Here is an 811,690-nt window from a genome sequence, read left to right on the forward strand (position 1 = left end):
GTAAATGTTTATTTCTAGGTTGTTAGTGGCGAGCGTGATGTCGCTCTTTCTCTCGCTTAACGCATATGGGGGCGAAGCTATCTCGGGTTGCCCGCCGGCAAATACTAAGAAAAATGTGTTTGATGCGTCGATGTTGGAAGGGAATTCGAGAATTTCCATCGAAAACGGCACGGCCGAATATCCCCTCGTTCTTGATTTCTATCGCCCCTTAAAGGGTGGATGTAAAAAAATTGAATTCGCTCGATATTCGATTGAAGGGGGGGTGCCGACAGTTGAGTCGATATTTTTTATGGTTCTTCATGGTCGCGTTAATGTGTTCTCCATTGTTGCGTGGGATATAAACAATCGCGGCGATGGTACTTATGGGCGACTCTATCAGGTGTACGCCTATTTCTTTAATGACGATGGAATGCTAGTTGAAAATAGGCGCATCTCTGAAGACCGCTCAATGACCGGAATCGAGGGATATGTCCAAAGCACGGAGTCGAAATTCAGATATAGAACGGCTTCTGATGTTAAGAAATACTGGCGAAGTAGACTGGGCAAACCTGTCAAACAATGACTAGAGAGAAGTATAGATCAATTGGGTCGTCGATGCATCGCAGATTTATGCGAATTCGTTAATATTCATTGAGAATGGCACGGGACAATCTGCTTGCGTGCGACCCACCGAATGCAGGTAACAGAAGCGCTTATTCGAAACTACTTGTCCAATTACGAGGGAATGGAGACACCGAAAACGCCGCCAAACTGAAGAAGATCCTGAGTGGTGACCGGAGTGGCACATCTATCCACGTAGCGCCAGTTGAGTCGGGCGCCTGGGCCGTTCATGCAGTGATTTCCAAGAAGGCATATCTCTATGGAAAACCTGCTAAATCATCAGTTACCAGATCCTACCTTGTGCAAGGTGATTCAGTATTGGTGAATAAATCTAGCTTGTCGCAGGGGTTTATGGCGTTAAGGTATCGTCAGAAGAACGGAAATATTATCGAGAGATGGATTCGTTGTGAAGATGTGAATGCGTGCTCCACAGGTAATTGAATCGTCGATTTTTAATTTCTTATCTAGGTATTCAAGGTGAAAAATCTCGCATATGAAGGTGACACAACGAGCCACGGCGGCACGATTCTGACCGGCTCCGATCGTATCAAGGTGAAGGGTCGGCGGGCCGCCCGTATCGGCGACAAGGTTTCATGCCCAATCCACGGCGACAACGAAATCGTCGAAGGCAGCGGCCGAATGAAGGATGGCACCACGCCGCTGTCGCGCGACGGCGATCACACGCGGTGTGGGGCGGAACTCATTGCCTCGTCCAGCGGAGCCCGGGTTCGGTAAGCGATGCCTGTCGATTTCAATCGCGTGCCGCCACGGGGCGAGGTCCCGCCTCCACCTCAGATCTCTATGATTGTCTGGACGATCCTGCTGGCGCTCGTATTGGGCGCGGGAACTGGTCTGACGATCATGCTTTGGCCTGCGGGTCTTCCGACCAACACGCTATGGTTCTGGTTTTGCATCGCAGGTTATCCCCTTCTTGCTTGGGCTTTTTTGCTCTTCGCCTGGCTAGGCTACGGTTACGTCCGTCGCAATCAGGCGATTGCGACGAACCGCGTCAGCGATGAGGCAGAACACGCACGACATGCATTAGCGAGCAGACCATTGGCGATACTGGGTCATGCGTGGTGTTTTGCCGTGGATGATTCGGAGAACTCGCTCAAGGGCATTCTGAACGGCACTGAACTTTCGACACGGCCAAGTGGTGCAGTCGCGGATAGTGAAGTCCATGCACGTTGGCTCGATATCCCCGATCAGCCTTTTCACCCCGGCAACGAAGTTGCGGAACATGCCCGCCATCATGCTGTATGTACGTGGCTGATTGAACGTCTGCTCGACGCTCTCTTGCCGCAACTCAGCGCTCTTCCGCAGCGAACGAAGCTCCAGGTCGAGCTTCATCATCAATCCAGGTTGAAATCCGAGGCGGTCGAAAAGCGCATACGGGATTCGATTGCTGAACGGGTGCCTTCTCTAAAGATCGACCTGAAGCAGGGTGAGCATGCGTCCTCGCTTTTTAGAGTGGATGCGTGGCTTGATAAGCGGGACGTCAATACGGTTTACCTGCTCATCGCCGTCGAACTTCGCGACGCCATTAGTGCTGTCCTGTCAGGAGGTGTAGCAGAGGCGGGCGTGGCCCTGCTCGTGGGGCAATCGCGACTTGCGTCACAGGTAAATTCCTTCGGGCTGTGGCTGCATCGTCCTGCCAAAGACTCGTTCGATGCTGCCACCCGGACGCTCGGACTCGCTGCCCGTTGGGGGCACGCTTCGCGGGACCGTTTGGGCACGGTGTGGACACACGGCCTGACCGATGACAGCGTAGGTGCGGTTCGGCGAGCCGCAACTTTTTCGGACGAGATGCGCTGGAACGTACTTGAGACGTTAGTGGGCGATTGTTCGGGCGCGGGACCCTGGCTGGCCGTCGCCCTTGCCGCGGAAAGTGCCGGTACGACGGGTGATACGCAAATGGTGCTGTGCGGTGAAGGTCAGGATCTGATCGCCCTCGTTTGCAGAAAACAGACATGAACGACGACAAGAACGACAACAAGACACGACCGGCAGGCCTCTTCATTGGTATTGCTGCCGTCATCGTGTTCCTCGCGCTCGGTATTGCGGTATGGGTGGAGGGCCCTCGTTACGGGTGGTCTCGCGACACCCGGATCATCGTCGAGCTTTTGCTGTGTGTGGCCATGCTGGTGGTGGTCCTGCTGGTCAAGTACTTAGAAGGAGTACTGCTGTGGATCGCGTCGTTGACAGCTTCCCGTTGGTTTGCCCGATACGACGCCGCCCGGCACGCAGCGTCTGTAGACCACGACGATCAAGACCCACTACCGGAACAAACCGACCGTGCTGCTGCGCTCCGCAATGCTCTACAGGATCGCCACGGCCGGCGCTGGCGCTATAGCGAACGATGGGTGCTGATCGCCGGCGATGAACCGCTCGTGAAGCGTCTGGCGCCGGGTCTGGTCGACACCGGCTTTGCGATCACCGGCGATACGGTCCTGCTGTACGCGAAGCAAACGAGCAGTATGCTCGATGCCGGCTGGCTCGACCAGATTCGCCGCTTGCGCCGTCGTCGTCCGGTCGACGCGATTGTCGCGATAACGCGTAACCGCGGTTCGTCCAATGCGCCGTTCGACACCGACAATCTGTCGCAGCGGCTCGCGCGCCACGCGCGCGCGTTGCGCTGGGCCGCGCCGGTCTATCTGCTCAATGTGACGGATTTCGGCCGTGACACGTCGAGTCCCGATGAGGCGATCGGTTTCACCTGGTCCAACGCGCGCGTCAGCAGGGAAGCAATCGACGCGTCGTTGCAGAACCTCACCGACTACCTGGCCGATTCCGGTGTCGTGCGCGTGACGAAGGATGCAGGCGACCGTTATCCCGCGGAACTGTCCCAACACATTTCGAACTTTCGCAACGTGTTGTCGGGTCTGGTGCTGCAAACCTCGCGGTCGCGTACATGGCGGCACGCAGTCCACGGCCTCCTGTTCGCGCCGCTGTTCACGGAACGGGAACTGGCGCCGCAAGTACCCGCCGACGCGAATGATGGCGGGCAACCGGCCGACCCGTCACACCGCACGATCTGGCATACCGTCGCCGAGCACAGCCGAAAGATTCACGGCCGCCGCGTCGGCTTTTCACTGTCGATCGCGGCAGCCTGGATAACGGCCGCCCTGATCGGCTGCGGGTTCGTCGGCACGATGCTGTCCGGCTTCGCCAACCGTGCAACGATCGGAAGCGTAACGGATACGGTTGCGAAGCTCACCGGGCCCCTAAACCCGACACAGTCGCTGCAAACGCTCACCGACCTCGACCGTCAAATCGACACGCTCGAAATCCATCAGCGTGCCGGTGCGCCTTTGACCGCTCGTTTCGCGTTGAACCGCGACCACGCACTACTCGACGCCCTTTGGCCTTACTACGCCGATGCCGCGAACCGGATTCTCGTCGGCCCGATCCGCCAGAAGCTCGAAGCGAGGCTGCATCAGCTCGCGTCCCTGTCCGACGCCGAAATCGCCAGCGGTGGCGACGCCCAGGTCCAGGCCGCGTACGATACGCTCAAGACCTACATGATGCTCGCCAAATCCGAGCGGGCGGCAGCCACATTCCTGATACCGCAGCTCGTCGCGGCTTCCGCACCTGAACGCCCGGCCGATTCGCCGCTGTCGAAGGGCAAGTGGGAAGACCTGCGTCAGCAAGCGATCGCATTCTTCGCGAAACACGTTGGGCATGGTGCCGCGTCCAGTCACACTGCATTGGCGATTGTCCCCGACGGAAGCCTGATCGCATCTACCCGTCAGACGATCATCGGCGTGCGCGGCATCCAGAACTCCGGCGACGCGATCTACCAGCAGATCATCGACGAAGCGACGCCGAAATATCCGCCGCTGTCACTCGCGACGTTGCTCGGTGACACAGCGTCGCAATCCTCTTCCGGCGGTGCGACGAGCCGCGGCCTGTTCGGCACGACCGCCACCATACCGGGCGTATTCACGCGTGCGGCGTGGGAAGAGCGCATCTCGAAGGCAATCGACGAAGCCGGCGAGCAACGCGATGTGGCGAGCGACTGGGTACTCTCCGACACCAAGGTTGCCCATTCATCTCCGTCGACATTGAAGACCGAACTGCGTCAGCGCTATTTCGACGATTACGCGCGTGCATGGGCGCTATTCCTCAACAGTCTGCATTGGCAACCCGCACCGACGCTATCAGCCACGGCCGACCAACTCACGCTACTGGGCGACCCGCAACGCTCGCCGCTCGTCGCGTTGATGAATGCGATCGTGTATCAGGCGGGAACGGGAGCCAACGCCCAGTCGCTGTCCGACACGCTGATCAGCAAGGCGCAGCAACTGGTCGGCGCGGACGAGAAGGATCCGTCCAAGCAGGCCAAGCCTCAACTGGCGCCGCTTGCCGCCGCATTCGCCCCAATCCTGCGCCTGACCGGCAGCGACCTCGCGTCGGGAATACCGACGAACGGCAACGCGGCCACCACGCAAATGGCAGCGACCGGCGACCTGAGCCTGGCCCGCTATCTGGAGCGGATCACGGCGATGCGCCTGAAGACATCGCAGATCGTCTCCAGCCCGGATCCGGACGCGATCGCACGTCTGGCCGCGCAAGCCGTGCTGCAAGGCAAGACGTCCGATATCGCCGACAGCCGCGATTACGCGAGTCGTGTCGCCGCGAGCCTCGGTGAACAGTGGTCCGGGTTTGGCGCATTGTTCCGCGCGCCGTTCGATCAGTCGTGGCAGGTCATCGTGCAGCCGGCCGCATCGAGCCTGAACGAGATGTGGCGCACCGCGATCGTGGCCGACTGGAACAAGACCTTCGGCGGCCGCTATCCGTTCGCGGATTCCGACAACGATGCATCGCTACCCGAGATGGCGCGCTTCATGCGTCCGGACAGCGGCGTGATCGCGCAGTTCGTGACGTCGCAACTGGCCGGTGTCGTCGAAAGGCAGGGGGACCGGTGGGTCGCCGCGCAGGGAGCCGATTCAGGCGCATTGACGATCGATCCGGCCTTCCTGAGCGGTCTGAACAAGCTCACGCGCACGTCGACGGTCCTGTTTCCGTCGGGCGACGCGCGCGTGCGCTATGAACTGCGGGCCGAGCCGACGCCGGGCGTCACCGACATGAGATTCGTGCTGTCCGGGCGCGAACTGCATTACTTCAACCAGAAGCAGGAGTGGACGCCGTTCGAATGGCCTGGACAGTCGCTCGAGAACCTGTCGCATATCGAATGGCAAACGGAGCAGGGCGGCTTGCGTACCGCGCTCGATTCGCAGGGGCGTTTCGGCCTCGTTCGATTGCTGGAGCGCGCGAAGGTCACCCAGCAGGACAACGCCCGCTATCTGCTGACCTGGACGCCCGACACGAGCCAGGGCATTCCGCTCAAGGTGCAATTGCGCAGCGAAGCCGGAGGCGGCCCACTCGACGTTCTTCAGTTGCGGAATTTCACGTTGCCGATCCGTGTTTTCGTGACGGGATCTCGGAGCGCAGGGCCTCGCGTATCGACGATCGGGCTGCCGCCGTTGCCGGCGTCGGCGATCGCGGCCGCGAAGCATGCGGCTGTGCCGTTGCCGCCGGGGCTTCCGGGCGGGAGCCGCTTGCCGGACGACTCCATGCGAGCCTCGACGGAGCCGGCCTCGGGTCAACGCACTGCGCTCGGCCTTGCTCGGGCGAAAGTGCGAACCGCCGAGCCCGGCCCGGCGAAACAGACGAGCACGCCCAAGGCTGCGATTTCGCCGTTGGCGACCACGTCGGGGCGCTCCGATTCCTTCCCCCGTCCGTTTGGGCACGCCCTCGGGCTGTCGAGTGACGTATTCGTTTTTTGAGACCTACCATGACGCTTGCCAATTTTGTGAAGACACTCGTCGGTGGTCCCCGCATCGATTCACTCCGCAAGGCACGGACGGATACCTGGGCCGCATGGGTCGCGCCGATACCGGGCGATTCCGCATGCGGGCGCGACCCCGGCTACGAAGACGCGTTCTTCGAACTGAAGGATGAAGCCGGCAAGCTGTCGGGAATCGATGACGGCCTGATCGTCCGCATGTGCGAACACCTGCTCAAGGAGACTGGCAAGGATTTGCGCGTCGCCGGCTACTACGCGTTCGCACGCCTGCGGCAGGACGGCCCGGCCGGGTTCGCCGACGGGCTCGAACTGGCTGCCGCGCTCGTCGACCGGTTTGGCGAAGCTCTTTTGCCTGCCCGTCACGAAGCGAAGAAGGCAGCGCTCGAAATGCTCGCGACTGCGCGCGTGATCGAGACGCTGGATAGTCGGGGTGACTTTGCGCCGGTCGATCTCGAACGCGCGTTGGCCGCGCTCGATGTGCTCGTCACGCATACGGCGGCGTGGCCCGATGCGGCTCGCCCGAATCTGCAGTCACTCGTTTCCCGCTTCGAGAAAAAGGAAGGGCCGGCACGCAGTGTCGATGCCGGCGTCGCGATGCCGCCCGTGACGGCCGCGGGAAAGACTTCAGCCGGATCGATCGCGTCTACGCGCGATCTGCTCGATCAGGCGCGGGCGATGTCGGCATGGCTCAGGGATCAGGAAAACGGCTATTTGCCGTCGGTGCGCCTTGTGCGAAGCATTCGTTGGGACACGCTGCACGACGTGCCGCCGTCGGATGCTGCGTCGCATACGCGTCTGGCGCCACCACGCGCCGAGTTGCGTCAGCAAATGAAGCGCCTCGTGCTGCAGAAGCACTGGCACGAGTTGCTGGAGCGCGTCGAGGGTGCGTTCATGGAAGGCGTGAATCACCTGTGGCTCGACCTGCAGTATTTCCAGCACGTTGGGCTCGACCACGTCGGCACACCGTACAGCGCATGGCGTGAATTGCTGCGCACCGACTTCGCGCTGTTTCTCGAACGACTGCCCGGCATCGAACGCCTGGCATTCAGCGACGGCACACCGTTCGCCGATGACACGACGCTCGAATGGATCGCCCGGCATGCTGTCGTGCGCGATCTGGAAGCGGGCGAGACGGTTGCGCCGCTGCCCGTTTCCGCGGATAGCGCGGGCGATGCGGAGGGCGACTGGCCGGAGATCGAAACCCAGGCGCGCGAACTCGCTGCCCGTGACGGCATCGAAACGGCCTTTGCGTGGCTCGAAGCGCTGCCCGGCATGAAAACCGATCGACATCGCTATTTGCAGCGGCTCGTGATGGCCCGCCTGGCCGACCATGCCGGCCGTCACGATGCGGCGCTCGCACTCCTTGCAGAACTCGACGGAACGTCCCGTTCGCTGCCGTTGATGCGCTGGGAGCCGGCGCTGACGTTCGAGGTCAAGCAGCAACTGATCAAAGCACTGAAAGCGATGAGCAGCCGCAAGGACGCCGACAAGCCGGCGTTCGCACGCCGCATCGGCGAGCTGCAGGCGGAACTCACGGTACTCGATCCCGCCCGCGCGTTGACCCTTTCGTAACGGATTCCCATGGACAACAACGATCCCATCCTGCGCTACTACGAAGCGGAAATGCGCTATCTGCGCGAATCCGGCAAGGAATTCGCGAAGGCGCATCCCGATCGCGCGCGCCTGCTCAACCTCGACCGCGTCGGCGATCGCGACCCGTATGTCGAACGCCTGTTCGAAGGCTTTGCGTTTCTGACGGGCCGGCTCCAGCAAAAACTCGACGACGAACTGCCCGAACTGACCGAAGGGCTCGTCAGCTTGTTGTGGCCGCACTATCTGCGGATGATTCCTTCGCTGTCGATCGTCGAGCTGACGCCGTTCGCGGAGAAGCTGCAGAAAACGGTAGTGGTCCCGGCCGGCGTGCCGGTGCGTTCCGCGCCGATCAGCGTGCCGTCCGCGGGCCGCGCGGAGGGCGCGGCACCGATGAGCGTGCGATGTCTGTACCGCACCACACAGGATGTTGCGCTGCAGCCGGTGTCGCTCACGCATGCCGGCCCGGCCGTGCGACACGACGGCCGATCGGTGATCCGCTTCGGCTTCGCGTTGCAAGCGTCGGCGCTGCGCAAGGAGACGGATCTGTCGCGGCTGCGGCTGCATTTGAACGCCGATTTGCCGACTGCATTCGCGATGCATCTTGCGCTGACGCGTCAGGCCGACGCGATTCACTGGCGCGTTCCGGAAATACGCGATGGCGAATCCGTGCCGCTACCGGGCGTCACGATCGAGCCGGCGGGATTTTCCACGGAAGAACGGCTGTGGCCCAAAGCCGATGCGGCATTCTCCGGATATCAGTTGCTGCTCGAATACTTCACGTTTCGCGAGAAATTCCTGTTCGTCGATCTGTGCGGACTCGACATCACGAAGCTGCCTGAAAAATCGACCCGCTTCGAACTGGAGATCGTTCTGAAGGATGCCTATCCGTCGGATCAGCGATTCAGCGTGGACAACGTGCGATTGTTCTGTTCACCGGTGATCAACCTGTTCGAACTGGATGCCGAGCCGATCGAGATCGACCATCACGAAACTGAGTATCGCGTCGTGCCGGCCGGTCATCAGGGCGAGCATGTCGAAACGTATTCGGTCGATGCGATCGCGACGTTCGATCACGATACGGCCGAGCGATACGAATACGTGCCGTTCACGACGTTTCGGCATCGCGGCGGCATGCTGCGGCATGAGGCGCCGGAGCGCTATTTCCATACACGCGTGCGTTCCGGCGTGTCGGGGCTGCACGAAATGTGGGTGATTCTCGGCGGGCATGCGTGGGAAACGATGGATACGCTGCCGGAGGAAAGCCTGTCGCTGCGCGTGACTGGCACGAACGGGCTGCTGCCGCGCAAGGGGCTGCGGGAGGCAAGTCTAGACGAGCTGGCGGCCAGCACGCCGAACGTCGCGAGCGTGCGCAATCTCGTGTCGCCGACGTTGCCGCTCCATCCGCCGACCGAAGATCGTTTCCAGTGGCGTGTGCTGTCGCATCTCGCCCCCAACTTCCTGTCGATGATGAACGCGGAGGTGTTGCGTGGCGCTTTGGCGCTGTACGACTGGACGAACGACGAACTGAACCGGCGGCGGCTCGCCGGCATCCTGCATGTGTCGCAGGAAATGATCGAGGAGGTGTCGGGCGGCGCGGTCGAGCGCGGCGTGCTGATCGAGGTCACGCTCGATGCGCATGCGTTCTCGGGCGAAGGCGACGTGATGCTGTTCGGCGAGTTGCTGCACCGGTTCTTCGGCGCCTACGCGGAGATCAATCTGTTCACGAAGCTGGCGATCGTCAGCCTGCCATCGCGGTCGCGGACGGAGTGGCCGCGCAGCAAGGCGGGGCGGGCACCGCTATGAGTGCATCGATTGATCGGATGAGCGCTGCAGCCGCTGAATCGAAGGGCCCGTCGGCCGTGGTTGCGAGGCTGTTCGAGCGGGCGCCGAAGATGACTTTCATGCAGTTCTGTCGTCTTTTGGAGGCGTGTGCGCCTGAACGTCCCGGATTCGGCACACGCGACACGCCGGAGCACGAGCCGGTGCGGTTCCGGCCGCGTCCTCGGTTGGGCTTTCCCGCAGGCGAGATGGCGGCGGTCGAATTCGACGATGAGCATCCCGATGCACCGCCGACCGTACGCACGACCTTCATGGGGCTTTACGGCGTCGATGCAGCGATGCCGTCGCATACGATCGACGAGATCGCGTTGCGCGAAGAGGGGCATGAGGCGGTCGAGGCCTTTCTCGATCCATTCAATCACCGCATCGCGACGTTGCTGTATCGCGCATGGAAGAAGTATCGATATCCTGAGCGTTTTCGGGCCGGTGGTGTGGATGATTATTCGCAGAGCCTGTTGTGTCTGCTGGGGTTCGGATGGGGCGACAAGCCTTTGCGGGCAGGCCTGCCGGATTCGCGGATGCTCGCGTTGTCGGGGCTGCTGATTCAGCGCACGCGGACGTCCGAAGGGCTGGCCGGCGTGGTGGCGCTCGCCGCGCCGGGGGCGGAGGTTCGCGTCGACGAGTTCTGGGCGGTGACGACGAGTACCGGTCGGCCGAAGCCGTTGACGTCGACGAAGCCGGCTGCGGGCGGGCTGCCGGACGGCAAGCGCAATGGGCTCGGTGGCGGTTACGTGCTCGGCAGGCGTCTCACGTATCGCAGCCGGGCAGTGCGCGTGACGTTGCGGCCAGCCGATGCGCGGCAGGCTCAGGATCTGCTGCCGGGAGCATGGCTGCATCGAGAGGTGATGGCATTCATCCAGCTGTATGTCGGCATCAAGGCCGATGTGTATTTGCGGATGGAGGTGTCGTCACGGTTCGTTCCGCATCCGTCCGTCGGGATCGAGCGTGCCGGCCCGGCGCCGCGTCTTGGCTGGACGACGGTGTTGCCGTCTGCCGACGAACGGCTGATCGATATTGCGCTGGGTGCCTACGAGGCATTGCCCGCGCCGCAACCCAACCCGCATCTCGTGCCGCGCACGATCTGATTCCGGAGTCTTCATGTTCTATCGAATGAGTGCGGCTACGGCTGCCGCCGTATTGCTTCTGTCGGGCTGTGGTGCATGGCAGTCGGTATCGGATGCGTCGTCGAATGCCTATCGCGCAGTGTTTTTCAAGCAGGTGAAGGTGCTTGACGTCGATCTGACTGCACGCGCGGCGCTGAATCCGGACGACGCAGGACGACCGACGTCGGTGGCCGTGCGCGTCTACCAGCTGAAGGATCGCAAGATGTTCGATGCGGCGTCGTATGACGACCTGTTGAAGAACGATCGCACGGTGCTTGCCCAGGATCTGCAAGCGGATATGTCGGCTACCGTGAGCCCCGGGGCTTCTTCGAGCTTGTCTCAACCGATGCAACGGGAGACGAAGTATGTGGCGATCGTCGCGCTGTACCGTGTTCCCGGCGCCGCTGACGATTGGAAACGCGTCGTCGAGAAAAAGAAGCTTGATCCGGGTAAGCCTCTACGTGTCGGCTTGGGCTCGGACGGATTGCGGATGACGGGGGATTTGCCGAAATGAAAATCATGCAATCCATTCGGCGCGGGGATAAGCCATTCGCGTTAGCCAGGCAACTAAGTCTCGCAATTTTTCTTGGAGTTGTCGGGTCCGTTCACGTGGCGGCTCGAGATGTATCGTCTCCATCGATCGTGCCGCTCGCTGGAAAGCCAGACGGTTTTGTTCCCAAAGGCTGGAAGCTGGAATTTCAGACGAAGGGCGACCTGAACGGCGATGGCCGCGACGATCTTGTGCTGGTCTTACGTGACAATGATCCTGCGAACGTGATATCGCATGACGGCATGTGCGAGAACCCGTTCGACGCGAATCCGCGCATTCTTGTCGTTGCCTTTGCGCAGCCGGATGGCCGGTACGCTGTCGCGTTGCGAAACGATACGCTCATACCGGTCCGGGAATCTCCCTGTCTCGCGGATGCTCTGGAAGAGGGGAACGTGATTGTCGACCGGCGCGCGTTGCGGGTCACGCTGAGTCGCTTTGCCAGTGCTGGGAGTTGGGAAATGGGATCCACCACCTATACATTCCGGTGGCAGGACCGGAATTTCATGCTGATCGGTTACGACAACTTCTCGGTGATGCGCAATACGGGCGCCGTGCGAAACCTCAGCGTGAACTACTCGACAGGCAAGGCCAAGATATCGATCGGAAATGTGTCCGACGATCGCGAGCGGACACGATGGGTAAAGCTGCATACGCAGCGTCGCTGGACGCTGGACCAGGTTGGTGACGGCTTCGAGTTTTCCCGGTCGCTGCCGAGCGTCGAATAGTCGTAAATGCAGGCGTGAATGGCGTCACCACGACGCCATGTTTCGTGGTCCATGCGCCGGATAACCGGTGCATGGACCATAAAGGCATTACCGATCGTCTTCCCGCACCGAAGATGGATGCCGGCACAGCGCCCGCACTTCCATCTCCATATACGGAAACAACGGCAGCTGACTTAGCACGTCATGCAGTTGCTGCACGCTTTCGACATCGAAAATGCTGACGTTCGCATACTGCCCCGCGATCCGCCACAGATGCCGCCAGACTCCTTCGTTCATCAACCGCTGGCACATCGCCTTCTCTTCGGCCTTCAGCGTGGCCGCCTTGACCGGATCCATGTCCGCCGGCAGACGGACGGTCATTTCCACATGAAACAGCATTCTGTACTCCTTGCGTTATCGATGCGTCGAACCGGACGGCCGCTCAGGCTTGCGCCCGCGCCCGCTCGACTTCACTCGCCGGCACGTCCTGCTTGTCCTTGAGCAGCGAAAAATCGAAGTCGATCAGCGCGAACTGCCCGTCGACGCCATACGGCTTGCCTTCCGCGCCCTCTGCCTGCTTGATCTTCGGGATCAGCCCTTCGCGGGTCGCGAATGCGAAGTCGTCCCAGATGTGCGGATCGCCTTCGATGTTGATCTGCGTCGTCAGCTTACGATATCCGTCCGCGGAAACGAAGAAGTGGATGTGCGCCGGACGATGGCCGTGGCGACCGAGCAGGTCGAGCAGCTGCTCGGTCTTGCTGCCCGGCGGGACGCTGTAGCCGACCGGCAGCACGCTGCGGAAGCTGTAGCGGCCATCGGCATCGGTGCGGATCGAGCGGCGCAGATTGAACGCGGGCTGCGATTGATCGAAGTACGAGTAGTTGCCGAGGTGGTTCGCGTGCCACACCTCGACGAGCGCGTTCGCGATCGGCGCGCCGTCCTGACCGAGCACCCGGCCGCGCATGATCAGCGTCTGGCCCGGATCGGTGCCGTCGTCGAGGCGCGCATGGCCGACCGATTCCGGTGCGCCCGCGACATACAGCGGCCCCTCGATCGTGCGCGGCGTGCCGCCCTGGAAGCCGGCCTTCTCCTCGGCCTCGTCCATCCGCACGTCGAGGAAGCGCTCGAGGCCGAGGCCCGCGGCGATCAGCCCGAATTCACGGCCGGCTTCGTTCAGGTAGTTGAGCGCGGTCCAGAACTCGCTCGGCTGCACGTCGAAGTCCTCGATCGTGTAGCAGATGTCCTTCACGATCCGGTTGACGATCGCGCGCACGCGCGGGTTGCCGGGCTTTTCCGCGGCGTCGTCGAAGGTCTTCAGCAGGGCGTCGATGGCTTGTTTGTTCATCTGTGTCTCCGGTTTCGGTTGTCGTGTGGGGTGGGATCAGCGGGCGTCGCGTCGCATCCGTTCGATGCGAGCCCAGTCGAAGGTGATGCCGAGGCCGGGCGTCGCCGGCAGGTGTAGCTTGAAATCCTGGTAACGCAGCGGCTCGACGAGAATCTCCTCGGTGAGCAGCAGCGGGCCGAACAGCTCGGTGCCCCATTTCAGCGAGCCGAACGTGCTGAACAACTGCGCGGACGCCATCGTGCCGGCCGCGCCCTCGAGCATCGTGCCGCCGTACAGGTCGATGCCGGCCGCCGACGCGATCGATGCGACGCTCGCCGCGCCGAGCAGGCCGCCCGATTGCGCGATCTTCACCGCGAACACGTCGGCCGCGCGGTCCTGCGCGAGCGCGAACGCATCGACGGGGCCGTGCAGCGCTTCGTCGGCCATGATCGGAATTTGCGCGAGCTGCGTGAGGCGTTTCAGCCCCGCGCGATTGCTCGCGGCGATGGGTTGCTCGACGAGGCTCACGCCGGCGTCCGCGAGTCGCGCGCCAGCCCGGATCGCGTCGGTTTCGCTCCAGGCCTGGTTCACGTCGACGCGGACGTCGCCGCGCTCGCCGAGCGCGCGCTTGATCGCGATCACGTGCGCAACGTCGTCGTCGACCGCGTTCGACCCGATCTTCAGCTTGAACGCGCGATGGCGGCGCGCGTCGAGCATCGCCTCGGCTTCCGCGATGTCGCGCTGCGTGTCGCCGCTCGCGAGCGTCCATGCGACGTCGACCGCGTCGGTCGTGCGGCCGCCGAACAGTTCCGACAGCGGCACGCCGAGGCGGCGCGCCTGCGCGTCGAACAGCGCGGTTTCGATCGCGCACTTCGCGAACCGGTTGCCCTGGAACAGCTTGCGCGCACGCGCCATCGCGGCGCCCGGGCGCGTTGCGTCCATGCCTTGCAGCAGCGGCGCGAAGTAGGTGTCGATGTTGACCTTGATGCTCTCGGGGCTCTCCTCGCCATACGCGAGACCGCCGATCGTGGTCGCCTCGCCGACGCCTTCGATACCGTCCGTGCATCGAACGCGGACCAGCACGAGGGTCTGGCAATTCATCGTCGCGACCGACAGTTTGTGGGGCCTGATCGTCGGCACGTCGACGAGCAGCGTGTCAATGCGTTCGATGGTGGCGGCAGTTGCTATCATGCGATTCCTCCTGTTGGTGCACATGGTAGGAATTCCCGCCCGGCGTCGTCCAACACTCTTTCCGACTACTTCCATACCTTTGAGGCATGAAATGGAATTGCGTCAGCTCCGGTACTTCATCGCGGTCGCGGAAGAAATGAACATCACGCGGGCGGCGGAGCGGCTGCACATGACGCAGCCGCCGCTGAGCCGCCAGCTTCAGGCGGTCGAGGACGAGCTCGGGTTGCCGCTGTTCGAGCGCGGGGCGCGGCCGCTGAAACTGACCGACGCGGGACGCGTGTTCTACGCGCAGGCGAAGCGCGTCGTCGAGCAGGCCGACGAGCTCGGCCCGCTGACGCGGCGGCTCGCGCAGTTGTCGGAGCGGATCGTGATCGGCTTCGTGCCGTCGACGCTCTATGGCGCGCTGCCGGACGTGATCCGGGCGTTTCGCGAGGCGCAGCCGGCCGTCGAGCTGTCGCTGATCGAAATGTTCACGCTCGAACAGCTCGGCGCGCTGAAGGGCGGGCGGATCGACGTCGGGTTCGGCCGGCTGCGCTTCGACGACGACCAGCTCGTGCGCGAGGCGCTGATCGAGGAAAAGCTGATCGCGGCGCTGCCGGTCGGGCATCCGCTCGCGGACCCGGAACGGCCGCTGACGCTGGCGGATATCGCGAACGAGACGCTGATCGTCTATCCGAGCACGCCGCGGCCGAGCTTCGCGGATCAGCAGCTGTCCGCGCTGCGCGACGGCGCGCTGGTGCCGGCGGCCGTTCACGAGGTGCGCGAGCTGCAGACGGCGCTCGGGCTTGTCGCCGCGCAGGTGGGTGTGTCGCTGGTGCCGGAAAGCGTGGAGGGCGTGCGCGTGAGGGGCGTCGTCTACCGGCGGCTGCCGGAACCCACGGCGACGTCGCCGATCATCATGAGCCGGCGGCTGCACGGCGAAAGTGCCGCGACGAGCGCGTTCTGTGCGATCGCGAGGGAGATGATTGTGCCGGTGGGGTAAGGGCGGTGCTGTTTCACGCGCCGATTGCAACTAACGGTCGGTTTTGGCGCGCGCGGTCGAAGGTGGAGATGGCGTCGCGATGCGATGTGGTTCGCCGGTGACGCAGGCGGGCAGCGCGCCGACCAGCCGATCCAGCCAGCCGACCGAGCCGACCCAGCCGACCCAGCCGACCCAGCCGACCCAGCAACCCAACCCAGTCGGCAGCCGGCAACGCAGCGCACCCCTACCGCTTGCCGTCGAGCGTCTCCGACGGCGATTCGCCGAACTTCTCCCGATACGCGATCGCAAACCGCCCGAGGTGCGTGAACCCGCAATCGAGCGCGATATCGGCGATCCGTCGCTCGGACATCGACCCGCGCAGCAATTCCCGCGCATGGTCGAGCCGCGTCGCGCGCAGGTACTGCATCGGGCTCATCCCGCGGAACTGGAGGAAGGCGTCGCGCAGCGTCCGTTCCGGCACGTTGGCGGCCTGGACGATATCCGCGAGCTGCAGCGGCTGCGCATAGTGCGCGTTCACGAACTCCTGCGCGCGCCGCACGAAACCCGGCGCCGGGTCGCGGTGCGACGCGCGCAGCACGGACGGTGGGTGGCCTTCGATCAGCAGGTCGATCAGCAGGTGCTCGAGCTGCGACGCCACGCGCGGATTGGCGTTCGCGCGTTCGAGCAGTTCGGGCGAGCGGGCGACGAGCATCAGCTGCTGGCGCCACGCGGCAAGCGCGGCGTCGCTGATGTGCAGCACGGGGTCGAGCGTCGCGCGCGGGTCGCCGGTGAGCGAGCCGACGGTCGCCGCGTCGATGCGCAGCACGAACTGCTCGCAGTCGGCGGACAGCACCGCATCGAAGCGCTCGCCGGGCGCGCACAGCACGCCGGTCTGCCCGTCGACGCCGAGCTGGCGTCCCATCGCGTGGACTTCCGCCTGCCCGGACAGGCAGAACATCAGCAGGTAATAGCCGTCGACGGCGTCGACCTGCACGCGCATCGCGTCGCCGAATGCGATGGTGCCGATCCCGAGCCCGCCGAGCCGCACGAAATCCATGTGCGACGCGCCTTGCACGCGGCCGCTCGGCAGCAGTGCGTGCGGCTGCATCACGCGCGAGATCCGCTCGCGCGTCTCGTCGAGATCGCGGGATTCGAACAGCCGGTGCGCGCGCAGCGCATACGGCTCGAACGACGTTGGGGACATGGGCATCGGCCTTGGTGTGGACGCGCGCTTCGATCCGACGAATGGGTCGCGATCGGGCGCGGGTCGCGTGTGTCGCCATGCTAGCGCAGAAATCCGCCGAAAGTGGATATTGCGCCGCCGCAATCGCACTTTCCGGATAGACGGCGAATATTAGCTTTTCAAAAATGGGCTCCATGCAATCAACGAACCGGAACCACAAGGAGTCCGACATGGAGCAGACAGAATCGCCCGTCGTGTTCGCCGCGCGTGACGACGCGTCCGATGTGCGTTTTCCGCACGACGACGGCTCGCGCGTGCCCTACAAGGTATTCAGCTCGCGCGCGGTCTACGATCGCGAGCAGGAACGCATCTTCCGCGGGCCGACGTGGAACTTCGTCGCGCTGGAAGCGGAAATCCCGAAGGCCGGCGACTTCAAGAGCACGTTCGTCGGCGACACGCCGGTCGTCGTCACGCGCACCGAGGACGGCTCGCTGTCCGCGTGGGTGAACCGCTGCGCGCACCGCGGCGCGCAGGTCTGCCGCAAGTCGCGCGGCAACGCGAGCTCGCACACGTGCGTGTACCACCAGTGGAGCTTCGACAACGAGGGCAACCTGCTCGGGGTGCCGTTCCGGCGCGGCCAGAAGGGGATGACCGGGATGCCGGCCGACTTCGACCCGAAGCAGCACGGGCTGCGCAAGCTGCGCGTCGACAGCTATCGCGGGCTCGTGTTCGCCACCTTCAGCGATGAAGTGATGCCGCTGCCGGATTATCTCGGCGAGCAGATGCGGCCATGGATCGACCGGATATTCCACAAGCCGATCGAGTATCTCGGTTGCACGAGACAGTATTCGAAGTCGAACTGGAAGCTGTACATGGAGAACGTGAAGGACCCGTATCACGCGAGCATGCTGCACCTGTTCCATACGACCTTCAACATCTTCCGCGTCGGGATGAAGGCGCGCTCGATTCCGGATGCGAATCACGGGCTGCACAGCATCATCACGGTGACGAAGACGGGCGACGACACGTCGGCCGCGTACAAGCAGCAGAACATCCGCTCGTTCGACGAGGGCTTCCATCTGGAAGACGAGTCGATCCTCGATCTCGTGTCCGAATACGACGAGGACTGCACGAACCATATCCAGCCGATCTTCCCGCAGCTCGTGATCCAGCAGATCCACAACACGCTGGTCGCGCGCCAGATCCTGCCGAAGGGGCCGGACAACTTCGAGCTGATCTTTCACTTCTTCGGCTACGCGGACGACACGCCCGAGCTGCGCGCGCTGCGCATCAAGCAGGCGAACCTGGTCGGGCCGGCCGGTTACATCTCGATGGAGGACACCGAGGCGACCGAGCTCGTGCAGCGCGGCACGGTGCGCGACGCCGATGCGACGTCGGTGATCGAGATGTCGCGCGGCAATCCGGACCAGCAGGACACGGTGATCACCGAAAGCCTGATCCGCAAGTTCTGGGTCGGCTACCAGAAGCTGATGGGCTATCGAAGCGGGAGCGCGGAATGATGGAAAACCTGACGGAAGACATGAAGACGTGGTTCGAGATTTACATGCTCCAGAACCGCTACATCGGCCACCTCGACAACGACCGGCTCGAACACTGGCCGGAAATGTTCACCGAGGATTGCACGTACGAGATCGTGCCGAAGGAGAACGCGGATCTCGGGCTGCCGGTCGGGATCGTCCACTGCACGAACCAGCGGATGCTGCGCGATCGCGTGGTGTCGCTGCGGCACGCGAACATCTATGAAGAGCACACGTATCGGCACATGACGTCGGGCCTCACGATCGTCGCCGAGCGCGACGGTGAGATCGACACCGAGAGCAACTACGTGGTCGTGCAGACGCGCAGCAACGGCGAATCGAACGTGTACCAGGCCGGCAAGTACTACGACACGGTCGTGCGCACGCCCGACGGGCTGCGCTACAAGACCAAGCGCGTGATCTACGACACGTCGCGCGTGCAGACGCTGCTCGCGACCCCGATCTGACAGCCAAGGAAACGACATGACCGAAGCAACGCTCGCCGAATGGCATCCGCTGGGCGCATTCGACGAATTCTCCGAAGACGAACCGGCGGCGCGCGTCGCCGGCCAGAAGCCGATCGCGGTGTTCCGGATCGGCGACGAACTGTTCGCGATGCACGACCTCTGTTCCCATGGTCACGCGCGCCTGTCCGAAGGCTATGTGGAGGACGGCTGCGTCGAGTGCCCGCTGCACCAGGGGCTCATCGACATTCGCACGGGTGCGCCGAAATGCGCGCCGATCACCGAGTCGGTGCGGACCTATCCGATCCGGATCGTCGACGGGCAGGTGGAAGTCAATGTCGACTGACCCGTTCGTGATCGTCGGCGCCGGCCACGCGGCGCGGCGCACGGCCGAGGTGCTGCGCGCGCGCGATGCCGATGCGCGCATCGTGATGATCGGCGCGGAGCGCGAGCTGCCGTACGACCGGCCCGCGCTGTCGAAGGACGCGCTGCTGAGCGACGGCGGCGAACAGCGCGCGTTCATCCGCGATGCCGCGTGGTACGACGCGCAGCGCGTCGAGCTGCGGCTCGGCACGCGTGTCGATGGGATCGAACGCGATGCGCGGCGTGTGCGGCTCGACGACGGCGCGACGTTGCCGTACGCACGGCTCGTGCTTGCGACGGGTTCGCGGGTGCGTGCGTTCGGCGGCCCGGTCGACGAAGGCGTCGTTGCGCATTACGTGCGCACCGTTGCCGACGCGCGTGCGTTGCGCGCGCAGCTCGCGCCTGGGCGTCGCGTGGCGGTGCTCGGCGGCGGTTTCATCGGCCTGGAAGTGGCGGCCGCGGCGCGCCAGCGCGGCTGCGACGTGACGGTGATCGACCCGGCGCCGCGCTTGCTGCAGCGTGCGTTGCCGGAAGTCGTCGGCGCATATGCGCGGCAACTGCATGACGCGCACGGCGTGAACTTTCAGATGGCGACGCTGCCGCGCGCGATTCGCCGCGCGGCGGGCGGCGGTGCGATCGTCGAGACCGATCGCGGCGACGTGCCGGCCGATATCGTCGTGGTCGGGATCGGCGTCGTGCCGAACGTCGAGCTCGCGCAGGCGGCCGGCCTCGAGATCGACAACGGGATCCGCGTCGATGCGGGCTGCCGCACGGCCGATCACGCGATCTTCGCGGCGGGCGAGGTGACGATGCACTTCAATCCGCTGCTCGGGCGTCACGTGCGGATCGAGTCGTGGCAGGTCGCGGAAAACCAGCCGGCCGTCGCGGCCGCGAACCTGCTCGGCGCGGACGAAACCTATGCCGAGCTGCCGTGGCTGTGGTCCGATCAGTATGACTGCAACCTGCAGATGCTCGGCCTGTTCGGCAGCGAACGCACGACCGTCGTGCGCGGCGATCCGGCGAGCGGGCCGTTCACGGTGTTTGGGCTGGGCGACGATGGCAGGATCGTCGCGGTGGCCGCGGCGAACCTCGGGCGCGACATCGGCGCGTCGCGCCGGCTGATCGCGGCAGGGGCTGTGCCCGACCCGGTGAAGCTCGCCGACCCGGCGGTGAACCTGAAGACGTTCCTTTGACGCAGCGCGCGAACGCGGCCCGCGCGGCCGGGTTCGCGTCGGTGCCCGGCGTCCGTCGGCGGGCAGCCGGAAAGTCGATCGAAGGAATGCCTTCCGGGCAACCGTCCCGGCGCGCGCGATGCGCGCGGGTTTGTCGTGGGCCGGCGATCGGTGCATATTAACGGCATTGCCGTTTCACCGGTCGCCCATGACGCCAGACAAAGCCCTCGAACTGAAGCGCAGCAAGCGCCGCGCGCTATGGCTGCTGCTCGCCGCCGTCGCGGTGTTCGTCACGACGATCCTGTTGCCGCGCGGCCCGTGGGTCGACGGTATCAAGGCAGTGGCCGAGGCCGCGATGGTCGGCGCGCTGGCCGACTGGTTCGCGGTCGTCGCGCTGTTCCGGCGCGTGCCGATCCCGTTCGTGTCGCGCCACACCGAGATCATTCCGAAGAACAAGGACAAGATCGCCGACAACCTCGCGGTGTTCGTGCGCGAGAAATTCCTCGGCCCCGACGCGCTCGCCGCGCAGATTCGCCAGCACGATCCCGCCAGCAAGCTCGGCGCATGGCTCGGCGAGCCGGCGAACACCGACGCGCTCGGCGGCTACGTGACGAAGCTGATGAGCTTCGCACTCGACATGACCGACGATGCGCGGATCCAGTCGTTCGTCCGCGATGCGTTCCGCGCGGTGATCGACCGGATCGACCTGTCGCAATCGGCCGGCGTGATTCTCGACACGCTGACGAAGGACGGCCGGCACCAGGCGCTGCTCGACGACGCGATCGAACAGGTGGTCGACGTGCTCGACAAGGAGGAGAACCGCGAGGTGATCGCGGGCTTCATCGTCGAATGGCTGAAGACGCAATATCCGAAGGTCGAGAAGATCATGCCGACGCAGTGGTTCGGCGAGAACGGCGCGCGCATGCTGGCGAGCGCGGTGAGCCGCGTGCTCGAGGGCGTGGCGGCCGATCCCGAACACGAGCTGCGGCAGCGCTTCGACCGCACGGTCGTGCGGCTGACCGAGCGGCTGAAGCATGATCCCATGTTCATCGCGAAGGGCGACGAGATCAAGCGCTACATCCGCGACGGCGACGCGTTCAACGACTATGCGCGCGATCTGTGGGACCAGTTGCGCGCGTGGCTGAAGGCCGATCTCGCGCGCCCGGATTCGTCGCTGCATCGGCAGGCCGCGACGCTGGGCGGCTGGCTCGGCGCGCGCCTCGCGGAAAGCCCGGCGTTGCGCGCGTCGATGAACGAGCATATCGAGAAGGCCGTGCACGAGATCGCACCGGATTTCGCGGATTTCCTGATGCGTCACATCCGCGATACGGTTCGCAACTGGGATGCGCGCGAAATGTCGCGGCAGATCGAGCTGAATATCGGCAAGGACCTGCAGTACATCCGCATCAACGGCACGCTGGTCGGCGGGCTCATTGGGCTCGGGCTATACGTGGTGTCGCTGGTGCCGCATTGGGCCGGCGGATGGTTGCATTGACGTGGCCATCGCGGCCATCGTGTACATTGCGCGCCTTCGCGCGCCGGCGACTCACGCGTGCGCCTTCGCGCCGTGCAGTTGCAGGCCGAGCGCCTTGATCACTTTCAGGATCGTGCCGAAGCTCGGATTGCCGTCGTGCGACAGCGCCTTGTACAGCCCTTCGCGCGACAGGCCCGCGTCGCGCGCGACCTGCGACATGCCGCGTGCGCGGGCGATCACGCCGAGCGCATGCGCGATGAAGGCCGGGTCGTCGCCGGCTTCCTGCAGACAGGCCTCGAAGTAGTCGGCCATGTCGTCGTCGGTTTTCAGGTGTTCGGCCGAATCCCACGGCCGCGTCTTGATCTTGTCCATCGATCACTCCAGGTCGAGCCGCGCGAGCATCGCGTGCGCGGCGCGGATGTCCGCCTGTTGCGTCGACTTGTCGCCGCCGCAGAGCAGGATCACCCATATCGTTTCGCGCCTGACGTAGTAGACGCGATAGCCGGGCCCGTGATCGATACGCATTTCGACGACGGGGGAGCCGGCGGATTTCCAGTCGCCCGGATTGCCCATCGACAGACGGTCGATGCGCGCCTGGATGCGGCGCTTCGCGACGCGATCCTGCAGGCCGGCAAACCACGCGTCGAAGACGTCGGTGGTCCGGATACTGAATGTTGGTGCACTGTATGGCATGAATCGCAGCATGTCAACCATGGTTCACAGGTTCGATGAGTGGAATTCGGTTGCCTCCACAGTAGGGCCGCGCGCGCCGTTTGACGTCGAATTGGCCATCAGGCCGATCCGTCCGCGGGGCAGGCCTCGGCCATTCGGTCGAAGTCGGGATTGCGCGAATCCGTCTACAATCAAAAACGTCCTTGTCGACCGCGCGTGCTTGCCGCGCGCGTGCCGTGTCGTGGTTTGTGTCCAGTAGGTAAAGCGTCCGCGTGCCGTAGGCCGGCGCGCGTTCTGAACGTCGCGCGCCCGTAAGCCGGGCAGGCGGCATAACCGAGAGTCCCCATGAAAGCATCGGATCTGTTCGTGAAGGCGCTGGAAGCCGAAGGCGTCGAGTATGTATTCGGCATTCCCGGCGAGGAAAACCTCGATCTGCTCGAATCGCTGCGGCGCTCGAAGATCAAGCTCGTGCTGACCCGGCACGAGCAGGCGGCCGGTTTCATGGCCGCCACCTACGGCCGCCTGACGGGCCGCACCGGCGTGTGTCTCGCGACGCTCGGGCCGGGTGCGACCAACTTCGTGACGGCCGCGGCGTATGCGCAGCTCGGCGGCATGCCGATGCTGATGATCACCGGGCAGAAGCCGATCAAGTCCAGCAAGCAGGGCCACTTCCAGATCGTCGACGTCGTCGACATGATGCAGCCGCTGACGAAGTTCACGCGGCAGATCGTGTCGATCGGCAACATTCCGTCGGCGGTGCGCGAGGCGTTTCGCCGCGCGGAAGAGGAGCGTCCGGGCGCCGCGCACCTCGAACTGCCGGAGGACATCGCGCACGAGGAGGGCGACGGAAAGCCGATTCCGCGCAGCTACAGCCGGCGGCCGATCGCCGAGGAGAAGGCGGTCGCGCACGCGATCGACGCGATCCAGGCCGCGCGCCATCCGCTGTTGATGATCGGCGCGGGCGGCAACCGCAAGACGACCTGCAAGATGCTGCTCGAATTCGTCGACAAGACGGGCATCCCGTTCTTCACCACGCAGATGGGCAAGGGCGTGATCGACGAAACGCATCCGCTGTGGCTCGGCAACGCGACGCTGTCGGACGGCGACTTCGTGCATCGCGCGATCGAGCATGCGGACTGCATCATCAACGTCGGCCACGACGTAATCGAGAAGCCGCCGTTCTTCATGCGCGCGGACGACAAGACGGTGATCCACGTGAACTTCCTCGGCGCGCAGGTCGATCCCGTCTATTTCCCGCAGATCGAGGTGGTCGGCGACATCGCGAACGCGGTATGGCAGATGAAGGAAGCGGTCACGCGCCAGCCGCACTGGGATTTCGAGCGCTTCACGATGATCAAGGAGCATTTCGACGCGCACCTGCAGAAGGGCCAGCACGACCCGCGCTTCCCGATGTATCCGGTGCGGATCGTGAACGACCTGTACAACGCGTTGCCGGTGGACGGCATCGTCTGCCTCGACAACGGGATGTACAAGATCTGGTTCGCGCGCTACTGGCGTGCGCACGAACCGAACTCGTTGCTGCTCGACAACGCGCTCGCGTCGATGGGCGCGGGCCTGCCGTCGGCGATCGCGACGAAGATCGTGCATCCGCAGCGCAAGGTGATCGCCGTGTGCGGCGACGGCGGCTTCATGATGAATTCGCAGGAACTCGAAACGGCCGTGCGGCTGAAGCTCGACCTCGTCGTGATGATCCTGCGCGACGATGCGTTCGGGATGATCCGCTGGAAGCAGGAGAACATGAATTTCCCCGATTTCGCGATGACGCTGAAAAATCCCGATTTCGTGTCGTATGCGCAGAGCTATGGCGCGCATGGGCATCGCGTCGAAGCGGCCGACGATCTCGAGCCGCTGCTGCGCGACTGCTTCGCGACGCCGGGCGTGCACGTGATCGACGTGCCGATCGACTATTCGGACAACGAGCGCGTGCTCAACCGCGAAATCAAGCGCCTGTCGGCGCAACTCTGAATCCGCAGTTCACCGGAAGGAGCGTTCCATGTTGAAGGATACCTATCCGTATTACCTGGCCAACGAAGCCGTCTACGCGAACACCGATCTCGACGTGACCGACAAGTTCAGCGGCAAGGTCGCGACGCGCGTCGCGCTCGCCGACGCGAAGGCGATCGATGCGGCCATCGGCGCGGCGGTCGATGCCGCGAAGCCGATGCGCGAGTTGCCGGCCTACAAGCGGCAGGCGGTGCTCGATCACTGCGTCGCGCGCTTTCGCGAGCGTTTCGACGAGCTGGCCGAGGCGCTGTGCATCGAGGCCGGCAAGCCGATCAACGATTCGAAGGGCGAAGTGACGCGGCTGATCGATACGTTCCGCGTCGCGTCGGAGGAGTCGGTGCGCATCGACGGCGAAGTGATCAACCTCGAGATCTCGGCGCGTGCGCAAGGCTACACGGGCTATACGCGGCGCGTGCCGATCGGCCCGTGCTCGTTCATCTCGCCGTTCAACTTCCCGCTGAACCTCGCCGCGCACAAGGTCGCCCCCGCGTTGGCGGCCGGCTGCCCGTTCGTGCTGAAGCCCGCGAGCCGCACGCCGATCGGCGCGCTGATCATCGGCGAGGTGCTCGCGGAAACCGACCTGCCGAAGGGCGCGTTCTCGGTGCTGCCTGCGCATCGCGACGGCGCGGATCTGTTCACGACCGACGAGCGCTTCAAGCTGCTGTCGTTCACGGGCTCGCCGGCCGTCGGCTGGGCGCTGAAGGAGAAGGCCGGCAAGAAGAAAGTCGTGCTCGAACTCGGCGGCAACGCGGCGGCGATCGTCGATTCGGACCAGCACGACCAGCTCGACTACGTGGTCGAGCGTCTCGCGTTCGGCGCGTATTACCAGTCGGGCCAGAGCTGTATCGGCGTGCAGCGCATCCTCGTGCATACCGATCTGTACGACGCGCTGCGGGACAAGCTGATCGCGAAGACGCGCTCGCTGAAGATGGGCGATCCGAAGGATCCGTCGACGTTCGTCGGCCCGATGATCTCCGAATCCGAATCGCGCCGGCTGTCCGGCTGGATGGATGCGGCCGTCGCGGCGGGCGCGAAGATCGTCGCGGGCGGCAAGGTCGACGGCGCGATGTTCGAGGCGACGCTGCTGGAAAACGTCGGCCGCGAGCAGGACCTGTACCGCAAGGAGGCGTTCGGCCCGGTCGCGATCCTCGAGAAGTTCGACCGCTTCGACGATGCGCTGGCGAGCGTGAACGACAGCGACTTCGGGCTGCAGGCCGGCGTGTTCACCGATTCGCTCGCGCATGCGCAGCGCGCGTGGGACGAGCTGGAGGTGGGCGGCGTCGTGATCAACGACGTGCCGTCGTTCCGGGTCGACAACATGCCGTATGGCGGCGTGAAGGACTCGGGTCTCGGCCGAGAAGGGATCCGCTACGCGATCGAGGACATGACCGAGCCGCGGCTGATGGTCGTGCGGCGCCGCTAGCGCGATCGCAGGCGGCAAGGCGGCACGCGGGCTGGCGATCGCGGGATCGCGCCGGCCCGCGTGCCGTTTTTCATTTCGGCACCCGCGGACGGGCGCGGCGATTCCCCGCCGTGTGGTATCGACGCGGCACCGCGCGCGGCGCCAGCCGAACGCGCTCGACTCCCGGCATCGCGTCGTGATGTAATCGCGCGAAATGGCCAACCAGGGTACGACACCGGTTGGCGTGCGCATTCATTCTCCACAAGGTCGATTCATGTCCCCCGTCTCGGCATTCAAGCTGGTTCTGTTGTCGTTTCTCGCGATCGTCGCGCTCGAATGCATCGCCAAGCGGTTGCGGCTGCCGCCCGCGGCCGCGCTGCTGATCGGCGGCATCGGCATCGCGTTCATTCCCGGTCTGCCGCCGATCAATCTCGATCCGGAACTCGTGCTGCTCGTGTTCCTGCCGCCGCTGCTGATGGACGGCGCGTATTTCTCCGTATGGGAGGAGTTCAAGCGCAACGTCGGCGGCATCCTGATGCTCGCGATCGGCGCGGTGGTGTTCACGACGTTCGCGGTCGGCTTGGCCGTGCACTGGGTCGTGCCGTCGCTGCCGTGGGCCGCGTGCTTCGCGCTCGGCGCGATCGTGTCGCCGCCCGACGCGGTGGCCGCGAAGGCGGTGCTCGAACGCGTCGCGCTGCCGCGCCGGCTGATGGTGTTGCTCGAAGGGGAAAGCCTGTTGAACGATGCGGCCGGCCTGGTGCTGTTCCGCTTCGCGGTCGCTGCGGCGCTGACGGGCGCGTTCAGTTTCGAGCACGCGGTCGTGCGCTTCGCGGAGCTCGGGCTCGGCGGCGTCGTGGTCGGCTACCTGGTCGGCAAGCTCGTCGTGTGGTTCCTGAAGCTGCTCGACGACGACTATCTGGTGATTACCGTCGCGGTGATCGCCGGCTGGATCGCATACATCGCGGGCGAGATGGTCGAGGTGTCGGGCGTGATCGCGACCGTGACGGCCGGCATGATCGTCGGCTGGCATCAGCACGAGGTGTTTTCGGCCGCCGTGCGCACGCGCGGCACAGCGTTCTGGCAGGTCATCGTGTTCCTGCTCGAGGCGATGGTGTTCGTGCTGATCGGGCTGTCGCTGCGCGGCGCGATCCACCGGCTCGGCGGTTTCGAGCAGGTGCTCGCCACGATGGTGCCGCCGGTGCTCGCGGTGCTGGCGGCGGTGGTCGTGTCGCGCTTCGTGTGGATCTATGCGGTCGAGGCGCTGAAGCTGCCGGTGCGCGGGATCGTCGGGCGCGGTTTCGCACCCGACTGGAAGGCCGCGACGATCATGAGCTGGGCCGGGATGCGCGGGGTCGTGACGCTGGCGATCGCGCTGTCGTTGCCGGAGGCGATGCCGGGCCGCGACGTGATCCTGGTCGCGTCGTTCGCGGTGATCCTCGTCACCGTGCTGCTGCAGGGCACGACCATCGGGCCGCTGATCCGGCTGCTGCGCCTGCCTCTGCACGAAGCGCGCGCCGCGCATCACCTGACCGAGCCGATGGCGTGGGCGCACATCGAGGCGGCGCAGCTCGCGGCGATCCAGCCGCTGGTGCGCGACGAGCGCGGCAACGTGATTCACCCGCGCCTGCTGGAGCAATACACGTATCGCGCGCAACTGACCGAGCGGGCGAAGAACGAGCCGGCGTATCCGGCGGAGGTGCGCACCGCGCACTACGACGTCGTGCTGGCCGCGATCAAGGCCGGACGTGCGGAATTGTTGCGCCTGCATCGTTCGGGGCGCATCCACGACGAGATGCTGCACATGCTCGAGCGGGATCTCGATCTGCAGGAAGTGTCCGCGCAGCACGCGCGCGGGTAGGCTGCCGCACGGCGCACGGCGCACGGCGCACGGCGCACGGCGCACGGCCGCACGCCACACGCCACACGCCACACGCCGTCGGCGTCGGCGTGGGCGTCGCGGTTGCGATTGCGGTTGCCGGCTCCGGCTCCGGCTCCGGCTCCGGCTCCGGCTCCGGCTCCGGCTCCGGCTCCGGCCGGCCGGGCATTCGCGTCGCGGCCGATCCGGTCGCGGCGCGCGACTTTCCCCCCTCCATCTCCCCCGATTCCATCGCACAGGAATCCGGCCCCAATACCTCCGACACGCGAGCCTTGCAGCGCATGCAAGCCTCGTGGCACCGGCTTCGCAAACGTTATCGTCTTTCGCGTCCGGAAATGATCTGATTTAACTGAATCCCTCTCTTTCACCATATTTGGCAAAACTAAACCGGAAGGAGATAGATGCTGTGTTCTAATTTCATTTAGAATCAGCCGGTTATCTTTATTGAGAGAAAGCACGCGGAGGTAATACGACCGTCGTCGGGGGAAAATCGGCGCTCGGATCCCCGTGAGGCAATGCCGACAGGCCAGGTCGGCAACAACAGGCGGATTTCTCAACCGCTAAATTAAGATGGCGTCCAAGTCGGATAAACAACTCCTATGAAAGAATCAATTGGAGATTTGGCGTTTGAAACGGTATTTATGAAAGAATCGAGCGGTGAAAATGCGCCGGATTGTCTCGAGTCGGGGCTATCGGTTCTGCTCGTCGACGATCAGCCGTTCGTGGGCGAGGTGATCCGCCGCGCGCTGCGCAGCGAGCACGATATCGACCTGCATGTGTGCACCGACGCACACCGGGCGATGGCGGTCGCGCGCGACGTGAAGCCGACGGTTATCCTGCAGGACCTCGTGATGCCGGAAATCGACGGCCTCGACCTCGTTCGCGCGTGGCGCGCGGACGCCGACACCGCACGCGTGCCGATCATCGTGCTGTCGGCGAAAGAGGAGCCGATCGTCAAGCGCGAGGCGTTCATCGCCGGCGCGAACGACTATCTCGTGAAGCTCCCGGACGCGATGGAGCTGACGGCGCGCATCCGCTATCACTCGAATTCGTACCTGATGTCGCGGCAGCGCGACGAAGCGCTGGATTTCCTGTCGCACGACATGCGCTCGCCGCAGACGTCGATTCTCGCGCTGCTCGAGGTTTATCGCAGCGAGCACGGCGACATGCCGGCGATCATGGAGCGCATTGCCGGCCATGCACGGCGCGCGCTGGCGCTTGCCGACGGCTTCATCCACTTGACCCGCGCGCAGTCGGAACGCCGCGCGCACGAGGTGCTGAGTCTGAACGAGATCGTGCTCGACGCCGTCGATCAGCTGTGGGAGAGGGCGGCCGGCTTCGGCAGCCGCGTCGTGGCCCACGTGCCCGACACCGAGTGCGTGACGATGGGCGACCGCATGATGCTCACGCGCGCGGTCGCGAACCTGATCGACAACGCGCTGAAATACGGTCCGGCCGGCACGGACGTGCATTGCACGCTGGGCGACGACGACGGCGCGTGGCTGATCGGCGTCGAGGACGCCGGCAGCGGCATCGCGCCCGAGCAGCGCACGGCCGCGACCGAGTCGTTCGTGCGGCTCGAATCCGTGCATGGCGCGGCGCGCAGCGGCTTCGGCCTCGGGCTCGCGTTCGTGCGCGCGACGGCCGCGCGGCATCGCGGCCAGATCCTGATGCGCAATACGGCGCGCGGCTTCATGGTCGCGCTCCGGCTGCCGGCGCAAGCGGACCGGTGATTTCGCGGCGCGGCCCCCCGGTGCCGTGCCGCCCGCAGACGATGCGCTCGTGGCGCGCCGTGCGGCGTGCAGGCGGGCGCGGTTTTTTTCAACGCTGATTTTAGAAAGCCCATAACGAACATGGCCACCGTGACGCCCCGCGCGACCAATGAAAGTCTGCATCCGACGATCGGCGCTGGCCGGCTGACGCTCGGCAACCGCATCCTGCTCAGCTTCGGCGTGCTGTTCGTGCTGATGCTGGTGACCGCCGGCGTGTCCTACGAGCGTCTGCATGCGATCAACACCGAAGCCGTCAGCATCGAACGCGATTCGCTGCCCGGCGTCTATCTCGCGGCGTCGCTGCGCGGCTCGGTCAACGAATCGTTCGCGATGCTGCAGCAGGCGACGTTCGTCGATACCGATCCCGAACTCGTGCAGCGCGATTTCGCGAAGATCTCCGAGGCGCTCAAGGAAGTCGAGTCGTTGTCGGTCGACTACCAGAACACGACGTTCCGCGATGACGACCGGCAGCGTTTCTCGACGTTCCGCGGTTCCTACGATCGCTACGTGCCGCTGCTCAACGATGCGATCCAGAAGAGCCGCGTGTCGCGCGAGGAAGCCGTCGCAGCCTACGCGCGGACGCTGCCCGCATGGACCGAAGTCGTGCGCAACGCGAATATCCTGGTGCAGGAGAACCGCAAGTTCGCCGACACTTCCGCGAAGCTGATTCGCCAGTCCGTGCAGGACACCGAGGTCGTGCTCGCGCTGGCGCTGGGCCTCGTGCTGCTGTCCGCGCTCGCGCTCGGCTACGGGCTGTTCCGCGCGGTCACCGTGCCGATGGCGCGGCTCGTGGAAGTGCACGACGTGATGCGCACCGGCAACCTGACGCGCCGCCTCGATCTGCGCCGTCATGATGAGTTCGGCACGCTGGAAACGGGCTTCAACCGGATGGCCGACGAACTGACCGAGCTCGTCGCGCGCGCGCAGCAGTCGTCGCTGCAGGTGACGACGTCGGTGGCCGAAATCGCGGCGACGTCGCGCGAGCAGCAGGCGACCGCCAACGAAACCGCGGCGACGACGACCGAGATCGGCGCGACGTCGCGCGAGATCTTCGCGACCTCGCGCGACCTGCTGCGCACGATGAACGAGGTGGCCGGCGTGGCCGAGCAGTCGGCGACGCTCGCGGGCGCGAGCCAGAGCGGCCTCACGCGGATGGGCGAGACGATGCGCAGCGTGATGGACGCGGCCGGTTCGGTGAACGCGAAGCTCGCGATCCTCAACGAGAAGGCGCTGAACATCAACCAGGTCGTCGCGACGATCACCAAGGTGGCCGACCAGACCAACCTGCTGTCGCTGAACGCGGCGATCGAGGCCGAGAAGGCCGGCGAGTACGGCCGCGGCTTCGCGGTCGTCGCGACCGAGATCCGCCGCCTCGCCGATCAGACGGCGGTCGCGACCTACGACATCGAGCAGACGGTGAAGGAGATCCAGTCGGCCGTGTCGGCGGGCGTGATGGGGATGGACAAGTTCTCCGAGGAAGTGCGCCGCGGGATGCTCGACGTGCAGCAGGTCGGCGGGCAGCTGTCGCAGATCATCGCCGAGGTGCAGACGCTTTCGCCGCGGTTCCAGATGGTCAACGAAGGGATGCAGACGCAGGCGAACGGCGCGGAGCAGATCACGCAGGCGCTGTCGCAGCTGTCGGAAGCCGCACAGCAGACGGCCGAATCGCTGCGCCAGTCGTCGCAGGCGATCGATGACCTGACGCTGGTCGCGAACCAGTTGCGCACCAGCGTGTCGCGCTTCAAGGTCGACGCGTGACGCGCGCCGAGTCGCACGGCGGCGCGCATGCGCTGTTCCTGATGTTCGAGCTCGACGGCGAGCGCTATGCGCTCGACGCGGCCGACATCGACGAAGTGTTGCCGCTCGCGACCACCAAGGTCGTGCCCGGCGCGCCCGACTGGATCGCCGGGCTGCTGATGCGCGGCGGTCAGCCGGTGCCCGTGATCGACGTGCCGATGCTGGCGCTCGGGCGGCGCGCGCATGCGCTGCGTTCGACGCGGCTGGTGATGGTGCGCTACCGCGTCGAGCCGCTCGACCGCGAGCGCGTGATCGGCCTGATCGTCGAGCGCGCGACGCAGACGCTGCGAATCGATCGCACGGCATTCCGCGCCAGCGGCGTGTCGACCGCGCGCACGCGCTGGCTCGGGCACGTCGCGAACACGCCTGACGGAATCGTGCAGCAGGTGTCGGTATCCGATCTGATCGACGACGTTGCGCGCCTGTATCTGTTCGACGGCCTGCCGGGCCACGGAGGGGAGTCCGCATGAAAGAATCCGATTCGCGATTTCGCGGCTGGCTGCTGCGCGAGACCGGCATCGACCCCGATTCGCTCGGCAACGATTTCCTGAGCCGCGCGCTGACCGAGCGCGTGCACGCGCTGCAGAGCGACGGCGAGCGGCTGCCGTCGGCGGCGCGGCCGGCCGTCACGCCGGAGGCGCTCGACGCTTACTGGCAGCAGCTCAACGCGTCGGCCGACGAACGGCGCGCGCTGATCGAGCTGTTCGTCGTGCCGGAGACGTGGTTCTTCCGCGATCGCGAGGCGTTCGCGACGCTCGCGCGGCTTGCACTCGAGCGGCTTGCCGCGACGCCCGGGCGTGTGATCCGCGTGCTGAGCGCGCCGTGCTCGACCGGCGAGGAGCCGTATTCGGCGGCGATGGCACTGCTCGACGCCGGGCTCGATCCGGCCAGCTTCATGATCGATGCGCTCGACCTGAGCGCGCGCGCGATCGAACACGCGCGGCTCGGCTGCTACGGGCGCAATGCGTTTCGCGGCACGGCCACCGAGTTCCGCGCGCGCTACTTCACGCCGGCCGCCGACGGCTGGCTGCTCGACGAGCGCGTGCGTGCGCGCGTCCAGTTTCGCCAGGCAAACCTGATCGAACCGGGCGTCGATACGGGCATTCGCTACGATTTCGTGTTCTGCCGCAACGTGCTGATCTACTTCGACCGCGACGCGCAGGACCGCGTGATCGGTTCGCTCGAAAGCTGGCTCGCCGACGACGGGATGCTGTTCGTCGGTCCCGCCGAAACGGGCGTCGCGATGCGGCACGGGATGCGTTCGGCGCGCGTGCCGCTGGCGTTCGCGTTTCATCGCGATCATGGCGGTGCGGCGGTGGGGGCGGTGGCGGACGCGAGCGCGGCGCGGTATGCGGCACCGAGGCCCGCGCCCGCGCCCGCGGTTGCGCCGTACCGGCGTGCCGAGCGCTTGACGGTGGCGCCGCCCGCCGCGGCGCGCCCGCTGCTGGCCGTCGTGCCGCCGACGTGGAGTGGTAACGCGGCGTCGCCCGCCGGGCTCGCGCCGGCCGAGCGCCCGACGGCGTTCGAGCGGCTGGCCGACCTGCGCGCCGGCTCGCTGACCGTCGCAGCCACCGCAGGCCACGCAGGTCACGCAGCCCACGCAGGCCATGCAGCCCACGCAGGCCATGCAGGCCATGCAGGCCATGCAGGCCATGCGGCCAGCGCGACCAACGCGGCCAACGCGGCCAACGCAACCACCGCAGCCCGCGCAGCCCACGCGACCAACGCAGCCACCGCAGCCACCGCACCCAACGCAGCCAATGCACCCAACGCAGCCCCGCCACCACCACCCGCCGACGCCGCCACCCCAACGCTCGAGGAAGCGCAGGCGCTGGCCAACGCGGGTGCGTTCGACGAGGCTGAGCGCGTGCTCGCGCGATTCTCCGCGCACGCCGGGCCGCACGCGGACGCGTTCTACCTGAACGGGCTGATCGCGGATGCGTGCGGGCGTGTCGCGGAAGCGGGCGACTTCTACCGGAAGGCGCTATATCTGCGGCCGACGCACCACGAAGCGCTGACGCATCTGGCGACCTTGCTCGACGTCGGCGGCGATGGCGCCGGCGCGCAATGGCTGCTCGAGCGTGCGCGACGCGCGGCAGGGTGATGAGAATACGGGTTGGGAGCCGACATCGGGATGACCGAGGAAAGAATGAACCGCGACGCCGTTGCCACTGACGACACGACGATCGGCGTCGACGATTGCTGGAACCGGATCGGCACGCGCGGCGACCGCTCGTGCGAGCGGCTGGCCGACTGCCTGCGCTGCCTGAACTGCCCGGTGTACGCGTATCACGCGGCGAAACTGCTTGAGCGCCCGCTCGGCGCGGCCGAGATGGCCGACGCCACGCGGCGGATCAGCGCGTTCGACGCGACCGGCGCGCACGGCGGCGACGATACGCGCCAGGCGGCGCTGGCGTTTCGCGTTGCCGACGAGTGGCTCGCGCTGCCGATCGGCGTGCTGCGTGAGATCGCCGGCACGCGCCGGATCCATTCGCTGCCGTATCGCCGTCATTCGGCCGTGCGCGGCGTGGTCAACATTCGCGGCACGCTGCGCATCGCGATCTCGATCGGCGCGCTGCTCGGCCTCGAGGCGGGCAACGGCGGGAGCGGCGGCAGCAGCGGCGACGACGGCCGCTTCACACGACTGCTGGTCGCCGCGCACCAGGGCGAGCCCGTGGTGTTTCCGGTCGACGAAGTCGAGGGCGTGCTGCGCTTCGGCGCCTCCGAATGGGTGCCCGTGCCGGCGACGGTCGGGCGCGCGAGCGCCGGCCTGTCGCGCGGCGTGCTGTCGTGGCGCGGCAAGTCGGTGGGCCTGCTCGACGACGATCGGCTGTTCGACGCCGTCACACGGAGCATGCGATGAGCGGCGATGACGATCTGAGCCACCTGTCGCTGCTCGAGCTGTATCGCGAGGAGACGCGCACGCAAACCCAGGCGCTGTCCGAACGCCTGCTCGCGCTCGAATCGGGCGAGCCCGATTCCGTCGCGCTCGAGGCGTGCATGCGCGCCGCGCACTCGCTGAAGGGCGCCGCGCGCATCGTCGGCGTGCCGCTCGGCGTCGAGATCGCGGGGCGGATGGAAGAATGCTTCGTCGCCGCGCAGGCCGGCACCATCGCACTGACGGCCACGCATGTCGACGTGCTGCTCGCCGGCGTCGACCTGCTGGTGCGCGTCGCCGATCCGCAGGCGCCGCCCGTATCGTCGGCGGAGATCGACGCGTTCGCGCTGGCGCTCACGGGCGCCGACGGCACGCACGCGATGCCGGCGCCGGCCTTCGCGCCGCCGCCGGCGCCGCCGTCCAGCGTGCCGTTTCGCGATCACGACAGCGCCGCGAACGAGCCCGTCGGAGCCGGTGCCGCGGTGCCGCCGCTCGCACTATCGGCGGCGGTGCCCGATCCGGTCCCGGCGGGACGTGCGGCCGGCGCGGGCGCGATGCGCCGCGTGCGGGCCGATACGCTGAACCGGCTGCTGAGCCTGTCCGGCGAGTCGCTCGTCGAATCGCGCTGGCTCAAGCCGTTCGCGGAATCGATGCTGCGCGTGAAGCGCGCGCAGCGCGATGCGGCCCGCTCGCTCGATCTGTTGTACGAACGGTTCGCCGACGAACTCGATGCGGGCGTGCTCGCGTCGGTCAACGAAGTGCGGCACATGCTCAACGACGTGCAGCGTTCGCTCGCCGAGCGCATGGAAGAATTCGACCGCTTCGAGCGCCGCAGCACGCACATCGCCGAGCAGCTGTACGACGAGGCGCTTCAATGCCGGATGCGCCCGTTCGGCGACGCGACGCGCGCGTATCCGCGCATCGTCCGCGATCTCGCGCGCTCGCTCGGCAAGCAGGTGCGCTTCTCGATCGTCGGCGAAGGCACGCAGGTCGACCGCGACATCCTCGACCTGCTCGACGCGCCGCTCGGCCACCTGCTGCGCAACGCGATCGATCACGGCGTCGACTCGCCCGACGCGCGCCGCGCGCGCGGCAAGCCGGCCGAGGCGAGCGTGACGCTCGAAGCGCGCCACAGCGCCGGCTCGCTGCTCGTCAGCGTGATCGACGACGGGCCGGGCGTCGACATGGACGCGCTGCGCGCGGCGGTCGTGCGCCAGCGCCTGACCGACGACGAGACGGCCGCCCGGCTGTCCGATCCGGAATTGCTCGAATTCCTGCTGCTGCCGGGCTTCTCGATGCGCGATGCGGTGACCGACGTGTCGGGGCGCGGCGTCGGCCTCGATGCGGTGCAGGAGATGGTGCGCGGCGTGCGCGGCGCGGTGCGCATCTTCAACGAGCCCGGCGCGGGCATGCGCTTCGTGCTGCAGCTGCCGCTCACGCTGTCGGTGATCCGAAGTCTGCTGGTCGAGGTCGGCGGCGAGCCGTACGCGTTCCCGCTCGCGCACGTGCGCCGCACGCTCGAACTCTCGCACGACGACATCGACGTGCTCGAAGGACAGCCGCATTTTCCGTTCGACGGCCGGCGTGCGGGGCTCGTCGGCGCGCATCAACTGCTCGATGCGGGTGAGCCCGCCGTCGCGCGCACGAGCACGGCGGTCGTGGTCGTCGGCGGCGAGCCCGAGCTGTACGGCGTCGCCGTCGACCGCTTCCTCGGCGAACGGATGCTCGTCGTGCAGCCGCTCGACAGCCGCCTGCAGAAGATCCAGAACATCGCGGCCGGTGCATTGCTCGAGAACGGCGACCCGGTGCTGATCGTCGATGTCGAGGACCTGATCCGCTCCGTCGACAAGCTCGTGCGCGGCGGCCAGCTCGCGAAACTCACGCGCGATCCCCAGTTCGCGCGAGCCGACCGGCGCCGCCGTGTGCTCGTCGTCGACGATTCGCTGACGGTGCGCGAGCTCGAACGCAAGCTGCTGGAAAAGCGCGGCTACGACGTGACCGTCGCGGTCGACGGGATGGACGGCTGGAACGCGGTGCGCAGCGATGCGTTCGACCTGGTCGTCACCGACGTCGACATGCCGCGCATGGACGGGATCGAGCTCGTCACGCTGATCAGGAGCGATCCGGCGCTCAAGCGGGTGCCCGTGATGATCGTGTCGTACAAGGATCGCGACGAGGATCGCCGGCGCGGGCTCGATGCCGGCGCCGACTACTATCTCGCGAAGAGCAGTTTCCACGACGAGGCGCTGCTCGATGCGGTGCACGACCTGATCGGCGGGGCACGCGGATGAACATCGGCATCGTCAACGATCTGCCGCTTGCCGTCGAGGCGTTGCGCCGCGTGATCGCGCGGCGCAGCGATCACCGCGTGCTGTGGGTGGCAACCGACGGCGACGAGGCGGTGGATTTCTGCGTCGCGCATCCGCCCGACCTCGTGCTGATGGACCTCGTGATGCCGAAGCTCGACGGCGTGGCCGCGACGCGGCAGATCATGGCGCGTGCGCCGTGCGCGATCCTGATCGTGACCGCGAGCGTCAGCGCGAACACGTCGTCGGTCTACGAGGCGATGGGCGCCGGCGCGCTCGACGCGGTCGACACACCGACGCTCGCGCTCGGCCTGCCGTCGGATGCCGCGCCGCAGCCGCTGCTTGCGAAGATCGACCAGATCGGCCGGCTGCTCGAAAGCCGGACCGCGACGCTCGTGCCGCCCGTGCCGGCGCCCGCGCGCGGCCAGCCGACGCTGATCGCGATCGGCGCGTCGGCGGGTGGCCCGACCGCGCTCACCGCGCTGCTGCGCGCGCTGCCGGCCGATTTTCCGGCCGCGCTCGTGATCGTGCAGCACGTCGACCAGGCGTTCGCGCTCGGCATGGCGGAGTGGCTCGACGGCTATACGCGGCTGCCCGTGCGCGTCGCGCGGCCGGGCAGCGTGCCGCAGGCGGGCGAGGTGCTGCTCGCGGCGTCCAACGACCACCTGTGCCTGTCGCCGCGCGGCGTGCTTGGCTATACGCGGCATCCAGCCGAGACGCCGTACCGGCCGTCGATCGACGTGTTCTTCAACAGCGTCGCCGACGGCTGGCAGGGCGATGCGCTCGGCGTGCTGCTGACCGGGATGGGGCGCGACGGCGCGCTTGGGCTGAAGGCGATGCGCGCGAAGGGCTGCTACACGATCGCGCAGGACGAGGCGACGAGCGCCGTCTACGGGATGCCGAAGGCGGCCGCGGCGATCGGCGCGGCGTCCGCGATCCTGCCGCTCGACCGGATCGCGCCGCAGCTGATCTCGCGCGTGACGCGCGTGCCGCTCGACTGACGGTGGGCGGCGGCCCGGCCGGGCCGCATTGCGTGCGATGTGCGGCGTCGCGTACAATCGCCGCCAGCGGAGATGGCATGCCTCCCTGCGGTCGATCCCGGCGCCTCGCGTGCGGTTCGGCCCTCAACCGCCGGTTCGCCCGGCTGATGATGCCTGCGTGTTCCTGGGTCGTCAGGAGGTCGCAGGCCGTCCATGCGGTATTCTGCCGCCCAGGTTTTGATGTCCTGTCGAATCTGGAAATCATGTTTTTCTCGACTTCTGCCGATTTTTTCGCGACCGTGCGCTACGTGTGCCGCTGGCTCGCGCTCTCGGCCTTGCTCGGCGCGCTGGCCGGCACGGCTTCCGCGTTGTTCCTGCTTGCGCTCGACTGGGCGACCGGCACGCGCGTCGCGCATCCGTGGCTGTTGTGGGGGCTGCCGGCCGCCGGCTTCGCGACCGGCTGGGTCTACCACCGGTTCGGCCAGTCGGTCGCGCGCGGCAACAACCTGCTGATCGACGAGATTCACGACCCGAAGGCGCTCGTGCCGAAGCGGATGGCGCCGCTCGTGCTCGTCGCGACCGTCGTCACGCACCTGTTCGGCGGCTCGGCCGGCCGCGAGGGGACGGCCGTGCAGATGGGCGGCGCGCTCGCCGATCGCATCACGCACCTGTTCCGGCTCGATCGCGAGCATCGGCGCGTGCTGCTGATGGGCGGCATCGCGGCCGGGTTCTCGTCGGTGTTCGGTACGCCGCTCGCGGGCGCCGTGTTCGGGCTCGAGGTGCTCGCGATCGGCCGCGTCCGGTACGACGCGCTGCTGACCTGCGTCGCGTCCGCGATCGTCGCGGACGTCGTGTGCCGCGCGTGGGGCGTGCATCACACCGTCTATGCGATTCCGTTCGTGCCGGCTGTCTCGGCGACGGGGCTGGCCGCGACGGTCGTCGCGGGTGTCGCGTTCGGCGTCGTCGGCCGGCTGTTCGCGTTCGCCACGCATGCGCTGACCGCGTGGTTCCGGCGCGTCGTCCGCCATGCGCCGCTGCAGCCGGTGCTCGGCGGCGCGATCGTGGCCGTGGCGGCCACCGCGCTGAACGTGCCGCAGTATCTCGGTCTCGGGATTCCGACGATCGAGGCCGCGTTTCACGGGCCGCTGCCGGCTTACGATTTCGCGGGCAAGTTCGCGTTCACCGTCGTCACGCTCGCGTCGGGATTCAAGGGCGGCGAAGTGACGCCGCTGTTCTACATCGGCGCGACGCTCGGCAACGCGCTCGGGCAGGTGCTTGCGCTACCGGTGCCGGTGCTCGCGGGGCTCGGCTTCGTCGCGGTGTTCGCGGGGGCGGCCAACACGCCGATCGCGTCGACGATCATGGCGATCGAACTGTTCGGCGCGGATGTCGGCGTGTATGCGATCGTGGCCTGCGTGGTCGCCTATCTGTTTTCCGGGCACGCGGGGATTTATCGCGCGCAGCGGGTGGCGGTGGGGAAGGGCGCGCAGGTGGAGGCGGAGTGATGCGGGCGCGGAAGGCAGATTGGTCGCGGCTCCTGCGGGAGCGCGATGCATGTCCCGGCCTTATCTGAATGCGAATGAAGTCCACGAGATGCGCAAGATCCGCGATCGGTTCCCCGCGTTCATGCGCCTGAACTGCAAGCGGTTTGCGAGCGACGGCCCACCCGAACAGGTGGCGGCCGACATCGAACGCTTTATCGTGGCGTCGATGCCATCGGGTGGACACGGTCCGTATCCGGGCGTGGTCGATCGCCCGACGCGCCCATGCGGTATCTGCGGCCCAAGAAGCGAGGAGAACGACATTCAATGACGCTGGAAGACTTTCTGATCGAAGCGCGGCGCCTCGCCAGGCCATCCCGTCAATACCGCTTCGCGGACGACGGCGAACCCGTCACCGGCTACTGGCACGGGGTCGACGCCGGCGCGTTGTGCATCTCCATCGAGCGTGACGGCATGTGGCTGAACGTGCATCTCGACGCAAGCGGTGCATCAGGCCACGTGGAAACTACTACGCAACCTGTCCGTTCAGACCGCCCGCTGTGCCGATCCGACGCGATGTCGCTGCCGCCGGTCGATGCGGTGTTCCGCTTCGGCTCCGCCGCGATCGGCGCCTACCTCGACGCGCATGGCTGGCAGCGCGACTGGGGATTCAACGACAACTTCAAGGGCACGGCCGCGCACGACTATGCGCGCGAGTGGATCGCGCAATGCCCGCTCTACACGGGCGGCGTGGTGGCCGTCGCGGGCGGGTGGAACATGCCGTGGCCCGACGACGGGGACGAGCCAGTCGATCTCGAACTCGTCCTCTGGACGTTCGAGGAGTCGGAACCGTGGATCGAGGTGTTTTTCGACGGCAGCCGGTACTCGGTGATCCAGCGGATCACCTAGCACGCGGGTAATCACACGTTACTGCTTCGGCAGGCGCGCGACATTGCGCGCCAGCAGTTCCTCGATGTCGATGCCTTTTTCCGCCAGCAGCGCGGTGACGACGCCGTTCAATTCGCCGAGCGTTTCCTTGACCGACTCGCGGATCGTATCCACGACGACCTGGGTGCTGCGTTCGATCTCGATATTGACCTTGGCGTCGACGCCCTTCGCATCGAAGGTGGTCGCGCGGCGCGTTTCGGGAATCAGCCAGACTTCGAACCAGCCTTCGTCGCGATTGACGTCCGACACGGTCAGGCTGCAGCCGTTGATCGCGATATAGCCCTTCGCGAAGACATAGCGTTTGAAATCGGCCGGCACGCCGATGCGGATCATCCGATTGTGTTCGGAGGACGCGATGTGCAGGATGGTCCCCATGAAGTCGACGTGACCGGACAGCGGATGTCCGCCGATTTCCGCGCCGTCCTTCGCGGCCCGCTCCACGTTGACGCGGGCGCCGGTCGTCAGGTCGGCCAGCGTGGTGATTCGCAGGCTCGGCAACATCACGTCGAAGTCGATCAGCACCGGCGAGTGGATGGTCGTGACCGTCAGGCAGACGCCGTCGACCGACACGCTCGCGCCGATCTCGATATCGTCGGTGAAGCGCTCGGGGAATTCGATGCTGAACGTTCTCAGTTCGCCGTGATCCTTGATGGCGCCGATGGTCGCCACGCCCTGAACAATGCCTGTAAACATGATCGATCCCTTGTCGCAAATTGGCTGGCCGACATGATAAGTGATCCCGGCGGCGAGCACGCCGCGGCGCACGGTTCGGCGCCGGCGGGCACGGGCGGTGGACGTAAAAAAGGCCGTGCGCGCGGCACGGCCTCGATCCGGATCTGCGTCGACCCGATCCGGCGGCGATGACCGCGCCGCCGGGCCGGGCCGTGTTGCGTCGCGACGCGACGCGCTTGCGTCACACCTTCGCCGGCTCCCCTAGCGGCCCGGCATCGCGATCCGCGAGGCGCCGCGGCGAATCGGCGAGCCCTTTCGCCAGCTCCAGCGCCTGCCGCTCGAACAACCGGCGATACGTGCCGCCGTCGATGCGGATCAGCGCGTCGTGGCTGCCTTCCTCGATCACCTTGCCGCGATCGAGCACGAGCAGGCGGTCGAGCGAGCGCACCGTCGACAGCCGGTGCGCGACCACGAGCGTCGTGCGGCCGACCATCAGCCGCTCCATCGCCTGCTGGATCAGCAGCTCGCTTTCGCTGTCGAGGCTCGACGTCGCTTCGTCGAGGATCAGGATCGGCGCATCCGCGAGGAACGCACGCGCGATTGCGACACGCTGGCGTTCGCCGCCCGACAGCTTGATCCCGCGCTCGCCGACGAGCGTGTCATAGCCGTCCGGCAGCGCGACGATGAAGTCGTGCGCGCTGGCCAGACGCGCGGCGCGCTCGATCTCCGCGCGGCTCGCGTCGGGGCGTGCATACGCGATGTTCTCCGCAAGCGTGCGGTGGAACAGCACGGGCTCCTGCTGGACGATCGCGATCTGGCTGCGCAGCGAATCCTGCCGCACCTGCGCGATGTCCTGGCCGTCGATCGTGATGCGGCCGCCCGACACGTCGTACAGGCGCTGGATCAGCTTGATGAACGTCGTCTTGCCCGACCCGGAATGACCGACGAGGCCCACGCGCTCGCCGGGCGCGATGCGCATCGAGAAGTCGTCGTACAGCGGGACCGGATGATTGCCGTAGCGGAACGTCACGTGCTCGAAGCGGATCTCGCCTTGCCCGATCCGGATGGCCTGCGCGCCGGGACGATCGTCGATGCCGAGCGGCTGGCGCTCGAGCGCGACGAGCTCTTCCATGTCGTTGACCGAGCGCTGCAGGTTGCGGATATGCATGCCGACGTCGCGCAGGTAGCCCTGCAGCATGAAGAACATCGTCAGCGAGAACGCGATGTCGCCGACGCTCGCTTCGTCGTTCGCCCACAGCCGCAGCGCGACGCCGATCATCGCCGCCTGCATCGCGACGAGCATCGCCCCCTGCAGCCCGCCGTTGAGCGTGCCGCGCACCCACGTGCGGCGCGTGCGCTGACGCCACTTGCCGATCACGCGCGCGAGCCGCGCTTCCTCGCGCGTTTCCGCGCCGAACGCCTTGACGACCGCGTTGCAGCTCACCGCGTCCGCGAGTGCGCCGCCCATGCGCGTGTCCCACATGTTGCCGAGCCGCGCGGCCGGCGCGACAATGCCGAGCGACACGGCGACCGTCACCGAGATGTACAGCAGCGAACCCGCGCCGACGACGAACCCCATCACCGGCCAGTGCGTGCCGAGCAGCACGGTGGCGCCGACCAGCATCGTGACGGACGGCAGCAGCGCGATCAGCACCGTGTCGTTCAGCAGGTCGAGCGCCCAGATCCCGCGCGTGATCTTGCGCACGGTCGAGCCCGCGAAACTGTTCGCGTGCCAGTCGGTCGAGAAGCGCTGCACGCGATGGAACGATGCGGCGGCGATCTCGCTCATCATCTTCAGCGTGAGCGTGATGATGTTCAGGTAGACGCCTTGCCGCAGCAGCGTCGCGGCGATGCCGAGCGCGGCCAGCGTGCCGAACGCGACGAGGGCCGAATGCCATGCGGCGGCGCGCTCGGTCAGGCCGGTCGACAGCGCATCGACGAGGCGCCCGGCGAACAGCGGCGTGAGCACGTCGGCGAGCGCACCGAGCAGCGCCAGTGTCGTGATCGTCGCGATGCGTACCGGCTGCTTGCGCCAGTAGCGGAAAGTGAAGCCGAAGACGGCCTGGAATGCCTGGCCGCCCAGATGGGTGGTTTTTCTGGTCATATATCGTTGCCCGGCGCATCGCGCGACGGGACTTTCCGGTTCGGAGAACGTCGAAAACGCAACAGCCGGGCCGCGCGAACGACGCGGGCGGAGTGAAACGGGCTGTCGGGAAAGTGCGCGGGCCGGCGGGTCAGCGGAGAACCCGGGAGCCGGCGCGGACGACGGGCTGGATTAGCCGCGTCGCGAGACCACGTTCGGGAAGGCTGCTGGCATTCGGAACATCTGCACCTCCCTGAAGTGAATGATTGAAAGGGCGTCGAAAAGACGTGTAGGGAGTTTATCAGCAGTGCGGGACTCGCCGCAACGTCTGACGAATGCGGCGTTGCAGCGTCGATACGATCGGCCGGTCAGCATATTCGGCGTTTCGGCCCTTTTCCCCGCGTTCCGCGGGGCGGTCCCGCACCGCAAAAAGGTCGGCGTGCCGCATCGATTACACTTTGCGGTTGCGCGCCGGCCGCAGCGGCCCCGCGGATTCATCCCGAACCATTCCTGAGGAAACGATGAGCGACGTTCAGCAAGGCATCCTGGCTCCGATCGACACGGCGGCCCGGTACCTCACTTTCACGATTTCGGACAACGCCAATGTGGCAGCGGCGCTGAGGGCGTTGCGCGAGCTCGTCGACGGGCGCGGCACGGTCGCCGGCTTCGGGCATGCGCTGGCCGCGCACCTCGGGCGCCCGGTTCCGGGCCTGACCGAATACCCGGCATTCGCGGTGAACGACCGCACGCTGCCGATCACGCCGGCCGACGTGTGGGTCTGGCTGCGCGGCGACGATCGCGGCGATCTCGTGCTGCGCACGCGGGCGATCGAGCGGGCGCTGGCGCCGGCATTCGCGCTGCAGGACGCGGTCGACGGGTTCCGCTATTCGAACGATCGCGACCTGTCGGGTTACGAGGACGGCACCGAGAACCCGACCGGCGACGACGCGCTCGCCGCGGCGATCGTCACCGGGCAGGGCGCTGGGCTCGACGGCTCGAGCTTCGTCGCGGTTCAGCAATGGCTGCACGACTTCGACCAGATGGAGCGCATCGCGTCGGGCGACATGGATCACATCATCGGGCGCCGCCGCTCGGACAACGAGGAACTCGACGACGCACCCGAGTTCGCGCACGTGAAGCGCACCGCGCAGGAGAGCTTCGAGCCGGAGGCGTTCATGCTGCGCCGTTCGTCGCCGTGGTCCGATGCGCGTCGCGCCGGGCTCTATTTCGTCGCGTTCGGTTGTTCGTTCCGCGCGTTCGACGTGCAGATGCGCCGGATGAGCGGCGCCGACGACGGCATCGTCGACGGCCTGTTCCGCTTCACGCGGCCGCTGACGGGCGCGTATTTCTGGTGCCCGCCGGTGAAGGACGGCAAGCTGGACTTGTCCGCGCTCGGACTGTAAGCGCCGGACGATATCCGCAAACGGGCGGGCCGCGCATCGTGCGCGGCCCGCCCGTTTTGTTTGTGATGCGTCGATCGCGTGCGGCGCTGCGGTGCGAATTCCGTCCGCCCCCGCTCGCCCGGCACCGCGCGCGTCAGTTCAGCGTCGTTTCGATGCGCGTGCCGCGCTTGATGAACAGCGTCACCGGCGTCTTCTCGCAGATTTCCGCGAGACGCTGGCGCTGCGCGTCGTCGAGCGGACCCTCGAGCGTGACGGTGCGGCGCACGTATTGCTGGCCTTCGCGATCGGCATGCAGTTCGGTGTGCACGTCGATGCGCACGGCCGGCCACGTCTTGCGCTGCATGTACATGCGCAGCGTGGCGGCCGTGCATTGCGCGAGGCCGGCGAGCACGAACTCGAACGGCGCCGGCCCGAGGCCCTGGCCGCCTTCGCGCGGCGCTTCGTCGCCGGTCAGCGCATGCGTGCCGGCCTGCAGCTGGACGACGTAGTCGGGCGCGTCGGCGGCGAGGGTGGCGGCAGCGTGGATGAGCGGCATGGCAAGTCTCCGGTAAGCGGGAAAGAGGGGGCCGCGACGATGTGCGGCGTACGAGCCGTTAGCATACCGTCCCGGCGAAAACCGCGGGCGCTGCGTGCTTCGACGGCGCTCGACGGAATCAGCCGGCGACGCCGGCAGTCCTGCGCACGAGCGTGGCGACGCGTTCGCGCACCCACTGATGCGCGCGGTCGGTCTCGCGCGATTCGTGCCAGTACGCGAGCAGCGGAAACGGTTTGAGCCGCAGCGGCAGCGGCTGCACGGCGACCGGCAGCAACGCGGCCATGCGCAGCGCATACGAGCGCGGTAGCGTCAGCAGCAGGTCGCCCGCCGCCGCGATCTGGCACGCGGCGAAATAATGCTGGCACACGAGCTGGATGTGCCGGAAGCGCCCGTCGTTGCCGAGCAGCACATCGAGCGATTGCGGTTCGCCGAGCGGCGACACCGCGATATGCCGCGCGGCGAAATAGTCGGCGCGTCGCAGCGGGCCGCTCGTCAGCGGATGATCGTGCCGCATCGCGACGACCAGCGAATCGTCGAGCAGGTGTTCGGTCGCGATGCGCGGGCCGGTTTGCACGCGTCGATCGACGGCGAGATCGAGATTGCCCGACGCGAGTTCGCGTTCGATGTCGTGCACCGCGACGCGGCGGCTCACGAATCGCAGGCCGGGCGCTTCGTCGGCGAACGCGGCGACGATCTGCGGCAGCGCGATCGATTCGAGCACGTCGCGAATGCCGACCGCGATGCTCAGGTCGAGGGTCGCCGGGTCGAATGCCGACGGGTCGCGCGCGGTGCGCTGCAGTCCGGCGAGGTGAAGCTGCACGTCCGCGATGATCGCGCGCGTGCGCTCGGTCGGCACGACGCGGTTGCCCTGGCGGACGAACAGCGGGTCGTCGAAATGCGCGCGCAGCCGGTTGAGCGCATGCGTGACGGCCGGCTGCGTCAGGTGCAGCGCGCGGGCGGCCGCGCCGATGCCGCCGTTCACGTAGACGGCGTCGAGCACGCGGAACAGGTTCAGGTCGAGACGATGATCGGCGGGCACGGACGAAGTCGGCGTGGTGGACGTTGAGCGATTCTAATTGACACGCGGACAACGGAACGCACGTGGCGTGCGCGCGTTCGTTCGTACCCGGCGTTGCCGCGAATGTCGCGACGATCGGCAGCGCAGCGCATGCGCCTTTCATGCGTATTTCCACGTGGCCATACCAGCGCTCGGCAACAGCCTGTAGTAATCCGCCATCATGCTGTCGCGGTCGGCCATTTCGCGCCAAATAGAGGACCCCTTCGGCTAAGATGCCGTCGCTTCATATTTTGAGATAGCCGTCCTGTCGCACGTGTCCAAACCAAATATAAGCCTGACAGTTCGACGGTAATACAAGAAGTCGAAACAGTCCGGGGGCTTGGTCAGTGGAAGCAGCAGATCAGAGATGGGTCGTTGTCTATTTGAGTACGGGATTTTCTTTGGCCCAGGCCGCGCGTCTCGGCGAGGCCTTCAACCTGGCGAATCGCCTGCATGCGCTCAGTGCGGATTACCAGTTGAAGTACGTATCCGAAAGCGGGGGATTGCTGCAATCGTCGTCCGGCGTGCAGATCGCCGCCGATGCGCTCGGTGACGAGCACGGACATCGTGCGCGCGCGTTCTTTCATCTTCACGGTGATCGCGCGTCGGTCAACTGGAGCGATGCGTTGCGCCGCCGCCTGACCGACATTCATCGGCATGCGCGCTGGATCGTCGATGCGATGGACCTGTCGACGCTCGCGGCGTCGCAGCGGCAGACGGACGCCGGACAATCGCGAACGGATCGCACCCGCGGCGCGGCGGTCACGATCGAACCGCAGGGCGGCGAGGCCGACGTGTTCGCGGCCGTGCTCGACATGTTCCGCGCCGATCTCGGCGACAGCGCCGCGCAGGAGATCGCCAGCAACCTGATGCGGCCGGTCGAACAACGCTATACGCAGTCGATGTGGGCGTTTCGCGAGCTGAGCGCGAGCCCGTCGATCCGGATGTCGGCGCAGCGGTTGCGCGCGCAGAGCGCGAACCGCATTTCGATCGCGGAAGTCGCGCGGACGGCCGCCATGAGCGAGCGCAATTTCCTGCGGCGCTTCAAGAAGGAAATCGGCGTGACGCCGACCGAATTCGTGCAGCACGTGCGGCTCGAGCGCGCGTGCCACATGCTGATTCACACGACGCTGCCGGCCGACAAGGTCGCGCGGCGCACGGGCTTCGGCAGCGGCGAGCGTCTGGCGAAGCTGTTTCGCCAGCGTCTGCTCATGTCGCCGACCGAATTTCGCATCGCCGAGCGCGAGCGGATCCTGACGAACGGCGCCGGGGCGGCCGATCCGCAGCCCGACCCGCAGTCCGATCCGCGGCCCGCGAAAACCGACGGCGAGCGGGCGAATCGGGGCGGGCGCGCCGAGCCACGCGGGAAAACGGAGCGGAAGACCGTAAAATCACCGTGTCGCGATCACGATCCCCGGTTTCCATGCCCTTGCTCCCCACCACCGCCACCGCCCCCTTCTGCCCGTCGGAAGTAAAGGGCAGCATCACGATCGACGCCGGCGCGTCGCGCTGGATGAAGCTCAAGCGCTTCTTCGGCCCGGGCCTGCTGGTCGCGATCGGCTATATGGATCCCGGCAACTGGGCCACCGACATCCAGGCCGGCTCGCAATTCGGCTATTCGCTGCTGTGGGTCGTCGCGTTCTCGAGCGTCGCCGCGATCTTCCTGCAGATGCTCGCCGCGCGGCTGGGCCTCGTCGCGGGCAAGGATCTCGCGCAGGCCAGCTACGATCGTTACGGCCCCTTCGGCCGCGTCGTGCAGTGGGTGACCGCCGAGGTGTCGATCATCGCGTGCGACATCGCCGAAGTGCTCGGCTGCGCGCTCGCATTCAAGCTGCTGCTCGGCGTGCCGCTCGCGTGGGGGATCGTGCTGACCGCGCTCGACACGGTGATCGTGCTCGGGCTGCAGGGCAAGGGCGTCCGGCAGATCGAGGCGATCGTGCTCGGGCTGATCGCGACGATGGCGTTCTGCTTCGTCGCGCAGGTCGCGATCACGCCGCCCGACTGGCATGCGGTCGCGAAGGGGCTCGTGCCGGGCAACCCCGGCCACGACAGCAAGGACGCGATCGTGCTCGCGCTCGGCATCGTCGGCGCGACGATCATGCCGCACAACCTGTATCTGCATTCGTCGGTCGTACAGACGCGCCATGTCGTCGGCGGCGCGCGCGGCCTGATTCGCGACACGCTCGCGCTGGTGCGGATCGACACCTGCGTGTCGCTGTTCGTCGCGATGCTCGTCAATGCGGCGATCCTGATCGTCGCGGGCGCGGCGTTCCATGCGACCGGCCAGCACGACGTCACCGACATCGAACAGGCGTACCGGCTGATCACGCCGATCGCGGGCGGCGCGGCCGCGCTGCTGTTCGGCATCGCGCTGCTCGCGTCCGGCCAGAGCTCGACGCTGACCGGCACGATCGCCGGCCAGGTGATCATGGACGGCTTCCTGCACACGAAAATCCCGTGCTACCAGCGCCGGCTGATCACGCGCGGGCTCGCGCTGGTGCCCGCGCTGATCGGCGTGCTGTGGCTGGGCGAAGGGTCGGTCGGGCAACTGCTCGTGTGGAGCCAGGTGCTGCTGAGCCTGCAACTGCCGTTCGCGATGTGGCCGCTGATCCAGTCGGTCAGCGATCGCAAAACGATGGGCGAGCATGCGATCGGCCGCAAGATGCAGTTCGCCGCATGGGCGCTGTTCGTCGTCATCACCGGCACCAACCTGCTGCTGATTTCGGGTGTCGCCGGCTGATACAGGCTGTCACAGGCTGAAACAGGCGCGGCGCGCGCTTGCGTTAAACTGCCCCCTTTCGCTAGCGGTTCGATGTGTGTTATGTGGAGTGAAATCAGCAACCTCGGCGACGCCGCGCTGACCCTGCCGGTCGCGCTGACGTGCGCGGTCTGGCTCGCGCTGTCCAACTGGCGGCTCGCGGTGCGCTGGATCGTGCTGCTCGCGGCCGGCATGAGCCTGGTCGGGGCGACCAAGATTCTCTATGCGGGCTGCGGGGTCGAGATCCCGCAGTTCGATTTCCGCGTGATCAGCGGCCATACGATGCTGTCGACGTCCGTGTGGACCGTCGCGCTGTCGATGCTGTGGCAGGCGTTTCGTCCGGGCAAGGCGCCGGGCGTGGCGGCCGGTCTGGCCGTCGGCGCGGTGACGGCCGTCGCGCGCGTGTTCGACCATTCGCACACGATTCCCGAAGTCGTCGTCGGCTGGCTGCTCGGCGCGCTGGTCGCGTTCGTGTTTCTGCGCGCGTACGCCCACGCGTACAAGCGCTCGTCCTCGCCGCGCATCGCGGCCGTCTGCCTGCTGCTCGTGTCCGGCATCGCGTACGGCAATCGCGCACCGTTCCAGCAGATGATCGACACGCATTCCCCGCAAGTCTGCGCGTTCATGCGCGCGTCCGGCGACGGGTTCTGACGGCGGCTGGTTCCGGGGCTCGATGCCTCGGTGCCGGATGCGGTCGTGGCCGCGGCGCTGCCCGCGCGTTATTTCTTGTTTCATTCGTTCCCTGTCATCGGCAAACGCCCGCGTGGGGCCTTCGTCGCATCGGTATTCTCGGTAATCGGCCGCGCTGCGCCGGCGCCTGCGTGTCGCAACGGGCGCGGCCGCGGTTGCGAAGGCCATCAGCCATATCTATGACCGGGCATTACGAATATTCATTTCATCGATCGGCGGCAATCGCGTACGCTGGCGTTCGTTCGATCGGGGCCTGCAGCGGCGGCCTGCCCGATGGGTTCGGCGCGGTGCGGCCGGCTCGCTATACTCGCGCAAACCGCGCGGCCGTCGGTCGGCGCACGGCAACCGCCGTCGCGGCACCGGTCCGCCACGACGATTCACGATAGGAGCAGGTCCCATGACAGTCGTTTCCTCGCGCCTCGCAGGCAAGTGCGCGTACATCACGGGCGCCGCCGGCGGCCTCGGACGCGCGATCGCGCGCCGGATGGTCGAGCAGGGCGCGCGCGTGTTCCTGACCGACATCGCCGACGCGGCCGTGCTCGACGCCTTCGCGCACGAACTCAATGCGGGGCACGCGGTGCCTGTCGCGTTCGCGGCCACGCAGGACGTGCGCGACGAGGGACACTGGCAGGCGCTGCTCGCGCAGGCGAACGAAGCGATGGGCGGCTTGTCGGTGCTCGTCAACAATGCGGGCGTCGGATCGATCGGCACGCCTGCGCAGATCGAGATCGACGAGTGGCGGCGCGTGATGGCGATCAACGTCGAGAGCATCGTGCTCGGCTGCAAGCATGCGCTGCCGTACCTCGGCGCGAGCCGGCCGGCGTCGATCATCAACATCTCGTCGGTGGCCGCGTTCAAGGTCGAGCCGGAATTCACCACGTACAACGCGTCGAAGGCCGCGGTCGCATCGCTGACGAAGTCGGTCGCGATCGATTGCGCGCGCCGCGAGCTCGACGTGCGCTGCAACTCGATTCACCCGGCGTTCATTCGCACGGGGATCGTCGAGCCGCTGTTCCAGTCGCTCGGCGAACGCGATGCGACGCGCAAGCTCGCGCGCGGCATTCCGCTGCGCCGGCTCGGCGATCCGGATGACGTCGCGCATGCGGCCGTCTATCTGGCGTCGGACGAAAGCCGCTTCGTGACGGCCGCCGAACTCGTGATCGACGGCGGCATGTGCGCGGTCTGACGTGCAATCGATAACACCAACCGGAGGAGAACATCGTGTCGACACCCGTGAACCGCCAGCTGCTGCTGAAAACGCGCCCGGAAGGGCGGGTCGGCCGCGAACACTTTTCGCTCGTCGAAACCCCCGTGCCGGCGCTCGCCGACGGCGAAGTGCTCGTGCGCGTGCTGTACCTGTCGATGGATCCGACCAACCGCGTATGGATGAGCGACGTGCCGCAATACCTGCCGCCTGTCGCGATCGGCGAAGTGATGCGCGCACTCGGCATCGGGCGCGTGGTCGCGTCGCGCCACGCCGGTTTCGCGGAAGGCGACCTCGTGCAGGGGCTCGTGGGCTGGCAGGACTATGCGGTCATCGCGGCCGACCAGGCCGCGCAGCTCGTGAAGCTGCCCGCGCAGTCGGGCCTGCCGCTGCCGACGCTGCTCGGCGCGTGCGGGATGAGCGGCCTGACCGCGTACTACGGGCTGACCGACATCGCGCCGGTGCAGCCCGGCGAGACGCTCGTCGTGTCGGCGGCGGCCGGGTCGGTCGGCTCGATCGCCGGCCAGATCGGCAAGATCCACGGCGCGCGGGTGGTCGGCATCGCGGGCGGCGCGGACAAGTGCCGCTACCTGACCGAGACGCTCGGCTTCGACGCGGCCGTCGACTACAAGGCCGACGATTTCCGTGAGCAGCTGAAGGCGGCGACGCCGGACGGCGTGCACGTGAACTTCGAGAACGTTGGCGGCGAAGTGATGCGCGCGGTGTTGTCGCGGATGGTGATCGGCGGGCGCGTCGCGCTGTGCGGCGTGATCTCGAACTACAACAGCGGCCGCGCGGCGGACGACGTCGGCGTGCTGATCTCGAAGCGCATCACGATGCGCGGCTTCCTGATTCTCGACTACCGCAAGAGCCGCGAAGCGGTGCAGACGCTCGCCGGCTGGCTGCGCGACGGCCGTCTGAAGGCCGAGGAAACCGTGGCCGACGGGCTCGAAAACGCCCCCGACGTGCTCAATCGCCTGTTCGACGGCGACCATCGCGGCAAGCTCGTGCTGCGCGTCGATCCCGACGCGTGAACCGGCGGACATTGTTTTAGGACTTGTCCCATAGATCGTTTCGGTTGCTCTCCTTACAGTAATCGCCAGCAAACGGCGGCGTGACATGCGCGTCACGCCGCCGTTTTCATTGGCGCGGCGAGACGGGAGGGAAACATGCGAACGAAGGCAACGCACGCGGCATCGGCGGTGATGCGCGATCGAACGATGCGGCGCAGGTGCGACAGGCTGCGGATCGTCGCAGTGGGGATCGGCATCGCGTGCGCGATGTCGGGTGCCGGCGCGGCCGGGCACGCGCATGCGGATGGCATCGTGCGATTCACCGGTGCGCTCGTCGATCTGTACGACGTGACATTCGACGCGCCGTCGATCGAAGCGGCGGACACCGCGACGGCGGTGACGCTCCGTTTCGATGCGCAAGGCCGGCGCCTGCCGGGTGCGCACGTGGCGCTCGTGAGGCCGGACGGCGAGCCGCTGGTGCAGTCGGCGGGAGCGGAGATTCGCGCGACCTGGCGCGATGCACGCGACGATCGAAGCGTGCCGCTCGTATCGGGGCGAGCTCATCGCATTGGCCCGCATGGCGGCGTGATGACGGTGGCCGGGCCGGAAATGCAAACGGGCGCCGTGGCGCCCGTCGTGATCAGGATTCGTCATCCGTGACGCGCGGAGTCATTCTCCCTGTTCGGAGCGCGCGTAGATGTCCCAGCTTGCCATGAACAGCGCGGCGACGAGCGGCCCGATCACGAAGCCGTTGATCCCGAACAGCGCCATCCCGCCGAGCGTCGAGACCAGCACGACCCAGTCGGGCATCTTCGTGTCCTTGCCGACGAGGATCGGGCGCAGCAGGTTGTCGACGAGGCCGATCACGCCGACGCAGAACGCGACGAGGATCACGCATTTCCAGATCGCGCCGATCGCGAGGAAGTAGAGCGCGGCGGGTATCCACACGAGGCTCGCGCCGATCGCCGGCAGCAGCGACAGGAACGCCATCAGCGCGCCCCACAGCACGACGCCCTCGATTCCGAGGATCCAGAAGATCAGGCCGCCGAGCGCGCCCTGCACGAGCGCGACCGCGATATTGCCTTTCACGGTTGCGCGCACAACGGTTGTGAACTTCGCGAGCAGCAGGTTCTTGTGCTCTTCGTCGAGCGGTATCGAGCGGCGTACGCGGCGGCCGATCTCGCCGCCGTCGCGCAGCAGGAAGAACAGCATGTACAGCATCACGCCGAAGCTGACGACGAACTGGAACGTGTTCTGGCCGATGCTGAGCGCCTGGGTGGCCGCGAACTGGCTGATCTGCGCGGCGCCGTCGGTCAGCTTCTTCTGGATGCCGGGGATGTTGGACAGCCCGTATTTCTGCAGCAGGTTCTGGATCGACGTCGGCAGCGCGTGAATGATGTCGTGGAAGTACCGCGAATAATTCGGCTGCGCGTCCTTCAGTTCCTGGTACACGTACGCGATTTCCTGTACGAGCGTCGCCGTGACGAACACGAGCGGCAGGATCACGATCAGGATGATCAGCGACATCGACACGAGCGCCGCGAGATTGCGCCGCTTGCCGAAACGCGCGGCGAGCCAGCGCTGCACCGGCTGGAACAGGATCGCGAGAATGGTGCCCCAGAAGACGGCGCCGGAGAACGGCGCGAGTATCCAGCACAGTCCGACGGTGACCGCGAACAGCAGGAAATAGAAGAATTTTTGGTGATCGTGTCCGCTATCCATGGATGGTTCGCGCATTGATGCCTGGTTTGATTGAATCTCGTCGCTTCGGGCGCGATCGGCTCGCGAACGTCACGGGTTCGCGGCGAAGCACGCTGCGGGCGGCCCGACCGGCAGTATGCCCGCAAAGGTGTCGCCATCATAGCCGCTGCGCGCGGCGCACGCGAAAACGCCGCGGGCGAAGCCGCGGCGTTGGCGGGAAGGGGCGCGGCAGCGCCGCGCCGGATCGTCAGATGTGGAGCCGGGTGATCTTGGTGCCGTTCACGGACAGGTCGCCCATCAGGCCGGCGTTGGTCAGCACCAGTACCTGGACCGGTGCGGTGGCCGTGTTGGAATCGACCGCGCCGTTCGCGCCGACCTTCACGACCGCGACGGACGCGTCGGCACCGGCCGACCAGCCTTCGGACTTGCGGAACGAGTCGAGCGCATCCTGCGTCATGAACAGGAACACGATCGCCTTCGATTGCGCGCCGGCCTGCAGGCCGACCGACAGCGACGACGTGTTGTAGTAGCCGACGGTGTTGCCGCCGACGCGCAGTGCGCCGTTGCCGGACTGGCCGCCGACGATCAGGCCGGCCTGCAGCACGTTCGGGAACACGAGCACGCCGCGCGACTTCGCGACGAGTTCACGCGAGCCCGGCACCGTCGAATAGAGGCGCGACAGCGTTGCATTCACGCTCGCGTCGATCGACTGGCGTTTCGACGCGCTGGCTGCCGCGTTGTCGGGTTTGTCGGACGTCATGGTGCAACCGGCAAGGGCGAGACTGCCGACCATGACGGCGGTGGCGGCTTTCAGGGCGAGGGATTTCTGCATGGCGATTCTCCTTCGTTGTCGGGTTGAGGACGGACGGTCCGGGTGCGTGCAGCGGGGCGGCCGGCCCCGTTCAACGGCGGGAAGAAAGGAGCAGGCCGGCGACGAACGCGAGGCCCGCGACGACGCCCGCGGTCTGCCACGGGTTGTCATGCACGGCTTGCGACACGCGTTCGGCGGATTCGCGCAGCCGGGCGGCCGCGGTGCCCGACGCGTAGTCGAGCGTGCTGCGCGCTTCGTCGAGCCGCGCCTGCACCCGCTTGCGCAACGCGGCGATATCGCCGTCGCCATCGTTCTTCAGCAGGTCTTCCAGTTCGTCGACCAGCCCGCGCAGATCGTCGGTCACATCCGCATGCAGGTCGTGGGCAGCCGAGCGCGTCGTGCGTCCGACACGCCGGCCGGTGCGACGGATTTCGGACAGGCCGCGATCCAGCTTGTGTTCGATCGAGTCGGTGAGCGCCATGGTGTTTATCCTCCTTCGATTTGATTTACAGGCCAATTTGAAGATAAGACGAATCCCAGCAACCTGTGTGATTCAAATCAGCCAATTGAGTTTCGAGACAAATTTTCAATTCGTCGGCAAGATCCCTTGGAAGCCCCGCGAGTGGGGCCGGACAGCGGTTGAAAAAATTTCGAGATCGAGCGAAGCGACATAAAGAAAACCATTGCCGGGCGTGAAAAGCCCGGTAAATATGGCGTCGCCCGGCCTGTCAGGTAAATAGTGCCGTTGCATGCGTTCTGTTGATGCAATTGCACTACTCGCCATGCTTTGGTGGAGCAGGGTTTGTGCCCGCGCTGCTTCAGGTGGCGCCTTCCTCCAGCGCAAGGTCGATGACGACGGGATCGTGATCCGACGAACGGTATGCATCGGGCGCGTAATAGGCGGCCTGTTGCGCCGGGGTTTTGTAATCGGGCACGGCTTGCAGTGCAATCGGTTCATCGGCGTTGATGTGCCACGTGTGCACGGCTTTCACGCGGGCGGCGAGCGGCGGCGTCGCGAGTGCGTGGTCAAGGTTGCCGGCTTCGCCGCGGAATACATACGTGTAGCCGGCATTGCCGACGAAGCGGGCGACGAGGTTGGCGTAGCCGTGCGATTCGAGCGCGCGCAGCGGGTCTTCCTTCGCGTAGCTGTTCAGATCGCCGATCAGCAGCACGCCGTCGGCCGCGGCGCCGGTCGGCGACGTGGCAAGCCACGCGGCGACGCGTTCGGCCACGCGCGTGCGCGTTGCATTCCAGCAGCCCTGGCCGTCCGACTGGTCGAGATCCGGGCCGGTGGCGTGCGGGCAGTTTTTCGACTTCAGGTGGTTGACCGCGACCGTGAACGCGCGGGTGCCGCCCATGCGGCGGAACGTCTGCGCGAGCGGCGGGCGATTCCGACCGTCGAGCGCGACGGTCGCGGCGCGCCCGACGGGCTCGATCGACCGGCTGTCATACAGCAGCGCGACCGCGATCGCATCGCGGCCGAGCCGTGCGGTGCCGGGGTCGACCGCGCGCCAGCCGCCGCCGAGCCGGGCCGCGAGCCGCTGCACGGCGCTCGCCGGGCCGTGCCCGTTGTTCGCGATTTCCATCAGGCCGATCACGTCGGCGCGCAGCGCACGCAGCGCGGCCACGAGCTTCGCTTCCTGCCGCGCGAAGGCGGCGGGCGTTTTCGCGCCGCGGCCGGACGGATCGCCGAAGCCGCTGCCCGCGCCGTCGCCGTTGAAGTAGTTGAATACGTTGAACGACGCGACCCGCACGTCGGCTTGCGGATGCCGTGCCGGCGCGTCGGCCCGCGGATTCGACGCGGCCTCGAAGGCGGGCGGCGAGGCCGAAATGGGCTGCAATCGCCACGTGCCGTAGCGCAGTTCGAGCACACCTTCGATGCCGCGCACCGTGTAGCCCGCGCGCAGCGTGTTGGCGGCGCTGAGCGCAGGCGGCGGATAGCGGGCGGTTGCAGGGTTCACGCGGCTCGAACCGTCGTCGAGCACGATGCGGTTGCGTGCATTGGCCGCCGCGTGCGCAGCGGCTTCGGCCGGCGGCACCACGTGAGTCGGCATGTACAGGCGGCCGTGGCTGAGCACGATGCTGCCGTAGCGGCCGAGTTCGTAAGTATCGCTGACCGTCAGCGTTTGCGGAAAGCGCACGCGCATGCCTTCATGCGCGGCGAATACGGCGTCACTATCGACCGGCAGCATCAGCGCGGCCGGCGTGACGCTCTGCCCGCGCGCGCAGACGGCCACGCGGCCTGACAGCGCGAGTTGCGTCCGACCGTATTTCTGCTCGATCCTGCCGGTGACGTGCACGCGCTCGCCCGGCTGCACATGCGCATGCGGCGCATATACAAACAGGCCTTCCGGCACGCCCGGCCGGTGTCGCCGCTGCGCGTCCGCCTGCTGGACGAAGAATCCGCCGAAGCCATCGGGGCCGCCGAACGCCGCGGTGACGACTGCTTCGATCGACGTGGTGTGCCCGGCCAGCGGCGAGCGGCCCGCGGGATGCCGGATGTCGGCGATCGCGGTGGTGGTGCCGCCGCAGCCCGTGCTCACCGGCAGCGCGGCGGTGGCGGGCGGAACGGACAGGACGAGAAACGCGGCAAGCGCGAGCGATGACGGCAGGAGTGACATGGCGTGGCACACAGGAAGAAAATTCGAAGGTTCGGGACGCATCTTGACGGCAAAATCGCGTGCCGCGATCGAATTGGCCATCAGGCCAGTGCCGAATGGCCAACGATGACGGCAAGGCCGGCCGGGGCTGTTACGCTTCGCACCTGACGTGTCATTCCGGCCTGCGATCCGCACGCTTCCGCGCACGGCCCCCAACAGGAGATTTCCATGTCCTACATGCTGTTGATTGTCGAACCGACCGGCCAGCGCGCCGAACGCACGCTCGAAGACGGGCAGGCGCTTTACGCGCGGATGGTCGATTTCGCCGAGACGCTGAAAGCGCGCGGCGTGCTGCGCGGCGTCGAATCGCTGGAGCGCTCGGAACGCGCGACGCGCGTCGAGGTGCGCGACGGCGAGACGCGCCTCGTCGACGGCCCGTTCGCCGAGGCGAAGGAAATGGTCGGCGGCTTCTTCATCGTCGACGTCGACACGCGCGACGAAGCGATCGAGATCGCGCGCCAGTGCCCGGCGGCACAATGGTGCACGGTCGAAGTGCGCAAGGTCGGCCCGTGCTTCCTGTGACTGTAACGGCCGTGCCTTGGTGTTTACCCGCGCTCGTCGCGCGGCACGTCGATCCGGCAGCCTGTCGCCCGTCGTCCGGATAAGGCGCCGATGAACGGACGCCGCTTTCCACCGACGACAAGGAGTGAACGATGCGATTCATGATCATGATCCGGGCGAACGCCGTCAGCGAATCCGACGCATTGCCGGACAACCGGCTGGTCGAGGCGATGACGGTCTATCACGAGGAACTGGCGAAGGCCGGCGTGCTGCTCGATGCAAACGGCCTGCGGCCGAGCGCGCGCGGCTGGCGCGTGCGGTACACCGGCGGCAAGGGCACGGTGATCGACGGCCCGTTCGCGGAGACGAAGGAACTGATTGCCGGCTATACGCTGATCCAGGTGCGCTCGCGCGACGAGGCGCTCGAATGGACGCGCCGGTTCCCCGCGCCGTTCGGCGCGGAAATGGACTGCGAGATCGAGGTGCGTCCGCTGTTTGAGCTCGACGACCTGACGCCCAGCGACGCGGTCGAGCGGTTTCGCGAACTCCAGGTCGGACGCGGCCAGGCCGTCTGAATCCATCGTCGCCGGGAGCGAGCTTCATGCACAAGACGATCTTCATCAACCTGCCGGTGGCCGACCTGCCGCGCGCGACGGCGTTCTACGTCGCGCTCGGCTTCGAGGTCGTGCCGGCCTACACGACCGAGCAGGGCGCCTGCATCCGGATCAGCGACGCGATCTTCGTGATGCTGCTGGTACGGCCGTTCTTCCAGACCTTCACCGGCAAGACCATCGTCGAGCCGGCGACGCACGTGCAGGTACTGCCGTGCCTGTCGTGCGACAGCCGCGCCGAGGTCGACGCGGTCGTCGCGAAGGCGCGGGCGGCCGGCGGCGCCGTGCCGCGCCAGGCGCAGGCGTACCCGGGCATGTACAGCCACGATTTCGCCGATCCGGACGGCCACGAATGGGGGCTGGTATTCGTGGGGCAGGCCGCGGCCGGGCAGGAGCCGGCGTCGTGACGCGCGAGGCGACCCATCGTGCGATCGAGGCCGTCTGGCGAATCGAGGCGCCGAAGATCATTGCCCGCGCCGCACGCGTGGTGCGCGACGTCGGCGTGGCCGAGGAACTCGCGCAGGACACGCTCGTCGCGGCGCTCGAGCACTGGCCCGTCGACGGCGTGCCCGACAACCCGGCCGCGTGGCTGATGACGGCCGTGAAGCGGCGGGCGCTCGACCGGGTCCGGCAGGAGTCGCTGCATGCGGCGAAGCGCGATCAGCTCGGGCATGAAATGGACGCGCTCGAATCGCACGTCGTGCCCGACATCGCGGAGGCGCTCGCCGACGCGAGCGACGACGACATCGGCGACGATCTGCTGCGGCTGATCTTCACGTCGTGCCACCCGGTGCTGTCGACCGATGCGCGCGTCGCGCTCACGCTACGGCTGCTCGGCGGGCTGACCACGAGCGAGATCGCACGCGCGTTCCTGGCGCCCGAGCCGACGATCGCGCAGCGCATCGTGCGTGCGAAGCGCACGCTAGCGGCGGCGCACGTGCCGTTCGAGGTGCCGTCCGCCGCCGCGCGGCCCGCACGGCTCGCGTCGGTGCTCGAAGTGATCTACCTCGTGTTCAACGAAGGCCACGCGGCGACCGCCGGCGACGACTGGACGCGTCCGGCGTTGTGCGACGAGGCGCTGCGTCTCGGCCGCGTGCTGGCCGGGCTCGTGCCGGACGAAAGCGAAGTGCTCGGGCTCGTCGCGCTGATGGAGCTGCAGGCGTCGCGCATGCATGCACGCACCGATGCGCAGGGGCGGCCGGTACTGCTGCTCGACCAGGACCGCAGCCGCTGGGATCCGCTGCTGATCCGGCGCGGCCTCGCGGCGCTCGAGCGGGCGACGAAGCTCGGCGGCGTGCGCGGCCCGTATGCGCTGCAGGCCGCGCTGGCGGCGTGCCATGCACGCGCGCGGCACGCGTCGGAGACGGACTGGGCGCAGATCGTCGCGCTGTACGACGCGCTCGCCGAAGTCGCGCCGTCGCCGGTCGTCGAGCTGAACCGCGCGGTGGCGGTGGGGATGGCGTTCGGGCCGGCCGCGGCGCTGGAAATCGTCGACGTGCTGCGCGACGATCCGGCGCTTGCGCGCTATCACTGGCTGCCGAGCGTGCGTGGCGATCTGCTCGCGAAACTCGGCCGCACGGACGAGGCGAAGGTCGAGTTCCGCCGCGCGGCGGAATTGACCCGGAACGAGCGCGAAAGGGAATTGCTGCTCAAGCGGGCGACGGACGCGTGACGCACGGCAAGCGCTGCCGGAGCGAGGGACCGAAACCGTCCCCAATTCCGTCGGCGCACTATCGCCCGGATTGAAAAAGCCTATTGGGGGATGCGATCGCCAGCGCCTAGATTAAAAGGCACGATGCGTGCGTCACACGCACGCATCGTGCCCTACATACATCATCGGCCCGGCTTTCGCACGCGGCTGCGCCGACTCGAACGGAGGCGCAAATGGCTCAACTCAAGGGCAGCAAAACCGAAGAGAACCTGAAGGCCGCATTCGCGGGCGAATCGCAAGCGAACCGGCGCTATCTGTATTTCGCTTCGAAGGCTGACGTCGAAGGCCAGAACGACATCGCCGCGCTGTTCCGCTCGACCGCCGAAGGCGAAACCGGCCATGCGCACGGCCACCTCGAATATCTCGAAGCAGTCGGCGATCCCGCGACGGGTTTGCCGTTCGGCTCGTCGCGGCTGAACCTCGAATCGGCGATCGCCGGCGAGACGCACGAATACACCGACATGTATCCGGGCATGGCGAAGGCGGCACGCGAAGAAGGCTTCGACGAAATCGCGAACTGGTTCGAGACGCTCGCGAAGGCCGAACGCAGCCACGCGAACCGCTATACGAAGGCGCTGGACGCACTCGTCGACTGACGCGGCCCCTGCAAGGCCGCACGGCCCGGTCGGAAAATTTCGCCGGCCGGCGGCTGTGCGTCGATCGCTGCCCGCACCGCGCGGGCGGCGCGTTCGCGCGCATGCGCGCCACGCTGGAGCGCCCCATGCCCCACAAGGAAGGTAGCCTCGAAGCCCCGACCCGGCATCCGCTCGACTGGCAGTCCGAAGCATTCTATGACCAGGCCGCGATCGATGCGGAAATGACGCGCGTGTTCGACATCTGCGCCGGGTGCCGGCGCTGCGTGTCGCTGTGCGGCGCATTCCCCACGCTGTTCGATCTCGTCGACGACACGCCGACGGGCACCATCGACGAAGTGCCGAAGGCGGCGTTCGGCAAGGTCGTCGACCAGTGCTACCTGTGCGATCTCTGCTACATGACGAAATGTCCGTACGTGCCGCCGCACGCGTGGAACGTCGACTTCCCGCACCTGATGCTGCGCGGCAAGGCCGCGCGCTATCAGCGCGGCGAAGCGCCGCTGCGCGACAAGGTGCTGTCGAACACCGACGCGCTCGGCCATTTCGCGGGCATTCCGATCGTCACGCAGGCGGTGAACGCGGTGAACCGCACGCCGCCCGCGCGGCACGCGCTCGAAGCCGTGCTCGGCGTCGATCGCGACGCATGGCTGCCGGAGTTCGCGCCGCGCAAGTTCCGGCGCACCGCGAAGCGCTCGGACGGCCCGCCGGTGCGCGACGGCGAGCGCACGCCCGGCAAGGTCGCGATCTACGCGACGTGCTACGTAAACTTCAACGAGCCGGGCATTGGTCACGACCTGCTCGCGATCCTCGCGCACAACGAGATCCCGTACGAGCTCGTCACGCGCGAAGCCTGCTGCGGCATGCCGCTGCTCGAGCAGGGCAATCTCGCGGGCGTGGCCGCGAAGAAGGCCGTGAACATGCCGGTGCTGGAGCGCTATGCGCGCGACGGCTACGCGCTGATCGGCGCGATCCCGAGCTGCGTGCTGATGTACAAGAGCGAACTGCCGCTGATGTTCCCCGACGACGAAGCCGTGCGCGCAGTGGCCGACGCATTCTGGGATCCGTTCGAATACGTGATCGCGCGGCATCGCGACGGTTTGCTGAAGACCGATTTCAAGCAGGGCCTCGGCACCGTGTCGTATCACGTGCCGTGCCACGCGCGCGTGCAGAACATCGGCCGCAAGACGGCCGACACGCTATCGCTCGTGCCCGATACGCGCGTGAACGTGGTCGAGCGCTGTTCGGGGCACGCGGGCACGTTCGGCGTGAAGAAGGGCTTCCATGCGGACGCGATGCGGATCGGCGCGCCCGTATTCAAGGCAATGGCCGAGCCGCAGCCGGACTTCGTGTCGTCGGACTGCGCGCTCGCCGGCCATCACATCGTGCAGGGCATCGACGAGAAGGGGCTGCCGGCTGCGCCGCTCGCGCATCCGCTGACGCTGCTGCGCCGTGCGTACGGCATCTGAGGCGGCCGCGCGGCGAACCCATCGACTCCCATCCAAGGACATCCCATGACGCTGACCCGCGACTCGCTGCTCACGCTCGAAGCGTACGCGAAGATCCGCAAGGCCGAACACGCGCGGCTCGTCGCGTACAAGCGCCGCCGCGCGGTGGCGCTCGGCAACCATCTGCGCTTGCTGTTCGAGGACGAGACCACGATCCGCTACCAGATCCAGGAGATGCTGCACATCGAGAAAATCTTCGACGAGGCGGGCATCGAAGGCGAACTGGAAGCCTATCTGCCGCTCGTGCCCGACGGCACCAACCTGAAGGCGACGCTGCAGATCGAATACGAGCACGAGGCCGAACGCCGAGCGGCGCTCGCGCGGCTGATCGGCGTCGAGGATCGCGTGTATCTGCAGGTCGACGGGCATCCCGCCGTGTACGCGGTCGCCGACGAGGATCTCGATCGCGACAACGCGGAGAAGACCTCGGCCGTACATTTCGTGCGCTTCGAATTGAGCGCGCCGATGCGCGCGGCGCTCAAGGACGGCGCGACGCTGTCGATCGGCTGCGACCACCCGGCCTATACGATGCCGCCGCAACCATTGGACGCGGATGTGACCGCGTCGCTGGCCGGCGATCTGCGCTGATCTACGGTCGGTCGCGTCGTTTCGACGCTTCCACCCGCTCTATCGCGCGACCGACTGCCCTTCAGTCCGAGGATGTAACAAGCCTGTCCGCGCTTGCATGCCGGGAAACAATGTGCATTGCACGTCAGGTCGCTTTCATTACTCGCAGGTAAACAATAAAAAGATTGTGCACGGAGATAATTCGGTTCAGCGGTATTTGAACGATTTACCGATCCGTGAATATCTTGTTACGAAATTTTCCCTGATTTACCGATTTTAGGCGGCAATCTCCGCGATTGTTACGGCGCAGGGTCGGAACAGCCAGGAAGCGCCGCCGGCCGCGCGTCGGCCGCACCCCGCAGAGCCCCGCCAGACGGGGCTTCCCAGCCTCACGCATAAAGATCGCGTAAAAAAATTCAAGCGTAAATGGTTTGCGCATCCATGGCAGGTTGTTTCAGTACGTAACATTAAGTCATTGTCATATTGAGAGAAACCCTGAGGATGGTATGCTTCGTGCACAAAAATTCCCACATTGGAGTGAGACCGTGATTTGTGCGCCATTGCCGGGAATGGCGGCACCGTGAACGTGCGGTGTCGCGCCGGCATGCACAACATTCGGATAACCATAATGTGCAACCGGGCCGCCCCGTCACGCGATGCGTGACGACGGCGCCGACAATCGCAGCCCGGCCTGGCTGCGTGGAGAGATCTACTATGTTCTTCGATGAGCTTAACGATGAAGAGTGGGTTCGTCTTTCAACGCTGATCGCCGATGAACCCATCCGGCTGAACCGTCGAGGCCGCCCACGTGCAGAACCGCGCGTTGTCGCCAACGCGGTCCTGTGGATCCTGACGACCGGTGAAGCATGGTCGAAATTGCCCGGGCGCTATCCGTCCGGGCCGACGTGCCGTCGCCGCTACGAAGAGTGGCTCGCGAACGGCACGCTGTTGCAGATGATCGACGTGCTGACTCAATTCAGCGGGCGTACGTTCGCGTATGTGCCGCCGCCGCCCGTGCCCGCGGCGCCCGCGTGCCGTGCCGAGCCGGTGCCCGACAACGATCGTCTGCGCGGCGTGTTCTGGCAGAACCCCGAGTCGTGGCAATTGCCGGTCGCGCAGGCAAACGTTTGGGATGGCGAGGGCGCGACGGTGGCCGCGAGGCAGAGCACCGGTGCGGACCAATCGTCCGGCGCGTCGTTCGCTGTGCCCGGCGCGCAGCCTGCCGGGCTGCGCCGCGGGCGGGCGGGCGCGACGAGCTTCGCCGCGGCCGAGCCGCAGGTCGACGAGTATCGCGGCTATACGATCTATGGCAGCGCGCAGCCGGTGCAGAACCTGATGTACCGCGCGTGGGCCGAGATCATGCAGGACGACCGGCGCGTCGAGCGCTCGGGCCTGATCGGCCCGCGCTTCACCGACGCGGAAGCCGCGGAGCAGTACGCGCTCGACTGGGCGCGCCAATGGATCGATCGCCATGGTGCGAGCGACGAGCCGGTGCGCGTGCCGCAAAGCGAAGTGCTGGCCGGCCTGTCCGCGCTGGCGCGCGCGGAGTCGGACATCAAGCGCTTCATCGCCGAGCGTCGCGCGGGTGTGCTGTCCGAGGGCCGCAACGATCCGGTGCAGTCGGAGCGCCGCGAGTATGCGTATCGGGTAGGTTGATCGTCGTCCGAACGAAAACGCGCGGGTCGTCGTGTGTCACGGCGCCCGCGCATTTTTTTGTCTCCTCCATCCGCGTGATGCGGGGCGCACCGTCGACACGGCGCACCCCGCATCCGCTGCGTCACTGGCGTCCGTAGGTATCGTCGTAGCGGACGATGTCGTCCTCGCCGAGATACGCGCCCGACTGCACTTCGATCAGCTCGAGCGGCATCTTGCCCGGGTTCTCGAGACGGTGCGACACGCCGAGCGGGATGTACGTCGATTCGTTCTCGGACAGCAGGAAGGTTTCCTCGCCGCGCGTGATGCGCGCGGTGCCGCGCACGACGATCCAGTGTTCGGCGCGGTGGTGGTGCATCTGCAGCGACAGTCGCGCGCCCGGCTTCACGACGATGCGCTTCACCTGGAAGCGCTCGCCCATGTCGACCGAGTCGTAATGGCCCCACGGGCGGTGGACCTTGCGGTGATCGGTCGCTTCCGCGCCGCGTGCGGCCTTGATGCGCCCGACGATTTTCTTCACGTCCTGCACGCGGGACTTGTCGGCGACGAGCACGGCGTCGGGCGTTTCGACGACGACCAGATTCTGCGTGCCGACGCACGCGACGAGCCGGCTTTCCGAATGCGCGAAGGTCGACGTGGCGTCTTCGAACAGCACGTGGCCGCGGCCGACGTTCTCGGCATCGTCCTTCGGCAGGATCTGCCAGATCGCGTCCCACGAGCCGACGTCCGACCAGCCCGCGTCGAGCGGCACGACGACGCTTTCGCACAGCTGCGGCAGGTTCGCGAGCGGCTCCATCACCGCATAGTCGATCGAGTTCGACGGCGAAGCGGCAAATGCGTCGCGATCGACGCGGAAGAAGTCGCCGTCTTCCTTGCCGTTGGCGACGGCCTGCTCGCAGGCCGCGTAGATCTCGGGTTCGAGCTGGCGGATCGCGTTCAGCCACACCGATGCGCGCACGATGAAGATGCCGCTGTTCCACCAGTATTCGCCGGACGCGACGTACTGCTGCGCAAGCTCGAGATGCGGCTTCTCGACGAAGCGGTCGAGACGGCGCACGTCGAGGTCGCCGGTGGCGGCGTCGCCGAGCGGCGCGCCGACGCGGATATAGCCGTAGCCCGTTTCGGCGCGGCCCGGCACGATGCCCATCGTCGCGATCTTGCCTTGCGCCGCGCAGTGCACGCCGGCCGCGACCGCCGCATGAAAGCGCGGCTGGTCGGCCACCGCGTGGTCGGCCGGCATCACGGTCATCACGGCATCGCTGCCGCCGGCGACGATGCGCAGCGCGGCGAGCGTCAGCGCGGGCGCGGTGTCGCGGCCGAGCGGCTCGAGCATGATCGAAGCACGCTTGCCGGTCAGGCGCAGTTGTTCGGCGGTCGTGAAACGGTGATCCTCGCCGCATACGATCAGCACGTCGTCGTTCAGCGGATGACCGGTCGAGAGGCCGTCGAGCCTCAGCGCGGTGGATTGCAGCAGCGAATGATCGCCGAGCAGGCCGATCAGCTGCTTCGGATAGTGTTCGCGCGACATCGGCCACAGACGCGTGCCCGAACCGCCGGCGAGAATCACCGGCTGCACCGCGACGCGCGTACCGGCGTCGGTTGCGGCGGAAGAAGATGGGCGCGTATCGGCTACCACGGCCGGAGCATTCATGATGACACTCTCCTCGATTGAAGTCAGTGCCTGTTTGTAGCATGAAGTAAATCGACAATAAAACCGCGCGCCTTGCACGATATTCGTCGCGCACGTTCGTCGCGCGCATATCCGGGAAAATTTTCCGCGATGACATCCGGCGCAAATAAAAAATAAAAAATAATTCCGCGAATCGCGCGCGCATGCCTTGCCGCAAAGGCTCGGCGAGAACCGTAAAGTTTTCAAAAAATGCCCCGATTCGGGCTGGATTCGGGAAAACCTGCCGATTTAATTCAAGAATATCGCGGCAAGAATTTCCGATTATTTTTCGAAATACTTGTGCGCTTGAGGATGAATTTTCTTACCGCTTCAATAGCGTCATGCAACGTTTGAATCGAATGTGCGGCACGGGCTGCACGAGGAGCTGTTCGGCAAACGCCTGTTCAAAGAGGAAGCGAACATGTTGAGCGTGCTGGCGAGAGTCATCGATATCGCGATGGTCGTGGTGGGGGCGTTGATCGCCGCCGCGCTGCACGGCGGCAGCATCTGGCTCAACGATCTGCAACGCACGACGGTGTTGTTCGACTGCCTGCTGGTCGTCGTGTTCTTTCCGGCGATGGGCATCTATCAGTCGTGGCGCGGCAAGCGTCTCGTCGGGCTGGTGGGGCGTGTCGCGTTCGCGTGGCTCGTGGTCGAGCTCGCGGGCATCCTGATGAGCTTCAGCTTTCACCAGTCGGGCGATCTGTCGCGGCTGTGGCTCGGCTACTGGGCGCTCGTGACGATGGCGCTGCTGGCCGGCTCGAAGGCCTGCGTGCACGTCGTGCTGCGACAACTGCGGCGGGGTGGCTACAACCTGAAGGCGGTCGCGATCGTCGGCGGTACGCCGGCCGCGCGGCGGCTGATCGCGCAGATGCGGGCGCGCCCGGAAGCGGGCTTCAACCCGGTGTGCGTCTACGACGAAAGCGAAGTGCCGGGCGAAGTCGCGCTCGACGACGTGCGCATCGAGCGGCAGTTCGAATCGCTGGTGTGGCTGGTGCGCAGCCGCGCGATCAGCGAGCTGTGGCTCACGCTGCCGATCACGGAGGAGCGGCGGATTCACCAGATCGTGACGGTGTTCCGCCACGACTTCGTGAATATCCGCTTCATTCCGGACGTGCGCACGCTGTCGTTCTTCAACCAGGAAGTGGTCGAGGTGCTCGGCGTGCCGGCGATCAACCTCGCGGCGTCGCCGATCACCGACGTGCGGATCCTGCCGAAGTTCGTGTTCGACCGGCTGTTCGCGCTGGCGGCGCTCACGGCGCTGGCGCCGCTGATGCTGCTGATCGCATGCCTGATCAAGCTGACGTCGCGCGGGCCGGTGTTCTTCCGCCAGAAACGCAAGGGCATCGACGGGCACGAGTTCGAGATCTACAAGTTTCGCTCGATGAAGGTGCATCAGGAAGTCGCGGGGCAGGTCACGCAGGCGACCAAGAACGATACGCGCGTGACGCCGGTCGGCCGCTTCCTGCGCCGCACGAGCCTCGATGAACTGCCGCAGTTCATCAACGTGCTGAAGGGCGAGATGTCGGTGGTCGGCCCGCGGCCCCATGCGCTCGCGCACGACGACATCTACAAGGATCTGGTGAAGGGCTACATGTTCCGCTACCGGATCAAGCCGGGCATCACCGGCTGGGCGCAGATCAACGGCTTTCGCGGCGAGACCGATCAGATCGAGAAGATGATGGGGCGCGTGAAGCTCGATCTGTACTACATGCAGAACTGGTCGTTCTGGCTCGACATCAAGATCGTCGTGCTGACGCTCTGGAAAGGCTTCACCGGCAGCAACGCTTATTGACGCACGCCCGCTCAGGCGTTTCGGTTTTACGAATTTCGAATCATTGGTCACGAGGTCCGACACATCTATGAAAATCACCATCATCGGCACCGGCTATGTCGGTCTTGTCACGGGCTCCTGTCTCGCCGAGATCGGCCACGACGTCTTTTGCCTGGATGTCGATCCGCGCAAGATCGATATCCTGAACAACGGCGGGATGCCGATTCACGAACCGGGCCTGCTGGACATCATCGCGCGCAACCGCGCGGCGGGCCGCCTGCGCTTCTCGACCGACATCGCGGCGAGCGTCGCGCACGGCGAGATCCAGTTCATCGCGGTCGGCACGCCGCCCGACGAGGACGGCTCGGCCGACCTGCAATACGTGCTCGAGGCCGCGCGCAACATCGGCCGTCACATGACGGGTTTCAAGGTGATCGTCGACAAGTCGACGGTGCCGGTCGGCACCGCGCAGCGCGTGCGTGCGGTGGTCGACGAGGCGCTCGGCGCCCGCGGGCTCGCGGGCAGCGTCGCGCACCGGTTCTCGGTCGTATCGAATCCGGAATTCCTGAAGGAAGGCGCGGCAGTCGAGGACTTCATGCGCCCGGACCGCATCATCATCGGCGTCGACGACGACGAGACGGGCACGGTGGCGCGCGAGAAGATGAAGAAGCTATATGCGCCGTTCAACCGCAACCACGAGCGCACGATCTACATGGACGTGCGTTCGGCGGAATTCGCGAAGTATGCGGCGAATGCGATGCTCGCGACGCGCATCTCGTTCATGAACGAGATGTCGAATCTCGCCGACAAGGTCGGCGCCGACATCGAAGCCGTGCGCCGCGGGATCGGCTCCGATCCGCGCATCGGCTATCACTTCCTGTACGCGGGCGTCGGTTACGGTGGCTCGTGCTTCCCGAAGGACGTGCAGGCGCTGATCCGCACCGCGGGCGAAAACGGCCAGCCGCTGCGCATCCTGGAGGCTGTCGAAGCCGCCAACTCCGCGCAGAAGGATGTGCTGATCGGCAAGATCGAACAGCGCTTCGGCGCGGACCTGACCGGCCGCGAATTCGCGGTCTGGGGCCTCGCGTTCAAGCCGAACACCGACGACATGCGCGAGGCGCCGAGCCGCGAGCTGATCGCCGAGCTGCTGTCGCGCGGTGCGCGCATCGCCGCATACGATCCGGTCGCGATCGACGAAGCGCGCCGTGTGTTCGCGCTCGATCTTGGCGAGCTCCCGACGCGCTTGCGCGCCTCCGCTTCGTCGACACCCAGGCGCAGGCCGCGATCGCCGCCGATGCGCTCGTGATCGTCACCGAGTGGAAGGAATTCAGGAGCCCGGATTTCATCGCGCCTGAAGGCCGCAGCTGAAGGCGCCGGTGATCTTCGACGGCCGCAACCTGTACGAGCCGGAAGCGATGGCCGAACTCGGCATCGACTACCATGCGATCGGCCGCCCGGGCTCGCGTCAGGCCGTCGCCGCCCGCGTGGCGGGCGCCGCGCGCGCGAACGCGTAACCCGCGCGTCACCGTTCCCCGTTACCCGATTCGAGACGCCATGTTCCGCAACATCCTGATCGTCTGTCACGCGAACGTCTGCCGCAGCCCGGCAGCCGAAATGCTGTTCAAGTCGCACACCGCGTCGCGCGGCGGCCCGCGCGCGACGTTCCACTCCGCGGGCGTGCGCGCGAACGACGGCGACGGCATCGATCCGGTGATGCGGCAACTGCTCGCCGAGCGCGGCGTCGATGCGACGACGCACCGGTCGCGTCGGCTGTCGCGCCGGCTCGTGCGCGACGCCGACCTGATTCTCGTCAGCGAGCGCGGGCAGATCGCGGCCGTCGAATCGGTCGATCCGTTCGCGCGCGGCAAGGTTCACCTGCTTGGCAAGTGGGAGGACGCCGAGATCGCGGATCCGCATGGCGGCCCCGAGGCCGACTATCGCGAGAGCTACTCATTGATCGAACGTCTGGTTCAAGGATGGCTGCAAAAACTATGCTGAAACGTCCCATGCGCCCGCTGGCGCTCGCCGTCGCGATGACGACATTCCTGTCGGCCTGCGCGACCGCGCCCGGCAACTATCTCGATTCGTCGAACCTGAAGGACGAAGGCCGCCAAGGGCAGGCCGAAACCTATCCGGTTCATTACATCGACGCGAAGCTGGTGATGGATCAGCTGCAGAAGCAGCAGGTCGAGCACCCGCTGCCGCCGGGCCGTTACACCGATCCGTCGCAATACGTCTACCGCGTCGGCCCGCAGGACATCCTCGGCGTCACGGTGTGGGATCACCCCGAGCTGACGACGCCGCAGGGCCAGTCGTTCTCGAGCGGCGGCAACACGACGCAGTCGGTCGCGGGCGCGCTCCAGCAGCCGTATACGACCGCGCTGCCGGGTCAGGCCGATCCGTACGGCCAGACCGTGTCCGCCGACGGCTCGATCTTCTTCCCGTTCGTCGGTCGCATTCACGTGGCGGGCAAGACGGTCGCGCAGATCCGCGAGCAGATGTCGTCCACCCTCGCGCGCTATGTGAAGAATCCGCAGCTCGACGTGCGCGTGCTGTCGTTCCGCAGCCAGAAGATACAGGTGACGGGCGAGGTGAAGCAGCCGGGCCCGCTCGCGGTGAGCGACGTGCCGCTGACGCTGGTCGACGCGATCTCGCGCTCGGGCGGCTCGACCAACGAGGCCGACCTGCAGCGCGTGCGCCTGACGCGCGACGGCAAGCTCTACACGCTCGACGCGAACGGCGTGCTCGATCGCGGCGAAGTGAAGCAGAACGTGATGCTGCAGCCGGGCGACATCGTCAACGTGCCGGACCGCAGCGACAGCCGCGTGTTCATCATGGGCGAGGTCAAGACGCCGGTCACGGTGCCGATGCTCAAGGGCAGGCTGACCATCGCCGACGCGCTCACCGCCGGCGGCGGCATCCTCGACACCGATGCGAACCCGCGCAAGATCTACGTGATGCGCGGGATGCGTGACAACCCGACGAAGCCGGAAGTGTATCGCCTCGACATGACGCAGCCGGATGCGCTGATGCTGTCGAGCCGCTTCCCGCTCCAGCCGCTCGACGTCGTCTACGTCAGCACGGCCGGCTCGGTGCAGTTCAACCGTGTGCTGCAGCAGGTGTTGCCGACGATCCAGACGATCTTCTACATGCGGCAGATCACGCGCTGATAGCCCGCCGGGGCGGCACCTGCCCCCCGGCACCACTCAAGCGGGAACGAATGGTGAACACGCAAGCAAAACACACCTACGCGGGTCCGGCCGCGAAAACCGAGGAAGAGGACGTCGTCCTCGGCCAGTTGCTCCAGGTGATCATGGACGACATCTGGCTGCTGCTCGGCATCGCGGTGACCGTCATCGCGCTCGCCGGCCTGTACTGCTTCGTCGCGAAGCCGGTCTATCAGGCCGACGTGCACGTGCGCGTCGAGGGCAACGACAATACGTCGCAGGCGCTCACGCAGACGCAGACGGGTGCATCGATCAACAGCGGCCCGCAGCAGGCGCCGACCGATGCGGAAATCGAGATCATCAAGAGCCGCGGCGTCGTCGCGCCGGTCGTCGAGGAGTTCAAGCTGAACTTCTCGGTCACGCCGAAGACGATGCCGGGGATCGGCAGCCTGGCCGCGCGCATCGCGACGCCGGGCGAGCCGTCGCGCGCGTGGTTCGGCCTGCGGTCTTACGCGTGGGGCGGTGAAGTCGCCGATATCGACTCGATCAACGTCGTGCCCGAGCTCGAAGGCAAGAAGATGACGTTGACGGCCGGCCCGAACGGCACCTACACGGTGGTCGACCAGAACGGCCGCCGCCTGCTGTCGGGCCGGGTCGGCGAATCGGAGCAGGGCGGCGGCGTCACGCTGCTCGTGCAGAAGCTCGTCGCGCGTCCGGGCACGCAGTTCACGGTGGTCCGCTACAACGATCTCGACGCGATCACCGGCTTCCAGTCGGGCATCCAGGTGAGCGAGCAGGGCAAGCAGACGGGCGTCGTGCAGATCTCGCTCGAAGGCAAGAATCCGGACCAGACGGCCGCGATCGCGAACGCGCTCGCGCGGTCGTACCTGAACCAGCACGTGATCGCGAAGCAGGCCGAAGCGACCAAGATGCTCGACTTCCTGAAGGGCGAGGAACCGCGCCTGAAGGCCGATCTCGAGCGTGCGGAAGCCGCGCTGACGCAGTATCAGCGCACGTCAGGCTCGATCAACGCGAGCGACGAGGCGAAGGTCTACCTGCAGGGCAGCGTGCAGTACGAGCAGCAGATCGCCGCGCAGCGCCTGCAGCTCGCGTCGCTCGCGCAGCGCTTCACCGACTCGCACCCGATGGTGATCGCCGCGAAGCAGCAGCTCGCGGAGCTGCAGGGCGAGAAGGACAAGTTCAGCAACCGCTTCCGCAGCCTGCCGGCGACCGAAGTGAAGGCCGTCCAGCTCCAGCGCGACGCGAAGGTCGCCGAGGACATCTACGTGCTGCTGCTGAACCGCGTGCAGGAACTGTCGGTGCAGAAGGCCGGCACGGGCGGCAACATCCACCTGATCGACTCGGCGTTGCGCCCGGGCGCCCCGATCAAGCCGAAGAAGGTGCTGATCCTGTCGGCCGCGGTGTTCCTGGGCCTGATCCTCGGCACCGGCGTCGTGTTCCTGCGCCGCAACCTGTTCCAGGGCATCGAGGATCCGGACCGCGTCGAGCGCACGTTCAACCTGCCGCTGTACGGGCTGGTGCCGCAAAGCGCCGAGCAGGTGAAGCTCGACGCGATGGCCGAGAAGGGCGGCGGCCGTGCGCGGCCGATCCTCGCGAGCCTGCGCCCGAAGGACCTGAGCGTCGAAAGCATGCGCAGCCTGCGCACCGCGATGCAGTTCGCGATGATGGACGCGAAGAACCGCGTGATCGTGCTGACCGGCCCGACGCCGGGTATCGGCAAGAGCTTCCTGACGGTCAACCTCGCGGTGCTGCTCGCGCATTCGGGCAAGCGCGTGCTGCTGATCGACGCCGACATGCGCCGCGGGATGCTCGACCGCTACTTCGGCCTCACCGCGCAGCCCGGCCTGTCCGAGCTGCTGAGCGATCAGTCGGCGCTCGAGGACGCGATCCGCGAGACGCCGGTGCAGGGCCTGTCGTTCATCTCGGCCGGCACGCGCCCGCCGAACCCGTCGGAGCTGCTGATGTCGACGCGTCTGCCGCAATACCTCGAAGGGCTCGGCAAGCGCTACGACATCGTGCTGATCGACTCGCCGCCGGTGCTCGCGGTGACCGACGCGACCATCATCGGCCGCATGGCCGGCGCGACCTTCCTGGTGCTGCGCTCGGGCATGCACACCGAAGGCGAGATCGCCGACGCGATCAAGCGCCTGCGCACCGCGGGCGTCGATCTGGAAGGCGGGATCTTCAACGGCGTGCCGCCGAAGGCGCGCGGCTACGGCCGCGGCTATGCGGCCGTCCACGAATACCTGAGCGCCTGACGCATTGCACGAAACCGGGCCGGCGCGCACCGCACCGGCCCGGCCGACTGGAGAACCCTCGATGAAAATTTCCGTGCTCGTTCCGACCTTTCGGCGTCCCGCCGACCTCGCGCGCTGCCTGCTGGCGCTGCAGCGCCAGCAGCGGCTGCCCGACGAGGTGATCGTCGTCGCGCGCCCGGAGGACGATGCCACGCACGAGCGCCTTGCCGATCCGTCGGTCGGCGGCGCGTTGGCGCTGCGCATCGTGCCGGTCGACGTGCCGGGGCAGGTCGCCGCGCTGAACAAGGGGCTCGACTCGGCGAACGGCGACATCGTCGCGATCACCGACGACGATGCGGCGCCGCGCGCCGACTGGCTCGCGCGCATCGAAGCCGTGTTCCTGGCCGATCCGCGCGTCGGTGCGGTCGGCGGCCGCGACTGGGTGCACGAGAAAGGCCGCGTGCTCGACGAGTCGCGCGAGCTCGTCGGCCAGCTTACGCTGTCCGGCAAGATCATCGGCAACCATCACCTGGGCGTCGGCGGCGCGCGCGAAGTCGACATGCTGAAAGGCGCGAACATGAGTTACCGCCGCGCCGCGATCGAACGGCTGCGCTTCGACACGCGGCTGCGCGGCGCTGGTGCGCAGGTGCACAACGACATGGCATTCAGCATGCACGTGCAGCGCGAAGGCTGGAAGCTCGTCTACGACCCGGCGATCGCGGTCGATCATTTTCCGGCCGAGCGTTTCGACGACGACCGGCGCGATGCCGCGTCGCTGAATGCGATCAGCAATGGCGCGTACAACCTGCACCTGATCCTGCGCGAGCATCTGCCGCCGCTGCGGCGCGAGCTCGCGTGGTGGTGGTGGACCTTGATCGGCACGCGCGTCTATCCGGGCTTCGCGCACGTGCTGCTGTCGCTGCATACCGCGCAGCGCGAGCGCGTGCGCGAGCACTGGCGCGCGGTGCGCCGCGGCGCACGCGATGCGCGCCGCGCCAACCTTGCCCCCCACCGCGCGGCGATGCCGCCGGTGACGTCTTGAACGGGCCGCGCACGACGCATGGCCACCCCCGGAGGGCTTGATATGGTACGACCCGCTCATTTCCCTGAAGCCTGCCTGTCGGGGCATCCCACGGCACGGCGGAGGCTGACATGACTGCAACGAAGGTTCACGTCCACCTGTTTTACGGCGCCGATCCGCGTACCTACCGCAAAGGCGAGGACATCGGCTGCCTGTACGGCTATCACCACGCCGAATCCGACGAATTCCGCTTGACCTATTCGCAGGACCGGCGCGAGAACCGCGTCGCGAGCCTCGCGCGCCGTGCGCTGAAGGCGGCGCTCGGCTTCGACGTCGTGCACGCGTGGCGCAATCGCGCCGCGCTGCTGGACACCGACGTGATCTGGACGCACACCGAGCAGGAGCATCTCGCCGCGGCGCTGGTCCTGAAGCTCGCCGGCGCGCGGGGCAAGCGCCCGCTGCTGCTCGCGCAGAGCGTGTGGCTGTTCGACAAGTGGAACACGTTCGGCGGCGCGCGCCGCTGGCTGTATCGCAAGCTGCTCGCCCGTGCCGACGCGCTGACCACACTCGCTCGCGACAACGCCGAGCTGTGCCGCCGCTATCTCGGGCGCGACGCGGAGTTCGTCTACTACGGGCTGAACACGCAGGATTTCCCGCCGGTCGAGCCGCAGCAGTGGCAGCCGAACCGGCCGCTGCGGATCGCCGCGATCGGCAACGACCGCGACCGCGACTGGCGCACCTTCCTCGCCGCGTTCGGCGGCGACGAGCGCTACGACGTGCGGCTCGCGACGCGCCGCCGCGTGCCGCGCGAGTGGCATGCGCCGAACGTGAAGATCGGCTCGGCATCGGGCCTCGCGAAGCAGCACGAACTGTACGCATGGGCCGACGTGATCGTCGTGCCGCTGCGGCCGAACTTCCACGCGTCGGGCATCACCGTGATGCTCGAGGCGGCGGCGGTCGGCAAGCCGATGATCGTGTCCGACGTCGGCGGGCTCAGCGACTACTTCCCGCACGACACGGCCGCCTACGTGCCGGCGTTCGATGCGCAGGCGATGCGCCAGGCCGCCGACCGCTTCGTGGCCGATCCGCTCGCCGCGCTCGACTGCGCGCGCGCCGCGGCCGCGTGCCTGCGCGAGCGCGACCTGACCACGCAGGCGTTCGCCGAGCAGCACGTGCGGATCACGCGCGACATGCTGCGCCGGCGTCGCACGCCGGCGGCCGCCGGCCTCGCGATGCCGCTCGCGGATTCGCATCCGTCGTCGCGGTGAGAGCGGATCGATGAGCACGATCGCCGCCGAACGCGAACCGTCGCGCAAGCGCAGCTGGCTGCCCGAGCGCAAGCACTGGGTCGGGCAGGCCGGGCTGTGGACGTTTACCGCCGCACTGATCGCCATTCACCAGGGCAAGGTGTTGACGCTCGCGTTTCCGGTGCTGGCCATCGCGGTCGGCATCTGGCTGTATTTCAAGAGCCCCGCGCGCTACGTCGGCTTCATGTGGTGGGTGTGGTTCCTGAGCCCCGAAGTGCGGCGTCTGGCCGACTGGTCGAAGGGCGCGTTCACGCCGACCAGCCTGATCCAGGTCGCGCCGCTCGCGGTGACGATGATCGCCGCGTTCGGACTGATCAGGCATTACCGCGTGCTCGCGCAGCGGCGCGGGATTCCCGTGCTGCTGATGCTGTTCGGGCTGGCGTACGCGTATCTGGTCGGCATCGTGTCGAGCGGCGTGATGGCCGCGACCTACGACCTCGCGAACTGGGTGTACCCGGTGCTGATCGGCTTTCACATCATGGTGAACTCGCGCGACTATCCCGAGTACCGCGACGTGCTGTTGTCCACGTTCATGTGGGGCGCGGCCGTGATGGGCGTGTACGGGGTCGTGCAGTACTTCGTGATGCCGCAGTGGGACGTGCTGTGGATGATCGGGTCGAACATGGGTTCGCAGGGCGAGCCGGTGCCGTACGGCGTCCGCGTATTCAGCACGATGAACTCGTCGGGGCCGTTCGCGTTCGCGATCATGGGCGCGCTGGTGTTCGTGTTCGCGGCGCCGCAGAAGGTCCGCTGGTTCGCGGGCGCCGCAGGCTTCGTGTCGTTCGCGCTGTGTCTCGTGCGCTCGACCTGGGGCGGCTGGGTGATCGCGCTCGCGATCCAGCTCCTGCAGTCGAGCAACCGCGTGCGGATGCGGATCCTGATCAGCGGCGTCGTGCTGGTCGGGCTGTGCGTGCCGCTCCTGACCGTCGGGCCCGTGGCCGACCGGCTCGGCGCGCGTCTGCAGTCGATCACGAACCTGAAGGACGACCGCAGCTACGACGACCGCAACAAGTTCTACGCGACCTTCGCGCAGACGGCGTTCACCGACGTGGCCGGCGAAGGGATGGGCGCGACCGGCGCGTCGACCAAGCTGTCGAGCGACAGCGGCGAGCTCGGCAAGTACGGCAGCTTCGACAGCGGCGTGATGAACGTGCCGTTCGTGCTCGGCTGGCCCGGCACGCTGCTGTACCTGGCGGGCGTCGTGATGCTGCTCGGCCGCACGCTGCGCGCGGCGTTCAAGCTGCGCAAGGACAAGTTCGTCGGCGCATGCCTGAGCCTGTGCCTGTCGGTGTTCGCGATGCTCGTGTTCACGAACTCGCTGATCGGCACGGGCGGCCTGCTGCTGTTCACGGCCATTTTTTCAATACTATCCGCGGCGCACTGGCAGAAGGCGCAGCGCCTGCTGGCCGCCGCGCAATCACGGGGAGGCGACCATTGAGAATCGCGATCGTCACGCACGTCGTGCGACATAACGACGGCCAGGGCCGCGTCAATTACGAAATCGCGCGCGCGGCGCTGGCGGAAAACTACGAGGTCACGCTGGTCGCGTCGCATGTCGCGCCCGAGCTGCTGGCCGACCCGCGCGTGCGCTGGGTGCCGGTGAAGGTCGGTCGGTTCTGGCCGTCGAATCTCGTCAAGCAGCAGGTGTTCGCGCTGAAGAGCGCGTGGTGGCTGCGCGCGCATCGCGCCGAGTACGACGTGCTGCACGTGAACGGCTTCATCTCGTGGATCCGCGCCGACGTGAATACCGCGCACTTCGTGCACGGCGGCTGGTTCAAGAGCCCGTACTACCCGTTCGGGCTGACGAAGGGCATGTGGTCGGCCTACCAGTACGTCTATACACGCGTGAACACCGCGCTGGAGCGCTGGGCATACCGGCGTTCGCGCGCGATCACGGCCGTGTCGCAGAAGGTGGCCGACGAGATTGCCGGGCTCGGCATCGACAGCCGCAAGATCAGCGTGATCTACAACGGCGTCGACGGCAGTGCCTTCGCGGGCGCGCAGCCCGATCGCGCGGCGTTCAAGCTGCCGGACGACGCGTTCCTGCTGCTGTTCGTCGGCGATCTTCGCACGCCGCGCAAGAACCTCGGCACCGTGCTGAAGGCGCTGACGAAGCTGCCGGCCAACGTCCATCTCGCGGTGGCCGGCTATCTGCCGGGCAGCCCGTATCCGGACGAGGCGCGCGCGCTCGGCATCGATTCGCGCGTGCACTTCCTCGGCCTTGTGAAGAACATGCCGACGCTGATGAGCTCGGTCGACGCGTACGTGTTTCCGTCGCGCTACGAGGCGATGAGCCTGTCGCTGCTGGAGGCGATGGCGGCCGGGCTGCCGGTCGTCACCGCACGAACGGCGGGCGGCGCGGAAATCATCACGCGCGAGTGCGGGATCGTGCTCGAGGATCCGGACGATCCGGCGGCGCTCGCGCAGGCGATCGGTTCGCTCGCGGCGTCGCGCGACACCTGCCGCGCGATGGGCGACGCGGCCCGCGAATTGATGACCCGTTTCGGCTGGGCCCATATGGGCGCCCAGTACGTCGCGCTCTACCGGCGCATCGGCCAACCCACGCAGCCGTCCGCCTTCGAGCGGGTCGAGCATGCGGTGACGCAGGAGCAATCGTGATGTCCCAATCTTCCCGGCCGATCAAATCGTTGCAGATCGGCATGCACTGGTTCCCCGAACGTGCGGGCGGCCTCGACCGGATGTACTACTCGCTCGTCGGCGCGCTGCCCGGTGCGGGCGTCGAGGTGCGCGGGCTCGTCGCCGGCTCGCCGAAGGTCGCCGACGACACGGGCGGTGCGATCCAGGGCTTCGGGCCCGCGTCGCAGCCGCTCGCGCGCCGGATGCTCGCCGCGCGCCGCGCGTTGCGCGACGAGATTCGCACTGAGCGGCCGGACGTGATTTCGTCGCACTTCGCGCTGTACACGTTCCCGGGCCTCGACGTGACGCGCGGGATTCCGCAGGTGTCGCACTTCCAGGGGCCGTGGGCCGACGAAAGCCAGGTCGAGGGCGCCGCGTCGCTCGGGCAGCGCGCGAAGCGCTATCTCGAACAAGCCGTCTACACGCGCTCGTCGCGGCTGATCGTGCTGTCGCAGGCATTCGGCCAGATCCTGACGAACCGTTACGGGATCGAACCGTCGCGCGTGCGCGTGATTCCCGGCTGTGTCGATACCGCGCAGTTCGACACGCCGCTCACGCCCAGCGAGGCGCGGCACAAGCTGCAACTGCCGCAGGACCGGCCGATCGTGCTGGCCGTGCGCCGGCTCGTGCGGCGCATGGGGCTGGAGGATCTGATCGATGCGATCGGCGTCGTCAAGCAACGGCACCCGGACGTGCTGCTGCTGATCGCCGGCAAGGGCAAGATCGGCGAGGAATTGCAGCAGCGCATCGATGCGGCGGGGCTGCAGGACAACGTGAAGCTGCTCGGCTTCGTGCCCGACAACCATCTCGCGGCGCTGTACCGCGCGGCAACGGTCAGCGTCGTGCCGACGGTCGCGCTCGAGGGCTTCGGGCTGATCACCGTCGAATCGCTCGCGTCTGGCACGCCGGTGCTGGTTACGCCGGTCGGCGGGTTGCCCGAGGCGGTCGCCGGGCTGTCCGACGACCTCGTGCTGCCGTCGACCGGCGCGGATGCGATCGCGGAAGGGCTCGGCGCGGCGCTGTCGGGCGCGATCAAGCTGCCGGACGAAGCCGCGTGCAAGCGCTATGCACGTGAGCACTTCGATAACGCGGTGATCGCGCGGCGGGTCGCGGGTGTGTATGAGGAGGCGATTCGGGCGGCGGGGTAAGTGAACGCGGTGCGCCGCCGGCGGATGGCGGGCGGCGCATGCGTAGGCGGACGGGTCGCGAGTCGATCGCCCAAGCCGGACCCAAGCCGGACCCAAGCCGGCTCGCCCGAATCGGGCGAGCCGGCTTTTTGTCGTTTGCTACCGCAGTCGCCGTGATCCGCACGCCGTTTTCGACAGGCGTCATGCACGCCTGCGCGTCACGGCCCAAACGGCGAACGCGACGATGCTTACCGCCGCGCCGAGCCCACAAACTCCGATCCATCCGGCGTGCGCATACATCATCGTCGACGCAATCGCGCCGAGCCCGCTGCCGACCGAATAGAACAGCATGTAGCAGCCGACGAGGCGGGCATGCGCGTCGGGCCGCGCGCCGAGGATCATGCTCTGGTTCACGACGTGGACGGCCTGCCCGCCGACGTCGAGCAGCACGATGCCGACGACCAGCAGCGCGATCGACGTGCCGCCGAACGCGAGCGGCAGCCACGAGAGCGCGAGCAGCGCCAGCGCGACGCCGGTCGCCGCTTCGCCGAGCCCGCGGTCCGCGAGCCGGCCCGCGCGCGCGGCGGCCGCCGCCCCCAGTGCGCCGACGAGCCCGAACGCGCCGATCTGCGTATGCGACATCGCATGCGGCGGCGCGCTCAACGGCAGGACGAGCGCGCTCCAGAAGATGCTGAACGCCGCGAACATCAGCAGCGCGATCGCCCCGCGCACGCGCAGTACGCGCTCGGTGCGCAGCAGCGTGACCATCGACCCGAGCAGCGCCGCATAGCCGATGCGTTCGCGCGGCGCATCGCTATCGGGCAACAGCCGCGCCAGCGCGACGAGCATCGCGATCGCGAGCGCGCCCGACACCAGATAAACGGCACGCCAGCCGGCGATATCCGTGACGACACCCGCGAGCGAGCGCGCGGCCAGCAGGCCGATCACGACGCCGCCCTGTGCCGCGCCCACCACGCGGCCGCGCTCGCCGGCACCCGCAAGCGCGGCCGAGCACGTGATCAGCCCTTGCGTCATCGCGGTGCCGAGCAACCCGACCGCGACCATGCCCGCGAGCAACGCGATGCGCGTCGACGATGCGGCCACGCCGATGCACGCCGCCGTCAGCAGCAGGAGCTGAACGGTGATCAGGCGCTTGCGGTTCAGCAGGTCGCCGAGCGGCACGACGAACAGCAGCGCGAGCGCGCAGCCGAGTTGCGTCGCGGTGATCACGCCGCCGACCGCCGCCTGCGATACGCCGAAGTCGCGGGCGATCGAATCGAGCAGCGGTTGCGCGTAGTACACATTCGCGACGCTCGCGGCGCAGCAGACGGCCAGCAGCGCGACGCGCGCCGTGGACACGCGTGTGCCATCGGCCGGGCGAGCGGCACGCGATGCCGCGTTCGACGCGACGGTTCCTGAACGACAAGACGATTCCATCGGTTGCCTCACTCAAGTAGTTGCAATTTGAAACTAGTGTGAGTGTAGGAAAAGTAGTTTTAAAATGCAACTTCATGAGGCGGCGGGCGACGGGCCCGCGCACGAATGGCCGGCGCCGGGCGGGCGGCCGGCGCGACAGCGGAGAGCAATATGGCCAGGCAGAAAAGTCTTGCGGATTCGCCGTGCCCGGTGGCGCGGGCGACCGATATCGTCGGCGATCGCTGGGCGTTGCTGATCGTGCGCGACGCGTTCGACGGCGTGCGCCGGTTCGGCGATTTCCGCGCGAGCCTCGGCGTCGCGAGCAACATCCTGTCGGACCGGCTGAGGATGCTGGTGGAGGCCGGCGTGTTCGAGGTCGTGCCCGCGTCGGACGGCAGCGCGTATCAGGAATACGCGTTGACGAAGAAGGGCGAGGGGCTGTTTCCGGTGATCGTGATGCTGCGGCAGTGGGGCGAGGCGAACCTGTTCGCGCGCGGCGAGCCGCATTCGGTGCTGGTCGAGCGCAAGACGGGCCGCGCGATCCGCAAGCTCGCGCTGCGGCATGACGACGGCCGGCCGCTGAAGGCGGCGGAGACGGTCGTGCGGAAGGTGGGTGACGAGGAGGGCGCGACGCGGGGGTGAAGGCCAGTCGTGCCGTTCAATCGACGGATGACGCTGCCCGACGCGCAGCCGATGCACCGCGATGCGCATCCGGCCTGATCAGCGTCGCGAGCAACCCCGCTGCGACGCGCAGCGCCGCCCGACGCGAGCAGCAGCCCCAGCGGCGCCGACGCATCGATGAAATGCAGCGATCCGTAGCCGAACGCGGCGGCGGTTCGTGTGGCCGCGATCATCGGCATCGTCGGCGAGCCGCGCACAGCGCTGGAACGCATTGCGCTCGAATACCGCGTGATAGTCGGCCCAGCCCGCGATCCCGGAGAAGTACGCGTCGTGCGGCCGAGGTTTCAGGAAGGCATGATGCGTCGATACGGTCGCCGACTGCGATCCAATGCGATCGATTTGCGCGCGGAAAAGGGGCGGCTTGCCACACCAGGCGACTGCATTACGGCAGGCAGGAACCGTCCGGCGAAATCGCTCAGTGACGTTCGCCGCGCCAGCGCCCCGGCGCGACGCCGAAGCGCTTCGTGAACGCGTGCGTGAAGGTGCTCTGGTCGGCGAAGCCGACCATGCCGGCGATGTCGACGAGCGGATGGCGACCGTCGGCGAGCAGCACGATCGCGGCGTCGAGCCGCAGCCGCTGCAGGTAACGATGCGGGGTTTCGCCGAACGCGTCGACGAACAATTGATGAAACCGGCGCATGCCGTAGCCGCAGTGCGCGGCGAGATCGGCGATGCGCAGCGGCTCCGCGAGCCGGGCGCGCAGCCAGCGGTCGATGCGCGCGAAATCGAGGCCCGTCGCGGGTGCGACGAGGCTGGTGTCGCCGAGCAGCGCGTCGCACAGACGCGCGGCGGCCTGCCACTGGAAGCGATGCGCGTGTCGCGTGTCGCCGGCGGGCCCGTCGAGTTGCGCGGCGGCCGCCGCGACCTGCGCGACGAGCGACGTCAGCGCCGGGTCGATCGATACCGCACGCGCGCTGTCGAACAGCCGCTGCGGCACCGCGAGCGACGCGGCGGGCAGGTCGAGCACGAGCTGGCGATTGTCGCCGAGGCCCGCGTAATCGTGGCGCGCGCCGGCCGGAATCAGCCAGGCCGCGTGCCGGTCGATGCGCTGGCCGACGCCGTCCACTGCCATCACCATCTCGCCGTCGACGCCGAGCACGACCTGGTGAAAGTCGTGCACGTCGGACGCTTCGCACGTGTCGTAACGGCGCAGCGCGATGGCGGGTGACGGGATGCGTTCCATCGGAGAGAGTCGGCCGGCGTCTTCGTCAGACGGCGAGCAGTTCGACTTCGAACACGAGCGTCGCGTTCGGCGGAATCACGCCGCCTGCGCCGCGCGGGCCGTACGCGAGTTGCGGCGGGATCGTCAGGCGACGCACGCCGCCGACCTTCATGCCCTGCACGCCTTCGTCCCAGCCCTTGATGACCATGCCGCCGCCGAGCACGAACGCGAACGGGTCGTTGCGATCCTTGCTCGAGTCGAATTTCTGACCGTCGGTCAGCCAGCCCGTGTAATGGACGCTGACGGTCTGGCCGGCTTGCGCTTCCGCGCCGGTGCCTTCGGTCAACTCTTCGATTTTGAGGCCCGATGCGGTCGTGGTGACAGACATGACTTCTCCTGAAAGGGGTTGGGTAAAACCGCTATTGTAGGCGAGCGCGCAGCGGGCCGCCCTGCGTGGCGAAGGCCAATCCGCGTGTCGATCGCGGGTCGCTGGCGAGGCGGCCACGCATCTGGCGGGAAACGCGAATGGAACGCGCGTTTGAATTTTTCGCGAACCGGATCGACGCGGTTGCGCCGCGCGAACGGCGCGCGCGTATGAATCGTTGCGACGCGGCAAGCCGGCGTCGCGTTGAACACCACCGACCCTTCACGCGAGACGCCCGTCGCACGGCGCTTTCAAGCCGATTACGGTCCGCGCATTGAGCGCCCGCCTGTCGATCGCACGCCGCTGTGAGCGTTCGAATCGCGGCACGCGCGAACGCCTTCCAAACGTCGTTTTTCCAGCACTGCCGAGCGCGTCCTGTTTGGAAGCGCGCATCTACCGCGCGGCTTGCGCGTGGCGCCGCCCCGAGCCTATCTTTACAGTTATCGATGGCAAGATCTCGGCGTTGCGCGATGCGCCGCCCGGGCCCGCGCCGGCAAGGCCGCGACAGTTGCCGGGCCGCCCGAAAACAAGGAGAACGACGACATGAAGTCAGCCGCTTCCGCCGCCGCAGCCGAGGTGATGCCGGTGCGCCGCGACCTGCGCTTCGACCTGCCGGTCGAACGCGCGAAGGACTGGCACGGGCTCGGCCCGCACGTGACGCACTTCTTCAATGCGCTGTCGCTGCTGTTTCCGGCCGGTGAACGCTTTTTCATGGATTCGGTGCGCAACTATCGCGACCGGATCGACGATCCCGTGCTGAAGCGCCAGGTGCTCGGTTTCATCGGCCAGGAGGCGATGCATACGCGCGAACACGTCGAATACAACGAACTGATGCAGGCGAACCGGCTGCCCGCGCGCAAGCTCGACAAGCGCGTATGGACGGTGCTCGGCTTCGCGAAGCGCGTGCTGCCGCATTCGGTGCAGCTCGCGCATACGGTGGCGGCGGAGCACTACACGGCGATGCTCGCGGACTGGCTCCTGCGCGACCCGACGCGTCTCGCCGGCTCGGTCGAGGGCTACCGGCAGATGTGGGTATGGCATGCGCTGGAGGAAACCGAGCACAAGGCCGTGTCCTACGACGTGTGGAACGCCGTGATGAAGCCGGGCCTGCGTCGCTACCTGGTCCGCGTCGGCGTGTACCTGCTGACGACGCTGACGTTCTGGCCGACCGTGTTCCTGATCCACGTGACGCTGTTGTCGCGCGATCGCGGCATCCGGCATCGCGTGCGCGGCATGCTGCGCATGATCGCGTTCCTGTACGGGCCGCGCCGCGGGCTGTTTCCTCGCATCGCGGGGGAGTGGCTGAGCTTTTTGCGGCCCGGCTTCCATCCGTGGGACCACGACAACCGTCATCACCTTTCCCGTGTCGACGGGCTCGTCGCCGCATACGGCGAACACGATGACGCGGCGGCCGGCCGTGGTCGCTCTCATGCCCACGCGCCCGCACCGCTCGCATCGGGGCGCTAATCCGCCCGCCGCGCGATGCGGCGCGTGTTGCGTTCGTGCATCAACCCCGTTTAATTGACGATTGACCGTCATCAACCGGAAACGATTGCGCACGCGTTCGCCGGGACGGCCGACCAGCCACGCCGGCGCATGCGGCCGATTCGATTCCGCCTGCCCGGCATCGCATGCCGCCCGGTGCGCCAGCACCGGCGCGGTTCCCCGCGTTCGTGATCTCCGCGGCTTTCTTCCGGGTTCACCCCGCCACCGGGAAAACACCCATCTAGCCGCGCGTCCGCGGCATCGATATACCGTTCATGAAAGGATTCGTTCGGCGCACGATTATCGCCCGGGGGGATTTTATTCGTACGGAAATACGGCCAATATGTCGGTTCGATCGAGGTCCTTCGTACGCGCGGCGAGCCGGCGCACGATACCAACGCCAAGCGGGGAATAACGATGGTTGCAAGGTCACCCGACGCAAACGGGACGGCGGCGCCCGAGATGCCGCTCGTATCCGTTACCGCCCCCGAGGCCGGACGCAAGCTGTTCGTTATCATGCGTTCGCCGGATGAGCCGTTGCTGGCGCAACTGCGCGGGCTCGGCTGGGATATCTCGATCGCCAAGACAGCCGGCGCCGCGCAGAACATGACGTCCGGCGTAAACGTCGCCGCCGGGCTCATCGATTTTTCCGGATTCACGTCGCGCGACTATCCCGCGCTGAAGGCGTGCCTGAGTCAGGCGGCGATCGGCTGGATTTCCGTCGCGCAGGCCGGTGTCACGATCAGCCCTGCCGTGCGCGAACTGATCCGCAGCTACTGTTTCGATTACGTGACGCTGCCGTTGCCGCACGAATGGATTTCGCACGTGCTCGGCCATGCACGCGGGATGGCCGCGCTCGATCGCGTCGACGGCGCTGCCTACGCGGCGTCGATCGGCGAGCACGGAATGATCGGCAACTGCGAAGCGATGCAACAGCTGTTCAGCACGATTCGCAAGGTCGCGAAAACCGACGCGAGCGTGTTCATCTCCGGCGAGTCGGGCACCGGCAAGGAGCTGACGGCGCTCGCGATCCACGAGCGCTCGGCACGCGGCAAGGGCCCGTTCGTCGCGATCAACTGCGGCGCGATTCCGCATCACCTGCTGCAGTCGGAGCTGTTCGGCTACGAGCGCGGCGCATTCACCGGGGCGAACCAGCGGCGCGCGGGCCGGATCGAATCCGCGAACGGCGGCACGCTGTTTCTCGACGAAATCGGCGACATGCCGGTCGAAAGCCAGGCGAGCCTGCTGCGCTTCCTGCAGGAAGGGAAGATCGAGCGGCTCGGCGGCCAGGAATCGATTCCGGTCGATGTGCGGATCATCTCGGCGACGCACGTGGATCTCGACGGCGCGGTCGAAGCCGCACGCTTTCGCGCGGACCTCTATCACCGGCTCTGCGTGCTGCGCATTCACGAGCCGCCGCTGCGCGCGCGCGGCAAGGACATCGACATCCTCGCGCATTACGTGCTGCAGAAATACAAGGCCGACAGCGGCCGCAAGATCAGCGGCTTCACGTCGGCCGCGCTCGACGCGATGCGCCGCTACGAGTGGCCCGGCAACGTGCGCGAGCTGATCAACCGGGTGCGCCGCGCGATCGTGATGGCGGAAAGCCGGCTGCTGACGCCGAACGATCTCGGGCTCGAGACGCCGGGCGAAACGGAGCCCGTCACGCTCGAACAGGCGCGTTCGCTCGCCGAGCGCACCGCGATCGAGAACGCGCTGCTGCGCAACGATCACCGCATCAACAAGGCCGCCGCCGAACTCGGCATCTCGCGCGTGACGCTCTACCGGATGATGATCGAGCACGGGCTCAACGACCACGACAACAACGGCGACAACGGCGGCAAGGACGGTTCGCCGCCCGGCGACGCCGACCATCAACGCGTCGGCTGAGCGGCGGCAGGGAAGCGTTCGCGGCCGGCCCGTGCGCACGGCCGGCGGCATGTAAAGAGCGTGAAACGTTTCCTGTCGGCAGCCACCCGAATAACCCGGCAAACGCGGCCGGCGGCGTGCCGCCCGCGCCGGCAAAACTTTCCTGATCGTCCGCGCGCCTTGTCCGGCAAGGCATTGCCGCAGCGCACCCGCGGCCGCCCGCGCGCGACATGTTTCAGTTTCGTAACTTCCTGCATCTCTCGCCCGATCCGGCCGCGAGCTTGTCCGACGAAAGCCTTGTGCGGCCGGCTTCATCCGAAGCTGGCCCGCTCCTTGCGCTGATCGAGGTGCGAGAGTCGACGACGTGGCGTCCGGCCGGTTCGGCAGCGAACTCAAGAGCCGACAAGGACGCAGCCCACGGGGATGACCGGCGGGACGGGCAGCCAGCACTGCCCGGGTCCGACCGGCAGGGCCGTCGTCGTCGGATCGTCGGGGCACCGGCGAAGTCCGGTTGCCGGCACAAGCAACGGCACGAATACGGGGTAGAAAAATGATGAACGATCGCCAAACCACGCGGCCGGCCAGCCGCGAACGCAATGACTCGACCCATCGCCGGGCCTCCGCGCATCTTGCCGCCGGCCGGCATGCGTCGACAGGCCATCTCTGCGCGCCCGGTGCAAGGCGGATCCGGCTGATACCCGGTCATCCGCGCCGGGCCGGTACTTTTTCGCTGGCCAACCGGATCCGCCAGGGTATGTGCACCCGCGCGCCGGTTCGGCTGCGCCCGCTCTTCGCGTATTGACGTCGCACGCGGGCCATCGCCCGCGGACGTCAGCGGTTTGCAATCCGAATGAAGCGCGGGATCAGACGGTGCGGTATCAGGCGGTACCGCGCGGTCGATGAAACCGGCGCGACGGCAAACGTCAGGGAGGCGTTGCCGTCCGGCGCTTGGGGGAGGGGCGGTCCGGCCGCGCGCGACGGGCATCACACCCGTCGCGCGCGACGCCGCTTCAGCCGCCGTAGATATCGAAGTCGAAGTACTTCGACGCGAGCCGCTTGTAGGTGCCGTCCTTGACCATGTCGAGGATCGCGCGGTCGATCTTCGCCTTCAGGTCGGTGTCTTCCTTGCGCAGCCCGATGCCGGCGCCGATGCCGAGCACCTTCTCGTCGATGAGTTCGGGCCCGACGAACTGGTAGCCCGCGCCGCGCGGCGACTTCAGGAACCCGATCGCGGCCTGCACCTCGTCCTGCAGCGCGGCGTCGAGGCGGCCCGACGTGAGGTCCGCATACACGCCGTCCTGGTTCTGGTACGACACGACGTTCGCGCCTTGCTTCGCCCAGTACGCCTTCGCATACGCTTCCTGCGTCGTGCCCTGCTCGACGCCGATCGACTTGCCCTTCAGCGATTCGGCCGTCGGCAGCAGCGATGAACCCTTCTTCACGACGAGCCGCGTCGGCTGGTTGTAGATCTTCGTCGTGAAGCCGATCTGTTCCGCGCGCTGCGACGTGATCGACATCGACGACAGCACCGCGTCGAACTTCTTCGCCTTCAGCGCCGGGATCATGCCGTCGAAATCGTTCTCCAGCCACACGCACTTCGCCTTCAGCCGCGCGCAGATTTCGTTGCCGAGATCGATGTCGAAGCCGACGAGCTTGCCGTCGGGCGCCTTCGATTCGAACGGCGCGTAGCTGGCGTCGGTGCCGAAGCGCAGCGTGGTCCAGTCCTTCGCGACGGCGGGACCCGCCGATACCGCGAGCAGGGCGATCGAAACGGCGGCAATCAGTCTCTTCATGATGGTTCCTTGGCGTGGTCTATCCGGTTCTCGGCGACTCGGTTGCTGTAGACACGCACCGCATGGCGATGCGCTGTCCGCACGGCCATTAACGCAGAAAATAAAATATTCGTCCAGAATGGACAAAAAATATCGTCTTGTCGAAGGAAATGCCGATGTCGGGGGGCGACCCTTGCAAAAATACCGAAATGGACTAATCTTGTTAGTGAATTCATTTCGAGACTAACGCTCATGACACAGCCCGCCTTCGATCCGTATTCCGCCCCGCGGCAGGCTTCGGTCGCGCAGATGTCGGCGGCCGGCCTGCGTGCGTTCTTCAACATCGCGCGCGACTGGGAGCTGACGATCGACGAACAGATCGTGCTGCTCGGGTCGCCCGGCCGTTCGACGTTCTTCAAGTGGAAGGCAGCGCCGGAATCGGCCCGCCTGCCGCGCGACACGCTCGAGCGGCTATCGCTGCTGCTCGGCATCTACAAGGCGCTGCAGATCCTGTTGCCGCAGCCGGCTGCCGCCGATACCTGGGTCAAGCGGCCCAACGACGCCGCGCCGTTCGGCGGCAAGCGCGCGCTCGACCGGATGCTCGCCGGCAACGTCGGCGATCTGGTCGCCGTCCGGCAATATCTCGACGCGATGCGAGGTGGCTGGGCGTGACGATGCCGATCGAAGCGCAATCCTGGCCCACGACCGTCGTCGACTGGACGCCTGCCTATCGCGTGATTCCCACCCGTTTCCCCGCCATCAACCTGTTCGACCGCGTCGCGTCCGCGGAGGATTTCGATGCGCTCTATGCGCTCGAATCGCTGACCAACGACCGCATCCGCAACGAAGTCGGCACGCTCGAACTCGTGCCGCCGGCCGAGCGTCGCTACGGCCAGGGCTGGGGGCCGATCATGGCCGCGTTCACCCACCTGAATCCGCAGGGCAGCCGCTTTTCCGACGGCAGCTACGGCGTGTTCTACTGCGGGCGGTCGCGCGATACGGCGATCGCCGAAACGCGCTATCACAGCGGGCTGTTCATGTCCGCGACGAAGGAGCCGCCGATGCGCCAGCAGATGCGGCTCTACACGGTGTACGCGCACGGCGAAGTCGCCGACGTGCGCACATGGCCGCAGCGCAGCCCGGCGCTGCTCGATCCGCTCGATTACAGCGCAGGGCAGGCGCTCGGCCGCGCGGTGCGCCATGCGGGTGGCGCGGGAATCGTCTATCCGTCGGTGCGCGACGCAGGCGGCGAATGTCTCGCGGCGTTTCGCACGACGCTGCTGCGCGACTGTCATCACGCTGCGTATCTCGAATACAACTGGAACGGTTCCGCGATCGATGCGGTGTTCGAATTGAACCAGGTGGGCTAGCGGGGGAGGCTCGCGCGCGCAAACGCGTGCGCGTGCTTCCGCCAAGCCGCTGCCGGCCTACGGCAGCGGCAACTCGCCCGCGTGACGGGCGCGCGCGTCGGCCTGGGTGAGCGACCACATGTCGCCCGTGCGCGGTTCGACGATCGTCAGTCGTCCGGACGGCGCGAAAGCGCCGGTATCGATGAACCATTGCGCGCCGATGCGCTGCGGCGCGCGCACGGGCGTATGACCGGTGCAGGTCAATGACAGGCCGGCCTGCAGGGCCGGGTCGGCGAGCCCCTGGACCAGGTCGCGCCCCCACATCAGCCGCTCGCGCACGTCGTGCGAATAGCTGCCGGTGTCGAGTTCGGCGTCCGGACCGAAGAATTCCGCATGCAGCACGTTGAAGCGCGCGGCGCCGTCGCCGACCACGCGCACGAGCGGCAGCGCGTCGACGCGTGCCGCATGCGCGTGCAGCCGCTCCGGCGGGAGATCGGCGCCCCAGTCGCCGCCGATCCCGCGCCATGCATCGGGCGGCAGCTTGCCGCGCGACACGAGGCTCAGCACTTCTTCGTGATTGCCGCGCACGACGTGGCACCACGGGCGGTCGAGCAGCGTGAGCGTGGTTTCGGACGCGGGGCCGCGATCGACGAGATCGCCGACCGAGAACAGCCGGTCGCAAGCCGGATCGAAGCCGATGTCGTGCAGCAGCGCGCGCAGCACATCCACGCAGCCATGCAGATCGCCGACGACGAAGTCGCGGCCGGCCGCGTTCGCGGGATGGTGGCAGAGGGCGGGTGTCATCCCGATATCTTAGGCGCTCGCGGCCATCGCAACGACATGCCGGAATGGCGATAATCGGGGCGCTACCCGCCGGCGACGCGCAGCGGCCCTTCGCGCGCCGGCGGGACCTTTCCATTCGCTTTCGGAATCACACGATGACGCTTTATCCGCAGGTATTACGCAACCGGCCGCGCATGGTCGCCGCCTTCGTCGCGGGCGTGGCGTGCGCGGTGCTGCTGCCGCTCCAGTTGCGGCCGACCGCGCGCGTGCTGATCGGCTGGGATTGCACGGTCTGGCTGTATCTCGTGCTGATGTGGGTGCGCATGGTCACCGCGCATCATCACAAGGTGCGCGAAGTCGCGATCCGCGAGGACGAGAACGCGACGACCGTGCTGACCGTCATCTGCCTCGCGACGGTCGCGAGCGTCGCCGCGATTGCGATCGAGCTCGCGACCGCAAAGAGCGTCGGCTTTCGCGCGGGGCTTGGCCATTACGCGATCACGGCCGCGACGCTGTTCGGCGCGTGGTTCCTGATTCCGACGATCTTCACGCTGCACTACGCGCGGCTCTATTACGGCTCGCCGACCGGCGATCGCTGGCTGCGCTTTCCCGACCGCAATCCCGAGCCCGACTACTGGGATTTCCTGTATTTCTCGTTCACGATCGCGGTCGCGTCGCAGACGGCCGACGTGTCGCTCGCGAACCGCTCCGCGCGCCGCGCGGTGCTCGCGCAGTCGATCCTGTCGTTCTACTTCAACATGGCCGTGCTCGGGCTGTCGATCAACGTCGCGGCGGGGCTGCTGAGCTGACGCGGGTTATTTCAGGAGTTCGTACGGACCGCCGCGCTCGAGCGCGCGGCGGTAAGCGGGCCGCGCGTGGATGGTTTCGAGAAAGCGTGCGATCGCCGGATACCTGCCGCCGTCGCCGCGCGCCATCGCGGCTTCGAGCGGGAAGCTCATCTGGATGTCGGCCGCGCTGAAGCTGCCGCCGACGAACCAGCCCGTGCGCGTCAGCGCGCCGTCGATATGATCGAGATGCAGCGCGATCTGCGGATCGACGAAGCCCGCTTGCAGCGTCGCGGCGATCTTGCGCGCGATCGGCCGCGCGAAGAACGGCATCGGCGCATGCGCGATCCGCAACGCGACGAGCTTCAGCAGCAGCGGCGGCATCGCCGACCCTTCCGCGTAGTGCAGCCAGTACGTGTAGTCGTGCCGCTCGGGCGTGCCGCTCGACGGCGCGAGGCGGCCGTTGCCGTGGCGTTCGACCAGGTACTCGATGATCGCGCCCGATTCGGCGATCGTGCGGCCGTCGTCGGTGACGACGGGCGACTTGCCGAGCGGATGGATCGCGCGCAGCGCGGGCGGCGCGAGCATCGTTTTCGGATCGCGCGCGTAGCGCACGATCTCGTACGGCACATCCAGTTCTTCGAGCAGCCAGAGCACGCGCTGCGAACGCGAGTTGTTCAGGTGATGGACGGTCAGCATGTCGAGGCCGGAAGAGGGGCGGGAACGACATCATACCGAGCGCGGGTGACGCCCGGCACGTCGGGCTGCCGCGCGATGGTCCAGTGCGTCGAGCGGCGCGCGTCACCCGTCGTTGCGCCTCGTCACGCGGCGCGGCGCAACGCGATCCACGCGCCCCAGAACAGGCTCGAGAAAAAGCGCAGCGGCGCATCGAAACCCGCATCGTCCAGCAGTTCGAACACGGCTTCCTCGGAAGCCGGCGGATCGGCGCCCTGCAGGATTTTCGCCAGCTGCGCACGCACCGCGTCGGGCGTCGCGCCCTTCATGCGCCAGCGCTGCTGCCACGCATCGAGCAGCCGCGGGTGGTCCGCGTAGCGGCGATGATTGCCCGCGATCACGAGCGGCGCGCCGGGCTTCACGCGGCGCGCGATGGCGTCCAGCAGCGCGGCCTTCGCCGTGTCGCCGGGCACGTGATGCAGCACGCCGATCAGCGTCGCGCCGTCGAACGCCGGCGCGTCGGGCAGCGCATCGATGCCGGCCTCGATGAAGTGCGTGCGGCCGGCGAAACCCGCCGCTTCGACGTTGGCGCGCGCGAGCGCGAGCATCGGCGCGGACGGATCGACGGCCGTGAACCGCCAGCCCGGTTCGAGCGCGGCGGGCACGCAGATTTCCTGCCCCGTGCCGCCTGCACCTACCACGAGGATCCGCGCATCGGCTGCGCGGATCGACGACGCAAGCATGCACGCGGCGAGTTCGTGGCATGCGTCGTAGCCGGCGAGTGCGATGCGGGACTGTTCGGCGTATTCGTGCGCGCGTGCCGGATCGAACTTCGCGGCGCTGGCGGGGAGTGACATGGCGGATGCCTCGGGTTCTTGCGCGGACGGGGTGTCCACGCGCATCGCACCGAGCGTAAGCGGCGGTCGGCGGCGCAACAAGGCGAGCGGCCATTCCGGTATGCGGACTACCCGACTCGGTGCGCGTCGCACGCAAACGTTGTCGGGGTCGATTCGCATTTAAAAATGTGAGGAATCAATACGTTTCAGAACTGAAACAGGTGCATACTTTTCTTCCCCCCTGCCTGGCCGTCGCATGCCGGGCCCGCTGCGCCGCGCGGTTCGCGCGGCCATGCTGCTCGGCACGCATGAGGAGCGCATGATGTCAGATTGTTCGCACGATCCGTATGCGCAGCACTACATTCACTGCCTGCCGTTCGGCGCGCAGCCCTGCGGTGCGCTCGGCAAGTCGCCGCGCACGCATTTCCGCGTGTGGGCGCCGGCCAGCATGCACGTTCAGCTCGAACTCGATACCGGTAATGGCACGACGCTCGTCCCGATGACGGCCGCCGGTCGGAACTGGTTCGAAGCGTTCGTCGAATGCGGTGCGGGCGCGCGTTACCGTTATCGGCTCGACGATGTCGTGTCGATTCCCGATCCCGCGTCGCGTTCGCAGCCCGACGGGCTCAACGGCCCGAGCGAGGTCATCGATCCGCGCGCGTTCACGTGGCGCAACACGTTCTGGCGCGGACGTCCGTGGGAAGACATCGCGCTGTATGCGATTCGTCCGCACGCGGTGGGCGGCTTCGACGGCGTGCGCCGCCGGCTGCCGCAGCTCGCGCGTCTCGGCGTGACGGCGCTGGAGTTGCTCGCGTCGCCGCACGACAGCCTGCCGTTCGCGCCGCTCGCGGCCGAGGGCGGCCCGGATGCATTGAAGGCGTTGATCGACGACGCGCACGGCTACGGTCTCGCGGTGCTGCTGGAGCTCGATTACGCGCGCTTCGGCAGCGGCACCGACGCGCTGCGCCATTACGCGGTGCCGTTCTTCCATACGCGCGACGATCCGCTGCAGGCGCCGCCGCTCGCGCTCGATCATCCGGAAGTCTGCGACTTCTTCTGCGACAACGCGATGTACTGGATCGACGAATACCGTTGCGACGGGCTGCGGCTGCGCGAGGCCGACCGGATCGGCACGTCGTGGCTGCGCGAGATCGCCGACCGCGTGCGCGCGGCCGTGCCGGCCGACCGGCTGATCCACCTCGTGCTAGGCAGCGAGCGTCATCCGGTACATCTGGCCGATACCCATTTCGATGCCCAGTGGAACGGTTGCGGCGAACGCGCGCTGCATCGGTTGACGGACCGCGGCGCGACCGCTCACGAAGGGATTTCGGCACACCAGTCGATCCATACGCTGGCTCGTGCATTGACTGCGGCCGGCGCGGCGTTCCAGCCGGCTGCCACTGGCGACGGCCCCTGCGCCGAAGGGCTGGCGCTGACGTCGCTGGTGCTGTCCGACGGCGTATGGCGCGAGAGCGAGCATGGCGAGCTCGAGACGCCGGGGCTCGCCGCGCTCGCGCTGTCGCTGCTGACGCCGCAGATCCCGCTGATCTTCGACGAAACCGCGCGCGATGCCGATCGAGCGCATTTCGTGCAGTCGGCGCTCGCCGTGCGCGCGAAGCTGATTGCGCCGCGGCTGGCCGATTGCCGGCCGCGGGAAGCGCACACGTTGAAGGCGGGCGGTGACGGCGATGCCGATGCGCTAGTGGCGTCGTGGCAGCTTGCCGATGACGAGACGCTGACCATCGCACTGAACCTGTCGCCCGACGCGCTGCCGTTCGATGCGCCAAGAGGGCAGATCGTGTTCGAGACGCCGGCGCGCGCGCGCGACCGGATCGACGAGGGGGATTTGCCGCCGTATTCGCTCGTTGCGTGGCTGACGGGGGACGTCAACCACTACGCGCTCACGCACGACGTGCGCCGGCTCGACGACAGCACATGGCGCGGCATGCGTGCCGATCTGAACTGAACGCTTAAGGCGCGTAACGCGTGTAACGCGCGGAAGGCCGGGCGCTGGCGCGCCCGGCCGCACTCCACTCACCAGAAACTTCGAATGCCCGCGACGCCATACGCGCCGTGGCGGCGCGCGTCGTCGAGATGCGCGCGCGTCATGCCGCCGAGCGCATAGACCGGCATGACGGCCTGCGCGGCCAATGCCGCGAAGCGCGTCCAGCCGAGCGTCGGCGCGCCGGGATGGCTGAGTGTCGGCAACACGGGTGACAGCGTGACGAAATCCACGCCTGCGCGCGCGGCCAGCACGAGATCATCGGCCGCATGGCACGCGGCCGACACGCGGCGCGCGGCCGGCAACGGCCGCTGCGCGACGGCGCGCAGCGCGGCGCTGTCGAGGTGCCAGCCCGCGCCGTCGAGCTGCATCACGCCGGCCGCGTCGATTGGCCCGTTGAGCATCAGTTGCGCGCCGGCCGCGGTGCAGCGCGCGAGCGCATCGGCGGCCAGCCGCGCGAACGCGGCCGCGTCGAACGACTTCACGCGCAACTGCACGAGTGTCTCGCCGCGCGCGAGCACGGCCGATAGCCGCTCGAGGAACGCCTGGCAATCGGCGGCCGACGCGGACGCCGGCTCCGGCGTGATCACGCAGCAGCGCGCCAGCGTCGCGCTCATCGCGTGCAGCGAGGGCGCGGAGGGCGAGCGGCGGCCGTCATTCGTCGGCCTCCTTCGCGGTCTTCGGATAGACGCGCACCAGCACGATGCGCGGGCCGTTCATCTTCTTCACGACGACGTCGAAGCGATCGAACGACACGCGCTGCCCTTCGGTCGGCAAATCGCTCAACGCCTGGATCACGAGGCCACCGACCGATTCCGCGCGGCCTTCGTCGATGTCGATGCCGAGCGCCTGCTCGAGCGACACGACGGGCAGGCTGCCCTTGCCCATCAGCGTGCCGTCGTCGAGGCGGGTCCAGTCGGCGTCGCCTTGGCGGAATTCGTCGTGGATCTGGCCGACCAGCGCGCCGAGCAGGTTGTCGAGCGTCAGGAAACCGATCGGCTTTTCGCCCTTATTGCCGACCAGCGCGAAGTGCGGCGCGCCCTTGCGGAAGCGGCGGAACAGCTCCAGCGCCGGCGTGTCGGGCTTCACGTACTGCACCGGGCGCACGTAGTCGGAGAGATCCTCCAGCGCCGCGCCCGCATGACGCGCGAGCAGCAGGTCCTTCAGGTGGATCAGCCCGCTGACCTGTTCGCGCGACGTATTCTCGAACAGCGGATAGCGGCTGAAGCGGTGCCGCGCGACGATTTCCATGTTGTCGGGCAGCGGCAGGTCGCGGCGCAGGCCGATCATTTCGTGCGCCGGCCGCATCAGATCCGACACCGTCATCGACGAGAAATCGAGCGAATGCGCGAGCGTGTTCCACTCGTCGTTGGTGTACGTGCCGCGCGCGGGCTGCGCCGTGTTGCCCGCGGCGCTGCGGCGGCCGCGCAGGATCAGCTTCAGTTCGTCGGTCGAGTAGTGCGCATCGCCGCCGTGGTCGGCCGACAGCCCCGCGAGCCTCAGCACCGCGTTCGCGCTGCTGTTGAGCACCCAGATCGCCGGATACATCGCCCAGTAGAACGCATAGAGCGGCAGCGCGACCCACAGGCCGACCTTCTCCGACTGGCGGATCGCCATCGATTTCGGCGCAAGCTCGCCGACCACGATGTGCAGGAATGAGATCAGCGAGAACGCGAACACGAGCGAGATCAGGTGCACGATGCGTTCGGACTCTACGCCGATCAGGTCGAGCAGCGGGCCGATCAGTTCCGCGAACGCCGGCTCGCCGACCCAGCCGAGGCCGAGCGATGCGAGCGTGATGCCGAGCTGGCACGCGGACAGATACGCGTCGAGTCGACCGTGCACGACGGCGAGGATGCGCCCGCGCAGGCCGTGCTTGCGGGCAAGCGTCTTGACGCGCGTCGCGCGCAGTTTGACGAGGCCGAATTCGGCTGCGACGAAAAACCCGTTCAGGGCCACCAGGAACAACGCGCCGATGAGCGCGAAGATCTGTAACAAAGAATCGCTCCAGTCATGACAGGCCCAACAGTATAGGGCCGGAAAGGAAGTTGTAATGTATCGGACGGCCGAATGGCTTAGCCCGCCGCCTCGCACGGAACCGCGAGCGACAGCGTGACGACGGCGCCGTCGGCGAACGCGGCGTGCGTGAAGGTGCCGCCGTGCGCGAGCGCGACACGCTGGCACAGCGCGAGCACCCACGCGACGCGCTTCGCGTCGCGCGAGCGCAGCATCTCGCGACGTGCGAACGCGTCGAACGCGTGCGGCAGCGCCGGATCGGCGAGCGCGGCGGCGCTCACGCCGCAGGTGACATGCGCGACGCACTGCGCGCCGTCGCGCGTGCACGCGAACGTCACGCGGTTGCCGGCGGCACTGGCTTCGACGGCCGTCGTCAGCATCGTCCAGAGCGCCTGTGCGAGGCGTTCGCGATCGGCGCTCAGTGACGGCTCGCCGTCGGGCAGCGTCGCATCGATGCTCACCTGCCGGGCGTCGGCGAGCGCGAAGCGCACCAGCGCGAGCGTGTCGTCGAGCAGCGGGCGCAGCGCGAACGGCTGCGCGGCGATCGCCAGCGTGCGCGTTTCCGCGCGCGGCGCGTCGAGCACGTCATCGATCAGCGCAACCTGCTGATCGATCCCGGTGCGGATGCCCGCGAGCGCGCGCTGCAGGCTCGGGTCGGCGCTCGCGAGCTGGCGCTCGAGCACGTACGCCCAGCTGTGCATTGCATTCAGCGGGCTGCGCAGGTCGTGCGACGCGGTGGAAAGCGCCTGGTCGCGCAGGAACAGCGCGGCCTCGGCGGCATAGTGCGCTGCGCGTTCGCGCAGCAGGTCGGCGGCAGGGTCGACGGGAATGGACGTCACGGAGCTGGTTTGTTGGATGCGGTTGGCATGAAAAACACGCGAATCGTCATTATAGGGATCGCGCGTGTCACGCCGGCAGCGCGTCCTCGTCCTTTTTCCGGGCGTCGCCGTTCGGCAGCAACTGGCAGGCGAGCAGGCCGGCCAGCATCAGCGCGCAGCCGACCAGCGCGCGCAGCGTCAGCGTCTCGCCGAGCGCGGCCCAGCCGGCGATCGCCGCGAACACGCCTTCCATGCTGAAGATCACGGCCGCGTGCGCGGGCGCCGCGTCGCGCTGCGCGACGACCTGCAGCGTATAGCCGACGCCCACCGACAGCAGCCCGCCGTACAGCAGCGTCGGCAGCGCGCTGCGCAGCATCGCGACGCTGACCGGCTCGATCACGAGGCCGGCCGCGAGACACAGCGTGCCGCACGTGACGAACTGCAGGAAGGCGAGCACGAGCGGATCGTGCCGTTTCGCGAAATGGCCGACGGCCATCACGTGCGCGGCGATGATGACCGCGCCCGCGAGCTGGAACCAGTCGCCGTAGAGCACCGAGAAATGCTCGTCGATGCTGAGGAAATACAGGCCGATCGCCGCGAGCAGCGCGCCGAACCACGTGCCGGCGCCGATCCGGTGGCGCACGAACACGCCGATCAGCGGCACGATCACGACGTACAGCGAGCTGATGAAGCCCGCGTTCGCGATGCGCGTGTACTGCAGGCCGAACTGCTGCAGCGAGATCGACACGGCGAGCAGCGCGCCGAGCGCGAGCCCCGGCACCAGCAGCGCCGGTTCGCGGCGAATCGCCGCCAGTTGCGCGCGCGACGCCGTGTTGAACGTCAGCAGCGGAATCAGCACCAGGCCGCCGAGCAGAAAGCGCAGCCCCGTGAACAGGAACGGCCCGATCACGTCGAGGCTCAGCCGTTGCGCGACGAAGGCCGAGCCCCAGATCGCGGCGGCGCCGAGCATCAGCAGGTTGGCGCGGAGGTGCTTGCGGGCTTCGGGCTTCATCGAATTCTTCAGAGGATTGCGGGCGGCGAAGCGCGTAGTTTACGCCGAGATTGCAAGACTGTCGGCAAACCTCCGCAAGGCGGCGGCCGCGCGGGTGTCGCGCACGCGCGAATACAACACGACCTGCGAGTGCGGCAGCGGCGGCAAGCCGAATTTCGCGCCGACGTCGACCAGCGTGCGCGGCGCGACGCGCCGGGCCAGCGGGCAGACCGCGAGCCCGGCCGCGGCGGCGGCCGCGACCGCCGCGACGCCGCCGCCCGTGAAGCGCTCACGCCACGGCCGCCCCGCGTGCTCCAGCGCGCGCAGCGCGGCGGCTCGCACGCCGCACGGCCCGGCCAGCACCGCGAGCGGCAGCGGCTCGCCCGCACGCGGCGCCCAGTCGGGCGCGGCGAGCCAGGCGAGCGGTTCGGTAAACAGCAGCGTGCCATCGTCGCGCGGCGGGTCCTCGCCCGGCTCGTGCCGCACGATCGCCGCGTCGAGCCGGCGTTCGTCGTATTGCGCGAGCAGGTTCGACGACGTCCCCAGATGCATTTCCAGCGACAGCCCGGGATCCTGCCGATGCAGGCTCGTCAGCACGGCCGGCAGGTCGGGCACCGCGACGTGCTCGCTGACGCCCAGCGACAGCCGGTGCACGCCGGCCGAAATCGCGCCGAGCGCGTGGTCGTGCGCGTCGAGCAGCGCGCGGGCGGCCGGCAGGAAGTTTTCGCCGTCCGCCGCCAGCTTGACGACGCGCGGCGTGCGCGCGAGCAGCGGCTTGCCGAGGTGGGCTTCGAGCCGCTTCAGCTTCAGGCTGACGGCCGACTGCGTGGTGCCGAGCGCGTCGGCGGCGCGCGTGAAGCTCGCGAGATCGGCGACCAGCACGAACGCGCGCACCGCATCGAGGTCGAGGACTTTCATTTCAGATGTAAATGAATGAAATATGGATAGATGACTGTTCATTATAGTTCTGCGCGCCTAACCTGACGTTGCGTTCCCGATTTTCAATATCACCGAAAGGAGCAGGACCATGCCATTCACCCGAATCGCAGTGCGCGAAGGCAAACCGGCCGCCTACCGCGCGGCGCTCGTCGACGGCGTGCATCGCGCGCTGATGCACACGTTCAACGTGCCCGAGGACGACATCTTCATGGTCGTGACCGAGCACTCGGCCGAGAACTTCGTGTTCGGCCGCCACTACTTCGACATCGAACGCAGCGACGATCTCGTGATGATCCAGATCACCGCGAACAACACGCGCACGCTCGAGCAGAAACGGGCGCTGTACCGGACCATCACCGAGAACCTCGCGCGGCAGCCCGGCGTGCGGCAGCAGGACGTGTTCATCAGTCTCGTGGAAGTGCTGAAGGAGGACTGGTCGTTCGGCAACGGCATCGCGCAATACGCCGTTTGATGCGCGACAGGGCGACAGGGCCGGATCGTCGCCCGCGCGTTTTCGCGCCGTGTACTATGGAAGCCGATTCGCGGACGACGCCGGCACGCAGGATGAACCGGCGCTTCTTCATGTGCGGGAGCCTCCATGTCGCGTGTGCTGGAAATCGTGTTGTGCCTGTCGCTGGATGCCTGGCAAGTCAAGTCGGGAAGCCGGGCCCGTGGCGAGCCGCGCGACTTCGGCGCCGAACTCGTCCGTGCGTGGCGCATCTGTCCGCAGGTGCGGATGCGGCGCGGCCACGAGCGCGTGACGATCGAGCCGTGCCAGGTCGAGGAGGCCGAGCCGAACCCCGGCGAGTGCTGGTGGACGTGGATCGAGTCGAACGCGCAGGGGCGGCGTGTCGTCGCGTCCCGCACGAAGGCATTTGCGCCCGGCGTCATGGCGCGCGAGCGGTTCGACGCCGAGCATGCCGGCATTGCCGTTGCCACGCCGCCGTCCGCGCCGGCGCCGCGCACTGATGCGGAATCGGCGTCGGCCACCGGCGCGGATACGACACCCGGCCCCGTTGACGAAGCGGCCGTCGCCGCGTCGTCCGGGCCGGCGCCGTTGCGGCTCGTCGCCGAGCGGCGGCGCGGGCGATGGGCGGACGACAGCGGCGTGGTGGTCGAGATGACGCTCGACGACGTCATGCTGCACGGGGGCGCCGAGCTGCCGCGCCGCCATGTCGAGCTGCGCCTGGCGGCGCCCGACTGGGAAACCGTCCCCGCCCGCACGGCCGCGCTGCACGCGTTGTTCGCCGCCGCGCGCGAGCTCAGCGGCGCATGGCCCGCGTTCATGCAGCTGACCAGCGTGATCGATCGCGCGTGCGCGGGCGAGCCGGGCGTCACCGGGCCGGTCAAGGCGAAACTCGTCGATCTGACCGGCATCCGCACGCAGCGAACCGCGCTGTTCGCGCTGTCCGGCGACATCGCCGCGCAATGGCTCGGCAACGAGGGCGGCGTGCTCGATCGCGACGATCCCGAATTCGTGCACCAGATGCGCGTCGCGCTGCGCCGGCTGCGCACGCTGATGCGCTTCTTTCCGCGCTTCGCGGACGATCAGTGGCAGGAAACCTTCGGTGTCGACCTGCGCTGGCTCGCGTCGCTCCTCGGCACGGTGCGCGACTGGGACGTGTTTTCGACCGAAAGCGTGCCCGCGCTGATCGCGGCCGATGGCGGCAGCGCCGACTGGAACGGCACGCTCGACGCCGCGCGTGCGCAGGCGACGGCGGCGCGCATCGAACTGCGCCAGGCGCTGCATTCGGCACGCTATGCGCGGCTGACGCTCGGCTGGCTCGAATGGCTGAGCACGCTCGCGCTGCCGCCGGCCGCCGGCGACGACGACGCGCCGTCGCTGCGGCGACACGCGACCAAGCGCGTGCGGCGGCTGTTCGGCCATCTGTATGCATCGCCGTCGCTCACGTCGCTCGATACGGCCGCGCGGCACCAGGTGCGGATCGACGCGAAGCGGCTGCGCTATGCGCTCGAATTCTTCGCGTCGCTCGCGTCGCGCCGCACGCGCAACGAAACGGTCAAGACGCTCGCGCGCGTGCAGAGCGTGCTCGGCGAAGCGAACGACACGATGGTCGCGCAGCATCATCTCGAGCAACTGGCGGCGCCCGCGTACCAGCTCGGTTTCGTGCGCGGCTACGGTGCCGCGCTCGAGCAGCGCGCGGCGCGCGACGCCGAGGCGCTGCTCGCGAGCCTGCGTCCGCCGAGACTCGACGGCAAGCCGCGTTGAGCGGCGCGCGCTCCCTATAATGGCCCCCCGTTTTCTGCAGACCCACCCATGAGCGACACGTCGCCTCCTTCCTCCTCCGCCGGACCGCTCGGACTCGGCGGCGAACTATGGCTGCGCGCCGGCCCGCAGACGCTCGGCGGCGCGACCCGCATCGCGCTGCTCGCGGCGATCGGCGACACCGGTTCGATCACGCGCGCGGCGAAGGCCGTCGGCCTCAGCTACAAGGCCGCGTGGGATGCGATCGATACGATGAACAACCTGGCCGGTGAGCCGCTCGTCACGCGTTCGACGGGCGGCAAGGGCGGCGGGGGCACGACGCTGACGCCGCGCGCGACGTCGCTGATCGCCGCGTTTCGCACGATCGAGCGCGAGCATCGCCGCTTCATCGACGCCGCAAGCGCGGCGGTGTCCGGCTTCGACGTCGACTGGGCACTGATCGGCCGGATCGGCATGAAGACGAGCGCGCGCAACCAGCTGTTCGGCAAGGTCGAGACGATGGTGCGCGGCACGGTGAACGACGAAGTGACGCTCGTGCTGCCCGGCGGGCAGGTGATCGTCGCGGTGCTCACGCACGAAAGCGCCGGCGCGCTCGGCCTCGAGCCGGGCGCGGATGCGTGCGCGCTCGTGAAGGCGTCGTGGGTCGTGCTGGCGGTCGCCGATGAAGCCGAAGCCACGTTGAAGGTGTCCGCGCGCAACCAGTTGCACGGGACGGTCGAAACCGTCGCGGCGGGCGCGGTGAACAGCGAGGTGACGCTGGCGCTCGACGGCGGCGGGACGCTGACGGCCGTCATCACGAACGACAGCGTCGGAGCGTTGCAACTCGACGTCGGCCGGCGCGCGATCGCGCTGTTCAAGGCATCGAGCGTGATTCTCGCGGTGACGGGCTGATCGCGCGCGCGGTTTTCGCCTTCGACGACCGTGGGTGGACGACGCGAAACCGGCGCCGCCCGACGTGCACGACGCGCCGATCGGCTTCGATCCCGTCGCCAGCTTGTTCCAGCTGATGCCGCCGTGCGGCTTCCCTCAGGCTCCCGCGTGGCCGCCCGGGCCACGGCCGTCGTGCGCGCCGACGACGCGCGTCGGCCACTCGGCGTGCGGCGTTGCGGCCAGCACGCGCCCTTCGCTCAATTGCACGACCTGGTCGCCGAACGCGGCGACGTCGTCGGGATCGTGCGAGATGAGCACCATCGGGATATCGAGGCGCGCCTGTAGTTCGGCGAGCTCGTGGCGCATGCGCTGGCGCATCGCGCCGTCGATCGCCGCGAATGGCTCGTCGAGCAGCAGCACGTGCGGCTGCGCGACTAGCGCGCGGGCCAGCGCGACGCGCTGCTTCTGTCCGCCCGACAACTGCGACGGAAACTGGCCGGCGAGCGCGTCGAGCTCGAACGCCTGCAGCCAGTACGCGACTTCGGGCGGCACCGTCTTCGCGCGCGGGTTGCGCAGGCCGGGCGTGAGCCCGAACGCGATGTTCTGGCGTACGTTCAGGTGCGGGAACAGCGCATAGTCCTGGAACAGATACGCGACGCGGCGCGCGCGGGTCGGCACGTCGATGCCGCGCGCGGAATCGAACAGCGGTTCGCCGTTCAGCGTGATCGTGCCTTCGTCGGGCGACAGCAGGCCGGCGATCGCCTGCAGCGTCATGCTCTTGCCCGCGCCGGACGGCCCGAACAGCACGACGCGCTGCGTGGTGGCCGCGAACGACACGTCGAGCGTAAAGCGGCGCTCGGCGCTCGCGTAGGTCTTGCGAATGTCGACGGCGACGCTCATGCGGGCCTCCGTCGTGCCGCGCCGCCCGCGCCGCCAACCGCGCGTGCAACGGGCACGCGTGTCGCCGCGAAGCGGTAACGATGCGATCGGCGCGTCATGTCGGCTGGCTCCGCCCGGCGCGCGACGGCACGAGCCAGCCGGTCGCGAGCAGCACGAGCACGCAGGTGATCGACGTCACCAGCACGAGGAAGTTGGCCGTGCTGTCGTCGCCGGCCTGCACCGCCGCATAGATCGCGACCGACAGCGTCTGAGTTCGGCCGGGCAGGTTGCCGGCGATCATCAGCGTCGCGCCGAATTCGCCGAGTGCGCGCGCGAAGGCGAGCAGCGCGCCGGCCAGGATGCCGCGCGTGGCGAGCGGCAGCGTCACGCGGAAGAACACCGCGGCTTCGCCGAGCCCGAGCGTGCGGGCCGCGCGTTCGAGGTGCGGATCGACGCTTTCGAACGCGGTGCGCGCCGATTTCAGGATCAGCGGAAACGCGACGACCATCGACGCGATCACCGCGCCCTGCCACGTGAAGACGAGTTCGATGCCGAGCTTGTCGAGCCACGCACCGAACATGCCGCGCCGGCCGAGCAGCACGAGCAGGTAATAGCCGAGCACCGTCGGCGGCAGGACGAGGGGCAGCGTCAGCAGCGAATCGACCACGTCGCGCATCGGCGAGCGCCAGCGCGCGAGCACGAAGGCGGCGGCGACGCCGAGCACGACGTCGAGCGCGGTCGCCCAGCCGGCGACCTTCAGCGACAACAGCAGCGGTACCCACGCGTCCTGCATCATGCCGTGCTCACTTGCCCGCGGGCTTGAAGCCGAACGTCGACAGCACGGCCTGGCCCTGCGGCGACGCGACGAAATCGATGAACGACTGCGCCTGCGCGGCATGGCGGCTGTCCTTGACCACCGCGATCGGATAGGTGATGGCCGTCTGCGTCGGCACGGTCAGCGCGATCTTCACGCGGCCCGGCATGATCGCCGCGTCGGTGCCGAACACGAAGCCCGCGTCGACTTCGCCGCGCGCGACGTAATCGAGGCTCTGGCGCACGTTCGCGGCCAGCACGCCCTTGGCGCTGACGGCGTCCCACACCCCTGCCGCGCGCAGCGCGCCTTCGGTATAGCGGCCGACCGGCACCGATGCCGGATCGCCGTACGCGATACGCCTCACGCCGGGCACCGTCAGGTCGTTCAGCGACGTCGGCGCGGCCGCACGGCTGTCCGCCGGCACGATCAGCACGAGCGAATTCGCCGCGAAATCGCGGCGCGTGCCGGGCACGATGACCTTTTCGGTGACGGCGCGATCCATCGCCTTCTGGTCGGCCGAAGCGAACACATCCGCCGGCGCGCCCTTGGCGATCTGCTGCATCAGCACGTCCGACGCGCCGAAGTTGAACAGCACCTTCGTGTCCGGGTGCTGCTTGTGGTACGCATCGCCGACTGCCTTGAATGCGTTCGTCAGGCTCGCGGCCGCCGACACGACCAGCTCGTCGGCAGCGGAAGCCGGCGCGCTGAACGCGACGCCCGCGGCAAGCGTGGCGAGCGGCAACAGGCGCAGCAGGGTGCGGCGAAGCGGGCGGACGGTTGAGCGCATGGTCGGGTCGTTCGAATGGTTGAAAACCGTAATCGTAATATAGGGGAGGTTATAACGCTCGACATACCGTTCATGCGCCGGGACGCATGGAACCTTCAGACGTGAAACGCGGCGGGAGTGGCGTGCGCGCGGCCCGTCACGCGTGCAGCGACGGCAGCGACAGCCCCGTGCGGTGCAGCGATGACGGCTGCGATGCCGGCCGGTAGTTCGGATTGGCTTTCCAGCGGGCGCGGACGAACGGCCGCTCGTGCCCCGACAGCTCCAGCGCGACCTTGGTGACCCACTGGTGCGACGGCACCGTGATGCCATGCAGCGCGATCGTGACGAGCGCGAGGCTCGCGACGACCGCCGGCACCGACCAGCGGTGCGGCACCGCCTGCCACGAGCCGGCGATGAACACCAGTGCGGCGATCGCGCCGATGATGCAGCCGGTGATCGATTCGGACGGCGAATGCGCGGCGAGCGCGACGCGCGACACGCCGACCGCGACGCCGGCCGCGAGCCCGAGCGCGATGCCGGCGATCCGCACCGGCGCGCGCGTGCGGATCAGCGCGAGGAACATCGCGACGGGATAGACCGACGTGGACAGCATCGCGTGGCCGCTGAATCCGGTGAAGTCCCACGCGCGGATCCCGATGCCCCAGCCGAGGAACGCGATCTTGGTGAGCGCGACAACCCCGATCGCGGCCGCGAGCACGCCGAGCCACGCGGCGGCGCGCTGCCACGAGTAGCCGAGCGCGAGCCATACGGCGATCGTGATCGCGAGCGGCAAGGTCAGGCCAGCGCCACCGAACGCGGTGATCGTGATCCACAGGTGAGACGGCAGGTCGAACATCGGGAAGGAACGGACAGAGGCGGGACAAATGCTTAAATCAACGCGCGAGCCGGGCGGAACGACTACAACGGATACAAGCGGTTAAACCCCAGTATAGCGCCGCGGCCGGTCGAGGCCCGTTTTTTGCGCCGCCGGGAACTATCCGCGCGCAGGAAAAATCCCAGAAACAATGTTATGGTGCATTGCACAAAGTCGAACGATGCACCGAGTATCGTGACCCTATTTTTCCTGACTGCGAGCCCGATTGATGACCAAAAGTCTGACGAAGGTATGGCTGGGCGGCGTGAAACGCATGCTGTCCCCGGCCGCCAAACGTGGGGCGCGCGATGCACAGCGGATCGCGCGCGATACGCTCGAGGCCGCGGCGTCGAGCGCCGCCACCGATCTGTCCCCGCCGCGCGAGTCGCGCGTGCGGCCGCGCGCGGCTGCTTGGGCGGCAGGCGAGTGGACGCGTGGCGAGCATCCAATGGCGCCTGCACTCGGCCGCCTCGTCCAGCAGCTCGCATACGGGCTTTATGTCCCGCCCGGGCGTCGGCGCGGTGCGATGCCGCTCGTCGTGATGCTGCACGGTTGCCAGCAATCAGTCGACGAGTTTGCGCAGGGCACGCGGATGAACCTGCTGGCCGACAAGCACGGCTTCGCGGTGCTGTATCCGGAGCAGTCGCAACGTGCGCACGCGCACGGCTGCTGGCACTGGTATGAGGATACCGATCGCGCGGGTCGTGGCGAAGCGGATACGGTCGCGTCGCTGATTGATGCGCTGGTCGACGAGCACGGTTTCGACGCATCGCGCGTCTACGTCGCGGGGTTGTCGGCCGGCGCGGGGCTGGCGGCGCTGCTCGCACTGCACCATCCGGATCACTTCGCGGCGGTCGCGCTGCACTCGGGGCCGGCGCTCGGCGAGGCGAATTCCGGCATCAGTGCGATGGACGTGATGCGGCGCGGACTGCGGGAGAACCCGGCGGCCGTGCTCGACGCGCTGATCGACGCCAGTGCGTATCCGGGCATGCCCGCGCTGATCGTGCAGGGTGACGCCGACCACGTCGTCGCGCCGAAGAATGCGGACCAGCTCACGGTGCAGTTCATGCGCCTGAACGGCCTCGCGGACAGCCGGGGCGCGCTGCGCGGCGGCGAGCGCGTGGAGACGCGCGAGGCGGGCGCGCACATCACCGACGTGCGCCGCGACGGGGAGCCGGTCGTGCGGCTTTGCCACGTCAAGGGGCTCGATCACGCGTGGGCTGGCGGCGACGAAGCCGTACCGTTTCATGCGGCGGTCGGCCCCGACGCGAGCGCGATGATCTGGTCCTTTTTCGAACGGAATCGTCGGACTGTGGCGACCGAACGACGCACCGTCTGATCGATGCTAGCCAATGACTAGGGTTTTCCCTATAATTCGGGAAAACCCTAGTCAAAGAACCCTTGGATTGCGAGATCGATCATGTACCTGCTGAGCCACCTCTTCCTGATGCTGACCAAGAACGCTGAAAAGGCCGCAAAAGAGCGCGCCGACGCGTACCTGTCCGAAGCCACCGACATCTATGACCTCGAATTCCGCATGCGCAAGATCGATCGCGAAGCGGCGATGAACCGTCCGTTCTCGTTCGGCTCGCGTTAAGTAGCGCAGCGCGGGCCGGCTCGTCAGCCGGTCCGGCGAATCACGCAAAAGGGCTGTGCGGCAAGTAGCCGCACACGCCCTTTTTGCATTCGGCGCCGCGTGTCGCGTTAGACCACCGTCAGGCGCACCGGCACGTTGTTGCGGGTCGCGTTCGAGTACGGGCACACGTGGTGCGCCTTGTCGACCAGCGCCTGCGCGTCGGCCTTGTCGAGCCCCGGCAGCGATACACGCAATTCGATGTCAAGCCCGAAGCCGCCCGCGTCGTTCGGGCCGATGCCCACTTCCGCGGTGACTTGCGTGTCAGCCGGCAGCGTCTGCTTGTTCTGGCCGGCGACGAATTTCATCGCGCTCAGGAAACAGGCCGAGTAACCTGCGGCAAACAGCTGCTCCGGGTTCGTGCCTTCCGCACCCGTGCCGCCGAGTTCACGCGGCGCGGCCAGCTTCACTTCCAGCTTGTTGTCGGCGGAAACCGCGCGGCCGTCGCGGCCGCCCGTGCTCGTGGCGCTGGTCTTGTACAGAATGTTCATCGTGCAGCTCCTGTCGGAAAAGGGGGAAAGCGGTCCGGTCGAACTGGGATGTCGCCGGCCACGAGATAAATATAGAACACAAATGATTTGTGTGCAAATGAAATTTTGAAGAAAAGGCTGACGCATCGGCCGGCTCGCGACCGGTCGGCTCGTCAGCCTTCGTTGGCGGCCGCCAGCGCGTTGCGCAGCTGCTGGAGATCCGCGCGCAGCCTGACCAGAAACTCGGGGGTTTGCTGCATCGCGCAAAAGAGATCGCCGGGCACCGAGCGCGCCTTGACCTTCAGCGCGCGGCCTTCCGCGGTCACGCGCACGTTCACGACGCGCTCATCCGTCGCGCTGCGCACGCGCTCGACGTAGCCGAGCGCCTCGAGCCGCTTCAGCAGTGGCGTGACGGTGGCCGGGTCGAGGTCGAGGCGGGCGGCGATGTCCTTCACCGCGATGTCGTCGCGTTCCCACAGCACGAGCATGGCCAGATATTGGGGATAGGTGAGCGACAGCTTGTCGAGCAACGGCTTGTACGCCTTCGTCATCGCATGCGAAGTCGAGTAGAGCGCGAAGCAGAGTTGCTCGTCGAGCGTCTGGGGCAGGGGGGGGAGGCGGTCCATGATTCGGGCGGCGCGGCGAACGCGCTAACGATTTGTACGCAAATTATTTTGCGCGCAAAAGATTCGATTGAACAGGGGCAGCGTTGGCAGAGCGGGCGGCAGCCGGAACCCGCGAAACTGGGGGCGGGCTGGCCGGGAAGGGATGGGCGGCCGGCGGCGTGCGCCGGCCGAACTGGCGTCAGCGGCCGGTCGTCGGCGTCGGGGCGCCCGGTTCCTGCACGCCGAAGCAGCCGCGATAGGTCGCGTAGAACGAGCAGTACATCATCGTGACGATGATGATCGTCACCGGCATCATGATCGTCAGCACATAGGCACCGGCGCCGAGCGCCTGCAGCAGCAGCGACAGGCCGAACGACGAGCCGAGCGCGACGCCGAACCACAGCAGCCCGTATACGACGAATGCGCCGCGATTGCGCCAGCAGCTGACGACGCTGAAGAACAGCGCCTTGGCGGGCGGGATGTCGTGCCACGCGGTGAGCACCGGCGCGAACCAGAACAGCATCGCGACGGGCGCGTAGAGCAGCGTCGCGAGCAGCAGCGCGCCGACCGTGCCCTGCGCGGCAAGCGCTTCCGGCGTCGGACTCGTGTCGTTCGTCGCGCCCAGCATCATGTGGAGCAGCCCGCCGCCGTCCACGATGGACGACGCCGCGAACACCGCCACCATCAGCGCGACATAGACGAGGCCGAGGACGAGCAGCCGCTGCGTCGTCGCGGTGCCGTACGAGCGGAAGCCGTCGATGAGGATCGTCGGCATCACCGGCTTGCCGGCGACCGTGTCGCGGCACGCGGCCATGAAGCCGACGGCGATGCCGGGGATGAACAGCAGCGGCAGCGCCGCGCCGATCACCGGCACCATCGACACCAGCGTGATGGCCAGCAGGTACGTGAAAAACAGCGTGATGAACGCGAGGGGGTTCCGGCGGAACAGCCAGATGCCTTGGCGGAACCAGACATAGCCCGCTTTCGCGGGTACTTCGATCAGTTGCATGCGGTATGGGTCTCGGGAAGCGCGGGCGTGTGGGCGATACGCTCACGCAGGATGCGTTCGAAATGACCGGGGTCGTGCGGTTTGAGCATTTCGGCCGCGCGCGGCAGGTAGAAGTCGTACAGGCGCGACACCCAGAAGCGGTACGCGCCCGCGCGCAGCATGTCGCTCCAGTGGCGGCGCTCCGCGGCCGTGAACGGCCGGACCGTTTGGTATGCCCGCAGCAGCGCGTCCGCGCGCGCGACGTCGAGCACGCCCGTCGCGAGGTCGACGCACCAGTCGTTGACGGTCACCGCGACGTCGAACAGCCATTTGTCGCAGCCCGCGAAATAGAAATCGAAGAAGCCGCCGAGCCGTACGTCATGACCGGTGCCGGGCGCCGCGTGCGCGAACAGCACGTTGTCGCGGAACAGGTCGCAGTGGCACGGGCCGCTCGGCAGCGCCGCATAGTCGTCGGACGCGAAAAACGCGGCCTGGTGCGCGAGTTCGCCCTCGAGCAGCGTGCGTTGCGCGTCGGACACGAACGGAACGATCGCCGGGACGTTTTCCTGCCACCACGGCAGGCTGCGCAGGTTCGGCTGGTAGCGCGCATAGTCGCGCCCCGCGAGGTGCAGGCGCGCGAGCATCTGCCCGACCTCGATGCAGTGTTCGATCCCCGGCGCGAGTTCGGCGGCGCCGTCGAGCTTCGTGACGATCGCGGCCGGCTTGCCGTGCAGCAGGCCGAACAGCGCGCCGTCGTCGCGCGGGATCGGATCCGGCACCGGCACGCCGTGGCTCGCCAGATGGCGCATCAGGTCGAGGTAGAACGGCAGCTGTTCGGCCGTCAGCTTTTCGAAGATCGTCAGGACGTACTCGCCGCGCGTCGTCGTCAGGAAGAAGTTGCTGTTTTCGATACCGGACGGAATGCCGCGGAACGCCAGCACGTCGCCCAGTTCGTAGTGGCGCATCCATTGCGCGAGATCGGAGTCGGAAACAGCGGTGAAAACGGCCATGCGAGATGCGTCAGGTCAGTTGTCGGCACGCGCGTGGCGTGCGGCGCGACAGGAGGTGAAGGGAGCGCCGGTGCGCCGCGTGGCGACCGACGCGGCGCGGCGGGAAATCAGTAGCGCAGGTTCACCGACGGCAGGCGCGTGATCGGGACGCCGGCGTCGTGCGGCTTCGGCGACGTGTCGGGCGTCGAGCTCATCTGGTAGCGCGTGCCGAAGTTCGACTTCACGTTGATCTCGACCGGCTTGCCGCGATCGCGATACTCGGTGACCTCGGTGCCGTTCCTGCTCTTTTCATGGAAGCTCGGCGTGCGGCGAATGTCGGCGAAGTCGACTTTCGACGTGACTTCGGCGCCGGGCCGGTTGATCTTGCGGAGATCGGGCAGGCCGGCGGCTTCGTTGGCCTCGGCCCGCGCCTGCGCGTCGGCGTCCGGCGTGCTGCCTGCGGCGTAAGCGGTGCCGACGGCGGCAAACATGCCAGCAAATGCGGCAGCAGCGGCGACGAGAATGAGCGGCTTCATGATGAGTCTCCAGTGAACCCACCGATTTTAGCAAATACTGGGCGCGGCCCGGCCCTCATGTGCAAGCGACTTGCAAGCAGGCGGCCATGAGTATGACCGGGTTCCGTGGTAATGTCGTTCGATCAGATGAGGTATCGAAAATGAAGAACGATTTGAGCCGCCGGCACCGGATGCTAATGCCCGAGAGCCCGCCTGTCGAAGCATTCGACGATTCCGTCGCCGCCGTCGCGCGGCTGTCGGCCATCTACGACACCAATACGGGCTTCCTGCGCGACGCGTTCGCGCGTTATCGCCGCCACGAACCGATCACCGAGCACGTGCGCGCGTGCTACCCGTTCGTGCGGATTCGTACCGAGGTCAACACCCACGTCGATTCCCGCCGCTCGTACGGCTTCGTCGCAGGCCCGGGCGTGTTCGAGACGACGGTCACGCGTCCCGACCTGTTCGCGAATTACTATCGCGAGCAGCTGCGCCTGTTGGCGAAGAACCACCATGTGAAGATCGAGATCGGCGTGTCGTCGCAGCCGATCCCGGTTCACTTCGCGTTCCCCGAAGGCATCCATCTCGAAGGCGAACTCGACCGCGACCGCCTGCTCGCGATGCGTGACATCTTCGATACGCCCGACCTGTCGTACCTCGACGACCGCATCGTCAACGGCACGTTCGAGCCGCAGCACGGCGAGCCGCATCCGCTCGCGCTGTTCACCGCCGCGCGCGTCGATTTCTCGCTGCACCGGCTGCGCCACTACACGGCCACGTCGCCCACGCACTTCCAGAACTACGTGCTGTACACGAACTATCAGTTCTACATCGACGAATTCGTGAAGCTCGGTCGCATGATGATGACGGAGAGCGACGATCCCGAAGTGCGCGAGTACCGCAGCCAGTACAGCGCGTTCGTCGAGCCGGGCGATGTCGTCACGTACAACGCGAACCTCGGCAGCGAGCCCGTGGAGGGCGTCGCGCCGCCGCGGCTGCCGCAGATGCCCGCGTATCACCTGAAGCGCGCGGACGGCAGCGGGATCACGATGGTCAACATCGGCGTCGGTCCGTCGAACGCGAAGACGATCACCGATCACATCGCGGTGCTGCGTCCGCATGCGTGGGTGATGCTCGGCCATTGCGCGGGCCTGCGCAATACGCAGCGCCTCGGCGACTACGTGCTCGCCCACGGTTACGTGCGCGAGGATCACGTGCTGGATGCCGACCTGCCGCTGTGGGTGCCGATCCCGGCGCTCGCCGAAGTGCAGCTCGCGCTCGAGCGCGGGGTGGCCGAGGTCACCCGGCTCGAAGGCGCCGAACTGAAGCGCGTGATGCGCACGGGGACGGTCGCGAGCGTCGACAACCGCAACTGGGAGTTGCGCGATCACCGCGAGCCCGTGCAGCGGCTGTCGCAGAGCCGCGCGATTGCGCTCGACATGGAAAGCGCGACGATCGCCGCGAACGGTTTCCGCTTCCGTGTGCCGTACGGCACGTTGCTGTGCGTATCGGACAAGCCGCTGCACGGCGAGCTGAAGCTGCCGGGCATGGCCGACACGTTCTATCGCGGGCAGGTCGACCAGCATCTGCAGATCGGTGTGAAGGCGATGGAGATCCTGCGCACGAACGGGCTCGACAAGCTGCATAGCCGCAAGCTGCGGAGTTTTGCGGAAGTGGCGTTTCAATAACGCCGCACGCCGCCGCGCCCCAACGACAAAGGCCACACGCGAACCTTCGTTCGCGTGTGGCCTTGTTCGTTGCGCTTCAGTGCGGGCGTACCGGCCCGATGTTCAGTTGCTCAGCACTCGCCTTTCTTCGCGTGTCCCGGCGGGCAGTGATAGCCGCCGCGGCCTTCGTGACCACGATGGCGCTGGTGATCTTCCCACTCGCGGCGTTCCCAGTAGCGACGGCCGTCCCAGTAGCGGTCGCCGTGCCAGCCGACGATCACCACGGGCGCAGGCGCGACGACGACCGGTGCGGGCGTGCCGATGTTGACGTCGACGTTGACGGCGTGGGCGAGGCCGGACAGTGAAAGACCGAGGCCGGCGAAGGCGAGGGCAATCAGCGAGCGTTGCATGTTGTTTTCCGTGATGTCGTTGTAAAAGGCCGGCGCGACGCGATGGACGCGAGGGGGGATCGCGCCCACCGGGGGGACGCCACGCCGACGAGATGCAGTGTGCGGGCATCGCGCGAAAAAGGCGAGGCGTGTTTGTTACGGTGGATTCCGGCCGTCGGCCCGACCCGGATCGAGGGCCGGCCGCACGATTTGACAATGACGGGTCGCAGGCGCGGAACGGGGCATTCGCGTTGCGCGGCACAGGCTGCCCTGATTTGACATTCGGCGGTGCGTGAGCGCGCAGCGGGATTAACGCGGCGTTACAAAATGACACGCGGCAGGTGGCGAAATCGCCATGCCTGCCGCGCGGGGTGCGGATGCGCGATGCCGGCCGTGAGGCCGGCGATCGACATCGATCGAATTACAGATAGAACATGCGGTCTTCTTCAGGCCGCGGCGGCTGGCCGTCGCCGTCCGAGCCTTCTTCCTCGCCGCTGTCCTCGTAGAACGCGAGCACGGCGTCGAGCACCTGGTCGGGATCGTCGATCACCTGCATCAGATTCATGTCTTCCGAATTGATGAGGCCCATCGGAATCAGCTGGTCGCGGAACCATTGCAGCAGCCCCTGCCAGAACGCGCTGCCGACGAGAATGATCGGCACGAGGCGCGACTTCTTCGTCTGGATCAGCGTGAGCACTTCGGACAGTTCGTCGAGCGTGCCGAAGCCGCCCGGCATCACGATCACCGCGTCGGAGTTCTTCACGAACGTGACCTTGCGCGTGAAGAAATGACGGAAGCGCAGCGAGATGTCCTGGAAGTGGTTGCCCGCCTGCTCGTGCGGCAGCTCGATGTTCAGGCCGACCGACGGCGCCTTGCCGGCGTGTGCGCCTTTGTTCGCCGCTTCCATGATGCCGGGGCCGCCGCCGGAGATGACCGCGAAGCCGGCGTCGGACAGCTTGCGCGCGATCTGCACCGCGAGCTTGTAGTGCGGCGTGTCGGGCTTGAGACGGGCAGAACCGTAGATGCTGACAGCCGGGCGGATCTCCGACAGGTACTCGGTCGCCTCGATAAACTCTGCCATAATCGTGAACATCTGCCACGATGCGCGCGCCTTCTTGGCCGTCGCGCGTTCTTGATCTGCGAGCGAACGCAGACTCGGAATCACTTTTCTCTTGTTCATAATGCCTGAAGAACGAAATCTGGAAGGTAAGACCCTGCTATTGGTTGACGGTTCGAGCTATCTGTATCGGGCTTACCATGCGATGCCTGATCTGCGTGGCCCTGGCGGGGAGCCGACCGGAGCGCTCTACGGAATCATCAACATGCTGCGCCGTATGCGCAAGGAAGTCAGTGCAGAGTATAGCGCTTGCGTGTTCGATGCAAAGGGCAAGACGTTCCGCGACGACCTTTATGCCGACTATAAGGCAAACCGTCCGTCGATGCCGCCCGACCTCGCATTGCAGGTCGAGCCGATCCACGGCGCGGTGCGCGCGCTCGGCTGGCCGCTGCTGATGGTCGAGGGCGTCGAGGCCGACGACGTGATCGGCACGCTCGCGCGCGAAGCCGAGCGGCACGGGATGAACGTGATCGTGTCGACCGGCGACAAGGATCTCGCGCAACTCGTGTCCGATCGCGTCACGCTCGTCAACACGATGACCAACGAGACGCTCGACCGCGACGGTGTGATCGCGAAGTTCGGCGTGCCGCCCGAGCGGATCATCGACTACCTCGCGCTGATCGGCGATACCGTCGACAACGTGCCGGGCGTCGAGAAGTGCGGGCCGAAGACGGCCGTGAAATGGCTGTCGCAATACGACAGCCTCGACGGCGTGATCGAACACGCGGGCGAGATCAAGGGCGTGGTCGGCGACAACCTGCGCCGCGCGCTCGACTTCCTGCCGCTCGGCCGCACGCTCGTGACCGTCGAGACGGCCTGCGATCTCGCGCCGCATCTCGAATCGATCGAGGCGTCGCTGAAGACGGACGGCGAAGCACGCGATCTGCTGCGCGACATCTTCGCGCGCTACGGCTTCAAGACGTGGCTGCGCGAAGTCGAGAGCGCGCCCGCCGAAGGCGGCGGCGCCGATGCGCCGGAGGGCGACCCTGCGCCGGTGATCGCGGCGGACATCGTCCGCGAATACGACACGATCCAGACCTGGGCGCAATTCGACGCGTGGTTCGCGAAGATCGATGCGGCCGCACTCACCGCGTTCGACACCGAAACCACCGCGCTCGACCCGATGACCGCCCGCCTCGTCGGCCTGTCGTTCTCGATCGAGCCCGGCAAGGCCGCGTATCTTCCGGTCGCGCATCGCGGCCCCGACATGCCCGAGCAACTGCCGATCGACGACGTGCTCGCGCGCCTGAAGCCGTGGCTCGAATCGGCCGATCGCAAGAAGGTCGGCCAGCACCTGAAGTACGACGCGCAGGTGCTCGCGAACTACGGCATCGCGCTGAACGGCATCGAGCACGACACGCTGCTCGAATCGTACGTGCTCGAATCGCACCGCACGCACGACATGGACAGCCTCGCGCTGCGTCATCTGGGCGTCAAGACGATCAAGTACGAGGACGTGGCCGGCAAGGGCGCGAAGCAGATCGGTTTCGACGAAGTGGCGCTCGAGCAGGCCGCCGCGTACGCGGCCGAAGATGCGGACATCACGCTGCAGCTTCACCAGGCGCTGTATCCGCAGGTCGCGCGTGAAGCGGGCCTCGAGCGCGTGTATCGCGACATCGAGATGCCGGTATCGCTCGTGCTGCGCAAGATGGAGCGCACCGGCGTGCTGATCGACGACGCGCTTCTGCAGGCGCAAAGCACCGAGATCGCGACGCGCCTCATCGAGCTCGAAGGGCAGGCGTACGAACTGGCCGGCGGCGAGTTCAATCTCGGCTCGCCGAAGCAGATCGGCCAGATCTTCTTCGAGAAGCTGCAGTTGCCGGTCGTGAAGAAAACGCCGAGCGGCGCACCGTCGACCGACGAAGAAGTGTTGCAGAAGCTGGCCGAGGATTATCCGCTGCCGAAGCTGCTGCTCGAGCATCGCGGGCTGTCGAAGCTGAAGTCGACCTACACCGACAAGCTGCCGCGCATGGTGAATCCGGCAACGGGCCGCGTGCACACGAACTATGCGCAGGCCGTCGCGGTCACGGGCCGGCTCGCATCGAACGATCCCAATCTTCAGAACATTCCGGTGCGCACGGCCGAAGGCCGGCGGATCCGCGAAGCGTTCATCGCATCGCCCGGCCACCGGATCGTGTCGGCCGACTATTCGCAGATCGAACTGCGGATCATGGCGCACATCTCCGGCGACGCGTCGCTGTTGCGCGCGTTCGCGCAAGGCGAGGACATCCACCGCGCAACTGCTGCCGAAGTGTTCGGCGTGACGCCGCTGGAGGTCAACTCCGACCAGCGCCGGATCGCGAAGGTCATCAACTTCGGGCTCATCTACGGGATGAGCGCGTTCGGCCTCGCGTCGAACCTCGGCATCACGCGCGATGCGGCGAAGCTCTATATCGACCGCTACTTCACGCGCTACCCGGGCGTTGCGCAGTACATGGAAGACACGCGCACGGCAGCGAAGGACAAGGGCTACGTCGAAACCGTTTTCGGTCGTCGCCTGTGGCTGCCGGAGATCAACGGCGGCAACGGCCCGCGCCGTCAGGCCGCCGAGCGCGCGGCCATCAATGCACCGATGCAGGGCACGGCGGCCGACCTGATCAAGCTGTCGATGATCGCGGTGGACGACTGGCTCACGCGCGACCGGCTCGCGTCGCGAATGATCATGCAGGTGCACGATGAACTGGTGCTCGAGGTGCCCGACGACGAACTGTCGCTCGTGCGCGAGAAACTGCCGGAAATGATGTGCGGTGTGGCGAAGCTGAAGGTGCCGCTGGTCGCCGAAGTGGGCGCCGGCGCGAACTGGGAAGAGGCACACTGACGCACCCCCGTGCGATTCCCGCTTCCCGCGGCATATTGTTGCAGGGATGCTGAATATCGAGATGGTTTGCTTGTGGTCAACGCGCAAGCTCCCGGACAATGCAAGTGAGTCAGATCATTGTCGCGGGGGCGGCGCGGCCCGCGTTCCGGAATCGGCGCATCGAAGTGTTTCGAACTGCACATCGATGATGTCCGAACCGGTTAATCCAACGGGCGGCGCGAATGGATGCGTGCGCATCGTCCGGCGGCAGCAGTTTCGAATCGCAAAGGGGGAATCAGATGCATCGGATCATCATCGTAGGCGGAGGCGCGGGCGGCCTGGAACTGGCGACGCGGCTCGGCGACCGTTACGGCGCGCGCGCCAATCGTCCCGCGCGCGCGCTCGTCACGCTCGTCGACCGCAATCCGACCCACATCTGGAAGCCGTTGCTGCACGAAGTCGCGGCCGGCAGCATGGACCCGTTCACGCAGGAACTCGAATATGCGGCGCAGGCGCGCTGGCACGGCTTCGAGTTTCAGCAGGGCGAACTCACCGCGCTCGACCGCACGGCGAAGCGCATCACGCTGTCGCCCGTCAACGACAGCGACGGCGAGGAACTGCTGCCCGCGCGCGATCTGGAATACGACACGCTGGTGATCGCGATCGGCAGCACGACGCACTTCTTCGGCGTGCAGGGCGCGGCCCAGAACGCGATCGCGCTCGATACGGTCGGTGAGGCCGAGCGCTTCCGCAAGCGCTTGATCGCCGCGTGCATGCGCGCCGAGCACCAGGCGCCGGCGCAGCCCGCGCCGGGCGCTGCGGCCGAGCCGCGCATCCAGGTCGTGATCGTCGGCGGCGGCGCGACGGGCGTCGAGTTGTCCGCCGAGCTGCGCAATACCGCGCAGGTGCTGTCGGTGTACGGGCTGCACAAGCTCGACCCGCGACACGACGTCGGCATCGTGCTGATCGAATCGGGGCCGCGAATTCTCCCGGCGTTGCAGGAGCGCGTGTCGACCGCGACGGCCGAACTGCTCGAAAAGCTCGGCGTGCGACTGATGCTGTCCGAGCGCGTGACGGAAGTCGCGCCCGGCGTCGTGCACACCGCGAGCGGCAAGGCGGTGCGTGCGGATCTCACGGTCTGGGCGGCCGGCATCAAGGCGCCGTCCGTGCTGTCGAATCTCGATGGCCTGCAGGTCAACAAGCTCGGCCAGCTCGACGTGCGCCGCACGCTGCAGACCTTCACCGACGACAACGTCTTCGCGCTCGGCGACTGCGCGGCATGCGCATGGCCCGGCAACGAACGCAACGTGCCGCCGCGCGCGCAGGCCGCGCATCAGCAGGCGAGCTTCCTGCTGAAGGCGATCGGATGCCGGCTCGACGGGCGTCCGCTGCCCGAGTTCACGTATCGCGATTTCGGTTCGCTCGTGTCGCTCGGCCACTTCAGTGCGGTCGGCAACCTGATGGGCGGGTTGATCGGCGGCAACATGCTGATCGAAGGGCTGTTCGCGCGGTTCATGTACATGTCGCTGTACCGGCTGCATATCGCGGCGCTGCACGGCTACCCGCGCATGATGCTCGATACGGTCGCGCACTGGCTGCGCCGCACGACACTGCCGCGCGTCAAGCTGCACTGACAGCGGTTCGTGCACCGGGCGGGCAGGGAATGCGCATCGAGCGCGTTTCCTGCCCGTTGTCTTTTTCGGGCGCAGAATGACTGCCCATGCGCTGCACGTCTTTTCGTTTCAATCCGAAAGCATTCGATAGCGCAACGGTGCTCGTTGCGTGCATTCCGCACATGGAACGGAGGGCCGGCCGGCGGCCATCGACACCGCGGTCGATATCACGGGATCGCACCGTCGTAATCGAGTCTTACACATCTGACAGTTGACGCGACAACGGATTATTGGGCATCTTGTGCGGGTTTCCGCTTGCGGCGGTGTGCCAACCGCCGCGACATCCGCGCCGTCCGCCTGCGCGATGCCCCGTCAGGTCGGATCCGTGGCCGTGACGGCGGCGCCCCATTCGAGGAGTGCATTCATGTTGAAACCCGAAGTCGACAGCCTGGTTCCCCACGTTCCGTTCTCGCGCCGCAAGTTCATGCAGGCCGCGCTGGGCGGCACCTTCGCGGCGGCCGTGCTGCCCGTGTCGGCGCAGACCATCACGACCGACAGCGCCGGGCTGGACGTCGACACCATCGAGATCCGCTCGGGCGACGCGAGCATCCCCGCGTATCGCGCGCAGCCGGTCGACAAGACGAACCTGCCGGTCGTCATCGTGATCCACGAGATCTTCGCCGTGCACGAGCATATCGCCGACGTCTGCCGTCGCTTCGCGAAACTCGGCTATCTCGCGATCGCGCCGGACCTGTTCGCGCGCCAGGGCAATGCGTCGAAGTACCCGACGATCCAGGCGCTCGTCGACAACATCGTCAGCAAGGTGCCGGACCGCCAGGTCACCGAGGATCTCGATGCGACCGTCGCGTGGGCCGGCAAGAACGGCGGCGACCTGTCGCGTCTCGGCGTGACGGGGTTCTGCTGGGGCGGTCGTCAGGCGTGGCTGTATGCGGAGCACAATCCGCACGTGCGCGCGGCCGTGGCGTGGTACGGGTTCGTCGAGGGCAAGACCGACGAGATGACGCCGTTCAATCCGATCGATCATGCGGCGTTGCTGAAGGTGCCGGTGCTCGGGCTGTACGGCGAGAAGGACACGAACATCACGCAGGCGTCGCTGGCCGACATGCGCAAGGCAATCCAGACCAGCGACTCGAAGCTCGCGCGCCAATCCGAAATCGTCGTATATCCGGATGCCGGTCACGCATTCTTCGCCGATTACCGGCCGAGTTACGTGAAGGGCGATGCCGAGGACGGCTGGAAGCGCGCGATCGAGTGGTTCCACAAATACGGCGTGATGTAAACGACACGCGGCGGCACATGCCGCCGCGTCATCTTGCGCAGTGCCGGTGTGTTACGGCGTCGGGCCGGTCGCGATCGGCCGCGACGGATCGGCGCTCCATTCGCTCCACGAGCCCGGATACAGCGATGCGCCATGCAGCCCGGCGATTTCGAGCGCGAGCGCGTTGTGGCATGCGGTCACGCCGGAGCCGCATTGCAGGATCACGCTGTTCGGTTCGGTGCCGGCCAGCAGCGTGGTGAATGTCTCGCGCAGTTCGTGGCCGGTCTTGAAGCGGCCGTCGGCGTTCAGGTTGTCCTTGAAGAACCGGTTGCGTGCGCCGGGGATATGGCCGCCGACACGATCGATCGTTTCGTTTTCACCGCGATAGCGGTCGGGCGCGCGCGCATCGATCACGACGCGCTGGGCCGACGTCACGTTCGCGAGCACGGCTGCCGCGTCGACCGTCGATTCAAGCGGCGCTGCCGCCCGGAAGTCGCCGGCGGGCGGGTGCGGCACGTCGGTCGTCAACGGCTGGCCGGCCGCTTCCCATGCCTGCAGGCCGCCGTCGAGCACCGCGATCGAGTCGTGCCCGAGCCAGCGCAGCAGCCACCACAGGCGCGCCGCATAGGCGCCGCCGTGTGCGTCATACGCGACCACCTGCTGGCCCTGCTTGACGCCGCGGCTGGCCATCAGCGTCGCGAATGCGTCGCGGGTCGGCAGCGGATGGCGGCCGTTGGTGCCGGTCTTGCGGCCGGACAGGTCGCGGTCCAGATGAAGATACTGCGCGCCCGGGATGTGCCCGGCCGCATAGGCGGCTTCGCCCGCGGCCGGATCGGCGAGATCGAAGCGGCAGTCGAATACGGCGACGCTGCCCGGCGCCGCGGCCAGACGTTCGGCGAGATTGGCTGCGGAGATGAGCGTGGTGTAGTGGGTGTGTGGCATGACGGCTCCCTGGAGTGCGAACTGGCCTGATACTCCAAGTCTAAACAAAAAAAGACGGGCCGAAACCCGTCTTTTCATATGCCGAATGCGATGCGGCGCGGAGCGCGCCGCGCGCGCTCAGAGATCGCCGAGGTGGCGGCGCAGGAACTCGTGGAAGTGCTGCATGCCGTCTTCCATCGGGCTCTGGTACGGGCCGACCTGCGATTCGCCGCGTGCCATCAGTGCACGGCGGCCGGCGTCCATCCGCATCGCGATTTCGTCGTCCTCGACGGCCGTCTCCATGTAGGCGGCGCGCTCGGCCTCGACGAACTCGCGCTCGAACAGCGCGATTTCCTCGGGGTAGTAGAACTCGACGATGTTGGTCGTCTTCTGCGGGCCGCGCGGAATCAGCCACGACACGACCAGCACGTGCGGATACCACTCGATCATCAGGCCCGGGTAATAGACCATCCAGATCGCGCCGAATTCCGGCGGCACGCCGTTGCGGAACTTGAGCACCTGCTCGTGCCACTTCTGGTAGGTCGCGCTGCCCGGTTTCGCGAGGGCGTTGTGCACGCCGACCGTCTGCACGCTGTACCAGTCGCCGAACTCCCACTTGAGATCGTCGCACGACACGAAACTGCCGAGGCCCGGGTGGAACGGGGCGACGTGGTAATCCTCGAGGTAGACCTCGATGAACGTCTTCCAGTTGTAATCGCACTCGTGCACTTCGACGTGATCGAACTGATATTCGGAGAAGTCGAAGTGATGCTTCGTGCCGAGGTTCGCGAGATCGCGCGCGACGTTGCGGCCTTCGGCCTCGAACAGCAGCCCCTGCCAGTTCTGCAGCGGGCTCTTGCCGAGATTCAGGCAGGGCTTGTCGGGGAAGTGCGGGGCGCCGAGCAGCTCGCCTTCCAGGTCGTACGTCCAGCGGTGCAGCGGGCACACGATGTTCTGCGCATGGCCACGCCCGTTGAGCATGATCGCCTGGCGGTGGCGGCACACGTTCGACAGCAGTTCGATCTGGTTCGTCTGGTTGCGGACCAGCACGCGGCCTTCCTGCTCGGACGGCAGCGCGAAATAATCCCCCGCCTCGGGCACCATCAACTCGTGCCCGACGTAACGAGGTCCTTTCTTGAAGAGGGTTTCGATCTCGCGCTCGAGTAGCGCCTCATCGAAATATGCAGTGACTGGAAGCTGGCTGTGAGCCGACTTCAACTGAAGCGCGTCGCTCAGATTGGACATTCCCACTCCCGGTGTTAGCGTGAAAGCAGTGAACAACCCAACCATCGAAAAATCGATTTAGGGAAACGGGCAATTATACCCGGTTCGCCCCGCAAGGCTAGGATTAAGTGCCTGATTTGTGTCAATTTTTTGTCGGGAGACACTCGGAAGGCGCACACTGTGCGTCGAAGATGGGGCCGGAATTGTGCCGGGCCCGCCAAGTCGGGAGATCGGAGAATTCTCTTTTGCCGTAGAATGTCCGACTTGTTTTGAAATTTGACACCCTCGTCCATGGCGAAAACCGCATCCCCAGGCGCCACGCCGCCCGACAATGGCACCGAACCGTTGCCGGACAATTACGAAATGGCGCTCGCGGAACTCGAGACGCTGGTTGCCCGGATGGAAGGCGGCGCGTTGAGCCTCGAGGATTCGCTCGCCGCGTATCGCCGCGGCGCGAACCTCGTTGCGTTTTGCCAACAGCAGCTCGAGAAAGTGGAGCAACAGGTTCGCGTGCTGGACGGCGCGACGCTGAAGCCGCTTTCGTCCGGAACGGCCGCCACGGACGGCGAAGACGACGATCTATGACATTCGAACAATGGATGCGGTCCGTGCTTGACCGTGTCGAGGACGCACTCGGCCACTATTTGCCGGCCGAAAACGTGGTGCCCACGCAACTCCACGAAGCGATGCGCTACGCGGTCCTCGGCGGCGGCAAGCGCGTTCGCCCGCTGCTGTGCCATGCAGCAGGCGAACTGACCGGTGCGACGGAAGCGGCGCGCAACGCGGCGGCGGCGGCGCTGGAGATGATCCACGTCTATTCGCTCGTGCACGACGACATGCCGTGCATGGACGACGACGCGCTGCGTCGCGGCAAGCCGACCGTGCACGTGCAGTACGACGAGCCGACGGCGTTGCTGGTCGGCGACGCGCTGCAGTCGCAGGCATTCGTCGCGCTGACCGACGTCGATGCGCTGTCGCCCGTGCAGCAGGCCGCGCTCGTGCGCGAGCTGGCGCTGGCGAGCGGCTCGATCGGCATGGCCGGCGGGCAGGCGATCGACCTGGCGAGCGTCGGCCTGAAGCTGACGCGCGAGCAGCTCGAGACGATGCACCGGATGAAGACGGGTGCGCTGCTGCGCGCGGCCGTGCGGATGGGCGCGCTGGCCGGCGAGATGCCGTCGGCGGAAACGCTGGCCGCGCTCGACGTCTACGCAGCGGCCGTGGGCCTGGCCTTTCAGGTCGTCGACGACATTCTCGACGTCACGACCGATTCGGCGACGCTCGGCAAGACGGCCGGCAAGGATGCGGCAAACGACAAGCCGACCTACGTATCGATCCTCGGCCTCGACGCATCGCGCGAGCTCGCAGCCCAGCTGCGCGCGGAAGCACACGATGCGTTGAAACCGTTCGGCGCACGCGCACAGCGTCTCGCCGAACTTGCCGACCTGGTGGTGAACCGGGTCAGCTGACGCGAAGCCCGCCGCTGCGCACACGCTTACGGTGCGTGCAATAGAATGCGGGCGCGTTTGATTTCCTACAATGGAACGACGATGTACGACTTGCTGAAAACCATCGACGACCCGGCGGATCTGCGCCGCCTCGATCGTCGCCAACTCCAACCGCTCGCGGATGAACTGCGCGCGTTCGTGCTCGACAGCGTGTCGAAGACGGGCGGCCATTTGTCGTCCAACCTCGGGACGGTCGAGCTGACGATCGCGTTGCACTACGTGTTCAACACGCCGAACGACCGGATCGTCTGGGACGTGGGCCACCAGACCTACCCGCACAAGATCCTGACGGGTCGCCGCGACCAGATGCATTCGCTGCGCCAGTACGACGGCATCTCGGGTTTCCCGCGCCGCAGCGAGTCCGAATACGACACGTTCGGCACCGCGCATTCGAGCACGTCGATCTCGGCGGCGCTCGGGATGGCGATCGGCAGCCAGCTGAACGGCGACGACCGCTTCTCGATCGCGGTGATCGGCGACGGCGCGATGACGGCCGGCATGGCGTTCGAGGCGATGAACAACGCGGGCGTGTCGGAGGATGCGAAACTGCTCGTGATCCTCAACGACAACGACATGTCGATTTCGCCGCCGGTGGGCGCGCTGAACCGCCATCTCGCGCGCCTGATGTCGGGCCGCTTCTACGCGGCCGCGCGTGCCGGCGTCGAGCGCGTGCTGAGCGTGGCGCCGCCGGTGCTCGAACTCGCGCGCAAGCTCGAGGAGCACGCGAAGGGCATGGTCGTGCCGGCGACGCTGTTCGAAGAATTCGGCTTCAACTACATCGGCCCGATCGACGGTCACGATCTCGATTCGCTGATCCCGACGCTGCAGAACATTCGCGAGCTGCGCGGCCCGCAATTCCTGCACGTGGTGACGAAGAAAGGCCAGGGCTACAAGCTCGCCGAAGCGGATCCCGTGCTCTATCACGGCCCCGGCAAGTTCAACCCGGCCGAAGGCATCAAGCCGTCGCCCACGCCCGCGAAGAAGACGTACACGCAGGTGTTCGGCGAATGGCTGTGCGATGAAGCCGAGCGCGATTCGCGCGTCGTCGGCATCACGCCCGCGATGCGCGAAGGCTCGGGCATGGTCGAGTTCGAGAAGCGCTTCAAGGATCGCTACTACGACGTCGGTATCGCCGAGCAGCACGCGGTGACGTTCGCGGGCGGCCTCGCGACCGAAGGGCTGAAGCCCGTCGTCGCGATCTACTCGACGTTCCTGCAGCGTGCGTACGACCAGCTGATCCACGACGTCGCGCTGCAGAACCTGCCGGTCGTGTTCGCGATCGACCGCGCGGGCCTCGTCGGCGCCGACGGTGCAACGCACGCGGGCGCGTACGATCTCGCGTTCATGCGCTGCATCCCGAACATGACGATCATGGCCGCGTCCGACGAGAACGAGTGCCGCCAGATGCTGCATACGGCGCTTCAGCAGCCGAACCCGACCGCGGTGCGTTATCCGCGCGGCGCGGGCACGGGCGTGGCGACGGTGAAGGAATTCACCGAGATCCCGCTCGGCAAGGGCGAAGTGCGTCGCCGTACGTCGCAGCCGGAAGGCAAGCGCGTCGCGATTCTCGCGTTCGGCACGATGGTCGCGCCGTCGCTCGCGGCGGGTGACGAGCTCGACGCCACGGTCGCGAACATGCGCTTCGTGAAGCCGGTCGATGCGGCGCTCGTGCGTGAACTCGCCGAGACGCACGACTACCTCGTCACGGTCGAGGAAGGTTGCGTGATGGGCGGTGCGGGCTCGGCCTGCGTCGAAGCCCTGATGGAGAGTGGGGTTATCCGACCCGTAATACAATTGGGCCTCCCTGACCAGTTCATCGATCACGGTGACCCCGCGAAGCTGCTGGCGCAATGCGGCCTCGACGGCGCGGGCATCGCGAAATCGATTCGCGAACGCTTCCTGAGCCCGGCGGCCGACGTCGCCGATCAGGCGAAGCGCGTCGCGTAAGCTGGCGCCGCCTGCGGGCGGCGTCGGTGCGACTGGCGCAACCGGTCTACATTGATGCGGAAAACATGGGCCTGCGGGCCCATGTTGCTTTTCCGGCTGCCGCGTGACGCGGCGTGCGCGTCGTCGAACGCGCGGCTAACAAGGATTGAACAAGATGAACCAGATGAATCCCGCCTTCGTGATGCCCGACGTGCAGAGCACGGTGGATACCCGCCAGATTCCGATTCAGCGCGTGGGCGTGAAGGCGGTCCGGCATCCGTTGACGGTGCGCACGGAGAGCGGCGACGTGCAGCCGACCGTCGGCGTCTGGAACCTCGACGTGCATCTGCCTGCCGATCAGAAGGGCACGCACATGTCGCGCTTCGTCGCGCTGCTCGAAGACAGCCGCGAGCCGCTGACGGTCGAGCGCTTCCGCGCGATGCTCGCGTCGATGCTCGTCAGGCTGGAAGCCGAGGCCGGCCGCATCGAGGTCACGTTCCCGTACTTCGTGAACAAGACGGCGCCGGTGTCGGGCGTACAGAGCCTGCTCGACTATGAAGTGACGCTCGCGGGCGAAAGCCGCAACGGCGAGACGCGCCTGTTCCTGAAGGTGCTCGTGCCGGTGACGAGCCTGTGCCCGTGCTCGAAGAAGATCTCGCAGTACGGTGCGCACAACCAGCGCTCGCACGTGACGATCGATGCCGAACTCGCGGCCGATCTGCCGGTCGAGGCGCTGATCCGCATTGCGGAAGAAGAGGCGTCGTGCGAGCTGTGGGGCTTGCTGAAGCGTCCGGACGAGAAGTTCGTCACGGAGCGTGCGTACGAAAACCCGAAGTTCGTCGAGGATCTGGTGCGCGACGTCGCGCAGCGTCTCGATGCGGACGAGCGCGTGGTTGCGTACGTGCTCGAAGCCGAGAACTTCGAGTCGATCCACAATCACAGCGCGTATGCGCTGATCGAGCGCGACAAGCGACACGCCGCGTAACGCTGCGTCGTTTTGCCGCTGCAATGAAAAATGGCCGCTCATCGAGCGGCCATTTTGTTTGCCGGCGTGTGCCGGCGCGCAGGGTATCGGGTGGCGCGAATCAGCGTGCGAGCGACGCGAGATCCCAGCGCGGCTTCACCGTGAACGCGTAGTCGGCATTCGCCTGCTCGGGCCAGCGGCCGAGCCGCAATGCGCCGGCGAGCGCGATCATCGCGCCGTTGTCGGTGCAGAGCGCGAGATCGGGATAGTGCACGTCGAAGCCGCGCTTGGCCGCTGCGGCCGACAGCGCCGCGCGCAGCTGGCGATTCGCGCCGACGCCGCCCGCGACCACCAGGCGCTTGAGTTTCGTCTGCTTGAGCGCGGCGAGCGACTTCGCGACGAGCACGTCGACGGCTGCATCGACGAAGCCGCGCGCGAGGTCGGCCTTCGCGCACTCGAGCGCTTCGCCGTCCAGCTTCGCCGCCTCGAATTTCTTCATCTGCGTGAGCACGGCCGTCTTCAGGCCGCTGAAGCTGAAGTCGAGATCGCCCGAATGCAGCATCGGACGCGGCAGCACGACCGCACCCGGCGTGCCCGTTTCCGCGAGTTTCGACACTTCCGGGCCGCCCGGATAGCCGAGGCCGATCAGCTTCGCCGTCTTGTCGAACGCTTCGCCGGCCGCGTCGTCGAGCGTCTCGCCGAGCGTCTCGTACACGCCGACGTCGGTCACGCGCATCAGTTGCGTATGACCGCCCGACACCAGCAGCGCGATGAACGGGAACGGCGGCGGCTCGTCGACGAGCAGCGGCGACAACAGATGGCCTTCGAGGTGATGAATGCCGACGGTCGGCTTGTTCCAGGCGAGCGCGAGCGCATTCGCGATGCTCGCGCCGACCAGCAGCGCGCCGGCGAGGCCGGGGCCTTGCGTGAACGCGATCGCGTCGATGTCGTCGCGGTGCGTGCCGCTTTGCGCCATCACTTCCTCGAGCAGGGGCAGCGCGCGGCGGATGTGATCGCGCGACGCGAGCTCCGGCACGACGCCACCGTATTCGCGGTGCATCGCAATCTGCGAATGAAGCGCGTGCGCGAGCAGGCCGCGCTGCGTGTCGTAGAGCGCGAGGCCGGTTTCATCGCAGGAGCTTTCGATGCCGAGGACGAGCATGGGTAAGGGCGGGGGCGCGCGTTGTCGAGCGCGCCGCAGGTAGGTCGACGTAACCAGAAATTATAGCAGGCGGGAGCCGGTCGCCGCCGCGGGCGGCCCGAGCCGGAGGCCGGGCAGGTACAATCCGCGCCATGGAAACTTATGACATCGCCGTGATCGGCGCGGGCGCCGCCGGGATGATGAGCGCCGCGGTCGCCGGGCAACTCGGCCGCCGCGTGGTGCTGATCGACCACGCGCCGCGGCTCGCCGAGAAAATCCGCATCTCGGGCGGCGGCCGCTGCAACTTCACGAATCTCTACGCAGGCCCCGACAACTACCTGTCGTCGAATCCGCATTTCGCGCGCTCGGCGCTCGCCCGTTACACGCCGCGCGACTTCCTCGGGCTGCTCAAGCGCCATCACGTCACCTGGCACGAAAAGCACAAGGGGCAACTCTTCTGCGACCACGGCAGCGACGCGATCATCGACATGCTGAAGCACGAATGCGACGCGGGCGGCATCGCCTGGCGCCGCCCGGTGGTCGTCGACGCGGTGCGCCACGCGGCCGACGGCTTCACGCTCGACACGCAGCAGGCAGGGCCGATCCGCGCACGCGCGCTGATCGTCGCGACGGGCGGCCTGTCGATCCCGAAGATCGGCGCGACCGATTTCGGCTACCGGGTCGCGAAGCAGTTCGGCCACAAGCTCATCGATACGCGGCCCGCGCTCGTGCCGCTCACGTTCGCGCAGCACGACTGGGAGCCGTTCGCGGCGCTGTCCGGCGTGTCGCTCGAAGTGCGCGTATCGACCGGTGACAAGAAACGCGGCGGCGAATTCGTCGAGGATCTACTGCTGACCCATCGCGGCCTGTCGGGCCCCGGCATCCTGCAGATCTCCAGTTACTGGCAGTCCGGCGACCCGATCCGCATCGACCTGCTGCCGCAGCGCGACGCGGTGGCCGACCTGCTCGACGCGAAGCGCACGTCGAAGCGACAGATCGGCTCGCTGCTCGCGGACTGGGTGCCGTCGCGCCTCGCGCACGTCTGGCTCGACACGCATCGCGTCGCGGCCGACGCGCGGCTCGCGGATCTGCCCGACAAGACGCTGCGCCAGATCGGCGACGCGCTGTCCGGCTGGACGCTGACGCCGAACGGCACCGAGGGCTACAAGAAGGCCGAGGTGACGAAGGGCGGCGTCGATACGCGCGAACTGTCGTCGGCCACCATGATGAGTGCGCGGGTGCCGGGGCTGTTCTTCATCGGCGAGGCGGTGGACGTGACGGGCTGGCTCGGCGGCTACAACTTCCAGTGGGCGTGGGCGTCCGGCACGGCGGCCGGGCAGGCGGCGGCGGAGTTTGCGCACGGCGTCTGAAAGGGCCGCGCAGGCCCGTCGTTGATGGGACCCGGCCCTTAGGCCTTTGTGCGACGCTCTGCTATACTCGTCAATCTTCCCTGCAAACCTTTATTCGTGTCGGATCATGACGATCATTCGCGTTAAAGAAAACGAGCCGTTCGAAGTCGCCATGCGTCGCTTCAAGCGCACGATCGAGAAGAACGGTCTGCTGACCGAGCTTCGTGCGCGGGAATTCTTCGAAAAACCGACCGCCGAGCGCAAGCGCAAGAAGGCTGCAGCAGTGAAGCGTCATTACAAGCGGATTCGCAGCCAGACGCTGCCGAAGAAGCTGTACTGAACGATTGAGCGCCGCGCGGTTCACTGAGCGGCGCACCGGCGACCTCCGTGCGATCGGTGTCGATCAGGGGGCTGCGAGTCGCCGATGCCGGATTCGAGCAACCCGCTTGAGACATAGTCCCAAGCGGGTTTTTGTGTTGACGTCCATTCACGGGCGTCGAAGTCACGTTTCCATCCCGGGTGCAAGATGAGTTTGAAAGAGCAGATCAGCGAAGACATGAAGGCCGCGATGCGCGCGAAGGAAAGCGAGCGTCTGGCGACGGTTCGCCTGCTGCTGGCCGCGATCAAGCAGCGCGAGATCGACGATCAGGTGACCCTCGACGACGCGGGCATCACCGCCGTGATCGACAAGATGATCAAGCAGCGCAAGGACTCGATCAGCCAGTTCCAGGCCGCCGGCCGCGACGATCTCGTCGCGAAGGAGCAGGCCGAACTGACCGTGCTGGGCGCCTACATGCCCGCGCAACTGTCGGACGCGGAAGTGGCCGCCGAAGTCCAGGCCGCGGTCGCGGCAACGGGCGCAGCCGGCCCGCAGGACATGGGCAAGGTGATGGGCGTGCTGAAGGGCAAGCTCGCCGGCCGTGCCGACATGACCGCTGTCTCCGCGCAGGTCAAGGCCGCGCTGTCGAAGTAAAACCCGCTTCCTGGCGCGGCGTGCGCCGGGGCATCGTATTGTCCTTTTTTCGCTCGATCCCACGGTGATTCCGCATTCGTTCCTGCAGGATTTACTGAACCGCGTCGATATCGTCGACGTGGTGGGCCGGTACGTGCAGCTCAAGAAGGGCGGCGCCAACTTCATGGGGCTGTGCCCGTTCCATAACGAGAAGAGCCCGTCGTTTACCGTCAGCCCGACCAAGCAGTTCTATCACTGCTTCGGCTGCGGCGCGCACGGCACGGCGATCGGCTTCCTGATGGAGCACGCGGGGCTGACGTTCCCGGAAGCCGTGCAGGAACTCGCGCAATCGGTCGGGCTGACCGTGCCGCACGAGCCATCGATGCGCGGCGGCGGTGGGGGCGGCGGCGACTATCCGGCACCCGTGTCGAAATCGGTCGCGACGGCGCTGTCCGACGTGATGTCCGTTGCGTGCGACTACTATCGCAAGCAATTGCGCGGCGCGACCGTCGCTATCCAGTACCTGAAGAACCGGGGTCTGACCGGCGAGATCGCCGCGCGCTTCGGCCTCGGCTATGCGCCGGACGGCTGGCAGAACCTCGAAACCGCGTTCCCCGACTATCGCGACGAGTCGCTCGTCGAATCGGGGCTCGTGATCGTCAGCGAAAAAACCGACGCGCAAGGCGTCGCGCGACGCTACGACCGGTTCCGCGAGCGGATCATGTTCCCGATCCGCAACGTGAAGGGGCAGGTGATCGGGTTCGGCGGCCGCGTGCTCGGCAGCGGCGAGCCGAAGTACCTGAATTCGCCCGAAACACCGCTGTTCAACAAGGGCAGCGAGCTGTACGGGTTGTTCGAGGCGCGCCTCGCGATCCGCGAGCGCAAGTACGTGCTGGTCGTCGAGGGCTACATGGACGTCGTCGCGCTCGCGCAGCTCGGCTTCCCGAACGCGGTCGCGACGCTCGGCACGGCGTGTACGCCGATCCACGTGCAGAAGCTGCTGCGCCAGACCGATACGGTCATTTTCAGCTTCGACGGCGACTCGGCCGGCCGGCGTGCGGCGCGCCGCGCGCTCGAGGCGTGCCTGCCGCATGCGGCGGACAACCGGACGATCCGATTCCTTTTCCTGCCGTCCGAACATGATCCGGACAGCTACGTACGCGAATTCGGCGCGGAAGCGTTCTCCGAGCAGGTCGAACGCGCGATGCCGCTGTCGCAATTTCTGTTGAACGAAGCAATCGCCGGCAAGGCGCTCGATCAACCGGAAGGTCGCGCGAAGGCGCTGTTCGACGCGAAGCCGCTGCTGCAGGCGCTGCCTGCTAATGCGTTGCGCGCGCAAATCATGCACATGTTCGCCGACCGTCTCGATATCCCGTTCGAGGAAGTCGCGGCGCTGTCGGATGTCGATGCACGCATTGCCGCGCCGGCGCGCCACGCGCCCCCGCGCAGCGAGCGGCGACGCGTGACGGACAGCGAAAAGCGGGCGTTGCGTACGCTCGTGATGCATCCGCGGATCGCGTCGCAGCTCGACGACGAGCAACTTGCGACCCTGCGCGCGCTGCCGCGCATCGGCGAGCTGTTCGCCGAAGTCGTCGAGCATGCGCGTGCGCTGGGCGACGGCGCGGAGTTCCGGCTGCTGTCTGACGTGCTGCGCACCTCCTCGAACGGGGCGACTTACGAGGAAATCTTCCGCGAAATTCTGGACTATGATGAAAACGTCCGCGACTTGCTGTTACAGAATCCGGAAGACGAGACGGTGCCCGAGCGGCAGCGCGAACAGGAGCGGATCGCGGGCGAGGAGCTGCAGGCCGCGGTGCTCAAGATGCGTTACGACGCATGCTGCGACCGGCTCGATCGGCTGGCGCGGCAATCCACCTTCACACCCGAGGAACTGGCCGAATTGACGGAATTGAACCAGCAGCGAACCGACATGAAGCGTCGGCTCGGGCTGTAGGCGGCCGGGGCGCCAGGAGAGGGCTCCCCAGCGTGCTATAATATAAGGTTTCCAGCGGTTTGTTTTCCAAGCAGAGGCGAGAATCGCGATGGCAAAGACGACAGGCGGAAAGAAAGCAACGGGCAAGGGCTCGACGGAGCCGACCACGAAGGTCACTGCGGCCAAGTCTGCTTCTTCCACCAGGACAACGTCTTCGGCCACGTCAGCCCCTGCGGGAAAGAAAACCGCGGCCGGCACTGCTCAGGCTGCGCCGGCGTCGGCAGCCAGAACACGGGCTGCCGCCAGACCCGACTCCGGGCCGGCCAAGCCGGCGGCGAAGCGGGCAAGTGCGAAAAGCGCAAGGGACACGACTGCCGCCGCGGACGAAACGGCAGTACGTACTACTCATGCACCCACGGTTCAACCGGCTGTCGTCCAGCAGCCGCGAGTCGATATAGCCGGTACGGCGAACTCCATGACCAAAAAGCTGAACGAAGTATCCGTCGATGACGACGCAAATCAGAGCGACGAGCAGCCCGCACCCGCGGCTGCTCCGGGCAAATCCAAGGTGCGCGATCGTCGCGCCAAGGAAAAGGCGCTGCTGAAGGAAGCGTTCGCGACGAGCACGCCCGGCACGGCCGAGGAGCTCGAAGAGCGCCGCGTGAAGCTGCGCGCGCTGATCAAGCTCGGCAAGGAGCGCGGCTTCCTCACGTATGCCGAAATCAACGACCACCTGCCGGACAACTTCACCGAGACAGAAGCCCTCGAAGGGATCATCGGCACGTTCAACGACATGGGCGTGGCCGTATACGAGCAGGCACCGGACGCGGAAACGCTGCTCCTGAACGACAACGCGCCGGCCGCGTCGTCGGACGATGAAGTCGAGGAAGAAGCGGAAGTCGCGCTGTCGACCGTCGATTCGGAATTCGGTCGCACGACCGATCCGGTCCGGATGTACATGCGCGAGATGGGCACGGTCGAGCTGCTCACGCGCGAAGGCGAAATCGAGATCGCGAAGCGGATCGAGGACGGCCTGCGCCACATGGTGATGGCAATTTCCGCGTGCCCGACGACGATCGCCGACATCCTCGCGATGGCCGAGCGCGTCGCGAACGAAGAGATCCGCGTCGACGAACTCGTCGATGGCCTGCTCGATCCGAATGCTTCGGACTCCGCCGATACGGACGGTTTCTCCGCGAAGGAAGCCGAAGCGATCGAGAACGAGGACGAGGAAGCCGAAGAGGAAGAGGAAGAAGAGGAAGAGGAGGAGGACGACGGTGCCGCACAGGCGTCGGCCAACGCCGCCCAGCTCGAAGCCCTCAAGCGTGCATCGCTCGAAAAGTTCTCGCAGATCAGCGAGTGGTTCGACAAGATGCGCCGCGCGTTCGAGAAGGAAGGCTACAAGTCGAAGGCCTACCTGAAGGCGCAGGAAACGATCCAGACCGAGTTGATGACGATCCGCTTCACCGCGCGTACCGTCGAGCGTCTGTGCGACACGTTGCGTGCGCAAGTGGATGAAGTGCGTCAGGTCGAACGTCAGATCCTGCACATCGTCGTCGACAAGTGCGGCATGCCGCGTTCGGAATTCATCGCGCGCTTCCCGGGCAGCGAGACGGATCTCGACTGGGCCGAGAAGATCACGGCCGAAGGCCATTCGTACAGCGCGGTCCTGGCGCGCAACATCCCGGCGATCCGCGAACAGCAGCAGCGCCTGCTCGACCTGCAGGCGCGCGTCGTGCTGCCGCTGAAGGACCTGAAGGAAACCAACCGCCAGATGGCGGCCGGCGAACTGAAGGCGCGTCAGGCGAAGCGTGAAATGACCGAGGCGAACCTGCGTCTCGTGATCTCGATCGCGAAGAAGTACACGAACCGCGGCCTGCAGTTCCTCGACCTGATCCAGGAAGGCAACATCGGCCTGATGAAGGCGGTGGACAAGTTCGAATACCGTCGTGGCTACAAGTTCTCGACCTATGCGACGTGGTGGATCCGTCAGGCCATCACGCGTTCGATCGCGGACCAGGCGCGCACGATCCGTATTCCGGTTCACATGATCGAGACGATCAACAAGATGAACCGCATCTCGCGGCAGATCCTGCAGGAAACCGGTCTCGAGCCGGATCCGGCAACGCTTGCCGAGAAGATGGAGATGCCGGAAGACAAGATCCGCAAGATCATGAAGATCGCGAAGGAGCCGATCTCGATGGAAACGCCGATCGGTGACGACGACGATTCCCATCTCGGCGACTTCATCGAGGACAACAACACGGTCGCGCCGGCGGATGCCGCGCTGCATGCAAGCATGCGCGACGTCGTGAAGGACGTGCTCGATTCGCTGACGCCGCGTGAGGCGAAGGTGCTGCGGATGCGCTTCGGTATCGAGATGAGCACCGATCACACGCTCGAGGAAGTCGGCAAGCAGTTCGACGTCACGCGTGAGCGGATCCGTCAGATCGAGGCCAAGGCGCTGCGCAAGCTGCGTCACCCGAGCCGTTCCGACAAGCTGAAGTCGTTCCTCGAAGGGAACTGATTTCCAGCGTCTCACTTGCGAACGCCGCCGGTATCCATGTGATGCCGGTGGCGTTTGTCTCCTCTGTCGTCTTTGTTGTTACAATGCCGGCCCGGCTTCGTTGCCGGAGCGACAGGTAGCACGCCTTGCTTCTCATCTGGGCCCCTAGCTCATGCTTGGTTAGAGCAGCGAACTCATAATTCGTTGGTGCCGGGTTCGACTCCCGGGGGGCCCACCAGATTCTCTTCCAGATCATCCCGGGAAGTTGTGCCGTTAAGCATGAGTCGGCCACTCCACCCATCACATTCTGACGAACGGCGACGCCATACCGCCGATCCATGCCGTCCCCATCGGCGCCACATTAGCGTACGGATTTAGCGGCAACCTGCTTATCAAGCGCGTCGTGCGCATGCGTCGCGCTATCGGCGTCCACGCGGTCAGCCAAGACTTGTCCGAGTTGGCGCAGTTGGCTATCCGTGAGGCCGACATTCATGCTGATGCGCATGTGCGCTTGTAATTGCGGCTCCACCCCGGGCATGGCAGCCAACATTGCGACGGTCGCGATTTCGCGACTCTGCCAATCGAGATTGTCGCGTTCGAAGATGTCGCCGAACAGGTGAGTCTTAAGGTATTCGTCGATCGCCGGCGCGAAGTCGAACAGTGGCCCCTTGACCGCGCCACCCGCTAGCTTGGTCTGGTTGGCGGTGCCTGCGGAAAGTAGCGCGGCCCCGGTCGGGATCGGACGACTGGGTGCGTGACCAGGTGCATCCTCGACACCACGCTGCCTGCGCGTCTCAAGCACCTGCATCAGCTCTCCAAGCGCGTTGAGGCTGCGCGGGAAGCCGGCGTACGCGTAGAGCTGCACCAGGACCTCCCGCACGTCGGTGACGGTCAAGCCGGCGTCCAGCCCTTGATTCAACGCGTCATTCAGCTTGGCAAGATCGCCTTTGGCGGCGAATGCCGCGATCGGGACGATGGCCTGCTGGCGAGTCGACAGTGTTTCCGATGCTATCGATGTGCTTGTCACTTGTTGAGACTCCTGGGTAGTGGGAGCTGCGTGGCACACTGCAACCAGCAATCCCAAAGACATAATCAACGCAACGGCCCCATGGCGCTGAATGATCGACTTACCGGGCGTTGTATTGCTCATCCGTCACTTTCTCCATCCACTCGACGTTCTTGCCATCCACCGTGCCTGTGACAGCCAGGTGCGTCATCGCGTTAGCGGGAGCCGCGCCGTGCCAGTGTTTGACACCTGGCGGGCACCACACGACATCACCGGGATGGAGCTCGCGGATGGGTTTTCCCCATTCCTGCGTATATCCGACGCCGGACACGACGACGAAGTACTGCCCCTTCGGATGGGTGTGCCAAGCCGAGCGCGCACCCGGCTCGAACGTCACCAAACCGCCCGATGCGTTGATGTCTCCGCTGGCAGCCCAAACCGGATCAATCCGTACCTTGCCGGTGAAGTAAGCCGCGGGACCCGCTATCGAGGGCTGGCTGCCCGCGTGCATGACCTGTTGAGTTGCTGCCGATGCCGGCGCCGTTTGTGGCTCGGCAGCATCGGTTGCGGCAACATGGCATGCTGCGACGTAAAGGATCGCTTTCAGGAGCGACGAGACTTTCATCTATTCAACCCCTTCGTTCAGCGTGCGGTGTAGCCGCCATCGACCGGCAGTGCAACGCCAACCACGAAGGTGGAGCCGGGACTACATAGCCACAGAACGGCGTCGGCGATCTCCTGCGCCGTGCCGAGTCGGCCAATCGGTACATCCTTCATCATTTCATTCATGACCGCCGCTTCCCCCTTCAGCATATCGGCGACCATTGGCGTTTCCACGATGCCGGGGCAGATAGCATTGATTCGGATTCCTTGAGATGCGTATTCGAGACCCGCGCTCTTGGTCAGTCCCAGCAGCCCGTGCTTTGAGCAGACACAACACTGTCGGCGTCATTGGGCACGACCGGTAAAGCTCATCAAGGCCCAACTTGGCCGCCGGCCGAGTAACACGGGATCAGTGAACTGTATTGCTTACGAGACTAGTTCGGTAGATCGTGGAATCGGCATACTCATGTGAATCTCTTTCATCAATGTTGAAAGAGAACCTCAGCGACCTGCAGGCGTTCGTCGTCTCGCCCGTGAGCGCAGGTTCGCGAGGGTTGCGGGTCAACTCGGTCCGTCGTGCTCAGCACTGAGCCGCGCCATGCTCGGTTGTTCGATTGGGCGCTCAAGTGGACAAGGACATGAAAGGCAGCTGGCGCCAGAGAGAATCAGAATGGCGCCAGCGGGTCGGTTTCAGGCGGGCATCGGCTCGCGGCCGAAGGCTTCGAGTTCGCGCGCCAGTGACTGCGCGGCCAGTTCAACCAGTGCGCGGCCTTTTTCGCGCGTGGCCAGACCGGGATCGGAACCGATGCGTCCGTCAGGGAAGCGGGCGCGGAAGTCGAGGGCGTCGCGGATCGGGCCGGTGTTGGCGATCGGCGGCGCGTAGTCGGCCGACTTGATCGAATCGGGGAAGGCCCACTGGGTAATCGCAATCTCGGACGGGGTGGCATGCGCGCCGTGCCCCGTCGGGAACTGCTCCCGCGCCAGTTCGCCCACGCCTTCAAGATCCCACCAGTTGCAAAGCTTCAGCGCGAAGCCCGCACGGCGACGCGCAAAGCTGGCTTCGGCATAAAGTTCGGAGAACGCAGCATCGATCGATGAGACGTTGCCGCCGTGACCATTGAGGAACAGGATTTTCTCGAAACCGTGTGCCGCCAGCGAGCGGGTCCAGTCGCCGATCGCGGCAATGAATGTGGACGGGCGCAGCGAGATGGTGCCGGGAAAGCCGAGGTGATGCTGTGCCATGCCGATATTGAACGTGGGGCCCACGAGGATATCGGCGGATTTTTCGGCTTCACGCGCGATGATCTCAGGACACAGCCAGTCCGTGCCAAGCAGTCCGGTGGGGCCGTGCTGTTCGTTGGAGCCGATCGGCACGACGATCGTGCGGCTGCGCGTGAGGAACTGCTCGATTTCGGACCAGGTGGAAAGATGTAGAAGCATGACGACTCCTTGTTACGACTTTGCGGGTAGCTTGTTGGCGAGAATGATCAGTGCAGCGATGATCGGCAGCGTGGCCAGGATCAGCATGCCGAGGTGCAGGTTGCCGGTGGCCGTCTTCGCCCATCCGATGATGGCCGGGCCCCAGAAGCCGCCCGAAAGCCCGATCGTGTTGATCAGCGCGATGCCGCCTGCTGCCCCGGGCCCCTTGATGTATTCGGAGGGCATCGCCCAGAACACCGTGTAGGTCATCCACAGTGCGCAGGTGCCGAGCGTGAGCAGCACCAGCGATGCGGCGAGATTGCCGTCGACGAGGGTGGACGCGGCCAGCAGCAGGCCCCCGATGGTTGCGGGCACCGCGCTATGGAAACGGCGTTCGCCCGCCCGGTCGGACCGGCGCCCCATGTAGTACATGCCGAACGCCGCCGCAATATAGGGCAGGGCCGAGTACCAGCCGAGTTGTACGGTGTCGTTCACGCCCTGGGCCTTGATGAGGGTCGGCAGCCAGAAGCTGATCGCATAGATGGCGGCGATGATGCAGAAGTACGCGAAGGCCAGCACATAGACCCGGACGTCACGCGCCACCGCCAGGAAAGAGTGATTGTGCCCCGCCGCGGATCCGATCTCGCTCGCGAGCAGGCGCTTTTCGTCCTCGGTCAGCCACGCCGCATCGGCCGGCCGGTTCGGCACGAAGAACAGGGCGAGCACGCCAAGCAGGATACAGGGCAGGCCCTCGACCAGGAACATCCATTGCCAGCCGGCCAGTCCGCCGGCGCCCGACAGCGCTGTGATCAGCCACGCCGATACCGGCCCGCCGACAATGCCGCCGAGCGGGCCGGCAAGGAACACGACGGCGATTGCGCGCGCCATGCGCTGCGGGCCATACCAGCACGAGAGGTAGTAGATCATGCCCGGCGCAAAGCCCGCTTCGAAGATGCCGAGCACGAAGCGCATCGCGTAGAACATCGGCACGTTACGCACGAACAGCATGCAGGCCGAGGTAATGCCCCACAGCACCAGGATGCGGCTGAAGGTCTTGCGCGCGCCGATGCGCGGCAACATCAGGTTACTGGGTATCTCGAACAGGACGTAGCCGATGAAGAAGATTCCGGCGCCCACGCCGTACGCGGCATCGGAGAAGCCGAGGTCGCTTTGCATCTGGAGCTTCGCAAAGCCGATGTTGACGCGGTCGAGGTAGGCGAACAGGTAGCAGCTCAGCAGGAACGGCAGTAGCCGCCAGTTGATCTTGCTGTAGAGGTTCGAGGTGTCGCCTACCGCACTTTCGCTCGGGATTGCCAGCATGCCAGTCTCCAATGTCGTACGTGGTACCGCCCTGATGCATCGGATAGTGGCAGCGCGACGTGCAATCACCAACAGCAACCATGTCCACACTTCGTTGCCTACTGGGCAACGCATCTGGTATGGTGGGCGTCTGGCGATAGTGGCGGTAATCATCGGACGGATGGTTCGACATGCGTGAAATCAATCAGCAGCGGCTGCGCTACTTCCGCGCAGTGCTCGAGCAAGGGACCATCCGCGGCGCCGCCGAGAGCCTGAACACGTCGCCGTCGGTGATTACCCGGCAGATCCGGCTGCTCGAGGACGAACTGGGCGCGACGCTGTTCGAGCGGCAAGCGCGTGGCGTGAGGCCCACCGAAGCCGCCGCGCACCTGCTCGAGTTCTGGCGCGGCTACCGCTCGCATCAGGAGCGGCTCGAGGATCAGCTCCACGCGCTCAAGGGCCTGAAGCAGGGGCAGGTTCAACTGGTCCTGAGCGAAGGGTATGTGGATGCGCTGGTCAACGAGGTGCTGGCGCCGTTCTGTGCGCAGTACCCGTTGCTCGACATCGGCATGGAGATTCTCGGAGTCGATCAGGTGCTCGAAGCCGTGGCGGAAAGCCGCGCGCACCTCGGGCTTGCGTTCAACCCGCCGCCGCACCCGCGTATCGAGTATCTGGCGAGTTCGTCGCAGGCGGTCGGGCTGCTGGTGCGGTCCGACCATCCGCTGGCATTGCGCGGCGGCCCGGCCAGCGTCGAGGACATGTTGTCGTGGCCGCTGGCCATGATGCCGGCATCGTTCGGTGTCGGGCATGCGGCCAAGATGCTCGAATTCGCCGAGAACATTACGATACGGCCGAAGCTGGTCACCAATTCGCTCACGGCGCTCAAGCAGTTCGTCGCCTACGAAAACTACATGACGCTGATCGGCGGCGAATTCGCGGCGTATCGGGAGATCGCTGCCGGCACGCTCACGGTGGTGCCGATCGATCATCCGCTCTTCAAGGGCACCCAGGCGCGGTTGCTCGCGAAGGCAGGGCGGCCGTTACCGGCGGCCGCGCTCAAGCTCCTTGAACATATCCTGCGGGACATGCCGATGTTCGCGCGGGGCGGCGAGTAGAAGAACAAGCGGACAGGTCGTCGCTCGGTCGGTTCGGGTCTCGACAGGTGAACGACCGGTCTTGTCCACCGCTGCAAGCCGCTCGCCGGATTGAAGCAGGATGGTTGCAGATGCGCTGTCCTGTCTGGCAGCGTCATTTTTTACCCCCTTCATTTTTCAGCTTGACTCTGGGTATGCTTGCGTTAGATATTTATCCGATTGGATAAATATCTAACGATGGAGGAGAACGGATTTGAGCGAATCTGATCGATCGACCGCTGCTGGGCGCACGTGTTGCGCTCCTCGGCGCGCGAATTCATGCGAAGGTGTCGCGGCCTCGTCGTCCGAACCCGATCGGCTCGTGCATCCCGCATCGGCGAATGCGCGTCTCCCTGCAGAGAACATCATCGAGTTCGACGGCGGACCCAGCTGGGTGGGCACCGATGCGCCGGTCATCAAGGCGGATGGCGAGGGGCCGCGTCGAAAGGTGCATCTGAAGCCGTTTGGTATCGAACGGTACGCAGTGACGAACGACCGATTCGCCGAGTTCGTGGCGGCGACCGGCTATCGCACGGATGCCGAGCGATTCGGATGGAGCTACGTGTTCGACGCCTTTCTCGAGCCCGATTGCGTCGCCGAGGCGCCGGCAAACGTACCCTGGTGGCGGTCGGTGCCGGGGGCGTACTGGGCGGCCCCCGAAGGGCCGCTTTCGTCGCTCGACGGGCGCGGCATGCATCCCGTCATCCATATTTCCTGGAACGACGCGGCCGCGTTTGCACGGTGGTGCGGCGGGCGATTGCCGACCGAGGCCGAATGGGAGCACGCGGCGCGTGGCGGTGCCGATGCCCGACGTTTTCCGTGGGGAGACGAGGAGCCGGTGGAAGACGCGCTCTGCTGCAACATCTGGCAAGGCCGCTTTCCCGATCGCTACAGCGGAGGCGACAGAGCCTTCGGAACGGTGCGGGTCGATGCGTTTGCCGCGAATCCGGCGGGCCTCTACAACTGTAGCGGCAATGTCTGGGAGTGGTGTGTCGATCCGTTTCGCGTCAGATCGTTGTCGAGCGCCGGCAAGGCGAGAGATCGGCAGGCGGTCTCGGATCGGGAGTACACGCTGAAAGGCGGCTCATACCTGTGTCATCGAAGCTATTGCTATCGCTATCGGATCGCGGCCCGAACCGGGCGGCCAAAGGATACCTCCGCCGGGCATACGGGATTTCGCGTGGCTTATGATCTGACGCGGAAGTAAGGCCGGGCCCGACGATTTTCCGTCGGGCTCGACGGCGGGTGGTCAGCGAAAGACGAACGCCAGCACGGCTTCGCAATGGGCTTCCACGGCCTTCTCCCGCAGCGCGTTGATGCCGTGCGCGTATTTGATTTCAGCGGTCAGCAGATACGGGATTTGCGCGATCGCGGTGATCATGTACAGGAGCGTAATGGGATCGATCTTTTCGAGCCCCTTCGTCTGTGCGCTCACATGCTCGATCAGTGGAATGGTGAGGTTGTGGCGTGGCCGAATGAACGTCTGTGCCATCCACTTCAATCGTTCGGAATCGCGATTGGCTTCCTGCATCATCAGGCGCGCGTGCTCCGGATACTTCGCGCAATACCGGACGTAGTTCCGGATGTACTCCTTCACGACATCGAGTGAGATGCGTCCCACATCCGATCCCGGTGGCTTCGCCTCTGCCATGAAGCGGTCGAAGAGGAAGGTCACGCTTTCCCGCCACAGATTGTCCTTGCTGCCGAAGTAGTAACGAATCATCGCGTGATTGACGCCGGCCACGTCGGCGATATCGCGCACGCTCACCGCATCGAAGCCGCGAGTCGAAAACTGCTCGAGTGCAATGGCCAGAATTTCTGCTCGCGTCTGCTCGCTTCGTTCCTGCTGAGCCTGTCTGACAATCTGCATCGCAACGTTTCCTGAGTCGAGTCATCCGGATTGTGCCTTTCGTTCGAAGGGTTCGCAACGCCGTCCCGTGTCCGCATGAATGGCGGCGCGTGTCGTCGGCCTCGCTCGGCGATGCATGCGACCGATGTCGGGGAAAGTCCCAGTGTCCCGGAGACGCATTGCGCTTGACGAGGGGGCGGGCGTATCTATAAATTATCCAAGTGGATAGTTATTCAATGAAACGAGTTCTCATGACGCCTGTCGACCGTGATGCCGGTATCGAATTTTCGAATGCGGTGCTTCAATCCTCCTTGTCCTCGCCGATGGCGGCGCTTGCCGACCCTGACGAACGCGCGCGGGAAGTCGAAGCCCGCATGACGGACGACGAGCGGTTTTCGATGCTGTACAGCCTGATGGTGCGCATTTTCGGCACGAACGCGCGCGAATCGCGCGTGCCGGCGCACGTCCCCGACATCGCGGGATACGTTCAAGGCGTGCCGCGACTCGGCATTCCGCCGCTGCTGCTCGCCGATACCAGTCTGGGCTTGCGGGCGACCCATGACGTGAACGAGACGGCCACCGCGCTGCCCGCGGGTCTGGCGCTCGGGGCGACGTTCGATCCGATGCTGGCCACCGCGGCGGGTACGCTGATCGGCAAGGAAATGCGCGAGCGCGGCTTCAACGTCGCACTCGGCTGCGGCATCAATCTCGTGCGCGAGGTGCGCAACGGCAGGAATTTCGAATACCTGTCGGAAGACCCGCTCCTGTCGGGAAAGCTTGGTGCAGGCATGGTGTCCGGTACGCAGGCCGAAGGCGTCATCGCGTTGGTGAAACACGTCTCGCTCAACGCGAGCGAAACGAACAAGTTCTTTCTGGATGCGATCATCGACCCGGCCGCCCATCGGGAAAGCGATCTTCTCGCGTTCCAGATCGCGATCGAGACCGGTCGGCCCGGCGCGTTGATGGGTGCATACAATCTGGTCAACGGCGAATATGCGTGCGGTAACAAACATCTCATTCAGGACACCATAAAGGATGCGATGGGGTTCGAGGGATGGGTGATGTCCGACTGGCGCGCGGTCAATAGCTGGGATTACGCGCTCAAGGGCCTGGACCAGCATTCCGGTGCGCAGCTCGACGAATGCGAGTGGTTCAACGAACCATTGCGCCGGGCCTTCGACGAAGGTCGCATTCCCCGGAAACGGATCAGCGAGATGGTGCAACGCATGTTGCGTTCGTACTTTGCGGTGGGCATCGACCGGCCGTCCGCCGCGGAGCCGGTCGATGCGGACGCACATAACGACGTTGCGCTGGAGATTGCCCGTAAAGGCATCGTCTTGTTGCAGAACCGCGATGCGATGTTGCCGCTGGCCCGGACTGTGCGGCGGATCGCGCTGATCGGCGGCTTCGCGCAGGTTGGCGTCCTGTCAGGATCCGGTTCGAGCCAGGTTCGGCCGCGCGGCGGCTATACGGCGGAGATTCCGTTCAGAAGTCACCCGTTGCTCGGCGCGACGTCGATGTGTTTTTTCGGCCCATCGCCACTCGCGCAACTGCGTGCGCGCCTGCCGGGAGCGACGATCGGTTTCGACAGCGGCGCGCATATTGCCGATGCGGTGGCGCTGGCTGAAAAAGCCGAAGTCGTGATCGTGAACGCGATTCGACACGAGGGAGAGCGCTTCGATTGCCCCGACATGACGTTGCCGTATGGTCAGGATGACCTGATCGAAGCGGTGGCGCGCGTCAATCCGAATGTCGTCGTCGTACTGCAGACCGGCAACCCGATCGCGATGCCGTGGCGCGACAAGGTGCGGAGCATCGTCCAGGCGTGGTTCCCGGGGCAAGCCGGCGCGCAAGCCATTGCCGAAGTGTTGACCGGCGAGGTCAATCCTTCGGGGCGTCTGCCCGTCACGTTCCCCGTCAGCGTCGATCAAACACCGCATCCGCGGTTGCCCGGGGCCGATGTGGAACTCGGCACGCCGATTCAGGTGCGTTATCACGAGGGCGCCGAAGTCGGATATCGCTGGTTCGCGCAGCGAGGCGACACGCCGATGTTCGCGTTCGGTCACGGGATGAGCTATACGGACTTTGCGTACAGCGATTTTGCGGTGAGCGGCGGCGACACGGTAACGGCGAGCTTTACCGTCACCAATACCGGCCCGCGAGACGGGGACGACGTTCCGCAGCTCTATCTCACGCATGCGGCCGAAGCGACGCGCATGCGTCTGCTCGGTTTCGAGCGCGTGTGGTTGCGTGCGGGCGCGTCGGTGCGGGTGAGCATGGTTGCTGATCCGCGCTTGCTCGGTTGTTTCGACGCGACAGCGGGGCGGTGGCGCATCGTCGAAGGCGACTATCGGATCGTGCTCGCGCGCTCGGCTGCCCATCACGTCGTCGATGCGACGGTTCGGCTCGAGCATCGCGAATTCGGCAGGTAAGCAACCGGCGCATCGGCTGCGCTGTTTCGGTACGGCGTGCTCGCGTACCGCGCATGGCCGATGGGCGGGGAATTTTCGCATCAGCAATTTACAGGTCGAATGATTCAGGGTGGTTTTTTGCCCAATCGGCTGCAATGGAGACACTATGGACGAACTCGTGCTTGCGGCGCCCGGCAGGCGCTCCCGCGGACATCTCGGCATTACCCTGACGCTAGCCTTTATCGGCGTCTGGCTTGCATTGATACCGTATCCGATGATGATCCTGCCGATGCTGGCCGAGCGCATCGCGCCGTTGGACAAGGCGAACGTGCTTGCGCAGGCGATCGGCGTGGGCGCGATCGTCGGATCGATTGCGCAACCGATCTTCGGGGTGCTGAGCGATCACACGCGGGCCCGCTGGGGCATGCGCAAACCGTGGATCTTCGGCGGTGCGGTGGCCGGTCTGGGCGCCATGGCGATCCTGGCAACGGCTGGATCGCCGGCTCAGCTTGCGCTGGGGTGGGCACTGATGGCGCTGTCGTTCAATGCGACCTTGAGCGGGCTCAACGCGATTCTCCCGGATCAGGTGCCGCCCGCCCGGCTCGGATTCTTTTCCTCGATCGTCGGATTCACGCCGCCGATCGGCATTCTGCTGGGCGTGTGGATCGTGCGGCAACTGGCGCCCGATCTCGTGTCCGTCGCGATGTTGCAAGGTGCGATCGCGTTTACCGCCATCACGTGTTTTGTCGTGTTTGCGAATGACCGGAGACTCGAGGAAGGTCATTTCAAGCGGCTGCAATGGAAGCGGCTGGCTGCATGTTTCTGGACGAATCCGATCAAGCACCCCGATTTCGCCATCGCGTGGCTATCGCGTGCGTTGGTGCTGTTCGGCGTGAGCTGCCTGCAACACTATCTGATGTTCTATCTGCGCGACCGGATCGGCCTGTCGCAACAGGAAACGCCGCACGCGATGTTCATGTGCCTGCTGGTCGCCACGGCGGCGATGACGGTCAGCGCGTTGCTGTTCGGGCGACTGTCGGACCGCCTGCAACGCCGGAAGGTATTCGTCTTCGTGGCAGGGGTGGGGATGGCATTCGGTCTGCTGGCGTTGCTGGCCTGTACCACACTCGCGCAGCTGCTGGGCGTGATCGTGTGGATCGGTCTGGCACAGGGCGCGTATCTTGCCGTCGATCTGGCGTTGGTGACCGAAGTGCTGCCCGATCCCGATACCGCGGCCAAGGACATGGGCGTGTTCCACCTCGCAAACGTGCTGCCGCAATTCGTGCTGTCGCTTTTCGTGACATGGCTGACATTGCCCGGCGGTGCGATCCGTTACGACACGTTGTTCGTGACGGCGAGTTGCGCGACGGCGCTCGGTGCGCTCGTCATCATCTTCATCAAAGCGGTTCGTTGACATCGAACGTCTCTTTACCATCGGATTTGAAATGACCAAGCAGCCCAATTTCATCGTCATCGTCGCGGATCAGCTACGTGCCGATTGCGTGCATGCCGTGCATCCATCAACCCAGGTCCGGACACCGAATCTGGACCGGCTCGCAGCCGACGGCGTGGCCTTTACGCAAGCGTTCGGACAGCACAGCGTGTGTTCCCCGTCGCGCGTATCGTTCCTGTCGGGCCGCTATCCGCATGTTGGCGGTCATCGGACGCTCGGCCACTTGCTCGGCCCGCATGAACCCAATTTCCTGCGCGTCTTCAAGGAAAGCGGCTACCACGTCGCGATGGCGGGTGGCCGTGGCGACTCGTTTGCCGCCGGTGCGACCGAGTTGTCGATGCATGAGCACGGCTTCCTGCCCGAGGAAACGCGGCGCAGCGCCGGCGAATTTCTGCGGAGCAAGACGCAGGGCGACCCGAGCGATCCGATGGTCCGTGCGTTCTATCGCGGGCAGCGCTCGCAGGATCAGGCGAACGTCGAATATGACGAAGTAGTGGTCAAGACAGCGGAGCACTGGCTCAAGTCTCCGCCGCGGGAACCCTGGGTGCTGTATGTCCCGCTCTTTGCCCCGCATCCTCCGTTCGAGGCGGAAGAGCCATGGTTCTCGATGTACGACCGCGAGACGGTGCCCGAACGTGTCGCCGGAAGCGGGCGCATGCCGGCCTACGTCGACGCGCTCACGAAGGCGCACGGCTGGGATCACATGACCGACGCGCAGTGGCGGGAATTGCGCGCCGTGTATTACGGGATGGTGTCGAGGCTCGATCATCACGTCGGGCGGATCGTGGATGCGGCCCGGCAGGCGACAGAGCCAGAGCGGCTGATCACCACCTTCTTCTCGGATCACGGCGAATATCTCGGCGATTTCGGTCTCGCCGAAAAGTGGCCATCCGGTGTGCACGAATGCCTGCTGAGAAACCCGCTGATCGTGTCGGGCGTGTCGGCGCCCGGTGTGGCCGGCACCGTTTCCGACGCGCTGGTGGAAATGATCGACGTGTTCCCCACGTTGCTGGATCTGGCGGGTCTCGAGGCCACGCATGCGCACTACGGGCGCAGCTTCGTGCAGTGCCTTCGCGACACCGGGGTGCCGCATCGCGAGAAGGTGTTCAGCGAAGGAGGATTTCTCGTCAAGGAAGCCGATTATTTCGAGAATGCCGGCTTCCCGTACGACATCAAGGGCACGCAGCAAAGGGAGCATCCCGAGTCGGTCGGAAAAGTGGCGGTCGTTCGCACGCTTGAATGGACTTACGTGTGGCGATTGTACGAAGGGCCGGAACTGTATCGACGGACGACCGATCCGAACGAGACGACGAATCTGGCCGGTATGCCGGAATACGCCGAGATCGAGGCCGATCTGCTCGCGTCCTTGTTGCGCTGGCAGGTTGAGACAGCGGATGTGCTGCCGGCCGGGAAAGGCGCCCGATTCCCGGTCGTCGATTTGCCGCGTCCCGGCGAGTGGCGCGAACAGCAGGAACGTTGACGGCGCTCAGGTCGCGGGGTTGTCGAAGCCGATAGCTCGGCGACCTGATTTCCAGGTCGGGCGGTGGCATTTGCCAGGCAGTTTTCCGAATGAATTTTCATGACAAATAATTAATATAACTAATTATTAAATGGAGGAGACAGTGCGGAAAGAAGCTGTAGCGGTGATCGCCATGGTGATCTCGGGATATACGTATGCGCAGTCGAGCGTGACGCTGTTCGGAACGGTGGGGGGAGGCGTGCGTTGGACCGACGGGGTACAAGGTGGGCATCAGATAGGGTTCGACAGCAATTCCATTTCGGGCAACTCGTTCGGCATCCGCGGGGTGGAAGACCTGGGCGCGGGATGGCGTGCGATCTTCATGTTGCAGAGTGGCTTCATTACTGGCACGGGCGGCACGAAAACGTCGAGTACTTTTTTCTCTCAGCGCTCCTATGTCGGACTGGAGGGGGGATTCGGCCGGCTGATGCTGGGGCGTCAACTCAACGCAGCGGAAGACATTGGGGTTCAGCTCGACCCGAACGAGGCCAACGGGCCTTCGCTGGCCACCGTGCCCGGCATTCTGTGGGGCGGGAATTTCTTCACGCTGGACGCGCGCTTCAACAATACGATCAAGTATGTCGGGCGTAGCGGCGGATTCACGTTGCGGGCGAGCTATTCGCCGGGCGGGGTGGCCGGCAATACGCGGGCCGGGACCAACTTCGCCATCGGCACCAGCTATCAGTTTCGGACGCTGCTGCTGGCCGCCGCGTATCAGAAGACCTACAACGCCAGCGCCTCGCAACATGCGGAGACGGCGATGGGCGGGGCAACGTGGCAGCTCGGGCCGACCCGGATGTATTTGAGCTACAGCGCACTGAAGGTTTCCGCGGCGACCGCGGCCGGCGCGGAACGGCGCGATCACATTCCGTCGGTAGGGCTCGTCTATCGGGTAACGCCCACGCTGCAGTTCACCGGTGCGACCTATTACGACATCGCCAGCAACCTGAAAAATGTCGCGGGCGCCGACGGCCGAAAAATGACGACGTATGCGATGGTCGAATATTTTCTGTCGAAGCGCTCCGAACTCTATGTTGAATTCGACCGAAACGGGTTTTCCGGTGCTTACAAGAAAGATCCCACGAACGTGTCGGCATTGAATCTTCGTCCGGACGGGCGCGCGGTGACCGGTGTTTCGATCGGGATGATCACGCAATTCTAGATACACATTCGATGGCAAGTTCGTGCTCGAACACGAAGCACGATCGGCGCATCGATTCGACGGGGAGGATGTATGCATGTTCGAGTGATGGTGTGCCGGGCCGCTGTGGCAACGGCACTGACGGTGCTGGCCGCGAGCGCGGCGGCTCAGGAGCGGCAGGCGGAACCGGCGCTTTCTTCAATGCCCGCGGCGGCGCCCACCAAGGCGCAGAAGGCGGCGGATCGCCAATTGAGGAAGCGCGTTGCGCGTGCGCTCGGGCGAGCGAAGCGACTCGATGCGAGTCGCTTGCTGATCTTCGTGCGCGGCGATGTCGTGACGCTTTCCGGCGATGTAGCGGATTCGGAACAGAGCGCGTTGGCTACCGCTACCGCGCAGCGCGTGCCGGGCGTCGGCGAGGTGCGTAACCAGCTTCGTATCCGTACACGAAACTGACGAGCATTAATTCTGGAGTGAAATGAGCGAATCATGAAAGCAATTCTTGTGATGTACGACAGCCTCAATCGGCACATGCTCCCGCCTTATGGCAACGAGTGGGTCAAGGCGCCGAATTTCCAGCGGCTTGCCGGGTGGAGTGCGACGTTCGACAACTGCTATATCGGCAGCATGGCGTGCATCCCCGCCCGCAGGGAATTGCATACGGGGCGCTACAACTTCCTGCATCGAAGCTGGGGGCCGCTCGAGCCGTTCGACGATTCGATGCCGAACATGCTTCGACGCGAGGGCATCCATACGCATCTGGCCAGCGATCATCCGCACTATTGGGAAGATGGCGGCGCGACTTATCACACGCGGTACAGCAGTTGGGAGTTCTTTCGCGGGCAGGAGGGCGACCCGTGGAAGGGGCAAATCCGGCAGCCGCCGATTCCGGCGCGGCTCAAGGGGGCGCTGAACGAGAAGGCCGCGCGCCAAGACTTCGTCAACCGCCAGTACTACCCGACCGAAGATCTCCATCCACAAACGCTGACGTTCGACGCGGGCGAGGCGTTCATCCGGGAAAATCACGATGCGGATTCGTGGTTGCTTCAGATCGAGACGTTCGATCCGCATGAACCATTCGCCAGTTATCCGAAGTATCGCGATCTCTATCCCCAAACGAACACGGACGCGCATTTCGACTGGCCGCCATACGGTCCGGTATCCGGAAACGAAACCGACGACGACATTCGGCACGCGCGATTCGAATATGCCGCGCTTGTATCCATGTGCGATCACTCGTTGGGGCGGATTCTCGATCTGATGGATGAACTGAATCTGTGGCAGGACACGATGCTCATCGTGTGCACGGATCATGGCTACATGCTCGGAGAGCACGGTTGGTGGGCCAAGACGGCGCAACCCTGGTTCGACGAGCTCGCGCATACGCCGCTTTTCATCTGGGACCCGCGTTCCCGCCGTGCGGGCGTTCGGCGCCAGTCGCTCGTGCAGATGATCGACATCGCGCCGACGCTGCTCGATTTCTTCGGCGTGCAAGCAACGCCGCGCATGCAGGGCGTGGCGCTCGCGAAAACCATCGACGAGGATCTGCCGGTTCGGGAGGCGGCGCTGTTCGGCATGCACGGCGAACACGTCAACGTGACGGACGGCCGTTACGTATATATGCGGTCAGGGCCGGACCCGGACCGCAACGCGCCACTGTATGAATATACGTTGATGCCCACGCACATGCGCGAGATGTTCAGCGTCGACGAACTGCAGGATATCGAGTTGGCACCGCCGTTTCCGTTTTCACAGGGCGTGAGCATGATGAAGATCGCGAGCCGGCCCATTGGATATTCGTATCGTGCCGGAACGCTGCTGTTCGACTTGCAGACGGATCCCGGACAGGCGCAACCGTTGTACGACGCCGCCGTGGAGCAGCGCATGGCGACACTCGCCCGGGATCTGATGCGTGCCAGCGACGCACCGGCCGAGCAGTATGAACGTTTGGGTTTGCCGGCCGCGGGCCCGATCGACCACGACCAACTGCTTGCCCGTGCCCACGCGGATCGATCGGAGGCGCTACGTCTGCATCTGGCCGCGCGTGCGCAAGCGATGCGCGCTGAAGTGGAGGGCCGGCGCGTTCGCGCCGAAGCATCGCCGGACCATTGAGCTGTATGTATAGGCGTTGCCGTCCGCAAGAAAGTGCGGCGGCAGCGCGCAACGCACGGTCGCCTGTCGCGGCCCGGCGTGGAATGCGAAAAACCCGCGAGGGCTTCACGGCCTTCGCGGGTTTTGTCTTTTCGCGGGGCAGCGCCAGGCTCCGCCGACAGGCGCGGAACCTCGCGCGTCATCCGGCCATCAGCGCGCGAAATCCGACGTGCTCTGGATGAACGTGTTCAGCTTCGAGATGTTCACGCTGCCGAAGCCCGTCGTCGCGTCCCAGCCGGCCTTTGCGTTGTAGCCGTACGTCCCGCTGCCGTTGTTGCCGGACGTCACGTCGTGGAGCACGGCCGCGTTGCTCGGAAAGTACTTGTAGATGCTCGACGCCGGGAAGCCGAGCGCGTTGTTGTTCGCCGATTGCAGCCGCGCCCAGATGCCGGTGAAGATCGGCGCGGCGAGGCTCGTGCCGCCTTCGTTGTTCAGGTAGCCCGAGCCCCACAGCGTGTCGGACGTCTGGCCGTTCACCACCAGGATCGCGCCGGTGCGCAGGTCGGCGTCGAAGCCGACGTCCGGCAGCGCGCGCTTGGTCGACCCGGTGACGCTCGACGATTGCCACGACGGCGCGGCTTCATACTTGCTGTAGCCGCCGCCCGTCGACCACACGGTGCCCTGCTGCCAGCTCGGATCGTTCCACACGATTTCGCTGTTGTACGCGTTGGTCGACGTATTGGTGAACAGCGTCGTGCCGCCCACCGCGATCACGTAAGGCGACGTCGCGGGTTCGCTCACCGTGTAGGTCGAGCGCGATGGCTTGCCGCTCGCGCATTCGTATGCGCCGTGGTCGCCGGCCGACACCGAAAAGGTCTGCCCCTGCGCGACGGCCTGCTTGAAGATGGTGTCGTCGGTCGCCTGGGAGCCGGTGCTGTACGCGGACGATTCGCACACGCCGAGCGACACGTTGATGACCTTCGCGACGTTGTCGCTCACCGCCTTGTTGTACGCGGCGGTGATCGCCGTGAGCGTCATCGACGGCGCCACGTAGAATACAACCTGTTTCACGCTGCCGCCGGCAGTGCCGACGATCGACTGGCTGTCGAGGTTCCATTCGACGGTGCCGGATGTATCGGTGTACGAACTGCCTGACGGCCCTGTGTGGACGACACTGCTGCTGATCGTGCCGAGGCCGTTGTTCGCGGCGAACGTGTTGAGGTCGCTGACCGTCTGCGACAGGTCGCCTTCGGAAATGATGCCGACCGTGGTCTGCGAGGCCGTCGGCGTACCGTCGCCGCCATAAAGCGACGAGAACTCGGTCGGGTTGTGCGGCACCGCGGATGCGCCGGCGGGAATCGTCAGGTTGCTGGTGTTGCCTTGCGGCTTGCTGCCCGCGCCGGTATGCATGAGCTCGACGTTCTGCAGGCCGAGCACGGCGCCGACGATCCCGCCGATCGCATTCGGCACCTGCGCGGCGTCGGTGTTCGCGTAGACGCTGCGGCCGTTGTGCGTGAAGCGCTTGAGCGTCGTGCGGAAGGCCGACTTGATCGTTGCCGCGGTGCCGGATGCGGACACGAGCAGGCGGTTCGGCGCGACCACGACGTTGACGAAGCCGGCCTTGCGCAGGTGCGCGACGACGGAGGCGACTTGCTGGTCGGTCGGCGCGTACTGCGCGGCGAACTGCGCCGGCGTGAGGAACTGCTTGTAGTGCGGCGAGCCGGGCGTATGCAGGTCGCGCAGGTATTGATCGAGTTGTGCTTCGTTGCGCAGGTTCAGCCCGAGCACGATGTCCACCGATTCGCCGGGCGCCATCTCGATGGCAGACGCGGCAGCGGCGGCGGTGCTGGCCGCCGGTGCGCCGGCGGTACTGCTGCTTTCACCTTGCTGGACGAGCGGCAGGAATCCCTTGGTGCGCGTTTCCGTCCAGCCGGCGGCCGGTGCGGCATGGACGGCCGTCATGCCGAACGAAGCGGCTGCCGCGGCGGCGAACGCGAGCTTGACGATGCGGATGTGCTTTTGTTTCTTGTCTGCAACCTGATTCATTTTGAATTACCCCTCCGGTTGAACATCGAACGGCATGAACAACAACAGTCGACGGCGGCGCGGATCATGTACCGCCGATATCCGCCGCGCTCGCGCGGATGGCGCGAACGCGACGGGGCCTTTCGCCCGATCCGGAAAGGCGGTGACCTCCGGGAGCGAAATGCTGGAATGCCAGGTAGTGGTGGCGCTGCGCCGCGTTGCGGGTCGGCCGCGCGAGCAGGCTTGATGCAGGCGGGATCGCTAGAGCAACAGTTTCGGTATCCTGCTCATTCGGTTCGGTCCTTCGGCCCGCTGCCGGACGGCAGCTGCCCAATGAAATGCATCGGGATGTTGCATGCGCCGACGGATGAGAGGCGATCGGCGGCGAGAACTTTGGTGCAGCGGAAGCGAAATGCGTCGAGCGGAATCGATTGCGTGGTTTGCAATGTGTCAGATTGCTTGCATCGGACGGTATCAAGAACGAAAGTTCGGTGTCAAACTTTTTCTGATTATATGAAACAAAATTAAATGAATTAAGCTGAAATGCTTTTGAAAAGATCGGGGGTGTTTTGTAATTTTCGAAACCCGATTTGGTTGTAATCGCAACTTCATCGGGCGGATCATTCTCGGTTCGAATCGTAATGGGCGAACCGTTGTGGAAGAAACATTCGAATCGTCGGTGCCGGCGCCATCAACGAACTTTGCCGGGCGAGCGCCCGGCGCATGTCACCCCGCGTTCGTCTGCCACCCGAGCCCGAGGCTCTTCTGCAGCGATACGTAATCCTTGACGAGTTCGGCCTTTCCAGCGATCACGTTCTGCTGCGCGGCGAGCGCCTCGCGCTGCGTGTCGAGCAGATCGATGATCGACGCGACGCCCGCGCGATACCGCTGGTCCATCAACGTGGCCGAATGCGTGGCCGACGTCTGCACCTTGGCGAGCGCGATCACATGTTCGCGCTGGTGTCCGTAGCGCTGCAGCGCCGTGTTCGCGTCCTGCAATGCGCCGAGCACGGCTTTCCGGTAATTCGCCTCCGCTTCGTCGCGCGACGCTTCGGCCGCCCGTACCGCGCCGCGCGTGCGGCCGAAGTCGAGAATGTTCCATTGCAGATACGGCGCGCCGACCCACGTGAAGTTCTGCTTGCGAAACAAATGGCCGGGGTCCGTCGCGCTGAAGCCGAGATCGCCGAGCAGCGTCACCTTCGGGAAATAGTCGGCGATGTGTTCGCCGATCTGCGCATTGCTCGACGCGAGCCGACGCTCGGCCGCGCGGATGTCGGGGCGCTGCTTGAGCAGCGCGGCCGGATCGCCGACCGGCACGCTGCCGGGCAGCGTCGGCAGCGTGCTCGATGCCGACAGCGCGGCATCGAGCGCGCCGGGCGCGCGTCCGGTCAGGATCGCGAGCCGGTCGAGCGACTCCGTCACCTGCGCATCGAGCGGGATCAACGACGCGCGCGTGTTTTCGACCTGCGTCGTCAGGCGTTCGATGTCCACATCGGCCGCGACGCCGCGCGCGCGGCGCTGCTGCGTGAGTTCGAGCATGTGCTGTTGCAGTTCGGCCGTGCGCCGCGACAGCGCGAGCCGTTGCTGCTGGTCGCGCAGGTCGACGTACGCGGTCGCCACTTCGGCCGCGATCGACACCTGCGTGTCGGCGAGGTCGGCGTCCACGGCTTCCGCCTGCGCGGACGCGGCTTCGACCGCGCGGCGCGTGCCGCCGAACAGATCGATTTCCCAGGTCGCATCGAAGCCGGCCGAATAGAGTTGCAGCGGGCCCGAGCCGGCCAGCGACGGCGATGAACCGCCCGACTGGTTCGAGTTGCCGGACGGCAGCAGCGAGCCGAGCGCGCTGACGTCCGGTTCGCGCGCGCGGATCGCGGCGACGGTGGCCGACGATTTCGGCAGCTGCGCGGCGCGCTGTTGCGACAGCTGCGCGCGCGACGCGCGCAACCGGGCCTGCGCGGCTTGCAGATCGGGGTTGTGCGCGAGCGCGGCGGCGATCAGGTCGTCGAGCTGGCGATCGCCGAGCGCATGCCACCACGCGCTCGGCGCGGGTGCGGTGGGGGCGACGCCGGTGGCGGGCGCACGCACGAAGGTCGGCGCGTCGGGTGCCGCGGGTGCGCCGCGGTAGTCGGGGCCGACGGTACAGCCGGCGAGCAGGCAAGCGGCTGCGCACAGCGTGAGCGCAGGGCGGCGGGGCAGGGAGAAGGGCTTCATCGTGTAAGACGGTTCAATGGCCGGACGACATCGGCTGCGGACCGCGCGGCGTCTTCAGCAGCAGCGCGAGCGGCACGCACGCGAGCAGCGCGAGACCCAGCAGGTAGAAGGTTTCGGAATAGGTCATCACGATGGCCTGGATCTGGATCTGCTGCGCGAGCTGACCGAGCGCACGCAGATGCGAATACGCGAGGTCGCCGGTGTGCGCGAACCAGTTCGCCGCGTACGCCGACAACCGTTCCTGCCCGATCAGCGAATTGGCGCTGACCGATTCGCGCAGCGCGGCCGCATGGAAGGTCGTGCGCCGGTCGATCACGGTGCCGATGATCGCGAGCCCGATCGAGCCGCCGAGGTTGCGCGCCATGTTGTAGAGCCCGGCTGCGTCGCCCGAGTCCTCGCGCGCGACGGCGGCCATCGACGCCTGGTTCAGCGGCATCATCGCGAGCATCTGCGCGACGCCGCGAATCAGCTGCGACCATACGAAATCATGGCCGACGCTCTGCGCGGTCAGGCCGATGTCGAGCATGCAGCTCAGGCAGAACAGCAGCAGCCCCGAGATCACGAGAACGCGGAAGTCGACCTTGCCGAGCAGGCGCGGCAGGATCGGCATCACGAGAAACGCGGGCAGGCCCGACAGCAGCATGATCGCGCCCGCCTGCTCGGCGTTGTAGCCCGCGACGATCGCGAGGAACTGCGGCAGCAGGTACGACACGCCGTACAGCCCGGCGCCCACCGCGGACACGATCACGATCACGCTCGCATAGCGCGGATTGCGCATCAGCGACAGGCGCATGATCGGCCGCTGCGCGAACCGCTGCGACAACGCGATCAGGATCATGCCGGCGAGCGACACACAGCTCAGCGTGACGATCATCTGCGACTCGAACCAGCGTTCGCGCTGGCCTTCCTCGAGCACGACGGTCAGCGAGCTCAGCCCGATCGCGAGGCCCGCGATCCCGAGCCAGTCCGCGTTGAAGAACGTGTTCCATTGCGGACGGTCGGAAGGCAGCCCGAACACCAGCAGCGCCATCAGCAGCAGGCACACCGGCAGATTCAGGAAGAAGCACCAGCTCCAGCTGACGTTCTCCGCGAGCCAGCCGCCGAGCACGGGACCGAACAGCGGGCCGAGCAGCACGATCAGCCCGAACAGCGTCATCCCCACCGGCAGCTGCGACAGCGGCAGCCGCGTGCGGATGATGGTTTGCGCGGTGGGGATCAGCGCGCCGCCCGTGAAGCCCTGGCCGATGCGCCCGGCGATCATCATCGCGAGTGAATTCGACCAGCCGCACATCATCGAGAACGCGATGAACAGCGCGGCATTCGTCAGCAGGAAGTTGCGCAGCCCGAACACGCGCGTGAGCCACGCGGCGAGCGGGATCATCACGATTTCCGACATCAGGTAGCCGGTCGAAATCCACGTGCCCTCGGTGCCGGTCGCGCCGATTTCGCCCTGGATCTGCGGCAGCGCGGAGTTGGTGATCGAGATGTCGAGCGTCGCCATCAGCGCGCCGAGCGCGCCGGCGGCGACCGCGATCCAGTCGGTGACGCTCGCGCGGCCTTCGTGCGGCGGCGCGGGCGGGGTGGCGGCGGTATCAGCCATGGCGGTTCTCGTTGCCGTCCGCGCGCGTGTCGACGTCGACGGTCACGGACAGCCCCGGCACCAGCATGCGTGGCGCGTGCGCGTTCGCGGCGAGGCGGATGCGCACCGGCACGCGCTGCACGATCTTCGTGAAGTTGCCGGTCGCGTTCTCGGGCGGCAGCAGCGCGAATTGCGCGCCGGTGCCCGGTGCGAAGCTGTCGACGGTACCGCTGAGCGTGTCGTCCGGCAGCGCGTCGACGTGCAGCTCGACAGGCTGGCCGATGCGCATCCGGCCGATCTGCGTTTCCTTGAAGTTCGCGACGAGATAGATCGCATCCACCGGCACGACGGTCAGCAGGCGCGTGCCGGGCTGCACGTACTGGCCGACGCGCACCGTGCGGTCGCCGACGCGGCCGTCGAGCGTGCTGCGCACGATCGTGTTGTCGAGGTCGAGCCGTGCCTGCGCGGCGCTGGCCTGCGCGGCTTCGAGCTGCGCGCGCGCCTGCTGCAACTGCGCGGTGAACGACGCGATCTGCGTGCGGGCGGCGGCGATCGACGCAGTGTTCGCGGCGAGCGTCGCGGCGGCCTGGTCGCGCGTGCTCTTCAGGTCGGCCACGCGCTCGTGCGTCTCGGCGCCGGTCGCCGCGAGCGGCGCGTAGCGTGCGTATTCGTCGCTCGCGTGCCGTGCGTTGATCTGCGCCACCTTCGCCTGTGCTTCGGCCTGCTCGAGGTTCGCGCGCTGCTGGCTGATGTCGGCTTCCGCGCGCGCGATGTCGGCGCGGCGCGCGTCGGCGGTCGCGGTCGACTGCGCGAGCGCCACCTGGTACTGGCGGACGTCGAGCCGCACGAGCGGGTCGCCGGCCTTGACCACCTGGTTGTCGCGCACGTAGACGTCGGTCACGTAACCGGCGACCTTCGGCGCGGCCGTCATGTTGTCGGCCTGCAGATAGGCGTCGTCGGTGCTTTCGATGAAGCGGCTGACCGTCCACCAGCGGCCCAGCGACACGGCGGCGCCGATGGCCGCGACCACGGCGACGGCGATCAGGATGTGCCGCCGCCTCGAACCGACGTTGCGTGGCGATGCGGTTCCCTGACGATTTTCTTTCAGTGACGGGGGTTGCGACGTCGACATGAGGTCATCCAATTTATTCCAGGCGGACGAATTATTCCAGTCGGTAAAAATCTGTCAAGTAGAATGTGGTTCGATCGAGTGACGAGGAAGGCATGAACGAAGCGAAGAAGCTGCGCCGTACGTCGACGGGCGGCTACGCGCGCGGCGACGAGACGCGTCGGCGAATCATCGATGCGGCGATCGAGCTGTTCGGCGAACACGGATTCGCGGGTGCATCGACGCGCGACATCGCCGCGAAGGCCGGCGTGAACGCGCCGGCGCTCCAGTACTACTTCGAAAACAAGGAAGGCGTGTACCGCGCGTGCGTCGAGGCGATTGCCGAGATCGGCTGGAGCGTGCTCGGGCCGGCGGTCGAGCATGCGCGTGCGGCGCTCGACGCGGAGGCGGACGTCGACGCGCTGATCGACGCGTTCATCGTCATCCTGCGCACGCTGGCCGATCGGATCTTCACGGTGCCGAAGACGCTGGGGCAACGGATGTTCTTCGCGCGCGAGCAAGTCGGGCAGGAGCCGGCAGGCGCGACCGACATTCTGATGAAGCGCGTACGCAAACCGCTGAACGACGTGAGCGCCGAACTGGTCGGCCGGATCTCGGGGCGGCCGGCCGACGATCCCGTCACGCGGTTGCGCACGATGAGCCTGTTCGGGCAGTTGACGGTGTTCCACCTCGTGCAGCGCTCGGCACTGCAGTTGCTCGACTGGGACGGGTTCGACGGTGAAGGCGGCGCGCTACTGATGGCGACGATCGCCGACCAGACGCGCGTGCTGCTCGAACACTGGCATGCGCAGCGCGGTGCCATTGTCGACGAAGCGCCGGTCGGCTTACGGCGCGGCGCGGGCGTGAAACGCGCGGCGAAGCCTGCTGCATCGACCGCCGCCGCGAAGCGCGTGCCGCGCGCGAAGAAGCCGGCGGCACGCTGAGCGGCACGCGCGATCAGTTCGGCTTGCGCTCCGGCGGCGGCGCGGGATGCGTGTCGGCGGCAGGCATGTCGGCGGCATCGCCATCGTATGCGGGGCCCACGGGTCGCGAACCTTCGTCATACGCGACGAGGCTGCGCTGCGGATTCGCGATCCGGATCCCGCGTTCGCGGAACATCACCGCGATCCGCCGGTTGAACTCGCGCTGCACGCCCCAGCGTGCCGAGTCCTTGCACTGGATCTGTCCTGCCAGCGCGATCATCGCGCCGTCGACCTGATCGATGCCCCAGTAGCTGAAATCCGACAGGATGCCGTCCTTGTAGTTCGGGTCGTCGCGCAATGCGGCGCCGATCTCTTTCAGCGTCGCGATCGCGAGATCGATGTCCTGCCCGTAGGCGATGCTGACCTTGACGGCCGCGTTGCCGAGCCCGCGGTTCGTGTTGTTGACGGTCGTCACCGAGCTGAACGGAATCGTGTACAGCGATCCGTCGCCCGCGCGCAGCCGCACGGTGCGGATCGACAGGTATTCGACCGTGCCCGACACGCCGGCGAGCGTGACCCAGTCGCCCACCTGCATCGCGTTCTCCATCAGCAGGAAGATCCCGGTGATGAAATCCTGCACGAGCTTCTGCGAGCCGAAGCCGAGCGCGACGCCGAAGATGCTGGCGCCCGCGAGCAGCGGGCCGATGTTCACGCCGATTTCGCTGAGGCCCGTCAGCACGACGACAAGCGCGATCAGGATGAACAGCAGCGAACGAAGCATCGGCAGCAGCGTGCGCAACCGCGCCGCGCGCACGAGATTGCCTTCGCGCGTCCATAGCTGCAGGCGCCGCTCGATCGCGATGTTCGCGGCTTCCCATACGAGCAGCGCGACGACGGCCGCGATCGCGATCGTGATCAGCGCCGACGCGAGCCGATGGCCGATCGTGCCGGTCCCGAACGCATGGAAGATCGGCACGCCCCAGGTCTGCAGCAGCAGCACGACGGTCACGACGGCGATCACCGCCGACACGATCTGGCGCATCAGCGGGTAGTAGCGGTACGCGTGCAGGTGGACGAGCGTGCGATCGTCGTCGCGGCGCTGGAACAGCCGCGCGAGCGCGCCGAACACGACGATCGACACGATCCGCATGCCGACCATCACGGCGATCGAGCGGCCGCCGAGCGTGATCAACACGCGGTAGCCGTTGTGAACATCGAGCGCCCACACGAACCACAACGCCATCACGACGAACACCGCCACGGGCGCCCACGCGTCGGCGAGCGCGTTGCCGATCACCGCGAAGGCCGGCCGCTCGTCGCCGGCCGCGCGAATGCGCGCGGCGACCGGCTGGCGGCACCGCAGGATCAGCGCCGAGATCATCAGGTGGCCGACGAGCGCGACGGCTTTCAGCAGCGCGACGTGACCGGCGTCGCTGAGGCCGAAGCTTCCGGCGAGCTCGACCGCGGCGGTGCAGGCGCCGAGGACGATCGCGATCCGTGCGATCGAGCGCTGCGCGAACGCGGCCCAGGCATCGCTGATGTGCAGCAGCCGCAGCTGCGGCGCATCGGGCTGGAAGAACAGCCGGCTGACGATCGTCACGAGGCGGCAGATCACGTAGATGTCGATCAGCGATTCGAGTGCGATTTCGGTCGGCGTGCCGGCGTCGTCGAGCAACGACATCGTCAGGCTCGCGACGCCGACGAACACCAGCAGCGGCACGACCCGCAGCGCCAGGCTGATCAGCGCGCGCGGCATCCGGCGCAGCAGCGTGGTGTTGCGCCGCGCATGACCGCGGCCTTGCGACGACGTATCGGGCCTGCCGGTGCCGTCCGCCCTGGCGGCGGCGTCGATCGTGGAGGCCGGCGCCGTGTGGTCGTCCGGGGCGGGCGGCTCGGACCCGGCGGGCTCGGCTGGCTCGCCTTCGGCCAGACGCGACGATTCGGCGCGGCGCGCGCTCAGGGCGGCCAGCGCGCGCCGCAGCAGCCGCCTCGCGAACCATTCGATGACGAACGCCGGCACGAGCACGGCAAGAATGATCCCGATCGCGCGCGTGAGGTCCGCCCGTGCGTCGGCGCGGACCAGCCGCTCGTGCCACCAGTTGCCCACCGAGCCGACATCGAGCAGCGAGCTCAGCGATTCGCGCAGCGCGCCGCCGATTTGGGCGGCCCAGCGCGACCCCTGCCGGACGACCAGCGACGCGAGCCCGTTCGTCGTCAGCGCGGCGGGGGCGGCGGCGGCCGAGGCCGCGCTGGCCGGCGCCGCGCCGCTCGCCGGCAGCGCGGGCGTGCTCAGCACGCCGACGGCCGCGATCGCGCGCAATGTGGTTTCGACCTGTTCGCGTTCGCGCGGGTTTTGCAGGACGGAGAGGGCCTGCTGCGCCTGTTGCGGCGTCAGCGCCGGCACGGCGCCGGAGGCGGCCGATGCGGCGGTATGGGCGGGAGCGGCCGCGTGGGCGGCCGAGACGACGGCGGCAAGCAGCCAGCCGAGCAGGAAATGTCGCATGAGTAGGCGTGCGGGCGTGCATCGAAGCGTGGCCCGCCGGTCTGGACGATGGACGGAAGTTAACATGATCGCGAGCGCCGCCGAATAGTTCCGTCGATGAATATTCGATTCGGGCATACCGCATCGGGCATGCTGGATGCGGATTCCTGACGAATCAGCGTTCCTCATCGTGAAAGACCGGCAGCACGTGCTCGGCGACTTCCTCGATAACCTCGCGCACTGGCCGGTCCGAGCCGGGATTCAGCGTGACATGGTGCGTGCCGGCCGCGCGCATGTCCCGGAGAATGCCGATCAGCGCGTTGCGTCCGGTTGCGTAACCGAGTGACAGCGCGGTGGCCGGCGCATCGCGATTCGCATCGAGATCGAGCCGCATCGACACGCCGAACGCGCGAAAGGCTGGTTGTGCAAGCCGCTCGACCGCTGCGCGCCACATCGAATGGCGCGCCCGCTGCGTGTCCGGATCGCGGTGGTAGGTCATCCAGCCGATCGCGTTCCGTGCGATCCAGTCGACGCTTTGTCCGCCGGAGCCGACCGCGAGCATCGGCACCGCGTCGTCGCCGCGCGGCAGCAGCGTGAACTCGGGTGCGTCGGGCGGCGTTTCGTCGGGCACCACGCGGGACGGCACGGCGAGCGCGGCCGCGACGATGTCCCAATGCCGGCGATACCGGTCGCGCCGCGTTTGCGCGTCGACGCCGAACGCCGCATATTCGGGCGGCCGGTCGCCGGAGCCGAGGCCGAGGATGAAGCGTCCGCCGGACAGCGTCGCGACCGACAGCGCGCCCTTCGCGACATGCAGCGGATGACGCAGCGGCAGCACGATCGCGCCGCTCGCCAGCACGATCCGGCGCGTGCGCGCCGCGAGCGCGCCGAGCAGCACCCACGGATCGAGATGCCCGACCGGGTCGGGATAGTCGGCGCTGTTCAGCGGCACGTCGCGAATCCACAGCGCGCGAAAACCGAGCGAATCGGCGAGCGCCGCGAGTTCGAGCTGCTCGTTGAAATCCGCGACGGTGTGGCCGCTGCGCAGCAGCGGCAACGTCAGGCCGATCGACAGCCGCTCGGCCGAGAAGACGCGATGCGCGACGTCGGCGCGGTCGAAGGCGGGCAGGGACATGTGCATTCCTTGTAGACGGGGCGAAGCGCTCGCGCGCCGTACGGTGTCCGAATGCTAACGTGTTCGCGATGTTCGCGACGCGTCGATCTGCAGCGTCGTGCCCTGCGGCGCGAGACCGAGGCGCTCCGCCACGTGCCGCGACGCCGGGTCCGGTGCCGGCGACGAACCGCCGCGCGATGAACGCGGCCAGCGTCGGGCGATTGTAAGCAGATCGTCGGCGTCATGCAGGCGCAAGCGTACGGCCGGCGCACGCATCCCCACTCCTGCAACTTCGCCGTCGCTCTCCCGGGCCGTTTCCCGTCGTTTCACTTTCGAAACATTCACGCATTGCCATTGCCGTGCGATTTGCATCGGGGTCGTTTCATCGGCCTGCGCAGCCTTGCGCAGCGAAGCATGGTGCGCTCCTTGCATATCTGTATGTGCCGTGAGCGCGATCGCGGGCGCAGCAGGGGCCGGGCGATCGCTTCAGTGGGTCGGACGTACAGAAGACGGGGACAACAGAATGAAAACAGACCGAATCGCAACGCGCCGTGTTGCAAACATGAATCGCCGACCTGCCCGTGACTTCGCGTCGCCGTTGATTGCGGCGACGTGAGCGCGCGGCCTTCCATTCCATCCGAACCCACCGGATTCGTTCTGAACGACGACGTGCACGCGTGACGCGCGAGGCCGACGATTGCCGGTCGGTCGTCGGGGATGAACCGCCGGTGCATGCAGATGGCGACCATGACTTCCGGATCATCATGCCGACGCGCGAAACGCGGGCGCACCGCGCCCGACGCTTGCGCATGTGTTTCGCATGCGGTCCAGCGCGGCGATCCGCGCACCAAACAGGAAATAGAAGGTGTAGTTCCGGGGAAAGGTCCGCCGGCCGTGCCGCGGCGGATCCGATGACATTGTGCTGTCAGTTGATCCACTACCCCGATGGATCAATTGTTGAAGCGCCCGTCACCATGTGGTCGATGGGCGTCTTTTTTTGCGCGCCGGTCTCGCGCGCGGACCGCCGGCCCGATCGCGCGGCGTTCTGTATCATGTGCTGGCGCGCTGGCCGCCCGTGCGGTGCACGACCTGCCGCCGCGCCCGAACACGCGCCGCCAACATGAACGACACCACCTTGCACGACCCCTCATCCGCCAGCGTCGATCCGGCTGCGCTCGATGCGCTGCACACGTTCGTCGAGCGCCATCCGCGGCTGCTCGTGCTGACCGGTGCGGGCATCAGCACGGATTCCGGCATTCCCGGCTATCGCGACCACAACGGTCAATGGATGCGCTCCCCGCCGATCCAGCTGCACGAATTCCTCGGTTCCGACGCGGCGCGCCGACGCTACTGGGCGCGCAGCATGATCGGCTGGCCGGTGGTCGGGCGCGCGCAGCCGAACCGCTCGCACGTCGCGCTCGCGCGGCTCGGCGGCGCGGGCCGGATCGAGCGCCTCGTCACACAGAACGTCGACGGCTTGCACCAGCGCGCGGGCAGCGGCGACGTGATCGAACTGCATGGCGGCATCAACCATGTCACGTGCCTCGAATGCGGCGCGCATCACGCGCGCGCGACGATCCAGACCCTGCTCGAAACGGACAACCCGGAACTGCTGGGCGCGCAGGCGGAGCCTGCCGCCGACGGCGACGCGCACCTCGAATGGGCCGCGCTCGACACGTTCCGCATTCCGGCCTGCCCGGCCTGCGGCGGGCTGCTGAAGCCGGCGGTGGTGTTCTTCGGCGAGAACGTGCCGCGCGAGCGCGTCGCGCTGGCGTCGCAGGCGCTCGATGCGGCCGATGCGCTGCTCGTCGTCGGCTCGTCGCTGATGGTGTATTCCGGCTATCGGTTCTGCGTATGGGCGCAGGCGCGGAACAAGCCCGTCGCCGCGCTGAACCTCGGCCGCACGCGCGCCGATCCGATGCTGACGCTGAAGGTCGAGGCGCGATGCGCGCCCGCGCTCGACGCGCTGAACGCGCGGCTCGGCGTGTGCGGCGGTGCACCGGAGCACGCATCGTGACCGGGTCGACGTCTTCGCCCGATCCGTCCGCCCGGCTGTCGGCGCCGGCCGCCGAGCGCAATCGCGGGCCGATCCTCGACGTGCTGCGCCGCGTGCTGCCGGCGAGCGGCAGTGTGCTCGAGATCGCGAGCGGCACCGGGCAGCATGCGGTCCATTTTGCGCAGGCGCTGCCGGGGTTGCGCTGGCAGCCGAGCGATCCCGACGCGCAAGCGCGCCGCTCGATCGCCGCGTGGGTCGCGCATGCGGGCCTCGCGAACCTGGCCGAGCCGCTGGCGTTCGACGTGCGCGATGCGTCGTGGCCGGTCGCGGCGCTCGACGCGATCGTCTGCATCAACATGATTCATATCTCGCCGTGGGCGTGCACCGACGCGCTGTTCGACGGCGCGTCGCGCGCGCTGCGCCCCGGCGGCGTGCTGTTCCTGTACGGCCCGTATCGCCGCGAAGGCCGGCACACGGCGCTGTCCAACGAAGCCTTCGACCAGCAGCTGCGCAGCCGCGACCCGTCGTGGGGCGTGCGCGATCTCGAGGCGGTCGTGGCGCTCGGCCTCGATCGCGGGCTCGACTGCATCGAGGTCGTCGAGATGCCGGCGAACAACCTGAGTGTCGTGTTCCGCCGGCTGCCGCACGCGGAGCAATGACACGCCGGCGCGCATCGCGGCCGGGTTTCCACTATCCTTTCGCCTGTGCGCGCGGCCCGGTTCGGGTCGCGCCCCGTTTTTTCCGGAGAATTGAATAATGGGCAAACAAGCCATCGGTGTGATCGGACTCGCGGTGATGGGCCGCAATCTCGCACTCAATATCGAGAGCCGCGGTCATGCGGTGTCGGTGTACAACCGCAGCCGCGCGAAAACCGACGAACTGATCGCCGAATTCCCCGGTCGCAATCTGGTACCGACCTATACGCTCGAGGAGTTCGTCGCGTCGCTCGAAACGCCGCGCCGGATCCTGATGATGGTGAAGGCCGGCGAAGCGACCGATGCAACGATCGCCTCGCTCAAGCCGCTGCTCGAGAAGGGCGACGTGCTGATCGACGGCGGCAATACGCATTTCACCGACACGATCCGCCGCAACCAGGAACTCGCGCAATCGGGCCTGCACTTCATCGGCACTGGCGTGTCGGGCGGCGAAGAGGGCGCGCTGCGCGGCCCGTCGATCATGCCTGGCGGCCAGCGCGACGCATACGACCTGGTCGAGCCGATCCTCAAGCAGATCGCCGCGAAGGCGCCGTCGGACGGCGAGCCGTGCGTCGCGTACATGGGCCCGGACGGTGCGGGCCACTACGTGAAGATGGTCCACAACGGGATCGAATACGGCGACATGCAGCTGATCGCCGAGAGCTATGCGGTGCTGAAGGACGTCGCGGGCCTGACCAACGACGAACTCGGCGCGGTGTACACCGAGTGGAACCAGGGCGAGCTCGACAGCTACCTGATCGAGATCACGTCGAAGATCTTCGGCAAGAAGGACGACGCAACCGGCAAGCACCTCGTCGACGTGATCCTCGATCGCGCCGCGCAGAAGGGCACCGGCAAGTGGACGAGCCAGAACGCGCTGGATCTGGGCGTGCCGCTGCCGCTCATCACCGAGTCGGTGTTCGCACGCGTGCTGTCGTCGCTGAAGACGGAGCGTGTCGCGGCCAGCAAGATCCTGTCGGGCCCGGCCGCGGCACCGTTCGACGGCGATCGTGCGGCGTTCATCGAAGCGGTGCGCCGCGCGCTGTACCTGAGCAAGGTGATCTCGTACGCGCAGGGCTTCGCGCAGCTGCGCACGGCGTCCGAAGAGTACGGCTGGAGCCTCGACCTCGGGACGATCGCGAAGATCTTCCGCGCGGGCTGCATCATCCGCGCGCGTTTCCTGCAGAAGATCACGGACGCGTACGCGAAGGATCCGGCGCTCGCGAACCTGCTGCTCGACCCGTACTTCAAGGACATCGCCGCGAACTACCAGGCTTCGCTGCGCGACGTCGTGGTGGCCGCGGTGAAGGCCGGCGTGCCGGTGCCGGCGTTCGCGTCGGCGGTCGCGTACTTCGACAGCTACCGCTCCGAGCGGCTGCCGGCGAACCTTGTGCAGGCGCAGCGAGACTTCTTCGGCGCGCACACGTTCGAGCGCACCGACAAGCCGGGCAGCTTCCACGCGAACTGGTCGTAACCGGCTGCGAGGACGGTATTGTTGCGAAATTCTATTCTTTGAGTAGGGTTTTTCGTTCCCGGATCCCGGAATTGTTGGCTCCGCGGAAACAGTGTTTTCGTTCTTTCATGGTTTTCCCTAGGTGATCTCCGGACTAAACTTTGATCAATCGCTGCAGACATGGTGTGTGCGGCGAAGCAAAAAATACCGGAGGTAATCATGAAATCGCTGATCGCAACGTTCGCTGCAGCTGCTGTCCTCGCCGTTCCCGCCGTGTCGTTTGCCCAACAGAACGCGCCCGTCACCCGTGCGCAGGTCAAGGCCGAGCTGGCCGAGCTGCAACAGGCCGGCTACAAGCTGGGCAGCGACCGTACCGACTACCCGGCAGGCATCCAGGCAGCTGAAGCCCGTCTGAGCCCGCAACAAAACGTCGCCGCTGCCGATACGAGCGGCTACGGCGCGCAATCGGCCGCCCAGCAAGAGTCGGGCGCTCCGGCAGCCGCCAAGACCGGCTGGCAAGTGAAGCGCGTGTCGGATGGCGCACCGGTCTACAAGGGTCGTTAATCGCCTTCGATCGCCGGCCGCGTGCGCGGCCTGAGCTGATACCGAGCAGTACACGCAGCCCGTCGTTCCGCATCACGGAACGACGGGCTGTTTTCATTGGCGTCCGCCGCGTCAGTGCAGCGGCCGCGGACCGCGGCCGATGTCCCGGAACAGCGCCTCGGCCGGTTCGAGCGCTTGCAGCCACGCTTCGTCGTAGCCGCTCAGCGTGTCGAGCGCCTCGCGCAGCCGCTCGATCGCGAGCACCGGCAGCTCGACGCTGTGCCGGGTCGCGCCGCTCAGGTGCGCGACGCTCGCCAGCTGGACGAGGGCGTCCGCGGCTTCGGCGACGTCCGTCGCGAACACCAGGTGCCGGTTGAGCAATTCGACGAGGCCGCTGGAACCGGCGAAATCCTCGGCGTTGAGCTGCACGGACAGAAACGTCGCATTGTTCATGTTGATCTCCTCTTTATTGGCGGATCGTGCGGTGCATCTCGGAGTATAGGAGGTGGCCGGCAACGGGGCATTGGTCGGCCGGCCGCCCCGGTCCAGCCGGCAGGAACCCGCCCGGACGCCCGCGCGGCGCGGCTTGCGGGCCGTCGGCGCGTGGCCGGGGCGATGCAAGATTGTTGCCGGGTCGTGCGCCTGTCGCGGTCCCGACCGCGACAAATGGTATCTTTCACGATCGGGACGACGTGCAAATGGCGCGAAAAGGGGGCCGGTGAGCCCCGTCGCGTCGGCGTCCCGCTGTGGAAACTGACGGCCGCGACAGCGGTCGGATACTGGTTGGTCCGGCCGTGCGGCCGGACATCGTGCGTCGCGTGCCGGAGGGCGGTGGGCGGCGCATCGACGCAAATCCGGGAGGACCCTTGAGAGAAACGATTCCGATCCACGAGGCGCTCGCGCGCTGGTTGCCGCAGGCGGCGCTCATCGTCGCGGCCGCCGCGCTGACGGGCTGTACGATGACGCCGTGGACCGACAGCTGGCAGCCGGTGCGGCCGTCGACGCCCATGTCGGCCGCCACGCCGGGCGTGATCGCCGGCTATTACCGCGTGAATCCGGGCGACACGCTCGCCGGCATCGCCGCCGCCTACGGGCAGCGCGTGCAGGACCTGGCCAGCTGGAACCGCATGTCGCCCAATGACGCCGTGTCGCCCGGCCAGGTGCTGCGCGTCGCGCCGCCGCCTGCCGCGACGTCGCTCGGGCAGCCGTCCACCGCGGCGCAACCGGGCTCGCTGGCATGGCCGGCGACGGGAAGCGTCGCCGCGCCGTTCTCGGCCGGCAGGACGCGCGGCATCACGATCGCCGCGTCGGGCCCCGACCATTCGGTGCGGGCCGCGGCAAACGGGCGGGTGGTCTACGCCGGCTCCGGCGTGAAGGCGTACGGCCCGCTCGTGATCCTGAAGCACGACAACGGGCTCATCACGGCCTACGGGCACAACGGCAGGCTGCTCGTCAACGAAGGCGACGCGGTGCGCGTGGGCCAGCCGATCGCCGAGATGGGCACCGACGCGAGCGGCCGCTCGACGTTCGAGTTCGAGGTCCGGCAGAACGGCAAGGTCGTCGATCCGATGAACTTCCTGCCGCGCAACGGCGGCTGACGCGCCGCATCACGACGTGTGCGCCTAGCGGCGCACACGTTCCCGCCTTCATCCTTCCTTAAGCTCCGTGGCGTCAGACTGTCTCGCATGATTGCCGAGCCAGCGAATGCCCACCGCGAGCCCCGTCGCGCCGAGCGCGATCAGCGAACACTGGATCGCGACCGGCAGATAGCCGTGCGGCCGGGGATCGACGAACGGATACGGATACCAGTTCTCCACCGAGCCGCGCACGAGCGTATAGCCGAGATAGACGATCGGAAAGGCGAGCCATGCGAGCGCGCTGCGCCGCGGGATCGGCGAGCGCGGCTCCACGTACAGCCAGTCGCACAGCACCACGAGCGGCACGATCCGGTGCAGGACCCAGTTGTTCAGGGCTGGTGTGACGTGCAGCAGCGCGTCGAGCCGGGCGAGCAGCAGCTCGTAGACGATCGCGGTGATCAGCATGTAGAGCACGGCGGCGCCGCGCATCGATTCATAGCGGGGCGAGCCCGGGCGCGTGACGCGCGACAGCCCCGCGATCAGCATGACCGCCGCATACAGGCTGCTCAGTTGGGTGAAGTAGCTGAGGTAGTTGCCGAGATGAAAGGTCGGCATGGCCCAGTAGTCGGCGACGCTGTGCAGCGTGGTCGACACCGCGAGCAACGCGGCGATCAGCCGGTAGGCCGCAACGAAGAACGCTTTGCTCATGATGCCCGCGCAACGTCGCACGAAAGCTTCATCGTGCCACAGCCATCGGCGCGCGCGATGCGGATTTTCCATATGACGGCGCGGTGACGCGTGGCTGCGCGAATTCTTCGGATATTTGATCGGGCCGGGCAACAGCGGCCGCACGCGGGGCTACAATCGGTGCAGCCGCCGGGTACCGCCCGGCGCTGCATCTGCCTGCCCCACATACAAACGAGAAACACGAGACCAAGCATGAGAAACATCCTCGCGAAACAGACGCGCTACAGCTCGCCTGCGATCTTCTTTCACTGGATCATCTTCCTGCTGGTGGCGCTGGCCTACCTCGCCATCGAGATTCGCGGACCGAAAGGCAGCGACAGTCGCGCGTTCTGGATGAACGTGCACTTGCTCGCGGGTACGTCGGTGCTCGTGCTCTCGGTGCTGCGCGTGTTGTGGCGCGTGGTCAGCCGCGTGCCGGAGCCCATCGTGCAGGCGCCGCTGCTCAAGTGGCTGTCGAAGCTCGCGCATGTCGCGCTGTACGTATTCATCATCGCCCAGCCGCTGCTCGGCATCATGATGATCAACCTGGGCGGCAAGCCCGTGTCGCTCGACTGGATCGGCGTGTCGTTCACGCTGTTCGGCCCGGACAAGGCGCTGCGGCCGACGATCAAGGAGGTGCACGAACTGCTCGGCAATGCGTTCTACTTCGTGATCGGGCTGCATGCGCTGGCCGCGCTTTATCACCATTTCGTGCGGCGCGACGACGTGCTGCGACGCATGGCGCCGTGATCGCCGCGCGCTGAAGCCGCGCGGCAGCCGGGGGCGCATGGTTGTGTTGACAACCATGCGCCCCCGGTTCGTTTACCGCGATGCGCGGCTGGCCTTCGCGGCGAACCTTCGGTAACATCTCGGCTGTTTTTACATTCCGCTTACGCGTCGCCGCGCATGCTGCATCGACATCGTCATCTGACCGCCTGGCTCGGCGTGTTCGCGATCTGGCTCGCGATCGCGGCGCCGCTGGTGTCGCAGTGGCGACTCGCACGGGTGGCAACCCCCGACGCGATTGTCTGCGGTAGCGAGCATGGCGCGCACCGCGCGCCCGATGCAGGCCACGCGCACGATCCCGCGCGCCATCTCGATGCGTGCGGCTATTGCGGCTTCTTCGCGCACAGTCCCGCGATCGGCGGCGCGGCCGCCGTATCGTTCGCTTTCGTCCCCACCGAGGTCGTTTCCGCCGTCGCGCCGCATGCCGTCGCGCCGCGCGCCACACCCTATCCGCGCGCGTATCCACGCGCACCGCCCGAGCGCGCCTGACGCGCTGCTTTCCGTTCCATTCATCGCCGACATCCGTGCGGTCCGTCGAGGCCGCGTGGAGGGCGTCACTCGGGCTTTCGATCATGACCATTCCTTCCTTGCGCACGCCGAGGGCGTCGCGCCATTGCCGCGCGCGATGCGTGCCGCGCATGCTGAAACTCACCATTCCCGCGCTGGCCGTCGGCGCGATGAGCGCGGCGGCCGCCGCTGAAGCCGCGCGCGCGGCCGGTGCGCCGACGGACGACGCGGCCGTGCTGCTGCCGCCCGTCGAAGTCGTCGCGTCGCCGCTGACGACACCGCTCGTCATCGTCACGGATCCGAAGACGCCGCGCCAGCCGCTGCCGGCCAGCGACGGCGCCGACTACCTGAAGACGATCCCCGGCTTCACGTCGATCCGCAGCGGCGGGACGAACGGCGACCCCGTGCTGCGCGGGATGTTCGGTTCGCGGCTGAACATTCTGGCGAACGGGATGCCGACGCTCGGTGCGTGTCCGAACCGGATGGATGCGCCGACCTCGTATATCGCGCCGGAAAGCTATGACAAGGTCACGGTCGTGAAGGGGCCGCAGACCGTGCTGTACGGCCCCGGCGCATCGGCCGGCACCGTGCTGTTCGAACGCGTGACGCCGCGTTTCGAGCGCCCCGGCATGCGCTTCGACAGCAGCGTGGTCGGCGGCTCGTTCGGCCGCAACGATCAGAACGTCGACGTGACGGCCGGCACGCCGGACGTCTATGGCCGCGTGAGCGCGAACCACGCGCACGCGCAGGATTACAAGGACGGCAACGGCAACACCGTGCCGTCGCAATGGGACAAATGGAACGCGGATGCGGCGCTCGGCTGGACACCCGACGATCACACGCGCGTCGAGCTGACGGCCGGCACCGGTGACGGTTATGCGCGCTATGCGGGGCGCGGGATGGACGGCGCGCATTTCCGCCGCGAGACGTTCGGCCTGTCGTTCGACAAGCGGCATCTCGGCGACGCGCTCGACCGCATCGAGGCGCGCGTGTACTACAACGAAGCCGACCATGTGATGGACAACACCACGCTGCGGCAGCCCGACCCGACCAGCAGCATGCCGATGCGGATGGCATCCGAAGTGCGGCGCCGCACGCTCGGCGCGCGGGCGGCGGCGACGTTTCGTTTCGGCGACGACTTCAAGCTCGTCACCGGCGTCGACGCGCAGTCGAACCGGCTCGACGCGCGCTCGGCGATGGGGCGGCAGAACTACGGCGACCAGCCGTGGGATGCGCAGGCGACGATGTGGAATGCGGGCGCGTTCGGCGAGCTGACGTGGTATGCGAGCGGTGCGGCGCGCGTGATCGGCGGCGCGCGGGTCGACTACGCGAGCGCCCGCGACAAGCGTGCGACGACGAGCGGGATGATGGCGAGCAAGCCGAATCCCACCTTCGACGACGATCGCGCGCGCGTGCTGCCGAGCGGCTTCGTGCGCTACGAGCGCGATCTCGCGTCGCTGCCGGTCACGTGGTACGCGGGAGTCGGTCACGCGGAACGCTATCCGGACTACTGGGAGCTGTTCTCCGCGAAGCGCGGGCCGGCCGGTTCGGTCAACGCGTTCTCGGCGGTGCAGCCGGAGAAGACCACGCAGCTCGACATCGGCGCGCAGTACAAGGGCGAGCGGGTCGATGCGTGGGTGTCGGCCTACGCAGGCTATGTGCAGGACTACATCCTGTTCGATTACGCGGCCGGGATGATGGGGCCGACCACGCAGGCGACCAACGTCAACGCGCAGATCTTCGGTGGCGAAGCCGGTGTGTCGTGGCGGCCAGTCGCACCGCTGCGCATCGAGACGTCGCTTGCGTATGCATGGGGGCGCAACGCGACGAGCGGCGATCCGTTGCCGCAGATGCCGCCGCTCGAGGCGCGCGTCGGGCTCGAATACTCGCGCGGCGCATGGTCGGCCGGCGGCTTGTGGCGGATCGTTGCGCCGCAGCATCGCTATGCGTTGAACGAGGGCAACGTGGTCGGCAAGGACTTCGGTCCGAGCGCCGGGTTCGGCGTGCTGTCGCTGCACGCGCAGTACAACGTCAGCAAGAAGGTGCAGATTTCGGTCGGCGTCGACAACCTGCTGGACAAGGCGTATGCGGAACACCTGAACCTCGCCGGCAACGCGGGCTTCGGCTATCCGGCGAACGCGCCGGTGATGGAGCCGGGGCGTACGGCATGGGTGCGCGTGAGCGCGAAGCTCTGACGCACGACGCGTGTGCGATGCAGCATGCGCGCGCATCGACGCGACCCCGCCCGAACGGGCGGGGCGCGTCAACCGATTAGAGAACCGTATCTAGTCAGGGCGCAAACGTTGGCGACTCGTGATTCACTCCCGCATTCGACGCACACGATGGCCGCGACTGTCGGCAACGTGCCGTGCGCGTCGATCCGATCTCATTCGCACCGGCAGCACAATAATCAGGAGAACAAGCATGGCTAGATCGATGCGTTCCAGGGTGGTGGCAGGAGCAGTGGCATGCGCGATGAGCGTCGCGCCGTTCGCGGGGACGACCGCGCTGATGACGCTCGCGACGACGCATGCGGCGATGGCGGCGACCGCGCCGTCGGACGACTACGCGACGACGCGTTATCCGATCATTCTCGTGCACGGGCTCACCGGCACCGACAAGTACGCGGGCGTGCTCGACTACTGGTATGGCATTCAGGAGGACCTGCAACAGCACGGCGCGACCGTCTACGTCGCGAACCTGTCCGGATTCCAGAGCGACGACGGCCCGAATGGACGCGGCGAACAGTTGCTCGCTTACGTGAAGACGGTGCTCGCCGCGACTGGTGCGACGAAGGTCAACCTGGTCGGTCACAGCCAGGGCGGCCTCACGTCGCGCTATGTGGCGGCCGTCGCGCCCGAGCTCGTTGCGTCGGTGACGACGATCGGCACGCCGCATCGCGGCTCCGAGTTCGCCGACTTCGTGCAGGGCGTGCTCGCTTACGATCCGACCGGGCTGTCTTCGTCGGTGATCGCCGCGTTCGTCAATGTGTTCGGGATCCTGACGAGCAGCAACAACAACACGAACCAGGACGCGCTCGCCGCGCTGAAGACGCTGACGACCGCCCAGGCCGCCACGTACAACCAGAACTATCCGAGCGCGGGCCTCGGCGCGCCGGGCAGTTGCCAGACGGGTGCGCCGACGGAGAGCGTCGGCGGCAATACGCACCTGCTGTATTCGTGGGCCGGCACGGCGATCCAGCCGACCGTTTCCGCGTTGGGCGTCACGGGCGCGGCCGACACCAGCACGATTCCGCTGGTCGATCCGGCGAACGCGCTCGACCTGTCGACGCTTGCGTTGCTCGGCACGGGCACGGTGATGATCAATCGCGCGTCGGGCCAGAACGACGGGCTCGTGTCGAAGTGCAGCGCGTTGTACGGGAAGGTGCTGAGCACGAACTACAAGTGGAACCATGTCGACGAGATCAACCAGTTGCTCGGCGTGCGCGGTGCGTATGCGGAAGATCCGGTCGCGGTGATCCGCACGCATGCGAACCGGTTGAAGCTCGCGGGCGTGTGATCGATGACGGCACGTGAAGGACGCGCGCCGCTGGCGTGGCGCGTGGTGGTTTACGGTGCGGTCGGGATGGCGGCGATCGCCGGCGTCGCGATCTGGAGCGGCGCGGCGTCGCATCGCGGTGCCGACATGGCGCACCTGTCGGCCGATGCGGCGGCGCGCGACGGCGGCAGCGCCGCACCGCCGCCGCCCGCACTGCCGGCAAGCGCGGGCCTGCCGTCGCCGCTTGCCGGTTCCAGCGCGCCGCGGCTGCCGCTCGATGCCGGCGGCCATCTCGCGAGGTCGCGCGCGGTTCGCGATTTCTTCGACTATTGCCTGAGCGCGCGGAGCGACCTGAGCACGACCGCGCTCGATGCGCTCGTCGTGCGCGAAATCGCCGCGCAGCTCGACGGCACGATCGCGCAGCCCGAGGCGCTCGACGTCTGGCATCGATATCGCGCGTATCTCGACGCGCTCGCGAAGCTGCCGGACGCCGGCGCGGTCGACAAGTCGGATCTCAGTGCGCTGCAGCTCGCGCTCGACCAGCGCGTGTCGATCGCGTACCGGACGCTCGGCGACTGGAGCCAGCCGTTCTTCGGCACCGAGCAGTGGCGGCAGCGCTATGATCTCGCCCGGCTGAAGATTGCGCAGGACCGCACGCTGACGGAGGCGCAGAAGGCGGAGCGGCTCGCGGCGCTCGCGCAGCAGATGCCGGCCGACGAACGCGCGGCACGGCAGAAGGCGGACCGGCAGCAGGCAGCGATCGACCAGATCGCGCAATTGCAGAAGAGCGGGGCGACGCCCGACGCGATGCGCGCGCAACTGACGCAGACGCTCGGGCCCGACGCCGCCGCACGCGTCGCGCAGATGCAGCAGGACGACGCGTCGTGGCAGAGCCGCTACGCCGACTATGCGGCGCAGCGCGCGCAGATCGAAGCGGCCGGGCTGTCGCCGCAGGATCGCGACGCGCAGATCGCCGCGCTAAGACAGCGCATGTTCTCGAAGCCCGGCGAAGCAGTGCGAGCGGCGTCGCTCGACCGCGGCGCGGCTGCCGCGCGATGACGAACGATAACGCGTGATCGCGCGCGATGGCGCACGCCATCACGCCGCGCGCGTGAAGTGCCGCGGCAGGTGCTGTTCGATGGTTGCCGCGAGCGTGTCGAACGCGGGGCCGATGCCTTCGTGCGCGACGCATGCATAGCCGAGCAGCAGGCCGCGGCGTGCGGTGTCCAGCCGACTGTAGTAGCTGGTCAGCGGGCGCACGATCACGCCCGCATCGAACGCGCTTTGCGTGACCGCGCGATCGTCGCATGCGTCGGGCAGGCCGAGCACCAGATGCAGGCCGGCTTCGTCGCCCATCACCGGCAGCGCGTCGCCGAAACGCGCATGGATCGCATCGATCAGCAATTGCCGGCGCTCGCCGTACAGCGTGCGCATTCGTCTGACATGCGAAGTGAGGTGCCCGTCCATGATGAACTCGGCGAGCACGGCCTGCTGCATCAGCTGGCCCTCGCGATACAGCTCCGACAGCCCGGTGCGGAACGTGTCGACCAGATGCTCGGGCACGACCATGTAGCCCATCCGCAGGCCCGGGAACAGCATCTTGCCGAGGCTGCCGACGTAGATCACGCGGCCGCCGTCGTCGAGCCCCTGCAGCGACGCGAGCGGGCGGCTGCCGTAGCGGAATTCGCTGTCGTAGTCGTCCTCGATGATCCAGCAGCGGTGCCGGCGCGCGTATTCGAGCAGCATCCGGCGCCGCGCGAGGCTCATCACCATCCCGAGCGGATACTGGTGCGACGGCGTGACGAGCACGAGCCGCGGCGGCTGCTGCATGTCGGCCGCGCTCGGATCGATGCCTTCCTGGTCGACCGGCACCGGCGTGAGCGTGAGGCCGGTCGCCTGCAGCACGCTGCGCACGCCCCAGTAGCACGGTTCCTCGACCCACGCGCGATCGCCGATGTCGGACAGCAGCCGCACCGCAAGGTCGATCGACTGGTGGATGCCGGTCGTGATGATCACCTGATCCGGCGAGCATTTGACCGAGCGCGCGACGCGCAGATAGTCGGCGAGCGCGCGTCGCAGCGGCCGGTAGCCGCCGCCCGGCGCATAGGTCAGCAGCTCGGGATTCGCTTCCTTCCACAGTCGCGCCTGCAGGCGGCTCCAGGTGCGGCTCGGGAATTCCGATACGTCCGGCACGCCCGGCATGAACGCGCCCCATTGACGTCGCGACACGCCCGCGTGCTCGATCAGCTGCCGGCCGCGCATCGACAGGCCGCCGTGCGCGTCCGGCAACGGCGCTTCGTCGGCGGCTGACGGCGGCGGCGCGGCGCCCGGCGCGTGGATCACGGCGGCGTCCGGCCGCGTGTCGGCCACGTAGGTGCCGCTGCCGGTCGTCGTCAGCACGTAGCCTTCGGCGGTGAGCTGGTCGTACACGTGCAGCACGGTATTGCGCGCGATCGACAGGTCGGCCGCGAGCGTGCGCGAACTCGGCAGTTTTGTGCCCGGCCCCAATTCCCCGGTCAGGATGGCCTGCTGCATCAGCTGCAGCAACTGCCGGTACATCGGTTCGGGCGAGCTGCGGTCGATCCGGCCCGAGAGCCAGTCAGCGACGATGACGGTGTCCAAAGTGGTCCCACGCGGAATATTGAAATGGTTCCCTATTGTAGGACCGTGCGCGCCGTATAGTGAATCTCATCTCATAATCAATTGTCGCGCAGCAAGGGGACAGCCACGATGAAGTCCGATGATGTGATCGTCAGCTTTCGCGGCGTGCGGAAGACCTACGACGGGGAGACGCTGGTCGTCAAATCGCTCGACCTCGACATCCACCGAGGGGAATTCCTGACGCTGCTCGGGCCGTCCGGCTCGGGCAAGACCACCTGCCTGATGATGCTGGCGGGCTTCGAGTTTCCGACGGGCGGTGAAATCTGGCTCGACGGCGAACTGCTGAATACCGTGCCGCCGCACAAGCGCAACATCGGCATGGTGTTCCAGAACTACGCGCTGTTCCCCCATCTGACGGTCGAGCAGAACGTCGCGTATCCGCTGACGGTGCGCAAGCTGTCGGCCGCCGAGCGCGCGGAGCGCGTCGCGCATGCGCTGAAGATGGTGCAGATGGAACGCTTCGCGAAGCGCTATCCGGCGCAGTTGTCGGGCGGCCAGCAGCAGCGCATCGCGCTCGCGCGGGCCCTCGTGTTCGAGCCGAAGCTGGTGCTGATGGACGAGCCGCTCGGCGCGCTCGACAAGCAGTTGCGCGAACACATGCAGTACGAACTGAAGGCGCTGCACGAGAAGCTCGGCGTGACCTTCGTCTACGTGACGCACGACCAGGGCGAGGCGCTGACGATGTCCGATCGCGTCGCCGTGTTCGACAAGGGCATCGTGCAGCAGCTCGATACCGTCGATTGCCTGTACGAATCGCCGTGCAACGAATTCGTCGCGAACTTCATCGGCGACAGCAACCGGCTGCGCGGCACCATCGCGCGCGTCGACGGCGAGTTCTGCGAATTCCGGCTCGACGACGGCACGCAGCTCGTCGGGCGCCGCATCGGCGATGCGGCCGAAGGCGCGCCGGCCGTCGCGTGCATCCGCCCCGAACGCATGAGCCTTGCGGCCAACGGTCACGCGAATGGCGCCCCCGCCAATCGCGTGACCGGCGAGGCGCGCAGTCTCATCTATTTCGGCGATCACGTGCGCATGCGCTGCGCGCTGCCGGGCCAGGAGGAATGCTTCGTGAAGGTGCCGCTCGGCACGGATGCGCTCCACGCGTTCGCGCCCGGCGCACCGGTCGCACTCGCCTTCGCGCCCGAGCACCTGCGCGTGTTCGCGTGACACCGGGTTTCACCGTTTTTCCGTAGCACGTCGTCAACAACAAAGCCCATTTCCACCACGAGAGGAGAGGAACCATCATGAACGGAGCAAGCTCAACCGCACGTCGCACCGCGCTCGCACTGGCACTGGCTGTCGTCGGCGCATCGGCCACGGCGGCCGAACTCACGGTCGTCAACTTCGGCGGCGCGAACGGCGACGCGCAGAAAGCCGCATTCAACCAGCCGTTCGAGAAGGCGACCGGCAACAAGGTCACGGCCGTCGAGTACAACGGCGAGCAGGCGAAAGTGAAGGCGATGGTCGAGGCGAAGCACGTCAACTGGGACGTGGTCGAAGTCGAATCGGGCGACCTGAACCGCGGCTGCGACGAAGGGCTGTACGAGAAGCTCGACTGGTCGAAGATCGCGAAGAAGTCCGACCTGATTCCGGAAGCGCCGCAGGTGTGCGGCGTCGGCTTCTTCGTGTGGTCGACCGCGCTGTCCTATAACGCGGACAAGCTGAAGTCCGCGCCGACCGGCTGGGCCGATTTCTGGAACGTGAAGAAATTCCCCGGGAAGCGCGGGATGCGCAAGGGCGCGCGCTACAACCTCGAGTTCGCGCTGATGGCTGACGGCGTCGCGACGAAGGACGTGTACAAGGTGCTCGGCACGAAGGCCGGCCAGGACCGCGCGTTCAAGAAGCTCGACGAGCTGAAGCCGTACATCCAGTGGTGGGAAGCCGGCGCGCAGCCGCCGCAGTTCCTGGTGGCCGGCGACGTCGTGATGTCGACCGCGTACAACGGCCGTATCGATGCCGCGCAGAAGGAAGGCAAGAACCTGAAGGTCGTGTGGAACGGCAGCATCTACGACCTCGATTACTGGGCGATTCCGAAGGGCTCGCCGAACAAGGCGCTGGCCGAGAAGTACATCGCGTACACGCTCACGCCGAAGCCGCAGCAAGCGTATGCGCAGCACATCGCGTACGGCCCGACGAACGTCGCGGCGATCAAGTCGCTCGACGCGAAGACGCTCGCGAACCTGCCGAACTCGCCGGCCAACGGCAAGAACGCGGTGCTGGAGGACATCGGCTTCTGGACCGACCACAGCGACGAGCTCGAGCAGCGCTTCAGCGCGTGGGCCACGAAGTAAGCGTCTTCAGGCTGTCCTGATGCAACCTGCCGCGCGACGCGCCGAACGCGTCGCGCGGCATTCCGCCGGATCGAGCCCGGCCGGAGAGAACCGTTGAACACGATGACGATCGCTCCTTCCTCGCCGTCGACAGCCGCGCTCAAGCGCGAACTGAAGGCCGCCGAGGCCCGCAAGCGCACGATGGCGCTGCTGCTGGTCGCGCCGCTCGCGATCTTCCTGCTGCTCATCTTCGTCGTGCCGATCGGCACGCTGCTCACGCGCGCGGTGCAGAACCCCGAGATCGCGACCGCGTTGCCGAAGACAGTCGCCGCGCTGTCGGGCTGGGACCGCAAGGCGCCGCCGGCCGACGCCGCGTACGTCGCGCTCGCGGCCGACATGACGAAGGTCGCCGACAGCGAGGCGATGGGCGCGCTCGCGCGGCGCCTGAACACCGAGATTCCCGGCTACCGCTCGCTCGTCGCGAAGACGGCGCGTGCGATGCCGCTGAAGGGCGACAACGATGCCGTCACGGCGCTGACGCCCGCGCAAACGCGCGCGAAACTGCTCGACCTCGATGCGCGCTGGGGCGATGCCGCGTACTGGCAGGCGATTGCGAAGAACGGCAGCCAGGTGTCGCCGTTCTACCTGCTCGCCGCGCTCGACCACAAGGAGGACGGCTTCGGCCGGATCGTGCAGGCCGATCCCGACCAGTCGATCTATCTGTCGATCTTCGGCCGCACGTTCGTGATCGGCGTCGCGGTCACGCTGTTCGCGCTGCTGCTCGGCTATCCGCTCGCATACTGGATCTCGACGCTGTCGGATCGGCGCGCGAACCTCGTGATGATCCTGGTGCTGATCCCGTTCTGGACGTCGGTGCTGGTGCGCGTGGCCGCGTGGATCGTGCTGCTGCAAAGCGAGGGGCTGATCAACACAGCGCTGATCGGCAGCGGGCTGATCTCGCATCCGCTGGCGCTGCTGTTCAATCGCGTCGGCGTGTACATCTCAATGACGCATATCCTGCTGCCGTTCATGATCCTGCCGCTCTACAGCGTGATGAAGTCGATCCCGCCGACCTACCAGCGCGCGGCCGTGTCGCTCGGCAGCCATCCGTTCGCGGCGTTCTGGCGCGTGTACGTGCCGCAGACCTATCCGGGCGTCGGCGCGGGCGCGCTGCTCGTGTTCATCCTCGCGATCGGCTACTACATCACGCCCGCGCTGCTCGGCGGGCCGAACGACCAGATGGTCAGCTACTACGTCGCGTACTTCACGAACGTGACGATCAACTGGGGCATGGCGTGCGCGCTGGGCGGGCTGCTGCTCGCGGCGACGCTGGTGCTGTATGCGGTGTACGGGCGCTTCACGCGCTCGAACGTGAGCCTCGGCTGAGCGCCGGGCACAGGGAAACAGGAAGGGGATGTCGACCATGAAACTCGCCAGGCCGCTGTTCGCGCCGCACATGTCGTTCGTCGAACGCGCGTGGTATGTCGCGCTGCGCGTACTCGTCGTGCTGACGCTGCTGTACCTGATCCTGCCGGTGCTCGCGATCGTGCCGCTGTCGTTCTCGTCGAGCACGTTCCTCGTCTATCCGATCCCCGGCTTCTCGACGCGCTGGTACGAGAACCTGATCGCGTCCGACGAGTGGCGCATGGCCGCGAAGAACAGCTTCATCGTCGCGCCGTCGGCGACCGTCGTCGCGACCGTGCTCGGCACGCTCGCCGCGATCGGCCTCACGAAGGCGGACTTCCGCGGCAAGGGGCTGCTGATGGCCGTGCTGCTGTCGCCGATGATCGTGCCGGTCGTCGTGGTGGGTGTCGGCATGTACCTGTTCTTCGCGCCGCTCGGGCTCGCGAATACCTACACGGGGCTGATCGCCGCGCACGCGGCGCTCGGCGTGCCGTTCGTCGTGACGACGGTCGCCGCGACCCTGCAGGGCTTCAACCAGAACCTGGTGCGCGCGAGCCTGTCGCTCGGCGCGAATCCCGTCACGACGTTCTTTCGCGTGACGCTGCCGGTGATCGCGCCGGGCGTGATGTCGGGCGCGCTGTTCGCATTCGCGACGTCGTTCGACGAAGTCGTCGTCACGTTGTTCCTCGCGGGCGCGGACCAGACGACGCTGCCGCGCCAGATGTTCACCGGCATTCGCGAGAACATCAGCCCGACGATCGCCGCGCTCGCGACGATCCTCATCATCTTCTCGACGAGCCTGCTGCTCGCGCTCGAATGGCTGCGCGGACGCAACGCGCGACGTGCGGTGTCGTAACGCGATCGTTGTGCCCTCAACGATGCCGCGCACCCGGCGCGGCATCCCGAAGCTTTCGTTTCGCTGACTGACGGCGCGCTTGCCTGCAGGTTCGATGCGGCTCTGTAACAATACGGGTCGCGACGGTACGTGAACCGGTTTCACCGCATGGCATGCGCCGCCGCGCCGCTCAATTCCGCGACGCCGCGCGTCGCTCGTCAGCCGAGCCTCATCTTGTCCGAATTCGCTTCCCCCGCCGGCGCCCGGGAGCCGGCCGTCAACTGGCGCGCGATGTCCGCCGTGCTGCTGGCCGTCGCGCTCGCGACGCTCGACACCGCGATCGCGAACACCGCGCTGCCCGCGATCGCCGCCGACCTGCATGCGTCGCCGGCCGCATCGGTGTGGATCATCAATGCCTACCAGCTCGCGATGGTCGCGACGCTGCTGCCGTTCGCGTCGCTCGGCGACATCGTCGGTCACAAGCGCGTGTATGTCGCGGGCCTCGCGGTGTTCACGCTCGCGTCGCTCGGCTGCTCGCTCGCGTCGACGCTGCCGCAGCTGACGGCGGCGCGGATCGTGCAGGGCTTCGGCGCGAGCGCGATCATGAGCGTGAACGTCGCGCTGATCCGCAACCTGTTTCCCGCGCACCGGCTCGGGCGCGGCGTCGGCTTCAATGCGCTCGTCGTCGGCGTGTCGTTCGCGGTGGGGCCGACGATCGCGTCGTTGATCCTGTCGGTGGCCGCCTGGCCGTGGCTGTTCGCGGTGAACGTGCCGCTCGGCGTGCTCGCGCTTGCCGTCGCGATTCCGTCGCTGCCGCAGTCGGCCCGCGGCAAGCATGTGTTCGATCCGCTCGCCGCGCTGTTCAACGTGATCACGTTCGCGTCGCTGATCTTCGCGCTCGGCGAATTCGCGCAGCGCGGGCCGCTGTCCGTCGTGTTCGCGGCGGCCGCGGTCGCGCTCACGTTCGGCTGGCTGCTGATCCGCCGCCAGGCCGGGCACCCGGCGCCGATGCTGCCGGTCGACCTGTTCCGCCGGCCGGTGTTCACGCTGTCCGCGCTGACGGCCGTGTGCGCGTTTGCCGCGCAGGGGCTTGCGTTCGTATCGCTGCCGTTCTACTTCGAAACCGTCCTGCATCGCAGCGCGGTGGAGACCGGCTTCCTGATGACCCCGTGGTCGGCGGTTGTCGCGCTCGCCGCGCCGATCGCGGGCCGGCTGTCCGACCGTTATCCGCCCGGGTTGCTCGGCGCGATCGGACTCGCGCTGCTGAGCGCGGGGATGGTGGCGCTCGCCGCGCTGCCGAGCGCGCCGAACGTCGTCGACATCGGCTGGCGGATGATGCTGTGCGGCGCGGGCTTCGGCTTCTTCCAGTCGCCGAACCTGAAGGCGCTGATGTCGAGCGCGCCGCCCGAGCGCAGCGGCGGCGCGAGCGGGATCATCGCGACCGCGCGGCTGATCGGGCAGGCGACCGGCGCGGCGCTCGTCGCGCTGTCGTTCGGCATCGCCGGACGCCACGGGCCGACGCTCGCGCTGATGCTCGGTGCGGGCTTTGCCGGCGCCGCGAGCGTCGCGAGCGGGTTGCGGCTCTTCGCGCCGTCGCATCGCGCCGGCGCGCCGGTGCCGGTGAAGGAGCGGGCGACGGAGTAGCACACCGAAGCCTGGAAATCCTTCGGCCGGCGCGCGCCGAACCTCCGTCGCGCGCCGGCCTTCGCGTCACACTCAGAAGCCGCCCGTCTGGATCAGCTTGTTGAGGTTCGCGATGTTCAGGCTGCCGAAGCCGGTCGTCAGATCCCTGCCGCTGCCTGCGCTGTAGCCATACCCTTGATAGCCGTTGTTGCCCGATACGACGTCATAGCGCACGAGCGACGGGTTCGACGGAATGTCCGCATAGAAGTTGCCGGCCGGGAAGCCCAGGCCCGTGCCGTTTGCCGCGAGCAGACGCGCCCAGAAGCCGGTGAAGATCGGCGCGGAAAGGCTCGTGCCGCCGATCTGCTGCAACTGGCCGTAGTTGTAGATATACGCGCCCGTGCCTTGCGCGGCGTCGAACGATACATCGGGCAACTGACGGTTGCTGCCCGACTGCCACGACGGCGCCGGCAGGATCGAGCTGACGCCGCCGCCCGTGGCCCACAGCTTGCCGTTGCCGTCGAGCCCCTCGTTCCACACCGTCTCGTTCGAGAATGCGCCCGAAGACGTCGTGTACAGCGTCGTGCCGCCGATCGCGAGCACGTGCGGCGACGCGGCCGGCCACGACACCGTGTAGTTCCCGCCGTCCGGATAGCCGCGGTTGTTGCACTCGTACACGCCTTCGTCGCCCGACGACACCGAGAACGTCTGTCCTTGCGCGGCGGCCGTCGTGAAGATCTGCTCTTCGGCGTCGAGCGTGCCGTCCGCGTTCGCGTCGGTCTCGCACCAGCCGAGCGACACGTTGATCACCTTCGCGGTGTTGTCCGACACCGCGCGATTGAATGCCTGCGTGAGCCCCGTGTTGCCGGCGGCGTTCAGGTCCGCCATGTAGAACACGAGCTTGCCGACCTGGCCGCCGGCCGAGCCGACGATCGACTGACTGTCGAGATCCCATTCGCCCTGGCCGTCCTGGTCGTCGCTGTAGCTGCCGCTCGTGCCGGTGCCGTTGGTCTTGACGGTCTGGGTCGTGACCGTGCCGTAACCGTTGCTCGACGTGAATTGCCTGAGGTCCTGCAGCGTCTGCGACACGCCGCCGATCGTGATGATGCCGACGGTCACGCCGGCCGCGGTCGGCACGCCGGTCGCGTTGTAGAGGCCCGGGAATTCCTTCGGATAGTGGCCGGTGGCCGTGCCGGCCGCGAGCGCCTGCGGCTTCGTGACGTTGCCGATGCGCAGCATCGGCCGTGCGCGTGCGACGTTCTGCAGCCCGAGTACCGAGCCGACGACGTCGCCGAGCGCATGCGGCACCTGCGCGGTCGACGCGTTCGCGAAGCCGGAGCGGCCCGCGTACTCGAAATGCACGAGCGACGTGTTGAACGCGGTCTTCACCGTGCCGGCCGTGCCGCGCGCCGACACCAGCAGCCGGTTCGGCGCGACTTCGATGTTCACGAAGCCGCTCTTGCGCAGATAGTCGACGACCGATTTGACCTGCGCTTCGGTCGGCGCGTAGCCGGCGAGGAACTGTTCGTGCGTGAGGTACTGGCGATAGTGCGCGTTGCCGGGCCGGTTCACGTCGTGCGCGAGTTGCTTGAGCTGCGCGGCGTTGCGCAGCTTCAGGCTGACGACGATGTCCGTCGTCTCGCCGGCCGCGAGTTCGAGCGACGGCGCCGCGCTGCGCGCCATCAGCTGCGGGCCGGTCAGAAAGGCTTTCGTATGGGTATCGACCCAATCCGTCGCCGCATGGGCCGCGGCGGCGGCGAACACGAGCGGTACCGCGCACGCAAGGTGGCGGGGCGACGGAAGGGGCAGCGCAAACCAGGTGTTCCTTTTCATCGGGAGTCCTTTTGAGGAGAGACGACGTTGCTGGAACCCCCGGCCCTTGTGGGGCCGCGAGCGGTCACGAGCGTAGGGCGTCGGTGCTGTTCAGGTAGCTGCCAGTTTCCATAGCTGTCAGATCTGACATCGGCTTGCTCGTGGGGCTGCGCCATGTCGTTCGTGCAGGCGGCCGCAGCCCCGATGAAGGGAACCGGTTCGCGGCGCGCCCGCGCGACGGTCGACGACGTTTGAACGCACGCGTCGTTCGTTGCCGTGCCGGAATGCGCGCGATTGCGGAGCGCAGCGCCGCGCGAGCGTATTGGCCGCGATCAGACCTGCTCGTGTCGTGTGTCGCACTATGTGGTCAAGTGCTGCCGCGGCACTCACGCGACGACGTCCGGATGCGCGGATGCACGAAAACGGGGCCGGTCGATCGCGCGCCTTTCCCGAACTGTGGAACAGCGCGTTGCCGAGTCTTGCAGCGTGCTTTCGGTTCGCGGGCCGGGTGAGCCGATTAGAGGAAGGGCTCGAATTCATGCGGCGACGCGCGCTCGAGGTTCCTCGCGCGCCGGTGCGTCGCCGTTCGGCCGGCTGCCCGCAGACGCACACCCGAAAGGATCCAACGACGCTCCCCGCGAAATTCCTCCTTGACGCGCACCATTGCGCGGCTATCCTTCAATCCATAACCATCGAGTTATTGATTGAAACATGCAAAACACTCACGACCTGCTGTTCAGGACGCTTGCCGATCCGACGCGCCGTGCGCTCTTCGAGCGGCTGTGCGAGGAGGGCGAGCTGACGGTGGCCGCGCTGACGGCCCATGCAGGCGTGTCGCAGCCGGCGGTATCGAAGCATCTGGGTGTACTGAAGCAGGCCGGGCTCGTCAGCGACCGTCACGCGGGCCGGCAGACGCACTACAGCGCGCAGCCGCAGGCGCTGACTCCGTTGATCGACTGGACCAGCCAGATGGCAGGCTTCTGGCAGAACCGGTTCGACGCTCTTGAAGATCTGCTCAACAGGATGGATCAATGAACCAGCCCACTTCCGAAACACGCACCGTCGTCGTCGAACGGGAACTGTCGCATTCGCCGGAGAAGATCTGGCGCGCGCTCACGCAGCCGCACCTGATCGAGGCGTGGCTGATGAAGAGCGATTTCGAGCCCGTCGCGGGTCGCACGTTCAGCTTTCACGCGGACTGGGGTTCGGTCGACTGCACGTTGCTGACGATCGAACCGGAGCGTGTGCTGTCCTACACGTGGGCCGCGTATGGCCTGGAAAGCGTCGTCACATGGACGCTCACGCCGACGCCGGGCGGCACGCTGTTGCGCATGGAGCAGGCCGGCTTCCGCGCCGATCAGGAACAGGCATACCGCGGTGCGCAGCAAGGGTGGGTGCGGTTCTTCGACTCGCTCGAACAGGTGGTTGCGCGTGCCGATGAAGACGAGGAGGGCCGGGCATGAGCGCATCCGACCCGGGCCTGCCGCCGTCGGCCCGCATCGACGCACTGATCGCGGGCATCGCCGACTGGCGCGGCAAGACGTTCGCCGAGGTGCGCGAGACGATCCTCGCCGTCGACGACGGCATCGTCGAGGAATGGAAATGGATGGGCAGCCCCGTGTGGGAATGCGACGGGATGATCGCGGTCGCGAACGCGCACAAGGGCAAGGTGAAGCTGACCTTCATGCACGGCGCGCACCTGCCCGATCCCGACGGGCTGTTCAATGGGGGCCTCGACGGCAATGCGCGCCGCTCGATCGATTGGCTCGAAGGCGACAAGCTCGACAAGCGGGGGCTGAAGCGCCTCGTTCGCGCGGCGATCGACTACAACCGCGCGCACCTGAAGAAGAACGCGCGCACCGGCGCCGGCGCGAAGGCGCGAGCCGACAAGGCCGCCTGACGCACCGGCACGCCGGGCGCACGGCCCGGCCGCCGCCTTCCCGCCGCCGATCGGCAGGCGAAAAAAAGCCCGACACGAGGTCGGGCATTCAAATCGGCCGCAACCGCCGCGAGGCGGCTGCGGCACCTGCAAAAGCAGGACGCTTACGCTGCCAGCAGCGAGCGCAGCACGAACGGCAGGATACCGCCGTGCTTGTAGTAGTCGACTTCGATCGGCGTATCGATGCGCAGCAGCACCGGCACGCGCTGCGTTTCGCCGTTCTTGCGGTGAATCACGAGCGTGACGTCCTGCTGCGGCTTGAAGTCGTCGCCGAGGCCTTCGATGTCGTAGGTCTCTTCGCCGGTGATGCCGAGCGACTGGACGCTGTCCGCACCCTTGAACTGCAGCGGCAGCACGCCCATGCCGACCAGGTTCGAGCGGTGGATGCGCTCGAAGCTGCGTGCGATCACGGCCTTCACGCCGAGCAGTTGCGTGCCCTTCGCGGCCCAGTCGCGCGACGAGCCCGTGCCGTACTCCTCGCCCGCGAACACGACGGTCGGCGTATCGGCGTCGACGTAGCGCATCGCGGCGTCGTAGATCGACAGCTGGTCGCCGCTCGGCTGGTGGATCGTCAGGCCGCCTTCGACGCGCGAGCCGTCTGCCTTCACCGGGATCATCAGGTTCTTGATCCGGACGTTCGCGAACGTGCCGCGCATCATCACGTCGTGGTTGCCGCGGCGGGAGCCGTAGCTGTTGAAGTCGGCCTTCTGCACGCCGTTCTCCTTCAGCCACTTGCCTGCCGGCGAGTCTTCCTTGATCGAGCCTGCCGGGCTGATGTGGTCGGTCGTGACCGAGTCACCGAAGATGCCCAGCGCGCGCGCGCCCTTGACCGTCGGGATCGAATCGGCCGGCTCCATCGAGAAGTCGTTGCCGAAGAACGGCGGCTCCGCGATGTAGGTCGACTTCGGCCAGTCGTAGACCTGGCCCGTTTCGCCCTCGATCTTGCTCCACAGGTCGCCCTTCTTGGTCAGCTTCGAGTAGTTGTCCTCGAACTTCTTCGGGTCGAGCGCGAACTTGAGCAGCGCGTGGATTTCCTCGCTCGTCGGCCAGATGTCGCCGAGATAGATGTCGTAACCGTCCTTGCCCTTGCCGACCGGCTCGGTCATCAGGTCGCGCGTGATGTTGCCGGCGATCGCGTAGGCGACGACGAGCGGCGGCGACGCGAGGAAGTTCGCGCGGATGTTCGGGTGGATACGCGCTTCGAAGTTACGGTTGCCCGACAGCACGGCTGCCGCGACGATGTCGTTCTTCGTGATCGCTTCGTTCAGCTCCGGCGTCAGGTCGCCCGCGTTGCCGATACAGGTCGTGCAGCCGTAAGCGGCGACTTCGAAGCCGAGCTTCGACAGGTAGGGCAGCAGGCCCGTCTTCGTCAGGTACTCGGTGACGATGCGCGATCCCGGCGCGAGCGAGGTCTTGATCTTCGGATCGACCGTGAGGCCGGCCTCGACCGCCTTCTTCGCGAGCAGGCCGGCAGCCAGCAGCACGCTCGGGTTCGACGTGTTCGTACACGACGTGATCGCGGCGATCAGCACGTCGCCGTTCTTCACGTCGACGCCGTTGCTCGTCGTGTATTGCGTGTTGAGTTCTTCCGCCTTCTTCGCGAAGCCGTTTTCCGCGACCGGCTTCGAGAACAGCTCGGTGAACGTCGACTTGACGTTGCCGATCTCGATGCGGTCCTGCGGGCGCTTCGGGCCTGCCAGCGACGGGGCGACCGTCGCCAGGTCGAGCGTCACCGTCTTCGTGTAGTCGATGTCGCCGGCCTGCGGAATGCCGAACAGGTTCTGTGCCTTGAAGTAGTTCTCGAACGCGGCGATTTCCGCCTTCGTGCGGCCCGTGCCTTCGAAGTAGTCGATGGTCTTTTCGTCGACCGGGAAGAAGCCCATCGTCGCGCCGTATTCCGGCGCCATGTTGCCGATCGTTGCGCGGTCCGGCAGCGACAGCGACTTCGTGCCTTCGCCGAAGAACTCGACGAACTTGCCGACGACCTTTTCCTTGCGCAGCATTTCGGTGATCGTCAGCACCAGGTCGGTGGCCGTCACGCCTTCGCGCAGCTTGCCCTTCAGCTCGACGCCGACGACGTCCGGCGTCAGGAAGTACACCGGCTGGCCGAGCATGCCGGCTTCGGCCTCGATGCCGCCCACGCCCCAGCCGACCACGCCGATGCCGTTGATCATCGTCGTGTGGCTGTCCGTGCCGACGAGGGTGTCCGGGTAGTACACGGTGTCGCCGCCGTTCGCCTTCTTGTGGACGCCGCGCGCGAGATATTCGAGGTTCACCTGGTGGACGATGCCGACGCCCGGCGGCACGACCTTGAACGTGTCGAACGCCTGCATGCCCCACTTCATGAACTGGTAGCGTTCGTTGTTGCGCTGGAATTCCAGCTTCATGTTCAGGTCGAGCGCGTCCTTCTGGCGGAAGTAGTCGATCTGGACCGAGTGGTCGACGACGAGATCGACCGGGACCAGCGGCTCGATCTTCTTCGGGTTCTTGCCCGAACGCTCGGCGACGCCGCGCATGGCCGCGATGTCGGCGAGCAGCGGCACGCCCGTGAAGTCCTGCAGCACGACGCGCGACACCACGAACGGAATCTCGTCGACGCGCTTCGCGGTCGGCTTCCAGTTCGCCAGCTGCTCGATGTGTTCCTCGGTGATCTTCTTGCCGTCGTAATTGCGCAGCACGGACTCGAGCACGATACGGATCGACACCGGCAGGCGCTCGATCTTCGTCTTCAGTTCCTTGCCGAGCTGCGGCAGCGAGTAGAACTTGCCTTTGCCGGAACCGCTGTCGAATTCCTTGAGGGTCTTGTGGAGATTGTGGGCCATGGTGATTTTCCTGGGTTTAAGGCTAGGAAACAAAGAGTCCTGTATCTGACGGCTATATCACATACAAGTCGACGTATTCATCGACCGGCATTGCTTCGAGCTTTGCCTGGTCCAGCGACACGTCGAGAATCGCTTGTTGCTGCTTGGCCGGAAAGCGGCGGGCGAGGTTGGTCCTGAACTTCTCGACCAGCAGCGGGATGCCCTCCGTGCGGCGGCGCCGGTGGCCGAGCGGGTATTCGATCGCCACTTCGGCAAGCTTCGACCCGTCCGCGAATTCGATCGTCAGCGCATTCGCGATCGATCGCCTGGCCGGGTCATGGTAATCCTTCGTGAACTGCGGATCCTCGGCGCACACGGTTTTCGCGCGCAGCGCGTCGATGCGCGGATCGGCGGCGACCGCGTCTTCGTAATCGGCCGCGGTCAGCCGGCCGAACAGCAGCGGCACGGCGACCATGTACTGGATGCAATGATCGCGATCGGCCGGATTGGCGAGCGGGCCCTGCTTGTCGATGATGCGCAGCGCGGCCGCGTGCGTGCGGATCGTGATCCGGCTGATGTCGTCGGTCGTGCGGCCCGTCGCGGCGAGCTGGGCGTGCAACTGCAGCGCGGCCTCGGCGGCCGTCTGCGCGTGGAATTCCGCCGGGAACGCGATCTTGAACAGCACGTTCTCCATCACGTACGTGCCGTACGGGCGCTGGAAGCGGAACGGCTGCCCGTCGAACAGCACGTCGTAGAAGCCCCAGGTCTTTGCGGTGAGCGCCGACGGGTAGCCCATTTCACCCGTTTTCGCGATCAGCGCGAGGCGCACCGCGCGGGACGTCGCGTCGCCTGCCGCCCATGACTTGCGCGAACCGGTGTTCGGCGCGTGGCGGTAGGTGCGCAGCGATTGGCCATCGACGAACGCGTTGGACACCGCGTTGATCAGCTCATCGCGCGTGAGCCCGAGCAGGCGGCCGACGACGGCCGTCGACGCGACCTTCACGAGCAGTACGTGGTCGAGCCCGACCGCGTTGAACGAATTTTCGAGTGCAAGGCAGCCCTGGATCTCATGGGCCTGGATCATCGCGACGAGCACGTCGCGCATCGCGAGCGGCTTCCTGCCGGCCGCGACGGCCGTGCGAGACAGCCAGTCGGCCGTCGCCAGGATCCCGCCGAGATTGTCTGACGGATGACCCCATTCGGCGGCGAGCCAGGTGTCGTTGAAGTCCAGCCAGCGGATCATCGCGCCGATGTCGAACGCGGCCTGGACGGGATCGAGCTGGAAGGACGTGCCGGGCACCTTCGCGCCGTTCGGCACGATCGTGCCGGGCACGACGGGGCCGAGCAGCTTGGTGCAGGCGGGATAGGACAGCGCCTCGAGTCCGCATCCGAGCGTGTCGATCAGGCAATGACGTGCCGTCTCCAGCGCGAGCGCGCTGTCGATGCCGGTGTTCAGCACGTAGTCGACGATATCGACGAGTACCGTATCCGGAGCAGGGCGGACGTTGGAGACCGGGGCGGACATCGAGGGGCCGGGAGCGGAAAAACGCGCGCGCTTAGTTCGTTGCCGGCTTCAGCTCGTTCGACTGCGTCGGTGCCGCGTTGCCTTGCGCCATTTCCGGCGTCACGCATTCGTCCGCGAGGCGCTCGCCGCCGTTTGCGTCGGAGAACAGCATCGCCTTGCTCGGGATCACGACCAGCTTGAGGCCGGCTGCCGGATCGTAGAACGTGTCGGCGCCCGTCGTCGTGGCTTCGCGCGGCAGCTTGTAGTTCTTCTTCGCCCAGTGAACCGTGACGAGCTGGTCGCGCTTCATGTCGCCGGCGAGGTCGAACGACAGACCTTCCTTACAGGACCACTTGACCGCGCCTTCCGGCACCGTATCGACCTTGGCAGCCGCGCGCGCCTGCGCCTTCTTGCTGCGCGGGATGATGCGCTTGGCCGGCGCCGGGCGCTTGGCCGTCTTCTTCGCGGTCGTCGCCGTACCCTGGGCGAACGCGCTCGGAGCCGACACCAGCATCGTGGCGGACAACGCGCCGATGGCGGTAGCGATCAGGAGTTTCTTCATGGAGTCAGAACCTTTCGATTATCAGTTGACAAGGGCCGGCAATCGAAACTGCCGGCCGGTTTGAAACTGCACGCGCCCCGGAAGCGCGCAGCGGCCGCTATTTTCACCTATTTGGCCGCGCAAATTTCAGGTTTTCGGGCTCCGTTACGTTTTTTGTCGTTTCGCAAACCTGTGTCGGGTTCACGCCCCGGCGATTCGACGAAATTCGTGTGTCGGCGCGCGCTCACCGCGCGTCTCCGGCGGCCGGGCCGAACAGCGGCGCGGCCTCGGCCGGCACCGGCTGGCCGGTCGCCCGCGCGCGGCGCAGCACCGACCAGTAATAGCGGTAGCTCGCGCGGTCATGCAGCGTATCGCCGTGGCGCGTCGGGCCCCAGTCGGCGGCCTGCGCGGCCAGCAGGATCTCGGCGGCCAGCGCGACTTCATCGGTGCGCGGCGCGAATGCGTCGACGATCGGGCGGATCTGCGCGGGGTGGATGCTCCACATCCGCGTGAACGCGAACTCGTCGCGCGCGCGGAGGGCGTCGCCGGCGACGACCGCCATGTCGCGCACCTCGGTTGTCACATTGTGTGACGGTGTTTTGCCGTGCGCGTGGCAGGCCGCGGCGATTTCCAGCTTCGCGCGGCGCACGAGCGGGTGGTCGAACTGGCCGGGCGAGCGCATCGCCGCATCGGGAATCGCGCCGTGATGGGCAGACACGAAGTCCATCAGCCCGAAGCTCAGCGTGCCGACGAGCGGCAGCGCGGCGAGGGCGGCCGCCTGCGCGAGCGCACCGTGCGTCTCGACCAGCACGTCGACGGGAATCGGCTGCGCGAGGCCGAGCTCGCGGCGCGTGCCTTCGATGAACGCGACCATCTCGGCCGCGTCGGCGGCGCTCGCGATCTTCGGCAGCGTGACGTAGGCCGGAGCGCGCGCGGCGCGCAGCACGATGCGCACGTCGTCGCGCCAGTGGGGATGGGAAAAGTCGTGGATGCGGACGCCGACCCGCCCGAAGCGGTTCTCGGCGCTGCCGAGGAGCTCCGCGACGAGCTGCGCGTGCGCGGCTTCCTGGCCGACGGCCGCGCCGTCCTCGCAGTCGAGCGTGATGTCGAACACGGGGCCGAGTTCGGCCTGGAGCGCGAGCGACTTGCGCATCAGCTTCTCGCTGCCCGCGTAGTGATCGCAGCAGGGCAGGATCGCGGGCGGCGACGCCCCGTCGTACAGCACTTGTGCAGGAGTGAGCGCGGACATCTCTTCTACGTCAAGGAAGCGGGCAACGTGGAGAAAATCGGATTCGGGCACGTTCTGGGCCGGCGCGCGGCGCGTGAGCGGCAAAACGTGCGCGGATCGGATCGGGCGGCGGGGCCGGCTGCCGGCCCGCCGCCCGTGCCGTGACCGGCCCGCCCGGAGGCGGCCCGGCCATCATGCAGCCTGCTTAGTTCTTCAGCAGGTGGGCGACGCCGTCGCGCTCTTCGAGCAGCTCGGCCAGCGTGCCGTCCATCTTCTCGCGCGAGAACGCGTCGATTTCCAGGCCTTCGACGCGCTTGTACTCGCCGTTTTCGCACACGACCGGCACGCCGTAGATGATGTCTTCGGGGATGCCGTACGAGCCGTCCGACGGGATGCCCATCGTGACCCACTTGCCGTTCGTGCCGAGGACCCAGTCACGCACGTGGTCGATCGCCGCGTTGGCTGCCGACGCTGCCGACGACAGGCCGCGCGCTTCGATGATCGCCGCGCCGCGCTTGCCGACGGTCGGGATGAACGTGTCGCGGTTCCACACGTCGTCGTTGATCAGCTTCAGCAGCGACTCGCCTTCGGCGGTCGCGAAGCGGAAGTCGGGGTACATCGTCGGCGAGTGGTTGCCCCACACGGCGAGCTTCTCGATCGATGCGACCGGCTTGCCCGACTTCGCGGCGAGCTGCGACAGCGCGCGGTTGTGGTCGAGGCGCAGCATGGCCGTGAAGTTCTTCTTCGGCAGATCCGGCGCCGACTTCATGGCGATGTACGCGTTGGTGTTCGCCGGGTTGCCGACGACCAGCACCTTCACGTCGCGGCTCGCGACTTCGTTCAGCGCGGCGCCCTGGACCGTGAAGATCTCGGCGTTCGCCGACAGCAGGTCCTTGCGCTCCATGCCCTTCGAGCGCGGACGTGCGCCGACCAGCAGAGCGACGTCTGCATCCTTGAATGCAACCTTCGGATCGTCGGTGATCACGACGCCCGCGAGCAGCGGGAACGCGCAATCGTCGAGCTCCATCACGACGCCTTTGACGGCGGCTTGGGCTTGCGGGAGGTCGAGCAGTTGCAGGATGACCGGCTGGTCCTTGCCGAGCAGGTCGCCGTTCGCGATGCGGAACAGCAGGGAGTATGCGATTTGACCTGCGGCGCCGGTGACGGCAACGCGCTTTGCGGGCTTAGCCATTGAAAATCTCCAGGACGGGTGAAGCGGTGGACGCTAGGCAAAACGCCATTCTATGCGCGTTACGCGTAGCGTTGCATTGAAGCAGGGCGGAGGACTCGCGAATGGCACACGCGGTGAACCTGGAGACGGCCGTGGCACGTAGCCGGGGACGCATTTTGCACCCGCGAACCCTTGCTCGCCCCGGAGTGTAGGAGCCGGCTGGCCCAAAGTCAAACGGTATCATATGTCTTATATAAGACAGATGTTTTGCGGAATTTGAGTGGACGAAAAAGCGCGGTTTGTGATGAAATGCGCGCCATGACATCGAACCAGGCGAACAACGCGAATCCAACCGGCGCAGGCGGCCCAGGGCAGCCGGGCGCGGGTGATTCCGCGCCGGCGCCTGCCGCTTCGCCGTCCCCGACCTTCAGCCCGTTATACCAGCAGATCAAGTCATTGATCACGCAGAGTCTCGAATCCGGTGAATGGAAGCCGGGCGAGATCATCCCGAGCGAAGTGGAGCTCGCGGCCCGCTACAAGGTGAGCCAAGGCACCGTTCGCAAGGCGATCGACGAACTGGCCGCCGAAAACCTCGTGGTCCGGCGGCAGGGCAAGGGGACGTTTGTTGCGACGCACAACGAGGATCGCGCGCAGTTCCGCTTCCTGCGGCTGCTGGCCGACGACGGTGCCGAGCATCCGCACGTGAGCCGGCTGCTCGAGTGCCGGCGCCTGCGCGCGCCGGCCGAGATCGCGCGGCAGCTCGACCTGAAGCCGGCCGACCCGGTCGTGCAGGTGCGGCGCCTGCTGGAGTTCGATAGCGAAGTGACGGTGCTCGACGAGATCTGGCTGCCGGGCACGATGTTCCGCGGGCTCACGTTCGAGCGGTTGAGCGAGTACAAGGGGCCGCTCTATGCGATGTTCGAGACGGAGTTCGGCACGCGGATGATCCGCGCGACGGAGAAGATCCGCGCGGTCGCGGCGGAGCCGGCGGTGGCCGACTTGCTGCACGTGCCGGCGGGTTTTCCGTTGCTGTCGGTCGAGCGCGTGTCCTACACGTACGGTGACCGGCCGGTGGAAGTGCGGCGCGGCTGGTATGTCACAACCGGGTACTACTATCAGAATGACTTGAGTTGACGGTGTTCGGCTCGGGCCGGGTGCATTCGCGTTCCACACGCGCGCGAAGCACGTTTTGGGCCGCCTTTGTTCGTGTTCGCGCAACTATCCAGAGCAGACTTTCGCTGCAGCGCGATATAAAAAGGCGCTAAAATCGCGGATTAGTGTGACAACATAGTAGGGGTCTAGCATGACTGACGCAGTAAGAAAGCCGAGGCCGGAATACCGGAACATCGGAATCGGCGACATCACGTTGAAATACCGCATGCCTCTGGCTGCGATATTGTCGATTCTCCACCGAGTCAGCGGCGCGCTGCTGTTCCTGTTCCTGCCGTTCCTGCTGTTCCTCTTCGACCAGAGCCTCACCTCCGAGCTCAGCTTCGAAGTCTTCAAGGCTTTCCTCTCCAACATCGTCGTCAAGCTGATCGTCCTCGCGCTGTCGTGGGCGTTCCTCCACCATTTCTGCGCCGGCATTCGCCACCTGCTGATGGACGTCAACCACGACGCCGTCTCGAAGGAAGGCGGCAAGCGGACGGCAGTCGTCGTCTTTGTCGTCTCGATCGCGCTGACGATCGCCATGGCACTCAAACTGTTCGGAGCATTCTAAGAAAATGGCAGCCAATAACCGAATCGGCTCGAAGCGCCTCGTCGTCGGCGCTCACTACGGCCTGCGCGACTGGCTCGCGCAGCGCGTCACCGCCACGATCATGGCAGTCTACACGGTCATTCTGCTCGCGCTGTTCTTCGGCGCGCATGACTTCTCGTACGAAGGCTGGGCGTCGATTTTCTCCGCGCAATGGATGAAGCTCGCGACCTTCGTGACGCTGCTTTCCCTCTTCTACCACGCATGGGTCGGCGTGCGCGACATCTGGATGGACTACGTGAAGCCCGTCGGTGTGCGCCTGCTGCTGCAATCGCTGACCATCGTCTGGCTGCTCGCATGTGCGGGCTACGCCGCGCAGATTCTCTGGAGAGTGTAAAGAATGGCTGCAATCAAAACTTCCCTGCCGCGCCGCAAGTTCGACGTGGTGATCGTCGGCGCGGGCGGCTCGGGCTTGCGCGCAGCGCTGCAACTGTCGCGCGCGGGCCTGTCGGTCGGCGTGCTGTCGAAGGTGTTCCCGACCCGTTCGCACACGGTGGCCGCGCAGGGCGGCATCGGCGCGTCGCTCGGCAACATGAGCGAAGACAACTGGCACTTCCACTTCTACGACACGATCAAGGGTTCCGACTGGCTCGGCGACCAGGACGCGATCGAGTTCATGTGCCGCGAAGCACCGAACGTCGTGTACGAACTGGAACACTTCGGCATGCCGTTCGACCGTAACGCGGACGGCACGATTTACCAGCGTCCGTTCGGCGGCCACACCGCGAACTACGGCGAGAAGCCGGTCCAGCGCGCTTGCGCGGCCGCCGACCGTACCGGTCACGCGCTGCTGCACACGCTGTACCAGCAGAACGTCGAAGCGAAGACGCAGTTCTTCGTCGAATGGATGGCGCTCGACCTGATCCGCGATGCGGACGGCGACGTGCTCGGCGTGACGGCCCTCGAGATGGAGACGGGCGACGTCTACATCATGGAAGGCAAGACGACGCTGTTCGCGACGGGCGGCGCAGGCCGGATCTTCGCGGCATCGACCAATGCGTTCATCAACACCGGCGACGGCCTCGGCATGGCTGCGCGTTCGGGCATCGCGCTGCAGGACATGGAGTTCTGGCAGTTCCACCCGACCGGCGTGGCCGGCGCGGGCGTGCTGATCACCGAAGGCGTGCGCGGCGAAGGCGGTATCCTGCGCAACGCGAACGGCGAGCGCTTCATGGAACGCTACGCACCGACGCTGAAGGATCTGGCGCCGCGTGACTTCGTGTCGCGTTCGATGGACCAGGAAATCAAGGAAGGCCGCGGCGTCGGTCCGAACAAGGACCACGTGCTGCTCGACCTGTCGCACATCGGCGCCGAGACGATCATGAAGCGTCTGCCGTCGATCCGCGAAATCGCGCTGAAGTTCGCGAACGTCGACGCGATCAAGGAACCGATCCCGGTCGTCCCGACGATCCACTACCAGATGGGCGGCATCCCGACCAACATCCACGGTCAGGTCGTCGGCACGTCGCGCGATCACAAGGAACCGGTCAACGGCTTCTACGCAGTGGGCGAATGCTCGTGCGTGTCCGTGCACGGCGCGAACCGCCTCGGCACGAACTCGCTGCTGGACCTCGTGGTGTTCGGCCGTGCGGCCGGCAACCACATCGTCGAGCACGTGAAGAACCAGAAGGAACACAAGCCGCTGCCGGCCGATGCAGGCGAGTTCTCGCTGGCGCGTCTGAACAAGCTCGACAAGTCGTCGTCGGGCGAATACACGCAGGACGTCGCGAACGACATCCGCGCGACGATGCAGAAGCATGCAGGCGTGTTCCGCACGTCGGCGCTGCTGAAGGAAGGCGTCGAGCAGATGGCCGGCCTCGCGGCACGCGTGGAAAGCATCCATCTGAAGGACAAGTCGAAAGTGTTCAACACCGCGCGCGTCGAAGCGCTCGAGCTGGAGAACCTGATCGAAGTGGCGCGTGCGACGATGGTGTCGGCGGAAGCGCGCAAGGAAAGCCGTGGCGCACACGCCCACAGCGACTACGAACACCGCGACGACGACAACTGGCTGCGCCACACGCTGTGGTACAGCGAAGGCGATCGCCTCGACTACAAGCCGGTTCAAATGAAGCCGCTGACGGTCGAATCCGTGCCGCCGAAGCCGCGCACGTTCTAAGCCGAGTCAAAGGAATCCGAAATGGCAAAACGCATTTTTGAAGTCTACCGCTACGATCCGGACAAGGACGCGGCGCCGCGCATGCAGACGTACGAGCTCGAGATCCAGCATGAGCGCATGCTGCTCGACGCACTGGTCAAGCTGAAGGCAGTGGACGAGACGCTGTCGTTCCGCCGCTCGTGCCGTGAAGGCGTGTGCGGCTCGGACGCGATGAACATCAACGGCAAGAACGGTCTCGCGTGCCTGACGAACCTGAACGACCTGCCGCAGAAGATCGTGCTGCGCCCGCTGCCGGGCCTGCCCGTCGTGCGCGACCTGATCGTCGACATGACGCACTTCTTCAACCAGTATCACTCGATCAAGCCGTACCTGATCAACGACGCGCCGCCGCCGGAGAAGGAACGCCTCCAGTCGCCGGAAGAGCGCGACGAGCTCGACGGCGTGTACGAGTGCATTCTGTGCGCGAGCTGCTCGACGTCGTGCCCGAGCTTCTGGTGGAACCCGGACAAGTTCGTCGGCCCGGCCGGCCTGCTGCAGGCTTACCGCTTCATCGCGGATAGTCGCGACACGGCCACCGGCGAGCGTCTCGACAACCTGGAAGACCCGTACCGTCTGTTCCGTTGCCACACGATCATGAACTGCGTCGACGTTTGCCCGAAGGGCCTGAACCCGACGAAGGCGATCGGCAAGATCAAGGAACTGATGGTTCGCCGCGCGGTTTGACATGATGACCCCCAAGCTCACTTTGTCCGCCGCCCCCCGAGGGGGCGTCGACACCCTTGAGGCGGCCCTGCGGGTGTCTTTGCGATGAGCGACGATTCGCATCAATCCGACCCGCACCGTCGCGCGCGCCTTCGCTGGCGCGCGCGGCGGGGTCTGCTGGAAAACGACATCATCTTCGAGCGTTTCTTCAGCAGATACGAGCATGACCTCACCGATGCAGACGTAGGCGCGTTGTCGCGCCTGCTCGATCTGAGCGACAACGACCTGATGGACTTGCTCCTCGCGCGCAAGGAACCAGAGGGCGACCTAGACAGCCCGGAAATTCACAGGCTGTTGGAGATGCTGCGCAACGTGTAACGCCAAGGTGTCACGCGTTGTGCCCGTTATCGAATCCCGTTTCTTTATTTCGATTGAGGATGTGCCATGACTCCGTCTGATGTTAAAGCCACGCTATCGTTCAGCGACAACTCGCCGAGCGTCGAAATGCCGATCTACAAGGGGACGATGGGCCCGGACGTAATCGACATCCGCAAGCTGTACGGCCAGACCGGCAAGTTCACTTACGACCCGGGCTTCATGTCGACGGCAGCTTGTAATTCGGCGATCACGTACATCGACGGCGACAAGGGCGAACTGCTGTACCGCGGCTACCCGATCGACAACCTCGCGCAGAACGCTGACTTCCTTGAGACCTGCTACCTGCTGCTGAAGGGCGAGCTGCCGAACGCCGCGCAAAAGAAGGAATTCGTCGACACCGTCACGAAGCACACGATGGTGCACGAGCAGATGCACTTCTTCTTCCGTGGCTTCCGTCGCGACGCGCACCCGATGGCGGTGCTGGTGGCGGCCGTCGGCGCGCTGTCGGCGTTCTATCACGACTCGCTCGACATCAACGATCCGCGTCACCGTGAAGTATCGGCGATCCGCATGATCGCGAAGCTGCCGACGCTCGTCGCGATGGCGTACAAGTTCAGCATCGGCCAGCCGTTCGTTTATCCGAAGAACGAACTGTCGTACAGCGCGAACTTCATGCACATGATGTTCTCGAACCCGTGCGAAGAGTACAAGGTCAACGACGTGCTCGTGCGCGCACTCGACCGTATCCTGATCCTGCACGCCGATCACGAACAGAACGCATCGACGTCGACGGTCCGCCTGGCCGGCTCGTCGGGCGCGAACCCGTTCGCGTGTATCGCTGCCGGTATCGCATGTCTGTGGGGCCCGGCGCACGGTGGTGCGAACGAAGCCGCGCTGAACATGCTCGAGCAGATCGGTTCGCCGGACAACATCCCCGAATTCATCAAGCAGGTGAAGGACAAGAATTCGGGCGTGAAGCTGATGGGCTTCGGCCACCGCGTGTACAAGAACTACGACCCGCGTGCGAAGCTGATGCGCGAAACGTGCTACGAAGTGCTGAACGAACTGGGCCTGCACGACGACCCGCTGTTCAAGCTCGCGATGCAGCTCGAGAAGATCGCGCTGGAAGACGAATACTTCGTGTCGCGCAAGCTGTACCCGAACGTCGACTTCTACTCGGGCATCGTTCAGCGCGCGCTGGGCATCCCGACGTCGATGTTCACGTGTATCTTCGCGATGGCACGTACGGTCGGCTGGATCGCACAGTGGAACGAAATGATTGCGGATCCGGAGCAGAAGATCGGCCGTCCGCGTCAGCTGTTCATCGGCGACGCGCCGCGCGAAGCGAAGCCGATCAACGCACGTTAAGTCGTGCGCGGCGCGAACGGCCGTCAGGCCGCTCGCGTCCGGCAAACGCAACGCCCCGCACCCCGGTGGGTCATCCCACCGGGGTGTTTTCATTTGCGCGGCCGGCGTTGGCCATGGTCCGGCCCGGTCCCGCGTTCCAGCGACGGCGGCCGCGTGTCGAGCGGCGGCGTGTCGGCATCGGGCGCGTGGCCGTGCTGCGCGAAGAACTGCCGGTACGCGCCGGGTGTCATCCCGCGCGCGGCGAGGAACTGGCGGTTGAAGTTCGCGGCATTCGGAATGCCGCAGCGCGCGGCCACCGTCGCGATCGGCCAGTCGGTGCCGACCAGGTGGCGGCACGCATGTGCGAGCCGCAGCCGCTGCACGTAGCGGCCGACGCTTTCGCCGAGGTGCCGCACGAACAGCCGCTGCAGCGTGCGCTCGGACATGTGTGCGACGGCGGCGAGCGCGTCGATGCGCAGCGGCTCGTGGAAGTGCCGGTCGATCGCATCGAGCACGCGATCGAGGCGCTCGGCTTCGGGCACGGCCGAGTCGGTCGATGACGTTGCCGTGTCGGCCCGGCCGTAGGCCTGCGCGGTGGCGAGCGGCTCGCCGCCGGCTTCCGCAAGGTCGGCCAGCGTGTCGAGCGCGGCCGCGAGGCGCACGCGCGGGGAAGGGTCGAGCAGCCGCGGCAGTCGCTCGCGCATCGCGCGGGCCGTCGCGGCGTCGAACGCGAGGCCGGGCGCCGCGCGCCGCAGCAGCGAGCGCAGCGGCGCGTACTCGGGACAGCAGTCGGCCACGCGCCGCGCCCAGTCGCCGTCGAACCAGACGACGAGCGCGACTTCCGGCGCGTCGCGATCGATGCGCGCGTTCGACGACCACGTATGCGGCAGGTTGGGCGGCACGAGCACCAGGTCGTCGTCCGTGTAGCGGGCGACGTGATCGCCGACGAAGCGTCGGCCGCGGCTGTTCAGTGTCAGCGTCAGTTCGTACTCGGGATGACGATGCCATTCGAACGGAATGCGCGCGAGCTGGCGGTGGTACACGCGGATCGAACAGCCGGGGGCGAACGCCACATGCTCGTACTGCGGCTTCAACGCGACCTCCGGTCGAGCGCGGCACCGCGCCGTGGCATGATCGTGATCGATCTTCACGACGGAGCGATGCCATGTTTTCACATGTTTGCGTGGGCGTGCGCGATACCGCGCGCGCTTACGACTTTTACGCGCCGCTGTTCGCGGAACTCGGCCTGCGTCTGAAATTCAGCGAACCGGACGGCTGGTCGGGCTGGATGCCGGCCGACGTCGACCGGCCGCTGTTCTTCTTCGGCCGGCCGCTCGACGGCCGCGCGCCGGAACCGGGCAATGGCCACACGATCGCGTTCGACGCGCAAACGCGGGCGCAGGTCGATCGCTGCCATGCGCTTGCGCTGCAGCACGGCGGCACCTGCGAAGGGCCGCCGGGCCTGCGGCCGCACTATCACCGCGACTACTACGGCGCGTATTTCCGCGATCCGGACGGCAACAAGCTGTGCGTGGTCTGCCATCGTCCCGAGTAGCGCGCCGGTTGTCAGGATTGTATCGATTGTTGGCCGGATAGTGTCGATCGCAGCCGTGCGTCGGCCGTACGCTGAGCACTCGTACGACACCATTCCACGAGGAGACAGCGATGCACCTGACGATCGACGATTTGCCGGCCGCGATCCGCGCGGCGAAAAGGGCGCTGCGCGCCGACCTGCCCGGTTACGCGGCCACGTTCCGCGAACTGGAGGGCGATATCGCGCGGCAGGTCGACGCGATCCGCCGTGCGCACGCGCACGGCCATGACGTGATTCCGGTGCTGCGGTTCGCGGATATCGCGAACGGCACCGTCGATCCGCAGGCGATCGCCGCGATCCGCACGCACGGTGCGGCGGTGATTCGCGGCGTGTTCGACGCGGCGCAGGCGCGTGACTGGAATGACGAGATCGGCGCGTACCTGGAGGCGAACCGCTTCGCCGAGCGGCTGGAGGCGCGTGCCGAGGATCGCTACTTCGGCAACCTCGCGTCGGGCAAGCCGCAAATCTACGGCGTCTACTGGTCGAAGCCCCAGGTGGCCGCGCGCCAGTCGCCGGCGCTCACGCAGGCACGCGTGTTCATGAACCGCCTGTGGCGGCATGCGGACGGCCAGCGCATGCATGTCGATCCCGACCGGGTGCCGGCCTACGCGGACCGGATCCGCCGCCGGCCGCCGGGCTCCACGTCGCTCGGGCTGTCGCCGCATGTCGACGGCGGCTCGGTCGAACGGTGGCTCGGCGCGAATTTCCGGCAGGTCTATCGCCACGTACTGCGCGGCCAGTGGCGCGATTACGATCCGTTCGACGCCGCGTTTCGTCCCGATGTCGAGGAGATTCCGTCGCCGGCCGTATGCTCGATGTTCCGCACGTTCCAGGGCTGGACCGCGCTGACGCCGCAGGGGCCCGGCGACGGCACGCTGCAGCTGATTCCGGTGGCGAACGCGATGGCGTACGTCGTGCTGCGCGCGCTGCAGGACGACGTCGCAGACGACGACCTGTGCGGCGCGCGTCCGGGTCGCGCGCTGTCGATCCTGCCCGAATGGCATGCGTTGCTGCTCGACGCGCTGGTGCCGATTCCGCACATGGAGCCGGGCGATGCCGTGTTCTGGCACGGCGACGTCGTGCACGCGGTTGAGGATGCGCATCGCGGCAGCGGCGACAGCAACGTGATGTACATCGCGGCCGCGCCCGGCTGCGCGAAGAACGACGCGTACCTGCAGCGCCAGCGGCTCGCGTTCCTGCGTGGCGACAGCCCGCCGGATTTCCCGGCCGATCATTTCGAGGTCGAATTCGACGGCCGGGGCGGCGAGGGCGACCTTACGGCGCTTGGCCGTGCGCAAATGGGGTTCGAGCCGGTCGCTGCATGACGGATGCGGCGGACGCAGTGGACGCGACGCTCCGGCACGCGGCATCAGTCGATCGCGCCGCTTGCGCCGGCCGTCTGCCGAATCCGCTGCGTTCCGCGTTCAATTCGACGCGATCGGCTGCGGGCGTGCCCGAAATCGACGCGAATTGCGCAAATTGGCTTCCGATAATGGTCCGGACACAACGCAGCCGCCCCGTGCACCGCACGGGGGCAGCGTGACCATGGAGGAGTCGATGCAATTCACGCAAGCGATCGTTCGCCGTCCCGCGCCGTCCTGTGGCGCGGGTCTTACCACCGCCACGCTCGGCGCACCCGACTACGACAAGACGCTCACGCAGTTCCACGCTTACTGCGACGCACTGCGCGGGCTCGGCGTCGCGCTGACCGAGCTGCCGCCGCTCGACGCATTCCCCGATGCGCATTTCGTCGAGGACGTCGCCGTCGTGACGCCCGAATTCGCGGTGATCACGCGCCCCGGCGCGCCTGCGCGGCGCGGCGAGACGGTGCACATCGAAGCCGCGCTCGGCGCGCATCGCGACCTGCTGCCGATGCAGCAAGGCCGTCTCGACGGCGGCGACGTGATGCTGGTCGGCACGCGCTTCTACATCGGCCTCACGGGCCGCACCGACGCCGAAGGCATCGCCGCGTTCGAAGCGCTGGTGTCGCGCTACGGCTATTCGGTCGTCGCGGTGCCGGTCGGCGCGGGCCTGCACCTGAAGTCGGTCGTCAACGCGCTCGGCGACGACACGCTGCTCGTGACCGAGGCACTGGCCGTGCATCCGGCGTTCGCCGACTATCGCCGGATCGCGATCTCGGTCGCCGACGAATACGCGGGCAATACGCTGCGCGTGAACGGCACGCTGATCACGCCGGCCGGCTATCCGCGCGTGCACGACGCGATCGGCTCGCTCGGGCTGCCGCTGCACGTGATCGACACAAGCGAGTTCCGCAAGATGGATGGCGGCCTGACCTGCCTGTCGCTGCGGTTCTAGCCGATTGGCGCACGGCCGCATCGGCCGGATAATGTGGCCCCCGCGCGGAAACGGAGGAGACGCTCCGCGCACCAGCCACGACCCGACCGGAGCGAACGCGGATGACCGACAAGAAGATGCAGCTCGACAAGATCGATCTCCGGATCCTCGACATCCTGCGTACCGACGGACGGATTTCGTACCGCAAGCTGTCGGAGCTCGTGAACCTCACGCCACGTCCGTGCCAGGCGCGCGTGGAGCGGCTCGAGGCGCTCGGCGTGATCGAAGGCTACCGCGCGGTGATCAAGGCGCCGCGCGCGACCAAGCCGATCGTCGTGATCGCGCAAATCGTGCTCGCCGATCACGGGCGTTCGCAGGCGCCGTTCGAGGACGAAATGCGGACCAATCCGGCCGTGCTCGACTGCTGGCTCGTCAGCGGCACGTTCGATTTTCTCGTGCGGCTCGCGTGCGAGGATCTCGACGAATACCGGCGGATCGCGAACGCGTGGCTGGAAAGCCCGCGGTTCCGGATCGAGAAGATCGTGACGACCGCCGAGCTGCAGGCGATCAAGCGCAGCATCGTCTGACGCGGCAGTGCGCGTCGGGGCCGCCGGCATCGGACGAGCGGCCCGACGGGCAGCACCGTTTTTCGAAGCGAATAACCGGGCCGATCGATTGGTATTCCGAATCAATTCGAGCGGCCCGATTCCAACCAGGGTGAATGCTATGGATGCTTTGCAAGCGGCAGCGCAGACGGCCGCGCCGTCCGGGACGGCGCTCAAGCGCCGGCTGCAGGGCCGCCACATCGCGATGATCGCGATCGGCGGCTCGATCGGCACGGGGCTGTTCGTCGCGTCGGGCGCGTCGGTCGCGCAGGCGGGGCCGGGCGGCGCGATCGCCGCGTATGTCGCGATCGGTCTGATGGTCTATTTCGTCGTCACGGGGCTCGGCGAGATGGCCGCGCTGATGCCGGTGTCGGGCTCGTTCGCGATCTACGGCGAGAAATACGTCGACGAAGGCTTCGGCGTCGCGCTCGGCTGGACCTATTGGTACAGCTGGGCCGTGACGATCGCGATCGAGCTGGTCGCCGCGCAGATCGTGATGCGCTACTGGTTTCCCGCGATACCGGGCGTATGGTGGGGCGCCGGGTTCCTGGTGCTGATCTTCCTGCTGAACACGCTGTCCGTGCGCGGCTTTGGCGAATCGGAATACTGGTTCTCGCTGATCAAGGTCGTCACCGTGATCGCGTTCATCGCGGCCGGGTTGCTGATCGCGGCCGGGCTGCTCGGCAACGGGCAGCCGGTCGGCTGGCGCAACTTCAGGACCGGCGACGCGCCGTTCGTCGGCGGCGTGCACGCGATGATGAGCGTCGCGCTGATCGCGGGCTTCTCGTTTCTCGGCACCGAGCTGGTCGGCATCACGGCCGGCGAATCGGAAAACCCGCGCAAGACGATCCCGCGCGCGGTGAAGCAGATCTTCTGGCGGATCATGCTGTTCTACGTGTTCGCGATCTTCGTGATCGGCCTGCTGGTGCCGTACACCGATCCGAACCTGCTGAAGAGCGACGTGACCGATATCGGCGTGAGCCCGTTCACGCTCGTGTTCAGCCACGCGGGCTTTCCGCTCGCGGCCGGCGCGATGAACCTCGTGATCCTGACGGCCGTGCTGTCTGCCGGCAATTCCGGCACGTATGCGGCCACGCGAATGCTGTACAACCTCGCGGCGGAGGGCCGTGCGCCCGCGATGTTCGCGACGCTGTCGCCGGGCGGCGTGCCGCGCAACGCGCTGTACGCGACGATGGCGGTGGGCGGGCTGTGCTTTCTCACGTCGCTGACCAACAACCAGAGCATCTATCTGTGGCTGCTCAATACGGTCGGCATCACCGGCTTCATCGCGTGGCTCGGCATCGCGGTCTGCCATTACCGGTTCCGCAAGGGCTTCGTGAAGCAGGGCTACCGGCTCGATCAACTGCCGTACCGCGCGAAGTGGTTCCCGTTCGGGCCGCTGTTCGCGATCGCGATCTGCATCGTGATCTCGCTCGGGCAGGATTACCAGGCATTCTTCGCGGCCCGCATCGACTGGCTGGAAGTGCTGTCGATCTATGTGTGGATCCCGCTGTTCGTCGCGATCTGGTGGGCGTATCGCCGCGTGCGCAAGAGCCGGCTCGTGCGGTACGAGGAGATGGATATCGGGCCGTGGCTCACGCGCTCGGTCGAGGCAGTCGACGCGGCGCTGATGCAGCACGGGCAGTCGCGCTGAGTGGCGGGCGTGCGCCGCAGTTGCGCGAGCATGGCGCACGCCCCGACCTCGCGATCGCGCTCGACGAATGGCGCGAGACACGGACCGACGGTGAAGGGCGGCGCACGGTGCGGCGTTCGCTGGCCCTGTTCCGGCGTGAAGCGGATGGCCTGACCGTGTGGCGACAGCGTCCCGAGACGCCGGCCCGCGCGTGCATCGACGCTACTTGTCGAGCTCCGGATAGTGCCGGAAGATCCCCATGTCGTTGAACGGGATGCGGCGCTCGGACTCGAGATAACGCACGATCGGCGGATGCTGCGCGACGCGATCGTGCAGGCCGACGAGTCCCTCGACCTTGCGCTCCGCGCGCTTCATCGCCTTCGGAAACGCGTAGCGCAGGCCTTCGATCAGCTGGAATATCGACAGATCCGCGTAACTGAGCGCGCTGCCGGCGAGATAGCCGCCCTTGTGCGGATTCTGCGCGAGCACGCGATCGAAGTAGCCGAGGTATTTCGGCAGCCGGTGCTCGAGGAAGTCGGCCGCGCGCTCGGCGGCCTCGGCCTTCTGGTCCTCGTAGTACAGGCCGCTGCCGATCGGGTGATGCGTGTCGTGGATCTCGGTGACGAAATCGGCGACGGTCAGCTGGAGCTGATGCACCCACAGTCGCCCGGCTTCGTCATCGGGCGCGAGCCCGAGCCGCGCGCCGAGAAACAGCAGGATGTTCGCGACCTGCCCGACGACCACGTCGCCGGCCTTCAGGAACGGCGGCGCGAACGGCACGCATTCGTCCTTCGTGCTGTCCATCATGCGCATCATTGCAGACACGCCCATGCCGCGCCCCGATTCGCGCGCGACGTCGACATAGTCGGCTTCGGCCGCCTCGAGCGCGAGCCGCACGTATTCGCCACGGCCCTGGATTTCGGGCCAGTAATAGAGTTCATATCGCATGCATTGCTCCTGTCCGGTCGATGCGGCGGGGGTGCGCGCATCGTGGTGGCGGGGAGGGCGGCCGTGCGCCGCCCGTTGCGAATAGACAGTCTAGGAGATCGAGCGGGAAGTGATGCGCGAGTCGCCTCACGCGCCGCGCTCGCCGCTTTCGCCGCCTTCCGGGCCATGGAAGAACACCCAGGTCGAGAAGTCGTCGGAGAAGCCGGCGAAGCGGTGCGCCGCGAACGCGGGCACGAACAGCACGTCGCCGGCCGCGACGCCGCATTCGCGTCCGTCGAGGACGAATCGCGACGTGCCCGCGGCAATCACGTAGACCTCGTCGCGCGTATGCGGCGTTTGCAGGTCCTCGCCGCGCGGCCGGTACAACTCGATGTCGAGCGTGCCGTGGCGAAACAGTGTCGTGAACAGCGTGCCTTCAGCGTCGAGGCGGGCGAGCGAGTCATGGATGCCGAGCTTCATCGTCGTGGGCTCCGGGTCCGGATCGTGGTCGTGGGGACGTTCAGACGTGCGTCGTCCCATCGTATGCCGGAATCCGGCCCGGGGTGAACGCCGTTTGCCGGGTAATGCCGATACAGGTATTGGCACTACCAGCCAAACCACTGTTTTTAATGGGTTTTTTCGCGTCTCGCCTGCGCCGCGGCGCATTCTGCGTGGCATAATCGACCGCATCCGCAAGGCTTGTAGTCACAACGACCCCGCATACCCATGGCACAGACTCTCTACGACAAACTGTGGAATACCCACGTCGTCCACACCGAGGACGACGGCACGGCATTGCTCTATATCGACCGTCAGCTGCTGCACGAAGTCACGAGCCCGCAGGCATTCGAAGGGCTGAACGTCGCGCATCGCCCGGTGTGGCGCATCAGCGCGAACCTGGCCGTGTCGGATCACAACGTCCCGACCACGGATCGCAGCCACGGCATCGCCGATCCGGTCTCGAAGCTGCAGGTCGACACGCTCGACGCGAACTGCGACGCGTTCGGCATCACGCAGTTCAAGATGAACGACGTACGCCAGGGCATCGTGCACATCATCGGGCCGGAGCAGGGCGCGACGCTGCCGGGCATGACGATCGTCTGCGGCGATTCGCACACGTCGACGCACGGCGCGTTCGGCGCGCTCGCGCACGGCATCGGCACGTCGGAAGTCGAGCACGTGCTCGCGACGCAAACGCTGCTGCAGAAAAAGAGCAAGAACATGCTCGTGAAGGTCGAGGGCGCACTGCCGCGCGGCTGTACCGCGAAGGACATCGTGCTCGCGATCATCGGCAGGATCGGCACGGCCGGTGGCACGGGCTACGCGATCGAATTCGGCGGCTCGACGATCCGCGCGCTGACGATGGAAGGCCGGATGACCGTCTGCAACATGGCGATCGAAGCCGGCGCGCGCGCGGGCATGGTCGCCGTCGACGACACGACGATCGACTACCTGAAGGGTCGTCCGTTCGTGCCGACCGGCGCGGAATGGGACCAGGCCGTCGAGTACTGGCGCGAATTCAAGTCCGACGAAGGCGCGCAGTTCGACCGCGTCGTCGAGCTGAACGCGGCCGAGATCGTCCCGCAGGTCACGTGGGGCACGTCGCCGGAAATGGTCACGTCGATCGACGGTCGCGTGCCCGATCCCGAGCGCGAGAAGGATCCGGTCAAGCGCGACGCGATGGAACGCGCGCTGGCCTACATGGCGCTCGAGCCGAACACGCCGATGGAGTCGATCAAGGTCGACAAGATCTTCATCGGTTCGTGCACGAACGCGCGCATCGAGGACATCCGCGCGGCCGCGTATGTCGTGAAGAAGCTGAACCGTCGCATTGCATCGAACGTGCGGCTCGCGATGGTCGTGCCGGGCTCGGGTCTCGTGAAGGCGCAGGCCGAGCGCGAAGGGCTCGACAAGGTGTTCACCGATGCGGGCTTCGAATGGCGCGAGCCGGGCTGCTCGATGTGCCTCGCGATGAATGCCGACCGGCTCGATCCGGGCGAGCGCTGCGCATCGACGTCGAACCGCAACTTCGAAGGCCGGCAGGGCGCGGGCGGTCGCACGCACCTCGTGAGCCCCGCGATGGCGGCGGCGGCGGCGATCGAAGGCCACTTCGTCGACATTCGCCAGCTGGGGTAACGCGTGACGGCATCGAAGCTCATCGCGCGGCTCGTTGCCGCGCTGGCGTTCGCGGGGCTGGGCTTCGGCCTTGCGGGCTGCAATACCGTCCGAGGCTTCGGCCAGGACGTCAATGCCGCCGGCAACGCGCTGCAGCGCGCCGCGGACTGACGCCCGCCAGGAATTTGTCGATGTGCGCCGGCTGACTGCCGGCCCTTCAACCGGATAGACGGATCATGGAAAAATTCACAGTGCATACCGGCGTCGTGGCGCCGCTCGATCGCGAGAACGTCGACACCGACGCGATCATCCCGAAGCAGTTCCTGAAGTCGATCAAGCGCACGGGCTTCGGTCCGAACGCGTTCGACGAATGGCGTTACCTCGACCACGGCGAGCCGGGCCAGGACAACTCGAAGCGCCCGCTGAACCCGGACTTCGTGCTGAACCAGCCGCGCTACCAGGGCGCATCGGTGCTGCTCGCACGCAAGAACTTCGGCTGCGGCAGCTCGCGCGAGCACGCACCGTGGGCGCTGCAGCAGTACGGCTTCCGCGCGATCATCGCGCCGAGCTTCGCCGACATCTTCTTCAACAACTGCTACAAGAACGGGCTGCTGCCGATCGTGCTGACCGAGCAGCAGGTCGATCACCTGTTCAACGACACGTATGCGTTCAACGGCTATCAGCTGACGGTCGACCTCGACGCCCAGGTCGTGCGCACGGGCGACGGCCGCGAGTATCCGTTCGAGATCGCCGCGTTCCGCAAGTACTGCCTGCTGAACGGCTTCGACGACATCGGCCTCACGCTGCGTCACGCGGACAAGATCCGCCAGTTCGAAGCCGAGCGGCTCGCGAAGCAGCCGTGGCTCAACAACAAGCTGGTCGGCTGAGATTGCCTCCGGGCGGGCGCGCATGACGCGCGCTCGCCGACCTGCCACCCACACCTACCCAGTCAGGAATAACGCATGAAGATTGCAGTGCTGCCCGGCGACGGCATCGGTCCGGAAATCGTCAACGAAGCCGTCAAGGTGCTGAACGCCCTCGACGAACAGTTCGAACTCGAGCAGGCGCCGGTCGGCGGCGCGGGCTACGAGGCGAGCGGTCATCCGCTGCCGGACGCGACGCTGAAACTCGCGAAGGAAGCGGACGCAATCCTGTTCGGCGCGGTCGGCGACTGGAAGTACGACTCGCTCGAGCGCGCGCTGCGCCCCGAGCAGGCGATCCTCGGGCTGCGCAAGCACCTCGAGCTGTTCGCGAACTTCCGCCCGGCGATCTGCTATCCGCAGCTCGTCGATGCGTCGCCGCTGAAGCCGGAACTGGTCGCGGGCCTCGACATCCTGATCGTGCGCGAACTGAACGGCGACATCTACTTCGGCCAGCCGCGCGGCGTGCGCGCAGCGCCGGACGGCCCGTTCGCCGGCGCGCGCGAAGGCTTCGACACGATGCGCTACTCGGAGCCGGAAGTGCGCCGCATCGCGCACGTCGCGTTCCAGGCCGCGCAAAAGCGCGCGAAGAAGCTGCTGTCGGTCGACAAGTCGAACGTGCTCGAAACGTCGCAGTTCTGGCGCGACGTCATGATCGACGTGTCGAAGGAATACGCGGACGTCGAGCTGTCGCACATGTACGTCGACAACGCGGCGATGCAGCTCGCGAAGGCGCCGAAGCAGTTCGACGTGATCGTGACCGGCAACATGTTCGGCGACATCCTGTCGGATGAAGCGTCGATGCTGACGGGCTCGATCGGCATGCTGCCGTCGGCGTCGCTCGACAAGAACAACAAGGGTCTGTACGAGCCGTCGCACGGTTCGGCGCCGGACATCGCGGGCAAGGGCATCGCGAACCCGCTGGCGACGATCCTGTCGGCCGCGATGATGCTGCGCTACTCGCTGAATCGCGCCGAGCAGGCCGATCGCATCGAGCGCGCGGTGAAAACGGTGCTCGAACAAGGCTATCGCACGGGCGACATCGCGACGCCGGGCTGCAAGCAGGTCGGCACGGCGGCGATGGGCGATGCGCTTGTCGCCGCGCTGTAACGCGCAGGGTGATGACGTACGGCAATTAATGTAGAAAGGGTGCGAACGGGCCGCGAAATCGGCCGGTTCGCGCGGGGTTGGCCGTTGTGCGGCCAACCGGCTTTGTGTAGACTCGAACGATGGCGCTGATTTCCCTGATCTCCCCGGTCCTGAAACTCCACGGCAACACTGCCCGTGTGGGTACGCGCGCCATCGTCATCACGAAAACCATTACCACGAAAACGATCATTAAACGCTGATCGTCCGTCGTGCCCGCCTGTTTCCCCGCGCGGTCACGCCGGGGGCGGAAATGGCGGGGAAGCTCCATTCAAAGGGTTAGTCATGAACGTAGGTCTCGTAGGTTGGCGCGGCATGGTCGGCAGCGTGCTGATGCAACGCATGCAGGAAGAAGGTGATTTCGACCTGATCGAACCGGTGTTTTTCAGCACCAGCAATACGGGCGGCAAGGCGCCGTCGTTCGCGAAAAACGAGACTACGCTCAAGGACGCGACCAACGTCGACGAGCTGAAGAAGTGCGACGTGATCATCACGTGCCAAGGCGGCGACTACACGAACGACGTGTTCCCGAAGCTGCGCGCGGCCGGCTGGAACGGCTACTGGATCGACGCGGCGTCGTCGCTGCGGATGAAGGACGACGCGGTCATCATCCTCGATCCGGTCAACCTCGACGTGATCAAGGACGCGCTCGTCAAGGGCACGAAGAACTTCGTCGGCGGCAACTGCACGGTCAGCCTGATGCTGATGGCGCTGGGTGGCCTGTTCCGCGAGAACCTGGTCGACTGGATGACGGCGATGACCTACCAGGCCGCATCGGGCGCGGGCGCGCAGAACATGCGCGAACTGCTGTCGCAGATGGGCGCGCTGCACGGCGCGGTGCAGGAACAGCTCGCTGATCCGGCTTCCGCGATTCTCGACATCGATCGCCGCGTGCTCGCGACGATGAACAGCGATGCGATGCCGACGAGCCACTTCGGCGTGCCGCTCGCTGGTTCGCTGATTCCGTGGATCGACAAGGATCTCGGCAACGGGATGTCGAAGGAAGAGTGGAAGGGCGGCGCGGAAACCAACAAGATCCTCGGCAAGCCGGCGATGGGCGAGCCGGGCTCGATTCCGGTCGACGGGCTGTGCGTGCGGATCGGCGCGATGCGCTGCCACTCGCAGGCGCTGACGATCAAGCTGAAGAAGGATGTCCCGCTCGACGAAATCAACGGCATCCTCGCGTCGGCGAACGACTGGGTGAAGGTCGTGCCGAACGAGCGTGAAGCGTCGATGCGCGACCTGTCGCCGGCGAAGATCACCGGCACGCTGACGGTGCCGGTCGGCCGCCTGCGCAAGCTCGCGATGGGCGGCGAATACCTGTCGGCGTTCACGGTCGGCGATCAGCTGCTGTGGGGCGCGGCCGAGCCGCTGCGCCGCATGCTGCGTATCCTGCTCGACAAGTAAGGATTCGCGCGTGAAGCAAAGACGCCTGCCAGCCCCTTGCGGGGCGGCAGGCGTTTTTCATTGGTCGGCGCCGGGCATGGGCGGCCGCATTCGTCGGCGACGAATTCGGCCGGAACCCGATCGTGTGAAGTAAACTATGCGGTTACGACGCGCAGAGTCGCCGAAAGCGTCGCGTTCTGCGCGACGCTTTTGCATTTCTGCGGCGACTTTATTGACGCTTCCCTACGCGAATCCGAGCCGCGCCCGCGCGCGGCGATTGAGCCTACGATGTCCCGAATTTCCTTGTTTCCGCGTCAGTCCCGTCTGTCGCGCGCCGTGCGTGGCGCGCTGGCGATCCTGGCGCTCGGCACGGCCGTGTCGGCCTGGGCGGCCGACACCGGCGAGTTGGCGGCGTCCGCCACCGGCGGCCCCGCGCCGCTGAACGTGACGGTCCAGCCGGGCCAGTCGTTGAACGACCTCGCAAAAGCGGCCACGCAGTCGCACGACCCGGCCGTGCTCGCGCGCGCCGGCCGTGCGCTGTTCGACGCCAATCCGCAGGCGTTCATGAAGCGCGACCCGAGCCGCCTGAAAGTCGGCGCGACGCTGACGGTGCCGGCGCTCGACGCGACCGGCGCGGCGCTCGTGCCGGCCGGTGCGTCGAGTGCGTCCGGTGCATCGGCGGTGTCGGCGCCAGCGGCGGCGGCGGTAGCCGCGTCAGGCACGGCTGCGGCCGCAGTCGCGCAGCATGGCGCGTCCGCGCCGCACCCTGGGTCGGCCGTGCAAAGCGTGCCGGCCGCATCGGCCGCGCATGCGGCGCCGGCCAGCAGTGCAAGCGTCGCGGTGGCGGCAGGGGCGTCGGCGCCGATCGGCGCATCCGCCGCGCATGGCGCGTCGACGGTCGAACCCGTTCAGCCGGCAGCGCCTGCGGCTGGCGCAAGCGGGCCGCACGTGTGGAGCGGCGCGATCCAGTCCGCACCGTCGTCCGCGAGCGACGCCGCTGCGCAGGTCGCACCGGGCGGCGCGGCTCAAGGCATGCACGAACCGTCCGCGGCGGCACCCGTCGCGGGCGCGTCGCAGCCACGGCCGTCGAGCCTTCAGCAACTGCTCGCGCTGAAGAACCGCGTGCTGATGGAGCTGCAGAAGCACGGGATCGGCAAGCCGGCCGACACAAACAACGTTGCACCGGCGCGCGCGCCGGCTCCGGCACCCGCTGCGCCGCGCCCCGCCGCGAATGACGCAGGTGCATCCGCTGCCGCGCCTGCATCGGCCGCGAGCGAAGCGGCGTCCGATGTGGTCGCCAGCGCGGCGCAGCCGGCATCGGCACCCGTGCAGCCGGCCGTGCCGGTCACGCCCGCCGCGCCCGCGCGCGGTGCGGCACAGATCGACTGGCGTCCGACAGCAATGGCCGGTGGGGCCGTGCTCGTTCTCGCGGCCTGGTTCGCGTGGCGCAAGCGCCGGAAAGCGCGGCCTGCCGATGCGATCGCCCCGGAATCCGGCGGAGCGGCTGCCGTCGATGCCGGCGCATCATCGTCGCCCGTCGAACCCTTGCCGCCGATCCTTCCCGAGACGCCGCTCGCACGCGACGCCGCGGCCGATGTGAACCTCATCGCGGCTACCGCGGCAGCGGCGGGGGCCGTCGACACGCATGAAGCCGAGGTCGCGTCGCCGCCGGAAACCGCGAAGCCGCACGACGATCAACCGGAAGCACCGTCCGCGCACGCCGCGCTCGAGCGCGACGCAGCGCCGGCCTCGCACGACGTGAAGCCCGTCGCGGAAACGGCCGCGGACGAGCCGCTGCAAACGCCTGCGGCGCCGTCGACGAACGACGCGCAGCACGCGGCGCTGATGCAGAACGCGATCAGCGCGCTCAACAGTCTCGACATGCCGTTGCCGCCGCGTCAGACGGACGAGCCGGCCGCACGGGAAGGGCAAGCCGAAAGCGAGCAAATCGCAACTAACGGTCAATCCGCGTCGCACCCGCCGGTTGGCGCGACCGATCTGTCACCGGAACACCCGGCCGACCAGGACGACGAGTTCGATTGGGATCCGGATGCGGCAAGGCCCGCACCTCACGCGGGCGGCGCATCCGCGCCGTCGTCGCTGCCGCCGCTCGGCGGCGCGCAGTTCGGCGCGTTGAAACTGGATTTCGATCTCGACCTGCCATCCGCGCCGGGCGCCGCGTTGCCTGCGCTGACGCCGGAAGAGCTCGCGCGCATCGCGCGCAACAAGCTGGATCTCGCGTCGGAGTACGTCGAACTGGGTGACCTGTCCGGCGCGCGCACGCTGCTGCAGGAGGTAATCGACGCGAACGACGCCGCGACGCGCGACGATGCACGTGCGCTGCTCGCGAAACTGGCGGACGAGGCGTAATGCGGATCGCGCTGGGAGTCCAGTACGACGGCGCGGCGTTCTGCGGCTGGCAGGCGCAGCCGCACGGCAAGACCGTGCAGGACGCGCTCGAGCGCGCGCTCGGCGAATTCGCGTGCGTGCCGTTGCATACGACGGTCGCGGGGCGCACCGACACGGGCGTGCACGGGCTCGGGCAGGTCGTGCACTTCGACACGGACCTCGACCGCACGGATTTCTCGTGGGTGCGCGGCACCAACGCGTTCCTGCCGTCGACCGTTTCCGTGCAATGGGCGAAACCGATGCCGGACACGTTCCATGCGCGTTTCGCGGCGTTCGAACGCACCTATTACTACGTGCTGTACGTGCATCCCGTGCGCTCGCCGATGCTGGCCGGCCGTGCGGGATGGATCCACACGCCGCTCGACGACGACGCGATGCGCGCCGCCGCCGCGCACCTGATCGGCGAGCATGACTTCTCGTCGTTCCGGTCGTCGGAATGCCAGTCGAAGACGCCGGTCAAACACCTGTATCAGATCGACGTGCGGCGCTCGGGCCACTTCATTCATTTCCGGTTCCGCGCGAACGCGTTCCTGCACCACATGGTGCGCAACCTGATGGGCTGCCTCGTCGCGGTCGGGCGCGGCCGCTATCCGGCCGACTGGCTCGCGGACGTGCTGGCCGGGCGCGACCGCAAGCTCGCCGCGCCCACGTTCATGGCCGACGGGCTGTATCTTGCCCATGTCGGCTACCCGGCGGAATTCGCCGTCCCGCCCGCGCAACTCGGCAGCGTGCCGTGGAGCAGCGTCTGGGCCGATCTGGACCTACCATCATGACGGATCACGCCGTGCCTTCTCCGACCTCCGCCGCGACCGGCCTCGCGCCGCGCACGCGCATCAAGCTGTGCGGCCTGTCGCGCCCCGAGGACGTGCTGCACGCCGCGGCACTCGGCGCCGACGCGATCGGCCTGGTGTTCTACCCGAAGAGCCCGCGCGCGGTATCGATCGCGCAGGCGGCCGAACTGGCGCGCCTCGCGCCGCCGTTCGTGTCGGTGGTCGGGCTGTTCGTGAACGCGACCGAAGCCGAGATCGACGCAGTGGTGCGCGACGTGCCGCTCACGGTGCTGCAATTCCACGGCGACGAGACGCCCGAGCAGTGCGACGCGCTCGGCCGCGCGGCCCGCCTGCCGTGGTTGCGCGCGGTGCGCGTCGGCCCCTCGACTCAGCCGTCCGATTTGGTAGAATCGGCACTTCATTATTCGAAAGCGCGCGGCCTCCTGTTCGACACCCTGGTGCCGGACTACGGCGGTAGCGGCAAGGTCTTCGATTGGTCTCTTATTCCCGCAGAGCTCGCGCATCGGGCCGTTTTGAGTGGTGGCTTGAGCGCGCAAAACGTCGGTGATGCGATCCGCCAGTTGCGCCCGTTTGCTGTCGATGTCTCGAGTGGCATCGAAGTGGAGGGCGCGAAGGGCGTGAAGGATCACGCCCGGATGGCGGCGTTCGTACGCGCGGTGCGCGAAGCGGACGCCCGGTGATGCAAGAAGGTGCGTCCCCCGAACGCGGGGCGCGCCGACCAATCGAGAGTGACACCATGTACAACCTTCCTGATGATCACGGCCATTTCGGCCCGTATGGCGGCGTGTTCGTCGCCGAGACGCTGATTCACGCGCTGGACGAACTGCGCGCCGCGTATGACAAATTCCGGAACGACCCCGATTTCGTCGCCGAATACGAGCGCGAACTGAAGCACTTCGTCGGCCGTCCGTCGCCGATCTATCACGCGCAGCGCTGGAGCGAGACGCTCGGCGGCGCGCAGATCTACCTGAAGCGCGAGGACCTGAACCACACCGGCGCGCACAAGATCAACAACGTGATCGGCCAGGCGCTGCTCGCGAAGCGCATGGGCAAGAAGCGCGTGATCGCCGAGACGGGCGCCGGCCAGCACGGCGTCGCGACGGCGACCATCTGCGCGCGCTTCGGGATGGAGTGCATCGTCTACATGGGCGCCGAGGACGTGCGCCGCCAGGCCGCGAACGTCTACCGGATGAAGCTGCTCGGCGCGACGGTCGTGCCGGTCGAATCGGGTTCGCGCACGCTGAAGGACGCGCTGAACGAGGCGATGCGCGACTGGGTCACGAACATCGAAAGCACGTTCTACATTATCGGCACGGTCGCGGGCCCGCACCCGTATCCGGCGATGGTGCGCGACTTCCAGCGCGTGATCGGCGACGAGTGCAAGGTGCAGATGCCGGAACTCGCCGGCCGGCAGCCGGACGCGGTGATTGCATGCGTCGGCGGCGGCTCGAACGCGATGGGCATCTTCTATCCGTATATCGACGACACGTCGGTGCAGCTGATCGGCGTCGAAGCGGCCGGCGACGGCCTCGACACCGGCCGTCACGCGGCGTCGCTGATCGCCGGCAGCCCCGGCGTGCTGCACGGCAACCGCACGTACCTGCTGCAGGACGACGACGGCCAGATCATCGAGACGCATTCGGTGTCGGCCGGCCTCGACTATCCGGGTGTCGGCCCCGAGCACGCATGGCTGAAGGACAGCGGCCGCGCGCAATACGTGCCGATCACCGACGAAGAGGCGCTGAAGGCGTTCCACGACTGCTGCCGGATCGAGGGGATCATCCCCGCGCTCGAGTCGAGCCACGCGATCGCGTATGGCGTGAAGCTCGCGCCGACGTTGCCGAAGGACAAGATCCTGCTCGTCAACCTGTCGGGCCGCGGCGACAAGGACATGCACACGGTCGCCGAGCGATCGGGCATCGCGCTCTGACCGACCGATGCGTGACCTGATCGAAGAACCGGGCGGCGGCGCCGCGAGCGAAGCGGAGGTGGGGCAGCCCGCCGTCGCCGTGCCGTGCGCACTGCCGTCCGGGATCGAACTGCACAACCGCGATTTCATGACCGAAGCCGCGCGCCTGCCGGATGCGTCGATCGACCTGATCGTCGCCGATCCGCCGTACGGGCTCGGCAAGGACTACGGCAACGACTCGGACAAGCGTTCGGGCGACGACTTTCTCGCGTGGACGCGCGGGTGGCTCGAGCTCGCGATTCCGAAGCTCAAGCCGAGCGGGTCGATGTACATCTTCTGCACGTGGCAGTACGCGCCGGAAATCTTCAGCTTCCTGAAGACGCAACTCACGATGGTCAACGAGATCATCTGGGACCGGCGCGTGCCGAGCATGGGCGGCACGACGCGCCGTTTCACGTCGGTGCACGACAACATCGGCTTTTTCGCGGTTTCCAAAGCGTATTACTTCGATCTCGATCCGGTCCGCATCCCGTACGACGCCGACACGAAGAAGGCCCGCTCGCGCAAGCTGTTCGAAGGCAGCAAGTGGCTGGAGATGGGCTACAACCCGAAGGACGTCTGGTCGGTCTCGCGCCTGCATCGGCAGCACGCGGAGCGCGTCGATCATCCGACCCAGAAGCCGCTGGAAATCATCGAGCGGATGGTGCTCGCAAGCTGCCCGCCGGGCGGCCGCGTGCTCGATCCGTTCATGGGCAGCGGCACGACCGCGGTGGCCTGCGCACGGCAGGGGCGCGACTTCGTCGGCTACGAGATCAACGAAAGTTATTGCGCGATCGCGCACGAGCGCGTGAACGCGCTCGCCGTGCAGGCGTGCGCGTGAGTCGCGCCGCCGCAATGCCGATCGCAACTAGGAAAATTGCCATGTCCACCCGTATCCAGCAGACCTTCGCCGCACTCGCCGAACAAGGCCGCAAGGGCCTGATCCCGTTCATCACGGCCGGCGACCCCGATCCCGCAAAGACGGTCGAGTTCATGCACGCGCTCGCCGAAGGCGGCGCCGACGTGATCGAGCTCGGCGTGCCGTTCTCGGACCCGATGGCCGACGGCCCGGTGATCCAGCGCTCGTCGGAGCGCGCGCTCGCGCGCGGCGTCACGCTCAAGAGCGTGCTCGCCGACGTGAAGCGCTTCCGCGACACCAACCAGACGACCCCCGTCGTGCTGATGGGCTATGCGAATCCGATCGAGCGGATGGGCGTCGACACGTTCGCGACCGAAGCGCAGGCAGCCGGCGTCGACGGCGTGCTCGTGGTCGACTATCCGCCCGAGGAAGCCGGCGTGTTCGCCGAGAAAATGCGTGCCGCGCAGATCGATCCGATCTTCCTGCTCGCCCCGACGTCGACCGACGAGCGCATCGCCGACGTGGGCAAGATCGCGAGCGGCTACGTGTATTACGTGTCGCTCAAGGGCGTGACCGGCGCTGGAAATCTGGATGTTTCGAGCATTGCGGGTAAAATCCCGGCCATCAAGTCGCGCGTGCCGGTTCCGGTTGGCGTCGGCTTCGGCATCCGCGACGCCGAAACGGCGCGCGCGGTGGCCGAAGTGTCGGACGCCGTCGTGATCGGCAGCCGCCTGGTGCAGCTGCTCGAGAGCGCCGCGCCGGAAGGCGCCGCCGCCGCGCTGAAGACATTCATCGCCGAGCTGCGCGCCGCCCTGGACGGCGCCGGCAAGACGGCGCGATAAACACAACACAGGAGGCGGGAACGGGCCGGTCGGCCCGCCCCGCCACGGAACAGGAAACCATACACGATGAGCTGGCTCGACAAACTGTTGCCGCCGAAGATCAAGCAGACCGACCCGAAAAGCCGCAAGGGCATTCCGGAAGGCCTGTGGGTCAAATGCCCGTCCTGCGAGGCCGTGCTGTACCGCAACGACGTGGACGCGAACCTGCATGTGTGCCCGAAGTGCGATCACCACATGCGTATCGGCGCGCGCGAGCGCCTCGACGGGCTGCTCGATCCGGAAGGCCGCTATGAAATCGGCCAGGAAATCGTGCCGGTCGACTCGCTGAAGTTCAAGGACAGCCGCAAGTACCCCGATCGTCTGAAGGAAGCGATGGACGAGACCGGCGAGACCGACGCGATGGTCGTGATGGGCGGGGCGATCCACACGCTGCCCGTGGTCGCGGCCTGTTTCGAGTTCTCGTTCATGGGCGGCTCGATGGGTTCGGTCGTCGGCGAGCGCTTCGCGCGCGGCGCGCAGAACGCGCTGGAACAGCACGTGCCGTTCATCTGCTTCACGGCGTCGGGCGGCGCACGGATGCAGGAAAGCCTGCTGTCGCTGATGCAGATGGCGAAGACCACCGCGATGCTGACCAAGCTGGCCGAAGCCAAGCTGCCGTTCATCTCGGTGCTGACCGACCCGACGATGGGCGGCGTGTCGGCGAGCTTCGCGTTCCTCGGCGACGTCGTGATCGCGGAGCCGAAGGCGCTGATCGGCTTCGCCGGCCCGCGCGTGATCGAGCAGACGGTTCGCGAGAAGCTGCCGGAAGGCTTCCAGCGCGCGGAATTCCTGCTGACGACGGGCGCGATCGACATGATCGTCGACCGCCGCAAGATGCGCGACGAGATCGCGCAGCTGCTCGCGCTGCTGCAGCGACAGCCGGCCGACGCGCTGGCCTGATCGGCGCGGCGTTGTGACCTGCGCGCGTCGCCCGGCTGAACCGCCGGGCGGCGCGTTTCGTTTTTTGGCGTAGTGGCGGTACCGATTCAGATTTGATCCGATGAGCACTTTTCCCACTCTCGACGCGTGGCTTTCGCATCTCGAACGCGCGCACCCGGTCGGCATCGACATGGGCCTCACCCGCATCGGGCAGGTCAAGGCGGCGCTGCAGCTCGAATTCGCGTGCCCCGTGATCACGGTCGGCGGCACGAACGGCAAGGGCTCGACCTGCGCGTTCCTCGAGGCGATCCTCGTTCACGCGGGCTACAAGGTCGGTTGCCACACGTCGCCGCACCTGCTCGAATTCGCCGAGCGCGCGCGCGTGAACGGCCAGCAGGTCAGCGATGCCGACCTGCTGCCGCACTTCGAAGCCGTCGAAGCGGCGCGCACGTCGCTGCCCGAGCCGGTGTCGCTCACGTACTTCGAATTCACGACGCTCGCGATCCTGCACCTGTTCGCGTCGCGCGGGCTCGACGTCGTGATCCTCGAAGTCGGCCTCGGCGGCCGGCTCGACGCGGTCAACATCATCGATACCGACTGCGCGATCGTCACGAGCATCGACATCGACCATACCGAATACCTCGGCGACACGCGCGAGAAGATCGCGTTCGAGAAGGCCGGTATCTTCCGCGCGGGCAAGCCGGCGATCTGCGGCGATCCCGCCGTGCCGAACACGCTGATCGACCATGCCGCGGCGATCGGCGCGGACCTGTGGCTGGTCGGTCGCGATTTTCGCTATGAAGCGCAGGCGGGCGCGGAGCGCCAGCAATGGAGCTACCTCGGCCGCGACAAGCGCTATCCGGCGCTCGCGTACCCGGCGCTGCGCGGCGCGAATCAGCTGATCAATGCGTCGGCCGCGCTGGCCGCGCTCGAGGCGCTGCGCCCGGTGCTGCCGGTGTCCGCGCAGGACATCCGGCTCGGGCTCGCGAACGTCGAGCTGCCGGGGCGCTTCCAGGTGCTGCCCGGCAAGCCGGCGATCGTGCTGGACGTCGCGCACAACCCGCATGCGGCGGCCGTGCTCGAGCAGAACCTCGGCAACATGGGCTTCTTCCCGTACACGTACGCGGTGTTCGGCGCGATGCACGACAAGGACATCGACGGCGTGCTGCGGCACCTGGCGGGGGAGGTCGACCACTGGTGCGTGACCGACCTGCCGCTGCCGCGCGCGGCGAGCGCGGAGCAGCTCGAAGCCGCGCTGCGCAAGGCCGGCGTGGAAGACGGGCCCGATTCGAGCGTCACGCGGTTCGCGTCGCCGGCGGAAGCATTTCGAGATGCACTAAAAAGAGCATCCGAGAATGATAGAATCGTGGTTTTCGGCAGTTTCCATACGGTGGCCGGTGTGATGGCCTACCGGAAATCGCAGCAACACTGACTGTCGGGCAGTTTCGGACTCAGCCATTCATGGGAATTTTCTCGTTCGGCAAGAAAGACGACGACGCGCCCACCCGGCGCGGCGGTCGTACCGGGGCCTCCCGGAACGTGCGCACGGAGCGCACTGAACGCGTCGAGCGACGCACGCGCCGCACCGAGCGTCCGGAATCGGACGCACTGCTTCTCGATCCGACCCTTCCTGAAAAGCAACGCGCCCGCCGGCGTCTCGTCGGCGCGATCGCGCTCGTCGTCGGCGCGGTGATCGTGCTGCCGATGGTGCTCGATTCGCACCCGAAGCCGGTGACGGACGACATCGCGATCGATATTCCGAACCGGCCTGCGCATCAGGCGGTCGCGCCGCGTGACGACGATGTGGCCGACGTGCAGGCGGGCGTCGCGCACGACGAGCCGCCGGCTTCCGATGTCGCGGTGGCGGCCGCGCCCGCACCGGCGCCGAAGGATACGGCCAAGCCGGCCGCGAAACCCGATGCCACGACCTCGACGACCTCGACGACCACGGCGAGCGTGACGCCGCCGAAGCCCGCTGCGAAGCCGGCCGCCCCCGCGGCGAAGCCGGTCGCGCCGAAGCCGGCGCCGGCACCCGCGACGGTCGCGAACGCCGACGCCGCGACCGACAGCGGCGACGTGTCGTCGCCGGCATCGCCGGCCGGTGCGCGCTTCGCGGTGCAGCTCGGTTCGTTCAAGGACGACACGACGGCCCGTTCGTGGGCCACCAAGTTGAAATCGGCGGGTGTGCCCGCATATGTCGAGCATCGCAAGCAGGCGGACGGCAGCACGGCTACACTGCTGCGTGCCGGCCCGTTTGCGGATCGCGCGGCGGCGTCAGCCGCGATCGCGAAGGTGCGCGAAGCCGGACTGACGCAGTAACGTGCGATGCTGACGGCTTTCGACTACGCTGTATTGGCGGTAATCGCGTTGTCTGCGCTGCGTGGCGCATGGCGCGGTTTCGTCTCGGAGATTTTCGGGTTGATCGGCTGGATCGTGGCGGTCGTGATCGCCGCACGCTATGTCGGGCTGGTGGTGCCGTATATTCCGGCGAACTGGCCGGGCGGCGCGCTCACCCAGTGGGTGCTCGCGTTCGCGCTGATCGTGATCGGCGTCGTGTTCGTCGCGGGTGTCGCGAACGCGCTGTTGTCGCGGATCGCGCAGGCGACGGGCCTCGGTGGAGTCGATCGCTCGCTGGGCATGATGTTCGGGCTCGTCCGCGGCTGCGTGCTGGTGGTGCTGCTGGTCGCGGCGGCCGGGCTGACCGAATTGCCCAAACAGGATTTCTGGCGCAATGCGCTCTTGCGTCCTTTCGCCGAACAGGGCGTGCACGAGCTGAAGCAGCTCCTGCCCGACGGCATGGCCCAGTACGTGCGCGTGTGACGCCGCGGCCGGGCAGGACGGAACCGATTTTGTCATCTTGAAGGACATGCCATGTGCGGCATCGTAGGTGTTATCTCCCAATCCCCCGTCAATCAGCTGATCTATGACAGCCTGCTGCTGCTGCAGCATCGCGGTCAGGACGCAGCGGGCATCGCGACGGCGGACGGCAGCAATTTCCACATGTACAAGGCGAACGGCATGGTGCGCGACGTGTTCCGCACGCGTAACATGCGCAGCCTGCCCGGCACCTTCGGCATCGGCCAGGTCCGCTATCCGACGGCCGGCTCGGCGTCGAGCGAAGCCGAGGCGCAGCCGTTCTACGTGAACGCGCCGTTCGGGATCATCCTCGCGCACAACGGCAACCTGACGAACTGGGAACAGCTGAAGGACGAGATGTTCCGGATCGATCGCCGGCACATCAACACCAATTCCGACAGCGAAGTGCTGCTCAACGTGTTCGCGCACGAGCTGCAACTGTCGACCACCGGCCTCGAGCTCGATCCGGCCGCCGTGTTCAAGGCGGTCGCGGGCGTGCATCGCCGCCTGGAGGGCTCGTACGCGATCGTGTCGCTGATCGCCGGCTACGGCCTGCTCGCGTTCCGCGATCCGTTCGGCATCCGCCCGCTGTGCCTCGGCAAGCTCGAAACCGAACACGGCACCGAATGGATGGTCGCGTCGGAGTCGGTGGCGGTCGAAGGCATCGGTTTCGAATTCGTGCGCGACGTGCAGCCGGGCGAAGCGATCTTCATCGACAAGGCCGGCAATTTCCACAGCCAGCAATGCGCGGAGCAGCCGACGCTGAATCCGTGCATGTTCGAGTACGTGTATCTCGCCCGTCCGGATTCGTGCCTCGACGGCGTGCCCGTCTACAACGTGCGCCTGCGCATGGGCGACTACCTCGCCGAGAAGATCAAGCGCGAGCTGCCGAACGTGCCGATCGACGTCGTGATGCCGATTCCCGATTCGTCGCGTCCGGCTGCGATGCAGGTCGCCGCGAAGCTCGGCGTCGAGTATCGCGAAGGCTTCTTCAAGAACCGCTACGTCGGCCGCACCTTCATCATGCCGGGTCAAGCCGTGCGCAAGAAGTCGGTGCGCCAGAAGCTCAATGCGATGAGCATCGAGTTCAAGGACAAGAACGTGCTGATCGTCGACGACTCGATCGTGCGCGGCACGACCTCGCACGAGATCGTGCAGATGGCGCGCGATGCGGGCGCGAAGTCGGTGATCTTCGCGTCGGCGGCGCCGCCGGTGAAGTTCCCGAACGTGTACGGCATCGACATGCCGACGCGCGGCGAGCTGGTTGCACACGGCCGCACCGACGAAGAAGTCGCGAAGATCATCGGCGCCGACCACCTGATCTACCAGGACGTCGACGACCTGCGCCGCGCGGTGCGCGACATCAACCCGAAGCTCGAACGCTTCGAGGCGTCGTGCTTCGACGGCAACTACATCACCGGCGCCGTGACGCCCGAGTACCTCGATGCGATCGAGCGTGCACGCCTCGCACCGGCGTCGCAGGCTGATCGCGACACGGCCGGCGACACCGCGCGTTCGCAGATGAACCTGCAACTGTCGGTCGAGTGATGCCGGCGCACGCTTCCGACGAAGCGTGCTAGGATGTGGCCTTGCGTCGATTTGATTCAGCTTGCGGACGCGGGGCGACTTCCCAAAACAGCTAAAGCGAAGGCCGGCGAAAGCCGGCCCGAGTCGATCGCTGTCGTACCGCACCGAAGCCCGCTGATGCCGACGCATAGCGGGCTTTTTGTTTTGGCCTGGTTTTTGGCTGGGTTCGCGCCCGATGCATGATCCGCGGCGCGCCCTTCGAATACGGAAAACGGAACATGGACGACTCCCTCAACTTCGACACGCTCGCCGTGCGCGCGGGCACGCTGCGTAGCAGCGACTTCAACGAGCACTCGGAAGCGCTGTTCCTCACGTCGAGCTTCTGCTTCAAGAGCGCGGCCGAGGCCGCCGAGCGCTTCGCGAATTCGGAAGACTATTTCACCTATTCGCGCTTCACGAACCCGACCGTCACCATGTTCCAGGATCGTCTCGCCGCGCTCGAAGGCGGCGAGGCCTGCATCGCGACGGCGTCGGGCATGGCCGCGATCATGTCGGTCGTGATGTCCGCGCTGCAGGCGGGCGACCATCTCGTCAGCTCGCGCAGCCTGTTCGGCTCGACGCTCGGGATGTTCTCGCAGATCTTCAGCAAGTTCGGCATCACGACGACCTTCGTCGACCCGACCGATCTGAACGCATGGCAGGAAGCAGTGCGGCCCGAAACGAAGATGTTCTTCCTCGAAACGCCGTCGAACCCGCTGACCGAACTCGCCGATATCGAGGCGATCGGCAAGATCGCGAAGGCGGCGAACGCGCTGTTCGTCGTCGACAACTGTTTCTGCAGCCCGGTGCTGCAGCAGCCGCTGAAGCTCGGCGCGGACGTCGTGATGCACTCGGCGACGAAGTTCCTCGACGGGCAGGGCCGCGTGCTCGGCGGCGCGCTGGTCGGCTCGAAGGCATTCATCATGGGCAAGGTGTTCCCGTTCGTGCGCAGCGCAGGCCCGACTTTGTCGGCGTTCAACGCGTGGGTGCTGCTGAAGGGGATGGAGACGCTGTCGCTGCGCGTCGAGAAGCAGTCGGCGAACGCGCTGGAAATCGCGCGCTGGCTCGATTCGCATCCGGCCGTCGCGCGCGTGTTCTATCCGGGGCTCGAATCGCATCCGCAGCATGAACTCGCGAAGCGCCAACAGAAGGCGGGCGGCGCGATCGTATCGTTCGAGCTGAAGGGCGACACGCCGGAGCAGCAGCGCGCGAACGCGTGGCGCGTGATCGACAGCACGAAGCTGATCTCGATCACCGGCAACCTCGGCGACACGCGCACGACGATCACGCATCCGGCGACGACGACGCACGCGCGCATCACGCCGGAAGCGCGTGCGGCCGCGGGCATCACCGAAGGGCTGATCCGCCTCGCGGTCGGCCTGGAGGATGCGGGCGACCTGCGCCGCGATCTCACGCGCGGCCTCGAGGGCTGAGCGCGGCGGCAGGTTTTTTCACGGCCGACATGACAACGGGCCGCTCGACAGAGCGGCCCGTTGTCTTTTGGGCGGCGACGCGCGCGTTGCCGGAATCAGCCGGCCTGCGCGGGCTGCCCCGGCACGTCGCGCATCGCTTCCATCATCCAGCGCAGCGTGTCGTCGAGCGGCGTCACGGGCAGTTCGCCCACCGCGCGCCGCAGCTTGTCGCGCGACCCGCTCAGGCTCTTGACTTCGTTGTGCCGCACGAAACGCGGATCGATCGTCACGTCGATCACGTAGCCGGCGATCCGCGCCAGCATCGCCAGCACTTCCTTCAGCGAATACGCGCGCTCCGAGCAGACGTTGAACGTCTCGCCGGCCGGTGCCGCCTCGAGCAGCTTCAGGTAGGCGGCCGTCACGTCGCGCACGTCGGAGAAATCGCGGCTCACGTCGAGATTGCCGAGCGAGATGCGCGGGGCGTTGCGCGCATAGTGCGACACGAGCTTCGGCAGCAGATAGGCATCGTCCTGACCGACGCCGGTGTAGTTGAACGGCCGCGCGATCACGATCGGCAGCCGGTCGGCCCACAGCTTCGCCGTGTATTCCATCGCGAGCTTGCTGACCGCGTAGTCGTTCGCGGGCGCGGGCGGGGTCGCTTCGTCGAGCACGCCGGCCGTCGAATTGCCGTAAATGTTCGCGCTGCTGGCGAGCAGGACCGCCGACGGACGGTGGTCGAGGCCCGCGAGCGCGGCCAGCAGGTTGCGCGTGCCGACGATGTTGACCGCGTAGGTTTGCGACGGCTCGTCCTGCGCGACATGCGCGCGCGCGGCGAGATGCACGACCGCATCGGGCCGCGCATCGGCCGCCGCCGCGCGCATCGCGTCCGCGTCGAGCAGGTCGACCGGCAGCAGCGTGCAGTTCGCGAACGCCGGATCGTCCGGCCGCGCCGCGCCGGGCGCCACGGTTCCCCACACGTCGTAGCCGGCGGCTTCGAGCCGCTGCGCCATGTAACGGCCGGTGAAGCCCGTCAGGCCCGTGACGAACGCACGGCGCGACGGGCCTCCGGCTTCAGTACGTGTCATGGTGACGATTCCGCGTCAGATCGGCTTCGACCATCATCTGGCAGAGCTGCTCGAGCGTCGTCTCCGGCGCCCAGCCCAGCTTGCTTTTTGCCTTGTCGGCGCAGCCGATCAGCAGATCGACTTCGGCGGGGCGGTAGAACTTCGGGTTCACTTCGACAAGCACGTTGCCGTTCGACGTGTCGATGCCGCGTTCCTGCTCGCCCTTGCCGGTCCATTCGAGCTGGTAACCGGCGGCCGCGAACGCCATCCGCACGAAGTCGCGCACGGTCTCGGTGCGGTTGGTCGCCAGAACGTAGGTGTCGGGTTCGTCGACCTGCAGCATCCGCCACATCCCTTCGACATACTCGAGCGCGAAGCCCCAGTCGCGCTTCGCGTCGAGGTTGCCGAGCTCGAGCTTGGTCGCCTTGCCGAGCCGGATCTTCGCGACGGTGTCGGTGATCTTGCGCGTGACGAACTCGCGGCCTCGCAGCGGCGATTCGTGGTTGAACAGGATGCCGCTGCAGCCGAACAGATCGTAGGACTCGCGGTAGTTCACGGTCATCCAGTGCGCGTACAGCTTCGCGACGCCGTACGGGCTGCGCGGGTAGAACGCGGTCGTTTCCGTCTGCGGGATCGCCTGCACCTTGCCGAACATCTCGGACGTCGACGCCTGGTAGAAGCGCGTCTTCGGGCTCACCACGCGGATCGCCTCGAGCAGGTTCAGCGGGCCGATGCCCGTGACTTCGGCGGTCGTCGCCGGCTGGTCGAACGACACGCCGACGAAGCTCTGCGCGGCCAGGTTGTACAGCTCGTCGGGTTGCGTGCGTTCGAGCAATCGCAGGCTCGAGCCGGCATCGGTCAGGTCGTGCTCGACGAGCGACAGGTTCGGGTGCGTGTCGACGCCGAGTTCGGCGATGCGCCAGAAGTTCACCGAGCTGGTGCGGCGGTAGGTGCCCGTGACCTCGTAGCCCTTGTCGAGCAGCAGCTTGGTCAGATAGGCGCCGTCCTGCCCCGTGATCCCCGTGATGATGGCCTTCTTGCGGTTTTGGCTCATGGCAATGTCCTGGTCGAAACGATGGAATGAGAAAGTCAGGCGGTCGTGCGCGCGGCGGCGGGCAGCGTGTTGCGCGCCGGGCCGCGTGTCAGGCGCCGTTCGAAGCCGTACCAGCTGAGCGTGGCGTAGGCGAGCGTGATCGCGAGGGCGAGCGCGGCCGTGACGAAGCGGTTCAGGTGCAGCGGCCAGAGCGCATACAGCACGCTCAGGTGAATCAGGTAGACGGTGTAGCTGACGGTGCCGACGTACACGAGCAGCGGGTTCGTCAGCACGCGTTGCACGAGGCCGCGTCCGCGCAGCGCGATCACGACGATCGACGTGCACAGCAGCAGCGAGATGCTGTAGAGCGCGGCATTCGAGATCGGCGTGTTCGCCGCGCGAAAACGCGGGAACGACAGGTGCAGCCAGCCGAGGATCGCGAGCGACACGAGCGCGCCGACGATCGCGAGCGGATAGAACGGGTCCAGCGCGCGCCGGTCGCGGCGCAGCACGATCGCGAGCAGCGCGCCCGCGGCGAGCAGGTCCATCCGGAACGGCGTCAGGTAGTAGATCGGCCAGAACGAATCGAACCACGGCGTCGCGATCGCGCGCAGCACGGGCGCCGCGACGATCAGCGCGGCGGCGATCCACAGCAGCGCGCGCTCCGAACACCACAGCACGACGAACGGCCAGAAGATGTAGAACTGCTCCTCGACGGCGAGCGACCACAGCACGTTCAGGCTGTCGTGCCCGATGCTGCCGAGCGACAGCCCGATGTTGGTCGAGAAGAACGCGAACCACGGCCAGTGCGGCAGCCAGCTCGCGCCGAACAGCAGCGTCGACACGACGAGCAGCAGCACGTACGGCGGCAGGATCCGGCGCACGCGGCGCGCGTAGAAGTGGCTGAAGTACGACTGCCCGCGCGCCTTGCGATCGAGCAGGATGCCCGTGATCAGCAGGCCGCTCAGCACGAAGAACAGGTCGACGCCCATCCAGAGCGGCGCCTTCAGCGCGTGTTGCAGGAACACGGCGCCGACGGCGATCGCGCGCAGCCCGTCGAGCTGCACGATGCGGCCGTGTTGCGGCGGGGCGAGGTCGGCGGTGCGCGAGATGCCCGTCATCGCGCCGCTCCTTCGCGACGCGCGGCCGGTGCCGTGGCGCGTCGTGCATCCGATGCGTGAACGTAATCCATGCGTTTGAATGAAATATTGAATCGAAATCGATTCTAGGGAAAAGAAATCGGCAAAAAAACGCATGTCATTTATCCGGCCGAAAACCTTCGAATACCGGTCGTTTCAATCGCGGCATGAAAGGTTTGCAGTCCGGGCGCTCCGACGGGCGGGCCGGGGCGGCATTTTCTACGGATCGGCGCGTGAAAGGCGGTCGTTATTTCCGCTTTGCGGCCGCTATATCCCGTTGTTCCGGTGCGATATTTCACGCGGAAACATCCCCAAATATTTCCAAATTTCTTGTGATTATTTTTGCTTGTAACCTGCATCGCGACGTTTGAAACCCATTTAGTGACAGGGCATCCGGGCACGCAGTCCGCCGTGGTGCCCCGTTGCTGTTGCATCGAGTCTGGAGAGCGCATTGCGACGTCTGATTCTGGTTGGCATGACGGTATGCGCGGCGCTGTCCGTGAGCGCCGCCCCGGCTGAAACCGTGTTGCCCGCGACCACGTCGTGGATCGGCAACACGTTCGGCTATGGCGACGGCAGCTGGACGCAGATCGACATTCGCGCGATCGCGGTGACGCCCGACGGCAAGGTGTATACGAACGCGCCGTGGGACGAGAGCGGCGCCGAGGCGAGCGTCTACCAGGACGGCAAGATGCTCGGCTTCGCCGGCGGCACGCACGGCTGGGGCAACCTCGGCGGCAACGCGGTCGCGGTGAACGGCAAGTACGCGTACGTCGCGATCGGCGTCGGCAACGAGCGCGGCCATCTGCAGTCGCCCGGCATCTGGCCGGACAAGGGCAAGCAGTGGTTCGGCATTTCGCGGCGCACGATCGGCGACATGAAGCAGCCGGCGCCGTTTCGCGCGGCGCCGCAGGTCGCGCCGGGCGGGCGTGCCGATGCCGGCCGCGCGCGGATGGCCGCGAGCTTCATGGTGATGAACGAGGTGGCGGCGCCCGCACGCTCGGAGGTGGGCGAGGCGAAGGCTGAAGTGGGCGGCCTCGCGGCGGACGACAAGACGCTGTTCGCGACGAACCCGTCGCATGACGAAGTCGACGTGTTCGACGCCGAGACGATGCAGAAGAAGGGCACGTGGAGCGCGCACGAGCCGGGCCGCATCGCGCTGGCCGGCGACGGCACGCTGTGGCTGCTCACCGACACCATCAGCGGGCCCGCGCGCCTCGTGCACGTGCGCGCGGACGGCCGCAAGCTCGACGACGCGCCCGCGCTGTCCGAAGGCACCGAAGCGGTGGACGTGGCGGTCGATGCGAAAGGACGCGTGCTGGTGGCGGACAACGGTGCGCGCCAGCAGGTGCTGATCTTCTCGAAAGGCGGCAAGGGCTATGCGCCGTCCGGCACGCTCGGCGAGCGCGGCGGGATCTTCGCTGGGCCGGTGCCGGGACGCCCGGGGCCGCAGCGCTTCAACGGGCTGACGGGCGTGGGCGTCGATCGCGCGGGCAACGTGTACGTGTCGATGAACGGCATCGGGCCGCGTCACGACACGATCGGCGCGGGGCTCGGTGCGGTGCTCGAGAGCTACACGCCGGAGGGCAAGCTGCGCTGGCAGGTGCAGGGGCTGCTGTTCGTCGACGGCGCGTGGATCGATCCCGCCCGGCCGAACAGTGTGTATACGGGCAACAAGCGCTTCGAGCTCGACCTGTCGAAGCCGCCGGGCCAGGACTGGAAATACGCCGGATTCCTGTCGAACCGCTTCAAGTATCCGGACGATCCCGTGTTCCACACGGACCAGTATCCGGGCATGCCGTTCGCGCGGCGCGTGGACGGCCGCACGTTCCTGTACCTGACCGACATGTACGCCGACCACCTGAAGATCTACCGCTTCGACGCGAAGCGCGACGGCGAGGTCGCGATTCCGTCGGGGCTGATCGCGGGCCGCGCGCGGCCGGTCGACAAGGTGCCGAACAAGCCGCCCGGCGGCGACTGGCTGTGGCGCGACGCGAACGGCAACGGCCGGCTCGACGCCGACGAATTCACGATCAACACGACCGGCAAGGCGAAGGCGGGCGGCTGGGGCTGGTGGGTCGACACGAAGGGCGACATCTGGCGCACGAGCGACGTGCGCGGGATCCATCGCTTCAGCTACGGCGGCGTCGACAAGGCCGGCAACCCGATCTACTCGTACGACAAGGTCACGACCTATCCGATGCCGCAGCCGTTCACGCAGCTGCGCCGTTCGATCTACGACGCGCAGACGGACACGCTGTACGTGACGGGCTACACGGCCGACGCCCCGCCGCAGCCGGGCATCAACAAGGAAGTCGGCCGCGTGCTGGTGCGCTTCGACAAGTGGTCGACCGGCTCGCCGGTCGTGCGCTACACGGTCGCGCTGCCGTGGCAGCTCGATGCGAAGCCGATCCTCGACCTTATCGGGATCACCGTCGAGGGCCGCTACATCTTCACGGTGGAGCCGGTCGGCAAGATCCACGTGTATGACAAGGAAACCGGCAAGGAAGTCGGCGTGATGAGCCCGGGCGCCGAAGTCGGCAAGGCGTCGGGCTGGGTCGACGTGCCGTTCGGCATCAGCGCGTTCCGGCGCGAGAACGGCGAATACCTGGTGTTCGTCGAGGAAGACGCGCGCGGCAAGGTGCTGATGTATCGCTGGAAACCGTGACGCGACGCACCGTCGTCGTCGCCGTCACACAAGGTAGAAGCATGGACAAAGGCATACTCAAGAACGTTTCGATCAACTTCATCGGGCTGATCCTGCCGACCTTCGTGTCGCTGGTGACGGTGCCCGCCTATATCCACGCGCTGGGTGTCGAACGCTACGGCGTCGTCAGCCTCGTGTGGACGCTGATCGGCTATTTCGGGATCCTCGATCTCGGGATGAGCATGGCCGCGCAGAACCACATCTCGAAGGCGCTCGCGAGCGGCAACGCGGACGAAAGCGCGCGGGTCTTCTGGAGCGCGTTCTGGCTGAACCTCGGCACCGGCATCGTGGGCGGCCTGCTGATCTATTTCGGCGCGTTCGTCTACACCGCGTATTTCACGAAGGTGTCGGCGGCGATGCAGCACGAGGTGTATCTCGCGCTGCCGTGGCTCGCGCTCGCGATTCCGCTCGCGAACGTGTCGTGGGTGTTCGCCGGCGCGATCAACGGCGCCGAACGGTTCGGCGTGTTCAACACGAACCAGACGATCGGCACGTTCCTGTTCCAGCTGCTGCCGCTCGGCGCCGCATGGTGGATCGCGCCGAACCTGCAGACGGTGCTGGCGGCCGCGGTCGTCGCGCGGCTCGTCGCGGCGGTGATGCTCGGTCACGCGAGCATCAAGGTGCTCGGGATCCGGCGCATCGACCCGCCGCAATGGGGCACCGCGAAAGGGCTGTTCAACTTCGGCGGCTGGATGCTGATCGCGAGCACGACGAGCATGATCGCCGACACGCTCGATCGCGTGATGCTCGGCGCCGGCATGGGCGCGAAGTTCGTCACCTACTACACGGTGCCGCAGAACCTCGTCACGCGCTTGAACATGCTGCCGAACGCGCTGGTGCGCACGCTGTTCCCGCGCCTGTCGGCGGTCGGCCGCGATCACGCCGACACGCTCGCGCGCCAGTCGCTCGAATTCCTGAACGGCGTGTTCACGCCGGTCGGCATCGTCGCGATCTTCGCGCTCGCGCCGTTCCTCACGCTGTGGGTCGGCGCCGATCTCGCCGCGCATTCCGCGCCGGTCGGCCGCGTGCTGGTGATCAGCGTATGGCTGGTCGGCCAGGCGAGCGTCACGCGGATCCTGATCCAGTCGCAGGTCAACCCGGCCCGCGCGGCGTTCGCCGGGCTCGTCGAGATGCCGTTCTTCGTCGGCGGCCTGTGGTTCGGCATTCATCACTTCGGGCTGATCGGCGCGGCGGTGGTCGTTGCCGCCCGCGCGCTGGTCGACTACGGCGTGCTGCTTTACCTGTCGGCAATCCGGATGCGCGCGATCTTGCTCGACATGCTCGCGCATCTCGCCTTCCTGCTCGCGAGCCTGTTTCTCGCGCAAGCGTGGTCCGGGCTCGGCGAGTCGATCGGCCTGTGCGCGGTCGTGCTGCTGCTGAACCTTGCGTGGTCGCTCACGATGACGCCGGGGCTGCGCGCACTCGTGCGCGACCTGTTCGTCCGTCTCAATGCGAGGAAAACCATATGAATCGCGATCTGGCGGAACACGCCATCCTGAACGTGGCCGCGGCGGACGCCGCCGTGGCCGAAGCCGGCGGCGCCACCGCGCTGCGCCGGACCGAAACGGCCGCGCCGGCGGGCGCACGCGATGCGTCGCGTCCGGTGCGCGTGGCGATCGTCCACGACTGGCTCGTCACGTACGCGGGCGCCGAGCGCGTGCTCGAACAGATCGTCGCGTGCTTTCCCGACGCGGACCTGTTCAGCCTCGTCGATTTTCTCGACGATCGCGCGTTCGTGCGCGGCAAGCCGGTGACGACCTCGTTCATCCAGAAACTGCCGTTCGCGCGCACCAAGTACCGCAGCTACCTGCCGCTGATGCCGCTCGCAATCGAGCAGCTCGACGTGTCGGACTACGACCTCGTGATCTCCAGCAGCCATGCGGTCGCGAAGGGTGTGCTGACCGGGCCGGACCAGATGCACATCAGCTACGTGCATTCGCCGATCCGCTATGCGTGGGATCTGCAGCACCAGTATCTGGAACAGTCGAACCTCACGCACGGGCCGAAATCGCTGCTCGCGCGGATGATCCTGCATTACATCCGCAACTGGGACACGCGCACCGCGAACGCGGTGGACGGGTTCGTCGCGAACTCGGCGTTCATCGCGCGACGCATCCGCAAGGTGTATCACCGCGACGCGGCGGTGATCTTCCCGCCGGTCGACGTCGATGGCTTTTCGCTGAACGAGGTGAAGGACGATTTCTACCTGACCGCGTCGCGAATGGTGCCGTACAAGAAGATCGACCTGATCGTCGAGGCCTTCTCGCGCACGCCGGAGCGCAAGCTCGTCGTGATCGGCGACGGCCCGGAGATGCAGAAGATCCGCGCGAAGGCCGGCCCGAACGTCGAGATCATGGGCTACCAGCCGTTCGCGGTGCTGCACGACCGGATGCGCCGCGCGAAGGCGTTCGTGTTCGCGGCCGAGGAGGATTTCGGGATTTCGGTAGTCGAGGCGCAGGCGTGCGGCACGCCCGTGATCGCGTACGGCAAGGGCGGTGCGCTCGAAACCGTGCTCGAGCCGCGCTCGCACGCGAACCCGACCGGCCTGTTCTTCGACGAGCAGACGCCGCACGCGATCGTCGCGGCGGTCGACGATTTCGAGCGCGCGCCGCAGCGTTTCACGCCGCACGCGTGCCGCGCGAATGCGGAGCGCTTCTCCGCCGACACGTTCCGCCGGCGTTTTCTCGATTATGTGGAGGCCGCGCTGCCCGGCGCGACCGCGCAGCGCGGCAGCGCCGCGCCGATGCCGGCCGCGCACGGCCCGGCGACGCTGGTGCTGGACCAGAGCGGCGTGCTCGGCGGCGCGGAGCTGTCGCTGCTGGAGATCATGAAACACATGCGCGCGAACGCCGACGTGCTGCTGTTCGATGACGGCCCGTTCCGTGCGGCGCTCGACGAGATCGGCGCGCGCGTCGACGTGCTCGACCAGGGTGCGCTCGCCGGCGTGCGCAAGCAGGGTGGCGTGTCGGTCGGCGCGTTGAAGCGGCTCGCTGGCCTGGTGCGCGACGTCGCGCGGCGCGCCCGCCGCGCCGAGGTGATCTACGCGAACACGCAACGCGCGATGGTGGTCGCGGCGCTGGCCGGGCGGCTCGCGCGCAAGCCGGTGGTATGGCACCTGCGCGACATCGTCAGCGGCGACCATTTCGGCAGCAAGCAGCTGATGGCGATCAAGTACTGCGCGCGGTTCGGCGTCACACGCGTGATCGCGAACTCGGACGCGTCCGCGCAGGCGTTTCGCGCGCTGACGGGCTTCACGCCGCAGCACGTCGACGTCGTGTTCAACGGCATTTCGGCCGAACCGTTCGACGCGCTGGACAATGCCAGCCAGGCCGCGCTGCGCGCGCGCTTCGGGCTGCCCGAGCACGCATGGCTGGTCGGCTCGTTCAGCCGCCTCGCGCACTGGAAGGGGCAGCATCTGCTGCTGGAGGCCGCGGCACGCCATCCCGACATGCACGTGGTGCTGGTCGGCGCGCCGCTGTTCGGCGAGGACGAATACGCGGCGCAACTGCACGAGATCGTCGCGCGTCACGGGATGGGCGACCGCGTCCACTTCCTCGGGTTCCAGCGCGACGTGGCCGCGTGCATGAAGGCGGTCGACGTGGTCGCGCATACGTCGATCACGCCCGAGCCGTTCGGGCGCGTGATCGTCGAGGGGATGCTCGCGCGGCGGCCGGTGGTCGCGGCCCGCGCGGGCGGGGTCGTCGAGATCATCGAGGACGAGGAAAACGGGCTGCTCTGCGAGCCGGGCAACGCGGCCGCGCTGGCCGATGCGCTGGGCCGGCTGAAGCACGACGCCGCGCTGCGCGAGCGGCTCGTCGCGAGCGGGCGGGCGACCGCGGTGCGCCGGTTCGGCACCGAAACTTATGTGGAGCGGGTCGAGAAGATTCTCGCGGATACGGCGAAGGCCGCGAAGGCGAAGAAGCGGTAGGCGCGGTGCGCTCCGACGCGCGATGCGTCGGGAAACGAGCCCTCATGCGGTGTCGTGCTGCATGGGGGCTTTGCTTTTGGGGCGCGTGTCGCTCGGTTGGGCGATGGGGGTCTCGATGGGCCGATGCGGCGTTCGCGCACGGATCACCCGAACGCGGCTGTCGCCCGCGCCGTGATCGCTTGACGGAACGCCCTGAGCGGCGCCGTACGGTCATGGCGCGTAGCTGGTGAGGGGTTGGCGACGCGACGGCAGTGCGGCCGCCCTGACGGCCGTCTGGCTCGATTGGGATGCTCGCGTACCGGGTCCCTGCCGCGACCCGGCGCGCGAATGGATGTCGGCGCCCGTCCCGCCTATGAAAAACCCCCGCGCAGCCTGAGGCCGGGCGGGGGCGGTGAGCGCCGGAACGGCGCCGCTCAGGCAGCCCGTTCCGGGGCCGGCGCCACGACGCGAGCGCTGCGCGTCGGCTTCAGGCTCGCCGACCACATCATCGCCGGGCGTTCGAACAGCCGGTAGAACACGTAGGCGACCGGAATCGCGGCGGCCATGAACGCGAACGACGGCCAGATCGACAGTTGCAGTTCGGAATGGAACAGCACCGAGCCGAGGCAGACGAACAGCGGCAGGTGGATGAGGTACAGCGAATAGCTGAAGTCGCCGAACCAGCCGAGCACGCGCAGCAGCGGCGTCGGGCGCGGCGGGCACGCGAGCGCGCGGTACAGGAAGCACGCGAAGCCGGCCGCCCACAGCTGGAATGCGCCGTACTGGCCGATATGGAACGCGCCGCAGCCCGCCGCCAGCAGTACGGCAGCTGCCAGGTACCACGCGCGCGACGGCACCGCGGCCGGCCCGTGTGCCGGCTGTGCGCGCACGTCGGCGATCCACGCGCCGATCGTCCAGGACAGCCAGTACGACGTGAAGAACTGCAGGTCGTGCCGTTCGAGCAACCATGCCGACGCGACGTTGACGAGCGCGACGGTTGCCACGATGGCCGGCATCCCGATGCGCCGGCGCAGCGCGAACAGCAGCGGGTAGATCGCATAGAACTGCACTTCGAGCGACAGCGTCCACAGTGCGCCGTTCGACCCGTACGTGTAGCCGGCGACGCCCTGCAGCGAGAACAGGTTCACGAGGAACGCGGTGAGGCCGACGTCGCGGATCTTGTGGCTGACGGGCGCGATCTGCAGGCTGACCGCATCCATCGCGAGCGTGAACAGCAGCGCGGCGAGCAGCACCGGGTAGATCCGCGCGAAGCGGCGCGCCCAGAAGTTCGGGGCGTCGAGCCGGTACGCGGGATTGGCTGCGAGCTTGAGCGCCGCGTTGCGGTGGATGCAATAGCCGCTGATCACGAAGAAGATCGGCACGCCGGCGGATCCCCACGCGAACGGGAAGGTCAGGTAGCCGACGATCACGCTCGGGTCGAGCGCATGACCGTAAGCGCGATGGAAGCTCTGCATGCCGACCCAGACGACCTGGCGGCAATGGAAATAGGCGACGAGCAACGCCGCGAACCCGCGCATCGCGTCGATCACGTGTTCCTTGTGGTCGGCGACGGGCGGCGCGGTCAAAGGCGATCCGCTGGAAGCTTGCATGCGATTCGAGTCCTTGCGACGGATGAAGGGGATGGTCCAATCGTAATGCGCAAGAATTCGATCGAATCAATAAAAAAATCCCGCCGTGAAATAATGGTATTTCAGATAGTGGTTTTAGCCGGCTCTGAAAGCGGTTTGGCAGCCGCTACAATTATTTGCGGATTTTTTTCTGATAGTTTGAAGCTCCAGTTGATTGAAGCAAGGAGCGGCAAGATGGACATGCATTGGATCGCTAGCGCGGCTGTACTGCTGGTCATGGCCGTGCTGTCGGCGTACCGCGAGGCGCTGCAGAACGAGCCGATTCGCCCCGGTCTCGAGCGGGGCGGCGTCCCGTTTATCGAGGAATTCGATTCGTAAGAATTTGTATCCGGAAAATCGGTAATTTGTTTCTGCTTCGGCAATCGGGTCGGCAATATCGACCGAATCAGCGGATTATCTATTATTCCGGAAACATGGGCAATCGTTCCATATCGAAAATGAGCGGAGTGGAATTGGCCGTACCGTCGATTCTCGATATGCCGTTCGGAAAACAATCGCGCCGGGTCGCAGGGCGACGCGGCGCAGTCAACGCAATCAGGATGCGAACATGTTGAAAGTCACCAGGGCCGTGTTTCCCGTTGCCGGTCTCGGCACGCGGTTCCTCCCGGCAACGAAGGCGAGCCCGAAGGAAATGCTGCCCGTCGTCGACAAGCCGCTGATCCAGTACGCGGTCGAGGAAGCGATCAACGCCGGTATTACCGAGATGATCTTCGTGACGGGGCGCAGCAAGCGCGCGATCGAGGATCACTTCGACAAGTCCTACGAGATCGAGGCCGAACTCGAGGCGCGCGGCAAGGAAAAGCTGCTCGAGCTCGTGCGCGGCATCAAGCCGAGCCACGTGAACTGCTTCTACGTGCGCCAGCCGGAAGCGCTCGGTCTTGGCCATGCGGTGCTGTGCGCGGAAAAGCTCGTGCACGGCGAGCCGTTCGCGGTGATCCTCGCGGACGACCTGCTGCACGGCGAACAGCCGGTGCTCAAGCAGCTCGTCGACGTGTTCGACCACTATCACAGCTCGGTGATCGGGGTCGAGACGATCCCGCGCGAGGACAGCCGCTCGTACGGCGTCGTCGAGGGCCGCGAGTGGGAAGAGGACATCATCAAGCTGTCGGGCATCATCGAGAAGCCGGCGCCGGAAGACGCGCCGTCGAACCTCGGCGTGGTCGGCCGCTACGTATTCATGCCGACGATCTTCGACCATCTGCGCAAGCTCAAGCCGGGCGCCGGCGGCGAACTGCAACTGACCGACGCCGTCCAGTCGCTGCTCGCGAACGAACAGGTGCTCGCGTATCGTTACTTCGGCACGCGTTTCGATTGCGGCAGCAAGATCGGTTATCTCAAGGCGACTGTCGAGCTCGCGCTCCAGCATCCGGAAGTGAGCCGCGAATTCGAGGCGTACCTGCGTACCTGCCTGCCCGCGCTGGCTGCTGTCGCATAAGCAGCCACGCTGCTCCGCTGTTTCAGGTGGTGGTTGTTCCGTTGGCCCCGGCTGCCTTGTGCGCCGGGGCTTTTTTGCGTGTGGGCGAAGCGCGAGGGGCGCGCGGTGCGGAGTAGTCGGCGCGGTTGAAGGCGAGATCGAACCGGGGCGTGCGTGGCGATTCCGGTGTGCCGTAACGCGCGAGCCGGTTTTCGCGTGCGCGGTGCGCGGTGCGCAGTGCGTTGGCTGCCGGACGCAGTGGCGATGAAACCGGCGCTGACGTGCCGCTTGCGCGCTGCTTCAGGGACGAAGATTGCGTGGGGCGATAGCCGTCGTTGATGCTGGGTCGGTGATGTCGACGAAGCGCCACGTTAGCGCAGCGGCGCTTTCATCCGCCGACGAAATGCGTGTTCCCGACGGACGAACGGGGCCGCCGGCCGCACCGTTTCGGTGCCCGGCGTCGCGGGCCCCAAGCATGTTTTTCCGCTTGCGTCGCGCGCGGACGACTGTTCCGCTCAGCGCGGCGACGTGCTCGGCCGCGCGACGAAGTAGCGGGCCAGCATCGCGGCGATCGGCTTCTTGAAGTCGAGCAGACGCCTTTCCAGATAGCGCCACGACAGATGGGCAAGCAGCACCGCGAGCGCGAACTGCAGCAGTTCGGGCAGCGCCTCCCGGACGATGCCGGGCATCGGCACGTGTGCGAACAGCGCGGGCATCTCGCCGAAACGTGTCGGAATCAGGTTGTGGAACAGGTAGAAGCCGTAGCTGATCGTGCCGAGATAGACGAGCGGCGCCCGGTCGAGCAGCGCCACCGCCGGATGGTCGGGCTCGGTGACGATCCACAGCATCAGCGCGCCGAGCGACACGGACAGCCCGAGATCCACGAGCCCCGAGACGATGTCCGGCAGCGCCGTGAACGCGGGCAGCGTGAGGAAGAACACGACGCCGACGGCCGCGAGCCAGCCGGGCGGAATGCGGCGGACGACGGTCGGGCCGCGATCGGCGAGCGCCATCGCGCCGACGCCGCCCAGCGCGATCAGCGCGAAATTCCACGGGGAAAACGCGTAGATCAGCACCGGCGACGCGTCGAACGCGTACAGCGCGAGATGCGCGAGCGCGCATAGCGCGACGGCCGCGACGCCGAGCGCGACGTGGCGCGCGGCCGGCACCGCGAGCAGCGTGAGCGGCGCGATCAGATAGAACTGCTGTTCGACCGCGAGGCTCCAGAAGTGCGACGTGGAGCCCGGCCAGCCGTCCTTGACGACGCCGATCCAGTAGTTCGACAGGAACGCGGCGTGCCACGGGAGCCCGAGATTGACGCCGCGCTGGTAGAACAGCGCGTGCGCGATCGCGAGCGCGGCGAGCAGCAGGTAATAGACGGGAAAGATCCGCAGCGCGCGCTTCGCGAGGAACAGCGCGAGCGCGTGGCGGCGACCCATCGTGCCGCATTCGATCGCCTGACGGTTGCGATGCAGTTCGCCGACGATCAGGAATCCGCTGATGAAGAAAAACGTCCACACACCGAGCTTGCCGACGTCGACAGCGAGGACGTGGCCCTTGTGGGACAGGAAAACGAGGATGACGGCGATGGCTCGCAGGCCGTCGAGTCCTTTGACGTATCTGACTTCGCGCATGAAGACATCCGGGGCACTGAGCGAGGTCAGTATAGGTGTGCAAATATCGAACGTAATTCGCGTTCGGGCGTATACGTAGAGCTGTTTTTCGCTGTTCGAGCGTCGATGAAGTCGGTCGCGCGCAACAAAACCTGCGGGAAACCCCGCGAAAACGCATAAAAGTACTGCACGAAGCGTCGAGGCGCTTGTAGAATCCGGCGTTGAAGCGCGCGCGTTGCACGCTTCGTGTATCCAACGACCACACCTGGTAGGAGAAACATGGCGACTTCCGCAAAAAAGGTGGCCAAGAAGGCTGCCGCACCGGCCACCAAGAAAGTGGCTGCAAAAAAGGCTGCGCCCGCGAAGAAAGTAGTGGCCAAGAAGGCTGTCGCGAAGGCAGCACCGGCTGCTCCGACGCCGCTGAAGGACAAGTTCACGAAGGCATCGCTCGCAACGCACATCGCTGAGCGTGCAGCTGTCGAAGTGAAGGCGGTCAAGGCAGTGCTCACCGCACTCGAGAACGTCGTGCTGGGCTCGGTTCACAAGAAGGGCGCAGGCGAGTTCACGCTGCCGGGTCTGCTGAAGATCACGGCGCAAGTCGTGCCGGCGAAGAAGAAGCGCTTCGGCAAGGATCCGTTCACGGGCGAAGAGCGCTGGTTCCCGGCAAAGCCGGCCAGCGTGCGCGTGAAGGCACGTGCGCTGAAGAAGCTGAAGGACGCGGCTGCGTAATGCCGCGTAACGGCCGCCGAATGCAAGTCGGCGACCGTTACGATGTCCGACGGTCCCCGTACGCGAAAGCGTGCGGGGATTTTTATTGCGCTGCGCAAAGCGCGCGGGGGTGAGGTCGCGCTGTGCGGATGCGGCGTGACATTGGTGCGTATCCCGTGCTGCGGGCCGTTCATGCGGACGGCAGGATCGCTGTGTGCGTCCATGCGTGCGTGCGTGCGCGCGGCGCACAGCTTTGCAGCGTTGCGCCTCGCGCAAGTCTCGCGTCATGAACGCGGCGAATCGTTCCCGTCGAGTTGCCGGCCAGATGGCTGCCGCGTGCGCCGCGCTCAAACGGCATTTCGGCGCGACACTGCTGGCGATACATCTGTTGGGCCCGGCGCTCGACGGCGGGTGAAACCGCGCAGCGAGATCGACCTGCTGATGACGATTGCCGCATCGCCGGGCGAAGCGTCGCGGTGTGGTGCGCGCTGATGGTCGACTTGCTCGATGTGTCGGCGTTGCCGGGGAGCACTGCGCACATGCGCCCGCTGGAAGCGACGATCGTCGTGCGCGGTGACGTGGTGCCGTGGTGTCATGGCGTCATCCGACCCGCCGCGCGATGCAGTTGGATGAGTGGCTCCGCCGCGATCTACGCGCGGGCATCGTCGAGTCGCCGTGCGTCGGTCACGATCTCGCGATCCTGTTGACGAAGATCCGGCGGCACGACGTTGCGCTGCTCGGGCCGCGCGCGGCCGCATCCAGTAAAGCGCCGTGACCGGCAAGATCGCGCCGAAGGACTTCGCCGCGGTGCAGGTACTGGCGCCCTTGCCCGACGCGCGCCGACCCGTCCTGTCGGCCGCACGCAGCGTCTTTCTGCACGGCGACGGCGCCGATGAGCCCGCCGTTATGCGAACCGGTCGCCACCTTCGTGCGCTATGCGGAGGATCATCGAAGCGATGCTGTCGACGTAGCGGTGTGCGAATGGCCGCGGCCTTGCGATTGCGTCGCGACGCGATGCAATCCGTCGCAGGACGCGATCATTGCGCGGGCCGCACGCGCGCGATGAACGCACACCCCGAGCGCACACCCCGAGCGCACACCGCACACCCCGAACGCACACCCCGAACGCACGCCCCGAGCGCATGCCCCGAACGCATGCCCCGAACGCATGCCCCGAACGCACACCCCGAACGCACACCCCGAACGCACGCCCCGAACGCACGCCCCGACCGCACGCCCAACGCACGCCCGAACGCACGCCCGAACGCACGCCCGAACGCACGCCCGAACGCACGCCCGAACGCACAGCCCGAACGCACAGCCCGAACGCGCAGCCCGAACGAACGCCCCGAACGCACCAGCGCCACAAACGCCCCAGCCCCCCCGCGAACACCGGCGCGACACCCGTACCTTCGTCAGCCCGCCGTGCCCGCGTACGCAGCCTTCAGCGCGGCGACGTCGAACTTCGTCATCTGCATCATGGCCGCGGCCACACGTGCCGCCTTGACCGCGTCGCGGTCGGTCATCATCGGGATCAGTGCGTCGGGCACGATCTGCCACGACACGCCGAAGCGATCCCGCAGCCAGCCGCAGCCGTCGGCCGTGCCGCCGTTGTCGAGCAGCGCGCTCCAGTAACGGTCGAGTTCGGCCTGGTCGGCGCAACTGACCATCAGCGAAATCGCGTGGTTGAACGTCTCGGTGCGCGGGTGGCTCATCGCGGTGAACGGCTGTCCGAACAGTTCGAACTCGACCATCCGGGTGCCGCTGGTGCCGGGCACCGCCGTGACGCGCACGACGCGCGAGTTCGGGAAAATGTCCGTGTAGAAGGCCGCGGCTTCTTCGGCTTCCGTTGCGTACCAGAGGAACGGCGTGATCTTCTGAATCGTCATGGAGCGTCTCCTGTCTGCTGTCGATGAGGGACGGCCAGGCTGCATGCCGTCATCGATACGACGAATGAAGCGTGTCGAAATCGACATGTCGAAGCATACGTGCTTCACATCGGAGGATCAGGGAATCGGGAAGTCGGGAAAGCGGCGCATCCGAGTCGACAGCGCGACGTGTCCGGCAGGCGTTCAAAGGGGCTTCCCGCGCGCGACAGGGGCCCCAGGCGCCGCTCGCGACCGGTTGCCGTATCCGAGGGCCCGGCAGCGGTCGTAGCCCGTCACGGCGCTGCCGGCAACGGACGAAAAAAAACCAGCCAGGGCCGAAGCCGATGACTGGTTTTGCAGTTCGGCGACATGGCGTCGAGGACGCCATGCACACCGGAAACGTACTTCTTAGAACTTGTGACGAATGCCGAGCGCGACGAGTTCGGCCGAGCTCTTGCCGGCGAAGCCGTACGAAGCGATCGACGCTTGCGCGCTTTGCTGCACGCCGTCGACGAGCTGCGTACCGCTCGCGTGCTGGTATGCGCCAACCAGGTAGATGTCCGTGCGCTTCGACAGCGAGTAGTCCGCGCCGACACCGACTTGGTGGTACTTCGCCTTCGTGTCGCCGCTGGCTCGCGTGTACGAGTAGCCGAGGCCCAGCAGCAGCGGCGGCGTGACCTGGTACGTCACGAACGCGCGGCCCGTGTTGTACTTTTCGGTCGAACCGAAGCCCGAGAATGCATCCGGCTTGTACTGTGCGTTGCTGTAGCCGAGGCCGAACGTCACCGGGCCCAGTGCGTACTGACCTGCGACTTGCGCGATGGCGATCGACTTCGCCGTTGCGTAACCCGAGTTGATCGGGCCGTCGAAGATCGCGTCCGACGTCGTCGAACCCCAGCCTGCGCGGCCGACAGCCGTCGTCGGCGACGGGTTGGCTGCGTAGAAGTAGCCTGCTGCAACGCCGACCGGGCCGTTGTTGTAGGCAGCCGCGACCGACCACGTCTGGCCCGAACCCGTCTTGCCTGCAACGCCGCCGAGGGCGTACATGCCTTCGACCTGGAAGCCGCCCCAGACCGGCGACGTGTACTTGATTGCGTTGCTGACGCGCAGCGAGTTGTCGTTGTTGTCGACGTCGCCCGGCGTTGCCATCACGCTGCCGAAGTAGTTGTCAGCCGTGACTGCCTGGACCAGGTCGACCAGCGGGTCGTACTGGCGGCCGAGCGTCAGCGTACCATACTGGTCGCTCTGGAGGCCGACGAATGCCTGACGACCGAACATGCGACCGCCCTGGTTCAGGTGGCCCGTGCCCGGATCAAAACCGTTTTCCAACTGGAAGATCGCCTTCAGGCCGCCGCCGAGGTCTTCAGCACCTTTCAGGCCCCAACGGCTGCCTTGCAGGTTGCCCGACAGCATTTGCCACGAGTTGTTGGCTTGACCGTCGTTGCCGTGCACCCATGCGATCGACGTGTCGATCACGCCGTACAGCGTCACGCTCGACTGAGCATGAGCAGCGCCGGCGGCGCCCAGCAGGGCGAGCGAGAGGGTCGAGAGAGCGAGTTTCTTCATCGTTGAGTATCTCCACGCAAATGATTCGTCATTCGTTATTTGTTGCGGATTGGAGAATAGCTCAGTGCCAACCATGCAAGAAAGCTCAAAAAATAAAGTGTCTCGAAAAGGTAACAGCATGAAAAAGTCTATATATATCAAGCACATCAACGACCGTTCCTGTTTTTGAAACAGTTGACATTTGTTGCGGCGCGATTGTTGCAGTGGGCGATGCGCTCGGCAGCGGAAGGGCCAATTTCGTGGGGTGGCACGCAGGAATCGAGGCGAGCAAACGTTTGCCGTTGCAGCGGCCCAACCGGGCCGATGCAAAAATCGCATCAACACGCGTGAACGCGCGGTGGGGCCGGGTGATTGCGAAAAGGAACGCGGTCGCGTAGGGAGTCGATGCGGCGCGCGGCGGCGCGCGAGAGGCGCGGCCGCATGCGAGGCAAGCTGCGCTGAGTATCAGTCGTCGCGTGTGCGATCGGCGGTGGGATCCATCGGCGCGGGCACGCCGGCAGCATTGCGTGCGCCGCGATGCGCATCGCCGCGCGCGGCCGCGAATTCCGCGCCGAGCAGCAGCACGGCCGCCGAGAAGTACAGCCACATCAGCAGGACCGCGAACGATCCGGCCGCGCCGAATGCACTGGCCGTCCCGGCCCGCGCGAGATACAGCGCGAACAGCTTCTTGCCGCCGGAGAACAGGATCGCGGAGACGATCCCGCCGATCACCGCGTCGTGCCATGCGACGTGCGCGTCGGGCAGGAACTTCATCAGCACGGCGAACGCGCCCGCGAGCACCGCGACGCCGACGACGAGCTGCAGCACGTTGGTGATCGCGACGTATGGAGAATCGCCGAGCAGCCATGTGCCGATGAACGTGATCACGGTATCGAGCACGAGCGACACGATCAGCAGGAAGGCGACGCCGAGCACGAGCCCGAACGAGATGAGCCGCACCCGCACGAGCCCGAGCATGCTCGACCAGCGGTTTTCCGAGTTCGGCCAGATCACGCTCAGCGCCGTGTTCAGCGACGCGAAGGTCGCCGATGCGCCGATCGCGAGCGCCGCGAACGAGATCAGCGTCGCGATGCCGCCGCGCTCGCCCGCGCGATGCGCGTTCTGCACGATCGTCTGAATGCTGGCCGCCGCATCGTCGCCGATCAGCTGGTGGGCCTGCTCGAACACCTGGCCGCGCGCGGCCTCGTCGCCGTAGAACCAGCCGGCCACGGCGATCACCATCACGAGCGTGGGCGCGAGCGAGAACGCGGAAAAGAACGCGATGCTCGCGGCCATCGCCGAGCAGCGGTGGGAAGAGAAACGCTTGAATGCGTTGAGCGCCCAGTTGGCCTGCTGTTGCGCGAGGCGGGTCGCTTCGGATGTGATCTGTCGTTTCATGACGGTTCGGTTGCGCGCTGATCGCCGGACATAGGTGGATCAGACAAATCGGTATTGATCCGAGGATTGCATCATAGTTGCGCTCAATGTCTATAATCCTTTCAGTTTCTCCTTACCCCACAAAGACGCCGAGACCATCATGCTACAAATGTCACGGCGCCAGTTCCTGAAGGTGACGGCCACGTCGCTTGCCGGATCGAGTCTTGCCCTGCTGGGCTTTTCTCCGACCGAAGCGCTTGCCGAAGTCCGACAGTACAAGCTGGCGCGCACCGTCGAAACCCGCAACACCTGTCCTTATTGTTCAGTGGGTTGCGGCATCCTGATGTACAGCCTCGGTGACGGCGCGAAGAACGCGCAGCCGAGCATCATCCATATCGAAGGCGATCCCGACCATCCCGTCAACCGCGGCACGCTGTGCCCGAAGGGTGCGAGCCTGATCGATTTTATCCACAGCCCGAGCCGCCTGACGCATCCCGAATACCGGGCGCCGGGCTCGGACAAGTGGGAGCGCATTTCGTGGGGCGATGCGCTCGACCGGATCGCGAAGCTGATGAAGGCCGATCGCGACGCGAACTTCGTCGAGACGGCGGAAGACGGCGCGAAGGTCAACCGCTGGCTGACCACCGGCATGCTGGCCGCGTCGGCGGGCAGCAACGAAGTCGGTTACCTGACGCACAAGGCTGTCCGCAGCCTCGGGATGCTCGTATTCGACAATCAGGCGCGTGTCTGACATGGCCCGACGGTGGCAGGTCTTGCCCCGACGTTTGGCCGTGGAGCGATGACGAACCATTGGGTCGACATCAAGAACGCGGACGTGATTCTCGTGATGGGCGGCAATGCAGCCGAGGCCCATCCGTGCGGTTTCAAGTGGGTAACGGAGGCGAAGGCGCACCGCAAGGCGCGGCTGATCGTCGTCGACCCGCGCTTTACGCGTACGGCCTCGGTGGCCGACTACTACGCGCCGATTCGCACCGGCACCGACATCGTCTTCCTGGGCGGCGTCATCAACTATCTGCTGACGAACGACAAGATCCAGCATGAGTACGTGAAGAACTACACGGACTTCTCGTTCATCGTGCGCGAGGATTTCGCGTTCAACGACGGCATCTATTCCGGCTATGACGCCGAGAAGCACGCGTATCCGGACAAATCGAGCTGGGACTACGAGCGCGGCGACGACGGCTTCGTGAAGGTCGACCCGACGCTGCAGCATCCGCGCTGCGTGTACAACCTGATGAAGCAGCATTACGCGCGCTATACGCCGGACATGGTCCAGCAGACGTGCGGCACGCCGAAGGAGAAATTCCTCAAGGTGTGCGAGATGCTCGCGACTACGGCCGTTCCCGGCCGCGCCGGCACGGTGCTGTACGCGCTCGGCTGGACCCACCACTCGATCGGTGCGCAGATGATCCGCACCGGCGCGATGGTGCAGCTGCTGCTCGGCAACATCGGCATCGCCGGCGGCGGGATGAACGCGCTGCGCGGCCACTCGAACATCCAGGGCTTGACCGACCTCGGGCTGATGTCGAACCTGCTGCCGGGCTACATGACGCTGCCGATGCAGTCCGAACAGGATTTCGACGGCTACCTCAAGAAGCGCACGCAACAGCCGCTGCGGCCCAACCAGCTGAGCTACTGGAAGAACTACAAGGCCTTCCACGTCAGCTTCATGAAGTCGTGGTGGGGCGATGCGGCGACCGCCGAGAACAACTGGGGCTACGACTACCTGCCGAAGCTCGACAAGCAGTACGACCTGCTGCAGGCGATCGAGCTGATGAATGAAGGCAAGATGAACGGCTACATCTGCCAGGGCTTCAACCCGCTCGCGGCTGCGCCGTCGAAGGTGAAGACGGCCGCCGGGCTCGCGAAGCTGAAGTGGCTCGTCATCATGGATCCGCTCGCGACCGAGACGTCCGAGTTCTGGAAGCATCACGGCGACTACAACGACGTCGACTCGTCGAAGATCCAGACCGAGGTGTTCCGTCTGCCGACCACCTGCTTTGCTGAGGAGGACGGCTCGCTCGTGAGTTCGAGCCGCGTGCTGCAATGGCACTGGAAGGGCGCGGAGCCGCCGGGCGAGGCGAAGAGCGATCTCGAGATCATGTCGGGGCTGTTCCTGCGCATGCGCAAGATGTACCAGAAGGACGGCGGCAAGTATCCGGACCCGATCGTGAACCTCACGTGGCCGTATGCGAACCCGGAAAGCCCGACGCCTGCCGAGCTCGCGATGGAGTTCAACGGGCGCGCGCTCGCCGATCTGCCGGATCCGAAGGATCCGACGAAGACGCTCGTGAAGAAGGGCGAGCAGCTCGCCGCGTTCGCGCAACTGAAGGACGACGGCACGACCGCGAGCGGCTGCTGGATCTTCTGCGGTGCATGGACGCAGGCCGGCAACCAGATGGGTCGGCGCGACAACTCCGACCCGACCGGCATCGGCCAGACGCTGAACTGGGCGTGGGCATGGCCCGCGAACCGGCGGATCCTGTACAACCGCGCGTCGTGCGACGTGAGCGGCAAGCCGTTCGATCCGACCCGCACGCTGATCGGCTGGAACGGCAGCGCGTGGAAGGGCGCCGACGTGCCGGACTTCAAGGCGGACGGATCGCCCGAGACCGGGATGGGGCCGTTCATCATGAACCCGGAAGGCGTCGCGCGCTTCTTCGCCCGCGCGGGGATGAACGAAGGTCCGTTCCCCGAGCACTACGAGCCGTTCGAGACGCCGCTCGCGGCGAACCCGCTGCACCCGAACAACCCGCAGGCGCTGAACAATCCGGCCGCCCGCGTGTTCCCGGGCGACCGCGCGTCGTTCGGCAAGGTGTCCGAGTTCCCGCACGTCGCGACGACGTACCGGCTGACCGAGCATTTCCATTACTGGACCAAGCATGCGCGGCTGAACTCGATCATCCAGCCCGAGCAATTCGTCGAGATCGGCGAGGACCTCGCGAAGGAAGTCGGCGTCGCGCACGGCGATCGCGTGAAGGTGTCGTCCAAGCGCGGCTACATCGTCGCGGTCGCGCTCGTCACGAAGCGGATCAGGCCGCTGATGATCGAGGGCAAGAAGGTCCAGACGGTCGGCGTCCCGTTGCACTGGGGCTTCAAGGGTCTGACGAAGCCCGGCTATCTCGCCAATACCCTGACTCCGTCCGTAGGCGACGGCAACTCGTACACACCGGAATTCAAGTCGTTCCTGGTGAAGGTCGAAAAGGCGTAAGGGGAAAGAGATGGCATTGCAATCGCTGGATATCAAGCGCGTCTCGGCCACCACGACGCCGCCGCCCACGGCGCGCGAACCGGTGACCGGGAGCGTCGCGAAGCTGATCGACGTATCGAAGTGCATCGGCTGCAAGGCGTGCCAGACGGCATGCATGGAGTGGAACGACCTGCGCGACGAGGTCGGCACCAACGTCGGCGTGTACGACAACCCGGCCGACCTGACCGAGCACTCGTGGACGGTGATGCGGTTCTCCGAATACGAGAACCCGGCCGGCGACCTCGAATGGCTGATCCGCAAGGACGGCTGCATGCACTGCGAGGATCCGGGCTGCCTGAAGGCATGCCCGTCGCCGGGCGCGATCGTGCAGTACAACAACGGGATCGTCGATTTCCACGAGGAGAACTGCATCGGTTGCGGCTATTGCGTGACCGGCTGCCCGTTCAATGTTCCGAGGATTTCGAAGAAGGATCATCGCGCGTACAAGTGCACGCTCTGTTCCGACCGCGTCGCGGTCGGCCAGGAACCGGCCTGCGTGAAGACCTGCCCGACCGGCGCGATCGTGTTCGGCACCAAGGAGGACATGAAGCAGCACGCGGCCGAGCGGATCGAGGACCTGAAGGAGCGCGGCTTCGAGCATGCGGGGCTGTACGACCCGCAGGGCGTCGGCGGCACGCACGTGATGTACGTGCTGCACCACGCGGATAAACCGTCGCTGTATCACGGGCTGCCCGACAATCCGTCGATCAGCCCGATGGTGAGGCTGTGGAAGGGGATCGCGAAGCCGCTCGCGGTCGCCGGCATCGCGCTGACCGCGCTCGCCGGATTCTTCCACTACATCCGCGTCGGTCCGAACGAGGTCACCGCGGAAGACGAGGCCGCCGCCCGCGACGAGGCGCGACGCATCGAGGAGGACGCAAAATGAATCACGACGACCCCAACCTGATCGTCCGCTACACGGCGAACGAGCGCACGAACCACTGGATCACCGCGATCACCTTCGTGCTGCTCGCGTTGTCCGGGCTCGCGCTGTTTCATCCGTCGATGTTCTGGCTCACCGCGCTGTTCGGCGGCGGCCAGTGGACGCGGATCCTGCATCCGTTCGTCGGCCTCGTGATGTTCGTGTCGTTCGCGATTCTCGTGGTGCGCTTCTGGCACCACAACGTGCTCGACGCGGACGATCGGCAGTGGCTGAGGCAGATCGACGACGTGGTGACCAACCGGGAAGACAGGCTGCCGCCCGTCGGGCGCTATAACGCCGGACAGAAGCTGCTATTCTTCACGTTGGTGGCGTGCCTGCTGCTGCTCCTGCTGTCGGGGATCGTGATCTGGCGGCGCTACTTCTCGTTCTACTTCCCGATCGGGGTGATCCGCGCGGCCGCTGTCGTGCATGCCGTGGCGGCTTTCGTGCTGATCGTGAGCATCATCGTGCACATTTACGCGGCGTTGTGGGTGAAGGGTTCGATCGGCGCGATGGTGCGCGGCACCGTCACGCTGGGCTGGGCCCGCAAGCATCACCCGAAGTGGTTCCGTGAAAGCGTGAAATAACGCACCGGAGCGGAACGGTTCGCCGATTGCGGCGTACCGTTTCGCCACCCGCCGGAATCGCCAGAAGCGCCGATTCGTCGGCGCTTACTTATTTGGAAGACATATTTGTGACACAACGCATTCTCGAACCGACCGAGATCTCGGCGCTCGATCATTCGGCCATTCCGCGCTTTCGCCTGCCGGAGCGCGCCACCGTGTTTTCGGCGCGCGCCGCGCGGCTGCGCAAGCTGGCCGACCTGAACCCGATCAGCGGCTACCTGCGGCTGATGGCCACGGTTGCCGATGCCCAGCATGCGACGCTGCAGACGCTCGAGCTGCCGCTGCCGTCGAAGGAAGCAATCGCGCGTGCGCAGCAGCATTCGATGCCGCTCGTGCCGGCGCTCGGCGGCGAGCGCGATCCGCGCTGGCGCGCGGTGCTGTATGAGCTGCTCGACCGCGTCGAAGGCGCCGGGCTCGTCAACCCGCAGCTCGCGAAGCTGCTCGACCGGCTGCGCCTGATGTCGCCCGCCGAACTCGATGCGCAGGCCGAGGCGATCCTCGCGCTGCGCTTCGCCGAGGTCGACCCGGCCACTGCGCCGTTCCTGATGGCCGCGCTGCAGGTCGTCTGGACCGATCTCGCGAGCCGCATCGCGCCGGCCGAGATCCCGTATCTCGACCAGCCGGGGCTGTGCCCCGTGTGCGGCACGCATCCGGTCGCGAGCGTCGTGCGCGTCGGCGGCCAGTTCCAGGGCTACCGTTTCCTGCAGTGCGGGCTGTGCACGACCGAGTGGCACATGGTGCGCACGAAATGCTCGCACTGCGACTCGACCAAGGGCATCGCTTACCACGGGATCGAGGGCGGCAGCGAAGCCATCAAGGCCGAGTCGTGCGACGAATGCAAGACTTATCGCAAGATCGGCTATCAGGAGAAGGACTACGAGTTCGAGCCGCTCGCGGACGATCTCGCGAGCCTCACGCTCGATCTGCTGATGAATGAAGCCGGCTACCAGCGCAGTTCGCCGAACCCGCTGCTGTGGCCGGACATGTCGCGCGAAGCGGATTGACGGCAGGCAGCCGGGGCGGGCGCGCGAGCACCGGCGCCGGCCGCCAGCCCCGCATGGAAATGGAGCCACCCCTACGTGAGCGAACCGGGTTTGAATGAACTGAATGCCGTCCTCGCGCGCGTACCGTCGGTCGAGCGCGTGCTGTCGTCGGCGCCGCTGCAGCCGCTGCTCGCCGACTATGGCCGCACGCGCGTGCTGAACGCGGTGCGCGCCGAACTCGAACGCTGGCGTACCGCCGCGCAGCAGGATCCGGCGGCGGCCGAGCCGCTCGACGAGCCGCGCATCGCGGCAGCGGTCGCCCGCACGCTGGCCGCGCGGAGCGCGGGTGCCGTGCGCGCGGTGTACAACCTGACGGGCACCGTGCTGCATACCAATCTCGGGCGCGCGCTGTTGCCCGACGACGCGGTGCGCGCGGTGGTCGACGCGCTCACGCAGCCCGTGAACCTCGAATTCGATCTCGCCACCGGCCGCCGCGGCGACCGCGACGATCTGATCGACGATCTGCTGTGCGAACTGACCGGCGCGCAAGCCGCGACCGTCGTCAACAACAATGCCGCGGCCGTGCTGCTCACGCTGTCGGCGCTGGCAACGAAGAAGGAAGTCGTCGTGTCGCGCGGCGAACTGGTCGAGATCGGCGGCGCATTCCGCATTCCGGACATCATGAGCCGCGCCGGTGCGAAGCTGCATGAAGTCGGCACGACCAACCGTACCCATCTGCGCGACTACGCCGAGGCCATCGGCCCGCGCACGGCGATGCTGATGAAGGTGCACTGCAGCAATTACGCGATCAGCGGCTTCACGAAGGAAGTGACGCTGGCCGAACTCGCGCCGCTTGCGCGCGAGCACGGGCTGCCGGTGGCGGTCGATCTCGGCAGCGGCACGCTCGCCGATCTTTCGCAATGGGGCCTGCCGCACGAGACGACCGTGCAGGAAACCGTCGCGGCCGGCGCGGACCTCGTCACGTTCAGCGGCGACAAGCTGCTCGGCGGGCCGCAGGCCGGCCTGATCGTCGGCGATCGCGCGCTCGTCGCGAAGATCAAGAAACACCCCCTCAAGCGCGCGCTGCGCGTCGGCAAGCTGACGCTCGCCGCGCTCGAACCCGTGCTGCGGCTCTACCAGGCACCGGAATTCCTGTGCGAGCGGCTCACGACGCTGCGGCTGCTGACGCGGCCGCAACGCGACATCGCCGAGGCCGCCGAGCGCGTGCGTCCGGCGTTGCAGGCCGCCCTCGGCAACGGCTTCGACGTGCGCGTCGAGCCGATGTTCAGCCAGATCGGCAGCGGTGCGCTGCCGCTCGATCAATTGCCGAGCGCCGGGCTCGTCGTGCGCACGCCGGACGGCAAGCGCGGCGGTCGTGCGCTCGCGCAGCTCGAGAAGCGGCTGCGCGAATGGCCGCGTCCGGTGATCGGCCGTGTGGCCGACAATGCGCTGCGGCTCGATCTGCGTTGCCTCGAAGCAGCCGACGAAGCGACATTCGTCGCGCAATGCGTGCGGCTTGCAGGGCCCGCTGAATGATCGTCGGGACTGCAGGACATATCGATCACGGCAAGACGACGCTCGTGCGGGCGCTGACGGGCGTCGACACCGACCGCTTGAAGGAAGAGAAGGCGCGCGGCATCTCGATCGAACTCGGCTATGCGTATACGCCGCTCGAGAACGGCGACGTGCTCGGCCTGATCGACGTGCCCGGCCACGAGAAGCTGGTTCATACGATGGCGGCCGGCGCGTGCGGAATCGACTTCGCGCTGCTCGTGATCGCCGCCGACGACGGCGTGATGCCGCAGACCCGCGAGCATCTCGCGATCCTGCAACTGCTCGGCGTGACGCATGGCGCGGTCGCGCTGACGAAGTGCGATCGCGTCGACGCCGCGCGCGTGGCGGCGGTGCGCGACGAGATCGCCGCATGGCTGCACGGCTCGACGCTCGATGGCGCGCCGATCTTCGAAACCTGCGCGACGCGCGACGACGATCCGGGCGTCGCCGCATTGAAGCGTTTCCTCGCCGATGCGGCGCTCGCGTGGCGCGCGCGCCGCGACGACGGCCTGTTCCGGCTCGCGGTCGATCGCGTGTTTACGCTCGCCGGGCAGGGCACCGTCGTGACGGGCACCGCGTTCGCGGGCCGCGTCGCGACCGGCGACACGCTCGTGGTCGTGCGCACCGGCGGCGCGGCGCGCGTGCGCAGCATTCATGCGCAGAACCGGCCGGTCGACGCGGGTCGCGCGGGCGAGCGCTGCGCGCTGAACCTGGCCGGTGTCGACAAGGCGGACGTCGAACGTGGCGATACCGTCGCCGATGCGCGGCTCGTCGCGATGTCGCCACGGCTTGACGTCGAACTGACGCTGCTGGCCGATGCGGGGCTCACGCTGACGCACTGGGCGCCACTGCACGTGCATCTCGGCACGCTGCATCGCGTCGCGAACGTCGCGCTGCTCGACGGCGATACGCTCGCGGCCGGCCAGAAGATGCGCGTGCAACTGGTGTTCGACGAACCCGTGTTCGCGCTGCCGGGCGATCGCTTCATCGTTCGCAATCCGCAAGCGACGCGCACCGTCGGCGGCGGCCGCGTACTCGACCCGTTCGGTCCCGCGCGCAAGCGCCGCACGCCCGCGCGTCGCGCATGGCTCGACGCACTGGCGGCGTGGCTCGACGAAGGGCGGCTCGATGCGCTGCTCGCGCAGGCGCCGCTCGGTATCGCCCGAACGATGCTCACGCACCTCACCGGGTTTGCGCCCGACGTGCTCGCGTTGCCGGACGATGCGCTCGCGATCGGCCAGCGCGACGCCACGTCGAACGACGGCACGGTGATGGCGCGGGCGCACTGGCTGGCGCTGCAGGCGCGCACGATCGACACGCTGCGCGCGTATCACGAGCGCGTGCCGGACGAGCAGGGGCTCGACGCGGCACGTCTGCGGCGGATGGTGGCGCCGCTCGTCGGCGATGCGCTGTGGCGTGCGCTCGTCGATGCGCTGGTGGACGGCGGGGAGGTCGCGCGTAGCGGGCCCTGGCTGCATCTGCCGTCGCATTCGGTGAGTTTCGATGCGCGCGACGAAGCGCTGGCGCGGCAACTGCTGCCGCTGATCCACGCCGGGCGCTTCGATCCGCCGTGGGTCCGCGATCTGGCGCGCGACACGGGCACGGCGGAGGAGGCCGTGCGGACGCTGCTGCGCAAGCTCGCGCGGCGCGGCGACGTGCATCAGGTCGTGCGTGACCTGTTTTATCACGCGGATATCGTGCGCGAACTGGCCGGGCTCGTTGCAGATCTCGCGCCGACGCGCGGCGGCGGGCTCGATGCGGCGACGTTTCGCGACGCGACGGGGCTTGGCCGCAAGCGTGCGATCCAGATTCTCGAGTTCTTCGATCGGGTTGGGTATACTCGCTTCCACCGCGATCTCCACTTCCTGCGGCCTGACAGCGGTTGGGCGAGTATTCAGGCGTAACGCGCTCGGCGTTCTTCTCGTTCTTGTGGCTCTTCTCTCGTCGGAAGGCATTCGTATCCGGTGGTACGGCTGGACTTCAAATCCAGTTGGGGGTGTCAGACACTCCCGGGTCGGTTCGACTCCGGCTGCCTTCCGCCATTTCGCACTTCCACCACTCTCCGATCGTCTGGTATTGCGGCCTCCATGATTGATGTCGGCAAATGCCCTGTCTCCGACGCACGGGCGGCGGCGAATGCCGGACAAGCGGGCTACCCCTCCTCTTGGTGAGCCCGTTTGGCGAGCCCGATCACCGTCGAGACGAGTACGATCAGCAGCAGGAAAGCAAGGACCAGATAGCTCGGCGCATCCCGGATCACGGCCGCGAGTGCGTGGTCGGCGACCGCGGACGCGGTTACAACGTTCAGGCCATAGATGATGAACCATCCGTTCAGAATCGCCAGGGCGATGGTGACCGTCAGCAATACGAAGCGAGCGTGATCGGGCGACGGCCCGGCGGCGTGGTGCCTGTGCCGCCGGACTCGATCGTGTTTTTGATCGTCGTGAATGAACGAGCGATGACGCAAGGCTCAGCTGTTCGGAACGCTGTTGCCAGAACGCACGTCGACGTCCGTCAGGCCGCCCCCGAGCGCCTTGTAGAGCGCGACCGCGTTGTCCAGTTCAGCGTTGCGCAGATCCAGCAAGGCTTGACGCGCGGCATACAGCTGCCGCTGCGAGTCGAGCAGTTCCAGCCGATCCTCGATGCCGGCGCGATAGCGCAGGTTCACGAGATCGGTGCGGCGCTCGGCGCTCTTGACGACCCGGGATTGCGCGTCGATCTGGCGGCTGAAGGTCTCGCGCCCGGCGAGGCCGTCGGCCACTTCGCGGAACGCGGTCTGGATCGCGCGTTCGTACTCGACCACCGCGCTGGACTTGCGCACTTCCGCGAGATTCAGTTCGGAACGCAGCCGGCCGCCCTGGAAGATCGGCAACGTGACCTGCGGCGCGAAGCTCCACACGCGCTGGCCGCCGTCGAACAGGCTGCCCAGCCCCGGGCTGAGGAAGCCGATCGACGAGGTCAGCGACAGGCGCGGGAAGAACGCCGCGCGCGCCGCGCCGATGTCGGCGTTGGCGGCGACGAGATTCTGCTCGGCCTGCTGGATGTCCGGCCGGCGGTACAGCAATTCCGACGGCAATCCGGCCGGCAGTTGCGTCATCACCGGCTGGCGTTCCAGCGACAGCGGGTCGGGCACGGTCTTCGGCAGGTCGGTGCCGACCAGCAACCGCAGCGCGTTGCCGGCCTGCTCGACGGCGCGCGAACGCGCTTCGAGATCGGCGCTGGCGCTCGCGACCTGGCCTTCGGCTTGTGCGATGTCGACGCCGCTCGCCTGGTCCGCGAGCTTGAGCCGGCGCGCGAGATCGAGCGACTGGCGCCAGTCGTTCAACGTGCGTTCGGACAACGCGCGCTGTTCCTGCGCGAGGCGCTCGGCGAAATACGCGTTGGCCACGGAGCCGACGAGCGCGATCTGCACCGCGCGGCGGCCGTGATCGGTCGCGAGGTAGCGCGCGAACGCCGCATCGGACAGCGACTTCACGCGGCCGAACAGGTCGATCTCGAACGCGCTGACGCCGACGTTCACGCCGTACTGGTTCTGCGTGTTTTCGAGCAGCGGCGGGTTCGATTGCGAGTCGGCCGCCGTGCGCTGGCGCGTGAAGCTCGCGCCGGCGCCGATCGACGGCAGGCGCGCGGAACGCTGGATGCCGTACTGCGCTTCGGCAGCCTGGACGTTCAGCGCGGCCAGGCGCAGGTCGCGGTTGTTCTCGAGCGCGAGCTCGATCAGGCGCTGCAGGCGACGGTCGCCGAACATCGTGCGCCAGCCGAGATCGGCCGCGTTCGCGTGCTGGTCGGCCGCGGCAGCGGTCGTATAGGCGGTCGGCACCGGCATCCCGGGCTTGACCAGCTTCGGCGCCATCGAGCACGCCGACAGCGCGAGGGCGGTGGAAACCGCGGCGGAAAGAATAAGCAATCGCATGGCATCAACCTTCTTGTTCGTGGGTCACGGCGGCGGGCTTCTTGCGGGGTGCCAGCCATGCCGAGATGCGTTCCTGGATGCTCATCACGAACACAAAGAAAACCGGGACGAAGAAAATGGCCAGCACGGTGGCGGTGATCATGCCGCCCAGCACGCCGGTGCCGATCGCGTGTTGCGTCTCGGAGCTGGCACCGGAGGCGATGACGAGCGGCACCACGCCGAGCCCGAACGCGAGCGACGTCATCAGGATCGGGCGCAGGCGCAGCTTCGACGACTGCACGGCAGCCTCGATCAGCCCCTTGCCTTCCTCGCGCAATTGCTTCGCGAATTCCACGATCAGGATCGCGTTCTTCGCCGACAGGCCGATCACGGTGATCATCCCGACCTTGAAGAACACGTCGTTCGGCAGCCCGCGGAGCATCACGGCGCCGAGTGCACCGATCAGGCCGAGCGGCACCACCAGCATCACCGACAGCGGAATCGCCCAGCTCTCGTAGAGCGCCGCGAGCACGAGGAACACGACGACCATCGACAGCGCCATCAGCATCGGCGCCTGGGATGCCGACTCGCGCTCCTGCAGCGACTGGCCGGTCCAGGCGACCGAGAAGCCCGGCGGCAACTGCGCGGCCAGACGCTCCATCTCGGCCATCGCCGCGCCGCTGGAGTAGCCGGGCGCCGAGCCGCCGGAGATGCGCGCGGACGGATAACCCTGGAAGCGCACCATCTGGAGCGGGGCTTCCGACCAGACCGGGCGCACCACTTCGGACAGCGGCACCATGCCGCCGGTCGCGTTGCGCACGTAGAGCTTCATCACGTTTTCGATCTGCATGCGTGCCGGCGCATCGGCCTGGATGATTACCTGCTGCATGCGGCCCGCGTTGGGAAAGTCGTTCACGTAGGTCGAACCCATCGCGGCCGACAGCGTGTCGCTGATGGTCGTGAACGACACGCCGAGCGCTTCGGCCTTCTCGCGGTCGATGTCAAGCTTCACGCTCGTACCGGTCGGCAGGCTGTCCGGATAGACGCCGGTCACCACCTTGCTTTGCGCGGCCAGTTCGAGCAGCCTGGTTTCAGCCGCCTTGAGCGCCGCGTAGCCCTGGTTGGCGCGATCCTGCAGGCGCATCGTGAAGCCCGAGCTGGTGCCCAGCCCGTCGATCGCCGGCGGCAACAGGCTCATGACCGTGCCTTCGGTCACGCCGCCCATCGCTGCCTGCGCGCGCATCGCTTCGTCCAGCGTGGATGCACCGCCGCGCTTGTTCCAGTCCTTCAGCACCGCGTAATTCAGTGCCGCATTCGAGCCGAGGCCGGAGAAGCCGTAGCCGATGATGGAGATGCTCGACTCGATGGCCGGACGCGATGCGAGATGCTTCTCGAGCGCCTTGACCACGTCGCCGGTGCGCTCGACGGTCGAATCCGCCGGGAGCAGGAAGCCGGTCATGAAGTAGCCCTGATCTTCCTCGGGCAGGAACGACGACGGCAGCATCCGGAAGCCGAACACCAGCGCGGCGGAAATCGCGACGAACAGCAGCATCACGCGCCCGGTGCGGCCGACCAGCCGGCCGACGCGCGTCTCGTACCATTGCGTGAGGCGGTCGAAACGGCGGTTGAACCAGCCGAAGAAGCCGCGCTTTTCGTGGTGCCCGTGTTCGACCGGCTTGAGCATCGTCGCGCACAGGGCCGGCGTCAGCGTCAGCGCGAGCAGGGCCGAGAACATGATCGACACGGCCATCGACAGCGTGAACTGCTGATAGATCACGCCGACCGACCCGCTCGACATCGCCATCGGCAGGAACACGGCCGTCAGCACCAGCGTGATGCCGATGATCGCGCCGGTGATTTCCTTCATCGCCTTGATCGTCGCGTCCTTCGGCGACAGGCCTTCTTCCACCATCAGGCGTTCGACGTTCTCGACGACGACGATCGCATCGTCGACGATGATGCCGATCGCGAGCACCATGCCGAACATGGTCAGCACGTTGATCGAGAAACCGGTCATCAGCATGACCGTGAAGGTGCCGAGCATCGCCACCGGCGCGACGATCGCCGGGATCAGCGTGTAGCGCACGTTCTGCAGGAACAGGTACATCACCAGGAACACGAGCACCATCGCCTCGAGCAGCGTGTGAACGACCTTCTCGATCGAGATCTTCACGAACGGCGCGGTATCGAACGGGATCGAGTAGGCCATGCCGGCCGGCATCGTCCTGGCGATCATGTCCAGTTGCTCGCGCACGGCCTCCGCGGTCTTCACCGCGTTGGCGCCCGGCGCCAGCTGCACGCCCGCGAAGGTGGCGGGTTTGCCGTTCTCGCTGTTGACGAAGGTGAACGCCTGCGGGCCGAGTTCGACCCGTGCGACGTCGCCAAGCACGACCTTCGAGCCGTTCGCATTCGCGCGCAGCACGATCTTCGCGAACTGCTCCGGCGTCGTGAGCTGCCCTTGCGCGGTGAGCGGCACCGTGACGCGCTGCCCGGACAGCGCGGGCGCCGCGCCGAGGCTGCCCGGCGCGATCTGCACGTTCTGCTGGCTGACGGCCGTCGTCAGGTCGTTCATCGACAGGCCGTAGGTGATCAGCTTCTGCGGATCGACCCAGATGCGCATCGCCTGTTCGGAGCCGAACAACTGCACCTTGCCGACGCCTTCGACACGTCGCAGATCCTCGACGACGTTGCGCGCCATATAGTCGGCAAGCGCGTTTTCGTCGTAGCGGCCGCTGTCCGACTTGAGGCCGACGAACAACAGGAAGCCCGTGGCGGCCGACTGCACGATCACGCCGTTTTGCCGCACGACGGGAGGCAGGCGCGGTTCCACCGACTTGAGCTTGTTCTGTACTTCGACCTGCGCCATCGCCGAATCGGTGCCGGGCTTGAAGGTCGCGGTGATCTGCGCCTGACCGGAGGTATCCGCCGACGATTCGAAATACAGCAGGTTTCGCACGCCGGACAGCTCGCGCTCGATGAGGCTCAGCACGCTGTCGCTCATCGTCTGCGGCGTGGCGCCCGGGTAGGTGGCGGTAATGGTGACGGTCGGCGGCGCGACCGACGGGTAGCGCGCAACCGGCAGTTCGGGAATGGCGATCAGGCCCAGCAGGATGATGAAGAGGGCGATCACCCATGCGAACACCGGGCGCCGGATGAAGAATTGGGACATGACTTGAGGCTCCCGTGACTCAGTGCGCGGAAGCGGTCTTGACCGCCTCGGGCGCCTTCCATGCGGCCGCCGTCACGGTCGCGCCGTCGCTCAGGCGTTCCATGCCTTCGACGACGACCTTCTGGCCTGCCTGCAGGCCCGACTTGATGCGGTAGCTGCGGTTCGTCAGCTCGCCCACCTCGACGGCCTTCAGATGCGCCTGGCTCTTCGCGTCGAGCACCCAGACCTGCGGCTTGCCGCCCGCGCGGACGATCGCCTGTTGCGGCACGGTCAGCGCGTTGTCATAGTGCCCACGCGGGATGCGGGCACGCACGTACATGCCCGGCAGCAGTTCGCGCTTCGGGTTGTCGACCAGCACGCGCAGCAGCACGTCGCCGGTGCCCGGGTCGACGTTGACGCCCGAGAACAGCATGCGGCCCCTGACGTCGTAGCGCGAGTCGTCGCCGCGCAGCACGTCGACCGGCAGGCCATTGCCCGTCGCGTCCGGCTGGGCCGCGAGGGCGCCGCGCAGCGATTCGAGCGACGCGGCCGGCTGGCGTACGTCGACGTATACCTGGTCGATCTGCTGAATGCGTGCCATCGGCTGGCTGTCGCTGCTCGCGACCAGCGCGCCCTCGGTCACGAGCGCCTGGTCGATGCGGCCCGTGATCGGCGCCTCGACGGTCGCGAACTTCAGGTCGAGCTGGCGTCGTGCGAGCGTCGCGCGGGCCTGTGCGACGTCGGCGGCGGCCTGGTCGCGTTGGGACACCGAGTCGTCGTACACCTGCCGGCTGATCGCGTCGGCCTCGACCAGCGGTTTGAGCCGCGTCGTCTGCACCTTGGCGCGTTCGAGCGCGGCTTGCGCGCGTTGCAGGGCCGCCGCGGCCGTATCCATGTCGGCCTTGAACGGCGCGGGGTTGATCTGGAACAGCGGCTGGCCTGCCCGCACTTCCGTGCCTTGCTCGAACAGCCGTCGCTGCACGATGCCGCTGACCTGGGGTCGGATCTCGGCAATCCGGACCGCCGCGACACGGCCGGGCAGGTCTTCGGTCAGATCGAGGCGCGAGGCGGCCAGCGTCATCGCCGCAACAGGGGTGGCCGGCGCGGCGGCCTGCTGTTCGGCGGGCCCGCAGCCCGCCAGCATTGCCGCCGCCAGCGCGCATACGGCGCCGTAGCAGCGTCGTTTGTGATTTTTCATGTGGACTCCTTGGGACGCGGGCGACGATGGCCCGCATTGTCGGTTCGAGGACGGCGTCGACGGTGCCCGCGTCGCAGCCCCGTGCAACTACTGAGTTGCCGCAAGTTTTCGGTTGTGATCAAATGACCATGTCAATTGACCAAGGGCGCGTAGTCTATCCCAAAACCGGAAGTCTCGTTCTCAGGGGCATGTGCATGCCGGGAGTGTTCGGCGGAAGCGGAGGGGAGGCGACGACAGTACAGGTGTGCCCGGATCTAACCGCCAACGTCCGCATGAAGGAAACGTCAATGGAAATGTCCCCGCAGTCGATGCTCTTCGAAACCGTTCCGTCAATTCTTCAGGAGTGGGGCTGCGTGCGCCGCTTGGGTCAAGTAATGGCGGCATGGACGGAGCGCCGCAATGTCCTGATCGTTACCGACGCAGGGCTGCACAAGGCGGGCGTGCTGGAGCCGGCGAAAGCGTCGTTGGCGGCCGGGGGATTCCGTGTCGCCGTGTTCGACGAGGTCGTGGCCGACCCGCCCGAGATCGTGGTATCGCGCTGCGTCGAGTTCGCGCGCAGTGCAGAGGTCGACGTCGTCATTGGCTTGGGCGGTGGCTCGTCGATGGACATTGCAAAACTGGCCGCCGTCCTGATCGTCTCGCAGCAATCGCTCGCGGACATGTACGGAATCGGCAACGTTCGGGGCGCACGCCTGCCACTGGTGCAAATCCCCACGACGGCTGGTACCGGGTCGGAAGTCACCAACATTTCCATCGTTTCGGTAAGCGAAACAAACAAGATGGGGATCGTGTCACGTCAGCTGTATGCCGACAGAGTGATCCTGGACGCCGAACTGACTGTTGGCCTGCCGCGAAGTCATACGGCTGCGACCGGCATCGATGCGATGGTCCACGCCATCGAGGCGTATACCAGCAAGCACAAGAAGAATGCGATTTCCGATGCGCTGGCGCGGGAAGCACTGCGTTTGCTGGCAAACAACCTGATCCCGGCTTGCGAGAACGGCGAAGATCAGCGTGCGAGGGAGGCCATGCTGCTCGGCGCCACCCTGGCGGGGCAAGCGTTCGCCAACGCGCCGGTGGCCGCGGTTCATGCACTGGCGTATCCGTTGGGCGGCCATTTCCACATCCCGCATGGTTTGTCGAACGCATTGATGCTGGCCCCCGTCCTGCGTTTCAACGCGGAAGCGGCCGCTCCGCAATATTCGGAACTGGCAGACGTCGTAGGGGCGGATGGAAACGGCGATGCCCACACGCGCACGGCCGCATTCATCGGATTCGTGACCGACCTGATCGAACGATCCGGCGCACCGCGACGCCTGCGCGACGTGGGCATCACGCGTTCGAGCCTGCCGACACTCGCGGCGGATGCGATGAAGCAGCAGCGCCTGCTGCAGAACAATCCGGTCGTTGTCACGGATGCCGATGCGTTGCGCCTGTATGAGCAGGCCTATTGAACCGACGCAGGCCGATCCGTCGTCGCCGTAACGTTAATGGAGAGAGTGCACCGTGAACACTGTAGAAAAGGTTGAGCATCACGAGGTCGTCATTCTGGGTGCCGGCTTCGGCGGCCTTGGAATGGCGGCCCGCATGAAAATCGCGGGTATCGACGACTTCGTCGTGCTCGAGAAACGTCCGGAGCTCGGTGGCGTCTGGCTCGACAATTCGTATCCCGGCGCGGCATGCGATACCGAGTCGCACCTGTATTGCTACAGCTTCCATCCGCACTTGCGCGTCAGCGCGATGTATGCCGGCAGAAACGAACTGCTCAATTACCTGAAATCGCTTGCAGCGCGGTTCGACCTGGCAGACCACCTGCGGTTCAATCGCGAGATTTGCCGCGCACAATGGGATGCGGCTGCGCACCTCTGGCGGTTCGAGCTGGACGACGGATCGCGGTTGACCGCTCGCTTCTTCGTGCCGGCGTGGGGACAACTGAACCGGCCGATGACGCCGGCGGTGCGCGGCCTGGCGAGTTTCAAGGGCGACACCTTCCACTCCGCGCAATGGCGGCACGATGTGGACCTGAGCGGCAAGCGCGTGGCGAGCATCGGCAACGCGGCGAGCGCGGTGCAATACGTGCCGGCGATTGCGCCGAAGGTCGCGCAGCTTACGGTGTTCCAGCGCAGCGCCAACTGGATCATGCCGCGCAACCAGATCATCTTCTCGAAGGAGGAGCTCGATTCGTACGAGCAGGAGCCTCGTCTCTTCGAGGAGAGCCGGAAATCGCTGCACGCGTTCCGCGAGTCGGGATTCGAGCGCACGCGGATGGGTTCCAATGCGCAGACGGAAGGCAAGAGCCTCGCGTTGGCGCATCTTCATCGGCAGGTGTCCGACCCGGTACTGCGCGCGAAGCTGACGCCGGACTACGAATACGCATGCAAGCGGATCCTGCGGTCGGACGACTACTACCCGGCGCTCATGCGGGAGAACGTCGCGCTCGAAACGGCAGGTGTGGAGGCGTTCGTCGAAGACGGTATCGTGACGCGGGACGGCCGTGTTCTGCCGTTCGACGTGGTCATATTCGGCACGGGCTTCGAGAGCCAGGCATTCCAGGGCAGCCTGCAAGTGCGCGGCACGAGCGGCACGCTGGCGCAGGCGTGGGAACACGGGCCGGAGGCCTATCTGGGCATCACGGTGCCGGGCTTTCCCAACATGTTCATGCTGTACGGGCCGAACACGAACCTGAACCACAACTCCATCGTGTCGATGCTCGAGATCCAGCAGAACTACATTATCGATGCGATCGGCGGCATGGCCGCGGCGGGTATCGACGCAGTCGACATCGACAGGGGCGTGTTCGACGAATACAACGAAAAGCTGCAAGCGGCGATGGCCGGGTCGGCGTTTTCCGCGGGTTGCTCGAGCTGGTACAAGAACGCGCAGGGCAAGGTGATCAACAACTGGCCGGGCACCGTTGACGAATACCGTGCCGCGACGCAGTGGGATCAAAGCGTGTTCGGTACGCTCTGAGCGGGGATGCGAATGACATCGATGCTCTGGTTGCCGCTGACGGAAGTGGCCGACGATGCCCGGGACGCCGTGCGGACGTTCCGCGAACTGGGCGGACGGCACTACGGCAGCTTGCCCGTGGATCAATCGCGCGCGAACTTCGAGCGTGCGTGCGAACTGAACGGCCTTGCGGGTGACGACGCGGTGACTCATGACGACATCGCGGTTCCCGTCACGGGCGGCAGCATTCGGGTACGGCTCTATCGCCCGCGCGACGCGGCAGGTATCGGCTGCAATCCGCTCGTCGTGTTCATTCACGGCGGCGGGTGGGTGATCGGAAGCGTGGACACGCATGACGGCATTTGCCGTCATCTCGCACGGCATGGCGGGTGCCCGGTCGCGTCGGTGGAGTACCGGCGATCGCCGGAGCACCGGTGGCCGGTCCCGCTCGAGGACTGCGAACGGGCGTTGGACTATCTGATTACACACGCCCCGGCGCTCGCGATCGATGCGTCCCGGGTGGTGCTGGCCGGCGACAGCGCCGGCGGCAACATGGCGACGATCATCGCCAATGCGGGATCGGCGCGCACCGCGATCGTCGGACAGCTCCTTTTTTATCCCGTGACGGACCTGACCGCGTCGCTGCCGTCATATCGACGCATTCAAGGCGGATTTCCGCTGGTGGCCGAATCGATGCGCTGGTTCCGCGATCACTACGTGCCGGCCGGCACGCCGCTCGATCTTGCGCGCCTGTCTCCGCTGCTGCATGCGGAGGGCCGGCGGCAGCCGCCGATGTTCATTGCAACCGTGGGGCTCGACCCGCTGTGCGACGAGGGCGTGGCCTATGCATCGTGCGCGGCGCGTGCCGGCAGCGAAGTCGAGCATCACCATCTGCCCGCGCATCATCACGGCATCGTGACCGCGGCCCGTCATATCGCGACAGCGCGCTATCTGCTGGAACGCGCCGCCGCCTTCGTTCGGTGGCTGGCCGAAAGGGGCTGTGTCGGCGTCTGACGCTTGGGTCCGCGCATTGCCGTGCGAACAATGCGGCTTGCGACGGATCGGCAGGACAGCGCTCTCGCATCGTTCGACGCGCGCCGGCGTGCCCGACGTGCGTCCAAGCGCGAAGCATCGCGCGATCATTCAAAAGAGGACAGAGGAGATTCGGTATGGAAAAGATCTGGCTTGCTTCCTATCCGCCAGAAGTGCCGGCAGAGATCGACTGCAGCGCGTATCGATCCGTCAGCGAATTGATCGACGCAAGCTTCGACAAGTTTCGCGAAAGCCCCGCGTTCGCGTGTGACGGTACGCTGATCACGTATGGTGAACTCGACGCGATGTCGCGCTCACTGGCCGCGTGGCTGCAATCGCGAGGGCTCGAGCGCGGTGCGCGCATCGCGATCATGATGCCGAACGTGCTGCCTTACCCGGTGTCGATCTGTGCAGTCCTGCGCGCCGGCTACGTCGTCGTCAACGTCAATCCGCTTTATACGCCCCGCGAGCTGGAACACCAGCTGAACGATAGCGGCGCCGAGGCGATTATCCTGCTCGACAGTTGTGCTGCGACGCTGGACGCCATCATCGCGCACACGCAGGTGAAGCATGTGCTGGTCGCCACGCAGGGCGGCCCCGCCGCGACGACGCTGGCGCCGGGCGCGCATACGACATTCGACGACGCGATCGCGGAGGGCCGCGGGCGCCCGTTCGTGCCGGCTCGCCTGTCACCGGACGACATCGCGTTTCTCCAATATACGGGCGGGACGACCGGCGTGTCGAAAGGGGCGACGCTGTTGCATCGGAACATCGTCGCGAATGTATTGCAGGCGGACGTCTGGCTCGAGCCCGCGCGCAGTTGGCGCCCCGACGTGAAGCAGTTCATCACGGTGGCGGCCCTTCCGATCTATCACATCTTTGCGCTCAACATCTGCTGCCTGTCGACGATGTACACGGGCGGGATGTGCGTGCTCGTTCCGAACCCGCGCGACATCGGCGGGATGATCGCTTCGCTCGCCGGATACAAGATCACCACCTTCCCGGGCGTGAACACGCTGTATAACGCGATGCTCCATCATCCCGACTTCTCGCGTCTCGATTGCTCCAATCTGCTGCTGGCCAACGGCGGCGGGATGGCCACGCAGGAAGTCGTCGCAAAGCGCTGGAGGGAAATGACCGGCGCGCCGATCATCGAAGGATACGGGCTGTCCGAGACATCGCCATGCGTGACGGTCAACCCCGTTGCACGCGGCGAGTTCAACGGCACGATCGGCCTGCCGTTGCCATCCACCGACATATCGATCCGGGACGACGACGGCAACGAACTGCCGCCCGGACAAGCCGGCGAGCTGTGCATCCGCGGCCCCCAGGTGATGGCGGGTTACTGGCGGAGGCCGGACGAGACCGCGAAAGTGATGACCGCGGACGGCTTCTTCCGGTCGGGCGACATTGCGTCGATCTCGGCGGACGGCTTCGTGCGAATCGTCGACCGCAAGAAGGACATGATTCTCGTGTCCGGCTTCAACGTCTATCCGAACGAGATCGAAGAGGTCGTCGCCAAACACCCGGGCGTCTACGAAGTCGCGGCGATCGGCGTACCCGACGAGCACTCGGGAGAGGCCGTCAAGCTGTTCGTGGTCAGGAAAGCGCCCGAACTGACGGCCGAGGACCTGATGGCGTTCTGCAAGGGCCAGCTGACCGGCTACAAGCGTCCGAAAAGCATCGAGTTTCGCGACAGCCTGCCAAAAAGCAACGTCGGGAAAATCCTTCGGCGCGAGTTGCGGGTGACGAACGCCTGACGCGATGAGCCGCGCCGATTCCCGTAGCTCGCGCTGCGGCTTGCTCGAACGATCGTGTAATGGAAAGCCCTGATTCAAATTGCTGTTCGACTGCATAGACTGGGAACCATTGAACGTGGTCAATTGACCATGTTCGAGATGACGAACCAAACCGGAATACGTATCGCCGTGGCCCGCTTGCCCGTCGGTCGGGTGGTTCGGCGATCTTCCCGGGTTTGGCGCGTGATCGCTGGCATGCACGGGTGAGCGTCTTCGAGCTTTGTGGTCAAATGACCAAGTCGTGTGATCTTGCCGTGCGGCGTGACGGATATCTTCAATAACTGGTCATCGGAGGGATCTCATGACTGAGAAACAAACAGCTGCGTGTTCGCCTGAGCACGTAGATGTACTAATCATCGGAGCGGGAATCTCGGGGATCGATGCAGCATGCCATCTCCGCATGAACCTGCCGGGGCGCTCGTTCGCCATTCTGGAAGCCATGGACGGATTCGGCGGGACGTGGTGGACCCACCGTTACCCCGGCGCACGGTCCGACAGCGACCTGTACACGTACGCATTCGGATTCCGCCCGTGGCAGGGCCGCTCGATCGCGACGGCGGAGGAGATCCACAGCTATCTCGGCGAAGTCATCGACGAGTATGACCTCGGTTCGAAGATCCACTACGGGCATCGTGTTCAAACGGTGAACTGGTCGAGTGAACACAAGCGCTGGACGGTCGAGGTGTCGCGCATCGATACCGGCGAACGTTTCACGATGACCACCGGCTTCCTGTGGCTGGGCGCAGGGTACTACGACCATCGTCAGGGCTTTACCCCCAAGTGGAACGGGTTCGATCGTTTCAAGGGAACGGTCGTTCATCCGCAGCACTGGCCCGAAGACCTCGACTATGCCGGAAAGCGCGTGATCGTCATCGGCTCGGGCGCAACCGCCGCGACGCTGGTTCCGGCACTGGCCGGCACCGCGGCGCACGTGACGATGCTGCAACGGTCGCCGACATTCTTCACGGCGGTGCCGTGGACCCACCAGCTGGACGCAACGCTTCGTGAACTCAACCTTCCCGACGAATGGCGCTCGGAGATTCTGCGGCGCGCGCACCTGAAGCAGACCTTCGACCTGATCAACCTGTCCACGGCGAACCCGGACGCGGTGCGCGAGTGGCTGATCAACGAGACGCGGCAACAGCTGCCGGAAGGGTTCGACGTCGACAAGCATTTCAATCCGAGCTATCGCCCGTGGCAACAGCGCGTGGCTGCCGTCCCCGACGGCGACCTCTTCGCGGTCATCCGGGACGGGAAAGCATCGGTCGTGACCGACACCATCGAAGCGTTCGACGAAAGCGGCATCACGCTGGCATCGGGCGAACACCTGGACGCGGACATCGTCGTGACGGCCACCGGCTTCGACATGAGCGCTTTCGGCCAGATCGCATTCCGGCTCGATGGCGCTCCGGTCGACATGAGCATGCGCGTGTCGTACCGCGGGATGATGATCGAAGGTATCCCGAACATGGCGTTCGTCTACGGCTACTACCGTTCGAGCTGGACGCTGCGTGCCGATCTCGTCTGCGAATTCACGTGCCGTGTACTCGCGCATATGGACAAGGTCGGCGCGAAGACGGTGGAGCCGCGCCTGCGTGACGAAGACGCCGACATGCAGCGGCTGCCCTGGACGGATCCGAACAACTTCAATGCCGGGTACGTGATGCGCTCGCAACACCAGATGCACATGCGCGGCGATCGCATGCCGTGGCAGCACCACTTCGAGTACGAGGAGGAGCGCAAGACCATTCCGGAGCTGAGCCCGGACGCCGAAGTCCTCGTGTATCGCTGATCCCCGCCCAACGTTCGATTACAAGGTGATGTCATGGCACTCGATTTGCATCTCGCGGGTTTTCTCGAATCCTTTGCCGGGTCCGGCGCGAAACCCTTGCCGCAGTCCACGCCGGAAGAAGCGCGCGGACTGATGCTGCATCTGGCGCGCGCCGTTCGCGCACCGGAAGCCGTGGTCGATCTTCACCGCGTGGAAGACCTGACCGTTCCCGGCGCGGCCGGCTCGCTGCGCGCACGGCTCTATCGTCCGAGCGCGGAGCGCCATCTGGCGACGGTCGTCTATCTCCACGGCGGCGGGTTCGTCATCGGCGATCTGGATACGCACGACAACATTTGCCGGGAGTTGGCCCGCGGCGCGAACGCGGTCGTGGTCTCGGTGGACTACCGCCTGGCGCCCGAGCACCGGTATCCGGCCGCGGCGGACGACGCGATTGCCGCGACCAGATGGGTGATCGCGAACGCAGGCGAGCTCGGCGGAAGCGACGTCGTGGCGGTGGCCGGCGATAGCGCCGGCGGCAATCTGGCGGCCGTCGTGACCCAGCAACTGCATGCCGACGGCGTTTCGTTGGCCGCCCAGCTCCTGATCTATCCGGCGGTGGCGGGGGACCGGTCAGGCTTTCCGTCCTTCAAGGAAAACGGTGAAGGCTATCTGCTCGACCTCGAGACGATCGCGTGGTTCGAACGGCATTACGTGGCCGACGGGACGAACCCGCAGGATGCACGGCTCGCGCCGATCCACGCGAAGGACCTCGCGGGGTTGCCGCCGGCGGTCATCGTGACCGCCGAATATGACCCGCTGCGCGACGAGGGCGAAGCATACGGCCGCTTGCTTCACGCCAGCGGCGTCAAGGTCGACACGATCCGGTGCGACGGCATGCTGCACGGCTTCTTCGATATGGGCGCGATCTCCCCCGGCGCGCAGACGTGGATCGACAAGGGCATCGCAAGTTTCCGGAAGTTGCTCGACGGTGCGCAGCACCATTGATACGTCGGCGGTCGCGATCTGAATCGCGCTTATCGCCATTCCGTGGCCGCATGCGGTTCGATGGGGGATCTCCATCGTTGCCGATGCGGCCACACAGTTCTGATGCGTGACGGAATGAAGCCGATCGCACACCGGCTCGAGGGAGCTGCGACGCGAGCGGTGGAATCGATGCATCAGGTAGTTGCTTGTGAAGCGCCCAGGCATCTATCCAGGACACAGACCCGTGAAGAACTCATTCGATTATCTTGTTGTAGGCGGCGGCTCGGCAGGCAGTGTGCTGGCCTCGCGCCTGACCGAAGACCCCGATGCGACGCTCTGCCTCTTCGAAGCCGGCGGCAACGGCAACGGATGGCCGATCAACGTGCCGGCCGCCCTGGTGCTGATGATCCCGTCCCGGCTGAACAACTGGGCGTTCGAGACCGTGCCGCAGAAAGGGCTGCAGGGGCGGCGCGGCTATCAGCCGCGCGGCAAGGCATTGGGCGGATCGTCCGCGATCAATGCGATGGTGTACACGCGCGGCCATCATGCCGACTACGACGACTGGGCCGCGCTCGGCAACGAAGGCTGGGGCTGGAACGACGTCTTTCCGTACTTCAAGCGAAGCGAGCATAACGAGCGCCTCGGCAATGACTGGCATGGGCGCGGCGGCCCGCTCTGGGTGAGCGACCTGCGAACCGACAATCCATTTCAGGCGCGTTGGCTGGAGGCCGGGCGCCAGTGCGGCCTGCCCATCACGGACGACTTCAACGGTGCGGAGCAGGAAGGCGTCGGCATCTATCAGGTGACCCAGAAGAACGGCGAACGCTGGAGTGCCGCGCGTGCCTATCTGTTTCCGCACATGAACGCGCGCGGCAATCTGACGGTGGAAACCAATGCGCAGGTCCGGCGCATCGTGTTCGACGGCAACAGGGCCGTGGGCGTCGAAGTCACCCGTGCGGGGAATGTCGAGACGGTCTGGGCGAAAAAGGAGGTGATCCTTTCTGCGGGTGCATTTCAGTCGCCGCAGTTGCTGATGCTGTCCGGTATCGGTCCGAAGGAGGAGGTTCAGCGTCACGGGATCGACGTCGTGGCCGATCTCCCGGGTGTGGGGCAGAACCTGCAGGATCACCCCGACTTCGTCGTCAGCTACAAGACGAACAGCCTGGATGCGCTCGGCATATCGGTACGCGGTGGGCTCAAGACACTGGCCGACATCAGGCAATACCGGAAATCGCGCAGCGGTACGCTCACCACCAATTTTGCCGAAGGCGGCGCGTTCCTGAAGACGCGTCCCGATCTCGAGCGGCCGGACGTGCAGATGCACTTCGTCGTCGGCCCTGTCAGCGATCACGGACGCAAAATGCATCTGGGACACGGCATCTCCTGTCACGTATGCGTGCTGAGGCCGAAGAGCCGCGGATCGGTGAAGCTGCGCAGCGCGGATCCGCTGGATGCGCCGCTGATCGATCCGGCATTCCTCGATCACAGGGACGATCTCGACGTTCTCGTCGAGGGATACAAGCTGACGCGGCGCTTGATGGCGGCGCCGGCCATGTCGGCGTTCGTGACGGAAGATCTGTATGCGTCCCGGTCGCGTTCGGACGAAGACATACGCGCGCTACTGCGTGAGCGGACCGACACCGTTTACCACCCGGTGGGAACGTGTCGCATGGGGAACGACGCGCTCGCCGTCGTCGACGCTCAATTGCGCGTGCGGGGCACGGAGGGCCTGCGTGTCGTCGATGCGTCGATCATGCCGACGCTGGTTGGGGCAAACACGAACGCGCCGACGATCATGATCGGAGAGAAGGCGTCGGACCTGATTCGGGGGATCTCGCGATTTCCCGGCGGACATGCCGCAGTGAAAGCCGGAATGGGCGTTTGACGATCCTTTCTCGCGCCGGCATGCGTCGACGAAAGCTTCAGTCGTGCACGGACGTTGCGGCAGCATCGAATGCGCTGCAATGTCCGCTGTCGTCACGCCTATTAACTCATCGCTCAGCCGATCAAACGCGATCGGCGCGTGCCCCGGCCTGGCTGACGACACGGGTTCGTCATCGGCTTCCATGCCCGAATGGCTTCAGCGCATCGTGCCGAGTGCCATCTTCGATTCGTCGTGTCATGTGCTGGCGCCTGGAACGCTATCCGGCGCTTGAGCGCGGTCCGGAACACGGTCACGCGCCCGTAACGATGTGATATAGAGCACGGCTGACAGGAGGATGGGTCGTCGTTGGACAATCAGCGGCAAGCTTCGCGGCACGCAGTCGGCACTTCGTCCACATGCCGCCTCCGCATCGGATTCTTCTCGTGTCCGCCACACGCGCACCCTGTCGCGCGATGATCCCACCATCCGTCCCGGGGCGGGGACGACGTCAACCCAGCGAGCCGCGCGTTTCCATCGCGGCCCGCTGCGCCGATCGGACATCAAGTCGTTACCGCGAGATCGCCCCGTCGCGAGAGAAAACCAGCCATTTGTCGCCAGGCGACGGGAGCGCGGCCGTATAGGTCGTCCCGGTCTCGGTATGCACGCGCTTGAATGTCTTTCCGTCATCGGCGCTTTGTGCCTGCAACCCGTCGACACCCACGGCCAGGACGGTGGAGCCGCTGGACGCGAGTGCGGTGATCGAGTTCCTGGTCTCGAGCGTCGCGCGTGACCAGGTGTGGCCGTTGTCGTCGCTTCGCATCAACGTGCCGCGCAGTCCGCCGACCAGCAGCACACCGTCGGGCAGCGCGACGCCGCACCAGAACGAACCCTTGTAACCGGTCTCGATCGTCTCCCACGTATTGCCCTTGTCCTTCGACACGAGGAGATGCCCTTTCTCGGCGGTTGCGAAAATATCGCCGTTGCTGTTCGAAAAAATACCGAACAGGTTCAGGTCCGACTTCTTGCCGTTCGGAAGAACGGGTTCCTTTTTCGTCCAGGTCTTGCCGCCGTCGTCGGTGACGAGGATCAGCGACCAGAGCCCGACGGCCACGCCGTGGTTCGCATCGACAAAGTGAACGCCGAAGAGGGGACGATCCTCGGTCGCCGCGAGCCGCTGTAGCTGCCAGGTCTCGCCGCCGTCGGTGGTCTTCAGGATCGCGCCCCAGTGGCCGACGGCCCAGCCCGTGCTGGCGTCGATGAAGCTGACCGACGTCAGCGTCGAGCTCACGGGTACGGCCTTGGCCTGGCGGTACGTCGCGCCGCGGTTGTCGGACAGCAGGATGACGCCGTTCGCACCGACGCTCACGACCCGCGGCCCTGCCCACGTTGCATCCAGCACGGCCGACTGCGTCGCAATGCTCGACTGGACGGCCGGCACGGCTTTGAGTTCCGGTGCGGATACCGCGCATTGCATGCCGCCCAGCAGTGTTGCGCCGACGACGATAGCAGCCGAAATGGCGCGCATCTTGTGATTCATGATCGTGGAATCCTCTTCTTCAATGAGCGAGCAGGCCGGGTGCGCGCGCGGGCCGGCGTCTCGGGAACAGGCGCTCGAGCCACACGGCGAAGGCGGGCAGCACGGTCATGGCCATGACCATATTGACGATGAACATGAATGCCAGCAGCTTGCCCATGTCCGCCTGAAACTTGAGCTCGGAGAACGACCAGGTGGCGACGCCGATCGCGAGCGTGATGGCCGTGAAGATGGTCGCCGTGCCGATCTCGAGGATCGATTGTTCGAGCGCCTTGACGATTCCCACGCCGTTGGCCAGATGCAGTTGCAGCCGGTTGTAGATATAGAACGCGTAATCGACACCGATGCCGACCGCGAGCACCATCACCGGCAGCGTGGCGACGGTCAGGCCGATCTGCAGCTCCTTCATGAACCAGTACCCGATGAACGTGCCGATCGTCAGCGGCAGGCAGCAGGCGAGCACGGCGCGCAGGTCGCGGTACGTGACGAGCACGAGCAACACGATGGTCGCGTACACGTAAAGCATCATCGGCAGCTCGCTGCGCTCGATTTCGTCGTTGACCGCGGCGAGAACGCCGGCGTTTCCGGACGCGAGCCGGATCTTCACGCCAGGCAGCTTGTTCGCGTCGCGAAAATGCTTGGCGGCGGTGATCACCTGATTGATCGTCGTTGCCTTGTGGTCGGCCAGATAGATGTTCACCGCGGTCATGCTGCAGTCCTTGCGCATGACGCCCGGCGTGCGGGCCACCTCGCCGGCCAGTGACGAATAGTTGTCCGGATCGATCGGGATCGCCGACATCTTCGGGTTGCCTTCGTTGTATCCCTCGTTGTATTGACGCAGCAGCGAAGAAAACGAAACGACCGACAATACGCCGGGAACGGCGCGCATCGACCACACGAAGCGATCCTGATACGCGCCGATCTCCACGTTGTTGCACGACTGCGGCGGCGCCTCGAAGACGATGGACATCCAGTCCAGTCCCACGTCGTAGCTGGATGCGATCGACACCGAGTCCTGGTTGAAGCGGGCATCCGCGCGCAGCTCCGGCGCGCCTGCCTGCAGCGTGCCGACTACGCGGTCGCGGCTTTCCCACGCGGCCACGCAGAAGACCACGACGGCGGCCAGCAGGATGATCGCCGCGTTGCGGGGAACCGCGACTTTCGCGAGCACGCGCAGCACGCGGCCGCGGCGGGCGGCATGCAGCTCGGCGTTCTTCGCATAGCCGGGGTCGACCTTGAGCAGGGACGCGGCCAACGGAAGCATCACCAGATTCGTGACGATCTTGTACGCGACGCCGAGCGAAGCGGTGATCGCGAGCTCGCGAACCATCGGAATCGGGATCAGGATCAGCGTGACGAAGGACACGAACGCGGTCACCAGCGCGAGCGTTCCGGGAATCAGCAGCCCGCTGAAGCTGGATCGGGCGGCTTGCTCGACCGATTTCCCGTGCGAGATCTCACGAACGATGAAGTTGATCTGCTGGACGCCGTGTGACACGCCGATCGCGAACACGAGGAACGGCACCAGCACGCCCAGCGGGTCGAGCCCATAGCCGAGCAGATGCAGCGTGCCGAACTGCCAGACGAGCGAGACGAGCGAGCAGGTCAGCGGCAGAATCGTCAGGCGGACCGAGCGGCAGTACCAGTAGACAGCCAATGCGGTCAGCAGCAGCGCGATCGCGCAGAACTTCAGGACGGACGATGCGCCGTTCGCGATATCGCCGATCTGTTTCGCGAAACCGATGATCTGGATCTCGTAGTTCGTGTCTTCGAACTTCGATCGCAATTGCGATTCGAGCGCGCGGTCGAATGCGACGTAGTCGACCCGCTCGCCTTTCGCGTCCAGCTCGTTGAGGTCCGCGGTGACCATCGCACTGGTCTGGTCGCGAGACACGAGATTGCCGACAAAACCGCCCTGCGCAGTCGAGCGCGAAATGGCGTTGACCGTGTTGCCGTCGAGTTGATCCGGCGTCACGGTGCCGGGAATGAGCGGGTCGGCCCGGAAGCCGTCTTCGGTGATCTCGTTGACGAATGAATTGGGCGTCCAGAGCGATTGAACGCTGCTGCGCGAGACGTTCGGCAAAAACGTGACCGCCTGCGTGACGTCGTAGAGTCGCTTCAACGCGGCGGGCGTCCAGATGCTGCCGTGGCGCGCTTTGACGACGACGATCAGGCGATTGGCACCGAGCAGGTCGCCGCGATACTGGTTGAAGGTTTCCGTGTATTCGTGGCCGAGGGGAAGCTGCTTCTCGAATCCAGCATCCATGCGAAGCTTCACGGCGAAGCAGGCCATGACGACCGTGAACAGAACCAGAAGTGCCAGAACGAGCCGCCTGTGACCGAACAGCGCATTTTCCAGCGAATGAAGCATTCTCAGCAGCTTGCCGGGTCGGGCTGCGTCGGAAACAGGCGTTTGATTCATATTGACCTCAGAAATTGCGAGATGCGACGACAGCCACGAAGTCCCTGTCTCGTAGCGGGTTGGCCAGCGGGTTGGTCGGGCCCATGAAGCGCGTGTAGTTCAACGCGACCTGCCAGTTCGCCGGGTTCTGTATGAAATTCACATACAGGTTCATCGCCGTCACGCCGCGCATGAACTGGGCGTTCACGTTCGGCGTATTGCCGAACAGGCCGTACCGGACGTATATCCCCGGATTGACCTGCCACCCGGGAATGACGGTGCCGTCGTAGACCCAGTTGAAATCGACGTCGATCCCGCCGGAGTATTTCGTGCCCTGTGCACTACCCGGCGAGTTGAGTGCGCCCGTCGCGAACAGATCGTTGAATTCGTTGCCCCACAGCAGCGCACCGGGAGAAATCGGCGAGCCGCCATAGTTCTTGTGAAGCCCCGGATAGGCAATGATCACCGTCTCGGTCGTCAGCGTGGCGGTCTGCGCGCCGAGCAGCTTGAGGAATGCGCCGGAATTGCCCGGCTGGAGCGAGTAGAGGGTAGTCAGGTGCCACTGGAAACGCTTCTCGTCGAACCAGCAGTTGCCGCCTTGCGCGACGCATCCACTGGCCGGATTCAGCGGAACGGCGTCGCGCGGACGGTACGAGAGCTCGGTGCCGATCGCCCAGTCGCCAACCGGGAAGTTCGCGCTGACACCGATCATGTGGCGGTCTTCAGGAAACCTGAAGACGGTCCCGCCCGTCGAGCTCAGCGACACTTGCGGGAACTTGTCGTGGTACGCGATCGTATAGAAGCCGAGATTCAGATCCGTTCCCGCGGGCTGATAGCGGACGGAGAAACCGTACTGCCCGCCGTTCTTCGGATGCACGGTGGCCACGCCATATGCGTTGTTGCCGGGCCCGACGATCTGGTTGGACCAATAGCTGCCGACCGGGGGTAGATAGTTCTGGTTCCAGTTGCTCTGGACGTACCCTTCGACGTTCACGCCGTGACCCAGGCCGGACGCGACGCTCAGTATCGGGGCCGGCAGGATGATTTCCTTGACCTGCGCGCCGGGCTGCGAAGCGCGATTCACGTCGATCGCGTTCGTCGCATTGATCCCGCCGACTTCCCAGATGCTTTCGCCCCAGCTGACGACCTGGTTACCCACGCGGATACGCGTGATCTGGTCGCCGACGTTGAACTGCTTGCTGACCCACAGGTCGAGCAGGCGCGGCTTGAAGCGGATGTTCTTCTCGGCATTGGACGGGAGTCCGCCGCTCAGGCTCGGCGCAGGATTGTAGAAGAGATCCTGCCCGCTGGTCGCGCCGGACGTGCGGGTGCCGGAGTAGTCGTATTGCCAGGTGCCGCGCGCCATGAACGTCAGCCCCTGCGACGGCATCTTCAGCAGCAGCTCGTGGTTGCCCTTGAGATAGCTGGTGAACGGATCGCCCTTCTTGTAGTTGATATCGCCTTGATCGGAGAGCCCGCTCAGTTGACCGAGCCGGCCGCCACCGGTCGGTGCACCGGTGGCCGCGTCATAGGTCGGCGAGACGAGATTGCTGCTCGGCGACGCGGTTCGAATCCCGACGCCGGCCGACACCGTCGAATCGAAACTGCCTTCGACACTGCCGATCGTGAACGTGAAGGCGTGCGCGCTGCCGCACCCGAGGGCGACGAGCGCCGAGACCGCCGCGCGCACGAACGCCACACTGGAGCGCGGCTGAAATGAGGAGGGGGTAGCCATTTTGTGTCGGCACCTGTCAACGCTCGCTCAACGCGCGAAGATTATCGGCGTTGTAGAAGCTCGGCTTGTAGTGTTGGTCCGCCGACGAATCGACCGACCACTTTGCGTCCCGCCCGGCCGCGAGCATCGAACCGTCCACGAGGTACCGGCCGTCGACGAGGTTGTATTGAGCGAACGCGAGCGTGTCGCAGCTTCCCGTCTCGTACACCGGAATGATGTAACCCTCGCGAACTTTCGAGATGTTGCCCTGCGCGTCGTAGTCCACCGCGCCGAGGTAGCTCCAGCTGTCTTCGTCGACGTAGAACAGGCGCTTCGGCGCGGTATGGCGCATGCCCTGCTTGACCGTGGCTTCCACGACCCACACGCGGTGGAGTTCGTAGCGGCGCTTCGACGGATTCACGAAGTCCGGGCCATACGCGTCTTCGAATTTGTCGGAGAAGTCGTACATGCCCAGGTCGTTGTAGGTCACGATCATTTCCTTCTTGCCGAGCAGCTTCCACGAGAAGCGGTCGGTCTGCCCGGAGAAGACCATCGCTTCGTCTATGTTGTACTGGTTGTCGAAGCCGATCTGCGGTGCGTCGTAGGCGTACGACGGCATGCGGCGGGTACGGCGCTGGCCGGGGAAGTAGTAGAAGACTTCGGTCGGCTTGCCGGCGTAGGTCGTGAAGATCGCGGCCTGGCCGGCAATGGCGGCCGGCGACTTGTACGCGTAGTACGCGTTGCCTTCGACCTGGTTGACCTTCGCGAACGTCGTGCCGGATTTGTCGCCCCACGGCTGGTAGATCCACGCGTCCGACACGTTCTTGATCCAGTCGGACGCACCCCTGCGCGGCGAGACGACGGTGATGATGTCGCGCATCTCGACGCCCCCGCCGCGGTAATGCAGCTTCGCGTTCCACATCACTTCCGCGCCGGTCTTGGGCGCGGGGAACGGGTAGCCGGGCAGGTGGGCATCGGCGAGTTCAGAACCGTCCGCCGACATCTTGGCGAAGCCCACGTTGTTCTTCGTGTTCTCCGCGACGAAATCCGGGACGCCGCAGGTGCGCCGCGACGCATAGACCGGCATCGTGAAGCCCTTCAGGTTCTTCAACAATGCGATCTGGCCGGGATTGAGCTTGTCCGCGTATTTGTCGACATTGCTGGCGTCGATCGTGTACAGCGGCTTGTCGGACTTGTATTTGAAGAAATCCGCGCGGCGCTTGCCGAACGTCCAGCCGGGCCCGACGCCGCCGACCGGCGCCCATGCGGGAATGCCGCTGGCGGTGCCGGCGATCTCGGCGCCGGACGGCGTATGAGACGAGTCCAACCCTTCCGCAAACGCGCTGGTCAAAGTCATCGCGACCGCGGAAGCGAGAAGTGACGATTTCGCTGCCGATCGAACGAGCGAAGCGGATTGTTTGAAAGAATGCGTCTTGACCACATCAATCTCCTTGACCTTGACCGGGTAACGTGCGCCGGTCAAAAGGGTTGGGCATAGGCGAATGCATGCGAACGTAGCGATTTCCGTTGCAATTGATTCGTAATGCGAAGTATAGAAACGTGCGTTTTACCGTCTTTTGCATGAATCAACCGGCCCGTTCATCCGTGTTGCATCGGTGCCCCGGGTTGTCCGGCACACCTGATGGCGTGCCGGACGGTGTGTGCTGCATGCAGCTGACTTTCGTTTGCCGAAGCCGGGTACGGTCTGCTCGACCGGCGCGGCTCCGTACGCGTGCCACCGTCGGGTGGCGTCGGCTTATGCCGCGACCGACGACAAGTATTCGGCCGGCTGCGCGTGCCAGCCTGCCCAACGCTTCTCCCAATACAGGTTGTGAATCTTCTCGGAGATCGGGCCGGGGCCGCTGCGATTGCCGAGCGGCTGATCGTCGATCGCGCTGACGGGCATGATCCCGCCCGCGGACGACGACGTGAACGCTTCATCGGCTTCGCGCAACTGGGTCGCGGTGTATGTGCCGATGTTCACCTTCAGGCCGAGCTCGGCGGCGATGTCGAACACGCTCTGGCGCGTGATACCCAGCAGGCAGCCTTCGGCAGGCGTATAGAGCTCGCCGTTCTTGATGAAGAAGATGTTCGCACCGGCCGCTTCGGTGAGGTTGTCGTGTTCGTCGACGAGCACGGCCCAGTCCTTTTCCTGCGTCATCGCTTCGAACAGCGCGAGCTTCATGTCCATCCAGTGGAAGTTCTTGGCCGTCGGGTCGACCGCTTTCGCGGAGATACGGTTGTATCGCTTGCTGACCAGCAGGTTCGAGCCGCGCGTGCGGATCTCGTCGTCCGCCTGGAAGAAGAACGGCACCGCGAACGCAAACATCGCGTTCTTCATCGCGCTGCGGTCGCGGCGATCGACACTCAGCGGGCCGCGGGTGACGCACCACCACACGTATGCGTCTTTCAGGCCGGCGTTGCGCACGAGGTTGTGCAGGATTTCCCTGACCTGGTCGCGATTGAACGGATTCTCGAGGAAGAACTTCGCGGCCGACTCTTCCATGCGGGTGAGGTGATCGTCGAGCCGGAAGAAATTGCCTCGCGACACGGTGACCACATCGTAGGCCGCGTCGGCATGCAGGAAGCCGGCGTCGACGAGCGGGACGGTCGCTTCCGTGATGGGGACATAGTTGCCGTCGCAGAAGGCGCTGCCGTCCGCGTAGCGGGGTTCATGCGGTGCACGAGCATGCAACGGGTGCTCATGCATGATCTGCTGGACTTGGATGATTGCCATGGTAATTACCTTTCGCTCCCGTGGGAGAGTTGCCGTTCGGCGTTGATGTCAGAAAGCGACCGGATCGCGGTGCGCTACTTTGCGGATGGCTTGCTGCCTGGTCTATCCGACTGAAAGTCTGCCACATGACTTGATCAAATGACCGTGTAATAGAAAAGTATTGCTCGAAAAATGCGTTGTCGATGAAGGTTAACCCTCTGTGATGGGCGACCGACGCGCGAGCGGGGCCAGCCTTCAGCCCGACGTCCGGCAAACGTGCAGCGAGCGTCTTACTCCGCGTCGCTTTTGGCAATGCTGATTATTACGTAGTCGAGTGACTTGGACAAATGATCAAAAAAGGCGATAGTATCGGTCGTCCCGGGCGATTCCGAAGACTGACGACATGCCCCGAGACCAACTGACATGGAGCGAGCTGATGGCGATTTTTGAAGCAGATCATCTCCGCCGGGCGTTCATCGGCGGGCGATGGGTGGAGCCGGTGAACGGCGGGATCGAACAGGAAATCATCGATCCGGCGACGGGCGAAGTCTCGGGCGTTTTGCTGTTCTCCGACGAAGCGGACGTGGACCGGGCCGCGAAGGCGGCGAGCGACGCCTTCGCCACGTTCTCGAACACGCCGCTGGTCGAGCGGCTCGAGCTGCTCGAGGCCGTGATCGGTGTATACACCGAGCGGATGCAGGATATGGCGGATGCAATCACGCTCGAGATGGGTGCGCCGATGGATGCGATTTCCCGTCCGCTTCAGGCGGCGCTGGGGCTCTGGCATCTTCATACGACGCTGGAAGTCGCCCGGCAATACCCGTTCGATCGAATCCAGCGCACATCGCGGATCGTAAAGGAGCCGGTAGGGGTGTGCGGGTTGATCACGCCGTGGAACTGGCCGATGAACCAGGTCATGTGCAAGGTCGCACCGGCGCTGGTGGCGGGTTGCACGATCGTGCTGAAGCCGAGCCAGAATGCACCGTATTCAGCCATCGTGCTCGCCGAGATCCTCGAGCAGGCTGGGGTGCCGGCCGGGGTCTTCAATCTCGTGCAGGGCTCGGGGCAGCGCCTCGGGCGAGCCATCGCTTCCAGTCCGCTCTTCGACATGGTGTCGCTGACGGGGTCGACGAGCGCGGGCGTGGAGGTGGCCCAGGCCGCGGCAACGACGATCAAGCGGGTGACGCTGGAGCTCGGCGGAAAATCGGCGAACATCATTCTGGACAGCGAAAACTTCGCGCACGGCGTCACGCATGGCGTGCTGCAAATGATGGCCAATTCCGGCCAGACCTGTACCGCGCCGTCGCGCATGCTGGTGCCGGCGCATCGCCTCGACGAGGCGGAAAGGATCGCAGCGGCCGCGTGTGCGCAGGTCGTGGTCGGCGATCCGCGCGACCCGCGCACGACGATGGGCCCGGTGGCGAACCGGCGCCAGCATCGCAAGGTGCAGGAGATGATCCAGGCGGGCATCGACGAGGGCGCACGGCTCCTGTCGGGCGGGCTCGGCAGTCCTGCGGGACTCGAAAGAGGCTACTACGTGAAGCCGACCATCTTCAGCCGCGTGAACAATCGCATGAGGATTGCGACGGAGGAGATTTTCGGTCCCGTCCTCGTAATCATTCCCTATCGGGACGAATCGGACGCCGTCGCCATCGCCAACGACTCGCCGTACGGTTTGTCCGGGTACGTCTATGGCGAATCGATCGAGCAGGCGGAGCGGGTCGCCAGACAATTGCGGACGGGGATGGTGCATTTGAACGGTGCGGCCGTCGACATCGCGGCGCCGTTCGGCGGTTACAAGCAGTCCGGCAACGGGCGCGAATGGGGCTACGCCGGCATCGAGGAATTTCTCGAGACGAAGTCGATGTTCGGCGCGGCGCCGGATGCGGTCAACTGACGGGAATCGAAGACGGGCGCCCATATCGGGTGGGCGCCCCGCGTCAAGCCGCCGCCCATCTACGAAGCCGCGACGATGTCGCGGGCTGCCTTCCGGCGCGATGTTGCGCGGGCGGTCATCGTAGCGGCCCGGTCACGGTGTCGGCTTTCGGTGCAACGACGCACCGCGCCGATTTTCAGGCGAGTGCCGTCGAGTTCACGAGGGAAGCGGCCAACGCTTCCAGGGCCGAACTTGCGCTATCCAGGTTCGCCCGCAGCCTGCCGATATTCGGTTCGGCCTGCCAGCTATTCAGCAATCCGTCGACCAGGATGATGCTCATTCGGGCGACGGGTTCGATCACTTCAGGGCTGACGTGCGGGGCTTGCTTGCCGATATAGGCGACCATGCGTTCGACAGTCTGGATATAGGTCTTCAACGCGAAATCCGGACGATGGCGTTCTGCCCACTGGATCAGTTCAGATTGCGCTCGCGCGTACGATGGATGCTGAACGAGCCATTCGACGGTCTTGCGCAACTGCCATCCTGCGAGTTCGCCGAAAGACCGGAATTCACCATGAGCGGGCGTGTTCGTCGCGAGAAGCTCGAACAGCGATTCGTACACCGCGTTGAACAGATCGTCCTTGGTATGAAAGACATAATGGAGGGATGCGAGCGGGCAGCCTGCGGCTTGGGCAATGCGCCGCGTGGTGGCTCCAGCGACGCCGTGCGCGGCGATGACCTCCACAGCAGCGTCAACAAAATCTTGTCGCCGCAACGCAGCGCGAATTCTTGCCATTGGTAAGCTCCGGTACCCGAAAATCCTCGTCAGTGATGTCCTGTGGGCGTGTAGCGCTCATTCGCGATACGTGGTCAAGTGACCATGACGCGGGTGAATTATGTCGGCTTCTTGAAAGTTTGTCCATGGGGCGGCCAGCTTCAGGTTCTGGTTCCGCGAATATCCCGCTCGCGTTGAATCGCGGGCGAGAAGCGTATTCCGTTGACTTGATCATTTGACCATTAAAACGTTACGCAGGCGGCCATTTGCTGTCGATGGAGGTAAACCCGTGCGCGAGGCTCGACGCTCGCCTGTGATGTCACGTTTCCGTGAGGATCGAAGCGAGAGGGGGAGCGATTTGTCTGGAATGCCTGCGGTGCCGATAACGCGCGTCGCGCTCACCACGCCGGGGGCTCGAGCGATGGTTCTTCAAGGCGCCCTTGAGCAGGGCTCGCGTGCGGGCGCGGCGGCGCATGGGATGAAACTGTCGGCATCATGCGCCGCGCGTCGCGTGGAGGCGCCTAACAGATGATGCGAACGTCGCGGCAGCGAGGTTGTCGGGAAGCGAATGCGTTGGCGACGCGGCAGAAGCTTACTGCTTGCGCGCCGTCTTGCGAGTGGCCTTCGCGGCGGGCCGAGCATCCGAAAGCGTTGCCGCATAGGCGGCCAGCATCTTGCTCGCGTGATCGACATCGGTCGCCAGGCGTTTCGAGTCTTCCTGAGCGAACCAGGAAAAAAGCAGCCCGTCGGCCAGGGCAATGGTCAGTCGCGCGACGGCATCCAGCGCCTTGGCATCGGGGCGCGGCTCGGCGGAGGAGAGGTAGGCGCGCGCGCCTTCCAGCGAGATACGCAGGGCGCCGACGGCCACGTCGGGCTGATGCCGCAGCGCCCATGTATACAGTTCCGACTGGGTCTTCGCGTAGGCCGGGTTGGCTTCGAACCAGGCCATCACCGAGCGCAGATTGAATTCCGCGAGGTCGGCCAGGCTGCCATGCTCGGGCGCGTCCGGGCTATCCGAGCGGATCAGATCGATCAGGGACTCGTAGACGGCGAGTAACAGCTCGTCCTTCGAGTGGAAGACGTAGTGCAACGAAGCAAGCGGGCACCCCGCCGCTTCGGCAATGCGACGGGTCGTGGCGCCCTTCACACCGTGCTCTGCAATCACCGCGACAGTCGCCGCCACGAGGTCCTGGCGGCGGACTTCAGCCCGTACTCGCTGCATAGGCCAGCGCTCCGTTGTATGTCTTCGTTCAAGGATGCTACCCGCGCCGGGTAGTCGAATCGCCCGATATTAGCATGACGATGGGCGGGCTTTGGAAAGCCACGCAACGCATCGTCCAGCACGGATGTTGCATCGGACGCGGCGTGGAAAACATGGTGCGCCGGTTCGTGACGGGCATGACTGCGGCGCTCCCCGCAGGGACGCAGCGCACGGCGTGACGATGCTGGCGCGGCGCTGCGCAGCGCCGCTGCGGGGGCCCGCTCGACGCGTTCATCGGGCAGCTAATGGAAACCCCGTATTCCCAATGTCATTTCGAAGCATAAGACTCGTGCCTGCTGATATGGTCATTTGATCAAGTCTAATGACCTTGTGGGCCGGGCTGAGTGAGGGCTGCCTCCCGGCAACGTGATAAACGACATCGAAAGGGTATGCGAATGAGCAATTTGATTGCCGTCCTCGGCCTGGGCGCGATGGGATCCGCGATCGCTGTCTCGCTGATTGGACAGGGCGAGGACGTCGTCGTCTGGAACAGGAAATCCGGAAAGGCTCAACTCATGGCCGAGCTGGGCGCACGGGTGGCCGACAGTGCGACGGCTGCCTGTGCGCAGGCGGACGTGATCGTCATCGTGACTGCAACGCCGGTCGACCTCGCGGCGGATTTCGACGAACTCGGCGAGCGCCTGCAGGGAAAAACGATCGTCAATCTGGCAACCGGGCGTCCGTCCGAGGTCCTGACGCTGGATCGAATCGTGAGCCGCGCCGGCGCGAAATTCATCAGCGGAACCATCCAGTGCTTCCCGCCCGATATCGGCGGCGAGCGCGCATCCATTCTCCTGGGTGGCGACGAGGCTGTCTGGAACGAAGCCGAGTCCGTCGTTCGAAAGATCGCGCCGCAATCCGTCTACGTCGGCACACGGCCCGATGTACCGAATGTGCTCGACGCCGGGTTGACGGGCACGTTCGTTTTTGGCGCCGGCGCAGCCTTCCTGGAAGGTCTCCGGTTCGTCGTGGATTCAGGCATGTCGATCGACGAGATTCGCGGCCTGATTCCCACCTACATCGCCGGTCAGGTGCACTTCATCGAAGGCCTGTTCGAATCCGTGGCGGCTTCCGATTATCAGCCAAGGGGCGCGAGCCTGGACGTCTACGCGCGGGCGGTCGACCTGTTCCGGCAGGCACAGGAAGATGCAGGGTCGCCGCCACGCATCCTGACAGCATTACGCGAGCGCATCCGGTCATCCATCGCGCACGGCGATGGTGAACGCGGATACGCGGCACTTTTCAATCATTGATACTTGTTGGAGGAAATCATCATGTCGTTGCAACGCCTTTCGAGCGATAGCACTCCTGACGATCTGGCGAACGCGGTTCGTCAGGACGGCGGTGCGATCGTCAAGAATTTCACCGGTTCCGACTTGCTCGCGCGTATCCAGCGTACGCTCTTCGATACGCTCGAGTCGGCTCCGAACGGCGTAGACGAATACTTTGCCGGTACGCAGACGCGGCGCGTGTCGCGTCTGTTCGCGCGTACCGACTGGATGGCCGAGGTCGCGTTGCATCCGCTCTACCTGGGCGCCGCGCGCAGCATTCTGCAAACGCCGATCAAGATCTGGAGCGGCGAAAACCAGGTCGATGTCGCACCCGATATCCAGGTGGGCGTGACGCAGGCCATTCAGATCCTGTCGGGCCAAGGCCAGCAGCCGTTGCACCGCGACGATTCCGTGTGGCTGTGGCGACACCCGAACTATGGGCGTGAAGCACGCTTCCAGGTGATGGTCGCGGTATCCGACTTTACGGAGGAAAACGGCGCGACCCTGGTCATTCCGGGCAGCCACAAGTGGGATGACGAGCGCATGCCCAGGCAGGAGGAAGCGATTCCCGCTGTGATGTCCGCCGGCGATGCGCTTTTCTTCATCGGCTCGACTTATCACGGTGGCGGAAAGAACGTCAGCAATGCGCCGAGAACCGGCCTGACGATGTCGTATGACCTGGCGATCCTCCGGCAGGAAGAAAACCAGTATCTCACGCTGCCGATTGAACGCGTGAAGCGCTACCCGGAAGAACTGCAGCGGCTGCTCGGCTGGACGTACGGCACGACGTTTGCCGGCTTCGTCGAGCGTAACGGACAGATGTCGGACCCGAACGACCTGCTGAAAATGAAGGATTTCCTCGAGGTCGGGCATTTCGACTAACGAGGACGTGGCGGGGTGGGGTTCCGGCCCGGTAACCGGATGTCAACCGGGAGATTCCATCACGCGAGCGTCATGAGATTGTTTGGTGATGCGAATCAGTCCTCTGAACAATGCATTCATGAAGGCGAGCTGGAGAGCGATTCGACGCGTCGACGCGATTCCGCACTCGTGCAAACGATAGGGAGTAGATCGTGAATTACGAAATCAACGGAATCCGGAAAATCGCGCTGCTCTATACCGGAGCCGTGGTCTGGACGCCAAGCTACCTGCTTCCGTTCAACATCGAAGAGTCGATGGCCCGGTTCGGGCTGTCCGAAAGCGGCGCCGGGTGGCTCGCGTCCGCGGTACTACTCTGCCTTTCACTGTCCATCGTGATCTTCGGACGACAGATGGCGACGTTGAACAAGCGAATGGGCGCGCTCGTTGCGGCGGCGCTTGCCGTGCTGTCGACCTGCGCGATGTTTTCGAATGATTTCCACCTATTCGTCGCGGCAAAGCTGGTGCTCGGCGTCGCGCTGGGCGTCAGTTGCGTTTGTGCATACGGCGTCATTTCACACGTCAGGCACCCGGAGAAGGTCGCCGCGCAAGTGGCCGTGGCGATGGCCGTCATATTTTCCGCAGCGATGTACGTGGTTCCGATCGCGATCGCGAAGATCGGCAATATCGGTGTCGATGCCGTCCAGTTCGCCATCGTCGTCGCGGCGCTGTTTTTTGGCGCGTTCATGCATCCTGCGGTGAACGCAGCCGAGGAAAACGTCGCGAAGGATGCGATCAAATCCAACGACGTCCGCGCGATGCTGATCAGCGCATTTTTCATTTACGTGTCGCAGACGGCGCTGATGGGATTCGCCGCGGAAGTGGCCGCAACCCGGGGCGTTGCAGCGGAGCAGCTCGGCATCCTGTTCATGGTCAATGCCGCTGCGCAATTGCCGGTGGGGGTCGCGGTCAACTGGTTGGGCGACCGCTTCGGCTTGTTCAAGCCGATCGCCTTCGGACTCGCGCTGTTGATCGCATGCAGCCTGGGCATGTATTGCGTGGGCGGCCGATGGGCGTTTCTCGTGTCGACCGCGCTCATCAGTGCCGGTGCGACGCTGGTCGCCCCTTATATGGTGGCCGCGCTCTCGAAAATGGATGCCAGCGGAAGAAGCACCGCGACCTGCGCGTCGGCAATCAATCTTGGCTTGGCGGTCGGCCCCGCGATTGCCGGCACGGTGTTCGGCGTGGCAGGCTTGCGCGCGGTCGGCTGGCTTTCGGTCGGGCTGCTGCTCGTGCCGATTTTCCTGACCAGTGTTGCGATCCGGCAGCTCAAGTCGCGACATGCCCGGCCCGCGATCGCTTGACGCGACAGGCCAGGCAACCGCGTTGCCGGCCGAGCTCGCGCCGGCCGCTGCGCGCGTTGGTGCGGTACCGGCCGCCCGGCATGGTACTACGCGTATGGTGCGCTGGAGCGTGCGCAGGAACAGCAAATGAACCTCGATCGACGCCATAGCCTTGGCAGCCTGCGACGAAATCCGCTGTAGTCGGGGAGACCCCGCCGAAGTGCCGCTCGTCCTGCGTACGAGGCGAAGGGGCGACTACCGACGGTAGGGGCGGCCGGTCGATCGAGAGAGGCCGTGCGCGCCGGGCGAATCCGCCCGGTAGTGCGGCCTTCAACCGTCGGTCGAAGGCCCGCGAAACATCAAGGTCAACGCTGCACGGTGTCCAGAATATCGAGACGATTCAATGCGACCGACTTCTGTTTGAGTGCGCCGAACGCCGCTTCGGTCGCCTCGAGCGTACGCGCGATGTCTTCGTCAGTGTGGCTCGCCGTGAAGAACATGTTGTGCCACGGGTGAAGATAAGCGCCGCTCTTGACGACTTCCGAAGCCCATGCCCGGCCGCGGGACACGAGCTCGTCGTCACCTGCGAAAAGCATCTGGGGCATCACGCTCGGGCCGGTCTGCTTGAGCTCGAAGCCATGCCGCTCCGCTTGTTCGGCGATGCCGGCGCGCAACTTGTCCGCCAGGCGTTTCGTGTGTTCGAGGTAGTCGGTCTCTCTGACCAGGCGCAGCGTTTCGATGGCAGCGGCCATCGGGACGGCGGACAGCCAGTAGGAGCCCGTGACGAAAATGTTCGTCGCGGCCTCCCGTGCCTTGTCGGAACCCAGGACCGCGGCGATCGCATAGCCGCCGCCAATGGCTTTGCCCCAGCAGCTGAGGTCCGGGTGCACGCCCCAGTCCGACCATGAACAATCGCGCGAGAGGCGCAGCCCAGTACGGACCTCGTCCACGACCAGAAGCGCTTCCTGTTCATCAGCGAGGCGGCGGCATGCGTGGGCATACTCGACCGACGGAAAGAACTGGTCGAAAAGCACTTCGTGGCGGAACGGCGTTGCGTAGATGGCCGCCACGTCACCGTCCACGCTCTTGACGGCGGCGTCGAGACTCTCGATATCGTTGTACTCGAAGTAGACGACGTGTGCGCGATCTTCCTTGGTAATGCCCGTCGTATACGGCACATTCCACGGTGACGCGCCATGGTACGTGCCGCGCGCGACGAGAACCTTCCGCTTGCCGCGATAGGCTCGCGAGATCACCATGGCCATCGAAGTGGCATCCGAGCCGTTCTTGCAGAACATCGCCCAGTCGGCGTGGCTGACCTGTCGAGTGAGCGCCTCGGCAAGCTCGACCATCACCGCGCTCGGGCCCGTGGCCGTGTCGATGTTCTGCAACTGAAGGGCCGCGGCCCGCTCGATCTGCTCGTTGCCGTAGCCGAACAGATTCGTGCCGTAACCACACACGTAATCGATGTACTGGCTGCCGTCGACGTCCCAGAGATAGGTTCCCTTCGCTTTTGCAAAGTACAACGGGAAGTCTTCCGTCAAATACTTGACGCTCTGGTGACCATACATCCCGCCCGGGATGACTTTTTCGGCTCTTGCAAACCACTCGTTCTTCTTCGCCAGCCTGTCCATGCTCGACTCCTTGTGAAAAATTCGTTTCAGGCAATGCCAGATTGACATTCGATCAATTGAATTGGTCGATTGACTTTCATAACGCGAACTACCGGGGCGAGTCGTAATGCTCGATGTGGTAAAGAACCATGAGTCCCGGGCTGAATACGAACAGTATCCCGGCGACAAGCGAGAGTAAGATGAGTAAGCGCTTCGCCATGATCAGCCTCCGCGGTTGATGAGCTGAGTTGGAAAATCGATTGTTCGCGAACATGCCGGGAGCGTGAGGCGATGCCCGTATTCGCGGGAAACGAGCATTGCGTCAGACCACTTCGAACAGGCCGGCGGCACCCATTCCGCCTCCCACGCACATCGATACGACGACGTAGCGTGCGCCGCGCCGTTTGCCTTCGATCAGTGCGTGACCGACCATGCGCGCGCCGGTCATCCCGTACGGATGGCCGATGGAAATGCTGCCGCCGTTGACGTTGTATCGCTCGGGATCGATGCCGAGCTTCTCGCGGCAGTACAGCGCCTGGCACGCAAACGCCTCGTTGAGCTCCCACAAACCGATGTCGTCGGTCTTCAGGCCATGAAGCTTGAGCAGCTTGGGGATCGCGTAGATCGGACCGATGCCCATCTCCTCCGGCGCATTGCCGACGACGGTCATCCCGCGATAGATGCCGAGCGGCGCCGCGCCGATCTGCTGGGCGGTTTTCCCGTTCATCAGGACGCACGCGCTTGCACCGTCCGAAAGCTGGCTCGCGTTGCCTGCCGTCACGACGCCGCCGTCGACTACCGGTGCGAGAGACGCAAGCGATTCGAGCGTCGTGCCGGGACGATTGCCTTCGTCCTGCGTGAGCGTGACCTCATGCTGCGACGTCTTGCCGGTCGCTTTGTCGACGACCAGCTTTCGTGTCGTGATCGGGACGATTTCGCTCGAGAAGCGACCCGCGGCTTGTGCGGCGGCAGTGCGCAGCTGGGAGTCGAGGGCGTACTGATCCTGGACGTCCCGGGAGATCCCGTACTTGCGGGAAACGAACTCGGCGGTCTCGAGCATCGGCATGTAGGCCGCCGGTTGCACGGCCAGCACGTTGGGATCCTGGTCGGCGCGCGTCCACTCGAAGTAGCGCGTTTGGACCGCCGAGATATTTTCCTGGCCGCCCGCAACGACGACCTCCATCCCGTCATACATGATCTGCTTGGCAGCCGTCGCGATCGCCATCAGGCCCGATGCACATTGCCGGTCGAGCGTTTGCGCCGCGACGCTGGCTGGCAATCCGGCTGCCAGCACACCATGTCGTGCGATATTGCCGCCGGCGGTGCCGGCGTTGAGGACCGAACCGATCACGGCGTCCTCGATGCGATCGGGCTCGATGCCGGCACGCAGCACCGCATGCCTGATCGCGTGCCCTAGCAGCGTGGGCGAGTGCGTGAGGTTGAACGCACCGCGATAGGCCTTGCCGATCGGCGTACGTGCGGTGGAAACGATGACTGCATCAATCATGCTGCATTCCTTATCAATCAGGCGACGAAATGAAATGGAGACATTGCGTACGGGTCAGAACCAATGTTCCGGGATGGTGAGCGGGGTCGTCTCGACCGGATCGAGAACGGCGAGCCACGCGGCGACCTTGGGCATTTCCCATCCGTAGAAGTAGTCGCACGCGGCGAGTTTGCCGCGGTGGAAGTCGGTTCCCGTCGGGCCGCTTTCGAGCGCGCCGGCCACGATTGCCTGATCGAGCCAGAGCCAGCCGACCACGACATGCCCGAATGCTTCGAGATAGGCACCCGCGTTCGCAAGCTGGACGTCGGGGTCGTCGAGCCGGTGCAACGCATCGGTGACGGCCCGGATACGCTCCCACGCGCTTTGGAGCGAATCGGCGTGGCGCTGGAGCGAGCGGGCCGACCGTGCGGCCGAGACGGTGGCGGCGATCTTCCTGCCGAGCGCTGCCATGGCGACACCGCCGTTTGCGCGTGTTTTGCGGCCCAGCAGGTCGAGCGCCTGAATGCCGAACGTGCCTTCGTGGATCGGATTGAGGCGGTTGTCGCGATAGAACTGCTCGACGTTGTATTCGCGCGTGTATCCATACCCGCCGTGAACCTGAATCGCGAGATCGTTGGCGACGAGGCCCCATTGCGATGGCCAGCTCTTGACGACGGGGGTGAGCAGGTCGAGCAGGCAATGGGCTGCCTCGCGGCCTGAGGCGTCTTCCAGCGACCGGATATCGTCGCTCAGACGCGCCGCGTAAAGGCACAACGCCAGCGCGCCCGACACATACGCTTTCTGGGCCAGCAGCATGCGCCGGACGTCGGCATGACGGATGATCGGGATCTGCGCGGAGGCAGGCGATCGGTCGCCGCGCGGCCGCCCCTGCACGCGCGTCTTTGCATAATCGAGCGCGTGCAGATAGCCCGTATAACCGATCGCGGCGGCGCTGAGGCCGACGGAGATACGCGCCTCGTTCATCATGTGGAACATGTACGCCAGCCCCTTGCCGGGCTCGCCGACGATCTCGCCGATCGCGCCGGCCTCGCCTTCCGGCAGGTAGCGACCCTCGCCGAAATTGAGCAGGCAGTTCACGGTGCCGCGATATCCCATCTTGTGATTGATGCCGGCCAGCGCGACATCGTTTCGCGGGCCCGGCAGGCCGTCCGGGCCGACCAACTTGCGCGGAACCGTGAAGAGCGAGATACCCTGGATGCCCGGCGGAAGCTGGCCGCGCTCGTCGGGAATTTTTGCCAGCACCAGGTGGACGATATTCTCGGCAAGCTCGTGGTCGCCGCCTGAAATCCACATCTTGTTGCCGAACAGGCGGTAGCGGCCGTCCTTGCTCGGGACCGCACGCGTGCGGATGTCGGCAAGGCTCGACCCGGCTTGCGGTTCCGACAGGCACATCGTGCCGAAGCACCGACCTTCCGACATGGCCTTCACGTAGTGCTCCACCCGCGCCCGTTCGCCGTGGGCCATGAGCAGATTGGCATTGGCGATCGTCAGAAACGCGTAGCCCGCGGTACCCGGATTGGCTGCGAGCAAATACGCCATACCGGCCCGCTCCACGGTGCTCGGCAGGCTCATGCCGTTCCACTCGCCGGGGAACGACGCGCTGATCAGGCCGGCGTCCGAAAATGCGCGCAAGGCGATGCCGACTTCCGGGTTGATGGTGACGCGCTCGCCGTCGAATGCGGGTTCGTTGCTGTCGTTCTTCTTGTTATGCGGCTTGAAGAGATCCGTGGCGAGCGATTCGTAGACATCAAGCACGGATGTATAGTCGAAGCGGTCTTGCCCCGCATATCGTGGCCTGCCGGCAAGAGATTCGACCTGCAGCCAGTCGAAAAGAATGAACTCCACGTCGCGACGGGAGAGGGTGAGTTCGCTAGTCATGAAATAGAGCGGGTGGGTTTCGGTTGGCTTCGCAATCTGCAGGACAGAAACTTCGGGTTCCGAATAACTGTCACCGGAAATCGGCCCCCCGGGCATGGCTGTGCGTGATGGTGTTCATTGCCACGACCGCGCTGCCGGACGGTACAGCACAACACGATTGGTCAGGTCAACGGTCATGGGTTGTCTCGTCGATGGTGATGGTGTAGTACGTCGCGCATCCGCGTGAAGAAAGTCGGAGCCGCACGGTCCGAACCCGTCCGTATGCACGTTGTATGTGCGGCTCAAAGGCCGAGGTGCGTTGCAATATCGTCGTAGTCGACTTGCCACAGGCCCGGCGTGCCAGCCGGATATTGGGAGCGGAAGCCGATGATTCGCTGCACGCGTTTGGACAGGCTTCTCACGATGTCCATGTCGACGATGAACGGATACGCTTCCTCCGGCGTCAGGTAGGACGGTTGCATCGGCAGCGTGAGCCCGCGCCGGCGCTCGTTCTTCGTCACGTTGGCGCCGCCGCCGTGGATCACTTTTCCGCTGAACAGCAACGCGTCGCCGGCATCCATCTCGGCGGCAATGGTCATGTCGGGCGTGCCCTTGCTGTCGAAGTAGTCCTCGTCCCAGTTCTGGCTTCCGGGAATGATTCGGGTGGCGCCGTTTTCGTCGGTGAAGCGCGTGAGGGCAATCATCAGGTTCGTAAACACCGTCGGCCCGTTGACGCCGAGCGCGCATAGCGGCGGGAAGTTGCCGACATCGCGATGCAGCATTTGCGCGGTGTTGCCCGGGCCGATGTCGATCACCTGTGCAGTCGACAGCCACCAGTCGCCGGACTCTTCACGGTATAGCACCTCACCGAGTTCATGAAAAAGGTCGTCGTCGAGCACGCCGCCGAAGGTCTTGCTGTGCGTGATCATGTTCGTCAGGCGCTTCGTATGCGCGCCGTGGAATGCCTTGATCAATTCATGGTCGTGCGACGACCCTTCGCGAAGCCCTTCGAGCGGGCCGTCGACTTCGCGATTGATGTTCGCGACTTGTTCTTCGGACAGGTAGCCCTTGATCCGGACGCCGCCGTATCGATTCATCAGCGACACGATTTCCTGCGCGCTGGTCGTCTTGGGGACGATGGGGAGCGTGTCTTGAATGTTGCGGCTATTTGCGCACATTGTTTCCTCGACGTGGTGGGACGGGTCAGTCAAAGCAGCGTCGCTTTCCGAACCCGGCATTCGGGACTAAAGTTGAATGTTTGACTTGATCATTTGACATTGTATGTTTCGGCTTTGTGCGGCTGATTCCGTTCCCGATGGTCAACCGAGCGCACGCTCGTAAAACGTCTGTCTCCACAGCCCCACGGTTCGACAGCCAGCACATCGTGCCGGATACGACGGGGGCGCCGGGTTATCCGATGCGTTGGGGTATTCGCATCAAACATGGTCGTGTGATCAAGTCAAATGACGATGAAAAGTTATCATCATGTCCCACCAGGGTCGATCATGGTTAACCCGTTCGCTTTCCGAATGATTCGGCCGGTGTACGACACGAGCCGAGGGATGTATGGGAAAGAGGGACAAGGCCATCCGCTGAACGCGGTGCGAAGGATCGGTCGCGGCGGCCGGCGTGCATGCTGACGGCGGCGCCGTGTCGAATGGAAAGGAAAGATTGCCCATCCGGTTCGGTCAGTGATCGACCGGAGCCGGATGGGAAGAGGCGAAGGCGAGGGGGGCCAGCCGGGGGGAATCGGGAGGCTAGTCGAGAGAGCGCGGGAAAACCGGGGCGGAGTCGTTCAAGTGCGCGTCGGCTTTCGCCAGACAACCGCGATCTGCAGGGCCGTCGTGCGCATCAGGCGAACACATCGGCAACATACCGGCCATGCTCGCGCTCCATCGTGTCGATCCATGCGCCCGCGTTCTCGTCGTTCTCGCCGGTTGCATCCTGGTAGATCCGACCTAGCGTGGCCCGCACGGCGGGAGCCATGTTCTTGCCATCCCCGCAGACATAGACGGTCGCGCCTTGAGCAAACAGCGCGGCGACTTTCTCACGCTCGAGCCATACCTTGTCTTGAACGAAGCGAGCGCCTTGCTCCGGGCGGTTCGAATAGGCCGGCATCACGTCGACCACACCGCGGTTCGCCCACTCGTCGAGCTCGTCGCGATAGAGAAAGTCGACGTCGGGGTCGTCGATCCCGAAGAACAGCAACGACGGGCCGACGTTCTCTCCCCGCTCTTTCTGTAGCGCACGCTCTTGCAGAAAGCCGCGGAACGGGGCGATACCGGAACCCGCGCAAATCATGATCATCGGAAGACCCGGTTCGGCCGGTGGCCGAAAGCGCGCATTCGACGGCCGGACCGCAACGGACACACCGTCCCCCGCGTCGAGTCGCGCGAGATACGACGACGCGACCCCCTCGTGGCGGCCGTTGCCCGAGAGCGCGGGGGCATCGACCACGGCAACCGTCAGTGTCACGTGATCCGCTTTCCAGAGCGGCGACGACGAGATCGAATACTGGCGTGCTTTCAGCGCGGGCAGCATGTCGAGGAACTTGTCGAACGGCAAATCGACGGACCCGAAGCGTTCGAGCAGATCGATGACGGTGGTTCGCTTTTCCAGAATCTCGCATTCGAACGCGCCGGCGCCCAGGAGCTCGAGCTCGACTTTCTCTGGTGGGCAGCGCGTGGCGGCGGCCAGCGTCGATACCTGCGAGCGGGTGGCCGGCACGGCAAGTTCGACGTAGCTCGACAACAGCTCGCCGCAACCGATGGCTTGGCCGAGCGGCAGGCGGGGGTTGCTCGATGCCCCTTCGATGACCACCTGCGTGTCCCAGCTCAGCCGGAATCGGCGCAACACCCGATCGACGTTACGTTTCGAGTTGCGGGGCAGGACGGCCAGGTAATCGCCGGCGCGATAGGTCATCGTCTCCGGCAGCTTCAGTTCGATGTGCTTCTTCGAGCGGCTTCCCGGCGCGCTAATATTTACCAGCTCTCGATTGTCGGTCACGGTTGCGAGCGTCATGGCGTCAACGCTGAGCAATTTCTCGCGAACGTTATCGAGGAAGCTGACGCTGAGTGCGGGACGGCCATTTTGCGCAACCGGCGCTTCCTTCCCGAAGCTGATCGCAAAGCGGTTCCAGAGCTCGGCATACCATCGGTCGAACTCGCCAAAGAAGTCCCCGCCCGAATCGAGCTCGCCCCGGGCGTGAACGCGCGTGGCGCCCGCTTTCTCGAAGGCTTCGTCAACCCGCTTCGGGATCGCCTGATACGTTCTTGCCCACTGCTTGTTGCCGCATCCGAGAACGGCGAACTTGACGCCGTCCAGCGCGCCTGGGCCCATCGCCTCGATATACGGCAGAAACGCTCTCGCGTTGTCCGGCGGCTGGCCTTCGTAGGAAGCCGTGACGACCACGATCGCGGGGAACCCGTCGACTTTTCCCGCGAACGCATCGAGCGGGGCGCAGGTGGCATGAAAGCCGTGGCGGCCTGCGTCGCCTGCGATGCGCCGAGCAAACGACTCCGACGAACCCGTGTTCCCGGCAAACAGGACAAGCATCTTCGACGCGTCGTTGTCGGCGATCGACGTAGCGTGGTCGACGCTCGGACGTTGGGCGCTCGCGTGGACGCGAAGCGTGTCGCTCGACACCTTGCGCGCACTTCGCGCGCGCGGCCGCACGTTGATACGCAGGTCGGTGGGCTTGAGCGTGAGGGTTTCGGCGACTTTCAGCTCATAGTCCGGATCGGCAAAGGAGAAGTCGAATCGCTGAAGCAGCATGATCAGAACGAGGTGTGCTTCCTGCATCGCAAACGGCCGGCCGATGCAGGCGCGTGCACCATTGCCGAACGGTTTCCACGCGTTCGGCGGCAGCTTTTCCGCATGCTCCAGTGCAAATCGCTCCGGACGGAACGCCTCGACGTCGTCGCCCCAGACGCTGGTATCGCGATGCAGCATCGGCGTCAGGATCATGATGATGTCGTCAGGAGAAACGGCATATTTCCCGCCGAACGTGGTGTCGGCGAGCGGCGTGACGGCGAAGGCCGGGGCCGTCGGCCAGATCCGCAACGTTTCCATCAGGATCTGCTCGATGTAGCGCAGTCGCGTCAGATGCTCGATCCGCGGGGTGTCGTTGCCGACGACCTCGTCGACCATGCTCCGTGCTCGTTGCAGTACGTCCGGGTTCTTGAGGAGGAAATAGGTGGCAAAGGACAGGAGCCCGCTCGTCGTCTCGTGCCCCGCGATCAGGAACGTGATCATCTGGAAGACGATATTCTCGTCATCGAGCTTTTCTCCCGTCACGGGATCGACGCCGTTCAGCATCCGGTCCAGCAGGTCCATCGTTTCTTCGCTGTCGTGCGGATGCTTGCGCCGGTCCTCGATCATCCGGGTCGCGAGCGATCGCATGACCTCGATATCCGCGTCGAACTTCCGGCTCCGGTTAACCATCAGTTTCGACACCAGTTTCGGCCGCAACTCGCGCTTGCCGGCCTCGCTGAGCGTGTTGACCATCGCGTCCACGAACGGATGCTGGTCTTCGCGGTAGAAGCTGTTGAAACGGCAGTCGAACGCACACAGCGCGATCGTATCGAGTGTCAGGCGCGTCATGTGATCGGACACGTCGACAGCCGTCTCGGGGCCGAATCGTTCCCAGTAGAGAAACATTTGATCGGCGATGTCGACCATCTTGTCGAACATCGACCAGATGCTGAGAGGCCCGAATGACTGCATCAGCACACGATGCGCCTTTGCCCAGTTCGGTTCATCGCCGAATGCCGTGAACAGCCCATCGCCGATCGCCGGTCTCAGTTCGAGCAGGGACTGGTGCACGGACTTCTGAAACCTGCTTTCGTCGCACACCTCATCGACGAGTGCTTGCCCGCTGACGACGTAGTAACCTTGTCCGAACACCTCGAACCAGTAGACCGGCCCGTACGTTCGCGCGAGGTCCATCATCTTGGCGAGCGGCGATGGCCCGAGGACTTCCATCAGGTGACCGATGATGGGCTTCAGCGGCGGTTGCGGGACGAGGGCAGAGGATTTCATTTCAATCACCTTTCACAAGGACATGTCGAAGCGTCGTAGCTCAATCTATTGAACGAATGTAAAATAGACAAAACGACGTGTCCAGAGCTTTTTTATGCCACCTGATGTAAGCCCTAATCCCGCTGATCCTCGCTTTCAGCGCAGTTACGATGCCCTCGTCCGGGCCGTGACGGAACTGCTCGACGAGGCGCCGTTGAGCAAGCTCAGCATCGCTCAACTGGTGCAGCGTGCAGGCGTCGCTCGCCCCACTTTCTATCAGCACTTCCCGGACCTTCAGGTTGCCGCTCAGCGCGCGGCGCTGGTGAGGCTCGAGAACGCATTCGCGTTCGTCGAGGAGCAGGGCAAGCTGCTGAATCCGTCGAACGTCGCGTTCATCAAGTCGATGGAAGTGGAAACGGCGCTGATCCTCCAGCATTTGCAGGCCCATCAGTCTTTCTATCTGACCGTATTCAACGACGCGGCGACATCGGCTTTTTTCGATGATCTCGTGACGTTCGTCGCGGGCCGCATCCTGCCACCCTATGAAGGAATCCGAACGGAAGCGGAAGGGGATTGCCTGACCGTATTGGGCGGTGGCCTGGTCTGGACGGCGGTTCATTGGCTTCGCCAGGGCCCTACGCGCGAGCATCCGGAAGCAATGGCCAAGCGCATGGCCAGGACAGCGGCGACGATCCTCGACGCTTTCGATCTGACTCAAGGGTTCGCGCAGGCGGATTCAAATTAGCTGCGGCGGCGCGGGGAATAGACTCCACCGTTGGTTGAGCGCCGATTCGCCATGCGCGCGACGTGCAGCATTGCTGCCTTCCGCCAACACGGAATCCAGCCAACCGCCGCATGCGCCATCCCGCTTCCCGCGCCAACGCACGCACCATGAAAAAGGCCCGCTTTCCGCGGGCCTCATACACTCAGCAATTGCCTTTCTTCGCCTGTCCGGGCGGGCAGAACCCGTTGCCCGGGCCGCCCTGCGGCGCGACGACGACCGGCGGACCCGGAACGTATGCGACGCATCCACCGAGTGCGCCCACCACGCTCGCCGCGGCGAGCAGTGCGATCACCGCTTTCTTCACTTCGTTCTCCCGTTATTGAGGAAAGGGCCGCGAGGCCCTTTCGTTGAATGCTGCCGACGTGTGCGTCAGAAGCTGAAGTTGACGTTCGACTGGCTCGTCGTGGCGTTGACGTTCGTCGATTGCGTTGCGCCCGATGCCGCGTCCGCCTCGATCGTATATTGTGCCGCGGCAGCCGGCGACGCAGCCAGCGCGACCGGCAGCGAGCCCGAGTACGTACCGACGATCGGTGCGGCCGTGGGCACGTTCAGCGCATAGGCGCCCGTGTCCATGTTCGCGTTGATCGACGTGATCTCGTACGCGCGGGCATCAACCGTCTGCAATGCACGCACCAACGCGTCGGCGCTTGCCGTCACCGTGCCGCTGACCGAGCTCATCGTCGAGGCCGGCAGCGTGATCGGCGCGTTCGACGCCGACACGGCGGTGGTCGTGTTCACCACGACCGGCACCGTGCGCACGATGCCCGACGCGAAGTTGTTCTGCACGATCACGACGTCGTAGTTACCTTGCGTCGAACTCTGGATCAACGGCGACAGCACGAACTTCCCGGTGCTGTCGGCAACGGTGCCCCTGACCACCTTGCCACCCTGTTCCGCATACACGGTCGCGCCGGCTTCGGCCGGTGCGACATAGCCGGAGATCGCGCCGCTCACGACGGTCGGAATCGCGGTGACGACTGGCTTCAGCGCATACGTGCCGTTGCCGCGCTGAACGATCGACTTGCACGCGTTGAAGTCGAGCACGAGGTCAACGAGCGTGTTCGCTTGCACCGTGAACGGCTGGATGATCTTGTAGCCGCTTTGCGTCGCGCTCGGCGTTGCAAGCGCCTGCTCGGTGCCGCCCGTCGGAACGACCGAGTTCGCGAGGCTGTTGCCCTGGTTCGGCGCGAGAACGAGGCGGATCTGCTGATACTGGCCGGCCGGCAGCGCGGTCTGGCCGATATCGGCGAGGACGCCATTGGTCAGCGACAGCAGGTCGATCTTGCGCGGTGTCGCCAGCGTGATCGTCGACCAGCCGGCATCGTTATCGGAAGCATTCGTATTCGCATTGACGCGAACCTGCGAGACGGTCACGTAGACGTGGTCGAATCCGCATGACGGCGCATCGGTCATCGCGACATGCAGCGTGCCGGTCTGCGCGCCGCCATCGTCGCCGCCGCCGCAACCTGCCAGCGCAAACGGCACCATGGCCGCGCACAGTGCGGCCTTCCAGAAATGGTTGTTCATGATTTTGCCCCCTCCAATCTGATTGTGGATGCAACCAAGCATAGCGGCCGGGAATGCCCAAAGTGTGGACAGGTTTGAAACGAACCGTAAATTGTGCGTCGGAGCGTAAGGAGTGCTGCCGGCCGGTTGCGAATGGCGATGCAACAGGGGGAAAGCCGTTCGAGAGCCGCCGAATTTTCGCCATTCATCTGACGAAACGGAGCGAGCCGCGACGCCGCGCGACGCCGCCCGATTACGTCCGCGAAAAACTTGATGGGGAAAAGCACCGAACCCGTTTGAATTTTTTCCTCGCTATAGTCTAGGCACGGACGGTAGGCGCACGTGCGATGCGCTGACACCGTTCAGGTAATAACCGTAGACGGGTGCTGTATGAAAAACACAATCGAAAAGACCACCGGACCGGTGTGGGGTGTGGCGGCAGGGGTGTTCCTGGCTGCCGCAGGACTGAGTCTCGGCATCTTCCCGAAATCGCTGAATAGCGCGGGAACCGCAAACGACTTCATTGCATCCGGCGTCGCGATGCTGGGTATCTTCCTCGTCGTCTATTCCACGCACGAACTGCGAAGAAAGCGCCTGCACTGAGCGCCGGCACGCCGGCCGATCCGTCCAGCACGTTGGAGGCCGACGACCGGCTCAGGAACGCGCGCGCCCGTCGGCGGAGCCGCGATCGACCAACAGATCGTCGACGATGATTTCGCCGGCCGCCCGGCCTGCGCGCAACGCATTGAGCGTGCTGCCGAACAGGCGGCCGCCATCGTCCGCGAGGCGGACCGGCGCGAGCAGACGCGGCGCGCTGCCGGCCGTGCGCACCTGCACGACCGCGACGAACCCGAACCGGAGCGTGTCGGGCGGTGGCGCGTGGTCGCGCGGTTCGTCGAGCCGGAATTCGCAGCGGACGTCGATGGTGTATCCGCGGTAGGTGTACGCACTGTTCATCTGCAGCTCGCTCGGAAGGGAACGCGACGACGGACCGTGGGCGCATGATATCGGCTCGTGCGAGCCGCCGGGGGTGGGGTGTCTACCTACTTGAGGAGTTCGTGCCGGTAGACGAGCTCGACGATGCGCTTCGTCGGAATGCTCGCGCGCACGCCGTCGACGCTGTCGATGCGAAACCACTTGCACTTCTGGATCTCGTTGCTCGCTTGCGGTGTCTGGTCCGGGCCGACTTCGGCGAAGAACACGTGATGGACCTTCGCGAGCCCGGTGAACTGCATCGAGTAGACGAGATCCTGGCCGGTGATGCCGGTCTCTTCCTGCAGTTCCCGATGCGCGGCTTCGAGCGGTGTTTCTCCGCGCTTGATCGTGCCGCCCGGCAGCGCCCAGCGCGATGTCGCGCGTGCCACGAGCAGGACCTGTTCATCGCGATAGCAGACGATCGTCGCCCGTTCCTTGATCGGGACGGCACTGCCTTCCGGCGGCTTCGTGGAGAGGGGAGTTTGGGGCATGGACCGATTCTAGCGAGTGTCGGGCACCCGGCCAAGCCGGGGCGTCGAGCGCGACGCGGCCCGCCCGCCGGGTCGCGTCGTCATGGAGCCGCCGGCGTTACTTCTGTTCCGGCAGGAACCAGTTCATCACGAGCGCACAGATGCCGCCCGTGGCCACGCCCGATTCCAGCACGTTCTTCAGTGCATGCGGCAGGCTGTTCAGAATGTCCGGCACCTGCGACACGCCGAGGCCGAGCGCGAGCGACACCGCGATGATCAGCAGCGCGCGGCGATCGAGGTGGATGCCGGACAGGATGTTGATGCCCGACGCGGCCACCGCGCCGAACATCACCATCGCCGCACCGCCGAGCACGGGCTCCGGCACGGCCTGCAGCGCGCCCGCGACGACCGGGAACAGGCCGAGCACCACGAGCATGCCGGCGATCCAGATGCCGACGTGGCGGCTCGCGACGCCGGTGATCTGGATCACGCCGTTGTTCTGCGCGAACACGGAGCTCGGGAACGTGTTGAACACGCCGGCCAGCAGCGAGTTCGCGCCGTTCACGAGCACGCCGCCCTTGATCCGGCGCATCCACACCGGCCCTTCGACCGGCTCCTTCGAGATCTTGCTGGTGGCGGTGACGTCGCCGATCGCTTCGAGCGACGTGACGAGGTAGATGATCAGCATCGGCACGAACAGCGACCACGAGAAGCCGATGCCGAAGTGCAGCGGCGTCGGGACCTGGAACAGCGCGGCCTGATGCACGCCGGTGAAGTCGAGGCGGCCAAGCACGGCGGCTGCGGCATAGCCGATCACGAGTGCGATCACGAGCGCGGTGCTGCGCACCCACACGATCGGCACGCGGTTCAGCAGGATGATCGTGCCGAGAACGACGCACGACAGCGTCAGGTTCTGCGCGCTCGCGAACGTGCCGTTGGCCATCGCGCCGTAGCCGCCGCCCATGCTGATGAGGCCGACCTTGATCAGCGTGAGGCCGATCAGGAGCACGACGATGCCGGTGACGAGCGGCGTGATCAGGCGCTTCACGAACGGCAGGATGCGCGACACGGCCATCTCGACGAACGAACCGGCGATCACGACGCCGAAGATCGCGGCCATCACGGTTTCGACCGGCGTGCCCTGCTTGACCATCACGCTGCCGCCGGCGATCAGCGGGCCGACGAAGTTGAAGCTGGTGCCCTGCACGATCAGCAGGCCGGCGCCGAGCGGGCCGAAGCGCTTGCACTGCACGAAGGTGGCGATGCCGGAAATCACGAGCGACATCGACACGATGAGGGTGGTATCCCGGCTCGATACGCCGAGCGCCTGGCAGATCAGCAGGCCGGGCGTGACGATCGGCACGATGATCGCCAGCAGGTGCTGCAGCGCGGCGACGAAGGCGACCATCGGCGCGGGCCGGTCATTGGGGCCATAGACGAGGTCGTGCGACGGATCGGCGTCGGCGGCGCCGTGGGCGGCGGAGCGGGCGGGGGAAGCGGGTTGCATGGCGAGCGGGCCGGACAAGGTGGAAAGTGCGGCATTTTAGCCGATGGGCCCTGCGGCGCGGCCCGCGCGCGATGCAGTGGTCGGGATGCGGGAAATCGGCGCCGATGCGTGCCGCCGAGCACCCGGTGGCGAGCTTGTGGATCGTCGGCTGGCCGCTGCCTGCGTCGAGAGTGTTTCGCGCGGATCGCGACGCTTCAGCCGGCGGTGCGAGGCTTCGTGCCGCGCGCTGGTGCGCGCGGTGCGCGGGCCGCCGGATACGCGCGCCGGCACACGTCGATGACGGCATCGCGCAGACGGCGATGGACGGGGTCGCCGTGCATGCGCGGATGCCATAACGCCGAGATCAGGATCTCGGGCAGCCGGACCGGTATCGCGAAGCTGCGTAGCCCGAGTGCGTCCACGAGCCCCGGCGTGAACGCGTTGCCGAGGCTCGAGCGCGGCACGAGCGCAATCAGGTCGGTGCCGGCCGCGACGCGCATCGCATCGGGATAGCCGGGCACCACGACCTGCACGGTAGGGGCGACGGCGGGCGTGTCGGCCGCATCGTTCGTCGGGCCGCCGAAGTCGCCGAGCTGTGCTGCGATCACATGGCGGCAGGCCGCGTAGCGCGCGGGCGTGATTCTGGCCGCCGCAAACAGCGGATGTCCGGCGCGCGCCACCGCGACGTGCCCGTCGTGAAAGAGCTCGCGCGTGTGCAGTTCGGGCGCGTCGTCGCCGCGCTTGCCGATTTCCAGATCGACCGTGCCGTCGCGCAGCGGCGCCGGATCGCGGTCAGTCTTGGAGACGAAACGCACGCGCACGCCGGGGGCGATGTCGCCGATCGCGGCGATCACCGGGCCGGCGAGCATGTCCATGAACGATGCGGCCGCGCGGATGGTGAACGTGGACGACAGCGTCGTCATGTCGATGTCGGCCGTGGCTGGCCGAAGCACGGCACGCGCATCGACCGCGACGGCATGCACGCGATCGCGCAGTGCCGCCGCGTGCGGCGTCGGCACGAGCTTGCGTCCGGCGCGCACGAGCAGTGGATCGCCGGTCGCGGTGCGCAGCCGCGTGAGCGTGCGGCTCATCGCGGAGGTGCTCAGTCCGAGCCGGCGCGCGGCCCCGGTCACGCTCCCTTCGGTCAGCAGCACGTCGAGCGCGGTGACGAGATTCAGGTCGATGTCTTCCATCCGGACAGCATACGACATCGCGCGAAGTGACATGGCGTTTGATGCAACCATGGATTGAATTTGGTGCGTCTGGTGCATCAGAGGGTGCGCGCCTATAGTGGCCGGATCACGAACTTCGGCAAAGGTGGAACCATGCAATCGACTGTATCGAACGCCAGCACACCCTCGATCCTGCTCATCGCGGCCTCGCGCGGCCTCGGGCTCGCGATGGCGGAGCAATTCCTGAACAAGGGCTGGCATGTCACCGGCACCGTCCGCGCCGGATCGGGGCGCACGAAGCTGCATGAGCTCGCCGAGCGCTTCGGCGAACGGCTCGAGATCGACACGCTCGACATCTGCGAGCCGGACCAACTGGCTGCGTTGCGCGCGCGCCTGTCGGGCCGGCGCTTCGACATGCTGTTCGTGAATGCCGGCACGACCAACGATCCGAACGAAACGATCGGCGAAGTCACGACGGACGAGTTCGTGCGCGTGATGATCACGAACGCGCTGGCGCCGATGCGCGTGATCGAGGCGTTGCAGGATCTCGTGACCGAGGACGGCCTGATCGGCGCGATGTCGTCGGGGCAGGGCAGTGTCGCGAACAACGTGAGCGGCATGCGCGAGGTCTACCGCGGCAGCAAGGCCGCGCTGAACCAGTTCATGCGCAGCTTCGCGGCGCGCCAGGCCGCGACGCCGCGCGCGATGGTGCTGATGGCGCCGGGCTGGGTTCGGACGGAACTCGGCGGCCCCGATGCGCGACTGACGATCGACGAAAGCGTGCCGAGCCTCGTGAACGTGCTGATCGGCAAGCAGCGGCGCGCGGGGCTCGAGTACCTCGATTACCAGGGGCGCACGGTGCCGTGGTAGTGGCCGACGCGCTGCGCATGCCGCGCCGATTCAATACAATGCGACGTCGAGGTGCTGGCGCCGTGTCGGGCAGCCGGGCGCCCCGTTCGATGAGCGGTATCGACCGGCGACCGCGCATCGTGGAATGACGTCCCGCCCTGACGGGCTGCTGGCGAATACGGAGCGCAGCATGAACGAACCCTACCTGCAGGTCATCGCCCATTTCTTCGCGAAACCCGGCAACGGCGACCGCGTGATCGAACTGCTCGCGGAACTCGCGCCGCTCACGCGCGCCGAGCCGAAGAACATCGACTACGCGTACTTCCGCTCGCCGGTCGAACCTGACCACATCGTGATCCTCGAGCGTTACCGCGAAGCCGACGGCCTCGACGTGCATCGGGAAACGCCGCATTTCCAGCGGATCGGTGTCGGCGCGATCATTCCGTTGCTCGATCGCCGCGACGTGACGTGCTACATGGTGCAGCCGGACACCGGCACGGCGACGCCACCGGGAGGCACCCGATGAACCCGTTTCAATTCCGTACCGTTCCGACGCAGATCGTCGAATTCGGCGCCGCGCGCCGGCTCGGCGCGGTGTTGCGCGAACGCTTTCCGACGCTCGCGCGACTGTGCGTCGTCACCGACGCGTTCCTGCATCGCAGCGGCGTGCTCGCGCCCGCGCTGGAGAGCCTCGCCGCGCACGGCTGGCAGGTGACGGTGATCGACGACGTGATCGCCGATCCGCCCGAACACGTGGTACTGGACGCGACCGCGCGGGCGGTGGCGGCCGACGCCGAGATCGTGCTCGGCCTCGGCGGCGGTTCGTCGATGGACGTCGCGAAGCTGATCGCCGCGCTCGCACCGGGGCGGCAGGCGCTGGCCGACATGTACGGCGTCGACAAGGTCGCAACGTCGCGGCTGCCGCTCGTGCAGATGCCGACCACGGCCGGCACCGGCTCCGAAGTGACGGCCGTGTCGATCGTCACGGTCGGCGAGGCGCGCAAGATGGGCGTCGTGTCGCCGCACCTGTTCGCGGACGTCGCGATTCTCGACGCCGAGCTGACGCTCGGACTGCCGCGCGCTGCAACGGCGGCGACGGGTATCGACGCGATGGTGCATGCGATCGAGGCCTATACATCGTCGCGGCTGAAGAATCCGGTGTCCGACATGCTGGCCGTGCAGGCGTTGACGCTGCTGTCGCGCAATCTGCTGAAGGCGTGCGACGACGGCAACGATCGCCACGCGCGCGAGGCGATGCTGGTTGGCGCGATGTTCGCCGGCCAGGCCTTCGCGAACGCGCCGGTCGCGGCCGTGCATGCGCTGGCCTATCCGGTCGGCGGCATTTTCCACGTGCCGCACGGGTTGTCGAACGCGCTCGTGCTGCCGCATGTGCTGCGCTTCAACGCATCGGCCGCCGCGCCGCTGTATGCGGAGCTCGCGGCGATCGTCGCGCCGTCGGCGACGGGCAGCGACGAAGCGAGGACGCACGCGCTGATCGACGAGATCGATCGGCTGATCGTCGCGACGGGCATCCCGCGCACGCTGCGCGAGGTCGGCATCGGCGAGAGCGACCTGCCGCGCATGGCGTCGGATGCGATGTTGCAGACGCGCCTGCTCGTGAACAATCCGCGCGAGGTGACGGAAGCCGACGCGCTGGCGATCTATCGGCACGCGTGGTGATGCGGCGCGCGTGACTGCGCGACGGTCGGCGGCGTAACGCCACCGGCCGCTGCTGTTTCTGATCGCGATCCTTGCAGGTCGATTCGGGTTCGTTATCGGACTTGCGAGGCGGCACATGCGAGCATCGCCGCCGTGATTGAAAATCGCCTTCGCTCGATCGACAGGAGACGACATGACGCAACGGGACGAAGCGGCGCGCACGCGATGCGTCGCATGGCAGATCGCGCAGACGTGGCAGGCGGGCGAATGGTGCCGGCTCGTCGAGACGCGTGACGGCGTCGATCTGTCGGGAGCGGTCGCCGGCGCGATCGACGGCACGCCGTTTCGCGTCGACTATGCGATCGTGTGCGGCGCCGACTGGCTGACGCGTTCCGTGCGCGTCACGCACTGGCTCGGCGCGGCGCCGGCAACGCAACTCGAGATCGAATGCGACGCGGGGCGCTGGACGATCGACGGCGCCGACGCGCCGGCACTCGCGGGCGCGACCGACATCGATCTCGGCTTCAGTCCATCGACCAATACGCTGCCGATCCGGCGTCTCGGGCTGGCGGTCGGCGCGTCGGCCGTCATTCACACCGCATGGTTGCGCTTCCCGGCGTTCGAGCTCGTGCGCGGCGAGCAGCGCTATACGCGCACGGCACAACGCGTGTACCGCTACGAGAGCGGCATGTATGCGGCCGACATCGCGGTGGACGATGCGGGCCTCGTCACCGATTACGACGAATGGCGGCGGATCGGCGCGACGCATTCGCCGTAACGCGTCGCAGCGGCGGGGCGTCAGCGCGCGTTGGCGACCGTTACCTTGCCGGGAATCAGCTTCAGCGTGCTGAACGCATCGGCGATCTTTTGCTGATACGCGAGCGTCGCATCGGTGATGGGCTGCACGCCGTAGCCGGCCCGCTTGAGCGCGATTTCGAGCGTCGGCGCGTCGAGGCCGACGAGCGGCGACAATTGCGCGGCGACTTCCGGAACATTGTCGCGTCCCCAGCGGTCGACCGCGTCGACTTCGTCGAGCAGCGTGCGCAGCACCTGCGGTTGCGCGGCCGCATACTTGCGTGCGGCAAGGTAGTACTGCGTGTTGCGCACGAGCCCGTCGCCGTTCGCGACCACGCGCGCGCCGAGCTGCCGTTCGGCGGCCGCCAGATACGGATCCCAGATCACCCACGCGTCGACGCTGCGCTGCACGAACGCGGCGCGCGCATCGGCGGGCGTCAGGTAGACCGGCTGGATGTCGGCATACGTGAGGCCCGCATGTTCGAGCGCCTTCACGAGCAGGTAGTGGACGTTCGAACCTTTGTTGAACGCGACCTTCTTGCCGCGCAGCTGCGCGACGCTGCGGATCGGTGAATCGGGCAGCACGACGATCGCCTCGCCGTGCGGCGCGGGCGGTTCGTTGCCGATATAGACGAAATTGACCCCGGCGGCCTGCGCGAAGATCGGCGGCGTCTCGCCGACCGTGCCGACGTCGATCGCGCCGGCGTTCAACCCCTCGAGCAATTGCGGGCCGGCGGGGAACTCGAGCCACTGCACCGCCACGCCCTGGCTCGCGAGCCGTTTCTCGAGCGTGCCGCGCGCCTTGAGCACGACGAAGTTGCCGTATTTCTGGAAGCCGATGCGCAGTCGCTTGTCGCTGCCCTGGGCCCATGCGGGCAGGTCGGCGAGCGGGCCGAGCGCGAGCCCGGCCAGCCCGGCGGCCGCGCCGTGCAGCCAGTGGCGGCGGCGCGGATTGGCCGGGGCAGTTTCAAGTTCTGCGTGCGGTGTGTCGTTCATCGAGGCGTCCTGCTGGCGGGTTCACGGGGCGCGCGGGCGGGCGGCGCAATGGCACGGGAGCACGGGACGCAGCCGTTTGCGGGCGATGCGCATGGCCGGCCCGCGCCGGATTCAGGACGATACGGCCGCGCGGGCCGGCGGCCAACCAACGAATCCGCATATGCAAATCAGCGGCCGGACGATACGTGAACGACGGGGCGGCAGCACGCCGCCGCGCTCACTCGGTGCCGAGCGGGCTTTCCTCGATCGCGTCGACGCGGTCCGGATAGAACGCGAGGTGCGCGCGAATCGATTCGACGGCGGGATTCGGATGCTCGTACGTCCACACCGCGTTGGTCGCGCGTTCGCCGCCGGCGGGGATCGAGTAGTACGCGCAATCGCCCTTGTACGGGCAGTACGTCGCATGGTCGGTCCGTTGCAGCAGCGACATGTCGGCATCCTCGCGCGGAATGTAGAGCACGGCCGGATAGCTGGCCTCGCGCAGCGCCAGCGCGCGGCGCGTGTCGGCGACGGTCTTGCCGGCCACCTTGACCACGACGCGCGACGGATGCGGCTCGATCGTGATCGGATGATCGGGGCCCGGCGACTTCACGGGACGAGAGGGCGTATCGGGGCTGATCGACATCGTGGGTCCTCCAGGAAGGGTCGGCGCGCCGGCAGCGCGCCGTGCCGGAACGTGCGCGCCGGGCGGATCCCCGCGCGCCGGTGCCGGCGTCGGCCAACCGATACGATGCGCCAATTCCGGAGAACCTGCAGGGGGCCGGAAGGCGGCGCGCGGCGGTGCAGGAACTGGCGTGGCGTGGGCCGTCGCTGGGAGGTTCGCTGAAACGTGCGCGGCGCTCGCATGGACGATCCGATGCGGCAGCAGCGGGATGCATCCGCCGCGATAAGCAACGCGGAATTAATTGGTAAGCGATCGGCGGGCGGCGCGCGAAGATCGGCGATCGTCATTCGCATGACCGTCCTGTCCGAGCCACCATGAAGATTCCATTCGCCTCATCCGCCGCGCGTCGTGCGCGGCATCCATCCGTTGCCGTCGTGTCGTTGCGCGCCATGGCCGCGTCGCTGCTCCTTGCCGGCGGATTCACGCACGCGTTCGCCGCGCCGGCCGGCAAGACGCTCGTGTACTGCAGCGAAGGCAGCCCGGCCGGCTTCGATCCGGGCCAGCACACGACCAGCACCGATTTCGACGCGAGCACGTACACGATCTACAACGGGCTCGTGCAATTCAAGCGCGGCACGCTCGATCTCGTCCCGTCGCTCGCGACGAGCTGGGACGTGTCGTCCGACCAGCGCGTCTACACGTTCCACCTGCGGCGCGGCGTGAAGTTCCAGACGACCGCATGGTTCAAGCCGACGCGTCCGTTCCAGGCCGACGACGTCGTGTTCACGTTCGGCCGGATGCTCGACGCCGACAGTCCGTTCCGCAAGGCGTACCCGGTCAGCTTCCCGTACTTCAGCGATCTCGGTTTCGATCGCAACATCGAGCGCATCGAAAAGGTCGATGACGACACGGTGCGCTTCGTGCTGAAGTCGCCCGACGTCGTGTTCGTGCGCAATCTCGCGATGGCGTTCGCGTCGATCCTGTCGGCCGAATATGCGTCGCAGCTGGCCGCACGCCACCGCGAGGCCGACATCAATCAGCTTCCGGTCGGCACCGGGCCGTTCCAGCTGCGTGCGTACCAGAAGGACGCGGTGATCCGCTACGACGCGAACCCCGACTACTGGAAGCCGGACGACGTGAAGCTCGCGCATCTCGTGTTCGCGATCACGCCCGACCCTGCCGCGCGCCTGCAGAAGCTCACGGCCGGCGAGTGCCAGGTGTCGGTGTTCCCGCGGCCGGCCGACCTCGCGACGCTGAAGGCCGATCCGAGCTGACGCCGTTTTCGCAGACCGGGTTCAACGTCGGCTTCGTCGCGTACAACACGCAGCATCCGCCGCTCGATCGCGTCGACGTGCGGCGCGCGCTCGACATCGCGATCGACAAGACGGCGATCATCAAGACGGTGTTCAACGGCGACGCGACGATCGCGACGAACCCGATGCCGCCGACCCAATGGTCGTACAACCCGCGGCTGAAGGACGCGCCGCGCGATCCGGCGACCGCGAAGGCGCTCCTCGCGCAGGCGGGATTCCCGAACGGTTTCGACCTGACGCTGTGGGCGATGCCGGTGCAGCGCCCATACAACCCGAACGCGCAGTTGATGGCGCAACTGATCCAGCAGGACTGGGCGAAGATCGGCGTGCGCGCGAAGATCGTCAGCTACGAATGGGGCGAATACAACCGCCGCGCGAAACGCGACGGGCAGCACGACGCGATCCTGTATGGCTGGTCGGGCGACAACGGCGACCCCGACAACTGGCTCGGCACGCTGCTCGGTTGCGACGCGGTGCACGGCAGCAATCTCGCGAAGTGGTGCAACGCGGATTTCGAGCGGCTCGTCAGCGCGGCGCGCACGAACGCGGACGTCGCGAAACGCACGTCGCTTTACGAGCAGGCGCAGGTCGTGTTCAAGGATCAGGTACCGTTCACGCCGATCGCGACGTCGATCGTGTCGCTACCGATTTCGAAGCGCGTGCACGGGGTGACGTTCTCGCCGCTTGGTGGGCACCGGTTCGATGGGGTGTGGCTGGAGTGAAGCGGGGGAGCCGGCGCGTGTGGGGCGCGCCGGCCCGTGGCGGGAGGCGCGTAGCCGGATTGTCCTGTCAGAAATGCAGGAATGCCGAAAGCCGCGCCAGACACCGCACGCCGCGCACGGCGCGCAGCGCCCGTCACTGCAATGTCACCCCCGGCCCCTTCAGCAAGGCGCTGCGGCGGCCGTCGATGCCCACCGGCACATCGCCGTGAACCGTCGCGCGGCGCACGACGCGGCGCGCATCGCCGTAATCGTTGATCGCATAGTGCTGCGTCGCGCGGTTGTCCCAGATCGCGACGTCGCCTTGCTGCCAGCGCCAGCGCACGGTGTTCTCGAGGCGCGTCACGTGTTCGTGCAGCACCTGCAGCAGATGCGCGGAGTCCTGCGACGACAGCCCCTTGATCTTCTGCACGAAATGCCCGAGCACGAGCGTGCGCTCGCCGGTCTCCGGATGCACACGCACGACCGGATGCTCGGTTTCGTAGACGGTCGACGTGAACACTTCGCGGTAGCGTTTCAGTTGCGTGTCGTCGGCGTGCACGTGCGTCGACGCATAGTCGTAGGCGTTCGTGTGCAGCGCCCACAGCGTGTCGGCGAGTGCGCGCAGCGGCTCCGGCAGGTGCGCATACGCGGTCGCCGTATTGGCCCACACCGTGTCGCCGCCGAACGGCGGAATCACGACCGCGCGCAGGATCGACACCTTCGGATACGCGTCGACGAACGTCACGTCGGTGTGCCAAGAGTTGGCGCGCGCGCCGTGCGCGGAATCGAGTTCGAGCAGTTGCGCGCTGCCGTCCGCCGGCGGCACGGTCGGATGCGCGACGGTGTCGCCGAAGCGACGCGCGAATGCTTCCTGCGCGGCGTCGTCGAGATGGTCCTGGTTGCGGAAGAACAGCACCTTGTGGCGGAGCAGCGCGGCCTGGATCGCGTCGAACGTCGCGTCGTCGAGCGTGCTCGACAGCCGGACGCCGGCGATCTCGGCGCCGATCCGGCCGGCGACCTGGCGCAGCTGAAGCGGGGCGGCGGCCGTGTGCGGCGCGGCGGCGTGCGAAGCATGCGATGACGGGTGAGCGGCATGCTGGACGTCGGACATCGGGAGTCTCCTGGGTCGGGTCGGTCGGGTCTCCATTCAAGCAGGGGCCGCGCGAAACCGGAACCGATGAATCGTCACAACCTTAGTGCGCGTCGTGACGATCGATATGTGTCGTCGTGCTGAGCGATGCGCGCGCGGTATCCGGGAATCCGATCGGCATGCGAAATGCGGAATATTTTCCCTGTCAAATCGGCGGGCACGAAAAGATTGCCGAAAAGCGAGCGCGAATGGCCGGTTTCAAATTTGCCGGGGCGACTCCGATGAATTTGGAAAAAACGGCAAAAAATATCGAATCATCGGCCAACGCAATGATGCGTACCATCGTTGACATTCTTACATCGCGCCCCGACAGGCCTTGCGTTGCGGGCGGGAAAGCGGTAAGCGGTGTGCCCGTATTTCATTGTTGAAGGGCGCCGTCCATAAATACACTCCGACGCTAAATAATTTGAAATCCCCCAAAAAATTATCTATACACTAGACGAAACGGCGTGATTCGCATCGTCTCAAATGCGGCCACGCAACAAAACGCGCGAAGTGCGGCAAATCAGTTGCCATACCCGCGCGTTGCAGCGATCGAAAGGATTCCGGGGGATGCGAACGGCACGATGCACGGGCCGCCGCATGAATCGTGAATGGGCGAACGCCATGCGCCGCCACCGAAGCAACGCAGCGTCTTTACATTCAAGGTCGATCACCGGCCCCGTCACACGGAGGGAGTCATGCTGCAATACGTCAAGTCCTTGTTGCGCGATGAACGGGGCGTCAGTTCGCTCGAATACGCAGTGCTGGCCGGCATCATCGTCGTCGCACTCGCGGCGGTCGGCACGTACCTGAGCGGTACATCAGGCCTGCAGGCCATATTCACATCGCTGATCAACAAGGTCAGCTCACTGATCTGATCTCCTGAACCCGCGCGCCGCCGACGAATACACGGATCCGCAGCGGTACGACGTATCCAGCCGGGGCGCACCGACGGACGGCTCTCCGATGCTCTATCTCGTACAGCTGACGGCCACGCTCGTGCTGGTGTCGATCGCGATGCAGGACCTGCGCGAGCGGCGCGTGTCCAATCGCGCGGTGCTGGCGTTCGCGATGCTGTACGTGATCGCGGCGGCGCTCGTGCGCGAAGGGCTTGCGCCATTCGCCGGCCACGTCGCGACCGCCGCGGCGATGCTGGTGATGTTCGGCGCGCTGCGTCACGCGGGCTGGCTCGGCGGCGGCGACGTGAAGCTGGCCGCGGCGGTATTCCTGTGGGCCGGCCCGCCGCTCGCGTTGCCGGTGCTGACGATCGTCGGCGCGAGCGGCGCCGCGTGCGGCCTCGCGATGCTCGCTGGCGTCGCACGGCAGCGTCGCGTCGCGCCTGCGCACCCGATGGTGACGCGCGGCGTGCCGTACGGCGTCGCGCTTGCGTTCGGCGGCGCGCTGGCCGTCTGGGCGCCGTTTCCTCACGCACTTTCGCTTACCTAGCCAGGGGACGCGCGCCGCCATGCCCAAACCCCTGAGAATGGCCGTGCTGATCATCGCCGCCGGCATCGGTGCGTTCATCCTGCGCCAACTGTATGTTTCCGCGTCGACACCTCCGCCGCCCGGTAACACGGCCGACGTACGCGTGCGGGTCGCCGCGGCGGACCTTCCCGAAGGACTGCTGCTGCGCGACAACGATCTCGCATGGAAACCCATGGCGCGCGCGCAGGTGCCGGCCGGCGCGTTCGTCGAATCGCAACCGGGCGCGGACCTGAAGGGCGCGCTGCTGCGCAGCCGCGTCGAAGCGGGCGCGCCGATCCGCGCGGACAACGTGATTTCGGCGGGCGCGCCGGATTTTCTCGCCGCCGCGCTGCAGCCCGGCATGCGCGCGATCTCGGTGCCGGTCGACGACGTGTCGGGCAACGCGGGGCTGATCCAGCCGGGCGACTTCGTCGACGTGGTGCTCACGCAGCAGATCGGCGGCTCCGCGACGACGCCCGGCACGTTCGAAGCGGAGACGGTCGTGCGGCGCGCGCGCGTGCTCGCGGTCGGCTCGGAATTCCAGCGCGCGAAGGGGGGGCCCGCGAGCGCGCCGGACGCGCCGGTCCGCGCGCGCACGGTCACGCTCGAGGTCGCGCCGCGCACCGCGCAGGTCGTGCTGGTCGCGACGCGCCTCGGTTCGCTGTCGCTCGCACTGCGCAGCTTCGCGACGAGCGACCGCCGCCAGGCGGCGGGCGGCGACGAACAGGAGCCCGATACGCCGCCGGTATGGGCCGGTGACGTATCGCGCGCGGCCCGCGAAGCGGCGCGTGCGCCGGCTGCGCGGACGGATACTGGCACGCGCCCGGCGCAAAGCAACACGGTCGTGATCTATCGCGGCTCGTCGGTCGACGATGGATCGCGCGCCGGCGGCACCGGCACGCCGGGCGTGCCGCCGCTGCCGGCCGGTTGGCCGGGCACGCCTGTTGCACCGGTTGCGCCGGCCGCACCCGTGGGCGGCAATGCGACGGCGGACGCGGCGACGCAAGCGCCGCGGACCACGACGGTGCAGTGATGCAGTGAAGAATCGGGCCGGCCGCCCGGCGGCCGGCCACTGACGGGAAAACGCATGGTGCGCATGGTTCGTTGGATCGCTTTCTGGTGTCTGGCCTGCATCGTCGCGCCGGGCGTCGCGCTCGCGCAGCGCGCGCACGCGGCGGACGCCGGCGCGCCGTTGTCGATCGCGACCGGCAAGGGCGAGATGCTGTCGCTGTCCGAACCCGCGACCGCGATGTTCGTCGCGGATCCGAGCATCGCCGACATCCAGGTGCCGTCGCCGCGCACCGTGTTCGTGTTCGGCAAGAAGGCCGGCACCACCACGCTGATCGCGCTTGGCGCGAACCATCGTCCGATCCTGCGCCGCACGGTGATCGTGCAGGTCGACACCGCGTCGCTGCAGACGGTGCTCGACAGCCGCTTTCCGCAATTGAAGCTGGCGGTGTCCGGCGCGCCGGGCTCGCTGATGGTGTCGGGCAAGGTGCCGAGCGCGGCCGACGCGGACGCCGTGATGCAGTCGCTCGCGCCCTACCTGAACGACAAGGAAAGGATCGTCAATCGGCTCACCCTGTCGCGCCCGATCCAGGTGAACCTGCGCGTGCGCGTGACCGAGGTGAGCCGCAACGTCACGCAGCAGCTCGGCATCAACTGGAGCTCGCTCGGCGCGGCCGGCAATTTCATCGGCGGGCTGTTCAACGGGCGCACGCTGATGGATCCGACGAACCGGCTGTTCAACCTGTCGCCGACCGGCGCGTACTCGGTGCTCGGCGGCTTCCACACAGGGCGCTGGTCGATCGACGTCGTGCTCGACGCGCTCGACCAGGAAGGGCTGATCACGATGCTCGCGGAGCCGAACCTCACAGCGATGTCCGGCCAGACCGCGAGCTTCCTCGCGGGTGGCGAGATTCCGATTCCGGTCGCGCAGGCCGGCAACACGACCGGCGCGATCACGGTCGAGTTCAAGCCGTTCGGCGTGTCGCTCGATTTCACGCCGACCGTGCTGGCCGACAACCGGATCAGCCTGAAGGTGCGCCCGGAAGTGAGCGAGGTCGACGCGAACAACAGCGTGACGACCGGCGGCGTGACGGTGCCGGGGCTCACCGTGCGGCGCGTCGAGACGACGGTCGAGCTGTCGAGCGGGCAGAGCTTCGCGATCGGCGGGCTGCTGCAGAGCCAGACGGCCAATACCGTGTCGCAGATTCCGGGGCTCGGCCGGCTGCCGATCATCGGCCGGCTGTTTTCGTCGAAGAACTTCCAGGACAACAAGACCGAGGTCGTCGTGATCGTGACGCCGTACATCGTGCAGCCGACCGGCCCCGGCCAGCTCGAACAGGCGCTCGACACCGTCGCCCGGCCGAGCAGCGATCTCGAGTTCGCGGTGCAGCGCAATCTCGGGCTCGACCTGATGTCGGGTGAAACGCCGCGCCCCGTCGGCGCCGCGGGCTTCGTGTATTGACCGGAGGAGCGCGCATGCGGGTTCGAACCATCGTTTTCGCTCTGCTGGCGCCCGCGCTTGCAGGCTGCCTGTCGGCGCCGCCGCCGATCAACCTGCCGGATGCCCGCGCGATCGGCTTCGACGGCGTGCGCGCGGTGCCGCCCGACTGCGCGGCGCTGATGCAGCCGTCGCATCTCGTCGACGCGGGCTTCGGGCGGCCCGGCGTGCCGTTCGGCTGCGCAACCTACACGAATCTCGCGACGATGCTCGCGCGGCCGGAAGACCTCGTCGCGCCCGTGCCGTACGGCGGCGCGGACGCGCAAGTCGCGGCCGACGCGGTGCGCCGCTACGTCGAGGATCGCGTGAAGCAGCCGACCCCCGGCAAGACGCTGACGACGACCGGCTCGCCCGGCCATTGACCCGCTCCGGATGACATCGCGATGCCGACCATGAACGTCCTCGATCGCCAGAACGCCAAGCGCGCCGCCTCCGCCGGGGCGGCGGATCTCATCGCGGTCGTGTCGGACGCGGGCAGCGAAGACGTGATCCGCCGCGTCGCGCAGGATCTGTCGATCACGCGCGCCCACGTGCAGGCGGGCAATTGCGACGACGCGATCCGCCTGCTGCAGCAGCACGAGCGTTCGCCGCGCCAGCTGATCGTCGACGTGTCGGATTCGGTGCTGCCGGTGTCCGACCTGATGCGGCTCGCCGAGATGTGCGATCCGTCCGTGCGGGTCGTCGCGATCGGCACGCAGAACGACGTCGGGCTGTTCCGCAACCTGCTCGGCATCGGCGTGCAGGACTACATCGTGAAGCCGCTGACCGTCGAGCTGATGCGGCGCGCGCTGACCGCGACGGAATCGATCGTGCACGCGCGTACCGGCAAGATCGTCAGCTTCGTCGGCGCGCGCGGCGGCGTCGGCGCGACGACGGTCGCGGTGAGCCTCGCGCGCTGCCTGGCGGGCGAGAAGCGCCGCCGTGTCGCGTATGCCGACCTGAACCTTCATGGCGGTGGCGCGAACTCGATGCTCGGGCTGTCGAGCAACAACGGGCTGATCGAATTGCTGAACATGGAGCAGCGCCCCGACGACGCGCTGTTCGACCGCATGTTCGTCACGAAGGGCGACCGCCTGCACGTGCTGTCGGCCGAGCTGGCGTACGGCGAGGACGCGCCGCTGCGCGACGATGCGATCGCGCAGCTCGTCGACATGCTGAAGGACCGCTTCCATTACGTGCTGTTCGACGTGGGCAACCGCGCCGGCAAACTGTTCGAGGACGCATTGGCGGCGTCCGATCTCGTCTATATCGTCGCCGACCGCTCGGTGCATGCCGCATACGAAGCCGCGCGGCTCGCGCGCTTCGTGAAGGAGCTGCCCGGCGAGCGGCTGCTGTCGATGGTGCTGAACAATCCGCTCGAGCCGGTCAAGGGGCGCGTCGCGCAGACCGATTTCGAGGACGCGTTCGGCGGCGTGAAGCTGCGCGAGCTGCCGCACGAGCCGCAGCCGCTCGCGGTCGCCGAGAACCTCGGCGAGCCGATCGAAGGCGGGAAGCGTCGTGGCTTCCTGGACGAAATCCGGCGGCTCGCGAACGGCATCACCGGCGAATCGATGGCCGTCGCCGAGCCGTGGTACGCGCGCTTCGTCAAGTGGAGGAAAGGATCGTGACGTTCGGTACCCGCAAACGGTCGACGCCGGAGCCTGCGCCGGCAGTATCCCCGGCCGCGCCGCGCGACGACGCGCCCGCGCCGGCGCCGGCACCGATCGCGAGCCACGCGCCGCCGCCGCTGCGCGGGGCCGCGGCGGCCGACACGCAGGAGTCGCTGATCCGCTCCGGCAAGTTCGATGCGATCCGCACCGCGGTGTTCTCGTCGATGAACATGTCGGCTGCGTTGATGAAGACGCGCGACGAAGTGCGCGCGGGCATCGAGCAGGTGGCCGCGCACACCGTCGAGCGCGAGCGCCTGAAGATCACGGCGGGCGAGCAGGTGCTGATCGTCGACGCGATCCTGAACGACATGTTCGGCGTCGGGCCGATCGAGCCGCTGCTCGCCGACGACACCGTGTCCGACATCCTCGTGAACGGCCCCGACCAGGTGTACGTCGAGCGCGCGGGTCGGCTTGAACTCACGGCGCTGAAGTTTCGCGACAACGCGCACGTGACGAGCGTCGCGCAGCGGATCGCGGCGGCAGTCGGCCGCCGCGTCGACGAGAGCAGCCCGATGGTCGACGCGCGCCTTGCCGACGGCAGCCGCGTGAACGTGGTGCTGCCGCCGATCGCGATGCGCGGCGCGTCGATCTCGATCCGCAAGTTCGCGAAGCGCGACATCACGCTCGCGCGGATGGCACATCAGGGCAACATCTCGCACGGGATGCTGCAGGTGCTGAAGATCGCGTGCGCGTGCCGGCTGAACATCGTGATCTCGGGCGGCACCGGCTCCGGCAAGACCACGCTGCTGAACGCGCTGTCGCAGCACATCGAGGAGCACGAGCGGATCGTGACGATCGAGGATGCGGCCGAGCTGCAACTGCTGCAGCCGCATGTCGTGAGCCTCGAGACGCGGCCGGAGAATACCGAGGGGCTCGGCGGAATCTCGCAGCGCGACCTCGTGCGCAATGCGCTGCGGATGCGGCCCGATCGCATCATCCTCGGCGAAATCCGCGGCGCGGAGGCATTCGACGTGCTGCAGGCGATGAATACGGGCCACGACGGCTCGATGACGACGATCCACGCGAACACGCCGCGCGATGCGATCAGTCGGCTCGAAAGCATGGTGATGATGGCGAACGCCAATCTGCAGCTGCTGTCGATCCGGCGCCAGATCGCGAGCGCCGTGCACCTGTTCGTGCAGATCGAGCGGATGCGCGACGGCGTGCGCCGCGTGACGCGGATCACCGAGATCGTCGGGATGGAAGGCGAGGTCGTGATCACGCAGGACCTGTTCACGTTCCGCCAGGAAAGCGACACGACGCGCGACGTGGTGAAAGGGGTGTTCGAGGCGTCGTCGCTGCGCCCCGCGTTCGCCCCGCGTGCCGCGTACTACGGCATGGAGGACGCGCTCTCCGAGGTATTCCGGCAATGAGGCCCGCCGACCTGTTCGCGCTCGGCGCATTCGTCGTGATCCTCGTGATCGGCCTCATGCTGTCCGCGCTGCTCGATCGCGCGCGGCAGGGGCCGGAGCAGCGCATTCGCGAGCGGATGCGGCGCCTCGCGCCGTCGCTGGCGGGCCGCGAGGCCGGTGCCAACGCCACGCCCGGCGTCGCGCTGTTCAACCTGCCGCGCCGGCAGGGCCGCGTGCGTGCGTGGCTGCAGCGCTACGTGACGCGCGTGCGCGCGGTCGGCGGCGAGCGCGGGATGCGGATCGTCATCGCCAGCGCGATCGTCGGCGAGATCGCGGCGATCGTCGCGATGAAGCTCGTCGCGCTGCCGAGCATCCTGCATCCGCTGATCTACGTCGGGTTGCCGCTGCTGGCGATGCGCACCAGCTATCGCGCGCTGGTCGAGCGTTTCCGGCTGCGCTTTCTCGAAGCGTTCCCCGACGCGATCGACCTGATCGTGCGCGCGGTGCGCGCGGGCATCCCGGTCACGCAGGCGATCAGCACGGTCGGTGACAGCGCGGCGGAGCCGGTGCGCTCGACGTTCCGCACGATGGGCGACAGCCTGCGCGTCGGCGTGGATCTGAAGGACGTGCTGACGCAGGCGTCGGACCGGCTGATGATCGCGGACTTCTCGTTCTTCACCGTCTACCTGCTGTTGCAGCGCGAGACCGGCGGCAGCCTCGGCGAAACGCTCGACGAATTGTCGAGCATCATCCGCACGCGCCGCGACATCCGCCTGAAGACGCGCGCGTTGACCGCCGAAGGGCGGATCACGACGAAGATCATTTCGGCCGTGCCGTTCGTGATGATCGGCGCGCTGTTCCTCGTGAACCGCTCGTACGTGATGCTGCTGTTCGACACGCACGCGGGACACGTGATGCTGACGATCGCCGCCGTGCTGCTGACGATCGGACTGCTGACGATCAACAAGATCTCGAAACTGGACACCGCGCGATGACGATGTCGATGCTGGCCGCCCGCGGCCTCGAACTGCTGTTGTTGATCGCGTGCGTTGCCGCGGCGCTCGCGACGCCCGGCGGCGGCACGCGCCGGCGCATCGCCGCGCGCGTGCAGCAGGCGGCCGGACAGCGCTCGCTGTCGCTGGCGGCGGGGCGGCTGCAGCCGGGCGAGGTGCGCCAGGACCTGACGCGGCGGCTCGCGCAGCTCGGCGAGCGGCTGCCGGTGCTCGACCCGATGCAGCGCGTGAAGCTCGGGCTGCAGCTCACGCGCGCCGGCTTTCGCGAGCGCCGCGCGGTGTCGGCGATGATCGGCATCAAGCTGAGCTGCGGCGTGCTGTTCGCGGGCTTCGCGATCGTGTTCAGCCCGTACATTCCGCGTCTCGGCGAATTCTTCGTGATCCGTGCGGTGGCGATGGTCGGTGCGTTCGTGATCGGCGTGATCGTGCCCGAGTACGTGCTCGGCGCGATGATCCGGCGGCGCCGGCGCATCATCGCCGCGTGCTTTCCCGATGCGCTCGACCTGCTCGTGATCTGCACGATGGCCGGCAACAGTCTCGCATCGGGCGTGCGGCGCGTCGCCCGCGAACTCCAGCGCATCTGCCCGCCGCTCGCCGACGAGCTGACGGTGTGCGCGGACGAGCTGACGCTGAGCGGCAACGTCTCCGAGGCGCTCGCGCATTTCGCGCTGCGCGTCAATTTTTCGTCGGCGCGCTCGCTCGCCACGACGCTCACGCAATCGCAGCGATTCGGCACGCCGATCACGCAGGCGCTGCGCACGCTGTCGCGCAGCGAGCGCACCGAGCAGGTCGTCGCGCTCGAGGAAAAGGCCGCGAAGCTCGCGCCGAAGATCACCGTGCCGATGATGCTGTTCATCCTGCCGACGGTCGGCCTGATCGCGGCGGGCCCGGCGGCGATCCGCCTGATCGAGGTATTCAAATGACACGATCCGTCATCCGCGCGCTGGCGTTCGCGGCCGTGCTGCCCGTGCTGGCCGGCGGCTGCGCGCCGGGCATCCAGACGAGACCGGCGCTGTCGCAAAAGAGCGACGACCCGCAAGCCGAATTGCGCATTGCCGACAGCGCGCTCTCCGGCGGCAACGTCGAGCTCGCGTCGACGCTGTACGGCAAGGTGCTCGCGCGGCATCCCGATTCGCTCGCGGCGCAGCTGGGGCTCGGCGACGTCAACTACCGGGCCGGCGATCTGGAGCGTGCGCGGATTCTCTATGAGCAGGCACGGCAACAGGCGCCGGCGGATCTCGGGCCGCAGCTCGGGCTTGCGCGCGTCGCGTTGCGGCAGCGCCGGCTCGACGAGGCCGCGCAGCGCTACCGCGACCTGCTGGCCGCGCAGCCGAACCTGCCGCTCGCCGCGCAAGGGCTCGGCACGGTGCTCGACCTGCAGGGCCGCCATGCCGACGCGCAAGCCGTGTATCGCGACGCGCTCAACGCGCATCCGGACGCGCAGGGGCTGCGCATCGACCTCGGGCTGTCGCTCGTGCTGAGCAACCGGCCGCGCGAAGGCGTGAACGTGCTGCTCGACGTGGCCGGCTTGCCCGACGCGCCGTGGCAGGCGCGCCAGAACCTCGCGTTCGCGTACGGCGTGCTCGGCAACACGGATTCGGCGAAGAAGCTGCTGTCCGCGGACCTGCCTGCGTCGGCGGTGGCCGACAACCTGCGCTTCTACCAGGCGGTCCGCGCGCAGCTCGCGGCGCGCCCGGCGGCCGCCGCCGCGCGGCCGTTGACGGGCGCGGCGCTCGAGCGGAGCGTCGTGCCTCCCGCTGCGGGGACCGCAAAATGACACGCGGGGCGAGGGGCGCGCGCCACGCGCGCGGCGTCGTATCCCTCGAGTTCGCGCTGATGCTGCCGTTCCTGTTGATGGTGCTGATCGGCATCATCGACGTGAGCCTGCTGCTGTGCGACAAGGCCGTCATCACGAACGCGAGCCGCGAAGCCGCGCGGGCCGGCGTCGTGCTGCGCGTGCCGATGCTGACCCCGACGCAGATCGCCAACGTCGCGTTGAGCTACACGCAGAACAGCCTGGTCAGCGGCGGCACCGGGACGGTGCCGACCGTGGCCGTGACGCAGGCGAACGGCACGACGGCGGGCACCGCGCTGACGGTGACGGTGACCTACACGTATTCCGGGCTGGTGCTGGGTACGGCGTTGAGCGTGCTGACCGGCCCGATTACGATCTCGGCCAGCTCGGTGATGCTCTATGAATGACGCAGCCGACACGCGCTGCACCGGCCGCGCGTCCGAGCGAGGCTCCGTCGCGCTGTTCTTCCTGATGTTCCTGATTCCGCTGCTGTCGTTCGGCGCGCTGGCGATCGACATCGCGTGGGTCGCCACGGTGCGCAACCAGCTTCAGAACGCCGCCGACGCGGCCGCGCTCGCGGCGGCCGATGCGATGATGTCGCCGACCGGCGGCCCGCTGAACTGGTCGCAGGCCGCGCCGGCGGCGAACGGCGTGATCGCGCGGAATTCGGCGGCGGGCGCGGCGCTGGCGACGGGCACGGTGACGACCGGCTACTGGAACGTGACGCGCAACCCGGCGACGATGCAGCCGACCGCCATCACGCCCGGCGCGTACGACGTGCCGGCGGTGCAGGTCACGGTATCGCGCGCGCCGGGCATCAACGGCGGCTCGATTCCATTGCTGCTCGGCGGGCTGCTGGGCGTGCCCGGCACATCCGGCAGTGCGACCGCGATCGCGGTGCTCGCCGCGCCCGGCGGGGTGGCGGCGGGCGGCCTGTTTCCGATCGCCATCGATCAGTGCGTGTACAACCAGTACTGGAATGCGGCGACCAACCAGCCGCTGATCGATCCGCTGACGGGCCTGCCGTTCCAGTTCTCGATCACCAACGGCCAGACCTATGGCGCGCTGTGCATGGGCGGGCAATGGACGTCGTTCCAGTCGACCGCCACCGACACGACGACGATGGGCGGCCTGATGGTGACCGGCAACCCGACGACGCTCAATATCGGCGACAGCATCTACCTCGCGACCGGCGTGAAGGCGACGCTCTACACGTCGGTGCCGGTCGGCGCGACGGTCGTGCTGCCGGTCGTCACGCAGACGTCGAGCAGCACCTACGTGCCGATCGTCGCGTTCGCGGCGTTCCATATCGACGCGTCGTTTGGCGGCTCGAACAAGTACATCCAGGGCCACTTCGTCGCCGGCGTGAAGCTCACGGGCGTCGCGACCGGCGTCGGGCCGTACTACGGCGTGTACGTGCCGCCGCGGCTCGCGTTGTGAGCGTCGTGAGCGTCGTGCCGCGCGCGCCGCAGCAGCACGAGCAGCGCGAAGAGGGTCACTACCGGGCCGATCTGCGGCCACTCGAGCCACGGGTTCAGGTATTCGAAGATCGGCAGCGCCCACAGCAGCGCGATTGCCGTCTGTTCGCCGCGCAGCCAGCCGTCGCGCCAGCCGATCGCCAGCATGCACGCGATCGCGACCGTGAACCACGCAAGTTCGTAGTGCCATACGTACGGGTTGGCAGCCAGCGTTGCGACCGTCAGCACGGCCGCGCGCACGCGGGTATCGCGTGACCATGCCCATGCGACGCAGGCGGCCGCGATTGCAATCACGGCGATACACGCATGTGCGGCATAGGCGGCGGCGGGCGGCACGCCCGCGAGGCGGAAAGTCGCGAACGGCGTCGGCGACACGAGCCAGAACACGACACCGTGTTCAAGGACGATCAAGCGCGCGAGCCCCGTGCTGGCGACGAACAGGCGCAGCGAGTCGACCCCGCAGACCAGGATGCTCAACGCGACGAACGTGCCCGTGGCGAGCGCGGCCCATGCGATCGTGCGCCACGCGCGCGCCGCGATCAGCACGAACGGGAACAGCAACGCCATCTGCGGCTTGACCGACAGCAGGCCGATGCAGAGGCCGGCCCACATCGGCCGCCGGGCGGCCCAATGGACGGCCAGCGCCGCGCAGGATGCGGTCAGAAACGCGTTCTGCCCGAGCGTCGCGGTGACGAACACGCACGGTGCGGCGGCCAGTGCGAGCGTCGCGGCGCGCCCTGCGGCGGCCATCGAGCCGAGGCCGGATACGCGCGACGCAGCGAGGCCGAGCACGACGACGCCGAACGCGACGAACAGCGGATAGCCGAGCGCAAAGGGCAGCAGCGCCAGCGGCGTCACGAGCAGCAGATAAGTAGGCGGGTACAGCCACGGTGCGAAGCTGTCACGACGAAAGTGGGTGAACAGCTCGGCCGTCAGCCGCGAGAATGACGAGAAATCGTACGCCTGCGCCGGCGTACCGTGCAGCATCACGTAGGACGCGGACCAGAACACCGAGAAGTCGGCGCCGGGGCGCCCCACGGCGCCGCCGTGGCGCACGACGGTCGTCCAGACCGCGATGAACAGCGCGTAGAACACCAGCATCATTGCGCTGTACAGGACGAGGCGCCGCGGCGTGAGCCATTCGCCGACTGCGCGCGGCGCCGAGCGTAGCGATTGGCTGGAAATGTCCAATTGCCGCGGCCCGGTTTACTTGAACGACGCCTTGCGGGCGGCGGGGCCGGCGGCGGCCGGTATCGTCGTCCGGCGGCGGGTCGCGTGCGTGCGCTTGAGCGGGAACTGCAGCAGCTTCGATGCGGGCTGCGCGGCGGCGTCGCGCTCGGCCCGGTAGCGCCGCCTGACGAGATAGACTGGGCGCTGCTTGGACTCGTGATAGATCCGGCCGAGGTATTCGCCGATCACGCCGATGCCGATCAGCTGGATGCCGCCGACGAACAGCACGACCGAAATCAGCGATGGGTAGCCGTGCACCGGATTGCCGAAGAACAGCGTGCGTACGACGATGAACGCGCCGTACACGAGCGACAGCATCGCGAACGTGATGCCGACGTAGGTCCACACGCGCAGCGGCACCGTGCTGAAGCTCGTGATGCCCTCGAGCGCGAAATTCCAGCGCCGCCACCCGGAGAACTTCGAGCGGCCGCCGCTGCGCGGCGCCCGCGTGTATTCGATGATCGCGGTGCGAAAGCCGACCCACGCGAACAGCCCCTTCATGAACCGTCGCCGCTCCGGCAGCGCGCGCAGCGCATCGACGACCTCGCGATCCATCAGGCGGAAATCGCCGACGTTTTCCGGCATCTCCACCTCGGACAGCGCGTTGTGCACGCGATAGTAGAGCGCCGCCGCCGCGCGCTGCAGGTAGGGATCGCACAGCCGGTCGGTGCGTTTCGCGGCGACGACCTCGGCGCCGCCGCGCCAGCGTTCGATCATCGCGGGAATCAGCGCGGGCGGGTCCTGCAGGTCGGCGTCGATCAGGATCACCGCGGCGCCGGCCGCCTCGTCGAGGCCCGCGGTGAGCGCCGCTTCCTTGCCGAAGCGGCGCGTGAGATCCACGACGTGCACGCGCGCATCGCCGGCGGCGATCGCGAGCAGCCGGTCGAGCGTGCGATCGCGGCTGCCGTCGTTGATGCAGACGAGCTCGAAGCGGACCGCGGCGACCGACTCCAGAATGGGCAGCGTTTCGGCAAAGAACGCGTCGATCGTTTCCTCTTCGTCATGAAATGGCACGACGAGTGAGATCAGCGGCTTCCTGGCTTGCGTGGACATCCTGCGGGCTCCCGAGAGATCCGGCCTGCGCTGCACCGTGTGATTCCGGTTGTTTTCTGCCGAACGGGCGTGGCCCGGTTCGGCGCGACGTCGGTTCCGGCCTGCTTGTCCACCGCGGACCGGACGTAGGTGTTGTGTCCATTGTATGCAGGGAATCGCCGATTCGTAACACGTATCGGCGGATTTGCACGGCGTGGCGAAGGGCTTGCCGGGGAAACACCGGGTGGCCCCCGGCGGCGGACCGTGCGCGACGGCGCTAGGATGGCGTTTTCAATGCCGAAGGAGCGCGCGGTGCAAGTTCACGATCTGACAGGTGCGCCGCTTGATTTCTGGGTGGCGATGGCGGAAAACCTCGGCGCGCCGCGCGTCGACGCCGGCGGCTGCACGATCATTCGCGAGCCGGGCGGCACGCCGGTGCCGTACGCGCCGTCGGCTTCATGGGCGGACGGCGGCCCGCTCGTCGAGCGTTTGCCGTTCGGCGTGTTCGAACGCGACGGCGGGCACGGCGCATGGCGCGCGGTGCTGCATCGGGCGGTGCCGGCGGCGGGCGAGCGCTGCACGTTCAATCAGTCGGGGCCGACGCTGCTGATCGCCGCGATGCGCACGCTGGTTGCGTCGACGTTCGGCGACGACGTGCCCGATCTCGACATGTCGACGCCGCGCTGAGTGTGCGCGCAACCGGTTACGCGGCCGACAGGTTGCGCACCGCGATCGACGCGACGTCGACGCGCTTCGGCAGGATCGCGTCCGCAGCCGCGCGATCGGCGACACGTTGCAGCACGTCGATGTCCGCACCGGTGACGCCGCGCTGCGCGAGCGCCGCCCGGCGGGCGATATCGGCGGCCGCATCGCGCGGCAGGCGCGTGAGCGATGCGTAGACGCTCGCGTAGTCGGCCGGATGCGCGAGCGCCCATTGGCCGGCACGGGTGAGCCGCGCAAGCACGTCCGACAGCGCCGCGCGCTTCGATCGATCGTCGAGCGTGTCGACCGGCGACGTGAGGAACGCCAGCCCCGAATTGATCCCGCTGCCGTCGCGCACGATACGCGCGCCGCGCCGCACCACGTTGCCGTAGTAAGGATCGAAGGTCGCCCAGATGCCGATCTGCTTCGCCTCGAATGCGGCGAACGCGTCGACCGGCAGCACGAAGCGCACGTCGACGTCGCCCGGTGCGAGGCCGTGTTCGCGCAGCGCGCCGTACAACTGGTATTGCGAGATGCTGCCGCGCGCCGACGACACGACGACGGTGCGCCCCTTCAGGTCGGCGACCGTGCGCACCGGCGAATCGGGCTGCACGACGATGCCGAGCGACGTGGGCGAGCCCACGCGCGTCGCGACGATCCGCAGCGCCGGATCGCCGAGCGCGGCCGTCAGCACGGGCAGGTCGCCGGCCGGCGCGAGATCGATCGCGCCCGCGCGCTGCGCTTCGAACAGTGGCGCGGCGCCCTGGAAATTCGCCCAGCGAAACCGGTACGGCACGCCGTCGAGCACGCGCGCGGCCTCGGCCAGCGCGCGCAGGCCGCCGGCCTGATCGCCGAGCACCAGCGTGACGTTCGACAGGTCCGGGCCGGCCGCGCGGGCGGGCAATGCGGCGGCGCCCGCAAGCGGTGCGGCGGCGAGAGCGGCCACACGCAGCAACGCGCGGCGGCGGGCAGGGGCGGAGGGCGAAGTCATCGATGGCGGTCCTCGGTGATCCGCGCGCGGGCCGCGCGGCTGCCGGGCAGATTACGGAATCGGTTTCGCGCCGGCAAACATCGAATCGCGCAATGCTTATTCGTGCGACGAGGAAATGGCGGCGGGGGAAGATACGGCGCTAGGCTGCCGCGGGGACGGTGCGCAGGAACGCGCGTACGGCGGGCGCCTTCTCGAAGCGCCGGTGCGCGAGCGCGAGTTCGGACGTGATCGGCTTGCCGGCGATCGGCCGGTACACGACGCCCGGCAACGATACGCAGCCGGCGAGCGCGTCCGGAATCACCGCGACCCAGCCGTTGACCGACACGCACGCGAGCACCGCGAGCAAGCCGCCCGGCCGCGCGGCGATCACCGGCGCGAAGCGGCCGCGGCGGGCGACTTCGAGCGTGCCGCGCTCCTGCTCGGGCACCGCGAAGCGTGCGTCGGCGAGATCGGCGGCGCGCACTGTGGGCATCGACGCGTAGCGTGAATCGGCCGGCACGGCCGCGACGAACACGTCGCGCTGCAGCGTGACGATCCGCAGCCCGCCCGGCAGCGGCAATGGCGGGCGCACGTATGCGAGATCGAGCCGGCCCGAGTCGAGCTGCTTCGCGACGTCGTCCATCGGCACTTCCCGCAGGTTCAGGTCGATGCGAGGGTGCGCAGCGCGAAACGCGCCGACCGTGCGCTGCAGCGCGCCCGAATAGACGGCCGACGACACATAGCCGATTTCGATGCGACCGAGTTCGCCGCGCTCGGCCAGCATCGCGAGTTCGCGGCCGCGCTGAAGATGCTCGAGCGCGGCGCTCGCCTCGGCGAGAAACGCAACGCCTGCCGCCGTCAGCGTGACCGCGCGGCGCGAGCGCTGGAACAGCCGCACGCCGAGCAGCCGCTCGGCCTCCTGGATCTGCCGCGTGAGCGCGGGCGGCGCCATGTCGAGCGCGTCGGCCGCGCGGGCGAAATGCAGATGCTGCGCGACGCTAAGGAACGCGCGCACATGACGGAATTCGAGCGGATTCATGATTGCAATTTTCGTCAATAAAACTGCATGGACGTATCAATGACAGGCAATACGAGCCCAGCCTAGCATACGACTCGTTCCTCTTGCTCCGGATCTGTCGATGTCCCAGCCTTCCTCCGCCTCGCGCGCCGCCGCGCCCGCGAGCCCCCGCCTGCCGGCCGCCGCGACGCTCGCGGTCGCGTCGGCGACGTGCTCGCTGATCGTGCTCGACACGAACGTCGTCGCGGTGTCGCTGCCGAGCATCGCGCGCGGCTTCCATGCGAGCTTCGCCGACATCGAATGGGTCGTGAGCGCCTACATGACCGCGTTCGCCGCGTGCCTGCTGCCGGCCGGCGGGCTCGCGGACCGCTTCGGGCGCAAGCGCATGCTCGGCGCGGGGCTCGCGCTCTTTTCGCTCGCGTCGCTCGGTTGCGGGCTCGCGCCGTCGGCCGGCTGGCTGATCGCCGCGCGCGCGGTGAAGGGCGGCGGGGCCGCGCTGCTGCTGACGGCCGCGCTCGCGGTGATCGCGAACCGCTTTCCGGACGGGCGCGAACGGGCCCGCGCGTGGGCGATCTGGGGGATGTGCATGGGGATCGCGACGGCTGTCGCGCCGCTCGTCGGCGGCGCGATCACGCAGTGGATCGGCTGGCGCTGGGTATTCCTGCTGAACCTGCCGGTGTGTGCGCTGCTCGCGGCCGGCGCGCGCGTCGCGATCGACGAGTCGCGCGATCCGCACGCGAAACGGGTGGACGCCGCCGGCAGCGTGCTGTTCGGCGCGGCGCTCGCGTGCGCGATCGCCGCGCTGATCGATGCGCCGTCGCACGGCTGGCTGTCGGGCGAGACGCTCGGCCGGTTCGCGCTCGCCGCCGCGCTGCTGGCCGCGTTCGTCGGCGCGGAGCGCTGGCAGGCGCGGCCGATGATCGATCTCGCGCTGTTTCGCCAGCCGCGCTTCGTCGGCGCCGTGCTCGCGATGTTCGGCTATGCGGCGTGCGCGCAGGTGATGATGACGTTTCTGCCGCTGTACCTGCAGAACGCGTTCGGGATGTCGGCGATCGACGCGGGGCTCGGGATGCTGCCGTTCGCGGTCGCGATGATCGGCGGGCCGTCGCTGGGCGGCATGCTCGCCGCGCGCGTGTCGCCTGGCGGCGTGCTGGCGGGCGGGCTCGCACTGATCGGCGCGGGCAATCTCGCGACCGCGGTGCTGACGGCCAGCGGCGACTACCGGCTCGTCGCGCTCGGCATGTTCGTGACGGGCTGCGGCGCCGGCATCATGAACGGCGACACGCAGAAGGCGATCATGGCGTGCGTGCCGCCGAACCGCACCGGGATGGCGTCGGGCATCAGCACGACGACCCGCTTCTCGGCGATCGTGACGGCCGTCGGCGTGCTCGGCGCGGTGCTGGCCGCCAGTACGCACGCGCAGCTCGACCGGCTGCTGTCGGCCGCACCGGGCGTGCGGGCATTCGTCGATGCGCCGTTCATGTCGAGCCTGCTGGCCGGCGATCTCGCGCAGGCGCTCGCGCACGTGCCGCCGTCGGCCGCGCGCACGCTCGCGGAAGCGGCGCCCGTAGCCTTCGCGAGCGGATTCGCTACCGCGCTGACGGTGAGCGGTGTGCTCGCGCTCGTCGCCGCTGTCGTTGCGTACAAGTTGCTTGCGCAACCGATGCGTGATGCGTGAGGTGGGTGGTGGTGCTGGCGACACCGCGCGCCGGCGCGCCGCGCGCGATTTCAGCGGGACTCAGTGCGACTTCGTCGCGATCCGATGGATGCGCGCCGCGCGCGCGGGGTGCGGCCGCTGCGAGGTGCCGCAATGCGTCGCCTGCCGCCGGCGGACGCGTCGGGTGGGCTCGGGCGGCTCGTCGACCACCGGCGCAACCGTTCGCGCGTTCCCGTCCGCGCCCACGCTCGCGGCAACCGCCGTGACATCCGGCAGCGCAGCTTCCACATCGAGCCAGCCGCGCGTCGCTTCGGCGATCAACGTGCGCAGCCACCGCACGCCGTCGACGCACGGCCCCGACTCGTTCCACGTCATCCGGTACACGATGTCCGGCGGCTCGGCCGGCAGCGCGACCGCGCCGAGCGGCAGCAGCTTCGCGTAGTGGCGCGCGAGCCGATACGTGGTGGTCAGGATCAGGTCGGAGCGCACGAGCGCATGCGCGGCGAGTTCGAAATGCGGGAGCGTGACGACGATCCGCCGCTGCAGGCCGACGCGTTCGAGCTGCAGATCGATCGCGCCGGACGCTTCGAGCCACGACGGCGTCGGGCACAGCTGCGCCGCCTGCGCGAATTCGGCGGCCGTCATCGCGCCGCGCCGCGCGAGCGGATGCGTCGCGCGCATCAGGCACACGACGCGATCGTCGAACAGATCGTCCTGCCGGAACCGCGACGAACGGGCAGGGCGATTGTCGATCACGACGTCGAGTTCGCCGTCGGCGAGCGCACGTTCGTCGTCGAAACCGTCGCCGAGCGGATGGAACACGAGCTGCGCGTTCGGCGCGCGTTCGCGGAACAGCGCGACGAGCTTCGGCACGAACAGCACGTTCAGATAATCGGGGCAGCCGATCCGGTAGGTGCGCACGGAGGTGCGCGCGTCGAAGGTCGGCTGCTGGATGCGGATGAAGTCGATCACGCGCAGCGCATTGCGCAGCGGCTCGATCAGCCGCGCGCCGAACTCGGTCGGCACCATGCCGTAGCGGCTGCGCACCAGCAGCGGATCGCCGAGCAGCGTGCGCAGCCGCTTGAGCGCGGCGCTCGTCGCCGGCTGCGACATGTTCAGCCGCACGGCCGCGCGCGACACGGTGCGCTCGGTGAGCAGCACGAGCAGGATGCGCATCAGCCGCGCGTCCAGTACGTCGAGCGCGCCCGTTGCGTCGGACGCGTCGCGGGGCAGGCCGTGCGGCTCCGGTGCATCCCGCATGTCGCTACGCGCGCCCGCGGCCCGTCATTTGACGAAGGTGCCCGACGATCCGTCTCGGACGCGGCGGGCGTCCGCGCCGATCGATCCCGGGCCGATGGATGGCTTCCAGTCGCACGCGTTGTCTCCTTCCATGTTCGGCGGCGCGAACCGGCAGCGTGTGCACGCAGCGCGGGGCTCGGCCACCGTGGACGTTATGTGTCGGATTTGCTGGCGAGTATGGGTCGGCGCCGCGACGATGGGAAATTAAATATTCGTCTGGCCGTCAGTTGGAAAATGAATGGGGCGGGACGAGTATCGGCGCGCCGGCGTCCGGCACGCGGATTGCGCGCCCCCCGCTTCCATTCAATCGACATCAGCGGAGGTGTCATGCAGCGATATTCCATTCGTTACGTATCGCGAGCCGTCTTCGCCGGCATCCTGATCGCCGGCCTGGCGGCGGGTGCGGGCTGTCAGAAGAAGAGCGAGACCGACACCGGCACCGGTGCGAGTTCGAGCGCCACGGGCGGCATGGCGCCGGCGCCGTCCACCGCGCCGTCGGGCATGCCGAGCAGCGGCACGGCCGGCAGCGGCGTCGACGCGGCGAGCATGCCGGGCGCGGCATCCGCGCCGGCGGGCGCGAGCGGCGGCTGACACGCGACAGCGGGCGTCGTCCGGCCCTGCCGCGGCGACGTGCCGGCTCGGCACGTGCGTCGCACGGCGCACGCGTGCGACGCCCTGCGCGTGAAAGATTTGCAAGGACCGTTGTAGTGATTCCCGGACCGGCGCCGCTCGTATCACGCCGGCGCACGCCGTCCGGAACAGGAGGTGCGATGCAGAACGCGGAATCGAATTCAACCCCCGAAAAGCAGCGCGAACAGATCGCGAAGAGCCCGGTGAAGACGCCGGCGGCCGGCGACATGCCCGATGCGTCGACCCAGGCCGCGGAAGTGGCGAAGCGGCCGCTGACGCCCGAGACGGTCGCGGCGAAAATGCCGACCGGCCTGCCGCCGATCGACGTCGATGCCCATGCGGTCGACAGCGGCGACCCGGTGCGGCGCGCCGCCGGCCGGATCGTCACGCTCGACAACGCGAACATGGCGAGGACCGACAACACGGTCGACGTGGACGGCAAGGGCCTGGAGGCTGCCGCCGGCGCGACCGAGTGGCACGACAACGTGATTTACTCGAATGCGTCGCTCGACGACGCTGTCATCACGCCCGACGAAGGGCTCGGCGGCATCGAGAGCCGGCCGGGCGGCAATGTGCCATTGATCGGGACGCGGCCGGGCTGGCGCGTCCGGTATGTCGGCGACGTGGAGGTGGAGGTCCAGCATGGCGTCGGCGCGCGGGCCGAACATGTGATCTGTTTCGAGCGGATCGGCTGACGTTGCGATCGTTGCTTCGGCGGACCGCCAGGAGGCGGTCCGCCGTGAGCTTACCGCATGCCCTTATTGCGGGCCGAGTTCCTGCGCGGACGTGTCCGCATCGTTGCCTTGCGCAACGAGCACGTGAACGTCGTTGGGTATCACGTCGCTAATGCCGCCGGCCGGAATCGTCAGCAGCAGCCAGTCGGCGTTGTTGTTGAGCGCGACGGGCGGGGTCTTCAGGATCGGCGTCTTGCTGCCTGCCGTCGTGACGATCACCTGGTACGTGCCGCCGTTCAGATAGACGGAATCCTGTCCGGATGCCGGCACCGCATTCTGGTAGGCCGCACCGGCCAGCGTCGGGCTTTGTGCCGTGATGTCGGTGCCCGGAGGGACCACGTAGACGTCGACGTTCTGCGCGTTCGGCGACGCATTGAAGCTACGCACGCGCGCCTTGTCGGACAGCAGCTTCTTGTCGAAGGGATCGTCGATCAGCGAAATTGCCGACGACGTGCTCGGCAATGCAATGGTCGTGTAGTGATGACCGTTCGCCGCGCTGAACGACTGCGACGCGATGGTCCTGGTCGTTCCCGATACGTCGTAGCTGGCGGTCTGCGTGCCGGAGTCGATGTCGTGATAGCGGGTCACGCCCTTGTAGGCGATGCCTGACGCGTCGACTTTCGCGTTCAGGTAGTAGTCGAGATTCGGGCCGGCCGGCACTGCGTTGATGAAACGTGCCTGCGGTTTGGAGATGCCGAGTTCGGTGCCGACGTCGTCGCCGCCGCCGCATGCCGCGAGTACGGAAATGACCGAGCACAGGGCCACTATCGTTCGAATGGATTTCATTATCGTCCTCTCGTTCAGGGAATCTGCTTGCGATGCGACGCCGCCGCACGAAGAGAGTCGTGCGGGGCGCAGCGCCGATTGAGCAAGGATTGCCGTCCGCCGGGGCGGCGGGCGCCTTGATGTCGCAAGGGATGTGCCTGCACGGTTTTGGAGCGCGGTGGCGTCGGTGCGGCGCTTGTTGTGCGGCGGTTGCGCGGCGTGCGGATGCAGTTGCATGCCGGGCGTGATTGCCCGGGCGGGCGGCGCCGTGCTTGTAAAAAACGGCAGCTTGGCGGCGCAACCTGCGGATGCTGGCGTCGACGCGTGTTTGACGGAAAAGCGTTTGGCGCGCGGTGGCCCGAAACCGAGGGCGGCGATCGGGAAAAGCGACACACCGGCCAACGCCGAGCGCCCCAGGCGCCGTAAAACTTGCCGCCAGCGGCACATAGTTTAACCATTCGAAACAATGTGTTCACTCAAAAGGGCATGATCTCCGGCGATCGGGCAGGCATACTGTCGCCTATATTGCTCAATGCCGTCGAACCGACGTGCGCTTGCCCCCCATGCCCATTCCCGACCCTTTTCGATCCCTCCGATGGTTGACCATCGCGGCTGCTTCATGCTTGCTCGCCGCCTGTTCGACCGCTTCCGACGTGACCACGACGTCGAACCCGAATGTCTTCACCGTGACGACCCGCACGCTCGGCGTGTCGACGACGTGGGCCGACGCCCATGAAAAAGCGGTCAGCGAAGCGACCAACTACTGCACGCAGCGCGGCATGCGCGCGAGCCTGCGGCAAGAGCAGCTGACCGCCGGCCGCCGCGTCGACGCGCGCTCCGAACTTGCGTTCGAGTGCCACCCGACCTTCGAGACCGCGTCGAACCCGCGCGGGTAAGCGCCGCACCGCCCGTGCGGCTCCCAATGTGAAACGACCCGCGATGCCGTTGGCGGGCATCGCGGGTCGGCACACGTCCGGCGATCGCGTTACGCGGGTTTTGCCTCGTACAGCTTCACGCACGCGGAGAAGTCGAGCGCGCCGAGCCCCTGCTGGCTCATCGATTGATAGAGCTGCTGCGCGAGCGCACCCATCCACACCGGCTGCCGTGCGCTGCGCGCGGCTTCGGTCGCGAGCCCGAGATCCTTCAGCATCAGGTTCGCGGCGAAACCGCCGGCATAGCCGCGCGCGGCGGGCGCCGCGTCGTTCACGCCCGGGTACGGGTTGTACGTATCCGAGCTCCAGCAGCGGCCGGTCGACGTGTTGATGATGCCGGCCAGCACGGCCGGATCGATGCCGAGCGCGGCGCCGAGCGCCATCGCTTCCGACACGCCCATCATCGAGATCCCGAGCAGCAGGTTGTTGCAGATCTTCGCGATCTGCCCGGTGCCCGTGCCGCCGCAATGCACGACGTTCTTCCCCATGTCGAGCAGCACCGGACGAATGCGCTCGAACAGCGCGGCCGGCGCGCCGACCATGAAGGTCAGCGTGCCGGCTTGCGCGCCGCCGGTGCCGCCCGACACGGGTGCGTCGGCCAGCGGAAAGTCGCGCTGCGCGGCGGCGTCGGCCACCGCGCGCACGGTGTCCGGGTCGATCGTGCTGCAGTCGACGAAGGTTGCGCCGGCGCGCGCGCCGGCCAGCACGCCGTCGTCGCCGAGATAGACCGCGCGCACGTGCTGCGCGGCCGGCAGCATCGTGATGACCAGCGACGCGCGTGCGGCCGCGTCACGCGGCGACGCGGCGGCCGTCGCGCCCGCACGCACCGCGGCGTCGACCGCGTTTGCGTCGAGGTCGAACACCGTCAGCGCGTGGCCGGCCTTGAGCAGGTTGGCGGCCATCGGGCCGCCCATGTTGCCGAGTCCGATGAATGCGATTTCCATGTGCGGGCTCCAGCTCAGCGCAGCGCGATCGTCGTGTTCACGCCGCCGGCCGTCGCGTCGTCGTCGAACCAGCGCGCGGTGACCGTCTTCGTCTGCGTGTAGAACTGCACGACCTGCTTGCCGTACGGGCCGAGATCGCCGAGCTTCGAGCCGCGCGAGCCGGTGAAGCTGAAGTAGGGCACCGGCACCGGGATCGGAATGTTGATGCCGACCTGGCCGACGTCGATCTCGCTCTGGAACTTGCGCGCGGCCGCGCCGCTCTGCGTGAACAGGCCGACGCCATTGCCCATCGGGTTCGCGTTGACGAGCGCGATCGCGTCGTCGAGCGTGTCGGCTTCGAGCACGACCACCACCGGCCCGAAGATTTCTTCCTGATAGATCGACATGTCGGTCGTCACGCCCGAGAAGATCGTCGGGCCGACGAAGTTGCCCTGCTCGTAGCCGGGCACCTTCACGTCGCGGCCGTCGAGCAACAGCGTCGCGCCTTCCTTCACGCCGGCGTCGATCAGCGACAGGACGCGCGCCTTCGCCGCCTTCGACACGACCGGCCCGACATCCGTGCCGGCTTCGGCGCCCGCGTTCACCTTCAGCGCCTTCGCCTTTTCGACCAGATCGGGCAGCCAGTCGCGCGCGCGGCCGACCAGCACGACGACCGAGGTCGCCATGCAGCGCTGGCCCGCCGCGCCGAAGCCCGCGCCGACGAGCGCGTTGATCGCCTGCTCGCGGTGCGCATCGGGTAGCACGACCGCATGGTTCTTCGCGCCCATCATCGACTGCACGCGCTTGCCGTGCTGGCTGCCGAGGTTGTACACGTGCGTGCCGACGCGGGTCGAGCCGACGAACGAGATCGCCTTGATGTCCGGGTGCGTGCAGAGACGGTCGACCACCGTCTTGCCGCCGTGCACGACGTTCAGCACGCCCTGCGGCACGCCGGCCTCGATCGCGAGTTCGACGAGCTGCATCGTCGACAGCGGGTCCTGTTCGGACGGCTTCAGCACGAACGTGTTGCCGCACACGATCGCCATCGGGAACATCCACAGCGGGATCATCGCGGGGAAGTTGAACGGCGTGATGCCCGCGCACACGCCGATCGGCTGGCGCAGCGTGTAGGTGTCGACGCCGCCCGCGACGTTCTCCGCGAACTCGCCTTGCTGCAGCGTGCCGATCGAGCATGCGTGCTCGACCACTTCGAGGCCGCGGAAGATGTCGCCCTGCGCGTCGGGCAGCGTCTTGCCTTGCTCGGCCGTCAGCGTGTGCGCGATCCGTTCGAGATTGCGGCGCACCAGGTCCTGGAATTTCAGCATGATGCGCAGCCGCGCGCCGATCGGCGTCGTCTTCCAGGTCTGGAACGCGCGCTGCGCGGACGCGATCGCGGCATCGACCTCGTCGAGCGTCGCGTACGGCACGCGGCCGATCACTTCCTGCGTCGCGGGGTTGACGATGTCGCCCCATTCGGCGCTTTGCGAATCGACGAACGCGCCGTCGATCAGCAGCTTGGCGGTGGGCAGGGCGAGGGTGGTCTGGGGAACTGCGGCGTTCATGGAATTCTCCGGGAAACGATGGTGCGAGGAAAAACGGTGGCCCGCGTCCGTCGCGCGTGCAGCCGCGGCGGACGACAGGTCGAACAGGAATCGGGTCAATGCGGGCGGTGTTTCGATGCGCTCACGCGCGTGCCGGACGCATCAGCGCGGTACACGCGAGCGCGAACACGCCGAAGCCCACGAGGTACGCGATCACGTAGTGCGGCTGGCCGCCGCCGGCCTTGAGCAGTGACGTCGCGATCATCGGCGCGAAGCCGCCGCCGATCACGCCGGCGAGCTGCACCGACAGAGAGATGCCGCTGTAGCGGATTTCCGCCGGGAACTGCTGCGCGAACAGCAGCGCCTCCGGCGCATAAAGAATCGGGAACACGACGCCGAGGCCGAGCACGATTGCCCACCATGCGGTCGACGTCTGCTGCGTGCCGAGCATCATGAAGAACGGCGCGGCGAACGCGCACATCAGCACGAGGCCGATCGCGAACATCCGGCGCTGGCCGATGCGGTCGCTGAGATGCCCGCATAGCGGCATCGTGACGAGCGACAGCGCCGCGCCGGCCGTGATCGCGTGCAGCATCTCGGCCTTCGGCAGATGCAGCTGCTGCGTCGCATACGCGAGGGCGAACGTGACGACCATGTAGAACCAGGTGTTCTCGGCGGCGCGCGCGCCGACGATCGTCAGCACTTCGCGCGGATGGCGGCGCAGCGCGGCCGTCACCGGCGACTTCTCCGCCTTGCCCTGACGCTGCATCTTCTCGAAGTCCGGCGACTCCGGCACCTTCGCGCGGATGAACCAGCCGAGGCCGACCAGCGCGATGCTCGCGAGGAACGGCACGCGCCAGCCCCACGACAGCATGTCGGCGTCCGGCAGCGCGGCCACCGCGGCCATCGCGACCGACGACAGGATCAGCCCGAGCCCGACGCCCGTCTGCGGCAGGCTGCCGAACAGCCCCTTGCGGCCCTTCGGCGCATGCTCGACGGCCATCAGCACCGCGCCGCCCCATTCGCCGCCGACCGCCATCCCCTGCAGGAAGCGCATCGCGATCAGCAGCGCGGCGGCCCAGTAGCCGATGCTGTCGTACGACGGGATCAGCCCGATGATCATGCTCGGCACGCCCATCAGCAGCAGCGTGATCATCAGCATCGACTTGCGCCCGATGCGGTCGCCGAAGTGGCCGAACACGATGCCGCCCATCGGCCGCCCGATGAAGCCGACCGCGAACGTGCCGAACGCGGCGAGCGTGCCGACGACGGGGTCCAGCGACGGAAAGAAGATGCGGTTGAATACGAGCGCGGCGGCGGTGCCGTAGAGGAAGAAGTCGTACCACTCGATCGTCGTGCCGGCCATGCTGGCCCAGCCGGCCAGCAGGTAATGCCGCGCGGTGCGGGCGGGCGCCGGCGTCGCGACGCTTGCATGCTCATCGAGGGTGGATCGGGTCTGCATGGTGTCTCCGTATTGGATGCCCGCGGCTCATGGTCCGCAGGTCACGGTCGAGTATAGTTATGCGCTGATCCATGATGTACCGACAAGAAAACCGGTTGGATATGCATTTCTGCATATCGACGGCCGGCCTGGAGACGCCTGCCGATGCGACACACCCCCGAGCCGGTTTCCGGCAACCTGAACTGGGACGACCTGCGCTTCTTCCTCGAAGTCGCGCGCACGCAGCGCGCGAGCGGCGCGGCGAAGCGGCTCGGCGTCGACTACACGACCGTCGCGCGGCGCATTCGCGCGCTCGAGGCCGCGATGGGCACGCTGCTGTTCGACAAGTCGCGCTCCGGCGGCTTCACGCTGACGGCCGAGGGGCAGCGGCTCGTCGCGTATGCGGATGCGATGGAGACGACCGTGCAATCCGCGTGCGACCAGGTCGCGAACACCGGCGGCGCGCTGTCGGGCCACGTGCGGATCGGGTCGACCGAAGGGTTTGGCTGCTTCTTTCTTGCGCCGCAGCTCGCGCGGTTTCGCGTCGCGCATCCGCATGTGACGGTCGATCTGCTGCCCGTCCCGCATTTCGTCAACCTGCCGAAGCGCGAGGCCGATCTGGCGATCACGCTCGAGCGGCCCGAACGCGGGCCTTACGTGGTCACGAAGCTGTGCGACTACCAGTTGCGGCTCTACGCGACGCGCGACTATCTGGCGAACCATGCGCCGATCACCTGCACCGACGATCTCGCGCGGCATGCGTTCGTCAGCTACGTCGACGATCTCGCGTTCAGCAGCGAGCTGCTGTATCTGGAGCGGGCGGTGCCCGGCGCGACGGCCGGGTTGCGCACGACGAGCGTGATCGCGCAGGTGTTCGCGGCGCTGCAGGGCGGCGCGCTCGCGATCCTGCCGTGCTTCATGGCGGCCACGCAGCCGGCGCTGGTGCCGGTGCTGCCGGACGACGTGGTGGTCACGCGGTGCTTCTGGCTGACCTGTCGCGAGGATCTGCGCAAGCTGCGGCGGGTGACGGCGCTGTGGGATTACCTGCGCGCGGCGGCGGATGCGAACCGGGCGTTGCTGATGGGGGAGGCGGGGGTGTTGCGGTTTGTCGGGGAGAACTCGGACGGCACGCCGTGAGCGAATCAATGCGTCACGGGCGTCCCGTCCCGTGTCGATCGATGGATTTCGCGCCGCGTACCGGTTTGACATAGTGGCTTCGCGGGGCGGGCGCGCATCTGGCGTCCCGGCGTCCCGCATGTCCTGTCATCCGGAGGTGTGCAATGAAGAAGAAAACAGCAATCCTGATCGTCGCGGCGAATACCGATCCGACGGGGCTCGCGGTCGGGCAGATCATCACCGGCAGCGGCAGCATGGGCCGCGTCAGCATGAAGATCACGAGCGTGAAGCAACAGACCGCGTTTGCCAACCAGCCCTTCGTGCTTGAAGTCGCGACACGCGAGCCGACGTGGTTCGACGACGCCAATCCGATCACGACGATCAGCTACAACAACGAACGCAACCGGGCCGAAGTGACGACCTGCACGTTTACGTCGTGACCGCCCGTTCGGGCGCGCGTGGGCGTCAACCCGGACACCCGAGCCGGTCCGCGAGTTCGTTCAGATCCCTGACGTCGAAGTCCCACGCGTCGTCCGCTTGCAGGTCGGTCGTCTGGTTCGGCCCGTGTTCGGTCGGCCGCAGCACGAACGCGGTCGCCAGCCCGAATTGCCGCGCGGCGGCGAGATCGCCGTTGTGCGCGGCGACCAGGCACACCTCGGCCGGCGCGACGCCGAGAATCTCGACCGCATCGGTATAGACCTTCGGCGACGGCTTGTACGCGTGCGCGACTTCCGCGCCGAGAATCGCGTCCCACGGCAGGCCGCCGTGCTTCGCGACGTCGATCATCAGCCGGATGTTGCCGTTCGACAGCGGCGCGATCACGTAGCGCTGCTTCAGCCGCTGCAGCGCCGCGACGGAATCGGGCCACGGATCGAGCCGGTGCCACGCGAGGTTGAGCGCGTCGATCTCGTCATCGGGCGCGCCGTCGATGCCGTAGCGGTCGAGGGTGCGCACGAGGTTCTCGCGATGCAGCACGTCGAGTCGCACGTAGCGCCTGCGTCCGCTGCGGATTTCTTCCATCGACGGCGAATATTCGCGCCGCCACGCGTCGGCGAATTCGAACGGGTCGAGATCCGCCGCATGGCGCGCCAGGAACGCGGCGGCTTCGCGCGCGACACCGTTTCTCCAGTCGACGATCGTTCCGAACACGTCGAAAACGAGCGCCTTGATGTCGGCAGGGTTCGTCATGGTGATCCAGTGAAGGTCGGTCGATGAGGGTACGCATCGCCGTGCCGCGCGGATTGCGCGGCGCCGGTTCGATCGACATTGAATCACGGATACGGAAAGGCGGTCTGGCAGGTCGTCATGCGCAACCGCCCGGCAGCGTGGCGCGCGATTTGCTTTCCGCCGTCAATGCCACTTTCTGATCCGCACCTGCACCGTCCCGTCGCGAATCGGCATCACGTCCGGGCTGTCGTCGTCGAGTTCGCTTGCAATCAGGTCGTTCCGGCGGCCGTTCATCGCGACCAGCAGTTCGCAATCTGTCGGTTCGTTGTCGAAGCAACGGGGCGTATCCTTCATGCGCTGCAGCAACCTTTCGGCGAACCGGTGGCCAACCGAGCGTAACCCCTGATGAAAGGGGTGCGCCGATTGTCACGGATTGGTGTTAAATGTACTTTGGTGCGCGTTCCGGCGCGCGCCCATGGGGACGCATCGGGTTCACGTAAACCCGGAGCGATAAACGGCACGCAGGACCGCTAACGAATCGGGCGCATCAGAACCCGATCGAACTGACGGCAGGATTCACTTGAATACCGAACCGCAAAGTTCTCGATACAGTCTCGGCCTCGCGGCGGAAGTCCTCGCGTCCGAGCAAAGCGTGCTGAGGCTGATCACGCGCAACACACCGCTGCCGGAACTGCTCGTCGAGGTCTGCCGGCGCGCCGAGGCGCTGCTCGGCGAAGGCGCGTCGTGCACGATCCTGCTGCTCGACGCGGACGGCGTGCATGTGCACGTCGGCGCCGCGCCGTCGCTGCCGGCCCAGTACAGCGCCGCGATCGAAGGCGCAACGATCGGGCCCGCCGCGGGCTCGTGCGGCACCGCGATGTACGAGCGCCGGATGATCGCCGTCGAAGACATCGAAACCGATCCGTTGTGGGCCGACTATCGGGCGTTCGCGCTGCCGCTCGGCCTGCGCGCGTGCTGGTCGGTGCCGTTCCTGGACGAGACGGGCACCGTGCTCGGCGCGTTCGCCGTCTATCACCGCGCGCCGCGGCGGCCCAGCGACACGGAAACCGACCTGCTGCGCGATATCGGCAACAGCGTCGGCCTCGCGGTGCACCAGGACTCGATCGCTCGCCAGCTCGTGCACAGCGAGGAGCAACACCGTCTGGTCGTCAACAGCCTGAACGAAGGGATCCTCATGTTGTCGCCCGACGGCGTGGTGATCGCGAGCAATCCGAGCGCGAATCGGATGATGCGCGTGAAGGGCGAGCTCGTCGGGCGCCGGCTGTCGAGCGTGATCCTGTACAAGCTGCGCGAGGACGGCACGCCGATCGCGCCCGACGATTGGCCGAGCCGGCTCGCGTTCACCACGGCCACGCCGCTGCTCGACTACTCGGTCGGCTTCGGGCTCGCGGACGGCGACATCATCTGGGTGCGCGGCAACGCGGTGCCGATCGTGAAGCCGGGCGAGACGCGGCCCGAGTCGGTGCTCGTGTCGTTTCACGACATCGGCCCCGTGCGCGAAGCGCAGCAGCAACTGCGCTACCTGGCGACGCGCGACGCGCTCACGGGCCTCTACAACCGGCGCTGGCTCTCCGAGCGGATGCGCGAGCTGTTCGGCACGCACGATGCGGCGGCCGGGCCCGCGCGCGTCGCGATCCTGTTCATCGATCTCGTCGGATTCAAGAAGGTCAACGACACGGCCGGCCACGACGCCGGCGACGCGCTGCTGCGCAGCGTCGCGGCGCGCCTCGCGGCCTGCGCAGACGGGCGCCATGCGCTCACGCGCGTCGGCGGCGACGAGTTCGTGATCCTCGTCGACCAATGCGACGATCCCGACGAACTGTCCGCGCTCGCGCGCGAGGTGATCGACACGATCGCGAAACCGTTCGCGATCGCGAACAACGAGTACTGGCTCGGCGTGTCGATCGGGATCAGCGTCGCGCCGCGCGACGGCGACGATGCGGTCACGCTGATGCGCAACGCCGACTCCGCGATGTACGACGCGAAGCAGCGCGGCCGCAACCACTTCACGTTCTTCACCGCGCAACTGAATCTGCGCCTGCAGCGCCGCTTCGCGATCGAGCAGTCGCTGCGCCGCGCGATTTCGTCGGACGCGCTGCGGCTCGCCTACCAGCCGGTCGTCGACGCGCGCAGCGGCCGCACCGTCGGCGCCGAAGCGCTGCTGCGCTGGACCAGCCCCGAGCTGGGGCCGATGTCGCCGACGGAATTCATTCCGGTCGCGGAAGACACGGGGCTGATCGTGGCGATCGGCCAGTGGGTGCTCGAAACGGCCTGCCGGCAGGCCGCCGAATGGCGGCGCACGATCGCGCCCGACCTGATGCTGGCGGTCAACCTGTCGCCGCGGCAGTTCCACGAGGGCCTCGTCGAGTCGGTCGGCCGCTGCCTCGCGCAGACGCAGCTCGACCCGGGCGCGCTCGAGCTGGAGATTACCGAAGGACTGCTGATGAACGACACGGACACCGTGCTGCCGATGCTCGAGGCGCTCACGGACATGAACGTGCGGATCTCGGTCGACGATTTCGGCACCGGCTATTCGTCGCTCGCGTACCTGAAGCGGTTTCCGCTGCATAACCTGAAGGTCGACCGTTCGTTCGTGTCGGGCGTGCCCGATCATCGCGACTCGGTCGCGATCACGCAGGCCGTCGTCGCGATGGCGCATTCGCTCGGGATGAAGGTCACCGCGGAAGGCGTCGAGACCGAGGCGCAGTCGTGGTTCCTGCAGCAGATCGGCTGCGACATGCAGCAGGGCTACCTGTTCGGCCGGCCGCTCGATCCGGCCGACTACGCGCGCCGGCTCGTCACCATATAGGCGCTCAAGCGAAACCGCCGCCGGGAGGACGCGCGGGCGGCGCATCGATTTCCACGCGATTCTTGCCGTCGTGCTTCGCGCGATACAGCGCGCGATCGGCCGCCTCGATCAGCGACGTCGTCGGCACGCCGGCGGCCGGCACGATGCTCGCGCCGCCGATGCTGATCGTCACGTAGCGGCCCGTCGACGAGTGCGCGTGTTCGAGCCGCAGCCCCTCGATCGCGAGGCGGATCTTCTCGCCGAGCAGCCGCGCGGCGCCCGGCGACGTGGCCGGCATCACGACCGCGAACTCCTCGCCGCCGAACCGCGCGGCGAGATCGCCGGACTGCCCGAGACAGCGCTCGATGGTCGACGCGACCTGCTTGAGCACGCTGTCGCCCGATACGTGGCCGTACGTGTCGTTGTACAGCTTGAAGTTGTCGACGTCGATCATCAGCAGTGACAGCTCGCTGCGCTCGCGCGCGCCGCGCCGCCATTCGGCCGCCAGATATTCGTCGAGATAGCGCCGGTTCGACAGCCCGGTCAGGCCGTCCGAATGCGTGAGGCGCCGCAGTTCGAGATTGGCCTCGAGCAGTTGCTGCTGCGATTGCCGCAGCGCGCGATAAGCCTCGTCGCGTTGCAGCAGGCTCATGTACGAGCGCGAGTGATAGCGGATCCGCGCGACCAGCTCGATGCGGTCGGGCAGTTTCACGAGGTAGTCGTTCGCGCCGGCCGCGAACGCGGCGCTCTTCACCACCGGCTCTTCCTGCGTCGACAGCACGATGATCGGCACGTCGCGCATCGCGGGATTCGCGCGATACGCCTTCACGAGGGTGAGCCCGTCGGTGCCGGGCATCACGAGATCCTGCAGGATCACCGTCGGCCGCGTCTCGATCGCGGTCGCCAGCGCGTCGTCCGAGCGCGGGCAGTAGTGGAAGTCGATGCCGTCCTCGTCGACGAGCGCGCGCCGGATGGCTTCCGCGACGATCGTCTGGTCGTCGACCAGGAGGACCATCGCGGGGGCGTCGGCGTGCGGCGTGGGGCCGGCGTCGAACGCCGCGTGCAGGCCGCCGGGCGGGCGGGAAAGGTCGCTGGTCATGATGGATGCCGGGTTGCGCCCTGGCCGCGTGGGGTGTGACGGAAGTTCATCGGGCTCAGATCCGCGCGAGGGCCGCCAGCTCGCCCGCGATGCGCTCGAGCGGCAGGATCGCGCGTGCCGCGCCGAGCGTCGCGGCCGCTTTCGGCATCCCGTAGACGGCGCTGGTCGCCTCGTCCTGCGCGATCGTGTGGTAGCCCTTCATGCGCAGTGCCTTCAGGCCGATCGCGCCGTCGCGTCCCATGCCGGTCAGCAGCACGCCGATCACGCGGCCCGGCCAGTGCTCGGTCAGGCTGTTGAAGAACACGTCGACCGACGGCCGGTACGGCGTGGCGGCCGGTTCGCGTGTGTATTCCAGCGTGCCGGCGCGCGTGATGCGCAGGTGATCGTCGGTCGCCGCGAGCAGCGCGACGCCCGGCTGCGGGCGGTCGCCTTCGCACGCGACGCGCACGGTCAGCGGCGTCTGGCCGTCGAGCCATTGCGCCATCCCTTCGGCGAACGCGCGATCGACGTGCTGGACGATCACGATCGGCGCGCTGAAGTTGGCCGGCAAGCCGCCGAGAATCGACGCGAGCGCGCCGGGGCCGCCGGCGGACGCGCCGATCGCGATCAGCGGGCCGCCGCTCGCGCGCGTGGTCGTGCCGGCCGTGCGGACACCGCCGGGCGCGTCGAGCAGCCGGCCGATCTGGTCGATTTTCGCGAGCAGGAGTCGGGCGGTGTCGCCGGCCGCGCCTTCGCCGAGGCGGGGCGTGTCGACCGCGTCGAGCGCGCCGGCGCCCATCGCTTCGAACACGCGCCACGCGTTCGCGCCGATGCAACTCGTCACGATCAGGATCGCGCATGGGCGGTCGGAGCGCATGATCCGCCGCGTCGCCTCGATCCCGTCGCACTTCGGCATGATCAGGTCCATCAGCACGACGTCGGGCGGTTGCGCGGCGCACATGTCGACGGCCTGCGCGCCGTCGGTCGCGACCCACAGCACGCGATGCTCGGGCCGGCGCGCGATCGCACGGCGCATCGCCTCGACGGCAAGCGGGAGGTCGTTGACGATGCCGATGTTCACAAGCGGGATACTCCGGTCGGTTCGTAGTGTTGGAGGTGGGCCGGGTTCATGGAAGGCGGTGTCGGGTCGGCGCGGCCGAACGGTATCGGCGGGCGGACGGCACGGAATTCTTTTCGATTGGCAACGCCCCGCATGCTGTCATGCGGCGCGAACGGCGGCAATCGAAAAAATTGCGCATTGCGCCGTTCTGACCCTTTCCTCTAGGGAGGGCGGGCATTTTTGGCGTCCGGGCCACGGGAAAACGGCGGTCGCGAGGACTGGGGTGGGGGCATCGGATCGACAACTCGAGAGCGGGCATGCGTTGTCTACCGCAAGTTTGCGGCCGATGCCGACGCCGACGCGGTGGGCGTACTGCGCGACGCCGCCGCGCGCCGAAGACGCGCGGCCGCGCCGTCAATGGCTGCGCGCGTACCCCTGGATCAGCGCGCGCATCATCCCTTCGATGGTCGCGTCGAGCAGGTCGGCTTCCTGCTCGGATTCTTCCACGAGCGCGGCATAGGCGGTCGCGAGCGTCACGCGGTCGACTTCATGGCGTTGTTCCATCAGCGTCACCATCCCGTCCTTCGCCAGATGAGCGGAGAACTCACGGCTGCCGATGGTCTGGAATACGTCAATCATGGCGGCTCTCCCCAACGTTGCCAATGCCTTCCAGTGTAGTCGGCGTACCGGCGCTCCGCCATGCGCGGCGGGAGCAGGGCGCGCGGCGCGGGCCGTTCCGGTCGGCACCTCTGAAAACACCGCCGCCACACCGCTGGCGCACCGTCGTACCAGTTTCAACGTTTACCCGAAGCACCAAATTGTCGACTTTTTATCGATAAAGTCTCGTGCTAGATTTTGCGACCTGAAACCGGTCGAAACCGGGCGGGGCGGCGCATCTCCACGGCGTCGCGCATTCATCACAAGGAGGAGCAATGCTGGTGCTGATTGGGGTGCCGATCGTCGTGATCGGTTTCGCGCTGCGCTTCAACGCGCTGCTGGTGGTCACGATCGCGGGCCTCGCGACGGGGCTGGCGGGCGGGATGAATCTTGTCGACATCGTCAGCGCGTTCGGCAAGGCGTTCACCGACAACCGCTACATGGGGCTGATCTGGCTGACGCTGCCGGTGATCGCGCTGCTCGAGCGCAATGGCCTGAAAGAGCAGGCGAAGCGGATGATCTCGCGCGTGCAGGCGGCGACCACCGGCCGCGTGCTGATGCTGTATTTCGTGCTGCGCCAGGTGACCGCGGCGCTCGGCCTCACGTCGCTCGGCGGGCACGCGCAGATGGTGCGGCCGCTGATCGCGCCGATGGCCGAGGCCGCCGCCGTCAGCCAGCACGGCGAGCTGCCCGAGTCGGTGCGCCAGCAGATCCGCGCGCACGCGTCGGCCGCCGACAACGTCGCCGTGTTCTTCGGCGAGGACATCTTCATCGCGATCCAGTCGATCCTGCTGATCAAGGGCTTTCTCGAACAGAACGGGATCGCGATCGAGCCGCTGCACCTGTCGGTCTGGGCGATCCCGACCGCGATCGCCGCGCTGCTGATCCACTGCACGCGGCTCGCGCTGCTCGACCGCCGGCTGTCGCGCGGCTTCGGCGCCTTCGGGCGGGAGGGCGCGCGATGATCGGCCTCGAACCGCTCTATACGCTCGCCGGGCTGATGTTCGCCGCGTTCGCATGCTTCAACCTGATGGACCGCACGAACCCGCGTCGCGTGTTCAATTTCGCGTTCTGGGCGATCTACGCGCTCACGTTCCTGTTCGGCGCGCTGCTGCCGCACTTCGTGATGGGCTGCCTCGCGATCGCGCTCGCGCTGATCGCGGGCTCGGGCAAGCTCGGCCGCGGCAAGTCGGACGAAGCCGGCGACGCGGCGGCCGCGCGGCGCGACGCGAAGGCGCTGCGCTTCGGCAACAGGCTGTTCCTGCCGGCGCTGCTGATTCCCGTCGTCACGCTGATCGGTACGTTCGCGCTGAAGCTCGTGCCGTTCGTCGATCCGAAGAGCGTGACGCTGATCTCGCTCGTGCTCGGCACGCTCGTCGCGTTCGCCGTCGCGCTCGCGATGCTGCGCGATTCGCCGGTGCACGCGCTGAAGGAGGCGCGCCACACGATGGACGCGGTCGGCTGGGCCGCGATCCTGCCGCAGATGCTCGCGGCGCTCGGCGCGCTGTTCGCGGTCGCGGGCGTCGGCGGCGTGGTGTCGGGGCTCGTCAAGGACTGGGTGCCGATCGACTCGCCGTTCGCCGTCGTCGCCGCCTACACGGTCGGCATGGCGCTGTTCACGATGATCATGGGCAACGGGTTCGCCGCGTTCCCCGTGATGACGGCCGGCATCGGCCTGCCGCTGATCGTCCATCAATTTCACGGCAACCCGGCGATCCTCGGCGCGATCGGGATGCTGAGCGGCTTCTGCGGTACGCTGATGACGCCGATGGCCGCGAACTTCAACATCGTGCCCGCGGCACTGCTCGAACTGAAGGACAAGAACGGCGTGATCAAGGCGCAGTGGCCGACCGCCGTGCTGCTGCTGGCCGTGAATACGCTGCTGATGTACGCGTTCGTATTCCGCTTCTGAGGAGATGCCCTTGACCGACCGACTGACTCCCGAACTCGCATCGAAATTCGCGTCGCTCGCGCTCGCGCACCTGACCCGCGAATATCCGAACAAGCTCACGCATTCGCTCGAGGGCCCGCACGACGTGCAGGGGCCGCGCGGGCTGCACCCGATCTTCTACGGCAGCTACGACTGGCATTCGTGCGTGCACGGCTACTGGCTTTTGCTGCGCTTGCTCGAACGCTATCCGGCGCTGCCGGAGGCCGAGCGGATCATCGCCGTCGTCGACGCGCATTTCACCGACGCGAATGTTGCCGGCGAACGCGCATACCTCGCGCTGCCGCACAACAGCGGCTTCGAGCGGCCTTACGGATGGGCGTGGCTGCTGGCGCTCTCAGCGCAACTGGAGCGGCTCGCGCTGAAGGGCGTGGTGCCGCAGGCCGCCCGCTGGGCGAAGACGATGGCGCCGCTCACCGACCTGTTCGTCGCGCGCTTCGAGACCTTCCTGCCGAAGGCGACCTATCCGCTGCGCGTCGGCACGCACTTCAACACCGCGTTTGCGCTCGCGCTCACGCTCGACTTCGCGCGCGCGACGCAGCGCGACGGGCTCGCGGCGCTGATCGTCGATACGGCGAAACGCTGGCACCTGGGCGATGTCGCATGCCAGGCATGGGAGCCGTCGGGCGACGAGTTCCTGTCGCCCGCGCTGATGGAGGCGGAACTGATGCGGCGCGTGCTGCCGGCCGGCGAATTCGACGGCTGGTTCGCGCGTTTCCTGCCCGATCTCGCGCGCGGCGAGCCGGCGACGCTGTTCGTGCCGGCGACGGTCAGCGACCGCAGCGACGGCAAGATCGCGCATCTGGACGGGTTGAACCTGAGCCGTGCGTGGTGTCAGCGCTCGCTTGCCGGCGCGCTGCCGGAAGGCGATGCGCGGCGCGCGAAGCTGCTCGATGCGGCCGACCGGCATCTCGCGAGCGCGCTCGCGCACGTGGCCGGCGACTACATGGGCGAGCACTGGCTCGCGACGTTCGCGCTGCTGGCGCTCGACGCGTAGTCGCTTCGACGGGGATTGCTGCGCCGGCTTTGCATCCGGCGCAACACCACTTTCCATCGGCCGAGCGGCGCAACCCGGCGGCGAATCGATACACTGCCGCACCGGTTGCACGGGCCCCGGCAATCAGGCCCGACGAAGGAGACAGCACAAGATGGACACCCAACGCGCAGCGGTCGTCACGTACCGCGGCAATGCGATCGAGAACACGCACGTCGCCGATGTGGCGGTGGTGGATGCCGGCGGCAAGCTGCTGTTCAGGCTCGGCGATCCGTTCCGGACGACGCTCGCGCGCTCGGCGGCGAAGCCGGCGCAGGCGCTGTCCGTGATCGAGACAGGCGCGCCGGAGCGGTTCGGTTTCGACGACGCGGACATCGCGCTGATGTGCGCGTCGCACAGCAGCGAGGAGCGGCACATCGCGCGCACGCGGACGATGCTGGCGAAGGTCGACGCGCACGAGTCGGATTTGCGCTGCGGCGGCCATGCGCCGCTGTCGGACGCGGTGTACCGCTCGTGGATCAAGCGCGACTACACGCCGACCGGCGTGTGCAGCAACTGCTCGGGCAAGCACGTCGGGATGCTGGGCGGCGCGCGGGCGATCGGCGCCGCGATCGCCGACTACCATCTGCCGGAGCATCCGATGCAGGTGCGCGTGAAGCAGGTGGTCGCCAACGCGTGCGGCCTGCGCGACGACGAGGTCGACTGGGCGATCGACGGCTGCAACCTGCCGACGCCGGCGTTCCCGCTCGACCGCCTCGCGCGTCTTTACGCATCGCTGGCCGACGGCGCGGATACGGTGGACGCCGGTGCGGCGACGACCGATCGCGAGCGCGCGCTGGCGCGCATTCATCATGCGATGACGGCCCATCCGGAGCTGGTCGCCGGCGAAGGGCGCTACTGCACGGTGCTGATGGAAGCGTTCGAAGGGCAGATCGTCGGCAAGCTCGGCGCGGATGCGTGCTACGGGATCGGCGTACGCGCGTCGGCGCGCACGCGGGAACTCGGCGCCGACGGCGCGCTCGGCATCTCGGTGAAGATCGAGGACGGCAACATCGACGTGCTGTACATGATGGTCAGCGAACTGCTCGAACGGTTGCGCATCGGCACGGACGCGCAGCGCGCGCGGCTCGCCGCGTTCCATCGGCCGCGGATGCTGAATACGCAAGGCGTCGAGATCGGGCACGCGACATTCCCGTTCGAATTGCAGGCTGCGTGAAGGTAGGTAACGCTTCGATACGTCGAGGTCGCATGCGGGCGTTGCGTACGATGCGTGCGGCCTCAGCGCCTGCCTGCTGACCGGCGCGGCCGCCACACTAAGCGCCCGCGTCGCGAATCTTCATCAGCTCGACTTCCGACAGCTCGCCGATATGCGCGAGCTGGTCCGCGAGAAAGTCCTTCAGCACGCGCAACTTCGCCGAGCTGCGCCGGTTCGCCAGATACGCGATGTAGATGTGCTCGCCCGTCAGCTTGTTGTGCAGCCGATAGCGCGGCAGCACGGCTTCAAGCCGGCCGCTCGCGAGCAGGTCGCGCACCAGCCAGATCTCGAACTCGGCGATGCCGAGCCCGGCGCAGGTCGCCTCCAGCAGCAGCTCCGAATGATCGGTGACGAGATTGCCGGCCGGCAGCACGCTGTGCCGCGCGTCGCCGCGCACGAGTTCCCAGCGCGGATCGCCTTCGGGATGCACATAGCGCAGGCAGTTGTGATGCAGCAGGTCGTCGGGCGTCGCGGGCCGCCCGCAGCGGTCGAGATAGCCGGGCGTCGCGCACAGGATGCTGTCGTTGCGCGACAGGCGGTGGACGACCAGGTTGTCCAGATAGTTCTCGCCTTCGTGGATGTCGAGATCGTAACCGCCGGCCACGAGGTCGTTGTGGTTGTCGGTGAGCCGCACGTCGAGCTGGATCGTCGGGTAACGCGCGAGAAACGGCGCGATGAGCGGCGCGAGATGGCGGCGGCCGAACGCGACCGGGGCGGTGAGCTTCAGCGGGCCGCTCGGCTGCGCATTGAGCTCGGCGACGACGCGCAGCGTGTCGTCGAGATCGGCGATCAGCGTGACCGCGCGCTCCAGGTAGATGTGGCCGGCCTCGGTCAGCGTCACGCTGTGCGTCGAGCGATGCAGCAGCGCGACGCCCAACGCCTCTTCGATCGCCGTGATCTTGCGCGCGACGGTGGACGTCGACACGTGCATCTCCTTCGCGACCGCGGAAAAGCTCCCCATTTCGACCACACGCACGAACGCGCGCATCGCGCCCAGGTGATCGAGGCCGGTGTCTCTCGCCATGGCTTTCATTCGTCTCTCATTGTTGCGTCCCACGCAAAACCGCTTTCGATAATACATAAGCGAGCTTCTTTATGCAAAGGCATAGAATGCGATCCCGTCGTCCCGGGAAGCGGCGAGCGCAGCCGGTTTCCGGTGGAGGCACGGGACAATTCTGGAGGGGACACCATGACGGCAAACGGCTTTCGCGTCGAAGCAGATCTTTTAGGGAAACGAAGCATTCCGAACGAGGTGTACTACGGCGTCCACACGCTGCGCGCCAAGGAAAACTTCGACATTTCGGGGCGCACGATCGCGTCGCTGCCGTACTTCGTCATGGCGCTCGCGGCCGTGAAGGAGGCCGCCGCCGACGCGAATTGCGAGCTCGGCCTCCTGCCGGCCGCGTATCGCGACGCGATCGCCGCGGCGTGCGTCGAGATCCGCGAAGGCCGGCTGCATGACCAGTTCGTGGTCGACATCATCCAGGGCGGCGCCGGCACGTCGACCAACATGAACGCGAACGAGGTGATCTGCAACCGCGCGCTCGAAATCATGGGGCATGCGCGCGGCCAGTACGAATACCTGCATCCCAACGAACACGTCAATCTCGCGCAGAGCACCAACGACGTCTATCCGACCGCGATCCGCGTCGCGACCTGCTTCGCGGTCGAGCATCTGCTCGAGGCGATGGCGCGCCTGCGCGATGCGTTCGCGGAGAAGGCCGACGCGTTCTCGGATCTCCTGAAGCTCGGCCGCACGCAGTTGCAGGACGCCGTGCCGATGACGCTCGGCCAGGAGTTCTCGACCTACGCGGTGATGGTGACGGAAGACATCGCGCGCCTGCAGGAAGCCGGCTGGCTGATGCGCGAAATCAATCTCGGCGCGACCGCGATCGGCACCGGCATCACCGCGCATCCGCAGTACGCGGAGAAGGCGCTGGCCGCGCTGCGCCGCATCACCGGCCTGGACCTGAGCACCGCGCCGAACCTGATCGAGGCGACGCAGGACTGCGGCGCGTTCGTGCAGATTTCCGGCGTGCTCAAGCGCATCGCGGTCAAGCTGTCGAAAATCTGCAACGACCTGCGGCTGCTGTCGAGCGGCCCGCGCGCCGGGTTCGGCGAGATCAACCTGCCGCCGGTGCAGGCTGGTTCGTCGATCATGCCGGGCAAGGTGAACCCGGTGATTCCGGAGGTCGTGAACCAGGTCGCGTTCGAAGTGTTCGGCAACGACCTGACGGTGACCTTCGCCGCCGAGGCCGGCCAGCTTCAGCTCAACGCGTTCGAGCCGGTGATCGCGAGCGCGCTGTTCCGCAGCTTCAGCCACCTGACGGCCGCCTGCACGACGCTCGCGGGCCGCTGCGTGAGCGGGATCACCGCGAACCCCGAGCGGCTGCGCGACACGATGGAGCGATCGGTCGCGCTCGCGACCGCGCTGAACCCGTACATCGGCTACAAGCGCGCGACGGCCGTGGCCGCCGAGGCGCACGCGAGCGGCAAGTCGATCCGCGAAGTCGTGCTCGAGCGCGCGCTGATGACCGCCGCGCAACTGGACGAAGCGCTGCAGCCCGAAGCGCTGATCCGTCCGCGCGCGTACTGATTCCGGCCGCGCGGCGCCGGCGCATGCCGCCGGCGGCCCGCGCGCGCCCGTTACCGCAGCGCCCCGTCGACGGGCGCCACACATCAAGAAACGGAGACACACCATGAAGCACGTCAGCGAGCGCCCGGCCGACACGGCCGGCGGCGCGGATACCCGTCATGCCGAGCGCGATGCGATGTTCGCGTCGCACGAAGCCGGCTATGCGAAACAGTTGAAGCCGCGCCACGTGCAGATGATCGCGATGGGTGGTGCGATCGGCACCGGCCTCTTTCTCGGCGCGGGCGGCCGCCTGCAGAGCGCGGGGCCCGCGCTGGCGGTCGTGTATCTCGTATGCGGCGTATTCGCATTCCTGATCATGCGCGCGCTCGGCGAGCTGGTGATGCACCGGCCGACCAGCGGCGCGTTCGTGTCGTACGCACGGGAGTTCATGGGCGAGCGCGCGTCGTTCGTCGCGGGCTGGATGTACTACCTGAACTGGGCGACCACCGGCATCGTCGACATCACCGCGGTCGCGATCTACATGAAGTACTGGGCCGCGTTCTCGGACGTGCCGCAGTGGGTGTTCGCGCTCGGTGCGCTCGGCATCGTGTCGGTGATGAACATGATCGGCGTGAAGGTGTTCGGCGAGATGGAGTTCTGGTTCTCGATCGTGAAGGTGGGCACGCTCGCGCTGTTCCTCGGGGTCGGCGCGGTGTTTCTCGCGAGCGGCCATCCGGTCGCCGGCCAGATGCCGGGGCTGCACCTGATCGCGGATCACGGCGGGATCTTTCCGCACGGCATCCTGCCGGCGGTGCTGATCGTGCAGGGCGTCGTGTTCGCGTATGCGAGCATCGAGCTCGTCGGCGTCGCGGCGGGCGAGACTGCCGATGCGCGCAAGGTGCTGCCGAAGGCGATCAACAGCGTGATGTGGCGCATCGCATTGTTCTACGTGGGCTCGGTCGTGCTGCTGACGATGCTGCTGCCGTGGACCGCGTACAGCGCGCACGAAAGCCCGTTCGTGACGTTCTTCGGCAAGCTCGGCGTGCCGTACGTCGGCACGGTGATGAACGTCGTGGTGCTGACCGCCGCGCTGTCGAGCCTGAACTCCGGCCTCTATTCGACCGGGCGCGTGCTGCGTTCGCTCGCGATGGGCGGCTCGGCGCCGCGCTTCGTGTCGCGGATGAACGCGCGCGGCGTGCCGTACGGCGGGATCCTCGTCACGGTCGCGGTCAACGCGATCGGCGTGCCGCTCAACTACATCGTGCCGGCGCAGGCGTTCGAGATCGTGCTGAACATGGCGTCGCTCGGGATCATCACGACCTGGGGCTTCATCGTCATGTGCCAGATCCTGTTCCGCCGCGCGGTCAATCGCGGCGAGCTGAGCCCCGTGTCGTTCCGGATGCCCGGCGCACCGTTCACGTCGTGGCTCACGCTCGGGTTTCTCGTCAGCGTGCTGGTGTTGATGGCGTTCGATTACCCGGGCGGCACGTGGACCGTCGGGATGATTCCGTTGGTCGTGCTCGCGCTTGTGATCGGCTGGAAGCTCGCGAAGCGCGGGGCCGCGCGCGAGCGGGCAAGCGCCGCACCGGCGATCGCCGATCCGGCCAGCAATGTCTGACGATGTCCGACGATGCGCACGGGCGGGTCGATTGCCCGCTGCGCTCAGTTCAATCCGACGCGCGCGCCGACCCAGCGGCTGAAGTCGCCGGCCATCGGCGCCGTGAGTTCGTGGCCGGTGTCGTAGAGCCGCGTGTCGTGCGCGACGCCGAGCGCTGTCAGCTTCGCGTCGGCCGTATTGGCCCACGCGAGCGGCAGCTTGTCGTCGAAGCGGCCGTGCATCACCAGCGCGTGCAGCTGGCTCAATGCGTCGCGCGAAGCGATCAGCGGATCGATCTCGGGCAGGATGCGTCCGCACAGCACCGCGAATGCGGCGACGTCGGCCGGCGACGTGAGCGCGACGCTCGCGCTCATGATGCCGCCCTGGCTGAAACCGGCGATCACGGCGGGCAAGTCGGGCGCGCCGGTGTCGGCGTCCGGCGCGCGCAACGCACGCAGCAGCGTGATCAGCTGCACACGGCTCGCGTCCGCGCGGGCCGCGTCGATTTCCGGGCCGTTCGGGCCGAAGCGCACCGGAAACCACGCATGCTGATTGGGGCCGAACGTGAGCGGCCCGCGCACGAAGGCGATTTCGATGCGCGGATCGATCGTGCCGGCCAGGCTCAGCAGATTCGTTTCGTTGCCGCCGACGCCGTGCAGCAGCAACAGGCGGCCCGCGGGGCGGCCGGCGGCCGGGCGTAGCCGGTACTGGAGGCCGGATTCGGCGTCGGTGGTCAGCGGCAGGACGTCGGTCATTGCGTGGATCCGGTTGGGGGAATGAACCGACAGTCTAGAACGCGCGGACGGCAAGGTGAATCGCCGGATGGCGATTGATTGTTTCCTGTCTTGAATGAATGCGGGGCCCGCGGTGTCGGATATTGGGGGCAGCTACTTGTGTCATGGACGAGGAAATTTGCCGGTAGGCGACTGGTTATGGTCAATATGCCGGCCGGGTGACTCGTCATCGCAACCCATAGTTGATAAAATAGATACGTTTTGTAGATACATGGGGTTGGGAGATGGAGACTGCCAAGATTTTCAAGCATGGTGGCTCGCAGGCCGTCCGCTTGCCGAAGGATTTCCGCTTCGATACAACGGAGGTCCGGATTCGTCGGCACGGCGCGTCCGTCATTCTCGAACCGGTGCCGCAAGACTGGGCATGGTTGATACCGTTGATCGGCCCGGTTGACGCCGATTTCGAGGCCGCCGCGGGAACCGAGCCTGCCGCTCAAGAGCGGCCAGGGCTGGACGTGTTTGAATGAAGTTTCTGCTGGATACCAATGCCGTAATCGCCATTCTGAAAGGCGAACAGGCCATGCTGGCCCGATTGCGTAGACATCAACCTGCGGATTTCGGAATTCCCGCGATCGTCGCGCATGAACTCTATTACGGGGCGTACAAGAGTCAGAGAGCGGCAGCGAATCTGGCACGCGTCGAGGGGCTTCAGTTCGAGGTCGTGTCATTCGATGCGGAAGATGCGCAGCATGCCGGTGAAATCCGTGCGCAACTGGCCGCGGTGGGAACACCGATCGGGCCATACGATGCATTGATCGCAGGACAGGCGCGAGCGCGACGCCTGGTGCTTGTCACGCACAACACGCGCGAGTTTGAGCGGGTCTCGGAGCTACAGGTCGAGGATTGGCTCGCGGCGGCGCGCGAAAAGTGACCGCAGTGCAAGTCATGTGGCAATCGCCACGGATGGCAATCGCGAGCGGCTGGGCTCGCAGGGGCGGTATCGCGCTCGATCCGTGAGCGGCGATGACCGGGCCGTGAGACGCCGCGCGTCATTGAATTCGCTATCGTGCGTAAAAGGCTGCATGAGGGCTGCATGACCGATCCGCTTCGCAAGATAATGCGCAAACGTTTTGCCGGTATTCGACCGGATTGAATTGCCGGATCAAAAATAAAAGAATAAATATCCGGATTCATTTGCGGCAGGCCGCCCGGCCGCCCAGGCGGCGCATGCAGGCCAGAGGTTAACGGCCGCTTCGAGAATAACTTTAGGATTTCCTCGCCGCAATTGACCATTGCGATTTCCTCAATGACCGATTGATTTTCAGTCATCGGACAGTCATACACCATCCCCGATAATTCGGCGCTCATATTCTTTCAATAGACCAAAGGGCGATCGAAGCCGGATCGCTGCGGGGAGCTGTACTCATGACCATCCGTCATCGCATTACGCTGCTAGTCGTCCTGACGTTTTTCGCGCTGTCCGCGATCGGCGTGTACGCCGTGTACCAGACGCGCAAGAGCGCGTCCGAGGTGCGTCAGGTTACCCAGGGAATCGTGCCGAGCGCGCTCGCGTCGGCGGATCTCGTCGCCGACGTGAAGAACATCCAGATCGCGACGATGACGCTGGTATACGCGCCCGACGCGAACACCGCCGCGCAGGCGCGCGACGAGCTGAAGGCAAAACAGGCCGCACTGCGCGCGGTGCTCGACGCGCAGGCGAAGTCGGCGGTCGGGCAGGCGCAGCAAGGCCTCGTCGCGCAGGCGAAGGACAGCGCCACGAACTACTTCGCGGCGATCGACGACACCGTGAAGATGAAGGCCGACGGCAAGCCGGAGATGGCGCAAGCGTACCTGTTCGCGAACGTCGCGCAGTATCGCGACGAACTCGAAAGCATCGTCGACACGCTGCGCGTCGAGAAGAACCGCCAGAAGGACGACGCGATCCGCGCGCTGAACGGCATGCTGTCGACCACGGCGACCGCGATCGCGGCGGTCGCGGGCACCGTCGTCGTGCTGCTGACCGCGCTCGGCTTCGTGCTGTACCGCCAGATCGCGCGCCCGCTGATCGGGATGCAGACGGCGATGAGCGAGATCGCGACGAGCCAGGACTTCACGCGCCGCGTGCCGGTGGGCCGTATGGACGAGATCGGTCATTCGATCGTCGCGTTCAACGGGATGATCGAGAAGATCCAGGAGAACGCCGCGCAACTGAAGCAGAAGACGGCCGACATCCAGGCGATGCTGCAGAACATGCAGCAAGGGATCCTGACGGTCGTCGAAGGCGGCGTCGTGCATGCGGAGTATTCGGCGTACCTCGAGACCATCTTCGAGACGAGCGACATCGCCGGACGCGACCTGATGGCGCTCGTGTTCGACGCTTCGAGCATCGGCGCCGACGCGCGCTCGCAGGTGGAGGCGGCCGTGCATGCGTGCCTGGGCGAGGACAGCATGAACTTCGCGTTCAACGAGCACCTGCTCGTCAATGAAGTCGCGAAGCGGTTGCCGGACGGCCGCGAGAAGTGGCTCGACCTGAGCTGGTCGGCGATCACCGACGAGACCGACACGGTCGTGCGGCTGATGCTGTGCGTGCGCGACGTGACCGAGATCCGCGAGCTGACCGCGCAGGCCGGCGAGCAGCAGCGCCGCCTCGAGATGATCGGCGAGATCCTGTCGATCAACCAGGACAAGTTCCATGACTTCGTGCACAGCGCGAAGGGCTTCCTCAGCGAGAACGAGCGGATGATCCGCCAACACGAGCGCGCGGATCACTCGATCGTCGCGGCGCTGTTCCGCAACATGCACACGATCAAGGGCAATGCGCGCACCTACAGTCTTCAGCACCTGACCAACATCGTGCATGAAGCGGAGCAGGCATACGAATCGCTGCGCCGCGCGGACAGCGGCCCCGAGTGGAACCGCGATGCGCTGATGGACGACCTGGCTCGCGTGCGCGAGGCGGTCGACCACTACGCGACGATCAACGCGGTCACGCTCGGCCGCCACGGCGAGCCGACGGGGCCCGGCGGCGGCGACTACCTGATGGTCGAGCGCGCGCATATCCGCGAGAGCCTGCGCATGCTCGATGGCGCCGATCCGGCGAACGCGGGCGACTGGCTCGCGGCGCGCGATTCGGTGCGCCGCCTGTTGAGCCAGTTCGGCACGCAGGGCATCGGCGACGCGCTGGGCGGCGTAATCGAATCGCTGCCGTCGCTCGCGGCCGAACTCGGCAAGCCGGCGCCCGTCGTGCATATCGACAGCAACGGCCATCGCGTGCGCAGCGAGATCGGCGCGACGCTGAAGAACGTGTTCATGCACCTGCTGCGCAACGCGATCGACCACGGGATCGAAACGTCCGACGAGCGTCGCGCGGCCGGCAAGGCGCCGGCCGGCAAGATCGACATCGCGGTCGACGTCGAGGACGGCGCGCTGCGTTTCGTGCTCGGCGACGACGGCCGCGGCCTCGCGCTCGACCGGATTCGCGGGATCGCGCGCGAGCACGGGTGGATCGACGCCGGCAACGAAGCCGCGCTGACCGACGAAGCGGTGGCCGAACTGATCTTCCGTCCGGGCTTCTCGACCGCCCGTGCCGTGACCGAAGTGTCCGGGCGCGGCGTCGGGATGGACGCGGTGCGCAACTTCCTGAAGCGCGACGGCGGCGACATCGCGTTGCGCTTCACCGACGAGCGCGTCGGCTCGCCGTATCGCGCGTTCGAGACGATCGTGTCGCTGCCGGCGCGCTTCGCGGCGGACGGCGCCGCGCACCACGCCGAGCCGCACGCACGCGCCGGCATCGCGAACGTCGACGTGGCGGAGTGATCGTGCAAGCATGGATGATCCCGATCGGCGCCGCGCTGGCGGGCGGCCTGGTGGTCGCGGCAATCGCCGCGATCGTGTGTCGCGTGATGCGGGCGCGGCTCGTTGCCGCGTTCACGCGTGAAGCGGATGCGTTGCGCGACGCGCTCGGCGCGGCCGATGCGCGTGCCGACGCAGCCGTCGCCGTGCAGACGGAAGCGGCGCAGGCATGGGCGCGCCGCGAGGCGGAGCTCGAGGAAACGCTGGCCCGCGACGCGGCCGCCGCCGGCGAGCAGCGCGACGCGCTGCAGACGCTCGCGGCCGAGCGCGCGGCGCTGTCGCAGCAGGCGACGAAGCTCGCCGACGAAGCGGCGCGGCTGCGCGGGCTGGCCGGCACGTTCGAGCGCTGGCACGAGCAGATGATCTCGCTCACCACGCAGAACCAGGACATGCGCGCGAAGAACCAGGAACTGTCGGCGATCGTCGCGCACGTGTCGATCGTGTCGCTGAACGCGTCGATCGAGGCTGCGCGCGCGGGCGCGGCCGGACGCGGCTTCTCGATCGTCGCGAGCGAGGTGCGCGGGCTCGCCGCGCGCTCGCAGCAACTGTCGAACAGCTATCGCGACAGCCTGAACCGCAACGATCTCGTGACGGCCGCGACGTTCCAGGATATCCAGGCCGGCGGCAAGATGATCACGGCCGCGCTGGCGACGCTCGAGACGCTCGCCGGGCAACTGCATGCGCGGCTCGAAGGAGCGGCGGCGTGATCAGCGCGCAGGCCCGGGCCGGTTTCGAGCGGATCTTTTTCGATGCGGCGCGCACGCGGCTCGCGTCCGGCGGCGCCTGCGAGATCCGGCCGGCCGCGGGCGATGCGCACGACGCGTCGCACGATCCGTCGCGCATGAAGTCGCGCGCGACGCCGGCGGTGGCCGAGCATGTCGCGGTGCTGACGATCTCGGCCCTGCATTTCCGGCTTCTGCTCGCGCTGCGCTTTCGCGACGATGCGCCGACGCGCCGTCATTTCGCTGCGCCCGCGTCGGGCGCGAGCGCGCAGCGGCCGCTGCCCGAAGCATTCATGGAAGTCGCGAACCTGTGCTGCGGCGCGATCAACCAGGCGCTGACCGCGCCGTTCCCCGATCTCGGGATGTCGACGCCTTACCTGCTGAGCGGCGCGAGCATCGACTACCTGCCGGCGCTGAATCCCGATCACGTGGCCGCGTATGACGTGACGCTCGACGGCGACGTGCGGATCGGCGCGACGCTGTGCGTGTGCGCGAACGCGCCGGTCGATTTCCACGTGCCGGAAGCGGCGAGCGTGGACACGGGCGGCGAGCTCGAACTGTTTTGACCGATTCCGAGGACTTCACGAGATGACCGTAGACCAACCCGTCAGCAAGGTGCTCGTGCTCGACGACAGCCCGGCGCATGCGGCGACGATCAAGCGCTTCTGCGACGAGCACAACCTCGTCGGCCTGACCGTGCGGCGCAACCGGCTGCTGAAGGTGCTGCGCTCGAACATCGATCTCGGCGCGATCCTGCTCGCCGAGGACTACGGCGGCTCGCCGGCCGAGAGCGCGATCGTCGCGACGCAGATCGATGCGTTGCGGCCGGAGCTGCCGATCATCCTGCGCCGTGCGTCGGACGCGTCGCGCGACGGGCTGCCCGACGCGCTCGCGCGCGTCGCGTGCGCGGCCTACGTCGCGGACGACATGACGCCGCTCGCGCGCGCGATCGGCGAATACCTGTTCGGCCGCGAGTATCCGAACGCGCTCGTGCGCGGCATCTCGGAGATCACCGAGGCGCGGCTCGACAGTCTGTTTCCGGGCATGACGATCGAGCGCGACACGCCGTGCATCGTGCGCGACCAGATCATCTTCGGCGAAGTGTTCAGCCTGATCGCGCTCGAAAGCGCGTGGTGCCGCGGCTACATGCTGCTGCAGACGAGCGAGCAGCCGCTGCTCGACATGATCGGCGGCACGCGCGACGACGGCCGCGCGGCCGATTTCCGCGACGTGAACAGCCTGCTCGGCGAGCTGACCAACCTGGTGTGGGGAGCGTTCAAGAACCGCTATCTCGGCGACGCGGAGGCGCTCGCGCGCCATCCGGTGCAGGTGCCGCTCGTCGTCAATCACAAGCAGAAGTTCATTTCGTTCGGCGGCGACTGTCCGCAGCTCTGTTTCAAGTACCGGATGACCGACCGCGCATCGGGGCGGTCGGTGCAGCTCGATCAGCGTTTCGTGTTCAGCCTGAGCTGGTCGCCGGAGGATTTCCGCGAATCGGTGCAGGACGTGGGGCCGATGGTCGAATCGGGCGAACTCGAACTGTTTTGAATGTTGAAGTCAGTCACAAAGAAAGGGGAACACGGCATGGCAAAGATTCTGGTGGTCGACGATTCGGGCACGGTGCGCGATGAAGTCGCGGGTTTCCTGCGCAATCACGGGCTCGACGTCGCGACGGCGGTGGACGGCAAGGACGGGCTCGCGAAGCTCAAGGCGACGCCCGGCGTGCGCCTCGTGATCAGCGACGTGAACATGCCGAACATGGACGGCCTGACGATGGTCGAGAAGATTCGCGGCGAACTGGCGAACGCGTCGGTCAACATCGTGATGCTGACGACCGAAAGCAGCCCGGCGATGAAGGAGCGCGGCAAGGCGGCGGGCGTGAAGGGCTGGATCGTGAAGCCGTTCAAGGGCGATGCGGTGCTCGACGCGCTGAAGAAGCTCGCGGGCTGAAGCGCAAGGTCGTTACCGGGCGGATGGCGCGGCGGTTGCGAATTCGTCGACGACGGCTTCGATCACTGCCTGCACGCGTGCGGTCTTGTAGAGATCGGCATGGGCGACGAGCCACACGTCGAAATGATTGCATCGCCGGGCCATGAGACGCACCAGTTCCGGCTCGGCTTCGGCGCGGAAGCACGGCAACTCGGCAATGCCGAGCCCTGCAAGCGCGGCCTCGACCAGCATCATCGTCGACGATGTCTGGAACATCACGCGGCCGCGCGAAGTCGGTTCGCCGCATAGCGCGTCCCACATCGTCGGCATCACCGGCTGCTGGTACATCACCAGATCGTGTCCGTCGAACGCGCTGCCCGCGACCGGTTCGCCGCGCTCGGCCAGGTAGTGGCGCGATGCATAGATGCCCGTTTCGAGATGTCCGAGCCGCCTGACGATCAGGTCCGGCGATTCCGGCCGCAACGTGCGAATCGCGAGATCCGCCTCGCGGCGCGTGAGATTGGCGATTTCGGTCGACGTCACGCACACGACGTCGATGCCGGCATGCCTGTGCCGCAAGCGGGCGATGGCGGGAATCACGAAACGCTTGCCGAGCGAGTCGGTCGTGGCAATGCGCACGGTTCCCGCCAGCTGCTCGTCGAGCCCCATCACGCGCCGTTCGATCGTGAGCGACGCCCGTTCCATCGTTTCGGCCGGTTCGAGCAACGCTTCGCCTGCGGTCGTCAGCACGTAGAGGGCCGGGGTTCGGAGAAACAGGCGGGCCGAGAGCTCGTCTTCGAGCGCGGCGATCCGGCGCCCCACCGTCGCCTGATCGACGTTCAGTTGCGCCGCCGCGCCGCGCAGCGTGCCGGTGCGCGCCAGGGCCAGGAAGAAGCGGGCATTGTCCCAGTTCATGCGGGTTGACAGTGTCATCGGGCAGCGCGGCGGCGGGAAGTGAGGATGCATATCTGCATCAGGGAAATGCAAAATTATCACTTTTCTGCATCGCATGCGGTTTCTAGACTCCCGGCATCTGCCTGGAGATCTCATGACCGATTGCAATCCTGTTTCCGTTCCCGTATCCATGACGGCAGCGAGCCGCCCGACGGCGCGTGAGCAGCGCTTCACGCTGGCGCTTGTCGCGATCGGAATGTTCATGGCGGTACTCGATACGACGATCGTCAACGTCGCGCTGCCCGCAATGCGCACGAGTCTCGGCGCGACGGTCGCGGAACTCGCGTGGATCGTCGACGCGTATACGCTCAGCTTCGCGGCGCTGATCCTCGCGGGCGGCGCGCTGTCCGACCGGTTCGGCGCGAAGCACGTGTATCTCGCGGGGCTGGCGCTGTTCGTCGGCGCATCGGCGGCGTGCGGCGTCGCGTCGTCCGTGGCCATCCTCGTGGCCGCGCGTTTCGTGCAGGGCATCGGCGCCGCACTCTTTTTGCCCGCGTCGCTCGCGGTCGTGCGCAGCACTTTCGACGTACCTGCCGAGCGGGCGCGCGCGATTGCGGTCTGGGCGGGCATCGCGTCGGTCGCGGTGGCCGTGGGGCCGGTGCTGGGCGGCATCCTGGTGGATGATTTCGGCTGGCGCAGCGCTTTCCTCATCAATGTGCCGACCGGCGCGCTCGCCTTCGCCGGGGCGGCCGTGCTCGTCCGGGCGTCGGTCGCGCGGCATGCACGCCACTTCGATTGGGCCGGCCAGTGCATCGGTGCGACGGCACTCGGCGCGCTGTGTTTTGCCGTGATCGAATTGCCGACGCGCGGCCCTGGCGCCGCGGAAGTCCGGTGTGCACTTCTGGTCGCCGGGCTCGCTGCGGCCGTGCTGATCGTCGTCGAGCGGCGTGCCCGCAATCCGATGGTTCCGCTGGCCTGGTTTCGCAATCGTATATTCGTCGCGATGAACCTGATGGGCAGTCTCGTCTATGTCGGCTACTTCGGTCTGCTGTTCGTCCTGAGCCTGTACCTGCATGGGCGCTTTGGCATGAGTGCGCGGCAGACGGGGCTGACGCTGTTGCCGTTTGCGCTGAGTTTGTCGCTTGGCAATCTGTTGTCGGGGAAATGGCAGGGCCGCGTCCACCCGGTCCGGCTGATGGCAAACGGCCTCGGGGTGGCGGCGTTGGCCATTCCGGCGCTCGCGGTCGCGCTCACGCTGCGCGCGCCGTGGCCGGTGGTGTGGGCGGCGATGGCCGCCTTCGGCACCGGGACCGCGTTGTCCGTGGCGCCGATGATCGCGACCGTGCTCGAACAGGTGCCTGCGGATGCGGCGGGCGTGGCGTCGGGATTCCTCAATGCGGCGAGACAGGCAGGGAGCCTGCTCGGCGTGGCCATCGCAGGCGCCGCGACGATACTGTTGCCGAATCTGACCGACGCGCTGTGGGCGATCGCGGCGGTCGGCTGTGTCGCCTATGCGACGGCCGCCTTTGCCGCGCGGACGGCGGGCACCGCGAAAGGCACGTGACTGGACGCCGCGCCGAATGTGGAGGACCATTTCATCGATACGCCGCGAACGCGCGTGCACGATCGCTGCGCTGTTCGCGCCGCACCGAATCCTGCCGAACCCTGTCGAGCGGAACATCATGGAACCCGATCAAGAGACTGCCGAGCCGATCCTGTTGCGCGACGCGCACGACGGCGTCGTCACGCTGCGGCTGAACCGGCCGCAGCAGTTCAACGCGTTGTCCGAAGCGATGCTCGCGAGCCTGCACGACGCGTTCGAATCGCTGGCAGCCGATTCGCACGTGCGCTGCGTCGTGCTCGCCGCGCAAGGTAAGGCATTCTGCGCGGGCCACGACCTGCGGCAGATGCGCGGCAAGCCCGAACTCGATTACTACCGCACGCTGTTCGCGCAATGCAGCCGCGTGATGCTCGCGATGCGCGCATTGCCGGTGCCGGTGATCGCGCGCGTGCAGGGGATCGCGACGGCGGCCGGCTGCCAGCTGGTCGCCGCATGCGACCTTGCGATTGCGGCCGATACCGCGCGTTTCGCGGTGTCGGGCATCAACGTCGGGTTGTTCTGTTCGACGCCGGCCGTCGCGTTGAGCCGCAACGTCACCGCGAAGCGGGCGTTCGACATGCTCGTGACCGGGCGTTTCGTCGACGCGGCGACGGCCGCCGCGTGGGGGCTCGTCAACGAGTCCGTCCCCGAGGATGCGCTCGATGCGGCCGTCGCGCGCAAGGTCGCGGAGATCGTCGCGAAGAGCCCGGCGGCGGTGCGCTACGGCAAGCAGATGTTCTACCGGCAGCGTGAGTTGCCGCTCGACGAAGCCTACGCGTATGCGGGCGACGTGATGGCGCGCAACATGATGGAAGAGGATGCCGGCGAAGGGATCGATGCGTTTCTGGAGAAGCGTAAGCCGACGTGGCGGTCGTAGCGCCGCGTGGCGGCGGGGCGGTAACGCGTGCTCGTTCGCCTGCGTTCCGGGCACGCCGTAAAAGCAAACGGGCCGCTTGCAACGCGGCCTGCAAATGGGTCTGGATGCGCCACGGCACGAGAGCGTGCCGCCGCATCCGTGACCGCCGTGACCGCCATCAACGCCCGTGGCTGCCCGTGCGCAGCATCGGTTCCACCGTCGACGCCCCCGGCGGCACGATCACGACCGGCACGCGGCGCGCGAGCGCGCACATCAGCTCGTAGCCGATCGTGCCACTGGCTTCCGCGACATCGTCGACCTTCACCTGATCGCCCCACAGCTCGACGCTCGACCCGATGCCCGCGTTCGGGCACGGCGTCAGGTCGACGGTCAGCATGTCCATCGACACGCGGCCGACGACGCGCGTCATCACGCCGTCCACCGCGATCGGCGTGCCGGTCGGTGCGTGGCGCGGATAGCCATCCGCGTAGCCGCACGCGACCACACCGATCCGCATCGGCCGGTCCGCGGTGAAGCGGCGGCCGTAACCGACCGTCTCGTCCGGCGCGAGCGTCTGCACGCCGATGATCTTGCTGGTCAGCGTCATCGCGGGCAGCAGCGGCGTGTCGGCGATGTGCCGCGCCGCGCCGGTCGGCGACGCGCCGTACAGGATCGTGCCGGGCCGCACCCAGTCGCGGTGCGCGCGCGGATGCCACAGCACGGCCGCCGAATTCGACGCCGAGCGCTCGCCCGGAATCCCGGCCGTGGCCGCATCGAACTGCTCGAGCTGCCAGTCGACTTCGCCTTCGTCGGCGTTCGCGAAATGCATCATCAGCGTGATCTTGCCGATCGACGGCGCGGCCGCCGCGCGTTCCCACGCGGCGCGGAACGCGTGCGGCCGGTAGCCGAGCCGGTTCATCCCCGAGTTCATCTTCAGCTGGATGTCGAGCGGCTGCCGCGGCTTCGCGGCGATCAGCAGGTCGAGCTGTTCGTCGCAGTGCACGGCCACCGTCAGCCGGTGGCGATCGGCCAGTTCGACGTCCGCCGGCTCGAAGATCCCTTCGAGCAGCAGCACCGGCTTGTCCCAGCCGAGCTCGCGCACGCGCACGGCTTCGTCGAGATCGAGCAGCGCGATGCCGTCGGCGGCCGCGAGGCCCGGGTAGATTCGCTCGATCCCGTGACCGTAGGCGTTGGCCTTGATCACGGCCCACACGCGCGATTGCGCGGCGGTGCGGCGGATGAAGTCGAGGTTGTGGCGGACGGCGTCCGGACGGACATGGGCGACGATGGGACGGGGCATGGGCAGGCTCGGGTCGAAAAGTCGTTCGGCGCGCGCGGCGGTGCGGCGCGGGTCGGGCAGAGTGGCGCGGCGATGCGCCAAGCCAGTGTTGAACGCTATCTTATTGGTGTTCGACCAGTTTTAATTAACGTAATTATCGGTGATTTGGTGGAATTTTTTGCGCCGGATGTGTGCTGCCACGGGCCTCAGCACCGCGCACGGCCGAGTCTCCCGTCTAGAAAACCGGTGCCTGAACAGCACCGCCCGATGCTAAGCTCTGCGCGACCCTGTCATTGATCAATGTAACCATAAAGGAGGAGACCTGGATGACCACGTCCCAGCTGTGCCTGTTCATCGTCGCGCTGTTGCCGTTCCCGCTGACGTTCCTCGCGAAGGCCCGCAAGGGCTACGACAATCACACGCCGCGCGAGTACCTGGCGAAGCTCGAAGGATGGCGCGCACGGGCGCAGGCCGCCCACCAGAATGCGTGGGAAGCGCTTGCACTGTTCACCGCCGCGCTGGTGGTCGCCTGGCACAACGGCGCGAATGAGCACCACGTCGACCAGATCGCGATGGGGTTCGTCGCGATCCGCGTCGCCTACACGCTGATGTACCTGCTGAACTGGGCGGCGCTGCGCTCGCTCGTGTGGTTCGGCGGAATGGTGTGCGTCGTCGCGCTGTTCTTCGCGGCGCCGTGACGGCGGCGTGAAGGGCGGAGCTCGCGCCTCGTTTTCTCCGATTTATCCCCCCGGCCGGCGCGGGGTTTCTCTCGATGCGTTGACCGTTCAGCATGTTGTTGTCGTAGTACCCGCATTGACAACACATGTTGCGTTAATGTTTAATTAAACATCGCATGTTGCGGTGCGGGCCGACCTCGTCTTTCCCTCGACAGCCGGCCGCTTACATCGCCCGATCATGCGGCGAACAAAGCATTCCTGAACCACGTGTCCTGAACCAAACCGAACCACGCAACATGCCGCTTTCCCTTTCCCCCGTCATCGCCGGCGCGCCGTTCGACATCGGCGTGCGCCTCGGCGAGCTTGCCCGCCCCGTGTTCGATACGTACATGCAGCAGAGCGGCGCATGGCAGGCCGTGCGCCGCTGGCGCGGCCATCCGTTCGTCGCCGCGCTGCGGCAGGCGGCGCTGGCCGCATACCCCGATCTCGTCGCGGAACTGGACGGGATCGCGGCGGGCGTCGGCTGGCCGGCCGAGGACATCTTCCTGTGGAATTGCCGCGGCGAACTGATCCACAACGCGCCCGACGGCTGCACGACACTCGCCGCGCGCGATGCGCACGGCACGCGCTGGATCGCGCACAACGAGGACGGCGATCCGTACCTGCGCGAGCGTTGCCTGCTGGTCGACGTGCAGCCGCAGGGCAAGCCGGGCTTCATCAGCTTCTATTACCCGGGCTCGCTGCCCGGGCATACGTTCGCCGCGAACCGCGCGGGCATCGCGCAGGCGATCAACAACCTGCGCATCCTGACGCCGACGGCCGGCGTGCCGCGGATGATCCTCGCGCGCGCGGTGCTCGACGCGACGTCGCTCGATGCGGCCGCCGACGTGCTGCGCACGCATGCGCGTGCGAGCGGCTTTCACCACACGCTCGGCGCGACCGGCGATGCGCGGCTGCTGAGCATCGAGGCGAGCGTCGCGCGGTGCTCGGTGGTCGACGTCGCGCGGCTTGCTGGCCATGCCAACCATCTCGTGCATCCCGGCTGCGAAGCTGAAGCGCAGATCGTCACGCAATCGTCCGGCGATCGCCAGCGCCGCGTCGATGCGCTGACACCGGGCATCGACACAATCGACGAAGCCGCGCTGCTGCGCGTGCTCGGCGATCGCGCACCGGAAGGGCTGCCGATCTATCGCGACGATCCGACCGATCCCGACGACGAGAACACGCTGGCGACCGCGGTGTTCGCCATTCGCGACGCAGTGATCGACGTCACCATCCATCAACACGGCACGCAGCGCTTCGCGACGCGCATCGTGCCGTCCGCGCACGCGCGCAGCGCGTCCTGATCCATGAGGCAACGCATGACGACCGTTTTTCATCGCGCTCCACGCGCCACCTTGCCCGTCGCCGTCGCAGGCGACGGCATCGAGATCATCGATTCGACTGGCAAACGCTACATCGACGCGTGCGGCGGCGCGGCCGTTTCGTGTCTCGGCCACAGCAACCAGCGCGTGATCGACGCGATCAAGCGGCAGGTGCAGCAACTGCCGTACGCGCATACGTCGTTCTTCACGACCGACGTGGCCGAGGAACTGGCCGACCGGCTCGTCGAGGCAGCGCCGGCCGGTCTCGAACACGTGTATTTCGTGTCGGGTGGGTCCGAGGCGATCGAAGCCGCGTTGAAGCTCGCGCGCCAGTATTTCGTCGAGAAGGGCGAGCCGCAGCGCCGTCACTTCATCGCCCGCCGCCAGAGCTATCACGGCAACACGCTCGGCGCGCTCGCGATCGGCGGCAACGCATGGCGGCGCGAGCCGTTCCTGCCGCTGCTGATCGAAGCGCACCACGTGAGCCCATGCTATGCGTATCGCGACCAGCACGCGGGAGAAACCGACGAAGCGTATGCGCAGCGCCTGGCCGACGAGCTCGAGCAGAAGATCGTCGAACTCGGCGCGGAAAACGTCGCGGCGTTCGTCGCGGAAACGGTGGTCGGCGCGACGGCCGGCGCGGTGCCGCCGGTGCGTACTTACCTGAAGAAGATTCGCGCGGTGTGCGACAAGTACGGCGTGCTGCTGATTCTCGATGAAATCATGTCGGGGATGGGGCGCACCGGTTATCTGTTCGCCTGCGACGAGGACGAAGTCGCGCCCGATCTGCTGACGATCGCGAAAGGGCTCGGTGCGGGTTACCAGCCGATCGGCGCGACGCTGGTGAGCGACCGCATCTACCGGACGATCGTCGACGGCTCGGGGTTCTTCCAGCACGGGCACACGTATCTCGGCCACGCGACGGCCTGCGCGGCCGCGCTCGAGGTGCAGCGCGTGATCGCCGAAGAGAAGCTGCTCGACAACGTGAAGGCGCGCGGCGAGCAACTGCGTGCGTCGCTGCGCGCGCATTACGGTGCGCATCCGCATGTCGGCGACGTGCGCGGCCGCGGGCTGTTCGTCGGCGTCGAGCTCGTCCGTGATCGCGACAGCAAGGCGGCGTTCGATCCCGCGCTGAAGCTGCATGCGGCGGTCAAGCGCGAGGCGATGCAGCGCGGCCTGATGGTGTATCCGATGGGCGGCACGATCGACGGCGTGAACGGCGATCACATCCTGGTCGCTCCGCCGTTCGTCTGCACTGCGCAGCAGATCGATACCATTGTCGAACGGCTGTCCGGCGCGATCGATGCGGCGCTCGCATCGGCCGGCGCGTGAACCACGACCTCACCGAGTCCCGACCATGACAGACAGACTGCCTCCCTTCGATCCCGCATCGGCCACCGAAGAACAGAAGGCCGTGCTGGCCGACATCCTCAGCGGCCCGCGCGGCAACCTGAACGGGCCGTTCCTCGGCTGGATCGCGAGCCCCGAGCTCGCCCAGCACGCGCAGCGGCTCGGCGCGTTCTGCCGTTATCGCACGGGCCTGCCGCTGCGCCTGTCGGAACTCGCGATTCTCGTGACCGCCGCGCGCTGGCGCTCGCAGGCCGAGTGGCACATCCACTATCCGATCGCGCTCGATGCCGGCGTGCCGGCCGCGACGGCCGACGCGATCCGGCGCGGCGTCACACCGGCGTTCGAATCGGACGACGATGCGCTGATCCATGCATTCGCGACCGAGCTGTACGACACGCAACGCGTGAGCGATGCGACGTTCGCGCGTGCGCAGGCGCGTTTCGGCCACGAGACCGTCGTCAACCTCGTCGCGCTGCTCGGCTATTACGCGCTCGTCGCGATGACGCTCAACACGTTCGGTATGCGCGCAGACGGACAAACTGATTTGCCGTTTCCGGAATAATCGACGCATGCGCGTGCGTCGGCAGATGCCGCGCGCGCGTTCCGAGACCGCCGAAAAGCCCGTCAGCACGGGCTTTTCGGCGTTTTGGCGTGATGCGATCGACATCCTCGCCGCGTCTTGCTGATGCACATCGTAGCGCCTGCGCGTCAGCGCAGAAAATTTTCCCCGTACCTAGAATTTCTGCAAAACGCTTACGGGGGATGTATCGATGCGGTGGGTCCTGTTGATCGTGTTCATTGCGTGTGTGATTCATACGCACCGGCGCGGCAAGGTTCGGCACAGGTTGTTCAGGCAACTATCCGATCACTCGACCTTCACCGCGCCGTTGAACTGCTTTTCATACGCGTTGTCCGCGGTGCCGACCACGCCGTTTCTCGACCCACGGCACTTTCCGGAACTCGCGGTGCTGCAGCGCGAATGGCGGACCTTCCGCGAGGAAGCGCTCGCGTTGCGCGATGCCAGCCGGATCAAGGCGTCGGGCGAGTACAACGACATCGGCTTCAATTCGTTCTTTCGCAACGGCTGGAAGCGCTTCTACCTGAAGTGGTACGACGCGCCGCATCCGTCCGCACAGGCGTTGTGTCCGCGCACGGTCGAGATCCTGTCGCGGATTCCGTCGATCAAGGCCGCGATGTTCGCGCAGCTGCCGCCGGGCGGCAAGCTCGGGCTGCATCGCGATCCGTATGCGGGCTCGCTGCGCTACCACCTCGGGCTCGACACGCCGAATGACGACGCGTGCCGGATCGTCGTCGACGGCGAGTCGTATGCATGGCGCGACGGCGAGGCCGTGATGTTCGACGAAACCTATCTGCACTGGGCCGAGAATCGCACCGCGCACGATCGCGTGATCCTGTTCTGCGACATCGACCGGCCGATGAAATATCGCTGGGCGCAGCGCGTCAACGATGCGTTCGGCCAACTGCTGATGCGCGCGGCCGCGTCGCCGAACGAAACGGGCGACCGCACCGGCGGCCTCAATCATGCATTCAAGTACCTGTATGCGATTCGCCGCGCCGGCAAGCGGCTCAAGGCGTGGAATCGCACCGTGTACTACGTCGTCAAGTGGGCGCTGTTCGGCGGGATCGCGGTCGCGATCTTCTGCCTCTGATGGGGCGCGAGCAGGGGGTGTCGAACCGTCTGAGGATAGGGCGGGGCCGCGTCGGTCGGGCCCCGCCGGCGCTGCGCCCGCGCTGCGCCCGCATCAATGCAACCAAATGTATTCATGCGGGATCTGCCGCGAACCCACGCGTATGATGGCTCGTTCACGTCGATAAGATCGGTGAGCAAGCATGAGAAGGACCCGAAAGACTTTGATGATCGTCGGCGGACTGCTGGTGGCTGCGGCAGGCAGCGGCTACGTGATGCTGTTGCGCGACGACCACCGCGCGATAGCGGAGGCCGGCATCGGCGATGCCGCAGCGCCTGCCGCCGCGGTGCCCGCGGCGAACGGCGACCATACCGCACAAGGCACGATCGCACCGCCGGCGGCGGTGGCGGTGCCGTCCACGCACGTCGACGACGCCGTGCCGCAACGCGCGGCCGTACCGCCGCCGGCCGCGGCTCCCGCCCGCGCGAATGCGGCGCCGCCATCCACCGCCGTCGTGCCGGTGATCGCCGGGCAGGCGCCCCCCGCGAAACCGACCGCGCCGCCGCCGACCGTTCACGTCGTAACGGTCGAGCCGGAGGATTCGACCCCAGCGACGGCAAAGCCTGCGCCCGCCACGCCGCAGGCCCCGATACAAGCCGCGCAACCGCCACAAGCGGCACGACCGGCGCAACCCGTGCAATCCGTGCAATCCGCACCGCCAGTCCAGGCAGCGCAGGCGAGCCGCCCGAGTCAGCAAGCACAGCCGGCTCAACGCGCGGAGCGCAAGCGCGACGGGCTCGAACGGCACGCGGCAGCACCGTCCGGCACGAAATCCGAAACGCCTGAAACCGCCGCGCTCGTGCATGAATCGGCGAAGCTCGATCCGTCGTTGCCGCCGCCGCAATACGTGGCGACGCCGAGCGCCGATCGCGCACGTCCGTCGGCCGGCGGGAATGCGGTTGCCGCCGCGATGACCGAGCAACTGGTCAGGCAGTCGAGCAGCTTCAAGGCGCCCGCATCGGCGAGTGCCGCGCCCGCCGCGGCCCAGTGAGAACGGTGCCGGCGCGCTCGCACCGCGCCGCACGACGCCGGATGAAAAAAGACCCCGCACGCCGACCAGGGCATGCGGGGCCAAGAGAGACGAATCCGGGCGGTGCGTCGCGCGTTACGCGGCGATCGCTTCTTCGGCCTGCGGCGCGTCGGCCGTGGCCGGCGTCACGTCCTGCCGGATCAGGTGGTCGAACGCGCCGAGCGACGCCTTCGCGCCTTCGCCGACCGCGATCACGATCTGCTTGAACGGCACCGTCGTCACGTCGCCGGCCGCGAACACGCCGGGCACCGACGTCGCGCCGCGTGCATCGACGACGATCTCGCCGTGCTTCGACAGCTCGATCGTGCCCTTCAGCCATTCGGTGTTCGGCACGAGGCCGATCTGCACGAACACGCCTTCGAGATCGACGCGCTTCGCTTCACCCGAACGCAAATCCTTGTAGACGAGCCCGTTCAGCTTGCTGCCGTCGCCGGTCAGTTCGGTCGTCTGCGCCTGCGTGACGATCGTCACGTTCGGCAGGCTGCGCAGCTTGCGTTGCAGCACCTCGTCCGCGCGCAGTTGCGCGCCGTATTCGAGCAGCGTGACTTCCTTCACGATGCCGGCCAGGTCGATCGCGGCCTCGACGCCCGAGTTGCCGCCGCCGACCACCGCGACGCGCTTGCCCTTGAACAGCGGGCCGTCGCAGTGCGGGCAGTACGCGACACCGCGGTTGCGGTATTCGCGCTCGCCCGGCACGTTGATTTCGCGCCAGCGCGCGCCGGTTGCCAGGATGATCGTCTTCGCCTTCAGCACCGCGCCGTTCGCGAGGCGGATCTGGTGCACGTCGCCCGGAATCAACGCGTCGGCGCGCTGCACGTCCATGATGTCGACGTCGTACTGCTTCACGTGCTGCTCGAGCGCGGTGGCGAACTTCGGCCCTTCGGTTTCCTGCACCGACACGAAGTTCTCGATCGCCATCGTGTCGAGCACCTGCCCGCCGAAGCGCTCGGCCACCACACCCGTCGCGATGCCCTTGCGCGCCGAGTAGATCGCGGCGGCCGCACCGGCCGGGCCGCCGCCGACGATCAACGTGTCGAACACCGGCTTGTTCTCGAGCGACTTCGCGGCGCGGGCGCCAGCACCCGTGTCGAGCTTCGCGAGGATTTCCTTCACGCTGCTGCGGCCCTGGCCGAACGATTCGCCGTTCAGGAACATCGTCGGCACGGCCATGATCTGGCGCGCCTCGACTTCGTTCTGGAACAGCGCGCCGTCGATCGCGACGTGGCGGATGCGCGGGTTGATCAGCGACATCACGTTCAGCGCCTGCACGACTTCCGGGCAGTTCTGGCACGACAGCGAGAAATACGTTTCGAACGCGTAGTCGCCGTCGAGCGCGCGAATCTGTTCGATCACGTCGTCGTCGAGCTTGATCGGATGGCCGCCCGTTTGCAGCAGCGCGAGCACGAGCGACGTGAATTCATGGCCCATCGGGATGCCGGCGAAGCGGATGCCCGCCGGCTTGCCGGGTTCTCCGATCGAGAACGACGGCTTGCGCTCGGCGTCGTCGCGGCGTTCGGTCACGGTCACGCGCGACGTCAGCGAACCAATCTCGTTGAGCAGCGCAAGCAGTTCCTGCGACTTCGCGCTGTCGTCGAGCGACGCGACGAGTTCGATCGGGCGCGTGATCTTTTCGAGGTACGCTTTCAGTTGATTCTTGAGATTGGCGTCGAGCATGGCGTTTCGGATTCCGTATTGATAATTCTGGTCGGGCACGTCGTGCCGGAGGAGGGTGCGGGCCGCATGGGGCGGCCCGCGACGCGTCGCTCGCGCGCCTCGGGCGAGGCGCGCGCAGTGAGCGTCAGATCTTGCCGATCAGGTCGAGCGACGGGGTCAGCGTTTCCGCACCCGGCGTCCACTTGGCCGGGCACACTTCACCCGGGTGCGCCGCGATGTATTGCGCGGCCTGCACCTTGCGCAGCAGTTCGCCTGCGTCGCGGCCGATGCCGTTGTCGTGGATTTCGCACAGCTTGATCTCGCCTTCCGGGTTGATCACGAACGTGCCGCGCAGGGCCATCCCTTCTTCCTCGATCAGCACGTCGAAGTTGCGCGACAGCGTGAGCGTCGGGTCGCCGATCATCGGGTACTTGATCTTGCCGATCGTGTCCGACGTGTCGTGCCATGCCTTGTGCGTGAAGTGCGTATCGGTCGACACGCCGTAGATTTCGACACCCAGCTTCTGGAATTCCGCGTAGCGGTCGGCGAGGTCGCCCAGCTCGGTCGGGCAGACGAACGTGAAGTCGGCCGGGTAGAACACGACGACGGACCACTTGCCCTTGAAGTTCTCTTCGGTCACGGGCACGAAGTCGCCGTTGTGGTATGCGGTTGCCTTGAACGGCTTGATTTGGGTGTTGATGATCGGCATCTTGCGAGTTCCTTTGGGGTGGTGTTGATGAAGTGTTCCCAGTATCCGGGTTGACCCCGAGTTTGTGAAATTGCTTGTTTCAATCCTCGGCATCGGGAATTCCTATCTGCTTCCGGCCCCCGTTGCGGCGGGCCGTCCGGACGGCCCGTGACATCCGGGCCGGGCCTTCCGGCGGATTTCGGCCGGGGGGCGCTTCTGACACATTGGGTGGGCGGGAGCGTGCGGCGCCGACCCACGGCCACGCGCTTCGCGCCAGGGCCCGGCACCCGTTCGGCACGAACGGCTGCGCGGTCGTTCGACACTCATCGTCAACCTGCGCCATGAACCTCTTTTCCGGACGCGCCGCGCGCGCGCTGCTTGCGTGGTGCCGCGACATCTTGCTCGTGCGCCGATGCCTGCTTCGTCACTGGCGCAGCGCGGCCTGCGCATTCATCGCCGTGTCGTGCGGCGCACCGGCGCTGGCCCTCGATGCAACCGCCCCGGCGGCGACGGCCCCGACGGCCCCGACGGCGGTGACGGCCGCGACGGCCACGCCCGCCACCACGACCGCGCCCGCCACTACGACCGCGCCCGCCACCACCGTCACCGCCACCGGCCTCGTACCGCTACCCGACGGCCGGCTGCTCGCGCCAGAGTTCGCGCGCATCGTCACGCGCGGCACGCTCGTCGTCGCGGTGCTCGGCGTCGACCAGCCGCCGTTCTTCTGGTCGCGCAACGGGGCATTGGCGGGCGTCGACATCGACCTCGCCGACGAGCTCGCGAAAAAGCTCGGCGTGGCCGTGCAGTTCGACCGCGACGCGCGCACCTTCGACGACGTCGTTCACCTGCTCGCGACCGGGCAGGCCGACGTCGCGATCAGCAAGCTGTCGCGCACGTTGCCGCGGGCGCAGGTGGTCAGCTTCAGCACGCCGTACATCAGCCTGCGGCGCGCGCTGCTGATCAACCGCGTCAGCTTCGCGGAACTCGCGAAAGGGCGGCCGCTGCCGGAAGTCGTGCGCGACTATCGCGGCACGATCGGCGTCGTCGCGCGCTCGGCCTACGCCGAATACGTGCGCAACGACTTCCCGGCCGCGCAGGTGCGCACCTATCCGAGCTGGCCGGCGACGCTCGACGCGCTGAACGCCGGCGCGGTGACGGCCGTGTATCGCGACGAGCTCGCGATCAAGCTCGTGATGCAGGACGACCCGAGCGCACCGATCCGGCTGCGCGTCGCGACCTTCGACGACCTGACCGACGCGCTCGCCGTCGGCGTGCCGGTGTCCGCGCCGACGCTGCTCGCGTTCGTCAACCAGTTCCTGGCCGAGCGCAACAAGCGGCTCGACGTGAAATCCCTGCTCGATGCGATGGGCCACTGAAATGAACATGAACGAGACCCGCCGGATCAGGCCACGCATCGAGCGGCTGCATGCGTTCGCGATCCATCCGTTGACGGTATTCGGCAGCCTCGCGCTCGGGATCGTCGCGGGCATGCTGTGGCCGGCCGCCGCGCCGCAGTTCGACTACGTGGGCGAGGTGTACGTCGGCCTGCTCAAGATGACGGCGCTGCCGTTCATGACGGCCGCCGTGATCTTCAGCCTGCAGCGGTTGCTGCGCGAGGGCAGCGCATCGGATCTCGTGATGCGCGTGATCGCGATCTTCGGCTGCGTGTCGGTGTTCGTCGTGGTGGTCGGCGCGGTCGTGCTGGTCGCGATGCGCCCGGGCGAGCACCTGTCGAACGCGACGCTGAAGGCGTTCGGCGCGCTGGTCGGCAGCGACGGCGCGGCGAGCGACACCGTGATGACGCTGTACGGCACCGATCCCGCGGAGAAGTCGTCGGGCCTCGCCGACATGCTGATCGCGCTGGTGCCGGGCAACTTCTTCGCGGCGCTCGCGAGCGGCGACACGCTGAAGGCGCTGGTGTTCTCGCTGTTCTTCGGCTTCGCGTCGGGGCGCGTGCCGGCGAGCATCTCGGCGGCGCTGAGCCAGACGCTGGAGACCGTGTATTTCACGTGCCAGAAGATCATGCACTGGCTCGCGTATCCGACGCCGATCGTGCTGTTCTGCGGCGGCGCCGCGCAGATCGGCACGTCCGGGTTCGGGCCGCTCGAGGCGATGTTCCGCTTCGTCATGGCGTTCGTGGTCGTCACCCTCGTGCTGATCGCGGCGGCGATTGCCGTGATCTGGAAGCGCTCGGGCGCGACGCTGGCCGACACGCTCGCCGGCTTGCGCACGCCGTTCGCGATGGCGCTCGCCACGCGCAGCAGCGTCGCCTGCATGCCGAGCATGATCGAGTGCCTGGCCGACGGCTTCGGCTTTGCCCGCGCGCGCGTCGAGCTGGTCGTGCCGCTCGCCGTGTCGCTGCTGCGCGTCGGGCCGATGGTCTATTACGCGAGCGCGACGCTGTTCGTCGCGCAACTCTACGAACGCGCGCTCGGCCCCGGCGAGCTGTGCGTCGTGCTGGTCGCGTCGGTGCTGGCCGGATTCGCGTCGACGGGCACGTCGGGGGTCGTGACGGTGTCGCTCGCCGGGATGGTCTGCGCGGCGCTGCACCTGCCGTTCGAGGCCGCGTTCGTGCTGTTCGCGGCGGTCGATCCGTTCTGCGAGATGTTGCGCACGCTGTTGCTGGTGATCGGCAACTCGGCCGTCGTATCCGCGATCTGCGCGCGGCCGCCGCGCGCGTGAAGGAGACATCATGGCGCTTGTCGGGGTATTGGGCGGAATGGGGCCGCTGGCCACGGTCGACTTCATGCATCGCGTGATTCGCCTGACGCGCGCGCGCTGCGACCAGGAGCACCTGCCGATGATCGTCGCGAACCTGACGCGGACGCCCGATCGCTCGCGCGCGATCCTCGACGGCGGCGCCGATCCGCTGCCGGCGCTGCTCGACGGCGTCGCGCTGCTGAACCGCTGCGGTGTCGACGTGATCGCGATCCCGTGCAATTCGGCGCATCACTGGTATGCGCCGCTGCGCGAGCGCAGCGCGGCGCCGGTGCTGCATATCGTCGATGCGTCGGTGGCCGCGGTGCCGGCCGGCGTGCGGCGCGTCGCGGTGCTCGCCACGGGCGGCACGCTGGTGTCGGGCTTCTATCAGGCGGCGCTGCGTGCGCGCGGCTTCGAGCCGGTGATGCCGGCCGTGGCCGCGCAGCGTGATATCGCCGCGTGCATCGCGGCCGTCAAGGCGGGGAAGATCGATGCGTCGGTGCGGCGCCTGTCGCGCGCGCTCGCGACGCTCGCGCGGCGGGACGTGGGCGTCGCGGTGATGGGCTGCACGGAAATTCCGCTCGCCGCGCGTGCGTTGCGCGATGCGCCGTTCGCGTTGATCGACAGCACGCAGGAGCTGGCGCGGGCGACGGTCGCTTATGCGGCCGAGCGCGGCTGGGGGCGGGCAGTGTGACGCGCGGCTCTCCGGCATGCGTGACGGACGCCGCTCGCGCGGGCCACGCGTGCGGCGATGCTCGGCCGGCAGGCGGCGGACCGGCCGCTCAGCCGGCGATTTTCCTCAGCCAGTCGGCAAGCCGTCTCGCGCCGTCCGGCATGTCCGCATCCTCGCGCGTGCACAGGTAGTAGTCGCGCCCGTCGTCGAGCGCGTGATCGAACAGCTGCACGAGTTCGCCGCTCGCCAGTTCCCGCTCGACCAGCGGCGCGCGCAGCAGCGCCGCGCCGAGATCCGCGCGCGCCGCGCTCAGCGTCAGTTGCCCGTCCTCGAACATCGGCCCCACCGCATGCGACACGTGCCGCACGCCGGCGCCCTGCAGCCAGTTGACCCAGGTGCTGCGATCCTCGTCGTGCACGAGCGGCGCCCGCGCGAGATCGGCCGGCGTGCGGAACGGCCCGTGACGCTTCAGGAACGACGGGCTGCACATCGGCACCATCGCGCCCGGCAGCAGCCGCTCGCAGCGGTAGCCGGGCCAGTCGCCGGTGCCGAAGCGGATCGACAGGTCCGACGCGTCGCTTCGGTAGTTGCGGTGATGGGCGTACAGCACGGTCACGTCGACGTCGGTGTTGTCGGCGAGGAACGCGTGCAGCCGCGGAATGAACCAGCCGATGCCGAGCAGCGGAATCAGGCTGATTGTGATCTGCCGCAGCGACGAGCGGTCGCGCACGAAGCGCGTCGCGCTGCGCAGCACCGAGAACGCGGCGCTGATCGAGCGGTAATAGTCGCGCCCCTCGTCGGTGAGCGCGAGCAGCCTGCCTTCGCGCACGGTCAGCGGCGTCTGGATGAACGCTTCGAGCAGTTGCAACTGGTGGCTGACCGCGGACGGCGTGATGTCGAGCTCGTGCGCGGCCGCGGTGACCGAGCCGAGACGCGCGAATGCCTCGAACGCGCGGACGGCGCGCAGCGGGGGATCGTGCGGCAATTGTTCGATATTTTTCATGTATCGAATTTTATCGAAAAATCAGGGTAAGCGACAATCTGAAAATACGCTGTATTTACAGGTGTTTACGCTATTGTGTCGGGAATGGCATAAGCATCCAACAATTGAGTATTTGGGGTGTGGATGTCGAATCTTTAATATTTTTCATGTTTTGATCCGAATCACTGATCCCCGCACATGAAAATCGCCTTTCTTCCCGCCCGTCTCGCCTTCTCCGCGGCCGCGCTGATCGCAGCCGTTCCCGCCTTCGCGCAATCCGCGCCGCAGACGATCCTGATCGGCCTCGCCGCGCCGCTCACCGGCCCGTCCGCGCGCATCGGCAAGGATCTCCAGAACGGCGCGCAGCTCGCGATCGACGACGCGAACGCGAAGCATCCGAGCATCGGCGGCAAGCCGGTCGTCTACAAGCTCATCGCGGCCGACGATCAATCCGACCCGCGCACGGCCGTCGCGGTCGCGCAGCAACTGGTCGACCAGCACGTGATCGGCGTCGTCGGTCACTGGAATACGGGCTGCAGCGTGCCGGCGTCGCGCGTCTATCGCGATGCGGGCATTGCGCAGATCGCGCCGGCCTCCACCGGCCACCAATACACGCAGCAGGGCTACGCAACCGCGTTCCGCATCATGGGTCACGACGATGCGGGCGGCAATTTCACCGGCGCGTATGCGGTGAAGACCCTGAAGGCGAAGCGCATCGCGGTGATCGACGATCGCACGTCGTTCGGCGCGGGGCTGGCCGATCAGTTCATCAAGGGCGTGCAGGCGAACGGCGGCACGATCGTCGATCGCCAGTACGTGAACGACAAGACAACCGACTTCAGCGGCGTGCTGACCGCGATCAAGGGCAAGCGCGCGGATCTCGTGTTCTTCGGCGGGCTCGACGCGCAGGCCGCGCCGATCGCGCGCCGGATGCGCCAGCTCGGCGTGAACGCGCCGCTGCTCGGCGCCGGCGGTTTCGTGAGCCAGACCTTCCTGTCGCTCGCGGGCAAGGACGGCGAAGGCGTGACGGCGCTCGAGCCGGGCCTGCCGCTCGACCGGATGCCGGGCGGCAACGCGTTCGACGCGCAATATCGCGCACGCTGGCACGCGCCGATCGAGCTGCATGCGCCGTTCGCGTACGACGCGGCCGCCACGTTGATCGCGGCCACCCAGAAGGCCGGCACGACGCAGCCCGCGAAGGTGGTCGCGGCCGTGCGCGCGATCGACCGGGCCGGCGTGACCGGCCGGGTCGCGTTCGATCAGCAAGGCAACCTGAAGGACCCGGCGTTCACGATCTACCAGGTACGCGGCGGCAAGTGGACCGTCGTCGACGTGCTCGGCGGCGCGCGCCCCGCAACGAAATAACGACGGAGACGTTCCCATGACCGACCAGACCCACGCAGCCGCGGCGGCACCCGAGGACACGCGCCTCGGCATCCTCGCGCGGCGCCGCATCGAAGCGGAAATCATCAAGCCGATCTACGAGATCATGAAGCGCGAATTCGGCACCGAGCGCGCGCAGGCCGTGATCGCGGAAGCCGTGCGCGGCGCGGCCGTCGACGCGGGCCGCACGTTCGCCGCGCAGGAGCCCGACGGCACGAGCGTGCAGTCGTTCATCGCGCTGCAGGTGCTGTGGGAGAAGGACGACGCGCTCGACGTCGAGGTGCGCCGCGCGGACGACGCACACTACGACTACGACGTGCATCGCTGCAGCTATGCGGAGATGTATCACGCGATGGGGCTCGGCGAGATCGGCCACCTGCTGAGCTGCGCGCGCGACAGCTACTTCATCGAGGGTTACGATCCGCGCATCGCACTGACGCGCACGAGCACGATCATGCAGGGCGGCAAGCGCTGCGATTTCCGCTATGCGCTAAAGGCCGCACCGCGCGACGACGCAGCGGAGGCCGGCAATGCATGACGACTTCGCACGCGCACCGCGGGTCGACGGCGCGCGGCTGTGGGCATCGCTCGAACGGATGGCGCAGATCGGCGCGACGCCGAAGGGCGGCGTCTGCCGTCTCGCGCTGACCGATCTCGACCGCGAGTCGCGCGACCTGTTCGTGCAGTGGGCGCGCGACGCCGGCTGCACGGTGCGGGTCGACCAGATGGGCAACGTGTTCGCGCGCCGCGCGGGCCGCAATCCCGACGCCGCGCCGGTCATGACGGGCTCGCACGCCGACTCGCAGCCGACCGGCGGCCGCTACGACGGCATCTACGGCGTGCTCGGCGGGCTCGAGGTCGTGCGCGCGCTGAACGATGCGGGCATCGAGACCGAACGCCCGATCGACGTCGTGATCTGGACCAACGAGGAAGGCTCGCGCTTCGCGCCGGCGATGATCTCGGCCGGCGTGTTCGCGGGCGTCTATCCGCTCGAATACGGGCTGTCGCGCACCGACGGCGCCGGCAAGACGATCGGCGAGGAGCTCGCGCGGATCGGCTATGCGGGCACCGAACCCGTCGGCGGCTATCCGGTGCATGCCGCATACGAACTGCATATCGAACAGGGCGCGATTCTCGAGCGCGCGGGCAAGACGATCGGCGTCGTGACGGCTGGGCAGGGGCAGCGCTGGTACGAGGTGACGCTGACGGGCGTCGACGCGCACGCAGGCACGACGCCGATGGAATTCCGGCGCGACACGCTGGTGGGCGCCGCGCGGATGATCGCATTCGTCGATGCGCTCGGCCGGCGCCATGCGCCGCACGCGCGCGCGACGGTCGGGATGATCGAGGCGCGGCCGAATTCGCGCAACACGGTGCCGGGCAACTGCTTCTTTACGGTCGAGTTTCGTCATCCCGACGATGCGGTGCTCGACGAACTCGATGCGGCGCTGCGTGCGGAACTCGCGCGCGTGGCGACCGACGCCGGGCTCGGTGCGCAGATCGAGCAGATCTTCACGTATGCGCCGGTGCCGTTCGCGCCGCGCTGCATCGACGCGGTGCGCGACGCGGCGCAGGCGCTCGGGCTGTCGCACATGGACATCGTGTCCGGCGCGGGCCACGACGCGTGCTACGTCGCGCGCGTCGCGCCGACCGGCATGATCTTCGTGCCGTGCGTCGACGGGCTGAGCCACAACGAGGCCGAGGCGATCACGCCCGAATGGTCGACGGCGGGGGCGGACGTGCTGCTGCGCGCGGTGCTGCACAGCGCGCAGGAAGCGGGCGCTTGACCGGCGCGGCTTACTTGCCGGCCTTGCGCCGCGCGATGTATGCGAGGTAGGCGACGATCTGGTCGAGTTCCCGGTCGCTCAGTTGCTCGGGCGGGAACGCCGGCATCGCGCGGCCCGGCCAGTCGCGCACCGATGCCGGGTTGCGGATGTAGCGGCGCAGCGCGGCCGGCTGGAAGTAGTCGACGGGATTCATCGGTGCGTTCAGGTCGGGGCCGGCCTGGCTGCTGCCCGCGCCGTTGACGCGGTGGCACGCGAGGCATTGCGTGACGAACAGCCGCTGGCCCGCGCGGGCCGGATCGTTCGCCGGTAGCGCCGAATCGACGGCGAGCGACGGCCAGCGCGCGAGCGGCGACGATTCGACCGTGATGCGCACGATCTGATACGGCCACTGCTCGCCGCGCACCGACGACGCGTCCGGCCCGAGCCACACGAGATAAAACGGTCCCGCGCTGACCTGCTTGCCCGGCAGCGTCGGCCACGGGTGCGCGGGATCCTCGATCGCGAGCCACGCGACGGCGCCGGCCGGCGCACGGCGGCGCGCGAGATCCAGCGGCAATTGCGCGGCGAAACCGTCGGCCGCGCGCGTTTCGAGCACGCCGTCGGCGGCTGTCGGCGTGTCGCCGAGCAGCGCGGCGAACGGCACCGCGCGGAACGTCATCGGCCGGCCGTACGCAATGTCGCGCGGCACGCGGATGTCCGTCGCATCGGCGCGCGCGAGCAGCGCCTCGCGCGTCAGGACGCGCGGCGTGCCGTCGGTATCGAGTTCGAGCGCGCCGTGGGCGGACGCGCGCGTGGCGATCAGGCACACCATCAGCAGCAACAGCGAAAACCACCGGCGCTTCAGCATTCGTACTCCGTGGAAGGGGCGTTGCGGCGGCGGCAGGAGAGGCGAGCGCCGCGGCCGAGGGAAGGAATCGGGCGACAGTCTAGCCGGTAAGGGCGGCGCTGGCGACTGCGGCGCGACAGCCGAGGGGCGGGAATCGGACCTGTCGACGGCAGCGTGTCCGGCTACCCGATCGCCGGATGCATGCGCAGGGATCGCGCCGCGCGATTCGCGCAGCGGTGCATCGGGCCGACGTGCCGCAGCACGCGCATCATTACGCGACCAACGGCGTGCCGACGACGCACAAGGAAGCGGCCGACTCAAAAGGCATCGGTGGTTCGCGTCGACCCGGATGATCGACGCGCGTCGCCGTCAATGAGTCGGACACTGCACGTCGGCCTTCGGCAACGGCGTGTCCCGTGCCGAGTCGAAATCGGCTTCGCGCGCACCGGATGGTGTCAGCGACACGAAATGCATCGCCCCGCCGCGTGCGGGGAACCCGGCGATGCCGGTCGAGCCCCACGGAATCGGCGAACGCTGTACGCCGCTCACCGACATGCCCGTTGGCGAAAGCGCCAGCGTCAGCAGCCGCCCGTCGCGGGTCGGCACGTACGCATGCGTGCCGTCGACGCCGATCCCGGATTCCCGCACCGACGCCGGCAGGCAGTCGAGCGTCGCGACGCGCCGGCCGTCCGGGTCGATCAGCATCGCGACGCCGCGATTGTCGGCGGTGGTCGTGACGACGACGAAGCGGTCGACCGCCGGCACATAGGCCGACGAATACACGTAATACTGGATCGCGTCGTTCAGCGCCCCGAGCTTGTCGAGCTTGGCCGTGACGGGGTCGAACATCGCGTATTCGAGCGTCGCGTCCGCGCTGCCTTCGATGTATTTCTGCCAGAGCAGCAGCGCGCGGCGCGGCGAGCCCGCGACCATGGGCCACCACTCGCGACGGCGCGGCGCGACCGGCACATGGTTCAGCACGCGTCCTTCGGCATCGTAGGTTTTCACGTAGACGCCGTTGCCGGTGCCGAGATTGTCGACGCCGCCGCCGTCGATCCAGTCTGCGGAATAGAACACGACGAAGCGCTCGCCCACCGCGGCGACGTGCCCCGAGTGGCCGCCCGATTCGACGTCGTTCGGGTAGGGCTTGACCGGCTTCAGGTCGCGCCGGTAGATGCCGTATCGCTGGCTGACCGTGTCCGGCGTATCCCAGCCATCCTCGAACGTGACGAAGATGTCGCCGCGCGGGTTCTGCGCGATCGATACCGGTTCCTGCGCTTCCGGGCGGCTGATGAACGTATGGACGCGCAGCAGGCCCGGCTTGCCCGGCAGCCATTCGCCGACGTACACGTCATGCGGCCAGTTGCCGTTGCGCAGCGCGCCGCGCGGCGCGATGCCCGAGCTGCTGAAGAACACCCAGCGTCGGCCGTCGCCCGCATCGGCCACGCCGATCCCGTGCATGAAGCGCCGCGCGTCACCGCGTTCCTGCGGCGACGTGGGTGGCTGCACGGTGACCGTATGCACGACCGGTGCGCCCGCGCACGTGTACGACGGCGCCGCGACGGCAACGCACGCGCCGCACAGAGCCGCCGCGACGCGCCACGCGGTGGCACGCCGGGCCGCGCGTGCGCGCAGGGTGAACGCATGCGCCACGTCCGGCCGCTCCCTCATTCGACGGTGACCGATTTCGCGAGGTTGCGCGGCTTGTCGACGTCGGCGCCGCGCGCGCAACCGACGTGATACGCGAGCAGCTGCAACGGAATCACGTTGACGATCGGCGACAACGCATCGCCCGATTCGCGCACGCGGATCAGGTGCGTGTCGCGGTCGGCTTCGATCTCCAGCTGATGCCCCGCGAGCACGTACAGCCGTCCGCCGCGGGCGCGCACTTCGGCCATGTTGGACTTCAGCTTCTGGAACAGACGGTCGTCCGGCGCGATCGTGACGACCGGCATCGCGCTCGTGACGAGCGCGAGCGGGCCATGCTTCAGTTCGCCGGCCGGATAGCCCTCCGCATGGATGTACGACACTTCCTTGAGCTTCAGCGCGCCTTCCAGCGCGATCGGATAGTGAATGCCGCGCCCGAGGAACAGCGCGTTCTCGGTGCGCGCGAACTTCGCGGCCCAGCCCATGATCTGCGTTTCCAGCGCGAGTGCGTGGGCGATGCGCTCCGGCAGTTCGTGCAGCTTCTTCAGGTGCATCGCGACCTGCGCGGCGTCGAGCCGGCCGCGCTGCTGCGCGAGCGTCAGCGTCAGCAGGAACAGCGCGACGAGCTGCGTCGTGAACGCCTTGGTCGACGCGACGCCCAGCTCGATGCCGGCACGCGTCAGGAAGCAGAGCGGCGCGCTGCGCGCGATCGAGCTGGTCGCCACGTTGCAGATCGCCATCGACATGTCCTGGCCCATCTCGCGCGCGCGCTCGAGCGCACCGATCGTGTCGGCGGTCTCGCCGGACTGCGAGATGCCGACGACCAGCGTCCGTGGATCGGGCACGGTATCGCGATAGCGGTATTCGCTCGCGATCTCGACCTGGGCCGGGATGCCCGCGATGCCCTCGAGCCAGTATTTCGCGGTCAGGCCCGCGTAGTAGCTGGTGCCGCAGCCGAGCAGCAGCACGCTGCGGGTCTTCGACAACAACGCACGCGCGCTTGCTTCCCCGCCGAACAGCGCGGGCGAGATCGTGTCGATGCCGTCGATCGTGCTGGCGATCGCCTTCGGCTGCTCGAAGATCTCTTTCTGCATGAAGTGCTGATAGGGCCCAAGCGCGGCGTCGTCGTCGCGCGCCTTGACCTCGCACAGCGGACGCCGGGCTTCGCAACCGACCGAATCGACGACGTCGATGCGCTCCGGCGTGATCAGCGCGACGTCGCCGTCTTCGAGGTAGACGAAGCGGTCGGTCAGGTCGCCGAGCGCCGCGCAGTCGGACGCCAGATAGTTCTGGTCCGCGCCGATGCCGATCACGAGCGGCGAGCCGGCGCGCGCGGCGACGAGCCGCTGCGGTTCGCGCGCGCTCAGCACGGCGATCGCATACGCGCCGTGCAGCCGCTTGACCGCGCGGATCACGGCATCGAACAGGTTGTCGCGATAGACGCTGTGGATCAGGTGCGCGATCACCTCGGTGTCGGTTTCGCCGCGAAACGTATAGCCGCGCTGCCGCAGTTCGGCGCGCAGCGCGTCGTGGTTTTCGATGATCCCGTTGTGCACGACCGCGATCGTGTCGCCCGACATGATCGGGTGCGCGTTGACTTCCGACGGCGCGCCGTGTGTCGCCCAGCGCGTGTGCGCGATGCAGGTCTGCGCTTCGAGACCGAGCGTCAGCACGCGGTGCTGCAGGTCCGCCACGCGCCGCAGCGTGCGTTCGCTGCGCAGGTGGCCGTCGCGCAGCACGGCGATGCCGCACGAATCGTAGCCGCGATATTCGAGCCGGCTCAGCGCATTGACCAGTTGCGGCACCTGATTCTTCAGGCCGCTTGCTCCGACGATTCCGCACATGATTCACCTCGTCTAACAGGGAAGTTGCCGGCTGGCGCGCATGACGCGCGGCAGCACGCTATCAGGAGCGGTGTCGCGCCGCGCGGCATGCGTCGCGCGCGGCGCGGCACGTCTGCCCGGACCTATTCGCGCGGTTGGGCCCCTGCATGCGCGACCCATTCGATGCCCGAGATCGACCCGTTCGCGTCGTGCGACGCGACGAGAATGCGCGTCGTGCGTCGTGCGCCGCGCCGGCGGGCGCCCGCGAACGCGGTCGGCGCGACCGAGCGCACTTTCACGCTGGCCGAGCGCCGCAACATCTTCGACACGCGCCACCGGTACGCGAGCGGATGCACGACGCGCCCCGCGATCAGCCACATGACGATCGTGCCGGCGATCAGCGCGATGCTCGTCACGTAGAACACGATCTGTTCGATCGGCATCTCGGCCTCGTTGAACGGCAGCAGGTAGCGGTAGGTATAGATGCAGATCGATGCCCAGACCCCACCGACCAGCGCGGGCCGCATCAGGCGGAACCACGCGACCAGCACGGGTCCGACGATGCCGCCGCGCTCGGCGATCAGTTCGCGCGGGGCGCGCAGGGAAAGGTCAATAATCGGCGCGTTCTTCATGTTGAATGCCTCGGTCGGGACTGACCCAAACGGCGCGCTTGCCGCGGCCCCGCAGTACGACGGCGGGCAGGGCGACGACGGTGGTGATCATGCTGATCAACCAGAACGCGACGGGGTACCAGATGGTGTCAAGGAAGTACATCAGGAGTTTTTCGTCGTAACGACGATCGATCATGCTGCCGATGATCAGCTGCAGGATGCAGGTCGCCACCAGCAGCATCCCGTGCCAGTGCGGCACCACGGATACATGCCAGCTCGGCGGAAGCGGATAGACGACGTTGATCAGCGCGAGCAGCAGGATGAACGACATCGAGTACGCCCACGCGATGCCGATCAGGTACTCGATGAACAGCGGCCACATCATCATCTGCGTCGGCCGCGCGAGCGTGCCGGCGTACTTCATCAGCACCTGGATGCCGCCCTTCGCCCAGCGCAGCCGCTGCCGGTAGAGCCCCCGGACCGTCTCGGGCATCAGGATCCAGCTGAGCGCATGCGGCTCGTACACGACGCGCCAGTCGCGGCATTGCAGCTTCCAGCTGATGTCGATGTCCTCGGTCAGCATGTCCGAGCTCCAGTAGCCGACATCCGCGAGCGCGGTCTTGCGGAACATCGTGATCACGCCCGACACCGTGAAGATGCGGCCGTACACCTGCTGCGTGCGCTTGATCAGCCCGACGATCGACGAGAATTCGCCGACCTGCATGCGCCCGAGCAGCGACGTGCGCGTGCGGATGCGCGGGTTGCCGGTGACCGCGCCGACGCCCGGATCGGTCAGGAAATGCTCGAGCATCCAGCCGATCGCGTCGTGCGCGAGCAGCGCGTCGCCGTCGATGCAGAGCAGGTATTCGGCGTTCGATACGGCGGCCGCGGTCGTGAGCCCGACCGCCTTGCCCTCGTTGCGCGCGTGATGGATCACGAGCAGCCGCGGGATCTCGACGGCCAGCTCGTTGAGGATCTCGCCGGTGCGGTCCTGGCTGCCGTCGTTGACCGCGATGATGTCGTAGTTCGGGTAGTCCATCGCGTTCAGGTGCCGGATCACGCTGCGCGCGTTCGCCGCTTCGTTGAAGCACGGCACGACGATCGAGATCTTCGGGATGCCGCTCGACGCGATCGTGCGCATCGACAGCTCGCGGCCCTCCTCAAGCAGGAAGTAATGAACGACGCCGCCGATCATCCACAGATACGACATGAAGAACGGATAGTAGAAGACGAAGTCCTGCAAGCGCTGGATGATGCTGTGGGAGTTCATGGCGTCTTGGTTCCGGGCGTGTGCTGCATCTGCATCAGCGCGTTGATCGAGTTCTGGTCGAGGCGGGACTTCAGCGACATCACGTCGCGCATCGCTTCGAGCTGCGGCTGGCCGTTCAGGAAGTTGTCGGGGTAGTAGCCGAAATTCACCGCGCCCTTGCTGCGCAGCCGCCGCATCTGTGCGAGCAGCGTGCTGGCCGGCACGGCCTTGCGCGCGCGCCAGTCGTACGACTGCAGTTCGAACACGGTGCGCTCCAGGCCGCGCGGCTTCGCATGGACGGCCTGCACGAGCTGGTCGAGCCAGCCTTCGGGGTCCTTCGCCTGTTCCATGTACGGCATCGCCATCAGCGCGACGTAGTCGTAGGTCGCGAGGAAATCGTCGTAGTTCTGCGCGTACCACGCTTCCGATTCGGGCTTGAGCACCGGCATCGCGAAGATGTTGCGCGCGGTCAGCACGTCGCCCGCATTCTGGTGGGCGAGCACGATCTGCGAGAGCTGGCGGGTCAGGTCGACCAGGTAGCGCGACTTCTGGCGCGTCCAGCGCTTCATCAGGTCGGGGTTCTCGCGGATCTTCCCGATATCGGCCGGCAGCCCCCACTGCGAATAGGTGCGCAGCGCATGCTTGCCCGCATCCTCGTAGTCGTCGAGCACGGCGTCGTCGCTGAACAGGATGCCGCTGAACGATGCATGCTTGGTGAGATCCTCGTAGATCTGCTGGATCATCAGCCGCGCTTCCGGATCGAACGGGCTCAGCCGGAACACGCGCGTGCCGTTCTCGCGCGCCGGCGCGCCGCCGTAGGCGGTCACGGCCTCGATCCCGCGCTGCTTGTCGGCCGGCGGCCGGAACGCGAGCACCGGCATCCATGCGTACACCTGCACGTTGGCGCGCGTGTTGAGCTGCCACGCGGCGCGCGAGAACAGGTCGGCGCGCATCGGCAGGTGCCGGTTCGGGAAGTACACCGCTTCGGCCACGCCCGTGCCTTTCGGATCCGCATACGCCTGCAGGTACACCGATTTCGGCTGCATCCGGTAGATGCGTTCGATCAGCTTGCCGAGATTCGCTTCCTGCCGTGCGGGGTCCGGATCGTAGACCTGATCGAGATCGACCTGCACGGTGCGCTCGGGCACGTCGACGTCACCGCGGTTGGATGCCGGTTCACGCATCGAGCGCTCGAACCCGCCGATGTCGACGTCGTACATCATCAGGATCCGTCTCAACCGGTCCAGCGGCACGTCCGGCGTGTTCGGACCGGCGTCGAGGCTGAACTGGATGTCCATGCCGAGCGACGTCGATATCTTGCGCACGGGCTGGTTTTCCGCGCCGTATGGCCACACCATCGAGCGTGCGACGATGCCGGTGTGTTCGCGGATCTGCCGCACGCACGTCTGGAGGTCGTTGTGCACGCGCGCTTCGAATTCGGCGTCGGTTTCATAGCGCTTCTGGTCCTGCAGGTAGAGGTGCGAGGTGGTCGCCGGCAACTCGTTGCCTTGCGGATTCGCGATCGCGCCGTGATGGAGGTTGTGGGTGTGGCAGCCGAGCTCGACGAGGTGCGACTGGCCGAGCTTCTTCACCTCGTCCCACGACAGGAAGTAGTCGCGCGGCACCTGCACCTTGTCGCTGATGCGGATCGGCGTATCCGGCGGTGTATCGATCCACGCGGTGACGATGCCCATCACGGCCGGATACTTGAAGCGCTCGAGCAGCGGCAGCACCTTCGTGTAGTGGCTGCGAAAGCCGTCGTCGAACGTGAGCAGCACCGAGCGCGGTGGCAGCGGCTTGCCGCCGTGCCGCGACTCCTCGATCTGCTTGACCGTGATGGTGTGGTAGTTGTTGGTCTGCAGCCACGAGAAGATCGCGGTCAGCGTGCCGGTATCGACGGCGAACGGGTCGACCATCGCCGACGGGGAGGTGAACGACGCCATCAGGTTGTCACGCACGTCATGCAGGCAGATCACGCGAAACGTCTTGCCGTCGGCCGGATCGGACGGCGGCAGCAGGTCGATCATCTTGGCATTGGTCACGCCCGGGAACAGCGAACAGGCGGTAAAGGCGCCCATGCATCCGCACATGAAGGTCCGTCTGGATTGCATCGTACGATCTCCTTGCTAGAACGGCAGGTTGAGCGACAGGAAGCCGGTTTCGGAGCGCTCGCGCTCGCCGTCGTACGCGTGGCTGCTGACCTCGACGCCGTAGCTCAGCGTGATGTCATGCTTGAACGTCCACGCGTGCTCGAGCCGCGCGCTCCATAGCGCACTGGTGCCGAACCCGCGCTCGTTGTAAGCGCCGCCCGACACCGAGATGCGCTGCTGCAGCCCCATGTCGCCCTTCTTCCACAACGTCAGCTGGTGCATCACGGTCGCCGCGGCCGCATAGTCGCGGCCCGGGCTGAAGTACGGTGCGTCCCGGCGCGTGTTGCTGCCGGTGCCGAGATCCAGCGATACGTTGACGAGCTGGTTGGCGGCCGTGTACACGCGCTGCGTGGCGGTCGCCGTGATTTCCTGATGCAGGTTCGAATCGCTGTAGCGGCTCACGCCGTAGCTCAGCTTGACTTCGCGCCGGTCGTTCTGGCGATACACCACCGACACGTTCGCCGAGCGGCCCCAGATGTGCGCGGCATACGCCTTCCACGGCAGCGAGTTGTCGTTGCTGTCGAGCCCGCCGGAGACGGTCCAGTAGTCGTTCAGCGCGTAGGCGATCGACCCGCGGCCGCCGGTTCGGCCGTCCCCGCCGAACGAGCGCGTGACTTCGCCGAGCACCGTCAGCGGCCCGTGCCGGTAGTCGCCGCCGATGCCCGTGCGGGTGCGGCTGAGGCTGCCGTTGTCGGTTTGCGCGTGGCCGAAGAACGTGTGCGAGAACACCCGCCAGTTGTCGCCGAACGGTTGCGAATAGATGTAGCTGTCGGACGTGAAGCTGTTGTCGGCCAGCGCGCTGTTGCCGTGCTCGAAGGTCAGGTCGGTCGTGAATATCGGGCTGCGGTAGGCCTTGTAGTCGCGCTTGAAGCTGCGCACGGCGCCGCTGTCGGGGAACGTGTTGTCGAGGGTCTGGTCGACGCTCTTCGCGGTTGCGTAGTCGTCCGCCGTGAGCGACGCGCGGCCGAGGCCCGCGAGCATCTCGACGCTGTCCGGGTGGTCGGCCAGCGACGCGCGATACATCGAGATCGCCTGGCGCGGATGCGCCTGGCCCGACACCGCGTCGGCGTGCGCGGCACGCACCTCGCCGTTGAACGGCACCTCGTTCTCGAGTTGCTCGAGCGCGGCGATCCCTTCGTCGGCGTGACCCGTGAAGATCAGGTATTGCGCGCGCAGCCGGTAGTAGCGCAGATAGTCGCTTTCGCCCGGGCCGTAGTTGCGCACCTCCGTGGCCGGCGGCAACGACTTGCCCATGTCGTCGAGCACCTGCTTCGCGTCCGCCGCGCGGGCCCGGTCGACGTACGACCAGAACAGCCCTTCGCGCAGCTCGATCGCGCGCGTGCGTGCACCGTACTGGAAGCCGCGGGTTGCTCGGTCCGTCGGCGACGCGGTCGCCTGATTCAGCGCACGCTGGTAGACGGCATTCGCCTTGCCCGGTTCGCTCAGGTACAGGTACGCGTCGCCGACGGCCGCCAGCGCGTCGATCGAGATCTCCGCGTCGGGCGGGATCGTCTCGAACGTCTTGACGGCCTTCGTCATGTCGCCGCGTGCCGCGAGGGCGATCGTGCGGTCGCCCGCGAGCGCCGTCCTGACGGGCGTGTACTCGGGGGTGGCCGGCATCCGCTGGTCGAGGTCGTCGGCTGCGCGCAGCGCGTTGTCGAGGCCGTCGAAGCGGTCCGAACTCGTCATCGCGCGCGACTTGTCGCGTCCGCCGCGCACCTGCTGGCGAATCGACAGTTCTTCCAGTTGCGCGATGTCGACGGCGGAGAACGCATCGGGTCGCATTTTCGCTTCGTCGATCGCCTTGACCGCGCCGCCGCTCGTCGCGAGGCCGAACACGTCCTTGCGCACGGTCTCGACGTCGGCGGTACGGAGATCCGGCGCCTCGGCGTTCGGCGTTTCGACGTCAGGGCCTTGCGAGCGTTGCATGGATTCGCCGGGTAGCTGGGCGCCGGGTGTCTGTGAACTCGGCCCTTGGGACGACGGCGATTGCGCACCCGGCATCTGCGTCACGGGGGCGGGTGAGTTCGGCATCGGCGTGCCGGATGCCTGAGCGGTTTGCGTCGGTGAATTCGGTGGCGTGGTGGTGGCTGGTGCGGGCTGCGGCGGGGGAGCCGGGGGTTGCGCGCTCGGGGCCGGTGCCGACGCGGTGGATGCGGAGGGTTCAGATGTCGCGGCGGTAGGCGCTGGCGTATCGGGCGGTTGGGTGCCGGTGGCCTGTGCAGGCGGCATCGGTGTGTCCTGCGTCTGTGCGATCGGTGCAGGTGTATTCGGCGGGGCGGTGTCGGACGCCTGCGTCAGTTGCACCGGCGCATCCTGCGTCTGCGCGACCGGTGCCGGCGTGTTCGCAGGTGTGGTGTCGGACGCCTGCGCTAGTTGCACTGGCGCGTCCTGCGTCTGTGCGATCGGTGCAGGTGTATTCGGCGGTGAGGTGTCGGACGCCTGCGTCAGCTGCATCGGCGCGTCGTGCACCTGCGCGACCGGTGCAGGCGTATTCGGCGGTGCGGTGTCGGATGCTTGCGCCGGTTGCATAGGCGCGTCTAGCGTCTGCGCGACCGGTGCCACCGTGTTGGCAGGTGCGCTGTCGGACGCCTCCGCCAGTTGCCTCGGCCCGTCGGGCGTCGGCGCGACAGGTGTCGGCGGATCGGGGGGCTGCGCGCCAGGCGCCGGCTCGCCCGATTGCGGCGCTTCCGGCTCCACCACCACCGTGATCGGCATAGGCGATGCCTGAGCGATCTGCAGCGATGCGTCGGACGCCAGCGCGATCGGCGTCGGCGCATGAGGAGGCAGCGTGCCCGCCCCCTGGGCGGCCTGCATCGGCGCCCCCGTCCGTTGCAGATCGGGCGGCAGTGCATCCCGCGCGCCGTGGGTCCTGGCGATTTCGCGCGCGCTACCCGGTTCCGCGTCGCCTTCGGCGGCAAAGCAGGGGCCGGACGCGACGAGCAGCAACAGCAATGGCGCATGCAGGAGGATCCGCCGGTTGGACGGAGCGACGGTGGTGCATTGTTCTTTACGATCGTTGGCCACGGTATGTCCTCACTTCTTATTGATCACATCGGTTGCATGCCCGACGACGCTCGTCGCCAGCCATCACGCTGCCGGGTGGCGAGACCCGGCAGCGTGATGGCTGGCTCACAGGCGGTTACGGATCGCTTGTCCAAGCAGCGCGCGCGATTCGCTGTTCTTCGGGTCGATCGCGAGTGCCCGGCTCGCGTTTTGCTCCACGCAGTTCCATTGATCCATCTGTGCGCACGAGCGCGCCTTCGCCAGCGCGCGGGCGCCTTCCACCTCGGCGCGCGTCACGCTCGCGGCCTGCATGTGCGCCGAGTCCGCTGTATACGAATGCGGCTGCACGCGCGGCTCGGGGTCGGTGGATTTTTTCGTGCGCGCCAGCGTCTGCGAACGTGACGTCCGGTGCGCTTCGGATGAGCGCGTGGTGCGCGCGCCGGCGGATGCGGCGGACGCGTTGGCCGCGAGCGTCGTGGATGACCCATGCGCGCGGCGCGCATGTTTCGCGTGGGAACGGGCCGCCATTGGCGGCGGCACGGTGGGTCCGGCCGCCGCCGACATCACGGGCGCGGCCTCCGCCGCCGACGATTTACCCGCCGCGGCCTGTGCGACGGTCGATGCGGCCCCGGCGGACGCGGAGGGGCCGGACGCGTTGTCCGTTACGGCCACGATGGCGTCGCGAGACTTCTGGACGGCGGTGCCGACCATGCCTGCGATGTCGTGCGTCACGGTCGTGTGGGCTGCGTTGCCCATCCCCACGTCGCGCTCGACATACGCGAACGCACCGAAGATCGCGGCAAACGCGACGATGCTGAGGGCCGCACTCTTGCCCGGGCCCCAGGAGGGTTTCGGCTGACGGACCGGCGCGTCGTCCGGTCGCTCTGCGCGAGTCATTCCATGCTCCTCGTTTCGGTGGATAGCGGTGGATCGCGGTGAATGGCGCGATCGTGCGGTGTCGGCACGCGGATTCGGCCGGCGCTCACCATTTCAACTGCGTGGTGAGCGCGCCCGTTTCGACGATCGCGAACTGCGTCGCTCCCTGATAGGTGCCTTCGACCCGGTAACTGGCCTCGGGCACGCTGAACAGACAGCGCGGCCCCGTGGCCTTGAATTCCAGCAGCACGCGGCCGTGTCGCCGCAGTCGGACCTGCACGTTGGATAGCGGCTGACCGGTGCTGCCTGCGACAAACGACACACCGAGGTTGTACGGACGGCCGTCGGGGGGAAGCGGCGCCGTACCGTCGATTCGTGCATCACCGCAGATGTACGAAATCACGTATCGCTCCGGGCCTGAGCCGGACGCGGGCATCTCGGTTTGGGTTTGGGTCTGGCCCTGGGCCACGGCATCGACGCAGAGCGCGAATACGACGACGAGGCCGAGCAACGGCCGAGCATGCTGTTTAAACGACGAGGAAGACATTGCCACCTCCATCCGGAATCAATGACAACGCATTTATTCCGAGTCGAAATTATATGCGTGCTTTTACGACATGCTATTGATACACGATGGGTTTTCAACAAACAATTGTGTGTAGCCCGCACGACACGCCGTTTAAAATGTCTTATTTAAATAGGATTGGCATTTATTCGACGAATCTTTAAAATCGTAATAAAGTAGATGTTGCCGGACATGAAATTTGCTCGGCGGTAGCGATGACCCATACGGAAACTTACGACATAAGAGGTACCGGAATTTGTACCGAAAAATAACGACTGATAAAAGAACGTTTTGCCTCTGTATTCGAGGCATTTCCATGACATCGGTGCAAATGGCGTGAAAATAGAAAAAGAGGGTGCGACGGTTTTGGCATGAATCGTCGTTCCATGCAAATCGAAACTTTTATTGTGATCTGTAACAGGGTATTTCCGCTGTTGAAACCGGAAAGTTATTCGGGATCAGGTATTTCTGATAGAAAGCAATACAGCCCGGACTCGCAAACGTTTGGCTATTTAACTCGCTTGATCAAGCGTGCGATATTCGCATCGACACTCCGTGCAGGAGCGGAAAATGCGGGCGGCCGACGCCGTTGGGATGACGGCGCGACGCGCGGTTATCCGCGCATCGTGCGCCGATGAGTGACGGGGAAGGACGTTATCGGCTGCCGCCGACGCTGCGGCGCGCGATGCGCACGGCGGGTGCTGCCGGCTCGGCCGCGATCGGGCCGTCGGCCGCGGTGCGCGGCCGGTTCATGATGTAGGTCCACAGCTGTTCGGCCGCGAGCCCGCGCTTGCGCGCGGACCGGTACAGGCGGATCTCGAGCTCGGTGATCCAGTCCGCCGAGCCCGCCCGCACGAGCGAGCCTTCCGCGAGTTCCTTCGCCACGCAGCTTTCCGGCAGCCAGCCGATCCCGTGCCCGGCCACGACCATGCCCTTGAGCGCCTCGGACATGTGCGTCTCGAAGCAGCGGTGCAGCGCATACGATTCTGACGCGTTCAGCAGCAGCATCTCGACCACGTTCCCGAGGAACGCGCCCGACGAATACGCGAGCAGCGGCAGCGGCGCGTCCGGCGTGCCCGGCAGTTCGAATACCGGCCGGCCGTGCGCGTCGGGCGTCGACACCGGCAGGATCCGCTCGACGCCGAGCGTGACGAACGGGAAGTGGTTCGGATCGAGCACGATCGGCAGTTGCGGATGGTGATAGCCGAGCAGCAGGTCGCATTCACCTTCGACCAGTTGCTGCACGCCTTCCGGCACGTTCACCGCATTGACGCGCGCGGTCACGTGGCCGACTTCGCCGTTCAACTGCTTGAGCCATTCGGGGAACAGCGTGAACACGAGCGTATGCGCGACCGCGAAGCGCACGACCTGGTCGCTGGCCGCGAACTGGTCGTAGCCGTTCACGAGGTTGCGCGCCGCATACATGCTGCGCAGGATGTCCGCGGCCAGCCCGCGGAACATCTGCCCGGCCGGCGTCAGCGTGATGGGGTTGATGCTGCGGTCGACCAGCTTCGCGTCCATCCACGTTTCGAGCGCGGCGATTCGTCTGCTGAACGCCGACTGCGTGAGGTGCCGATGACGCGCGGCCCGGGAAAAGCTCTTGGTATCCGCAAGGCTCAGGAAATCTTCCAGCCACTTCGCTTCCATTTCGATCTTCGCTTGTTATGGTCGGGCGCCTACAGGGGCGGCGGCGCCGTTTCGCTGCACGAACCTTCTAGCCTACCGCGCCTCGCGCGCCGGCAGCCGATGTTTTTTTCGATCGGTGTCAGTCGAAATATGCATGAGCATTGTCGGCGGCATTACGGCTGCATAAGTTTGAGGCGCCGGACCCGGCTAACCAGTTAGTTCACCGCGTCGAACGCTGGTGCGGCCGCAGACGGTACTTCCCCAGGGCCGGTCTGCGCAGGTTGCGTGGCCGGCCCGCTTTCCCGCGAGCGGTTGCGCCGCGCCATCCTGCTCGGCGAACAGGGGCGGGAATCGAGGCGCCCAAGGCCATGGCGAGCGGTGCGGGGCACCATTCACCACGACGGGCACAACCGGCACGGGCGCCCATTTGGTGCAGTGCAGATTGCGCATTCATGACACGCGGGGGAACTATGTTCGACTGGCGCGCGCGATCGCGGCGCGTCGATGCGGCGGAGAGAGCCGTCGCTGCACCGTCGTGGTGCGTCATGGCGCACGAGCGTGCGCGCGGCGGCGCCAAAAGGGGGGAATCGAGCGGATAGCGCAAGGCACGTTCCTTGCAAAGAAGTGAGTACGCCGGTCCGGCATGCGCAATGCCGGGGAGAACGATGGAGAACAATTCGATGAAACCGTTCGATGAAATGCTGCAATCCGGCGACATGGTGAGAGCGCCTTACGCGCGCCTCAAGCAGTGGCTCGACACGCAGAACCCAGCAAGCCTCGCCCAGAAGGCCCACGACGCCGAAGGCGTGTTCCGCAGGACGGGCATCACGTTCGCCGTGTACGGCGACGCGCAGGCCGCCGAGCGGCTGATCCCGTTCGACATCGTGCCGCGCATCATCTCGGGCGCGGAATGGAGCCGCCTGTCGCTCGGCATCGAGCAGCGCGTGATGGCGCTCAACGCGTTCCTCGACGACATCTACCACCGCCAGGAAATCGTCCGCGCGGGCATCGTGCCGAAGCACCTGATCGCGCACAACGAGGCGTTCATCCCGGAGATGATCGATTTCCGGCCGCCCGGGAACGTTTACACGCACATCATCGGCGTCGACATCGTGCGCACCAGCGAGAACGAATTCTATGTGCTGGAGGACAACGCGCGCACGCCGTCGGGCGTGTCGTACATGCTGGAAAACCGCGAAACGATGATGCAGCTCTTTCCGGAGCTGTTCCAGCAGGTCAAGGTGCGCCCCGTCGAGACCTATCCGCAGATGCTGCGGCAGTCGCTCGCGGCCGTGTGCCCGCCGGGCGGCAACGCCGACAACCCGACCATCGCCGTGCTCACGCCCGGCATCCACAATTCCGCGTACTACGAACATTCGTTCCTCGCCGACCAGATGGGCGTGCACCTCGTCGAGGGCAGCGACCTGCAGGTGGTCGACGGCCGCGTCGCGATGCGCACGACCGAAGGCTTCCGGCAGATCGACGTGCTGTACCGCCGCGTCGACGACGCGTTCCTCGATCCGCTCACGTTCCGCCCCGACTCGGTGCTCGGCGTGGCCGGGATCATGGATGTCTACCGCGCCGGCAACATCACGATCGCGAACGCGCCGGGCACCGGCATCGCCGACGACAAGGCGATCTATTCGTACATGCCGGAGATCGTCGAGTTCTACACCGGCCGCAAGGCGTTGCTGGAGAACGTGCCGACCTGGCGCTGCGGCGAGGCCGACAGCCTGAAATACGTGCTCGATCATCTCGACGAACTGGTCGTGAAGGAAGTGCACGGCTCGGGCGGCTACGGGATGCTGGTGGGGCCGTGCGCGTCGAAGGCCGAACTCGAGGCGTTCGCCGCGAAGCTGCGCGCGCGGCCCGCGAACTACATCGCGCAACCCACGCTGGCGTTGTCCACGACGCCGATCCTGACCGAGGCCGGCCTCGCGCCGCGCCACGTCGATCTGCGGCCGTTCGTGCTGGTGTCGGACCGGATCCGCATCACGCCGGGCGGGCTCACGCGCGTCGCGCTGCAGGAAGGATCGCTTGTCGTCAACTCGAGCCAGGGCGGCGGCACCAAGGACACCTGGGTGCTGGCCGACTGAGCCGGGCACGACCGCGCGCGCCGCAGCCGGCGCGCGAACCGAACGAAGACGGAGTGGACACGAGATGCTTCTGGGACGAACTGCGAGCGGGCTCTACTGGATGTACCGCTATATCGAACGCGCGGAGAACATCGCGCGCATCGTCGATGCCGGGCTGCGGATGGCGCTCACGCGCACGGCCGACGCGCCGGCCGAATGGTCGTCGGTGCTGGTCAGCTCGGGCGCGGACGATGGCTATCGTCAGAAGTACGACGCCTATGCCGCCGATACCGTGACCGACTACCTGCTGCGCGATCGCGACAACCCGTCGAGCGTGCTGTCGTGCATCGAGGCCGCGCGCTCGAACGCGCGGATGGTGCGCACGGCGCTCACGCGCGAGGCGTGGGAGAGCGTGAACGGCGCGTGGCTCGCGCTGCGCCGCGCGCTCGCGGAGCCGGTGCCGGAGAGCGGGCTGCCGGCGGTGCTCGACGAAGTGAAGCGAGAAACCGCGCTGATCCTCGGCAGCTTCTACAGCACGATGCTGCGCAACGAGATCTTCGATTTCGCGCAGATCGGCGCGTTCGTCGAGCGCGCGGACAACACCGCGCGGATCATCGACGTGAAATATCACCTGCTGCTGCCGTCGGTGTCGCACGTCGGCACGATCCTCGACAACTACCAGTGGGAGACGATCCTGCGCTGCGTGGCCGCGCATCGTTCGTACCGCTGGGTGTACGACGTGCAGTACAAGCCGATGAACATCGCCGACTACCTGATCCTGAACGGCCGCATGCCGCGTTCGCTGCGCTATTGCTACGGGCGCGTCGTATCGAGCCTGAACCTGCTCGCGAAGGATTACGGCGTGACACACCCGTGTCACGACACGGCCGCGAAGATCCTGCAGATGCTGTCCGACACCTCGGTCGAGCGGATCTTCAAGAGCGGCCTGCACGAGTTCCTGACCGACTTCATCGGCCGCAACAACAGCCTCGGCGCCGATATCGCCCAGGCCTACAACTTCGACTGAGACTTGCCATGCGACTCGCCATCCGACACATCTCGCGTTATCAGTTCGACGATCAAGCCACCCACGCGCTGCAACGGCTGCGGCTGCGCCCGCAATCGGGGCCCGGGCAGACGGTGCGCGCGTGGCAGGTCACGATCGACGGCGTCGAGCCGACGCTGTCCTATGCGGACGGCTTCGGCAACCGGATCGATCTCGTGCGCCACGACCCGGGCGCGCGGAACGAGATCGTCGTGGTCGCGGCCGGCGTCGTCGAGACGCAGGACCGTGCGGGCATTCTCGGCAACTCCGAGGGCTATGCGCCGCCGTGGATCTTCGAGCGCGAGACCGCGCTCACGAAGGCCGGCGACACCGTGCGCGAGCTCGCGCAGGCGCTGCCGATCGAGCCGCACAGCCTCGATGCGCTGCACTGGCTGATGACGGAAGTGCACGATCGCATCGCGTACGCGCCGACCCTGGCCGACGCGCCGGTCGACGCCGAAACCGCGCTGCAAAACGGCGAGGGCACGAGCCGCGACCATGCGCATGCGTTCATCGCGGCCGCGCGCGTGCTGAAGATCCCCGCGCGCTACATTTCGGGCTACGTGCTCGCCGACAGCGCGATGCAGCGCATCGCCGACTCGAAGCAGAGCGTGAGCGACGAGAACCAGGAGGAAGCGCTCGCGCTGCAGAGCGGCGAGGGCATGGAGCAGGCGCTCGGCGCGTCGCATGCCGCGCAGTCGCAATCCCAGTCGCAGTCGCAATCACAGTCGCAGGGGCTGCAGCAGCCGGCGCTCGGCGCGCAGCCGCAAGCGGCCGCGCTGATGCAGCAGCCGGCAGGCCACGCGTGGGCCGAGGCCTATGTCGAAGGGCTCGGCTGGGTCGGCTTCGATCCGTTCATGAACCGCTGCCCGGACGAGCGCTACGTGCGCATCGCGGTCGGCCTCGACCATCGCGACGCGCAGCCGGTGACAGGAGTGGGCGCGCGCGCCGTCGGCGTCGAGATCAGCGTCGTTCAGTCGCCGGAACTGGTCTGACGCGCCCCTTCGCCGAATTCGCCGTGCCGTGCCGCCGCAGCGACGGCGACGCGGCGCGCGCGGCCGGCCCAACCCGAACCGAGCGGCTCCCCCATGCCCATCCACGTCGCGCTGCATCACACCACCCGCTACCGTTACGACCGGCCCGTCAACCTCGGGCCGCAGATCGTGCGGCTGCGGCCCGCGCCGCACTGCCGGACGCCGATCATCGCGTATTCGATGACGGTCGAGCCTTCCGAGCATTTCATCAACTGGCAGCAGGACCCGTTTTCGAACTATCTCGCGCGGCTCGTGTTTCCGGAGCGCACCGAGCACTTCGAGATCACCATCGATCTCGTCGCCGAAATGTCGGTGTACAACCCGTTCGACTTCTTTCTCGAAGCGAGCGCGGAGCAATACCCGTTCAGCTATGACGATGCGCTGAAGACCGAACTCGCGCCGTACCTCGCGTGCGATTCGGCGACGAGCGACGCACCGCGGTTCCGCGCGTATCTCGACAGCGTCGACCGCACGCCGGCCGGCACGACGAACTTCCTCGTCGCGCTGAACCAGCAGCTGCAGCGCGACATCGGCTATCTCGTGCGCCTGGAGCCGGGCGTGCAGACGCCCGAGCAGACGCTCGAACTCGCGTCCGGGTCGTGCCGCGACAGCGCATGGCTGCTCGTGCAGCTGTGCCGGCATCTCGGCATCGCCGCGCGCTTCGCGTCCGGCTACCTGATCCAGCTCACGCCCGACGTGAAGGCGCTCGACGGCCCGAGCGGCACGTCGGTCGACTTCACCGACCTGCACGCGTGGTGCGAGGTCTATCTGCCGGGCGCCGGCTGGATCGGCTTCGATCCGACGTCGGGCCTGCTCGCCGGCGAAGGGCATATTCCGCTCGCATGCACGCCGCAGCCGACCAGCGCCGCACCGGTCGAAGGGCTGATCGACGAATGCGAGGTGTCGTTCGAGCACGAGATGGCGGTGACGCGCGTGTACGAATCGCCGCGCGTGACGAAGCCGTATACCGAGTCGCAATGGGAGGCCGTGCGCACGCTCGGCACGCAGGTCGACGGCGCGCTGACGGCCGGCGACGTGCGGCTGACGCAAGGCGGCGAGCCGACCTTCGTGTCGATCGACGATCGCGACGGCGCCGAGTGGAACACCGATGCGCTCGGCCCGACCAAGCGCGGCTACGCAACCGAACTCGTGCAGCGGCTGCGCGCCGAATACGGCGAAGGCGGCTTCCTGCATTTCGGGCAGGGCAAGTGGTATCCGGGCGAGCAGTTGCCGCGCTGGGCGCTGTCGATCTTCTGGCGGGCCGACGGTCAGCCCGTGTGGCAGGATCCGTCGCTGTTCGCCGACGAGCGCGAGCCGTCCGCGCTGACGACCGACGATGCGAAGCGCTTCATCGACGCGCTGGCCGCGCGCCTCGGCTTGACCCACGAATTCGTGCAGCCCGGCTACGAGGACGTCTGGTACTACCTGTGGCGCGAGCGCCGGCTGCCCGTCAACGTCGATCCGTTCGATTCGCGCCTCGACGACGAGCTCGAACGCGCGCGGCTGCGCAAGGTGTTCGACCAGAAGCTCGACAGCGTGGTCGGCTACGTGCTGCCGCTCAAGTGTGCGGATGATGAGTCGGGGAGCGATCGGTCGAGTCTCGACGGTCCGCGCTGGCAGACGGGCCCGTGGTTCTTCCGCGACGAGCGGATGTATCTCGTGCCCGGCGACTCGCCGATGGGTTACCGGCTGCCGCTCGATTCGCTGCCGTGGGTCACCGGCGCCGATTATCCGTACCTGGTCGAACGCGATCCGTTCGCGCCGCGCGCCGCGCTGCCGGAAGCCGCCGCGTTCCGTGCGCGTCACGTGGGCGCGGCCGACGCGCCGCGTTATCTCACCGGCGCGCATCGCGAAGCGCCCACGCAAACGGTCATGCAGTGGCGCGGCGACGGCACCGACGCAGCCGGACGGCACGCGCCCGGCCAGCAGGACCCGCAGCGCCGCCCCGAGCGCTTCGAATCCGCCGGGTGGATCACGCGCAGCGCGCTGTGCGCCGAAGTGCGCAAAGGCATCCTGTACGTGTTCATGCCGCCGCTCGCCGCGCTCGAGGATTATCTCGACCTGCTCGCGGCGATCGAGCTGACCGCGCACGCAATCGGCGTGAAGCTCGTGCTCGAAGGCTATCCGCCGCCGCGTGATGCGCGGCTCAAGCTGCTGCAGGTCACGCCCGATCCCGGCGTGATCGAGGTGAACATCCATCCGGCCCGGAGCTTCGACGAACTCGTCGAGCAGACCGAATTCCTGTATGACGCCGCGTGGCAGTCGCGCCTGTCCAGCGAGAAGTTCATGGTCGACGGGCGGCACGTCGGCACGGGCGGCGGCAACCACTTCGTGCTCGGCGGCGCGACGCCGGCCGACAGCCCGTTCCTGCGCCGCCCGGACCTGCTCGCGAGCCTGATCGCTTACTGGCACAACCATCCGTCGCTGTCGTACCTGTTCTCGGGGCTGTTCATCGGCCCGACGAGCCAGGCGCCGCGCGTCGACGAGGCGCGCAACGACCAGCTCTACGAGCTCGACATCGCGTTCGCGGAAATCCAGCGCAACAAGCTGCTGTACGGGCAGGACATGCCGCCGTGGCTCGTCGACCGCGTGCTGCGCAACCTGCTGATCGACGTGACCGGCAACACGCACCGCAGCGAGTTCTGCATCGACAAGCTGTATTCGCCCGATTCGTCGACCGGCCGGCTCGGCCTGCTCGAACTGCGCGCGTTCGAGATGCCGCCGCATGCGCGGATGAGCATCGTGCAGCAACTGCTGCTGCGCGCGCTGGTCGCGCGTTTCTGGGCCGCGCCGTACACGACGCCGCTCACGCGCTGGGGCACTGCGCTGCACGATCGCTTCATGTTGCCCGCGTTCCTGAAAATGGATTTCGACGACGTGCTGGCCGAGCTGCGCGACGCCGGCTTCGGGTTCGATCCGGCTTGGTTCGCGCCGCACTTCGAGTTCCGCTTCCCGCTGTTCGGCCAGATCGCGGTGAACGGGATGGAACTGTCGCTGCGCGGCGCGCTGGAGCCGTGGCACGTAATGGGCGAGGAGGGCGCGCCCGGCGGCACGGTGCGCTACGTCGATTCGTCGGTCGAACGGCTCGAGGTGCGCGTGACGGGGCTGAACGACAACCGCCACGTCGTGACCGTCAACGGCCGCCCGCTGCCGCTGCAGCCGACCGGCACCGTCGGCGAATATGTCGCGGGCGTGCGCTACAAGGCGTGGGCGCCGCCGTCGGCGCTGCATCCGACCATCGGCGTGCACGCGCCGCTCACGTTCGACATCGTCGACACGTGGCTGCAGCGCTCGCTCGGCGGCTGCCGGTATCACGTCACGCATCCGGGCGGGCGCAACTATGCGACGTTCCCGGTCAATGCGTACGAGGCCGAAAGCCGCCGGCTCACGCGTTTCGTCGAGATGGGACACACGCCGGGACGGATGACGGCATCGGCCGCCGCGCCGAGCCGCGAATTCCCGTTCACGCTCGACTTGCGGCGGCCCTGAGCGCCGGATGAACGGACGGACGACGATGCGCGGTTCGCGACCTCCCGGTGCGCCGGCCGGAGTGCTAGGATGCGGGCAGGCCGCGGCTGCCCGCCGCGTCCGCCGTGCCCGCCCGCCGCTGCGGCGGCGCGCGGGCACGGCCGCACCCTGACGACGGAACGATACCGACCGTGCCGCTCATTCACCCCGACAATCTCGCCGACGCCGACGCGATGCCCACGCTTTTCGATACCGGCGCGCAGCCGGACGCCGCGGAACTGGCCGCCGCGCTCGCGGCGCCGGCCGCGGCCGGCCGCTACGACGAACTGCGCGGCAGTGCCGCCGGCCTTACCGCGCCGCTGCTCGCGCCCGCATGGCGCAGCTTTTTCACGTCGATCGGCCCCGACGGCGTGTCCGACCTCGACCGCCGCGCCGACGCGTTGCAAAGGCGCATGCGCGAGAACGGCCTGTTCTACCAGCTCCACGAGCAACGCGCGGGCGACGGCGCGGCCGGCCCGTGGTCGCTCGACCTGCTGCCGCTGATCGTCACGCCCGAGGACTGGGTCGCGATCGAGCGCGGCGTGCTGCAGCGCGTGCGGCTGCTGAACGCGACCATGGCCGACCTGTACGGCCCGCAGACGATCCTGGAGCGCGGGCTGCTGCCGCCCGCGCTCGTCACCGGCCACCCGGGCTACCTGCGCGCGATGCGCGGCGCGCGCGTGCCGGGCGACACATGGCTGCACATCGTTGCGTTCGATCTCGCGCGCGGCCCCGACGGGCAATGGCGGATCGTCGCGCAGCACACGCAGGGCCCGTCCGGGCTCGGTTATCTGCTCGAAAACCGCCTGATCGTGTCACGGCTCTTTCCGCGCGGCTTTCGCGGGCTGCGCGTGCAGCGGCTCGCGTCCGCGTACCGGTCGCTGCTGCAGAGCATGCAGACGCTCAGCCCGGCCAGCAAGAATTCGCGGATCGTGCTGCTGACGCCGGGGCCGCACAGCGCGACCTACTTCGAGCATGCGTATCTCGCGCGCTATCTCGGTCTCACGCTCGTCGAGGGCGGCGACCTGACCGCGCGCGACAACCACGTATTCCTGAAGACGCTGCGCGGGCTCGAGCCCGTGCACGGGATCCTGCGGCGCGTCGACGACGCATGGCTCGATCCGCTCGAACTGCGGCCCGATTCGATGCTCGGCGTGCCGGGGCTGCTGCAGGCCGTGCGCGCGGGCAACGTGCTGCTCGCGAATGCGCCGGGTTCGGGCTTCCTCGAGTCGCCTGGCATGCTCGGCTTCATGCCGCGCCTCGCGGAAGCGCTGCTCGGCGAAACGCTGACGCTGCCCGCCGTGCATTCGTGGTGGTGCGGCGAGGCCGCCGCGTGCAACGACGCGCTGCCGCAACTCGCGCGCGGCATCGTCAAACCGTCGTATCCGCCCGACGCGCAGGCGGGCGGCGGGTTCGATCCGGTGATCGGCGCGCGGCTCACGCCGGCGCAACTGGCCGAGTGGCGTGCGCGGATCCTCGCGCGGCCCGAGCATTACACGGTGCAGGCCGACCTGCCGCTGTCGCAGGCACCGACCTGGCCGGGGCGCGACGCGCCCGACGGTAACGGCGGCGCGCGCATCGTGCCGAAACCGCTGCTGCTGCGCGTGTTCGCGCTCGCCGACGGCGCGCAGCGCTGGCGGCTCCTGCCGGGCGGCCTGTCGCGGGTCGGCACGCGCGATACGCTGTTCAACGCGCCGATGCCGCGCGGCGGCAGCACCGTCGATACGTGGGTGATGACCGAAGGCATCGTCGATTCGACGACGCTGCTGCAGACCCGTCTCGGCCCCGACGATCTCGTCGAGCACCCGCGCGCGATCGCGAGCCGCGCGGCCGAGAACCTGTTCTGGCTCGGCCGCTACACCGAGCGCGCGACCAGCCTGATGCGTCTCGCGCGCGCCGCGCTCGAGCGGCTGCGCGGCGAGGACGACGTCGACAGTCCCGCGCATCTGGAGCTGATCGACACGCTGTGCCGCGACACGGGGCTGATCGCGTCCGACGCGCCGAACGCCGTCGATGCGCCGCGTGCGTTCCAGCACGCGCTCGCGACGTCGCTCACGCGCGGCGCGGACCGCACGTCCGGCATCGCGTCCTGCCTGTTCGGGATGCGCGGCGCCGCCGCCGCGATCCGCGAGCGGCTGTCGAGCGATCAGTGGCGGCTGATCGACGACGCGACGCAATTGTTCGCCGACAGCGCCGATCATCCGGAAGCCGAAGAACAGATCGGCAACGAGGCGCTGCAACTGCTGGAGCGGCTCGGGCTGCTGCTCGGTGCGATCACCGGCGCGCAGACCGACAACATGACGCGCGACGACGGCTGGCGGCTGCTGTCGATCGGCCGGCAGATCGAGCGGCTGGACTTCCTGTGCAGCGTGCTGAAGTTCGCGTTCGACGAGGGCGCCGTGCACCGGCAGGACGGCTTCGAGCTCGTGCTCGAACTGTTCGACAGCACGATCACGTTCCGCTCGCGGTTCCAGCGCGGCTTCGACGTCGCGCCGCTGCTGTCGCTCGTCGTGCTCGACACCGACAACCCGCGCTCGCTCGGCTGGGTCGTGCAGGCGCTGCGCGGCCGGCTGACGAAGGTCGAGCGCAGCGAAGGCTATGCGCTGTCCGAACTCGCCGAGACGATTCCGGACGTGCCCGCGTGGTCGCTGCACGAATTGTGCGAAACCGGCGACGACGGCCGGCACGACAAGCTGCTCGACGCGCTCGACACGACCGTGAAGGCGGTGTGGGAATTGTCGAACCGGATCGGCGAGCGCTATTTCAGTCATGTGCGGGACGCGGGCAGGACGCTATGGTGACGACGAAACACGCGGCGAAGATGTCGCCCGCGCCGGCTTCCGGCAGCGCGAAGGACGCGCCGGCGGCAACGCCTGCCACACCCGCCGCGCCGACTGCCGTCGCGCCCGGTCGCGTGCTTAGGGTGACGCACGACACCGAGTACCGCTACGCGGCGCGCGTCGAATCCGCGCAGCACCAGGCGCGGTTGCAGCCGCTCGCGACGCCGCGCCAGAAGGTGCTGTCGTTCGCGCTCGACATCGAGCCCGCCCCGGAGTCGGTCTGCACCGAGATCGATGCGTTCGGCAACGCGCGCGCGTCGTTCGCGCTGAACCAGCCTCACGATGCGCTGCTCGTGCGCAGCCGCAGCACGGTGCGCGTGAGCGCGCCCGTCTGGTCGCTGGGTGCGCGCGGCGCACCGCCGCCCGCGATCGCGAACCCCGACGCCGAGCATGCGATGGCGTGGGAAGCCGTGCGCGAGCGCTTGCAGTTTCGCGCGGGGCAGCCGTACGACGCGGCGAGCGAGTTCGTGTTCGCGTCGCCGCATGTCGCGTGCGATCCCGAACTGGCCGCGTACGCCGCCGCGAGCTTCACGCCGGGGCGGCCGCTCGTGCAGGCCGCGTGGGACTTGATGCGGCGAGTTCACGCGGATTTCGCGTACACGCCGAACAGCACCGACATCACGACGACCGCGCTCGATGCGTTGCGTTTGCGCAAGGGCGTCTGCCAGGATTTCGCGCACGTGATGATCGGCGCGCTGCGCTCGCTCGGGCTCGCCGCGCGCTACGTGAGCGGGTATCTGCTGACCCAGCCGCCGCCCGGCCAGCCGCGGCTGATCGGCGCGGATGCGTCGCATGCATGGATCGACGTGTACGACCCGGCATGGCCCGAAGATGGCGGCTGGCTGCAACTCGACCCCACCAACGACCGTGCGCCCGGTGACGACTACGTGATGCTGTCGATCGGCCGCGACTATGCGGACGTGACGCCGTTGCGCGGCGTGATTCGCGGCGGCGGCGCGGATCAGGAGCTGAAGGTCGGCGTGACGGTCGAGCCGCTCGACGAAGCGCCGTGATGCACGGGGATCGGCCTGACGCACCGCTCGCCGGCCGTTTAAGTCTTCGTTAATACTGCCCGCCTAGCATGATGGTGCCGGCGAACGGATCGGACCGGTCCGGCGCCGGCGGCACGCGCGGGTGCGTCGACGTCACGGCGCCGCGCCGTCGCGCGCAGCCATTCCCTTGCAACGGCGGCAGACATGATCAAGAACTTCGACTACCCGCTCGGCAACGAGACGATCGCGCTTTGCGCGAGCTTCGGCGCGGGCCCTGCGTTCCGTCGCGTGCTCGTGAGCCGCGCGGATTCGATGGAGACGCTGGTGGTGCTCGACGCGCGCGGGCTGTCCGGCCTGCTGAAGGTGGCGACCGAGGAGCCGGAAGGGTTGCTCGACGATGCGATCCGCAAGGTCGGGGACGAACAGCTCGTCGAGCGGGCGATCAACGGCCGGACGATCGTCGAAGCCGCGTTGTGAGCGGGGCGGCGCGTGCAGGCCGTGCCTGATGCGGCGCGCCGCGCCGTTTTGCGTGGAGTCGCTTACGCGGCGAACCGGTCCGTCGCGGCGAGCAGTGCCTTCAGGATGCCCGGTTCGTTGTACGCGTGCCCGGCGTCCGGCACGATTTCGAACGTCGCGTCCGGCCACGCTTTCGCGAGATCCCACGCGGTGCGTGCGGGCGTTGCGATGTCGTAGCGGCCCTGGACGATCACGCCCGGAATGCCGGCGAGGCGATGCGCGTCGCGCAGCAACTGGCCTTCGTCGACGAACCCACGATTCACGAAGTAGTGGTTTTCGATCCGCGCGAACGCGAGCGCGTAGCGGCCGTCCGCGAAGTGCTCGGCCAGCGCCGGATCGGGCAGCAGCGTGATCGTGCGGCCTTCCCAGAGGCTCCACGCACGCGCGGCTTCGAGCTTCGCGGCTTCGTCGTCGCCCGTCAGCCGGCGATGGTACGCGGCCATCAGGTCACCGCGCTCCGCTTCCGGAATCGGCGCGAGGAATTCTTCCCAAAGGTCCGGGAACAGCCACGACGCGCCTTCCTGGTAGTACCACAGCAGCTCCGCGCGACGCATCGTGAAGATACCGCGCACGACGAGCGCACTCACGCGTTGCGGGTGAGTTTGTGCATAGGCGAGGGCGAGCGCGCTGCCCCACGAACCGCCGAACACGAGCCATTGTTCCGCGCCCGTCATCTCGCGCAGCCGCTCGATGTCGGCCACCAGGTCCCAGGTCGTGTTGTTGTCGAGGCTCGCATGCGGCGTCGAGCGCCCGCAGCCGCGCTGGTCGAACAGCAGGATGTCGTAACGCTCGGGATCGAACAGGCGGCGATGGTCGGGGCTGCAACCGGCGCCCGGGCCGCCGTGCAGGAACACCGCGGGCTTGCCGGACGGGTTGCCGCAGCGCTCCCAGTAGATGTGGTGGCCGTCGCCGGTGTCGAGGTGGCCGTGGGCGTAGGGTTCGATCGGTGGGTACACAGGCAGGGCTCCGGGTGAGGGTCGACAGGACGGCGGACGAGGCGCGGGCGGGGATGCGGCAGCGCCGGTATCGCGGAGATTGCGGCACCGCAAGATTCGTTGCGTCTGCATCTGGCCGCCGCTGCCGCCGGACAATGTCGGACATTATGCCCATTCATTCCGGCCGCTGCCCGGCGGCCCGCGCCCCGGAATTTTTGAAATAATTTCATTCCGATATTTTTCAGACAAAATCGCGGCGGCATGTCAGCGCTGGCTCGGAATCGGGAATTGCGCGCCGGCCTGCCATCCCTCCACCGTGCCAACGGAAGCCATCCGATGAACCATCGCGTCAAGCAGCTGACAGGGTTGCGCGCCGTCGCGGTCACGATGGTCGTCGTCGGCCACGCGGAGCACGTGCTGCCGGGCGGCTACACCGGCTGGCTCGCGCCGCTTCGGCTGATCGCCGACGGCCGGCTTGGCGTGCTGATCTTCTTCGTCCTGAGCGGGTTCCTGATCACCAACGTGCTGCGCGCGGAGTTCACGCGCACCGGCGGGATTGCGCTGACTTCGTTCTACGTGCGCCGCGCGCTGCGAATCTGGCCGGCCTGCTACGTGTATCTCGTGATCGTCGGCATCCTCGCCGTGGCCGGCTGGCTCGACGTCGATCGCCGCCAGTGGCTGTATGCGGCGCTGCATCTGTGGAACTACTCGGCGTGGTTCGGCCTGGCCGGCGACAACGCGCTGCATCCGGACGGCGCGTGGTATCTCGGTCACTTCTGGTCGCTCGCGCTCGAGGAACAGTTCTACTGGTTTTGGCCGCTGCTGTTCGTGTACGGCACCCGCCACCGTGGCACGCGCTGGCTGGCCGCGCTGATCCTGGCCGTGCCGCTGGTGCGCGCGCTCACGTATTTCGTCGCGCCGGCGCTGCGCGGGCAGCTCGCGATGATGTTGCATACGGGCGTCGATCCGATCCTGATCGGCTGCTACGCGGCGCTCAACCGCGAACGGCTCGAAGCGTGGATCAGCTCGTGGCGCGGCGAGACGCGCATCGTGACGGCGATCGTCTTCATCGTGCTGTTCGGGATGCCGCTTGCCGAACGTCGGCTCGGCGGCTTCTGGAATGCAACCTACGGCGTGACGATCGAGGCCGCGCTGATCGCGATCGTCATCGTCGTGCTGAATTTCCGCAGCGAGTTCTGGTGCGCGCGATGGCTGCGGGCTGCGCCGGTCGTGTTCGTCGGTACGATTTCGTTCAGCCTGTATCTGTGGCAGCAACCGTTCGCGAACCCGGGTCTGCCGGTCGCGCATGCGTTCCCGCTCGGTATCGTGTGGGCGTTGCTGGCGGCGACGGCGAGCTACTTCCTCGTTGAAAAACCGTTCCTGCGGCTGAAGGATCGCTACACCGCGCGCGAGGCGCGACGCGTGCGCGACGACGCGCTGCGGATGCCGGCGGCGACCGATGCGATCGGGCCGAAGGTGGTGGAGTAGGCGGGCAGGGCGGCGGTCTGCCGCCGTCTTACTTGAAGCGCTTGCGCGCGGCGGGCGAATACCAGCAGTCGCGGAACATATCGATGCCGTACGATTTGCCGTCGTATTTGACGACCGTGCGCGCGGTTCGCTTGCCCGTCTCTGAATAGTTGCCGTCCTTGCGTTGCGTCTCCGTGACGTGTGCGGTGATCGACAGGTCGGCGAAGCCGTGGCTCGATGTTTTCTCGACGGCGATCGTCATGTTCGCATCTTCGCTGCGGGCATCGCCGGTGCCTGGACCGCAGGCGTCGCCCTCGACACTGACCCAGCCGTACAGGTTCGTGCCGAACACCGGGCGGATGCGATTGCCTTCGCGAACCCAAAGCGTCAGCTCTTCGCTTGCACTCGCATCCGGACAGCTCGGCCCCCGCGCGCTGCTCAGGAACACGACACCGAATGCGCGCACGTCGGGCGACAGCCGATACGGCGCGGTGTCGATGCGATAGCTGTCCGGACCGACTTCCGTGGTGGCATCCTCCTCGACGATCGAGCGCGCGGCCGCGACGATCTTGCCGCCCTCGACGAGCGCGACGACCTGCAGCTTGTTGTTGCCGCCCGGGTTCTCACTCTTCGGCAACGAATCGAACGCGACGGCTGCGATCGTTGTCTGCGGCGCGTTCGGCATCGCCTTGCACGCCGATGCGATGGCGAGCCGGTCCGCGTCGCGCGTGGCGATGCGTGCACTCGCGATGCCGGCCCAGCGGGCGACGGCCGTGATGGCTGCGTCGTCGCAGGGCTGGTTGTCGGTGGCGTGAGCGGCGGGAGCGAGGACGAGTGCCAACAGCGGGATGAAGCCGGGGAGTCTCATGGCGACGATGGAAAGGGTATTTCGCATCTTTCGATCAGAGATCTCCGCGCACTTCACCGGTTCCCAGCGCGGTCCGCTGCCGATTGACTTCCGCCCAAAGCTCATCGCTGTCGTCATTGCGCAGCACGATCATGCAGTCCAGTTGATCGTCAGTCACGCCGAAGTAGTCCAGGATTTCCTGACGAACCGCATCGACGAACTGCGCGTATTCCGGGGTTGTCTGGGCCTCAGCGTGCAACGCGTCGTATGCTGCATCGTCCGCGTCGCCGCCGTGCTCGTCGATATAGCGCGAGATCCACTGGTCTCGTTCGTGGTCGTAATCTGCCTCGGCGCGCATCGCTTGCACAGCCGTGTAGAAATCCAATTGGGCAAACGCGGCGATCGCCGCCGTTGTCGCCTCGTCAAATGTAGTCGTCATTCCATTTCTCTTGTCTGTCAGGGCACAACATCGCACGGGCTTGTGCCCGGCTTGGTGCCGCGAATCCGGACGGCATAATACGCCGTTTCGCACTGATGTTTGGCTCGAGCAAAGGCACCATGCTCGGGAAGTTTACGCCTTCGAGTGCGCCAGTCATCGGGGCCGCCCGGGCAACGGAGCACTCATGTTGCCGCACTGCAAGCCCGGCGATAGCGATGAAAACGAGCGGGCGCGGCAGATCGCAGAACAAGTGCCGAGCGTCTCATCGCAAGCGCCACTCCGGCACTTAAGCGCCAATGCGGGGCGTCGGTCGTGAAGGGCTCGTAATGGCCGAACCGAACTCCGACGGATACCTCGCTGGTGGTCCGTTACTGGCTCAGAACGACCCTAAGCAGCCTTATGGGCGCGCGGGTCGTTGACGGCAGCCTTGACCGGTCATCCGGACGTTCAAAGACATGGAGGAGGCGCTTCAAAAGCAATTGTCGTTGGCGGCAGCACCGCGACTTGCCCGCACGCGCGCTTGCCCCGCTTGATCAGTGACGTTCAGCTTCGTGCGCGCGTAAGTGGCAATGCGGTAGGGACTCCAGCGAAAGCGCCCCCCGATTGCTGACAGCCGAGCGTCAGGCGCAGTAGCACCGGCTCCGCCGACGGTGTTCATTTCTTCAGTTTTACAGGAGGTTCCTGGGCGGCTAGCAATCAATCCCTACAGCTTGAGCGAAGGAATATTTTTGTTGAAAGCTGAAATCTTCGAAAATACGTCGGCAATGAATTCAATAAACACGATCGCCCGTGTTGGAAGAAGCCTGTTTGCAACGTAGACGATCTGAACAGGGACGGCCGGATCAGCAAGTCCCGACAGTATTAACTGCAAGCGACCGCTTTCTAACCCTTCCTCAAACAGCCACGCCGGCCCATGCCCAACCCCTAAACCTGCGTTGACCGCCGCGCGAACGGCGTCGGGTGAGTTAACCCTCAGCCTGCCAGAAACGGGAATATCTGTGTCACGAAAGCGCCATGTTGCACCGGACGATAGCAAGGTATAGATCACGCAGTCGTGGTCGCGCAGGTCATCAGGTGTATGCGGCACTCCGCGCTTAGCGAGGTACTCCTTACTGGCCACGACCACGCGCTCGAACATTCCTATGCGCCGAGCGCGTAGCGCACTGTCCTCCAGATGTCCGATGCGAATTGCGAGTTCGATTCCCTCATCAACAAGGTTGACGTAGCGATCGCTGATCTGGATATCCAGCGTCAGTCTGGGATAGCGCTCCAAAAATGCAGGCACGTGTGGTAACACGAATGCATGTGCAAGCGAGGTGGGACAGGCCACGCGCAAGAGTCCCGATGGATCAACATTGTTCCTGAACGACGATTCAGATTCCTCTACAGCATCAAGAATTCGCCGAATGTCTGCGTAGTAGCGTTCGCCCTCCGGCGTCAACGCGAGCTTGCGTGTGGATCGGTGCAGCAGCCGAGTTTGGAGATGATCTTCCAGCGCCGCCACGTAGCGACTAACGTTGGGTTGTCCCAAGCCCAAATCTCGCCCAGCAGCGGAAAAACTTCCCATCTCTACGGCCCGTGCGAAGCATGTCATCAAGAGAAATCGGTCCAAGCTGCCTCCTTATTCATGCAATGAAAGCATGAAATATATGCAAATCGGATATCTTATCGCCAACAGAGCATGGATGCACACTTCTCCTTGTCGACCACTGTTGGTTGCCACTTACTGGAGAACTCAATGTCGCGCTTGCAAGGGAAACGTACTCTCATCACTGGAGGCACCAGTGGCATCGGTCTGGAAACCGCAAAGCAGTTTCTGAATGAAGGCGCCCGCGTCGTCGTTACTGGCGTCAATCCTGATTCGATCGCGAAAGCTAAAGCCGAACTTGGATCCGAGGTCTTGGTTTTACGCGCCGACTCGGCCAGCGTCGCCGCGCAAAGGGAACTGGCACAAGCCGTCAAGGACCACTACGGCCAACTTGACATCGCCTTCCTCAATGCCGGCGTATCCGTCTGGTTGCCGTTCGAGGAGTGGACCGAAGAGATGTTCGATCGGTCGTTCGATGTCAACGTCAAGGGGCCATACTTCCTGTTCCAGGCATTGCTTCCCGTGTTCGCTAGCCCTGCGTCCGTAGTGCTCAACACGTCCATCAGTGCGCACGTCGGTGCGGAGCGCTCTTCCGTTTATGCCGCCACCAAGGCAGCGTTTCTGAACATGTCCAAGACGCTTTCGACCGAACTGCTTGGACGCGGGATTCGCGTCAACGCAGTCAGTCCCGGCCCGATCGACACTCCGCTGTACGACAAGCTCGGCATCCCCGACGCGTACCGCGAGCAAGCCAACAAGGACATTGCCGCCACCATCCCGCTCGGCCGCTTCGGTACACCGGAGGAGGTGGCCAAGGCTGTGCTGTATCTAGCCTCCGACGAGTCCAGTTGGACGGTCGGATCGGAAATCGTCGTGGATGGCGGCCGCATGCTCAACCGCTGATCGCGCAACGCTGGAGTCCGGTGAAAGCGTCTTGAAGGCGGCAGGAGTCCAGGGCGTCGCGTTCGCCACAGGTCGTCGGATCATTTGCTTCAAGGACACAACCGACTCATCAAGCCGTTGAAATCTTCTCCGGACAACCGGCGCTGAATGTGCCTTCGGCCCCAAGCTTTGAGACCTCCGGCGAAACCACGGAAACAGGGGGCACGGTAAACATCTCTGCGCCCCCTTCCTCTGGACGGGCCATTCGAGCCTCACATGACAATGCCCACGCTTACCCTGATTAGCCACCCGCTGTGCCCGTTCGTTCAACGGGCGGCCATCGTGCTGCTAGAGAAGCAAGTTCCTTTTCAGCGTATCAACGTTGATCTTAGTGACAAGCCCGCTTGGTTCTTGGAAATATCGCCGACGGGCAAGGTACCCGTACTTCAAGTTCAAGAAGCTGGCGGTTCCAATGAAGTACTGTTTGAAAGTGTGGCGATTTGTGAATACCTGCAGGAAACCCATTCTGGTCCGAGCCTGTATCCAGATGATCCACTGGAACGAGCCAAACACCGCGCATGGATCGAGTTTGGCTCGGCGACGCTGGCAGAGGCGTGGGGATATTTGAACGCCAAGGACCATGTCACTGCCAACGTGAAAGCCACTTCGCTCAAGGACAAACTGGCCCAACTCGAAAAAGTTCTGGTCCTTGGTCCATACTTCGACGGAGAGACCTTTGGCATGGTGGATGCGGTCTTTGCCCCCGTCTTTCGCTACTTCGATGTTTTGCAAACAGATAGTGGCCCGTCGCCTTTCCCCGATTTTCCTAAGGTAGATGCCTGGCGTGAAAGGCTCAGGGTAAGAGCCAGCGTTATAGCTGCTGTTTCCGCCGATTATCCGGCGCTTTTTCGAGCGCACTTGCGGCGTCAGAAGGCCTTGCTGATGGAAGAAATTTACGGTGCGTCCCAACCGTATCCGGCCACATCCCACAAGCTCTAGCGCATACGGCCGCCACACCTCGGTCGTGAGCTTGGCATAAAATTTTGTTGTACCAGGCGATCGTACTGATGGCGGCGGGCAGCATTGAAGAGCAGGTCCGGCCACTCCAGCGCCCAGTTTTTCCGGGCGCCGAACGTCGCCTTCTGGCCAAATGCCGGCAGTCCTCCCGCGTTCCCCGTGATCCACGCGAACAACAAAAAAGGCCCTTGCGGGCCTTTCGTGGACGAACGTACGAGCAGGGGCAACGCTTACCGCGTCAACTCCGAAAACCCCTCCATCAACCGCTCGACATCCGCCGCCTGAATCGCCCCCATCGTCGAAATCCGGAACAGTTCCTTCGACAACCCGCCTTGCCCCGCGTAGATCACGAAGCCACGCGCCTTCAGCCCGTCATGCAGCGTCTCATACGTAACGCCTTGCGGCAGCCGATACGCACGCAGCACGACTGACGAAGCACCTTCCGGCAGCACGAGCGACATCCCACGCGCCGCCAGCCCGGCCTGCGCCTGATCAGCGAGCGTCTTGTAGTGCGCATGCCGCGCCCGCCAGCCACCGGCCTCATCAAACTCGCGCAGTGCCTCGACGAGCGCATAGTAAGCATGCACGGAAGGCGTAAACGGCGTATTCCGCTGATCCTGCAGCTTCGCAAGCCGACCGAGATCGAGGTAGTACGTGCGGCTCGCGGCCTGCGCAAGCGCGCTACGGCGCACGATCACGAACGCGGCACCGGGCACACCGTGCAGACACTTGTTCGCGGTAGCGGCAACAGCATCAATGACACCGCCGGCAAAATCGATCGCCTCAGCCCCAAAGCTGCTCACACCATCGACGAGCATCTTCACACCACGCGCACGGCATACGTCGGCGATCTTACCGAGATCGTTCAACCGGCCCGTCGTCGTTTCGTGATGAATCACCGCGACGTGCGAATACCCACCCGCATCGAGCTTCGCGCCAATCTGCGCGAGATCAGGCGCCTGCATCCACTCATGCTTCAGCACATCATGCGCGATCCCATACTGCGTCGCGATTTGCGTGATGCGCTCGCCGTACACGCCGTTCTCGATCACGAGCAGCTTGCCGTCCTGCGGCACGAGCGCCGCGATCATGCTTTCGACGGCGGCGGTGCCCGAGCCCGTCATCAGCACGGCGGCCCATTCGGCCGGATCGAGCTCGTACGCGGCGACGAGGCGCGCTCGCGCTTCATCCTGCAGATCGAAAAACTCGCTTTCGCGATGGCACAGGTCGGGTTGCAGCAGGCTGCGGCGCACGCGTTCGGTGAGCGTGACCGGGCCAGGGTTCAGCAGCAGCATCAATGAGCTCCTTCGGCGTGGGCTTCGGCCTGTGCGGCGCCGATATGCCGCATCAGGCGGGTCTTGACCTCGACCGGCGTGACGGTCGGGCGGGGCAGGCCGTCGGGCACGCCCGTGCGGATCGCAACGCGCACGAACTGCGTGCCGTCGGCCTCCGCAGCGAGCGTCGTATCGAGCACGTCGAGCGTGTCGCCTTCGACGGCGGACGCATAGCCGCACGCGGCTGCGACACCCGCGAACGACACATGCCGCGACACGGTCGCCTGGCCGCCGGTCGATTCGTGCGCGCCGTTGTCGAGCAGCACGTGCGTGAGGTTGGACGAACCGTAGGTGCCGAGCGTCGCGAACACGCCCATGCGCATCAGCGCGGCGCCGTCGCCGTCGACGGCCACCACGCGCAGGTCGGGGCGCGCGAGCGCGAGACCCAGCGCGAGCGGCGTCACGCAACCCATCGAGCCGACCATGTACAACTGGTTCGGACGGTCGTCGATCGCATAGAGTTCGCGGCCGCAGAAGCCGGTCGACGCGAGCACGACGGTCGAATCGACCGGCGTGTGCGCGATCACGCGTTGCAGCGCGTCGTGGCGGGTCGGCCACGCGGCGGGCGATTCAGCACGTGCGGCCGACTGTGCGGCGACATGCGCGCGCGGCGTCGCCGCCGGGTTCGCCTTCAGTTCATACGGCGCGACGCTGCCTTTCTGCATCACGAGCGCGTACGGGCGGCCGGTTGCGTCCATGTGCGCGATCGCGCGGTCGAGCGCCGGGCCGACCTGTTCGGGGTCGGTCGGGAACGTCTCCCACGGGATCTCCATCGTGTCGAGCATGGCTGGCGTGATCGGCCCCATCAGCGCGTGCTGCGGCTCGTCGGACACGCCCGGCTGGCCGCGCCACGTGACGATCAGCAGCTGCGGCAGCCGGAACGTCCAGGTCAGCGACGTGAGCGGGCTCACCGCATTGCCGAGTCCGGAGTTCTGCATCATCGCGATCCCGCGCTTGCCGCCGAGCGTGGCGCCGGCGATCAGCGCGACCGCGTCGCCTTCGTTCGCGGCCGACAGGTAGTGCAGCGTCGGGTCCTGCAGCACGTAATTGATGAACGGCGTCAGGTACGAGCAGGGCACGCCCGCGTACCAGTCGAAACCGCGCTCGCGCGCGGCCTCGACGAACTGGGCCGCTTCGATCATTGCGCGCCCCCGTTGCCGGCGCCCGGCTCGGACAGCGGCGTCTGGCCGTGCGCGAAGTCGCCCGCGCGGCGGAAGTCCTCGAGATCGTTGACGCCGCGCCAGTGGCCGTGCACGTACTGCACCTCGATCTTCTCGCCGGCGGCGATCAGTTCGTTGAGCAGGGACGGGATATCGAGCGTGTCGAAATCAGGACGTGCCTGCAGCGTCGCGAGCATCGCCTTCAGGCGGTCGACGCCTGCGCCGCGCACGTTCAGCAGACCGATCCAGCGGCCGTGCGGCGTGCCTGCGGCGACGTCGCTCGATACGCGTTGCAGGTAGGTTTTCTGACCGAACAGGCCGCGGTCGTCGGCAGCCGAGCAGAGCGCGAAATCGCGCACGCTCTGGTTGGTCTCCGTGAGCGACGAATCGACGACGACGCTGAACTCGGCCTCGCTCTCCGCGAGGTCGCGCACGATGTAGCTGCGGAACAGCAGGTCGCCGTACGAGATCACGGTGTCGCCGGTCAGGCGTTCGGCCGCGCACGCGAGCGATGCGAGCTCGCCCGTCTGCGCGTGACGTTCGTTGACGACGAGCTTGATGCCCGACGTGTCGATCGCGTCGGCGCGATAGCCGCCGACCACGGTGATGTCGTTCACGCCGTGCGTCTTGAAGCCGTCGACGAGCCAGCGCAGCAGCGGCTTGCCGGCGACCGGCAGCATGACCTTGGGCTTATCCTCGGTGACGGCCTCGAGCCCCTTGCCGCGGCTCGCGGCGAGCACGATCGCGGCGTTCGACGCGCGCGACGACGACGACAGGTAGATGCGCTCCGCTGCCGAGTATTCGTCGGCGTCCTGCAGGCGGAAGATCTCGTTGACCGACGCGACGCGGTCCTCGACGTTGATCAGCGTCTCGTTTTCATGAATCTCGCGTGCGACGGCCTGCATGGCCGACGCCGATGCGCGGATCAGGTGGTTCGCCCAGATCACGGTGCTGATGCCGGCCTGGCGGAACACGTCGGTCGGCGTGCTGTAGTACTTGGTCGGCACGATCACGAGCGGCGCCTTGCCGCTCCATTCGCGTGCGAACTGGAGAATTTCGTCCGGGCGCGACAGCTTGCTGTGGATCAGGATCGCGTCCGCACCGGCTTCCGCGTACGCGTTCGCGCGGCGCAGCGCCTCGTCCATCCCCCAGCCCGCGATCAGCGCCTCGACGCGCGCGACGATCGAGAAGTCGGCGTCGCTCTGCGAATCCTTGCCGGCCTTGATCTTGCCGCAGAACTCGTCGATTTCCGCGAGCGGCTGGCGCTCGCCGCCGATGAAGCTGTTCGTCTTCGGGAATTGCTTGTCTTCGATGCACACGCCGGCGATGCCGCGCTGCTCGAGCTTCTTCACGAGGCGGCGCACGTTGTTGAAGTTGCCGTAGCCGGTGTCGCCGTCGAGCAGGATCGGCAGATCGCTCGCGTCGGCCATGAACTCGAGCACGTCGACGACCTGCGTCCAGCTCGCTTCGTTGTTGTCGCGCACGCCGAACTGCGCGGAGATCGCGAGGCCCGATGCCCAGATCCCCTTGAAGCCGGCTTCGCGGACGATCCGTGCGGACAGGCCGTTGTGCGCTTCCATCAGGAATTCGAGTTCGTTGCTGACGAGCATGCGGCGCAGGCGTGCGCTGCGCGATTCGGAGAAGTTGGGTTCGCGAGCGTTCATCGTGCGGCTCCTGCCGTGGTGCGTTGAATCAGGGGAAGAATGTCTTGTGTCGCGCGTGCGACGTCGTTCGGGAAGTCGATCTCGATCCACGGCGAACCCGTGACGTCGGCGACGTCGAACGAATGGCCGCCTTCGAGCAGCAGGTCGCGCACGGCTTCCTCGTGCGGCATGTTCGCGCGGCCGCTGTCGACGTAACCGGCGACGATCTTCGCGAGGCGGCGCGCGGTGCCTTCGGTGAAGCGGAAGAAGCCGACCGATTCGCCGATCGTGTCGTAGTCGAGGTCGACCGCGAGCTGCTTGCGCAACTCGACCGGCACGCCGTTCTTCAGGCACAGCTTGACGGGCTCGTCGCCGGCTTCGAAGTCGCGATCGATCAGCAGGCGGTCGACCGCCTTGTCCGAGTCGGCCACCAGCGCGTGCAGGATGTTCTCGTCGTAGAGCACGTCGGCGTCCATCAGCAGCACGTCGCCGCCGCGCGTCATCGCATCGGCGACGGTGTGCACGGTCAGCACGCTGCCGAGGTCGTAGCGCTCGTTGATCACGATCTCGGCGCTGCGGCCGAGGCGCTTCAATTCCTGCTCGACCTTCTCGGACTGGAAGCCGAGCCCGAGCACGATTTCATCGACGCCGGCGGCGTCGAGTACGCGCAGATGGCGCTCGAGCAGCGACACGTCGTCGAAGCGCAGCAGGCACTTCGGGTATTGCGCCTCGGGCGGTTGTTGCAGGCGCAAGCCGAGGCCTGCCGCAAGAATGATGGCTCGCATGGGTTCTCCAACCAAAAAGCCGGCGGATCTGAACGATCAGTCGGCGAGAGGCTGCGGCGCATGGCGCCGCTGCCAGTTTCTTTCACTGAAATGCAGATAGAGCAGGCCGGGCAGGCCGAGCGCGAGTTCGCGCGCGCGCTTCGCGAGCGACAGCGCGAGCGCCGCGTCGGGCGGCAGGCCGACCAGCGGGGCGAGCAGCAGGTAACCGCCTTCCTGTGCGCCGAGCGAGCCCGGGATCGCGAATGCCGCACCGCGAATCGCCTGGCCGACGCTCTCGAGCAGCAGCGCGTCGAGCCAGCTGACCGGGTGCCCGAGGAAGTGCAGCGCGAGCCACACTTCCGCGGTGCCGGCGATCCAGCCGGCGAGGCTCAACGCGAAGGTCTTCGCGACCTTCGCACGATCGCGGTACAGCGCGGCGACCGCGTTGTCGATCGCATCGGCGCGGGTCGCCAGCGACGACCAGTCGCGCGGGCCGAGCAGCTTCGACGCGAGACGCATCCCGCGGCCGAACAGCCCGCGCCGCTGCGCCGCGTAGAAGGCGACGGCGAGGGCGCCGAGCACGCCGGTGGCGATCAGCGCCGGCGTGCGGAGGTGCGCGACTGAATCGTGGGTCGCATACAGGCTGAACGCGGCGATGCCGATCAGCGCGAACGCCATCTGCGCGAGCGCTTGCATCGTCGTGCCGACGGTCATCGCGGCGGCCGCATCGGCCATCCGCGTGCCGCGCTGCGCGAGGTAGCGCACCATCAGCACCGGGCCGCCGATCTGCCCGGCGGGCAGCAGGCTGTTCACCGATTCGCCGACCCAGCGCGCGCGCAGCGCGTTGCCGAGCTCGGCGGCCGGTTGACCGCGGCGAAACATCACGGACACCGCAAATGCGTCGATCACGAGCGGCACGACGTGGAACGCCGCGACGAGCGCGAGGCCCCAGCCGGCCGCGAGGAGCGTCGACGCGACCGCGCCGACGCCCTGCCACGCGAGCAGGGCGATGAAAAGTGCCGTTCCGAGGGACAGCAGGATCAGGCCGGCGCGTGTCATGACCCGCTCGACCGTCGCGTGGCCAGCTGCTTGAACACCTGGCGGAAACCGAAATACGCGATCGCGTCCTTCATGTTCGAGATGAAGCGCTTCCACGGCCGCATGCCGGGGTTGGTCACGTATTCGAAAGTCAGCGATACGCGCGTCTCGTTCTGGCCGAGCGGCGTGATCCGGTGGCGCAGCTTGTCGCCGTCGAACAGCACGATGCCGCCGTCGGCGATCTGCACGGAGCCCGGTTCGTCGGGCACGTCCGGATTGCGCGTATGCAGTTCGTAGTCGAGCCGGCACGACGATTCGTCGATCACGCCGATCAGCAGCGTATAGCGGCGGCCGTCGTAGTACGACGTGTCGTAGTGCCAGCCGATGTGGTCGCCGGGCTTCGTGTAGTAGTACAGCGCGTACGCGTGCGGATCGTTCTCCGGCGACACCATCAGCTTGTCGCCCGTGATCTTCTCGAGGAAGCCGATCAGCGCCTTCGAGCGGTACAGCTCCGCGATGTACGGTGCCTTTTCGTCGATCGTGTGCCGGCTCACGCTGCCGCCCTGCTTGTGGCCGGGCAGGTAATTGCGGTTCAGGCCGGGCTGCAGCGCGCGGGCGGCGGCCGCGAGTTTCGCGTGCGCGTCGGGCGGCAGGAACGCGTCCAGATACAGGAACGACCCCTGGCGCGTGTAGTCGCTGCGCAGGCGGTCGAGGTCGAGTTGGCCGACACAGCCGGCCACGGTGCGATCGGGATCGGCCGCCGCCGCGCGCGCAGGCGCGGGGCGTGCCGGGCTCAGCACGGAGTCGTCGCGCGTGCTAGAAGTCATTTGGAAGCCTGGATTTCGGTTGAATTCTGCGGGGTGTTGCCGCGGCGCACGATGCGCCACCAGTCGATCACGACCCATGCGGCGAACAGCGGGGCGCCGATCGACGCCGCGAGCAGGAACGGCTGGACGCTGTCGGTGAGCGTCACGAGCGGCAGCAGGTAGAGCACGTCTTCCGTCTCGAAGCCGCCGGCGAACGCCTGCTTGGTGCCGGCCTTGCCGGCGACCGATTCGATCCGCATGCGCAGGAAGAAGATCAGCGCGACGGCACCGCCGGCCAGCGCACCGAGCAGCACCGGCGACGCGGCCATCTGGCCGCCCTGGGCGACGATGCCGACGCCCATGCTGACGAACAGCGCGACCGTCACGAGCGCGTCGGCCGCGAGGTCGTAAAAGTGACCGATCTTGCTGGATTTGCCGCTGATGCGCGCGAGTTCGCCGTCGGTGTGGTCGACGAAGTTCGACAGCACGATCAGGAATGCGCCTGCGTTGCTCCAGCCGAAGCCGCCTTGCGCGAGGCACCAGGCGCCGGCGAGGCCGATCAGCAGACGAAGGGTAGTGAGGTGATTCGGGGTGACCGGCGTGTCGATCAGCGGCCGGACGAGCGCGCGCGCGAGCCGCGCATCCCAAGTGCGTGGCAGCGGCGGTTCCGGGTGTTTGGCGGTTTTTCTTTGGTCCATCGGCGAAATATATACGGAATTGTAACTTGTTGCTTTTTCTTCGATCAATGTCCTGACATCCGGGAGTGTTAACGCGATTCCGCGCATCGGCCGGTTACGCGCCGGATGCGCGAAACGGCGTTCGCGCACCCGGGCCATATGTAATCCAGTGTGGTTCGCATGGCGCGACTGTCAAGGGCCCGCGGGCCTCGCCCCGAGGGCCGCTGACGCGGCGTGCGCGTCGCCCAGTTGATATGCATCAGGCCCGAAAAAGCGGCGCCGGGCGACAATTGGCCGCGTTGATCTTCGATCGGCCGCGGCATATTGATTCCCTGCGTTCAGGCAGTCAATCCGAAACGTCATAGTCGAGTGACGTGCGGTCGTTCGTCATCCGCGGGCGGCAAATCGGCGATTCGCTTTCGCGCACCTTTCGAGTGCATTCGGCAGATTATTCCGCCTGTCACAGAACGGCCGTTCGATACCCGGCGCATTCAGTAAGTATCTTTTGCATTCAGCGGACATTTCGCGGCGGTGGCCTCTGCGATACTCCGACCGTGCCTGTGGTGCCGGCCGCCCCTCGCGGCCCCAAGGGCTTCGCGTCGCTCAGGAGACACCCCCCGCGACGTCAACGACAGACCAAAAGCGTCAGATATATAGCCATGTCTTCATCACGCATCCTCGCTCCCGCCCTGCGTTCGCTCGTCCGCACCGCCGACGAAGCCGCCGCGCTGATCCGTCCCGGCATGACCGTCGCGATGAGCGGCTTCACCGGCTCGGGTTATCCGAAGGCCGTGCCGGCCGCGCTCGCCGCCCACATCGAGGCCGCCCACGCGCGCGGCGAGGACTTCCGGATCAACGTGCTGACGGGCGCCTCGACCGCGCCGGAGCTCGACGGCGCGCTCGCCCGCACCAACGGCATCTCGATGCGCCTGCCGTACCAGTCCGACCCGACGCTGCGGGACAAGATCAACAGCGGCGAAGTCGACTACCAGGACGTCCACCTGAGCCACGTCGCGCAATATGCGTGGTTCGGGCTGTACGGCGACCTCGACGTCGCGATCGTCGAAGTCGCGGGCATCCGCGAGGACGGGCTGCTGATTCCGTCCGCATCGATCGGCAACAACAAGACGTGGCTAGAGCAGGCGAAGCACGTGATCCTCGAAGTCAACTCGCGCCAGCCGCTCGGCCTCGACGGGATGCACGACGTCTATTACGGCACCGCGCTGCCGCCGCACCGCAAGCCGATTCCGTTGACGAAAAGCGACGACCGGATCGGCGAGCCGTACCTGCGCTGCCCGGCCGACAAGATCGTCGCGATCGTCGAGACCGACGCGCCCGACCGCAGCAACGCGTTCTCCGCGCCGGACGCCACGTCCAAGCAGATCGCGCTGCAACTGATCGATTTCCTGCGCCACGAAGTGAAGCGCGGCCGTCTGCCGGAAAACCTGCTGCCGCTGCAGTCGGGGGTCGGCAACATCACGAATGCGGTGCTCGCCGAACTGAGCTCGGCCGGCTTCTCGAACCTGACCGCGTACACCGAGGTGATCCAGGACGGCATGCTCGACCTGCTCGACGACGGCACGCTGAGTTTCGCGTCGGCCACCGCGCTGTCGCTGAGCCCGGCCGCCGTACAGCGCTTCGCCGACGAGATCGCGACGTTCCGCGAAAAAATCCTGCTGCGCCCGCAGGAGATCAGCAACCATCCGGAGCTCGTGCGCCGGCTCGGCTGCATCGCGATGAACGGGATGATCGAAGCCGACATCTACGGCAACGTGAACTCGACGCACGTGATGGGCACGAAGATCCAGAACGGCATCGGCGGCTCGGGCGACTTCGCGCGCAACGGCTACCTGTCGTGCTTCATGTCGGCCAGCACCGCGAAGGGCGGCGCGATCTCGCGGATCGTGCCGATGGCGAGCCACGTCGACCATACCGAGCACGACGTCGCGGTGGTCGTCACCGAGCAGGGGCTCGCCGACTTGCGCGGCCTGTCGCCGAAGCAGCGTGCGCGCAAGATCATCGCGACCTGCGCGCATCCCGACTACCGTCCGATGCTCGAGGACTACTTCGAGCGCGCGTCGCGCGAGAGCTTCGGCAAGCACACGCCGCACCTGCTCGCCGAGGCGCTGTCGTGGCACGAGCGCTATGTGCGCACCGGGACGATGAAGGCCTGAGGCGGCCCGACGGGGCGCCGGCGCGCACCGCGCGCGCCCGTCGCGTCGTCAGTCCATCGCCGCGTGCGCGACGTCGACGCTCGCCGTTTTCCGCGGCGGGGGGAGCGCGACGGGAAAGGAGTCGGGTTCGGCGGGTTCATGGCGGTCCAGTCTTGTGTCGAAGGAGTCGAGCGGCTATCTTGCAACTTCAAGTTCACTTGAGGTCAAGCATGAGCCGTCTGGACATCGCCGATGTCGCGCGTCGCTCGGGATTGCCCGCGTCGACGCTGCGTTACTACGAGGAAAAGGGATTGATCGTGCCGAACGGCCGTCACGGGCTGCGGCGCCAGTACGACGAGTCGGTGCTGGAGCGCCTTGCGCTCATCGCGCTTGGCCGGGAGGCCGGTTTCGCGCTCGACGACATCCTCGCGATGTTCGGCGCGGACGGCCGACCGGCGATCGATCGCGCGAAGCTCGACGACAAGGCCGACGAGCTCGACCGTACGATCCGCCGTCTCGGTGCGGTGCGCGATGCGCTGCGGCATGCGGCCGTGTGCCCGGCGCCGAGTCATCTCGAGTGTCCGTCGTTCCGCAAGCTGCTGCGCATCGCCGCGCACCGTCATCCGGCGCGTCGCACGAAGACGGAAGGCGCGTAGGCGGTTCGGCTTGCCGGAGCGAGGCGCGCGAGCGTGCGATCGGGCAGGGAAGGCGCGGGGGCTAATGCCCCGCGCGCATCATCCCGCGTAATAGACGCGGCATTCCATCTCGCGTCCGCGCACGATGCGCTTGCCGACGAGCGAACCGAACGTTTCGGTGACGACCGTCCGCTGGTGCTCGCATTGCAACGCATCGTAGAAGTAGAGCGCGACCCAGTCCGCGGTGCGGCCGGCTTCATGCGGGCGGGCGGGATACGGGCACAGTGCGGTGAAATGCCAGCCGCCTTTCGTCATGTGCATCACGGGCGGCGACACGCTGACGTCCGCGTTTACGCGACGCGTCACCAGCATGGGCAGGATGCCGGCGGCGGCCTTGTTGCGGTACAGGCGGTCGATGTAAAGCAGCAGTTCGACAGGCGGCTCGGTGCCGAGGTCGGCGTCCTGCGCGTGGCCTTGCCAGCGCCGGCGCCGGCTCAATACGTCGTCGAGCGCCGCGCGGATGCCGGCCGCGCGACGCGGGCCGACGCCCGAAATCGCATCGAGCTGGCCGCTGCGGGCCGCGCGTTCGAGCTCCTCGAGCGTATCGATGTGCAACTGGTCGTGAATCCGCAGCGCGAGCGCATGCCCGATGCCGGGCACGGCTTCGAACGCGGATACGCGTTCCGCGTCGCCGCGCAGTCGATCGAGCAGGCGCCAGCGCCCGGTCACCAGCCATTCGGCGATCGCCTGTGCCACGCCCGTGCCGACCTCCGGGAGCGCGCCGAGCGCGTCGACACCGCCCGCGTTGAAGCGCGTACGGATGCCGTCGTCGAGCGACTCGATAGTATCGGCCGACGCGCGGTAGGCGGCAACCCGGTAAGGATTCGCTCCCTGATCGGCAAGCAACTGCGCGGCTTCGCGCAGGCAAGCCGCGATCTGCCGGTTTTCCTCGTGCGTCTGGCTGATGGTCGTCTGCATGGTGCGGGACCTGGGGAAGCGCAAACGGAATGAACGGCGCGCGCAACGCGCGGGCCGCCGTTCATTTCAGCACATTGTCACGGGAAGCGACGAACAAAAATTGATGCGTGTCAATAGCAAACGTTGCACAGGCGGGAACCGCGCCGCGCGCGCGTTCGTGCCGGGATAGGGCACGAACGCGCGACCGGTTACGCGTCGAGGAACGACTCCGCGCCCTCGGCTTCCGCGGCCGTGCGCAGCGTGGCGAGCGCGCGCTTCTCGATCTGCCGCACGCGTTCGCGCGACATGCCCGCGTCCTGCGCGATCGCGTCGTAGGTGTCGGGCTCGGCGCCACCGAGGCCGAACCGCCGACGCAGCACGTCGGCTTCGGCTGGCGTGACCGAGCGCAGCAGCGACGTCACGCATTCGCGCATGCGCGTGTCCGCCAGGCGCTCGAACGGGCTCGCCGACGCCTGGTCCTCGATCAGGTCGACGAGGCCCGTCTCCGCGTCGGGCAGCGGCGTGTCGAGCGACAGCGGCTCGGCAGGCAGCGCGAGCACCGCGCGCAGCTTGCCCTCGGGGAGCCCGGATTCTGCGGCCAGCTCGGCCGGCGTCGCGCGGCGGCCCGTGCGTTGGCGAAAGCGCAGCGCATGCCGCTGCACGCGCTGGTACTGGTCGCCGACGTGCACGGGCACGCGGATCGTGCGCGAACGGTCGGCCACCGCGCGCGCGACCGCCTGCCGGATCCACCAGGTCGCATAGGTCGAGAACTTGAAGCCGCGCCGGTATTCGAACTTCTCGATCGCCCGCATCAGGCCGAGGCAGCCGTCCTGCACGAGGTCGGGCAGGTCGACGCCGCGGTTCATGTACTTGCGCGCGATCGACAGCACGAGCCGCAGGTTCGCCTCCAGCATCGCGCGGGTACCGTCGCGTACCTTTTGCTGACCGTCGCTCAGCGCGGCGCCGAGCGCACGGCGCGCGACTGCGTCGAAGCATGCGGCGTCGCTGTCGGCGGCGGCATTGGCCGGCGCGGTGGCAAGCGCGCGCACGATGCGGCTCGCATCGTCGACGGCCGGCGCAACCCACGCGAGCGAACCGAGCAGTGCGGCAAGGCGGTTGCGCGCGTCGCGGTATTCGGCCGAGCGGCAGCCTTGCGCGTGCAATGCGCCGCGCAGGGCCGTGATGGCGTCCTGCAGCGTGTCGTAGCGCGCGGGTGCCGGCGTGTCGCCTTCGCCGTCGACGATGTCATCGGCTTCGTCTCCGGCCGCGACGCTTCCACCCGTTGCACCATGGCGCGCGAGCAGCGCATCGACCGCCGCCGGATAGCCGGCGAGCGCGTGCAGGATCTGATGGCGGCCCGTTTCGATCTCGCGGGCGAGCACGATTTCGTCCTCGCGCTTGAGCAGCGGCACCGCGTGAATGCGTCGCATATAGAGCGCGAGCGGATCGGTCGACGCGCTCGTGCCGCGGGCGAGATCGCCGAGCAGCGCGCGGCCCTCGTCGAGCGCATCGCGATCGACGTCGACCGGTGCCGCGCCCGCGAACGGCGCCGGCGCGGCCGGCTCGTCGAGCACGGCGATGCCGATGTCCGCGAGCGCGGCGCGCACGACGTCCAGCGCGTCGGGGCTGTCGCTTTCCGGCGGCAGCGCGTCGACGAGGTCGGCGTGCGTCAGATAACCCTGTTCGCCGGCGAGCGCCAGCAGCTGGATGATCGGATCGAGGGGCGTGTCCGCCCGAAGCGTGGGGCGTGGCGTAGTCATGTCGATGGCGGCGTGAGCCGCATTCCTGTTGGGCGGGCCGAAGTCCGCTGGTTTCAGGCCGCCGGGGGCCGCGAACACCCGTCCGCGCCGGCCAGCCTGACTGAATATCCAAGTGAGGGCATTTGCGCCAACTTCAACGCCGGCGCGCCAGACGCGCGAGCACGCAGCGTACCCGCGCGGTGCGACCCCTTCAATTGTGATGGCGAAACAAAAAGTAACCGATCAAACCCGCAGAAATATGCAGGGGACGTAAGCTAGAGTCAGGCGCGCGCCACGCGGCGACGCACGAATTCCTGCGGAGCTTCAAATGAACCCGATTCACGCCGCGAGGCCAGCCGTCATCGTGCTGGCGATCCTCGCGCTGAGTGGCTGCTATTACACGAGCCCTTACGGATATGCACCGTATTACGCACCCGTGCCCGCCGTGGTGTCGCAGCGCGAGATCCCGGTGGCGCCGGCCAATACGGGCCCGGCCGCGTCGTCCACACCCGCCGTGCCGGCCGTGCCGCCGCCAGCGGACGATTATGCCTACGCGTACCCGCCGGCTCCGGTCTATGCTGCGCCCGCCTATGTGCCTTACCCGGCCTACTACCCCGCGTACTACCCGGGCTGGTACGGGCCGCCCGTCACGATCGGCTTCGGCTTCCGCGGGTATTGGGGCGGCGGCTACCGGGGCTGGCACCGTCCGTGGGGCGGCGGCCACTGGGGTGGCGGACATTGGGGCGGGGGACACTGGGGCGGCGGCCATCGACACTGACCGACGCGCGGCGGCACCGCGCGGGAGAGCAACATGAGCAACACCATCATTAGAAGTCTGTGCGTCGTCCTGTTCGGCATCGCAGCCGTGCCGGGGATCGCCGACGCGCAAAGCAGCGCTTACACGAACTCGGGCGCCGAACTCTTTGCGGGGCCGGCGCCCGATTATCCGGTCGTCGCGCAACTTCCGCCCGGCACCGCGGTGGACGTGTTCGGCTGCCTGAGCGACTACTCGTGGTGCGACGTCGCGCTGCCGGGCGTGCGCGGCTGGATCGACGCGCAGCAGCTCGACTACCCGTACCAGGGCAATTACGTGCCGCTGCTCGAATACGGCGCGATCATCGGCGTGCCGGTGACCGGGTTCGCTATCGGCTCGTACTGGGACCGCTATTACCGCCACCGGCCGTGGTTTCACGATCGCGATCGCTGGGAGCATCGTGCCGAGCCTCGCGTTGGCCCCGGCGGGATGCCGCCCGCCTACTACGGCCGTCCGCAGCCGGGCTGGCCGGCCCAGCACGAGCCGCGCGGCACGCCGCCGGTGCAGCATGATGCACGGCCGTCGGCCACGCGCGGCGGCTGGAATGGCCCGAACCGCGCGCCGGCGCCGCAGGTCGCACCCGCGCCCGCACGCGCGCCCGCGCCGATGCCCGCACCCGCGCCGATGCCCGGCGCGGCCGGTGTCCGTCAGCCGGCGCCGCCGCCGCCCGCCCAACCCGCGCAGCCCGCACCGAGCGGTGGCGCGGTCCAGATGCCGCCGGCACATCAGGGCGGCGGCGGTTACGGCGGTCGGCCGCAAGGCGGCGGGGACGGGGGCGGAAACCACGGCGGTGGTGGAGGCCGGGGCCGCAGCGACGAGTTCCGTCGTTGATCGACTGAAGGCTCAGATGTCGCAGCCGCCAGCCGGCGCCGGATGAAAAAAAGCCGCTCCGAAGAGCGGCTTCTCGATCAGGCGGGCGGGCCGTTCGTGCGGCCCGCTGCCTGGCATCAGTCGTCCAGCAGCGACAGGTCGCGCACGGCACCCTTGTCGGCCGACATCACCAGCTTCGCATAGGCCTTCAGCGCCGCGGACACCTTGCGCGGACGCGGTTGCGCCGGCTTCCAGCCCTTCGCGTTCTGCTCTTCGCGGCGACGCGCGAGTTCCTCGTCCGACACCAGCACGTCGATCGTGCGGTTCGGGATGTCGATGCGGATCTTGTCGCCGTCGCGCACGAGGCCGATCGCGCCGCCCGCTGCCGCTTCCGGCGAGCAGTGACCGATCGACAGGCCCGACGTGCCGCCCGAGAAGCGGCCGTCCGTCAGCAGCGCGCATGCCTTGCCGAGGCCCTTCGACTTGATGTAGCTCGTCGGGTACAGCATTTCCTGCATGCCGGGGCCGCCCTTCGGGCCTTCGTAGCGCACGATCACCACGTCGCCGGCCTTGACCTTGTCGTTCAGGATGTTCTCGACCGCTTCGTCCTGCGATTCGGTGACGTGGGCCGAGCCCTCGAACACGAGGATGCTTTCGTCGACGCCGGCCGTCTTCACCACGCAGCCGTCGAGCGCGATGTTGCCGGTCAGCACGGCCAGGCCGCCTTCCTTCGAGAACGCATGCTCGTACGAGCGGATGCAGCCTTCGGCGCGGTCGAGGTCGAGGCTCGGCCAGCGCGTGTCCTGGCTGAACGCCACCTGCGTCGGAATGCCGGCCGGGCCGGCCTGGTAGAACGTGCGCACTGCCGGGTCGTCGGTGCGGACGATATCCCACTGGTCGAGCGCATCCTTCAGCGTCGGCGCGTGCACGGTCGGCACGTCGGTGTGCAGCTTGCCGGCGCGGTCGAGCTCGCCGAGGATCGCCATGATGCCGCCCGCGCGGTGCACGTCCTCGATGTGGTACTTGTTCGTGTTCGGTGCGACCTTGCACAGCTGCGGCACGCTGCGCGACAGGCGATCGATGTCCTTCATCGTGAAGTCGATGCCGGCTTCCTGCGCGATCGCCAGCAGGTGCAGGATCGTGTTGGTCGAACCGCCCATCGCGATGTCGAGCGTCATGGCGTTCTCGAACGCCTTGAAGCCGACGGAGCGCGGCAGCGCGCGCATGTCGTCCTGCTCGTAGTGCTGGCGGGTCAGCTCGACGATGCGGCGGCCGGCGCGCTTGAACAGTTGCTCGCGATCGGCGTGCGTCGCGACGACCGTGCCGTTGCCGGGCAGCGACAGGCCGAGCGCTTCGGTCAGGCAGTTCATCGAGTTCGCGGTGAACATGCCCGAGCACGAACCGCAGGTCGGGCAGGCCGAGCGTTCGACTTCGGCGACGTCGGCATCCGAATACGCCGGGTCGGCCGCGATCACCATCGCGTCGACGAGGTCGAGCTTCTTCAGTTCGATGGTCTTGGTGACCGGGTTCGCGAGACGCGTCTTGCCGGCTTCCATCGGGCCGCCCGACACGAAGATCACCGGAATGTTGAGGCGCATCGCGGCCATCAGCATCCCCGGCGTGATCTTGTCGCAGTTCGAGATGCACACCATTGCGTCCGCGCAGTGCGCGTTCACCATGTATTCGACGGAGTCGGCGATGATGTCGCGGCTCGGCAGCGAATAGAGCATGCCGTCATGGCCCATCGCAATGCCGTCGTCGACCGCGATCGTGTTGAATTCCTTCGCGACGCCGCCGGCGGCCTCGATCTCGCGCGCGACCAACTGGCCGAGATCCTTCAGGTGCACGTGCCCGGGCACGAACTGCGTGAACGAGTTGACGACCGCGATGATCGGCTTCGAGAAATCGTCGTCTTTCATGCCGGTGGCGCGCCACAGCGAGCGCGCGCCTGCCATGTTGCGGCCGGCGGTGGAGGTTTTGGAACGGTATGTGGGCATTGTGATGGCTGAAGAAATATCGCGGAAAAGGGTGGAGGCACGGGATTGAAGGCCTCTCGCGCGCCCGTGCGAACAACCTCTTGAGCTGCGCCCTGGGCAAACTGGGCGATTATCCCACAGGCGCCGGGCGGGCGGCGCGGGCGGGAGTGGGCGAAGGGCGCGGGCGTGGAGCCGGGCAGGGCGCGTACCAGCGGCGCGGGGCCTTGCCGGCAGAAGCGGGCGACGGAATCGCACGGCGAACCGTGCGGTGGAATCGGCAGCGGAATCGGCAGTGGGACCAGGCAGCGGGACCAGACAGCGAAACCAGGCAGCGAAACCAGGCAGCGAAACCAGGCAGCGAAACCAGGCGGCGGGACCAGGCGGCGGGACCAGGCGGCGGAACCAGGCGGCGGAACGAGGCGGCGGGACCAGGCGGCGGGACCAGGCGGCGGAACCAGGCAGCGGAACCAGGCAGCGGAACCGGGCGGACGAATCGGCGGCGGCTTCATCCCCCGTTCCACCGGCGATGAAGCCGCCGCCGCGCAACGCGATCGCGTCAATCGAGCAGCGTCAGGATTTCGTCGTACAGCGCCTTCGGAATCCGCACGCCATGCGCGATGCTGCGCGCGCGGGCGTCGAAGCGCCGCTGCGACGGCAGCCGCGCGCCTTGCCCCGTGATCGACGCGAACATCCGCTCGCCGCGCGCGAGGCCCGCATCGAGTTCGTCGCCGAGGAACACCTTCGGGTCGAACGCGATCACGAGCTCTCCATGGCACGGCGTCGCGCCGACGCCTTCGTCGAAGTCCATCGACTCGCGGCTCGTCATGTCGCCGATCAGCGCGCCGCCGAGCAGCTCGACCATGGCCGCCAGCGCCGAGCCCTTGTGGCCGCCGAAGGTGCGCATCGCGCCCTGCAGCGCGGCCTTCGGATCGGTGGTCGGCTGGCCGTCGACATCGATCGCCCAGTGCGGCGGGATCGCCTTGCCCTGTTTCGCGTGCAGCTCGATGTCGCCGCGCGCGATCGCGCTGGTCGCGAAGTCGAACACGAACGGCACGCCGTCCGGGCGCGGCCACGCGAACGCGATCGGGTTCGTGCCGAACACCGGTTCGCGGCCGCCCTCCGGCGCGACCCAGCTGTGGCTCGGGTTCATCGCGATGCCGACCAGCCCTTCGGCGGCGATCGCCTCGACCTCGGGCCACAGCGCCGAGAAGTGGTAGCAATGGTTGATCGCCATCGCCGCGATCCCATGCTGCTTCGCCATCTCGACGAGCACCGGCAGGCCGGTTTCGAAGCTGAGCAGCGAGAAGCCGCGATGCGCGTCGACCGCGACGATCGACGACGACAGCCGGCGCAGCGTCGGCACGGCCTGCGGATCGACCTTGCCCTTCTTCAGCGAGCGCACGCAGACGAGCAGCCGGTACACGCCGTGCGAGTGGCACTCGTCGCGCTGGCCCTGCGTGATCACGTTCGCGATCGCCTGCGCGTGCGCGGCGGACATCCCGTTGTGCGTCAGCACCCGCAGCGCGAGTGCGTGCACCTCATCGAGCGACAGGACGACTTCGGCGAGCGGCTCAGACATCGCGCGCGTCCCGCGGCGCGGGCACGCCGTCGATGCGTTGCGGCACGTTCAGCGGGTTGCCGTTGCGGATGGCGTCGGGCAGCAGCGCGTCCGGCACGTCCTGGTACGACACGGGGCGCAGGAAACGCTCGATCGCGCGTGCACCGACCGACGTGGTGCGCGTGTCGGACGTGGCCGGGAACGGACCGCCGTGCACCATCGCGTGACCGACCTCGACACCCGTGCCGAAGCCGTTGACGAGAATGCGGCCGGCCTTGCGCTCCAGCGTCGGGCGCAGCGCGGCAAACAGCGCGGCGTCGCCGTCGGCGAGATGCGCGGCGATCGTCAGTTGGCCTTCGAGCGACTTCAGCACGCGATGCAGCGTGTCGGCATCCGGGCAGCGCACGATCAGCGATGCGGGGCCGAACACTTCGTCACGCAGTTCGGGGTGCGCGATGAACGCGTCCGCCGACGTCGCGAACAGCGCCGCGCGTGCCTGGTAGCGGCCGCCTTCCACACCTTCCGCCAGCAGCTCGACCGCGTCGTGCGCGCGCAGGGCGGCCACGCCTTGCGCATAGCTCGCGTGGATGTGCGGCGTGAGCATTGTCTGCGCGGCGCTCGCTTGCACGGCGGTGGCCGCTGCGGCTTCGAACGCGCGCAGCGGGGCGCCGTCGACCGCGAGCACGAGCCCCGGGTTCGTGCAGAACTGGCCGGCGCCGAGCGCGAGCGACGCGGCGAACTGCGGCGCGATCGCGTCGTGGCGCGCGTCGAGCGCGGCCGGGAACAGCAGCACCGGATTGATCGAGCTCATTTCCGCATAGACCGGAATCGGCTCGTGGCGCGCGGCCGCGATGTGCATCAGCGCGACACCGCCGCGGCGCGAGCCGGTGAAGCCGACGGCCTTGATGCGCGGATCGGCGACGAGCGCCTGGCCGATCTCGCGCGACGCGTCGAACAGCAGCGAGAACACGCCGGCCGGCAGCCCGCATTCGCGCACGGCCTGCTGGATCGCGCGGCCGACGAGCTCGGACGTGCCCGGATGCGCGGAGTGCGCCTTGACGATCACCGGGCAGCCGGCCGCGAGTGCCGAGGCCGTATCGCCGCCCGCGACCGAGAACGCGAGCGGGAAGTTCGACGCGCCGAACACGGCGACCGGCCCGATCGCGACGTTGCGCAGGCGCAGGTCGACCCGCGGCAGCGGCTTGCGGTCCGGCCGGGCCGGGTCGATGCGTGCGTCGACGTAACCGCCGTCGCGCACGAGCGACGCGAACAGCGCGAGCTGGCCGACCGTGCGGCCGCGTTCGCCTTCGATGCGTGCGCGCGGCAGGCCCGTTTCAGTGACGCAGCGCTCGATCAGGTCGTCGCCGAGCGCCATGATGTTGCGGCCGATCGCGTCGAGAAACGCGGCGCGTTGCTCGGGAGTCGTTTCGCGGTATGTGTCGAACGCGTCGTCGGCGAGCGCGCAGGCCGTCTCCAGGTCGTGCAGGCTCGCGCCGCCGAACGCGGGGTCGAGCGGTTCGCCGGTCGCGGCGGCGATCGCGTGGAGGGTGCCGTTCTGTCCGGCGATGGCCGACTGGCCGATCAGGAGCTGACCTGTGAGTTGCATGGTGTTTCCTCGGAAAATGCGGGGCCGGGCGTGATGCGCCCGGCCGGAGTGGAAAGGGGAAAGCGGGGCGTCAGTCTTCGTCGTCTTCGAGCTGAAGCTTGTCGGAACGGATGCCGGTGTTGGCGCCCCAGTAGTAGATGACGAGCGCGACGGCCGCGACGACGACCGTGTCGTACGGATGCGCGAGCTGGCCCGTGCCGCCGAAGCCGCCGAAGTACGACAGCACGATCATGGCCGCGTAGAACGCGATCAGCCACGCGGACGAACGCACCTGCTCGGCGATGCTCAGGTGCGCGGTCGGCACCCAGCGGCGGCACGCGAGATAGATCACGAACATCACGATCTGCAGGCCGAGCAGCCAGGACACCGTGCTCCAGCCCGACCAGTAGACGATCAGCGCGGCGATCACGAACGACGCGGGGCCGGTGATGCCGAACGCCACCGCGCGGAACGGCCGCGGCAGGTCGGGCGCGGTGCGGCGCAGCGCGGCGACCGACACGGGCGCGACCGCGTAGCTCAGCACGAGGGCGGCCGACACGATGTTGATCAGCGCTTCCCACGACGGGAACGGCATCGTCCAGAAGATCGAGAGGCCGAACGTGAGCCACAGGCCCGCGCGCGGGATGCCCGACGCTTCGTCGACGCGCGTGAACACCTTGAAGAACGTGCCCGTCTTCGCCCAGCCGTAGACGACGCGCGGCGTCGCGTTCATGTAGATGTTGCCGCAGCCGCTCGGCGAGATCATCGCGTCGGCGACGACCATCACCGCGAGCCAGCCCACGCCCAGCGCGAGCGCGATGTCGCGGTACGGCAGCGAGAAGGCCTTGCTCACGTCGTGCCAGCCGGCGGCGAGCATGTCGGTCGGGATGCTGCCGATGAACGCGAGCTGCAGCAGCACGTAGATCAGCGTCGACAGCACGATCGACAGGATCAGCGCGATCGGAATCGTGCGCTGCGGATTGCGCACTTCGCTCGCGACCGACACGATCGGCGTGAGGCCCAGGTACGCGAAGATGATCCCGCCGGCCGACACGGCCATCTCGATGCCCGGCATGCCGAACGGCGCGAAGCCGTGCAGGGTCAGATTGGCGGGCTTGAAGAACGTGAACAGCACCGCGATCACCGACAGCGGCACGATGAACTTGAAGATGCTGATGACGTTGTTCGCCTTCGCGAACGTCTTCACGCTCGAATAGTTCAGATAAAAGAAGAAGCACAGCAGCCCGGCCTGCACGAGCCAGCCGAGCGTCGTCGGGTCGCTCGATCCGGCCTTGGTGAGGCCGGGGAACCACGCGGCCGCGTACTGGCGCGCGGCGACCACTTCGATCGCGATCAGGCTCGAGAACGCGATCAGCGTGATGAAGCCCATCAGGTAGCCGAGCAGCGGGCCGTGCGAGAACACCGGGTAGCGGACCACGCCGCCCGCGCGCGGCAGCGCGGCGCCGAGCTCGCAGTAGACGATGCCCAGCAGCAGCACCGAGAAGCCGCCGAGCAGCCACGAGAAGATGCCGGCCGGGCCGGCGATCGTCGACACGTGACTCGCGGCGAACAGCCACCCCGAACCGAAGATCGCACCGAGACCGATGAACGTCAGGTCGGTCAGCGACAGCTGTTTCTTGAATTTGCCGTGACCGCCATCGGCGGGCACGGAACGGGAAAGCGGGACGGAAGGGTGTGTGTTGCCTTGGCCTGGCATGGGTTTGTCTCCTGGGAAATATCGGGGCAGGTGGGCTTGCGCCGCGCTCCGACGGAGCAGCGGCGCACACCTGCCGGCCGGCATGCGACCGGTTCGAACGACCGGGCGGGCCGACGGCCGTTCATGCGCGGCGCAGACTGGCGACGCGGCGAACCGACCTGTGCGGGCCATGCCGGACGGGAAGTGGCGATGCGACGGGGGAAGCCGTTGCACCGCCGGGGGAAGTCGCTCAGCGGTTCGCCCGGTTCTGTTCGGCGCGGTGCGCGGCGTCGAATGCGATGGAAGCGGCCGGTGCGAACCGGATGCTGAAGGCGGGGGAAACTTCGGTCCGCGGGATGGCGTTTCGGCTCACTGCAATCTCCTGCTTCGTATTGCTTCCTGTTGCTTCCTATTGCTACGTATCGCTTCATCTCGGCCGGCGACAGGCGCGTCGACGTGCAACCAGTATCGCCGTGCAAACACCCATCACGCTTGAGTCGTATCGCGGAGCAGAATGACGAAATCGGCACAGTGGCCGCAAGGGCTGCGAAAGGCGTTTCGCACTGTGCCGATTTCGTCGCCGTCCTCATCGAAAAGCCACAAGCGGACGGACGCGCGACGGAGGAAGCTATGCTCCTTTCCCCACTTCGGACGGCTCATGATGAAGCGCATTCAGATCATCGATTCGCACACGGGCGGCGAACCCACGCGGCTCGTCGTGTCCGGCTTCCCCTCGCTCGGCAACGGCACGATGGCCGAGCGCCGCGACGTGCTCGCGCGCGAGCACGATCGCTACCGCACCGCGTGCATTCTCGAGCCGCGCGGCAGCGATGTGATGGTCGGCGCGCTGCTGTGCGAACCCGTGTCGCCGGAGGCGGCGGCCGGCGTGATCTTCTTCAACAACAGCGGCTACCTCGGGATGTGCGGGCACGGCACGATTGGCGTCGTGCGCACGCTGCATCACATGGGCCGCATCGAGCCGGGCGTGCACCGCATCGAAACGCCGGTCGGCACCGTCGAGGCGACGCTGCACGACGACCTGTCGGTCAGCGTGCGCAACGTGCTCGCGTATCGCCATGCGAAGGCCGTCGCCGTCGACGTGCCGGGCTACGGCTCCGTGAAGGGCGATATCGCGTGGGGCGGCAACTGGTTCTTCCTGATCAGCGATCACGGCCAGCGCGTGGCCGGCGACAACGTCGCGGCGCTGACCGCCTATTCGTCCGCCGTGCGTGAAGGGCTCGAGCGTGCGGGCATCACCGGCGCGAACGGCGGCGAGATCGACCATATCGAACTGTTCGCGGACGATCCCGAGCACGACAGCCGCAGCTTCGTGCTGTGCCCGGGCCATGCGTACGACCGTTCGCCGTGCGGCACCGGCACGAGCGCGAAGCTCGCCTGCCTCGCGGCCGACGGCAAGCTCGAACCGGGCGTCGTGTGGCGGCAGGCGAGCGTGATCGGCAGCGTGTTCCAGGCAAGCTATGCGCAGGCCGACGGCGGCATCGTGCCGACGATTCGCGGCAGCGCGCACCTCAGCGCGGAAGCGACGTTGCTGATCGAGGAAGACGATCCGTTCGGCTGGGGCATCGTGTCGTGAGCGAGGCCAGGACCGACGTCGTCGTGATCGGCGCCGGCATCGTCGGGGCCGCATCTGCACATGAACTCGCGCAGCGCGGGCTGCGCGTGCTCGTCGTCGACGACGCGAGCGGCGGCGCGACCGGCGCCGGCATGGGACACCTCGTCGCGATGGACGACAACGCGGCCGAGCTCGCGCTGAGCCATTACTCGATCGAGCTGTGGCGTGCGCTGAGCGGCGACATGCCGGAAGGCTGCGCGTACCGCAACTGCGGCACGCTGTGGCTCGCGGCCGATTCCAACGAGATGGACCTCGCGCGCACCAAGCAGGCGACGCTCGCCGCGCATGGCGTCGCGGGCGAGCTGATCGACGCGGCGACGCTCGCGCGGCTGGAGCCGATGCTGCGCGCGGGGCTCGGCGGCGCGCTGAAGATCCCGGGCGATGCGATTCTCTATGCGCCCGTCGCCGCGAGCTGGCTGTTGCAGCGCGCGCCGGGCATCACGTTGCGGCGCGACCGCGCGGTGGCGGTCGACGGCCCGAGCGTCACGCTCGCGAGCGGCGACACGCTGCGCGCGGAACGTGTCGTCGTCGCGAACGGCGTCGCCGCGCGCACGCTGTTGCCCGAATTGCCGCTGCGCCCGAAGAAGGGCCATCTGCTGATCACCGACCGCTACCCGGGCCAGGTGTCGCACCAGCTCGTCGAGCTCGGCTATGCGGCGAGCGCGCACGCGAGCGACGGCACGTCCGTCGCGTTCAACGTGCAACCGCGGCCGACCGGCCAGCTGCTGATCGGCTCATCGCGCCAGTTCGACACGGAAGACGCGCGCATCGAGCCGCCGGTGCTCGCGCGCATGCTGCGCCGTGCGGCCGGCTACCTGCCGGATCTGGCCGACCTGAACGGGATTCGCGCATGGACGGGCTTTCGTTCCGCGAGCCCCGACGGCTTGCCGCTGCTCGGTGAACATCCGGCGCGGCCGGGCGTGTGGCTCGCGGTCGGGCACGAAGGGCTCGGCGTGACGACCGCGCCGGGTAGCGCGCGACTCGTCGCCGCGTTGATGACCGGCGAGCGGCCGCCGATCGATATCGAACCGTATTTGCCGGGACGTTTCCTGACGACGTCCCCCGTAGCCGGAGCGCTGACATGAAACGACCCCCACGCTCACTTCGTTCGCTTGGGGGGGCGCAGTCCCCCCATCTCTCGAAGGCCGATTCCCGTACGTGCAGGGCGGCCCGGCGGAGGCTGACATGATCATTCATCTGGACGGCCGCGCGCTGACGGTGGCCGACGGTGTGACCGTCGCGGCCGCCGTCGCGGCGAGCGGTGACGACACGACGCGCGTGTCGTGCACGCGTGCGGCGCGCGCGCCGTTTTGCGGTATGGGCATCTGCCAGGAGTGCAGGATGACGATCGACGGCCGCCGTCGTCTGGCCTGCCAGACGCTGTGCCGCGACGGGATGCGGGTGGAGCGCACGCGATGAGACAGGAACGACTGAGCGTCGACGTCGCGATCGTCGGCGCGGGGCCGGCCGGGTTGTCGGCCGCGCGGGCCGCCGCACGAAGCGGCGCAACGGTCGCGATCGTCGACGACAACCCGCGCGCGGGCGGACAGATCTGGCGCCAAGCCGCCGCTGCGACGCCGGTGGCGGCCGCGGCGGAACGCCTTGCCGTGCTGCGGCAGCCGAACGTCACGCATCTCGCGGCCACGCGCATCGTCGCCGAAACGCAGCCGGGCACGCTGCTGCTCGAGGACGACGAGCGCGGCTTCCTGCTCGAATTCCGCACGCTGATCGTGTGCTGCGGCGCGCGTGAGTTGCTGCTGCCGTTCCCGGGCTGGACGCTGCCGGGTGTCACCGGCGCGGGCGGCCTGCAGGCGCTGATCAAGTACGGCCTCGACGTGCGCGGGCAGCGCACGGTGATCGCCGGCAGCGGCCCGCTGCTGCTCGCGAGCGCGGCGACGGCCCGACAGGCAGGTGCGCAGGTGTCGCACGTGCTCGAACAGGCGGCATGGGGCGACGTGGCCGGTTTCGGCGCAGGGCTGTGGCGCTGGCCGTCGAAACTCGCGCAGGCCGCGAAGCTCGTCACGGCCGCGTACCGGCCCAATGCCTACGTCGTCGAAGCGTTCGGCGACAAGCGGCTGGAACGCGTGCGGATCAGGCATGGCGAGCGCGAGTTCGACGTCGACTGCGACCGGCTCGCGTGCGGCTTCGGCCTCGTGCCGAACACCGTGCTGCCGAGCCATCTCGGTTGCCGGATCGAGAACGGCGCGGTCGTGGTCGACGCGCACCAGCGCACGAGCCGCGACGGGTATTTCGCCGCGGGCGAGTGCACGGGTGTCGGCGGCAGCGAACTGGCGATGGTCGAAGGCGAGATCGCGGGCTGCGCGGCCACCGGGCAAGTGGCGCCGCTGGCCGCGCTGGTGGCGCGACGCGCGCACTGGCAGGCGTTCGCGGACGCGGTGCGCGAGCGCTTCGCGATCCGCGAGCCGATCCGCCGGCTCGCGCGGCCCGATACGCTGCTGTGCCGTTGCGAGGACGTGCGCTTCGACGCGGTCGCGCCGGCGCCGGGCTGGACGGCCGCGAAGTTGCAGACGCGCTGCGGGATGGGCGCATGCCAGGGCCGCGTGTGCGGCGCGGCCGCGCACGCGCTGTTCGGCTGGACGCCGCCGGTGCCGCGCACGCCGCTCGTGCCCGCGCGGGTCGGTACGCTGATGCTGGACGACACGGTGTCCTGCGACGGCGCCTGACGTGCCATGGCGGGGCGGCCCGGTTCGAGCCGGGCCGTCGGCGCCTTCTGAGGGAAGTCGACGGGCGACGGTGCGAATCTACAATATATAAGTTAATATAATATTGATTCGTTAATCGTGTGCCACCGTCCCCATGAACACCGATCCTTCCGCCGGGCTACCCGAGCCCGACCAGATGCGCGCAGCCGCCGAATCGGCGTGCGCGCTGCTCAAGGTGCTGTCCAATCCAGACCGGTTGCTGCTGCTGTGCGAACTGTCGCAGGGCGAACGCTGCGTGAGCGATCTCGAGGCGCGGCTGGATATTCGCCAGCCGACGCTGTCGCAGCAACTCGGCGTGTTGCGGGACAACGCGCTCGTCCGCACGCGCCGCGAAGGCAAGAACATCCACTATTCGCTAGACAGCCCGGCCGCGATCGCGGTGATGGGCGTGTTGTACGAACAGTTCTGCGGCCCGGCCGCGAAAGGGAAGCGCCATGCAGCTTGATGCGCTTCATTTCACGCCCGGGCTGTCGCTTGCCGGCGGCGTGCTGATCGGGCTGGCGGCCGCGTGGCTCGTCGCGTTCAACGGGCGGATCGCCGGAATCAGCGGCATCGTCGGCGGCCTGTTCCCGGCCGGCGCCGCGGAGCGCGACTGGCGTGCCGCATTCGTCGCCGGGCTGATCGCCGCGCCGCTGATGATGCGCATCGCCGGTGCCGCCGTGACGCCGCAGGTCGATGCAGGCTGGGGCGAATTGCTGGCGGCCGGCCTGCTGGTCGGGATCGGCACGCGCTATGCGGGCGGATGCACGAGCGGTCACGGGGTCTGCGGGCTGTCGCGCGGTGCGACGCGGTCGATCGTCGCGACGGCGGTGTTCATGGTCGCAGGCTTCGCGACCGTATTCGTGCGGCGGCACGCGCTCGGAGGCTGACATGCAGGCAGGATTCGCGTTTCTGGCGGGGCTGTTGTTCAGCGTCGGCCTCATCGTGTCGGGGATGGCCAACCCGCGGAAGGTGCTCGGTTTTCTCGACCTGGCAGGCCGTTGGGATCCGTCGCTCGCGTTCGTGATGGTTGGCGCGATCGGTGTCGCCGTGGTCGCCTTCGCATGGGCGAAGCGCCGCACGCGGTCGTGGCTCGGGCTGCCGATCCAGTGGCCGGCCACCCGGACGATCACCGTACGGCTCGTCGCCGGGAGTGCCGTGTTCGGCATCGGCTGGGGGCTTGCGGGGTTCTGCCCGGGGCCGGCGCTTGTGTCGATCGGTCTGGGGTCGGTCAAGGGCATCGCGTTCGTCGTCGCGATGCTGGTCGGGATGGCATTGTTCGAATGGATCGAGCGTGCGCGGAAGGTGCGGTAACCGAAGATCTCTGCCCGGTTGAATCGGTCCTGCGCGGCGACGGCGCCGGACGCGATCACGCTCGCCGCCGAATGAGGCGATACGGTAGTTGCATGACGATACCGGCGACAGCGCGAGCCATCGCGTCAGGGCTGTTCGCGCACATGCCGCTCGCCGAATGGCCACGCGGCCACCCGCTTCAGCCACGCCCGCCACGCGGCGAACGCCCCGGCCCGGGCCGCGGGTTCCGCAACGGTCGCGTCGACCGGCTTTGCGCCGCTGGCCGTCAACGTCGCGTGACCGGCCGCCTCGATCGTCAGGCATTCGCCCTCGTCGAGCACGCGACGGACGTAGTGCGGCGCATCAGGCAGCCAGTCGAGCCCGCCGTGGCGCAGCGTGACCGCGAGCGCGCCGTCGAGCACGATGACCTGGCTGCCCTTGTCGAACCACGCAAAGTGGCTTTGCCCGGCGTCGAGCCGGATGTCTTGTGTTCGCATGGCGAGTCCCTTTCCCGGTTGCGCAGCCCCGCGACGGCGGGGCGACAGCGTGCAATCAGGTTAGGGAAACGCGCGCGGGCCGGACAGATTCAGGGGACGGGAATCTGTTACGGTGCAGGCAGCGATTTTGGCCTGCTGTATCGGTGGGTTTTCCCCGAATCTGTATCTGGCGTGCGCCAGGGCGCGCGGGCACGATGACCCGCATGACATCCCTCACCGACGCGCCCCGCACGCCTTTGCCGATGGCCGGCGAGCCGCTGTACGAACGACTCGCCGAGCATTACCGCCGCATCATCGCGGCCGGCACGCTGTCGCCCGGCGACCGGATGCCGTCGGTGCGCGGATTCATGGCGCAGCACGGCGTGAGCCTGTCGACCGCGATCCAGGCGTTCCGGCGGCTCGAGGATACGGGCTGGTGCGAAGCAAGGCCGCGCTCGGGCTATTTCGTGCGGCGGCGCGCGGCGGCCGCGCTCGCAACGCTGCCGGAGTGCGACGGGCCGCCGCTGAGCGTCGAGCCGCCATTCGCGGGGCTGCACGAACGCGTGTCGCGCGTGATCGATCGCGCGAACGCATCTCCCGATGCGTTGAATCTTGGCGGCGCGTCCGCGCTGGCGACGCTGTATCCGGCCGAGCGCCTGCAGGCGCTGGCGATCCGGCTGCTGCGGCGCAAGCCGACGCTGTTGACCGACGCGGGGCCGGTTGGCGGGTCGCCCGAATTCCGCCAGACGATGGCCAAGCGTGCGCTGTCGTACGGCGTGACCGTGTCGCCGGACGACGTGATGTCGACGAGCGGTGGCGTCGATGCGGTGAATCTCGCGCTGCGCGCGGTGGCGCGCCCCGGCGACACGATCGCGATCGAATCGCCGGCCTTTTTCGGCTTGATCCAGCTGCTCGAAAGCCTTGGCCTGCGTGCGCTCGAGATTCCGGCCAGCCCGACGACCGGGCTGTCGATCGAAGCGCTCGACGTGGCGCTGACCGCATACCCGGACATTCGGGCGGTGGTCGTCGTGCCGAACCTCCAGAACCCGCTCGGCAGCGTGATGCCCGACGAGCGCAAGGCCGCGCTGGTCGCGCTGTGCTCGCGCCGCGGCGTGGCCGTGATCGAGGACGAGCCGTATCGCGAACTCGTCGAAGCGTCGCACACGGTGAAGCCGGTAAAGGCATGGGACCGCGACGGCACGGTGATCTACTGCCCGTCGTTCAACAAGGTGCTGGCGCCCGGGATGCGGCTCGGCTGGATGAGTGCAGGCCGCTGGCACGCGCGCGTGAAGATGCTCAAGTTCGCGCACAGCCGGCACAACGCCGCGTTGCTGCAGGCCGTCGCGGCCGAATTCGTCGGCTCGGGCGCGTTCGATCGCCACCTCCGCCGATTTCGCGAACAGCTTCGTGTGCAGCGCGACGTGACGATCGATGCGATCGCGCGTCATTTTCCGGCCGGCACGCGGATGAACCGACCGCCGGGCGGCATGCTGCTGTGGATCGCGCTGCCGGACGGCGTGCGTTCCGAAGCATTGTTCGATGCGGCGCTGGCACGTGGAGTAAGGATCGCGCCCGGCTCGATCTTCTCGAATTCCGACCGCTTCGATGCCTATATCCGGCTTGGGTGCACGCGGGTATTCGACTCGGCTCACGAAGCGGCCATCGAAACGCTCGGCCAGCTGATACGCGACGCGGCTGCCGCCGCGTAAGCGGGCCGGCTTTCGGCCGAGCCGGGATGCCGGCTACCGGGCTCGGCTGGCGTGACGGCGGCACGGGCCGGCCGATCCGGCACGCCGCGCTCACCGCGGCTGGCCGCCGCGCCATCACGCGCCGACGATACGATTTCGGCGATTTCATCGGCCGACCGTATGCGCAGCGAGGTGCTGACGAATCAGTGACAGGTAGCGATCGCCGACGGAGAAGTCGCGCGCGGCACGCGGCCGTTCCGCCTGGCGCAGCGTGGCGGGCGCGCTCATGCCGAGGTATCGGCATAACGCGGACGGAAACGGCTTGCGTGTCGCCCCAAGCTGGCGCGCCGCGCGCTCGACGCGGGCGTCGCCGACCTGCGCACGCAGCCATGCCAGCACTTGGCGATCGGTGTCGTTGACGATACGGACCAGATGTTCCATCGCGCACCTCACTGTTCATAAATACAGTACTGTAAATATAACCAGTATATGAGGCGGCCGCAAGCGGCACGCATGCGCTTGGCCGTTCGGCCAGGGTCAGCGCGCCGGCGCGGCCAGGCGGGCGGCCGGGGCTCCGGTGGTCCGGGCGACAGGCGCTGCGGGTGAGGCGGCCGGGGCGGGCGGAACGAGATTCGCGTAGCGCGCGTCGGTCAGCGTGCCGAGGAACGCGACGATGTCGTCGATTTCGGCGTCGGTCAGCGCGGGCGGCGTGCCCGGACGGCGGTTCATCGGCGTCGAATTGACGTTGATGTTGCCGCGATACGCGGCCGGCACGTCGTCGAACGTTCTGGCGCCGTGATACCAGTGGCGCGGATCGGTCGAGCGCGTGTTGTAGAACGCGACCGCATCGCGCAGCGTCGTGAACACGCCGTTGTGCATGAACGTCTGCTTGATCGCGACGTTGCGCAGCCCCGGCGTGCGCAGGTAGCCGCACCATTGCGTCGGTTCGGGCCAGCGCAGCCGCGCGGCCGTGTCGCACAGGCCGTTGTCGAAATGGCGCGGATCGCGGTTCGCGGGCAGCGCGCGATTGCGCGGCACGGCGATCGCGTCGTAGCCGAAATCGGTGAAGAGCGAGCGCTCCGGCCGGTTCGACGTCTCCGACAGCGTGTGGCAGCTCATGCAGTTGCCCTTGTCGGGATTGCGGAACAGCGCCAGACCGCGCATCTCGGCCGGCGCGAGCGGCTTGCGGGTGCGCAGGAATGCGTCGAAGCGCGACGTGAACGGCGCCATGTCATCGCTCTGCAGATAGGCCTCGACGGCCGACCCGAGCGCGCGCACCAGCTGCTCGGGATCGCGCCGCACCGACGCGCCGAAGCGGGCGGCCAGATCGCCCGCCAGTTCGGTGCCGTCGACCTTGCGCAGCAGTGCGGCCGGCGACCGGTTGTTCATCTCGTTCGGATCGAACAGCGGCCCGCGGATCTGTTCGGCGAGCGTGTCGGCGCGGCCGTCGCTGAAGAGGCCTCCGAACGGCGACGGCGCGGGCGCATCGTCGTCCTGGTAGAAGTGTCGGCGCGGCACGTAGCGCACGTAGAGGAGCGACGGCGCATTGCGCTGGCTGAAACGTCCGTGGCGGCTGCCTTCCGGCACGCCGGGCCCCGCGAGCGAACCGGCCGACAGCGTCGGCGCGAATGCACGCGCCGGATCGTGGCAGCCCGCGCACGACATGCCGCGTGGCTCGGACAGCCGCGGATCGAAGAAGATCCGGCGGCCGAGCGCGACGAGCGTCGGGTCGGGCGCGAAGCGGGCGGTCGCCGCGTCGATCTTGCCGGTCACCTGCGGCGTGCCGTTGCCGATCGTGTCGACGACGCGCGACGGCGGGGCGCCGGGGAGCAAGATCGTTTCGGCCGGCGCGGCGTGAGCCGCGAGCGCCGCGCCGGCGAGCACGGCGGCGGCAAGTAGGCGTACCGTGCGGGCGGTGCCGGCGACCGACGCCGAAGCGAAAGCCGAACGCGCGGCACAGGCGGCCAATGAAACAGAAGCGCAAACCGAACGCCCGGCGCCCGCGGCCGACAAAACCCGCCGCTTCCCCGATCCGCCCATCCGTCGCCGGCGGCCGCCCGAATCCGTCGACCCCGTCAAACCATCCTGCAATCGAACTTCGTCGGTCACGGCGTGATGAACCCCGTCTTGTCGCAGGCGAGCGTCGTGCCCGACTGGTCGCACGACGCGAGCAGCTTGCCCGCCGCCGAATACGCACGGAACACCCAGCCCGTCGCCGGCGCCGCGCGCCGCTCCATGATCAGGAAGCCGAAGCTGTTGTTGTGCGACAGCCGCTCGATCACGGCGCCTGGCGCGGGCGTCAGGCCGGCCGGGAACGGGTCGGGCAGCGCGACGTCGAGGTTGTCGCCGCCGTTGCCGGACACGATCGTCGCCGGATGTCCGGACGAGAAGTTGATCGCCTGGAAGTCGTGCACGTGCCCGTGCAGCGCGACGTGGACGCCGGGCGGGTAGTACGCCTGCGCGTTCAGGCTCGACATCACCGACTGCAGCGCCAGGTTGCCCGGCGCGGGCGTGCTGCCGGCGATCGGCGCGAACGCGAGGATCGGATGGTGGTTCGTGAAGATCGTCGTCGTGATGCCGGCCTTCGACGCGAGCGACGCGACCGTCTGGAACTGCTTCTGGTAGATCCGGAATTGCGCGTCGGTCGTCTTCAGCGGATTGCGGCCGACCTTCGCGGTGTCGAACACGATCACCTGCGAGCCGCCGCCGAGCGACACCGCATAGGGATCCGAGTAATTCGCGTCGTTGTCGTTGGCCGGATCGTTGCACGAACGGCCCGCCGAATACGGGCGCGGATCGAGGAAGCGGTACCAGCCCTGGCCGGCCCGCGCGCATTCCTCGTGGTTGCCGCGCACGACCACCCATGGCGCCTTCGCGAACAGCGGCGCGGCGGGGCGGAACAGGTCGGCCTGCCACGTATCCCAGCCATAGCCCCACGGGCTGTCCTTGCAACCGGCGATGTCGGGCGGGCACGCGTTCTCGCGATAGTGATAGTCGCCAACATGCAGCACGAGATCCGGCGACAGCTTCGCGACGCTCGCCGCGATCGTATCGAACGGCCAGACCGTCGCGTCGTTGCACGCCTGCCATGCGTTGTCGGCCTTCTTCATCCGGCAGCCGGTGTCGGCGATGATCGCGATGCGCTGCGGCTGCGCTTTCGGCAGCGGCAGCGCGCGGCCCGCGACGCTCGCCGTCTGCGCATCGGCCGGCAGCGTCGTTTCGCACACCGACACCGGGAAGCTCGACGGTTTCGAGTCGGCCGGGTCGCTGGCGGTCGGGCGCTGCGCGACGGTCGAGGCGCCGGCGCGCAGCGTCATGCGCGACAGCTTGCCGTCGACGGACAATTGCGGGCACAGCGGATCGCTCGCGGAAGCCGGGCTGTAGTTCGTGATCACGCGCGCGATCGCCTGGTTCGTATCGCCGATCTCGACCCATGCGGCCTGGACGTTGATCGCGGCGGTGGCCGGGTCGGCGGGCGTATCGATGTGGTTCGAGCACGCGGACAGCGCCGCGAGGGCAACAAGCGGAGCGCAACGCACGAACAGTGCGCGAGAGAGGAGTCGTCGCATGGGAGGCACCGTAGGAAAGCCGTCAACGATACGCAGCGTGAATGTAAGAAATGTGAAACGCGCGGTGCGAGAAGCGGCCGGCGCGCGAGTGGTGCCGCGGTCGCGGGCTTGACCTCAAGCCGGCTTGAAGCAGCATAGTGTGCATCACGGTCAACGAGGCAGGAAAAAGGAGAATCGACGATGGAAGACAACCGGGCAAACGAAGCGCAGTCTGCGCTGTGGAACGGCCCGTCGGGGCTTGCGTGGGTCGACGCGCAGCGCTCGCTCGACCGGATGTTCGAGCCGTTCGAGACACTGCTTGGGGATCCGGCGGTGGCGGCGTCGGCTCGCCGCGTGCTCGACGTCGGCTGCGGCACCGGCGCGGTGACGCTCGCGATCGCACGGCGGCTGGGCGCGCGTGCGCACTGTACGGGCGTCGACATCTCGGCGCGGATGATCGCCGCCGCACAGGCACGCGCCGAGCGCGAGGGCCTCGCCGCCAGCTTCGTGCTTGCGGATGCGCAGACGCATGCGTTCGCGCCGGATCAGTTCGACCTGATCGTGTCGCGCTTCGGCGTGATGTTCTTCGACGATCCGGTGCGCGCGTTCGCGAACCTGCGGCATGCGGCACGCGCGAACGCGCAACTGCGATTCGTCGCATGGCGCAGCGCCGCCGACAATCCGTTCATGACGACGGCCGAGCGCGTCGCGGCGCCCTTGCTGCCGAACCTGCCGGCGCGGCAGCCGGGCGCACCGGGACAATTCGCGTTCGGCGACCGGCAGCGCATCGCGTCGGTGTTGTCGGACAGCGGCTGGGCCGATATCGTGATCGAGCCGATCGACGTCGCGTGTGCGTTGCCGGCGTCCGCGCTGGACGACTACGTCGCCCGACTGGGGCCGGTCGGGCTCGCGCTCCGGCAGGCGGATGATGCGACGCGTCGACGGGTGATCGAGACGGTTCGCGCCGCGTTCGAGCAATACGTGCAGGGCGCGGATGTACGCTTCGACGCGGCGTGCTGGCTCGTCGCGGCGCGGGCGCCGTCCGCATGACGCTTCGGTTTCCGTAGAAGGCGGCGTGCCGACGTTCGGCACGCGCGTTGCCGTGCACCCGTGACAAAGCCGGGCCGCGCAAGGCCGGTGTCAGCTGCGCCTCGCACGCAACATCAGCCATGCGCAGCCGGCCGCAACCAGCGCGAGCCCGAGCAACACCGCCTCGACGCCGAGCGCGAAACCCGGCGGCATCTCGCCGCTGTTCGGTATCGGTGACAGGTTCGCGGTCATCGCGATGGCGCCGCCGGCCAGCAGGGCGATGCAGGCGATCCAGTAGAGCTTGCCGCGCGGCGCGGCGGTGCGAATCCGCCACAACGCGAGACCGACGCCGCCGAAGTAAAGCAGCGCGAGCGTCGCGAGTGCGATGACGTCGCCAGTGCGATCGTGCACGAGGCCGCTCATTGCGCGGCTCCGTCGATCGTCGCGCACGGGCGAGACGGGGCGAGCGCGGCGTGGCCGACCTTTGGCTCGAGCGGGGAAGGTGGCGGGAGGCGGGATTCCGGCATGGCTGGCATCCAGTTGTGGGCGCAACGAAGCGCGACGCCGTCCGGCCGCGCTTGTCGCGCGCCGGACCCTGATACGGCGTGCGTCGAGTGTACCGCGGTGTCAGGGCTGCACGAAGGGTCGTGCAGGAATCAACCTGACGGATTGTAAGCGATCGGCTCGCATGCGAAAACCGCCCGGGCTGCGCGGCAGGCTGACAACCCGGACGACGCACCGGCATGCGCATTGTCCGGGCCGCAAGCGGACGATGCGCCGCCGCGAACATTCAGAACGTAACGGCGATCCCGGCCATGCCGACGAACTGGCCGTGCGTCGTCGACGGCGTGAGCTGTTGCGAATCGCCGACGATCGGTGCCGCGTCGACGATATGGCCGGCGCCTTGCGCGCCGAGCGTCTGCCCGCTCGCATGCGTATACGCCTGCAGCGCATAGAGCGTCGTGCGCTTCGACAGGCTGTACGACTCCTTCAGCGAATACTGCTGGTAGCGGGCCGCGCCGGACACGCCGTTCGCCTTCGACGCGAGCGTGTAAGCGAACGCGCCGGCCACCGAGAAGGTAGGCGTGAAGCGGTACGCGGCGAGCGCGCCGTAGGTATTGAACACGGCCGTATCCGTGAACGCGGAGCCGTTGCCGGGCAGGTACTTCACGTTCGAGTAGTTCAGGCCCATCGTCAGGTTGCCGAGCGTGGTGTTGCCGGCCGCCGCGACCTGCTCGACGGCCTTCGCGCTTAGATAGCCCTGGTTCAGCACGGATACCGCGAAGCTGCCCGACGCCGCGGTCGCCGGATTCAGGAAGCCGGCCGACGAACCCGAGCTATTGATGCGCAGGTAGCCGGCCGCGATCCCGACCGGCCCGTTCGCATAGCGCAGCGCGGCGCTGAACGTGTTGCCCTTGCCGGTCGCACCGGCGATGCCGCCGAACGCATACATCGCGCTCGCGGTCAGCCCGGAGAGGGTCGGCGACGTATAGGTAACCGAATTGTTCACGCGGATCGTCGTGTCGAGGCCGTCGATATCGCCCGGATGCGCGCCGGTCGCGCCGGTCAGCCAGCTGCTCGACGCGTACGGTCCGACCAGCAGGAAGTACGGCGTGTACTGGCGGCCGGCCGTCACCGTGCCGTAATGGTCGTTGCGCAGCCCGACGTAGGCCTGGCGGTTGAAGATCGTGCCGGCGGCCGCTTGCGCGCCGGTGTTCAGGTTGAAGCCGGATTGCAGATCGAAGATCGCGTGCGTGCCGCCGCCGAGATCCTCGTCGCCGCGCAGCCCGAACTTCGACGCATACAGGTTGCCGTCGCGCAGGTACACGTTCGAGTGGCCTTGCTGGTTGTTCACGTACGCAATCGAATCGTCGACCACGCCGTACAGCGTCACGCTGCTCTGCGCATGGGCCGCGCCAGCGCCGAACGATGCGGCCGATAAAATCAGGATTGCAAAACGATAGTGCGGTAGGTGCGGTGCATTCATCGTCTATCTCCATGTCTCTTCAACGCGGGAGGCTGGGTGGCCTCCTCTTTGGTGGGTGGCGGGCCGCGGGTACGGCCCGCCCGATCAGGGTTTCAAGTTCGCGCCGCCTTGCGCGATCAGTCGACGAGCGCCACGACGATGCGACGCCACGCGCCGTCGCGCGCATCGTGCTCGACGCGCGCGCCGCGCACCGCAAGCGCGCCTTGCAGCGACGCCGGCAGCAGGATCTCGACGTGCTCGGCGGGGCGGTGCATGCGGCCTTCCCAGCGGACCGACACGCCGAGTTCACCCGATGCCTCGCGTCCGGTCTCGATGCGCCACAGCCCGTATTCGCCGTCGCGCCACGCTTCCGTTTCGCCGTCGTCCTCGACGCATTCGCCGTACGCAACACCGTCCTCGATGCGCGGCGCGACGATGAAGCCGCGCGTGTCGGCGCGTGCGCCGAACCGCTGGGCGGCGACGTTCAGCGGCAGCACGCGGCCTTCGCGCAATAGCATCACCGGCGTGTCGAGCGGCGCAGGCAGCGTCACGCTCGCACCGCCGTCGAACGACCGCGCGCTCACACAGCACATCCAGCGCGCACCGGACGGCAGGTAGACCGTGCGCTCCGTGCGGCCCGCGTCGACGACCGGCGCCACCAGCAGCGCGTCGCCGAGCATCATGTCGTCGCATTCGTCGTAGCAGCGCGGGTCGCCGGGGAAATCGCCGAAGGTCGGCCGCAGCACGGGCTCGTAGCGCGTGGTCGACAGCCACAGCAGGTGGTAGAGGTAGGGCAGCAGCCGGTAGCGCTGCTTGATCAGCGACGCGATCTGCGCGGTGATCTCGGGATACATCCACGGTTCGTTGACGGTGCCGTCGTCGTTCCACGAATGGATGCTGAAGCGCGGCATGAAGATGCCGAACTGCACCCAGCGCAACAGCAGCTCGGGCGACGGCGCGGGGCCGGAGAAGCCGCCGATGTCGTGACCGATGTTCGACACGCCGGACAACGCGAGCCCGAGGCCCATCTTCAGGTTGTAGCGCAGCGTTTCCCACGACGTGTAGTTGTCGCCGGACCAGGTCTGCACATAGCGCTGCATGCCTGCGCCGCCCGAGCGCGACACGAGGAACGGCCGCCGCGCCGGCGCATGCGCGCGCTGCGCGTCGCGCGACGCACGCATCATCAGCATCGTCTGCAGCACCTTCGCCTCGCGCGCGGGAAACGGCTGGCCGAAGCCGTGCGCGATCGCGTCGGGCGACCAGATCTCGTATTCGTTGTTGTCGTTCCACGTCGACTCGATCCCGTAGTCGAGCAGCGCCGACGTGACCTGCTCGCGCCACCAGCGGTACGCGTCCGGCTGCGTGAAGTCGATATACGCACCGACTTCGTCCCAGAACTGCACCCACGCCGGTTCGCCCGACGCCGAGCGGATCAGCAGCCCGCGCCGCGCCGCGTCGTCGAATGCGGGGTGGTCGCGCAGCAGGCACGGCTTGATGTTCGCGCACAGCCGGATGCCGTGGTCGCGGTAGTGCTTCACGAAACCCTTCGCGTCGGGAAACTTCTCGCGGTTCCAGTTGAACACGTAGCGCTTCGCGCCGATCGACGTATAGCCCGACGACAGGTGGAACGAGTCGCACAGGATGTCGTGCGCGTCGCACTGCTCGACGAACTGGTTCATCTGCCGCTGCGCGTCCGGTGCATCGGTGTAGCTCATGGTCGAGCCCGAATAGCCGAGCCCCCATTTCGGCGTGCGCGCGGGGCGCCCGGTGAGCCACGTGAAGCGCCGCGCGGCCGTGAGCGGCGTGTCGGGCGACGCGATGAAGTAGTAGTCGAGATCACCGTGCTCGGCGACGAAGTAGCGGTACAGCCCGTGGTAGTTGTCGAGCTCGCGGCCCATGTCGAACGCGCAATCCGACAGCGTGTCGTAAAACAGCCCGAAGCCCTGGCATGCGTCGGGCGACCACGTGATGGTGAACGGGATGTGCTTGTACAGCGGATCCGTGTGCTTCGCGCTGTAGCCCATCGCGTCGATGTTGCGCATCTCGAAGCGTGCACCGGTGCGGTCGAGCTCGCCCGCGCGTTCGCCGAGACCGAACACCTTGTCGCCGCGCTCGCGTGCGACGTAGTGGTAGGCGCGGTCGTCCCACCAGCCGAAGTTGTAGGCCTGCGTCGCGCGGTCGGCGAGCACGACGCGCCACGCGCCGTCCACACCGCGCATCGACCACGTGCAATGGCCGCCTTGCCGTCGCACGGCGAGTCGAACCTGCGCGGTTTCGATGCGCACGTCGAGGTCGTCTTCGACGAAGTCGTAGGCCGGCAGCGTGAAGCCGCTCAGGTCGAGACGGTCGCGCCCGTCGAGCGGCACGTCGTCTAGGCCCGGCGCGATCGTCCATGTGCGCGGAGTGCGCGGCGTCGCGTCGGGCAGCACGCGCACGCGCACGATGTCGTCCTCGAGCACGAAGATTTCGAGGGTCGCGCCCGCGTCGGACGCGAGCAGCACGCGGTTCGCCTGCCGGTCGGCGACGCGGAACACGGGCGGATGAAGAAGCGAAGTCATGAAGGCGATTCCTGGTGAGAACGGATGTCAGGCATGCTGAGCGAGCAGGCGTTCCTGCTTCGACTGCCCGCGGATCAGCACCGCGAGCAGCGTGACGCCGATGATGTCGAACAGGCCGAGGCACGCGAACAGCGGCGCGTAGCCGATCTTGTCGGCGAGCGCGCCGACCAGCAGCGAGAAGCCGAGCCCGCCGATCCACGCGGCCATTCCCGCGAAGCCGCTGGCGGTGCCGACTTCCTCGGAATCGAACACATCGGCCGACAGCGTGTTGACGAGTGCGGAGATCATCTGGTGCGCGAAACCGCCGACGCAGAACAGCGCAATGGCCGTGTACGGCGACGACACGAGCCCGATCGTCGCCGGCCCGAGCATCAGCACCGCGCCGAGCGCGACGCCCGCGACCCGCGACCACACGAGCGGCAGACTGAACCGTTTCGCGAGGTAGGGCGACAGGTAGCCGCCGGCGATGCCGCCGAGGTCTGCCGCGAGGAACGGCATCCACGCGAAGATCGCGATCTCCGTGAGCGCCATGTGGCGTTCGGTCGCGAGATACAGCGGAATCCAGAAGCTGAAGGTCTGCCACGCGGGTTCCGCGAAGAAGCGCGGCAGCGCGATCGCCCAGAAGCGGCGCGCGGTGACGACGTCGCGAATCCGGCGCTTCGACACGGCCGGCATCCTGGCCTGGCCGTCACCGATCAGCGTGCGCTCCTGCGACGTGATGCGCGGATGCTCGGCCGGCGACCGGTACTGCGTGTACCAGAGCACGGCCCACGCGAAGCCGAGCGCGCCGGTTACCATGAACGCGGATTGCCAGCCGAACCGCATCGACAGGAACACGACGAGCGGCGGCGCGATCGCGGCGCCGAGCGACGTGCCCGCGTTGAAGTAGCCGACCGCGACGGATTTCTCGCGATCGGGAAACCATTCGGCGACGGCCTTCATCCCCGACGGAATCGCCGCGGCCTCGAACAGCCCGAGCAGGCCGCGCAGGATGCCGAGCGACAGCCAGCCGGACGCGAAACCATGCGCGACGCCGACCACCGACCACAGCATCGCGAACAGCGCGAAGCCGAGCCGCAGCCCGATCAGGTCGACGATGAATCCGCACACCGGCTGCATGATCGTGTAGCCGATCTGGAACGCGCCGACGATGTACGAGTACTGCTGCGTCGAGATCGCGAACACGTGCTTCAGTTCCGGTGCGAGCACCGCGAGGGAATTTCGTGCGAGATAGTTGAGGATCGTGCCCAGACATACCAGCACGATGATCCACCAGCGCAACGCCTTGACTGTCTTCACTGCTGTCTCCTGATTCATGCAAATCCGCCCGGCTGGGGCGCCTTGCTCAGTCTTATTCGTACGATGTCCGATCTTCGCGGCTGCCGATTTGCCTGCTTCCTTGGCGACAGGGTCGTGTTCGCTCGAACATCCGCCTGCAATCGAAAGCTACGTTATCTGACGACTGATCATTTTCGAACATCCTATGTTCGAATTCGAATCCGGTCAACGTGAATCTGCATTCGAACGAACCTGCTCGGGGTTTTCCCGAGCGGCATGCGAATACGGGGTCCGTTGTCGATGCGCGCCACCGCGCGCCGAAGCCCGCGGGACGAGACCGAGCACCCGTCGCACGACTCACCAACCAGAAAGCCGCGACGGGGCCGTGACAACCCTGATGAAAATTTATTTTTTTCCGGACGGCGGATTGTGTAAATTGATTTTCATCTACCTTGCAAAACCTTTCGCATGACGCCTCTCGCTCCGCACGAAGCCAGTCAGGATGAATCCGCGATCGCGGAGCGCATCGCGTCGGCCATGCCGCGGATGACGCCGATCCATCGCCGGATGGGCCAGTTCGTGCTCGCGAATCCCTTTCGCGCGGCGACGATGCGGATCGACGAGCTCGCGCAGGCGGTAAACGCATCGATCGCGACCGCGAACCGCTTCGCGAAGGCGCTCGGCTTCGACGGCTATCCGGCGATGCGCGCGGCGCTCGTGCGCGGCTTCGAGGCGACCCTCGGCCCCGTCGAGCGGCTGCGTTCCGCGCAGGAGCAGGAACAGGAGCAGGGCGTTCGCGGCGCCGCATGGATCGATGCGGTGTTCGACCAGGCCATCGAGAACATCGAGAACACGCGTGCGCGGCTGGATGCGACCGACGTCGAGGCGGCCGTCGAGGCGATCGTCGGCGCGCGGCGCGTGCTGATCCTCGGCGCCGGGTCGAGCGCATTTCTGACCGGCTTGATGGAACACGGATTGTCGGTATGTCACGACAACGTGCAGTCGCTGGCGCTGCTCGGCGGCCCTACGCATGCGGCGCGGCGCTTGTATTCGGCCGACTCGCGCGATCTCGTGATCGCGCTCGCGTTTCCGCGCTACGTGAAGGACACGATCGAGCTGGCACGCCGCGCGGCCGCGCGTGGCGCACGCGTGCTCGGCATTTCCGACGGACCGGGCTCGCCGCTTGCGCCGGTCGCGTCGCTGAACCTGTACGTGAAAGCCCAGCGGCGTTTCGCGGCCACGTCGGAAGCGGCCGTGCTGACGATGATCGAGGCGCTGATCGATGCGGTCGCGCTGCGCACGCACCGCTCCGCGAAGTCCGCCGCCGAAATGACCGAATTCCTGTTGCCGTGGCTGATGCAGCCGCAAGCGGCGCTGCCGGCCGCCAACCCTTCTTCCTCCGGTCCGAAAAAATCATGACTTCACCCGCGATCATCGCGATTCACGGCGGAGCAGGCACGATCCTGCGCGAGGCGATGGATACCGACACCGAACGCCGGTACCGCGCCGAGCTCACCGCGATCCTGCAGGCCGCGCAACAGGTGCTCGCCGACGGCGGCAGCGCGCTCGACGCCGTCACCGTTGCCGTGCGGATGCTCGAGGACTGTCCGCTCTTCAACGCCGGGCGCGGCGCCGTCTATACGGCCGAAGGCAAGCATGAACTCGACGCGGCGGTGATGGACGGCGCGACACTCGCGGCCGGCGCGGTCTGCAGCGCGACCCGCGTGCGCAATCCGGTGCTCGCCGCCCGGCGCGTGATGGAGGCGAGCGAGCACGTGCTGTTCGCCGGCGCGGGCGCCGACGCGTTCGCGGTCGAGCAAGGCCTCGAACTCGCCGAGCCCGGCTACTTCGACACCGAAGCGCGCCATGCGCAGTGGGTCAAGGCGCGCGCGGCGGCGGCCGGCGCAATGCTCGATCACGACGCCGCGAGCTTCGCGTTCGGCGCAGGGCAAGTGGCCGGGTCGGCCGCGCCGGCCGAGCCGCTCGATCCCGATCGCAAGCTCGGCACGGTCGGCGCGGTCGCGTGCGACCTCAACGGGCATGTCGCGGCGGCGACGTCGACCGGCGGCATCACGAACAAGCAGCCCGGACGCGTCGGCGATTCGCCGATCATCGGCGCCGGCTGCTACGCGGACGACGCGACCTGCGCGGTATCCGCGACGGGCACCGGCGAGATGTTCATCCGGCTCGCGACCGCGCACGACGTGGCCGCGCAGATCGCGTATCGCGGTGCATCGCTCGCCGACGCCGCGCACGACGCCGTGATGAACAAGCTGCCGCGGCTGGCCGGGCGTGGCGGGATCATCGCGGTCGATGCGCACGGCAACGTCGCGATGCCGTTCAATACGGAAGGGATGTATCGCGGCTATGCGCGCGTCGGCGAGACGCCCGTGGTCGGCATCTATCGCGACGATGCGGCCTGATTCCGGATCGCACCAGGAGACCTACGCATGACTTCGAGCCGAACCCCGTCCGCGCTGGTGCTGCCAGATCAGCGCGTCGTCGCAGTCGACGACCTGTCGGTCATGTTCCGTCGCGGCGCCGCGACGTTCGATGCGGTGCGCAACGTATCGTTTCACGTCGATCGCGGCGAGACGCTCGCGATCGTTGGCGAATCGGGCTCCGGCAAGTCGGTCACGTCGCTCGCGCTGATGCGCCTCGTCGAGCACGGCGGCGGCGAGATCACGAGCGGCCGGATCGCGTTGCGGCGTCGCGGCGGCGCGCTCGTCGACCTCGCTCAGGCGAGCGCGGCGACGATGCGCGGGATCCGCGGCGCGGACATCGCGATGATCTTCCAGGAACCGATGACGTCGCTGAACCCGGTGTTTACGGTCGGCGACCAGATCAGCGAGGCGATCGCGCTGCACCAGTCGAAAAGCGCGGCCGAAGCACGCGCGGAGGCGTTGCGGCTGCTCGATCTCGTGCGCATCCCGGAGGCGCGCCGCGTGTTCGCGCGGTATCCGCACCAGTTGTCGGGCGGGATGCGGCAGCGCGTGATGATCGCGATGGCGCTGTCGTGCCGGCCCGCGCTCCTGATCGCCGACGAGCCGACGACCGCGCTCGACGTGACGATCCAGGCGCAGATCCTGCAGCTGATCCGCGGCCTGCAGGACGAAATGAACATGGGCGTGATCTTCATCACGCACGACATGGGCGTGGTCGCCGAAGTGGCCGACCGCGTGCTCGTGATGTATCGCGGCGAGAAGGTCGAGGAGGGCGAGTCCGAGCGCATTTTCGCGACGCCCGCGCATCGCTACACGCGTGCGCTGCTCGCGGCCGTGCCGCGGCTCGGCTCGATGCAGGGCACCGATATCCCCGAGAAATTTCCGCTGCTGAAGGTGGACGCCACGGGCGCGGCCGCGCCGGCGTCCGCCGCGCACGACGCCGCCGACGCGCAGCCGGCGGTCGATGCGGCCGCGCCGCCGATTCTGCGCGTGCGCGATCTCGTCACGCGGTTTCCGGTGAAGAGCGGCGTGTTCAGCCGCGTGTCGCAGTACGTGCATGCGGTCGAGCGCGTGAGCTTCGAGCTGCGCGCGGGCGAGACCCTCGCGCTCGTCGGCGAATCCGGCTGCGGCAAGTCGACCACCGGGCGCTCGCTGCTGCGCCTCGTCGAATCGCAGAGCGGCTCGATCGAATTCGACGGCCGCGATATCAGCGCGATGAAGGGCGCGGACCTGCAGGCGCTGCGCCGGAACATCCAGTTCATCTTCCAGGATCCGTTCGCGTCGCTGAACCCGCGCCTGACGGTCGGCTTCTCGATCATGGAGCCGCTGCTCGTGCACGGCGTCGCGAGCGGCCGCGAAGCGCAGGCGCGCGTCGACTGGCTGCTCGACAAGGTCGGCCTGCCGCCGGAGGCCGCGCGCCGCTATCCGCACGAATTCTCGGGCGGCCAGCGCCAGCGGATCGCCATCGCACGCGCGCTCGCGCTGAACCCGAAGGTGGTGATCGCCGATGAATCGGTGTCCGCGCTCGACGTGTCGGTGCAGGCGCAGATCGTCAACCTGATGCTCGACCTGCAGCGCGAGCTAGGCGTCGCGTATCTGTTCATCTCGCACGACATGGCGGTGGTCGAGCGCATCAGCCATCGCGTCGCGGTGATGTATCTCGGCCAGATCGTCGAGATCGGCCCGCGCCGCGCGGTGTTCGAGGCGCCGCAGCATCCTTATACGAGGAAGCTGATGAGCGCGGTGCCGGTGGCCGACCCCGCGCGCCGGCATGCGCCGCGCCAGCTTGCGGCGGACGAGATTCCGAGCCCGATCCGCGCGATCGGCGACGAGCCGACGGTCGCGCCGCTCGTCGCGGTCGGCCCCGATCATTTCGTCGCGACGCATCGCGTCGGCGGCGCGTATTGATTGCACGGCGAGGCGCATATGGACCGCAGCTGCGCACGCGCCAGGCAACGGCGTCATTTCCCCAGCGGATGCAGTCACGCCGCGATTTCCACCACGCGTTACCGAATCATCCACAGGAGCCAGACAAAATGAACAAGCCGCATTCGTTCCCGGTGTTCCGTCCACGCATGCTCTTCGCTGCGGGGGCAGGCGCGCTCGCGCTGTCGATCGCGGCGCCCGCGTTCGCGCAACAGAACGTCGTGGTCGCCGTGTACTCGACGTTCACGACCATGGACCCGTACGACGCGAACGACACGGTGTCGCAAGCCGTCGTCAAGTCGTTCTACGAAGGGCTGTTCGGCTTCGACAAGGACATGAAGCTCGTCAACGTGCTCGCGACGGGCTACCAGGCGTCGCCCGATGCGAAGGTCTATACGGTCAAGCTGCGCGACGGCGTGAAGTTCCAGGACGGTACCGACTTCAATGCCGCCGCGGTGAAGGCGAACTTCGACCGCGTGACCGATCCGGCGAACAAGCTGAAGCGTTACGGGCTGTTCCGCGTGATCGAGAAGACCGAGGTGGTCGATCCGATGACGGTGAAGTTCACGCTGCACGAGCCGTTCTCCGCGTTCATCAACACGCTCGCGCACCCGTCGGCGGTGATGATTTCGCCGGCCGCGCTGAAGAAGTGGGGACACGACGTGTCGCTGCATCCGGTCGGCACGGGCCCGTTCGAGTTCGTCGAATGGAAGCAGACCGACGACATGAAGGTGAAGAAGTTTGCCGGCTACTGGAAGAAGGGCTATCCGAAGGTCGATTCGATCGACTGGAAGCCGGTGGTCGACAACAACACGCGCGCCGCGCTGCTCAAGACCGGCGAGGCGGATTTCGCGTTCACGATTCCGTTCGAGCAGGCCGCCGACCTGAAGAGCAACCCGAAGGTCGAGCTGATCGAGCGGCCGTCGATCATCCAGCGCTACATCTCGCTGAACACGCAGAAGAAGCCGTTCGACAATCCGAAGGTGCGTGAGGCGCTGAACTACGCGGTCAACAAGGAAGCGCTCGCGAAGGTCGTGTTCGCCGGCTATGCGACCCCGCAGACGGGCGTCGCACCGGTCGGCGTCGAATACGCGACCAAGCTCGGGCCGTGGCCGTACGATCCGGCGAAGGCACGCGCGCTGCTGAAGGAGGCCGGCTATCCGAACGGCTTCGAATCGACGCTCTGGTCCGCGTACAACCATTCGACGGCGCAGAAGCTGATCCAGTTCGTGCAGCAGCAGCTCGCGCAGGTCGGTGTGAAGGTGCAGGTGCAGGCGCTGGAAGCCGGCGAGCGGGTCGCGAAGGTCGAGAGCGCGCAGGATCCGGCGACGGCGCCGGTACGGATGTACTACAGCGGCTGGTCGGCCTCGACGGGCGAGGCGAACTGGGCGCTGTCGCCGCTGCTCGGGTCCACGTCGGCGCCGCCGAAGCTCTACAACACGGCGTACTACAAGAACGGTACGGTCGACGATGATCTCGCGAAGGCGCTCGAGACGACCGACCGTGCGAAGAAGGCCGCCCTGTACGCCGACGCGCAGAAGCAGGTGTGGGCCGACGCGCCGTGGATTTTCCTGGTGCAGGAGAAGATCGTTTATGCGCGTAACAAGCGCCTGCACGGCATGTACGTGATGCCGGACGGTTCGTTCAACTTCGACGAAATCTCGGTGAAATGACGGCGGTTCACCCGCTGCGCGGCGCCGGCGGCACACGCTGCCGGTGCGCTGATTCGATCGGTGCCCCATGCTGAATTTTCTCGTCAAACGCCTGTTCGGCCTGCTGCCCACGCTCGCGATCGTCGCGGTGCTGGTGTTCCTGTTCGTGCACCTGCTGCCGGGCGACCCGGCGCGGCTCGCGGCGGGCCCCGAAGCCGACGACGCGACGGTCGCGCTGGTGCGCACCGATCTCGGCCTCGACCGGCCGCTGCCCGCGCAGTTCGCGAATTTCTTCGTGAAGATCGCGCACGGCGATTTCGGCACATCGACGCGCAGCAAGCGGCCGGTGTCGACCGAGATCGGCGAGCGCTTCATGCCGACGCTGCTGCTGACGCTCGTCAGCATGGTGTGGGCGACCGCGTTCGGGATGGCGATCGGCATCGCGTCGGCGGTATGGCGCAACCGCTGGCCCGACCGCGTCGGGATGACGATCGCGGTGTCGGGCATCTCGTTTCCGGCGTTCGCGCTCGGCATGCTGCTGATGGAAATCTTCTCGGTGAAGCTCGGCTGGCTGCCGGTCGTGCCGGACGGCACGTGGAAAAGCTACGTGCTGCCGTCGCTGACGCTCGGCGCCGCGGTCGCGGCCGTGATGGCGCGCTTCACGCGCGCGTCGTTCGTCGAGGTGCTCAACGAGGACTTCGTGCGCACCGCGCGCGCGAAGGGCGTGCACGAGCCGATGGTCGTGCTCAAGCACTGCCTGCGCAACGCGATGATCCCGGTCGTCACGATGATGGGGCTGCAGTTCGGCTTCCTGCTCGGCGGCTCGATCGTCGTCGAGGCCGTGTTCAACTGGCCGGGGCTCGGGCGCCTGCTGGTCGACGCGGTGACGATGCGCGACTACCCGGTGATTCAGGCGATCGTGCTGCTGTTCTCGCTGGAATTCATCCTGATCAACCTGACCGTCGACGTCTTGTACGCGGTCATCAACCCGACCATCCGGTTCAAGTGAGGCGCGCATGAACGCGACTGTCCAGCCCGCGGCGCCGGCCGCATCGAACGCGGTCCGCACGCCGTGGCACGAATTCTGGCGCAAGTTCCGCAAGCAGACCGTCGCGCTCGTCGCGGGCGGTTTCGTGCTCGCGCTCGTCGTGCTGGCGTTCGTCGGCCCGCACATCGCGCCGTTCGATCCGGAAAACTATTTCGACTACGACGCGCTGAACGCAGGGCCGTCGGCCGTGCACTGGTTCGGCGTCGACTCGCTCGGCCGCGACATCTTCAGCCGGATCATCACCGGCACGCGCATCTCGCTCGCGGCCGGCTTCTTCTCGGTCGCGCTCGGCGCGCTCATCGGCACGTTCTTCGGGCTGCTCGCCGGCTACTACGAAGGCTGGTGGGACCGCATCACGATGCGCGTGGCCGACGTGCTGTTCGCGTTCCCGGGGATCCTGCTCGCGATCGGCGTGGTCGCGATCCTCGGCAACGGGATGGTCAACGTGATCTGCGCGGTCGCGATCTTCAGCATTCCGGCGTTCGCGCGGCTCGTGCGCGGCAACACGCTGATGCTCAAGCACATGACCTACGTCGAAGCCGCGCGCAGCATCGGCGCGTCCGACTGGACGATCATCATGCGGCACATCCTGCCGGGCACCGTGTCGTCCGTCGTCGTCTACTTCACGATGCGGATCGGCACGTCGATCATCACGGCGGCAAGCCTGTCATTCCTCGGGCTCGGCGCGCAGCCGCCGACGCCGGAGTGGGGCGCGATGCTCAACGAGGCGCGCGCGGACATGGTGAGCGCACCGCACGTCGCGATCTTCCCGAGCCTGGCGATCTTCCTGACCGTACTTGCGTTCAACCTGCTCGGCGACGGGCTGCGCGACGCACTCGATCCGAAGCTGGAGCGCCGCTGATGCGTGCGGTGCCGATGTGGGCCGCGACGCTGCCGGCCGGGCCGCGCGGCACGATCGCCGACGTGCCGGGCGTGACGGTCGGCCATGCGACGCTCGATGCCGGCGACGTGCAGACGGGCGTCACCGTCGTGAAGCCGCACCCGGGCGACCTGTACCGCAGCAAGGTGCCGGCCGGCGCGGCCGTGATCAACGGCTTCGGCAAGAGCGTCGGACTCGTGCAGGTCGACGAACTCGGCACACTCGATACGCCGATCGCGCTGACCAACACGTTCGGCGTCGGCGCGATCGCGCACGCGCAGATCCGCGCGGCGATCGCGAACAATCCGCAAATCGGCCGCGATTGGTCGACCGTCAATCCGCTCGTGTTCGAGTGCAACGACGGCTATCTGAACGATATCCAGGCGTTCGCGGTGACGGCCGCGCATTACGACGACGCGTGCCGCACCGCGGCGCGCGACTTCGCGCGCGGCGCGGTGGGCGCCGGGCGCGGGATGTCGTGTTTCGACCTGAAGGGCGGGATCGGCTCCGCGTCGCGCGTGGCGGTCGCGGCCGGCCGGCCGTATACGGTCGGCGCGCTCGTGCTCGCGAATTTCGGCCGGCTGCCGATGCTGACGCTCGGCGGCGTGCCGCTCGGGCGCATCGTCGCGCAGCGGCGTGCCGCGGCGGCCGCGCAGGCGGCGCCCGAGCAAGGCTCGATCATCCTGCTGCTCGCGACCGATGCGCCGCTCGACGCACGGCAACTGGCGCGGCTCGCACGCCGCGCGGGTGCGGGCCTGGCCCGCACCGGTTCGGTCTACGGGCACGGCAGCGGCGACATCGCGCTCGCATTTTCCACCGCCTACACGATCGCGCACGACGCGTCGAGCGTCGCGCTGCCGGCCCTCGTGGCCGATGCGGCGCTCGATCCGCTGTTCATGGCCGCGGCCGAAAGCGTCGAGCATGCAATCGCCGACGCGCTGCTGCAGGCCGTGACCGTGGTCGGGCGCGACGGCCACGTTCGGCAATCGCTGCGCGACGCGGTGCCCGATCTCGAGCGCTTGTTCAACGACGACAACGAAGGACGTCATATCCCGTCATGAAAATCCTGATCTCGACCGACATCGAAGGCGTCGCCGGTGTGTTCGCCGTTGAGCAGACGCGTGCCGGCAATCCGGAGTACGAACGTGCGCGCCGCTGGATGACCGCGGAGGCGAACGCGGCGATCGAAGGTGCATTCGCGGGCGGTGCGCAGACCGTCTGGGTCAACGACTCGCATGGCAGCTTTCGCAATCTGCTGCCCGACGGGCTCGATGCGCGTGCGCGCGTCGTGCTCGGCAAGCCGCGCACGCTCGGGATGATGGCGGGCCTCGAACAGCAACCCGATCTCGTGTTCATGATCGGCTTTCACGCGAAATCGCAGACGCACGGCGTGCTCGCGCATACGATCAACAATTTTGCATTCACGCAGGTGTGGCTGAACGGCGTCGAACTCGGCGAGGCCGGGCTGTACGGCGCGCTGGCGCGCGAATACGGCGCGCATGTCGCGCTGGCGTCGGGCGACGACGTGTTCGCCGAGGAAACCCGGCCGCTGTTTCCGGACGCGCGTTTCGAGACGGTCAAGACGGCCCGCGGCGCATCGAGCGGCGACACGCTCACGCCGGCCGCGTCCTGCGCGCGCATCGCGACCGCCGCACGCGAAACGGTCGAGCATGCGCTGTCGTCCGGCTGGCGCGCGACCGCGCATCGGCCCGCGCCGGCCGCTTGCACGTTACGCGTGCAGACGGCCGCGCTCGCCGATCTGTTCTGCATGCTGCCGACGCTCGAGCGGGTCGATGCGGTGACGTTGCGCTTCGACGGGCCGTCGGTCGAGCACGTGGTGCGCACGTTGAACAGCCTGTCGGCCATGTCGTTCATGCTGCGGTGATGCGTGTCGACCGGATGCCGTCCACGTGCGGCGCGTCACAGGGGCCTGGCGGGCGTGTCGAGCAGGAAAGCTGTCATCGCGGCGACCAGCGCAACTAGGTGGGTTCAGTCCCACCCACGATGAAACGTAGTTGGCATCTCCGCTCCGATGAAGTCGCAATCCGGCCGATTGGGCCGTCGGGTCGTGCGGCCGTCCGGTCGCACAGGCGTGGAGCGGATCTCGGACCGATCGAAGGTGACCCGCCTTCGGTACCAGATCATTCATGATGGAATTCCGGCCTTGAGAAATACGCTGCCAGATCCCTACGACCACATTCCCCGGAGCGTGGTCGTGACCGCCAACGACTATCCGGCGGGCACGACGTTTCCGGAGCACGCGCACGGGCGCGGGCAGTTCGCGTTCGCGTCGCGCGGCACGATCAGCGTGTCGACGCCGCACGGCCGCTGGCTGGTGCCGCCGCAGCGCGCGTGCTGGGTGCCGCCCGGCGTGCGGCACGAAATGACGATGACCGGGGCGGTCACGATGCTCAACACGTTCGTGTCCGACGACGCGGCCCGGGCCGCGGGGCTGCCGGACCAGTGCGGCGTGTACGGCGTGTCGCCGCTGTTGCGGCAACTGATCGACGATGCGATCGACCTGCCGGCGATGTACGACGTCGACGGCCGGGCGGGGAAGCTGATGGCGCTGCTGGTCGCGGAAATCGCGACGATGCCGCGGCTGTCGCTGCACGCGCCGCTGCCCGCCGACGCGCGCCTCGCGAGTATCTGCCGGCACCTGTTCGCGTCGCCATCGATCGCGGCCGATCTCGACCAGGTGGCGACCCATGCGGGCGTGAGCCGGCGCACGTTTACGCGGCTGTTCCGCGCGCAGACCGGCGTGAGTTTCGCCGCGTGGCGGCAGCAGGTCTGCATGCTCGCGGCGATTACGCGCCTGAGCGACGGCCAGCCGGTGACGCGGGTCGCGTTCGAGCTCGGCTATGCGAGCGCGAGCGCCTTTACGTCGGCGTTTCGCCGCATCCTCGGCGATACGCCGAGCCGGTATCTGGAGGCTCGCCGCTAGTCGCGGCGGCGCTGCGGTCGCGCACGAAAAAAACGCGCCTGCCAGGAATCGGTCAGGCGCGCTTAAAGGCACTCGGTCAGAAAAAATGCGCGACCAGCCGGCGGGGCGGCGTTCGCGCATTCATTCATGAAAATTGTTGCCTATCCCGATTCAATTCCATCGGCGTATCGCGGATAGCAAAGCATACGCTGCATAACGCGCGAACGAAATCGCGTGCTCCCAACGATTCATGTGCTGTCGCAGCATGCGTTTCAATCGCGCGTTCGATGCCGAGGTCGGAGGCGGCCAATCATGGACTTTGGCGATGGCCGTCGCGCGTGCTGCGACACAACATCGAATGTCGAGGCCCGAAAACGAAAAACCGCCGCGCGACGCGATGCCTGTCGGTATCGCGCCACACGGCGGTTCGGTGCGAGCAGCCGGCCTGCGCCGGCTCGCGCGTCACACGTCGAAGAACACGGTTTCGTCCGGCCCCTGCATGCGGATGTCGAAGCGGTACACGACGGGGCGGCCCGGCTGCGCATCGCGCTTCGCGACGAGCGTTGCACGGCGCTCGGCCGGCACCAGGTTCAGCACCGGATCGGCCGCGTTCGCCGCGGCTTCGTCGTCGAAATACAGGCGGGTGAACGCGTGGGTCAGGATCCCGCGCATCATCACGGTCACGTTGATGTGCGGCGCTTCGTCGGCGGCGATGCGGCCCGGCTTTATCGTCGGGACCACGAAGCGGTTCTGCGCATCGGTGCCCGTGCCGACGCGTGCGAAGCCCGTGAAGCCGGACTTCGCGATGTCGTCGCGCGACGCGGGATAACGGCCCGCGCCATCCACCTGCGTGAATTCGAGCACCGCGTCGCCGACGACGTTGCCGTCGCCGTCGAACACCTGACCCACCAGCAGCACGTGCTCGCCTTCGGCGTCCGGCGTGGCGATCGTCGGCGTGAACAGGCTTTTCAGGTCGTAATCGTATTGCTGCGGGCACAGGCCGTATGCGAAGTACGGGCCGACCGTCTGCGAAGGGGTTTGCTTCAGCGTCGTCATGGTTCAGCGCTCCATCGGGGTAGCGTCGCGGCCGCGCAGCACGATGTCGAATTCGTAGCCGAGCGCATAGCCTTCTTCGGTGATGTCCATCGAGAAGCGCGAGATCAGGCGATCGCGCGCGGCTTCCGGCGTGCCCTGGAAGATCGGGTCGTACGCGAGCAGCGGATCGCCGGGGAAGTACATCTGCGTGACGAGGCGCGAGCCGAAGTAATCGCCGAACAGCGAGAAGTGGATGTGATTCGGGCGCCACGCGTTCGGATGGTTGCCCCACGGATAGGCGCCGGGCTTGATCGTCAGGAAGCGGTAGCGGCCTTCGTTATCGGTCAGGCAGCGGCCCGCGCCGAGGAAGTTCGGATCGAGCGGCGCGTCGTGCTGGTCGACCTTGTGCACGTAGCGGCCGGCGGCGTTCGCCTGCCATACCTCGACGAGCGTGTTGCGCACGGGCTTGCCGCCTTCGTCGAGCACGCGGCCGGTGACGACGATGCGCTCGCCGAGCGGCTCGCCGTTCTTTACCGAGTTCTTCGTCAAATCGTGGTCGAGCGCGCCCAGATCCTCCGCGCCGTAGACGGGCGCGTACTGGTCGCGCAGCTTTTCCTTCAACGGGATCATCGGGCGCGTCGGGCCGCGCTTCACCGACGAACGGTACTCGGGGTGGACATACGCGGGATGCGACGGCCAGTCGCGCGGCGTGAGGATCGTGGGGGAATCCATCGGGTGTCTCCTGATAGGTATTTCGCGAGGGGATGGCAAGACTGTAACCAATCCGGAAAGTTATGCAAAATGACCTTTTTTAGCGAATCGCATAACCGTTCGTTATGTTCGCCGACCCCAATGAAAATCCGCCGGACAGGCGGCCTGTCCGGCGGAAAAAGCGATCGGGCTTCGCGTCGTCGGTGACGACTCCGTGCACGGCCCTCCAGCCAGCCCGTCGCTGCTTTTTTGTGTTTCGTTGTTGTTGTTATCAGGTCTCCCCGAGCGTGCCCGTCGTTCGTTTTTCGTCCTTCGTCGTTCGTTGGTTACGGTCGGGCGGGATCGAAGACGATTCCGTCGAATTCGAGCGACAGCGTGCCGCTGCGCAGCAGCGCGGCCGGCGTCGCGGTGCGCTCGGCGCCGAGCACGTCGCCCACGTAGTTCGCGCAGAACCCGCGGTGCGCGAGCAGGCTGAAGCGGCTGCCGAGCAGCGCGTCGATCCGCTGTTCGGCCAGCGCGTGCACGTGGCGCTGCGCGTCGGCGGTCGGTGCCGCGACGCGGCGAGCCAGCGCGACGCGTCCGCCGTCGGCGCGGGCGATGAAGCGCGACAGCGGCGTGAGCTTCGTCCGCGCGAACGCGGGCTCGGCGATCAACGGTTCGTCGCCCGACGTATCGACGACGATGCCGAAGCGATCGGCCCACGCGCCTGCGTTGCCTGCCGCGTCGCGCAATGCGCGGGCCGGGACGCGGATGAACACGAGATCCCCGACGTGCGCGCCGGCGGCCAGCGTGCGTACCGTGGCGAGCGGCAGCGTGCGGTCCGTGTCGCGGGCGTCGCGCGGCGCGGTGGGATGCGGTTCGAAGGCGGTGGTGTCGGTTCGGGTGCTCATCGCGGCTCCGTGGGGCAGTGACAGGACGGAGCGGATTATGCGGACAAGTATCCAAAAGTGCTTGTGTGGATGCTTGAGTAGCCTAATATCCGACCTTGAGCACCATTTTTCGATACCAACATGACCGAGACCGCCCAACTCATCGAAACGCTGAAGCGCCAACTGAAGGCGCAGGGAATGACCTATCGCGACGTCGCGCGCGCGCTCGACGTGTCCGAGACGAGCGTGAAGCGGCTGTTCGCGAGCGGCCGCTTCACGCTGGAGCGCGTCGCGGAGATCGCGCAACTGCTCGGCTATACGCTCGCGGAACTCGTGCAGGAGGCGTCGGCATCCGCGCCGCGCTTGCGCGTGCTGACCGAGCAGCAGGAGGCGCTACTCGTGTCGGACGAGAAGCTGCTGCTCGTCGCCGTTTGCGCGGTCAACTACTGGACCGTGCAGGACATCGTGTCGGCCTATTGCCTGACGCAGGCCGAGTGCGTGAAATACCTGCTGATGCTCGACCGGATGAACGTGATCGCGCTGCTGCCGGGCGACCGGATCCGCGTGCGCGTCGCACGCGATTTCGACTGGCTGCCGGGCGGGCCGATCCGCCGTTATTTCCATGCACACGTGCTCGACGACTTTCTGGGCAGCCGTTTCGACGGCCCGGGCGAGACGATGACGTTCTCGCAAGGGATGCTGACCGACGCGGCCGCCGCGGAGCTCGAGCAGGAACTGCGGCGGCTCGGCGCCAAGGCGGCGGCGCTGCACGCGGAGTCATCGTCCGCGCCGCTCGGGCAGAAGCGCGGCACGGGCCTGCTGATCGCCAAGCGGATCTGGGAGCCGACCGGCTTCCACGCGCTGCGGCGTCATGCGTGACACCGCGCCGAATGCTTGGGCCTTTCCGGAAAGTTATGCAAAATGGCACAACGTCATCACTTGCATAACCGCCCGTTATGAATAACCGTATCGCCGACGGCCGCGTCAAATTCCGGCACCTGCAGTGTTTTCTCGCGGTCGCGCAGCTGGGCGGCGTGCAGAAGGCGGCCGAAAGCCTGTCGATCACGCAGCCAGCCGTGTCGAAGACGATCGCCGAACTGGAGTCGATCCTCGGCGTGAAGCTGTTCGAGCGCGGGCGGCACGGCGCGCAGCCGACCCGCGAAGCGCAGCTGTTCATCCCCCATGCGAACGCATGCGTGCTGGCGCTGCGGCAGGGTGTCGGGCTGCTCGCGCGCGAGGGCGGAGCGGCCGCGGCGACGCTCGAGATCGGCATGCTGCCGACCGTTGCGGCATCGCTCGCGCCCGCGCTGATGAAGGCGCTGGCCGCACGCTGGCCGCGCATCGTCGTGCGGATCGCGACGGCCGCGAACGCCGAGTTGCTGGAGCGGCTGAAGGCGGGCGCGATCGAATGCGCGATCGGGCGCCTGTCGGAGCCGGAGCGAATGATCGGGCTCGCGTTCGAGCAGCTGTACAACGAGCCACTCGTCGCGGTCGTGCGCGCCGGGCATCCGCTGCTGGCCAGCGCCGCACCGGCCGCCGAACTCGCGCGCTATCCGGTCGTGTTGCCGCCGTTCGGCACGCTGATCCGCCAGTCGGCCGAGCAACTGCTCGGCGCGTGCGGTGCGCCGCCGCTGGATTCGTTCATCGAGGTGCTGTCGGTGTCGGTCGCCCGTGCGCTCACGCTCGAGAACGACGCGGTCTGGTTCGTGCCGCTCTATGCGGCCGAATACGACCTGTCGGCCGGTGCGCTCGCGCGCCTGGCGCTGCCGTCCGCGGGCACCGACGAGCCGGTCGGGCTCGTGCTGCGCACCGATGCGCAACCGTCGCCCGTCGCGCGGACGCTGATCGACGCCGTGCGCGAAATCGCCCGCGCCCGGTTCGGCGATACGCGCGCGCATCGCGCGCCGCCCGGCGCACGCAAGCCGGCTCGCCGCGCACGCTGAGACGCCGCGCAGGGCCGGGCCACGTGCGCTCGGCTGCCGTTCCTTCCGCCTCATTCGTTAGCCGTTCGGTCAGTAGCGGGCTTCGTCGTGCTTGGCATATCGTATCGTTTTTGATACGCTTGATGGCACGACGATGGCGAGACAGCAAATTCAGATCACGCTCGGCGTGCGGTTCTTCCGCACGGCGCGCGGCAACGAGCCGGTGCGCGAATGGCTCAAGGCGCTCGGGCAGATCGAGCGCAGGATGATCGGCGAAGAGATCAAGACCGTTCAACTGGGCTGGCCGCTCGGCATGCCGCTGGTCCGGAAGATGTCGAAGGATCTGTGGGAAATCCGCGTGATATTGCCGAGGCGAAGCGCGCGCGTGCTGTTCACGGTCGTCGGCGACACGATGGTGCTGCTGCACGCGTTCTTCAAGCAGTCGCAGGCCACGCCGTCCGACGATCTCGACGTGACCGTCGCGCGGCTGAAAGCGCTCACGCACGCCATCTGAATTTCCCGGTTGCGCCGGCACGTGCGAGCGCCGCTGTGCCGGCCGGCAACGCCATGCATTGGAGTATCCATGACGACCACGAACAATCCGCATATCGGCAGCGATTTCGACACCTTCCTCGAGGAGGACGGCCATCTCGAAGCGGCCACCGCCACCGCGATCAAGCGCGTGATCGCGTGGCAGATCGGGCAGGAGATGAAGGCGCAGCACATCACGAAAACCGCGATGGCCGCCCGGATGAAGACCAGCCGCGCCGCGCTCAACCGGCTGCTCGACGAAACCGACACGAGCCTCACGCTCGCGACGCTCGCGAGCGCGGCCACCGCACTCGGCAAGCGGCTCAGCTTCGAGCTGGTGCCGGCCTGACGGGCATCGCGAAACGGTGCGCGGTCGGTTCGCGGCGGGCCGGCGCATCGTCGTGGCGAACGAGCGCAGGTTTGTCCGCGCGCCCTGATCGGCACACGATCAGGCGCGCGGCCCGGCCATCCGCAGATACAGCAACGCACCGCCCGCGAGCAGCAGCGGGCACAAGATATACCATCCCGTCGTCAGAAACAGTCCGGCGACGGCGACCAGCGAAATCCACGCGCAGCGGTACGCGATGCCGCCACGTGGCAGCAGTTTCAGCGCCGCGGCCGCGCCGAGCCCGTACACCATCACGAAGCAACCCGACGTGACGAGCACGAGCGGTTTCGGCCCGACGTCCGAGAGCGTCGTTGCCGCGAGCGCAACGGCCGCCAGCAGGGCGATCACGCCGAGACTGCGGCGCGGCACGCCGCCGACCTGGCTGCCTTGCGCGAGCCACGCGGGCAGCGCGCCGTCGCGCCCGAGCGCTGCGCCGAGTTTGGCCGCACCCGCGAAATAGGCGTTCATCGTGCCGAGCGTGAGCAGCACCGCGGCCGTGGCCGCCAGCACCCGCGCGTGACCGCCGATGCCGCCCGCGATCAGTTCCGCGAGCGGCGCGCCCGATGCGCCGGCCGACGGCCCGAGCACCGTCACGCTCGCGGCCGCGACCGCCAGATACAGGAACCCGACGACCACGACCGCGATGGCGGCCGAGCGCGGCATGTCGTGCGCGGGGCGGCGGAATTCAGCGGCGAGGTGCGTGATCGCTTCCCAGCCCGCGAAGCTCCATACGAGCAGCGCCGCCGCCTGGCCGACCGCCAGCCAGCCGTGCGGCGCGAACGGATGCAGGTTGGCAGTGCGCGCATGCGGCGCGGACGCGAGCACCGCAGCCAGCAGCAGCGTGACGAGCAACGCCGACAACACGAGCTGCATGCGACCCGACACCGTCACGCCGAACGCATTCGCGGCCGACACTGTGGCGATCAATGCGGCGGCCGTGACGATCACTGTGGCATGCCCGCCGCCCGTGACGGCCGCGACATATGCGCCGCCGAACATCGCGGCGGCAGGCGCGCCGGCCGGCACCGCGAAATAGAAACACCAGCCGACGATTGCCGCGGCCTTCGGCCCGAATGCGCGTCGCGCGTAGGTCGATACGCCGCCCGCGTCCGGATAGCGCGCACCGAGTGCGGCGAAGGTGGCCGCGAGCGGCCCCGACAGCACGACGAGCGCGGCCCACGCGAGCAACGATGCCGGGCCCGCGACCTCGGCGGCGAGCGCGGGCAACGCAATGACGCCGGTGCCGAGCACCGCGCCGATATACAGCGCGGCGCCCTGGAAAATCGTCAGCGAGCCCGCGTGATGAACGGCGGGCGAATCGGCATGCGAAGGCATGAAAGGCAGTCTCCGGAAGGCTTGTTCTGGGCGCGGTCCGCGCGGTGAATCGTGGGATGCTACCCGAACGGGCGCGGCGATGCGGCGCGGCGTTCAGTAGTCCGCGACGTGCCGCGTGTCAGCCGATGTCAGTAGCGGCGGGCGAGACGCAGGCGCGCATCCTCGCGCGCGGCGGGCGTCAGCTCGGACGCGTAGTGGAACGTGCCCGCCACGAGCGACGCGACGGGCACGCCGTCGCGGAACAGCACGCGATTGCCGGCCAGCGCGGGCACCTTGTCGCCAGGCAGCAGCGTGCCGGCAAGGTTCAGCGGATCGGCGCCCGTCACGCACACATACTGGCCGTCGCCCGGTCGGCGACGCAGTTCGCGCAGGATCGGGATCGCCTCCGGCAGCGCGAACTGCTCGCCCGCGAGCCCGGCGACGAAGCGTCCGCCGCGAATCTCGCCGCGCGCTTCGAGCCGTTGCAGCACGCGCACGAGTTCGCGCCAGCTCGGCAACCAATCGGCTTCGCGTTCGAGCAGCCGCCAGAACACGACACCATAGCGGCGCAGCAGCGTCCAGACGATGTGTTCGAGCGCGTCGGGATCGGTCGCGGGCGCGCCGCGCTTCGGTGCCGGGGTTGGCGCGTCGTCGTTCGTTGGCGAAACGCGTTGCACGAGCGCCCAGCGGCCCGCATCGTCCATCCCGCCGATCAGTGCGCCGCCGCGCCGCGTGCGCGGCGCATACGTCGCGCTGCGCTTCACCGCCGGCTTCAGCAATGCGCGCAGTCCGGCGAAGCTGTCCGCATTCACGAGGCCGGCCGACACGAGTTCGCCGAGTGCCTGTTCGAGTTCGATGGGCAGCATGTGCAGTTCGTCGAGCAGTGCATCGAAGAACATCGCGCCATGGGCGGCGAGCGCGTCTCGCACCTGCGTCGCGCGCGCGGACAGCGCCGGTTGCGCGTCCGGGTCGCGCAGCGCCTGCCATGCGCCGAGGTGGCGGCGGGGCAGCAGCACGACCGGCGTCGTCTTCACGGGCGTGCCGGCCGCGCGGGCCGGTGCGCCGATGCGGGTCCACACGAGCTTGCCCGAGCGGCACAGATCGTCGAGGCCGCCGGCCGTATAGTCGGTCAGTCGGGCGGGCAGGAGTGCGTCTTCCCATGCGCTCGCCGCGGCTTCGTAGCCTTCGAGCTGCTCGACGACGGCCGCGAGCGCGTCGCGGCCGGTTCCGCGCGTATCGGGCGTCAGGCGCTGCCAGTGGAACAGGAAGCGCATGAAATCGGCGCGCTCGACGGGCTCGATCTCGCGGCGCAGTCGTTTCACCGTATAGCGATGAATGCGCGCGAGCAGGTGGCGTTCGCACCATTCGTCGGTCGTCGCGCCCGGCGTGAAGCGGCCACGCATCACGTAGCCTTCGCGCTCCAGTGCGGCGAGCGCCGTCGCGATCGTCGCGGGCGGCAGGCCGAGTGGCCGTGCGATGGCGTCGAGCGTCAGCGGCCCGAATCCGGTGAGCCGCGCGCGGATCACGTCGACGAGCGCGGCGTCGGCGTCCCATGCCTGCGCGCATGCGGCCGGCACTTTCAGCGCGGGTGCGACACGGGCGTCGGGATGCAGCGCGCGGATGCAGACCAGCCGTTCGACCGGCACCCACAGCGCGGCGCCATCCGGTGTGACGAGTTTCGTCGCGCGACGGCGTTCGGCCAATTCCGCGAGCCGCTCGGGCCAGCCGTCGTGCGCCCGCGCTTCGCTGTCGGCGACGCATGCGAGCGTGAGCAGCGCGTCGTGCATTTCGTCGGCATCGCGCACGAGCGGCCACGCTTCGTCGCGCACCGCATCGATCGCGTCGGCGTCGAGCGCGCCGAGATCGTCGGCCGACTCGGGGTCGCTCCAGCGGCGCGACTGTACGGCCTGCGTGCGGCGCTCCTCGAGCGGCGCATCGTCGAGGAACGCATAGGGCTTCGCGTTCAGGATCTCGGCCGCGAGCGGCGACGGTGCGGGCAAGTCGCGTGCGATCAGTTCGATCGCGCCGCTTTCGATCCGGCGCAGCAGCGCGAGCCAGCCGTCGGTATCCATCGCGTCGTGCAGGCAATCGTCGAGCGTCTGGTCGACGAGCGGGTGGTGCGGGATCTCGCGTTCGCCGACGACATTTTCCAGGCACGCGACCTGTTCGGGAAACACGGTCGCGAGCAGGTCGTCGCTCTTCATCCGCTGCAGTTGCGGCGCGGTGCGCCGGCCGCCGGTGAAGCGCGGCAGCGCGAGCGAGGTCGTCGCGTTCCAGCGCCAGCGCACGCCGAACATCGGCGCGTCGAGCAGCGCCTGGATCAGCACATGTTCGGCGCTGGCCGAGCGCAGGTAGCGCCACACTTCATCGAGCGCGAAGCTGTGCGCGAGCGACAGCGACAGAACGATCGCGTCGTCGGTCGCGGCGGCTTGCAGCTCGAAGTCGAACGTGCGGCAAAAGCGCTTGCGCAGCGCGAGCCCCCACGCGCGGTTGATGCGGCTGCCGAACGGCGAATGGATCACCAGCTGCGTGCCGCCCGATTCGTCGAAGAAGCGCTCCATCACGAGCGTGTCCTGCGTCGGCAGCGCGCCGAGCGCCGCGCGCGTGCGGGCGAGGTAGTCGACGATCTGGCGGGCCGCGTCGGGAGACAGGTGCAGATCGTCGGCGAGCCAGCGCAGCGCCGGCGCGAGGCGGCTTTCGGCCGGGACGATCGCGGTGCCATCGGCATCGCTTCGCGAATCGGCGACGGCCGGGGTTTCCGCGGCTCGTTTGGCTTTTCCGCGCGTGGTCGTCTTGCCGGCTGCATCACCATTCGCGCCGTTCACGCCGTTCACGCCGTTCACGCCGTTCACGCCGCTCGCACCGCGCTTGCGTCCACCAGCATCCGTGTTGCGATCGCCTTCGGCGAACAGCGCATCGAGCCGCGCGCGCAGCCGGCCGACCGCGGCCGACAGTTCGTCGCTGCGCCCGGGCGCCTCGCCGAGCCAGAACGGAATGCTCGGCGACTGGCCTTGCGCATCCTCGACGCGCACGCGGCCCGTTTCCACGCGAATGATCCGGTACGACTGGTTGCCGAGCTGGAACACGTCGCCGGCCAGGCTTTCGACCGCGAAATCCTCGTTGACGGTGCCGACCTGGATGCCCTGCGGTTCGAGCAACACCGCGTAGTCGGCCATGTCGGGAATCGTGCCGCCCGAGGTCGTCGCGGTCATCATCGCGTTGCGGCGTCCGCGCACCGTGCCGCCGACCACGTCGCGATGCAGATACGCACCGCGCACGCCGCGGCGGCTCGTGAAGCCTTCGGCGAGCATCTTCATGACCTCGTCGAAGCGTTCGCGCGACAGGCGCGCGTACGGCGCCGCGCGCGTGAAGCTCGCGTACAGCGCATCCTCCTGCCATTCCGCGCAGGCGACTTCGGCGACGATCTGCTGCGCGAGCACGTCGAGCGGCGCCTCGGGAATCCGCAAGGCGTCGAGCTCGCCGCGCTGCACGCAGTCGAGCAGCGCCGCGCATTCGACCAACTCGTCGCGCGACAACGGGAACAGGCGGCCCTTCGGCACGCCGCCGACATGGTGCCCGGAGCGGCCGACGCGCTGCAGGAACGGTGCGATCCCGCGCGGCGAACCGACCTGGCACACGAGATCGACGTCGCCGATGTCGATGCCGAGTTCGAGCGACGCGGTCGCGACGAGCAGCTTCAGCTCACCGCGCTTGAGCCGCTGTTCCGCGTCGAAGCGATGTTCCTTCGCGAGACTGCCGTGGTGCGCGGCGATCGCGTCCTTGCCGAGGCGCTCGGCGAGATGGCGCGCCATGCGCTCCGCGGTGCGCCGCGTGTTCACGAACACGAGCGTCGTGCGATGCGCGGCCGCGAGCGCGGCGATCCGGTCGTACACCTGGTCCCACACGTCGGTCGCCATCACCGGCCCGAGCGGCACGTTCGGCAGTTCGAGCGCGAGGTCGCGTTCACGCGTGTGGCCGGTATCGACGATCGTGCAGTCGCGCGGCGCATCGGCCGGGCCGCCGACCAGGAAGCGCGCGACCGCGTCGATCGGTTTCTGCGTGGCCGACAATCCGATGCGCGGCAACGCGCGGCCCGTCAACGCATCGAGGCGTTCGAGCGACAGCGCGAGATGGCTGCCGCGCTTGGACGACGCGAGCGCGTGGATCTCGTCGACGATCACCGAACGCACGCTCGACAGCATCTGCCGTCCCGACGTCGACGACAGCAGCACGTACAGCGACTCGGGCGTCGTCACGAGGATGTGCGGCGCGCGTTTGCGCAGCGCCGCGCGTTCGGCCTGCGGGGTGTCGCCGGTGCGCACGGCGGTGCGGATCGCAGGCACCGGCAGGCCGAGCTGCGCGAGCGATTCGGCGATACCGGCGAGCGGCGCGTCGAGGTTCACGTGGATGTCGTTCGACAGCGCTTTCAGCGGCGACACGTAGACGACGAGCGTCGCGTCGGGCAGTGCCCCGTCGTGCGCGAGCGCATCGCGCACGAGATCGTCGAGCGCGCACAGGAACGCGGTGAGCGTCTTGCCGGAGCCGGTCGGCGCGGCCACGAGCGTCGAGCGGCCGGCCTTGATGTGCGGCCACGCGAGCGCCTGCACGCCGGTCGGCGCGGCGAACGTGCGGCGGAACCATGCGGCGACGGCCGGGTGGAACACGTCGAGCGCGTGGGCGGGGCGGGTGGCGGTGACGTCCATCGGAGCGTTGAAATAGGGTGCGAGCGCACGGGCGGCCGCGCGCGAATCGTCAGTGTGCCAGACGTCGCAACTGCGCGCCGGGCACCTGGGGCGGGGAGAATAGCGCGCCTCGTAGATCCAGATGAGGCGCGGTGCCGGCGTTTCAATAGGCGTGCGTGCGCAACGGCGCCCGTTCGGTCACGGGTGCCGGATCAGCGAAAGGGAGTGGCGCTTGCGTTCGGCGTGCGCGGCCCTGGCCGCAGTTACACGCGATGCAGCCAGCCGAGCCAGTGTTCGAGGAACGGTGCGCGCGTCCACAGTGACTGCGCGAGCCACAGCGTGCCGCCCCATGCAGCGGCGACGATGATCAGGTCGCAGTGCCCGCTGTTCCACAGATTCAGCGAGTGACGCCGCCAGATCCACGGCACGCCGAGCGGATTCGGCCAGTCGGCGAGCAGGTGCATCACGCCGCCGCACGCGAAGCCGAACAGCGGCGCCGCCCACAGCGGATGCGGATGATGCGTGAGCCCGTGCCAGCCGAGCGCGAGCAGCGCGATCCAGCCGATGCCCCAGTGCGTGACGGTGCGGTGGGTGATCCACAGGCGGCGCTTGCGGGTCCACCATGCGACTTCGAGCCAGTCGGGCGCGGTGGCGCCCGCGACACCGGCCACGAACGCGGCGAGCAGGCCAGTGTGCCAGGGGCCGGTTGCGCCGGTTTGCGCGACGAGGACGGCGGCGGCGACGCCGGCCGCGAAGCCGGACGCGTGATGCGCATTGTGTGATGCCATAGGGAACGAGACGAACAAACGTGAAGCGGCGTGCGAGCGAAAGCCTGAACGCAGCGCGAAAGCGGGGCGCTATCTTCTCAGATCGGCCGGCACATCGGGCAGCTCTGGCGCCGTTTTTTTGCATGTGCGGCATGAGGGGACCGCGGTTTGCAACTTTCGGATTTTTGCATTGCAACGAGGATCGGCTGCGCAGGAAATTTCGACCGATGAGCACGCCCGTTTTACCGGGTAGTGACCTCGCTGCCCACAATTTGCACGCGTGGATCGCGCGTCGCGTGTTCGACCCTTTTTGTCCCCCTATACTACGAAGCCGCAGGTGTCCGCCGGCGAGCCAGCGGATACGCGCGGATCGGGCGCCTTTCCCGCCTGAAAGAAGATCCACATGGGGGACATGCAATGACTACGCTGAATCGCTTCAAAACATCCGCCGTCGTGCTCGCGACGGTGGCCGGCGTCGGTTTCCTGCCGAACGCGCCTGCCTATGCGAAGGGTCCGCAGCCGGCGGTCCTGACGAGTTCGGCGGTCGCGGTGGCCGACAAGTACAGCGCGGATGCCGCGGAGCGGATCTTCAAGGAAGGCGGCAACGCGATCGACGCAGCCGTCGCGATCGCGTTCACGCTTGCCGTCACGTATCCGGAGGCCGGCAACATCGGCGGCGGCGGCTTCATGACGATCTACAAGGACGGCAAGCCGTACTTCATCGACTACCGCGAGCGCGCGCCGCTCGCCGCGACGAAGGACATGTACCTCGACAAGGAGGGCAACGTCGTCAAGGGCATGAGCCTGTACGGTCCGCGCGCGGCCGGCGTGCCGGGCACGGTCGCGGGCATGTGGGAAGCGCAGAAGCGCTTCGGCAAGCTGAAGTGGAAGCAGGTGCTCGCGCCGGCGATCCACTATGCGCGCGACGGCTTCATGGTCGACGAGCAACTGGCGCAGCGCGGCGTCGACGCGTCGAAGGAGTTCGGCGGCAAGACCAATTTCGACAAGTACTTCTCCGGGTTGAAGGCGGGCACGAACTTCAAGCAGCCCGATCTCGCCGACGTGCTCACGCGGATCGCGAACGGCGGCGCGGAAGGTTTCTACAAGGGCAAGACGGCCGAGTTGATCGCGGCTTCGATGAAGACCGGCGACGGCAACGGGCTGATCACGACCGAGGATCTCGCGCAATACCGCGCGGTGTGGCGCCAGCCGGTGCAGGCGAAGTGGAACGGCTACGACGTGATCACCGCGCCGCCTCCGAGTTCGGGCGGCATCGGCCTCGTGCAGTTGCTGAAGATGAAGGCCGATCTGAAGAAGGACTTCGACGGTGTGGCGCTCAACTCGCCGCAGTACATCCATCTGGTCGCGGAAATCGAGAAACGCGTGTTCGCCGATCGCGCGCAATACCTCGGCGATCCCGATTTCTACAAGGTGCCGATCGCGCAGCTCACCGCCGACTCGTACATCGCGAAGCGTGCGGCCGAGGTCAATCCGAAGGAGCCGTCGGACACGAAGAGCGTACAGCCGGGGCTCGGCACATCGATGCCGGAGAAGGCCGAAACGACGCACTTCTCGGTCGTCGACAAGTGGGGCAACGCGGTATCGAACACGTACACGATCAACGGCTATTTCGGTTCGGGCGTGATCGCCGACGGCACCGGCATCGTGCTGAACGACGAGATGGACGACTTCTCCGCGAAGCCGGGCGTCGCGAACATGTTCGGCGTGGTCGGCAGCGATGCGAACGCGATCGAGCCGAAGAAGCGTCCGCTGTCGTCGATGTCGCCGACGATCATGACGAAGGACGGCAAGGTATCGCTCGTGATCGGCACGCCGGGCGGCTCGCGGATCTTCACGTCGATCTTCCAGGTGATCAACAACATCTACGACTTCAAGATGCCGTTGAAGGACGCGGTCGGCGCGATGCGTTTCCACCACCAGCTGCTGCCGCCGAACACGATCTTCTGGGAGCCGTACCATCCGATCGAAGGCGAGCTCGCGAAGCAGATCGAGGCGCGCGGCTACACGCTGAAAGGGCAGGACTTCAGCGGCGATATCCAGGTGATCAAGATCGACGGCAGGACGCCGGAGGCGATGGCCGATCCGCGCGGGCGCGGCGTCACGCGGATCATTCGCTGACGGGGCAGGCCGTGGGCGCGACCGCGTTGGCGGTCGTGCCGACGGCAATCGATGCCGGGCCCGGGCGCCCGGCATTTTTCATGGTGCCGGCGGGCGGCGCGCGTTTGGATCGCGTGGCGAGCGCCGGCGCGTGTCGCCTGACGGTCGACGCCGGCCGGTCGGCCAGCCGGTCGCCCTTGCCGGTCGCCCTTGCCGGTCGCCCTTGCCGGTCGCCCCGTGCCGGTCGCCCCCTTTTTCATCAATTTGACGCGCGACGCTGGGATAATGGCGGAGTATGGCTGCGTCAATTGAAGCAAGGAGGCCCCATGGAAGATAACGATACCCGCACCGAGACCGACGACCTCACCGATATGGCATCGGGCGAGTCGCGCCGGCACCATTTCGAGGAAGACCTCGTCGACGCGTACGACGAAGAACTCGAAATGGAGCTTGACGACCGCCGTTTCGATAGCGGCGAGGATCTGCTGTTCTCGCCGGAGCGCCGCGAAGCGCGCAAGCAGTATTTCCGCGAGCTGTTCCGGCTGCAGGGCGAACTCGTGAAGCTGCAGGACTGGGTCGTGAGCACGGGGCACCGCCTCGTGGTGATTTTCGAGGGGCGCGACGCGGCAGGCAAGGGCGGCGCGATCAAGCGCATCACGCAGCGCCTGAACCCGCGCGTATGCCGCGTGGCGGCGCTGCCCGCGCCGAACAACCGCGAGCGCACGCAATGGTATTTCCAGCGCTATGTCGCGCATCTGCCGGCCGGCGGCGAAATCGTGCTGTTCGATCGCAGCTGGTACAACCGCGCGGGCGTCGAGCGTGTGATGAATTTTTGTACCGACGACGAGTACGAGGAATTTTTCCGTTCCGTACCCGAATTCGAGAAGATGCTGGTGCGCAGCGGGATCCAGATCGTCAAGTACTGGTTCTCGATCACGGATCGCGAGCAGGAAGTGCGCTTCCAGAACCGGATCCACGATCCGCTGAAGCAGTGGAAGCTGAGCCCGATGGACCTGGAGAGCCGCCGCCGCTGGGAAGCCTATACGGCCGCCAAGGAAGAAATGCTGCAGCGCACGCATATCCCCGAAGCGCCGTGGTGGGTCGTGCAGGCGGTCGACAAGAAGCGCGCGCGCCTGAACTGCATCAGCCATCTGCTGACCCAGGTGCCGTATCACGAGGTGCCGCGCCCGACGATCGATCTGCCGCAGCGCGAGCATCACGAGGACTACATTCGGCGTCCGGTGCCGGACAGCATGATCGTCCCGGACGTTTATTGAGCGGTTCAGGTCGGCTGGATCGACCGCCGGGTCGCGCCGCGCAACGCGGCGCGCGTTATTCCCGGATCAGGAACGCGGCACGGTCGCGGCCGGCGATCCACGCGGGTTCGCGACCGCGGCCGCTCCACGTGGCGCCCGTCGCCGGATCGCGATATTTCGCGCCGATCGTGAACAGCTTCGCGCGATCGCTGTAGCCCTGCCCGAAGATTTCCCGCGCGGTCAGCGCATAGTCCTTCACGAGCTGGCGCACCTGCACCAGTGCCGCATCGCGTTCGCGGCGACGTGCCGTCTGGATGCGTCGATCGAGTTCCGCGAGTTGGGCTTGCAGTTCTTGCAGTTGCATGCGTCCGATATCCCCTGGCTGAGTTCTGATTGTCGGCGACGCGCGAGGTGCGGCGTGCCCCATGCCCGGCCAGCCGTTTGCGCAACGCCGTACCGGGAATGCAGGGAGATTAAATTTGGGTGCGCGGTTTTTCTATGGGACTTATCTGAATTTTGGCGGGGATCGTCATGAAGCCGGTGCGCGGAGGCTGCGCGGCCGGCAGCGCGTCACAGGTCAGGAAAGCCCGAACGTCCCTGCGTCAGGTCGAACAGCTCGGCTTTCGCCGTCGCTTCGGCCGTTTCCGGCAGCTTGATCACGAGCTTCACCGTCATCCCGTACGCACTGTCCGCCAGTTCATAACCCGCCTGTTCGATCCAGCGGCGCACGCGCGCTTCGTCCGGATAGCCGATTTCGATCGCGAACCGCGTGTGGCGAATGCGTTCGACGCGCTCGGCGTCGAGCAGCGCGGAGGCGATCGCGTCCGTATAGGCGCGCACCAGGCCGCCTGCGCCGAGCTTCACGCCGCCGTAATAGCGGACGACCGCGCCGAGCACGCCGTCGAGATCGTGATGACGCAGCACCTCGAGGATCGGCCGGCCGGCGGTGCCCGAGGGCTCGCCGTCGTCCGACATGCCGGACTGGCCGCCCGCGAGCAGCGCCCAGCAGACGTGGGTGGCCGCGGGGTGCGCGTCACGCAGGCGCTGCAGCGCCTGCATCGCGGCGTCGCGGTCGTCGACGGGGATCGCGTGTGCGATGAAGCGGCTCTTGCGGATTTCGAGCTCGCGGGTGTATTCGGTGGCGAGCGAATAACTCATTGAACGGAAAAAAGGGGATTCGGAATCGCGCCCATTATGAGCTATTTGGGTGCAGGATCGGTACAAAGTACGCGGGACGACGGATTGTCGGGATAACCGACGATGCACAACTTTCCGGGAAATTAATAAATAGTTAAATAATGGAGAAGTCGCACGCTGTAACGTTGATCTTTTGTAACAGTCCTGTTACAGTTCCGCCGCACCGGGATGCCGGTCACTCGGCATGGAAAGCGGAGCGCAACGGCCCGATACGCGGCGGCGCTATATAAAAACACTCAAGAGAAGTCACCTCAACGAGAACAACAATGGCCGATTTGCATTGGACCATGCCAATCGCCAGATGGACGTCGATTTCGACCGCGGGGGTGCCGGGCGTCGAAGCCCTCGATCCGATGGTGCGTCGCCGCTTGAGCCGGCTGTCGCGTCTCGCGCTTCAGGCTGCGTATGACTGCGCCGGAGCGGAAAATCCGTTACGGATGGTATTCGCGTCGCGTCATGGCGAACTGACGCGCACCACCGGCATTCTCTCCGACATCGGCGCCGCGGAACCCGTCTCCCCGACGGCCTTCAGTCTCTCCGTTCTCAATGCGGTCACGGGCATATTCGGGATCGCAAGGCGCGACCGCTCGCCCGCGACCGCGATCGCGGCCGGCCACGAAACACTCGGCTACGCGCTGCTCGAAGCATTTTCCCAATACGACACGTCGCCGGCAGCGCCGGTGTTGCTCGTCTATGCGCACGAGCCGGCCGACGCTGTATACGGCGATGTCGATGACGACCCGGAGAGTGTCGGGCTTGCCGTGCTGCTTGGCGCCGATGAGCCGGTCGGTTATCTGACCTGCGAAATGGCGGTCGACGGTGCGAGCGACACGCACGTTGCCGACGACGCGGCGAATACGCAAAGCGCGGCGGTGCTGCGCTGCCTGTCGGCGCGCACGACGGCGTCATGGCGTGGCGAACACGCATTCTGGCGATGGAGCTGGCATGATCGCGCGGCTTGACTACGGCTGGCGCCTGTTCGCGACCGGCATGAGCCTGGCATTTTTTGCGTTTTGCGGATCGGTGTTCTCGGTGCTGGCGATCGTCGTCGGCGCGCTGTGGCCGCATCGGCGCTCGCGCCAGCGTTGCGTGACGCTCGTGATCCACCATTTCTTCCGCGTGCTGGTCGCGCTGCTGCAGCGCATGGGTGTGATGAAGCTCGAGCTGAGCGGCGTCGAGCGTCTCGCCAACGGCGGCCCCGCAATCGTCGTCGCCAATCATCCGACCTGGCTCGACGTCATGGTGCTGCTGTCGCTGACGCCGAAAGCCTGCTGCGTCGTCAAGCGCGGCCACTGGGGCAACCCGTGTTTCTGGGGCATCGTCCGTGCAGCCGAATACGTGAGCAATGCCGATGCCGTCGGTCTCGTCGAGGCCGGGGCGCGGCAACTGGCGGCGGGCTACACGATGATCGTCTTCCCGGAAGGCACGCGCAGCCCGGGCGGCAATCGTCTGCATGCGTTCTCGCGCGGCTTCGCGCATATGGCGCTGCAGTCGCGCAGCCGGATTCAGCCGGTGCTGATCGATTGCGATCCGCCGGTATTCACCAAGACCCTGCAGTGGTATCACGTGCCGTCTCGTGCGTTTCGCATGCGCATCGACGTGCTGGAGCCGATGGATCCGAACCGGCTGGCGTCGGATGTCACGTCGCCGTCGATTGCCGCTCGCAGTATTGCCCGCGAGGTGGAAGTGCATATTACTCAAAGCCTGTTTCAGTATGGATACTTTAAAACTGCAAATTAAGCAGCTTCTGATCGAGATGCTCGATCTCAGCGACATGACGGTGGACGATATCGATGACGATGCGCCGCTGTTCTCGACCGACGGAATCGGCCTCGATTCCGTCGATGCGCTCGAAGTCGGCATCATGCTGCGCAAGAAGTTTCAATTGACGATCGCCGCGAACGACGAGCGTACGAAAGCGCATTTTCGGTCGATCAACACACTGGCGGCATTCATTGCCGAGCAGCAGTCGCATCAGGCATCGCAAGAAGCCGTGCTGGAAAAGGGGAGTCACTCGTGACCGACGCAGAAATCCTGGAGCGCATCCGCGCCATTTTTCACGAGAATTTCGCGATCGAGCCGGAGCGCGTGACACCTGAAACGCACCTGTTCGAAGAGCTCGACCTGGACAGCATCGACGCGGTCGATCTGGCCATCAAGCTTCAGGAAATGACGGGCAAGCGCATCAAGCCCGAGGAATTCAAGTCGGTGCGCACCGTCGGCGATGTCATCGCCGCGGTTCACGCGTTGCTCGCGCGCGCATGACGATGGCGATGACGGGCACGCGGGCGACGACCGGCACCGGTTTGCCACGCTGGGCAAGCGTGGCGGCCAGGGCGGTGCTGTTTGTCGCCTATCCGCTCGTCATCCTGTTCGCGTGGCAAAGCATGTCGCCGCGCTACGTCGGTTGCCTGCTCTTCGCATTGCTGTGGCTTCAGCGCACGGTCGGCAAGGGCACGCTCGCGAAGGCGCTGCGACGGCTCACGACGCTCGACTGGTGCGTGGCCGGTGCATTGACCGCGTTGTCCGTCGCGATTGCCGTGACGGACAGCGAACGTCTTCTTCATCTCTATCCTGCATGTGTGAGTGCCGGCTTGCTGGTCGCGTTCGGCGCGACGCTGCGGCGCGGTCCGACAATGATCGAAAAATTCGCACGATCGACCTATCCCGAGCCGAGTCCGGAAATCGTCCGCTACACGCGGCGCGTCACACAGATGTGGTGCGTATTCTTCATCGTGAACGGCGGTTTTTCGGTGTACACGGCGTTGTACTGGAGCCGTGCATCATGGGCCCTTTATAACGGCTTCATCGCGTACCTGCTGATCGGTGCGTTGCTTGCGGGCGAGTGGCTGTGGCGCAGCATCGTCATCGGCGCGAGACGAAAGCGCACGGGTGTCGCATGATCGCGCTGCACGAGATGCTGTGTGCCGCGGCGGATAGCGAAACGACAGTCTGCCGCGACGGCGCCGACGCGCTGACGCTGGGCGATTTGCGCGCGCGCGTGGACGCGATCGCCCGGACGCTCGACGCGAGCGGCGCGCGACGGGTCGCGATCTGCACGGATGATCCGTACGACTTCGCGTGCGCCTTCTTCGCGGTCGCGGCGGTGCACGGCGAAATCGTGATTCCGGCCAGCAACGCGCCCGGCTATCTCGGCGATCTGGCCCATGCATACGACCTGGTGCTGGATGCGCCGGCATTGGCCGCGTGCGGGCACGGCACGGAGCGCGAATCTGCCATCTCCGTCCGCTCGATCGACGCGACGGCCGCGGTGACGCTTTATACGTCCGGCAGCAGCGGCATCGCGAAGCCGGTGCGGAAGTCGCTTGCGCAGCTCGATGCCGAAGTGCGCACGCTGCAGCGCGAATGGGCCGACCGGATCGGCGCGGCGGTGACGCTGTCGAGCGTGCCGCATCACCACATCTACGGACTGCTGTTCAGGATCCTGTGGCCGTTGGCGGCGGGCCGCGCGTTCGACCGGACAGCGGTGCTCGAGCCGTTGCAACTGCAGCAGCGGCTTGTCGAATACGGCGGCGGTGTCGTGGTCTCGACGCCGTCGCAACTGATGCGCTGGCCCGCGTTGTCCGGTTTTCCGATGCAAGCGCCCGCGCCGTGCGCGTTCTTCTCGTCGGGCGGCCCGCTGCCGGCCGATGCGGCAGCGGCCTATGCGAACGCGTTCGGCGCGGCGCCGCTCGAGATCTTCGGCAGCACCGAAACCGGCGGCATCGCATGGCGGCGTCAGGACGTCTCTCTCGCATGGCAGCCGTTGAAGGGCGTCGACGTGCGCTGCGACGACGAAGGCGTCCTGTGCGTTCGCTCCGCGCATCTCGGTCACGATCGCTGGCACCGCACCGACGACACCGCGCGATTCGACGCGCAGGGCCGCTTCGCGCTCGCGGGACGGCGCGATCGCGTGATCAAGCTCGACGGCAAGCGCGTGTCGTTGCCGGAGCTCGAGACGCGGATACTCGCGCACGAGTATGTCGAGCAGGCGGCCGCGGTGGTCGTCGACGGCGCGACGCGGCCACACGTGGGCGTCGTCGCGGTGTTGAGCGCGGTGGGGCGGGACGCGCTGGCGGAGCACGGGCGGATTGCCGTCGCCACGACGTTGCGGCATGCGCTCGGCGCCTATTTCGACGCGGCCGCGTTGCCGCGCTACTGGCGTTTCCGCCACGCGATGCCGTTCGATGTGCGCGGGAAGCTGCCCGCTGCCGCGCTGGCGGCGGCCTTTACGGCCACGCCGGAGGGCTTCGAGCTGCTCGCGTCGTGGCGCAGCGACGACGCGTTGCATTACGAGCTGCGCGTGCCGCCTACGCTCGCGCATTTCGACGGGCATTTTCCCGGGCTGCCCATCCTGCCCGGGGTCGTGCAGATCGACTGGGCCGCGCGCCTTGCCGGCCGCGAGATGCCGGCCGTGCGGGAAATCCGTTCGATCGAACACCTGAAGTTCAAGGCACCCGTGCCGCCCGGCGCCGTGCTGGCGCTGCGTCTCGCGCACGATCCGGTACGCGGCCACACGCGCTTCGCGTTCCGGTGCGGCGGCCGGGAATGCACGTCGGGCGTGCTGGTATACGGCGCGGCGGCGGCATGAGCGACACCTGCATCGTCATCCCGATCTACAACCATCGCGACGCGATCGGCGGCACGCTCGCGCGCCTGGTCGTGCACGGCCTGCCGATTCTGGTAGTCGACGATGGCAGCGACGAGCCCACCCAGCGGGTGCTGGCAACGCTTGCCGCGCAGTACGCCGGTTCCGTGACGTTGCTGCGGTTGCCCGTCAACGGCGGAAAGGGCGCGGCCGTCATGGCCGGCATGCGCGCCGCGCGCGCACGGAGATATCGGCATGCGATCCAGATCGATGCCGATGGCCAGCACGATGCCGACGACGTGCCGAAGTTCGTCGCGGCTGCCCAGGCCGAGCCGGACGCCGTGATTCTCGGGCGGCCACGTTTCGACGACAGCGTGCCGAAGGCGCGCCTGTACGGCCGCTACCTCACGCACGTGTGGGTGTGGATCGAAACGCTGTCGCTGGACATTCCCGATGCGATGTGCGGGTTTCGTCTGTATCCGGTCGATGCCGTCTGCGAACTGATCGACACGGTGTCGATGCCGACGCGGATGGCTTTCGACAGCGAGATCCTGGTCAGGCTGCACTGGCGAGGCCTGGCGTTCAGGACGATCGCGACGCGCGTCGTCTACCCGGCCGACGGCGTGTCGCATTTCGACGTCTGGCGCGACAACGTGCGCATCAGCGCGAGCCACACGCGGCTCGTCGCCGGGATGCTCGTGCGCGCGCCGATGCTGCTGACGCGCCGGCTCATCGGGAGGCACAGCGCGCCGCCGACGGCGCGCACGCGCGCATGGTGGCGCATGCCGGAACGCGGCAGCCGGCTCGGCATGGCGTTGCTGGCCCTGAGCTGCCGCTGGTTCGGCAAGGATTTCACGTCGCTCTGGCTGCATCCGATCGTCGGCTATTTCGTGCTGACGAACCGCACGGCGCGCACCGCGTCGCATGCGTACATCGCGCGCCTGCGCGACGCGCAAGCGGCGGCCGTGCCGAAGCCGGGATGGCGCAGTGCGTATCGGCACATGCTTGCCTTTGCGCAGGCGGGGTTCGACAAGTTCGTCGCATGGTCCGGCCGTCTCGACGAACTCGACGTGCGCTTCGACGATTCGTCTGCATTCGATGCACTCGCCGCGAGCGGGCGCGGTGCGCTCGTGATCGGCGCGCATCTGGGCAACCTCGAGATGACACGCGCGCTTGCGCTGCGCGATGCGCACACGAAGGTGACGGCGATCGTCTATACCGAACACGCGAAGCGCTTTACCGGTGTGCTGGCCGGCGCGAACCAGGCATTCGGCAAGCAACTGGTCGAGGTATCGGACTTCGGGCCGGATACGGCGATGATGATGCAGTCGCGGATCGATGCGGGCGAGCTGCTCGTGATCGTCGGCGATCGCGTGCCGCCGCATGATTCGGGGAAAACGGTCGACGCCCGTTTTCTCGACGCGCAGGCTCCGTTCGCGCAGGGCCCGTACATTCTCGCCCATGCGCTCGGCTGTCCGGTGTACCTGTTCTTCTGCCTGAAGGAGCAGCGCGGCTACCGGCTCTATTTCGAACCGTTCGCAGACCGAATCGAGCTGCCGCGCCGCGAGCGTGCGAGTCACGTCGCGCTATGGGCGCAGCGCTATGCCGCGCGGCTCGAACACTATTGCCGCAAGGCTCCCTATCAATGGTTCAACTTCTTCGATTTCTGGGCGCGGCCCGATGGAGGTCCGCGTGGCCGAGCATGACATGAAGAACGTCCCGGCCACCGCCGCGGCGGACGCGAGCCGGCCGCCCGTCGTGATCGGCGACCGGCATCTGACGATCGAAGACGTCGTCGCGATCGCCCGCGATGGTGCGCCGGTCGCGCTGAATGCGGCGAGCGCGTGGCGCTCGCGGATCGAGCGCGGCGCAACCTGGCTGCGCGACTATCTCGCGAACGGCGGCACGCTGTACGGTGTCACGACCGGATATGGCGACGCCTGCGTGGTCGAGGTGCCGCCGTCGCTCGTCGAAGCGCTGCCGCTGCAGCTGACCCGTTATCACGGATGCGGGATGGGCGACTGGTTCGACGCGACGCAGACGTTGTCCATCATCGTCGCACGGCTCAATTCGCTCGCGTTCGGTTACTCGGGCGTGCGGTTCACATTGCTGGAGCGGCTGGCCGATCTGGTGAATCACCGCATCCTGCCGCGCATTCCATCGGAAGGCTCGGTCGGCGCAAGCGGCGACCTGACACCGCTGTCCTACGTCGCCGCGGCGCTGGTCGGCGAGCGCACCGTATCGTTCGCCGGCCACGAGCGCGACGCGCGGGACGTATGGCGCGCGATCGATCGCGCGCCGCTCACGCTTGCGCCGAAGGAAGGGCTGGCGCTGATGAACGGCACGGCGGTCATGACGGGGCTGGCCTGCCTCGCGTTCGCGCGTGCCGAGCACCTGACGTCGATCGCTGCCCGCCTGACGGCATTGACGACGGTCGCGCTCGACGGACGGGCGGGGCACTTCGATGCGCGCTTGTTCCACGCGAAGCCGCATGCGGGGCAGGGCGAGGCGGCCGCATGGATACGCGCCGACCTGGCCGGGCGCGACGAATCGCCGGGGCGGCGCCTGCAGGATCGCTATTCCGTCCGGTGCGCGCCGCACGTGATCGGCGTGGTGCGCGACGCGTTGTCGTGGATGCGCCGCGATATCGAGAACGAACTGAACAGCGCGAACGACAATCCGCTGATCGATCCGGACGAAGGGTGCGTGCTGCACGGCGGCAATTTCTACGGCGGCCATATCGCGTTCGCGATGGATGCGCTGAAGACCGCGGTGGCGAACCTCGCGGACCTGATGGATCGCCAGCTCGCGCTGCTGGTCGACGACAAGTTCAGCAACGGACTGCCGCGCAACCTGACGGGGGCGACCGGGGAACGGGCCGCGATCAATCACGGGTTCAAGGCCGTGCAGATCTCGTCTTCCGCATGGACGGCGGAGGCGCTGAAGCACACGATGCCGGCGAGCGTGTTCTCGCGCTCGACGGAGTCGCACAACCAGGACAAGGTCAGCATGGGAACGATCGCCGCGCGCGATTGCCTGCGCGTGCTGGCGCTGACGGAGCAGGTCGCCGCGGCGCACGTGCTTGCGACCGTGCAGGCTGTCCGTCTGCGGCTGCGCGACGACCCGCGCACGCAGCTTTCGCCCGCGCTGCGCGCGTTCATCGACGATGTGGATCGCCAATCGCCGCTGGTGGTCGAGGACCGGCCGCTCGAAGCGGAGCTGCGCGCGTTGACCGCGCGCCTGGCTGCCTGCGAACCGATTGGCGAGCCGATCGGCGGATCGTTCGGCGCATGCCGGCGCGGGGAGGCGGCATGAACGAGAACCGTCCGCCGCTCACCGCGACCGCACGCGTCGAGGTGCTGTTCCACGATGTCGACGCAATGAACGTCTGCTGGCACGGGCATTACCTGAAGTACTTCGAAAGCAGCCGCGCCGCACTGCTGCGGATGATCGACTACGACTATCCGGCGATGCTGGCGTCGGGCTATGTGTGGCCCGTGGTGGAGGCGCATCTGAAATACGTCCGCCCGGCCCATTACAGCCAGCAGCTCGACGTGCGCGCGACGCTCATCGAATTCGAGAACCGGCTGAAGATCGGTTACGAAATTCTCGACGCGGCCTCGGGTGAGCGTTTGACGAAGGGCTATACGGTGCAACTGGCGATCGATGCGACGACGCGCGAACTGCAGTTCGTGTCGCCGCCGGCCTTGACTGAAAGGGTGCGTGCGCAATGGGCCTGATGCTGCGCTACCGACGGTTTGCGGCGACGATGCTCGGCGCATGGATGATGCTTGCCGGCAACGACCTGGCGGCCGCTCCGGCACCTGTCGCGGCCGCAGCGGGGGCTCGCCCGGCGAACGCCGCGCTCGTCGCCGATGTCGCGACGCGGCTGGCAAGAGTGGGTGCGATTCGCGCGGATTTTCGGCAGACCCAGACGCTGTCGGCGATGAAGCAGCCACTCGTCAGCACGGGATCGATGTTGTTCGATCGCAGGTCGGGTGTCGTCTGGCGCATCGACACACCCTACAAGGCCACCTATGTGATCACCGACGCCGGCATGCGTGAGGTCGGGGCGGACGGCCGCCTCGTCGCGCCGGCCGGCGGTGGCCGCGGCGTCGCGCAAGTATCGCGCATGATGCGCGACATGCTCGGCGGCGACCTGTCGGCGCTGTATGCGCAATTCGACGTCGAAGCGAGCGGCACGCCGGAACGGTGGCGGATGGTGTTGCGGCCGAACCAGCCGCAGCTCGCACAGGCGATCCGCGTGCTCGAAATGAGCGGCGGCGCCTATCTCGGCAAGCTCGACATGACGTTTGCGAACGGCAACGTGACCGTGCTCGAGTTCGTGCGGCCGACGCCGGTCGACGCGCCCGCGCCCATCGAGCGCGGTTGGCTGGAGGCACGATGATGAATACGGCGCGCGACGCGATCGACGCATCGGGCGAGCGCGGCCGGCGGCGCGTGCTGTGCGCCGCATGGCTGACCGTCGCGCTGGTTGCGATCGCGTTCATCGTGTGGCGCTTCAGCGGCCCCGCACCGTTGCAGACGAACCTGCTTGCGTTGTTGCCGGCCACCGAAGCGAATCCGGTTGCCGAACGAGCCGTCGACGTGCTCGGCGATGCGCTCGGCAATCGCACTGTCTATCTGGTCACCGATCGGGACGCCGACCGCGCGAAGGCCGCCGCGAAGCAGTTTGGCGCGCGGCTCGCGGCGAGCGGGGCATTTCGTTCGGTGACGGTTGAAGTGCCGCCGTTCGACCTGTCGCAGATCGCGGCGACCTACCTGCCGGCCCGTTTCGGTCTACTGACGGACGCGGATCGCCGGTCGCTCGAACAAGGCGACGCCGCGCTCGGCGAACGGCTCGTCCGGCGGCTCTACGCGCCGCCCGTCGATGGTCTGCAGACTGCGGTGGCGGACGATCCGTTTGGCTGGCTGCAGCACTGGCTCGGCGAGCTGCCGCTTGCGGCATCGAACCTGTCGCTCGAAGACGGCATGCTGGTGTCGCATCGCGCCGGCGCCACGGGCGTGCTAGTGATGACGTCGCTGGCAGGGTCGGCCTATGAATCCAGTGTCCAGCACGCGGTGCGCGTCGCGACTGCCGATGCGGAACGCGCACTTGCGGGAGACTTCCGCGGCGTTCGCGTCGACCGGGCCGGCGCCGTGTTCTATGCGGAAGCGGCGCGTGCCAGTGCCGAGCGCGACGTGCACGTGATCGGCGCGGTGTCGCTGGCCGGCATCGCGCTGCTGCTGATGAGCGTATTCCGGTCGCCGCGCCTGCTGGTGCTCGCGTTTGCGTCGACGGCATTCGGGATCGTGTGTGCGCTGGCCGCGACGCTGTTGGTATTCGGCAAGCTGCACCTGCTGACGCTGGTGTTCGGCGTGAGCCTGATCGGCGAGGCCGTCGACTATTCGATCCAGTATTTCGTCGCATACCTTTCCGCCGGGCGGCAATGGGATGCGCGGCGCGGCGCGGCGGCGGTCAGGCCGGCGCTCGCGGTGGCGCTGGCGACCAGCCTGCTGGGTTACGCGATCCTGATGTGGGTGCCGTTTCCGGCACTCAAGCAGATCGCATGCTTTGCGATCGTCGGGATCCTCAGCGCGTTCGCTGCGGTCACCGGCTTTTTGCCGCTCATGCTTACTCAGCCGCCCCGGAGCGCGCCGTCTCGCGTGTTCTCGGGCGCGGCGCGCTTGCTGAGCGGTTGGCAGTCGCTGCTGGCAGGGCGGCGCGCGGTGGCCGCCGCCGTGCTGGTCGCGCTGGTTGCGATTCCGGGGTGGGTCGTCCTGAAGAGCGACGACGACATTCATCTGCTGATCCAGCGCGATGCGGGCCTCGCTCGACAGGAAAGCAATATCCGCGCGGCGGTCGGGCTGGCCAACACCGCGCAGTTCTTCGTCGTGCAGGGCGCGTCTCCGGAAGAGGTGCTCGAGCGTTCCGAGGCGCTGCTCGGGGCGCTCGATCAGCAGCGGGTCGGCCGCGTCCAGTCGATCGCGACGTTCGTGCCGTCGGCGAAGCAGCAGGCACGCAATCGCGCGGTGCTGGGCACGCACGTGTTCGCCGATGCCACCGCACTGCGTGCGACGCTGGCGCACGCGGGTTTCCGCGACGAGGTCGCCGACGCGTGGCTTCGCGCGTATTCGGTCGATGCGCCGGCGACGCTGTCCGTCGATACGTGGCTGGCGGCACGCTGGTCGGCGCCGTTCCGGCATCTGTGGCTCGGGCGGGTCGATGGCGCCACCGGCCCCGTCGATGCGGCACTGGCGATTCCGGAACGGGTCGACGCGGCGAACGCGGCTACGTTCGCGGCGTTGGCGCGCACGCTGCCCGGCGTGTCATGGGTCGACAAGGCCGCAAGCGTGTCGAGCCTGTTCGGCGCCTATCGGGTCGACAGCGGCCTGTGGCTGGCCGGGGCGCTGGTCGTGGTCGCCGCGCTGCTGATGTGGCGATACGGCATGCGCGGCGGTATCGCGACGACGTTGCCGGTCGTGTTCGCCATCGCGTTGACGCTCGCGGCGTTCGGCTATGCGGGCGTGCCGCTCACGCTTTTCAATTGGCTCGCGCTGATGCTGGTGCTCGGCGTGGGCGCCAACTACGCGGTGTTCCTCCGGGAAGGCTGCATGCGGGACGCGGCCGGTCTCGGCGCGGTATGGACCGGCGTGCTGCTGTCGGCGGCCACGACGTTGCTGTCGTTCGGGATGCTCGGCGCGAGCGCGATGCCCGCGTTGCGCAGCTTCGGCACGACCCTCGCGATGGGCATCGTTTTCTCGGTGCTGTTCGCGCCGCTCGCCACGCCGTCCACGAAGGAGGGGCGCGCATGAACGCCAGACTGACGCCGGTCTACCTGTCCGCACCCGGCATGATCAACGCGCTCGGCGCAACCACCGACGAAATCGTCGACGCATTGCATACTGGCGTCGCGCCGGGCATGGCGCCGCGGACCGATGGCGTTGCCGGCGGCTGGATCGGGAGCGTGCGCGCCAGGCTCGACGTCGCGCCGCCCACCTCGCTCGGGCATTTCGATTGCAGGAACAACCGGCTGTTGCTTGCCGCGCTGGCGCAGATCGGACACTTCGTCGACGCGGCGATCGCGCGTTACGGTCCGCGCCGGATCGGTGTCGTGATCGGCACGAGCACGTCCGGCATCCAGGCGGCGGAGCACGCGCTTGCGCAGCGCGCCGCGACGGGCACGATGCCTGCCGGATTCGATTATCGACAGATGGAAATCGGCACGGCGGCGCCGTTCGTGCGCGCGGTGCTCGGTGTGGCCGGGCCAGCCTATACGTTGTCGACCGCATGCACATCGAGTGCCAAGGCATTCGCGGCAGCGCGCCGCCTGCTGCGGCTGAAGCTGTGCGACGCGGTCGTCGTCGGCGGCGCGGATTCGCTGTGCGAGCTGACGCTGCAGGGCTTCGCATCGCTCGAATCGGTCAGCCCGGGCCGGACCAACCCGATGAGCCGAAACCGGAACGGCATCAATATCGGCGAAGGCGCCGCGCTGTTCGTGATGAGCCGCGATGAAGCGGCGGTCCGGCTGGCCGGCGTCGGCGAGTCGAGCGATGCGCACCACATCTCGGCGCCGGATCCGGCGGGCTGCGGCGCGGAGGACGCGCTGCGCGCCGCGCTCGCGGACGCCGGCGTCACATCGTCCGCGGTCGGCTACGTGAACCTGCACGCGACGGCGACGCGGCTGAACGACGAGATGGAAGCGAACGTGATGGCACGGGTGTTTCCGCACGGCGTGCCGGCGAGCGGGACCAAGCCGCTGACAGGACACATGCTCGGCGCGGCGGGCGCGACCGAGCTTGGATTCGGCTGGCTGACGCTGGCGCGCGGGATCGCGCTGCCGACGCACGTCTGGGACGGCGAGCGCGACCCGGCGCTGCCGGGGCTCGACCTGGTCGACCGCGAGCATCGTCTGGCCGGCGCTGCAACAGGACGCTACGTGATGAGCAATTCGTTCGCATTCGGCGGCAGCAATGCCAGCCTGATTCTGGGAGGCTGACATGAATGCCGCACCATTGATCGACGCGCTGCATGGCGGCGCGGATATTCCCGTCGGCGACGTGCGGGACGTGTTGCCGCATCGCGGCACGATGCTGCTGCTCGACGCGATCGAGCGCTGCTCGGAAACCGGCATCGAGGTCAGCGCGCTCGCGCGCCGCGATGCGTGGTATGTCGACGGCAATGGCGCGATGCCGGCGTGGATCGGCATCGAGCTGATGGCGCAGGCGATCGCCGCGCATGTCGGCCTGCTCGCCGCGCATGCGGGCGGCCGCGCGAAACCGGGCGTGTTGCTCGGGGCCAACCGCTATCTCGCGCATCGCACGGCGTTCGGCGCCGACACGACGCTGCGCATCGTCGCGCGGGAACTGCTGCGCGGCGACGAGGGGCATGGCGCGTACGAATGCGCGATTCATGCCGACGGCGAGTGCTGCGCGGAAGCCGTCGTCAAGGTGTACCAACCAAACGATTTTCAATCCTTTATCGAGGGGAGCTTCAATTCATGACTCGGCGAGTTCTCGTGACAGGGGCGAGTCGCGGCATCGGCCGCGCCGTGGCGCTGCGCGCGGCGTCCGACGGTTTCGCCGTGACCGTGCATTGCCGCACCGGCCGCGACGACGCGGAAGCCGTGGCCGCGACGATTCGCGCGCAGGGCGGCACGGCAAGCGTGCTGCAGTTCGACGTGCGCGACCGTGCGGCGTGCCGGCAGGAACTGGAGGCCGATGTCGAAGCGAACGGCGCGTACTACGGAATCGTCTGCTGCGCGGGCGTGACGCGGGACGGCGCGTTTCCCGCGCTGTCCGAAGAGGACTGGGACATCGTGATCGAAACCGGGCTGGACGCGTTCTACAACGTCGTTCATCCGCTGACCATGCCGATGGTGCGCCTGCGCGGCGGCGGCCGCATCGTGACGATCGCGTCCGTGTCGGGCGTGATGGGCAATCGCGGCCAGGTCAATTACAGCGCCGCGAAGGCCGGGCTGATCGGCGCGACCAAGGCGCTGGCGATCGAGCTGGCGTCGCGCAGGATCACCGTCAATTGCGTGGCGCCCGGGCTGGTCGACACCGGCATGCTCGACGAGGTGCCGCTGGAACACGCATTGAAGACCGTGCCGATGGGCCGTGTCGGCCAGCCCGACGAAGTCGCGGCGGTGGTCGGTTTCCTGATGTCGGATGCGGCGAGCTACGTCACCCGGCAAGTGATCGGCGTCAACGGCGGGATGGTGTGATGAAGCGCGTGGTCGTGACGGGAATGGGCGGTGTGACCGCGTTTGGTCAACGCTGGCCGGAGATCGAGGCGCGCTTGCGCGACGGGCGCAACGCGGTGCGGCGCATGCCGGAATGGGACTGCTTCGAGGCGCTGCATACGCGGCTTGCGTGTCCGTTGCCGGCGTTCGAGCTGCCGCCCACGTATCCGCGCAAGAAGACGCGTTCGATGGGGCCGGTGTCGATGTACGCGGTGCGCGCGAGCGAACTGGCGCTGGAGGATGCGGGGTTGTCCGACGATGCGTCGATCCGTGACGGCCGGATGGGCGTCGCATACGGATCGTCGTCGGGATCGGTCGAGCCGATCCGGGCATTCGGCACGATGCTCGAAACGGGCTCGATGCGGGACGTCACGTCGAACAGCTACGTGCAGATGATGCCGCATACCACGGCCGTCAACGTCAGCCTGTTCTGGGATCTGAAAGGCCGGATCGTGCCGACATCGTCCGCATGCGCGTCCGGCAGCCAGGCGATCGGCTACGCGTACGAAGCGATTGCGACGGGCAAGCAAGCGCTGATGCTGGCGGGCGGCGCGGAAGAATTGTCGGGCCCGGCGGTGGCCGTGTTCGATACCCTGTACGCAACCAGTACGCGCAACGATGCCGCGCACCTGACGCCACGCCCGTTCGACGCCGATCGCGATGGTCTGGTGGTGGGCGAGGGCGCTGCGACGCTGGTGCTCGAGGAGTACGAGCACGCGGTCGCGCGCGGCGCGACGATCCATGCGGAGATCGTCGGCTTCGGCTGCAACTCCGACGGCGCGCATATTACGCAGCCGACCGCCGAGACGATGGCGGTCGCCATGCGTCTCGCGCTGAGCGATGCGACGCTCGATGCCGACGCGATCGGCTACGTGAACGCGCACGGTACGTCGACCGATCGGGGTGACGTGGCGGAGAGTCATGCGACGGCGTCCGTGTTCGGCGAACGCATGCCGATCAGTTCGCTGAAAAGCTATGTGGGCCACACGCTCGGCGCGTGCGGCGCGCTCGAGGCATGGTGGACGATCGAAATGATGAAGCGCAACTGGTATGCGCCGACGCTCAATCTCACCACGGTCGACCCGGCGTGCGCGCCGCTCGACTACATCATCGGCGACGCACGCCGGATCGATGCGGAATTCGTGATGAGCAACAACTTCGCGTTCGGCGGGATCAACACGTCGTTGATCTTCCGCCGGATCGGCGCATGACGGCGGTCGGCGGCGCGGCGACGCGCGTCGTGGTCACGGGGCTCGGCATTGTGTCGTGCCTCGGCAATTCGCTCACCGAAGTATCGGAAGCGTTGCGCACCGGCCGCTCGGGCGTGAGCCGCGTCGACGCGTGGCGCGAGCGCGGTTTCCGCAGTCAGGTCGCCGGGGTGGCGAGCGTGGCGTCGGCGGCGCGATTCGCGCGCAAGCACGAGCGCTTCATGGGCGACACCGCGCGTTTCGCCGCGCATGCGGCCGCATCGGCACTCGACGATGCAGGGCTCGACGCCGGGATGCTGCGTTCGCCGCGCGCGGGCGCGATCGTGGGGTCGGGCATCGGTTCGATCGCCGACTACGACGACGCGATGGAGATCGCGCGGCATCGCGGTATCGAGAAGACGCCGCCTTATGTCGTGCCGAAAGCGATGAGCAGCACGGCGTCGGCATGCGTCGCGCAATTGTTCGGCATCGAAGGCGTGTCGTACTCGCCGTCGTCTGCGTGCACGAGCGCGGCGCTGGCGATCGGGCAGGCGGCGCACTGGATTCGCTCCGGATACCAGGACATCGTGCTGGCCGGCGGGAGCGAGGCACTGCACGACAACATGACGCTCATGTTCGACGCGATGGGCGCTTTGTCGAGCGGTTTCAACGATACGCCGGAGCGCGCATCGCGCCCGTATGCGCTCGGCCGCGACGGCTTCGTGATCGCGTCCGGCGCGGGCATTCTCGTGCTCGAATCGCTCGAGCATGCGCGTGCGCGCGGCGCGCGAATTTACGCGGAAATCAGCGGGTTCGGTCAAGCCACGGACAACGCCGGCATGGCGGCGCCTCATGCACCGGGGATCGCACGCGCGATGCGTGGCGCGCTCGACGGCAGCGGGCGGCGTCCGGACTACGTCAACACACATGCGCCGTCGACGCCGCTCGGCGACACCGAGGAACTCGACGCGCTGCGCGACGTATTCGGTGGCGACGTGCCGGCCTTCTCGTCGACGAAAGGGCTGACCGGACATCCGCTCGGCGCGAGCGGTGCGCATGAAGCGATCTACACGATCCTGATGATGCGCGACGGCTTTGTCGCGGGCACGGCGGTCGGCTCCGAGCCCGATCCGGCGGTGGCCGGCATGCCGCTCGTGCGCACCGCGCGCGAATGCGCGATCGAACGCGCGCTGTCGGTGTCGTTCGGATTCGGCGGCAGCTGCGCAAGCGTGTTGTTGGACGCCTGGAAGGGCGATTGAAGTGAACTTACTGAGCTGAGAGGACGATAACAATGAAGCACAAAGGACATCTGGCCGGCATGTTGGTGGCCGCGTCGTTGCTGACGGGGTGCGGTACCGTGGTGCGTTCGCTGCCGCTGCCGGCGGCGGCAACGACGCCGGACACGAGCGGCGTCGCGATCTATTTCGGCACGCAGCCGCATCCGGACGTGAAGACCAGCATCGGTCCGCGTTCGGAATCGGTACGTGTGTCGCGCGGGACGCAAGCCGAACAGCCGACGTGCGACCAGGCGCTGGCCGAAGCGTTGAACCGTCTTCGCATCTATGCGAAGAATCATGGCGGGAATGCGGTCGTCAACGTGACGACGCGCTTTCATGAAAAGCGTTCGGAGTCGACGTCCGAATATACGTGCGGCGTGAGCGGCAGCGCCGGCGCGATCGCCGTGTCGGGCGACGTCGTGCAGCTGAACGCGCAATAACGGGAGCCCACGTGAAATATCGCATCGCACTGGCGCTGCTCGGCGCGACGTTCGTCGCGTCGGCCGCGCACGCACGGGACACGATCCGAGACTATCCGATCGAGAACGCGTTGAAGAGCGAGGAAGGAAAGCTCGACGACGGCGTCGCGCTCTATTTCGGTGATCAGTCGCATCCTCGCGTGCTCAAGTCGTACGGCACGTTCGCGACCAACAAGAAGACCAACGCGTTCGGCAAGAGCGACGAGGCGGCCTGCCAGCATGTGTTCCTGTCGGCCGTCATCGAACTGCAGGCGCGCGCGCGAAAGGAGGGCGGCAATGCCGTCGTCGGCATCAAGAGCAATTACCGCAACGTTTTGCGCTCGAGCACGACGGAGTTCACGTGCGGGGCCGGCGCGGTCGTGGCGGGTGCGGCGCTCACCGGCGAAATCGTGACGCTGAAGCCTTAGTCGGCGCGTGTCGGGACGGGGCCGCCGAACGGCGGCCTCCGACACTCACGCGGCCTTGCGCGCGGCGACGTTCACGAGCGTCTCGCGGCGCTTGCCCGGCTTCGGTGCGTACAGGCCGATGCGCTCGAGGAGTCCGAAGTCTTTCGCGCGGCTCCACCACAGGTACGGGAACGACACATTGCGGGCGTCGAACGTGAACCCGCCGTCGCGCAGCATCGCAAGGTAGCCGTCGGCACTTTTCTGAACTTCCATCGGATGACGGAACAGCAGCCGGATCACCCACGACTTGATGTATGCGTCGGTCGATTCGGCGAACAGCAGCAGCCCGCCGGGTTTCAGTACGCGGCGAAAATCGGCCAGTGCATGCTCCTGGTGGACGAGATGATGAAAGGTCTGATGGCAGAACACGATGTCGACGCTCGAATCGGCGAGCGGGATCTGTGTGCAGTCCGCGCGATGCAGTTCGACGGGCGTGGCGCAGCGCCGCGCGGCTTCGGACGCATGCGTGAGCGAGTCGTCGTGACAATCGATGCCGATGATTTTGCCGGGCGCGAACGCTTCGCCGAGCAGGCGGAACGACTTGCCCTGGCCGCATCCCGCATCGAGGATGACGGGAGCCTTCGGCAGCGGCGCGCCGATGAGCTGCTTGAGGTCATCGATGGCCACCCTAAGCACGTGATGCTCCCAGGTATGCGTGCGAAGAAACCAGATGCCGAAGCGGGTTTCTGGAACATAGGCGGGAGCGTGCGTGCGGCAGGACGTCATGGGTCTCTCGTCGGAATGTTGGATTTGTTGACCGCCTATTGTAGTTTGCAACGCCAGATCGTGGCGTGAGAAACGTAAGATATCCAATCCATCGAAATGGAACGGCAAGCATGAGTGAAATGAAATCGAATTCCGTCGACGTCGCGATCATCGGCGCGGGGCCGTCCGGCGCGGTCGCGGCCGCATTGTTGCGCAGGGCGGGCCGTTCCGTGCTGGTGCTCGAGCGCCAGCATTTTCCGCGCTTTTCGATCGGCGAGAGTCTGTTGCCGCAAAGCATGCAGTATCTCGAAGAGGCCGGTATGTTGCAGGCCGTCGTCGAGGCCGGCTTCCAGTTCAAGAACGGCGCCTATTTCGTTTATCGCGACAGGATGTCGTCGTTCGATTTCCGGGAAAAGTTTTCCGACGGCTGGGGGACGGCCTATCAGGTCGAACGCGCCGCCTTTGACGATCTGCTGATCCGTTGTGCGGCGGACCAGGGCGCGGACGTGCGGTTCGGCCATACCGTGCAGGCGTTCCATCCTGGCGATACGCAGCGGCTCGAGGTCGTCGACGAAGCGGGGTGCGAATATTCCGTTCATGCGTCGTTCGTGCTCGACGCCAGCGGATTCGCGCGCGTGCTGCCGCGGCTGCTCGATCTCGAGGCGCCGACCGGCATGCCGACGCGCGCGGCAATCTTTTCGCACGTCGAAGACAGCCTGCCGGCCGGGTCGACCGATCGCGACAAGATCTGCATTGCCGTCCATCCGGAGCGTCGCGACGTGTGGTTCTGGATGATCCCGTTGACGAACGGGCGCTCGTCGGTCGGCTGCGTGGCCGACGCCGGTTTTCTCGACGTGCCGCAAGCGCAGCAGGAATCGTTGCTGCGGGAATTGCTGCAGAGCGAGCCGACGTTGTCGCGCCTCGTCGGCAGCAAGCCGTTCGTGATGCCGGTGCGTCGCATCGCGGGCTATGCGTCGAATGTCGAGCACCTGCATGGGCGCGGCTATGCGTTGCTCGGCAACGCCGGCGAATTCCTCGACCCGATCTTTTCGTCCGGCGTGACGATCGCGATGCGCTCCGCGCAGCTGGCGGTCGCCGTGCTCGAACGTCAGTTGCGCGGCGAGGCGGTCGATTGGACACGCGATTACGACATCGCGCTGCGCAAGGGCATCGACACGTTCCGCGCGTTCGTCGAGCGCTGGTACTCAGGCGCGCTTCAGGACATCGTGTTTCATGAAGACAAGGCGTCCGACGTGAAGCGCATGGTCTGCTCGATTCTGGCCGGCTATGCGTGGGACGAGTCGAATCCGTTCGTGCGGGAACCGGCGCGCGGCCTCGACGTGCTCGCCGAATTCTGCCGGGCCGGTGGCCTCGGGTGATTCGGTGAATCGAGGCGGACGCCGAGCGATGTTTCGTCCGGCGCCCGCCATTACATCACCGTCGCTCAGCTACCCTGCAGCCGGATATCGCGCGATGACGCGCCGACATACACGGTCCCGCCCGGCACGAACTTCCAGCCGTTTCGCGACGTATCCCACACGCTCTGCATCCGCGGTGAAACGGTCACGCGCACATGCCGCGCCTCGCCCGGGTTCAGCCGGATCTTCTCCCAGCCGACCAGCCGCTTCGGCGGTTCGTCCTTGTACGGCACGCCGAGATAGACCTGCGGCGTTTCCGCGCCTGCGACGCGGCCGTCATTGCGCACGGTGAACGCGACGCTCAGCGAGCCGTCCCGTTGCCGCGACACCGACAGCCCCGAATACGCGAAGTGCGTGTACGACAGCCCGTAGCCGAATTCATACATCGGCTTGATGTTGCGTGCGTCGTACCAGCGATACCCCATGTTCAGCTTCTCCGCGTAGACGGGATCGTTCTCGAACGCGCCGCCTTGCCGCCACGCCGGCGAATCCTCGTCGCGCGCCGGGAACGTGACGGGCAGCTTGCCGGACGGATTGACCGCGCCGAACAGCACGTTCGCGATCGCCTTGCCGCCGCCTTCGCCCGGATACCACGCCTCGACGATCGCCGACACGCGGTCCTTCCACGGCATCAGCACCGGATTGCCGCTCTGCACGACGACGATCGTGTGCGGGTTCGCACGTGCGACCGCTTCGACGAGCGCGTCCTGGTTCGACGGGTTCGCGAGGCTCAGGCTCTGCAATTCGCCGAAATCCTCGCCGGCCGCCTGCGCGACCACGACGATCGCGACGTCCGAGCGCCCGGCGAGTGCCGCGGCCTGGTCGATTTCCTGCTGCGTGTACGCGCGGAACGGCGACTGCTGATCGCTGTTGCCCGCGAACGTGACCTGCGCCGCCGGCGCGAGCGCGCGGATCGCCGCGACGATCGGCACGTCGACCTTCAGCCACGGATTGCGCCACCAGCTGCACCCCGTCGACGAACCGAAGGTCAGGCCGCCGCAGCCCGCGAACGAACCGGTGACCGGATCGCGCGTGTTGCCCGAGCCGCCGCCCGACAGCACGGCCGCATCGGCGTGGCCGCCGATCACGGCGATCCGCGACAGCGCGGACGCGACGAGCGGCAACTGGTTGCCGTCGTTCTTCAGCAGAACGATCGACTGCTCGGCGACACCCTGCGCGAACCGGTTCGCGGCCGCGAAATCGATCGTGCCGCCGGCCTTGGCCGGATCGTCCATCACGCCGACGCGGATCATCACGGCCAGCTTGCGGCGCACCATGTCGTCGAGACGCGCGGTCGACACCGAGCCGTTCGAGATCGCCTGCTTGACGGCGGCCGGCGTCAGGTAGACGCTCGGCCCGACGTCCTCTTCCTCGTCGAGCCCGGCGTTGATCGAGGCGGCCGTGCTGTGCGCGGCGCCCCAGTCGGATTGCACCTGGCCCTGGAAGCCCCATTCGTTCTTCAGCACGTCGTTCAGCAGGTGATTGTTCTCGCACGCGTACGTGCCGTTCAGGCGGTTGTAGCTGCACATCACGCTGCCGGGCTGCCCGCGCTTCGCGGCGATCTCGAACGGCAGCAGGTAGAGCTCGCGCAACGTGCGTTCGTCGATCTGCGTGTTGCCGCCCATCCGGCCGTGCTCCTGTTCATTGCCGGCATAGTGCTTGATGGTCGCGATGACTTTCTGCCGCTGCGTGGCGAGCGTGCGCTCCGCGAGCAGGTCGCCGGCGAGCAGCGGATCCTCGCCGAGATATTCGAACAGCCGGCCGCCGCGCGGCTCGCGCGCGAGGTTGGTGCCGCCGGCGAGACCCATGCCGAATCCTTGCGCACGCAACTGGATCGCGACCTGCTTGCCGTAGTCGTACGACAGGCGGCGATCCCAGCTCGCGGCGACGGCGATCGTCGCGGGAAAGGTGGTGCTCGCGAGCGACGTGCTGCCGGAGCCGGTCGCCGAGTCGACCATGTTGAGATCGGGAATGCCGAGCCGCGGCACACCCTGGATGTAGCCGGCGCCACCGCCCGGCACCTTGGACATTTCGTATTGCGAATGAATGAACTGCAGTTTCTCGTCGAGCGTCATCTTGCGCACGAGGAGGTCGGCGCGCCGCTGCGCGGCGGATGATGCGAATGCGTCGGCGGCGTCGCCCGGTGAGTTGAAATCGGCGTTGCCCGCATAGACGCTGGTGCAGAGGGTCGCCGCCAGGACGGCGGCCGGCCAGAGTGTGTCCCGCATGTTGCTCTCCATGATCGTATTGCCGGTTGTTGTTCGGATGATGTCTGGAGCTGCGTACGTCCGATGGATTCGCATCGAACGCATTCGGCTGGCGATGCAGGGTGAGTGCGCGTCGGCATGCCAGCCAGGCGGGGAATCGTTACGGCCGGTTGGGCCCGATCGGAGCACGCGGACGGCGACGCGGACCGCCCGCCACTGCCGAATCGGATGTAGCGATTCTCTGCAGCGACCAATCGTACGAATGTAGTATGACTACAGCATCGGTGTTTCTACCGATACGTATGATCTTTTTTCGATGCGATTGCTCGATGCGGGCGAAAGACGGTCATCGTTCCCGATGAGGTGTCTGCGGCGGAGTAAGAAGTACCTGCGCGATGCGCTTCGTTGTGCGCGCATCGAAGGGAGCGTCATCGGATTCCGGCCGCTGCGAGGAAATCGCGCAGCACGGCCGACGCGCTAGCTGCGTCGAGCGACAGCGCTGCCAAGCAGTGGAATCCCGGCGCGATAGACGACGGTCGCGAGCGCCGCGGCAACCGCGGCCTCGGCCGTCAGCACGGCGGCGGCCGCGCCCAGTTCCGCGAAGTACTTCGCGAGCACGGGCACCAGCACGATGTTCAGAATGCCCGACGACATCAGGATCCGTGTGAACGCCGATTTCATGCCGAGCGGCAGCATCGTCTGCACGCCGAACAAGTCGGTCATCCCGGCCATGAATGGAATGAACGCCATCCAGCGCAGCACCTGGACCGTCGGTTCGTACGAAGGGCCATACAGGAGGCGCACCGCGAGCGGCGCGCCGAAGAAGATCGCGAGCGAGATGCCGAGCACCATCACGACCTGCACGACGAACAGCTTGCGCAGGAACGAGAACGCGTCGTTGCGTGCGTGCCGCATCAGGTAGCTGATGCGCGGATAGGTGGCGGCCTTCAGCGGCTGGAGCATGCTGAGCGCCGCGCGGATCAGCTTGTCGCCGGCGGCGAAGTAGCCGGCCGCGACGTTGCCCGACACGAAGCCGAGCAGCACGGTGTTGGTCGACGCATAGAACGCAATCGACGTCGACGCGAGGAACACCTGCCAGCCGCCTTTCAGCGATTCGGCGATGTCGGCGACGCCGACGCGCACGAAGTCGATTTCCCGCTGGAAATACAGATAGGCGGCGAGCACGATCGCGGACAGCGTCGGCACGGCGGCGTTGACGATCATCGCGCGATCGATGTCCGCCGGGCTGTGCACGAGCGCGAACATCGCGGGCAGGCTCAGGATGCGGCCGATGAACAGGATCACGCTCAGCGCGCGCAGCTTCTCCATGCCCTGGAAATACCAGCCCGGCGTGAACGCCACGCCGGCCACCATCCCGAAACCGATCAGCAGCAGGTCGCGGTCCTCGCCGAAGCGCTCGACCAGAAAGGTCAGCGCGATCAGCACGACGAAGCAGATCACGGCGATGCCGATCTGCGCGTACAGCGTCGCCCAGAAGATGCGAGAGCGTTCGGCGCGGTTGTCGCGGGCGAGCGCGATGCGCGGCGTCGCGGTCAGGTCGAAGCTGTAGCTCGTGCAGTTGGTGAGGTAGGCGATGACCGCGAGCGAGAACGCGAGCTGCCCGTAACCCTCCGGCCCCAGCGCGTGCGTCAGCAGCGGTGCGATCAGCAGCGGCACCGCGTACATCGAAATCTGCAACGTCAGCAGCAGCAGGAAGTTCTTCTTGATGTTTGACATTCGCTCGGTCGGCGCCGTGAGTGGCGCATGGCGGCGGAGTGCGGGCCGCCGTGCGCGCGCGGCCGGCCGGCGCTGGCCCGGCTGCGTGGGTTCGCGGCCCGTTCCGGCGGGCGCCGGTTTCGTCCGGCGATGCCGGACCCGGCCACATCGTATGGCGGTCATGATACGGGCCGCGCGAGACATCTGTGTTCGCGAGCCTACCGTTCGCGGATTCCGTACGCGCGTGCGGCGCGAATCGCGCTGCGGAGCGCATCGTTGTATCGCCGCCGTGGTGAATGCATTTGTAAGCTGGCGCACCGAAGGACGCTCGGGCCCGGTGCTCTAATCGAGCGCACTGTTCCGGTTCAGCGCGCGAAGGGCTTGACGACGACTCGGGCCGACAACCGTCGTCCCTGGGCGACGGGAACACGACGACGCATGGCGAAGGGCGAGCGGGGCGCGCAGGGGCGCGACGGCAGTCCGTTACCCGAAGGCCGTGCGTTCGCCGACCGGTCGCACGATCGCGGCATGGCCGATCCCGGCGGAGCCGCCGGCGCGGGTGTCCGCACCCGATAACAAATACCGATCCGAGGAGTACCGATTGAAGCCGATAACGTTCGGCAGCTGCGTGGGGTGGCTGCACGAAGGACAGACGACACAAGGCGTGATCCTGTGCGAATCGCTGGGGCACGAGGCTTCGTGGACGCACAAGCTCATGCGGGCGATCGCGGAGCGGCTGGCGCGCGACGGCGTGACGGTATTGCGATTCAACTATCCGTGCACCGGCGACTCGGCGGGCGACGATCGCGACGCCGGTCGGCATGCCGCGTGCATCGCCAGCATTCACGACGCGATCGACCTGTTGCGCGACCAGGCCGGCGTCACCGCGCTGACGCTCGTCGGGATTCGCGCAGGTGCGCTGTTCGCGATGCTGGCCGCGGCGGGCATGGGCTCGCGCCCGTCGCCGCGCGTCGATGCGCTGGTGGCGCTCGCACCGGTCGTGCGTGGCCGCGCCTATCTGCGCGAGCTGTCGTTCGTGCATCGCCAGTGGCTCGACACCACGTCGCCGGCAATCCGCGCCGCGCATCGCGACGAACCGTGCATGAACGTGCTCGGCCACCGCTTTCCCGCCGATTTCGTCGATGCGCTGAAGGCGCTCGATCTGTGCGACGTCGTGCGCGATGCGCCGACATTGCCCGGCGCGATGCTGCTGATCCAGCCCGATCAGGGCGACGGGCCGGCATTGCGCGACGCGTTGCTCGCGCGCGGCGTGGACGTGACGAGCGATCCGTTCCGCGAATGGCCGACGACGATGCTGGACGGTACGCGCTCGCGCTTGCCGCTCGCGGCGATCGACACGCTCGCGAACTGGATCGCCGAACGCGCGCCGCATAAGCTGGCCGGCGCCGACACCACGTCGCGAGCGGACCCGGGATGGAATGGCGAGTCGTCCGTCGCGCTCGACATGAATGACATGACCGAGCAGGTCGTCGCGGTCGGTCCGGACCGGCTGGTCGGCGTGCTGTGCCGGCCCGCCGATACGCGGCCGGCGAAGCCGGTCGGCCCGGCGGTCGTGATCGCGAACACATCGACGAATCCGCGCAGCGGCGAAGGGCGCTTCAGCGTGCGGCTCGCCCGCACGCTGGCACGCGCCGGCGTGACGACGCTGCGAATCGACGTGCAGGGCGTCGGCGACAGCGGGCCCGCCGCGCTGGACGATCAGTCGGGCGTCGTGTATTCGACGCAGTCGAGCGACGACGTGGCCGCCGCCGCGGACTGGCTGCGTGCGCTCGGTCATCCCGAGGTGGTCGCGGCCGGCATTTGTTCCGGCGCGTATGCGGCGTTGCATGCGGCATTGAAGACGCCGGCGCTCGGCGGCGTGATCGCGGTCAATCTCGCGCGCTTCGTGTGGCCAGCCGGGCTCACGCTCGAAGCGGTGCAGAAGCAGCGGAACAACTCGGTGCGCGGCTACTGGCTGTCGTTGCGCGACTGGCAGAAGTGGAAGCGCCTCGTGCGGGAGCGGCGCGACCTGCGTCCGATCGTGCGGGCCGTGGCCGCGAATGCGATCGCACGGGTCAGCGTGCCGGCGAAGGCGCTCGCCGCGCGCATCGGGTGGAAGCCGCGAAACGGCACGCCGCGCGGCGTGATGCACGAACTCGCGCAGCGCAACGTCCGGACGACACTCGTGTACGGCGCGCTCGATCCCGGCATCGACGATGTCCGGCGTCACTTCGGCGCGATCGAGCACGCGTTCCGGCGCTCGCGTCACGTGTGTCTGCATCTCGAGCCGGAGGTCGACCACGCGGTGTACGGCGCGGCGGGCACGGACATCGTGATCGACCTGTGCATGCAGGCGCTGGGCCGCGACTCGGCCCGGCCGGTCGCGCGCGTCGTCGATCCGGACACGCAGGAGGCGGCCGCGCGATCGTACGCGAACGTGTCGGTCGGCAGATCGTGATGTGTGCCGTGCCTCTTGCGTCGACGCTTAGGGGGCGATCGCGTTTGGCTTGAAGATCGGCGTTCGGTGGGCTCGCTCACAGACGCGTCGTTCGCCGTGGTGTCCAATCCCGTATCGGCGCGTGCGCGGCGGGATGCGTCAGTCCGGATCGCCCGGCTGCGCGTAGGGCGACTTCTCGTAGGGCGACGTGTACAGCGTGCCGGTGCGCCAGAGGTCTTCGGTGGGCGCATCGGTCACTTGCGGGCGATGCGGCCGCGTCGGCACGAGCGGCCGGCGCAGTGCGCCGCGGCCGCGCGATTCGTGCGCAGCGGCGGTGCTCGCGGCGGGAAGCGCGGCAGGAAGCGCCGCGGCAGTTGACGCGACATCGGATGCCGCCGTGGCCGGTTCCGCGGCCGCGCCGGTTATCGCAGCTTGTGCGGAACGCTGGAGCGGCACCGGCGCGAGCGGCGTCGACGATGAGAAGCCCCGCGCGTCGGCCTGCGTGGCGGGCAAAGTCTGCGCGCCGGCGGCACAGGCAACGCTGGCCGAGACGATGCAGACGAGTGACGAAAGCGATGCAGAGCAGTTCATGACGAATCGTACGGAGTACGTGCGGTGAAGAGGGAGGCGCGGCACCGCCATGCGAGCCGCGCCGCCAAGCGTAATGCCGGAATTCGCCGCGTTCGGCGGGTTACCGCACAGTTTTGGAAGGACACGATGTCAATCACCACGCAACCGGAATCGACGCTCGGGACGCCGCGGTCACCCACCGCGGGCATCCGGCGCGCGCCGTGGCTGTCGCGCATGGCGATCGTGGCGGCCGCGTGCGCGCTGAGCGCATGTGCGTTGTCGCCGGGCATGAGCTACCGGGAGCCTGCCGCGCGCGACGCGAATGCGCGCGTGAGCGCCGACGCATCGGGCGCGGGCGGCCTCGACGGCGTGCAGAACGTGTCGAGCGAGGATCTGATCGAAATCACGCCGGCGTTCGTCGCGCAGCATGCGGGCCCGCGCGCCGATGTCGACGCGGAGATCCGCCAGTTGTTCGGCAAGCCGAAGCCGTACGCGATCGGCCCGGGCGACGTGCTCGGCATCGTCGTGTGGGACCACCCCGAATTGAACCTGCCGACGACGCAGACGACGGGCGGCGGCGACGGCGTCGGCGCCAGCTCGGTCGCGACGGGCTACACGGTCGATGCGAACGGGAACGTGCAGTTCGCGTATGCGGGTCTCGTGCATGTCGCGGGATTGACCGAGGCGCAGGCACGCGCGCTGCTGACGAAGCGGCTCGGCGAATACGTGCGCAAGCCGCAGATCGCGCTGCGCGTGCAGACCTACCGCAGCAAGCGCGTCTATCTGGATGGCGAAGTGCGCACGCCGGGTCTGCAGATCGTCAACGACATGCCGATGACGCTGCCCGAGGCGATCGACCGCGCAGGCGGTTTCACGCCGACGGCCGACCGCTCGCAGGTATCGGTGACGCGCGGCGACCGGACCGTGAACGTGAGCCTGCCCGCGCTGATCGCCGCCGGCGTGAACCCGTCGAACATCCTGCTGCACGATGGCGATCTCGTGCGCGTGCGCGCGGCGAGCGACGCAAAGGTATTCGTGCTCGGCGAGGTGTCGCGACCGGCGACGCTGACGCTGACCGACGGCCGGATGAGCCTCGGCGAAGCACTCGGCGACACGGGCGGCGTGAGCCAGTACACGTCGGACGCGCGCCAGGTGTTCGTCGTGCGCCGCGGCCCGGACAACCGCCCGCGGGTGTACCACCTCGACGGCAGTTCGCCCGCGTCGTTCGCACTGGCCGACCAGTTTCCGCTCCAGCGCCGCGACGTCGTGTTCGTCGATGCGTCGTCGCTGGTGCGCTGGAGCCGCGTCGTCAACCTGCTGATTCCGTCGTCCGCGCAGGGTGCGCTGACGGCCAGAGCCATCTCGCCGTGACGCTCGTGGCGGATTTCGTGACCGCGACCGCGCGTCGCGCCATACGGGACTGATGCTGAATGACTTCTTCGACCCTGCCTGACCCGCACAGCGGGCCCGCCCTGCGGCCGTCCTATCCGGTGCGCCGCTATTGGGGCATGCTGTACGGCGGCCGGCGCCTGATTCTTTGCACGGCGCTCGCGGGCGCGCTCGTCGGCGCCGTGTATGCGCTGTGCGCGGCGCCCGTCTATCGGACCGACATCCTGTTCCAGGTCGAGCAAAGCCCGACCGACTCGAAACAGACGTCGCCGCCCGGCGATCCATCGGCGGTGTTCGACCTGAAGACCGATGCGTCGACCGAGATCGAGGTGCTGAAATCCCGCGCCGTGCTCGACCGCGCGATCGACAGCACCAATCTGGCCGTCGACGCGCGGCCGCATTACCTGCCGCTGATCGGCTGGCGGTTCGTGAACGCGGCCGACGGGTTGTCGTCGCCATTGCCGGGCGGCTACGTGTACGGCACCGAGCGCATCGACGTGCCGACCTTCGACGTGCCGAAGCGCCTGCTCGGCAAGCGCTTCGCGCTGACGCTCGGCGACGACGGCGTCTATACGCTGCAGCGTACGGGCTGGTTCGGCCGGAAGGGGCCGGTATGGCAAGGCCGTATCGGGCAGCCGCTGCATGTCGACACCCCGCAGGGGCCGCTCGACATCTTCGTGCGCGACGTGGCCGGCAAGCCCGGCGCGCGCTTCGACCTGACGCGCTACAGCGACGAGGAAGCGACGGTCTGGCTGCAGAAGAACGCGCTGATCTCGGAGCGCGGCAAGCAGTCGAACATGATCGGCGTGACGCTCGACGGCATCGATCCCGTGCACGACAGCCGCGTGCTGAACGCGATCGGCGATGCGTATCTCGCGCAGAACACGCAGCGCAAGTCCGAGGCGGCCGACAAGCTGATCCGCTTCATGGATACCCAGCTTCCGCAACTGAAGGCGCAACTGGAACAGGCGGAAAACCGCTTCAACGCATTCCGTGCATCGCATGGCACCGTCAACACGAGTGACGAGGCGCTTGCGTTGCGCCAGCAGTCGGTCGACATCGAGACGCGCGTGCAGACGCTGCAGCAGCGGCGCGAGGAATTGCTGACGCGCTTCATGCCGAAGCATCCGGCGTTGGTGGCCGTCGATGCGCAGCTGGCCGACGCGCAGCATTCGCTCGACACGACACGCAAGCAGATCCAGCAGTTGCCGACCGTCGAGCAGGGCGTGCTGCAGCTGCAGCGCGATGTGGCCGTCGATACCGCGCTGTACACGAACCTGCTCAACACGCGCCAGCAAATGATTCTCGCGCGGGCCAGCAAGACCGGCACCGTGCGGATCGTCGACACGGCGAAGGTTGCCGAGGAGCCGATCGGCCCGCATCGCGGCGTCGCGGTGATCGCGCTGCTGATGCTGGGTCTGCTGGCGGGCGCGGCGATCGTGATCGTGCGGCAGCGTGTCGTCGGCACGATCGGCGACGCCGAGGAAATCGAATGGACGACGGGGCTGCCCGTATTCGCGACCGTGCCGCATAGCTCGGTCGCGGCGCAAGCGGAGTCGCGCCCGAAGGCCGGACGGCGCGGCACGCGCGCGCCGATGCCGCCGATCGGCGCGCGGGATGCGCACGACGCCGCGCTCGAAGGCCTGCGCAATTTCCGCGCGGCGCTGCAATTGTCGATGCCGGACGCGTCGAATCCCGTCGTGCTGATTTCCGGGCCGACGACGGGCGTCGGCAAGTCGTTCGTCGCCGCGAATATCGCGTCGCTCGTCGGCGCGGCGAAACGGCGGGTCCTGTTGATCGATGCCGACCTGCGCAAGGGTTCGCAGCACGAGCGGTTCCGCCACAGCCGCGCGCCGGGCCTGTCGGACGTGGTGGCCGGCACGCACGGGCTCGCCGAGACGATCCGGCGCGGGGTCGCGCCGGGCCTCGATTTCATCGCGATGGGCAGCATCGTGCCGGACCCGGGCGAACTGCTGCTGCAGCCCGCGCTTGCCGCACTGATCGAGCAGGTCGCCGCGCGCTACGACATGGTCGTGATCGACGGGCCGCCGTTGCTGCCGGTGGCCGACGCGCTGGTGCTCGGCCGCCTCGCGGGAACCGTGTTCCTCGTCGCACGCAGCGGCGTGACGACGCTGACCGAACTCGAAGAAAGCGCGCGACGGCTCGAACATGCGCATATCGACGTATGCGGCGTAGTCCTGAACGATTACAAGGGCGCACCGGGGCGGTACGACTACGGCTACAAGGATACGAACACGCATCAGGCCGCGTCCGGATATACGGCAGGGATGGCGTCGCGGCAACGGGTGGAACGGGCGTCATGAACCGGCGAGCGGGCGGGGCCGGGTACGGGCCGCGACGGCGCGCCGCGACGACGCGCACGGCGGCGCGCGTGCGCGGTGCCGCGCGCGGTTACATGGAAGGTTACACGGGCTACTGGTGGGAAGATCCGGCACGCCTCGTGCTGATGTTCATCCTGCCGTTGTACGGCATGCTGTCGCTCAGCCTGCTGGGTGACCCGAAGGCGATCGCGCGCGTCTATTTCGACGGCTACTACGCGTTCGTCGGCGCGCTGTTCCTGATGGTGGTGATGGCAGCGGCATGGCTCGCGACGACCGAAGCGCGCACGCGACGCGGGCCGCCGCCTGCCGCGGTCGAGCTGTCGCCTCGCGTGCTCGATTTCGTGTTCGCGCTCGCGCTGTTCGGCTATGTGCTGTTGCTGAGCGGCATCCTCACGCATCCGGCGCTGCTGGTCGCGTTCGTGCGCGGCGAGGCGAACGCCTACGACATGCTGGAACTGAAGGGGCGCATCACGGGCCTCAGCACCTTCACGCAGGCGACCGCACCGTTCGTCGTGCTGTATTTCTATGTGTTCAGGACACCCGTCAAGGGACTGAATCGCTACAAGATCTACTTCGCGGTGCTTGCCGTGCTGACGCTGATGCGCAGCTTCATCTTCGCCGAACGGCTTGCGCTGATCGAGATGGTGATGCCGCTTGCGCTGATGGTCGTGCGGTTCCGGCTCGGAGGCCGGTATTCGCGGCTGTTGACGCTCGGTCCGTATGCGGCGATCCCGTTGCTGTTCGGCCTGTTCATCGCGAACGAGTACAACCGGTCGTGGGAAGCCTATTACGTCAACATCTACGACAACCTGTTCGATTTCGCGCTCGAACGTCTCGGCCTGTACTACTCGACGTCGTTGAACAACGGCGCCGGAATACTGAGCGTGCTCGGCTGGGACCAGGGCCACCCGATGTTCACGTTCGACTGGCTGCTGCGCTTCCCGGTCATCGGCGCGCCGTTGCAGCCGTGGCTGGACTCCGGCGACAGCATCAACCTGTTCCTGAACGGCTACGCCGACCCGGAGTTCAACAACCCGTCGGGCATCTTCGTCCACTTCTACGAGTGGGGCTGGTTCGGCCTGCTCGATGCGCTCGCGCTCGGCTGGGCGGTCGGTCGCAGTTATGCGGGCTGGCGGAGCGGCAACGGGTTCTGGTGCTGCATCCATGCGGTGCTTTACGTGTCGGTCATGGAAGTCATGCGAACGCCGAACCTGTTCAGCGGACGCAATTTCGTGCCGGTCGTGCTGCTGATCGCCATCTTCCAGTGGTTCGCCAAGGCGCCGGCACGTGCGGCGCCTGCCGCCGGCGGCGGAGCCGATCGAGACGGAAACCGGCGCGGCGCTGCGCGTGGCAATCGGGCCGAGGACGTCGATCCGGTGGTGTCGCGATAAGGCGATGGCCGACCCATTACTCATCATGGCGACTCACAAGCAGAAGTTTGAAATTCTGGACGGGTTGCGCGGCATTGCGGCGATCAGCGTGATGCTCATGCATTTCCTTCAGGCTCTGCCGATTCCGATACTGCAAAGTGCGTATCTTTCGGTGGACGTGTTCTTCATGCTGAGTGGCTTCATCCTCACGTACTCTTACGGAGAAAAATTGCGTCAGGCGTCGTGGCGGCGCGAGTATCTGAAGCGACGGGTGATTCGTCTTTATCCGATGATATGCATCGGGCTGACGATCGGGTTCGTGAGCCTCGTCGTCATGCGCGTCAATGCGTCAGCGGCGTTTTCGTTCGGCAACCTAGCCGCAGCCACCGGACAGAATTATTTTCTCGTTCCGTATTTGGGGCGTTTTTCGGTGTCGGGCTTTGTCGGTGCCACGAATCGCGGCTTGCAAGCGGTCGACGATCCCGGTGTGTTTCCTCTGAATCCGCCGGCCTGGTCGCTGTTCTTCGAGTTGTTCGCGAGCGTTGTGCTGATCGCGGCCGTCAAGGTGAAGGAGCGGAACCTGTTGAGACTGGCCTATGCATGTCTCGGTGCGTTCGTCGCGTATGGATGGCTCGTGGGCCTCGACCACGACAAAGTGACTGTCATCCTGAATCAGGGCTGGGCGGCCGACAATTTCTTCGGCGGATTCTTCAGGGTCGGCTACGGGTTCCTGCTGGGCGTGGCAATCGCGAAGATGCACGACGCCGGTCTCCCGGCGAGGTCGAACTGGTTCGTGGCCGGGCTCGTCAGGAACGACTGGATGCTGTTTGCCGTGTTCCTGCTGGTCGTCCTGTTTCCGACGTCGATCAAGGGAATTTACGCGTTGGCCGTGCTGTTGTTCGTCGCCCCCGCGCTGGTTTATCGCGGCGCCATGCTCGCCCCGAGCGGCAACGCGGTGGCACGGATCAGCGCGTTCATCGGCTGGATTTCGTACCCGCTTTATTGCGTGCATTACCCGATCGGAAGGCTCGTGTTCGCGTATGCGCCGCAGGGCGACATCCACGTCGTCAGAACCGCAATGCTTGCCGCGTGCCTGTCGATCGTGTCGGCCGCGTTCCTCGCGAAATTCGTCGAGGAGCCGATCAGGTCGTATCTCGGCAAGCGCCTGTTCGGCAATCAACCGGCCGCGACAGGCAGCACCGTCAACGTCGCGTAATCGCGCCGATTCGGTCGCCTGCCGCTCGCGCTACAGCGTCTCGAAGATCGCCTTCATCATCTCGGCACTGCGGCTCCAGCGATATTGCTCCGCATGCGCGATGCCCTTGCGTTTGAGCTCGGCCCTGAGCTCGGGGGAATCGAGCAGGCTACGCAATTTCCGCGCGATGTCGTCCTGTGAATACGGATCGCAGTACAGCGCCGCATCGGCACAGACTTCCGGCAGGGCGGCCGAGTTTCCGACCAGCGCCGGGCAGCCGTAGCGCATCGCCTCGAGCGGCGGAATGCCGAAGCCTTCGTAGATCGACGGATAGAGGAAGCACGCCGCGTTCTGATACAGCGCCTTCAGTTGTTCGTCGCTGATGTAGCCGACGTACTTGATGTTCGGCTCCGGCGCGCCAACCGGGTCGTGCTTGCCGAACACGGTGGTGTTCTGCATCCCGACGATGACGAGATCGACCGACGGATCGCCGATCTGCCGGAATGCGGCGATCAGCCGGCCGAAGTTCTTCGTGGGATTCATGCTGCTGACCGCGAGCACGAACCGATCCGGCGTCAGCGCATGTTTGTCGAGCACGCTCGTGTCCGGTTCCAGTGCGTCGAGATGATCGGCACCGAGCGGCACGACGCGGATCTTGTCCGCGGAAACGCCGCAATGATGGGCGAGGCGATCCCGCGAGAACCGGGAATTGGTCAGCACGCACACCGAGGTTCGCGCCAGGATCCAGAACATGATCCGGTACCACACCCGAAACGGCCGGGAGAAATGCGCGGGCGTGTCGAATACCGCCGCATCGTGCATGTAGATGATCTGGTTGCCGAGGAAGATCGACGCCGAATTGCCGAGATTGACGATGCGGCCGCGGCGCGCGAACAGCGGGAGGATCAGCTGCTCCCACACCACGCCCTTGTAAAAGCCGACTTCGACCGTCTTCGCGCCGCTCACCGCGACGCCGGGTCGTGGCGGCACCAGCACGGTCACCGGATCCTGCGGCTGAAACTTGATCAGTGCGGCGATCAGCTCGCGCGCGACGCGTTGCACGCCGGTCGTCTTCTGCGTCGTGAATCGGCCGTTGTAGACGAGTTGCTTCGGTTTGCTGGCGATCATGTCGGTAAGGAGGTGTCGAAATCGGGATCAGGCTTCGACGTGATCCGGTGCAACCGGCTCGAAGTCGCGCGTGTCGGCACGCGGCTCGTCGGCGCCGAGTCCGTAGAGGGCATTCCACTGGCGGAAGATCGCGTTGATCGAAAACCGCTGGATCGCGCGTTGCCGGGCAGCGGCGCCCATTTGCTCGCGCAGCTGCCGATCGTCGCGGAGCGCGGCCACGTAGGCGGACATCTCGTCGGCGTTCGACGCGACGTAGCCGGTCACGCCGTGGATCACCACGTCGCGATTGCCGACGACGTCCGTCACCACGGCCGGTATGCCGGCAACCTGCGCTTCGATCAGCGCGACCGGCATGCCTTCCCAGCGGGAGGTCTGCACGTAGATGTCCAGTTCGGACGTGAGCGCCAGCGCCCGGGCGCGGGTCACCCAGCCGCTGCAGACGACGGCCCCGCGCTGGCCAGGATCCGCGATTTCGGCCGCGTTGCCGCCGATCCACAGAAACTCGACGTCGGCGCCGTGCAGCGTGTTGGCGAGCCGCACGAATGCTTCATGGTTCTTCTGGAACGACGCGCGACTGCTCATCCCGATGACGACCTTGCGATCGTCGCGCGATCGACGCGGCGGGATCTCCGCCACATGGACGCCGTTTTCCACCAGGACCGCCGATTTCGGCCGGACCTTTCTTCTGATCTCGCCGAGCTCGCTGCCCGAGCAGGCGACGACGGTGCCGCCGAGGCGCGCCGCGATGCGTTCGAAGCTCAGATACGCGAACTGCTTCAGGCGCGACACGTCGCAGCGCAGGAACGAAAGCCCGTGCGGCGAGTAGAGGACCGTCGCATTCGGCGCGGCGATCCGGGCAGCGACCCGCCCCAGCACGCCGGCCTTCGACGAATGCAGATGGATTGCGGTCGGCTGGCAGTCGCGCAGGTTGTGGATCAGCGCGTGCAAGCTCCGCAGGTCATGTGTGACGCTGACCTCGCGCACCATGTCGACATGGACGAGCTTCACGTCGGGCCGGAACAGCGTTGCAAAATCGGCCGGCGTTTCCGCTCGGATCGAGTGCAGCACCGTGACATCGGCGCCGGTTGCCGCGGCATGGTTGGCGAGATGCGTCAACATCGAAAGCACGCCGCCACCGAACGCTTCGGCAATATGAACGATCTTTTCTGTGGTCATCTTTGGGTCCAGCGATCCGATCGCGCCGGTCATCGCCCGTCGCGACGACGGGCAGCCGGTGAATCGTGCGTCGCGTCGTCCGGTTCCTTGAACTATGCATTCCTAATTGATAAATGCTTGCGGGTCGTGGCCATTGAATCCCGCTGCCTGGATCGCGTGTGCGAAGCGGATGAAGCGGTCGGTCGAATTGCGCTAAACGCGATGGAGCGCGACGAATCGAAACCGCGTTCGACTACGGCGACTGGGGGCGACGCAACGACGAAGCGCGGTCAGTGCGCGTGAATTCACTGGTCCGGATCATTGTGCAGCGCATGCGCGATCCACTGGGTGCGATGGCTTACCGAAGAAGCGATTCGGCGCCGGACGTCACGGCGCGACGACGCTATCGTGTGCCGACGCGCTGCCCGGACGACTTGCGCACGCGCGCAAGCGGATTGGAGATATAGCGAATCGCACGGTTGCTGAGCGTCGACGACGGCAGCAGGCACGCGAGTGACAGCCCGGCGACGGCTACCTTCTTCGCGGGACGCCAGAACGGATTGCGCAGCACGGTATGCCAGTAGCGTCCGGATTCGCACAGGAACCAGCGCCAGCGCCGCACGAGCGGCGCGTGATACAGCGTGCTCGCGAAGCGGGCCTTCTCGATCGCGAAGTCGAGCGGCGCGATCGGCAACGCTTCGTGCAACCGCGTGCCGGCCAGCATGCGCAGCGTCGACCATCGGCGTTCGGCCTTCAATGCGCCCGTCGCGGCGTCTTCCGAATTGGTGAGTGCAAGGGCCGGCGTGTCGCCGGCCGGGCGTAGATCCGGCTGCTGATGCACGCGATAGCCGCCGAGCGTTGCGTCGATCATATGCACGGCGCCGAGCAATGCGATGCCGTAGATCGCATAGAAATCCGCGCCATGCAGGTTGTCGGGCGTGACGGGCACCGGAAAGATGCGCTTGAGCGCGTCGACCCGGTACGCGTTGCCTGACGCGGGCGGCGACGGATACAGCCAGCCCGCGCGCAACAGGCGGCCGCAATCGGTTTCGACGGCCGACTGCGGCACGCTCGCGCCGGTCATCCCACCGTCGCGCGCGATCACGTCGAGCCGGAAGTGGACCTTCACGAAGTCGCCGGACGCGAACGCGGCCAGCACGCGGGCCGCGGCGTCCGCATAGAGGAGGTCGTCCGCGTCGAGCAGGATCACGTAGCGCGTCGCGACATGCTCGAGCGCGCGGTTGTACGCGGCGACCTGACCGCGATTTTCCTGGAACACCGCCGTCACGCGCTCGCCATATGAGCGAATGATGTCGCGCGAATCGTCGGTGGAACCGTCGTCGACGACCAGCACGCGTATACCGTGCACCGTCTGCGCGAGCGCCGAATCGATCGCGTCGCGCAGGTACGCGCCGTGGTTGTAGTTGCAGATGGCGATGGTCAGGTCGGTCATGAACGGGTTCTGGACGAGCGAAGAGCGGACGGCCGGATGCCCGGTGCCTTGCGGCGACGCCGAAGCGTGGCCGTGTCGTATGGTGGCCATGATACGGATTGCCGATCGGCGCTCGGTTCGCGAGCCTACCGTTCGGCGATGCGCCGCGCGGGCGGCACGCATCGGTCTGTTGACGCACCGACACCCGCCCGGATCGAATGATTCAATCGAAGGTATCGCGGCGTCCGCTGCGACGAGTGTGTCGTGTGCGGGCAACTCGGCCGGTACGTGGCGTTTCGCGTGCGCAGGCCGACGCGCGCGTTGTTATTCCAGAGGAAACGATTCGATATGCGTAGACCGCAATGCTCGTTCCGCGCCTGCGCGTTGATCGCCGGCATGTGCATGGCAGGCGCACTGGCGTGGCCGGATGGTGCCGCGGCAGCATCCAGCACACGTGCGCCCGGCGCGCTTCATGCGAATGTGCCGGACGCCTACGTGCGTCCTGCCGCAGACGCAGCCGATCAGGCCGACATGCTGCAACATGCGCTGGACGCGTTGCAGCCGGGGCAGCGCCTGGTATTCGCACCGGGGCGGTACGTGGTCGGCCGTTCGCTGGTCGTGCGGCAGCCGAATGTGGTGGTGTCGGGCTACGGCGCGACGCTGATCGCGACCACTGCGGACGACCAGACGGTCGAGATGCGTGGCGACGGTACGACGCTCGTCGGCTTCCGCCTGACGGGCACCGGCACGACGCGCCTGACGACACCGGAATCGACGAAGATCGAAGTCACGGGACGCGGCGTGCAGGTGCTCGACAACGTGATCGACGGCGGCGCCGGCGCCGGCATCTTCGTGTTCGGCGGCGCGGAGGTCGCGATCGTCGGCAACGAGGTGCTGTCGACGCTGGCCGACGGCATTCACATGACGCACGGCTCGCACGACGTGCTCGTGCGCGGCAACGTCGTGCGCGGCACCGGCGACGACATGATCGCCGTGGTGAGTTACCAGGCGGAAGGCGTGCTCACGCGCAACGTGCTGATTACCGGCAATTCGCTGGAAGGCAACCCGTGGGGCCGCGGCATCACGGTGGTGGGCGGCGCGAATGTCACCATCTCGAACAACATCGTGCGCAACGTGCAGGTGAGCGCGGGGATTCTCGTCGCGCAGGAGGACAGCAACCGCACTTACGGCGCGTCCGACGTCCGCATCGAGAACAACGTTATCGCGGACATCCAGACGGCGACGGTCCGCACCGATCCGCGCCCGATCACGCAGCAGGCGGCGATCGAGGTCAGCACGTGGTCGGGTTCGGTGTCGCGTGTGACCGTGATCGGAAACCGCGTGTCGAATGCGCGCTTCGACGGCATTCGCCTGTGGGGGAACGTGTCCGGTGTGCGGCTCGCGGACAACCAGCTGTCGGGAATCGGCGGCATGCCGGTGCGGGTCGGCCCCGGCAAGGATTGCGCGAGCGAAGGGCCGTCGCAGCCGTCGGCGAATCCGGTGAAAGGGGCGACGTGTGCGACGGCGCGTCAGTCGACGGCGACGGGTGCCGACGCGCTCGGCGCGGATCCGTCGTCGCTGCCGCGCGTGCGCGAGACCGTGAGGCAGGCGCGCTGGTCGCAGCGAAGCATCGAATGACCGCGCGCCGGCGCAAATCGAACGCGCTTATCGAACGGCGTCCCGTTCCGCCGCTTCCTCCTCCGGCTCGTCCGGTTCGCACGGTGAGCGCGGCGCCGGCTGCGCGGAACCGACGACTGGCCGTCCATACCGATCGTCGAACCGCACGATATCGTCTTCGCCGAGATAGTCGCCCGACTGCACCTCGATGATCTCGAGCGGGATCCGGCCGGGGTTCTCGAGGCGGTGGACCTCGCCGACGGCAATGTAGGTCGATTCGTTTTCGCTGAGCAGGAACGTGTCGCTGCCGCGCGTGACCTTCGCGGTGCCGCGCACGACGATCCAGTGCTCGGCGCGGTGATAGTGCATTTGCAGCGACAGTTGCTTGCCGGGTTCGACGACGATCCGCTTCACCTGGAACCGCTCGCCGAGATCGATCGAATCGTAGTGTCCCCACGGCCGCTGCACCTTGCGGTGCTCGCTCGCCTGCGGACGCTGCTCGGTCTTCAGGCGCGCGACGATGTTCTTCACGCGCTGCACGTCGTGCTTGTTCGCGACCAGCACCGCATCGGGCGTCTCGATCACGACGACGTCTTTCATCCCGACGCATGCAATCAGCCGGCCTTCCGAGCGCACGAAACTGTCCTGCGTGTCCTCGAACACGATCGGGCCGCGTGCGACGTTGCCCTGATCGTCCTTCGGCATGATTTCCCAAATCGCATCCCAGGTGCCGACGTCCGACCAGCCGGCCGAAAGCGGCACGACGATGCCTTCGATGCCGAGGTCGGGGCTCTCCGCGAGGCGCTCCATGACCGCGTAGTCGATCGAGTCGGCCGGGCACGCGTCGAAGGCCGCCGCGTCGATCCGGAAGAACGGATCCTCGGCGATGCCCGCACGCCACGCCGCATCGCAGGCCGTATGGATGTCGGGCGCGAGCGCGCGGATCGCCTTCAACCAGATCGATGCACGCGTGACGAAAATGCCGCTGTTCCACCAGTAATCGCCGGAATGCAGGTAGCGCTCGGCGAGCGCGGCGTTCGGCTTTTCGACGAAGCGCCCGATCGTGTAGCCGCCTTGTCCGCCGAGCCGGCCCCCGCGCGGTTCGCCGACCTGGATGTAGCCGTAGCCGGTTTCCGCGCGGCGCGGCAGCACGCCGAGCGTGACGATCGCGCCTTCCTGCGCGTAGCGCGCCGCGCGCCCGATCGCTTCATGGAACGCACCGACGTCGCCGATCACGTGATCAGCCGGCATGACCGCGAGAATGGGATCGTCCGCGAGCACACTGGCGTCGAGCGCCGCGAGTGTCAGCGCGGGTGCCGTGTTGCGCGCGGCCGGCTCGAGCAGGATGCGTGCGGGCGCGGCGCGTCCGAGCACCTGCGCGGCGCTCATGATGCGATGCTGTTCGCCGCATACAAGCAACAGCGTGTCGCCGAGCGACGCGTTCGCGATGCCGTTCAGCCGGCGCGCGGTCGCCGACAGCGGCGATTCGTTCGACGTCAGCTCGATCAGTTGCTTCGGATACTGCTCGCGCGACAGCGGCCAGAGCCGCGTGCCCGAACCGCCGGCGAGAATGACGGGCAGGATGCGGGGCAGCTCGGGTTCGGGAACCGGGCGAAGGGTGGTCATCGATTGGCTCCGGTATCGGCGGGCAGCCGGTTGTGCGTGCGGCCGTCGGCGCGCGCGTCGTCGTTTCGCGAGCGCGGCGCCGGGGCGGCCCGCGACAGCAGCTTGCGCAGCGCGCCCGCGGCACGGTCGGCCGGCCGGACGAGACCGACGAACGGCGCGCCCTGCTCGAGGTAGGGGCCGTAGGCCTTGCGGAATCCGAAGCGTTTGTAGAATGCCTGGCGCTGAGCGGGAACGTGCGTGCGTACTGCCACGTCGGGCCATGCGGCCTGCGCGGCCGTGAGCGCGCGCTGCATCAGCTGCTCGAGGGTGGCGTCGTCGCGACATGCCTCGCTCGTCAGCACCTTGTCGATCACGACGTCCGGATCGACTTCGTCGCCGGGCAGCACGCGCGCGTACGCGACGACTTCGATCATGTCGCCCGTGTGCATGCGCGCAAACACGTGCAGCGCGTGCGCATCCTTGCCGTCGATGTCGAGATGCGTGTGCGCGTCCTCGACGACCAGCACCGCGTTGCGCGAGCGCAGGATTGCATAGAGATCGACGGCGCTCAGATGTTCGAATTCACAACAATGCCATTCCATGATGCGGTCCTCGTGTGAAGCCTTCAGCACGCCGTACGCACGAACGCGTTCATGCGGTACGGCGCGGCGATGCCCATGATGCGGATGCGGCGTGCGCCGGTCTGTTCGACAGCCTACTCACCCACCCGTTTGACGCGGGCAGGAGCGGGCCGTGCGGCGCGCCCGCGTGGCGCGAGCGGAGCAATGTGCGGTAGCACACACTGGCCGAGCGGAGGCTTTTCCATAATTGGGCTGTCGCGACGGTCCGCTGCCAAGCACGCAGCACGGGCCATCGGCATCGAACACGATTGAAGAAACCGGGGGCCGTACTTGAACATCGCGATTGCTCACGACCGGCGGGTCGCACATCGCCGCGCCGGGCGCCTACGATCGACTACCGAATGCGGGCCAACGTCTGCCGCTTCATCGATTTCCTCGCGCGGCGCAGGTCCGTCATTCGGATACCGCCGTTTCGGCGCACCGGCACGACGCGTGCATACTTGCTACTGCGCGTTGCCGGTCGCGCTGGCTCGGCGGGAGCGACAGGGCGCGCGCCGTGCATGCCGAGCATGCTGCGTTGCGCAATGAAGCGGACGACACGGCAGGTTGCGCCGCGGCGATGCACCGTCGCTTCATTACGACGTTGTAACGACCGCGTGCCGTTCGCCGGTATTCGATGTGACATTCCGGTGTCGCGCGACGCAGGCGATTACCGACGCCTGAAAAACACTGCGCGGTTCTTACACGCGATTTCATTCAGAATCGTAGGCAATGAGCAGTACCCATCTTGCAGAAAAGTGGTATTTGCCACTGATTGACGCGAATGGTCGTAGATAATCAAATCCGAGTCGCTAAATGCGGCGGGGCTGGCGGGGCGGCGGCGTAACCGGCTGAATCGATGTTTATCGTTTGGTAACAAGCCGTCTCGGTGCGGGGTGTAAATTCGGGAGTAAATGAAATGAGGCAGCCATTCCGAAAGCGGGCTGGCGGCCGTCCAGTTCAGCATCGAGCGCGACTGTCGTGTACGACGCGACGCAAATGCGGACGGGATTCCCGTTTGCCGACGTGCTCCGCCTGACAGCGCGTCGCATCAAAGCCGGAACGCCGTGGCTCCCACGGCCGCGCGTTCCCTTCGAGTTCGATGACAATGAGGCCGGATGAAATCCGGCTCGACCTCCGGGGGCTCTCGCCGTGTGCAGTTTCGATCTTCGCCAAGGCTGCGGAAACGCAGCACGGACCGGCGGCCATGCGCCGCCGCCCGCAGCGCACGCGAACGGTTCGCGGAGTGGAGAAAGTGATGGTTCGCTATGAATATGCCAATAACGCGCGATAAGAGCGCCGGCGCGGGGAGGACTTCCGGGCAGCGTCCTCTGATTTACTGGACGCAGTCGCCTTCCGTCATGCTTCGCAAGGAACTCGCGCGACGCGACTGGAAAGTGACGATCGTCGCGCACGCGAGCGAGTTGCGCGACACCTCGGGCGAAATCACCTGCGGCATCCTCGACCTGAGCGGCGGCCACGCCGACGCGATCGGCAGCATCGCGTCCACCTGCGCGTCGATGCGCGATGTCGTGTGGGTCGCACTGGTCGAGACCGGTCAGACCGCGTCGCCGAACGTGCGCGCGCTGTTGCGCGACTATTGCTTCGACTACATCACGTTGCCCGCGTCGCATCAGCGGATCGCCGACACGGTCGGCCATGCGTACGGAATGGAATGCCTGTTCGCGCGCGATCGCGAACGCCTCGAATCGCAGGAGAACGGCATCGTCGGCACCTGCAGCGCGATGCTGCGGCTGTTCGATACGGTGCGGCGTTTCGCGCGCACCGACGCACCGGTGTTCGTGTTCGGCGAGACGGGAACCGGCAAGGAGCTGACGGCCGTCGCGATCCATCGTCATTCGGAACGGCGCAACGGCCCGTTCGTCGCGGTCAACTGCGGCGCGATCCCGCCGCATCTATTGCAATCGGAACTGTTCGGCTACGAGCGCGGCGCGTTTACCGGCGCGAACGCGCGCAAGGCCGGTTACGTCGAAGCCGCGAACGGCGGCACGCTGCTGCTCGATGAAATCGGCGATCTGCCGCACGAGAGCCAGGCGAGCCTGCTGCGCTTCCTGCAGGAGCGCGCGATTCACCGCCTCGGCGGCAGCGATCCGGTGCCAGTCGACGTGCGGATCGTTTCCGCGACGCACGTCGACCTGCGCGAGGCGATGGAAGAAGGGCGATTTCGCGCGGATCTGTTCCACCGCCTGTGCGTGATGCGCATCGACCAGCCGCCGCTGCGTGCGCGCGGCAAGGACATCGAACTGCTCGCGCATCACATGCTCGAACGCTTTCGCGGTGACGCGCGCCATCGCGTGCGCGGTTTCTCGACGGACGCGATCACGGCGCTCTACAAGCACGACTGGCCGGGCAATGTCCGCGAGCTGATCAACCGTGTGCGGCGCGCGGTCGTGATGACGGAAGGACGCCTGATCACCGCGCAGGATCTCGAGCTCGAATACTGTCTCGACGCGGCTTCGCCTTCCGTCGCCGACATCCGCAAGTCGATCGAGCGCGAAGCGATCGAAACCGCGCTGCTGCGCACGCGCGGCCGCGTCGCTGCTTCCGCGCGCGAGCTCGGCGTGTCGCGCGCGACGCTCTATCGCTGGATGGAAGCGTACGGCATCGAGCGGCCGCGCGGCACGGGGTCGTCGGACTGACGCGCGCGGCGCGGCCGCGCAAACCGTATGGGCGACCCGGGCCGAGTCAGCCGGCCGGCGCGGCGCGCACGGTGCGTGCGGCGTTGACCGCGCGGATATCGACGATCGGCGGCGCGCCGGCGGCCGCCCGGTGGTCCGTGTCGTCGAGCGGCACGAGCGCGACGTGTGCCGGCGTGCCGGGTGCGAGATCGAACCAGTCGTCGCGCGGCACGAAGCCCGGTGCGTCGACCTGCACGTGACGGGCGACGTGGCGCGTGTCGATGTCGACATACCACGTATCGCCGATGCGCGACACGCATGCTTCGATGCCGGGCTCGCGGCGTGCGAACACCGCAGGATGCGTGCGGGACGGGAAGTAGAACGCCTGCGACAGCAGCGTGCCGTCGTCCGCGCGCAACGTCGCGACGACGGTGTCGTGCTCGCACGGGCCGAAGCGATACGCGTAGGTCCAGTCGAAGAAGCGGCCGAGCAATTCGGCCGAGCCGAGCCGGACCGTGTCGTGCGCGGCGATCCGGACCGGCCCGCCGGCCCGTGCGACCGGCGTGCGGCCGTCGCGCAGCGCGACCAGCTCGACGGCCGCCGACAGCGGCGCCGGCCGCTCGTTGATCACATGCACGTCGAGGCCGTTCAGCCCTTCGTCGACGAGCAGGACCTGCACCGGCTGAAGTACCTGGCGCAGCGCATACCACGCCGATTTCGGCCGATGCGTCGCATCGATCAAGCCCCATCCGGCGCCCGGCATCACGTCCTGGAACTGCCAGACGAGCGCTCCCGCGCAGCGCGAGCCGGTGCGCCGCCATTCGGCGAAGGTGTCGCGCATCAGGTCCGCGATCGCCGCGCGCGACAGCTCGAAGTAGCGCGCCGGATCCTCGCGTCGCAGGCGGTCGGGCGTCACGTCGTACAGCGTCTGTAGATAGTGATCGCGAATATCGTCGAAATCCCACGACGTGCCGGGGTCGCGCGGCACGGCCGCCTTCCAGCGCGGCTCGTGAACGCCGGGCCAGCCGAGGCTCGCGAGCATCGCGTCGCTCGGCACGTTCGCGAACGCGAGGCATTCGCTCGCGAAGCGCACGTCGGCGCGGCGCGCGTCGTCGAGCGGGCGCAGGTACGCGCCGACGCCGTAGTAGTGCGACACGCGCTCGCGCGGCTGGAACGGCAGTGCGCCGCCGTCCGGCGAATCGGGGACGTAAAGCACGTCGGGCCGCTGTGCCGCCGCATGGCCGGCGAGGCGTTCGGCGGTCAGTTCGAGGAAGCGCTGCTTCGGCGCGAGCCCCGACATCGCGGCCTGCTGCGCGATCTCGCTGCCGCCGCACAGCACCGCGAGCGATGGTGACGCGCGGTGGCGCGTGAGGAACTGTTCGGCTTCGCGATCGACGGCGTCGGCGAACGCGCGATCGTCGAGCGCGTAGTCGAAGTTCGCGAACATGAAGTCTTGCCACACCAGTAGCCCGAGCCGGTCGCACCACGCATGGAATGCGTCGGCCTCGTAGGTCATCGTGCCGCCGACGCGAATCATGTTGAAGCCGGCGTCACGCGCGTACCCGAGCAAACGGGCATAAGTCGCGTCGTCCGCGTGCAGCGCGAGCGGGGCGGCGCTGCTCCAGCATGCGCCGCGTGCGAACACGCGCACGCCATTCACGCGCAGCGCGAACCCGTTGCCGTCGTCGCCCGCGTCCGGTTCGATCGTGCGGAAACCCGTCGCACCGAGCGGCCGCCGTTCGGCGCTGATGTGCAGCGCGACGTCGTAGAGCACCGGTTCGCCGTGCGTGTGCGGCCACCAGCGGCGCACGTTCGGCACCGCGACGCTCGCGCGCAGCCGGTCGGCGCCAATGCGTTCGAGCGTCGCGTGGTGCTCGCCGCACGACAGCCGGGCCGCGAACGCATCGGGCAGCGGAGCGGCGAACGCGAGTTCCGCATCGAGCCAGCCGGTGTCACCGTCGAGGCGCGCATGCAGGTCGCACTGGACGAGAACCGGGCCGTCGGCCGGGTCGAGCACGTCGACGGGCCGCCACGGTCCGGTCGGCACGCAGCGCGGAAACCAGCCGGGCATGTGTCCGAGCAGCGACGTGCGCACGGTGCGCAGCGTCGCCGGTTCGGCCAGCCGCGTGCGCCAGCGTGCCCGGCGCGCTGCGCGCGCGTCGCGCAGGTGCGGCGCGAGGGCGCGGAAGCAGACGGTGAGCCGGTGCGTGCCGTCGAGCGACACGCGCACGTCGTGCGCGACGAACATGCTGTCCGAGCGCAGGATCGGCGTGTCGTCGAGCCATGCGTCGGCGAGCGTCGCGAGGCCGTGAAAGCGCAGCACGCGCGGCCCGTGTCCGCGCAGTTCGACGCGATACCAGTGATCGCGCTCGTCGAGCGACGCTACATCGTCAGGCTGGCCGGCCAGCGCGAGTGCTTGCGCGACCGTGCCGGGAACGGGGGCGGCGATCCAGCCGTCGGCGGGGAGGTCGAGCGGGCCGCGTATGGCGCCGGCGGCCGTTGCGAGCAGCGACCACGCGGGCGCGGCGTGCGCGGTACGCGCGCGCGTCACCGCATCACCGGCACGGGCGCCGCGTCGACGCGAACGGGCAGCGCATGCCGCAGCGGCGGGGCGATCTGCCGCGCGCAGTCGATCAGGTCGGTGTAAGCCGCTTCGATCGCGTCGAGCGTCGCGTCGCCGCGTTCTTCCTTGCCGCGCGCGCAGGCTCGCGCGAGCCGGAATTCCAGCACCATCGCCTCCGATGCGATGCGGTCGCAGGCGGTGCGAATCTCCGCGAACGGCCCGACGCAGCCACTCGCCTGCAGCCAGCGCGTGTAATGGCCGAACAGTTCGAAGTTCGCGCCGAGTTGCCGCACCGAATTGAACGAGTACGCGTGAAAGCGCTCGAGCGGCGAATCGGCGAGCGACTTCGTATCGATCTGCAACTGGCGCCGGAACGCCGTGATCGGATTGACGACCGGCAGGCGGCGCAAGTGCCGCTGCAGCGACGCGAGCGAGACTTCGCACAGCACGCGCTCGTCGAGCGGCGCGAAGCGCCGCTTCGCGCATTCGACGTAAGGCGGCAGAGGCATCGGCGAGCTGCCGCCGACGAGGCCGTTGTAGTCGAAATCCTCGGCCACGTAATAGCCGCTGTTGTGGAAGTAGCCGATCTGGCGATGCGTGCGGTCGATCGCGTCGATGCCGATCGTCGTTTTCGTATGCTGCGCGCGGTAGCTGCTGCCGCGCGTATCGGGCAGGAACCACGCGTCGACCTCGACGATCATCAGGTGGCCGCGCGCGACCTGCGTCTCGATGTGCCGGTCGAGCGGTTCGTAGATCGAGTGCTCCTGCACGACGATCCCGTAGAGCCGCTCCAGTTCGTCGTGCGGAAACTTGAAGAACGTGAACTGGTCGCCCTCGAAATCGAGCGCGATCGTAAACGGCAGCGCCGCGTACGGATTCAGGCCCCACCACCGGAGCACCTCGAGCCACATGTCGACGTAGCAGTTGGTCTGTTTCCAGACCATCTCCTGACTGTGCAGCGGGTGCGGCCGGTAGTGGCGTGCGCGATGGCGCACGTCCTCGAACGACGCGTCCTCGCCGTCGCGGGACACGAATTTCATCGCGTGCCCCACAGCACGTCGCGCACTTCCTGCGGCCATGCGTCGAGATCGAAACCGTGATGACGGAACAGCGCGAGCGTCAGCCGCTCGAGACCGAAGCCGACGCAGCCCGTGTGCGCGACGTCGCCCGTCGCGGTGCGGATGTCCCACAGCAGTCCGAAGTGATCCATGTGGTAGTTGAAGCTCAGGCACGCGGTCTGGCGGTCGTCGTGTTCGATGGGGATCAGCAGCTCGAACTTCAGGTTCTGCTCGCGCTGGCTGTTCGCGACAATCTTGCCGCCGCGACCGAAGAACGGATCGTTCGCGAGGTCGATCGCGTTTGGCAGGCGCAGCGCGTTGATCATCCGCGTGCCGCGCTCCATCCACGTCTCGCGGAACGCGACGATCTGCTCGGGCGTGCCGATCCGTACGTATTCGCGCATCCGGAACAGCTGCATGCGGGTCGGGTCGAGCGACGGCTCGTGGCGGAAGCAGTACGAGAACACGTCGACGATGCGGCCGTCGGCGGGCAGCGCACCCGCGCGCGCGACGACCGGATAGACCGGGTAGCACGCGGCCGGCGTCATCACGACGTAGGTCGGCTTCTGGCTTTCGGTCCAGTCCTCGCCGCGATCGAGGCACTGCAGCACACGCTGGTGCCGCTGTTCGTCGCCGCAGAACGCATGCACGCTGCCCGCGAGTTGTGGGAAGCTCTTCATGTATTCGCTGCGCTCGAATTCGGTGCGGCTCATCGCCGGCGGGAAGCGCAGCACTTCGGCCTGCTGGTCGGCGCCCAGGCGCGTGACGAACGCGTCGAGCGCCTCGACGACGCGCTCGAACCGCTCGGTGCGGCCGAACAGGCCCTGGATCCCGGTCGACACGAGCAGGCCCGCATCGATCAGCTCGTCGCGCAGCGGATTGACGCCTGCGCGATCGAGCGGCGCGTCGGACGCGCTGGCGGCGGAAGCGGCGGAGGGTACGGCGAGGCGATCGTTCACGAATGTTTCTCCAGCGTCGCGGGACGCAGTGCGAGCAGCAGGCTCGAGGTATTGGCGGCGATGCGGTCGTTGCTGATCATCAGCGGCGCCGCGTGCAAGTCGCGCAGGTGGCGGCCGATGCTGAACGGCGTGCCGTGCTTGTAGCCGGCCATTCCGCAGATCATCATGGCCTGCTGGACGACCTCGAGCGCCGTCGACGACACATAGGTCTTCAGCGTGTTGATCTCCGCGGCCCAGGCCATGCCGGCCGACCACGAGCGCGTGGACGCGGTCGAATGGAGGCGCAGCACGTTGTCGACGCGCGCCTGCATCGCCTGCATCAGCGCCAGCGATTCGGCGATGCGGCGCGACGCGGGCGATGGCGCGCCGTCGGTCTGGCGCGCCTGCGCGCGGAAGAACTGGTGCGCGCGGTGGAACGCGTCGCCGGCCACGCCGACCCAAACCGCCGCCCACAGGATGTGCGAAACCGGCACCATCGTCTGTTCTGCGATCTGCGCGAACGGCACGGGCAGGCATTGCACGGTCGCACCGCGGGCGTCGAGCACGAAGCCGTTGCTGCAGGTGCCGCGCATGCCGAGCGTGTCCCATTCGCCGCGGCGCGTGAGCGTATAGCCGTCGCGCAGCAGCGTGACGAGCACCTGCTCGGACGCCGGCGCGTCGGCATCGCGCCGTGCGGTCGCGAGGATGCCGTCCGCGTAGTCGCCGTACGAGATCGTCGGCGCGGATTTGTGCAGCCGGAATTCGCCGCCGTGGGTCTCGAGCGCGCACTGGCTCGCGCGCAGGTTGCCGCCGACGCCGTCTTCCGATGTCGCCGACGCGAGCAGCCACTGATGGCGCACGAGCTGCTGCAGGAACAGCTTGTGCCAGCCCTGGTCCGCCGCGTGGTTGACGATGCACGCGACCTGGATCTGGTGCATCGCGAACACCATCGCCGACGATGCGCAGGCCTGGCCGAGGATCGAGCATGCCGATGCGATGTCGGCCAGCGACGCGCCCATCCCGCCGAGCGAGGTCGGGACCATCGCGCTCAACAGGCGGCGCGCGCGCATGGCCTCGATCGCCTCGACGGGGCAGCGCGCGTCGCGATCGACGGTATCCGCGTGCTGCGCGGCGATGTGTGCGACCGCATGCGCGGCGTCGTCGAGCCGACGGGCTTCGTCGTCGGCCGCGAGCTCGGGAAGCAGCGCGCTCATGCGGAATGCTCGGAGCGTTGCAGGGTCGCGATCGTGTCCGCGAGCGCGTCGATGCTGCGGAACAGGTTGCGGTTGAGCATCTCGTCGGGAATCTCGATGTTGAACTGCTTTTCGATCGCGAGCATCAGCTGGATCGTGTCGAGCGAGGAGAGGCCCGCTTCGTAGAGGTCGTCCCCGTCACCGATCGAATCGATCGCGGCTTCGAGGTGGGCGACGTGCTTGAGGATGGTTCTGATGTCTTTTTTCACGTGCTGCTCCGGCGTGCGTGGTGTCGTCCGCTCGGGCGGACGCGCGCAGCGCGCTGACATCCCCCCGGCAGCCCGGCATCAGTAGACCATTCGCACGCACGGCGTTCTGTTCGCCACCCTACAATCGGCTGACCCGGCGCGCCCGCGACGCCGACCCGCCGCGCGCGTCACGCGCGCGCCGCGGCGCTCACGCCCGAGTCGGCCGACAGGATGCGCTTCATCTCGTCGCGCACGATCGCGCGGCAGCCGCACGACAGTTTCTCGAGCCCGGCCAGATCGGCGAGCACGATCGAGCTGCGGTACTGGCGGATCAGGCCGAGCCGCTGGATCTCGCCGGCTGCGTCCGTGACCGTCTCGCGCCGCACACCGAGCATCTGCGCCAGCATGCTGTGGGTGACCTGGATCTCGATGCTGCGCGAGCGGTCGTACGCGAGCAGGAACCATCTGCATAACTGATGTTTGAGGACGTGATGACGGCTGCAGAACGTGATCTGCGCGACCTGGGCCATCAGCAGCCGCACGCACACGAACACGAGATGGCGAATCACCGGCGACGCATCGAACGCGGCGGCGAAGATGCGCCGGTCGAGCCGGTAGACGAAGCCGTCGCGGCATGCGACGGCGCGGCACGGCATCCGGCCGCTGCCGCCGATCACGTCGTCGCACACGACGCTCTCGCTGCCGATCTGCGCAACTTCCAGCGTCATGCCGCCGGTCGACACGTACTGCAGTGAAATCGCCGTCGTGACGGGCAGGTAGACCGCGGCGAGCATTTCTCCGGGTTCGCACAGCACCTGGCCCGATTTCAGGTGCACGAGCTGAAGGTTGGCAATCAGCGTCGCGCGTTCGTCGCGGTCGACGGCGGCGAGGAACCGGTTCGCGTCGAAGCTGTGGGAAAGCTCGATCATGCCGCTCGCGGGGGCGACGGCGTCATTGGCCTGGTGAGTCACGGCGCATCCTCGTTGGAGCAATAGCGGATCGCGCGGCGCCACCCACGAGGGATTTAGCACGCGCGTGCGAATTTGTGTTCGTCGGAATTCGAATGCCGATAGTGGGAAAAGGCTAGCACGCCATTGAATTCGATAAATTACGCATTACGTCATTTCACAAAGTTTGACGTTTGGATGTATATGCAACTGTTATATGGATTTGAAGTTCATGTTTTCGTGAGTTAATCGCGTCGAAGTGGATCGATGGATAAGTGGTGAATTCAGTGCCGATCGTGAATCAATCGGACGACGATGCAAATCGTACAGCGGAAATTATTCGGAGTCTCTTGAACATTATTTGACAATCGATATTCGTCCATCGTTTTGTTCAATTAAATCATCGGTTTAGTGGGGATATGTGCGACAGCTTACAAAGCTGCGAGTTAGTGGATCGATTCAAATTTGAGACAGTTTCAAACGGTCATTTGAGGCCCGTGCCGTCGCTTCGGCGTCGTGCGAGACATCACGGAAACAATTGAAAACGGCCCGTAAGTATTTGAACGATAAGCATCGCGCGCCGCTGCTGGTGCCACCGCGCGGGGCGCGAGCATTGATCAGTCGAATCGCATGCTGTGTCCGCGACGGCGGAGGGTGTCCGGAAATGAGACGCTTTTTGCGGTTTCCCGGCGGCTATTCGGGCGCTCTCAATCACGTGTCATTTATATATTAAGGATGAAGCGGGTATTGGCACGTAAATCGCTTATTCGGACAGGCGTGTCGAAACGGACTGCCGATTCGATCCGGCGGCGTGAAGCCGAAGGTCGATTCTGTCGAGGGTTGTGGCCGCAACCCGCGTCGTCGTCCGGGCGCGCATCGCGATAACGAGTTCCGCTGACGCAGCTGCATGCGGCGCGGACAATAAAGGGATACAGCCATGCTTCATCTTTACTCGAGCTACTCGGCGAATGCCATTCTCGGCGCTCTCCCCGAGGACAGCATCCGTGCCATTGCACCGCATCTCGAGCTGGTCAGGATCAAGGCCGGCATGCTCGATCGGGTCGGTGAGCCGATGCGCCACCTGCATTTCCCGACCACCGCCATGATGTCCGTGCAGCACCTGATGGAGGACGGGGCGATGGTCGAGGTCGCGATGGTCGGCCGCGAAGGCACGGTCGGCCTGGCGACGCTGCTCGGCGGCACCGCGGTGTCGAACCGCATCGAAGTCCGCATCGGCGGGATGGCCTATCGCGTGCCGACCTGCATCATGCGCTCGGAATTCGAACGTTCGCCGGACACGTACCGCCTGCTGCTGAACTACTGTCAGGCGATCATGGCGCAGGTGTCGCGCAGCGCGCTGTGCAACCGGCACCACTCGGTCAGCGAGCAATTGAGCCGCTGGCTGCTGCTCGCGCACGACCGGATCGACGGCGACGAACTGGCCGTCACTCAGCAGACGATCGCGAACATGCTCGGCGTGCGTCGCGAAGGCGTGACGGAAGCGGCCGGCAATCTGCAGGAGGCCGGGCTGATCCGGCAGCGGCGCGGGCGCATCACGGTGCTCGATCGCGACGGTCTCGAGCGCCAGGCATGCGAGTGCTACGAGCTGATTCGTGCGGACTATCGCCGGCTGCTCGGCGCGCGAACTGGCACCCGAGCGATGCCGGTGCGACAGCGCATGCAGGACATGCACGGCGGATTCCCCGCGCACGGTGCGTGACGATGCACGCGCTGGCGGGTGGAACGAATGCGATGCGGCGTGCCGCGGTCGCAGCGGCCGACGTTGCGCTCGTGCTGGCGGGGACCCTCGCCGCGCAGGCCGCGATGGGGCTCGCGTGGCGTGATCTGTCGGATGCGCAGCGCGGCGCGATTGCATTGCTGTGCGTGCTGACCGTCGCGCTGTTGCCGCGCACCGTGCGCGTGTCGCGCGGTGGGGCGTCGCCGCATGGCGGCGGGATCGTGCTGACGCGCACGGTGGTTGCGGTCGTGTGCGCGGGTGCGCTGACGGTGGTCGGCACGATGTGGATCATGAACCGTGGCGGGACGGTCACGACGCGCTGGATCGCGCGGACGGTGCTGTCCGGCGACGCGGCGCTGCTGCTCGGCAGGCTGGCGCTCTGCGCGCTGGCGATGCAGCGCGGTGACGCGCGCGCGCGGCAGCGGCGCGTCGCGATCGTCGGCGCGACCGCATACGGACGCGTGGCGATCGAGCGCATGCAGCTCGAGCCGGCCGGACCGTTCGCGGCGGCCTGCGTGTTCGACGACGATGCGCCGGCCGCCTCGGCGGACGGGATCGGCGGTGTGCCGGTGATCGACGACTGGGTCGCGCTGCGGCGCATGATCCGCGCCGGCGAGATCGACGAAGTGTGGCTCACGCTGCCGATGTCGCACGAGTCGCGCATCCGGCGCATCGTGCGCGAACTGCGCGACGAGTTCGTCGAGCTGCGGTTGTTGCCGGACGTACGGCAGATGGCGGTCGTCGAGCGTTCCGCGACCGATGTGCTCGGCATGCCGGCGATCAATCTCGCGACCACGCCGCGTTCGGCACCGGAACTATGGGCGAAGTTCGCGTTCGACCGGCTGTTCGCGGTCGCCGTGCTGATTCCGCTGCTGCCGCTGCTCGCGGTGCTGGCGATCGCGGTGAAGCTGTCGTCGCCGGGGCCCGTGTTGTTCCGGCAGCGCCGCAAGGGCGCCGACGGGCGGGAGTTCCATATCCTCAAGTTCAGGACGATGCGCGCGCATCGCGCGCAGCCGGGCGTCGTGCGGCAGGCCTCGCGCAACGACGCGCGCATCACGCCGGTCGGCGCGTTCCTGCGGCGCACGTCGCTCGACGAGCTGCCGCAGTTCTTCAACGTGCTGTCCGGCCAGATGTCGGTGGTCGGCCCGCGTCCGCATGCGATCGAACACGACGACTTCTACCGGCAACTGATCGACTGCTACATGTATCGCTATCGCGTGCGGCCGGGGATCACGGGATGGGCGCAGGTGAACGGCTATCGCGGCGAGACGCGCAAGGTCGAGGCGATGGCCGCGCGCGTGAAGCTCGACCTGTTCTACATGCAGAACTGGAGCTTCTGGTTCGACATGAAGATCATCCTGATGACGGTCGTGCGCGGCTTCGTCGGACGCAATGCGTTCTGATGAAGAGGATTGCGAAGTATTGCGAGTGAGGGATGCCGCCTCGATGAGACGTGCACCGCAACCGCAACCGCGGACCAGAAACCGAAGCCGCGCTCAACTATCCGCCGGCGGCTGTCCACCCGCCGGCAAGGCAGCCGGCAAGACGGCAGGCGAAGCGGTCGGTTGAGCGTCGGGCGCGGCTTGCGCGCTCGACGGCTGGATGGCGTGCTGAATCGTCGGCACGACCATCGTCGGGAACAGGGCCGCAAGGGCCACCCAGATGACGACGCCGAATACCATGACGTTCTCCCGGAAAGCCGCGGATTCGCCGCGCATGTTTTCAATCTACGACGCAACTTTGTACAGGGGATTGATCGATCTCAACGGCCGCTGCGTCGGACGAATGCGCTCGCGCGGGTGTTCAGGTCCGTCCCCGGTTTTCGGGCGCGCGGTGCGGGCGCTGACGCCGGTCAACACATGCGTGTGCATTGGGTTTATGCTGCGTCGAATGCGTCCGGCCCATCGTGCGGCCGGGCGCGGATCCGGACACGGCGGGCGACGCATGCCTGCCCGCCGTGCACCGGCGCGACAACCGCGCGCCGCATGCGTCATTGCGCGGAAACCGGGAAAAGGAGAGACGGCGATGGCGCTCGACCGAGAACAACGGCAGACGCTGCAGCGGCGGCTGACCGACAGCGAGCAGACGTTGCGGGCGGATATCCGGACGACCGAGGACCAGCGCGCGTCGGAGTCCTATGCCGAACTCGCCGGCGCGGCGCCGGACGAGGGCGACGAGGCGAATGCCGATCTGTTCGTCGACATGGATCACGCATTGATCGGCATGAAGCTGGCCGAGTTGCGCGCGATCGGGCGCGCGCAGCAGCGCATGCGCGACGGCAGCTACGGCGAGTGCATCGACTGCGATGCGCCGGTCGGCTACGAGCGTTTGCTCGCGCGGCCGAGTGCCGAGCGCTGCACGCATTGCCAGTCGGTGTACGAGCGTCGCTACGCGACGACGCCACGCGCATCGCTCTGACGTCGGCGCGCCGGGGCCGCGCCGGCAGCGCGCCCCGCGCGGCGCGACACCGGCAACCGGCGCAGGATGACCAACGGGCGCCCGCCGCCGTCGACATGCGGCGCCGGGCGGGCAAGCGCCGGCGCGCCAGCGCACGGCGCCATCCACGTGGAAGGGAGCCACGCCGATCATGCCGATCCACAATGCCGAGTGCGCGGCCGTATTCGCCGAAATCGCCGACATGCTCGAGATCCAGGGCGCGAATCCGTTCCGGGTGCGCGCCTATCGCAACGCGGCCCGTACGATTGCCGAGTACGGGCGCGACATTCCGGCGATGATCGCGAACGGTAGCGATCTCGGCCAGATTCCCTCGATCGGCGCCGATCTCGCGGCGAAGCTGCGCGAGATCGCCGCGACCGGCACCTGCGAACTGCAGCAAACGCTGCGCCATGCGTTGCCGGGCGCCATCGTCGAATTGCTCGACGTGCCGGGGCTCGGCGCGAAACGCGTGAAGGCGCTGCATGACGCATTGCACGTCGACTCGCTCGAACAGTTGCGCGCCGAAGCGAAGAGCGGGCACGTGCGCGCGCTGCCGGGCTTCGGCGCGAAGACCGAAGCGCAACTGCTCGACGCGATCGACGAGCGCCTGCAGCGCGAGCCGCAGCGCTTCCTGCTGCCCGATGCCGCGAAATCGCTGCGGCCGATGCTCGAGCGGCTGCGCCAGGTGGCCGGCGTCGGCGAAGCGGTGCCGGCCGGCAGTTTTCGGCGCTGCCGCGAGACGGTTGGCGATCTCGACATCCTCGTGAGCGCACAAGATGCGGCCGCCGTGGCCGACGCGTTCGTCAGCTGCGGCGACGTCGCGCGCGTGCTCGCGAACGGCAAGACGCGTTCGAGCGTGATGCTCGGCAACGGGCTGCAGGTCGACCTGCGTGTCGTCGACGCGGACGCGTTCGGCGCGGCGCTCGTCTATTTCACCGGGTCGAAGGCGCACAACATCGCGCTGCGCCGGATCGCGCAGGCCGGCGGCCTGAAGATCAACGAATACGGCGTGTTCCGCGGCGACGAACGGATCGCGGGCGCGACGGAGGCCTCCGTCTACGAGGCGATCGGCCTTCACTGGGTGCCGCCCGAAATGCGCGAGGGCCGCGGCGAGATCGACGCGTCGCGCGCCGGCACGCTGCCCGCGCTGGTCGAGCGCAAGCATCTTCATGGCGATCTGCACGCGCATACCGACGCGTCGGCCGGGCGCGACAGCCTGCGAGCGATGGCGGACGCGGCCCGCGCGCGCGGGCTCGCGTATCTGGCCGTCACCGATCGCATGCCGGATGTCGGTGGCGGCCGTACCGATTGCGACTGGCTCGTGCGGCAGATCGACGAGATCGACCGCCTCAACGCGTCGTTCGACGACTTCGTGCTGTTGAAGGGCGTCGAGGCCGGCATTCGCGAGGACGGCAGCCTCGATGTGCCCGACGACGTGCTCGGCCGGCTCGACCTCGTCGTCGGCGCGGTGCGCGACGGCTTCGACTTGCCGGGCGACAGGCAGACCGAGCGGATCCTGCGCGCGATCGATCATCCGTATTTCACGATCCTCGCGCATCCGACCGGCCGGCTGCTCGGCGAACGCGACGCCTGCGAACTCGACGTGCCGCGCGTGCTCGCCGCGGCCGCCGCGCGCCGCTGCTTCGTCGAGCTCGACGGCGACCCGCGGCGGCTCGATCTGCCGGACCTGTGGTGCCGCGAGGCCGCGAAGGTCGGCGTCGCGGTGGCGATCGGCTCGGACGCCCGCTGCGCGGACGATCTCGACAACCTCGGATACGGTATCGGCCACGCGCGGCGCGGCTGGCTCACGCGGCACGACGTGCTCAACACGCGCACGCTCGCGCAACTGCGGCCGCTGCTGGCGCGCACGATGGGCGGTGCGGGCAGCGCGAGCGGCGCGTCGAAGCGCGACCGCCCGAAGGGCGCGTGACGGCGCGCCGCGCTCAGGCCAGCACGTCTTCCGCCGGGACGTACGGCAGGCCGAGCGCGAGCGCGACGGCCTCGTACGTGACGTGGCCGTCGCACACGTTCAGGCCCGCGCGCAGATGCGGGTCGTCGATCATCGCGCGTTTCCAGCCCTTGTCGGCGAGCGCGAGCGCATGGCCGAGCGTCGCGTTGTTCAGCGCGAACGTCGACGTGCGCGCGACCGCGCCCGGCATGTTCGCGACGCAGTAGTGCACGACGCCGTCGACGACGAAAGTCGGCTGCGCATGCGTCGTCGCATGCGAGGTCTCGAAGCAGCCGCCCTGGTCGATCGCGACGTCGACGACGACGGCGCCCGTGCGCATCGTCGCGATCATGTCGCGCGTGACGAGCCGCGGCGCCGATGCACCCGGCACGAGCACCGCGCCGATCACGACGTCGGCTTCGCGCACGGCTTCGTCGATCGTGTGCGCGTTCGAGCAGACGGTCGAGATCCGGTTCGCGAAGATCAGGTCGAGCTGGCGCAGCCGGCCCACGTTGGTGTCGAGCACGGTGACGCGCGCGCCGAGGCCGACCGCCATTTGCAGCGCACCGGTGCCCACCACGCCCGCGCCGAGCACCACGACGTGCGCGGCCGGCACGCCGGGCACGCCGGCCATCAGCACGCCGCGGCCGCCGCGCGGGCTTTCGAGGTGCGTCGCCGCGACCTGGATCGACATGCGTCCCGCGACCTCGCTCATCGGCGCGAGCAGCGGCAGCCCGCCGCCGGGGCCCGTCACGGTTTCATACGCGATGCAGACCGCGCCGGACTTCACGAGCGCGGCAGCCTGCTCGGGATCGGGCGCGAGATGCAGGTACGTATAAAGGATTTGCCCGCGCCGCAGCATTGCGCATTCGGCGGCCTGCGGTTCCTTGACCTTGATGATCATGTCGGCGCGCGCGAAGAGCTCGCGCGCGTCGTCGCACAGCGCCGCACCGGCGGCCGTGTAGTCGTCGTCGAGCAGGCCGATCGCGGTGCCCGCGCCGCGCTGCACGAGCACGTGGTGGCCATGCCGCGTGAGTTCGCGTGCGCCGGCCGGCGTGAGGCCGACGCGGTATTCATGGTTCTTGATCTCTTTCGGCACACCGATCAGCATGAGTCGTCTCCTTGGGTATTCGTCGTTGTTGTCGTGCCCGAGCGCGCTGCGATCGTCCGACCGTGCGTGCCGGCGAACGGCCCGTGTGCGACGTGCGCATGCACGGTCCGATGGCCGTATTGGAATAAAAGGGTAGTGGTGCCCGGAGGGAAGTCAAGCGGCGGCCCGCCGCGACGGTGCGCACACTGCAGTGCAACACGCGGCGTGGCGCATTGCGACCGGACGTCGCAATGCGCGCGGCACGCGGTTTGGGTATCGTCTTGTATGCCGCTGAGCGGGGCCGCGTGCCGGAGTCCATTCGGGTGGATCACGCGACACAACGACACGATGAAGCAAGGAACCTTACCGACATGACGAGCGCGTATTTCAGCGTGCCGACGCTTTGCGCGATCGCACTGGTTCACGTCTACTGGGCGTTCGGCGGAAGCCTCGGCAAGCGTGCGGCCATTCCGGAACAGGACGGCGTGCCGCTGCTGCGGCCGAGCGCGCCCGGCACGCTTGCCATCGCGGCGGCGTTGCTGGCCGGCGCAGGCGCGGTGGCGTCGCGCGCGGGCTGGCTGTGGCCGAACCTGTATCCCGGTGCGATCGCGTTCGCGGTCGTTGCGCTCGCATTGATCTTCGCGGTGCGCGCCATCGGCGATTTCCGCTACGTCGGCTTCTTCAAGCGGATCCGCGGGTCGCGTTTCGCGCGGATGGACAGCCTCTGTTACTCGCCGCTTTGCGCGGCGCTCGCGTTGTCGATCGCATCGATGCTGGGGCCGTGGTGAGTGCCGGGCCGATCAGGGCGGTCATCTTGCAGCGAGCGAAGCCGTAACGCGCGTCGCGGTGCTTTCGACGAAAGCACCGACCGGCCGCGCGGGCTATTCCTGAACACGACCTGCACCGACCGGGCGAAACCCGCGCCTGCGTCCGACACCCCTCCGCATGCCACGACGTGATCGTGCTGCGGCTCTTGCATATCCCGGTTCCCGCATTTTTCAATTGTTGCGATTTCCGATGCAATGAATTGCATCTAACCCTTTGGAAATGGAACCGGTTCCATCTATAATTCGCGGCACTCGTCGCCGGGCCCGAAATGAGGGTCGTGCACGTTGCGCTTGCCGTCGGCCGGCGGGGCGTCTAAGTTGAACCAGGCCCATGGCGATGGCGGGTAAATGACGTGAGAAGCCCGTTATTTGTCCGATGATAAGACCCGCGAAGAGGTCGACCCGCGCGGCGCGCCCGAACCGGCGCGCCTGCGGCTGCATGACGGCGCCGCCGAGAATGCGCGGCCGGCGCCCGCATCGACAGTGTTTGCAATACAGCAAAAACAGGATCGCCGGCCGCGTGCGGCATGGCTACCGGTCGGGCATGGCGCATGCGGAATGCGCGTCCCCGAACCACGCTCCCCAACGATCAACATCCGACCATGTCCACGCCACCCGACAAACCCAATTCGCGCCGCCGTTTCCTGCGCACGTCGGTCGCGCTCGTGCCGATCGCGTCGGTCGCCGGTTGCGACCTGCGCTCGTCCGCGACCACGGCCGGCAATGCGTCCGCCACGTCGGCCGGCGCCGAACGCGCGCCGTACAAGCCGACTTTCTTCGATGCGAAGGAGTGGGCGTTCGTCCAGGCCGCCGTCGACCGGCTGATCCCGGCCGATGCCGAGGGCCCCGGCGCGCTCGACACCGGCGTGCCCGAATTCATCGACCGCCAGATGGAAACCCCGTACGCGCACGGCGCGACGTGGTACATGCAGGGGCCGTTCCAGCAGGGCGTGCCCGAGCTCGGCTATCAACTGAAGCTGGTGCCGCGCGACATCTACCGGCTCGGCATCGCGGCGGTCAACCGCTATTGCGAAAAGGCGCACGGCAAGACGTTCGCCGACCTCGACGCACCGACCCGCGACACCGTGCTCGGCGCACTGGAGAAGGGCGGCGCGCAGATCGACGACGTGCCGTCCACCGTGTTCTTCGGCCAGTTGCTGCAGAACACGCGCGAAGGCTACTTCTGCGATCCGGTGCATGGCGGCAATCACGACATGGCCGCGTGGAAGATGATCGGTTTTCCGGGCGCGCGCGCCGACTTCATGGATTTCGTCAACCAGAACGGCAAGCCGTATCCGTACGGCCCGGTTTCGATCAACGGGGAGCGCAGCTGATGGCCGCGGAAAAGAAGCCGCACGTCGATGCGGTGATTGTCGGCTTCGGCTGGACCGGCGCGATTCTCGCGAAGGAACTGACCGAAGCGGGCCTGAACGTCGTCGCGCTCGAGCGCGGCGAGTATCGCGACACCTATCCGGACGGCGCGTATCCGAACACGATCGACGAGCTGACCTACAACGTTCGCAAGAAGCTGTTCCTCGATCTGTCGAAGACGACCGTATCGATCCGCCACGGCGTGCAGGACACCGCACTGCCGTACCGGCAGCTCGCCGCGTTCCTGCCGGGCGAGGGCGTCGGCGGCGCGGGGCTGCACTGGTCGGGCGTGCACTTCCGGATCACGCCGGAGGAGCTGCGCCTGCGCAGCCACTACGAAGAGCGCTACGGCAAGAAGTTCATCCCGGAAGGCATGACGATCCAGGACACGGGCGTCAGCTACGACGAGCTCGAGCCGTATTTCGACTTCGCCGAGAAGGTGTTCGGCACGTCGGGGCAGGCGTACAAGGTCGGCGGCAAGGTGGTCGGCGACGGCAACGTGTTCGAGGCGAACCGCAGCGACAACTTCCCGCTGCCCGCGCAGCTCAACACCTATTCGGCGCAGCGCTTCTCCGACGCGGCGAAATCGCTCGGGCTGCATCCGTACCGGCTGCCGTCGGCGAACACGTCGGGGCCGTACACGAACCCGTACGGCGTGCAGATGGGGCCGTGCAACTTCTGCGGCTACTGCAGCGGCTACGCGTGCTACATGTACTCGAAGGCGTCGCCGAACCTGAACATCCTGCCCGCGCTCAAGCAGGTGCCGAACTTCGAATTACGCTCGAAGTGCCACGTGCTGCGCGTGGACCTCGACGACACGAAGAAGCGCGCCACGGGCGTCACCTACGTCGACCCGGCCGGCCGTGAAGTGCATCAGCCGGCCGATCTCGTGATCGTCGCCGCGTTCCAGTATCACAACGTGCACCTGCTGCTGCTGTCGGGCATCGGCAAGCCGTACGACCCGATCTCGGGCGAAGGCGTCGTTGGCCGCAATTTCGCGTACCAGAACCTGTCGACGATCAAGGCGTTCTTCGACAAGGACACCTACACGAACCCGTTCATCGGCACGGGCGGCAACGGCGTCGCGGTGGACGACTTCAACGCGGACAACTTCGACCACGGCCCGCTCGGCTTCGTCGGTGGCTCGCCGCTGTGGGTGAACCAGGCCGGCGTGAAGCCGATCAGCGGCATCGCGACGCCGCCCGGCACGCCGCAGTGGGGCTCGGCGTGGAAGAAGGCGGTCAAGGACAACTACGCGCACACGATCTCGATGGACGCGCACGGCACGAACATGTCGTACCGCGACGTGTACCTCGACCTCGATCCGACCTATCGCGATTCGTACGGCCAGCCGCTGTTGCGGATGACCTTCGACTGGAAGGACAACGACATCCGGATGGCGCAGTACGTGACCGGGCAGATGAAGAAGATCGCGGAGGCGATGGGGCCGAAGGCGATCGGCGTGTCGACGCGCGAGTTCGGCAAGCATTTCAATTCGCGCGCGTACCAGACGACTCACCTGGTCGGCGGCGCGATCATGGGCACCGATCCGAAGACGAGCGTGCTGAACCGCTACCTCCAGTGCTGGGACGTGCACAACGTGTTCGTGATGGGCGCGTCGGCGCTGCCGCAGGGCATCGGCTACAACCCGACCGGGATCATCGCCGCGCTGGCCTACTGGTCGGCACGCGCGATCCGCGAGCAATACCTGAAAAATCCCGCCCCGCTGGTGACCGTATGAAGAGGACCGTGAACCATTACAACGCCGCGCGCGGCATGTCCCCGCTGCGGCGCGCACTGGCGATCGGCACGGCCTGGGCGGCGCTCGGTCTCGCCGGCGGGTCGGCCTTCGCGCAACCGGCGGCGCCGGCTTCGGGCCGGGCAGCCGCACCGGCCGCACAGTCGGCCGACGCGGCCCTCGTCAAGCGTGGCGAATATCTGGCCCGCGCCGGCGACTGCATCGCGTGCCACACGGCGAGCGGCGGCAAGCCGTTCGCGGGCGGCCTGAAGTTCGACACGCCGATCGGCGCGATCTATTCGACCAACATCACGCCGGACCCGAAGACGGGCCTCGGCGGCTGGACGCTCGACGATTTCACCCGCGCGGTGCGCGAGGGCGTCCGCAAGAACGGCGACACGATGTATCCGGCGATGCCGTTCCCGTCCTACGCGCGTCTGACCGACGACGACATGAAGGCGCTCTACGCGTACTTCATGCACGGCGTGGCGCCGGTCGAGCACGAGAACCGCGCGGTCGACATCGTGTGGCCGCTGTCGATGCGCTGGCCGCTGACGTTCTGGCGCAAGCTGTTCGCGCCGACGCCGAAGCCGTTCGATGCGACGCCGTATACCGATCCGGTGATCGCGCGCGGCGCGTATCTGGTGGAGGGGCTCGGCCATTGCGGCGCGTGCCACACGCCGCGCGCGGTGACGATGCAGGAGCGCGCGCTGACCGATGCGGGTGGTCTTGACTTCCTGGCCGGCGGCGCGGCGATCGACGGCTGGGTGCCGACGAGCCTGCGCGGCGAGCCGCGCACCGGGCTCGGCGCGTGGACCGAAACCGAGATCGTGCAGTTCCTGAAGACTGGCCGCACGCTGCGCACGGCCGCGTTCGGCGGGATGACGGACGTGGTCGGCCACAGCATGCAGCACATGACCGACGACGACCTCACCGCGATCGCACGCTATCTGAAGACGCTGCCGCCGCGCGTGCAGGGCGAGCAGCCGCACGTGTACGACGCGGCCGCCGCGAAGGCGCTGCAGGGCGGCGACGCGAGCAAGCCGGGCGCGGCCGTCTATCGCGACAACTGCATGGCCTGCCACCGCAGCGACGGCCACGGCTACACGCGCGTGTTCCCGGCGCTCGCCGGCAACCCGGTCGTGCAGGGCGAGGATCCGACGTCGCTGATCCACGTCGTGCTGGAAGGCAGCGCGCTCGCGGGCACGCGCACCGCGCCGTCGACCTTCACGATGCCGCCGTTCGGCTGGCGCCTGTCGGACCAGGAAGTCGCGGACGTGTCGAACTTCGTGCGCACGAGCTGGGGCAATACGGGTGCGGCGATCACGGCCGCGCAGGTCGCGAAGGTGCGCAAGAGCGGGCCGTCGACGCGACCGGAGCCGCCGCCGGGCGCGCGGTTCCCGCAGGCATCCCGCTGACGCGGGCGGCGGGGCAGCCGCCCCCGCCGATCAAGCCTCTCGTGGACTCGCGGCGCCGGGCCGGCGCGCGTGACACGTTCCTTCCGACCGGGGTAGTACCCCGCCATGGCACGCCGCCGCGTGAAAATTTCGCGGCGGCGCGCCATTTTTTCGCCTCATCCCTTATCCTTTGCCTCTTGAACCTTACTAAATCGTTACAAGAACCTGGGAGGGGGGATGCCTCATGACGTCAGCCTGATTGCGTTGCTCGCGGCCGGTTTCGGTCTCGCGATGATCTTCGGTTACCTCGCGTCGCTGCTGAAAATGCCGCCGCTCGTCGGCTATCTGCTCGCCGGTATCGTGATCGGCCCCGGCACGCCCGGTTTCGTCGGCGACCTGTCGCTCGCGCAGCAGCTTGCCGAAGTCGGCGTGATGCTGCTGATGTTCGGCGTCGGCCTGCATTTCTCGCTCGGCGATCTGCTCGCGGTGCGCAAGATCGCGCTGCCGGGGGCAGTCGTCCAGATTACCGTCGCGACGCTGCTCGGCGGCGGGCTTGCGCTCACGTGGGGCTGGAGTCTTGGCGCGGCGCTCGTGTTCGGGCTTGCGCTGTCGGTGGCGAGCACGGTCGTGTTGTTGCGCGCGCTCGAGGGGCGCGGGCTCGTCGAGACGGTCAACGGGCGCATCGCGGTCGGCTGGCTCGTCGTCGAGGATCTCGTGATGGTGCTCGTGCTCGTGCTGCTGCCGCCCGTCGCGGGGTTGCTCGGCGGCACGCCGCCCGGCGACGCGCACGCAGCCGGCGGCAGCGTGTGGGGCACGCTCGGCGTCACGATGCTGAAGGTCGCCGCGTTCATCGTGCTGATGCTGGTGGTCGGCAAGCGCGTGTTCCCGCGCATCCTGTGGCTCGTCGCGCGTACCGGTTCGCGCGAGCTGTTCACGCTGTGCATGATCGCGGCCGCGGTCGGCATCGCGTTCGGCGCGGCGAAGCTGTTCGACGTGTCGTTCGCGCTCGGCGCGTTTTTCGCCGGGATGATGATGCGCGAGTCGGAGTTCAGCCGGCGCGCGGCCGACGAGACGCTGCCGCTGCGCGACGCGTTCTCGGTGCTGTTCTTCATTTCGGTCGGGATGCTGTTCGACCCGACAGTGCTGCTCACCGAGCCGCTGCACGTGATCGAGGTCGCGGCGATCGTGCTGATCGGCAAGACGCTCGCGGCGGTCGCGCTCGTGATTGCGTTCCGTTATCCGCTGAACACCGCGCTGACGGTCGGCGCGGGCCTCGCGCAGATCGGCGAGTTCTCGTTCATCCTCGCGGGTCTCGGCCGGGCGCTCGGTTTGCTGTCGGCCGAGGGGCAGAGCCTGATTCTCGCGGTTGCGCTGATTTCGATCGCGATGAACACGCTGCTGTTCGCGATGATCGATCCGGCGCTCGCCTGGATTCGCAAGCATTCGGCGTTCGCGCGCAAGCTCGAGGCACGCGACGATCCGCTCGCCGCGCTGCCGATGTCGACGCCGCAGACGCACCTGACCGGTCAGGTCGTGATCGTCGGCTACGGCAAGGTCGGTACGCGCATCGCGCATGCGCTGGACGAGCGCGGGATCGCCTATGTCGTCGTCGAGCAGAACCGCGAGCTCGTCGAGAAGCTGCGCGCGGACGGCGTCGCGGCCGTGTCCGGCGACGCGATCGAGCCGGTCGTGCTCGTGCAGGCGCATATCGCGCGTGCCGGGATGCTGGTCGTCACGCTGCCGGACGTATTCGACGTGCGGCAGATCGTCGAGATCTCGCGCACGCTGAACCCGACGCTGGAGGTCGTGCTGTGCACGAACAGCGGCGACGAGGCCGACTTGCTGGCGAGCGAGGGCGTCGGCACCGTGTTTATGGGCGAGAGCGAACTCGCGCGCGGGATGACCGAGCATGTGCTCGGGCGGATGGTGAAGCCGGTGGCGGCCGCGCATTGACGGTTGCGCATGCGCGTATTCGACGGGCCTGTCACACGCGCGGCCGCGTTCGCGCGGGTAGCGGGATCGCGCCGGATGTCGGGACCGCGCCGGCTGGACTGCGCCGGGTGTCGGGGTTGCGCCGGGTGTCGGGACTGCGCCGGGTGTCGGGATTGAGCCGGCCGTCGGGATTGAGCCGGCCGTCGGGACTGCGCCGGGGTGTGGGGATTGCGCCGGCTGTCGGGACTACTCCGGCCGTCGGGACTGCGCCGGCCGTCGGGATCGCGCCGGCCACCGGCACGGCGGCAGAGCACATGAACGGCATTCGACGCGGCGACTAGCGGACGCATTCGCCGGCCGGGTCGCCGCGCCCGGTATCAACCGGCGGGTTTCAGCCCGCCGCCTTCACCTGTACGGTCGCGCCGGATTGCGCGGCCGTCTTCACCGGCGTCGCCGCCTTCTGCGCGGCCGCCGTCTTCGGCTGCGCCGCTGCCTTCGGCGCCGCGCCCGGCTTCTGCGGGGCCGCGCCCCTGGCCGGCGCGTTCGGCGTCGGCTCGACCGGTGCATCGGGCGGCACGCCGAGCAACTGCAGCGCGCCGCTCGTGACCGACGAAAACACCGGGCCGGCCACCGTGCCGCCGTAATAGCCCTTGCCGCGCGGCTCGTCGATCATCACTGCGACGATCAGGCGCGGGTTGCTCATCGGCGCCATCCCCGCGAACAGTGCGCGGTACTTGCCCTTCGCATAGGTCGCGCCGACCTGCTTGCGCGCCGTGCCCGTCTTGCCGCCGATCCGGTAGCCGTCGACGCGCGCGCGGCGCCCCGTGCCGCCTTCGCCGACCGCCGACTCGAGCATCGCGCGGATCGCCGCCGCGGTTTGCGGCGACGTCACGCGGTGCCCGCGGCGGGAATCCATCGTCAGCGGATCGGTGCCGCTCTTCAGCAGCGACACCGGGTGCAGCGTGCCGTCGCCCGCATAGGCGGTGTAGGTCTGCGCGATCTGCAGCAGCGACATCGACAGCCCGTAGCCGTACGCCATCGTCGCCTGCTCGATCGGCCGCCAGCGCTTGTAGCCGCGCAGGCGGCCCGATGCGACGCCGGGGAACGTCAGCTCCGGCGCGCGGCCGATCCCGTATTCCTGGTACTTGTTCCAGATCGTTTCAGCGGGCAGGTTCAGCGCCAGCTTGGCGAGCGCGACGTTGCTCGACTTCTGCAGCGCCTCCGACACGGTCAGCGAGCCGTGGTTCGACGTGTCGTGGATCACGGCCGGGCCGATCTTGTAGGTGCCCGGCGACGTGTTGATGATCGTGTTCGGCGTGACCTTGCGCTCGTCGATCGACAGCGCGACGACGAGCGGCTTGATCGTCGAGCCGGGCTCGAACGTGTCGATCACCGCGCGGTTGCGCAACTGCTGGCCGGTCAGCCGGAAGCGATCGTTCGGATCGAAGGTCGGGTAGTTCGAGAGGGCGAGGATTTCGCCGTTCTGCGCATCGAGCACGACGACGCTGCCGGCCACCGCGTTGTTCTCGAGCACCGCGGCCTTGAGCTGGCTGAACGCGAGCTGCTGGATGCGCCGGTCGATCGTCAGTTCGATCGTCGCGCCGTGCTGCGCGGGGACGAGCGGGCGCGTGTCGGACACGATGCGCCCGAGCCGGTCGCGGATCACCTCGCGCTGCCCGGACGTCCCCGACAGCCGCGCATTCGCCGCCAGTTCGACGCCTTCCTGGCCCTTGTCCTCGACGTTGGTGAAGCCGACCACGTGCGCGGCCGACTCGCCTTCCGGATAGAAGCGCTTCGAATCGGCGATCTGCGTGATGCCGTCGATCGCGAGCTTGTCGAGCCGGCCCGCGGTATCGGCGTCGACCTGCCGCTTCAGCAGCACGAACGTACGGTCGTTGCGCAGGCGGCGTTTTATTTCCGCGAGCGGCATGTCGAGCAGCTTCGCGAGCTGCGGATAGTCGATGTCGGCAACCTGTTTCGGGTTCGCCCAGATTTCATAGGTCGACAGGCTGACCGCGAGCATCGCGCCGTTGCGATCGACAATGCGGCCGCGCATCGCGTCGAGCTCGATCGTGCGCTGGTAGCGCTTCTGGCCTTGCCCGACATAGAAATCCTGGTTCGCGACCTGCACCCAGAACGCGCGTCCGATCAGCGCGGCGAATCCGAGGGACACCATGATCACGACCAGTTTCGAGCGCCACATCGGCAGGCGCGACGCGAGCATCGGATGCTTGGTCGCGGCGGCGTACGGATCGGCGGGGTGGGTCTTCTTTTTCACGCTCATGCAAGGGCCGGGTCGGGCCGCCGGACGGCGGCAAGTCAGTCTGAATAATGCGATTGTAATAAAGGAGTAAACATTGTGTGGGGAAAGTATGTTTCGGCCCCGGAAAAGAGGCGCGGCGGGGAGCGGGGGACTAGGAGGAAAGCGGGAGGAAGTCAGGAGGGCGGCGCGGCGCCAACCGGGAAAAAATCGACGGCGCTCGTTTCGATTATCCGACCCCGATTAATTTCGAGACGACAAAATAAAAATCGCCTCGAAGCGAGGCGATTTTATTTCTGAATATCGAAATGAATATCACGGAAACCGGAATAAACCCCAAAACCGCAGAGGATTGCCGTCGGAAATATCTAGCGCGCGACGGAAGTAAATTCGTGGTTTTCCGAGTCCACCTTGGAGCGATCGACCGCCTGCAGGCGCCACGCGCCTTCCGGATGCTCCCCGGCGAGCACCGCGGGGCCCTGCTCGCGCTGCGTTGCACTGGAGGAAAGACCCTTCAACTGGCACACGGCCTTCCCGCCGTCCGCCGGGCAGAGGGCCATGGCACCCTCCACGTCCCGGACCTTGCCCCAGGTCGGAAGATCGATGCCCTGGTGTGCCTCGCGCGACCACAGCCCCTCGTCGGTATCGACCCACAGCACTGCGAACGCGTGTCGGGTTGCCGATTCGCTGCCGTTAATGCGAATAGTGAGGCGCATTGGATCGTCTCCTGAAGAAAAAGACACATTTGACCGTTTGGGTTTGACCAGTCTAGATAGACTGTGGTGAAACGCAAGTGATAATCCTCAATAAATCCCGATTAATTTTATTGGCGTTTGCAGATGGAACGACGTCTGACGATTCGTCGGGATCCGACGTCGCGCGCACACGGAGGCCACGGCGTGAACCGCGCGCCGTGACCGGACGATGGCTACCGCGGACATGCGATGACTCGGGGGAAGTCCCGGTCGACGCCGCGCGCCGAAGAGAAGGCCGACGGGCGGCCCTGGCCAACCGATCGCGCCCGCGCCGCGAAGGCCGACCGACCGGACGTTTGAACGATCCGCCAGCCAGCCGGCACGACACACTCCGACATTCGCGTACAAATCCGCACACTTTCACGAAACTTTCGGGACAGACTTGCGGGCGATCGGGCCCCACACTGCGAGTTTCCCGATCCTGCGCCGTGGACGCCCGTCCTTGGCGCGCTGCCGAGACGCAATCGACCCGATCGCGGGCCGGAGCGCGATCGGGACTGCCGGGGCGAGCGTCGGCCCCGGCCCGGCCGAGCGCCGCAGGCGACCTCGCCATCCGGGGCAGCCGCGCTGTCCGGCCGATTCTTCGAAGGAGACTATCGTGCTGATCTGGAAAACCGCGTTGTCGCTCAACTGGCGCACGAGCCTCGTGTCGCCGGCCAGCGCACCGGTCGCGGCGGCCAACGTCGGACACCTGGTGCTCACCGGCGCCACCGGCTTCATCGGCAGCACCGTGCTGACGGCGCTCGTCAATGCAGGATTGCTCGAACGGATCGTGTGCGTCGTGCGCGCCGAGAATCGCGGCCATGCGGTCGCGCGTCTGCGAGAAGCGGCGCTGCGCGCGGGGCTCGCGCCGTACTGGGCGTCGCGTCTGGGCGACGCGAACGTGGTCGTCGGCGCGCTCGGCGACGTCTGGCAGGGCGCCGACGCACCGCGTCTCGCCGGCGCGACGCACGTGATCCACTGCGCGGGCCATGCATCGCCGGCCGATGGCGCCCACCTGCAGGCGGACATCGCCGACTCGCTGGGCTTCGCCGCTCGCTTCGCGCACACGCCGCGGCTGCAGCGTTTCGTATATGTCGGTACCGCGTATGCGCATGCGGGCCGCGGCGGGATCGTGCATGAGGATGCGACCGGCCTGGCGGCGAGCGGCGCGGTGCAGGGCGGCGACGGGCTGCCGGGCGCGGTGCTCGCGGCGGACTACCTGCACGCGAAGGCGCAAACGGAACAGCGCCTGCGCGAACTCGGACTGCCGCTCGTCGTCGTGCGTCCGTCGCACGTCGTCGGTCACACGGTGCTCGGCACGCGTCCCGCGCCGAATTCGTTCTGGATGTTCCGCGTCGCGCATGCGGCGCGCCGCTTCACCGCGCGGCCGATGACGCGCATCGACATCGTGGCGGTCGACGACGTCGCGCGTGCGACGATGCTGCTGGCCGTGAAACCGACGCTGATGCACGACGTGTACCACGTGTCGGCCGGCGACGACGCGCCGCAGGTCGCGCAGATCGTGCGCGCGATGGATGAAGCGGCGGGCATGACGGGCGCGCCGCGCTACGCCGCTTGCGCGCCGGCCGAACTGCCGCTCGTGGTGCGCGACGTGCTCGGGCGATCCGATCCGGCGCTCGAGCGCGTGATCGGCCGGGCGTTGCAGCGTTGCGCGGAATTCGCGACGGTCGATCGCGTATTCGACAACCGCCGCGTGCGCGACGAAATCGATTTCGAGCCGCTGCCGTTCATCGATTACGTCGAGGAATGCATGCGCACGTCGCGCGGCGTCGCGGTGACCGAGCTGATGCGCGGCGCGCTGCACTGACCGCGCGCGCGATCCCGGGCCTGCCGGTTCGGTTCGCCGCCGCTCGCCGCGGCCCGGTGACGGCAGGCGCTACGACGCGTTGCCGAGCTCGATCAGCCGATCGAGCGCACGGTAGACGTCGTCGAGGCCGTCTTGGCCGAAACGCGCTTCGAGCTGACGGTACTGCTCGTCGATGCGCGGACCGATTTCGGTTACCAGTTTCCTGCTTTGCGGCGTCAGGCTCACCAGGAGCCGGCGCTGATCCTCCTGCGCGCGTGTGCGCGTAATCAGGCCGTCGCGTTCCATCCGTTCCAGCACGCCCGTCAGACTCGGGCTCAGGATGCAGCAGCGGCGCGCGATCTGTCCCGCTTCGAGCGCATGCGCAGGCTCGCCGTCGAGCACGCGGATGATCCGCCATTGCTGTTCGGTCAGCGCGAATTCCTTGAGAATGGGGCGGAACAGGCCCATCAGCGTTTCGCGGGCCTCGAGCAGCAGCATGGCCAGGTTGCGATGGTCGAGCGTACGGTTCATCGGGGGTGGGGAATGGACGGGGACGCATCAATCTTAACAGCCGATGGTGACGAATTTCGTGAATCAGGGTAATCGAGGTTGTCAGCGCGCGATTGTTTACTTAAGATGTTAAGTATTGACGATGCGCCGCGACGCGCGGCAGGGGAATGACGCATGGAGCTGTCTTGCAGGACCGCCGCGGCGCCGCCGCTGCCGGTCGCCATCGGTACCGTCTACGGCGCGCTGCTCAACGAGCGCGCGGCACTCGACGCGCTCGGCGACGCCGTGCACGCGCCGCCTTACGGCCGCCCGCCGCAGGCGCCGATCCTGTACATCAAGCCGGCCAACACGCACGCGGCGGACGGCGCGGCCGTCGTGGTGCCGGCCGGCGTCGATGCGCTGGAGATCGACGCGTCGGTGGCCGTCGTGTTCTCGCGGCGCGCGACGCGCGTGCCGGCTGGGCAGGCGCTCGACTACGTGCACGGTTTCACGCTCGCGAGCGATGTGTCGGTGCCGCATCCTGATTACTACCGTCCCGCTGTGCGCTTCAAGTGCCGCGACGGCTTTTGCCCGCTGGGTCCCGCGATCGTGCCGGCGGCGGCGTTTGCCGACGTCGACGCGATTGGCCTCACCGTGCGAATCGACGGCGACACGGCTATGTCCGCTTCGACGGCCACGCTGATTCGCCCGGTGCGCGAACTGATCGCCGACGTGACGGCCTTCATGTCGTTCGATGCGGGCGACGTGCTGCTGCTCGGGGTCGCGGGCGGCGCACCGCGCGCCCGCGCGGGCAGCACGATCGAGATTGCGGCCGCCGGCATCGGCACGTTGCGGCATACGCTGATTGCGGAGGACGCACGATGAAGACGGCACGCGTGATCTACAACGGCGCACTGCATGCGGCCGAGCCGGCCGGCGACGGTGCGATCCGCCTCGACACGGGGCGCGTGCTGGCCGAGCACGACGTGACGTGGCTGCCGCCCGTCGCGCCGCGCACGACGTTCGCGCTCGGTCTGAACTACGCGGACCACGCGAAGGAACTCGCGTTCAAGGCGCCAAGCGAGCCGCTGATCTTCCTGAAGGGGCCGAACACGTTCATCGGCCATCGGTCGCGCACCGTGCGCCCGACCGATGCGACGCACATGCACTACGAGTGCGAGCTGGCCGTCGTGATCGGCCGTCCGGCGCGCAACGTGAGCCGCGCGCAGGCGATCGACTACGTCGCCGGCTACACGGTCGCGAACGACTACGCGATCCGCGACTATCTCGAGAACTACTACCGCCCGAACCTGCGCGTGAAGAACCGCGACACCTGCACGCCGCTCGGGCCGTGGTTCGTCAGCCGCGACGAGATCGGCGATGCGGGCGACCTGATGCTGCGCACGACGGTCAACGGCCAGGAGACGCAGCGCGGCAGCACGCGCGACATGATCTTCGACGTGCCCGTGTTGATCGAGCACATCAGCGGCTTCATGACGCTCTCGCCGGGCGACCTGATCCTGACCGGCACGCCGGAAGGGCTCGCGGACACGAAGCCGGGCGACGAGGTCGTGACCGAAATCGAAGGGATCGGCCGGCTCGTGAACACGATCGTCGGCGAAGCAGACTACTATCGCGCCGGCTGAGCCCGTCGCCCAAGGAGAGCACATGACCATCAAGCACTGGATCGACGGCCGCGAAGTCGAGAGCCGCGAGACTTTCACGACGCTGAACCCCGCGACGGGCGACGTGATCACCGACGTCGCGTCGGCCGGCGAGGCTGAAGTCGACGCGGCCGTGCGCGCGGCGAAGGCCGCGTTTCCCAAGTGGGCGAACACGCCCGCGAAGGAGCGCGCGAAGCTGATGCGCAAGCTCGGCGAGCTGATCGAGAAGAACGTGCCGATGCTCGCCGCGCTCGAGACGCAGGACACCGGCCTGCCGATCGCGCAGACGAGCAAGCAGCTGATTCCGCGCGCGTCCGAGAACTTCAACTTTTTCGCGGAAGTGTGCGTGCAGATGAACGGCCGTACCTATCCGGTCGACGACCAGATGCTGAACTACACGCTGTACCAGCCGGTCGGTGTGTGCGCGCTGGTGTCGCCGTGGAACGTGCCGTTCATGACCGCGACGTGGAAGACGGCGCCGTGTCTCGCGCTCGGCAACACGGCCGTGCTGAAGATGTCGGAGCTGTCGCCGTTGACGGCCGACCAGCTCGGCCGGCTCGCGCTCGAAGCCGGCATTCCGCCGGGCGTACTGAACGTCGTGCAGGGTTACGGCGCGACCGCCGGCGATGCGCTGGTGCGCCATCCGGACGTGCGCGCGGTGTCATTCACGGGCGGCACGGTCACGGGCAAGCGGATCATGGAACGCGCGGGCCTGAAGAAGTATTCGATGGAGCTCGGCGGCAAGTCGCCGGTGCTGATCTTCGACGATGCCGATTTCGATCGCGCGCTCGACGCGTCGCTGTTCACGATCTTCTCGATCAACGGCGAGCGTTGTACGGCGGGCTCGCGGATCTTCGTACAGCGAACGATCTACGATCGCTTCGTGCAGGAATTCGCGCGGCGCGCGAACAACCTGGTGGTCGGCGACCCATCCGATCCGGGCACGCAGCTCGGCGCGATGATCACCCGCCAGCACTGGGAGAAGGTGACCGGCTACATCCGGATCGGCGAGCAGGAAGGCGCGCGCGTGGTCGCGGGCGGCGCGGACAAGCCGGCGGGCCTCGCCAGCCATCTGCGCAACGGCAACTTCGTGCGGCCGACCGTGTTCGCGGACGTCGACAACCGGATGCGCATCGCGCAGGAAGAGATCTTCGGGCCGGTCGCGTGCCTGATCCCGTTCGACGACGAGGAAGAAGGGCTGCGGCTCGCGAACGATACCGCCTACGGGCTCGCGTCGTACATCTGGACCCAGGACGTCGGCAAGGTGCATCGTCTCGCGCGCGGCATCGAGGCCGGGATGGTGTTCGTGAACAGCCAGAACGTGCGCGACCTGCGCCAGCCATTCGGCGGCGTGAAGGAGTCGGGCACCGGGCGCGAGGGCGGCGAGTACAGCTTCGAGGTGTTCGCCGAAATCAAGAACGTCTGCATCTCGATGGGTTCGCATCACATTCCGCGCTGGGGCGTGTAACGGCGCGGGTCGTTGCGCCGCTAGAACGAACGATACGGAGACTCAACGATGGGCAAACTGTCCCTCGCCGCGAAGGTCACGCACGTGCCGTCGATGTACCTGTCGGAACTGCCCGGCAAACATCACGGCTGCCGCGACGCGGCGATCCGCGGTCATCGGCTGATCGGCGAGCGCTGCCGCGCGCTCGGCGTCGACACGATCGTCGTGTCGGACGTGCACTGGCTCGTCAACGCCGGCTATCACGTGAACTGCAATGCGAAGTTCGCCGGCACCTATACCAGCAACGAGCTGCCGCATTTCATCCGCGACATGCAGTATGCGTATCCGGGGAACCCGGCGCTCGGCCGGTTGATTGCCGAGACGGCCAGCGCGCGCGGCATCGCGACGCGTGCGCACGAGATCGACAGCCTCGAACTCGAATACGGCACGCTCGTGCCGATGCGCTACATGAACGGCGACCAGCACTTCAAGGTTGTGTCGATCGCCGGCTGGTGCATGTGGCATCAGCTCGACGAGAGCCGCCGCTTCGGCGAGGCGCTGCTCGAAGCGATCGAGAAGAGCGATTCGAACGTCGCGTTCCTCGCGAGCGGCTCGTTGTCGCATCGCTTCAACGACAACGGCAGCCCCGAGGAATCGATCCACCAGATCAGCCGCGAATTCTTCCGGCAGGTCGACCTGCGGGTGGTCGAGCTGTGGAAGCAGGGCGATTTCAAGACCTTCTGCGCGATGCTGCCCGAGTACAACGTGCATTGCCACGGCGAAGGCGGCATGCACGACACGGCGATGCTGCTCGGCCTGCTCGGCTGGGATCGCTACGACAAGCCCGTCGAGATCGTCACCGACTATTTCGCGAGCTCGGGCACCGGGCAGATCAACGCGATCTTCCCGCTCGCCTGAGCGCCGCATCACCTGACCGGAGCGTTGCCATGCCACACATCGTCGTCGAATACACCGCGAACATCCGCGACGACGCGCGCATCCCCACGCTGCTGCGCACGATCAACGCAACGCTGATCGCGCAGGGCGGCGTGTTCCCGACGGGCGGCATCCGCTCGCGCGCGATCGAGCTGCAGGATTACTGCGTCGCCGACGGCACCGGGGACGACGCGTTCGTCCATGTGACGCTGAAGATCGGCGCGGGCCGCAGCGACGAGACCAAAAAGGCCGCGTGCGACGCGCTGTTCGACGCGATCAAGGTGCATTTCGCGGAGCTGTACGCGAAGCGCTATCTGGCGCTGTCGATGGAGCTGACCGAGTTCAGCGAAAGCGGCTCGTACAAGCACAACAACATTCACGCCCGCTACAAGCGGGCCGACTGAACCCAATCCCGATCCGACCATGCTCGAACCCGCCCTCATCGACCAGCTCGCCCGGCGTCTGAACGACGCGGAGCGCGAGCGCACGCAGATCCGCCAGATCTCACTCGACCATCCCGACATCACGATCGACGACGCGTATGCGATCCAGCGCGCGTGGGTGGCCATGAAGCTCGCGGAAGGCCGCACGCTCAAGGGGCACAAGATCGGCCTCACGTCGAAGGCGATGCAGAACACGTCGCAGATCGACGAGCCCGATTACGGCGCGCTGCTCGACGACATGTTCTTCGACGACGGCGGCACGATCCCGACCGCGCGCTTCATCGTGCCGCGCGTCGAGGTCGAACTCGCGTTCGTGCTTGGCAAGCGGCTCACGGGGCCGCACTGCACGATCTTCGACGTGTATGACGCGGTCGATTACGTGGTGCCCGCGCTCGAGATCATCGATGCGCGCAGCCAGTCGATCGATCCCGATACGAAGCGGCCGCGCAAGGTGTTCGACACGATCGCCGACAACGCGGCGAACGCGGGCGTCGTGATCGGCGGGCGGCCCGTGCGGCCGCAGGACGTCGACCTGCGCTGGGTCGCGGCGATCATGTCGCGCAACGGCGTGGTCGAGGAAACGGGCGTCGCGGCCGGCGTGCTGAATCATCCGGCCAATGGCGTCGCGTGGCTGGCGAACCGGCTGTCGCGATTCGACGTCGCGCTGGAACCGGGACAGATCGTGCTCGGCGGCTCGTTCACGCGGCCGTGCGCGGCGCGCCAGGGCGATACGTTCAGCGTCGACTACGGCCCGCTCGGAACGATCCAGTGCTACTTCGCGTGAGGTGAGCGAGCGATGCAGATTCCGTCCAATGTCTTCAAGGCCGCGCTCGCGCGCGGCGACGCGCAGCTCGGGCTGTGGCTCGGCCTCGCGAATCCGTACAGCGCGGAAGTCGTCGCGGGCGCCGGTTTCGACTGGCTGCTGATCGACGGCGAACATGCGCCGAACACGGTGCCGACGATCCTCGCGCAGTTGCAGGCGATCGCGCCGTATCCGTCGCATCCTGTCGTGCGCGTGCCGTGGAACGATCCGGTGATCGTCAAGCAGGTGCTCGATCTCGGCGCGCAGACGCTGCTCGTGCCGATGGTGCAGAGCGCGGACGAAGCGCGCGCGGCGGTGGCCGCGACGCGTTATCCGCCGCACGGGATTCGCGGCGTGGGCAGTGCGCTCGCGCGCGCGTCGCGGTGGAATCGCGTCGGCGATTACCTGCACCGCGCGAACGACGAGATGGCCGTGCTCGTGCAGGTCGAGACGCGCGCGGGGCTCGAAGCGATCGATGCGATTGCGCGGGTCGACGGCGTGGACGGCGTGTTCATCGGGCCGGCCGACCTGGCGGCCGATCTCGGGCATCTCGGCAATCCGGGGCACCCGGACGTGCAGGCCGCGATCGACGGTGCGATCCGCACGATCAAGGCGGCCGGCAACGCGCCGGGCATTCTGAGCGCGGATGAGGCGGCGGCGCGGCGGTATCTGGAAGCGGGCGCGCTGTTCGTCGCGGTGGGCGTCGATACGACGCTGCTGGCGAGAAGTGCGCAGGCGCTGGCGGCGCGGTTCAAGGAGAAGGGTGAGGCCGTGAAGACGGGCGACGGGACGTATTGACGGAGCCGCGGCGAGCTGACCGACGCGATGCTCGACGCCGCGCGGCACTTGCAATGAGCGCGGCGCGCGCCGCTTCGCACGAGAACGGCAGGTCGTCGCGTGACGGATACCTGCCTATCGCACATGGTGCGCTTCATTCGAGCATAGAGTCCTTTAACCCGCTCGCCGTCCCGCTTCCATATACTTTCCCGGCGTCGTCCCCATCGCTCGCCGGAACATGTCGATGAACGCGCTCACGTTGTCGTAGCCGAGATCGAGCGCGATCGTCGTGACCGGCACGCCGTCGGCGATTTTCTCCAGCGCCCGCAGCAGCCTTGCCTGCTGACGCCATTGCGCAAACGTGAGGCCCGTCTCGGCGACGAAGCGCCGGCTCATTGTCCGTGCGCCAATGCCGGCCCAGTCAGCCCATTCCTCCAGCCGCCGGTTGTCCGCGAGATCCATGGCAAGCGCATCGGTGATCTTCATCAGCCGCGGGTCCTGCGGGCGGACCAGTCCCAGCGCTTCGGCCTTCGACGACACGATTTCATCGAGGATCACGTCGGCGATCCGCGTCTGCGCGGCATCCAGTTCCGAATCGCCCCAGCTGGCCGCGCGCTGCACGGCCTCGCGCAGCAACGGCGTCGTGCGGATCGCGCGCGGCGTGTCGGGCAATGCCGCGCAGCGCGCTTCGGCGACAAACGCCGACCAGCCGGAAATAGGCCCGAACGAGTGCAGCGAATGCCGGCAATGCGGCGGAATCCAGATTGCGTGGATCGCCGGCACGACCCACTCCTGATCGTCGAGGCCGATCGTCACCAGCCCGCTCTGCGCGCCGACCAGCTGACCACGCGCATGCGCGTGCGGCGGGGTCACGCGCGGGTCGCGCTGCGTCAGCACGGCGGCGACGACGAACGGGCCGTCGTCGGACGTGACGAGGTGGGCAGGCAGCAATGGATCGGACATGGCGGGATTTCCGTATCGAATGGCTTTTATACCGGAGATCGGCCCGTATTGCACGCCTACACTGCCTCCATCGACCACCACTGGAGGACTGCACGATGCGAGCCGAACACCTTCTCCCCGACCACGCCGACCGAATCGAGGCCGGCGGAACGACGATCCGCAAGGGCACCGTCGGCGCGTTCCTGGCGAACGCTCGGGTGCTGACCGATCCGCACGCGGCGCCCGCCGACCGCTCGCAAGCGGAAGCCGACACGATCGACGCGTTGCCCGCGCTGCGCGCGCTCGGCCTGTTCGACGTGCTGGACGTGCGCGATCCCGCGCTGCGTGCGTGGCTCGCCGCGCAATGATGCCCGCTCGAACAGTCGATCGAGCACGCCGTTTCAAGGAGACAGCATGAAAGCAGCAGTCGTAAAGAGCGCGGGCGAAAGCCCCGTCTATATGGAGTTCGAAGTACCGCACGCGATGCCGGGCCACCGTGCGGTCGCCATGACGGCGTCCGCGTTGAGCCGGCTCGCGCAGGGGCGCGCGTCGGGCACGCATTATTCGTCGGGAAGCGGCTATCCGTTCGTCGTCGGCGTCGACGGCGTGGGCCGGCTCGACGACGGGCAGCGCGTCTATATTTTCGGCGCCCCCGCGCCGTTCGGCACGATGGCCGAGCGCACGATCGTGCCCGACGCCCAGTGCGTGCCGCTGCCGGACGGGCTTGACGACGTCACGGCCGCGGCGATCGCGATTCCCGGGATGTCGTCGTGGGCGGCGCTGATCGAACGCGCACGCTTCGCGGCGGGCGAGACGGTGCTCGTCAACGGTGCGACGGGAACGTCGGGGCGGCTCGCGGTGCGGATCGCCAGACATCTCGGCGCGGCGGAAGTGATTGCGACGGGCCGCAACGCGGTTGCGCTGGAGGCATTGCTGAGTGCCGGCGCGGACGCCGTCGTGTCGCTGCAGCAGGACGACGCGGATCTGGCGCGTGCGCTCGAACCGCATTTCCGCGCCGGAGTGGACGTCGTGCTCGACTATCTGTGGGGCGCCAGCGCGCACGCGTTGCTGATCGCGGCGGCGAGGTCGGCGCCCGATGGCCGGCGGCTGCGCTTCGTGCAGATCGGCTCGATCGGCGGTGCGGACGTGCTGTTGCCGGGGGCCGTGCTGCGGGCGACGGCGATCGAACTGATGGGCAGCGGCCTCGGTAGCGTGTCGCCGGCGGGGTTGTTGGCCGCCGTGCGCGGCGTGTTCGCCGCGGCCGGGCCGGCACGGCTGACGATCGAGACGCGTGCCGTGCCGCTGTCGGCGGTCGGCGAACACTGGAACGATGCGAACAGTCTCGTGCGTACGGTGTTTACGATGCGCGACGGTGCGTGATCGGCATCGTCTCGCATCACATAGCATCGCAGGGCGGAGGCGGGCGACGATGCCTGCCTCCGCCCGCGCCGTCAGAACCGCTGCTGAATCCCCGCCGTCACACCCACCTGCGTGGTGCCATACCCGGCGAAATCGCGCGACACGCCGACCTTCTGCCCATGCTGCGCGATCGCGAACGCGCCGGCCGCGTACAGCACCGTGCGCTTCGACAGTGCATAGTTCGCCCGCACCGACACCAGCGTCGGATCCGCATCCGTGCCGCCCTTGATGTTCTGGTGATAGACGGCTGCGATCAGCGAGAACGTCGGCGTGAACTGGTACGACCCGCCGACCCAATACATGTCGCTCAACTGGTTCGCGGCGCTCGTGTGATACGTGCGCCGATAGTTGCGATAGCCGGCCATCGTCTTCAGGTCGCCGAAGTCGTAGCTCAGGCCCGCATGGATGCCCTGGATGTAGTTGACGGTATCGGCCGGCGTGACGCTGTCGGCCGCGCCGTTCTGCCGGTCGAACGTAACCACCGCCGCGAACGGGCCGGCCTCGTAGCCGAGCGCGAAGTCGTACTTCGAGCTGGTCTTCACGCTGCCCGGTACGTTGCCGAAGCCGTACAGCGCGCCGAACTTGAAGCCGCCGAATTCGCCGTCGTAGCGCACGGCGTTCGACGAACGCGTGAACAGGCCGTCCTTGCGGCCGCCGGTCGCCATCGACGACGTCGCCCACGAGTAGTTCTGCGCGTAGCCCATCGGGTCGAACGGCAGCATGTAGTCGTAGGTGACGGTGAAGTTGCGGCCGAGCGAGACTTCGCCCCACTTGCCTTTCAGGCCGACCGTCGCGCGGCGCGCGAAGATCGAGTCGGGGCCGTCGTCGGACGCGCCGTTGGCGAGATCGATCCCGCTTTCGAGGCGGAACACGGCCTTCAGCCCGCCGCCGAGATCCTCGGTGCCGCGCAAGCCCCAGCGCGACGTGTTCTTGTTGCCGGATTTCAGCTTGAACGAATTGCCGCCGTCCGGCGCCGCATGGTTCGCGTATTCGATGCCGGCATCCATGATCCCGTACATCGTGACCGACGACTGCGCGTGCGCGGCGCCTGCTGCGAGGCCGGCGACGGCAGCCGAGCCGGTAATGATAGCAGTGCGAATCGAACGTTCTGCGCGTGACTTCATTGACGGTGTCTCCTTGTTTGTTGTGGGTTGGGTGAAACGGATTGGGGTGAAACGGATTCGCAGGGATACGCGGCGCGCGACACGCCACGGCGGACGCCGCGAAGCGTCCGCCGATCCTGAATCGAAACGGGATGCGCGCTGGAATGCTGGCGCGGCGGCGCGGGGCCGTCGCGCGCGGGTCAGCCCGCTTTCGCGAACGCCCAGCAGTCGTTGGCCGGGAATTCGATCCAGTGCGTGCCGGCCGCGCGCGGCACGTGGCCGAACGCGCGCAGGCGCATCTCGCCGCAATGGAACAGGTATTCCCAGCGGTCGCCGAGATACATCGACGTGACGAGGTCCGCCTGCAGCCGGTTCGCGCCCGGGCCGTCGGCGACCTGTACGCGTTCGAGGCGAATCACGGCCTGCGCGTCCTGGCCCGGCGTGAACGTGTCGCGGGCGAGCGCCTGCAGCTCCCAGCCGTCGCCGGCGAGCGTCACGCGTTCGCCGTCGACGGCCGCCACGCGTGCGTCGATGCGGTTGTTGCTGCCCATGAATTCGGCCGTGTACAGCGAGCGTGGCGCGCCGTACAGCTCGGCCGGCGTGCCTTCCTGCTCGATGCGGCCGTTGCGCAGCAGCAGGATGCGGTCGGACATCGCCATCGCTTCGGTCTGGTCGTGCGTCACGCAGAGCGCCGACAGCCCGAGCGACACGATCAGCTCGCGCAGCCATGCACGCGCTTCCTCGCGCAGCTTCGCGTCGAGGTTCGACAGCGGCTCGTCGAGCAGGATCACCGGCGGGTTGTAGACGAGCGCGCGCGCAATCGCGACACGCTGCTGCTGGCCGCCCGACAACTGGTGCGGAAAGCGTTCGGCGAGATGGCCGAGGCCGAGCTGGTCGAGCGCGGCCTGCACGCGGCGCTTCTGTTCGGCCGGCGCCACGCGGCGCAGCTTGAGCCCGTAGCCGACGTTGTCGGCGACCGTCCGGTGCGGCCACAGCGCATACGACTGGAACACGAGGCCGAGCGAACGCTGTTCGACGGGCAGGTCGATGCGCCGCGCGCCGTCGAAGAACACGCGGTCGTCGAGCTGGATGCGCCCGTCGGACGGCTGTTCGAGGCCGGCCACCGCACGCAGCAGCGTGGTCTTGCCGCTGCCCGACGCGCCGAGCAGGCACACGACTTCGCCCGCGTTCAGTTCGAACGACACGCCCTTGAGGATCGGGTTGGCGCCGTAGCTGAGATGCAGGTCGTCGACGATGAGCTTATCCATGAAGTTTCACTCCGAAGCGCAGGGCCACGCCGAGACCGGCGCCGACCATCGCGATGTTGATGACAGAGAGCGCGGCGACCTGGTCGACGGCGCCGGTCGCCCACAGCGACACGAGCAGCGCGCCGATCACTTCGGTGCCGGGCGACAGCAGATAGACGGCGGTCGAGTATTCGCGCTCGAAGATCATGAAGATCAGGAGCCACGCGGCGAGCAGGCCGAAGCGCACGAGCGGCAGCGTCACGTCGAGCGACACGCGGCTGCGCGTCGCGCCGACGCTGCGGCCGGCTTCCTCGAGCTCCGGGCCGACCTGCAGCAGTGCGCTCTGGATCAGGCGCATCCCGTATGCGAGCCACACGACCGTGTACGCGATCCAGATGCTCCACATCGAGTTCTTCAGCTCGCGCAGGCCCGGGACGAACAGGAAAATCCACAGGAACGCGAGACCGGCGAGCAGGCCCGGCACCGCGCGCGGCAGCAGCACGAGGTAGTCGAGCAGCTTCGTCGCCCAGTCGTTGCGGCGATGGCCGGCGAACGCGACGAGCGAGTAGAAGCCGATCGCGAGCGCGCCGCCGATCACGCCGATGCCGAGCGTGTTGAGCATGGCGCGCACGAGGTTGTCCTGTTCGAACAGCTCGACGAAGTTCGCCAGCGTCAGCACTTCGGCGAGCGCGACGCCTTCGCCCCAGTTGGTCACGAACGCGCGCAGCACGATGCCCGAGATCGGCACGATCACGGTCAGCATCAGCCACAGCGCGACGATCGCGAGCGCGACCCAGCGCCACACGCCGAGCGGCAGCACCGTCGAGCGGCCGGCCTTGCCCTTCACGGTGACGAAGCGGTTCGCCGTCTTCAGCAGGCGGCGCTGCAGCAGCACGAGCGGGAACGTGATCGCGACGATGCACACCGCGACCGCGGCCATCAGGTGATACGACGGCACGCCGAGCTTGTTGGTCAGCTTGTACAGGTAGGTCGCGAGCACGAGGTGGCCTTCCGGATCGCCGAGCACCAGCGGCAGCCCGAACACCTCGAATCCGAGGAAGAACACGAGCACGCCGGCGAACAGCAGCGCGGGCATCGTCATCGGCAGGCTCACGTCGAGCGCGACGCGGAACGGGCGGGCACCCGACACGCGCGCCGCTTCCTCGACGTCCGAGCCGAGGTTGCGCAGCGCGGCCGACGAGTACAGGTACACGTGCGGCACGTGCGTGAGGCCGACGATCACCGTGATCGCGAAGATCGAATAGATGTTCCAGGGCACGTTCTGCACCCCGAACAGTTCCTTGAACCACACCGAGTAGAAGCCGACCGGGCCGGCGGCGACCACGTAGCCGAACGCGAGCACCATCGGCGACACGAACACCGGCGTGAGCAGCAGCGGTTCGAGCCAGCGGCGGCCGGGCAGGTCGGTGCGGACCATCAGGAACGCGAGGATGCCGCCGAGCGGGATCGAGATGAACAGCATGCCGCCGGCGATGATGAACGAGTTCTTCACGGCCAACCAGAAGTCCGGATCGGTGAAGATGAAGCGGAAGCCTTCGACGCCGAGCGTCTTGTTCGCGTCGAAGAACGGCGCGGACAGCAGGCTCTGGAACAGGATGAAGCCGAGCGGCAGCGCGACCGCGACGGTCAGCACCGCAACGACGATCCAGCGCAGCATGCCGGCGAGCGGCTGCAGGCCGCTGGCTCGCAGCGCGGGAATCGCATCGTCCTGGCCGGTGGAGGGCGGAACGGCCGGCGCCGGTCCGCGTGTGCTGGTTGAAAGCATGAGTTCACCCCTGCGGCCATCCGGATGGCCGCCTCTAGGAAGTCGGTAAGGGGAAGGGGCCGCCCGCGCGCGGTGCGGCGGGCGGCCCGAGGTCAGCGGATCAGCGGATCAGCGCTTGATCGCCTGCTGCCATTGCTTCAGGAACGCGAGCCGCTTCGACTGGTCGAGGTAGACGAGCAGGCCGGTGCCGATCTGGATCGGCTTCAGCGAATCGCCGAGTTCCTTCGTGAGGCTCGCGGCCGACGTTTCGCCGCTCACGTCGGTGCGGATCGCGTACAGGTCCACCTGGTTCGCGATCACCGTCTGGCCGCGCTTGGACAGCAGGTAGTCGACCCACAGCTTCGCAGCATTCGGGTTCTTCGCCTTCTTCGAGATCGTGGCCAGGCGGCTCACGACCTGTGTGTAGTCCTTCGGAAACACGTAGCCGATCGACTTGTCCTTCTTCGCCTTCGAGTACGCATACGAGCCGATGATGTTGTAGCCGATCAGGTTCTCGCCCGACGAAATCCGCTCCATCATCGCGCCGGTGCTCGACTGTAGCTTCGGGCCGGTCGCGCCGATCGCCTTCACGAGCTCCCACGTGACCTTCTCGTTCACGTGCGCGTCCTGCGTCAGGTAGTTGAAGCCGACCCCCGACTTCTCGATGTCGTAGGTCGTGACCTTGCCCTTGAACTTGTCGGCTTGCGTGGTGAGCAGCTTGATCAGGTCGGCGCGCGTTTTCGGCACCTCGTTCTCGGGGATCAGGCGCTTGTTGTAGACGATCGCGAGCGGCTCGAACGTCGTGCCGTATGCCTGCTTCTGGTATTGCGCCCATTGCGGCACGTTCGGGCTTTCCGGCGAATCGTACGACGCCATCAGGCCGTCGTTGACGAGCTTGACCTGCAGGTCCATCGCGGAGCTCCACAGCACGTCGGCGCTGGTGCTGCTGGCCGCGTTCTCGCTGATGTAGCGGTTGTACAGCTCGGTGCTGTTCATGTCGTTGTACTCGACCTTCACGCCGTACAGGCTTTCGAAGTCCTTGATCAGCGGGCGCACGAGGCCCGTGTCGGTCGTCGAGTAGACGATCAGTTTTCCTTCCTTCTTCGCGGCGTCGACGACACCCTGGTAGTTACCCGGATATCCGGCCGGAACCTGTGCGACGGCAGCGCCGGCGGCGGTGCCCAGGACGATCGCCAGCGCGGCGGCGAGCTGTTTCGGTGCAAACGGCATGTCTTCCTCCAGTTGTGCGTGTGTATTGTTCGAGTGACGCGGATGTTAAGTGCGACGCACTTTCAGCCCGCTTTCATTTCGGTTCACAATAGCGTCCTTTGTGTTATGGATTTCCCGAGGTCGATGCGACGCCGCCGCGGCTTTCCCGGCTCGCGGCGCGGTTTGACGACGGAAGGAAGACGACCGCCGGCCCATTCGGCGACGGCGGCTAGGCCGATTGTGCCAGCAGTTTTCCGAGGATTCGGCCGCCGTGCCGGGCGTGCGCTGCCGTCAGCGCCGAATAGCCGACGACGACACCCGGTTCGCAGCGGGTGCTGCGGCAAAAGCCGCTGAGCGCCTGCAACGCGATGCCGGCCGCGCGGGCTCGCGCGACGTACGATGCCTCGTCCATCCCGGGCGGTAGCCCGAGAACGAAATGAAACCCTGCGTGTTCGCCCGACACTGTGAATTGTCCGCTGGCGTGCGTGGCCAGTTGGTCGAGCACGATATCGCGGCGCTGGCGGTACGCGTGGCGACACGCGCGCAGGTGCTTCGCAAAATCGCCGTGGCCGATGAAGCGGGCCAGCGCAAGCTGCGGTGCGACGCTGACGGAGCGCGCGGTTGCGTGCCACACGACCGATAGCGCCGGTCGCAGTTCCGCCGGCACGACCATGAAGCCGATCCGCAGCCCCGAAAAGAGCGTCTTGTTGAACGAGCCGCAATAGATCACGCGCTCGCAGGCGTCGAGCGATTTCAGCGCGGGCAGCGGGGCGGCCTGGTAACTGAATTCGCCGTCGTAGTCGTCTTCGATGATCCACGCCCGGTTGCGCTGCGCCCAGTCGAGCAGTTCGAGCCGGCGCGACACCGACATCGTGACGCCGAGCGGCGCCTGGTGCGCGGGCGTTACGTAGGCCGCGCACGCATCGGCATGCCGGTCCAGCGTGGCTGTCCGGATTCCTTCTCGATCGACCGGCACGTCGATCACGGTTGCAGCGGCCATCGTGAAAATGTGCCATGCGGACGCATAGCCGGGATCTTCCATCAGCACGGTCGAGCCGGGAGTGAGCACGGTTCGCGCGACGAGGTCGATCGAATGCCGGATGCCGGTGGTGATGAAGATGTCGTCCGCCTCGCATGGAATGCCGCGGTATTCCCGCAGGTACGCGGCGATTTCGTCGCGCAGACTCTCGACGCCCTGCGACGGCGTCGAGCCGAGATCGTTGGGCGTCGCGGCGAGCAGGCTCGAGCCGAGTGCCTTCTTCCATTGCTGCATCGGCAGCAGGCCAGGGTCGGCCAGTCGTGCGACAAACGGAACGCCCGGGCGTACCGCGTGTTCCGGCGCTGCCGCACCCGTCGGTTCGGGCTCCGGCGCGGTGCCGGGACGGCGGGGCGCGCCGTCGCGGGGCTGCGCGCTCGCACGCAGATAGCTGTCGGGCACGACCGCGCAGACCCGGGATCCGGAGCCGCGCGTTCGTGCGATGTAGCCCTCGGAGGACAACCGGTCGTAGGCCGCTTCGACGGTTCCCCTCGCGACGCTCCAGCGTGCGGCAAGGGTCCGGCTGGACGGCAGCGGACTGTCGCCGGGAAGCAGGCGCTTCAGGATCGCGTCGCGAATCGCATCGGCAATGCACTCCTGTTTCGATTGCGGGGTGCCCGTCGACAGCCCGGCAGGGCACGGCAGATCGAGCGGAATCGCGGCTTTGCCTCGCGACATAGTGGTCCAGTGAATATTCGATTTAATGGCCCTTCAGCTTATATCACTTTCCCCTTAGATTTCTGTGGACCACACTCTTCGAATCCGAGGGAACGTTGTACATAACAAAGAACACTGAGAGATTGACCCTTGCCGTCATCGGCGGGAGTGTTGATTCCGTGCTGCTCAATCGTGCGGTCGAGACGCAGCCGTTCGAACCGATCGGCGACGGAGTCGCCGCATGAAAACGCGCTCACTACCCCCGTGGGGCTGGCTGCTCCTGCTGATGCTCGTCGTATGCCTGCCGCGGGTCACGATCGATGCCTATCTGCCGTCGCTGCCCGCGATGGCGGACGCGCTGCACGGCACCGACGCCCAGTTGCAGCTCACGCTGACGCTGTACATGGTCGGTTATGCGCTTTCGATGCTGGTGTCTGGGCCATTGTCCGACCGGTACGGACGTCGTCCCGTCCTCGTCGGCGGCTTGTGTCTTTATCTGGTCGCAAGCGTGGCGTGTGCGCTGTCGACCAGTATCCCTGCGATCATCGCCGCACGAATTTTCCAGGCGCTGGGCGGCTGCAGCGGCACGGTGATCGGCCGGGTCATCGTGCGCGAGCGTTTTCCGACGGCGATGCAGGCCACGATGCTCAGCCGCATCTCGGCGGGCATGGCGCTGTCGCCGGTGATTGCACCGCTCGCCGGAAGCGTCGTCGCCGAATGGCTCGGCTGGCGCGGCGTGTTCGGATGGCTGGCGGCGGGCGGCCTCGTCGCGACGGCGATGGTGCTGCGCTACTTGCCGGAAACGCGCGAACCAGACACGCAGCCGACTCCGGCAACCGGCCTGCTGCGGACCTACGCGAGCCCGCTTCGCGAGCGCTGCTTCCTGCGCTACTCGCTGGCGATCAGCTTCGTCTACTGCACCTACTTTCCGTTCATCGCCGAATCATCGACGCTGTTCCAGCGGCAAATGGGCGTGTCCGGCCCGGTCTATGCGGCGATCTTCGGCCTGACCGTGCTCGGCTACCTGATCGGTTCGAGCGTGTTCCGGCGAACCAGCGGCCGATGGCATGCCGATTCCGTCATCACGGTGGCGGCCGGCATCAATCTGGTCGGCGCGGGCGCGCTGTGGGGCGCCGGCGCCGTTGCCTCCACGGCGGTGGCAGCCCTCGTCGTCCCGATGTTCTTCGTGATGGTCGCAGTCGGGATCGCGATCCCGGCGTGCCAGTTCGCCGTGATGCAGCCCTATACGAAGATCGCCGGCACGGCGTCCGGGCTGTTCTTCTTCATTCAGATGGCGATCACGGCCGCATGCGGCGGCGTGCTCGCGTGGCTGTCGGACGGTACCGCCCACCCGATGATCGCCGTGACCGTCTGCTCGAGCATCGCGTTCATGGTGGTGGTCGTCGGCCTGCGCGACCGAAGTGCGACGGACGGTCGACGCTTCGCGGCAGGGAACCGGCCGGCCGCGGAGCGATGAACACGGGGATGCGCTCGGGATAGTCGCGAGCGGCGCAACCGGTGTTTGCGCGAGGCGTCGGCGTGGAAAGGATCATGTAATGTAGCGGCGTGTCGCTGACCTTACGGAATTCCCATGCGTGTGCTGCTCGTCGAAGACAACCCGAACCTGGCCCAGTCGCTGAACGACGCGCTGACCGCCGCGCGCTTCGCGGTCGATCACATGGCCGACGGCGAGGCGGCGGATCACGTGTTGCGCACGCAGGACTACGCGCTGGTGATCCTCGATCTCGGGTTGCCGAAGCTCGACGGGCTCGAAGTGCTGCGGCGGCTGCGCGCACGCCGCAACCCGGTGCCGGTGCTGATCCTCACCGCGCACGGCTCGGTCGAGGACCGCGTGAAGGGCCTCGATCTCGGGGCCGACGATTATCTGGCGAAACCGTTCGAGCTGACCGAGCTGGAGGCGCGCGCCCGCGCGCTGATCCGGCGCAGCCTCGGCCACGAGCATTCGCGGGTCGAATGCGGGCCGCTTTCATATGACAGTATCGACCGCAGCTTCCATCTCGCCGGCGAACCGCTGTCGCTCACGCCGCGCGAGCGCTCGGTGCTGGAAGTGCTGATCCTGCGCAACGGCCGCGCGATCAACAAGGAGACGCTGTCGGAGAAGATCTTCGGGCTCGACGAGTCGGTCAACGCGGATGCGATCGAGATCTACGTGTACCGGCTGCGCAAGAAGCTGGAGAACACCGGCGTCGCGATCGTCACGCTGCGGGGGCTCGGTTATTTGCTCGAAGCGAAGGCCGTGGAATGATCCGCCCGAACCTGCGCACGCAGGTCGCGCTGTGGTTGCTGCTGCCGCTGCTCGGGCTGCTCGCGCTCGACTCGTGGCTCACGTACCAGCGCGCGATGAGCGCCGCGCACGTCGCGTTCGACCGCACGCTGTCGTCGTCGCTGAAATTGATCCGCGAAGGCGTGCGCCTCCACGAAGGCGAGATCGAGGTCGACCTGCCGTATCTCGCGCTGGAGATGTTCGAGTCGGGCGACGGCGGCAAGATCTACTACCTGATCCGCGCGGACAACGGCCACACCATTACCGGCTATCCGGACCTGCCGCTGCCGCAGGGCGACGGCGCGCTGTTCGTCACGCGCTACTACGACGTCATGTATCGCGGCGACCAGTTGCGCATGGCCGCGCTGCGCGTGCCGGTGCACGACGTGCCGACCGCGCAGACGCGCATCGTCTGGGTGATGGTCGGCGAGACGATCGAGGCGCGCCAGGCGCTCGCGCGCGAGATCCTGGTGGGCTCGCTGCTGCAGGAGGGGCTGCTCGTCGTGCTCGCGCTCGGGATCGTGTGGCTCGGCGTCGGGCGCGGGCTGCGGCCGCTGAACCGGCTGTCGGCGACGGTCGCCGCGCGCAGCGATGGCGATCCGACGCCGCTCGACACCGGCGGCATGCCGAGCGAGCTCGCGCCGCTCGTCGAGTCGATCAACCAGTACATCGGCCGCACGCAGCGGATGCAGGTCGCGCGGCGGCGCTTCTTCGCGGACGCGGCCCATCAGCTGAAGACGCCGCTCGCGGCCGTGCAGGCGGGCGTCGAGCTGGCGTTGCGACCGGCCGAGCAGCCGCGCGTGAACGTGCATCTGCGGCGCGTGAACGGCGCGGTGCGGCAGGCCGTGAAGATCGTCCAGCAACTGCTGTCGCTGTCGCGGCTCGATTCGGACAGCGGCCAGGCGGTCGCGCACCAGCCGGTCGCGCTGCATCGGCTCGCGCGCAGCGTGACGCTCGACTGGTCGCCCGTCGCGCGCTCGCGCGACATCGACCTCGGTTTCGAGCACGAGGCCGATGTCGACGTGCTCGGCCAACCGGACCTGCTCGGCGAAATGATCGGCAACCTGATCGACAACGCGATCCGCTATTCGGGCGACCGCGCGGTGATCACGGTGCGCGTGTCGCGCGACGGCGAGCAAGCGCGGCTCGACGTGATCGACAACGGGCCGGGCATTCCGGCCAGCGAGCGCGACGCGGTGTTCGAGCGCTTCCATCGCGGCAGCAAGACGCAGACGGTCGAAGGCACGGGGCTCGGGTTGTCGATCGTGCGGGAGATCGCGCGCGTGCATCAGGGCAGCGTGACGCTGGCCGATGCGCACGGCGGCGGGTTGGTGGTCACGGTGCGGTTGCCTGCGGCGAGCCATCGTTAGAGACGGTGTCAAGCCGAGTCGTGGCCGTTCCGTACCAGCCGAGTGGAGGGGCGCCCGGCTTACGGCTGCAGCAGCAGCTTGCCGATCGACTTGCGGCTTTCCATGTCGGCATGCGCGTGCGCCGCGTCCGCCAGCGGGTATTCGCCGCCAATCCGGACCTTGAGCCGACCTTCCGCGATCCAGTCGAACAACTGCGCCGTGTGCGCGCGGAGCAGTTCGGGCGTGTGGATATGATCGAAGAAGGTCGCATAGCCGATCTTGATGCTCCTCGGCAGGCTCATGAGGTCGATCGGCTCCGGCCCGCCGAGCACCGGACCGTACCAGCAGAAGGTGCCCGAGCGGCGCAGCACGTCGAGCGATCCCTGAAAGGTCTTCGGCCCGGAGCCGTCGTAGACGACGTGCACGCCTTCGCCCTTGGTCAGGCGCAGTGCCTTCGCGGCGAACCGGCCCCCGGTATCGACGATCACATGATCCGCGCCCGCTTCCGTGGCCGCGGCGACCTTGTCTTCGGACGAGACGCGACCGATCACATGGCCGCCTCGCAGCTTGATGATCTGCGTCAACAGCAGGCCCAGGCCGCCGGCAGCCGCGTGGACGAAAGCGACGTCGCCCGGCTGCACGGGATAGAAGTCGGTCGCGAAATGGCTGGCGGTGAGACCCTGCATCATCACGGCGGCGGCCGTGCGATCGTCGATCGTGTCCGGAACCGGCACCAGCGACGTGGCGGGGATCGCGATCTGCTCCGCATAGCTGCCGGGCGCGTAGACCCACGCGACGCGCTGGCCGGGTTCGATGCCCTCGACGTCGTCGCCGACCGCCAGGACCCGGCCCGCGCCTTCGACGCCAAGAATCTTCGGGTTGGGCCACCCGGTCCAGGCCATGCCCTGTCGCACGCCGATGTCCATGAAGTTGACGCCCGCGAAGGCGATCTCGACCAGCGCCTCGCCCGTACGCGCCACCGGGGCGGGCCGCTCGACCTGCTCAAGCATGTCGCGGCCGCCGATGCCGTTCATCACAATGGCTTTCATGATTTACCTCGTTATTGAATGATCGTTCATTAATTTGCCAAAAAAAATCTACCGCAGCGCCCGCAGCGTCATGTCGGCCAACGCGGTCAGGGTCGCGTGGTCGGCGCCGCCGCGACCGGCCACGCGGATGCCGGTGATGTTCGCGATCAGGAACTGGGCGGTCGCTTCGGGGACGAGGCCGGCGGCCACGTCGCCTTCGCGCTGCGCATCGCGGACCCGGGCTGCGATCGCGGCGATCAGGCTGTGGGCCAGCACCGCGTGGATCTCCGCGAGCTCGGGGCGGGACGCGCCGAATTCGTAGACCGAAATCGTGCCAAGACAGGGCTGGGCGGCCGTTTCGACCACGCGGCGAAGCAACGCGTCGATCCCGTCGATCGCGCGTGCGCCGCTGCGCAGCGCGTCGAAGTGCGCGGCGCATTCGCCCATCCCGTAGCGGCGCACGGCCGACAGGTAAAGCTGCCATTTGTCGCCAAAGGCCGCGTAGAGGCTCTGCCGCCCGATGCCCATCGCGCTGACGAGCATCTGGGCCGAGCTGCCCTCGAACCCATGCTCGCTGAAAACGGCGATCGCGCCGTCAAGCGCTGCGTCCGTGTCGAATTCCCTTGGTCTTGCCATGAGCGGACTATATCAGATCAGGAACGATCGTTCAATAAAATTGTGGATGGAGCGCCGAAGGCTTGATCTGCCGGAGCATGTGCCCGCATGTCCGGCAGTCGTCGTGGCGGGTCGCTCAGTCGCCGAACCCGATTTCCGCTTCGACCGATTGCCCGACCTCGAGCCACGCGCCCGCGCCTTCGACGACGATCGCGTTGATGCCGAACGTCAGCGCGTTGTCGTAGTTCGGATTCGCGCGATAGGTCTGCATCGTGTCGGTCGGCTCGTGCGGCCATTCCGGGTTCGGCGCCCCGGTCACCTGGTCGATCGTCGGCACCGGGCAGCGCGTGCACAGCTTCACGAGGCGCAGCCGCACGGGCGTTTCGCCGTCGGCGTCGAGATGCTCGAGGAAATCCTCTTCATACGCGTCGAGATCCGACACGACGATGTTCGGGCGGAAGCGGTTCATCGGGATCGCGGGCACGCCTTTCGCAACGAGCTTCGCGTTCAGGTCGTCGAGCGACGACTGGCCGATCACGAGCAGCGGATAGCCGTCCGCGAACTGCGTGTGCGTATCGATGTCGCCGGTCCATTTTCGGTTGCAGCCGCGGCGTGCATCCGCGCCGAAGCGCGCGAGCTTCAACGGCACGCCGAGGAATTCGGTGAGCCATGCAGCCGTTTCGGCGCCCGTGTCGATCGCGTCGACGGTGTCGCGCCAGACGGTCGCGGCCATCTTCGGGGTGGCGGGCGTCGCGTCGCCGTCGAGCGGCGTGCGGATCTCCGGCATGCCCGGCGCGTTCAGCACGAGCGCATCGCTGTCGAGCGCGGTGCGGATCAGCGCGAGGCGCGGGTGCGTGCGCTGCGTGATCATCATCCCGTCGGGGGTGGTGATCAGCCAGTGGCGATCGTAGGCGAGGCCCGTTTCGAGCAGTTGCGCGCGCGGCAGCGCGATGCCGGCGCAGGACTTGATCGGGTAGACGAAGAGTTCGGAGATGGCTGGCATGACGCTGGCTGACGAAGGCGGGATGATCGAATCGCGATTGTGCCAGATCGTGCGAAAACCGTTCGGGCGGTTGTACGCCGCCGCGCGGCCGGTTACGCGAGTGCGAAGCCGAGGTCGAAGGTCGTGCGCACGTCGAGCGGCTGGCGCAGCAGCCCGGCCTTCAGGTAGAAGTCGGCCGTGCGCTGCTGTGCGGCGATCACCGTCGCGTCAATCGGCTGCCAGCGTGTGTTGCGGCGCTCGAACTGCAGCTTCGCGGCCGCCGGCGGGATGCCGATGATGCGCGCGAGCGCCGCGGAATACGCGTCGACGTGCCGGTACGACCAGACCTGCGCGCGCACGACACGTTGCAGGAAGTCGCGCAGCACGTCGCGCTTCGACGCGATCGCAGCCTCAGTCGCCGCGACGTAGCTGAGGCCCGACCACAGGCCCCGGCCGCTAACGAGCACGCGCGCGCGGCCACTCGTTTCGGCGAGCGCCGTATAGGGCTCCCAGGTCGCCCACGCGTCGATCGATCCGGTTGCGAGCGCAAGCATCGTGTCGGCCGGCGGCAGGAAGCGGAACGATACGGCGTCCGGTGGCAAGCCGGCCGCGTCGAGTGCCTTCAGCGTGACGAAATGGCCGATCGAGCCGCGCGTGGTGCCGATGCGCTTGCCTTTCAGGTCGGCGGCGTCTTTCAGCGTGGCGTCCGGCCGCACGAGCACGGCGGTGCCGTACGGGTTGGAGCGGTTCGCGGCGATCACCTTGATGCGGGCGCCCGACGCAAGCGCGAAGATCACCGGTGCGTCGCCGATCGGGCCGCAGTCGACGGCGCCCGCGTTCAGCGCTTCGGCCAGCGGTGCGGCGGCCGGGAATTCGGTCCACGTGATGTCGTACGCAAGGCCGTTCAGTTCGCCGGCCGCTTCGAGCAGCGCGCGCAGCCCGCCTTTCTGATCGCCGGCCCGCAGCAGCGGCCGTGCGCCCGATTGCGCATGGAGCGCGGCTGGGGCGACGGTGAGGGTGGTGGCGAGGGCGCTTGCTTGCGCGAGGAAGTGACGTCGGGTCGGGTTCATCTTGAGTTCTGTCGAGCAGGGAAACGGTTCGGGGATTCAGTGCGGGAGCCCGGCTTGCACATCGCGCACGGGTTCGGCATCGACGCGCAACAGCAGCGCGGTCAGCGGATCGACGTTCGCGGCGGCTGTCGGCGCGCGTGCGGGGGCATCCGCGCGGCACAGCAGGTCGGATGCCGACCAGCCGGTGCTGCCCGGCAATGCGCGCGCGCGCAGCCAGCCGCGCCGGTCGGCGAGCAGTTGCGTGCCGCTGAACGCATCGGGCGGCACGCCCGCGATCGTCGCGAACGCCTGCCACGCATCGGGCGTCGATGCGACACAGTTCGCGCGCATGCCGGTGGCCGGCGGTGCGGGCGTGTCGCCGGCGGTGACGAGCAGCGTCTGCCAGCGCGGGTCTTCCGGCGGCGGCGTGCCGGCCGGCGCGAGCGCGACGATGCGCACGCGCTGGCCTTCGCGCCAGCGCGCGAGCGGTCGCGGCGCGGCGCTGCCGCAGCGAACGTCGAGCGCCGGCAGCGGGACGGGCACGGGCCACGCACCTTCCGCCTGGGCGCCGCTGCCGGCCGACAGCGCTTTCAGGTAATCGAGCACGGCCCACGTGTCGGCCGGGCCGAGCGTCGCGGCAAAGCCCGGCATCGACGCCGCGCCGCGTGCGTCGTGCGTACCGTGCCGCACGCGCCAGTACAGTTCGCCGTCGAGCCGGCGGGCGAGCAGCGCGCCCGCGAAGGTCGGCGGCCAGTGCGCGAGCGTCGCCGCGAGCGGCCCTTCGCCGCGGCCGTCCGCGCCGTGGCAGGCCGCGCAATGCTCCGCATACAGGTGCTGGCCGCGCATCACGTTCGCGACGGAAAACGGCGCGGGATTGCGTTGGAAACTCGTGGGCACCGCTGGCGCGAGCCACAGCGATGCCGGCGGCCACGGTGCGAACCATGCAACGGCCAGCGCGGCGATTGCCGATGCCGCACGCCATTTGCGCGACGCGATCGCGACGCAGCCCAGCGCCGCGGCGAGTGCGGTCGCCGCACCCGCGAACGCGAGCTGGCGCGTGAGCGCCGCGTCGATGCGCAGCGTTTCGAGCGCGATCCGGTGCGCCCAGGGCCACGCGGCCTGTCCGTCGGCATCGCCGGTCAGGCCGGCCGCATGCAGCACGCGCGCGAACGCGACCTGCGCGCGATACAGCATTTGCAGGAACAGGAGCGCCCAGTCGGAAAACGGCGGTGCACTCATCGGCGCGGCCTTTGCCGCGCACCGGCAATCCTGCGAACGGCACCGCGCATCTACCAGCTCGCATCGAGGCCGAGATGCCGCAGCGCCTCATGGCGTAGCGCGGCGAGACGCGGGTCGCCGCGATGGCGCGGATAGGGCAGGTCGACGCGCAGTTCCGCGACGATGCGTGCGGGACGCGGCCCGAACACGATCACACGCTGCGCGAGAAACAGCGCCTCCTCGACATCGTGCGTGACGAGTAGCGCGGAGAATCCGTCGCGTTGCCACAGCGCGGTCAGCTCGGCCTGCATCGTCAAGCGCGTCAGCGAGTCGAGCTTGCCGAGCGGCTCGTCGAGGATCAGGAGGCGCGGATCGTTGACGAGCGCGCGGGCGAGCGCGACGCGCTGCGCCATCCCGCCCGACAGTTGATGCGGAAACACGTTGGAGAATTCCTGCAACCCGACGCGCGCGAGCGCATCGTCGACGCGATGCTGGGCGGTGCGCGCCACGCCGCGCGCTTCGAGACCGAGCGCGACGTTCGCGCGCACCCGGCGCCACGGGTAGAGCGTCGGATCCTGGAACACGACGATGCGCGACGGATCGGGCCGTTCGATCGGCGCGCCGTCCTGCGCGATCGTGCCTTGCCGCGCGGCGTCGAGTCCCGCGACCAGCCGCAGCAGCGTTGATTTCCCGCAGCCGCTCGGGCCGAGCAGCGCGACGAATTCGCCGGCCGCGACCGACAGCGTGACGTCGTCGAGCACCGGCAGCGACCCGCCTGGGCCGTCGAACGCATGGCTCACGCGGCGGATGTCGATGCGCGCGCCGCGCGGCGCCGAGACAACAGAGGGTTCGAGAACGGCGGCGCTTACCATTTGACGGTTCCTTTCTGCCACGCGAGCACACGGTCGCGCACCGCGAACAGCAGCGCGATCAGCCCGGAAAACAACAGCGCCATCACGATCAGCGCCGCATACATGTTCACGTACGATGCCCAGCCCTGCGCCCAGCTCAGGTACCAGCCGAGCCCCGACTTGACGCCCATCATCTCGGCGACGACGAGCACCGTGAACGACGCGCTCAGCCCCATGAAGATGCCGACGAATACGTGCGGCAGCGCGGCCGGAATCGCGACGCGCAGCACCAGGAAGCGCGCGTTCGCGCCGAGCGTGCGCGCGACGTCGTAGTACTGCCGGTTCACGCTCGCGACGCCGGACCACGTCAGCACCGCGACCGGAAAGCCGGTCGACAGCGCGATCAGGAACGCGGCGGCCGAATAGCTCGTCGGAAAGAAGTAGAACGTGAGCGGCAGCAACGCGGTGGCCGGCACCGGGCCGAGCACGCGCAGCACCGGATGCACCCAGTAGCCGATGCGGCGCGACCAGCCGATCGACACGCCCACCGCGAACCCGACCGCGACGCCGTAGGCAAACCCGAGCGCGAGCAGCTTCAGCGTATTGCCGGCGCTGCCGGCGAGGCGCGGCCAGTCGTCGACGTAGACCTCGATCAGCGCCTGCGGCGGCGCGAAGAACGGCGTGGGCAGCCAGCCGGTCTTCGCGGTGACGATTTCCCACGCGGCAAGCACGAGCGGCAGCGCGACGAGCCACGGCCCGGCCGGGCGCACGCCGGCGAGCCGCGCGCGCGTGGCCGGCACGCGATGGCCGAGCGTCGCCGCGATCAGCAGCAACGCGGCGATCGTCCATGCGGCGGTGCCGAACGTGTCGGTGTACGCCCAGTCGGTGAAGCCGACGACGCGGTTCGGCCACAGGTGCGTGATCGCGCCGAGCACGGCCCATGCGACCGCCGCGACGATGCCGGCCGGCCAGCTGCGCGCACGGCGAGCATCGGCCGCGAGCGTCGCGTCGCAGGCCGTGCACGCGGCACGGGACGTAGCGGCAGCCGTGGCGGCGGGTGACGTGTGTTCGATCGTCGACATCGCGTCACCCGAGCACGTTCGCATAGACCTGCTGCGCGAAGCGCTGCGGGTCGGTGCTCTTCTTCAGCACGTTGATCCGGCGGAAATCGTCCGCATAGAACGCGATTTCCTGCTGCAAATCGACGTTGGTCGGGTGGTGCGTGTAGGTCAGCGTCGCGTACAGCTTGCGCAGGTCGTCGGGGTTGATCTTCGGCGAATACTTCGCGAACGCCTTCGCGGCTTCGTTCGGGTTGTCGTGCGTGTACTCGGTGGCCTGCACGATCGAGCGCGCGAGCGCGGCGGCCGCCGGCCGGTCGTTGCGTACGAGATCGCCGCGCGCGCCGATCACGCAGCACACCTTGCGCGCGTATTCGCCGGACAGGTTCGTCGCGAGTTCCGCATACGCGCCGTTGCTGCGTTTCTCGAGCAGGTAGAGATTCGGATCGCCGTCGGCGATCGCCTGGATTTCGCCCTTGTCGACCGCGACGCCGAGCAGGTCGGCCGGATACTGCCGCCACGTGATGTCGCGCTCGGGATCGATGCCGTTCTTCGCGAGCAGGATCGAGAAGAAGTGCTTGCCGGGCGCGGCGAGATCGCTGACGCCGACCGTCTTGCCCTTCAGCGCCTGCAGCGTCGTGACGCCGGCCGTCTTCGAGCCGAGCAGCCGCACGCAGCCGCCGTGCGAGCTGCCGATGATCTTCACGTCGAAGCCGGCTTCGAGCGGCTTCAGCCAGCGGTGGATCATCCCGACCGCCGCGTCGGCCTTGCCGGTCGCGATCGATTCGAGCAGCTGGTCGGTCGACCCGCTGTAGTTGATCAGCTCGACCTTCAGCCCGTTCTTCTCGAAGAATCCGTGCTCCTGCGCGACGACGATCGGCGTCAGGCAGAACGCATTCTGGTTCCACGCGAACGTGAGCTTCTTCAGCGGCGGCGCGGACCAGGCCTTGCGGCCGAGCGTGATCGCCGGTGCGGCGAGCGCGGCGGCGCTGGCCGCGCGCAGCAGCCGGCGGCGCTTGTCGTCGTGGGCGCCGGTCGGCGCGGGTGCGGTGGTATCGGTCATGGTGTGTTTTTTGGGTTCCGGTCGTGCGGCAGGCGCTCAGTCGAGCAGGTCGGGTTCGTCGGCGACGACGCGCGCGAACAGGCTGTCGAACGCATGCAATGCGCCGTCGGGGCCGCCGATCTGGCCGTGCGTGTGTCGCGCGGTCGCGTGATCGATCGGTTGCGGCGTGCCGGCCGCTTCGGCCAGCAACTGCGTGTGCGCGGCATTGTCGAGCGCGATGTACCACCACGCGGCGGCCTCGACCGTCGGGCCGGCCGTCAGGATTCCGTGGTTCTTCAGGATCACGCCCTTGTGCGTGCCGCCGTCGGGTTTCACAAGCGCGGCCGCGATCCGCGCGCCTTCGCTCGTGTCGACGACCATGCCCGTGAAGTCGTCGAACAGCGCGTGATCCTCGTAGAACACGCACGCGTCCTGCGTCAGCGGGTCGAGCGCGCGGCCGAGCGTCGACCACGCCTTGCCGTAGGTCGAATGCGTATGCGCGGCCGCGACGAGGTGCGGATGCGCGTCGTGAATCGCCGCATGGATCGCGAACGCGGCCTTGTTCAGCGGCCGGTTGCCGATCGCGGTTTCGCCGCGCGCGTTGACGAGCAGCAGGTCCGACACCTTGATCTGCGAGAAATGCACGCCGAGCGGATTCACCCAGAAGTGGTCGGGCAGTTCCGGATCGCGCGCGGTGATGTGGCCGGCGAGGCCCGACGCGAAGCCGAAGCGCGCGAACAGTCGGAACGCGGCCGCGAGCCGCGCCTGCCGGTGGCGGCGCTCGGCGGCGACGTCGACGCGCGGCGCGGGCGGATCGAACCAGAAATGCTGACGCGGTGTGTCGGCGAGGACGAGGCCCGACGCGGTGCGCGCGGGAGACGAAGAAGAGAGTACGGCGGACATGGCGGGCGGCTCCGTTTGCGTCAGGCGGCGCGGCGCGCCGCGTCGCGGGCCGCGACGGCGCTGCGTACGCGCGGAATCAGTTCGCGGCCGTAGTCGATCGCGTCGTCGAGCGGGTCGAAGCCGCGGATCAGGAACGTCGTCACGCCGAGGTCGTAGTAGTCGAGCAGCGCGTCGGCGACCTGTTCGGGCGTGCCGACCAGCGCGGTCGAATTCGAGCGCGCGCCGGTGAGCTTCGCGATCTCGGTCCACAGCCGCTTGTCGACCCGCGAGCCGCGTTCGGCAGCGGCGAGCAGGCGCCGCGCGCCTTCACTCTGTTGCGGGCCGCCGGTGCCGAGGCCGGCCGCTTCGCGCAGCCGGCGCGTCTCGTCGAGGATCCGGTGTGCGCGCGCCCATGCGTCGTCTTCGGTCGCCGCGAGGATCGGCCGGAACGACACGGAAAAGCGCACCTGCCGGCCGTGCTTCGCGGCTTCGGCGCGCACGCGGGTCGTCAGGTCGCGCACCTGGTCGAGCGATTCGCCCCACAGTGCATAGACGTCCGCGTGCTTGCCGGCGACTTCCAGCGCCGCCTCCGATGCGCCGCCGAAGTAGATCGGCACGTGCGGCTGCTGGAACGGCTTCACTTCCGAAAAGCCCTGTGTGAAGCGGTAGTGCGCGCCGTCGTGATCGAACGGCTGCGTTTCGGTCCAGATGCGTCGCAGGATGCCGAGATATTCGTCGGTGCGCGCATAGCGCGCGTCGTGATCGAGGAAATCGCCGTCGCGCTGCTGTTCGCTGTCCGAGCCGCCGGAGATGAAGTGCACGGCGAGCCGGCCGCGGCTGAACTGGTCGAGCGTCGCGATCTGCCGCGCGGCGAGCGTCGGCGCGGTGAAGCCCGGACGATGCGCGAGCATGAAATGGATGCGCTCGGTCGCTGCGGCCGCGAACGCGATCGTCAGGGTCGCCGACGGGCCGGTCGAGTGATGCGGGACGAGGATCCGGTCGAAGCCGGCCGTTTCGTGTGCACGTGCGAAGTCGCGCACGTAGTCGGGGTCGACGACGGGGCCGGCGGGCGGATGGATTTCCGACAGCTTCTGGCTCTGGATCATGCCGATGAATTCGACGCTCATCTGGGTCTCCGATGCAAGGACGGCCCGGCGCGGCCAGCGACGGCCGGGCGCGGCGGGGAATGGAGCGCAGATTACCGCCGGGATCATGCGGAATGGAAATAATCAATCCGGATTTGAATATCAGATTTGCATGGTTTGGGCGCGTGTGCGCTGCGCATACGCTGTGGGCTCGCGATTAAGTCGAAAGGGCGCCGGCCGCCTGTCGTGCGGGGCTTCGGTCGCCGCCCGATCGGCGCCGAGCGCCGACCCGGCTTCACGAGCCGACGCGCCGCGTGCCGATCGGTCTCCGCCGTCACCGCCTTTACGTTGCTTGGCTACCCGCTACCCAGTCACCGAGGGAATCCGTACCGATGTCCGCCAGCCTTGCCGCTTCCTCGCCGCCAGCGTCACCACAGTCGTCGCTGCGCCACCTACCTGCCGACGATGCGCGCGTCGCCGCGTTGCTCGAGCGTCTCGCGCCCGAACTCGCGGCCGACGCCGCCCGCAACGATGTCGACGGCCGCTTCCCGCACGAGAACTTCGCGCGGCTGCATCGCGCTAGGCTGATCGCGCAGGTCGTGCCGCGCGAGCATGGCGGTGCGGGCGCGACGCTCGCGCAGGCGAGCCGCATCGTGGCCGCGATCGCGCGCGCCGATCCCGCGACCGCGCTGGTGCTGACGATGACGTATCTGCAGCATCGCGCGCTCGGCCGCGCGGACAACCGCTGGCCCGCGCGCCTGCGGCGTGCGGTGTTCGACAGTGCGGTCGACGAAGGCGCGCTGATCAACGCACTGCGTGTCGAGCCGGCGCTCGGATCGCCGTCGCGCGGCGGCCTGCCCGAAACGGTTGCGCGTCGCGACGGCGACGGCTGGCGGCTGTCCGGCCACAAGCTGTACTGCACCGGCATTCCGGCGCTGCGCTGGCTGGCCGTGTGGGCGCGCACCGACGAGCCCGAGCCGCGGGTCGGCGTGTTCCTCGTGCCACGGGAGCGCCACGCTGGGGACGATGTGCGCATCCGCGTGATCGAAAGCTGGAATCACCTGGGCCTGCGCGCATCGGGCAGCCACGAGGTCGTGTTCGACGACGTGCGGCTGCCCGCCGATCATGCGGTGGACGTGCGTGCGCCCGATGCGTGGACCGTGTCGGCCGCGAGTCATGCGGATGTCGACGCGCAGGCCGACCAGCAGGCCTGGATGGTCGCGCTGCTCGGCAGTCTCTACGATGCGGTGGCGCGTGCGTCGCGCGACTGGCTGCTCGAGTTCGCGACGACGCGCGCGCCGAGCGGGCTCGGTGCGCCGCTCGCGACGCTGCCGCGCGTGCAGGAGGCCGTCGGCGAGATGGAAGGGTGGCTGCACACGAACCGCGTGCTGCTCGATGCGCACATCGCACGCACCGATGCCGGCGATGCACCGCCGGTGACGACGAGCGGCCTCGTCAAGCGAACCGTGACGGAGCAGGCGATCCGCACCGTCGAGCACGCGTTGAAGCTGTCGGGCAATCACGGGCTGAGCCGCGGCAATCCGCTCGAACGTCACTATCGCGACGTGCTGTGCAGCCGCGTGCATACGCCGCAGGACGACGCGATCGCGGTCGCCGCCGGACGCACGGCGCTCGAGGCGGCGGCGCGAAGCGCGACGCCGAACCCGGACGCGGGCGGGACGTCACGCAGCGCGCCAGCATCCGCTCGACACGATGCGTGAGCGCGGTGGCGTGGCGGTCAGCGGAAACGAGACGACGCCGTGCCGGCGTCGTCGGGCCTGGTCAAGCGGCCTCGTCGTGCGCGGCGGCATCCGCGGGCAGCGCGAACGCCGTGCGTGCATGCGCGGCCACGGCCGCGAGTGGCGCCGCGAAGCGCGCGGCGTCCTGCCGGTGCAGCAGCCACAGATCGATCTGCGGCTTGAAATCGGCGAGCGGCACGATGTCGAGCGCGTCGCGCAGCGGGCTGCCGTCGAGCAGCGGCTTCGGCATCAACCCGATGCCGAAGCCGTTCGCGACGCTCTGCAACTGCAGGTCGCGGCCATAAGTGTCGAGCGTGACCGGCATCGGCAGCCCCTGCGCGTCGAGCGCCCGGCGCAGGCCCGCGCGAAACCCGCAGCCGTCGGGATTGAGCACCCAGCCGCGCGCCTGGCAGTCGGCAAGCCGATAGCCGCGGCGCGGCCAGTCGCCCTTGCGGCCGACCGCGACGAGCCGCGTGGCCAGCAGCCGTTCGCCTTCGACCTGTGGCGGCAGCACCATCTCGCGGGCCAGAAACACCAGCGCCGCATCGAGCTCGCGGCGCGCGACGCGTTCGACGAGCGCGCCGCCCCAGGCGGTCGTGACCTGCGTGGCGAGCGCCGGCCATTGCGCGGCCAGCCGCGCGATCAGGCCCGGCAGCATCAGCTCGCCGAGCCCCTGCGTGAGGCCGACGCGGAATTCGCCGGCGGGCGGCCGCTGGCCGGCCGTCAGTTCGCGCAGTGCATCGACTTCGCGCAGGATCGCGCGACACTGCTCGAACACCTGCCGGCCGATGTCGGTCGGTCGCGGCGGCTTCGTGTTGCGGTCGAGCAGCGTCACGCCGAGCGCTTCCTCGAGGTTCTGGACGCGCCGCGTGATCGCGGGCTGCGTCATCCCCAGCGCGGTCGCGGCCTGGCTCAGCGTCTGGCAGCGGACGACTGCTGCAAAAGCGTCGATATCGCTAATTTTCATGTTTGTTCTGCATGGTCTTTCAGGTGCATCATGACGATCCATCATGTTCGGCATCATATTCGAGGAGCTGGCCGATGAGTACGCTTTCGTTGCGGCAGACGCCGCTGCAACCCTTCGTCGATGGTCTGGGCGCGCTGCTCGCGTCCGGCGCGAACGAGGCGCGCATTCTCGACGAGGGCGGCGCGCTGCTCGCCGCGCTCGTCGCGCACGACGACTGGCTGCCCGACGCGTTCGCGCAGCCCGATCCCGAGCGCTACCGCCAGTACCTGCTGTATCTCGATCCCGACGAGCGGTTTTCCGTCGTCAGCTTCGTGTGGGGCCCCGGCCAGACGACGCCGATCCACAACCACACGGTGTGGGGGCTGATCGGGATGCTGCGCGGCGGCGAGTTTTCGCAGCCGTACCGGTTCGACGCAACCGGCAGGCCGGTGCCGGCGGGCGATGCGGTACGGCTGCAACCGGGCGAGGTCGAGGCCGTGTCGCCGCGCATCGGCGACGTCCATCGCGTGACCAACGCGTTCGCGGATCAGGTATCGATCAGCATCCATGTGTACGGCGCGAACATCGGCAAGGTCGAACGCGCGGTGTTCCTCGACGACGGCACCGTGAAGCCGTTCGTGTCCGGCTATTCGAACGCGTGACGTCGCATGCCGCCCGCGCCAGCGCCCGCCCGCAGGCGCGAGATTCAACCGTTTTCCGTGTGCTTTCTTCATTGACTTCAACAGAATCCGACCGAGACATCGTGACGCAATCCGCTGATTCCACTTCCCGTTTCCCCGTAGCGTCGTACCAGGACGTACGCGCGCGCCTGCTGGCCCGCGACGAGCTCGCGCTGATCGACGTGCGCGAGGAGGATCCCTACGCGCAGGGCCATCCGCTGTGGGCCGCCAACTTTCCGCTGTCGAAACTCGAACTCGACGCGTGGACGCGCATTCCGCGCCGCGACACGCCGATCGTCGTGTTCGGCGAAGCCGGCGGCGAGGATCTCGCGCCGCGTGCGGCCGCGACGCTCGCGCGGCTCGGCTATACCGACGTGCGCCTGCTCGACGGCGGCCTCGCGGGCTGGCTCGCCGCGGGCGGCGAGCTGTTCATCGACGTGAACGTGCCGAGCAAGTCGTTCGGCGAATGGGTCGAGGCCGAGCGGCATACGCCGTCGCTGTCCGCGCAGGAAGTGCAGGCGCTGATCGACGCGCAGGCCGACGTCGTGATCGTCGACGCGCGCCGCTTCGACGAATACCAGACGATGAACATCCCGACGTCGACGAGCGTGCCGGGTGCGGAACTCGTGCTGCGCGTGCGCGCGCTCGCGCCGAACCCGCAGACTCGGGTCGTGGTGAACTGCGCGGGCCGCACGCGCAGCATCATCGGCACGCAGTCGCTGATCAACGCCGGGCTGCCGAACCCGGTCGCCGCGCTGCGCAACGGCACGATCGGCTGGACGCTCGCCGGCCAGACGCTCGAGCGCGGCGCGTCGCGACGCTTTCCCGACGACGTCGATCCCGCCCAGCGCGACGAAGCGCGCCGCGCTGCACGCGCGGTTGCCGAGCGCGCGGGCGTGCCGCGCATCGCGCTCGCGGAGGTCGCCGCGCTAGACGAACCGGGCCGCACGCTGTACCGCTTCGACGTGCGCACACCGGAGGAATACGAGGCCGGCCACCTGCCGGGCTTTCTGAGCACGCCGGGCGGCCAGCTCGTGCAGGAGACCGACCATCATGCGCCCGTGCGCGGCGCGGGGATCGTGCTGGCCGACGACGACGGCGTGCGCGCGGACATGACCGCGTCGTGGCTCGCGCAGATGGGCTGGGACGTGCGCGTGGTCGAGCCGGCTGGCACGGCGGCGTTCGTGGAGCGCGGCCAGCCGCCGCGCGACGTGCCGGCGACGCCGGAGGTCAGCGAAGTATCACCCGCGACGCTCGCGGGGTGGCTGAAGGAGGCGGCTGCGGGCGAGATCGCGCTCGTCGACGTGACGACCAGCGCGAACTACGTGAAGCGCCATATTCCCGGCGCGTGGTTCGTCGTGCGCGCGCAGTTGCGCGACGCGCTCGCCGCGATCCCGCCGGCGAAGCGCTACGTGTTCACGTGCGGATCGAGCCTGCTCGCGCGGTTCGCGGCGCACGACGCGCGTGCGTTGCTGCCGGCTTCCGCGGCCATCTCGGTGCTGACGGGCGGCACGGCAGCGTGGATCGACGCGGGGCTGCCGCTCGAGCACGGCGAAACGCATCTCGCGTCGCCGCGTGTCGACCGGTACCGGCGCCCGTACGAAGGCACCGACAACGCGGCCGCCGCGATGCAGGCGTATCTCGACTGGGAATACGGGCTGGTCGATCAGTTGAAGCGGGACGGCACGCATCATTTTCGCGTGATCTGATCGCGAAGCGGGAACCGGCGACCGGCAACCGGCAACCGGCAACCGGCAACTGGCAAGCGGCAAGCGGCAAGCGGCAAGCGGCAAGCGGCAAGCGGCAAGCGCCAACCGCCAACCGCCAACCGCCAACCGCCAACCGCCAACCGCCAACCGCCAACCGCCAACCGCCAACGGGCGCGCGGCCCGGCGTGCGCCGCGCCCAGTTGCCGCGCGCTCTGCGCGTCCAGCGTTCAGCCGGTTCAGCGCTTGAACGTATCGACAGCCGTGCGGCCCACGGCCGGATCGTCGGTGAAGAAGCCGTCGATGCCCGCGCGCAGGTACGCCTGAATTTCGCGCACCGAGCCCGCGGTGTTGCGCGTGGCCGGCGTGCCGCCGTCCTTCAGCGACGCGGGCAGGAAGTTGTTCTCCGGACGGAACGTGTACGGATGCACGACGAGGCCGGCTTCGTGTGCATAGCGCACGTACGGCGTCGGCTGCTGCAGCGTGCCGTCCGCGGCCACCGCGATGATCGACGTCTTGTACGGCCCGACGCCGTTCGCATAGGACGCGATCTCGCGCATCCCGTCGCGCGTCGACAGGTCGCCATAGGTGCGCTTGTCGTTCGCCTTCACGAAGTCGTACGGACGCTGGCCGGCTTCGTCCATCAACTGCACGAGTTTCCAGTTCGGCTGGCTCGACTTGATCCGGTTGCGGATCGTCTTCAGGTTCGCGACCTCGAACGACTGGATGTAGACCGTCGCCGTGCGCGCCGTATACGGATCCTTCAGCAGCGCATCGACGAGGCGATCCTCGAGCGGCAGGTCGATCGACTGGAAGTAGGTCGGGTGCTTGGTCTCCGGATACAGGTGGATCGTGCGGCCGGTCTGCGCGGACATCTGCTTCGCGAGCGCAACGATCTCGTCGAAGGTCGGGATCTCGAACTGATCGTTGTACGCGGTGTTCGCCGGACGGATCTGCGGAATGCGCTCGCGGGCGCGCAGCGTCTTCAGCTCGGCGAGCGTGAAGTCCTCGGTGAACCAGCCGGTCAGCTGCGTGCCGTCGATCGTCTTGGTCGCCTTGCGGCTCGCGAACTGCGGCAGCGTCGACACGTTCGTCGTGCCCGAGATTTCGTTTTCGTGGCGCGCGACCAGCACGCCGTCGCGGGTCGCGACGAGGTCGGGCTCGATCACGTCCGCACCGTCCTCGATCGCCTTGCGGTACGACGCGAGCGTGTGCTCGGGGCGCAGCGCGCTCGCGCCGCGATGGCCGACCACCTGCACCTTCGCTGAGATCGGTTGCGTGGGATCGGACGCCGAGATATCGTCGCCGCCGCAGGCGGCAAGCAGCAGGGCGGCGGCACAGGCGAACGGGATGCAGCGCAGGGCGGTCGGGCGCGTGAAGAGCATGGCGGTGAACCTTCGGAACGGGAGTCGATGAAAGGGCGCTCGATCCGTCGGCGCGGGCTGAACGGGATCGAACGGGACGCGATCGTCGCACCGGATCATTACATATGTATTACTTTGGCCTTTCTGTTTTGTTGTGACGAAAAATGAGCGGGACGATGGAACACGCGGGGGCGCGCGTGACGCGATCCGACCCGTGTTGGAGAACCACCGCGCCGGATGCACTAAACTTGCGGGACTTTTGCATCGCTGCGCCGGGCCGACGCCAGCCCGCGCACGACGGTGCGGCGACTCGCGGCCGGCGCGGGCACCCCGGCACCGTATGCGTGCGGGGCCCGCGCCGGCCGATTTTTAGCGACCCATGACGACTCATACCGATCCCGCCTACCTGCTCGGCGACCTGCTGAAGAACGTTTCCCGCTCCTTTTACCTGACGCTGCGCGTGCTGCCCGACGGCATGCGCGAGCCGGTCGGCCTGGCCTACCTGCTCGCGCGCGCGGCCGACACGATCGCCGACACGGCGCTCGTCGCGCCCGAGCGCCGCGCGGCGCTGCTGACCGACCTGCGCGACGAGATCGAGCGGCTCGGCGACGGCGCGGCGCTGTCGCGCGCGCTCGAGGACGTCACGCGGATGCAGACGGATTCGCACGAACACATGCTGCTCGCGTCGATGAAGCCGATGCTTGCGTTGCTGCGCGCGCAGCCGGACGCGGACCGCGCGTCGATCCGCAAGGTCGTCGCGACGCTGACGTCGGGGATGGAATTCGACCTGCGCACGTTCCCCGACGAGCAGTCGGGGCAGGTCGCGTCGCTGCCGAGCCGTGACGAACTCGATCGCTACACGTATCTGGTCGCCGGCTGCGTCGGCGAATTCTGGACCGACATGACCGGCGCGCACACGCGGGCCGCGCGCGGCTGGGATTTCGCGGACATGCGCGAGAAGGGCATCCGTTTCGGCAAGGCGCTGCAGATGACCAACATCCTGCGCGACTGCGCGAAGGACCTGCGGATCGGCCGCTGCTATCTGCCGGACGACGTGCTGGCCGAGCATCGCATCGGCGTCGCCGACCTGATGTCGCCCGACGCGTCGGCGCGCGCGCGCGGCGTGCTGGTCGAGCTGTTGCGCGCGACGCTCGCGCAGTATCGCGACGCGTGCTTCTATACGCAGGCAATTCCGCGCCGCTTCGTGCGTTTGCGGCTCGCGTGCCTGTGGCCGATCATGATCGGCCTCGAAACGCTCGAACTGCTGGCCGGCCACGACGCGTGGCTCGATCCGGCGCGGCCGGCGAAGGTGCCGCGCAAGCGCGTCTACCGGATCATGGCGTCGTCACTCGCGCTCGTCGGTTCGAACGCGGCGATCCGTGCGCGCATCAACGCGCTGGTCGACGCGGTGAACGCGCGGATCGCGGCCGCGTCGCATTGAATGTCGCCGGCGCGAGGCGCCGGCATCCTCCTGCGGCCCGCGTTCGCCGGGCCACTCCGTCCGATCTCTCCCGCACGGGCTGAAACGTTTTCAAATTTCGCTTCCCGAAACGTGGGTGTCATGAACGTAAGCGATCCTGCGCGGCGATGTGAATCGCGGTGTCGATCGCGGTTGCGCATTGGTCGGAACAAACGTGCCGAAGGCGTCTGACAACACCGTCCGGTCGCGATGCACCCGTAAAAATGTAAAGCTAGGGTTTTCACCGGGAAATGCCGGAAATCCCCGCCGCGTAAGCGTTTTCAGGTGTTATGTAACCGTTTGGTGAACCCGTGCGTTGCGTCGATCATACGATGACCGACTGCACGTATTGGGAAACGATTGGTAATCCGTCAGAATCGCTCCGGCATGTACTCGCACATGTGCATAAAACCACACCAGAAAAGAAATCATTCTTTGAGGACGGAGAATCAATGAAAAAGCGCGTCGCTTTCGCCATGACGGCAGTAGGTCTCGCAGCCGCTACCGCAGCCCACGCCCAGAGCAGCGTCACCCTGTACGGTATCGTCGATAACGCTATCGCGTACCAGAACAACTCGTCGGCAACCGGCGCGACCACGGGTGGTCACTCGAAGGTTCAGATGGCCACCGGCATTTGGGCGGGCAGCCGCTTCGGCCTGAAGGGCAGCGAAGACCTCGGCGGCGGCACGAAGGCGATCTTCCAGTTGGAAGCCGGCTTCAACGCGAACAACGGCTCGTCGCAATGGACGAACGGCATCTTCACGCGTCAGGCATGGGTCGGCCTGAGCAACCAGACGTACGGTACGCTGACGGCAGGCCGCCAGTACACCGCGTACTACACGCTGTTGTCGCCGTACAGCCCGACGACCTGGCTGACCGGTTACTACGGCGCGCATCCGGGTGATATCGATTCGCTGGATACCAGCTACCGCGCGAACAACTCGCTCGTCTACATGTCGCCGAAGTTCTACGGCTTCACGGTCGGCGGTTCGTACTCGTTCGGCGGCGTCGCAGGCAGCGTGAACCGCGGCTCGACGTGGAGCGCGGCGATCCAGTACCTGAACGGCCCGGCAGGCATCGCGGTCGGCTTCCAGCGTATCAACAACGCGACGCTCGGCGGCGGTGTGTGGGGCGCGAACTCGACCGCGCAGAACGGTCTGGACACGAGCGGCAACGGCGCGGAACAGGCCGTGTCGTCGATCAACAACGGCTACCGCACGGCACAGGCGCAACAGCGTCTCGCGGTGACGGCAGGCTATCAGTTCACGCCGGCATGGGACGTTTCGGTTTCGTACTCGAACGTGCAATACATCCCGGGTACGCTGTCGGGCTTCCGGAACACGGCAATCTTCAACACGGCAGGCGCCGTGCTGCACTGGAAGGCAGCGCCGCAGTGGGACTTCGCGGCTGGCTACTCGTACACGCGTGCGACGCAGTCGAACGGCATCTCGAGCTCGGCCAAGTACCATCAAGTCACGCTGTCGCAGTACTACAGCCTGTCGAAGCGCACGGGCCTGTACGCAGTTGAGGCTTACCAGCACGCGAGCGGCAACACGCTCACCCCGACGGGCGGCGTGATCCTCGCGACGACGTCGACGGGCGACGGCGTGGGCGCAGGTTCGAAGCAGAACCAGATCGCGGCCGGCGTCGGCCTGATCCACCGCTTCTGATGTCGCGCGGCGCGCGAGCGCCGCTCACGGCATGCGGTATGAAGAAACCGGCCTTCGGGCCGGTTTTTTTTCGTCGATACGCGCCGGGCGCATAGCGAATAGCGCGAGTACGGTTGTCGATCGGGCCGCGTCCGGCGATGCATCGTCGAGCCATCGTGCCGGTCAGCGGTGCGAATCATCCGTCCAGTTTCCGGCCAGCGCCTGGAACAGCGCCGCCGTATCCGCGAGCCGGTCGGCTTGCGCGCGGGTCCGCTCGAGCGCGGTCTGCAATACCTGTCGCTGTGCGTCGAGCAGGTCGATCAGGCTGATTCCGCCCGCCGCGTAGCGGTCGCCGGCAATCGCATGGCTGGCCGCCGCCTGTTGCGCGGCGGCGTCTCTCGCCTGCAATTCCGCTGCATCGTGTTCGACCGCGCGCATCGCGTCGGCCACCTGCTGAAGCGCCAGCAGCACGGTTTCCCGATAGCTCGCGAACGCGGCGTCGTACGCTGCTTCGGCCGCGCGTTTCCTCGCGCGCAGTTCGCCGCCGTGAAAGAGCGGCTGCGCGAGGCCGAGCCCGACGTTCCACACATTGAGCCCGCTGACGATATCCGCGATGCGCGTGCGCTCCGACCCGATCCCCGCCGAAATCAAAAAACGCGGATACAGGTTCGCCGTGGCCACGCCGACGTTCGCGCTCGCCTGGTGCAGCACGGCCTCCGCCGCGCGAATGTCGGGCCGTTCGCGCGCGAGCGTCGACGGCAGCGCGACCGGCAGCGTGCGCGGCAGCGCGAGTGCGTCGAGCGCGACGTCGGGCAACGCTTCGCCGGACGGCGGCGCGCCCAGCAGGATCGCGAGCCGGTGGCCGGCCTGCGCGTGGCGTGCGGCGAGCGGCGGCAGCGACGCCTGCGTTTGCGCGAGCAGCGCGCGCTGCGCATGCACGTCGGCGCGCGACACGCCCCCCGCCGCGAAGCGCGCTTCGACGATGCGCAACTGCCGCGCTTGCGCATCGACGAGCTGCCGCGTGAGCGCGACTTGCTGCGCGAGCGACGCGCGCAGGATCGCGGTCGCGACGACGTTGCCCGCGAGCGTCAGGCGCGCGGCGTCGAGCGTATACGCCTGATAGTCGACCTGGGCCCGCAGCGCTTCGAGCGCGCGCCGGTTGCCGCCGAACACGTCGAGTGCGTACGACACGCTCACCGACGCGTCATACAGCGTGAACGGCCCGGGATTCGGCACGCTGGCGGGCAGCCCGAACGCGGCGATGTCGACCTTCTCTCGGGTCGCGGACAAGTTCGCGTCGACGCGCGGCAGCATCGTCGCGCCGGCTTCGGCCGCATGGTTCTGCCGCGCTTCGTCGAGCCGCGCGCGGGCCTCGGCGAGCGTCGGGCTGTTGCGCCATGCGGTGTCGACGAGGCGGTCGAGCGGTTCGGAGCCGAATTCCGTCCACCAGCGTTGCAGCGTGTGCGGGGATGACGCGAACGTCTGCGCGTCGCCGGCCGGGCCGGCGGCTGCCGCCGTGGTCGCGGGCGCTGCATCGCGCGTGTACTGCTGCGTGACCGGCGGCTCCGGCGCGCGGAAATCCGGCCCGACCGCACATCCGGCGAGCAGTGCAACGGCGGCCAGCGCGCCGCCTAGGGTAGCGTGGGTTGGGCGACGCGAAGCCGGTTTCATCGCGCGGCCTCTAATCGAGCGTGCGCCGGTAGAAGCGCAGCGCGACGCTCATCACGACGAGGGTGAACAGCGCGACGGGCCACACGGACGGCCACAGGTCGGCCCAGGCGTTGCCTTTCAGGAGGATGCCGCGCACGAGGCGGTTGAAGTAGGTGAGCGGCAGCAGGTTGCCGATGAACTGCGCCCACTTCGGCATCCCGGCGAACGGGAACATGAAGCCCGACAGCAGGATGTTCGGCAGGAAGTAGAACACCGCGAGCTGCATCGCCTGCAACTGGTTCTGCGCGAGCGACGACAGCGTGATGCCGACCGTCAGGTTCGCGGCGATGAAGAGCAGCGCGGCGAGGTAGATCGCGAACACGCCGCCGACGAACGGCACCTCGAACACGAACCGCGCGGCCGCGAGAATGATCGACACCTGGATCAGCCCGATGAACACGTACGGGACGATCTTGCCCGTCATCACCTCGAGCGGCCGCACGGGTGTCGCAAGCAGGTTTTCCATCGTGCCGCGCTCGCGTTCGCGGGTGATCGCGAGGCCGGTCATCATCACCATCGTCATCGTCAGGATCACGCCCATCAGGCCCGGCACGACGTTGTACTGCGTGATGCCTTCCGGGTTGTACAGGCGGTGCAGCACGACGTCGAACGCGGCCGGGCGGCCGTTCAGGCGCGCGAGCGGGCCCGTCAGGTCCTTGTCCGCGACGGGCTGCACGAGCCCCGTCAGCGCGCCGATCGCCGACGCGGTCGCGACGGGATCGGTCGCGTCCGCCTCGACGAGCAGCGACGGATGCTCGCCGCGCAGCAGCCGCTTCGAGAAATCGGCCGGCACGCTCAGCACGAACTGCACGTCGCCGCGCGCGAGCGCCTGCCGGCCGGCCGCTTCGTCGGGCAGCGTCGCGACGATGTCGAAATACGCGGAGTTGCGCATCGCGGCGATGAAGCTGCGTGCGAAGGGGCTCGAATCGGCGACGATCACCGCGGTCGGCAGGTGCTTCGGATCGGTGTTGATCGCGAAGCCGAACAGCGCGAGCTGAATGATCGGCACGCCGACGATCATCGCGAACGTGACGCGATCGCGGCGCAGCTGCAGGAATTCCTTCAGCACGATGCTCCACCAGCGCGCGACCGAGAACGATTCGCGCAGGCCCGCCCACGCGTTCATGACGACGCTCCGCCGGGCGGCCCGGAGGCGCGGCCCATCATGTAGATGAAGACGTCTTCGAGCCCGGTGTCGATCGGCGCGATCTGCAGCGCTGCGCGACCGTCCGTGCGCGCGCCGGCATCGGCCGCCACCTGCGCGAGCGTCGCGTCGAGCAGCGCGCGATCGCGGCCGCTCACGTGCAGCGCGGAGCCGAACACGACGGTTTGATCGACGCCCGGCATCGTGCGCAGTTGCGCGGACAGTTCGGTCAGGTGCCCGCCCGTGATCGTGCGGGTCGACAGGTGCTGCGACGCGACGATCTCCGCCGACGTGCCCTGTGCGAGCAGTTCGCCGGCCGCGATATACGCGAGCTTGTGGCAGCGCTCGGCCTCGTCCATGTAGTGCGTGCTGACGAGCACCGAGATCCCTTGCGCGGCCAGCCGGTGCAGCTCTTCCCAGAAGTCGCGGCGCGCGGCCGGGTCGACGCCGGCGGTCGGTTCGTCGAGCAGCAGCAGCTCCGGCTCGTGCAGCATGCACGCGGCGAGCGCGAGGCGCTGCTTCCAGCCGCCGGACAGCGCGCCCGTGAGCTGATCCGCACGGCTCGCGAGACCGAGCCCGTCGAGCGCGCGCGCGACGGTTGCGTGGCGATCGGGCATCCCGTACACGCGCGCGACGAAATCGAGATTCTCGCGGATCGACAGGTCTTCCCAGTACGAGAAGCGCTGCGTCATGTAGCCGACGCGCCGCTTGATCTGCGCGCTGTCGCGCACGATGTCGTAGCCGAGGCAGGTGCCGCTGCCCGAGTCAGGCGTGAGCAGGCCGCACATCATCCGGATCGACGTGGTCTTGCCGCTGCCGTTCGGCCCGAGAAAGCCGAAGATTTCGCCGCGCGCGACCCGCAGCGATACGTCCTTCACGACGTGCTTGTCGCCGAACCGCTTGTTCAGGCGGTGGACATCGATCGCATACGGAGCGGCCGGCGCGTTCAACGCACCCTCACGGCGACGGGCTGGCCCGGATGCAGCTTCGGCGCGTCGGCGGGCGCCGGGCGCGCCTCGACCATGAACACGAGCTTGCTCCGGCTCTCGTTGCTGTAGATCACCGGCGGCGTGTACTCGGCCGCGCGCGACACGTAGGTGATGCGCGCGGACACGTCGGCCGCGCAGCCGTCGCAGTGGATCGCGATCGTGCGCCCCGGCGCGAGCGACGCGATGGCCGCCTCCGGCACGAAGAAGCGCACCTTCAGGTTCTGCGGCGGCAGCATCTGCACGACCGGGTTGCCGGCCTGCACCCATTCGCCGACGCGGTACAGCGTGTCGTACACGCGCCCGTCGGCGGGCGCGGCGATGCGCTTCTGGTCGAGCTTCCATTGCGCTTCGGCCACGGCGGCCTGCGCGGCGTCGACCTGCGCGGCCTGGGCGGCGACCTGCTGCGCGCGGCCCGGCAAACGCGCGACATCGACCTGGTTCTGCAGCTCGCGCATCTGCGCGGCGGTGGTCTGCGCGGACGTACGCGTGTCGTCGAGCTGCTGCTTCGACAGGCCGCCGGCCGCGTACTGGCGTTCGTCGCGCGCGAGTTGCGCGGCGGCCCGCGCCGCCTGTGCGGTGGCCTGCGCGAGCTGGGCACGCGTGACCGCGACTTCCGGCGGGCGCTTGCCGGTCTGCAGGTCGGCAAGCTGCGCGCGCGCGGCCGCGAGCTGATGCTGCGCCTGTTGCAGCGCGGCCGTTTCGCTGACGGCTTCGAGCGCGAACACCGGCGTGCCGGCCGCGACGGCCTGGCCGCGTTCGACCGACAGCTGGGTCAGCGTGCCCGCTTGCGACGACGACAGGTACACGAATTCGCCTTCGACATAGCCCTGGTAAGTCGTGCCGGTGTCGGCCGGCCGTCCGCAACCGCCGAGCAGCGCGGCGGCGGCCAGCGCGAGCGGCAGCGCGCGGGTCGTGTTCACGACGGCCTCCGTGGCGCGCGCGAGTGCGCATCCGGCGCGGTGGCGGGCGGCTGCATGCCGGAGCCGAGCAGCGCGCGGACGTGGCGATGCAGCACGTCGCGATCGATCGGCGGCAGGCCGCGCGCGCTCTGCCACAGCTTCGCGGTCGCGAGCGGCAGCATGACGAGCGCGATGATCGAATGGAACAGGAACGCGGGTTCGAGCGACGGGTTCAGCGTGCCGGCCTGCTGCGCGGCGCGGATGCGTTCGGCAAAACGCCCGACATGCTCGAGCGGAATGCGGCGGACCATCCGCTCGCGCAGCAGCCCGCCTTCGTGGACGATCTCGCGCAGCCAGATCGACGGCAGCCACGGCATGCGATGCGTGACGTCGAAGAACCGGTCGACGAGTTCGGCGACGAGCGCGAACGGATCGTTTTCAGTCTGCGGCGCGGTCGGCCGCCACACGAACGCGATGACCTGCGCGAGCCGCTCCTCGACGATCGCGTCGAGCAGTTGCTCGCGATTCGTGAAGTAGTAATGGACCATCGCCGACGTGACGCCGGCGGCCGCGGCGATCTGCGCGACCGTCGTCGCGGCGATGCCGTGCTCGGCGAACAGCTGGATCGCCACGTCGAGCATGTGATCGCGCAGGTCGAAGTCTTCCACCGACGGGCGGCGCCCGCGCGGCCTGGCGACGGTGGATTTCGCGTTCATGCAGACGACGCTAATTGATGAGTTAGTTAATTTCAAGGAAGGGTTTTCGCGCGCGTTGATCGAGATCAGGCAGGGGCCGAATGGCGGGGCGCATGAGCGGGGAGGTGGCGCTGCGCGGGGCCGTGCGCGGGGGGCGGCGTGTAGGGAGCGGCTAATGAGGAAGCGGCGGGGAACGCAGTCGTGAAGCAGGCGCGCGCCCGCCACGGCACGCACCTGAAAGGTCGTCACTGATCCACCCGCGACTTCAGCGATGGGCGGCGGCCGGCAGCGCGGTGTCCCGCGCGAGTGACGCGCACAGAACCGCGCGATGGAGCACGGAGCCGGAATGCGTGATCGTCGTCCCCTTACTCGGGCATCTTGCGGAACGCGATCGCGAAGCGGTTCCACGTGTTGATCGTCGCGATCAGCATCGACAGGTCGAACAGTTCCGTGTCGCTGAAGTGCGGCTTCACGGCTTCCCAGACGGAATCGGGCACGTGGTTGTCGGCGACCAGCGTCAGTGCTTCGGTCCATTCCAGCGCCGCGCGTTCGCGCTCGGTGAAGAACGGCGTTTCGCGCCAGGCGACCACCGTCGCCAGGCGTCGGTCGGTCTCGCCGCCCTTGCGCGCGTCGGTGGTGTGCATGTCGACGCAGAACGCGCAGCCGTTGATCTGCGACGCGCGCAGCCGGACGAGTTCGGCGAGCGGCTTCTCGATCGAACTCTTCGCGATGAATTCCTCGGCGTTGCGCATCACCTTGATCGCGTTCGGGCTGGCGGTATAGAAGTTCAGGCGCGGTTGCATGGCAGGTCCTTTTTCGGTGGATGCGCACGGGGGCGCGACAGGACCCACTTTAAGCGTGCCACTGGCCTGCTTGAATGACCAATTCTTTCGAAATTCAGGTGACCAGTGAGGGCCCGCCGAAATCGCCCGAACGAAGCAGCACAGCCAGTTTCGCGAGCGCGGTATCGATGCGCAGCGCGTCGATTCCGCCATAGCCGAACAGCAGCCCCGCGCGCGCGGCCGAGCCGACGTGGAACGGCGAGATCCCGTACAGGCCGATGTCGTGCTCGCGCGCCGCGCGGACCAGCGCGGCTTCGTCGAGCCCCGGTTTCAGGAGCGCGGCGAGGTGGATGCCCGCGGTCGGCACGATCGTGTCGAACCACGGCGCGAGGCCGCCGCGCAGGTGCGCGAGCAGCATCTTGCGGCGCGCGCCGTAGTGCTTCTGCACGCGCCGCAGGTGCCGCGCGAAATCGCCTTCCAGCATGAAGCGGGCGAGCGCCGCCTGCGTCAGCGTGCAGGTATGCCAGTCGACGATCTGCTTCGCCTTCGCGAGCGCGCCGCGCAGCGCGCGCGGCGGAATCGCGTAGCCGATCCGCAGTTCGGGGAAGATCGTCTTCGAGAACGTGCCGACGTATGCGACGAGGCCCGTGCGGTCGAGGCTCTTCAGCGACTCCACCGGCCGGCCTTCGAAGCGGAACTCGCCGTCGTAGTCGTCCTCGATGATCACCGCGCGGCGGCGCTGCGCCCATTCGAGCAGCGCGACACGACGGTCCAGCGTCATCGGCATCCCGAGCGGAAACTGGTGCGACGGCGTCACGTAGACGAGACGCGCGTCGTCGGGCAGCCGCTCGGTGACGAGGCCGTGTGCGTCGACCGGCACGCCGATCACCGTCGCGCCGAGCGAGGCGAACGCCGCGCGTGCCGGCGGATAGCCGGGATTCTCGACCGCGACGACGTCGCCCGGCCGCACGACCACGCGCGCGATCAGATCGAGCGCCTGTTGCGCGCCTTGCGTGACAAGCACGTCGTCCCAGCCGCAGGCCACCGCGCGGCTGAACCCGACGTAGCGCGCGATCGCGCCGCGCAATTGCGGGTCGCCCGCCGGGTCGTGGTACTGGCCGGGGCCGCGCGCCTGCTGGCGCAACGCGTGATGCAGGCAGCGGCGCCACGCGTCGAACGGGAACAGCGTCTTGTCGGTCACGCCGCCGCGGAAGTCGAAGGTGGGCGCCGCCTGCGGTGTCGGCATCGCGAGTGCGTCGGGCAGATCGTCCCACAGCGCACGGGCGTCGACCGCGTGGACGCGCGGCGTGTCCTCGACGAGCGAGGGTGTCGACGCGACCGGCGCATGCGGAACCCGCGCAAGGCCGCCGGCGACGAACGTGCCGTCGCCCGCGCGCGTGTTCAGATAGCCCTCGGCGACGAGACGCTCGAACGCATCGAGCGTCGTCTTGCGCGACACGCCGAGCTGCTTCGCGAGATCGCGCGTCGACGGCAGCCGGGCGCCGCCCTCGAGCCGCCCGTCGACGATCGCGGTGCGCAGCTGACGGAAGATTTGTCCGGTCAGGTCGTGACGGCCTTCGATGCGGATCGCGATGTCCATTGCAGTGGCTACCTGGAATGCAGGAATTCTGACGCCGATCAGCATACCGGAAGTGCATCATTGGTTTCCGGACGGCAACGACACGCGAACGGCTTCGTGCGGCCCGGGAAGGCCATGCCCGTCGGCCCTGCACCCGCCGCCTCTGCGGGCACCTCGTCATTCAATTGGACCGCCGCCCGCCGCTGCCTTACGATCCACCACAATCCCCGACCGGAGTGCCCCATGCTGTCCGAAGACGAACTGGCGCTGCTCGATGCGATCCGCGCCACCGGCAGCCTGTCGCGCGCGGCCGCGCGGCTCGGCAAGGCGCCGTCGACGGTGTCGCACACCGCGCGGCAGCTCGAAACGCGTTTCGACGCGCTGCTGTTCGACCGGCGCGGCTACCGGCTGCAGCTCACGCCGGCCGGCCAGCTGCTGACCGACGAGGCGTCGCGCCTCGCGCTGGACGTCGCGCGGCTCACGCAGCGCGTGCGGCAGGTCGCGAGCGGCTGGGAGGACCGGCTGACGATCGTCAGCGACGAGGTGCTGGAGTTCGATACGCTGCTGCCGGTCGTTCGCGCGTTCGATGCGCTCGATTCGGGCGTGTCGCTGCGTTTCACGCACGAAGTGCTCGGCGGCACCTGGGAAGCGCTGCGCGATGGCCGCGCGGACCTGGTCGTCGGCGCGACCAACGAGCCGCCGGCGATTCCGGGCTTCAAGTGGTTCGAGCTCGGCGCGATGGAATGGGTGTTCGCGGTATCGCCGCGCCATCCGCTGGCGGCGGCGGGCGAGCGGCTCACCCGGGACGCGATCGGCGCGCATCGCGCGGTGGTCGTCGCGGATTCGTCGCGGCGGTCGGTCGGCCGTGTGTACGGGCTGCTCGGCGGCCAGGCGGTGCTCGCGGTGCCGTCGATGCGCGCGAAGATCCTCGCGCAGCGCGACGGGCTCGGCGTCGGCTGGGTGCCGCGCCGGCGCGTCGCGTCACTGCTTGCGCGCGGCGAGCTCGTGGAGAAGGAAACGGCCGATCCGCGCGAACCGAACGTGCTGTATGTCGCATGGCGCAGCGACCGCGACGGCCGCGCGCTGCAATGGTGGCTCGAGCAACTGCGCGAACCGCGGCTCGCGCAGCGGCTGCTCGACGGAATCGACGTGTCGGGCTGAGTGCGCGGCGCGGGCATGCGACGGAGGCGCCTTCCGCGAACATGTTCGAAAATTTCGAACATGTCTGCCGCACCCATCGCACGGCACGGCCGCCGGCCGCGCGCATCCTGTGTTCACGGTCAACTCACCGGTTCACAGGAGAACATCATGCAACGCTTCGAAGGAAAGACGGTTCTGGTCACGGGCGGCAACAGCGGCATCGGCCTGGCGGCCGCACGGGCATTCGCGGCCGAAGGCGCGCGGGTCGTCATCACCGGCCGCGACGAGCAAACGCTCGCCGCCGCACGCGAAACCCTCGGCGACGGCGCGCTCGCGATCCGCAACGAGGCCGGCAGCGTCGCGTCGGCACGGGCGCTGGCCGATGCGCTCACAGCGTCCGGCGTGCGGCTCGACGCGGTGTTCATCAATGCGGGCGTCGCGAAACTCGCGCCGTTCGCGGATAGCGACGAGGCGATGTGGGACCTCGTGTTCAACACCAACGTGAAGGGCGCGTATTTCCAGATCCAGTCGCTGGTCCCGCTGCTGAACCGTGGTGCGTCGATCGTGATCAACGGGTCGATCAACGCGCACATCGGGATGCCCGGTTCGTCCGTGTATGCGGCGAGCAAGGCGGCCGTCAATTCGTTCGCGAAGACGCTGTCGACGGAATTGCTGCCGCACGGCGTGCGGGTGAACGTGGTGAGCCCCGGGCCGGTGCAGACGCCGCTGTACGGCAAGCTCGGCCTGGATGCGGCAGCGCTCGACGAGACGGCCGACAAGATCAGGGGCCTCGTCCCGATCGGTCGGTTCGGCACGCCGGACGAAATCGCGTCGACGGTGCTGCACCTGAGCGCGCCCGAGTCCGCCTTCATCGTCGGCGCGGAAATCATCGCGTCGGGCGGGATGGGCTTGCTCTGAGCGTGAAACCGGCAGGGCTGCAGCGCCTCGTCGGGCGGCGCAGCCCCGCCGTCAACGCGTATCGCTAGCGCGATGCGCAGTCGTCACGTGCGTGCCCCGCATCGAGCTGCGTCACCGTCAGCCCCGAGAACGTCGCGCTGCCATGCTCGGCGAACACGGCGACGCGGTCGGCCTCGCGGGGCGGAAAGATCAGGTCCGTGAGCGCGACGCGACCGCCGTTCGCGAACACTTCGACCGAACCGCGATCGACGACGATTTCAAGCTGCACTCGCCCGTTCTCGAGCGGCAGATCGACGATGTGCTCGCGGCTGAAGTTTCCGGCGAAATCCGTCGCGCCCGAGCGCGAGCGGTCGAGCGTCAGCGTGCGCTTCGCGGTGTCGTACACGATCCGAGTGCCGATCGCGCCGTCCGCCGATCCGCGGACGATCACCCCGGCGCGGGCCGCGCGCCGCGGCTCGATCGTCACCGTGATGCGCTGCACGACGCCGCGCGTGGCGGCCGACAACGCGCGCGTGGCGGATTCGACGCTCAGATCGCCTTCATGCACGGCGGGCCGCCCGTCGGCCCACGCATCGAACGCGGCGGCCGGCGTCACGAAGAGCGTGGGTTCGCCGCCGATCGTCTTCAGCGCGAACTCGCGCGGCAACGTCATCGCGCCGCGCCAGGGCGCCGTCGGCGCTTTGGCCGCGTAGTCCCAGTTGCTCATCCACGCAATCGCGACGGGGCGTGCGCCCGGCGCACCCGAGAACGTACCGGCCGCATAGAAATCGGCGCCATGATCGACCCAGCGGAATTGCGCGGGGTCCGAGCCGGCCGGCGCGACGCGGTCGGGGACGAACGTGCGGCCGTCGAAATTGCCGACGAAATACATTGCGCCGGAGCCGCCGGCGATCGACCACGGGTTGACGTTGACGATCATGACCCATTTGATGTGGCGCGGATCGTCGTCGACGGGCAGCGGCACGAGGTCGGGCATTTCCCACAGCGCGCCCGCGTGCGGCACGTCCGGCAGCGTGAAGTCGCTCAGGAACGACCAGTGGATCAGGTCGTCGGAACGGTAAAGCTTGACGACGTGTGCGTCGGCGACGACTGTCGTCATCACCCAGTAGCGCCCGGGCGCATACCACGACACCTTCGGGTCGCGGAACTGCTTCGATTCCGGATCGAGCGTGAGCACCGGATTGCGCGCATAGGGCTGCCACGTCGCGCCGTGGTCGAGGCTGTACGCGAGCGACTGCGCCTGCGTGCCGGGCGCGTGACCGGAGCCGGCCTTGTAGACGCTCGTATAGAGCGCGACGAGCGGCGTCTCGCCCGGCGCGCCGAGGCCGGACGTATTGTGCGTGTCGGCGACGATCGAGCCGGAGAAGATTTCCTCCGTGGCATTCGCGCGCATCGCGACCGGCTGCTCGCGCCAGTGGACGAGGTCGGTGCTGGTCGCGTGGCCCCACGACATGTTGCCCCAGTCGTGGCCGAGCGGGTTGTACTGGTAGAACAGGTGATAGCGGCCGTTTTCGTAGACGAGGCCGTTCGGATCGTTCATCCAGTTGCGTTGCGGCGTGTAATGGATGGCGGGTCGCCATTGCGGCGTCGCGCTCGCGGGCGGCGCGGCGCAGGTTGCGTGCATGCTGCCCGCACAGGCGAGCAGGCAGGCGAACCGGAAGGAAAAGCGGGAAAACGTCGATTTCATGCGGGGGCCCGTGCTCCGCTGCGCGAAGCGGGTAGGAAGGGCGCATGCCGCGTACGGCGGCGACATGCGCGATCTGCGGAACAAAAAGGGCGGGCGCACACGCGGCACGCGCGATGCGTACCCGCCGAACTGGCGGCCAGGCGGCCGCGGCCGTTACGGCCGGGTGCCGGAGCCGCCGTCGTTGTGGCCGGCGCCCGTCGCGGGCAGGTTCGACGGAATCTCGCCGTACCCGCCGAGGCCGCCGCGACCGTAGCTGCGGTCGACTGCCGTCGACGTACCGTTGATGTTGACCTTCACGGTCGGCGCGAGCGTGCCGCCGCGACGCGGACCGATCGCATCGATGAACGACTCGACGAGCCCGCCCGGCATCACGTAGTGCGAATACGACTGGAACTCGCGCGGGTTCTGGTTCGGGTCCTGCGAGTACGGCGCACCGGCCGGCGCGGAGAAGTCGGTCGGGTTGCCGAGCACGAGCCCGCTGCCGCCGTTCAGCGGCAGGTAGTCGCTGCGGATGCCGTTGCCGACGAAGCCATAGACGCCGTCAGGCCCGTCGACGCCGGCGGCCATCGTCGTGCGGTGGCTGATCGTGAACAGGTAGTACTTGCCGTCCTTCAGGTAGATCTGCGGACGCTCGGTCTGGTCGTCGACGCAGTTCGCGGACAGGATCGGCGGCAGGAACTTCCATTCGGTGAGCTGCGGATTCGTTGCGACCGCCAGGCCGACATTGGCCTTTTGATACACTGCGCCCGAGTTCATCACCGCGTTCAGGTCTTCCTTGTACGGATCGTTCGGCGCGTAGCCGAGGTCGGCCTCGGTACAGGTCCGGGCGCCGCGCTGGCCGCCCGTATTGCCTTCGAACACCATGTAGGTCTTGCCCGGATGCGCGGGATCGGTGAACACGAACGGATCGCGGAACGAGAAGTAGGTGTTTTGCTGGCCCGTCTGGTAGTAGTTGCCGTCCGGCTGCAGCAGCGCCTTGTGATCGTCGAAGCCGGTGAACCACACGTGCTTGTCGTCGGCCTGGATATGGCCGTCCGCGCGCGTGATGATCGCCTGCGGCGGCGTGATGTCGGCGCCGCCGGGTGCCGAGCGGTTGAACGACGTCGCGGTGTAGTAGAGGCTGACGTTGTCGCCGTGCGTGAGGCGCGCGGAGCCCGACCATTCGGCGTTGTTGGTCATCGGCGACGTGCCGAACACCTTGGCGCTCGCGCCGTCCGGGAACAGATGGCCGCCCCAGATCCAGCCGCCGTTCGCCGGCCGCTGCGATGCGGGAACGCCGGCCCGGCGATAGAAGAAGCCGATGCGCGCATGGACGTGACGATCATCGAACGTGTAGCCGGCGTGCGGGTCGGCGGTCAGCGAGAAGATCACTTCCCAGCCCTTGTAGCTGAGCTGGTTCGCGCGCAGGTCGGCCAGCGGCCAGGTGTCCCACACCCACACGTTGGAGTTGATCAGCGGGAAGTCCTGCGGAATGTCCGGCATCGACAGCGCTTGCGGCAGCGAATTCTTGTCGGCGCCGGCCGTATGCGACTGCGCGACGATCTGGCGGATGTCCGCACGGGTCCAGCGCATCGTGAAGTTGCCCTCGGGGTCGTAGGCCTGCTGCGTGTGCGGCGTCGGCGCGGGCGCCCCGGCGGTCTGCGCATGCGCGGCGGCCGCGAAAGCGGCCAGTGCGGCGCCGGTGAACAGCAAACGTTTGGCCGCAGTCGCGCGGCAAAAAGGAAAATAAGTCATGTCGGCTTTGTTTCCGTTGACGGTGAAAGGGAACGGCTGAAGGTGGCATCGATGTCCAAACCGGTTCGGATGCTATTTCAAACCGGTTTGGACGTCAAAAGATAAATATTTGACGGTAATAACTACCAATCGGCAATAATTGCCGCGCAAGCGGGTTTTGCCGACTGGCATGCACAACGCGAGGAGCGACGTGAAGGTGAATCTGAAGGCGCTGTCGGACGCGCTCGGGCTGTCGCGCACGACGGTCAGTCGCGCGCTGAACGGCTATGACGACGTGAGCGAGGCGACCCGCGAGCGCGTGATGAAGGCCGCGCGGGAGCTCGGTTACGTCGCGGATCCGACCGCGCGCCGGCTGGCGACCGGGCGCTCCGACGCGATCGGCATCGTCTATCCATTCGGCGCGGGCGATCTCGGCGATCCGCGTTTCGGCGAAGTCGTCGCGGGCATCACCGAGCGGCTGGCGGAGCGCAATCTCGACTTCATCATCGCGTCCGCGCGGCCGAACGCCGAGCTGGACACCTATCGACGGCTCGTGGACGGCAAACTCGTCGACGGGCTGATCGTCGCGCGCACGCTGGTCGACGATCCGCGGCTCGCGTACCTGAGGGCGAATGCGTTTCCGTACGTCGCGTATGGCCGCACCCAGGCCGTCGAACCCTACGCGTGGTTCGATTTCGACAACGAAGCGGGCGCACGCGATGCGGTGCGACGCCTGATCGGCTTCGGCCATCGCCGCATCGCGATGATCAGCGCGCCGCTGTCGCTCAATTTCGCGATGCAGCGTCGCGCCGGCTATCTCGCGGCGCTGCGCGAGGCCGACATCGAGCCTGATCCGGCGCTGCTCGTCGAGTGTGCGTTTACGCGCGACGGCGGGCAGCAGGGCGTGCAGACGTTGCTCGAGCGGGCCGAACCACCGACGGCGCTGCTCGTCGACAACAATATCGCGGGCGGCGGCGCGTTCCGCGCGCTGGTCGACCGCGGCGTGCGCCTGGGGCGGGACATGTCGTTGATCGTCTATGACGGCGTGCCGCCGGATGTCGCGCATCCGTATCGCGTGACGGCGGTCTTGCAGCCGACGGGGCAGGCGTCCGGACGTGCGCTGGCGGATTTGATGCTCGGGTTGCTCGTGGACGGCGTGCGCGGCCAGCGGCTCGAGATGCCGGTGATCGAGGCAGGGGACACGGACGGGCCGCTGGGCGGCTAGTTTTCCGAAATGAACAAATGCTGAATTCGGCGTCCTGCGTCATTGCAGACGCCCAGACGTGGATCAGTGAATTTCTCGCTAACGACTGGCTGTCGCCAATCGTGCCGAAACGCGAGTGCCCACATGTTGTCTCTAGGCCGCTTGCCCCCGCAGACGGAGTTACCAAGCCTTGCAAAGAGACGAAAGCAAAACGAAAGAAATAACGCAATCCTTTGTCGCTTGGTGAATTGTTTCCGGAGGCCACGTAAAAAATCGTCAAACAAACGGCCGACGAATCCAGCCTATGTCACGTATCTGCCTTATTCCGGATAAACTCGCGCGAGCGGCAGTATGAGCGACCGCGGACCGTCCTTTTTGCGATGCATCCTTGTGACGGTCGAACCTGAGAGACAAGGACAACAACAGATGGCACTCAGACCGACAGATTCGGGGAGTTTGAGATACAGCGACATCTTCGACGCAATCAACCGTGGTCTCATGCAGCATGGTCGTTTGCTTACGCTGCGCACCCCGTTGGGCGATAACGTACTCACCCCCGTTCGCGCGAAAGGCTGGTCGAAGATTGGCCGCGACTATCGTTGGACTGTTGATGCGGTATCCACGCGCGACGACATCGAATTGCTCGCACTGATGCATCAGCAGGTGTCGTTACTGATTCAGCAACCGGCGGCTTCCTTCTCCAACGTTGAATACCGACCGGTTCACGGCTTCGTGCATCAGATCAGGCGCTTGGGAGCCGACGGCGCACTTTCGCTTTACCAGATCGAGTTTGCGTCGGCCCTGTTCTTCTTGGGTGAAGGTCGTGACGATTATTACTGGCTGGACTCGAACGCCGTCCAAAGTATCAGCACCGTCTTCGACAAATACCCCCAGTTGCGCGGGTACTACCGGTTCAATCTGAGCACCCAGCCAAGTACGCGCACTTACACGCGGCAGAGCGAATCGGACTTGAATTTCGTTCAACGCTTACTGGAAGACGAGGGGTGGTACTTCTATTGGGAGCATGCTCCCGTTAAGGATAACGAGCCGCCGAAGACCATGCTGGTTATCGTGGATAGCGTTTCGGCGTTGCCGGAAGCACACGATGTCACGTATTCCCGGAGCAATGCGGGCGATGAAATCGATGGCTTGACGCAGTGGGTGATGCAGCAGACGGCGCAGCCAACGGAATTTAAGTCCACTTCGTTCGATCAGGATCGACCGGGTTCCAGCTTCGCGGCGGGAAGTTTGATGGAGGCGACCACATACACGGTCCAGCATTACCGTGACAAGGAAACCCTCAGTGTTCCGGGCGTTCCGGCGACGGTGTATGAACCGACGACCTTGGGCTATCCGGACGCCGACAGCGGTGCCCGCCGTGCGCAGATTCGGACGCAGGCATGGGAGGCGATGGCCCGTCGTTTTATCGGCGTCGGCGGGGTGCGTTGGCTCGATGCAGGGTCGCGGTTCGTGCTGAATGACCATCCGCGCCACGATGCACCTGGTTCAAAGGACCGGGAGTTTCTGGCGGTCGAGATGCACTGGTTCATCCTGAACAACGTGCCGTTCGCCCGTCAGTCGGAGGCATTCCCGTTCAGCCTGCAACCGGAGTTCGACCGCGTTCAGGCGGAATGCGAACACGCGTCCGTGTCTCGGCCTCATGCGGATGACGGTTCCGTCGGCTTCTTCTTGATGAAGACCGAAGCGCAGCGTGCCGATGTCGTCTACCGTAGTCCGCTCGAACACAAGAAGCCGGTGATGCAGGTTGAGCATCTGCTGGTCGGCGCACCGAACGGCGAGGAAGCATGGACGAACAAGAACAACGAGATTCGTGGCCGATTCGCATGGGACCGGCAGAGTAAGCCGGACGAGTACAACACGTCGCCGTGGATGCGCGTCATGCAGGGCGACACCGGTGACGGCTACGGTGCGGTTCATGTGCCGCGTAAGGGCGAATGGGTTGCTATCGGTTACTGGCAAGGCGACTGTGATCGCCCGTTCGTGATGGGGCGGTTGCCTGGGGGGACCACTCAGCAGCCGTGGCATTCGGATGTACTGAAGTCGGGCCAGCAGTCGCGCGGCTTCGGCAATACCGGTGCGTACAACGCCCTGATCCACGACGATTCCACGCATCAGGGCGGTCAGCGGCTGACGAGTTATACCGGAGGCACCTATCACCTGTTCCATCAAGGGTACCTGATTGACCAGACGGGCAATACGCGTGGTGGTTATCGCGGAATTGGTTACAAACTCCATACTGATGCGTTCGGTGCGATGCGCGCGAATCAGGGGATGGCGATCAGTACGCAGCACAAGTCCCCGGACGCCGAACAACTGGACGTGCGAGAAGCACGCCAGCAACTGGCCCGTGCGGGGAGTTTGGTCGATTCGTTGTCGGAAGCCAGCAAGGGGCATCAGGCGGCGGACCTCAACACCGGTCACGATGCGTTGAAGCATTTCACTGACGCACTCGAATTGCCGCAGACGCCCGAGGCCAAGGGCGGTCGCACGGCAGGTGGCGGCACGGGCACCGCGAACGCCTTCAAGGAACCCGTGATGCTGCTGGACAGCCCGGCCGGAATTGCCGCGTCGACGCAGCAGTCGGTGCATCTCGCGGCGGACCAGCTCATCAACCTCGTGAGCGGTCAGACCACGACCGTCGCGTCGGGACAGTCGTTGATCGTCGCGGCGCTCAACGTGATCAGTCTCTTTGCGCAGAACGGCGGGATGAAGGCAATCGCCGGCAAGGGCGACATCGATATTCAGGCGCATGCCGGCGTCATCGATTTGGCAGCCCAACTGGCGTTGCACATCCGGTCCGTGACGGATGTCATCGAAGTCGCTTCCGGTAAGGAAATCCGGATTCTGTGCGGCGGCGCGATCATCCAGATCAGTCAGGACGGCAGCATCAATATCCACTCACCGGGCAAGATCGACTTCAAGGCCGCAAGCTATTCATTCGCCGGCCCTGCACGAGTCGACATCACGAACCCGGCGTTCAAGGATTCGCCGGTTCTGAAACTGTCGCTGAACACATTTGCGTCACCTTCTTCAACCGGTGTTGCCCCGGTTGGAATGCCCTATAAGCTATATGCCGACGGCGCGCTGGTTAAGCAAGGTGTGTTCGATAAGTCCGGGCAGTTACCTATCGATCACCACGTGGCGACGCAGAAATACACGCTTGAACTGGCGAACGGTGACCGGCACGACATTCCGGTGCCCGGCGAATACCGCGACCCGACAAACGGGGCGCTCGCGAACCGGGGTATCCAGTTCCATGAGGGACAGCCGGACAGCGACACCGCCGCGGCAGACCGCGCAGCGCACCGGCAGATATATGGCGATCTGCTCAATCCTTCTTCGGAAGCATAGTCATGGCAAACAGTTCACTTGCTTCGGATCCCTTCGTCGCAACGACGCCCATTGCGCTGAATCACACAAACAGCGGAGCCGTCACTTTCCGCTGGTTCGTACAAAAGACCGAATACAACCCTGCTGCCGCGACCTTTCGTCCGCTTGTGAACGGCGAGGAAGCATTTGGTCACGTGTATGAGCAGATTTCGAAGGCGCGGTATTCCATCGATATCATTTGCTGGGGCTTTCAGCCCTCGATGATGTTCAAGCGTGACGGCCAAGGAGTCGGCATTGGCGAACTGCTGCGTCAGAAGGGGGAAGCTGGCGTCAAGGTGCGGTTGTTGGTCTGGCGCGATCCGGCGTTCGTATCGGAACTCAGCGAAAACAACATGCCAGGCAACGACATCGCGACGGATGTCAAACAACGGTTGCCGGATTCCGCCTATGAGACGTTCTCGATGATGTCGCGTGACTACCAGACCGATCAGCAGCGCAAGATCGATGAGGAATGGTACCGGCGCGCGAACCTGCACAACGTTACGCTCAGCTTACCGGCAGGGCCGCGCGATGTATATATTGCGGCCAAGGGCGCGTTGTACCAAAAGGAAGCATTCAAAAACATTGACTTTGCGACACGCGGTTTCAGTGCGGTCAATCGCGCCGAAATCGCGTGGCATACGTTCTGGCATGGAAAGGACCGGGACCGCGATGTTTTGACGCGCGCGCAGAACAGTGCATCGATGGGATTGGCCGAACCGACGCATCACCAGAAAATGGTACTTGTCGATTACGAAGACCCGGAGAATGCGCGTGGCTTCGTCATGGGGCACAACATGCTCGACCAGTACTGGGACACGAACGATCACAGCTACGTGCGCAAGACGCCGACGACGGGCCGCAACGGGCTTTCGCCATGGCAGGATATCTCTGCGTGGGTGACAGGACCGGTGCTACGCTACCTGAACGAAAATTTCTGTCAGGCGTGGGACGATGCAACAGGACAAGGCCTTGCCGAGAAACGCAAGGGTCTGCACACGCGACTGAAGGTGCGAATCGATCCGGGTGGCGACACCCGTGTCATGTCGCAGATACTGCGCACGCAGTCGCAGAAGGGCAAGCGCGACATCGAGAAGCTGTATCTTCAGGCCGTCAATAACGCGACGCAGCATGTCTTTATCGAAAATCAGTATTTCCGGTGGGTGCCGCTCGCAGAGAGGATCAAGGCGGTCGCGGTGCAGCAACAGAAGTGGGGGCGAGATTCCGGCAAGCACGGCGTGGTGTATCTGTTCGTCATCACGAACTCCACCGACGCGGCGGTGGGTACGGGAACGCTGACCACGTATCGCATGCTTGATGCGTTGGGACAGGCGAAATCGATGCCGGGCGTGGGAGCGATCTTGCAGGAGAGCGACCGCCAATCCGACCTGAGAAAACAATTTGCCGACGTGGTAAGCAAACAGCAGGACGCCGGGCAGGAATATCTGGGCGCGCTTCAGATGCAAGGCATGGCGAACACGCCCGCGACCACGCAGGCGGTTGCGCAGGCGAAGCAAAAAGTCGATCAACTCAAGGCGCAGCGTGCCGGGATCGAGTCGCAAATGAAGGGGCCGGCGCATCCGGTAATGAACCGCGACTATCCGGGGCTCAAGGTGCATGTCTGTACGCTCGTTGCGCCGGATTCACCGCCGGGAAAATGGGACCCTGTGTACGTACATGCCAAGCTGATGACGGTTGACGACACGTTCACAACCATCGGTTCGGCGAACATCAATACGCGCAGCATGGAAGCGGACAGCGAACTCAACATCTGCCACGAACATGGCGATGTGACGAAGCGATTGCGGCAGCAATTATGGAATTTGCACACGGGTGGGAGGGGAGCGCAGGATGCTCCCCAAGCAGCGTTCAAGAATTGGGAGCTTCTCATCAATAACAACGCCGATTTTCAGAAGGCTGGCGACCAGTCCCCCGCCGCATCTCTAGTCGGTTTTATGCGAACCTCGAACAAAATTACCCGTTCCGACTGATTCATGAACCGATACGCCACCATCATTGCGCTTGCCCTCGTGGCCTGCGCTTGTACGAAAAAGGAAGCGCCAGTGACATCGTTGCCCGACATGAGCGCCGTGCGTGCGAACCTCGCTTTTACCTGCACGCATCAGGCCGATCATTTGCCGTCGCTTGATCCACAGGCAGACAGTCTGTTTCGTTACGCACGGTTTTTGGAAAAGCAGGACGGTCCGAAGGATTTCAACGAGGTTGCGCGCTATTACCGGATCGCGGCAGCGCACGGGCACTACAAGGCCAACCAGAATCTTCAGTCGTTGATTTCCGATGGTTTGGCGGACTCGCCCGATGCGCCGAAGGAGACGGTGGCGCTTGCCGTGCGACTGATTCAACAAGGCATCCCCGCGGGCTATTACGACATCGGCCACTATCTCGAAACGGGCTATGGACTGGGGCAAGATGCCGAGATGGCGCTGCGCTATTTTCGGAAGGCTGCCGATCTGGGGAGCCCGGAAGCGCAGACATATGTTGCCGAGTTGTTGGCCCCACATGACAAGGCCCCGGATATTGCGCGCCAGATGCGTCGGTGCGCGGCTGACCAAGGGTATGGCGAGGCAGCCAACGCGTTGGGAATTAATTTGAAGAATAGCGCGTTGTATAGCGAAGCGGTCGATGCTTTTCAGAAGGGTGTAGCGGCAGGCAACACCCAAGCCGCTTTGGCGCTCGAAAACGGGTTCAAGGCTCCGCCTCAGTCCGATCGGCTTTCATATCTGTCGCTTCCAAATGATGTGGAGCGAACACGCCGCTACGCCTTGATCGGTAAGTTCATCGACGGTAACGACGGACGCAATCCCAAGGTTCCGGACATCGACAAGATCGTGCCGCTTCCGCCCGCACAGCTTCCGCCATGGGATGGCACCTTCCAATGGCAGAAGGAACAGGAAGCTGCTGTCCCGCCGCAGAAGCCTTCGGACGAGATGATCAATGAGATGGCGAAAGCCCAAAATCTCGATCCGAAAACCGGTTTGCCGCTCGAAGGGAAAACCGAAAAGACTTCGCAACAGGATCAGCCGCAGACCGTGGCGGCACGCCTACCGTTGGGGACCGTAGCGCAAACGGGCCAGCAGTGCCCGGAAGACGGGGTATGGTGCGCGAAACTGGATGCAGGTCAGGCCGGCGATGCGACACGCAGGTTTCTGAAGGGCGACTCGTTGCCGTCCGTCGTGGTGCATGAGCCTCGACGGTTGGCAATTCTCGACAGCATGTTGGGTACGAGGCAGCACATTGCTTCTGTCGCGTGGGAACTCGTCGCTTACCTCGACCAGGCTTGATTTTGAATAGGCCACGGAAATCATGACTCGATACCTGATCCTCGACGGTGATCACACGACCGTGGCCGGAACGGTCCGAGCAAAGGGGACACCGTTCGTATTGGAGGATAAACATATCGCCCACGAAGACGACGACGTGATTTGTCCGGCTTGCAAGTCGATTGGCAAGATTCAATGCGACGGCCCGCGACTTCCGATGACAGGGCCGGATGGAAGGCGCGTCGCGCTGAGCGACGATCTGTGTATTTGCAAGTGCCCGACGCCGCCGAAGCTGGTTGCATCGCAGCAGGTCATGTCGGTTGACGTGTGATTCCGTCATCAGCCGGTCGCTGTGGACGGCGACCGGCTGGTAGTGAGAGGAAACGTCGAAAAGCCATGTCAACGACAGGGCCGAACACGATGTTACTAGACGACCGGTCTAATCCGAGGCTATGATCCGGTCTCAATGAATGCGACGCCATACCTGCCGCACTCAGCCGGACGCGAAAATGCCATATCGCGCGGCGATGCTGGCCGTGCAGGAGATGCCGTCGTTTTTTTCGGGGCTCGTCTAGACGACTGGTCTAATAGCCCCGGGCAACATTTTCGGTAGATGGCCGGCACGTTGACGCGCGCCAGCTGACTAACCGGCAGGCGAGCCGTCGTCGCCGGCCCGCGGCGTGCGTCACGCTGGCCGCGGCCATGACGCGGCGCCGTTTCCCCATTTCGAAGGAGTGTCCGATCATGAAGATTCTGGTTGTCCTGACCTCGCACGACACGCTCGGCGACACCGGCAAGAAAACGGGCTTCTGGCTCGAGGAACTGGCCGCACCGTACTACGCGTTCAAGGATGCGGGCGTCGAGCTGACGCTCGCGTCGCCGAAGGGCGGTCAGCCGCCGCTCGACCCGAAAAGCAGCGATCCGACCGCGCAAACCGACGCGACGCGCCGTTTCGACGCGGATCCGGCGGCCAAGGCCGAGCTCGCCGCCACCCGCAAGCTGACCGACGTGTCGGTCGACGATTACGACGCGGTGTTCTATCCGGGCGGGCATGGTCCGCTATGGGATCTCGCCGAGGATCTGCATTCGATCGGCCTGATCGAGCGCGCGCTGGCGGCCGGCAAGCCGGTCGCGGCCGTGTGCCATGCGCCGGGCGTGCTGCGTCACGTGAAGGATCCGAAAACCCGCGAGTCGGTCGTGCGCGGCAAGCGCGTGACCGGCTTCACCAACAGCGAGGAAGCGGCCGTCGAGCTGACGGAAGTGGTGCCGTTCCTCGTCGAGGACATGCTGACGACCAACGGCGCGCAGTTCGAGCGCAGCGCCGACTGGGCGCCGCATGTCGTCACCGACGGGCTGCTGATTACCGGGCAGAATCCCGCGTCGTCGGAACCCGCTGCCGAGGCGCTGCTCGCGAAGCTCGGCCGCCAGTGAGCCGGGCGGCGCCGGCATGACCGGCGCCACGCCGCTTCCATCGTCGGGCGCGCCGCGCCTCGCGACGGCCCCCATCGCTCCGCCGTGCACACGCACGGCGGGTCATCCAGTCGTTTCGTAGAACCAAGCAAAGGAGTGTCGATGTCTGCCCTGTTCGAACCGTTCAAACTCAAGGATGTCACGCTGCGCAACCGCATCGCGGTGCCGCCGATGTGCCAGTACGTCGCCGAAGACGGCGTCGTCAACGACTGGCATCACGTGCATCTGGCCAGCATCGCGCGCGGCGGCGCGGGCCTCGTGATCGCCGAGGCGACGGCCGTGTCGCCCGAAGGCCGCATCACGCCGGGCTGCGCCGGGCTGTGGACCGACGCGCAGGCCGAGGCGTTCGCGCCGTCGGTCGCGGCGATCAAGGCGGCCGGTGCGGTGCCGGGCATCCAGATCGCGCATGCGGGCCGCAAGGCGAGCGCGAACCGTCCGTGGGAAGGCGACGACCATATCGCCGAAGGCGATCCGCGCGGCTGGCAGACCATCGCACCGTCGGCCGTGCCGTTCGGCGCGCACCTGCCGAAGGTGCCGCGCGCGATGACGCACGACGACATCGCCCGCGTGCAGGCCGACTTCGTCGCGTCGGCGAAGCGCGCCCGCGACCTCGGCTTCGAATGGCTCGAGCTGCACTTCGCGCACGGCTATCTCGGCCAGAGCTTCTTCTCGGTGCATGCGAACCAGCGCGACGACGAGTACGGCGGTTCCGCCGAAAACCGCGGCCGCTTCATCGTCGACACGCTGAAGGCCGTCCGTCAGGTCTGGCCGGAGCATCTGCCGCTGACCGCGCGTCTCGGCGTGATCGAATACGACGGCCGCGACGAAGAGACGCTCGCCGAATCGATCGCGCTCACGCAGCGGATGAAACAGGAAGGGCTCGACATGCTGAGCGTGTCGGTCGGCTTCTCGACGCCCGACGCGCAGATTCCGTGGGGCCCGGCGTTCCTCGCACCGATCGCCGAACGCGTGCGCCGCGAGGCCGGCCTGCCGGTGTCGTCCGCATGGGGCATCGACACGCCGCAACTCGCCAATCGCGTCGTCGCCGAGCAGCAGCTCGACCTCGTGATGGTCGGCCGCGCGCATCTTGCCGATCCGCACTGGCCGTACTACGCGGCCAAGCAGCTCGGCGTCGAGCGTCCGTCGTGGACGCTGCCCGCGCCGTACGCGCATTGGCTCGAACGCTACCGCGTCGCCGACAAGGTGGCCTGAGCACGCGTTGCAGCGCGCGGCGGCGCCGCGTTGGCGGCACGCATTTGACGATGCATGACATCGCGACCGCATGCCGTTGCGGTGCCGATGGATAGAATGGCGGTTCGTACAGGCTTCCGGCCTGCGCGAACCGCCATTTTTTTCATTTCGACAGAGGTGCCATGCGCGTACATGTGTCGCCGTCCCAGGATTCCGCCGCGCGGCCGCGCGCTCAGCAGATCGCCCGCGCCGTGCTGTATGCGGCGCTGCTGCTGCTCGCGCTGTGGGTGATCCGCGACTTCCTCCCCGCCATCGCGTGGGCGTGCGTGATCGCGATCGCGTTGTGGCCGTTGCTGAAACGCCTCGAATCCGGACGCTGGTTTCGCAACCGGCCGACCCTGATCGCGACCGTGATCACCGTGGGCGTGTCGCTGCTGGTGATCCTGCCGATCGCGCTCGCGCTCGGGCAGGCGATCGCGCAGGAGCACGACCTGCGCATGTGGCTGCAGTCGGTCCAGGACAACGGCATTCCGCTGCCCGATGTGATCGCCCGGCTGCCGTACGGGGCCGCGCAGGTTACCGAGTGGTGGCAGGCCAATCTCGGTCATCCGCTGCATGCGGGCGCCGCGATGCACGGCGCGAGCGGCGAGAAATTCATCGCGTTCGGGCGGCAGTTCGGCACCAAGCTCGCGCATGCGCTGTTCGAGTTCGGCTTCATGCTGGTCACGCTGTTTGTGATCCTGAGGGCCGGCCACAAGTTGTCGGGCGCATTGCTGCACGGCGCGCGGCGCGCGTTCGGCCCCGGTGGCGGCGAGCTGATCGAACGGATGGTCGCGGCGGTGTACGGGACGGTGACGGGGCTCGTCGTCGTCGGGCTGGGCGAGGGCGCGATTCTCGGCGTCGCCTATGCGCTGGCGGGCGTGCCGCACGCGGCGCTGCTCGGTCTCGTCACGGCCGTCGCCGCGATGCTGCCGTTCTGCGCGCCGATCGTGTTCTGCGGCGCGGCGCTCTGGCTGTTCGTGCAGGGGGCGACCGTGTGGGCCGTCGTGGTGCTGGTGGTCGGCTTCGTGGTCGTGTTCGTCGCCGAGCATTTCGTGCGGCCGGTGCTGATCGGCAGCTCGACCCGCTTGCCGTTCCTGCTCGTGCTGTTCGGCATCCTCGGCGGCGCCGAGACGTTCGGGCTGATCGGGCTGTTCGTCGGCCCGGCGCTGATGACGGTGCTGACGATGCTGTGGGCCGAATGGGTCGCCTGACGATGCCGATCGTTGCGCCGATGCGGATCATTGGCGCAACGGCATCGACGCGCGTGCGAGGCGGCGCGGTGCCGCAACGGTTCGCAACGATCGGGCGCGGGCCGGACGGCGTCGAGCGGGGCGTCGGACACAGGTCTCTACATTTCTTTTCGATCCGGACCCAAAGGTCGAGTAGCATGGGGCTTTCGATCACGCCGGCATGGCGCAGCAGATTTCTCCAAGCATGCGATTGATTCCGATGTACCGTCCCGCCGCGACGCTGTCGCTGGCCGCCAGTTGCCTGATGCTGCACGGCTGCGCGTGGTTCGACCCGTGGCTGCCGTTCTCGTATTCGCGCACGCCGCTGGCGAGGGCTGCGTCGCGGCACGGCGCGACGCGCGCCGACGTCGTCCGCGCGGGCGGCAACCCGCGCAGCGTGTGGATGGTCCGCAACGGCAGCGGCGTCTGCTACAACTACTTCATCGAGCACGGCAACGATCACCGGCCTTACTTCGTCGTGTTCGACAAGGCCGGTGCCGTCACGCAATACGGCTTCGATACCTGCATGGACGCCGACCGCAAGGGCACGCTTCAGTCGGGCAAGACCGTTTCCCGATAGCGCGGCGGGGTGCTCGGTGTACCTGCCGCGCCCGTCATCCGGCCAGCGGGGCCATCAAGCAATCGTATCGACCACGCCACCATCGACGCGCAATGCCGCGCCCGTCGTCGCCGACGCCTGCGGCGAGCATACGTACACGACGAGATTCGCGACTTCCTCCGTCGTTGCCGGCCGCTGAATGATCGAGCTCGCGCGCTGGCTGCGCACGAAATCCACCGCGACTTCGTCGATGCTGCGGCCGGTTTCGTCGGCCGTCGCTTTCAGCATTGCGCGCACACCTTCCGACATCGTCGGCCCCGGCAGCACCGAATTGACGGTCACGCTGGTACCGGCCGCGACCTTCGCGAGGCCGCGCGCGATCGCCAGCTGCGCGGTCTTCGTGAACCCGTAGTGAATCATGTCGACCGGGATGTTCAGGCCCGATTCCGACGAAATGAACACGATGCGGCCCGCGTTGCGCTCGAGCATGCCCTTCAGATAATGCCGTGCGAGACGCACGCCTGACATCACGTTCATCTGGAAGTAGTGGGTCCATTCGTCGTCATCGATGTCGAAGAAACCCTTCAGCCCGTAGATGCCCGCGTTGTTGACGAGGATGTCGGCCTCCGGCGTGTGCTGCGTAATGCGCGCGACGCCGGTGGCGTCGGACAGGTCGGCGGCGACGCCGTCGATGTCCGCGTCGGGCGCCGCGGTGCGCAACAGCGCGAGCGCGGCGTCGACCGACCCGTCGCTGCGTCCGTTGATGACGACACGTGCGCCCGCGTGCGCGAGCCCTTCTGCGATCGCCAGCCCGATGCCGGCGGTGGAAGCGGTGACGACCGCGGTCTTGCCTGTCAGATCGATGTGCATGAGCGTTCCGGTTGGAAGAGGTTGAAAGAGGGAACGGAACCCGCCGCGTCCGCCGCGGCGGTCGGAATTCAAAGCTTAGGCGATCCGGCCGCGATGCGTCGGCTCGCGGTTGCATCGCGCCGCACAGTCTTGTACGGTGTGCGTTCGCCGTCCGAACCGGGAGCCCGCTGCGTGAGCCGTTCCGCCAACACTGTCGCCGTGCCGTCGCCGTTCTGGCGCGACGCCGCGCTGCCGTTCATCGAGGCGCGCACCGTCGACGACGGGCGCACGATCTGCTACGCGAAGCACACGCACGACACGTTTTCGCTCGGCGCGATCGTCGGCGGCACGAGCACCTATCTGAACGGGGCGACGAAGGAACACGTCGGGCGCGGCGTGCTCGTGATCATCGATCCGGAGCAGGTACATGCGTGCAATCCGTACGGCCCCGACGCATGGGCGTACCGAATGGTCTACGTGGACGTGCCGTGGCTCGCGCGTCTGCAGCATTCGCTCGGGCGTGATCCGAACCGCGATTTTCACGGGTTTTCGCCGAAATTGACGGAACGGCGCGACCTGTTCGCACAGTTCGGCCGCTTTTACCGCACGCTCGTGGCGCCCGGCGTCGATCCGCTCGGCAAGGAAAGCGCGGCGGTCGAATTCTTCACCGGGCTGCATGGTGCGCTCGATCGCGAACTGCCCGACGACGCGCGGCGCGGGGCCGACAATGCGAAGCTCGTGCGGGCGGCCGACTACATCGCCGCGCATTGCCGTCAGGCCGTCACGCTCGATGCGATCTGCGCGGCCGCCGACCTGTCGCCGTCCTACCTGATCCGCGCGTTCAACGCGCGTTACGGCATGACGCCGCATGCGTTCCTGATCGATCGCCGCGTGCAGTACGGCCGTGCGGAGCTGCGCCGCGGCCGGCCGATCGCCGACGTCGCGCTCGATGCCGGCTTCGCGGACCAGGCGCACTTCCAGCGCGCGTTCCGGCGCATCGCGGCCGCCACGCCCGGACAATATCGAAGCGCCGCGAGTTGAGCGCGGGAAGGGCGGCCCGCTGCCAGCGACGGCGACGGCCTGCAACATCGGTCATCCGCACCCCATCCGCCGCAAAAACACGTCGAAGCGCCCGCGCTAGATATCGAGCAGATAAAGCGCGCTGCCCGCGAGCAGCAGTGCCATCGCGCGGTTGAACAGCCGCATCCGCCGCGCATTCGCGAGTCGATGCCGCAGCGACGCGCCCGCATACGCCCAGCACGCGATCGACGCAAAGCAGATCACCAGATACAGCGCCGCGAATTGCCAGACCTGCGCGCGGTCGCCGTCGGCCGCATACGCGCCCATCGCGGCCACGCACGCGAGCCATGCCTTCGGATTGAGCCACTGCATCGCCGCACCGGCCGCGGCCGACGGGCCGGCCAAGTTCGGTGCGTCCGGGTCGGCCGGGTTGGCTGATAGCCGCCCGTCGTCGAGCGCAAGCCGCAGCGCAAGGTAAAGCAGGAACGCGATCCCCGCCCACTGGGTGGCGGTGGTCAGCATCGGCCAGCGCGCGAGCGCCGCGTGCAGCCCGAGGCCGATCAGCAGGAACAGCGCGACGAAGCCCAGCGTCGCGCCGGCCGCATAGCGCAGGCTTGCGCCGAGACCGTGGCGCGCGCCCGCGCTGAGCGCGACGATATTGACGGGACCGGGTGTGATCGACGACGCCAGCGCGAACGCGGCCATCGAAACCAGCATGCTCATCCGTTGCCTCCATGCGAATGTCAAAGTCGCATCGAGACTAACGAAGCCGCGTGGGTCCGTATTGAAGAAAACTGCCCTCGGCGGCGCAGCCGCCGTTAATGCAATGCGCGGGGGGCGGGCGCCGGCTGCAGCGGGTGCGGGTTGCCGGCATCGGGCGCGGGCAGCGGGTCGCCGCTGCATGGTTGCGTCGACACCGAGAAGCCGAACGTATTGATGCCGTCCGAACACGCGACGAACACGCCGCCGCCGTGCATCTCCGCGACTGCTTTGACGATCGACAGCCCCAGCCCGTGGTTCTCCTTGCTGTTCGCGCGCGCTTCCTCGAGCCGGTAGAAGCGCTCGAACACGTGCGCGCGCTGCGCGGGATCGATCGGCTCGCCGGGGTTCGCGACGGACACGTCGACGAGCGTGTCGCGGCGCGTGATCGTCACGTTCAGCGTCGCGCCGGGCGCCGAATGCTGGATCGCGTTGATCAGCAGGTTCGTCATCGCGCGGCGGAACAGCGACGGGTCGACCGCCGCGCGCGCATCGCCGTGCAGTTCGGCGCGCAATTGCGCTTCGTCGAGCGGAATTTCGAGGAAGTCGAGCATGCGCCGCACTTCGTCGGCGAGCGACACGTGCTTCAGGTCGGTCGCGCGTTCGCCGCGATCGCTGCGCGACAGGAACAGCATGTCGTTGATGATCACGCGCAACCGTTCGAACTCTTCGAGGTTCGACTGCAGCGTCTGGCGCATCCGGTCGACGGAACGGTCGCGGCTCGTCAGCGCGACCTGGGTCTGGCCGATCAGGATGCTGATCGGCGTGCGCAGCTCGTGCGCGACGTCCGCGTTGAACGCCTCGAGCCGCGCGTAGGTCTGCTGGATGCGCTCGAGCGCGCCGTTGAACGACGCGGCGAGATCACGCAGCTCGGTCGGCAGCGCGTCGGTGTGCAGCCGCTGCCGGCGATTGGTGGCGCTGATGGCGGCGGCGTCCTGCGACAGCCGTTCGAGCGGTGCGAGCCCGAAGCGCGCGACCGCGCGGCTCAGCAGCAGCGTGAGCACGGTGGCCGTCGCGATCAGCGCGGCGAGCGTCCACGCGAACCGGCGCAGCATCCGCTGCGTGCGCTCGCACGACGTCGCGACGATCAGCTTCAGGTCGGGCCGCTCGCCGCTGCCGGCAATCGCGACGGTCTTCGTCATCACGTCGTAGCTGCTGTCGTTGAGCGCGTACTGCTGGAACGCACCGAACGGCTCGCCGACGGGCACGCCGTCGACTGGATGGCCGAAGCGGAAGTCGGCGTCGGGGCTCTCGATCTGGTAGCGCGTCGAGCCGTCGGGCGGTTCGAGATCGGCGAGCTTTTCCTGCATCAGGCGGCCGCGCGCGGCGGTGGTCGCGTGCGACACGATCATCTGCGCGACCTTCGCGCGCGTGTCGATCGTCGCGCGCAGCTCGGCGAACAGCTGGCGCTCCATCATCACGAACAGCCCGCAGCCGACCAGCGTGAACACGAGCAGCGACACAATGCCGAACATCGCCGACAGCCGCAGGGTGATCGAGCGTTTCATGCGTGCCGCTCCGCGTCGCCTTCCTCGCGCGCCTCGAGCACATAGCCCATGCCGCGGATCGTGTGCAGCAGTTTCTCCGCGAACGGGCCGTCGAGCTTTGCGCGCAGGCGCTTGATCGCCGTCTCGACGACGTTCGCGTTGCTGTCGAAATTCACGTCCCACACGAGCTCGGCGATCGTCGTTTTCGACAGCACCTCGCCGCTGCGCCGCGCGAGCACGCCGAGCAGCTGGAATTCCTGCGCGGTGAGGTCGAGGCGCGTGCCGTCGCGGGTCGCGCGGCGGCCGATCAGGTCGACGCGCAGGTCGCCGATCGAGATCAGCGTCGATTCCTGCACGCGCGCGCGGCGCGTGAGCGCGCGCAGCCGCTCGATCAGCTCGAGGAACGAGAAGGGCTTGGTCAGGTAGTCGTCGGCGCCGCCGCGCAGCCCGCGCACGCGGTCGTCGACGCGGTCGCGCGCCGTCAGCATGATCACGGGCGTCTGCTTCTGCGCGCGCAACGCGCGCAGCACGCCGAAGCCGTCGAGTTTCGGCAGCATCACGTCGAGCACGACCACGTCGTAGTCGAATTCGATGGCCTTCCACGCGCCGTCCTCGCCGTCGAGCGCGGTATCGACGACCCAGCCTTCCTCGGTCAGGCCGCTCTTCAGGTATTCGACGACTTTCGGTTCGTCTTCGACGATCAGCACTTTCATGGATTCGTTCGCCTATCGGGGGTTAGGGGCCGACGCTCGCGGCGGGCGGCGGGCTGGCTGTCGCGACATCGGTGGGCGTCGCGGCGTCCGTCGCGCCGCCATCCCATCCGCCGCCGAGCGCCTTCGCGAGAAACACGACGAGCGCCGCGCGCTGGCCCTGAATCTGCACGGCCTGGCGCTCGCTCGTCAGTAGCTGCTGCTGGGCCGTCAGCACGTCGATGAACGGCGTCAGGCCGCCCGTATAGCGGTCCTGCGCGAGCGACACGAGCTTGCGCGCGTCGTCGACGGCCGCCGACGCCTGCTGCGCGGCCTGCGCCAGCACCGACAGGCCCGTCACCGCATTCTGCACCTCCTGGAACGCGGTGAGCACGGTCTGCCGGTAACTGGCCTGCGCGGCCACGTAGCCGGCCTGCGCGAAATCGACGCCGGCCTTCAGCTTGCCGCCTTCGAACAGCGGCTGACTGACCGACGCGCCGAGCGACCACAGCAGCGCCGGCACGGTAAACAGGCCGGAGAAGCGCGTCGCGTCCCAGCCGATGTCCGGCGACAGCGCGATGCGCGGGAAGTACGCGGCGCGCGCGACGCCGATCTGCGCGTTCGCGGCGGCCATCGCGCGCTCGGCCGACGCGACGTCGGGCCGCCGCTGCAGCAGGTCGCTCGGCATCCCGGTCGGCAGCGCGGGCGCGTTGATCGGCACCACGCGCGGCGGCAGCGAGAACGCCGGGGCCGGCGTGCCGACCAGCGTGGCGATCGCCGTCTCGACCTGCGCGCGCTGCTGGATCAGCAACTGCGCCTGCGTGCGCGTTGCATCGAGCTGCGAGCGTTGCTGCAGCAGGTCGAGGCCGGACACCGCGCCGAGGTCGTGGCGCGCGCTCACGTAGTCGAGCGCCTTCTGCTGAAGGTCGATCGAGCGCTTGACGACGTCGATCTCGGTGTCGAGCTCGCGCAGCGCGAAGTAGCTCGACGCGAGATCGGCGCTCAGCACGACGCGCGCGTTCGCGAAATCGTCGCGTGCCTGCTCGGAGCCGGCCTGCGCGGATTCGACGCTGCGCCGCACGCGGCCGAACAGGTCGAGTTCGTAGCTGACGCTCGCACCGACCTGGATCTCGTTCTGCACGGTCGACATGCTTTTCGTCGCGTAATTGGTCTGCGGCCGGTCGGCGGAGATCTTGAAGCGCTGGCCGCTCGCGTTCAGCCCGACGGCCGGATACTGCGCGGACGCGACCGACGCGAGCGTGGCCTTCGCCTGGTCGTAGCGCGCGGCGACGGCCTTCAGGCTCTGGTTGTTGCGCAGCGCGTCGGCTTCCAGTGCGTCGAGCTGCGCGTCGCCGAACGCGGTCCACCACGCCGGATCGAGCGGCGCACGGGCCGGCGCGGCCGGGTGCCAGTACGCGTCGGCCGGGTCGAGCCGCCACGCGGCCGGCGTGTCGACGGCAGGGCGCCGGTAGTCGGGGCCGACCGTGCAACCGGCGAGCGCCGCGAGCGCGACAGCGGCCACGGCGGTCACGGCGCTCACGGTGGCTGGCGGGCGCACGCGGGCGCGCATCGCGCTCACGACTTCGCTCCCGCGGCCGCGGAGGCCGGCTTCGCGGCGGGCGGCGCCTGCACGACGACCGGGTCGCCGTTCGCGAGCGCGTCGCTCGGGTTCGCGACGAGGCGGTCGTTCGGCGTGAGCGGGCCGTCGACTTCGAGCGTCTGCCCGATCGTGCGCACGACCGTCACCGCCTTCAGGCGCACCTGGCCGTTCGCGTCGACGGTCGCGACCGTCGGCCCCTCGGCACGGAACAGCAGCGTATTGGCCGGAATCTGCAGGCGGCCGACCGGCGTCATCGGCAGCGTCGCCTGCACGTACGCGCCGGGCAGCAGCCGGCCGTCGGGGTTCGGCAGCGTGATCTCGATCTGCAGCGAACGCGTCGCGACATCGATCGCCTGCGACGTGCGCGTGATCGTGCCGTCGAAGATGTGGCCGGGCAGTTCGGCCTGCGCGACGCCCACGTGCTGGCCGACCTTCACCTGCTGCGCGTAGGCCTGCGGCACCTGCACGTACAGGCGCAGCCGGTCGGCCTGCACGACCGTGAACAGCGAGCGGCCGGCGTTGCCGGAATTGACGAGGTCGCCGACGTCGACGTTGCGCTGCGTGACGACCCCGTCGATCGGCGCGACGATGCGCTGGAAGCCCTTCAGTTCGGTGAGCCGGCGCATGTTCGCATCGGCCGCCGCGAGGTTCGCGGTGCCCTGGTTGAACGCGCCCTGGCGGTCGTCGAGTTCCTGCTGCGACACCGCATCGCGCTGGCGCAGCTGCTGCGCGCGGTCGAACGACGTCTTCGCGAGCGCGAGCGCGGCCTGCGCCTGCTGGCGCTGTGCGGTGGCCTGCGCGAGCTCCTGGTTCAGCTCGGGTGTGTCGAGCTCGGCAAGCACTTGGCCCTGCTTCACGTGCGCGCCGATGTCGGCCTGCCAGCGCAGCACGTAGCCGCTCGCACGCGCATAGATCGGCGCCTCGACGAAGCCGCGCAGCGTGCCGGGCAGCGTCAGCTTGCCGCCGCTGGCCGCATCGACCGGATGCACGATGCTCACGTACTGGCGCGTGTTCTGCTCGGCCACCGCGTCGAGCCGGCCGCGGTTCAACACGTTGACGACGATCGTGCGCGCGGCGCCCGCGGCCAGCAGCACGCCGATCACGATCAGCACGACCCGCGCGCGCCGCGACACCGACGTGCGCGTCGGCAGGTGCATGCCGTGTTCGTCCACCTGGATGCCGACGGAGCTGTGATGTTTCTCTTCCATGAATTCAACCAATCCAACCGGGTAGAGGGTGGGCGAAAGTCAGTGTCCGGCCTGGCGCGCGCGCCGGCGGGCCAGCCGCGCATGCACGCCGCCGAACACGAGCGGCACGAACAGCAGCGTCGAAACGGTGGCGAACAGCAGCCCGCCGATCACCGCGCGGCCGAGCGGCGCGTTCTGCTCGGCGCCTTCGCCGAGCCCGAGCGCCATCGGCACCATCCCGATGATCATCGCGAGCGCCGTCATCAGCACCGGGCGAATCCGCGTCGCGCCGGCCTCCAGCGCGGCCGTGAGCGGCGGCGCGCCAGCCGCGAGACGCTGGCGCGCGAACGACACGACCAGGATGCTGTTCGCGGTCGCGACGCCCACCGTCATGATCGCGCCAGTCAGCGCGGGCACGCTCAGGTGCGTGCCGGTGATGAACAGCATCCACGCGATGCCGGCAAGCGCGGCCGGCATCGCGCTGATGATGATCAGCGGGTCGAGCCACGACTGGAAATTCACGACGATCAGCAGGTAGACGAGCACGATAGCCATCGCCACGCCGGCGCCGAGGCCGAGATACGACGTGCGCATCGTCTCGACCTGGCCGCGCACCGACAGCTCGGTGCCGCGCGGCAGCGTCGCGCGCGCGTCGGACACGATCCGGTCGATTTCGCCCGCGACCGAGCCGAGATCGCGGCCCTCGACGCTCACGTACAGGTCGATCGCCGGGCGGATGTTGTAGTGCGTGACCACGGCCGGACTCGCGACGGGATGGACGCGCACGAGGTTGCCGAGCAGTTGCGGCAGCATGCCGGTGCGGCCGCTCGCGGAAATGGGCGTGCCGAGCAGGTCGTTGATCGACGAGATGTTGTATTGCGGGGTCTGGATCTGCAGCGGGTACTGGACGCCCGTGCGCGGATTGAGCCAGAACGACGGCGTCGTCTGGGAACTGCCGGACAGCGAGATCAGCATGTTCTGCGCGACGTTCTGCGCGGAGAGGCTGAGCTGCTGCATGCGCGTACGGTCCATGTCGGCCACCAGGGTCGGTTCGTCGTTGCGCTGCAGCACGTGCACGTCGACGGCGCCGGGGATTCGCCTGATCTGCTTCATCAAGCTGCTCGCCATAGCCCGGTTACTCGCCAGATTGTTGCCGACCACCTGCACGTCGATCGCGGCCGGCTGACCGAAGTTCAGGATCTGCGTGATGATGTCCGACGGCTGGAAGAAGAATTCGACGCCGGGGAAGCGCCGCGGCAGCAGCGTGCGCAGCGTCTGCACGTAGTGCGCGGTCGCGCGATGGCCGGGCTTCAGCGCGATCAGCAGTTCGCCGTCGAGCGAGCCGATCGTGCCGCTGTTGCTGTACGACAGGTTGATGCCGCTCACCGGCAGCCCGAGGTTGTCGACGATCGCACCCAGCTCGTCGGGCGGCACGGCTTCGCGGATCACGCGCTCGACCTGGTCGGTGAGGCGAGCGGTTTCCTCGATCCGGTAGCCGGTGGGCGCGCGCAGGTGCAGCCGGATGTTGCCGGAATCGGCGTTCGGGAAGAAGTCGCGGCCGAGCACGAACACGAGGCCGGTCGACAGCACGCAGAAACCGAGGAAGCACATCGCGTAGAAGCGGCGGCGCACCAGCAGCATGCTGAGCAGCACGATGTACCACGCGCGCAGCCGCTCGAACGCACCGTTGAATGCGTGATGGATGCGCGCGAAGCGCGACGTCGAACGATCGGGGCCCGTGCCGGCCTGCTGCGGGCGGAACAGCAGCATCGCGAGCGTCGGCACGAGCGTGCGCGACAGCACGTAGGACGCGAGCATCGCGAACACCACCGCCTCGGCGAGCGGCACGAACAGGAAGCGCGCGACGCCCGTCAGGAAGAACATCGGCACGAACACGATGCAGATGCACAGCGTCGACACGAACGCGGGCACCGCGATCTCACCGGCGCCTTCGAGAATCGCGTCGTGCAAGCTGGTACCGAGATGCAGATGCCGCTCGATGTTCTCGATCGTGACGGTCGCGTCGTCGACCAGGATCCCCACCGCGAGCGCGAGCCCGCCGAGCGTCATGATGTTGATGGTCTCGCCGAGCGCCGACAGCGCGATCAGCGACGTGAAGATCGACAGCGGGATCGAGATCGCGATGATCAGCGTGCTGCGCCAGTTGCCGAGGAACAGCAGGATCATCATCGCGGTCAGCACGGCGGCGATCAGCGCCTCGTGGATCACGCCCTGCACCGCGGCATTGACGAACACCGACTGGTCGAACAGCGGCGTGATCGTGAGCCCTTCGGGCAGCGTCGGGATTACCTTCGGCAGCAGTGCCTTCAGATCCGACACGACCTTCAGCGTCGACGCGTCGCCGGTCTTCAGGATCGACATCAGCACGCCGCGCTGGCCGTTCTGGCGCACGACGTTGGTCTGCGGCGCGAAGCCGTCGCGCACCGACGCGACTTCGCGCAGGTAGGTCGTCGCGCCGTTGACGGTCTGGATCGGCAGGGTGTTGAGCTGGGCGATCGTCTCAGCTGACGCGTTGATGTGGATGCGGTACTCGCACCTGCCCATCTTCGCGGTGCCGGTCGGCAGCACGAGGTTCTGCGTGTTGACCGCGTTGACGATGTCGGCCGGCGTGAGGCCCTTCGCGAGCAGCGCCTGCGGATCGAGGTCGATCGCGACCACGCGCGTGCGGCCGCCATACGGGAACGGAATCTGTGCGCCGCGCACCGTGATCAGTTGCGGGCGGATGAAGTTGTTCGCGAGGTCGTCGAGTTGCTGTTCGCTGAGCGTCTTGCTCGACAGCCCGAGCTGAATCACCGGAATGCTCGATGCGGAATACGTGATCACGAGCGGCGGCGTTGCCCCCTGCGGCATCTGGCGGACGATCGCCTGCGCGGACGAGACCGTCTGCGCGATGGCCGTCTGCACGTTCGCGCCGGGTTGCAGGAACACTTTCACGACCGCGATGCCGGGCAGCGACGTCGACTCGATGTGCTCGATGTTGTTGACGGTCGTCGTCAGGATCCGCTCATGCACGGCCGTGATGCGATTGGTCATCTCCGACGCGGAGAAGCCGTTGTAATTCCAGATCACGCTGATCACGGGGATGTTGACCGCAGGCAGCACGTCGACCGGCGTGCGCATCAGCGCAAGCGGGGTGGCCAGCACGATCATGACGGCCATCACGATGAACGTGTAGGGGCGCCTGAGCGCGAGATTGACGATCCACATGGAGGCGGCGGGACAGGCGGTGATCAGGCGTCGATGAAGGGAACCCGAATGATAGGCGTCGGGGCTGAACGGGTTACTGACGCGAAACTGGCGAAGGTGTCAGGTTGCGGCGCGGCGCTGACGAGCCGATTCATCGGACGAAATGCGCGCGCACGCCAGTGCCCCGAAACGGCTGCCGAACCGGATGCGCATGCCGCGCCGGCGGCGATTCGGTTCATCAGGCTCGCTCAGATCTGTTCCATCCCGACCCGCGCGAGCGCGGCCAGATCGACGACCTCGATCTGGTTGTACGCGAGCCGCAGCACGCCGCGCTTCTCGAGTTGCTGCAGCGCCTGGTTGATCCGCTGCCGCGACACGCCGACGAGCATCCCCAGTTCCTCCTGCGAGATCGCGAGCGACGGGCCGGTGTCCGGGTACAGGTCGCGGTTGAACAGCTGCGCGAGCGCCTGGGCGACGCGCGCGTCGACGTCGAGCAGGCGGCTGTTCTGGATCGATGCGATGAATTCGCCCATCCGGTTGTTGAGCTGATGGATCACGAAGCGCGTGAACGGCAGGCTCGTGTCGAGCAGCGCATGGAACGTGTCGACCGGCACGAACAGCACGGTCGAGCGCTGGACCGCGACGACTTCGTACTTGCGCAGCTCGCGCTTGATCACGCTGCCTTCGCCGAACCAGCCGCCCGACGGCACGCCGGAAAACGTGCAGCCACGGCCCGACGCGTTGAAGATCGCGAGTTTCAGCAACCCGCGATGCACGCCGATCCAGTACTCGGACGGCGCGAGCCGCTGCGCGATCACGTCGCCGGCCTCGCGCTGCTCGGCGCGCGACTGCGCGAGCACGAGCGCCTGGTGTTCCGGCGCCAGCGCGCGGAACCACGCGCACTGACCGAACAGCGCGGACAGCGCGGGAAGCGCGGGCAATGGGTCGGGTTCGAGCGGCGTGTCGGCCGGCGGATTGGCCGACGGGTGGGCCGAGATAGCGGTCGCGTCGGACGGCGCAACGAGAGGGTCGTGCATGGATGCGGGTTTGCGAGGATAGGGATAACGCGCAGCGCTCGACGCGCACTCTGTCGTTTCGATGACAGACGGCTCACAATAGCGCGCGTTAGGCTGTCGGCAATTGAACCATATCAAAACGAATCGGAGTGCATGCACTCCGGCTGGATACGAGATCGAGGCGTGCGCCGCGGCATCGACGCATGCGCCGATCGACGGAAAACGGGAGACAGGATCATGACGCAGATGTTCGAGGCCGGACTCGGCCGCCGCGACGCCAACTACGTGCCGCTCACACCGATCGATTTTCTGGTCCGCGCGGCCGAAGTCTACGGCGAGCGCCTTGCGATCGTGCACGGCGACGTGCGGCGCACGTGGGGCGAGACCCATACGCGGGCGAAGCAGCTCGCAAGCGCGCTCGCGCAGACCGGCGTCGCGCGCGGCGACACGGTCGCGGCGCTGCTGCCGAACATCCCGGCGATGGTCGAGGCGCACTTCGGCGTGCCGATGGCCGGCGCCGTGCTCAACACGATCAACACGCGGCTCGACATCTCGTCGGTGCTGTTCATGCTGCGTCACGGCGAAGCGAAGGTGCTGATCGTCGACACCGAATACGCGGATCTCGCGCACCGGGCGGCGCGCGAAGTGCCGGGCCTGAAGATCGTCAGCGTCGCCGACGCGATGCCGGCCGACCCCGCGCGCTTCGCGGGCGCGACCGACTACGAAGCGTTCGTCGCGGGCGGCGACCCCGACTACGCGTGGACGCCGCCCGCCGACGAATGGGAGGCGATCGCGCTGAACTACACGTCCGGCACGACGGGCGACCCGAAGGGCGTCGTCTATCACCATCGCGGCGCGTATCTCGCGGCGATCAGCAACATCCTCGAATGGGACATGCCGAAGCACGCGGTGTATCTGTGGACGCTGCCGATGTTCCACTGCAACGGCTGGTGCTTTCCGTGGGCCGTCGCGGCGCGCGCGGGCGTGAACGTCTGCCTGCGCAAGTTCGACGCGAAGACGGTGTTCGACCTGATCCGCAGCGAACGCATCACGCATTACTGCGGTGCGCCGATCGTGCAGAGCGCGATCGCGAACGCGCCGGCCGAGTTCCGCGCGGGCATCGATCACACGGTGCACGCGATGGTCGCAGGCGCGGCGCCCGCGCCGGCCGTGATCGCGAAGATGAAGGAGATCGGCTTCGACCTGCTGCACGTGTACGGGCTGACCGAGGTCTACGGCCCGGCGACCGTGTGCGCGAAGCAGGCGCACTGGGACGCACTGCCCGACGACGAGCGTGCGCGCCTGAACGCGCGGCAGGGTGTGCGCTATCACCTGGAAGCGGGCGCGACGGTGCTCGACCCGGACACGATGGCGCCGGTGCCGGCCGACGGCGAGACGCTCGGCGAGATCATGTTCCGCGGCAACATCTGCATGAAGGGCTACCTGAAGAATTCGAAGGCCACCGACGAGGCGTTCCACGGCGGCTGGTTCCATACGGGCGATCTCGGCGTGCTGACGCCGGACGGCTATATCCGCATCAAGGATCGCCGCAAGGACATCATCATTTCCGGCGGCGAGAACATCTCGAGCATCGAGGTCGAGGATGCGCTGTACCGGCATCCGGCCGTCGCGGTCGCGGCGGTGGTGGCGATGCCCGACCCGAAGTGGGGCGAGGTGCCGTGCGCGTTCGTCGAGCTGCGCGAAGGCGCGAGCGCGACCGAGGAGGAGATCGTCGCGCACTGCAAGCAACTGCTCGCGGGGTTCAAGGTGCCGAAGGCCGTACGCTTCGGCGAGCTCCCGAAGACGTCGACCGGCAAGATCCAGAAATTCCAGCTGCGCAACGAGGTGGGATCGGACAAGGCGATCGATCTGGCGGGGGACAAGAAGTAGTCGGGGCACCCGCGGTGGCCGATCGTCCATCGCCCGTTGTCCGTCAAGCGTCCATCAAGCGTCGCGTTCGAGCCGGAATACGCTGACCGCGTCCGACAGTTGCGCGGCCTGGTCGCGCAGCGCGACGGCCGCGCGTTCGGCATCCGCAATCAGCGTCGCGTTCTGCTGGGTCGCCTCGCCGATCTGCGTGACGGCCAGGTTCACCTGCTCGATGCCGGTCGATTGCTCGCGCGACGCGGCACTGATCTCGCCGATCAGCGTGCGGACCTGGTCGACCCGCGCGACGATGTCGCGCATCGTGCCGCGCGCGGCGTCCGCGATCCGGTAACCCTGTTCGACGGTCGTCGACGATTCGGTGCTCAGCGCATCGATCTCCTTGACCGCGGCCGCGCTGCGCTGCGCGAGCGCGCGCACCTCGGCCGCGACCACCGCGAAGCCCTTGCCGTGCTCGCCCGCGCGCGCGGCCTCGACGGCCGCGTTCAGCGCCAGGATGTTGGTCTGGAACGCGATGCCTTCGATCGCGCCGGTGATCTCGGCGATCCGGCGCGTCGCGCGGCCGATGTCGTCCATCGTCGCGACCACGCGCTGTACCGCGGCGTCGCCGTTCGTCGCGGCGGCCGATGCGTCCGCGACCAGCGCGTTGGCTTGCGCCGCATGCTCGGCGCTCTGCTGCACGGCGGCGGTGATCTGCTCCATGCTGGCGGCCGTCTGTTCGACGCTGCTCGCCTGCGTCGCGATCCGCGCGGCGATGTCGCCGCTGCCGGCCGCGATGCCGACTGTGCCGTGCGCGATGTCGGCCGAGCTGTTGCGCACCTGCGCGACGATTCGCGCGAGGCCGTCGCCGATCCCGTCGACCGCCTGCACGAGCCGGCCGATCTCGTCGTTGCCCGCGCTGCCGTGCGCGGCCGCGCCGTCGCGGATGCGCACGCTGAGGTCGCCCGCCGCATAGCGCTCGGAGGCCCGTGCGGCGGCTTCCAGCGGCCGGCTCACGAGGCGGCGCACGACGATGACGAACAGCGTCGCGAACGCCGCGACGAGCACGGCGCCGATCATCAGGAAGCGGTTGCGGGTGGCGCGCATGGTGGCGAGCAACTCGTCGTCGAGCGCGATGCCGCCGACGAGCCATTGCCACTGCGGAATCGTCGTGAACGACACGAATTTCGCGGTGGGCCCGCCATCGTGCGCGGCCGGGTCGGTCGACGTGTACGCGAGCCGGCCCTCGCCGGCCGCGAGCATCTGTGCATAGGGGGCGCGCGTGTCGTCGGCGGGTTGGCCGGCCGCATCGGGGTGCACGACGAAGGTGCCGCGCGACGGGCCCTGCGACGCATCGAGCACGAAGTAGTAGCCGTTGTCGCCGATTTTCAGCGAGCGGATGCCGTCTTCGACGAGCTTGAGCTCGGTGCCGATGTCGAGACCGACGAACAGCGCGCCGATCACGCGGCCGGTTGCGTCGGTCACCGGCTTGTACTGCGTGATGTACGGCCGGCCGAACAGCTTCGCGAGGCCCGTGTAGCTGCGGCCGGCGACGAGCGGCGCATACGCGGGGCCGGCGCGGTCGAGCTTCGTGCCGACGGCGCGTGCGCCGTCCTGCTTCTTCAGCGATGTCGTGATGCGCACGAAATCGTCGCCGTCGCGCGCGAAGATCGTCGCGATCGCGCCGCTTTTCTTCAGGAACTGGTCGGGAATCGCGTAATCGAGGTCGAGCGGCTGGCCGCCCGCGAAGAGGGTCGGCGCGGGAACGCCGCCGATGTCGACCGTGCGCGCCGGGTCGAGCGAGAAATCGGCCGGCAGGAAGCTCGCGAACAGCGACATCGAGCGGTTGGCCTCGGCGGTCAGCGCCTTGTCGAACAGGTCGACCATGGCGCGGATCGACTGCTCCTTGTCGACGATCCGCAGGTGCGCTTCTTCAGCAAGCTGCTGGCCGGCGAAATGGGCGAGCGTCCACGCGAACACGGTAAACAGCAGGGCGACGAGCGCGCACGCCAGCGCGGCCAGACGCGCGCCGACGCTCACCCGGCCCAATTGGGTCAGTCTCATGAAGCATCCTGAGTGGGGAGTGAGAAAGGGCGGAACGCACGCGTCACCGCTAGTCGTTGCTTAATACGGCAACTTTCGCGAAATCTTTAGTGCGGCGGCGTCGATGGCGGCCCGGCCGGCGCGCAAAGGAGCGGCGAACGTCAGTGCGTCACGAGCCATGCGACGGCCAGATAGCGGCCGACCTTCGCGATCGTCACGATCGCGAGGAAGCCCGGCAGCGGCTCGCGCAGCACGCCGGCGATCATCGTCAGCGGATCGCCGATCACCGGCGCCCAGCTCAGCAGCAATGACCAGCGGCCGTAGCGCGCGTACCAGCGTTCGGCGCGCGCGAGCGCGGCCGGCTTGATCGGAAACCAGCGGCGGTCGCGGAAGTGCTCGATGCCGCGGCCGAGCGCCCAGTTGATCACCGAGCCCGCGACGTTGCCGACGCTCGCGACGAGCAGCAGCGCCCACACCGGCTCGCGCCCGGCGAGCAGCAGGCCGGCAAGCACGGCTTCGGACTGGAGCGGCAACAGGGTCGCGGCGACCATCGACACGGCGAACAGGCCGCCGTAGGTGAGCAGTTCGGACATCGCGCGATTGTACCGGCCGTGGGTTGTGGGTCGAGCGGCCGGCACCGGCGCGCCCGCTCAGTTCCAGCCGACCATGATCGCGCCCATTCCGACCAGCAGCCCGCCCGTCACGCGGTTCATCGCGCGCATCCGTGCCGGCCGCCGCAGCGCCCGGCTCAGCCGGTGCGAGAACAGCGCCATTGACGCGACCCCGCCGGCGAACAGCAGCGCGAAGGTCGTCGCGAGCAGCAGGAATTGCGCGTTCAGGCTCCAGTCGGCGTTCGGGACGATGAACTGCGGAAAGAACGACGGGAAGAACAGCAGCGTCTTCGGGTTCAGGCCGGAGGTCGCGACGCCGCGCCAGAACAGTGCGCGGCCGGTGTCGGTGTCGGTGTCGGTGGCGGCGATGCCGGTTTGCGCCGATACGGCGGGTGCGGCGGATGCGGTTGCAGGCGCACGGCTGAGCCATTGCTTGCAGCCGAGCCACACGAGGTAGGCGGCGCCGGCCCAGCGCAGCACGGTTAGCGCGTGCTCGTCGAGATGGACCAGCGAATTCAGGCACAGCGCGGTGAGCGCGAGTTGCAGCAGCACGGCGAGCGTGCCGCCCCACACGCAGGGCAGCGCACGGCGCCAGCCGGCGCGCAGCGCCTGGTTCATCGTGAGAAGGTTGACGGGGCCGGGGGCGTAGATGAGGACGGCGGATGCAGCGAGGAACGACAGATAAAGCCTGAACGACATGACGGGAAGGACGGGAACGGGGAGTCGGGCGCCGGCCCGGCCGCCGGATAGGCGCGCGGGCGGCGGGCAATCGCATGCCTGCATGTCCGGCGCCGCAACTCGTGATTGCGGCCAGGCGTCCCGCTGCGAAGGGGTTGTCGCGGGGAGCGTGCCGGACAACAGGCATGGAGAAAATGTATCAAGCCGGCCGGTTAAAAGGCTTCCTGTTTTCCAGCAAAACGGAGCCGAAACCGGAATCCTGTTCAGCTAGAATGCGGATTTCAAGTAGAAGATTCTTCTCGCCATGGCTACTCGCGAACGCACGCCGAAAACCCTCGACAACCAGGACCGCAAGATCCTCGGTGCACTGCAAAAAAATGCGCGTCTGTCGAACGCCGAACTGGCCGAACAGATTGGCATGTCGACCACCGCATGCTGGAACCGCACGCGGCAGCTCGAACTCGACGGCTACATCGACGGCTATGTCGCGCTGGTCAACCAGCGCATGCTCGGCTATGCGGACATCGTGATCCTCGAAGTCACGCTCGATCGCCACGAAGACGACGCGCTCGCGCGTTTCGGCGCCGAACTCGCGGCGTTGCCCGAAGTGCTCGAGGCCTACCTGGTGTCGGGCGAATACGACTACTGGATCAAGGTCGCGGTGGACGGGACGGCTGGCTACGAGCGCTTCCTGCGCGAGAAGCTGTACCGGATTTCGAGCATTCGCCACAGCCGCTCGATGTTCGCGCTGCGGTGCATGAAGGACGTGCCGTCGATTCAGGTGTGACGACGGCGAAGACGGAGCCGCGCGTCATCGTGAGGATGAGGTCGCGATCGCGTTGAGGAAGGGCGGTAATCGGGCTGTCGCGGCCAATGCGCGCGGCCCGGAGCCGGATAGAGGCGGGAAATTCGAGCAGCGCGGAAAAACGGACGAATCTTCCGTGCCGACGCGCTCGGTACTGGCACCGCCACTGGCATCCGCATCAATAGCGCCCACATCGCGTGAGCGCATCACGCATATCGGGGCCGTTCGGCCCTTTCTACAATGTCCGTCGGGACACCGATGCCGGACGCGGCGGCCTTTCGGCGCGCGTCCCGGCAAGCGGATCAACCGGACATCATGCCGCCGGTCGGCGGCCAGTCGCGGCGTTCAGCGCGGCAGGCGTGCGTGCGCTTGGGCGATGATTTCGCAGTTCTCGAGGTGCAGTGCCCATGCTTCTGCAAGCAGTTCGCCAATACGTGCGAGCCAGCCAGCGGATTGGGTGGAACGATCGGAGATGTTAGACGTTTGCATGACGAAGCCCCGTATAGGTGGCGAGTTAGGGATAACCCTAATCATAGAGGAACGTCACCGCTTTGTGAAATGTGATTTCGTTATATGAGAATTACTGACAATTTGTGTTGCTGCTCCGCAACATGAGCCGCGTCCGTCATCGTCGTTACACAGTGGACAGACGTGACGAGGCCGCGGCGAGCACGGCCTCGCAATGAGGAAGAGGAAGGAACGTCAGGGCGACGATGACTCGCCGATCCACCCGAATCGCCACGACAGGCGGCGCGTCGCGGCGAGCAGCGTATGTGCGAGCGCGCTGTCCGGCCCGCGCGGGAAGCCGCGCGACGAGCCGATGATCGCGATCACGAGCCGGATGCTGCCGGTGTGATCGAACACGGGCGCGGCGATCGTCCCGATCCCCGGCACCGGCGCGTCGAACGCGAAATCGAGTTCGTCCGTGCGGATCGTCGCGAGCCGCGCGCGGAACGCGTCGTCGACCTCCATCGCGCGGCCGGCGAGGCGCACCGGCTCGTCGGCCAGGAGGCCGGCCAGCACGTCGTCGGACATGCCGGCCGCGAAGATCCGCCCGATCGCGGTATTCACGAGCGACATCACCGTGCCGACCTGCAGGCTCACATGCTGCGGCCGCGCCGATTCCTCGAGGCGGATCACGGTCGGCCCGAGCGGCCCGAGAGTCGCCGCGGCGACGCTCATGTCGGTCGCGGCCGCCAGCGCGACGATCTCCGCTTCGGCATCGCGCGTCGGCGACACGCGCTGCATCGCGATCAGGCCGAGCGCCTGACCGAGCGGGCCGCCGCCGAAGCAGCCGGCATCGTCGCGGCTCAGCAGGCCGATCTTCTGCAGGCTCACCAGATGCGGGAACGCCTTCGCGGCCGGCATGCCGGCCGCCGCCGCGAGATCGCGCAGCGGCAACGCACGGCCCGCCGACACGAGCGCGAGCAGCAGGTCGCCCGTGCTGTCGAGCGCGTTGATGCCGCGCTGGGCTTTCGTGTCGTCGGCGAGCGCGGGCGGCAGGCGCTGCACGGACGCAACCGCGGCCGGCGCGCCCGGCTGCGCGTCGCGTCCGGCGTCGAGCGACGCGGTGGCCTGCCGCGCCGCATCGCGCAACGCGGTCGCGATCGGGCCGTCCCAGCCGACATCGATCGACCCGGTCGAACCAATCACCGTCAGCGCGAGTTGCAGGCGGCCGTCCGCGTCCAGCACCGGCACGCACATCGCGCTGACGCCGGGGCTCGGCCGGTCCACGCCGCGCTCGATCCCGCGCGCGCGGATCGCATCGAGCTCGGCCTGCCACGCGCCGGCATCGGACGTGGGCTGCTCGCCTTCCGCGCCCGCGAGCGTGTCGCCGGCGCCGGCCTGGCTGGCCGCCATCGCGTCCAGCAGCGCGGGGTCGCCGAACGCGCGGAACACGCGGCCGGTCGCCGTCGTATCGAGCGACATCACCGAGCCGACGTGCAGGTTCACATGCAACGGATAGCCGCCGTGCTCGATGCGCACGATCGTCGGCCCGAGCACGCCCGGCACCGACAACGCGACGCTCAGGCCGACCGCTTCCGCGAGCCGCGCCGCGTGCGGCAGCGCCGCACGATAGGCCGGCTGACGTTCGATCGACATCAGGCCGAGCCGCAGCGACAGCGGCCCCGGCTCGTAGTTGCCGGTGAGCGCGTCGCGTTTCACGAGCGCGAGCCGCGTCAGGCTGACGAGATAGGTATGCGCCTGCGCGGTCGACAATCCGGCCGCGGCCGCCAGCTCCGACAGCCCGAGCGGCTTGCGCCGGCGCGCGAGCGCGTCCAGCAGCCGGCCGCCGACCTCGACGCTCTGGATCCCGCGCTGCGCCTTGGGCGGCGCGTCGTCTGCGCTGACTTCGTGGTTCTGCACGCGATGATTCTTCCGTTGACGAAACCCCGCATGGTATCCGACGCCATTTGACGCGCCAGCCCGCAGGTTTACCCGTATTGGACAATAGCAAGCGACTTTGTCATTGACAAATAATCGATGCAGGTCGATGATCCACTCACTCCCCTCAACACATGGCTCGAAGCCACGGAACGCAACATGGCCAAAGCATTCGCATCGCAAGCCGATCTGGAAGTGAAGAAGATCACCTGGACGCAGCTGTCCGAGAACGCGTACGCCTATACCGCCGAAGGCGACCCGAACTCGGGCGTGATCATCGGCGACGACAGCGTGCTGATCGTCGATACGACCGCGACGCCCGCGATGGCGCAGGACCTGATCGCGAAGATCCGCAGCGTGACCGACAAGCCGATCAAGCACGTCGTGCTGTCGCATTACCACGCGGTGCGCGTGCTCGGCGCGTCCGCGTATTTCGCCGAAGGCGCGCAGCACGTGATCGCGAGCCGCGGCACCTATGAAATGATCGTCGAGCGCGGCGAGGCCGACATGAAGTCGGAGATCGAGCGCTTCCCGCGCCTGTTCGCGGGCGTCGAGACGGTGCCGGGCCTGACCTGGCCGACGCTCGTGTTCGAGCGCGAGATCACGCTGTTCCTCGGCAAGCTCGAGGTGAAGATCATGCACGTCGGCTCGGGCCATACGAAGGGCGACACGATCGTCTGGCTGCCGTCGCAGAAGGTGCTGTTCTCCGGCGACCTGGTCGAATACGACGCAGCCTGCTATTGCGGCGACGCGCAGCTCGAACAGTGGCCGACCACGCTCGAGGCGCTGCGCGCGCTCGGCGCGGAAAAGCTCGTGCCGGGCCGCGGCCCCGCGCTGCTGAATCCGGCTGACGTGAACAAGGGCCTCGACTATACGAAGGACTTCGTGACGACGCTGCTCGCGCAGGGTCGCAAGGCCGTCGAGCGCAAGCTCGACCTGAAGGCGTCGATGGCGCTCACGCGCGAAGCGATGGATCCGAAGTTCGGCAACGTGTTCATCTACGAGCACTGTCTGCCGTTCGACGTGTCGCGCGCGTTCGACGAGGCGAGCGGCATCACGCATCCGCGCATCTGGACCGCGCAGCGCGACAAGGAAATGTGGGACGCGCTGCAGGACTGAGCGGGTCACGGCGGCGGGGCGTCCGGGCGGACGTCCCGCCGTTTTCCTGACGGCCCCTGAACGGCGGCGGCATTGCGCCGCGGCTTCCGGAGCCGACTTCCGATCTCACAAGAAAGCAGGGCGCATGCACGCCCTCGGAGACTGCTGCGCGCTCGAATCGCGCGGCCCGTTTGGAGAGAGACATGCCCCAATCGCTTCCCGCCAAAGCGACGATCGCGCACGCGAGTGCCGCGGCGTCGGCTTCCGCATACGAATCCGCGCCCGCATCCGATGCCGGCGACGCGCTGCTGTTCCGCAAGATCGCGTGGCGGATCGTGCCGTTCCTGTTCCTCTGCTACGTCGTGTCGTTCCTCGACCGCATCAACATCGGCTTCGCGCAGCTGCAGATGAAGCACGACCTCGGCTTCAGCGATGCGATGTATGGCCTCGGCGCCGCGGTGTTCTATGTCGGCTACGTGTTCTGCGAGGTGCCGAGCAACCTGCTGCTCGCGCGCTTCGGCGCGCGCCGCACCTTCACGCGGATCATGCTGCTGTGGGGCATCGCGTCGACCGGAATGATGTTCGTGTCGCAGCCGTCGCATTTCTACGTGCTGCGCTTTCTGCTCGGCGTGTTCGAGGCCGGCTTCTTTCCCGGCATCGTGCTGTACCTGACCTACTGGTTCCCGGCGAACCGGCGCGCGGCGGCGATCTCGGTGTTCTTCGCGGGCGTCGCGGTCGCGGGCGTGCTCGGCGGCCTGGTGTCGGGCTGGATCATGCGCGACATGAGCGGCGTGCTCGGGCTGCACGGCTGGCAGTGGATGTTCGCGATCGAAGGCGCGCCGGCCATCGTGCTCGCGGGCTTCGCGTTCACGTACCTGGTCGACCGTCCGCAGGACGCCGCGTGGCTCACGTCCGACGAAAAGGCGCGCGTCGCCGCGCTGTGCGGCGACAGCCGTGCGCACGGCGCCGGTCATGGCGCGCACGACACACGCAGCCTGCTCGCCGCGCTCGCGAACCCGCGCGTCTACCTGTTCGCGTTCATCTACTTCTCGCTGACCTGCGCATCGCTGACGCTCAATTTCTGGATGCCGCTGATGATCCGCGACTTCGGCGTGACCGACGTCGTGGCCGTGAGCCTCTACACGGTCGTGCCGAACGCGGTCGGCGCGGTCGGCCTGATCCTGATCGCGCGCCGCTCGGACCGCACCGGCGAGCGCCGCAAGCACTTCGCGTGCTGCACGATCGGCGGCGGGCTCGCGCTCGCGGCGCTGACGCTGCACCTGCACAGCTTCGCGGCGATGCTCGCGTGCCTGTCGATCGCGGCGACGCTGATCTTCGCCGCGCTGCCGATCTTCTGGGCCGTGCCGACCCGCTACCTGTCGGGCAACGCGGCCGCGGCCGGGATCGCGCTGATCAGCAGCATCGGCATCACGAGCGGCATCGTCAGCCCGTGGGTGATCGGGCTGATCCGCACGCGCACCGGCAGCATGGATCTCGCCGTGTATCTGCTGGCCGCGCTGCTCGCGCTGAGCGGCGCCGCGCTGATGCTGGGCGTGAAGGGCGAAGGCGCGCAGCGCGCGTGAACGTGGGGCCGGTCGCTGCCGGCGGGCGTCGTTGTCGTTGCACGGACATGCGTGGCAAGCGGCGCGAAACGGGTTTGGGGTGACGAACCGGGTGCGTGGAATGCGTCGAGGCGTTTGACGACGACCGGCGAGCCGGCCGTCATCGACGCGCTTCGATTCGACAGCCCCGCGCCCGCGCATGGCGGGCGCGATGCCGATATTGCCGACTAGCGCGCAGCCGCGTAGCGCGGCGCCGGCGAATCCGTCGACAGGTGCGGCGCCATCGTGCGGCGCGCGGCCTCGTACGCATCCCATTCGTCAGCCGCATGCAGCGACGGAATCGTCACGAGTTCGCCGCGCTCGAAGCCGACCAGCGCCGCGTCGACGAGGTCGGACGCCGACATCACGATCTCCTTCGGCAGGTGTTCGAGCGGCAGGCCGCCGGTCTGCCAGAAGTCGGTGGCCGTCGCGCCGGGCAGCACGGCCTGCACCTGCACGCCGTGGTCCGCGAGTTCGTGATGCAGCGACTGGCTGAACGCGAGCACGAACGCCTTGCTGCCGCCATAGACGCCATTGAGCGTTTCCGGCGACAGCGCGACGATCGACGAAATGTTGATCACGGCGCCGCGGCCGCGTGCGACGAAGCCGGGCACGGCCGCATAGGTCAGGCGGGTGAGCGCGGTCACGTTCAGGTCGATCAGCCGTGTCATCGCGTCGACGTCGCTGTCGAGCAGCGGCGCGTGCGTGCCGACGCCCGCGTTGTTCACGAGCAGCGTGATGCTCGCGTCCTGCTTCAGCTTCGCCTCGACGGCGGCGAGCTCGGCGCGGTCGTTGAGGTCCGCGCCGACGATTTCCACGCTGCGCTGCGTGTCGTTCGTGATGCGCTCGGCGAGGGCGGTCAGCCGGTCGCGGTTGCGCGCGACCAGGATCAGGTCGTAGCCGCGGCGCGCGAGCCGGTCGGCGTAGATTGCGCCAATGCCCGACGATGCGCCGGTAATGACGGCGGTACCGCGATGTGCTTCAGTCATGATGTCGCTCCGTTGCGAAGAAAGGGTGAGTGCGTGAAGGCATTCTGGCTTCGAATCACGGCGACGCAAATGACGTAGATAGGTATGATTTCGGACATCGGGGCGGTCATGATGACCGTCGCCCCCGGCACCGGAGACACGCATGCACCGAATCGGCTTTCTGATCAGCGACGGCTTCCAGATCATGGCGCTCGCCGCGCAGTCGGTGTTCGAGTACGCGAACATGGGCGCCGGCGAACCGTTCTACGTGCTGGACAACTATTCCGTCGACGGCGGCGACGTGCGCTCGTCACTTGGGTTGCCGGTCGCGACGCGCGCGCTGAGCGGGCGGCTCGACGTCGATACGTGGATCGTCGCGGGCGTCAACGATCCGGTCGCATCGCCGGCGCCGGCCGGCGTCGTCGCGTTCCTCCGCCACCCGAACGCGCGCGCGCGGCGAATCGCCGGCATCTGTACCGGCGCGTTCGTGCTCGCCGAGGCCGGGCTGCTCGCGCAGCGTCGCGCGACGACGCATTGGGCGTACGGCCGCGACATGCAGAAGCACTTTCCGGAGGTTCGCGTCGAGGAAGACCGGATCTATATCGTCGACGGTCCGATCTGGACGTCGGCCGGGATGACGGCCGGCCTCGACCTGGCGCTCGCGATGGTGGAAAAGGATCTCGGCGCGGACGCCGCGCGCTCGGTCGCGCACAAGCTCGTGATGCACCAGCGCCGCGCGGGCGGGCAGTCACAGCATTCGGAAATGCTCGATCTCGCGCCGAAATCCGACCGGATCCAGAACGCGCTGAACTATGCGCGCCAGCATCTCGGCCGCGCGCTGACCGTCGAGGAACTTGCCGACGCCGCGCACCTGAGTCCGCGCCAGTTCAGCCGCGTGTTCACGCTCGAAACCGGACAGTCGCCGGCGAAGGCGATCGAGCGGCTGCGGCTCGAGGCCGCGCGGCTGATGATCGAGCAGAGCCGGCATTCGCTCGACGTGATCGCGAAGGAGAACGGTTTCCGCGACCGGCGCCACCTGCGCGATGCGTTCGTGCGCGGCTTCGGCGTGCCGCCGCAGGCGGTGCGGCGCGACGCGCGGGCGGACGAGCGCGAAACGGCCTGAATAGGCGCGCTGTTCAGCGCGTGACGAACGCCGTGGCGTCGTGCGGCGCCGCGCGTGCATGCTTGCGCTGGCGCAGCAGCGCGACGCGGCAATTTTCGCGCGCGGTCTCGCGGCCGTCGTCGTCGAGCAGCACCAGGTCGCCGCGCATCACGTTGAGCGTGATCACGTCGTCGCCCGGTGCGCCGAGCGTTTCCGGCGTATGCACGGACCCGGCCGGTTCGAGCACCGTGGATCCGGCCTGCGCGATCCAGTCGTACTCGCGGTAGCGCCACGCCCCCTGCAACGTATGGACGAACACCTCGCCGTCGTGACGATGGCGCGGTAGCGTGCCGCCGGCCGGCATCTTCAGCAGCGCGGTCAGCGTGTCTTCCGCCGCATTGATATGCAGATACTTGATCGCGAGCCCGGGCAGGTCGGCGCTCATCGGCAGCCACGGCAGCGCGTCGCCGGGTAGGCACGAAATCGGCGGCAGGTCGGTGGGGAGCGGGGCGGACGGCTGCGTCATGGCGGGAGGCGGAGCGGAAACGGGGAGTGCGCATTATCGCAGAGGCGGATCGGGCCGCAGGGCTGACGCGGATTGCCCCCGCTGGGCGCTCGGCGTCGGCGCGGCGTCCGGGTTCGCGGCCGCGCTGGTCGCCGTGGTGTTCCTGATCAAGATGACGCGACAGTCGCTGCCTGACGGCGGCGCCAGCGAAGCCTGAGCCCGGCTACGCGTCACCGCCGTCACCGCCATCGCCATCACCGCCCAGCCGCACCGCCGCATGCGCAGCTTCGAGGCACGACTGGAACAGCAGCGCCGCGCGTGACGGCCGCGGCGAGCGTCGCAGCAGGCTCACGAACCGGCACCGGTAGTTGAAGCGGTGCGGCGCGATCGCCTGCATCAATCCCTTGTTTTCGAAGCTCTCCGCGTAATGGTCGGGCAGGAAGCCGAGGTACCGGCCCGACAGGATCAGCGTCGCGATCGATTCCTGGTCAGAGGCCGTCGCGCTGCGCGTGAGCTTCGCGCGATGGCTCAGTTCCATGTTCGGCGAATGGAAGCCCAGCCCCGCGAACGCGTGGTTGCGGATCGTCGTCCACGTGAGCTTGCCGTGCGGCGCGTCGAAAAGCGGATGCTGGCGGCCGCAGTACAGCAGCATCCGTTCGTCGAACAGCTCCGAATACACGAGGCTCCCCGAACTGCGGTGCGCCGGGATGATCCCGACCTGATAGCTGCCGTCGATGATCCCGCGCTCGACCTCGTTGATCGACGCGACATGCAGATTCAGCGCGACGTCGGGCGCCTCGTCCGCGAACTGGCGGATCGCGTCGCCGAGCCGCGCCTTCGGGTTGGTGGCCGTCTTGTCGAATACGGCGATGTGCAGTTCGCCGCCCATCTTGTCGTGAATGCCGTCGATCCGGCTGCGAAATGCTTCCATCGACGCGAGCAGCCGCAGGGTTTCCTCGTACACCGTTTGCCCCTCGGCCGTCAGCGTGAAGCCCGCGCGGCCGCGCCGGCATAGCACGAGGCCGAGGCGCGTTTCGAGATCCTTCACGTGCCGGCTGATCGTCGAGATGCCGATATTCAGTTCCAGTTCGGCCGCCGCCATCCCGCCGCACTGCACGACGCCCTTGAAAACCCGCAGCAGCCGCAGATCCATGTCGCTGAGCTGCCCGAGCAGCGCGCGGCTCTTCGGTTTCTTTGCTTGCATAGATGAGCAAGTGAACATTGATATTGCGATATTCAAAAGACTAATTGGCCTCCCGACAATGCGCAACATCAACACAAGCACGAGGGGCGCGCCGCGCCGACCGACATGACCAATACGATCACCACCCGCCAGCAGGACGAGACCGACCTCCGCACCGACGCCGCGTGGCTCGACGCCCACTGGATGCCGTTCACGGCGAACCGCCAGTTCAAGTCGGACCCGCGCATGATCGTGTCGGCCAAGGACGCGTATTACACGGATGGCGAAGGCCGCAAGATCTTCGACGGCCTGTCGGGTCTGTGGTGCACGGGCCTGGGCCACGGCCGCGCGGAAATCACGGAAGCCGTGAGCCGCCAGGTCGCCCAGCTCGACTACGCGCCGGCGTTCCAGTTCGGCCATCCGAAGTCGTTCGAGCTCGCGAACAAGATCAAGGACCTGACGCCGGCCGGCCTCGACTATGTGTTCTTCACCGGCTCGGGCTCGGAAGCGGCCGACACGTCGCTGAAGATGGCCCGCGCATACTGGCGCGCGAAGGGCAAGGGCACGAAGACGCGCCTGATCGGCCGCGAGAAGGGCTATCACGGCGTGAACTACGGCGGCATCTCGGTCGGCGGGATCGGGCCGAACCGCAAGCTGTTTGGCCAGGGGATCGACGCCGATTTCCTGCCGCACACGCAGCTCGCCGAAAACAAGTTCTCGCGCGGGATGCCGGAGAACGGCGCCGAGCTCGCCGACCGCCTGCTCGACCTGATCGCGCTGCACGACGCGTCGAACATCGCGGCCGTGATCGTCGAGCCGTTCTCGGGTTCGGCAGGCGTCGTGGTGCCGCCGAAGGGCTATCTGAAGCGCCTGCGCGACATCTGTACCGCGCACGACATCCTGCTGATCTTCGACGAAGTCATCACGGGCTTCGGCCGTGCCGGCGCGATGACGGGCGCCGACGCGTTCGGCGTGACGCCGGACATCATGAACTTCGCGAAACAGGTGACGAACGGCGTGCAGCCGCTCGGCGGGGTGATCGCGACGAAGGAAATCTACGACACGTTCATGGCCGTGGGCGGCCCCGAATACATGCTCGAGTTCCCGCACGGCTATACGTACTCGGCGCACCCGGTCGCCTGCGCGGCCGGCATCGCGGCGCTCGACCTGCTGGTGAAGGAAGACGCGGTAGCCCGCGTGCGCGATCTCGCGCCGCATTTCGAGGCGGCCGTGCACGGGCTGAAGGGCCAGCGCCATATCACGGACATCCGCAACTACGGGCTGGCGGCCGGCCTGACGATCGCGGCGCTGCCGGGCGAGCCGGCACGGCGCCCGTACGAGATCGCGATGCGCTGCTGGGCGAAGGGCTTCTACGTGCGCTACGGCGGCGACACGATCCAGCTCGCGCCGCCGTTCATCTCGGAGAAGCGCGAGATCGACAACCTCGTCAACGCGTTGTCCGACGCGCTGAACGAAGTGGACTGAGCCGCGGCGCGCCCGTTGCGACAACCGAATTCACGAAAGAGCCAGACAATGAAACACGACAGCAATGTGACCTCCACCGTCGGCCACCTGATCGACGGCAAGCGCGTCGACGGCGGCAGCCGCGTGCAGCCGGTGTTCGACCCGGCGACGGGCCAATCGCACAAGAGCGTCGCGCTCGCCGACAAGCTGACCGTCGAGGCCGCGATCGCGTCCGCGCAGGCCGCGTTCCCGGCGTGGCGCAACACGCCGCCGCTGAAGCGCGCCCGCGTGATGAGCCGTTTCAAGACGCTGCTCGAGGAGCATGCGGACGAACTGTGCGCGCTGATCACCGCCGAGCATGGCAAGGTGCTCGCCGACGCGATGGGCGAACTGCAGCGCGGGATCGAGAACGTCGAATACGCGACCTACGTGCCCGAGCTGCTGAAGGGCGAGCACAGCAAGAACGTCGGCCCCGCGATCGATTCGTGGAGCGAGTTCCAGGCGCTCGGCGTCGCCGCCGGCATCACGCCGTTCAACTTCCCGGTGATGGTGCCGCTGTGGATGTGGCCGATGGCCGTCGCGTGCGGCAACACGTTCGTGCTGAAGCCGTCCGAGCGCACGCCGTCGTCGACGCTGCGCATGGCCGAGCTCGCGCTCGAGGCCGGCCTGCCGCCGGGCGTGCTGAACGTCGTGAACGGCGACAAGGAGGCGGTCGACACGATCCTGACCGACGCGCGCGTGAAGGCGGTGAGCTTCGTCGGCTCGACGCCGATTGCCGAATACATCTATTCGACCGGCTGCGCGCACGGCAAGCGCGTGCAGGCGCTCGGCGGCGCGAAAAACTTCGCGGTGGTGATGCCCGACGCCGACATCGGCAACGCGGTGAACGCGCTGATGGGCGCCGCGTACGGTTCGTGCGGCGAGCGCTGCATGGCGATCCCGCTGGTCGTCGCGATCGGCGATGAAACGGCCGACCGGATCGTGCGACGGTCTGAAGGCCGAGCTCGAGCAAGATGATGATCGGCCCGGGCAATGTCGCCGGAATCGACATGGGGCCGATCGTCACCGGCGAAGCGCATTTCGACAAGCTGATCGAGGCTACGTCGAGCAAGGCGTCGAAGCGGGCGCGACGCTTGTCGTCGATGGCCGCGGCGTGAAGGTCGACGGCCACGACGGCGGCTACTACCTCGGCCCGTGCCTGTTCGATCACGTGAAGCCCGGCATGCCGATCTACCAGCACGAGATCTTCGGGCCGGTGCTCGGCGTGATCCGCCTGAAGTCGCTCGACGAGGCGATGGCGCTGATCGACGCGCACGAATACGGCAACGGCACGTGCCTGTTCACGCGCGACGGGGAAGCTGCGCGCTACTTCAGTGACAACATCCAGATCGGCATGGTCGGCATCAACGTGCCGCTGCCGGTGCCGGTCGCGTATCACTCATTCGGCGGCTGGAAGCGCTCGCTGTTCGGCGACCTGCACGCGTACGGCCCGGATGCGGTGCGGTTCTACACGAAGCGCAAGACGATCACGCAGCGCTGGCCGTCGGCCGGCGTGCGCGAAGGGACGGTGTTTAGCTTCCCGTCGAACCGCTGACAAACGCTGACGCGCGTTCCGGCTGCACTTGGTGCCTGCCGCCCGGCGGGTGTCGCCATGCAGCCGGCGCAAGCATGCCCAAGCCTGCCCCGATCCGCGATCGGAGCAGGCTTTTTTACGCGTGCCGCGGCCGTGCCGACACGCAACGCGTGGAACGAACGCTTACGGGGCGACCACGTGCCACACGTTCTTGAAATTGTCGCCGTTGCGATCGCCCTGTTTCATGTCCTTCGAGAAGAAGTACAGCGGCTTGCCCTTGTATGCCCATTGCGGGCTGCCGTCGTCACGCTTGACGATCGTGTAGGGGCCGGCCGGTACGTCGGTCGCGCTGGCCTTGTACGGCGGCCAGAGGGTCTCGCATGGGCCCGAGCAGGCACTGGTGCCGGCGTTGGGCTTGTCCTTGTCGAATGCGTAGACGGTCATTCCGTTGGCGGCGACGAGCGTGCCGTTTTCGACTTTGGTGATCGAGCCTTGAGCCGAGGCTGAAACGGACGCGATGGCGAGCACGACGGAACTGACGAGCAGCACGGCTTTCATGGGTACCTCCTTATAGTCCGGTGGGCGGCGCGAATCGCGTGCACGGCCGGGCGTGCGCACGATCGCGGGGAATGGTGCCGGAACACGGCGCCGTGTCAGCCGGTGCGAGCGACGCGAAGTCGAATGGCGGCTGAACGGACGCCATTCATTCACCATAGGCGGTTTTTGGCAGGGCTGCGAGAAGAACCGGGTGCGCATCGGCAGCGCGTAGGCCCCGCGCAACGGGGCGGCGGTTGCGCGCGGCGGGCGGATTCAGTCCCGTTCGACGGCGATTGCGGTTTCGTTGCGCGCGCCTGTGCCGGGCAGTCAGCGAAACACCGGCGCCGACGCGAGCGCCGTCAGCACGGCTGGCATCGCGAGCGCGGCGACGATCGTCTGGAACGCGGTGATGCCGGCCATCAGCGGCGCGTCGCCGCCGAGCTGGCGCGCCATGATGTACGACGAGGACGACGTCGGCAGCGCCTGGAACAGCAGCGCGATGGTCAGCGCGGCATCGCCGAGCCCGAACAGGCGGCCGGCCGCGAGCGTGACGAGCGGCATCGCCAGGAACTTGAATGCCGATGCGATGCACATCGGCTGCATCCATGCGCGCGCCGCATCGAATTTCAGTGCCGCACCCACGCACAGCAGGCCGAGCGGCATCGACGCGGCGCCAAGCGCGCGCACGGCCGGTTCGACGGCGGCCGGAAACCCGACGCCGGCGGCCTGCATCGCGATCCCGAGCGCGCAGCCGACGACGAGCGGATTCGACAGGATCTGGCGCATGAGCGCCCCTGCGCCGAGCCGTGTTTCGCCGTAGCGCGCAAACACCAGCACGCACATCAGGTTCACGGTCGGGACGATCGCCGCGACGCACACGGCCGCGAGCGCGATCCCGTGCGCGCCGAACAGTCCGGCGGCGAGTGCCGTGCCGACATAGTTGTTGAAACGCACCGCGCCCTGGAACACCGACGTGAAGCCGGCGCCGTCCACCTGCACGAACCGGCGGACCAGCAGAAGCAGCGCCGCGACGAGCACGGTCGAACCGACCAGCGCCGCCGCGAGCGGCAACACGGGCAACGATTGCAGGCGCGCATTCGCGAGACCATGCGCGAACAGCGCGGGCAGCAGCACGTAGTAGCAAAGCCGCTCGGCGTGCGGCCAGAACGCATCGGCGAGGAAGCCCGTGCGCCGCAGGCCGTGGCCGAACGCGACCAGCAGCGCGACCGGCGCGAGCGCGAGCAGGATCGGGCCGATCATCGGCGCGCCTTCAGGTGGATGGGATGGGCCAGGCGGGACGGCCGGCAGGCGCAGCAGCGGAGCGAAGCGGGGATCCATCCGGCGGGCAACATGGCGGCGCGCAATCCAAGAGTGACGATGCTGCCAAGTTAAACACGCGGAGGAAGCAGGAATAATGGTTAATTATCGGGTGTTCAATGAGAAATTCTCATCGATGACGCGGTGATTTCCGCGCCCAGCGCACGCGCGAAACGCTCAGCCGGGCGCGACCGGTGTTCGAGCAGCACGACCGCGCGGCCCATCTGCGGCTGGCCGAACGGCAAGCGCGTGACCGGCGGCAGACGCGCGAGCGTCGAGTCGGGCAGTGCGACGATCGCCGCGCCGAGCCCGCGCGCGACCATGCGCACGATCGTCTCCGCGCTGTCGAGCACCATCTCTTCACGCACGCGCACGCCGATGCGGCGCAGCTCGGCGGCGATCATCCGGCCGGCCCACGCCTGCGCGTCGAAGCGGATGAACGGCAGCGCCTCGAGCAGCGTGCGCGCGTCGCGCTCCGCGTAGTGCGGCGGCGCGAGCAGCCAGAAGCGGTCTTCGTACAGCGTGGTCCACGTGAGTTCCGCCGGATGCGGGCGCACGGGGCGGGTCGTGATCGCCGCGTCGAGTTCGCCGGCCGCGACGCGGTTCGCCAGTTCGGCCGACATGCCGGCCGATACGTGCACGCGCAACGACGGATGCGCGTCGCGCAGCGCGAGCAGCGCATCGGGCAGCGGACCGGACAGCGCGGTCTGGATCGCACCGACCCGCAGGCGACCGACGAGCTTCTTCTCGTCGCTGAGCGCATCGGGAATCCGGTCGACCATCGCGAGCACCTGCTCGGCCTGCGCGACGAGAATGTTGCCGGCTTCGGTGAGTACCGGCTGGCGGCGCGAACGGTCGAACAGCTGGACGTTGTATTCGCTTTCGAGCGCCTTTATCTGCAGGCTCACGGCGGACTGCGTGAGCCCGATCGCCTCGCCGGCGCGTGCGAAGGTCCGGTATCGGGCGATCGCGACCAGCGTTCTGAATGCGCGTAGTGACATGGACTCGGTGAGGTGGGCGGCCGGGGCCGGCACGCGGATTGCTCGATGATGCCGGCGGCGGCGCATGAACGGCACGCCGATTGCGGCCCCGATGGCCGCGGACGCAGCCCGCACGCCGGCGGACATCATGCCCGTGCGTGCGCAAACGGGCAACCGCGGCATCGGCTGGCCGACGCGGAATGCGTGGTGCGGTGCGGCGCGTGCCGCCCGTACGTGTTTCATCGATGCCTCGGGGCGACGCGGGCCATCGCGTCGTCCCGGTCCTTCGCGGAGGGAACGATGCCTGACGACCCCGGTGATGTAGCACGCGCGAGCTATCGCGCGTATGTCGACAAGGACCGCGACGCGATCGAAGCGCTGATCGCGCCGGACTTCCATTTCACGAGCCCGCTCGACAACCGGCTCGACCGCGACGCGTATCTGGCGCGCTGCTGGCCGAACAGCGCGATGCTCGCCGGTTTCGACTTCGTCGATGTTGCCGTGCACGGTGAATACGTGTTCGTCGTGTACGAAGCCGAAACGAGCGCCGGGCGGCGCTTCCGCAACGCGGAGCGATTGCGCGTGCGCGGCGGGCGGATCGTCGAGGCCGAGGTGTATTTCGGCTGGTATGTGCCGCACCAGGCGCCCGATGGCGGGTTCATCGAATCGGGTCGTTGACGGCGCGCATCGACATGCTCACCCCGACGCATGCTCTCCCAGCGCCTGAATGAACCGCGAAAACAGCTCCGGCTGGGACGAGATGCCGAGCTTCGCGTAGAGATGCCGCCGATGCACCTTCACCGTCTCCGGTGAAATCGCGAGCCGCTCCGCGATCGCCTTCGACGAATTGCCGCGCAGCACCATTCGCGCGATCGACATCTCGCGATCCGTCAGCACGCCCGCGCCGAAGCGCGCGAGCGCCTGCTCGACGCGCGCGCCGAGATCGTCGTCGGGGGTCGCGCGCGCGGCATCGCCTACCAGCCGCCAGTGTTGCCGAATCGCTGCGAGCACCCACGGCATCGCGGCCGTCAGCTTGCCGAGCGGCTCGACGTCGAAGCGCGTGGCTGCCCCGAGCGACAACGACAGCAGCAGGTCGGGGTTCGGCCGCAGCAGGATTTGAATTTCGTCGTCGCCGACCGCATCGCGGAAGTAGCTCAGGAAATACTCGCTCTGCCGGAACAGGTCGGGCGCGACTTCCTCGAGCCGGTAGCAGCCGTCGGCGAGCCCGTCGTGCGCGGCCTGCAGGAACGGATCGAGCAGATATAACCCATTGAGGTAAAGCGGCACCGGCGACGCGCTGTCGGTGCCGCCCGTGTCGTATTCGTCGAGCACGAGCGGCACGCCGTCGCGGCCGATCGCGGTCGCGAGCGCGTTGTCGAACGGCACCATTTCGTTGAGCAGCAGCACCAGGAACCGCCAGAAGCGCGGCTGGCCGAGATGATCGATTGCGCGGCCGAGCGCCTGGTGCATCGCGATTTCGGAGAAGAGTCGATCCATACCACCACCGGAGGGCGTAACACGAAGGGGGAATAGCGGTCCTGAATTTGGCTTCCTAGACTGCCACGCAATCAATCGGGCCCGAGTATGGGCGTTCAAAAAAACGGCGCAAAGGATCCGTCCGCACATGAAACGCGCAGGCGTCGTGCATGGGCGGAAAGGCCGCAAGCACAGGAGAACGAAATGGCGATGATGTCGGAATCGACGGGCACGCTGCAAGCGACGCCTGCCACGGAAGACGCGCCGCGCGCGTTGTCGCAGACGCTCAGCGTGCGCGATGCGGTGATGATCACCGTGTCGGGCGTGACGCCAGCAAGCTCGATCTTCGTGATTGCGCCGTTCGCGATCCAGCAGGCCGGCAGCGGCGCGGTGCTGTCGTTCCTGCTCGGCGGCGTGCTCGCGCTCGCGTTCGCGCTCTGCTACGCGGAGCTCAGCGCCGCGCACCGCAGCGCGGGCGGCGAGTACGTGATGGCCAAGCGCGTGTTCGGCACGCTGCCCGGCTACCTGACCTTCATCACGGTGCTGTCCGTCAGCGTGTTCATCCCGGCCGTGCTCGCGAGCGGCGCCGCGCCGTACCTGAACAACGCGCTCGGCACGCACTTCGGCAACCAGTCGGTTGCGCTGACGATCGTGCTGCTCAGCTACGTGCTCGGCATGCTGAACATCAAGACGAATGCGTGGATCACGGGCGCGTTTCTCGTCGTCGAGATCGGTGTGCTGATGCTGATCGCGGGGCTCGGCTTCGGCGCGCCGCATCGCGGCGCCGAGGTGCTCGTCGCGCCGGTCGTCGCGAGCGGCACTGCGCTGGTGCCCGCCACGTTCGCGGCGATCGTGCCCGCGATCGGCACGGCGATCTTCTGCTACAACGGCTTCGGCTCCGCCGCGTATCTCGCGGAAGACCTGCGCGGCGGCAACCGCAACGTCGCGAAGGCGGTGATCTATTCGCTGCTGGTGATCCTCGTCGTCGAACTGATCCCGCTCACCGCGATCGTGCTCGGCGCGCCGTCGCTGACGGAGCTGACGAAGAGCGCCGACCCGATCGGCTATGTCGTGCGTTCGCTGAGCAACCCGGTGGTATCGCGGGTGGTGAGCGGCGGGATCTTCCTGTCGGTGTTCAATGCGATTATCGCGATCGTGATCACGATGGGACGCCTGCTGTACAGCAGCGGCCGGCATGCGCTCTGGTCGCGCACCTGCAACCGCGCATTCTCGACGATCCATCCGCGCTTCGAATCGCCGTGGCTCGCGACGCTCGCGCTGGCGGTGCCGTCGTCGGGGCTGGTGTTCGTGTCGAGCCTCGACGAGCTGACCGCGTTCACGGTCGACCTGCTGCTGCTGATCTATCTGGTGGTCGGGCTGGCCGCGCTGGCGAGCCGGTTCGTGCGCCGCGACGTCGAACATCACTACCGGATGCCGCTGTGGCCCCTGACGCCGCTCGTCGCGGTCGCGGGCGCCGCGTACACGCTCTACACGACGCTGGCGACGGCGACCAAGCCGACCGACCTCATCATCATCGGCGCGCTGCTGGGGGCCGCGCTCGCGATGTATGCGGTCTGGGCGCGCCACAGCGACGCGTTCCGCGCGCTCTGAACGCCGCGTCGAAACCTTTGCATACCGAAACATCGAACCAATGAAACACGGGAGGACATGCATCATGCGAACGAGGGATCTCGGCATCCGCATCGGACTCGGCACGCCGGGCCGCTTCAACGCGATCACGGACGTACCGGGCGTGCGGGTCGGACATTGCACGCTGAACGTCGAGAACGGCGACGCATCGATCCGCACCGGCGTGACCGTCATCGAGCCGCGGGCGGGCGCCGCGCACGATTCGCCGTGCTTCGCGGGTGTCCACGTGCTGAACGGCAACGGCGATGCGACCGGGCTCGAATGGATCCGCGAAGCCGGCCTGCTGACGACGCCGATCGCCTATACGAACACGCACAGCGTCGGCGCGGTGCGCGATGCGCTGGTCGCGAACGAACGCGAAGCGGCGGCCGGCCGCGTGTACTGGTGCATGCCAGTCGTGATGGAAACCTACGACGGACTGCTCAACGATATCTGGGGGCAGCACGTGAGCGCCGCACACGTCCAGCGTGCGCTGGCCGCGGCGCAGTCCGGGCCGGTCGCCGAGGGCGGCGTCGGCGGCGGCACGGGGATGATCTGCCACGAGTTCAAGGGTGGCATCGGCACCGCATCGCGGGTGGTCGCGGCCGATGCGGGCGGCTGGACCGTCGGCGCGCTCGTGCAGGCGAACTACGGCGTGCGCGAGATGCTGCGCGTGGCCGGCTATCCGGTCGGCGAAGTGCTGCGGCACGTGCATTCGCCGTTCCGTGCGCCCGATGCGCGGGGCGAAGCCGGGATGGGCTCGATCGTCGTCACGATCGCGACCGACGCGCCGCTGCTGCCGCACCAGTGCACGCGTCTCGCGCAGCGCGCGAGCGTCGGGCTGGCTCGCGTGGGCGGCGGCACGGAGGATTCGAGCGGCGACATCTTCCTCGCGTTTGCGACGGGCAACGACGGGCTGCCGGCCGCGAACTACGGCAGCAAGGGTGCGCCCACGACGGCCGTGACGATGGTGAACAACGACCATATCTCGGCGCTGTTCGCCGCCGCGGCGGAAGCGGTGGAGGAAGCGATCGTGAATGCGCTGGTCGCGGGGAGCGACGTCGAATCGCGCGGCGCGCGGGTCGAAGGGCTGGGGCACGCGCGCTTGCTGGATGCGTTGCGCGAAGTGGGGTGGCGGCCGGGACGCGGCGCCTGAAACGCAATGCGCCGCTTCAATCGAAGCGGCGTGGCGGGCAGGGTCGTTGCGGTGATCGTTGCGGTGATCGGCCGGCGCGTCGTGCGCGCGCGCATGCGATGCGCGTGAGGCATGCGATGCGTGCGCGGCGGGCCTGGCCGTGACGACGCGGCGTCATGTTCAGCTGCCGAAGTAGACGTTGCAGAAGCTGACGGGGCCGACGCATGCGTTCGGATCTTCCTGCTTCGATTGCGCACGATCGACGCGACCGGCGGCCTGGACGGCTTCGGCGCGGTTCGCCGGTTGCTGCGCATGGTCGGCCGGCGCGGGCTGCGCGTGCGCGACAGCGGCGGTGAGCGACAGGGCAACGAGGGCGAGGTGCAGCGGCTTCATTTGAGTTTCTCCTGGGTCAGTGCCAGTCTCGCTGGCAGTGAGGAAACTATAGGCGCGCACTGCTTGAAGATTAATCGCCGCGGGTGCAGAGCTTATTTCCAATCGGAACAAGGATGACGTTGCGCGCGCATCGATCGCGCATCTATCGCCGTCGTCGATCAATGACGATGGCGGTTGAACGGCGCGTCCTTGTCGAGCAGCGCGCTGCGGATGAAGTGCAGGCAGCCGACGATGCGCTGCATCCGGTGGCGCTCGGCGGGCACCGCGTACCACGCATGCAGCGTGTGCTGCGCGGCGCGGATCGCCAGGTTCACGGATTTCAGCGTGCGCGCGTGGTGGACCGGCGTCGGATCTTCGAAGAAGCGCGGCAGCTCGTGCAGTACCGCATCGACCGACACGGTCCAGCGTGTGGTCTGCGGCGGTTTAGATTCGCAGAACCCGTGCAGCTCGTCGCGCAGGTCGATCACCGCGTGGCCGACTTCGAGCGTCGACAGCATCCAGCGCAGCGCGTCGCGATGCTGTCGCGTGCGCCTGACGAGCAGCGTGCGCAGCTGTGCCATCAGGTCGTGCGTGCTCGACTGGAAGCGCGCCGCGAGGCCCTCGCGCGTGCCTTCGCAGGCGAGCGTGACCTGGCGGCGCAGATCGTGCGCGATGCGCGACGTGAGCCACGGCATGTGGGTTGGAAACACCACCGCGAACACGATCGAGCACGCCAGCATCGCGATGACGACGGCGAAACCATTGTTGACGAGCACCTCGGGGGTATACGCGATCGCGTTGTCGGGCCCCGCGAGCAGGCAGAAGAACACCGCGAAGCCGATCCCGTAACCGGATAGCCCCGGACGCATCGCGAGAAACGCGCCGATGCCGAGCACCGGCGCGAGTGCCGCGCACAGCAGCGGAAAACCGTCGATGTTCGGATACACGTAGCACAGGAACACATAGCCGACCGCCGTCGCGAACGCCGCGCCGACGGCCATCTGCGCGACGAACTTCGACGCGCGCGGCGAAGTCGAGCTCAGCGCGCACGCGATCGCGGTGGCGATCACGGCGAGCGAGCCGCTCGGCCATTCGGACGCGATCCAGAACGCGCTCATCGCGCCGACGGCGACGAGCGTGCGCAGGAACGCGAAGCCGACGAAGAACGAATTGGTCTTCACCGCGTAGCGCGTGACCGAGCGTTCGAACGCATGATCGTCGCGGTCGAGCGACGCGTACGTGTCGGCATAACCGACATACTCGCCGATGAAGCGATACATCAGCTCGATCGCGGTATCGAAGTCGAGCAGGCCGCCGGCCGCGTGATCCTCGAGCGCGCGGCGCGACGCGCGGGCAGCCTTCGGCAACGCGCCGTGAAAGCGGCGCAGTTCGAGCAGCGCGCCGGTCGTCGACGCGATCCCGCGCTGCCGCTCGTCGCGCAACGCGGTGATGTGCCGCGCGAGCCCGTCGACATGCGGCGCGAGCGCGTCGAGCACGGCGTCCGAGCGGTTCGCGCGCAAGCGCTTGACGAGCTGATGCAGCGCATGCAGGCGCGTGCACGCGTTCATGAACTCGCTGTTCAGCCGCGCGAGTCGGCGGCTGCGCGCGCGAATGTGCGGATCCTCGAACGACGCGAACGCGCGATTGGCCTCGAAGCCGACGATCTCGTCGACGAAATCGGCGAAGCGCCGCTCGAAATCGCCGCGCGCGAGCTCGCCCGACAGCGCGCCGGCCGCGAAGGCCGGGAACTTCACGTGGCGGGCGCTCAGCGAGCGCATCAGCGCCTTCGCGGAGCTGAGCGGCAGGATCAGCGCGCTGACCGCACCGGAGCACGCGATGCCCAGCGCGACTTCCGCGGCGCGCGTGAGCGCCGACTGGAACAGCGTCTGCGGCGTCATCACCGCCGGCAGGCCGATCAGCGCGGCGGTATAGCCGGCGAGCACGAACCCGTACCAGCGGAAGTGGCGATTGCGCACCGCGAGCGCGATGCAGGCGCCGATCCACAGCGTGATGCCGGCCATGTACAGCTCCGGCTGCTGCGCAAACAGCCCGCCGAGCGCGAGCGCGGCGACGAGGCCGGCCGCCGTGCCGAGCACGCGATAGAAGCTCTTCGCGAACACCATCCCCGACATTGGCTGCATCAGCACGAACACGGTCGTCATCGCGGTGCGCGGCTGCGACATCTCGAGCCGCATCGCGATGCCCATCGCGAGCAGCGCGGCGAACACGGTCTTGGCGAGGTGCAGCCAGATCAGCCCGTCGCTCGTGGCCCAATCGCGTGCGGCGCCGCCGAGCGGATCGAGCCAGGCGCTCCATCGTGCGGGTTCGACGGAAGGTCGCTCGATCGCAGGTTGTGGCTTCATGAAAAGGAAAGGGCGCGCGCGGTGTCGCGGCGCGTCCGGACGGGTCCGTTCGACTGATGAGGCGCCGATTGTAGGAGCGCGGCGCGCGGGCATTAACGCAGCTACGGGGAAACGATAGTTGCAGGCCGCGTAACAATCTGTCGCCTCCACTGGAGGAAAATGGCGGCTCCGCTACAGGTGGTTCACACGAATGGATACCCTACAAAACATGCGGGTGTTTACGCGCGTCGTCGAGACGGGCAGTTTCACCGCGGCCGCGCAATCGCTGAATTCGACGACGGGTGCGATGTCGCGCGCGGTGTCGGAGCTCGAGGCGCGCCTGCGCACCCGTCTGATGAATCGCTCGACGCGCCGTCTCGCGCTGACGTCGGCCGGCGAAAGCTATCTGCGGCGCTGCCGGCAGATCCTCGCCGACGTCGATCGCGCCGAGGAAGAAGCAAGCTGCGCGCACGAGCGGCCGGCCGGCGTGCTGCGCATGCACAGCTTCGCGAGCGTCGGCCATCACTATGTAATGCCCGCGCTGACGCGCTATCACACGCAGTATCCCGGCGTGTCGATCGAGCTGTCGCTGTCGCAGCGCATGCCCGACCTGTTCGACGGCACGAGCGACATGGCGGTCGTGACCGCGTCGTCGCTGCCCGATTCGGAACTCGTGTCGCATCTGCTCGGCTCGACCTTCAGCATCCTGTGCGCGTCGCCCGAGTACGTGAAGCGCCACGGCGCGCCCGCACGCCCGCAGGATCTCGGCGCGCACGCGTGCCTGACGCTCTGCACGCCGGCCTTCCCGACCCACGAATGGGTGCTCGAAGGCGCCGAGGGCGTCGAGCAGATCCATGTCGCCGGGCCGGTGCAGACCAATACGGCCGAGTCGCTCGCGCTCGCGATCCGCGACGGCATCGGGATCGGCATGCTGCCGCTGTATTCGGCGATCGACGCGCTGCGCGACGGCACGCTCGTGCGCGTGCTGCCCGATCACATCCTGCAGAAGATGAACGTGTATGCGCTGTATCCGTCGCGCCGCTTCGTCGACGCGAAGGTGCGTACCTGGGTCGAGATGCTGCGGGCGCAGGTGCCGGGGATGATCGCGCGCGACGTCGAGATGCTGAACGCGATCGACCGCGAACCGCAGGCCGCGTGACGGCGGGCGAATACGGAAAGCAACAGAATGGCAGCGTGCCGGACGGCGCGCTGTTTGTCCGGCCGCGTCATCACGGGCCGGTTCGCGCGACAGCCGCCGCGCCCGCACGCTAAGCGTCATGCGGGCGCGGCGTTACCGTATGCGTTCACAGCGCGGGCTTCGCTGCCACGCCCGATTCGGTTGCGCCCGCACCGGCCGGGCCATATCCGCTTTGCACGGCCTTGTGCTCGGCGAGCCGTTTTGCCGCGAGGCGCTCCTGCGCGGCCATGATGTCGTCCGGATAGTTGCCGACGTCGCCGAGCGCCGGGTTGTAGCCGACCGATTCGAGGTCATAGAGCTCTTGCAGCACCTGCGCGCGCGTGACGGGCGACTTGGCGGCCTGCGCGAACGACAGGGCCGGTGCGGCAAGCAGGACGGCAGCGGCGGCGGTAACGACGAGCGATTTCACGATGTTCTCCTGTAGACGGGGTGTGAGGCCGGTTCGGCGATCGATGTGCGATCCGAACCATCGACGCCAGTCTATGCAGCGCACGCGGCCGCAAAAACCCCGATTCCAGGCAGGCTGCTTTCCAGATGGCACAACATTGGCGCACGTCGCCCGTGTCGACCCGACCCGTGCGCGGCGACACGGGCATGGCCGACGGGCGACGCGTCATTCCGTCATGCTGACGGCGATCAGAAGCGCGTGCGCATGCCGATCGTGCCGACGATCTGGTTCGCGGTGCTCGATGCGCCGCCCGACGTGTTGATGAACGCCTGGTAGCCGCGGCCCGATGCGTGCTGGTACATCGCTTCCGCGTACAGGTCGGTGCGGCGCGACAGCTTGTACACCGCTTGCAGGTCGACCTGGTGCCACTTCGGATCGGTGCCGTGCTTGCTGTCGGGGTTCGACACGCTGGCATCCGTGTACACGTAGGCCGCGCCGAGGCTGACGGCCGGCGTCACCGCATAGCGCACGTTCACGTCGTAGTTGTTGAACGCGACCTGGCCGGTGGAGCCGAACGAGCCCGAGTTGTCGTACTGCGAACGCGTATAGACGAAGCCGACCGTCGCCGGACCGAACCCGTAGCTGACACCGCCGCCGTAGGTGCGCATGCGGTCCGCGCCCACCGACCAGCCGCCCTGGCTCACGCTCTTCGCTTCGGCCACGTCGGTCGCGCCGGGGCTCGCGCTCGTCGAACCCTTCGTGCCGTTCATCTGCAGGTACGCGCCGGCCAGCTTCAGCGGGCCGTTCGTGTAGCTCGCCGCGACGCTGTACGCGCGGTTGCCGGCGAAGTTCGTCGAGTTCGAGAAGCCGTACAGCGCGCCGACCTTGAAGCCCGCGATCGTGTCGCTCGTGTACTTGACCGCGTTGTTGATGCGCACCGAATGGTTCAGGTTGTCGTTGTCGAACGGATGCGCGAAGCCCGTATCGCCGAAGTCGCCGGCCGTCGCGGACAGCGGCGCGACGAAGTCGACCATCGTGTCGTACTGGCGGCCGAGCGTCAGCGTGCCGAAGCCGCTGCGGCTCAGGCCGACGTATGCATGGCGGCCGAACAGCTTGCCGTCCTGGCCAAGCGCGCCGTTGTTCGCGTTGAAGCCGTTCTCCAGCACGAACAGCGCCTTCAGGCCGCCGCCGAGATCTTCGGTGCCGCGCAGGCCGAAACGGCTGCCGTTGATCGTGCCGGTAGTCATCCGCCACTGGGACCCGCCGTTCGCGTTGTTGGTGTATGCGATCCCGGCGTCGATCAGGCCGTACAGCGTGACCGAGCTCTGCGCGTGCGCGAGCGGCGCGAAGAGTGCGGTGGCGGAGGCGGCGGCAATCAGGGTTTTGTTCATGTAAATGCTCCTGCGTGTGGGACGGTGATCAAAGTTCGGCGCAAGTGTAGGGGCGCGTTCGTCCGATTCCGGCGGCCGGGGCGCGAGCGCACCGTTGCGAGCCGCGCAAGAGTGCGTCATACGGTGTTCACAAACCGATGCCGCCGCCGGATGCCGGGCGTTTTCGCGGAAGGCGCGGTGCGTGATGTGCGATTGCCACGCCTGCCGTGTCGCGCATTGACAACACGCGCGTCGCCGGCGCGGGAGTTGCTCGCCGCCTCGCGCACGTGGAGAATGAGCCATCCCATGCCGGGACAAGGAGACATCGATGACTACGCATCACCGTCCGTCCTTCAGTGCCGCGCTCTGCTATCGCGACCCGAAAGCCGCGCTCGCATGGCTCGAACGTGCATTCGGTTTCGAGCGCTCGCTCGTCGTCACCACACCGGAAGGCGACATCGCCCACGCCGAAATGAAATTCGGTGACGGTCTCGTGATGATCGGCGGCGCGTGGGCCGACTTCATCGCATCGCCGGAAGACACCGGCGACCGCAATACCCAGCACGTCCACGTGCATCTGCCGGACGACGCGGACATCGACGCGCACTGCGAACGCGCACGCGCGGCCGGCGCGGAGATCCTGCAGCCGCCGGCCGATGCGTTCTACGGCGATCGCATGTATCGCGCGCGTGACCCCGGCCGGCACGTGTGGACGTTCGGCAAGCACGTGCGCGACGTGACGAACGACGAGATGAGCGCGGCCACCGGCCTGAAGATCGACGATTTCCGCTGAATGCCGGACCCGCTGAACGAGCCGAATTTCCCCACCACGCGGCGCGCTGACGCCGCATGACGCCAGGATCCACATGAATCTCTTCAATGCACGCCTGCGCGGTCGCGACGGGCTCTTCACGATCGGTATCGACGGCGACAGGATCGCGCGGATCGACGCGCAAACCGCGCCGGTCGCGCCTGCCGGCACCGACGACATCGACGCCGGCGGACGTGTCGCGATCCCGCCGCTGGTCGAGCCGCATATCCATCTCGATGCGGTGCTCACGGCCGGCGAGCCGGCCTGGAACATGAGCGGCACGCTGTTCGAGGGGATCGAGCGCTGGTCCGAGCGCAAGGCGACGATCACGCACGAGGACACCAAGACGCGCGCGCATGCGGCGATCGGCATGCTGCGCGATCACGGGATCCAGCACGTGCGCACCCACGTCGACGTCACCGATCCGACGCTCGCCGCGCTGAAGGCGATGCTCGAAGTGAAGGACGAGGCGCGCGGGCTGATCGACCTGCAGATCGTCGCGTTTCCGCAGGAAGGCATCGAGTCGTTCGACGGCGGCCGCGCGCTGATGGAGCAGGCGATCGATCTCGGTGCGGACGTCGTCGGCGGGATTCCGCATTTCGAGAACACGCGCGAGCAGGGCGTCAGCTCGATCCGCTTCCTGATGGAGCTGGCCGAGCGCACCGGCTGCCTCGTCGACGTGCACTGCGACGAGACCGACGATCCGCATTCGCGCTTTCTGGAAGTGCTTGCGGAAGAAGCGCGCGTGCGCGGGATGGGCGCGCGCGTGACGGCGAGCCACACCACCGCGATGGGCTCGTACGACAACGCGTACTGCTCGAAGCTGTTCCGGCTGCTGAAGCGCGCGGGGCTGAACTTCGTGTCGTGCCCGACGGAGAGCATCCACCTGCAGGGGCGTTTCGACACGTTTCCGAAGCGGCGCGGCGTCACGCGCGTCGCGGAGCTCGATCGCGCGGGCCTGAACGTGTGCTTCGGGCAGGATTCGATCAAGGATCCGTGGTATCCGCTCGGCAACGGCAATATCCTGCGCGTGCTCGACGCCGGCCTCCATATCTGCCACATGATGGGCTACGAGGACCTGCAGCGCTGCCTCGACTTCGTGACCGATCACAGCGCGACCACGATGCATCTCGGCGATGGTTACGGGATCGCGGTCGGGCGCCCGGCGAACCTGGTCGTGCTCGATGCGGACAGCGACTACGAAGCGGTGCGCAGGCAGGCGAAGGCCACGCTGTCGGTTCGCCACGGGAAGGTGATCATGCGGCGGGAACCGGAGCGCGTCACATATCCGGAGTGACGGGGTCGCGTGGGAGGCGGCGCGCGCCGCCGCGCGGCGCCTTCACTCGTTCATTCGTGAAATGCATGGGTTGAGAAGAAAAAGACGTTTGTCTCATGAGCGGCCCCCGCCTACGATTCGGACCTGACGGCGGCGTGCATGGTGCGCGCCGCCTTGTCGATTCTCGTTCGCCGACCTCATGCGCCTCGACCTTCCATCCGCTCCCGCGTATTCTTCGCCGTCCGCCAGCCCGTTCGCGCGAATGGCGGTCGTCACCGTCCTGACCGGCATCGGCGCGGGCTTCGGCGGGATGCTGCTCGCGCTGCTGCTGCACGCGATCCAGCATGTGGCCTACGGCTACAGCCTGTCGCACGTGGTCGGCACCCAGAGCTTCCTCGCGGGCGTGACGCTGGCCGACCCGTTGCGCCGGCTCGCGGTGCTCGTCGTCTGCGGGCTCGTCGCGGGCGGCGGCTGGTGGGCGCTCTATCGGTACGGCCGGCCGCTCGTCAGCATCCGCCGCGCGGTGCGTGCGGCCGATCCGCGGATGCCGTTCGTCAGCACGACGGTTCACGCGCTGCTGCAGATCGTCACCGTCGCGCTCGGTTCGCCGCTCGGTCGCGAAGTCGCCCCGCGCGAGATCGGCTCGCTGCTCGCCGGGCAGCTCGCGCACCGTGCGGGGCTCACGTCTGCCGATTGCCGGCTGATGGTCGCGTGCGGCGCGGGCGCCGGCCTCGCGGCCGTCTACAACGTGCCGCTCGGCGGCGCCGTGTTCGTGCTCGAAGTGCTGCTCGGCACATTCGAATTGCGCGCGCTGGTGGTGGCCGTCGTCACGTCGGCGATCGCGGCGGCTGTCGCATGGGTCGGCCTCGGCAACGAACATCAGTACACGGTGCCTGCGTTCGTGCTGAGCACGCCGCTGGTCGCGTGGTCGATCGTCTGCGGGCCGCTGTTCGGTTTCGCCGCATACGGTTTCGTGCGGCTCACGACCCGTGCGCGGGCGGATGCGCCGAAGGGCCGGCTGCTGCCCGTGCTCGCGCTGGTCAACTTCGCGGTGATCGGTGTGCTCGCGATGTGGTTTCCGCAACTGCTCGGCAATGGCAAGGGGCCGGCTTCGCTGGGTTTCGACGGCACGCTGACGATCGGCGTCGCGGCGACGCTGCTCGTGCTGAAGGTGCTGATCGAGGCGAGCAGCCTGCGTGCGGGCGCGGAGGGCGGGCTGCTGACGCCGGGTCTCGCGAACGGTGCGCTGCTGGGTGTCGTGCTCGGCGGGCTGTGGGGCCTCGTATGGCCGGGCGCGTCGATCGGCGGGTGCGCGCTGATCGGCGCGACCGCGTTTCTTGCCGCGTCGATGCAGATGCCGATCACGGCCGTCGTGCTGCTGCTCGAATTCACGCGCGTGAATCACGACAGTCTCGTGCCGATGCTGCTGGCCGTGGCCGGGTCGCTCGTTGCGTATCGTTTCGCGCAGCAACTGGCCGAGCGGCGCGCGAATGAGATCGCGACGGTCGGCACGCCGGAGACGGCGGCGGCGACGGCGACCCACTGACCCGCGCCGTCATCCGTCCACCGAAGTCATCCGCACGGGCGGCTCCCCCGGGGCTGCCCGACGTCGTTTTCCTTCCCGTTTCCTCGCCTCTTCTCGCGCGTAGCGCTGCCTGATCGCGATGGTGCGCACCCCAAAGCGCGTCTTTTGGTTCTGTGCAAAAATCCGCGCGTTTCCGCGCCACCGAACAACGAACCATACGCGCGCGGATGTCCGTATCAGGAAACGAGGAGCTCAAGTTGGTCCAACGCATTTCCCGCTTTTTCACGCAGGTGGTCCACCGCGTGCTGCCCGACCCGTTGATTTTCGCGATCCTGCTGACGATCGCCACGTTCGCGCTCGCCTTCGGTCTCACGCCGACCACGCCGGTGCAACTCACGACGATGTGGGGTTCAGGCTTCTGGAACCTGCTCGCGTTTTCGATGCAGATGGTGATGATCCTCGTCACCGGCCACGCGCTCGCGAGTTCGCCGCCCGTGCGCCGCCTGCTCGTTGCGCTCGCAAGCACCGCGCGCACGCCGGGGCAGGGCGTGATGCTCGTCGCGTTCGTCGGCGCGCTCGCCTGCGCGATCAACTGGGGCTTCGGCCTCGTGCTCGGCGCGATGCTCGCGCGCGAAGTCGCGCGCCGCGTGGCCGGTAGCGACTATCGGCTGCTCGTCGCGTCCGCGTACATGGGTTTCCTGAGCTGGCACGGCGGGCTGTCGGGTTCGGTCCCGCTCGTCGCCGCGACGAAGGGCAATCCGATGGAAAAGACCGTCGGACTGATTCCCGTGTCGGACACGATCTTCACCGGCTACAACGCGTTCATCACGATCGGGCTGATCGTGATGCTGCCGTTTCTGGCGCGGATGATGATGCCGAAGCCCGGCGACGTCGTCAGCGTCGATCCGGCGCTGCTCGCGGAACCGCCGAGCGTCGAGCGCCAGCTCGGGCCCGACGCGACGTTCGCTGAACGGATGGAGGAGAGCCGCGCGCTGTCGGTCGTCGTTGCGGCGCTGTGCGCGGCGTTCCTCGTGCTGCGTTTCATGCAGAAAGGCTTCGCGCTCGACATCGACACAGTGAACCTCGCGTTCCTCGCGGCCGGCATCCTGCTGCACCGTACGCCGATGGCCTATGCGCGCGCGGTGGCCGGCGCGGCGCGCGGCGCATCGGGAATCATGATCCAGTTTCCCTTTTACGCGGGCATCCAGGCGCTGATGGATCACTCGGGGCTCGCGGGCGTGATCACGAAGTGGTTCGTCGATATCGCGAACGTGCACACGTTCCCGCTGCTCGCGTTCCTCAGCTCGGCCGTGATCAATTTCGCGGTGCCGTCGGGCGGCGGCCACTGGGTCGTGCAGGGCCCGTTCGTGATGCCGGCCGCGCAGGCGCTCGGCGCCGATCTCGGCAAGGCCGCGATGGCGATCGCCTACGGCGAGGCGTGGACCAACATGGCGCAGCCGTTCTGGGCGCTGCCTGCCCTCGCGATCGCCGGGCTCGGCGTGCGCGACATCATGGGGTACTGCGTGACGACACTGCTGTTCTCGGGCGTGGTGTTCGTCGCAGGGATGTATCTGTTCTGATCGAACGCGACGCGATGCAGGCGGGGCGGCCCGCCACATCGCGCCGGCTTGAATCGCGTGCGCGCTCAGCCTTGCGATCGCGCAGCGGGCCGCTCGTGCCCGTGGCGCAGTGCGAGACTCGCGAACGCGGCGACGACGAGCGCCGCGGTGAGCAGCGTCAGTCCGTTCTTCGCATTCCCGGTCGCCTGTTCGATCGCGCCGACGACGGTCGGGCCGACGAAGCCGCCGAGCAGGCCGCATGTGTTCACGAGACCGAGACCGCCGGCCAGCGCGCTGCCGGCGAGTCGCGACGCCGGAAACGTGAACACGATCGACTGCACGACGAAGAACATCGACGCGGCGACGCATACGCAAGCGAGGCCGGCCACCGGCGACGCGTTTGCGGCGCCTACCATTCCGGCCGCCATCACGAGGAGGCCCGCGCACAGGATCCGGCGCGAATGATGCGACTCGCGCGCGAAGCGCGGCAGGGTTGCGGCGCCGAGTGCGGCGGCGAGCCAGGGCAACGCGGTCAGCAACCCGACCGCGAACGGCGAAAAGCGTCCCGATGCGCCGATGATGCTCGGCAGGAAGAAGATCACCGTGTAGATCGTCAGCTGGTGGCAGAAGTACACGAAGATCGCGAGCCAGATCTGCGGATCGCGCAGCGCGGCGCCGAACCTGTGGCCGCCGTGGGCGGCGATCCCGGCATCCTGTTCGGCTGCGAGCGCGCGTTCGAGTGCGCGGCCGGTTTCGGGGGCGAGCCACGGCGCGCTGCTCGGACGGTCCGGCAGGCGCGTCCACACGACGAAGGCGAGCAGGATCGCCGGAATCCCTTCGACGACGAACAGCCATTGCCAGCCGTGGAAGCCGAGCGTGCCGTCGAGTTCGATCAGCGCGCCGGCCAGCGGCCCGCCGACGATGTTCGCGATGCACACGCCGAGCAGGAAATAGCCGGTTGCCCGCGCACGCTCCTCGCGACCGAACCAGTACGTGAGATACAGCATCACGCCCGGAAACAGTCCGGCTTCGGCGGCGCCGAGCAGCAGGCGCATCACGTAGAACGACGTCGGGCCGCCGACGAACGCCATCGCGACCGACAACGCGCCCCACGTGATCATGATCCGCGTGATCCAGAAGCGCGCACCGACGCGATGCATGATCAGGTTGCTCGGGATCTCGAACAGCGCGTAGGTCAGGAAGAACAGGCCGGCGCCGAGCCCGTAGGCCGCGGATGAAATGCCGAGATCGACGCCCATCGAGTGCTTCGCGAACGCGATGTTGGTGCGGTCGAGGAAGCTGATCACGTAGGCGGCGATCAGCAGCGGCATGAGCTTGCGAAACAGCAGCCGGTTGAGCGACGCGCTTGCGTCGCCGGCCGCGGAAGGCAGGATCTGGACGTGTTGAGTGGACATGCGGACGACTCCGGTAAAGGCGAACGGGCGCACACGGCAAGCACGGCGCGCAGCGTTCGGCAGAGGCCGCTGCGTCGCGCGCAGCGGAGGGGCAGACGACGGAGCCGCGCCGGCGGCGCTCGGGCGGGAGCGGGGCGATCAAGGGCGTCCTGGCGCCGGCCGGCTCGGGCCGGCGCCTTGTCTCTGCGCTTGCGGGTCCTGGTGTTGGGCGGGTGTCGGGCGCGACCCGGCGGTCAGAACCGGACCGCGTCGCCACCCTTGAGATCGAGCATCGCGCGCGCCTCGGCCGGCGTCGCGATCTCCAGCGACAGCCCCTCGAGCACCTGCCGCATCTTCAATACCTGCGCGGCGCTCGATTCGGCGAGTTGGCCGGGCGCGATCCACAGCGAATCCTCGAGCCCGACCCGCACGTGCGCGCCCTGTGCGGCGCCGATCGTCGCGAGCGGAATCTGGTTGCGGCCCGCGCCGAGAATCGACCACACGTAGTCCTGGCCGAACAGGCGGTCTGCGGTGCGGCGCATGTGCATCAGGTCTTCAGGATGCGCGCCGATGCCGCCGAGCAGGCCGAACACGCTCTGCACGAAGAACGGCGGCTTCGCGAGCCCGCGGTCGACGAAGTGCGCAAGGTTGTACAGGTGCGAGATGTCGTAGCACTCGAACTCGAACCGCGTGCCGTTCGCGCCGCAGCGCGTGAGGATCGTCTCGATGTCGGCGAACGTGTTCTTGAACACCAGGTCGCGGCTCTTCTCGAGATGTTCGCGTTCCCACGGATGCTTCAGTTCGCGAAAGCGCTCGAGCATCGGATAGAGTCCGAAGTTCATCGAACCCATGTTCAGCGAGGCGATTTCGGGCTGGAAATACAGCGCGGGCTGCAGCCGTTCGTCGACGGTCATGTGCGGGCTGCCGCCCGACGTGAGATTGATCACCGCGTCGGTCTGCGCCTTGATGCGCGGCAGAAATTCGGCGAACACGGCCGGGTCCTGCGTCGGCTTGCCGTCCGACGGGTTGCGCGCGTGCAGATGCAGGATCGCGGCGCCGGCCTGCGCGGCCGCGACGGCGGCCGTCTCGATCTGATGCGGCGTGACGGGCAGGTACGGCGACATCGACGGCGTGTGGATCGCGCCGGTCGGCGCGCAGGTGATGATGACTTTGCGAGCGTTTGCCACGAGAGGATTCCTTACGATGAGCGATGCAGGAGGCGTCAGAGCACTTCGACGTTGCCGCAGACGGAAATCGCCTGCCCGGTGATGCCGTGCCCGCCCGGCGAGCACAGGAACAGCGCGGTCGCGGCGATTTCGGCCGGATCCGTCATGCGTCGCAGCGAGATCTTGTCGAGATAGCGCTTCTCCATCTCGTCGTAGCCGATGCCGAGCTGCTGCGCGCGCGCTTCGATCACGCGGCGCATCCGCGGGCCGCGTACGATGCCGGGCTGGATCGCGTTCACGCGTATGCCGAGCGGTCCGAGCTCGATCGCGAGGCTTTTCACGAGACCGACGACGGCCCACTTGGTCGCCGCATACGGCGTGCGGAACGCGTAGCCGAGCCGCCCCGCGACCGACGACAGCGCGATGATCGCGCCGCCGTGCTTCGCGTCACGCAGGAGCGGCACCGCGCGCCGCGCGAACTGGAATTGCGCGTTCAGGTTGATCGCGACCGTCTGCTCCCACTGCACGGGGTCGATTTCGTCGATGCCGCCCGTGGGGCCGGCGATGCCTGCGTTATTGACGAGCACGTCGAGGCCGCCGAGCGTCGTCGATATGTCCTCGAACACGCGCTCGACCGCGGCCGGATCGGATACGTCGGCCAGCGTCGCACTGATCGCGGCGCGCGACGGCCGGTCCGCCAGCGCCGCGATCGCGGCCGGCGACGCATCGCACACGTGGACGCGCGCGCCGCATTCGGCGAACGCGTCGGCGATCTCGAGACCGATGCCCGACGCGCCGCCCGTCACGAGGACGCGCAGGCCGTCATAAGGTTTCAGCAGATCGGAAGCTGTCATGCCGGGTTGTCTCCATCGTTGAAGTTATCGGGTGCGGCGCGCCTCGGGGGCTGCTTGCCGCGGAAGGTGGCCGCTACGGCTTCGCATTCGCGCGCCGCGGCGTCTGCTCGGCCCGCAGCGTTTCGGCGAGATCGTGCGCGGCGCCGCCGATGTCGAGCGCGATGCCGGCACGTACGCCGGTGCCGTCGCGCCGTTCGAGCGCGTCGACGATCGCGCGGTGCGCATCCATCGAGCGCCGCATGTGCGGGATATCGAGCGCGACCATGTTGAGGAACGGCCCGACGCGCATCCACAGGTTCTCGACGATCGCGAGCGTGCTGTCGCTCGCGCCGTGCGCGTAGATCGCGCTGTGGAACGCGAAATTGCTCTGCAGGTAGGCGCGCGAACGGCCGGCCTCGACCTGCGCCTGCATCGTTTCGCAGGTCTTGCGCACGGCGGCAATCTGCGCGTCGGTCATCCGTGCGCACGCGCGTTCGGCGATGCATCCTTCGAGCGCGATCCGCACGTCGCGCAATTCGTCGAGCATGTCGAGCGTCATCGGCGGCACGACGAGCGCGCGGTTCGGGCCGTCGACCAGCGCGCGTTCGGCGCGCAGCCGCGTGAGCGCGGCGCGCACGGGCATCGTCGACGAGCCGACCGCCTCGGCGACGCTGCGCAGGCTCAGCGCCTGACCGGGCGCGAAACGGCCGCTCATCAGCGCTTCGCGCAGTTGCTGGTAGACCTTGTCGGCCATCGTTTCCGATTCGATGACTTTCAGTGCGGGCGGGACGATACGGGGTGCCAAGGCCGGGGTTCTCCTGGGTTTGATCTGCGATCTGTGATCACACTTGCGATGGGCAAAGTGTTGTCGATGAGGGCCGGTGGCGTCAAGGAGTTGGAGGTAGGGGAAAACGCGGGGCGCGAAGCGGCGTATGGCGCGTGGTATCGAGAATGCGGCGCGATGTGACGGGACATCCGTCCATCGGGAGTTAATTCTGCTTTACTGGTGATAGTGACGGCATATGCACCTGTAACGCCCAATATCAGGGAATTACACTTCTTGAGCATAGTGTGTCTTGTGGCGCCGCTCGGTGGCCAGCCGATGGTCGGCCATTGCGACGCGCGACTATCAGGGCACCATTACCGACGATACCCTGACGTACATTCAGCATCGGATCGACGAGAACGTTGCGCTGCTCCGCTAGTGCAACGGCGACTGCTCAGCGTGCCGGCTCGTCGGTCAGCGTGCCGAGAAACGCGACGATATCCTTGATGTCCTGCTCGGTCATCGCGGGCTTGTCGCCGGGCTTGCGGTCGAACGGCGCATCGGTCACGTCGACGTTCGCGCGGTACTGCGGCGGAATATCGTCGTACTCGTCGACCTTGCCGTCCGCGCCGCGCGAATAGAACTTCTGCGGCGAGATGCTGCGCTCGTTGTAGAACGCCATGACCTGGTCGAGCGTATGGAACACGCCGTTGTGGAAGAACACCTGGCGCGTCGCCGCGTTGCGCAGCGTCGGCGTGAGGAACATCCCGCAATACTGCGTCTGGTCCTTCAGGTCCTCGCGGAACGGCCCGCACACGCCGAGATCGTGGAACGCCGGGTTGCGGTTCTGCGCGAGCGCGCGGTTGCGCGGCGCGCCCAGCGCCTCGTACTGGTAGTCGGTCAACATCGGCGGCAGGCCGTCCTTGCCGGGCTTGGACAGATGGCAGCCCGCGCAATTCGCCTTGTCCGGATCGTTGAAGAGCCTCAGCCCGCGCAACTCGGCTTGCGTCAGGCGCGCGCGGCCCTCGAGCCAGCGATCGTACTTGCTGTTGTACGGATGGAATGACGGATCCTCGACCTGATACCGCGCGATCGCGAACATCGCCTCCGACACCAGAAGCTGCGGACTGGAGAACACGCGCGCGCCGAACAACTGCTCGAACTGCGCGCGATGCGACGACTGCGCGAGCTTGCGCGCGACGTCGTCGACGCTCGCATTCGCCATCTCGACCGGATTCAGCAACGGTCCGAAGGCCTGCTGCTGCAGCGTATCGGCGCGGCCATCCCAGAACATCCCGCCTTGCGGCACGAGCTGCGGCGCGGCCGACGTGCCGGCCACCTTCTGCGCCTTCACGACGCCGGCCGCGGCTGCCGCCTGCTGCGCGACGCTCGGCGCGGCGTCGTTTTCGCCCGCATCGGGGCCGATGCTGAAATTCGGCTGGCGGTACAGGTACATCAGCGACGGCGGCGGACGGTAACCCTGCTGCGTCATCGCGAGGCCGCCCGGCTGCACATCGAGCCCGTTCGGCGGCCCGTATGCATGATCGGGGCTGTGGCACGACGCGCACGACTGCTTGCCGGACGCCGACAGCGACGGATCGGCGAACAATGCACGACCGAGCTGCGCGACCGCGGACAGCGGCTGCGCGGCCGGGCGCTGCAGCACGACCGGATGCGGATTCGCGCCCGTCCAGTCGGCGACGACGTCGCCGATCGCCGCCGGCGTCCGAGCCGGAAACGCGATCGCGAACGCGCCGTAGCCGAGCACGGCCGCGCCGAGCACGAACGCCGCGCGGCGCAGCACGCGGGCAGGGGAACGCGGCGCGGCGGCGCCGGATGCGTCGGGAGACGGGAACGCGGGACGAGCTGTCATGCTGGCGGTCGAAAGTCGGGCGCGGCGTAAAGGCGGCGCGTTGAATGGAAACGGCCGGCGCACGATGCGCCGGCCTGCTGCTGCTTGCTGTTACCGGTCAGATCGACGGCGCCGCGCTCAGCACGGTGCCTTGCGTCGGATCGAGATACAGCGGCGCCGTATTCGGCTTCGACGAGAAGTCGAACAGCCCGCGCAGGTCGCCTGCCGTCGCATCGAACGAACCGCCGCCGATGCGCTGGCCGCCGAGCCAGTTGTCCTCGATGAAGCGCACGACGGACGCCTGGTCGATCATCGTGTGGTCGACATAGTTCTGCTTCGCGTACGGCGAGATCACGACCAGCGGAATGCGTACACCCGGACCGCAGCGGCCGTTCACGGTGCCGCCGTTCACGCCGGTGGTGCCGCCCGTGCCGCATGCGCCGTTGCCGTTCACCTGGTCGACCGCATCGGACGACGCGTGGGTCGGCGCCGTGTACGCGTGGTCGTACCAGCCGTCGGAGTCGTCATAGGTGACGATCACGGCCGTGTTCTTCCAGTCGGGCTGCTGCTGCAGGAAGTTGACGACCTTCGTCACGAACGCCTGCTCGTCGAGCGGATCCGAGTAGCCCGCGTGCGCATCCTGCGCGGCCGGCGCCTTGAGGAAGCTGACCGACGGGAAGTTGCCGGCCTTCACGGCCGCGAAGAAGTCGTCGCTGTCGTACTGGTGGTTCGCCGGCTCGGCCGTCTTGCCGTCGGCCTGGACGCTCGAACCGATCGCCGCGACGCTGCTCGGACGCGTGTGCTGCGGGTTCGCGGTCGACGCGTAGTACTGGAACCAGTTGTGGTGCGGGATGTAGTCGGTCGTCGCCGCGTTCACGGCGGTGGCGACGGTGCTGCGGTTACAGCCGGTCGTGCCGTTGCCGTTGGTCGTCGACAGGTTGAAGCCGCCCATGAAGCCGCCCCACGTGATCTTCGCGGCGTTCAGCAGGTCGCCGATGTTCTTGCCGGTCATCATCGCCTGGTCGGTCGTGCTCGAGCACACGTCGAAGCCGGGGTCGACGTCGTTGATCATCGTGAAGCCGCCCTGGCCGTCGTTGATGTAGTACGAGCTGGCCGCGAGCGTCGACGGCTGCTTCGACGTCTTGACGATCTGCATCCCGTTAGTCTGGCCCGACACGACGTTCAGCGCGCCCGGCGTCGACGGGCCGTAGACCGTCGTATACGCGTTGTCGCTCATCGCGAAGCGCTGTGCGTAGTTCCACAGCGCGGTGACGGTGTTGCCGTCGAAGTAGCCCATCACCTGGCCCTTCGTGCCGAACGCACCGGCGCCGCCGGACGAGCCCTTGCCGGTGTATTTCGGGAACAGGTCGGCGAGGCCGTTGTCCTCGGCCTGCTGCTCGGCCGTGTACGCGTGGTTCTGGTCGGCCGTCGCGGCCTGCGTGCGGTCGAGGCGGAACGGATTCGCGGCGTCGGTGCCGTTGGCCGTGTTCGTGAAGTTCGGGTTCGCGGTGAGCAGCGTGCCCGTCAGCCCGTTGATCGTCGGCGTGCCGGGCTTGGCGGTGAAGGCCGGTTCGCCGGACGGGTTCGACGCGTTCGGGTAGGTGCCGAAGTAGTGGTCGAACGACACGTTTTCGCCGTAGATCACGACGACGTGCTTGATCGGCGTGGCGGTCTGCAGTGCATCCTGCGACGACACCGCGGGCGTCGACGTCGGATCGTCGCTGCCGCCGCAGGCGAACAGCGCAAGCGCTGCGGCTGCACAGGCGGTGACGAGCAAGGCTTGACGGAACATCGGGAAACTCCAGGTGAGGTGGTCGATGGTGGAGAGCGGCCCCGTCGTCGTCTCGGTTTGGCGCGGGGCTCGTGATGGAGCACCGGCATTGAAACAGCCCGGTATGAAGATATGGGGGCGAATCGGTTTCGCGACGGTTGCGCCGCGGTATCGATTCCATTACGGCACGACGCGGCGCGAAAGACAGCGGAAAGGCACGGGCCGACGCAACCTGCGCGACACATTCGGCCGCGGGCGGCGGTCATCGCCGTAGATGCCGTGCCGGGCGGGCCGCGGCACGCGCCGGGTCGGTCGGTCAGCGAGGTCGTGCAGCGGCTTTTTTGACAATCCGGTGACACATTCATACGATGATCGGCCCCGGCAACGATTTCGCGTTGCCGGCCGTCAGCGAGTATTCAACGTGCCGATCCCCGTTCTGCTTGCCGTCCTCTGTGCCGCGTTCCTGCATGCGTCGTGGAATGCACTCGTACGCAGCAGCGGCGACCGGCTGCGCTCGGCCACGGTGCTGCAGATCGCGATCGGGCTCTTCGCGCTGCTGTTCCTGCCGGGCGCCGCGCCGATCACGCCCGCGAGCTGGGCCTGCGTCGTCGCGTCGGCGGTGATCCATGTCGTCTATACGTTGCTGCTGGTGCGCGCGTACGAGCACGGCGACCTGAGCGTCGCGTATCCGGTCGCGCGCGGCACCGCGCCGCTGCTCGTCACGCTGGGCGCGGCGGTGTTCGCCGGCGAGCGCCTGAACGTGGGCGCGCAATGCGGACTCGTGCTGATCTGCGCCGGCATTCTGGCGATCGGGCTCGAGCGCGGGCGGGGCGCGCCACACCGGATGGCGCCCGTGTTGCTTACCGCATTCGCGACCGGCGTATCGATCGCCGCGTACAGCGTGGTCGACGGGATCGGCGTGCGGGAAAGCGGCAGCACGGTCGGCTATACCGGGTGGATGTTCGTGCTGACCGGGCTGCTGATGGCCGCGTATTACCGGCTGCGCGCGGGGCCGCTGCGGCTCACGCAGGATATCGGCGAGACGGCGAAGGCCGCGGGCGGCGGCGTGTTCGCGGCGCTCGCGTACGGGATCGTGATCTGGGCGATGGATCGCGCGCCGATGGGGCCGGTGTCGGCGCTGCGCGAAACGAGCGTGGTGTTCGCGGCGCTGATCGCGCGCGTGTATCTCGGCGAGCGGCTGACGCCGCGTCGCGCGGGCGGGTGTCTGGTGATTGCTTGCGGGGCGCTGCTGATCAGCGCGTTCGAGGCGGTGCGGTGAGCACGACGGGCGAACCCGCGGCCCGCGGCACTGCGCGGCCGCCCATCAACTTTCCAACGGCATCGCACTAGTGCACTTGATTTCATCGAGACACACGCTCGAATGCACGCCGCTCACGCCGGGAATGCGCATCAGCGTTTCGAGCAGGAACGTGGACAGCCCCTTCAGATCATGCGCGACGACCTTCAGCACGTAGTCGATATCGCCCGTCACCGAGAAACATTCCTGGATCTGCGCGAGATCCGACACGAGTTTCTGGAACTTCGACAGGTCACGGATATGCCCGCGCTCCATCGTCACGTGCACGAACGCGGTGACGCCGAACCCGAGCGTATCGGGGCACAGACGGGTTTCGTAGCGGCGGATCGCGCCGATCTCCTCGAGCCTGCGGTGGCGCCGCAGCGTCTGCGCGGGCGACAGGCCGACGGCCTTCGCCAGATCGAGGTTCGACGCGCGGCCGTTCTCCTGCAATACCGACAGCAAGTGGCGATCGATGCGATCGAGAACCGGTTCAGGCATTTTTGTTTCCTCGTCTGTCTCCGGGGTGCAATTTTATCTCATAATGTAGGGTTTGCATGAGCGGGTTACGCAACCCGATTTCGCCGTCGCGACGCTAAACTGACGCCGGATTTTCGTGCGCGGCCGCGGCGACGCGGGCGAGGACGACGGTCGGCGGCCGGGCTGGCGGGCCTGCCGACAGGAATCGGGCGTCACCGCGCGAAGATCGCAGTCCCCAACCCGGCGGCTCCACGAACGGCCGCCGGCACAGCAAAACAACGCCCGGCACACCGAGGCGTGCCGCACCGCTTCCGGCGGAGGCGGGCAACATGGAGAAGACATGGTTTCTGGAAACGAGAAGGACGGCCTGAAGCGGGGGCTGAAGAACCGGCACATCCAGCTGATCGCGCTCGGCGGCGCGCTCGGCACGGGGCTGTTCCTCGGCATCGCGCAGACGATCAAGATGGCCGGCCCGTCCGTGCTGCTCGGCTACGCGGTGGCCGGCGTCGTCGCGTTCTTCATCATGCGCCAGCTCGGCGAGATGGTCGTCGACGAGCCGGTGGCCGGCTCGTTCAGCTACTTCGCCGACAAGTACGTCGGCCACTTCACCGGCTTCCTGTCCGGCTGGAACTACTGGGTGCTGTACATCCTCGTGAGCATGGCCGAGCTGTCGGCCGTCGGGATCTACGTGCAGTACTGGTGGCCCGGCGTGCCGACCTGGGTGTCCGCGCTGGTGTTCTTCGTCGCGATCAACCTGCTGAACCTGGCGAGCGTGAAGTCGTACGGCGAGACGGAATTCTGGTTCTCGATCATCAAGGTTGCCGCGATCGTCGGGATGATCGGCTTCGGCGGCTGGCTGCTCGCGAGCGGCCACGCGGGCCCGGAGGCGAGCATCGCGAACCTGTGGCAGCACGGCGGCTTCTTCCCGAACGGCGTGTCGGGGCTCGTGATGTCGATGGCGGCGATCATGTTCTCGTTCGGCGGGCTGGAGCTGATCGGCATCACCGCGGCCGAGGCCGACGATCCGAAGCACAGCATTCCGCGCGCGACCAACCAGGTGATCTACCGGATCCTGATTTTCTACATCGGCGCGCTGGCGGTGCTGCTGTCGCTGTATCCGTGGGAAAAGGTCGTCACCGGCGGCAGCCCGTTCGTGCTGATCTTCCATGCGCTGAGCAGCAACCTGGTCGCGAACGTGCTGAACGTGGTCGTGCTGACGGCCGCGCTGTCGGTCTACAACAGCGGCGTGTACAGCAACAGCCGGATGCTGTTCGGCCTCGCGAAGCAGGGCAATGCGCCGAAGGTGCTGTGCTCGGTGAACAAGCGCGGCATTCCGCTCGCCGCGCTCGGCGCGTCGGCGCTCGCGACCGGCGCGTGCGTGCTGGTCAACTACTTCATGCCGGGCAAGGCGTTCGAGGTGCTGATGGGCCTCGTCGTGTCGGCGCTGATCATCAACTGGGCGATGATCACGCTGATCCACCTGAAGTTCCGCCAGGCCAAGCGCATCGCCGGAGAGCAGACTTCGTTCCGCAGTCTGGGCTATCCTTTCACGAATTACCTGTGCCTGGTGTTCATGGCCGGCATTCTCGTCGTGATGTACCTGACGCCGGATCTCCGTCTGTCGGTGTACCTGATCCCCGTATGGCTCGCGGTGCTCGCGATCGGGTATCGCTTCCGGCAGAAGAATGCGGGCTATGCGATGCGCGACGGCGCGTCCGCGCGCTGACACGGGCACCACGACCATCCTTCCAGACGAGACCGACATAGCCATGTTCGAACACATCGACGCGTACCCGGGCGATCCGATCCTGACGCTCAACGAGAACTTCCAGAAAGATCCGCGCGATCAGAAGGTCAACCTGAGCATCGGCATTTATTTCGATGCAGAAGGCCGGATTCCCGTGATGGGCGCCGTGCGCGAAGCCGAAACCGCGCTGCAGCGCGACCTCGGCCCGAAACCCTACCTGCCGATGGTCGGCCTCGCCGCGTATCGCGACGCCATGCAGGCGCTCGTGTTCGGCGCCGATCACCCGGCGCGCGCGGCCGGCCGCATCGCGACCGTGCAGACGCTCGGCGGCTCGGGCGCGCTGAAGGTGGGCGCCGATTTCCTGAAGCGCTACTTCCCGGACGCGCAGGTGTGGCTCAGCGATCCGAGCTGGGAAAACCACCGCTTCATCTTCGAGCGCGCCGGCTTCACGGTGAACACGTATCCGTACTACGACGAAGCGACTGGCGGCCTGAAGTTCGACGCGATGCTCGCGGCGATCGACGCGCTGCCGGCGCGCAGCATCGTGCTGCTGCACGCGTGCTGTCACAACCCGACCGGCGTCGATCTCGACGAAGGCCAGTGGGAGAAGCTGATCGACGTGATCGAGGCGCGCGGGCTGCTGCCGTTCGTCGACATGGCGTATCAGGGCTTCGGCGCGGGCCTCGACGCGGATGCGTTCGCGGTGCGCGAACTGGCCCGCCGCGGCGTGCCGGCGCTCGTCGCGAACTCATTCTCGAAGAATTTCTCGCTGTACGGCGAGCGGGTCGGCGGCCTGAGCGTCGTCTGCGAGGATGCGGCCGCGGCCGAGCGCGTGCTGGGCCAACTGGCCGGCGCGGTGCGCTCGAACTACAGCAACCCGCAAACCTACGGCGCAAAGGTCGTGGCGACGGTGCTCAACACGCCGGCGCTGCGCACGCAGTGGGAAGAAGAGCTCGCCGCGATGTGCCGCCGCATCGCGCGCATGCGCCAGTCGATCCACGACGGCCTGCGCGACCACGTCAGCGGTGAAGCGCTCACGCGCTACGTGAAGCAGCGCGGGATGTTCACGTACACGGGCCTGACCGAAGCCCAGGTCGACGCGCTGCGCGAAGTGCACGGCGTGTACATCCTGCGTTCGGGCCGCATGTGCGTCGCGGGCCTGAACGATTCGAACGTCGGCATCGTCGCGGAATCCATCGGCAAGGTGCTGAAGAGCGGCGTCTGACCGCACGCCTCCGGGCGCCCGAGCGTTGCGCCGAAACCGGCTGTCTCCTTCGTGGAGGCAGCCGGTTTTTTGTTGCACGGCGGCGGCGCGGCGCTACGATGGAAACTCGAACGCAGGACGAAGGAACGGCATGGCAATTCGAATCGTACGGCTCGGCACGCCGCGCGCGGCCGGCGAGGGCCTGAGGATCGGCACGGTGCGGCGACCGCCGCGCGGCGTACCGAAGGCGGAATTCGCGTCGCGCAACTACTATGATGTATGGTTGCCGACGCTGTCGCCGAGTCCCGAGCTCGTCGCGCAGGCGCTGGCGGCCGAAACCGACGCCGAATGGCGCGCGTTCACGCGCCGCTTTCGCGCGGAGATGGCGCATGGCGACGCGCCGAAGGTGCTGGATCTGCTCGCCGCGCTATCGGCGACGAGCGCGTTCTCGATCGGCTGCTACTGCGAGGACGAACGCCGCTGCCATCGCGGCGTGCTGCGCGAACTGCTGGCCGAGCGCGGTGCGGCAATCGACGCGGACGCGGGCTGAACGCCGCTCCACGCCAAGCGAAGGGCGCCGCATCGTGCGGCGCAGCGAAGCCGTTGACGTGGGTCAAGCGTGCGGCCGTGCAGGCGGCTATGCTCATGTCATGGGATCGTCACGACGATGACAGGCGGACAGATGCAGATTGCCTTTCCACCGGAACCGCCCGAATATTGCGGACGCGATCTGGTCGTCGCATTTTCGGCGCTGGTCGATGGTCGCTGCGTGCAGTGCGCGATCACGGCCGAAGCGCTGGAAGACCATTTCGGCGCGCCGTCGCTGCTCGAGCGGGATCTGCTCGCTGCGTTCGAAGCGCATCGGTCGGCGATCGATGCGATGGCACGACGAATGCTCGAAGAAATCGGGGGACGGCCGGTGTTGCTGCATAGCGGTCATTTCCGGCTCGAGGACGACTGATCCCGCAGGAGGGCGCATGACACTGCAAGGTACGATTCATGAACGCGACTGGTCGGTCGAAATCGAGACGCGACCGTGCGAATCCGGCGAGTTCCGTTGTCGTGTGTCCGTCGAGCATGGCACGGGGGCGGCGCGTTTTCATCACACGTTCGAACACAGTCACGCGTATCCGACCGAGCACGAGGCGGCGATCGAAGGGCTGCGGGCCGGGATGACGTGGATCGAAATGAAGGCGTCGCAGACATTCAGCGTATGAATTCTCTCGCGCCGATGGTTGCGCGCAGGTGGGGCTGCCACGGGCAGTGAGCGCCGCGTCGGTCATCGCGCCGCGTACGGGACAGGGATACACAGTGACAGGTACGCGGTCGACGGGCACCGATCTCGTCAGGAGGCGCCCCATGGGCGTGGGCATGCAGATCGTCTGCGTCGGATTCACGGGGTACGCCGCACTCGAAGCCGAGGCGGGGGCGCAACTGGTGCGGCTCGAACGATTCCGCGCACGGCTCGCCGATTGCCGGCTGACGATCGAGTCGCGCACGAGCGATGACGGCGACCGGACCTACGACGTGCGGCTCGAACTGCTGATGCACGATCGCGCGCCGGCATCGCTGCCGTCCAGCACCGGCCACGATGTGAACGACACGATGCGCCGCGCGTTCGCGCACGCCGAACAGGCGCTGTCCGCGTGGCACGCGGACGAATCCGAAGCCGCCGTCGCGTTACGTCAGGTCAAGACGGGCGCCGCCGCGCAATGATGCCGGCCGCCCGCGCTCTATCCGTCAGACCTGTGCGAGCGCCTGCGCGTCGATGATCCGCACGCGCTTGCCGCGCGTTTCGACGAGCGACTCCCGATGGAACCGCGAGAACATCCGGCTCACCGTCTCGAGCTTCATGCCGAGATAGCAGCCGATTTCCTCGCGCGTCATCCGCAGGTTGAATTCCGATGCGGAATAACCGCGCGCCTCGAAGCGCGACGACAGGTTCAGCAGGAAATGCGCGACGCGCTGCTCGGCCGACATCGTGCCGAGCAGCAGCATCTGGCTCGATTCGCGGACGATCTCGCTGCTCAGCATCTGATAGAGAAAATGCTGCATCGATTTCATTTCGCGGCACGCCGCTTCGAGCGCGACGAACGGGATGATGCACACGACGCTGTCCTCGAGCGCGATCGCGTCGCAGCAGTGCCGGCCGGTGCCGATGCCGTCCATGCCGAGCGTTTCGCCGGCGATCTGGAAGCCGTTCACATGCTCGCGGCCGTCGCGATGCATCATCACCGTCTTGAACGAGCCCGCGCGCACCGCATAGATGCTCTGGAACGGGTCGTCGGTGCGGAACAGCGAGTCGCCCTGGCGAACGTGCCGGGTCGAGCAGATGATCGCGTCGAGGCGGCCGTATTCGTCCGCGGTCAGGTCGGGCGGCAGGCACATCGAGCGCATCGCGCACACTGAGCAGCGCGCGGCCGGATGTTTGGCGGTGTCGGTGCGTGCGACCGCGTGAAGCGGCATCGGTGGCCGAGCCGCGGCGGGCGGGGCGGTGGCGAAGGCGGTGGCGGTAGACATGAATCACTCCGGCTCGATCAGGGTTGGTGCGCGCGAGCGTGCACCAGGGATTCGATGACGCGGCATGCGGCGTCGAATTCGGCGGTCTTGTCGAAGAAATAATCGGCTCCGGCCGCCGCGCATGCCTCTCTGAATGCAAGCGCCGAGTGGTTCGTCAGCACGATCGTGACGACGGGCGGCGCGGCCTTCGACAGCATCCCGATCAACTCGAGACCGCCGCCGTCCGCGAGCCTCAGGTCGACGATCACGACGTCCGCGCGGCTGCTGCGGATGTGCGTCCACGCGTCCTGGCCGTCTTCCGCTTCGCCGACGACCACGACGCCGCCGATCGCGCCGACGAGCAGCGCGATGCGTTGCCGCACGGCGACGGCGTGATCGACGAGGAACACCCTGAGCGCGACGGCGGGTGACAGGCTGGCATTCATGCCCGCAGTATCGTGTTGCGCCGCCGAAAATGAAATCGGCCGAATTGGAAGTTTGTGTAGGCCGCTTCGACGCGTTGTAGGGCGATTCCTACAAGCGTCAGCGAAAGCGGCGGCGACGCGCGGGGCGGGCCGCCGGGGGGGCGTGGGCGATTGTCGGCCGCTGCCGTCGTTGCCGCCGCGGCGGTCGAATCAGCCGCCCCGACGCGCGTCCAGCGCATCGCGTGCCGTGCGGCACGCGGCCAGATCCCATGCGGCACAGCCGACGGTCTTGAACAGCAGCGGTCCGCTCCGCTCGAATGCGCCGCGCAGGACGTCGGCGAGCGACGCGACCCGTTGCCAGTCGACCTGCGCGGCGATCAGGTCGCCGGCCTCGTGGCGCGCGCCGGCCGGGTCGTCGACGACGAGGCGGCTGTGGCGCACGGTGTCGGCGTCGATCTCGGCGGCGTCCGCGGTGAACGCGCCGACGCCGACCACGAGGCGGCTTTCGCGCGCCGCTTCGCGATAGACGGGCGTGCGGCTCGTCGTCAGCGTGACCACGACATCGATCGCATCGGGAATCGCGTCGCCGTCGAGCGGCGCGAGCTGCGGCGCCTGCGCGCGGTGCGCGGCGCAGAACGCGGCCGCGCTGTCGGCGCGCGAGCCGCGCACATGCAGGCGCGCGTCCGGAAAGATCGCCGCCAGCGCTTCCGCGTGATTGGCCGCCTGCTTGCCGGTGCCGATCAGCAGGATGTCGCGCGGCGCGGCGCCGTGCAGCGCCTGGATGCCGAGCGCGGTGATGGCCGCCGTGCGGCGCCCGGTGACGGTCGGGCCGTCGAGCACGAAGCGCATCTCGCCCGTCGTCGCGTCGTACGCGCTCACCTGGCCGAGGATCGTCGGCAGCCCGCGCGCGGCGTTGCCGGGGCACACGTTCACGAGCTTGTGGCTCGCGAGGTCGCGCGCGCTCGACGGCATCGACAGCATCACGCCGCCACCCTGCAGCGGCACGACGAGCCGTTCGGGGCTGACGATCTCGCCGGCCGCGTATTCGGCGACGGTGTGCGTGAGCGTGGCGAGCAGCGCCGGGTAGTCGAGCAGCGCGGCCGTTTCGGCGGCATCGAAAGCGGGAATCCGGGAGAGGGCGGTCATCGTGTCGGTCGGTCGGTTGGATCGGTGAGCGTGGACGACGGGCGCATCGCGCGCTCGCCACGAAAGCTGCCGGAAATCGCGACGGCAGACGGTCTGGATCAAATCTATACCAGTTGATGGCCGCCCGGCAATCCGTAAAATCAGGCAGATGACTGATTTTGGTTCTAATATCCGTCCAGATGGGCCTTCGCACGTGCCGGCTCGCTGCGCTGCGGTATCGTGCGCACCATTCCCGAACCACGCCTCCGACCTGGCAGGAGCCCCAGATGATGTCCGCGCGTCCCGAATCCCTTGAAGCCGGTTTCCGGCCGCTGCAGATCTACGAGCAGGTCGCGGAGAAGATCCGCGACGAGATCCGCGCGGGGCGCTATCCGGCCGATTCGAGGCTGCCGTCCGAGCGCGAGCTCGCGGCGCTGTTCCAGGTCGGCCGGCCGGCGGTGCGCGAGGCGCTCGGCGCATTGCAGAACGAAGGGCTGGTATTCACGAAGCGCAATTCGGGCACCTATGTCGTGCCGGCGCCGCTCGACGTGCTCGCGCAGCGCGGCGACACGCGAAGCGCGCCCGACGCGGACTTCAGCCCGACGTCGACGCTCGACGTGCGGCTCATCCTCGAGCCCGCGATCGCGCGCCTCGCGGCCGCGCACGGCCGAGCCGATCCGATCGCCGAAGGCTATCTCGCGCAGATGGAAACCATCACCGATGTCGACGATCCGCGGCAGCGCGCGCTGTGGAACGAGAGCGATCGGCTGTTCCACCGGCAGCTCGCGCTGATGACCGGCGACGCGCTGATCGTGAAGATCGCCGACGAAGTCGCGAAGACGATGGACCAGCCGCTGTGGAAACGGCTGAAGGACGACGGCATCTACGACGCGGGCCGGATCCGGCTCTACGTGTCCGAGCACCGGCTGATCTACGAGGCGATCGTGTCCGGCGACGCCGATGCAGCCGCGTTCTACGTGGAGCAGCACATTCTCCGCGTGCGGCGCGACATCACGCCGAAGTAACGCACGCTGCGGCATTCTGGTCTGAAATATGACCAGAATCGTAAATAGTATTTTGAAATTGCTTGCATCGTGACCATGCGTGTCCTACATTGGTTTCACACAAAACCAATCAGGAGACACCATGCGATACCTCATTACCGCGCTCTCGGTGGCCGTTGCCGCCGGCGCGCTGACTTCCGCGCACGCGCAGGAAGTCGTCACGATCGGCCACTCGGCGCCGCTGACCGGCCCGCAGGCCGCGAATGGCAAGGACAATGAAAACGGCGCGCGCCTCGCCGTCGACGAGCTCAACAAGGCGGGGGTGAAAGTGGCCGGCAAGACGGTCACGTTCAAGCTGGTGTCCGACGACGACCAGGCCGACCCGAAGGCGGGCGTGCAGGTCGCGCAGAGCCTGGTCGACAAGGGCGTCGTCGCGGTGCTCGGCCCGTACAACTCGGGCGTCGCGATTCCCGCGTCGCGCGTGTACTCCAATGCCGGCGTGCCGATGCTGCCGGTCGCGTCGAACCCGGCGCTCACGCGCCAGGGCTTCAAGAACATCTTCCGGATCGGCGCGAGCGACGAGCAGCTCGGCGGCACGATGGCGACCTTCGCCGCGAAGACGCTGAACGCGAAGACCGCCGTGGTCATCGACGATCGCACCGCGTATGGGCAGGGCGTCGCCGAGCAGTTCGCGAACGTCGCGAAGGCCAACGGGATCAAGATCGTCGACCAGGAGTACACGAGCTCGTCGGCGACCGATTTTCTCGGCATTCTCACCAAGATCAAGGCCAGCAATCCCGACGTGATCTTCTTCGGCGGCTACGCGGCGCAGGGCGCGCCGATGGCGAAGCAGATGAAGCAGCGCGGCCTGCGCGCGAAGCTGCTCGGCGGCGACGGCATCTGCTCGGCCGACATGGGCAAGGTCGCGGGCGAGGCCGCGTCGATCGTCTATTGCGCGCAGGGCGGCGTCGCGCTCGAGAAAACCTCGGCCGGCCGCGCGTTCCTGAAGAAGTACCACGACACCTATCACACGGAAACGCAGGTCTACGGCGTCAACTACTACGACGGCATGAAGCTGCTCGCCGACGCGATGGTCAAGGCCGGCACGACCACCGACAAGGCGAAGCTGATCGCGCAGCTGGCGAAATCGAACTACGCGGGTGTCGCGGGCACCTATTCGTTCGACGAACACGGCGACCTGAAGGGCGCGCCGACCACCGTCTACGTGATCCGCAACGGGCTACCCGAACCGTACGCGAAGTAACAGCCACCGGACGGCGCCGCGGCGCCGTCCTTCGTCTTCCCGCTTTCGATCCTCATGAAAATTTCCCGATCCCTTTCCACCGTCGAAGTCCATACCGGCGGCGAAGCTTTTCGTATCGTCACGAGCGGGCTGCCGCGCCTGCCGGGCGACACGATCGTCCAGCGCCGCGCGTGGCTCAAGGAGAACGCCGACGAGATCCGCCGTGCGCTGATGTTCGAGCCGCGCGGCCACGCCGACATGTACGGCGGCTACCTGACCGAGCCGGTGTCGCCGAACGCGGATTTCGGCGTGATCTTCCTGCACAACGAGGGCTACAGCGACCATTGCGGGCACGGCGTGATCGCGCTGTCGACCGCCGCGGTCGAGCTCGGCTGGGTGCAGCGCACGGTGCCGGAGACGCGCGTCGGCATCGATGCGCCGTGCGGCTTCATCGAGGCGTTCGTGCAATGGGACGGCGAGCACGCGGGGCCCGTGCGCTTCGTCAACGTGCCGTCGTTCATCTGGCGGCGCGACGTGTCGGTCGACACGCCGTCGTTCGGCACCGTGACCGGCGACATCGCGTACGGCGGCGCGTTCTACTTCTACGTCGACGGTGCGCCGTTCGACCTGCCGGTGCGCGAAGCGGCGGTGGAGAAGCTGATCCGCTTCGGCGCCGAAGTGAAGGCTGCCGCGAACGCGAAGTATCCGGTCGTGCATCCGGAGATTCCGGAAATCAACCATATCTACGGCACGATCATCGCGAATGCGCCGCGCCATCCTGGCTCGACGCAGGCGAACTGCTGCGTGTTCGCGGATCGCGAGGTCGACCGCTCGCCGACCGGCTCCGGCACCGGCGGACGTGTCGCGCAGCTGTACCAGCGCGGCCTGCTCGCGGCCGGCGATACGCTCGTCAACGAGTCGATCGTCGGCACGGTGTTCAAGGGGCGCGTGCTGCGCGAGACGATGGTTGGCGACATCCCGGCCGTGATTCCGGAAGTGGAGGGCAGCGCGCACATCTGCGGGTTCGCGAACTGGATCGTCGACGAACGCGATCCGCTGACCTACGGTTTCCTCGTGCGCTGAACGCCGGCGCACGGCATCCCGTTGTACCAGGCTTGGCGCGCGGTCCCGCTGCGGGGCGCGCGCCTTTTTTGTCGTGAAACCGCGCGATCGGATGCCATTTGCACGGGCCCGGGTCGGCCGCCGGCCGGTGTGCCGCGCGAGTTTTGGTACGATGCTGCCTTTCCAGCCGATCCCCCACCCGCGTGAATCGCCGAAACGTGTCGTCAGTGCGTGATCTCTGTGCCAAATGGGTCGCGCGCGCCCAACCCGTCGCGGCCGCTGCCGCCGTGCCCGTCAAGCGTGTGCTGGCCACCGCCTGGCGCCGTCTCCGTCATCCGACGCGCCGCGGCGTGCTGCTCGCGGCCGCCGCCGTGCCGGTGCTGTTCCTGCTGTACGTGCTGGCGCTGATTCCGTTCACGCCCGGCATCGGCGACATCCGCAAGGCACGCGTCGACCAGCCCGCGCAGGTGCTGTCCGCCGACGGCAAGCTGCTGGCGGAATTCAAGCCGTCGAACCGCGAATGGGTGCCGCTCAAGCAGATTTCGCCGCACATGGTCGATGCGCTGATCGCGACCGAGGATCACCGCTTCTACGAGCACCACGGCCTCGACTGGAAGCGCACGGCGTCGGCCGCGCTCCATACGTTCTCCGGCAACCGCCAGGGCGGCTCGACGATCACGCAGCAGCTCGCGCGCAACCTGTATCCGGACGAGATCGGCCGCGCGCCGACGCTCACGCGCAAGGTAAAGGAGGCGATCACCGCGCTGAAGATCGAGGCCATCTACAGCAAGCCGCAGATCCTCGAGACCTACCTGAACACGGTGCCGTTCCTGTACAACGCGTACGGCGTCGAGATGGCCGCGCGCACCTATTTCGACAAGTCGGCCGACCAGCTCGACGTGCTCGACAGCGCGACGCTCGTCGGGATGCTGAAGGGCAACAGCTACTACAACCCGGTGCTGAACCCCGAGCGCGCGCTGCAGCGGCGCAATACGGTGCTCGGCCAGATGGTGAAGTACGGCAAGCTGTCGCCGGCGCAGTTCGCGCAGCTGCAGCGCCGGCCGCTGCGCGTCGATTTCGAGCGCCAGAAGGAGCCGCCGGGGCCCGCGCCGCATTTCGCGCAGCAGTTGCGCAAATGGCTGATCGGCTGGGCCGACCGCAACGACTACAACATCTACTCGGACGGGCTGATCGTGCGCACCACGATCGATGCGCGGCTCCAGCAGATGGCGACCCAGGCGCTGACGCAGCAGGCGAACCAGCTGCAGGGGATCGCGAACAACGCGTGGAGCGGCCGCGACGGCTGCGGCACCGATAACGAGGTGTTCCGCACTTTCATGCGCGAGTCGCCCGAGTACAAGGCTGCGCAGGAGGCCGGCAAGGACGATGCAGCCGCGATGAAGCAGCTCGCCGCCGACCGAGGCTTCATGCGCGCGCTGTGCAAGGCGAAGACCGACGTGCAGGCCGGCTTCGTCGCGATCGATCCGCGCGACGGGCAGATCCGCGCGTGGGTCGGCAGCCGCGACTTCACGAACGAGCCGTTCGATCACGTGTCGCAGGCACGGCGCCAGCCGGGTTCGACCTTCAAGCCGTTCGTCTATGGCGCCGCGTTCGCGAACGGGATGAAGCCGGAGGACACGTTCGTCGACCAGGCAATCGAGATTCCGCTGAAGGGCGGCGAGATCTGGCGCCCGAACGACGATGCACCGCCCACCGGCAAGCCGATGACGCTGCGCGACGCGGTCGCGCTGTCGCGCAACCGGATCACCGCGCAGGTGATGGAGAAGGTCGGTCCGGCGGCCGTCGCGCGGCTCGCGCGCGACATGGGCGTGCGCGAGAGCCCGCTCGAGCGTGTGCCGTCGCTTGCGCTCGGCACGAGCCCCGTGACGCTGAAGGAGATGGTCGCGTCGTACGCGACGATCGCGAACGGCGGGCTGTACGTCGAGCCGCAAATGGTCACGCGCATCGAGACCCGCCAGGGCGACGTGCTGGCCGAATACGCGCCGGCGCCGCCCGAGCGTGCGCTCGACGCCGAAACCGACAAGACGCTGCTCGACGTGATGCGCGACGTCGTGACGCGCGGCACCGGCGGCAGCATCCGTACGCGCTTCGGGATTCGCGGCGACGTGGCCGGCAAGACCGGCACCACGCAGGACAACGCGGACGGCTGGTTCATCCTGATGCAGCCGGGGCTGGTCGCCGGCGCGTGGGTCGGCTTCGACGACGGCCGCGTGACGCTGCGCAGCGACTACTGGGGGCAAGGCGCGCACAGCGCGCTGCCGATCGTCGGCGACTTCTTCCAGCGCGCGCAGCGCGCCCGCATCGTCGACACGAAGCTGAAATTCGATACCGAGCCGTCGCCCGGCTGGTTCGCGTCGGCGCGCGAACGGGTGACGGACCTGTTCGACGGGTGGTTCGGGCCGGAGTCGAAGCAGGCGCCGGCGACCGTGAGGACCCAGCGTATCGAGCGTCAGCCCGACGAGGACGCAGACGAGGCGTCGGCCGCGTCCGCCGCGTCAGCACCCGTGCCGGCATCCGGCGGCGTCGTCGAGGAATGGATCCCGGCGTCCGAGGTGGCGGCGTCGGCCGCCGCGTTGTCGGCGGGCGCGTCGCAATCTCAGCCCGTGCAGCCGCCGCCGGCGGTGGGAGGCAGCGCGGCGAGTTCCGGCAATACCGGTGGTGGGGGCCTCGGCTCCGCACCAGCCACGGCGCCTTCCACCGTGCCGGCACCTTCACCTTCACCTTCACCTTCACCGGCTCCGGCACCTTCACCGGTTCCGGCACCGGCGCCCGCTTCACCCGACGCAACCAGCGGTTCGGAGTAACGAGCCGTTCAGATTTCGCGCGATGCTGCCGTAATAACGTTGTCACGACAGCTCGCGCGGCCGCTCCGCGCCATTCCGATGCCGCTCATCACCGATTACGTCGCGCTCGCGCGCGATGACGTCGCCGCCGGCGTCCCGCTCGGCTTCGATCTCTACGACGCGGGCGGCGCCGCGCTGCTGCCCGCCGGCGCCACGCTGCGCGATCCCGCGCAGCATGACTTCCTGTTCGATCACTTCCGGCCCGTTCGCAGGCGCGTTGACGCCGGACCCGCTACGTCCGACGGCGACACCGTGCCGGCGGCCGCGCCCATGGGACTGTCGGCCGGCGCCGCGATCGGCATCCGGCGGCGCGTCGGTGCGGCCCGCGTGCTGCAACGCTGCCGGTTGATCGGGGTCGGCGCATCGGGCGTGCTGTTCGTCGAACCGCGGCCGTCGGCCGTGTTCGATTTCGCCCGCGGCGACGACGTCGAGGCGGTCGCGATCGGCCGCTCGGCGGTGTCGCGCTTCGGGGCGACGGTCGAGGCGGTGCAGACCGTAGGCGGCGCGCCGTTCATGGTGCTGTCGCCGCCGGGCTTCGTCGACCGGTTGCGCACGCGCGTCGAGCCGCGCGTGCCGGTACGGATCGCGGCCTGCTGCACCGGCGGGGCGGCACAGGCCGACGGCATCGGCATCGTTCACGATCTGAGCCTGAACGGATTGTCGATCGCAGTCGACCGGCCGCTCGCCGCCACCGGCGAGGCGTTGCGCGTGCAGTTGCCGTACATGGACGGCGATCGTATCGCGCTGCTGGCGCTCGACGCCACGGTGCGCGCGGTGCACGCGGAGCCCGCGACGCCGGGCTGGACGCTTCATCACGCTGCGTTCAGCGAAATCGCCGCGGCCGACCGCATCCGCCTGAAGGCGTTGCTGTTCGACCTGTCGGTGGAAAGCGTGGAGGCAGATCAGGTCCGCTGACGGGCGGCCGCCGCTTCACATCATCGGGCGGCGTCGTTCATGGCCCGGGTGGATCGACGGGCCCCGGCGCGCCACAGCACGCCCCCGGTTTAATTGGGTGCGGATGTGACGTTAATCCTCTGATGATTCGACCGAATGCGAGGAAATTGTACGGAATTCGGTCAACAGTGAATTCGCGATTTAAGTATTTACCCTGATAGCCGAGCCGCCTAGACTTTCACTCATGCGCAACGACTACCGAGTCCGAAGCGCCTGACAAAACAATCTGGAGGTAACGCATCATGAAATCGCTGATCAAGGCAGTTGCACTGGCCGCACTGGTGGCCGCACCGATCGTGTCGTTCGCCCAATCGAACCAGCAGCCGCTGACGCGCGCGCAAGTGCGTGCCGAGCTGGTCCAGCTCGAGAAGGCCGGCTACAACCCGAACGACTGGATGAACTATCCGGAAAACATCCAGGCCGCACAGGCAAAGATCGCAGCAGCCCAGAACACCGGCGCGCAGGCTGACGCAACGGGCTACGGCTCGAACCCGGTCGCGACGTCGCAGTCGGGCCAACGCGTGACGGTGCCGGCCGCGGCCGACCGTTCGTCGGTGTACTTCGGTCACTAAGCCATTCGCGCTGCGGCCTCCGGGCCGCCGGCGACGCCGTATCGAAAGGCCCGCACTCGTGTCGAGTGCGGGCTTTTTTGCGTCCGCGGCACGCGTGGCGCCGGCTGACAATCCGCCGCGCGTGCGCTAGCATCGCGGTCGGCATCGCCACGCCACGGCAGCCGTGGCGGATGGCGTGGCGCCGGCTTGTCCGCGATGCCGCGCGCCGAGGCGCGGCGGCAAGCCCGGCACGAGGTTCCACCAATCAACGAAAACAAACAGGAGCATCCATGCGTGTCTTGACCGGTCTGCTATGCGCGCTCGCGCTGACGGCGAACCTTGCCCATGCGCAGGCGAATTGTGCGGAAACGACGGATCAGGCGGCGATGACGGCGTGTGCCGATCGCGCGTACAAGAAATCCGACGCGGAGCTGAATCGCACTTACCAGGCGGTCACCGCGCGCCTGCGCGATGCGAAGCCGCTCGCCGAGAAACTCGTGAATGGGCAGCGCGCGTGGATCGCCTACCGCGATGCCGAATGCAACTTCTCCAGCGCGAACGCCGAAGGCGGCAGCGCGTATTCGATGGTCGTGTCGACCTGCCTCGACGATCTGACCAAGATCCGCAACGAGACGCTGAAGGGGTATCTGTCCTGCGAGGAAGGCGATCTCGCGTGCCCGGTGCCGGCGAAGTAAAAGCTGCGCGGCGTCCCGCCGGCCCGCACGGCCCGCGGCCGCCGCAAGCCCGTGATTAGCGTGAACAGGCGCTAGACGTCGTCCGTTTCGTCGAGCAGCTTGTGGCGCATCGCATAGCGGACCAGCGCCGCTTCGTGCGGCATCTGCATCTTTTCCAGGATCCGGGTCTTGTAGGTGCTGACCGTCTTCGCGCTCACGCACAGCGCCTGCGCGATCTCGGTCAGCGTCTGTCCGGCGGCGATCCGGCGGAACACGTCGAACTCGCGATCGGACAACCGCTGGTGCGGCAGCGTCTCGGCCGGCTCGTTCAGGCTCTGCGCGAACTGCTCGGCCATCGCGAGGCTCACGTAGACGCCGCCCGACGCAACCTTGGTCACCGCGCCGACCAGTTCGGCGCTCGCGCTTTCCTTGGTCAGATAACCCGATGCACCGGCGCGGAACGCGCGCACCGCGTATTGCTGTTCCGCGTGCATGGTCAGCACGAGCACGCGCAGCGCGGGCTTCTCGTCCTTGATCTGCTTGATCAGCTCGACGCCGTTGCGGCCCGGCATCGACAGGTCGAGCACCAGCACCTGCGCGGGCGTCGAGCGAACCAGCGCGATCGTCGACGGGCCGTCGCACGCTTCGCCGGCCACCTCGAATCCGGTGGCGTTCTGGAGGATGTGCCGCAGACCGTCGCGCACGAGCGTATGGTCGTCGGCGATGAGCACCTTGATCATGTGAGGGTGGTTTCCTGTTGAACTGTGCCGAGCGGGAAGGCGACGGTGATCGAGAAGCCGCGCGCGAGCGCGGTGTCGATCGTCACGTTGCCGCCCAGCATGTGTGCGCGTTCGCGAATGCCGATCAGCCCGAACGATTTGTCCTCGTGGGCGCTGCCGCCCGGTGCCGCGCCGCGGCCGTTGTCCGCGACCCGCAGTACGCAGAAGCCTTCCTCGATGTCGAGCCGCAGCGCGACGCGTGTCGCGTCCGCGTGGCGCGCGACGTTCGTCAGCGCTTCCTGGACGATCCGGAACAGCGTGGTCGCCCCCGCGCTGGTGAACGTGAGCCCGCCCGTTTCGATGTGGCGTTCGACGTCGATGCCGTAGCGGTTCGTGAAGTCGTTCGCCAGCCACTCGATCGCGGGCACGAGGCCGAGATCGTCGAGCATCACCGGACGCAGATCGGCTGCGATGCGCCGCACCGACGCGACGGTTGCGTCGATTAGACGGCGCATCCCTTGCAGGTGCGACAGCGCGTCGTCGTTGGGTTGCGCACGGCCCGGCGCGCGCAGTTGCTGCTCGATTACCGACAGGTCCATCTTCAGCGCGGTCAGTTGCTGGCCGAGATCGTCGTGCAGTTCGCGCGCGATGCGGGTCTTTTCCTCTTCGCGTACGTTCTGCAGGTTCGCCGACAGTTCGCGCAGTTCCTCGCGCGACTGCTTCAGCGCGTTCTCGGCGCGCTGCCGCTCGGTGATGTCGCGCAGCATTACCGTATAGAGCTTGCCCGACGCATCGCGGATCTGCGAAATCGACGCCTCGATCGGGAATTCCTCGCCGTTGCCGCGCAGCCCGAACAGCACGCGCTGGCGGCCCATTTGGCGCTCGGACACACCGGTCACGCCGAACTGGTCGACGTGCTTCGCATGCGCGGCGCGAAACCGCTCGGGGATGAAGCGCGACAACGGCGCGCCGATCGCTTCCATCGCCGACACGCCGAATACCTGTTCGGCCATCGGATTGAAGATCACCACCGTCTGCTTCTCGTCGATCGTGATGATCGCTTCCATCGACGAGCGGATGATGCCCATCATCCGCGCCTCGTTGAGGATGCCGCGGCTGCTGGCGCCGGTATCGGCCGTCCCGGCGCGGCCGCGCAGCAGTGCATGGATCAGTGCCGCGAACGCGAACGACGCGATCAGCCCCGCGGCGAGCACCGTGCCCGCCGCGCGCTGCGCGCCGGTCGCGCTCGGGCGGCCGTCCGCGGAATAGGCGAGCGTCAGCACGGTGCCGCCGAAATTTAGCTGGTCGGTGCGGCGCATCAGGTCGGGCGACGTGGAGGCTTCGTCGGTCGTCGTCTCCGCGCTCGCGATCGGATGCGGATCGTCGCCGGCGCTCATCCGCAGGTCGAGCCCGCGTTCCGCGTCGAGCGCGCGCTCCACCACGCGATTCGGGCTGAGTTCCGCGAACAGCACGCCGCCGGCACCCGTGTCATGGGCGCCGGCTGGCGTGACGGGCGTGCGCGATGAAGGCGTCGCCGGCACGAACAGCATCAGGATGCGGGTATCGCGGGACGTATCGTCGTCGGCCGGGTGGATGCCGAGCGCGACATTGCCGGTGCGCAGCGCGCGTGCCAGCGGCGCCTGATCCGGTGCGCCGAAGCGCGCGCCGGCCGCGCTCGACAGCGGCGCGCTGAGCGTCGCGACCGCGAACGGGCCGGCCGGCGGCGGCGCGTCGCCGGCGAGCGCGCTGCGTGTCGCGGGCGACAGCGGCGCATAGCCGAGCTGCCGGACCGGCGAACGGCCGCTATCGAGCTCGAGCGTGTCGGCATACCGGCGCCATTGCTCGGGTGTCATCTGCGGCGCGAGCAGGAACGCGCCGCGCGCGCTTTCGAGCACGGCGGCGCCGGTCTGCAACTCGTGGCGCAGCATCGCCGTCACGTGCGACGTGCGGCGTTCGAAGCGCGTATGCACGACGCCTTGCCACTGCTCGCGCACCAGCAGCGCGACGCCGAGCGACAGCGCCGCGCCGGCGAACAGTGCAGCGACGCCAGCGACGAGCGGCTGGCGTAACATGGTCGGGAGGCGCGTGGGCCCTCGGGCGTCACGCGACGGGGTGCCACTGGCGGTCATTCGATTGGCCATTCTGGTGTCGGGGCCGCCCGTGGCGCTCGGGCGGTGCGGCAAAACCGGCGAAAACTCGCACCGGCCGCGTGCGAACGTTTGATTTGAAGCTGAAATTGTGCGCGTTTTATTGGTTTTTTGTAATAGGGTCAGCTAAAAACGTGCTAGTCGGGCGTGCGGCGGGCGTTCCGGCGGCGATTGACGCGCGTCAACGGACGCGTCGGCATGTGGGGGCAGACTGTTCGGCAGACGAGCCGGCATCGGGCCGGCTCGCGGTGACGGGCGTGTCGTGGCGCGATGCGCGGCGCGTGCCCGGTCGGAGGGCGGACCATGTACAAGCGGATTTTCGTCGGGCTCGACGGCGGCCCAAGCGCGCGTCTCGCGCTGAACGAGGCGATCCGGATCGCGCTGGCATCCGGCGGCGAGGTGACGTGCGCGTATGTCGTCGAGCATCGGCCGCAGCTCGTCGACGTCGATGCGGGTTTTGCGGCCGAACGCGACCGCGACGCGGCGGCAACCGCCGCGGCGACGCCGGTGCTCGACGACGCACGAGCGGTGCTTGCGCAGCAGCATGTGCCGGGCACCGTGCGCGCGCTCGATGCGTACGGCGAGGACGTCGCCGCGGTGCTGATGCGCACGGCGGCCGAGGTCGGTGCCGATCTGATCGTGATGGGGACGAGCGGGCGGCACGGATTGCGCCGGCTGCTGCTCGGCAGTGTCGCGGAATCGCTGCTGCGCTCGGCCGACCGGCCGGTGCTGCTGGTGCGGCACGACGAGCCGGCCGCGGTGGCAACGGCGCGATGACTGTGGTGCGGAGCTGAGGCGTTCATGTGCTCATGCGCTCAGGCGCGAGCGGCAGAGGGCGGCCGGGCGGATGGCGGCGTGACGGCGTGACCGCGTTGTCGGTCGCGCGTCCGGTACATCGGTCAGCGGGCCGTGCCTGCGCGGCCATGCAGGGGCGTGATCGCGTCGCCCCGGTTGCGTCGTGACCGGCACTTCTGGCAGCATCGACCGGTGTCCGCTTCATCGTCGCGCGGGTTTCGCGCGCGATCCCGTCGCCGCGTGCATGGCCGCGGCGATCGACGCAGCGGCACGCGACGGTGCGGGAGATTGCATGTGCGATCGGCCCGCGCGGTGCGTCGCGTGCCCGGTTTCCTACCTTACCGACGTCATCCGCCATGCCGATTTCCGCCGCCGACCTGATTCACCAGTTCGATCTTCAGCCGCATCCCGAGGGCGGCTATTTCCGGGAAACCTACCGCGCGACCGATACCGTCGTGCGTCCTGCCGACGGCGCGCCGCGCGCGGCGTCGACCGCGATCTACTACCTGTTGTGCGACGGCGCGTATTCGTCGTGGCATCGGATCCGTTCCGACGAGGTCTGGCATTTCTACGCGGGCGATCCGCTCGAAGTATGGGTGCTCGACGAGCACGACGGCCTGACGATCCATCGACTCGGCAACCCGCTCACGCATCCGGGCACCGTGTTCCAGGCCGTCGTGCCGGCCGGACGCTGGTTCGGCGCGCGCTGCGCGTCGCCGGAGCACGTCGCGCTCGTCGGCTGCACGGTCGCGCCGGGGTTCGAGTTCGCGGAATTCGAGCTCGCGGATGCGACCGCACTGGCCGCCGCGTTTCCCGAGTACGCGGAATACGTCGCGGGGCTCGCGCAGCGCCCCGACGCGTGAGCGTGCCCGCTGCCGCCGACGACAGCCGTTGCGCGCGGCCCCGGCCAAACCCGTTTAGAATGCAACGTGGTGCAGGATCGGCCGCGGACCTGCCGCGGCGGTCGCTGCCAGCCGTATCGACGGCCGCCTCCGTCGCACGGTCCGCATGTCTTCCAGGAGCGCCGCCGTGTGGCACTTTCCCATTGCAATTCCCTCGTCGCTCGGCCCGTGGGCCGTGTTCGCGAGCGTACTCATCACGCAGCTCGGCGTGCCGGTGCCGGCTGTGCCGATGCTGATTCTCGGCGGTACGATGGCGGCGATGGGGCAGGCGTCCTGGACGAGCATGTTCGTGGCGGCGATCGGTGCGACGATGCTTGCCGATTCGCTGTGGTTCTTCATGGGCCGCACGCGCGGGCGGCGCTTGCTGAACGGGCTTGTGCGCTTCTCGCTGTCGCTCGACACGACGCTGCGCTTCGCGCGTAATGTATTCGAAAGATACGGCGCGCCGCTCCTCGTCATCTCCAAATTCCTGCCTGGCCTCGGCCTCGTGTCGGCGCCGCTGCTCGGCACGACCGCGATCGGTGTCGGCGTGTTCCTGTTCTGGGATCTGGCCGGCGCGTCGTTGTGGGCCGCGGTCTGGCTCGTCGGCGGCGCGGCCGTGCATGACCAGATCGTCCAGTTCGTGCTGTGGGTGCGCGCGAGCGGCGGCACGATCCTCGACGCGTTTCTCGCGATCTTCATCACGTTCGTGCTGTACCGCTGGGTGCGCCGCGTGCAATTCCGCCGCTACCTCGCACAGTTGCGCATCTCGCCGCCGCAGCTCGTCGAGATGATGACGTCGAACGAACCGCCGCTGATCTTCGATGCGCGGCCGCGCGCGATTCGCGAACGGGAGCCGTACCGGATCGCCGGTGCGCTACCGGTCGATCTCGATTCGCCGGACCTGCTCGATCCGGAGCTGCTGAAGCGCCCGATCGTCGTGTATTGCGTGTGCCCGAACGAGGCGACCGCGAAGCGTCTGATCGCAAAGATGCAGCGCAAGAAGATGCTCCACAACATCAGGGCGCTGAAGGGCGGGCTTGATGCGTGGGAGAAGCACGGTTACCCGGTCGAGCCGATGCCGGCCGATGCCGATGCGTCGCGGTATTTCGTGCGGCCGGCCCACGCCGCGCCGCTCGAGGGCGAATATACGGTGCGGGCGACGCTGTCGAAGTGAATCGTGCGCGCAATGCCGCGCACGTTCCGATTCCGCCGCCGGTTTAGCGCTTCTCGTTCGCGCGAAACTCGGTTGGCGCGAAACCTCTGATCCCGTAAGCGAACCGGCGAAAATCCGCCGCGCCGCGCGCCGAACATGCGCACGCGGCGCATTTCGGCCCCGCACGCCCATTGATCCCGATCATGCACGCCCCGGCAGGACGTCATATCCTGTCGGAATTGCTTGTCCGCGCTTCGCGTGGCCATCCACCGATCCCGCGCCACGCCGGCCTTCCGCCCGCCGCGTGCCGCTGCCGCGCGAAGCTTCGGTCGTCGTTCGCGACGACGCGTCCACAGAGGCCTTCGCCATGCAAACCACCCCGACCATCCCGCCGCTCGCGCGCATCGCGCTGGCCGTCGATCTGACGCCCGAGTCGCTGTCCGCCGCGCGCTATACCCGAACGCTGCTGCGTCCCGGCATGCAGGTGCGCATCGTCTGCGCGATCGACAATCCGCGCCTCGTGCTGCCCGACATCCCGCGCGTCGACGCGCTGCTGACATCGGCGCGCGAGGAAATGATGCACGAAGCGCAGGCGACACTCGAACGCACCGCCGCACTGTTCGCCGGCAGCGGCGTGGCCGTCGAGCAGGTGATCCTCGATACGTCGGTCACGGGCGGTACGGTTGCGGATGCACTCGCGAACGAGACGTCGGGTTGGCATGCCGACGTGCTCGTGGTCGGCGCGAATCCGCACCACGGGCTGCTGCGGCTCGTCGAAGGCGCGATGTCCGACACGCTGGCCGCACGCGCACGCTGCGCGCTGCTGATCGTGCCGGCCGACTATGCGCGGCCGGCGGACGGCCCGCTGCAGCGCCTGATGTTCGCGGTCGATGGCAGCGAGCCGTCGCTGCACGCGGTGCGCGTCGGGCTCGGCTTCGCGGCGCCGACGACGCTGCTGTACGCGGCCTATGTCGTCGATCGCGCGGTGCGTCTGACGGATCTCGTGCCGGTGCGCGCGCTCGAGGACGCCTATCGCGCGGAAGGCGAGGATGCGCTGGCCCGGATCGGCCCGCTGTTCCATGCGGCGGGGAACCCGGCCAAGCGCGGCATCGTCGAAACCCGTCCGACCAGCGACGACGTCGCCCATGCGCTGATGCGCGACGCGGTGCACTGGCATGCGGAACTGCTGGTAGTCGGCACGCACGGCCGGCGCGGCATTGCCGCCTGGCTGATCGGCAGCGTCGCGCGCCGGGTCGCGCATCTCGCGCAGGTGCCGGTGCTGCTCGTGCGCGGCGACGCGTGAAGACCGCAGGGCGATGCAGGTGAAGCGGGCTTTCGTTGACCTGCATCAGAAACGTCGTGCGCCGCGCGTGAGACAGTGACACGACGTCCGGCGGGGCGGACCGGCTGTCGTCCGTACGTGACGTTGCGATTCGACGCGTCGAGTGCGAACCGCGCGAACGCACGCCGAACGCACGCATGTCCGAGATCGTTGCGATCAACCGATTTCCGGAGCCGTGCCGCGCATCGCGTGGCGCGTGAGCCGATCAAGAACTCTCCGGCACGAGGGTAGGCAGCCGACGGCTGCCTTGGAACGACGGACGGGGTGTATGTCACCCCGTCCGCTTCCTGGCCCCGTGCAGACTACTTTCCTCGCAGGTATTGTCTTAATCGATGTCGCCGGATGAATCGGCGCGTGGTGGTACGCGATCGCGCGACGGCGGAGCGGCGCGAATGACGGCAAAGCGAGGCGCGCAGCGCTCGCGGCCGGATTGGGTGGCGCGGTCGTCGCAGCCATCGCGCGGCCCCGTGCCGCGCCTGCTGCGTTCAGGCTTTCATATGTAGCGCATCGTTCGCTGGTCGCGCCCGCGGCGGGTGATGCGGCATACGCAGGCGCCGCGACGCACGCCATGCGGATGTCCTCGTCCGCCCGGTGTGCGATTGCGCAACCGCGGCCAGCCGGGTCGCCCCTTGCGGCGCGGCTCCGCGACGGCAACGGCCGGTGTGTCGGCGTCGGCCCGCGCGCGCAGCGCAGCGGCGAACCGCTGCAGCGCGAGCACCGACCCCGCGACACTCTGGTATTTTTCGCGTCCGATCTGCCCGTCGAGCATCACGAGCAAGCCCGCTTCGCGCGCGATCGCGAGCAACGCGTCGAGATCGTCGGGCGGCTGGATACCGGCCCGCGCGGCGGGCGCGGACGGCGTGCGCCGCCGTCCGTCCCGGGCCGGGAAATTGCGATGTCCCATGATTGGTCTCCTGCGCCGGACCCCGCATGCCGACTCAACGGCCGGCTGAGCGATGACCGGATATGAACGTATCGTTCATGACATCAGTATCCGTCACCGATACCGCGCTGCCAATCGGCGCGCGCTGAACTCGTTGTCAGACATTACGTGCGGCGTATCGGAATCCGCTGACAAACGGCACCGGCGTTCGACCGCCGCGGCGCGACGCGCGGCCCGCGGCACGCCATGTGCGCGCGGCGATGCGGTGCATAAAAACAGACGAATCGCGCCGGCGCGCTTTGCTTGACGCGGGATTTCGACCGGTCTAAGTTGCTCATTGCATCGGCGTCGCGCGACGGTTCCATCGTCCGCGCGAACGGCGGTGCCGCGCCTCGGGGTGGCGTGGCAATCCTTCCAGTCGTTCGCGGGCCATGCGCACCGCGAATCCCGCGCGCGGGCCGATCCGGCAATCGATCGGCGCGGCGGCACGCAAGGTGTCGTTGATCGCGCGCAAACACGCTTCGGCGCATCGTACGCCGGGCGGCCGTTCAGTCCTTAATCTTCCGGTAGCGTCTTTTTTCCTTTCGTTCCTCGACCGTCAGGAGCCCGTCGATGTCACAACAGGACACCATGCTTGAAGCCTTGAAAGCCGTCGCCGAACAGCGCGAGATCGGCGACGACCAGTTGCGCACGATGCTCGACGACGAAGTGCGTGCTTTGTCGTCCGATGCCCGCGTGCACGACTACATCCACGTGTTCGCGATTCGTCACCTGCGCGAACGGATGCGCAGACAGGACGACCTCGAGCGCGACACCTCGTCCGGTACGCAGCACAAGGAGCCGGACACGCGTGCCGATCGCCGTCTGTGACGGACGCTCGCCGCGATCAACGTCACTGGTGCACTCGGGCCGCGGCCGGCGTTCGACCGGTACGCTCGCCATCTCGCAGCGCAAACCGCCGCCCGCGCGCCTACAACGCGCTTACGCGCCGGCAGCGCCTTTCTCCACATGTTTCATTGAATTGCCGCAACGGCCTCAAGTAAGTGGCGCGGATGCCGTTTACCCGGTGAATCCGTCCACCGGGCGGTCCCGCTTCCTTACCGAGTCGTTGCCATGTTTTCGTCCATCCGGACCCGTATTCTTGCCGCGTGCGTCGCCATCGTCGTCTTCGCGCTCGTCGCCACCACGCTCATCAACTATTTCATCGCGCGCTCGTACAACGAAGACGCGATCGACCGCAACCTGACCTCCGTCGCGAGCGGCCATGTGGTCGGCATCGGCGACTGGGTCGCGACCAGGAGCCGGATGATCGCGTCGCTGCAGGACGCCGCGCTGTCGCCGGATCCGCTGCCTGTGTTCAAGCAGATGGCCGCGGCCGGCAGCTTCACGAACGTGTACGCGGGCTACCCGGACAAGGTGTTCCATTTCTCCGACCCGACCGGCATCCCGCCCGACTACGATCCGACCGGCCGCCCGTGGTACAAGCAGGCCGCGCAGGCCGGCAAGCCGGTCGTCACGCCGCCTTACGTCGACGCGGGCACCGGCAACCTGGTCGTCACGTTCGCGGTGCCGATCCTGCGCGACGGCGCGCTGAAGGGCGTCGTCGCGGCCGACGTCGCGATGGACAGCGTGATCGCGAACGTGAAGTCGATCCACCCGACGCCCGCGAGCTTCGGGATGCTGATCGACAGCAACGGCCACGTCGTCGCGCATCCCGACGCGAAGCTCACGCTGAAGCCGGTGGCCGACGTGTCGCCCGACCTCGGCGGCATGAGCGCCGCGTCGCTGGCCGCGGCCACCGCGCCGGTCGAAGTGCACGTCGGCGGCGACGCGAAGCTCGCGCGCGCACAGGCCGTGCCGGGCACCGACTGGTATGCGCTGGTGCTGCTCGACAAGTCAGAAGCGACGGCCGGGATGCGCTCGCTGCTGACCGCGTCGCTGGTCACGCTGGTCGTGATCGTCGGCGTCGCGTCGCTGATCATCGGCGCGATCACCACGACCGCATTCCGCCGCCTGTCGCAGGTGCGTCAGGCGATGGCGTCGATCGGCTCGGGCACGGGCGACCTGACGCAGCGCCTGCCGGCCGAAGGCCGCGACGAAGTGGCCGATATCGCGCGCTCGTTCAACAGCTTCGTCGACAAGTTGCACGACGTGATGCGGCAGATCCGCGACGCGAGCGAATCGGTGCGCACGGCCGCGAACGAAATCGCTGCGGGCAACCAGGACCTGTCGTCGCGCACCGAATCGGCGGCGGCGAGCCTCGAGGAAACGGCCGCGTCGATGGAAGAGATCACCGCGACGGTCGGTCAGTCGGCGGCGGCGGCCGGCCAGGCCGACGAACGCGCGGCCGCGGCCTCGCGGATCGCGTCGCACGGCGGCGTGGTCGTGTCGGACGTGGTGGCGACGATGGGGAAGATCGAGGAAGCGTCGGGCCGGATCGGCGCCATCATCGGCGTGATCGACGGCATCGCGTTCCAGACCAACATCCTCGCGCTGAACGCGGCCGTGGAAGCGGCGCGCGCCGGCGAGCAGGGCCGCGGTTTCGCGGTCGTCGCGCAGGAAGTGCGCAGCCTCGCGCAACGCAGCGCGCAAGCCGCACGCGAGGTGAAGGTGCTGGTCGAGTCGACGGTGGCGAGCGTGTCGGCCGGGTCGGGGCAGGTGCGCCAGGCCGGCGACACGATGCGCGAGATCGTGTCGAACGTCGCCAACGTGACGACGATCATCTCCGAGATCACGCACGCAGCGAACGAGCAGACGCGCGGCATCCAGGAAGTGAATCGCGCGGTCACGCAGCTCGACGAAATGGTGCAGCAGAACGCGGCGCTCGTCGAACAGTCGACCGCGGCCGCGACCGCGCTGCAGTCGCAGGCGAACGCGCTCGCGACGACGGTCGGGCAGTTCAAGGTCGCGTGACCCGCGCCGGGTGACGCAGATCGAGCCGCCGCGCGGCGACGCTCAGGCGGGGCCGCCGTCGCGCATCAGCGCGAGCCGGTTGTAGAGCGTCTTCAAGCTGATGCCGAGCGCTTTCGCCGCTTGCGGCTTGTTGCCGTCGAAGTGATCGAGCGTGGCCGCGATGAAGCGCTGCTGCGTATGCGCGAGCGTCGCGCCGAGCGGCAGCGCCATCGCGTCGTCCGACGTTTGGTCGGGCAGCAGCGTCGGCTTCGGCAGCGCGACGTCGATGCCGTCGTCGGCGAGGATGTACGCGCGCTCGATCGTGTTGTGCAGCTCGCGCACGTTGCCGGGCCATGAATACGCGCGCAGCGCGGCGATCGCGGCATCGGTCAGCTGCTTGTGCGAGCGGTGCCGCTCGTTCAGCCGTCGACGATCTCCAGCGCGATGCGCCTCGACATCGTCCTCGCGCTGCCGCAGCGCGGGCACGTGCAGCGCGATCGTCGCGAGCCGATAGAACAGATCCTCGCGCAGCCGGCCGTCCCGCACGGCATCGGCCGGGTTGTGGCGGGTGGCCGACACGATGCGCACGTCGAGCGGAATCGACTCGGTGCCGCCGACGCGCACGATCGTGTTCGATTCGAGCGCCCGCAGCAGCTTCACCTGCAGCGCCGCGGGCATTTCCGCGATCTCGTCGAGGAGCAGCGTGCCGCCGCACGCGGCTTCGAAGAACCCCTCGCGCTGCGCGATCGCGCCGGTGAAACTCCCTTTCTCGTGGCCGAACAATTGCGCTTCGGCGATGTCGGCCGGAATCGCACCGCAGTTGACGGGCACGAACGGCCCGTCTCGGCGCGCGCTCAGGTCGTGCAGCCGCCGCGCGACGATGTCCTTGCCGACCCCGCTTTCGCCGGCAATCATCACGCTCGCGCGGGTCGGCGCGATTTTCTCGATACGGTCGAGCAACGTGCGCATCACCGCGGAGCGGCCGGACAGCTGGCGTGCATCGGCGCGTTGCTTCGGACGGTTTGCGGTTTCAGCCATAGGCGTCAGCGAGCCGTTTTGAAAATCGGCATCGCCCGTTTCCCTCGTTGCAATATTTATCATCGACAGCGGAACGGACCAAAAGGTGCCCCGACATAGAAATTTCCAATGTCCGGCGCGATACCGGAAGAAATAGGCGATTGCAGCATCGCGATGCCGGTATGTGGACTCGCGCACGCCATTGGTGCCTTTTTACACCTGCTGAATGAAAAAGCGAAAGGCACTTGCAAGCGCGCGTTGGGCATGACCAAAGGCCGCACAAGGCCGAGCGCCACGACAGTGGGGCCTCACGTGGATTACGCGGTGATGGCGCGCCACCTCGCAATCGGGCATGCGTGTTGCTGCGCCAAGTAGCTCGCCCGGCACGCGTGACGGATGCCGACCGCCGAGTCAGCATGCCGTCGAGCGACGGTTGCCGGTGCGATGCAGGGAAACGATGAGGACCTTTACCCGTGAGCTGTTTCGGCAGGGCATATGGGTCGTGCTGGCCGTCGGGGTGGCGGCTGCGCTGCAGGCGTGGGCGATTCACGTCATCGGCATGCACGAACCGTTCGCGCCGCTGCCTTTCTACGCCGGTGTCGCGGCTGCAGCCTGGCTGACGTCGTTTGCCGGCGGCGTGGCCGCGAGCGCGGTGAGCCTCGCCGTGATCGGCGCCTTGTGGTGGCGCAATGCGCCGCTGCCCGATCTCCTCTCCCAGGCCGGTGCGTTCGTCGCGATCAGCTTCGTCGAGTGCGTGCTCGTGATGGCCGTCAAGCCGCTGCTCGCCAGCGACCGCCTGCGCGGCGCCGAGGATGCGGAAGAGGACGGCGCACGCTCGCCGCGTCGCGAACCTCAACCTGGAACCCTCGCGCGCTCGGTCGACGACACAGTACTGCGCCGCGTGGTCGATGCATCGCCCGACGCGATCGTCGGCGTCGATGTCGCGCGGCGCATCACGAGCTGGAACCCGGCCGCGCGGCGCCTCTTCGGCATCGACGCGGTGGCGGCGATCGGGCACGACGTCACGATGCTGATCGCGCCGCGCTGGCTGCGGTTGCATCCGGTGCCCGCATCGTTCGCGGACGCGGGCGCGCCGGCCGGCCCGCTCGACATTCTGTGCCTGCGCCGCGACGGCAGCCGCTTTCGGGCGACCTTCACGGCGTCGCCGATCGTCGACGCGCAAGGCAATTGCACCGGCCTGTCGATGACGCTGCGCGAGGCGCGCGAACGCCGCCGCTGCGAGCAGCGCGATCTGCGCATGTTGCGCGGCGCGCGAGACGCGCGCGTGCAGGCCGACGAGTCGAACCGGATGAAGGACGAACTGCTGGCCACCGTGTCGCATGAACTCCGCACGCCGCTGAATGTGATCTACGGCTGGGTCGAGGTGCTGCGCAGCGGCGAGGGGCAGGGCTTCGCGCATCAGGCGATCGACGCGATCGATCGCAGCGCGCGCTCGCTGTCGCGGATGGTCGGCGACCTGCTCGACGCGTCATCGCTCGCGACGGGCCGGGTGCGGCTCGAACGCACGCCGGTCGACCTCGTGCGCATCGTGCAGGAGGCCGTGCGCGAAATCGGCGAGACGGCGGAGGCGAACGGCCTCGAGCTGTCGACCGAATGCGCGATGCCCAGCTGCGTGATTGCCGCGGACGCCGAGCGCCTGCGCCAGTTGCTGTCGAACCTGTTGTCGAATGCGATCAAGTTCACGCCGCCGGGCGGGCGCATCAAGGTGTCGTTGAACCCGGCCGGCGCGCGCGTGCGGCTGTCGGTCGCCGATACGGGGCAAGGTATTTCCGCGGAACGCCTGCCGCATCTGTTCGATACGTTCAGCCGGCCGGAAGGCGCGCCCGCGTTGCCGAAACGCGGCCTCGGGCTCGGCCTGTCGATCGTGCGCAACATCGCGCGGCTGCACGGCGGCGAGGTCGCGGCGGCGAGCGAAGGCGCAGGGCGCGGCACGACCGTGACCGTCATGCTGCCGGCGGACCTGGGTGCCGACGATACGACGACCGGCCATCCGGTACGGCCGAGCGGAGCGTCGACGGCGGTCGCGCTCGACGGCCGGCGCGTGCTGGTGGTCGACGACGACGCGACGTCGCGCGCCAGCCTCGCGGCCGCGCTCGAAACGCTGGGCGCGGAGGTGTCGACCGCGCAATCGGGACACGACGCGCTCGACGTGGTCGCGCAGCAGCACCCGAGCGTCGTGCTGTCCGATCTCGCGATGCCGGACGGCGACGGCTTCTGGCTGCTCGACCACATTCGCGACTTGCCGGACGGCGGCGGGCGCCTGCCGGTCGTCGCGGTGACCGCGCATGCGGGCACGGCGGACCGCAGCCGCGTGATGGCCGCCGGCTTCGACGCGTATCTGTGCAAGCCGGTCGACGTTCCGACGCTGGCCAGCGTGATCGTCGACGTATCACCCGCCGACGCGACGGGCGGCACCGGGCGGCGCCACTGAGCGCATCGAGGGTGCATCGAGCGACGGTGCGTGGACCGATTTCTTCATTTCCGCGCATCGTCCCGCATGACGGATGGGCCACAGCGTTCGGCGAGGCCGATCCGTCGACGAATCCGGAGGTCCGGATGAACGTGAACGACAGTAACCCACACCGAGGCGTCGTGCTTGGCGCCACCGCGTGCATGCTGGTATCGGCGATGCTCGCGGTGCTCGGCCCGCCGGCATTGACGCCGGTGCATGCGCAGGCACCGCCGGCATCGTCCATTCATGTCGCGCCGGGCGTCGTTCGTCCGGGCGAGACCCCCGACGAAGCGGAGATGACGCGGCGGCCGAGCGGCATCGATGCCGAATTCGTCGACAAGGCCGGCATCATCGGCAAGACGGCATCACAAGCGAGCGAACTCGCGCTCGATCGGTCGTCGAATCCGCACGTGAAGGCCTTCGCGCGGCGGATGATCGACGATCACGACCATATGGCTACGCAGCTGCGCCGCCTCGGCGCGCAAAAGGGCGTGCCCGTGCAGGCGCGCATGGTCGTCGATCCGGAGGTGACGGCGCTGCGAACCAAGAACGGTCACGCATTCGACAAGAGTTATGTCGCGCTGGTGGGGCCGAACGCGCACGAGGCGGCGATCAAGCTGTACGAAGCCGAAGCGCGCAACGGGCGCGACCCGCAGATTCGCGCGTTCGCGGCCGGCTCGCTGCCGACGCTGAAGGCGCACCTGAACGCCGCGCGCCAGCTCGAGAATTCGATCGCGGCCGCGCACTGATCCGCGCGGCCAACCCGTAGCGCGTCGCTCAGTGCCGCGTGCCGCTTTCCGGGCCGCCCGGCGACGCCTCGTAAGGCGGCGCGTCGAGCGGCGTTTCGCCTTCCTCGATCAGCCAGTACGGCGACGCACCGTAGTACGTGTGCAGCGCCTCGGCCCAGATCGAATCGGCCATCGTCGGCCAGTGGTCCTTGTCGAAGCCGGGGGCTTCGCGCACGCGCTCGGTCGACACGGCCAGCACGAAGCAGTGCCGCTCGGCATCGAGCGTCAGCACATTCCACGGCACCGCCAGCAGCTTGCCGCCGATCCCGAGAAAGCCGCCCGACGACACGACCGCGTAGGCGATCCGCCCGGAGCGGACGTCGAGCATGATGTTCGTGACCTTGCCGATGTCGTCGCCGTCGATCGTCAGGACGTGATCGCCTTCCAGCGTGCCGGCGGCCATCACGTCCGGCCCCGGCCCCCCGGCCGAACGGCCGCTGTCGCCGACGATGCGCGCATGCGTGGGCGAAGGTCTATCCGTTGTCATCGCTTTTCTCCTGGTCGAAGCGGCGCGGCGCAGTGGCTCGCAGCCGCGCAGGGAAGGGCCGGCCGCGTTAGCGGCGGCGCGGCAGGGATACGTCCTCGAGCGTGTTCGCCAGCTCGTCGCGGGCCGGGCCGCCCGCGCGCGTCGCGATGTCGCCCAGCGACACGATGCCGACGATCTGGTGCTTCGCATCGAGCACCGGCATCCGGTGCAATTGCAGGTCGGCCATCCGTTGCTGGACATCGCCGACGCCGTCGTCCTCGACACACCACTGCACGGGCCCGGAGGCGACGGCCTTCACGGGCGTGTCGGGCGAATGCCCGTGCGACAGTGCCCGCACCGCGAGGTCGCGGTCCGTCACGACCGCGACGAGCTCGTTGCCGTCGCAGACCGGCAGCACGCCGATGTCGAAGCGCTGCATCAATTGGGCTGCATGGCGAATCGTGTCGGTCGGCGCGACGCACACTACGTCGCGCGACATGATCTCGTTGACGCGATACATGAACGCCTCCTTCGTGAGCGAGACGAACCGGAAGCAGAACGCGTGCCGCGTTCAATCGGCACCCGTGCGGGCAGCGCGCCCGGGCCACGGAGAAATTTGCCAGCCAGCTTGTACATCTTCCACGACGATGGCCGCGGCCGGCGCGCAACCGATGATCAGTGGCCGACCCCCGTCATCACGACGATGGCGAGCACCACTGCGCTCTCGATCGCGGCCAGTGCCGCGACGCCCGCGGCGCCGCTGACTTCGTTCCATGCACGTTCGATGCGGTTCATCACTTCACTCCGGTTATGCCGGCTCCGGGCTACGCTGTCGCGCAGGGTGGGGGGCCGGGGTGCCGCCGTCAGCCGTGATCGCGGGGCGGTGGTGGGGCGTCGGGCGCGCGACGTTCGCGCGGGCCGGACGGCTTCGCGGGGTCGATACGGGTCGCGCCGCCGACGGCGGGCGGATCGCTGGCCGGGAAACTCTCCTCGAGCCCTTCGTCGATGCGCTTCTCCGTCTTGTCATTGGACGGCTTGCGCGACGCGGCGAGCAAGACTATGCCGGCAGCCGGGGACACGGCATCGGGGCGGCCGGGGGCATGAGCGGTCATGATCGAACCTCCTTACACGTAACGAAAAGCGCAAGCGCCGTACCCGTGCGGGTTGGGGCGGCATGACGCTCGCGGCTCATTGAGCCGGCCGGAGTGGTAGACACATCGGCCGCTTGCCGCTGGTCGAACCACCGTCCACGGGGGGCGGCGAGCGCGCGGCGGCGGGAAGCTGGTCGCACGGTGCGCGGCGTGAGATCCGTTCGCGCTCGCGGTGAAGCTCGCCGCCGAAGGGCGCATCGTGTCGCTGGTGATTGGAGCTTACGCCGGATGACGCCGCGCGTGTCGGCAACGATGTGCGGGCACGCTGCTTGCGTACGGTCGCCGCGCCAATCGACACGCGCGAGCCGCCGCGCAGGAGTGACATGAACACGCCATCCATGCTGCACCGCCCCGAACCGACACCCGACGTCGATCCTGACCCGACGCGGCCCGAGCACGACGATCCGGTCGATCCGCCCGTGCCCCTGGGGCCGCCGCATGGCGATCCGCCGTCGCAGCCGCCACCGATGCGGATGCCGGACGGACGCAGCGTAACGCGGCCGGCCGCGCGATTACTGAAAGGAGGACCATCATGGACATTCACGTGCAATCGCCGGACAAGCGCGCGATCGCCCAGGTGCTGGGCCGCTATTTCGAGTCGCGCTCGTTGCGCTATCACATCGAGGAGTTGCCGGGCGGCGTGCTGCATATCGGTTTTCGCGCCAGCGGCCGCCCGGTCGCCGTCACCGTGTCGTTCGACGATTCCGCCTACGACACCTACACGCACTGGGACGCGAGCCAGAAGCAGCTCGCGCTCGGGCGGCTCGCCGATGGGTTCTCGCGCATGATGTCCAAGCGCAGCCCGGCCGCGCTCGCCGGCGACTACCACGTCGAGCGTTTCTGATTCCGCAACCATCCGCCTGCTCGTGCCGCAAACCGGCAAAGTGCCCGTGCTCAACGGGCGCTTTGCGGGTTCGCTGCGGCTCGCGTAGGATGTTCGTTAATTCAGCGCACGCTACGTTCGCGCTGTCGGCTGCCTGCCCTGGCAGCTGGACAAGCGCGACGCGCTTTCCTGCAGGTTCGTTTCGCGCAACCGACGGAGACCGCCTTGATGACCGTTGCTCGCCCGTTGTTGTCACCCGCCACCCGCCGGTTCGTGTCCGGCCTGTCGGCTTTCGCCGCGCTCGCGGCCGCCGGCGCCCGCGACGCGTCGGCCCAGACACCATCGCCGCTGGGCGAATGGCAATACTCGGCGGGGGTGCCGCTGCAGAAACTGTTCAATCCGACCGTTCCCACATGGCAGGTCAGCGTGGGCGCCGCGATGACGCTGCAGCCGCGCTACGCGGGTTCCGACCGCTACCGCGTGATGGGCGGCCCGAATTTCGATGTGCGCTATCGGGACCTGTTCTTCCTGTCGACGGGCGACGGGCTCGGCGCGAACGTTCTGCGCGGGCCGAACTGGCGCGTGAGCCTGTCGGTCGGCTATGACCTCGGGCGCCGCTCGGCCGACGATCTCGACCACCTGAACGGGCTCGACAACATCAACGCGGCGCCGGTGATGAAGCTCGCGGCCGATTACGTGATCTCGAAGGAGTTCCCGCTCGTGCTGCGCGCGGATGTCCGGCGCAGTATCGGCGGCTCGAACGGCTGGGTCGGCGATTTCTCCGCGTACATGCCGATGCCGGGCAGCAACGAGCACTTTTTCTGGTTCGCCGGCCCGACCGTGTCGTTCGCCGATTCGCGCTACATGAACGGCTGGTTCGGCGTGAATCAGGGGGCGTCCGCGCGTTCGGGGCTGCGGACCTATTCGCCGGGTGCGGGGATGAAGTCGTTCGGCGCCGGCATGACGATGGTCTGGTTCGTCAACAAGCACTGGTTCGTCACGGTGGACGGCGCGATCGAGCAGCTCGTGGGCCGCGCAAGGCGCAGCCCGATCACGCAGCAGTCGACGAACGGCGTGTTCGACATGTCGGTGAATTACCAGTTCTGACCGGATGGGCGTCGGCCGGACGGCCGGGCGGCGCATCGGCGTGCGGCATTTGTCGTCACATTTGATATGATTGGTACCTGTACAAACGTACAGTGATCGATCCCCGTGACGCCTGCATCGCCGACGCCTCCGGCGTTTTACTACCTGAACAATTTCGAACGCGCGCTGGCCTGGCTCGGCGAGCGTTACGACGACCTCCTCGACGCGCACGAACACGCGTTTCTCCGGCAGTTCGCGCAACTGCCGAAAGCGTCGCGCGCGTTGCTCGTGCGGATGCTGATGCGCACCGGCTCCGACTTCCGGGCGAGCAAGCTCGTGTACGACGAAATCGGCAGCACGCTCGACGCAGCCGCGCCGCTCGTCGCACTCGGCTGGATCGATCCGGCGCCCGCGCTCACGCTCGACGAGCTGTTCGCGCTGTCGACCAAGGCCGATCTGCTGAAGACGTTCCCGTCGCTCGCCGCGCATGCGGGCGAGCGCAAGCCCGACTGGCTCGAACGGCTGCGGCTCGTGCACGACGTCGCGCAGCCGCTCGACGCGTGGTGCGCGCAGGCCGACGATTGCGTGCTGCGCGTGACGGTCGGCGCGCTGTGCGACCGGCTGCGGCTGATGTTCTTCGGCAATCTTCATCAGGACTGGAGCGAATTCGTGCTCGCCGATCTCGGCGTGTTCCAGTACGAGAGCGTGCCGTTCGCGCCGTCGTCGCGAGCGTTCCAGCAGCGCGCCGACGTCGATGCGTATCTCGCGCTGCAGGCCTGCCGCGAAGCCCTCGACGCATGGCCGGAAGACTTCCCCTTCGACGACCTGCTGCACGCGATCGACGCGATCGGCTGCGCGCAGCCGTGGCTCGCGACCCGCCGCTCGAAGCTGCTGTTCTCGCTCGGCCAAGCGTGCGAGCGGCGCGCCGACTGGGACGCCGCGCTCGACGCGTATGCGCGCAGCGCGTGGCCGGGCAGCCGGCATCGGCGCATCCGCGTGCTCGAGCGCTGCGGACGCGATGACGACGCACTCGCGCTGGCGCTCGACGCGCGCGGCGGTTTCGAAAGCGACGAGGAACGCCAGCGCGTCGAGCGGATGCTGCCGCGCCTGCAGCGGCGTCTCGGGCAGCGGGTCGAACGCGCGGGCCGCGCGCACGACGTGCCGCGCGAAACGCTCGTGCTCGCGCGTCCGGAAGCGTTCGTCAGCGTCGAATTCGCGGTGCGCGACCATCTTGCGCAGCCCCACGCACCGGTTCATTACGTCGAGAACACGCTGATCAATTCGCTGTTCGGGCTGCTGTGCTGGGAGCCCGTGTTCGCGGCCGTGCCCGGCGCGTTCTTTCACCCGTTCCAGCGCGGCCCGGCCGATCTGCACGCGCCCGATTTCGCGGTGCGCCGCACGGACGCGTTCGCCGCCTGTTTCGCGCAGCTCGACTCGGGCGCGTACCGTGACACGATCCGCCGCCACCATGCGACGAAAGCGGGGCTGCAATCGCCGTTCGTGTTCTGGGGCGTGCTGACCGACGAGCTGCTCGACGACGCGCTGGCCTGCCTGCCGCCCGAGCACCTGCGGCTGTGGTTCACGCGCCTGCTCGCGGACATCCGCAGCAACCGTTCGGGGCTGCCCGACCTCGTGCGGTTCTGGCCCGGCGAGCGGCGCTACGAGCTGATCGAGGTGAAGGGCCCCGGCGACCGGCTGCAGGACAACCAGACGCGCTGGCTCGCGTACTGCGTCGCGCACGGGATTCCGGTGCGTGTCGTCGATGTCGAATGGGCGGGCGCCGACGTCGCGCAGGCCGAGGCGGCGGGGCTGTCCGCATGAGCTATGTCGTCGCCGTGCGGGCCATGTGCGAGTTCACCGCGCGACGCGGCGATCTCGACCTGCGCTTCACGCCCGCGCCGACCGCGCTCGAAGGCATCGCCGGTCATGGCGCCGTCACGTCGAAGCGCGGCGCGCGCTACGAAACCGAGATCGCGCTGACCGGCACCTGGGGCACGCTGACCGTGCGCGGACGCGCGGACGGTTACGATCCGGTCGCGAACCGGCTCGAGGAGATCAAGACCTACCGCGGCAGCCTCGATGCGATGCCGGCCAATCACCGCGCGCTGCACTGGGCACAGGCGAAGGTCTATGCGCACCTGATGTGCGACGCACGCGGCCTTACGGAAATCAACGTCGCGCTCGTGTATTTCGACATCGTGTCCGAGCGCGAGACCGTGCTGACGGAAACGCTGAGCGCCGACGTGCTCGCCGCGTTCTTTACCGAGCAGTGCGCGTGCTTCGTCGGCTGGGCCGAGCGCGAGACCGCGCATCGCGCGGCCCGCGATGCGGCGCTGCGTGGGCTGGCGTTTCCGCACGGGCAATTCCGCAGCGGTCAGCGCGAACTGGCGGTGTCCGTCTATCGGGCGGCGCGCGACGAACGCTGCCTGATGGCGCAGGCGCCGACCGGCATCGGCAAGACGCTCGGCACGGTCTTCCCGCTGCTGAAGGCATGCGGCGAGGGCGAGCTCGATCACGTGTTCTTCCTGACCGCGAAGACGCCCGGCCGCGCGCTCGCCCTGGAGGCGGCGACGACGCTCGGCGCCGGTACGCCGGCGCTGCCGCTGCGCGTGCTGGAGCTCGTCGCGCGCGACAAGGCATGCGAGCATCCGGACCGCGCGTGTCACGGCGAATCGTGTCCGCTCGCGCAAGGCTTCTACGACCGGCTGCCGGCCGCGCGCGACGCGGCGATCGGCGCCGGGCTGCTCGATCGCGCCACCGTGCGCGAGGCCGCGCTCGCGCACGACGTCTGTCCGTATTACCTGTCGCAGGAGCTGGCGCGCTGGTCGGACATGGTGATCGGCGACTACAACTACTACTACGACGGCAGCGCGATGCTGCACACGCTCGCGCAGCAGAACCAGTGGCGAGTCGGCGTGCTCGTCGACGAGGCGCACAACCTGCTCGATCGCGCTCGCAGGATGTACAGCGCGTCGCTCGACCCGTTCGCGTTCGCGGCCGCGCGCGAGGCGGCGCCGGCGGCGCTGCGCAAGGCGTTCGACCGGCTCGCGCGCGCATGGGGCACCGTCAATCGCGCACAGGCCGAGCGCTATGCGGCCTATCCGGAGATTCCGGGGCCGATCGTGTCGGCCGTGCAGAACCTCGTCGCGGCGATCGGCGAACACCTGACCGATGCGCCGCGCACGAACGACGACGCGCTGCTGCGGTTTCATTTCGAGGCGATCCAGTTCGGCGTGCTCGCCGACGCGTTCGACAGCGCGTCGATCTTCGACACGACGCTGCACGGCGAGCCGCTGCCGCGCCAGTCGGGGCTCGACGGCGTCGCGCCGGCCGGCCGCCAGCGCCGCATCCAGTCGACGCTGTGCGTGCGCAACGTGATTCCGGCCGCCTTTCTCGCGCCGCGCTACGAAGCCGCGCGCGCGACCGTGCTGTTTTCCGGCACGCTGAGCCCGTTTCATTTCTATCGCGACACGCTCGGGCTGCCGGCCGACACGGGGTGGCTCGACGTCGACGGGCCGTTTCGCGCCGAGCAACTGACCGTGCGCGTCGCGAGCCATGTGTCGACTCGATGGCGCGACCGCGACCGTTCGCTCGAGCCGATCGCGGACCTGATCGCCGCGCAGTATGCGACGCGGCCCGGCAACTACCTCGGTTTTCTCAGCAGCTTCGACTATCTCGGTCGCGTCGTCGCACTGATGCAGACGCGTCATCCGGATGTGCCCGTGTGGGCGCAGGCGCCCGGCATGGCCGAAAGCGAGCGCGACGCGTTTCTGGCGCGCTTCGACGCGGGCGGGCGCGGGGTCGGCTTCGCGGTGCTGGGCGGGGCGTTCTCGGAAGGTGTGGATCTCGTCGGCGAGCGGCTGATCGGCGCGTTCATCGCGACGCTCGGGCTTCCGCAGGTCAACGACGTCAACGAACAGATGCGGCGCGCGATGGAGGCGCGGTTCGGCAACGGCTACGACTACATGTATCTGTATCCGGGTTTGCAGAAGGTGGTGCAGGCGGCCGGGCGCGTGATCCGCACCGAGCACGACGAGGGCGTCGTGCACCTGATCGACGATCGTTACCGGCGGCGGGAGGTGCGCGATCTGCTGCCGCGATGGTGGCGGATCGGGTGACCGTCTCGGGGGCCGGAGCGCGTGCGCGCTTGCGCCGAACCCCTACAGCACGTTGAGCATCGCCAGCGCGGCTTCCTGCAGATGCGGCAGCACGCGCCGCACGGCCGCATCCGTCGATTCCGTGCCGATCGGCATGTTCGTGCTCAGCGCGGCGACGACTTCGCCGTGACGGTTCTTCAACGGCACCGCGATGCCGCGCACGCCGACCTGCAATTGCTGCTCGATGACCGCAAAGCCCGCGTCGCGCGCGTGGTCGACCTGTTCGAGCAGTCGTGCCTTGTTGGTGATCGTGTGCGGCGTGAACGGCGCGAGTTCGGCGTCGGCGAGCCACGCGCGGACGGCCTCCCGATCCGGATGATGCGCGAGCAGCACGACGCCGGGCGACGTCAGCGGCGCCGGCACGCGTGCGCCGAGCACGAAGCCGGTCGTCATCACGCGCGACACGCCGTTGCGGGCGATGAACACGAGTTCCCAGCCATCGAGCACGCTCACGTACGCCGATTCGTTCAGCGACGCGCTCAGTTGCTGCAGATAGGGCTGGACCGTGCGCGGCAGCCGCGCCGAATCGAAGTACGACCAGCCGACCCGCAGCACGCGCGGCGTGAGGCCGTACAGCTTGCCGTCGGTGTACACGTAGCCGAGCGATTCGAGCGTCAGTAGGTAGCGCCGCGCGGCCGTGCGCGTGAGCCCGGTGCGGGCGGCGGCCTGGGTGGGCGTCATCCGCGCGTGCTGGCTGTCGAATGCTTCCAGGATCGCCAGGCCTTTTTCGAGGCCGGCGATCCAGTCGCGTCGGTCGAGGTCGGTTTTTTTCATCGTGGGCAGCGACGTGTGCGTGCGCGGTGTTCGCGCAGGAATGGGCGATTATCGCGCAAATCGAACCGGCTGCGGGCGCGCCGCCGGGCGCACGGGGATCGAGCCTTGCATGATTGGATGCTGGACTCGCGGCCGGAGCGCGGGGAAATGAACGTCGACAACAACAGATTCGCGCGCCGTTTCATGCGCTGCGCCATATGGGTCGCGCGTACATGCTTGCAAAGCCGCGCTAGAATCGCCAGCCCGACTGGAACAGAACAATGAAAATTCGCGAATCCGCTTTGGCCGTGCTCGTCGCGACCATGCCGCTGCTTGCGGCGAATCCGTCGACCGGCGCGACACTCCCAAAGCCAACCGTCGACGTACGTGCATGGCCGCGCATGACGTCGCCGAAATTCGGCTGCTACGTCGAAACGGCGTTCGGCTACCGTGACAGGCGCTTCAATTGCACGCTGAAGAAGTACCGGAACACCGGCGACGCGTGCAAGAACACGAAGGTGTACTACGAAGGCCCTGCGTTTCCCGACCGGCTCGCGACCAGCGTGCATCCGCTCGCGACGAAGGTCGACCTGGACTGGGAGCATGGCGACCTGCAAATGGTCACCGTCACGCTGAAGGGGACGTGGAACGAAGTGGACGTGCGGAACGCGTTCGGGCTGCCGCGTGCTGAGGGGCGCAAGCTGACCGAAGCAGAGTTGCGGACGCAGCCGGACAACCTGATGGACACGAGCGTCCAGTATCCGTCGAGCCCGCTCGATGAAAGCCTGGCGAAGCGCCCGAGCAACCCCGCGCGCGGCACGACGGCCGTGATGCTCTACGGGTTCGACCACATGGGCGCCGGCGACGCCGCCTGCGGGGGCGGCGAGTAACGCGGGAGGGGCGGCCGGCGGTGCCTGCGACCGAATGCGGGATGCGGTACGGCGCTCGCATGACGCGCGCCGTACCGTCAGGGTGTTACTCGCCGCTCGTCCACTCGACGTTCGCACCGACCGAACGCAGGTTTTCGACGAAGTGCGGGTGCGCGCGGCGGATCGGCAGCGCGTTCATGATTTCCGAGCGGCCTTCGATGCTCGCGGCCACCATCAGCAACGCGATCGCGACACGGATGATGTACGGGCTCTCGACGCGCGCCGGCGTCAGTTGCAGCCCGCCGAACGTGATCAGCCGGTGCGGATCCGACAGCAGCACGTGCGCGCCGAACTTCGACAGTTCGCCGGACCAGCCGAGCGCGCCGTCGTACACCTTGTTCCAGAACATCGCGCTGCCTTCCGCGCGCACGCCGAGCGCGATGAAGATCGGCAGCAGGTCGACCGGCACGTACGGCCACGGCGCGGCTTCGACCTTGGTCAGGATGTTCTGCGTGAACGGCCGGCGCACGCGCAGCGGGCCGTCGCGTTCCGCGCGGGACCAGCCGTCGCGGTGCGTGACGGTCACGCCGAACTTCGCGAACGTCCGGTCGATCAGCGGGAAATGCTCCGGCGACGAGTTGCGCACGGTGATGTCGCCGCCCGTGATCGCGCCGAGCGCGAGGAACGTCGCGATTTCGTGGAAATCCTCGGCGAAGCGGAATTCGCCGCCGCCGAGCTTGCCGCCGCCCGTCACGCACAGACGCGACGTGCCGATGCCCTCGATCGAAACGCCGATCATCGCGAGGAACTGGCAGAACTCCTGCACGTGCGGCTCGGACGCCGCATTCATCAGCGTCGACGTGCCGCTCGCTGCCGTCGCGCACAGCGCGAAGTTTTCGGTGGTGGTGACCGACGCGTAGTCGAACCAGTGATGGTTGGCCGTCAGCGGGCCGTCGGCACGGACGATCAGCGAATCGGGCGTGCGCTCGATATGCGCGCCGAAGCGCTCGAACACCTCGACGTGCGGATCGATCTCGCGCACGCCGAGCGTGCAGCCTTTCACGTCGTTCTCGAGGCGCGCGACGCCGAAGCGCGCGAGCAGCGGCGGAATCAGCATGATCGACGAGCGCATCGCCTCGGGCAGGCGGTGAACGGCCGGGTCGAACGTCGTGTTGCGATGGTGGAGCTCGAGGATGCCCGTCGTGAAATCGACCGACACGTCGCTGCCGAGCGTGCGGAAGATGTCGAGGATCTTGCGCACGTCGGTGATGTCCGGCACGCCGACGAGGCGCAGCGGCTGATCGGTCAACAGGGTGGCGCACAGAATCGGCAGGACGGCGTTCTTGTTCGCGGATGGCTGGATGTCCCCGCGCAGCGGAGTGCCGCCGTGGACGATGAGATTCGACATGATATGGGGGCGTATCGGTGACTGACGTAGGCCCATATGATGCCATTGGTCGGCACGCGACGTGGAATGTTCAGCGGCGAAAAGGGGCTTCTGCGTGCGGGATTGACCGTGTTTGACGTTGGGCGGGCGCGGATTGCGCCCGACTGCCGGGGTGCGAAATGGCCGGCCGCGTAGCGGGCCGGCCATGTAGTCATTGCGTCACTGCGCCGCCCGCATCCGCGCGGCGACCACCAGCGAGATCAGGCAGCCCACCGCGAGATAAGCGGCGACGAAGTGCCACGAACCGCCGGCCATGCTGACCAGCGCCACCGCGATGAACGGCGTGAACCCGCCGCCGACCACACTCGCGAACTGATAGCCGACGCCCGCGCCGCTGTAGCGGTATTCCGCGCCGAACAGCTCGGTGAAGAGCGGCTGCTGGACGCTCACGACCATGTCGTGCGCGGCATTGGCCAACAGGATCGAGAACACGACGATCCACGCGATCGAGCGCGACTCCAGCGCGACGAAGAACGGCACCGCCGACACGAGGCCGATCACCGCACCGATCAGGTAGATGCGGCGCAGGCCGAAGCGGTCGGCGAGCCAGGCGAAGCACGGGATCGTCACGCAGCTCACCGCGCCGACCAGCAGGCCGATGTTCAGGAACAGGTCGCGCGACAGGCCCAGGTTCGACGTCGAGTAGCTGAGCGCGAATGCCGTGACGATATACATCGTGAACAGCTCGGCGAGCCGCAGCGCGACGATCAGCAGGAACGCCTTCGGATGGCGCGTCAGCGCTTCGAGCACCGGCAGGCGCAGCTTGCGGTTGCCGTGCTCGACCTTCTCGACGAACTCCTGCGACTCGTCCATGCTCTTGCGGACCCACAGCCCGATCAGCACCAGCACGATGCTGAACACGAACGGCAGGCGCCAGCCCCACGACTTGAACGCGGCCTCGCCGAGCGTATGGCTCAGGATCGACACGATCCCCGTCGCCAGCACGAGCCCGACGCCGTAGCCGACCTGCACGCCGCTGCTGTAGAACGCCTTCTTCTGCTTCGGCGCGCTCTCGACGGCCATCAGCGCCGCGCCGCCCCATTCGCCGCCGACCGCGAAGCCCTGGATCGCACGCATCAGCACCAGCAGCACGGGCGCCCACCAGCCGATCGTCGCGAAACCCGGCAGCAGGCCGATCGCAACGGTCGACAGCCCCATCAGCATTACGGTCAGCACGAGCATCCGCTTGCGGCCGAGCCGGTCGCCGAAATGGCCGAACACGACCCCGCCGAGCGGACGGAACAGGAAGCCGACCCCGAAGGTCGCGAACGCCGCGAGCGTGCCCATGGTCGGGCTGATCTTGGGGAAGAATTCGGAATTGAATACGAGCGCGGCGACGATCCCGTACAACAGGAAGTCGTACCAGTCGACGACGGCGCCGACAAAGCTGCCGATCGCGGCCTTGCGGGCCTGGCTGCGCGCGCGGGCGCCGGCGGCGGCGTCGAGGGTATCGAAGGTAGGTGTCATGCGAAGTCTCCTGGCACGGCGCATCGTGGAATCGTGGCGGCGCCGCGTCCGATGCTGCATTAAGTCGATAGGGTGAGCGGAGAATAGGGTGCGCGCGCCGTCACGGCAATTAGCCGATCGGCCAAAGTGCGCGATTATCGTTCTATTCTGTGCGATTATCGAACGCTTTTCGGGTTTGCACTAGGCGAGGCACCGATATCCCGTTCGGCCAGGGTGTGCCGCCGTGAACGAACTGGTTAAAATCTGGACCATTAAAACCTCGCCCGGATCGGGCGGATGTCCGGCCCTCGCATCGGCCGGGCGTGCCGCGCGCGCCGGGCGTCATCCCCATCGACCGCCCCCGGAGACTGGAATGCCCGGCAATTCCCACCCCCTGTCCAGCGATACGCCGCCCGTCGCCGATCCGGCCGCCAATCCGCTCGGGATGGCCGGGCTCGAATTCGTCGAGTTCGCGGCGCCGGTGCCGGACGCGCTCGCGCAACGCTTCGAGCAGCTCGGGTTCAAGGCGATCGCGCGCCATGTGAGCAAGAACGTCACGCTGTACCGGCAAGGGCAGATGCAATTCCTGATCAACGCCGAGCCCGAATCGTTCGCGGCGCGCTATGCGGAGGAATACGGGATGGGCGTCTGCGCGATCGGGCTGCGCGTCGCGAGCGCGCGGCGCGCGTTCGAGCGGGCGATCGAACTGGGCGCGTGGGCGTTCGAGGGCGAGCGAATCGGAGTCGGCGAGCTGAAGATTCCCGCGATCCAGGGCATCGGCGATTCGCACCTCTATTTCGTCGACCGCTGGCGCGGGCGGGACGGCCAGCGCGGCGGCGTCGGCGACATCTCGATTTTCGACATCGATTTCCGGCCGATCGACATCGCGACCGCCCATACCGATCACGATTGCGTGGGCACGGGCCTGAAGCAAGTCGACCACTTCACGCAGACGGTCGGCGCGGGGCGCATGCGCGAATGGCTCGACTTCTACCACGACCTGCTGCACTTCCGCGAAATCCATGAAATCGACGCGCACTGGCATGTATCGGAAGAGTCGCGGGTGATGGTGTCGCCGTGCGGCGCGGTGCGCATTCCCGTGTACGAGGAAGGCACGCGGCGCACCGAGCTGATGCACGCGTATCTACCCGACCATCCCGGCGAAGGCGTCCAGCACGTTGCGCTGTCGACCGACGACATTCTGGCGAGCGTCGATGCGCTGCGCGCGAACGGCGTCGAATTCATCGAGCCGCCGGCGCGCTATTACGACGAAGTCGATGCGCGGCTGCCGGGGCACGGCGTCGATCTCGATGCGCTGCGCCGCCGCGCGGTGCTGGTCGACGGCGAAATCGGCAGCGATGGCGTGCCGCGGCTGTTCTTCCAGACCTTCGTCAAGCGCCGGCCCGGCGAGATCTTCTTCGAGATCGTGCAGCGGCAAGGGCACCACGGATTCGGGGAAGGGAACCTCGCGGCGCTGGCCCGCGCCCGCGACGCGGGCTGAACGGCTGAATGGCAGAGTGGCGCGTCGGTAGCCGCGATCGCGGGGTCAGCCGCGGCTCGACCTCAAACCCCCACCGCCGGCACGCGGTTCGGCTCCGCGTCGTCCAGGTGGACGACCTGCCAACGTAGCGCAGCCGCGCCCGCACCGCCTAGTCGGCCGCGCTGAGCTTGCGCGCCTGGCGGCGCATCCCGTCGAAGATCGCATCGGCCACGTCTGCCGGGAAGTCCGCGGGAATGCGCGACGCGACGTCGGCGATCGCCGGTTCGGTGCGGGCGGCCACGGCAGCCATCGCCGCGCGGACCTCGTCTTCGGTCAGACCGACACGCGCGCCTTGCGCGATCCAGTGGCGCGGCTGGATGTCGGCGATCACGTAATGGCGATTCTTCCCGCACACGGCCATTGCCAGCCGCGCGCGTCGCGGCGGCAGCTGGTTGCGTCGCGTGCCGATGATCGGATGCGCGGACAGCACGTCGTACAGCGGCGTGCTCCGATACGTGTTGCCCGGCAGGTGCGCGATGCTGAAATTCTTCGCGTGGCCGTCGATGGCCGCGAGCACCCAGAATACGAGCTGCGTGACGAAGAAGTTCTTGCGGTCCTGCGCGGCTTCGGCGGAATTCGCGAGGATGCCCATGATCGTCGCGATGCCCGGGCCGCCGTCGGATTCGTATTTCGCGCCCGACGGCGTACCGGTCGCCTGGCACATGTCCTCCTGCGGCAGCCGCAGGATCCACGTGCCGTCGCGGGACGGGCGGCGGTCGAAGCGCTCGACGATCAGCGCCTTCTGGTCGTCGAACCGGCCGATGTCGCACGCGGCCACCGGCAGCCCGTATGCGGCGACGATCTTCGAGCACAGCCATTCGTTCTCGACCGACGTGCGCATGTCGGCCTGCATGTTCCCGACGCGCCCCAGCGGCAGCTTGAAGATATGGGTGGTCGGCGTGCTGCCCGCCGGCAGCAGCCAGCGGTTGCCGTGGCGCAGCAGCGCGGTCTTTTCCTGCGCGCCGGCGATCGACAGACGCAATTCGCCGTCCGGTTCCGCGTGGCCGGGCAGCGGCGCGGCGGTCGCGTGGCGCAGCACGTCGGCGACGGCTGCGTCGTCGAGCGCGGTGCCGTCGATGGCCTGCAGGTCGACCGGCGTCTCGTCGGGCGGCAGCAGCTGCAGCGCACCGACGCAATCGCGCCCGATCGACGCGAGCAGTTCGAACGGCGCCGTCGAGCCGAGCCGGTAGCGCTGCGCGATGCGGCGGCGGATCGGCTGGCTGTCCGGCAGCAGATTGTCGAAGTAATCGGCGACGATCGCGCCCTGGTGCGGCTGGTTGCCGGGCGTGAACGGCAGGGACAGCGACAGCGGACGCCCCTGCGGATCGTCTATCCACGCCGGCAGGTAGACGAGGCGCTCGACGCCGCGCCGGACTTCCCAGTATCCGACCGGGATGCCGTTCATCCACAGGTCGAGGCGGTCGTGGCGGGGGCGGCGGGCCATCGTCACCAGTCCTCCCGCTTGGGGTTGCGGGGCTTGCCGGGTGTCGCCGCGGCAGGTCGTTTTCGCGCGGCGGCGGACGGGGCCTTCGCGGCGGCCGGCGGGCGGACTGGGGTATCGGATGAGGCGGCCGAGCCGGCAGAACCTGACTTGCGACCGCGCACGGCCGCAGCACGCCTGGACACAGGCCCGGGCGCGGCGACGTCCGGCGTCGCCACGTCGTCCGGCGTGCCCGGATCCAGCGTCAGGTGCACCCCGAGCACGTTCAGCACCTTGAAAAACCGTTCGATGCTGACCGCGGACGGATTGGATTCGAGCTGCGCGTACGACTGTTGCGTGACGCCGAGGCGAGCGGCGAGCTGCGCCTGCGTGAACCCCGCCGACTTCCGGAAGCCGACGAGGATCGGGCGCAACTGGCTCAAGGTCTGGACAGGGAATGCCATGGGCTCTCCGCGAAATGACAGGCGATCGCTTGTAATCGAAAAATACAGTCTATGGCATGTATCGTCAAAATACAAACCCGAGACTGTATTTCAGAAAAACAAACGATAGCCTGTCAGGCGGAAACTCACGGATCGATGCAACGCCGAGCGACGCGTAGGACGGATGCTCGGTCGCGCAGTCGACAACCGGATACAGCAGCAGCTGGTGCGCGATCGCGATGCCCGAGCCGCGCAACTGCAGCGCGGCGACCGCGGCCAGGTTGCCGCCTCCGCTGTCGCCGGCCGGGGCGATCGCGCCGATGCGCGCACCGAGATCGCGCGCACTGGCGGCGGCCCAGCGCACGGCGTCGCACGCGTTTCGTACGCCATCGAAGGCGGGGTTCGAATGCTTCAGCTCCTCGCCCGGGACGAGACGACGAACCTCGTCACGACCCGCGCGTCGAACGGTTCGCCCACGCCGCCAATGCCGGCCATTGCGCGCCACCGCGCCGGATGAACCCGGCGCCCGTCCGAATCACGATCGCGCCGATCGCAAGCGCGGCGAGATCGTCGAGACGGCCGAGGCCGACCCACGCCGCGCACATCGCCAGCGCCGCCAGCAACGCGGACAGCGCGTCGGTGCGCACATGCCAGCCGCTCGCCTCGAGCAGCGCAGAGCCGATTTCGCGCGCCTTGCGCAGCATCCAGCGCGACAGCGCGGCCTTGCCGCTCAGCGTGAACACGACGAGCGCGAGCGTCAGCGCGCCGGGCTGCACGACCGGCGGCGCATCGAGCCGGTTTGCCGCGTGCCAGATCATCTGCACGCCTGTGGCGACGAGCAGCGCGCCGAGTCCTGCCAGCGCGAGCGGCTCGTAGGTCGGGCGCCGCTCGGGCGGAAGCCGCGCGTCGAGCCGGCATGCGACGAGGATCAGCGCGTCGGCCGCGAGATCGATCGCCGCATGCGCGACGTCCGCGAGCAGGCCAGACGAATGCGCGGACCACGCCGCGACCGCTTCGGCCGCGAGCAGCAGCAGGTTGATCGCGAGGCTGGCGGCGAGGGCGCGGGAGGTGGCCGCATAAACGTGGGGCGTGGCGCGCGAGGTGCGCTGCATGGCGGATTCGTCTGTCGAAAGCGGGAGCAGCCTCGAACGCTACCGGTCGACGATGGCAGACACGTGACAGCAGCGGTCGAAGCCCCGCAAGGAATCGTGCCGATGTGATCGGCGGGTTCCTGCACGGCGCGCCGCTTCGGAAGCGCATCGAAGCGTGCCGGCGCGCGCTAAGGGCCATCGTTGCCGACCGTGGCATCCGGCCTCGTCCGTAGCGCTGCACCGCCCGCCGGCCGTTGACCCACATCAACCGCCCGTCACCGCGCCGTGCACGCGCGATGCGCGACGAGTAGCCTTGAAACACGAAGCGCGCGAACACGATCGCGCGGTGGGGAGGCGAGCATGCTCGCGATGATGTTTGACGGCACGACACCGCATTTGCGCGAAGCGCGCATGCCGGATCCGTCGCCCGCTGCCGGCCAGCTCCTGATCGACGTCCATGCGTGCGGCGTCTGCCGAACCGATCTGCACGTCGTCGACGGCGAACTCGCGCATCCGAAGCTGCCGCTGATTCCGGGGCACGAAATCGTCGGAACGGTGCGCATGCTCGGCGAAGGCGTAACGGGTTTCTCCATCGGCGACCGGGTGGGCGTACCGTGGCTCGGCTCGACCTGCGGGCATTGCGCGTATTGCGCATCGGGCCGCGAAAACCTGTGCGACAGCCCGGGCTTCACCGGCTATACGATCGACGGCGGCTATGCCGAGCGCACCGTCGCCGACCATCGGTATTGCGTGCATCTGCCGCGGCGCTATTCCGACCTCGAAGCCGCTCCGCTACTGTGCGCCGGGCTGATCGGTTATCGAACCTTGCGCATGGCGGGCGACGCTCGCCGCGTCGGAATCTACGGCTTCGGCGCCGCGGCCCATCTCGTCGCGCAGGTCGCGCATCGCGAAGGACGCACGGTGTTTGCGTTGACGAAGCCCGGCGACACCGTGGCGCAGCAGCTCGCGCGGTCGCTGGGCGCCGCATGGGCCGGCGGCAGCGACGAAGCGCCGCCCGAGCCACTCGATGCCGCGCTGATTTTCGCGCCGGTCGGGGCACTGGTGCCGGCCGCGCTGCGGGCGGTCGACAAAGGCGGGATCGTCGTCTGCGGCGGCATCCACATGAGCGACATCCCGGCCTTTCCGTACGCGTGGCTGTGGGGTGAGCGCCGCATCGCGTCGGTGGCCAACCTGACGCGTGCGGATGCAGTCGACTTCATGCGGATCGCGGACGCGATGCCGCTGCAGGTCGAGGCCGTGCACTACGCGCTGACCGATGCCAACCGCGCACTCGACGACTTGCGCAGCGGGCGCGTGTCGGGCGCCGCCGTGCTGGGCATGCGTGGTTGATCTGCTAGACGGCGCCATGCGGCGCGATCAGATTTGCCGCAGGCCTTCCAGGTCGACGATCCGGATCTGCTTGCCCTGCGTCGCGACGAGCCCCTTGTGCTGGAACTTCGACAGCATGCGGCTGACCGTTTCGAGTTTCATCCCGAGATATTCGCCGATCTCGTCGCGCGTCATCCGCAGAACGAATTCCGCGGCCGAATAGCCGCGCGCCTTGAAGCGTGCGGACAGGTTCAGCAGGAACGCGGCCACGCGCTGTTCGGCGGACATCGTGCCGAGCAGCAGCATCTGCGACGATTCGCGCACGATCTCGCCGCCCATCATCTGATACACGTGATGCTGCATCGGCCGCACTTCGCGGCACATCTGCTCGAGCTGGCCGAACGGAATGATGCAGACCGTGCTGTCCTCGAGCGCGATCGCGTCGCCGTTGTGGTGCCCGGTGTGCACGCCATCGAGCCCGAGCGACTCGCCGACGAGCTGGAAGCCGGTGATCTGTTCGTTGCCGTCGCGATGCATCACGATGGTCTTGAACGACCCGGTTCGCACCGCATAGATGCTGTTGAACGCATCGCCCGCTCGGAACAGCGTTTCGCCGCGCTTGACGTGGCGCGTCGTGCAGATCATCGCGTCGACGCGCGCGAAATCGTCAGGCGAAAGATCGGATGGCATGCAGACGGTACGCAACGCGCACGTCGAACAGCGGGCTGCGGCGCGCTTGGGCTGATCGGCCGGCTGGACCGCGTGCAGCGGGATGAACGGGCGTGACGGCATGGTCGTCGAGACTTCGGCACTGCTCTGCATGGTCGGCTCCAGTTGGGGCAGCGGCGGCTCGCCGTTCGGGCGGAATCGCGCTGGCCGTTGTACCGGCGGCCTTGGTGTCTGCCGCCTTCCTCTCGGGAAAGCCTCATCGGACGCGCAGGAAGACCGATACGCCGGTCTCGACGATGCTGCTGCCCTGGCTCCGTGAGGCACGTTTGCTTTTCGGAATGCAGTATGGATGTTGCGCGCCGTCAAGAAAATCAGCGGGAATTGAAGTTGCGGTAGGTGAAAGGGAAGTCTTGTAGGGAGATTCCTACAGGGGCGCGGCAACTTGTCGCGATCTGCGCTGGCGTGCGCCGGACGCGTATGGCGAGCGTTGACCGGTATCAAGGCAACGGTGCCCGTCAGGATCAGACTGGCTCGATGAACCGATCGAACCCGCACGGCAGCAGGGAGGCAACATGTACCAAAGGATCCTCGTGGCACTCGACGGCAGCCACAGCGCGCGGCTCGCGCTCGACGAGGCGATTTCGCTCGCGCGCCATTCGGGCGGCCGGGTCATCGCCACGTGCGTGGTATCGGACGCGCTCCGGCCGGCCAGCGTCGACAACGGCGATGTCGATCAGCGCGACTCGAGCGGACTGGACGCGAAAAACGCCGCGACCGCGATCTCGGACGCGGAAGCCGCGTTTCGGCGGTCCGGCGTACGCGGCATCGCGCGCACGATCGATGCGTGTGGAGCGGGCGTTTCGGACGTGCTGGCGCACGCCGCCGCCGAGTGCGATGCGGACCTGATCGTGATGGGCACGCATGGTCGCCGCGGGCTGCGCCGGGCGTTGCTCGGCAGCGTCGCCGAAGCGCTGGTGCGCATCGCGGATCGGCCGGTGCTGGTCGTGCGGGAAGGGCCGGGCGCGGGCGCCGACCTGTCGTGACGGGCGTGGCAACGAGCGGGCGGCCGCAAGCGGCTGCCCGTTGTCGCTCGCTCAGTGGGACAGCAGGACCGGCACCGTCATCGTCTCGAGGATCGTGCGCGTCGCGCCGCCCAGCACGCGTTCGTGCATGCGGGCATGGCTGTACAGGCCCATCACCAGCAGATCCGCATGCACGTCGGTCACCCGGTTCAGCAGCATCGCGCCCACGCTCACCGACCGCTCGCGCGGCGTGGTGGAGAACGACGCGCGAATGCCGTGCCGTTCGAGATACGCGGCGACATCGACGCCGGCCGGCGTCTCGTCCGGATCGGGATGCCCGCGGGTGACCGTCTCGACGTGGACGAAGCGCGCGCGGGTGAGCAGCGGTAGCGCGTCGGCCGTCGCGCGGGCGGCCTCGCGTCCGCCGTCCCAGCCGATCAGCACGTTCTCGCCGAGCGTTCTCACGTCGCCCGCGTACGGGACGACGATCGCCGGCCGTCCGCTGCCCATCACGACGTCCTCGACGAAATGGCGCGCCACGAAAGTCATGCGGTCGTCGGGATTTTCCTGGCCCAGCACCAGCAGATCGGCATGGCGTGCATGCAGGATCGCAGTACCGGTCACGTCGCCGGCCGGCGCCTGCCATTCGACGCTGCGTCCGGCGCGCTCGGCGGCCATCAGGAATCGTTCTTCCGCATCCTTGCGCCGCTGCTCGCACAGGCGTTCGTAGACGGCCAGCTTGAGCGGCTCGTCCGGCCGCCGCAACGGCTCGAATAGATCCTGACAGACCGCGTAGAGGCCGATCAGGTGCGCATTCCAGCGTCCCGCGAGTTCGAGCGCGAGATTGACGCGCGCCTTGCAGCGGTCGCTGTCGTCGAGATGGACGAGCAGGGTCTTGTAGCTCATGACGGCTCCTTTTCGGTTGATGCGGCGGCGGTACCGGCGGATGCCGCGGCCGCGCAACGCGCCGGAATCATCAGCACCGGGCACGTGACATGCCGCAGCACGCGTTCGGCCACGCTGCCCAGCACGACGCGGCGAAAGCCGCGCCGGCCGTGCGTGCCGAGCACGATCAGGTCGGCATCGATTTCGCCGGCGAAGCCGACGATCCGTTGCGCGACGTCTTCACCCGCCGGCGCGACATTGGCGATCTGCGGCGTGCCGGCCACGCCGCGCGCCTTCATGCGTGTTGCCGCGTCCGCCGTGACGCGCAGTCCTTCGTCGCGGAATGCATCGATCAGGATCGATGGATCGTATCCAGCCGCGTCGTACGCCGGCACCAGGAAATCGACGACGTAGACGGGCGTCAGCCGCGCATGCGTCTGCGACGCGAGCGTCAGCGCGGCGTCGAGTGCGCGCGACGACGTATCGCTGCCGTCGAGCGCAACCAGAATGTTCGAGTACATGACGTTTCCTTGAGCGGATGCCGATGGAATCATCATCGGCGCACGCGTGCCGGTCGCGCTGATCTGGATCAACCGTCGCGGTCGCCGCGCAGCACGCGCACCGCGGCGCGCGCCGCGATCCAGGCTTCGTTGGTCGGCTCGACGACCACCGTGACCGCGCTCGACGCAGACGACACCACATGGGCATGCGCGGCATTCGCGCGCGCGTCGAGTTCGATGCCGAGCCAGCCGAGCGACGTGCAGATCCGCTCGCGCAACACCGCCGAGTGTTCGCCGATGCCGGCGGTGAAGACCAGCATGTCGAGACCGCCGAGCAGCGCGGTCAGCGCACCCGCTTCACGCACGATGCGATGGACATAAAGTGCCAGTGCATCGCGGGCCCGCGTGTCGCCGGCTGCTTCACACGCCAGCAGCACACGCGGATCGCCCGACGCGCCCGACACGCCTTTGAGCCCCGATTCGTGATACAGCAGGTGCCCCAGGTCGTCGCCCGACAGCTTCCCGGCCTCGAGCAGGTGGAGGACGACACCAGGATCGAGCGTCCCGCAGCGGGTGCTCATCATCAAGCCGTCGAGCGCGGAAAAGCCCATGGTCGTCGCGACGCTGCGGCAGTCGCGCAGCGCGCACAGGCTCGCGCCGCTGCCGAGATGGGCGGCGATCACGCGACCGTGCGCGCGCGCGCCGAACGACTCGTCGAGCGCGACGGCCAGGTATTCGTATGACAGTCCATGGAAGCCGTAGCGACGCACGCCCTGGTCGAACCACGTATGCGGCAATGGCAGCAGTTGCTCGACACGTGGCAGCGTGCAATGAAACGCCGTGTCGAACACCGCGATTTGCGTGACGTCCGGAAACGCGTCGCGCAGCGCGTCGATCGCGTCCAGGCTGTGCGGCTGATGCAGGGGCGCGAGCGGCGTCAGCGTGCGCAGCGCGTCCAGCACGTCGTCGTCGACGACCACCGGATCCACGTACCGCGCGCCGCCGTGCACGACGCGATGCGCGATCGCGCCGAGCGTGACGTGCGGCAACTGCACGCGAATCCACGTCGCGATCCGCGCGAGCACGGCGCGGTACGGATCGCCCGCGACGAGCGGCAGCGAATCGTGCGGCTGCGCATCGAAGCGGATCGACGCGCCGTTGCCGGTTGTGACCGCTTCACCGTCGTGCAGCGGCCGCCGCGCCGGATCGCCGTGCGGCGGATACGCAAAGACCGCGAACTTCACGCTCGACGAACCGGCATTGACGACGAGCAGCGCGAGCGTACGCATCGGACGGCTCAGTGCGACATCAGCACCGGCAGCGTCATCGACGCCAGCACCGTGCGCGTGGCGCCGCCCATCACCAGCTCGCGCCAGCGCGCGTGGCCGTAGGCGCCCATCACGAGCAGGTCGGAACCCGTTTCATAAGCGCGCGACAGCAACGTGTCGCCGACCGATGAACCGTCGCCGATATCGATATCGAGCACGTTCACGTCGCGTGCATGGCGCGCGAGCATCAGCGCGGCATCGGCGGCCGGAATGCGCGTGGCCGCGGCTTCCGAATCGCCGTCGACCACGGCGGCGACAGTCGTGCGCTTCGCATGTTCGAGAAAGGGAGTCGCGTCGTGCGCGGCGCGAGTCGCTTCCCGGCTGCCGTCCCACGCGACGAACACCCGTTCGCCGACTGACGGGAATTCACCGGTGTACGGCCAGAACAGCACCGGACGGCCCGCGGATAGCACGAGATTTTCCGCAAACTGGTCGTCGATATAGGTCTCGGGGTCGTTGGGGTCGCTCTGGCCGGCAATCACGAGATCGGCAAGGCGTGCGGCGCGCGGCACGGCCAGGTTCGCGCGCTCGTCGGCACGCACCCAGGCTGCCGGCACTTTCGCGCGCGCCGTTTCCGCATGGAACAGCCGCTCCAGCGCGGCGCGCCGTTCGTCGCGCTGTTCGCGATGCTCGCGGAAGTAGTCGGCGGACCCGGCCATCACGTAGAACGAATGCGGTTCCGGCGTGTAGACCGCGAACAGGCCGGTCAGATGCGCACCGAAGCGCCGGGCGACGCGCAATGCGAACTCGAGGCGCGAATGCGCGCGGGTGCTCGTATCGAGGTGCACGACCATGCTCTTGTAGCTCATCGGAATCGCTCCATCGACGGGTGATCCGCCAGTGCAAACCAGTCTACGAAGCAGGGTTTTCGCGGGCTTGACTCAGATCAACGGCACTCGTGCGCCATGGCCGCACAGTGAAACGGTCGCAATGCCGATCCCGGGCACGCGGCATGCGGCGTGATGCCGACCCATTGACCGGATCGAAAGAGGGCAGCCGATGAGCACGTACGCTTTGACGACACCGAACGACGTTTGCCGCGCGGGCTGCGATCTCGCGCTGCAGATGGTCGAGCTGAACAGCGACTGGCAGCACGAATGGCATGCGCTGGCAGGGCGGCGCATCGAGCGTGACCGCTCGGCGGTGCACCAGCTGCAGCAGACGCTGGCGGACACGAACGAGTGGACGGCCTTCGGCGAGGCAACCCGGCAGGTGATGCGCGACTATGCGATCGCGAGCATCGCGATCTGGCAGGACGCCACCGAGCTGTGCATGCGCGCGCAGTACGAGAGCGCGGGCGTATGGCGTACCTGGTTGCGCGAATACGGTGCGGGTGCGCTGTCGCGTTTTCAGACCGACTGGCTGCCCGATCTGGGACGACTGGCGGTGGTGAACGAGGCCAGCATGCCGTGGGCGGACTGGATGACGTCATTGGAGCACGGGATCGAGGACGCGGCTGGCGCGAGTAACGGTGCGCCGGATGGCGCCCGGCGCCTGAACGGCATGGCCGGCGCATCGGAGAACGGCCATGTGCGCTGATCGTGTCGCATTCGTCACCGGCGGCATGGGTGGCCTCGGCGCCGCAATCAGCCGTCGCCTGCTCGAGGCCGGGATGACGGTGGCGGTGTCGCACACGGAAGGCAACGACCACGTCGCGACGTGGCTCACGCACGAACGCGAAGCGGGCCGCACGTTCCATGCGTTCGAGGTCGACATCGCCGACTACGATTCGTGCCAGCAGTGCGCGGCACGCGTGCTGGCCGAATTCGGGCACGTCGACGTGCTCGTCAACAACGCCGGCGTCACGCACGACGCCACCTTCGTGAAGATGACCAAGAGCATGTGGGATGCGGTGCTGCGTACCAATCTCGACGGCATCTTCAACATGACGAAGCCGTTCGTGCCGGGCATGATCGCAGCCGGTTTCGGGCGCATCGTGAACATCGGCTCGGTGAACGGTTCGCGCGGCGCATACGGGCAGGCGAACTACGCGGCCGCGAAGGCCGGCATCCATGGCTTCACGAAGGCGCTGGCGCTCGAGCTCGCGCGCCACGGCGTGACGGTCAACACGGTCGCGCCCGGTTATCTGGCGACCGCGATGCTCGAGTCGGTGCCGAAAGACGTGCTCGACACGAAGATCCTGCCGCAGATTCCGGTCGGCCGCCTCGGCGATCCCGACGAAATCGCGGCGCTCGTCGCCTTCCTGTGTTCCGACGCGGGGGCGTTCGCGACCGGCGCGGAATTCGACGTCAATGGCGGGATGCACATGCGTTGACGTCGTCCCACGCCACTTCCCGCCATACGACCCGAAGGAAGTCCCTCGGGAAAAGGCGGGGTTTTCCGGAGCAGATTCTGATGAAAGCGTCCGTCACGCGCGCCCCGCGCGGGAACGAATCGATACGGCCATCGGGCGCGGTCGAACCCGAGTCGAGCGCGACCCAATGCCCGCAAGCCGGTACGACGCCCGCGGAACAATGGAACCGCGCGGCGCATGCGAACGTGGCGGCGATGACGTTCGGGCTGTCGCCCGTGTCGCTGGCGCTGGCCACGCTCGACTGGGCCGCGCATCTCGCGGTGTCGCCGGGGAAATGCTTCGAACTCGCGATGCAGGCGTGCGTGGCCGCCGTTGCACCGGCAGCAGACCAGTGCGAGGCCGAGGCCGGCGAGGCGGACCCGACCGGGCTGGCCGTGCACGCGGGGCAGGCCGATCCGCGCTTCGCGGCGCCCGCGTGGGCCGGCTGGCCGTTTCACGTATACCGTGACAGCTTCCTGGCGATTCAACGCTGGTGGCGCGACGCGACGCACGGCGTGCCGGGCGTCGAGCAGCACCATGAGGAACTGGTCGGATTCGCTGCGCGACAGTGGCTCGACGCGTGCTCGCCGGGCAATTTCCTGGCGACCAATCCGGTCGTGCTCGACGCGACGATGTCCAGCGGCGGCGCGAATCTCGCGGCAGGCACCTTGAACTGGCTGGAGGATGCGAAGGCGCTGCTCGAGCGTGCCGGCGGCACGCATGCGCATGACGCGCGGACGTATCTGCCGGGGCGCGACGTGGCCATCACACCGGGGCGCGTCGTCTGGCGCAATGCGTTGTGCGAACTGTTGCAGTACGAGCCGACCACGGCGCGTGTCGCGCGCGAGCCGATCCTGATCGTGCCGTCGTGGATCATGAAGTACTACATCCTCGATCTGCAGCCGCACAATTCGCTGATCCGTTTCCTGGTCGATGCGGGCTACACCGTGTTTGCCGTGTCGTGGCGCAACCCCGGCGCGGAGGCGCGCGACTTCGGGCTCGACGACTATCTGCGCGACGGATGCATGGCGGCGTTGGATGCCGCCCGGTCGGTCTGCGGCGGAGCCGTTCACGCGGTCGGCTATTGTCTCGGCGGCACGCTGCTGGCGATCGTTGCGGCGGCCCTTGCGCGCGACGGCCGGCAACACGAAGCACTGCGATCCATCACGTTGCTGGCGGCGCAGACCGATTTCAGCGAACCCGGCGAACTCGGCCTGTTCATCGACGCGAGCGAATTGTCCGCGCTCGATGCGCTGATGTGGCGGCAGGGCTATCTGGACGGCGCGCAGATGTCGGCCGCGTTCCAGCTGCTGAATGCGCGCGACCTGATCTGGTCGCGGATGATGAGCGAATACCTGCTCGGCACGCGCACGAAGCCGAATGACCTGATGTCGTGGAATGCGGACACCACGCGCATGCCGTATCGCATGCACTCGGAATACCTGACGCGGCTCTTTCTCGACAACGATCTCGCGGCCGGCCGCTACTGCGTCGACGGGCGGCCGGTCGCGTTGTCGGATATCGACGTGCCGACCTTCGTGGTCGGCACCGAGCGCGATCACGTGTCGCCTTGGGGCTCCGTCTACAAGCTCCATCTGCTCACGCACCACGCGCTGACCTTCGTGCTGACGTCGGGCGGCCACAACGCGGGCATCGTGTCGGAACCCGGTCATCCGGGACGCCACTACCGCCGAGCGACGCGCAAGCCCGGCGCGCCGTACCGCAGCCGGCACGACTTCGTGCGGGAAACGGCGGCAGTCGACGGATCGTGGTGGACATGCTGGCGCGACTGGCTGCACGAGCGTTCGTCGGGCGAGGTGCCGGCCCGCACGCCGGCCGCCGGGCTCGGCGCGGCGCCCGGCACCTACGTGCTCGAAACATGAACGGCAATCCGTATGCCGATGCACCCGATGGCGCGCGCCTGCCGGGCCTGTTGCCGCGTGCGGACGGCGCATTGCCGTCGCTGATCGCGCGTGCATGCAACGCGCCGGCGCTCGTCGTGGCCGTCGTGCATCCGTGCGACGCGACCAGTGTCGCGGCGCTTGCGGCGCTCGCCGCTTCGCCGTTGGGGGCATCGATCGAGCCGCTGATCGTCGCGCCGCGCGCAAAGGTGCTGCGCGTCGCGGACGACGCGGGTGTCGATCTGTCGAAATGGATGATCGAAGACGTGCCGCACAGTCATGCGGCAGCGGCCCGCGCGGTGGAACTCGCGGCGGCCGGCCGCGCCGGCGCGCTGATGAAAGGCAGCCTGCATACGGACGAGCTGATGGGTGCGGTTGTCGCCGCCGGTTCGGGGCTGCGCACCGACAAGCGCATGTCGCACTGCTTCCTGATCGAAACGCCGGCGTATCCGAGGCCCTTCATCCTGACCGACGCGGCCGTGAACATCGCACCGGATCTCGCGCAGAAGGCGGCCATCACGCAGAACGCCGTCGACGTCGCGCATGCTCTGGGCGTTGCCTGCCCGCGGGTGGCCGTGCTGTGCGCGGTCGAGACCGTCAATCCGGCGATGCGTTCGACGCTCGATGCGGCGGCGCTGGCGAAGATGGCCGAGCGCGGGCAGATCGCGGGGGCGATCGTCGACGGCCCGCTCGCGTTCGACAACGCGATATCGCTGCGCGCCGCGCGCGACAAGGGGATCGATTCGCCGGTTGCCGGCCGCGCCGACATCCTGGTCGTGCCCGATATCGAAGCGGGCAACATGCTCGCGAAACAGCTCGAATACCTGGGCGGCGCCGCGAACGCGGGCATCGTCGTGGGCGCGCGCGTCCCGATCGTGCTGACGAGCCGCGCCGACAGCGTGGCCGTCCGGGTCGCGTCCTGCGCGTTGGCGGCGCTGCTGGCGCAGGATCGGCATGCGCCGGTGCCTATGACCGAACAGGCCACCTTTTCGATGGAGTAACAGCGATGAAAGCACTCGTTTACCACGGCCCGGGGCGCAAGGCGCTCGAACAGCGGCCCAAGCCTGAATTGCAGTCGCCGACCGACGCAATCGTGCGCGTGACGCGCACGACGATCTGCGGCACCGACCTGCACATCCTGAAGGGCGACGTGCCGACGTGCGAACCGGGCCGCATTCTCGGCCATGAAGGCGTCGGCATCGTCGAGCAGGTCGGCGTCGCGGTCGACTCGCTGAAGCCGGGCGATCACGTGCTGATTTCATGCATCTCGTCGTGCGGCCGGTGCGAGTATTGCCGCCGCGGGCTGTATTCGCATTGCACGACCGGCGGCTGGATTCTCGGCCACCGGATCGACGGCACGCAGGCCGAGTACGTGCGCATCCCGCATGCGTCGACCAGCCTGTACCGGATTCCGCCAGGTGTGGACGAGGACGCACTCGTGATGCTGTCCGACATCCTGCCGACCGGATTCGAATGCGGCGTGCTGAACGGCAAGGTGCAGCCGGGTTGCTCGGTCGCGATCGTCGGCGCGGGGCCGATCGGGCTGGCGGCGTTGCTGACTGCGCAGTTCTACTCGCCCGCGCGGATCATCATGATCGACCCGGACAGCAACCGGCTCGAGATCGCACGGCAGTTCGGCGCGACCGACTGCTTCGATGGCCGCGGCGGCGACCCGGTGGCGGAGGTAATGAGGCTGACCGACGGCGTCGGCGTGGATTGCGCGATCGAAGCGGTCGGCATTCCGGCGACGTTCGAGATGTGCACGTCGCTCGTGGCGCCGGGCGGCGTGGTCGCGAACGTCGGCGTGCATGGCGTCAAGGCGGACCTGCACCTCGAGAAGCTGTGGGATCGGAACATCTCGATCACGACGCGGCTCGTCGATACGGTCAGCACGCCGATGCTGCTGAAGACGGTGCGCGCCGGGCGGCTGGATCCAAAGCGCCTGATCACGCACCGGTTCTCGCTCGACGACGTCGAGCGGGCGTACGACACGTTCCAGCGCGCCGCGCAAACCAACGCGTTGAAGGTGATCATCGAAGTGAGCTGATTGGCGGGCGGGCGTGACAGGCACCGGGCGGGCGGGTGCTTTCGCGCCAAGCGCGGCCGGCATCGCCGCTTGACACGAGTACGTCGCTATCGCGCCCTCGACGCCGGATTCAGCTGCGCGACGAACGCGACGATGCCTGAAACCAGCGTGACGATCGCGTACGGGACGATACGCTCGTCGACCAGCATCGCGTGGACGACACCCAGCAGCGATGCGAGGGCGATGAACACGCAGGCCGTCGCAAGCGCGCTTCGGTATTGCGGTCGGATCATGATGTTCTCCCGGGAAGGCGGCCGCCGGTGGCAGGGCTTGCCGCAAGCGAAGATGCCGCTGCTTGCGCAGGACATGGCGTCATGATCGCGTGCCGGGCTCTTGGACGGTTGATCTGTATCAACGGACAAAACCTGATCGCGCCCCCGATGCTCCGTGCGCCGGTCGCCCCGCCGGTGGAAGTCTGCGCGCGGCGGAGCCGACCGCCCGGAAGCCCATTCCGAAGCCCGAGTTGAAAAGGGCGTCCCGGTGCGGCGACAACGCACCCGCGACGCCATGCGATTCGGGTAAAGTGCCGCTCAACTTGCCGGCTCGACGTCACTAGACGACCGGTCTAATCGTTGCTAAGATACGCCATCATGAATGCATCTTCAGGCGCGGAAGTCCGCCATCACATCCTGAATACCGCGAAGCCGATCATGCTCCAGAAGGGGTTCTCGGCGGTCGGTCTGAACGAGATTCTCGCCGCGGCGGGCATCCCGAAGGGCTCGTTCTACCATTACTTCGGCTCGAAGGAAGCATTCGGCGAGGCGCTGCTCGAGTCGTATTTCGAAGGCTATCTCGCGCATCTCGACAACCTGCTCAAGCATCAGCCCGGCACGGGCGCGCAGCGCCTGATGACGTACTGGGGCAACTGGCTGCACACGCAGTGCGCGGACGATCCGGAAGGCAAGTGCCTCGCGGTCAAGCTCGGCGCGGAGGTGTCCGACTTGTCGGAGCCGATGCGCGCGGTGCTGCGGCGCGGCACCAGCCAGATCATCGAGCGGCTCGCGGGCGGCATCGAGGCCGGGCTGGCCGACGGTTCGCTGAGCGGCGTCGACGATCCCGCACATGCGGCCGCGATCCTGTACGAGCTGTGGCTGGGCGCAACGCTGCTGGAGAAGATTCACCGCAACCGCCAGCCGCTCGAGCGCGCGATGCTCGAAACCCGACGGATGCTGAACCTGCCGCCCGTCGAGCCCGACGGAGCGCGGTCATAACCCGGGCGCGCACAGGCGCGCCTTGTTTTTCCGTGTGGACTAGACGACTGGTCTACTCGCGCCGGCGTCCGATGGCTTGATCCGCCAGGCCGCGGCTGCGCCGGCTGATTCGCCGGCACGGCCGCAGCCTCGCGCATCACGGTTGTCGAACATTGATCCGATCGTGCCCGTGGCACATCCATTCCTGTTGACGGAGGTTCCCATGCCGCAAACCAAGACAGCAAACCGCAGAATCGTCCTGAACGCGCGTCCGGTCGGCGCGCCCACCGCGAACGACTTCCGCACCGAGACCGCCGACGTGCCGGTGCCCGGCGCCGGACAGGTGCTGTTGCGCACGGTCTGGCTGTCGCTCGATCCGTACATGCGCGGGCGCATGAGCGACGCGCCGTCGTATGCGCCGCCGGTCGAGCTCGGCGACGTGATGGTCGGCGGCACGGTCAGCCGCGTCGTCGCATCGAACCTGCCCGCGTATCGCGAAGGCGACCTGGTCGTCGCGGGCGGTGGCTGGCAGGACTACGCGTTGTCCGACGGCAGCGATCTCATTGCGCTCGGCCGCGACTTCGCGCATCCGTCGTATGCACTCGGCGTGCTCGGCATGCCGGGGTTCACCGCGTACACCGGATTGCTGAAGATCGGCGAGCCGAAGGCCGGCGAAACCGTGGTCGTCGCCGCCGCGAGCGGGGCGGTCGGATCGGTGGTCGGCCAGATCGCGAAGCTGAAGGGCTGCCGCGTGGTCGGCATCGCGGGCGGCGCCGACAAGGTCGCGTACGTGAAGGACACGCTCGGCTTCGACGCGTGCGTCGATCATCGCGATCCGCAGTTCGCGGCCAAGCTGAAGGAAGCCTGCCCGAACGGCATCGACGTCTATTTCGAGAACGTCGGCGGCGCCGTGTTCGACGCGGTGTGGCCGCTGCTCAACGATCACGCGCGCGTGCCGGTGTGCGGCATCATCGCGCATTACAACGATGCGGCGTACGACGACACCGCAGTGTCGAGCGGCCGTGACCGCGTGCCGGCGCTGATGGGCACCATCCTGCGCAAGCGGATCCGGATGCAGGGCTTCATCATTCTCGATCATTATGCGACAGGCTATGCGCCGTTCCTGAAGGAGATGAGCGAGTGGGTCGCGCAGGGCAAGGTGAAGACGCTCGAGGACGTGATCCCCGATCTCGCCGATGCGCCGAATGCGCTGATCGGCTTGCTCGCCGGCAAGAACTTCGGCAAGGTCGTCGTGCGCGTCGGCCCGGACGAACTGGCCTGAGGCGACGCGTCCGTCTGCACGCTGGCGTCACCGGATGCCGGCTTATGGCATGCTCGATTCCGTTTCCCAAGGAGTGAAAAACATGGCGCTTTATGTGATGGCATCGGTATTTCCGAAACCCGAACACGCGCAGGCCGTCGAAGCCGAACTGCGCAGCATGGTCACGGCGACCCGTGCCGAACCCGGCAATCGCCGCTACGACCTGTTCCGCGAACAGGACGGCTCGCCGGCGCTGCACCTGTTCGAGATCTACGACGACCAGGCCGCATTCGATGCGCACCTCGCAAGCCCGCACTTCACCGCGTTTCGCATCAAGTCGGCCGAATGGTTCTCGGCGCCGCCCGTGATCAAGGTGCTGTCGGGCATCGACGCGGCCGAATAACCCGCGCGGAACCCCCGCCGCGGCTCGCCCCCCCGGGCCCCGGCGGCAGCCGCCGTGCACTGCGCGGCGGCGATGAACAACTCGGCGCGCCGGTCGCGCCGCTTCCCCCAATACACCGGCCCCGGAGGCTGAATGGTCACCCTCAATATCAACGGCGAGAGCCGCACGGTCGACGCCCCCGACGACATGCCCCTGCTATGGGTGCTGCGCGACGTCGTCGGCCTGACCGGCACGAAATTCGGCTGCGGGATCGCGCAATGCGGCGCGTGCACCGTGCATCTCGACGGCGTCGCCGCGCGCTCGTGCGTGCTGCCGGTCGCGGCCGTCGCGGGCCGCAAGATCACGACGATCGAAGCCGTCGGCGCGACGCCGGCCGGCCAGAAGGTTCAGGACGCGTGGCGCGAGCTCGACGTCGTCCAGTGCGGCTACTGCCAGTCCGGACAGGTGATGGCGGCCACGGCGCTGATCGCGTCGAACCCGAGCCCGAGCGATGCCGACATCGACGCGGCGATGGCCGGCAACATCTGCCGCTGCGGCACGTACAACCGGATTCGCGCGGCCGTGAAGCACGCCGCGAAGGGGAGCTGACATGTCGCGAGGACTGATCCAGGCAGGTCGGGCCGGCGCGGGCGTGTCGCGCCGTTCGTTTCTCAAGGCGGGCATGTCGCTCGGCGCGGCGGCGGGCGGCGGCCTGCTGCTCGGCTTCAGCATGCCGGCGGCCGGCGATGACGCGCGGCGCTCGGTGATCGGCGGCGATGCGGACGAAAACGCGCGTGCCGGCGTATTCGCGCCGAACGCGTTCGTGCAGATCGACCGCGGCGGCAAGGTCACGCTGGTGATGCCGAAAGTGGAAATGGGCCAGGGCGTCTACACGGCGCTGCCGATGCTGATCGCCGAGGAACTCGAAGTGCCGCTGTCGAACGTCACGCTCGATCATGCGCCGCCGAACGAGAAGCTGTTCCTCGATCCGCTGCTCGGCGGTCAACTGACGGGCGGCTCGACGTCGGTGCGCTACGCATGGGAACCGCTGCGCCGCGCGGGCGCGACCGCGCGCACGCTGCTGGTTGCCGCGGCCGCCAAGCAATGGAACGTCGATCCGGCCACCTGCCGCGCCGAAAACGGCGAAGTGCAGCACCCGCCGAGCGGCCGGCGCGCATCGTACGGCCAGCTCGCCGATGCCGCGTCGAAGCTGCCGGTGCCGAAGGACGTCGCGTTGAAGCAGCCGGCTGATTTCAAGCTGATCGGCAAGCCGGTGAAGCGGCTCGATTCGCCGGAGAAGGTTGACGGCACCGCGCAGTTCGGGCTCGACGTGCGCTTGCCCGGTATGCTGTACGCGGTGATCGTGAACAGCCCGGTGTTCGGCGGCACGGTCGCGAGCGTCGACGAGACGGCCGCGAGGAAGATTCCCGGCGTGCGTCAGGTGGTGCGCGTCGACAACGCGGTCGCGGTGGTCGGCGATCACACGTGGGCCGCAAAGCGCGGCGCGTCGGCGCTCGTCGTCAAATGGAACGAAGGCGCGGACGCGAAGGTGTCGATGAAGGACATCGTCGCCGATCTCGCGCAGGCCGCGGCGAACGGCAAGGGCGCCGTCGCGCGCAAGGAAGGCGACGTCGGCCGTGCGTTCGCGAACGCGAAGACGCGCGTCGATGCCGTCTATGAGCAGCCGTTCCTCGCGCACGCCACGATGGAACCGGTGAACTGCACGGTGCAGGTGCGCGCCGACGGCTGCGAGATCTGGGTCGGTACGCAGGTGCCGACGCGGGCGCGCGATACGGTGCAGCAAATCACGGGGCTCGCACCCGAGAAGATCGTCGTGCACAACCATTTGCTCGGCGGCGGCTTTGGCCGGCGGCTCGAGACGGACATGATCGGACAGGCCGTGAAGGTCGCCAAGCAGGTCAACGCGCCCGTGAAGGTCGTGTGGACGCGCGAGGAAGACATCCAGCACGACATGTACCGGCCGTACTACTACGACCGGATCTCGGCCGGCCTCGACGCGAACGGCAAGCCGGTCGCATGGCAGCACCGGATCGTCGGCTCGTCGATCATCGCGCGTTTCGCGCCGCCTGCGTTCAAGAACGGCGTCGACCCCGACGCGGTCGAGGTTGCCGCCGAATTGCCGTACGACCTGCCGAACCAGCTCGTCGACTACGTGCGGCAGGAGCCGCGCCACATCCCGACCGCGTTCTGGCGCGGCGTCGGCCCGACGCGCGGCACGTTCGTCGTCGAGAGCTTCATCGACGAACTGGCGGCGCAAACCAAGACCGATCCGGTGCAATACCGCCGCGCGCTGCTCGACAAGACGCCGCGTGCGCGCAACGTGCTCGACGTCGCGACGAAGGCGGCCGGCTGGGGCACATCGCTGCCGAAGGGGCAAGGGCGCGGCGTATCCGTGATGCACGCGTTCGGCAGCTTCTTCTCGATCGTCATCGACGTCGCGGTGGACGAGGGCGAAGTGCAGGTCAAGCGCGTCGTGTGCGCGGTCGACTGCGGGATGGCGGTCAATCCGAGCACGATCGAGGCGCAGGTGCAGGGCGGCATTATCTTCGGGATCACAGGCGCGCTGTATGGCGAGATCACGATCGAGGATGGCCGCGTCGTGCAGAGCAACTTCACCGACTACCGGATGATGCGCATCAACGAGACGCCGCCGATCGAGGTTCATCTCGTGAAGAGCGCCGAGGCGCCGGGCGGAATCGGCGAACCGGGCACCGCTGCGACTGCGGCGGCCTTGTCGAACGCGATCTTCGCGGCGACCGGCAAGCGGCTGCGCAAGCTGCCCGTCGGCAGCCAACTGAAGACGGCCTGAGGGGAGGGACGAACCATGCGAAACCTGAACCTGAACCTGAACCGGAACCGGAACCGGAACCGCTCGAATCGTGTCGCACGTACGTTCGGCGCATCGTTGATCGCGCTGTCCGCGCTGACGGCCGGCACCGCGGCGCATGCCGCGCAAACGGCGCCGGCAGACAGCGCGCTGGTCGCACGCGGCGCGTATCTCGCGAAGGCGGGCGACTGCGTGGCGTGCCACACCGCGCCGCGCGGCGCGCCGTTCGCCGGCGGCCTGAAGATGGTCACGCCGATGGGCGCGATCTATACGACCAACATCACGCCCGACCCGGAAACCGGCATCGGCGGCTACACGGAAGCCGAGTTCGCGGGCGCGTTGCGCGCGGGTGTCGCGAAGGACGGCCATCACCTGTATCCGGCGATGCCTTATCCGTCGTACGCAAAGCTGCGCGACGACGACGTGAAGGCGCTGTACGCGTACTTCATGCACGGCGTCGAGCCGGTGAAGCAGGCGAACCGTGCGTCCGAGATTCCGTGGCCGCTCGGCATGCGCTGGCCGCTGGCGCTGTGGAACGCGGTGTTCCTCGACACGAAGCCGTACGCCGACAAGCCGGCCAAGGACGCGGCGTGGAACCGCGGCGCGTATCTCGTGCAGGGGCTCGGGCATTGCGGGTCGTGCCATACGCCGCGCGGCGTCGGCTTCCAGGAGAAGGCGCTGGATGAAGGCGGCGCGGCGTTCCTGTCGGGCGCGGCGATCGACAACTGGTTCGCGTCGAACCTGACCGGCGAGCACAATACGGGGCTCGGCCGCTGGAGCGACGCGGAGCTCGCGCAGTTCCTGAAGACCGGCGCGAACCGCCATGCGACCGCGTTCGGCTCGATGGTCAGCGTGATCAACCACAGCACGCAGGAACTGACCGACGACGATCTGTCGGCCATTTCCCGTTACCTGAAGTCGCTGTCGGCGGCGGGCGGCACGGGCGCGCCGCCTTACCGTTATGATCCGAAGGCGACGCAGGTCTCGCTTGGCCGGCCGGCGAACGATCCGGGCGCAAAGGTGTATAACGCTTACTGCCTGCATTGCCATGGCGTGGACGGGCGCGGCTACGCGCCGCTGCTCGCGCCGCTCGCCGGCAACCCGAACGTGCTCGAGGCCGATGCATCGTCGCTGATCAACGTGACGCTGAACGGCAGCGAGTCGCTCGTGATCGGCGGTGTGCCGTCCGCGTATCCGATGCCGGCGTTCTCGAACCAGTTGAACGACCGCCAGATCGCCGACGTGCTGACGTTCATGCGCGCCGGCTGGAACAACGGCGCGCCGGCCGTGCAACCGGCGGACGTCGCGAAACTCCGCAAGGCGACGGCGGCCACGCGCTGAGCGCGGCCGACCGTGGCGGATGACGACGGGCATGCGTGCCGCGTGCCCGTCGTCGAACATTACCGGGTGCATCGCGCCCGGCAACGCAGCGCTTTCTGTCAACCGGCGCGCGGCCATTCGCGGCAGCGCGCGTTTTATCGACGCAAAGTAGGGGTGTGTGGATGGCTAACGTGACTTATACGGATACGCAACTGCTGATCGACGGCGAGTGGGTCGACGCCGCGAGCGGCAAGACGATCGACGTCGTGAACCCGGCGACGGGCAAGGCGATCGGCAAGGTGGCCCACGCGGGCATCGCCGATCTCGATCGCGCGCTGGCTGCGGCGCAGCGCGGTTTCGAGGCATGGCGCAAGGTGCCCGCGAACGAGCGCGCGGCGACCATGCGCAAGGCCGCGGCGCTGGTGCGCGAGCGCGCCGACACGATCGCTCAGCTGATGACGCAGGAGCAGGGCAAGCCGCTGACGGAAGCGCGTGTCGAAGTGCTGTCGGCAGCCGACATCATCGAATGGTTCGCGGATGAAGGCCGCCGCGTGTACGGCCGGATCGTGCCGCCGCGCAATCTCGGCGCGCAGCAAATGGTCGTGAAGGAGCCCGTCGGCCCGGTCGCGGCGTTCACGCCGTGGAATTTCCCGGTCAACCAGGTCGTGCGCAAGCTGAGCGCCGCGCTCGCGACCGGCTGCTCGTTCCTCGTGAAGGCACCGGAAGAAACGCCGGCATCGCCCGCCGCGCTGCTGCGCGCGTTCGCCGACGCGGGCGTGCCCGCCGGCGTGATCGGCCTCGTGTACGGCGATCCGGCGGAAATCTCGTCGTATCTGATTGCGCACCCGGTGATCCGCAAGGTGACGTTCACGGGTTCGACGCCCGTCGGCAAGCAGCTCGCCGCGCTCGCCGGCCAGCACATGAAGCGCGCGACGATGGAATTGGGCGGCCACGCGCCGGTGATCGTCGCCGAGGATGCGGACGTCGCGCTGGCGGTGAAGGCCGCCGGTGGCGCGAAGTTCCGCAACGCGGGCCAGGTGTGCATTTCGCCGACGCGTTTTCTCGTGCACAACAGCATCCGCGACGAATTCACGCGCGCGCTGGTGCAGCACGCCGAAGGGCTGAAGATCGGCAACGGCCTCGAGGAAGGCACGACGCTCGGCGCGCTGGCGAATCCGCGCCGGCTGACCGCGATGGCGTCGGTCGTCGAGAACGCGCGCAAGGTCGGCGCGAGCATCGAGACCGGCGGCGAACGGATTGGCTCGGAAGGCAACTTCTTCGCGCCGACCGTAATCGCGAACGTGCCGCTCGAAGCGGACGTGTTCAACAACGAGCCGTTCGGTCCGGTCGCGGCGATCCGCGGCTTCGACAAGCTCGAGGACGCGATCGCCGAAGCGAACCGTCTGCCGTTCGGGCTGGCCGGCTATGCGTTCACGCGTTCGTTCGCGAACGTGCACCTGCTGACGCAGCGCCTCGAAGTCGGGATGCTGTGGATCAACCAGCCCGCGACGCCGTGGCCGGAAATGCCGTTCGGCGGCGTGAAGGATTCGGGCTATGGGTCGGAAGGCGGACCGGAAGCGCTGGAGCCGTATCTCGTCACGAAGTCGGTGACGGTGATGGCGGTCTGACGATCGTTGGAGTGCATGCGGGCCGGTGGTCGTGCGGCGCGCATGCTGGGTTGGCGGAGGCCGGGCGTTTTGCCCGGCCTTGTTGTTTCCGGTCCTTTCTGCTTCGTTCGCTGTCGGTTTTGCCCGGCAATGGCGGTCGGTCCCGTCGAGCACGGGACATACGGCGCCCGCCGCTCAATGCCGGCTGCTGCCGCGATAGCTTTCCACTTCCGCGTCGTACGCCGCCAGAAACGCCTTGCCGAACACGGACGAGAAATCGTCTTCGATCGCGAACACCGTGTCGCGATGGGTCGCCGCGTAGCGATCCCACAACCTCGCCTTGTACAGCGCCGGCACGCGCTTCTCGTACCAGCGCATCGCATCGTCGCGTTCGCGCAGCCGTTGCGGCGAAAAGCGCGTCAACAGGTCCATCAGCGCGGCACGCATGCCGGCGACCATGCCGATCTGGTGCGCATGCAGATCCTGGAACGCGTCGCTGACCGCGCTCTGCGGCGACATGAAGCCCGGCAGCGGCAGCCCGAACATCTGGCGCAGCACGGCGCCGCCGTCCGGCAGCAGCTTCAGCGGATTGTTCTCGCGATCGAGCAGCATCGTCATGTGCGCCTTCACCTCGCGCTTCAGGATGCTGCGCGACGACAGCAGCTCGACTGTGCCGTGCGCGAACAACGCCAGCAACTGTCCCGCGATGTAAAGCTGTTCGGCCGACCACTGATGCGATTCGGCGGCCGTATCGAGTCCTGCGCCCTCGAAGAACGCGTTCAGCAATTCATCGGGCGTCGGCACGCGGTTCGCCCGCGGCGCAGGCTCGTCCGCCGGCCGCGGCTCGGTGTGCGTTGCCGCCGGTTGCACGCGCACGTGCTGCGTCCACTCGGGCGCGTGGTCGGCCTGCGTCTCGAACGACGCGCCGCGATCCGCATGGCCGGGTTCGGCCGGTGATGCCGAACCCGGCCGACCGATATCGGGCGACGACTGCGCGAACAGGTCGAGCGGATCGATCGACAACTGATTCAGGTCGCGCTGCGACGGCACCGATGGCGCGGCCGGCGCGGTGCGGCTTGCCGGCTGCGCAGCGTCCCTGCGCGCCGTGCCGGACCGGCTGCCGGCCTCCGCCGCCTTGCCGCGCGGGGCGAGGCGATCCTGCAGCAGGCTCCATAAGCGGTTGCCGGCGCCTTTCGTCTCGCCGGTTGCACGAGCAGCAGGCTCCGGCGCGCGTCGCGGGTCGGCACTCGCGTTGGCAGCGGAGGGCATGTCGACGACCGGCGCCTCATGTCCGTCGTCACGTTCGGCGCGCAGCACGTACGGCCCGATGCGGATGATGTCGCCGCTATTGAGCGGCCGCTCCTGTGCATAGCCGACCGGCTCGCGATTCACCTCGATGGTCGACACGCTGCTCAGGTTCTTCAGCAGGCACGCGTCGTCACCCACCTGCAGCAGGGCCTGCAGCCGGGAAATCTGCCGGCTGTCGTCGCGCAGCACGAGATGATTGTCGGTGGCCCGGCCAATGGTGCCGCCGGGCGGGTGGAACACGACAGCGTCGTAGGAGTCGCTTTCGACCGGCTCGCCGGCATGTTCGATCACGATCAGTTGCATGTCATACGTCGCTCGGTGGTGAAGCGCTCGCGGGGAAACCGGTTCGGTCAGGACGACGACGCATGTCTGCGGCGCGCCGATTCGAACGCGGGCCCCCAGATCGGATGTCCCTTCTCGGCGGGGGACAAGTCGAAGCGCGGGTTGAGGTCGAGACTCTTCGAGAACTCGGCGCGGCACTGCGCGATGCGGTTCGTCACGCAATAGCTGAACGCGAGCAGCTTGTGCGCGGCGACCTGCGTGTCGGTGTCGGCGCCGTCGATCTCCTTCGCCCGGTTCAGGATCGCGATCGTGCGGCCGTAGTCGCCCGCACCATAGGCCGCGCGCGCGCTGTCGACCGCGGCGCGCGCCGCAGACTGCGTGGGGGACGTGCTGCACGCGCCGATTCCCAGCAACAAGGCGCCGAGAAAAATCACGATCGATGAACGGCCTTTCATTTTGGAATGAAATACTTGCGTAATTGGAAGGTGTCGCACAAGCGCTGTTGGATTCTAGTGCCAATCATGCCGGCCGATGTCGCCGTTACGTTTTGTTTCAATTGGGAAATTGCGTTCGAGTTACCACTCAAATCCATTCCCGGTTTTTGACTTGTTAATCCATAAAATCGATTCTATAGTTCGCTGTGCTTTTTGGATTCGTCAGTTGTTTGCCCGCCACCCGTCAATGGCCGGAAAAACGGGCCGTCCGTTCGGGCAACGCAAACAGCCTGGCACAACCCACAGGGCGGGACCGCCCACCGCCGACGGCTGGCAGGCTTGGGTTCAGCGTCCATACAGCAAGTGTCCATGCAATAGAACCGGGCCGCCGCGGCGAACCGGTCGGATTAACACGTCTTCTCGAAATGACCGAAATCAATTCAATTCATCGTCATCTCCCCAATTTCGATCCAGGCTCGTAATGGGCGATTTGACCCGGCTTTTTACCCGAATAAATTGCCGCATGAAATTTCAATGGAAGGGCATGCACGCCACACAATTACCGGTCAATTAATTGTCCCTTTTTAATCCTGAGTTCCGATTTCGCTTATGTAAATCGGCGGGGGAATCATTGCGCTGCGAGGGTGAAATATGCGTCGGCGGTCCAGCGGGTTCATCGTATTGGGATGTGCATTGCTGTTGCCCGGCTGCGGAGCCACGGAGCGTGCCGCCGCGGTGCCGTATGCGATCGCGGTCGACGTGGCGCCCGACGTCAACCCGGACCTCAACCGCAAGCCGTCGCCGATCGTGTTGAAGGTGTTCCAACTGCGCGCGGCGTCGACGTTCGATGGCGCCGACTTCTTCTCGCTCCAGGACAAGCCCGAGAACATTCTCGGCGCAGACCTGCTCGGCACCGACCGCGTGATCCTGCGGCCGGGCGAGTCGCGCACGCTGCACTACCGCGGCAATGTCGAGGCCGGTGCGATCGGCGTGATCGCCGAGTACCGGATGCTCGACAGGAACCGCTGGCGCCTGACGGTGCCGCTGCCGCGCGCCAGGCAGCTCAACGTATACAAGTTCTGGCAGACGTCGCCCGGCGAGCTGAAGCTGTCGATCACGGTCAGGAACGGCGGTCTCGCATTGAATGACACGCGGGGGCGCCCATGACGGAACCGACGATGTCCGCGACGCCGGTCGCCGCATTGCGCCAGCGGGTGGTGTGGACCGAAGGGATGTTCCTGCGGCCGCAGCATTTCCAGCAACTCGAACGGCACTGGGAACGCTATGTCGCGCTGCGCTGCCTGCCGCTGCAGGGGTTCTACTGGGGCTTCGATACCCTCGAGATCGATCGTGAGCAGCTGGCGTTCGGCAAGGTCGCGCTACGTGCGGCGGCGGGCGTGATGCGCGACGGTACGCCGTTCGACCTGTCGCATCCGGACGATCTGCCCGAACCGCTCGACGTACCGGCCGATGCGAAGGACCGGCTCGTCGTGCTCGCGCTGCCGCTGTGGCGCGGCGGCGGCGAGGAGGTGGCGTTCGGCGCGGACGCGGGCGGCAGCGGCAACGCGGACGTCGCCCGCTACGTCGTGCGCGAATACGAAGTGGCCGATGCGAACGCGGTTGCGCTCGGGCCCGCGCTGCTGCAAACGGGGCGCCTGAACGTCCGGCTGATGCTCGACACCGAGCTGACCGGCGACTGGCATGCGCTCGGCGTCGTGCGGATCGTCGAGCGGCGTACCGACGCGCGGCTGCTCGTCGACGACGGCTACATTCCGCCGCGTCTGGTCGCGCAACGCGACTCGGCTTTGCTCGCGTACACGCGCGAACTGCATGGACTGCTCACGCAGCGCAGCGACGCGCTGGCCGAGCGCCTGTCGGAACCGGGGCGCGGCGGCGTATCGGAGGTCGCGGATTTCCTGCTGCTGCAGCTCGTGAACCGCTATCTGGCGCTGACCTGGCACGCGCAGCAGGACGTCGCGACGCATCCGGAGGCGCTGTTCCGCGACTGGCTGAAGCTCGCGTGCGACCTCAGCACCTTCACGGCGGCCGGCCGGCGCCCGCAATCGCTCGCGGTCTACGTGCACGACGACCTGCGCACGAGCTTCGCCGAACTGATGACGGAGCTGCGCCGGTCGTTGTCGACGGTGCTGGAGCAGAACGCGATCCAGATCGAGCTGCGCGACGCGGGTAACGGCATCCGGGTCGCGACGCTCGCCGATCCCGCGCTGCGCGACACGGCCGGTTTCGTGCTCGCGGTGCACGCGGACATACCGGCCGACAGCCTGCGCGCGCGGTTTCCCGCGCAGGCGAAGCTCGGGCCCGTCGAGCGGATCCGCGATCTCGTGCAGCTGCAGCTGCCGGGCATCACGATGCGCCAGTTGCCGGTCGCGCCGCGGCAGATCCCGTATCACGCGGGACATACGTACTTCGAGATCGACAAGGGCGGCGACCTGTGGAAGCAGCTGGCGCGCTCCGGCGGTCTGGCATTTCATTTCGCCGGCGAATTCCCCGGGCTCTCGATGGAGTTCTGGGCGATACGCGGGTGAGGGCGGGACAGCGCGATGAATTCTTCCTCCGATTCGATCTCCGCCGGCGCGGGCGGATTCGTGCCGCCGAATCCGGGCGGCATGCATCCGGCCGCGGCGTCCGCTGCGGCCGGCCCGACGGCCACGCAACCGCGCCCCGGCCGCTGGGCCGCGAGCGGCACGAACCCGCTTGTCGCGGCCGCGAACCCGCTGCTCAATCTCGTGCCGCAGATCCGTTCGACCGTCCATCATCCGAATCCGGCGTGGCTGCGCGAGCATCTCGTCGTCGAGATCCGCCAGTTCGAGGCGCGCGCGCAGGAAGCCGGTGTGCCGTCGGAGGCGATCATCGGCGCGCGCTACTGCCTGTGCACGGCGCTCGACGAAGCGGCCGCGCTGACGCCGTGGGGCGGCAGCGTGTGGTCGTCGCACAGCTTGCTCGTGTCGTTCCACAACGAAACCTGGGGTGGCGAGAAGTTCTTCCATCTGCTCGAAAGGCTGTCGCAGCAACCGCGTCAGCACCTCGATCTGCTGGAGCTGCTGTATTTCTGTCTCGCGCTTGGTTTCGAGGGCCGCTATCGCGTGCTCGACAACGGCCATGCGGAGCTCGACGCGCTGCGCTGGCAGCTGGCCCACACGATCCGTTCGGTGCGCGGCGAATTCGATCCCGCGCTGTCGCCGCACTGGCGCGACGTCGTCACGCGCGACGTGTCGCGCCGTTTCGTCGTACCGCTGTGGGTCTGCGTGGCGCTCGCGCTGCTGGTCGGCTTCGGCGTGTTCGTCGGACTGCGCCTCGCGCTGGCCGGGCATTCGGACCGGCTGTTCGCGTCGATCGATGGGCTGCACGTGCCGAGGCTGCAGCCCGCGCAGGCGCCGCTGCGCCCGGCGCCGGGGCCGCGGGTCGCGAAGTTCCTGGCCCCCGAGATCGCAGCCGGCCTCGTGTCGGTGCGCGACGCCGCCGATCGCAGCGTGATCGTGTTACGCGGCGACGGGTTGTTCAAGTCAGGTTCGACGTCGGTGATCGACCGTTACGCGCCGGTGCTGGCGCGGGTCGCGGATGCGCTGAACCAGGTTCCCGGCAACGTGCGCGTGACCGGCTATACCGACGACACGCCGGTGCACACGGCACGTTTCGCGTCGAACTGGGATCTGTCGCGCGAACGTGCCGAGGCCGTGCGCAGCATGATCGCCGGGCGCCTCGATCATCCGGAGCGGCTCGCGGCCGAAGGGCGCGGCACGCTCGATCCGGTCGCGCCGAACGATACGCCCGCGAACCGCGCGCTGAATCGGCGCGTCGAGATCACGCTGCTGCCGGCGCCCGGCAGCGCCGCCGTCGGCGCGAGCGCGACGCAGGGGGCCAACTGACATGAACCAGGCTGTCGCGCGTTTCGTCCGGCCGTTGCCGTCGCGGGAGATCTGGACCTTTGCCGGTCTCGTCGTGTTCGCGTGCTTCGTGTGGCTTGCCGGGCCGCTGTTCGCGTTCGCCGAGGTCCGGCCGCTCGAGAGCGGCTGGGCGCGCGCGGTGGCAATCGCGGTGCTGTTCGTCGCGTGGGGCGCACGCGTGGCGTGGCGCAGCTGGCACGCAAGCCGCCTGAACGCGCAGTTGCTGAACCAACTGCGCGAAACCGCGCCCGGGCCGGCCACCGCCGACGATCCGGCCAAGGCCCAGCTCGACGAGCTGCGCAACCGCTTCGACGAGGCGGCGACCCTGCTGAAGAAAGTTCGCTTCGGCCAGGCGGACACCGCGCGCAAGGGGCCGGCGCGCTGGTTCGACCGGATGTCGCGCCAGTATCTGTACCAGCTGCCGTGGTACGTGTTCATCGGTGCACCGGGCTCGGGCAAGACGACCGCGCTGGTCAATTCCGGGCTTAGTTTCCCGCTCGCCGAGCAGTTCGGCCGCGCGGCGATTCGCGGCGTGGGCGGCACCCGGCACTGCGACTGGTGGTTCACGAACGACGCCGTGCTGATCGACACGGCCGGCCGCTATACGACGCACGAGGGCAACCGCGCACTCGACGAAGCCGAGTGGAAGGGCTTCGTCGAGCTGCTGAAGAAGTACCGCACGCGCCAGCCGCTGAACGGCGCGATGCTGACGATCAGCGTCGCCGACCTGGTCGGTGCGTCGGAGCCCGAGCGCACGCAGCACGCGATGGTGCTGCGCAAGCGGTTGCTCGAGCTGCGCGCCCAGCTCGGCATCCGGTTTCCCGTCTACCTGCTCGTGACGAAGGCCGACCTGCTGGCTGGTTTCGCCGAGTATTTCGGCACCTTCGGCCGCGCGGAATGCGCGCAGGTGTGGGGCTTCACGTTTCCGCTCGCGCAGAGCGAGGCGCCCGGCTTCGACCTGCGCGCCGCATTCGACCGCGAATACCGGCTGCTGCACCAGCGGCTGAACGACGGGCTGCCCGAGCTGCTCGCGACGCAGACGGATGCGCGTCAGCGCGAGATGGCGTACCTGCTGCCGCAGCAGGTCGCCGACTTGCAGGACATGCTCGGCCAGTTCGTTGCCGAGGTGTTTTCCGTGTCGAGCTTCGAGCCGATGCCGATGCTGCGCGGCGTGTACCTGACGAGCGGCACACAGGAGGGCACCGCGTTCGACCGCGTGATGAGCGGCATCAAGCGCTTCCTGAAGATCGAGGGCGTGCCGCCCGTTGCCCAGGTCGGCTCGACCGGGCGCAGCTTCTTTTTGAAGTCGCTGCTGCAGGAGCACATCTTCCGCGAAGCCGCGCTCGCTGGCAGCGACCTGCGCTGGCATCAGAAGCGGCGCGTGCTGCAGATCGCCGGCTACGCGCTGCTCGCGATCGTGAGCGTGGTCGTGCTGGCCGCGTGGCTGCGCAGCTACTCGAACAATCGCGCGTATCTCGATCGGATCGCGCAGCGCGTGCCCGCCGTCGATGCGCAGATCGCCGGGGTGAAGTTCTCGGATGCGGCCGACATCGCGCGGCTGCTGCCAGTGCTCGATGCGCTCGGCGGGCTCGCGAATGCCGGCGGCGTCGACCGGTCGCATCCGCCGCTCGCGTACCGTTGGGGGCTCTTTCAGGGCGAGAAAATCGACGAGGCCGTCGACGCCGTGTACCGTCGCGCACTCGACGACGTGCTGCTGCCGATCGCCGCGCGCCGGATGGAGGCCGCGCTGAGCGATGCACGGCCCGACGAAACCGACTACGCGTATGCGGCGCTGAAGGCCTATCTGATGCTGTACGACAGCGCGCACTATGATCCCGCGTTCGTGCAGGCCGTCGTCGACCTGGAAATGGAGCGCGCGTTGCCGCCCGATTTCTCGCCGGCCGAACGCTCGGCGCTGCGCGCGCATCTTGCCGCGTTGTTCGGCAACCGGGTGGCCGTGTCGCCGTATCCGATGAACGAGCGGCTCGTGGCCGACGTGCGCGACCGGCTGCGCCAGGTGCCGTTCTCGCAGCGGCTGTACCGCCAGCTCACGCGCACGCTGCGGCCGGCGACTTCCGCGTTCGATTTCAGCGTCGCGCGCGCGGTCGGGCCCGACGCATCGCTGGTGTTCCGCCGCCAGAGCGGCAAGCCGCTGTCGGAAGGCGTGCCGGGCCTGTATACGCGCAACGGCTATCGCAACGTGTTCTCGCCGCGCGTTGCCGGCGAGGTCGACGCGTACGGGCGCGAGGAGGTGTGGGTGCTGAACCTCGGGCTGTCCGAGATTCCCGGGCCGAACGATGCCGCCGCATGGGCGCGCGATATCCGCCAGCTGTACCTGAACGACTACCTGAAGATCTGGGACGACCATCTCGCCGACATCAAGCTGCAGCACACGGCGACGCTCGCGCAGAGCATCCAGGTCGCGCGTGCGCTGTCGTCGGCGGATTCGCCGCTCACCCGGCTGATGATCGCGCTGGCGCGTGACTCGGCGCTCGGCGATACGCCGGGCGGCGCGCGCAATCTCGCGTCGCGCGCACAGGACAAGGTCGACGAGGCGCGCAGCTCGCTGTCGCAGATCTTCGCGGGGCAGCGCGCAAGCGACGCGAATCCGTCCGCGGCGACGCCCGCGAGCCCAGAGCAGGTGGTCGACAGTCACTTCGCCGGGCTGCGCGCATTCGCGCCGGGCAGCGGCGACCAGGCGCAGGCCTTCGATGCGGTACTGAAGTCGATCGACGCGCTTTATACGTACCTGACAGCCACCGACGATGCGCTGAGGAGCGGCGCGCAGCCGCCGCCGTCCGACGCGCCCGCGCGGCTGCGCGCGCAGGCCGGCCGGCTGCCGACGCCGTTCCGCGAGGTGCTCGACGACCTGTCGAACGTCGCGAACGGCAGCGTCGCGACCGTCGAGCAGCGCAGCGTCACGACGCGGGCCGGCGCGAACGTCGGCGATTTCTGCCGGCAGGCGATCGCGGGCCGCTATCCGTTCGCGCGCGGATCGTCGCGCGACGTCGCGCCGGCGGACTTCGCGCAGATGTTCGCGCCGGGCGGCCTGATGGACGATTTCTTCCAGAAGAACCTGCAGTCGCTCGTCGATACGACGTCGCACCCGTGGCGTTTCGCGAACCGCAACGCGGACGCCGATCCGGCGGCGGCCGCGATGCTTTCGTCGTTCGAGAAGGCCGCGGTGATCCGCGACGTCTATTTCGGCGGCGGCGCGCGCACCGCGCAACTGAAGGTGCGGGTCCAGCCGCTCGAAATGGATCCGTCGATCACGGAGATGGTGCTCGACGTTGACGGCCAGATCGTCCGCTATGCGCACGGCCCGCTCGTGCAGAGCGCGGTGGACTGGCCGGGCCCGCGCGGCAGCAGCCAGGTGCGGCTGCAGGTGTCGGGGCAGGCCGGCGCGACCGACGGCTTCACGACCGGCGGCCCGTGGGCACTGCACCGGCTGTTCGACCGCGCGGCCGTGTCGGCCGGACGCGGCTCGGACCAGATGGTCGCGCGCTTCACCGTCGACGGCAAACCGCTCGTGCTGCAAGTGAACGCGGGCAGCGTCCGCAACCCGTTCCGGCTGCCCCAGATGGAGTCCTTTACATGCCCTCCGAAGCAATGAGTCGCATCCCGCCGCTCACGCGCGCCGATGGCGACGCACCGGCCTGGTACGGAAAGATTCCCGGCGCCGGCGACTTCGTGAACAGCCGGCTGCCGCATGCGCTCGCGCTGTGGTGGGAACGCTGGCTTCAGCAGGGGTTGGCCGCGATGCGCCAGCGCGGCCCGGACGAGATCGCGCGCCACTACACGGTCGCGCCGGTCTGGAATTTCCTGGTGCCGGCGGGCGCCGGCGCGTCGTGCGTGCAGGCAGGCTGTCTCGCGCCGAGCTGCGATCGCGTCGGGCGTTACTACCCGGTGATCGTCACGCTGCCGATGCCGGCGGCCGATTACTGGAACGGGCTGCCGGACGCTGCCGACGCGTTCTACTGGCAGATCGGCCATGCACTGCTCGATGCGATCCGGCATGCCCGCGCGCCGGTCGATCTCGAGCAGACGCTCGACCGCGTGAGGCTCGCGCCGGGCGGCGAGCTGCCTGCCGAAGGCGTCGACGGGATCCCGGCGACGCTACCGGACCGGCCGGCGCTCGCGGCATGGCCCGGGCTGTCCGGCTATTTCGATCCGCACGGCGGGACGAGCTTCTGGTGGACCAACCGTGCCGACGGCTCGCCGCTGCGCACGCATGCGCATACGGGCGCCCCCGACAACGCGCTGTTCCTGACGCTGTTCGGCGGCTAGCGAGCGACGGCGGGCGGCAGGCAACACGGATGGGGTATCGCGAGGTAGACATGAAGGACCCTGCAACGAGAGACAACGAGCACGACACGGCAACCCGCGGCGACGCGCCGGAATTCACCGTGCGGCCGCTGCCGCTCGGTCATCGCCTGGGCGAGCTGCAGCTCGACGAGGTGCTGGGCATCGGCGGTTTCGGCATCGTCTATCGCGCGTTCGACCGCACGTTGCGGCGCGCGGTCGCGATCAAGGAATACATGCCGTCGATGCTCGCGACGCGCGGCGGCGACTACACGGTGTCGCTGCGCTCCGAGCGGTTCGCCCAGGCGTTCGACGCGGGACGCGGCGCGTTCCTCAACGAGGCGCGCCTGCTCGCGCAATTCGACCACCCGGGGCTCGTCAAGGTGCTGCACTTCTGGGAGAGCCACGGCACCGCGTACATGGTGATGCCCTTCTACGAAGGGCGCACGCTCAAGCAGCTGCTCGACGGCGGCATGCGCATGAGCGAGACGCAATTGCGCAACATCGTCGGCGCGCTGCTCGGCGCACTCGACACGCTGCATCGCGCGCAGTGCTTCCATCGCGACGTCGCGCTCGACAACGTGCTGATCCGCCCGAACGGCAGCGCGATCCTGCTCGACTTCGGCGCGGCGCGCAAACGGATCGGCGATCTCGTCGACGACGGCGCGATGATGATCAAGCCCGGCTACGCGCCGATCGAGCAGTACACCGACGATCCCGCGTTCAGCCAGGGGCCGTGGACCGATCTCTATGCGCTCGGCGCAGTGATGCACGCGATGATCACCGGCGAATTGCCGCCCGCGGCCGTCGTGCGCAGCATCAAGGACACGTACCGGCCGCTCGCATCGCGCGAGCTGCCGGCCGGCGAGGTATACAGCCCGGCATTCCTCGCGGCGGTCGATCATGCGCTGCAGCTGCGGATTCCGGACCGGCCGGAGTCGGTCGCGGCGTTCGCGGCCGAACTCGGGTTGTGGGATGGCGACCGTGCGTATGGCGCGGCCGTTGCGCCACCGGTGGTCTCGCCATCCGGATTGCACGCATCGTCGCCGTCCGGGGAAACGGAGCGCCCCGAAGGGCGTGAAGGCGATGGCCAGCGCGCGGAGGAGATCCGGCAGGCCGACCCCGCGGCGCCGACGGCTGAAGCGCGTGACGACGCCGGCACGCGATCGGCAAGCGCCGCAGCGAACATCGGGCAGCACGGTGCGACGGCTACCGGGAACCTGAACGGAACGGCAGAGCCGATTGCTGGTGCTGCTGGTGCTGCTGGTGCTGCTGGTGCTGCTGGTGCCGCGATATCCGCATCCTCGTCACACGCGCCACCACCGCGCGCCCCGCGTCGCCTGGCGTTCATCACGGCGGGCAACCGGCGCTTGCCGGCCTACGTGGGTGGCGCGCTGGTCGCGCTGATCGCAGTCGGCATTGCCGCAACGTATCTGTCGCGCCCGGCGCGGATCGCCGGTGAAGCCGAAGCCGGTGCGAGCGCGCCGCTGGCCAACACGGCTTCCTCGGCCAGCGCGCCGGATGCGATGGTCACGCAGCGCGGTCCCACGCCGATCGTCGTGCCGCCGTCGAGCCTGCCGGCCGGCTCGTCAGCACAGGTGCCGCCGCCTGCGCTGGCCGCCGCGCCGGCCAGCGCACCCGCCGTCGCGGCCACCGTTCCCGCGCCGCCGGTCGTGACGGCCGCCACGGACGTCGCCGGCGCCACGCCGCCGCGCTCCGGTTCGGGTTCGACGATCGCGCCGACCGCCAGCCTCGACGCATCGGAGCGCGTCGTCAACGTGCCGCCGTCGGAGGCCGCCGCATCGCCGTCCGCCCACGCGTCCGTTCCGGCGCGGCCGTCGCCGTCGGAAGCCGACATGGCCGTCGCCGCGGTCAGCGCGCCGGCCACCGTCGAGCAGCGCCAGCCGAAGCAGGAAACCGTCCAGGTGCGCTTCAACGTCCGCCCGTGGGGCGACGTGTACGTGAACGGCGCACGGCGCGGCGCGAGCCCGCCGCTACGCTCGGTGTCGCTGACACCGGGCGTCTATCAGATCGAGATCCGCAACGGCTCGCTGCCGCCGTTGCACCGCACCGTGGCGATCGACTTCGGCAGCAAACCGGTCAACATCGACTATGCATTCGAATGACGTCAGCCAGGCGGCGCTCGCCGCCGCGTTGCCCTCGCCGTCGCCCGGCCTGCCGGCGGAGACGCCGCGCGCCGACCTGATCGTCCGGCTGCTCGCGGAAGTCGCGCCCGATGCGCCGTGCGGCCCGAACCTCGAATACGACGCCGATTTCCTGCAGCTTCAGGAGCGCGCGACATCGCGCGCCGAGCAGCAGTACGGCGACACCGTGATTCCGGCCGAGCCGCCCGACTGGCGCGCGGTCGAACGCCTTGCACTGGCGCTGGGCGAGCGGACGAAGGACCTGCGCGTCGCCGCGTATCTCGCGCGCAGCTGGACCGAGCAGCACGGCATTCCCGGCTACGCGGACGGGCTCGCGATCGTGGAGGGCCTGATCGAGCGCTGGTGGGACGACCTGCATCCGCGTCTCGACGCCGACGGCGAACCGGACCCGACACCGCGGATGAACGCGCTTGCCGATGTCGCCGGCGCGCACGAGTGTGCACGCGCGGCACGGCGCCAGCCGCTGTTCGACGGGGGGCCGAGCGTGCGCGACGCCGAACGCGTGCTCGACGGTCGCGACGAAGCGGGTGGCCCGGCGGCAGGCGGCCGCGACGGCCTGATCGCCGCGCTGTCGAGCGCATGCGACGACGGCCGCGTGCCGATCGATGCGGTGCATGCCGCGCTGCGCGCACTGGACACGATCCGCGCGCGCGTGACGGACCGGCTCGGCAGCGAATGGTCGCCCGACGCGAGCGATACGGAGAAGGCGTTGCAACGCATCGCGCGCGCCATGCCGACGCCGGCACCGGCGGTACGGCAGTCCGCACCCGACGGTTCGATTCCGGCCACGCCGGCCGCATCCGCGCCGGCCGTTTTATCGAACGGACAGGCCTGGCGCGATGCCGAGGTGACGAGCCGTGACGACGTGCGGCTCGGCCTCGACAAGATGTGCCGCTATTTCGAATTGCATGAGCCGAGCCACCCGGCGCCGCTGCTGCTGCGGCGCGCGCAGCGGCTGCTCGCGCTCGACTTCTACGAAATCATCCGGGATCTCGCTCCCGAGAGTCTGCCGAAGCTGGACCTGCTGAGCGGCGAGCGGAGCGAATGAAGCAGCCGCCGTCCACGCGGCGGCAACGTACACGCAACCTGATCGATGTGAAGGAGTGGGCGATGACGGACAGAACCAAGGCGGCAGGCAGCGGACAGAAGTTCATCGCGCGCAATCGGGCGCCGCGCGTGCAGATCGAGTACGACGTCGAGACCTATGGCGCCGAGCGCAAGGTGCAGTTGCCGTTCGTGATGGGCGTCATCGCGGACCTGGCCGGCAAGCGCGCCGAACCGCTGCCGGACCTGCCGGAGCGCAAGTTCCTCGAGATCGACGTCGACAACTTCGACGAGCGGATGAAGTCGGTCGCACCGCGCGTCGCGTTCCAGGTGCCGAACACGCTGACCGGCGAAGGGATGCTCAGCGTCGACATGACGTTCGAGCAGATCGACGATTTCTCGCCGGCGGCGATCGCGCGCAACGTCGACGCGCTGCGCCGGCTGCTGGATGCGCGCACCGAGCTGTCGAACCTGCTGTCGTATATGGACGGCAAGCACGGCGCCGAACAGCTGATCGAGCGTGCGATCAACGATCCCGACCTGCTGAAGACGCTCGTGCGCGAGCCGGCTGCCGACGCGCCGCGCGGCGCCGCGACCCAACCGGAGGCCCGCGATGAATGACCCCGTCCAGTCCCGCGCCGATACCCGCGACGCACGCAACGCCGCGCAACCGTCCGCCGCGCCCGGCGAGTTCGCCGCGCTGCTGCAGAAGGAGTTCAAGCCGAAGACCGCCGAGGCGCGCGAGTCGGTCGAGCGCGCGGTGCGCACGCTCGCGCAGCAGGCGCTAGAACATACGGTCGGCATGACGACCGACGCCTACGGCAGCGTGAAGCAGATCATCGCGGAGATCGACCGGAAGCTGTCCGAGCAGATCAACCAGATCCTGCATCACGACGAATTCCAGGCGCTCGAAGGCGCGTGGCGCGGCCTGCATTACCTCGTCACGCACACCGAGACGGACGAGTTGCTGAAGATCAAGGCCTTGCCGGCGTCGCGCAACGAGATCGGGCGGATGCTCAAGCGCTACAAGGGCGTCGCGTGGGACCAGAGCCCGCTGTTCCGCAAGATCTACGAGGAGGAATACGGGCAGTTCGGCGGCGAGCCGTTCGGCTGCCTCGTCGGCGACTTCTACTTCAATCACAGCCCGCCGGATGTCGAGATGCTCGGCGAGCTGTCGAAGATCGCGGCGGCCGCGCACGCGCCGTTCATCGCGGGCGCGTCGCCGGAGCTGATGCAGATGGATTCGTGGCAGGAGCTGTCGAACCCGCGCGACCTGACGAAGATCTTCCAGAACACCGAATACGCGGCGTGGCGCAGCCTGCGGCAATCGGAGGATTCCCGCTACGTCGGTCTCGCGATGCCGCGTTTTCTCGCGCGGCTGCCGTATGGCGCGCGCACCAATCCGGTCGACGAATTCGACTTCGAGGAAGACACCGACGCCGCGAATCACGACCGATACACGTGGGCGAATTCGGCTTACGCGATGGCCGCCAACATCAACCGCTCGTTCAAGCAGTTCGGCTGGTGCTCGTCGATCCGCGGCGTCGAGTCGGGCGGGGCGGTGGAAGGGCTGCCAAGCCACACGTTCCCGACCGACGACGGCGGCGTCGACCAGAAATGCCCGACCGAGATCGCGATCAGCGACCGCCGCGAGGCCGAGCTCGCGAAGAACGGCTTCATGCCGTTCGTGCACCGGAAGAACTCGGATTTCGCGGCGTTCATCGGCGCGCAGTCGCTGTACCAGCCGGCCGAGTATCACGACCCCGACGCGACCGCGAACGCGCGGCTGTCCGGCCGCCTGCCTTACCTGTTCGCGTGCTGCCGGTTCGCGCACTACCTGAAGTGCATCGTGCGCGACAAGATCGGCTCGTTCCGCGAACGCGACGACATGGAGCGCTGGCTCAACGACTGGATCATGAACTACGTCGACGGCGACCCCGTGAATTCATCCCAGGAAACCAAGGCGCGCAAGCCGCTGGCGGCCGCGCAGGTGGTCGTCGACGAGGTCGAGGACAACCCCGGCTACTACACGTCGAAGTTTTTCCTGAGGCCGCACTACCAGCTCGAAGGGCTCACCGTGTCGCTGCGGCTGATTTCGCGACTGCCGTCCGCGAAGGCGGCGAACGAATGAGCGGCAAGCGGCATTCGATCCAACAGACCCGACATTCAACCCGGCATTCAACCTGATTTCGCACCGAAACGGAGACGGCAATGGGCGTGGCAATGTTTATGAAGGTGGACGGCGTGACCGGCGAATCGGCGGACGCGCAGCACAAGGGCTGGACCGACATCGAATCGTTCACGTGGGGCGCGAGCCAGCCGGGCGCGATGGCGAGCGGCAGCGGCGGCAATGCGGGCAAGGCGAGCTTCAACGATCTCGTCGTGGCCGCGTACATGGACAAGGGCGCGCCCGCGATCATCAAGAACTGCGCGAGCGGCAAGCACTTGCCGAAGGTCGAGATCTCCGCGTGCAAGACCGGCGGCTCGCAGATCGAGTTCATGCGCGTGACGCTGCAGGAAGTGCTCGTCACGTCCGCGCAGGTCGCGGGCATCGACCCCGGCGACGCGGCTGACCGGCTGATGATGCACTACGGCTTCCAGGCCGCGAAGGTAAAGAAGCAGTACTGGCAGCAGAACGACAACGGCGGCAAGGGCGCCGAGGTGTCGGTCGGCTGGAACATCAAGGAAAACACCGAGATGTGACCGCGGAGCGATGACGATGGACGACCCGAATGCCCGCGACGGCCGGCACGGCGGCATGCGTGACCGGCTGCAACCCGCGCTGCTCGACCGGCTGACCGACGACGCGCCGCAGCGCACGACCGATCTGCCCGGCACGCAATGGATCGGTGCCGAGCGCCTGCGCGCGGCCGTGCTGCGCGATCTCGCGTGGCTGCTCAATACGCGCAACGCGGAGGACGGCTTCGTCGACTGGGCCGCGTTCGCGCACGCGCGGGCATCGGTGCTCAACTACGGGATGCGGCCGTTCGTCGGCAAACCGATGTCGGGCGTCGAGCGGATGTCGGTCGAGGCGTCGATCCGCGACGCGATTGTCCGCTTCGAGCCGCGCATCGCGCCCGACAGCGTCGAGGTCCGCAGCATCGCCGATGCATCGGACGGGCGCGCCGGCGAACGGCGTCACAACGTGCTGCTGTTCGAGATCCGCGGCACGCTGTGGTCGATCCCGCATCCGGTCGAATTCGTGCTGCGCTCCGACCTCGATCTCGAGACGGGTGCGATGTCGCTGCAGTCGTCAGCGGGAAACTGACACGATGGATACCCGCCTGCTCGACTACTACAACCGCGAACTCGCGTACCTGCGCGAACTCGGCGACGAATTCGCGCAGCAGTTCCCGAAGGTCGCCGCGCGGTTGCGGCTCAACGAATCGGGGCCGCCCGATCCGTACGTCGAACGATTGCTCGAAGGCTTCAGCTTCCTTACCGCGCGTGTGCAACTGAAGATGGACGCCGAGTTTCCGCGCTTCACGCAGGCGCTGCTCGATGCCGTGTATCCGGGTTACCTCGCGCCGTTGCCGTCGATGGCGATCGTGCGGTTCGCGCCGATGCTGAACGAAGGCAGCCTCGCGCAGGGCTGGCGGCTGCCGGCCGGCACCGTGCTGCGCGCGCGGCCGGCCGCGTCCGAGCAGACCGCGTGCGAATTCCGCACCGCGCACGACCTGACGCTGTGGCCGCTCGAACTGACCGATGCGGCCGTCACCGGTGCACCGTCGTGGCTGCCGCGCGGTGCCGTCCCGGCGCGCCAGCACGTGCGCGGTGCGTTGCGCATCCGGCTGAAGGCGCGCGGTGGCGCCAGACTCTCGCAACTGCCGCTCGAGCGGCTGACCTTTCATCTCGCGGGCCCCGAGCGCGACGCGCTGCACCTGCTCGAACTGATCGCCGCGCATGCGCTCGGCGTCGTCTGCCACGATCCCGGGCAACCGCCGCGCTGGCTGCACGCGCTCGACGCCGATGCGATCGTCCACGAGGGTTTCGACCCGGCGCAGGCAATCCTGCCCGACGACGGACGCAGCTTCCACGGCTATCGGCTGTTGCGCGAGTATTTCGCGTTTCCGGCACGTTTCCTGTTCTTCAGCATCGGCGGGCTGCGCGCCGCGCTTGCGCGCGCCACCGGCGACGATTGCGAGCTGACCGTGTTGTTCGACCGGCACGATGCGGCGCTCGAGGCGGCCGTCGATGCGCGGCATCTGGCGCTGAACTGCACGCCGGCCGTGAATCTGTTCGAGCGTCGCGGCGATCGCATCGGGGTGCAGCCCGGCGCGCGCGAGCATCATGTCGTCGTCGACCGCAGCCGGCCGCTCGATCACGAGATCTATGCGGTGCAGCGGCTCGCGAGCGAGCAGCGCGACGACGGCCAGTCGCGCGAATTCCGACCGTTTCACGCGTCGTTCGCGAGCGACGACGGCAACTATGGCGCGTACTACACGGTGCGGCGCGAGCCTCGGCTGGTATCCGCGCAGGCACGCGCGAACGGCACACGCACGGGCTACGTCGGCAGCGAAACCTACGTGTCGCTCGTCGACAGCCAGTGCGCGCCGTACGACGAGACGATGCGCTACCTGTCGGTCGACACGCTGTGCACGAACCGCGATCTCGCGCTGCTGCTGCCGCCGGGCGATGCGAATGCGTTCACGCTGCGCATCTCGGCGCCCGTCGAGCGCGTCGTCGCGATTCGCGGCCCGTCGCGGCCGCGCCCGCCGATCGCCGACTCGCAGACGGCCTGGCGGCTGATCCGCCATCTCGGGCTGGCCCGGCAGACGCTGACCGATCTCGACGACGAGGAGGGCGCGCATGCGCTGCGTGAGCTGCTTGGCCTGCACGCGGACCCGGCCGATGCCGCGATGCGCCGGCAGATCGACGGCGTGCGGCGCGTCGCGTTCTCGCCCGTGTTCCGGCGGCTGCCGGCGCTCGGGCCGCTGATGTTCGGGCGCGGTGTGCAGGTCGACGTGACCGTCGACGACCATGCGTTCTCCGGCGACAGCCCGTTCCTGCTCGGCGCCGTGCTCGAACAGTTCTTCGCGCGGCACGTCTCGATCAACGCGTTCGCCGAATGCGTGCTGACCAGCGCGCAGCGCGGCATGCTCGCGCACTGGCCGGCGCGCATCGGCAGGCGGCCCGCGATATGAAACACGGCACGCCGCCCGGCGCTCGGCCGGCCACCGAAGCCGCACGCCGCGATGCGTGGTGGGCGCGGTTGCGCGCCGCGCCGCATGGCTACGACCTGTTCCAGGCATTGCGCTGGCTCGACGCGCTCTCCGCCGGCCGCGCACCGCTCGGCCATGCCGCGCGGCCGCGCGACGAACCGGTGCGGCTCGGGCAGCAGCCGTCGCTCGCGTTTGCGGCGTCGATGCTGGCCGGCGTATCCGACGATGGCGGTGATGGCGGGGGCACCGCGCGGCCGCGCATCGCGATCCACGGTTTCGGGTTGTTCGGACCCAACGGACCGCTGCCGACCCATCTGACCGAATACGCACACGAGCGCGCGGCCCAGCACGACGACTCGACCTTCACCGCATTCGCGGACCTGTTCCATCACCGGCTGATCCTGCTGTTCTACCGGGCATGGGCCGACGCGCAGCCGACGGTGAGCCTCGATCGCCCGGGGCGGGCGCGATTCGACGCGTATGTCGCGAGCCTGGTCGGGCGCGCCGCGCATGGCGACGGACCGGCCGCGCCGGCCGATGCCGGACCCACGGATGCCGACACGCTCGCGCCGCATGCGCTCTATTTTCATGCGAGTCATCTCGTCCGGCACACGCGCAACCCGGAGGGGCTCGTGCAGATCCTGCGGCGCCATTTCGGTGTCGACGCGCACATCGTCGAGCATGTGCCGCGCTGGGTCGCGATCGAACGCTCGCAGCGCTGCGTGATCCGGGCGACGCGGCCGACCCTGCGCGTCGGCGGCGTCGCGCTCGGCATCGCGGTGCGCGATGCGCAATCGCATTTCCGGATCGTGCTCGGGCCGCTGTCGCTCGACACGTACCGGCGCTTCCTGCCGGGCGGCCCGCACGCGCGGCAGCTCGCGCACTGGGTGCGCGAATACGTCGGCATCGAGTTCGACTGGGACGTGCAGCTCGAACTGGCAGCCGATGCGGTGCCGGCGATCGCACTCGGCGCACCGCACGGCCTCGGCCGTACCGCGTGGCTCGGGCAGCGGCTCGAAGCGGGGCCCGCGCGCGATCTCGTCGTCCGTTACGACGCGCGCCGTGGCGGCCCGCCGCGCACCGGCGCCGCCCTTCATCGCGAAACCGCTTAAACGGGAACCGTCATGTCCGATATCGGCCGCGTCAACCTGTTCGGAAAGCTCGATCCGCTTCTCTACGAGACGCTCGAGCAGGCGACCGGATTCTGCCGGCTGCGCGGCAATCCGTACGTCGAACTCGCGCACTGGCTCAAGCAGCTCCTGCAGCGGCCCGACGGCGATCTCCAGCGCGTGCTGCGTCGGTTCGAGATCGACCAGGCCGCCATTGAGCGCGGGTTGGTGAGTGCCCTCGACAAGCTGCCGCGGGGCGCGGGATCGGTGTCGGACCTGTCCGTGCACATCGACGACGCGGTCGAGCGTGCGTGGGTCTATGCCACCCTGAAATACGACGCGACGCGGATTCGCGGCGCGGTCCTGCTGCTCGCGATCCTGAAGACGCCGCAGTTGCGCAACGTGCTGTACGCGATCGCACGCGAGTTCGAGCGCATCGTGCCCGACGTGCTTGCGGACGAACTCGCATCGATCGTCGACGGCTCGCCCGAAACGCCGTCGTCCGGGCAGGTCGGCGTGGGTGGCGATTCTCCGGCGCACGTCGCAGCCGCCGCGTCAGCCGCCGGCGGGTCGGCGCTCGCACGCTTCGCCGTCGACCTCACGGCCCGCGCACGCGCCGGCGAAATCGACCCCGTGATCGGGCGCGACGCGGAGATCCGCCAGACGATCGACATCCTGATGCGCCGCCGCCAGAACAACCCGCTCCTGATCGGCGAGGCCGGCGTCGGCAAAACGGCCGTCGTCGAGGGTCTCGCGCTGCGGATCGCCGCAGGCGACGTGCCGCCGTCGCTGCGCGACGTCGCGCTGTACCTGCTCGACATCGGGCTGCTGCAGGCCGGCGCGAGCGTGAAGGGCGAGTTCGAGAGCCGGCTGCGCGGTGTGATTGACGAAGCGATGTCGTCAGAGCGGCCGGCGATCCTGTTCATCGACGAGGCCCACACGATCATCGGCGCGGGCGGGGCGGCCGGCACCGGCGACGCCGCGAACCTGTTGAAGCCCGCGCTCGCGCGCGGCCTGCTGCGCACGATCGGCGCGACCACCTGGTCCGAGTACAAGCAGTACATCGAAAAGGATCCCGCGCTGACGCGGCGTTTCCAGGTCGTGAACGTGCTCGAGCCCGAACAAGCCGCCGCCGTCACGATGCTGCGCGGCATCTCCGCGCAGCTCGAAACGCACTATCACGTGCGCATCCTCGACGACGCGATCACGAGGCCGTCACGCTGTCGTACCGGTATATCCCCGCGCGGCAGCTGCCGGACAAGGCGATCAGCCTGCTCGATACCGCGTGCGCGAAGGTCGCCCTCGCCAGCACAGCGCGAGCCCGCGCCGATCGACGACACGAAGAAGCGCATCGGCGTATCGACGGCCTGCGCGTCGAGCGTGAACGGATCGGGCGCGAGTGTGCGCTCGGCAGCGGCGACACCGCTCGGCGCGACGCGATCGATGCCGAGCTTGCCGCCGTGCAGACGGAACTCGACCGGCTCGACACGCACTGGCAAGCCGAGCGCGATGCGTTGACGGCGATTGTCGAGTCGCGCGCGGCGCTCCTCGACGACGAGCCGTCGCATGAGATCACCGCCGCCGCACGCGCCGACATTCAGGCGCGTCTGGCCGCCGCGCAGCAGGCGCTGGCCGAGATGCAGGGCGACGAGCCGATCGTGCCGCCCGCCGGTCGACGCCCATGCCGTCGCCGAGATCGTCGCCGCCTGGACCGGCATTCCGCTCGGCCGCATGGTGAACGACGAGATCGCAGGCCGTGCTGAACCTTGCCGAGCCGCTGCGGCGCGCGCGTGATCGGCCAGCATCATGCCCTCGACGCGATCGCCCAGCGCGTGCACACCGCGCGCGCGAAGCTCGACGATCCGACCAAGCCGCACGGCGTGTTCCTGCTGTGCGGGCCGTCTGGTGTCGGCAAGACCGAGACCGCGCTCGCCCTGGCGGACACCCTGTACGGCGGCGAGCGCAACGCGATCACGATCAACATGAGCGAGTTCCAGGAGGCGCACACGGTATCGACGCTGAAGGGCGCGCCGCCCGGGTACGTCGGCTACGGACAGGGCGGCGTGCTCACCGAGGCCGTGCGCCGGCGGCCATACAGCGTCCTGCTGCTCGACGAGATCGAGAAGGCGCATCGCGACGTGCACGAGATTTTCTTCCAGGTGTTCGACAAGGGCTGGATGGAGGATGGCGAAGGGCGCGACATCGACTTCCGGCATACGGTGATCCTGCTGACCTCGAACGTCGGCGCCGATCGCGTGATGCAGGCGTGCCTGACAAGCAGGCCGAGCATCTGCCCGACATCCAGACGCTCGCCGAGGCGCTGCGCCCGCAGCTGTACAAGACGTTTCAAGCCCGCGTTCCTCGGCCGGCTGACCGTCGTGCCGTACTACCCGCTGACCGATGCGACGCTCGCGCGCATCGTCGAACTGCAGTTGCGGCGTTTCGAGAAGCGGATCGACCTGCATCACGGGATCCGGCTGCGCTGCACCGACGCGGCGACCGCGCTGATCGTCGAGCGCTGTCGGACGATCGAATCCGGCGGCCGGATGGTCGACGCGATTCTCACGCATACCGTGATGCCGCGCATCGGCCGCGCGATTCTCGAGGCCACGCTCGAAGGGCGCGCGCTGGCGGCGATCGAGCTGAGCGCGACCGACGGCGAATTCGCGTACCGGTTCGACGAGGAGGAGGCGACTTGAATCGCGTATTCACACTCGACAGCCCGCACGGCGACGACCTGAAATTCCATACGCTCGACGGCAGCGACGAACTCGGCCGCCTGTTCGAATTCCGGATCGAGGCGCTGGCGGACAGTCACAGCCTGTCGCTGAAGGACATGCTCGGCAAGCCCGTGACCGTGCGGATCGAGCAGCAGGACCTGTCGACGCGCTACCTGAACGGGATTGTCGCGCGCGCGACGCTGGCTGGCCGGCGCGCCGAACGGCACTACGGTTACGAGCTGATCGTGCGGCCGTGGCTGTGGCTCGCGACGCGCCGCTCGGACTGCCGGATCTTCCAGAACCGTACCGTCCCCGACATCGTGCAGGAGGTGCTGGCGCCGTATGGCTTTCCGATCGAGAACAAGCTGACTGAATCCTATGTACCTCGCGAGTACTGTGTGCAGTACAACGAGACCGATACGGCTTTCGTGTCGAGGCTGATGGAATTCGAGGGCATCTATTTCCATTTCCGGCACTCGGCGGACAGTCACACGCTCGTGCTGTGCGATGCGATGTCGTCACACATCGCGTTGCCCGGTTACGAAACGATTCCGTACATCGCCCAGGATCGCACGGCAATCGCCGACGAGGAGCACATCGACGCGTGGCTGCCCGCGCAGGAAGTGAGCGTCGGCAAGCATCAGACCACCGACTACGACTATACAAAGCCGCGCGCCGATCTATCGACGCAGAAAGTCGACCCGCGTGGCCACGAGCACGACAGCTTCGCGTCGTTCGAATGGCCCGGCGGGTATCGCGACGATGCGCCGGGTGCGCATTACAGCCGCGTGCGGCTCGAGGAACAGCAGGCCGAGCATGAGCGCGCGAGTGCCGAGGCGGACGTGCGGGGAGCGGCGCCCGGGTATCTGTTCACGCTCGAGCATTGTCCACGTGCTGACCAGAATCGCGAGCATTTGATCGTGCGGTGCCAGTACCGCTTTCAGGAGAACGCTTACGCGAGTGATCAGGGCGCGGAGGCCGTCGTGCATCAAACGATGATGATCGTGCAGCCGTCGAGCCTGCCGTATCGGTCGCCACGCGACACGCCACGGCCGCGGACCAATGGGCCGCAAACGGCTACCGTCGTCGGGCCGCCGGGTGAAGAAATCTGGACCGATCAGTATGGGCGCGTGAAGCTGCAGTTCCGCTGGGATCGGTATGGGCAGAGCAACCAGGATTCGTCGTGCTGGGTGCGGGTATCGAGCCCTTGGGCCGGCGGTGGGTTCGGAGGCGTGCAGATTCCGCGGGTAGGCGACGAGGTCGTGGTCGATTTTCTCAACGGCGATCCGGACGAGCCGATCGTAACGGGGCGGGTTTTCAACGGCGAGAAGATGCCGCCGTGGGGGCTGCCGGGCAGTGCGACGCAAAGCGGGTTGCTGTCGAGGTCGTCGCCGGGCGGGACGACCGACCATGCGAACGCATTCCGGTTCGAGGACAAGAAGGGCGCCGAGCAGCTGTGGATGCACGCGGAACGGAACTTCGATGCGGAGACGGAGGCCGATCACACGCTTTCCGTCGGGAACAACCATACGCATACGGTCGGAAACGACGAGACGATGCAGGTGAAGAACAACCGGCAACGGAGTGTGGGGCAGAACGAGTCGGTGAATATCGGGCAGAACAGGACGGCACAGATTGGCGGAAACGAGACGCATGGCGTCACGGGAAGCCGCACGCGAACCGTCGGACAGAACGAAACCGTGACGATTTCCGCGAACCGCGATGCAACCATCGGCGGCACGCACAGCGAGACCGTCGCGAAAAGCAAGACGGAAACGATCGGCGAAGGCAAGACACTGAACGTGACGCAGCTATATCACACGACGTCGCAGGACATGAAGACGCAGGTTGCGTCGACGCATACGGAAGAGATCGGCGCGCGCACGTCGACGATCGCGAACGCGCACACGCTCACGGTCGGTGCGGACCACACCGTCAACGTCGGCGCGAACCACACGACCAGCGTGCAGCATCAGGTGCTGGTCGCGGCCGGCGACCAGTTGGTGCTGATGTGCGGCGCATCGAGCATCGTGATGAAGCGCGACGGCACGATCGCGATCCAGGGGATCAACGTGACGTCGACCGGCAAGGAAAGCCACACCGTGAACGGCAAGACGGTGACGTCGTCGGCGACCGGCGAGCACACGGTGGAAGGCACCGTTTTGAAACTGAATCCGTGACGGAGGTTCGCCCCGATGCAGAACTGGCAGCCGACCAATCCGGTGGAGCGCAGGTTCATGGATGCGCATGCGGACTGGATGAGTTTCGCGCGGGAGCGGGACGCGCGATTGATGATCTGGCAAACCGACGAGACGGATGCGGAGCTCGTGCGGCTGTATTTCCAGGTGCAGGACGAGACGTCATGTGCGGTCAGGACGATGCGGGCGTCGTTCGTCGACGAGTCCTGCTACGCGAAGGCGCTGATCGACGAACTGATCGCTTTCTACGACAGCCGCAGAGAAGGTTCCGATGCGCATGGTGTGCGTGCAGATTGGCGCGCGCCGCGAGACGAAGGCAAGGACCCGTTGCCGTATCTGCTGACGGTCGCCGACAGCCTGATCCAGCACCATCCGGATGTGTTTCCGTCGCTCGTGTTCGTGCTGCAACCAGGGAAAGTGCGCGATGAAGCGGCATGGGTGCGATGGATCGATCGCTTATTGTCGATCGTCGCCGTAGCGCCGAATCGAGGCGAGCGCGTGCGTTTCGTCGTGCCGCGCACGGCGGTCGAGCCGTTCGCAATGCTGATGCAACGACATCGTGCCGCGGTGCGCGTCGTGCACGGCAAGTACTCGATGGCGAGCGTGCCGCGCGAATTGCTGGCGGAGTCGGGTGAGCGCGGGCCGGGCGGCGAATTCCGCCGGCACTTCGTGATGCTGACCGAGACGATCGACGTCGGTGATCCGGCACGACTCGAGCAATTGCGGGCGGCGGCGCTGAAAGTCGCGGAGCGTGAGCAGTGGTTCGATCAATGCGTCGTCGTTCATCTGATTGCCGGGGCCGCCTATCTGAAATGGCGTGACCGCGAGCATGCGATCGACGCGTACCGGTGCGCCGCCGAGAGCGGCAAACGTGCGGTCAAAGCAGGTCATCCGGCGGGGCACAAGCTCGTCGCGAACGGGCTGTTCGGGGAGGCGAGCGTGCATCTGACACACAAGGATTACGCGCACTCGGCGTATTGCTACGAGCGTGCGGCGGCGTCGACTACGGCCGCTCAGGACGGGCTGATGACGGTCGAGGCGTGGCGCATGAGCGCCGTGTGCTGGGAGCGGGCGGGGGAGCGCGAGCATGCGCTGGAGGCCGGGTTCAATGCGCTCGATGCGGGACGGATGATCGACGAGCCGATGCGCGCGAATAGCAACCTGCCGCTCGTCGTCGAGTGGATGGCTTCGCAACTGGGTGCAATGGACCGTCGGCGTCATGCTGCGCTCGGCGAGAAGGTCGCGGCGTTGCGCGGCGGACGCTGAACGAGGAGGGCGACGTGGGACTGCTGGCCGTCAAGCATCTTGATCCTGTCGTCGGTATCGACGTCCATTCGGTATTGGTCGCGCCGAGCCCGACGCCGGTGTTTCTGCCGCATCCGCACGTCGGGTTCATGCTGGATCTGCGCGAGTATGTCGAGGCGGCGAAGGGTGTCGTCGGCAGCATTGCGATGGCACTGGTTCAGGAGAAGGTGAGCACGTATCTCGAGGATCATCCGGACGTCGAGAAAGAGCTCGAAGATGCGGCCACGTTCGCGTCGGGAAAGCTCGCCGATATCCAGGACAACGCGATTGTCGCGGAGGGGCTGAAACTCGAGCAGCAAGCGGCGGCGTTTCAGAACGGCATCGGCAACATGATCGGCGCGGGCGCCGGCATGGGCGGTGCCGCAGGCAGGCCGATTTTTGTGAACGGGTTGATGCGGGCGACTGTCGGCACGCATTCCTTTCATGTGCCCGGGTTGCATTTTCCGCTCGGGGAGTCGTTTGCGCCGCCGCCCGCGCCGGATCCGGTTCCGTCGGACGATGCCGAGTCGTTCATGGGGAGCAGGACGGTGCTCGCCAACAACGATCCGATGTCGTTCATGGCACTCCCGGCGCTGAGCTGCTGGTCGGTCGGGATGGAACCACCGGGGCACAACAGCGCGCATACGGAGCGCACGGATCCGTCGATGCCGAGCTCGGTGATGCTGCCGATTCCGGCGGGAAGGCCGGTGATGGTGGGCGGGCCGCCGGTATTGAACATGGCTGCGGCGGCGAAGGGGTTGTTCAAGGCGTTTCGGGGATCGAAGTGGGCGCGGTCGCTGGCGGATAAGCTGCATTTGAAGTCGGGGTTCTTGCGGTGCAAGGTGTTGAAGGCGGAGCCGGTGGACGCACTTAGCGGCGAAGTCGTTGTGCACGGGAGTGATTTCACTGTTCCCGGCAGATTGCCGTTGGTCTGGGATCGCTGCTATGCCAGCCAAAACCCGTATTCCGGCTCAGCTGGCCTGGGCTGGCAGACGCCTGCAGATATTCGCCTTGAACTGATGTTGCATGAGGACAAGATATGTGCGGTGTTGCACTTTCCGGATCACACCACGGCGTTCGACGACATGCCGTTGGAAGAGTGCTGGTCTGCACGAACGTGTGACTGGCAACGCGGCTATGCGCTCTACCGTCGAGACGGGCAATTCGTTCTACGCACGAAAGACAGCATCGAGTATGGATTCGTACTTCCGGCGAAATGGCGAGATGCGGTCGCCGAGCTCGGCAACCACTCGTCGCTTACTTTGCGGGTCGACTCCATAGCAGACCTGAGCGGCAACGCATGGGAGTTTGTTCGAGATGAATACGGCAGATTGCAGCGCGTAGTTGAATGGAAGCTCGACGAGAAAACGATGCGGATGATCGTGTGCGACACAGACCAACAGTTGCAGGGTCGTCCGTTGAAAGCGCTAACCTTGATTGATTCCGACGGAAGCGCCTATCCACTCGTGAGGTACGAATACGACGACCGGCGTAACCTGATAGCGTCGATCGACGCTATGGCACACCCCCATCGCTTCGAATATGCAGCCCCCTACGGGATGGTGAGCCATACGACAGCTAGAGGCGTGTCGTTTCACTACAGCTACCAGAAAGGTAGCGATGGTGTGTGGCGTGTCGATCGCGCATGGGGAAAAGATGGTCTCCTCGACTATCGTTTTTTTTACGACCGAATGCGCCAGGAAACCCGAATTGTCGATTCGCTGAACCATATCACGACACTTCAGCTTAACGAACGTCACATGCCGATTATGGAAGTCGACGCGTTGGGCGGCATTACCAGCTATCGATATGATGAACGATGGCGCGCCAATGCGGAAACGAATCCAGCAGGGCAGACGATTTCCTGGAAGTGCGATCGCTATGGTAACGTCACGTCGCAAACTCTTCCGAACGGCACATCCATATACAGCAGATACAACGAGAATAATAAATTAATAAATTTAACTGCGCAACAAAATCAACAATGGATCTTCGTATGGGACGGGCGTGGAAATCTAATCGAGAAGCAAACGCCAGAAAATGCAAGATGGCAATATGCCTATGACGTCAGCGGCCAGCTTATAACCCACACCGGACCGCGAGGAGCTGTTACTCGTTTCGACTACGATCGTAATGGGAATCTGTCGAGCTATATCGATGCTGCCGGAAACGTAACCCGGTATATTCATGATGCACTCGGCAATCTACGTCAGACCATTAATGCGATCGGCCAAGTGAGTCATTACGACTACGATCGCAACGGAAATTTGACACGAGCAACCGAATCCGACAGTCAGGAAATTCAATGCGCCTACGATGCCGACGGCAATCTCGTCCGCTATTGCGACCCGGCTGGACATGTAACTCAAATAACATATTCCGCCCTTGGGCAAATCGAAAAGCGATTGGCTCCCGACGGGTCAAAATTGGAGTATCGATACGACTCCGAGGAGCAACTCGTAGGCGTATTCAACGAGCGTGGTCAATACTACGAACTTAGGCGAGATGCATTGGGTCGAATTATCGAGGAGATCGACTATTGGGGGCAATCAACTCGCTACGAATATGCGAATTCCGGCTGTCTAATTCACAGCATCGACCCGCTCGATCGCGCAATCACCTATCAAGTCGATGACCTCGGGCATATCGTACAGAAGCACGTGCAAGATCCGGCGGCGGAAGGCGGAATTCGTGTGGAGACATTCTCCTACGATAACATGGGCAATATGATTTGCGCAGAAAACCCGGTCAGCAGAATTGAACTGCACTATGACACGGCCGGTCGGGTCATCGAGGAAAGGCAGGGTAATGATTTTGTTATTCAAAATTCTTTCGATGTTGCCGGCAATCGAATAAAAAGAAAAACATTCCTAACCGCATTTCCAAAAACGATTGTCCATACCGTTGATTACGAATACGACGCAATGGACGCCGTTGTGAAAATAAAGATAGACGAAAATAAACCAATCGAATTTGTGCGAGATGCGCTTGGACAAATCTGTATGGAGAGTCTTGGCCCTGAACTGAAGCGGCAAACGGCCTATACCACAAGCGGGTTGCTTGCCAAACAAACAATCCTGGCGGGTACCGGAGCACTATTTGCCACAGAGTATTCCTATGACGCCAATGGCGAGATGATCGAGCGCCGGGATAGCAAGTTCGGATTCACCGGTTTTCAATATGATCCCGTCGGGAGGTTGACCGGTCAGATCGACCCGTCCGGCGAGGTCTATCGCTTTCTGTCTGGTCCGCTATGGAAGGGGCGGGACATCGATGTCAGAAATGTATCTCCGATGTCAGGTACGTACCTTGGAACAACGTCACATAGTCTTGAAGCCGAGCATAACGGATGTCGCTACATATTTGACCAAGCAGGCAACCTGACTTTCAAACAGGATGCTCAACGCTGCCTAATGCTCAAATGGGACGGTGATTGTCAATTGATTGAGACACACACGACGCAAATCGAGTTATCAGACGGCGGGGCGTCGTACAACCAGTCGAATACTCGCACGCAGTACACGTACGACGCATTTCACAGAAGAGTAAAAAAGACCTCGCAAGCAACATGCGCAACGGAGCGACATTCTGATCTTGTTTCTCACAAAACTAGCTACTACTTCTGGGATGGCGAAACACTGGTTTCCGAGGTCAATATACCCACTGCGTCACCTCGTCGGCCTGATAGTACCGATTACGATGCCTGCGAGTGGGTTTACTATCCGGGAACCTTCAGGCCATTCGCATGCATTCAGCACAAACCCACCGCAGCGGATTCCTCAAAATTTTATCGACCTGATAATGGTGAATATGACTCAGCATCGGATGTATATTTTTTTTACAACGATCCAAACGGGGCACCAGTTCGCGTTATTGGCAAAATTGGAGCCATTGAGTGGGAAGCTGAAATATCTGGGTGGGAGGCCGTCAAATCAATTCAGTCGAAAAAGAAATTTCAGCAGCCCCTCCGACTTCAAGGACAGTACCACGATTGCGAAACGGATTTATATTATACAAGACACCGATATTACGATCCGGATGTCGGAAGATTTATATCGCAAGATCCGATAAAACTGCTAGGCGGGATTGATCTTTATCGATATGGACTGAATCCGTTCACCTGGATCGATCCGCTCGGCCTGCTGGTTACCTACCTGCCGCTGGATAGATTGGGGAGGCCAACGGGAGTCGACCTGGATCTGACCGTCAACGACCTGCGACCGACTGGCACATCGCCGCCGACCTTCGACCCGCCTGGATGGGTCGGTGGTACGCATCCGGACCACCAACAGAGAAGCCATCTTGCTGCGGATTCGCTGGGAGGATCCGGCAGCAGACGTGAAAACCTTGTAACGTTGAGCGATGGAACAAACAATCCTGGCATGAGCAAGCTCGAAGGCGACGTTCGTCGATATCTCAGAGCAAATCGCAGTAGTCGCGTACATATGGAGGTACGAGCCATTTATGATCGCCGCGGGAGAAGTCGAATCCCGCGTGCCATTACGATGTCTGCAGTAGACACAAATACAGGGCATGTCATTTTTTCTGCGCAATCGGTTTTGAATGGGCGCAGACAAAATACAAAGTGTAGAAATCTAGGATGTTAGGTCATCAACGACATGAAATCTCTCATGAATAGGACACTCTCCCATGAAAAATTTTATTGAAAAAATTGGATCATCAGAAAATATATCTTCAAATGTCGATCCCATTTTCGCGGAAAAAGCAAGTGTTGTTAATGGTTTTGCTCTGCCATCATCGTATAAAAAGTTCATCGATACATTAGGGTTTGGACGAGTCCTGGGAATTCTGATGATTTATGTCCCGATTGAAGATCATGCGTTTTCTTTGTTCTCGCAAGGAGAGCGCGTGAGTGGTTTTCTTCGTCAGGCCGTCGAGGAGGAATATATGGAATACGAGCCGGATGGCTCGGAGGAGACGGTTAGGAATCTCTACCCGTTTGGAGAAAGCGAAAACGGAGAGTATTTCTGCTGGTCGCTGAAAGAAATGGAAAGCAGACCGGAGCTTGTCGAGTACAAGATTTATTGTGTCGGGGCGCGCATGAGCTGCGTGCGCTATGCCGCCAACAATCTTGATGAATTGCTTGCGCGGCTGTGCTCGCAGGATGTCAAGCAAATCCTGGGGCCGGGATATTCCCCCTTGAATCCTACATTCGAGCCATTGCACGTCTGAGACTATGCCTGAGACGGTGGGATAGAACGTCCACCGATCAGTGGAGGCCTGAGGCGGTCAATTTCGTACTTTACATAACGTGAATTATCACCCGATTGGGTTGTAATGGCTAGATTGAAATGTCCGCTTTTGGCTACATAGAAATGTCCGCTTTCGTGCCGCGTAAGCTGAACGGCCGCCGGGTGTCCGGCGCCGGAGGCTGCGATGGCTGCAACGGAGCGGATCACGATGACGATGCGCGAGTTGGACCGATTCAAGGTCATTCAGGACGTGGCGGACGGCAAGCTCAAGCCATGGCGTGCGGCAGAACGGCTGGAATTGACGACGCGGCAAGTTCGCCGGCTGGTCGCCCGGCTGCGTGAGCACGGTCCGGCAGGTTTGGTGTCGGGACACCGATCGAAGCCCGGCAACCGTCGCCTGGACCCAGGAGCCGCCGACCGGGCGCTCTCGATCATCCGCGACCGCTACGCCGATTTTGGCCCGACGCTGGCCTGCGAGAAGCTATGGGAATGTCATGGCATTCGGCTGGCCAAGGAGACGGTCAGGAAGCTGATGACGGACGCCGGCTTGTGGGTTCCGCGCCGGCAACGACCGCCGAAGATCTACCAGCCGCGAGCGCGCCGGGCATGCCTGGGCGAACTGATCCAGATCGACGGCAGCGACCATCGATGGTTCGAGGAGCGTGCGCCGGCGTGTACGCTGCTGGTGTATGTGGACGACGCGACGAGCCGGTTGATGATGCTGCACTTCACGCAGACCGAATCGACCTTCAGCTACTTCGAAGCGACGCGAGCGTACATCGAGCGGCACGGCAAACCTGGGGCGTTCTACAGCGACAAGGCCAGCGTGTTTCGCAACGTGAAGCCGGGCAAGACCGGCAATCGCGTGACGCCGTTTGGCCGGGCGATGTACGAGCTGAACATCGACACGTTCTGCGCGAACAGCAGCTCGGCCAAGGGGCGCGTGGAGCGAGCGCACCTGACGTTGCAGGATCGATTGGTCAAGGAGATGCGATTGCGCGGGATCAACACGGTGGCCGACGCCAACGCTTACGCGCCCTCCTTCATGGCCGCCTACAACGCACGCTTCGCGAAGCCGCCGAAGAGCGACTTCGATGCGCATCGGCCGCTGCGGGCCGACGAGAATCTGGACTTGGTGCTGACGTGGCGCGAGCCGCGAAAGGTAACGAAGTCGCTCACGGTGCAGTACGACCGGGTGATGTATTTGCTGGATGACACGCCGGCCAACCGGAAGCTGATCGACCGCCAGATCGAGGTATGGGAGTACCCGGATGGGCGGATCGAAATCCGGGCTGATGATCGTGTGTTGCCGTACCGGCAATACGATCGCCTGGCTGAAATCGATCAAGGTGCCGTCGTTGAGCACAAGCGTTTGAGCCATGTGCTGCAGGTCGCGCAAGCGCTTCAGGCGCAACGCGATAACAGTCGCATTGGTAAAGCTCCGTCACGCACCCATCGAGGCGACTCAACCCGGACCGACCGAAACGAGCCCCAAGCGGGCAAGAAGAAGCAACGCGAGATCACGCAGGCCGACGTCGAGCATGTGATCGTGGATCTGGCGCAACGTCGGCAGACCGCAAAGCCGCCAAACAAACCGGGCCGTCGGTCTGCAAAAGCTGGGGAAACAAGCGTGAGCGCCCTGCCCGTTCAGGCGCCGACCTTCGACACTGCGTAACGGTCAAAACGAGGAAACAGAAGTAGCAAAACCAACCTTAAAACCGGACATTTTTAAATGGCTGGAAGGTGGACATCTGAATCCGGGTATGACAAATTTGTAAGAGCAAAGTTGTAATCTATGGCCAGCCCGAATTTTGCAACCCCTGGTTCTGACGTCCTCATGGCTTGCGCAAATCTATCCGGAATCGTTGTTCCGCGATGAAAATCGCACCGGTCGATCCTCATAATGTCGGCAGCTGCTGTGAGCTGTACAACTTGTCAGGTTCTTCGTCCGGTCGCTGTGCCGTTGGATCATCAAATTGCCAGCAGTCGCAAAACCTTGTTGGGTGAAACGGCGAATCAGTCCGCGAGCTTCAAGCGCGCGGGATCGTATGTGGTGTGTCTGGTCAGTACCGCCCAGGCGATGCGCGCGAGCTTGTTCGCGACGGCACACGCGACCACGTTTGAGTGCCGGCGAGTCAGCATCGAGCGAATCCATTCCCCGAGCCTGTCCGTACGTTTTTCCACGCGCTGGATAACCGCTCGGGCGCCTTGCACAAGCAAGTGTCGCAGATGCTTGTCGCCTCGTTTGCTGATGCCGCACAGGACACTTCGTCCGCCGGTGCTGTGCTGACGTGGCACCAACCCGATCGAAGCCGCGAAGTTCCGGCTGCCCTCGAACTGGGCGACGTTGCCGACTTCCGACGCGAGAAGGCTTGCCGTGATGGTGCCGATGCCGGGGATGGACAGTAACCGGGCCGCGTTCTCGTCTTCGCGAAGCTGTACCGTCCGATCCCGCTCGAGATCATCAACCTGCTGATCCAGGTAACGATAGTGAGCATGGAGTCGGTGGACAAGCTGGATCAGCCGCGGTGGCAGATCGTGTACTGCAAGCACATCGGGCAGCCGGCGTAGTGTGGCCTTCGACAGAGGAACGACGATGCCGAACTCGAGCAGGATTCCGTGAATCCGGTTGATGGTGGCCGTGCGCTCTGCTACCAGTCCCTCACGCGCACGATGCATGGCGGCTAGAAGTTGTTGCGCCTCCGTTCGAGGCTCGACGAAGCGCATCGAGGGTCGGCACGCTGCTTCGCAGATCGCTTCGGCATCGATGTAGTCGTTCTTGTTGCTCTTCACGAAAGGCCGCACGTATTGAGCTGAAATCAGCTTCGCTTCGTGCCCCATCGCATTGAGCTTGCGTGCGAGCCAGTGCGAACCCGCACAAGCCTCCATGACGATGGTAACCGCCTTGAGATTGCTGAAGAACGGGAGCAACTGTACGCGCGAGAGCTTCTTGCGAAACACCTCGTGTCCCTTGGCATCTTGTGCGTGCAGATGGAAGACATGCTTGCGCAGATCGATGCCGATCAGCGTGATCTCGTTCATGGCGCTCTCCTCTACTTCGGACCGAATTGCCTATCGTAGAACGGTCGCGGGGATCGGGCTGGCCATTTCATTATGTCGGATCTGGGCAAAGTTGAAATGTCGTAGTCCGAGGGTTTCGGCGCATGCTGGCGGCGGTTCGAACTGCCGGAGGCTGCGATGGCTGCAACGGAGCGGATCACGATGACGATGCGCGAGCTGGACCGATTCAAGGTCATTCAGGACGTGGCGGACGGCAAGCTCAAGCCATGGCGTGCGGCAGAACGGCTGGAATTGACGACGCGGCAAGTTCGCCGGCTGGTCGCCCGGCTGCGTGAGCACGGCCCGGCAGGTTTGGTGCCAGGATACCGATCGAAGCCCGGCAACCGCGCCTGGACCCAGGAGCCGCCGACCGGGTGCTCTCGATCATCCGCGACCGCTACGCCGATTTCGGGTCGACGCTGGCCTGCGAGAAGCTCCGGGAGTGTCACGGCATTCGACTGGCCAAGGAGACAGTCAGGAAGCTGATGACACACGCTGGTTTATGGATTCCGCGCCGGCAACGTCCGGAAGCCCAGCCTCGCTGTATCACGATCGGAATTGCCGACCTCTATTCGTCGATGCCCGCTGCAGCAAGTACACCACAGCGGGCTGTGCGACTGACTACCTGGACTAACTACCTAACCTAAGCAGTTAGCAGTAAAGACCGAGCCTTACCAAACATACCCGGCGCTACCCCCAACAGCCACCGTACCGCGGGTGTTTGTCGAGCCACCGCCTTTGAAAATCCAGCTACCGCCAGGCAGATAAGTCGACACGCCGACAGCGAAACCCGTCTGACCAGCGTAATTGCCGACCGCCACGCCGACGACCGACTTACCGGGCGCGGGTGCTTGCGGGAGCATCGACAGCGCGACGGCCGAAGCCGAACCGGCGTTCGAATCCTTGCGATACTTTTGGAGGTCGTCCCGAACGCTGTTAACTGCGCTGTTGAACTGGCGTACGTTCACGGCATCGGTCGGAGCCGTACCGTCCGCAACGTTGGTAATCTGACGCTCAGCACCCGGCGCACCAACCGAAACCGTGTTGTCCCGGTCTGCGATTGAATTCGCACCCAGGGCAACCGAATTGTTCGCGGTCACTCGGGAGTTCGCGCCAATTGCAGTTCCATTCGTGCCCGTGACGTTCGAACCATCACCGATTGCGGTTCCGTTCGTGCCGGTGACCTTGGAACCCGAGCCGATGGCTGTTGCACGATCAGCCGTAACAGTCGAGTTGGTTCCGATTGCCGTGCCGTCTTGACCCGAAACGTTTGCGCCATTGCCCACAGCGGTCCCGTTGGGGACCGACACGAGCGAATTGTGACCTACCGCGGTGCCGGTTTGGTCTGCAACCGTGCCGTTCGAACCGGACGTGGAAATTGTGTCGACCTTCGCTGTGAGAGACGTAAGGTTATTCGAGAGAACAGAAACTTGACTTGCCACAGCGAAAAGCTGCGAGCCGTTGACCGCGTCCGTACTCGTTGCGCTGATTTCACCGGCGGCGACATTCACGATCTGGCGCTCGGCGCCTGCGCTGCCCACGCTCACCACGCCGACGGGTGTGCCCGCGAAGCCGCTGTAGTTGACGCCGTTCAGCGTCGCGCTGCTGACCGTGGTAAACGCGCGCGTCACTGCGCCGGAGCCCAATGCCACGGAATTTGCATCGGCTGCCGAAGCATTTTCGCCAATCGCGATCGCGTTCTGGGCAGTGGCCTGTGCGCGGGAAATTGAAACGCTACCGATCCCGGATGCGACAGAATCCACACCGATTGCGGTCGCGTCAGACGCGTTCGCGCTCGCCTGAAAACCCACCGCCGTTCCGCCAGCGGCTGAACTATTAGTACCGACTGCCGTTGAGAACTCCGAAGTAGTATGTGCCAGCGCACCAATCGCAGTCGAGTCGCCATTCGCTGCGCTCGACCCGCCGCCGTACGCCACTGCTCTGGTGCCGTTTGCCACCGAATTAGCGCCGACCGCCGTCGCGTTCCGGCCATTTGCCGTAACCGTATCGCCCAATGCCGTTGCCGCCCCGCCCTGCGCCGACACAAAGACGCCGACTGCAGTGTTCTGGCTCGAACCATCGGCACCGGCAACTGCGGGATACGTTCCCCCCGTGGTCGCCGGGGGTGCCGCCGCAGCACCGCCGATCGTCTCGTTGATACCACCGTTCTGGCCACCGACTGCGAGGTTATCTGCGTATGCCCGCCCCACAGGCAGCAGCATCAGCGCCGTTACCGCCGCCAGCGAAACCCGCAATTTGAGCGGGATGCCAGCCGCCGTCATATTCGCTTTCCCCGACTCGCCGTGTACGCCGCGCGTCTCGGCTGCCTTTGCTAGCACACCTAATCCTCGATTCGAGGCCACCCTGTATTGACTCTTGTTCATTGCGCTTTCCGTTCTGACTTCCCTAGTGGACAAAAGGGAATTTTCCTTTTGCTCTCTTCGTAGCCGCGCCTCAGACAAGCTCGCGCACCGCCCCTCGGATATGCAGCGTCCGCCGCATTTTTTACCGCTACGATCAAAGCCCCTGCCTTACCGGCACCCCGTGTGACGGGTGGAAATCCCGTGTAAGGTCTGCGGAATTATGGGAAACGCCTCTCGCCCCTATGTTTGCCAAATAGGTGAATTTGTTTGCCGCGGGGGAATTCTTTATTTATTGGTCAGTGACCTGGTCTGGTTAGAAATGTCCACTTCCGTGCCGCGTAAGCTGACGGGCCGCCGGGTGTCCCGCGCCGGAGGCTGCGATGGCTGCAACGGAGCGGATCACGATGACGATGCGCGAGCTGGACAGGTTCAAGGTCACTCAGGACGTGGCGGCCGGCAAGCTCAAGCCATCGCGTGCGGCGGAACGACTGGAATTGACGACGCGGCAGGTTCGTCGACTAGTCTCCCGATTGCGTGAACATGGTCCGACAGGCCGGGACCCCGATCGAAACCCGGCAACCGTCGCCTGGACCCACGACCCTCCGACCAGGCGCTCTCGATCATCCGCGATCGCTACGCCGATTTCGGCCCGACGTCGGCCTGCGAGAAGCTGTGGCAATGCCACGGCTTCCGGTCGGCCAAGGAGCAGACTCGGACGAGCGGTCCGAGGCACGCTGACGAACGTAAGCGCCCTGCCGCTCCCGGCTTGTTCCTTCAACGCTGCACGACGGAACGACCGATGAGACATGCGACATCTGTATTTAGCTGGCGCTACGAGATCTGGATCCGGGCATGACACGATAAAAAACAGCGTCCGCTCACGCCTGAAACCATTTAAATTATTTACAAATAGAAGTCAATAGACTTCGCTGCAAATCATCTTAGTTTGATTACATTTCCGCTGCGCAGCGAAAGCCAAATAATCTGAAACTCAAGCAGATAACAATCCAGATCATTGCTAGAAAATATGAAAACCAATGGAATGGAGTCCGCTTTTTCGATTAAATTCATAATCGACATAATTGTTTGTAATTTCGCGTAGCCAGTTTTATCTTCTCGTGCCGGTGACCACACGTTGCTGAGCGCCGCCGGGCAGCATGACTGGGTGCGCACGTCGCAGCAATTCGCCCTCGGGCATCGCAACATTCTCAAATCACGCTGCGTCGATGCAACTTCATCGACACGTCTGGAGCGGCCAATCGAATCATTTCATATTCCTCACCAAATCATGACTTGATTAACGACTCCGACATGAAAAATTAATCTATCTGAAAATATCTTGTAATTATAAAAACGACCTCCTAGCATGCCTCTGCGGTTCGCGACATGTCTTATATCAACGTCTTCACTGGATTCATTCCTCGAACATTACCCATTCATAATCTGGGGGATTACATGAAGAAATTGTCTCGTCTGCTGCCCATCGCCGCGATTACCATCGCAAGTCTCAGCGCCTTTGCCCAGGCCGGCGACCCGTCGGCCACGGTCGACAAGGCGCTGCAACTGATCCAGCAGAATCCGTCCGCCTTCAGTCTGGCTACCGGCGGCACAGCACGCACGTTGAAGTTCGCGGGGCCGCAGGCAAGCGCGCCGACGGACGGAGATCAGTTCCAGGTACGCGACGTGATCGTCGATCCCGATGGCACCGAGCACGTGCGCTTTGACCGCTTCCATGCGGGCCTGCCGGTGATAGGCGGTGACGTCGTCGTCCATTCGAACCGAGGGCAGTTGAAGCAGGCGAGCCAGACGCAGCTCGCACCGATCAATCTCGCCGGCACGATCGGCAAGGTCGGAAACCGCTCCGTGGTACGCAACGCGCCCGACATAGGCGCGGCCAGGGCCAAGCACATCGCGGCCGCGCGTTTCGACTCGAACGTGCGTCGCGTCGATGACGCGGAGCTCGTCGTGTTCGCACGCGACGTCGCGCCGACACTGGCCTACGCGGTGCGCGTATACGGCAAGGCGACCGATGCGCACGGCGATGCCGTGCTGTACTACATCGATGCGCGCACCGGCACCGTGCTCGACGCCCAAGACCTGATCAAGACCGCCGCCGCGACCGGCACCGGCCGCTCGCTGTACTACGGCAACCTGGCGCTCACGACGGACCAGACCGGCACGAACGCTTACCGGATGCTCGATCCGAGCCGCGGCGGCGGCTCGGTCTACGATGGCCGCGGCCTGAGCTCGGACGACGTCGAGCAAGCAACCGACCTGCCGATCTTCACGAGCAGCACGAACGTGTGGGGCAACAACACGACGACCGACCGGCAGACGGTCGCCGCGGACATCGACTACGGGCTCGCGTTGACTTGGGACTACTACAGGACGACGCACAACCGCAACGGCATCTTCAACGACGGCCGCGGCGTGAGGAGCTACGCTCACGTCGTATTCAACACGGGCAGCGGCACGACCGGCGCGAACGCGGCATGGCTGTCGTCGCGCGTGATGGTGTACGGCGACGGCGATCCAGGCACCCGCCTGCCGAAACCTGTCGTTTCGGTCGACGTCGCCGGGCACGAGATGAGTCACGGCGTGACCGAGGCCACTGCCAACCTGAACTATTCGGGCGACGCGGGCGGCCTGAACGAATCGACGTCCGACATTTTCGGCACGCTCGTGAAGTTCTACGCGAACAACCCGAACGATCCTGGCAATTACGTGATCGGTGCGCGCGTGACGAGCGGCGGCCTGCGCAAGATGTACAAGCAGGATCTCGACGGCCGGTCGTTCAGCTGCTACCCGTCCGGTGGCTTCTCGTGGTCGAATCCGCGCCACGATCCGCATTTCACGTCGGGTGTCGGCAACCGCTTCTTCTACCTGCTGTCGGAAGGCCCGGCGGTACCGTCGACCGATACCGGCCTGTCGAGGACGCAGTTGGTGTGCAACGGCGACACGACCTTCAGTGGCCTGGGCCGAGAGAAAGCCGGCAAGATCTGGTACCGGACACTGACCGTGTACCTGAACGCCAACTCGAGCTACCCGAACGCACGGCGTGCGTCGATCCAGGCAACGAACGACCTGTATGGCGCGAACTCGGTTGAAAGCGCAACGGTCGCGCGTGCCTGGAGTGCGGTCGGGGTGAATTGACCGTGCGTGTGTGCGAGCGTTGAACGCCCGGAGATCGTGGTGGTATGTCGCTTCGAGGTCACGCGTCGCCCGGGCGAATGACGGGCAGGTATCGCTCGACTGCCTGCACTTGCAGGCGGTCGAGCGGCCGACAATGCTTTCTTGCCGCGGGGACGATGCTCCCAGGTCGAGTGTCGATCAGATATGCGCTCGACCGGCGCTGACAGTCAATTCAGCGATCGGTGGTAGGTCGCGATATATCGTGCCTGCCCAAGGATGTTTCCATGCATCTGATATGCAACGACCGCCGGACTCGATGTCGATTTCACGTCGACACTCGGGATGGACAGCGCAGACACCGTCACGACATATCGATGCGACTCACCTTTCGGCGGGCATGGCCCGCCGTACTTGGATTCGCCAAAATCCGTCAGCGTCTCGAGCGCACCCGTCGGCATTCGTCCCACATCTCCTGACGCACCCTTCTGAATCGACGTTTCCGAAGGCGGAATATTGACGACTTCCCAATGCGTCCATCCGAGCCCTCCAGTCGGGGCATCAGGATCGTACATGGTGACGACGATGCTTCTTGTTCCAGGCGGAACGTGCGCCCACGAGACTTGAGGCGAGACGTTATCGCCACGACATCCAAAGCCGTTGTAGACCTGCGCGTTCGCAAACTGACCATGGTCGAGGCCGTCAACCTTGACAGTAAGCGGATCGGCAAAAGCCACTGCTGGCACGACTGTGAAAAGTATCGTGGAGCAAATCCTCGATCGCAGAAAGAGACCAAATCGCATGACGCGCTCCTAAGACAGGTTCAGTGTGACGTTTCGTACGACCGGATCGACATACTCGAGATACAGCGTATGTAACGATCATCGACGCGGATTCTAGACTCGAGCTGCAAACATAAGTAGCACCACGGACGTTCTCACCATATTGCTCGGGCGACAACAATCCGCGACGTACAGGAATGTGGATTCACGTCGAGACGAATACAACGACAACCAGATTCGCCCCGATAGTGACGCGCTGAGTCGCGTCGCAACTCCGCTTGATCGGGCCGTTGGTGCATTTCGCGCACGAATGTATTGCCCCGTGACTCCATCGACCATGAAACGGTCGCACTCGATAATGGTCACCAGCAACGATCAACCGGGCGCGCAGACTTCCGCGCTCGACACGCGACCTTTTCGCGGCTGGATCACTGACTGCTAATGAAACCCGACATGTCGAAACCCCGTGAAGGTCAGCGCGTGACTAAACCATGTGGCACCCGACGCGCTGTGTCCCGACCGGATTGTGGTGTTCTCCAAGGTCGGCTGCCCTTACTGCGAAGGCGAAAACAATTGCTGTTTGACCGCGAGATGGATTACGTCGACATACCACTCGATCACAAAATCCGCGGAAAAGTACTGAGCGCGGTATCGGGCAGCATGACCCGCCGCACGTGTTCATCAACGGCCGGTACATCGGCGGAACCGAAGCACTCGAACCATACCTGCAGGGCCAAGTTGCCATACAAGGACAAACATGACTCAACTTTTCAAGCCGTTCGATCTCAACGACATTCCGCTCGCGAATCGCATCGTCATGGCGCCAATGACTCGATCCCGTGCGGCAAACAATATTGCCGATGAACGCACCGCCCTCTATTACGCACAACGCGCGACCGCTGGCCTCATCGTGACCGAAGGAAGCCCTATCTCCCGCGAGGGCCAGGGCTATCTCTTCAATCCGAGCATCTATTCAGACGAACAGGTAGCCGGGTGGAGGTTAACCACGGACTCGGTTCATGCCGTCGGCGGCAAGATTTTCGCGCAACTGTGGCACGTGGGTCGTGTATCGCACACCAGCCTCCAGCCTGATGGTGGTGCGCCACGCAGCGCCACGTCACGGCTTGCAAAAGACTCGATCGTGTTTGCCTATGACGAGAATGGGAAGCCGGGGTTCGTCCCGACGTCAACGCCGTCCGCATTGTCGACGATGGAGGTCGAGCGCGTGGTCGAGGACTTCGTTTCCGCTGCGGCCAACGCCATCGGGGCCGGATTCGACGGCGTGGAAATCCACGCGGCAAACGGATATCTGTTCGAGCAGTTTCTGAATCCGCTGGTCAACGATCGCACTGACCGCTATTCAGCGACGACGCGCGAAAATCAGTTGCGCTTCGCGCTGGAAGTCGTTGACGGCATCGCCGAGCGTATCGGCGCCGGCAAGATAGGCATCCGGATTTCACCGTATGGGCAGCTATTCGATATGCCGCACTACCCGGGCATTCTCGATACCTATGGCTCGCTTGCGTTCGAGCTCGGCATGCGGCGCATCGCATACGTCCACGTCATGGATCAGTCGAACGTCTCGGTGGCGCCCAAAGACGACACCGCGTCGGACGATCGCACGATCGAACTGCTGTCCCGCATCAAGCGCGAGGCAGACAACACGCCGATCATCCTCGCAGGAGGGATGACGATCAACCGTGCGCAGGCACTTCTCGATGATGGTCTGATCGATCTCGCTGCATTCGGACAGCCATTCATCGCCAATCCGGATCTCGTGCACCGACTCAAAACCGGATTGCCGCTCGCTACCGCCGATCGAGCAACGTATTACGGTGGCGGCCTGAAGGGCTATGTCGATTACCCGCCGTTCGGTGCGCAATTTGCAGCGGAACCGCTCGAAAACGTCACGTGAACAACGCTGCTGTTCGAACGCCGTCCAAACCAACTTTGTGATGCACCCACTCTGACCCACTACATCATGAACACGCTTGCAGGAAAGGTTGCAGTCGTCACCGGCGCAAATAGCGGTATCGGATTTGCTATAGCCTCACGTTTCACCGAAGAGGGAGCCAGGGTCGTTATCGTCGGACGCCGAGCTAGCGCCGTGGACGACGCGGTTGCACGACTCGGTGAGAATGCCACGGGTGTTACCGGTGACCTCTCCGACCTCACGACACACGAACGTGTTGCGTCACTCGTTGCCGAGCGCTTCGGCAAGGCCGATATCTACGTAGCGAATGCCGGTATGAACGTGATCACGCCATCTGATCAAGTCTCGGTTGAAGAATATGACAGACAGTTTGCAACCAATACCAGGGCAGCCTTTTTTGGTGTGCAGAAGATTGCACCACTACTTAACAACAACGGTTCAATCGTGCTGATCAGCTCGATCGCGAGCAGCAAGGTGCTGGACGGGCATGCCGTCTATGCGGGAAGCAAGGCGGCGCTCGAAGCTTTCGCCCGTAACTGGGCTCTGGAGTTCAAGGAACGTCGCATCCGCGTGAATGTCATCAGTCCCGGTCCGACGGACACCCCGATCCTCGGCAAGCTTGGCATTACGGCAACGGATCGCCCTGCTTTCGAAGCCGTCATGGCGGGCGCTATTCCGTTTGGCCGACTCGGGCGCGCAGAAGAAATTGCCAATGCCGCGCTGTTCCTCGCAGGAGACGAAGGCAGCTTCATTACCGGCGTCAACCTGCGAGTTGACGGGGGAATTTCACTCGTCTGATGCCAAGGCCGGTCTGGATGAATACCGCTGACATTGAGCCATCTCTTCGCCATTGTCTAGGACAACGAAGTGAGTGCAACACGATCCCTCGAGTACATGCGAGCGCCGGCCCGGCAACGCTAGCTGCGTGCCGGGCAGTAGCGCCCATTCACTGCGTGCAGCCGGCCGCGCGAGGCCAGCCATTCGAACGACCACCGCGCTGCCGGTGCCAAGCGAATACGCCACCAGCACGCTGCGCTTGCCGCGATAACGCTCGACGAGAGCGCAAATGTTCTGCACTCGAATCGACGCGTCCCGCTCAGGCCGGCAGCACGAGTAGCGTGTTGCCGGCCTGCTGGTTCCAGTTGTCGAGCGCCTGCAGATAATCGCCCGCCGGATTCACCTTGAACGCGAGCTTCGCGGACGCCACCGTCACCACGCCCGCCTCCGACAGATTGAAGCCCCACTCCACGCCGCCCAGATAAGCGCTGTGCTGCACATCCACCGCGATCGTCACGAGCCGGACCTGCACCAGCTCGCCGACGCGCGCCGCCATGTGCCGGGGCGTATCGACGATCCATGCGCGCTGATAGCCCTTGCCGCGTCGCGAGCCCGCGCCTGACAAGGTCTGGACGCCGCTCTGCTTGATCCAGTCGCGTAACTGCGGCGTGATGTTCGGCGTCAGATCGCGGATGGGCCGGGGCGCGCCCAGATCATTGGTGCCGTACCAGGGCGACACACTGTTGGAATCGAGCGACCAGCCATTCGCCGCGCGCTCCCGTTCGCGATCGTTGATCCATTGTCCCTGCGGCCGGATCAACTGGACCAGCCGCACGTTGTCGCTGTCCCGGTCCGCGCGGAACCAGAGCGCCGTATCGACGCCCACGTTGACGCGCCCGCCCACGGGTTCGTCCGGGCTCGAGTTGTAAGGGGCATACACGGCGAACTCGAATTCTCCGCCCGAGGTGGAAATTGTCGTCATCGATTTCTCCTGGATGAATTGAGCCTGCACTGAGTTGGACGTGAGCGCGCCGCGCGCGTGAATGGCGTTGTTGGATAAATTTGGTGGCACGCGGTGAGGTTTGCGCTCGACCGCCGATTGGGCGCCCCGCTCAACAATTCGGGTTCAGGTGAGTCGTCGGGCTGCGCTTCGCAGTTGTCGCCCTTCCCTTGAATTCGTCGTGCTGCGACGAAACGGGCGAGGACCGGCGACGTGTCAAGAAGGCAGCGGGGTATGGAGCGCCGCGACGGACGCGGCAGAATCGGCGCAGCTACGGTCACGAGAGGTGGACGAAGAACGAGGGGGAACGATGGTGTCGGCAGCGCCAATTGCTCGACGAGGCACAACGCCCCGCGCGGCAAGCGCGCTATCCGAGCGGAACGCTGACGGTATGCCGCGCGGCTGGCGCGGATTGGCACGCGGTGCGGGTCGTATCGCAAGTCGCGCGAGTTCGTGTGGATCTTCCGCTGCGCGATCTTCCAGTGCCAGACGCGGTCCCAAGAGCAGAACCGAATTGATCGCGCATGCGTTACGCGACGTCCTGACCGTGCCGCCGCTTTCCGACGATATCGGTGCAGACGAAGTGGCGATTCACGCGCCCACGCCCACGCCCTAACAACAACGACCCGGCGGAACGGCAAACCGTTCCGCCGGACGACTACTCACCGGCCGTACCCGGCGCGATGCCCGTCACCGGTCGTATTCGAGCGATTCGGAGAAGAGCATGTCGCCCGTATCCGACCAGCTCAGGTTCACGAACGAGAAGTCGGTGCTCCCCGTCCAGCCGGCTACAGACGGAAACGCGGCGCCCTGATCAGCCGGCACGTCGAGCTTGATCGCGGCGCCCGGCTGCACCGGCAACGCGCGCGCTGAGCCGTTGACGAACATCGGCGACGGCTGCCCTGCCGCGGTTGCGCGAATCTGCACGTTGCCCCGCTTGACGAACGGCACCCCCGCTTTCGACGTCCAGCTCAACGGGAACGTCGTGCCGCCTGCAAAGGTGCCGGCGCTGCCCGGCGTCAGCGCGTCGCGGGTCGACTGCGCGACGTCGTGCCAGGCGTACTGACGCAACGCATCGGGCAACGGCGACGGCGTGCGCAGCCGGACCGTATAGTGCAACGGCGTCGCGGTGTTGCCGTTCTGGTAAATGTCGATCGTGTACGCGCTGAACGGCTTGATGTCGGCGAGCTCGGCGGCGCTCAATTGCGGCTTCGCCCATGCGGTATTGTTGCGCGGCGCATCGCCCGGCCACGAAAACAGGCCCTGGTTGGCTGGATCCTGTGCGACGCCCGCCAGACGGTAATTGTTGCGGCACTGGGGCGTCTTCGGCAGCGCGGCAAGCTGAGCCGGGGTCTGCCCGCTCGCAATCTGTGCGCGGATGTTCAGCGTATCGCAGGTGCCGCTCGACGGCTGCAGGAACACGCCATGGCGCAACCCGGGACCGTTGACGATCGCGAAGTCCACCGGGGTGCCCGCCGCATCGACGGTTCCTACCTGCAAGTTCAGCGAATCGATGAACGCGTTGGTGCCGGTCATCGGGTTGGCCGAATTCAGCCAGTCCCACTTCTGCGCGTTCGCGTTCACCTTGCTCAGCACCGCGCGCTGATTACCGACCACGCGCCAGCCCGTATCGCCGCTCGCGAGGCTGGCCGCCCGGACGGCGAGCTGCACATGCTGCTGCATACCGTCGCGAATACCGTCGGTGCGCGTCCACGCGAGCTTCACCCACATCGTATCGCCGGTGACGACGCGGATCACTTCCGGCAGGCTGAAGCTTGCGTTGTTCATCGCATCGTCGGCGACGATGCCGGGTGCGCCGCCGCCGGACGGTGCGCCGAACTCCTGGTCGACCGACATGCCGTTGTTCAGATAGGCCGTGGGCACGCCGGTGTTCAACGCGCCCGACGCGACATCATCGACGAAGATCAGCCCGCACGCCGGCACCTTGCCGTCCGCGCGCGCGGCGCCGGTCGAGCCGGCGAAGCACTGGTTGAGCGCGCTCTGCAATCCAGCCAGCGCGCTCGCGCTCGGCAGATTCGTCATCGTCACGCCATCGATCGTCGCGACGGCCGGCAGGCTCGCCTTGTCGCTGGCCTGCGGCGCGACGCCGGGCGCGAGCTCGAGCTGCACGGGCGTATCACTCGATGCACCCGCGACCGAACTGATCTGCACGCCGCCGTTCGGCAATACGTTGATCTTCACCTGGTCGAGCAGCCGGTCGAGCCCCGGTGCGCCGGCCGTCAACGGTCCGGAAATCAGGTCGACGCCGGTGTTGCCGGTCGCGGCCAGCAGGTCGGCCAGTACCGCGGAATAGGCCTGCACCGTGCCGGCGACGGCCTGAGCGGTGACCTTGCTTTGCAGCAGCCCGGTGTCGCCGAGCAACTTCGTCGGGTTGTCGCCGACGATCGTCGCGGCGATCGCGTTCGTGATCGGCGTGATGTTGATCGTCTGCGTGCCGCCGGTGGCGCTGAGCGCGATCAGGGTCGCTTGCGAATCGGCGACGTTGCCATAGGCGGACAACGCGAAGGGCGCGGTCAAGCCGGTCACGGCGCAGTGAAACGCACCGGTCGCGGCGTCGGCCGGGCAGTCCACCGATTTGCCGGTCGCGTCGAACAGTTTCACGGTCGCGCCCTGCATCGCCGCGCCAGCCGCCGCGACACCGCTGACCGTCTGCGCGGCGGGTTCGGGAGGCGACGAGGACGAACTGCCTCCGCCTCCGCAAGCTGACAGCACGAGCGCTGCAATACCGGACACGACAGGTTTGAGTTTCATTGCTTTTCCCCGAGAGTCTTCTGGTTGTCAGGTGCGATACGCACCGCGCATGCACGCTGGTCGACGGGGATTCTCGCAAAGGCGTTTTTTTTGATCATCATTCAAGTGAATGAAAATCGCGAAACAATGCGACCCTGAATGCAATTCAGCTGTGTTAGCCTGAAAAAAATTCGGTATTCGAATGGATATCGTCATACAAAAACGCCATATACGAAGACCAAAATCGCGATTCGCCGGGGGGCACGCATGTTACGGGACCAACTAATCGGGGACCTCTACGAGGCCGCGCTGCATCCAGATGGTTTTCTCGAGATATTCCATCAGGTATCCGAATCACTCGGCGCAAACGTTTTTCACATGTTCAGCTGGGATGCCGCGCGCAACGCGCCGAAGCTCTCGATCTATTCGCCGCGCGCGGAGCTGGACGGCCTCGTCGCCCTCTACGACCAGTACTATGGCGCGCTCGACCCGCGCCGCGGTTTTGTCGAAAATGCTCCGCTCGGCGAATTCGTGTGCTGCCAGGATCATCTGAGCGAGCGCGACGTCGAACGCAGTGAGTTCTTCCAGGACTATCAGATTCCGTCGGGCATTCGCTATCTGATGGGCGTGCGTCTCGCGCGTCCAGGCAGCGACGACATTCTGCTCGGCTTGCTACGCGCCAATGGCCGACCGCCCTATTCGTCCGACGAACGCGCGACGCTCTCGAGCATGGCCGGACATCTGCAACGCTCGATCAACCTGTGGCAGGACGCGCGCATACTGCACCGCGACGCCATGCTCGGTGCCGAACTGATGGAGGAACTGGGCTTGTCCGTGTTCGCGCTGGACCGGCATTCGCACGTGGTATTCGTCAACCGTGCGGCCGAAGCGATGCTGCGCGCGACCACCTGCCTGAAGCTCGAGCACGGATGCCTCAGCGCCGCGGGAGCGCCGCAGAACGATGCGCTGAAGGCGGCGCTGGCCCGCGTCGCGAAGACGCGCAAGAGCGAGAGCCTGGCGCTGTCCAGCACCCTGAGCGATGCGCATGAAATCTTTCTCGGCATCGCGCCATTGTCGGGGCAGGCGCTACAGTCGACCTTCGGCGACGCGACGATGCTGATCACGGTCAGGCAACGCAGCGCGGCGCCGCTCGTCGTCGCGCAACAGTTGCGACAGGCGTTCGGCTTGTCGAGCGCCGAAGCGGCCGTTGCGGAAGCATTGCTCTGCGGCAAGACGCCAGACGAATGCGCGGCGAGTACCGGCGTTGCGCTCACGACCATTCGCACGCAGTTGCGCGCGATCTACGAAAAGACCCATTCGCGCAACCAGGCCGAGGCCGTGGGACGCATGCTCTGGGTGCTCCCGCAGCGCAAGCGCGAAGGCTGACCCGCCGATGCCGCGGGTCGGCCTTCGCCGCGCCGGGCTCACCCGACAATGACCTGCTGCCCCGGCGCGATCTCGCCCGGATTGCCCGCCAGGTTCCGATTGAGCTGCAGGATCTCGTTGAGCGCGACGTTGATCCGCTGACCGTCGGACATCCGTTGCTGTTCGTCGGCCGGCACGTGGGCCGCGGCAAGCAGCGATCCTTCGTGACGTTCGGCGATCGTCCACAACGAATCGCCGGCCACCACGTTCACCGTCAGCGGTGTCGGCGTCGGGCTCGGCGAATTCGCCGGGGCCTGCGTCGGTTGTGACGGCGCACTCGACGGCTGCGCGCCGGCCGTTGAAGTCGCCGATGCCGATGGCGATGCAGATGCCGACGGTGCCGCGGACGCACTCGGCTGCGCCGGCGCGCTCGTCGCGCCCGGCGACGGCGCGAACGATGCACCCGGCGCCGGTGTCCCCGCATTCGAACCCGACGGTTGCGGCGACGAACCCGGCGGCTTGTGCTTGTCGTCCGGCGCGGTCGCCGACGTGTACAGGTTGATCCCCTGCATGATCCCGAAGATCGCCACCGGCGCCAGCGCGATGCCGGTCGGCAGGCGCTCCATCCACGGCGTCGCATTCGGGAAATGCGAATGCAGCCGCCCGGCGCCGAGCAGCGCGCCGGACGTCGCGATCAGCGAGCCGGTCATCGGATCCCCGGTCAGCGCGGTATGGGCCCCGGTCGCGATACTGACCGCCGACGTCAGGTAGTCGCCGGTCGCGCTCGCGATCCGCGCGAGTTGACTGCGGTTCTCGGCGTTCACGCCGCGCACGCTGCCCTTGTAGACGATGCCGGTGTAGACGGCGCTGAACGCGCCGCCGATCGCCTGTCCGCCGGCGAGCAGGTCGCCGTGCCAGATCGCCCGGCTCGCATTCATCATGATCGAGCCGCCGTAGCCGCCGAGCGCCAGCACGCGACCGATCCGGCCAATCGAATGCCGCGGGCTGCCGTGGTGCAGCAGCTTCAGCGACGTCCCGCCGACCACGCCCTGCATCTGCGCGAGCATGTCGGCGGCGATCGCCTTCGTATGCGCGACGGTGTCGTCGAACGACAGCATCCCGTCGTTGTTCAGCGCGCGAAGCTGCGCGGCCATCGCCTTGCCTTCGTGCGCGATCTGCTCGAGCTGCGTGCCGCGCGCGGTCACGTCGAAACCGTTCGCCTTCAGTTGCGCCTGCAGCCCGCGTACCAGCCGGTCGACGACGCGGTCGAACACGCGCGGATCGCCGTTCTTCAGGCTGGCCACCGCGCCGTGATGCAGCGCCTGGAACACACGACCGACCCGCAGGCCCGCGTACAGCGAATTCGTCGCGGTGCGCACCGACTCCCGCCCGGCCCAGACGAGCACGCCCGCGCCGGCGCCGCCGGTCAACGTGGCCGCGGTGATGTCGCCGGCGATCCGCCGTGCCGAAGGCGGCGGCGTGTTCTCGCCGATCGGTTCGTCGTGCACCCGCAGCGCATGCAGTTCCGCCTGCGCGCGTTTGTCGTCGGGAATGTCGATCTTCCCGAGCTGGGCCGCTTCGCGGCGGCTCGCACCGATCGGCTTGGTGCCGTCGTTGATCAGCACCGGATCGCGCACGACCGCGTCCCAATGTTCGCGCGGGTCGGCGGCGGACGGCCGCTTGCCGGTCGTCACGCGGTCGGGCACGTTGCCGCCGTACGCGTCCAGCCAGCGCGCGCCGAACGTGCGGGCGCCCTTGTCCGTCCTGGTGCGCGGCGCGTTGCCGTCGGCCTCCCACAGCTGCGTCGCATGCTCGATCGTCGCCTTGCGCGCCTGGTTCAGCCACACGGTCGTGTTGCCTTCATAGATCTTCTGGCGCAGCGCGGCCACTTCGGCGGGCGTCATCCCGTCCGCGATGCCGATCCGCTCGACTTCCGCGAACAGCAGCTGATGCTGGTTCGCGAGCGTCTGCCGGTCGACGCGCTCGAACACGCGCGTCAGCGCGTCGGCGCCATGCAGGCGATTGATGATGTCGGGCCGGTTGCGGTTTTCGACGATCAGCTTCGCGAGCGCGCCGGTGAGATCCTGGTTGCCGACGAAGTCGGCGCCGTGCGTGCCGTACGACAGCCCCATGTGCACCCATTCGAGCCCCTTGCGCTCGAGCACCGCGCGCAGCAGCTTCTCATGCCCGCCGCCCGGCACCGATTCCGGCACCGCGTCCCAGCCGTGGAACGTGACCATCACGTTCGGCGCCGTCGTATCGGGATGCGCGTTCGACCAGCTTTCGAGCGCGCTCATGACCCGCACGTAGTCGTGATACGTGTCGTTGGTGCCCGACTGGAACCGGTAGTCGGCGCCGGACACGAGCGCGCGCGACGGCGCGGTCTCGAGCCGGATCGCGAAGCCGGTGCGCGCGGCCTCGTCGAGCCAGCGATGCAGATGCGCGAGATCGTCGAGCGCGAGCGCCGTGCCGTCCGAGTCGCGCGCGGGATGGATCATCCCGTTCGCGCCGTCGAACACCGCGTTCTTCTGGTCGCCGAGCGCACGCACCGCGCGCAGGAAGTCGGGATCGTGCGCCTTGCCGAGCACCGCGGCGAGCGAATGCGGATCGACCACGAGCGTGGCGACCGGCATCACGCCGCCGTACCGCTCGACGAGCGCGCCCATCAGCGCCGGATCGTCGCTCAGCGAGAACGAGCGCGCCATCGGCACCATGCGGTCCTGCAACGCCTCGTCCGAGCGCGTGAAGATCTGCCGGATCCGCTTGTCGGCGACGGTCGCCGCGCCCAGGTTGCGCGTGTGCGCGCGCAGCTTGCCCGGCACCGGCAGGAAGCGCGACGCCGACGTCGACACGTCGCGCGCGACATACAGCTTATTGAGCAGCGTGCGCCACATGCCCACGTCGACCATCACGGCCTGCGGCTCGCCCTTCAGCACGAGGTTCACGTCGCCCGGCCGCTGCGCTTGCGTGTTGTACGCCTCGATCTGCTCGTGCGTCGCGAAATACTGCTCGGGCTTCGCCGCGCCGTTGCGCAGGCCGAACTGGACGACGGTGGCCGACGACAGGCCCGGCTGATACGGTTCGATTGACAGCGGCGCGGGCGCGGCGCCGTTGCGCCGCAAGCGCCGCAGGTCGCCGAGCACCTCGTTGTAGCCGTGCCGCGTGCGGGCCGCGAGCGCGCGGAACGGCGCCGAGTTCAGGCTGCGCGCTTCCGCATCCTTCCATTGATCGTGCAGCGCCTGCGCGCGCGCCTCGAGCGCGGCGACGCGGGTCGGCCGCGCGCTGTTCAGGAAGTCGCGCGGCGACAGTTGCGTGAGCAGGAAATGCACGTCCGTTCCGAAGCGATCGTTGCCGATCGGCATTTCGTCGAGCGGCACGCCCCGATGGTGCAGGTTGTTGACCTGCGGGACCTTGTCGAACCAGCGCATCTCGCCGTTGCGCTCTGCGATCACGCCGAGCGGGTCGCCGAGCGCCTCGGCCACCGCGCCGTCGGTCCTGAACACGTAGATCACGTGGCGGCCGCCGTCGAGCGCGCCGTTGCGGATCGCGCTCAGCAGGTGCGACACGCTGTTGCCGCTGAAGTCGACCGCGTTGAGCGCGGACTTGTCGGACGGCAGCAGGTGCGGATCGACCGGCGGCAGCGGCGCGGCGTTCGCTGCGTTCGCGTCGTCACCCTCTTCCGCGCGCGAGAGCGGCCGGCGCACCGGCACGATCGACTGGAACAGGTCGCCGGCCGAGCGGAACGGCTTCTTCTCGACGGCGGGTGCCTCCTTCGCCGGCCGGAAACCGCCGATGCGCTCGACGGTCGCGGGCGTCACGTCGCTGACGACGAAGCGGATGCCGCGGCGCGGCGACCGGCCGACCGGAATGCCGCCCCGGCGGCGACGGCGGAACACCGTGCGCAGATCCTGCTCGGGAATCTCGGTATCGCCGACCGACGCCTTCTCGAAGTACTTCCACTCGTGGTTCGTGTTGCGTTCCGCATGGCCGAGCACCTTGCCCGTCTCGTCGTCGACCACGTGAATCCAGCGTTGCTCGCCGGACACCGCGCGCACGGCCTGGCGCGGCCGCTTGAAGACGGGCGCGTCGTGCAGCTTCGACACGTCGGCGGCGAGCGTCTGCTCGACGGGGTGGCCCGACGTCGTCACCGGCCACGACGTCTTGCCGTCCGGCGTCTCGATCTTCGACGGGCCGCCGAACCGCACGAGTTCGTCGTGCGCGACCGGCGATACGTAGAAATCGTACTTGCCGCGTGCGCGTCGGCCGCCGCTGCCGGCGTTCTCCAGCGCCTTGTTCAGCGCGGCTGGCACGCGCTTGCCGTCCAGCATCCGCACCGGGCCGAGTGCGCCGTTCGCATCGGTCTCGAGCACCGCGACGAATGTCGGTGCCGGGTGTTCGTCGCTCCCGGCGGGCGGCTCGGCATGCGACGTGATCAGCACATGCGCGTTGGGGCCGAGCTGACGAGCGAGCCCGTCCAGCGTCGGCGCATGCCGGCCATCGACGCGCGTGAGCGTGCGGCGGCCGAGCGTGTCGAGCCATGACGCGGCACGCGCCTGCTGCGTGTCGGCCACGGCGCTCGTTTCCGGTGTGGCTGGCACGGCCGACCGCCCAGGCACGGCGGCAGGCGTCGAACCGGACGGGTCGCCCGCGGCGCTCGCGAGACGGCTGCCCGGCCCTGCCGGCCCGATCATCGGCCAGGTCGGGCTGCCGTCGACCGCGCCGACCGCACGTGTTCCGTCCGGATGCACGGCCGTATAGCCTTCCGGCAAACCGGAACGATCGACGCCGGCAAGTTGGTACGACACGTCGCCGGTCGCTGGATCGCGGGTTCGCACGACATACATGTCGACGCCGGCTGGCTTGTACAGTTCGCCGCCGTCGGGCGTGGTGATGCGCAGCGCGCTCGCCGGATCGTGGCCGAGCGCCGACAGCAGCACGACGTCGGTCGGTGCGGCTGCGTCGACGGCAGCCAGGTTCGCGGTGGCGCTGGCCGCGACGCGCTCCTGCGGCGTCAGCTCGCCCTGTGCGAACGCGGTGCCGTCCGGCAACGCGTCGGTCGGCACGTATGCGTGATTGCGCGGCCCGGTTTGCGCGGCATCGAGTGCGTGCCCGAGTTCGTCGTGCGCGACCGTCCGCGCGCCTTCCGGCAACGCGAGCGGCGCATCGGCATCCGCGCGGCCCCGCGCGTGCGTGGCGGCCGCCGCCGGTGCGTCGGGCACCTTCCCGCTGAACCGGAACCAGCCCGCCTCGGGATCGAGCGCGCCGAAGTCGGTACCGCTGCCGAGTTCGATACTGCCGTCGCGCGTCACGAATTCGACGCGCAGGTCGGTCAGCCCGGCCGCGTCGAACGCCTGCATCACGTCGTCGATCACGCGGGTCGGTTCGGGGCCGTCGAGGAAATAGCTCGGCCAGTGCTGGCTCACGGTGCCGCCGGGTTGCGTGACGCGGGCGGCGTCGCCGATCACGCCCGGCCGGTCGGCCAGCGCGGTGCGGAACGGATGGTCGAGCGTGACCGATTCGAACGTGTCGTCCGGAATCGCGGTGAAGTCGTAGTCGGGATCGGCGAACGTCGGATCGGCGACGCGCGGCACCGTGGGACGCGGCGGAGGATCGGCGATCGGGCGCGACGCGGTGCGGGTGGTCGTCGGCGCCGGTTCCGCGTGCGGCCCTGCGGGAAGCGCCGCGCGGCCCGCGCGTGCCGGGTCGCCGCGGAAGCTTTGCATCGGCAGACGATCCCTGTCCACCTGCCCCGTCAGTCGCGTTCCGCGCACGGTGGTCGAACCATTGGGTTCCACGAGCAGGATGTCCGGCGGCGCCCAGACGGATATCGGCCGCCCGGTGATCTCGGACAGACGCTGGGCCAGCGCCGCCGCGAACGTCGTGCTCGCGGCCCGCACCTGGCCCGGCGCGACGCGCAGCGGATCGTGCTTGTTCGATCCGCCGAAGCACGAATACAGCGTGACGTCCTGCCCCGGCTCGAGATGCGGCGCGACGCGCTCGGCCACCTCGTCCGGCGTGAGCGGCCGGCCTTCCGGGCCGAGCATCGCGTCGGCCGACATCCCGTGTCCGAACACCACGTGATGACCGGGCGGCGACATCAGCCCGCGCGCGCCGATCGGATGCAGCGGATCGTCGGGCGGCATCAGCAGCGTGTCGGCCGGGCGCAGGAATTCGGGATGCTGCGTCGCGTCGACGCCTGTCACGTCGTCGAACCCGGGCTGCAGCACCGACTTGCCGTGGACCGTCGTCGTGACCACGCCACCGTTGGCGATCTTGCGGTCCGTATAGACGCGGCTGGTCGGTGGATAGATTTTCTCCGTTTTCCCGGACAGCCCATCGTCGGCCTCGGCTTCGGCGATCTGCTCGGTGCGCGCGGCCCATTCGTCCGCGGTGAAGATCTGCCCCGGCTCGACCTCCACGAGCGGGGTCGGCTCGTACACGGGCGGTTCTCCCGCGTCCGGCTCAGGCGCGAGCCGCGGATGCACGGGTTCGCCGGGCGTCACGCCCCGCCGGCCGGCATCGCCCGGCGCAGCACCGGCGCCGCGCCGCCCGCTGTCCGCGTCCGGATCGATCTGCGTGTCGATCGGATGCACCGGCTCGACCGGCGCATCGTCATGCGCGAGCGTGCGCAACGGCGGTCCGCCGCGCTGCGCGAACACCATCGGCGGGTCGCTGGCATCGGGCGCCTCGGGCACATGCAGATAGAGCCGCGTCGCGACGTCGGGATCGTGCGCCGGCACGCCGATATCGTCGTCGAGCGGATAGAGTTCCAGCGCACCGGTGCCGCGCACCGAGTTGGACGAGATCGACGCGATCACCGGCGCCTGCAGTTCATACGCGAGCTCCTGCGCAAACGAATAACCGCCGGAAGCGAGATAGCAGCCGGTCAGCAGCACGCCGTTGCCTTCCGTATAGGCCGGATCCTCCAGCATCCTGCGCGCGAACTCCTTCGGCGCGATCGTCTTGCCATTCATGATGGCGATCGAGCTGTCCCAGCTGACGTCGCTCGGCTTCGTGCCGTGCGATTCGACGATATCGAAACCCGACACCTTCAGGAACTGCCGCGCGCTCGCGTGGCCGAGCAGGTTCACGACACTCGAACCCGGCACGGGCCGCAGTTCCAGCGGATTGACGCGAACCGGCTGCGCGCGGCCCGGCGAGAACTTGCCGTTCACGTCCGGTTCGATCTGGAAGCGCGCGAGCCGGCGGTTCGGATTGGGCAGCGCACGCCACCATCCGGCCGTATCGTCGTCGCCCAGCCGGCCGAATACCGGCGCCTGGATCAGGTCCGCGAATTCCTGCAGCAACTCGGGATTGGCGCCGCTGCGCGGCCCATCCAGCGCGATCGGCGTGCCCGGCGTATAGCCCTTCCACGCCAGATCCTCCAGCGCGTGCGTCATCTCGAGCGCGCTGGCGGAACGGCCGCTGCGCGGATTGATGATCGACCCGCGTTTCGTCAACATGCGCCACACATACACGCCGAGCGGCACCCGCACGTCGCCCGCCGACGCGCTGCCACCCCACTGATTCGACACCGGGCGCGGCGCGACGCCGCTCCAGTTGACCGGATGCGCGCCCTGGTCGATGACCGCCAGCGCCGGCGAGAACCGGTAGGTGCGCGGTCCGCTGCTGACCGAATGGTCCGGCACGCCGTCCCGATCGGGCGCACCGGGCTCGATCAGGATGCCGCTCGTATAACCGGAATCGGGACTGCCGTCGGTGCGATAGCGCGGCGAACGCCATGCGACGAAGCCGCTTGCGCCGTACACGTCGACGCCCAGCACGTTCGCGAGCAATTGCGCGAGCGGACTCACGCGCGAGCCGGCGCCGCACGCATAGAGGATCACCGGCGATTTGCCGTCCCAGCCGCTCTGGCGCACCATCTCGGCCATGTCTTCCGCGCTCATCGCCTTGCCGGTCGCGCTCGCGAATGCATCGGCCCAAGCATGCGCGTACACGGCGAAGTAACCGGGCGGCACCGGCATCAACGGCCGCTCGCCCGGCGGCAGCCGGTTCTCCGGCTGGCCCGCGTTGTTCGAATAGATCGCAAGGTCGGCCTCGCGGCGCGGATAGGCGGCCCACTGCGTTTCGCTCATGCCGAACGGCGCGTTGATCACGTCGACGCGCCGGCCGTCCTCGCTGCGAATCAGCGGCTTCTGCGGATCGAAGCCGCGCGGGTACACCACGCGCAGCGTGCGGTCGTACGCATCGTTCATCGACAGCATGAACGCATCGCCGGCGTCGGTCAGCCCGACATGGCCGACGACCGCTTCGGGCGGCACCGTGCCGTCCGCGGCGAGCGCGCGTTGATCGACCAGCGCGATCCGGTAGCGGCCACCCGCGACGCCGTCGGCGCCGACCATCAGCGCGTCGTGGTACGTCGTGTAGCGCGTCACGCCGATGGTGCCGTCCTCGTCCGGCGCGGCGGCCGCGCGCGCCGGCGCATCGTCGGCCGCTTTCGCGCGCCGTTCGTCCGCCTTCGCCGCGTTCATGTCGTCGAGCAGGTTGCCCTTTTTGGTTGCGGGCAGCCCGTCCTCCTCGGGGTTGCGCACGTTGCCTTCGGCGTCCTCCAGCGCATACACGTAGTACTCGACGTCCTCGAGCCGATTGCCGCTCTGGAGGATCCGCCCGACCACTTCGCTCAGCATCGCGCGATCGGCCGCGATGCGCGCGGGAATCTCCCACGACGCGGGGTGCGCGCCGTTGGCCGGCACGCCGGCCTTGGCCGTCGGCGACGCGCCCTCGCCCGCCAGTGCGTCGGCGACGGCCGGCGTCGCCGCGCCGTCGATCGGTTCACCGTCGGGCGCGAGCCGCAACGCGACCGCGTCGTCGTCCGGCGTGCCCTGCGTGCGGCGCGCGCGCAGCCAGTCGGAGAAGCGCGCGCGCAACCCCTTGTCGGCCGGCGCGACCGTGCCGCCGTCGTCGGCCGGTTCGCCGAAAGTGTGCGCCTGGTCCTCCGCGTGCTGCCACGGGTTGCCGACCTCACCGACCGCGAGACGCTGGTTCGCGAGCCCGTTGGCGAACATCGCGTTCGCGACGTCGAACGCGACCGGCCGCGGCATCGTCGGCGGCGCGGGCGTTTTCGTGATCGCGCGGATCGGCCGCTCCATCAGCGTGTGCGAGCCGAGCCCCATCTGCGCGACGCCGATGCCGAGGTTCAGCAGTTGCTGCGCGCGGTCGGATTCGGACAATGCGTCCCAGTTCTTCACCAGCGACGCACCCTGGTCGAGCATCTGGTAGCCGCCGACCACGCCGCCCGACACGTTGAGCACGCCGGACGTGCGGCCCGTCGTCTGCGCGAGCGACTGGAACGCGTCGGCTTCCTGCGCGAAGCGGCCGAGACCGGCCACGTCGGCCGTCACGCCCTCGCCGCGCGATGCCAGCGTGATCATGTCCGACACCTGCCCCGTCGTACGCAGCAGCGACGAGGCCTCCGCGAGCGACTTCGCCGCGATGCCGAGCCCGCCGCCCGCGATGCCCGCGCCGCTGCCGATCAGGCTGATCCAGTCGCCGCGCGCCTGGGCGTTGCCGAAGCCGGTCGACTGGCCGTGATCGCTCAGGTTCTTCAGGTCGGCGATCGCGGCCGGCACGCCGACGGCCATGCCCGCGCCGACCGCCGTCCACGCGGCGCCGAGCAGCAGGCCGCCGACCGGCGCGCCGATGCCGCTCGCGACCAGCACGGCGCCACCGGCCGCCGCGAGAATGCCGGTGCCCATCTCGACGTAGTGTTCGAGATGCTGATACCACTCCGTCTTGTGCGCGTCGATCGATTCGTACTGCGAGTAACCGCCGGTCGCCCCATCGGTCGTCAGGCTCTTCGGCACGTAGAGCTTGCCGTCGTCCGACAGCGCGTTGTTGTGCTGGTAGTCGTCGACGGTGTCGTACTTCCAGCCGCGATCGTCGATCAGCTTGTACTGATCCGGATGGCCCTCGACCTGCACCTTGAACAGTGCGCTCGGCGCGGTGCCCGTTCCCTTCGACACGTAGTAGATCGGCACCAGCGACACCACGGCATGATCGCCGCCGACCTTGCGGATCTGGTCGACGACGGCCTGGATCATCTGCGTCGTCGCCGAGTTCTGCGCGTACAGCGAGCGGCTGTTGACGGCCGTACCGTTCGGGAGCTGGCCGTTGCTCACGATCAGCTGCTCGAGCTGCGCCATCGACGGCACGTCGTTCCGGTCGGTCGGCACGGCGCCGGGGTCGTCCGGCTGAAGCCCGAGCCCCGCGCCGACGAAGTTCGTCATCTGGTCGGAGCCGGTCGTGAACGTGTAGGGGTTGTCGCCGAAGTTCTTCTGGAAGTCGTCGAAATACGCCTTCAGCTGCTTGTCAGGATCGGCCTGGAACAGCTTGTAGCTGGCGTTGGCGGTTTCCTTCTGCTGCTTGCTCTGGGCATTCTTGATGCCCTGGTCGTAACGCAGCTGGAAGTCGTTCGCGAAACCCGAGCGGAACCGGTCGTCGTTCTGCATCTTCGACAGCAGCGACTTCGACAACGCCGGATCGACACCCGACGACAGCGCCTGGCGCACGCCGTCGAACCCGTAGCCGGTGTCGCTGCCGCGCAGCGTGTAGATCAGCGTCTTCGCGTTGCCCTTGTCGTCGAGCAGCCAGTTCGCGACGTCGTCCTCGCGCTGCACGGGCACGCCGCTCTCGGTCGGCTGCTGGTCGGCGAGCCCGACCGCCGTGCTGAGCCCCTTGTAGAACTCGATGCCGTCGCCGTAGGGCTGCGGCGTGCCCGTGTTCGACTGCGTCCACTTGTTGCCGAAATCCTTCTTGACCGTGTCGAGCACGACGCCCGCGAATTCGGGCGGCGCATTGGCAAGGATGTCCTGCATCCACTTGCCGGCCTTGTCGGCATTCATCCTGCCGTCGGCACGCGCCTGCATGCTGGCCTGATCCGTCGCCTGCGAATCGGGCTTCTGCATCAGCGGATCGATCTGCGAATGGATGAAGCTCGCGTTGAAATGCGGCTGGCCGGCCTGCGTCCACAGCGTCTGGCGCTCGTCCAGCGAGAACGACGCATTCATGTTGGTCTTCAGCACCTGAAGCGCCGCGCCGGGATTGCTGTCCGGGCCCTGCATCAGTTGCGTAACCTGCTGCTTCGTGTACTGGAGCCGCACCTCGGGCGCCGCCGCGAGCAACGTCTGGACCTGCTGATAACCGGGATTGTTCTTCTGCGCCTGAGCCTGCGCCATCGCATACGCGAACACGCCGCCCGCCTGGTCGATCTTCGCGTTCAGCGCCTTCGCCTCCGCATCGCTCAGCCCGTCCGTGTTGACCTTGATACCCGTCATCTTCACGAACGCTTCCGCGAGCGGATTCTGCTGCGCGAGCGCCTTCTCCTGCGTCGACAGCTTGGGGTCGTTCGGATCGACGCTCACACCGGTGTCCTGCAGCAACGCGAACGTGACCGGATCGGACTGCGCGAGCTGCTTCATCTGCGGCGACAGCGACGGATCGTCGGGATTGATCGTCGCGATCGTGCGCTTGAGCTGGCTCTGCTCGCCCAGCGCGTCGACGAGGCCGGTGTACCACATGCCGTCGTGATTCTGCTTCACCGACGCGACGACCTGCTTCTGTTCGTCGGCCGTCACATAGGTCAGCGCGGTGTCGTCGCCGCCCGTCACGACCTTGTCGTACTGGTTCTGCGCCTGCGACAGCTCGCGCGTGATGTCGGCCTCGTCGGCGCGGCGCAGCCCGCCCGGCTCCTTCTGCCACGCCGCGTAATCGGCCTTCGCGTTGTCCAGTCGCAGTGTCGCGGCCGACGTGCTGTATTCGTGGCGCAACGAGGTGGTGAGCGCGGTGTACGCGTTGTTCGCATTCGTGTCGGCGGTGCTGGCGGTCTGGCGCAGTTGCGCGCCGATGTCGGGATCCGCGCGGCGGACGCCGCCCGGCAACGCGTTGTACCGCTGGACGTCGGCGTTCGCGTCCTGTTCCTTCTGCCACGCCATCGCGAACTGGAACGCCTTCACGTTGGTCGCCCGCTCGGGCGCCGATTCGGCCGACACCGCCTTCTGCGCGTCGTCGAGCACCGAGCCGAGCACGGGATCCTTCGGCGACGCATTGCGCAGATCCGAGGCCACGCCGGCGATCGCCTTGTCCTTGTCGCCGCCGCCCTCGGCCGCGACGCGCATCTGGTTCTCGACGGCCGCCTGCACCGCACCCCATGCGGTTTCGGCCTTCTTCACCTGCTTGTCGAGATCGGACTGGGACGCGCCCTGGTCGTGCAGGCGCTTGAGCGCCGCCATCTCGGCCTGGGCGAGCTGGAGCAGGCGCTGCGTCTCGGCCTGCGCGGCCGCGAGGGCCTGCTGTTCCGCCGTCTGGGCCGGCGGGGCGCCGCCGGTCCCGTTCTTCGGCGCCGGATCGTCGTCATTCTGCGGCTGCGGCACGCTGACCGGCCCGCCCCCGCCCACTGCCATCAACACCATGTCCGTTCTCCCGCGGCATGCGTGACGGGCCGGCACAGCGGCAGGCGAGCCACGCGCAATGGTCCATTGTGCCGAACGCTCGCGGGTGAAAAAGTCGTGCATTACGTAGTCGCCGGGCCGGTTGCGGCGGCGCGGGGAGACGCTTGCTACGAACGCACCGGCGCTTGGCCGCCGCTTGGTCGATGATTGCTGCCGGCGGAAAAATTTGCCGGTTGTGTCGGTGTGCGTCATAAATACATACTGCGTTCCACCGGCAAACCCATGATCCGCGCGATGCCGCGACGCCATCGTTTGCCTGCGCAACCAGCTTGCGTCGCTGCCGCGCGTGGCCGTCCGGTTACGGCCTGCGCTCTCCGCGGACGCGTTCGAAGCGCGGGCGATCGCGGTTCGTGCCGCGTATCGGTGCGGCGGCGCCGACGCCGCGCTGCCGCTTGCTCGTCGCTAACACGCACACGCATTCGTGCCTGTGACCCGTGCGCTGGCCGCAACCCGGCCGCGCCGCGACGTCGCGATTCCATTCGATCTCGCAGAGGACCTTTCCTGTGCAGCGCCTTAATCGACGGTCGCACGATCTCCAATAATGGCCGCTCGATCCGTCGGCCAGGCGCCGGCGCGACCCACCGGCGATCGGGCCGGAGACCAACGATAAAAACTCCTATGTATTCCTACCAAATCGGCCAGCGTGCCAGCGCGCGCGCCGCCGCGTCGCGTGGCGTCCGCCGCGGCCACCGCACCGTCACACTCCCCGCGACCGCGATTGCCGCCTGCATCGCCGGCTTGATTCCGTGCATCGCGCACGCGCAGAGCAGCGTCATGCTGTACGGCCTGATCGACACGTCGATCACCTATGCCACCAATCAGCGTACGCAAGGCGCCGGTTCGCCGGGCAGCGGCAGTGTCGCGCTGACGAGCGGCGCATTGAACGCATCGCGCTGGGGGCTGCGCGGCCGCGAGGATCTCGGTGGCGGGACGGCGGCGGTCTTCGCGCTCGAAAACGGCTTCTCGGGCACGAACGGCAAGCTGTCGCAGAAAGGCGTCGACATGTTCGGCCGTCAGGCATGGGTCGGCGTGAGCTCGCGCACGGCCGGCACGCTCACGTTCGGCCGCCAGTACGACCCGATCCTCGATTTCGTGACGCCGCTCGGCGCGTCGGGCCCCGGCTGGGGCGGCAATCTCGCGGTGCATCCGTACGACAACGACGACTCGAACCGCAACCTGCGCATCAATCACGCGGTGAAGTACACGAGCGCGACGTATCGCGGGCTGACGTTCGGCGCGCTGTACGGGTTCTCGAACACGGCCGGCGCGTTCTCGAACAACGCCGTCTGGAGCGCGGGGCTCGGCTATGCGAACGGGCCGCTGAAGCTCGGCGCCGGTTACCTGAAGATCAGCCGCGACCGCAACGCGCCGAACCCGGACGGCGCGATGAGCACGGTCGACGGCTCCGCGACGATCACGGGCGGCAACCAGCAGATCTGGGCCATGGCCGGCCGCTATGCGTTCGGCCTGCATTCGGTCGGCGCCGCGTGGTCGCACTCGGCCACCGACGGCGTGAGCGGCGTGCTCCAGGGCGGCGGCATCACGCCGCTGAAGGGCGAATCGCTGGTCTTCGACAATTTCACGGTGGACGGCCGCTTCTTCGTCACGCCGGCGTTCACCCTGTCCGCCGCGTACACGTACACGATGGGCCGATTCGACACACGCACCGGCCAGACGCGCCCGAAATGGAACCACGTGGTCACGCAGGCTGGCTATGCGTTCTCGCCCCGCACGGATGCGTATCTCGAAGCCGTCTATCAAAGCGTGAGCGGCGGAAACGGCAATCCCGCGTTCAACGCGACGGTCTGGACGATGACGCCGTCCGCCAACAGCAACCAGCTAGTCGTCGCGCTCGGGTTGCGGCACAAATTCTGACGATCGGGCCAAGCTCGATGCGCGCGCACCGAAATCGCGCATCGCGCTAGCGGATCCTGTTGCGCCCGCGCAAGCAAGAATGCGTCCCCGCGTCGTTGTTGCGTGAAATAGACGGAGAAACTGGTCACGCTGTGACATTTTTCCTAATCTAGTTGCAGCGGCGCCGTGAATTCGGCGTTCCGGCCGAGACAATCTTTCATTTGACACCTCGCCGGCTTACGAAAGCGCGTCGTATTGCGCACGGGAGCCAGCACTTTTCGTGCCGTCCCGGTCGGATTCGTGACGTTGCCGCTTGGCACGCACGACGCTTTCCCCGCAGTCAACCGCAGGAGACGCCCATTGACGTCCTCACCCGCCTAAAGGCAGGTGATTCCCACACCTGGCGATGCACGTCCGCATCGGAGAATGTTCACAGCAGCGTTGGTATCTCGATCATGCACGACACCACAGTCACTGCAGGCCCACTCTCTCATTCGCAGTCCCGCGATACCTTTCGGCCGCGTCGTGCTGTCTTTCGATCCGCACGACGAACAGGACTGGGTAGAACCGCTTTCGTCGACTTCCTCGAACGTGGCCCCGTGCGCCATCGCTTTGTAACGGAGCTTGTTTCGGAAGGACGACCAGGACGCGTCGTAGACGCTTTTCGCCATCCTGGTTCTGGCAAGTTTGACGGCCGACACGTTACCGACCGCGATGTAATCGAAGCGCCGCACCAGATCGAGCGCGAGCTTATGCTGGAAATCGGCACGGGCATTCGCGACCTTGGCGTGCAACTTCGCGATATGCCGCTTGTGCTTTCGCGCCCGTTGCGCTTTCGCCAGTTTCTCCGCCGCGCGTCGACCGAATCGGTCATTGGGCAGCTTCTCGCCGGTCGAAAGTGTGGCGAAGTCTTTCAGGCCGAGATCGATGCCGACACCGGAACGGATCGGGCGGACTTGAACATCGGGCATCTCGATCACGATGTTGAGAAACCAGTTGCCACGCGCATCCTGCGCAAAGTTGGTCCCGTCCTTGATCTTGCCTTCGGGAAGCGGCCTGCTGTTGAACACGCGAAACGTGTTGCCAGCGAAACGGAACGCGTCACCCTCGCGCTTCAGGTCACGCCCCTTCAGCGGCACCCAGCCCAGCGATTTCCTGCCGCGATAGCGCAGGTAGGGCCGACGGTGCTGACTGCGCGACTTCGCGTACTGCTCACACGTCGCGTTGATCGTGCCGGAGTGAATGCCGAGCGCCTTGCTGCTGCCCGTCGTCAGCACGTTCAGATCGAATCCCGTCGGCCACTTCTTGCTCCACTTGAGCGCGTGCTTCTGCGTGTCGTTGCAGAAGTTCCAGACGTAGTTCACCGCACGGCTCTGCTTGTTAAGCAGTCCGTTGAGCGACTTCACCCGGTAGCGGTAGACAAGAATCATGCCGGTGATCCTAACCCGTGGAAGAAGCTGCCTGTCAACAGCACGCCTTTCCTTCCCGCCATCAATGGCGGGGTTTCTCGGAGCAAATTCTGATGAACAAAACGAACCGGTTTGCGGTCCTGGCAGCTTTCGCCCTGCTGGCAGGTTGTCACCACGCGACGAAAACGCCCGAGAATGCCGGCATGGCGCCGACACCCTCGAGCGAAGCGGTCGCCACGGTGACGACCGACGATCTGAACAATCCGAATAGCCCGCTCGCCAAGCGCAGCGTCTATTTCGATTTCGACCAGTACTCGGTGAAGCCGGAATTCCAGTCGTTGCTGCAGTCGCACGCCGACTACCTGCGCAACCACCCGTCACGCCGCGTGCTGATCCAGGGCAACACCGACGAGCGCGGCACGTCCGAATACAACCTCGCGCTCGGCCAGCGGCGGTCGCAAGCGGTGATGAGCGCGCTCGAAACGCTGGGCGTGCAGACGACGCAACTCGAAGCGGTCAGCCTCGGCAAGGAAAAGCCGGTCGCGCTCGGCCACGATGAAGATTCGTGGGCGCAGAACCGCCGCGCCGATCTCGTCTATCGTTGACCGGATGCCGCCGCGACGGCGGCCTCCCGGCCACGCGTCACCCCTGGCCTTTCATGCGGCGAGTCGCCGGGGCGCACCGCGCGCCCCGGCTGCGCGTTGCCGTATGACGTCGGTTCATGCGCGCCATCGTTCCGGCCGACATAAGTCGATCGCACGGCGCCCGCTTGCGCACCGCTTCAACTCAAATGCGCGCGTTCGAGCCGTCGATGCAGCCAGTGCGACATCACGGCCGACGTCAAAATCGAATCGAGTATCGCGATCCCGTTGATCCCGCCGATTTCGCCGTCGTTCAGCAGATAGGACTGCAGCAGCACGTAACCGACCATCAGACCGGTGCCGACGATCGTGCCCAGCAGCACGAACCAGCGCCGCCGGATGCGCGTGCCGATCGCGCCCATGATGCCGCCCGCGAGCGTCGCCGGCAGGAAATAGCCCAGGAAGAACGACGCGCCCAGGATCAACAGCACCATGCCCGCGCAGAGTGCGAGCGTCTCCCAGTGCGGGCCGTTGATCACGGACCACGCAACCAGCATCACGCTTGGCCACACGAGCGCCGCGACCAGCGGCGCGCCGAAGGTAAATGCCAGACAGCCGAACACGACCGGATTGGACGGGCTCGATGATTTGTGCGGCGGATGCTCGCGAGTGGCGCTCATGGTTATTGTCGTGGGAATCGGAATGGCGGCGAGCCGGAGTGTACCAAGCCGCCGTGCCGGGCAGCCGATCCGGCACCGGCAGGCGACGCACGCCGATCCGCGCCGATCCGCAAAAAGCATGGAATAAACCGCGCGCCGGAAACGTTTCGTCTTCGCGCGGCGCCGGTTCATGCGAACCGCGCGGCCGCGCGGCCTGCGCGGTGCAAGGAGAGTGAAATGAAATCGGCAAGACTGGCCGCGGCACTGCTCGCGGCGCTGATGCTGGTGCTGTCGGCGGGATGTACGTCGTCGGGCGGCGGCGTATCGCAAGGAGCCGGCATGAGCCGGTATGGCGGCGCGGGCGGCAGCGGAGGCGGCGGAGGTGGTGGTGGCGGCGGAGGGGGCGGCTACTGAAGCGCCGCCGGACAGATGCGGGCGGAGCGTCGTGCGCGAGTGCAACCGGAAACCGGCCGCCTCGCGCGCGGCGCCCCGCTGCGCCGCACGACTTACTGACGCATGGCCTTCACGTCGGCCGGCGTGACGTTCGCGGGCTGGCCGCCCCACGTCGCACGCAGGTAGTTGGCGAGCTGCGCGAGTTCGTCGTCGCTCAGCGTATGCGCGAAACCCGGCATCGGCTGCAGGTTTTCGAAGCCGGCGAACTTCTGCTCGTCGATGCCGTCGAGCATCGCGACCAGCAGGTTGCGCGAGTCACCCTGACGCAGCGTCGAATTGCCGTTCATCGGCACCGCCACGTGCGGCTTGCCTTCACCGCTCAAGCCGTGACAACCCGCGCACACCGCGAGATACACCGAGCGGCCGGCCGCGAGCTGCGCGGCGTCGGCCGACACCGGCTTCACCGGCTGCGGCGCCGGCGGCGTATCGCCGAGCAGGTACACGGACAGCGCGCGCAGGTCGTCCTTCGTCATGGTCTGCGTGCTCAGATGCACGACCGGATACATTTCCCCGAACGCCGAGCCTTGCGGCGCGATGCCGACACTGAAGAACGTCTGAAGGTCGGCGCCCGTCCAGCCGCGCGCCGCGAGGCCGGCCGGCGTGATGTCCGGCGCGGCCACCCGGCCGAGCGCGGCGCCCGCGAACGGTTTCGCGTCGTCGAGCTGACCGGTGAACGCGCGCGGCGTGTGGCATTCCGCGCAATGGCCGAGCGCGCCCGCCAGATAGCGGCCACGCTGCCAGTCGGCGGACCGGCCGCTCGACGCGTCGGGCAGGCTGTCCTTCAGGAACACCATGTCCCAGAACACCATGCCGAAGCGCAGGTTGTACGGGAACTTGAGTGCATGCGCGCGGTTTTCCTGCGCGACCGGCCTCACCGTCTTCAGGTACGCGTACATCGCGTCGCTGTCGGCGCGCGTGAGCTGCCGGTACGACGTGTACGGCATCGACGGATACAGCCGCTTGCCCGGCGCCTTGCCGTCGTGCAGCGCGGCGTAGAAGTCGTCCGCGCTCCAGCTGCCGATCCCGTGATCCTTGTCGGGCGTGATGTTCGAGCCGTAGAACGTGCCGAACGGCGATTCGAGCGGTGCGCCGCCGGCGAACGGCGCGCCGTCCTTCGCGGTGTGGCACGCCGCGCAGTCCGCGGCCTTGACGAGATAGCGGCCGCGCGCAACTTGGTCGGCGCCGGGCGCACCGGAGGCCGCGCTCGAGACCGGCGCGTCATGGCCGCCGCAGGCGGCGAGCAGCAGCGCGCAGACGGCCGCGAGTGCGGGCAAGCCTGCGGCCCGCACGGCACGATGAGCGAATGTGCGTTTCATGCGGCGTCCTTCACAAGTCCCGGCGTCGTCAGGATCACGTCCTTCACGGCTTCGTAGTAGCGCACGTAACCCGTGCAGCGGCAGAGATGCGCGTTCAGCGCGTCGGTAATCGTGCGCTCGACGTCGGCCTTCGCGATCGGCTCGCGCTTCAGGCGCTCGATCAGCACCGTCGCCGCATTGACGAAGCCCGGCGTGCAGTAGCCGCACTGGAAGCTGAAGTGCTCGAGGAACTTCTGCTGGATCGGCGACAGCTCGACCACCTCGCCCGCGTCGTTGCGCTTCGCATGGCCCTCGATCGTGCGGATCGAACGGCCGTGGAAGAAATGCGCGCCGGTGATGCAGGTGCGCATCTCCTCGCTCCTGCCGTCCGGCTGGTCGACGATCACGACGCACGCGTGGCAGACGCCCTGCCCGCAGCCGAGCCGCGAACCGGTGAGGCCTGCGTACTCGTGCAGGAACTCGATCATCATCAGCCCTTCCGGCACCTGCATCGGGCCGACGGACTTGCCGTTGATGTTCACTGACAGCGGTTTCTGCTGGAACCGGACGAGCGGACGCTCGACGGCGGCCGGCGCAGCAGCGGGCGCAGCCGATGCGGATGCCGGGGCGGCCGAGGCCGCGTTCGGCGCGGATGCAGCGGTCGCAGCGGTCGCAACCGCGCTGGCGCTCGCGGCCGAAGCCGCGGTTTGGGCGGTCGTCATGCGAGCACCTCCTGAATCTTTTGCGGGGTCACCGGCAAATCGGTGAAACGATGGCCGATCGCGTGCGCGATGCCGTTCACGATCGCGCCGACGACGGGGATCATCACCACTTCGGCGACGCCCTTCGGCGGATCGGTCTCGGACAGCGGCGGCAGGATGTCGCCCGTCTGCGACCACACGGCGACGTCGGTCGCGCGCGGCAGCTGATAACGGTTGAAATTCCACGTGCCGTTGCCGGGGCCGTCCTCGTAAAGCGGCAGCGCCTCGTGCAGCGCATGGCCGATGCCCATCGCGAGGCCGCCCTGCAACTGGCCCGACACGAGCTGCGGCGAGATCTGGCTGCCGCACTCCATGATCGAGTGATGCGTGAGCAGCTCGACCTTGCCGGTCGCTTCGTGCACGGCCAGCTCGACGAGCGTGCCGACCGCCGTGTAGTACGTGACGGCCGCGTTGTTGCGGCTCGTCGGCGGAATGAACACGCGCTTGCGGTCCAGCACGCGGTAGCCGTTCGCGGTCGGCGCCAGCGTGCCGCGCATCGTGGTCGCGCCGGCCGGCGCGGTGGTGCCGGGCAGCGGGCCGGCGTCGCCCGTTTTCGGCGCGCCGACACGCAACGACAATCCATCGACCGGCAGACGATCGACCATGCCGCCCACTTCGAACTCGGCGTCGGTCCACTGCCAGCGGTTGAACACGTGCACGACGGCGCCGGTCGGCAGGCCGAGCGCATGCGCCTGCTTCGCGAGCTGCTCGAACGTCAGCGGCTCGAGGCCGTCGGCGGTCAGCTTGCCGTCGACCCAGCGCGCGTCCTCGATGCGGATCGTGTAAGGCGCGGCCTGGCCGCCGCCGAGGCCGCGCGTCCAGATCGACATCGCGGCCGGCCACAGCCCGTAGCGGAATACCGCGCGCGCGGCTTCGCGCGTGCTGTGCGTGAAGTAGTACGCGGAGTTCGTCGCACTCGACGGCGACGCATAGCTCGGCGACCAGCGTGGATTCGCGCTCAAGCGATCCTGGTCGGCCTGCGACATCAGATACGGATCGCCGCTCGTCTCGACCGGCAGGTCCGGCCATTCGGTCAGCGCGACGCGCACGTCGGTCGCCGGGCGGCCGAGCCACTTCGCGACCGCGACGGCCTGCGACGTCGACATCCCCGTGCCGATCTCGGCGGCCGTGTGATGCAGCGACACCTTGCCGTTCTCGTCGAATTCGACCTTCGCGAACGATGCCTCGGCGCCTGTGCCGAAATCCTTCTGCACGCACGCGAAGCCGACGCCGTAGCGCTTGCCGGGGTTCGCGGCCTCGAATTCGGCCTTGCGCGCTGCACGACGCGTCCACAGCGGATGCTGCTTCGCGCGTTCCAGCACCTCCTCGACGCGCAGCGCGCCGGCGGGAATCGCGCCCTGCGTGTTCTTCATCCCCGAGCGCAATGCGTTGCGCAGACGGAAATCGATCGGGTCGAGGTTCAGTTGCGCGGCGATTTCGTCGACGGCCATCTCGGTCGCGGCCATGCTCTGCAGCGTGCCGTAGCCGCGAGCCGAGCCGGCGTCGATTGCGCGCGACGCGATCGCGACCGCCGCGAGGTCGCTCTTCGGGAAGTAGTAGATCGATTGCGCGGCCGTCGCGCCGACCATCGCGACCGACGGCGAGAAGTTCGAGCGTCCGCCGCCGTTCGCCTCGAAGTCGCCCTTGAACGACTGCAGGAGGCCCGTGTTGCGATCGACCGCGATCCGGTAATGCATCTTGAACGCGTGACGCTTCAGCGACGTCTGGAACTGCTCGTAGCGGTCGTTCGCGAACCGCACCGGACGGCCGTCCGCGTACAGCGCGCAGACGAGGCCGTAGAACGGCACGTTGCAGTGATCCTTCGAGCCGTAGCCGACCGTGTAGCACGGATGCACGAACAGCTTCTTCACCGGGAAGCGGCATTTCGCGACCATCGCGGCCGCGTTCTCCGCCACTTCGAGCGGCGACTGGGTCGGCACGACGAGGTGCATCGACTGCGTCGCGGCGTCGTACCAGCAGTTCGCGTTGTCGGGTTCGAGCGCGGCGGTATCGACCGACTGCGTGTTGTACTCGCGCTCGAACACGAGCCAGTCGGCCGACGGATGATCGAGTTCGGCGGCGATCTGGCCGGCCAGGAACATCCCCTGCTCGTCGAGCTTGCCGTGTTCCTTGCCGTCCGGCCAGACCGGCAGATGCTTGCGCATCATGCTCGGGAAGATCGGCGCGTCCTTCAGGCTCGAGTAGACATCGTCGTCGTAGGCCGTCTTGCCGCCCACCCGCACGTAGCGGAACGTGCCCCACGGATCGCGCTCGAGCGGGCTCGTGACCGCGCCGTAGCGGATCACGTCGTCGCGGAACTTGAGCGCGTTCTTCGCGAAGCGAAAGCGCGCGAAGTCATGGTAGATGAGGATCGCGACCGCATGGCCGAGATACGCGGGCGTCTTGCCGGCGGGCAACAGCATGTCGTCGCCGTAGAACGTCGGGAACGCGACGCCGTCGCGCGCGAGATCGTCGGCGGTGACGACGCGGTCCGGCTTCAGTTCGTCGCCGAGCAGCGACAGGTCGAAGCCTTCGTAGAGACGGTCGGCCTGCGTGACGCGCAGGATCAGCGCGTGCGACTGCTGCTGCGGCCAGTGCGGCATGTCGGCCGCGCGCACGTCGCGGGCGAACACTTTCGAGCCCGTGACCTTCGCGATGCCGTCGATGCGGAATTGGGGGATGCCGGTGACGCTATCCCATTTGACCGGGGTGAGGAGTTTTTCTTCGAAGAGCGCCGCGAACGCGCGGCTGCCGATGGGCGCGACGTAGACCGCGACGCCCGCCAGCACGCTGGCTTTCAGAAAACCCCGCCGTGACAGGCCGTGGTTGTGCATGTGGGGGAACCTCCTGATGCGGCTCGTACGGCGATCGGGTGTCGCGGCGTTCGGAGCGGCGCGCATTCTGGCATTGTTTTCGATATATCGCCTATAGTATTTCTCGCATGAATTACTTATTGAATTTCTTATAACGAGATTCGGGCGGGCTGCGGCGCGCGGTCGCGGCGGTCGCCGGACATCGTCCCGTCGGCAACGATCCTGCCCGCGCGCCGCCGAATTCGCAACGCGCCCGCAAGCGTGGTTTACGACTACCCGCCGACACCCGCCGCACGGCACGCGCGGCCGGTGTTTCATGGTAATGTCGTGCGCATCCGGCTCGCCGGTCATCCCGGCGATGAGTCGCATCGTGTCGAGGTCAAAAGAGCC

At 67.1% G+C, this 811,690-nt stretch carries 677 protein-coding genes, 2 tRNA genes, 8 pseudogenes and 1 riboswitch (1 of these 688 only partly in view); of the genes and pseudogenes, 411 read left to right on the plus strand and 276 right to left on the minus strand.

The genetic code is table 11. From position 1 onward, the window contains the following. The 10 genes from ACP26O_RS25365 to ACP26O_RS25410 form a co-directional block, all read left to right on the plus strand. Positions 1-4, plus strand: the final stretch of a protein-coding gene (locus ACP26O_RS25365) for a glycoside hydrolase family 19 protein (RefSeq protein WP_175722367.1). The gene continues 2,624 nt to the left of window position 1, outside the view; the window shows 4 of its 2,628 coding nt (coding positions 2,625-2,628); its start codon lies off the left edge, out of view; its stop codon occupies positions 2-4. Continuing rightward, complete coding sequence (locus ACP26O_RS25370; RefSeq protein ID WP_175663211.1) at positions 5-562, plus strand: hypothetical protein; 558 nt, start codon at positions 5-7, stop codon at positions 560-562. It begins immediately after the preceding gene. A 515-nt stretch (positions 563-1,077) separates the two neighbouring features. Continuing rightward, positions 1,078-1,335 (plus strand): PAAR domain-containing protein, encoded by a 258-nt coding sequence (locus ACP26O_RS25375; RefSeq protein ID WP_105786631.1) that lies wholly within the window; start codon positions 1,078-1,080, stop codon positions 1,333-1,335. A gap of 66 nt (positions 1,336-1,401) precedes the next feature. Next, on the plus strand, positions 1,402-2,574 hold the full coding sequence (locus ACP26O_RS25380) for a hypothetical protein (RefSeq protein ID WP_244098931.1): 1,173 nt from the start codon (positions 1,402-1,404) through the stop codon (positions 2,572-2,574). Then, positions 2,571-6,389 carry an ImcF-related family protein gene (locus tag ACP26O_RS25385; RefSeq protein ID WP_175663209.1) on the plus strand — a complete coding sequence of 1,273 codons (3,819 nt, stop codon included), beginning with the start codon at positions 2,571-2,573 and terminating at the stop codon, positions 6,387-6,389. Before ACP26O_RS25380 ends, ACP26O_RS25385 begins: the two co-directional genes overlap by 4 nt. 8 nt (positions 6,390-6,397) lie before the next feature. After that, the gene (gene tssA / locus ACP26O_RS25390) at positions 6,398-7,981 is read left to right on the plus strand and encodes a type VI secretion system protein TssA (protein ID WP_175663208.1); all 1,584 of its coding nucleotides are present in this window, start codon (positions 6,398-6,400) and stop codon (positions 7,979-7,981) included. Between the two features lie 9 nt (positions 7,982-7,990). Beyond that, positions 7,991-9,805 carry a type VI secretion system baseplate subunit TssF gene (gene tssF, locus ACP26O_RS25395; protein ID WP_175663207.1) on the plus strand — a complete coding sequence of 605 codons (1,815 nt, stop codon included), beginning with the start codon at positions 7,991-7,993 and terminating at the stop codon, positions 9,803-9,805. A gap of 17 nt (positions 9,806-9,822) precedes the next feature. After that, positions 9,823-10,926, plus strand: coding sequence for a type VI secretion system baseplate subunit TssG (gene tssG, locus ACP26O_RS25400; RefSeq protein WP_244098930.1), 1,104 nt, complete (start codon positions 9,823-9,825; stop codon positions 10,924-10,926). A gap of 13 nt (positions 10,927-10,939) precedes the next feature. Continuing rightward, entirely contained in the window at positions 10,940-11,458 is a 519-nt protein-coding gene (gene tssJ, locus ACP26O_RS25405; protein WP_175663205.1) for a type VI secretion system lipoprotein TssJ, read from the plus strand. Beyond that, the gene (locus ACP26O_RS25410; protein ID WP_175663204.1) at positions 11,455-12,219 is read left to right on the plus strand and encodes a hypothetical protein; all 765 of its coding nucleotides are present in this window, start codon (positions 11,455-11,457) and stop codon (positions 12,217-12,219) included. Before tssJ (ACP26O_RS25405) ends, ACP26O_RS25410 begins: the two co-directional genes overlap by 4 nt. A gap of 87 nt (positions 12,220-12,306) precedes the next feature. Here ACP26O_RS25410 and catC read toward each other — a convergent pair whose 3' ends face one another. From catC to ACP26O_RS25425, 3 genes are read right to left on the minus strand one after another with little or no spacing between them, the layout of a single operon-like run. After that, a complete protein-coding gene (gene catC / locus ACP26O_RS25415) occupies positions 12,307-12,597 on the minus strand; it encodes a muconolactone Delta-isomerase (RefSeq protein WP_059448784.1) in 291 nt (96 codons plus the stop codon). 43 nt (positions 12,598-12,640) lie between these two features. Beyond that, a complete protein-coding gene (gene catA / locus ACP26O_RS25420) occupies positions 12,641-13,543 on the minus strand; it encodes a catechol 1,2-dioxygenase (protein ID WP_175663203.1) in 903 nt (300 codons plus the stop codon). A 36-nt stretch (positions 13,544-13,579) separates the two neighbouring features. Next, entirely contained in the window at positions 13,580-14,713 is a 1,134-nt protein-coding gene (locus ACP26O_RS25425) for a muconate/chloromuconate family cycloisomerase (RefSeq protein WP_175663202.1), read from the minus strand. Between the two features lie 91 nt (positions 14,714-14,804). Between ACP26O_RS25425 and ACP26O_RS25430 the strand changes: the two genes are divergently transcribed. After that, positions 14,805-15,695 (plus strand): LysR family transcriptional regulator, encoded by an 891-nt coding sequence (locus ACP26O_RS25430; protein ID WP_175663201.1) that lies wholly within the window; start codon positions 14,805-14,807, stop codon positions 15,693-15,695. Positions 15,696-15,918: 223 nt separating this feature from the next. On the opposite strand, the gene andR is transcribed toward ACP26O_RS25430, so the two are convergent. Then, positions 15,919-16,878 carry an anthranilate 1,2-dioxygenase regulatory protein AndR gene (gene andR / locus ACP26O_RS25435; RefSeq protein ID WP_175663199.1) on the minus strand — a complete coding sequence of 320 codons (960 nt, stop codon included), beginning with the start codon at positions 16,876-16,878 and terminating at the stop codon, positions 15,919-15,921. Between the two features lie 209 nt (positions 16,879-17,087). On the opposite strand from andR, the gene andAc reads away from it, so the two are divergent. From andAc to ACP26O_RS25460, 5 genes are all read left to right on the plus strand, one after another. Next, entirely contained in the window at positions 17,088-18,377 is a 1,290-nt protein-coding gene (andAc, locus tag ACP26O_RS25440; protein ID WP_126226708.1) for an anthranilate 1,2-dioxygenase large subunit AndAc, read from the plus strand. After that, positions 18,374-18,862 carry an anthranilate 1,2-dioxygenase small subunit AndAd gene (gene andAd / locus ACP26O_RS25445; protein WP_105830064.1) on the plus strand — a complete coding sequence of 163 codons (489 nt, stop codon included), beginning with the start codon at positions 18,374-18,376 and terminating at the stop codon, positions 18,860-18,862. The genes andAc and andAd overlap by 4 nt, the downstream gene beginning before the upstream one ends. 16 nt (positions 18,863-18,878) lie before the next feature. Continuing rightward, positions 18,879-19,205: an anthranilate 1,2-dioxygenase ferredoxin subunit AndAb gene (gene andAb / locus ACP26O_RS25450; protein ID WP_175663198.1), complete on the plus strand. Its 327-nt coding sequence runs from the start codon at positions 18,879-18,881 to the stop codon at positions 19,203-19,205. Next, positions 19,195-20,415, plus strand: coding sequence for an anthranilate 1,2-dioxygenase system ferredoxin--NAD(+) reductase (gene andAa / locus ACP26O_RS25455; RefSeq protein WP_175663197.1), 1,221 nt, complete (start codon positions 19,195-19,197; stop codon positions 20,413-20,415). The genes andAb and andAa overlap by 11 nt, the downstream gene beginning before the upstream one ends. Before the next feature lie 187 nt (positions 20,416-20,602). Next, a complete protein-coding gene (locus ACP26O_RS25460) occupies positions 20,603-21,889 on the plus strand; it encodes a DUF445 domain-containing protein (RefSeq protein ID WP_175663196.1) in 1,287 nt (428 codons plus the stop codon). Between the two features lie 51 nt (positions 21,890-21,940). Here the strand turns inward: ACP26O_RS25460 and ACP26O_RS25465 are convergent, their stop codons facing one another. Together ACP26O_RS25465 and ACP26O_RS25470 are read right to left on the minus strand one after the other, a co-directional pair. After that, the gene (locus tag ACP26O_RS25465) at positions 21,941-22,240 is read right to left on the minus strand and encodes an addiction module antidote protein (protein ID WP_006750245.1); all 300 of its coding nucleotides are present in this window, start codon (positions 22,238-22,240) and stop codon (positions 21,941-21,943) included. Between the two features lie 3 nt (positions 22,241-22,243). Continuing rightward, positions 22,244-22,561 (minus strand): type II toxin-antitoxin system RelE/ParE family toxin, encoded by a 318-nt coding sequence (locus ACP26O_RS25470; RefSeq protein WP_175663195.1) that lies wholly within the window; start codon positions 22,559-22,561, stop codon positions 22,244-22,246. A 324-nt stretch (positions 22,562-22,885) separates the two neighbouring features. Here ACP26O_RS25470 and ACP26O_RS25475 point away from each other — a divergent pair, with 324 nt between their 5' ends. The 14 genes from ACP26O_RS25475 (at position 22,886) to ACP26O_RS25540 (ending at position 39,966) form a co-directional block, all read left to right on the plus strand. Further along, positions 22,886-24,526 (plus strand): acetolactate synthase large subunit, encoded by a 1,641-nt coding sequence (locus tag ACP26O_RS25475; protein WP_012365545.1) that lies wholly within the window; start codon positions 22,886-22,888, stop codon positions 24,524-24,526. A 28-nt stretch (positions 24,527-24,554) separates the two neighbouring features. Next, positions 24,555-25,988 (plus strand): aldehyde dehydrogenase family protein, encoded by a 1,434-nt coding sequence (locus tag ACP26O_RS25480; protein ID WP_175663194.1) that lies wholly within the window; start codon positions 24,555-24,557, stop codon positions 25,986-25,988. A 253-nt stretch (positions 25,989-26,241) separates the two neighbouring features. Further along, positions 26,242-27,825: a Na+/H+ antiporter gene (locus tag ACP26O_RS25485; protein ID WP_175663193.1), complete on the plus strand. Its 1,584-nt coding sequence runs from the start codon at positions 26,242-26,244 to the stop codon at positions 27,823-27,825. Positions 27,826-27,914: 89 nt separating this feature from the next. Beyond that, positions 27,915-28,187: a hypothetical protein gene (locus ACP26O_RS25490; protein WP_426356338.1), complete on the plus strand. Its 273-nt coding sequence runs from the start codon at positions 27,915-27,917 to the stop codon at positions 28,185-28,187. A gap of 255 nt (positions 28,188-28,442) precedes the next feature. Then, the gene (locus ACP26O_RS25495) at positions 28,443-29,576 is read left to right on the plus strand and encodes a hybrid sensor histidine kinase/response regulator (protein ID WP_105830070.1); all 1,134 of its coding nucleotides are present in this window, start codon (positions 28,443-28,445) and stop codon (positions 29,574-29,576) included. Positions 29,577-29,696: 120 nt separating this feature from the next. Then, positions 29,697-31,373: a methyl-accepting chemotaxis protein gene (locus ACP26O_RS25500; RefSeq protein ID WP_011660423.1), complete on the plus strand. Its 1,677-nt coding sequence runs from the start codon at positions 29,697-29,699 to the stop codon at positions 31,371-31,373. Continuing rightward, the gene (locus ACP26O_RS25505; RefSeq protein WP_006750237.1) at positions 31,370-31,882 is read left to right on the plus strand and encodes a chemotaxis protein CheW; all 513 of its coding nucleotides are present in this window, start codon (positions 31,370-31,372) and stop codon (positions 31,880-31,882) included. The genes ACP26O_RS25500 and ACP26O_RS25505 overlap by 4 nt, the downstream gene beginning before the upstream one ends. Continuing rightward, on the plus strand, positions 31,879-33,516 hold the full coding sequence (locus ACP26O_RS25510; protein ID WP_175663191.1) for a CheR family methyltransferase: 1,638 nt from the start codon (positions 31,879-31,881) through the stop codon (positions 33,514-33,516). The genes ACP26O_RS25505 and ACP26O_RS25510 overlap by 4 nt, the downstream gene beginning before the upstream one ends. 45 nt (positions 33,517-33,561) lie before the next feature. Next, positions 33,562-34,275 (plus strand): chemotaxis protein CheW, encoded by a 714-nt coding sequence (locus tag ACP26O_RS25515; protein ID WP_175659629.1) that lies wholly within the window; start codon positions 33,562-33,564, stop codon positions 34,273-34,275. Then, positions 34,272-36,581 carry a hybrid sensor histidine kinase/response regulator gene (locus ACP26O_RS25520; RefSeq protein ID WP_175663190.1) on the plus strand — a complete coding sequence of 770 codons (2,310 nt, stop codon included), beginning with the start codon at positions 34,272-34,274 and terminating at the stop codon, positions 36,579-36,581. The genes ACP26O_RS25515 and ACP26O_RS25520 overlap by 4 nt, the downstream gene beginning before the upstream one ends. Next, positions 36,578-37,597 carry a chemotaxis response regulator protein-glutamate methylesterase gene (locus ACP26O_RS25525; protein ID WP_011660428.1) on the plus strand — a complete coding sequence of 340 codons (1,020 nt, stop codon included), beginning with the start codon at positions 36,578-36,580 and terminating at the stop codon, positions 37,595-37,597. The genes ACP26O_RS25520 and ACP26O_RS25525 overlap by 4 nt, the downstream gene beginning before the upstream one ends. A gap of 59 nt (positions 37,598-37,656) precedes the next feature. Beyond that, positions 37,657-37,760, plus strand: a riboswitch (Fluoride riboswitch). Between the two features lie 79 nt (positions 37,761-37,839). Next, entirely contained in the window at positions 37,840-39,081 is a 1,242-nt protein-coding gene (locus tag ACP26O_RS25530) for a voltage-gated chloride channel family protein (RefSeq protein WP_175663189.1), read from the plus strand. 49 nt (positions 39,082-39,130) lie between these two features. Next, positions 39,131-39,388 carry a hypothetical protein gene (locus tag ACP26O_RS25535; RefSeq protein WP_426284310.1) on the plus strand — a complete coding sequence of 86 codons (258 nt, stop codon included), beginning with the start codon at positions 39,131-39,133 and terminating at the stop codon, positions 39,386-39,388. Next, the gene (locus ACP26O_RS25540; RefSeq protein ID WP_175663188.1) at positions 39,385-39,966 is read left to right on the plus strand and encodes a hypothetical protein; all 582 of its coding nucleotides are present in this window, start codon (positions 39,385-39,387) and stop codon (positions 39,964-39,966) included. The genes ACP26O_RS25535 and ACP26O_RS25540 overlap by 4 nt, the downstream gene beginning before the upstream one ends. Before the next feature lie 18 nt (positions 39,967-39,984). Here the strand turns inward: ACP26O_RS25540 and ACP26O_RS25545 are convergent, their stop codons facing one another. Together ACP26O_RS25545 and ACP26O_RS25550 are read right to left on the minus strand one after the other, a co-directional pair. After that, positions 39,985-40,698: a riboflavin synthase subunit alpha gene (locus tag ACP26O_RS25545; protein ID WP_175663187.1), complete on the minus strand. Its 714-nt coding sequence runs from the start codon at positions 40,696-40,698 to the stop codon at positions 39,985-39,987. 220 nt (positions 40,699-40,918) lie between these two features. Further along, positions 40,919-42,781 carry an ABC transporter ATP-binding protein gene (locus ACP26O_RS25550; RefSeq protein ID WP_175663186.1) on the minus strand — a complete coding sequence of 621 codons (1,863 nt, stop codon included), beginning with the start codon at positions 42,779-42,781 and terminating at the stop codon, positions 40,919-40,921. A gap of 500 nt (positions 42,782-43,281) precedes the next feature. On the opposite strand from ACP26O_RS25550, the gene ACP26O_RS25555 reads away from it, so the two are divergent. Beyond that, entirely contained in the window at positions 43,282-44,163 is an 882-nt protein-coding gene (locus ACP26O_RS25555) for a Dyp-type peroxidase (protein WP_105830080.1), read from the plus strand. Positions 44,164-44,296: 133 nt separating this feature from the next. On the opposite strand, the gene ACP26O_RS25560 is transcribed toward ACP26O_RS25555, so the two are convergent. Both ACP26O_RS25560 and ACP26O_RS25565 read right to left on the minus strand, forming a co-directional pair. Continuing rightward, the gene (locus ACP26O_RS25560) at positions 44,297-44,698 is read right to left on the minus strand and encodes an OsmC family protein (RefSeq protein ID WP_006753360.1); all 402 of its coding nucleotides are present in this window, start codon (positions 44,696-44,698) and stop codon (positions 44,297-44,299) included. 118 nt (positions 44,699-44,816) lie between these two features. Further along, entirely contained in the window at positions 44,817-45,737 is a 921-nt protein-coding gene (locus ACP26O_RS25565; RefSeq protein ID WP_175663185.1) for a LysR family transcriptional regulator, read from the minus strand. A gap of 419 nt (positions 45,738-46,156) precedes the next feature. Here ACP26O_RS25565 and ACP26O_RS25570 point away from each other — a divergent pair, with 419 nt between their 5' ends. The 6 genes from ACP26O_RS25570 to ACP26O_RS25595 all read left to right on the plus strand — a co-directional run bounded on the left by ACP26O_RS25570 (position 46,157) and on the right by ACP26O_RS25595 (position 52,080). Further along, positions 46,157-47,230: a helix-turn-helix domain-containing protein gene (locus ACP26O_RS25570; RefSeq protein ID WP_175663184.1), complete on the plus strand. Its 1,074-nt coding sequence runs from the start codon at positions 46,157-46,159 to the stop codon at positions 47,228-47,230. Beyond that, positions 47,179-48,495, plus strand: coding sequence for an Nramp family divalent metal transporter (locus ACP26O_RS25575; RefSeq protein WP_175655156.1), 1,317 nt, complete (start codon positions 47,179-47,181; stop codon positions 48,493-48,495). The genes ACP26O_RS25570 and ACP26O_RS25575 overlap by 52 nt, the downstream gene beginning before the upstream one ends. Positions 48,496-48,576: 81 nt before the next feature. After that, entirely contained in the window at positions 48,577-49,164 is a 588-nt protein-coding gene (locus ACP26O_RS25580) for a phosphatase PAP2 family protein (protein WP_105830085.1), read from the plus strand. A 436-nt stretch (positions 49,165-49,600) separates the two neighbouring features. Continuing rightward, positions 49,601-50,389: an SDR family oxidoreductase gene (locus ACP26O_RS25585; protein WP_175663183.1), complete on the plus strand. Its 789-nt coding sequence runs from the start codon at positions 49,601-49,603 to the stop codon at positions 50,387-50,389. Positions 50,390-50,424: 35 nt separating this feature from the next. Next, the gene (locus ACP26O_RS25590; protein ID WP_166725259.1) at positions 50,425-51,441 is read left to right on the plus strand and encodes an NADP-dependent oxidoreductase; all 1,017 of its coding nucleotides are present in this window, start codon (positions 50,425-50,427) and stop codon (positions 51,439-51,441) included. 135 nt (positions 51,442-51,576) lie between these two features. Further along, positions 51,577-52,080 (plus strand): thioesterase, encoded by a 504-nt coding sequence (locus ACP26O_RS25595; RefSeq protein ID WP_175663182.1) that lies wholly within the window; start codon positions 51,577-51,579, stop codon positions 52,078-52,080. A 9-nt stretch (positions 52,081-52,089) separates the two neighbouring features. Here ACP26O_RS25595 and ACP26O_RS25600 read toward each other — a convergent pair whose 3' ends face one another. From ACP26O_RS25600 to ACP26O_RS25615, 4 genes are all read right to left on the minus strand, one after another. Then, positions 52,090-53,142, minus strand: a complete 1,053-nt coding sequence (locus ACP26O_RS25600; protein ID WP_105830088.1) for an AI-2E family transporter — start codon at positions 53,140-53,142, stop codon at positions 52,090-52,092. A 226-nt stretch (positions 53,143-53,368) separates the two neighbouring features. Continuing rightward, a complete protein-coding gene (locus ACP26O_RS25605) occupies positions 53,369-53,953 on the minus strand; it encodes a BPSL1445 family SYLF domain-containing lipoprotein (protein ID WP_012365579.1) in 585 nt (194 codons plus the stop codon). A 70-nt stretch (positions 53,954-54,023) separates the two neighbouring features. After that, positions 54,024-54,413, minus strand: a complete 390-nt coding sequence (locus ACP26O_RS25610; protein WP_011660445.1) for a DUF883 family protein — start codon at positions 54,411-54,413, stop codon at positions 54,024-54,026. 337 nt (positions 54,414-54,750) lie between these two features. Next, complete coding sequence (locus ACP26O_RS25615; protein ID WP_175663181.1) at positions 54,751-56,553, minus strand: ExeM/NucH family extracellular endonuclease; 1,803 nt, start codon at positions 56,551-56,553, stop codon at positions 54,751-54,753. A gap of 207 nt (positions 56,554-56,760) precedes the next feature. Between ACP26O_RS25615 and ACP26O_RS25620 the strand changes: the two genes are divergently transcribed. From ACP26O_RS25620 to ACP26O_RS25655, 8 genes are all read left to right on the plus strand, one after another. Further along, positions 56,761-57,114, plus strand: coding sequence for a YciI family protein (locus ACP26O_RS25620; RefSeq protein ID WP_011660447.1), 354 nt, complete (start codon positions 56,761-56,763; stop codon positions 57,112-57,114). A 131-nt stretch (positions 57,115-57,245) separates the two neighbouring features. Continuing rightward, complete coding sequence (locus ACP26O_RS25625; RefSeq protein WP_011660448.1) at positions 57,246-57,668, plus strand: YciI family protein; 423 nt, start codon at positions 57,246-57,248, stop codon at positions 57,666-57,668. A 26-nt stretch (positions 57,669-57,694) separates the two neighbouring features. Then, positions 57,695-58,111: a VOC family protein gene (locus ACP26O_RS25630; RefSeq protein ID WP_175663180.1), complete on the plus strand. Its 417-nt coding sequence runs from the start codon at positions 57,695-57,697 to the stop codon at positions 58,109-58,111. Beyond that, positions 58,108-59,376 carry an RNA polymerase sigma factor gene (locus ACP26O_RS25635; RefSeq protein WP_175663179.1) on the plus strand — a complete coding sequence of 423 codons (1,269 nt, stop codon included), beginning with the start codon at positions 58,108-58,110 and terminating at the stop codon, positions 59,374-59,376. The genes ACP26O_RS25630 and ACP26O_RS25635 overlap by 4 nt, the downstream gene beginning before the upstream one ends. A gap of 212 nt (positions 59,377-59,588) precedes the next feature. Beyond that, positions 59,589-60,011, plus strand: coding sequence for a rubrerythrin family protein (locus ACP26O_RS25640; RefSeq protein ID WP_011660451.1), 423 nt, complete (start codon positions 59,589-59,591; stop codon positions 60,009-60,011). Positions 60,012-60,136: 125 nt separating this feature from the next. Further along, positions 60,137-61,474 carry a heterodisulfide reductase-related iron-sulfur binding cluster gene (locus tag ACP26O_RS25645; protein ID WP_011660452.1) on the plus strand — a complete coding sequence of 446 codons (1,338 nt, stop codon included), beginning with the start codon at positions 60,137-60,139 and terminating at the stop codon, positions 61,472-61,474. A 45-nt stretch (positions 61,475-61,519) separates the two neighbouring features. Continuing rightward, entirely contained in the window at positions 61,520-62,101 is a 582-nt protein-coding gene (locus tag ACP26O_RS25650; protein WP_175663178.1) for a DUF3501 family protein, read from the plus strand. Between the two features lie 693 nt (positions 62,102-62,794). Then, positions 62,795-63,736: a transposase gene (locus ACP26O_RS25655; protein ID WP_175701230.1), complete on the plus strand. Its 942-nt coding sequence runs from the start codon at positions 62,795-62,797 to the stop codon at positions 63,734-63,736. Between the two features lie 121 nt (positions 63,737-63,857). Here the strand turns inward: ACP26O_RS25655 and ACP26O_RS25660 are convergent, their stop codons facing one another. Continuing rightward, the gene (locus ACP26O_RS25660; RefSeq protein WP_175663177.1) at positions 63,858-65,384 is read right to left on the minus strand and encodes a mannose-1-phosphate guanylyltransferase/mannose-6-phosphate isomerase; all 1,527 of its coding nucleotides are present in this window, start codon (positions 65,382-65,384) and stop codon (positions 63,858-63,860) included. A 439-nt stretch (positions 65,385-65,823) separates the two neighbouring features. Here ACP26O_RS25660 and ACP26O_RS25665 point away from each other — a divergent pair, with 439 nt between their 5' ends. From ACP26O_RS25665 to ACP26O_RS25710, 10 genes and pseudogenes are all read left to right on the plus strand, one after another. Then, a complete protein-coding gene (locus ACP26O_RS25665) occupies positions 65,824-67,197 on the plus strand; it encodes an undecaprenyl-phosphate glucose phosphotransferase (protein ID WP_041491740.1) in 1,374 nt (457 codons plus the stop codon). A gap of 67 nt (positions 67,198-67,264) precedes the next feature. Next, positions 67,265-68,690, plus strand: a pseudogene (locus tag ACP26O_RS25670) (UDP-glucose dehydrogenase family protein). A gap of 40 nt (positions 68,691-68,730) precedes the next feature. Continuing rightward, positions 68,731-69,174, plus strand: a complete 444-nt coding sequence (locus tag ACP26O_RS25675; protein WP_166724168.1) for a low molecular weight protein-tyrosine-phosphatase — start codon at positions 68,731-68,733, stop codon at positions 69,172-69,174. Beyond that, the gene (locus ACP26O_RS25680; protein ID WP_011660458.1) at positions 69,168-70,346 is read left to right on the plus strand and encodes a polysaccharide biosynthesis/export family protein; all 1,179 of its coding nucleotides are present in this window, start codon (positions 69,168-69,170) and stop codon (positions 70,344-70,346) included. Before ACP26O_RS25675 ends, ACP26O_RS25680 begins: the two co-directional genes overlap by 7 nt. A gap of 50 nt (positions 70,347-70,396) precedes the next feature. Further along, on the plus strand, positions 70,397-72,622 hold the full coding sequence (locus ACP26O_RS25685; protein ID WP_175663175.1) for a polysaccharide biosynthesis tyrosine autokinase: 2,226 nt from the start codon (positions 70,397-70,399) through the stop codon (positions 72,620-72,622). Positions 72,623-72,683: 61 nt separating this feature from the next. Next, complete coding sequence (locus ACP26O_RS25690; RefSeq protein ID WP_175663174.1) at positions 72,684-73,643, plus strand: glycosyltransferase family 2 protein; 960 nt, start codon at positions 72,684-72,686, stop codon at positions 73,641-73,643. A 110-nt stretch (positions 73,644-73,753) separates the two neighbouring features. Continuing rightward, the gene (locus ACP26O_RS25695; protein WP_175663173.1) at positions 73,754-74,890 is read left to right on the plus strand and encodes a glycosyltransferase family 4 protein; all 1,137 of its coding nucleotides are present in this window, start codon (positions 73,754-73,756) and stop codon (positions 74,888-74,890) included. Between the two features lie 10 nt (positions 74,891-74,900). After that, positions 74,901-76,367 carry an O-antigen ligase family protein gene (locus ACP26O_RS25700; protein WP_011660462.1) on the plus strand — a complete coding sequence of 489 codons (1,467 nt, stop codon included), beginning with the start codon at positions 74,901-74,903 and terminating at the stop codon, positions 76,365-76,367. Further along, entirely contained in the window at positions 76,364-77,548 is a 1,185-nt protein-coding gene (locus tag ACP26O_RS25705; protein WP_175663172.1) for a glycosyltransferase family 4 protein, read from the plus strand. The genes ACP26O_RS25700 and ACP26O_RS25705 overlap by 4 nt, the downstream gene beginning before the upstream one ends. Next, positions 77,548-78,714 (plus strand): glycosyltransferase family 4 protein, encoded by a 1,167-nt coding sequence (locus ACP26O_RS25710; RefSeq protein ID WP_011660464.1) that lies wholly within the window; start codon positions 77,548-77,550, stop codon positions 78,712-78,714. The genes ACP26O_RS25705 and ACP26O_RS25710 overlap by 1 nt, the downstream gene beginning before the upstream one ends. 180 nt (positions 78,715-78,894) lie before the next feature. On the opposite strand, the gene ACP26O_RS25715 is transcribed toward ACP26O_RS25710, so the two are convergent. Beyond that, positions 78,895-80,130 carry an MFS transporter gene (locus tag ACP26O_RS25715; RefSeq protein ID WP_175663171.1) on the minus strand — a complete coding sequence of 412 codons (1,236 nt, stop codon included), beginning with the start codon at positions 80,128-80,130 and terminating at the stop codon, positions 78,895-78,897. A 150-nt stretch (positions 80,131-80,280) separates the two neighbouring features. On the opposite strand from ACP26O_RS25715, the gene ACP26O_RS25720 reads away from it, so the two are divergent. Then, on the plus strand, positions 80,281-80,751 hold the full coding sequence (locus ACP26O_RS25720) for a winged helix-turn-helix transcriptional regulator (protein ID WP_175663170.1): 471 nt from the start codon (positions 80,281-80,283) through the stop codon (positions 80,749-80,751). A gap of 454 nt (positions 80,752-81,205) precedes the next feature. On the opposite strand, the gene ACP26O_RS25725 is transcribed toward ACP26O_RS25720, so the two are convergent. Further along, positions 81,206-81,973 carry an AraC family transcriptional regulator gene (locus ACP26O_RS25725; protein ID WP_175663169.1) on the minus strand — a complete coding sequence of 256 codons (768 nt, stop codon included), beginning with the start codon at positions 81,971-81,973 and terminating at the stop codon, positions 81,206-81,208. A gap of 25 nt (positions 81,974-81,998) precedes the next feature. Then, on the minus strand, positions 81,999-82,340 hold the full coding sequence (locus ACP26O_RS25730; protein ID WP_006761935.1) for an FKBP-type peptidyl-prolyl cis-trans isomerase: 342 nt from the start codon (positions 82,338-82,340) through the stop codon (positions 81,999-82,001). Positions 82,341-82,919: 579 nt separating this feature from the next. Between ACP26O_RS25730 and ACP26O_RS25735 the strand changes: the two genes are divergently transcribed. From ACP26O_RS25735 to ACP26O_RS25745, 3 genes are all read left to right on the plus strand, one after another. After that, positions 82,920-83,843 carry a metal-dependent hydrolase gene (locus ACP26O_RS25735; RefSeq protein WP_175663168.1) on the plus strand — a complete coding sequence of 308 codons (924 nt, stop codon included), beginning with the start codon at positions 82,920-82,922 and terminating at the stop codon, positions 83,841-83,843. A gap of 435 nt (positions 83,844-84,278) precedes the next feature. Then, on the plus strand, positions 84,279-85,751 hold the full coding sequence (locus ACP26O_RS25740; RefSeq protein ID WP_175659602.1) for a sigma-54 dependent transcriptional regulator: 1,473 nt from the start codon (positions 84,279-84,281) through the stop codon (positions 85,749-85,751). Positions 85,752-85,960: 209 nt separating this feature from the next. Then, the gene (locus ACP26O_RS25745; protein WP_175663167.1) at positions 85,961-86,284 is read left to right on the plus strand and encodes a hypothetical protein; all 324 of its coding nucleotides are present in this window, start codon (positions 85,961-85,963) and stop codon (positions 86,282-86,284) included. Between the two features lie 456 nt (positions 86,285-86,740). Here ACP26O_RS25745 and ACP26O_RS25750 read toward each other — a convergent pair whose 3' ends face one another. Beyond that, positions 86,741-87,523, minus strand: a complete 783-nt coding sequence (locus tag ACP26O_RS25750) for an ABC transporter substrate-binding protein (protein WP_175663166.1) — start codon at positions 87,521-87,523, stop codon at positions 86,741-86,743. Positions 87,524-87,754: 231 nt separating this feature from the next. On the opposite strand from ACP26O_RS25750, the gene ACP26O_RS25755 reads away from it, so the two are divergent. Continuing rightward, a complete protein-coding gene (locus ACP26O_RS25755; protein WP_006754054.1) occupies positions 87,755-88,174 on the plus strand; it encodes an MbcA/ParS/Xre antitoxin family protein in 420 nt (139 codons plus the stop codon). 2 nt (positions 88,175-88,176) lie between these two features. Beyond that, positions 88,177-88,872, plus strand: coding sequence for an RES family NAD+ phosphorylase (locus ACP26O_RS25760; RefSeq protein WP_175663310.1), 696 nt, complete (start codon positions 88,177-88,179; stop codon positions 88,870-88,872). 57 nt (positions 88,873-88,929) lie between these two features. Here the strand turns inward: ACP26O_RS25760 and ACP26O_RS25765 are convergent, their stop codons facing one another. Then, complete coding sequence (locus tag ACP26O_RS25765; RefSeq protein ID WP_012365608.1) at positions 88,930-89,655, minus strand: metallophosphoesterase; 726 nt, start codon at positions 89,653-89,655, stop codon at positions 88,930-88,932. A gap of 134 nt (positions 89,656-89,789) precedes the next feature. Here ACP26O_RS25765 and ACP26O_RS25770 point away from each other — a divergent pair, with 134 nt between their 5' ends. Then, positions 89,790-90,443, plus strand: coding sequence for a DUF1345 domain-containing protein (locus tag ACP26O_RS25770; protein WP_011660476.1), 654 nt, complete (start codon positions 89,790-89,792; stop codon positions 90,441-90,443). 6 nt (positions 90,444-90,449) lie between these two features. On the opposite strand, the gene ACP26O_RS25775 is transcribed toward ACP26O_RS25770, so the two are convergent. Beyond that, positions 90,450-91,118 carry a glutathione S-transferase gene (locus ACP26O_RS25775; RefSeq protein ID WP_175663165.1) on the minus strand — a complete coding sequence of 223 codons (669 nt, stop codon included), beginning with the start codon at positions 91,116-91,118 and terminating at the stop codon, positions 90,450-90,452. Positions 91,119-91,240: 122 nt separating this feature from the next. Then, positions 91,241-91,951, minus strand: coding sequence for a class I SAM-dependent methyltransferase (locus ACP26O_RS25780; RefSeq protein ID WP_175663164.1), 711 nt, complete (start codon positions 91,949-91,951; stop codon positions 91,241-91,243). A gap of 301 nt (positions 91,952-92,252) precedes the next feature. Here ACP26O_RS25780 and ACP26O_RS25785 point away from each other — a divergent pair, with 301 nt between their 5' ends. Further along, entirely contained in the window at positions 92,253-93,896 is a 1,644-nt protein-coding gene (locus tag ACP26O_RS25785) for a DUF3459 domain-containing protein (RefSeq protein ID WP_175663309.1), read from the plus strand. A gap of 68 nt (positions 93,897-93,964) precedes the next feature. Here the strand turns inward: ACP26O_RS25785 and ACP26O_RS25790 are convergent, their stop codons facing one another. From ACP26O_RS25790 to ACP26O_RS25810, 5 genes are all read right to left on the minus strand, one after another. Continuing rightward, entirely contained in the window at positions 93,965-94,549 is a 585-nt protein-coding gene (locus ACP26O_RS25790) for a thiamine phosphate synthase (protein ID WP_175663163.1), read from the minus strand. A gap of 37 nt (positions 94,550-94,586) precedes the next feature. Next, entirely contained in the window at positions 94,587-95,930 is a 1,344-nt protein-coding gene (locus ACP26O_RS25795; protein ID WP_011658268.1) for a hemolysin family protein, read from the minus strand. 77 nt (positions 95,931-96,007) lie between these two features. Next, positions 96,008-96,787: a sensor histidine kinase gene (locus tag ACP26O_RS25800; protein WP_175663162.1), complete on the minus strand. Its 780-nt coding sequence runs from the start codon at positions 96,785-96,787 to the stop codon at positions 96,008-96,010. Between the two features lie 67 nt (positions 96,788-96,854). Beyond that, complete coding sequence (locus ACP26O_RS25805; protein WP_175663161.1) at positions 96,855-97,778, minus strand: DMT family transporter; 924 nt, start codon at positions 97,776-97,778, stop codon at positions 96,855-96,857. A 39-nt stretch (positions 97,779-97,817) separates the two neighbouring features. Then, positions 97,818-98,675, minus strand: coding sequence for a LysR family transcriptional regulator (locus ACP26O_RS25810; RefSeq protein ID WP_012365617.1), 858 nt, complete (start codon positions 98,673-98,675; stop codon positions 97,818-97,820). Between the two features lie 109 nt (positions 98,676-98,784). Here ACP26O_RS25810 and ACP26O_RS25815 point away from each other — a divergent pair, with 109 nt between their 5' ends. The 3 genes from ACP26O_RS25815 (at position 98,785) to ACP26O_RS25825 (ending at position 101,814) form a co-directional block, all read left to right on the plus strand. Beyond that, on the plus strand, positions 98,785-99,168 hold the full coding sequence (locus ACP26O_RS25815) for a tautomerase family protein (protein ID WP_011658272.1): 384 nt from the start codon (positions 98,785-98,787) through the stop codon (positions 99,166-99,168). Between the two features lie 126 nt (positions 99,169-99,294). Beyond that, positions 99,295-100,926, plus strand: coding sequence for a CHAD domain-containing protein (locus tag ACP26O_RS25820; RefSeq protein WP_175663160.1), 1,632 nt, complete (start codon positions 99,295-99,297; stop codon positions 100,924-100,926). Positions 100,927-100,974: 48 nt separating this feature from the next. Next, positions 100,975-101,814 (plus strand): TOBE domain-containing protein, encoded by an 840-nt coding sequence (locus ACP26O_RS25825; RefSeq protein WP_175663159.1) that lies wholly within the window; start codon positions 100,975-100,977, stop codon positions 101,812-101,814. A 135-nt stretch (positions 101,815-101,949) separates the two neighbouring features. On the opposite strand, the gene ACP26O_RS25830 is transcribed toward ACP26O_RS25825, so the two are convergent. The 4 genes from ACP26O_RS25830 to ACP26O_RS25845 all read right to left on the minus strand — a co-directional run bounded on the left by ACP26O_RS25830 (position 101,950) and on the right by ACP26O_RS25845 (position 105,108). Continuing rightward, positions 101,950-102,693 (minus strand): ATP-binding cassette domain-containing protein, encoded by a 744-nt coding sequence (locus ACP26O_RS25830; protein WP_175663158.1) that lies wholly within the window; start codon positions 102,691-102,693, stop codon positions 101,950-101,952. Positions 102,694-102,787: 94 nt separating this feature from the next. Beyond that, positions 102,788-103,465 carry a molybdate ABC transporter permease subunit gene (gene modB, locus ACP26O_RS25835; protein ID WP_175663308.1) on the minus strand — a complete coding sequence of 226 codons (678 nt, stop codon included), beginning with the start codon at positions 103,463-103,465 and terminating at the stop codon, positions 102,788-102,790. Positions 103,466-103,475: 10 nt separating this feature from the next. Then, entirely contained in the window at positions 103,476-104,273 is a 798-nt protein-coding gene (gene modA / locus ACP26O_RS25840; RefSeq protein ID WP_175663157.1) for a molybdate ABC transporter substrate-binding protein, read from the minus strand. A 136-nt stretch (positions 104,274-104,409) separates the two neighbouring features. Further along, positions 104,410-105,108 carry a phosphatase PAP2 family protein gene (locus ACP26O_RS25845; RefSeq protein WP_105831354.1) on the minus strand — a complete coding sequence of 233 codons (699 nt, stop codon included), beginning with the start codon at positions 105,106-105,108 and terminating at the stop codon, positions 104,410-104,412. A 247-nt stretch (positions 105,109-105,355) separates the two neighbouring features. Between ACP26O_RS25845 and ACP26O_RS25850 the strand changes: the two genes are divergently transcribed. Further along, entirely contained in the window at positions 105,356-106,465 is a 1,110-nt protein-coding gene (locus tag ACP26O_RS25850; protein WP_175663156.1) for an extracellular catalytic domain type 1 short-chain-length polyhydroxyalkanoate depolymerase, read from the plus strand. Between the two features lie 81 nt (positions 106,466-106,546). Continuing rightward, positions 106,547-106,723 carry a DUF3563 family protein gene (locus ACP26O_RS25855; protein WP_006753395.1) on the plus strand — a complete coding sequence of 59 codons (177 nt, stop codon included), beginning with the start codon at positions 106,547-106,549 and terminating at the stop codon, positions 106,721-106,723. Between the two features lie 107 nt (positions 106,724-106,830). On the opposite strand, the gene ACP26O_RS25860 is transcribed toward ACP26O_RS25855, so the two are convergent. The 5 genes from ACP26O_RS25860 to ACP26O_RS25880 form a co-directional block, all read right to left on the minus strand. Continuing rightward, a complete protein-coding gene (locus tag ACP26O_RS25860) occupies positions 106,831-107,250 on the minus strand; it encodes an organic hydroperoxide resistance protein (protein WP_011658280.1) in 420 nt (139 codons plus the stop codon). 152 nt (positions 107,251-107,402) lie between these two features. Beyond that, on the minus strand, positions 107,403-107,855 hold the full coding sequence (locus tag ACP26O_RS25865; RefSeq protein ID WP_175655131.1) for a MarR family winged helix-turn-helix transcriptional regulator: 453 nt from the start codon (positions 107,853-107,855) through the stop codon (positions 107,403-107,405). A 178-nt stretch (positions 107,856-108,033) separates the two neighbouring features. Further along, on the minus strand, positions 108,034-108,843 hold the full coding sequence (locus ACP26O_RS25870) for a BPSS1780 family membrane protein (RefSeq protein WP_175655130.1): 810 nt from the start codon (positions 108,841-108,843) through the stop codon (positions 108,034-108,036). After that, positions 108,834-109,832 (minus strand): homoserine kinase, encoded by a 999-nt coding sequence (locus ACP26O_RS25875; RefSeq protein ID WP_126225046.1) that lies wholly within the window; start codon positions 109,830-109,832, stop codon positions 108,834-108,836. Before ACP26O_RS25875 ends, ACP26O_RS25870 begins: the two co-directional genes overlap by 10 nt. A gap of 107 nt (positions 109,833-109,939) precedes the next feature. Further along, on the minus strand, positions 109,940-110,347 hold the full coding sequence (locus tag ACP26O_RS25880; RefSeq protein ID WP_006753400.1) for a hypothetical protein: 408 nt from the start codon (positions 110,345-110,347) through the stop codon (positions 109,940-109,942). Between the two features lie 140 nt (positions 110,348-110,487). Between ACP26O_RS25880 and ACP26O_RS25885 the strand changes: the two genes are divergently transcribed. Continuing rightward, positions 110,488-112,014, plus strand: a complete 1,527-nt coding sequence (locus ACP26O_RS25885) for an AMP nucleosidase (protein ID WP_175663155.1) — start codon at positions 110,488-110,490, stop codon at positions 112,012-112,014. Between the two features lie 110 nt (positions 112,015-112,124). Here ACP26O_RS25885 and ACP26O_RS25890 read toward each other — a convergent pair whose 3' ends face one another. Then, positions 112,125-112,403, minus strand: coding sequence for a hypothetical protein (locus tag ACP26O_RS25890; protein ID WP_011658287.1), 279 nt, complete (start codon positions 112,401-112,403; stop codon positions 112,125-112,127). 400 nt (positions 112,404-112,803) lie between these two features. Next, complete coding sequence (locus ACP26O_RS25895; RefSeq protein WP_426356339.1) at positions 112,804-113,562, minus strand: TIGR00730 family Rossman fold protein; 759 nt, start codon at positions 113,560-113,562, stop codon at positions 112,804-112,806. Between the two features lies 1 nt (position 113,563). Between ACP26O_RS25895 and polA the strand changes: the two genes are divergently transcribed. From polA to ACP26O_RS25910, 3 genes are all read left to right on the plus strand, one after another. Next, complete coding sequence (gene polA, locus ACP26O_RS25900) at positions 113,564-116,317, plus strand: DNA polymerase I (protein ID WP_105831359.1); 2,754 nt, start codon at positions 113,564-113,566, stop codon at positions 116,315-116,317. 278 nt (positions 116,318-116,595) lie between these two features. Further along, positions 116,596-117,930, plus strand: a complete 1,335-nt coding sequence (locus ACP26O_RS25905) for an NAD(P)/FAD-dependent oxidoreductase (RefSeq protein WP_175663154.1) — start codon at positions 116,596-116,598, stop codon at positions 117,928-117,930. A gap of 403 nt (positions 117,931-118,333) precedes the next feature. Continuing rightward, the gene (locus ACP26O_RS25910) at positions 118,334-119,209 is read left to right on the plus strand and encodes a dienelactone hydrolase family protein (RefSeq protein ID WP_175663153.1); all 876 of its coding nucleotides are present in this window, start codon (positions 118,334-118,336) and stop codon (positions 119,207-119,209) included. 51 nt (positions 119,210-119,260) lie between these two features. Here ACP26O_RS25910 and ACP26O_RS25915 read toward each other — a convergent pair whose 3' ends face one another. Further along, positions 119,261-120,130 (minus strand): sulfurtransferase, encoded by an 870-nt coding sequence (locus tag ACP26O_RS25915; protein ID WP_175663152.1) that lies wholly within the window; start codon positions 120,128-120,130, stop codon positions 119,261-119,263. 117 nt (positions 120,131-120,247) lie between these two features. Beyond that, positions 120,248-121,354 carry an aromatic ring-hydroxylating oxygenase subunit alpha gene (locus tag ACP26O_RS25920; RefSeq protein ID WP_006751736.1) on the minus strand — a complete coding sequence of 369 codons (1,107 nt, stop codon included), beginning with the start codon at positions 121,352-121,354 and terminating at the stop codon, positions 120,248-120,250. A 270-nt stretch (positions 121,355-121,624) separates the two neighbouring features. Between ACP26O_RS25920 and ACP26O_RS25925 the strand changes: the two genes are divergently transcribed. From ACP26O_RS25925 to folE2, 4 genes are all read left to right on the plus strand, one after another. Beyond that, positions 121,625-121,918, plus strand: a complete 294-nt coding sequence (locus ACP26O_RS25925) for an exodeoxyribonuclease VII small subunit (RefSeq protein ID WP_006760428.1) — start codon at positions 121,625-121,627, stop codon at positions 121,916-121,918. After that, positions 121,915-122,799: a polyprenyl synthetase family protein gene (locus ACP26O_RS25930; protein WP_175663151.1), complete on the plus strand. Its 885-nt coding sequence runs from the start codon at positions 121,915-121,917 to the stop codon at positions 122,797-122,799. Before ACP26O_RS25925 ends, ACP26O_RS25930 begins: the two co-directional genes overlap by 4 nt. Before the next feature lie 81 nt (positions 122,800-122,880). Further along, entirely contained in the window at positions 122,881-124,785 is a 1,905-nt protein-coding gene (dxs, locus tag ACP26O_RS25935) for a 1-deoxy-D-xylulose-5-phosphate synthase (protein WP_175663150.1), read from the plus strand. A gap of 154 nt (positions 124,786-124,939) precedes the next feature. After that, positions 124,940-125,749 carry a GTP cyclohydrolase FolE2 gene (folE2, locus tag ACP26O_RS25940; RefSeq protein WP_011658296.1) on the plus strand — a complete coding sequence of 270 codons (810 nt, stop codon included), beginning with the start codon at positions 124,940-124,942 and terminating at the stop codon, positions 125,747-125,749. 100 nt (positions 125,750-125,849) lie between these two features. Here folE2 and tsaD read toward each other — a convergent pair whose 3' ends face one another. After that, positions 125,850-126,890: a tRNA (adenosine(37)-N6)-threonylcarbamoyltransferase complex transferase subunit TsaD gene (tsaD, locus tag ACP26O_RS25945; RefSeq protein WP_175663149.1), complete on the minus strand. Its 1,041-nt coding sequence runs from the start codon at positions 126,888-126,890 to the stop codon at positions 125,850-125,852. 131 nt (positions 126,891-127,021) lie between these two features. On the opposite strand from tsaD, the gene ACP26O_RS25950 reads away from it, so the two are divergent. The 6 genes from ACP26O_RS25950 (at position 127,022) to ACP26O_RS25975 (ending at position 133,847) form a co-directional block, all read left to right on the plus strand. Next, complete coding sequence (locus ACP26O_RS25950; RefSeq protein ID WP_175663148.1) at positions 127,022-128,239, plus strand: NAD(P)/FAD-dependent oxidoreductase; 1,218 nt, start codon at positions 127,022-127,024, stop codon at positions 128,237-128,239. A gap of 106 nt (positions 128,240-128,345) precedes the next feature. Further along, a complete protein-coding gene (gene rpsU, locus ACP26O_RS25955) occupies positions 128,346-128,558 on the plus strand; it encodes a 30S ribosomal protein S21 (protein WP_006751743.1) in 213 nt (70 codons plus the stop codon). A 186-nt stretch (positions 128,559-128,744) separates the two neighbouring features. Continuing rightward, a complete protein-coding gene (locus ACP26O_RS25960) occupies positions 128,745-129,191 on the plus strand; it encodes a GatB/YqeY domain-containing protein (RefSeq protein ID WP_006751744.1) in 447 nt (148 codons plus the stop codon). A 64-nt stretch (positions 129,192-129,255) separates the two neighbouring features. Next, positions 129,256-131,124 carry a DNA primase gene (gene dnaG / locus ACP26O_RS25965; RefSeq protein ID WP_011658299.1) on the plus strand — a complete coding sequence of 623 codons (1,869 nt, stop codon included), beginning with the start codon at positions 129,256-129,258 and terminating at the stop codon, positions 131,122-131,124. Between the two features lie 88 nt (positions 131,125-131,212). After that, positions 131,213-133,630: an RNA polymerase sigma factor RpoD gene (gene rpoD / locus ACP26O_RS25970; protein ID WP_105831367.1), complete on the plus strand. Its 2,418-nt coding sequence runs from the start codon at positions 131,213-131,215 to the stop codon at positions 133,628-133,630. Positions 133,631-133,768: 138 nt separating this feature from the next. Then, positions 133,769-133,847: transfer RNA gene (locus tag ACP26O_RS25975), tRNA-Ile, on the plus strand. Between the two features lie 123 nt (positions 133,848-133,970). On the opposite strand, the gene ACP26O_RS25980 is transcribed toward ACP26O_RS25975, so the two are convergent. The 5 genes from ACP26O_RS25980 to ACP26O_RS26000 form a co-directional block, all read right to left on the minus strand. Further along, on the minus strand, positions 133,971-134,759 hold the full coding sequence (locus ACP26O_RS25980) for a carboxymuconolactone decarboxylase family protein (protein WP_244098928.1): 789 nt from the start codon (positions 134,757-134,759) through the stop codon (positions 133,971-133,973). Further along, a complete protein-coding gene (locus tag ACP26O_RS25985; protein ID WP_175663147.1) occupies positions 134,737-135,240 on the minus strand; it encodes a (R)-mandelonitrile lyase in 504 nt (167 codons plus the stop codon). The genes ACP26O_RS25980 and ACP26O_RS25985 overlap by 23 nt, the downstream gene beginning before the upstream one ends. 17 nt (positions 135,241-135,257) lie before the next feature. Next, positions 135,258-135,530 (minus strand): SDR family NAD(P)-dependent oxidoreductase, encoded by a 273-nt coding sequence (locus ACP26O_RS25990; RefSeq protein WP_426356408.1) that lies wholly within the window; start codon positions 135,528-135,530, stop codon positions 135,258-135,260. A gap of 378 nt (positions 135,531-135,908) precedes the next feature. Further along, entirely contained in the window at positions 135,909-136,658 is a 750-nt protein-coding gene (locus ACP26O_RS25995) for a creatininase family protein (protein WP_175659577.1), read from the minus strand. A gap of 12 nt (positions 136,659-136,670) precedes the next feature. Beyond that, entirely contained in the window at positions 136,671-137,957 is a 1,287-nt protein-coding gene (locus tag ACP26O_RS26000; protein WP_105831371.1) for an MFS transporter, read from the minus strand. 170 nt (positions 137,958-138,127) lie between these two features. Between ACP26O_RS26000 and ACP26O_RS26005 the strand changes: the two genes are divergently transcribed. Both ACP26O_RS26005 and ACP26O_RS26010 read left to right on the plus strand, forming a co-directional pair. Then, positions 138,128-139,051, plus strand: coding sequence for a LysR family transcriptional regulator (locus ACP26O_RS26005; protein ID WP_175659575.1), 924 nt, complete (start codon positions 138,128-138,130; stop codon positions 139,049-139,051). A 340-nt stretch (positions 139,052-139,391) separates the two neighbouring features. Further along, positions 139,392-140,276, plus strand: coding sequence for a formylglycine-generating enzyme family protein (locus ACP26O_RS26010; protein WP_244098927.1), 885 nt, complete (start codon positions 139,392-139,394; stop codon positions 140,274-140,276). A 42-nt stretch (positions 140,277-140,318) separates the two neighbouring features. Here ACP26O_RS26010 and ACP26O_RS26015 read toward each other — a convergent pair whose 3' ends face one another. Then, positions 140,319-140,939: a TetR/AcrR family transcriptional regulator gene (locus ACP26O_RS26015; RefSeq protein WP_175655112.1), complete on the minus strand. Its 621-nt coding sequence runs from the start codon at positions 140,937-140,939 to the stop codon at positions 140,319-140,321. 230 nt (positions 140,940-141,169) lie between these two features. Between ACP26O_RS26015 and ACP26O_RS26020 the strand changes: the two genes are divergently transcribed. From ACP26O_RS26020 to ACP26O_RS26045, 6 genes are all read left to right on the plus strand, one after another. Further along, a complete protein-coding gene (locus ACP26O_RS26020; protein WP_244098926.1) occupies positions 141,170-143,350 on the plus strand; it encodes a beta-glucosidase family protein in 2,181 nt (726 codons plus the stop codon). 145 nt (positions 143,351-143,495) lie between these two features. Continuing rightward, positions 143,496-144,743, plus strand: coding sequence for an MFS transporter (locus ACP26O_RS26025; RefSeq protein WP_175663144.1), 1,248 nt, complete (start codon positions 143,496-143,498; stop codon positions 144,741-144,743). 31 nt (positions 144,744-144,774) lie between these two features. Further along, positions 144,775-146,262 (plus strand): sulfatase-like hydrolase/transferase, encoded by a 1,488-nt coding sequence (locus tag ACP26O_RS26030; RefSeq protein ID WP_175663143.1) that lies wholly within the window; start codon positions 144,775-144,777, stop codon positions 146,260-146,262. A gap of 142 nt (positions 146,263-146,404) precedes the next feature. Continuing rightward, positions 146,405-147,463 carry a porin gene (locus tag ACP26O_RS26035; protein WP_279607346.1) on the plus strand — a complete coding sequence of 353 codons (1,059 nt, stop codon included), beginning with the start codon at positions 146,405-146,407 and terminating at the stop codon, positions 147,461-147,463. Positions 147,464-147,535: 72 nt separating this feature from the next. Beyond that, the gene (locus tag ACP26O_RS26040) at positions 147,536-147,895 is read left to right on the plus strand and encodes a BON domain-containing protein (protein ID WP_175663141.1); all 360 of its coding nucleotides are present in this window, start codon (positions 147,536-147,538) and stop codon (positions 147,893-147,895) included. Between the two features lie 33 nt (positions 147,896-147,928). Further along, positions 147,929-149,551: a sulfatase gene (locus ACP26O_RS26045; protein WP_426356340.1), complete on the plus strand. Its 1,623-nt coding sequence runs from the start codon at positions 147,929-147,931 to the stop codon at positions 149,549-149,551. A 189-nt stretch (positions 149,552-149,740) separates the two neighbouring features. Here the strand turns inward: ACP26O_RS26045 and ACP26O_RS26050 are convergent, their stop codons facing one another. From ACP26O_RS26050 to ACP26O_RS26065, 4 genes are all read right to left on the minus strand, one after another. Further along, on the minus strand, positions 149,741-151,576 hold the full coding sequence (locus ACP26O_RS26050) for a S53 family peptidase (RefSeq protein ID WP_175663139.1): 1,836 nt from the start codon (positions 151,574-151,576) through the stop codon (positions 149,741-149,743). A gap of 705 nt (positions 151,577-152,281) precedes the next feature. Next, the gene (locus ACP26O_RS26055; RefSeq protein WP_175663138.1) at positions 152,282-153,766 is read right to left on the minus strand and encodes an efflux transporter outer membrane subunit; all 1,485 of its coding nucleotides are present in this window, start codon (positions 153,764-153,766) and stop codon (positions 152,282-152,284) included. Positions 153,767-153,779: 13 nt separating this feature from the next. Beyond that, positions 153,780-155,366 (minus strand): DHA2 family efflux MFS transporter permease subunit, encoded by a 1,587-nt coding sequence (locus ACP26O_RS26060; protein WP_012365648.1) that lies wholly within the window; start codon positions 155,364-155,366, stop codon positions 153,780-153,782. After that, positions 155,359-156,477 (minus strand): HlyD family secretion protein, encoded by a 1,119-nt coding sequence (locus ACP26O_RS26065; protein ID WP_175663137.1) that lies wholly within the window; start codon positions 156,475-156,477, stop codon positions 155,359-155,361. The genes ACP26O_RS26060 and ACP26O_RS26065 overlap by 8 nt, the downstream gene beginning before the upstream one ends. A 92-nt stretch (positions 156,478-156,569) precedes the next feature. On the opposite strand from ACP26O_RS26065, the gene ACP26O_RS26070 reads away from it, so the two are divergent. Further along, positions 156,570-157,397 carry a CerR family C-terminal domain-containing protein gene (locus ACP26O_RS26070; RefSeq protein ID WP_175663136.1) on the plus strand — a complete coding sequence of 276 codons (828 nt, stop codon included), beginning with the start codon at positions 156,570-156,572 and terminating at the stop codon, positions 157,395-157,397. A 13-nt stretch (positions 157,398-157,410) separates the two neighbouring features. On the opposite strand, the gene ACP26O_RS26075 is transcribed toward ACP26O_RS26070, so the two are convergent. Together ACP26O_RS26075 and ACP26O_RS26080 are read right to left on the minus strand one after the other, a co-directional pair. Further along, positions 157,411-159,879 carry a mechanosensitive ion channel domain-containing protein gene (locus tag ACP26O_RS26075; protein WP_175701234.1) on the minus strand — a complete coding sequence of 823 codons (2,469 nt, stop codon included), beginning with the start codon at positions 159,877-159,879 and terminating at the stop codon, positions 157,411-157,413. Positions 159,880-160,033: 154 nt separating this feature from the next. Further along, the gene (locus tag ACP26O_RS26080) at positions 160,034-160,993 is read right to left on the minus strand and encodes an LLM class oxidoreductase (RefSeq protein ID WP_175663135.1); all 960 of its coding nucleotides are present in this window, start codon (positions 160,991-160,993) and stop codon (positions 160,034-160,036) included. A 1,099-nt stretch (positions 160,994-162,092) separates the two neighbouring features. Here ACP26O_RS26080 and ACP26O_RS26085 point away from each other — a divergent pair. The 4 genes from ACP26O_RS26085 to ACP26O_RS26100 all read left to right on the plus strand — a co-directional run bounded on the left by ACP26O_RS26085 (position 162,093) and on the right by ACP26O_RS26100 (position 165,680). Then, positions 162,093-162,989, plus strand: coding sequence for an NAD-dependent protein deacetylase (locus ACP26O_RS26085; protein WP_175663134.1), 897 nt, complete (start codon positions 162,093-162,095; stop codon positions 162,987-162,989). Beyond that, positions 162,986-163,627, plus strand: a complete 642-nt coding sequence (locus ACP26O_RS26090) for a DUF938 domain-containing protein (protein ID WP_175663133.1) — start codon at positions 162,986-162,988, stop codon at positions 163,625-163,627. The genes ACP26O_RS26085 and ACP26O_RS26090 overlap by 4 nt, the downstream gene beginning before the upstream one ends. 97 nt (positions 163,628-163,724) lie before the next feature. Then, complete coding sequence (gene gndA, locus ACP26O_RS26095) at positions 163,725-165,137, plus strand: NADP-dependent phosphogluconate dehydrogenase (RefSeq protein ID WP_006760524.1); 1,413 nt, start codon at positions 163,725-163,727, stop codon at positions 165,135-165,137. 198 nt (positions 165,138-165,335) lie between these two features. Further along, on the plus strand, positions 165,336-165,680 hold the full coding sequence (locus ACP26O_RS26100) for a DUF4148 domain-containing protein (RefSeq protein ID WP_006754857.1): 345 nt from the start codon (positions 165,336-165,338) through the stop codon (positions 165,678-165,680). 111 nt (positions 165,681-165,791) lie between these two features. On the opposite strand, the gene ACP26O_RS26105 is transcribed toward ACP26O_RS26100, so the two are convergent. After that, complete coding sequence (locus ACP26O_RS26105) at positions 165,792-166,112, minus strand: hypothetical protein (protein ID WP_011658328.1); 321 nt, start codon at positions 166,110-166,112, stop codon at positions 165,792-165,794. A 413-nt stretch (positions 166,113-166,525) separates the two neighbouring features. On the opposite strand from ACP26O_RS26105, the gene ACP26O_RS26110 reads away from it, so the two are divergent. After that, positions 166,526-167,257: a peptidoglycan DD-metalloendopeptidase family protein gene (locus ACP26O_RS26110; protein WP_011658329.1), complete on the plus strand. Its 732-nt coding sequence runs from the start codon at positions 166,526-166,528 to the stop codon at positions 167,255-167,257. Positions 167,258-167,305: 48 nt separating this feature from the next. Here ACP26O_RS26110 and ACP26O_RS26115 read toward each other — a convergent pair whose 3' ends face one another. Next, positions 167,306-167,944, minus strand: a complete 639-nt coding sequence (locus tag ACP26O_RS26115) for a Pr6Pr family membrane protein (protein ID WP_175663132.1) — start codon at positions 167,942-167,944, stop codon at positions 167,306-167,308. 231 nt (positions 167,945-168,175) lie between these two features. Between ACP26O_RS26115 and ACP26O_RS26120 the strand changes: the two genes are divergently transcribed. The 5 genes from ACP26O_RS26120 (at position 168,176) to ACP26O_RS26140 (ending at position 173,812) form a co-directional block, all read left to right on the plus strand. Further along, positions 168,176-168,712, plus strand: a complete 537-nt coding sequence (locus ACP26O_RS26120) for a cytochrome b (RefSeq protein ID WP_175663131.1) — start codon at positions 168,176-168,178, stop codon at positions 168,710-168,712. Between the two features lie 156 nt (positions 168,713-168,868). Beyond that, positions 168,869-169,237, plus strand: coding sequence for a DUF2946 domain-containing protein (locus tag ACP26O_RS26125; protein WP_175663130.1), 369 nt, complete (start codon positions 168,869-168,871; stop codon positions 169,235-169,237). A gap of 83 nt (positions 169,238-169,320) precedes the next feature. Continuing rightward, on the plus strand, positions 169,321-171,450 hold the full coding sequence (locus ACP26O_RS26130; RefSeq protein WP_175663129.1) for a TonB-dependent copper receptor: 2,130 nt from the start codon (positions 169,321-169,323) through the stop codon (positions 171,448-171,450). Between the two features lie 229 nt (positions 171,451-171,679). Next, a complete protein-coding gene (locus ACP26O_RS26135; protein ID WP_175663128.1) occupies positions 171,680-172,774 on the plus strand; it encodes an esterase/lipase family protein in 1,095 nt (364 codons plus the stop codon). Between the two features lie 3 nt (positions 172,775-172,777). Beyond that, the gene (locus tag ACP26O_RS26140) at positions 172,778-173,812 is read left to right on the plus strand and encodes a lipase secretion chaperone (RefSeq protein ID WP_175663127.1); all 1,035 of its coding nucleotides are present in this window, start codon (positions 172,778-172,780) and stop codon (positions 173,810-173,812) included. A 39-nt stretch (positions 173,813-173,851) separates the two neighbouring features. Here ACP26O_RS26140 and ACP26O_RS26145 read toward each other — a convergent pair whose 3' ends face one another. Further along, a complete protein-coding gene (locus ACP26O_RS26145) occupies positions 173,852-175,375 on the minus strand; it encodes a PLP-dependent aminotransferase family protein (protein WP_175663126.1) in 1,524 nt (507 codons plus the stop codon). 108 nt (positions 175,376-175,483) lie between these two features. Here ACP26O_RS26145 and ACP26O_RS26150 point away from each other — a divergent pair, with 108 nt between their 5' ends. From ACP26O_RS26150 to ACP26O_RS26170, 5 genes are all read left to right on the plus strand, one after another. After that, positions 175,484-176,581, plus strand: coding sequence for an ABC transporter ATP-binding protein (locus ACP26O_RS26150; protein WP_105831394.1), 1,098 nt, complete (start codon positions 175,484-175,486; stop codon positions 176,579-176,581). A 77-nt stretch (positions 176,582-176,658) separates the two neighbouring features. Next, positions 176,659-177,705, plus strand: a complete 1,047-nt coding sequence (locus ACP26O_RS26155; protein WP_011658338.1) for an ABC transporter substrate-binding protein — start codon at positions 176,659-176,661, stop codon at positions 177,703-177,705. Between the two features lie 102 nt (positions 177,706-177,807). After that, positions 177,808-179,070 carry an ABC transporter permease gene (locus ACP26O_RS26160; protein WP_175663305.1) on the plus strand — a complete coding sequence of 421 codons (1,263 nt, stop codon included), beginning with the start codon at positions 177,808-177,810 and terminating at the stop codon, positions 179,068-179,070. A gap of 37 nt (positions 179,071-179,107) precedes the next feature. After that, positions 179,108-179,944: an ABC transporter permease gene (locus ACP26O_RS26165; protein WP_040141016.1), complete on the plus strand. Its 837-nt coding sequence runs from the start codon at positions 179,108-179,110 to the stop codon at positions 179,942-179,944. A gap of 213 nt (positions 179,945-180,157) precedes the next feature. Next, on the plus strand, positions 180,158-181,567 hold the full coding sequence (locus ACP26O_RS26170) for an MFS transporter (protein ID WP_175663125.1): 1,410 nt from the start codon (positions 180,158-180,160) through the stop codon (positions 181,565-181,567). Between the two features lie 72 nt (positions 181,568-181,639). Here the strand turns inward: ACP26O_RS26170 and ACP26O_RS26175 are convergent, their stop codons facing one another. Further along, positions 181,640-183,379: a S53 family peptidase gene (locus ACP26O_RS26175; protein WP_175663124.1), complete on the minus strand. Its 1,740-nt coding sequence runs from the start codon at positions 183,377-183,379 to the stop codon at positions 181,640-181,642. A gap of 690 nt (positions 183,380-184,069) precedes the next feature. On the opposite strand from ACP26O_RS26175, the gene ACP26O_RS26180 reads away from it, so the two are divergent. From ACP26O_RS26180 to ACP26O_RS26190, 3 genes are read left to right on the plus strand one after another with little or no spacing between them, the layout of a single operon-like run. Continuing rightward, a complete protein-coding gene (locus ACP26O_RS26180) occupies positions 184,070-184,393 on the plus strand; it encodes an ArsR/SmtB family transcription factor (RefSeq protein ID WP_175659554.1) in 324 nt (107 codons plus the stop codon). After that, positions 184,390-184,821: an SRPBCC family protein gene (locus ACP26O_RS26185; RefSeq protein ID WP_175663123.1), complete on the plus strand. Its 432-nt coding sequence runs from the start codon at positions 184,390-184,392 to the stop codon at positions 184,819-184,821. The genes ACP26O_RS26180 and ACP26O_RS26185 overlap by 4 nt, the downstream gene beginning before the upstream one ends. Then, positions 184,818-185,258: a DUF1801 domain-containing protein gene (locus tag ACP26O_RS26190; RefSeq protein WP_175663122.1), complete on the plus strand. Its 441-nt coding sequence runs from the start codon at positions 184,818-184,820 to the stop codon at positions 185,256-185,258. Before ACP26O_RS26185 ends, ACP26O_RS26190 begins: the two co-directional genes overlap by 4 nt. Before the next feature lie 143 nt (positions 185,259-185,401). Here the strand turns inward: ACP26O_RS26190 and acnA are convergent, their stop codons facing one another. The 5 genes from acnA to ACP26O_RS26215 all read right to left on the minus strand — a co-directional run bounded on the left by acnA (position 185,402) and on the right by ACP26O_RS26215 (position 192,563). Beyond that, positions 185,402-188,119, minus strand: coding sequence for an aconitate hydratase AcnA (gene acnA, locus ACP26O_RS26195; RefSeq protein ID WP_105831400.1), 2,718 nt, complete (start codon positions 188,117-188,119; stop codon positions 185,402-185,404). Between the two features lie 52 nt (positions 188,120-188,171). Continuing rightward, positions 188,172-189,623 (minus strand): bifunctional 2-methylcitrate dehydratase/aconitate hydratase, encoded by a 1,452-nt coding sequence (locus ACP26O_RS26200; protein ID WP_175663121.1) that lies wholly within the window; start codon positions 189,621-189,623, stop codon positions 188,172-188,174. Between the two features lie 31 nt (positions 189,624-189,654). Further along, positions 189,655-190,164, minus strand: coding sequence for a hypothetical protein (locus tag ACP26O_RS26205; RefSeq protein WP_175663120.1), 510 nt, complete (start codon positions 190,162-190,164; stop codon positions 189,655-189,657). A 223-nt stretch (positions 190,165-190,387) separates the two neighbouring features. Further along, on the minus strand, positions 190,388-191,392 hold the full coding sequence (locus ACP26O_RS26210) for an HpcH/HpaI aldolase/citrate lyase family protein (RefSeq protein WP_175663119.1): 1,005 nt from the start codon (positions 191,390-191,392) through the stop codon (positions 190,388-190,390). A gap of 184 nt (positions 191,393-191,576) precedes the next feature. Next, on the minus strand, positions 191,577-192,563 hold the full coding sequence (locus ACP26O_RS26215; RefSeq protein ID WP_006754984.1) for a malate dehydrogenase: 987 nt from the start codon (positions 192,561-192,563) through the stop codon (positions 191,577-191,579). 288 nt (positions 192,564-192,851) lie between these two features. Here ACP26O_RS26215 and ACP26O_RS26220 point away from each other — a divergent pair, with 288 nt between their 5' ends. The 7 genes from ACP26O_RS26220 to gltA all read left to right on the plus strand — a co-directional run bounded on the left by ACP26O_RS26220 (position 192,852) and on the right by gltA (position 198,862). Continuing rightward, positions 192,852-193,676, plus strand: a complete 825-nt coding sequence (locus ACP26O_RS26220) for a GntR family transcriptional regulator (protein ID WP_011658350.1) — start codon at positions 192,852-192,854, stop codon at positions 193,674-193,676. 169 nt (positions 193,677-193,845) lie between these two features. Next, positions 193,846-194,262, plus strand: coding sequence for a succinate dehydrogenase, cytochrome b556 subunit (sdhC, locus tag ACP26O_RS26225; RefSeq protein ID WP_012365678.1), 417 nt, complete (start codon positions 193,846-193,848; stop codon positions 194,260-194,262). Between the two features lie 4 nt (positions 194,263-194,266). Further along, the gene (gene sdhD / locus ACP26O_RS26230; RefSeq protein WP_006756688.1) at positions 194,267-194,635 is read left to right on the plus strand and encodes a succinate dehydrogenase, hydrophobic membrane anchor protein; all 369 of its coding nucleotides are present in this window, start codon (positions 194,267-194,269) and stop codon (positions 194,633-194,635) included. Positions 194,636-194,638: 3 nt separating this feature from the next. Further along, positions 194,639-196,414, plus strand: a complete 1,776-nt coding sequence (gene sdhA, locus ACP26O_RS26235) for a succinate dehydrogenase flavoprotein subunit (RefSeq protein WP_006754980.1) — start codon at positions 194,639-194,641, stop codon at positions 196,412-196,414. A gap of 21 nt (positions 196,415-196,435) precedes the next feature. Beyond that, positions 196,436-197,137 carry a succinate dehydrogenase iron-sulfur subunit gene (locus tag ACP26O_RS26240; RefSeq protein WP_011658352.1) on the plus strand — a complete coding sequence of 234 codons (702 nt, stop codon included), beginning with the start codon at positions 196,436-196,438 and terminating at the stop codon, positions 197,135-197,137. An 84-nt stretch (positions 197,138-197,221) separates the two neighbouring features. Continuing rightward, complete coding sequence (locus ACP26O_RS26245; protein ID WP_011658353.1) at positions 197,222-197,494, plus strand: succinate dehydrogenase assembly factor 2; 273 nt, start codon at positions 197,222-197,224, stop codon at positions 197,492-197,494. A gap of 66 nt (positions 197,495-197,560) precedes the next feature. Continuing rightward, positions 197,561-198,862, plus strand: a complete 1,302-nt coding sequence (gene gltA, locus ACP26O_RS26250; RefSeq protein ID WP_011658354.1) for a citrate synthase — start codon at positions 197,561-197,563, stop codon at positions 198,860-198,862. A gap of 89 nt (positions 198,863-198,951) precedes the next feature. Here gltA and ACP26O_RS26255 read toward each other — a convergent pair whose 3' ends face one another. Further along, positions 198,952-199,935, minus strand: a complete 984-nt coding sequence (locus ACP26O_RS26255; RefSeq protein ID WP_175663118.1) for a helix-turn-helix domain-containing protein — start codon at positions 199,933-199,935, stop codon at positions 198,952-198,954. 71 nt (positions 199,936-200,006) lie between these two features. Between ACP26O_RS26255 and ACP26O_RS26260 the strand changes: the two genes are divergently transcribed. The 5 genes from ACP26O_RS26260 (at position 200,007) to ACP26O_RS26280 (ending at position 204,989) form a co-directional block, all read left to right on the plus strand. After that, on the plus strand, positions 200,007-200,396 hold the full coding sequence (locus ACP26O_RS26260; protein ID WP_126225104.1) for a VOC family protein: 390 nt from the start codon (positions 200,007-200,009) through the stop codon (positions 200,394-200,396). 110 nt (positions 200,397-200,506) lie between these two features. Beyond that, positions 200,507-201,760, plus strand: coding sequence for a DUF1479 domain-containing protein (locus ACP26O_RS26265; RefSeq protein ID WP_175663117.1), 1,254 nt, complete (start codon positions 200,507-200,509; stop codon positions 201,758-201,760). A gap of 232 nt (positions 201,761-201,992) precedes the next feature. After that, positions 201,993-202,751 (plus strand): dimethylarginine dimethylaminohydrolase family protein, encoded by a 759-nt coding sequence (locus ACP26O_RS26270; protein ID WP_175663116.1) that lies wholly within the window; start codon positions 201,993-201,995, stop codon positions 202,749-202,751. Positions 202,752-202,852: 101 nt separating this feature from the next. Beyond that, positions 202,853-203,317: an Lrp/AsnC family transcriptional regulator gene (locus ACP26O_RS26275; protein WP_126225107.1), complete on the plus strand. Its 465-nt coding sequence runs from the start codon at positions 202,853-202,855 to the stop codon at positions 203,315-203,317. A gap of 139 nt (positions 203,318-203,456) precedes the next feature. Next, positions 203,457-204,989, plus strand: a complete 1,533-nt coding sequence (locus ACP26O_RS26280) for an amino acid permease (protein WP_175663115.1) — start codon at positions 203,457-203,459, stop codon at positions 204,987-204,989. A 201-nt stretch (positions 204,990-205,190) separates the two neighbouring features. Here ACP26O_RS26280 and ACP26O_RS26285 read toward each other — a convergent pair whose 3' ends face one another. Both ACP26O_RS26285 and ACP26O_RS26290 read right to left on the minus strand, forming a co-directional pair. After that, positions 205,191-205,916: a glutathione S-transferase gene (locus tag ACP26O_RS26285; RefSeq protein WP_175663114.1), complete on the minus strand. Its 726-nt coding sequence runs from the start codon at positions 205,914-205,916 to the stop codon at positions 205,191-205,193. Positions 205,917-206,042: 126 nt separating this feature from the next. Further along, a complete protein-coding gene (locus ACP26O_RS26290; protein ID WP_175659544.1) occupies positions 206,043-206,375 on the minus strand; it encodes a cupin domain-containing protein in 333 nt (110 codons plus the stop codon). Between the two features lie 246 nt (positions 206,376-206,621). Between ACP26O_RS26290 and leuC the strand changes: the two genes are divergently transcribed. From leuC to ACP26O_RS26380, 18 genes are all read left to right on the plus strand, one after another. Then, the gene (leuC, locus tag ACP26O_RS26295; protein ID WP_011658378.1) at positions 206,622-208,031 is read left to right on the plus strand and encodes a 3-isopropylmalate dehydratase large subunit; all 1,410 of its coding nucleotides are present in this window, start codon (positions 206,622-206,624) and stop codon (positions 208,029-208,031) included. A gap of 3 nt (positions 208,032-208,034) precedes the next feature. Continuing rightward, positions 208,035-208,181 (plus strand): entericidin A/B family lipoprotein, encoded by a 147-nt coding sequence (locus ACP26O_RS26300; protein ID WP_175663113.1) that lies wholly within the window; start codon positions 208,035-208,037, stop codon positions 208,179-208,181. 65 nt (positions 208,182-208,246) lie between these two features. Beyond that, positions 208,247-208,897, plus strand: coding sequence for a 3-isopropylmalate dehydratase small subunit (gene leuD, locus ACP26O_RS26305; RefSeq protein WP_006754088.1), 651 nt, complete (start codon positions 208,247-208,249; stop codon positions 208,895-208,897). 75 nt (positions 208,898-208,972) lie between these two features. Continuing rightward, the gene (gene leuB, locus ACP26O_RS26310; RefSeq protein ID WP_175663112.1) at positions 208,973-210,040 is read left to right on the plus strand and encodes a 3-isopropylmalate dehydrogenase; all 1,068 of its coding nucleotides are present in this window, start codon (positions 208,973-208,975) and stop codon (positions 210,038-210,040) included. Between the two features lie 119 nt (positions 210,041-210,159). Then, positions 210,160-210,279, plus strand: coding sequence for a 3-isopropylmalate dehydrogenase (locus ACP26O_RS26315; protein WP_124628490.1), 120 nt, complete (start codon positions 210,160-210,162; stop codon positions 210,277-210,279). 82 nt (positions 210,280-210,361) lie between these two features. Further along, the gene (gene asd, locus ACP26O_RS26320; protein WP_006756674.1) at positions 210,362-211,483 is read left to right on the plus strand and encodes an aspartate-semialdehyde dehydrogenase; all 1,122 of its coding nucleotides are present in this window, start codon (positions 210,362-210,364) and stop codon (positions 211,481-211,483) included. A 267-nt stretch (positions 211,484-211,750) separates the two neighbouring features. Further along, complete coding sequence (locus ACP26O_RS26325) at positions 211,751-213,832, plus strand: FimV/HubP family polar landmark protein (protein WP_175663111.1); 2,082 nt, start codon at positions 211,751-211,753, stop codon at positions 213,830-213,832. Further along, complete coding sequence (truA, locus tag ACP26O_RS26330; protein ID WP_175655071.1) at positions 213,832-214,644, plus strand: tRNA pseudouridine(38-40) synthase TruA; 813 nt, start codon at positions 213,832-213,834, stop codon at positions 214,642-214,644. The genes ACP26O_RS26325 and truA overlap by 1 nt, the downstream gene beginning before the upstream one ends. Further along, positions 214,641-215,342, plus strand: a complete 702-nt coding sequence (locus ACP26O_RS26335; RefSeq protein WP_165753654.1) for a phosphoribosylanthranilate isomerase — start codon at positions 214,641-214,643, stop codon at positions 215,340-215,342. The genes truA and ACP26O_RS26335 overlap by 4 nt, the downstream gene beginning before the upstream one ends. 56 nt (positions 215,343-215,398) lie before the next feature. Continuing rightward, positions 215,399-216,592 carry a tryptophan synthase subunit beta gene (gene trpB, locus ACP26O_RS26340; protein ID WP_165752797.1) on the plus strand — a complete coding sequence of 398 codons (1,194 nt, stop codon included), beginning with the start codon at positions 215,399-215,401 and terminating at the stop codon, positions 216,590-216,592. A gap of 7 nt (positions 216,593-216,599) precedes the next feature. Beyond that, positions 216,600-217,451 carry a DNA-methyltransferase gene (locus ACP26O_RS26345; RefSeq protein WP_175663110.1) on the plus strand — a complete coding sequence of 284 codons (852 nt, stop codon included), beginning with the start codon at positions 216,600-216,602 and terminating at the stop codon, positions 217,449-217,451. Positions 217,452-217,492: 41 nt separating this feature from the next. After that, entirely contained in the window at positions 217,493-218,311 is an 819-nt protein-coding gene (gene trpA / locus ACP26O_RS26350; protein WP_175663304.1) for a tryptophan synthase subunit alpha, read from the plus strand. 66 nt (positions 218,312-218,377) lie between these two features. Further along, on the plus strand, positions 218,378-219,250 hold the full coding sequence (gene accD / locus ACP26O_RS26355) for an acetyl-CoA carboxylase, carboxyltransferase subunit beta (RefSeq protein WP_006755101.1): 873 nt from the start codon (positions 218,378-218,380) through the stop codon (positions 219,248-219,250). Positions 219,251-219,350: 100 nt separating this feature from the next. Beyond that, a complete protein-coding gene (gene folC / locus ACP26O_RS26360; RefSeq protein WP_175663109.1) occupies positions 219,351-220,661 on the plus strand; it encodes a bifunctional tetrahydrofolate synthase/dihydrofolate synthase in 1,311 nt (436 codons plus the stop codon). 29 nt (positions 220,662-220,690) lie between these two features. Then, the gene (locus ACP26O_RS26365) at positions 220,691-221,548 is read left to right on the plus strand and encodes an SPOR domain-containing protein (RefSeq protein ID WP_175663108.1); all 858 of its coding nucleotides are present in this window, start codon (positions 220,691-220,693) and stop codon (positions 221,546-221,548) included. A 6-nt stretch (positions 221,549-221,554) separates the two neighbouring features. Beyond that, positions 221,555-222,049 (plus strand): CvpA family protein, encoded by a 495-nt coding sequence (locus tag ACP26O_RS26370; protein WP_006755189.1) that lies wholly within the window; start codon positions 221,555-221,557, stop codon positions 222,047-222,049. Between the two features lie 51 nt (positions 222,050-222,100). Next, complete coding sequence (gene purF / locus ACP26O_RS26375; RefSeq protein WP_011658389.1) at positions 222,101-223,633, plus strand: amidophosphoribosyltransferase; 1,533 nt, start codon at positions 222,101-222,103, stop codon at positions 223,631-223,633. A gap of 257 nt (positions 223,634-223,890) precedes the next feature. After that, positions 223,891-225,084 (plus strand): O-succinylhomoserine sulfhydrylase, encoded by a 1,194-nt coding sequence (locus ACP26O_RS26380; RefSeq protein WP_041490157.1) that lies wholly within the window; start codon positions 223,891-223,893, stop codon positions 225,082-225,084. A 95-nt stretch (positions 225,085-225,179) separates the two neighbouring features. Here ACP26O_RS26380 and ACP26O_RS26385 read toward each other — a convergent pair whose 3' ends face one another. From ACP26O_RS26385 to ACP26O_RS26395, 3 genes are read right to left on the minus strand one after another with little or no spacing between them, the layout of a single operon-like run. Next, entirely contained in the window at positions 225,180-226,148 is a 969-nt protein-coding gene (locus ACP26O_RS26385; RefSeq protein ID WP_175663107.1) for an NAD-dependent epimerase/dehydratase family protein, read from the minus strand. Continuing rightward, positions 226,135-227,181 (minus strand): GDP-mannose 4,6-dehydratase, encoded by a 1,047-nt coding sequence (gene gmd / locus ACP26O_RS26390; protein ID WP_175663106.1) that lies wholly within the window; start codon positions 227,179-227,181, stop codon positions 226,135-226,137. Before gmd ends, ACP26O_RS26385 begins: the two co-directional genes overlap by 14 nt. A 35-nt stretch (positions 227,182-227,216) precedes the next feature. Further along, positions 227,217-228,281, minus strand: coding sequence for an acyltransferase family protein (locus ACP26O_RS26395; protein ID WP_165752801.1), 1,065 nt, complete (start codon positions 228,279-228,281; stop codon positions 227,217-227,219). A gap of 493 nt (positions 228,282-228,774) precedes the next feature. Between ACP26O_RS26395 and ACP26O_RS26400 the strand changes: the two genes are divergently transcribed. From ACP26O_RS26400 to ACP26O_RS26410, 3 genes are read left to right on the plus strand one after another with little or no spacing between them, the layout of a single operon-like run. Next, positions 228,775-230,967, plus strand: a complete 2,193-nt coding sequence (locus ACP26O_RS26400) for a hypothetical protein (RefSeq protein ID WP_175663303.1) — start codon at positions 228,775-228,777, stop codon at positions 230,965-230,967. 41 nt (positions 230,968-231,008) lie between these two features. Next, positions 231,009-232,475, plus strand: a complete 1,467-nt coding sequence (locus ACP26O_RS26405; protein WP_011658395.1) for an oligosaccharide flippase family protein — start codon at positions 231,009-231,011, stop codon at positions 232,473-232,475. Then, a complete protein-coding gene (locus tag ACP26O_RS26410) occupies positions 232,472-234,934 on the plus strand; it encodes a glycosyltransferase family 4 protein (RefSeq protein ID WP_175663105.1) in 2,463 nt (820 codons plus the stop codon). Before ACP26O_RS26405 ends, ACP26O_RS26410 begins: the two co-directional genes overlap by 4 nt. Positions 234,935-235,347: 413 nt before the next feature. Here ACP26O_RS26410 and ACP26O_RS26415 read toward each other — a convergent pair whose 3' ends face one another. Beyond that, the gene (locus ACP26O_RS26415; protein WP_175663104.1) at positions 235,348-236,523 is read right to left on the minus strand and encodes an acyltransferase family protein; all 1,176 of its coding nucleotides are present in this window, start codon (positions 236,521-236,523) and stop codon (positions 235,348-235,350) included. A 45-nt stretch (positions 236,524-236,568) separates the two neighbouring features. Here ACP26O_RS26415 and ACP26O_RS26420 point away from each other — a divergent pair, with 45 nt between their 5' ends. Beyond that, positions 236,569-236,880 carry a hypothetical protein gene (locus ACP26O_RS26420; RefSeq protein ID WP_165752584.1) on the plus strand — a complete coding sequence of 104 codons (312 nt, stop codon included), beginning with the start codon at positions 236,569-236,571 and terminating at the stop codon, positions 236,878-236,880. Between the two features lie 229 nt (positions 236,881-237,109). Continuing rightward, positions 237,110-237,997, plus strand: a complete 888-nt coding sequence (gene galU, locus ACP26O_RS26425; protein WP_006754479.1) for a UTP--glucose-1-phosphate uridylyltransferase GalU — start codon at positions 237,110-237,112, stop codon at positions 237,995-237,997. A 494-nt stretch (positions 237,998-238,491) separates the two neighbouring features. Here galU and ACP26O_RS26430 read toward each other — a convergent pair whose 3' ends face one another. Continuing rightward, on the minus strand, positions 238,492-239,610 hold the full coding sequence (locus ACP26O_RS26430) for an acyltransferase family protein (RefSeq protein ID WP_175663103.1): 1,119 nt from the start codon (positions 239,608-239,610) through the stop codon (positions 238,492-238,494). A 258-nt stretch (positions 239,611-239,868) separates the two neighbouring features. Between ACP26O_RS26430 and ACP26O_RS26435 the strand changes: the two genes are divergently transcribed. Both ACP26O_RS26435 and ACP26O_RS26440 read left to right on the plus strand, forming a co-directional pair. Then, a complete protein-coding gene (locus ACP26O_RS26435; protein WP_006754477.1) occupies positions 239,869-240,318 on the plus strand; it encodes an HU family DNA-binding protein in 450 nt (149 codons plus the stop codon). Positions 240,319-240,583: 265 nt separating this feature from the next. Further along, a pseudogene (locus ACP26O_RS26440) lies at positions 240,584-241,240 on the plus strand (aminoglycoside adenylyltransferase domain-containing protein); the annotation flags it as partial. Between the two features lie 472 nt (positions 241,241-241,712). Here the strand turns inward: ACP26O_RS26440 and ACP26O_RS26445 are convergent. From ACP26O_RS26445 to ACP26O_RS26455, 3 genes are all read right to left on the minus strand, one after another. Continuing rightward, positions 241,713-242,186 carry a VOC family protein gene (locus tag ACP26O_RS26445; RefSeq protein WP_105831430.1) on the minus strand — a complete coding sequence of 158 codons (474 nt, stop codon included), beginning with the start codon at positions 242,184-242,186 and terminating at the stop codon, positions 241,713-241,715. Positions 242,187-242,573: 387 nt separating this feature from the next. Next, positions 242,574-243,731, minus strand: coding sequence for a porin (locus tag ACP26O_RS26450; RefSeq protein ID WP_175659529.1), 1,158 nt, complete (start codon positions 243,729-243,731; stop codon positions 242,574-242,576). A 444-nt stretch (positions 243,732-244,175) separates the two neighbouring features. Then, positions 244,176-245,108 carry a YihY/virulence factor BrkB family protein gene (locus ACP26O_RS26455; RefSeq protein WP_011658406.1) on the minus strand — a complete coding sequence of 311 codons (933 nt, stop codon included), beginning with the start codon at positions 245,106-245,108 and terminating at the stop codon, positions 244,176-244,178. Between the two features lie 139 nt (positions 245,109-245,247). Between ACP26O_RS26455 and fdnG the strand changes: the two genes are divergently transcribed. The 7 genes from fdnG to ACP26O_RS26490 all read left to right on the plus strand — a co-directional run bounded on the left by fdnG (position 245,248) and on the right by ACP26O_RS26490 (position 254,485). Beyond that, positions 245,248-248,319, plus strand: a complete 3,072-nt coding sequence (fdnG, locus tag ACP26O_RS26460; protein WP_175663101.1) for a formate dehydrogenase-N subunit alpha — start codon at positions 245,248-245,250, stop codon at positions 248,317-248,319. A 10-nt stretch (positions 248,320-248,329) separates the two neighbouring features. After that, on the plus strand, positions 248,330-249,244 hold the full coding sequence (gene fdxH / locus ACP26O_RS26465) for a formate dehydrogenase subunit beta (RefSeq protein ID WP_105788813.1): 915 nt from the start codon (positions 248,330-248,332) through the stop codon (positions 249,242-249,244). Further along, positions 249,241-249,867 carry a formate dehydrogenase subunit gamma gene (locus ACP26O_RS26470; protein WP_175659527.1) on the plus strand — a complete coding sequence of 209 codons (627 nt, stop codon included), beginning with the start codon at positions 249,241-249,243 and terminating at the stop codon, positions 249,865-249,867. The genes fdxH and ACP26O_RS26470 overlap by 4 nt, the downstream gene beginning before the upstream one ends. A 107-nt stretch (positions 249,868-249,974) precedes the next feature. Continuing rightward, entirely contained in the window at positions 249,975-250,910 is a 936-nt protein-coding gene (gene fdhE, locus ACP26O_RS26475; RefSeq protein ID WP_175655056.1) for a formate dehydrogenase accessory protein FdhE, read from the plus strand. Positions 250,911-250,985: 75 nt separating this feature from the next. Beyond that, the gene (selA, locus tag ACP26O_RS26480) at positions 250,986-252,425 is read left to right on the plus strand and encodes an L-seryl-tRNA(Sec) selenium transferase (protein ID WP_175663100.1); all 1,440 of its coding nucleotides are present in this window, start codon (positions 250,986-250,988) and stop codon (positions 252,423-252,425) included. Further along, on the plus strand, positions 252,422-254,347 hold the full coding sequence (gene selB, locus ACP26O_RS26485; protein ID WP_175663099.1) for a selenocysteine-specific translation elongation factor: 1,926 nt from the start codon (positions 252,422-252,424) through the stop codon (positions 254,345-254,347). The genes selA and selB overlap by 4 nt, the downstream gene beginning before the upstream one ends. 42 nt (positions 254,348-254,389) lie before the next feature. Then, positions 254,390-254,485: transfer RNA gene (locus ACP26O_RS26490), tRNA-Sec, on the plus strand. A gap of 110 nt (positions 254,486-254,595) precedes the next feature. Here ACP26O_RS26490 and ACP26O_RS26495 read toward each other — a convergent pair. The 4 genes from ACP26O_RS26495 to ACP26O_RS26510 are packed head-to-tail and all read right to left on the minus strand — an operon-like array spanning position 254,596 to position 260,681. Then, positions 254,596-254,910 (minus strand): hypothetical protein, encoded by a 315-nt coding sequence (locus ACP26O_RS26495; RefSeq protein ID WP_175663038.1) that lies wholly within the window; start codon positions 254,908-254,910, stop codon positions 254,596-254,598. 3 nt (positions 254,911-254,913) lie between these two features. Then, positions 254,914-256,356, minus strand: a complete 1,443-nt coding sequence (locus ACP26O_RS26500) for an efflux transporter outer membrane subunit (protein ID WP_175663037.1) — start codon at positions 256,354-256,356, stop codon at positions 254,914-254,916. 4 nt (positions 256,357-256,360) lie between these two features. Beyond that, positions 256,361-259,504, minus strand: coding sequence for an efflux RND transporter permease subunit (locus ACP26O_RS26505; RefSeq protein ID WP_175663036.1), 3,144 nt, complete (start codon positions 259,502-259,504; stop codon positions 256,361-256,363). A gap of 19 nt (positions 259,505-259,523) precedes the next feature. Next, complete coding sequence (locus tag ACP26O_RS26510) at positions 259,524-260,681, minus strand: efflux RND transporter periplasmic adaptor subunit (RefSeq protein ID WP_175663035.1); 1,158 nt, start codon at positions 260,679-260,681, stop codon at positions 259,524-259,526. Positions 260,682-260,968: 287 nt separating this feature from the next. On the opposite strand from ACP26O_RS26510, the gene ACP26O_RS26515 reads away from it, so the two are divergent. The 7 genes from ACP26O_RS26515 (at position 260,969) to ACP26O_RS26545 (ending at position 271,101) form a co-directional block, all read left to right on the plus strand. Next, positions 260,969-262,135 carry an iron-containing alcohol dehydrogenase gene (locus ACP26O_RS26515; protein WP_175663034.1) on the plus strand — a complete coding sequence of 389 codons (1,167 nt, stop codon included), beginning with the start codon at positions 260,969-260,971 and terminating at the stop codon, positions 262,133-262,135. Positions 262,136-262,187: 52 nt separating this feature from the next. Then, the gene (locus tag ACP26O_RS26520) at positions 262,188-263,651 is read left to right on the plus strand and encodes a flavin-containing monooxygenase (protein ID WP_175663033.1); all 1,464 of its coding nucleotides are present in this window, start codon (positions 262,188-262,190) and stop codon (positions 263,649-263,651) included. A 45-nt stretch (positions 263,652-263,696) separates the two neighbouring features. Then, entirely contained in the window at positions 263,697-264,644 is a 948-nt protein-coding gene (locus tag ACP26O_RS26525) for an alpha/beta hydrolase (protein WP_244098916.1), read from the plus strand. Positions 264,645-264,799: 155 nt separating this feature from the next. Then, the gene (locus tag ACP26O_RS26530; RefSeq protein WP_175663031.1) at positions 264,800-266,422 is read left to right on the plus strand and encodes an AMP-binding protein; all 1,623 of its coding nucleotides are present in this window, start codon (positions 264,800-264,802) and stop codon (positions 266,420-266,422) included. A gap of 340 nt (positions 266,423-266,762) precedes the next feature. Further along, positions 266,763-268,253 carry a flavin-containing monooxygenase gene (locus ACP26O_RS26535; RefSeq protein WP_175663030.1) on the plus strand — a complete coding sequence of 497 codons (1,491 nt, stop codon included), beginning with the start codon at positions 266,763-266,765 and terminating at the stop codon, positions 268,251-268,253. A gap of 33 nt (positions 268,254-268,286) precedes the next feature. Continuing rightward, positions 268,287-269,237, plus strand: a complete 951-nt coding sequence (locus ACP26O_RS26540; RefSeq protein WP_175663029.1) for an alpha/beta hydrolase — start codon at positions 268,287-268,289, stop codon at positions 269,235-269,237. A gap of 223 nt (positions 269,238-269,460) precedes the next feature. Further along, entirely contained in the window at positions 269,461-271,101 is a 1,641-nt protein-coding gene (locus ACP26O_RS26545; protein ID WP_175663028.1) for a GMC family oxidoreductase, read from the plus strand. 547 nt (positions 271,102-271,648) lie between these two features. Here ACP26O_RS26545 and ACP26O_RS26550 read toward each other — a convergent pair. The 5 genes from ACP26O_RS26550 to ACP26O_RS26570 all read right to left on the minus strand — a co-directional run bounded on the left by ACP26O_RS26550 (position 271,649) and on the right by ACP26O_RS26570 (position 279,466). Next, the gene (locus tag ACP26O_RS26550; protein WP_244098915.1) at positions 271,649-272,617 is read right to left on the minus strand and encodes a WD40/YVTN/BNR-like repeat-containing protein; all 969 of its coding nucleotides are present in this window, start codon (positions 272,615-272,617) and stop codon (positions 271,649-271,651) included. Between the two features lie 19 nt (positions 272,618-272,636). After that, positions 272,637-275,036 (minus strand): efflux RND transporter permease subunit, encoded by a 2,400-nt coding sequence (locus ACP26O_RS26555; protein ID WP_208446700.1) that lies wholly within the window; start codon positions 275,034-275,036, stop codon positions 272,637-272,639. 7 nt (positions 275,037-275,043) lie between these two features. Continuing rightward, positions 275,044-276,750: a DUF1302 domain-containing protein gene (locus ACP26O_RS26560; protein WP_175663026.1), complete on the minus strand. Its 1,707-nt coding sequence runs from the start codon at positions 276,748-276,750 to the stop codon at positions 275,044-275,046. A 16-nt stretch (positions 276,751-276,766) separates the two neighbouring features. Next, entirely contained in the window at positions 276,767-278,086 is a 1,320-nt protein-coding gene (locus tag ACP26O_RS26565) for a DUF1329 domain-containing protein (protein ID WP_244098914.1), read from the minus strand. 399 nt (positions 278,087-278,485) lie between these two features. Continuing rightward, on the minus strand, positions 278,486-279,466 hold the full coding sequence (locus ACP26O_RS26570) for an aminotransferase class IV (RefSeq protein WP_175659510.1): 981 nt from the start codon (positions 279,464-279,466) through the stop codon (positions 278,486-278,488). Positions 279,467-279,881: 415 nt separating this feature from the next. Between ACP26O_RS26570 and ACP26O_RS26575 the strand changes: the two genes are divergently transcribed. Next, complete coding sequence (locus ACP26O_RS26575; RefSeq protein ID WP_175663025.1) at positions 279,882-281,342, plus strand: aldehyde dehydrogenase family protein; 1,461 nt, start codon at positions 279,882-279,884, stop codon at positions 281,340-281,342. Positions 281,343-281,517: 175 nt separating this feature from the next. Here ACP26O_RS26575 and ACP26O_RS26580 read toward each other — a convergent pair whose 3' ends face one another. Further along, a complete protein-coding gene (locus ACP26O_RS26580; RefSeq protein WP_175663024.1) occupies positions 281,518-282,117 on the minus strand; it encodes a TetR/AcrR family transcriptional regulator in 600 nt (199 codons plus the stop codon). Positions 282,118-282,688: 571 nt separating this feature from the next. Continuing rightward, complete coding sequence (locus ACP26O_RS26585; RefSeq protein WP_175663023.1) at positions 282,689-283,318, minus strand: TetR/AcrR family transcriptional regulator; 630 nt, start codon at positions 283,316-283,318, stop codon at positions 282,689-282,691. A 434-nt stretch (positions 283,319-283,752) separates the two neighbouring features. Here ACP26O_RS26585 and ACP26O_RS26590 point away from each other — a divergent pair, with 434 nt between their 5' ends. The 3 genes from ACP26O_RS26590 to ACP26O_RS26600 all read left to right on the plus strand — a co-directional run bounded on the left by ACP26O_RS26590 (position 283,753) and on the right by ACP26O_RS26600 (position 286,850). After that, complete coding sequence (locus ACP26O_RS26590; RefSeq protein WP_244098913.1) at positions 283,753-284,610, plus strand: NAD(P)-dependent oxidoreductase; 858 nt, start codon at positions 283,753-283,755, stop codon at positions 284,608-284,610. A gap of 6 nt (positions 284,611-284,616) precedes the next feature. Further along, positions 284,617-285,510, plus strand: a complete 894-nt coding sequence (locus ACP26O_RS26595) for a phytanoyl-CoA dioxygenase family protein (RefSeq protein ID WP_244098912.1) — start codon at positions 284,617-284,619, stop codon at positions 285,508-285,510. A gap of 191 nt (positions 285,511-285,701) precedes the next feature. Beyond that, positions 285,702-286,850: an MFS transporter gene (locus ACP26O_RS26600; RefSeq protein WP_175663021.1), complete on the plus strand. Its 1,149-nt coding sequence runs from the start codon at positions 285,702-285,704 to the stop codon at positions 286,848-286,850. 344 nt (positions 286,851-287,194) lie between these two features. Here ACP26O_RS26600 and ACP26O_RS26605 read toward each other — a convergent pair whose 3' ends face one another. The 5 genes from ACP26O_RS26605 to ACP26O_RS26625 all read right to left on the minus strand — a co-directional run bounded on the left by ACP26O_RS26605 (position 287,195) and on the right by ACP26O_RS26625 (position 296,846). Further along, on the minus strand, positions 287,195-288,463 hold the full coding sequence (locus tag ACP26O_RS26605; RefSeq protein ID WP_175663020.1) for an aminotransferase class III-fold pyridoxal phosphate-dependent enzyme: 1,269 nt from the start codon (positions 288,461-288,463) through the stop codon (positions 287,195-287,197). Positions 288,464-288,764: 301 nt separating this feature from the next. Then, on the minus strand, positions 288,765-289,949 hold the full coding sequence (locus ACP26O_RS26610; RefSeq protein WP_175663019.1) for an acetyl-CoA C-acyltransferase: 1,185 nt from the start codon (positions 289,947-289,949) through the stop codon (positions 288,765-288,767). Between the two features lie 54 nt (positions 289,950-290,003). Further along, positions 290,004-291,827, minus strand: coding sequence for an acyl-CoA dehydrogenase (locus ACP26O_RS26615; RefSeq protein WP_175663018.1), 1,824 nt, complete (start codon positions 291,825-291,827; stop codon positions 290,004-290,006). Positions 291,828-292,108: 281 nt separating this feature from the next. Then, entirely contained in the window at positions 292,109-292,984 is an 876-nt protein-coding gene (locus ACP26O_RS26620; RefSeq protein WP_175663017.1) for a phytanoyl-CoA dioxygenase family protein, read from the minus strand. 673 nt (positions 292,985-293,657) lie between these two features. Next, on the minus strand, positions 293,658-296,846 hold the full coding sequence (locus tag ACP26O_RS26625; protein ID WP_175663016.1) for a bifunctional cytochrome P450/NADPH--P450 reductase: 3,189 nt from the start codon (positions 296,844-296,846) through the stop codon (positions 293,658-293,660). Between the two features lie 166 nt (positions 296,847-297,012). On the opposite strand from ACP26O_RS26625, the gene ACP26O_RS26630 reads away from it, so the two are divergent. After that, positions 297,013-297,570, plus strand: coding sequence for a TetR/AcrR family transcriptional regulator (locus ACP26O_RS26630; protein ID WP_244098911.1), 558 nt, complete (start codon positions 297,013-297,015; stop codon positions 297,568-297,570). Positions 297,571-297,751: 181 nt separating this feature from the next. Here the strand turns inward: ACP26O_RS26630 and ACP26O_RS26635 are convergent, their stop codons facing one another. Together ACP26O_RS26635 and ACP26O_RS26640 are read right to left on the minus strand one after the other, a co-directional pair. Next, a complete protein-coding gene (locus ACP26O_RS26635) occupies positions 297,752-297,913 on the minus strand; it encodes a hypothetical protein (protein ID WP_166722253.1) in 162 nt (53 codons plus the stop codon). A gap of 65 nt (positions 297,914-297,978) precedes the next feature. Further along, on the minus strand, positions 297,979-299,136 hold the full coding sequence (locus ACP26O_RS26640) for a DUF4382 domain-containing protein (RefSeq protein WP_012365740.1): 1,158 nt from the start codon (positions 299,134-299,136) through the stop codon (positions 297,979-297,981). A gap of 369 nt (positions 299,137-299,505) precedes the next feature. On the opposite strand from ACP26O_RS26640, the gene ACP26O_RS26645 reads away from it, so the two are divergent. Continuing rightward, complete coding sequence (locus ACP26O_RS26645) at positions 299,506-299,718, plus strand: hypothetical protein (protein WP_006753552.1); 213 nt, start codon at positions 299,506-299,508, stop codon at positions 299,716-299,718. 51 nt (positions 299,719-299,769) lie between these two features. Here ACP26O_RS26645 and ACP26O_RS26650 read toward each other — a convergent pair whose 3' ends face one another. The 4 genes from ACP26O_RS26650 to ACP26O_RS26665 all read right to left on the minus strand — a co-directional run bounded on the left by ACP26O_RS26650 (position 299,770) and on the right by ACP26O_RS26665 (position 303,239). After that, entirely contained in the window at positions 299,770-300,072 is a 303-nt protein-coding gene (locus ACP26O_RS26650; protein ID WP_175663014.1) for a hydrogenase maturation factor, read from the minus strand. Positions 300,073-300,158: 86 nt separating this feature from the next. Next, positions 300,159-300,581 (minus strand): NUDIX hydrolase, encoded by a 423-nt coding sequence (locus tag ACP26O_RS26655; protein ID WP_165752830.1) that lies wholly within the window; start codon positions 300,579-300,581, stop codon positions 300,159-300,161. A gap of 97 nt (positions 300,582-300,678) precedes the next feature. After that, positions 300,679-302,067: a nucleobase:cation symporter-2 family protein gene (locus ACP26O_RS26660; protein WP_012365743.1), complete on the minus strand. Its 1,389-nt coding sequence runs from the start codon at positions 302,065-302,067 to the stop codon at positions 300,679-300,681. 194 nt (positions 302,068-302,261) lie between these two features. Further along, positions 302,262-303,239, minus strand: a complete 978-nt coding sequence (locus ACP26O_RS26665) for a LysR family transcriptional regulator (protein ID WP_175663294.1) — start codon at positions 303,237-303,239, stop codon at positions 302,262-302,264. Between the two features lie 132 nt (positions 303,240-303,371). Here ACP26O_RS26665 and ACP26O_RS26670 point away from each other — a divergent pair, with 132 nt between their 5' ends. The 4 genes from ACP26O_RS26670 (at position 303,372) to ACP26O_RS26685 (ending at position 306,504) form a co-directional block, all read left to right on the plus strand. Further along, positions 303,372-304,088, plus strand: a complete 717-nt coding sequence (locus ACP26O_RS26670; protein ID WP_175663013.1) for an SDR family oxidoreductase — start codon at positions 303,372-303,374, stop codon at positions 304,086-304,088. A 169-nt stretch (positions 304,089-304,257) separates the two neighbouring features. Next, a complete protein-coding gene (locus ACP26O_RS26675; RefSeq protein ID WP_175663012.1) occupies positions 304,258-304,593 on the plus strand; it encodes a putative quinol monooxygenase in 336 nt (111 codons plus the stop codon). Then, complete coding sequence (locus ACP26O_RS26680; RefSeq protein ID WP_175663011.1) at positions 304,590-305,747, plus strand: iron-containing alcohol dehydrogenase; 1,158 nt, start codon at positions 304,590-304,592, stop codon at positions 305,745-305,747. Before ACP26O_RS26675 ends, ACP26O_RS26680 begins: the two co-directional genes overlap by 4 nt. A gap of 172 nt (positions 305,748-305,919) precedes the next feature. Beyond that, entirely contained in the window at positions 305,920-306,504 is a 585-nt protein-coding gene (locus ACP26O_RS26685) for a putative glycolipid-binding domain-containing protein (protein ID WP_175663010.1), read from the plus strand. 20 nt (positions 306,505-306,524) lie between these two features. Here ACP26O_RS26685 and ACP26O_RS26690 read toward each other — a convergent pair whose 3' ends face one another. Together ACP26O_RS26690 and ACP26O_RS26695 are read right to left on the minus strand one after the other, a co-directional pair. After that, positions 306,525-307,517 (minus strand): sulfonate ABC transporter substrate-binding protein, encoded by a 993-nt coding sequence (locus ACP26O_RS26690; RefSeq protein ID WP_175701229.1) that lies wholly within the window; start codon positions 307,515-307,517, stop codon positions 306,525-306,527. A 217-nt stretch (positions 307,518-307,734) separates the two neighbouring features. Continuing rightward, positions 307,735-308,142, minus strand: a complete 408-nt coding sequence (locus tag ACP26O_RS26695) for a DUF427 domain-containing protein (RefSeq protein WP_175663008.1) — start codon at positions 308,140-308,142, stop codon at positions 307,735-307,737. A 219-nt stretch (positions 308,143-308,361) separates the two neighbouring features. Here ACP26O_RS26695 and ACP26O_RS26700 point away from each other — a divergent pair, with 219 nt between their 5' ends. Both ACP26O_RS26700 and ACP26O_RS26705 read left to right on the plus strand, forming a co-directional pair. Beyond that, a complete protein-coding gene (locus ACP26O_RS26700) occupies positions 308,362-308,499 on the plus strand; it encodes a hypothetical protein (RefSeq protein ID WP_175663007.1) in 138 nt (45 codons plus the stop codon). Continuing rightward, positions 308,496-310,156, plus strand: a pseudogene (locus ACP26O_RS26705) (ABC transporter substrate-binding protein). Before ACP26O_RS26700 ends, ACP26O_RS26705 begins: the two are co-directional and overlap by 4 nt. Before the next feature lie 133 nt (positions 310,157-310,289). On the opposite strand, the gene ACP26O_RS26710 reads toward ACP26O_RS26705, so the two are convergent. Next, complete coding sequence (locus tag ACP26O_RS26710; protein WP_175663005.1) at positions 310,290-311,246, minus strand: TauD/TfdA dioxygenase family protein; 957 nt, start codon at positions 311,244-311,246, stop codon at positions 310,290-310,292. 116 nt (positions 311,247-311,362) lie between these two features. On the opposite strand from ACP26O_RS26710, the gene ACP26O_RS26715 reads away from it, so the two are divergent. The 13 genes from ACP26O_RS26715 to ACP26O_RS26775 all read left to right on the plus strand — a co-directional run bounded on the left by ACP26O_RS26715 (position 311,363) and on the right by ACP26O_RS26775 (position 322,486). Beyond that, positions 311,363-311,653 carry a hypothetical protein gene (locus ACP26O_RS26715; RefSeq protein ID WP_175659492.1) on the plus strand — a complete coding sequence of 97 codons (291 nt, stop codon included), beginning with the start codon at positions 311,363-311,365 and terminating at the stop codon, positions 311,651-311,653. A gap of 312 nt (positions 311,654-311,965) precedes the next feature. Next, a complete protein-coding gene (locus tag ACP26O_RS26720) occupies positions 311,966-312,145 on the plus strand; it encodes a Flp family type IVb pilin (RefSeq protein WP_011658445.1) in 180 nt (59 codons plus the stop codon). A gap of 88 nt (positions 312,146-312,233) precedes the next feature. Further along, on the plus strand, positions 312,234-312,713 hold the full coding sequence (locus ACP26O_RS26725; protein ID WP_175659491.1) for an A24 family peptidase: 480 nt from the start codon (positions 312,234-312,236) through the stop codon (positions 312,711-312,713). Positions 312,714-312,732: 19 nt separating this feature from the next. After that, positions 312,733-313,764 (plus strand): Flp pilus assembly protein CpaB, encoded by a 1,032-nt coding sequence (cpaB, locus tag ACP26O_RS26730; RefSeq protein WP_175663004.1) that lies wholly within the window; start codon positions 312,733-312,735, stop codon positions 313,762-313,764. Between the two features lie 54 nt (positions 313,765-313,818). After that, positions 313,819-315,201, plus strand: a complete 1,383-nt coding sequence (locus ACP26O_RS26735; protein ID WP_126225147.1) for a type II and III secretion system protein family protein — start codon at positions 313,819-313,821, stop codon at positions 315,199-315,201. Positions 315,202-315,215: 14 nt separating this feature from the next. After that, positions 315,216-315,599, plus strand: coding sequence for a CpaD family pilus assembly lipoprotein (locus tag ACP26O_RS26740; protein ID WP_006755785.1), 384 nt, complete (start codon positions 315,216-315,218; stop codon positions 315,597-315,599). A gap of 21 nt (positions 315,600-315,620) precedes the next feature. Continuing rightward, positions 315,621-316,844 carry an AAA family ATPase gene (locus ACP26O_RS26745; RefSeq protein ID WP_175663003.1) on the plus strand — a complete coding sequence of 408 codons (1,224 nt, stop codon included), beginning with the start codon at positions 315,621-315,623 and terminating at the stop codon, positions 316,842-316,844. Continuing rightward, positions 316,841-318,259, plus strand: coding sequence for a CpaF family protein (locus ACP26O_RS26750; RefSeq protein WP_165752842.1), 1,419 nt, complete (start codon positions 316,841-316,843; stop codon positions 318,257-318,259). The genes ACP26O_RS26745 and ACP26O_RS26750 overlap by 4 nt, the downstream gene beginning before the upstream one ends. After that, on the plus strand, positions 318,256-319,233 hold the full coding sequence (locus tag ACP26O_RS26755; protein ID WP_126225151.1) for a type II secretion system F family protein: 978 nt from the start codon (positions 318,256-318,258) through the stop codon (positions 319,231-319,233). The genes ACP26O_RS26750 and ACP26O_RS26755 overlap by 4 nt, the downstream gene beginning before the upstream one ends. After that, positions 319,230-320,174, plus strand: coding sequence for a type II secretion system F family protein (locus ACP26O_RS26760; RefSeq protein ID WP_105831472.1), 945 nt, complete (start codon positions 319,230-319,232; stop codon positions 320,172-320,174). The genes ACP26O_RS26755 and ACP26O_RS26760 overlap by 4 nt, the downstream gene beginning before the upstream one ends. Then, positions 320,171-321,028 carry a tetratricopeptide repeat protein gene (locus ACP26O_RS26765; protein WP_175663002.1) on the plus strand — a complete coding sequence of 286 codons (858 nt, stop codon included), beginning with the start codon at positions 320,171-320,173 and terminating at the stop codon, positions 321,026-321,028. The genes ACP26O_RS26760 and ACP26O_RS26765 overlap by 4 nt, the downstream gene beginning before the upstream one ends. Next, entirely contained in the window at positions 321,025-321,453 is a 429-nt protein-coding gene (locus ACP26O_RS26770; protein ID WP_006755604.1) for a TadE/TadG family type IV pilus assembly protein, read from the plus strand. The genes ACP26O_RS26765 and ACP26O_RS26770 overlap by 4 nt, the downstream gene beginning before the upstream one ends. Next, on the plus strand, positions 321,446-322,486 hold the full coding sequence (locus ACP26O_RS26775; protein WP_175663001.1) for a TadG family pilus assembly protein: 1,041 nt from the start codon (positions 321,446-321,448) through the stop codon (positions 322,484-322,486). The genes ACP26O_RS26770 and ACP26O_RS26775 overlap by 8 nt, the downstream gene beginning before the upstream one ends. Here ACP26O_RS26775 and ACP26O_RS26780 read toward each other — a convergent pair. Next, entirely contained in the window at positions 322,450-323,715 is a 1,266-nt protein-coding gene (locus ACP26O_RS26780; RefSeq protein ID WP_175663000.1) for a glycosyltransferase family 87 protein, read from the minus strand. The genes ACP26O_RS26775 and ACP26O_RS26780 overlap by 37 nt on opposite strands. A gap of 15 nt (positions 323,716-323,730) precedes the next feature. Next, positions 323,731-324,807, minus strand: coding sequence for a glycosyltransferase family 2 protein (locus ACP26O_RS26785; protein WP_175662999.1), 1,077 nt, complete (start codon positions 324,805-324,807; stop codon positions 323,731-323,733). A 291-nt stretch (positions 324,808-325,098) separates the two neighbouring features. On the opposite strand from ACP26O_RS26785, the gene ACP26O_RS26790 reads away from it, so the two are divergent. Then, on the plus strand, positions 325,099-325,473 hold the full coding sequence (locus ACP26O_RS26790) for a phage protein NinX family protein (RefSeq protein ID WP_175662998.1): 375 nt from the start codon (positions 325,099-325,101) through the stop codon (positions 325,471-325,473). Between the two features lie 16 nt (positions 325,474-325,489). On the opposite strand, the gene ACP26O_RS26795 is transcribed toward ACP26O_RS26790, so the two are convergent. Further along, complete coding sequence (locus ACP26O_RS26795; RefSeq protein WP_175662997.1) at positions 325,490-326,479, minus strand: ABC transporter substrate-binding protein; 990 nt, start codon at positions 326,477-326,479, stop codon at positions 325,490-325,492. 139 nt (positions 326,480-326,618) lie between these two features. Then, positions 326,619-327,497: a LysR family transcriptional regulator gene (locus ACP26O_RS26800; RefSeq protein ID WP_175662996.1), complete on the minus strand. Its 879-nt coding sequence runs from the start codon at positions 327,495-327,497 to the stop codon at positions 326,619-326,621. 100 nt (positions 327,498-327,597) lie between these two features. Between ACP26O_RS26800 and ACP26O_RS26805 the strand changes: the two genes are divergently transcribed. Next, positions 327,598-329,154: an MFS transporter gene (locus ACP26O_RS26805; RefSeq protein ID WP_175662995.1), complete on the plus strand. Its 1,557-nt coding sequence runs from the start codon at positions 327,598-327,600 to the stop codon at positions 329,152-329,154. Between the two features lie 60 nt (positions 329,155-329,214). Here the strand turns inward: ACP26O_RS26805 and ACP26O_RS26810 are convergent, their stop codons facing one another. After that, complete coding sequence (locus tag ACP26O_RS26810) at positions 329,215-330,393, minus strand: LysR family transcriptional regulator (protein ID WP_175662994.1); 1,179 nt, start codon at positions 330,391-330,393, stop codon at positions 329,215-329,217. A gap of 366 nt (positions 330,394-330,759) precedes the next feature. Here ACP26O_RS26810 and ACP26O_RS26815 point away from each other — a divergent pair, with 366 nt between their 5' ends. Beyond that, positions 330,760-331,023 (plus strand): hypothetical protein, encoded by a 264-nt coding sequence (locus ACP26O_RS26815; RefSeq protein ID WP_082089639.1) that lies wholly within the window; start codon positions 330,760-330,762, stop codon positions 331,021-331,023. A 179-nt stretch (positions 331,024-331,202) separates the two neighbouring features. Beyond that, positions 331,203-331,757, plus strand: a complete 555-nt coding sequence (locus ACP26O_RS26820) for a DUF3005 domain-containing protein (RefSeq protein ID WP_175659477.1) — start codon at positions 331,203-331,205, stop codon at positions 331,755-331,757. Between the two features lie 63 nt (positions 331,758-331,820). Here ACP26O_RS26820 and ACP26O_RS26825 read toward each other — a convergent pair whose 3' ends face one another. After that, on the minus strand, positions 331,821-332,582 hold the full coding sequence (locus tag ACP26O_RS26825) for a DUF4397 domain-containing protein (protein WP_105831737.1): 762 nt from the start codon (positions 332,580-332,582) through the stop codon (positions 331,821-331,823). A gap of 542 nt (positions 332,583-333,124) precedes the next feature. On the opposite strand from ACP26O_RS26825, the gene ACP26O_RS26830 reads away from it, so the two are divergent. After that, the gene (locus ACP26O_RS26830; RefSeq protein ID WP_105831736.1) at positions 333,125-333,457 is read left to right on the plus strand and encodes a hypothetical protein; all 333 of its coding nucleotides are present in this window, start codon (positions 333,125-333,127) and stop codon (positions 333,455-333,457) included. Between the two features lie 89 nt (positions 333,458-333,546). On the opposite strand, the gene mmsB is transcribed toward ACP26O_RS26830, so the two are convergent. From mmsB to ACP26O_RS26845, 3 genes are all read right to left on the minus strand, one after another. Further along, positions 333,547-334,437, minus strand: a complete 891-nt coding sequence (gene mmsB / locus ACP26O_RS26835) for a 3-hydroxyisobutyrate dehydrogenase (RefSeq protein ID WP_165752853.1) — start codon at positions 334,435-334,437, stop codon at positions 333,547-333,549. Between the two features lie 14 nt (positions 334,438-334,451). Then, positions 334,452-335,978: a CoA-acylating methylmalonate-semialdehyde dehydrogenase gene (locus tag ACP26O_RS26840; RefSeq protein WP_012365774.1), complete on the minus strand. Its 1,527-nt coding sequence runs from the start codon at positions 335,976-335,978 to the stop codon at positions 334,452-334,454. Between the two features lie 121 nt (positions 335,979-336,099). After that, positions 336,100-337,419, minus strand: a complete 1,320-nt coding sequence (locus ACP26O_RS26845; RefSeq protein WP_175662993.1) for an MFS transporter — start codon at positions 337,417-337,419, stop codon at positions 336,100-336,102. 144 nt (positions 337,420-337,563) lie between these two features. Between ACP26O_RS26845 and ACP26O_RS26850 the strand changes: the two genes are divergently transcribed. After that, positions 337,564-338,535, plus strand: coding sequence for a LysR family transcriptional regulator (locus ACP26O_RS26850; RefSeq protein ID WP_175662992.1), 972 nt, complete (start codon positions 337,564-337,566; stop codon positions 338,533-338,535). A 143-nt stretch (positions 338,536-338,678) separates the two neighbouring features. Then, positions 338,679-338,954 carry a hypothetical protein gene (locus ACP26O_RS26855; protein ID WP_175662991.1) on the plus strand — a complete coding sequence of 92 codons (276 nt, stop codon included), beginning with the start codon at positions 338,679-338,681 and terminating at the stop codon, positions 338,952-338,954. Between the two features lie 25 nt (positions 338,955-338,979). Here the strand turns inward: ACP26O_RS26855 and ACP26O_RS26860 are convergent, their stop codons facing one another. Continuing rightward, positions 338,980-339,702, minus strand: coding sequence for a haloacid dehalogenase type II (locus tag ACP26O_RS26860; RefSeq protein WP_175662990.1), 723 nt, complete (start codon positions 339,700-339,702; stop codon positions 338,980-338,982). Positions 339,703-339,864: 162 nt separating this feature from the next. Continuing rightward, positions 339,865-340,035: a hypothetical protein gene (locus tag ACP26O_RS26865; protein ID WP_175662748.1), complete on the minus strand. Its 171-nt coding sequence runs from the start codon at positions 340,033-340,035 to the stop codon at positions 339,865-339,867. A gap of 226 nt (positions 340,036-340,261) precedes the next feature. On the opposite strand from ACP26O_RS26865, the gene ACP26O_RS26870 reads away from it, so the two are divergent. Beyond that, positions 340,262-342,511: a putative bifunctional diguanylate cyclase/phosphodiesterase gene (locus ACP26O_RS26870; protein ID WP_175662989.1), complete on the plus strand. Its 2,250-nt coding sequence runs from the start codon at positions 340,262-340,264 to the stop codon at positions 342,509-342,511. Positions 342,512-342,515: 4 nt separating this feature from the next. Here the strand turns inward: ACP26O_RS26870 and ACP26O_RS26875 are convergent, their stop codons facing one another. The 3 genes from ACP26O_RS26875 to ACP26O_RS26885 all read right to left on the minus strand — a co-directional run bounded on the left by ACP26O_RS26875 (position 342,516) and on the right by ACP26O_RS26885 (position 345,267). Beyond that, positions 342,516-343,589 (minus strand): diguanylate cyclase domain-containing protein, encoded by a 1,074-nt coding sequence (locus tag ACP26O_RS26875; protein ID WP_175662988.1) that lies wholly within the window; start codon positions 343,587-343,589, stop codon positions 342,516-342,518. A 55-nt stretch (positions 343,590-343,644) separates the two neighbouring features. Continuing rightward, the gene (locus ACP26O_RS26880) at positions 343,645-344,649 is read right to left on the minus strand and encodes a chemotaxis response regulator protein-glutamate methylesterase (RefSeq protein WP_175662987.1); all 1,005 of its coding nucleotides are present in this window, start codon (positions 344,647-344,649) and stop codon (positions 343,645-343,647) included. Between the two features lie 393 nt (positions 344,650-345,042). Then, the gene (locus tag ACP26O_RS26885) at positions 345,043-345,267 is read right to left on the minus strand and encodes a hypothetical protein (protein WP_175662986.1); all 225 of its coding nucleotides are present in this window, start codon (positions 345,265-345,267) and stop codon (positions 345,043-345,045) included. A gap of 293 nt (positions 345,268-345,560) precedes the next feature. Here ACP26O_RS26885 and ACP26O_RS26890 point away from each other — a divergent pair, with 293 nt between their 5' ends. The 4 genes from ACP26O_RS26890 to ACP26O_RS26905 all read left to right on the plus strand — a co-directional run bounded on the left by ACP26O_RS26890 (position 345,561) and on the right by ACP26O_RS26905 (position 349,443). After that, positions 345,561-346,250 (plus strand): DUF969 domain-containing protein, encoded by a 690-nt coding sequence (locus ACP26O_RS26890; RefSeq protein WP_006750127.1) that lies wholly within the window; start codon positions 345,561-345,563, stop codon positions 346,248-346,250. Further along, positions 346,247-347,197, plus strand: coding sequence for a DUF979 domain-containing protein (locus ACP26O_RS26895; RefSeq protein ID WP_011658478.1), 951 nt, complete (start codon positions 346,247-346,249; stop codon positions 347,195-347,197). The genes ACP26O_RS26890 and ACP26O_RS26895 overlap by 4 nt, the downstream gene beginning before the upstream one ends. 10 nt (positions 347,198-347,207) lie before the next feature. Then, positions 347,208-348,230, plus strand: coding sequence for a DUF2891 domain-containing protein (locus ACP26O_RS26900; RefSeq protein ID WP_175662985.1), 1,023 nt, complete (start codon positions 347,208-347,210; stop codon positions 348,228-348,230). A 151-nt stretch (positions 348,231-348,381) separates the two neighbouring features. Then, positions 348,382-349,443, plus strand: a complete 1,062-nt coding sequence (locus ACP26O_RS26905) for an asparaginase (protein WP_175662984.1) — start codon at positions 348,382-348,384, stop codon at positions 349,441-349,443. A gap of 97 nt (positions 349,444-349,540) precedes the next feature. Here the strand turns inward: ACP26O_RS26905 and ACP26O_RS26910 are convergent, their stop codons facing one another. Beyond that, positions 349,541-350,515: a LysR family transcriptional regulator gene (locus tag ACP26O_RS26910; RefSeq protein WP_041491429.1), complete on the minus strand. Its 975-nt coding sequence runs from the start codon at positions 350,513-350,515 to the stop codon at positions 349,541-349,543. A gap of 156 nt (positions 350,516-350,671) precedes the next feature. Here ACP26O_RS26910 and aspA point away from each other — a divergent pair, with 156 nt between their 5' ends. Beyond that, complete coding sequence (gene aspA / locus ACP26O_RS26915) at positions 350,672-352,078, plus strand: aspartate ammonia-lyase (RefSeq protein WP_175662983.1); 1,407 nt, start codon at positions 350,672-350,674, stop codon at positions 352,076-352,078. 103 nt (positions 352,079-352,181) lie between these two features. Further along, on the plus strand, positions 352,182-353,675 hold the full coding sequence (locus tag ACP26O_RS26920; RefSeq protein ID WP_175662982.1) for an amino acid permease: 1,494 nt from the start codon (positions 352,182-352,184) through the stop codon (positions 353,673-353,675). A 44-nt stretch (positions 353,676-353,719) separates the two neighbouring features. Here the strand turns inward: ACP26O_RS26920 and ACP26O_RS26925 are convergent, their stop codons facing one another. Then, positions 353,720-354,409, minus strand: a complete 690-nt coding sequence (locus tag ACP26O_RS26925; protein WP_175662981.1) for an alpha/beta hydrolase — start codon at positions 354,407-354,409, stop codon at positions 353,720-353,722. 263 nt (positions 354,410-354,672) lie between these two features. Here ACP26O_RS26925 and ACP26O_RS26930 point away from each other — a divergent pair, with 263 nt between their 5' ends. The 7 genes from ACP26O_RS26930 to ACP26O_RS26960 all read left to right on the plus strand — a co-directional run bounded on the left by ACP26O_RS26930 (position 354,673) and on the right by ACP26O_RS26960 (position 360,912). Continuing rightward, complete coding sequence (locus ACP26O_RS26930) at positions 354,673-354,915, plus strand: antitoxin (protein ID WP_175662980.1); 243 nt, start codon at positions 354,673-354,675, stop codon at positions 354,913-354,915. Then, positions 354,912-355,319, plus strand: coding sequence for a type II toxin-antitoxin system VapC family toxin (locus tag ACP26O_RS26935; RefSeq protein WP_175662979.1), 408 nt, complete (start codon positions 354,912-354,914; stop codon positions 355,317-355,319). Before ACP26O_RS26930 ends, ACP26O_RS26935 begins: the two co-directional genes overlap by 4 nt. A 494-nt stretch (positions 355,320-355,813) precedes the next feature. Continuing rightward, positions 355,814-358,204 (plus strand): MCP four helix bundle domain-containing protein, encoded by a 2,391-nt coding sequence (locus tag ACP26O_RS26940; protein ID WP_175662978.1) that lies wholly within the window; start codon positions 355,814-355,816, stop codon positions 358,202-358,204. A gap of 2 nt (positions 358,205-358,206) precedes the next feature. Beyond that, complete coding sequence (locus ACP26O_RS26945) at positions 358,207-358,947, plus strand: methyl-accepting chemotaxis protein (protein ID WP_175662977.1); 741 nt, start codon at positions 358,207-358,209, stop codon at positions 358,945-358,947. Beyond that, the gene (locus ACP26O_RS26950) at positions 358,944-359,528 is read left to right on the plus strand and encodes a hypothetical protein (protein WP_175662976.1); all 585 of its coding nucleotides are present in this window, start codon (positions 358,944-358,946) and stop codon (positions 359,526-359,528) included. Before ACP26O_RS26945 ends, ACP26O_RS26950 begins: the two co-directional genes overlap by 4 nt. A gap of 22 nt (positions 359,529-359,550) precedes the next feature. Continuing rightward, a complete protein-coding gene (locus tag ACP26O_RS26955) occupies positions 359,551-360,510 on the plus strand; it encodes a chemotaxis protein CheX (RefSeq protein WP_175662975.1) in 960 nt (319 codons plus the stop codon). 36 nt (positions 360,511-360,546) lie between these two features. Continuing rightward, positions 360,547-360,912: a response regulator gene (locus ACP26O_RS26960; protein ID WP_006759394.1), complete on the plus strand. Its 366-nt coding sequence runs from the start codon at positions 360,547-360,549 to the stop codon at positions 360,910-360,912. Between the two features lie 12 nt (positions 360,913-360,924). Here the strand turns inward: ACP26O_RS26960 and ACP26O_RS26965 are convergent, their stop codons facing one another. Further along, complete coding sequence (locus tag ACP26O_RS26965; RefSeq protein WP_175663293.1) at positions 360,925-361,806, minus strand: LysR family transcriptional regulator; 882 nt, start codon at positions 361,804-361,806, stop codon at positions 360,925-360,927. Between the two features lie 133 nt (positions 361,807-361,939). On the opposite strand from ACP26O_RS26965, the gene ACP26O_RS26970 reads away from it, so the two are divergent. Further along, positions 361,940-363,349 carry an MFS transporter gene (locus ACP26O_RS26970; protein ID WP_175662974.1) on the plus strand — a complete coding sequence of 470 codons (1,410 nt, stop codon included), beginning with the start codon at positions 361,940-361,942 and terminating at the stop codon, positions 363,347-363,349. A 118-nt stretch (positions 363,350-363,467) separates the two neighbouring features. Continuing rightward, positions 363,468-364,262 carry an enoyl-CoA hydratase gene (locus tag ACP26O_RS26975; protein WP_175662973.1) on the plus strand — a complete coding sequence of 265 codons (795 nt, stop codon included), beginning with the start codon at positions 363,468-363,470 and terminating at the stop codon, positions 364,260-364,262. A 157-nt stretch (positions 364,263-364,419) separates the two neighbouring features. On the opposite strand, the gene alr is transcribed toward ACP26O_RS26975, so the two are convergent. Next, positions 364,420-365,541: an alanine racemase gene (gene alr / locus ACP26O_RS26980; protein WP_175662972.1), complete on the minus strand. Its 1,122-nt coding sequence runs from the start codon at positions 365,539-365,541 to the stop codon at positions 364,420-364,422. Positions 365,542-365,846: 305 nt separating this feature from the next. On the opposite strand from alr, the gene ACP26O_RS26985 reads away from it, so the two are divergent. The 6 genes from ACP26O_RS26985 to ACP26O_RS27010 all read left to right on the plus strand — a co-directional run bounded on the left by ACP26O_RS26985 (position 365,847) and on the right by ACP26O_RS27010 (position 371,611). Beyond that, complete coding sequence (locus tag ACP26O_RS26985; protein WP_175662971.1) at positions 365,847-366,218, plus strand: MAPEG family protein; 372 nt, start codon at positions 365,847-365,849, stop codon at positions 366,216-366,218. A gap of 275 nt (positions 366,219-366,493) precedes the next feature. Further along, positions 366,494-367,543, plus strand: a complete 1,050-nt coding sequence (locus ACP26O_RS26990; RefSeq protein WP_175662970.1) for a C45 family autoproteolytic acyltransferase/hydolase — start codon at positions 366,494-366,496, stop codon at positions 367,541-367,543. Between the two features lie 15 nt (positions 367,544-367,558). After that, a complete protein-coding gene (locus ACP26O_RS26995) occupies positions 367,559-368,893 on the plus strand; it encodes an aspartate aminotransferase family protein (RefSeq protein ID WP_175662969.1) in 1,335 nt (444 codons plus the stop codon). A gap of 25 nt (positions 368,894-368,918) precedes the next feature. After that, entirely contained in the window at positions 368,919-369,473 is a 555-nt protein-coding gene (locus ACP26O_RS27000) for a carboxymuconolactone decarboxylase family protein (protein WP_175662968.1), read from the plus strand. Positions 369,474-369,681: 208 nt separating this feature from the next. Beyond that, complete coding sequence (gene lpxO, locus ACP26O_RS27005; RefSeq protein ID WP_175662967.1) at positions 369,682-370,581, plus strand: lipid A hydroxylase LpxO; 900 nt, start codon at positions 369,682-369,684, stop codon at positions 370,579-370,581. 181 nt (positions 370,582-370,762) lie between these two features. Beyond that, on the plus strand, positions 370,763-371,611 hold the full coding sequence (locus tag ACP26O_RS27010) for an extensin (RefSeq protein WP_175662966.1): 849 nt from the start codon (positions 370,763-370,765) through the stop codon (positions 371,609-371,611). Positions 371,612-371,725: 114 nt separating this feature from the next. Here ACP26O_RS27010 and ahpF read toward each other — a convergent pair whose 3' ends face one another. Together ahpF and ahpC are read right to left on the minus strand one after the other, a co-directional pair. Continuing rightward, entirely contained in the window at positions 371,726-373,324 is a 1,599-nt protein-coding gene (gene ahpF, locus ACP26O_RS27015; protein WP_175662965.1) for an alkyl hydroperoxide reductase subunit F, read from the minus strand. Between the two features lie 124 nt (positions 373,325-373,448). Continuing rightward, positions 373,449-374,012: an alkyl hydroperoxide reductase subunit C gene (ahpC, locus tag ACP26O_RS27020; protein WP_006750178.1), complete on the minus strand. Its 564-nt coding sequence runs from the start codon at positions 374,010-374,012 to the stop codon at positions 373,449-373,451. A gap of 320 nt (positions 374,013-374,332) precedes the next feature. Between ahpC and ACP26O_RS27025 the strand changes: the two genes are divergently transcribed. Genes ACP26O_RS27025 through ACP26O_RS27035 form a run of 3 tightly spaced genes read left to right on the plus strand, consistent with a single transcriptional unit; the run spans position 374,333 to position 377,385 of the window. Continuing rightward, a complete protein-coding gene (locus ACP26O_RS27025; RefSeq protein ID WP_175662964.1) occupies positions 374,333-375,367 on the plus strand; it encodes an ABC transporter substrate-binding protein in 1,035 nt (344 codons plus the stop codon). Between the two features lies 1 nt (position 375,368). Beyond that, on the plus strand, positions 375,369-376,673 hold the full coding sequence (locus ACP26O_RS27030; protein ID WP_426356341.1) for a dicarboxylate/amino acid:cation symporter: 1,305 nt from the start codon (positions 375,369-375,371) through the stop codon (positions 376,671-376,673). 10 nt (positions 376,674-376,683) lie between these two features. After that, a complete protein-coding gene (locus ACP26O_RS27035; RefSeq protein ID WP_175662962.1) occupies positions 376,684-377,385 on the plus strand; it encodes an aspartate/glutamate racemase family protein in 702 nt (233 codons plus the stop codon). Positions 377,386-377,473: 88 nt separating this feature from the next. Here ACP26O_RS27035 and ACP26O_RS27040 read toward each other — a convergent pair whose 3' ends face one another. Beyond that, positions 377,474-378,367, minus strand: coding sequence for a LysR substrate-binding domain-containing protein (locus tag ACP26O_RS27040; protein WP_175662961.1), 894 nt, complete (start codon positions 378,365-378,367; stop codon positions 377,474-377,476). A 177-nt stretch (positions 378,368-378,544) separates the two neighbouring features. On the opposite strand from ACP26O_RS27040, the gene ACP26O_RS27045 reads away from it, so the two are divergent. From ACP26O_RS27045 to ACP26O_RS27055, 3 genes are read left to right on the plus strand one after another with little or no spacing between them, the layout of a single operon-like run. After that, on the plus strand, positions 378,545-379,711 hold the full coding sequence (locus tag ACP26O_RS27045; RefSeq protein ID WP_175662960.1) for a branched-chain amino acid ABC transporter substrate-binding protein: 1,167 nt from the start codon (positions 378,545-378,547) through the stop codon (positions 379,709-379,711). A gap of 16 nt (positions 379,712-379,727) precedes the next feature. Further along, positions 379,728-380,267, plus strand: coding sequence for an L-2-amino-thiazoline-4-carboxylic acid hydrolase (locus tag ACP26O_RS27050; RefSeq protein ID WP_175662959.1), 540 nt, complete (start codon positions 379,728-379,730; stop codon positions 380,265-380,267). Beyond that, on the plus strand, positions 380,260-381,516 hold the full coding sequence (locus tag ACP26O_RS27055) for a Zn-dependent hydrolase (protein WP_175662958.1): 1,257 nt from the start codon (positions 380,260-380,262) through the stop codon (positions 381,514-381,516). The genes ACP26O_RS27050 and ACP26O_RS27055 overlap by 8 nt, the downstream gene beginning before the upstream one ends. A gap of 10 nt (positions 381,517-381,526) precedes the next feature. Here ACP26O_RS27055 and ACP26O_RS27060 read toward each other — a convergent pair whose 3' ends face one another. From ACP26O_RS27060 to ACP26O_RS27100, 9 genes are all read right to left on the minus strand, one after another. Further along, positions 381,527-382,363: a c-type cytochrome gene (locus ACP26O_RS27060; protein WP_175662957.1), complete on the minus strand. Its 837-nt coding sequence runs from the start codon at positions 382,361-382,363 to the stop codon at positions 381,527-381,529. A 348-nt stretch (positions 382,364-382,711) separates the two neighbouring features. Further along, on the minus strand, positions 382,712-384,013 hold the full coding sequence (locus ACP26O_RS27065) for a hypothetical protein (RefSeq protein ID WP_175662956.1): 1,302 nt from the start codon (positions 384,011-384,013) through the stop codon (positions 382,712-382,714). Further along, positions 384,010-385,833 (minus strand): glutamine--fructose-6-phosphate transaminase (isomerizing), encoded by a 1,824-nt coding sequence (gene glmS / locus ACP26O_RS27070; RefSeq protein ID WP_175662955.1) that lies wholly within the window; start codon positions 385,831-385,833, stop codon positions 384,010-384,012. The genes ACP26O_RS27065 and glmS overlap by 4 nt, the downstream gene beginning before the upstream one ends. 122 nt (positions 385,834-385,955) lie before the next feature. Next, positions 385,956-386,444: a hypothetical protein gene (locus ACP26O_RS27075; RefSeq protein ID WP_011658536.1), complete on the minus strand. Its 489-nt coding sequence runs from the start codon at positions 386,442-386,444 to the stop codon at positions 385,956-385,958. Further along, positions 386,422-387,693, minus strand: a complete 1,272-nt coding sequence (pgaC, locus tag ACP26O_RS27080; RefSeq protein ID WP_175659438.1) for a poly-beta-1,6-N-acetyl-D-glucosamine synthase — start codon at positions 387,691-387,693, stop codon at positions 386,422-386,424. The genes ACP26O_RS27075 and pgaC overlap by 23 nt, the downstream gene beginning before the upstream one ends. After that, a complete protein-coding gene (pgaB, locus tag ACP26O_RS27085) occupies positions 387,690-389,783 on the minus strand; it encodes a poly-beta-1,6-N-acetyl-D-glucosamine N-deacetylase PgaB (protein WP_175662954.1) in 2,094 nt (697 codons plus the stop codon). Before pgaB ends, pgaC begins: the two co-directional genes overlap by 4 nt. A gap of 15 nt (positions 389,784-389,798) precedes the next feature. Then, positions 389,799-392,849 carry a poly-beta-1,6 N-acetyl-D-glucosamine export porin PgaA gene (gene pgaA, locus ACP26O_RS27090; protein ID WP_175662953.1) on the minus strand — a complete coding sequence of 1,017 codons (3,051 nt, stop codon included), beginning with the start codon at positions 392,847-392,849 and terminating at the stop codon, positions 389,799-389,801. A 105-nt stretch (positions 392,850-392,954) separates the two neighbouring features. After that, positions 392,955-393,725, minus strand: coding sequence for a hypothetical protein (locus tag ACP26O_RS27095; protein WP_175662952.1), 771 nt, complete (start codon positions 393,723-393,725; stop codon positions 392,955-392,957). 85 nt (positions 393,726-393,810) lie between these two features. After that, entirely contained in the window at positions 393,811-394,251 is a 441-nt protein-coding gene (locus ACP26O_RS27100; protein WP_175659434.1) for a hypothetical protein, read from the minus strand. A gap of 404 nt (positions 394,252-394,655) precedes the next feature. On the opposite strand from ACP26O_RS27100, the gene ACP26O_RS27105 reads away from it, so the two are divergent. After that, the gene (locus ACP26O_RS27105; protein ID WP_175662951.1) at positions 394,656-394,907 is read left to right on the plus strand and encodes a hypothetical protein; all 252 of its coding nucleotides are present in this window, start codon (positions 394,656-394,658) and stop codon (positions 394,905-394,907) included. A gap of 16 nt (positions 394,908-394,923) precedes the next feature. Here the strand turns inward: ACP26O_RS27105 and ACP26O_RS27110 are convergent, their stop codons facing one another. Further along, positions 394,924-395,916 (minus strand): LysR substrate-binding domain-containing protein, encoded by a 993-nt coding sequence (locus ACP26O_RS27110; RefSeq protein WP_165752895.1) that lies wholly within the window; start codon positions 395,914-395,916, stop codon positions 394,924-394,926. 659 nt (positions 395,917-396,575) lie between these two features. Between ACP26O_RS27110 and ACP26O_RS27115 the strand changes: the two genes are divergently transcribed. The 7 genes from ACP26O_RS27115 (at position 396,576) to ACP26O_RS27145 (ending at position 407,865) form a co-directional block, all read left to right on the plus strand. Then, positions 396,576-397,991, plus strand: a complete 1,416-nt coding sequence (locus ACP26O_RS27115; protein ID WP_175654974.1) for a circularly permuted type 2 ATP-grasp protein — start codon at positions 396,576-396,578, stop codon at positions 397,989-397,991. A gap of 64 nt (positions 397,992-398,055) precedes the next feature. Next, on the plus strand, positions 398,056-398,997 hold the full coding sequence (locus ACP26O_RS27120; RefSeq protein WP_011658544.1) for an alpha-E domain-containing protein: 942 nt from the start codon (positions 398,056-398,058) through the stop codon (positions 398,995-398,997). An 8-nt stretch (positions 398,998-399,005) separates the two neighbouring features. After that, the gene (locus ACP26O_RS27125; RefSeq protein WP_175662950.1) at positions 399,006-400,010 is read left to right on the plus strand and encodes a transglutaminase family protein; all 1,005 of its coding nucleotides are present in this window, start codon (positions 399,006-399,008) and stop codon (positions 400,008-400,010) included. A 93-nt stretch (positions 400,011-400,103) separates the two neighbouring features. Then, entirely contained in the window at positions 400,104-403,538 is a 3,435-nt protein-coding gene (locus ACP26O_RS27130) for a DUF2126 domain-containing protein (RefSeq protein ID WP_175662949.1), read from the plus strand. Between the two features lie 212 nt (positions 403,539-403,750). Then, positions 403,751-406,357, plus strand: coding sequence for a circularly permuted type 2 ATP-grasp protein (locus ACP26O_RS27135; protein WP_175663292.1), 2,607 nt, complete (start codon positions 403,751-403,753; stop codon positions 406,355-406,357). Continuing rightward, on the plus strand, positions 406,351-407,409 hold the full coding sequence (locus ACP26O_RS27140; protein ID WP_175662948.1) for a transglutaminase family protein: 1,059 nt from the start codon (positions 406,351-406,353) through the stop codon (positions 407,407-407,409). Before ACP26O_RS27135 ends, ACP26O_RS27140 begins: the two co-directional genes overlap by 7 nt. Positions 407,410-407,592: 183 nt before the next feature. Beyond that, on the plus strand, positions 407,593-407,865 hold the full coding sequence (locus ACP26O_RS27145) for a hypothetical protein (protein ID WP_175662947.1): 273 nt from the start codon (positions 407,593-407,595) through the stop codon (positions 407,863-407,865). 62 nt (positions 407,866-407,927) lie between these two features. On the opposite strand, the gene pip is transcribed toward ACP26O_RS27145, so the two are convergent. Further along, positions 407,928-408,860 carry a prolyl aminopeptidase gene (gene pip / locus ACP26O_RS27150; protein WP_006760245.1) on the minus strand — a complete coding sequence of 311 codons (933 nt, stop codon included), beginning with the start codon at positions 408,858-408,860 and terminating at the stop codon, positions 407,928-407,930. Positions 408,861-409,175: 315 nt separating this feature from the next. Here pip and ACP26O_RS27155 point away from each other — a divergent pair, with 315 nt between their 5' ends. Then, positions 409,176-410,327 (plus strand): acyltransferase family protein, encoded by a 1,152-nt coding sequence (locus ACP26O_RS27155; RefSeq protein ID WP_175662946.1) that lies wholly within the window; start codon positions 409,176-409,178, stop codon positions 410,325-410,327. Positions 410,328-410,355: 28 nt separating this feature from the next. Here ACP26O_RS27155 and ACP26O_RS27160 read toward each other — a convergent pair whose 3' ends face one another. The 3 genes from ACP26O_RS27160 to ACP26O_RS27170 form a co-directional block, all read right to left on the minus strand. Continuing rightward, positions 410,356-411,174, minus strand: coding sequence for a multidrug ABC transporter ATPase (locus ACP26O_RS27160; protein WP_175662945.1), 819 nt, complete (start codon positions 411,172-411,174; stop codon positions 410,356-410,358). Between the two features lie 34 nt (positions 411,175-411,208). After that, a complete protein-coding gene (locus ACP26O_RS27165) occupies positions 411,209-411,592 on the minus strand; it encodes an ATP-dependent protease (RefSeq protein ID WP_175662944.1) in 384 nt (127 codons plus the stop codon). A 703-nt stretch (positions 411,593-412,295) separates the two neighbouring features. Then, positions 412,296-413,204, minus strand: coding sequence for a LysR family transcriptional regulator (locus tag ACP26O_RS27170; RefSeq protein ID WP_082089641.1), 909 nt, complete (start codon positions 413,202-413,204; stop codon positions 412,296-412,298). 126 nt (positions 413,205-413,330) lie between these two features. On the opposite strand from ACP26O_RS27170, the gene ACP26O_RS27175 reads away from it, so the two are divergent. Both ACP26O_RS27175 and ACP26O_RS27180 read left to right on the plus strand, forming a co-directional pair. Next, the gene (locus ACP26O_RS27175; RefSeq protein WP_175662943.1) at positions 413,331-414,083 is read left to right on the plus strand and encodes an SDR family oxidoreductase; all 753 of its coding nucleotides are present in this window, start codon (positions 413,331-413,333) and stop codon (positions 414,081-414,083) included. A 255-nt stretch (positions 414,084-414,338) separates the two neighbouring features. Then, positions 414,339-415,061: a glutathione S-transferase family protein gene (locus ACP26O_RS27180; RefSeq protein WP_175662942.1), complete on the plus strand. Its 723-nt coding sequence runs from the start codon at positions 414,339-414,341 to the stop codon at positions 415,059-415,061. Positions 415,062-415,309: 248 nt separating this feature from the next. Here the strand turns inward: ACP26O_RS27180 and ACP26O_RS27185 are convergent, their stop codons facing one another. The 7 genes from ACP26O_RS27185 to ACP26O_RS27215 are packed head-to-tail and all read right to left on the minus strand — an operon-like array spanning position 415,310 to position 422,522. Next, a complete protein-coding gene (locus ACP26O_RS27185; protein WP_175662941.1) occupies positions 415,310-416,374 on the minus strand; it encodes a 2-aminoethylphosphonate aminotransferase in 1,065 nt (354 codons plus the stop codon). Further along, positions 416,374-417,555 (minus strand): phosphonopyruvate decarboxylase, encoded by a 1,182-nt coding sequence (gene aepY, locus ACP26O_RS27190; RefSeq protein WP_175662940.1) that lies wholly within the window; start codon positions 417,553-417,555, stop codon positions 416,374-416,376. Before aepY ends, ACP26O_RS27185 begins: the two co-directional genes overlap by 1 nt. Beyond that, positions 417,552-419,237: a phosphoenolpyruvate mutase gene (gene aepX, locus ACP26O_RS27195; RefSeq protein ID WP_126225216.1), complete on the minus strand. Its 1,686-nt coding sequence runs from the start codon at positions 419,235-419,237 to the stop codon at positions 417,552-417,554. Before aepX ends, aepY begins: the two co-directional genes overlap by 4 nt. Then, entirely contained in the window at positions 419,234-420,001 is a 768-nt protein-coding gene (locus ACP26O_RS27200; RefSeq protein ID WP_126225217.1) for an NTP transferase domain-containing protein, read from the minus strand. The genes aepX and ACP26O_RS27200 overlap by 4 nt, the downstream gene beginning before the upstream one ends. Before the next feature lie 36 nt (positions 420,002-420,037). Next, positions 420,038-421,039 carry an HpnL family protein gene (locus ACP26O_RS27205; protein WP_105830122.1) on the minus strand — a complete coding sequence of 334 codons (1,002 nt, stop codon included), beginning with the start codon at positions 421,037-421,039 and terminating at the stop codon, positions 420,038-420,040. Next, positions 421,036-421,845 carry a HalD/BesD family halogenase gene (locus ACP26O_RS27210; protein WP_011658561.1) on the minus strand — a complete coding sequence of 270 codons (810 nt, stop codon included), beginning with the start codon at positions 421,843-421,845 and terminating at the stop codon, positions 421,036-421,038. The genes ACP26O_RS27205 and ACP26O_RS27210 overlap by 4 nt, the downstream gene beginning before the upstream one ends. Next, a complete protein-coding gene (locus ACP26O_RS27215; RefSeq protein ID WP_011658562.1) occupies positions 421,842-422,522 on the minus strand; it encodes a CDP-alcohol phosphatidyltransferase family protein in 681 nt (226 codons plus the stop codon). The genes ACP26O_RS27210 and ACP26O_RS27215 overlap by 4 nt, the downstream gene beginning before the upstream one ends. Before the next feature lie 638 nt (positions 422,523-423,160). Between ACP26O_RS27215 and ACP26O_RS27220 the strand changes: the two genes are divergently transcribed. Both ACP26O_RS27220 and ACP26O_RS27225 read left to right on the plus strand, forming a co-directional pair. Beyond that, positions 423,161-424,675, plus strand: a complete 1,515-nt coding sequence (locus ACP26O_RS27220; protein ID WP_011658563.1) for an acetyl-CoA hydrolase/transferase family protein — start codon at positions 423,161-423,163, stop codon at positions 424,673-424,675. Between the two features lie 209 nt (positions 424,676-424,884). After that, entirely contained in the window at positions 424,885-425,310 is a 426-nt protein-coding gene (locus tag ACP26O_RS27225; protein WP_006752798.1) for a helix-turn-helix domain-containing protein, read from the plus strand. Between the two features lie 78 nt (positions 425,311-425,388). On the opposite strand, the gene ACP26O_RS27230 is transcribed toward ACP26O_RS27225, so the two are convergent. Together ACP26O_RS27230 and ACP26O_RS27235 are read right to left on the minus strand one after the other, a co-directional pair. Continuing rightward, on the minus strand, positions 425,389-426,267 hold the full coding sequence (locus tag ACP26O_RS27230; protein WP_105830119.1) for a helix-hairpin-helix domain-containing protein: 879 nt from the start codon (positions 426,265-426,267) through the stop codon (positions 425,389-425,391). A gap of 188 nt (positions 426,268-426,455) precedes the next feature. After that, on the minus strand, positions 426,456-428,006 hold the full coding sequence (locus tag ACP26O_RS27235; protein ID WP_175662938.1) for a sigma-70 family RNA polymerase sigma factor: 1,551 nt from the start codon (positions 428,004-428,006) through the stop codon (positions 426,456-426,458). A 307-nt stretch (positions 428,007-428,313) separates the two neighbouring features. Between ACP26O_RS27235 and ACP26O_RS27240 the strand changes: the two genes are divergently transcribed. Next, on the plus strand, positions 428,314-428,763 hold the full coding sequence (locus ACP26O_RS27240; protein ID WP_175662937.1) for a hypothetical protein: 450 nt from the start codon (positions 428,314-428,316) through the stop codon (positions 428,761-428,763). Positions 428,764-428,796: 33 nt separating this feature from the next. Further along, entirely contained in the window at positions 428,797-429,630 is an 834-nt protein-coding gene (locus ACP26O_RS27245) for an SH3 domain-containing protein (protein ID WP_175662936.1), read from the plus strand. A 116-nt stretch (positions 429,631-429,746) separates the two neighbouring features. On the opposite strand, the gene ilvD is transcribed toward ACP26O_RS27245, so the two are convergent. From ilvD to ACP26O_RS27265, 4 genes are all read right to left on the minus strand, one after another. Next, the gene (gene ilvD / locus ACP26O_RS27250) at positions 429,747-431,606 is read right to left on the minus strand and encodes a dihydroxy-acid dehydratase (RefSeq protein WP_175662935.1); all 1,860 of its coding nucleotides are present in this window, start codon (positions 431,604-431,606) and stop codon (positions 429,747-429,749) included. Between the two features lie 535 nt (positions 431,607-432,141). Beyond that, positions 432,142-433,164 carry an Ldh family oxidoreductase gene (locus ACP26O_RS27255; RefSeq protein WP_175662934.1) on the minus strand — a complete coding sequence of 341 codons (1,023 nt, stop codon included), beginning with the start codon at positions 433,162-433,164 and terminating at the stop codon, positions 432,142-432,144. Further along, the gene (locus ACP26O_RS27260; RefSeq protein WP_175662933.1) at positions 433,157-434,749 is read right to left on the minus strand and encodes an aldehyde dehydrogenase (NADP(+)); all 1,593 of its coding nucleotides are present in this window, start codon (positions 434,747-434,749) and stop codon (positions 433,157-433,159) included. Before ACP26O_RS27260 ends, ACP26O_RS27255 begins: the two co-directional genes overlap by 8 nt. A 70-nt stretch (positions 434,750-434,819) precedes the next feature. Beyond that, entirely contained in the window at positions 434,820-436,445 is a 1,626-nt protein-coding gene (locus ACP26O_RS27265; protein ID WP_175701225.1) for an APC family permease, read from the minus strand. 640 nt (positions 436,446-437,085) lie between these two features. On the opposite strand from ACP26O_RS27265, the gene ACP26O_RS27270 reads away from it, so the two are divergent. The 7 genes from ACP26O_RS27270 (at position 437,086) to ACP26O_RS27300 (ending at position 442,073) form a co-directional block, all read left to right on the plus strand. Continuing rightward, entirely contained in the window at positions 437,086-438,018 is a 933-nt protein-coding gene (locus ACP26O_RS27270; protein ID WP_138850182.1) for a 4-hydroxyproline epimerase, read from the plus strand. Beyond that, a complete protein-coding gene (locus tag ACP26O_RS27275) occupies positions 438,015-439,142 on the plus strand; it encodes an NAD(P)/FAD-dependent oxidoreductase (RefSeq protein WP_175662931.1) in 1,128 nt (375 codons plus the stop codon). Before ACP26O_RS27270 ends, ACP26O_RS27275 begins: the two co-directional genes overlap by 4 nt. Before the next feature lie 100 nt (positions 439,143-439,242). Next, positions 439,243-439,476 carry a 2Fe-2S iron-sulfur cluster-binding protein gene (locus ACP26O_RS27280; RefSeq protein ID WP_175662930.1) on the plus strand — a complete coding sequence of 78 codons (234 nt, stop codon included), beginning with the start codon at positions 439,243-439,245 and terminating at the stop codon, positions 439,474-439,476. Continuing rightward, positions 439,473-440,741 carry an NAD(P)/FAD-dependent oxidoreductase gene (locus ACP26O_RS27285; protein WP_175662929.1) on the plus strand — a complete coding sequence of 423 codons (1,269 nt, stop codon included), beginning with the start codon at positions 439,473-439,475 and terminating at the stop codon, positions 440,739-440,741. The genes ACP26O_RS27280 and ACP26O_RS27285 overlap by 4 nt, the downstream gene beginning before the upstream one ends. 133 nt (positions 440,742-440,874) lie before the next feature. Beyond that, complete coding sequence (locus ACP26O_RS27290; RefSeq protein ID WP_006751221.1) at positions 440,875-441,225, plus strand: ArsR/SmtB family transcription factor; 351 nt, start codon at positions 440,875-440,877, stop codon at positions 441,223-441,225. Continuing rightward, positions 441,215-441,649: a YeeE/YedE family protein gene (locus ACP26O_RS27295; protein WP_175662928.1), complete on the plus strand. Its 435-nt coding sequence runs from the start codon at positions 441,215-441,217 to the stop codon at positions 441,647-441,649. Before ACP26O_RS27290 ends, ACP26O_RS27295 begins: the two co-directional genes overlap by 11 nt. A 1-nt stretch (position 441,650) precedes the next feature. After that, positions 441,651-442,073, plus strand: coding sequence for a DUF6691 family protein (locus ACP26O_RS27300; RefSeq protein WP_175654950.1), 423 nt, complete (start codon positions 441,651-441,653; stop codon positions 442,071-442,073). 125 nt (positions 442,074-442,198) lie between these two features. On the opposite strand, the gene ACP26O_RS27305 is transcribed toward ACP26O_RS27300, so the two are convergent. Beyond that, positions 442,199-442,549 (minus strand): hypothetical protein, encoded by a 351-nt coding sequence (locus ACP26O_RS27305; protein WP_175662927.1) that lies wholly within the window; start codon positions 442,547-442,549, stop codon positions 442,199-442,201. Between the two features lie 194 nt (positions 442,550-442,743). Here ACP26O_RS27305 and ACP26O_RS27310 point away from each other — a divergent pair, with 194 nt between their 5' ends. After that, positions 442,744-444,237, plus strand: coding sequence for a PLP-dependent aminotransferase family protein (locus tag ACP26O_RS27310; protein WP_425100524.1), 1,494 nt, complete (start codon positions 442,744-442,746; stop codon positions 444,235-444,237). 144 nt (positions 444,238-444,381) lie between these two features. On the opposite strand, the gene ACP26O_RS27315 is transcribed toward ACP26O_RS27310, so the two are convergent. From ACP26O_RS27315 to ACP26O_RS27325, 3 genes are all read right to left on the minus strand, one after another. Continuing rightward, the gene (locus ACP26O_RS27315) at positions 444,382-444,657 is read right to left on the minus strand and encodes a hypothetical protein (RefSeq protein ID WP_006761733.1); all 276 of its coding nucleotides are present in this window, start codon (positions 444,655-444,657) and stop codon (positions 444,382-444,384) included. Between the two features lie 96 nt (positions 444,658-444,753). Continuing rightward, complete coding sequence (locus tag ACP26O_RS27320) at positions 444,754-446,295, minus strand: cytochrome-c peroxidase (RefSeq protein ID WP_425100522.1); 1,542 nt, start codon at positions 446,293-446,295, stop codon at positions 444,754-444,756. 26 nt (positions 446,296-446,321) lie between these two features. Next, on the minus strand, positions 446,322-447,785 hold the full coding sequence (locus ACP26O_RS27325; protein WP_175662925.1) for a metallophosphoesterase family protein: 1,464 nt from the start codon (positions 447,783-447,785) through the stop codon (positions 446,322-446,324). Positions 447,786-447,965: 180 nt separating this feature from the next. Between ACP26O_RS27325 and ACP26O_RS27330 the strand changes: the two genes are divergently transcribed. Continuing rightward, positions 447,966-448,814 carry a class I SAM-dependent methyltransferase gene (locus ACP26O_RS27330; RefSeq protein ID WP_175662924.1) on the plus strand — a complete coding sequence of 283 codons (849 nt, stop codon included), beginning with the start codon at positions 447,966-447,968 and terminating at the stop codon, positions 448,812-448,814. A 90-nt stretch (positions 448,815-448,904) separates the two neighbouring features. On the opposite strand, the gene ACP26O_RS27335 is transcribed toward ACP26O_RS27330, so the two are convergent. The 4 genes from ACP26O_RS27335 to ACP26O_RS27350 all read right to left on the minus strand — a co-directional run bounded on the left by ACP26O_RS27335 (position 448,905) and on the right by ACP26O_RS27350 (position 454,616). After that, positions 448,905-449,216: a hypothetical protein gene (locus tag ACP26O_RS27335; RefSeq protein WP_105832692.1), complete on the minus strand. Its 312-nt coding sequence runs from the start codon at positions 449,214-449,216 to the stop codon at positions 448,905-448,907. Between the two features lie 367 nt (positions 449,217-449,583). Continuing rightward, on the minus strand, positions 449,584-450,780 hold the full coding sequence (locus ACP26O_RS27340; protein WP_175662923.1) for a porin: 1,197 nt from the start codon (positions 450,778-450,780) through the stop codon (positions 449,584-449,586). A 116-nt stretch (positions 450,781-450,896) separates the two neighbouring features. Next, positions 450,897-453,317, minus strand: coding sequence for a glycoside hydrolase family 31 protein (locus ACP26O_RS27345; protein ID WP_175662922.1), 2,421 nt, complete (start codon positions 453,315-453,317; stop codon positions 450,897-450,899). Positions 453,318-453,344: 27 nt separating this feature from the next. Then, positions 453,345-454,616, minus strand: a complete 1,272-nt coding sequence (locus ACP26O_RS27350; RefSeq protein ID WP_175662921.1) for an MFS transporter — start codon at positions 454,614-454,616, stop codon at positions 453,345-453,347. A 447-nt stretch (positions 454,617-455,063) separates the two neighbouring features. Here ACP26O_RS27350 and ACP26O_RS27355 point away from each other — a divergent pair, with 447 nt between their 5' ends. The 9 genes from ACP26O_RS27355 (at position 455,064) to ACP26O_RS27395 (ending at position 465,489) form a co-directional block, all read left to right on the plus strand. Further along, positions 455,064-456,014: a MurR/RpiR family transcriptional regulator gene (locus ACP26O_RS27355; protein WP_175662920.1), complete on the plus strand. Its 951-nt coding sequence runs from the start codon at positions 455,064-455,066 to the stop codon at positions 456,012-456,014. Then, the gene (locus tag ACP26O_RS27360; RefSeq protein WP_175662919.1) at positions 456,011-457,018 is read left to right on the plus strand and encodes an isoaspartyl peptidase/L-asparaginase family protein; all 1,008 of its coding nucleotides are present in this window, start codon (positions 456,011-456,013) and stop codon (positions 457,016-457,018) included. Before ACP26O_RS27355 ends, ACP26O_RS27360 begins: the two co-directional genes overlap by 4 nt. Before the next feature lie 27 nt (positions 457,019-457,045). Further along, positions 457,046-458,947 (plus strand): dipeptide ABC transporter ATP-binding protein, encoded by a 1,902-nt coding sequence (locus ACP26O_RS27365; protein ID WP_175662918.1) that lies wholly within the window; start codon positions 457,046-457,048, stop codon positions 458,945-458,947. A gap of 128 nt (positions 458,948-459,075) precedes the next feature. Next, positions 459,076-460,638, plus strand: coding sequence for a glutathione ABC transporter substrate-binding protein GsiB (gsiB, locus tag ACP26O_RS27370; protein WP_175662917.1), 1,563 nt, complete (start codon positions 459,076-459,078; stop codon positions 460,636-460,638). A gap of 67 nt (positions 460,639-460,705) precedes the next feature. Beyond that, the gene (gene gsiC / locus ACP26O_RS27375) at positions 460,706-461,626 is read left to right on the plus strand and encodes a glutathione ABC transporter permease GsiC (protein WP_175662916.1); all 921 of its coding nucleotides are present in this window, start codon (positions 460,706-460,708) and stop codon (positions 461,624-461,626) included. 7 nt (positions 461,627-461,633) lie between these two features. Next, entirely contained in the window at positions 461,634-462,527 is an 894-nt protein-coding gene (gene gsiD / locus ACP26O_RS27380; protein ID WP_006751202.1) for a glutathione ABC transporter permease GsiD, read from the plus strand. After that, positions 462,527-463,606 carry a P1 family peptidase gene (locus ACP26O_RS27385; protein WP_175662915.1) on the plus strand — a complete coding sequence of 360 codons (1,080 nt, stop codon included), beginning with the start codon at positions 462,527-462,529 and terminating at the stop codon, positions 463,604-463,606. The genes gsiD and ACP26O_RS27385 overlap by 1 nt, the downstream gene beginning before the upstream one ends. After that, entirely contained in the window at positions 463,603-464,430 is an 828-nt protein-coding gene (locus ACP26O_RS27390; protein WP_175662914.1) for a M55 family metallopeptidase, read from the plus strand. Before ACP26O_RS27385 ends, ACP26O_RS27390 begins: the two co-directional genes overlap by 4 nt. Before the next feature lie 279 nt (positions 464,431-464,709). Beyond that, positions 464,710-465,489, plus strand: coding sequence for an AraC family transcriptional regulator (locus ACP26O_RS27395; protein WP_175662913.1), 780 nt, complete (start codon positions 464,710-464,712; stop codon positions 465,487-465,489). A 441-nt stretch (positions 465,490-465,930) separates the two neighbouring features. Here the strand turns inward: ACP26O_RS27395 and pcaG are convergent, their stop codons facing one another. The 3 genes from pcaG to ACP26O_RS27410 all read right to left on the minus strand — a co-directional run bounded on the left by pcaG (position 465,931) and on the right by ACP26O_RS27410 (position 468,104). After that, a complete protein-coding gene (pcaG, locus tag ACP26O_RS27400) occupies positions 465,931-466,524 on the minus strand; it encodes a protocatechuate 3,4-dioxygenase subunit alpha (protein ID WP_175662912.1) in 594 nt (197 codons plus the stop codon). 3 nt (positions 466,525-466,527) lie between these two features. Continuing rightward, positions 466,528-467,235 carry a protocatechuate 3,4-dioxygenase subunit beta gene (gene pcaH / locus ACP26O_RS27405; protein ID WP_011658600.1) on the minus strand — a complete coding sequence of 236 codons (708 nt, stop codon included), beginning with the start codon at positions 467,233-467,235 and terminating at the stop codon, positions 466,528-466,530. A gap of 305 nt (positions 467,236-467,540) precedes the next feature. After that, positions 467,541-468,104, minus strand: a complete 564-nt coding sequence (locus ACP26O_RS27410; RefSeq protein WP_175662911.1) for a YiiX/YebB-like N1pC/P60 family cysteine hydrolase — start codon at positions 468,102-468,104, stop codon at positions 467,541-467,543. 120 nt (positions 468,105-468,224) lie between these two features. On the opposite strand from ACP26O_RS27410, the gene ACP26O_RS27415 reads away from it, so the two are divergent. From ACP26O_RS27415 to ACP26O_RS27430, 4 genes are all read left to right on the plus strand, one after another. Beyond that, positions 468,225-468,962, plus strand: coding sequence for a helix-turn-helix domain-containing protein (locus ACP26O_RS27415; RefSeq protein WP_006751195.1), 738 nt, complete (start codon positions 468,225-468,227; stop codon positions 468,960-468,962). A gap of 77 nt (positions 468,963-469,039) precedes the next feature. Then, the gene (gene pcaQ, locus ACP26O_RS27420; RefSeq protein ID WP_175662910.1) at positions 469,040-470,026 is read left to right on the plus strand and encodes a pca operon transcription factor PcaQ; all 987 of its coding nucleotides are present in this window, start codon (positions 469,040-469,042) and stop codon (positions 470,024-470,026) included. A gap of 133 nt (positions 470,027-470,159) precedes the next feature. Then, the gene (locus ACP26O_RS27425) at positions 470,160-470,519 is read left to right on the plus strand and encodes a type II toxin-antitoxin system RelE/ParE family toxin (RefSeq protein ID WP_175662909.1); all 360 of its coding nucleotides are present in this window, start codon (positions 470,160-470,162) and stop codon (positions 470,517-470,519) included. 69 nt (positions 470,520-470,588) lie between these two features. Then, positions 470,589-470,885, plus strand: coding sequence for an XRE family transcriptional regulator (locus ACP26O_RS27430; protein ID WP_006758577.1), 297 nt, complete (start codon positions 470,589-470,591; stop codon positions 470,883-470,885). Between the two features lie 99 nt (positions 470,886-470,984). Here ACP26O_RS27430 and ACP26O_RS27435 read toward each other — a convergent pair whose 3' ends face one another. The 3 genes from ACP26O_RS27435 to ACP26O_RS27445 form a co-directional block, all read right to left on the minus strand. Next, complete coding sequence (locus ACP26O_RS27435; protein WP_175662908.1) at positions 470,985-472,259, minus strand: APC family permease; 1,275 nt, start codon at positions 472,257-472,259, stop codon at positions 470,985-470,987. Between the two features lie 128 nt (positions 472,260-472,387). After that, positions 472,388-476,941, minus strand: coding sequence for a DEAD/DEAH box helicase (locus tag ACP26O_RS27440; protein ID WP_426356342.1), 4,554 nt, complete (start codon positions 476,939-476,941; stop codon positions 472,388-472,390). 242 nt (positions 476,942-477,183) lie between these two features. After that, positions 477,184-477,708: a metal-dependent hydrolase gene (locus ACP26O_RS27445; protein ID WP_175662906.1), complete on the minus strand. Its 525-nt coding sequence runs from the start codon at positions 477,706-477,708 to the stop codon at positions 477,184-477,186. A gap of 396 nt (positions 477,709-478,104) precedes the next feature. Here ACP26O_RS27445 and ggt point away from each other — a divergent pair, with 396 nt between their 5' ends. Together ggt and ppk2 are read left to right on the plus strand one after the other, a co-directional pair. Beyond that, complete coding sequence (gene ggt, locus ACP26O_RS27450; RefSeq protein WP_105832710.1) at positions 478,105-479,826, plus strand: gamma-glutamyltransferase; 1,722 nt, start codon at positions 478,105-478,107, stop codon at positions 479,824-479,826. Between the two features lie 305 nt (positions 479,827-480,131). Then, positions 480,132-481,082, plus strand: coding sequence for a polyphosphate kinase 2 (gene ppk2 / locus ACP26O_RS27455; protein ID WP_175662905.1), 951 nt, complete (start codon positions 480,132-480,134; stop codon positions 481,080-481,082). A 55-nt stretch (positions 481,083-481,137) separates the two neighbouring features. Here the strand turns inward: ppk2 and ACP26O_RS27460 are convergent, their stop codons facing one another. Then, positions 481,138-481,425: an H-NS family nucleoid-associated regulatory protein gene (locus ACP26O_RS27460; RefSeq protein WP_011658615.1), complete on the minus strand. Its 288-nt coding sequence runs from the start codon at positions 481,423-481,425 to the stop codon at positions 481,138-481,140. Between the two features lie 206 nt (positions 481,426-481,631). Then, positions 481,632-482,219, minus strand: a complete 588-nt coding sequence (locus tag ACP26O_RS27465; RefSeq protein WP_126225255.1) for an IMPACT family protein — start codon at positions 482,217-482,219, stop codon at positions 481,632-481,634. A 305-nt stretch (positions 482,220-482,524) separates the two neighbouring features. Here ACP26O_RS27465 and ACP26O_RS27470 point away from each other — a divergent pair, with 305 nt between their 5' ends. Genes ACP26O_RS27470 through ACP26O_RS27555 form a run of 18 tightly spaced genes read left to right on the plus strand, consistent with a single transcriptional unit; the run spans position 482,525 to position 499,441 of the window. Next, positions 482,525-483,220 carry a beta-ketoacyl synthase chain length factor gene (locus ACP26O_RS27470; protein WP_175662904.1) on the plus strand — a complete coding sequence of 232 codons (696 nt, stop codon included), beginning with the start codon at positions 482,525-482,527 and terminating at the stop codon, positions 483,218-483,220. Beyond that, entirely contained in the window at positions 483,204-483,998 is a 795-nt protein-coding gene (locus ACP26O_RS27475; RefSeq protein ID WP_175663290.1) for a lysophospholipid acyltransferase family protein, read from the plus strand. Before ACP26O_RS27470 ends, ACP26O_RS27475 begins: the two co-directional genes overlap by 17 nt. Next, positions 483,973-484,278, plus strand: a complete 306-nt coding sequence (locus ACP26O_RS27480; protein ID WP_011658619.1) for a phosphopantetheine-binding protein — start codon at positions 483,973-483,975, stop codon at positions 484,276-484,278. The genes ACP26O_RS27475 and ACP26O_RS27480 overlap by 26 nt, the downstream gene beginning before the upstream one ends. Then, positions 484,275-484,523: an acyl carrier protein gene (locus ACP26O_RS27485; RefSeq protein WP_011658620.1), complete on the plus strand. Its 249-nt coding sequence runs from the start codon at positions 484,275-484,277 to the stop codon at positions 484,521-484,523. Before ACP26O_RS27480 ends, ACP26O_RS27485 begins: the two co-directional genes overlap by 4 nt. Beyond that, on the plus strand, positions 484,520-485,161 hold the full coding sequence (locus ACP26O_RS27490; protein ID WP_175662903.1) for a hypothetical protein: 642 nt from the start codon (positions 484,520-484,522) through the stop codon (positions 485,159-485,161). The genes ACP26O_RS27485 and ACP26O_RS27490 overlap by 4 nt, the downstream gene beginning before the upstream one ends. Beyond that, the gene (locus ACP26O_RS27495; RefSeq protein ID WP_175662902.1) at positions 485,158-486,849 is read left to right on the plus strand and encodes an AMP-binding protein; all 1,692 of its coding nucleotides are present in this window, start codon (positions 485,158-485,160) and stop codon (positions 486,847-486,849) included. Before ACP26O_RS27490 ends, ACP26O_RS27495 begins: the two co-directional genes overlap by 4 nt. Beyond that, positions 486,846-488,552, plus strand: a complete 1,707-nt coding sequence (locus tag ACP26O_RS27500; protein ID WP_175662901.1) for a glycosyltransferase family 2 protein — start codon at positions 486,846-486,848, stop codon at positions 488,550-488,552. Before ACP26O_RS27495 ends, ACP26O_RS27500 begins: the two co-directional genes overlap by 4 nt. Then, positions 488,539-490,161: an HAL/PAL/TAL family ammonia-lyase gene (locus tag ACP26O_RS27505; RefSeq protein ID WP_175662900.1), complete on the plus strand. Its 1,623-nt coding sequence runs from the start codon at positions 488,539-488,541 to the stop codon at positions 490,159-490,161. The genes ACP26O_RS27500 and ACP26O_RS27505 overlap by 14 nt, the downstream gene beginning before the upstream one ends. Further along, positions 490,158-490,586: an acyl-CoA thioesterase gene (locus tag ACP26O_RS27510; protein ID WP_126225262.1), complete on the plus strand. Its 429-nt coding sequence runs from the start codon at positions 490,158-490,160 to the stop codon at positions 490,584-490,586. The genes ACP26O_RS27505 and ACP26O_RS27510 overlap by 4 nt, the downstream gene beginning before the upstream one ends. Beyond that, the gene (locus ACP26O_RS27515; RefSeq protein WP_175662899.1) at positions 490,577-491,254 is read left to right on the plus strand and encodes a LolA family protein; all 678 of its coding nucleotides are present in this window, start codon (positions 490,577-490,579) and stop codon (positions 491,252-491,254) included. Before ACP26O_RS27510 ends, ACP26O_RS27515 begins: the two co-directional genes overlap by 10 nt. Beyond that, positions 491,251-493,662 carry an MMPL family transporter gene (locus ACP26O_RS27520; RefSeq protein ID WP_175662898.1) on the plus strand — a complete coding sequence of 804 codons (2,412 nt, stop codon included), beginning with the start codon at positions 491,251-491,253 and terminating at the stop codon, positions 493,660-493,662. Before ACP26O_RS27515 ends, ACP26O_RS27520 begins: the two co-directional genes overlap by 4 nt. Further along, positions 493,659-494,846 carry a beta-ketoacyl-[acyl-carrier-protein] synthase family protein gene (locus ACP26O_RS27525; RefSeq protein ID WP_175662897.1) on the plus strand — a complete coding sequence of 396 codons (1,188 nt, stop codon included), beginning with the start codon at positions 493,659-493,661 and terminating at the stop codon, positions 494,844-494,846. Before ACP26O_RS27520 ends, ACP26O_RS27525 begins: the two co-directional genes overlap by 4 nt. A 1-nt stretch (position 494,847) precedes the next feature. Then, a complete protein-coding gene (locus tag ACP26O_RS27530) occupies positions 494,848-495,351 on the plus strand; it encodes a hotdog family protein (RefSeq protein ID WP_105832719.1) in 504 nt (167 codons plus the stop codon). Next, a complete protein-coding gene (locus tag ACP26O_RS27535) occupies positions 495,348-496,073 on the plus strand; it encodes a 3-ketoacyl-ACP reductase FabG2 (protein ID WP_175662896.1) in 726 nt (241 codons plus the stop codon). The genes ACP26O_RS27530 and ACP26O_RS27535 overlap by 4 nt, the downstream gene beginning before the upstream one ends. After that, the gene (locus ACP26O_RS27540) at positions 496,073-497,302 is read left to right on the plus strand and encodes a beta-ketoacyl-ACP synthase (RefSeq protein ID WP_175662895.1); all 1,230 of its coding nucleotides are present in this window, start codon (positions 496,073-496,075) and stop codon (positions 497,300-497,302) included. The genes ACP26O_RS27535 and ACP26O_RS27540 overlap by 1 nt, the downstream gene beginning before the upstream one ends. Then, entirely contained in the window at positions 497,299-498,537 is a 1,239-nt protein-coding gene (locus tag ACP26O_RS27545) for a beta-ketoacyl synthase N-terminal-like domain-containing protein (RefSeq protein ID WP_175662894.1), read from the plus strand. The genes ACP26O_RS27540 and ACP26O_RS27545 overlap by 4 nt, the downstream gene beginning before the upstream one ends. 32 nt (positions 498,538-498,569) lie before the next feature. Continuing rightward, a complete protein-coding gene (locus tag ACP26O_RS27550; protein ID WP_105832723.1) occupies positions 498,570-498,995 on the plus strand; it encodes a signal peptidase in 426 nt (141 codons plus the stop codon). Between the two features lie 11 nt (positions 498,996-499,006). Further along, on the plus strand, positions 499,007-499,441 hold the full coding sequence (locus tag ACP26O_RS27555; protein ID WP_012365896.1) for an excinuclease ABC subunit A: 435 nt from the start codon (positions 499,007-499,009) through the stop codon (positions 499,439-499,441). A gap of 45 nt (positions 499,442-499,486) precedes the next feature. Here the strand turns inward: ACP26O_RS27555 and ACP26O_RS27560 are convergent, their stop codons facing one another. Then, complete coding sequence (locus ACP26O_RS27560) at positions 499,487-500,206, minus strand: class I SAM-dependent methyltransferase (protein ID WP_175663289.1); 720 nt, start codon at positions 500,204-500,206, stop codon at positions 499,487-499,489. 110 nt (positions 500,207-500,316) lie between these two features. Between ACP26O_RS27560 and ACP26O_RS27565 the strand changes: the two genes are divergently transcribed. Further along, positions 500,317-501,564: an NAD(P)/FAD-dependent oxidoreductase gene (locus tag ACP26O_RS27565; RefSeq protein WP_175662893.1), complete on the plus strand. Its 1,248-nt coding sequence runs from the start codon at positions 500,317-500,319 to the stop codon at positions 501,562-501,564. Positions 501,565-501,629: 65 nt separating this feature from the next. Here the strand turns inward: ACP26O_RS27565 and ACP26O_RS27570 are convergent, their stop codons facing one another. Next, complete coding sequence (locus ACP26O_RS27570; protein ID WP_138848736.1) at positions 501,630-503,831, minus strand: glycoside hydrolase family 3 C-terminal domain-containing protein; 2,202 nt, start codon at positions 503,829-503,831, stop codon at positions 501,630-501,632. Between the two features lie 456 nt (positions 503,832-504,287). Continuing rightward, positions 504,288-505,547, minus strand: coding sequence for an oligosaccharide flippase family protein (locus ACP26O_RS27575; RefSeq protein ID WP_175662892.1), 1,260 nt, complete (start codon positions 505,545-505,547; stop codon positions 504,288-504,290). 580 nt (positions 505,548-506,127) lie between these two features. On the opposite strand from ACP26O_RS27575, the gene ACP26O_RS27580 reads away from it, so the two are divergent. Further along, positions 506,128-507,984: a serine aminopeptidase domain-containing protein gene (locus ACP26O_RS27580; RefSeq protein WP_175662891.1), complete on the plus strand. Its 1,857-nt coding sequence runs from the start codon at positions 506,128-506,130 to the stop codon at positions 507,982-507,984. A gap of 138 nt (positions 507,985-508,122) precedes the next feature. Here ACP26O_RS27580 and ACP26O_RS27585 read toward each other — a convergent pair whose 3' ends face one another. Continuing rightward, positions 508,123-508,605 (minus strand): hypothetical protein, encoded by a 483-nt coding sequence (locus ACP26O_RS27585; RefSeq protein WP_175662890.1) that lies wholly within the window; start codon positions 508,603-508,605, stop codon positions 508,123-508,125. Positions 508,606-508,680: 75 nt separating this feature from the next. On the opposite strand from ACP26O_RS27585, the gene ACP26O_RS27590 reads away from it, so the two are divergent. Genes ACP26O_RS27590 through ACP26O_RS27605 form a run of 4 tightly spaced genes read left to right on the plus strand, consistent with a single transcriptional unit; the run spans position 508,681 to position 514,850 of the window. Continuing rightward, positions 508,681-509,904, plus strand: a complete 1,224-nt coding sequence (locus tag ACP26O_RS27590) for a polysaccharide biosynthesis/export family protein (protein WP_175662889.1) — start codon at positions 508,681-508,683, stop codon at positions 509,902-509,904. 59 nt (positions 509,905-509,963) lie between these two features. Next, positions 509,964-512,246, plus strand: coding sequence for a polysaccharide biosynthesis tyrosine autokinase (locus ACP26O_RS27595; protein WP_175662888.1), 2,283 nt, complete (start codon positions 509,964-509,966; stop codon positions 512,244-512,246). Next, a complete protein-coding gene (locus tag ACP26O_RS27600) occupies positions 512,243-513,655 on the plus strand; it encodes an oligosaccharide repeat unit polymerase (protein WP_175662887.1) in 1,413 nt (470 codons plus the stop codon). The genes ACP26O_RS27595 and ACP26O_RS27600 overlap by 4 nt, the downstream gene beginning before the upstream one ends. Next, positions 513,552-514,850: an acyltransferase family protein gene (locus ACP26O_RS27605; protein WP_426356343.1), complete on the plus strand. Its 1,299-nt coding sequence runs from the start codon at positions 513,552-513,554 to the stop codon at positions 514,848-514,850. Before ACP26O_RS27600 ends, ACP26O_RS27605 begins: the two co-directional genes overlap by 104 nt. A gap of 30 nt (positions 514,851-514,880) precedes the next feature. Here ACP26O_RS27605 and ACP26O_RS27610 read toward each other — a convergent pair whose 3' ends face one another. The 3 genes from ACP26O_RS27610 to ACP26O_RS27620 form a co-directional block, all read right to left on the minus strand. After that, positions 514,881-515,957 carry a glycosyltransferase family 4 protein gene (locus ACP26O_RS27610; protein ID WP_175662886.1) on the minus strand — a complete coding sequence of 359 codons (1,077 nt, stop codon included), beginning with the start codon at positions 515,955-515,957 and terminating at the stop codon, positions 514,881-514,883. Between the two features lie 27 nt (positions 515,958-515,984). Continuing rightward, positions 515,985-517,133, minus strand: coding sequence for a glycosyltransferase (locus ACP26O_RS27615; protein WP_426356344.1), 1,149 nt, complete (start codon positions 517,131-517,133; stop codon positions 515,985-515,987). 382 nt (positions 517,134-517,515) lie between these two features. Then, positions 517,516-518,565, minus strand: coding sequence for a glycosyltransferase family 2 protein (locus ACP26O_RS27620; protein WP_175663286.1), 1,050 nt, complete (start codon positions 518,563-518,565; stop codon positions 517,516-517,518). Between the two features lie 327 nt (positions 518,566-518,892). Between ACP26O_RS27620 and ACP26O_RS27625 the strand changes: the two genes are divergently transcribed. Next, entirely contained in the window at positions 518,893-520,182 is a 1,290-nt protein-coding gene (locus tag ACP26O_RS27625) for a right-handed parallel beta-helix repeat-containing protein (RefSeq protein ID WP_175663285.1), read from the plus strand. Between the two features lie 27 nt (positions 520,183-520,209). Here the strand turns inward: ACP26O_RS27625 and ACP26O_RS27630 are convergent, their stop codons facing one another. Beyond that, positions 520,210-521,787, minus strand: coding sequence for a mannose-1-phosphate guanylyltransferase/mannose-6-phosphate isomerase (locus ACP26O_RS27630; RefSeq protein ID WP_175662885.1), 1,578 nt, complete (start codon positions 521,785-521,787; stop codon positions 520,210-520,212). Next, a complete protein-coding gene (locus tag ACP26O_RS27635; protein WP_126225275.1) occupies positions 521,784-522,368 on the minus strand; it encodes a drug:proton antiporter in 585 nt (194 codons plus the stop codon). Before ACP26O_RS27635 ends, ACP26O_RS27630 begins: the two co-directional genes overlap by 4 nt. Positions 522,369-523,654: 1,286 nt before the next feature. Here ACP26O_RS27635 and ACP26O_RS27640 point away from each other — a divergent pair. Beyond that, the gene (locus ACP26O_RS27640) at positions 523,655-525,046 is read left to right on the plus strand and encodes a sigma-54 dependent transcriptional regulator (RefSeq protein WP_011658652.1); all 1,392 of its coding nucleotides are present in this window, start codon (positions 523,655-523,657) and stop codon (positions 525,044-525,046) included. Positions 525,047-525,092: 46 nt separating this feature from the next. Here ACP26O_RS27640 and ACP26O_RS27645 read toward each other — a convergent pair whose 3' ends face one another. The 6 genes from ACP26O_RS27645 to ACP26O_RS27670 form a co-directional block, all read right to left on the minus strand. Then, on the minus strand, positions 525,093-527,576 hold the full coding sequence (locus ACP26O_RS27645; protein ID WP_175662884.1) for a glycoside hydrolase family 2 protein: 2,484 nt from the start codon (positions 527,574-527,576) through the stop codon (positions 525,093-525,095). Continuing rightward, on the minus strand, positions 527,573-528,628 hold the full coding sequence (locus tag ACP26O_RS27650; RefSeq protein ID WP_175662883.1) for a DUF1839 family protein: 1,056 nt from the start codon (positions 528,626-528,628) through the stop codon (positions 527,573-527,575). Before ACP26O_RS27650 ends, ACP26O_RS27645 begins: the two co-directional genes overlap by 4 nt. After that, positions 528,625-529,605, minus strand: a complete 981-nt coding sequence (locus tag ACP26O_RS27655) for an amino acid--[acyl-carrier-protein] ligase (protein WP_175662882.1) — start codon at positions 529,603-529,605, stop codon at positions 528,625-528,627. Before ACP26O_RS27655 ends, ACP26O_RS27650 begins: the two co-directional genes overlap by 4 nt. Continuing rightward, entirely contained in the window at positions 529,602-530,798 is a 1,197-nt protein-coding gene (locus ACP26O_RS27660; RefSeq protein ID WP_105832740.1) for an acyl-CoA dehydrogenase family protein, read from the minus strand. Before ACP26O_RS27660 ends, ACP26O_RS27655 begins: the two co-directional genes overlap by 4 nt. Beyond that, the gene (locus ACP26O_RS27665) at positions 530,795-531,046 is read right to left on the minus strand and encodes an acyl carrier protein (protein WP_006753529.1); all 252 of its coding nucleotides are present in this window, start codon (positions 531,044-531,046) and stop codon (positions 530,795-530,797) included. The genes ACP26O_RS27660 and ACP26O_RS27665 overlap by 4 nt, the downstream gene beginning before the upstream one ends. Before the next feature lie 167 nt (positions 531,047-531,213). After that, entirely contained in the window at positions 531,214-531,996 is a 783-nt protein-coding gene (locus ACP26O_RS27670; RefSeq protein ID WP_006753530.1) for a Crp/Fnr family transcriptional regulator, read from the minus strand. A gap of 913 nt (positions 531,997-532,909) precedes the next feature. Here ACP26O_RS27670 and ACP26O_RS27675 point away from each other — a divergent pair. Together ACP26O_RS27675 and ACP26O_RS27680 are read left to right on the plus strand one after the other, a co-directional pair. Further along, a complete protein-coding gene (locus ACP26O_RS27675; RefSeq protein WP_105832742.1) occupies positions 532,910-533,692 on the plus strand; it encodes a Crp/Fnr family transcriptional regulator in 783 nt (260 codons plus the stop codon). Between the two features lie 32 nt (positions 533,693-533,724). Beyond that, positions 533,725-535,113 carry an undecaprenyl-phosphate glucose phosphotransferase gene (locus ACP26O_RS27680; protein ID WP_165752980.1) on the plus strand — a complete coding sequence of 463 codons (1,389 nt, stop codon included), beginning with the start codon at positions 533,725-533,727 and terminating at the stop codon, positions 535,111-535,113. Positions 535,114-535,206: 93 nt separating this feature from the next. Here the strand turns inward: ACP26O_RS27680 and ACP26O_RS27685 are convergent, their stop codons facing one another. Then, entirely contained in the window at positions 535,207-535,392 is a 186-nt protein-coding gene (locus ACP26O_RS27685) for a hypothetical protein (protein WP_175655412.1), read from the minus strand. Positions 535,393-535,735: 343 nt separating this feature from the next. On the opposite strand from ACP26O_RS27685, the gene ACP26O_RS27690 reads away from it, so the two are divergent. Both ACP26O_RS27690 and polX read left to right on the plus strand, forming a co-directional pair. Then, complete coding sequence (locus ACP26O_RS27690) at positions 535,736-536,128, plus strand: TraR/DksA family transcriptional regulator (protein ID WP_006753534.1); 393 nt, start codon at positions 535,736-535,738, stop codon at positions 536,126-536,128. 169 nt (positions 536,129-536,297) lie between these two features. Beyond that, the gene (gene polX / locus ACP26O_RS27695) at positions 536,298-538,076 is read left to right on the plus strand and encodes a DNA polymerase/3'-5' exonuclease PolX (protein WP_175662881.1); all 1,779 of its coding nucleotides are present in this window, start codon (positions 536,298-536,300) and stop codon (positions 538,074-538,076) included. A gap of 13 nt (positions 538,077-538,089) precedes the next feature. On the opposite strand, the gene ald is transcribed toward polX, so the two are convergent. Then, entirely contained in the window at positions 538,090-539,205 is a 1,116-nt protein-coding gene (ald, locus tag ACP26O_RS27700) for an alanine dehydrogenase (protein ID WP_175662880.1), read from the minus strand. Between the two features lie 350 nt (positions 539,206-539,555). On the opposite strand from ald, the gene ACP26O_RS27705 reads away from it, so the two are divergent. From ACP26O_RS27705 to ACP26O_RS27725, 5 genes are all read left to right on the plus strand, one after another. After that, the gene (locus ACP26O_RS27705) at positions 539,556-539,972 is read left to right on the plus strand and encodes a DUF3995 domain-containing protein (protein ID WP_175662879.1); all 417 of its coding nucleotides are present in this window, start codon (positions 539,556-539,558) and stop codon (positions 539,970-539,972) included. A gap of 641 nt (positions 539,973-540,613) precedes the next feature. Next, positions 540,614-541,345: a gluconate 2-dehydrogenase subunit 3 family protein gene (locus ACP26O_RS27710; RefSeq protein ID WP_175662878.1), complete on the plus strand. Its 732-nt coding sequence runs from the start codon at positions 540,614-540,616 to the stop codon at positions 541,343-541,345. Then, the gene (locus ACP26O_RS27715) at positions 541,345-543,123 is read left to right on the plus strand and encodes a GMC family oxidoreductase (RefSeq protein ID WP_426356345.1); all 1,779 of its coding nucleotides are present in this window, start codon (positions 541,345-541,347) and stop codon (positions 543,121-543,123) included. The genes ACP26O_RS27710 and ACP26O_RS27715 overlap by 1 nt, the downstream gene beginning before the upstream one ends. Next, a complete protein-coding gene (locus tag ACP26O_RS27720; RefSeq protein WP_175662877.1) occupies positions 543,120-544,538 on the plus strand; it encodes a cytochrome c in 1,419 nt (472 codons plus the stop codon). Before ACP26O_RS27715 ends, ACP26O_RS27720 begins: the two co-directional genes overlap by 4 nt. Before the next feature lie 216 nt (positions 544,539-544,754). Next, positions 544,755-546,470 carry a cation:proton antiporter gene (locus ACP26O_RS27725; protein ID WP_011658666.1) on the plus strand — a complete coding sequence of 572 codons (1,716 nt, stop codon included), beginning with the start codon at positions 544,755-544,757 and terminating at the stop codon, positions 546,468-546,470. A 370-nt stretch (positions 546,471-546,840) separates the two neighbouring features. Here ACP26O_RS27725 and ACP26O_RS27730 read toward each other — a convergent pair whose 3' ends face one another. After that, positions 546,841-548,733: a peptidoglycan D,D-transpeptidase FtsI family protein gene (locus ACP26O_RS27730; RefSeq protein ID WP_126225289.1), complete on the minus strand. Its 1,893-nt coding sequence runs from the start codon at positions 548,731-548,733 to the stop codon at positions 546,841-546,843. A 344-nt stretch (positions 548,734-549,077) separates the two neighbouring features. Then, complete coding sequence (locus ACP26O_RS27735; protein WP_105785119.1) at positions 549,078-549,425, minus strand: DUF3564 family protein; 348 nt, start codon at positions 549,423-549,425, stop codon at positions 549,078-549,080. A 637-nt stretch (positions 549,426-550,062) separates the two neighbouring features. Here ACP26O_RS27735 and ACP26O_RS27740 point away from each other — a divergent pair. Then, positions 550,063-551,274, plus strand: a complete 1,212-nt coding sequence (locus ACP26O_RS27740) for an SDR family oxidoreductase (RefSeq protein WP_175662876.1) — start codon at positions 550,063-550,065, stop codon at positions 551,272-551,274. Between the two features lie 69 nt (positions 551,275-551,343). Here the strand turns inward: ACP26O_RS27740 and hpaR are convergent, their stop codons facing one another. Beyond that, positions 551,344-551,784 carry a homoprotocatechuate degradation operon regulator HpaR gene (gene hpaR / locus ACP26O_RS27745; RefSeq protein WP_006754041.1) on the minus strand — a complete coding sequence of 147 codons (441 nt, stop codon included), beginning with the start codon at positions 551,782-551,784 and terminating at the stop codon, positions 551,344-551,346. A 153-nt stretch (positions 551,785-551,937) separates the two neighbouring features. On the opposite strand from hpaR, the gene ACP26O_RS27750 reads away from it, so the two are divergent. From ACP26O_RS27750 to hpaI, 7 genes are read left to right on the plus strand one after another with little or no spacing between them, the layout of a single operon-like run. Beyond that, positions 551,938-552,627, plus strand: coding sequence for a fumarylacetoacetate hydrolase family protein (locus tag ACP26O_RS27750; protein WP_175662875.1), 690 nt, complete (start codon positions 551,938-551,940; stop codon positions 552,625-552,627). Then, positions 552,624-553,388 carry a fumarylacetoacetate hydrolase family protein gene (locus tag ACP26O_RS27755; RefSeq protein WP_175662874.1) on the plus strand — a complete coding sequence of 255 codons (765 nt, stop codon included), beginning with the start codon at positions 552,624-552,626 and terminating at the stop codon, positions 553,386-553,388. The genes ACP26O_RS27750 and ACP26O_RS27755 overlap by 4 nt, the downstream gene beginning before the upstream one ends. A gap of 22 nt (positions 553,389-553,410) precedes the next feature. After that, positions 553,411-554,874, plus strand: a complete 1,464-nt coding sequence (hpaE, locus tag ACP26O_RS27760) for a 5-carboxymethyl-2-hydroxymuconate semialdehyde dehydrogenase (protein WP_175654891.1) — start codon at positions 553,411-553,413, stop codon at positions 554,872-554,874. A 48-nt stretch (positions 554,875-554,922) separates the two neighbouring features. Next, on the plus strand, positions 554,923-555,771 hold the full coding sequence (hpaD, locus tag ACP26O_RS27765; RefSeq protein WP_175654890.1) for a 3,4-dihydroxyphenylacetate 2,3-dioxygenase: 849 nt from the start codon (positions 554,923-554,925) through the stop codon (positions 555,769-555,771). A gap of 29 nt (positions 555,772-555,800) precedes the next feature. Beyond that, positions 555,801-556,193, plus strand: a complete 393-nt coding sequence (locus ACP26O_RS27770; RefSeq protein WP_175662873.1) for a 5-carboxymethyl-2-hydroxymuconate Delta-isomerase — start codon at positions 555,801-555,803, stop codon at positions 556,191-556,193. A 19-nt stretch (positions 556,194-556,212) separates the two neighbouring features. Continuing rightward, the gene (gene hpaH, locus ACP26O_RS27775; protein ID WP_175662872.1) at positions 556,213-557,016 is read left to right on the plus strand and encodes a 2-oxo-hept-4-ene-1,7-dioate hydratase; all 804 of its coding nucleotides are present in this window, start codon (positions 556,213-556,215) and stop codon (positions 557,014-557,016) included. Positions 557,017-557,028: 12 nt separating this feature from the next. Continuing rightward, positions 557,029-557,832 (plus strand): 4-hydroxy-2-oxoheptanedioate aldolase, encoded by an 804-nt coding sequence (gene hpaI, locus ACP26O_RS27780; RefSeq protein ID WP_175662871.1) that lies wholly within the window; start codon positions 557,029-557,031, stop codon positions 557,830-557,832. A 153-nt stretch (positions 557,833-557,985) separates the two neighbouring features. Here the strand turns inward: hpaI and ACP26O_RS27785 are convergent, their stop codons facing one another. Beyond that, on the minus strand, positions 557,986-558,774 hold the full coding sequence (locus ACP26O_RS27785; protein WP_175662870.1) for an AraC family transcriptional regulator: 789 nt from the start codon (positions 558,772-558,774) through the stop codon (positions 557,986-557,988). A 95-nt stretch (positions 558,775-558,869) separates the two neighbouring features. Between ACP26O_RS27785 and ACP26O_RS27790 the strand changes: the two genes are divergently transcribed. Both ACP26O_RS27790 and ACP26O_RS27795 read left to right on the plus strand, forming a co-directional pair. Beyond that, on the plus strand, positions 558,870-559,121 hold the full coding sequence (locus tag ACP26O_RS27790) for a hypothetical protein (RefSeq protein ID WP_175659345.1): 252 nt from the start codon (positions 558,870-558,872) through the stop codon (positions 559,119-559,121). Positions 559,122-559,167: 46 nt separating this feature from the next. Continuing rightward, a complete protein-coding gene (locus tag ACP26O_RS27795; protein ID WP_175662869.1) occupies positions 559,168-560,133 on the plus strand; it encodes a quinone oxidoreductase family protein in 966 nt (321 codons plus the stop codon). A gap of 71 nt (positions 560,134-560,204) precedes the next feature. Here the strand turns inward: ACP26O_RS27795 and ACP26O_RS27800 are convergent, their stop codons facing one another. The 5 genes from ACP26O_RS27800 to ACP26O_RS27820 form a co-directional block, all read right to left on the minus strand. Next, positions 560,205-561,296 (minus strand): porin, encoded by a 1,092-nt coding sequence (locus ACP26O_RS27800; protein ID WP_175662868.1) that lies wholly within the window; start codon positions 561,294-561,296, stop codon positions 560,205-560,207. Between the two features lie 179 nt (positions 561,297-561,475). After that, a complete protein-coding gene (locus ACP26O_RS27805) occupies positions 561,476-562,543 on the minus strand; it encodes an ABC transporter ATP-binding protein (RefSeq protein ID WP_175654883.1) in 1,068 nt (355 codons plus the stop codon). Then, positions 562,536-564,308, minus strand: a complete 1,773-nt coding sequence (locus ACP26O_RS27810) for an ABC transporter permease (RefSeq protein WP_175654882.1) — start codon at positions 564,306-564,308, stop codon at positions 562,536-562,538. Before ACP26O_RS27810 ends, ACP26O_RS27805 begins: the two co-directional genes overlap by 8 nt. Before the next feature lie 108 nt (positions 564,309-564,416). Beyond that, positions 564,417-565,517, minus strand: a complete 1,101-nt coding sequence (locus ACP26O_RS27815; protein ID WP_105832762.1) for an ABC transporter substrate-binding protein — start codon at positions 565,515-565,517, stop codon at positions 564,417-564,419. A 208-nt stretch (positions 565,518-565,725) separates the two neighbouring features. Further along, on the minus strand, positions 565,726-567,210 hold the full coding sequence (locus tag ACP26O_RS27820) for a PLP-dependent aminotransferase family protein (RefSeq protein ID WP_175662867.1): 1,485 nt from the start codon (positions 567,208-567,210) through the stop codon (positions 565,726-565,728). A 220-nt stretch (positions 567,211-567,430) separates the two neighbouring features. On the opposite strand from ACP26O_RS27820, the gene ACP26O_RS27825 reads away from it, so the two are divergent. The 3 genes from ACP26O_RS27825 to ACP26O_RS27835 all read left to right on the plus strand — a co-directional run bounded on the left by ACP26O_RS27825 (position 567,431) and on the right by ACP26O_RS27835 (position 570,843). Beyond that, positions 567,431-568,666, plus strand: a complete 1,236-nt coding sequence (locus ACP26O_RS27825; RefSeq protein WP_175662866.1) for a multidrug effflux MFS transporter — start codon at positions 567,431-567,433, stop codon at positions 568,664-568,666. Positions 568,667-568,780: 114 nt separating this feature from the next. Further along, positions 568,781-569,455 (plus strand): response regulator, encoded by a 675-nt coding sequence (locus ACP26O_RS27830; RefSeq protein ID WP_105832763.1) that lies wholly within the window; start codon positions 568,781-568,783, stop codon positions 569,453-569,455. Further along, positions 569,452-570,843 carry a sensor histidine kinase gene (locus ACP26O_RS27835; protein ID WP_175662865.1) on the plus strand — a complete coding sequence of 464 codons (1,392 nt, stop codon included), beginning with the start codon at positions 569,452-569,454 and terminating at the stop codon, positions 570,841-570,843. Before ACP26O_RS27830 ends, ACP26O_RS27835 begins: the two co-directional genes overlap by 4 nt. 59 nt (positions 570,844-570,902) lie before the next feature. Here the strand turns inward: ACP26O_RS27835 and ACP26O_RS27840 are convergent, their stop codons facing one another. From ACP26O_RS27840 to ACP26O_RS27885, 10 genes are all read right to left on the minus strand, one after another. Then, positions 570,903-571,871, minus strand: coding sequence for a quinone oxidoreductase family protein (locus tag ACP26O_RS27840; protein WP_175662864.1), 969 nt, complete (start codon positions 571,869-571,871; stop codon positions 570,903-570,905). A gap of 48 nt (positions 571,872-571,919) precedes the next feature. Beyond that, complete coding sequence (locus ACP26O_RS27845; protein WP_175662863.1) at positions 571,920-572,486, minus strand: TetR/AcrR family transcriptional regulator; 567 nt, start codon at positions 572,484-572,486, stop codon at positions 571,920-571,922. Positions 572,487-572,601: 115 nt separating this feature from the next. Then, positions 572,602-573,468 carry an MOSC domain-containing protein gene (locus tag ACP26O_RS27850; protein ID WP_175662862.1) on the minus strand — a complete coding sequence of 289 codons (867 nt, stop codon included), beginning with the start codon at positions 573,466-573,468 and terminating at the stop codon, positions 572,602-572,604. Positions 573,469-573,560: 92 nt separating this feature from the next. After that, complete coding sequence (locus ACP26O_RS27855; protein ID WP_175662861.1) at positions 573,561-574,517, minus strand: ABC transporter substrate-binding protein; 957 nt, start codon at positions 574,515-574,517, stop codon at positions 573,561-573,563. Positions 574,518-574,553: 36 nt separating this feature from the next. Then, complete coding sequence (locus tag ACP26O_RS27860) at positions 574,554-575,735, minus strand: c-type cytochrome (RefSeq protein WP_175662860.1); 1,182 nt, start codon at positions 575,733-575,735, stop codon at positions 574,554-574,556. Positions 575,736-575,785: 50 nt separating this feature from the next. Then, on the minus strand, positions 575,786-576,586 hold the full coding sequence (locus ACP26O_RS27865) for an ABC transporter ATP-binding protein (protein ID WP_175662859.1): 801 nt from the start codon (positions 576,584-576,586) through the stop codon (positions 575,786-575,788). After that, the gene (locus tag ACP26O_RS27870; protein ID WP_175662858.1) at positions 576,580-577,647 is read right to left on the minus strand and encodes an ABC transporter permease; all 1,068 of its coding nucleotides are present in this window, start codon (positions 577,645-577,647) and stop codon (positions 576,580-576,582) included. Before ACP26O_RS27870 ends, ACP26O_RS27865 begins: the two co-directional genes overlap by 7 nt. Positions 577,648-577,651: 4 nt before the next feature. After that, a complete protein-coding gene (locus tag ACP26O_RS27875; protein ID WP_175662857.1) occupies positions 577,652-578,686 on the minus strand; it encodes an ABC transporter substrate-binding protein in 1,035 nt (344 codons plus the stop codon). Positions 578,687-578,722: 36 nt separating this feature from the next. After that, entirely contained in the window at positions 578,723-579,568 is an 846-nt protein-coding gene (locus ACP26O_RS27880) for a class II aldolase/adducin family protein (RefSeq protein ID WP_175662856.1), read from the minus strand. A gap of 20 nt (positions 579,569-579,588) precedes the next feature. Continuing rightward, complete coding sequence (locus ACP26O_RS27885) at positions 579,589-580,674, minus strand: LLM class flavin-dependent oxidoreductase (protein ID WP_175662855.1); 1,086 nt, start codon at positions 580,672-580,674, stop codon at positions 579,589-579,591. A gap of 350 nt (positions 580,675-581,024) precedes the next feature. Between ACP26O_RS27885 and ACP26O_RS27890 the strand changes: the two genes are divergently transcribed. Next, complete coding sequence (locus ACP26O_RS27890) at positions 581,025-582,353, plus strand: acyl-CoA dehydrogenase family protein (RefSeq protein ID WP_175662854.1); 1,329 nt, start codon at positions 581,025-581,027, stop codon at positions 582,351-582,353. A gap of 61 nt (positions 582,354-582,414) precedes the next feature. Here ACP26O_RS27890 and ACP26O_RS27895 read toward each other — a convergent pair whose 3' ends face one another. Beyond that, on the minus strand, positions 582,415-583,338 hold the full coding sequence (locus ACP26O_RS27895) for a LysR family transcriptional regulator (protein ID WP_175662853.1): 924 nt from the start codon (positions 583,336-583,338) through the stop codon (positions 582,415-582,417). Between the two features lie 74 nt (positions 583,339-583,412). Between ACP26O_RS27895 and ACP26O_RS27900 the strand changes: the two genes are divergently transcribed. Beyond that, on the plus strand, positions 583,413-583,979 hold the full coding sequence (locus tag ACP26O_RS27900; protein WP_175662852.1) for a cysteine dioxygenase: 567 nt from the start codon (positions 583,413-583,415) through the stop codon (positions 583,977-583,979). A 101-nt stretch (positions 583,980-584,080) separates the two neighbouring features. Then, positions 584,081-585,706 (plus strand): rhodanese-related sulfurtransferase, encoded by a 1,626-nt coding sequence (locus ACP26O_RS27905; protein ID WP_175662851.1) that lies wholly within the window; start codon positions 584,081-584,083, stop codon positions 585,704-585,706. 236 nt (positions 585,707-585,942) lie between these two features. Here ACP26O_RS27905 and ACP26O_RS27910 read toward each other — a convergent pair whose 3' ends face one another. After that, positions 585,943-587,088: a glycerophosphodiester phosphodiesterase gene (locus ACP26O_RS27910; RefSeq protein WP_175662850.1), complete on the minus strand. Its 1,146-nt coding sequence runs from the start codon at positions 587,086-587,088 to the stop codon at positions 585,943-585,945. 358 nt (positions 587,089-587,446) lie between these two features. Between ACP26O_RS27910 and ACP26O_RS27915 the strand changes: the two genes are divergently transcribed. Then, complete coding sequence (locus ACP26O_RS27915; protein ID WP_175701218.1) at positions 587,447-588,508, plus strand: phytoene/squalene synthase family protein; 1,062 nt, start codon at positions 587,447-587,449, stop codon at positions 588,506-588,508. A 470-nt stretch (positions 588,509-588,978) separates the two neighbouring features. Beyond that, positions 588,979-590,196, plus strand: coding sequence for a porin (locus ACP26O_RS27920; RefSeq protein WP_175662848.1), 1,218 nt, complete (start codon positions 588,979-588,981; stop codon positions 590,194-590,196). 162 nt (positions 590,197-590,358) lie between these two features. Here the strand turns inward: ACP26O_RS27920 and ACP26O_RS27925 are convergent, their stop codons facing one another. From ACP26O_RS27925 to ACP26O_RS27955, 7 genes are all read right to left on the minus strand, one after another. Continuing rightward, positions 590,359-591,846, minus strand: coding sequence for an efflux transporter outer membrane subunit (locus ACP26O_RS27925; protein WP_175662847.1), 1,488 nt, complete (start codon positions 591,844-591,846; stop codon positions 590,359-590,361). Between the two features lie 10 nt (positions 591,847-591,856). Next, a complete protein-coding gene (locus ACP26O_RS27930; protein ID WP_175662846.1) occupies positions 591,857-593,011 on the minus strand; it encodes an ABC transporter permease in 1,155 nt (384 codons plus the stop codon). Next, positions 593,008-593,979, minus strand: a complete 972-nt coding sequence (locus ACP26O_RS27935; RefSeq protein ID WP_175662845.1) for an ABC transporter ATP-binding protein — start codon at positions 593,977-593,979, stop codon at positions 593,008-593,010. The genes ACP26O_RS27930 and ACP26O_RS27935 overlap by 4 nt, the downstream gene beginning before the upstream one ends. Continuing rightward, the gene (locus ACP26O_RS27940) at positions 593,976-594,938 is read right to left on the minus strand and encodes an HlyD family secretion protein (protein WP_175662844.1); all 963 of its coding nucleotides are present in this window, start codon (positions 594,936-594,938) and stop codon (positions 593,976-593,978) included. Before ACP26O_RS27940 ends, ACP26O_RS27935 begins: the two co-directional genes overlap by 4 nt. Then, complete coding sequence (locus tag ACP26O_RS27945; protein WP_175663284.1) at positions 594,935-595,633, minus strand: TetR/AcrR family transcriptional regulator; 699 nt, start codon at positions 595,631-595,633, stop codon at positions 594,935-594,937. The genes ACP26O_RS27940 and ACP26O_RS27945 overlap by 4 nt, the downstream gene beginning before the upstream one ends. Before the next feature lie 344 nt (positions 595,634-595,977). Then, entirely contained in the window at positions 595,978-596,415 is a 438-nt protein-coding gene (locus ACP26O_RS27950; RefSeq protein WP_011658710.1) for a carboxymuconolactone decarboxylase family protein, read from the minus strand. Positions 596,416-596,509: 94 nt separating this feature from the next. Next, the gene (locus ACP26O_RS27955; protein ID WP_175662843.1) at positions 596,510-597,994 is read right to left on the minus strand and encodes a PLP-dependent aminotransferase family protein; all 1,485 of its coding nucleotides are present in this window, start codon (positions 597,992-597,994) and stop codon (positions 596,510-596,512) included. A gap of 222 nt (positions 597,995-598,216) precedes the next feature. Between ACP26O_RS27955 and ACP26O_RS27960 the strand changes: the two genes are divergently transcribed. Both ACP26O_RS27960 and ACP26O_RS27965 read left to right on the plus strand, forming a co-directional pair. Further along, complete coding sequence (locus ACP26O_RS27960; RefSeq protein ID WP_126225329.1) at positions 598,217-599,134, plus strand: LysR family transcriptional regulator; 918 nt, start codon at positions 598,217-598,219, stop codon at positions 599,132-599,134. A gap of 147 nt (positions 599,135-599,281) precedes the next feature. Continuing rightward, on the plus strand, positions 599,282-600,031 hold the full coding sequence (locus tag ACP26O_RS27965) for an SDR family oxidoreductase (protein WP_041491642.1): 750 nt from the start codon (positions 599,282-599,284) through the stop codon (positions 600,029-600,031). 64 nt (positions 600,032-600,095) lie between these two features. Here the strand turns inward: ACP26O_RS27965 and ACP26O_RS27970 are convergent, their stop codons facing one another. Further along, positions 600,096-601,718 carry a glycoside hydrolase family 32 protein gene (locus tag ACP26O_RS27970; RefSeq protein ID WP_175662842.1) on the minus strand — a complete coding sequence of 541 codons (1,623 nt, stop codon included), beginning with the start codon at positions 601,716-601,718 and terminating at the stop codon, positions 600,096-600,098. Between the two features lie 153 nt (positions 601,719-601,871). After that, entirely contained in the window at positions 601,872-603,452 is a 1,581-nt protein-coding gene (locus ACP26O_RS27975) for a glycoside hydrolase family 68 protein (RefSeq protein WP_175662841.1), read from the minus strand. A 169-nt stretch (positions 603,453-603,621) separates the two neighbouring features. Here ACP26O_RS27975 and ACP26O_RS27980 point away from each other — a divergent pair, with 169 nt between their 5' ends. The 9 genes from ACP26O_RS27980 (at position 603,622) to ACP26O_RS28020 (ending at position 615,818) form a co-directional block, all read left to right on the plus strand. Further along, positions 603,622-604,656 carry a substrate-binding domain-containing protein gene (locus ACP26O_RS27980; protein WP_175662840.1) on the plus strand — a complete coding sequence of 345 codons (1,035 nt, stop codon included), beginning with the start codon at positions 603,622-603,624 and terminating at the stop codon, positions 604,654-604,656. Between the two features lie 405 nt (positions 604,657-605,061). After that, positions 605,062-608,007 (plus strand): type VI secretion system Vgr family protein, encoded by a 2,946-nt coding sequence (locus ACP26O_RS27985; protein ID WP_426356346.1) that lies wholly within the window; start codon positions 605,062-605,064, stop codon positions 608,005-608,007. A gap of 2 nt (positions 608,008-608,009) precedes the next feature. Beyond that, a complete protein-coding gene (locus ACP26O_RS27990) occupies positions 608,010-610,016 on the plus strand; it encodes a phospholipase D-like domain-containing protein (protein ID WP_175662838.1) in 2,007 nt (668 codons plus the stop codon). 3 nt (positions 610,017-610,019) lie between these two features. Further along, on the plus strand, positions 610,020-611,327 hold the full coding sequence (locus ACP26O_RS27995) for an SEL1-like repeat protein (RefSeq protein ID WP_244098263.1): 1,308 nt from the start codon (positions 610,020-610,022) through the stop codon (positions 611,325-611,327). A gap of 22 nt (positions 611,328-611,349) precedes the next feature. Further along, the gene (locus tag ACP26O_RS28000; RefSeq protein ID WP_175662837.1) at positions 611,350-611,637 is read left to right on the plus strand and encodes a PAAR domain-containing protein; all 288 of its coding nucleotides are present in this window, start codon (positions 611,350-611,352) and stop codon (positions 611,635-611,637) included. Positions 611,638-612,050: 413 nt separating this feature from the next. Next, positions 612,051-612,737, plus strand: coding sequence for a type 1 glutamine amidotransferase domain-containing protein (locus ACP26O_RS28005; RefSeq protein WP_105832793.1), 687 nt, complete (start codon positions 612,051-612,053; stop codon positions 612,735-612,737). Positions 612,738-612,878: 141 nt separating this feature from the next. Continuing rightward, the gene (locus ACP26O_RS28010) at positions 612,879-613,988 is read left to right on the plus strand and encodes an NADH:flavin oxidoreductase/NADH oxidase (RefSeq protein WP_006754894.1); all 1,110 of its coding nucleotides are present in this window, start codon (positions 612,879-612,881) and stop codon (positions 613,986-613,988) included. 161 nt (positions 613,989-614,149) lie between these two features. Then, positions 614,150-615,220: an AI-2E family transporter gene (locus ACP26O_RS28015; RefSeq protein ID WP_175662836.1), complete on the plus strand. Its 1,071-nt coding sequence runs from the start codon at positions 614,150-614,152 to the stop codon at positions 615,218-615,220. 223 nt (positions 615,221-615,443) lie between these two features. Continuing rightward, on the plus strand, positions 615,444-615,818 hold the full coding sequence (locus ACP26O_RS28020) for a hypothetical protein (RefSeq protein WP_175662835.1): 375 nt from the start codon (positions 615,444-615,446) through the stop codon (positions 615,816-615,818). A gap of 54 nt (positions 615,819-615,872) precedes the next feature. Here the strand turns inward: ACP26O_RS28020 and ACP26O_RS28025 are convergent, their stop codons facing one another. Beyond that, positions 615,873-616,667 carry an SDR family NAD(P)-dependent oxidoreductase gene (locus ACP26O_RS28025; protein WP_175662834.1) on the minus strand — a complete coding sequence of 265 codons (795 nt, stop codon included), beginning with the start codon at positions 616,665-616,667 and terminating at the stop codon, positions 615,873-615,875. A 171-nt stretch (positions 616,668-616,838) separates the two neighbouring features. Between ACP26O_RS28025 and ACP26O_RS28030 the strand changes: the two genes are divergently transcribed. Next, the gene (locus ACP26O_RS28030; RefSeq protein WP_175662833.1) at positions 616,839-617,687 is read left to right on the plus strand and encodes an AraC family transcriptional regulator; all 849 of its coding nucleotides are present in this window, start codon (positions 616,839-616,841) and stop codon (positions 617,685-617,687) included. Positions 617,688-617,783: 96 nt separating this feature from the next. Here ACP26O_RS28030 and ACP26O_RS28035 read toward each other — a convergent pair whose 3' ends face one another. The 7 genes from ACP26O_RS28035 to ACP26O_RS28065 form a co-directional block, all read right to left on the minus strand. Continuing rightward, complete coding sequence (locus ACP26O_RS28035; RefSeq protein ID WP_175662832.1) at positions 617,784-618,389, minus strand: LysE family translocator; 606 nt, start codon at positions 618,387-618,389, stop codon at positions 617,784-617,786. A gap of 95 nt (positions 618,390-618,484) precedes the next feature. After that, positions 618,485-619,933 (minus strand): heavy metal sensor histidine kinase, encoded by a 1,449-nt coding sequence (locus ACP26O_RS28040; RefSeq protein ID WP_175662831.1) that lies wholly within the window; start codon positions 619,931-619,933, stop codon positions 618,485-618,487. Next, a complete protein-coding gene (locus tag ACP26O_RS28045; protein WP_006755759.1) occupies positions 619,930-620,625 on the minus strand; it encodes a heavy metal response regulator transcription factor in 696 nt (231 codons plus the stop codon). The genes ACP26O_RS28040 and ACP26O_RS28045 overlap by 4 nt, the downstream gene beginning before the upstream one ends. Positions 620,626-620,647: 22 nt before the next feature. After that, positions 620,648-622,171: an efflux transporter outer membrane subunit gene (locus ACP26O_RS28050; RefSeq protein ID WP_175701233.1), complete on the minus strand. Its 1,524-nt coding sequence runs from the start codon at positions 622,169-622,171 to the stop codon at positions 620,648-620,650. Positions 622,172-622,176: 5 nt separating this feature from the next. Further along, positions 622,177-623,409, minus strand: a complete 1,233-nt coding sequence (locus tag ACP26O_RS28055; RefSeq protein ID WP_175662830.1) for an efflux RND transporter periplasmic adaptor subunit — start codon at positions 623,407-623,409, stop codon at positions 622,177-622,179. 39 nt (positions 623,410-623,448) lie between these two features. Continuing rightward, complete coding sequence (locus ACP26O_RS28060; RefSeq protein WP_426356347.1) at positions 623,449-626,616, minus strand: efflux RND transporter permease subunit; 3,168 nt, start codon at positions 626,614-626,616, stop codon at positions 623,449-623,451. A 227-nt stretch (positions 626,617-626,843) separates the two neighbouring features. Beyond that, positions 626,844-627,632, minus strand: a complete 789-nt coding sequence (locus ACP26O_RS28065) for a Crp/Fnr family transcriptional regulator (protein WP_175662828.1) — start codon at positions 627,630-627,632, stop codon at positions 626,844-626,846. 216 nt (positions 627,633-627,848) lie between these two features. Between ACP26O_RS28065 and ACP26O_RS28070 the strand changes: the two genes are divergently transcribed. Next, positions 627,849-629,501 (plus strand): acyl-CoA synthetase, encoded by a 1,653-nt coding sequence (locus ACP26O_RS28070; RefSeq protein WP_175662827.1) that lies wholly within the window; start codon positions 627,849-627,851, stop codon positions 629,499-629,501. Between the two features lie 54 nt (positions 629,502-629,555). Here the strand turns inward: ACP26O_RS28070 and ACP26O_RS28075 are convergent, their stop codons facing one another. The 3 genes from ACP26O_RS28075 to ACP26O_RS28085 all read right to left on the minus strand — a co-directional run bounded on the left by ACP26O_RS28075 (position 629,556) and on the right by ACP26O_RS28085 (position 632,827). Next, positions 629,556-631,538 (minus strand): methyl-accepting chemotaxis protein, encoded by a 1,983-nt coding sequence (locus ACP26O_RS28075; RefSeq protein WP_175662826.1) that lies wholly within the window; start codon positions 631,536-631,538, stop codon positions 629,556-629,558. Between the two features lie 140 nt (positions 631,539-631,678). Further along, positions 631,679-632,110 (minus strand): YqaA family protein, encoded by a 432-nt coding sequence (locus ACP26O_RS28080; RefSeq protein ID WP_006755377.1) that lies wholly within the window; start codon positions 632,108-632,110, stop codon positions 631,679-631,681. Between the two features lie 57 nt (positions 632,111-632,167). Continuing rightward, the gene (locus tag ACP26O_RS28085) at positions 632,168-632,827 is read right to left on the minus strand and encodes a LysE family translocator (protein ID WP_175662825.1); all 660 of its coding nucleotides are present in this window, start codon (positions 632,825-632,827) and stop codon (positions 632,168-632,170) included. 283 nt (positions 632,828-633,110) lie between these two features. On the opposite strand from ACP26O_RS28085, the gene ACP26O_RS28090 reads away from it, so the two are divergent. After that, positions 633,111-633,593 (plus strand): Lrp/AsnC family transcriptional regulator, encoded by a 483-nt coding sequence (locus tag ACP26O_RS28090; RefSeq protein ID WP_006755380.1) that lies wholly within the window; start codon positions 633,111-633,113, stop codon positions 633,591-633,593. A gap of 720 nt (positions 633,594-634,313) precedes the next feature. Here ACP26O_RS28090 and ACP26O_RS28095 read toward each other — a convergent pair. Further along, on the minus strand, positions 634,314-635,978 hold the full coding sequence (locus ACP26O_RS28095; protein ID WP_175662824.1) for an IclR family transcriptional regulator: 1,665 nt from the start codon (positions 635,976-635,978) through the stop codon (positions 634,314-634,316). Positions 635,979-636,155: 177 nt separating this feature from the next. Here ACP26O_RS28095 and ACP26O_RS28100 point away from each other — a divergent pair, with 177 nt between their 5' ends. After that, the gene (locus tag ACP26O_RS28100) at positions 636,156-637,115 is read left to right on the plus strand and encodes an MBL fold metallo-hydrolase (protein WP_105832838.1); all 960 of its coding nucleotides are present in this window, start codon (positions 636,156-636,158) and stop codon (positions 637,113-637,115) included. A gap of 182 nt (positions 637,116-637,297) precedes the next feature. Next, complete coding sequence (locus tag ACP26O_RS28105; RefSeq protein ID WP_175662823.1) at positions 637,298-638,677, plus strand: MFS transporter; 1,380 nt, start codon at positions 637,298-637,300, stop codon at positions 638,675-638,677. A gap of 206 nt (positions 638,678-638,883) precedes the next feature. Here the strand turns inward: ACP26O_RS28105 and ACP26O_RS28110 are convergent, their stop codons facing one another. After that, positions 638,884-639,684, minus strand: coding sequence for an SDR family NAD(P)-dependent oxidoreductase (locus ACP26O_RS28110; RefSeq protein WP_011658736.1), 801 nt, complete (start codon positions 639,682-639,684; stop codon positions 638,884-638,886). Between the two features lie 142 nt (positions 639,685-639,826). Here ACP26O_RS28110 and ACP26O_RS28115 point away from each other — a divergent pair, with 142 nt between their 5' ends. Beyond that, on the plus strand, positions 639,827-640,786 hold the full coding sequence (locus tag ACP26O_RS28115; RefSeq protein WP_175662822.1) for a GlxA family transcriptional regulator: 960 nt from the start codon (positions 639,827-639,829) through the stop codon (positions 640,784-640,786). Positions 640,787-640,799: 13 nt separating this feature from the next. On the opposite strand, the gene ACP26O_RS28120 is transcribed toward ACP26O_RS28115, so the two are convergent. Together ACP26O_RS28120 and ACP26O_RS28125 are read right to left on the minus strand one after the other, a co-directional pair. After that, a complete protein-coding gene (locus tag ACP26O_RS28120; RefSeq protein WP_011658738.1) occupies positions 640,800-641,291 on the minus strand; it encodes a 2,4'-dihydroxyacetophenone dioxygenase family protein in 492 nt (163 codons plus the stop codon). 202 nt (positions 641,292-641,493) lie between these two features. After that, positions 641,494-642,474 (minus strand): LysR family transcriptional regulator, encoded by a 981-nt coding sequence (locus ACP26O_RS28125; RefSeq protein ID WP_244098908.1) that lies wholly within the window; start codon positions 642,472-642,474, stop codon positions 641,494-641,496. Between the two features lie 105 nt (positions 642,475-642,579). Between ACP26O_RS28125 and ACP26O_RS28130 the strand changes: the two genes are divergently transcribed. Both ACP26O_RS28130 and ACP26O_RS28135 read left to right on the plus strand, forming a co-directional pair. Beyond that, positions 642,580-643,938 (plus strand): aspartate aminotransferase family protein, encoded by a 1,359-nt coding sequence (locus ACP26O_RS28130; RefSeq protein ID WP_175701216.1) that lies wholly within the window; start codon positions 642,580-642,582, stop codon positions 643,936-643,938. Between the two features lie 48 nt (positions 643,939-643,986). Next, a pseudogene (locus ACP26O_RS28135) lies at positions 643,987-645,511 on the plus strand (CoA-acylating methylmalonate-semialdehyde dehydrogenase). 162 nt (positions 645,512-645,673) lie between these two features. Here ACP26O_RS28135 and ACP26O_RS28140 read toward each other — a convergent pair. The 3 genes from ACP26O_RS28140 to ACP26O_RS28150 form a co-directional block, all read right to left on the minus strand. Then, complete coding sequence (locus ACP26O_RS28140) at positions 645,674-646,048, minus strand: COG4315 family predicted lipoprotein (protein WP_175662818.1); 375 nt, start codon at positions 646,046-646,048, stop codon at positions 645,674-645,676. A gap of 306 nt (positions 646,049-646,354) precedes the next feature. Then, positions 646,355-647,287, minus strand: coding sequence for an AEC family transporter (locus ACP26O_RS28145; RefSeq protein WP_175662817.1), 933 nt, complete (start codon positions 647,285-647,287; stop codon positions 646,355-646,357). 173 nt (positions 647,288-647,460) lie between these two features. Beyond that, complete coding sequence (locus ACP26O_RS28150) at positions 647,461-648,345, minus strand: LysR substrate-binding domain-containing protein (protein ID WP_175662816.1); 885 nt, start codon at positions 648,343-648,345, stop codon at positions 647,461-647,463. A 279-nt stretch (positions 648,346-648,624) separates the two neighbouring features. Here ACP26O_RS28150 and ACP26O_RS28155 point away from each other — a divergent pair, with 279 nt between their 5' ends. Next, positions 648,625-649,002: a nuclear transport factor 2 family protein gene (locus tag ACP26O_RS28155; RefSeq protein ID WP_006754380.1), complete on the plus strand. Its 378-nt coding sequence runs from the start codon at positions 648,625-648,627 to the stop codon at positions 649,000-649,002. Positions 649,003-649,020: 18 nt separating this feature from the next. Here ACP26O_RS28155 and ACP26O_RS28160 read toward each other — a convergent pair whose 3' ends face one another. Next, a complete protein-coding gene (locus ACP26O_RS28160; protein ID WP_175662815.1) occupies positions 649,021-649,821 on the minus strand; it encodes a helix-turn-helix transcriptional regulator in 801 nt (266 codons plus the stop codon). 183 nt (positions 649,822-650,004) lie between these two features. Between ACP26O_RS28160 and ACP26O_RS28165 the strand changes: the two genes are divergently transcribed. After that, on the plus strand, positions 650,005-651,411 hold the full coding sequence (locus ACP26O_RS28165) for an APC family permease (RefSeq protein ID WP_175662814.1): 1,407 nt from the start codon (positions 650,005-650,007) through the stop codon (positions 651,409-651,411). Positions 651,412-651,475: 64 nt separating this feature from the next. Further along, on the plus strand, positions 651,476-652,585 hold the full coding sequence (locus ACP26O_RS28170) for a P1 family peptidase (RefSeq protein ID WP_175662813.1): 1,110 nt from the start codon (positions 651,476-651,478) through the stop codon (positions 652,583-652,585). 159 nt (positions 652,586-652,744) lie between these two features. Here ACP26O_RS28170 and ACP26O_RS28175 read toward each other — a convergent pair whose 3' ends face one another. Continuing rightward, positions 652,745-652,957 carry a hypothetical protein gene (locus ACP26O_RS28175; RefSeq protein ID WP_011658750.1) on the minus strand — a complete coding sequence of 71 codons (213 nt, stop codon included), beginning with the start codon at positions 652,955-652,957 and terminating at the stop codon, positions 652,745-652,747. Positions 652,958-653,115: 158 nt separating this feature from the next. After that, complete coding sequence (locus ACP26O_RS28180; protein ID WP_175662812.1) at positions 653,116-655,299, minus strand: FUSC family protein; 2,184 nt, start codon at positions 655,297-655,299, stop codon at positions 653,116-653,118. 190 nt (positions 655,300-655,489) lie between these two features. On the opposite strand from ACP26O_RS28180, the gene ACP26O_RS28185 reads away from it, so the two are divergent. Further along, positions 655,490-656,437: a LysR family transcriptional regulator gene (locus ACP26O_RS28185; RefSeq protein WP_126225357.1), complete on the plus strand. Its 948-nt coding sequence runs from the start codon at positions 655,490-655,492 to the stop codon at positions 656,435-656,437. Positions 656,438-656,582: 145 nt separating this feature from the next. On the opposite strand, the gene ACP26O_RS28190 is transcribed toward ACP26O_RS28185, so the two are convergent. Both ACP26O_RS28190 and ACP26O_RS28195 read right to left on the minus strand, forming a co-directional pair. Further along, positions 656,583-656,885, minus strand: a complete 303-nt coding sequence (locus ACP26O_RS28190) for a DUF4148 domain-containing protein (protein WP_175662811.1) — start codon at positions 656,883-656,885, stop codon at positions 656,583-656,585. Between the two features lie 227 nt (positions 656,886-657,112). Next, positions 657,113-658,255 (minus strand): porin, encoded by a 1,143-nt coding sequence (locus ACP26O_RS28195; protein WP_175662810.1) that lies wholly within the window; start codon positions 658,253-658,255, stop codon positions 657,113-657,115. 307 nt (positions 658,256-658,562) lie between these two features. Between ACP26O_RS28195 and ACP26O_RS28200 the strand changes: the two genes are divergently transcribed. The 4 genes from ACP26O_RS28200 (at position 658,563) to ACP26O_RS28215 (ending at position 663,426) form a co-directional block, all read left to right on the plus strand. Next, the gene (locus tag ACP26O_RS28200; protein WP_175662809.1) at positions 658,563-659,027 is read left to right on the plus strand and encodes a VOC family protein; all 465 of its coding nucleotides are present in this window, start codon (positions 658,563-658,565) and stop codon (positions 659,025-659,027) included. A 73-nt stretch (positions 659,028-659,100) separates the two neighbouring features. Next, positions 659,101-660,342 carry a cytosine deaminase gene (codA, locus tag ACP26O_RS28205; protein ID WP_175662808.1) on the plus strand — a complete coding sequence of 414 codons (1,242 nt, stop codon included), beginning with the start codon at positions 659,101-659,103 and terminating at the stop codon, positions 660,340-660,342. Positions 660,343-660,520: 178 nt separating this feature from the next. Continuing rightward, positions 660,521-661,867: a chloride channel protein gene (locus ACP26O_RS28210; protein WP_175662807.1), complete on the plus strand. Its 1,347-nt coding sequence runs from the start codon at positions 660,521-660,523 to the stop codon at positions 661,865-661,867. Between the two features lie 236 nt (positions 661,868-662,103). Then, the gene (locus ACP26O_RS28215) at positions 662,104-663,426 is read left to right on the plus strand and encodes a TIGR00366 family protein (RefSeq protein ID WP_175662806.1); all 1,323 of its coding nucleotides are present in this window, start codon (positions 662,104-662,106) and stop codon (positions 663,424-663,426) included. A 65-nt stretch (positions 663,427-663,491) separates the two neighbouring features. Here ACP26O_RS28215 and ACP26O_RS28220 read toward each other — a convergent pair whose 3' ends face one another. From ACP26O_RS28220 to ACP26O_RS28245, 6 genes are all read right to left on the minus strand, one after another. Next, complete coding sequence (locus ACP26O_RS28220; RefSeq protein ID WP_175662805.1) at positions 663,492-664,820, minus strand: MFS transporter; 1,329 nt, start codon at positions 664,818-664,820, stop codon at positions 663,492-663,494. Positions 664,821-665,053: 233 nt separating this feature from the next. Beyond that, a complete protein-coding gene (locus ACP26O_RS28225; protein ID WP_175662804.1) occupies positions 665,054-665,986 on the minus strand; it encodes a 3-keto-5-aminohexanoate cleavage protein in 933 nt (310 codons plus the stop codon). A gap of 35 nt (positions 665,987-666,021) precedes the next feature. Continuing rightward, complete coding sequence (locus ACP26O_RS28230) at positions 666,022-666,819, minus strand: SDR family oxidoreductase (protein WP_175662803.1); 798 nt, start codon at positions 666,817-666,819, stop codon at positions 666,022-666,024. 73 nt (positions 666,820-666,892) lie between these two features. Next, on the minus strand, positions 666,893-667,603 hold the full coding sequence (locus tag ACP26O_RS28235) for a GntR family transcriptional regulator (protein ID WP_175654819.1): 711 nt from the start codon (positions 667,601-667,603) through the stop codon (positions 666,893-666,895). A 415-nt stretch (positions 667,604-668,018) separates the two neighbouring features. Then, the gene (locus tag ACP26O_RS28240; protein ID WP_175662802.1) at positions 668,019-669,437 is read right to left on the minus strand and encodes a cytochrome-c peroxidase; all 1,419 of its coding nucleotides are present in this window, start codon (positions 669,435-669,437) and stop codon (positions 668,019-668,021) included. A 97-nt stretch (positions 669,438-669,534) separates the two neighbouring features. After that, complete coding sequence (locus ACP26O_RS28245) at positions 669,535-671,208, minus strand: phospholipase C (protein ID WP_175662801.1); 1,674 nt, start codon at positions 671,206-671,208, stop codon at positions 669,535-669,537. A 400-nt stretch (positions 671,209-671,608) separates the two neighbouring features. On the opposite strand from ACP26O_RS28245, the gene ACP26O_RS28250 reads away from it, so the two are divergent. Continuing rightward, positions 671,609-672,466: an EamA family transporter gene (locus ACP26O_RS28250; protein WP_175662800.1), complete on the plus strand. Its 858-nt coding sequence runs from the start codon at positions 671,609-671,611 to the stop codon at positions 672,464-672,466. A gap of 45 nt (positions 672,467-672,511) precedes the next feature. Here ACP26O_RS28250 and ACP26O_RS28255 read toward each other — a convergent pair whose 3' ends face one another. Beyond that, a complete protein-coding gene (locus ACP26O_RS28255; protein ID WP_006759289.1) occupies positions 672,512-672,985 on the minus strand; it encodes an Lrp/AsnC family transcriptional regulator in 474 nt (157 codons plus the stop codon). Positions 672,986-673,304: 319 nt separating this feature from the next. Here ACP26O_RS28255 and ACP26O_RS28260 point away from each other — a divergent pair, with 319 nt between their 5' ends. From ACP26O_RS28260 to ACP26O_RS28285, 6 genes are all read left to right on the plus strand, one after another. Continuing rightward, positions 673,305-674,690, plus strand: coding sequence for an amino acid permease (locus ACP26O_RS28260; RefSeq protein WP_105831010.1), 1,386 nt, complete (start codon positions 673,305-673,307; stop codon positions 674,688-674,690). 43 nt (positions 674,691-674,733) lie between these two features. Continuing rightward, positions 674,734-675,936, plus strand: coding sequence for an amino acid aminotransferase (locus ACP26O_RS28265; RefSeq protein WP_175662799.1), 1,203 nt, complete (start codon positions 674,734-674,736; stop codon positions 675,934-675,936). A 130-nt stretch (positions 675,937-676,066) separates the two neighbouring features. Next, positions 676,067-676,465, plus strand: a complete 399-nt coding sequence (locus ACP26O_RS28270; RefSeq protein ID WP_011658771.1) for a DUF488 domain-containing protein — start codon at positions 676,067-676,069, stop codon at positions 676,463-676,465. Positions 676,466-676,582: 117 nt separating this feature from the next. Then, a complete protein-coding gene (locus ACP26O_RS28275; RefSeq protein WP_011658772.1) occupies positions 676,583-676,876 on the plus strand; it encodes a DUF1488 domain-containing protein in 294 nt (97 codons plus the stop codon). A 16-nt stretch (positions 676,877-676,892) separates the two neighbouring features. Continuing rightward, the gene (locus tag ACP26O_RS28280; RefSeq protein WP_006752669.1) at positions 676,893-677,132 is read left to right on the plus strand and encodes a hypothetical protein; all 240 of its coding nucleotides are present in this window, start codon (positions 676,893-676,895) and stop codon (positions 677,130-677,132) included. Positions 677,133-677,274: 142 nt separating this feature from the next. After that, positions 677,275-677,631, plus strand: coding sequence for a metal ABC transporter ATPase (locus ACP26O_RS28285; protein WP_175662798.1), 357 nt, complete (start codon positions 677,275-677,277; stop codon positions 677,629-677,631). Between the two features lie 24 nt (positions 677,632-677,655). On the opposite strand, the gene ACP26O_RS28290 is transcribed toward ACP26O_RS28285, so the two are convergent. The 3 genes from ACP26O_RS28290 to lhpI form a co-directional block, all read right to left on the minus strand. Beyond that, positions 677,656-678,435, minus strand: a complete 780-nt coding sequence (locus tag ACP26O_RS28290) for a helix-turn-helix domain-containing protein (protein WP_011658774.1) — start codon at positions 678,433-678,435, stop codon at positions 677,656-677,658. Positions 678,436-678,452: 17 nt separating this feature from the next. Then, a complete protein-coding gene (locus ACP26O_RS28295) occupies positions 678,453-678,860 on the minus strand; it encodes a response regulator (protein WP_006752672.1) in 408 nt (135 codons plus the stop codon). 189 nt (positions 678,861-679,049) lie between these two features. Further along, on the minus strand, positions 679,050-679,985 hold the full coding sequence (gene lhpI / locus ACP26O_RS28300; RefSeq protein ID WP_175662797.1) for a bifunctional Delta(1)-pyrroline-2-carboxylate/Delta(1)-piperideine-2-carboxylate reductase: 936 nt from the start codon (positions 679,983-679,985) through the stop codon (positions 679,050-679,052). Positions 679,986-680,251: 266 nt separating this feature from the next. Here lhpI and ACP26O_RS28305 point away from each other — a divergent pair, with 266 nt between their 5' ends. The 7 genes from ACP26O_RS28305 to ACP26O_RS28335 all read left to right on the plus strand — a co-directional run bounded on the left by ACP26O_RS28305 (position 680,252) and on the right by ACP26O_RS28335 (position 688,337). Then, complete coding sequence (locus ACP26O_RS28305; protein ID WP_006755371.1) at positions 680,252-680,989, plus strand: FadR/GntR family transcriptional regulator; 738 nt, start codon at positions 680,252-680,254, stop codon at positions 680,987-680,989. A 121-nt stretch (positions 680,990-681,110) separates the two neighbouring features. Beyond that, on the plus strand, positions 681,111-682,232 hold the full coding sequence (locus tag ACP26O_RS28310; RefSeq protein ID WP_105831018.1) for a branched-chain amino acid ABC transporter substrate-binding protein: 1,122 nt from the start codon (positions 681,111-681,113) through the stop codon (positions 682,230-682,232). Between the two features lie 54 nt (positions 682,233-682,286). Next, positions 682,287-683,294, plus strand: coding sequence for a trans-3-hydroxy-L-proline dehydratase (gene lhpH / locus ACP26O_RS28315; RefSeq protein ID WP_175662796.1), 1,008 nt, complete (start codon positions 682,287-682,289; stop codon positions 683,292-683,294). Positions 683,295-683,491: 197 nt separating this feature from the next. After that, positions 683,492-686,098: a penicillin-binding protein 1A gene (locus tag ACP26O_RS28320; RefSeq protein WP_426356348.1), complete on the plus strand. Its 2,607-nt coding sequence runs from the start codon at positions 683,492-683,494 to the stop codon at positions 686,096-686,098. A gap of 78 nt (positions 686,099-686,176) precedes the next feature. Further along, positions 686,177-687,052, plus strand: a complete 876-nt coding sequence (locus ACP26O_RS28325; RefSeq protein WP_175662794.1) for a PilZ domain-containing protein — start codon at positions 686,177-686,179, stop codon at positions 687,050-687,052. A 281-nt stretch (positions 687,053-687,333) separates the two neighbouring features. After that, positions 687,334-687,663 (plus strand): DUF4148 domain-containing protein, encoded by a 330-nt coding sequence (locus ACP26O_RS28330; RefSeq protein WP_011658781.1) that lies wholly within the window; start codon positions 687,334-687,336, stop codon positions 687,661-687,663. 269 nt (positions 687,664-687,932) lie between these two features. Further along, positions 687,933-688,337, plus strand: a complete 405-nt coding sequence (locus ACP26O_RS28335) for a lysozyme inhibitor LprI family protein (protein WP_175659264.1) — start codon at positions 687,933-687,935, stop codon at positions 688,335-688,337. 71 nt (positions 688,338-688,408) lie between these two features. On the opposite strand, the gene ACP26O_RS28340 is transcribed toward ACP26O_RS28335, so the two are convergent. Together ACP26O_RS28340 and ACP26O_RS28345 are read right to left on the minus strand one after the other, a co-directional pair. Then, a complete protein-coding gene (locus ACP26O_RS28340; protein ID WP_006755659.1) occupies positions 688,409-689,056 on the minus strand; it encodes a response regulator in 648 nt (215 codons plus the stop codon). Next, positions 689,053-691,164, minus strand: coding sequence for a PAS domain-containing sensor histidine kinase (locus tag ACP26O_RS28345; protein ID WP_175662793.1), 2,112 nt, complete (start codon positions 691,162-691,164; stop codon positions 689,053-689,055). The genes ACP26O_RS28340 and ACP26O_RS28345 overlap by 4 nt, the downstream gene beginning before the upstream one ends. A 321-nt stretch (positions 691,165-691,485) precedes the next feature. Here ACP26O_RS28345 and ACP26O_RS28350 point away from each other — a divergent pair, with 321 nt between their 5' ends. The 4 genes from ACP26O_RS28350 (at position 691,486) to ACP26O_RS28365 (ending at position 695,317) form a co-directional block, all read left to right on the plus strand. Further along, the gene (locus ACP26O_RS28350) at positions 691,486-691,959 is read left to right on the plus strand and encodes a universal stress protein (protein ID WP_011658784.1); all 474 of its coding nucleotides are present in this window, start codon (positions 691,486-691,488) and stop codon (positions 691,957-691,959) included. 374 nt (positions 691,960-692,333) lie between these two features. Then, positions 692,334-692,840, plus strand: a complete 507-nt coding sequence (locus ACP26O_RS28355; protein WP_175662792.1) for a cupin domain-containing protein — start codon at positions 692,334-692,336, stop codon at positions 692,838-692,840. A gap of 166 nt (positions 692,841-693,006) precedes the next feature. After that, on the plus strand, positions 693,007-694,035 hold the full coding sequence (locus ACP26O_RS28360) for a DedA family protein/thiosulfate sulfurtransferase GlpE (protein ID WP_126225383.1): 1,029 nt from the start codon (positions 693,007-693,009) through the stop codon (positions 694,033-694,035). Positions 694,036-694,381: 346 nt separating this feature from the next. Beyond that, the gene (locus ACP26O_RS28365) at positions 694,382-695,317 is read left to right on the plus strand and encodes a universal stress protein (protein WP_011658794.1); all 936 of its coding nucleotides are present in this window, start codon (positions 694,382-694,384) and stop codon (positions 695,315-695,317) included. A gap of 532 nt (positions 695,318-695,849) precedes the next feature. Here ACP26O_RS28365 and ACP26O_RS28370 read toward each other — a convergent pair. Both ACP26O_RS28370 and ACP26O_RS28375 read right to left on the minus strand, forming a co-directional pair. Continuing rightward, positions 695,850-696,260: a hypothetical protein gene (locus tag ACP26O_RS28370; RefSeq protein ID WP_175662791.1), complete on the minus strand. Its 411-nt coding sequence runs from the start codon at positions 696,258-696,260 to the stop codon at positions 695,850-695,852. A 313-nt stretch (positions 696,261-696,573) separates the two neighbouring features. After that, complete coding sequence (locus ACP26O_RS28375) at positions 696,574-696,753, minus strand: hypothetical protein (RefSeq protein WP_105831027.1); 180 nt, start codon at positions 696,751-696,753, stop codon at positions 696,574-696,576. A 98-nt stretch (positions 696,754-696,851) separates the two neighbouring features. On the opposite strand from ACP26O_RS28375, the gene ACP26O_RS28380 reads away from it, so the two are divergent. Both ACP26O_RS28380 and ACP26O_RS28385 read left to right on the plus strand, forming a co-directional pair. Next, positions 696,852-697,109 (plus strand): DUF3562 domain-containing protein, encoded by a 258-nt coding sequence (locus tag ACP26O_RS28380; RefSeq protein WP_011658797.1) that lies wholly within the window; start codon positions 696,852-696,854, stop codon positions 697,107-697,109. A 243-nt stretch (positions 697,110-697,352) separates the two neighbouring features. Further along, entirely contained in the window at positions 697,353-699,152 is a 1,800-nt protein-coding gene (locus ACP26O_RS28385; RefSeq protein ID WP_175662790.1) for a methyl-accepting chemotaxis protein, read from the plus strand. Positions 699,153-699,194: 42 nt separating this feature from the next. Here ACP26O_RS28385 and ACP26O_RS28390 read toward each other — a convergent pair whose 3' ends face one another. Next, entirely contained in the window at positions 699,195-700,232 is a 1,038-nt protein-coding gene (locus tag ACP26O_RS28390; protein WP_426356349.1) for a sigma-54 interaction domain-containing protein, read from the minus strand. A gap of 373 nt (positions 700,233-700,605) precedes the next feature. Between ACP26O_RS28390 and ACP26O_RS28395 the strand changes: the two genes are divergently transcribed. After that, the gene (locus ACP26O_RS28395) at positions 700,606-702,600 is read left to right on the plus strand and encodes a hybrid sensor histidine kinase/response regulator (RefSeq protein ID WP_175662788.1); all 1,995 of its coding nucleotides are present in this window, start codon (positions 700,606-700,608) and stop codon (positions 702,598-702,600) included. A 125-nt stretch (positions 702,601-702,725) separates the two neighbouring features. Then, the gene (locus tag ACP26O_RS28400; RefSeq protein ID WP_175662787.1) at positions 702,726-703,370 is read left to right on the plus strand and encodes a DUF4142 domain-containing protein; all 645 of its coding nucleotides are present in this window, start codon (positions 702,726-702,728) and stop codon (positions 703,368-703,370) included. 28 nt (positions 703,371-703,398) lie between these two features. Here ACP26O_RS28400 and ACP26O_RS28405 read toward each other — a convergent pair whose 3' ends face one another. From ACP26O_RS28405 to ACP26O_RS28415, 3 genes are all read right to left on the minus strand, one after another. After that, complete coding sequence (locus tag ACP26O_RS28405; RefSeq protein WP_011658803.1) at positions 703,399-703,896, minus strand: PRC-barrel domain-containing protein; 498 nt, start codon at positions 703,894-703,896, stop codon at positions 703,399-703,401. 67 nt (positions 703,897-703,963) lie between these two features. Beyond that, entirely contained in the window at positions 703,964-704,395 is a 432-nt protein-coding gene (locus ACP26O_RS28410) for a CBS domain-containing protein (RefSeq protein ID WP_006750985.1), read from the minus strand. Positions 704,396-704,738: 343 nt separating this feature from the next. Next, on the minus strand, positions 704,739-704,987 hold the full coding sequence (locus tag ACP26O_RS28415) for a hypothetical protein (protein ID WP_175662786.1): 249 nt from the start codon (positions 704,985-704,987) through the stop codon (positions 704,739-704,741). Between the two features lie 571 nt (positions 704,988-705,558). On the opposite strand from ACP26O_RS28415, the gene ACP26O_RS28420 reads away from it, so the two are divergent. The 4 genes from ACP26O_RS28420 to ACP26O_RS28435 all read left to right on the plus strand — a co-directional run bounded on the left by ACP26O_RS28420 (position 705,559) and on the right by ACP26O_RS28435 (position 711,053). Beyond that, positions 705,559-705,870 carry a hypothetical protein gene (locus ACP26O_RS28420; protein WP_006750981.1) on the plus strand — a complete coding sequence of 104 codons (312 nt, stop codon included), beginning with the start codon at positions 705,559-705,561 and terminating at the stop codon, positions 705,868-705,870. 207 nt (positions 705,871-706,077) lie between these two features. Beyond that, entirely contained in the window at positions 706,078-706,956 is an 879-nt protein-coding gene (locus ACP26O_RS28425; protein ID WP_011658806.1) for a MipA/OmpV family protein, read from the plus strand. A gap of 105 nt (positions 706,957-707,061) precedes the next feature. Further along, positions 707,062-708,756, plus strand: coding sequence for a VRR-NUC domain-containing protein (locus ACP26O_RS28430; protein ID WP_175662785.1), 1,695 nt, complete (start codon positions 707,062-707,064; stop codon positions 708,754-708,756). Beyond that, positions 708,753-711,053: an ATP-dependent DNA helicase gene (locus ACP26O_RS28435; RefSeq protein WP_175662784.1), complete on the plus strand. Its 2,301-nt coding sequence runs from the start codon at positions 708,753-708,755 to the stop codon at positions 711,051-711,053. The genes ACP26O_RS28430 and ACP26O_RS28435 overlap by 4 nt, the downstream gene beginning before the upstream one ends. Before the next feature lie 42 nt (positions 711,054-711,095). Here the strand turns inward: ACP26O_RS28435 and ACP26O_RS28440 are convergent, their stop codons facing one another. Then, the gene (locus ACP26O_RS28440; protein ID WP_006759962.1) at positions 711,096-711,866 is read right to left on the minus strand and encodes an IclR family transcriptional regulator domain-containing protein; all 771 of its coding nucleotides are present in this window, start codon (positions 711,864-711,866) and stop codon (positions 711,096-711,098) included. Between the two features lie 260 nt (positions 711,867-712,126). Between ACP26O_RS28440 and ACP26O_RS28445 the strand changes: the two genes are divergently transcribed. Continuing rightward, positions 712,127-712,735 carry a hypothetical protein gene (locus tag ACP26O_RS28445; protein WP_105831037.1) on the plus strand — a complete coding sequence of 203 codons (609 nt, stop codon included), beginning with the start codon at positions 712,127-712,129 and terminating at the stop codon, positions 712,733-712,735. 85 nt (positions 712,736-712,820) lie between these two features. Here ACP26O_RS28445 and ACP26O_RS28450 read toward each other — a convergent pair whose 3' ends face one another. Together ACP26O_RS28450 and shiA are read right to left on the minus strand one after the other, a co-directional pair. Further along, positions 712,821-714,122, minus strand: coding sequence for a UDP-N-acetylglucosamine 1-carboxyvinyltransferase (locus tag ACP26O_RS28450; RefSeq protein ID WP_175662783.1), 1,302 nt, complete (start codon positions 714,120-714,122; stop codon positions 712,821-712,823). Positions 714,123-714,320: 198 nt separating this feature from the next. Continuing rightward, a complete protein-coding gene (shiA, locus tag ACP26O_RS28455) occupies positions 714,321-715,628 on the minus strand; it encodes a shikimate transporter (protein ID WP_011658812.1) in 1,308 nt (435 codons plus the stop codon). Between the two features lie 352 nt (positions 715,629-715,980). On the opposite strand from shiA, the gene ACP26O_RS28460 reads away from it, so the two are divergent. Beyond that, positions 715,981-717,108 carry a 4-hydroxyphenylpyruvate dioxygenase family protein gene (locus tag ACP26O_RS28460; protein WP_175662782.1) on the plus strand — a complete coding sequence of 376 codons (1,128 nt, stop codon included), beginning with the start codon at positions 715,981-715,983 and terminating at the stop codon, positions 717,106-717,108. Positions 717,109-717,256: 148 nt separating this feature from the next. Here the strand turns inward: ACP26O_RS28460 and ACP26O_RS28465 are convergent, their stop codons facing one another. From ACP26O_RS28465 to ACP26O_RS28480, 4 genes and pseudogenes are all read right to left on the minus strand, one after another. Then, positions 717,257-718,591, minus strand: a complete 1,335-nt coding sequence (locus ACP26O_RS28465; protein WP_175662781.1) for a type II toxin-antitoxin system HipA family toxin — start codon at positions 718,589-718,591, stop codon at positions 717,257-717,259. Positions 718,592-718,593: 2 nt separating this feature from the next. Further along, a complete protein-coding gene (locus ACP26O_RS28470) occupies positions 718,594-719,031 on the minus strand; it encodes a helix-turn-helix domain-containing protein (RefSeq protein WP_175662780.1) in 438 nt (145 codons plus the stop codon). 142 nt (positions 719,032-719,173) lie between these two features. Continuing rightward, positions 719,174-719,389: pseudogene (locus ACP26O_RS28475) on the minus strand (alpha/beta hydrolase fold domain-containing protein); the annotation flags it as partial. Between the two features lie 67 nt (positions 719,390-719,456). Beyond that, entirely contained in the window at positions 719,457-720,122 is a 666-nt protein-coding gene (locus ACP26O_RS28480; protein ID WP_105831042.1) for a cation diffusion facilitator family transporter, read from the minus strand. 339 nt (positions 720,123-720,461) lie between these two features. On the opposite strand from ACP26O_RS28480, the gene ACP26O_RS28485 reads away from it, so the two are divergent. After that, the gene (locus ACP26O_RS28485) at positions 720,462-721,451 is read left to right on the plus strand and encodes a zinc-dependent alcohol dehydrogenase family protein (RefSeq protein ID WP_175662779.1); all 990 of its coding nucleotides are present in this window, start codon (positions 720,462-720,464) and stop codon (positions 721,449-721,451) included. A 27-nt stretch (positions 721,452-721,478) separates the two neighbouring features. On the opposite strand, the gene fnr is transcribed toward ACP26O_RS28485, so the two are convergent. After that, the gene (gene fnr, locus ACP26O_RS28490) at positions 721,479-722,252 is read right to left on the minus strand and encodes a fumarate/nitrate reduction transcriptional regulator Fnr (RefSeq protein WP_011658819.1); all 774 of its coding nucleotides are present in this window, start codon (positions 722,250-722,252) and stop codon (positions 721,479-721,481) included. A gap of 419 nt (positions 722,253-722,671) precedes the next feature. Between fnr and ACP26O_RS28495 the strand changes: the two genes are divergently transcribed. After that, complete coding sequence (locus ACP26O_RS28495) at positions 722,672-723,142, plus strand: universal stress protein (RefSeq protein WP_175662778.1); 471 nt, start codon at positions 722,672-722,674, stop codon at positions 723,140-723,142. A gap of 51 nt (positions 723,143-723,193) precedes the next feature. Here the strand turns inward: ACP26O_RS28495 and ACP26O_RS28500 are convergent, their stop codons facing one another. From ACP26O_RS28500 to ACP26O_RS28515, 4 genes are all read right to left on the minus strand, one after another. After that, positions 723,194-724,027: a universal stress protein gene (locus ACP26O_RS28500; protein ID WP_175662777.1), complete on the minus strand. Its 834-nt coding sequence runs from the start codon at positions 724,025-724,027 to the stop codon at positions 723,194-723,196. Further along, positions 724,024-724,527, minus strand: coding sequence for a universal stress protein (locus tag ACP26O_RS28505; protein WP_175662776.1), 504 nt, complete (start codon positions 724,525-724,527; stop codon positions 724,024-724,026). The genes ACP26O_RS28500 and ACP26O_RS28505 overlap by 4 nt, the downstream gene beginning before the upstream one ends. Before the next feature lie 68 nt (positions 724,528-724,595). Then, entirely contained in the window at positions 724,596-725,795 is a 1,200-nt protein-coding gene (locus ACP26O_RS28510; protein WP_175662775.1) for an acetate/propionate family kinase, read from the minus strand. Between the two features lie 8 nt (positions 725,796-725,803). After that, positions 725,804-726,643, minus strand: a complete 840-nt coding sequence (locus ACP26O_RS28515; protein WP_175662774.1) for a universal stress protein — start codon at positions 726,641-726,643, stop codon at positions 725,804-725,806. Between the two features lie 190 nt (positions 726,644-726,833). On the opposite strand from ACP26O_RS28515, the gene ACP26O_RS28520 reads away from it, so the two are divergent. From ACP26O_RS28520 to ACP26O_RS28540, 5 genes are all read left to right on the plus strand, one after another. Then, complete coding sequence (locus tag ACP26O_RS28520) at positions 726,834-727,373, plus strand: hypothetical protein (RefSeq protein ID WP_175662773.1); 540 nt, start codon at positions 726,834-726,836, stop codon at positions 727,371-727,373. Continuing rightward, positions 727,363-728,109, plus strand: coding sequence for a beta-ketoacyl-ACP reductase (locus ACP26O_RS28525; RefSeq protein WP_165753105.1), 747 nt, complete (start codon positions 727,363-727,365; stop codon positions 728,107-728,109). Before ACP26O_RS28520 ends, ACP26O_RS28525 begins: the two co-directional genes overlap by 11 nt. An 80-nt stretch (positions 728,110-728,189) precedes the next feature. After that, positions 728,190-730,010 (plus strand): PHA/PHB synthase family protein, encoded by a 1,821-nt coding sequence (locus tag ACP26O_RS28530; RefSeq protein WP_175662772.1) that lies wholly within the window; start codon positions 728,190-728,192, stop codon positions 730,008-730,010. Beyond that, a complete protein-coding gene (locus ACP26O_RS28535; protein WP_175662771.1) occupies positions 730,007-731,029 on the plus strand; it encodes a bifunctional enoyl-CoA hydratase/phosphate acetyltransferase in 1,023 nt (340 codons plus the stop codon). Before ACP26O_RS28530 ends, ACP26O_RS28535 begins: the two co-directional genes overlap by 4 nt. Before the next feature lie 5 nt (positions 731,030-731,034). Next, positions 731,035-732,075, plus strand: a complete 1,041-nt coding sequence (locus ACP26O_RS28540; RefSeq protein WP_175662770.1) for a zinc-dependent alcohol dehydrogenase family protein — start codon at positions 731,035-731,037, stop codon at positions 732,073-732,075. An 86-nt stretch (positions 732,076-732,161) separates the two neighbouring features. On the opposite strand, the gene ACP26O_RS28545 is transcribed toward ACP26O_RS28540, so the two are convergent. Next, positions 732,162-732,347, minus strand: coding sequence for a DUF2964 family protein (locus tag ACP26O_RS28545; RefSeq protein WP_006752850.1), 186 nt, complete (start codon positions 732,345-732,347; stop codon positions 732,162-732,164). Between the two features lie 357 nt (positions 732,348-732,704). On the opposite strand from ACP26O_RS28545, the gene ACP26O_RS28550 reads away from it, so the two are divergent. The 7 genes from ACP26O_RS28550 to ACP26O_RS28580 all read left to right on the plus strand — a co-directional run bounded on the left by ACP26O_RS28550 (position 732,705) and on the right by ACP26O_RS28580 (position 740,743). Continuing rightward, complete coding sequence (locus tag ACP26O_RS28550) at positions 732,705-733,325, plus strand: TetR/AcrR family transcriptional regulator (RefSeq protein WP_175662769.1); 621 nt, start codon at positions 732,705-732,707, stop codon at positions 733,323-733,325. A 202-nt stretch (positions 733,326-733,527) separates the two neighbouring features. After that, positions 733,528-734,586, plus strand: coding sequence for an NADP-dependent oxidoreductase (locus ACP26O_RS28555; protein WP_126225409.1), 1,059 nt, complete (start codon positions 733,528-733,530; stop codon positions 734,584-734,586). 82 nt (positions 734,587-734,668) lie between these two features. Next, a complete protein-coding gene (locus tag ACP26O_RS28560; protein WP_138848869.1) occupies positions 734,669-734,968 on the plus strand; it encodes a putative quinol monooxygenase in 300 nt (99 codons plus the stop codon). 132 nt (positions 734,969-735,100) lie between these two features. After that, entirely contained in the window at positions 735,101-735,556 is a 456-nt protein-coding gene (locus ACP26O_RS28565; protein ID WP_011658833.1) for a (2Fe-2S)-binding protein, read from the plus strand. A 1-nt stretch (position 735,557) separates the two neighbouring features. Beyond that, on the plus strand, positions 735,558-737,777 hold the full coding sequence (locus ACP26O_RS28570) for a xanthine dehydrogenase family protein molybdopterin-binding subunit (protein WP_175662768.1): 2,220 nt from the start codon (positions 735,558-735,560) through the stop codon (positions 737,775-737,777). A 15-nt stretch (positions 737,778-737,792) separates the two neighbouring features. Then, positions 737,793-739,136 carry a c-type cytochrome gene (locus ACP26O_RS28575; protein WP_244098907.1) on the plus strand — a complete coding sequence of 448 codons (1,344 nt, stop codon included), beginning with the start codon at positions 737,793-737,795 and terminating at the stop codon, positions 739,134-739,136. A 161-nt stretch (positions 739,137-739,297) separates the two neighbouring features. After that, entirely contained in the window at positions 739,298-740,743 is a 1,446-nt protein-coding gene (locus ACP26O_RS28580) for an NAD-dependent succinate-semialdehyde dehydrogenase (protein ID WP_175659231.1), read from the plus strand. A gap of 174 nt (positions 740,744-740,917) precedes the next feature. Here the strand turns inward: ACP26O_RS28580 and tagH are convergent, their stop codons facing one another. Both tagH and ACP26O_RS28590 read right to left on the minus strand, forming a co-directional pair. Next, positions 740,918-742,333 (minus strand): type VI secretion system-associated FHA domain protein TagH, encoded by a 1,416-nt coding sequence (gene tagH / locus ACP26O_RS28585; RefSeq protein WP_175662767.1) that lies wholly within the window; start codon positions 742,331-742,333, stop codon positions 740,918-740,920. Between the two features lie 47 nt (positions 742,334-742,380). After that, complete coding sequence (locus ACP26O_RS28590; RefSeq protein WP_175662766.1) at positions 742,381-742,767, minus strand: TssQ family T6SS-associated lipoprotein; 387 nt, start codon at positions 742,765-742,767, stop codon at positions 742,381-742,383. Between the two features lie 630 nt (positions 742,768-743,397). Between ACP26O_RS28590 and tssJ (ACP26O_RS28595) the strand changes: the two genes are divergently transcribed. From tssJ (ACP26O_RS28595) to ACP26O_RS28700, 22 genes and pseudogenes are all read left to right on the plus strand, one after another. Beyond that, on the plus strand, positions 743,398-743,913 hold the full coding sequence (gene tssJ / locus ACP26O_RS28595; RefSeq protein WP_175662765.1) for a type VI secretion system lipoprotein TssJ: 516 nt from the start codon (positions 743,398-743,400) through the stop codon (positions 743,911-743,913). Next, positions 743,910-745,292: a type VI secretion system baseplate subunit TssK gene (tssK, locus tag ACP26O_RS28600; protein WP_175662764.1), complete on the plus strand. Its 1,383-nt coding sequence runs from the start codon at positions 743,910-743,912 to the stop codon at positions 745,290-745,292. Before tssJ (ACP26O_RS28595) ends, tssK begins: the two co-directional genes overlap by 4 nt. A 15-nt stretch (positions 745,293-745,307) precedes the next feature. After that, positions 745,308-746,633 carry a DotU family type VI secretion system protein gene (locus tag ACP26O_RS28605; protein WP_175662763.1) on the plus strand — a complete coding sequence of 442 codons (1,326 nt, stop codon included), beginning with the start codon at positions 745,308-745,310 and terminating at the stop codon, positions 746,631-746,633. 1 nt (position 746,634) lies between these two features. After that, a complete protein-coding gene (gene tssM, locus ACP26O_RS28610; RefSeq protein ID WP_175662762.1) occupies positions 746,635-750,264 on the plus strand; it encodes a type VI secretion system membrane subunit TssM in 3,630 nt (1,209 codons plus the stop codon). Continuing rightward, positions 750,261-750,938 carry a type VI secretion system-associated protein TagF gene (gene tagF, locus ACP26O_RS28615; protein WP_244103597.1) on the plus strand — a complete coding sequence of 226 codons (678 nt, stop codon included), beginning with the start codon at positions 750,261-750,263 and terminating at the stop codon, positions 750,936-750,938. The genes tssM and tagF overlap by 4 nt, the downstream gene beginning before the upstream one ends. Positions 750,939-750,988: 50 nt before the next feature. Then, positions 750,989-753,079, plus strand: coding sequence for a serine/threonine protein kinase (locus ACP26O_RS28620; protein WP_426356350.1), 2,091 nt, complete (start codon positions 750,989-750,991; stop codon positions 753,077-753,079). Beyond that, on the plus strand, positions 753,066-754,166 hold the full coding sequence (gene tssA, locus ACP26O_RS28625; RefSeq protein WP_175662759.1) for a type VI secretion system protein TssA: 1,101 nt from the start codon (positions 753,066-753,068) through the stop codon (positions 754,164-754,166). Before ACP26O_RS28620 ends, tssA (ACP26O_RS28625) begins: the two co-directional genes overlap by 14 nt. 62 nt (positions 754,167-754,228) lie before the next feature. After that, entirely contained in the window at positions 754,229-754,783 is a 555-nt protein-coding gene (gene tssB, locus ACP26O_RS28630; RefSeq protein ID WP_175662758.1) for a type VI secretion system contractile sheath small subunit, read from the plus strand. Further along, entirely contained in the window at positions 754,776-756,293 is a 1,518-nt protein-coding gene (tssC, locus tag ACP26O_RS28635) for a type VI secretion system contractile sheath large subunit (protein WP_175662757.1), read from the plus strand. Before tssB ends, tssC begins: the two co-directional genes overlap by 8 nt. Positions 756,294-756,373: 80 nt before the next feature. Continuing rightward, positions 756,374-756,865 carry an Hcp family type VI secretion system effector gene (locus ACP26O_RS28640; protein WP_057927224.1) on the plus strand — a complete coding sequence of 164 codons (492 nt, stop codon included), beginning with the start codon at positions 756,374-756,376 and terminating at the stop codon, positions 756,863-756,865. 16 nt (positions 756,866-756,881) lie between these two features. Further along, positions 756,882-757,430, plus strand: coding sequence for a type VI secretion system baseplate subunit TssE (gene tssE, locus ACP26O_RS28645; protein ID WP_175662756.1), 549 nt, complete (start codon positions 756,882-756,884; stop codon positions 757,428-757,430). A gap of 4 nt (positions 757,431-757,434) precedes the next feature. Continuing rightward, positions 757,435-759,306 (plus strand): type VI secretion system baseplate subunit TssF, encoded by a 1,872-nt coding sequence (gene tssF, locus ACP26O_RS28650; RefSeq protein ID WP_175662755.1) that lies wholly within the window; start codon positions 757,435-757,437, stop codon positions 759,304-759,306. Further along, positions 759,303-760,436 carry a type VI secretion system baseplate subunit TssG gene (tssG, locus tag ACP26O_RS28655; protein ID WP_175662754.1) on the plus strand — a complete coding sequence of 378 codons (1,134 nt, stop codon included), beginning with the start codon at positions 759,303-759,305 and terminating at the stop codon, positions 760,434-760,436. The genes tssF (ACP26O_RS28650) and tssG (ACP26O_RS28655) overlap by 4 nt, the downstream gene beginning before the upstream one ends. Positions 760,437-760,448: 12 nt before the next feature. Beyond that, positions 760,449-761,414 (plus strand): annotated as a pseudogene (locus tag ACP26O_RS28660) (AAA family ATPase); the annotation flags it as partial. A 284-nt stretch (positions 761,415-761,698) separates the two neighbouring features. Continuing rightward, positions 761,699-761,770, plus strand: a pseudogene (locus ACP26O_RS28665) (hypothetical protein); the annotation flags it as partial. 123 nt (positions 761,771-761,893) lie between these two features. Then, positions 761,894-762,196 carry a hypothetical protein gene (locus tag ACP26O_RS28670; RefSeq protein WP_426356351.1) on the plus strand — a complete coding sequence of 101 codons (303 nt, stop codon included), beginning with the start codon at positions 761,894-761,896 and terminating at the stop codon, positions 762,194-762,196. A gap of 3 nt (positions 762,197-762,199) precedes the next feature. Then, positions 762,200-763,132 carry an AAA family ATPase gene (locus tag ACP26O_RS28675; protein WP_426356352.1) on the plus strand — a complete coding sequence of 311 codons (933 nt, stop codon included), beginning with the start codon at positions 762,200-762,202 and terminating at the stop codon, positions 763,130-763,132. Continuing rightward, a complete protein-coding gene (tssI, locus tag ACP26O_RS28680) occupies positions 763,129-765,333 on the plus strand; it encodes a type VI secretion system tip protein VgrG (protein WP_175662752.1) in 2,205 nt (734 codons plus the stop codon). The genes ACP26O_RS28675 and tssI overlap by 4 nt, the downstream gene beginning before the upstream one ends. A gap of 15 nt (positions 765,334-765,348) precedes the next feature. Continuing rightward, the gene (locus ACP26O_RS28685) at positions 765,349-766,617 is read left to right on the plus strand and encodes a hypothetical protein (protein ID WP_175662751.1); all 1,269 of its coding nucleotides are present in this window, start codon (positions 765,349-765,351) and stop codon (positions 766,615-766,617) included. A gap of 14 nt (positions 766,618-766,631) precedes the next feature. Further along, positions 766,632-771,242, plus strand: coding sequence for an RHS repeat-associated core domain-containing protein (locus tag ACP26O_RS28690; protein WP_175662750.1), 4,611 nt, complete (start codon positions 766,632-766,634; stop codon positions 771,240-771,242). 43 nt (positions 771,243-771,285) lie between these two features. Continuing rightward, a complete protein-coding gene (locus ACP26O_RS28695; RefSeq protein WP_175662749.1) occupies positions 771,286-771,828 on the plus strand; it encodes an SMI1/KNR4 family protein in 543 nt (180 codons plus the stop codon). Positions 771,829-772,032: 204 nt separating this feature from the next. Beyond that, positions 772,033-773,523: an ISNCY family transposase gene (locus ACP26O_RS28700; protein WP_175666727.1), complete on the plus strand. Its 1,491-nt coding sequence runs from the start codon at positions 772,033-772,035 to the stop codon at positions 773,521-773,523. Positions 773,524-773,864: 341 nt separating this feature from the next. Here the strand turns inward: ACP26O_RS28700 and ACP26O_RS28705 are convergent, their stop codons facing one another. Further along, the gene (locus ACP26O_RS28705; protein WP_175663797.1) at positions 773,865-774,890 is read right to left on the minus strand and encodes an IS110 family transposase; all 1,026 of its coding nucleotides are present in this window, start codon (positions 774,888-774,890) and stop codon (positions 773,865-773,867) included. 156 nt (positions 774,891-775,046) lie between these two features. Between ACP26O_RS28705 and ACP26O_RS28710 the strand changes: the two are divergent. Further along, a pseudogene (locus tag ACP26O_RS28710) lies at positions 775,047-775,450 on the plus strand (helix-turn-helix domain-containing protein); the annotation flags it as partial. Positions 775,451-775,579: 129 nt separating this feature from the next. Here ACP26O_RS28710 and ACP26O_RS28715 read toward each other — a convergent pair. After that, entirely contained in the window at positions 775,580-777,292 is a 1,713-nt protein-coding gene (locus ACP26O_RS28715) for a YadA family autotransporter adhesin (protein ID WP_175663796.1), read from the minus strand. A gap of 1,434 nt (positions 777,293-778,726) precedes the next feature. Here ACP26O_RS28715 and ACP26O_RS28720 point away from each other — a divergent pair. Further along, entirely contained in the window at positions 778,727-780,424 is a 1,698-nt protein-coding gene (locus tag ACP26O_RS28720) for a M4 family metallopeptidase (protein WP_175663795.1), read from the plus strand. 206 nt (positions 780,425-780,630) lie between these two features. On the opposite strand, the gene ACP26O_RS28725 is transcribed toward ACP26O_RS28720, so the two are convergent. Next, positions 780,631-781,203: a YbhB/YbcL family Raf kinase inhibitor-like protein gene (locus ACP26O_RS28725; RefSeq protein ID WP_175663794.1), complete on the minus strand. Its 573-nt coding sequence runs from the start codon at positions 781,201-781,203 to the stop codon at positions 780,631-780,633. A 736-nt stretch (positions 781,204-781,939) separates the two neighbouring features. Here ACP26O_RS28725 and ACP26O_RS28730 point away from each other — a divergent pair. Next, positions 781,940-783,097, plus strand: a complete 1,158-nt coding sequence (locus ACP26O_RS28730) for an alkene reductase (protein WP_175663793.1) — start codon at positions 781,940-781,942, stop codon at positions 783,095-783,097. A 66-nt stretch (positions 783,098-783,163) separates the two neighbouring features. After that, a complete protein-coding gene (locus tag ACP26O_RS28735) occupies positions 783,164-783,913 on the plus strand; it encodes an SDR family NAD(P)-dependent oxidoreductase (protein ID WP_175659207.1) in 750 nt (249 codons plus the stop codon). A 298-nt stretch (positions 783,914-784,211) separates the two neighbouring features. Here the strand turns inward: ACP26O_RS28735 and ACP26O_RS28740 are convergent, their stop codons facing one another. Together ACP26O_RS28740 and ACP26O_RS28745 are read right to left on the minus strand one after the other, a co-directional pair. Then, positions 784,212-784,964, minus strand: coding sequence for a hypothetical protein (locus tag ACP26O_RS28740; protein ID WP_244101395.1), 753 nt, complete (start codon positions 784,962-784,964; stop codon positions 784,212-784,214). A 618-nt stretch (positions 784,965-785,582) separates the two neighbouring features. Beyond that, on the minus strand, positions 785,583-787,664 hold the full coding sequence (locus ACP26O_RS28745; protein ID WP_175663792.1) for a hypothetical protein: 2,082 nt from the start codon (positions 787,662-787,664) through the stop codon (positions 785,583-785,585). Between the two features lie 246 nt (positions 787,665-787,910). Here ACP26O_RS28745 and ACP26O_RS28750 point away from each other — a divergent pair, with 246 nt between their 5' ends. Then, on the plus strand, positions 787,911-789,029 hold the full coding sequence (locus ACP26O_RS28750; RefSeq protein ID WP_175663791.1) for a helix-turn-helix transcriptional regulator: 1,119 nt from the start codon (positions 787,911-787,913) through the stop codon (positions 789,027-789,029). A gap of 38 nt (positions 789,030-789,067) precedes the next feature. Here ACP26O_RS28750 and ACP26O_RS28755 read toward each other — a convergent pair whose 3' ends face one another. Beyond that, positions 789,068-801,436, minus strand: coding sequence for an LWXIA domain-containing protein (locus ACP26O_RS28755; protein WP_175701207.1), 12,369 nt, complete (start codon positions 801,434-801,436; stop codon positions 789,068-789,070). A gap of 657 nt (positions 801,437-802,093) precedes the next feature. Here ACP26O_RS28755 and ACP26O_RS28760 point away from each other — a divergent pair. Further along, positions 802,094-803,350 (plus strand): porin, encoded by a 1,257-nt coding sequence (locus ACP26O_RS28760; protein ID WP_175663789.1) that lies wholly within the window; start codon positions 802,094-802,096, stop codon positions 803,348-803,350. Positions 803,351-803,706: 356 nt separating this feature from the next. Here the strand turns inward: ACP26O_RS28760 and ACP26O_RS28765 are convergent, their stop codons facing one another. After that, entirely contained in the window at positions 803,707-804,759 is a 1,053-nt protein-coding gene (locus tag ACP26O_RS28765) for an RNA-guided endonuclease InsQ/TnpB family protein (protein ID WP_426356353.1), read from the minus strand. A gap of 92 nt (positions 804,760-804,851) precedes the next feature. Here ACP26O_RS28765 and pal point away from each other — a divergent pair, with 92 nt between their 5' ends. Further along, positions 804,852-805,343, plus strand: coding sequence for a peptidoglycan-associated lipoprotein Pal (gene pal / locus ACP26O_RS28770; RefSeq protein ID WP_175663830.1), 492 nt, complete (start codon positions 804,852-804,854; stop codon positions 805,341-805,343). Positions 805,344-805,519: 176 nt separating this feature from the next. On the opposite strand, the gene ACP26O_RS28775 is transcribed toward pal, so the two are convergent. Further along, the gene (locus ACP26O_RS28775) at positions 805,520-806,170 is read right to left on the minus strand and encodes a hypothetical protein (protein ID WP_244098964.1); all 651 of its coding nucleotides are present in this window, start codon (positions 806,168-806,170) and stop codon (positions 805,520-805,522) included. Between the two features lie 45 nt (positions 806,171-806,215). Here ACP26O_RS28775 and ACP26O_RS28780 point away from each other — a divergent pair, with 45 nt between their 5' ends. Then, positions 806,216-806,392, plus strand: a complete 177-nt coding sequence (locus ACP26O_RS28780; protein WP_165753128.1) for a hypothetical protein — start codon at positions 806,216-806,218, stop codon at positions 806,390-806,392. A gap of 92 nt (positions 806,393-806,484) precedes the next feature. Here ACP26O_RS28780 and ACP26O_RS28785 read toward each other — a convergent pair whose 3' ends face one another. The 3 genes from ACP26O_RS28785 to ACP26O_RS28795 are packed head-to-tail and all read right to left on the minus strand — an operon-like array spanning position 806,485 to position 811,321. After that, a complete protein-coding gene (locus tag ACP26O_RS28785; protein WP_175663787.1) occupies positions 806,485-807,747 on the minus strand; it encodes a cytochrome c in 1,263 nt (420 codons plus the stop codon). Then, positions 807,744-808,448 (minus strand): (2Fe-2S)-binding protein, encoded by a 705-nt coding sequence (locus tag ACP26O_RS28790; protein WP_175663786.1) that lies wholly within the window; start codon positions 808,446-808,448, stop codon positions 807,744-807,746. Before ACP26O_RS28790 ends, ACP26O_RS28785 begins: the two co-directional genes overlap by 4 nt. Then, a complete protein-coding gene (locus ACP26O_RS28795; RefSeq protein ID WP_175663785.1) occupies positions 808,445-811,321 on the minus strand; it encodes a xanthine dehydrogenase family protein molybdopterin-binding subunit in 2,877 nt (958 codons plus the stop codon). The genes ACP26O_RS28790 and ACP26O_RS28795 overlap by 4 nt, the downstream gene beginning before the upstream one ends. Positions 811,322-811,690 lie beyond the last annotated feature (369 nt).

This window comes from Burkholderia sp. R-40 (assembly GCF_049942845.1).
Taxonomy (GTDB): Bacteria; Pseudomonadota; Gammaproteobacteria; order Burkholderiales; family Burkholderiaceae; genus Burkholderia; species Burkholderia ambifaria.

What these genes read in the sequence shown, in the direction of transcription:
- ACP26O_RS25370 (WP_175663211.1), top strand. Translation starts at nt 5, where the DNA reads ATGTTTATTTCTAGGTTGTTAGTGGCGAGCGTGATGTCGCTCTTTCTC.
- ACP26O_RS25380 (WP_244098931.1), top strand. Translation starts at nt 1,402, where the DNA reads ATGATTGTCTGGACGATCCTGCTGGCGCTCGTATTGGGCGCGGGAACT.
- ACP26O_RS25385 (WP_175663209.1), top strand. Translation starts at nt 2,571, where the DNA reads ATGAACGACGACAAGAACGACAACAAGACACGACCGGCAGGCCTCTTC.
- tssA (WP_175663208.1), top strand. Translation starts at nt 6,398, where the DNA reads ATGACGCTTGCCAATTTTGTGAAGACACTCGTCGGTGGTCCCCGCATC.
- tssF (WP_175663207.1), top strand. Translation starts at nt 7,991, where the DNA reads ATGGACAACAACGATCCCATCCTGCGCTACTACGAAGCGGAAATGCGC.
- tssG (WP_244098930.1), top strand. Translation starts at nt 9,823, where the DNA reads ATGAGCGCTGCAGCCGCTGAATCGAAGGGCCCGTCGGCCGTGGTTGCG.
- tssJ (WP_175663205.1), top strand. Translation starts at nt 10,940, where the DNA reads ATGTTCTATCGAATGAGTGCGGCTACGGCTGCCGCCGTATTGCTTCTG.
- ACP26O_RS25410 (WP_175663204.1), top strand. Translation starts at nt 11,455, where the DNA reads ATGAAAATCATGCAATCCATTCGGCGCGGGGATAAGCCATTCGCGTTA.
- catC (WP_059448784.1), bottom strand. Translation starts at nt 12,597, where the DNA reads ATGCTGTTTCATGTGGAAATGACCGTCCGTCTGCCGGCGGACATGGAT.
- catA (WP_175663203.1), bottom strand. Translation starts at nt 13,543, where the DNA reads ATGAACAAACAAGCCATCGACGCCCTGCTGAAGACCTTCGACGACGCC.
- ACP26O_RS25425 (WP_175663202.1), bottom strand. Translation starts at nt 14,713, where the DNA reads ATGATAGCAACTGCCGCCACCATCGAACGCATTGACACGCTGCTCGTC.
- ACP26O_RS25430 (WP_175663201.1), top strand. Translation starts at nt 14,805, where the DNA reads ATGGAATTGCGTCAGCTCCGGTACTTCATCGCGGTCGCGGAAGAAATG.
- andR (WP_175663199.1), bottom strand. Translation starts at nt 16,878, where the DNA reads ATGTCCCCAACGTCGTTCGAGCCGTATGCGCTGCGCGCGCACCGGCTG.
- andAc (WP_126226708.1), top strand. Translation starts at nt 17,088, where the DNA reads ATGGAGCAGACAGAATCGCCCGTCGTGTTCGCCGCGCGTGACGACGCG.
- andAd (WP_105830064.1), top strand. Translation starts at nt 18,374, where the DNA reads ATGATGGAAAACCTGACGGAAGACATGAAGACGTGGTTCGAGATTTAC.
- andAb (WP_175663198.1), top strand. Translation starts at nt 18,879, where the DNA reads ATGACCGAAGCAACGCTCGCCGAATGGCATCCGCTGGGCGCATTCGAC.
- andAa (WP_175663197.1), top strand. Translation starts at nt 19,195, where the DNA reads ATGTCGACTGACCCGTTCGTGATCGTCGGCGCCGGCCACGCGGCGCGG.
- ACP26O_RS25460 (WP_175663196.1), top strand. Translation starts at nt 20,603, where the DNA reads ATGACGCCAGACAAAGCCCTCGAACTGAAGCGCAGCAAGCGCCGCGCG.
- ACP26O_RS25465 (WP_006750245.1), bottom strand. Translation starts at nt 22,240, where the DNA reads ATGGACAAGATCAAGACGCGGCCGTGGGATTCGGCCGAACACCTGAAA.
- ACP26O_RS25470 (WP_175663195.1), bottom strand. Translation starts at nt 22,561, where the DNA reads ATGCCATACAGTGCACCAACATTCAGTATCCGGACCACCGACGTCTTC.
- ACP26O_RS25475 (WP_012365545.1), top strand. Translation starts at nt 22,886, where the DNA reads ATGAAAGCATCGGATCTGTTCGTGAAGGCGCTGGAAGCCGAAGGCGTC.
- ACP26O_RS25480 (WP_175663194.1), top strand. Translation starts at nt 24,555, where the DNA reads ATGTTGAAGGATACCTATCCGTATTACCTGGCCAACGAAGCCGTCTAC.
- ACP26O_RS25485 (WP_175663193.1), top strand. Translation starts at nt 26,242, where the DNA reads ATGTCCCCCGTCTCGGCATTCAAGCTGGTTCTGTTGTCGTTTCTCGCG.
- ACP26O_RS25495 (WP_105830070.1), top strand. Translation starts at nt 28,443, where the DNA reads ATGAAAGAATCAATTGGAGATTTGGCGTTTGAAACGGTATTTATGAAA.
- ACP26O_RS25500 (WP_011660423.1), top strand. Translation starts at nt 29,697, where the DNA reads ATGGCCACCGTGACGCCCCGCGCGACCAATGAAAGTCTGCATCCGACG.
- ACP26O_RS25510 (WP_175663191.1), top strand. Translation starts at nt 31,879, where the DNA reads ATGAAAGAATCCGATTCGCGATTTCGCGGCTGGCTGCTGCGCGAGACC.
- ACP26O_RS25515 (WP_175659629.1), top strand. Translation starts at nt 33,562, where the DNA reads ATGAACCGCGACGCCGTTGCCACTGACGACACGACGATCGGCGTCGAC.
- ACP26O_RS25520 (WP_175663190.1), top strand. Translation starts at nt 34,272, where the DNA reads ATGAGCGGCGATGACGATCTGAGCCACCTGTCGCTGCTCGAGCTGTAT.
- ACP26O_RS25525 (WP_011660428.1), top strand. Translation starts at nt 36,578, where the DNA reads ATGAACATCGGCATCGTCAACGATCTGCCGCTTGCCGTCGAGGCGTTG.
- ACP26O_RS25530 (WP_175663189.1), top strand. Translation starts at nt 37,840, where the DNA reads ATGTTTTTCTCGACTTCTGCCGATTTTTTCGCGACCGTGCGCTACGTG.
- ACP26O_RS25535 (WP_426284310.1), top strand. Translation starts at nt 39,131, where the DNA reads ATGTCCCGGCCTTATCTGAATGCGAATGAAGTCCACGAGATGCGCAAG.
- ACP26O_RS25540 (WP_175663188.1), top strand. Translation starts at nt 39,385, where the DNA reads ATGACGCTGGAAGACTTTCTGATCGAAGCGCGGCGCCTCGCCAGGCCA.
- ACP26O_RS25545 (WP_175663187.1), bottom strand. Translation starts at nt 40,698, where the DNA reads ATGTTTACAGGCATTGTTCAGGGCGTGGCGACCATCGGCGCCATCAAG.
- ACP26O_RS25550 (WP_175663186.1), bottom strand. Translation starts at nt 42,781, where the DNA reads ATGACCAGAAAAACCACCCATCTGGGCGGCCAGGCATTCCAGGCCGTC.
- ACP26O_RS25555 (WP_105830080.1), top strand. Translation starts at nt 43,282, where the DNA reads ATGAGCGACGTTCAGCAAGGCATCCTGGCTCCGATCGACACGGCGGCC.
- ACP26O_RS25560 (WP_006753360.1), bottom strand. Translation starts at nt 44,698, where the DNA reads ATGCCGCTCATCCACGCTGCCGCCACCCTCGCCGCCGACGCGCCCGAC.
- ACP26O_RS25575 (WP_175655156.1), top strand. Translation starts at nt 47,179, where the DNA reads ATGCCCTTGCTCCCCACCACCGCCACCGCCCCCTTCTGCCCGTCGGAA.
- ACP26O_RS25580 (WP_105830085.1), top strand. Translation starts at nt 48,577, where the DNA reads ATGTGGAGTGAAATCAGCAACCTCGGCGACGCCGCGCTGACCCTGCCG.
- ACP26O_RS25585 (WP_175663183.1), top strand. Translation starts at nt 49,601, where the DNA reads ATGACAGTCGTTTCCTCGCGCCTCGCAGGCAAGTGCGCGTACATCACG.
- ACP26O_RS25595 (WP_175663182.1), top strand. Translation starts at nt 51,577, where the DNA reads ATGCGAACGAAGGCAACGCACGCGGCATCGGCGGTGATGCGCGATCGA.
- ACP26O_RS25600 (WP_105830088.1), bottom strand. Translation starts at nt 53,142, where the DNA reads ATGGATAGCGGACACGATCACCAAAAATTCTTCTATTTCCTGCTGTTC.
- ACP26O_RS25605 (WP_012365579.1), bottom strand. Translation starts at nt 53,953, where the DNA reads ATGCAGAAATCCCTCGCCCTGAAAGCCGCCACCGCCGTCATGGTCGGC.
- ACP26O_RS25610 (WP_011660445.1), bottom strand. Translation starts at nt 54,413, where the DNA reads ATGGCGCTCACCGACTCGATCGAACACAAGCTGGATCGCGGCCTGTCC.
- ACP26O_RS25615 (WP_175663181.1), bottom strand. Translation starts at nt 56,553, where the DNA reads ATGTCACTCCTGCCGTCATCGCTCGCGCTTGCCGCGTTTCTCGTCCTG.
- ACP26O_RS25620 (WP_011660447.1), top strand. Translation starts at nt 56,761, where the DNA reads ATGTCCTACATGCTGTTGATTGTCGAACCGACCGGCCAGCGCGCCGAA.
- ACP26O_RS25625 (WP_011660448.1), top strand. Translation starts at nt 57,246, where the DNA reads ATGCGATTCATGATCATGATCCGGGCGAACGCCGTCAGCGAATCCGAC.
- ACP26O_RS25630 (WP_175663180.1), top strand. Translation starts at nt 57,695, where the DNA reads ATGCACAAGACGATCTTCATCAACCTGCCGGTGGCCGACCTGCCGCGC.
- ACP26O_RS25640 (WP_011660451.1), top strand. Translation starts at nt 59,589, where the DNA reads ATGGCTCAACTCAAGGGCAGCAAAACCGAAGAGAACCTGAAGGCCGCA.
- ACP26O_RS25645 (WP_011660452.1), top strand. Translation starts at nt 60,137, where the DNA reads ATGCCCCACAAGGAAGGTAGCCTCGAAGCCCCGACCCGGCATCCGCTC.
- ACP26O_RS25650 (WP_175663178.1), top strand. Translation starts at nt 61,520, where the DNA reads ATGACGCTGACCCGCGACTCGCTGCTCACGCTCGAAGCGTACGCGAAG.
- ACP26O_RS25655 (WP_175701230.1), top strand. Translation starts at nt 62,795, where the DNA reads ATGTTCTTCGATGAGCTTAACGATGAAGAGTGGGTTCGTCTTTCAACG.
- ACP26O_RS25660 (WP_175663177.1), bottom strand. Translation starts at nt 65,384, where the DNA reads ATGAATGCTCCGGCCGTGGTAGCCGATACGCGCCCATCTTCTTCCGCC.
- ACP26O_RS25665 (WP_041491740.1), top strand. Translation starts at nt 65,824, where the DNA reads ATGTTGAGCGTGCTGGCGAGAGTCATCGATATCGCGATGGTCGTGGTG.
- ACP26O_RS25675 (WP_166724168.1), top strand. Translation starts at nt 68,731, where the DNA reads ATGTTCCGCAACATCCTGATCGTCTGTCACGCGAACGTCTGCCGCAGC.
- ACP26O_RS25680 (WP_011660458.1), top strand. Translation starts at nt 69,168, where the DNA reads ATGCTGAAACGTCCCATGCGCCCGCTGGCGCTCGCCGTCGCGATGACG.
- ACP26O_RS25685 (WP_175663175.1), top strand. Translation starts at nt 70,397, where the DNA reads ATGGTGAACACGCAAGCAAAACACACCTACGCGGGTCCGGCCGCGAAA.
- ACP26O_RS25690 (WP_175663174.1), top strand. Translation starts at nt 72,684, where the DNA reads ATGAAAATTTCCGTGCTCGTTCCGACCTTTCGGCGTCCCGCCGACCTC.
- ACP26O_RS25695 (WP_175663173.1), top strand. Translation starts at nt 73,754, where the DNA reads ATGACTGCAACGAAGGTTCACGTCCACCTGTTTTACGGCGCCGATCCG.
- ACP26O_RS25700 (WP_011660462.1), top strand. Translation starts at nt 74,901, where the DNA reads ATGAGCACGATCGCCGCCGAACGCGAACCGTCGCGCAAGCGCAGCTGG.
- ACP26O_RS25710 (WP_011660464.1), top strand. Translation starts at nt 77,548, where the DNA reads ATGTCCCAATCTTCCCGGCCGATCAAATCGTTGCAGATCGGCATGCAC.
- ACP26O_RS25715 (WP_175663171.1), bottom strand. Translation starts at nt 80,130, where the DNA reads ATGGAATCGTCTTGTCGTTCAGGAACCGTCGCGTCGAACGCGGCATCG.
- ACP26O_RS25720 (WP_175663170.1), top strand. Translation starts at nt 80,281, where the DNA reads ATGGCCAGGCAGAAAAGTCTTGCGGATTCGCCGTGCCCGGTGGCGCGG.
- ACP26O_RS25725 (WP_175663169.1), bottom strand. Translation starts at nt 81,973, where the DNA reads ATGGAACGCATCCCGTCACCCGCCATCGCGCTGCGCCGTTACGACACG.
- ACP26O_RS25730 (WP_006761935.1), bottom strand. Translation starts at nt 82,340, where the DNA reads ATGTCTGTCACCACGACCGCATCGGGCCTCAAAATCGAAGAGTTGACC.
- ACP26O_RS25735 (WP_175663168.1), top strand. Translation starts at nt 82,920, where the DNA reads ATGAAGTCAGCCGCTTCCGCCGCCGCAGCCGAGGTGATGCCGGTGCGC.
- ACP26O_RS25740 (WP_175659602.1), top strand. Translation starts at nt 84,279, where the DNA reads ATGGTTGCAAGGTCACCCGACGCAAACGGGACGGCGGCGCCCGAGATG.
- ACP26O_RS25745 (WP_175663167.1), top strand. Translation starts at nt 85,961, where the DNA reads ATGTTTCAGTTTCGTAACTTCCTGCATCTCTCGCCCGATCCGGCCGCG.
- ACP26O_RS25750 (WP_175663166.1), bottom strand. Translation starts at nt 87,523, where the DNA reads ATGAAGAGACTGATTGCCGCCGTTTCGATCGCCCTGCTCGCGGTATCG.
- ACP26O_RS25755 (WP_006754054.1), top strand. Translation starts at nt 87,755, where the DNA reads ATGACACAGCCCGCCTTCGATCCGTATTCCGCCCCGCGGCAGGCTTCG.
- ACP26O_RS25760 (WP_175663310.1), top strand. Translation starts at nt 88,177, where the DNA reads ATGCCGATCGAAGCGCAATCCTGGCCCACGACCGTCGTCGACTGGACG.
- ACP26O_RS25765 (WP_012365608.1), bottom strand. Translation starts at nt 89,655, where the DNA reads ATGACACCCGCCCTCTGCCACCATCCCGCGAACGCGGCCGGCCGCGAC.
- ACP26O_RS25770 (WP_011660476.1), top strand. Translation starts at nt 89,790, where the DNA reads ATGACGCTTTATCCGCAGGTATTACGCAACCGGCCGCGCATGGTCGCC.
- ACP26O_RS25775 (WP_175663165.1), bottom strand. Translation starts at nt 91,118, where the DNA reads ATGCTGACCGTCCATCACCTGAACAACTCGCGTTCGCAGCGCGTGCTC.
- ACP26O_RS25780 (WP_175663164.1), bottom strand. Translation starts at nt 91,951, where the DNA reads ATGTCACTCCCCGCCAGCGCCGCGAAGTTCGATCCGGCACGCGCGCAC.
- ACP26O_RS25785 (WP_175663309.1), top strand. Translation starts at nt 92,253, where the DNA reads ATGTCAGATTGTTCGCACGATCCGTATGCGCAGCACTACATTCACTGC.
- ACP26O_RS25790 (WP_175663163.1), bottom strand. Translation starts at nt 94,549, where the DNA reads ATGAGCGCGACGCTGGCGCGCTGCTGCGTGATCACGCCGGAGCCGGCG.
- ACP26O_RS25805 (WP_175663161.1), bottom strand. Translation starts at nt 97,778, where the DNA reads ATGAAGCCCGAAGCCCGCAAGCACCTCCGCGCCAACCTGCTGATGCTC.
- ACP26O_RS25810 (WP_012365617.1), bottom strand. Translation starts at nt 98,675, where the DNA reads ATGAAAGTCCTCGACCTCGATGCGGTGCGCGCGTTCGTGCTGGTCGCC.
- ACP26O_RS25815 (WP_011658272.1), top strand. Translation starts at nt 98,785, where the DNA reads ATGCCATTCACCCGAATCGCAGTGCGCGAAGGCAAACCGGCCGCCTAC.
- ACP26O_RS25820 (WP_175663160.1), top strand. Translation starts at nt 99,295, where the DNA reads ATGTCGCGTGTGCTGGAAATCGTGTTGTGCCTGTCGCTGGATGCCTGG.
- ACP26O_RS25825 (WP_175663159.1), top strand. Translation starts at nt 100,975, where the DNA reads ATGAGCGACACGTCGCCTCCTTCCTCCTCCGCCGGACCGCTCGGACTC.
- ACP26O_RS25830 (WP_175663158.1), bottom strand. Translation starts at nt 102,693, where the DNA reads ATGAGCGTCGCCGTCGACATTCGCAAGACCTACGCGAGCGCCGAGCGC.
- modB (WP_175663308.1), bottom strand. Translation starts at nt 103,465, where the DNA reads ATGCAGGACGCGTGGGTACCGCTGCTGTTGTCGCTGAAGGTCGCCGGC.
- modA (WP_175663157.1), bottom strand. Translation starts at nt 104,273, where the DNA reads ATGCGCTCAACCGTCCGCCCGCTTCGCCGCACCCTGCTGCGCCTGTTG.
- ACP26O_RS25845 (WP_105831354.1), bottom strand. Translation starts at nt 105,108, where the DNA reads ATGTTCGACCTGCCGTCTCACCTGTGGATCACGATCACCGCGTTCGGT.
- ACP26O_RS25850 (WP_175663156.1), top strand. Translation starts at nt 105,356, where the DNA reads ATGACCAAAAGTCTGACGAAGGTATGGCTGGGCGGCGTGAAACGCATG.
- ACP26O_RS25855 (WP_006753395.1), top strand. Translation starts at nt 106,547, where the DNA reads ATGTACCTGCTGAGCCACCTCTTCCTGATGCTGACCAAGAACGCTGAA.
- ACP26O_RS25860 (WP_011658280.1), bottom strand. Translation starts at nt 107,250, where the DNA reads ATGAACATTCTGTACAAGACCAGCGCCACGAGCACGGGCGGCCGCGAC.
- ACP26O_RS25865 (WP_175655131.1), bottom strand. Translation starts at nt 107,855, where the DNA reads ATGGACCGCCTCCCCCCCCTGCCCCAGACGCTCGACGAGCAACTCTGC.
- ACP26O_RS25870 (WP_175655130.1), bottom strand. Translation starts at nt 108,843, where the DNA reads ATGCAACTGATCGAAGTACCCGCGAAAGCGGGCTATGTCTGGTTCCGC.
- ACP26O_RS25875 (WP_126225046.1), bottom strand. Translation starts at nt 109,832, where the DNA reads ATGGCCGTTTTCACCGCTGTTTCCGACTCCGATCTCGCGCAATGGATG.
- ACP26O_RS25880 (WP_006753400.1), bottom strand. Translation starts at nt 110,347, where the DNA reads ATGAAGCCGCTCATTCTCGTCGCCGCTGCTGCCGCATTTGCTGGCATG.
- ACP26O_RS25885 (WP_175663155.1), top strand. Translation starts at nt 110,488, where the DNA reads ATGAAGAACGATTTGAGCCGCCGGCACCGGATGCTAATGCCCGAGAGC.
- ACP26O_RS25890 (WP_011658287.1), bottom strand. Translation starts at nt 112,403, where the DNA reads ATGCAACGCTCGCTGATTGCCCTCGCCTTCGCCGGCCTCGGTCTTTCA.
- ACP26O_RS25895 (WP_426356339.1), bottom strand. Translation starts at nt 113,562, where the DNA reads ATGAACAAGAGAAAAGTGATTCCGAGTCTGCGTTCGCTCGCAGATCAA.
- polA (WP_105831359.1), top strand. Translation starts at nt 113,564, where the DNA reads ATGCCTGAAGAACGAAATCTGGAAGGTAAGACCCTGCTATTGGTTGAC.
- ACP26O_RS25905 (WP_175663154.1), top strand. Translation starts at nt 116,596, where the DNA reads ATGCATCGGATCATCATCGTAGGCGGAGGCGCGGGCGGCCTGGAACTG.
- ACP26O_RS25910 (WP_175663153.1), top strand. Translation starts at nt 118,334, where the DNA reads ATGTTGAAACCCGAAGTCGACAGCCTGGTTCCCCACGTTCCGTTCTCG.
- ACP26O_RS25915 (WP_175663152.1), bottom strand. Translation starts at nt 120,130, where the DNA reads ATGCCACACACCCACTACACCACGCTCATCTCCGCAGCCAATCTCGCC.
- ACP26O_RS25920 (WP_006751736.1), bottom strand. Translation starts at nt 121,354, where the DNA reads ATGTCCAATCTGAGCGACGCGCTTCAGTTGAAGTCGGCTCACAGCCAG.
- ACP26O_RS25925 (WP_006760428.1), top strand. Translation starts at nt 121,625, where the DNA reads ATGGCGAAAACCGCATCCCCAGGCGCCACGCCGCCCGACAATGGCACC.
- ACP26O_RS25930 (WP_175663151.1), top strand. Translation starts at nt 121,915, where the DNA reads ATGACATTCGAACAATGGATGCGGTCCGTGCTTGACCGTGTCGAGGAC.
- dxs (WP_175663150.1), top strand. Translation starts at nt 122,881, where the DNA reads ATGTACGACTTGCTGAAAACCATCGACGACCCGGCGGATCTGCGCCGC.
- folE2 (WP_011658296.1), top strand. Translation starts at nt 124,940, where the DNA reads ATGAACCAGATGAATCCCGCCTTCGTGATGCCCGACGTGCAGAGCACG.
- tsaD (WP_175663149.1), bottom strand. Translation starts at nt 126,890, where the DNA reads ATGCTCGTCCTCGGCATCGAAAGCTCCTGCGATGAAACCGGCCTCGCG.
- ACP26O_RS25950 (WP_175663148.1), top strand. Translation starts at nt 127,022, where the DNA reads ATGGAAACTTATGACATCGCCGTGATCGGCGCGGGCGCCGCCGGGATG.
- rpsU (WP_006751743.1), top strand. Translation starts at nt 128,346, where the DNA reads ATGACGATCATTCGCGTTAAAGAAAACGAGCCGTTCGAAGTCGCCATG.
- ACP26O_RS25960 (WP_006751744.1), top strand. Translation starts at nt 128,745, where the DNA reads ATGAGTTTGAAAGAGCAGATCAGCGAAGACATGAAGGCCGCGATGCGC.
- rpoD (WP_105831367.1), top strand. Translation starts at nt 131,213, where the DNA reads ATGGCAAAGACGACAGGCGGAAAGAAAGCAACGGGCAAGGGCTCGACG.
- ACP26O_RS25980 (WP_244098928.1), bottom strand. Translation starts at nt 134,759, where the DNA reads ATGAGCAATACAACGCCCGGTAAGTCGATCATTCAGCGCCATGGGGCC.
- ACP26O_RS25985 (WP_175663147.1), bottom strand. Translation starts at nt 135,240, where the DNA reads ATGAAAGTCTCGTCGCTCCTGAAAGCGATCCTTTACGTCGCAGCATGC.
- ACP26O_RS25995 (WP_175659577.1), bottom strand. Translation starts at nt 136,658, where the DNA reads ATGCTTCTACATCTTTCCACCTGGTCCGAAATCGAGCAGTTCCTCACG.
- ACP26O_RS26000 (WP_105831371.1), bottom strand. Translation starts at nt 137,957, where the DNA reads ATGCTGGCAATCCCGAGCGAAAGTGCGGTAGGCGACACCTCGAACCTC.
- ACP26O_RS26005 (WP_175659575.1), top strand. Translation starts at nt 138,128, where the DNA reads ATGCGTGAAATCAATCAGCAGCGGCTGCGCTACTTCCGCGCAGTGCTC.
- ACP26O_RS26015 (WP_175655112.1), bottom strand. Translation starts at nt 140,939, where the DNA reads ATGCAGATTGTCAGACAGGCTCAGCAGGAACGAAGCGAGCAGACGCGA.
- ACP26O_RS26020 (WP_244098926.1), top strand. Translation starts at nt 141,170, where the DNA reads ATGACGCCTGTCGACCGTGATGCCGGTATCGAATTTTCGAATGCGGTG.
- ACP26O_RS26025 (WP_175663144.1), top strand. Translation starts at nt 143,496, where the DNA reads ATGGACGAACTCGTGCTTGCGGCGCCCGGCAGGCGCTCCCGCGGACAT.
- ACP26O_RS26030 (WP_175663143.1), top strand. Translation starts at nt 144,775, where the DNA reads ATGACCAAGCAGCCCAATTTCATCGTCATCGTCGCGGATCAGCTACGT.
- ACP26O_RS26040 (WP_175663141.1), top strand. Translation starts at nt 147,536, where the DNA reads ATGCATGTTCGAGTGATGGTGTGCCGGGCCGCTGTGGCAACGGCACTG.
- ACP26O_RS26045 (WP_426356340.1), top strand. Translation starts at nt 147,929, where the DNA reads ATGAAAGCAATTCTTGTGATGTACGACAGCCTCAATCGGCACATGCTC.
- ACP26O_RS26050 (WP_175663139.1), bottom strand. Translation starts at nt 151,576, where the DNA reads ATGAATCAGGTTGCAGACAAGAAACAAAAGCACATCCGCATCGTCAAG.
- ACP26O_RS26055 (WP_175663138.1), bottom strand. Translation starts at nt 153,766, where the DNA reads ATGAAGCCCTTCTCCCTGCCCCGCCGCCCTGCGCTCACGCTGTGCGCA.
- ACP26O_RS26060 (WP_012365648.1), bottom strand. Translation starts at nt 155,366, where the DNA reads ATGGCTGATACCGCCGCCACCCCGCCCGCGCCGCCGCACGAAGGCCGC.
- ACP26O_RS26065 (WP_175663137.1), bottom strand. Translation starts at nt 156,477, where the DNA reads ATGTCGACGTCGCAACCCCCGTCACTGAAAGAAAATCGTCAGGGAACC.
- ACP26O_RS26070 (WP_175663136.1), top strand. Translation starts at nt 156,570, where the DNA reads ATGAACGAAGCGAAGAAGCTGCGCCGTACGTCGACGGGCGGCTACGCG.
- ACP26O_RS26075 (WP_175701234.1), bottom strand. Translation starts at nt 159,879, where the DNA reads ATGCGACATTTCCTGCTCGGCTGGCTGCTTGCCGCCGTCGTCTCGGCC.
- ACP26O_RS26080 (WP_175663135.1), bottom strand. Translation starts at nt 160,993, where the DNA reads ATGTCCCTGCCCGCCTTCGACCGCGCCGACGTCGCGCATCGCGTCTTC.
- ACP26O_RS26085 (WP_175663134.1), top strand. Translation starts at nt 162,093, where the DNA reads ATGAACGACACCACCTTGCACGACCCCTCATCCGCCAGCGTCGATCCG.
- gndA (WP_006760524.1), top strand. Translation starts at nt 163,725, where the DNA reads ATGGGCAAACAAGCCATCGGTGTGATCGGACTCGCGGTGATGGGCCGC.
- ACP26O_RS26100 (WP_006754857.1), top strand. Translation starts at nt 165,336, where the DNA reads ATGAAATCGCTGATCGCAACGTTCGCTGCAGCTGCTGTCCTCGCCGTT.
- ACP26O_RS26105 (WP_011658328.1), bottom strand. Translation starts at nt 166,112, where the DNA reads ATGAACAATGCGACGTTTCTGTCCGTGCAGCTCAACGCCGAGGATTTC.
- ACP26O_RS26115 (WP_175663132.1), bottom strand. Translation starts at nt 167,944, where the DNA reads ATGAGCAAAGCGTTCTTCGTTGCGGCCTACCGGCTGATCGCCGCGTTG.
- ACP26O_RS26120 (WP_175663131.1), top strand. Translation starts at nt 168,176, where the DNA reads ATGAGAAACATCCTCGCGAAACAGACGCGCTACAGCTCGCCTGCGATC.
- ACP26O_RS26125 (WP_175663130.1), top strand. Translation starts at nt 168,869, where the DNA reads ATGCTGCATCGACATCGTCATCTGACCGCCTGGCTCGGCGTGTTCGCG.
- ACP26O_RS26130 (WP_175663129.1), top strand. Translation starts at nt 169,321, where the DNA reads ATGACCATTCCTTCCTTGCGCACGCCGAGGGCGTCGCGCCATTGCCGC.
- ACP26O_RS26135 (WP_175663128.1), top strand. Translation starts at nt 171,680, where the DNA reads ATGGCTAGATCGATGCGTTCCAGGGTGGTGGCAGGAGCAGTGGCATGC.
- ACP26O_RS26140 (WP_175663127.1), top strand. Translation starts at nt 172,778, where the DNA reads ATGACGGCACGTGAAGGACGCGCGCCGCTGGCGTGGCGCGTGGTGGTT.
- ACP26O_RS26150 (WP_105831394.1), top strand. Translation starts at nt 175,484, where the DNA reads ATGAAGTCCGATGATGTGATCGTCAGCTTTCGCGGCGTGCGGAAGACC.
- ACP26O_RS26155 (WP_011658338.1), top strand. Translation starts at nt 176,659, where the DNA reads ATGAACGGAGCAAGCTCAACCGCACGTCGCACCGCGCTCGCACTGGCA.
- ACP26O_RS26160 (WP_175663305.1), top strand. Translation starts at nt 177,808, where the DNA reads ATGACGATCGCTCCTTCCTCGCCGTCGACAGCCGCGCTCAAGCGCGAA.
- ACP26O_RS26165 (WP_040141016.1), top strand. Translation starts at nt 179,108, where the DNA reads ATGAAACTCGCCAGGCCGCTGTTCGCGCCGCACATGTCGTTCGTCGAA.
- ACP26O_RS26175 (WP_175663124.1), bottom strand. Translation starts at nt 183,379, where the DNA reads ATGAAAAGGAACACCTGGTTTGCGCTGCCCCTTCCGTCGCCCCGCCAC.
- ACP26O_RS26180 (WP_175659554.1), top strand. Translation starts at nt 184,070, where the DNA reads ATGCAAAACACTCACGACCTGCTGTTCAGGACGCTTGCCGATCCGACG.
- ACP26O_RS26185 (WP_175663123.1), top strand. Translation starts at nt 184,390, where the DNA reads ATGAACCAGCCCACTTCCGAAACACGCACCGTCGTCGTCGAACGGGAA.
- ACP26O_RS26190 (WP_175663122.1), top strand. Translation starts at nt 184,818, where the DNA reads ATGAGCGCATCCGACCCGGGCCTGCCGCCGTCGGCCCGCATCGACGCA.
- acnA (WP_105831400.1), bottom strand. Translation starts at nt 188,119, where the DNA reads ATGGCCCACAATCTCCACAAGACCCTCAAGGAATTCGACAGCGGTTCC.
- ACP26O_RS26200 (WP_175663121.1), bottom strand. Translation starts at nt 189,623, where the DNA reads ATGTCCGCCCCGGTCTCCAACGTCCGCCCTGCTCCGGATACGGTACTC.
- ACP26O_RS26205 (WP_175663120.1), bottom strand. Translation starts at nt 190,164, where the DNA reads ATGAAGAAACTCCTGATCGCTACCGCCATCGGCGCGTTGTCCGCCACG.
- ACP26O_RS26210 (WP_175663119.1), bottom strand. Translation starts at nt 191,392, where the DNA reads ATGTCCGCGCTCACTCCTGCACAAGTGCTGTACGACGGGGCGTCGCCG.
- ACP26O_RS26215 (WP_006754984.1), bottom strand. Translation starts at nt 192,563, where the DNA reads ATGGCTAAGCCCGCAAAGCGCGTTGCCGTCACCGGCGCCGCAGGTCAA.
- ACP26O_RS26220 (WP_011658350.1), top strand. Translation starts at nt 192,852, where the DNA reads ATGCGCGCCATGACATCGAACCAGGCGAACAACGCGAATCCAACCGGC.
- sdhC (WP_012365678.1), top strand. Translation starts at nt 193,846, where the DNA reads ATGACTGACGCAGTAAGAAAGCCGAGGCCGGAATACCGGAACATCGGA.
- sdhD (WP_006756688.1), top strand. Translation starts at nt 194,267, where the DNA reads ATGGCAGCCAATAACCGAATCGGCTCGAAGCGCCTCGTCGTCGGCGCT.
- sdhA (WP_006754980.1), top strand. Translation starts at nt 194,639, where the DNA reads ATGGCTGCAATCAAAACTTCCCTGCCGCGCCGCAAGTTCGACGTGGTG.
- ACP26O_RS26240 (WP_011658352.1), top strand. Translation starts at nt 196,436, where the DNA reads ATGGCAAAACGCATTTTTGAAGTCTACCGCTACGATCCGGACAAGGAC.
- ACP26O_RS26245 (WP_011658353.1), top strand. Translation starts at nt 197,222, where the DNA reads ATGAGCGACGATTCGCATCAATCCGACCCGCACCGTCGCGCGCGCCTT.
- gltA (WP_011658354.1), top strand. Translation starts at nt 197,561, where the DNA reads ATGACTCCGTCTGATGTTAAAGCCACGCTATCGTTCAGCGACAACTCG.
- ACP26O_RS26260 (WP_126225104.1), top strand. Translation starts at nt 200,007, where the DNA reads ATGTTTTCACATGTTTGCGTGGGCGTGCGCGATACCGCGCGCGCTTAC.
- ACP26O_RS26265 (WP_175663117.1), top strand. Translation starts at nt 200,507, where the DNA reads ATGCACCTGACGATCGACGATTTGCCGGCCGCGATCCGCGCGGCGAAA.
- ACP26O_RS26270 (WP_175663116.1), top strand. Translation starts at nt 201,993, where the DNA reads ATGCAATTCACGCAAGCGATCGTTCGCCGTCCCGCGCCGTCCTGTGGC.
- ACP26O_RS26275 (WP_126225107.1), top strand. Translation starts at nt 202,853, where the DNA reads ATGACCGACAAGAAGATGCAGCTCGACAAGATCGATCTCCGGATCCTC.
- ACP26O_RS26280 (WP_175663115.1), top strand. Translation starts at nt 203,457, where the DNA reads ATGGATGCTTTGCAAGCGGCAGCGCAGACGGCCGCGCCGTCCGGGACG.
- ACP26O_RS26285 (WP_175663114.1), bottom strand. Translation starts at nt 205,916, where the DNA reads ATGCGATATGAACTCTATTACTGGCCCGAAATCCAGGGCCGTGGCGAA.
- ACP26O_RS26290 (WP_175659544.1), bottom strand. Translation starts at nt 206,375, where the DNA reads ATGAAGCTCGGCATCCATGACTCGCTCGCCCGCCTCGACGCTGAAGGC.
- leuC (WP_011658378.1), top strand. Translation starts at nt 206,622, where the DNA reads ATGGCACAGACTCTCTACGACAAACTGTGGAATACCCACGTCGTCCAC.
- leuD (WP_006754088.1), top strand. Translation starts at nt 208,247, where the DNA reads ATGGAAAAATTCACAGTGCATACCGGCGTCGTGGCGCCGCTCGATCGC.
- leuB (WP_175663112.1), top strand. Translation starts at nt 208,973, where the DNA reads ATGAAGATTGCAGTGCTGCCCGGCGACGGCATCGGTCCGGAAATCGTC.
- ACP26O_RS26315 (WP_124628490.1), top strand. Translation starts at nt 210,160, where the DNA reads ATGGCGCTGATTTCCCTGATCTCCCCGGTCCTGAAACTCCACGGCAAC.
- asd (WP_006756674.1), top strand. Translation starts at nt 210,362, where the DNA reads ATGAACGTAGGTCTCGTAGGTTGGCGCGGCATGGTCGGCAGCGTGCTG.
- ACP26O_RS26325 (WP_175663111.1), top strand. Translation starts at nt 211,751, where the DNA reads ATGTCCCGAATTTCCTTGTTTCCGCGTCAGTCCCGTCTGTCGCGCGCC.
- truA (WP_175655071.1), top strand. Translation starts at nt 213,832, where the DNA reads ATGCGGATCGCGCTGGGAGTCCAGTACGACGGCGCGGCGTTCTGCGGC.
- ACP26O_RS26335 (WP_165753654.1), top strand. Translation starts at nt 214,641, where the DNA reads ATGACGGATCACGCCGTGCCTTCTCCGACCTCCGCCGCGACCGGCCTC.
- trpB (WP_165752797.1), top strand. Translation starts at nt 215,399, where the DNA reads ATGTACAACCTTCCTGATGATCACGGCCATTTCGGCCCGTATGGCGGC.
- ACP26O_RS26345 (WP_175663110.1), top strand. Translation starts at nt 216,600, where the DNA reads ATGCGTGACCTGATCGAAGAACCGGGCGGCGGCGCCGCGAGCGAAGCG.
- trpA (WP_175663304.1), top strand. Translation starts at nt 217,493, where the DNA reads ATGTCCACCCGTATCCAGCAGACCTTCGCCGCACTCGCCGAACAAGGC.
- accD (WP_006755101.1), top strand. Translation starts at nt 218,378, where the DNA reads ATGAGCTGGCTCGACAAACTGTTGCCGCCGAAGATCAAGCAGACCGAC.
- folC (WP_175663109.1), top strand. Translation starts at nt 219,351, where the DNA reads ATGAGCACTTTTCCCACTCTCGACGCGTGGCTTTCGCATCTCGAACGC.
- ACP26O_RS26365 (WP_175663108.1), top strand. Translation starts at nt 220,691, where the DNA reads ATGGGAATTTTCTCGTTCGGCAAGAAAGACGACGACGCGCCCACCCGG.
- ACP26O_RS26370 (WP_006755189.1), top strand. Translation starts at nt 221,555, where the DNA reads ATGCTGACGGCTTTCGACTACGCTGTATTGGCGGTAATCGCGTTGTCT.
- purF (WP_011658389.1), top strand. Translation starts at nt 222,101, where the DNA reads ATGTGCGGCATCGTAGGTGTTATCTCCCAATCCCCCGTCAATCAGCTG.
- ACP26O_RS26380 (WP_041490157.1), top strand. Translation starts at nt 223,891, where the DNA reads ATGGACGACTCCCTCAACTTCGACACGCTCGCCGTGCGCGCGGGCACG.
- ACP26O_RS26385 (WP_175663107.1), bottom strand. Translation starts at nt 226,148, where the DNA reads ATGACACGTACTGAAGCCGGAGGCCCGTCGCGCCGTGCGTTCGTCACG.
- gmd (WP_175663106.1), bottom strand. Translation starts at nt 227,181, where the DNA reads ATGAGCCAAAACCGCAAGAAGGCCATCATCACGGGGATCACGGGGCAG.
- ACP26O_RS26395 (WP_165752801.1), bottom strand. Translation starts at nt 228,281, where the DNA reads ATGACGGGCATCTCGCGCACCGCCGACCTCGCCCCGCCGCAACACGGC.
- ACP26O_RS26400 (WP_175663303.1), top strand. Translation starts at nt 228,775, where the DNA reads ATGACGGTATGCGCGGCGCTGTCCGTGAGCGCCGCCCCGGCTGAAACC.
- ACP26O_RS26405 (WP_011658395.1), top strand. Translation starts at nt 231,009, where the DNA reads ATGGACAAAGGCATACTCAAGAACGTTTCGATCAACTTCATCGGGCTG.
- ACP26O_RS26410 (WP_175663105.1), top strand. Translation starts at nt 232,472, where the DNA reads ATGAATCGCGATCTGGCGGAACACGCCATCCTGAACGTGGCCGCGGCG.
- ACP26O_RS26415 (WP_175663104.1), bottom strand. Translation starts at nt 236,523, where the DNA reads ATGCAAGCTTCCAGCGGATCGCCTTTGACCGCGCCGCCCGTCGCCGAC.
- ACP26O_RS26420 (WP_165752584.1), top strand. Translation starts at nt 236,569, where the DNA reads ATGCGCAAGAATTCGATCGAATCAATAAAAAAATCCCGCCGTGAAATA.
- galU (WP_006754479.1), top strand. Translation starts at nt 237,110, where the DNA reads ATGTTGAAAGTCACCAGGGCCGTGTTTCCCGTTGCCGGTCTCGGCACG.
- ACP26O_RS26430 (WP_175663103.1), bottom strand. Translation starts at nt 239,610, where the DNA reads ATGCGCGAAGTCAGATACGTCAAAGGACTCGACGGCCTGCGAGCCATC.
- ACP26O_RS26435 (WP_006754477.1), top strand. Translation starts at nt 239,869, where the DNA reads ATGGCGACTTCCGCAAAAAAGGTGGCCAAGAAGGCTGCCGCACCGGCC.
- ACP26O_RS26445 (WP_105831430.1), bottom strand. Translation starts at nt 242,186, where the DNA reads ATGACGATTCAGAAGATCACGCCGTTCCTCTGGTACGCAACGGAAGCC.
- ACP26O_RS26450 (WP_175659529.1), bottom strand. Translation starts at nt 243,731, where the DNA reads ATGAAGAAACTCGCTCTCTCGACCCTCTCGCTCGCCCTGCTGGGCGCC.
- ACP26O_RS26455 (WP_011658406.1), bottom strand. Translation starts at nt 245,108, where the DNA reads ATGAAACGACAGATCACATCCGAAGCGACCCGCCTCGCGCAACAGCAG.
- fdxH (WP_105788813.1), top strand. Translation starts at nt 248,330, where the DNA reads ATGGCATTGCAATCGCTGGATATCAAGCGCGTCTCGGCCACCACGACG.
- ACP26O_RS26470 (WP_175659527.1), top strand. Translation starts at nt 249,241, where the DNA reads ATGAATCACGACGACCCCAACCTGATCGTCCGCTACACGGCGAACGAG.
- selB (WP_175663099.1), top strand. Translation starts at nt 252,422, where the DNA reads ATGATCGTCGGGACTGCAGGACATATCGATCACGGCAAGACGACGCTC.
- ACP26O_RS26500 (WP_175663037.1), bottom strand. Translation starts at nt 256,356, where the DNA reads ATGCGATTGCTTATTCTTTCCGCCGCGGTTTCCACCGCCCTCGCGCTG.
- ACP26O_RS26505 (WP_175663036.1), bottom strand. Translation starts at nt 259,504, where the DNA reads ATGTCCCAATTCTTCATCCGGCGCCCGGTGTTCGCATGGGTGATCGCC.
- ACP26O_RS26510 (WP_175663035.1), bottom strand. Translation starts at nt 260,681, where the DNA reads ATGAAAAATCACAAACGACGCTGCTACGGCGCCGTATGCGCGCTGGCG.
- ACP26O_RS26515 (WP_175663034.1), top strand. Translation starts at nt 260,969, where the DNA reads ATGGAAATGTCCCCGCAGTCGATGCTCTTCGAAACCGTTCCGTCAATT.
- ACP26O_RS26530 (WP_175663031.1), top strand. Translation starts at nt 264,800, where the DNA reads ATGGAAAAGATCTGGCTTGCTTCCTATCCGCCAGAAGTGCCGGCAGAG.
- ACP26O_RS26535 (WP_175663030.1), top strand. Translation starts at nt 266,763, where the DNA reads ATGACTGAGAAACAAACAGCTGCGTGTTCGCCTGAGCACGTAGATGTA.
- ACP26O_RS26540 (WP_175663029.1), top strand. Translation starts at nt 268,287, where the DNA reads ATGGCACTCGATTTGCATCTCGCGGGTTTTCTCGAATCCTTTGCCGGG.
- ACP26O_RS26550 (WP_244098915.1), bottom strand. Translation starts at nt 272,617, where the DNA reads ATGAATCACAAGATGCGCGCCATTTCGGCTGCTATCGTCGTCGGCGCA.
- ACP26O_RS26555 (WP_208446700.1), bottom strand. Translation starts at nt 275,036, where the DNA reads ATGAATCAAACGCCTGTTTCCGACGCAGCCCGACCCGGCAAGCTGCTG.
- ACP26O_RS26560 (WP_175663026.1), bottom strand. Translation starts at nt 276,750, where the DNA reads ATGGCTACCCCCTCCTCATTTCAGCCGCGCTCCAGTGTGGCGTTCGTG.
- ACP26O_RS26565 (WP_244098914.1), bottom strand. Translation starts at nt 278,086, where the DNA reads ATGACTTTGACCAGCGCGTTTGCGGAAGGGTTGGACTCGTCTCATACG.
- ACP26O_RS26570 (WP_175659510.1), bottom strand. Translation starts at nt 279,466, where the DNA reads ATGGCAATCATCCAAGTCCAGCAGATCATGCATGAGCACCCGTTGCAT.
- ACP26O_RS26575 (WP_175663025.1), top strand. Translation starts at nt 279,882, where the DNA reads ATGGCGATTTTTGAAGCAGATCATCTCCGCCGGGCGTTCATCGGCGGG.
- ACP26O_RS26580 (WP_175663024.1), bottom strand. Translation starts at nt 282,117, where the DNA reads ATGGCAAGAATTCGCGCTGCGTTGCGGCGACAAGATTTTGTTGACGCT.
- ACP26O_RS26585 (WP_175663023.1), bottom strand. Translation starts at nt 283,318, where the DNA reads ATGCAGCGAGTACGGGCTGAAGTCCGCCGCCAGGACCTCGTGGCGGCG.
- ACP26O_RS26590 (WP_244098913.1), top strand. Translation starts at nt 283,753, where the DNA reads ATGAGCAATTTGATTGCCGTCCTCGGCCTGGGCGCGATGGGATCCGCG.
- ACP26O_RS26605 (WP_175663020.1), bottom strand. Translation starts at nt 288,463, where the DNA reads ATGGACAGGCTGGCGAAGAAGAACGAGTGGTTTGCAAGAGCCGAAAAA.
- ACP26O_RS26610 (WP_175663019.1), bottom strand. Translation starts at nt 289,949, where the DNA reads ATGATTGATGCAGTCATCGTTTCCACCGCACGTACGCCGATCGGCAAG.
- ACP26O_RS26615 (WP_175663018.1), bottom strand. Translation starts at nt 291,827, where the DNA reads ATGACTAGCGAACTCACCCTCTCCCGTCGCGACGTGGAGTTCATTCTT.
- ACP26O_RS26620 (WP_175663017.1), bottom strand. Translation starts at nt 292,984, where the DNA reads ATGTGCGCAAATAGCCGCAACATTCAAGACACGCTCCCCATCGTCCCC.
- ACP26O_RS26625 (WP_175663016.1), bottom strand. Translation starts at nt 296,846, where the DNA reads ATGAAATCCTCTGCCCTCGTCCCGCAACCGCCGCTGAAGCCCATCATC.
- ACP26O_RS26640 (WP_012365740.1), bottom strand. Translation starts at nt 299,136, where the DNA reads ATGAACAACCATTTCTGGAAGGCCGCACTGTGCGCGGCCATGGTGCCG.
- ACP26O_RS26645 (WP_006753552.1), top strand. Translation starts at nt 299,506, where the DNA reads ATGAAAAACACAATCGAAAAGACCACCGGACCGGTGTGGGGTGTGGCG.
- ACP26O_RS26650 (WP_175663014.1), bottom strand. Translation starts at nt 300,072, where the DNA reads ATGAACAGTGCGTACACCTACCGCGGATACACCATCGACGTCCGCTGC.
- ACP26O_RS26655 (WP_165752830.1), bottom strand. Translation starts at nt 300,581, where the DNA reads ATGCCCCAAACTCCCCTCTCCACGAAGCCGCCGGAAGGCAGTGCCGTC.
- ACP26O_RS26660 (WP_012365743.1), bottom strand. Translation starts at nt 302,067, where the DNA reads ATGCAACCCGCTTCCCCCGCCCGCTCCGCCGCCCACGGCGCCGCCGAC.
- ACP26O_RS26665 (WP_175663294.1), bottom strand. Translation starts at nt 303,239, where the DNA reads ATGGAAGACATCGACCTGAATCTCGTCACCGCGCTCGACGTGCTGCTG.
- ACP26O_RS26670 (WP_175663013.1), top strand. Translation starts at nt 303,372, where the DNA reads ATGCAATCGACTGTATCGAACGCCAGCACACCCTCGATCCTGCTCATC.
- ACP26O_RS26675 (WP_175663012.1), top strand. Translation starts at nt 304,258, where the DNA reads ATGAACGAACCCTACCTGCAGGTCATCGCCCATTTCTTCGCGAAACCC.
- ACP26O_RS26680 (WP_175663011.1), top strand. Translation starts at nt 304,590, where the DNA reads ATGAACCCGTTTCAATTCCGTACCGTTCCGACGCAGATCGTCGAATTC.
- ACP26O_RS26685 (WP_175663010.1), top strand. Translation starts at nt 305,920, where the DNA reads ATGACGCAACGGGACGAAGCGGCGCGCACGCGATGCGTCGCATGGCAG.
- ACP26O_RS26690 (WP_175701229.1), bottom strand. Translation starts at nt 307,517, where the DNA reads ATGAACGACACACCGCACGCAGAACTTGAAACTGCCCCGGCCAATCCG.
- ACP26O_RS26695 (WP_175663008.1), bottom strand. Translation starts at nt 308,142, where the DNA reads ATGTCGATCAGCCCCGATACGCCCTCTCGTCCCGTGAAGTCGCCGGGC.
- ACP26O_RS26700 (WP_175663007.1), top strand. Translation starts at nt 308,362, where the DNA reads ATGGACGATCCGATGCGGCAGCAGCGGGATGCATCCGCCGCGATAAGC.
- ACP26O_RS26710 (WP_175663005.1), bottom strand. Translation starts at nt 311,246, where the DNA reads ATGTCCGACGTCCAGCATGCCGCTCACCCGTCATCGCATGCTTCGCAC.
- ACP26O_RS26720 (WP_011658445.1), top strand. Translation starts at nt 311,966, where the DNA reads ATGCTGCAATACGTCAAGTCCTTGTTGCGCGATGAACGGGGCGTCAGT.
- ACP26O_RS26725 (WP_175659491.1), top strand. Translation starts at nt 312,234, where the DNA reads ATGCTCTATCTCGTACAGCTGACGGCCACGCTCGTGCTGGTGTCGATC.
- cpaB (WP_175663004.1), top strand. Translation starts at nt 312,733, where the DNA reads ATGCCCAAACCCCTGAGAATGGCCGTGCTGATCATCGCCGCCGGCATC.
- ACP26O_RS26735 (WP_126225147.1), top strand. Translation starts at nt 313,819, where the DNA reads ATGGTGCGCATGGTTCGTTGGATCGCTTTCTGGTGTCTGGCCTGCATC.
- ACP26O_RS26740 (WP_006755785.1), top strand. Translation starts at nt 315,216, where the DNA reads ATGCGGGTTCGAACCATCGTTTTCGCTCTGCTGGCGCCCGCGCTTGCA.
- ACP26O_RS26745 (WP_175663003.1), top strand. Translation starts at nt 315,621, where the DNA reads ATGCCGACCATGAACGTCCTCGATCGCCAGAACGCCAAGCGCGCCGCC.
- ACP26O_RS26755 (WP_126225151.1), top strand. Translation starts at nt 318,256, where the DNA reads ATGAGGCCCGCCGACCTGTTCGCGCTCGGCGCATTCGTCGTGATCCTC.
- ACP26O_RS26760 (WP_105831472.1), top strand. Translation starts at nt 319,230, where the DNA reads ATGACGATGTCGATGCTGGCCGCCCGCGGCCTCGAACTGCTGTTGTTG.
- ACP26O_RS26765 (WP_175663002.1), top strand. Translation starts at nt 320,171, where the DNA reads ATGACACGATCCGTCATCCGCGCGCTGGCGTTCGCGGCCGTGCTGCCC.
- ACP26O_RS26770 (WP_006755604.1), top strand. Translation starts at nt 321,025, where the DNA reads ATGACACGCGGGGCGAGGGGCGCGCGCCACGCGCGCGGCGTCGTATCC.
- ACP26O_RS26775 (WP_175663001.1), top strand. Translation starts at nt 321,446, where the DNA reads ATGAATGACGCAGCCGACACGCGCTGCACCGGCCGCGCGTCCGAGCGA.
- ACP26O_RS26785 (WP_175662999.1), bottom strand. Translation starts at nt 324,807, where the DNA reads ATGTCCACGCAAGCCAGGAAGCCGCTGATCTCACTCGTCGTGCCATTT.
- ACP26O_RS26795 (WP_175662997.1), bottom strand. Translation starts at nt 326,479, where the DNA reads ATGACTTCGCCCTCCGCCCCTGCCCGCCGCCGCGCGTTGCTGCGTGTG.
- ACP26O_RS26800 (WP_175662996.1), bottom strand. Translation starts at nt 327,497, where the DNA reads ATGAATCCGCTCGAATTCCGTCATGTGCGCGCGTTCCTTAGCGTCGCG.
- ACP26O_RS26805 (WP_175662995.1), top strand. Translation starts at nt 327,598, where the DNA reads ATGTCCCAGCCTTCCTCCGCCTCGCGCGCCGCCGCGCCCGCGAGCCCC.
- ACP26O_RS26810 (WP_175662994.1), bottom strand. Translation starts at nt 330,393, where the DNA reads ATGCGGGATGCACCGGAGCCGCACGGCCTGCCCCGCGACGCGTCCGAC.
- ACP26O_RS26815 (WP_082089639.1), top strand. Translation starts at nt 330,760, where the DNA reads ATGCAGCGATATTCCATTCGTTACGTATCGCGAGCCGTCTTCGCCGGC.
- ACP26O_RS26820 (WP_175659477.1), top strand. Translation starts at nt 331,203, where the DNA reads ATGCAGAACGCGGAATCGAATTCAACCCCCGAAAAGCAGCGCGAACAG.
- ACP26O_RS26825 (WP_105831737.1), bottom strand. Translation starts at nt 332,582, where the DNA reads ATGAAATCCATTCGAACGATAGTGGCCCTGTGCTCGGTCATTTCCGTA.
- ACP26O_RS26830 (WP_105831736.1), top strand. Translation starts at nt 333,125, where the DNA reads ATGCCCATTCCCGACCCTTTTCGATCCCTCCGATGGTTGACCATCGCG.
- mmsB (WP_165752853.1), bottom strand. Translation starts at nt 334,437, where the DNA reads ATGGAAATCGCATTCATCGGACTCGGCAACATGGGCGGCCCGATGGCC.
- ACP26O_RS26840 (WP_012365774.1), bottom strand. Translation starts at nt 335,978, where the DNA reads ATGAACGCCGCAGTTCCCCAGACCACCCTCGCCCTGCCCACCGCCAAG.
- ACP26O_RS26845 (WP_175662993.1), bottom strand. Translation starts at nt 337,419, where the DNA reads ATGCAGACCCGATCCACCCTCGATGAGCATGCAAGCGTCGCGACGCCG.
- ACP26O_RS26850 (WP_175662992.1), top strand. Translation starts at nt 337,564, where the DNA reads ATGCGACACACCCCCGAGCCGGTTTCCGGCAACCTGAACTGGGACGAC.
- ACP26O_RS26855 (WP_175662991.1), top strand. Translation starts at nt 338,679, where the DNA reads ATGAAGAAGAAAACAGCAATCCTGATCGTCGCGGCGAATACCGATCCG.
- ACP26O_RS26860 (WP_175662990.1), bottom strand. Translation starts at nt 339,702, where the DNA reads ATGACGAACCCTGCCGACATCAAGGCGCTCGTTTTCGACGTGTTCGGA.
- ACP26O_RS26865 (WP_175662748.1), bottom strand. Translation starts at nt 340,035, where the DNA reads ATGAAGGATACGCCCCGTTGCTTCGACAACGAACCGACAGATTGCGAA.
- ACP26O_RS26875 (WP_175662988.1), bottom strand. Translation starts at nt 343,589, where the DNA reads ATGACCAGCGACCTTTCCCGCCCGCCCGGCGGCCTGCACGCGGCGTTC.
- ACP26O_RS26885 (WP_175662986.1), bottom strand. Translation starts at nt 345,267, where the DNA reads ATGATTGACGTATTCCAGACCATCGGCAGCCGTGAGTTCTCCGCTCAT.
- ACP26O_RS26890 (WP_006750127.1), top strand. Translation starts at nt 345,561, where the DNA reads ATGCTGGTGCTGATTGGGGTGCCGATCGTCGTGATCGGTTTCGCGCTG.
- ACP26O_RS26895 (WP_011658478.1), top strand. Translation starts at nt 346,247, where the DNA reads ATGATCGGCCTCGAACCGCTCTATACGCTCGCCGGGCTGATGTTCGCC.
- ACP26O_RS26905 (WP_175662984.1), top strand. Translation starts at nt 348,382, where the DNA reads ATGGACACCCAACGCGCAGCGGTCGTCACGTACCGCGGCAATGCGATC.
- ACP26O_RS26910 (WP_041491429.1), bottom strand. Translation starts at nt 350,515, where the DNA reads ATGAAAGCCATGGCGAGAGACACCGGCCTCGATCACCTGGGCGCGATG.
- aspA (WP_175662983.1), top strand. Translation starts at nt 350,672, where the DNA reads ATGACGGCAAACGGCTTTCGCGTCGAAGCAGATCTTTTAGGGAAACGA.
- ACP26O_RS26920 (WP_175662982.1), top strand. Translation starts at nt 352,182, where the DNA reads ATGAAGCACGTCAGCGAGCGCCCGGCCGACACGGCCGGCGGCGCGGAT.
- ACP26O_RS26925 (WP_175662981.1), bottom strand. Translation starts at nt 354,409, where the DNA reads ATGACCGACGTCCTGCCGCTGACCACCGACGCCGAATCCGGCCTCCAG.
- ACP26O_RS26930 (WP_175662980.1), top strand. Translation starts at nt 354,673, where the DNA reads ATGGAGACTGCCAAGATTTTCAAGCATGGTGGCTCGCAGGCCGTCCGC.
- ACP26O_RS26935 (WP_175662979.1), top strand. Translation starts at nt 354,912, where the DNA reads ATGAAGTTTCTGCTGGATACCAATGCCGTAATCGCCATTCTGAAAGGC.
- ACP26O_RS26940 (WP_175662978.1), top strand. Translation starts at nt 355,814, where the DNA reads ATGACCATCCGTCATCGCATTACGCTGCTAGTCGTCCTGACGTTTTTC.
- ACP26O_RS26955 (WP_175662975.1), top strand. Translation starts at nt 359,551, where the DNA reads ATGACCGTAGACCAACCCGTCAGCAAGGTGCTCGTGCTCGACGACAGC.
- ACP26O_RS26960 (WP_006759394.1), top strand. Translation starts at nt 360,547, where the DNA reads ATGGCAAAGATTCTGGTGGTCGACGATTCGGGCACGGTGCGCGATGAA.
- ACP26O_RS26965 (WP_175663293.1), bottom strand. Translation starts at nt 361,806, where the DNA reads ATGAACTGGGACAATGCCCGCTTCTTCCTGGCCCTGGCGCGCACCGGC.
- ACP26O_RS26970 (WP_175662974.1), top strand. Translation starts at nt 361,940, where the DNA reads ATGACCGATTGCAATCCTGTTTCCGTTCCCGTATCCATGACGGCAGCG.
- ACP26O_RS26975 (WP_175662973.1), top strand. Translation starts at nt 363,468, where the DNA reads ATGGAACCCGATCAAGAGACTGCCGAGCCGATCCTGTTGCGCGACGCG.
- alr (WP_175662972.1), bottom strand. Translation starts at nt 365,541, where the DNA reads ATGCCCCGTCCCATCGTCGCCCATGTCCGTCCGGACGCCGTCCGCCAC.
- ACP26O_RS26985 (WP_175662971.1), top strand. Translation starts at nt 365,847, where the DNA reads ATGACCACGTCCCAGCTGTGCCTGTTCATCGTCGCGCTGTTGCCGTTC.
- ACP26O_RS26990 (WP_175662970.1), top strand. Translation starts at nt 366,494, where the DNA reads ATGCCGCTTTCCCTTTCCCCCGTCATCGCCGGCGCGCCGTTCGACATC.
- ACP26O_RS26995 (WP_175662969.1), top strand. Translation starts at nt 367,559, where the DNA reads ATGACGACCGTTTTTCATCGCGCTCCACGCGCCACCTTGCCCGTCGCC.
- ACP26O_RS27000 (WP_175662968.1), top strand. Translation starts at nt 368,919, where the DNA reads ATGACAGACAGACTGCCTCCCTTCGATCCCGCATCGGCCACCGAAGAA.
- lpxO (WP_175662967.1), top strand. Translation starts at nt 369,682, where the DNA reads ATGCGGTGGGTCCTGTTGATCGTGTTCATTGCGTGTGTGATTCATACG.
- ACP26O_RS27010 (WP_175662966.1), top strand. Translation starts at nt 370,763, where the DNA reads ATGAGAAGGACCCGAAAGACTTTGATGATCGTCGGCGGACTGCTGGTG.
- ahpF (WP_175662965.1), bottom strand. Translation starts at nt 373,324, where the DNA reads ATGCTCGACGCCAATCTCAAGAATCAACTGAAAGCGTACCTCGAAAAG.
- ahpC (WP_006750178.1), bottom strand. Translation starts at nt 374,012, where the DNA reads ATGCCGATCATCAACACCCAAATCAAGCCGTTCAAGGCAACCGCATAC.
- ACP26O_RS27025 (WP_175662964.1), top strand. Translation starts at nt 374,333, where the DNA reads ATGAACCTCTTTTCCGGACGCGCCGCGCGCGCGCTGCTTGCGTGGTGC.
- ACP26O_RS27030 (WP_426356341.1), top strand. Translation starts at nt 375,369, where the DNA reads ATGAACATGAACGAGACCCGCCGGATCAGGCCACGCATCGAGCGGCTG.
- ACP26O_RS27035 (WP_175662962.1), top strand. Translation starts at nt 376,684, where the DNA reads ATGGCGCTTGTCGGGGTATTGGGCGGAATGGGGCCGCTGGCCACGGTC.
- ACP26O_RS27040 (WP_175662961.1), bottom strand. Translation starts at nt 378,367, where the DNA reads ATGAAAAATATCGAACAATTGCCGCACGATCCCCCGCTGCGCGCCGTC.
- ACP26O_RS27045 (WP_175662960.1), top strand. Translation starts at nt 378,545, where the DNA reads ATGAAAATCGCCTTTCTTCCCGCCCGTCTCGCCTTCTCCGCGGCCGCG.
- ACP26O_RS27050 (WP_175662959.1), top strand. Translation starts at nt 379,728, where the DNA reads ATGACCGACCAGACCCACGCAGCCGCGGCGGCACCCGAGGACACGCGC.
- ACP26O_RS27055 (WP_175662958.1), top strand. Translation starts at nt 380,260, where the DNA reads ATGCATGACGACTTCGCACGCGCACCGCGGGTCGACGGCGCGCGGCTG.
- ACP26O_RS27060 (WP_175662957.1), bottom strand. Translation starts at nt 382,363, where the DNA reads ATGCTGAAGCGCCGGTGGTTTTCGCTGTTGCTGCTGATGGTGTGCCTG.
- ACP26O_RS27065 (WP_175662956.1), bottom strand. Translation starts at nt 384,013, where the DNA reads ATGAGGGAGCGGCCGGACGTGGCGCATGCGTTCACCCTGCGCGCACGC.
- glmS (WP_175662955.1), bottom strand. Translation starts at nt 385,833, where the DNA reads ATGTGCGGAATCGTCGGAGCAAGCGGCCTGAAGAATCAGGTGCCGCAA.
- ACP26O_RS27075 (WP_011658536.1), bottom strand. Translation starts at nt 386,444, where the DNA reads ATGAAGAACGCGCCGATTATTGACCTTTCCCTGCGCGCCCCGCGCGAA.
- pgaC (WP_175659438.1), bottom strand. Translation starts at nt 387,693, where the DNA reads ATGAACTCCCACAGCATCATCCAGCGCTTGCAGGACTTCGTCTTCTAC.
- pgaB (WP_175662954.1), bottom strand. Translation starts at nt 389,783, where the DNA reads ATGCAATCCAGACGGACCTTCATGTGCGGATGCATGGGCGCCTTTACC.
- ACP26O_RS27095 (WP_175662952.1), bottom strand. Translation starts at nt 393,725, where the DNA reads ATGACTCGCGCAGAGCGACCGGACGACGCGCCGGTCCGTCAGCCGAAA.
- ACP26O_RS27100 (WP_175659434.1), bottom strand. Translation starts at nt 394,251, where the DNA reads ATGTCTTCCTCGTCGTTTAAACAGCATGCTCGGCCGTTGCTCGGCCTC.
- ACP26O_RS27105 (WP_175662951.1), top strand. Translation starts at nt 394,656, where the DNA reads ATGCAAATCGAAACTTTTATTGTGATCTGTAACAGGGTATTTCCGCTG.
- ACP26O_RS27110 (WP_165752895.1), bottom strand. Translation starts at nt 395,916, where the DNA reads ATGGAAGCGAAGTGGCTGGAAGATTTCCTGAGCCTTGCGGATACCAAG.
- ACP26O_RS27115 (WP_175654974.1), top strand. Translation starts at nt 396,576, where the DNA reads ATGAAACCGTTCGATGAAATGCTGCAATCCGGCGACATGGTGAGAGCG.
- ACP26O_RS27120 (WP_011658544.1), top strand. Translation starts at nt 398,056, where the DNA reads ATGCTTCTGGGACGAACTGCGAGCGGGCTCTACTGGATGTACCGCTAT.
- ACP26O_RS27125 (WP_175662950.1), top strand. Translation starts at nt 399,006, where the DNA reads ATGCGACTCGCCATCCGACACATCTCGCGTTATCAGTTCGACGATCAA.
- ACP26O_RS27130 (WP_175662949.1), top strand. Translation starts at nt 400,104, where the DNA reads ATGCCCATCCACGTCGCGCTGCATCACACCACCCGCTACCGTTACGAC.
- ACP26O_RS27135 (WP_175663292.1), top strand. Translation starts at nt 403,751, where the DNA reads ATGCCCACGCTTTTCGATACCGGCGCGCAGCCGGACGCCGCGGAACTG.
- ACP26O_RS27140 (WP_175662948.1), top strand. Translation starts at nt 406,351, where the DNA reads ATGGTGACGACGAAACACGCGGCGAAGATGTCGCCCGCGCCGGCTTCC.
- ACP26O_RS27145 (WP_175662947.1), top strand. Translation starts at nt 407,593, where the DNA reads ATGATCAAGAACTTCGACTACCCGCTCGGCAACGAGACGATCGCGCTT.
- ACP26O_RS27155 (WP_175662946.1), top strand. Translation starts at nt 409,176, where the DNA reads ATGAACCATCGCGTCAAGCAGCTGACAGGGTTGCGCGCCGTCGCGGTC.
- ACP26O_RS27160 (WP_175662945.1), bottom strand. Translation starts at nt 411,174, where the DNA reads ATGAGACTCCCCGGCTTCATCCCGCTGTTGGCACTCGTCCTCGCTCCC.
- ACP26O_RS27165 (WP_175662944.1), bottom strand. Translation starts at nt 411,592, where the DNA reads ATGACGACTACATTTGACGAGGCGACAACGGCGGCGATCGCCGCGTTT.
- ACP26O_RS27175 (WP_175662943.1), top strand. Translation starts at nt 413,331, where the DNA reads ATGTCGCGCTTGCAAGGGAAACGTACTCTCATCACTGGAGGCACCAGT.
- ACP26O_RS27180 (WP_175662942.1), top strand. Translation starts at nt 414,339, where the DNA reads ATGACAATGCCCACGCTTACCCTGATTAGCCACCCGCTGTGCCCGTTC.
- ACP26O_RS27185 (WP_175662941.1), bottom strand. Translation starts at nt 416,374, where the DNA reads ATGCTGCTGCTGAACCCTGGCCCGGTCACGCTCACCGAACGCGTGCGC.
- aepY (WP_175662940.1), bottom strand. Translation starts at nt 417,555, where the DNA reads ATGATCGAAGCGGCCCAGTTCGTCGAGGCCGCGCGCGAGCGCGGTTTC.
- aepX (WP_126225216.1), bottom strand. Translation starts at nt 419,237, where the DNA reads ATGAACGCTCGCGAACCCAACTTCTCCGAATCGCGCAGCGCACGCCTG.
- ACP26O_RS27200 (WP_126225217.1), bottom strand. Translation starts at nt 420,001, where the DNA reads ATGCGAGCCATCATTCTTGCGGCAGGCCTCGGCTTGCGCCTGCAACAA.
- ACP26O_RS27205 (WP_105830122.1), bottom strand. Translation starts at nt 421,039, where the DNA reads ATGACACGCGCCGGCCTGATCCTGCTGTCCCTCGGAACGGCACTTTTC.
- ACP26O_RS27210 (WP_011658561.1), bottom strand. Translation starts at nt 421,845, where the DNA reads ATGACTTCTAGCACGCGCGACGACTCCGTGCTGAGCCCGGCACGCCCC.
- ACP26O_RS27215 (WP_011658562.1), bottom strand. Translation starts at nt 422,522, where the DNA reads ATGGACCAAAGAAAAACCGCCAAACACCCGGAACCGCCGCTGCCACGC.
- ACP26O_RS27220 (WP_011658563.1), top strand. Translation starts at nt 423,161, where the DNA reads ATGTCTTCATCACGCATCCTCGCTCCCGCCCTGCGTTCGCTCGTCCGC.
- ACP26O_RS27225 (WP_006752798.1), top strand. Translation starts at nt 424,885, where the DNA reads ATGAGCCGTCTGGACATCGCCGATGTCGCGCGTCGCTCGGGATTGCCC.
- ACP26O_RS27230 (WP_105830119.1), bottom strand. Translation starts at nt 426,267, where the DNA reads ATGCAGACGACCATCAGCCAGACGCACGAGGAAAACCGGCAGATCGCG.
- ACP26O_RS27235 (WP_175662938.1), bottom strand. Translation starts at nt 428,006, where the DNA reads ATGACTACGCCACGCCCCACGCTTCGGGCGGACACGCCCCTCGATCCG.
- ACP26O_RS27240 (WP_175662937.1), top strand. Translation starts at nt 428,314, where the DNA reads ATGAACCCGATTCACGCCGCGAGGCCAGCCGTCATCGTGCTGGCGATC.
- ACP26O_RS27245 (WP_175662936.1), top strand. Translation starts at nt 428,797, where the DNA reads ATGAGCAACACCATCATTAGAAGTCTGTGCGTCGTCCTGTTCGGCATC.
- ilvD (WP_175662935.1), bottom strand. Translation starts at nt 431,606, where the DNA reads ATGCCCACATACCGTTCCAAAACCTCCACCGCCGGCCGCAACATGGCA.
- ACP26O_RS27255 (WP_175662934.1), bottom strand. Translation starts at nt 433,164, where the DNA reads ATGTCTGAGCCGCTCGCCGAAGTCGTCCTGTCGCTCGATGAGGTGCAC.
- ACP26O_RS27260 (WP_175662933.1), bottom strand. Translation starts at nt 434,749, where the DNA reads ATGCAACTCACAGGTCAGCTCCTGATCGGCCAGTCGGCCATCGCCGGA.
- ACP26O_RS27265 (WP_175701225.1), bottom strand. Translation starts at nt 436,445, where the DNA reads ATGCCAGGCCAAGGCAACACACACCCTTCCGTCCCGCTTTCCCGTTCC.
- ACP26O_RS27270 (WP_138850182.1), top strand. Translation starts at nt 437,086, where the DNA reads ATGAAGCGCATTCAGATCATCGATTCGCACACGGGCGGCGAACCCACG.
- ACP26O_RS27280 (WP_175662930.1), top strand. Translation starts at nt 439,243, where the DNA reads ATGATCATTCATCTGGACGGCCGCGCGCTGACGGTGGCCGACGGTGTG.
- ACP26O_RS27285 (WP_175662929.1), top strand. Translation starts at nt 439,473, where the DNA reads ATGAGACAGGAACGACTGAGCGTCGACGTCGCGATCGTCGGCGCGGGG.
- ACP26O_RS27290 (WP_006751221.1), top strand. Translation starts at nt 440,875, where the DNA reads ATGAACACCGATCCTTCCGCCGGGCTACCCGAGCCCGACCAGATGCGC.
- ACP26O_RS27295 (WP_175662928.1), top strand. Translation starts at nt 441,215, where the DNA reads ATGCAGCTTGATGCGCTTCATTTCACGCCCGGGCTGTCGCTTGCCGGC.
- ACP26O_RS27300 (WP_175654950.1), top strand. Translation starts at nt 441,651, where the DNA reads ATGCAGGCAGGATTCGCGTTTCTGGCGGGGCTGTTGTTCAGCGTCGGC.
- ACP26O_RS27305 (WP_175662927.1), bottom strand. Translation starts at nt 442,549, where the DNA reads ATGCGAACACAAGACATCCGGCTCGACGCCGGGCAAAGCCACTTTGCG.
- ACP26O_RS27310 (WP_425100524.1), top strand. Translation starts at nt 442,744, where the DNA reads ATGACCCGCATGACATCCCTCACCGACGCGCCCCGCACGCCTTTGCCG.
- ACP26O_RS27315 (WP_006761733.1), bottom strand. Translation starts at nt 444,657, where the DNA reads ATGGAACATCTGGTCCGTATCGTCAACGACACCGATCGCCAAGTGCTG.
- ACP26O_RS27325 (WP_175662925.1), bottom strand. Translation starts at nt 447,785, where the DNA reads ATGCGACGACTCCTCTCTCGCGCACTGTTCGTGCGTTGCGCTCCGCTT.
- ACP26O_RS27330 (WP_175662924.1), top strand. Translation starts at nt 447,966, where the DNA reads ATGGAAGACAACCGGGCAAACGAAGCGCAGTCTGCGCTGTGGAACGGC.
- ACP26O_RS27335 (WP_105832692.1), bottom strand. Translation starts at nt 449,216, where the DNA reads ATGAGCGGCCTCGTGCACGATCGCACTGGCGACGTCATCGCACTCGCG.
- ACP26O_RS27340 (WP_175662923.1), bottom strand. Translation starts at nt 450,780, where the DNA reads ATGAATGCACCGCACCTACCGCACTATCGTTTTGCAATCCTGATTTTA.
- ACP26O_RS27345 (WP_175662922.1), bottom strand. Translation starts at nt 453,317, where the DNA reads ATGACTTCGCTTCTTCATCCGCCCGTGTTCCGCGTCGCCGACCGGCAG.
- ACP26O_RS27355 (WP_175662920.1), top strand. Translation starts at nt 455,064, where the DNA reads ATGACGCCTCTCGCTCCGCACGAAGCCAGTCAGGATGAATCCGCGATC.
- ACP26O_RS27360 (WP_175662919.1), top strand. Translation starts at nt 456,011, where the DNA reads ATGACTTCACCCGCGATCATCGCGATTCACGGCGGAGCAGGCACGATC.
- ACP26O_RS27365 (WP_175662918.1), top strand. Translation starts at nt 457,046, where the DNA reads ATGACTTCGAGCCGAACCCCGTCCGCGCTGGTGCTGCCAGATCAGCGC.
- gsiB (WP_175662917.1), top strand. Translation starts at nt 459,076, where the DNA reads ATGAACAAGCCGCATTCGTTCCCGGTGTTCCGTCCACGCATGCTCTTC.
- gsiC (WP_175662916.1), top strand. Translation starts at nt 460,706, where the DNA reads ATGCTGAATTTTCTCGTCAAACGCCTGTTCGGCCTGCTGCCCACGCTC.
- gsiD (WP_006751202.1), top strand. Translation starts at nt 461,634, where the DNA reads ATGAACGCGACTGTCCAGCCCGCGGCGCCGGCCGCATCGAACGCGGTC.
- ACP26O_RS27385 (WP_175662915.1), top strand. Translation starts at nt 462,527, where the DNA reads ATGCGTGCGGTGCCGATGTGGGCCGCGACGCTGCCGGCCGGGCCGCGC.
- ACP26O_RS27390 (WP_175662914.1), top strand. Translation starts at nt 463,603, where the DNA reads ATGAAAATCCTGATCTCGACCGACATCGAAGGCGTCGCCGGTGTGTTC.
- pcaG (WP_175662912.1), bottom strand. Translation starts at nt 466,524, where the DNA reads ATGACGACGCTGAAGCAAACCCCTTCGCAGACGGTCGGCCCGTACTTC.
- pcaH (WP_011658600.1), bottom strand. Translation starts at nt 467,235, where the DNA reads ATGGATTCCCCCACGATCCTCACGCCGCGCGACTGGCCGTCGCATCCC.
- ACP26O_RS27410 (WP_175662911.1), bottom strand. Translation starts at nt 468,104, where the DNA reads ATGAGCACCCGAACCGACACCACCGCCTTCGAACCGCATCCCACCGCG.
- ACP26O_RS27415 (WP_006751195.1), top strand. Translation starts at nt 468,225, where the DNA reads ATGACCGAGACCGCCCAACTCATCGAAACGCTGAAGCGCCAACTGAAG.
- pcaQ (WP_175662910.1), top strand. Translation starts at nt 469,040, where the DNA reads ATGAATAACCGTATCGCCGACGGCCGCGTCAAATTCCGGCACCTGCAG.
- ACP26O_RS27425 (WP_175662909.1), top strand. Translation starts at nt 470,160, where the DNA reads ATGGCGAGACAGCAAATTCAGATCACGCTCGGCGTGCGGTTCTTCCGC.
- ACP26O_RS27430 (WP_006758577.1), top strand. Translation starts at nt 470,589, where the DNA reads ATGACGACCACGAACAATCCGCATATCGGCAGCGATTTCGACACCTTC.
- ACP26O_RS27435 (WP_175662908.1), bottom strand. Translation starts at nt 472,259, where the DNA reads ATGCCTTCGCATGCCGATTCGCCCGCCGTTCATCACGCGGGCTCGCTG.
- ACP26O_RS27440 (WP_426356342.1), bottom strand. Translation starts at nt 476,941, where the DNA reads ATGGACGTCACCGCCACCCGCCCCGCCCACGCGCTCGACGTGTTCCAC.
- ACP26O_RS27445 (WP_175662906.1), bottom strand. Translation starts at nt 477,708, where the DNA reads ATGGCATCACACAATGCGCATCACGCGTCCGGCTTCGCGGCCGGCGTC.
- ggt (WP_105832710.1), top strand. Translation starts at nt 478,105, where the DNA reads ATGACTACGCTGAATCGCTTCAAAACATCCGCCGTCGTGCTCGCGACG.
- ppk2 (WP_175662905.1), top strand. Translation starts at nt 480,132, where the DNA reads ATGGAAGATAACGATACCCGCACCGAGACCGACGACCTCACCGATATG.
- ACP26O_RS27460 (WP_011658615.1), bottom strand. Translation starts at nt 481,425, where the DNA reads ATGCAACTGCAAGAACTGCAAGCCCAACTCGCGGAACTCGATCGACGC.
- ACP26O_RS27465 (WP_126225255.1), bottom strand. Translation starts at nt 482,219, where the DNA reads ATGAGTTATTCGCTCGCCACCGAATACACCCGCGAGCTCGAAATCCGC.
- ACP26O_RS27470 (WP_175662904.1), top strand. Translation starts at nt 482,525, where the DNA reads ATGGCCGATTTGCATTGGACCATGCCAATCGCCAGATGGACGTCGATT.
- ACP26O_RS27475 (WP_175663290.1), top strand. Translation starts at nt 483,204, where the DNA reads ATGATCGCGCGGCTTGACTACGGCTGGCGCCTGTTCGCGACCGGCATG.
- ACP26O_RS27480 (WP_011658619.1), top strand. Translation starts at nt 483,973, where the DNA reads ATGGATACTTTAAAACTGCAAATTAAGCAGCTTCTGATCGAGATGCTC.
- ACP26O_RS27490 (WP_175662903.1), top strand. Translation starts at nt 484,520, where the DNA reads ATGACGATGGCGATGACGGGCACGCGGGCGACGACCGGCACCGGTTTG.
- ACP26O_RS27495 (WP_175662902.1), top strand. Translation starts at nt 485,158, where the DNA reads ATGATCGCGCTGCACGAGATGCTGTGTGCCGCGGCGGATAGCGAAACG.
- ACP26O_RS27500 (WP_175662901.1), top strand. Translation starts at nt 486,846, where the DNA reads ATGAGCGACACCTGCATCGTCATCCCGATCTACAACCATCGCGACGCG.
- ACP26O_RS27510 (WP_126225262.1), top strand. Translation starts at nt 490,158, where the DNA reads ATGAACGAGAACCGTCCGCCGCTCACCGCGACCGCACGCGTCGAGGTG.
- ACP26O_RS27515 (WP_175662899.1), top strand. Translation starts at nt 490,577, where the DNA reads ATGGGCCTGATGCTGCGCTACCGACGGTTTGCGGCGACGATGCTCGGC.
- ACP26O_RS27520 (WP_175662898.1), top strand. Translation starts at nt 491,251, where the DNA reads ATGATGAATACGGCGCGCGACGCGATCGACGCATCGGGCGAGCGCGGC.
- ACP26O_RS27525 (WP_175662897.1), top strand. Translation starts at nt 493,659, where the DNA reads ATGAACGCCAGACTGACGCCGGTCTACCTGTCCGCACCCGGCATGATC.
- ACP26O_RS27530 (WP_105832719.1), top strand. Translation starts at nt 494,848, where the DNA reads ATGAATGCCGCACCATTGATCGACGCGCTGCATGGCGGCGCGGATATT.
- ACP26O_RS27535 (WP_175662896.1), top strand. Translation starts at nt 495,348, where the DNA reads ATGACTCGGCGAGTTCTCGTGACAGGGGCGAGTCGCGGCATCGGCCGC.
- ACP26O_RS27540 (WP_175662895.1), top strand. Translation starts at nt 496,073, where the DNA reads ATGAAGCGCGTGGTCGTGACGGGAATGGGCGGTGTGACCGCGTTTGGT.
- ACP26O_RS27545 (WP_175662894.1), top strand. Translation starts at nt 497,299, where the DNA reads ATGACGGCGGTCGGCGGCGCGGCGACGCGCGTCGTGGTCACGGGGCTC.
- ACP26O_RS27550 (WP_105832723.1), top strand. Translation starts at nt 498,570, where the DNA reads ATGAAGCACAAAGGACATCTGGCCGGCATGTTGGTGGCCGCGTCGTTG.
- ACP26O_RS27560 (WP_175663289.1), bottom strand. Translation starts at nt 500,206, where the DNA reads ATGACGTCCTGCCGCACGCACGCTCCCGCCTATGTTCCAGAAACCCGC.
- ACP26O_RS27565 (WP_175662893.1), top strand. Translation starts at nt 500,317, where the DNA reads ATGAGTGAAATGAAATCGAATTCCGTCGACGTCGCGATCATCGGCGCG.
- ACP26O_RS27570 (WP_138848736.1), bottom strand. Translation starts at nt 503,831, where the DNA reads ATGCGGGACACACTCTGGCCGGCCGCCGTCCTGGCGGCGACCCTCTGC.
- ACP26O_RS27575 (WP_175662892.1), bottom strand. Translation starts at nt 505,547, where the DNA reads ATGTCAAACATCAAGAAGAACTTCCTGCTGCTGCTGACGTTGCAGATT.
- ACP26O_RS27585 (WP_175662890.1), bottom strand. Translation starts at nt 508,605, where the DNA reads ATGGCGGTGCCGCGCCTCCCTCTTCACCGCACGTACTCCGTACGATTC.
- ACP26O_RS27590 (WP_175662889.1), top strand. Translation starts at nt 508,681, where the DNA reads ATGTCAATCACCACGCAACCGGAATCGACGCTCGGGACGCCGCGGTCA.
- ACP26O_RS27595 (WP_175662888.1), top strand. Translation starts at nt 509,964, where the DNA reads ATGACTTCTTCGACCCTGCCTGACCCGCACAGCGGGCCCGCCCTGCGG.
- ACP26O_RS27600 (WP_175662887.1), top strand. Translation starts at nt 512,243, where the DNA reads ATGAACCGGCGAGCGGGCGGGGCCGGGTACGGGCCGCGACGGCGCGCC.
- ACP26O_RS27610 (WP_175662886.1), bottom strand. Translation starts at nt 515,957, where the DNA reads ATGATCGCCAGCAAACCGAAGCAACTCGTCTACAACGGCCGATTCACG.
- ACP26O_RS27615 (WP_426356344.1), bottom strand. Translation starts at nt 517,133, where the DNA reads ATGACCACAGAAAAGATCGTTCATATTGCCGAAGCGTTCGGTGGCGGC.
- ACP26O_RS27620 (WP_175663286.1), bottom strand. Translation starts at nt 518,565, where the DNA reads ATGACCGACCTGACCATCGCCATCTGCAACTACAACCACGGCGCGTAC.
- ACP26O_RS27625 (WP_175663285.1), top strand. Translation starts at nt 518,893, where the DNA reads ATGCGTAGACCGCAATGCTCGTTCCGCGCCTGCGCGTTGATCGCCGGC.
- ACP26O_RS27630 (WP_175662885.1), bottom strand. Translation starts at nt 521,787, where the DNA reads ATGACCACCCTTCGCCCGGTTCCCGAACCCGAGCTGCCCCGCATCCTG.
- ACP26O_RS27635 (WP_126225275.1), bottom strand. Translation starts at nt 522,368, where the DNA reads ATGGAATGGCATTGTTGTGAATTCGAACATCTGAGCGCCGTCGATCTC.
- ACP26O_RS27640 (WP_011658652.1), top strand. Translation starts at nt 523,655, where the DNA reads ATGAATATGCCAATAACGCGCGATAAGAGCGCCGGCGCGGGGAGGACT.
- ACP26O_RS27650 (WP_175662883.1), bottom strand. Translation starts at nt 528,628, where the DNA reads ATGAAATTCGTGTCCCGCGACGGCGAGGACGCGTCGTTCGAGGACGTG.
- ACP26O_RS27660 (WP_105832740.1), bottom strand. Translation starts at nt 530,798, where the DNA reads ATGAGCGCGCTGCTTCCCGAGCTCGCGGCCGACGACGAAGCCCGTCGG.
- ACP26O_RS27675 (WP_105832742.1), top strand. Translation starts at nt 532,910, where the DNA reads ATGCTTCATCTTTACTCGAGCTACTCGGCGAATGCCATTCTCGGCGCT.
- ACP26O_RS27680 (WP_165752980.1), top strand. Translation starts at nt 533,725, where the DNA reads ATGCGGCGTGCCGCGGTCGCAGCGGCCGACGTTGCGCTCGTGCTGGCG.
- ACP26O_RS27685 (WP_175655412.1), bottom strand. Translation starts at nt 535,392, where the DNA reads ATGGTATTCGGCGTCGTCATCTGGGTGGCCCTTGCGGCCCTGTTCCCG.
- ACP26O_RS27690 (WP_006753534.1), top strand. Translation starts at nt 535,736, where the DNA reads ATGGCGCTCGACCGAGAACAACGGCAGACGCTGCAGCGGCGGCTGACC.
- polX (WP_175662881.1), top strand. Translation starts at nt 536,298, where the DNA reads ATGCCGATCCACAATGCCGAGTGCGCGGCCGTATTCGCCGAAATCGCC.
- ald (WP_175662880.1), bottom strand. Translation starts at nt 539,205, where the DNA reads ATGCTGATCGGTGTGCCGAAAGAGATCAAGAACCATGAATACCGCGTC.
- ACP26O_RS27705 (WP_175662879.1), top strand. Translation starts at nt 539,556, where the DNA reads ATGACGAGCGCGTATTTCAGCGTGCCGACGCTTTGCGCGATCGCACTG.
- ACP26O_RS27710 (WP_175662878.1), top strand. Translation starts at nt 540,614, where the DNA reads ATGTCCACGCCACCCGACAAACCCAATTCGCGCCGCCGTTTCCTGCGC.
- ACP26O_RS27715 (WP_426356345.1), top strand. Translation starts at nt 541,345, where the DNA reads ATGGCCGCGGAAAAGAAGCCGCACGTCGATGCGGTGATTGTCGGCTTC.
- ACP26O_RS27720 (WP_175662877.1), top strand. Translation starts at nt 543,120, where the DNA reads ATGAAGAGGACCGTGAACCATTACAACGCCGCGCGCGGCATGTCCCCG.
- ACP26O_RS27725 (WP_011658666.1), top strand. Translation starts at nt 544,755, where the DNA reads ATGCCTCATGACGTCAGCCTGATTGCGTTGCTCGCGGCCGGTTTCGGT.
- ACP26O_RS27730 (WP_126225289.1), bottom strand. Translation starts at nt 548,733, where the DNA reads ATGAGCGTGAAAAAGAAGACCCACCCCGCCGATCCGTACGCCGCCGCG.
- ACP26O_RS27735 (WP_105785119.1), bottom strand. Translation starts at nt 549,425, where the DNA reads ATGCGCCTCACTATTCGCATTAACGGCAGCGAATCGGCAACCCGACAC.
- hpaR (WP_006754041.1), bottom strand. Translation starts at nt 551,784, where the DNA reads ATGAACCGTACGCTCGACCATCGCAACCTGGCCATGCTGCTGCTCGAG.
- ACP26O_RS27750 (WP_175662875.1), top strand. Translation starts at nt 551,938, where the DNA reads ATGGAGCTGTCTTGCAGGACCGCCGCGGCGCCGCCGCTGCCGGTCGCC.
- ACP26O_RS27755 (WP_175662874.1), top strand. Translation starts at nt 552,624, where the DNA reads ATGAAGACGGCACGCGTGATCTACAACGGCGCACTGCATGCGGCCGAG.
- hpaE (WP_175654891.1), top strand. Translation starts at nt 553,411, where the DNA reads ATGACCATCAAGCACTGGATCGACGGCCGCGAAGTCGAGAGCCGCGAG.
- hpaD (WP_175654890.1), top strand. Translation starts at nt 554,923, where the DNA reads ATGGGCAAACTGTCCCTCGCCGCGAAGGTCACGCACGTGCCGTCGATG.
- ACP26O_RS27770 (WP_175662873.1), top strand. Translation starts at nt 555,801, where the DNA reads ATGCCACACATCGTCGTCGAATACACCGCGAACATCCGCGACGACGCG.
- hpaH (WP_175662872.1), top strand. Translation starts at nt 556,213, where the DNA reads ATGCTCGAACCCGCCCTCATCGACCAGCTCGCCCGGCGTCTGAACGAC.
- hpaI (WP_175662871.1), top strand. Translation starts at nt 557,029, where the DNA reads ATGCAGATTCCGTCCAATGTCTTCAAGGCCGCGCTCGCGCGCGGCGAC.
- ACP26O_RS27785 (WP_175662870.1), bottom strand. Translation starts at nt 558,774, where the DNA reads ATGTCCGATCCATTGCTGCCTGCCCACCTCGTCACGTCCGACGACGGC.
- ACP26O_RS27790 (WP_175659345.1), top strand. Translation starts at nt 558,870, where the DNA reads ATGCGAGCCGAACACCTTCTCCCCGACCACGCCGACCGAATCGAGGCC.
- ACP26O_RS27795 (WP_175662869.1), top strand. Translation starts at nt 559,168, where the DNA reads ATGAAAGCAGCAGTCGTAAAGAGCGCGGGCGAAAGCCCCGTCTATATG.
- ACP26O_RS27800 (WP_175662868.1), bottom strand. Translation starts at nt 561,296, where the DNA reads ATGAAGTCACGCGCAGAACGTTCGATTCGCACTGCTATCATTACCGGC.
- ACP26O_RS27805 (WP_175654883.1), bottom strand. Translation starts at nt 562,543, where the DNA reads ATGGATAAGCTCATCGTCGACGACCTGCATCTCAGCTACGGCGCCAAC.
- ACP26O_RS27810 (WP_175654882.1), bottom strand. Translation starts at nt 564,308, where the DNA reads ATGCTTTCAACCAGCACACGCGGACCGGCGCCGGCCGTTCCGCCCTCC.
- ACP26O_RS27815 (WP_105832762.1), bottom strand. Translation starts at nt 565,517, where the DNA reads ATGCCGTTTGCACCGAAACAGCTCGCCGCCGCGCTGGCGATCGTCCTG.
- ACP26O_RS27820 (WP_175662867.1), bottom strand. Translation starts at nt 567,210, where the DNA reads ATGTCGCGAGGCAAAGCCGCGATTCCGCTCGATCTGCCGTGCCCTGCC.
- ACP26O_RS27825 (WP_175662866.1), top strand. Translation starts at nt 567,431, where the DNA reads ATGAAAACGCGCTCACTACCCCCGTGGGGCTGGCTGCTCCTGCTGATG.
- ACP26O_RS27830 (WP_105832763.1), top strand. Translation starts at nt 568,781, where the DNA reads ATGCGTGTGCTGCTCGTCGAAGACAACCCGAACCTGGCCCAGTCGCTG.
- ACP26O_RS27835 (WP_175662865.1), top strand. Translation starts at nt 569,452, where the DNA reads ATGATCCGCCCGAACCTGCGCACGCAGGTCGCGCTGTGGTTGCTGCTG.
- ACP26O_RS27840 (WP_175662864.1), bottom strand. Translation starts at nt 571,871, where the DNA reads ATGAAAGCCATTGTGATGAACGGCATCGGCGGCCGCGACATGCTTGAG.
- ACP26O_RS27845 (WP_175662863.1), bottom strand. Translation starts at nt 572,486, where the DNA reads ATGGCAAGACCAAGGGAATTCGACACGGACGCAGCGCTTGACGGCGCG.
- ACP26O_RS27850 (WP_175662862.1), bottom strand. Translation starts at nt 573,468, where the DNA reads ATGCCAGCCATCTCCGAACTCTTCGTCTACCCGATCAAGTCCTGCGCC.
- ACP26O_RS27855 (WP_175662861.1), bottom strand. Translation starts at nt 574,517, where the DNA reads ATGAACCCGACCCGACGTCACTTCCTCGCGCAAGCAAGCGCCCTCGCC.
- ACP26O_RS27860 (WP_175662860.1), bottom strand. Translation starts at nt 575,735, where the DNA reads ATGAGTGCACCGCCGTTTTCCGACTGGGCGCTCCTGTTCCTGCAAATG.
- ACP26O_RS27865 (WP_175662859.1), bottom strand. Translation starts at nt 576,586, where the DNA reads ATGGTAAGCGCCGCCGTTCTCGAACCCTCTGTTGTCTCGGCGCCGCGC.
- ACP26O_RS27870 (WP_175662858.1), bottom strand. Translation starts at nt 577,647, where the DNA reads ATGTCGACGATCGAACACACGTCACCCGCCGCCACGGCTGCCGCTACG.
- ACP26O_RS27875 (WP_175662857.1), bottom strand. Translation starts at nt 578,686, where the DNA reads ATGACCGATACCACCGCACCCGCGCCGACCGGCGCCCACGACGACAAG.
- ACP26O_RS27880 (WP_175662856.1), bottom strand. Translation starts at nt 579,568, where the DNA reads ATGTCCGCCGTACTCTCTTCTTCGTCTCCCGCGCGCACCGCGTCGGGC.
- ACP26O_RS27885 (WP_175662855.1), bottom strand. Translation starts at nt 580,674, where the DNA reads ATGAGCGTCGAATTCATCGGCATGATCCAGAGCCAGAAGCTGTCGGAA.
- ACP26O_RS27890 (WP_175662854.1), top strand. Translation starts at nt 581,025, where the DNA reads ATGTCCGCCAGCCTTGCCGCTTCCTCGCCGCCAGCGTCACCACAGTCG.
- ACP26O_RS27895 (WP_175662853.1), bottom strand. Translation starts at nt 583,338, where the DNA reads ATGAAAATTAGCGATATCGACGCTTTTGCAGCAGTCGTCCGCTGCCAG.
- ACP26O_RS27900 (WP_175662852.1), top strand. Translation starts at nt 583,413, where the DNA reads ATGAGTACGCTTTCGTTGCGGCAGACGCCGCTGCAACCCTTCGTCGAT.
- ACP26O_RS27910 (WP_175662850.1), bottom strand. Translation starts at nt 587,088, where the DNA reads ATGCTCTTCACGCGCCCGACCGCCCTGCGCTGCATCCCGTTCGCCTGT.
- ACP26O_RS27915 (WP_175701218.1), top strand. Translation starts at nt 587,447, where the DNA reads ATGACGACTCATACCGATCCCGCCTACCTGCTCGGCGACCTGCTGAAG.
- ACP26O_RS27920 (WP_175662848.1), top strand. Translation starts at nt 588,979, where the DNA reads ATGAAAAAGCGCGTCGCTTTCGCCATGACGGCAGTAGGTCTCGCAGCC.
- ACP26O_RS27925 (WP_175662847.1), bottom strand. Translation starts at nt 591,846, where the DNA reads ATGAAACCGGCTTCGCGTCGCCCAACCCACGCTACCCTAGGCGGCGCG.
- ACP26O_RS27930 (WP_175662846.1), bottom strand. Translation starts at nt 593,011, where the DNA reads ATGAACGCGTGGGCGGGCCTGCGCGAATCGTTCTCGGTCGCGCGCTGG.
- ACP26O_RS27945 (WP_175663284.1), bottom strand. Translation starts at nt 595,633, where the DNA reads ATGAACGCGAAATCCACCGTCGCCAGGCCGCGCGGGCGCCGCCCGTCG.
- ACP26O_RS27950 (WP_011658710.1), bottom strand. Translation starts at nt 596,415, where the DNA reads ATGCAACCGCGCCTGAACTTCTATACCGCCAGCCCGAACGCGATCAAG.
- ACP26O_RS27955 (WP_175662843.1), bottom strand. Translation starts at nt 597,994, where the DNA reads ATGGACATCGCGATCCGCATCGAAGGCCGTCACGACCTGACCGGACAA.
- ACP26O_RS27960 (WP_126225329.1), top strand. Translation starts at nt 598,217, where the DNA reads ATGCTGTCCGAAGACGAACTGGCGCTGCTCGATGCGATCCGCGCCACC.
- ACP26O_RS27965 (WP_041491642.1), top strand. Translation starts at nt 599,282, where the DNA reads ATGCAACGCTTCGAAGGAAAGACGGTTCTGGTCACGGGCGGCAACAGC.
- ACP26O_RS27970 (WP_175662842.1), bottom strand. Translation starts at nt 601,718, where the DNA reads ATGAAATCGACGTTTTCCCGCTTTTCCTTCCGGTTCGCCTGCCTGCTC.
- ACP26O_RS27975 (WP_175662841.1), bottom strand. Translation starts at nt 603,452, where the DNA reads ATGACTTATTTTCCTTTTTGCCGCGCGACTGCGGCCAAACGTTTGCTG.
- ACP26O_RS27980 (WP_175662840.1), top strand. Translation starts at nt 603,622, where the DNA reads ATGCACAACGCGAGGAGCGACGTGAAGGTGAATCTGAAGGCGCTGTCG.
- ACP26O_RS27985 (WP_426356346.1), top strand. Translation starts at nt 605,062, where the DNA reads ATGGCACTCAGACCGACAGATTCGGGGAGTTTGAGATACAGCGACATC.
- ACP26O_RS27990 (WP_175662838.1), top strand. Translation starts at nt 608,010, where the DNA reads ATGGCAAACAGTTCACTTGCTTCGGATCCCTTCGTCGCAACGACGCCC.
- ACP26O_RS27995 (WP_244098263.1), top strand. Translation starts at nt 610,020, where the DNA reads ATGAACCGATACGCCACCATCATTGCGCTTGCCCTCGTGGCCTGCGCT.
- ACP26O_RS28000 (WP_175662837.1), top strand. Translation starts at nt 611,350, where the DNA reads ATGACTCGATACCTGATCCTCGACGGTGATCACACGACCGTGGCCGGA.
- ACP26O_RS28005 (WP_105832793.1), top strand. Translation starts at nt 612,051, where the DNA reads ATGAAGATTCTGGTTGTCCTGACCTCGCACGACACGCTCGGCGACACC.
- ACP26O_RS28010 (WP_006754894.1), top strand. Translation starts at nt 612,879, where the DNA reads ATGTCTGCCCTGTTCGAACCGTTCAAACTCAAGGATGTCACGCTGCGC.
- ACP26O_RS28015 (WP_175662836.1), top strand. Translation starts at nt 614,150, where the DNA reads ATGCGCGTACATGTGTCGCCGTCCCAGGATTCCGCCGCGCGGCCGCGC.
- ACP26O_RS28020 (WP_175662835.1), top strand. Translation starts at nt 615,444, where the DNA reads ATGCGATTGATTCCGATGTACCGTCCCGCCGCGACGCTGTCGCTGGCC.
- ACP26O_RS28025 (WP_175662834.1), bottom strand. Translation starts at nt 616,667, where the DNA reads ATGCACATCGATCTGACAGGCAAGACCGCGGTCGTCACCGCTTCCACC.
- ACP26O_RS28035 (WP_175662832.1), bottom strand. Translation starts at nt 618,389, where the DNA reads ATGAGCATGCTGGTTTCGATGGCCGCGTTCGCGCTGGCGTCGTCGATC.
- ACP26O_RS28040 (WP_175662831.1), bottom strand. Translation starts at nt 619,933, where the DNA reads ATGAAACGCTCGATCACCCTGCGGCTGTCGGCGATGTTCGGCATTGTG.
- ACP26O_RS28045 (WP_006755759.1), bottom strand. Translation starts at nt 620,625, where the DNA reads ATGAAAGTGCTGATCGTCGAAGACGAACCGAAAGTCGTCGAATACCTG.
- ACP26O_RS28050 (WP_175701233.1), bottom strand. Translation starts at nt 622,171, where the DNA reads ATGCGCGCCCGCGTGCGCCCGCCAGCCACCGTGAGCGCCGTGACCGCC.
- ACP26O_RS28055 (WP_175662830.1), bottom strand. Translation starts at nt 623,409, where the DNA reads ATGGAAGAGAAACATCACAGCTCCGTCGGCATCCAGGTGGACGAACAC.
- ACP26O_RS28060 (WP_426356347.1), bottom strand. Translation starts at nt 626,616, where the DNA reads ATGTGGATCGTCAATCTCGCGCTCAGGCGCCCCTACACGTTCATCGTG.
- ACP26O_RS28065 (WP_175662828.1), bottom strand. Translation starts at nt 627,632, where the DNA reads ATGCACGACCCTCTCGTTGCGCCGTCCGACGCGACCGCTATCTCGGCC.
- ACP26O_RS28070 (WP_175662827.1), top strand. Translation starts at nt 627,849, where the DNA reads ATGACGCAGATGTTCGAGGCCGGACTCGGCCGCCGCGACGCCAACTAC.
- ACP26O_RS28075 (WP_175662826.1), bottom strand. Translation starts at nt 631,538, where the DNA reads ATGAGACTGACCCAATTGGGCCGGGTGAGCGTCGGCGCGCGTCTGGCC.
- ACP26O_RS28080 (WP_006755377.1), bottom strand. Translation starts at nt 632,110, where the DNA reads ATGTCCGAACTGCTCACCTACGGCGGCCTGTTCGCCGTGTCGATGGTC.
- ACP26O_RS28085 (WP_175662825.1), bottom strand. Translation starts at nt 632,827, where the DNA reads ATGTCGTTCAGGCTTTATCTGTCGTTCCTCGCTGCATCCGCCGTCCTC.
- ACP26O_RS28090 (WP_006755380.1), top strand. Translation starts at nt 633,111, where the DNA reads ATGGCTACTCGCGAACGCACGCCGAAAACCCTCGACAACCAGGACCGC.
- ACP26O_RS28100 (WP_105832838.1), top strand. Translation starts at nt 636,156, where the DNA reads ATGGCCAAAGCATTCGCATCGCAAGCCGATCTGGAAGTGAAGAAGATC.
- ACP26O_RS28105 (WP_175662823.1), top strand. Translation starts at nt 637,298, where the DNA reads ATGCCCCAATCGCTTCCCGCCAAAGCGACGATCGCGCACGCGAGTGCC.
- ACP26O_RS28110 (WP_011658736.1), bottom strand. Translation starts at nt 639,684, where the DNA reads ATGACTGAAGCACATCGCGGTACCGCCGTCATTACCGGCGCATCGTCG.
- ACP26O_RS28115 (WP_175662822.1), top strand. Translation starts at nt 639,827, where the DNA reads ATGCACCGAATCGGCTTTCTGATCAGCGACGGCTTCCAGATCATGGCG.
- ACP26O_RS28120 (WP_011658738.1), bottom strand. Translation starts at nt 641,291, where the DNA reads ATGACGCAGCCGTCCGCCCCGCTCCCCACCGACCTGCCGCCGATTTCG.
- ACP26O_RS28125 (WP_244098908.1), bottom strand. Translation starts at nt 642,474, where the DNA reads ATGCAAGCAAAGAAACCGAAGAGCCGCGCGCTGCTCGGGCAGCTCAGC.
- ACP26O_RS28130 (WP_175701216.1), top strand. Translation starts at nt 642,580, where the DNA reads ATGACCAATACGATCACCACCCGCCAGCAGGACGAGACCGACCTCCGC.
- ACP26O_RS28140 (WP_175662818.1), bottom strand. Translation starts at nt 646,048, where the DNA reads ATGAAAGCCGTGCTGCTCGTCAGTTCCGTCGTGCTCGCCATCGCGTCC.
- ACP26O_RS28145 (WP_175662817.1), bottom strand. Translation starts at nt 647,287, where the DNA reads ATGATCGGCCCGATCCTGCTCGCGCTCGCGCCGGTCGCGCTGCTGGTC.
- ACP26O_RS28150 (WP_175662816.1), bottom strand. Translation starts at nt 648,345, where the DNA reads ATGTCACTACGCGCATTCAGAACGCTGGTCGCGATCGCCCGATACCGG.
- ACP26O_RS28155 (WP_006754380.1), top strand. Translation starts at nt 648,625, where the DNA reads ATGCCTGACGACCCCGGTGATGTAGCACGCGCGAGCTATCGCGCGTAT.
- ACP26O_RS28160 (WP_175662815.1), bottom strand. Translation starts at nt 649,821, where the DNA reads ATGGATCGACTCTTCTCCGAAATCGCGATGCACCAGGCGCTCGGCCGC.
- ACP26O_RS28165 (WP_175662814.1), top strand. Translation starts at nt 650,005, where the DNA reads ATGGCGATGATGTCGGAATCGACGGGCACGCTGCAAGCGACGCCTGCC.
- ACP26O_RS28170 (WP_175662813.1), top strand. Translation starts at nt 651,476, where the DNA reads ATGCGAACGAGGGATCTCGGCATCCGCATCGGACTCGGCACGCCGGGC.
- ACP26O_RS28175 (WP_011658750.1), bottom strand. Translation starts at nt 652,957, where the DNA reads ATGAAGCCGCTGCACCTCGCCCTCGTTGCCCTGTCGCTCACCGCCGCT.
- ACP26O_RS28180 (WP_175662812.1), bottom strand. Translation starts at nt 655,299, where the DNA reads ATGAAGCCACAACCTGCGATCGAGCGACCTTCCGTCGAACCCGCACGA.
- ACP26O_RS28185 (WP_126225357.1), top strand. Translation starts at nt 655,490, where the DNA reads ATGGATACCCTACAAAACATGCGGGTGTTTACGCGCGTCGTCGAGACG.
- ACP26O_RS28195 (WP_175662810.1), bottom strand. Translation starts at nt 658,255, where the DNA reads ATGAACAAAACCCTGATTGCCGCCGCCTCCGCCACCGCACTCTTCGCG.
- ACP26O_RS28200 (WP_175662809.1), top strand. Translation starts at nt 658,563, where the DNA reads ATGACTACGCATCACCGTCCGTCCTTCAGTGCCGCGCTCTGCTATCGC.
- codA (WP_175662808.1), top strand. Translation starts at nt 659,101, where the DNA reads ATGAATCTCTTCAATGCACGCCTGCGCGGTCGCGACGGGCTCTTCACG.
- ACP26O_RS28210 (WP_175662807.1), top strand. Translation starts at nt 660,521, where the DNA reads ATGCGCCTCGACCTTCCATCCGCTCCCGCGTATTCTTCGCCGTCCGCC.
- ACP26O_RS28220 (WP_175662805.1), bottom strand. Translation starts at nt 664,820, where the DNA reads ATGTCCACTCAACACGTCCAGATCCTGCCTTCCGCGGCCGGCGACGCA.
- ACP26O_RS28230 (WP_175662803.1), bottom strand. Translation starts at nt 666,819, where the DNA reads ATGACAGCTTCCGATCTGCTGAAACCTTATGACGGCCTGCGCGTCCTC.
- ACP26O_RS28240 (WP_175662802.1), bottom strand. Translation starts at nt 669,437, where the DNA reads ATGACAGCTCGTCCCGCGTTCCCGTCTCCCGACGCATCCGGCGCCGCC.
- ACP26O_RS28245 (WP_175662801.1), bottom strand. Translation starts at nt 671,208, where the DNA reads ATGTTCCGTCAAGCCTTGCTCGTCACCGCCTGTGCAGCCGCAGCGCTT.
- ACP26O_RS28255 (WP_006759289.1), bottom strand. Translation starts at nt 672,985, where the DNA reads ATGCCTGAACCGGTTCTCGATCGCATCGATCGCCACTTGCTGTCGGTA.
- ACP26O_RS28260 (WP_105831010.1), top strand. Translation starts at nt 673,305, where the DNA reads ATGGTTTCTGGAAACGAGAAGGACGGCCTGAAGCGGGGGCTGAAGAAC.
- ACP26O_RS28265 (WP_175662799.1), top strand. Translation starts at nt 674,734, where the DNA reads ATGTTCGAACACATCGACGCGTACCCGGGCGATCCGATCCTGACGCTC.
- ACP26O_RS28270 (WP_011658771.1), top strand. Translation starts at nt 676,067, where the DNA reads ATGGCAATTCGAATCGTACGGCTCGGCACGCCGCGCGCGGCCGGCGAG.
- ACP26O_RS28275 (WP_011658772.1), top strand. Translation starts at nt 676,583, where the DNA reads ATGACAGGCGGACAGATGCAGATTGCCTTTCCACCGGAACCGCCCGAA.
- ACP26O_RS28280 (WP_006752669.1), top strand. Translation starts at nt 676,893, where the DNA reads ATGACACTGCAAGGTACGATTCATGAACGCGACTGGTCGGTCGAAATC.
- ACP26O_RS28285 (WP_175662798.1), top strand. Translation starts at nt 677,275, where the DNA reads ATGGGCGTGGGCATGCAGATCGTCTGCGTCGGATTCACGGGGTACGCC.
- ACP26O_RS28290 (WP_011658774.1), bottom strand. Translation starts at nt 678,435, where the DNA reads ATGTCTACCGCCACCGCCTTCGCCACCGCCCCGCCCGCCGCGGCTCGG.
- ACP26O_RS28295 (WP_006752672.1), bottom strand. Translation starts at nt 678,860, where the DNA reads ATGAATGCCAGCCTGTCACCCGCCGTCGCGCTCAGGGTGTTCCTCGTC.
- lhpI (WP_175662797.1), bottom strand. Translation starts at nt 679,985, where the DNA reads ATGACCGCCCTCTCCCGGATTCCCGCTTTCGATGCCGCCGAAACGGCC.
- ACP26O_RS28305 (WP_006755371.1), top strand. Translation starts at nt 680,252, where the DNA reads ATGATGTCCGCGCGTCCCGAATCCCTTGAAGCCGGTTTCCGGCCGCTG.
- ACP26O_RS28310 (WP_105831018.1), top strand. Translation starts at nt 681,111, where the DNA reads ATGCGATACCTCATTACCGCGCTCTCGGTGGCCGTTGCCGCCGGCGCG.
- lhpH (WP_175662796.1), top strand. Translation starts at nt 682,287, where the DNA reads ATGAAAATTTCCCGATCCCTTTCCACCGTCGAAGTCCATACCGGCGGC.
- ACP26O_RS28325 (WP_175662794.1), top strand. Translation starts at nt 686,177, where the DNA reads ATGCCGCTCATCACCGATTACGTCGCGCTCGCGCGCGATGACGTCGCC.
- ACP26O_RS28330 (WP_011658781.1), top strand. Translation starts at nt 687,334, where the DNA reads ATGAAATCGCTGATCAAGGCAGTTGCACTGGCCGCACTGGTGGCCGCA.
- ACP26O_RS28335 (WP_175659264.1), top strand. Translation starts at nt 687,933, where the DNA reads ATGCGTGTCTTGACCGGTCTGCTATGCGCGCTCGCGCTGACGGCGAAC.
- ACP26O_RS28340 (WP_006755659.1), bottom strand. Translation starts at nt 689,056, where the DNA reads ATGATCAAGGTGCTCATCGCCGACGACCATACGCTCGTGCGCGACGGT.
- ACP26O_RS28345 (WP_175662793.1), bottom strand. Translation starts at nt 691,164, where the DNA reads ATGACCGCCAGTGGCACCCCGTCGCGTGACGCCCGAGGGCCCACGCGC.
- ACP26O_RS28350 (WP_011658784.1), top strand. Translation starts at nt 691,486, where the DNA reads ATGTACAAGCGGATTTTCGTCGGGCTCGACGGCGGCCCAAGCGCGCGT.
- ACP26O_RS28355 (WP_175662792.1), top strand. Translation starts at nt 692,334, where the DNA reads ATGCCGATTTCCGCCGCCGACCTGATTCACCAGTTCGATCTTCAGCCG.
- ACP26O_RS28365 (WP_011658794.1), top strand. Translation starts at nt 694,382, where the DNA reads ATGCAAACCACCCCGACCATCCCGCCGCTCGCGCGCATCGCGCTGGCC.
- ACP26O_RS28370 (WP_175662791.1), bottom strand. Translation starts at nt 696,260, where the DNA reads ATGGGACATCGCAATTTCCCGGCCCGGGACGGACGGCGGCGCACGCCG.
- ACP26O_RS28380 (WP_011658797.1), top strand. Translation starts at nt 696,852, where the DNA reads ATGTCACAACAGGACACCATGCTTGAAGCCTTGAAAGCCGTCGCCGAA.
- ACP26O_RS28385 (WP_175662790.1), top strand. Translation starts at nt 697,353, where the DNA reads ATGTTTTCGTCCATCCGGACCCGTATTCTTGCCGCGTGCGTCGCCATC.
- ACP26O_RS28390 (WP_426356349.1), bottom strand. Translation starts at nt 700,232, where the DNA reads ATGATAAATATTGCAACGAGGGAAACGGGCGATGCCGATTTTCAAAAC.
- ACP26O_RS28395 (WP_175662788.1), top strand. Translation starts at nt 700,606, where the DNA reads ATGAGGACCTTTACCCGTGAGCTGTTTCGGCAGGGCATATGGGTCGTG.
- ACP26O_RS28400 (WP_175662787.1), top strand. Translation starts at nt 702,726, where the DNA reads ATGAACGTGAACGACAGTAACCCACACCGAGGCGTCGTGCTTGGCGCC.
- ACP26O_RS28405 (WP_011658803.1), bottom strand. Translation starts at nt 703,896, where the DNA reads ATGACAACGGATAGACCTTCGCCCACGCATGCGCGCATCGTCGGCGAC.
- ACP26O_RS28410 (WP_006750985.1), bottom strand. Translation starts at nt 704,395, where the DNA reads ATGTATCGCGTCAACGAGATCATGTCGCGCGACGTAGTGTGCGTCGCG.
- ACP26O_RS28415 (WP_175662786.1), bottom strand. Translation starts at nt 704,987, where the DNA reads ATGACCGCTCATGCCCCCGGCCGCCCCGATGCCGTGTCCCCGGCTGCC.
- ACP26O_RS28420 (WP_006750981.1), top strand. Translation starts at nt 705,559, where the DNA reads ATGGACATTCACGTGCAATCGCCGGACAAGCGCGCGATCGCCCAGGTG.
- ACP26O_RS28425 (WP_011658806.1), top strand. Translation starts at nt 706,078, where the DNA reads ATGACCGTTGCTCGCCCGTTGTTGTCACCCGCCACCCGCCGGTTCGTG.
- ACP26O_RS28435 (WP_175662784.1), top strand. Translation starts at nt 708,753, where the DNA reads ATGAGCTATGTCGTCGCCGTGCGGGCCATGTGCGAGTTCACCGCGCGA.
- ACP26O_RS28440 (WP_006759962.1), bottom strand. Translation starts at nt 711,866, where the DNA reads ATGAAAAAAACCGACCTCGACCGACGCGACTGGATCGCCGGCCTCGAA.
- ACP26O_RS28445 (WP_105831037.1), top strand. Translation starts at nt 712,127, where the DNA reads ATGAAAATTCGCGAATCCGCTTTGGCCGTGCTCGTCGCGACCATGCCG.
- ACP26O_RS28450 (WP_175662783.1), bottom strand. Translation starts at nt 714,122, where the DNA reads ATGTCGAATCTCATCGTCCACGGCGGCACTCCGCTGCGCGGGGACATC.
- shiA (WP_011658812.1), bottom strand. Translation starts at nt 715,628, where the DNA reads ATGACACCTACCTTCGATACCCTCGACGCCGCCGCCGGCGCCCGCGCG.
- ACP26O_RS28460 (WP_175662782.1), top strand. Translation starts at nt 715,981, where the DNA reads ATGCCCGGCAATTCCCACCCCCTGTCCAGCGATACGCCGCCCGTCGCC.
- ACP26O_RS28465 (WP_175662781.1), bottom strand. Translation starts at nt 718,591, where the DNA reads ATGGCCCGCCGCCCCCGCCACGACCGCCTCGACCTGTGGATGAACGGC.
- ACP26O_RS28470 (WP_175662780.1), bottom strand. Translation starts at nt 719,031, where the DNA reads ATGGCATTCCCTGTCCAGACCTTGAGCCAGTTGCGCCCGATCCTCGTC.
- ACP26O_RS28480 (WP_105831042.1), bottom strand. Translation starts at nt 720,122, where the DNA reads ATGCAGCGCACCTCGCGCGCCACGCCCCACGTTTATGCGGCCACCTCC.
- ACP26O_RS28485 (WP_175662779.1), top strand. Translation starts at nt 720,462, where the DNA reads ATGCTCGCGATGATGTTTGACGGCACGACACCGCATTTGCGCGAAGCG.
- fnr (WP_011658819.1), bottom strand. Translation starts at nt 722,252, where the DNA reads ATGCAGAGCAGTGCCGAAGTCTCGACGACCATGCCGTCACGCCCGTTC.
- ACP26O_RS28495 (WP_175662778.1), top strand. Translation starts at nt 722,672, where the DNA reads ATGTACCAAAGGATCCTCGTGGCACTCGACGGCAGCCACAGCGCGCGG.
- ACP26O_RS28500 (WP_175662777.1), bottom strand. Translation starts at nt 724,027, where the DNA reads ATGAGCTACAAGACCCTGCTCGTCCATCTCGACGACAGCGACCGCTGC.
- ACP26O_RS28505 (WP_175662776.1), bottom strand. Translation starts at nt 724,527, where the DNA reads ATGTACTCGAACATTCTGGTTGCGCTCGACGGCAGCGATACGTCGTCG.
- ACP26O_RS28510 (WP_175662775.1), bottom strand. Translation starts at nt 725,795, where the DNA reads ATGCGTACGCTCGCGCTGCTCGTCGTCAATGCCGGTTCGTCGAGCGTG.
- ACP26O_RS28515 (WP_175662774.1), bottom strand. Translation starts at nt 726,643, where the DNA reads ATGAGCTACAAGAGCATGGTCGTGCACCTCGATACGAGCACCCGCGCG.
- ACP26O_RS28520 (WP_175662773.1), top strand. Translation starts at nt 726,834, where the DNA reads ATGAGCACGTACGCTTTGACGACACCGAACGACGTTTGCCGCGCGGGC.
- ACP26O_RS28525 (WP_165753105.1), top strand. Translation starts at nt 727,363, where the DNA reads ATGTGCGCTGATCGTGTCGCATTCGTCACCGGCGGCATGGGTGGCCTC.
- ACP26O_RS28530 (WP_175662772.1), top strand. Translation starts at nt 728,190, where the DNA reads ATGAAAGCGTCCGTCACGCGCGCCCCGCGCGGGAACGAATCGATACGG.
- ACP26O_RS28535 (WP_175662771.1), top strand. Translation starts at nt 730,007, where the DNA reads ATGAACGGCAATCCGTATGCCGATGCACCCGATGGCGCGCGCCTGCCG.
- ACP26O_RS28540 (WP_175662770.1), top strand. Translation starts at nt 731,035, where the DNA reads ATGAAAGCACTCGTTTACCACGGCCCGGGGCGCAAGGCGCTCGAACAG.
- ACP26O_RS28545 (WP_006752850.1), bottom strand. Translation starts at nt 732,347, where the DNA reads ATGATCCGACCGCAATACCGAAGCGCGCTTGCGACGGCCTGCGTGTTC.
- ACP26O_RS28550 (WP_175662769.1), top strand. Translation starts at nt 732,705, where the DNA reads ATGAATGCATCTTCAGGCGCGGAAGTCCGCCATCACATCCTGAATACC.
- ACP26O_RS28555 (WP_126225409.1), top strand. Translation starts at nt 733,528, where the DNA reads ATGCCGCAAACCAAGACAGCAAACCGCAGAATCGTCCTGAACGCGCGT.
- ACP26O_RS28560 (WP_138848869.1), top strand. Translation starts at nt 734,669, where the DNA reads ATGGCGCTTTATGTGATGGCATCGGTATTTCCGAAACCCGAACACGCG.
- ACP26O_RS28565 (WP_011658833.1), top strand. Translation starts at nt 735,101, where the DNA reads ATGGTCACCCTCAATATCAACGGCGAGAGCCGCACGGTCGACGCCCCC.
- ACP26O_RS28570 (WP_175662768.1), top strand. Translation starts at nt 735,558, where the DNA reads ATGTCGCGAGGACTGATCCAGGCAGGTCGGGCCGGCGCGGGCGTGTCG.
- ACP26O_RS28575 (WP_244098907.1), top strand. Translation starts at nt 737,793, where the DNA reads ATGCGAAACCTGAACCTGAACCTGAACCGGAACCGGAACCGGAACCGC.
- ACP26O_RS28580 (WP_175659231.1), top strand. Translation starts at nt 739,298, where the DNA reads ATGGCTAACGTGACTTATACGGATACGCAACTGCTGATCGACGGCGAG.
- tagH (WP_175662767.1), bottom strand. Translation starts at nt 742,333, where the DNA reads ATGCAACTGATCGTGATCGAACATGCCGGCGAGCCGGTCGAAAGCGAC.
- ACP26O_RS28590 (WP_175662766.1), bottom strand. Translation starts at nt 742,767, where the DNA reads ATGAAAGGCCGTTCATCGATCGTGATTTTTCTCGGCGCCTTGTTGCTG.
- tssJ (WP_175662765.1), top strand. Translation starts at nt 743,398, where the DNA reads ATGCGTCGGCGGTCCAGCGGGTTCATCGTATTGGGATGTGCATTGCTG.
- tssK (WP_175662764.1), top strand. Translation starts at nt 743,910, where the DNA reads ATGACGGAACCGACGATGTCCGCGACGCCGGTCGCCGCATTGCGCCAG.
- ACP26O_RS28605 (WP_175662763.1), top strand. Translation starts at nt 745,308, where the DNA reads ATGAATTCTTCCTCCGATTCGATCTCCGCCGGCGCGGGCGGATTCGTG.
- tssM (WP_175662762.1), top strand. Translation starts at nt 746,635, where the DNA reads ATGAACCAGGCTGTCGCGCGTTTCGTCCGGCCGTTGCCGTCGCGGGAG.
- tagF (WP_244103597.1), top strand. Translation starts at nt 750,261, where the DNA reads ATGAGTCGCATCCCGCCGCTCACGCGCGCCGATGGCGACGCACCGGCC.
- ACP26O_RS28620 (WP_426356350.1), top strand. Translation starts at nt 750,989, where the DNA reads ATGAAGGACCCTGCAACGAGAGACAACGAGCACGACACGGCAACCCGC.
- tssA (WP_175662759.1), top strand. Translation starts at nt 753,066, where the DNA reads ATGCATTCGAATGACGTCAGCCAGGCGGCGCTCGCCGCCGCGTTGCCC.
- tssB (WP_175662758.1), top strand. Translation starts at nt 754,229, where the DNA reads ATGACGGACAGAACCAAGGCGGCAGGCAGCGGACAGAAGTTCATCGCG.
- tssC (WP_175662757.1), top strand. Translation starts at nt 754,776, where the DNA reads ATGAATGACCCCGTCCAGTCCCGCGCCGATACCCGCGACGCACGCAAC.
- ACP26O_RS28640 (WP_057927224.1), top strand. Translation starts at nt 756,374, where the DNA reads ATGGGCGTGGCAATGTTTATGAAGGTGGACGGCGTGACCGGCGAATCG.
- tssE (WP_175662756.1), top strand. Translation starts at nt 756,882, where the DNA reads ATGGACGACCCGAATGCCCGCGACGGCCGGCACGGCGGCATGCGTGAC.
- tssF (WP_175662755.1), top strand. Translation starts at nt 757,435, where the DNA reads ATGGATACCCGCCTGCTCGACTACTACAACCGCGAACTCGCGTACCTG.
- tssG (WP_175662754.1), top strand. Translation starts at nt 759,303, where the DNA reads ATGAAACACGGCACGCCGCCCGGCGCTCGGCCGGCCACCGAAGCCGCA.
- ACP26O_RS28685 (WP_175662751.1), top strand. Translation starts at nt 765,349, where the DNA reads ATGCAGAACTGGCAGCCGACCAATCCGGTGGAGCGCAGGTTCATGGAT.
- ACP26O_RS28695 (WP_175662749.1), top strand. Translation starts at nt 771,286, where the DNA reads ATGAAAAATTTTATTGAAAAAATTGGATCATCAGAAAATATATCTTCA.
- ACP26O_RS28700 (WP_175666727.1), top strand. Translation starts at nt 772,033, where the DNA reads ATGGCTGCAACGGAGCGGATCACGATGACGATGCGCGAGTTGGACCGA.
- ACP26O_RS28705 (WP_175663797.1), bottom strand. Translation starts at nt 774,890, where the DNA reads ATGAACGAGATCACGCTGATCGGCATCGATCTGCGCAAGCATGTCTTC.
- ACP26O_RS28715 (WP_175663796.1), bottom strand. Translation starts at nt 777,292, where the DNA reads ATGAACAAGAGTCAATACAGGGTGGCCTCGAATCGAGGATTAGGTGTG.
- ACP26O_RS28720 (WP_175663795.1), top strand. Translation starts at nt 778,727, where the DNA reads ATGAAGAAATTGTCTCGTCTGCTGCCCATCGCCGCGATTACCATCGCA.
- ACP26O_RS28725 (WP_175663794.1), bottom strand. Translation starts at nt 781,203, where the DNA reads ATGCGATTTGGTCTCTTTCTGCGATCGAGGATTTGCTCCACGATACTT.
- ACP26O_RS28730 (WP_175663793.1), top strand. Translation starts at nt 781,940, where the DNA reads ATGACTCAACTTTTCAAGCCGTTCGATCTCAACGACATTCCGCTCGCG.
- ACP26O_RS28735 (WP_175659207.1), top strand. Translation starts at nt 783,164, where the DNA reads ATGAACACGCTTGCAGGAAAGGTTGCAGTCGTCACCGGCGCAAATAGC.
- ACP26O_RS28745 (WP_175663792.1), bottom strand. Translation starts at nt 787,664, where the DNA reads ATGAAACTCAAACCTGTCGTGTCCGGTATTGCAGCGCTCGTGCTGTCA.
- ACP26O_RS28750 (WP_175663791.1), top strand. Translation starts at nt 787,911, where the DNA reads ATGTTACGGGACCAACTAATCGGGGACCTCTACGAGGCCGCGCTGCAT.
- ACP26O_RS28755 (WP_175701207.1), bottom strand. Translation starts at nt 801,436, where the DNA reads ATGGTGTTGATGGCAGTGGGCGGGGGCGGGCCGGTCAGCGTGCCGCAG.
- ACP26O_RS28760 (WP_175663789.1), top strand. Translation starts at nt 802,094, where the DNA reads ATGTATTCCTACCAAATCGGCCAGCGTGCCAGCGCGCGCGCCGCCGCG.
- ACP26O_RS28765 (WP_426356353.1), bottom strand. Translation starts at nt 804,759, where the DNA reads ATGATTCTTGTCTACCGCTACCGGGTGAAGTCGCTCAACGGACTGCTT.
- pal (WP_175663830.1), top strand. Translation starts at nt 804,852, where the DNA reads ATGAACAAAACGAACCGGTTTGCGGTCCTGGCAGCTTTCGCCCTGCTG.
- ACP26O_RS28775 (WP_244098964.1), bottom strand. Translation starts at nt 806,170, where the DNA reads ATGAACCGGCGCCGCGCGAAGACGAAACGTTTCCGGCGCGCGGTTTAT.
- ACP26O_RS28780 (WP_165753128.1), top strand. Translation starts at nt 806,216, where the DNA reads ATGAAATCGGCAAGACTGGCCGCGGCACTGCTCGCGGCGCTGATGCTG.
- ACP26O_RS28785 (WP_175663787.1), bottom strand. Translation starts at nt 807,747, where the DNA reads ATGAAACGCACATTCGCTCATCGTGCCGTGCGGGCCGCAGGCTTGCCC.
- ACP26O_RS28790 (WP_175663786.1), bottom strand. Translation starts at nt 808,448, where the DNA reads ATGACGACCGCCCAAACCGCGGCTTCGGCCGCGAGCGCCAGCGCGGTT.
- ACP26O_RS28795 (WP_175663785.1), bottom strand. Translation starts at nt 811,321, where the DNA reads ATGCACAACCACGGCCTGTCACGGCGGGGTTTTCTGAAAGCCAGCGTG.